The organism is Sulfurospirillum sp. UCH001, from assembly GCF_001548035.1.
In the GTDB taxonomy this organism is placed as follows: Bacteria; Campylobacterota; Campylobacteria; order Campylobacterales; family Sulfurospirillaceae; genus Sulfurospirillum.
The window spans coordinates 1614804-2537549 of sequence record NZ_AP014723.1; the positions used below are offsets into that span (position 1 = coordinate 1614804).

The 922746-nt window shown below is 37.9% G+C and carries 916 protein-coding genes, 14 tRNA genes, 6 rRNA genes, 3 pseudogenes and 1 riboswitch (2 of these 940 running past the window's edge); of the genes and pseudogenes, 350 read left to right on the top strand and 589 right to left on the bottom strand.

Annotated features, from left to right (window positions below; genetic code table 11):
- The 4 genes in view from UCH001_RS08060 to UCH001_RS08075 are tightly spaced (at most 59 nt apart) and all read right to left on the bottom strand, a layout consistent with a single transcriptional unit that may run on beyond the window.
- Window positions 1-872: the 5' portion of an MBL fold metallo-hydrolase RNA specificity domain-containing protein gene (locus UCH001_RS08060; RefSeq protein WP_067176695.1), read on the bottom strand. 523 nt of this gene lie to the left of the window's left edge; only the first 872 of its 1395 coding nucleotides appear in the window; its start codon is at window positions 870-872; the stop codon falls past the left edge of the window.
- A gap of 12 nt (window positions 873-884) precedes the next feature.
- On the bottom strand, window positions 885-2777 hold the full coding sequence (locus tag UCH001_RS08065) for a long-chain fatty acid--CoA ligase (RefSeq protein ID WP_145973120.1): 1893 nt from the start codon (window positions 2775-2777) through the stop codon (window positions 885-887).
- Window positions 2778-2836: 59 nt separating this feature from the next.
- Window positions 2837-3397 carry a hypothetical protein gene (locus tag UCH001_RS08070; protein WP_067176701.1) on the bottom strand — a complete coding sequence of 187 codons (561 nt, stop codon included), beginning with the start codon at window positions 3395-3397 and terminating at the stop codon, window positions 2837-2839.
- Window positions 3397-5367: a TonB-dependent siderophore receptor gene (locus UCH001_RS08075; RefSeq protein ID WP_067176703.1), complete on the bottom strand. Its 1971-nt coding sequence runs from the start codon at window positions 5365-5367 to the stop codon at window positions 3397-3399. Before UCH001_RS08075 ends, UCH001_RS08070 begins: the two co-directional genes overlap by 1 nt.
- 111 nt (window positions 5368-5478) lie before the next feature.
- Here UCH001_RS08075 and UCH001_RS08080 point away from each other — a divergent pair, with 111 nt between their 5' ends.
- The 6 genes from UCH001_RS08080 (at window position 5479) to UCH001_RS08105 (ending at window position 10864) form a co-directional block, all read left to right on the top strand.
- A complete protein-coding gene (locus tag UCH001_RS08080; protein ID WP_067176706.1) occupies window positions 5479-6498 on the top strand; it encodes an ATP-binding protein in 1020 nt (339 codons plus the stop codon).
- Window positions 6495-7205 (top strand): response regulator transcription factor, encoded by a 711-nt coding sequence (locus UCH001_RS08085; RefSeq protein WP_067176710.1) that lies wholly within the window; start codon window positions 6495-6497, stop codon window positions 7203-7205. The genes UCH001_RS08080 and UCH001_RS08085 overlap by 4 nt, the downstream gene beginning before the upstream one ends.
- Complete coding sequence (locus UCH001_RS08090; protein ID WP_067176712.1) at window positions 7202-8533, top strand: TrkH family potassium uptake protein; 1332 nt, start codon at window positions 7202-7204, stop codon at window positions 8531-8533. Before UCH001_RS08085 ends, UCH001_RS08090 begins: the two co-directional genes overlap by 4 nt.
- Window positions 8530-9192, top strand: coding sequence for a TrkA family potassium uptake protein (locus tag UCH001_RS08095; protein ID WP_067176715.1), 663 nt, complete (start codon window positions 8530-8532; stop codon window positions 9190-9192). The genes UCH001_RS08090 and UCH001_RS08095 overlap by 4 nt, the downstream gene beginning before the upstream one ends.
- A 120-nt stretch (window positions 9193-9312) precedes the next feature.
- A complete protein-coding gene (locus UCH001_RS08100) occupies window positions 9313-9678 on the top strand; it encodes a methionine-R-sulfoxide reductase (protein ID WP_067176718.1) in 366 nt (121 codons plus the stop codon).
- 109 nt (window positions 9679-9787) lie between these two features.
- Entirely contained in the window at window positions 9788-10864 is a 1077-nt protein-coding gene (locus tag UCH001_RS08105) for a CNNM domain-containing protein (protein ID WP_067176721.1), read from the top strand.
- A 40-nt stretch (window positions 10865-10904) separates the two neighbouring features.
- Here UCH001_RS08105 and UCH001_RS08110 read toward each other — a convergent pair whose 3' ends face one another.
- The 10 genes from UCH001_RS08110 to UCH001_RS08155 form a co-directional block, all read right to left on the bottom strand.
- Complete coding sequence (locus UCH001_RS08110; RefSeq protein WP_067176722.1) at window positions 10905-11498, bottom strand: histidine phosphatase family protein; 594 nt, start codon at window positions 11496-11498, stop codon at window positions 10905-10907.
- The gene (locus tag UCH001_RS08115; protein WP_067176725.1) at window positions 11488-12603 is read right to left on the bottom strand and encodes a DVU_1551 family NTP transferase; all 1116 of its coding nucleotides are present in this window, start codon (window positions 12601-12603) and stop codon (window positions 11488-11490) included. The genes UCH001_RS08110 and UCH001_RS08115 overlap by 11 nt, the downstream gene beginning before the upstream one ends.
- A gap of 3 nt (window positions 12604-12606) precedes the next feature.
- Window positions 12607-13641: an XdhC family aldehyde oxidoreductase maturation factor gene (locus UCH001_RS08120; protein ID WP_067176728.1), complete on the bottom strand. Its 1035-nt coding sequence runs from the start codon at window positions 13639-13641 to the stop codon at window positions 12607-12609.
- Window positions 13638-14939: a DVU_1553 family AMP-dependent CoA ligase gene (locus UCH001_RS08125; protein WP_197651426.1), complete on the bottom strand. Its 1302-nt coding sequence runs from the start codon at window positions 14937-14939 to the stop codon at window positions 13638-13640. The genes UCH001_RS08120 and UCH001_RS08125 overlap by 4 nt, the downstream gene beginning before the upstream one ends.
- On the bottom strand, window positions 14939-16276 hold the full coding sequence (gene trsS / locus UCH001_RS08130) for a radical SAM (seleno)protein TrsS (RefSeq protein WP_067176731.1): 1338 nt from the start codon (window positions 16274-16276) through the stop codon (window positions 14939-14941). The genes UCH001_RS08125 and trsS overlap by 1 nt, the downstream gene beginning before the upstream one ends.
- A gap of 5 nt (window positions 16277-16281) precedes the next feature.
- Entirely contained in the window at window positions 16282-16728 is a 447-nt protein-coding gene (locus tag UCH001_RS08135) for a DVU_1555 family C-GCAxxG-C-C protein (RefSeq protein ID WP_067176733.1), read from the bottom strand.
- On the bottom strand, window positions 16721-17455 hold the full coding sequence (trsM, locus tag UCH001_RS08140; RefSeq protein ID WP_067176736.1) for a DVU_1556 family methyltransferase: 735 nt from the start codon (window positions 17453-17455) through the stop codon (window positions 16721-16723). Before trsM ends, UCH001_RS08135 begins: the two co-directional genes overlap by 8 nt.
- Before the next feature lies 1 nt (window position 17456).
- Window positions 17457-17660 carry a DVU_1557 family redox protein gene (locus UCH001_RS08145; RefSeq protein WP_067176738.1) on the bottom strand — a complete coding sequence of 68 codons (204 nt, stop codon included), beginning with the start codon at window positions 17658-17660 and terminating at the stop codon, window positions 17457-17459.
- Window positions 17661-17662: 2 nt separating this feature from the next.
- Window positions 17663-20029, bottom strand: coding sequence for a pyridine nucleotide-disulfide oxidoreductase/dicluster-binding protein (locus tag UCH001_RS08150; RefSeq protein ID WP_067176741.1), 2367 nt, complete (start codon window positions 20027-20029; stop codon window positions 17663-17665).
- A gap of 68 nt (window positions 20030-20097) precedes the next feature.
- Window positions 20098-22821 (bottom strand): molybdopterin-dependent aldehyde oxidoreductase, encoded by a 2724-nt coding sequence (locus UCH001_RS08155; protein ID WP_067176744.1) that lies wholly within the window; start codon window positions 22819-22821, stop codon window positions 20098-20100.
- A 411-nt stretch (window positions 22822-23232) separates the two neighbouring features.
- Here UCH001_RS08155 and UCH001_RS08160 point away from each other — a divergent pair, with 411 nt between their 5' ends.
- Together UCH001_RS08160 and UCH001_RS08165 are read left to right on the top strand one after the other, a co-directional pair.
- Window positions 23233-25122, top strand: a complete 1890-nt coding sequence (locus UCH001_RS08160) for an FIST N-terminal domain-containing protein (RefSeq protein WP_067176746.1) — start codon at window positions 23233-23235, stop codon at window positions 25120-25122.
- Window positions 25119-25787: a response regulator transcription factor gene (locus UCH001_RS08165; protein WP_067176749.1), complete on the top strand. Its 669-nt coding sequence runs from the start codon at window positions 25119-25121 to the stop codon at window positions 25785-25787. Before UCH001_RS08160 ends, UCH001_RS08165 begins: the two co-directional genes overlap by 4 nt.
- Window positions 25788-25793: 6 nt before the next feature.
- Here UCH001_RS08165 and UCH001_RS08170 read toward each other — a convergent pair whose 3' ends face one another.
- The 7 genes from UCH001_RS08170 to UCH001_RS08200 form a co-directional block, all read right to left on the bottom strand.
- The gene (locus tag UCH001_RS08170; RefSeq protein WP_067176752.1) at window positions 25794-26231 is read right to left on the bottom strand and encodes a nucleoside deaminase; all 438 of its coding nucleotides are present in this window, start codon (window positions 26229-26231) and stop codon (window positions 25794-25796) included.
- A 69-nt stretch (window positions 26232-26300) separates the two neighbouring features.
- Window positions 26301-26996 carry a Sir2 family NAD-dependent protein deacetylase gene (locus UCH001_RS08175; RefSeq protein WP_067176755.1) on the bottom strand — a complete coding sequence of 232 codons (696 nt, stop codon included), beginning with the start codon at window positions 26994-26996 and terminating at the stop codon, window positions 26301-26303.
- A 13-nt stretch (window positions 26997-27009) separates the two neighbouring features.
- A complete protein-coding gene (locus tag UCH001_RS13175; RefSeq protein WP_067176757.1) occupies window positions 27010-27267 on the bottom strand; it encodes a hypothetical protein in 258 nt (85 codons plus the stop codon).
- A gap of 36 nt (window positions 27268-27303) precedes the next feature.
- Window positions 27304-30720 carry a methionine synthase gene (gene metH, locus UCH001_RS08185; protein ID WP_231963995.1) on the bottom strand — a complete coding sequence of 1139 codons (3417 nt, stop codon included), beginning with the start codon at window positions 30718-30720 and terminating at the stop codon, window positions 27304-27306.
- Window positions 30721-30899: 179 nt separating this feature from the next.
- A complete protein-coding gene (locus tag UCH001_RS08190) occupies window positions 30900-32018 on the bottom strand; it encodes an ABC transporter substrate-binding protein (protein WP_067176763.1) in 1119 nt (372 codons plus the stop codon).
- A 169-nt stretch (window positions 32019-32187) separates the two neighbouring features.
- Window positions 32188-33306, bottom strand: coding sequence for an ABC transporter substrate-binding protein (locus UCH001_RS08195; protein ID WP_067176765.1), 1119 nt, complete (start codon window positions 33304-33306; stop codon window positions 32188-32190).
- 128 nt (window positions 33307-33434) lie between these two features.
- On the bottom strand, window positions 33435-34616 hold the full coding sequence (locus tag UCH001_RS08200; RefSeq protein WP_067176767.1) for a methyl-accepting chemotaxis protein: 1182 nt from the start codon (window positions 34614-34616) through the stop codon (window positions 33435-33437).
- 205 nt (window positions 34617-34821) lie between these two features.
- Between UCH001_RS08200 and UCH001_RS08205 the strand changes: the two genes are divergently transcribed.
- Together UCH001_RS08205 and UCH001_RS08210 are read left to right on the top strand one after the other, a co-directional pair.
- Window positions 34822-35442: a LysE family translocator gene (locus tag UCH001_RS08205; RefSeq protein WP_067176769.1), complete on the top strand. Its 621-nt coding sequence runs from the start codon at window positions 34822-34824 to the stop codon at window positions 35440-35442.
- 10 nt (window positions 35443-35452) lie between these two features.
- Window positions 35453-36328 carry an EamA family transporter gene (locus UCH001_RS08210; protein WP_067176771.1) on the top strand — a complete coding sequence of 292 codons (876 nt, stop codon included), beginning with the start codon at window positions 35453-35455 and terminating at the stop codon, window positions 36326-36328.
- Window positions 36329-36332: 4 nt separating this feature from the next.
- Here UCH001_RS08210 and UCH001_RS08215 read toward each other — a convergent pair whose 3' ends face one another.
- The gene (locus UCH001_RS08215; protein WP_231963917.1) at window positions 36333-38267 is read right to left on the bottom strand and encodes a sulfatase-like hydrolase/transferase; all 1935 of its coding nucleotides are present in this window, start codon (window positions 38265-38267) and stop codon (window positions 36333-36335) included.
- A gap of 179 nt (window positions 38268-38446) precedes the next feature.
- Here UCH001_RS08215 and UCH001_RS08220 point away from each other — a divergent pair, with 179 nt between their 5' ends.
- A complete protein-coding gene (locus tag UCH001_RS08220) occupies window positions 38447-39772 on the top strand; it encodes an ammonium transporter (protein ID WP_067176775.1) in 1326 nt (441 codons plus the stop codon).
- Between the two features lie 12 nt (window positions 39773-39784).
- A complete protein-coding gene (locus UCH001_RS08225; protein WP_067176777.1) occupies window positions 39785-40123 on the top strand; it encodes a P-II family nitrogen regulator in 339 nt (112 codons plus the stop codon).
- A gap of 19 nt (window positions 40124-40142) precedes the next feature.
- Here UCH001_RS08225 and UCH001_RS08230 read toward each other — a convergent pair whose 3' ends face one another.
- From UCH001_RS08230 to UCH001_RS08260, 7 genes are all read right to left on the bottom strand, one after another.
- A complete protein-coding gene (locus tag UCH001_RS08230; RefSeq protein WP_067176780.1) occupies window positions 40143-40865 on the bottom strand; it encodes a hypothetical protein in 723 nt (240 codons plus the stop codon).
- Window positions 40862-42607, bottom strand: a complete 1746-nt coding sequence (locus tag UCH001_RS08235; protein WP_067176783.1) for a molybdopterin-dependent oxidoreductase — start codon at window positions 42605-42607, stop codon at window positions 40862-40864. The genes UCH001_RS08230 and UCH001_RS08235 overlap by 4 nt, the downstream gene beginning before the upstream one ends.
- A 36-nt stretch (window positions 42608-42643) precedes the next feature.
- The gene (locus UCH001_RS08240; RefSeq protein ID WP_067176786.1) at window positions 42644-44335 is read right to left on the bottom strand and encodes an HD domain-containing phosphohydrolase; all 1692 of its coding nucleotides are present in this window, start codon (window positions 44333-44335) and stop codon (window positions 42644-42646) included.
- Window positions 44336-44464: 129 nt separating this feature from the next.
- Entirely contained in the window at window positions 44465-46516 is a 2052-nt protein-coding gene (glyS, locus tag UCH001_RS08245; RefSeq protein WP_067176789.1) for a glycine--tRNA ligase subunit beta, read from the bottom strand.
- Window positions 46517-46603: 87 nt separating this feature from the next.
- Window positions 46604-46807, bottom strand: a complete 204-nt coding sequence (locus tag UCH001_RS08250; protein WP_067176792.1) for a phosphoribosylaminoimidazole synthetase — start codon at window positions 46805-46807, stop codon at window positions 46604-46606.
- Between the two features lie 73 nt (window positions 46808-46880).
- Window positions 46881-47798 carry an endonuclease/exonuclease/phosphatase family protein gene (locus tag UCH001_RS08255; RefSeq protein ID WP_231963918.1) on the bottom strand — a complete coding sequence of 306 codons (918 nt, stop codon included), beginning with the start codon at window positions 47796-47798 and terminating at the stop codon, window positions 46881-46883.
- Window positions 47799-47812: 14 nt separating this feature from the next.
- Complete coding sequence (locus tag UCH001_RS08260; RefSeq protein ID WP_067176795.1) at window positions 47813-48460, bottom strand: carbonic anhydrase; 648 nt, start codon at window positions 48458-48460, stop codon at window positions 47813-47815.
- A gap of 117 nt (window positions 48461-48577) precedes the next feature.
- Here UCH001_RS08260 and UCH001_RS08265 point away from each other — a divergent pair, with 117 nt between their 5' ends.
- Window positions 48578-48889: a pyrimidine/purine nucleoside phosphorylase gene (locus UCH001_RS08265; protein WP_067176798.1), complete on the top strand. Its 312-nt coding sequence runs from the start codon at window positions 48578-48580 to the stop codon at window positions 48887-48889.
- On the opposite strand, the gene UCH001_RS08270 is transcribed toward UCH001_RS08265, so the two are convergent.
- The 11 genes from UCH001_RS08270 to UCH001_RS08320 form a co-directional block, all read right to left on the bottom strand.
- Window positions 48855-51467, bottom strand: a complete 2613-nt coding sequence (locus UCH001_RS08270; protein ID WP_067176800.1) for an EAL domain-containing protein — start codon at window positions 51465-51467, stop codon at window positions 48855-48857. The two genes, UCH001_RS08265 and UCH001_RS08270, sit on opposite strands and share 35 nt — an antisense overlap.
- A gap of 33 nt (window positions 51468-51500) precedes the next feature.
- Window positions 51501-52646, bottom strand: coding sequence for an aminoacetone oxidase family FAD-binding enzyme (locus tag UCH001_RS08275; protein ID WP_067176803.1), 1146 nt, complete (start codon window positions 52644-52646; stop codon window positions 51501-51503).
- Between the two features lie 18 nt (window positions 52647-52664).
- Entirely contained in the window at window positions 52665-53366 is a 702-nt protein-coding gene (locus UCH001_RS08280) for an SIMPL domain-containing protein (protein WP_067176805.1), read from the bottom strand.
- A gap of 13 nt (window positions 53367-53379) precedes the next feature.
- Window positions 53380-53859 (bottom strand): tRNA (cytidine(34)-2'-O)-methyltransferase, encoded by a 480-nt coding sequence (locus UCH001_RS08285; protein ID WP_067176807.1) that lies wholly within the window; start codon window positions 53857-53859, stop codon window positions 53380-53382.
- A 116-nt stretch (window positions 53860-53975) separates the two neighbouring features.
- Complete coding sequence (purU, locus tag UCH001_RS08290; RefSeq protein ID WP_067176810.1) at window positions 53976-54818, bottom strand: formyltetrahydrofolate deformylase; 843 nt, start codon at window positions 54816-54818, stop codon at window positions 53976-53978.
- A gap of 3 nt (window positions 54819-54821) precedes the next feature.
- Window positions 54822-55946: a CCA tRNA nucleotidyltransferase gene (locus UCH001_RS08295; RefSeq protein ID WP_067176812.1), complete on the bottom strand. Its 1125-nt coding sequence runs from the start codon at window positions 55944-55946 to the stop codon at window positions 54822-54824.
- Entirely contained in the window at window positions 55943-56332 is a 390-nt protein-coding gene (locus UCH001_RS08300) for a hypothetical protein (protein WP_067176814.1), read from the bottom strand. The genes UCH001_RS08295 and UCH001_RS08300 overlap by 4 nt, the downstream gene beginning before the upstream one ends.
- Entirely contained in the window at window positions 56323-56571 is a 249-nt protein-coding gene (locus UCH001_RS08305; RefSeq protein ID WP_067176817.1) for a tol-pal system YbgF family protein, read from the bottom strand. Before UCH001_RS08305 ends, UCH001_RS08300 begins: the two co-directional genes overlap by 10 nt.
- A complete protein-coding gene (gene leuB, locus UCH001_RS08310) occupies window positions 56568-57641 on the bottom strand; it encodes a 3-isopropylmalate dehydrogenase (RefSeq protein WP_067176819.1) in 1074 nt (357 codons plus the stop codon). Before leuB ends, UCH001_RS08305 begins: the two co-directional genes overlap by 4 nt.
- On the bottom strand, window positions 57638-58126 hold the full coding sequence (locus UCH001_RS08315; protein ID WP_067176822.1) for a 3-isopropylmalate dehydratase small subunit: 489 nt from the start codon (window positions 58124-58126) through the stop codon (window positions 57638-57640). Before UCH001_RS08315 ends, leuB begins: the two co-directional genes overlap by 4 nt.
- 63 nt (window positions 58127-58189) lie before the next feature.
- Complete coding sequence (locus tag UCH001_RS08320) at window positions 58190-58981, bottom strand: ABC transporter ATP-binding protein (RefSeq protein WP_067176825.1); 792 nt, start codon at window positions 58979-58981, stop codon at window positions 58190-58192.
- A gap of 102 nt (window positions 58982-59083) precedes the next feature.
- Between UCH001_RS08320 and UCH001_RS08325 the strand changes: the two genes are divergently transcribed.
- A complete protein-coding gene (locus UCH001_RS08325) occupies window positions 59084-62200 on the top strand; it encodes an efflux RND transporter permease subunit (RefSeq protein ID WP_067176827.1) in 3117 nt (1038 codons plus the stop codon).
- On the opposite strand, the gene UCH001_RS08330 is transcribed toward UCH001_RS08325, so the two are convergent.
- Complete coding sequence (locus tag UCH001_RS08330; RefSeq protein ID WP_067176831.1) at window positions 62180-62812, bottom strand: LysE family translocator; 633 nt, start codon at window positions 62810-62812, stop codon at window positions 62180-62182. The genes UCH001_RS08325 and UCH001_RS08330 overlap by 21 nt on opposite strands.
- A 108-nt stretch (window positions 62813-62920) precedes the next feature.
- Here UCH001_RS08330 and UCH001_RS08335 point away from each other — a divergent pair, with 108 nt between their 5' ends.
- From UCH001_RS08335 to arsN2, 3 genes are read left to right on the top strand one after another with little or no spacing between them, the layout of a single operon-like run.
- The gene (locus tag UCH001_RS08335; protein ID WP_067176834.1) at window positions 62921-63235 is read left to right on the top strand and encodes a metalloregulator ArsR/SmtB family transcription factor; all 315 of its coding nucleotides are present in this window, start codon (window positions 62921-62923) and stop codon (window positions 63233-63235) included.
- Window positions 63232-64485 (top strand): arsenic transporter, encoded by a 1254-nt coding sequence (locus tag UCH001_RS08340; RefSeq protein ID WP_067176837.1) that lies wholly within the window; start codon window positions 63232-63234, stop codon window positions 64483-64485. The genes UCH001_RS08335 and UCH001_RS08340 overlap by 4 nt, the downstream gene beginning before the upstream one ends.
- A gap of 10 nt (window positions 64486-64495) precedes the next feature.
- The gene (gene arsN2 / locus UCH001_RS08345; RefSeq protein ID WP_067176840.1) at window positions 64496-64930 is read left to right on the top strand and encodes an arsenic resistance N-acetyltransferase ArsN2; all 435 of its coding nucleotides are present in this window, start codon (window positions 64496-64498) and stop codon (window positions 64928-64930) included.
- 3 nt (window positions 64931-64933) lie between these two features.
- Here arsN2 and UCH001_RS08350 read toward each other — a convergent pair whose 3' ends face one another.
- On the bottom strand, window positions 64934-65341 hold the full coding sequence (locus UCH001_RS08350) for a PAS domain-containing protein (RefSeq protein ID WP_067176843.1): 408 nt from the start codon (window positions 65339-65341) through the stop codon (window positions 64934-64936).
- A 92-nt stretch (window positions 65342-65433) separates the two neighbouring features.
- Window positions 65434-65985 (bottom strand): HPP family protein, encoded by a 552-nt coding sequence (locus UCH001_RS08355; RefSeq protein WP_231963919.1) that lies wholly within the window; start codon window positions 65983-65985, stop codon window positions 65434-65436.
- 173 nt (window positions 65986-66158) lie between these two features.
- On the opposite strand from UCH001_RS08355, the gene UCH001_RS08360 reads away from it, so the two are divergent.
- The 4 genes from UCH001_RS08360 (at window position 66159) to UCH001_RS08375 (ending at window position 70192) form a co-directional block, all read left to right on the top strand.
- Window positions 66159-67772 carry a methyl-accepting chemotaxis protein gene (locus UCH001_RS08360; protein WP_067176847.1) on the top strand — a complete coding sequence of 538 codons (1614 nt, stop codon included), beginning with the start codon at window positions 66159-66161 and terminating at the stop codon, window positions 67770-67772.
- A gap of 92 nt (window positions 67773-67864) precedes the next feature.
- A complete protein-coding gene (gene nudC, locus UCH001_RS08365) occupies window positions 67865-68680 on the top strand; it encodes an NAD(+) diphosphatase (RefSeq protein WP_197651427.1) in 816 nt (271 codons plus the stop codon).
- A 55-nt stretch (window positions 68681-68735) separates the two neighbouring features.
- Window positions 68736-69653, top strand: a complete 918-nt coding sequence (gene msrP / locus UCH001_RS08370) for a protein-methionine-sulfoxide reductase catalytic subunit MsrP (protein WP_067176851.1) — start codon at window positions 68736-68738, stop codon at window positions 69651-69653.
- A complete protein-coding gene (locus tag UCH001_RS08375; RefSeq protein ID WP_067176852.1) occupies window positions 69650-70192 on the top strand; it encodes a ferric reductase-like transmembrane domain-containing protein in 543 nt (180 codons plus the stop codon). The genes msrP and UCH001_RS08375 overlap by 4 nt, the downstream gene beginning before the upstream one ends.
- A 19-nt stretch (window positions 70193-70211) precedes the next feature.
- On the opposite strand, the gene UCH001_RS08380 is transcribed toward UCH001_RS08375, so the two are convergent.
- Entirely contained in the window at window positions 70212-72197 is a 1986-nt protein-coding gene (locus UCH001_RS08380) for a TonB-dependent receptor (protein ID WP_067176855.1), read from the bottom strand.
- Window positions 72198-72406: 209 nt separating this feature from the next.
- On the opposite strand from UCH001_RS08380, the gene UCH001_RS08385 reads away from it, so the two are divergent.
- The 3 genes from UCH001_RS08385 to UCH001_RS13385 all read left to right on the top strand — a co-directional run bounded on the left by UCH001_RS08385 (window position 72407) and on the right by UCH001_RS13385 (window position 75503).
- Window positions 72407-73006: a LysE/ArgO family amino acid transporter gene (locus UCH001_RS08385; protein ID WP_067176858.1), complete on the top strand. Its 600-nt coding sequence runs from the start codon at window positions 72407-72409 to the stop codon at window positions 73004-73006.
- Between the two features lie 69 nt (window positions 73007-73075).
- A complete protein-coding gene (locus tag UCH001_RS08390; RefSeq protein ID WP_231963920.1) occupies window positions 73076-75058 on the top strand; it encodes an AAA family ATPase in 1983 nt (660 codons plus the stop codon).
- Window positions 75030-75503, top strand: coding sequence for a hypothetical protein (locus UCH001_RS13385; RefSeq protein ID WP_231963921.1), 474 nt, complete (start codon window positions 75030-75032; stop codon window positions 75501-75503). The genes UCH001_RS08390 and UCH001_RS13385 overlap by 29 nt, the downstream gene beginning before the upstream one ends.
- A gap of 9 nt (window positions 75504-75512) precedes the next feature.
- Here UCH001_RS13385 and yedF (UCH001_RS08395) read toward each other — a convergent pair whose 3' ends face one another.
- The 3 genes from yedF (UCH001_RS08395) to UCH001_RS08405 form a co-directional block, all read right to left on the bottom strand.
- Window positions 75513-75749, bottom strand: coding sequence for a sulfurtransferase-like selenium metabolism protein YedF (gene yedF, locus UCH001_RS08395; protein ID WP_067176860.1), 237 nt, complete (start codon window positions 75747-75749; stop codon window positions 75513-75515).
- A gap of 12 nt (window positions 75750-75761) precedes the next feature.
- Complete coding sequence (yedE, locus tag UCH001_RS08400) at window positions 75762-76967, bottom strand: selenium metabolism membrane protein YedE/FdhT (RefSeq protein ID WP_067176863.1); 1206 nt, start codon at window positions 76965-76967, stop codon at window positions 75762-75764.
- A gap of 196 nt (window positions 76968-77163) precedes the next feature.
- The gene (locus UCH001_RS08405) at window positions 77164-77751 is read right to left on the bottom strand and encodes a DUF2179 domain-containing protein (protein WP_067176866.1); all 588 of its coding nucleotides are present in this window, start codon (window positions 77749-77751) and stop codon (window positions 77164-77166) included.
- Window positions 77752-77922: 171 nt separating this feature from the next.
- Here UCH001_RS08405 and UCH001_RS08410 point away from each other — a divergent pair, with 171 nt between their 5' ends.
- The 3 genes from UCH001_RS08410 to UCH001_RS08420 are packed head-to-tail and all read left to right on the top strand — an operon-like array spanning window position 77923 to window position 81044.
- A complete protein-coding gene (locus tag UCH001_RS08410) occupies window positions 77923-78783 on the top strand; it encodes a phosphate/phosphite/phosphonate ABC transporter substrate-binding protein (protein WP_067176868.1) in 861 nt (286 codons plus the stop codon).
- Complete coding sequence (locus tag UCH001_RS08415; protein WP_067176870.1) at window positions 78767-80239, top strand: diguanylate cyclase; 1473 nt, start codon at window positions 78767-78769, stop codon at window positions 80237-80239. The genes UCH001_RS08410 and UCH001_RS08415 overlap by 17 nt, the downstream gene beginning before the upstream one ends.
- On the top strand, window positions 80229-81044 hold the full coding sequence (locus UCH001_RS08420; protein WP_067176873.1) for a phosphate/phosphite/phosphonate ABC transporter substrate-binding protein: 816 nt from the start codon (window positions 80229-80231) through the stop codon (window positions 81042-81044). Before UCH001_RS08415 ends, UCH001_RS08420 begins: the two co-directional genes overlap by 11 nt.
- Before the next feature lie 31 nt (window positions 81045-81075).
- Here the strand turns inward: UCH001_RS08420 and UCH001_RS08425 are convergent, their stop codons facing one another.
- The 4 genes from UCH001_RS08425 to UCH001_RS08440 are packed head-to-tail and all read right to left on the bottom strand — an operon-like array spanning window position 81076 to window position 83546.
- Entirely contained in the window at window positions 81076-81273 is a 198-nt protein-coding gene (locus UCH001_RS08425; RefSeq protein ID WP_067176876.1) for a YwbE family protein, read from the bottom strand.
- 10 nt (window positions 81274-81283) lie between these two features.
- A complete protein-coding gene (locus UCH001_RS08430; protein WP_067176878.1) occupies window positions 81284-81787 on the bottom strand; it encodes a PaaI family thioesterase in 504 nt (167 codons plus the stop codon).
- Complete coding sequence (locus tag UCH001_RS08435) at window positions 81784-82257, bottom strand: hypothetical protein (protein ID WP_067176881.1); 474 nt, start codon at window positions 82255-82257, stop codon at window positions 81784-81786. Before UCH001_RS08435 ends, UCH001_RS08430 begins: the two co-directional genes overlap by 4 nt.
- Window positions 82254-83546, bottom strand: a complete 1293-nt coding sequence (locus UCH001_RS08440) for a DEAD/DEAH box helicase (protein ID WP_067176884.1) — start codon at window positions 83544-83546, stop codon at window positions 82254-82256. Before UCH001_RS08440 ends, UCH001_RS08435 begins: the two co-directional genes overlap by 4 nt.
- 231 nt (window positions 83547-83777) lie before the next feature.
- On the opposite strand from UCH001_RS08440, the gene UCH001_RS08445 reads away from it, so the two are divergent.
- From UCH001_RS08445 to UCH001_RS08455, 3 genes are all read left to right on the top strand, one after another.
- Window positions 83778-84602, top strand: a complete 825-nt coding sequence (locus UCH001_RS08445) for a PhnD/SsuA/transferrin family substrate-binding protein (RefSeq protein ID WP_067176887.1) — start codon at window positions 83778-83780, stop codon at window positions 84600-84602.
- Window positions 84602-86539 (top strand): diguanylate cyclase domain-containing protein, encoded by a 1938-nt coding sequence (locus tag UCH001_RS08450; RefSeq protein ID WP_067176889.1) that lies wholly within the window; start codon window positions 84602-84604, stop codon window positions 86537-86539. Before UCH001_RS08445 ends, UCH001_RS08450 begins: the two co-directional genes overlap by 1 nt.
- Before the next feature lie 109 nt (window positions 86540-86648).
- Complete coding sequence (locus UCH001_RS08455; protein WP_067176891.1) at window positions 86649-87428, top strand: hypothetical protein; 780 nt, start codon at window positions 86649-86651, stop codon at window positions 87426-87428.
- Window positions 87429-87440: 12 nt separating this feature from the next.
- Here the strand turns inward: UCH001_RS08455 and UCH001_RS08460 are convergent, their stop codons facing one another.
- The 6 genes from UCH001_RS08460 to UCH001_RS08485 all read right to left on the bottom strand — a co-directional run bounded on the left by UCH001_RS08460 (window position 87441) and on the right by UCH001_RS08485 (window position 91787).
- Window positions 87441-88658 carry an ArsS family sensor histidine kinase gene (locus tag UCH001_RS08460; RefSeq protein ID WP_067176894.1) on the bottom strand — a complete coding sequence of 406 codons (1218 nt, stop codon included), beginning with the start codon at window positions 88656-88658 and terminating at the stop codon, window positions 87441-87443.
- A gap of 1 nt (window position 88659) precedes the next feature.
- The gene (locus tag UCH001_RS08465) at window positions 88660-89331 is read right to left on the bottom strand and encodes a response regulator transcription factor (RefSeq protein WP_067176897.1); all 672 of its coding nucleotides are present in this window, start codon (window positions 89329-89331) and stop codon (window positions 88660-88662) included.
- The gene (locus UCH001_RS08470; RefSeq protein WP_067176900.1) at window positions 89328-89702 is read right to left on the bottom strand and encodes a hypothetical protein; all 375 of its coding nucleotides are present in this window, start codon (window positions 89700-89702) and stop codon (window positions 89328-89330) included. The genes UCH001_RS08465 and UCH001_RS08470 overlap by 4 nt, the downstream gene beginning before the upstream one ends.
- Window positions 89703-90806, bottom strand: a complete 1104-nt coding sequence (locus tag UCH001_RS08475; RefSeq protein ID WP_067176903.1) for a cytochrome b/b6 domain-containing protein — start codon at window positions 90804-90806, stop codon at window positions 89703-89705.
- Window positions 90803-91258 carry a diheme cytochrome c gene (locus UCH001_RS08480; protein WP_067176906.1) on the bottom strand — a complete coding sequence of 152 codons (456 nt, stop codon included), beginning with the start codon at window positions 91256-91258 and terminating at the stop codon, window positions 90803-90805. The genes UCH001_RS08475 and UCH001_RS08480 overlap by 4 nt, the downstream gene beginning before the upstream one ends.
- Before the next feature lie 112 nt (window positions 91259-91370).
- A complete protein-coding gene (locus UCH001_RS08485) occupies window positions 91371-91787 on the bottom strand; it encodes a DUF1924 domain-containing protein (protein ID WP_067176908.1) in 417 nt (138 codons plus the stop codon).
- A gap of 100 nt (window positions 91788-91887) precedes the next feature.
- On the opposite strand from UCH001_RS08485, the gene UCH001_RS08490 reads away from it, so the two are divergent.
- Both UCH001_RS08490 and UCH001_RS08495 read left to right on the top strand, forming a co-directional pair.
- Window positions 91888-92370: a hypothetical protein gene (locus UCH001_RS08490; RefSeq protein WP_067176909.1), complete on the top strand. Its 483-nt coding sequence runs from the start codon at window positions 91888-91890 to the stop codon at window positions 92368-92370.
- 72 nt (window positions 92371-92442) lie between these two features.
- Window positions 92443-92781 carry a zinc ribbon domain-containing protein YjdM gene (locus UCH001_RS08495; RefSeq protein WP_067176912.1) on the top strand — a complete coding sequence of 113 codons (339 nt, stop codon included), beginning with the start codon at window positions 92443-92445 and terminating at the stop codon, window positions 92779-92781.
- Window positions 92782-92848: 67 nt separating this feature from the next.
- Here the strand turns inward: UCH001_RS08495 and UCH001_RS08500 are convergent, their stop codons facing one another.
- The 5 genes from UCH001_RS08500 to UCH001_RS08515 are packed head-to-tail and all read right to left on the bottom strand — an operon-like array spanning window position 92849 to window position 95660.
- Window positions 92849-93172: a branched-chain amino acid transporter permease gene (locus UCH001_RS08500; protein ID WP_067176915.1), complete on the bottom strand. Its 324-nt coding sequence runs from the start codon at window positions 93170-93172 to the stop codon at window positions 92849-92851.
- Window positions 93162-93836, bottom strand: a complete 675-nt coding sequence (locus UCH001_RS08505; RefSeq protein ID WP_067176917.1) for an AzlC family ABC transporter permease — start codon at window positions 93834-93836, stop codon at window positions 93162-93164. Before UCH001_RS08505 ends, UCH001_RS08500 begins: the two co-directional genes overlap by 11 nt.
- Before the next feature lie 21 nt (window positions 93837-93857).
- Entirely contained in the window at window positions 93858-94028 is a 171-nt protein-coding gene (locus UCH001_RS13275) for a hypothetical protein (protein WP_173636819.1), read from the bottom strand.
- Window positions 94029-94035: 7 nt separating this feature from the next.
- Window positions 94036-94824: a flagellar basal-body rod protein FlgG gene (gene flgG / locus UCH001_RS08510; RefSeq protein ID WP_067176920.1), complete on the bottom strand. Its 789-nt coding sequence runs from the start codon at window positions 94822-94824 to the stop codon at window positions 94036-94038.
- Between the two features lie 32 nt (window positions 94825-94856).
- Window positions 94857-95660, bottom strand: a complete 804-nt coding sequence (locus tag UCH001_RS08515) for a flagellar hook-basal body protein (RefSeq protein WP_067178504.1) — start codon at window positions 95658-95660, stop codon at window positions 94857-94859.
- A gap of 177 nt (window positions 95661-95837) precedes the next feature.
- Between UCH001_RS08515 and rpoD the strand changes: the two genes are divergently transcribed.
- Window positions 95838-97694 (top strand): RNA polymerase sigma factor RpoD, encoded by a 1857-nt coding sequence (gene rpoD / locus UCH001_RS08520; protein WP_067176923.1) that lies wholly within the window; start codon window positions 95838-95840, stop codon window positions 97692-97694.
- Window positions 97695-97696: 2 nt separating this feature from the next.
- Window positions 97697-98383: a hypothetical protein gene (locus tag UCH001_RS08525; RefSeq protein WP_067176925.1), complete on the top strand. Its 687-nt coding sequence runs from the start codon at window positions 97697-97699 to the stop codon at window positions 98381-98383.
- Between the two features lie 46 nt (window positions 98384-98429).
- Here the strand turns inward: UCH001_RS08525 and acs are convergent, their stop codons facing one another.
- The 5 genes from acs to UCH001_RS08550 form a co-directional block, all read right to left on the bottom strand.
- Complete coding sequence (acs, locus tag UCH001_RS08530) at window positions 98430-100376, bottom strand: acetate--CoA ligase (RefSeq protein ID WP_067176928.1); 1947 nt, start codon at window positions 100374-100376, stop codon at window positions 98430-98432.
- 37 nt (window positions 100377-100413) lie between these two features.
- Entirely contained in the window at window positions 100414-102054 is a 1641-nt protein-coding gene (locus tag UCH001_RS08535; RefSeq protein WP_067176931.1) for a cation acetate symporter, read from the bottom strand.
- Window positions 102051-102365: a DUF485 domain-containing protein gene (locus tag UCH001_RS08540; protein WP_067176933.1), complete on the bottom strand. Its 315-nt coding sequence runs from the start codon at window positions 102363-102365 to the stop codon at window positions 102051-102053. Before UCH001_RS08540 ends, UCH001_RS08535 begins: the two co-directional genes overlap by 4 nt.
- Before the next feature lie 130 nt (window positions 102366-102495).
- Window positions 102496-103173 (bottom strand): response regulator transcription factor, encoded by a 678-nt coding sequence (locus UCH001_RS08545; RefSeq protein ID WP_067176937.1) that lies wholly within the window; start codon window positions 103171-103173, stop codon window positions 102496-102498.
- A 2-nt stretch (window positions 103174-103175) separates the two neighbouring features.
- A complete protein-coding gene (locus UCH001_RS08550; protein ID WP_067176940.1) occupies window positions 103176-104648 on the bottom strand; it encodes a HAMP domain-containing sensor histidine kinase in 1473 nt (490 codons plus the stop codon).
- A 119-nt stretch (window positions 104649-104767) separates the two neighbouring features.
- Here UCH001_RS08550 and UCH001_RS08555 point away from each other — a divergent pair, with 119 nt between their 5' ends.
- The gene (locus UCH001_RS08555) at window positions 104768-105760 is read left to right on the top strand and encodes an agmatine deiminase family protein (protein ID WP_067176943.1); all 993 of its coding nucleotides are present in this window, start codon (window positions 104768-104770) and stop codon (window positions 105758-105760) included.
- Window positions 105760-106659 (top strand): cation diffusion facilitator family transporter, encoded by a 900-nt coding sequence (locus tag UCH001_RS08560; protein WP_067176945.1) that lies wholly within the window; start codon window positions 105760-105762, stop codon window positions 106657-106659. Before UCH001_RS08555 ends, UCH001_RS08560 begins: the two co-directional genes overlap by 1 nt.
- 12 nt (window positions 106660-106671) lie before the next feature.
- Here UCH001_RS08560 and feoB (UCH001_RS08565) read toward each other — a convergent pair whose 3' ends face one another.
- From feoB (UCH001_RS08565) to UCH001_RS08740, 36 genes are all read right to left on the bottom strand, one after another.
- Window positions 106672-108771, bottom strand: coding sequence for a ferrous iron transport protein B (gene feoB, locus UCH001_RS08565; RefSeq protein ID WP_067176948.1), 2100 nt, complete (start codon window positions 108769-108771; stop codon window positions 106672-106674).
- Entirely contained in the window at window positions 108768-108995 is a 228-nt protein-coding gene (locus tag UCH001_RS08570; protein ID WP_067176950.1) for a FeoA family protein, read from the bottom strand. The genes feoB (UCH001_RS08565) and UCH001_RS08570 overlap by 4 nt, the downstream gene beginning before the upstream one ends.
- Window positions 108996-109228: 233 nt before the next feature.
- Window positions 109229-109702, bottom strand: coding sequence for a glycoside hydrolase family protein (locus UCH001_RS08575; RefSeq protein ID WP_067176952.1), 474 nt, complete (start codon window positions 109700-109702; stop codon window positions 109229-109231).
- Window positions 109699-109944 carry a hypothetical protein gene (locus UCH001_RS08580; RefSeq protein WP_145973122.1) on the bottom strand — a complete coding sequence of 82 codons (246 nt, stop codon included), beginning with the start codon at window positions 109942-109944 and terminating at the stop codon, window positions 109699-109701. Before UCH001_RS08580 ends, UCH001_RS08575 begins: the two co-directional genes overlap by 4 nt.
- Window positions 109889-110266, bottom strand: a complete 378-nt coding sequence (locus tag UCH001_RS08585; RefSeq protein WP_067176957.1) for a hypothetical protein — start codon at window positions 110264-110266, stop codon at window positions 109889-109891. The genes UCH001_RS08580 and UCH001_RS08585 overlap by 56 nt, the downstream gene beginning before the upstream one ends.
- Entirely contained in the window at window positions 110266-110580 is a 315-nt protein-coding gene (locus UCH001_RS08590) for a hypothetical protein (protein WP_067176960.1), read from the bottom strand. The genes UCH001_RS08585 and UCH001_RS08590 overlap by 1 nt, the downstream gene beginning before the upstream one ends.
- Window positions 110581-111123 carry a hypothetical protein gene (locus UCH001_RS08595; protein WP_067176962.1) on the bottom strand — a complete coding sequence of 181 codons (543 nt, stop codon included), beginning with the start codon at window positions 111121-111123 and terminating at the stop codon, window positions 110581-110583.
- Window positions 111123-111347: a hypothetical protein gene (locus UCH001_RS08600; RefSeq protein ID WP_067176965.1), complete on the bottom strand. Its 225-nt coding sequence runs from the start codon at window positions 111345-111347 to the stop codon at window positions 111123-111125. Before UCH001_RS08600 ends, UCH001_RS08595 begins: the two co-directional genes overlap by 1 nt.
- Window positions 111344-112333, bottom strand: a complete 990-nt coding sequence (locus UCH001_RS13295) for a hypothetical protein (RefSeq protein WP_067176968.1) — start codon at window positions 112331-112333, stop codon at window positions 111344-111346. The genes UCH001_RS08600 and UCH001_RS13295 overlap by 4 nt, the downstream gene beginning before the upstream one ends.
- A gap of 8 nt (window positions 112334-112341) precedes the next feature.
- Complete coding sequence (locus UCH001_RS08610) at window positions 112342-113247, bottom strand: hypothetical protein (protein WP_067176969.1); 906 nt, start codon at window positions 113245-113247, stop codon at window positions 112342-112344.
- Window positions 113244-116711, bottom strand: coding sequence for a tape measure protein (locus UCH001_RS08615; RefSeq protein ID WP_067176972.1), 3468 nt, complete (start codon window positions 116709-116711; stop codon window positions 113244-113246). The genes UCH001_RS08610 and UCH001_RS08615 overlap by 4 nt, the downstream gene beginning before the upstream one ends.
- A gap of 384 nt (window positions 116712-117095) precedes the next feature.
- Entirely contained in the window at window positions 117096-117548 is a 453-nt protein-coding gene (locus tag UCH001_RS08620) for a hypothetical protein (RefSeq protein ID WP_067176975.1), read from the bottom strand.
- Window positions 117549-117617: 69 nt separating this feature from the next.
- Complete coding sequence (locus UCH001_RS08625; RefSeq protein ID WP_067176978.1) at window positions 117618-118556, bottom strand: hypothetical protein; 939 nt, start codon at window positions 118554-118556, stop codon at window positions 117618-117620.
- 62 nt (window positions 118557-118618) lie between these two features.
- On the bottom strand, window positions 118619-119056 hold the full coding sequence (locus tag UCH001_RS08630; protein WP_067176981.1) for a hypothetical protein: 438 nt from the start codon (window positions 119054-119056) through the stop codon (window positions 118619-118621).
- Window positions 119053-119400 carry an HK97 gp10 family phage protein gene (locus tag UCH001_RS08635; protein WP_067176983.1) on the bottom strand — a complete coding sequence of 116 codons (348 nt, stop codon included), beginning with the start codon at window positions 119398-119400 and terminating at the stop codon, window positions 119053-119055. The genes UCH001_RS08630 and UCH001_RS08635 overlap by 4 nt, the downstream gene beginning before the upstream one ends.
- The gene (locus UCH001_RS08640; RefSeq protein ID WP_067176985.1) at window positions 119390-119740 is read right to left on the bottom strand and encodes a hypothetical protein; all 351 of its coding nucleotides are present in this window, start codon (window positions 119738-119740) and stop codon (window positions 119390-119392) included. Before UCH001_RS08640 ends, UCH001_RS08635 begins: the two co-directional genes overlap by 11 nt.
- A 1-nt stretch (window position 119741) precedes the next feature.
- On the bottom strand, window positions 119742-120200 hold the full coding sequence (locus UCH001_RS08645; RefSeq protein ID WP_067176987.1) for a DnaT-like ssDNA-binding protein: 459 nt from the start codon (window positions 120198-120200) through the stop codon (window positions 119742-119744).
- Window positions 120201-120285: 85 nt separating this feature from the next.
- On the bottom strand, window positions 120286-120474 hold the full coding sequence (locus tag UCH001_RS08650) for a hypothetical protein (protein WP_067176989.1): 189 nt from the start codon (window positions 120472-120474) through the stop codon (window positions 120286-120288).
- Window positions 120475-120483: 9 nt separating this feature from the next.
- Window positions 120484-121422 (bottom strand): major capsid protein, encoded by a 939-nt coding sequence (locus UCH001_RS08655; RefSeq protein ID WP_067176991.1) that lies wholly within the window; start codon window positions 121420-121422, stop codon window positions 120484-120486.
- Window positions 121423-121432: 10 nt separating this feature from the next.
- A complete protein-coding gene (locus tag UCH001_RS08660) occupies window positions 121433-122167 on the bottom strand; it encodes a hypothetical protein (protein ID WP_067176992.1) in 735 nt (244 codons plus the stop codon).
- 81 nt (window positions 122168-122248) lie between these two features.
- On the bottom strand, window positions 122249-123247 hold the full coding sequence (locus tag UCH001_RS08665) for a hypothetical protein (RefSeq protein WP_067176994.1): 999 nt from the start codon (window positions 123245-123247) through the stop codon (window positions 122249-122251).
- Window positions 123244-123600, bottom strand: coding sequence for a hypothetical protein (locus tag UCH001_RS08670; RefSeq protein ID WP_067176996.1), 357 nt, complete (start codon window positions 123598-123600; stop codon window positions 123244-123246). The genes UCH001_RS08665 and UCH001_RS08670 overlap by 4 nt, the downstream gene beginning before the upstream one ends.
- Complete coding sequence (locus UCH001_RS08675; RefSeq protein ID WP_067176997.1) at window positions 123597-124934, bottom strand: DUF4055 domain-containing protein; 1338 nt, start codon at window positions 124932-124934, stop codon at window positions 123597-123599. The genes UCH001_RS08670 and UCH001_RS08675 overlap by 4 nt, the downstream gene beginning before the upstream one ends.
- A gap of 57 nt (window positions 124935-124991) precedes the next feature.
- Complete coding sequence (locus UCH001_RS08680) at window positions 124992-126221, bottom strand: terminase large subunit domain-containing protein (protein WP_067177000.1); 1230 nt, start codon at window positions 126219-126221, stop codon at window positions 124992-124994.
- Window positions 126214-126768, bottom strand: a complete 555-nt coding sequence (locus UCH001_RS08685; RefSeq protein ID WP_067177002.1) for a terminase small subunit — start codon at window positions 126766-126768, stop codon at window positions 126214-126216. Before UCH001_RS08685 ends, UCH001_RS08680 begins: the two co-directional genes overlap by 8 nt.
- On the bottom strand, window positions 126768-127232 hold the full coding sequence (locus UCH001_RS08690) for a hypothetical protein (RefSeq protein ID WP_067177004.1): 465 nt from the start codon (window positions 127230-127232) through the stop codon (window positions 126768-126770). The genes UCH001_RS08685 and UCH001_RS08690 overlap by 1 nt, the downstream gene beginning before the upstream one ends.
- Window positions 127229-128011 carry a metallophosphoesterase gene (locus UCH001_RS08695; RefSeq protein WP_067177005.1) on the bottom strand — a complete coding sequence of 261 codons (783 nt, stop codon included), beginning with the start codon at window positions 128009-128011 and terminating at the stop codon, window positions 127229-127231. The genes UCH001_RS08690 and UCH001_RS08695 overlap by 4 nt, the downstream gene beginning before the upstream one ends.
- Window positions 128008-128343 (bottom strand): dATP/dGTP diphosphohydrolase domain-containing protein, encoded by a 336-nt coding sequence (locus UCH001_RS08700; RefSeq protein ID WP_067177007.1) that lies wholly within the window; start codon window positions 128341-128343, stop codon window positions 128008-128010. The genes UCH001_RS08695 and UCH001_RS08700 overlap by 4 nt, the downstream gene beginning before the upstream one ends.
- A complete protein-coding gene (locus UCH001_RS08705) occupies window positions 128336-128896 on the bottom strand; it encodes a recombination protein NinG (protein ID WP_067177009.1) in 561 nt (186 codons plus the stop codon). Before UCH001_RS08705 ends, UCH001_RS08700 begins: the two co-directional genes overlap by 8 nt.
- On the bottom strand, window positions 128893-129105 hold the full coding sequence (locus UCH001_RS08710; RefSeq protein WP_067177011.1) for a hypothetical protein: 213 nt from the start codon (window positions 129103-129105) through the stop codon (window positions 128893-128895). The genes UCH001_RS08705 and UCH001_RS08710 overlap by 4 nt, the downstream gene beginning before the upstream one ends.
- Window positions 129105-129779: a DNA methyltransferase gene (locus UCH001_RS08715; RefSeq protein WP_067177013.1), complete on the bottom strand. Its 675-nt coding sequence runs from the start codon at window positions 129777-129779 to the stop codon at window positions 129105-129107. Before UCH001_RS08715 ends, UCH001_RS08710 begins: the two co-directional genes overlap by 1 nt.
- 175 nt (window positions 129780-129954) lie before the next feature.
- Window positions 129955-130785 carry a DnaB-like helicase C-terminal domain-containing protein gene (locus tag UCH001_RS08720; RefSeq protein ID WP_067177015.1) on the bottom strand — a complete coding sequence of 277 codons (831 nt, stop codon included), beginning with the start codon at window positions 130783-130785 and terminating at the stop codon, window positions 129955-129957.
- Window positions 130775-131122 carry a hypothetical protein gene (locus tag UCH001_RS08725; protein ID WP_067177017.1) on the bottom strand — a complete coding sequence of 116 codons (348 nt, stop codon included), beginning with the start codon at window positions 131120-131122 and terminating at the stop codon, window positions 130775-130777. The genes UCH001_RS08720 and UCH001_RS08725 overlap by 11 nt, the downstream gene beginning before the upstream one ends.
- Window positions 131109-131900: a hypothetical protein gene (locus tag UCH001_RS08730; protein WP_067177019.1), complete on the bottom strand. Its 792-nt coding sequence runs from the start codon at window positions 131898-131900 to the stop codon at window positions 131109-131111. Before UCH001_RS08730 ends, UCH001_RS08725 begins: the two co-directional genes overlap by 14 nt.
- A gap of 100 nt (window positions 131901-132000) precedes the next feature.
- Window positions 132001-132255 carry a winged helix-turn-helix domain-containing protein gene (locus UCH001_RS08735; RefSeq protein ID WP_067177021.1) on the bottom strand — a complete coding sequence of 85 codons (255 nt, stop codon included), beginning with the start codon at window positions 132253-132255 and terminating at the stop codon, window positions 132001-132003.
- A 203-nt stretch (window positions 132256-132458) separates the two neighbouring features.
- Window positions 132459-132713: a hypothetical protein gene (locus UCH001_RS08740; RefSeq protein ID WP_067177022.1), complete on the bottom strand. Its 255-nt coding sequence runs from the start codon at window positions 132711-132713 to the stop codon at window positions 132459-132461.
- 340 nt (window positions 132714-133053) lie between these two features.
- On the opposite strand from UCH001_RS08740, the gene UCH001_RS08750 reads away from it, so the two are divergent.
- The 4 genes from UCH001_RS08750 to UCH001_RS08765 are packed head-to-tail and all read left to right on the top strand — an operon-like array spanning window position 133054 to window position 135722.
- Window positions 133054-133710 carry a S24 family peptidase gene (locus UCH001_RS08750; protein WP_067177026.1) on the top strand — a complete coding sequence of 219 codons (657 nt, stop codon included), beginning with the start codon at window positions 133054-133056 and terminating at the stop codon, window positions 133708-133710.
- Complete coding sequence (locus UCH001_RS08755; protein WP_067177028.1) at window positions 133711-134268, top strand: SHOCT domain-containing protein; 558 nt, start codon at window positions 133711-133713, stop codon at window positions 134266-134268.
- The gene (locus tag UCH001_RS08760) at window positions 134261-134758 is read left to right on the top strand and encodes a thermonuclease family protein (protein WP_067177030.1); all 498 of its coding nucleotides are present in this window, start codon (window positions 134261-134263) and stop codon (window positions 134756-134758) included. Before UCH001_RS08755 ends, UCH001_RS08760 begins: the two co-directional genes overlap by 8 nt.
- A gap of 22 nt (window positions 134759-134780) precedes the next feature.
- On the top strand, window positions 134781-135722 hold the full coding sequence (locus UCH001_RS08765) for a hypothetical protein (RefSeq protein ID WP_067177031.1): 942 nt from the start codon (window positions 134781-134783) through the stop codon (window positions 135720-135722).
- A gap of 68 nt (window positions 135723-135790) precedes the next feature.
- Here UCH001_RS08765 and UCH001_RS13225 read toward each other — a convergent pair whose 3' ends face one another.
- Window positions 135791-135934: a hypothetical protein gene (locus UCH001_RS13225; protein ID WP_158508955.1), complete on the bottom strand. Its 144-nt coding sequence runs from the start codon at window positions 135932-135934 to the stop codon at window positions 135791-135793.
- A gap of 304 nt (window positions 135935-136238) precedes the next feature.
- Here UCH001_RS13225 and UCH001_RS13390 point away from each other — a divergent pair, with 304 nt between their 5' ends.
- Window positions 136239-136391, top strand: coding sequence for a hypothetical protein (locus tag UCH001_RS13390; RefSeq protein ID WP_231963922.1), 153 nt, complete (start codon window positions 136239-136241; stop codon window positions 136389-136391).
- Window positions 136388-136633: a hypothetical protein gene (locus UCH001_RS08770; protein ID WP_067177033.1), complete on the top strand. Its 246-nt coding sequence runs from the start codon at window positions 136388-136390 to the stop codon at window positions 136631-136633. The genes UCH001_RS13390 and UCH001_RS08770 overlap by 4 nt, the downstream gene beginning before the upstream one ends.
- Here UCH001_RS08770 and UCH001_RS08775 read toward each other — a convergent pair.
- Complete coding sequence (locus UCH001_RS08775; RefSeq protein WP_067177034.1) at window positions 136625-136927, bottom strand: hypothetical protein; 303 nt, start codon at window positions 136925-136927, stop codon at window positions 136625-136627. The two genes, UCH001_RS08770 and UCH001_RS08775, sit on opposite strands and share 9 nt — an antisense overlap.
- Before the next feature lie 587 nt (window positions 136928-137514).
- Between UCH001_RS08775 and UCH001_RS08780 the strand changes: the two genes are divergently transcribed.
- The 15 genes from UCH001_RS08780 to UCH001_RS08840 all read left to right on the top strand — a co-directional run bounded on the left by UCH001_RS08780 (window position 137515) and on the right by UCH001_RS08840 (window position 148237).
- Window positions 137515-137775 carry a hypothetical protein gene (locus tag UCH001_RS08780; protein WP_067177036.1) on the top strand — a complete coding sequence of 87 codons (261 nt, stop codon included), beginning with the start codon at window positions 137515-137517 and terminating at the stop codon, window positions 137773-137775.
- Window positions 137772-138512: a hypothetical protein gene (locus UCH001_RS08785; protein WP_067177038.1), complete on the top strand. Its 741-nt coding sequence runs from the start codon at window positions 137772-137774 to the stop codon at window positions 138510-138512. Before UCH001_RS08780 ends, UCH001_RS08785 begins: the two co-directional genes overlap by 4 nt.
- Complete coding sequence (locus UCH001_RS08790; RefSeq protein WP_067177040.1) at window positions 138512-139345, top strand: lambda-exonuclease family protein; 834 nt, start codon at window positions 138512-138514, stop codon at window positions 139343-139345. Before UCH001_RS08785 ends, UCH001_RS08790 begins: the two co-directional genes overlap by 1 nt.
- Window positions 139324-139752: a hypothetical protein gene (locus tag UCH001_RS08795; protein ID WP_067177041.1), complete on the top strand. Its 429-nt coding sequence runs from the start codon at window positions 139324-139326 to the stop codon at window positions 139750-139752. The genes UCH001_RS08790 and UCH001_RS08795 overlap by 22 nt, the downstream gene beginning before the upstream one ends.
- Before the next feature lie 2 nt (window positions 139753-139754).
- Window positions 139755-139886 carry a hypothetical protein gene (locus UCH001_RS13465; RefSeq protein WP_256363678.1) on the top strand — a complete coding sequence of 44 codons (132 nt, stop codon included), beginning with the start codon at window positions 139755-139757 and terminating at the stop codon, window positions 139884-139886.
- Window positions 139871-140272 carry a single-stranded DNA-binding protein gene (gene ssb / locus UCH001_RS08800; protein ID WP_067177043.1) on the top strand — a complete coding sequence of 134 codons (402 nt, stop codon included), beginning with the start codon at window positions 139871-139873 and terminating at the stop codon, window positions 140270-140272. The genes UCH001_RS13465 and ssb overlap by 16 nt, the downstream gene beginning before the upstream one ends.
- A 121-nt stretch (window positions 140273-140393) precedes the next feature.
- Complete coding sequence (locus UCH001_RS08805) at window positions 140394-142043, top strand: DUF4942 domain-containing protein (protein ID WP_067177044.1); 1650 nt, start codon at window positions 140394-140396, stop codon at window positions 142041-142043.
- Window positions 142044-142164: 121 nt separating this feature from the next.
- The gene (locus UCH001_RS08810; RefSeq protein ID WP_067177046.1) at window positions 142165-142968 is read left to right on the top strand and encodes a phosphoadenosine phosphosulfate reductase family protein; all 804 of its coding nucleotides are present in this window, start codon (window positions 142165-142167) and stop codon (window positions 142966-142968) included.
- An 8-nt stretch (window positions 142969-142976) separates the two neighbouring features.
- On the top strand, window positions 142977-143264 hold the full coding sequence (locus UCH001_RS08815; RefSeq protein ID WP_067177047.1) for a hypothetical protein: 288 nt from the start codon (window positions 142977-142979) through the stop codon (window positions 143262-143264).
- Complete coding sequence (locus tag UCH001_RS08820) at window positions 143261-144982, top strand: DNA cytosine methyltransferase (RefSeq protein ID WP_067177049.1); 1722 nt, start codon at window positions 143261-143263, stop codon at window positions 144980-144982. Before UCH001_RS08815 ends, UCH001_RS08820 begins: the two co-directional genes overlap by 4 nt.
- A gap of 555 nt (window positions 144983-145537) precedes the next feature.
- The gene (locus UCH001_RS13230; RefSeq protein WP_158508959.1) at window positions 145538-145708 is read left to right on the top strand and encodes a hypothetical protein; all 171 of its coding nucleotides are present in this window, start codon (window positions 145538-145540) and stop codon (window positions 145706-145708) included.
- Window positions 145705-145920: a hypothetical protein gene (locus UCH001_RS08825; protein WP_067177051.1), complete on the top strand. Its 216-nt coding sequence runs from the start codon at window positions 145705-145707 to the stop codon at window positions 145918-145920. The genes UCH001_RS13230 and UCH001_RS08825 overlap by 4 nt, the downstream gene beginning before the upstream one ends.
- Window positions 145921-145933: 13 nt before the next feature.
- Window positions 145934-146218: a hypothetical protein gene (locus tag UCH001_RS08830; protein ID WP_067177052.1), complete on the top strand. Its 285-nt coding sequence runs from the start codon at window positions 145934-145936 to the stop codon at window positions 146216-146218.
- On the top strand, window positions 146199-147224 hold the full coding sequence (locus tag UCH001_RS08835) for a tyrosine-type recombinase/integrase (protein ID WP_067177054.1): 1026 nt from the start codon (window positions 146199-146201) through the stop codon (window positions 147222-147224). The genes UCH001_RS08830 and UCH001_RS08835 overlap by 20 nt, the downstream gene beginning before the upstream one ends.
- Before the next feature lie 140 nt (window positions 147225-147364).
- Window positions 147365-148237: a carbon-nitrogen hydrolase gene (locus tag UCH001_RS08840; protein WP_067177056.1), complete on the top strand. Its 873-nt coding sequence runs from the start codon at window positions 147365-147367 to the stop codon at window positions 148235-148237.
- Window positions 148238-148277: 40 nt separating this feature from the next.
- On the opposite strand, the gene UCH001_RS08845 is transcribed toward UCH001_RS08840, so the two are convergent.
- The 3 genes from UCH001_RS08845 to UCH001_RS08855 form a co-directional block, all read right to left on the bottom strand.
- Entirely contained in the window at window positions 148278-148844 is a 567-nt protein-coding gene (locus UCH001_RS08845) for an NUDIX domain-containing protein (RefSeq protein WP_067177058.1), read from the bottom strand.
- Between the two features lie 4 nt (window positions 148845-148848).
- Window positions 148849-149808 (bottom strand): magnesium/cobalt transporter CorA, encoded by a 960-nt coding sequence (gene corA / locus UCH001_RS08850; protein ID WP_067177060.1) that lies wholly within the window; start codon window positions 149806-149808, stop codon window positions 148849-148851.
- Between the two features lie 61 nt (window positions 149809-149869).
- Window positions 149870-151042 (bottom strand): peptidoglycan DD-metalloendopeptidase family protein, encoded by a 1173-nt coding sequence (locus UCH001_RS08855; protein WP_067177062.1) that lies wholly within the window; start codon window positions 151040-151042, stop codon window positions 149870-149872.
- Window positions 151043-151197: 155 nt separating this feature from the next.
- Here UCH001_RS08855 and UCH001_RS08860 point away from each other — a divergent pair, with 155 nt between their 5' ends.
- The 3 genes from UCH001_RS08860 to UCH001_RS08870 are packed head-to-tail and all read left to right on the top strand — an operon-like array spanning window position 151198 to window position 154187.
- A complete protein-coding gene (locus UCH001_RS08860) occupies window positions 151198-152010 on the top strand; it encodes a plasminogen-binding N-terminal domain-containing protein (RefSeq protein WP_082705704.1) in 813 nt (270 codons plus the stop codon).
- A complete protein-coding gene (locus tag UCH001_RS08865) occupies window positions 152001-153380 on the top strand; it encodes an FAD-linked oxidase C-terminal domain-containing protein (RefSeq protein ID WP_067177063.1) in 1380 nt (459 codons plus the stop codon). Before UCH001_RS08860 ends, UCH001_RS08865 begins: the two co-directional genes overlap by 10 nt.
- A 3-nt stretch (window positions 153381-153383) precedes the next feature.
- Window positions 153384-154187: a YihY family inner membrane protein gene (locus tag UCH001_RS08870; RefSeq protein WP_067177065.1), complete on the top strand. Its 804-nt coding sequence runs from the start codon at window positions 153384-153386 to the stop codon at window positions 154185-154187.
- Here the strand turns inward: UCH001_RS08870 and UCH001_RS08875 are convergent.
- The 8 genes from UCH001_RS08875 to UCH001_RS08910 all read right to left on the bottom strand — a co-directional run bounded on the left by UCH001_RS08875 (window position 154149) and on the right by UCH001_RS08910 (window position 161404).
- Complete coding sequence (locus UCH001_RS08875; protein WP_231963923.1) at window positions 154149-155351, bottom strand: ComEC/Rec2 family competence protein; 1203 nt, start codon at window positions 155349-155351, stop codon at window positions 154149-154151. The genes UCH001_RS08870 and UCH001_RS08875 overlap by 39 nt on opposite strands.
- Window positions 155352-155411: 60 nt before the next feature.
- Window positions 155412-156842: a replicative DNA helicase gene (locus tag UCH001_RS08880; protein ID WP_067177069.1), complete on the bottom strand. Its 1431-nt coding sequence runs from the start codon at window positions 156840-156842 to the stop codon at window positions 155412-155414.
- Complete coding sequence (gene ispG, locus UCH001_RS08885) at window positions 156839-157903, bottom strand: flavodoxin-dependent (E)-4-hydroxy-3-methylbut-2-enyl-diphosphate synthase (protein WP_067177071.1); 1065 nt, start codon at window positions 157901-157903, stop codon at window positions 156839-156841. Before ispG ends, UCH001_RS08880 begins: the two co-directional genes overlap by 4 nt.
- A 135-nt stretch (window positions 157904-158038) precedes the next feature.
- Window positions 158039-159874, bottom strand: coding sequence for a primosomal protein N' (locus tag UCH001_RS08890; RefSeq protein ID WP_067177073.1), 1836 nt, complete (start codon window positions 159872-159874; stop codon window positions 158039-158041).
- Between the two features lie 5 nt (window positions 159875-159879).
- Window positions 159880-160347, bottom strand: coding sequence for a type II secretion system protein (locus UCH001_RS08895; protein ID WP_067177075.1), 468 nt, complete (start codon window positions 160345-160347; stop codon window positions 159880-159882).
- A gap of 60 nt (window positions 160348-160407) precedes the next feature.
- A complete protein-coding gene (locus tag UCH001_RS13395) occupies window positions 160408-160875 on the bottom strand; it encodes a type II secretion system protein (protein WP_082705705.1) in 468 nt (155 codons plus the stop codon).
- 80 nt (window positions 160876-160955) lie between these two features.
- Window positions 160956-161174: a hypothetical protein gene (locus UCH001_RS08905; RefSeq protein ID WP_067177076.1), complete on the bottom strand. Its 219-nt coding sequence runs from the start codon at window positions 161172-161174 to the stop codon at window positions 160956-160958.
- Complete coding sequence (locus UCH001_RS08910; RefSeq protein ID WP_067177078.1) at window positions 161171-161404, bottom strand: ABC transporter; 234 nt, start codon at window positions 161402-161404, stop codon at window positions 161171-161173. The genes UCH001_RS08905 and UCH001_RS08910 overlap by 4 nt, the downstream gene beginning before the upstream one ends.
- Window positions 161405-161475: 71 nt before the next feature.
- Here UCH001_RS08910 and uvrB point away from each other — a divergent pair, with 71 nt between their 5' ends.
- The 4 genes from uvrB (at window position 161476) to UCH001_RS08930 (ending at window position 166764) form a co-directional block, all read left to right on the top strand.
- Window positions 161476-163452: an excinuclease ABC subunit UvrB gene (gene uvrB, locus UCH001_RS08915; RefSeq protein WP_067177080.1), complete on the top strand. Its 1977-nt coding sequence runs from the start codon at window positions 161476-161478 to the stop codon at window positions 163450-163452.
- Window positions 163453-163510: 58 nt separating this feature from the next.
- Window positions 163511-164050, top strand: coding sequence for a putative metalloprotease CJM1_0395 family protein (locus UCH001_RS08920; protein WP_067177081.1), 540 nt, complete (start codon window positions 163511-163513; stop codon window positions 164048-164050).
- 78 nt (window positions 164051-164128) lie between these two features.
- Window positions 164129-166240, top strand: a complete 2112-nt coding sequence (locus UCH001_RS08925; protein ID WP_067177083.1) for an RNA degradosome polyphosphate kinase — start codon at window positions 164129-164131, stop codon at window positions 166238-166240.
- Window positions 166240-166764: a gamma carbonic anhydrase family protein gene (locus UCH001_RS08930; protein ID WP_067177084.1), complete on the top strand. Its 525-nt coding sequence runs from the start codon at window positions 166240-166242 to the stop codon at window positions 166762-166764. Before UCH001_RS08925 ends, UCH001_RS08930 begins: the two co-directional genes overlap by 1 nt.
- Here the strand turns inward: UCH001_RS08930 and UCH001_RS08935 are convergent.
- The 3 genes from UCH001_RS08935 to rpe are packed head-to-tail and all read right to left on the bottom strand — an operon-like array spanning window position 166745 to window position 168779.
- The gene (locus UCH001_RS08935) at window positions 166745-167551 is read right to left on the bottom strand and encodes a 3'-5' exonuclease (RefSeq protein ID WP_067177086.1); all 807 of its coding nucleotides are present in this window, start codon (window positions 167549-167551) and stop codon (window positions 166745-166747) included. The two genes, UCH001_RS08930 and UCH001_RS08935, sit on opposite strands and share 20 nt — an antisense overlap.
- Window positions 167548-168135, bottom strand: a complete 588-nt coding sequence (locus UCH001_RS08940) for a phosphoribosylanthranilate isomerase (protein ID WP_067177087.1) — start codon at window positions 168133-168135, stop codon at window positions 167548-167550. Before UCH001_RS08940 ends, UCH001_RS08935 begins: the two co-directional genes overlap by 4 nt.
- A 2-nt stretch (window positions 168136-168137) precedes the next feature.
- Window positions 168138-168779 carry a ribulose-phosphate 3-epimerase gene (gene rpe / locus UCH001_RS08945; RefSeq protein ID WP_067177089.1) on the bottom strand — a complete coding sequence of 214 codons (642 nt, stop codon included), beginning with the start codon at window positions 168777-168779 and terminating at the stop codon, window positions 168138-168140.
- Window positions 168780-168949: 170 nt separating this feature from the next.
- Between rpe and rpmB the strand changes: the two genes are divergently transcribed.
- From rpmB to UCH001_RS08960, 3 genes are all read left to right on the top strand, one after another.
- Complete coding sequence (gene rpmB, locus UCH001_RS08950; protein WP_012857374.1) at window positions 168950-169138, top strand: 50S ribosomal protein L28; 189 nt, start codon at window positions 168950-168952, stop codon at window positions 169136-169138.
- Between the two features lie 90 nt (window positions 169139-169228).
- Window positions 169229-170419, top strand: a complete 1191-nt coding sequence (gene argJ, locus UCH001_RS08955) for a bifunctional glutamate N-acetyltransferase/amino-acid acetyltransferase ArgJ (RefSeq protein ID WP_067177091.1) — start codon at window positions 169229-169231, stop codon at window positions 170417-170419.
- Window positions 170420-170473: 54 nt separating this feature from the next.
- A complete protein-coding gene (locus UCH001_RS08960; protein WP_067177093.1) occupies window positions 170474-170701 on the top strand; it encodes a YdcH family protein in 228 nt (75 codons plus the stop codon).
- Window positions 170702-170715: 14 nt separating this feature from the next.
- On the opposite strand, the gene UCH001_RS08965 is transcribed toward UCH001_RS08960, so the two are convergent.
- Genes UCH001_RS08965 through yajC form a run of 12 tightly spaced genes read right to left on the bottom strand, consistent with a single transcriptional unit; the run spans window position 170716 to window position 184861 of the window.
- On the bottom strand, window positions 170716-171381 hold the full coding sequence (locus UCH001_RS08965; RefSeq protein ID WP_067177094.1) for a 3-methyladenine DNA glycosylase: 666 nt from the start codon (window positions 171379-171381) through the stop codon (window positions 170716-170718).
- Window positions 171371-172180: a TIGR00282 family metallophosphoesterase gene (locus UCH001_RS08970; RefSeq protein WP_067177096.1), complete on the bottom strand. Its 810-nt coding sequence runs from the start codon at window positions 172178-172180 to the stop codon at window positions 171371-171373. The genes UCH001_RS08965 and UCH001_RS08970 overlap by 11 nt, the downstream gene beginning before the upstream one ends.
- A complete protein-coding gene (gene mfd, locus UCH001_RS08975) occupies window positions 172177-175146 on the bottom strand; it encodes a transcription-repair coupling factor (protein WP_067177098.1) in 2970 nt (989 codons plus the stop codon). The genes UCH001_RS08970 and mfd overlap by 4 nt, the downstream gene beginning before the upstream one ends.
- On the bottom strand, window positions 175147-175548 hold the full coding sequence (locus UCH001_RS08980; RefSeq protein ID WP_067177100.1) for a polymer-forming cytoskeletal protein: 402 nt from the start codon (window positions 175546-175548) through the stop codon (window positions 175147-175149).
- Window positions 175482-176387 (bottom strand): peptidoglycan DD-metalloendopeptidase family protein, encoded by a 906-nt coding sequence (locus UCH001_RS08985; RefSeq protein ID WP_067177101.1) that lies wholly within the window; start codon window positions 176385-176387, stop codon window positions 175482-175484. Before UCH001_RS08985 ends, UCH001_RS08980 begins: the two co-directional genes overlap by 67 nt.
- Complete coding sequence (locus tag UCH001_RS08990) at window positions 176377-177531, bottom strand: folylpolyglutamate synthase/dihydrofolate synthase family protein (RefSeq protein WP_067177103.1); 1155 nt, start codon at window positions 177529-177531, stop codon at window positions 176377-176379. The genes UCH001_RS08985 and UCH001_RS08990 overlap by 11 nt, the downstream gene beginning before the upstream one ends.
- On the bottom strand, window positions 177531-179075 hold the full coding sequence (locus UCH001_RS08995; RefSeq protein WP_067177105.1) for a GGDEF domain-containing protein: 1545 nt from the start codon (window positions 179073-179075) through the stop codon (window positions 177531-177533). Before UCH001_RS08995 ends, UCH001_RS08990 begins: the two co-directional genes overlap by 1 nt.
- Entirely contained in the window at window positions 179059-179574 is a 516-nt protein-coding gene (lptE, locus tag UCH001_RS09000; RefSeq protein WP_067177106.1) for an LPS assembly lipoprotein LptE, read from the bottom strand. The genes UCH001_RS08995 and lptE overlap by 17 nt, the downstream gene beginning before the upstream one ends.
- A 1-nt stretch (window position 179575) precedes the next feature.
- Complete coding sequence (gene leuS / locus UCH001_RS09005) at window positions 179576-182023, bottom strand: leucine--tRNA ligase (protein ID WP_067177108.1); 2448 nt, start codon at window positions 182021-182023, stop codon at window positions 179576-179578.
- A 15-nt stretch (window positions 182024-182038) separates the two neighbouring features.
- Window positions 182039-183010, bottom strand: a complete 972-nt coding sequence (gene secF, locus UCH001_RS09010) for a protein translocase subunit SecF (protein ID WP_067177110.1) — start codon at window positions 183008-183010, stop codon at window positions 182039-182041.
- The gene (secD, locus tag UCH001_RS09015) at window positions 183010-184593 is read right to left on the bottom strand and encodes a protein translocase subunit SecD (protein WP_067177112.1); all 1584 of its coding nucleotides are present in this window, start codon (window positions 184591-184593) and stop codon (window positions 183010-183012) included. Before secD ends, secF begins: the two co-directional genes overlap by 1 nt.
- On the bottom strand, window positions 184586-184861 hold the full coding sequence (yajC, locus tag UCH001_RS09020; RefSeq protein WP_067177114.1) for a preprotein translocase subunit YajC: 276 nt from the start codon (window positions 184859-184861) through the stop codon (window positions 184586-184588). The genes secD and yajC overlap by 8 nt, the downstream gene beginning before the upstream one ends.
- An 11-nt stretch (window positions 184862-184872) precedes the next feature.
- Between yajC and UCH001_RS09025 the strand changes: the two genes are divergently transcribed.
- Window positions 184873-186111 carry an apolipoprotein N-acyltransferase gene (locus UCH001_RS09025; RefSeq protein WP_067177116.1) on the top strand — a complete coding sequence of 413 codons (1239 nt, stop codon included), beginning with the start codon at window positions 184873-184875 and terminating at the stop codon, window positions 186109-186111.
- 42 nt (window positions 186112-186153) lie between these two features.
- Here the strand turns inward: UCH001_RS09025 and metK are convergent, their stop codons facing one another.
- The 11 genes from metK to UCH001_RS09080 all read right to left on the bottom strand — a co-directional run bounded on the left by metK (window position 186154) and on the right by UCH001_RS09080 (window position 196826).
- A complete protein-coding gene (gene metK / locus UCH001_RS09030) occupies window positions 186154-187368 on the bottom strand; it encodes a methionine adenosyltransferase (RefSeq protein ID WP_067177118.1) in 1215 nt (404 codons plus the stop codon).
- A gap of 219 nt (window positions 187369-187587) precedes the next feature.
- Window positions 187588-188493 (bottom strand): AEC family transporter, encoded by a 906-nt coding sequence (locus UCH001_RS13170; RefSeq protein WP_067177119.1) that lies wholly within the window; start codon window positions 188491-188493, stop codon window positions 187588-187590.
- Window positions 188494-188531: 38 nt separating this feature from the next.
- Window positions 188532-189212, bottom strand: coding sequence for a leucyl/phenylalanyl-tRNA--protein transferase (gene aat, locus UCH001_RS09040; RefSeq protein ID WP_082705707.1), 681 nt, complete (start codon window positions 189210-189212; stop codon window positions 188532-188534).
- Window positions 189202-191400, bottom strand: a complete 2199-nt coding sequence (clpA, locus tag UCH001_RS09045) for an ATP-dependent Clp protease ATP-binding subunit ClpA (protein WP_067177121.1) — start codon at window positions 191398-191400, stop codon at window positions 189202-189204. Before clpA ends, aat begins: the two co-directional genes overlap by 11 nt.
- A 104-nt stretch (window positions 191401-191504) precedes the next feature.
- On the bottom strand, window positions 191505-191813 hold the full coding sequence (gene clpS, locus UCH001_RS09050) for an ATP-dependent Clp protease adapter ClpS (protein WP_067177123.1): 309 nt from the start codon (window positions 191811-191813) through the stop codon (window positions 191505-191507).
- Between the two features lie 9 nt (window positions 191814-191822).
- On the bottom strand, window positions 191823-192425 hold the full coding sequence (locus tag UCH001_RS09055) for a TlpA disulfide reductase family protein (RefSeq protein ID WP_067177125.1): 603 nt from the start codon (window positions 192423-192425) through the stop codon (window positions 191823-191825).
- A 57-nt stretch (window positions 192426-192482) separates the two neighbouring features.
- Window positions 192483-192947 carry an SsrA-binding protein SmpB gene (smpB, locus tag UCH001_RS09060; protein ID WP_067177127.1) on the bottom strand — a complete coding sequence of 155 codons (465 nt, stop codon included), beginning with the start codon at window positions 192945-192947 and terminating at the stop codon, window positions 192483-192485.
- Complete coding sequence (locus tag UCH001_RS09065; protein WP_067177128.1) at window positions 192940-193725, bottom strand: 4-(cytidine 5'-diphospho)-2-C-methyl-D-erythritol kinase; 786 nt, start codon at window positions 193723-193725, stop codon at window positions 192940-192942. The genes smpB and UCH001_RS09065 overlap by 8 nt, the downstream gene beginning before the upstream one ends.
- Complete coding sequence (csrA, locus tag UCH001_RS09070) at window positions 193725-193952, bottom strand: carbon storage regulator CsrA (RefSeq protein ID WP_067177130.1); 228 nt, start codon at window positions 193950-193952, stop codon at window positions 193725-193727. The genes UCH001_RS09065 and csrA overlap by 1 nt, the downstream gene beginning before the upstream one ends.
- Window position 193953: 1 nt before the next feature.
- Window positions 193954-194742: a tRNA pseudouridine(55) synthase TruB gene (gene truB, locus UCH001_RS09075; protein WP_067178507.1), complete on the bottom strand. Its 789-nt coding sequence runs from the start codon at window positions 194740-194742 to the stop codon at window positions 193954-193956.
- Window positions 194743-194780: 38 nt separating this feature from the next.
- Window positions 194781-196826 carry an ATP-dependent helicase gene (locus tag UCH001_RS09080; protein ID WP_067178506.1) on the bottom strand — a complete coding sequence of 682 codons (2046 nt, stop codon included), beginning with the start codon at window positions 196824-196826 and terminating at the stop codon, window positions 194781-194783.
- 214 nt (window positions 196827-197040) lie between these two features.
- Between UCH001_RS09080 and UCH001_RS09085 the strand changes: the two genes are divergently transcribed.
- Window positions 197041-197946 carry a LysR family transcriptional regulator gene (locus UCH001_RS09085; protein ID WP_067177132.1) on the top strand — a complete coding sequence of 302 codons (906 nt, stop codon included), beginning with the start codon at window positions 197041-197043 and terminating at the stop codon, window positions 197944-197946.
- A 3-nt stretch (window positions 197947-197949) separates the two neighbouring features.
- On the opposite strand, the gene UCH001_RS09090 is transcribed toward UCH001_RS09085, so the two are convergent.
- Genes UCH001_RS09090 through UCH001_RS09110 form a run of 5 tightly spaced genes read right to left on the bottom strand, consistent with a single transcriptional unit; the run spans window position 197950 to window position 202502 of the window.
- Window positions 197950-198402: a hypothetical protein gene (locus UCH001_RS09090; RefSeq protein ID WP_067177134.1), complete on the bottom strand. Its 453-nt coding sequence runs from the start codon at window positions 198400-198402 to the stop codon at window positions 197950-197952.
- Complete coding sequence (locus tag UCH001_RS09095) at window positions 198395-200119, bottom strand: M3 family oligoendopeptidase (RefSeq protein ID WP_197651441.1); 1725 nt, start codon at window positions 200117-200119, stop codon at window positions 198395-198397. Before UCH001_RS09095 ends, UCH001_RS09090 begins: the two co-directional genes overlap by 8 nt.
- A complete protein-coding gene (locus tag UCH001_RS09100) occupies window positions 200119-200715 on the bottom strand; it encodes an aminotransferase class IV (protein WP_067177138.1) in 597 nt (198 codons plus the stop codon). Before UCH001_RS09100 ends, UCH001_RS09095 begins: the two co-directional genes overlap by 1 nt.
- Window positions 200678-201640: an aminodeoxychorismate synthase component I gene (locus tag UCH001_RS09105; RefSeq protein WP_197651428.1), complete on the bottom strand. Its 963-nt coding sequence runs from the start codon at window positions 201638-201640 to the stop codon at window positions 200678-200680. The genes UCH001_RS09100 and UCH001_RS09105 overlap by 38 nt, the downstream gene beginning before the upstream one ends.
- Complete coding sequence (locus UCH001_RS09110; protein ID WP_067177140.1) at window positions 201630-202502, bottom strand: aspartate carbamoyltransferase catalytic subunit; 873 nt, start codon at window positions 202500-202502, stop codon at window positions 201630-201632. Before UCH001_RS09110 ends, UCH001_RS09105 begins: the two co-directional genes overlap by 11 nt.
- Window positions 202503-202609: 107 nt before the next feature.
- Here UCH001_RS09110 and UCH001_RS09115 point away from each other — a divergent pair, with 107 nt between their 5' ends.
- Window positions 202610-203137, top strand: coding sequence for a glycine zipper 2TM domain-containing protein (locus UCH001_RS09115; protein ID WP_067177142.1), 528 nt, complete (start codon window positions 202610-202612; stop codon window positions 203135-203137).
- On the opposite strand, the gene bioD is transcribed toward UCH001_RS09115, so the two are convergent.
- The 3 genes from bioD to UCH001_RS09130 all read right to left on the bottom strand — a co-directional run bounded on the left by bioD (window position 203099) and on the right by UCH001_RS09130 (window position 205223).
- Window positions 203099-203776, bottom strand: a complete 678-nt coding sequence (gene bioD / locus UCH001_RS09120) for a dethiobiotin synthase (RefSeq protein ID WP_067177144.1) — start codon at window positions 203774-203776, stop codon at window positions 203099-203101. The genes UCH001_RS09115 and bioD overlap by 39 nt on opposite strands.
- Before the next feature lie 66 nt (window positions 203777-203842).
- On the bottom strand, window positions 203843-204265 hold the full coding sequence (locus UCH001_RS09125; RefSeq protein WP_067177146.1) for a hypothetical protein: 423 nt from the start codon (window positions 204263-204265) through the stop codon (window positions 203843-203845).
- 94 nt (window positions 204266-204359) lie between these two features.
- On the bottom strand, window positions 204360-205223 hold the full coding sequence (locus tag UCH001_RS09130) for a GyrI-like domain-containing protein (protein WP_067177148.1): 864 nt from the start codon (window positions 205221-205223) through the stop codon (window positions 204360-204362).
- A 102-nt stretch (window positions 205224-205325) separates the two neighbouring features.
- Here UCH001_RS09130 and UCH001_RS09135 point away from each other — a divergent pair, with 102 nt between their 5' ends.
- Complete coding sequence (locus UCH001_RS09135; protein ID WP_067177150.1) at window positions 205326-206489, top strand: PLP-dependent aminotransferase family protein; 1164 nt, start codon at window positions 205326-205328, stop codon at window positions 206487-206489.
- Here the strand turns inward: UCH001_RS09135 and UCH001_RS09140 are convergent.
- The 16 genes from UCH001_RS09140 to UCH001_RS09215 form a co-directional block, all read right to left on the bottom strand.
- Entirely contained in the window at window positions 206486-207346 is an 861-nt protein-coding gene (locus UCH001_RS09140) for a DUF89 domain-containing protein (RefSeq protein WP_067177152.1), read from the bottom strand. The genes UCH001_RS09135 and UCH001_RS09140 overlap by 4 nt on opposite strands.
- Window positions 207347-207418: 72 nt before the next feature.
- The gene (gene rplS, locus UCH001_RS09145) at window positions 207419-207775 is read right to left on the bottom strand and encodes a 50S ribosomal protein L19 (protein ID WP_067177154.1); all 357 of its coding nucleotides are present in this window, start codon (window positions 207773-207775) and stop codon (window positions 207419-207421) included.
- Between the two features lie 21 nt (window positions 207776-207796).
- Complete coding sequence (gene trmD, locus UCH001_RS09150) at window positions 207797-208489, bottom strand: tRNA (guanosine(37)-N1)-methyltransferase TrmD (protein WP_067177156.1); 693 nt, start codon at window positions 208487-208489, stop codon at window positions 207797-207799.
- On the bottom strand, window positions 208489-209028 hold the full coding sequence (gene rimM, locus UCH001_RS09155; RefSeq protein WP_067177158.1) for a ribosome maturation factor RimM: 540 nt from the start codon (window positions 209026-209028) through the stop codon (window positions 208489-208491). Before rimM ends, trmD begins: the two co-directional genes overlap by 1 nt.
- Window positions 209021-209266 carry a KH domain-containing protein gene (locus tag UCH001_RS09160; protein ID WP_067177159.1) on the bottom strand — a complete coding sequence of 82 codons (246 nt, stop codon included), beginning with the start codon at window positions 209264-209266 and terminating at the stop codon, window positions 209021-209023. The genes rimM and UCH001_RS09160 overlap by 8 nt, the downstream gene beginning before the upstream one ends.
- Window positions 209267-209268: 2 nt before the next feature.
- Window positions 209269-209499 carry a 30S ribosomal protein S16 gene (gene rpsP / locus UCH001_RS09165; RefSeq protein ID WP_067177161.1) on the bottom strand — a complete coding sequence of 77 codons (231 nt, stop codon included), beginning with the start codon at window positions 209497-209499 and terminating at the stop codon, window positions 209269-209271.
- A 76-nt stretch (window positions 209500-209575) separates the two neighbouring features.
- Complete coding sequence (gene ffh / locus UCH001_RS09170) at window positions 209576-210916, bottom strand: signal recognition particle protein (protein ID WP_067177163.1); 1341 nt, start codon at window positions 210914-210916, stop codon at window positions 209576-209578.
- Between the two features lie 170 nt (window positions 210917-211086).
- The gene (locus UCH001_RS09175; RefSeq protein WP_067177165.1) at window positions 211087-211818 is read right to left on the bottom strand and encodes an RluA family pseudouridine synthase; all 732 of its coding nucleotides are present in this window, start codon (window positions 211816-211818) and stop codon (window positions 211087-211089) included.
- Between the two features lies 1 nt (window position 211819).
- Window positions 211820-212971 carry a lipid IV(A) 3-deoxy-D-manno-octulosonic acid transferase gene (gene waaA / locus UCH001_RS09180; protein WP_067177167.1) on the bottom strand — a complete coding sequence of 384 codons (1152 nt, stop codon included), beginning with the start codon at window positions 212969-212971 and terminating at the stop codon, window positions 211820-211822.
- Between the two features lie 3 nt (window positions 212972-212974).
- The gene (locus UCH001_RS09185) at window positions 212975-213694 is read right to left on the bottom strand and encodes a zinc ribbon domain-containing protein (RefSeq protein WP_067177169.1); all 720 of its coding nucleotides are present in this window, start codon (window positions 213692-213694) and stop codon (window positions 212975-212977) included.
- A 14-nt stretch (window positions 213695-213708) separates the two neighbouring features.
- Complete coding sequence (locus UCH001_RS09190; protein WP_067177171.1) at window positions 213709-214428, bottom strand: Nif3-like dinuclear metal center hexameric protein; 720 nt, start codon at window positions 214426-214428, stop codon at window positions 213709-213711.
- Window positions 214428-215285, bottom strand: a complete 858-nt coding sequence (gene glyQ, locus UCH001_RS09195; RefSeq protein ID WP_067177172.1) for a glycine--tRNA ligase subunit alpha — start codon at window positions 215283-215285, stop codon at window positions 214428-214430. The genes UCH001_RS09190 and glyQ overlap by 1 nt, the downstream gene beginning before the upstream one ends.
- A 12-nt stretch (window positions 215286-215297) precedes the next feature.
- Window positions 215298-215786 (bottom strand): DUF3972 domain-containing protein, encoded by a 489-nt coding sequence (locus UCH001_RS09200; RefSeq protein ID WP_067177174.1) that lies wholly within the window; start codon window positions 215784-215786, stop codon window positions 215298-215300.
- An 11-nt stretch (window positions 215787-215797) separates the two neighbouring features.
- Window positions 215798-216292 (bottom strand): 5-(carboxyamino)imidazole ribonucleotide mutase, encoded by a 495-nt coding sequence (gene purE / locus UCH001_RS09205; RefSeq protein ID WP_067177176.1) that lies wholly within the window; start codon window positions 216290-216292, stop codon window positions 215798-215800.
- 2 nt (window positions 216293-216294) lie between these two features.
- Window positions 216295-217560: a peptidase U32 family protein gene (locus tag UCH001_RS09210; protein WP_067177178.1), complete on the bottom strand. Its 1266-nt coding sequence runs from the start codon at window positions 217558-217560 to the stop codon at window positions 216295-216297.
- Complete coding sequence (locus UCH001_RS09215) at window positions 217561-218295, bottom strand: chemotaxis protein (RefSeq protein ID WP_067177179.1); 735 nt, start codon at window positions 218293-218295, stop codon at window positions 217561-217563.
- 92 nt (window positions 218296-218387) lie between these two features.
- On the opposite strand from UCH001_RS09215, the gene UCH001_RS09220 reads away from it, so the two are divergent.
- Together UCH001_RS09220 and glnA are read left to right on the top strand one after the other, a co-directional pair.
- Complete coding sequence (locus tag UCH001_RS09220) at window positions 218388-219167, top strand: histidinol-phosphatase (RefSeq protein ID WP_067177181.1); 780 nt, start codon at window positions 218388-218390, stop codon at window positions 219165-219167.
- 71 nt (window positions 219168-219238) lie between these two features.
- Entirely contained in the window at window positions 219239-220669 is a 1431-nt protein-coding gene (gene glnA / locus UCH001_RS09225; protein WP_067177183.1) for a type I glutamate--ammonia ligase, read from the top strand.
- Between the two features lie 206 nt (window positions 220670-220875).
- Here glnA and UCH001_RS09230 read toward each other — a convergent pair whose 3' ends face one another.
- The 7 genes from UCH001_RS09230 to UCH001_RS09260 form a co-directional block, all read right to left on the bottom strand.
- A complete protein-coding gene (locus tag UCH001_RS09230; protein WP_067177185.1) occupies window positions 220876-222801 on the bottom strand; it encodes a penicillin-binding protein 1A in 1926 nt (641 codons plus the stop codon).
- Window positions 222798-223493, bottom strand: coding sequence for an ATP-binding cassette domain-containing protein (locus UCH001_RS09235; protein WP_231963924.1), 696 nt, complete (start codon window positions 223491-223493; stop codon window positions 222798-222800). The genes UCH001_RS09230 and UCH001_RS09235 overlap by 4 nt, the downstream gene beginning before the upstream one ends.
- Window positions 223490-224581, bottom strand: a complete 1092-nt coding sequence (locus tag UCH001_RS09240) for a pyridoxal phosphate-dependent aminotransferase family protein (RefSeq protein WP_067177189.1) — start codon at window positions 224579-224581, stop codon at window positions 223490-223492. Before UCH001_RS09240 ends, UCH001_RS09235 begins: the two co-directional genes overlap by 4 nt.
- 6 nt (window positions 224582-224587) lie before the next feature.
- Entirely contained in the window at window positions 224588-225139 is a 552-nt protein-coding gene (gene maf / locus UCH001_RS09245; RefSeq protein ID WP_067177191.1) for a septum formation inhibitor Maf, read from the bottom strand.
- A gap of 1 nt (window position 225140) precedes the next feature.
- Window positions 225141-225638, bottom strand: a complete 498-nt coding sequence (locus UCH001_RS09250) for a hypothetical protein (protein ID WP_067177192.1) — start codon at window positions 225636-225638, stop codon at window positions 225141-225143.
- A 9-nt stretch (window positions 225639-225647) separates the two neighbouring features.
- Window positions 225648-228188 carry an alanine--tRNA ligase gene (gene alaS / locus UCH001_RS09255; protein WP_067177194.1) on the bottom strand — a complete coding sequence of 847 codons (2541 nt, stop codon included), beginning with the start codon at window positions 228186-228188 and terminating at the stop codon, window positions 225648-225650.
- Between the two features lie 96 nt (window positions 228189-228284).
- Window positions 228285-230237, bottom strand: coding sequence for an exo-beta-1,3-glucanase (locus UCH001_RS09260; RefSeq protein ID WP_067177195.1), 1953 nt, complete (start codon window positions 230235-230237; stop codon window positions 228285-228287).
- 138 nt (window positions 230238-230375) lie between these two features.
- Here UCH001_RS09260 and UCH001_RS09265 point away from each other — a divergent pair, with 138 nt between their 5' ends.
- On the top strand, window positions 230376-230936 hold the full coding sequence (locus UCH001_RS09265) for a hypothetical protein (RefSeq protein WP_067177197.1): 561 nt from the start codon (window positions 230376-230378) through the stop codon (window positions 230934-230936).
- 57 nt (window positions 230937-230993) lie between these two features.
- A complete protein-coding gene (locus tag UCH001_RS13280) occupies window positions 230994-231158 on the top strand; it encodes a hypothetical protein (protein WP_173636820.1) in 165 nt (54 codons plus the stop codon).
- Here UCH001_RS13280 and UCH001_RS09270 read toward each other — a convergent pair.
- The gene (locus tag UCH001_RS09270; RefSeq protein ID WP_067177199.1) at window positions 231155-231634 is read right to left on the bottom strand and encodes a DUF1566 domain-containing protein; all 480 of its coding nucleotides are present in this window, start codon (window positions 231632-231634) and stop codon (window positions 231155-231157) included. The two genes, UCH001_RS13280 and UCH001_RS09270, sit on opposite strands and share 4 nt — an antisense overlap.
- Window positions 231631-232317 (bottom strand): SDR family oxidoreductase, encoded by a 687-nt coding sequence (locus tag UCH001_RS09275; protein WP_067177201.1) that lies wholly within the window; start codon window positions 232315-232317, stop codon window positions 231631-231633. Before UCH001_RS09275 ends, UCH001_RS09270 begins: the two co-directional genes overlap by 4 nt.
- Before the next feature lie 107 nt (window positions 232318-232424).
- Here UCH001_RS09275 and UCH001_RS09280 point away from each other — a divergent pair, with 107 nt between their 5' ends.
- The 3 genes from UCH001_RS09280 to hemH are packed head-to-tail and all read left to right on the top strand — an operon-like array spanning window position 232425 to window position 235361.
- On the top strand, window positions 232425-233516 hold the full coding sequence (locus UCH001_RS09280; RefSeq protein WP_067177203.1) for a DegT/DnrJ/EryC1/StrS aminotransferase family protein: 1092 nt from the start codon (window positions 232425-232427) through the stop codon (window positions 233514-233516).
- Between the two features lie 3 nt (window positions 233517-233519).
- Window positions 233520-234419 carry a Gfo/Idh/MocA family protein gene (locus UCH001_RS09285; protein ID WP_067177205.1) on the top strand — a complete coding sequence of 300 codons (900 nt, stop codon included), beginning with the start codon at window positions 233520-233522 and terminating at the stop codon, window positions 234417-234419.
- Window positions 234420-235361: a ferrochelatase gene (hemH, locus tag UCH001_RS09290; RefSeq protein WP_067177207.1), complete on the top strand. Its 942-nt coding sequence runs from the start codon at window positions 234420-234422 to the stop codon at window positions 235359-235361. It begins immediately after the preceding gene.
- Here hemH and UCH001_RS09295 read toward each other — a convergent pair.
- From UCH001_RS09295 to flgB, 4 genes are read right to left on the bottom strand one after another with little or no spacing between them, the layout of a single operon-like run.
- Window positions 235355-237139, bottom strand: a complete 1785-nt coding sequence (locus tag UCH001_RS09295; RefSeq protein ID WP_067177209.1) for a penicillin-binding protein 2 — start codon at window positions 237137-237139, stop codon at window positions 235355-235357. The genes hemH and UCH001_RS09295 overlap by 7 nt on opposite strands.
- A gap of 12 nt (window positions 237140-237151) precedes the next feature.
- Window positions 237152-237448: a flagellar hook-basal body complex protein FliE gene (fliE, locus tag UCH001_RS09300; protein ID WP_082705710.1), complete on the bottom strand. Its 297-nt coding sequence runs from the start codon at window positions 237446-237448 to the stop codon at window positions 237152-237154.
- A gap of 5 nt (window positions 237449-237453) precedes the next feature.
- On the bottom strand, window positions 237454-237948 hold the full coding sequence (gene flgC / locus UCH001_RS09305; RefSeq protein WP_067177211.1) for a flagellar basal body rod protein FlgC: 495 nt from the start codon (window positions 237946-237948) through the stop codon (window positions 237454-237456).
- Between the two features lie 9 nt (window positions 237949-237957).
- The gene (gene flgB, locus UCH001_RS09310; RefSeq protein WP_067177212.1) at window positions 237958-238392 is read right to left on the bottom strand and encodes a flagellar basal body rod protein FlgB; all 435 of its coding nucleotides are present in this window, start codon (window positions 238390-238392) and stop codon (window positions 237958-237960) included.
- A gap of 120 nt (window positions 238393-238512) precedes the next feature.
- On the opposite strand from flgB, the gene UCH001_RS09315 reads away from it, so the two are divergent.
- From UCH001_RS09315 to UCH001_RS09325, 3 genes are read left to right on the top strand one after another with little or no spacing between them, the layout of a single operon-like run.
- The gene (locus UCH001_RS09315; RefSeq protein WP_067177213.1) at window positions 238513-239673 is read left to right on the top strand and encodes an FtsW/RodA/SpoVE family cell cycle protein; all 1161 of its coding nucleotides are present in this window, start codon (window positions 238513-238515) and stop codon (window positions 239671-239673) included.
- Window positions 239670-240701, top strand: coding sequence for a UDP-N-acetylglucosamine--N-acetylmuramyl-(pentapeptide) pyrophosphoryl-undecaprenol N-acetylglucosamine transferase (locus UCH001_RS09320; protein WP_067177215.1), 1032 nt, complete (start codon window positions 239670-239672; stop codon window positions 240699-240701). Before UCH001_RS09315 ends, UCH001_RS09320 begins: the two co-directional genes overlap by 4 nt.
- Window positions 240701-241159, top strand: a complete 459-nt coding sequence (locus tag UCH001_RS09325; protein WP_067177217.1) for a GNAT family N-acetyltransferase — start codon at window positions 240701-240703, stop codon at window positions 241157-241159. Before UCH001_RS09320 ends, UCH001_RS09325 begins: the two co-directional genes overlap by 1 nt.
- 6 nt (window positions 241160-241165) lie before the next feature.
- Here the strand turns inward: UCH001_RS09325 and UCH001_RS09330 are convergent.
- Window positions 241166-241242: transfer RNA gene (locus UCH001_RS09330), tRNA-Arg, on the bottom strand.
- Window positions 241243-241309: 67 nt separating this feature from the next.
- Between UCH001_RS09330 and UCH001_RS09335 the strand changes: the two genes are divergently transcribed.
- Window positions 241310-242194 (top strand): nucleoside recognition protein, encoded by an 885-nt coding sequence (locus UCH001_RS09335; RefSeq protein ID WP_067177220.1) that lies wholly within the window; start codon window positions 241310-241312, stop codon window positions 242192-242194.
- Here UCH001_RS09335 and UCH001_RS09340 read toward each other — a convergent pair.
- The 26 genes from UCH001_RS09340 to trpB form a co-directional block, all read right to left on the bottom strand.
- Window positions 242187-242579, bottom strand: coding sequence for a thioredoxin fold domain-containing protein (locus UCH001_RS09340; protein WP_067177224.1), 393 nt, complete (start codon window positions 242577-242579; stop codon window positions 242187-242189). The genes UCH001_RS09335 and UCH001_RS09340 overlap by 8 nt on opposite strands.
- Complete coding sequence (locus UCH001_RS09345; RefSeq protein WP_067177226.1) at window positions 242576-242950, bottom strand: thioredoxin family protein; 375 nt, start codon at window positions 242948-242950, stop codon at window positions 242576-242578. The genes UCH001_RS09340 and UCH001_RS09345 overlap by 4 nt, the downstream gene beginning before the upstream one ends.
- A gap of 177 nt (window positions 242951-243127) precedes the next feature.
- Window positions 243128-243243, bottom strand: a 5S ribosomal RNA gene (gene rrf / locus UCH001_RS09350).
- A 134-nt stretch (window positions 243244-243377) separates the two neighbouring features.
- Window positions 243378-246288 (bottom strand): 23S ribosomal RNA (locus UCH001_RS09355).
- A 198-nt stretch (window positions 246289-246486) separates the two neighbouring features.
- Window positions 246487-246562 (bottom strand) — tRNA-Ala (locus UCH001_RS09360).
- A 1-nt stretch (window position 246563) separates the two neighbouring features.
- Window positions 246564-246640, bottom strand: a tRNA-Ile gene (locus UCH001_RS09365).
- Between the two features lie 95 nt (window positions 246641-246735).
- Window positions 246736-248244 (bottom strand): 16S ribosomal RNA (locus tag UCH001_RS09370).
- Window positions 248245-248980: 736 nt separating this feature from the next.
- A 5S ribosomal RNA gene (gene rrf, locus UCH001_RS09375) occupies window positions 248981-249096 on the bottom strand.
- A 134-nt stretch (window positions 249097-249230) separates the two neighbouring features.
- Window positions 249231-252141 (bottom strand): 23S ribosomal RNA (locus UCH001_RS09380).
- Window positions 252142-252339: 198 nt separating this feature from the next.
- Window positions 252340-252415 (bottom strand) — tRNA-Ala (locus UCH001_RS09385).
- 1 nt (window position 252416) lies between these two features.
- Window positions 252417-252493, bottom strand: a tRNA-Ile gene (locus tag UCH001_RS09390).
- A gap of 95 nt (window positions 252494-252588) precedes the next feature.
- Window positions 252589-254097 (bottom strand): 16S ribosomal RNA (locus UCH001_RS09395).
- The 16S, 23S and 5S rRNA genes sit together here with 4 tRNA genes alongside, the layout of an rRNA operon.
- Before the next feature lie 255 nt (window positions 254098-254352).
- Window positions 254353-254976 (bottom strand): Tfp pilus assembly protein FimT/FimU, encoded by a 624-nt coding sequence (locus UCH001_RS09400; protein WP_067177227.1) that lies wholly within the window; start codon window positions 254974-254976, stop codon window positions 254353-254355.
- A 12-nt stretch (window positions 254977-254988) separates the two neighbouring features.
- The gene (locus UCH001_RS09405; protein WP_067177228.1) at window positions 254989-256179 is read right to left on the bottom strand and encodes a glycosyltransferase family 39 protein; all 1191 of its coding nucleotides are present in this window, start codon (window positions 256177-256179) and stop codon (window positions 254989-254991) included.
- On the bottom strand, window positions 256176-256745 hold the full coding sequence (locus UCH001_RS09410) for an aminodeoxychorismate/anthranilate synthase component II (RefSeq protein ID WP_067177229.1): 570 nt from the start codon (window positions 256743-256745) through the stop codon (window positions 256176-256178). Before UCH001_RS09410 ends, UCH001_RS09405 begins: the two co-directional genes overlap by 4 nt.
- 53 nt (window positions 256746-256798) lie before the next feature.
- Window positions 256799-258145 (bottom strand): triphosphoribosyl-dephospho-CoA synthase CitG, encoded by a 1347-nt coding sequence (citG, locus tag UCH001_RS09415; RefSeq protein ID WP_067177231.1) that lies wholly within the window; start codon window positions 258143-258145, stop codon window positions 256799-256801.
- Window positions 258146-259645 carry a citrate lyase subunit alpha gene (gene citF, locus UCH001_RS09420; protein WP_067177233.1) on the bottom strand — a complete coding sequence of 500 codons (1500 nt, stop codon included), beginning with the start codon at window positions 259643-259645 and terminating at the stop codon, window positions 258146-258148. It abuts the gene before it with no gap.
- Entirely contained in the window at window positions 259642-260529 is an 888-nt protein-coding gene (locus UCH001_RS09425; protein WP_067177239.1) for an aldolase/citrate lyase family protein, read from the bottom strand. The genes citF and UCH001_RS09425 overlap by 4 nt, the downstream gene beginning before the upstream one ends.
- Window positions 260526-260825, bottom strand: coding sequence for a citrate lyase acyl carrier protein (citD, locus tag UCH001_RS09430; RefSeq protein WP_067177241.1), 300 nt, complete (start codon window positions 260823-260825; stop codon window positions 260526-260528). Before citD ends, UCH001_RS09425 begins: the two co-directional genes overlap by 4 nt.
- Complete coding sequence (citC, locus tag UCH001_RS09435) at window positions 260822-261841, bottom strand: [citrate (pro-3S)-lyase] ligase (protein WP_067177243.1); 1020 nt, start codon at window positions 261839-261841, stop codon at window positions 260822-260824. The genes citD and citC overlap by 4 nt, the downstream gene beginning before the upstream one ends.
- Window positions 261838-262893: an AbrB family transcriptional regulator gene (locus UCH001_RS09440; protein WP_067177245.1), complete on the bottom strand. Its 1056-nt coding sequence runs from the start codon at window positions 262891-262893 to the stop codon at window positions 261838-261840. The genes citC and UCH001_RS09440 overlap by 4 nt, the downstream gene beginning before the upstream one ends.
- 324 nt (window positions 262894-263217) lie before the next feature.
- The gene (locus tag UCH001_RS09445) at window positions 263218-264408 is read right to left on the bottom strand and encodes an MFS transporter (protein WP_231963925.1); all 1191 of its coding nucleotides are present in this window, start codon (window positions 264406-264408) and stop codon (window positions 263218-263220) included.
- Window positions 264392-264841 (bottom strand): phosphoribosyltransferase, encoded by a 450-nt coding sequence (locus UCH001_RS09450; protein ID WP_067177247.1) that lies wholly within the window; start codon window positions 264839-264841, stop codon window positions 264392-264394. The genes UCH001_RS09445 and UCH001_RS09450 overlap by 17 nt, the downstream gene beginning before the upstream one ends.
- A 1-nt stretch (window position 264842) precedes the next feature.
- A complete protein-coding gene (locus UCH001_RS09455; RefSeq protein ID WP_067177251.1) occupies window positions 264843-266132 on the bottom strand; it encodes an NCS2 family permease in 1290 nt (429 codons plus the stop codon).
- Window positions 266133-266146: 14 nt separating this feature from the next.
- Window positions 266147-267211 (bottom strand): aminofutalosine synthase MqnE, encoded by a 1065-nt coding sequence (mqnE, locus tag UCH001_RS09460; protein ID WP_067177253.1) that lies wholly within the window; start codon window positions 267209-267211, stop codon window positions 266147-266149.
- Window positions 267212-267337: 126 nt separating this feature from the next.
- Window positions 267338-268546, bottom strand: coding sequence for a tryptophan synthase subunit beta (trpB, locus tag UCH001_RS09465; RefSeq protein ID WP_067178511.1), 1209 nt, complete (start codon window positions 268544-268546; stop codon window positions 267338-267340).
- Window positions 268547-268657: 111 nt separating this feature from the next.
- On the opposite strand from trpB, the gene UCH001_RS09470 reads away from it, so the two are divergent.
- The 10 genes from UCH001_RS09470 to UCH001_RS09515 all read left to right on the top strand — a co-directional run bounded on the left by UCH001_RS09470 (window position 268658) and on the right by UCH001_RS09515 (window position 281459).
- Complete coding sequence (locus UCH001_RS09470) at window positions 268658-271183, top strand: HD domain-containing protein (RefSeq protein WP_067177255.1); 2526 nt, start codon at window positions 268658-268660, stop codon at window positions 271181-271183.
- A 13-nt stretch (window positions 271184-271196) separates the two neighbouring features.
- Window positions 271197-273008: a glutamine--fructose-6-phosphate transaminase (isomerizing) gene (gene glmS, locus UCH001_RS09475; RefSeq protein ID WP_067177257.1), complete on the top strand. Its 1812-nt coding sequence runs from the start codon at window positions 271197-271199 to the stop codon at window positions 273006-273008.
- A gap of 19 nt (window positions 273009-273027) precedes the next feature.
- Window positions 273028-274860: a GGDEF domain-containing protein gene (locus tag UCH001_RS09480; RefSeq protein ID WP_067177258.1), complete on the top strand. Its 1833-nt coding sequence runs from the start codon at window positions 273028-273030 to the stop codon at window positions 274858-274860.
- A gap of 8 nt (window positions 274861-274868) precedes the next feature.
- The gene (locus tag UCH001_RS09485; RefSeq protein ID WP_067177259.1) at window positions 274869-275741 is read left to right on the top strand and encodes a radical SAM/SPASM domain-containing protein; all 873 of its coding nucleotides are present in this window, start codon (window positions 274869-274871) and stop codon (window positions 275739-275741) included.
- Window positions 275741-276112, top strand: a complete 372-nt coding sequence (locus UCH001_RS09490) for an HIT family protein (protein WP_067177261.1) — start codon at window positions 275741-275743, stop codon at window positions 276110-276112. Before UCH001_RS09485 ends, UCH001_RS09490 begins: the two co-directional genes overlap by 1 nt.
- Before the next feature lie 78 nt (window positions 276113-276190).
- Window positions 276191-277507 (top strand): M99 family carboxypeptidase catalytic domain-containing protein, encoded by a 1317-nt coding sequence (locus UCH001_RS09495; RefSeq protein WP_067177263.1) that lies wholly within the window; start codon window positions 276191-276193, stop codon window positions 277505-277507.
- Between the two features lie 159 nt (window positions 277508-277666).
- Entirely contained in the window at window positions 277667-278905 is a 1239-nt protein-coding gene (locus UCH001_RS09500; protein WP_067177264.1) for an EAL and HDOD domain-containing protein, read from the top strand.
- A 48-nt stretch (window positions 278906-278953) separates the two neighbouring features.
- The gene (locus tag UCH001_RS09505; protein ID WP_067177265.1) at window positions 278954-279160 is read left to right on the top strand and encodes an Rdx family protein; all 207 of its coding nucleotides are present in this window, start codon (window positions 278954-278956) and stop codon (window positions 279158-279160) included.
- 47 nt (window positions 279161-279207) lie between these two features.
- Window positions 279208-280767: a potassium channel protein gene (locus UCH001_RS09510; RefSeq protein ID WP_067177267.1), complete on the top strand. Its 1560-nt coding sequence runs from the start codon at window positions 279208-279210 to the stop codon at window positions 280765-280767.
- On the top strand, window positions 280764-281459 hold the full coding sequence (locus UCH001_RS09515) for a TrkA family potassium uptake protein (RefSeq protein ID WP_067177269.1): 696 nt from the start codon (window positions 280764-280766) through the stop codon (window positions 281457-281459). Before UCH001_RS09510 ends, UCH001_RS09515 begins: the two co-directional genes overlap by 4 nt.
- Here UCH001_RS09515 and UCH001_RS09520 read toward each other — a convergent pair.
- The 3 genes from UCH001_RS09520 to UCH001_RS09530 are packed head-to-tail and all read right to left on the bottom strand — an operon-like array spanning window position 281454 to window position 284291.
- Window positions 281454-282365, bottom strand: coding sequence for an AEC family transporter (locus UCH001_RS09520; protein ID WP_067177271.1), 912 nt, complete (start codon window positions 282363-282365; stop codon window positions 281454-281456). The two genes, UCH001_RS09515 and UCH001_RS09520, sit on opposite strands and share 6 nt — an antisense overlap.
- Before the next feature lie 2 nt (window positions 282366-282367).
- Window positions 282368-282727 (bottom strand): translation initiation factor, encoded by a 360-nt coding sequence (locus UCH001_RS09525; protein ID WP_067177274.1) that lies wholly within the window; start codon window positions 282725-282727, stop codon window positions 282368-282370.
- Window positions 282696-284291 carry an ABC-F family ATP-binding cassette domain-containing protein gene (locus tag UCH001_RS09530; protein ID WP_067177276.1) on the bottom strand — a complete coding sequence of 532 codons (1596 nt, stop codon included), beginning with the start codon at window positions 284289-284291 and terminating at the stop codon, window positions 282696-282698. The genes UCH001_RS09525 and UCH001_RS09530 overlap by 32 nt, the downstream gene beginning before the upstream one ends.
- Window positions 284292-284457: 166 nt before the next feature.
- Here UCH001_RS09530 and UCH001_RS09535 point away from each other — a divergent pair, with 166 nt between their 5' ends.
- From UCH001_RS09535 to UCH001_RS09600, 14 genes are all read left to right on the top strand, one after another.
- Window positions 284458-286749, top strand: coding sequence for an EAL domain-containing protein (locus tag UCH001_RS09535; protein WP_067177277.1), 2292 nt, complete (start codon window positions 284458-284460; stop codon window positions 286747-286749).
- Window positions 286750-286998: 249 nt separating this feature from the next.
- The gene (locus UCH001_RS09540; protein ID WP_067177279.1) at window positions 286999-287649 is read left to right on the top strand and encodes a 4Fe-4S dicluster domain-containing protein; all 651 of its coding nucleotides are present in this window, start codon (window positions 286999-287001) and stop codon (window positions 287647-287649) included.
- On the top strand, window positions 287649-289589 hold the full coding sequence (locus UCH001_RS09545; RefSeq protein WP_067177282.1) for a proton-conducting transporter membrane subunit: 1941 nt from the start codon (window positions 287649-287651) through the stop codon (window positions 289587-289589). Before UCH001_RS09540 ends, UCH001_RS09545 begins: the two co-directional genes overlap by 1 nt.
- A 12-nt stretch (window positions 289590-289601) precedes the next feature.
- A complete protein-coding gene (locus UCH001_RS09550) occupies window positions 289602-290528 on the top strand; it encodes a respiratory chain complex I subunit 1 family protein (RefSeq protein ID WP_067177284.1) in 927 nt (308 codons plus the stop codon).
- A gap of 2 nt (window positions 290529-290530) precedes the next feature.
- Entirely contained in the window at window positions 290531-291184 is a 654-nt protein-coding gene (gene hyfE / locus UCH001_RS09555; RefSeq protein ID WP_067177287.1) for a hydrogenase 4 membrane subunit, read from the top strand.
- A gap of 1 nt (window position 291185) precedes the next feature.
- The gene (locus tag UCH001_RS09560; protein WP_067177289.1) at window positions 291186-292655 is read left to right on the top strand and encodes a hydrogenase 4 subunit F; all 1470 of its coding nucleotides are present in this window, start codon (window positions 291186-291188) and stop codon (window positions 292653-292655) included.
- A gap of 12 nt (window positions 292656-292667) precedes the next feature.
- Complete coding sequence (locus UCH001_RS09565; RefSeq protein WP_067177291.1) at window positions 292668-294407, top strand: NADH-quinone oxidoreductase subunit C; 1740 nt, start codon at window positions 292668-292670, stop codon at window positions 294405-294407.
- A complete protein-coding gene (locus tag UCH001_RS09570) occupies window positions 294404-294943 on the top strand; it encodes a formate hydrogenlyase complex iron-sulfur subunit (RefSeq protein WP_067177293.1) in 540 nt (179 codons plus the stop codon). Before UCH001_RS09565 ends, UCH001_RS09570 begins: the two co-directional genes overlap by 4 nt.
- Entirely contained in the window at window positions 294940-295761 is an 822-nt protein-coding gene (locus tag UCH001_RS09575; protein WP_067177295.1) for an NADH-quinone oxidoreductase subunit B family protein, read from the top strand. The genes UCH001_RS09570 and UCH001_RS09575 overlap by 4 nt, the downstream gene beginning before the upstream one ends.
- A gap of 1 nt (window position 295762) precedes the next feature.
- Window positions 295763-296116 (top strand): formate hydrogenlyase maturation HycH family protein, encoded by a 354-nt coding sequence (locus UCH001_RS09580; RefSeq protein WP_067177298.1) that lies wholly within the window; start codon window positions 295763-295765, stop codon window positions 296114-296116.
- A gap of 16 nt (window positions 296117-296132) precedes the next feature.
- On the top strand, window positions 296133-296579 hold the full coding sequence (locus UCH001_RS09585) for a hydrogenase 3 maturation endopeptidase HyCI (RefSeq protein WP_067177300.1): 447 nt from the start codon (window positions 296133-296135) through the stop codon (window positions 296577-296579).
- A gap of 194 nt (window positions 296580-296773) precedes the next feature.
- Window positions 296774-299308 carry a glycosyltransferase family 2 protein gene (locus UCH001_RS09590; RefSeq protein WP_067177302.1) on the top strand — a complete coding sequence of 845 codons (2535 nt, stop codon included), beginning with the start codon at window positions 296774-296776 and terminating at the stop codon, window positions 299306-299308.
- 187 nt (window positions 299309-299495) lie between these two features.
- Window positions 299496-301232, top strand: a complete 1737-nt coding sequence (locus tag UCH001_RS09595) for an aldehyde ferredoxin oxidoreductase C-terminal domain-containing protein (protein ID WP_067177305.1) — start codon at window positions 299496-299498, stop codon at window positions 301230-301232.
- Window positions 301232-301459 carry a MoaD/ThiS family protein gene (locus tag UCH001_RS09600; RefSeq protein WP_067177307.1) on the top strand — a complete coding sequence of 76 codons (228 nt, stop codon included), beginning with the start codon at window positions 301232-301234 and terminating at the stop codon, window positions 301457-301459. The genes UCH001_RS09595 and UCH001_RS09600 overlap by 1 nt, the downstream gene beginning before the upstream one ends.
- Here the strand turns inward: UCH001_RS09600 and UCH001_RS09605 are convergent, their stop codons facing one another.
- Window positions 301460-301735, bottom strand: a complete 276-nt coding sequence (locus UCH001_RS09605) for a MoaD/ThiS family protein (RefSeq protein WP_067177308.1) — start codon at window positions 301733-301735, stop codon at window positions 301460-301462.
- A gap of 42 nt (window positions 301736-301777) precedes the next feature.
- Between UCH001_RS09605 and UCH001_RS09610 the strand changes: the two genes are divergently transcribed.
- From UCH001_RS09610 to UCH001_RS09620, 3 genes are all read left to right on the top strand, one after another.
- Window positions 301778-302563 (top strand): HesA/MoeB/ThiF family protein, encoded by a 786-nt coding sequence (locus tag UCH001_RS09610; RefSeq protein ID WP_067177311.1) that lies wholly within the window; start codon window positions 301778-301780, stop codon window positions 302561-302563.
- 23 nt (window positions 302564-302586) lie between these two features.
- On the top strand, window positions 302587-303804 hold the full coding sequence (locus tag UCH001_RS09615; protein WP_067177313.1) for a GGDEF domain-containing protein: 1218 nt from the start codon (window positions 302587-302589) through the stop codon (window positions 303802-303804).
- Window positions 303805-303867: 63 nt separating this feature from the next.
- Window positions 303868-304086, top strand: a complete 219-nt coding sequence (locus UCH001_RS09620) for a hypothetical protein (protein ID WP_067177315.1) — start codon at window positions 303868-303870, stop codon at window positions 304084-304086.
- A gap of 468 nt (window positions 304087-304554) precedes the next feature.
- Here UCH001_RS09620 and UCH001_RS09630 read toward each other — a convergent pair whose 3' ends face one another.
- A complete protein-coding gene (locus UCH001_RS09630) occupies window positions 304555-305772 on the bottom strand; it encodes a tetrahydrodipicolinate N-succinyltransferase N-terminal domain-containing protein (RefSeq protein ID WP_067177319.1) in 1218 nt (405 codons plus the stop codon).
- 62 nt (window positions 305773-305834) lie between these two features.
- Window positions 305835-306959, bottom strand: a complete 1125-nt coding sequence (locus tag UCH001_RS09635; RefSeq protein ID WP_067177321.1) for an Mrp/NBP35 family ATP-binding protein — start codon at window positions 306957-306959, stop codon at window positions 305835-305837.
- Between the two features lie 106 nt (window positions 306960-307065).
- Between UCH001_RS09635 and UCH001_RS09640 the strand changes: the two genes are divergently transcribed.
- The 5 genes from UCH001_RS09640 (at window position 307066) to UCH001_RS09660 (ending at window position 311371) form a co-directional block, all read left to right on the top strand.
- The gene (locus UCH001_RS09640; RefSeq protein WP_067178512.1) at window positions 307066-308190 is read left to right on the top strand and encodes a bifunctional 2-C-methyl-D-erythritol 4-phosphate cytidylyltransferase/2-C-methyl-D-erythritol 2,4-cyclodiphosphate synthase; all 1125 of its coding nucleotides are present in this window, start codon (window positions 307066-307068) and stop codon (window positions 308188-308190) included.
- The gene (locus UCH001_RS09645) at window positions 308187-309074 is read left to right on the top strand and encodes a response regulator (protein ID WP_067177323.1); all 888 of its coding nucleotides are present in this window, start codon (window positions 308187-308189) and stop codon (window positions 309072-309074) included. The genes UCH001_RS09640 and UCH001_RS09645 overlap by 4 nt, the downstream gene beginning before the upstream one ends.
- Entirely contained in the window at window positions 309052-310245 is a 1194-nt protein-coding gene (locus tag UCH001_RS09650; RefSeq protein WP_067177325.1) for a sulfate adenylyltransferase, read from the top strand. The genes UCH001_RS09645 and UCH001_RS09650 overlap by 23 nt, the downstream gene beginning before the upstream one ends.
- Before the next feature lie 7 nt (window positions 310246-310252).
- Window positions 310253-310723: a phosphatidylglycerophosphatase A gene (locus UCH001_RS09655; protein ID WP_067177327.1), complete on the top strand. Its 471-nt coding sequence runs from the start codon at window positions 310253-310255 to the stop codon at window positions 310721-310723.
- A gap of 81 nt (window positions 310724-310804) precedes the next feature.
- Entirely contained in the window at window positions 310805-311371 is a 567-nt protein-coding gene (locus tag UCH001_RS09660; RefSeq protein WP_067177329.1) for a YceI family protein, read from the top strand.
- On the opposite strand, the gene UCH001_RS09665 is transcribed toward UCH001_RS09660, so the two are convergent.
- From UCH001_RS09665 to UCH001_RS09705, 9 genes are read right to left on the bottom strand one after another with little or no spacing between them, the layout of a single operon-like run.
- A complete protein-coding gene (locus tag UCH001_RS09665) occupies window positions 311366-311953 on the bottom strand; it encodes a YigZ family protein (RefSeq protein WP_067177331.1) in 588 nt (195 codons plus the stop codon). The two genes, UCH001_RS09660 and UCH001_RS09665, sit on opposite strands and share 6 nt — an antisense overlap.
- Window positions 311953-312771 (bottom strand): ModD protein, encoded by an 819-nt coding sequence (modD, locus tag UCH001_RS09670; RefSeq protein ID WP_067177334.1) that lies wholly within the window; start codon window positions 312769-312771, stop codon window positions 311953-311955. Before modD ends, UCH001_RS09665 begins: the two co-directional genes overlap by 1 nt.
- Before the next feature lie 43 nt (window positions 312772-312814).
- Window positions 312815-313492: a molybdate ABC transporter permease subunit gene (gene modB, locus UCH001_RS09675; RefSeq protein ID WP_067178513.1), complete on the bottom strand. Its 678-nt coding sequence runs from the start codon at window positions 313490-313492 to the stop codon at window positions 312815-312817.
- The gene (modA, locus tag UCH001_RS09680; protein ID WP_173636822.1) at window positions 313482-314198 is read right to left on the bottom strand and encodes a molybdate ABC transporter substrate-binding protein; all 717 of its coding nucleotides are present in this window, start codon (window positions 314196-314198) and stop codon (window positions 313482-313484) included. Before modA (UCH001_RS09680) ends, modB (UCH001_RS09675) begins: the two co-directional genes overlap by 11 nt.
- Window positions 314198-315061: an ABC transporter ATP-binding protein gene (locus UCH001_RS09685; protein WP_067177336.1), complete on the bottom strand. Its 864-nt coding sequence runs from the start codon at window positions 315059-315061 to the stop codon at window positions 314198-314200. The genes modA (UCH001_RS09680) and UCH001_RS09685 overlap by 1 nt, the downstream gene beginning before the upstream one ends.
- Window positions 315048-315755, bottom strand: a complete 708-nt coding sequence (gene modB / locus UCH001_RS09690; RefSeq protein WP_067177338.1) for a molybdate ABC transporter permease subunit — start codon at window positions 315753-315755, stop codon at window positions 315048-315050. The genes UCH001_RS09685 and modB (UCH001_RS09690) overlap by 14 nt, the downstream gene beginning before the upstream one ends.
- A complete protein-coding gene (locus UCH001_RS09695) occupies window positions 315748-316149 on the bottom strand; it encodes a molybdopterin-binding protein (RefSeq protein WP_067177341.1) in 402 nt (133 codons plus the stop codon). The genes modB (UCH001_RS09690) and UCH001_RS09695 overlap by 8 nt, the downstream gene beginning before the upstream one ends.
- Window positions 316142-316891, bottom strand: a complete 750-nt coding sequence (gene modA, locus UCH001_RS09700; protein ID WP_067177343.1) for a molybdate ABC transporter substrate-binding protein — start codon at window positions 316889-316891, stop codon at window positions 316142-316144. Before modA (UCH001_RS09700) ends, UCH001_RS09695 begins: the two co-directional genes overlap by 8 nt.
- Before the next feature lie 11 nt (window positions 316892-316902).
- Entirely contained in the window at window positions 316903-317682 is a 780-nt protein-coding gene (locus UCH001_RS09705; RefSeq protein WP_067177345.1) for a TOBE domain-containing protein, read from the bottom strand.
- Between the two features lie 205 nt (window positions 317683-317887).
- On the opposite strand from UCH001_RS09705, the gene UCH001_RS09710 reads away from it, so the two are divergent.
- On the top strand, window positions 317888-318811 hold the full coding sequence (locus UCH001_RS09710; protein ID WP_067177347.1) for a D-alanyl-D-alanine carboxypeptidase family protein: 924 nt from the start codon (window positions 317888-317890) through the stop codon (window positions 318809-318811).
- A gap of 31 nt (window positions 318812-318842) precedes the next feature.
- Here UCH001_RS09710 and proC read toward each other — a convergent pair whose 3' ends face one another.
- The 5 genes from proC to UCH001_RS09735 are packed head-to-tail and all read right to left on the bottom strand — an operon-like array spanning window position 318843 to window position 324100.
- Window positions 318843-319589: a pyrroline-5-carboxylate reductase gene (gene proC, locus UCH001_RS09715; RefSeq protein WP_067177349.1), complete on the bottom strand. Its 747-nt coding sequence runs from the start codon at window positions 319587-319589 to the stop codon at window positions 318843-318845.
- Window positions 319590-319627: 38 nt separating this feature from the next.
- Window positions 319628-320848, bottom strand: coding sequence for an ABC transporter permease (locus UCH001_RS09720; RefSeq protein ID WP_067177351.1), 1221 nt, complete (start codon window positions 320846-320848; stop codon window positions 319628-319630).
- Window positions 320845-321555 carry an ABC transporter ATP-binding protein gene (locus tag UCH001_RS09725; RefSeq protein ID WP_067177353.1) on the bottom strand — a complete coding sequence of 237 codons (711 nt, stop codon included), beginning with the start codon at window positions 321553-321555 and terminating at the stop codon, window positions 320845-320847. Before UCH001_RS09725 ends, UCH001_RS09720 begins: the two co-directional genes overlap by 4 nt.
- Window positions 321555-322745: an efflux RND transporter periplasmic adaptor subunit gene (locus tag UCH001_RS09730; RefSeq protein WP_067177357.1), complete on the bottom strand. Its 1191-nt coding sequence runs from the start codon at window positions 322743-322745 to the stop codon at window positions 321555-321557. Before UCH001_RS09730 ends, UCH001_RS09725 begins: the two co-directional genes overlap by 1 nt.
- Window positions 322742-324100: a TolC family protein gene (locus tag UCH001_RS09735; protein ID WP_067177360.1), complete on the bottom strand. Its 1359-nt coding sequence runs from the start codon at window positions 324098-324100 to the stop codon at window positions 322742-322744. Before UCH001_RS09735 ends, UCH001_RS09730 begins: the two co-directional genes overlap by 4 nt.
- 125 nt (window positions 324101-324225) lie before the next feature.
- Between UCH001_RS09735 and UCH001_RS09740 the strand changes: the two genes are divergently transcribed.
- Complete coding sequence (locus UCH001_RS09740; protein WP_067177362.1) at window positions 324226-325017, top strand: RMD1 family protein; 792 nt, start codon at window positions 324226-324228, stop codon at window positions 325015-325017.
- On the opposite strand, the gene UCH001_RS09745 is transcribed toward UCH001_RS09740, so the two are convergent.
- On the bottom strand, window positions 325014-325241 hold the full coding sequence (locus UCH001_RS09745; RefSeq protein ID WP_067177364.1) for a DUF2798 domain-containing protein: 228 nt from the start codon (window positions 325239-325241) through the stop codon (window positions 325014-325016). The genes UCH001_RS09740 and UCH001_RS09745 overlap by 4 nt on opposite strands.
- On the bottom strand, window positions 325238-326065 hold the full coding sequence (locus tag UCH001_RS09750; RefSeq protein ID WP_067177366.1) for a mechanosensitive ion channel family protein: 828 nt from the start codon (window positions 326063-326065) through the stop codon (window positions 325238-325240). The genes UCH001_RS09745 and UCH001_RS09750 overlap by 4 nt, the downstream gene beginning before the upstream one ends.
- 141 nt (window positions 326066-326206) lie before the next feature.
- On the opposite strand from UCH001_RS09750, the gene UCH001_RS09755 reads away from it, so the two are divergent.
- A complete protein-coding gene (locus UCH001_RS09755) occupies window positions 326207-328978 on the top strand; it encodes an EAL domain-containing protein (RefSeq protein ID WP_067177368.1) in 2772 nt (923 codons plus the stop codon).
- Window positions 328979-328981: 3 nt separating this feature from the next.
- Here the strand turns inward: UCH001_RS09755 and UCH001_RS09760 are convergent, their stop codons facing one another.
- A complete protein-coding gene (locus UCH001_RS09760; protein WP_067177370.1) occupies window positions 328982-329383 on the bottom strand; it encodes a cupin domain-containing protein in 402 nt (133 codons plus the stop codon).
- 149 nt (window positions 329384-329532) lie between these two features.
- Here UCH001_RS09760 and UCH001_RS09765 point away from each other — a divergent pair, with 149 nt between their 5' ends.
- Both UCH001_RS09765 and UCH001_RS09770 read left to right on the top strand, forming a co-directional pair.
- Window positions 329533-329874, top strand: a complete 342-nt coding sequence (locus UCH001_RS09765) for a c-type cytochrome (RefSeq protein ID WP_067177372.1) — start codon at window positions 329533-329535, stop codon at window positions 329872-329874.
- The gene (locus tag UCH001_RS09770; protein WP_067177378.1) at window positions 329871-330332 is read left to right on the top strand and encodes an SRPBCC family protein; all 462 of its coding nucleotides are present in this window, start codon (window positions 329871-329873) and stop codon (window positions 330330-330332) included. The genes UCH001_RS09765 and UCH001_RS09770 overlap by 4 nt, the downstream gene beginning before the upstream one ends.
- 1 nt (window position 330333) lies before the next feature.
- Here the strand turns inward: UCH001_RS09770 and UCH001_RS09775 are convergent, their stop codons facing one another.
- Together UCH001_RS09775 and UCH001_RS09780 are read right to left on the bottom strand one after the other, a co-directional pair.
- Window positions 330334-333036, bottom strand: coding sequence for an HAD-IC family P-type ATPase (locus UCH001_RS09775; RefSeq protein WP_067177379.1), 2703 nt, complete (start codon window positions 333034-333036; stop codon window positions 330334-330336).
- A gap of 10 nt (window positions 333037-333046) precedes the next feature.
- On the bottom strand, window positions 333047-333730 hold the full coding sequence (locus UCH001_RS09780; RefSeq protein WP_067177383.1) for a tetratricopeptide repeat protein: 684 nt from the start codon (window positions 333728-333730) through the stop codon (window positions 333047-333049).
- Between UCH001_RS09780 and UCH001_RS09785 the strand changes: the two genes are divergently transcribed.
- A complete protein-coding gene (locus tag UCH001_RS09785; protein ID WP_067177385.1) occupies window positions 333729-334586 on the top strand; it encodes an AraC family transcriptional regulator in 858 nt (285 codons plus the stop codon). The two genes, UCH001_RS09780 and UCH001_RS09785, sit on opposite strands and share 2 nt — an antisense overlap.
- Before the next feature lie 44 nt (window positions 334587-334630).
- Window positions 334631-335254 carry a LysE family translocator gene (locus tag UCH001_RS09790; RefSeq protein WP_067177388.1) on the top strand — a complete coding sequence of 208 codons (624 nt, stop codon included), beginning with the start codon at window positions 334631-334633 and terminating at the stop codon, window positions 335252-335254.
- On the opposite strand, the gene UCH001_RS09795 is transcribed toward UCH001_RS09790, so the two are convergent.
- The 11 genes from UCH001_RS09795 to UCH001_RS09840 form a co-directional block, all read right to left on the bottom strand.
- On the bottom strand, window positions 335241-335732 hold the full coding sequence (locus UCH001_RS09795; RefSeq protein ID WP_067177390.1) for a lipocalin family protein: 492 nt from the start codon (window positions 335730-335732) through the stop codon (window positions 335241-335243). The genes UCH001_RS09790 and UCH001_RS09795 overlap by 14 nt on opposite strands.
- A gap of 137 nt (window positions 335733-335869) precedes the next feature.
- The gene (locus tag UCH001_RS09800; protein ID WP_231963926.1) at window positions 335870-338353 is read right to left on the bottom strand and encodes an RND family transporter; all 2484 of its coding nucleotides are present in this window, start codon (window positions 338351-338353) and stop codon (window positions 335870-335872) included.
- Between the two features lie 84 nt (window positions 338354-338437).
- Window positions 338438-338527: transfer RNA gene (locus UCH001_RS09805), tRNA-Ser, on the bottom strand.
- Between the two features lie 78 nt (window positions 338528-338605).
- The gene (locus tag UCH001_RS13285; protein WP_173636823.1) at window positions 338606-338749 is read right to left on the bottom strand and encodes a hypothetical protein; all 144 of its coding nucleotides are present in this window, start codon (window positions 338747-338749) and stop codon (window positions 338606-338608) included.
- A 45-nt stretch (window positions 338750-338794) separates the two neighbouring features.
- Complete coding sequence (locus UCH001_RS09810; protein WP_067177393.1) at window positions 338795-340282, bottom strand: AsmA family protein; 1488 nt, start codon at window positions 340280-340282, stop codon at window positions 338795-338797.
- 16 nt (window positions 340283-340298) lie between these two features.
- Window positions 340299-340982, bottom strand: coding sequence for an orotidine-5'-phosphate decarboxylase (gene pyrF, locus UCH001_RS09815; RefSeq protein ID WP_067177396.1), 684 nt, complete (start codon window positions 340980-340982; stop codon window positions 340299-340301).
- Entirely contained in the window at window positions 340982-341389 is a 408-nt protein-coding gene (gene nusB, locus UCH001_RS09820) for a transcription antitermination factor NusB (protein ID WP_067177399.1), read from the bottom strand. The genes pyrF and nusB overlap by 1 nt, the downstream gene beginning before the upstream one ends.
- A 9-nt stretch (window positions 341390-341398) precedes the next feature.
- Window positions 341399-341863 carry a 6,7-dimethyl-8-ribityllumazine synthase gene (ribH, locus tag UCH001_RS09825; RefSeq protein WP_067177401.1) on the bottom strand — a complete coding sequence of 155 codons (465 nt, stop codon included), beginning with the start codon at window positions 341861-341863 and terminating at the stop codon, window positions 341399-341401.
- Between the two features lie 53 nt (window positions 341864-341916).
- The gene (gene ovoA, locus UCH001_RS09830; RefSeq protein WP_067177403.1) at window positions 341917-344010 is read right to left on the bottom strand and encodes a 5-histidylcysteine sulfoxide synthase; all 2094 of its coding nucleotides are present in this window, start codon (window positions 344008-344010) and stop codon (window positions 341917-341919) included.
- Window position 344011: 1 nt separating this feature from the next.
- Complete coding sequence (gene kdsA / locus UCH001_RS09835) at window positions 344012-344812, bottom strand: 3-deoxy-8-phosphooctulonate synthase (RefSeq protein ID WP_067177405.1); 801 nt, start codon at window positions 344810-344812, stop codon at window positions 344012-344014.
- Window positions 344809-345660: a DMT family transporter gene (locus UCH001_RS09840; protein ID WP_082705711.1), complete on the bottom strand. Its 852-nt coding sequence runs from the start codon at window positions 345658-345660 to the stop codon at window positions 344809-344811. The genes kdsA and UCH001_RS09840 overlap by 4 nt, the downstream gene beginning before the upstream one ends.
- Window positions 345661-345791: 131 nt before the next feature.
- Here UCH001_RS09840 and UCH001_RS09845 point away from each other — a divergent pair, with 131 nt between their 5' ends.
- From UCH001_RS09845 to UCH001_RS09870, 6 genes are read left to right on the top strand one after another with little or no spacing between them, the layout of a single operon-like run.
- The gene (locus UCH001_RS09845; protein ID WP_067177406.1) at window positions 345792-346862 is read left to right on the top strand and encodes a mechanosensitive ion channel family protein; all 1071 of its coding nucleotides are present in this window, start codon (window positions 345792-345794) and stop codon (window positions 346860-346862) included.
- Between the two features lie 47 nt (window positions 346863-346909).
- Window positions 346910-348352 (top strand): ribosome biogenesis GTPase Der, encoded by a 1443-nt coding sequence (gene der, locus UCH001_RS09850; protein WP_067177408.1) that lies wholly within the window; start codon window positions 346910-346912, stop codon window positions 348350-348352.
- Between the two features lie 28 nt (window positions 348353-348380).
- Window positions 348381-348884, top strand: coding sequence for a shikimate kinase (locus tag UCH001_RS09855; protein WP_067178515.1), 504 nt, complete (start codon window positions 348381-348383; stop codon window positions 348882-348884).
- Between the two features lie 9 nt (window positions 348885-348893).
- Window positions 348894-349859 (top strand): tryptophan--tRNA ligase, encoded by a 966-nt coding sequence (gene trpS / locus UCH001_RS09860; RefSeq protein ID WP_067177410.1) that lies wholly within the window; start codon window positions 348894-348896, stop codon window positions 349857-349859.
- Window positions 349860-349867: 8 nt separating this feature from the next.
- The gene (gene serS, locus UCH001_RS09865; protein ID WP_067177412.1) at window positions 349868-351112 is read left to right on the top strand and encodes a serine--tRNA ligase; all 1245 of its coding nucleotides are present in this window, start codon (window positions 349868-349870) and stop codon (window positions 351110-351112) included.
- Between the two features lies 1 nt (window position 351113).
- Complete coding sequence (locus tag UCH001_RS09870) at window positions 351114-353459, top strand: tetratricopeptide repeat protein (protein ID WP_067177413.1); 2346 nt, start codon at window positions 351114-351116, stop codon at window positions 353457-353459.
- Window positions 353460-353512: 53 nt separating this feature from the next.
- Here the strand turns inward: UCH001_RS09870 and UCH001_RS09875 are convergent, their stop codons facing one another.
- The 42 genes from UCH001_RS09875 to UCH001_RS10080 form a co-directional block, all read right to left on the bottom strand.
- Window positions 353513-355072: a 2-isopropylmalate synthase gene (locus UCH001_RS09875; protein WP_067177415.1), complete on the bottom strand. Its 1560-nt coding sequence runs from the start codon at window positions 355070-355072 to the stop codon at window positions 353513-353515.
- Between the two features lie 204 nt (window positions 355073-355276).
- Window positions 355277-356014, bottom strand: coding sequence for a CDP-diacylglycerol--serine O-phosphatidyltransferase (gene pssA / locus UCH001_RS09880; protein ID WP_067177417.1), 738 nt, complete (start codon window positions 356012-356014; stop codon window positions 355277-355279).
- A complete protein-coding gene (locus UCH001_RS09885; protein ID WP_067177419.1) occupies window positions 356004-356663 on the bottom strand; it encodes a phosphatidylserine decarboxylase in 660 nt (219 codons plus the stop codon). The genes pssA and UCH001_RS09885 overlap by 11 nt, the downstream gene beginning before the upstream one ends.
- Complete coding sequence (gene ftsH / locus UCH001_RS09890) at window positions 356656-358623, bottom strand: ATP-dependent zinc metalloprotease FtsH (protein ID WP_067177420.1); 1968 nt, start codon at window positions 358621-358623, stop codon at window positions 356656-356658. The genes UCH001_RS09885 and ftsH overlap by 8 nt, the downstream gene beginning before the upstream one ends.
- The gene (locus tag UCH001_RS09895; RefSeq protein WP_067177422.1) at window positions 358624-359454 is read right to left on the bottom strand and encodes a 50S ribosomal protein L11 methyltransferase; all 831 of its coding nucleotides are present in this window, start codon (window positions 359452-359454) and stop codon (window positions 358624-358626) included.
- A 5-nt stretch (window positions 359455-359459) separates the two neighbouring features.
- Window positions 359460-359825 (bottom strand): chemotaxis response regulator CheY, encoded by a 366-nt coding sequence (locus UCH001_RS09900; protein ID WP_067177424.1) that lies wholly within the window; start codon window positions 359823-359825, stop codon window positions 359460-359462.
- 69 nt (window positions 359826-359894) lie between these two features.
- Window positions 359895-360617 carry a 1-(5-phosphoribosyl)-5-[(5-phosphoribosylamino)methylideneamino]imidazole-4-carboxamide isomerase gene (gene hisA, locus UCH001_RS09905; protein WP_067177426.1) on the bottom strand — a complete coding sequence of 241 codons (723 nt, stop codon included), beginning with the start codon at window positions 360615-360617 and terminating at the stop codon, window positions 359895-359897.
- Window positions 360617-361228, bottom strand: coding sequence for an imidazole glycerol phosphate synthase subunit HisH (hisH, locus tag UCH001_RS09910; protein ID WP_067177429.1), 612 nt, complete (start codon window positions 361226-361228; stop codon window positions 360617-360619). The genes hisA and hisH overlap by 1 nt, the downstream gene beginning before the upstream one ends.
- Window positions 361225-362130: a PDC sensor domain-containing protein gene (locus UCH001_RS09915; RefSeq protein WP_067177431.1), complete on the bottom strand. Its 906-nt coding sequence runs from the start codon at window positions 362128-362130 to the stop codon at window positions 361225-361227. Before UCH001_RS09915 ends, hisH begins: the two co-directional genes overlap by 4 nt.
- Window positions 362131-362159: 29 nt before the next feature.
- Complete coding sequence (locus UCH001_RS09920) at window positions 362160-364313, bottom strand: STT3 domain-containing protein (protein ID WP_067177433.1); 2154 nt, start codon at window positions 364311-364313, stop codon at window positions 362160-362162.
- Window positions 364306-365202: a Wzz/FepE/Etk N-terminal domain-containing protein gene (locus UCH001_RS09925; protein WP_067177435.1), complete on the bottom strand. Its 897-nt coding sequence runs from the start codon at window positions 365200-365202 to the stop codon at window positions 364306-364308. The genes UCH001_RS09920 and UCH001_RS09925 overlap by 8 nt, the downstream gene beginning before the upstream one ends.
- A 9-nt stretch (window positions 365203-365211) precedes the next feature.
- Window positions 365212-366948 (bottom strand): nucleoside-diphosphate sugar epimerase/dehydratase, encoded by a 1737-nt coding sequence (locus UCH001_RS09930; RefSeq protein WP_067177437.1) that lies wholly within the window; start codon window positions 366946-366948, stop codon window positions 365212-365214.
- Window positions 366948-367919: a glycosyltransferase family 4 protein gene (locus UCH001_RS09935; protein ID WP_067177438.1), complete on the bottom strand. Its 972-nt coding sequence runs from the start codon at window positions 367917-367919 to the stop codon at window positions 366948-366950. The genes UCH001_RS09930 and UCH001_RS09935 overlap by 1 nt, the downstream gene beginning before the upstream one ends.
- Window positions 367920-367921: 2 nt before the next feature.
- Window positions 367922-368776, bottom strand: coding sequence for an NAD-dependent epimerase/dehydratase family protein (locus UCH001_RS09940; protein WP_067177440.1), 855 nt, complete (start codon window positions 368774-368776; stop codon window positions 367922-367924).
- Window positions 368773-369522 (bottom strand): glycosyltransferase family 2 protein, encoded by a 750-nt coding sequence (locus UCH001_RS09945; RefSeq protein ID WP_067177442.1) that lies wholly within the window; start codon window positions 369520-369522, stop codon window positions 368773-368775. Before UCH001_RS09945 ends, UCH001_RS09940 begins: the two co-directional genes overlap by 4 nt.
- Window positions 369523-369622: 100 nt before the next feature.
- Window positions 369623-370477, bottom strand: coding sequence for a glycosyltransferase family 9 protein (locus UCH001_RS09950; RefSeq protein ID WP_067177444.1), 855 nt, complete (start codon window positions 370475-370477; stop codon window positions 369623-369625).
- Between the two features lie 14 nt (window positions 370478-370491).
- Window positions 370492-371706 (bottom strand): hypothetical protein, encoded by a 1215-nt coding sequence (locus tag UCH001_RS09955; RefSeq protein ID WP_067177447.1) that lies wholly within the window; start codon window positions 371704-371706, stop codon window positions 370492-370494.
- A 294-nt stretch (window positions 371707-372000) separates the two neighbouring features.
- Window positions 372001-373140 carry a DegT/DnrJ/EryC1/StrS aminotransferase family protein gene (locus UCH001_RS09960; RefSeq protein WP_067177449.1) on the bottom strand — a complete coding sequence of 380 codons (1140 nt, stop codon included), beginning with the start codon at window positions 373138-373140 and terminating at the stop codon, window positions 372001-372003.
- On the bottom strand, window positions 373133-373699 hold the full coding sequence (gene rfbC, locus UCH001_RS09965; RefSeq protein ID WP_067177451.1) for a dTDP-4-dehydrorhamnose 3,5-epimerase: 567 nt from the start codon (window positions 373697-373699) through the stop codon (window positions 373133-373135). Before rfbC ends, UCH001_RS09960 begins: the two co-directional genes overlap by 8 nt.
- Before the next feature lie 620 nt (window positions 373700-374319).
- Window positions 374320-375216, bottom strand: a complete 897-nt coding sequence (locus UCH001_RS09970) for a glycosyltransferase family 2 protein (protein WP_067177453.1) — start codon at window positions 375214-375216, stop codon at window positions 374320-374322.
- 25 nt (window positions 375217-375241) lie between these two features.
- Window positions 375242-375799, bottom strand: a complete 558-nt coding sequence (locus UCH001_RS13505) for a DapH/DapD/GlmU-related protein (RefSeq protein WP_067177455.1) — start codon at window positions 375797-375799, stop codon at window positions 375242-375244.
- Window positions 375796-376563: a class I SAM-dependent methyltransferase gene (locus UCH001_RS09980; RefSeq protein ID WP_067177457.1), complete on the bottom strand. Its 768-nt coding sequence runs from the start codon at window positions 376561-376563 to the stop codon at window positions 375796-375798. The genes UCH001_RS13505 and UCH001_RS09980 overlap by 4 nt, the downstream gene beginning before the upstream one ends.
- Window positions 376560-377771, bottom strand: coding sequence for an oligosaccharide flippase family protein (locus UCH001_RS09985; RefSeq protein WP_067177459.1), 1212 nt, complete (start codon window positions 377769-377771; stop codon window positions 376560-376562). Before UCH001_RS09985 ends, UCH001_RS09980 begins: the two co-directional genes overlap by 4 nt.
- On the bottom strand, window positions 377761-379221 hold the full coding sequence (locus UCH001_RS09990) for a hypothetical protein (protein ID WP_067177461.1): 1461 nt from the start codon (window positions 379219-379221) through the stop codon (window positions 377761-377763). The genes UCH001_RS09985 and UCH001_RS09990 overlap by 11 nt, the downstream gene beginning before the upstream one ends.
- Window positions 379214-380245: a nucleotidyltransferase family protein gene (locus UCH001_RS09995; RefSeq protein ID WP_067177463.1), complete on the bottom strand. Its 1032-nt coding sequence runs from the start codon at window positions 380243-380245 to the stop codon at window positions 379214-379216. The genes UCH001_RS09990 and UCH001_RS09995 overlap by 8 nt, the downstream gene beginning before the upstream one ends.
- Window positions 380238-380918, bottom strand: a complete 681-nt coding sequence (locus tag UCH001_RS10000) for a cytidylyltransferase domain-containing protein (RefSeq protein WP_067177465.1) — start codon at window positions 380916-380918, stop codon at window positions 380238-380240. The genes UCH001_RS09995 and UCH001_RS10000 overlap by 8 nt, the downstream gene beginning before the upstream one ends.
- Window positions 380919-380920: 2 nt before the next feature.
- On the bottom strand, window positions 380921-381982 hold the full coding sequence (locus tag UCH001_RS10005) for an N-acetylneuraminate synthase family protein (RefSeq protein ID WP_067177467.1): 1062 nt from the start codon (window positions 381980-381982) through the stop codon (window positions 380921-380923).
- Between the two features lie 9 nt (window positions 381983-381991).
- Window positions 381992-382648 (bottom strand): PIG-L deacetylase family protein, encoded by a 657-nt coding sequence (locus tag UCH001_RS10010; protein WP_067177469.1) that lies wholly within the window; start codon window positions 382646-382648, stop codon window positions 381992-381994.
- Entirely contained in the window at window positions 382645-383526 is an 882-nt protein-coding gene (locus UCH001_RS10015; protein ID WP_067177471.1) for a formyltransferase family protein, read from the bottom strand. Before UCH001_RS10015 ends, UCH001_RS10010 begins: the two co-directional genes overlap by 4 nt.
- A complete protein-coding gene (locus tag UCH001_RS10020; protein WP_067177474.1) occupies window positions 383523-384194 on the bottom strand; it encodes a glycosyltransferase family A protein in 672 nt (223 codons plus the stop codon). Before UCH001_RS10020 ends, UCH001_RS10015 begins: the two co-directional genes overlap by 4 nt.
- Window positions 384191-384766: a NeuD/PglB/VioB family sugar acetyltransferase gene (locus UCH001_RS10025; protein ID WP_067177476.1), complete on the bottom strand. Its 576-nt coding sequence runs from the start codon at window positions 384764-384766 to the stop codon at window positions 384191-384193. The genes UCH001_RS10020 and UCH001_RS10025 overlap by 4 nt, the downstream gene beginning before the upstream one ends.
- Window positions 384763-385902, bottom strand: a complete 1140-nt coding sequence (locus UCH001_RS10030; RefSeq protein ID WP_067177477.1) for a LegC family aminotransferase — start codon at window positions 385900-385902, stop codon at window positions 384763-384765. The genes UCH001_RS10025 and UCH001_RS10030 overlap by 4 nt, the downstream gene beginning before the upstream one ends.
- Window positions 385902-387092 carry a UDP-N-acetylglucosamine 4,6-dehydratase gene (locus tag UCH001_RS10035; RefSeq protein ID WP_067177479.1) on the bottom strand — a complete coding sequence of 397 codons (1191 nt, stop codon included), beginning with the start codon at window positions 387090-387092 and terminating at the stop codon, window positions 385902-385904. The genes UCH001_RS10030 and UCH001_RS10035 overlap by 1 nt, the downstream gene beginning before the upstream one ends.
- Window positions 387085-388053: a GDP-L-fucose synthase gene (locus UCH001_RS10040; RefSeq protein ID WP_067178517.1), complete on the bottom strand. Its 969-nt coding sequence runs from the start codon at window positions 388051-388053 to the stop codon at window positions 387085-387087. The genes UCH001_RS10035 and UCH001_RS10040 overlap by 8 nt, the downstream gene beginning before the upstream one ends.
- Before the next feature lie 4 nt (window positions 388054-388057).
- Window positions 388058-389176: a GDP-mannose 4,6-dehydratase gene (gmd, locus tag UCH001_RS10045; RefSeq protein WP_067177481.1), complete on the bottom strand. Its 1119-nt coding sequence runs from the start codon at window positions 389174-389176 to the stop codon at window positions 388058-388060.
- Window positions 389173-390513 carry a mannose-1-phosphate guanylyltransferase/mannose-6-phosphate isomerase gene (locus UCH001_RS10050; RefSeq protein ID WP_067178516.1) on the bottom strand — a complete coding sequence of 447 codons (1341 nt, stop codon included), beginning with the start codon at window positions 390511-390513 and terminating at the stop codon, window positions 389173-389175. The genes gmd and UCH001_RS10050 overlap by 4 nt, the downstream gene beginning before the upstream one ends.
- A 2-nt stretch (window positions 390514-390515) precedes the next feature.
- Window positions 390516-391775: a nucleotide sugar dehydrogenase gene (locus tag UCH001_RS10055; RefSeq protein WP_067177483.1), complete on the bottom strand. Its 1260-nt coding sequence runs from the start codon at window positions 391773-391775 to the stop codon at window positions 390516-390518.
- Window positions 391776-391785: 10 nt separating this feature from the next.
- Window positions 391786-392604 carry a DNA ligase gene (locus tag UCH001_RS10060; RefSeq protein WP_067177485.1) on the bottom strand — a complete coding sequence of 273 codons (819 nt, stop codon included), beginning with the start codon at window positions 392602-392604 and terminating at the stop codon, window positions 391786-391788.
- Window positions 392605-393627, bottom strand: coding sequence for a dTDP-glucose 4,6-dehydratase (rfbB, locus tag UCH001_RS10065; protein ID WP_067177487.1), 1023 nt, complete (start codon window positions 393625-393627; stop codon window positions 392605-392607).
- The gene (gene rfbA, locus UCH001_RS10070) at window positions 393624-394487 is read right to left on the bottom strand and encodes a glucose-1-phosphate thymidylyltransferase RfbA (RefSeq protein ID WP_067177489.1); all 864 of its coding nucleotides are present in this window, start codon (window positions 394485-394487) and stop codon (window positions 393624-393626) included. Before rfbA ends, rfbB begins: the two co-directional genes overlap by 4 nt.
- Before the next feature lies 1 nt (window position 394488).
- Window positions 394489-395859 (bottom strand): phosphomannomutase/phosphoglucomutase, encoded by a 1371-nt coding sequence (locus UCH001_RS10075; RefSeq protein WP_067177491.1) that lies wholly within the window; start codon window positions 395857-395859, stop codon window positions 394489-394491.
- Complete coding sequence (locus tag UCH001_RS10080) at window positions 395856-396644, bottom strand: 3'-5' exonuclease (RefSeq protein WP_067177492.1); 789 nt, start codon at window positions 396642-396644, stop codon at window positions 395856-395858. Before UCH001_RS10080 ends, UCH001_RS10075 begins: the two co-directional genes overlap by 4 nt.
- Before the next feature lie 63 nt (window positions 396645-396707).
- On the opposite strand from UCH001_RS10080, the gene UCH001_RS10085 reads away from it, so the two are divergent.
- The 13 genes from UCH001_RS10085 to UCH001_RS10145 all read left to right on the top strand — a co-directional run bounded on the left by UCH001_RS10085 (window position 396708) and on the right by UCH001_RS10145 (window position 410627).
- Window positions 396708-397595 (top strand): lysophospholipid acyltransferase family protein, encoded by an 888-nt coding sequence (locus tag UCH001_RS10085; RefSeq protein WP_067177494.1) that lies wholly within the window; start codon window positions 396708-396710, stop codon window positions 397593-397595.
- Window positions 397595-398488: an ELM1/GtrOC1 family putative glycosyltransferase gene (locus tag UCH001_RS10090; RefSeq protein ID WP_067177496.1), complete on the top strand. Its 894-nt coding sequence runs from the start codon at window positions 397595-397597 to the stop codon at window positions 398486-398488. Before UCH001_RS10085 ends, UCH001_RS10090 begins: the two co-directional genes overlap by 1 nt.
- The gene (locus tag UCH001_RS10095) at window positions 398485-399573 is read left to right on the top strand and encodes a glycosyltransferase family 4 protein (protein ID WP_067177498.1); all 1089 of its coding nucleotides are present in this window, start codon (window positions 398485-398487) and stop codon (window positions 399571-399573) included. The genes UCH001_RS10090 and UCH001_RS10095 overlap by 4 nt, the downstream gene beginning before the upstream one ends.
- Complete coding sequence (locus UCH001_RS10100) at window positions 399573-400664, top strand: glycosyltransferase family 4 protein (RefSeq protein WP_067177500.1); 1092 nt, start codon at window positions 399573-399575, stop codon at window positions 400662-400664. Before UCH001_RS10095 ends, UCH001_RS10100 begins: the two co-directional genes overlap by 1 nt.
- Complete coding sequence (gene wecB, locus UCH001_RS10105) at window positions 400661-401788, top strand: non-hydrolyzing UDP-N-acetylglucosamine 2-epimerase (RefSeq protein ID WP_067177502.1); 1128 nt, start codon at window positions 400661-400663, stop codon at window positions 401786-401788. Before UCH001_RS10100 ends, wecB begins: the two co-directional genes overlap by 4 nt.
- The gene (locus tag UCH001_RS10110) at window positions 401785-402750 is read left to right on the top strand and encodes a glycosyltransferase family 9 protein (protein WP_067177503.1); all 966 of its coding nucleotides are present in this window, start codon (window positions 401785-401787) and stop codon (window positions 402748-402750) included. Before wecB ends, UCH001_RS10110 begins: the two co-directional genes overlap by 4 nt.
- 2 nt (window positions 402751-402752) lie before the next feature.
- Window positions 402753-403757 carry a glycosyltransferase gene (locus tag UCH001_RS10115; protein WP_067177505.1) on the top strand — a complete coding sequence of 335 codons (1005 nt, stop codon included), beginning with the start codon at window positions 402753-402755 and terminating at the stop codon, window positions 403755-403757.
- Entirely contained in the window at window positions 403747-404934 is a 1188-nt protein-coding gene (locus UCH001_RS10120; protein WP_067177507.1) for an O-antigen ligase, read from the top strand. Before UCH001_RS10115 ends, UCH001_RS10120 begins: the two co-directional genes overlap by 11 nt.
- A 182-nt stretch (window positions 404935-405116) precedes the next feature.
- Window positions 405117-406097, top strand: a complete 981-nt coding sequence (locus UCH001_RS10125) for a glycosyltransferase (RefSeq protein WP_067177509.1) — start codon at window positions 405117-405119, stop codon at window positions 406095-406097.
- A complete protein-coding gene (locus tag UCH001_RS10130; RefSeq protein ID WP_067177511.1) occupies window positions 406090-407007 on the top strand; it encodes a DUF535 family protein in 918 nt (305 codons plus the stop codon). Before UCH001_RS10125 ends, UCH001_RS10130 begins: the two co-directional genes overlap by 8 nt.
- Entirely contained in the window at window positions 407007-408035 is a 1029-nt protein-coding gene (locus UCH001_RS10135; protein ID WP_067177515.1) for a glycosyltransferase family 10 domain-containing protein, read from the top strand. Before UCH001_RS10130 ends, UCH001_RS10135 begins: the two co-directional genes overlap by 1 nt.
- Window positions 408036-408113: 78 nt before the next feature.
- The gene (locus UCH001_RS10140) at window positions 408114-409574 is read left to right on the top strand and encodes an MBOAT family protein (protein ID WP_067177516.1); all 1461 of its coding nucleotides are present in this window, start codon (window positions 408114-408116) and stop codon (window positions 409572-409574) included.
- A 12-nt stretch (window positions 409575-409586) separates the two neighbouring features.
- Complete coding sequence (locus tag UCH001_RS10145) at window positions 409587-410627, top strand: hypothetical protein (RefSeq protein ID WP_067177518.1); 1041 nt, start codon at window positions 409587-409589, stop codon at window positions 410625-410627.
- A gap of 3 nt (window positions 410628-410630) precedes the next feature.
- Here UCH001_RS10145 and gmhA read toward each other — a convergent pair whose 3' ends face one another.
- The 5 genes from gmhA to UCH001_RS10170 are packed head-to-tail and all read right to left on the bottom strand — an operon-like array spanning window position 410631 to window position 414829.
- Complete coding sequence (gmhA, locus tag UCH001_RS10150) at window positions 410631-411203, bottom strand: D-sedoheptulose 7-phosphate isomerase (RefSeq protein WP_067177520.1); 573 nt, start codon at window positions 411201-411203, stop codon at window positions 410631-410633.
- The gene (gene rfaE1 / locus UCH001_RS10155; protein ID WP_067177521.1) at window positions 411200-412618 is read right to left on the bottom strand and encodes a D-glycero-beta-D-manno-heptose-7-phosphate kinase; all 1419 of its coding nucleotides are present in this window, start codon (window positions 412616-412618) and stop codon (window positions 411200-411202) included. Before rfaE1 ends, gmhA begins: the two co-directional genes overlap by 4 nt.
- The gene (rfaD, locus tag UCH001_RS10160) at window positions 412611-413606 is read right to left on the bottom strand and encodes an ADP-glyceromanno-heptose 6-epimerase (RefSeq protein WP_067177523.1); all 996 of its coding nucleotides are present in this window, start codon (window positions 413604-413606) and stop codon (window positions 412611-412613) included. The genes rfaE1 and rfaD overlap by 8 nt, the downstream gene beginning before the upstream one ends.
- 8 nt (window positions 413607-413614) lie before the next feature.
- Window positions 413615-414124 (bottom strand): D-glycero-beta-D-manno-heptose 1,7-bisphosphate 7-phosphatase, encoded by a 510-nt coding sequence (gene gmhB, locus UCH001_RS10165; RefSeq protein ID WP_067177525.1) that lies wholly within the window; start codon window positions 414122-414124, stop codon window positions 413615-413617.
- Window positions 414125-414829 carry a hypothetical protein gene (locus tag UCH001_RS10170; RefSeq protein WP_067177527.1) on the bottom strand — a complete coding sequence of 235 codons (705 nt, stop codon included), beginning with the start codon at window positions 414827-414829 and terminating at the stop codon, window positions 414125-414127.
- A 147-nt stretch (window positions 414830-414976) separates the two neighbouring features.
- Here UCH001_RS10170 and UCH001_RS10175 point away from each other — a divergent pair, with 147 nt between their 5' ends.
- Entirely contained in the window at window positions 414977-415276 is a 300-nt protein-coding gene (locus tag UCH001_RS10175; RefSeq protein ID WP_067177528.1) for a c-type cytochrome, read from the top strand.
- 48 nt (window positions 415277-415324) lie between these two features.
- On the opposite strand, the gene ccoS is transcribed toward UCH001_RS10175, so the two are convergent.
- On the bottom strand, window positions 415325-415564 hold the full coding sequence (ccoS, locus tag UCH001_RS10180) for a cbb3-type cytochrome oxidase assembly protein CcoS (RefSeq protein WP_067177530.1): 240 nt from the start codon (window positions 415562-415564) through the stop codon (window positions 415325-415327).
- Between the two features lie 3 nt (window positions 415565-415567).
- On the bottom strand, window positions 415568-417988 hold the full coding sequence (locus UCH001_RS10185) for a heavy metal translocating P-type ATPase (protein WP_067177532.1): 2421 nt from the start codon (window positions 417986-417988) through the stop codon (window positions 415568-415570).
- A gap of 242 nt (window positions 417989-418230) precedes the next feature.
- On the opposite strand from UCH001_RS10185, the gene UCH001_RS10190 reads away from it, so the two are divergent.
- Complete coding sequence (locus UCH001_RS10190; protein ID WP_067177534.1) at window positions 418231-419652, top strand: EAL domain-containing protein; 1422 nt, start codon at window positions 418231-418233, stop codon at window positions 419650-419652.
- On the opposite strand, the gene UCH001_RS10195 is transcribed toward UCH001_RS10190, so the two are convergent.
- The gene (locus UCH001_RS10195; protein ID WP_082705714.1) at window positions 419639-420529 is read right to left on the bottom strand and encodes a DMT family transporter; all 891 of its coding nucleotides are present in this window, start codon (window positions 420527-420529) and stop codon (window positions 419639-419641) included. The two genes, UCH001_RS10190 and UCH001_RS10195, sit on opposite strands and share 14 nt — an antisense overlap.
- 102 nt (window positions 420530-420631) lie before the next feature.
- On the opposite strand from UCH001_RS10195, the gene UCH001_RS10200 reads away from it, so the two are divergent.
- From UCH001_RS10200 to tpx, 3 genes are all read left to right on the top strand, one after another.
- The gene (locus UCH001_RS10200) at window positions 420632-421846 is read left to right on the top strand and encodes an HD-GYP domain-containing protein (protein ID WP_067177536.1); all 1215 of its coding nucleotides are present in this window, start codon (window positions 420632-420634) and stop codon (window positions 421844-421846) included.
- Window positions 421847-421936: 90 nt separating this feature from the next.
- Complete coding sequence (locus UCH001_RS10205) at window positions 421937-424393, top strand: diguanylate cyclase (RefSeq protein ID WP_067177538.1); 2457 nt, start codon at window positions 421937-421939, stop codon at window positions 424391-424393.
- Between the two features lie 71 nt (window positions 424394-424464).
- Window positions 424465-425007, top strand: coding sequence for a thiol peroxidase (gene tpx, locus UCH001_RS10210; RefSeq protein ID WP_067177540.1), 543 nt, complete (start codon window positions 424465-424467; stop codon window positions 425005-425007).
- Between the two features lies 1 nt (window position 425008).
- Here tpx and UCH001_RS10215 read toward each other — a convergent pair whose 3' ends face one another.
- Genes UCH001_RS10215 through UCH001_RS10225 form a run of 3 tightly spaced genes read right to left on the bottom strand, consistent with a single transcriptional unit; the run spans window position 425009 to window position 426536 of the window.
- On the bottom strand, window positions 425009-425257 hold the full coding sequence (locus tag UCH001_RS10215; protein ID WP_067177541.1) for a hypothetical protein: 249 nt from the start codon (window positions 425255-425257) through the stop codon (window positions 425009-425011).
- The gene (gene pgeF / locus UCH001_RS10220) at window positions 425254-425928 is read right to left on the bottom strand and encodes a peptidoglycan editing factor PgeF (RefSeq protein WP_067177543.1); all 675 of its coding nucleotides are present in this window, start codon (window positions 425926-425928) and stop codon (window positions 425254-425256) included. The genes UCH001_RS10215 and pgeF overlap by 4 nt, the downstream gene beginning before the upstream one ends.
- The gene (locus UCH001_RS10225) at window positions 425928-426536 is read right to left on the bottom strand and encodes a riboflavin synthase (RefSeq protein WP_067177545.1); all 609 of its coding nucleotides are present in this window, start codon (window positions 426534-426536) and stop codon (window positions 425928-425930) included. The genes pgeF and UCH001_RS10225 overlap by 1 nt, the downstream gene beginning before the upstream one ends.
- A 216-nt stretch (window positions 426537-426752) precedes the next feature.
- Between UCH001_RS10225 and UCH001_RS10230 the strand changes: the two genes are divergently transcribed.
- Window positions 426753-428705, top strand: coding sequence for a methyl-accepting chemotaxis protein (locus UCH001_RS10230; RefSeq protein ID WP_067177547.1), 1953 nt, complete (start codon window positions 426753-426755; stop codon window positions 428703-428705).
- 13 nt (window positions 428706-428718) lie between these two features.
- On the opposite strand, the gene UCH001_RS10235 is transcribed toward UCH001_RS10230, so the two are convergent.
- Genes UCH001_RS10235 through UCH001_RS10245 form a run of 3 tightly spaced genes read right to left on the bottom strand, consistent with a single transcriptional unit; the run spans window position 428719 to window position 431053 of the window.
- On the bottom strand, window positions 428719-429648 hold the full coding sequence (locus tag UCH001_RS10235; protein WP_067177549.1) for a biotin-dependent carboxyltransferase family protein: 930 nt from the start codon (window positions 429646-429648) through the stop codon (window positions 428719-428721).
- Complete coding sequence (gene pxpB / locus UCH001_RS10240; RefSeq protein ID WP_067177551.1) at window positions 429645-430328, bottom strand: 5-oxoprolinase subunit PxpB; 684 nt, start codon at window positions 430326-430328, stop codon at window positions 429645-429647. The genes UCH001_RS10235 and pxpB overlap by 4 nt, the downstream gene beginning before the upstream one ends.
- Window positions 430325-431053, bottom strand: a complete 729-nt coding sequence (locus UCH001_RS10245) for a 5-oxoprolinase subunit PxpA (protein ID WP_082705715.1) — start codon at window positions 431051-431053, stop codon at window positions 430325-430327. The genes pxpB and UCH001_RS10245 overlap by 4 nt, the downstream gene beginning before the upstream one ends.
- 222 nt (window positions 431054-431275) lie before the next feature.
- Between UCH001_RS10245 and mnmG the strand changes: the two genes are divergently transcribed.
- The 5 genes from mnmG to UCH001_RS10270 all read left to right on the top strand — a co-directional run bounded on the left by mnmG (window position 431276) and on the right by UCH001_RS10270 (window position 436398).
- The gene (gene mnmG, locus UCH001_RS10250) at window positions 431276-433141 is read left to right on the top strand and encodes a tRNA uridine-5-carboxymethylaminomethyl(34) synthesis enzyme MnmG (protein WP_067177553.1); all 1866 of its coding nucleotides are present in this window, start codon (window positions 431276-431278) and stop codon (window positions 433139-433141) included.
- A gap of 93 nt (window positions 433142-433234) precedes the next feature.
- Window positions 433235-433741, top strand: a complete 507-nt coding sequence (gene petA / locus UCH001_RS10255; RefSeq protein ID WP_067177555.1) for a ubiquinol-cytochrome c reductase iron-sulfur subunit — start codon at window positions 433235-433237, stop codon at window positions 433739-433741.
- Window positions 433742-433752: 11 nt separating this feature from the next.
- Window positions 433753-435009: a cytochrome bc complex cytochrome b subunit gene (locus tag UCH001_RS10260; protein ID WP_067177556.1), complete on the top strand. Its 1257-nt coding sequence runs from the start codon at window positions 433753-433755 to the stop codon at window positions 435007-435009.
- Window positions 435006-435875 (top strand): c-type cytochrome, encoded by an 870-nt coding sequence (locus UCH001_RS10265; RefSeq protein ID WP_067177559.1) that lies wholly within the window; start codon window positions 435006-435008, stop codon window positions 435873-435875. Before UCH001_RS10260 ends, UCH001_RS10265 begins: the two co-directional genes overlap by 4 nt.
- 118 nt (window positions 435876-435993) lie before the next feature.
- Window positions 435994-436398, top strand: a complete 405-nt coding sequence (locus tag UCH001_RS10270; protein ID WP_067177561.1) for a hypothetical protein — start codon at window positions 435994-435996, stop codon at window positions 436396-436398.
- Window positions 436399-436451: 53 nt separating this feature from the next.
- On the opposite strand, the gene accA is transcribed toward UCH001_RS10270, so the two are convergent.
- The 5 genes from accA to gpmI all read right to left on the bottom strand — a co-directional run bounded on the left by accA (window position 436452) and on the right by gpmI (window position 441253).
- Window positions 436452-437390, bottom strand: a complete 939-nt coding sequence (accA, locus tag UCH001_RS10275) for an acetyl-CoA carboxylase carboxyl transferase subunit alpha (protein WP_067177563.1) — start codon at window positions 437388-437390, stop codon at window positions 436452-436454.
- 9 nt (window positions 437391-437399) lie between these two features.
- Window positions 437400-438611 carry a beta-ketoacyl-ACP synthase II gene (locus UCH001_RS10280; RefSeq protein ID WP_067177565.1) on the bottom strand — a complete coding sequence of 404 codons (1212 nt, stop codon included), beginning with the start codon at window positions 438609-438611 and terminating at the stop codon, window positions 437400-437402.
- Window positions 438612-438686: 75 nt separating this feature from the next.
- A complete protein-coding gene (acpP, locus tag UCH001_RS10285; protein WP_025345613.1) occupies window positions 438687-438917 on the bottom strand; it encodes an acyl carrier protein in 231 nt (76 codons plus the stop codon).
- 78 nt (window positions 438918-438995) lie between these two features.
- Window positions 438996-439739 carry a 3-oxoacyl-ACP reductase FabG gene (gene fabG / locus UCH001_RS10290; protein ID WP_067177566.1) on the bottom strand — a complete coding sequence of 248 codons (744 nt, stop codon included), beginning with the start codon at window positions 439737-439739 and terminating at the stop codon, window positions 438996-438998.
- 23 nt (window positions 439740-439762) lie between these two features.
- Complete coding sequence (gene gpmI, locus UCH001_RS10295; protein WP_067177568.1) at window positions 439763-441253, bottom strand: 2,3-bisphosphoglycerate-independent phosphoglycerate mutase; 1491 nt, start codon at window positions 441251-441253, stop codon at window positions 439763-439765.
- 90 nt (window positions 441254-441343) lie between these two features.
- Between gpmI and mraY the strand changes: the two genes are divergently transcribed.
- The 5 genes from mraY to UCH001_RS10320 all read left to right on the top strand — a co-directional run bounded on the left by mraY (window position 441344) and on the right by UCH001_RS10320 (window position 448626).
- Window positions 441344-442408: a phospho-N-acetylmuramoyl-pentapeptide-transferase gene (gene mraY / locus UCH001_RS10300; RefSeq protein WP_067177569.1), complete on the top strand. Its 1065-nt coding sequence runs from the start codon at window positions 441344-441346 to the stop codon at window positions 442406-442408.
- Entirely contained in the window at window positions 442405-443598 is a 1194-nt protein-coding gene (gene murD, locus UCH001_RS10305; protein WP_067177571.1) for a UDP-N-acetylmuramoyl-L-alanine--D-glutamate ligase, read from the top strand. The genes mraY and murD overlap by 4 nt, the downstream gene beginning before the upstream one ends.
- Before the next feature lie 53 nt (window positions 443599-443651).
- A tRNA-Phe gene (locus tag UCH001_RS10310) sits at window positions 443652-443727 on the top strand.
- Between the two features lie 218 nt (window positions 443728-443945).
- Window positions 443946-446573, top strand: a complete 2628-nt coding sequence (locus UCH001_RS10315; protein WP_067177573.1) for a filamentous hemagglutinin N-terminal domain-containing protein — start codon at window positions 443946-443948, stop codon at window positions 446571-446573.
- A 10-nt stretch (window positions 446574-446583) separates the two neighbouring features.
- Window positions 446584-448626, top strand: a complete 2043-nt coding sequence (locus UCH001_RS10320) for a POTRA domain-containing protein (protein ID WP_082705716.1) — start codon at window positions 446584-446586, stop codon at window positions 448624-448626.
- A gap of 45 nt (window positions 448627-448671) precedes the next feature.
- On the opposite strand, the gene UCH001_RS10325 is transcribed toward UCH001_RS10320, so the two are convergent.
- The 11 genes from UCH001_RS10325 to ciaB all read right to left on the bottom strand — a co-directional run bounded on the left by UCH001_RS10325 (window position 448672) and on the right by ciaB (window position 463695).
- A complete protein-coding gene (locus UCH001_RS10325) occupies window positions 448672-451695 on the bottom strand; it encodes a molybdopterin dinucleotide binding domain-containing protein (RefSeq protein WP_067177575.1) in 3024 nt (1007 codons plus the stop codon).
- Window positions 451696-451697: 2 nt separating this feature from the next.
- Window positions 451698-452828 carry an NrfD/PsrC family molybdoenzyme membrane anchor subunit gene (nrfD, locus tag UCH001_RS10330; RefSeq protein WP_067177576.1) on the bottom strand — a complete coding sequence of 377 codons (1131 nt, stop codon included), beginning with the start codon at window positions 452826-452828 and terminating at the stop codon, window positions 451698-451700.
- Between the two features lies 1 nt (window position 452829).
- A complete protein-coding gene (dsrO, locus tag UCH001_RS10335) occupies window positions 452830-453630 on the bottom strand; it encodes a sulfate reduction electron transfer complex DsrMKJOP subunit DsrO (protein ID WP_067177578.1) in 801 nt (266 codons plus the stop codon).
- A gap of 67 nt (window positions 453631-453697) precedes the next feature.
- The gene (locus UCH001_RS10340) at window positions 453698-455359 is read right to left on the bottom strand and encodes an ATP-binding protein (RefSeq protein ID WP_067177580.1); all 1662 of its coding nucleotides are present in this window, start codon (window positions 455357-455359) and stop codon (window positions 453698-453700) included.
- Window positions 455346-456038 (bottom strand): response regulator transcription factor, encoded by a 693-nt coding sequence (locus UCH001_RS10345; RefSeq protein WP_067177583.1) that lies wholly within the window; start codon window positions 456036-456038, stop codon window positions 455346-455348. Before UCH001_RS10345 ends, UCH001_RS10340 begins: the two co-directional genes overlap by 14 nt.
- Window positions 456039-456111: 73 nt before the next feature.
- The gene (locus UCH001_RS10350; RefSeq protein WP_067177584.1) at window positions 456112-457881 is read right to left on the bottom strand and encodes a GGDEF domain-containing protein; all 1770 of its coding nucleotides are present in this window, start codon (window positions 457879-457881) and stop codon (window positions 456112-456114) included.
- Window positions 457882-457957: 76 nt separating this feature from the next.
- Entirely contained in the window at window positions 457958-458554 is a 597-nt protein-coding gene (locus UCH001_RS10355) for a hypothetical protein (RefSeq protein WP_067177586.1), read from the bottom strand.
- 60 nt (window positions 458555-458614) lie between these two features.
- The gene (locus UCH001_RS10360) at window positions 458615-459403 is read right to left on the bottom strand and encodes an ABC transporter substrate-binding protein (RefSeq protein ID WP_067177588.1); all 789 of its coding nucleotides are present in this window, start codon (window positions 459401-459403) and stop codon (window positions 458615-458617) included.
- Between the two features lie 147 nt (window positions 459404-459550).
- Complete coding sequence (locus UCH001_RS10365; protein ID WP_067177590.1) at window positions 459551-460243, bottom strand: ABC transporter permease; 693 nt, start codon at window positions 460241-460243, stop codon at window positions 459551-459553.
- 51 nt (window positions 460244-460294) lie between these two features.
- Complete coding sequence (locus UCH001_RS10370; RefSeq protein ID WP_067177591.1) at window positions 460295-461743, bottom strand: acetyl/propionyl/methylcrotonyl-CoA carboxylase subunit alpha; 1449 nt, start codon at window positions 461741-461743, stop codon at window positions 460295-460297.
- A 92-nt stretch (window positions 461744-461835) separates the two neighbouring features.
- Window positions 461836-463695 carry an invasion protein CiaB gene (ciaB, locus tag UCH001_RS10375; RefSeq protein ID WP_067178521.1) on the bottom strand — a complete coding sequence of 620 codons (1860 nt, stop codon included), beginning with the start codon at window positions 463693-463695 and terminating at the stop codon, window positions 461836-461838.
- A 170-nt stretch (window positions 463696-463865) separates the two neighbouring features.
- Between ciaB and UCH001_RS10380 the strand changes: the two genes are divergently transcribed.
- The 4 genes from UCH001_RS10380 (at window position 463866) to UCH001_RS10395 (ending at window position 468420) form a co-directional block, all read left to right on the top strand.
- Window positions 463866-464993 carry a hypothetical protein gene (locus tag UCH001_RS10380; RefSeq protein ID WP_067177593.1) on the top strand — a complete coding sequence of 376 codons (1128 nt, stop codon included), beginning with the start codon at window positions 463866-463868 and terminating at the stop codon, window positions 464991-464993.
- A 146-nt stretch (window positions 464994-465139) separates the two neighbouring features.
- On the top strand, window positions 465140-466624 hold the full coding sequence (locus UCH001_RS10385; RefSeq protein ID WP_067177594.1) for an inorganic phosphate transporter: 1485 nt from the start codon (window positions 465140-465142) through the stop codon (window positions 466622-466624).
- A gap of 87 nt (window positions 466625-466711) precedes the next feature.
- Window positions 466712-467965, top strand: coding sequence for a DEAD/DEAH box helicase (locus UCH001_RS10390; protein ID WP_067177596.1), 1254 nt, complete (start codon window positions 466712-466714; stop codon window positions 467963-467965).
- On the top strand, window positions 467962-468420 hold the full coding sequence (locus UCH001_RS10395) for a YaiI/YqxD family protein (RefSeq protein WP_067177598.1): 459 nt from the start codon (window positions 467962-467964) through the stop codon (window positions 468418-468420). The genes UCH001_RS10390 and UCH001_RS10395 overlap by 4 nt, the downstream gene beginning before the upstream one ends.
- Before the next feature lie 10 nt (window positions 468421-468430).
- On the opposite strand, the gene UCH001_RS10400 is transcribed toward UCH001_RS10395, so the two are convergent.
- From UCH001_RS10400 to UCH001_RS10420, 6 genes and pseudogenes are all read right to left on the bottom strand, one after another.
- Entirely contained in the window at window positions 468431-469060 is a 630-nt protein-coding gene (locus UCH001_RS10400; RefSeq protein ID WP_067177600.1) for a YkgJ family cysteine cluster protein, read from the bottom strand.
- A gap of 177 nt (window positions 469061-469237) precedes the next feature.
- Window positions 469238-470026, bottom strand: coding sequence for a phosphate ABC transporter ATP-binding protein PstB (pstB, locus tag UCH001_RS10405; protein WP_067178522.1), 789 nt, complete (start codon window positions 470024-470026; stop codon window positions 469238-469240).
- 35 nt (window positions 470027-470061) lie between these two features.
- Window positions 470062-471234, bottom strand: coding sequence for a phosphate ABC transporter permease PstA (pstA, locus tag UCH001_RS10410; protein ID WP_145973125.1), 1173 nt, complete (start codon window positions 471232-471234; stop codon window positions 470062-470064).
- Between the two features lie 9 nt (window positions 471235-471243).
- Window positions 471244-472152, bottom strand: a complete 909-nt coding sequence (gene pstC / locus UCH001_RS10415) for a phosphate ABC transporter permease subunit PstC (RefSeq protein WP_231963997.1) — start codon at window positions 472150-472152, stop codon at window positions 471244-471246.
- A gap of 228 nt (window positions 472153-472380) precedes the next feature.
- Window positions 472381-472449: pseudogene (locus UCH001_RS13585) on the bottom strand (hypothetical protein); the annotation flags it as partial.
- A gap of 113 nt (window positions 472450-472562) precedes the next feature.
- Entirely contained in the window at window positions 472563-473603 is a 1041-nt protein-coding gene (locus UCH001_RS10420; protein WP_067178524.1) for a PstS family phosphate ABC transporter substrate-binding protein, read from the bottom strand.
- A gap of 169 nt (window positions 473604-473772) precedes the next feature.
- Here UCH001_RS10420 and UCH001_RS10425 point away from each other — a divergent pair, with 169 nt between their 5' ends.
- The 3 genes from UCH001_RS10425 (at window position 473773) to UCH001_RS10435 (ending at window position 477919) form a co-directional block, all read left to right on the top strand.
- Window positions 473773-475374: a methyl-accepting chemotaxis protein gene (locus UCH001_RS10425; protein WP_067177604.1), complete on the top strand. Its 1602-nt coding sequence runs from the start codon at window positions 473773-473775 to the stop codon at window positions 475372-475374.
- Between the two features lie 9 nt (window positions 475375-475383).
- Window positions 475384-476157 (top strand): dioxygenase, encoded by a 774-nt coding sequence (locus UCH001_RS10430; protein ID WP_067177606.1) that lies wholly within the window; start codon window positions 475384-475386, stop codon window positions 476155-476157.
- 157 nt (window positions 476158-476314) lie between these two features.
- Window positions 476315-477919 (top strand): methyl-accepting chemotaxis protein, encoded by a 1605-nt coding sequence (locus UCH001_RS10435; protein WP_067177608.1) that lies wholly within the window; start codon window positions 476315-476317, stop codon window positions 477917-477919.
- A gap of 41 nt (window positions 477920-477960) precedes the next feature.
- Here UCH001_RS10435 and UCH001_RS10440 read toward each other — a convergent pair whose 3' ends face one another.
- The gene (locus UCH001_RS10440) at window positions 477961-479676 is read right to left on the bottom strand and encodes a lysophospholipid acyltransferase family protein (protein WP_067177609.1); all 1716 of its coding nucleotides are present in this window, start codon (window positions 479674-479676) and stop codon (window positions 477961-477963) included.
- 134 nt (window positions 479677-479810) lie between these two features.
- On the opposite strand from UCH001_RS10440, the gene UCH001_RS10445 reads away from it, so the two are divergent.
- From UCH001_RS10445 to UCH001_RS10460, 4 genes are all read left to right on the top strand, one after another.
- Complete coding sequence (locus UCH001_RS10445) at window positions 479811-480479, top strand: phosphate uptake regulator PhoU (protein WP_067177611.1); 669 nt, start codon at window positions 479811-479813, stop codon at window positions 480477-480479.
- 141 nt (window positions 480480-480620) lie between these two features.
- Window positions 480621-481292: a response regulator transcription factor gene (locus UCH001_RS10450; protein WP_067177613.1), complete on the top strand. Its 672-nt coding sequence runs from the start codon at window positions 480621-480623 to the stop codon at window positions 481290-481292.
- A complete protein-coding gene (locus UCH001_RS10455; protein ID WP_067177614.1) occupies window positions 481286-482674 on the top strand; it encodes a cell wall metabolism sensor histidine kinase WalK in 1389 nt (462 codons plus the stop codon). Before UCH001_RS10450 ends, UCH001_RS10455 begins: the two co-directional genes overlap by 7 nt.
- Window positions 482675-482813: 139 nt before the next feature.
- The gene (locus tag UCH001_RS10460; protein ID WP_067177616.1) at window positions 482814-483233 is read left to right on the top strand and encodes an acyl-CoA thioesterase; all 420 of its coding nucleotides are present in this window, start codon (window positions 482814-482816) and stop codon (window positions 483231-483233) included.
- A 3-nt stretch (window positions 483234-483236) separates the two neighbouring features.
- On the opposite strand, the gene UCH001_RS10465 is transcribed toward UCH001_RS10460, so the two are convergent.
- Genes UCH001_RS10465 through UCH001_RS10475 form a run of 3 tightly spaced genes read right to left on the bottom strand, consistent with a single transcriptional unit; the run spans window position 483237 to window position 485521 of the window.
- Window positions 483237-483815, bottom strand: a complete 579-nt coding sequence (locus UCH001_RS10465; RefSeq protein WP_067177618.1) for a GDYXXLXY domain-containing protein — start codon at window positions 483813-483815, stop codon at window positions 483237-483239.
- On the bottom strand, window positions 483812-485155 hold the full coding sequence (locus UCH001_RS10470; protein ID WP_067177620.1) for a DUF2157 domain-containing protein: 1344 nt from the start codon (window positions 485153-485155) through the stop codon (window positions 483812-483814). The genes UCH001_RS10465 and UCH001_RS10470 overlap by 4 nt, the downstream gene beginning before the upstream one ends.
- A gap of 21 nt (window positions 485156-485176) precedes the next feature.
- Complete coding sequence (locus UCH001_RS10475) at window positions 485177-485521, bottom strand: helix-turn-helix domain-containing protein (protein ID WP_067177622.1); 345 nt, start codon at window positions 485519-485521, stop codon at window positions 485177-485179.
- A 126-nt stretch (window positions 485522-485647) separates the two neighbouring features.
- Between UCH001_RS10475 and UCH001_RS10480 the strand changes: the two genes are divergently transcribed.
- Window positions 485648-486211: an NAD(P)H-dependent oxidoreductase gene (locus UCH001_RS10480; protein WP_067177623.1), complete on the top strand. Its 564-nt coding sequence runs from the start codon at window positions 485648-485650 to the stop codon at window positions 486209-486211.
- Between the two features lie 30 nt (window positions 486212-486241).
- On the opposite strand, the gene UCH001_RS10485 is transcribed toward UCH001_RS10480, so the two are convergent.
- From UCH001_RS10485 to UCH001_RS10495, 3 genes are read right to left on the bottom strand one after another with little or no spacing between them, the layout of a single operon-like run.
- Complete coding sequence (locus tag UCH001_RS10485; RefSeq protein ID WP_067177625.1) at window positions 486242-487960, bottom strand: ATP-binding protein; 1719 nt, start codon at window positions 487958-487960, stop codon at window positions 486242-486244.
- Between the two features lie 60 nt (window positions 487961-488020).
- Window positions 488021-488689 (bottom strand): 7-cyano-7-deazaguanine synthase QueC, encoded by a 669-nt coding sequence (queC, locus tag UCH001_RS10490; RefSeq protein ID WP_067177627.1) that lies wholly within the window; start codon window positions 488687-488689, stop codon window positions 488021-488023.
- Window positions 488689-489267, bottom strand: a complete 579-nt coding sequence (locus UCH001_RS10495; RefSeq protein WP_067177629.1) for a 7-carboxy-7-deazaguanine synthase QueE — start codon at window positions 489265-489267, stop codon at window positions 488689-488691. Before UCH001_RS10495 ends, queC begins: the two co-directional genes overlap by 1 nt.
- A 123-nt stretch (window positions 489268-489390) precedes the next feature.
- Between UCH001_RS10495 and UCH001_RS10500 the strand changes: the two genes are divergently transcribed.
- Window positions 489391-489933: a 6-carboxytetrahydropterin synthase gene (locus UCH001_RS10500; protein WP_067177630.1), complete on the top strand. Its 543-nt coding sequence runs from the start codon at window positions 489391-489393 to the stop codon at window positions 489931-489933.
- A 15-nt stretch (window positions 489934-489948) separates the two neighbouring features.
- On the opposite strand, the gene UCH001_RS10505 is transcribed toward UCH001_RS10500, so the two are convergent.
- The 7 genes from UCH001_RS10505 to UCH001_RS10535 all read right to left on the bottom strand — a co-directional run bounded on the left by UCH001_RS10505 (window position 489949) and on the right by UCH001_RS10535 (window position 499390).
- Complete coding sequence (locus UCH001_RS10505; RefSeq protein WP_067177632.1) at window positions 489949-490647, bottom strand: dUTP diphosphatase; 699 nt, start codon at window positions 490645-490647, stop codon at window positions 489949-489951.
- 22 nt (window positions 490648-490669) lie between these two features.
- A complete protein-coding gene (locus UCH001_RS10510) occupies window positions 490670-491443 on the bottom strand; it encodes a patatin-like phospholipase family protein (RefSeq protein WP_067177634.1) in 774 nt (257 codons plus the stop codon).
- The gene (locus UCH001_RS10515) at window positions 491428-492201 is read right to left on the bottom strand and encodes a UDP-2,3-diacylglucosamine diphosphatase (protein ID WP_067177636.1); all 774 of its coding nucleotides are present in this window, start codon (window positions 492199-492201) and stop codon (window positions 491428-491430) included. Before UCH001_RS10515 ends, UCH001_RS10510 begins: the two co-directional genes overlap by 16 nt.
- Window positions 492198-493595 carry a PhoH family protein gene (locus tag UCH001_RS10520; protein WP_067177638.1) on the bottom strand — a complete coding sequence of 466 codons (1398 nt, stop codon included), beginning with the start codon at window positions 493593-493595 and terminating at the stop codon, window positions 492198-492200. Before UCH001_RS10520 ends, UCH001_RS10515 begins: the two co-directional genes overlap by 4 nt.
- Before the next feature lie 125 nt (window positions 493596-493720).
- Window positions 493721-495127, bottom strand: a complete 1407-nt coding sequence (locus UCH001_RS10525) for an efflux transporter outer membrane subunit (RefSeq protein ID WP_067177640.1) — start codon at window positions 495125-495127, stop codon at window positions 493721-493723.
- A 1-nt stretch (window position 495128) separates the two neighbouring features.
- A complete protein-coding gene (locus UCH001_RS10530) occupies window positions 495129-498254 on the bottom strand; it encodes an efflux RND transporter permease subunit (protein ID WP_067177642.1) in 3126 nt (1041 codons plus the stop codon).
- The gene (locus UCH001_RS10535; RefSeq protein WP_067177644.1) at window positions 498251-499390 is read right to left on the bottom strand and encodes an efflux RND transporter periplasmic adaptor subunit; all 1140 of its coding nucleotides are present in this window, start codon (window positions 499388-499390) and stop codon (window positions 498251-498253) included. The genes UCH001_RS10530 and UCH001_RS10535 overlap by 4 nt, the downstream gene beginning before the upstream one ends.
- Window positions 499391-499503: 113 nt before the next feature.
- On the opposite strand from UCH001_RS10535, the gene UCH001_RS10540 reads away from it, so the two are divergent.
- Entirely contained in the window at window positions 499504-499929 is a 426-nt protein-coding gene (locus UCH001_RS10540; protein WP_067177645.1) for a bacteriohemerythrin, read from the top strand.
- A 3-nt stretch (window positions 499930-499932) separates the two neighbouring features.
- Here the strand turns inward: UCH001_RS10540 and UCH001_RS10545 are convergent, their stop codons facing one another.
- A complete protein-coding gene (locus UCH001_RS10545) occupies window positions 499933-500622 on the bottom strand; it encodes a rhodanese-like domain-containing protein (RefSeq protein ID WP_067177647.1) in 690 nt (229 codons plus the stop codon).
- 95 nt (window positions 500623-500717) lie between these two features.
- Here UCH001_RS10545 and UCH001_RS10550 point away from each other — a divergent pair, with 95 nt between their 5' ends.
- Window positions 500718-501134: a pyridoxamine 5'-phosphate oxidase family protein gene (locus tag UCH001_RS10550; protein ID WP_067177649.1), complete on the top strand. Its 417-nt coding sequence runs from the start codon at window positions 500718-500720 to the stop codon at window positions 501132-501134.
- 21 nt (window positions 501135-501155) lie between these two features.
- Here the strand turns inward: UCH001_RS10550 and sstT are convergent, their stop codons facing one another.
- Together sstT and luxS are read right to left on the bottom strand one after the other, a co-directional pair.
- The gene (sstT, locus tag UCH001_RS10555; RefSeq protein ID WP_067177651.1) at window positions 501156-502361 is read right to left on the bottom strand and encodes a serine/threonine transporter SstT; all 1206 of its coding nucleotides are present in this window, start codon (window positions 502359-502361) and stop codon (window positions 501156-501158) included.
- A 111-nt stretch (window positions 502362-502472) separates the two neighbouring features.
- Window positions 502473-502973, bottom strand: coding sequence for an S-ribosylhomocysteine lyase (luxS, locus tag UCH001_RS10560; RefSeq protein ID WP_067177653.1), 501 nt, complete (start codon window positions 502971-502973; stop codon window positions 502473-502475).
- Between the two features lie 92 nt (window positions 502974-503065).
- On the opposite strand from luxS, the gene UCH001_RS10565 reads away from it, so the two are divergent.
- From UCH001_RS10565 to UCH001_RS10580, 4 genes are all read left to right on the top strand, one after another.
- Window positions 503066-504880: a Na/Pi cotransporter family protein gene (locus UCH001_RS10565; protein ID WP_231963999.1), complete on the top strand. Its 1815-nt coding sequence runs from the start codon at window positions 503066-503068 to the stop codon at window positions 504878-504880.
- Window positions 504877-505116, top strand: a complete 240-nt coding sequence (locus tag UCH001_RS10570) for a hypothetical protein (RefSeq protein ID WP_067177656.1) — start codon at window positions 504877-504879, stop codon at window positions 505114-505116. The genes UCH001_RS10565 and UCH001_RS10570 overlap by 4 nt, the downstream gene beginning before the upstream one ends.
- Window positions 505109-505870 carry a hypothetical protein gene (locus UCH001_RS10575; RefSeq protein ID WP_067177658.1) on the top strand — a complete coding sequence of 254 codons (762 nt, stop codon included), beginning with the start codon at window positions 505109-505111 and terminating at the stop codon, window positions 505868-505870. The genes UCH001_RS10570 and UCH001_RS10575 overlap by 8 nt, the downstream gene beginning before the upstream one ends.
- An 88-nt stretch (window positions 505871-505958) precedes the next feature.
- Window positions 505959-506153: a hypothetical protein gene (locus UCH001_RS10580; protein WP_067177660.1), complete on the top strand. Its 195-nt coding sequence runs from the start codon at window positions 505959-505961 to the stop codon at window positions 506151-506153.
- Between the two features lie 108 nt (window positions 506154-506261).
- Here UCH001_RS10580 and nifJ read toward each other — a convergent pair whose 3' ends face one another.
- Window positions 506262-509828, bottom strand: a complete 3567-nt coding sequence (gene nifJ / locus UCH001_RS10585) for a pyruvate:ferredoxin (flavodoxin) oxidoreductase (protein ID WP_067177662.1) — start codon at window positions 509826-509828, stop codon at window positions 506262-506264.
- A 174-nt stretch (window positions 509829-510002) separates the two neighbouring features.
- On the bottom strand, window positions 510003-510641 hold the full coding sequence (locus UCH001_RS10590; RefSeq protein ID WP_067177664.1) for an HAD family hydrolase: 639 nt from the start codon (window positions 510639-510641) through the stop codon (window positions 510003-510005).
- Window positions 510642-510710: 69 nt separating this feature from the next.
- Between UCH001_RS10590 and UCH001_RS10595 the strand changes: the two genes are divergently transcribed.
- Window positions 510711-511517, top strand: coding sequence for a DUF4197 domain-containing protein (locus UCH001_RS10595; RefSeq protein WP_067177666.1), 807 nt, complete (start codon window positions 510711-510713; stop codon window positions 511515-511517).
- On the opposite strand, the gene UCH001_RS10600 is transcribed toward UCH001_RS10595, so the two are convergent.
- From UCH001_RS10600 to UCH001_RS10610, 3 genes are all read right to left on the bottom strand, one after another.
- A complete protein-coding gene (locus tag UCH001_RS10600; protein ID WP_067177667.1) occupies window positions 511518-512333 on the bottom strand; it encodes a mechanosensitive ion channel family protein in 816 nt (271 codons plus the stop codon).
- Window positions 512334-512345: 12 nt separating this feature from the next.
- Complete coding sequence (locus UCH001_RS10605; protein ID WP_067177669.1) at window positions 512346-513356, bottom strand: OmpA family protein; 1011 nt, start codon at window positions 513354-513356, stop codon at window positions 512346-512348.
- Between the two features lie 89 nt (window positions 513357-513445).
- The gene (locus tag UCH001_RS10610; RefSeq protein WP_067178525.1) at window positions 513446-514939 is read right to left on the bottom strand and encodes a peptide-binding protein; all 1494 of its coding nucleotides are present in this window, start codon (window positions 514937-514939) and stop codon (window positions 513446-513448) included.
- 302 nt (window positions 514940-515241) lie between these two features.
- Between UCH001_RS10610 and UCH001_RS10615 the strand changes: the two genes are divergently transcribed.
- The gene (locus UCH001_RS10615; protein WP_067177671.1) at window positions 515242-515805 is read left to right on the top strand and encodes a GNAT family N-acetyltransferase; all 564 of its coding nucleotides are present in this window, start codon (window positions 515242-515244) and stop codon (window positions 515803-515805) included.
- A 42-nt stretch (window positions 515806-515847) separates the two neighbouring features.
- Here UCH001_RS10615 and UCH001_RS10620 read toward each other — a convergent pair whose 3' ends face one another.
- Window positions 515848-516387, bottom strand: coding sequence for a YbhB/YbcL family Raf kinase inhibitor-like protein (locus UCH001_RS10620; protein ID WP_067177673.1), 540 nt, complete (start codon window positions 516385-516387; stop codon window positions 515848-515850).
- Window positions 516388-516443: 56 nt separating this feature from the next.
- Entirely contained in the window at window positions 516444-517325 is an 882-nt protein-coding gene (locus tag UCH001_RS10625; RefSeq protein ID WP_067177674.1) for a helix-turn-helix domain-containing protein, read from the bottom strand.
- Between the two features lie 69 nt (window positions 517326-517394).
- Here UCH001_RS10625 and UCH001_RS10630 point away from each other — a divergent pair, with 69 nt between their 5' ends.
- Window positions 517395-517958 (top strand): DNA-3-methyladenine glycosylase I, encoded by a 564-nt coding sequence (locus UCH001_RS10630; protein WP_067177676.1) that lies wholly within the window; start codon window positions 517395-517397, stop codon window positions 517956-517958.
- On the top strand, window positions 517927-518316 hold the full coding sequence (locus UCH001_RS10635) for an MmcQ/YjbR family DNA-binding protein (RefSeq protein WP_231963927.1): 390 nt from the start codon (window positions 517927-517929) through the stop codon (window positions 518314-518316). The genes UCH001_RS10630 and UCH001_RS10635 overlap by 32 nt, the downstream gene beginning before the upstream one ends.
- A 5-nt stretch (window positions 518317-518321) precedes the next feature.
- Here the strand turns inward: UCH001_RS10635 and UCH001_RS10640 are convergent, their stop codons facing one another.
- Entirely contained in the window at window positions 518322-519239 is a 918-nt protein-coding gene (locus tag UCH001_RS10640; RefSeq protein ID WP_231963928.1) for an AraC family transcriptional regulator, read from the bottom strand.
- Window positions 519240-519375: 136 nt separating this feature from the next.
- Between UCH001_RS10640 and UCH001_RS10645 the strand changes: the two genes are divergently transcribed.
- Window positions 519376-520521, top strand: a complete 1146-nt coding sequence (locus UCH001_RS10645) for an iron-containing alcohol dehydrogenase (protein ID WP_067177680.1) — start codon at window positions 519376-519378, stop codon at window positions 520519-520521.
- Between the two features lie 12 nt (window positions 520522-520533).
- Here the strand turns inward: UCH001_RS10645 and UCH001_RS10650 are convergent, their stop codons facing one another.
- From UCH001_RS10650 to purT, 3 genes are all read right to left on the bottom strand, one after another.
- Window positions 520534-521007 carry a DUF523 domain-containing protein gene (locus tag UCH001_RS10650; RefSeq protein WP_067177682.1) on the bottom strand — a complete coding sequence of 158 codons (474 nt, stop codon included), beginning with the start codon at window positions 521005-521007 and terminating at the stop codon, window positions 520534-520536.
- Window positions 521004-522401 carry a chloride channel protein gene (locus tag UCH001_RS10655; RefSeq protein ID WP_067177684.1) on the bottom strand — a complete coding sequence of 466 codons (1398 nt, stop codon included), beginning with the start codon at window positions 522399-522401 and terminating at the stop codon, window positions 521004-521006. Before UCH001_RS10655 ends, UCH001_RS10650 begins: the two co-directional genes overlap by 4 nt.
- A 69-nt stretch (window positions 522402-522470) precedes the next feature.
- Entirely contained in the window at window positions 522471-523631 is a 1161-nt protein-coding gene (purT, locus tag UCH001_RS10660; RefSeq protein WP_067177686.1) for a formate-dependent phosphoribosylglycinamide formyltransferase, read from the bottom strand.
- A gap of 132 nt (window positions 523632-523763) precedes the next feature.
- Here purT and UCH001_RS10665 point away from each other — a divergent pair, with 132 nt between their 5' ends.
- Window positions 523764-524048: a hypothetical protein gene (locus UCH001_RS10665; protein ID WP_067177687.1), complete on the top strand. Its 285-nt coding sequence runs from the start codon at window positions 523764-523766 to the stop codon at window positions 524046-524048.
- Here the strand turns inward: UCH001_RS10665 and cutA are convergent.
- The 22 genes from cutA to UCH001_RS10775 form a co-directional block, all read right to left on the bottom strand.
- Entirely contained in the window at window positions 524045-524365 is a 321-nt protein-coding gene (cutA, locus tag UCH001_RS10670; protein ID WP_067177690.1) for a divalent-cation tolerance protein CutA, read from the bottom strand. The two genes, UCH001_RS10665 and cutA, sit on opposite strands and share 4 nt — an antisense overlap.
- Window positions 524366-524484: 119 nt before the next feature.
- Window positions 524485-524874, bottom strand: a complete 390-nt coding sequence (gene rpsI / locus UCH001_RS10675) for a 30S ribosomal protein S9 (RefSeq protein ID WP_067177692.1) — start codon at window positions 524872-524874, stop codon at window positions 524485-524487.
- A gap of 1 nt (window position 524875) precedes the next feature.
- Window positions 524876-525304, bottom strand: a complete 429-nt coding sequence (rplM, locus tag UCH001_RS10680; protein WP_067177694.1) for a 50S ribosomal protein L13 — start codon at window positions 525302-525304, stop codon at window positions 524876-524878.
- Window positions 525305-525385: 81 nt separating this feature from the next.
- A complete protein-coding gene (locus UCH001_RS10685; protein WP_067177695.1) occupies window positions 525386-528109 on the bottom strand; it encodes a RecB-like helicase in 2724 nt (907 codons plus the stop codon).
- Entirely contained in the window at window positions 528106-530454 is a 2349-nt protein-coding gene (locus UCH001_RS10690) for a PD-(D/E)XK nuclease family protein (RefSeq protein WP_067177697.1), read from the bottom strand. The genes UCH001_RS10685 and UCH001_RS10690 overlap by 4 nt, the downstream gene beginning before the upstream one ends.
- A 131-nt stretch (window positions 530455-530585) precedes the next feature.
- Window positions 530586-531080, bottom strand: a complete 495-nt coding sequence (locus UCH001_RS10695) for a FixH family protein (protein ID WP_067177699.1) — start codon at window positions 531078-531080, stop codon at window positions 530586-530588.
- Entirely contained in the window at window positions 531073-531630 is a 558-nt protein-coding gene (locus tag UCH001_RS10700) for a TPM domain-containing protein (RefSeq protein WP_231963929.1), read from the bottom strand. Before UCH001_RS10700 ends, UCH001_RS10695 begins: the two co-directional genes overlap by 8 nt.
- 159 nt (window positions 531631-531789) lie before the next feature.
- On the bottom strand, window positions 531790-532002 hold the full coding sequence (locus UCH001_RS10705; RefSeq protein ID WP_067177703.1) for a DUF4006 family protein: 213 nt from the start codon (window positions 532000-532002) through the stop codon (window positions 531790-531792).
- 10 nt (window positions 532003-532012) lie between these two features.
- A complete protein-coding gene (locus UCH001_RS10710) occupies window positions 532013-532861 on the bottom strand; it encodes a c-type cytochrome (protein ID WP_067177705.1) in 849 nt (282 codons plus the stop codon).
- Between the two features lie 13 nt (window positions 532862-532874).
- Window positions 532875-533084, bottom strand: coding sequence for a cytochrome c oxidase, cbb3-type, CcoQ subunit (locus UCH001_RS10715; RefSeq protein ID WP_371258006.1), 210 nt, complete (start codon window positions 533082-533084; stop codon window positions 532875-532877).
- A gap of 16 nt (window positions 533085-533100) precedes the next feature.
- Window positions 533101-533766: a cytochrome-c oxidase, cbb3-type subunit II gene (gene ccoO, locus UCH001_RS10720; RefSeq protein ID WP_067177709.1), complete on the bottom strand. Its 666-nt coding sequence runs from the start codon at window positions 533764-533766 to the stop codon at window positions 533101-533103.
- Between the two features lie 15 nt (window positions 533767-533781).
- Window positions 533782-535248: a cytochrome-c oxidase, cbb3-type subunit I gene (gene ccoN / locus UCH001_RS10725; protein WP_067177710.1), complete on the bottom strand. Its 1467-nt coding sequence runs from the start codon at window positions 535246-535248 to the stop codon at window positions 533782-533784.
- A 157-nt stretch (window positions 535249-535405) separates the two neighbouring features.
- Window positions 535406-536086: a response regulator transcription factor gene (locus tag UCH001_RS10730; protein ID WP_067177712.1), complete on the bottom strand. Its 681-nt coding sequence runs from the start codon at window positions 536084-536086 to the stop codon at window positions 535406-535408.
- Window positions 536083-537321: a PAS domain-containing sensor histidine kinase gene (locus tag UCH001_RS10735; protein WP_067177714.1), complete on the bottom strand. Its 1239-nt coding sequence runs from the start codon at window positions 537319-537321 to the stop codon at window positions 536083-536085. Before UCH001_RS10735 ends, UCH001_RS10730 begins: the two co-directional genes overlap by 4 nt.
- The gene (locus tag UCH001_RS10740; RefSeq protein WP_371258007.1) at window positions 537318-537929 is read right to left on the bottom strand and encodes a sulfite exporter TauE/SafE family protein; all 612 of its coding nucleotides are present in this window, start codon (window positions 537927-537929) and stop codon (window positions 537318-537320) included. The genes UCH001_RS10735 and UCH001_RS10740 overlap by 4 nt, the downstream gene beginning before the upstream one ends.
- Before the next feature lie 93 nt (window positions 537930-538022).
- Window positions 538023-539153, bottom strand: a complete 1131-nt coding sequence (gene carA / locus UCH001_RS10745; protein WP_067177717.1) for a glutamine-hydrolyzing carbamoyl-phosphate synthase small subunit — start codon at window positions 539151-539153, stop codon at window positions 538023-538025.
- A complete protein-coding gene (locus UCH001_RS10750) occupies window positions 539150-539704 on the bottom strand; it encodes a DUF507 family protein (RefSeq protein ID WP_067177719.1) in 555 nt (184 codons plus the stop codon). The genes carA and UCH001_RS10750 overlap by 4 nt, the downstream gene beginning before the upstream one ends.
- An 84-nt stretch (window positions 539705-539788) precedes the next feature.
- Entirely contained in the window at window positions 539789-540316 is a 528-nt protein-coding gene (locus tag UCH001_RS10755; protein WP_067177721.1) for a MotE family protein, read from the bottom strand.
- Window positions 540317-540321: 5 nt separating this feature from the next.
- Window positions 540322-540750, bottom strand: a complete 429-nt coding sequence (locus tag UCH001_RS10760; protein ID WP_067177723.1) for a flagellar export protein FliJ — start codon at window positions 540748-540750, stop codon at window positions 540322-540324.
- Between the two features lie 25 nt (window positions 540751-540775).
- Window positions 540776-542023: an adenylosuccinate synthase gene (locus UCH001_RS10765; RefSeq protein WP_067177725.1), complete on the bottom strand. Its 1248-nt coding sequence runs from the start codon at window positions 542021-542023 to the stop codon at window positions 540776-540778.
- Between the two features lies 1 nt (window position 542024).
- Window positions 542025-542879 carry an ATP phosphoribosyltransferase regulatory subunit gene (locus tag UCH001_RS10770; RefSeq protein WP_067177727.1) on the bottom strand — a complete coding sequence of 285 codons (855 nt, stop codon included), beginning with the start codon at window positions 542877-542879 and terminating at the stop codon, window positions 542025-542027.
- 2 nt (window positions 542880-542881) lie between these two features.
- The gene (locus UCH001_RS10775; protein WP_067177729.1) at window positions 542882-543991 is read right to left on the bottom strand and encodes an alanine--glyoxylate aminotransferase family protein; all 1110 of its coding nucleotides are present in this window, start codon (window positions 543989-543991) and stop codon (window positions 542882-542884) included.
- Window positions 543992-544227: 236 nt separating this feature from the next.
- Between UCH001_RS10775 and UCH001_RS10780 the strand changes: the two genes are divergently transcribed.
- Window positions 544228-546087 carry a methyl-accepting chemotaxis protein gene (locus UCH001_RS10780; RefSeq protein WP_067177731.1) on the top strand — a complete coding sequence of 620 codons (1860 nt, stop codon included), beginning with the start codon at window positions 544228-544230 and terminating at the stop codon, window positions 546085-546087.
- Window positions 546088-546352: 265 nt separating this feature from the next.
- Window positions 546353-548215 carry a methyl-accepting chemotaxis protein gene (locus UCH001_RS10785; protein WP_067177733.1) on the top strand — a complete coding sequence of 621 codons (1863 nt, stop codon included), beginning with the start codon at window positions 546353-546355 and terminating at the stop codon, window positions 548213-548215.
- Between the two features lie 4 nt (window positions 548216-548219).
- Here UCH001_RS10785 and UCH001_RS10790 read toward each other — a convergent pair whose 3' ends face one another.
- From UCH001_RS10790 to rpsJ, 38 genes and pseudogenes are all read right to left on the bottom strand, one after another.
- The gene (locus UCH001_RS10790; protein ID WP_067177735.1) at window positions 548220-548876 is read right to left on the bottom strand and encodes an HAD family hydrolase; all 657 of its coding nucleotides are present in this window, start codon (window positions 548874-548876) and stop codon (window positions 548220-548222) included.
- A 1-nt stretch (window position 548877) separates the two neighbouring features.
- Window positions 548878-550851 carry a transketolase gene (tkt, locus tag UCH001_RS10795; RefSeq protein ID WP_067177736.1) on the bottom strand — a complete coding sequence of 658 codons (1974 nt, stop codon included), beginning with the start codon at window positions 550849-550851 and terminating at the stop codon, window positions 548878-548880.
- Window positions 550852-550858: 7 nt separating this feature from the next.
- The gene (locus tag UCH001_RS10800) at window positions 550859-551719 is read right to left on the bottom strand and encodes a polyprenyl synthetase family protein (RefSeq protein ID WP_067177738.1); all 861 of its coding nucleotides are present in this window, start codon (window positions 551717-551719) and stop codon (window positions 550859-550861) included.
- A 10-nt stretch (window positions 551720-551729) separates the two neighbouring features.
- Window positions 551730-552815, bottom strand: a complete 1086-nt coding sequence (locus tag UCH001_RS10805) for a PDZ domain-containing protein (protein WP_067177739.1) — start codon at window positions 552813-552815, stop codon at window positions 551730-551732.
- A gap of 10 nt (window positions 552816-552825) precedes the next feature.
- Window positions 552826-553143, bottom strand: coding sequence for a YbaB/EbfC family nucleoid-associated protein (locus tag UCH001_RS10810; RefSeq protein WP_067177741.1), 318 nt, complete (start codon window positions 553141-553143; stop codon window positions 552826-552828).
- Window positions 553143-553508, bottom strand: a complete 366-nt coding sequence (gene panD, locus UCH001_RS10815) for an aspartate 1-decarboxylase (RefSeq protein ID WP_067177743.1) — start codon at window positions 553506-553508, stop codon at window positions 553143-553145. The genes UCH001_RS10810 and panD overlap by 1 nt, the downstream gene beginning before the upstream one ends.
- A gap of 44 nt (window positions 553509-553552) precedes the next feature.
- Window positions 553553-554866 carry a UDP-N-acetylmuramoyl-L-alanyl-D-glutamate--2,6-diaminopimelate ligase gene (locus UCH001_RS10820; protein ID WP_067177744.1) on the bottom strand — a complete coding sequence of 438 codons (1314 nt, stop codon included), beginning with the start codon at window positions 554864-554866 and terminating at the stop codon, window positions 553553-553555.
- 9 nt (window positions 554867-554875) lie between these two features.
- Window positions 554876-555439, bottom strand: coding sequence for a tetratricopeptide repeat protein (locus UCH001_RS10825; protein ID WP_067177746.1), 564 nt, complete (start codon window positions 555437-555439; stop codon window positions 554876-554878).
- Window positions 555439-555720, bottom strand: a complete 282-nt coding sequence (locus UCH001_RS10830; RefSeq protein ID WP_067177748.1) for a NifU family protein — start codon at window positions 555718-555720, stop codon at window positions 555439-555441. The genes UCH001_RS10825 and UCH001_RS10830 overlap by 1 nt, the downstream gene beginning before the upstream one ends.
- Window positions 555721-555867: 147 nt before the next feature.
- Entirely contained in the window at window positions 555868-556218 is a 351-nt protein-coding gene (rplQ, locus tag UCH001_RS10835) for a 50S ribosomal protein L17 (protein WP_067177750.1), read from the bottom strand.
- 3 nt (window positions 556219-556221) lie between these two features.
- Window positions 556222-557235: a DNA-directed RNA polymerase subunit alpha gene (locus UCH001_RS10840; protein ID WP_067177752.1), complete on the bottom strand. Its 1014-nt coding sequence runs from the start codon at window positions 557233-557235 to the stop codon at window positions 556222-556224.
- 15 nt (window positions 557236-557250) lie between these two features.
- A complete protein-coding gene (gene rpsD / locus UCH001_RS10845; protein ID WP_067177754.1) occupies window positions 557251-557877 on the bottom strand; it encodes a 30S ribosomal protein S4 in 627 nt (208 codons plus the stop codon).
- 76 nt (window positions 557878-557953) lie between these two features.
- The gene (rpsK, locus tag UCH001_RS10850; RefSeq protein WP_067177756.1) at window positions 557954-558346 is read right to left on the bottom strand and encodes a 30S ribosomal protein S11; all 393 of its coding nucleotides are present in this window, start codon (window positions 558344-558346) and stop codon (window positions 557954-557956) included.
- Between the two features lie 21 nt (window positions 558347-558367).
- Window positions 558368-558736, bottom strand: coding sequence for a 30S ribosomal protein S13 (rpsM, locus tag UCH001_RS10855; protein WP_067177758.1), 369 nt, complete (start codon window positions 558734-558736; stop codon window positions 558368-558370).
- 2 nt (window positions 558737-558738) lie between these two features.
- The gene (rpmJ, locus tag UCH001_RS10860; RefSeq protein WP_038533455.1) at window positions 558739-558852 is read right to left on the bottom strand and encodes a 50S ribosomal protein L36; all 114 of its coding nucleotides are present in this window, start codon (window positions 558850-558852) and stop codon (window positions 558739-558741) included.
- A gap of 163 nt (window positions 558853-559015) precedes the next feature.
- Window positions 559016-559234, bottom strand: coding sequence for a translation initiation factor IF-1 (gene infA / locus UCH001_RS10865; RefSeq protein ID WP_012857710.1), 219 nt, complete (start codon window positions 559232-559234; stop codon window positions 559016-559018).
- Between the two features lie 16 nt (window positions 559235-559250).
- The gene (map, locus tag UCH001_RS10870; protein WP_067177760.1) at window positions 559251-560009 is read right to left on the bottom strand and encodes a type I methionyl aminopeptidase; all 759 of its coding nucleotides are present in this window, start codon (window positions 560007-560009) and stop codon (window positions 559251-559253) included.
- Between the two features lie 4 nt (window positions 560010-560013).
- On the bottom strand, window positions 560014-561276 hold the full coding sequence (gene secY, locus UCH001_RS10875; RefSeq protein WP_067177762.1) for a preprotein translocase subunit SecY: 1263 nt from the start codon (window positions 561274-561276) through the stop codon (window positions 560014-560016).
- On the bottom strand, window positions 561273-561677 hold the full coding sequence (gene rplO / locus UCH001_RS10880; protein WP_067177764.1) for a 50S ribosomal protein L15: 405 nt from the start codon (window positions 561675-561677) through the stop codon (window positions 561273-561275). Before rplO ends, secY begins: the two co-directional genes overlap by 4 nt.
- Before the next feature lie 17 nt (window positions 561678-561694).
- Window positions 561695-562138 carry a 30S ribosomal protein S5 gene (gene rpsE / locus UCH001_RS10885; protein WP_012857714.1) on the bottom strand — a complete coding sequence of 148 codons (444 nt, stop codon included), beginning with the start codon at window positions 562136-562138 and terminating at the stop codon, window positions 561695-561697.
- A 24-nt stretch (window positions 562139-562162) separates the two neighbouring features.
- Window positions 562163-562519, bottom strand: coding sequence for a 50S ribosomal protein L18 (rplR, locus tag UCH001_RS10890; RefSeq protein ID WP_067177766.1), 357 nt, complete (start codon window positions 562517-562519; stop codon window positions 562163-562165).
- A gap of 9 nt (window positions 562520-562528) precedes the next feature.
- Entirely contained in the window at window positions 562529-563065 is a 537-nt protein-coding gene (rplF, locus tag UCH001_RS10895; RefSeq protein ID WP_067177768.1) for a 50S ribosomal protein L6, read from the bottom strand.
- Window positions 563066-563140: 75 nt separating this feature from the next.
- Window positions 563141-563536 carry a 30S ribosomal protein S8 gene (rpsH, locus tag UCH001_RS10900; protein ID WP_067177770.1) on the bottom strand — a complete coding sequence of 132 codons (396 nt, stop codon included), beginning with the start codon at window positions 563534-563536 and terminating at the stop codon, window positions 563141-563143.
- An 11-nt stretch (window positions 563537-563547) separates the two neighbouring features.
- Window positions 563548-563733 carry a type Z 30S ribosomal protein S14 gene (locus UCH001_RS10905; RefSeq protein WP_012857718.1) on the bottom strand — a complete coding sequence of 62 codons (186 nt, stop codon included), beginning with the start codon at window positions 563731-563733 and terminating at the stop codon, window positions 563548-563550.
- A gap of 1 nt (window position 563734) precedes the next feature.
- Window positions 563735-564280 (bottom strand): 50S ribosomal protein L5, encoded by a 546-nt coding sequence (gene rplE / locus UCH001_RS10910; RefSeq protein ID WP_067177772.1) that lies wholly within the window; start codon window positions 564278-564280, stop codon window positions 563735-563737.
- A complete protein-coding gene (rplX, locus tag UCH001_RS10915; RefSeq protein WP_067177774.1) occupies window positions 564280-564516 on the bottom strand; it encodes a 50S ribosomal protein L24 in 237 nt (78 codons plus the stop codon). Before rplX ends, rplE begins: the two co-directional genes overlap by 1 nt.
- Entirely contained in the window at window positions 564516-564884 is a 369-nt protein-coding gene (gene rplN, locus UCH001_RS10920; protein ID WP_012857721.1) for a 50S ribosomal protein L14, read from the bottom strand. Before rplN ends, rplX begins: the two co-directional genes overlap by 1 nt.
- Window positions 564884-565135, bottom strand: a complete 252-nt coding sequence (gene rpsQ, locus UCH001_RS10925; RefSeq protein WP_012857722.1) for a 30S ribosomal protein S17 — start codon at window positions 565133-565135, stop codon at window positions 564884-564886. Before rpsQ ends, rplN begins: the two co-directional genes overlap by 1 nt.
- A 9-nt stretch (window positions 565136-565144) precedes the next feature.
- Entirely contained in the window at window positions 565145-565333 is a 189-nt protein-coding gene (gene rpmC, locus UCH001_RS10930) for a 50S ribosomal protein L29 (protein WP_067177776.1), read from the bottom strand.
- Window positions 565320-565745, bottom strand: coding sequence for a 50S ribosomal protein L16 (gene rplP, locus UCH001_RS10935; protein ID WP_067177778.1), 426 nt, complete (start codon window positions 565743-565745; stop codon window positions 565320-565322). Before rplP ends, rpmC begins: the two co-directional genes overlap by 14 nt.
- Window positions 565745-566458, bottom strand: a complete 714-nt coding sequence (rpsC, locus tag UCH001_RS10940; RefSeq protein WP_067177780.1) for a 30S ribosomal protein S3 — start codon at window positions 566456-566458, stop codon at window positions 565745-565747. Before rpsC ends, rplP begins: the two co-directional genes overlap by 1 nt.
- A gap of 4 nt (window positions 566459-566462) precedes the next feature.
- Window positions 566463-566792 (bottom strand): annotated as a pseudogene (gene rplV / locus UCH001_RS10945) (50S ribosomal protein L22); the annotation flags it as partial.
- 7 nt (window positions 566793-566799) lie between these two features.
- On the bottom strand, window positions 566800-567081 hold the full coding sequence (gene rpsS / locus UCH001_RS10950; protein WP_067177783.1) for a 30S ribosomal protein S19: 282 nt from the start codon (window positions 567079-567081) through the stop codon (window positions 566800-566802).
- Complete coding sequence (gene rplB, locus UCH001_RS10955) at window positions 567082-567912, bottom strand: 50S ribosomal protein L2 (RefSeq protein ID WP_067177785.1); 831 nt, start codon at window positions 567910-567912, stop codon at window positions 567082-567084.
- A 2-nt stretch (window positions 567913-567914) separates the two neighbouring features.
- Complete coding sequence (locus tag UCH001_RS10960; RefSeq protein WP_025345777.1) at window positions 567915-568196, bottom strand: 50S ribosomal protein L23; 282 nt, start codon at window positions 568194-568196, stop codon at window positions 567915-567917.
- A gap of 2 nt (window positions 568197-568198) precedes the next feature.
- On the bottom strand, window positions 568199-568813 hold the full coding sequence (gene rplD / locus UCH001_RS10965) for a 50S ribosomal protein L4 (RefSeq protein WP_067177786.1): 615 nt from the start codon (window positions 568811-568813) through the stop codon (window positions 568199-568201).
- Complete coding sequence (gene rplC, locus UCH001_RS10970) at window positions 568810-569388, bottom strand: 50S ribosomal protein L3 (protein ID WP_067177788.1); 579 nt, start codon at window positions 569386-569388, stop codon at window positions 568810-568812. The genes rplD and rplC overlap by 4 nt, the downstream gene beginning before the upstream one ends.
- Before the next feature lie 9 nt (window positions 569389-569397).
- The gene (gene rpsJ, locus UCH001_RS10975) at window positions 569398-569709 is read right to left on the bottom strand and encodes a 30S ribosomal protein S10 (RefSeq protein WP_012857732.1); all 312 of its coding nucleotides are present in this window, start codon (window positions 569707-569709) and stop codon (window positions 569398-569400) included.
- A 255-nt stretch (window positions 569710-569964) separates the two neighbouring features.
- Between rpsJ and UCH001_RS10980 the strand changes: the two genes are divergently transcribed.
- On the top strand, window positions 569965-571038 hold the full coding sequence (locus tag UCH001_RS10980; protein ID WP_067177789.1) for an ATP-binding protein: 1074 nt from the start codon (window positions 569965-569967) through the stop codon (window positions 571036-571038).
- On the opposite strand, the gene UCH001_RS10985 is transcribed toward UCH001_RS10980, so the two are convergent.
- A complete protein-coding gene (locus UCH001_RS10985) occupies window positions 571027-572277 on the bottom strand; it encodes a SpoIIE family protein phosphatase (protein WP_067177791.1) in 1251 nt (416 codons plus the stop codon). The genes UCH001_RS10980 and UCH001_RS10985 overlap by 12 nt on opposite strands.
- Before the next feature lie 66 nt (window positions 572278-572343).
- On the opposite strand from UCH001_RS10985, the gene UCH001_RS10990 reads away from it, so the two are divergent.
- The 3 genes from UCH001_RS10990 to feoB (UCH001_RS11000) all read left to right on the top strand — a co-directional run bounded on the left by UCH001_RS10990 (window position 572344) and on the right by feoB (UCH001_RS11000) (window position 575505).
- Window positions 572344-572892, top strand: coding sequence for a ribonuclease HII (locus UCH001_RS10990; protein ID WP_067177793.1), 549 nt, complete (start codon window positions 572344-572346; stop codon window positions 572890-572892).
- Window positions 572893-573049: 157 nt separating this feature from the next.
- A complete protein-coding gene (locus UCH001_RS10995) occupies window positions 573050-573280 on the top strand; it encodes a FeoA family protein (RefSeq protein WP_067177795.1) in 231 nt (76 codons plus the stop codon).
- The gene (feoB, locus tag UCH001_RS11000) at window positions 573277-575505 is read left to right on the top strand and encodes a ferrous iron transport protein B (protein ID WP_067177797.1); all 2229 of its coding nucleotides are present in this window, start codon (window positions 573277-573279) and stop codon (window positions 575503-575505) included. Before UCH001_RS10995 ends, feoB (UCH001_RS11000) begins: the two co-directional genes overlap by 4 nt.
- Window positions 575506-575546: 41 nt before the next feature.
- Here the strand turns inward: feoB (UCH001_RS11000) and aroC are convergent, their stop codons facing one another.
- The 4 genes from aroC to UCH001_RS11020 are packed head-to-tail and all read right to left on the bottom strand — an operon-like array spanning window position 575547 to window position 578761.
- Window positions 575547-576626: a chorismate synthase gene (gene aroC / locus UCH001_RS11005; RefSeq protein WP_067177799.1), complete on the bottom strand. Its 1080-nt coding sequence runs from the start codon at window positions 576624-576626 to the stop codon at window positions 575547-575549.
- A complete protein-coding gene (rnc, locus tag UCH001_RS11010) occupies window positions 576623-577306 on the bottom strand; it encodes a ribonuclease III (RefSeq protein ID WP_067177801.1) in 684 nt (227 codons plus the stop codon). The genes aroC and rnc overlap by 4 nt, the downstream gene beginning before the upstream one ends.
- Before the next feature lie 5 nt (window positions 577307-577311).
- A complete protein-coding gene (gene rnhA / locus UCH001_RS11015) occupies window positions 577312-577740 on the bottom strand; it encodes a ribonuclease HI (RefSeq protein WP_067177803.1) in 429 nt (142 codons plus the stop codon).
- Complete coding sequence (locus tag UCH001_RS11020; RefSeq protein WP_067177805.1) at window positions 577715-578761, bottom strand: tetratricopeptide repeat protein; 1047 nt, start codon at window positions 578759-578761, stop codon at window positions 577715-577717. Before UCH001_RS11020 ends, rnhA begins: the two co-directional genes overlap by 26 nt.
- A gap of 67 nt (window positions 578762-578828) precedes the next feature.
- Here UCH001_RS11020 and dnaG point away from each other — a divergent pair, with 67 nt between their 5' ends.
- The 5 genes from dnaG to UCH001_RS11045 all read left to right on the top strand — a co-directional run bounded on the left by dnaG (window position 578829) and on the right by UCH001_RS11045 (window position 583512).
- Window positions 578829-580490: a DNA primase gene (gene dnaG / locus UCH001_RS11025; RefSeq protein WP_067177807.1), complete on the top strand. Its 1662-nt coding sequence runs from the start codon at window positions 578829-578831 to the stop codon at window positions 580488-580490.
- The gene (locus tag UCH001_RS11030) at window positions 580468-581451 is read left to right on the top strand and encodes an argininosuccinate synthase domain-containing protein (protein ID WP_067177809.1); all 984 of its coding nucleotides are present in this window, start codon (window positions 580468-580470) and stop codon (window positions 581449-581451) included. Before dnaG ends, UCH001_RS11030 begins: the two co-directional genes overlap by 23 nt.
- A 61-nt stretch (window positions 581452-581512) precedes the next feature.
- Window positions 581513-581893 (top strand): response regulator, encoded by a 381-nt coding sequence (locus UCH001_RS11035; protein ID WP_231963931.1) that lies wholly within the window; start codon window positions 581513-581515, stop codon window positions 581891-581893.
- Window positions 581894-582493 (top strand): chemotaxis protein CheC, encoded by a 600-nt coding sequence (locus UCH001_RS11040; protein WP_067177811.1) that lies wholly within the window; start codon window positions 581894-581896, stop codon window positions 582491-582493.
- Between the two features lie 2 nt (window positions 582494-582495).
- Window positions 582496-583512, top strand: coding sequence for a GGDEF domain-containing protein (locus UCH001_RS11045; protein ID WP_067177813.1), 1017 nt, complete (start codon window positions 582496-582498; stop codon window positions 583510-583512).
- 39 nt (window positions 583513-583551) lie between these two features.
- On the opposite strand, the gene UCH001_RS11050 is transcribed toward UCH001_RS11045, so the two are convergent.
- The 11 genes from UCH001_RS11050 to UCH001_RS11100 form a co-directional block, all read right to left on the bottom strand.
- Complete coding sequence (locus UCH001_RS11050; RefSeq protein WP_067177815.1) at window positions 583552-584838, bottom strand: response regulator transcription factor; 1287 nt, start codon at window positions 584836-584838, stop codon at window positions 583552-583554.
- A complete protein-coding gene (locus tag UCH001_RS11055) occupies window positions 584831-586348 on the bottom strand; it encodes a HAMP domain-containing sensor histidine kinase (protein ID WP_067177817.1) in 1518 nt (505 codons plus the stop codon). Before UCH001_RS11055 ends, UCH001_RS11050 begins: the two co-directional genes overlap by 8 nt.
- A gap of 6 nt (window positions 586349-586354) precedes the next feature.
- Window positions 586355-587383, bottom strand: a complete 1029-nt coding sequence (locus tag UCH001_RS11060; RefSeq protein WP_067177819.1) for a chemotaxis response regulator protein-glutamate methylesterase — start codon at window positions 587381-587383, stop codon at window positions 586355-586357.
- Window positions 587380-587847, bottom strand: a complete 468-nt coding sequence (locus UCH001_RS11065; RefSeq protein ID WP_067177821.1) for a chemotaxis protein CheD — start codon at window positions 587845-587847, stop codon at window positions 587380-587382. Before UCH001_RS11065 ends, UCH001_RS11060 begins: the two co-directional genes overlap by 4 nt.
- A complete protein-coding gene (locus UCH001_RS11070; RefSeq protein WP_067177822.1) occupies window positions 587847-588758 on the bottom strand; it encodes a sensor histidine kinase KdpD in 912 nt (303 codons plus the stop codon). Before UCH001_RS11070 ends, UCH001_RS11065 begins: the two co-directional genes overlap by 1 nt.
- A 1-nt stretch (window position 588759) precedes the next feature.
- Entirely contained in the window at window positions 588760-589587 is an 828-nt protein-coding gene (locus UCH001_RS11075; RefSeq protein ID WP_067177824.1) for a protein-glutamate O-methyltransferase CheR, read from the bottom strand.
- A complete protein-coding gene (locus UCH001_RS11080) occupies window positions 589587-591605 on the bottom strand; it encodes a chemotaxis protein CheA (RefSeq protein ID WP_067177826.1) in 2019 nt (672 codons plus the stop codon). The genes UCH001_RS11075 and UCH001_RS11080 overlap by 1 nt, the downstream gene beginning before the upstream one ends.
- Window positions 591598-591867, bottom strand: coding sequence for a hypothetical protein (locus UCH001_RS11085; RefSeq protein ID WP_067177828.1), 270 nt, complete (start codon window positions 591865-591867; stop codon window positions 591598-591600). Before UCH001_RS11085 ends, UCH001_RS11080 begins: the two co-directional genes overlap by 8 nt.
- Window positions 591868-591928: 61 nt before the next feature.
- Window positions 591929-593911 (bottom strand): methyl-accepting chemotaxis protein, encoded by a 1983-nt coding sequence (locus tag UCH001_RS11090; protein ID WP_067177830.1) that lies wholly within the window; start codon window positions 593909-593911, stop codon window positions 591929-591931.
- A gap of 3 nt (window positions 593912-593914) precedes the next feature.
- Entirely contained in the window at window positions 593915-594412 is a 498-nt protein-coding gene (locus UCH001_RS11095; protein ID WP_067177832.1) for a chemotaxis protein CheW, read from the bottom strand.
- A 2-nt stretch (window positions 594413-594414) separates the two neighbouring features.
- Entirely contained in the window at window positions 594415-594801 is a 387-nt protein-coding gene (locus tag UCH001_RS11100) for a response regulator (protein ID WP_067177833.1), read from the bottom strand.
- 168 nt (window positions 594802-594969) lie between these two features.
- Here UCH001_RS11100 and UCH001_RS11105 point away from each other — a divergent pair, with 168 nt between their 5' ends.
- Both UCH001_RS11105 and UCH001_RS11110 read left to right on the top strand, forming a co-directional pair.
- On the top strand, window positions 594970-595497 hold the full coding sequence (locus UCH001_RS11105) for a J domain-containing protein (protein ID WP_067177835.1): 528 nt from the start codon (window positions 594970-594972) through the stop codon (window positions 595495-595497).
- Between the two features lie 48 nt (window positions 595498-595545).
- Window positions 595546-595621: transfer RNA gene (locus tag UCH001_RS11110), tRNA-Ala, on the top strand.
- A gap of 16 nt (window positions 595622-595637) precedes the next feature.
- On the opposite strand, the gene UCH001_RS11115 is transcribed toward UCH001_RS11110, so the two are convergent.
- Window positions 595638-596480 carry a site-specific integrase gene (locus UCH001_RS11115; protein ID WP_067177837.1) on the bottom strand — a complete coding sequence of 281 codons (843 nt, stop codon included), beginning with the start codon at window positions 596478-596480 and terminating at the stop codon, window positions 595638-595640.
- 109 nt (window positions 596481-596589) lie between these two features.
- Here UCH001_RS11115 and UCH001_RS11125 point away from each other — a divergent pair.
- A protein-coding gene (locus tag UCH001_RS11125; protein ID WP_145973094.1) for an IS3 family transposase occupies window positions 596590-597770 on the top strand; the annotation gives its coding sequence in 2 pieces (ribosomal slippage) (window positions 596590-596878 and window positions 596878-597770; 1182 coding nt in all).
- Between the two features lie 102 nt (window positions 597771-597872).
- Window positions 597873-598481 carry a hypothetical protein gene (locus tag UCH001_RS11130; protein ID WP_067177839.1) on the top strand — a complete coding sequence of 203 codons (609 nt, stop codon included), beginning with the start codon at window positions 597873-597875 and terminating at the stop codon, window positions 598479-598481.
- 39 nt (window positions 598482-598520) lie between these two features.
- On the opposite strand, the gene UCH001_RS11135 is transcribed toward UCH001_RS11130, so the two are convergent.
- The 7 genes from UCH001_RS11135 to phnD form a co-directional block, all read right to left on the bottom strand.
- Window positions 598521-599456 (bottom strand): hypothetical protein, encoded by a 936-nt coding sequence (locus UCH001_RS11135; protein WP_067177841.1) that lies wholly within the window; start codon window positions 599454-599456, stop codon window positions 598521-598523.
- Window positions 599456-600577: a DUF3696 domain-containing protein gene (locus tag UCH001_RS11140; protein ID WP_067177843.1), complete on the bottom strand. Its 1122-nt coding sequence runs from the start codon at window positions 600575-600577 to the stop codon at window positions 599456-599458. The genes UCH001_RS11135 and UCH001_RS11140 overlap by 1 nt, the downstream gene beginning before the upstream one ends.
- Before the next feature lies 1 nt (window position 600578).
- A complete protein-coding gene (locus UCH001_RS11145) occupies window positions 600579-602078 on the bottom strand; it encodes a DUF262 domain-containing protein (RefSeq protein WP_067177845.1) in 1500 nt (499 codons plus the stop codon).
- A gap of 58 nt (window positions 602079-602136) precedes the next feature.
- A complete protein-coding gene (locus UCH001_RS11150) occupies window positions 602137-603567 on the bottom strand; it encodes a phosphoadenosine phosphosulfate reductase family protein (protein ID WP_231963932.1) in 1431 nt (476 codons plus the stop codon).
- 932 nt (window positions 603568-604499) lie between these two features.
- Window positions 604500-605885 carry a sigma-54 dependent transcriptional regulator gene (locus UCH001_RS11155; RefSeq protein ID WP_067177848.1) on the bottom strand — a complete coding sequence of 462 codons (1386 nt, stop codon included), beginning with the start codon at window positions 605883-605885 and terminating at the stop codon, window positions 604500-604502.
- Window positions 605882-607249 carry a sensor histidine kinase gene (locus tag UCH001_RS11160; protein WP_067177850.1) on the bottom strand — a complete coding sequence of 456 codons (1368 nt, stop codon included), beginning with the start codon at window positions 607247-607249 and terminating at the stop codon, window positions 605882-605884. The genes UCH001_RS11155 and UCH001_RS11160 overlap by 4 nt, the downstream gene beginning before the upstream one ends.
- Complete coding sequence (gene phnD, locus UCH001_RS11165) at window positions 607246-608118, bottom strand: phosphate/phosphite/phosphonate ABC transporter substrate-binding protein (protein WP_067177852.1); 873 nt, start codon at window positions 608116-608118, stop codon at window positions 607246-607248. Before phnD ends, UCH001_RS11160 begins: the two co-directional genes overlap by 4 nt.
- A 123-nt stretch (window positions 608119-608241) precedes the next feature.
- Here phnD and nrfD (UCH001_RS11170) point away from each other — a divergent pair, with 123 nt between their 5' ends.
- From nrfD (UCH001_RS11170) to UCH001_RS11190, 5 genes are all read left to right on the top strand, one after another.
- The gene (nrfD, locus tag UCH001_RS11170) at window positions 608242-609078 is read left to right on the top strand and encodes an NrfD/PsrC family molybdoenzyme membrane anchor subunit (RefSeq protein WP_067177854.1); all 837 of its coding nucleotides are present in this window, start codon (window positions 608242-608244) and stop codon (window positions 609076-609078) included.
- Between the two features lie 10 nt (window positions 609079-609088).
- Window positions 609089-611647, top strand: a complete 2559-nt coding sequence (locus UCH001_RS11175; RefSeq protein WP_067177856.1) for a molybdopterin-dependent oxidoreductase — start codon at window positions 609089-609091, stop codon at window positions 611645-611647.
- A 14-nt stretch (window positions 611648-611661) separates the two neighbouring features.
- A complete protein-coding gene (locus tag UCH001_RS11180; protein WP_067177858.1) occupies window positions 611662-612360 on the top strand; it encodes a 4Fe-4S dicluster domain-containing protein in 699 nt (232 codons plus the stop codon).
- Between the two features lie 506 nt (window positions 612361-612866).
- Entirely contained in the window at window positions 612867-613085 is a 219-nt protein-coding gene (locus UCH001_RS11185; RefSeq protein WP_067177860.1) for a hypothetical protein, read from the top strand.
- A 42-nt stretch (window positions 613086-613127) separates the two neighbouring features.
- Window positions 613128-613511: a phage replisome organizer N-terminal domain-containing protein gene (locus UCH001_RS11190; protein ID WP_067177862.1), complete on the top strand. Its 384-nt coding sequence runs from the start codon at window positions 613128-613130 to the stop codon at window positions 613509-613511.
- A 21-nt stretch (window positions 613512-613532) separates the two neighbouring features.
- Here UCH001_RS11190 and UCH001_RS11195 read toward each other — a convergent pair.
- Window positions 613533-614698, bottom strand: a protein-coding gene (locus tag UCH001_RS11195) for an IS3 family transposase (RefSeq protein WP_145973095.1) whose coding sequence is annotated in 2 segments (ribosomal slippage) — window positions 613533-614446 and window positions 614446-614698 — 1167 coding nt in all. Because the reading frame shifts where the segments join, the coding sequence is not laid out codon by codon here.
- A gap of 27 nt (window positions 614699-614725) precedes the next feature.
- Between UCH001_RS11195 and UCH001_RS11205 the strand changes: the two genes are divergently transcribed.
- Entirely contained in the window at window positions 614726-615112 is a 387-nt protein-coding gene (locus tag UCH001_RS11205; RefSeq protein ID WP_067177864.1) for a GGDEF domain-containing protein, read from the top strand.
- 101 nt (window positions 615113-615213) lie between these two features.
- On the opposite strand, the gene UCH001_RS11210 is transcribed toward UCH001_RS11205, so the two are convergent.
- Genes UCH001_RS11210 through UCH001_RS11240 form a run of 7 tightly spaced genes read right to left on the bottom strand, consistent with a single transcriptional unit; the run spans window position 615214 to window position 620142 of the window.
- Window positions 615214-615681 carry a nitrous oxide reductase accessory protein NosL gene (locus UCH001_RS11210; RefSeq protein ID WP_067177866.1) on the bottom strand — a complete coding sequence of 156 codons (468 nt, stop codon included), beginning with the start codon at window positions 615679-615681 and terminating at the stop codon, window positions 615214-615216.
- Window positions 615682-615691: 10 nt separating this feature from the next.
- Window positions 615692-616519: an ABC transporter permease gene (locus tag UCH001_RS11215; protein WP_067177868.1), complete on the bottom strand. Its 828-nt coding sequence runs from the start codon at window positions 616517-616519 to the stop codon at window positions 615692-615694.
- Between the two features lies 1 nt (window position 616520).
- Window positions 616521-617033, bottom strand: coding sequence for a hypothetical protein (locus tag UCH001_RS11220; RefSeq protein WP_067177869.1), 513 nt, complete (start codon window positions 617031-617033; stop codon window positions 616521-616523).
- Window positions 617030-617992 (bottom strand): hypothetical protein, encoded by a 963-nt coding sequence (locus UCH001_RS11225; protein ID WP_067177874.1) that lies wholly within the window; start codon window positions 617990-617992, stop codon window positions 617030-617032. Before UCH001_RS11225 ends, UCH001_RS11220 begins: the two co-directional genes overlap by 4 nt.
- On the bottom strand, window positions 617989-618657 hold the full coding sequence (locus tag UCH001_RS11230; protein WP_067177875.1) for an ABC transporter ATP-binding protein: 669 nt from the start codon (window positions 618655-618657) through the stop codon (window positions 617989-617991). The genes UCH001_RS11225 and UCH001_RS11230 overlap by 4 nt, the downstream gene beginning before the upstream one ends.
- A complete protein-coding gene (locus UCH001_RS11235) occupies window positions 618654-619841 on the bottom strand; it encodes an ABC transporter permease (protein WP_145973126.1) in 1188 nt (395 codons plus the stop codon). Before UCH001_RS11235 ends, UCH001_RS11230 begins: the two co-directional genes overlap by 4 nt.
- Window positions 619831-620142: a hypothetical protein gene (locus UCH001_RS11240; protein WP_067177877.1), complete on the bottom strand. Its 312-nt coding sequence runs from the start codon at window positions 620140-620142 to the stop codon at window positions 619831-619833. The genes UCH001_RS11235 and UCH001_RS11240 overlap by 11 nt, the downstream gene beginning before the upstream one ends.
- 114 nt (window positions 620143-620256) lie before the next feature.
- Between UCH001_RS11240 and UCH001_RS11245 the strand changes: the two genes are divergently transcribed.
- Window positions 620257-620880 (top strand): LysE family transporter, encoded by a 624-nt coding sequence (locus UCH001_RS11245; protein WP_067177878.1) that lies wholly within the window; start codon window positions 620257-620259, stop codon window positions 620878-620880.
- Here UCH001_RS11245 and UCH001_RS11250 read toward each other — a convergent pair.
- Together UCH001_RS11250 and UCH001_RS11255 are read right to left on the bottom strand one after the other, a co-directional pair.
- Complete coding sequence (locus UCH001_RS11250) at window positions 620877-621218, bottom strand: arsenate reductase family protein (RefSeq protein WP_067177879.1); 342 nt, start codon at window positions 621216-621218, stop codon at window positions 620877-620879. The genes UCH001_RS11245 and UCH001_RS11250 overlap by 4 nt on opposite strands.
- A 2-nt stretch (window positions 621219-621220) precedes the next feature.
- On the bottom strand, window positions 621221-623332 hold the full coding sequence (locus tag UCH001_RS11255) for a GGDEF domain-containing protein (protein WP_067177880.1): 2112 nt from the start codon (window positions 623330-623332) through the stop codon (window positions 621221-621223).
- A gap of 135 nt (window positions 623333-623467) precedes the next feature.
- Between UCH001_RS11255 and rarD the strand changes: the two genes are divergently transcribed.
- From rarD to UCH001_RS11285, 6 genes are all read left to right on the top strand, one after another.
- Window positions 623468-624364: an EamA family transporter RarD gene (gene rarD, locus UCH001_RS11260; protein WP_067177882.1), complete on the top strand. Its 897-nt coding sequence runs from the start codon at window positions 623468-623470 to the stop codon at window positions 624362-624364.
- Window positions 624365-625039 (top strand): response regulator transcription factor, encoded by a 675-nt coding sequence (locus UCH001_RS11265; protein WP_067177884.1) that lies wholly within the window; start codon window positions 624365-624367, stop codon window positions 625037-625039.
- Window positions 625023-626420: a HAMP domain-containing sensor histidine kinase gene (locus tag UCH001_RS11270; protein WP_067177886.1), complete on the top strand. Its 1398-nt coding sequence runs from the start codon at window positions 625023-625025 to the stop codon at window positions 626418-626420. The genes UCH001_RS11265 and UCH001_RS11270 overlap by 17 nt, the downstream gene beginning before the upstream one ends.
- 61 nt (window positions 626421-626481) lie before the next feature.
- Window positions 626482-628044 carry a phosphoethanolamine transferase gene (locus tag UCH001_RS11275; protein WP_067177888.1) on the top strand — a complete coding sequence of 521 codons (1563 nt, stop codon included), beginning with the start codon at window positions 626482-626484 and terminating at the stop codon, window positions 628042-628044.
- Window positions 628045-628089: 45 nt separating this feature from the next.
- The gene (locus UCH001_RS11280) at window positions 628090-628563 is read left to right on the top strand and encodes a DNA-deoxyinosine glycosylase (protein WP_067177889.1); all 474 of its coding nucleotides are present in this window, start codon (window positions 628090-628092) and stop codon (window positions 628561-628563) included.
- 108 nt (window positions 628564-628671) lie between these two features.
- Window positions 628672-629859 (top strand): EAL domain-containing protein, encoded by a 1188-nt coding sequence (locus tag UCH001_RS11285; RefSeq protein WP_067177891.1) that lies wholly within the window; start codon window positions 628672-628674, stop codon window positions 629857-629859.
- Here the strand turns inward: UCH001_RS11285 and UCH001_RS11290 are convergent.
- The 6 genes and pseudogenes from UCH001_RS11290 to UCH001_RS11310 all read right to left on the bottom strand — a co-directional run bounded on the left by UCH001_RS11290 (window position 629856) and on the right by UCH001_RS11310 (window position 635729).
- Window positions 629856-631385 (bottom strand): PAS domain-containing sensor histidine kinase, encoded by a 1530-nt coding sequence (locus UCH001_RS11290; protein ID WP_067177893.1) that lies wholly within the window; start codon window positions 631383-631385, stop codon window positions 629856-629858. The two genes, UCH001_RS11285 and UCH001_RS11290, sit on opposite strands and share 4 nt — an antisense overlap.
- Complete coding sequence (locus tag UCH001_RS11295; protein WP_067177894.1) at window positions 631375-633066, bottom strand: PAS domain-containing sensor histidine kinase; 1692 nt, start codon at window positions 633064-633066, stop codon at window positions 631375-631377. Before UCH001_RS11295 ends, UCH001_RS11290 begins: the two co-directional genes overlap by 11 nt.
- Window positions 633067-633074: 8 nt before the next feature.
- Window positions 633075-633443 carry a response regulator gene (locus UCH001_RS11300; protein WP_067178529.1) on the bottom strand — a complete coding sequence of 123 codons (369 nt, stop codon included), beginning with the start codon at window positions 633441-633443 and terminating at the stop codon, window positions 633075-633077.
- Between the two features lie 4 nt (window positions 633444-633447).
- On the bottom strand, window positions 633448-633882 hold the full coding sequence (locus UCH001_RS13590; RefSeq protein WP_231964001.1) for a CZB domain-containing protein: 435 nt from the start codon (window positions 633880-633882) through the stop codon (window positions 633448-633450).
- Window positions 633874-634770: pseudogene (locus tag UCH001_RS13510) on the bottom strand (methyl-accepting chemotaxis protein); the annotation flags it as partial. The gene UCH001_RS13590 and the pseudogene UCH001_RS13510, both read right to left, overlap by 9 nt.
- Before the next feature lie 194 nt (window positions 634771-634964).
- Window positions 634965-635729, bottom strand: a complete 765-nt coding sequence (locus UCH001_RS11310; RefSeq protein ID WP_067177898.1) for an undecaprenyl-diphosphate phosphatase — start codon at window positions 635727-635729, stop codon at window positions 634965-634967.
- A gap of 83 nt (window positions 635730-635812) precedes the next feature.
- Here UCH001_RS11310 and UCH001_RS11315 point away from each other — a divergent pair, with 83 nt between their 5' ends.
- Window positions 635813-636385: a flavin reductase family protein gene (locus tag UCH001_RS11315; RefSeq protein ID WP_067177899.1), complete on the top strand. Its 573-nt coding sequence runs from the start codon at window positions 635813-635815 to the stop codon at window positions 636383-636385.
- Between the two features lie 93 nt (window positions 636386-636478).
- On the opposite strand, the gene UCH001_RS11320 is transcribed toward UCH001_RS11315, so the two are convergent.
- Genes UCH001_RS11320 through UCH001_RS11360 form a run of 9 tightly spaced genes read right to left on the bottom strand, consistent with a single transcriptional unit; the run spans window position 636479 to window position 661649 of the window.
- Window positions 636479-637750 carry an HlyD family type I secretion periplasmic adaptor subunit gene (locus UCH001_RS11320; protein WP_067177901.1) on the bottom strand — a complete coding sequence of 424 codons (1272 nt, stop codon included), beginning with the start codon at window positions 637748-637750 and terminating at the stop codon, window positions 636479-636481.
- Window positions 637747-639861, bottom strand: coding sequence for an ATP-binding cassette domain-containing protein (locus UCH001_RS11325; protein ID WP_067177903.1), 2115 nt, complete (start codon window positions 639859-639861; stop codon window positions 637747-637749). Before UCH001_RS11325 ends, UCH001_RS11320 begins: the two co-directional genes overlap by 4 nt.
- A gap of 7 nt (window positions 639862-639868) precedes the next feature.
- On the bottom strand, window positions 639869-654328 hold the full coding sequence (locus tag UCH001_RS13515; protein ID WP_067177905.1) for a hypothetical protein: 14460 nt from the start codon (window positions 654326-654328) through the stop codon (window positions 639869-639871).
- A gap of 38 nt (window positions 654329-654366) precedes the next feature.
- Window positions 654367-655332 (bottom strand): hypothetical protein, encoded by a 966-nt coding sequence (locus UCH001_RS11335; RefSeq protein WP_067177907.1) that lies wholly within the window; start codon window positions 655330-655332, stop codon window positions 654367-654369.
- A gap of 33 nt (window positions 655333-655365) precedes the next feature.
- Window positions 655366-657138 (bottom strand): tetratricopeptide repeat protein, encoded by a 1773-nt coding sequence (locus UCH001_RS11340; protein WP_158508969.1) that lies wholly within the window; start codon window positions 657136-657138, stop codon window positions 655366-655368.
- Between the two features lie 12 nt (window positions 657139-657150).
- Window positions 657151-657393, bottom strand: a complete 243-nt coding sequence (locus UCH001_RS11345) for a hypothetical protein (RefSeq protein ID WP_145973127.1) — start codon at window positions 657391-657393, stop codon at window positions 657151-657153.
- Between the two features lie 19 nt (window positions 657394-657412).
- The gene (locus tag UCH001_RS11350; RefSeq protein ID WP_067177912.1) at window positions 657413-658789 is read right to left on the bottom strand and encodes a TolC family protein; all 1377 of its coding nucleotides are present in this window, start codon (window positions 658787-658789) and stop codon (window positions 657413-657415) included.
- Window positions 658790-658798: 9 nt separating this feature from the next.
- On the bottom strand, window positions 658799-659428 hold the full coding sequence (locus UCH001_RS11355) for a hypothetical protein (protein WP_067177914.1): 630 nt from the start codon (window positions 659426-659428) through the stop codon (window positions 658799-658801).
- Between the two features lie 10 nt (window positions 659429-659438).
- Window positions 659439-661649 (bottom strand): MotA/TolQ/ExbB proton channel family protein, encoded by a 2211-nt coding sequence (locus UCH001_RS11360; RefSeq protein ID WP_067177916.1) that lies wholly within the window; start codon window positions 661647-661649, stop codon window positions 659439-659441.
- A 329-nt stretch (window positions 661650-661978) separates the two neighbouring features.
- Between UCH001_RS11360 and aspA (UCH001_RS11365) the strand changes: the two genes are divergently transcribed.
- From aspA (UCH001_RS11365) to UCH001_RS11390, 6 genes are all read left to right on the top strand, one after another.
- The gene (aspA, locus tag UCH001_RS11365; RefSeq protein WP_067177917.1) at window positions 661979-663409 is read left to right on the top strand and encodes an aspartate ammonia-lyase; all 1431 of its coding nucleotides are present in this window, start codon (window positions 661979-661981) and stop codon (window positions 663407-663409) included.
- Window positions 663410-663591: 182 nt separating this feature from the next.
- Entirely contained in the window at window positions 663592-664998 is a 1407-nt protein-coding gene (aspA, locus tag UCH001_RS11370) for an aspartate ammonia-lyase (RefSeq protein WP_067177919.1), read from the top strand.
- A gap of 137 nt (window positions 664999-665135) precedes the next feature.
- Window positions 665136-666437: an anaerobic C4-dicarboxylate transporter gene (locus UCH001_RS11375; RefSeq protein ID WP_067177921.1), complete on the top strand. Its 1302-nt coding sequence runs from the start codon at window positions 665136-665138 to the stop codon at window positions 666435-666437.
- A 171-nt stretch (window positions 666438-666608) separates the two neighbouring features.
- A complete protein-coding gene (locus tag UCH001_RS11380) occupies window positions 666609-667661 on the top strand; it encodes a type II asparaginase (protein WP_067177923.1) in 1053 nt (350 codons plus the stop codon).
- A gap of 164 nt (window positions 667662-667825) precedes the next feature.
- Window positions 667826-669676 carry an ABC transporter substrate binding protein gene (locus UCH001_RS11385; RefSeq protein ID WP_067177925.1) on the top strand — a complete coding sequence of 617 codons (1851 nt, stop codon included), beginning with the start codon at window positions 667826-667828 and terminating at the stop codon, window positions 669674-669676.
- The gene (locus UCH001_RS11390) at window positions 669673-670320 is read left to right on the top strand and encodes a response regulator transcription factor (RefSeq protein WP_067177927.1); all 648 of its coding nucleotides are present in this window, start codon (window positions 669673-669675) and stop codon (window positions 670318-670320) included. Before UCH001_RS11385 ends, UCH001_RS11390 begins: the two co-directional genes overlap by 4 nt.
- On the opposite strand, the gene UCH001_RS11395 is transcribed toward UCH001_RS11390, so the two are convergent.
- Window positions 670315-670935 (bottom strand): lytic transglycosylase domain-containing protein, encoded by a 621-nt coding sequence (locus tag UCH001_RS11395; protein WP_173636826.1) that lies wholly within the window; start codon window positions 670933-670935, stop codon window positions 670315-670317. The genes UCH001_RS11390 and UCH001_RS11395 overlap by 6 nt on opposite strands.
- Before the next feature lie 98 nt (window positions 670936-671033).
- Between UCH001_RS11395 and UCH001_RS13180 the strand changes: the two genes are divergently transcribed.
- Window positions 671034-671132, top strand: a tRNA-Sec gene (locus UCH001_RS13180).
- A gap of 55 nt (window positions 671133-671187) precedes the next feature.
- Here the strand turns inward: UCH001_RS13180 and UCH001_RS11400 are convergent.
- From UCH001_RS11400 to UCH001_RS11475, 16 genes are all read right to left on the bottom strand, one after another.
- Complete coding sequence (locus tag UCH001_RS11400) at window positions 671188-671448, bottom strand: hypothetical protein (protein WP_067177929.1); 261 nt, start codon at window positions 671446-671448, stop codon at window positions 671188-671190.
- A gap of 69 nt (window positions 671449-671517) precedes the next feature.
- Window positions 671518-672027 carry a hypothetical protein gene (locus tag UCH001_RS11405; RefSeq protein WP_067177930.1) on the bottom strand — a complete coding sequence of 170 codons (510 nt, stop codon included), beginning with the start codon at window positions 672025-672027 and terminating at the stop codon, window positions 671518-671520.
- A complete protein-coding gene (locus UCH001_RS11410) occupies window positions 672024-672977 on the bottom strand; it encodes a hypothetical protein (RefSeq protein ID WP_067177932.1) in 954 nt (317 codons plus the stop codon). The genes UCH001_RS11405 and UCH001_RS11410 overlap by 4 nt, the downstream gene beginning before the upstream one ends.
- Window positions 672974-673651, bottom strand: a complete 678-nt coding sequence (locus UCH001_RS11415; RefSeq protein ID WP_067177934.1) for an ABC transporter ATP-binding protein — start codon at window positions 673649-673651, stop codon at window positions 672974-672976. Before UCH001_RS11415 ends, UCH001_RS11410 begins: the two co-directional genes overlap by 4 nt.
- Window positions 673648-674760, bottom strand: a complete 1113-nt coding sequence (locus UCH001_RS11420; protein WP_067177936.1) for an ABC transporter permease — start codon at window positions 674758-674760, stop codon at window positions 673648-673650. The genes UCH001_RS11415 and UCH001_RS11420 overlap by 4 nt, the downstream gene beginning before the upstream one ends.
- Entirely contained in the window at window positions 674750-674938 is a 189-nt protein-coding gene (locus tag UCH001_RS11425) for a hypothetical protein (RefSeq protein WP_067177938.1), read from the bottom strand. The genes UCH001_RS11420 and UCH001_RS11425 overlap by 11 nt, the downstream gene beginning before the upstream one ends.
- Entirely contained in the window at window positions 674935-675795 is an 861-nt protein-coding gene (locus UCH001_RS11430; protein ID WP_067177940.1) for a nitrous oxide reductase accessory protein NosL, read from the bottom strand. The genes UCH001_RS11425 and UCH001_RS11430 overlap by 4 nt, the downstream gene beginning before the upstream one ends.
- Window positions 675796-675865: 70 nt before the next feature.
- Entirely contained in the window at window positions 675866-676699 is an 834-nt protein-coding gene (locus UCH001_RS11435; protein ID WP_067177942.1) for an SEL1-like repeat protein, read from the bottom strand.
- 21 nt (window positions 676700-676720) lie between these two features.
- A complete protein-coding gene (gene ccsA / locus UCH001_RS11440; RefSeq protein ID WP_067177944.1) occupies window positions 676721-679405 on the bottom strand; it encodes a cytochrome c biogenesis protein CcsA in 2685 nt (894 codons plus the stop codon).
- Between the two features lie 32 nt (window positions 679406-679437).
- Window positions 679438-680400 carry an NrfD/PsrC family molybdoenzyme membrane anchor subunit gene (gene nrfD, locus UCH001_RS11445; protein WP_067177946.1) on the bottom strand — a complete coding sequence of 321 codons (963 nt, stop codon included), beginning with the start codon at window positions 680398-680400 and terminating at the stop codon, window positions 679438-679440.
- A 1-nt stretch (window position 680401) separates the two neighbouring features.
- The gene (locus UCH001_RS11450) at window positions 680402-681073 is read right to left on the bottom strand and encodes a 4Fe-4S dicluster domain-containing protein (RefSeq protein WP_067177948.1); all 672 of its coding nucleotides are present in this window, start codon (window positions 681071-681073) and stop codon (window positions 680402-680404) included.
- A gap of 36 nt (window positions 681074-681109) precedes the next feature.
- Window positions 681110-681895, bottom strand: a complete 786-nt coding sequence (locus tag UCH001_RS11455) for an FKBP-type peptidyl-prolyl cis-trans isomerase (protein WP_067178531.1) — start codon at window positions 681893-681895, stop codon at window positions 681110-681112.
- A gap of 77 nt (window positions 681896-681972) precedes the next feature.
- Window positions 681973-684042, bottom strand: a complete 2070-nt coding sequence (locus UCH001_RS11460) for a cytochrome C (RefSeq protein WP_067177950.1) — start codon at window positions 684040-684042, stop codon at window positions 681973-681975.
- Between the two features lie 167 nt (window positions 684043-684209).
- Window positions 684210-685625 carry a DUF3365 domain-containing protein gene (locus UCH001_RS11465; RefSeq protein WP_067177951.1) on the bottom strand — a complete coding sequence of 472 codons (1416 nt, stop codon included), beginning with the start codon at window positions 685623-685625 and terminating at the stop codon, window positions 684210-684212.
- Entirely contained in the window at window positions 685615-686307 is a 693-nt protein-coding gene (locus UCH001_RS11470) for a response regulator transcription factor (RefSeq protein ID WP_067177953.1), read from the bottom strand. Before UCH001_RS11470 ends, UCH001_RS11465 begins: the two co-directional genes overlap by 11 nt.
- A 111-nt stretch (window positions 686308-686418) precedes the next feature.
- Complete coding sequence (locus UCH001_RS11475) at window positions 686419-687729, bottom strand: DNA polymerase IV (RefSeq protein ID WP_067177955.1); 1311 nt, start codon at window positions 687727-687729, stop codon at window positions 686419-686421.
- A gap of 322 nt (window positions 687730-688051) precedes the next feature.
- Here UCH001_RS11475 and UCH001_RS11480 point away from each other — a divergent pair, with 322 nt between their 5' ends.
- From UCH001_RS11480 to UCH001_RS11490, 3 genes are all read left to right on the top strand, one after another.
- The gene (locus UCH001_RS11480) at window positions 688052-688639 is read left to right on the top strand and encodes a DedA family protein (RefSeq protein ID WP_067177957.1); all 588 of its coding nucleotides are present in this window, start codon (window positions 688052-688054) and stop codon (window positions 688637-688639) included.
- Between the two features lie 87 nt (window positions 688640-688726).
- Window positions 688727-689305 carry a DUF4337 domain-containing protein gene (locus UCH001_RS11485; RefSeq protein ID WP_067177959.1) on the top strand — a complete coding sequence of 193 codons (579 nt, stop codon included), beginning with the start codon at window positions 688727-688729 and terminating at the stop codon, window positions 689303-689305.
- Window positions 689295-690281, top strand: coding sequence for a hypothetical protein (locus UCH001_RS11490; protein WP_067177961.1), 987 nt, complete (start codon window positions 689295-689297; stop codon window positions 690279-690281). The genes UCH001_RS11485 and UCH001_RS11490 overlap by 11 nt, the downstream gene beginning before the upstream one ends.
- Window positions 690282-690283: 2 nt before the next feature.
- Here UCH001_RS11490 and UCH001_RS11495 read toward each other — a convergent pair whose 3' ends face one another.
- On the bottom strand, window positions 690284-690622 hold the full coding sequence (locus UCH001_RS11495) for a hypothetical protein (RefSeq protein ID WP_067177962.1): 339 nt from the start codon (window positions 690620-690622) through the stop codon (window positions 690284-690286).
- Window positions 690623-690749: 127 nt separating this feature from the next.
- On the opposite strand from UCH001_RS11495, the gene UCH001_RS11500 reads away from it, so the two are divergent.
- Entirely contained in the window at window positions 690750-690938 is a 189-nt protein-coding gene (locus UCH001_RS11500; RefSeq protein WP_067177963.1) for a hypothetical protein, read from the top strand.
- Window positions 690939-690975: 37 nt separating this feature from the next.
- On the opposite strand, the gene selD is transcribed toward UCH001_RS11500, so the two are convergent.
- From selD to UCH001_RS11515, 3 genes are all read right to left on the bottom strand, one after another.
- Entirely contained in the window at window positions 690976-692007 is a 1032-nt protein-coding gene (gene selD, locus UCH001_RS11505; protein ID WP_067177964.1) for a selenide, water dikinase SelD, read from the bottom strand.
- Window positions 692008-692149: 142 nt separating this feature from the next.
- Complete coding sequence (gene yedF / locus UCH001_RS11510; protein WP_067177966.1) at window positions 692150-692740, bottom strand: sulfurtransferase-like selenium metabolism protein YedF; 591 nt, start codon at window positions 692738-692740, stop codon at window positions 692150-692152.
- An 81-nt stretch (window positions 692741-692821) separates the two neighbouring features.
- Window positions 692822-693010: a sodium-dependent tyrosine transporter gene (locus UCH001_RS11515; RefSeq protein ID WP_067177968.1), complete on the bottom strand. Its 189-nt coding sequence runs from the start codon at window positions 693008-693010 to the stop codon at window positions 692822-692824.
- A gap of 120 nt (window positions 693011-693130) precedes the next feature.
- Between UCH001_RS11515 and UCH001_RS11520 the strand changes: the two genes are divergently transcribed.
- Genes UCH001_RS11520 through UCH001_RS11530 form a run of 3 tightly spaced genes read left to right on the top strand, consistent with a single transcriptional unit; the run spans window position 693131 to window position 696849 of the window.
- Window positions 693131-693913, top strand: coding sequence for an ABC transporter substrate-binding protein (locus tag UCH001_RS11520; protein WP_067177970.1), 783 nt, complete (start codon window positions 693131-693133; stop codon window positions 693911-693913).
- 3 nt (window positions 693914-693916) lie between these two features.
- On the top strand, window positions 693917-696169 hold the full coding sequence (locus UCH001_RS11525; RefSeq protein WP_082705720.1) for a diguanylate cyclase domain-containing protein: 2253 nt from the start codon (window positions 693917-693919) through the stop codon (window positions 696167-696169).
- Window positions 696170-696228: 59 nt separating this feature from the next.
- Complete coding sequence (locus tag UCH001_RS11530) at window positions 696229-696849, top strand: hypothetical protein (RefSeq protein ID WP_067177973.1); 621 nt, start codon at window positions 696229-696231, stop codon at window positions 696847-696849.
- A gap of 8 nt (window positions 696850-696857) precedes the next feature.
- Here UCH001_RS11530 and UCH001_RS13125 read toward each other — a convergent pair whose 3' ends face one another.
- Window positions 696858-697898 carry an energy-coupling factor ABC transporter ATP-binding protein gene (locus UCH001_RS13125; protein ID WP_082705721.1) on the bottom strand — a complete coding sequence of 347 codons (1041 nt, stop codon included), beginning with the start codon at window positions 697896-697898 and terminating at the stop codon, window positions 696858-696860.
- Window positions 697895-698596 carry a tungstate ABC transporter permease TupB gene (gene tupB, locus UCH001_RS11540; protein WP_067177974.1) on the bottom strand — a complete coding sequence of 234 codons (702 nt, stop codon included), beginning with the start codon at window positions 698594-698596 and terminating at the stop codon, window positions 697895-697897. Before tupB ends, UCH001_RS13125 begins: the two co-directional genes overlap by 4 nt.
- Window positions 698597-698679: 83 nt before the next feature.
- Here tupB and tupA point away from each other — a divergent pair, with 83 nt between their 5' ends.
- Window positions 698680-699519, top strand: coding sequence for a tungstate ABC transporter substrate-binding protein TupA (gene tupA / locus UCH001_RS11545; protein ID WP_067177976.1), 840 nt, complete (start codon window positions 698680-698682; stop codon window positions 699517-699519).
- 130 nt (window positions 699520-699649) lie between these two features.
- On the opposite strand, the gene UCH001_RS11550 is transcribed toward tupA, so the two are convergent.
- The 7 genes from UCH001_RS11550 to UCH001_RS11585 all read right to left on the bottom strand — a co-directional run bounded on the left by UCH001_RS11550 (window position 699650) and on the right by UCH001_RS11585 (window position 706695).
- Window positions 699650-700387 carry a winged helix-turn-helix domain-containing protein gene (locus UCH001_RS11550; protein WP_082705722.1) on the bottom strand — a complete coding sequence of 246 codons (738 nt, stop codon included), beginning with the start codon at window positions 700385-700387 and terminating at the stop codon, window positions 699650-699652.
- On the bottom strand, window positions 700380-701162 hold the full coding sequence (gene fdhD, locus UCH001_RS11555) for a formate dehydrogenase accessory sulfurtransferase FdhD (protein WP_067177978.1): 783 nt from the start codon (window positions 701160-701162) through the stop codon (window positions 700380-700382). The genes UCH001_RS11550 and fdhD overlap by 8 nt, the downstream gene beginning before the upstream one ends.
- A gap of 106 nt (window positions 701163-701268) precedes the next feature.
- Window positions 701269-702171, bottom strand: a complete 903-nt coding sequence (locus UCH001_RS11560) for a formate dehydrogenase subunit gamma (RefSeq protein ID WP_067177980.1) — start codon at window positions 702169-702171, stop codon at window positions 701269-701271.
- Window positions 702172-702182: 11 nt separating this feature from the next.
- On the bottom strand, window positions 702183-702785 hold the full coding sequence (gene fdh3B / locus UCH001_RS11565; RefSeq protein WP_067177981.1) for a formate dehydrogenase FDH3 subunit beta: 603 nt from the start codon (window positions 702783-702785) through the stop codon (window positions 702183-702185).
- Window positions 702786-702797: 12 nt separating this feature from the next.
- Window positions 702798-705656 (bottom strand): formate dehydrogenase subunit alpha, encoded by a 2859-nt coding sequence (locus UCH001_RS11570; RefSeq protein WP_082705723.1) that lies wholly within the window; start codon window positions 705654-705656, stop codon window positions 702798-702800.
- A gap of 18 nt (window positions 705657-705674) precedes the next feature.
- On the bottom strand, window positions 705675-705872 hold the full coding sequence (locus tag UCH001_RS11580; RefSeq protein WP_067177987.1) for a twin-arginine translocation signal domain-containing protein: 198 nt from the start codon (window positions 705870-705872) through the stop codon (window positions 705675-705677).
- Window positions 705873-705957: 85 nt separating this feature from the next.
- Window positions 705958-706695 (bottom strand): molecular chaperone, encoded by a 738-nt coding sequence (locus tag UCH001_RS11585; RefSeq protein WP_067177989.1) that lies wholly within the window; start codon window positions 706693-706695, stop codon window positions 705958-705960.
- Window positions 706696-707223: 528 nt separating this feature from the next.
- On the opposite strand from UCH001_RS11585, the gene UCH001_RS11590 reads away from it, so the two are divergent.
- Together UCH001_RS11590 and UCH001_RS11595 are read left to right on the top strand one after the other, a co-directional pair.
- On the top strand, window positions 707224-707997 hold the full coding sequence (locus UCH001_RS11590) for a TOBE domain-containing protein (RefSeq protein WP_067177991.1): 774 nt from the start codon (window positions 707224-707226) through the stop codon (window positions 707995-707997).
- A gap of 95 nt (window positions 707998-708092) precedes the next feature.
- Complete coding sequence (locus UCH001_RS11595) at window positions 708093-708857, top strand: class I SAM-dependent methyltransferase (RefSeq protein ID WP_067177993.1); 765 nt, start codon at window positions 708093-708095, stop codon at window positions 708855-708857.
- Window positions 708858-708898: 41 nt separating this feature from the next.
- Here the strand turns inward: UCH001_RS11595 and UCH001_RS11600 are convergent, their stop codons facing one another.
- From UCH001_RS11600 to UCH001_RS11615, 4 genes are read right to left on the bottom strand one after another with little or no spacing between them, the layout of a single operon-like run.
- On the bottom strand, window positions 708899-709978 hold the full coding sequence (locus tag UCH001_RS11600) for a sulfate/molybdate ABC transporter ATP-binding protein (RefSeq protein ID WP_067177995.1): 1080 nt from the start codon (window positions 709976-709978) through the stop codon (window positions 708899-708901).
- A gap of 9 nt (window positions 709979-709987) precedes the next feature.
- Window positions 709988-710824, bottom strand: coding sequence for a sulfate ABC transporter permease subunit CysW (gene cysW / locus UCH001_RS11605; protein ID WP_067177996.1), 837 nt, complete (start codon window positions 710822-710824; stop codon window positions 709988-709990).
- A gap of 9 nt (window positions 710825-710833) precedes the next feature.
- Window positions 710834-711664: a sulfate ABC transporter permease subunit CysT gene (cysT, locus tag UCH001_RS11610; RefSeq protein ID WP_067177997.1), complete on the bottom strand. Its 831-nt coding sequence runs from the start codon at window positions 711662-711664 to the stop codon at window positions 710834-710836.
- On the bottom strand, window positions 711661-712677 hold the full coding sequence (locus UCH001_RS11615) for a sulfate ABC transporter substrate-binding protein (RefSeq protein ID WP_067177999.1): 1017 nt from the start codon (window positions 712675-712677) through the stop codon (window positions 711661-711663). The genes cysT and UCH001_RS11615 overlap by 4 nt, the downstream gene beginning before the upstream one ends.
- Before the next feature lie 265 nt (window positions 712678-712942).
- Between UCH001_RS11615 and crcB the strand changes: the two genes are divergently transcribed.
- The 7 genes from crcB to UCH001_RS11650 all read left to right on the top strand — a co-directional run bounded on the left by crcB (window position 712943) and on the right by UCH001_RS11650 (window position 718400).
- Entirely contained in the window at window positions 712943-713332 is a 390-nt protein-coding gene (crcB, locus tag UCH001_RS11620) for a fluoride efflux transporter CrcB (RefSeq protein ID WP_067178001.1), read from the top strand.
- A complete protein-coding gene (locus UCH001_RS11625) occupies window positions 713329-713640 on the top strand; it encodes a DUF190 domain-containing protein (protein WP_067178003.1) in 312 nt (103 codons plus the stop codon). Before crcB ends, UCH001_RS11625 begins: the two co-directional genes overlap by 4 nt.
- Before the next feature lie 490 nt (window positions 713641-714130).
- Window positions 714131-714943 (top strand): helix-turn-helix domain-containing protein, encoded by an 813-nt coding sequence (locus UCH001_RS11630; protein ID WP_067178005.1) that lies wholly within the window; start codon window positions 714131-714133, stop codon window positions 714941-714943.
- Window positions 714944-715017: 74 nt separating this feature from the next.
- Entirely contained in the window at window positions 715018-716292 is a 1275-nt protein-coding gene (locus UCH001_RS11635; RefSeq protein WP_067178007.1) for a hypothetical protein, read from the top strand.
- A gap of 17 nt (window positions 716293-716309) precedes the next feature.
- Complete coding sequence (locus UCH001_RS11640; RefSeq protein ID WP_067178009.1) at window positions 716310-716792, top strand: YceI family protein; 483 nt, start codon at window positions 716310-716312, stop codon at window positions 716790-716792.
- 258 nt (window positions 716793-717050) lie between these two features.
- Window positions 717051-717482 carry a DoxX family protein gene (locus UCH001_RS11645; RefSeq protein ID WP_231963934.1) on the top strand — a complete coding sequence of 144 codons (432 nt, stop codon included), beginning with the start codon at window positions 717051-717053 and terminating at the stop codon, window positions 717480-717482.
- Window positions 717483-717557: 75 nt separating this feature from the next.
- On the top strand, window positions 717558-718400 hold the full coding sequence (locus UCH001_RS11650; protein WP_067178011.1) for an AraC family transcriptional regulator: 843 nt from the start codon (window positions 717558-717560) through the stop codon (window positions 718398-718400).
- A 61-nt stretch (window positions 718401-718461) separates the two neighbouring features.
- Here the strand turns inward: UCH001_RS11650 and UCH001_RS11655 are convergent, their stop codons facing one another.
- The 6 genes from UCH001_RS11655 to UCH001_RS11685 all read right to left on the bottom strand — a co-directional run bounded on the left by UCH001_RS11655 (window position 718462) and on the right by UCH001_RS11685 (window position 725633).
- Window positions 718462-719361 (bottom strand): formate dehydrogenase subunit gamma, encoded by a 900-nt coding sequence (locus UCH001_RS11655; protein WP_067178013.1) that lies wholly within the window; start codon window positions 719359-719361, stop codon window positions 718462-718464.
- Window positions 719358-719990 (bottom strand): formate dehydrogenase FDH3 subunit beta, encoded by a 633-nt coding sequence (gene fdh3B / locus UCH001_RS11660; protein WP_067178016.1) that lies wholly within the window; start codon window positions 719988-719990, stop codon window positions 719358-719360. Before fdh3B (UCH001_RS11660) ends, UCH001_RS11655 begins: the two co-directional genes overlap by 4 nt.
- A 9-nt stretch (window positions 719991-719999) precedes the next feature.
- A complete protein-coding gene (locus UCH001_RS11665; protein ID WP_082705725.1) occupies window positions 720000-722864 on the bottom strand; it encodes a formate dehydrogenase subunit alpha in 2865 nt (954 codons plus the stop codon).
- Window positions 722865-722878: 14 nt separating this feature from the next.
- Window positions 722879-723082, bottom strand: coding sequence for a twin-arginine translocation signal domain-containing protein (locus UCH001_RS11675; protein ID WP_067178022.1), 204 nt, complete (start codon window positions 723080-723082; stop codon window positions 722879-722881).
- A gap of 161 nt (window positions 723083-723243) precedes the next feature.
- The gene (locus UCH001_RS11680; RefSeq protein WP_067178023.1) at window positions 723244-723954 is read right to left on the bottom strand and encodes a molecular chaperone; all 711 of its coding nucleotides are present in this window, start codon (window positions 723952-723954) and stop codon (window positions 723244-723246) included.
- The gene (locus tag UCH001_RS11685) at window positions 723951-725633 is read right to left on the bottom strand and encodes a 4Fe-4S binding protein (RefSeq protein ID WP_067178024.1); all 1683 of its coding nucleotides are present in this window, start codon (window positions 725631-725633) and stop codon (window positions 723951-723953) included. Before UCH001_RS11685 ends, UCH001_RS11680 begins: the two co-directional genes overlap by 4 nt.
- Before the next feature lie 290 nt (window positions 725634-725923).
- Between UCH001_RS11685 and UCH001_RS11690 the strand changes: the two genes are divergently transcribed.
- Genes UCH001_RS11690 through selB form a run of 5 tightly spaced genes read left to right on the top strand, consistent with a single transcriptional unit; the run spans window position 725924 to window position 732460 of the window.
- Window positions 725924-727000, top strand: a complete 1077-nt coding sequence (locus UCH001_RS11690; protein WP_231963935.1) for an ABC transporter substrate-binding protein — start codon at window positions 725924-725926, stop codon at window positions 726998-727000.
- Between the two features lies 1 nt (window position 727001).
- Window positions 727002-728633 (top strand): sensor histidine kinase, encoded by a 1632-nt coding sequence (locus tag UCH001_RS11695; protein ID WP_067178026.1) that lies wholly within the window; start codon window positions 727002-727004, stop codon window positions 728631-728633.
- Window positions 728614-729288 carry a response regulator gene (locus tag UCH001_RS11700; protein ID WP_067178028.1) on the top strand — a complete coding sequence of 225 codons (675 nt, stop codon included), beginning with the start codon at window positions 728614-728616 and terminating at the stop codon, window positions 729286-729288. The genes UCH001_RS11695 and UCH001_RS11700 overlap by 20 nt, the downstream gene beginning before the upstream one ends.
- On the top strand, window positions 729285-730625 hold the full coding sequence (selA, locus tag UCH001_RS11705) for an L-seryl-tRNA(Sec) selenium transferase (protein ID WP_067178030.1): 1341 nt from the start codon (window positions 729285-729287) through the stop codon (window positions 730623-730625). The genes UCH001_RS11700 and selA overlap by 4 nt, the downstream gene beginning before the upstream one ends.
- Window positions 730625-732460 (top strand): selenocysteine-specific translation elongation factor, encoded by a 1836-nt coding sequence (gene selB, locus UCH001_RS11710; RefSeq protein WP_067178032.1) that lies wholly within the window; start codon window positions 730625-730627, stop codon window positions 732458-732460. The genes selA and selB overlap by 1 nt, the downstream gene beginning before the upstream one ends.
- A gap of 13 nt (window positions 732461-732473) precedes the next feature.
- On the opposite strand, the gene UCH001_RS11715 is transcribed toward selB, so the two are convergent.
- Window positions 732474-732983, bottom strand: coding sequence for a hypothetical protein (locus tag UCH001_RS11715; RefSeq protein ID WP_067178033.1), 510 nt, complete (start codon window positions 732981-732983; stop codon window positions 732474-732476).
- Between the two features lie 168 nt (window positions 732984-733151).
- Between UCH001_RS11715 and UCH001_RS11720 the strand changes: the two genes are divergently transcribed.
- From UCH001_RS11720 to UCH001_RS11740, 5 genes are all read left to right on the top strand, one after another.
- The gene (locus tag UCH001_RS11720; RefSeq protein WP_067178034.1) at window positions 733152-733607 is read left to right on the top strand and encodes a MarR family winged helix-turn-helix transcriptional regulator; all 456 of its coding nucleotides are present in this window, start codon (window positions 733152-733154) and stop codon (window positions 733605-733607) included.
- A gap of 41 nt (window positions 733608-733648) precedes the next feature.
- Complete coding sequence (locus tag UCH001_RS11725; protein ID WP_067178039.1) at window positions 733649-734215, top strand: YceI family protein; 567 nt, start codon at window positions 733649-733651, stop codon at window positions 734213-734215.
- Between the two features lie 29 nt (window positions 734216-734244).
- Window positions 734245-734952, top strand: a complete 708-nt coding sequence (locus UCH001_RS11730; protein WP_067178040.1) for a pirin family protein — start codon at window positions 734245-734247, stop codon at window positions 734950-734952.
- A gap of 17 nt (window positions 734953-734969) precedes the next feature.
- On the top strand, window positions 734970-735182 hold the full coding sequence (locus UCH001_RS11735) for a CDGSH iron-sulfur domain-containing protein (RefSeq protein WP_067178042.1): 213 nt from the start codon (window positions 734970-734972) through the stop codon (window positions 735180-735182).
- A gap of 87 nt (window positions 735183-735269) precedes the next feature.
- Window positions 735270-736184, top strand: coding sequence for a DUF234 domain-containing protein (locus UCH001_RS11740; RefSeq protein WP_067178043.1), 915 nt, complete (start codon window positions 735270-735272; stop codon window positions 736182-736184).
- A gap of 174 nt (window positions 736185-736358) precedes the next feature.
- Here UCH001_RS11740 and UCH001_RS13290 read toward each other — a convergent pair whose 3' ends face one another.
- Window positions 736359-737333, bottom strand: a complete 975-nt coding sequence (locus UCH001_RS13290; protein WP_173636827.1) for an HD domain-containing protein — start codon at window positions 737331-737333, stop codon at window positions 736359-736361.
- A gap of 26 nt (window positions 737334-737359) precedes the next feature.
- Window positions 737360-737566 carry a hypothetical protein gene (locus tag UCH001_RS11750; protein WP_067178045.1) on the bottom strand — a complete coding sequence of 69 codons (207 nt, stop codon included), beginning with the start codon at window positions 737564-737566 and terminating at the stop codon, window positions 737360-737362.
- 94 nt (window positions 737567-737660) lie between these two features.
- Here UCH001_RS11750 and UCH001_RS11755 point away from each other — a divergent pair, with 94 nt between their 5' ends.
- From UCH001_RS11755 to UCH001_RS11770, 4 genes are read left to right on the top strand one after another with little or no spacing between them, the layout of a single operon-like run.
- On the top strand, window positions 737661-738380 hold the full coding sequence (locus UCH001_RS11755; RefSeq protein WP_067178046.1) for a thioredoxin domain-containing protein: 720 nt from the start codon (window positions 737661-737663) through the stop codon (window positions 738378-738380).
- A gap of 57 nt (window positions 738381-738437) precedes the next feature.
- A complete protein-coding gene (locus UCH001_RS11760; RefSeq protein WP_067178048.1) occupies window positions 738438-739574 on the top strand; it encodes a PAS domain-containing protein in 1137 nt (378 codons plus the stop codon).
- Between the two features lie 38 nt (window positions 739575-739612).
- Window positions 739613-740293, top strand: coding sequence for a response regulator transcription factor (locus UCH001_RS11765; protein WP_067178052.1), 681 nt, complete (start codon window positions 739613-739615; stop codon window positions 740291-740293).
- Window positions 740290-741519 carry an ArsS family sensor histidine kinase gene (locus UCH001_RS11770; RefSeq protein WP_067178054.1) on the top strand — a complete coding sequence of 410 codons (1230 nt, stop codon included), beginning with the start codon at window positions 740290-740292 and terminating at the stop codon, window positions 741517-741519. The genes UCH001_RS11765 and UCH001_RS11770 overlap by 4 nt, the downstream gene beginning before the upstream one ends.
- 51 nt (window positions 741520-741570) lie before the next feature.
- On the opposite strand, the gene UCH001_RS11775 is transcribed toward UCH001_RS11770, so the two are convergent.
- The 4 genes from UCH001_RS11775 to UCH001_RS11790 are packed head-to-tail and all read right to left on the bottom strand — an operon-like array spanning window position 741571 to window position 744257.
- The gene (locus UCH001_RS11775; RefSeq protein WP_067178056.1) at window positions 741571-742614 is read right to left on the bottom strand and encodes a GNA1162 family protein; all 1044 of its coding nucleotides are present in this window, start codon (window positions 742612-742614) and stop codon (window positions 741571-741573) included.
- A complete protein-coding gene (locus UCH001_RS11780) occupies window positions 742614-742982 on the bottom strand; it encodes a DUF4810 domain-containing protein (protein ID WP_067178057.1) in 369 nt (122 codons plus the stop codon). Before UCH001_RS11780 ends, UCH001_RS11775 begins: the two co-directional genes overlap by 1 nt.
- The gene (locus UCH001_RS11785; RefSeq protein WP_067178059.1) at window positions 742979-743323 is read right to left on the bottom strand and encodes a hypothetical protein; all 345 of its coding nucleotides are present in this window, start codon (window positions 743321-743323) and stop codon (window positions 742979-742981) included. Before UCH001_RS11785 ends, UCH001_RS11780 begins: the two co-directional genes overlap by 4 nt.
- Complete coding sequence (locus UCH001_RS11790; RefSeq protein WP_067178061.1) at window positions 743310-744257, bottom strand: CsgG/HfaB family protein; 948 nt, start codon at window positions 744255-744257, stop codon at window positions 743310-743312. Before UCH001_RS11790 ends, UCH001_RS11785 begins: the two co-directional genes overlap by 14 nt.
- A gap of 180 nt (window positions 744258-744437) precedes the next feature.
- On the opposite strand from UCH001_RS11790, the gene UCH001_RS11795 reads away from it, so the two are divergent.
- Together UCH001_RS11795 and UCH001_RS11800 are read left to right on the top strand one after the other, a co-directional pair.
- On the top strand, window positions 744438-745049 hold the full coding sequence (locus tag UCH001_RS11795) for a DJ-1/PfpI family protein (RefSeq protein WP_067178063.1): 612 nt from the start codon (window positions 744438-744440) through the stop codon (window positions 745047-745049).
- Between the two features lie 253 nt (window positions 745050-745302).
- Window positions 745303-747069, top strand: coding sequence for a DEAD/DEAH box helicase (locus UCH001_RS11800; protein WP_067178065.1), 1767 nt, complete (start codon window positions 745303-745305; stop codon window positions 747067-747069).
- Between the two features lie 54 nt (window positions 747070-747123).
- On the opposite strand, the gene UCH001_RS11805 is transcribed toward UCH001_RS11800, so the two are convergent.
- From UCH001_RS11805 to UCH001_RS11825, 5 genes are all read right to left on the bottom strand, one after another.
- Window positions 747124-747750: a LysE family translocator gene (locus UCH001_RS11805; protein WP_067178070.1), complete on the bottom strand. Its 627-nt coding sequence runs from the start codon at window positions 747748-747750 to the stop codon at window positions 747124-747126.
- Between the two features lie 139 nt (window positions 747751-747889).
- A complete protein-coding gene (locus tag UCH001_RS11810) occupies window positions 747890-748165 on the bottom strand; it encodes a heavy-metal-associated domain-containing protein (protein ID WP_067178076.1) in 276 nt (91 codons plus the stop codon).
- Window positions 748162-748494, bottom strand: coding sequence for a heavy-metal transporter (locus UCH001_RS11815; protein ID WP_067178077.1), 333 nt, complete (start codon window positions 748492-748494; stop codon window positions 748162-748164). The genes UCH001_RS11810 and UCH001_RS11815 overlap by 4 nt, the downstream gene beginning before the upstream one ends.
- Window positions 748495-749583 carry a transglutaminase family protein gene (locus UCH001_RS11820; protein ID WP_067178079.1) on the bottom strand — a complete coding sequence of 363 codons (1089 nt, stop codon included), beginning with the start codon at window positions 749581-749583 and terminating at the stop codon, window positions 748495-748497.
- A gap of 186 nt (window positions 749584-749769) precedes the next feature.
- The gene (locus tag UCH001_RS11825; RefSeq protein WP_067178081.1) at window positions 749770-750039 is read right to left on the bottom strand and encodes a hypothetical protein; all 270 of its coding nucleotides are present in this window, start codon (window positions 750037-750039) and stop codon (window positions 749770-749772) included.
- Window positions 750040-750294: 255 nt separating this feature from the next.
- Here UCH001_RS11825 and UCH001_RS11830 point away from each other — a divergent pair, with 255 nt between their 5' ends.
- On the top strand, window positions 750295-750651 hold the full coding sequence (locus UCH001_RS11830) for a response regulator (protein ID WP_067178083.1): 357 nt from the start codon (window positions 750295-750297) through the stop codon (window positions 750649-750651).
- On the opposite strand, the gene UCH001_RS11835 is transcribed toward UCH001_RS11830, so the two are convergent.
- From UCH001_RS11835 to UCH001_RS11845, 3 genes are all read right to left on the bottom strand, one after another.
- Window positions 750648-751928, bottom strand: coding sequence for an ArsS family sensor histidine kinase (locus UCH001_RS11835; RefSeq protein ID WP_067178085.1), 1281 nt, complete (start codon window positions 751926-751928; stop codon window positions 750648-750650). The two genes, UCH001_RS11830 and UCH001_RS11835, sit on opposite strands and share 4 nt — an antisense overlap.
- A complete protein-coding gene (locus UCH001_RS11840) occupies window positions 751921-752592 on the bottom strand; it encodes a response regulator transcription factor (RefSeq protein WP_067178086.1) in 672 nt (223 codons plus the stop codon). The genes UCH001_RS11835 and UCH001_RS11840 overlap by 8 nt, the downstream gene beginning before the upstream one ends.
- Before the next feature lie 74 nt (window positions 752593-752666).
- Window positions 752667-753593 (bottom strand): EF-hand domain-containing protein, encoded by a 927-nt coding sequence (locus UCH001_RS11845; RefSeq protein ID WP_067178088.1) that lies wholly within the window; start codon window positions 753591-753593, stop codon window positions 752667-752669.
- Between the two features lie 207 nt (window positions 753594-753800).
- On the opposite strand from UCH001_RS11845, the gene UCH001_RS11850 reads away from it, so the two are divergent.
- From UCH001_RS11850 to UCH001_RS11860, 3 genes are all read left to right on the top strand, one after another.
- Complete coding sequence (locus UCH001_RS11850; protein WP_067178089.1) at window positions 753801-755447, top strand: CFI-box-CTERM domain-containing protein; 1647 nt, start codon at window positions 753801-753803, stop codon at window positions 755445-755447.
- Window positions 755448-755554: 107 nt separating this feature from the next.
- Window positions 755555-756622 (top strand): hypothetical protein, encoded by a 1068-nt coding sequence (locus UCH001_RS11855; RefSeq protein WP_145973128.1) that lies wholly within the window; start codon window positions 755555-755557, stop codon window positions 756620-756622.
- Entirely contained in the window at window positions 756619-757386 is a 768-nt protein-coding gene (locus UCH001_RS11860) for a hypothetical protein (protein ID WP_067178096.1), read from the top strand. Before UCH001_RS11855 ends, UCH001_RS11860 begins: the two co-directional genes overlap by 4 nt.
- A gap of 1 nt (window position 757387) precedes the next feature.
- Here UCH001_RS11860 and nspC read toward each other — a convergent pair whose 3' ends face one another.
- The gene (gene nspC / locus UCH001_RS11865; RefSeq protein WP_067178098.1) at window positions 757388-758533 is read right to left on the bottom strand and encodes a carboxynorspermidine decarboxylase; all 1146 of its coding nucleotides are present in this window, start codon (window positions 758531-758533) and stop codon (window positions 757388-757390) included.
- 132 nt (window positions 758534-758665) lie between these two features.
- Here nspC and UCH001_RS11870 point away from each other — a divergent pair, with 132 nt between their 5' ends.
- A complete protein-coding gene (locus tag UCH001_RS11870) occupies window positions 758666-760804 on the top strand; it encodes a methyl-accepting chemotaxis protein (RefSeq protein ID WP_067178099.1) in 2139 nt (712 codons plus the stop codon).
- Between the two features lie 22 nt (window positions 760805-760826).
- Here UCH001_RS11870 and UCH001_RS11875 read toward each other — a convergent pair whose 3' ends face one another.
- From UCH001_RS11875 to UCH001_RS11895, 5 genes are all read right to left on the bottom strand, one after another.
- A complete protein-coding gene (locus UCH001_RS11875; RefSeq protein ID WP_067178100.1) occupies window positions 760827-761651 on the bottom strand; it encodes an SDR family NAD(P)-dependent oxidoreductase in 825 nt (274 codons plus the stop codon).
- Window positions 761648-761986, bottom strand: a complete 339-nt coding sequence (locus tag UCH001_RS11880) for a hypothetical protein (RefSeq protein ID WP_067178105.1) — start codon at window positions 761984-761986, stop codon at window positions 761648-761650. Before UCH001_RS11880 ends, UCH001_RS11875 begins: the two co-directional genes overlap by 4 nt.
- Window positions 761987-762057: 71 nt before the next feature.
- A complete protein-coding gene (locus UCH001_RS11885; RefSeq protein WP_067178108.1) occupies window positions 762058-763272 on the bottom strand; it encodes a saccharopine dehydrogenase family protein in 1215 nt (404 codons plus the stop codon).
- Between the two features lie 103 nt (window positions 763273-763375).
- Window positions 763376-763966 carry an RdgB/HAM1 family non-canonical purine NTP pyrophosphatase gene (gene rdgB / locus UCH001_RS11890; protein ID WP_067178113.1) on the bottom strand — a complete coding sequence of 197 codons (591 nt, stop codon included), beginning with the start codon at window positions 763964-763966 and terminating at the stop codon, window positions 763376-763378.
- 160 nt (window positions 763967-764126) lie between these two features.
- Entirely contained in the window at window positions 764127-765200 is a 1074-nt protein-coding gene (locus UCH001_RS11895; protein WP_067178115.1) for a murein transglycosylase A, read from the bottom strand.
- Window positions 765201-765401: 201 nt separating this feature from the next.
- Here UCH001_RS11895 and UCH001_RS11900 point away from each other — a divergent pair, with 201 nt between their 5' ends.
- From UCH001_RS11900 to UCH001_RS11920, 5 genes are all read left to right on the top strand, one after another.
- Window positions 765402-766718 (top strand): MFS transporter, encoded by a 1317-nt coding sequence (locus UCH001_RS11900; protein ID WP_067178117.1) that lies wholly within the window; start codon window positions 765402-765404, stop codon window positions 766716-766718.
- A 3-nt stretch (window positions 766719-766721) separates the two neighbouring features.
- Window positions 766722-767141 carry a YqaA family protein gene (locus UCH001_RS11905; RefSeq protein ID WP_067178119.1) on the top strand — a complete coding sequence of 140 codons (420 nt, stop codon included), beginning with the start codon at window positions 766722-766724 and terminating at the stop codon, window positions 767139-767141.
- A 138-nt stretch (window positions 767142-767279) separates the two neighbouring features.
- Window positions 767280-767990 (top strand): threonine/serine exporter family protein, encoded by a 711-nt coding sequence (locus UCH001_RS11910; RefSeq protein ID WP_231963936.1) that lies wholly within the window; start codon window positions 767280-767282, stop codon window positions 767988-767990.
- Window positions 767984-768448, top strand: a complete 465-nt coding sequence (locus UCH001_RS11915; protein WP_067178124.1) for a threonine/serine exporter family protein — start codon at window positions 767984-767986, stop codon at window positions 768446-768448. Before UCH001_RS11910 ends, UCH001_RS11915 begins: the two co-directional genes overlap by 7 nt.
- A gap of 79 nt (window positions 768449-768527) precedes the next feature.
- A complete protein-coding gene (locus tag UCH001_RS11920; RefSeq protein WP_067178125.1) occupies window positions 768528-769955 on the top strand; it encodes a DASS family sodium-coupled anion symporter in 1428 nt (475 codons plus the stop codon).
- A gap of 63 nt (window positions 769956-770018) precedes the next feature.
- Here UCH001_RS11920 and UCH001_RS11925 read toward each other — a convergent pair whose 3' ends face one another.
- The 8 genes from UCH001_RS11925 to folE form a co-directional block, all read right to left on the bottom strand.
- Complete coding sequence (locus UCH001_RS11925) at window positions 770019-770225, bottom strand: CPXCG motif-containing cysteine-rich protein (RefSeq protein ID WP_067178127.1); 207 nt, start codon at window positions 770223-770225, stop codon at window positions 770019-770021.
- 33 nt (window positions 770226-770258) lie between these two features.
- Entirely contained in the window at window positions 770259-771473 is a 1215-nt protein-coding gene (locus tag UCH001_RS11930) for a molybdopterin molybdotransferase MoeA (protein WP_067178128.1), read from the bottom strand.
- Window positions 771470-771916: a molybdenum cofactor biosynthesis protein MoaE gene (locus UCH001_RS11935; protein ID WP_067178129.1), complete on the bottom strand. Its 447-nt coding sequence runs from the start codon at window positions 771914-771916 to the stop codon at window positions 771470-771472. The genes UCH001_RS11930 and UCH001_RS11935 overlap by 4 nt, the downstream gene beginning before the upstream one ends.
- 3 nt (window positions 771917-771919) lie before the next feature.
- Window positions 771920-772141, bottom strand: a complete 222-nt coding sequence (locus UCH001_RS11940; protein WP_067178134.1) for a MoaD/ThiS family protein — start codon at window positions 772139-772141, stop codon at window positions 771920-771922.
- 59 nt (window positions 772142-772200) lie between these two features.
- Window positions 772201-773190: an iron-sulfur cluster assembly scaffold protein gene (locus UCH001_RS11945; protein ID WP_067178137.1), complete on the bottom strand. Its 990-nt coding sequence runs from the start codon at window positions 773188-773190 to the stop codon at window positions 772201-772203.
- A 25-nt stretch (window positions 773191-773215) separates the two neighbouring features.
- On the bottom strand, window positions 773216-774406 hold the full coding sequence (locus UCH001_RS11950) for a NifS family cysteine desulfurase (protein WP_067178139.1): 1191 nt from the start codon (window positions 774404-774406) through the stop codon (window positions 773216-773218).
- A gap of 92 nt (window positions 774407-774498) precedes the next feature.
- Window positions 774499-775803: a flagellar protein export ATPase FliI gene (gene fliI, locus UCH001_RS11955; RefSeq protein ID WP_067178140.1), complete on the bottom strand. Its 1305-nt coding sequence runs from the start codon at window positions 775801-775803 to the stop codon at window positions 774499-774501.
- On the bottom strand, window positions 775803-776378 hold the full coding sequence (gene folE / locus UCH001_RS11960; protein WP_067178142.1) for a GTP cyclohydrolase I FolE: 576 nt from the start codon (window positions 776376-776378) through the stop codon (window positions 775803-775805). The genes fliI and folE overlap by 1 nt, the downstream gene beginning before the upstream one ends.
- Window positions 776379-776506: 128 nt before the next feature.
- Between folE and tig the strand changes: the two genes are divergently transcribed.
- Genes tig through UCH001_RS11990 form a run of 6 tightly spaced genes read left to right on the top strand, consistent with a single transcriptional unit; the run spans window position 776507 to window position 782699 of the window.
- Window positions 776507-777805: a trigger factor gene (gene tig / locus UCH001_RS11965; RefSeq protein ID WP_067178144.1), complete on the top strand. Its 1299-nt coding sequence runs from the start codon at window positions 776507-776509 to the stop codon at window positions 777803-777805.
- On the top strand, window positions 777805-778395 hold the full coding sequence (gene clpP / locus UCH001_RS11970; protein WP_067178147.1) for an ATP-dependent Clp endopeptidase proteolytic subunit ClpP: 591 nt from the start codon (window positions 777805-777807) through the stop codon (window positions 778393-778395). Before tig ends, clpP begins: the two co-directional genes overlap by 1 nt.
- Window positions 778396-778415: 20 nt before the next feature.
- Complete coding sequence (locus tag UCH001_RS11975) at window positions 778416-779507, top strand: diguanylate cyclase (RefSeq protein ID WP_067178149.1); 1092 nt, start codon at window positions 778416-778418, stop codon at window positions 779505-779507.
- Window positions 779504-780019 carry a peptide deformylase gene (gene def / locus UCH001_RS11980; protein ID WP_067178155.1) on the top strand — a complete coding sequence of 172 codons (516 nt, stop codon included), beginning with the start codon at window positions 779504-779506 and terminating at the stop codon, window positions 780017-780019. Before UCH001_RS11975 ends, def begins: the two co-directional genes overlap by 4 nt.
- A gap of 2 nt (window positions 780020-780021) precedes the next feature.
- Entirely contained in the window at window positions 780022-780972 is a 951-nt protein-coding gene (locus UCH001_RS11985) for a magnesium chelatase domain-containing protein (protein ID WP_231963937.1), read from the top strand.
- Between the two features lie 20 nt (window positions 780973-780992).
- On the top strand, window positions 780993-782699 hold the full coding sequence (locus UCH001_RS11990) for a hypothetical protein (protein WP_067178156.1): 1707 nt from the start codon (window positions 780993-780995) through the stop codon (window positions 782697-782699).
- Window positions 782700-782733: 34 nt separating this feature from the next.
- On the opposite strand, the gene UCH001_RS11995 is transcribed toward UCH001_RS11990, so the two are convergent.
- Together UCH001_RS11995 and UCH001_RS12000 are read right to left on the bottom strand one after the other, a co-directional pair.
- Window positions 782734-782997: a hypothetical protein gene (locus UCH001_RS11995; RefSeq protein ID WP_067178161.1), complete on the bottom strand. Its 264-nt coding sequence runs from the start codon at window positions 782995-782997 to the stop codon at window positions 782734-782736.
- A 13-nt stretch (window positions 782998-783010) separates the two neighbouring features.
- Window positions 783011-783760: a DNA/RNA non-specific endonuclease gene (locus UCH001_RS12000; RefSeq protein WP_067178163.1), complete on the bottom strand. Its 750-nt coding sequence runs from the start codon at window positions 783758-783760 to the stop codon at window positions 783011-783013.
- Between the two features lie 155 nt (window positions 783761-783915).
- On the opposite strand from UCH001_RS12000, the gene UCH001_RS12005 reads away from it, so the two are divergent.
- Window positions 783916-784983: a PD-(D/E)XK nuclease family protein gene (locus UCH001_RS12005; protein ID WP_067178166.1), complete on the top strand. Its 1068-nt coding sequence runs from the start codon at window positions 783916-783918 to the stop codon at window positions 784981-784983.
- Between the two features lie 42 nt (window positions 784984-785025).
- Here the strand turns inward: UCH001_RS12005 and UCH001_RS12010 are convergent, their stop codons facing one another.
- A complete protein-coding gene (locus tag UCH001_RS12010) occupies window positions 785026-787179 on the bottom strand; it encodes an ATP-binding cassette domain-containing protein (RefSeq protein WP_067178167.1) in 2154 nt (717 codons plus the stop codon).
- 125 nt (window positions 787180-787304) lie between these two features.
- Here UCH001_RS12010 and UCH001_RS12015 point away from each other — a divergent pair, with 125 nt between their 5' ends.
- From UCH001_RS12015 to UCH001_RS12060, 10 genes are all read left to right on the top strand, one after another.
- Window positions 787305-787520, top strand: coding sequence for a hypothetical protein (locus UCH001_RS12015; RefSeq protein ID WP_067178168.1), 216 nt, complete (start codon window positions 787305-787307; stop codon window positions 787518-787520).
- Entirely contained in the window at window positions 787520-788653 is a 1134-nt protein-coding gene (locus UCH001_RS12020) for a ThiF family adenylyltransferase (RefSeq protein WP_067178171.1), read from the top strand. The genes UCH001_RS12015 and UCH001_RS12020 overlap by 1 nt, the downstream gene beginning before the upstream one ends.
- Entirely contained in the window at window positions 788602-789975 is a 1374-nt protein-coding gene (locus UCH001_RS12025) for a ThiF family adenylyltransferase (protein ID WP_067178172.1), read from the top strand. The genes UCH001_RS12020 and UCH001_RS12025 overlap by 52 nt, the downstream gene beginning before the upstream one ends.
- Before the next feature lie 55 nt (window positions 789976-790030).
- Window positions 790031-793318 carry a DEAD/DEAH box helicase gene (locus UCH001_RS12030; RefSeq protein ID WP_067178174.1) on the top strand — a complete coding sequence of 1096 codons (3288 nt, stop codon included), beginning with the start codon at window positions 790031-790033 and terminating at the stop codon, window positions 793316-793318.
- A gap of 401 nt (window positions 793319-793719) precedes the next feature.
- Entirely contained in the window at window positions 793720-796833 is a 3114-nt protein-coding gene (locus tag UCH001_RS12035) for a metallophosphoesterase (protein ID WP_067178177.1), read from the top strand.
- A 112-nt stretch (window positions 796834-796945) separates the two neighbouring features.
- Window positions 796946-797590, top strand: coding sequence for a heteromeric transposase endonuclease subunit TnsA (locus tag UCH001_RS12040; RefSeq protein WP_067178182.1), 645 nt, complete (start codon window positions 796946-796948; stop codon window positions 797588-797590).
- Window positions 797583-799466, top strand: coding sequence for a Mu transposase C-terminal domain-containing protein (locus UCH001_RS12045; RefSeq protein ID WP_067178185.1), 1884 nt, complete (start codon window positions 797583-797585; stop codon window positions 799464-799466). Before UCH001_RS12040 ends, UCH001_RS12045 begins: the two co-directional genes overlap by 8 nt.
- A gap of 10 nt (window positions 799467-799476) precedes the next feature.
- Window positions 799477-800370 carry a TniB family NTP-binding protein gene (locus tag UCH001_RS12050; protein ID WP_067178187.1) on the top strand — a complete coding sequence of 298 codons (894 nt, stop codon included), beginning with the start codon at window positions 799477-799479 and terminating at the stop codon, window positions 800368-800370.
- A gap of 26 nt (window positions 800371-800396) precedes the next feature.
- A complete protein-coding gene (locus tag UCH001_RS12055) occupies window positions 800397-801308 on the top strand; it encodes a TniQ family protein (protein WP_158508975.1) in 912 nt (303 codons plus the stop codon).
- A 108-nt stretch (window positions 801309-801416) separates the two neighbouring features.
- A complete protein-coding gene (locus UCH001_RS12060; protein ID WP_067178192.1) occupies window positions 801417-802412 on the top strand; it encodes a hypothetical protein in 996 nt (331 codons plus the stop codon).
- On the opposite strand, the gene UCH001_RS12065 is transcribed toward UCH001_RS12060, so the two are convergent.
- Both UCH001_RS12065 and UCH001_RS12070 read right to left on the bottom strand, forming a co-directional pair.
- Entirely contained in the window at window positions 802343-802774 is a 432-nt protein-coding gene (locus tag UCH001_RS12065) for a hypothetical protein (protein ID WP_067178194.1), read from the bottom strand. The genes UCH001_RS12060 and UCH001_RS12065 overlap by 70 nt on opposite strands.
- A gap of 24 nt (window positions 802775-802798) precedes the next feature.
- A complete protein-coding gene (locus UCH001_RS12070) occupies window positions 802799-803035 on the bottom strand; it encodes a hypothetical protein (protein ID WP_067178197.1) in 237 nt (78 codons plus the stop codon).
- Between the two features lie 157 nt (window positions 803036-803192).
- On the opposite strand from UCH001_RS12070, the gene UCH001_RS12075 reads away from it, so the two are divergent.
- From UCH001_RS12075 to UCH001_RS12120, 10 genes are all read left to right on the top strand, one after another.
- Window positions 803193-803894: an ATP-binding protein gene (locus tag UCH001_RS12075; protein ID WP_231963938.1), complete on the top strand. Its 702-nt coding sequence runs from the start codon at window positions 803193-803195 to the stop codon at window positions 803892-803894.
- 9 nt (window positions 803895-803903) lie between these two features.
- Window positions 803904-805301: a bifunctional ADP-dependent NAD(P)H-hydrate dehydratase/NAD(P)H-hydrate epimerase gene (locus UCH001_RS12080; RefSeq protein ID WP_067178200.1), complete on the top strand. Its 1398-nt coding sequence runs from the start codon at window positions 803904-803906 to the stop codon at window positions 805299-805301.
- Window positions 805292-805879 (top strand): phosphoribosylglycinamide formyltransferase, encoded by a 588-nt coding sequence (purN, locus tag UCH001_RS12085; protein ID WP_067178202.1) that lies wholly within the window; start codon window positions 805292-805294, stop codon window positions 805877-805879. The genes UCH001_RS12080 and purN overlap by 10 nt, the downstream gene beginning before the upstream one ends.
- Entirely contained in the window at window positions 805872-806663 is a 792-nt protein-coding gene (locus UCH001_RS12090; RefSeq protein WP_067178204.1) for a thiazole synthase, read from the top strand. Before purN ends, UCH001_RS12090 begins: the two co-directional genes overlap by 8 nt.
- Window positions 806664-806742: 79 nt before the next feature.
- Window positions 806743-806820, top strand: a tRNA-Pro gene (locus UCH001_RS12095).
- A 34-nt stretch (window positions 806821-806854) separates the two neighbouring features.
- Window positions 806855-806931 (top strand) — tRNA-His (locus tag UCH001_RS12100).
- Window positions 806932-806951: 20 nt separating this feature from the next.
- Window positions 806952-807028: transfer RNA gene (locus UCH001_RS12105), tRNA-Arg, on the top strand.
- An 18-nt stretch (window positions 807029-807046) separates the two neighbouring features.
- A tRNA-Arg gene (locus UCH001_RS12110) sits at window positions 807047-807123 on the top strand.
- Between the two features lie 48 nt (window positions 807124-807171).
- Window positions 807172-807256: transfer RNA gene (locus UCH001_RS12115), tRNA-Leu, on the top strand.
- Between the two features lie 246 nt (window positions 807257-807502).
- The gene (locus UCH001_RS12120; RefSeq protein ID WP_067178206.1) at window positions 807503-808300 is read left to right on the top strand and encodes a hypothetical protein; all 798 of its coding nucleotides are present in this window, start codon (window positions 807503-807505) and stop codon (window positions 808298-808300) included.
- A gap of 6 nt (window positions 808301-808306) precedes the next feature.
- Here UCH001_RS12120 and UCH001_RS12125 read toward each other — a convergent pair.
- Window positions 808307-809487 (bottom strand): IS3 family transposase gene (locus tag UCH001_RS12125; protein WP_145973094.1). Its coding sequence is split into 2 segments (ribosomal slippage): window positions 808307-809199 and window positions 809199-809487, totalling 1182 coding nucleotides; the frame shifts between segments, so codons are not numbered across the junction.
- Between the two features lie 122 nt (window positions 809488-809609).
- Here UCH001_RS12125 and UCH001_RS12135 point away from each other — a divergent pair.
- From UCH001_RS12135 to UCH001_RS12145, 3 genes are all read left to right on the top strand, one after another.
- Complete coding sequence (locus tag UCH001_RS12135; RefSeq protein WP_067178208.1) at window positions 809610-810086, top strand: nucleoside 2-deoxyribosyltransferase; 477 nt, start codon at window positions 809610-809612, stop codon at window positions 810084-810086.
- A gap of 136 nt (window positions 810087-810222) precedes the next feature.
- Window positions 810223-811719 (top strand): aldehyde dehydrogenase family protein, encoded by a 1497-nt coding sequence (locus UCH001_RS12140; protein ID WP_067178210.1) that lies wholly within the window; start codon window positions 810223-810225, stop codon window positions 811717-811719.
- Window positions 811720-811769: 50 nt separating this feature from the next.
- The gene (locus UCH001_RS12145; protein ID WP_067178212.1) at window positions 811770-812147 is read left to right on the top strand and encodes a DUF779 domain-containing protein; all 378 of its coding nucleotides are present in this window, start codon (window positions 811770-811772) and stop codon (window positions 812145-812147) included.
- Window positions 812148-812170: 23 nt separating this feature from the next.
- Here UCH001_RS12145 and UCH001_RS12150 read toward each other — a convergent pair whose 3' ends face one another.
- On the bottom strand, window positions 812171-812605 hold the full coding sequence (locus UCH001_RS12150; RefSeq protein ID WP_067178214.1) for a hypothetical protein: 435 nt from the start codon (window positions 812603-812605) through the stop codon (window positions 812171-812173).
- A 150-nt stretch (window positions 812606-812755) separates the two neighbouring features.
- Here UCH001_RS12150 and UCH001_RS12155 point away from each other — a divergent pair, with 150 nt between their 5' ends.
- Window positions 812756-813679: a phosphoglycerate dehydrogenase gene (locus UCH001_RS12155; RefSeq protein ID WP_067178216.1), complete on the top strand. Its 924-nt coding sequence runs from the start codon at window positions 812756-812758 to the stop codon at window positions 813677-813679.
- Window positions 813680-813739: 60 nt separating this feature from the next.
- The gene (locus UCH001_RS12160) at window positions 813740-814999 is read left to right on the top strand and encodes a hypothetical protein (protein WP_067178218.1); all 1260 of its coding nucleotides are present in this window, start codon (window positions 813740-813742) and stop codon (window positions 814997-814999) included.
- Here UCH001_RS12160 and UCH001_RS12165 read toward each other — a convergent pair.
- Entirely contained in the window at window positions 814996-815214 is a 219-nt protein-coding gene (locus tag UCH001_RS12165) for an SHOCT domain-containing protein (RefSeq protein ID WP_067178220.1), read from the bottom strand. The two genes, UCH001_RS12160 and UCH001_RS12165, sit on opposite strands and share 4 nt — an antisense overlap.
- A 124-nt stretch (window positions 815215-815338) precedes the next feature.
- On the opposite strand from UCH001_RS12165, the gene UCH001_RS12170 reads away from it, so the two are divergent.
- Both UCH001_RS12170 and UCH001_RS12175 read left to right on the top strand, forming a co-directional pair.
- On the top strand, window positions 815339-815608 hold the full coding sequence (locus tag UCH001_RS12170; protein ID WP_067178222.1) for a metal-sensing transcriptional repressor: 270 nt from the start codon (window positions 815339-815341) through the stop codon (window positions 815606-815608).
- Between the two features lie 11 nt (window positions 815609-815619).
- On the top strand, window positions 815620-816456 hold the full coding sequence (locus tag UCH001_RS12175) for a nickel/cobalt efflux transporter (RefSeq protein WP_067178224.1): 837 nt from the start codon (window positions 815620-815622) through the stop codon (window positions 816454-816456).
- 37 nt (window positions 816457-816493) lie between these two features.
- Here UCH001_RS12175 and UCH001_RS12180 read toward each other — a convergent pair whose 3' ends face one another.
- The 3 genes from UCH001_RS12180 to UCH001_RS12190 all read right to left on the bottom strand — a co-directional run bounded on the left by UCH001_RS12180 (window position 816494) and on the right by UCH001_RS12190 (window position 819768).
- Window positions 816494-818608, bottom strand: coding sequence for a helix-hairpin-helix domain-containing protein (locus UCH001_RS12180; RefSeq protein WP_067178225.1), 2115 nt, complete (start codon window positions 818606-818608; stop codon window positions 816494-816496).
- Between the two features lie 102 nt (window positions 818609-818710).
- Window positions 818711-819466: a nitroreductase family protein gene (locus UCH001_RS12185; protein WP_067178227.1), complete on the bottom strand. Its 756-nt coding sequence runs from the start codon at window positions 819464-819466 to the stop codon at window positions 818711-818713.
- A gap of 8 nt (window positions 819467-819474) precedes the next feature.
- Window positions 819475-819768, bottom strand: a complete 294-nt coding sequence (locus UCH001_RS12190; protein ID WP_067178229.1) for a putative quinol monooxygenase — start codon at window positions 819766-819768, stop codon at window positions 819475-819477.
- Window positions 819769-819974: 206 nt separating this feature from the next.
- Here UCH001_RS12190 and UCH001_RS12195 point away from each other — a divergent pair, with 206 nt between their 5' ends.
- The 5 genes from UCH001_RS12195 to UCH001_RS12215 all read left to right on the top strand — a co-directional run bounded on the left by UCH001_RS12195 (window position 819975) and on the right by UCH001_RS12215 (window position 824960).
- Window positions 819975-821075, top strand: a complete 1101-nt coding sequence (locus UCH001_RS12195) for a GTP pyrophosphokinase family protein (RefSeq protein ID WP_067178231.1) — start codon at window positions 819975-819977, stop codon at window positions 821073-821075.
- Window positions 821076-821085: 10 nt separating this feature from the next.
- Window positions 821086-821685 carry a pentapeptide repeat-containing protein gene (locus UCH001_RS12200; protein WP_067178233.1) on the top strand — a complete coding sequence of 200 codons (600 nt, stop codon included), beginning with the start codon at window positions 821086-821088 and terminating at the stop codon, window positions 821683-821685.
- Window positions 821686-821748: 63 nt separating this feature from the next.
- Window positions 821749-822354: a tRNA-uridine aminocarboxypropyltransferase gene (locus UCH001_RS12205; protein WP_231963939.1), complete on the top strand. Its 606-nt coding sequence runs from the start codon at window positions 821749-821751 to the stop codon at window positions 822352-822354.
- Between the two features lie 31 nt (window positions 822355-822385).
- Entirely contained in the window at window positions 822386-823459 is a 1074-nt protein-coding gene (locus UCH001_RS12210) for a glycoside hydrolase family 3 N-terminal domain-containing protein (RefSeq protein ID WP_082705729.1), read from the top strand.
- A 25-nt stretch (window positions 823460-823484) separates the two neighbouring features.
- Complete coding sequence (locus UCH001_RS12215; protein ID WP_067178237.1) at window positions 823485-824960, top strand: adenosine deaminase; 1476 nt, start codon at window positions 823485-823487, stop codon at window positions 824958-824960.
- Window positions 824961-824974: 14 nt separating this feature from the next.
- Here UCH001_RS12215 and UCH001_RS12220 read toward each other — a convergent pair whose 3' ends face one another.
- Window positions 824975-825604, bottom strand: coding sequence for a LysE family translocator (locus tag UCH001_RS12220; RefSeq protein ID WP_067178239.1), 630 nt, complete (start codon window positions 825602-825604; stop codon window positions 824975-824977).
- Window positions 825605-825734: 130 nt separating this feature from the next.
- Here UCH001_RS12220 and UCH001_RS12225 point away from each other — a divergent pair, with 130 nt between their 5' ends.
- The 7 genes from UCH001_RS12225 to UCH001_RS12255 all read left to right on the top strand — a co-directional run bounded on the left by UCH001_RS12225 (window position 825735) and on the right by UCH001_RS12255 (window position 830174).
- Entirely contained in the window at window positions 825735-826400 is a 666-nt protein-coding gene (locus UCH001_RS12225) for a nitroreductase (RefSeq protein WP_067178241.1), read from the top strand.
- A gap of 42 nt (window positions 826401-826442) precedes the next feature.
- Entirely contained in the window at window positions 826443-826901 is a 459-nt protein-coding gene (locus UCH001_RS12230; RefSeq protein WP_067178243.1) for a YccF domain-containing protein, read from the top strand.
- On the top strand, window positions 826902-827378 hold the full coding sequence (locus UCH001_RS12235) for a GNAT family N-acetyltransferase (RefSeq protein WP_067178246.1): 477 nt from the start codon (window positions 826902-826904) through the stop codon (window positions 827376-827378). It begins immediately after the preceding gene.
- A gap of 138 nt (window positions 827379-827516) precedes the next feature.
- Window positions 827517-827638: riboswitch (yybP-ykoY riboswitch) on the top strand.
- Between the two features lie 75 nt (window positions 827639-827713).
- Window positions 827714-828286 (top strand): TMEM165/GDT1 family protein, encoded by a 573-nt coding sequence (locus UCH001_RS12240; RefSeq protein ID WP_067178248.1) that lies wholly within the window; start codon window positions 827714-827716, stop codon window positions 828284-828286.
- Between the two features lie 108 nt (window positions 828287-828394).
- Window positions 828395-828898 carry an NADPH-dependent FMN reductase gene (locus tag UCH001_RS12245; RefSeq protein ID WP_067178250.1) on the top strand — a complete coding sequence of 168 codons (504 nt, stop codon included), beginning with the start codon at window positions 828395-828397 and terminating at the stop codon, window positions 828896-828898.
- Between the two features lie 131 nt (window positions 828899-829029).
- A complete protein-coding gene (locus UCH001_RS12250; RefSeq protein ID WP_067178252.1) occupies window positions 829030-829470 on the top strand; it encodes a MarR family winged helix-turn-helix transcriptional regulator in 441 nt (146 codons plus the stop codon).
- On the top strand, window positions 829464-830174 hold the full coding sequence (locus UCH001_RS12255) for an SDR family NAD(P)-dependent oxidoreductase (RefSeq protein WP_067178255.1): 711 nt from the start codon (window positions 829464-829466) through the stop codon (window positions 830172-830174). The genes UCH001_RS12250 and UCH001_RS12255 overlap by 7 nt, the downstream gene beginning before the upstream one ends.
- Before the next feature lie 36 nt (window positions 830175-830210).
- Here the strand turns inward: UCH001_RS12255 and UCH001_RS12260 are convergent, their stop codons facing one another.
- The 4 genes from UCH001_RS12260 to UCH001_RS12275 are packed head-to-tail and all read right to left on the bottom strand — an operon-like array spanning window position 830211 to window position 835835.
- Window positions 830211-833288, bottom strand: a complete 3078-nt coding sequence (locus tag UCH001_RS12260) for an efflux RND transporter permease subunit (RefSeq protein ID WP_067178257.1) — start codon at window positions 833286-833288, stop codon at window positions 830211-830213.
- Complete coding sequence (locus tag UCH001_RS12265) at window positions 833285-834271, bottom strand: efflux RND transporter periplasmic adaptor subunit (RefSeq protein ID WP_067178259.1); 987 nt, start codon at window positions 834269-834271, stop codon at window positions 833285-833287. Before UCH001_RS12265 ends, UCH001_RS12260 begins: the two co-directional genes overlap by 4 nt.
- Window positions 834268-835449, bottom strand: coding sequence for a TolC family protein (locus tag UCH001_RS12270; protein ID WP_067178261.1), 1182 nt, complete (start codon window positions 835447-835449; stop codon window positions 834268-834270). Before UCH001_RS12270 ends, UCH001_RS12265 begins: the two co-directional genes overlap by 4 nt.
- Complete coding sequence (locus UCH001_RS12275) at window positions 835449-835835, bottom strand: FixH family protein (RefSeq protein ID WP_067178263.1); 387 nt, start codon at window positions 835833-835835, stop codon at window positions 835449-835451. Before UCH001_RS12275 ends, UCH001_RS12270 begins: the two co-directional genes overlap by 1 nt.
- 104 nt (window positions 835836-835939) lie before the next feature.
- Here UCH001_RS12275 and UCH001_RS12280 point away from each other — a divergent pair, with 104 nt between their 5' ends.
- From UCH001_RS12280 to UCH001_RS12290, 3 genes are read left to right on the top strand one after another with little or no spacing between them, the layout of a single operon-like run.
- Window positions 835940-836221, top strand: coding sequence for a YciI-like protein (locus UCH001_RS12280; protein ID WP_067178265.1), 282 nt, complete (start codon window positions 835940-835942; stop codon window positions 836219-836221).
- A gap of 39 nt (window positions 836222-836260) precedes the next feature.
- Window positions 836261-836923 (top strand): response regulator transcription factor, encoded by a 663-nt coding sequence (locus tag UCH001_RS12285; protein ID WP_067178267.1) that lies wholly within the window; start codon window positions 836261-836263, stop codon window positions 836921-836923.
- Between the two features lie 13 nt (window positions 836924-836936).
- On the top strand, window positions 836937-838079 hold the full coding sequence (locus UCH001_RS12290) for a HAMP domain-containing sensor histidine kinase (protein ID WP_067178269.1): 1143 nt from the start codon (window positions 836937-836939) through the stop codon (window positions 838077-838079).
- On the opposite strand, the gene UCH001_RS12295 is transcribed toward UCH001_RS12290, so the two are convergent.
- Genes UCH001_RS12295 through UCH001_RS12305 form a run of 3 tightly spaced genes read right to left on the bottom strand, consistent with a single transcriptional unit; the run spans window position 838076 to window position 841616 of the window.
- Window positions 838076-839035, bottom strand: coding sequence for an ABC transporter ATP-binding protein (locus tag UCH001_RS12295; protein WP_067178271.1), 960 nt, complete (start codon window positions 839033-839035; stop codon window positions 838076-838078). The genes UCH001_RS12290 and UCH001_RS12295 overlap by 4 nt on opposite strands.
- Window positions 839032-840594, bottom strand: a complete 1563-nt coding sequence (locus tag UCH001_RS12300) for an iron ABC transporter permease (protein WP_067178273.1) — start codon at window positions 840592-840594, stop codon at window positions 839032-839034. Before UCH001_RS12300 ends, UCH001_RS12295 begins: the two co-directional genes overlap by 4 nt.
- A complete protein-coding gene (locus UCH001_RS12305) occupies window positions 840594-841616 on the bottom strand; it encodes a Fe(3+) ABC transporter substrate-binding protein (protein WP_371258008.1) in 1023 nt (340 codons plus the stop codon). Before UCH001_RS12305 ends, UCH001_RS12300 begins: the two co-directional genes overlap by 1 nt.
- A gap of 306 nt (window positions 841617-841922) precedes the next feature.
- Here UCH001_RS12305 and UCH001_RS12310 point away from each other — a divergent pair, with 306 nt between their 5' ends.
- The 11 genes from UCH001_RS12310 to mnmA all read left to right on the top strand — a co-directional run bounded on the left by UCH001_RS12310 (window position 841923) and on the right by mnmA (window position 852731).
- Window positions 841923-842150: a DUF2061 domain-containing protein gene (locus UCH001_RS12310; RefSeq protein WP_067178274.1), complete on the top strand. Its 228-nt coding sequence runs from the start codon at window positions 841923-841925 to the stop codon at window positions 842148-842150.
- Window positions 842147-842842, top strand: coding sequence for a phosphoadenylyl-sulfate reductase (locus UCH001_RS12315; protein ID WP_067178276.1), 696 nt, complete (start codon window positions 842147-842149; stop codon window positions 842840-842842). The genes UCH001_RS12310 and UCH001_RS12315 overlap by 4 nt, the downstream gene beginning before the upstream one ends.
- Before the next feature lie 2 nt (window positions 842843-842844).
- A complete protein-coding gene (gene cysD / locus UCH001_RS12320; RefSeq protein WP_067178278.1) occupies window positions 842845-843723 on the top strand; it encodes a sulfate adenylyltransferase subunit CysD in 879 nt (292 codons plus the stop codon).
- A complete protein-coding gene (locus UCH001_RS12325; RefSeq protein ID WP_067178279.1) occupies window positions 843723-845111 on the top strand; it encodes a sulfate adenylyltransferase subunit 1 in 1389 nt (462 codons plus the stop codon). Before cysD ends, UCH001_RS12325 begins: the two co-directional genes overlap by 1 nt.
- A 79-nt stretch (window positions 845112-845190) precedes the next feature.
- Window positions 845191-845397: a sulfur carrier protein ThiS gene (gene thiS / locus UCH001_RS12330; protein ID WP_067178281.1), complete on the top strand. Its 207-nt coding sequence runs from the start codon at window positions 845191-845193 to the stop codon at window positions 845395-845397.
- On the top strand, window positions 845394-846200 hold the full coding sequence (locus UCH001_RS12335) for a HesA/MoeB/ThiF family protein (protein ID WP_067178282.1): 807 nt from the start codon (window positions 845394-845396) through the stop codon (window positions 846198-846200). The genes thiS and UCH001_RS12335 overlap by 4 nt, the downstream gene beginning before the upstream one ends.
- Window positions 846197-846598, top strand: a complete 402-nt coding sequence (locus UCH001_RS12340; RefSeq protein WP_067178284.1) for a M67 family metallopeptidase — start codon at window positions 846197-846199, stop codon at window positions 846596-846598. Before UCH001_RS12335 ends, UCH001_RS12340 begins: the two co-directional genes overlap by 4 nt.
- A gap of 165 nt (window positions 846599-846763) precedes the next feature.
- Window positions 846764-849052, top strand: coding sequence for a sulfurtransferase TusA family protein (locus tag UCH001_RS12345; RefSeq protein ID WP_067178287.1), 2289 nt, complete (start codon window positions 846764-846766; stop codon window positions 849050-849052).
- Window positions 849049-850317 (top strand): uroporphyrinogen-III C-methyltransferase, encoded by a 1269-nt coding sequence (cobA, locus tag UCH001_RS12350; protein WP_067178288.1) that lies wholly within the window; start codon window positions 849049-849051, stop codon window positions 850315-850317. Before UCH001_RS12345 ends, cobA begins: the two co-directional genes overlap by 4 nt.
- A gap of 10 nt (window positions 850318-850327) precedes the next feature.
- On the top strand, window positions 850328-851560 hold the full coding sequence (locus tag UCH001_RS12355) for an aminotransferase class V-fold PLP-dependent enzyme (protein WP_067178290.1): 1233 nt from the start codon (window positions 850328-850330) through the stop codon (window positions 851558-851560).
- 151 nt (window positions 851561-851711) lie between these two features.
- Window positions 851712-852731: a tRNA 2-thiouridine(34) synthase MnmA gene (gene mnmA, locus UCH001_RS12360; protein WP_067178292.1), complete on the top strand. Its 1020-nt coding sequence runs from the start codon at window positions 851712-851714 to the stop codon at window positions 852729-852731.
- Window positions 852732-852761: 30 nt separating this feature from the next.
- Here mnmA and UCH001_RS12365 read toward each other — a convergent pair whose 3' ends face one another.
- Genes UCH001_RS12365 through UCH001_RS12375 form a run of 3 tightly spaced genes read right to left on the bottom strand, consistent with a single transcriptional unit; the run spans window position 852762 to window position 855318 of the window.
- The gene (locus UCH001_RS12365; RefSeq protein ID WP_067178294.1) at window positions 852762-853526 is read right to left on the bottom strand and encodes a sulfite exporter TauE/SafE family protein; all 765 of its coding nucleotides are present in this window, start codon (window positions 853524-853526) and stop codon (window positions 852762-852764) included.
- 26 nt (window positions 853527-853552) lie between these two features.
- Complete coding sequence (locus tag UCH001_RS12370; RefSeq protein WP_067178295.1) at window positions 853553-854260, bottom strand: hypothetical protein; 708 nt, start codon at window positions 854258-854260, stop codon at window positions 853553-853555.
- Window positions 854261-854271: 11 nt separating this feature from the next.
- On the bottom strand, window positions 854272-855318 hold the full coding sequence (locus tag UCH001_RS12375; protein WP_067178297.1) for an ethylbenzene dehydrogenase-related protein: 1047 nt from the start codon (window positions 855316-855318) through the stop codon (window positions 854272-854274).
- Window positions 855319-855424: 106 nt separating this feature from the next.
- On the opposite strand from UCH001_RS12375, the gene UCH001_RS12380 reads away from it, so the two are divergent.
- Window positions 855425-856096, top strand: a complete 672-nt coding sequence (locus UCH001_RS12380; RefSeq protein ID WP_067178299.1) for a response regulator transcription factor — start codon at window positions 855425-855427, stop codon at window positions 856094-856096.
- A 1-nt stretch (window position 856097) separates the two neighbouring features.
- A complete protein-coding gene (locus UCH001_RS12385; RefSeq protein WP_067178301.1) occupies window positions 856098-857519 on the top strand; it encodes a cell wall metabolism sensor histidine kinase WalK in 1422 nt (473 codons plus the stop codon).
- Here the strand turns inward: UCH001_RS12385 and UCH001_RS12390 are convergent.
- From UCH001_RS12390 to UCH001_RS12445, 12 genes are all read right to left on the bottom strand, one after another.
- A complete protein-coding gene (locus UCH001_RS12390; RefSeq protein ID WP_067178303.1) occupies window positions 857508-857951 on the bottom strand; it encodes a C-GCAxxG-C-C family protein in 444 nt (147 codons plus the stop codon). The genes UCH001_RS12385 and UCH001_RS12390 overlap by 12 nt on opposite strands.
- A gap of 9 nt (window positions 857952-857960) precedes the next feature.
- The gene (locus UCH001_RS12395) at window positions 857961-859394 is read right to left on the bottom strand and encodes a sensor domain-containing diguanylate cyclase (RefSeq protein ID WP_067178304.1); all 1434 of its coding nucleotides are present in this window, start codon (window positions 859392-859394) and stop codon (window positions 857961-857963) included.
- 43 nt (window positions 859395-859437) lie between these two features.
- Window positions 859438-859668 carry a thioredoxin family protein gene (locus tag UCH001_RS12400; RefSeq protein ID WP_067178306.1) on the bottom strand — a complete coding sequence of 77 codons (231 nt, stop codon included), beginning with the start codon at window positions 859666-859668 and terminating at the stop codon, window positions 859438-859440.
- The gene (locus UCH001_RS12405; RefSeq protein ID WP_067178307.1) at window positions 859665-860126 is read right to left on the bottom strand and encodes a rhodanese-like domain-containing protein; all 462 of its coding nucleotides are present in this window, start codon (window positions 860124-860126) and stop codon (window positions 859665-859667) included. The genes UCH001_RS12400 and UCH001_RS12405 overlap by 4 nt, the downstream gene beginning before the upstream one ends.
- A gap of 9 nt (window positions 860127-860135) precedes the next feature.
- Complete coding sequence (locus UCH001_RS12410; protein ID WP_067178308.1) at window positions 860136-861095, bottom strand: permease; 960 nt, start codon at window positions 861093-861095, stop codon at window positions 860136-860138.
- Between the two features lie 9 nt (window positions 861096-861104).
- Entirely contained in the window at window positions 861105-861545 is a 441-nt protein-coding gene (locus UCH001_RS12415; protein ID WP_067178309.1) for a thioredoxin family protein, read from the bottom strand.
- Between the two features lie 8 nt (window positions 861546-861553).
- Complete coding sequence (locus UCH001_RS12420) at window positions 861554-862261, bottom strand: cytochrome c biogenesis CcdA family protein (protein WP_067178310.1); 708 nt, start codon at window positions 862259-862261, stop codon at window positions 861554-861556.
- Window positions 862258-862656, bottom strand: a complete 399-nt coding sequence (locus UCH001_RS12425; RefSeq protein WP_067178311.1) for an arsenate reductase ArsC — start codon at window positions 862654-862656, stop codon at window positions 862258-862260. The genes UCH001_RS12420 and UCH001_RS12425 overlap by 4 nt, the downstream gene beginning before the upstream one ends.
- A gap of 84 nt (window positions 862657-862740) precedes the next feature.
- Complete coding sequence (locus UCH001_RS12430) at window positions 862741-863847, bottom strand: hypothetical protein (protein ID WP_067178312.1); 1107 nt, start codon at window positions 863845-863847, stop codon at window positions 862741-862743.
- Window positions 863848-864564 carry an outer membrane lipoprotein-sorting protein gene (locus UCH001_RS12435; RefSeq protein ID WP_067178313.1) on the bottom strand — a complete coding sequence of 239 codons (717 nt, stop codon included), beginning with the start codon at window positions 864562-864564 and terminating at the stop codon, window positions 863848-863850.
- 9 nt (window positions 864565-864573) lie between these two features.
- On the bottom strand, window positions 864574-865812 hold the full coding sequence (locus tag UCH001_RS12440; protein ID WP_067178314.1) for an ABC transporter permease: 1239 nt from the start codon (window positions 865810-865812) through the stop codon (window positions 864574-864576).
- Window positions 865809-866495, bottom strand: coding sequence for an ABC transporter ATP-binding protein (locus UCH001_RS12445; RefSeq protein ID WP_067178315.1), 687 nt, complete (start codon window positions 866493-866495; stop codon window positions 865809-865811). Before UCH001_RS12445 ends, UCH001_RS12440 begins: the two co-directional genes overlap by 4 nt.
- Before the next feature lie 197 nt (window positions 866496-866692).
- Here UCH001_RS12445 and UCH001_RS12450 point away from each other — a divergent pair, with 197 nt between their 5' ends.
- Both UCH001_RS12450 and UCH001_RS12455 read left to right on the top strand, forming a co-directional pair.
- The gene (locus UCH001_RS12450; RefSeq protein ID WP_067178316.1) at window positions 866693-867130 is read left to right on the top strand and encodes a DUF411 domain-containing protein; all 438 of its coding nucleotides are present in this window, start codon (window positions 866693-866695) and stop codon (window positions 867128-867130) included.
- Window positions 867111-867416, top strand: a complete 306-nt coding sequence (locus UCH001_RS12455) for a c-type cytochrome (RefSeq protein ID WP_067178317.1) — start codon at window positions 867111-867113, stop codon at window positions 867414-867416. Before UCH001_RS12450 ends, UCH001_RS12455 begins: the two co-directional genes overlap by 20 nt.
- On the opposite strand, the gene UCH001_RS12460 is transcribed toward UCH001_RS12455, so the two are convergent.
- Window positions 867413-868420 carry a rod shape-determining protein gene (locus UCH001_RS12460; protein WP_067178318.1) on the bottom strand — a complete coding sequence of 336 codons (1008 nt, stop codon included), beginning with the start codon at window positions 868418-868420 and terminating at the stop codon, window positions 867413-867415. The genes UCH001_RS12455 and UCH001_RS12460 overlap by 4 nt on opposite strands.
- Entirely contained in the window at window positions 868420-869163 is a 744-nt protein-coding gene (locus tag UCH001_RS12465; RefSeq protein ID WP_067178319.1) for a TerC family protein, read from the bottom strand. The genes UCH001_RS12460 and UCH001_RS12465 overlap by 1 nt, the downstream gene beginning before the upstream one ends.
- 141 nt (window positions 869164-869304) lie before the next feature.
- Here UCH001_RS12465 and UCH001_RS12470 point away from each other — a divergent pair, with 141 nt between their 5' ends.
- Entirely contained in the window at window positions 869305-869964 is a 660-nt protein-coding gene (locus UCH001_RS12470) for an MqnA/MqnD/SBP family protein (RefSeq protein WP_067178320.1), read from the top strand.
- 16 nt (window positions 869965-869980) lie between these two features.
- Entirely contained in the window at window positions 869981-871336 is a 1356-nt protein-coding gene (gdhA, locus tag UCH001_RS12475; protein ID WP_067178321.1) for an NADP-specific glutamate dehydrogenase, read from the top strand.
- A 39-nt stretch (window positions 871337-871375) separates the two neighbouring features.
- Here the strand turns inward: gdhA and upp are convergent, their stop codons facing one another.
- From upp to gltX, 3 genes are read right to left on the bottom strand one after another with little or no spacing between them, the layout of a single operon-like run.
- Window positions 871376-872008: a uracil phosphoribosyltransferase gene (upp, locus tag UCH001_RS12480; RefSeq protein ID WP_067178322.1), complete on the bottom strand. Its 633-nt coding sequence runs from the start codon at window positions 872006-872008 to the stop codon at window positions 871376-871378.
- Window positions 872009-873286 carry a malic enzyme-like NAD(P)-binding protein gene (locus UCH001_RS12485; RefSeq protein WP_173636828.1) on the bottom strand — a complete coding sequence of 426 codons (1278 nt, stop codon included), beginning with the start codon at window positions 873284-873286 and terminating at the stop codon, window positions 872009-872011.
- A 2-nt stretch (window positions 873287-873288) separates the two neighbouring features.
- On the bottom strand, window positions 873289-874680 hold the full coding sequence (gene gltX / locus UCH001_RS12490) for a glutamate--tRNA ligase (protein ID WP_067178323.1): 1392 nt from the start codon (window positions 874678-874680) through the stop codon (window positions 873289-873291).
- 203 nt (window positions 874681-874883) lie between these two features.
- Here gltX and UCH001_RS12495 point away from each other — a divergent pair, with 203 nt between their 5' ends.
- A complete protein-coding gene (locus tag UCH001_RS12495; RefSeq protein ID WP_067178324.1) occupies window positions 874884-875735 on the top strand; it encodes a peptidylprolyl isomerase in 852 nt (283 codons plus the stop codon).
- Between the two features lie 45 nt (window positions 875736-875780).
- Here the strand turns inward: UCH001_RS12495 and UCH001_RS12500 are convergent, their stop codons facing one another.
- Both UCH001_RS12500 and accB read right to left on the bottom strand, forming a co-directional pair.
- Window positions 875781-877112: an acetyl-CoA carboxylase biotin carboxylase subunit gene (locus UCH001_RS12500; RefSeq protein WP_067178325.1), complete on the bottom strand. Its 1332-nt coding sequence runs from the start codon at window positions 877110-877112 to the stop codon at window positions 875781-875783.
- Window positions 877112-877591 (bottom strand): acetyl-CoA carboxylase biotin carboxyl carrier protein, encoded by a 480-nt coding sequence (accB, locus tag UCH001_RS12505; RefSeq protein ID WP_067178326.1) that lies wholly within the window; start codon window positions 877589-877591, stop codon window positions 877112-877114. The genes UCH001_RS12500 and accB overlap by 1 nt, the downstream gene beginning before the upstream one ends.
- Window positions 877592-877682: 91 nt before the next feature.
- On the opposite strand from accB, the gene dcd reads away from it, so the two are divergent.
- From dcd to UCH001_RS12520, 3 genes are read left to right on the top strand one after another with little or no spacing between them, the layout of a single operon-like run.
- A complete protein-coding gene (gene dcd, locus UCH001_RS12510; protein WP_067178327.1) occupies window positions 877683-878243 on the top strand; it encodes a dCTP deaminase in 561 nt (186 codons plus the stop codon).
- A 6-nt stretch (window positions 878244-878249) separates the two neighbouring features.
- Window positions 878250-878888 (top strand): GNAT family N-acetyltransferase, encoded by a 639-nt coding sequence (locus tag UCH001_RS12515; RefSeq protein ID WP_067178328.1) that lies wholly within the window; start codon window positions 878250-878252, stop codon window positions 878886-878888.
- 11 nt (window positions 878889-878899) lie between these two features.
- A complete protein-coding gene (locus UCH001_RS12520; protein ID WP_067178329.1) occupies window positions 878900-879355 on the top strand; it encodes a hypothetical protein in 456 nt (151 codons plus the stop codon).
- Between the two features lie 3 nt (window positions 879356-879358).
- On the opposite strand, the gene UCH001_RS12525 is transcribed toward UCH001_RS12520, so the two are convergent.
- Genes UCH001_RS12525 through UCH001_RS12540 form a run of 4 tightly spaced genes read right to left on the bottom strand, consistent with a single transcriptional unit; the run spans window position 879359 to window position 882639 of the window.
- Window positions 879359-880531 carry a class I SAM-dependent rRNA methyltransferase gene (locus UCH001_RS12525; RefSeq protein ID WP_067178330.1) on the bottom strand — a complete coding sequence of 391 codons (1173 nt, stop codon included), beginning with the start codon at window positions 880529-880531 and terminating at the stop codon, window positions 879359-879361.
- A complete protein-coding gene (locus UCH001_RS12530) occupies window positions 880524-881306 on the bottom strand; it encodes an alpha/beta hydrolase (protein ID WP_067178331.1) in 783 nt (260 codons plus the stop codon). The genes UCH001_RS12525 and UCH001_RS12530 overlap by 8 nt, the downstream gene beginning before the upstream one ends.
- Window positions 881303-881890 carry a class I SAM-dependent methyltransferase gene (locus tag UCH001_RS12535; protein WP_067178332.1) on the bottom strand — a complete coding sequence of 196 codons (588 nt, stop codon included), beginning with the start codon at window positions 881888-881890 and terminating at the stop codon, window positions 881303-881305. Before UCH001_RS12535 ends, UCH001_RS12530 begins: the two co-directional genes overlap by 4 nt.
- A gap of 29 nt (window positions 881891-881919) precedes the next feature.
- A complete protein-coding gene (locus tag UCH001_RS12540) occupies window positions 881920-882639 on the bottom strand; it encodes a flagellin (RefSeq protein WP_067178333.1) in 720 nt (239 codons plus the stop codon).
- A gap of 115 nt (window positions 882640-882754) precedes the next feature.
- On the opposite strand from UCH001_RS12540, the gene pseB reads away from it, so the two are divergent.
- The 13 genes from pseB to UCH001_RS12605 are packed head-to-tail and all read left to right on the top strand — an operon-like array spanning window position 882755 to window position 895466.
- The gene (gene pseB, locus UCH001_RS12545) at window positions 882755-883744 is read left to right on the top strand and encodes a UDP-N-acetylglucosamine 4,6-dehydratase (inverting) (RefSeq protein ID WP_067178334.1); all 990 of its coding nucleotides are present in this window, start codon (window positions 882755-882757) and stop codon (window positions 883742-883744) included.
- Window positions 883741-884862: a UDP-4-amino-4,6-dideoxy-N-acetyl-beta-L-altrosamine transaminase gene (gene pseC, locus UCH001_RS12550; protein WP_067178335.1), complete on the top strand. Its 1122-nt coding sequence runs from the start codon at window positions 883741-883743 to the stop codon at window positions 884860-884862. Before pseB ends, pseC begins: the two co-directional genes overlap by 4 nt.
- Window positions 884859-885548, top strand: coding sequence for a pseudaminic acid cytidylyltransferase (pseF, locus tag UCH001_RS12555; protein WP_067178336.1), 690 nt, complete (start codon window positions 884859-884861; stop codon window positions 885546-885548). Before pseC ends, pseF begins: the two co-directional genes overlap by 4 nt.
- Complete coding sequence (gene pseG / locus UCH001_RS12560; protein ID WP_067178337.1) at window positions 885545-886408, top strand: UDP-2,4-diacetamido-2,4,6-trideoxy-beta-L-altropyranose hydrolase; 864 nt, start codon at window positions 885545-885547, stop codon at window positions 886406-886408. Before pseF ends, pseG begins: the two co-directional genes overlap by 4 nt.
- On the top strand, window positions 886371-886853 hold the full coding sequence (gene pseH / locus UCH001_RS12565; protein WP_067178338.1) for a UDP-4-amino-4,6-dideoxy-N-acetyl-beta-L-altrosamine N-acetyltransferase: 483 nt from the start codon (window positions 886371-886373) through the stop codon (window positions 886851-886853). The genes pseG and pseH overlap by 38 nt, the downstream gene beginning before the upstream one ends.
- On the top strand, window positions 886840-887877 hold the full coding sequence (pseI, locus tag UCH001_RS12570) for a pseudaminic acid synthase (protein ID WP_067178339.1): 1038 nt from the start codon (window positions 886840-886842) through the stop codon (window positions 887875-887877). The genes pseH and pseI overlap by 14 nt, the downstream gene beginning before the upstream one ends.
- Window positions 887874-888869 (top strand): hypothetical protein, encoded by a 996-nt coding sequence (locus UCH001_RS12575; RefSeq protein WP_067178340.1) that lies wholly within the window; start codon window positions 887874-887876, stop codon window positions 888867-888869. The genes pseI and UCH001_RS12575 overlap by 4 nt, the downstream gene beginning before the upstream one ends.
- The gene (locus UCH001_RS12580) at window positions 888869-889828 is read left to right on the top strand and encodes a Gfo/Idh/MocA family protein (protein ID WP_067178341.1); all 960 of its coding nucleotides are present in this window, start codon (window positions 888869-888871) and stop codon (window positions 889826-889828) included. The genes UCH001_RS12575 and UCH001_RS12580 overlap by 1 nt, the downstream gene beginning before the upstream one ends.
- Window positions 889825-891141 carry a DegT/DnrJ/EryC1/StrS aminotransferase family protein gene (locus UCH001_RS12585; protein WP_067178342.1) on the top strand — a complete coding sequence of 439 codons (1317 nt, stop codon included), beginning with the start codon at window positions 889825-889827 and terminating at the stop codon, window positions 891139-891141. Before UCH001_RS12580 ends, UCH001_RS12585 begins: the two co-directional genes overlap by 4 nt.
- On the top strand, window positions 891138-892193 hold the full coding sequence (locus UCH001_RS12590; RefSeq protein ID WP_067178343.1) for a hypothetical protein: 1056 nt from the start codon (window positions 891138-891140) through the stop codon (window positions 892191-892193). The genes UCH001_RS12585 and UCH001_RS12590 overlap by 4 nt, the downstream gene beginning before the upstream one ends.
- Window positions 892183-892824: a bifunctional 2-polyprenyl-6-hydroxyphenol methylase/3-demethylubiquinol 3-O-methyltransferase UbiG gene (locus tag UCH001_RS12595; RefSeq protein WP_067178344.1), complete on the top strand. Its 642-nt coding sequence runs from the start codon at window positions 892183-892185 to the stop codon at window positions 892822-892824. The genes UCH001_RS12590 and UCH001_RS12595 overlap by 11 nt, the downstream gene beginning before the upstream one ends.
- Window positions 892825-892838: 14 nt before the next feature.
- The gene (locus tag UCH001_RS12600; RefSeq protein WP_067178538.1) at window positions 892839-893462 is read left to right on the top strand and encodes a pseudaminic acid biosynthesis-associated methylase; all 624 of its coding nucleotides are present in this window, start codon (window positions 892839-892841) and stop codon (window positions 893460-893462) included.
- Window positions 893463-895466 (top strand): 6-hydroxymethylpterin diphosphokinase MptE-like protein, encoded by a 2004-nt coding sequence (locus tag UCH001_RS12605; protein WP_067178345.1) that lies wholly within the window; start codon window positions 893463-893465, stop codon window positions 895464-895466. It abuts the gene before it with no gap.
- Window positions 895467-895611: 145 nt separating this feature from the next.
- Here UCH001_RS12605 and UCH001_RS12610 read toward each other — a convergent pair whose 3' ends face one another.
- Window positions 895612-898032 carry a flagellin gene (locus UCH001_RS12610; RefSeq protein ID WP_067178346.1) on the bottom strand — a complete coding sequence of 807 codons (2421 nt, stop codon included), beginning with the start codon at window positions 898030-898032 and terminating at the stop codon, window positions 895612-895614.
- 159 nt (window positions 898033-898191) lie between these two features.
- On the opposite strand from UCH001_RS12610, the gene topA reads away from it, so the two are divergent.
- The 3 genes from topA to UCH001_RS12625 all read left to right on the top strand — a co-directional run bounded on the left by topA (window position 898192) and on the right by UCH001_RS12625 (window position 902595).
- Window positions 898192-900264: a type I DNA topoisomerase gene (topA, locus tag UCH001_RS12615; RefSeq protein ID WP_067178347.1), complete on the top strand. Its 2073-nt coding sequence runs from the start codon at window positions 898192-898194 to the stop codon at window positions 900262-900264.
- Window positions 900265-900321: 57 nt separating this feature from the next.
- On the top strand, window positions 900322-901167 hold the full coding sequence (locus UCH001_RS12620) for a biotin synthase (protein ID WP_067178348.1): 846 nt from the start codon (window positions 900322-900324) through the stop codon (window positions 901165-901167).
- A gap of 141 nt (window positions 901168-901308) precedes the next feature.
- Entirely contained in the window at window positions 901309-902595 is a 1287-nt protein-coding gene (locus UCH001_RS12625) for a citrate synthase (RefSeq protein WP_067178349.1), read from the top strand.
- Between the two features lie 44 nt (window positions 902596-902639).
- On the opposite strand, the gene UCH001_RS12630 is transcribed toward UCH001_RS12625, so the two are convergent.
- Genes UCH001_RS12630 through recA form a run of 4 tightly spaced genes read right to left on the bottom strand, consistent with a single transcriptional unit; the run spans window position 902640 to window position 905950 of the window.
- Complete coding sequence (locus UCH001_RS12630; RefSeq protein WP_067178350.1) at window positions 902640-903362, bottom strand: AMIN domain-containing protein; 723 nt, start codon at window positions 903360-903362, stop codon at window positions 902640-902642.
- A 13-nt stretch (window positions 903363-903375) separates the two neighbouring features.
- Complete coding sequence (locus UCH001_RS12635; protein ID WP_067178351.1) at window positions 903376-903648, bottom strand: septum formation initiator; 273 nt, start codon at window positions 903646-903648, stop codon at window positions 903376-903378.
- Window positions 903645-904916, bottom strand: coding sequence for a phosphopyruvate hydratase (gene eno / locus UCH001_RS12640; protein ID WP_067178352.1), 1272 nt, complete (start codon window positions 904914-904916; stop codon window positions 903645-903647). Before eno ends, UCH001_RS12635 begins: the two co-directional genes overlap by 4 nt.
- Window positions 904913-905950 (bottom strand): recombinase RecA, encoded by a 1038-nt coding sequence (gene recA, locus UCH001_RS12645; protein WP_173636843.1) that lies wholly within the window; start codon window positions 905948-905950, stop codon window positions 904913-904915. The genes eno and recA overlap by 4 nt, the downstream gene beginning before the upstream one ends.
- 157 nt (window positions 905951-906107) lie before the next feature.
- On the opposite strand from recA, the gene UCH001_RS12650 reads away from it, so the two are divergent.
- The 3 genes from UCH001_RS12650 to UCH001_RS12660 are packed head-to-tail and all read left to right on the top strand — an operon-like array spanning window position 906108 to window position 908023.
- Entirely contained in the window at window positions 906108-906971 is an 864-nt protein-coding gene (locus tag UCH001_RS12650; RefSeq protein WP_067178354.1) for a menaquinone biosynthesis family protein, read from the top strand.
- Window positions 906972-906982: 11 nt separating this feature from the next.
- Window positions 906983-907249, top strand: coding sequence for a flagellar biosynthesis protein FliQ (gene fliQ, locus UCH001_RS12655; protein ID WP_067178355.1), 267 nt, complete (start codon window positions 906983-906985; stop codon window positions 907247-907249).
- The gene (locus UCH001_RS12660) at window positions 907250-908023 is read left to right on the top strand and encodes a UDP-N-acetylmuramate dehydrogenase (protein ID WP_067178356.1); all 774 of its coding nucleotides are present in this window, start codon (window positions 907250-907252) and stop codon (window positions 908021-908023) included.
- Window positions 908024-908045: 22 nt separating this feature from the next.
- Here the strand turns inward: UCH001_RS12660 and tsaD are convergent, their stop codons facing one another.
- Genes tsaD through UCH001_RS12680 form a run of 4 tightly spaced genes read right to left on the bottom strand, consistent with a single transcriptional unit; the run spans window position 908046 to window position 913327 of the window.
- A complete protein-coding gene (tsaD, locus tag UCH001_RS12665; RefSeq protein WP_067178357.1) occupies window positions 908046-909047 on the bottom strand; it encodes a tRNA (adenosine(37)-N6)-threonylcarbamoyltransferase complex transferase subunit TsaD in 1002 nt (333 codons plus the stop codon).
- Window positions 909048-909794: a M15 family metallopeptidase gene (locus UCH001_RS12670; RefSeq protein ID WP_067178358.1), complete on the bottom strand. Its 747-nt coding sequence runs from the start codon at window positions 909792-909794 to the stop codon at window positions 909048-909050.
- A gap of 30 nt (window positions 909795-909824) precedes the next feature.
- Window positions 909825-912710 carry a cache domain-containing protein gene (locus tag UCH001_RS12675; RefSeq protein WP_067178359.1) on the bottom strand — a complete coding sequence of 962 codons (2886 nt, stop codon included), beginning with the start codon at window positions 912708-912710 and terminating at the stop codon, window positions 909825-909827.
- A gap of 23 nt (window positions 912711-912733) precedes the next feature.
- The gene (locus tag UCH001_RS12680; RefSeq protein WP_067178360.1) at window positions 912734-913327 is read right to left on the bottom strand and encodes an FmdE family protein; all 594 of its coding nucleotides are present in this window, start codon (window positions 913325-913327) and stop codon (window positions 912734-912736) included.
- A gap of 115 nt (window positions 913328-913442) precedes the next feature.
- On the opposite strand from UCH001_RS12680, the gene UCH001_RS12685 reads away from it, so the two are divergent.
- Window positions 913443-914048, top strand: a complete 606-nt coding sequence (locus UCH001_RS12685) for a bifunctional 2-polyprenyl-6-hydroxyphenol methylase/3-demethylubiquinol 3-O-methyltransferase UbiG (protein WP_067178361.1) — start codon at window positions 913443-913445, stop codon at window positions 914046-914048.
- A 2-nt stretch (window positions 914049-914050) separates the two neighbouring features.
- Here the strand turns inward: UCH001_RS12685 and UCH001_RS12690 are convergent, their stop codons facing one another.
- From UCH001_RS12690 to UCH001_RS12730, 9 genes are all read right to left on the bottom strand, one after another.
- Window positions 914051-914593: a hypothetical protein gene (locus UCH001_RS12690; RefSeq protein ID WP_067178362.1), complete on the bottom strand. Its 543-nt coding sequence runs from the start codon at window positions 914591-914593 to the stop codon at window positions 914051-914053.
- Window positions 914590-915711, bottom strand: a complete 1122-nt coding sequence (locus UCH001_RS12695) for a metallophosphoesterase (RefSeq protein ID WP_067178363.1) — start codon at window positions 915709-915711, stop codon at window positions 914590-914592. Before UCH001_RS12695 ends, UCH001_RS12690 begins: the two co-directional genes overlap by 4 nt.
- Window positions 915712-915726: 15 nt before the next feature.
- Window positions 915727-917058 (bottom strand): sodium:alanine symporter family protein, encoded by a 1332-nt coding sequence (locus UCH001_RS12700; RefSeq protein WP_067178364.1) that lies wholly within the window; start codon window positions 917056-917058, stop codon window positions 915727-915729.
- A 17-nt stretch (window positions 917059-917075) separates the two neighbouring features.
- A complete protein-coding gene (locus UCH001_RS12705) occupies window positions 917076-918326 on the bottom strand; it encodes a uracil-xanthine permease family protein (RefSeq protein WP_067178365.1) in 1251 nt (416 codons plus the stop codon).
- 70 nt (window positions 918327-918396) lie between these two features.
- Complete coding sequence (gene dxr / locus UCH001_RS12710) at window positions 918397-919464, bottom strand: 1-deoxy-D-xylulose-5-phosphate reductoisomerase (RefSeq protein WP_067178366.1); 1068 nt, start codon at window positions 919462-919464, stop codon at window positions 918397-918399.
- Complete coding sequence (locus UCH001_RS12715) at window positions 919465-920229, bottom strand: phosphatidate cytidylyltransferase (RefSeq protein ID WP_067178367.1); 765 nt, start codon at window positions 920227-920229, stop codon at window positions 919465-919467.
- A gap of 58 nt (window positions 920230-920287) precedes the next feature.
- Window positions 920288-920623, bottom strand: coding sequence for a hypothetical protein (locus UCH001_RS12720; protein ID WP_067178368.1), 336 nt, complete (start codon window positions 920621-920623; stop codon window positions 920288-920290).
- 96 nt (window positions 920624-920719) lie between these two features.
- Window positions 920720-922048: an NFACT RNA binding domain-containing protein gene (locus tag UCH001_RS12725; protein ID WP_067178369.1), complete on the bottom strand. Its 1329-nt coding sequence runs from the start codon at window positions 922046-922048 to the stop codon at window positions 920720-920722.
- 133 nt (window positions 922049-922181) lie between these two features.
- Window positions 922182-922746, bottom strand: the final stretch of a protein-coding gene (locus tag UCH001_RS12730; protein ID WP_067178370.1) for a glycerate kinase. Its footprint extends 581 nt past the window's final position; only the last 565 of its 1146 coding nucleotides appear in the window; the start codon falls outside the window, past its right edge — the gene reads right to left on this strand; it ends in the stop codon at window positions 922182-922184.

The window sequence follows — 922746 nt, forward strand, 5'->3', positions numbered from 1 at the left end:
TGGTAAATTTTTGTTGCTTCAATGGCTAAGGGGCTGTCTAAAAAGACATGACAGTTACGAAGTTCGCCAGCTTGGTGCATCTGATGGAGGAGCCATAAAATCTCTTGTGTACGCTCTAATGCAAAGGATGGTATGACAACATTGCCACCCTCAGCAATCGTTTGCGTTACTGCTTCTTTAAACTCTTTGATACTCTCATCCAATGCTCTATGTTCACGATCACCATACGTTGATTCAATGAAAAGTGTGTCGGCATGTTTAATGGTGCTTAGAGGGTTGAGTAATAAGCGGTTTTTACTTCCAAGATCGCCTGAAAAAACAGCTGTTTTATGCAGCGTATCTTCTTCATAATTCACTTCGATAAACGCACTTCCCATAATATGTCCTGCATTATGGAAACGAAGCTTCAAATAAGGCGCAATTTTAATGGTTTCATCATACTTAACGCGGCGTATTTTTTTTGTGAAAACCTGTTCAACATGCTCTTTCGTATAAAGAGGTTCTTGTACACTATTTTCTTCACCTCTGCGAAGTGCCTTTCTGAGCTGTGTTTCATACTCTTCTTGAAGTAAGCCAGCACTATCTAAAAGCATTATATAGGCAATATCAAGGGTTGCATCGGTTGAGATAATTTCACCACGAAAGCCCTCTTTCACTAACTTAGGAACTCTACCAATATGGTCGATATGAGCATGTGTTAAAATCAAATAGTCAATCGAACTCACATCAAAAGGGAACGGTTCGTAGTTACTCTTCCAAAGCTCACCTTGAATCATTCCGCAATCAATTAAAATCTTGATTGATTGAATTTCTAACAAGTGACAAGAACCTGTAACCATAGAAGCTGCACCATACGATGTGACTTTTGCCATAATAGCCCCTTTTTAATGAATAAATTTGTCGATAATCTCTTTGTATTTTTTCTCTATAACGTGTCGTTTCTTTTTAAATGTATTTGTCAGTTCTTCACCTACAGTAAACTCTTTTTCTAAAAAATGAATATTTTGTAATTTTTCAAATGGTTTAAACCCTTGTCCTTGATGCAAAAGATCATTCATCTCACTTTTAATTTTAGCGACGATCTGTTTATCTTCCATCACTTGCTCAATATTATGTACAGCTTTATTAAAATGTACAGCGACATACTCTTTAAGTTTTTCAAAATCTGGCACGATAAGTGCGCCAAGTCCTTTTTTAGTGTGTCCTACAAGGATTGCATCGGTAATAAACGGCAACATCGAAATGGTAGATTCTATGCGACTTGGATCTACGTTTTCGCCACTAGCAAGAACAATAATTTCTTTTGAGCGTCCTGTGATAACAAGTTCACCTTTAAGAGTTAACTTACCAAGATCACCCGTTTTAAAAAAGCCATCTTCACTAAAACTTTTCGCATTTTCTTCTGGGTTTTGGTAGTACCCATGCATGATCTGTTCACCTTTTACCCAAATCTCGCCGACTTCACCTGCACCGACTTGGTCGCCCTCTTTATTGACGATTTTAAGTGTCGTGCCATTTACAGGAAGTCCTAAAGTTGAAAATGTATTGCACTGAAGAGCACGTCCTGCAATTGTTGGAGCGCATTCTGTCATGCCATATGCATTGACAATACGAATGCCAATAGCATCAATCCACGCATCTAAAAAATCAGGTAAAGCTCCACCACCACTTACAGCAAGACGTAATCTTCCACCAAATTTTTCCTGCACAAGAGCAAGTTTTTTCTTTGCTAGTGCATTTAAAGGAGTGAGCAATAAACGTTTTATAAAAGCAATCGTTTTATCTATGTATCGAAAAAGGAAAGAGCGCTTTTCAAAACAAGGAAGTTCATCTTTTATAACACGATCTGCCCTATTATAGGCAGCTGAGATGGCGACTAATTTATTAAATAATTTTGCCTTTTTGGGATCTTTCTTCTCTAATGCGGTATTGATTTTGGTGTACATTGACTCCCAAAGTCTTGGAACCGTAGCAACGATCGTTGGTTTATACTCTTCTAGATCGCTTGCAAATGTTTTAATGGTCGAGTAAACCGTACAACATCCTTTTGAAAGGGCTACATATTCGGCGGCACGCTCAAAAATATGCCATGAAGGAAGAATGGAAACCCATACATCACTGCTTTGGAGTGCGATCAGAGGAGGAAGTTCTCGCACATTATACATAATGTTTTTATGGCTTAGAGGAACGCCTTTGGGGGTACCTGTCGTGCCTGATGTATAGATGATTGTAACGATATCTTCTTCATCCAATGTCTCTTTGGATGCAATGAACTCTGCTACTTCATTGGTATGAATGATGCGATCTTTCAAAATATCTTTGTACGAATAGATATTGCTTAAAAAAGAGTGTACTTTAGGTGCTTCAAGAATAAAAATAGCTTTGAGTTTCAGATGCTCCAACATCTTCTCATGACGAATATAGATATGCTCATCTTCAACGATAAGAAACTCAGCTCCTGAATGAGAAAGGATGAACTCCAGCTCTTGTGTAGGTGTATCACATCCTCTTGGAATACCAATAGCACCCAAAGAAATCAGCGCTAAATCTGTAACCATCCACTCATAACGATTGTCACATAAAAACATGACTTTTGAGCCCTTCTCAATCTTTTTTGCCTTAAAGGCACGAGAAAGGACTAAAACATCTTCAAATAATTTTTCATAACTAACTTCAAATTCTTTATCTGCTACTTTATAAATAAAAGCTTTTCTCTCTTTATGCTGTTCATAGGTCTTGATAAACATATGAAACAACGTGTTTTCTTCACGATGCAAGCACAATCCTTAACAATTCAAATTAGCTTTATTGTAATCTTTATTCCTGAAAGAGAAGCTTATCTTGAGCGAAATGCTTTAAAAATGCAGTAAATAATTACGATTTGAACAATTAAAAGCCCTACATGTAGGTAATACACTTGACTCTCTTTATTGATAACACCAAAGAACTCGATGATTTTATAAAAAAGATAAGAAATAACCATCCCTGCAAGATAACCTTGTTGTTTTATGACATCGGCAAATGAAAGTAAAGCTGTTCGTTTTAAAGCAAGTGTTTCCATACGCATCAGGTAGTTTCCAAAAACAAACGTCAGTTGATAAGAGATATAGATAAAAAGTACATTCTGGTAGTTGTACTGAAAAATAAGAAAGCTTATGACGATTAGTAGCGAGAGTATCTCTACTAAAAGTGTTATGCGGTAAAAGACGAGAAGATTCATCATCTTCTCGTACATTTTTGCCACAATCAATAAGCCTACTGCTAACCCAATGCCTCCAAGTGAAAACACGGAAGGCTCAAGTGGTGTATACAGCACAAAAACACTCCCCACTGCAAGCCCAAAAAAGAGGGAATTGAGTAGCTTATACCAAAGGTAAGGTCGTAGGCTAATTGTCATTAGAATTTAGCTTCCATGCCTAAGTAATAACTGCGCTGTGCAGAAGCGAAGCCATAGGCAGTTTGATAGTATCGATCGAAAATATTATTGACTTTAACATATGCATTCCACGTTGGGTCAATTTGATAACTCACTTTTGTATTGGCAACAAAATAGTTTCCTGTATCGACTTTACTAGCTGGCCATGTTGAAAAATCTTGATCTGCACGAGAACCAATATACGTACCATTAAGATTCCATGCTAATTTTTTGATTGGCATATACGTTGTATAAAGGGTACTCTGATAACGAGGTCGTCTTGTCAAACGTGTACCGTCTTCTTTTTTAGCATCCACATAGGTGTAATTTCCACCCATTAACAAAGACTGCATCAGCTGTTGTTCATAGGAAATTTCAACACCCCGCATAATTGAAGTCCCATCAATATTGACATTTTTCGACGTTGCACTGTCCCAGTCGATCATATCTTCAATCTCATTTCTAAAAAAGTTGATCGTTAAACCAGCATACTGTAAACCCACATTAAAACTTTTAATATTTTCAGGTTTTAAATCAAAATTACTTGCACCCCAAATATTGATCATGTCAAGCATTGAAGGTGTTTTGTATGCCGTTCCATAGTTGGTATATAGATTGAATTGATCGGTAAAAAGATATTTCGCGCCGACTTTGCCTGTGACTTTATCCTCGAATGCACTAAACTTATCGTATCGAAGGGCTTCTGTTAGCACCAGTTGAGAAAATTGATTGGTGTTATTGATATACAGTGCTTTAGCATTATCGTCACGTTCTTCTTTCGGAGCACCTACTTGCGTGTATTCAATTTCACGTTTTTCATACGAAGTTCCTAAAACAAGCGCACCTTTATCATAATATTTCCACGTATCTTTCATTTCAATCGAAGGTATTTCACCTTTATAATCGCTCACCCCATAAGCAGCATCTAACTCTTTTTTGATGAAACTACTTTGTGTGAGTGTCGTTTCAAGCGCATGATTTCCCACAAAATATTTATAGCTTACATATCCCGAACGATTTCTGATATCACTATGTTGTTCATCATTGGGCGTATTTTCATCATAGCTATTTAGCGCGTTCACATCATGGTATCCCGCTTCAATACGATTATATGGATTGATCCAATAGCCCGTTTTAAAATTCACTGTCGTATTTCGGTAAGGGTCATCTTCATATTGTTTTATATTTTTTTCACCCCAAGGCGCTTGACTGGTAAAACCATCTTCTGTAACGCGTTCAACAGAGAGCATCACATCAAATTGATCAGTTTTATGAGAAATCGACGTGTTGGCACTTCTACGGCCATAGCTTCCCATTTCAATACCCGCTGTTCCATGTGTCCCATTTTGTGCATTTTTTGTAATAATATTAATGACACCCGCTGCAGCATCAGCACCCCATACACCGCTTTGCGCACCTTTAATGACCTCAATACGTTCGATATCACCGATCAATAATTGACTAAAATCGGCTCCAGAAGTATTGCTAGGATCGTTATATCGAACACCGTCAACAAGAACCAAAATATATTTATTTGACATACCTTGCATAAAGACACCCGTTGATTTACCAAGTCCGCCATTGGAAGCAAAGCTTACGCCAGGAATGGTATTAAGAGCGTCTGTAACAGAAGTAATGCCTTTGAGAGAGAGTTCTTCGGAGGTGATAATGCTGACATTATCGGTAATATTGGTCGCACTGACCAAGGATTTGGAAGCGGTATAGACTTCAGACTTTTTTTCTTTGATCTTCTTTGAGATCACCACAACAGGCGCAGCACTTTCTTCAAGTACTTCTGTTGTTTCAGAGGATGCTTCTGCTTTTGGCGTATACAATTGCTTCTCATTATCTACGACACTTTGTCCTTCACTCGCAAGTGCAATCGTAGCATTTAAAGCAAGTATTGCCGCTAGGCTAAAGTACTTTCCTCTAAATCCTTTCAGATTTTTCATTCATTCTCCTTAAAATTTGGGAAAATTATTTTATCCTAAAAGTAGCCATTTTGATAACTTTTTGATGCATTCTGCTCTATAATAAGAGTAAATTGATCATGAGGATGTGTCTTGCTCCATCGCTACAACTACATTCTAACGGCATTCATTGTTTTAATGATCATTACGCTTATTAGTATGTTGTTTCAAGACTACTTAGAGCTTGTCAACATCGCACTCATTCATCTCATTCCCATCATTGTAGTAGCTCTTCGTGGTAACTTTTATGCCACTGCACTAATTGCACTGATAGCCATTTTATTTTTTAATGTTCTCTATGTCCCGCCTATTTACAGCTTCAGTGTCCATGATGCCATCTACTTATGGAGTTTTGCTATTTTTTTATTGGTTGGCTACATTATCACAGCGCAAGCAAAAAAAATTCAAACCAATGAGATTAGAGAGATTTTATTAAATACCCTTTCACACGATCTTAAAACACCTCTTTCATCTATTTTAGGTTCTATTACACTTCTTTTGGAAGATCAAAAGATGAGTGCTGAAACGAAAAGCATTTTATTGCATGACATCAAAAATAGCTCCGATAAAATGCATAGACTTATCAACAACCTCTTAGACAATGCCAGACTGAAAGACAAACACCTTAAGTTAAAGATGGAATGGTGTGATCTTGAAGATATTTTGGGTGTTGCTTTACAAGACTTTGATGAAGCGCATATCCAAAAAAGACTTACATTGCATGTTGATCCAAACTTGGAACTTTTCTGGGGTGATTACAACCTTTTGGTGCGCCTTTTTGCCAATCTTTTAGATAATGCGTTCAAATACTCTAATCAAAACAAACAGATCAGCATTTCCATTTCACAAGAAGAAAAAAGTGTAAACATCACTTTTTTTAATGAGAGTACCCCATTAAAAGAACAAAACTTGGAAACTATTTTTGATAAATTTTATCGTTTTGAAAATGCTAAAGATATTTCGGGGAGTGGTATCGGACTTTTTATTTGCCAGAGCATTGTAAAAGCGCATAATGGAAAAATTAAAGCCTATAACCTAGATAATGGCATATGCTTTGAGATACTCTTCCCAATTACTAAATTACCAACCAAGCTTCAAAAAGAGTATGAATGAAAACGAATGAATTGATCTTAATTGTTGAAGATGACGATGCTATCTCAAAACTCTTAACCATTTCACTCACAGAGTATGGTTTTAAAACACGTCATGCCAATGACCTTGCTATGGCCAAGCGAGAATTTATAAGCTACAACCCTACGCTTATTATTCTTGATTTGGGGCTCCCTGATGGTGATGGTAAGAGTCTCATCAAAGTGGTTCGCAAAGAGAGTAAAACACCCATCATTGTACTTTCAGCACGCAATGATGAAAAAGAGATTATTGCAGCGCTTGATTTAGGCGCAGATGACTATGTCACAAAACCTTTTTCAACCAGTGAGTTACTCGCGCGTGTGCGTTCAACACTCAGACGTGTAGACCATAACATTTCACACGAAATCCTTACATGTAAAGATATTTCTATTGATTTTACAAAAAAAGAGGTAACGCTTAGAAACGCTCTTTTAAAACTCACTCCAACAGAGTATAATTTACTGCGCTATCTCATGCAAAATGCCAATAAAGTCCTGCCCCATCAACAAATCCTCAAAGAGGTTTGGGGTGTTGGTTATCAAAATGAGATGCAGTATCTTAGAACGTATATCAATTCTTTGCGTAAAAAAATTGAAAAAAGCTCTACACGACCAGAATATATTACAACAGAGTCTAGTATAGGGTATCGTTTCTCTTGCCATTATGAACATGAAAAAGGACTTGAATGAATCAAAAGACCTTACGGATTATCTTTTTTAGCTATTTAACGGTTGTTTTCATTGGGGCTGTTTTATTGATGCTTCCTTTTGCTCATATCGGAAAATTAGCATTTATCGATGCACTCTTCACTTCAACATCCGCAACATGCGTGACAGGGTTAGTTGTCAAAATCACACCTGAAGATTTCACATTCTTTGGGCAATTTGTTATTCTTGTACTCATGCAAGTCGGTGGCGTTGGTTACATGAGTATTGTCACTCTTTTCTTCTTATTTATGAAAAAGAATCTAAACATTCATGAAAAGAATATGGCAAAAGAGTCGCTTAACTACTCTACCAACCTTGACATTCAACACTTTTTAAAAAAAGTTTTTCTCTTTACGCTCATCATCGAAACTTTAGGTGCACTTATTTTAACCATGCGTTTTGCCACACATATGCCTTTCAATAAAGCTATATGGCAAGGCATCTTTCACTCAGTCGCCGCCTTTAACAATGCTGGTTTTTCAACATTTAGAGACAACCTTCTAGGCTATCAAACAGATTTCACCGTTTTAGTTACCATAGGATTACTCATTATTTTAGGAGGTCTTGGTTATTTAGTCTTAGTCGAGATTCATGCAAAAGCAACGCATAAACGGTTTATGCTCTCTGCACATACTAAAATTACACTAGTAGGTACTTTGATTTTAATTGTCTCTGGAACACTGCTGTTCTTGGCGATTGAATGGGACAATGCCGGTGTTTTTAAAAACATGTCTTTATCCCACAGCGTGCTTAATAGTTTCTTCCTCTCAGTCAATTTTAGAACGTCAGGTTTTAACAGCCTTGACCTTTCTCAATTAAGTGACTCATCACTCTTTTGCTCAACCATTTACATGATGATTGGTGGTGGAGCGGGAAGTACCGCAGGTGGTATCAAAATTACAACCGTTGCAGTTCTTATCATTGCCACAATTCATACCATTAAGATTAGCAATCAAGCACCAAATGCGTTTAAACGCACGATCACACAAGAGGTCATCAACCGCTCTTCTGCGATTATCCTTGTTGCTTCATTTATAGCCATTACAACGACTATTATTTTGGTCGAAACCCAACACTCCAACTTTATGAAAACACTGTTTGAAGTCGTATCTGCTTTTTGTACCGTAGGTGTTTCTGTTGGAAATGGCGATGTGCTCAGTCTTTCAGAAAAATTTAGCCCTTTTGGAAAATCCATCATCATAGCACTTATGCTCATTGGACGTATGGGAATTTTTGCTTTTGGATTTCTCATTATAGGTAAAGAAAAAATCAAACATATACAATACCCAGAAGGAAGGATTTTATTATGAAAACATATGCCGTTATAGGACTTGGAAAGTTCGGCTTTCATATCGCAAAAGGATTGGCGGAGCAAGGTATGGACATCATCGCCATCGACAACGACCCTCATAAGATCCAAGTCATTAGCGAATACATTGAAGATGCCATCATCTTAGACAGTACCGATATCAAAGCACTTCAAGAAGCGGGTGTTGTAGGGCTAGATACGGTTATTATCAGTATTGGTGAAAACATTGAAGCGAGTATTTTAACACTGATGGCGCTTAAAGAACTAGAGAACAAAACCATCATCGCAAAAGCAATTACGCTGACACACGGCGAGATATTAGCGCGTCTGGGTGCATTTAAAGTCATCTATCCTGAGCGAGAATCGGCTAAAAAATTAGTGGAAAATCTTGTTGGAAATGTTGTCATTGACCAAGTTGACTTTAGTAGTACCATCAAAATCGCTAAATTTTCAGTCACTCAATCACTCATTGGCAAACAAGTCAAAGACATTGAAGCCATGTTCGAAAATGAAATCCATCTCATTGCATGTAAAACCCGTGATAACTGGACATTTGATGTTGAAAAAACCTATAAAATTCGCGAAAATGATATGCTTGCCTTTATCGGGAAAAAAGCTTTCATTGAGAAACTAAGAAATCTAACAAAATCTGAGAACTAATCTCAATACCTCAAGCCTCTTTTAATGAAAAGGTGTTATAACATTCTCAAAAAAAGAGGCTTTTTATCTAAAATACAAAACCTTCATGCCTCTTTTTTCACCATCGCATAAGGAAACATCATGAAGTTACATCCTCTCACACCTGAAGAAGAGCGTATTATCGTACACAAAGGTACAGAGATGCCCTATTCTGGGGCATATAATAGCTTTTATGAAAAAGGAGTTTATCTCTGTAAACGCTGTCATACTCCACTATATACATCAAATGACAAGTTTAACTCTGGCTGTGGATGGCCTAGTTTTGATGATGAGATACAAGGAGCGATTAAGCGTGAAACTGACCGTGATGGCAGACGCACTGAAATCCTCTGTAACGCCTGTGGAGCGCACTTAGGACATGTATTTGAGGGAGAAGGATTTACCCCTAAAAATACAAGGCACTGCGTGAATTCTCTTTCACTCATTTTTGTCCCTGAAAAAGGGTAGTTTTTGGTTTATGCTATAATACACAATAAATTATTTTAAAGGAATTTTGAATGTCCCCCAGTGAACCGGACTCGTGTAGCTTACTTCTTTCTGTTCTAGGAGTAATCCTATGACCCTACTCATTGTCTATCTTAGCCTTACGCTTATCATTACGTTTATGAGCTCTATATTAGAAGCCGTTCTACTCTCCTGCACAAATTCTTACATTGAAACGTTGCCAAAAGACCTCAATGAAAATGCTATTGCAAAACTAAAAGAGCTTAAAGCAAACATTGACGTGCCTATTTCATCTATTTTAACGTTCAATACTTTTGCCCACACAATGGGTGCCGCAGGTGTTGGTGCACAAGCCCAACTTCTTTTTGGAAATGAGTGGCAAACAGCTGTTGCCTTTGTCGTTACACTATTAATTTTATACGCATCAGAAATTATTCCTAAAACCATTGGTGCGATTTATTGGAAAAAACTTCTCATTCCATCAGCATACCTTGTCTCATTCCTTGTGACATTGACGTATCCATTTGTATGGGTTTCATCTTTGCTGACAAATTATATTTCGCGCAATAAAAAAAGCCATCACAACTACTCTCGTGATGAAATTATGGCTGTTGTTGCGATGGGTGAAAGAGATGGTTCTATTTTAAGTAAAGAGAGTGATCTGATCGAAAACCTTTTAAAACTCAAAAATATTAAAGCTAAAGATATTATGACTCCTCGTAGCGTTGTATTTGCATTACCTGCAACAACGACGATTGAAGATGCGATTGAAGATGACCGTATGTATATACACTCACGTATTCCTATTTTTGGAGAAACACTGGATGATGTTGTGGGTATTGTCTTTAACCAACGCATCCTTGAAGAGAGTGTCGAAGACCATGATAAGATTACACTTGAAAACATTGCGCATGAAGTGCATATGGTTTCTGAAAATCTTCCTGTTCCAAACCTCATCGACCAGTTTGTAAAACGAAAGACACACCTTTTCATAGTATTTGACAGCTATGGACAAACAGCAGGTGTTGTTACTCTTGAAGATGCCATAGAAACGCTTCTAGGCGTTGAAATTGTTGATGAGATGGATGAAGTCGAAGATATGCAACTCTTTGCAAAAGATAGAAGTAAAAAATTCCAAGACCGCATGAAAGTCGAGCGTAAAAAACTCGAAAAAGCAAAAGTAAATTAATAACACTAAACACTAAAGAGGCCTCTAACAATGAGCCTCTTTAGAAAACTCTCTTATTATCCCACTGTACTTTTTTTGCATTCCATATCAGCTCATTTACACAGGCATAAGGCTGTTCTATACAAAACATTTCATTGATTGAAATGCCCAATATATTAGCAAGGATTGTCCTATTGACACCTGCATGAGCAACAATGAGTATCGTACCTGTTGCATGATGTGTAATAGCATCAAAAGCATACCTAGCACGTGTAGCCACATCGTGAAAACTCTCACCATGGGGTGGTGTAAAATACTCCAAATTATCCCCTCTTTTGGCATACAATTCAGGATAGGCTGATTTTATCTGAGTCATAGGTACATTTTCCCAATCACCCATATCGATTTCAGTAAATGCTTCTACCCTTTCATAATGTCCACATTTACCTTCGCACACAATTTCAGTAGTTTGTACACAACGCTTCAAGGGGCTTGTAAAAACAGCGTCAATGGGAATGGTTTTAAAATACTTATGCAAGGTTTTTGCTTGCGCTATACCCGCTGCATCCAAAGGGACGTCAGTACGACCAAGATACCGCTTTTCGTTTCCATTTGCAACATGCCCATGACGCATCAGATACACTCTATAAACCATAATGAAACACTTTCCCTGTTAAATTTTCAATCTTCTTTATAATCATTTTAGTCGCATTCAAACGCTTCATAATGTTTTTTTGCGCATCAAAATTCCCTGCACACTTTAAAAACGCCTTCTCAAAGCGCTTTTCAAAACCACATACCTCATCTTCGCTTACCAATTTATCGGCGAGAAAAAGCAGTTCATTTTCATTCAATGGTACATTTTCATCCACAACAATATCCATATGTGTCGCAATGATATTGCCTATAGCTTCATAGCCCAATGTTTTTAGTTTTAAAGCACCCACATCAGCATGATTTTTCTCTTTGCGCGCGATGTCATGCAACAATGCAGCAGCCAATAGCGCATTTTTATCAAGCACAATTTTTATGCAAGAGAGTTCAAAAAGAATGATCTGTACCATTTTTTCAACTGCTTGACAATGCGCGATAATATGTTCATCCACACCATTTTCATACATCAAAGCCAAACACTCTTTTTCTGTTGGAGCAGTTCTTTTTTCATACATACAAAGCGTCTCATAATCTTCTTTGGTATCCATATCCATCAGTACGGTTTGATCATAAACAGGGACATAGAGTGCATCATCATTAAAGGCTTCTAAAACTCTTTTAAGCCCGCCTTCTCCATCGCTTGAGAGAATATGCTCTTTATACTTCATATCAATGAGTGGAGGATGCCCTTTATGTCCTAAAAAAGTGGGGTAAATCACCCCTTTTTTTTCTCTTACATACGCTTCAAACAAACGCTCAAGGCTTTGCCCTTTAACGAGTGGTATATCCACAGGATTCATATAAAATGCACTTATCCTTCCATCGATATCGATAGGACCAAGCCCTTTTTGAATGGAGCTAAACATCCCTTTGTCATACGCTTCGTTATAAATCACTGTCACATGCTCATCTTTTAAAACCTCTTCGATCTCTTTGTGACGATGCCCCACTACCACATAGATATGGTTTAAACCATGCGCCTTATACGTCTCTATGAGTCTTTGTAAGGCACTGGTTTTGCCTAAAGGTAAAAGGGGCTTAAACTCATGCATCCTTGAAGAATACCCAGCAGCGATGATAAGAACAGCGATGTCGCTCTTTTGCATGGGTTAACTTCTTCTTGCTTTGATAAGCTCTGCTACGATGCTAATCGCAATTTCTTCTGGTGTTTGAGCATTAATCGAAACACCAATAGGACAACATACTGCATCCAAATCTTTTTGATCAAATCCCTCATTCAGAAGCAAGTTGTACACATAATTGCGTTTCGTTTTACTACCGATCATGCCAATATATTTGGCTTTCATGGTGAGTGCTTGTTCTAAAACGATTTTATCAACTCCTCGCGTAACAATGACAATATAGCTATTTTTAGGGATATGTACTGTTTGTTGCAAATTCTCATAGGTTGAAGAAACCACATGCACCTCATCGGCACTTGGGAAACGCTCTTTGTTCGCAAAAGCTTCTCTGTCATCAATGATAACAGTATAAAAGCCTAACGTTTTGGTCAAAGCCGCTATTTGTTGAGAAACATGCCCTGCTCCAACGATGTAAAGTCTTTGGGTATCGTAAAAAGGCTCAATCATATAGCGCTGTTTGCCCAAATAGAGATGAAATTTTATATGATTAAAATTCTCTCGAAGCTCCCGTACAATGCCCTGAACTTCTTTATCTTCTTCGCCAAAGAGATCATCTTCGGTACAAATCCATTTATGCTTACCCGTAATACGCTTGCTAGCATCTGATACCTTTGTTATCACCACAAAATCTGTTTCAGTGGCTTTGAGCTCTTTGGCTTTGTGGTAGGTATTGAGCTGGTGAATGTCTAGGGCGTTTAAATACTCTAAAAGAACACTCACTTCGCCACCACACACCATACCAGCCGCTCTTGCGTCATCATCTGTCAGCTCTATATCTTCGATAGAACACTTTTTCGTTTTAAAGATTTCAGGCGCTAACTGCATCGCCATCGCTTCTAGTGTCCCACCACCAATCGTACCCTCAATGAAACCATCTTTGCGAATCACCATCTTTGCACCCGCTTCTCTAGGCGCTGAACCGCTTTTTTGTAGTATCGTAGCGGTCACAATCTCATTTTGTTCATTTAAACTATCGACAATATGTTCAATGATAGTTTTCATCGCTTATCTCCTCTGCTGTCTCGTAATTTTCGTTTTATCATGCTATTGGTAATTTTTGGTGAATAGTCGTCTTCCACATTTTCCAAAGAGAGTGTAAATCCAAAAGAAAAACGCTCCCTTATGTGCCTAATCATCTCTTGTTCACTCTTTTCATACGCCTCTTTGCTACTCACAATACATGTGATATGCACAACATCATTCTCACTCACATTCAGCGTATAATCCACTATAGGCGCAAACCGTAAAAGGATTTCATCAAAATCTCTTAAATGCATCTCATGCCCATGAATGCATACTTTATTTTCAATGCGACCACGCACTTTTTCCATTGTTCTCAAAAATGTGCCACACGCACAAGGTTTTGTGGAAAAACGCGCTATATCACCTGTTCGGTAGCGGATGAGTGGCATTGCTTGACGGCTAAACGTTGTAAAAACAACCTCGCCATACTCGCCATCACTTACACATTCACAGGTGATGGGGTTAATAATCTCAAAATAGAGATGATTCTCTCTTACGTGGTAACCATGAAGACACTCGCACTCAACACCACCACCATAGCCCATCTCTGTCATACCATAATGGTTATAGACCTTGCACGCTCCATCCTTTGAGAGTGCCTCAACTAGGGCATCAGGTACATAGTCAGTGCTTAAAAGCACTTTTTTGATGTGCGTATAAAAAAGCTCTGGCTTGAGCTTGCTTAGGTAAAGTACCTGCATAGGAATACCCACGATACAGGTAATCTTATGCTCTTCAATGCACTGCGCGGTTTTTTCCACATCATTTAAAAGACCATGCACAACACACTCAATGTTTGAACGTGAAAGTGCTTTTTTGAGCAAGTCCCCAATGCTTGCTTGCGCTACGCCCGGAAGCAGTACCATGACTTTATCGTTCTCATCCACCAAGCAGTTCATTCCATACTGAAAAAAATCTATCGTCGCTTCTAAATCTTCATGGGTAAAAAAGAGACGCTTTTCATCACCTGTGGTGCCTGAGGTATTGAGCGTGACGATGCGTTCTATATCGCTGCTTGGCACACAGACAAAATCATGGGCACTTTGCTTAATATCCTCAGGCGTTGTAAACGGGATACACTCAAAATCTTTCAGTGAATTGATAGAGTGCAGATCAATGTCACTGAGTGTGCGTTGATAAAACCGACTCTTCTCTTTCGCATACGTAAGCGTTTTTTGAATTTCTCCAAGCTGATAAGCTTGCAGTGCCTCTTGGGTTGAGCTCTTTAACGCTGTACGCTCAAGTATCCAACGCTCTAAAGGTGTAGTATGCATCATCATAACCTCTTTGAACCTCTATAAAGAGATTCGCCTTCGTTATTGGTAAGGTTGTAAGCACAAAAAGGGATCAACTTCCCTTCCAATGTCGAGACATGAATACAACAATCCTTTATACGTTCTAAATTGACATTCCACGCATCCTGAAACGCCATACCTGAAATGCTAAACGCATTGTTGTAAATAGTGCTTAGTATGGCATCCCAATCAGAGAGTTTTGCATCGGGTGCTTGTTTTTCATACGACCAGTTTCGAGCCACAAAGGCTTTGGCTTTTTCTGCACCCACTTCTGCTTTTTCATTGCCACTTGAACAGCAAGAGCGTTTGTTAACAGGCTTTAACACACCCTCTTCTATGAGGTAATTGCCATGAAACGAACAAAGTGCATTTTCACATCCTGGGGGTTGCATACTCTCTAAGGAAACCATACCATCCGTTTGTGCACAAATATGCTCCATTACCTCAGGCAAAGTGATACGCTCCTCATCCTTAGGCGCTTTTGGAATACGCCCAAAATAACTCACTGGCTGAAAATGCACCCCTCTTACCGTAGGAGAGTGATCGATGCCAAAACGGATGATTTCACCGATGCTACACACATTGACATGGGGAACAATGGTAGGAACAAGCACCACGCCAATGCCAAATTTTCGGCAATTTTCAATGGCTTTGCATTTAACCTCAAACAGCGCTTTTCCACGTAAATGTTCATAAATCGCATCATCGACTCCATCAAATTGTAAAAAGATTGAGTTAAGACCTGCCTCTTTTAGGGCTTTCACATAGGCTTCATCTTTAGCCATGCGAATGCCATTGGTATTGACCTGAATGAAAGGAAAGCCAAGCTCCACACCCATACGCACAATCTGGGGCAAATCATCTCTAACGGTTGGCTCACCGCCTGAGAGCTGAATGTTGCATTTACCTGATGTTTTTAGGATACTCTCAAATTGAAACTGTAACTGTTGTAATTTTGGATCTTTATTTTTCCCATCCATTGCATCTGCAAAACAAAAACGACAGCTTAAGTTACAACGATTGGTGACTTCAATGAGTGCGGTACAGGTATGTTGTCTATGTTCACTACAAAGCCCACAATCATAAGGGCAGCCTTGATCCACCTGTGTGCGAGGATTTTTGATGTATGCTCTTTCTTTAGTGCGTATCCACTCATGTATCGGCGTTTTGCCACGCCACACGATCGTTTCAAATGATCCATGTACCAAACACGTTTTAAGCATCAAGGCTTTATTGTCCTCTTCGACAATAAAAGCATCAAGTTTGCGTAAACAGATAGGACAGAGGCTTTGTGTCTGCATTACAGGATTTGATGTCATTTTATCTACTCTCTATTGCCATATTCATAGCCGTGTGCTTGCAAAATCTCATAGACTTTGACATACGCTTTTTGAATGATGCCAGCACAAATAGGCTTAAAGCTCTGATCTCCACTAGCAAAATCTCTCTCTTCAATGAGCGCAACACATTTGGTTGAGCCAAATTCAGCTTTAAACCACGTATGGAACTCTTGAATCATCTGTAAAAAATCATCTTTACAAGCTTCATTTTCATTGCCTTTTGCACCATAAAGCCCTAAAACACCGATACCACCTGTAAGTACCCCACAGGTTTTTTGAGTATCTGCGATGCCTCGGCACAGCCCTTGTGCGGCACGAATCAGATCATCATTTCGTGAGCCTTCGTCTTCAAGAGCAAGCTTATACATAATCTGCGCACAACAAAAACCCTCTGATGAGAGTTTAAATAAACGTAGAGATAAATCATCCATTGGTATTGCCTCCTTTTTTGGCGATTAACATAAAGTAACCTGGTTTGCACTGTTTGATATTTTCTTCAAAAGAACAGCATGTTTGAGTCGCTGCTCCTTCAATGGTTTTGCCCCAAAAAGCCTTCATTGAGCCATGAGAAAAGATAATTTTGACCATAAGCTCTTTGAGTAACATAGAGCAATCTTCTAAAAGCATGACGGTAAAACCTGTCATCTCGAGCTGTTCTTGCAAAGAGAGTAAATCATGCATTCCACGCATACATGAGGTCATGGAAAATGTGTCCATTAAGTCTAGTGTTTCTGGATTTTTGGCATACACATCATTGATGACAAACCAACCCTCATCTTTTAAAACTCTGTACAACTCTTTTAAAGTACGTGGCAAATCATGCATCAATGACATCGTACACTCTGCCAATACACACTCAAAATGATCATCTGTAAAAGGAAGAAAATCTCCCGTTCCTTTTACAAACGTTGCAAAAGGATTTTTTTCTTTAGCGATTTTGAGTAGCTTCTCGGATGGGTCAATGCCTACTAGTTTCATTCCATAGTTTTGGAAAAGGTACGAGGCTGTTGCGCCCATGCCACAACCAAGGTCAAGGACACGTGATTGTTCATTAAGAGCACAAAAATGAACTGCTTGCTCGGTCAGTTTAAACCCTCCTGGACGTAGGGTTTCTCCTGTCGCTTCTTGCATACAACAGCTCTCATACACATTGACCATCTTACTTATCCTCCAGCCCTTTTTCGACTTCGAGCATTTTTCCCATCGCTAGCTCATCGCTGATAAAAACCATCTTACAGATTGGGCATTTTAAAAGTTCAACTTCAAAACTGCCCTCCAGATAGCACACTCTTACTTTTTCGACTACAAGCGCTTCATGGCACTTGTCACACATCCATTGTGCTTCTTTTGTTTGATTTTCCATTGTTATTTTTCCACCACTTCCATTCTATGGCTGTAGACATCTTTCACGATAATGTCACTGCCCTGCTGCTCCTCATACTTCACCCAAAACGTCACATTTTGGACTCTAAGACGTGCGAGATAATCCGATGTTTGGGGGTTATAAAAACGCTCCTTATGCGTTAGAGAGTTTTCAACCACTTTTTCAATGTCACTTTGCAAGATAAATCGCTTTTCCATCAATGCTATAACTGCATCAGGAATCGTCAACGTAAAGTTATACGATGGATTCATATCACTCTCCTCTTCATTCCATATCTCTTTAAGAAGCTTGTATTTTAGGCGTTTACGATTGTTTTGTCGCTCCGAAAGCGTTGGCATTTTTTGAGCTGTTCCTTGGTTTACTTCATTGCCATAAATGATGTCTAAAATATGATAGGTTCGTTTATTGCCCTTCACTAGGGTATCTTTACACATCGCACAATAAACTAAAACATCGTCTTCACACTCAGCAATGCGGTCTTTTACAAAGTCCTCTGCTTGTTCAGGGTTGGCATTGGAGACTAAACCACCGTAACCACAGCATTTTGCTTTCTCTTTGGAGTACTCCAACTCATGGACGCTGTAACCTAAGGTTTTAACGATGTTTCGTACACTTGCATGAAGCCCTGCATTGTGTCTTGTCGCACACGCATCGTGGATGCAAAGCTCACGTTTTCCTTTTTTGATGTCCACCGCTGGAAGACCATAGGTGTCAAAGGCTTCCCACAAAGAGATCGTCTTAATCATCGACAAATACTTCTCAAACGTCGCAGCACAACTCGAACACGCTAAGATGAACGTAGGCTCGCCCATCTCTTGCCATGTTTTATAAATTTTTTCTATACTTTCAGGCATCAAATCATCCCGTCCTGCCCAATCTGCAGGAGCGCCACAACAGCCCAAATAAAGCCCTACATCATTGTCCTCGTCTTTGTCTTTAATCGCTCCTACTAAATGCTTATAAATATCTCCGATATACTCTGTATGCGTAGAACTAAGTTGACACCCTGGATAAAAGAGATACCCTGTTTTCCCAGAGCCCTTGTAAAGCCCTCTCGCATATGCTGAAAAGGCAATCATGGGGTAATAAAAGAGATTTTTTGACGCTTCTTTGCTCGGTTGAGCGCGAATTAGCGAAAAAGCATCGCTGTTGCTAAATTGCATATCTTTAAGCGCAAAATCATGCGCAGAAATAGGCATTTTGACCTTTTCAACCATACTTCGGCGTGTTTCATGAATGATGTCCGCCATACCAATTCCCACAGGGCATACCGCTTTGCACAAACCGCACTCCGTACAGGAGTTGATCATTTTGTTCGCATGGTGTGTGCCTAGGATTATGCGTTCATTTTGATTGATGGTACGGATGTAACTATCTGGGGTAATGTTAAAGCGTTGTAAATGCACACACGCATTTATACACTCATTGCATTGGCATTTAAGGCATCGTTTTGCCTCTGCTATCGCCTCATTTTCATCATACCTATCCGCATGTTTTACCGTAGCTTCAAGAGGTTCTACTTTTTTAATGTTAAATTCTAATTTTGTTTTAAAAATGCCTTCACGCTCTCTGGAAGCGAGCATGGAGGTTTTAGTAATATAACGATCTATCGAAACGACTGCGCGTTTAGCTGAACTAATCGCATCAATAATGGAATTGTTTTTTGTTTGAATTTTTCCTCCGATAAATAAAGAGGATTCATTGGCTTGGAATGTATGAGGATTGATCTCATAATCTTTATCCCAACTACCCGCTCCTAAGTAGAGCGCATCATAATTTTTACAGTAATTTTTTAGATCATCATCTGATATTTCGGCATTATATTGCACCAAAATACCTCTTTTTTCTACCGTTGAGAGCTCTTCTTCGAGAATGGAAACCTCAAGCTCTTTTCCAGCAGACGACCAAAGTGAACCGCCCAAACGGTCTGTTTTTTCAAAAATAGTAACTTTATAGCCCTTTTTATCGAGCTCCGTTGCGGCAACAATGCCACTGAGCCCTCCACCAATGACTGCAACAGAACCCTTGTTTTTAGGTAAAAGCAGTGGTTTTTTAGGGGGCATATAGCCTAAATCAATCACGGTTTTTTCAAGCTCGCTGATGCGAATACTCCCACCGCACTCTTGTCGCATACACACCGATTCACACGGATGATCACAAATCTTTCCAATCAGCCTTGCAAAAGGGATTCTGTTTTCCATGATTTTGTACGCTTTAGCAAAATCACCTTTTTCTATTTCGTGAGCAAAGGCAATCACATCCATATGTACAGGGCAGGACGCCACACATGTGGGAGGTTCTGAATGAATACACTGATTGCCAATTTCCAATAATTTATCTAAATCCATTCTTTCTCTCCTCGTTTATTAAAAGATGAGTGAGACACCCTCATATCTCACCCATCACTACATTATGGCTATTTAGTTAACGCTGCTAAAACTTTTTCAGGACGTGCTGGCAAGTGAGTCACTCTTGCTCCACACGCATTGTAAATCGCGTTAATAATCGCTGCATGAGGCGCTGCCAAAGGCATCTCCCCAGCACCAGAAGCACCATAGAAGTTATTGGCTCTTTTGGTTTCTGTGTAGATAAGGTTGAGACTATCTGGTACATCTTTGATTTTTGGAATACCACAACCTGTGAGTGTTGTATGTTTTTTCAAATCATCAAAGTCTTCGCTCAGTGCCAAACCGATACCTTGAACCAAACCACCATACATCTGTCCATCAGCTGCTAATTTGTTGATGATAGTACCGATGTCAGAAGTGAGTGTCATTTTTTCAACATTGGTTTTACCTGTTTTGACATCCACCTCAACCTCAGCTACACATACACCATACATATAACCTGCAAATGGGTTACCTTGTCCGCCTGTTGGAGGTGTGTCTGTACATGGCGCTGTCCATTTACCCATGTATTTAACCTCACGACCTTCTGCAACCATCTCTTCGTATGTTCGGTATGTGCCATCTGCTTTTTTCAAGCCTTCAAGGAGATTTTTACACGCAACGGTGATCGCATTACCTGTCATAAGGTTTTGACGGCTACCACCGGATGGTCCACTGTTTGGAGTTTTAGTCATGTCGTTCATCACAAGATCAATCTGATCTATGGTAAGGTTAAGTGGTCTTAGTGTTTCATGCGCATACGTGAGTGTACCGATGTCTGCACCTTGTCCATGGTCTTCCCATGATGTACCAATCGCAACACCTTTTGGTGTGATTTCTGCCCATGCCTCAGAAGTATCTGGACCATCCAAACCACAACCATAGATGTTCACTGAAACACCAACACCGTATTTTTTAGTGCCATCGCTGGCTGCATTTTTACTTGCAGCTGTTTTTTTAGCAAGTTCATAGACTGGGCGTGATTTATCAAAGAGTCCTTCTAAACAGTATGCATCTGGTGCACAACCTGTTGGAGTAGTAGAACCCTCACGATAGATGTTTTTGTATCTGAAATCAAATGGATCCATTCCCACTTTTTCTGCAAGTTCATCGATGAGTACTTCAGAAGGGAACATGATTTCAGGGGCACCGTATCCACGAAATGCTGAGCCCCAACCATGGTTGGTACAAACAGTACGTCCATTACCACGGATATTAGGAATGTTATAACCAGCTCCACCAAATTGGAAACCACGTTGTGTAAGAAGATCACCAAATTCAGAGTATGGACCATGATCAACGCTCCAATCAGACTCAAGCGCTAAGATTTTTCCCTCTTTATCAGCAGCCATTTTCATGGTTGTCCAGAATGGTGAACGCTTTCCTGTATAGGTAATTTGTTGGAACATATTGAACTCAAGGTATACTGGTCTGCCAGTCGCTAATGTTGCAACACCTAAAAGTCCTTCCATCGTTGGACTAAATTTATAACCAAATGTCGCACCAATGTTGTTTTGAACGATAAAGACATCCTCAGCTTTCATACCAAGACCTTCAGCGATCATCAAGGCATGGAAGTGAAGTGCGATACTCTTAGAGTGAATAATGAGTTTTCCTTCATAATTAACATACGCAAAACCAACATCTGGCTCGAGTGGTAAGTGTGGTTGTCTTTGAGTATAGAAGCTATCTTCTGCTACGTATGGAGCACTTTTCATGATCGCATCTGTCTCATTACCTTTAGCGATATAGTTGGTAAAATAAACGTTAGGAGTGCCAGGGTGAATCTCAATCGCATCTTCTGCCATCGCATCTGGAGCGTTCATATACGCTGGTAACTCTTCAATTTCAACTTTCACTTTATCCACACCTGCATGAGCCGCTTTTTCATTTTCTGCCAAAACAATCGCGATAGCATCACCAAATTGGAAGATTTTTTTATCATTTAAGATTGGTCTATCTAAACCATCGCCTTTGTTAGATGGGAATGCCAAACCGTTAATGCGATTTGTTCCTTTAACATCTTTATAAGTAAGTACCGCAACGACACCAGGAACTTTTTTAGCCTCTTCGGTGTCGATAGAGATGATGTTCGCATGAGAAACTTTTGCTTGAACGATTTTTGCATGAAGTGTGTTAGAAGGAAGTTTAAGACCAAGATCCGCACCAAAGTCCCATGTTCCCATGACTTTTGCCATTGCAGATGGGCGTACAAGCGATGAGCCAATTAAAGAAGCACCCTCAGGAATGGTTTTCCAGAAGTCTTTCACACTAAGCTCGCCACGAATAATTTTTGCTGCATCCATAACCGCATCAACAAGAGGTTTATAACCTGTACAACGGCATAGATTTTTATTTTTTTGGAACCAGTCACGCACCTCTTCACGGGTTGGGTTAGTGTTTTGCTCTAAAAGTGCTTTTGCTGAGACGATGAAGCCTGGAGTACAGAAGCCGCATTGTGCGCCACCGTGTACCATCCAAGCGATTTGAAGTGGATGAAGTTTGTCTTTCGTACCAACGCCTTCAATGGTGATGATTTCATCATTATCTTCCACTTTTTTCATCTTTGTAATACACGCACGAATAAGCTTACCATTATGAATGACGGTACACGTACCACATTCACCGCTACCACAACCTACTTTTGTGCCTGTAAGACCCAACTGTTTTCTAAGCACATCCGATAATTTTTCTTCCGCTTCCGCAACTAATGTTGTTTTAACCCCATTGATAATTATTGTTCTTTTTAACATGTTTGTACCTCGACAATATAGTTTTTGCAAACATATATGCAAAAAAAGCATATTTATAGACATAAGCTTTCTGAAAAACCATATTTACTTTATTTAATATGCTATTTTTGCATATCATAAGACATGAATTTTCAAAAATCTCACCATTTTAAAACCGCCACACATTTCACAACTCACTGCATCACTCATGTTTTGTAGAATCTTTGTTTTTCCTCCCGTAAGATATGTATTTTTTACTTTAATCTCTACGAAAGATAATATAGTACGAATGTAGCATGAGTATAGCAAGGGGGCCTATTCAAAATCACTATCATCAAAAAATTGGCTAATGTGTGATATGGTTACATACTAAATCGTATTCATTTTCCTTCTTGCCTTTACTTTATAGCCTCTAAATGGGAGATGCCTTTTATGAGAACCTACAACTTTTGCTATGAAACAGGTGTACTGCAAGACATCATTGATTTTTCGTTGTTTGAGCATGAAAACAACGTGTTGGTGCAGATCTTTTGCGGTCAAGATAAAGAGGTATTGACATACCTAACGGGGGTTATTTTAAGTCACATTCCAAAAGCGATTTGTATTGGTACAACGACTGATGGTGAAATTTATGGCGACTCTATAACCACACTACGTAGTGTTATCTCCATTAGCATTTTTGAACACACTTTCATTAAAACTGCTTACATACAAGATAAAGACTCATTCCAATGTGGCGTAAAATTGGCATCAGAGTTGGTTACGCCAAACACAAAACTGCTTATTCTTTTTTCTGATGGCACACGTATGAATGCCGAAGAGTTTTTGCATGGTATCGAGTCTTTCAATGCGACTATTCCTATTTGTGGTGGTATGGCAGGAGATAATGGCAAATTTGAGCGAACTTTCATCTCCTCACAAAACACGATTCTTAGTGAAGGAATCGTAGGGGTTTCGCTCAATTCCGATATTTTGAAAGTAGCGACCGATTATAAATTTGACTGGAAACCTATAGGACTCAAACATACCATAACAAAAGTTCGCGATAACAGAGTCTATCTTATCGATGACATGAAAGCAGCCTATTTTTACGATAAATACTTAGGTTGCAATTTCTCACGCATCGAGTTTCCACTCATTCTTGAAAAACATGGTGTCATCATGGCACGCGCTGTCATTGGCAAACACGAAGACGGAAGCTTGAGTTTTAGTGGAAACCTCGAAGAAGGTGACCAGGTGCGTATTGGGTTTGGGGATGCCGAATCTTTGATAAAAGACCCCATAGAGGTCTTAAAAAACCTACATGCCATCGATATAGAAACCTTTTATGTTTTCTCCTGTATGGCACGCAGACGATTTATGCCTTTTCTAATCAAACTTGGCATCGGCTCCTTTTCAAAAATGGCACCAGCATCAGGCTTTTTTACCTATTCTGAGTTTTACCACTACAACGGACATAATAAGCTTCTCAACCAAACATTGACGGTTGTTGCACTAAGCGAATCTGAAAAAAATGTGTGCACTTTAGCGAGCGCACGCAATGATGATGCAAAGAAAAACCCTTTTTATTCTAAAACGATCGAATCTTTAACACATTTGGTTGAACAAAGCGCACGTGACTATGACAAACAGTCTAAGCGCCTAGAAAAACAGATGAACTACTCAAATAATTTGCTGACCTCTCACAGACAATTTTTGCGTTACACCGTTCATGAGATGAATACACCGCTTAATGCCATCATGAACAACATCGAACTCTATGAGATGGAATTTGGTAAAAATGCTTATTTGGAAAACATCGAAGTTGCTGTCAAAAATATCTTTTCTATGTACGATGATTTAAGTTATTTGGTAAAAAAAGACCATATTACCTATCTTAAACAAAACATCGATTTGGTGGACTATGTTCGTAGTCGTATTGACTTTTTTGCACAAGTGGCAAACAAAGCAAAATCCATGTTTGTTTTTGAAACCAATGCGGATGAGATGTTCATCCATTTTAATGAGACAAAATTACAACGTATCATCGACAACAACATCACCAATGCCATCAAATACACGTTTGAAAATGAAAAAATCGTTGTATCTTTATATAAACATGAAGAGAGTTGCCGTTTTACCATAGCATCTCATTCACGTAAAATTCAAGAACCTAAGAAAATCTTTGAAGAATACTACCGTGAAGAACAATCTCAAGATGGCTTTGGACTAGGACTCAATCTCGTTAAAAGACTTTGTAAGGAAGAAAACGTGAAAATTACAGTGCATTCAGATGAAAACATAACGTCCTTTTCGTATCAATTTAAAATCGAGAACGCATGAAAATACTTTTATTAGAAGACGACATACTTCTTAACGAATCTATCGCAAAGTACCTGACAACCATTGGTCATGTCATCACGTCTGTACGAGATGGCAACGTCTGTTTAGAAATCTTGGAAAAAGAGAAGTTTGACCTACTCGTTTTCGATATCAATGTTCCCAACATCGATGGACTCAGCATTTTAGAAAAATTACACGCACAAAAGAAAATCATACCTATTATTTTTATTTCAACGCTTATCGACATTGAAGACATCTCAAGAGCGTTTGAACTTGGGTGTTATGACTACTTGAAAAAACCGTTTCATCTCAAAGAGCTTGGTATCCGTATTGACCGCATTTCAAAAACTGCTAAAAAAGAGATGCACCACAAAGTCCTCTCTTCTGCATACAGCTTTGATTGTGAGACGATGACACTTTACTTTAACAAAGAACCTCAAGTACTCTCAAAACGACAACTTCAAATCATAGAGTTTTTAACACACAACCGAGGTTTTGTCTGTAGTTATGATATGTTTAGAGAAAGTGTTTGGGGAGATTGCGATATGTTCGTAGATGACGCTACCATACGAACAGAGATCAATCGTTTGAAAAATCATCTTAAAGAAGATTTCATCGTGAATGTGAGAGGCATTGGGTATATGGTAAAAACGCCTTGTCTTTAAACGCTTCTATACACCAATATCTTCATTCCACAGTTCTGGATTTTTTTGTATAAAAGCTTCCATCAGCTCACGACATTTTGAGTCGTTGAGGACATCAACCTCAACCCCTCGTGACCTGACATACGCTTCTGGTCCACGAAAAGTTTGGTTCTCACCAATCACCACTTTTGGAATGCCATAGAGTAAAACGGCACCACTGCACATATCGCACGGCGATAACGTCGAATAAAGAGTAGCTTTACGATAATCACGCGCACTCAAACGCCCCGCATTTTCCAAACAGTCCATCTCCGCATGTAAGATAGCACTCCCTTTTTGAACCCTACGGTTATGCCCACGCCCTACGATTTTACCGTCTATCACCAGCACCGAACCTATGGGTATACCGCCCTCAGCCAAACCTTTTTGGGCTTCTTCTATGGCCGCTTCTAAAAATTTATCCATCGTTTTTGCCTTTTTCGTGTGTATATTTTGTTCTATGAAAGCCAAAAAGCTTGCTTCTCTCTTAGCTATTCAAGTTTTTAAAAACCTCTCCACATCCACAACGATCTCATCTATCGCCTCAGTCGCTTTTTTATAAAGTACTTTAGTATAGACACGTTCATTAATGGCATCACTTTTTTCTAAATTATTGAGGATGGAAATTTTAACATGACGGGCGAAATGATCCATAGCAACAACATTGCCGCTAGAGCCGATGATGGCTAGAAACTCGCAGTCTTGCATAGCGTCATAAAGGTGTTCATACATGGGAGCGGCTTCGCCAAAGAAGACGATGTCAGGGCGAAAGGAACCACCACAGTTTTGGCAACTTAGCTCTCTTTCTTGTTTGGTATAGCCTATAAGATGGGTTGCGCCGCACTCTTCGCAGCGAAGTCTTGGTAAAAAGCCGTGCAAGTGTAAAATGTCTTTGCAACCTGCTCGTTCGAACAAGTCATCGACATTTTGGGTGATGATGGCGATATCTTTTGAGTATTTTTCTTGAAGTTTTGCGATAGCATAATGCGCAGCATTGGGCATTACAGAGTCTAATTGTTCACGTCTAGCATCGTAAAATGTAAGGGTGTTTTCCCTATTCCAGTTCAAACACCCTGCCGTACATATCTCTTCGATGCGGTACTTTTCCCACAGTCCATCAGCATCTCGAAATGTGGAAAGCCCACTCTCAGCACTAATGCCTGCACCTGAGAAAATAACAACTTTTGCCATCGTTTATGTACGACTATTTTTCGTCTTTATCTTTTTTCGTTTTATCTTTTACTTTTTCTTCTTTCTCTTTTGCTTTCGACTTGGTCGCTTTTTCAGTCTCTTTTTTCACGTCTTGTTTAGTGTCAAGTTGGCTTTTTTTCGTCTCAATCTCTTGTCTTTGAGCATCTTGGCGAACCTGCACTTCTTGTTTAACCTTTTCATCACTGACACCACCGCTAACAGCAAATACCAATGAAGCTAATGCCATTGAAGCAACTAAACTTTTAATCATTTGACCCTCCTCAAATAAATATGAAAATATTATAACTCAAACATTAAAATAAAGTGCTTCTTTATGATGCATCACGATAGCCGTTGTACTTTGCTCTGGGTGGATTTGGAACGTCTCACTCAAATGAATTCCAAATTCTTCAGGCTTAAGAAGATCAAAGATCACTTTGGTATCTTCCAAAGCAGGACATGCTGGGTAACCAAACGAGTAGCGACACCCATGATAGCGCTTCATCTGTACATCACGAAGACTATGTCCCTCATGCTCTGCTATACCTAAGTCTAGGCGTATCTGTTTATGCACGATCTCTGCTAACGCTTCTGCAAGCTCAACACCTAGTCCATGTACAAAGAAGTACTCGGTAAAGTTGCCCGCATCGTACAACTCTCTTTCATACGCTGAAAACTTTTCACCCGCACTGACACATGTCAAAGCCAAAACATCATGGCGATCAGGGCTTATAAAGTCACTCAGAGAACGATACGGAGCTCTGTTTTGACGTGGAAAATCAAACACTTTGATGGCTCGTTCTTTAATCGTCTCAATGCCCTCACGGTTGACCTGAGCGTCACTAAAGTACCCCTCACTTTCATCAAAAAGATAAAGATGGTTTTCATGAGAACGTACAGGATAATACCCATAAATGATAGTCGGCTCAAACAGCCCGAGTCGCTCAATGTCCGCTTTCACGCGCTCAAAAGTCGGCCACAATACCTCATCGAGCTGTTTTTGCTTCTCTTCTTTGCTCTGCCCTTTTCCACTGTACCCCCAACGCTGAGCAAAGAGGATTTTGTGGTTGATCCATGAGTACGCCAACTCTTTAACGTCCGTTTTAAGCACACGTCTGCCCCAAAATGGAGGTGCCGGAATGGCAATGTCACGACTAGGCATTTTAAGCTCATCAAATGGCGGTATCTCTTTGGCTTCTTTATTGGCTTTAGAGACACTGTTTTCAACGACTTTTCGGTTAAACGAGGTGTCGTAATTCTTCGCCTCAATGCGCCCCATCGCCTCAAGTCCCTCAAAGGCATCTTTACAGTAGTAAATCGGTCCATCGTAAATCGGACGGCAGAAGTCCTCCACAAAGCTGTCGGTAAGGGCAGCACCGCCTAAAATGACAGGGATTTTAATGCCCATCTTTTGCATCGCTTCAAGGTTTTCTTTCATGACATTCGTTGACTTCACCAAAAGCCCACTCATACCGATAGCATCGGCATTGTGCTCTTTCAGTGCTTCTAAAAACTGTTCAAGTTCTGCTTTAATACCGATGTTAATGACCTTAAAACCATTGTTACTTAAGATGATGTCCACAAGGTTTTTACCAACATCATGCACGTCACCCTTTACCGTTCCGATGATAAGTGTCGTGGTTGTACTCTTCTCTGTTTTTGGAAGATAGGGTTGCAAATAGTCCACTGCCGCTTTCATAACCTCAGCCGACTGAAGCACGAACGGCAACTGCATCTTGCCACTTCCAAAAAGCTCACCCACGACTTTCATCGCATCTATCAAGATTTCATTAACAATGAGTTCCGCTGCTATCTCATCTTTTGCAGTTGGTAAAAGAGTTAACATTCGTTCTTTGTCACCATCGATGAGAAGCGTAGAAATTTTCTCTTTTGTGCTCATTGCCTCATACGCGGCATCGCTCTCATCTTTGTTTTCAACAACGCCTGCAAAATGGTCAATAAATTTAAAGAGCGGGTCACCCTCTTCTCGTCTGTTGAACAACAAGTTTTCACAGATTTTTTTATCTTCATCACTGATTTTGTGCATTGGAAGCGTATTTTTAACATTGACGATTGCCATGCTAAGCCCTGCTTCAACACAATGGTGTAAAAAGACAGAGTTTAAGTATTCACGGGCGTGTTTTGCCAAACCAAAGGAGATGTTTGAAATACCAAGTACAAAGCCTACTTCTGGGTGCATTGCATGAAACTCACGAATTGCCTCAATCGTCTCAATTGCCGCTGTGTGGTACTCAGGATCACCACTTCCCACGGTAAATGTAAGAAGATCAAACACCAAATCACCCGCGTTAATACCATGCTTTGTAGTAGCAAGCTGGAAAATACGCTCCGCCACAGCTATTTTTTGCTCTTTACTCTTTGCCATTCCCACTTCATCGATCGTTAAACAAACGAGTGCCGCACCAAAACGCTTTGCTAAAGAGCACACTTTATCAAACTTTTCGATGCCATCTTCAAGGTTGACTGAGTTAATGATGGGCTTTCCGCCGATAAGCTTGAGCGAAACTTCAAGTGCTGGTACTTGCGTGGTATCTGGCATGAGTGGCAATGCTATCTTTTGCACATAACGGCTCATGACCTCTTTGGTGTCTTTATGCTCATCACGCCCTGCAAAGCCCACACTCACATCGATGCCATGCGCACCGCTTCGTACTTGTTGTTGTGCGACACTGAGCGTACCATCGTAGTCTTCTGCTAAAAGTAGTTCTCGAAAGGCTTTTGAGCCTGTCGCGTTACTGCGCTCTCCGATGAGAAACGGCGCTGGGTCTTGTTTTAACGCTCTTGTCTCAAATAAAGAGGCGATGCTACGAGGCATCTCACCCTTAGGCGCAAGAGGCTTTTTACCCTCCACTCTTTTGGAAAGTTCTAAGATATGCTGAGGCGTTGTACCACAACAGCCACCGAGTATGGAAACTCCCGCAATTTCTGTAAATTTCTCTTGAAGCTCCGCAAATTCACGAGGTCCCATTGGGTAAAAGGTGTAACCGCCACGGTTTTGAGGAAGTCCTGCATTGGCATGGACACTGATAGGCTTACTCCAAACAGAACTAAGCGTCTTCACATGCTTTTCAACTTGTTCTGGTCCTGTTCCACAGTTGAAACCAAGACTTAAGATATCAAACGGCTCTAAAATCGCTGCAATAGTCGTAGCATCGGTTCCAATGAGCATCGTACCACTTAGCTCAATCGTGACTGAAACCATAATAGGAAGTTTGACCTTTAGCTCTTTTTGAACATCAGAAATAGCATGTAGTGCCGCTTTGATTTGAAGTGGATCTTGCGCTGTCTCAATCAAGAAAAGATCACATCCACCATCAACAACACCTCGCGCAGCAATTTTATACCCTTCATACATCTCATCATAGGCTATATGCCCTAAAGAAGGTAGTTTTGTTCCTGGTCCAAACGCAGCGGCACAAAAACGTGGCTTTTGTTCCGTTGCAAAATCAGCACACGCTTCTTTAACAATGCGCGCGCCTTCTTTGGCGAGTTCATAAGTACGTTCACCTATGCCATAATCTTCCAAAACCCATGGCAATGCGCCAAAGGTATTGGTTTTGATGATGTCTGCTCCTGCAAGCAAGTAGCCACGATGAATTTTTGAAATTTCTTCACGAGCGGTCATATTGAGCAGTTCATTACAGCCTTCTTTACCTTCCCATTGTTCAGGCGTAAGGCTTAGTGCTTGTATCTGCGTGCCCATTGCACCGTCGATGACTAAAACTTTTTCTTTGATGAGTTCTTGAAGTGTTGCCAAGTCGAATTCCTAGTGTGTTATAACATGTATATATGGTATCAAAACTTTGGTAAGGAGAGGCTAAAAGGTTTGGAGTAGTCCAAAGAGGCAATGTGCCTCTTTGGTTTTAGATTTTTTAATATAAATTAAGGGTTAACAGTAGATTTGTACACCGCTTTGCCATCTTTAATCTCTTTGATAACAGCAGAACGGGTTGCATTTCCTTTATCATCGATGCTGATAAAGCCTGAAACACCTTCAAATTTTGATGTTTTTCGGATTTCACCATTAACACAAACGCTATCTTCTGGGTTTGCACAACGATTCATCGCATCAACCATGATGTTATACGCATCTGCACCTAAAGCTGTAAATGAGTTCAACTCTCTTTTACCTGTTTTTTTCTCATACGCAGCGATAAAATCTTTTGATTTTTGTGTTGGAGGTGCGCTGTGATCGAATGCATCAGTAAACATATATCCTTCAACCGCGTCCCCGCCTAAGTCAATAAACGTTTGATTTGCGACGCCATCGCCTGAAAAGAACGGTTTATTGAAATCTGCTTGTTTCGCTTGACGCTTAATCATAGACGCTTCAGTATGGTAAACTGGTAAGAACACAAAATCAGCATTAAGCGCTTTTATTTGAGAAATGACCGCTTTAAAATCTTTATCACCAGAACTGATACGAACTTCTTTAAGCACTTTTCCACCATTTTGAGTAAACGCTTGTGTAAAGGCTTTAGAAAGTCCTAAAGAGTAAACTTGTGCTTGGTCAGTCACAACCACAGCGGTTTTAAGCCCTAAATCTTTAGAAGCATAGTTTGCAACAACAGCTCCTTGAAATGAGTCCATGAAACAAACGCGATTTGCATACGCTCTGTTTTCAGTGAGTTTGTCATTTGTTGCAGCAGGCGCAATCACAGGGATCTGTTTTTTATCTGCGATAGAGATAATTTGAGCGGTATTTGTACTAATCATTTCACCTACGATACCAACAACTTTATCGGATGTAATCAGTCTCGTTGTAGCATTCGCAGACTCTACTTTATCACCTTTTGTATCGACTAAAACCAGCTTAACAGTGTCACCATTTTTAAGTTTTGGCTGCAATGTATTGGCAAGCTCAATTCCTTCGTATGCCACTTGACCATAGCCCGCAAGTGCACCACTCATCGGTAAAATAACACCGACACTCACCTCTTTTGCTAAGACGCTTGTTGCCATAATAGCTGCAAGACTTAACAATGTCATAGAAAAACGCATCTTGTCTCCTTTAAAAAATTCCCAAGAAAGTGTAACACAACCAAGATTATGATTGCCCAAAGGCTAGCCTAAAAGTGCTATTTTATCCAGTGAAAGTGACAAAAAAAGGATAGGATGAAGAAACGAAGAAGCAAAACGATGCTTCTTCGTTTGAAGTTTAGTGATAGACTTAAGGGTTTACGGTAGATTTGTAAACTGCTTTGCCACCTTTAATCTCTTTGATGACAGCAGAACGTGTTGCATTGCCATTTTTATCGATGGATATGAAACCTGAAACACCCTCAAAGTTGACTGTTTTTTTAATCTCATCATTGACACATACAGTGTCTTCAGGATTCGCACAACGGTTCATCGCATCTACAAGAAGATTATACGTATCAGCACCTAATGTTACAAATGAATTGACATCGCTTTTACCTGTTTTTTTCTCATATGCAGCAATAAACTCTTTTGACTTACTTGTTGGAGGTGCGCTATGATCGAAAAAGTCTGTAAACATATGTCCTTCTACGCTATCGCCACCAAGTTCAATAAATGTTGGATTTGCTACACTATCCCCTGATAAGAAAGGCTTATTAAGTCCAATTTGTTTTGCTTGACGTGTAATCATCGAAGCTTCAGCATGATATATCGGTAAGAAAATCATATCAGGATTAAGTGATTTTACTTGTGCGACAACCGCTTTAAAGTCTTTGTCTCCTGAACTTACACGAATCTCTTTAAGCACTTTACCGCCGCCTTTTACAAAGGCTTCGCTAAATGCTTTTGAAAGACCTAACGAATAAACTTGCGCTTGATCTGTCAGAACTACAGCTGTTTTAAGCTTTAAATCACGTGTTGCGTAATTCGCAACAACGGTTCCTTGGAAAGAGTCTGTAAAACAAACACGGCTTGCATACGCTCTATTCTCTGTCAATTTATCATTGGTCGCAACAGGGGCGATGACTGGAATTTGTTTTTTATCAGCAATAGAAATAATCTGCGCTGTATTGGTACTTGTAATGGCACCTAGAATACCAACAACTTTATCAGACGTGATTAATCTTGTAGCCGCATTGGCAGATTCGACTTTGTCACCTTTATTATCCACTAAAACAAGTTTCAGAGTATCACCATTTTTCAGTTTTGGTTGTAAGGCATGAGCCAACTCTACACCTTCATAGGTTGTTTGCCCATAGGATGCTAAAGAGCCACTCATCGGCATCACAACACCAACATTAATCTCTTTTGCAAGCGCAAATGTCGCGATAAGACTGGTGATGGTTGTGAGTGTAACGATGTGACGCATAATATGCTCCTTAAAAATTTTGATGAATTCTAGCAGAAAGAAACTATAATGTCAAGTATTCTTATCTTTTTAGTAGTGTATAAAATACTAAGGGGAGTGAAGAGGCAAAAAGCCTCTTCTAAAGGTAGTTAAGCGTGTTGATTTTCAGCGACATTCAATGCTTGAGAAACATCGACGATCACTTGAAGTTTTTTAATAATTTCATTCATAGCTCTACTCTCTTCTTGCGCAGCGATACTAATGCGCTCGACTTCAGATTGTGTTTTAATGATTTCATCAACCGTTCGCTGCAAAGCAGGAACAATCTGATCAACCACTTTTTGTACATCCATAATAGAGAGGCGAATATTATCAGTTGATTTATTACTTTGGTCTGAAAGTTTACGTACTTCACTTGCAACAACCGCAAAACCACGACCATGATCTCCCGCGCGCGCTGCTTCTATGGTCGCATTGAGTGCTAACAGGTTTGTTTCACTTGCGATGTATTTTATTGCCGTTGTAATATTGCCAATTTGTTCTACCGCTTCGGTTAACTCTAGCGCCATGTTATTGGTCACTTGAACATTTTGTACTTCTGCAGCAAGTTTTGAATTGACAACAACGATAGTATTGGCAGTGTCTTCGATAGATTTTGAAGCGCTTTGTGTAATGATGGAAATTTCTTTCGTTTGTTCTGCTAATTTTTTAGAGATATCGCGTGCTTCTTGAAGTGCTTTATCGCTATTGATCGCTGTTACAATTTGCGCTAAACCACTGACACTCTCAGCGGTTGCTGTACGAGGAGGACTTGGCATAACCGTTACATCAGGGCGTAAATAATTGCTGTATTTGGTATAAAGTGCTTTTCCCGCTGAAACATAACCATCGGTTCCAATAATATATTTTGCTTCACCTAATGCTTCTCGTGTTTCACCATCGCTACACTCATCAAATGCAACAATGCGATAGGTTACATGATCTAATCTATAAAATTTTAAAAATTTTAAAAGGACACTTGCACCGGATGTACTGTTGTTAAAAATAACAACTTTTTCACCAGCAGGAATACGACTAACAGCAACAAAAAAATCTGTTGGCGGCACAAATTCAACGGAGATCACTTTTTCTTTGCCATATTTTTTTACCATTTCGTCATAACGATTGGCAAAACAGACAATTAAATCATAATTTGCAGCATCATAATTTTGATAGTTACTTAAAGTAGCTTTTTGATAAACAGCCGTCGTCGAAAGTGTTGCATCAACTAAGGAAACCAACTCCTGTGTTGTTGCTTCATTTGCTCCGATTAACAGTAGATTCACACTCATGAACTTCCCCTTACCCCGTAATAGTATCGATGAAATCACACGAAAAACGCTTTTTTTCTAGCGCCACATTCTATTTTATTCTTAATAAAGTCATGCTTTATTTGTTCATTATAAGAAAAATGTATGACAAAAAAAGGACTAAATTTAAGCAGTCCCTTTTTTTAAATCATAGTATAATGAACCCAAATTTAAAAAAGGCATGAATATGTTTGATATTCAGAACTATTACAGCTTTATTGGAGCCATTTTACTGTTTCAATTGATTCCAGGGGCAGGAACCATTGCCATTTTAAATGCAACCGCTCGAAATGGCATCAAAGCAGGGCTTGGGGCAGTTTTTGGAACACTCCTAGGTGATTTTGTATTTATGATAGCTGCACTTGCAGGGCTAGCAGCCATTATGCAACAGAACCCTCTTCTTTTTGAGCTTTTACAGTACTTTGGCGCAGCGTATTTGTGTTGGTTGGGTATTGGTTTACTGCGCACAAAAATAACATCTGATTCAAACAATCAAGAACCCAAAAAAGCCGCTTCGTTGTATTTGAAGCAAGCCTTTTTTGTCAGTATCACCAATCCAAAAGTCATACTCTTCTTTGTCGCATTTTTCCCACTCTTCTTACGTCCTAATGCTTCTACAACTACGTTGGTTGCAATGATTGTGCATGTTACGCTTATTAGCCTTCTTTATCAAACACTTTTAGTGCTTTTAGGCAATTCACTCGCACTCAAACTCAAAGCATTTCCATTTGCAAGACGTATTGCTACTCGTTTAGCGGGAATCGCGCTCATTGCATTTGGTATAAAATTAGCTATCAACAATCGCTAGAGTATTCCAAATGCCTTTTAAATACATTTTACTAGCACTCAGTGTCGTGGCTATTTGGGGGATTAATTTTGTGGTCATTCAAGTCGCACTTAAAGAGATACCACCCTTAATGCTGACATTTTTGCGTTTCTTTTTTGCCGCTTTTCCTGCGGTCTTTTTTCTCAAACGTCCTCAAAATACCTCATGGAAAATGCTTTTTTATTACTCTTTAACCATGTTTGTACTTGATTTTTCGCTTCTTTTTTCAGGCATGTACGTAGGAGTAAGCTCTGGTATTGCATCGCTCAGTCTTCAAACGCAAGTCTTTTTTACCGCCATTTTAGCCGTTATTTTTTTGAAAGAAAAAATGAGTTTACCTAAAATAGTCGGTGCGACAGTCGCTTTTTCAGGCATCGTTTTTGTAGGGTTTCATACGGGAGGCGATGTTAATTTACTAGGCTTAGTTCTGGTAGAAGGAGCCGCACTCTCATGGGCCATGGGCAATCTTTTTTCAAAACAGATTGGTAAAGTTGATATGCTTAGTCTTGTGGTATGGGGAAGCTTACTCTCCCTTCCTTTTTTGTTGGGACTTTCGTTTGTATTGGAAGTTGATTATTGGAAAGTTGAAACGTTTAGACATCTTTCATGGCTAAGCATTGGTTCTATCGCGTATTTGGTTTATCCTGTGACACTCTTTGGCTTTGCCATTTGGAGTTTTTTACTCAGTCGCTATCCTGCTACAACCGTAGCGCCTTTTACACTGCTAGTCCCTGTTTTTGGCTTCTCTTCTTCGGCTCTTTTAGTAGGTGAAGCGCTTCCAAGTTGGAAGCTTATCGCTGCTTTTTTAATCGTTTCAGGATTGATCATCAATCTTTATGGGGAGCGTTTTTTTAAAAAAGAGAAGTAGAAGTCTACTTCTCTTTAATGCTGGTTAAACCTTCTCTTCTTCGTACCGCTTTTTCATCTTCATAAGGGAGTGTGAGTGTTTGATTGAGAACATCCAACGTGAGTTTTTTCTCAGCATTTAATCGCTCAATTGTAATATCTCCACCAAGTTTTCCTAGGGCATAACAGAATTTATTGCTGCTTTTCACGCTATTGTTATTCTCAGGCTCCAACGTAACAATACGCGAGCATTTATCTACCCACAAAAAGGCATCGTCGGCATGATAATCATGCAAATATCCATACAATTTAGCTGTTTCAAAAAATTTGAGCTTGACTTCAAAGAAAGGGCTGACTTCTAAGTTATCACTCAAACGAAGTAGTATAGGAAATTTATACAGAGTTGTGCCAATTTTCAAATTGTTTTTTGTGGTATCAAGGACCAAATCTTGCTCGATTTTTGGGAACTCCCAAAAACGACTGATCTCCTTTGACCACGCACTCAAAATCGCATCAAAATGATCTAGTGAGGCTTCTAACGACGCTGCTTCACCTAAAAGGTTACGACCAAGTCCAAGTTTTGCTTCATAGCCTAATAAAGGTAAAAGTGTCGCACCAATATCAAGTGTCGTACCTACATTCTCAACTTTTTTACCACCAGTAGTCCTTGGGTCTATAATCATAAATTGATTACGGCGTTCGCCTTTCATGAGATCATCTATCGCCATATTGTGCATCGCAAGATGGTCTGATCCAACAACGATAATCGTATTTTTGCCGTACGGTGAATCTTGTATCTGTTTAATAAAACGAGCAATCAATTCATCCGCACATGCAACAGCGTTTAGCATTGAATTGGCACCATCTTTGTACTGCTGGGCCTTACAACTTTTTGAAACGTGTCCATAAGGATGATGTGTATCCATCGTAGATATAAACATCGCAAATTTTTGTTTGCTTTTAGAGTACTTTTTAAAATCATTTAATGAAATTTCAAAGAGTGTATCATCGTATAAGCCCCATGGTGTCTGATACCCTGGATTTTGAAGTAATGGCTTAAGCTCTTTGATACCCTTAATATCATCGAATTGATGGGTTTTGTACAGTTTATCGACACCTGCAAATTCAAGTGGTGAACCACTGCGATAAATCAATTTATATCCCTCTTTGTGCAGCATATCGCTCATACACACAGCACCCGAATAAAATGTACTCATTTTTGACATCGAGTTACCCTGTGGAGAATGAGAGTTGGTTGATGGTGTCACCAAAGGAATACCACACTGCACTGCTGTCATTCCAGCAATCGTCCAACTCGTACCAAGGGCTTGTTTGATCTCCGTAAAGGAGATGCTTTGCTCTCTAATAGGTCGTAACTCTTTGACAAGCGAAGGGAAAATTTTCTCATCAAAATAGGTATCTTCGAAGCTTTCAGCAAAGATATAAACAACATTAGGATGATCTTCACTAATAGATGTAAGCGAAGGATCTTGGTAATAATCACTAAAACTGTATTGAAAGCTAAGTGGATTTTCTATACCAATAGATTTTAGTCCACTTTCACCCAAAAATCTGATGGTAGGATGTACGATAAACGATACGATCAACGCTACAATAGAGATAATATGCTTTAATTTTTGATGGTGTTCAAATACATCATTTTTGACTAAGCGATAGTAAAAAATAGAAAGTGCCAAGCTTGCAATAAAAAGCCCTACTCCAACCGCAATGATTAAATAATAATCACCAAAGCCTGAACCATCAAGTCCATAGCGGAGATGGAAAATAACTGCATCATTAATTCCTTCTCCTGTAAAATAGTTAGAGACAATATAAAACGCACTAAGTAGCACATAGATGAAAATACATCCCGCACCAAGCAATGCGCTCTTATGCGTTCGTGTTCGATTTTTAGAGGTAAGTAAGGCAAGTATAAAAAGTCCTGTGGATAACCATAGCATGTTATTCATTGTTGTTTTGAGTCCTCTGTGATTTTAGGATGGTATTATAGCTTGTTGTTAAATATTTGAAGAAAAATTTGCTCTTTTTTCAAACTGATTAAATTTTAATCAGTTTATTGCATATATTAAAATCCTCTAAGTGATACAATTTCATCAGTTCAACATTTTAGGAGGATTTCATGAGAAGTAAACTACTCTCACTTGCAACATTGTTGCCTGTATCAGCATTGTGGGCTGCAGAAGAAGCGGCTACTGAAGCGGCAGAGGCTGCTGAAAAAGTGTTAACCCTTGACGTAGGAAATACTGCGTGGGTTTTAACAGCAACTGCATTAGTTATGCTGATGACACCAGCAGGATTGGCACTTTTTTATGGCGGTATGTCTCGCTCTAAAAACTTACTCAACACAATTGCAATGAGCGTGATGGGTTATGTTGTCGCTGCCGTTGTGTGGGTCGTCGCAGGTTATACCTTAGCATTTGGTACAGATATAGGTGGTGTTATCGGTTTTGATAGCCTCTTTCTTAGTGGTATCAAGGTAACAGACCTTTGGGCGACAGGTAGCATTCCTGTACTTCTTTTTGTTGCATTCCAGATGACATTTGCGGGCATTACCGTAGCACTTGCAAGTGGTGCTGTTATCGAAAGATTGAAGTTTTCAACATGGATCGTTTTTGCCGCGATGTGGATTATCGCAGTCTATGCGCCTATCGCTCACTGGGTATGGGGTGGCGGATTTTTATCAAAGCTTGGTGTTCTTGACTTTGCGGGTGGTACGGTTGTTCACATCAACGCAGGTGTAGCTGGCTTAGTGGTAGCACTTATGTTAGGTAAACGTGCAGATTTTGGTAAAGCGATGTTCCCATCTTCTGTAACACTCACCGTTCTAGGCGCTAGTATGTTATGGTTTGGATGGTTCGGATTTAACGCTGGTAGTGAGTTAGGTGCAGATGGTATTGCAGCAAGTGCATTCCTTGTAACCAACACAGCAGCAGCAGTTGCAGCGCTTTCTTGGATGGTTATCGAGTACATTACCTATAAAAAGTTTACATTGCTTGGTATCGCTTCTGGTATCGTAGCAGGCTTGGTTGCGATTACTCCAGCGGCAGGTTTTGTTGACACAGGTGCTTCACTTATCATCGGTGCGGTTGCAGGTATCGTAGCGTTTTACGGTGTAAATGGCTTGAAAAAAGCACTCAAATACGATGACTCTTTAGATGCATTTGGTATCCATGGTGTTGCTGGTATCTGGGGTGCGATTGCAACCGGTATCTTTGCAAACCCAGAGGTCAATGAGTTAGGTACTGGTTTATTGTACGGAAACGCTGAACAAGTTATGATTCAAATTGAAGGTGTAGTGGTGACTATCATCTATACAGCGATTGCTTCAGCTATCGTCTTTAAAATTGCTTCTATCCTAACAGGTGGCGGAAGAGTAAGTGCGGATGCAGAATCACAAGGTCTTGATGAAGTAGAACACGGCGAAAAAGCCTTCAACTTAAGATAATAAGGATCTAAAATGAAAAAAATTGAAGCAATTATCAAACCATTTAAACTTGAAGATGTCAAAGATGCTCTTGCAGAACTTGACATCACGGGTATGACAGTAAGCGAAGTTAAAGGGTATGGAAGACAACAAGGGCATTCTGAGCTTTACAGAGGTGCAGAGTATGTGGTAGATTTCTTACCAAAAATTAAAATCGAAGTGGTCGTTGTTGACGAACTCGTTGACAAAGTCATCGATGTGATTGTAAAAAGTGCGCGTACTGGTAAAATCGGTGATGGAAAGATCTTTGTTTCCAATGTCGAAAAGAGTGTTCGTATCAGAACAGGCGAGCTTGATAACGAAGCGGTATAAAGTTTTACAGTGGGCAGATTTACGCTTCTGCCCACATCTCTTGTTCTTCTTTTATCGCTTTTTCTTCTTTCATTCTATAGGTCATCACCAAATTAAAACAGAGTTCACTGAGCATCAAAAGATCCCACATAGAGAGTATCTCTAAAAAAGGCATTCCCTCTTCAAGTTGTTCAAAATCAATTTTACAGGTAAAGATATACGCATCATTAGGGGCGCCTAATTCGGGGAGGTTAAGTGAGTATTGAAAGGCAAAGGTCATATCGGCGTTTCGTCCCATACGGCGAATGCGTTTGAGTGTACCGTCAAAATCTTTTTCACTAAGGCGAATTTCAGAGTGAATGTTATGAGAGAGGACATTGCGTACAAATGAGACGATGTCAAAAAAATTCTCATACTGTTCTCCAAAAAGCTTTTGCATAAAGATTTTAAAAGGGCTATCAAAACGAAGACTCTCTACCATCGCCATGCAAATGCCACGAAAAGCGTTAAACTCTACAAAATACTCAAAAAGAGAAATCTCCTCTTTGTTTGTTTGACGAGCATTCGCTAAAAGCTCCTGAATGATCTCTGCATTAAAGTAATATGCTTTATCATTTTCGTATTTTTTGACCACAAAAAGGCTTCTATCCGCCAAATCTTCTGTTTTGGAAAGCTTGCCTAAAAACTCACCCATATGTAAAAAATAGAAATTTTGTTCTACGAGTAAAAGCGCATCATCCAATAAAATCTCAGTATCTGTCATTGTACCTTTTCCAATTTCACTTTCATTTCTTGGTATGTAGCACAGTTGCCCTCTTGGCTCATCGCATAAGGAGTCAATTGATTTGCATTTTTTGCACCACTGTAGAGCAATAAACAATCATCTCGTAATTTATCACTTGGCATCACTGAGTATTCAGCACTTCCATAGCGATTTGTAAGTCTTACACGTTCTTCTTGTTCAAGTCCTAAACACAGAGGAACATAAAGATAATCATCGGTCACAAACTGTGAGTTAAGCGATTTATTTTGCTTAGCAGCAATCAGAAAAAAGCCCTCTTCGTCGTCAAAATCGTCGTCAAACTCCTCTAAAAATTCAAACTTACCACTTTTTGTATAAAAGGTCTTCTCATAAGGGTACTCTTCATACGTTTTCGAGATTAAAAAGCCATCTTTTTCACTACTATTGGAAGCAATTACACCTTCAATAATGCTCTCTTCACTTGCCAATGCTTCATAGCCAAAAGATGAGAGAAGTGCCTGTGTTAAGGCGTATTCACTTATTCCGCCTTTGCCATCAACGAGCTTTGGCATACGCCCTATAAAAGGATGTCCATAGCTCAGTTTTAGATCTTCTTTTTCTAAAAAGCTAAGAGCAGGAATGACCAAATCTGCTTTTGAAGATGTCTCATTTTCATGTAAACCAAAGTAAACCACACATTTTGCTTTATGAAGACCTTCTTTGACTTTTGAAGTACATGGCATTTGATTTAGAGGGTTGCCTCCTTGGATAAATACAAGATCATACTTACCAAAGTTGACGATAGGCAAAGGCTCTGTTTTAGCATTGACTTTAAATGGAGAGGTAAATCCAAAACCGCTGTTGGAAAGATACCCCACGCCACAGCCTTTTTTCCCAAATAGTCCTAACATAGCGCCAAATGCATCTATGGCACGTAGCACACTGTGTCCAAAGCTGTATTTTTGAACACCAATGCCTACCAAAATAGAGACTTTTTTGCCTTTAACCAGATGTAACAGTTCTCCTACTTCATCTAAATTTACATGCGATTTATCAAGGAGTTTTCGCATCGGAATACCATTGATAAACTCTAAATAATCTTTGTAATTAAGCGTACGCTCTTGTAAAAACGTTTGATCTTCCATCTCTTCCATCGCAACCAAACGACACAGCAAAAGCGCTAAATACAAATCGCCTCGTGGCTTTATCTGAATATGAAGTGCTGCATTGAGAGCTAAGTCAATTTTAACAGGGTCAATGACGATGAGTGTTTTGCCTTTTAAAGAAGGGAGCATATGCGAATTGGTCACACTGGGATTCCGCCCCCACAATATCACCACTTCAGCATCTTTTACGTGCAAAGGAGAAAGGCATAAATTTGCACCTCTTCCCTCAGATATTCCAGCATCTCCTGCTTCATCGCAAAGTGAACCAGATGCTAAAACCGCTTTGTGCTCTGCAAAAAAACGCTTCGTTACGCCTTGCATAACACCTAAATTTCCGCTTCCTTTAAAATAGAGTGTACGAGATGGCTCATACGTGCGTAATTTTTCACTCAAAATCGCTAAAGCATCATTTATTTTGATACTTTGCCCTAAATAACGGGCTTCTTCAATGCGTTCAAACGTATGGTAGTGGTTGAGATGATGACAGAGGTAGCCTTGTGTGATAGGGTGAGATTTATTGCCTTTGAGTTTAAGATCTTTGCTCACAGCAATGCTGCACCCATCAAAACAATCTAACGGACAAGTAGTAAAACGCATAGAACGCCCCTCTTCTCATAGAGTTAATAGGTGCAATTATACCTCGTTCTCTAAATGAAGTAGTTTATCTTCTAAAATTTCTAGTGTTAATGTTTCATTCGTATCAAGTTCGATGTGTTGATACTGCATTACCAAACCATACTGACTCAATAATTGATCTACAACAGCATAATTTCGTTCGTTTTCTTTCATATGTAACACTAAAAAATTATCACTATAAGCTCTGACAATAATTGCTTCTGGATAAATAGATTGAATGGTTTTTGCAATTAAGCATAAGAATTCATCACCTTTTTTCCAACCGTATTTTTTATTATACGTGGCAAAATTAGTGCAGTTAAGATGATCGATACGAAGCATTCTATACTGACAATCTCTTGCATGTGTGAAAACAAATTTAAGATAGTTTATATTGTAAAAGCCTGTCAGTTGATCACGGAAGTAGTATGAAAAACGCATCTCTTCTAGTAGATCTTTTGGCATTTGCGTTGTATGTTCAGGAAGCTTCACATCTGCAAAAACCTCTTTAGCGATTTTTACAATAAACGGATGAAACTGTTTGCCACTCTCTTCTTCTAAAATGGCAAGCGCTTCTTCACGACTTAAACTTTTTCGGTATGCCCTATTGGTGGTCATCGCATCAAATGCATCTGCAACCGTAATAACCTGAGAGAAGAAAGGAATTTGTTCTGCTTTTAAGCCATTAGGATAGCCTCCTCCATCATAGCGTTCATGATGATGTAAAACAACCGTTGACAACAAAGAAAAAGGCTCTCGTGAGAGTAATTCATAACTTGCCGTAGAGTGACGTTTGATTAAAGAGTATTCCATTTCATTCAGCTTATCGGGCTTTAATAAAATAGCATCAGGAATTTCAATTTTACCGATGTCGTGAAGCATGCCCGCTTTATAGATAAAGTCAACATCATCACCGCTATACCCCATTTCCATAACCAGCATTTTTGAGTATTCTGCAACTCTTTGACTGTGTCCTGCAGTATAGCTGTCACGTTTTTCTACCATATCGATCAGCGCATACATACTCTCTTCATACATTTTTGTTTTTTCATTCAGATAGTTACGTCCCCTGGCATGAATCCACCATATAGCAAAAAGCCCAAGAAGCCATGTTCCAAGATAGGTTCCAATAAGAAAATAAAAGGTTTGAGGGTTGGCTTCTTTAAAGGTTGGAACCTTCATTTCCAATGTTGTATAACCTATAAGCTCGCCAACTTTTTTATCATTATGCACATGGCACATAATGCACGCATTATTTGCAGGCATAGGTTTGACATAAAAAAGATGCTTTTCTCCCTCTTTTTCAAACAATGCAAAACGATCTTCTTCAGACTCTTTCATCTGTGTCAATGCTTTTTTAATCGTCGGTTTGAGAGGAAATGCGTGCAAATCTTTAGAGATAGAAGCGATGTCTAGCTCCATATCACTGTGTTTTGCGAGAACGGAAAGAAGTTCTTTGAGAGAAAAATTACTACGAATACTGTACTTTTGTTCATCACTGAGCGCTCTGGCTTTTTGCTCATATGCCCAATAAACAAATGCTACTGACTGTTCAGCAACGCCTTTTATCTTTTCTAGCGAACTCTCTTCAATATGTTTTTCTTCATTGTAAAATTGATAGACAACAAAGATTGTTGTAAGGAGCGTCCAAAAGAACGTTAATAAAATAGCAATTTGTTTAAAGTACTTTATTCGTTTACTGACTGACATCTTTTTTGGTAATCTTTTCTTTATGAGGTTAAAATAATTTAACTTAGTATGCCAAAAATAAACTTAATGCACTCTATTGTCTTATGAAATGCGTAAACACCGTGCAAAGTGTTTACGCATATTCATGAATTATATACTAATTTCTTTGATATCCGCAATGGATTTAAACGCATTATAAACAGATGCAATAAGATTTTGACGATTTGCTCTGACGCTTAAATCTTCTGTGTTAACCATAACATTATCAAAAAATGCATCAATTTGTGGTTTTAGTGCAAAGAGTGCATCTAAATTTTCTTCAAATGAATCGTAATGTTTTGTAATGGTCGTTTTAAATGCGCTATAAAGATCTTTTTCATAGCTGTTGTCAAAGAGTTTTTCATCTACTGAGATTTGCGCATTGACTTCCATATTTTTGATGATGTTAGCAACACGTTTAAATGTTGAAAACATCTCTTTAAAGCCATCATCTTGAACAATTGCTGCAAGTGCTTTAATTTTTTGAGAAAGCTTAACGATATCTCTTTCACCACTGCTAATCACCGCTGTAATGATAGAAGGGTTTACATCAAAGAATTGGTACATTCTCTCCAAGAAAAATGTCTCTAAAACAGTAAAATCAAATGCTTTGTAGCTCTGTGCAAGCGCTTTAAGATCTTTTGAGATATCAAAAGCAATACCTTGATCTAATACGATTTTGACAATACCATTCACAGCTCTACGAAGTGCATAAGGGTCTTTATTGCCGGTTGGGATTTTATCGATGCTAAAGAGAGCAATCAATGAGTCAAGTTTATACGCAAGCGCAACAATGGCACTAAAAAGAGTACTCGGAAGCGCACTCTCTTCTGAGTTTGGCAAATACTGTTCTTTAAGCGCTAATGCAAAAAGCTCATCTTCTCCAGCCGCATTGGCATAGTAGTAACCCATCAAACCTTGTAGCTCTGTAAATTCATACACCATCTCGCTTAAGAGATCGCTTTTACTAAACATCACTGATTTTTCCATCAGAGCTTGCAGTGTTGAAGCATTAAGACGATTATTTTGAGCAAGAAGAGTCTCTGTGTATTTGTTTGTCAAATACGTTGCAATCTCTTTTTCACGAAGCTCTTTATCAAGGAGTGAACCAAGACCATCAAGATACGTGATATCTTTAAGACCTTCATAATGAAGCCCTTTTTTAAGGTCATTGTCTAAGAAGAAAAGTGCATCAGAAAGACGTGCGCGAAGTACTTTTTCATTACCTCTAACAATTAAGTCATAATCATCGCTAATTGCATTTGATACTACGATGAAACGATTGGTGAGTTTACCCTCTTTAAAGACAGGGAAATAGCGTTGATTCTCTTTCATAGACGTAATAATGACTTCTGGTGGAAGGCGTAAAAATCGTTCTTCAAAACTACCAATAAGTGCTTTTGGATACTCTGTAATTGCAATAACTTCTGCTAAGAGGTCTTCATCGATTTCAATATGCACACCCTCTTGTTTTTCAATCACTTTAAAATCATTTAAAATAATCTCTTCACGTTTAGTTGGGTAAAGTACAACACCGCGTTCAGCAAGTCTATCAAAATAATCTCCCGCAAACATATAAGCAAATGGTTCATACGAAATCGTTCGGTGTGGGTAAGAAAAAGGTGTAGATTCTACGCCAAAGAGAGAAAAAGCTACATGCTCATCACCTAGCATACAGCCAATCCAACGAATTGGACGAATGAAACTCTCTTCTAAAAAGCCCCAACGCATAGACTTACCAAAATTAAGCCCTTTGATAAAACTCTCTATCATTAATTGTAAAAGCACTTTAGAACTTTGACCTGCGATGGTTTTTTTATAGTAAAGTACTTCTTTACCATCTTTTTGCGCACGAGAAACCTGTGCAAAATCAACACCACACTTTTTTGCAAAACCAAGAGCAGCAGGTGTTGGTTCCCCATCTTTGAGTGCAACACTAAGAGGTGCTCCAAAAAATTCTTCTTCACGTTCATTTTGTTGTGTTGGGAATGCCTCATGCCAGAGGACCAAACGACGTGGTGTATAGTAGAACTTGAACTCACACGCGAGGGCATTTTTTTCTAAAATATCAAGCCATAATGTTTCAATATTGGGGAGTTCTTTTAAAAAAGGGATTGCAGGAAGTTCTTCGACGCCTATTTCTATCAAAAGAGGTTTGATCATTGATTGACCTTTACATGTAAATAATTTGACTCTATTTTAACCAAAGAGAGGTTAAATCGTCCTTTCACATGTAAAGGATAAAAGGTGTTAATGGCTACGTTTGCAGTGACCGAAGAGCTTTGTGAAAAGCCAAATAGAAGGACAAAAATCGGTAATTGCCCAAAGTACAATCATTGCGATAACAAATCCTAGCAATACCGTACCATAGATTGAGCCTGCACTCATTAAACAGCATGCGATAAACAAGACAACAGCCATCATTAAACGTTGAAGTTTTTCAGCACAGATCATTTCGAGTCCTTTATGATTAATATAATGTATAACTATAAAAGTAAAGGGCTTAAAAACGCGTTAGATTTACGATCTAATCATTCAGTGTATGGAAAATTGCAGTTAGGGGTAAGTGGTCTGAAAAGCCTATACCTTGGTGTTCGCCTCTGCCTCTATTGCTGATTTGCCATCTATTTGGGTGACCATTTTCATCCAACATATAAGGGCGAATAAAGACATTTAATGAGCCTGACTTATACTCAATTCCTTTTCGATCTAACAAGGTTTTAGGAATAATGATATGGTCCAAAGTCACTTTTTCTTTGCCATAACTATGAGAATAGCGTCTCTCTTGAGGAAGTTCATACCAAAGATTATACAAAGGGGCATTTTTATCGCCTGCTTGTAAAAACGTGACCAAGCCCATCCCCCAATGCCCTTTTTGTTCTTGGTAAGGGGAGTTGAAGTCACCTAAGAGAATGTATTCGCGCTTACTCTCTTTTTCTAAAACATTATGCAATGTTTTCGCATACACTAAACGTTCATCCTCTTTTTCTCTATAAGCAGGCCAATGGTTTAGATAAAGATCTAATGGTTTGTTATCTATGGTAACCGTCACACGATGAATGCCTCTTGCTTGATCTCTCATGGTGATAGTGGAAGTTTTTTCGATAGGAAAACGTGAAAGCAGTGCTGTTTCAATGTTAACACGCTCTTTTTTGTTAGGATAAAACAGATAGGGATACGCCTTACTCCCCAGTGCGGCATTGAGTCTTTGAAGCACAGCCTTATTTTCAATTTCGGCTAAGACGATTATATCAGCATCAATGTCAGAAATGACTCGTGCAATATGCGCAATTTTAATCTGAAGCATCGTTTCATTCCAGCTATGCTTATTATTAGGGATATACTCTTCGTATTCACTACCCTCTCTTTGCGCATCGAAAAGGTTTTCTACATTATAGGTGGCTACTTTAAACTCTAACGCGCAAAGGAAGAAAGGAACAAACAATAAACCCCAACGGATCAATTTTCACTACCGATCATTGGTTCAAATTCACCTGATTCGGTATTAAAATACTCAAGTTCACCTGTTTCTAAATGATAGTACCAAGAACGAATGAAAAGCTCACCTGCATGAACACGACGTTCAACATCAGGATAAGTTAAAAGGTTTTTAGATTGAAAAAGAAGTGAGATTTTCTCAGTAAGTTCAAGGCGTTCTGCTTGAGAGACATGCTGACTGATCAATTTTTGTGTAACATAATTTTTAGCGCCAAGCCCTAATTCAAGCCATTTTTTAACATGTACTAAATTGATATCCGTAATTTTTGTATACATCGTTTCAATGGCTCCACAATGAGAATGCCCGCAAATAATAATATCTGTGACTCCTAAAACCGAAACGGCATACTCAATTCCAGCCGCAGTTGCGTGAAAGTCATTATCGGGTGCAAAAGGCGGAACAAAATTGCCAATATTACGAAGGACAAAAAGCTCTCCAGGAGCAGAATTGGTAATGAGCGCAGGATCTACACGAGAGTCGCTACATGCGATAAATAGAACCTTAGGATGTTGACCATTTTTTACAAGATCCAAAAATTTATTTTCATATTTTTTGAATTTAGTATCTTTAAACTTTTCATATCCACTAATAAGCTCAGCTATTTTCATCAACTGCATCCTCCAAAGTTTTAGATGGCTAATTATAGTGAATCTGCATGAAAAAGAAATTACAAGCACAAAATTAATATAATTACATCAACTCTTTGAAACACAAAAAGGAAAAAAATGGAATTTAAAAATGTAGCGGTAAAGAAAAAAGCAAACGTCTATTTTGATGGTAAAGTGGTAAGTTATACCCTTACGTTTGAAGACGGTTCAACAAAAACACTAGGCTTCATGCAAGTAGGAGACTATACGTTTAACACAGGTGCAGCAGAAATTATGGAATTTTTTAGTGGAGAGCTTACAGTAGAGCTTCCAAATCAAAAAGAGCCTCTTGTCATTCATGGACAAGCAACGTTTGAAGTGCCTGCAAACTCAAGCTTTACTTTACATGTAACGTCTATTGCAGATTACTGTTGTTCTTTTGTGAAATAATCTCTGGCTCTCGCAGCAAAGCTTCTAAATCGGTGACACTTAAGGGTTTACTAAAATAAAACCCTTGAGCTTCATCGCATCCATTCTCTTTTAAAAAGTCCAATTGCTCTTTTGTTTCAACACCTTCTGCAATTGTCTTAAGCCCCAAACTTTTACCTAATGCAATAATCGTTTTAACAATTTCACGGTCTTCTGGATCAATGCTAATATCACGAATAAAGCTCTGATCAATTTTAAGTTTATAGACCTTAAAACGCTTCAAATAACTTAACGATGAATACCCTGTCCCAAAATCATCAATGCTAAGACGTATCCCTTTTGCCGAAAGCTCATTCATTGTCTCGATCGCATGTACGGGGTTTTGCGCAGCAACACTTTCGGTAAGCTCGATCTCCAAATACCACGGTGGAAGTTTTACTTCATCAATAATGGTACTTACAAGCTTTGAGAGATGCGCATGGTGAAATTGCACGGCTGAGAGATTGACAGAGACACTCATCGCAGGAAAGCCCATATCTATCCACTGTTTCATACGTGATGCAGCGGTACGCATTACCCATTCACCAATAAGTAATATTTGTCCACTGTCTTCAGCGATAGGGATAAACTCAACAGGCGATATCGCACCAAACTCTGGATGCTGCCATCTTATCAACGCCTCAACACCCACTATTTTTCCATCATGAAGTGAAATTTGAGGCTGGTAATATAAGCTCAACTCACATCTAGTCTGTGCATAACGAAGGGCATTTTCAAGGCTTAAAATGCGAGCAGACCTACTTTGAATTTCTGAAGTAAAGAAGCGATAATTGTTTCTACCATTTTGTTTTGCCAAATACATCGCAGCATCCGCACATTTAAAGAGTGTATCGCAATCTTTACCATCGCTCGGATACAGTGCTATACCAACAGATGCCGTAATAATGAGTTCATTCTCTTCTAATTTTATCGGTTGCTCAATCACTTGAAGAATTCTTTTTGCCATATGTGCGGCATCATCAACACTGACACCCGGTAGAATAACCACAAACTCATCACCACCTTGGCGTGAGAGTGTATCTACTTGGCGTAAGAGTGTCTTTAAACGCTTTGCGACTTTAACGAGTAATTTATCTCCTACGGCATGACCTAGTGTGTCGTTGATGTTTTTAAAATGATCAAAATCGATAAAAAGAACGGCTAATTGTTCATTTTGTCTCTCTACAATACTAAGATCATGTTCCACACGAAGGCGTAATTGCAATTTATTTGGGAGTGCAGTGAGGGGGTCAAAATACTCTAATTTTTGGATTTTTTCTTCATTTTCCCTGCGTACCGTAATGTCACGAGAAATACCAAGCACACCTATCAGTTCGCCATTTTGATCATACATAGGCGTTTTAATTGTCTCAAACAAACCATTGTAACCATCTTCTTTAAAACTAAGCTCTTCTTCATTACGTACAGGCTCTTTTGCATCCATCGCGATAATATCATGCGTTCTAAAAAAATCTGCCAACCGATACTCAACAAAATCATAATCACTTTTACCCACGATATCTTTCTCTTTAGCACCAAATAGACGCTCAAAAGCACGATTGCAAAAAAGATAAATACCATTAGGATCTTTGAGCCATATCAGATCGGGGATCGCATCTAAAAGTACGTCTAATTGACGCTCTAACATGTTTTTTTCATCTGTCGTTTGAATGACTTTTGATTCAAGAGCAACTTTCGCGATCTTAAGGTCCATCAGTAACTTCGCTAAATACGCTAGCATCAATGCAAACACTAAAGCAATTAACTCTCGCAGCATAAAGACCATAGGGCTACCCCACCCTTTTGTAGGGGCTACGGTAATTGTCCATGAACCGTTTGGAACATCAAATGTGTACTCGATAGGATTGATTAAATGAGGCTTGGAAGATTGAAATATAATCTGTTTATCTTTACTATCAGGATGCATTCGCCATACGATGTACGAGAGTCCATCGTGTTCAAGTTGCGAAATTTTTGCTTCATCTAAAATCTCTGAAATACGAATAACCGCTAAAGCAAATCCCCAAAAGGTCTCTTTATTGGCACTATTCTCATAAATAGGCAAACGCCCCACTAAGCCAATGCCACCTTGTACCAAGTCCAAAGGGCCTGCTAAAGTAAGTTTTCGACTCTCTTTGGCTAAAAAAGACTCTTTATTTTGCGTTTTTGCTTCAAAGAGATTAAGTCCTAATGCTTTTTCATTTCCATGCAATGGTGCAACTTGCTGAATGATACCCCTAGGAGCAATTGCAAATTCAATAACACCAGGATAGGAAGGCAAAATTTCTCGCGCGATTTCTTCAAAATTGCGAATAAATGCACCGTCATTCTGAGTCAATAATGCTTGAAGTGTATAGGTCGATGAAAGCGCTCGATCGATGTTAAATTTGATATCGTAACTGTAATTTGCTGCGGTATTATAAACTTGTGCACGTTCTTTTTCAAATTCAAGTGTATGCAAATTAAAGATAACAAAAGAGAGCAAAGAAAAAGAGAGAGCAAAGACAGTTACTAAAATCGTTTTAGGATCGCGTAATTGAAATATTATAAAACGTTTCATACACTCTCCTCTTCTTAAGTTACACTTATTGTATCAAAAAATGAATCCCTTTACCAAACGCATGGCAGAAGCGAATGCCCATTGAAAATTAAAACCACCAAGTTCACCTGTCACATCAAGCACTTCACCAATAAAATAGAGATCTTTACACTTTTTACTCTCAAAAGTTGCCCCATCAATTTCATCGGTGCAGACGCCACCTTTTGTAACTTCCGCTTTGGTATAACCAAAATTTCCTGCTGGTGCAAAGGTATACGCTTTAAGACTCGAAAGAAGCTCACGCTCATGAGGGCTCAGTTTTGAAAGTACTTTATCTTCCATTCCTACAGCATCCAAAAACGCCTTAATCAAGCGTCTAGGAAGCCCAAGTGCCGTAATAATCTGCTTTTTACTTTGTTGTTTAAAAAGAGTATCCATACTGTGAATATGTGGCAGAAAATCGATGGTAAGATTTCCTTTTTTCCAATACAACGATGCACTCAGTACAGAAGGCCCACTAATGCCCTTATGTGCGAACAACAGGTTTTCAGTAAAGCTTTTACCTTCCACATAAATCGTAACAGGCAAAGCAATACCACTTAGCTCTTTCATCCAAAATTGTTCTTTTTGAAGGGTTAGTCCAACAAGTGCAGGAGAGGGAGTGATGATAGTATGCCCAAACTGTTCAGCAATTTTATAGCCTATATCGCTTGCACCAATGCTCGCATAGCTTAATCCTCCACTTGCAACAACCACTTTTTTTGCATGAATCTCGCTCTTGTCTGTATAAATGACAAAGTGGTCTTTTTTTTCGATACGATTGACTTTCGTAGAGAGATAAAAAGTACAAAAAGAGGTGAGTCTTCCAAAAATAGAGATCAGCTCTTTTGCACTATTGGCACAAAACATTTGCCCATGTGCGCGTTCTTCAAGGTTTAGTCGGTGTTTTTTAACAAATGAGAGCGTGGAGCTAGCATCAAAAGCTTGAAGTACAGGCTTAATGAAAGCCTCATCTCCCAAATAATTCTGCTCTGTTGCAAAACGGTTGGTAAGGTTACATTTTCCACCACCCGATATAAGCAGTTTTGCTCCTATCTTAGGATTGGCATCGACAAGAGCGACATCATGCCCTTCAAGATGACTGGCTGCCATCAAAGCGCTTGCACCCGCCCCAATAAATAAAATATCGTGAATTTTCAAACTAGTGTACTTCCACTTCTATTTTTCATTCACACATGTGTAATTCACGGTTGCATCCAAAAAAAGTGTTTCATCACGTAAGATAGGTGCTTCTGTAGGTGTTGCCTCCTCTTTGAGAGGAGCGTTTGCTCGTGAAAGCATACTTTTCATCATCACAGGGTGGGGAGGCTCACTCCCTTCAAAAGCAACAGCACTTATATCACAACGCATTTTTGTCTCTTTTGAAAAAAACAGTGCTTGCTCGTTTGCCATACGCAACAATGACGCACGCATAGCAAGACGTGCACTATTTTGGGCTTTCAAACTAACTGCCCATGTAAGAGCACTTTGATTGATGAGAACACTGGATGCTTTGATTTTATGGATCGCTTCTAAAAGGGCATTGTAATGGTCTATGGATTTAAAATCACACTCAAAAGAGAGTGTACCTCCATAACCATTAAAAATCTGCTTCTGATCTTTATAACTGTAGCGAGGAGAGAGGAAATAGCCACCGCCATGGCAAAATTCACCTTTTGGATCAAATTGTTTGACAGAAGCGACAATGGCATTAAGGTGTTCTTTAATCACATCAGCGCTTTTATGTTCTTCTGTAAAACCAATTTGAGCACGCAAAACATCCGGTGTTAAGGCTTCAGAGACATGCTCGTTCGTTGTAATTGTCATCTGTGCGTTGAGTAGTAAAGGTACAAGAGTTAACAAAAATAGGATTGTTTTCATACAAAGCTCCTTTTTAGGCTAAGGATGTCGCTTTAAACGTTTCAAAATTCTGACGAATTGCATCGTAAAGAATGATACCAGCAGAAGTGGCTTGATTGAGGCTTCTGCCATTTTTCCCCATAGGAATCGTAATGGCATTTTCCCATTTCATTTGCATGAGTTCCATCGGAAGCCCCGTGGATTCACCACCCAAAAAGATGAAATCACCTGCTTTAAATTCCGCTTCAAAATAAGGTTTAGTTGTTTTGGTTGTTGCAAAGAAAAAACGCTCTAATTTATCACCATGTGCTTTTAAAAATTCTTCTAAATTTTCCCATACCGTCACATCCAATAAATGCCAATAATCAAGTCCTGCACGCTTTACGGTCTTATCACTAATCTCAAACATCGTTGGTTTGATGATGTGCAATTTACAATCGGCATTGACGCACATTCTTCCAATACTTCCCGTGTTTTGTGGAATTTGTGGATGAACTAAAACGATATTAAACATAAAAAATCTCTCCTAAAAAAACTGTTGGCTTTTTATTTCTGCCTCGCAAGAGGCTAGCTTTAGTGCCCCAGTAGCTAACGTAGTGTGTTGGGCTTTGCCCAACACTCGTGTCTAAATCAAAATATAATTGTCTTATTATCGTGAACAAAAATACGCTCTTCAAATACTAAATCAAGAGCATTTGAAAGTACATTCTTTTCAACATTTCGTCCTGCACGTTGCATGTCTTTCCATGTCATTTCGTGATTGACATGAATAACATCTTGTGCGATGATTGGACCTTCATCAAGATTATTGTTCACAAAGTGTGCTGTAGCACCGATGATTTTAACACCTCTTGCAAAGGCTTGTTTGTAAGGATTCGCTCCAATAAATGCAGGAAGGAATGAGTGGTGAATGTTAATCATACGCTCTTCATAATGGCTCACAAATTCACTCGATAAAATACGCATGTATTTCGCTAAAACAATGTAATCAACACTGTAGCTTGCTAAAACTTCTAAGACTTTTGCTTCATGTTCTGCTCGGTTAAGTCCTTCATGGCTTACGCAATGATAAGGGATATTAAATTTTTCACTTAAACTTCTTAAATCTTCATAGTTAGAAACAATAGCGAGGATGTTCGCATTGAGGTCATCGCTATCATGTTTGAGTAAAATATCACCCAAACAATGTGTCTCTTTTGTACCCATTAAAATGATATCTTTTTTACGCTCTTCCGCAACATAAATATCAGAACGTGCAGGGAGCATCGCTTGAAGTGTGCCTTTAAATGCGCCCATATCAACCTCACCGCTCAATTCCGCACGCATAAAAAATTTGCCATTTTCTCTATCAACGAACTCATCGTTTTTGATAATATTGAGCTGATATTTAAATACCACATCTGCAATACGGTAAATTAAGCCTTTTTCATCAGGACAATCAATCTTTAAAATATAATTTTTTGTAACTTCCATCTTCTATGCCTCACACAGTTGTTTGATTTTTTCAATTCGTCTTCTTCGTAACTCTTCACCAATATCCCGTCCAACGAAACCATCACGAATGACTTCTTGGACGTTTACACCGCCTGTAAATATTTCATCCCAAATCCCTAGCCTGAGCGCTTGTTGTTTAACCCCTTCTTTGTAATGCCCTAGCCAAAGTTTAATTGGCATCTCAAGACTTACCTGTAATAGCATTTCATCACTTATCGCTCCTTCAAAAAAAGGTTGATTTTTGAAAGTTTGCAAATAATGGTTAGGGGCATCAAGCTTTTTTAACCACAACAATGGTTCTTGCTTGAGTTTATTGGCTACGATATAAACAAAATAGTAAGCCATCAATGGCTCTTCAAAATTTTGCTTAGAACGTATCAATTCACGCGCAATCTCAAAAAAATGCTTCTCCACGCACGCATCAAAACACTTCTCAAAAAGATCTAACGCATACATATAAAATAACCCATAGTGCAGATAAGATGCCCGAAATAGCTTCTCAAATTCCCACAAGATACGAGGTTTACTCAAATCTTCCAAAGAGATACGTTGCATCACTCTTAAGCTGTTTTGCTCTATCTTAAATCCAAGGCGCGCGCTAAACTGCATCGCTCGAAGTACTCTTAGGCTGTCTTCTTTAAAACTTTTTTCATCAATGATAGCAAGCACCTTTTGCTCAATGGCCTCTTTACCGCCCCAAAAATCGAGCAGCTCACCATTGAAAATGTTTAGCATCATCGCATTGACACTAAAGTCACGACGTCTGGATGCCTCTTTTTCATCCTGACATACCTGCACTTCAAAGGCTGCATGTCCAATGCCGCTTTTACGCTCAACGCGAGGCAATGAAAAATCGATATTTCCTAACTTATACACAAAAAAGCTTTTACCCACACCCACAGCTCCCACACGTTGCATCAACGCTTCAAATGCTTTGGGTTCTATGTCGTACACTTCAATATCTAAATCGTGCAAAGCCTCGTTCAAACAGAGGTCTCGCACACTTCCCCCCACTAAATATGCTCGGTTGGTATAGGGTTTTAAAAAAGCGATTGCTTCATTGATCTGTCTATCAAAATGCGTGGGGAAAACGCAGTTTAGTTTCATTTTTTGGGACTATCCATTTGCTCCAACTGCTCATCAATAGTCGCCAAAAGGTATTCTAAAAAATTAAGCGTTAAATCGATTTTTGCTTCAATATTTTTGTTATTGGGTGATTGGAACCCTTCAAAAAGTACCAAAATACGTTCTCTAAGATTGAGATAAAATTGTTTTTGACTCTCATGCGTTGACTCATCTTCTACTTCATGAGGCATAGCATACGCTTTGAAGGTGTTAATCTCTTCAGTGATCTCTAAAAGAGGTTCTGGTTCAAATGAAACGTTTTCAGGTTCACGTTTACGCGGTGGTTGTAGTGTTTGCTGTTGCTCTTCTTTTGGTGCTACCTCTTCAAGCTCTTTGAGCGTTGAGAGAATCATATCTTTTAATTCCATAGCTTTACCAACCACCTTTCAAATTCTAAAAATTCCACTTCTGAGTTCATATTTAAAAAAAACTTCTTCATCTCTTCATCTACACCCAAATACTTTTTACGAATACCTGATAAACGCTTAATAGCAATCTTTGCCTCTTTGTTATCAGGATTTTCGCGTAAAAGTTCTTTGTAAATCTCCAAAGCCTCATTTTTGAGACCTTGAAGTTCATAGATTGAAGCGAGTGTTAGGGTTTTCATATGCGAGCTACGTAATCCGCGATAATAGAGCCCATTTGTGTTGTAGAACACACCTCTTTTGCTCCAAAATTTGCTAAATCTTTTGTACGATAACCATCTTTAAGTACTTGTTTAATTGCATTTTCAATACGATCAGCTGCTTTACTCTCGCCTAAGGCAAAACGAAGCATCATAGAAGCACTTAAAACAGTCGCCAATGGATTGGCAATGCCCTGTCCTGCGATATCTGGAGCGGAACCATGAATAGGCTCAAAAAGACCAACTTTTCCACCAATAGAAGCAGATGGTAGCAAGCCAATAGAACCACTGATCATACTTGCTTCATCACTTAAAATGTCACCAAAAATGTTACCAGTTAAAATAACGTCAAATTGGCGAGGATTACGTACAAGTTGCATTGCGGCATTATCCACATACATATGTGATAATTTTACTTCAGGATACTCTTTTGCAATTTCGTTGACTGTGTCTCTCCACAGTTGACTGACTTCAAGAACATTTGCTTTATCGACAGAACAAACTTCTTTACGTCGTTTCATCGCAGATTCAAATGCTACACGAGCAATGCGCTCAATTTCAGGCTTAGTATACACCATAGTATTGTAACCTTTGAAACCGTCATTTCCACGAGGCTCTCCAAAGTAGATACCTCCTGTTAACTCACGAACCACAAAAAGATCAACACCTTTAAGGACTTCAGGCTTAAGCGTACTTGCATCTAAAAGCTCATCAAAAACAGCCGTTGGACGAAGATTTGCAAAAAGTCCTAAAGATTTACGAAGTTTTAGAAGTCCTGATTCTGGACGAAATTCACGTGGTAATGTATCCCATTTTTCACCACCAATGGCACCAAAAAGAACAGCATCACTCTTAAGACACCCTTCAATCGTCTCATCAGGCAGTGGAGTACCTTTAAAATCATACGCTACACCACCCATAAGGTAGTCTTCATAGCGAAGTTCAAAATCTTCTTTTGCACATACACTATCAAGTACTTTTATCGCTTCATCAATAATCTCAGGACCAATACCATCGCCTCTAATAACCGCTATATTGTAGATTTTTTTCATTTCTTCATCTCTTTTTGTGCATAATTCATAAGTCCACCAGCTGCAAGAAGTTCTTGCATGAAAGGAGGAATTGGGCTAAATTTATAGGTTTTTGCACCATTGTTAACTTCGCCACTCTCCATAGAAATAGCAATAGTATCGCCTTCATTGATAGCATCTGTTTCAGCAAGTTCAAAAATAGGAAGTCCCGTGTTAAACGCATTTCTATAAAAAATACGTGCAAAACTTTTGGCAACAACAGCACTAACACCCGCAGCTTTCAGTGCGATTGGAGCGTGCTCACGACTACTGCCACAACCAAAGTTTTCACCTGCTACAATAATGTCGCCTGCTTTCACTTTTTTAACAAACTCAGGGTCTGCATCTTCCATCACGTGCTTTGCTAGCTCTTTAGGATCGGAGGTGTTCAAATAACGTGCTGCGATGATAAGATCGGTGTCGATGTTATCGCCAAAGCACCATACTTTTCCGCTAATCGTACTCATTGCTTATCCTTAGTAGGTCTCTTGATTTCTTAAAATTTTACCGAAACAGGGTTGTGAAAAAGTTTAATCACCAATACTTTGAACAAAATAACGCCCTTTTTCACACTGAACACGTAAAGGAATATCAAAAACATGAGAGAGATGAACATCATTTAAGAGCTCTTCTTTTGGACCTTGCGCATAGATAGAACCTTGTTTTATGAGCACCACATGGTTTATCTCTTCAAAAATTTCTTCTAAATGGTGTGTGACTAAAATGATGGTTCGCTCCTGTGCAATTTTGCGTAAAAGCTGAACAAATCCCAGCTGTGCTTTGATGTCAAGCCCAACGGTAGGCTCATCCAAAATCATTGCTTTTGGATTATGAACAAGCGCTCTTGCGATGATACACTTTCTTAACTCACCCGTTGACATCTCTGAAATTCGCTTATTGCGCAGATGGGGTATCTCTAGAAAAGCTAGCACTTCTTCCACTTTGGTTGTATGCTCTGGTTTAAAGCCTTGATGTTCATAAAGATGAAAACTACTAAAGAAGCCTGAAAGAGCCACTTCAAAACCACTTAAATCGGGGGCTCGTTCACTAAATTGATAGTGTAAGTCATTGGTGATGATGCCAAGATGTTTTTTAAGCTCCCAAATATCCCAGACAGTTTTGCCAAAAATCTCTTTTCGCATACTATCGCTGTAACGAGGGTATAAGTCATTGGAAAAGAGCTTTAAAAGAGTCGATTTTCCTGAACCATTTGCCCCTAAAATAGCCGTATGCTCTCCTTCTTTGATACTTAGATGAATGTCGTGTAAAACATTTTCATTTTCATAAGCAACATTTACATGTTCAAAACGGATAATTTCCATAATTTCAACTCCTCATACAATCGAGCGATTATATCACATCATTCTTCACAAAATTTCGTTAAAATGTAGCATCTGTAATCACGTTAAAGGTAGTGCATCTAGATGTTTTCTAAATTTTTCATCAACCGACCCAATTTTGCTATCGTTGTCTCGCTCATCATTATCATCGCTGGTATCATGGCGATTCGCACCTTACCTGTGCAAGAGTATCCCGATGTCGTTCCTCCACAAATCATCGTTTCAACGACCTACCCAGGTGCTGATGCGATAACCCTTGAAAAAAGTGTTGCTTCTGTCTTAGAGGAAAAAATCAACGGTGTTGAAAATATGCTCTATATGATGTCCACAACTTCTCCAAGTGGACTTCTTACCATGAATCTCTACTTTGAAGTCGATACCGATATGGCACAAGCAAAACTGGATGTCAACAACCGTGTACGTCTGGCGGAGAGTAAACTTCCCGATGCCGTAAAACGCCAAGGTATTGAGGTCGCTGAGCGCTCTAACGACACTTTGCGTGTTTTAGTTTTGTACTCTGATGACAACCGTTATGACACTGTTTTTATGTCTAACTACGCCATCAACAACATTCTTGAAGAGTTCAAACGTATCCCTGGTGTTTCAGAAGCCGTTGTTATCGGAAATCAAGAGTATTCCATTCGCGTATGGATAGACCCACATAAACTATCGTTTTATAATTTGACTGCCACAGATGTTATCAATGCTATTAAAGCGCAAAATGAACAGTACCCTGTAGGGCAAATTGGGCAAGAACCACTAGAGAAAAATCTCGCATTTACCTATACCGTAACGTCTTCAGGAAGACTTAGTTCTCCTGAAGAGTTTGAACAAATCCTCGTTAAAACCAATTCAGATGGTTCATCTTTAAGACTTAAAGATGTTGCTTCTTTAGAGCTCGGTTCTGAGCGTTACTATTTTAAAGGTATTTTCAATAAAAAACCAACCTCAATGATTCGTATTACGCTCACGTCCAAAGCCAACGCTTTAGATGTTTCAGACTTACTGGATAAGAAAATTGAAGAGATTAAAAAGAGCTTTCCTGAAGGGCTCAAAGTTGATGCGACGTATGACCCTACTCAATTTGTAAGAGCTTCCATCAAAGAGGTGATTGAAACGCTTTTAGAAGCTGTTGTATTGGTCGTTTTTGTTGTCTATCTCTTTTTGGGAAATATCAGAGCGACCATCATTCCTGTACTTGCTATCCCTGTTTCGATTGTAGGAACCTTTGCAGGTTTCTATGCCACAGGTTTTTCCATCAACCTACTGACTCTTTTTGGCTTAACGCTCGCCATCGGTCTGGTGGTCGATGATGCCATTATTGTTATTGAAAACGTTGAGAGGATTCTGCGAAAAGAAGCACTCAGTGTTAAAGAAGCGACCATTAAGGCGATGCAAGAGATTACAGCACCTGTTTTAGCCATCGTTCTTGTATTAAGTGCTGTTTTCATCCCTTCCGCATTCATGGGAGGGCTTAGTGGAACGATGTCACGTCAATTTGCCATCACCATTGTTATCTCCGTTGCCATTTCAGGTCTTGTTGCGCTTACACTGACTCCTGCTCTTTGTTCATTGCTTCTTAAACATGAAGAAGAAGAGCCTATTTGGATCATTCGTAAATTTAACGCTATGTTTGATTATATTACGCACCATTTTGGACAGATCGTTCAAACAACCATTCGTTATAGCCTTTTGAATCTTCTTATTTTTGGCATTATGATTTTTGCGATTACAAAGCTTATGCACGTCATTCCATCAGGACTCATTCCTAAAGAAGATAAAGGAACCTTTTTTGTGGTCAGTAGCCTACCCGCTGCGGCTTCACTCTCACGTACCCATGAAGTAAACATCGAAGTTGGCAACATTGCATTGCAACATCCAAGCGTCAAAAAAGTCGGCGGTTTTTCAGGAAGTGATTTTAGCTCCAAAGCATACACAACGGAAGCTGGATATAGCTATGTTAAACTAGCACACTGGGATGAGAGAAAAGAGGCAAATCAAACAATTGATGCTATCTCCAAAGAAGTTATCCAAAAAATTTCTACCAATAAAGAAGCACGTGTTGCAGCGGTTTCTCCATCAACCATTAGCGGTCTTGGCGTTGCGGGTGGTTTTGAAATGTATGTTCAAGATAGAGGAAGCGGCAATTACCATCAACTTGAAACCTATGCAAGAGAGATTGTACAACGTGCAAATGAACGCAAAGAACTGCGTTCTGTAAGAAGTACACTCAGCTCCAGTACCCCACAGTATCAACTCATTGTCAATAACCAAAAAGTCAAAGCATATGGCATTGACATTGCCGATGTTTATTCAACGATTCAAGCTGTTTTTGGTAGTGTCTATGTGAATGACATTAACCTTTTTGGGCGAAATTATCGCGTCAATGTTCAAGCCAAAGGCGACTTTAGAGAGGACAATAAAAATTACAATGATGTTTTCATGCGTTCAAGCGACGGAAACCTTGTCTCGTTAGGCGATCTTGTTTCATTTAAACGTGTGGTCAATCCAAGCATTACAAAACGCTTTAACATGTTTCCATCTGCGCAAATTTTAGGGGAAACCAATGTAGGATACTCCTCAGGAGAGGGACTTAAAATCATGGAAGAGATCGCAGCTGAAGTTCTTCCAGATGGTTACTCTATCGCATGGGGTGGTGCTTCGTTGCAAGAAAAGAAATTGATGGAAACAGGCAATCTCTCATTTGTCTTTGCTATTGTTTTTATCTTCCTCATCTTAGTGGCACTGTATGAAAGCTGGATGATCCCTTGGGCAATTGTTTTAGCCGTTCCATTCTCATTACTGGGAGCAGAACTGTTTATCTGGCTCAGAGGGCTTCAAAACGACATCTATTTCCAGATTGGTCTTATCACTCTTGTTGGACTTTCAGCCAAAAATGCCATCTTGATGGTGGAATTTGCATTGCAAAAAATCGAAGAAGGTTACAGTCTCATTGATGCAACTATTGAAGGGGCAAAAATTCGTTTCAGACCCATCATTATGACCTCGTTTGCATTCATCGCAGGAACATTGCCCCTAGCGCTTAGCTCAGGTGCAGGAGCCAATAGCCGCCATGTTATAGGTACAACCGTTGTGGGTGGTATGGTCACACTCACTCTCATCGGCGTTTTTTTTACACCACTCTTTTTCTACTTGCTTATGAAACTAAAAGAAAAAATCTCACTTGCGTTCAAGTCCTAAAAGCCCAAAGCCAAGAGCGATGAAAATCGCTCCGCTGATGCGGTTAAACCATAAGGCTCTTTGATGGGTCATAAACCACGATTTTAGGCGCTTTGCGAAAAAAGCATAGCTCATTAATGTTAAAAATGAGAGTATCATAAACGTCACTGTTAAAATGAAAAACTGCTCTAAAAGGGGTGATTCTGGGGTTAAAAATTGTGGAAAAAGTGCAGTAAAGAAAATAATCGGTTTGGGATTGGTAATGCACACTAAAAACCCTTTTTGAAAAATTTTCGCATAGTGTGCAACACTTTTTTTATGTGTGAGTTCAACCTGTTTAAAAATATTACTCAATGTCCTAAACTGCTTCATTCCTATGTAAATCAGATAACAGGCCCCAAGAATTTTAAACGCTAAAAAAAGCACCAACGAGGTTTTTAAGATAACGCCCAGACCAAGCATAGCAGCACTAGAAAGCACAAACAGCCCTATGACATTTCCAAACGTTGAAAATGCTGTGGCTTTGAGATCATATATCACAGAATTGTTGATAGCCAAAAGTACCGCTGGACCAGGACTTATAATAGCAATAAGTGCAACAGAAACATACAATATCCATGTGTGCAATTCCATCTTAGCCTCTTTTTTTCTCAACATTATAACTTATTAAATACATCAATATATCTTGATATGAAAATTCTATTGTGCTATACTTTTCAAAATTTAACTGTGAGAAGTTCTATGGAAACCTTTTTAAAAACTGTCGGTGCACTCAATGACGAAACACGCTTACAAATTCTACGCTTTATACATAAAAATGGTGAAGTGTGTGTTTGTGAAATAGAAGAAGCCTTTTCAATGATTCAGTCACGTGTATCAAGGCATCTTAAAATTCTTAAAGATGCGGGCTTTCTAAGGGTTGACCGTCGTGGAAAGTGGGCGTATTATCAGGTTCGCTCACCATTAGATCGTTTTAGACTCGAATGTTTAGAAGAGATCAGTTATTTAGAGATGCCCTTACTTACCTCTTTGTGTGCCTGTAAAGATACAAAATGATCCTTGCCTTTAGCCTTTTTCTTATCACCCTTCTTTGTGTTATTATTCAACCACGTGGGCTACAGATCGGTACGTCTGCCATTATTGGAGCAGGTGTTGCTCTTCTTTTGGGCGTTGTGAGTTTTTCCGATGTTTTAGTAGTCACAAGCATCGTTTGGGATGCAACACTTGCTTTTATCGGCATTATCATTCTCTCATTGGTTCTTGATGAAATCGGTTTTTTCGAGTGGTGTGCGATCTGGATGGCAAAATTTTCTAAAGGCAATGGACACTTGATGTTTGTCTATTCGCTTCTTCTAGGCTCCATCATCTCCGCTTTTTTTGCGAATGACGGTGCGGTGCTCATTCTCACCCCTATTTTGCTCGCTAAAATGCGCATCTTAAAACTTGAGCCTAAAACCATTGTGGCTTTTTTACTCGCGGGTGGATTTATCTCAGACTCGGCTTCGCTTCCATTTATCTTTTCAAATCTTACCAACATCGTTACCGCCAACTATTTTCATATTGGTTTTGCTCAATACCTCAGTACTATGTTGTTCCCTTACATTATAAGTACCTTTGTATCGGTAGCTATTTTATGGCTTTTTTTACGCAAGGACATCCCTTCGTATGTCAATGTAGAACTGCTGCATAATCCTGATGATGTGTTAAAGTCTAAACCGCTTTTTTACCTCAGTTGGTTTTTTATCGCAGCGTTGATGGGAAGCTACTTTGTGGGTGAACTTTACCATGTCCCTATTAGCTTTATTGCCCTAGGTGGGGCACTTCTTTTTCTTGCCATTGCGACCTATTTCAAGGCTGCAAAACCATGGATAACGATTAAAACTGCTCCGTGGCAAGTGGTATGGTTTAGCATCGGACTTTACATCGTTGTGTATGGACTTAAAAATGCAGGGCTTACAGAGTACCTGACTCACATTCTCAATGAGCTCAATGCACAAGGCAACACTATTGCTATCGTCGGAACAGGCTTTATTGCAGCTATTTTGAGTGCTATCATGAATAATCTTCCAAGCGTGATGATTATGGATATAGCCCTTCATGACATCCCAAACTCTGCCCTAGCCTACGCCAACATCATCGGCTGTAATCTAGGACCAAAGATGACTCCTTTTGGTTCTCTTGCAACCCTTTTATGGCTTCATGTCATGGCAAAAAAAGGGGTAAAAATCAGCTTTTGGGAGTACTCAAAGTTTGGGCTTATCGTTACACCACCAATTCTTTTGATCGTACTTTTGAGTTTGGTTTAAAAGGAAAACTATGGAATTAATACTACGTAAAGCACAGGAAAATGAATACCGAGCAATCATTCATCTGCTCGCATCCAACGATCTTCCAACAGCAGATATCTATGAGAAAAATATCACACTTTTTGTAGGAGTGCATGGCTCTGAAATCATCGCTACTATCGGGATAGAAACATACGGAAATGTGGCGCTTTTACGTTCATTGTGTGTAAAAGAAGGATATAAAAACCAAAAAGTGGGCGAAAAGATGCTCTCTTATCTTATCACCCTGTGTAAGCATGAAAATATTGAAGCGCTTTATCTACTGACCAGAACCGCAGAGCACTATTTTCTACGTCATGGATTTGAGAAAATCACACGTGAAAACACACCTTTACACATTCAACAAACACGTGAATTTAAAGATATCTGTCCTTCATCTGCTGTTATTATGTGCCTTAAACTTTAATGTTTAAGGCTTTATTCTTTGTTGCTTATACATTTCCAACGTGGTTCTAAGTTCATCGATATCGGTATGCGTTCCTACAACTTTTGTAGGATATCCATTTGGATTGTACGCAATGACTTTAGCTTGATCAAGCACCCATTTATAACTTCCATCTTGGCAGAGCATACGATGCTGATGTTGGTAATGCTTTGTTCGACCACTTAAAAGGGCAGTAAGTTCATTCAGACAATAGGTCAAATCATCAGGGTGAATGAGAGACATCCACCTATCTTTCGTCTGTTCGAATTCTTTTACATCATAACCTAGCATTGTAATCCATTGTGGCGATAAAGAGATCAGATTTGCGATAGGATTCCACTCCCAAAATCCGTGTCCTACGCATTCTAACATATCGATATACTCTTTTCTCATCGTCAAATACCTTTCATTCTACATGTTTTTACGATGGGATTGTACACTGCCAATGTGACATTTGCGTTATATTTATTGCGATAGAAAAATTTTTACCACCAATACGTAGGATAATGTCTTTGGCTGTTTGAAGAAAGGTTATTGACAAGAAGAGCGACAAAAAGCATAATCACTGCACCAAGCCCAATAGGCGTAAATGGATAGAGCCAGCCTAAAGAATGAATATGTTCATTTCCCATGATATAAATCAGTGCAGTAGCACCGCCTGGTGGGTGCATTGTACGACTAAAATGCATCACCATAATCGAAAGTGATACACTCAGTGCACACAAGAGTTCTATGGAAAAAAGTGGTGAAAAAAACTTCATCAAAAAAACAGCAACAAATGCTGAGAGCATATGTCCACCAATGATATTACGTGGTTGCGAAAAATCGGCTTGAGGCGCACCATAGATTAAAACAGCTGACGCACCAAAAGATCCTAATAAAAAAAATGTCTCTTCAATGGCGAAATAATATCCGAATATTGCGACAAAATAGATACCTAAAAAAGCACCAACACCTGACCAAAGGATTTTGCTTAAAGGTTTTCTAGATGGTGGTTTTGACTTTGCTTTCATTCTTTCAACATAACTTTTTACCACTCTTTTACTCCCCCAAAAAAATTTGGTTATTGTAAGAAAATTGACGATTTTTTGGCATGACTCACATCAAGCTTTTTTATCTTTGTTTTCTTAATTTTTCTTTTAAATTTACATATAATTTACACAAGTTCATTACCATGCGCCCTTAAATTTCTCTATATAAAAGGAATCGCATGTCATTTTCGACAATTAAAGGTAAATTAACACTTCTTCTCGTTGTTTTAGCATTAGGATTTTGTGCGCTAGGGTATGAAATCATTAAAGAAGGAAACGATGCAAAAATGGCAGCTACAAGGCTTGTCACGATAGCCAACATTGAAAAACTGACATTAGAGCTTCGTATTGAACAGCGAAACTATCAAGTAAACTTTCAAGCCAAAAATCTAGAGCAGTATGAGAAGATTCATCAACAACTTTTAAAAGATCTGGACGATCTTAAACGTATGCTTCTTAGCAAAGTCAATCATGACCGCATAGACATCATCAAAAAACTTCTTACAGAATGGCACACCATCAATGCCCCTCGTATGGCACTCTATACAAAACACGGTAAAGAGATTTATGATGAACACTTTGCACAAAATCATAAAGAAGATGCCAAAAAACTAGAAGAGCTCTACAAACCAAGTACGGAGGCATACAATCTTCTGCTTGATAAATTTGAAGAGTTAGCTGAAGAGGTTAAAAAATCAAACTTTAATCGCCTCAATACGAACAAACTTATGTCTGAAATCGCACTTACAGTGGTTATGCTCATTGTTTTCACGATCTTCTTTTTTGTGACACGCTCTATCAAAAACTCTGTAGCCCGTGCAAAAGAGAGTTGTGAAATCATGCGTGAGAATAAAGACCTCAGTAGCCAGATCACGCTTAATACAAAAGATGAAATCAATGAGATCATGGACTCTGTCAATAGTCTTATCAATGATGTTGCACGTGCGCTTAATGCGGCAAAAGAGAACGCCATAGAAAATGCTTCCGTTGCAGAAGAGCTTTCAAGTACCAGTCTTCAAATTGGCAAACGTGCTGAAGAAGAGGCGAAGGTAGTTTTTGAAACAACAAATGACGCTAAAGAAGTTGCTAATGCTATCGTAGATGCCAGTGTACAATCACAAAATGTTAAAGAAAGCACATCGCACGCACAAAAGAGTCTTTTAAGTGCACAAAATCTTCTCAATGAAACGATCGCACAGCTCTCTCAAACAGCTGAGGCTGAGGCTGCTATGAATGAACGCCTGAATCATCTCTCCGTTGAAGCAGAACAGGTCAAATCGGTTCTTGATGTTATCGGTGACATAGCAGACCAAACCAATCTTTTAGCGCTGAATGCTGCCATTGAAGCGGCAAGGGCTGGAGAACATGGTCGTGGATTTGCTGTTGTTGCAGATGAAGTACGAAAACTAGCGGAGCGAACGCAAAAAAGTCTTATTGAAACCAATGCAACGGTTAATGTCATCGTTCAGTCTATCAGTGACATCAGTGGCGAAATGAATCATAACGCTAAGCGTATTCATGAGCTCTCAGAGTTTTCTCACCAAGTGACTACACAAACCAACAATGCAGCAACCATTCTAAACGAAAGTGTTCAGGCTACCGATGAAGTCGTCAATAAAGCCAACAGTAACGTTAAACTTATCAAAACTGCTGTCATTGAAAAAATCGGAGAGATCAATACCCTTTCAAGCTCCAATGCAAGAAGCGTTGAAGAGATAGCAGCTGCGGCAGAGCACCTCTCTAAACTCTCTTCAAACCTTAGCCATACACTAGCACAATTCAAAACAGCATAATAATAAAATGACCAAAGAGAAAACCTCTCTTTGGTCGCTTCTTTAGCATTTGTTTGCTATCATATGATATCTTATTGGGAAAGAGGTTTTACATGCTCAATCAAAGCATTTCAATCAAACTAACCCCTGTGTTTAAACCACGTGATGACGTATCGAGTGTTTTGTTGGGTTTTTGTGGCGATGCCCTATTGATGGCTATGGATGGTTCATTGCCTTCTGCAGAACTGTTCGAGCGTTTAGGCAAACCACGTCATAGTTTCCATATCGGTGAGATAGAGCAAGAGCTCTACACTCTGCTTATTTGGGAAGAGAACATTACGCTGCCAAACGAGCTTGTCAAAACAAACCTACGTCAATTTCTAGACTTTCATCCGCCTCATCTTTTTGCGATGTTAAGCCGAGCAAAACAACTCGCACATTGGCTGTATGACAACCAGTATTGTGGACGTTGTGGCGACCCTATAGGATACTCTGAAAAGTTCTCTTCACTAACTTGCCAAAGCTGTGGTTTTACCATTTTCCCTCGCCTTTCGCCTGCGTGTATTGTGCTCATTACCAAAGGCGACGAGATCCTTCTTGCACGTTCTCCTCACTTTGAGAAAGGCATGTACAGTTTACTGGCTGGCTTTGTTGAAGCGGGCGAAAGCGTTGAGGATGCTGTACATCGGGAAATTTATGAAGAAGTGGGTCTGCGTGTTAAAAATCTTCACTATTTTGGGTCTCAAGCATGGCCATTTCCACATTCGCTGATGTTAGGCTTTTTTGCTGAGTATGACAGTGGTGAACTTGTCTTGCAAGAAGAAGAGATTGAAGATGCAAAATGGTTTACAAAAGACAACTTACCTCAACTTCCAAAACTTGCAACTATTTCAGGCATTATGATTAACCATTGGTTTAAAAACTGTTGATAATTTGTTGATCTTTTTTGGTTAAAATTGGCAAACTTTGCACGAGGAGTTTGCCATGAACATTACCCCTGAAGCACTTTTTAATGCACGTCGTCATTTCTTAAAGCTTGGTGCTGGAGCACTGGTGAGTAGTTCTGCTATCTCCCAGCTTTTAGCGGAACTTCCAAAAGACTTAAGCCTCAAATACATCCCTGATTCTAATCCACAAAATCTTACACTTAACACATTAGAGCAGGCAAGCAATTATGTCAATTTTTATGAGTTTTCTACCGACAAAGAAGCGCCTGTCAAACTCTCCCAAAAGATGAAAATAAGCCCGTGGAATGTAGGATTTTTTGGAGAGATCAAAACTGAGCAGATGCTTGAAGTCGACGACCTCATCGCTAAATTTGGACTGGAAGAGCGCATTTACCGCTTTCGCTGTGTCGAAGGATGGTCTATGGTAGTACCTTGGATAGGCTTTCCCCTTTATAAACTGCTTGATTATTTAGAGCCCAACAGCAAAGCCAAATATGTTAAGTTCACTACGCGCCATGACCCAGCTATGTTCCCCGACCAAGCCAAAGGTATTTTTGCATCCATCAAACACCCTTATGTAGAGGGATTACGTATGGATGAGGCACGCCATCCACTCACGTTCATCGCCGTGGGAATGTATGGCAAACGCCTGCTTCCACAAAATGGAGCGCCTATTCGACTTGTCGTACCGTGGAAATACGGCTTTAAGTCCATCAAATCCATTGATCTCATCGAGTGCGTTGAAAAGGAACCACTGAACACGTGGCAAGAACAAAACCCTAAAGAATATGGCTTTTATGCCAATGTCAACCCTTCTGTTGATCATCCAAGATGGAGTCAAGCCAAAGAGCGACTCCTTGGCAAACTTACCAAACAAGCCACGTTGCCTTTTAATGGCTATGAAAAAGAGGTCGCAGGGCTTTATGCTGGTATGGACTTAAGGAAATTTTTTTGAAAGCCTTGCTTGTTTTCATTGCCTTACTTCCACTAGGATTTGCCTACTACAAGCTTGAAAGTGCCATAGACCCCATCAAGATGCTCTACTCAATTACAGGCATTGGGGCGGTGGTACTTTTACTGCTTTCACTTGTACCTTCAACATGTAAGCAAGTATGCCATAAAAATTTTCTCTCATACCGTAAAACCATTGGACTGTTAAGCTTTCTTTACGCCCTACTACACGCAAGCGTATTTGTGGTACTCGATAGCGAATTTAATTTTGTTACTATCTTTGAAAAAAGCCTCAAAAAGCCCTTTATTTACGTAGGTGTTATCGCCTTTATAATCCTTCTTTTTATGGCTCTCACCTCGTTTAAAAAACTCTTCACACGTTTTTCAAAGTACCATAAAGCTGTTTACATCGCCCTACTTTTAGCCCTTTTGCATAGCTTCTGGGCACAAAAAGTGGCTGGCGTGTTTGAGTATAGTGTGATTGGTGTTGGTGCGGTGTTGCTCATTGAAAGATTATGGAGTAAGCGCCGTTCTTACATTTAAAAAACGACGCTTCTTCGTTTTAAAACGAATAGTGCAAATTAATATATGCGTAACGACCTGGTTCGTTTAGAAGCATTACATCCCCACCACCTGAAATCAATGTTAGATCACGATAAGTATTAGAAACGGCATAGGTTTTATCGAAGATATTATCCACACCGAGCGTCACATCAAAGCTCTTTGTCACCTGATAGTTGTATTTCATATTTAACACTGCATAGCCTGGGAGTGCTTGTTCACCATTATCGCTATCATAGTTATTCCAACGTTTTGCTGCAACAACTTCGGTTTGAATCGTATGGGCAGCTTGATGGTATTTCAATCCAATAAGCGCTTTTAAAGGCACGATATCTGCCAAGTCGGTATCGCTTTGTCCTACAAGCGGATCGTCTTTTTTACCTCTAAGATAACTCATACCATAATTAAATGTCCACGCCTCATTAACGTTATAGTACGCATCGAGTTCTGCACCGTAGATAGTAGCATCAACGTTGACATATTTAGCCGAGTTGTAATAAATGTAGTCTTTCAAGATCGAATAAAAGAGTTTACCATTAACTCCAAAACTGCCGTAATGCGCTTTAAACCCAATGTCCGTCTCATAGTTTGTCGTTTGATCTACATCACCTAAAGCATTTGTTCCCAAGTAAAGCTCTTTTGCGTCTGGAACACGAGAAGCTTTACCAAACCCTATAAAATAATCGACATTCTCATTGGCTTTATACGTTGCCAAAACATTCGCAGACAGTGCATCAAAGTCATTCTCAACACGTGCAGGACTACTTGAACTTAGGCTATGGGCTTTGATTGTTGTATCGTCATAACGAGCCCCCATTTGCACTTTAAGTGCCTCAATACTCGCCACATATTGTGTAAATAATGCTTTATTGGTTGTATCTACATCAGGCAAGAAAACCGTATGGGCACTTTCAACACCCGTTGCGACAGTTGTCGTATAACGTTCTCCGTCCCAATTTCGTCGGCTAACATCCACACCGTAGCTTAATGTTCCACCTGCTAAATTCATACTGTTTTTTAGCTTAGCACCTTTCATTTCGGTCTCCATCTTTACCGTAGAATAAGTTGTAGCACCCGAAACCCTATTTTTTGTCGACATAGGATGTGTCACTTTGGAAAAATATGTCTCCAAATTCAACTCTTTTGAAAAAGGCGAAAGATCATACAGCGAATAACCCAATGTCACAATGTCACTGTCATCATAATCTGCGTCCATCTGACGTGATGGATACAAAACGTTATCGCTGCGATTAAGCGTGTAAGAGAGTCTTAACTCTTGATTATCAACGGGATTAACAAAAATCTTACCCATAAACGTTTTTTTCTCATATGCTTTCAAATTGCTATCGATATAACGATTTCCCGCCATTCCCATACCTTGCACGATAGCATTATCCAATTGTTCAGATAACGTCTTTCCATTACCGTCTTTGTATTGATCGCTCTGCTCACTTGACGCGCTAATTAAAGCCCTTACATAGTCATTTCCACCACTCACACCTGCTGATGCTTTTTTATATCCGTAGCTTCCCGCGTTAAGATTGACGTCACCGCTTAATTCTTGTGTTGGATTTTTCGTCTCCGCAATCACAAGACCACTCAAGGTTCCAAAATGCTCCACATCATAAGGTCCTTCAATAATCGTTACTTTCTCAATATTATCGCTATGGATATGTGACGTCGGAGGATCCATACGATTAGGACATCCACCGTAAATTTTTGCCTCATCCATTAGAATATTAATGTTATCCTTTTTTTGACCGCGCAAAAGAATATCATCAGCAACGCCACTTCCGCGAATCAACGTAATCGAAGCATTGTTACGTGAAAGTGCGTCCGCTAAATCCGCCGATTTTAGCTCAACACCACGAATATCGTTCACCTCTTTTGAAAGTGCTTCCGCCACAACAGAAATCTGACCAAGATCAATCGTTTCTGCCATTAAAAACGATGAAACAACTAAAGACATTCCTACAATTTTATTCATACATCCTCCCTTTTAATAAGGCTTTGAGTATAAAGTTTCACTGTTAAATCACCGTTAAATAGCTTTTTTTGACCTTTTATTTCCCATATCATCGCCAAAACTACGAATACCTACGAAACGCTTACACATAAAAACAAATTTTTTGAAAAATTGCATTCGTCGTTCTTTTGTGTTACCATAACCCCTTATTTTTACCACAAAGAACACTCATGAACGCATTTATCTCAGGTTTTAGTCTTGGTTTTTCACTCATTCTTGCCATTGGGGCACAAAATGCGTTTGTACTCAAACAAGGCATTAAAAAAGAGCATGTATTTATCATCTGTTTTGTTTGCGCACTCTCAGACGCTATTCTCATTTTTGCGGGTGTTTCAGGATTTGGGTACTTAGTCGAGCAGTTTCCATCTTTGCAAACAGTGGCAAAGTATGGTGGCTTTGCCTTTTTATTTATCTATGGCTTGAAAAGTTTTTACAGTGCATGGAGTATGTCTCATGAGCTTACTCCTCAAGATATGCCAACCCCTACGCTTACAAAAACCATTTTATTGACACTGGCATTTACATGGCTCAATCCTCATGTGTATCTTGACACCGTCATCTTACTGGGCTCTGTTTCTACCAAGTTTGGTGAGCTTGCACCGCTCTTTGGACTAGGCGCTATGACATCGTCTTTTGTGTTTTTCTTTTCACTGGGCTATGGAGCAAGAATTTTGACACCTATCTTCCAAAAGCCGATCTCATGGAAAATTCTTGAAGTACTCATTGGTATCGTTATGCTCTCTTTAGCATTTATGTTATTAGGGCTTTAAAATTATCACTTTTTAGAGAGGTTGCGTTATACTAAGCTACTCGATAGATCGAAGTAGCAGAAGTACACGATGCAGTCAAAAGATGGCTATGGGAAACTCGCTCAACACCTCGAAGAGACACTAAAAGTTCATCTCTTCGATCAAAATTTTGCCATTGAGAGCATAATCAAAACATTGGTGCAAATGCGCCTTGTCCACTCTAAAGTAAGAGCTCTTTTTACGTTTATAGGACCACCAAACTGCGGTAAGCGCTATCTTGCGGAGCTTCTTGTTACTGCTGACCCACACATAGAGCAACTCAAAGCATTTCAGATGGATCAGTACAACGACACCTTTAACGCAGAACAACTCTCTGCATCAAGCATTGAAAACGATGTTACAGAGTTTGTCGCAAAAAATCCAAATGCCATCTTACTCTTTGAAGACATCGACAAAGCCGACACACAAGTGCAACTCTCTTTGTACACTCTCTTTTCAGATTCAGAGAAGAGCAGTGTTGATTTCTCGCATGTCATCGTTATTATGACGACAACGCGTTTGAGTTCACTCTTAGGACGACAAGATTTACTAGAGCTGTTTAAAAATGACCCTCTGCAAGCCCATACCTTTTTGATGGAGCGATTGGGACAAGAAGAGATCATCATCAGCGGTGTCAAAGAAAAAGTGTTTGATAAAAAGCTCCTCTCACTGCTTAACGAATGCACCCTCATACCCTTTAATCGTCTTAGCCTTACAGCACTCATCAAAATCGGCGCGCAAAGCTTGCATGGTATGTCACAAAACTTTATCAAAGAGAGTGGCGTTGAGATAGAGTATACCAACATAGATGTGCTTATCTCACTTTTAACCCTCTCACTAGCACCCTATCTCAATGCTCGCCATATTCGCAAAAAACTTCCCGAAGTGGTCTTTAACCGAATCTATGAGATTTTGAAAGATAGAAATGATGTCACCAAGATACGCTATAAAGTAGCCAAAAAAGCCGCTATTTTTGTCAAAGAAGCACTCAAAGACCAACCTTTACTGCTCAAAAAAATTAGCAAACAACATGAAAGCATTGAACTTGAATGGAGTATACGTGTCGTAAAAGGTGTGGCTGAATGCACCATCAAAAACGCTTTTTTCCGTAAAGAAAAACTGCATGTAAGCTCTGAAGATGCTCTTCGTATTTCAGAGATAACCTTTGATGCTATCGCAGGACAACAACGTGTTAAAGCAGAACTCATGGAGGTGTTAACACTTCTAAAAGAACCAAATCGTCTGCAACAATTTGACATGCTTCCTCCAAAAGGAATGATTCTCTATGGGCCTTCGGGTATGGGTAAAAAACTCCTTGCTCATGCTTTTGCCAATGCTGCAGATATGCCGTTTACCGTTGTGCGCGATGCGGACTTATTTGATGCAGCAAAAATTCACAAAGCGTATGCTCAAGCCTACAGTGCAGCACCTTCCATCGTGCTTTTAGAAGACATTGATGTTCAAGGACTTGTGGGAGGAGTGATTGCTACAATGAGCATACAACCCTTAGTCGATGAGATAGACGCTATTACACAAAGCTATGATGCGCCTATTTTTACCATCGTTACCATCGGCGAAAGTAGCCCTATTCCTGAACAGTTAGTGCAAACCGGACGAATAGATATACGCATCGAAGTACCAAAGCTTGATATGGAAGCACGTCGCTTTTTTATCGAAGAGATTTTAAAAAAGCCTCACGATGCACGCATTGACATTGAAAAAGTAGTACGTTACATCTCAGGGATGGGTGGGGATGAGCTCAAACGCATTGGGCAAGAGGCAGCACTGTTTGCTGCACGTAAGGGGTTAAAAGAGATCACCGAAGAGATTTTGCTAGAACAGATCAACATCATCAAATACGGCAACAAACTTGAAAGTAAACAGATACGTGACATCGAAACCTCTATGGCAAAAACAGCTTACCATGAAGCGGGACACGCCGTGCTCTCTTACATACTCTGTCCACACATCAAGATAGAGCAAGTCACCGTAGCACCTCGAAGCGATGGCCCTTGGGTTTGTCTCTTACCATAATGATGATTACATCGATGCGATCTCTAAAGATGAACTTTTTGCCAACATTTGTGTGCTTCTAGGTGGACGCATTGCCAAAATGCACAAGTATGGCAAAGCAGGCATGGAGACAGGTTCTATCAACGATCTTGAAGTAGCCAGTATGCAAGCCTACTCTGCCATAGCCCTCTTTGGAATGGATGAAGAGTTAGGCTACATCAACATCAGTGGTATTGAAGACGCTTTTGACAAAGATCTTTTAGCAGAAAAAATTGAGAACAGACTTCTTACGTGGTTGGAAGAAGCTAAAAAGCAGACAGAACACGAGGTAAAACGACTCTGGCCAGCGATTGAGGCAGTGGCAAAGGCACTCATTGAAAAAGAGGTCATTGATGGATTAGAGCTTAAAAAAATTATTGAAGAAAAGATACCAAAGAAGAGCGTTTCTAGGGCAAAAAAGCCCTAGGAACCCTTGTTATTTTTTAATGAGATACCGAATGGTTGGTCCATCTTGGATAATCTCTAAAACCGTATAACCATAGTTTTTTGCATCATGAGGAATGTTGTTAATGGACTGAGGACAGTCACTAATCACCTCTAAAATCTCGCCTTTTTTAAGTGTAGGTAATGCCTCAAGCGTCGCAATCGCTGGGTATGGACACGGCTCACCACGCATATCGAGTGAATAATCAGGTACGATAACTTCTTTCATAACCTCTTCCTTTTATTGATGATTGTTTTGGTATTGGCTTTTTTTGGCAAGGAAACGTCGCTCCCACCAGACCACCAGCGCAAAAGAGAGTGCCATTAAGGCATAGTTCATATACAAACCACCATAGGTTCCAAACATTTTGAGCATATTGATTTTTTCATATCCATTGACCAATGTTGGCGCTAAGCCATCCCAACAAAGCGCTAGAAGCAGTGAGCCAAGAACGTTACCGATGCCAACCCACCAAAAGTGAATTTGACCTTCCATCGCGCGGTACATCCAACCTGTCTCACATCCACCTGCGATAACGATACCAAAGCCAAACATCAAACCACCGATGATGGCGTTTGGACCTGCCCACATGATTTTTGGCTCCATTCCTGTTTGAACAAATGCAAAGATACCGATGGTGCTGACCGCCATACCTAAGATGATCGCTTTAGCGAGTAATCCACGCCCTGTGATCCACATATCGCGAAATGCGGATGTAAAGCATACTTGCGCTCGCTCAATACAAATACCAAAGCCCAAACCAAAGAGCATTGCCATGCCCAGTTTTGGTGCATCAAAACTTCGTGTAATCGCTGTAATTGCCACTGCGAAGAAAACGATACTTCCGATGATAAATTTCATCTTAGCACTCTGTTTGTTCTTCTCCAATGGTGTTGCTTCACTGACTTTTTTCATCTTCAAAGGAATACGAAACATCGGTAACATAGACACTTTTGCGCCTGCAAAACAACCAATAGCCGTAGCTACGGCAAAAAACCATGCATGCAGTGAAAACTGAGGAATACCCGTAAAGAAAGCTGCCAAGTTACACCCCATTGCCAAACGTGCACCAAAGCCAGCGATCATACCACCAATGACTGCTTGGAAAATACGAATGCGTGTTGAAGGAAGACGAAGCTTCACATTATCCGCCCAAAGTGCTGCTGCAAGAGCACCACCAAACATACCGATGATCATCACACCATCGATACGATCCCAAGGTGTACCTTTAAATCCAAGGATTTTGAGGTACGTCCACTCAGCAGGGTTTGCACCAAAAAGCTGAGCCAAATGCCCACCCCAACGGGTAAATTCACCTGTAACTGCCCAAAATGTGCCGAGCAATCCAAAATAATAGGTCGATAAAATTCCAAGCGCAATTACCGCAGGAATAGGCGACCAAAAACGAACGAGATAGTGTTGTTTAAATTCACTCCACCATGACATAAAAACTCCTAAAAGTAATAAAATTGAGTTTTGATTGTGAAGTACATTTTGGGTATTAGTATAAGAACTAAGAAAGAGCAACAAAAGAGGTATTTTTGAGCATTATGTACTCTTGCGACCGCAAGCAAATCAAAAAAAAGACTTTAGCAGAGGTTCTCTTAAGATTTGTTTTTCTGACGAAAAAAGTCAAGATTAATTACTTACGCATACCTCTAATCAGTTGTGAAAATGTAGAGCGTTTTTTATCTTCTAAAGGAAAACTAGGATCACTCGCATGTCTAACATCTTCGATAGAATAAACGGCTTGAGGATTATGTTTTGCAATCAGTTCTCGAACACGCTCAATGTCGGAGCGTTTGATGACGGTAAAGATGATGTTTACAGCACCCGTATTGCCCTCTGCATCAGCAACCGTCACGCTATAACGAAGCGCACGTAAAGCAGCGACGAGCACATGAGAATCTCGTTTAGTAATGATTCGTACGACCACCATTCCAAGCGCTAAACGACTTTCAATAAACATCCCAATGTAATTGCCCAGTGAAAAGCCAAGTGCATAAGCGATGTAATTAATCGGATTGGTTAGATTGGCCATGACTTTAGAGATGGCCATAAGCCAGATGCTTACTTCAAAAAAGCCTAAAATTGGCGCCCAAAGTCTAAGCCCTTTTGAAACAAAGATAATACGAAGTGTCCCAATGCTAACATCGGTAATGCGAGCAAGTGCAATGAGTAAAGGTATGCCATAAAGTGAAAACCACTCTTGTTGAAATATCTCACCCATTTTCCATCCTTTAAATCTATAAACCATTTTTTATATGCTAGTTAGAAAGTCTATTATAACACCACTTCTTTAAAGCGTACAAAAGAGCCACAAAAAACGCTCTTTACTTCTTATCCTCAAATATTATGATAAAATATAAAATATAATCTGATAGATAAAATTGGGAATTGCATGCTTCTACGATTGGTTGTTTTTTCTTTTTTTATTTTTGCATCACTTCATGCGAAAGAGTATATTTTTGCAACCTATCCTTCCAATACACCTTCAAAAATTATACAAGCACTCACCCCTCTAATGGAATACTTGAGTGCACAAAGTGGCGATACCTTTAAATTGGTTGTCACAAAAGATTATGACGAGTTAACAAAACGCATTGAAGAAAAAAGCGTTGATTTTGCATGGGTCAATACGAAAAACTTTGTGCTTCTTACAGAGAGAATTCCTTCCCTTCGCTATCTTGTGACCTACTTGGAGCACTCAAAGAATGGGCAGATTACTCCGTATTACCAATCGTTTATTGTGGCGATAAAAGACGCTAATATAACTTCTTTAGAAGAAGCAAAAAATAAACACTTTGCTTTTACTGACAAAGAGTCAACTTCAGGGTACGCTTATCCTATGATGATTTTTGAAGCGCATCACATCAATCCTTATACCTTTTTTCAAAAAGTCTTTTTTCTCAAAAAACACAATAAAGTCATTGAGGCACTCATCAACCACTCGCTTGAAGTGGGTGCTATCTCAGATGGTACCTATTACAACGCATTAGAAAAATATGGCGATCGTTTTACGATTCTTGCTACATCTGAGCCTATCCCACTTGATGCCATTGTAGCATCGGAAAATGTCTCACATCAAGAAAGCCAACGCATAGCACACTTTCTTGAGAATATTCCACTGAACTCGCCCGCAATCAAAGCATTTGAAGAACATCTTGGATGGTCAAGCGCAGGCTTTGTAAGAAAAAATGAACGCTTTTATGAAACCTTCAAACGAACCCTGAAAGTGCCACTGTATGAAACTTTACAATAAAATTCTCTTTCTAACGATTCTGCAACTTGTTGCTATTTTTATTTTCGGAATCTATGAAATTCAGTCTCTATATTTGACCCAAAAAACAGCTTTTGATCAAAAAAACCTGATTCAGTCAGAGATGATTCAGAAACGTTTTGAAGAAAAGCTCGAAGTACTTCAAAAAACGGCTCAAATTCTCATCAACTCTCAAGAGGTTATTACAGGCATTATCAGCAATGACACCGATATGCTCTACAATTGGAGCAAACTTTTTCTCTCCCCTTCTACCGATAAAATTCATTTTATTGATTTGGATGGAACCGTCATCAGCCGAGGTGAGTTAGAATTTCGTTTTGCCGATGATGTTTCAAAGCGTTTTTATGTTCAGCAAGCCCTTCATAACGACACGTTCCTAGGTATAGATATGGTAGATGGCGAAGAGTGCTTGGTTTATGCAAAGCGCGTGAAACAGTACGGACAAAAAACCATTGGTATCATCAGTGTAGCCCTTATTATCGATGATGCCTTTCTTGCTTCTTTAGTAGAAGGTACAACGATGGGCATCGCTTACCACTCTCAAAATCAAACACTCTCAACAACCAAAGAAAAACTTACCAACGCCGCATCGTTACATGTCATGCTTCAAGCAGGGAGTATTAAAGAGGCAGGATTTAACATCGGTTTTACATCAGAAGAAGAACTCAATGCCCTTAAAAAAGCACGTACCAACCTTTTTGTAGGCATTGGTTTTACCCTCATTGCCTTAGTTCTTGCCCTTCATTTCACACTTCTAAAGCATCTTAAAGAGTATAAAGCACTCTCTCAAGTTCTGATTGATTTTTACGAAGATCGTTTGAATATCAAAGAAGTTATGAATACCATTAAGCAGGCAACCACAGAACGTACCACACCTGAAGTCAAAAAAATTGCGGAAGCGCTTTTCAATATGAGTCAAAAAGTCGCCGATACTCAAAATGTACTCGAACATTTAAGCAGCACAGACCAACTCACTTCCCTTTCAAACAGGCGCAGACTAGAAGAGTCTTTGGAGCAAAAACTTAAAGAGAGCAAGAGAGAAGAAAGCTTTTTTTCAGTGATTATGATCGATATTGACCGTTTTAAAACGGTCAATGATACCTATGGGCATGAAATAGGTGACCATGTTTTAATTCATACCGCACATCTAATGCGTGAATCGATTCGAGAAAGTGACATTCTAGGACGATGGGGAGGAGAAGAGTTTTTACTGATTTTACCTCACACAAGCCTTGAAGGAGCACTTAGTATCGCAGAAGAGATACGTTCAAAAATTTACCACTGTACCTTTGAGCATTACCCGCAGCGTGTCACTATGAGTTTGGGTGTCTCCACTTACCGTATAAGCGATACGCCCAATAGCATTTTAAGACGTGCCGATAATGCACTGTATCGAGCAAAAAATAACGGAAGGAACAGGGTCGAATATGAAAATTAAAAAAATTATAAGCATGATGCTTCTTTTTTGCTTTTCACTTTTCGCCAATGAAAAACTTGTTTTAGGAGTTAATCCTTATAAAAGCACGACAGAACTTCAAGAAATCTATGCAGAGTTGGTGGAGTATCTTGAAAAAGCACTTGATAGAGAAATTGTTTTTGTTGTTTCTAAAGATTACAATCAGCTTTTAACGCTTATCGAACAAGGCAGTGTCGATATAGCATCCATCTCTCCAAAACTTTTTGCAACATCAAGACAAAAAGAGATTCCAACAGAGTATTTAGCAACACTTCAAGTCACCGATGATCAAAACAATGCGAGAAGTGCCTACCATGGACTTATTGTTACGCATAAAGAGAGTTCGATTTATACCATGGCTGATTTAAAAAAGAAAAGTTTTGGATTTACAGATCCTGATTCAACATCAGGTTACTTCTATCCGCGCCTTATCATGAAACAAAATGGCATTGACCCAAAAAATGAGCTTGGGAAAGTCTATATGCTTAAAAAGCACTCTAAAATCATTGATGCTATTTTGGAAAAATCAATCGATGCAGGGGCACTTTACGACGGAGCTTATATCATTCTTCCAAAAGAGAAGCAGGAGCAAATTCGCATTCTTGCAACATCAAAAGAGATACCTTATGATGCCATGATTGCCTCAAATAAGTTAGATAAAGCATTTGTAGCAAAAATTCGCACGCTTCTTTTAAACTTTCATGCAACAAAGCACTTTCCATCAAGTATTGCAGGGTTTGAAGAAAAACCTCTTTCTCTTTACGATCAACTAAACCATTTAGAATAATTTTTTTAATTCACGCATCAACGTGAAACTCTTAGAGAATAATCTCTTTTACACGCCCTACTTCACCACTTTCCAAACGTACTTTTATGCCATGAGGATGATTCGCAGAATTTGTAAGTATGTCTTTCACCACGCCAGAGGTGAGTTTGCCACTGCGTTGGTCTTCTTTTAACACAATTTGTACTTTCAGACCTTTGTGAATATTGCTTCTAATTTGTCCTGCGATCATACCTAATCCTTTAGAGTTCTATCTCAGCTCTCTCTTTACCATCGCTTGGGAACCATTCATCTTCGATAAAATCATCTTCAACAATTTGCGTGACACTGCGCTTCATATAGCGCCCTGATGCACTGACTGCCACTTCGCCATCTGGAAGTATCAGCTCACCCGTACCTTCAAATATACGTCCTTTATCATTGATGATGCGCCCAACGACTTTTAGTTCAACACCCAAAGGCACAGGCTTTTTATATTTGAGGTTGAGTTCTATCGTTACTCCAAAGCTCTCTTGTCCATAATGCGCCATAATGGCACGTCCTATGGTTTCATCCAAAATGGTTGCAGAAATTCCACCATGCAAAATACCTGGATAACTCTGATGATACGTATGCGGCGTAAAATAAGCAACGACTTCTTTATTTTCCAGTTCATAAAACTTTGTTTTTAGTCCAAAAGGATTTTCGATACCGCATACCAAACAATTTTTAGAGATGTGTTGTTTGCCAGTTACTTTAAACTTCACTTTTGCTCTCCATGTACCTTTTCAAGCTCTTTGCGTACTTTTGAGTAAAGTTTGAGATCGACAATTTTATAGCTTTTAAGAAGCCCATCTAACAAAGCAGCTTCTAGCTCTTTTTGATCTTCTTTATTGGCTGGAACGATTTTATCTTTAACAGCACAATTATTGCAAAAGTCATAAAGGTATGTAAGATCAATCTGATAATCCAAACGATGCGTCAACTCATTTTTAAGCTTACGTGTCTCATTCATGATGACAAATTCTTGCTCATTAATCGTTTTAAGAGCGCGTAACTCTTCTAAAAGCTTAAACTGAGTCATACTGCGAGACGTTCCAGGAATAAGTATTTCTGCGACAAATTCATAGTACGCTTCAACTGCGAGTACCATCACATAGAGGTTTTTACCAATAGGATTTTCCTCTTGTTCGATAAAATCTTTAAAATAGTGCAGTTTTTGCATCTCAATCATCATTTTTTCATTCCTTTTGTTTTTCCTTGTTTTTTGAGTTTACCCTCTTTAAAGGTTGCTCTGTATTTTTTAATGGAAAGATTTTTTTTATTCGCTTTTTCATATTCGATTTTTGCTTTAATCGTTCCTTTTTTTGCCTCTTTCTCTAACCACTCTTTGGTTTCAAAACCTGGGTAAAACTCCGTTTGGATTGTATATTTTAAGATTTTCTCAATCTCTTTAAATTTGTTTTTTTCTTCTTTACAGACAAGGGAAATAGCACGCCCTTCTTTACCCGCACGCCCTGTTCTTCCTGCTCTGTGCAAGTAGTCTTCGGCATCACCTGGAAGCTCATAGTTAATGACATGCGGCAAATCTTCAATGTCTAAGCCACGAGAAGCGATATCGGTAGCAACTAAGACACGAATGGCATTTTCTTTAAATGCGTTCACCGCTTTGGTACGTTGAGAGTGCGCTTTATCGCCATGCAATACAAGTGTTTTTAAACCACTTTTAGAGAGATAATCACCCACTTCATCGGCACTCTGTTTGGTTTTCGTAAAGACCAACACCTGATGCCAGTTTTGAGAGCCTATCATAAAAGAAAGCAGTTCGCATTTACGCTCTTTATCCACCACATAGATGGTTTGTTGCACGTTCTTAGCAAACTCGCCTTGGTTGTTAATCGCCACTGTTATAGGTTTTTTCAAGCTTACCTCAGAAAGGCGTTTAACCGACTTCGAAAGCCCAACGGAGAAAAGAAGTGTTTGGCGTTTTTTTGGCAGTAGTGAAAGCAGTGTCTCCACTTCTTCCCAAAAGCCCATGTCTAAAATGCGGTCAGCCTCATCAAATACAAGCATCTCGACACGAGAGAGATCAACATTGTTCAATTTGATATGCTCTAAAAGTCTTCCTGGAGTAGCGATAAGAACATCAATACCTTTTTCTAATTTCTTCACTTGTGGTGTAAACTTTACACCGCCATAAATGGCACCGATGGTAAGCTCAAGATTTTTACCATACGCTTGTACATTCAATGCGACTTGTGAAGCAAGCTCACGTGTTGGCACTAAAATAAGGGCACGGACAACTTTCTTGGTAGTCGATTTTTGTGTTTTTTTGCTCAAAATTTGTAAGAGTGGAAGTGCATACGCCGCTGTCTTACCTGTTCCTGTTTGCGCCGTTGCCATAACATCTTTACCCTCTAACACTAAAGGGATGACCTTGCTTTGCACAGGCGTTGGTTTCGTGTACCCAAGTTCAGTTACTGCTTCTTGTATCGGCGCAATCAAGCCTAGCTTTTCAAATAACATCTCTATCCTTTATCTATCTTAATAGCTCTATTGTATCTAAGTTTTATTTAAAGGATTTAGTAGGTCCTTTTTCAACAGGCATCAATCACTCTCTTTGAGGTACTAAAAACCTCTTGTGTTACCAATAAGAATATTTTATACTAAATGAAATTTTTTAAAATAATTTAAGTCTATTTTTATACTTCCTCTTATATGATTTGTGTGACAAAAATGCAACATAGTAGGTTGATCATGCGGCGATGTACGTGCCTTTTTATAGCACTTTTCATCTCTTTTTCATTACATGCACGCCCTCTTGTCTTCGCACCACTTCCTTTTTTCAATTCAAACCAAATTCTTGAAGATTTTTTTCCAATGGTAAATTATCTTGAAGAGGCTTTGGATGAAAATATTGCTTTTCATTATGAGAAAAAATACGATGACATAATCGCTGCTTTCAAAGCCAATAAAATTGATATTGCTTATTTTGGACCTTTACCATTTTTGACACTTCAAAAAAGTTTTCCATATGCACTTCCTATCATCACGTTTCATGAAAGTGATGGAGAGCGAGGATATCGCTGTGCCTTAGTTAAATTTGCAGGAGACACACTGTCGCCTAAAGCAACACTCAAAGTTGCGCTAACACAACCTCTTTCAACATGTGGCTATACCAAAACAAAAGTTCTTGTTAATGATTATTTACACACCAATTTAGATACGATGCTTTATCGCTATGTAGGCACTCATGATGAAGTGGCACTTTCTATCATTAGAGGTGATTTTCAGATGGGCGGTATGAAAGAAAGCATTGCTAAAGAGTATGCCTCACTGGGTCTTGAAGTTATCCAAACAACATCTCTCATTCCAGGCTTTTCACTAGTTGTGAACACTCAAACGCTTAGCCTAGAACAAATCGAAAAAATTAAATCTATTTTGCTTGCAGCCCCTAAAGAGGTCTATCAAACATGGGGCAAAGATATCCGTTATGGGATGAGTGAAACTGACATGGAGATGTTTAAGCATCTCAAAAGTGAGATTGAAACCTTTAATATTCCCCAAAGCGGGAGTTTTTAATGCGTAAATTTCTAATCACAGCATGTGCCATTCTTTTTTCTTATACACTTTTTTTCATCTATGTACATTCAAAAATGGTTGAAGAACGAGATGTCTTACTGCAAAATGAAAACCGCATCCTAGAGACCTCTTACAAAGCGGTAACACAAATGTTTACTATCTCTATTGAAAACTATTTTCGCTATGCCATTATGCAGCCTTCGGTTCTTCAAATTCTTCATGCAGTGAATGATACTAATGATACACGCGAAAAAGCGATTCTTCGAGGCTCTCTTTATCGCCTTCTTTATCCATTTTACAATGAAGAACTCAAAAAGTTGGGTATAAAACAATTTCACTTTCATACTCCTCAAGGAGAGAGTTTTTTACGTTTTCATTCTCCGAGTGAAAATGGTGACAATTTGATGAATATACGTCCATCAATTCAAAAGGCTAATATCGAAAAGCAATTTGTTGCAGGCTTTGAAGGCGGACGTGTGTATCCAGGCTTCCGCTATGTTTTTCCTATCATTGATAATAAAGAGCACTTAGGCAGTGTCGAGGTTTCTATAGCCTATGAAAATATAGAATTTGAACTTGCAAAACTTCTAACGTGGAGTGACCACATTCTTCTTTTCAAAAAGTCCATCACAACAGATTTGGTATTTGATTCCCATAAGCATCACTTTATGCCATCTGTTTTAAGCGATGACTTTGTTATTGAAAATCAAAAGATTTCCAACGTCACCGCACACTCCATAGAGTCTGAACTTACCAAAAAAATCAATGCCATCTTAAAAAAACGCTATAACATTGAAGCAAAACTCCAAGAAGGAAAAAACTTTTCTATACCATTGGTCGAAAATAATCAAGGATATGTTGCTAATTTTCATGCCATTTATGACCTAAGTAACACGCTTGCAGCTTATGCAGTCACCTACAGTCATCTTAATGATTTGGTCACGATAGAACACAAGTACATCACTTCATTGCTTTTTGGCTTTTTAACCTTTGTACTTTTGGGCATTGTACTGTACCTTTTGGTTGAACAAAGCCAAAAAACACTAAGAGAAAAAATACAATTTGAAACCATTGTTGAAAAGACGATTAATGGTGTTATTTTGTTAAATACAAAAGGCGACATTACATTTATTAATGCCTCAGCTACGGCTATTTTAGGGTACAGTCTTGAAGAGGTTTTGGGGAAAGATGCGCATACACTCATTCATGTACATCAGCTTAATACAACAAAAGAAGACTGCCCCATCCTAAACTCCATGCGTTATCAGCGCACATACATTGGGGAGGAAATTTTTCGAAAGAAAAATGGAGAGCATTTTATCGTGCATCTCAATGCAACACCTTTTGTACAAGATCATCATAACATCGGTTCTGTCGTCATTTTTAGAGACATAACCCAAGATAAAGAAGCACAAAAGATGATCGAGCATTTGGCGTATTATGACTCATTGACCGAACTGCCAAATCGAAAACTTCTGCTTGATCGCCTAAACTATACCGTGGCAAATGCCAAACGCTCCCAAGAATTTTGTGGAATTTTATTTATAGATCTTGATAATTTTAAAGTTCTCAATGATACCAAAGGACATGAATACGGTGATATACTGCTCAAACAGGTCGCAAAACGCCTCACATCAGTACTTCGCTTATGTGACACTGTTTCTCGCTTTGGAGGCGATGAGTTTGTTGTGCTGGTCACTAAACTTGGAGAAGATGAAAAAGAAGCCAAAGAGAAAATGGCACAAATTGGCTATAAACTTTTACTCTCCATCGCAGAGCCATTTCACCTCATCAACTTTGATTACACCTGTACGGCAAGTATTGGGGGAACTGTATTTAAGGATGATGACAAAACCATCAACGATATTTTAAGAGACGCAGATATGGCGATGTACGAAGTCAAAAAAGAGCATAAAAACGAAATTAAGATCGTTTAAAACCTCTTCCAGCCTTTTGATTGTATCTACACAATTCCACTCTATTTATCAACGGTTTAAACATTTTCTTTATACTGTGGCTACTCAAATTATTTAAAAGCTTATCACTATGATTATGAAAACATTTTCGATTTTAGGAGCGGGGTGGTTAGGATTAGAACTTGCCAAAACACTCAAAGATCAATTTACTATCAAATTATCTGCGCGTAATGAACTGATACAAAAAACACATACAAAGTTAGGATTTGAGTCGTATGTACTCACGGAAGGTATCTATAACAATCTTGATGCCCTTTTCTCTTGTGAGTATCTTTTTATAAACTATCCACCATCTAAATTTAATGATTATCTTCAGTTTATAAACACACTCTCTCAACATCCTCGTTTTTCAACCATTGAAAAAATATTTTTTGTGAGTTCGTCTTCGGTGTATCCGAAAGTTTCTGGAGTGTACGATGAAAAGAGTGAAATCGTCTCTTCATCCAATCCATTATACTATGAAGCCGAAACAAGCCTTCATGGAAAAGTCCATATCATTTTTCGTTGTGCTGGATTGATGGGAGCAGATCGCATCGCAGCGAAATACTACACGAATAAACTTGTTGAAGATGGGAAAAGCCGTGTCAATCACATTCATCGAATCGATGTGATTCGCGCTGTTTTATTTACGATAGATAAAAATCTCAAAGGTATTTTTAACTTATGTGCACCAAAACACCCTACAAAAGAAGAGGTGTTTTTATACCAAAGTGAGCGATGTCATCTCACGCCTCCAAGATTTACAGACAACCTAAAGTGCACACAACGTATTATTGATGGAAGTAAACTTGAACGTCTTGGATTTGAGTACCAGTGTACCGATCCAAGAGAGTTCATCAACTCATCATAGATGATATGAAACTTATTTAAAAAGTACTGAAAAGCTATTCCATCCATTTTGACACGTAAGTCTTAACCTAAAGCCATGCTTTTCAACGATTTTTTTGACAATGCTTAGCCCCAAACCAAACCCTTCCACACCTCTAGCCGCATCGCCTTGGGCAAATGGCTCGCAGTAGTATTCGAGTGGATGTTCAAGCGCTTCTCCCCTGCTTTTAACGCTGATGGTGCGCTCTTTCACTTCAAGGAGTATAGGCTTTTCTATGCCGTATTTTAGGGCATTGTCTATGAGATTTTTAAGCGCAATACTTAGGTAATTAAGATCGCCTTTTATCTCAAAGCTCTCTTCCACGTGAAGCTCTACCAAACTTTCATCTTCAATGAGTGCGCGAGAGAGTGACTCTGAGATGAGTGTTTCTGCATCAAAAGTGGCTAAAGTTAACTGTTCCATATTGGCATTGAGTCTTTCAATGTCTAAGAGTTCTTTGGTAAGCTCATCAACTTGAGTGATGGCCTTTTTAAGGCTTTGCTGATACTTACCCTCGCCTAGCATCTCTAATGCCAATTTGGACTTAGCAAGCGGCGTTCTTAGCTCATGCCCAATGTCACGAAGTAAGCGTTGACGCGAGAAGATAAGTGCTTCAATGTTAGAAGCCATCGCATTAAAGGTATTGGAGAGTGTGTCTAGCTCTTTTGAGCCAAAGCGTTTCATACGCACATCTAAAGCGCCTTCACCAAAGGATTTTAACGTAAGGTTGATCTGTTTTAGAGGAAGAAGAAGTCTTACAATGAGCAAGAAAATCACAACAAGCACGAAAATATCGGCAACGATAAAGTAGGTTACCATCCCTTGAGCGAAAACGCCCTCTTCTTGGTTTTTATCGCGTATGAGCAGGCTTTCATCCAAATAACTCAGCAACAAAAAGTATTGACCTTTGGCATCGACTATGATTTTGACTTCACCAAAAGAGCTACTTTTTTCATACACACTTCTAGAAGTTTCTAATACTCGAGAAGGCTCTGGTATCACTTCAAAGTTAAAGGTTTGAAGCCTTTTGGTAAGGGCTGTTTGATCGTTATTGGCAAGGTCGCGAAAGAGTTCAGTGGAAGCTTGTAGGTACTTCTCTTTTAATAACATTTCCATTTTTGATTGAGTGAGTTGACTGGTTTCGCGTGAGACAAAGAGCATCAATGAGAGGCTGACTAAAAAGAGTAAAAAGAGCTTCGTAAAAATGGACATTTTAACCTACCATTTTGTAGCCAATACCCCAAACGGATTTGATGTATTTTGGATTTTTCGGATCATCGCCTATTTTAGCGCGTAAGTTGCTGATGTGCATATCGACGGTGCGATCTTTGGAGTTGTAACCGATGCCATTGATGGCATTAAAAATCACTTCGCGTGAAAAAACTTTGCCTTGATTAGAAAGGAGTAAAAGCAAGATGTCAAACTCTATTTTGGTAAGATCGAGCGCATAGCCTTCCAAAGAGACTTCCATTTTCGCTTCATCAATTTCAAAATCCCCTATTTTCTTTTTTGCAGGAACGTTTCTTCTAAGATAGGAGTTGATTTTTAAAACGAGTTCACGTGGTTCATAAGGCTTTGCGAGGTAATCATCGGCTCCCACGCCATAGCCTAAGATTTTATCGCTGAGTTCATTGCGAGCGGAAGAGATGATGATGTGCGCATCACTCATGGAGCGAATCTCTTTGCAGACATCGAAACCATCCATTTGAGGAAGCATCAAATCCAGCACGATGATTTTATACTCACTTAGATGGTTTTTAAGATATGCAAGTGCCTCTTTAGGTTTGTCAAACGCTTGAACATCAAAGTCATAGTTTTGCAGATAATCTGCTATAAGTGAGCTCATCTCCAAATCATCTTCAATAAGTAGAATTTTTTCGCTCATTCGACTTCCCACTCTTCAAGATTGTGTGCAAATTTTTTGCGTTGCTCGTTATTTAAGAGATTGTGCATCTGGACTAAAAAACGACTCTCTATGGCATTGGCTTTTTGGAAAATCGATTCATTGATTTTTTGAACATCTTCTTCATTTAACACTTCGCGTGTTAGCAAACGCTCTTTTTCATCTTCCATTTTCTCTTTAAACTCACGAAAAGTCTTAATCTCCACACGGTACTGTTTTATCATACTTTTCGCGATCTCTTTTTGCTCCGATGTCAATTCCAAATAGGAGAGATCTTTGCTCAAATGGTGCTCTTTTTTACCATCACTGGCATACAAAGAAAATGCAAGAAAAAAGATAAGAAGTAGTTTCATTTACAACCTTTTGATGTCTCGATTATTTAAGAGTCCATTTTCAATATTAGCATGGCATGCCTTACAATTGGATGGTTTACCAATATCTGCCCTCTCATAAACAGCCTTATCAATCTTTTTGTGTCGATTTTTCCAAAAAGGTGTTTCGGTAATAGCGAGATACGTTTGATCACTCTTCAAACTTGCCATAATACGCAAAGAAGACTCTTTAGTGGAAGACTCCGCACTGTTTTTCACTAAAAATTCTTTGATGGAGAGTGTTGTTTTTTCATCCAAAGAAGCATCATCACCAAAGTGATTTTCCAAATTATCCATCATGCTTACCCACGACTTTTGAGGCAATAAGAAGGGAGGAAAGAGCGTATGACAACTGATACACTCTTTGTAAAACGCATTGTTCTCTTTGGCATAGTCCATTTTAACATTGCCATCAGCGATCAAAAGACTATTGGGCATTACCAACATATAAACAAATGCAAAAAGGGAAAGTCCAAGTGCTAGAACACCATAAATTTTTTGAACAAGAGTGAGTTTTAATCCCTCTTCATTGCTTGGTTTATAGCCATCGACCATCGACTCTAACGCACGTGATTTATGCATAATTTTATCGAGTAATACTCCTGCGATGTGCGCAAAGATAACCGCCATAAGGGCATTGGAAAAAAATTCATGTACCTCTTTAAAAAGCTTCATATCACGAAATAGCGTGTGGTTCATAAAAGCAAACACACCCATACCCTCTTTAACACCATACGTTAAAGCCCCTGTAATGACCGCTAAAAAGGTTAAAACGATCATCGCAATGATGGCATAACTAGACGCTGGATTGTGTCCGATGTACTCTTTTTTGTTGCCAAAAATGGTGAGCATATACTCTTTGAGATCTTTGAGATTGAAATTAAAATCTTTAAAGTTTGAGTACTTTACATCCATCAAGCCCCATACGATTCTAAAAAGAAAAAGTAGTGCTAGCGTATAGCCTAAGGCTACGTGTAAGGTAAGGAGTCTTTTGACTTCAGGCGTTAAAAACACCGCCAACATCATGACCATTAAAAGCGCATGGGAAAGCCTTGTATAAAGCCCCCAAACTAAGATTTTTTTCATTTCCAACTCCCGTAATTTGGAATGACTATAGCTCGTTCGCTGTAACTGCCTTTATCAGCCGTCGTATGGCATGCCATACAATTTGCAAGTGAGCCAACCTCTTTTTGCTCTATCAGATTGGGTGTGATTTTACGGTGCTCTTTAATAAAATAAGGCGACTTGGTAATTTGCATCGTGGTGTTATTTGCCGTTATTTTACCACTTCCTGCATTGGTAACAAGATAGTTCAATATCTGCTCACTCTCTACTTTGCCCAAAGAAGCGTCTGTTCCAAAGTGATCGCTCAAGTTTGTCATCACTTTTTCCCAAGAAACTTTATTTAAAAGAGCGGGTTGATAACCAAAGTGACAACTGGCACACTCCTTTTGATACTGTGCATTATTGGCGGGTGCGACACTACCCGCAAAGGCGACGCTTAGTCCAAGTGCTGTCATTAAAAGTATCTTTTTCATCTTTATTCCTTTATTGAATTCTGCCGATGCAATCGGCAAGCTTTAGTACCTCAGCGGTTAGCGTAGTCAAAAGAGCTTTGCTTTTTTGACGTGTATAGACTTTGATAAAAGTCTATTGTGTGATGATGTAGGTTAATACATCACCTTTTTCAAGTGCCGTTCCCTCTCTGGCAAACACATCGTTAAAGTTACGTCTGAGCCACTTTTCGACCTCAGCAACATCGGTTAGTCTGGTTACATTTACAGAGGGAGCCAGTGCGGTAATGGGTTTATTGGTATTGATATTTTGCCCGCCTTTTTTAAGGTCATTTGAGTGGCATGTCACACAACTCATTTCTGTTCCTTTTTTGCCTGTATGTTTAGAGAAAAAAAGCGCTTCGCCCCTTTTTGCATCAAAACCTGTAAAGTTTGGATTTGTTGCTTTTGCTTCTGCATTTAAGCCCTCCATATAAGCTTTCATAGGGGCATTAAATTCCTTTGCATGGCTGAGTGTGAGTGCCAAAAGTATAAAACAGAGTGTTTTTTTCATGATCTCTCCTTGTTTATTAACAGTGAAATGTTAAAATAACTCTGTCAATTTCATATTGACGTTATCTTGACACTTTCTTTACAAAAATTAAGGACTCCTCATGCGTCAAACATTGTCGATACTTCTTTTTTTTCTCATGCTCATTTTCAGCGGATGTGCCCCAAAAGAGGTCAATTTAGCAACAATTAATCCCGTCTTTAAACCTATGCCAAATCAAATCATTGCTGTCTATAATCAAGACCAAGACACCATTATATTTCATGAATTTTCATTGAAAAATGCTGTATTGGTTGAACAAACATGGGGAAAGGTACTTCCATTCCGTGTAGAATTTATGGATTTATGGGTTACGGGATTGGGTCACGATATTCGTCGTCTCACCAATGGACATGCTGAAACCATCAAAGATGCACTCATGTATGATGCCGCCTTACAAGGGATGCAAACACTTCATATCAACCAAAGAGACTATATTATTAACTACGAATTTGCACGAGACATGGTCACAGCCATTGACCACTATGAAGAGAAAATCAAGCGCTATGAAAGAGACAGAGAGTTTCCGTATCTTCTAAGACGCTAAAAGCTGTTTAGCTCTTTTTGAGGCAATATAAGGCATACTTATACCAATCATATAAAAAAAAGAGAGAATACGATGCAACTACCTGCTTGTCCTAAATGTAATTGTGAATATACTTATGAAGATGGTGAGATGATTATCTGCCCTGAATGTGCTCATGAATGGTCTAAAAATACCGCTTCAAATGAAGAGTCCGCTAGTGTTATTAAAGATGCGCATGGCACAATCCTTAACGATGGTGACACCGTTGTAGTCATCAAAGATTTAAAACTCAAAGGCTCATCTGCGGTTATTAAAGGCGGCACCAAAGTTAAAAATATCCGTCTGAACTATGAGAGTGACCATAACCTCGACTGCAAAGTTGATGGTATTGGCGCAATGGGTCTTAAATCTGAGTTTGTGAAAAAAGCATAAGGATTTTGAGACGAATTTGCGAAGGTTTAGTGATTCTAAACCTTCACAAATTCAACGATAAAAGCGTTTAAAAAACCTTTTGAATTAAGACCATATAAGTTAGTGTTGCGACAAAAATGCTTAAGAGAGCGTTTTTAAACTTGACGTGTAAAATAATCGCAACACACACACCAATAATCTCAGCCAAACCATACGGATAACTCTCCCATTTAACATCTTTGAGAGCATAAAACACTAAAATCACCATAATCATCAAAGGCATATTGAGCTCAATGTACTTTATAAGCGGTGAAGGTTCACGCGTACGGAAAAGTAAAAATGGAATAATACGTGTCGCATACGTCGCTAATGTTGCTACGATAATGCTTCCGATGATATAACTACTTTCCATTTTCCATACTCCTTTTAAACACAATCAATACAAACGCGGCTAAACACAATGATAAAATCAACATCTTTTGTGGTGGAAATAAAATCATACCAAACAACCCGATGATAAGGGCAACAAAAAAAGGCTTATGCAGTCTATTTTTCTTATACAGTTCGATAGAAAGTACCACAAAAAGCGCCGTTAAAGAGAACTCTATCCCTTCATAATTAAAAGGTAAGACATTGCCTAAAAGTGCACCTACAACACTTCCTATAATCCAATAACACTGATTTAAAAATGTAATCCAAAGGTATACTTTTTCACGATTTGCTTCTGGAACATCACTCGTTTTTAAGAGAGCAAAGGTCTCATCAGTAAGCCCAAAAATAAGATAGTTCTTTTTCCATGAAAAATCTTTAAATGCAGAAATCATTGAAAGTCCATAGAACGTATGACGAAGATTGAGTAAAAACGTCGCAATACCTATCTCTAAAATGGTGGCTTGTGAAGCAAAAAGAGTCAGCGCTAAAAACTGACCTGATCCCGCAAAGATAAAGACACTCATAAAAAAAGCATAATACCATGGAATGAGAAGCTTTGAAAGCAGTAATCCAAATGCCATACCAAGGGGGATATATCCCATCATAACAGGAATTGTAAGTTTAAAAATAGCCAAAAAATTCATAGGTTTTCTTTTAGGTGTAAATTATTTTTTAATATAACGATCCAAATACTTCTGTGTCGCATTCGTATCGTTTGCCTTTTGATGTTTTTCAGATGGAGAACTCATATTTTTTGCAGTTGGATCATTAAAATAGAGCTGATCGATCGCGACAATAATCGCGACCAAGATCAGAATTGGAACCAGTATCAGCATATCAAACTTATTGTTTCAAGGCATTAACAGTTTGAAGCATTTCATCACTGGTCGTAATCGCTTTTGAATTCGCTTCATAAGCACGTTGCCCTGTAATAAGATCTGTCATCTCTTCAACCAACTGAACGTTACTCATTTCAACAAAATTTTGTCTGGTTTGTCCTAAACCATTAAGACCTGGATTACTTACAATTGGATCACCAGATGCTGTGGTGTTAATAAAGTTATTATCACCTAAAGAGTGTAGACCTGCTGGGTTGATGAAGTTTGCTAATTCAATTTGTCCAATTTGTTGTGTCGCTGTTGCTCCTGCTTGAAGAACAGAAACCATACCATCCACACCAATCGTAATTTGTGTTGCATCTGCTGGAATAACAAGCTGAGGAATAAGTTGGTAACCATCGCTGTTGATGACATTTCCATCAGCATCAAGTTTAAACGAACCGTTTCTGGTATACCCAGTTGTGCCATCTGGAAGCAAAATTTGGAAAAAACCATTTCCAGTAATTGCCATATCTAAAGAATTACCTGTCTCTTTAAAGTTACCCTGTGTGAACATCTTGGCAATGGCCGTTGGACGAACACCAAGACCCACTTCAATACCTGTTGGAGAAACAGATGTACCACTGGTTGATGTTCCAGCATATGTCATGGTTTGATACATCAAATCCGCAAACTCAGCACGTTGTTTTTTATAACCAATCGTATTTACGTTTGAGATGTTGTTTGAGGTCGTATCGATTTGCGTTTGTTGTGCGATCATTCCCGTTGCAGCAGTATACAGTGATCGAATCATTTTTCTTCCTTCTTTAGTTTCTTAATTATTTATTAGGCTTTAGTTGAAGCTAGTTTCGAAATAGCTTCTGAGTTAAGATCGTTCATATGTGACTTCATCACTTTTTGATACATATCTACAAATCTATTGGTTTCAATCAAATTAACCATTTCACTCACAGGATTGACATTGCTGGTTTCAAGAAAACCTTGTGAAACAAAATTACCATCTTCTAATTGGGTGACTTCTTCAAGACTTTTGTATTTATAGAAACTTGTTCCCTCTTTTAACAATGACTTAATATCATCGCTTCGAACAATCATCAAGTTTCCAATTTGATCTTCTCGGTTATAAAGACCGCCACTTTGATCGACTCTTAGCTCGCCATCATCTGGGATTGTTATATATTGTTGATTTTGAAAATAGGTTGCTGGCAATACTGGATAACCTTCTTTAGTGGTTAAAACACCTTCATTGTTGAGCGTAAACGAACCATTTTGTGTTAGGCGAATACCATTAGGAGTCTCCACCATAAAAAATGCATCTTCACGTTTGAGTGCAAAATCAAAAGGGTTACCTGTATTTTTAATACCACCTTGTTGATACTTCACATATTCTTCTACAACTTGAGGTACTCTTACCCCTACAGCATTGATAAATTTACTTGCCTCTTTTGTGTTGTCTTTGATAGGCATTTCATCTTTGTATTCTTGAAAAATACGTTTGAAATCACCCACAACAACATCATCTCTTTTAAATGCTGTGGTATTTAAATTGGCAAGATTATTAGAAATTAGGTCGAGTTTATTAAACTGTGTGACCATCGCTCCAGTAACGCTATAATAGCTGCTTTGCATTGTTTTTCCCACTATTTTTAAAATCTTTCCCTAGTTAAAGCAACTCCTGTTCCACTTTATAAAATAACCGTATTCAATGATATTTAAAAAAAAACTCGGTATAATCCACATCTTTTATTAGAATTTAATGAAGAAAATCTAATCTCCAAACACACTCACTCAAGGAGAGTTACACTTATGGCTTCAAAAGAACTCTATACATTACTAGAAGAACTTTTTGCGGAAAATGAAAAATCATACGTTACGTATGAAAACGTTATGGACCTTTTTGTAAAGCCTCCAACCCCTGCAAACGTCAAAAAATTGATGAGCCTTTTAGAAAAATACAAAGTTACACTAATCTCTTCTGCTGAAATTGCGAAAATGCGCAATAAAGAAGAAGCAAGAAGACGTGAAGAAGAACAACAAAAAATTAAAGACGATGCCCTTGAAGAAGAGTTTGATCTTGCTAGCGAAAAAGAACTCCTAGAATGGTCACGCAGTGACAGCCCTGTTAGGATGTATCTTCGTGAAATGGGACAAATTTCTCTTTTAACCAAAGATGAAGAGATTGACATCAGTAAAAAAATTGAATTTGGTGAAGATATTATTATCGATGCGTTCTGTTCTGTTCCTTACTTGATTGACTTTATTTTGGATTACAAAGAAGCGCTTATCAACCGTGAGCGTCGTGTCAAAGAGCTTTTCAAAACCTTTGAAGACGACACCGATGATGATGGTGACGATGAAGAATTTGATGATGAAGAAGGCGAAGAAGGCGAAGAGAAAAAAACCTTCTCTAAAAAAGACAATACACGAACTGAAAAAGTTATCGAGAGCTTTAAGTCTTTAGAGAAAGCAAAAAAAGATTGGCTCAAAAGTCTTACAAGACCACCAGAAGAGAACTTGGATGATCCTGAAGAGATGATGAACTACGATCTAGGTCTTGCATACAAAAAGAAACTTCTTAAAGACGCACTTATGGATCTTGGACCGACAAGTAAACTCATTAATGAGCTTGTAAAGTCTATGGAGACAGCGCTTAAGAGTGACTTTGAATTTGACAAAGAACTCAAACGTTTAGAGTACCGTTTACCACTTTTCAATGATACACTAAGAGAAAACCATGCAAAACTTTTAGGAAACATTGTTGATCTTACAAAAGAAGATATCACAACGATGGTTCCAGAAGCTACAATGGTTTCTACATACATGGAAATCAAAAAGCTTTTTCAAACAAAGGAAGCCAGTAAACAAGGTTTTGATCTTGACCCAGAAAAACTCAAAGAGGTTTTAGAGCAAATCAAACGTGGTAAAAAAATTGCTGACGAATCAAAAACACGTATGGCAAAAAGTAACCTTCGTCTGGTTGTTTCTATCGCTAAACGTTATACCAACCGTGGTTTACCATTCCTTGACCTCATTCAAGAAGGTAACATCGGTTTGATGAAAGCGGTTGATAAATTTGAGTACAAAAAAGGCTATAAATTCTCAACGTATGCCACATGGTGGATCCGTCAAGCAATTTCTAGAGCGATTGCAGATCAAGCGCGTACCATTCGTATTCCGATTCATATGATCGAGACGATTAACCGTATCAATAAAATCATTCGTAAACACCTTCAAGAAGAAGGTAAAGAGCCTGATATTGAGACCATTGCACAAGAAGTGGGACTCAGTGCTGATAAAGTCAAGAACGTTATTAAAATCACAAAAGAGCCTATTTCATTGGAAGCACCAATTGGTAACGAAGACGATGGTAAATTTGGAGACTTTGTTGAAGACAAAAGCTCTGTTGCGCCGATTGATCATATCTTAAAATCTGACCTTAAAGATCAAATTGATGAAGTTTTAGATCAACTCAATGACAGAGAAAAAGCGGTTATTCGTATGCGTTTTGGTTTAATGCACGATGAGAGCGATAGAACGCTTGAAGAGATTGGTAAAGAACTCAATGTTACACGTGAGCGTGTACGCCAGATAGAGAGTTCAGCGATCAAAAAACTTAAACATCCTAAAGTTGGACGTAAACTTAAAAACTATATCGAAAGTTAATCATGAGTAGTTTTGCTGAAGCATGGATTGAACACGACTACAATCCTTTTATTGTTTTTGACAGCACAGGCAAGATCATTTCCCTCAACCAAGAAGCGCAATACCTTCTTGGTGAGGTCAACCATAAAAAAATCTTCGACATTGCTCAAACTTATGCCAGTATGACATACGGTTTTAAGACAACGATTGTTGATATCTCCTTTAGTTCTTATAAATTTTATGCGATTACCGTTGGGTATGATGATGAAAGTTCTATTGGAATAAAACTCTATAAAAGTGCCACAAAAAAATTTGCCAATGTTGAAGAATATGGCGAAAGCGTCAATATCTATGCACTCTTAGATCTATGTATTAGCGCTTCCTCTACAAATGCAAATATTAAATTTAAAAAAGAGTTTGACCCAACGTTCCCAGATGTTCGACTGAAAGTTGAAGACTTTATGAAGCTTCTTACAAAAGTCTATCAGTCACACATCAATTCTCCTGTCATTATTACACGTTTAGCCCTTATTACGGGTGAATACATTCGCTTCAACAATAAAAAATACCCTATTTTTGCCATATCAATTAAAGGTGATTATAGAGATAAAAGTTATGAAAAAAGTATTGAAGAGATTGGTATTAAAAGTAACTGCACCATTCATTTCGAGCACGACGAAACACTCATTCACGCAGCATTAGTTTCCTAGAAATTTGAAAGAAGTGACCTACGTTTTAGTAGGTCACCATATAGTATTAAAATTCGATGAGATTTTGAATTTTCTCAACGATGCTTGGATCTTCAAGCGTTGAGATATCTTGAGTAATAGGCTCTTTCTTCGCAATAGAACGTAAAATTCTTCTCATGATCTTACCGCTTCTGGTTTTTGGAAGACCTGGTACGAAACGGATGGCATCAAGCTTAGCGATATTACCGATCTCTTTTACGATGAGCTTGTTGAGCTCTTGAATCATGTAAACCTCTTCGCTTAGGCTATCCATACCTTTGATAACGATGTAAGCAAAAATACCCTCACCTTTAATTGGATCAGGACGTCCAACAACAGCAACCTCTGCAACGTTCTCATGGTGTGCAAGAACGGCTTCAATTTCAGCCGTACCAATTCTATGACCTGAAACGTTGATAACGTCATCTGTCCTTCCTGTAATGATGATATAGCCGTCATCATCATACATCGCTCCATCACCGGAGAAGTAAACAGGTTTACCATCTTTTTTACAATCCCCGAAATAGGATTTTACAAAACGGTCACTATCGCCCCAGATATTGCGAATCATCGATGGCCAAGGTTTTGTGATACATAAAAATCCTTTTTCACCTTTAGGTGTTGGATTACCATGCTCATCAATAATCTCTGCTTTAATTCCTGGAAGTGGGAATGTAGCAGAACCTGGTTTAATCGGTGTTGCACCAGGAAGTGGTGTAATCATGTGACCACCCGTTTCTGTCTGCCACCATGTATCAACGATTGGACAGTTTCCACCACCAATCTCTTCATAGTACCACATCCATGCATCTGGGTTGATTGGCTCACCAACGGTTCCAAGAACTTTAAGTGAACTTAGATCATATTTTTTCGGTGCATCAGCGCCTTCTTTATGTAACAAACGAATCGCTGTTGGAGCCGTATAGAACTGATTAACTCTGTGTTCCTCAATCATACTCCACCATCTGCCTACATCTGGGAACGTTGGAACACCCTCATACATAATCGTCGTTGCACCCATTGCAAGTGGTCCATAGACAATGTATGTATGTCCGGTAATCCAACCAACGTCTGCTGTACACCAGAAGGTATCGTTCTCTTTTACATCAAAAACGTGCTCCATCGTGTATTGTGCCCAAAGAATGTAACCAGCACTTCCGTGTTGAACACCTTTTGGCTTACCTGTACTTCCTGATGTATAAAGAAGGAATAATGGATCTTCAGAATCCATCCACTCAGGATCACAGTACTGAGACTCGTTCATGATGATTTCGTTATAAACATAGTCACGGCCTGGAACATAGTCGATATCTTCAAAGTTTCTTTGAACGATCAATACTTTTTCACAGCACTCACACCCTACTTTTAACGCTTCATCAACCACTGGTTTTAACATATATGGTTTACCACGTCTAAATGCACCATCGGCAGTAATAACGAGTTTTGCCTGAGCATCTTGAATACGATCACGCAATGCTTCAGCGGAGAAACCACCAAAAACAACAGAGTGAATTGCACCAATTTTTGCACATGCTAGCATCGCAAATGCAGCTTCTGGAATCATTGGCATATAAAGGACAACACGGTCGCCCTTTTTAATGCCAAATTTATTGCGCATAAGATTTGCTAAACGATTTACTCTATAAAAAAGTTGAAGATAGGTAATGATACGACGCTTACCATCTTCACCTTCCCAAATAATAGCCGCTTTGTTTTTTCGTGTCTTTAAATGACGCCCTAAACACTGATGCGTAACGTTTAATTTGCCACCCTCGAACCATTTATAAAATGGAGCGTTATCCTCATTCAAAACTCTATCATAAGGTTTAAACCACTCAATTTTTTCTCTCGCAAGCTTATCCCAATATCCCTCAAAATCCTCGTCTGCTTGGATGCAAAGCTCTTTGTATTCGCACATATTTTTAATTCTGGCTTCTTTACTTAAAGCTCTACTTGGTTCAAAAAGTTGTGACATTGTTACTATCCTTTTTTATAATTTTCTCATAATGTAATTAGTGGCTTGAAGCGCCCTCTGCTCCAATTCCTGTTTGGCTTCTGATAAATTGATGATCATACGCCGCTATCTCTTTTGCTGCATTTTCGCTCTTATCCATTAAAGAGAAGATCCAAATACCTGCAAAAGCTACTGTCATCGAGAACAACGCTGGGTTACCATAAGCGTAGATTGCTGTTTTATTACCTAAAACATCTACCCATACCGCTTTACTTAGTATTACCAAAACAATCGCTGTTAAAAGTCCTAAACTACCGCCCCAAACTGCGCCTTTAGTTGTAAGCTTTCTCCAGAACATTGAGAGGAAAAGAATCGGGAAGTTAGCACTTGCTGCAATCGCAAACGCAAGACCAACCATGAACGCGATATTTTGCTTTTCAAACGCAATGCCTAAGATAATCGCTACGATACCAAGAGCAATCGTAGAGTACTTAGAAACTCTCATCTCTGTCATTTCATCTACTCTGCCACGTGCAAAAACGTTTGCATAAAGATCATGACTTACCGCACTTGCACCTGCAAGTGTAAGACCTGAAACAACCGCTAAAATTGTTGCAAAAGCAACCGCTGAGATAAATCCTAGGAATAAGTTTCCACCAATTGCATGTGCTGTGTGAATCGCAGACATGTTACCACCACCAATGATACCACCCTTGACTGGATCAAGATACGTTGGGTCATTTGTAAGTAATACGATAGCACCAAAACCTATGATAAAAGTTAAAATATAAAAATAACCTATAAAACCTGTCGCATAAAAAACAGATTTACGAGCTTCTTTTGCATCACTAACGGTAAAGAATCTCATCAAGATATGTGGAAGACCAGCTGTTCCAAACATCAAGGCAATTCCTAAGCTAATCGCAGAAATTGGGTCACTTACAAGTCCACCAGGTGCCATAATAGAAGCACTCTTCTTTGCAGCTACGGCTTGAGAGAAAAGTGTCTCAAAGCTAAAGCCCACTTTGTACATAATCATGATTGCCATGAACGATGCACCAGAGAGGAGTAAAACCGCTTTGATGATTTGAACCCATGTTGTTGCCAACATGCCACCAAAAGTAACATATAAAATCATCAAAATACCCACCATGATGACCGCATACTCATAATCAAGACCAAACAAAATTTGGATTAACTGACCAGCACCAACCATTTGAGCAATCAAATAAAGTGCTACCGTTGCCAATGAACCAAATGCAGCAAGAGTTCGAATCGGTGTTTGTTGTAAACGATACGAAGCAACATCTGAAAAGGTGTATTTACCCAAGTTCCTAAGTTGTTCAGCGACCAAGAAAAGGATAATTGGCCAACCAACAAGGAAACCAATAGAATAAATTAACCCATCAAATCCTTTGAGGTAAACAAGTCCTGAAATACCAAGGAAGGATGCAGCAGACATATAATCACCTGCAATCGCTAAACCATTTTGGAAACCTGTAATTCCTCCACCTGCAGTGTAGAAATCTTTAGCCGTTTTAGTACGACGTGCTGCCCAATACGTAATGCCAAGCGTTGCAAGAACGAAAAGCAAGAACATGACAATCGCAGAAACATTGATGTCTCTCTTGCCACTAAACTGAGCATCAGCAGCCCATAAAAAATTTGAAAGCGTTAAAAGTAATAAGCCCCATTTCATTTTTCGCCCCTTGCTTCTTCTTTGATTTGGTTGGTTAAGTCATCAAATTCACCATTCGCTCTTTGAGTATAAATACCCGTAAGTACAAATGCGATAATAATGACGCCAAGCCCAACAGGGATACCGACTGTGGTAACACCTTCTCCAAGTTTTACTGCAAATGTTGCAGGGGAAAAAGCAATTACAAGGATGAAAGAGTAGTAGACAACTAACATAACAATCGCTAGTTTCCATGCAAAACTACTTCTTTTTTGTACGAGTTCGGCAAATTTTGGATTGGCCTGCACTCTGTCGTAGATATTCTGACTCATAAATGCTCCTTCAATGTGATTTGGTAGCCATGGTGACATTGTAAAGAAGTAACGTAGCATTATCGTAGCATTTTGAGCCTAGGAATATAAAGGAGATTTTTTTGAAAAAATATGAGTAAAAATGTAACTTTTAGCGACTCTTTTCGGGAAAATACTTCTCAATCTTATAACCAACCCCTTTAAGATTGATAATAAAATCTTCCTTAAGAAGCTTGCGAAAACGGCTTATTTCAGCCCTAATTGAGGCATTGTCGATAGGTTCATCATTCCAAACATAACTACGGAATTTTTCAAAGTCAACAACCACACCTATGTTCTCACAGAGTAATGTAACTATTTGTAACTGCTTCTTTGTAAGTACTTGCACGTTGTTGTTGTAAAAAAGCATTTGCTCTTCTTTCGAGAAAACATATTTTGGGCTTAAAATGATATGTTTGAGCTTTTTGATTTCATACTCTTTCTTGATTTTATCGATGCGAATGCCTAGCTCTTTGAGATGGAATGGTTTTTTGAGATAATCCGAAGCACCAAGTTCAAAAGCCTTGCTGATATCCTCAATGTCCACATTGGCACTAATAAAAATCGTCGGAAATGCATGATTCATTTCATTGAGAGCTTTGAGCAAATTCAGCCCATTCATTTTAGGGATGTTGATGTCTAGAAGCAGCAGATCAAACATATCTTGTTTAATAGCTTCAAAGGCTTCTTCGCCATTGCCAAAAGAGATGACTTTATGACCCAGTGCTTCTAAATACTCTTCAATAGAGCTTCGTAACATCAATTCGTCTTCAAGTAGTAGTATTTTCATGCTTATCCTTTAGCAAATCGATAACGGAAAAGTGTTTTTGACTCATCGGAAATAACGGTAATGGTAACATCATTTGCATCGCATATCTCTTTGACAATATTCAGTCCCAAACCAAATCCCCCACGTGCTTCATCTTCACGGTAATAACGATCAAAGAGCTGTTCTGGCGCTTTAATCTTCTCTCCGCAATTTTGTACCTCAAATACAATATTCTCTTGTTCTGCGTAAAGCCTGATGTGTACAGGCTGCTTTTCATAGCTGTATTTGATAGCATTAGAGAGATTATTGTCGCAGATACGCTGAAGCTCGATCTCATTAAAAACAATGAATAAATCTCGTGTAATGTCTGTAATAATATGCAGTTTATTGCCCTCAGCTACGTCTTCAAAATACTCCACTCGCTCTGTGACAAATTTTGAAAAATCAATCATCGCCTTTTCATAAACTACTCTATCTTTTTTCACCACATACGCTAAATCTTCATAAATGTTATCCAGTACTTTAACAGCAGCCTCAATTTTGATGAGATACGGATTTTTTTCAAATTTGAGGTTATAGAGATCAATGTTCATCAAGATAATTGAAAGTGGTGTATTGATCTCATGAATGGCATTTTTCACAAAGCGGTCTTGCTTTTCAAGCAACTCTTGTGTAAAGTCAATAGAACGTTTAAGCTCTATAGTCTTTTGTTCAACAATCTCTTCAAGATTGCTGTTAAGCTCCACTAGAGCACTGTTTTTATTTTTAATCTCTTCAATCATCACATTTGCATGGGTTACAATCTCTTGGAACTCTTGAAATTTGATCTTTTCCATATCGATAAATTCATAGTTTTGAGACGCTTTTTTGAACGAATAGACAATAAAACGAATTTCACGCTTCATAATATCGCTGACATAACGATACTCAACCGTACTGACCAAGTATAAAAAGAGCGTAAGCATATAAATTTTCAAAACAAAATTGATGATTTTATCTTCATACGCTTTTTTCTTCTCAGCCAAAACATCTTCAATACTATGAGTACTGACGCCACTGCCTAAAACAAGTCCTAAGGGTTCATATGTTTTTGTCAGAACAATGTCTTTACCCACATCTTCAAGACTCAGCGCCGCGGTACGGTAAAAGACGACCCCTGAACTATCTTGTAAAAAGAGATAGGTTTGCATCTCTATATTGGAGGTAAGGGCATTAATATCCTCTTTAAGCTTTTGGTAGATCTGCTCTTTCGGAAGATTTTGGCTCTGTTTGTAGCGATATTCTGTGATATTGTAAAGAAGATTGAGTTGTGTTTCTACACTTTTTTGCTGGGCTTGGATATACCCTTCTTCGATGATTTTGATCTCTTTTTTAAAATCCAAATACTCGTTCACGATAATCAAACATGCCGATATAAAAGCAAAAAGACCCGCAAAAAGTATCGCCATAAAATTAATTTGGTTGATGCTTTTATTATCTTTTCTTTTTTGTAGCAAAAAAATCCTTTACCGATAAGCTCTTGGTGGCTATTTTACCCATTTTATACCCAAAGTAGGAGATATAAAATCCTTTTTGGTATAATTTACGTTTAATACACGCTACATGGAGTTACACAATGAAAATCAGAATACCAGCAGAATGGGAAGAACAAGAAGCACTTATTGTCGTTTTCCCTCCCAAACAGAGTGACTGGGCACACTCCATTGAAGAGATTCATCAAACGTATCTGACATTCATTACTACCATCGCACGTTTTCAAAAGTGTATGGTTATATGTGAAGACAAAAAGGCTCTGGCAAATTTACTACCAACCTTGCAAAACATCGAACTCATCCAAATGCCAACAAATGATACATGGATTCGAGATTTTGGTGGTATCAATATCTATAAAAATCATAAACGCCGTACCTATGACTTCATCTTTAATGCATGGGGCAATAAGTTTGAGGCAAACCTTGATAATAGTGTCACACGACAACTGTTTGAAGAAGGTTATTTAGAAGGAAAACTAAAAAGTTTTGATTTTGTACTTGAGGGTGGAAGTATCGATAGTAATGGTCATGGTGTTATGCTTTCAACAGCCTATTGTTTGTATGAGCAAAACCGCAATTCTCACCTCTCTAAAAAGAAAATCAGACAAACACTCGTAGAGCTTTTTGGACTCAAAGAACTTATCGTGCTTGAACATGGAGCACTTATGGGCGATGACACAGACTCGCACATCGATACATTGGCCCGCTTTATCAATAAAAATACCATTGCTTATGTTAAGTGCTATGACAAAAACGATGAGCATTACAAAGAACTACGCAAAATGGAGAAAGAGCTTCAAAAAACAGATTTTCATCTGCTTCCTTTGCCGTTGCCATCAGCTAAATATTTCAATAACCATCGTATTCCTGCAACCTATATGAACTTTGTACTCATTAACAATGCCGTACTGGTTCCAACCTACTCTGATGCTTACGATAAAGAAGTTTTAGCGATTTTTGAACGCTGTTTCCCTGATCGTGAAGTCGTTGGTATCGAATCTTCTGTGCTGATTCGTGAACATGGAAGCCTTCACTGTGCTTCAATGAATATTTATAAAGAGAGAGATGACGCCTAATGACTTTACAAAAAAAAGCGACCATTATTTCAAGTAGTACCGCTACTTTACTCATTGTTATCAAGTTATTTATTGGTATTTTAAGTGGTTCTGTGGCTGTTCTTGCTTCTGCGATTGATTCTGTTTTAGACTTAATTGTTTCAGCCTTTAACTATTTTGCGATTACTAAGGCGGAACAACCTGCCAATAAAAAGTTTAACTACGGTAAAGGGAAGATTGAAGCATTAGCCGCAGTTATCGAAGGTACTGTTATTACGGTTTCAGGCCTATTTATCTTTTACAGCGCTATTAAAAAAGCAATCTATCATGAACCGTTAGAGCACCTTGAAAACTCCATCATCGTTATGATTGTCTCATTGGTCCTTACAATTGCTTTGGTTATTTTCTTGAATTATGTGGCTAAAAAAACGCGTAGCATGGTCGTTAAGTCGGATGCTCTGCATTATAAAACAGACGTCCTTAGTAACGGTGCTATTTTAGTCTCATTAATACTTATCCAAGTGACAGGATTTGAGTTGATTGACTCCATTATGGGTGTTGTTATCTCAATTTATATTATCCATTCTGCCTATGAAATTATCAAGGATGGTGTTTACATTTTGCTAGACGCTTCACTGGATGAAGAGATTGTAGAAGGTATTAAAAATATCATTCTTGGAGAAAAAGAGATCAGCGATTTTCACTATCTTAAAACACGTAAATCTGCCAACACAAACTTTGTCGATGTGCATTTAGTTTTTAGCCCTGGTATCTCTCTTATGCGTGCACACCATGCGGGAGATCGTATTGAGGAGAAGATCAAAGAGTTAATTCCAGATGGAGAATGGGTTATCAACGCACACCTAGACCCATATGATGATTCTGAGATGAACGATAAAACAGCAAAGAAGATGGACTAAAATCCATCTTCTCTAATTTAACAATAATGCTACTCTATACCCCACGAACGATAATGTCCAAGCAATCACTGTCGTAAAAATAGCAAGATAAAACAGATACTTATAGCTACCACTCTCTTTCGTAAAGACGATAGATGCTGCCATACATGGTAGATAAAACATCACAAAGATGATAAATGAAACCGAAGAAGCAAACGAAATTTGCCCTTGAAGTGCGCTTATAAGACTCTCATTGCCCTCATCGACTTCTGAGCCAAGGGCATATAAAACACCTAAAGTGGAGACTACAACCTCTTTTGCAGCAAGACCTGATTCTAGGGCAATCGTCATTTTCCAGTCAAAGCCAATCGGCGCAAAAAACGCATCGGTTGACTTACCAATAATGCCTAAAAAACTCTTCTCTAAAAGTTGTTGTGCTTTCTCATTTTCAAGAGCCATTTTTTCTTCCGCACTTTGAGCCAACTCAATCTTTTGTGCAAAACTTTCTTCGATACTTGGGTATTTAGGGTAGTTACTTGCAAACCAAACAAGCAATGAAGCCCCTAAAATAAATGTTCCCGCTTTTTTAAGATACATAATTGCTTTGGTAACAACCGTATGCCAAATCAGTTTTAATGAAGGCAATCGATACTTTGGCATTTCCATAACAAACGGCTCATCTACACCTTTAAAAACAAACTTTTTCAAAAGTTTTGCCGCAATGAGCCCTATAAATGCCCCTGCAATATAGATGATAAAAAGAACATTTCCCGCATTTTGTTGACTAAAGAATGCACCTGCAAAGAGAACATAAACAGGAAGTTTTGCACCACAGCTCATAAATCCAATGATGAAGAGCGTAATGAGTCTATCTTTATCATTTTTCAGTGTTCGAGCACTCATATAAGCAGGAACCGAACAACCAAATCCCATGACAAGCGGAATAAAACTTTTACCATGCAAGCCAAAACGATGAAAAAAGCCATCCAGTAAAAATGCAACGCGTGCCATATACCCTGTTGTCTCTAAAAGTGCAATACCAAAAAAGAGGATGACGATGTTTGGTAAAAACATTACAACAGCACCAACGCCAGAGATTGCACCATCGGCGATCATGGAGCCAAGTTCACCTTCACCAAAAATTGTTTTTGCGTAATTTCCAAGTGAAACAAAAAAAGCATCGATCCAATCCATAGGGATGGAACCAAGCGCAAAGGTTAGTTGAAAGAGTGCCCACATCAAAAAGATGAAAATTGGAATACCGAAAAATTTATGAATTAAAAGTGCATCGATTTTTTCGGTCATATTTAAAGAGACACTTTTTTTGCATGTCAATGCTTCTGTTATTGCACCCTTTGCAAAAGAAGCTCGCTCTTCTGCAAAAATTTCACTGACATCTTTAGTGTCATGATGTAAATAAAGATGCTCTAACGACTCCTTAAGTAATGGTGAAAACTCCAACCAGATGGGTTCATCATGCATCTTATGGTAAATTTTTGGATTTTCTTGCAGTAACTTTATTACCAAGTCACGGTACGCTAAATCTGTTTTATAACGCTTTTGTGTTAAGAAAGAAGAGAGTTTTTCGATCTCTTCTTCAACCACATCGCTGTAAATAAGCTTTGATTTTTCATGCGGAAAATTCGAGATATCAATCGTACGATTGAGAAGCTTCCCTATGCCTTTTTTAGTCACTGCAGAGACTTTCACACAAGGAACACCTAAGATAGAACTTAGAAGTTCATGATCGATGCAGATACCCTCTTTTTGGGCTTCATCCATCATATTAAGCGCTACAATCATTTTTTTGCCAAGCTCTAAAAGCTGTGTTGTTAAGTATAAATTGCGCTCTAAATTGGTCGCATCAACCACGTTGATAATGAGATCGTAATGTTCATTTTCCAAAAATTCTTTAGTGACGCGTTCGTCCTGAGTATAATCATTGAGAGAATACGTCCCTGGAAGATCCACAATCTTAATAGCATGTTCTTGTGCTACAAAACGCACTTCTGCTTTTTCAACCGTTACGCCTGAAAAATTACCTACTTTAAGCCGTGCATCGGCGATGGAGTTAATGAGCATACTTTTGCCAACATTAGGCTGCCCCACAAGGGCAATGATGAGCTCTTTCATGCTTTTTGCACTCCAATGCGTTTTGCTTCTTCAAAACGAAGGGCAAGAAGCGTACTTCCTACTTCAATTTCCATAGTACTTTTTGCGATACTTGTAGCTTTGATTTTAAGATGGCTTCCTTTACGAAGCCCTAATGAAAAAAGTCTCTGTTTTAATTCGCCATCAGCTTCTATACGCGTTACGATAGCTTTTTCTCCAGCATTCATTTCAGATAGTGTTATCATAATTGTCCTTAATTGATAATGCTCATCAAGATTGTAGATTAAAACGGATTAAAAGCTCATTAAGGGATTAATGCTTTCTTAATTACAATATCACAATAAACAAGGTGTTTCTATTCCATTTACACCCTAAAATAAAACTGTATAATTAAGAATGTGGTAATTCATCTTGGCACAAATTTGGCACAATATTTACTTAACACATCTCCAATTCTTCAATAGGCAACATCGCTAATTCAATCTTTTTTCACGATCATATTTGAAGCCATAATAGTTACGTTACGTTTTCCCCTAGTTCCAACTTGAACATACCATGAGCTATCTTTCATCTCACTACTTGCCGTTGTATAGTCTCTATCTCCCAATGCAAACCACATCTTTTTAAACTTCATTAATCCACTGTATCCAATGTTAAAACACATATCGAGCAACACCGCTTTTCTAGTATCGCTTTGCTTTTGATAAATGATGTTTTGAAGTAGTTTTTCTTCGCATTCTTGTAGCTCTTTAAGCGCCCATTTTGAAGCAATAAACTCGCTGACTGTTCCATCTTGATTTAACTCTAATCTTTCTTCTTCTGTTAGAGGATGTACTTCAAGGTTACGTCCATAACCTTGTGTAAGTTTACCGGCAGGACAATGATATGTATTTGGATAAAATCCTTCTGCTTCTTTGACTAATTCTAGAGCCATATTCATTTCTAAATTCATTTGCACCCTTCAAACGCTTTCTCTAGCGTTTCGTAATTTGCTTGACCATTTTCATAGTTTTCTGCTACGCACTGCATAAATCCAAGATCACTCTCAATGTTTCTACAATCTAAAATAACGAATTGCTTTGGCTTTTCAACTAAGCATTTTTGAGGAACATACACCACTTCTTTTTGAGCACATCCACTAAAAAAAACTGCGAGCAAAAGCCATAGCATTTTGACAATCAGTGAGGTTTTCATCTTTTACGTACTCCTTTATCGTTTTTATTTTAATTTCTGTTTTCCATTTGATCTTTTCTACTTCTTTATCAACGTAAACGATCTTCTCTTCTTGCTGTTTTTGACCGATAGCAATAGCATTTTCATATCGTGCTTTATCGGTAAGTAAGTATCCGTTTTCATCTTTGCATGTAGATAGATTTCTTTCTAAACTCCATACGTCCATTTTCAATGAAGCGGACCAACCTAAAGAGGCAATGAGCGCAGCAATTAGGATGTATGAAAGCGTATTAAGCTGATTGCCAAGGAATGTTTTAATGGCTGTAAGTGCTATGGCAAACATTAGCTTGCCCTCCTGCAATTTTGCAAACATTGATCTTGTTTGCCTTTGATCTCACTCAAATCTCTCTGTATGATGTCTTTATGAAACTGGATCATTTCTCTTGTTAAGGCATTGTTATTTTCGGAAGCAGTCGCAATTCTTTCTAGTGCATCGTTCAACTTTTCTCTATCTTCATTCATAAGATCATCTTGCTTCTTTCTATTAGTTAATAGATATGTCAGAACCAAGATAATCAAGAACAGAACACCAATAATGCTCAACTTTTCAAACGATGCTCCAGCTTGAACTGCTGTGTTGATTGCTTGTGCTTCCATTTAAAACCTTAATAATAAAATCAAAATAACTATGTCTTGTGCAAGTCCATTCCAAACTTCACTATGCTCTCCACCACCGTTCATATATTTAAAATTCCATAGTTTTGATGTGTAATATCCAAGCTCACACGCTAATGGAAATGCTAAACCTAAAATAATGATTGATATAAGAACTAAGTGCCACTCAATAAAAAATACTAAAGGTAACAAACATATCCACCAATAAATACCTCGAATAAATAACCACACACGACAATGATTTATCCAGTCTCTTGATGGGTCTATAATATGAGAAGCTAACCATTGAATACCGTTATTTTTTCCCTCTGTGTAAGGTGTAGGCATTTTATTTATTCTTCTCATGGTTAATGTTGCTTCACAATCTCCTATGCCAAAGCTTTCACCTATCACATATAAAATACCTACCGATAAAGCTAAATATTGGTTGTAAGATATGCTTAGTAAGATATAAGAGAGGAGTAAGCCTATAAATTTGCTCCAAACGCCATTCATGCCTCTTAATCTGTTTAGTACGGTAAACATTACAGTTGCTTTCTAAGTTCTGCTATTTGAGCATCAATGCTTTCTAGCTTACTTTTTGCAAACTGATTAGTGCTGTCAATCATAAGCTCTCTAAGAGGTCTTAATTGTTGAATTTCTAATTCTGCTATTTTAATTAAAATAGAATTTTTGTTGTTTTCTATTTCAATCTTTGCAAGTTCTTCTTCTGAAATAATTTGACCATTTTGTGTTATTATTTTAATCATACATCACCCCTATAAATACGAATTTTTGACCCTATTGCTATCGCATTAACAACGCTAGTTGTAAATGTAAGTTGTGTAATATTGGAAACAGTTGCCGTTTTTACTAATGTACTATCTTCTTTTAAAATAGACGAACCATTACTACTATTCCCAAAATTTATAGCCCTTGCATATCCATTATCACCTCGCTGTACATTACTGGTAAGAGATAACGAACTAGACGGCTGTAGTGTAATAATTTGAGGATTATTAGCCCTATTTGCTCCTATTGTTGTTCCATCAAACTGGACTAACTCTCTATAATAATTTGTAAGATTTGTATCTCCATTAATAAAACAATATAATCCTGAGCTATTTGCTGTTGCATTTGCTATTGAAATTTCTACTCTATAACTTTTATGTGTATTAATATCTAGTCCAGTAAAATCAATACTTGTTACTGCGCTTCCAGTTACAACGTATTCAGCCAAAAGAGCTTTATTTTTTAAAAATCCCTCTTCTTGCACAAAAGCTGTTGTTGCTATTTTGTTGCTATTATCCCCAGGTGTAGGAGTTGGAGCTGTTGGTGTTCCTGTTAATGCTGGTGATGATGATGGAGCTTTTTCATTAATTAATGTAAGCAAAGCCTCTGATGCAGTAGCTATTGAAGCCCAATTTAATGGAGATACTGTTGGAGAAGTATTGCCTGCAATTAAAACTCTATAAATTATTCCTTCAAACTCCCAACTCTGACCAATTACAGTTGTTTGGTTGGTCCATGTTCCCTGAAAATTAGCACTTGCTATGGCAGCAGAAGCAGCATATACAGCACTTTCTTCTTTATCATTAATTGTAGAGGCTGTACTATTAATTTCATTGATAACCGTTGTTAATTGCGATACAAAAGTAACAATCCATGCAATAAAAGCATCAAATCGTGTTCTAAAAGTTGGTATATCGTTACTGCTTGGTGCGGTAGGTGGTGTGGTTAATGTTTGATCTATCATATTTTCTCCTAAGTTAATCCAATTATGTTTACCGTGATAATAGTTTCTACTGGTCCACTCATGAGTGTAGAGTGTTTTTGTTTGTACCCATAGACGAGTAAATCATCAGAATACCCTGCCATGAATACAACACCCTTCCCTCTTGCATCGTTAAGTATCTTATTAAGAGCCATAGAATTTTTTGTTGGAGTGAATAAATCCAAATCGAGTGTTGGAGCATAATTTCCTTCTACCAGAGAAGTATCCCCAGTTGACGTGTCAGTTGCTACCGTTGAGTAATCCAACGCTCCTACACTAACTCCCCATTTTGTAATGCCTACTTCTTTGACTTTTCCGCAACAAAAAATACCGCACTTTGCATCACTATATCCGTTATCAATAGTGATTATAAGGGATATGTTTCGTGTCGCTGTGGTACGCTCATAGATAAACTGTGTTTTTCTGTTTTCAATCCAATCACCGTACCCATAATCAAAAGCATCGGAAATATCTCTAATCAAATTTTTTGTAAAAGTTTCAATGACTTGATGTGTGTTGTTGTCGATAACTTGGATAGTTACGCTTTGAGCATCTAGGTTTCCAAGATAAATAGCTTGTGACTCATACGCCAACATTTCCACAGTTATGTTCCCATTTCTAACGCTTTGTGATGTAAGGTATTTGTCAAACATTTTGTACTTGTTTGTTGTACCTAAAAATAACCATTTTCCATTTGGATTTTTTGTGGCATCATAAATAGAAGTTCTAGGATCAACACCAGTATTGGCAACTAAACATTTATACTCTCCGTAGTTATCAGGTAGATAAACTTGCGCACCAATTGCATATGCTGTTGAAGCATTCCAATCAGAATATGCTGAATTACTAATATTTGAGGAAGTTAGCGTAAATGCTTGTGGAAATAGTATTTTCATACGATAGCCTTTCCAAATTGCGCCTCTTTTAGAATAGATTGCAATGTTTTTACGCTTTGAACTAAAAGATTGATTACGGTGTCATTCTGTCCTGTTTGTGTGGTAACTAATTGCTTAAGATCAATCTGCTGTGAGGTATTGTTTACCTTTGTGAGCATCGTATCAACTGGCAATGAATACGTTGTGCTACCGTTTAGACTATCAAGTGCATCTTTGTACTTCTTTGTTGCATCAGTTGACTTCATGAGTGCATCGCCAAGACTAGCCCATGCTTCGATAGTATCTTGTGTGAAGTTATTTTTAATAGCTGCATCATACATTGATAAGAAGTTATCAACGGTTACAGAACTTGCACCTAAACTTGAAGCCAACGCCTCGAAGTCTTTTTGCAAATAGTTTGATGTAAACGCTAATTGCTCAACTGTTCCGCTACCTAAAAACCACTCTGTATAGCCTCGTTTATAGGTTGTATATCCGCTTACTGCCGTTGATATGGCTTCGGTAATCGTTTTATCAATTTCTGCTGCGTAATCTACCCAACTTTGATAGATTGTACTTAAGTTATTTGGGTTAATAGAAACTAAGAACGCTTGCACAACATTAGTGTCTAGGAAGCTTTGTAAGTTTGAAAAACGACCACCTGAAACAACAAGATCGTTATAGTTTCCTAACTGTTCTAAAAGGTAGTCATAAACTCCTATTGTGCTTTTAATGGCTTTGATTTCTTCATCGCTAAATGGAGTGTAATTTGTCCAAGAAGAACTTGAAAACCATGATTTTTTCTTGTAACTAGTCCAATACTGACCTGATGCACTATCTGCTGTTGCATTTCCTAAAATGTCAATACCTGCGCCTGTTTGTTTTGTTTTACCAAAAATACCGCCAAGAACTGATCCAATAATTGATCCTGCGATAATTCCTATTGGACCACCCCATAAACCAAGCGCACCACCAAGACCACCCAATGCCCCACCGATTGCACCAGTCGTTCCTGCATAGGTATCAGCACCAAAAATCTTATCTCCAAGCCATCCAGTTCCATAACCAACCGCACCACCAATAAGACCACCGCTTAACATTGATCCTGCTGTCATGGCTGTTGGTAGTCCACTCATACCTGCGTAAGCAAAAGGATTAGCAACGCCTGCTCCAAAGCTCATCAATCCGCTTGCAGCTCCACCCATTCCCATGCTTGCTAAAACTCCGCTTGCTGTTTGGAAACCAGTGATAATACTTCCGCTAATGCCTGCAGTAATCATGCTATATGCTGTTTTTAAAGATGAGGCGGTATTTAAAAGAGATAACGCATCGCTTCCTTGGCTTGTAACTGTTCCGCTTGCTTGATCGATTACAGTACCGCCTGCTGTTTTAATAACTCCATCACTTACAGTTGCTCCTGAACTAAGGAGTGAACTCATATCACTAGCGCTTAATGTTGATCCTACCAATGAAGCAGCTCCACCAAACCCAGTAAATGTTTTGAAGTTGTTTACAATACCGCCTGATATATCACTTGCTAGTGTATTTGTAAGCTGTTTTCTAATGTTCTTAAAAAATGAATTCAAGTCTAAACTATCACCATTAAAAGCGTTTTCAATGCTATTAGTTAAACTGTTCTCAAAAGAAGTATAAAATCCTTTTTCTAGCTTAAACGATAGTGTCTGTTCTTGAAGTTTCAAGTTTTTTAGACTGTTAATTTTGTCTAACAATCCTTGTAGTTCTTCCGATGTAGCTTTACCTTCCAATGATAGCTTCCCAAGCCATTCAAGCTGATTTTGATACCATGCTTCTATTTGAATATCAGAAGTAGCGCCATACATCTTTTCACGCTGCGCTATAAATTGGTCGTTTATTTTTTCGTTTGCATCGAATAACTTTACTTGCCACTCATTAGATTTTTTATACTTTTCTTCTTCTTGCTTAGTGAATTTTTCTACTGTTTCTTTATTGAGCGCTTGTGTTTTTGCTTGGTACTCTTTAGTGATAAGCTCTTTAGCTCCTTGAAGTTTCCCATACTTTTCTAAATCTTCATTGTATTTTTTTTCAAGTTCTATGTATGGTTTTGAAAATGCGTCTTGTTCAGATTCTGCTATTGAATATCCTATATCTAGCTTTCTTTTTCCCCATTCTTCATATAGCTTATCAGAGTCCTCTTGTTCTTTTTTTTGTAGTTTTAATTTATCATCTTGTTCTTTTTTATATAGATCATATCTTTCTTCTAATTGCTTCTTTGTCATTTCTATTGATCGTGTAAATCTATCATCTAAGTTATCAACTAAACTATAACTATCAATTGTTGGTCTTGATGGAACTATGCTATCAATTGATTTTTTAGTTGATTTGGCTTTTTCTTCTACTATACCTAATGATCCTGCTACACTTTCAACCCACTTACTCATTCCACTATAAGAGCTATCAATGATTTTAGACCATTCTCCAGCAGTTTTATCAACTATTCCTAAAGTTTCAGATAGCACCTTATATAGTGCATCTCCTGCGCCTTGATTTGCTTTAAGTATAGATGCCAATATCCCATTATCTTCTAATTTTATATTCCCTTTTTTTGCTAATGAATCAAGTTCAGTATTTGAGTTTTTAAGTGTTTTTGTAAAATTATCTATACTTGAAGAAATAGATGTTATAGATTCAGATAATGAAGAAGATGCGCCTGTAGATTTATCAATAAAACCTATTAACTCCATTAATGAGTTAGACATTGTAGTCATTGACTGTCCGACTGTTTTAAGCATTTTATCAAAGTCTTTATCTACCGCACTTGCTTGTTTTTCTAATGCTTTTATGATAATTTCTGTTGACAGTTCTCCATCTTCTGCAGCTTTTTTAAACGCTTGTGACGTCATACCACTACCTGCTACAATAGCTTGGTAAAGTGCTGGTGTTTGTTCACGAATAGATGCTAGTTCTTGCCCTACAGATTGAAAGTTACCGCTAAACGCTTGCCCTAGTTGGATAATAGCATTATTCATACTCTCGGCAGTACCACCGCTTACAATCATTGCTTTATTGATTGTCCCTGTAATACTTAATAGCTTATCTTGTGAAATATTGTAGTCTTTGGTAGCTATGGCAATACGAGAATATAAATCTGCTGTTTCTTTAAAACCTAGTCGTGTTTGTTGTGAGATATTGAATAGTTCTTTATGCGCTTTTGTCTGTTCTTCTATGGAACTTGTAACCAATCTAAGCCTAGACTCAACGGTTGTCATTTTGTCAGCAGTTTCTACATAATATTTCCCTAATTTCGCTACTTCATATGCTGCTGCTGCAAAACCTATACTTTTTAGAGTCGATTGTAGTGAAGTAAAGGACGATCCTAAATTGTCAGAAGATTTTCTAAGTGAGTTGGTGGAAGCTTCGGCTTTTTTTGCTTCCTCCGTAAACTTTCGGATTGCTACAGTACCATTGTCGTGGACTTGTATGTCTATGTTTAGAACTGCAGCCATGTAATCCCCTCATATTTTTTATGAGAGGATTTTATGATATGGAAAACTAAGCTTTGTGGTTAAGGCTAAGTTGTGAACAATAGAACGATCCAAGGCTTAGAATAAGTGGTATAAATTCTTTTTGGATATGATCTTTACTGTATCCATCAGGACAAGCCCATTTTATAAAATCTTTTAGAGCTTCATACTTCAAACCAGTTGCACCATTAAAACCATAATCAAGAGGACAACGTAAGATAATATCTACTATCGCAATACTCCAGCTATCCTCTAAAAATATAACGGTTGAGTCTGGGTTATCCTTGATAGCTTTTTTTGCGCTTTTACTTAAAGATCGCTCACCAGTTTTTCTAATATCTTGACATAGCCACTCTTTAATTCGTTCTATTTTTCCTGCTTTTTTTCTTGGATAGCCTCAAAGATTGTTTTTTGCACTTTTAAGTATCCGTAGCTCTCTGCAAGCGCAATAATTTTGTCTTTATCATCTCCAGTAAGACAGATATTCATTTTCCATTTTACAATGTCGTTTTCTTTATCTTCTGGCTTTGTTTTTTCTCTGTGGTCAATTAATTTATCTTCAATATCAAATTTCACATTGGTTAGTTTTTCAACTTGTTCCCAATCTTCTTTTCGTTTTGATATTTCTAACTGCTCGATAGTACGTTTTAACTTCTTTTCTAGGTCAAAACCTTTTTTAACTGCATCCGAGTACTCTTTATGCTTCTTTTCAAGCTCTTTTATCTCTTTGCTGTTAAGATCACGGTAAAAACCTTTAAGAGGGGTGCTATCCTCAAACTCTTTCATCTCAAACTCATGTACTGGTAATAAAACTGTCATATCTTTCCCCTTGATTGTTTTTCCCCTTGATTTCATATTTCAGGCGCTCAAGGAGGAAAGCGCCCGTTATTAAGCGATTGTTCCGTACTTAATTTGGAATTGGTTTTCACCAGTAGCATCACCTTGCAGTGAATACTTGACTGTGAACGCTTCTTTACCGTTGATGCTTGTTTCTGTTGGAGTACCATCAACCACAGCTTGACCGCACGTAATTTGTACTTTTTTACCATTAACTGCACCAGCTTTAATGATAACTGGAACTGTTGATCCTGCTGCAAACGCTGTGTAAACGTCCTCATTCTCTTTTAGGTATGTGACTTCAAGTGTAGAGTCAAAATCTACCCTTTCATAGTCTTTATACCCTACAAAGTATTGTTTCTGATTGTCATTTGATTGTGTAAGTGTGAATGATTGAGCTTTTACTGCTACACCGCTAATGGTTACTGTGTCAATAGATTTCAATACCAGGAGCAATGTTTCATCTATTGATGTAGCCGATGGGTTATCTTCCGCAACGCTTGTAATGGTTGTAAAACCATTAATAACAGCACTTTGCTTGATAGGCTCTCCAATGTTACCGCTAATAGTTAGCGTACCTACTGCGCCAGTTAATACACGTTTTCTTCCATCTCTCCAAATTGCTACGCTTGATAAATCGCTTGGTTGAGATTGTGAAGGAACATAAGAAACTGATAGCCCAGTTTCAATTGCTTCATCAAGTCCACAAATTTTATAAATATCATCCCATACAGGAGGAGTATCAAGTGCAGCACCAGTTCCATCGTTTCCAAGCAAGAAACCTTCTACTGTTACCTCTCCAGTCGTATCGTCTGTATTCATCCATGTTGTTTTATTGCCTAACTTTCCGTTAAGCTCTTTAAAGCTTCCACTTCCTGACGTAGGTGTTACCCTTACATCTTCATTTGTAACTGATACTGCATCCGTTCCTGTTGCTGTTCCGCCATATTTTACGGCAACAACTACCTTTTTGCTATCATAAAGTGCCATGAAACACCCCTTTTAATGTTTAATAAACAACATCATAAGGGGTTTAATAAGTGTGTTTGTGGTTAAGCGGTAGGAATGTTTTCCCAGTGTTCAAAATCAACATCGCAGATATTCTCGAAGTAATCCATCCCTGCAAATTTATTCCCTCTTTGGTGAGTTTTTAGTATTCCTGTTTCAATCCTAAAAGCTCCAGTAATGTCAATGATTTTTTCATTTACAACACTTGCCAAAAAGTCTGATATTTTATCTGCCATGATTACAGGATTTGCATAGATATAAAAACGATATGTTCCTGCATGATAGATTGTTTTTGTAGCTACTCTTTGAGTATCGTTAGCCCAAATTTTAAGAGTCATATAGTATTCTGTTGGCTTTATTGTTTGACCTTCAAACCAAAGATATACTTTTTTGCCTTCATAGGTAAAGTAGTTTCCTATCGTGTCTTTGCTCATTTGAGTAATAAGCCATTTTTCAAAGTCTATTTTGATTGATGCTTTCATTTTATTTTATCTAACTCCCTTTGAAGTTTTGGCTCAAATTCGTCTATAATTGGCTGAAATCCTTTAGGCAACTGTTCAGAGCCTACCCATCTAATAGTTCCGTTAACCATAGCTTGTCTGCGCCCACCATCTATCACATACGCATGAGGCGCAATGTTTGATATTCTCCAATTTAAAAGACCTAATCTCTCTGGTGGTTGCCAACTATCCCTTAATTCTCCTGTGTCGACTGGTGTTATTACCTCTAAGTCACCGTATAAAGAAACAGCTCCAGTTTTAACAACTCTATCACGCTTTTTTAATATAGCTGCGAACTCTTTGTTAATATCATCACTAAACGCCACCATCTGTCCTTATGTTGGCATAGTAAAGCACAATAGACTCATTGATAGGGTAACTATCAACAAAAGTAACCACATAAGACTTGTTGCCAAACTTCAATTTATGCTCTTTTGTGATCTCCGTTGTTGTGTAAATAGGAGCATCACCCATAGCAATTAATCCCTCTTTATAGTCCTTGGTTGCGTAGTTAGACACTAGACCAATTATATCACTTTCCGAATGTGTTATCGTAGTTCCATCGGGGTCATAATCTCCAACTGTGGACGATACTAAAATCATTTTTCTACCAAACTTTTTAATGAGTTTCGTTGCTACGTTTTTAAGGGTATTACTGAGTGCCATGTTATCCCCTTACTATTCGTGTACCACTAAACATAAAAGGGCTTAATAGTCTTGTAACCATAGGAGGCATAGATTTATTTCCTTGGCGTGTCTGCACTTCAATAACTGCTATCTTAATGCTTTGATACGCTTCCATGTCGTTTGGCTCTGTATAGTCCTCAGATAAGCACCAAATAGCTAACTCACACACCGCATCTTTGACACGTTTTGGAATGGTGCTACCATCTACATCAATACCATCATCAACAAGACCAGTACGAGGGAATTTTAATGCTTGTGTGTTTACTGATTTGTAGCCTAAAAAGTCTTTTTGATCTATGATCTGCGTTGCTTGGATAAGTGCTTTTGATCTGACTGGATCGGTTGAACTATCCCAGTCTGCTGAGTTTAGTCTATCCTCAAAATATATTTTGGCATCTTCTAAACTAATGTATGAATTTGTGCCTACTGTTAAAGCCATGTTCTAGCCTTTTTATTTGTAGTATAAAATTTATGTGATGGAGATTTGCGGTTAAGAAGAAGCCCTCAATTAAGAGGGCTATGTGTTATTTTACTTTCTTTTTGGGTGCTTCAAGTTGCACAACTTCTACGCCTGCATCTTGATATGCTTTAATGATCTTCTCGTCGTTTGCATATACTTTTTTAGCGTTAGGCTCTACTCCATCAAAATATCGAGGAGCGATGTACGCTCCGCTAACTCCTTCTACTTCATCATTTGAGTAAATAAAAGTCATTTATTCTCCTTACAGTACGTTAAGAAGAACGCCAGCACTTGATTTCTTATCAGTCGCTTTTAGTTCCCAGTTGGTTTTTGTTCCAAGTGTTGCTAAAGTTGGGTTAATACCGCTTGCTGTTTTCCAAGAGTAACCTTTTACGTTCAACGCAAATGATCCCTCAGCTTGGATACGGTACTTGATGTTCTCTTTACCAGTTACAATATCAGACAAGAACTCTCTCGCTTCACTCTCAATAATGCTTACTGCGCCTGCTGTTAAGCCAAGAACGGCAACGCCTGCTGTCATACCTAGACCTGCGCTATCTGTAACAAATACAGGACGACCAAGTGATCCAGTTGTGCCAGTATAAATTGCACCATAAGCAACATCGGCTGATCCGTTAGCAATTGCTTGACCTACTAGATCGTTATATGTTGCACCATTCATAACGAAAGCAACAATAGAGCCTGAAGCATCACCAAAAGGTTTTAATGCGCTATTTAACAACGAAGGAGTGATTGAGGCAACACCAGTACCAGTTACTAAAGTTGATTGTGACTCAATAGAGGCACGAACTGCCGTGATACCTGCATTAAGAGCGTAGTTAACAATACCTTTACCAATCTGTTCACCGATAGCAGCTGAAAAAGCCTCCGCATCAGAACCATAACGTTTAGCATCTACTGTTTTAAACTCGATTGCACCAGTTCCCCAGTAAATTTTGATTGTATTTTCATCTCTGCTAGAGACACCTTTAACAGTAGCATCTGTATCCGCTGCAATATCACGTCTCACGATCAATGATGAAATTTCAGATAGCATACTTTCAGAAAGCATATCACCGCTAATCATTTGAGTACCTAAAGTAATAGCTCCTGCTGTACCTGCTGTAAATGCCTCTACATTCTGCATAATGGTTTCAGTTGCTGTTGTATGAACAATTACGTTGTCAATTTTTAATGCCATTTTTTATCCTTTATTTTGGTAATTTTAAATAAGCTTCTTCACCATGCTCTTTGATATATTTACCTTTTTCAGCATGACTCATTTCGCTTCTTTTCTTTGATCCGTTTCCACCATTCCCACCAGTAGGTGTACCGCCGCCGCCGTTACTAGTTGCTTTAAATAAGAACGAGTTGTTAACATCAGCTTTAAACTGCGCCATTTTTTCAGAAATAGACAAAGGTTGACCGCTACCGTTTCTAATAGTAGTACCGTTAGCATCACGATACACTATATTGCCATTGTCAATAGTTGCACCATCTTTTAATGACTCGATTACAAGCTGTAACGCTCTATCGTTTACAACGTCATTACCTGCACCTAGTTTTGCGATCTCAACCTCAATCAATTTGTCTCTAAAGCGTGACTCTGATTGTGTTAATTTATCGCTATACTCTGCTTCTTTGTCTGCTAAAAGCTTTTGAAGATTTGCAATTTCAGCCTTTGAGTAATCATCAGCTTTCAATTTAAACACTTCTTTTATTTGCTCGATAGTTAAGTCATCCGCCTCAACACCAAGACCATTAGAAATGCTTTTAATCCTCTCTTTTGCCTTGTCTCTTGTTTGCACAGCCTCGTTAAATTTTCCCTCATATGCTTTTAAGTCATCGACAGTCTTTTGGAACTGTGGCTTAAACTCATTGAGAACGTTTTTAACGTCGTCAATCTTTCCCTCGTCTAAGAGTGATACTACTTTTTCGAAATCCATCGAATATCTCCTTTTTTATCGTATCCACGATTTAGGAGAAGATTACAAAAGTGTATTAAGTGGTTTGCGGTTATGTGGAGGTTAAAACTTTTCGTTTAGTTCTTTGATCGTAAATCTTCTACCATCTTTAACATCGACAAAGCTTTTTATGCTGAGGCGTTCTTCTTTGTATAGCTTATAGCGTGCATCGCCAAGATATTCATTTTGGAATTGTGCGGACTGAGTAGAAAACCAATCTTGGAACTTCACATTACTTTTTACTTGCCCTGTTTCGTCTCCGTTTTCAGGTCGTTCTGTTACGGTGTCAAATGTTGTTAATGGCTTTAGTATGCTTCTACAATGGAAATGTCTTTTTGGTCTATTTGGTATCGTAGAATAAGAGTATTTAGGCTTCATGTATTTTACTCCATCAAGCGCTGCACATTGTAGCGATGTTCTACTATCAAGAACTGCGACACTTTTCCATCCAATAATGACATCAGCGAACACATTGTCATACGTGTAAATGTTAGCCCTATCTCTCGCCTCTCCTACTGCCGTTTGTACTAAAGTACGCATATTTAACGTAGCTTCTGCGCCAGCTTCTTTCAAGCTCTTGGCAATATTGGTATAACCATCGTTGGCAGCTAAACCACCGCTTATTATCTGTTTATACTTCTCAACTTGTGCGTGTCCTGCGTTGTTGAACAGCTCGTTAAGCGTGTATCCTTTGCCATTAAGCACCATAACATCATCGAAACTCAATATTTTCTTAATGGTATCTTTTGGAATAGCAGCGAACGTATAACCTAACTTGGCGGTATCATTGATGTAATTGAATTGTGTTTTATAGTCGAACTGTGCAAAGCCTTCCATATCGTCTTTAATGTATGGCTTAATATCTTCATAAATTCCGCCTATTTCTTTCTCTATGAGTGATTTAAGAGCATTTAATCTCCTTGCTTCATCTACGCTATCAATCTTGGCTAACTTTCCTAAAATGATCGTTAGAGCGTTGTCTAACGAGGAGATATAAGCTTTCTCTGCTGAGGATTGGAAACGCTCCTCTAGCATTTGAAGCTTTACGGCAATGTCGGTCATTTATCTTTCCATTTTTCAATACATTTCATATAAATAAGCTCTGTAAGATATGGCAAACATTCATCTTTATAGTTTAAATCTTGGTTTACTGCTTCCATAATTCTAAGGGCACAATGAACACTCTCATGAACTAAAATAGATTTGTCATTTTCAAATACACCAATAAAACACCTATTGTCTCTTTCATCTTTCCACATTAACCCTTGGTAATTTTCTAAGTCTATTTCCCATCCGAAAGATAATAGTAGTTCTTTATAGCTCTCTTTGTCCTGGCAAAAATGAACATTTTTACCAAACATATCAATGTAAAAATGAGTATCTTTCCTTAGTTTGATAATTTCTTTTTTAGTCATACAATACCTGCCATGCTTTGATTTCTAGCTTCTATTTCAGCCTTTGCATTTTCTCTATCAAACTCTTGGATAAACTCTCTGCGCTCTAACTCGGTCCATAACTGATCTAATGTAATCTGATTGTCTTTTTGCATTTGTAGATACACTTTTGCTTGTTCTGCACTCAATGCTCCAACAAAGTCACGGTTACTTGTGATCTCCCCTTTTGCTTCTTGGTTCATCATCTGACACCAAATTCTATAAGCTTGATTAATAGCCCATTGAATTGATGTCGCAATAGAAGATAAGTCTGACGTTTCAGAAGATGATACTATTGCTGCTTCTGTTGCTGTACGATCTTTGTTATCAGAAGTTAAGAAAGATAAACCGATTGAAGTCATACGAGTTTCAATGTTCTTAATCTCCTCTTGGAGCTTGTCGATAGAAGTTCCTGCAAACTCTACCCACTCAAAACCGCTATTTTCTTTATCCGTAAATGTGATAGCCGTATCAACACCTATAACTACTTGTCCACCTTCTTCTTTGTTTGGCATACCGTAAATTACTGGAATTGGGTTTGCAGCAACAAAAAGAGATTTATCGAGCTGTGATAAAAAGTTATAGTGCTTTAAATTTAGTTTTGCAAGTGGTAAGAACTTTGGTGTTCCTTGTAAAAATCCTGTCTTATTGCTGTAAACTGGAATGATAGGGATATAATCTAAGTTATTATTCCATTCATAACAAACTTCATTTTCTCGGTATATTTTACCGCCACCAATGAATAAAACTCGTTGTTGATTTACTGTTTTTTCTCCAAACTCTCCATCTTCTTCAACAATGTTTTCATCGATAGTTATTTGTGTAAGTTTTTCTCCGCTCATTCTTCGATTGAGTATTTGTGAATATTTTACGTGTGAAAAGTAAGGAGTTAGTTTTGAGTCTAATTGTTGTTGAAAGCTTACAATAGCTTCTCCGTTTTCGATCTTTGGAAAGTCAACGATAATAAAGCTAATACCATCCCAAAGAGAGTTAACCGTTGCTTCTTTTGCAAATTCACTTAATGATGTGCTGTTTCTATCAACGTCCTCAGAAGCGATTTTAACAAATAGACTGTTTAGATCATCTGACCAGTTCAAAGGCTTACGAAATAGCATACCTTTAGCTGTATTGATCGTCTTTTCAACGACATTGTAAAGGACTGAATTGAGTTGACGTGATTTATAGCTATCTTCTGTCTCTCTTTCCCACTTTATTAAATGATCTTTGACATCATTATTTCTAAAAGAGTTCATTATTGCTAAATTTTTAGCGTTATTACTATGCAAAGAGTCCGTGAATTTTGGTGAATTTGACATAATTCCCCCTGTTTGATATTAAGTGGAGTATAGTCAAACGATGTATCTATTTTGTGGTTATCTCATAATAAATGATGTTGGTGTGAAAGTATTTTTAGTAAGAGGGAAGCGCCTTACGATGAAATAACCCATACTATCGTTATAATCGTCAATCGTCCCTGCTCCTGAAAACTTCTCAGGCTCTCCATTCTTGTCGAATACTTGCTGTTCTAAAGCTTCTGTACCTTTAGGGCATTTATTGGTGTTGATAAGATAACGTCCGTGAGACAAAAGACCATTGACTGAATTAACTCTATCAATAATACGTCCATTTGCTTGTGGTGCTTCAATTATAAACCCTGCATCACGTAGTATTTGAATATCTGACTTGGTAGCATTTGAATGTCCACTATTTCCGCTTGCATCTGGGAACATTACTACTTTATTCGTTGGATATATTTTGCGGATATTCGTTGGTATTGTGAACGTGTCTTTACTCTCTATTTCGTCCACTCTTATGACTACATTGCCTCTTATAACGTGAATTGTAGATACACACCCACCAACGTTAAAGTCTTGACCTATAAGTAACGTATCGTTCTCTTTGGCTTCTTCATTGCTGTGATGTTTGTGTCTATCAAAATAGCTATAAACTGTGCCACTTGTTAGATTTACAAATCTTCCTTCCATATACGCTTCAAGAAGATTAGGAGGATAGCTGTTTTGTAAATCTTGGATAAAGTCTTGTGGCAAAAACGGATTATCTAAAGTTTTTGCACGAATAATCCTACCCATTTGCATTTTTTCAAATAACTCATAAGCTCCTGCAAAACCTTCGGGGGTTGTCGTGTTAAACATTTGGCGTACATTACCTTTACGCAAACGACCTTGGAGCTTTTTATATGCCATTAACACTATTTCTTTTTTGACTGTATCCATTTCATCTGTTCCAATGAACGCAGCATTAACACCGATTAGTCTTTGCCAGTTTTCCAAAGAGCGCATGAGTATTTTTGTTTCGCCATTTTCAAAACGTATTCTAAGATTCGGTTGTGGAGATTTAACAAGCGTATGTTCTATGTCGTTATCTTCTAAAAACGATGTCATATCAGGGATAAGAATGTCGTGCAATAGTGGAGCGGTAGGCTCTAGTAATATGCCTGTATGCCCTACGTTCTTTGAGGCTAAATCGTAGGCTTTACATACAAAAGAAAAAGTTTTTCCTGCTCCATACCCTGCTAAAAGTAGTAAGTGGCGAGTAGTATCATCTAAAAGGAATTCTTCTTGATGGGGCAATAATTCAATCACGCCCATTCTCTTTTAAAATCTGTTTTTTCTTTTCTTCACTCATTGAAACAAAGCCAACGTATTTTGTTTTTGTATTATTGTCTGATGGATCATCATTTTCTTTTGCGAATATTCCAAAATGTCGCGCGAGCATTTCCAAAGCTCTAAGCTTGTCGTTTGCTCTGTATTCTTTAATCTCTGCCCAATCTTCTTTATCTGGCCCACTCTTTTCAATACGTGTCTTAATGGAAGCTATCGCACACGCTACTTCATCTTCTAAATCATGTGGGCTTCTTAGGTTTCCGTTATCATCAAATATCTTTCTAATATCAAAAAATGCTATCTTTGCAAGTTCAATAATGACTTTATCGGCTGTAATATCTGTTCTTTTTTGTCTTTTTTGCTGTAATTCTTGAATTCTTTCTGAAACCTTAACATTGCTTAACAATCTGCTTGCTTGCTCCACAGCTGTTTTTGCACTAAACCCAGCTCTTATTGCTGCTTGTTTTCCATTTAAGTCAATAAGATACTCGTTGCAAAATCTCTCTTGCTTTGCAGTTAAAGCCATCACTCCATCCAATCAAACAAGTTTTTACCAATAATGCTCTTGTTTTTCTTTTTCTCTTTCTTCTTCTTTGGTCTTAGTATGTTAGCTATTCTTTGGAATAGGTTTGAGGCTTTGCGAGCTTGTGCTGCTTGCTTTATAGCCTCTCTTTCGTCCATGGTCGCATCTTTAATCTTTCTGAACAGATCGTTAACGTGTCTTAGGTCATCTGTGAGATCGATTGATGAAGCAATAAGTGAAGCTAGTGCATCGTCTGATAGCTTAGATATGGTGTTTAGTTCTCTTTCATACTTGTCAAGACCTCGAGTTATAGTAAAATCTTCTCTTACTCTATCACGGTCTGCCCTACCTTGGTATCTTCTTCTTAGTAGAGTTACACAACCAATGAGATAAACTTCTGCAGTTTCAATATCATCGTCTATTTTTGCTATGCACTTATTGTATAAACCATCTATTTTTTCACTCATACATTCCACCTTGCTTTCATGGCTTTAAAGTTTGCTTTTTTGTTCTTTGGGCTTTCTAGCGTTACGATTGCATTTCCTTTTCGTGATGGTTTTAACATCATTCCTTCTGCGTATCCATCTCTGTACCCAAGCATTGATCCAGTATTGACTAAAAGTTGATTGTGTTTTTTCATTTTGTAGTGTTTTTTATCAATGAAGTAGCAACTATCCCATGCTAACATACTTTGATGAGTGTGCCCCATTAATACAAGATCAGCATTTGGAATAATATCGCTGAGTCGTTGCATCTTGTTCATTGCTCCGCCTTTTGTAGCTCCTCCGCCTGCTCCATGATGTATCATAATCCAATATGTGAAGCTATCAAACTTTAAATCGATGATACACATACCTTTGTGGTAAATATCTTCAATACCTAGTCTATAAGCTAAAAACTCATTGATGTCTATTCCTGCTTCTTTTGCTGTTCTTACCTCATGATTACCAGTTGTCATTGCCAACCATCTTGACGTTGGTATTTTTGAAAGTATTTCAACAGCCATTTCGAGTTCTTTTTGAGGTGCAACAGCGTTATACACGTCTGTTTTACTGAGTTTTAGAGCATTGTTTAGATAATCACCTATTCCGATAACATAAACATTCTCTTTTGAGTTAATGTAATCGATGTAACTTTTTAAAAGTTTAACATCACACGCATTGTCACCTATGTGTAAATCTCCTAGCGCCACTATCTCAATTTCATCAAAATTACAATGGTTAAGATTTTGTTTGATGTACTTCAATTATTTCCTTTTTGCTCAAAATGTAGTAAAAACATTGCATTACAAGCCAAGTGTTTTAAATGGCTTAATCCACTCTCTTTATCTGTTTTTTCTCCTTTAAGGTATGCGTTCCAATGTCTGTATAGTGCATCTTCATATCTTCTTTTAGCATCTGGTACTGATTGCCATGAGTTAGGCTCGTATTTTTCTGCACCAAATGTCAAAACCTCTGCTACTCCATCCACAAATTGAGGAGAAACTAAAGTCATTAATAATTTTCCGTTGTCGTATTTCATTCCAGTACCATTTGCGCTATTTAATGGCTCATTTTTCGAAGAATTATTGTTAGACATACATTTCCTTTGACTCAATGTCTTTTGCTTTAATTTTGTGCGTTTTTATGATTTCTTTCAATTCTTCTATTGTCCACTTCTTTGTGACACCTCTTTGACTCTCTAACCACTCTACTTTTTCGGCGCCTATTTTTTTAATTAAATTGATACGGTACATTGCCAAGTTACCTGATAAGTGGTTGTTGCAGATAGAGCATTGAGCGTGTATGTTATCCTTGTTGTATCGTAGGAATGAGTTATTACCCTTTGGTAGATAGTGACCTGCATGAAATTGTCTTGAATTACCTTTGTATCCGCATGAGATACATACCTTGCCATCTCGCTCTCTGATGTATTTGTTTACTACGGTTTCGGCTAATCTCTTAAGTGTAGCTAGGTCGCTATCTTTGAATTGTTTGATGGCTTTGCGCTTGTCTTTTCCTTGCTGCGTTTTTGCTTTCTCTTTGGCGTGTTCTAAGGCGCATAAATAACCGCACGTTGTTTGCATTGGTCGTGTTGGAATAAAGCTGTTTTTACAATGCTTGCAGGTTTTTAGTCTTGGTGGTTTAGTCATTCAGATTCCTTTTTATTAAAATATCTTCTAACTACATAAGACCTCAAAATACTAATCACGGTAAACCATAAGCCAATCATCAAATTATCAATCAATGCCACATAAATATCAAACATTGGAAAAATAATTATTTGACTTAAAAAAGCCACAACGTAACCAATAATTACGTTGCTAAGGCTTTCCATAAGTGAATGTGTTTTAGTTTGCATTAAAATAAACTTCCTTGTACTTGTTCTAATCGTTTGTTTGCTATGGCTACATAGTCAGGTTCTAATTCTGTGCAAACCCATTGAAGTTTTAGATGCGTAAGACATTCACAAGCCAAAGCGGTTGTTCCACTTCCTAAAAATGGGTCATATATTTTAAATCCCTCTTTTGCGTAATATCTAAGTATTAGTTTAAAAAGTTCGACTGGTTTTTGTGTAGGATGATAACGAGTTTCTTTGTTTGCCATATCTTGCTGAATAAAGCCGTCCCATTGAAAACTGTAAACCTTTGAATTTTTATCAAAGCTTGTCCAAGCATGTTCGCAATTTGCAAAAGTCCTTTCTGGTAAATTTTCGTGTTTGTACCAAGTAAGCATACATCGTGTGTTTTTTAAATATTCGATAAAATAGTTACCTCCAAAAATAATTTGGTCTTTGCTAATTCTAAATAACTGCTCGAAAATATCCTTGCTAGGTATTTTAGAATCCCAATCTTTTGCCCCAAAGTCTTTAGCCTTACCCCTAAAACTGCCACCTCCTACACTCCCTTTGGATGCGGCATTTATCCCATAAGGTGGGTCAGTAAGCACCAAGTCAAAATATTTATCAGGTACTTGTTTCATAAACTCCAAACAATCGCAGTTGTAAATTTTGTTTAATTCAAATGGCATACTCATCTTCTAACACCTTCCACAAAATATCCACTTTTCAATGTATCCCTATCGCTTACCGTTAACCATGCACACCCACATTTACACTCATGTAATATTTCTGAACTGTCAAATTTTTCTTTACAGTTGTGGCAGAAATAGTGATAACGTAGTGCTATTGGTTGTTCTTTTTGCTTAGCCATTAGATACTCGGAACATAGATTTTTTCTTCGCATGGAATACTTTTAGATATAAATGAGTTTTCCTGCATTTCATACTTCCACTTTTTGCCGTTGTATCTATCTTTTGTACACATAAACGTACGCTTTGTTATTCCAGTTTTTTCATCTTCTTTCACAGTTAGGAAGAAAATAAAATCGCTATCGTAAACTTGATCCCCACTACCTTTAAGCGCAAATCTTCCGTTTCTTAGATCAGCCTCGCTAATTTGGTTAATAAGCATGATAATCACACCAGTTTCTTGGCATAACTTTGCAAGTGTTGAAGAAATTAAAGAAGCTTTTTGGTGGTCCTCTCCATTTCCTGATACTTTTATCTTCATTTTTGAGTCAATAGCTACAAATTTAACGCCTTTTGAAGCGTAAAGTTTTATAAGACCTACAACATCATCAAGATCATTTCTGTATTGCTCAATAAGTAAATTTTTATCCTGGTATTGATTGAGGTTTTCTATCTTGTGAGATAAAAGATTTTCGTACATTTCAAAGCTAAAGAAAAGACATTTGTTATACTCCGCAATGTTTGCCAAAATATTCAACACCATTGTTGACTTACCGCTAAAGCTCTCTCCAGCTATATTGATGAAACTACCCTCTTGAAAGCCACCGTTTAGCTTTTCATCTAGCCAAGTGATACCAGTTGCATACTTTGGTGTCTTTGGTTTGCTTTTAACTCTTGCGCGTAAATTTCCTGCACTCTCAATTTCGTATGTTTTACCCTCTAGCGTATCAAGCTCTGTTAGTGTTGCTTGTAGTTCTGCTATTTGAGCTTTTACTTTATCCCTAAGCGACATTTAGCGACCTTTCAATACGTTTTTTTGCTAAGTATGAGTGATAATCTCTTGCTATTTCAATCGGTAATGCGCTTTGAGCAGTTATCATTAGCATTTCTTGCTCATGGCTACCTTTGCACTTCTCTGCAATTTCATAAGCCAACAATGAGATACTTCCGTTATCTGACAATCTCTCGTTAATTCTTTCAACAATTCTTTTTTTGAAGTGGCTTTGAAAATTACGTTCATCAAGTTTAAAGAGCTGTTCATGTTTTACGCCCATGAGTTCAGCTTCAAAGAATGTGTTTATGATCGCATCCTCTATGTTTGCTTGAACGCTACCGTTAAAAAATTCCATTTTCTTTCTCCCACTTGTCTATGTTCGCTTGACGTCTGCGCTCTGCTTCTGCCATTCGTTCGTCTAAGTCTTTGATTTGGTCTAACGGAATTGTTGATAGGTCTTGTTGTGCTTGCTGTTTATTTCCTTTGCCTGTATCCCACGTAATGAGTTTTAGTTTCCAGTTTTTAACCTGCTTACCCTTGTTGTCTTTCCAGTTTGAAGCGGTGTAGTATTTAATAAACTTCTCAATGTCAACACAAAGTTTATTCTCTAAAACGTAGTTTGTAATTTCTTCTCTTTTAGGAGGGATAAACTCAGATTTTTTTGAGTTTACAAGGTCTTTTTTTGGAGTATCTTTAGATACTCTTTTTTTAGTATTCTCTGTCAAAAGATTTTTACTTATATCTAAAGGCGCATTTGCTCTATACGTAAAGTCGCTTTTCGTATTTACGTAAAGTACAGAAAATAACTCATTGAAAAGTTCTCTATCAATGCTGTAATAAGTCAATCTTGACATAGTCATTTTTGTTTTAACGATGCCTAAATTTTTAAGCGCAGATAGTGCATAATCAAACTCTCTACGAGTAAATCCTAGTTCCTCGCACCAACTATACCCCTCTTGGTATAATTCGTGGCTGCAAGGCTCTTTAAACTTGAAAAAACTATCATTATCTTGTAATCTGTAAATGATCTGTTGAAGCAAAATAGTAGCTGTAACGCTTCCAGTTATTTTGTTAAACTCTGGTCGGTAAATGAGTATATTTTTATCACTCTGCACGAAGTCATAAGGTGTCATTTTGCCACCTTTCTAAGCCATACAATCGCTTTAAATTTTGCATTATTTGATAAAGGTATGGCATTAATAAATTTTATGATCGCAAAAATAATATTTACTTTCATGCCACTACCGCCATATGAGCAACTAGCTTATAGTGGTTTCCAACTTTTCCACTCTCTAAGATCATTTTTGAGTCTATAAGCTCTTTAACTCTTGGAGTGACTACGTTGATAGGAATATCTGTATTGTCTGCTATATCTTGACGTGTACAGTTTGGATGATCTACGATGTAGTTGTAAACTTTAAATCGTTTGTGTTGTGCGCTACCGCTTGCGTATGTGTTGCAGTAAGCTATAAGTGAAGTATCTCGCATAGTTAACCTTTTTTGGAACTTATGCTTACAAAGAGGGTGCGGAAGTTCCACCAGACCGCCCCTTGTAAACATTCTATAAGCCCATCAAAGTTAAACTTTCAGGGCAACGCTGACGTTGTAGCCACCCTGTTCTTGGTCGGACTCTGGGTGGCTTTTACACTAAAGGATTTTGACGTGAGCTATTAAGCTCCATCGAACGCAAATTAATTGCGCTCTGTGGAAGTTATTAGGTCAAATGCTACTAATTTAGGGTTTATTGTAATAAGTTCTTCTTGCTCTGCGATTCTTGATAACGTAGGTCTTATAAGCCTACACACAACCTCAGATCGTGTTATATTCTTCTCAAAAGCTATCTTTTCAATTAATTCAAAATCATCAGAATTAAGCGAAATAGTTATCCTGTTTAACTTTTTATCTTGGTCTTCTTCACTAGCACCAAATAGTGTATTAGTGCACACTTAGTAACTCCTCATAACTATTGACCACACTTTTTTGATGGTGTATGATTAATGCATAAAAGAAGATCATCATATGACTTCTTAGCCTTTTTGACGTAAGACTTAAATTCAGACTTTGAAACTTGATTTGGAACTAGCGTTGCTAATTTTTTCAAGTGTTCAATTTTTGGAGTTTTAGCCTTATGAACCCTATGTTTTAGAACTTTTAAATAGTTTTCTGTAATAGTTTGTGTTTCCATGCGTGAATATTACAGTAACTGTAATAAAAAGTTTCTTAAATATATTTCAGTAACTGTACTTTTACATTTGTTACAATTTCTGTAACTTTAAAGGATAAAAAATGACATTAAAAGAAAAGCTTAGATTCTTACTTGATGGATACGGCAGAGGTGGAAAGGCTAAACTGGCTGAGTATTTAGAGGTAAGTCCAAACTATATTACTCGCTATGCAGAAGAACAGTATAATGATACATTTTTACCTTCAAAGTATTTCAAAAAAACGGCTGATTTTTTTGGTGTAGAACCCACATATTTTTTAGATGATGAAATTACGACAAAGCCTGTTAGAACTGTTAAAGTTATTGGAACTGCATCATGTGGTGGTTTAGATTTAAACCATTTTCAATGTAATAGATTTGCATTATTTAATGGAGATGACTATAACGAAAGATACTATTGTGTAATTGCAAATGGAGATAGTATGTCTCCAGAGATTGATGATGGTGACGAAGTAATATGTGATCCGCAGGCAGAAATTATTAATGGTGATATGGTTCATTACACAATAGGAAATGAAAGCGCTTTAAAGGTGTATTTTAAAGATGAAGATGCATATATAGTTCAATTTGTACCTTATAACCCTAGTGATACGTTTAAAACTAGAACTGTTAGATTAGATGACGATTCAGTAGAGATAAAAATGGCTAAGGTAATATCCGTAAATAAAAGAAAGACAAATAATAGATTGGCAAGATTAAAACTTATAGGGAGAGCGTAAATGGAAGTTTTATTATTTTTGGTACTTTTTTCTGTTTTATGTGGAATGTATGCAAACAAATTAAATCGTAATGGTTTTGGTTATTTTATTTTATCTCTTTTTTTAACACCTCTATTTGGTTTTGTTTTACTTTTTATACTTGGTGAAAATAAAGAAAACATAGTAAAGAATTCTAAGTCATATGATATTGCAAGAAATGATGAGGATGATGACATAGTATATGAAAGATACAGAATGGAGTTTGAATCTGACATTAACACTATTTTAAGAAAAGTTATAAATTTTTATAGTAAATATGATTTAGAAGAATACGAGCATAACACAGATATTGAAAAAATGTACACAAATGGTAAAAATTACTTCATTCTAAAAAAAATAAATAATAGTGTTGTCCTTGAATTGTACAATTTACCAAAATTTAGAGATATTAAACCAGTAACAAACAATTCTGAAAAATTAAATATCGATGATCTAGTAAAGCTTGGAGAACTTTTAGATAAAGGCGTTTTAACAAAAGAAGAATTTGAAGCACAAAAGGCAAAATTACTTAATGCATAAACTAGCCATACTCTCGCTCATATCCACGCTATCTTTTGCCACCGAAGCAATCGTAACAAAGATAGTGGATGGCGATACTATCCACGTTAAAATGAACGGAAAAGAAGAAAAAATCCGTATTCTCTACATCGATACACCTGAAAAGTACGGTGGATCTAAACTAGAAAAAGATGCAAAGAAAGCAGGAATATCAGCCGAAAAAGAACAAGAGCTAGGAAAGCTATCAAGCGGTTACGCTGCGAAGTTCTTCCAAAAAGGCGATAAAGTAAACGTCATATCGGATAAAAAAGATCAATACGGCCGTATGCTTGGAACAGTAAGCAAAAATAGTGTTGACTATTCAACTCAGATCATCAAAGATGGTTACTCCTGCATCTATAAAAAGGAGAAATACCCTAAAGAGCTTGATAATGTACTCCAAGAAGCTAAAGAGTCAAAAAAAGGGTTATGGAGCGTTGATTTTGAGGTTATGAATAGGTTGTGTAGGTAAAAATTTTAAAAAAGGAGTCTTTGTGCCAGAGTCTAATGTGGAATTGATTAATATAAATAATTTTCAAGATATTGAGCTTTATTTTGATAAACTTACAAAAGGTGAAAATGTTGCTATTGGTGATATAGCAGAAACAATAACAGTTGCTATAAAACTAGATGGTGGACGCTTTACAAACTATGAAGCTCCTTATGTAGATGCTGTTATCGCCAATATGATTATAGCTCACCAAGATGCTTATAAAAAAATTGTAAAACAATTGAAAAAAGATTACGGTGTAACCGATCTTGATGAAGAAATTTTGTTACAATTCAAATTGGAAGCTGGTTGTTTAGAAGCAAAATTAAAAGAAATAAATAGATTGATGGAGCATATAAAAAGTATGACACCAAAAATGCAAGTATTCGTTTTATCAACAATTGTATTAGGCGTATTTGGAGTAGCTTCGTACAATTTAATATCTCAGCATATGAGAGATAATCAAGAAATAGCAAGATCTAAAGCTCAAACTGAAAATGTTATACAAATCATAGAAGCAGTAGATAAAGTAAGGTCAAATGCAAAACTTGAAAAAGCTGTTAATGAGCCTAAAGAAAAAACTTTAAAGAAATTAAATGTAGATGAAAATTTATCATATCAGCGAGATAGTGGAAGAACAGCACAGGTTACTAAAAATGAAATTACGAATTATGATTCTACAATACAAGAACCTCCTGTACAAGAAATTGAAACAATAGAAACAATTACAATAAAAGTTGCTGCTATAAATTATGGGGATGACCAAAAAATGGTTAAAATTGTAGGAAATTCTCAGTTATTTAGTAGAGATTTTCTTTCAGTTCCTGATAGAATAAAGCTGGCTGGTAAAGCAGATAATAATGAACAGATTAATGTTAGTGTTAAATTCTTTAAAGACCAAAAAGGCAAAGTTTTAAGGGCATATTTACTTAGTATTGTAGAATAAGATAGAGCGCTTTTGCGCTCTATCTTCTTTATGCTATTTATTCATGTCAGTGTAGTAAGTATACCACATTATCTATTTCTCATCTCCACCCACAATCTTCTAAGAGATAAAATACCGGCTCTTATTTTTTCATATATATAAAATGCTATTTCAAATAAAAACAATAATATTGCAAACATCAACATAAAAAACAAAATTATAATATCTTCCATACTAACTCCTATTCCTTTTTGACATTATACACTTTTATTTTGGAAAATTACAGTAACTGTATCTTTTTTAAGTTTTATTTAATTACAGTTACTGTAACATTCTAATCAGCGAAACAAAAAAGCTAGTCCAACCACTTGGAAGCGATAGGACTTAAAAATAAAATGCGCCAAATGAGTGAAAGCAGATTGAAAAGGGTCTGCGCCATACATGCCCACTTCGCTTATGTGGGGTTGTAGATGATAAGCGATTTATAAAGCCTATTTAGTCCGACCGTAGGCTTTATAAAGTTTAAAAGGAGAGACGATGAAAAGACGTATCAAAAGTAAGATAAAAAAAAGAGACATTTATATTTTATTGCACCATAATCTAAAACAAATGCTTAGGATGCAACGACTTATAGAATTTACTTTTATATTACCTAATAAGTCAGATTTTACAATTAAGGAGAAAAGATGAGAGATGGCGTAAAGGCACAAGTAGATCAAGCAGTAGAATCTGGTTATCTAAGAGGTGACGAGCTAGAAAGTGTTAAAGAAAATTTATTTCACAACGACGAAGTAAAAATATTGATCATCCCAAAAGGAACGACTATTAAAATAAATGGTATCCCCTTTACATTAAAAGAGGATACGGAGGTTTATGGGTTAGTGTCTAATTTAGAGTTGGCATTCAGAGAGCATGAGGTTAGTTCATCCTAAATGCTTTCCTAGCCAAGTAGCACAATCACCTTTAAAACCTTGCCAATGATAAGATTTATTAGTTATGTCTACTACTAAAATTACATCATTGCTATCAATAGCTGTTTGAAGATGGTCTCTTGCTTGTTGTGTATTATATTTAGATTTTATTATCCAAGTAGAATCTGCACAATGCCAAGTAGAACCATCACTTAATCCACGTATACGGTCGTATAAACCAGAGTAGTTTTGCCCTTTATCTTTACCAACAGCACCACCTTTATTCAAATCATACGTAATCAACAAAGCATTCATTCTAAAAACTCCTTGTGTGTATTTTGTATAGGCAAAACCATTATACCACGAGGAGCTTCTAGAGTGAAAACTCAATAAAACACACTATGAATACAGCGCAGACACTGATCATCGGTCACTAGGCATAACGGGGTGACGGTAGTGTGTTTTAACCTTCCACTGAGAACATGACACATTCAACAACAATATATTAAGTAGTGTTTATTTGATGAAAACAATGGTTTTGTGCGTGTTCTGATAGAGGGTTTATTTGATGGCATTAAGCATTCAACAATAGCACATGTTAATTCGAGAAAAAAGGTTTTGCACGTGCCATCAAGTTTTTAAATGGTGAGTAGTCAAGTGGACAAAGGACGTAAGGGTGCAGTCCAGCGTAGCAAATAAAAACCCAAGTCGAGTGTCGTAATGCGCCAGCAAAGCCAAAAGGCAATGGGCTACTCACTTTTTAAGAACTTACACAAAGGAGTCCGACCAATGAGTACACAAAGAATTTTAAAAACTAGAGCATGGGTTATGCGTTTCAACAAATTTAAGAAACAAACAACAAGACACACTATTTTAGTGTTAATGACTATGGGGGGTTTAGCATGAGCCGATCAGATGCAGAAGTTATCCAGCGTATGAATGAAGATAGAGAATTTGAATACTATCAAGAAAATATGCAGTATATGCAAAGTGGAGAGGAGCAGTATCAATCTTGCTTAGATGAAGCAGATGCAGAACTGCAAGAATGTTATACAACAATTTCACAAACAATTAAACAATTACATAAACAATATGGCTTTAGTATTGTAGAGATACTAAATAATATGGTTGTTCCATCTATTGAAGCGGAGGTTACAAAATGAGCGATTTTAAAAAATTATCCGCACCACTAAGCGCAGATGAAATAGAAATGAGAATTGGTAGTGGTGTTTCGGATGGTAGAGGATTTCCTTTGTTGGCTTATAAAACAGCTAGAGTTGATGCAAAAAGGCTAGATGATGCTTTCGGTGTACTTTGGAAAAATAATTTTTTTTACGACAAAGATGGTCTTTTGTGTTGTGAAATTTCAATTTATGACAAAGACACGCAACAATGGATTGGGCGATGCGATGTAGGCACAGAAAGTAAAACAGAAAAAGAAAAAGGTCTTTATTCTGATGCTTTTAAACGTGCAGGTTTTAAGTGGGGAATTGGTGCAGAGCTTTACAACTTCCCAAGCATTTGGATTGAGTGGGATAACTGGGATAACAAAAATGGTAAAAAATATCCAAAATTTTATACAGATAAAATCGTTATTAGTGAATATGAAAACGAAAATGGCTTTGTTAAAAAGTTAAAGCTCGAATACGATGGAAAAGTCATTTATGAGTTTGGAAAACGTCAGCAATCAAAACAAAAACAAAAAGAAAAAGAAGATGTTGCTATAGATAAAAGATTTGATTTAATCATGGATATTGAAAAGCTAATTATAGATACTGGAACAAGTAAAGAAGAAATGCTTAACTTTTACAGAATTGATAGCTTAGATGTACTGGACGAAGAAAATCTTTTAAAAGTAAAAGCGATACTTATTAAAAAGAAAACTCCAAAGGCTGCATGATGGAAAGATTACTATTAGAGCAAGGATCACAAGAATGGCACGATTTAAGAGCTAAATATCATCGCACAGCTTCAAGAACTCCTATAGTTCTTGGGCTTTCACCATTTCAAAAAAAAGATAATTTAGCAAGAGAGTTAAAGTTTGGAATAAAGCCTTATTACAATAACGCTATGAAGCGTGGAAATGAATTAGAGCCTTATGTTAGAGAGTTAGCAAATAAGTATTTTAATGACATTTTTGAGCCTGCAGTAGGTATTAATGCTGATTTTTTAGCTTCGCTTGATGGTATTAATTTTGATGCAGACACAATTATCGAAATTAAAGTAAGCGAGCATACATATAACGAAGTAAAAAATGGTCGGATACCTGAACACTACAAAGCGCAAATGCTTCATCAACTTTATGTATTTGAAGCAAAAAAAGCATACTTAGTGGCTTACAGCGAGAAGAACGATGAAATAGCAGTAAGCGATGCTGTACTTGATGACCCAGTATGGTTTTGGAATATGCTTACATCATGGAAAGAGTTCGAAAACTTTATGAGCACATACGAGCTTGAAGAAGAAATTGAACATACAGATACAGAGTGGGAAATGTTGGCTTGTAAGCTAAAAGATATTAGCGATCGTAAAAAAGAGCTTGAAGCAGAAGAAGCCGAATATAAAGAGGCACTTTTATCAATGGCTAACGGTGTAAAGTCTAAAGGATTTGGAGTTTCTGTTTACCCTACTAAGAAAAAAAGTGTTGATTATAAAACTCTTTTGGCTGAAAACAAAATAGATGCTACTCCATATACTAAAGAAAGTATATCTTGGTCGGTAAAAGTGTCGTGAAAATCCAATTTAAAAAAGAACGAGGACAACTTATCCCCTACTCTGACGAAGACGAGCGCAAACTAAAGAAAATGCAAGATGGAGCATGTTACGTTGTTGAAATCAAGAACTTAGACACTCGGACACTTCAACAGAACAAAGCACTTCACAAGTATTTTTCTTTAGTTGCTGAGGCTTTAAACGATAGACAACTCACAGTTAAAACAATCATCAAGGCAGACATTGAATGGAATCCATTAAGCGTTAAAGAAATGCTTTGGAAGCCTATACAAGAAGCCGTATTGCACAAGAAATCAACAACGGAGCTAAAACGCAAAGAGATAGACGATGTTTACGACACTATCAACTTAGCGTTAGGTCAAAAATTCGGTATTCACGTACCGTTTCCAACGATAGAAAAAGGGTAGTAATGCCTGACGAAATTCAATACGAAGCATTACAGCTAATGCTATGCAATAAAGAACGTGTGAGCGTAAAAGATGCGCTTAGAGCTATGGAAACAATATCAAAAATGAAAGGCGAAAAATGTTTAACCGTGTAATCATGCTCGGCAACCTAACCAGAGATTGTGAACTACGCTACCTACCAAGCGGTGGCGCAGTTTGTACAACAGGGTTAGCTACAAATAGAAGATTTAAAAAGCAAGACGGTAATCAAGGCGAAGAAGTATGCTTTATCGACATCACCTTTTTTGGACGTACTGCAGAGATCGCTAATCAATACCTAAGCCGTGGAAAAAAAGTATTGGTTGAAGGTCGTTTAAAACTCGATCAATGGACAGATCAACAAGGTGTAAAGCGCTCAAAGCACTCTATCACTGTTGAGTCATTGCAGATGATGGATAGCAAAGGTCAACCAGAAGGCGAAAGACATGAAGATGGTGGAGTTCCTGACATTGACATTAACGATGACGAGATACCATTTTAGCCTTTACAGCTCACTACACGTAGTGGGCGATAAATACTAAAACGCATTTAAACACTCGTTTCCATTTTGGAAACTACTCAACTATTCGGGATTACCGAACAACTCAAACAAAGGTACAGATATGAGCATTTTTAAAAATCCTGATTTATACCCAACACCGCCAATGTTAGCTATAAAAATGCTAAGCAAGGTTAAGCACTGGGGAAAAATCAAAAGCATTTTAGAGCCATCGGCAGGCATGGGCGATCTTGTTGAATCAATAAAAGACAAATGCAGACACAACAATGTAGACATTTCAGCGATTGAAATAGACACACATTGTGCTGATATGTTGAGAGGGAAAGGGATTCAGGTAATAGATTCAGACTTCTTGCAATACAACGGCTTAGAACAGTTTGATCTTATTGTTGCAAACTTTCCATTTAGCGATGGAGACAAGCACCTGCACAAAGCGATTGACATTTTATTCAGTGGTGAAATTGTATGCCTTTTAAACGCTGAAACACTTAAAAATCCTTATTCAAACAGCCGAAAAGACTTAGTCGCAAAGCTCAATAAGTTGGGCGCACACGTTGAGTACATTCAGAACGCTTTTAGTAATGCTGAACGCAAGACAGATGTTGAAGTTGCGCTGATCTACATTGAGAAAATTAGAGAAGTAGAAACGGAACTTTTTGAGGGCATGAATGAGGACGTGACAGAGTTTGAAAGCATTGAAGAAAAGCACGAAGTAGCAACGCATAACCAAATAGGCAACATCGTCAAACGCTACAACAAGGACAAAGAAGCCGTCACAAATCAGATCATGGACTTTTACAAAAATTATAAATCGTTATCTAAGTATCTAAGCCTCGCAGTCGTAGGAGAAAATATCCAACAGTACAACAAGCAAGTTGAAGAGGAAAAAGGCGATCTTACGGAGATTATGAAGAAAAAGCTTAACTACTTTTCAACACTTTTGAAAAAGACATACTGGTTGGAGACTATGAAACTTGATGAAGTCAAAAGACGTCTAACGTCTAAAAAGAGAGAAGAATTAGTCAAGGAATTAGACAAGTTTAGACATATGGACTTCACGGAAAGCAACATAAGACAGCTAATTATCAACCTTCTTGCAAAGTTTCCAATGATGATCGATGAAGCGATAGACTACCTTTTTGAGGAACTTACAAAACACGCTTTAAGAGATACCCGTTGGGGGTCAAACGAGTATGCGGCAAACATTCATTACTACAACGCTTGGAAAACTAACACGGCTTTTAAGATCAATAAAAAAGTCATCATGCCTTTCTATACTGGGTGGAGTGGCATTTACTCTTTGAGCTGGGAGCAAGAGAAGTTTTTCGATGATATGGACTTGGTAATGGGCTATTTAGACGGAGGATTGACACAAAAACAAAAGAAGATTGTAAGCGGCGAAGATGTTGAAGAAAAAAGCGAACCATCAACTGGGAAAGTCGTTAAATACTATCTTCAAGACTTAAAAATCACCCGTGATATTGATACAAAATATTTCAAGGTGAGTGTGTTTAAAAAAGGCACGATGCACATCACTTTTAAAGATGAGGATTTGCTAAGACGTTTCAACATTCACGTTGGGAAAAAGCGTAATTTCTTACCTATGGATTACAGCAATAAAGATTACAAAGACTTAACACCAAAAGAAAAAGAGATGGTGAAAGATTTTGACGGTGGCGAAAAATCATACAAAACGATAGAGAGACATTTAGTCTTGAATCACTTTAATGAACAGCTTTTATTAGGAGCTTAATAATGGAATACCTAACACTATTTTCCATCGCTTTCATTCTATGCCTCATTCCTTTTGTAGGTGGTAAGCCAAAGAAGAAAGGCTCTATTGACCCGATAAAAAGCGTGAAAGGGTTGAAGTTATGAAATACATAGCAACAATAAGCGGAGGTAAGGACAGCGTAACAATGTGTGACTTGCTTTTAAAGAATGGGTATCCAGTTGATTACATCATTTTTCAAGACACGCTAATGGAATTCGATTTGATGTATCACTATATTGAAAAATTAAAAAGTTACTTTAAAAATAGATATAAAAAAGAAATTATCGTTACTAAACCTAGAACCACTTTTGAGCATTGGTGTTATGGTGTTATAAATGATAAAACTTCTAAATTTGATGGATGCATAAGAGGTATCCCAATGGTTTGGTCTGAGCCTTGTTATTGGAGAAGAGAGGCAAAAGTAAAACCATCAGAAGAGTTAATAGAAAGCCTTATAGGCTGTTATGGTGAACGTAAAATTTATATTGGTTATACACTTGATGAGAGAACCAGAATACAAAAAGATGAAAAACTCCTATATCCACTTATAACAGAATTTAAAATGACTGAACGTGACTGCAAGCATTATTTAATTAATGAAGAAATGGAAAATCCTCTTTATAAATTTTTTAACAGAACTGGTTGCGGTATGTGCCCAGGGCAAAGTGAAAAAGCTTGGTATCAAGTATGGAAGAATTTTAAAGACATGTGGACTTATATGGTATTAGTTGAAAATAGATTAGATCAGCTTGAAAAAAGTGGTATTGGCATTAAAAACAAATATTGGTTCACAAAGTTTAGAACGTGTGCTGACATGGAAAAACTATTCAAAAAGATGGAAAAGCAAGGAAGCTTATTTGAACTATCAGATGAGCCACTAAAAGACTGCTTTTGCAAGATTTGAGGTGATACATGACCCACGAAAAGTTCCTAGAAAAGCAATGGCAAAACTATCAAACTATATGCAATATGAAAGGGATGGATGCAGGTACAAAAGAGGACTATATCAAAAGGCAAACTCCTACATACTATAAGCCTGACGTATTGCTAGAAAAAACACCAAAATCACCATGTCTTAGTGTTAAAACACCTATTTTAAAAGCAGAAGAAAACATCACCCTATCACGTAGAGAATTAAAACGTATGCTTGAAGAAGTAGCGTTAAGAGCTTATGAACTTGGTATTAAGGAAAGTGCATGAAAAAACAATCAACTATGACAGAAATTCTAAACAACTTTGATCCTGAATTTGGTTTAATTGTTGACCTATTTGCGGGTGGAGGTGGTGCAAGTGAAGGCATTAAAAGTGTATTTGGTCGTGACCCTGATGTTGCGGTAAATCATGACCCCGATGCTATTGCAATGCACCAGGTAAACCATAGAGATACACTACACTTCACAGCCGATGTTTTTGAGGTTGACCCTAAAAGTATTTTCCCTGAGTACCCTGTTGGGTTACTATGGGCTTCACCATCTTGCACACACTTTTCAAAAGCACGAGGGTCTAAGCCAGTATGTAAACAGTTGCGCTCCCTTGCGTGGGTTGTTGTGAAATGGGCAAAACTTAGAAAACCTAGACTTATCTTTTTAGAAAATGTTGAAGAGTTTGAAAGTTGGGGACCAGTTGATAAAGATGGTTTTCCTGTAAAAGAAAAAGCAGGACAGACATTTACTTCTTTTGTGAACTCTCTTAAAACGCTTGGCTATGATGTTGAGTGGCGTACGATGCAAGCGCATGAGTACGGAGCACCGACTATTCGCAAACGTCTTTTTATGGTTGCACGTTGTGATGGCTTGCCTATAGTATGGCCGCAAGCAACACACGGTGACCCTGAAAGCTCACAAGTAAAAAAAGGGAAGTTGAAACCGTATCGATGTGCAGCTGAAATTATCAATTTTAACAATCCTAGCTATTCTATTTTTATGTCAAAAGATGCCATCAAGGAACAAAAGCTCAGAATCAAACGCCCTTTACAAGAAACCTCTTTAAGACGTATTGGCAAAGGACTTGAAAAATTTGTGCTCTTTAATCCTGCACCGTTCTTAGTCACCTCAAATATGATAAACCAAGATGGATACATCGATGCTTCATGGATTGTGAAATACTACAACAACAAGAACAATCCAAAGCAAGTTATGGGGAGTAGTTTAAAAAGCCCATTGCCTGCAATTACAACGGTTGATCACAACGCTTTAGCATCGGTGACATTTGCACCGTTTGTTTCTAATTACTTTGGAGAAAGGCAAAAAGACGGTCAAAAGGTAGCTGATGGTAGAGGTACTTTATTTACGGCTCCCATTACAACCATCACAAGCGGAGGAATGAGGCATGCCCTGGTATCTCCTTTACTCATAGCGATTGACAATAAAAGCTCACAAGGCTCAAATTGGAGTGCCTTAGCACCTATAACGACCATTACCACAGAAAACAGACATGCGCTTATTGAAGCGAGTTTTTTGAGTGTTTATTACGGTACTCCTAATGAAATCGGACAGCATCTTTGCAGACCTACTCGAACAATTACAACAAAAGACCGTTTCTCAAAAGTGGATGTAGTGTTTGATAGAGCAACAAATACATCATGGGATAAAGCAACCATGAAGAAAATCGAAGCGGTGCGTGATTTCTTAGCAGAGTACACCGACATAAATGATGAAGAAATGCGCATGGGGATTGTCACCATAAATGGCATGAAGTACCAAATGGTAGATATTAAACTTCGTATGCTGACTGCTCGTGAGCTTTATTGTGCTCAAGGGTTTAAAAAGTCATACATCATTGATTATGCACTCAATAAAAAGGCACTCTCAAAAGAACAACAAGTAAAGATGTGCGGTAACAGTGTATCACCTATTCATGCACAAGCCGTTGTATCAGCAAATTACAATGTGATTGTTGAAAATAGAGAAGTAGCTTAACGAATTTGGGTGGGGACACACTCTTTCAAGCACCCCACAGATGAAAGTATAACATAAAGGATTAAAAGTAAAAAACATGTAAGCGGTCCACAACAAGTATTCATTGAGCCAAACAAATTGGTTATTCAATGAGTTTGATACATGGAGTATCGCTTACAAGCCCTAGATTCCAAATAGTTTGTATACTAGATGGCAATGAGTTTTGTAATTTTATAGTGCCGACCAAGAAACACAAGTAAAGCAACAACTCGCATTACTAGGGAAAATGCCAAATTACTCCCAGTTTCATGTCTCAGTACTCTAACTAGCTTGGTCTAACGTAGTGTTGAGGAATATTAGACTGTTACGGAGCAATTCAAATCACCACAGACAAGTATACATTCGACAAAACTTGTCAGAACGCACCTCCTAAGAGTAAATTTGAATTCATATCATAAGCATTTAAAACTTAATTGATTCTGAGACTCATAAGAGCTAAATAGTTAGCGTTATTTGACATACGTTTAGATGTTAGCAATAAAAAAAAATGAAATTTTAATGTAAAAAGGCAATACAATGATATGCAAAAAATGTAAAACACAAAATGCACCGCACATGCACAAATGCTTTGCGTGTGGATACACAAAGTTCGAGGATGAACCAGTTTCCATAGATCATGAAAACAGTCAAACAGAGCGCAACAACAAAGCGTTCTACGATGGATATAAAGGAGAAGTACACGAATGAAGCTTGAAGAAATTGAAACACAAGAAGATTTCGACGAACAAATGGAAATCTACAAAACAAGTAACGCTCCACTTGAAATGAGACAAGAGTACATTAAAAAACTCAGAGCGATGTATCCTGAGTTTGACAACAGCAACCGCTTGCCAAGTAAAGAAATCTTCCAAATGATGAAAGATGGTGAAGCGGATATTAGTGATATAGGTTTTAATTAAAGGAGTCCGACCAATGTTGACAATAGAAGTAGATGCTAAAACAATAGCTAAACAAGTAGCTGTTGAAGTTGTAAAAATGATGCAACTAGAAATCAAAAGACAAATATATCCTTTTCAAATAAAAGGAGATGCAAACGCTGGCTCTATGATTGGAGTAACTGGAGAAGCTATGAAGCAAAGGAGACATAATGGATTTTATAGAGATGGTTATCATTTTGATAAAAAATCCGATAAAATTATCATGTGGAATAGAGATGCCTTGCTAGAGGAGTCGCTAAATGATAAAAGTTTGCACTAGAAAAAGCAAGGATGGAAATCGACTTTATGTCGAATATTATGAAGGTGGAGAAAGAGTGCGTAAATCACTCAATCTCTTAGAAACAAAAGCTAATATCGCATATGTTAATAGAAATATTATACCTGAAATCGAACGAAAACTAAAGTATGGTTTACGATTTGATGACTATAAAATATCAGAATTTACATGTAAGGTATTAGAGCAGACAAAGAAAAAAAGAAAGTTAAATACTTACGAGACATATGAGTCTGCTATTCGTAAGTTTTTTAGCATAATGGGCGATGTAAGCGTTAATAAGCTAAGAACTAAAGACATAGATAGATATGTTGAACTCTTAGAAAAACAAGGCATGTCAAGCGCAACTATTACAATGTACTTAGCTCCAATAAGCTTAGCGTGTAAGGAAGCAATACGAATAGATGTTATTGACAAAAATCCAGTTACTTATGCGCTTAAGCCACCAGTAAAAAATAAAGAGAAGAAAGTATTTAACCTTATGCAAATGCACAATTTGTTAAACAATGCAGAAGGTGAATTAAAAACATTTCTTTATTTTGCATTTTTTACTGGAGCAAGACCAAATGAAGTCTTAGCTTTAAGATGGGAAGATATAAAAGAGGAATGTATCAACATTAGAAGAACTAGGGTACAGAGAAAACAAGAGAATTTACCAAAAGGTGGAAAAGAGAGACAAATAACCCTCTTGAAACCTTTAAAAGATTTTATTTCAAAAATAGAAAACAAAAATGGTAAAGTTTTTAAAAGTTCTTACTCTCGAATATCATATCATTTTTACAGGCTTCAAAAAGAAGTAGGATATGAAAGAAGGGTTATGCATACAATAAGGCATACATTCGCTAGTTTGCTACTACAAGCTAGAGAAAACCCAACTCTAATACAATACTTTTTAGGTCATGCATCTCTCAAAATGTTAAATAATGTTTATGCGCACTATATCGAAGATGAAAAAGATACTGAACGCATAGAAAAAATATTTGCATTGTAGCAATTTGGCACAAATTTGGCACAATTTCAAAACCTTAAACACAAAACTTCGCATTTAAGGCACTTTTTGAAAAATCCAAATTAAAAGCTCATTAAGGTACAATACAGATTATTAAAATAATCATACTGTAGGTGGATTTTATGAAAGTCGGACTCATCCAACATGCCATTGAAAGCACACAAGAAAAAACCATAGCAAAAACTGCTTCACTTATCGAAAATGCTGCAAAACAAGGCGCACAGCTCGTTGTTCTTCAAGAACTCCACCAAGATCGCTATTTTTGCATTAACGAAGATGTGGAGTGTTTTGACCTCGCAACTAACTGGGAAAAAGACATCACTTTTTGGTCGGGCATCGCAAAAGCCAACAACGTCGTTTTAGTTACATCACTTTTTGAAAAACGCTCCGCTGGTCTTTACCACAACACGGCCGTTGTCTTTGAAAAAGACGGTACAGTAGCAGGCAAATACCGCAAAATGCACATCCCTGATGATCCAGGATTTTATGAGAAATTCTACTTTACCCCAGGAGATCTTGGCTACAACCCGATCCAAACCAGTGTGGGCAAACTTGGTCTTTTAGTCTGTTGGGACCAATGGTACCCAGAAGCTGCACGTTTGATGGCACTGAAGGGTGCAGAAATGCTTATCTACCCAACTGCTATTGGCTGGTTTGACGCTGACAGTGAAGATGAGAAAAAACGCCAATGTGACGCATGGGAAACCGTACAACGAGGTCATGCCATCGCCAACGGCTTACCTGTCATCAGCGTAAACCGTATCGGCAAAGAAGCGGACAATCATGGTGTACTAGATGGCATTCGCTTTTGGGGTAATTCCTTTGTTGCAGGTCCTCAAGGGGAAATTATCGTAAGAGCAAGCCACGACAAAGAGGAAGTGCTCATCGTCAATGTGGACTTAGAACGCGGAGAACACGTACGACGCATTTGGCCATTTTTACGTGATAGACGCATTGAGACGTATGGAGATTTAACGAAACGTTTTATAGACTAATATAGAGAGGATGTAACGGTTGAAATCAACCGTTACATTTTTATTCAAACTTTTTGAAATACCACATCAATGCAAACATCAAGCCCGATGTCGTTGCAATATTTTCATCAAACATAAATGCTAAAGTATCCTCACGTTTGAGGTAAATGACTTCAATGTTTTCATCTTCAATGCCACCGCCCTCATTGACTTTCATACTATCATCCAATACGGCATAGTAAAGCGTTTGTCTGCCACCTGCAAAACCAACTGCCGTATAAAATGAAGATATTTTTTCTAATTTCTCAAGCGGTACATCATACCCTGTCTCTTCTAAGACCTCTTCTTTGGCGATTTCAATAAGGCTTTTGTCTTTATCGACAATACCCGCACAAAGCTCGTACGTAAAGCCATCTCTATTTTTGACATAGATTGAAGGACGAAACTGTTTTACAAATACAAAAGAGTCTAGCTCTTTATGATAGAGCAAAATGGCGACACTGTTATGTGTATCGACAATATCCCAGCGTTTTTCAACACTGTTATGTAAATAGTACATACTCTTAGGTTTTATGTATTCTGAGTGAACGCACTCTTCAATTTTAAGCACTTCAATCGTGTGTTTCATGTGCTTAAATCCAGCCTTTTTTCTTGAAATAAAGGATAGGTGATACCGCTGAAATAACCATAAGCGCTAACGAGAAGGCATAGCCATAATCCCAACGAAGCTCTGGCAAAATATCGAAGTTCATACCGTAAATGCTTGCAATGAGCGTTGGCGGAAGGAAGATAACGTTCATAATGGTAAAGATCTTGATGACCTTATTTTGCTCAATGTTCAAAACACCAAGGAAGATGTTTTGTAAGTAGTCTAGACGCTCAAAATTAAACTCCGTATAGTCAATCAAAGACTTAATATCTTTAAGCATGATAACGATGTCATTGCGAAGCGATGCATCAAACTTAGTAGATTTGATAAATGAGGTTAAGATACGTTGTTTATCCATCAAGTTTTCACGAATATTCATGTTCAAATCTTCAAATGAGGAGATTTTTTCCAACATCTCTTCGTCATCATTTGTATAGTCAGTAAAGACGTGTTTACGTAAGCGAGTAATGTCTTTTGAAAGCTTTTCAATGATATCCGCATCGGCGTCAATTCTGATGTCTAGAAGCTGACAAAAAATGTAGTAACCGTTTTTAAATTCGCGAGGAGCATAGTAAAAACGCTTACTAAACTCTTCAAAGGTTTTGAGTTCTTTATAACGAATAGATATCAGAAGATTGCCTTGAAGAATGAACGAAACAGTCTCGTTGTGAGCGCTCTCTTCATTGGTAATCAAGAAGAAACTGTTGATCTCAATCTTTTTATCTTCTTCCCAGTAACGAGAACTTATCTCAATCTCTTCTGACTCTTGTTTTGTCGGGAAATCTATCCCAAAGGTCTTTTCGACAAATACAATCTCTTCAGTAGTAGGAAGAAGCATGTCAAGCCAAACAACTTTGCTCTTTTTATCTTCATTGTCATCAAATTCACTCAAATCTGTGATTACTTCAAGTTTGTTACTATTTCTAAAAAAACATCGTATCATGGCAAACTCTTTTTCTTTAAATTCTATCGCAAAACCGTTTCATTTTGTTTACAGAGAAAAATCAACCTTGTTTTTGTTCAAAAGGATAAGCAAGATTAAAATTTTCTTCTTTAAACGGTGGTGTATCACTTTCTAAGGCATTTTCTACTTTTTGTTTCAATTCATTAGTATAATTAATAAAGGCTTTAAGTTCATTTCCACCTAAAGCACTTTTTGCAATTTTAACAACACTTGCAGGGTTGATCGCAACATTGCTACGATACAATCCAAAATGTAAATGGGGGCCACTGCTAAGTCCTGTATTGCCGACATAGCCAATAACTTGACCTTGTTTGACACCTTGACCACCACGAAGCCCTTTAGCAAAGCCGTTAAGATGGGCATATAGGGTTTTATAACTACTGTCATGGCTTACTTCAATGGTATTGCCATATCCACCTTTTTCACCCACAAAAAGCACTTTTCCATTACCAGCCGCTTTAACAGGCGTACCAACGCTTGCAGCATAGTCAATGCCTAAATGTGCGCGGTATTTTTGTAAGATAGGATGCCATCTGTTTTGAGTAAAAGGAGACGATACACGTGTATAATTCACAGGATTTGCAAGTAGAAAACTAGTAAGTTCTTGTCCTTTTGCATCGTAATAATTTTCTTTATAGTAGTAGATGTAATTTCTCTTTTTTGCTGTTTCTATCATAGAAACGTCTATTTTAATAGAACCAAATGGTTTTCCAAGACGTCGTTTTTGTTGATAAAGAAGGACTAATTTATCGCCTTTTTGAAGGTTTCGAAGGTTAATTTCGCCTTTAAATGATTGGGCAAATTCATTGGCTAAGCCATAGCTATTGGTTGCATTTAAAATATCAACGTATGGGGAATTACGAATTTCAATCGCTAGTGCGCGTTTTTCTGATTGTAAAATAATAGGAGTAATTTCCATCACAAACTTGTCATCTTTTTTCTTAAGATGCATTTGAAGCTCTTCGCCGATGGGAATTAAGACTTGTTCTAATTGATTATCTTCACTTTTGAGTACTTGGTACTTAACACCTGCTACAATCTCTGCAGCAAGTTCTTGTTCTTCTTTGTCTAACGTATAATAAATTGATGATGGTAAATGATTTTTTTCTAAAAATGTGAGAAACGTTTCACCCTTTGGCCACTTTAGTTCTTCAACATATGAAGCGGATGCAATCGATAAAAAAAGAAATAATAACGCTATGATTTTTGCCATTTGCACCCCCTAGTTCTTTTTCGATTTTATCTGAACAAATCTTACAAAATGCCTAAAACACTTTGTTTTGAAAAAAGAAGTTTTTTTAAAACAGTTATAGTATAATCTCTCTCATAAAAATAAAAGGGTAACATGTGCCCTTCAAGGAGTTCCCGTTGAACAAGCTATTTTTGGTTATATGTCTGTTTTTGTTTGGCTCATTTGCAGAGGCTCAATCTTTTTTTAAAGAGTTCAAAACAACCGTTTTGGAGTCTGGTGAAAAACAGATTGTGATCGCTGATTCACCAGAATTTGTAGTCGGTGCAAGTGGTGTTGTAAGCCATAAATTTGACGATAAACATACTACGATTATCGCACGTGTAGATGTTATAAGCAAGAATGGAACAAAAGCTGTTTTAAAAGTTGAAAAATTTGAAATGCTTGCTCAAGGTGCATTTCCAGATACTGGTATCAAACCTGTGGTTGGCGATGAAGTTACTATCAACTATCTTTATGACCGTGCACTTATAGTTGCCCCAAATCAAGCTGTTTTTAATGAAGTTACTAAAAAATATAACACTATCACATGGATTCACCCTGATGTTGTAGCTGCGTATTTAGCAAAGCTGTATCGTCCAAATCCAGATAAAGAAATTTTCCAACAAGCATGTTATCAAAATGCTGCATCGATTATTTTTATTGCTATTGAGAACAAAGGCTTTTTTGTTGATTGTCATAATTTCAATATTATACAAAGTATTGATGTCGCAAATAACGGTACAGAACCTGAACTTCCTTTTTATTCACGTGTAAACAAACAAATAGAATCTTCATGGTTCAATTGGAGCAGTTCAAGAATTGTTGATTATAACAACTACTATGCTTATCTTTTAAAACAAACAAACACACTTAAAGGTTCAGGCATAGATGGTATTATCTTAAATTTACCATTTGATATTGTAGAAAGAAAAGACACATTATGGAAATAAAACATATTGATTATTTTAAAAACCTTTTAGGTGATGACAACGTCTATAATGACAAAGCGCATCTTATTGCGTATTGCTACGATGCAACACGTACACGCTATCAGCCTGATGCCGTTTTGTTTCCAAGAGACGAAAACGATGTCAGTAATATTTTAAAATACTGTAACGAAAATCGCATCATTATCACCCCTCGTGGTGCAGGGAGTGGTTTTACAGGAGGCGCTTTACCTGCCAATGGTGGAATTATTTTAGCCTTTGAAAAACACATGAATAAGATTTTAGAAATCGACATGGAAAACATGGTTGCGGTTGTTCAGCCTGGTGTTATCAACATGGCTTTACAAAAAGCGGTTGAAGCTAAAGGTCTTTTTTATCCACCAGATCCTGCAAGTGAAGAGTACTCAACCATCGGTGGCAATGTCAGCGAAAATGCTGGTGGTATGCGTGCTGCGAAGTATGGTATCACAAAAGATTATGTTATGGCATTGCGTGCTGTTCTGCCTAATGGCGAAATTATTCGTGCTGGAAAGCGTACTATCAAAGATGTTGCAGGCTATAACATTGCTGGTATTATCATTGCCAGTGAAGGTACACTTGCCGTCATTACAGAAATTACGCTCAAACTTATCGCTAAGCCTAAAATGGCGCAAACAGCGATGGGTATTTTTCCAACCGTTGATGATGCTATGAACGCTGTTTATAAAACAATGGCAGCAGGTGTTACACCGGTAGCGATGGAATTTTTAGATAATTACTCCATTAGAGCGGTTGAGCAAAAATTCAACAAAGGCTTACCTGTAGATGCAGGCGCTATTTTGATTACTGATGTAGATGGCAATACGCAGGATGAACTCACGCAACAACTCAATGTCATCGAAAAAGCATTTAGTGAGAATGGATGCAGTGGCTTTAAGAGAGCAGAAACACCGGAAGAGTCTAAAAATCTCTGGTTTGCAAGACGTAATGCGAGCCAATCCATCACCATTTACGGTAGCAAAAAACTCAATGAAGACATCACTGTGCCACGCAGTAAACTTCCTGCACTCTTAAGTGAAATTGATAAAATCGCTAAAAAATACAATGTTACCGTACCGTGCTTTGGACATACTGGCGATGGTAATGTTCATACGAATGTTATGGTAGATGGAAGCGATCCTAAACAACTAGAAATTGGGCATCATGCGATTGAAGAGATCTTTAAAGCCACTGTTGCTTTGGGTGGAACACTCAGTGGTGAACATGGCATAGGACTTAGTAAAGCACCATTTATGCACTTAGCATTTTCTGATGGTGAGATGGAACTTTTCCGCTCTATCAAAAAAGCATTCGATCCAAACAATATACTAAACCCTTCAAAAATGGGACTATAATAGGTGTTAAGCGCTAAAAATTGTGTCGAATTTTTCAAAAAGCTTAGAGACGTAGAACTTGCACACTACGCCTCTTCGCTTAGTTTTCACACGATTTTAGCGCTAATTCCTATTCTACTTATTACCTTTAGCATTTTCACGAAAATGCCTCTTTTTGAAGTTTATTATGAAAAACTTCAAAGCTTTATTTTTAGCTCTCTTATACCAACACAACAAGATGTGATGATCCACTATCTGCGTGATTTTATGGCAAATACAGGCAATATGGGCATTGTAGGAATCATTTTTGTACTTTACATTTCCATCATGTTCTTTTTAGATTATGAAAAAATTGTTAGTAAAATTTTCGAAATTCCATCACGTAGCTTTTGGGAAGCGCTCTCAACCTATTGGACGATGGTCACCCTTATGCCATTAGGACTTATTATCTTCTTTTACAGCTCATCTTTGGTTCAAGAAATCTTAGAAAGCAGTGAAGTCACTAGTTCTATTAACCTTGTTCGATTTACCCCTTATTTTATCGTGTGGGGATTGTATTTCATCATGTACAGTGTTTCTGCTAAAATAAAAATTCATCTCAAAAGTGCCCTACTTTCTTCTTTTGTAGCTTCACTGTTTTGGTATATTTCCAAAATTCTTTTTGTTTATTATGTAACGTACAATAAAACCTATTTAAGTATTTATGGCTCTTTTAGTATTTTACTTTTCTTCTTTTTATGGATCTATTTTTCGTGGTTTATTTATTTGTACGGATTGAAATTTTGCTTTTTATTGAATGAAAAAGAGACTGAAAAAAGCAAAGCCTAAACACGCATAAAGCGCTAATCTATAGCGTATGGCAACGAGAGAAACTCCCACATATACAACCAAAATCCACCATGGAAAGCTAAGATCATACGTATGCGCATCAACGGCTAAAAACGACAACAAATACGTATCTAAAATTCCACCACAATTGATAAGATGTAAAAATAGACCTAACGGGTAAAAAACAATAAATACCACACTCGTTAAAGGTGTCGTGAGCTGTAAAAATGTAAAAACAGAAAAAAATGTATGCACAATAGGAAGCATGAGAAAAAATACACCTAAATCAATTAGACCGAGTAATATCCAACGATTAAGATGAGAAAAATGGTGTAAAAAAAGAAAAAGATAAAACACTCCTGCCACTGAAAACCAAAATGAAAGTGAGAATGCAAGGCTTTGGAAAAGTGCTAAAAGTCCTAACGTTGTAAGTCCTAGTGTTTCAAAAGAGATTACTTTGATACCTCTTGAATAGAAGAAAAACCCTAAAACACTCATCGCAAACGCCCTTAAAAACGAGGGTACAAAATCTATAATCATCATGTAAACAAACAAGACGCTTAGTACAACTATCGTCAAATCTGCTGTGGCATTACGATAGGGAAAATAACGACTTTGAAAAAATTGATAAAGTGGCTTTAAAAAAAAGAAAAGTAAAAATGAAATCACACCTACATTGTATCCACTAATAGCAATAAGATGCGAAATGCCCCATTTTTGGACCTCATCGCGGAGCTCTTTTGATATAGGCGTCGCAAAAAGAAGTGTTTTATAAAGCTCTGCTATTTTTTCATTTTCGTGTTGATTGTCGATCCAGCGATAAAGTGGTTTTACATCAAGTGGTGGATCATCTTCATAAATTTCATACAAAGCAGTAGAAGGCGCATAAAAGCCTTTAAGATAGTCATAAAACATCACTTTATCTACTTTGAGTTTGACTTTCACACGACTCTTCAGTGGTATAGATGTTTGATGCCATAATGTCGTATATACCTCTACGCCACCATCATCTAATCTCAGTTTGAACACATCATACGATTTCCCTTTTTCATTCGTTTTCGTATAATGATTGAGAACAGTTGCTTTATCCATATAAATGGATGATTGAGTAAGTTTTTTAAAGTGGTAGAATTCAATACTAAGAGAAATAGATGCTATACACACAAAGACCACCAATGCCAGAAAAAATTCCTTTTTGCTGACAAAGAGTGGTGTGTGTAACATTTACAGTGGAGGCAAACTTATTTTTGCTTCTTTGACATCTAAACTAGCATCGCTATAGACGATTTCAACAGGGATTTTATTGCCACCATCTACGAAGCGCGTACATGCTTTTTGAAAGACTAGATTGGCAACACCAACAGGTCCATTTCTGTTTTTGCCGACAATAACCTCAGCAAGCTCTTCGGGTTTTTCAAAGAAATTACTTTTGTACTCTTTACCTTCGGTTCTTGCTTTTTGCTCTTTCTCTTTTTCTTCACGAATACGATAAACATCATCACGGTAAACAAACAAAATCATATCGGCATCTTGTTCAATAGCCCCTGACTCTCTAAGGTCGCTGAGCATTGGACGTTTATCACCACGACTCTCAAGTCCACGGTTAAGCTGAGAAAGCGCAATGATCGGTATATTGAGTTCTCTGGCTAAAAGTTTTAGCCCACGGCTGATCTCACTCACTTCTAAGTGACGGTCTTTATTGCCAGCAGAGTTCATCAACTGCAAGTAGTCGATAATCGCTAATGAAATTTCAGGATGCAGTGATTTAAGCTTACGTAGTTTTGCACGCACTTTATGGATATCCACGGAACCATTATCATCCACAAAAAATTTCTTTTTTGACATCTCATCAGCAGCGCTTGTAAGTCTTCCCCACTGCTCATCACTCATATCACCTACTTTGAGCTTTTGAAGAGGAATGGACGTTTTAGCACTGAGCATCCTTAACATTAACTGTTCAGCTGGCATCTCAAGAGAAAAGATAGCAACGCCACCACTACGATCAAGTGCATTTTGTGCCAAGTTAAGACAAAAAGCAGTTTTACCCATCGCAGGACGTGCCGCTACGATAATGAGATCGCCTTCGCCAAAACCTGTGGTAAGACGGTTAAGTTCTGCAAAGCCCGTATCAACACCAACAACGCCTGAATTACCACGTTTTTTCATCTCATGGATATGCGCTATGGTTGCATGCGTCATTTCCGGAGATTCACGAAACTCTTTACTACCACTTTCTTGGGTAATTTGATACAGTTTTTGTTGCACCAAATCTACCACTTCAGTCGAAGGCAAATCTTTTTCAACAGCTATCTCTTTGATATCACCTGTTAATTGTACCAACTCACGTTTAATTGCTTTTTCACGAATCTCTTCAACATATGCTTTAGTTGCAGGCAATGGATTGGTCGAGAGAATCTCCAACATTGCATCTTCATCAAAACGCCCTTGTTGGTTTAGCTTTTTCTTGATGAACTCTTCATCAATGGGCAGGTCTTCTCTCTCACATGCTTCCATTGCTTCATAAATATAACGATGACTTGGTAGATAAAAATCTTTCGCAGAAATGACTGCCGCAACATCTTCAAACGTCGCAGGATTGAATAAAATGGAGCTTAAAACCGAGCGCTCAATATTGACATTGTGCAGATTGCTCATGCCTTATACTCCTTAGCCGCAAGCTCAACAGCTTCTAAAAATTTATCAACAAGGTCTTCTTCTTTGAGTTTTGCAACCACTTCACCTTTGACCATCACGAGTCCTTGCCCTTTTCCAAAAGCGATAGCGACATCTGCATGTTTTGCCTCACCAATAGCATTGACTACACATCCCATAACAGAGATATTAAGAGGTGCTTTGATATGTTTTGTACGACGTTCAACTTCAGCAACGGCATTGACAAGATTAGCCTCTAAACGCCCACATGTCGGACATGAGATGATGTTAAGCCCTTCAGCTTCTACACCACTGTCTTTTAAAATAGCACGACCTACTTTGATCTCTTCTTCGAGTTCTCCGGTTATGGAAACTCTCATCGTATCACCAATGCCTTCAAGTAACAGTGTTCCTAATGCGATGGAAGATTTAATGGTCGAATGAAACAAGGTTCCTGCTTCTGTTACCCCTAAATGAAATGGATACTCCACAAGAGGACGCAGCATACGGTACGCCTCAACAGTGCGTTCTACATCGCTAGCCTTTAGGGAGACTTTCATATTGGTAAAACCAAGATCTTCAAGGTACTTGATATTATAAAGAGCTGATTCCACCATACCTTTTGCCGTTGGTCCATACTTCTCGTCAAACTCTTTTTCTAAGCTTCCACTGTTTACGCCAATGCGAATAGGAATATTGCGTTCATTACACGCTTTAACGACCTCTTTCACACGCTCTTTATTGCCAATATTGCCAGGATTGATACGAATACAATCTACAACTTCAGCCGCAATCAGTGCCAAACGATAGTTAAAATGAATATCTGCCACTATAGGCAAACTTGATTGCTCTTTAATGGCTTTAAGTGCGTTTGCATCTTCATAATCAGGCACGGCCACACGCACAATATCGCAACCTGCAAAATGAAGCCTTCTGATTTGCTCAACCGTAGCTTCTACATTGTGTGTTTTAGAAAATGTCATAGACTGTACAGGGATTTTAGCATTGCCACCCACAGGGACATTGCCAACAAAAATTTGTTTAGTTGGGTATCGTTTTATCATTGTTTATCCTAAACTTTATACTACAAATACATTCTGCCAACATCGTTGGCAAGCTTTAGTGCCACAGCGGCTAGCGTAGCCAAAAAAAGCTTTGCTTCGTTGGCGTTGTAAAAATAAATTATATCTTTTTTGATTTTAAGAAAAAGACAAAGGATCCATATCAGCTTCAACATGTAACATTTTGACAGCATGCGCCAATTCAAGGAGCGCTTTACTAGAATCACTGCGCGCTAAAAGTTCATAACGATATTTATTTGCTATTTTTGCGATGTTGGCTTTACCATGCCCTACAACTTCAACGTGAGGAAAGTGTTGAGCCATAAGAGCTACTTTTTCTATCAACTCTTTAGCTTTTTCATCTTTGACATGTGAGCTCATGAGCCTGAGCATCTTTTTAAATGGAGGATAAAGTCCTTTTCTAAACACTAACTCGTCATTGATGAATTGCTCAAAATCACTGAGGTACTGTTTAAAAAAGTCACTATTTTTACTTTGTATCAAGACTTCACCATATCCTTTTCGTCCTGCTCGTCCTGCAATTTGTTGTACCAATGCAAGCGTTTTTTCACGTGAACGAAAATCACTCATCCCTAAAAGTGCATCTACTCCTAAAATAACAGCCAGTCCTACACCATGGTAATCATGACCTTTTGAGAGCATTTGTGTACCCACCATAATGTCAATTTTATGCTCATTAAAATCACTTAAAATAGAGGAGAGCTGTTTTTCTGTTCGAACTTCATCTCTATCGAACTGTTGTACCACATATTCTTTAAAATGTTCACTCAGTTTTTGGCTCACTTCTGCGGTACCCATACGAGTTGCGATGATCTCATCATGCCCACATTTAGGGCATACTTTAGGAATCACTTCAGTGTAATTGCAATAATGACATTTTAGAGCATTCATATTGTGGTGAATACTCATGCCGACACTACAAAATGGGCACTCAACATGCGCACCACAACTTTTACACGTAATGTACTTAAAGTTTGCGCGTGTGGGTAAAAAGACAATAACTTGTTTTTTTCCGCGGAGTGCTTTTTCGATTGCTTGCGTCATTACAAAGCTAATGCCATGCTCACTCTCATCGTACATAATGTGACTTTTAGAGTCAAAGAATGTTCCCCTTAACCTAAATGTAGGAAGTTTTTGAAAACTACTGAGTGTTGGGGTTGCAGAACCTAAAACAACGTGGCATCCAAGCTTTTGTCCAAAAAGAAGGGCTAAATCTTTAGCATTATAACGAGGGCGATTACCTGATTTATAACTCTCATCATGCTCTTCATCCACGACAATTAAACCAAGACGAGAAAGTGGCAAAAACAGTGCTGAGCGCGTTCCTGCAATAATGGAAACTTTTCCATCGGCAAGGTCATTTAAAATCTGTTCTTTTTTCTTTGCACTAATCTTTGAGTGCCAAATAGCAACGTGTGTTCCAAAATGGTGTTTCAAACGATTTTTCATCTGAGGAGTAAGTCCAATTTCTGGCAACAAAAAGATAACTTGCTTGCCTTCATTGATGCTTTTTTCAAACAGTTTCATATAGATTTCTGTTTTTCCACTTCCTGTGTCGCCAAATAACAATGACGCAGCATGGGCATTTATATAGTCATATGCCTTTTGCTGTTCATGAGAGAGATGAATATCAGTAGAAATAGTTTCTTTTATATGTACAGTATTTTGTTGATAAGGCACAAAAAGGCTAAGTGCTTCACCAAGAGAACAAACATAATACTCTGCAATAAAACGAGCGAGTTCTAATGTTTTTGTTGGATAAAATGCTTTATACGTAGATGAAATCAATTCACATGCAAAAGAAGGTTTTTCAACTTCAGCGATAACAACACCTTCAATAGTACGTTTAGAAAGTGGTACTTCGACAATAGTCCCTATCTCGAGCATCTGCTCAGACTGATAGGTTAAAGGCGAAAGTGGAGATTTTAAAAGAGCGATGTGATAGTAAAGCACATTAACTAGCGAGTAAGGTCATTACAATTTGCAGTATTTGCATCACAAGTAAATATACCATTTGTATTTGTGTATGTAAAAGCCGTTGCTACACCATCTACTCTAAATGCATACGCATTTGCTCCTGTTTTAACCCAGCCTCCATCACGATTAGCTTGTGAAAAAATAGGATACTCTAAAATGTTAGAAACATTACCATCGGAAAAATTAAAGAGACGTTGATCACTATTTCCATAATTTGCAGTAATAGCATCAAGATTAGCAGGAAAAGAATTATTTCCTTCAAGTATCATACGGGAGCGTTGCAATGCAATGCCACTTCGGATTGCACTTACATCTGAACGTCCTTTAGTAATATATGCATCGCCACGTGTTGCTGCAAGTCTTGGTATTGCAATTGCTGAAAGAATCCCAAGTACCACAATAACAAAAATAAGTTCAATCATTGTAAAAGCAGAATGATTATTTTTCAAAGTAACCCTTTGGAAGAAGAAGGAAAGCCAAACAACTTTCCTTCAAATAAAATTAGAATATTATCGTGTAATTCTTGTTCCACCAAAAGATTGAACAGCATTTATCATTGTACTTACTGATGGTAGAGCAATTACTTGTGTACAAATGTTCCCTGCAGGGTTATTTGTTCCTACCGTTGTAACATTTCCATCAACAGTTAAAGTTAAAGTCAAACATACTGTTGCATTATTATCAGTTCTAAATGTTATTGTACTTGCTGTAGGAGAATATGCATTTGTAACATTTGTCATTAATCTAGCTGAAGTGGCTGTTAAAGCCATATTACCAGTAGTATTTGTATCTGCCCAATGACCACTTGCTGTATAGAAAGATCCTAAGTCAGAATAGAGTGTTGCAATATCTTGCGCTGCTGCTGAAATAGAAGCATCATCTCTTGTCGCTGCTAATCTTGGGATAGCCACTGCTGCCAAGATACCTAAAATAACGATAACGAAGATAAGTTCGATCATCGTGAAACCTTTTTTCATGTTAACTCCTTTTATGAATTAGCCTATACACTTATAGACCATTTAGAAATCATTCTAGTACAATGTTTTTAAAGCAGTGCTTAAATCTCTTCTATTTTCTTAACAAGTGTTTTTATCTCTTGTTCTAACACAAAATTATCATAACATTTACCAACATAAGCAAATAGAAGCTCTTTAGGATCAATGGTACTTTTACCTTTGAATTTCTCTTTAAAATCTGCTTCAAACTTTACGGCAAAATCACCTTCTAACTTGATATCAAAATCTTTGCCACCAAGACTGATTGTTATTTTACTCATTTGTTTAGCACAGCTTCAATTTTACTCAATAAATCATCTGCATTAACATCTTTGTTAATAAGATCTTGCTCTAACTTTGCAATCTGTACATTTTTCGCTTCAGCAAGAGCTTTAGCCTTTACTACTTCTTGACGAAGGGCTTCATTTTGAGCGAGAAGGTCTTTGTATTTTTCCAAAAGTTCTGTGATCTTTTGGCTTAATGTGCTAATGTTTCTCTCTTCTTCAAACATTTAGAACTCCATTGTGGTCTGTTTGGTATAATTGTAACAAAAAAATTTAAAAAGTATATACAAAGGCTTTTATGAGCGATTTTAAACTTGAAAGTCCCTATCAACCATCAGGCGATCAACCTCAAGCGATAGAGAAGTTAGTAGCATCTATTCAAAAGGGAAACCGTTACCAAACCCTCATTGGTGTTACAGGCAGTGGAAAAACCTATACGATGGCACAAATCATTCAAAAACTGAAGATGCCAACACTGATTATGACACATAATAAAACCCTTGCAGCGCAACTTTACAGTGAATTTAAGGGTTTTTTTCCTAAAAATCATGTGGAGTATTTTATCAGTTACTACGATTACTATCAGCCTGAAGCGTATATTCCACGCAGTGATTTATTTATTGAAAAAGACAGCTCCATTAATGAAGAATTAGAGCGTTTACGTCTTAGTGCGACAGCATCACTCCTCAGCTTTGATGACGTCATTTGTGTTGCTTCCGTTTCTGCAAACTACGGATTGGGTGATCCAAGTGAATATAAAGAGATGGTACAAGTCATTGAAAAGGGTGAAAGCATCAACCAAAAAAAGCTTCTTTTACGCCTTGTTGATATGGGTTATAAACGCAATGATGCATTTTTTGATCGAGGATGTTTTCGTGTCAGCGGCGATGTCATCGACATCTATCCTGCTTACAGTGAAGAAGAAGCCATCCGTGTCGAATTTTTTGGTGATGAAGTCGAGAGCATTAATTACTTTGAAGTTTTTCTCAACAAAAAGTTGCAAAACCTGAACAAAGTTGTCATTTATGCTGCCAATCAATTTATCGTTGGTCATGAGAGGCTTCAAAAAGCGATTAAACTGATTGAGCAAGAACTAGATGAACGCCTAGAATACTTCAAAAAAGAGGACAAACTGGTCGAGTACCAACGCCTCAAACAACGCGTTGAGTTTGATCTAGAAATGCTTCAAAGCACAGGAGCCTGCAAAGGTGTAGAGAACTACGCTCGTTATCTTACAGGTATTGAACCTGGTGGTACGCCCTACTCACTCTTTGACTACTTTGAAGCAATGAATAAAGAGTATCTGGTCATTGTTGATGAATCCCATGTCAGCCTTCCTCAATTTAGAGGAATGTTTGCAGGAGATCGTAGTCGTAAAGAAGTACTTGTTGAGTATGGTTTTCGTCTTCCTAGTGCCCTAGATAACCGTCCTTTGATGTTTGATGAATTCATTCATAAAGCTCCACGTTATCTTTTCGTCAGTGCGACACCAAAAGAGCTTGAACTTGAACTTAGTGGTGAAAATACTGCAGAACAAATCATCCGCCCTACAGGACTACTTGATCCAGAAGTAGAAATTTTAAGCAGCCAAAATCAAGTCGAAACACTTTTTGACAAAATCAAAGAGGTCATCGCAAAAGATGAAAAAGTGCTGGTCACAGTACTTACAAAAAAAATGGCGGAAGAGCTTACACGCTATTACGCAGATTTAGGCATCAAGATCAAATACATGCACTCTGACATCGATGCGATTGAGCGCAATCAGATCATCCGCTCTTTGCGTGTTGGTGAATTTGATGTGCTTGTGGGCATTAACCTTCTTCGTGAAGGATTAGACTTACCAGAAGTGTCTTTGGTTGCTATTTTAGATGCCGATAAAGAGGGATTTCTACGTTCAGAAACCAGCCTCATCCAAACCATGGGGCGTGCAGCACGTAACCTAAACGGTAAAGTGCTTATGTTTGCGGAGAAGATTACCGACTCTATGCAAAAAGCCATTGAAACGACAATGCGAAGGCGTGCTCTTCAAGAAGCATTCAATAAAGAACATGGCATCACACCAACCAGCACCACTCGCAAAATGGATGAAAATCTCAAACTTGAAGAACATGCAGATATTTATAACACCTTTGATAAAAAAGATAAAATTCCGCCAAGTGAGAAAAAGAAAATTATTGCTGAACTTACAAAAGCAATGCATGAAGCTGCAAAGATTTTAGAGTTCGAAAAAGCAGCAAAATTACGCGATCAAATTGAAAAATTAAAGAAGATGTAACTTTTTTTGCATAATAAAGAATTTTTGGAGTAAAATAGAGTCGTTTTAGGAGAATACTATGCAAATAGATAGCTTTTTAAACGCCTCTTATTTACACATCAACAACACTCACCTTTCTTCTAACAATACAACACAAACTTCTTCGTCCCAAAAAAAAGAGAAAAATAGCGAAGAACTGACCGCTTCACAAAAAGCTTTAGTTGCTGAACTTCAAGCAACAGATACCGCTGTACGTGCACATGAGAGCGCTCATATCGCCGCTGGTGGTGGAGTCATTCGCAGTAGCGCCGTTTTTACGTATGTACAAGCACCCGACAAAAGGCTATATGCCGTTGGAGGTGAAGTTGGTATTGATACGTCAGAAGGTAGTACGCCTGAAAATACGGTTACAAAAATGCAAACCGTGCGTGCCGCAGCACTCGCACCAGCTGATCCAAGTGCTACAGACTATCAAGTGGCTTCAACTGCCTCCATGCTTCAAATGATGGCTCGATTAGAAATGTCACGTCTGCAACAAGCTGAACTTTCAGCCAAACAAAAAAGCTATTCATCTGCCAATAATGACAACTCAACTCCTCTTTTTTCAAATTATGCTTAAATTAATCACAACGCGTTACCTTTTTATAACTTTTTTCTGATAAAATAATTAGATTTATTTCGTAATGAAGGATAAAATGTGCCTGATTTAACCGACTCTAGTCTATACCTCAATCGTGAGCTTTCATGGCTCAAATTTAACACCAGAGTCCTTACTCAATCTCTTAAAAAAGAGTTACCTCTTTTTGAACGACTCAAATTTTTAGCCATCTATGCAACCAACCTTGATGAATTTTATATGATTCGTGTTGCAGGACTTAAACAACTCTTTAGTGCTGGTGTTATTGAAACTGGCGCCGATCAAAAAACACCCCTTGATCAATTAAGAGAAATCAGAGCCTACCTTGCAAGTGAAAAAGAGGTTATCCAAAGCAGTTACGAAGAGATCGTTAAAGACCTTGAAAAAGAGAATCTTTTTATCACGGATTATGATGATCTAAGCCCCGCTTTGGCAAAACTTTCTGATGATTATTTCTTTTCTAATATTTTGCCAGTGATTGTTCCGATTGCGGTCAATGCGACGCATCCTTTCCCACATCTTAACAATTTAAGTTTTTCTCTAGCAGTTAAACTTCAAGACAGTGAGAGTGAAGAAGAAAGTAATTATAAGTACGGAATGATTCGTATTCCACGTGTGCTTCCACGCTTTTTTCAAGCAGGTGACAACACTTATGTGCCTATTGAAACTATTGTAAGAAAACATGCGGAAGAGATTTTCCCTGGCTATAAACTCGTCGCTTCTGCTGCCTTTAGAGTTACCAGAAATGCCGATATGGTCATCGAAGAAGAAGAAGCAGATGATTTTATGATGATTATGGAGCAAGGCTTAAAACTACGCCGTAAAGGAGCATTTGTACGCCTAAATATTCAAGAAGGAACCGACCCAGATCTGCTTAATTTCTTGAATTCTCATATGCAGATTTTCTTTAAAGACATTTATACTTATAAAATTCCACTTAACCTTGGAGCCTTATGGCAAATCGTAGGCAATAAAGACTTTTCGCACCTTGCCTTACCACCGTATAATTCAAAAGTCTTACCTCCGTTTGATACCAATGAATCTGTCTTTAAAGTGATCGACAAAGGCGATGTACTGCTCTTTCATCCATACGAGAGTTTTGACCCTGTTCTTAGACTCATTCGTGAAGCATCAAAAGATCCAAAAGTTGTCTCTATCCGTATGACACTTTACCGTGTTGAGAAAAACTCACAGATTGTTCAAGCCCTCATTGACGCTGCAAACGATGGTAAACAAGTCACCGCTGTTGTAGAGCTTAAAGCACGTTTTGATGAGGAAAACAACCTACACTGGGCAAAAGCGCTAGAACAAGCGGGTGCACATGTGGTTTATGGTATCACTGGTTTTAAAGTTCACGCAAAAATCGCTCAAGTCATTCGTCAAGAAGAAGACGGCAAGCTTAAATTTTACATGCACTTTAGTACAGGTAATTACAATGGAGCAACTGCACGTGTCTATACCGATACAAGCTTTTTTACCTGCAAAGAAGATTTTGCCAAAGATGGTACGATGTTCTTTCACATTTTATCAGGCTTTTCAAAGCATAAAAAGCTTGACACGCTTTCAATGTCACCAACGCAAATTAAACCTAAAGTTATCAGCCTAATCAACAATGAAGCGAAACATGGCACGGAAGGTCGTATTATCGTTAAGATGAACTCTCTGGTAGACTCTGATGTTATTCAAGCACTTTACAATGCTTCCATGCAAGGAGTTCAAATCGATATTATCGCTCGAGGTATCTGTTGTTTACGACCTGGTGTTGAGGGTATTAGTGAAAACATTCGCGTAAAATCTATCATCGGTAAGTACTTAGAACATGCTCGTATTTTCTACTTTAAACATGGTGATCCAACCACAACGTTTATCTCAAGTGCAGATTGGATGCCTCGTAATTTAGAGCGAAGATTAGAGCTTATGACACCTATTTTTGATAAAGCGCTACAGCAAAAACTCTTTGAGATTTTACAGCTACAGCTTAATGACAATGTCCTTAGCTGGACACTTGGAAGTGATGGCGAATACACAGAAGTTATACCGACTGATGAGCGTGCCATCAACAACCATACGGTTTTAGAAGATTATATGAATAAAATCTATAAAGCACAAAAGAAAGATACCAGCTCTCATAAAGCAGAAAAACTCGCACGTCGTCTTTTCAAGGAGAGTTGATGATTATGGAGTTTCAAGGCGTACAGCCTTCTATCGCTTCTGATGTATTTATTGCTCCAAGTGCAGATATCATCGGCGATGTTAACATCGGCGAACAGAGTTCTGTCTGGTTTGGATGCGTCATCAGAGGCGATGTAAACTCCATTACAATTGGTAAACGAACCTCTATCCAAGACCTTAGCATGATTCATGTCACACACTTTAAAAAAGAAGACCGTAGCGATGGCTTTGCCACAACCATTGGTGATGATGTGACTATAGCACATCGTGTTATGCTTCATGGATGCACGATCGAAGATGCGTGTTTGATTGGGATGAGTGCTACGATACTTGATGGTGCAGTGATTGGTAAGGAGTCCATCGTTGGAGCAAATTCACTCGTCACAAAAAACAAAATCTTTCCACCGCGTTCACTTATTATGGGAAACCCTGCTAAAGTAGTACGAGAGCTTAGCGATGAAGAAGTAACATCGCTTTATGCATCAGCTGCTAATTATGTAAAATTTAAAGCGATGTACCAGTAGTCGTAGATCTGTTAGTTTTCTCTTTCTTTTTTCTCTGATTTTGAGGCTTGGTAAAAGCGATCAATTGCTCAACACTCTGTACCTCTTCAGGTATATTTTCCAATGCTTTAAAAAAAACCTGTGCTGTTGCTTTGGCGTCATACAATGCACGGTGATGATTTTCAAATGCGATGCCTAAATGTTCAGTTAATGAGCTAAGCCCATATTTGGGGGCTTCTATACATTTACGCGCCAAATCTATCGTATCGAGTCTTCGATTGAGCAGTGGACCAAAGCCTGCTTCTTCTAAATTGTGAGAAATAAAGTAGTAGTCAAAATTGACATTATGCGCAACAAAAACAGCATCTTTGATAAAAAGGCGGAAACCTTCTAAAACGGAATTAAGAGAAGGTGCATGTTGAAGCTCAGAGAGTGTTATGCCCGTAAGCTGTTCGATGCTATCTGGCAAAATATCGGTTTTGACTAAAGATGAAAACTCACCTACTTCTTTGCCATTTTCAATCATTACAGCGCCAATTTCGATGATTTGATTTAAGAGTGGCTTACTGCCGTTTGTTTCGATATCAACAATACAAAATTTACCCTGCATAATCGGTGTTGTCAGTGTTTCTAGCGTAAACGCATAATTGTTATATTTTGTAATGGGAAGTCCTAAAAGCTTCAGCATAGAAAGATCTTCAACATCAACATGTTCAAGCTCTTTAAACATGTGCATCTTCGCAAAAAACTCTTTATGGAAAATAGGCTTTTGAGTCATTTTAAAAATGTAGCTATCAAGGGCTCTCACGCTTTTGCTCTCTTTAAAAACATCTCCACTTTCTCGTGATCTTTAAGACCTTTTGCCCTCTCAACACCACTACTCACATCTACACCATAAAAACCTAAAGGCTTGACCTGTTCAACATTTTCAGGACTGAGCCCTCCTGCTAAAATAATATTTTCGCAATCTGCATGTTCAAACCATGAAAGATCAAGTCTCTGCCCTGCTCCACCATATCCTTCAACATGAGCATCAATAAGGCGTATAAGCCCTTTATACTCTTCAATATCAGAAGTCTCTTTGGCACGAACAACTCGCAAATAAGGAACCTTTAAAGCACTCCAAAACGCATCGTCTACTTCAAAATGGATTTGTGCCATATCCATATGTGCTTCTTTACATACCGCACCAATCTCTTCTGGTGATGCTTCTACAAACAACCCTATTTTTTTGACTGTCATAGGTAATTGTTCAGCAATGTTTTTTGCATTTTCAGGCGTTATGTAACGAGGTGATTTTGGGTAAAAAACAAAACCAAGTGCATCAGCACCGGCATTAAGCGCACACAAAGCATCTTCGAGGTTTGTAATACCGCAGATTTTAACCCACATTGTTATACTTTTAACGAATCAATAGCACTTTTATAATCGTTTGAACCAAAAACATAATTACCTGCAACGACGATATCTACACCTGCATTGGCTAAAGAGCAAATATTTTGATTGTTCACGCCTCCATCGACTTCAATAAGCGTTTTTGCATTTCGTTTTAAAATCATCTCTTTTAAAATGGGAGCTTTTTCCAAAACACTTGGTATAAATTTCTGTCCACCAAACCCAGGGTTAACACTCATTAAAAGTACCATATCTAAATCTTCAAGAAGATACTCAATATGAGAAGGCGGTGTGTGAGGATTGAGGACGATTGCAGGTGAAATACCTAAATCTCTGATTTTTTGAATGAGACGATGAGGATGTTTCTCTTCTTCAATATGAAAGGAAATGTATTTTGGTTTTAAAGGAGCAAAAAGATCGACAAAAAAAGTATTGTTTTCAACCATCAAGTGTACATCTAATGGTTTAGTAGTAGCTTTGGCTACAGCACCAACCACAACAGGTCCAATCGTAAGGTTTGGAACAAAATGCCCATCCATTACATCCACATGTACAAGATCACATCCTGCCGCGCAAATCGCTTCTATCTCTTCTTTTAACTTTCCAAAATCAGCAGAAAGGATACTTGGAGCAACTAACATAATTTAGCCTTTATACGACGATAGACTTCGTAACAGAGTCTATTTTCAAAAATTTACTGAAATTGTATCAAAATTTATAATATTTTCGATATAATCTCAGGCTGCATTGAATTAAGCGTTTCTTTTGCTTTTTTCATGTACAATTCACGAAAAATTTTAAGGATATCGATATGGCAAGAAAATGTGCTCTCACTGGAAAAGGCCCTATGGTTGGTAACAACGTAAGCCATGCGAACAACAAAACTAAAAGAAGATTCCTTCCAAACCTTAGAACTGTCCGTGTGACACTTGAAGATGGAACGACTAAGAAAATTAGAATTGCTGCTTCGACACTTCGTACAATGAAGAAAAACGGCTAAAATTTCTCCTTCTACGGGGAAATTTTTGCTGCTTAACTGTTTTTGCTCTAACCTCAAAACTTTCACACTAAAATCCTAAAGGATTTACCCATGTTTACTATTCTTCCACTTCAAAATGGACTTGATAATGTTGCTGGTTTTTTCTGCCAAGGCGTGTCAGCTGGCTTTAAACCCAATGGCAATAACGATGTCGCGTTTATTCGCTCTAACGAGCTATGCGATATTTCAGCTGTCTTTACATCCAATGTCTTTCAAGCTGCACCTATTAAGCATTTTTTACGCTATCCAAAAGGTTTTCAAACCAATTTTATTTTAATGAACGCTAAAAATGCAAACGCTATGACAGGAGAAAAGGGAATTGAAGATATTGATACCCTGTTTGGAAAACTCAAAGAAAAATTCCCAAGCTTACATAACCCTATTATGAGCTCTACAGGCGTGATTGGCTATCGTCTCAACGTTGAAAAACTCTCATCTGCATTTGATAAGTTTGATTTTAATGCTAAAGATTCACATGCGACTGCTTCTGCAATTATGACAACCGATAGCTTCAAAAAAGAGCTTTGTTTCAAAGTCATTCTAGAAGATGGCAGTTGTTTCCACATCGCAGCTATCTGTAAGGGTGCGGGTATGATTAACCCTGCGATGGCTACTATGCTTTGCTTTATCCTCACCGATGCAAATATACCAAAAGTAGATATGGATGAACTTTTATTGCCTGCAATAGAGCATTCATTCAATGCAGTCAGTGTTGATGGCGATACATCTACAAACGACACCGTTTTACTTCTAAGCTCAAAACAGAGTGGCGTTTACCATAAAGAAGCCTTCAATGAAGCGCTTCGCCTGATTACAAAAGAACTTAGCTTGATGCTAGTACGTGATGGTGAAGGCTCAACAAAAGTAGTTGCCTTTGAAGTGAGTGGTGCAAAAAGCGTGGCTGAAGCTGAGAAAGCAGCTAAAGCACTCAGTAATTCACTGTTGGTTAAAACAGCTCTTTTTGGGGAAGATCCAAACTGGGGACGTATCGCTTCTACCATTGGTGCAAGTGGTATTAACTGCAGTGAAGAAACTCTCGTAATTCATTACGATGATGTCTTAATTTATAGCAAAGAACAGCGCTCTTTAGATGCAGAAGCTGAAAAAAAAGCAGCCGCAGTTATGAAAAAAGACTCTTTCCGTATTCACTGTGAATTGGGAATTGGAGAGGCAAGTTTCACAGCATACGGCTGTGATTTAGGGCATAAGTATGTTGAAATAAATGCCGATTATAGGACTTAGTCGTAAAATTAAGCACTTTTTGGTAAAATAAAAACAAATATAAAAGGAGAATCAATGCTACACGAATATAGAGAAGTTATTTCAAAACTTAAAGTTGAAAATGCACACTTTGCAAAAATTTTCGAAAAACATAATGAACTTGATCAAAAAATTACTGATGCAGATGAAGGAAGAGCACACATCAGTGATGCAGAGCTTGAAACTATGAAAAAAGAGAAACTTAAACTTAAAGATGAAGCGTATGCACTTATTATTGCATACAAAAAAGAGCATAATCTCTAAAAAATTGTTTGGGCTTAAATGCCCAAACTCTCTACAAAAACTGTTTTTCCTCTACTGTTTTCTTTACAAAACTCCACAATTTTTCCATGAAACCTAGCATATAACTCATTTAGAGACATTTCTTTGCCATAAAGCACATGGATTTTGGAGAGATTGCTTAGCAAGCCTTCTTCAACCCACTCTTGAAGTTCTGCATACGATTCAAAGCTATAGCCAAATGAAGCGAGGAGTCTTGCAGTATAAGCATCAACAACCATTGCTTCTTGTTTACATGCATAACAAAGTATAGAATCTGCACTCTCTGCACCAATCCCTTTTTGTGCCAACAACCATTCTCTATCCACTCTAGTGCAAAACACCTCAAAGGAGTCAAACTCTTTGAGTATGGCATGGGTTAATAAATGAAGATTTTTAGCTTTGGTATTGTAAAAGCCTGAGGGTCGGATATACTCTGAAAGTTGTTCTATAGGGAGTGCTGATAACATCTCTAAACTATCAATGCCAGCACACTCTAAATTTTCCATGCTTTTTTCAACATTTTCCCATTTGGCTTGCTGAGTTAAAATAGCACCTATAATCACCCAAAATGTTCCAGAACGAGGCCACCATAATGGATCTCTGGTCGTTTTTAAATAACCACTGTTTTTAAGAGCGACCAAAAGCTCAAAGCTATTTTTCATGTACTGCCCTAGCAAGCAAACGTTCTTGGTCATCAAAAATGCGTAATTTATACGCCTCAATACACTTTCCCTCTTCAATCTCCATAATAACCATCTGCAAAATCTTTTTACATTTTTTAGGTATTTCAAGAGATGCTGGAAGTCCTGTAAGGAAACGTTTGAGAGGAGCGTCTTTATCCATGCCGATAACACCATCTCGCGCACCACTGAGTCCAACATCACTGACATAACAGGTTCCAGTATCTATCAGTAAATCATCTGTTCCTACGTGTGTATGTGTTCCCAAAATGGCACTTACTTTACCTTTTAAAAGATGTAATATTGCGTATTTTTCAGATGTTACTTCAGCATGAAAGTCGATGATAATTGTCTTTACATCTTCAGCATGAAGCTCATCAACTACTTTTTGTGCTGTTAAAAAAGGATTTTCGACCATAGGCATACCATAATGCCCCATGATATTGACGATAGCAATCTTCTCGCCTTTCACATCTACGACGCTCACTCCTCGACCAGGAACGCCTATGGGATAATTAAGAGGCCTTAAAATAGGCATGACCTCTAAAAGAGGGATGATCTCTTTTTTATCCCACGAGTGATTTCCACCTGTGAGGATATCTGCACCATAGGAGAAAAGCTCTTTGGCGTGAAGAGTTCCAAGCCCAAAACCATGACTTGCATTTTCACCATTAGCGATGACAAAATCAAGTTCATACTCTTTTCGTATCTTTTTAAGATACTGCTCTAACATGCTGCGACCAGGTTTTCCAACAATATCGCCGATAAAACCTACTCTCACACCTTACTCCTTAAATGCAATAAGACGGTAGCAATGACATCGTCATCATCACGACTGCGCGATTGTAGCGTTATCTTCTTATCGTCTTCATATTTGATAGTAATATTTTGCCCATAGTTAGAAATGAGTACGATATTTTGACTCGTTGCTAAAATCTTAATCTCAATGAGTTGTAAAAATTGTTTGGTTGAAACATCTAGTTTTCCAAAGCGATCCACCATTTCTTCTTCGATCTCTAAAACATCATGCACGCTTCCACAACGGCTTAAACGTCTGTAGAGCTCTAAACGTACTCTATCTTCGGTAATATAGTTATCGTTGATAAATGCGCTAATAGAAAGCTTGATATCGACCTCTTTTGAAGCCACTGGTGTTTTACCAAGAAGGGAGTTAATAGCGTCTTCAAGCATTTTAAGATAAAGCGAATAACCAATGTTTTTAATATGCCCACTTTGCGCCTCACCGACTAAATTTCCGCCACCTCTGATCTCAAGATCATGGTATGCCAAGATAGAGCCGCTACCAAGGTAAGAGTTTGACTCTAACGCTATGAGGCGTTTTTTAGCGGATTCAGAGAGTTCTTCCTTATCTTTGACCAAGAAGTAACAAAACCCTTGGCGTTTACTACGCCCTACACGTCCACGAAGTTGGTGAAGGTCTGCCATACCAAAATGATCCGCCGCATCAATGATAATCGTATTGACATTAGGAATGTGAATGCCTGACTCAATAATCGAAGTACTTAAGAGGACATCATAAGCTTTTTCTTCAAAATGCAACATCTCTTTTTCGGTTACTGTCGCACTAATCTCTGAGTGAAGCGTTAAGATACGAAGGTTTGGCATCATAGAAAGCAACTCTTTACGTTTTGCTTCAATGGTTGCAATACGATTGTGAACAAAAAAGACTTGCCCTCCTCGCCTCATCTCACGAACAATGGCTTCTTTTATCACCTTTTCATCATACTCTTTCACAAACGTTCTGACATCTTCTCTATCATTTGGAGGAGTCAGAAGTTGAGAATACTGCTTAATGGAGCTTAGCGCCATATTAAGACTTCTTGGAATTGGCGTCGCACTCATGGAGAGAATATGCACATTTTCACGGAAATTTTTCAATTTTTCTTTTTGTTTTACGCCAAATTTATGCTCTTCATCCACCACAACAAGCGCAGGATTGTGCAGTTCGACTTCAAACAGAGAGTGTGTCCCAACACACACCTGCAATGCACCACTTTTAAGCTCTTTTAATATGACCTGTTTTTGCGCTGCTGTCGTAAAGCGATCAAGTTGTGCTACTTTAATGTTGTATTTGGCAAAACGTGCTGAGAGACTTTTAAAATGTTGTGAACATAAAAGCGTTGTTGGTGCAATCAGCAGTGCTTGGAAGCCTTTGCGCACAGTTGCAAAGATGGCATTCATGGCCACTTCGGTTTTACCAAAGCCTACGTCACCACTAAGCAATCTATCCATCATTTTGCCACTTTCAAAGTCACTTAAAATGTCATGTATCACACGCTTTTGATCGTCGGTATAGACAAAACCTGCATCGTTTTGGAAAAGAGCCATTTCATCTTTTTCCATAGAAAGGCTAAGCCCTTCGACCATCTCACGTTTGGCAGCAATAGCAATAATCTCACTCGCAATCTCCAAAAGTCGCTCTTTTGTTTTTGCTTTAAGTTTTTGAAAACTGCCTTTTCCAAGGCGATCTACGGTCACAAGACTACCACTCTCTCCAATGTAACGATCAATCACATGAAGGTTCTCAACAGGAAGTAGTAGTTTATCGTCACCCAAATATTCAATAAGAACAAAATCTTTTGTAGCCCCTAAAACAGTCGCTTGGGTTAAACCTTTAAAGATTCCAATTCCGTAGTTTTCATGCACTACGTAATCGCCATTTTTTAACTCATCAAGGACAATATTGGCGCGTTTTCGTTTGACTTTAGCGGATGGCTTATTGAGCGAAAGAATAATCTCGTCAGCGCTCATAATATTGATTATGCGCTCACTTTGAACCCATTTTACAGAAGACGCCTCAATATCAACCATACGAAGGAGTACTTCATTTTTAGCCAAGAGAGTGATTTTCTTTTTTTGGTGGAGCTCTATAAATGTTTTAACATTGCTCGGTGCAACTTCACGAAAACTCTTTGCTTCTGGAAGCACAGGAAGATGTTGGAGTTTTTTAACACCCTCTTCATCAAAAAGTGCAATTTCCTCAAGTTCTTCTTTGGCATCTGCACTCAAATAGGTTTTAAAACTTTCTATATAATCAGCGCCATTTTCACCCAAAACCCAAAGACCAAGAGAGTGAATATCTTTGGTAAAGCTATCACTTTTAAGTGTATCGATACGCTTTTGCATCAGCGTATGGCGCTCTTCATCTAATGCAAACAGTGCAGGGAAAAGCGTGAAGCTTTCAAGCTCATCTTTACTACTCTTTTGGCTTTCACAGTCAAAAAAGCGGATACTCTCTACTTCATCATCAAAAAGACCTATACGAACGGCTTTTTCACTATCGGGAGGAAAAATATCGATGATATCACCACGTATCGATATTTCACCTTTACCTTGCACCACATCTACAGCTAGATATCCCCAATAATACATTTGCTCGCGAAAACGCTCTAAATGCAAACGCATTCCAAATTCGATAGCATATGTACTAAAAAGTTCGGCTTTTGGCTGTGGTGTTAAAAGGGTACGCAGTGGAGAAATTAAAATCTTTTTAGTGGAATGATCTTGATAAAAAGCATGAAGGACTCGTAAAAGCTCTACCATTTCCTCATGAAAAGAGAGCAGATCATCGCCCATATTGGCTCTAAGATCAGGTAAGACATAGCTTTTTTTACCAAGAAAAAGGGCTACTTCAGAAGCTAAAAAAGCTTCCTTTTCACCTTTAACACCTAAAAGTTGGAGGCCATTTTTTGTTTGTAAAAATTCATAACACGCGGCTTGTAACAATCAATCCCTTTGCTCTTCATATGAAGGTGCTTCTGCACTCTCCATTTTTATTTTACTTTCGCCTTCAAAAATGGCTTTGGCTTCAATGACAAGTTCTTTAGAAATAACTTTGCCTAAAAATTTGCCACCCTCTAAAACTTCTACATTATCACAATTTGCATTTCCCTCAAAAAGACCATTGATAATCAAGCGACTTGCATTGATTTCACCGCTAATCTTTCCTTGTTTTCCTATGATTACAATGCTATCAGAGAGCACTTTTCCGATAATTTCACCATCAACATGTAAACGTGTTTGACAGTTAAAAATACCCTCAATTTTAGCTCCGCTAGCTACTATTGTTGTCTCAGAAGCGGGTACTGTTGTTGTTGAGTATTGATCAGCTTTATTAAAGATTCCCATGTGACTCTCTTCTCCTTTTGAAAGATTTCTTTAAAGTTAGAACCCTTCCACCTTAAAAAAGGTTCGGGATCTAAAAGGCGTCCGATAAATTTAAGTTCATAATGCAAATGAGGACCTGTGGACATACCACTATTGCCAGAATAAGCAATGAGGTCACCTTTTCTAACAAATTGTCCCTCTTTCACAACAGGTTTATTGAGTAAGTGCGCATAGTAACTCTCAAAACCATAGTTATGATCTAACGAAACCACATTTCCATAGCCACTATTTTGATTATACTGAGTAAACTTGACAACGCCATCTGCTGGTGCTAAAACCGGTGTTCCAATAGGTGCACGTAAATCTGTGCCTGCATGAAATTCTTTACGTTTTAAAATCGGGTTTTCTCTCCAACCAAAACGCGATGAAAATTCACTATACGCCATCACATCACCACTTGGGATATTATCAAAAAACGTCTTTTGTTGCAGAGCAGCGATATCGATCTCTTCAAGTCTGGTGTCCAGATTCTCATCTTCATTCACACGTAGACCAATAAGCTCTTCAACATTACTTATTTTATCACGAATATTCTCATACTCTTGAGCTTTCTCAGAAATTTTTGCTTGAAGTTCTTCATTTTGTACAATCAACTCATTTCGTTCAGCAACAGCTCTCTCTTTTTTCGCTTCTAAAGAAGAGACCTCTTTCATTAAAAATAAAATAACAAAACTACCAATAAGAATAGATAAGGCAACAAACAACGTAAAATAAAGCAAAAACTTCTTAATAATCTGATGCAATAAAAAATGTCTTGAACCATGCACATCGGAGATCGTGACGGTAAATTTATTTTTCACGTATACCCTTTAAAAATGCTTCGATGACAGAAAAAGAGCCAAATACTAAATACTCTTTATCATTTTTAATAGATGAAAAAGAAGAGATGGGAAGCTCTAAAGAATGTGCAACCGTGTACAAGTCGGCCTGATTAGCAGCTCGTGGACTCTCAATTTCAATCACTAAAATCTCTTCAATAATCGGTTTTAAAATACTCAAGATTGTTTTAAAATCTTTATCTTTGTAACTATTATAGACCAACATAACCTTTTTTTTGCCTAAACTCTTCACCAAGGCTTCTGCAGCCATGACATTATGGCCTACATCAATTGTCACATTAGAAAATATTTTTTGAAAACGCCCTTGTAAAACAGTAGGTAAAAAGGTTTTTAGATCAATATCATACCCAAGTACTTTTAATGCACAAAGGGCTGTTTTAAAATTTTCTTGCAAATAGCCTGCCAATTCATGTTTTTCGCCATATGCACGTAATGTTTGACTCATCGCCTCATCAAAAAAAGTTTCAACGCTATAAAGCTTGCTGTGAAGCCTTTTGGTTTGTTGTAAAGCGATAGGATAAACCTTTGCATCATACTGTTTTGCTAAAATGAGATCATGTGTGACACTATTTATTTTTGTTTGAGCAATCTCTTCAATACTTTCACCTAAAAACGCTTGATGATCTAATCCAATAGGAGTTATCACAGAGAGACATTTTGGGAAAACATTCGTAGCATCAAATTCTCCACCAAGCCCTGCTTCAAGAACAACATAATCACATTTTTGAGAAAAAATAACCATAGCTAAAAGCGTTGTGTATTCAAAATAAGAGAGCGATTCTGCCATTAAAGGCTCAAGCCAAGCGAGTAAAGTTTCGTGTGTTTGCTCTAATATTTTATCATCTACATTTGCATCATCCAGCCAGATACGCTCATTAAAGTGAAGGATGTGAGGAGATGTGTAGTGCCCAACATGTAGTCCATTGGCACGTAACATGTTCGCTAAAAAACGTCCTGTAGTACCTTTTCCATTTGTACCAACAACGTGAATGATTTTTGGAAGTTGAAAATGTGTTGCTATACTGTGATATGCTTTTGGCATACGTGCATAATCAATCTCATCATAAAAAAGCGGTTTTGTCTCTAAAAAAGCTTGCAGTTGCATTACAACACTGGCATCACTTGATTACGTCCTGCTTCTTTCGCTTTGTATAAGAAGCTATCTGCAGAACTGAGTGTTTCATCTTTTGTTTTATGTTGTGATCGTTGAGAAACACCACAACTTACCGTTACATTAATGCGTTCATTTTTATAAAGGAATTTAAATTGCTCAACAATGGAGCGAATTTTATCAGCAAAATGAATGGCGTGTGCAAGATCTGTACTTGGTAATATAACCAAAAATTCTTCACCACCATAACGTCCTACAAAATCGACTTGGCGTACATATTTGCGTAAAATCTTTCCAACGGTAGAAAGAATGACATCGCCTGCTTCGTGCCCATAAGTATCATTAACCATTTTAAAGTGATCGATGTCAATAAAGCAGAGTGTGTAATCAATTTTATAACGCATGAAAGCGTCTTCAACACGTCCAAGTTCGTTTGCAAGCGCACGTTTTGTTGCAACATGCGTTAAATAATCCTCTTTCACTTCTTGTTTTGCAACCAGTAATGCAGACTCAAGTTTGGATACACGGTTTTGTAGCTTTGTAATTGTTTCTTGATTGCTCATCATCTTTTCACTTAAAGAACGCGTCTCATTTTCCAAAGACGACGCAATATTAAGCAATTTGAGTTGAACATTTTCAAAGCTATCATGTTCAAAATTAATATTTTGTAAATCTTTTTTAATAACTTTTACTTGCTCATGACTAATGTTACTACTTTGAATAAGTTCAAAAAGTTTTTTATTGATCTCATCAAGAATTTTATCGAGCGCCGAAATTTTCTTTTGAACTTCGGTTTTATCAAGTTCAATACGTTTAGAAATAAGCTTTTTAATCTCTTGCTGAAGCGCTGGTGTGCCTAGGGCATCAGGAGAATTACGTAATTCATGGCTAATGGTTGCAAGTTCATCATTCATGCCAGAGGCAATAGAAGGTACAAGTGTCGCAATAATGAGCGGAACAATTGCCTTATAGAGTTCAGTACTATTGTCTTTACTCAAAATTTTGATAAGATCTCGAACCATTGCTTCAAGGTCATCTTTACTTACATGCCCAAAAGCATCTAATTTTTTTAGATAACTATCATCATAGTTTGAGATAAAATCAAACCATTTCTCTTTAACAAGATCAATAGATTGCAAATTCTGATGAAAATCAAGGCGCTCTAATGATGCATTGGCAAGGTTTGTCGCTTTTGTATCATGAAGCAAGGTAATAGCTTGAAGGACACGCTTGGTTAATGTGGCAAGGGTGTTGACCATTTTTAGGGCATCACCCTCATTGGCACGATTAAGTTTCGCAACTAAAAAAGCAAGCAATTCATCAACATTACTGATATTAAAACGCTTCATGTCCGTAACAATATTTGGATCAAGTTTTTTAGTGTATTTGTCTACTTTTTGACAATCTTCAACAATAACACCTTTTTGCTTAGCAACCTTACAAAAGACTTTTGCATAGTTATCAGGTGTTAAATTAAGGTGTTCAGCTTTGATAAGTTCTAATGAATCCTTGATGATCTCATTAATTGTTGTTGCCATTGCGCAATCCTTTAATCGCAATTTTAGAGACAAACTCATCTAAAGCATCGTTTGCTGCATAACGGATAGCTTCAAAGCGATTTGTGTCGGAGATAACACTATTGGCTTCAATAGAGAAGTCATACTCTCCTGTGGCTGTTAATTTTTCAATTTTTTTGTCGGCATTTTCATACTGCATTGCTAAGACAACTGTTGTTTTGTAAGCAATAACATAACCATATGTATCATACACTGTTGGAGAAAAAGAGATACTTTGAATATTGACGCGTAAAATACTATCCGCTTGTTCTTTTGTAACCAACTTACCACCGAAACGACTTACAATGGCTTCATTGACAGCATCTTTAATAAGAACACTGTTTCTTGGATCTTGCCTTGAAATGGTTACTTCCGCATAAAGCCTATCTCCCAATGCTTGTTTTGCATAATAAGAAGACGGTTTATACCCGCATCCACTAATCACTACTGCTATTAAGAATCCAAGAAAAAGTTGTTTCATATTACTTTACCACCAAGTTAATCAATTTATTGGGGACATAAATCTCTTTAATGAGTTCACATCCTTCTAACCATTTTGTAACACTCTCTTTTCCAAGGCGCAGTGCTTCTTCTTTTGAGATAGAAGTTTCCACTTCAATTTCTGAGCGTTTTTTACCATTGACAGTCACTGCTAAAATCATACTCTCTTCCACAAAAACTTCTTCTTTAATTTCAAGAGGTACTAAATTTTTACATCCGAAAAGTGCTTCACTCATTTCCCAACAAACATGTGGAACAATCGGTTCTAAGAGGTTCAGAAGAATAAAATACCCTTCACTCCAAACGGCTGAATCATTTTGATCACTCAAAGCATTTAATGCTTCCATACATGCTGCGATCAAAGTATTGAAGGTGTAACTTCCTTCATAAATTTCATTAGACTTTTTAAGAGCTTCATACACTTTTTTACGTGCATACTTAGATTCTTTAGAAAGTGAAGCATGGTTGATACTAGGAATAGACGTACATGCCAATGCATTTTCACTTTTCTGTGCAAAACGTTTTAAGAATCTAAATGCGCCTTCCACAGCACTATCATTCCACTCAAGCTCTTTTTGAGGAGGCGCTGCGAAGAGAATAAAAAGACGCGCCGTATCAGCTCCATAGGTTTTAATAATCGCATCAGGATCAACGGTATTGCCTTTGCTTTTGCTCATTTTAGAACCATCTTTAAGCACCATACCTTGGGTTAAAAGATTGGCAAACGGTTCATCACAACTTACATAACCTAAATCACGCAATACTTTCGTAAAGAAACGTGAATAAAGAAGATGTAAAATGGCATGTTCAATACCACCAATATACTGATCGACATTCATCCAATAATTCGCGCTTGCTTTATCAAATGGAGCATCATTCCACAAAGATGGATCAGTTGTATAGCGTAAGAAGTACCAACTGGATTGGAAAAACGTATCCATGGTATCGGTTTCACGAATTGCATCCTCACCACAACAAGGGCATTTTGTAAATTTCCACGTTGGATGTTTATCGAGAGGATTTCCTTCGCCTTTGATCTCTACATCATCAGGAAGTGCAACAGGAAGATTTTCAAATTTTTCAGGTACCAGTCCACATTTTGGGCAGTGGATCATCGGAATCGGTGCACCCCAATAGCGTTGTCGGCTAATACCCCAATCGCGAAGTTTATAATTAATAACTTTTGTACCCATTTTTTTAGCTTCAAAATGAGCAATAATCGCTTTTTGAGCGCTTTTAGAATCAAGTCCGCTAAATTCACCCGAATTAACCAGTGTACCGTATTCAGTGGTCGCGGTATTTCCATCAAAGAGTGTACCATTTTCAATACTCTGAATAATTGCTAAGTCATACTTCGTTGCAAACTCAAAATCACGTTCATCGTGTGCAGGAACTGCCATAACAGCGCCTCCACCGTATTCGATTAAGACAAAGTTCGCAACCCAAACAGGTACATTTTTACCAGTCAGTGGGTGAATAACATCTATTTCTAGACTCACACCCTCTTTTGGGGCTTGTGCACGATCTCTCGCTCCAACACTTTGCATTTTTTTAATCTGAGCAATTTTATCTTCACTGAGCAATTTATGCGTTATCAAATGGTTGACAATAGGATGCTCAGGTGCTAAGGCTGAATAACTAACACCATAGATGGTATCTGGTCGCGTCGTAAACACTTTATAGTTTTCAAATTGATGGTTAAGTTTAGCTTTAGAAGAATCAGTAAGTTCAAATGAAAACTCTAAACCTTCACTTCTACCAATCCAATTTTCTTGCATTGTTAAAACTTGATTTGGCCAACCAGCACGGAGTTTTTCACAATCATCTAAAAGTTCTTGTGCATATTGAGTAATTTTGAGGTAATAGCCAGGAAGAAGACGTTGTTCTACGGGATTATCACATCTCCAGCAGCATCCTTCTTCGACTTGCTCGTTTGCTAAAACGGTTTGACACGTATTACACCAATTAAGCGTTGCGCTTTTTTGATAGACCAATCCTTTATTAAACATCTCAATGAAAATGCGTTGTTCATGTTTAGTATACAGTACATCACTTGCCGCAAATTCTCTTTTTTTCGAGAAAGAAAGTCCCAATGATGCGAGTTCTTTACGCATGTAATCTATGTTCTCATAGGTCCATTTTTTAGGATGAACACCATGTTTGATCGCTGCATTTTCAGCGGGCATACCAAAACTATCCCAACCAATAGGATGAAGGACATTGAAGCCATTTTTACGGTGATGACGCGCAATTGCATCACCAATCGTATAGTTACGAACATGCCCCATGTGAATACGCCCACTAGGATATGGGAACATACTTAAAATATATTTTTTCTTTTTATTCATATCAGCAAGGGGTTCAAACGCATTGGTTTGATCCCATGTTTGCTGCCATTTTTTTTCGAGTTCTAAAGGATTGTATTGCATCTTCTCTCCATCAAATTAAACGGTACCTTTTTCATACTGTGAACGCATTTTTTCTTTTTCTATTCTATTTTTCTCTTTCAACGCAATCTTCGCTTTATATTTTTCAACATTAAAACCAATGAGTGTCAAGAATGGAGCTGAGATAAAGATAGAACTGTATGTACCGATGATAACACCTAGTAACATTGTAAAGCTAAAGCCGTGAATAATCTCTCCACCAAACACATAGAGGGTTAATACAACAAAGAAAACAAGCAACGAGGTAATCGTCGTACGTGAAAGTGTCTTTGAAACACAAATATCAATAATTTGAGAGAAATTCGTATTTTTCGTCTCTTCAAGCTCTTCACGAATACGGTCAAAAATGATAATAGTATCATTCAAAGAATAACCAATCAGCGTTAAAACAGCGGCTAAAACATCAAGACTAAATTCTATGTCAAATAAAATAATAGCGCCAAGTGTAATGGTGATATCATGTGCTAATGTTATGATGGAAGCAATTGCAAATTTCCATTCAAAACGAACCGCAACATAAATCAAAATACCAATCATCGCTAACACTGCAGATATAATACCTTTTGTTCGTAACTCACTTCCGATTTTTGGACCAACGATATCTACTTTTCGGATATCAAAAGAACCTGTATCTTTTAAAGCAGATTTAATATGATCACCAACATCTTGACCTACACTATCACTGACTGCAGAAAAGCGGATAACGATCTCTTCTGGTGATCCAAACTCGGTAATAAGCGCGCCAGCGAACATTTTATCTTTTGCGAGATCTTCTCTGATTTTATCGAGTGGAGCTGCTTGTTCATATTTGAGTTGAACAACTGTTCCGCCTACAAAATCAACACCGTAATTAAATCCTTTTGTAAAAACAAGAACAATAGAAACAAAAGCTAAAAAAAGTGTTGATAGGACAAAGAGACGTCCATACTTCATAAAATTATAAATTTTACCTTTTGAAAAAAATTCCATTAGTGACCTCTCTTTTTCATACCAAACCAAAAATTGATACTATGGTTTTTCTCAATGTAAGACATCAACGCCACATACATACCATGTGTTCCAAGAATTGCTGTAAGCATTGAAATCAAGTTACCAATGAGCATACTGATCGCAAAGCCTTTAATAGGACCTGTACCATAGACATAAAGAATAACTGAAGAAACGGCTAGGGTTAAGTTACCATCAACAATAGCACTCATCGCGTTTTCATACCCTTTTTCAACCGATTGTCTAATGGTCACACCTTGCCGTAAAAGCTCGCGAATACGTTCCGTAATAATAACGTTTGCATCAACCGCCATACCCAGACTTAAAACAATACCCGCCATACCAGGCAATGTCAGTGTTGCCCCAAAAAGAGCCATAATGGCAATCAATAAAAGGAAGTTTACGAACAATGCAATACTCGCAAATACACCCGCCATATGGTAGTACATAATCAAAAATCCGACAATGAGGAAAAAGCCAGAAACCAATGCGATAGAACTTGCTTTGATACTATCTGCACCCAAAGATGGTCCTACACTTCGTTTTTCAAGAAGCGTTACAGGGGCTAAAAGAGCTCCACTTCTAAGAGCGATTGCTACGTCGTGTGCTTCTTTAACACTAAAGCCACCACTGATTTGACCACTTCCTCCACCAATACGCTCACGAATAACAGGATCAGAATAGACTTTGTTATCCAAAACAATCGCTAAACGATTACCGACATTGTTGGCTGTAAAATCACCAAAGATTTTTGCACCCTCAGAATTGAGCGTAAAATTGATGACAGGTTGATGCATATCGCTAAATGCTACTTTCGCATCAGTCAACATACTACCATCAATAATAGGGATTTCTTTAAGAACGTGACGAATGTTGTCACCTCTCGCATCACTTAAAATAACATCACCATACTGTGCAGCTTCTGTTGGACTCATGTTATTTGCACGATCACGTCGTTTTTCATCCACTGCCATAAGTTGTAAGTGTGCTGCTTTAGCGATTAATTCACGTGCACGTTGTTCTTCTTCTGCTGTTTTAATACCAGGCAGTTCCACAACAATTTTATCCATACCTTGCTTTGCAACATTTGGTTCAGCCAAACCAAATTGGTCCAAACGGTTACGAATTGTCTCTACTGCTTGAGAAATAGCATACTCTTTAATGAGAGTTTTCTCTTTCTCTTCTAAGTTAAGTGTGTATTTAAGAGCTTCTTTGTTGATATGCAAACCACTAACGGTTTTGAGCATCTCATCCAATTTTTTCTCTTCATCTTTGTCAAGAAGTGTAAAAGAGAGCACCTCTTCATCAAGACGAAAGTCATCAATAATAATGTCATTGGTTTGCGCAAAAAATTTAATACTTGATGCAATAGACTTTACTTTGGATTTGATAGCTTCTTCCGTTTTGACACCTAAAACCATATGAAGACCGCCCTGAAGATCAAGGCCTAACGCAATTTTAGCCCCTTTTTCACTTTGCAAGAAAGTAGGCATTGACATGCCTACTCCAAAAATTACTGAAATAATGAAAATGACTAAACGGTAGTTAAATACACCACTAGGCATCGATTTTCTTTGCGATGTATTCTCTTGCAACCTTCACTATGACGCCATCATCATTAAGCTTAACTTTGATAGAATCTTCTTCAGGTTTCACAACTTCACAGATCAAACCACCACTGGTAATGACTTTGTCTCCCTTTTGAAGAGCGTCAAGCATTTCTTTGTGTTTTTTTACCTGTTTTTGCTGAGGCCTAATCACAAGAAAATAAAAAATTGCGAAAAGAACAACGAGTGGAAGTAAAGAAGAGAGTAAACTTGCAGAACCTTGCATGGAAATCCTTTGTGAAAAAAAATTTAGAGATATATTTTACCCGCATTTACATAATAAAAGCCTTTGTTATAGCACTCTTGCTTTCAGCTTTTATTTATCTTGACTATTTTGGTTTGACCTTTCGTCCCCTTAATTCACTCTTAGCCATTGCTGGGTTTTACCTTCTTTTAGGGCAAAATCGAATCGTTTGGTTTTGGAGTGGTCTTTCTATTGGGCTCTTATGGTTTTACTGGATTAGTTTTAGCTTTGTCTATTATGAGTTAAGCTTTCTTATTCCTTTCGTTATTCTAGGTATAGCTCTTGTTTATGCACTTTTATTTTGGGTTATTGGACGTTTTGGGTATTCTATATATCTGCAATTACCACTCCTATTTGGCGTGAGTTTTGTAGACCCTTTTGGATTTAATTGGTTAAAACTCGAAGTCATTTTAATCGATACTTATTTTTCAACAACGCACCTTGCATTTGGACTTTTTTTAAGCAGCATTGCCCTTTTCAAGGCTCTTTCAAAATGGTTTAAAAGCCTTGCATTTTTACCACTTATCGCAGCGCTTTCTGTATGGTATACACCCTCTTCTCTTACATTACCAGAACTCAATGTTGCTATACCTTCAATGCATATTCCTCAATCACAGCGTTGGGATGCCGCATATCAAAAAGAGGCAATTGATCTCAATTTTAAATTGATTGAACAAGCCATATCTGAAAAAAAAGAACTTATTATTTTCCCAGAAAGTGCATTTCCACTTTACCTCAATCGTGCCCCAGCACTTATCAAAGCACTCAAGGAATATTCGCATAACATTACTATTGTCACAGGTTCTTTAACCTACGAAGAAGATCAAGGATTTTTCAATTCGTCATACCTCTTTCAAAAAGGAGAAATGCAGATAGCACATAAGATTGTTCTCGTTCCTTTTGGAGAAGAGGTACCCTTTCCTGCTTTTATCGTTGAAATCATCAATAAGCTCTTTTTTGATGGCGCCAAAGATTATCAGAAAGCAAAAGCACCACAAGACTTCATCATCAATGACATTCCTTTTAGAAGCGCTATTTGTTATGAAGGAACGAACGATAAACTGTTTGAAGGAAATCCTAAACAGATGATCGTCATTAGCAATAACGCATGGTTTAGCCCTTCTACAGAGCAAACATTGCAGTATTTATTGCTACGATTGTATGCGAAAAAATACCAAACTGTGATTTATCACAGTGCAAATAGTGGGAAAAGTGGCGTGATCGTACCATAAAGGCACACACCATGGTGCGCCTTTATAGCATAATGAGAGAGATTACTTTTTAAGTGCTTTAAAGATTTCTAAACTATCGAGCTGTTCCCATGGATAATCACTTTGACCGACTTGTCCACGAGCAGCAACATCTGCGTACAAGAAGGTATCTTCGCTTGGTTTATCCAAACCAAACTTATTGGTGATCCAACGTGGTGTTAAGCTAAATGTCTCTAGTACAAATGCAGAGAGTTCATCATCACTTGCACTGGTATAAGTTCCAAAGGTATCAACTGCTACAGAAACTGGTTTTGCTACACCAATCGCATAAGAAAGTTGAACTGAACATTTTTTAGCAAGGCCTGCAGCTACGATATGTTTTGCAATCCAACGAGCAGCATACAATCCACTACGATCTACTTTTGTATAGTCTTTACTTGATTGTGCACCACCACCGATAGGCGAATATCCTCCAAAGCTATCAACGATAAGCTTACGTCCTGTTAAACCAGAATCATGAAGTGAGCTATGATTAACATAACGACCTGTTGGGTTGATATGAATGATAGTATCGTTTGGATCGTATAAATCAGTTGGAAGGCCTGTATCATCAATCAAGCCTTTGATTAATGCGCGGACTTCTTCAATTGGCATATTTTCATTTGATGGAGCAGAAACTACAATAGTATGAATTTTTTGTGGTTTACACTCTTCAAAATTTTGCTTTGAACCATAATCCACAGTGACTTGTGTCTTAATATCAACGCCTAGTTTGTGGTTGTGTTTGAGTGCATAGTTATAAACTTTGTCGCATAGCATACGTGCATACGTAATCGCTGCTGGCATAAAATCAGCCGTTTCAGCTGAAGCAAAACCAAACATAATTCCTTGGTCACCTGCACCAATTTCGCCACTTTCTTGATCAACACCTTGATTGATATCGCTACTTTGTTGATTAAGAAGCACTTGAACTTTTACTTCATCTGGATAAAGGCATTGCTCTTTTGTAAAAGCAGATTTTCCATCATAACCAATTTTAATGAGTGCATCTTTAACGATCTTCTCGTAATCTGCAAAAGAGAGAATACTTTTGGTATTGACTTCGCCACCAATGATAACGTGTTTACCTGCAACAAAAACTTCACTCGCTACGCGTGAATTTTTATCAGCAATTAAAAGTGTGTCAACAATGCTATCCGCAATGATGTCAGCACATTTGTCAGGGTGACCTGGACTTACCACTTCAGAGGTAAAAAGGTAGTGTTTTGTGTGTTCCATTTTTGTTTTCCATTTCTTTGTTTTCCCATTTTCAAACATTCATATGACTTGCATATAACGTCTAAAAACCTGTTTTCCATCCTTTTGTTTTCCATTTATGGTTTCAAGAAGATACGAAACATAAAATAAAATTAAAAGTTTGAACCAAGGCTCCTGTGAGCCCACCGCTTACTTAAGAAGAGTATAATACTCTCTTTTTTATAAAAAAAACTTTGAGTGTTAGATTACTTGCGAAATAATGAAATTCCATAAACCAATACTTACAAATGAGAAGAGAATACCGAGCGCCAAGGCATTAATGAGCAATTCTCGATTAAGTCCTCCTCGAATACCAAAAACGACTGCCATAGTCATGGGAGGCATCGCTGTTTCTAGCAATGTTACTTTGACCCATTCCGCTTTTAAATCCGCAAAAAAGTAAAGTCCTATAAGCATAATAAACGGTGCTACAACCATTTTTAGGCTTAGGGCAACCATGTTTTCTTTAAAATACAGTGACAAGGTACGAAATTCTAACTTCATTCCCACAATACCTGTTACCAAAGGAATAAGTGTGGCTTGAAATTTATCGAGAATCGTTTCAATGAGCACGGGAAACTCTGTCCCTTGAAAATAGACCGCAACAACGATAGCAAGCAATGGAGGAGAAAAAACCATCTGTTTTGCCACATCACGCACACGCTGTTCTCTGCCACCGCCCCATGCGATTAGGGCAACACCAAACGTCATCAAAGCGATAAACGTACCAATTTGATCATACACCAACGCATAACTAACCGCGTGTAAAGAATAAAATGATTCAATATATGAAAAGCCAACAAAGCCCGTGTTTCCAAAACCGACTATGACCATTATCGTCACGAGATTTTGCTTGTCCAACTTCAGATAACGCCCTGCTACATACCCCAGAAAAAGCGAAAGCGCCATCGTAATGTAAGCAATCACGATAATGAGAAAAACTTCATGGCTAAACGTCATGTGGCGTATTTTAGAAAGAGCCAATGCAGGCAATGAGAAATAGATCACAAACTCGGTTAAAGCTTCTGAAATATCGTGTTTGATTTTTTTAAAAAGATACCCTAAGGCAACAAAAATAAAGACGGGAGCAACTTGTTCAATCATCATAAACTTCTTTTATACATAAAGGCAAAAAAGGCGCAAAATTACCACGGTTTTGTCGTACAATTTTCTAAAGCGTTTTCTAACATACCTAAAAATTTCTTGCGTTCTATCACACACGCACCTAAAGACTGAAGATGGTCAGTGGGGAGTTGACAATCAATAAAGTCTCCACCTAAACATCTCACTTTTTCACATAACGCGACTAAGGCAACTTTTGAAGCATCTCTTTTTGTGGAAAACATCGATTCTCCGCAAAAAACCCCACCAAGATAGAGTCCATACAATCCTCCAACCAATTTTCCCTCAAAAAATGTTTCGACTGAGTGGGCAAACCCTTGTGAGTGTAACGCACAAAATGCTTTGATGAGTGCCTCACTAATCCAACTTTTTTCTCCCTTTTCAAGTCTCGTAAACAAGCATTGACGCATCACATCTTCAAAACAGGTGTCATAACGTATTTCATACAGTTTCATACTTTTGGCTAAACTTTTGGAGATTTTGATGTCTGAGGGAAAAAGAATAAGCCTAGGGTCAGGCGACCACCAAAGAATCGGATCGCCTTCATTAAACCATGGGAAAACACCTCTTGTATAGGCACGAAGGAGGCGCTCAGGTTTGAGATCACCTCCCCATGCTAAAAGGCCCTCAGAGCTTGCATCGTGAGGATTAGGGAATGTATAATCGCGCGAATGCAACTGAGGAATAAGTATCTTAGTTGCCACCGCTGTATTCGAATACCAATTTTTTAGATTTATAATCTATTTTACAGACACCACCGTTTTTGAGTTTGCCAAATAGAACCTCTTCGGCAAGTGGTGTTTTAATTTTTTCTTGGATAACACGACGCATAACACGTGCACCCATCTCTTTACTGTAACCTTCGCTTGCAAGTTGTTTTTTTGCTGCGAGTGTCGCTACAATCTCTACTTTTTTATCTTTGAGTTGCTCAGTGAGTTCATTTAACAGTTTTTCCACAACATTGATCATCACAGACTCAGAAAGCGGCGCGAAATGAATCACTTCATCTAAACGATTTCTAAACTCAGGCGAGAAGAACTCTTTAATCGCATGATCTGTTCTGCTAGTCTCATTTTTTGTAAAGCCCATGGTTGGGGCTTCTTTTGTTCCAAGATTGGATGTCATGATGATGATGACATTACGAAAATCAATCTTTGTGCCATTGTTATCGGTTAACGTTGCGCTATCAAAAATTTGGAGCAAGATATTGAGCATATCAGGATATGCTTTTTCAATCTCATCTAACAAAAGAACGCTGTATGGATGCTTTTTGATCGCTTCGCTTAGCTGTCCACCCTCATCATACCCCACATAACCAGGAGGTGCTCCAATGAGACGACTAACCGTATGCTTTTCCATATATTCGCTCATATCATAGCGTTCGAAATGCACACCTAACTCATAAGCTAGTTGTTTTGCAACTTCCGTTTTACCTACACCAGTCGGTCCTGCAAACAAGAAAGAACCTATTGGAGAGGTTGGATGACCAAGCCCTGCACGACTGCGTTTGATCGCCTTCACGAGCGCTTCAATGGCAGCATCTTGTCCAAAAATTTTCGATTTTAGATGCGCTTCTAAGTGCTGCATCACTTCGCCTTCATCTTTGGTAACGCTACGGCTTGGGATGTTTGCAATGCGAGAAAGAACGGCTTCTATGTCGCTGAGTTCCACGACTTTTTTACGTTTTTTATCCAAATGAAACGACGCACCCACTTCATCGATAAGATCAATCGCAGAGTCTGGTAAGAACTTATCGCTAATATATTTTTTGGCAAGCTCTACAGAAGCCCTAATAACTTCAGTCGGGTACTTAACACCATGATGTTTTTCATAACTTCCCTTAAGTCCTTTCAGAATTAAGAAGGAGTCTTCAATGCTTGGTTCTAACACATCAATTTTGGCAAAACGACGGCTGAGCGCTTTGTCTTTATCGAAGAAATTACGAAACTCTCCGTACGTTGTTGCACCAATGCAGCGAATTTTTCCAGACGCTAATGCTGGCTTAAGCAAGTTAGAAAGATCCATCGAGCCACCACTTGTTGCTCCTGCTCCTACAATGGTATGAATCTCATCGATAAATAAGATCGCACCTTTTTTAGCTTCTAACTCTGTTAAAATCTCTTTGAGGCGTTTTTCAAAATCACCACGGTATTTGGTACCAGAAAGTAAAGAGCCCATATCTAGGGCATACACCGGTGTTTCTTTTAAGATTTCAGGCACAGCACCTTCGCTAATTTTTGCAGCCAAACCTTCGACAATAGCTGTTTTACCAACACCGGGTTCACCCACAAGCAGAGGATTGTTTTTCTTTCTGCGACACAATACTTGCATCACACGTTTAACTTCATCAGCACGCCCAATCAACGGGTCTATCTGCTTTTGTTTGGCAAGGGCGATTAAATCAAGGGTATATTTTGCAAGGGCATTCTCTTGTTGCTCATTTAGGCTTTGCTCTTTATGTTGTGGGGCACTCATAGCAGTGACTTCTTCAACAATCAACAGTTTATCAACGCCTTGTTGCAATAAAAGGGAAACACAAAAAGCATTACTTTCATCCATCATAGCGATTAGAAGATCAAACACACTTGCTTCTGATTTTCCTGCACTTTTGACATGTAACATCATAGATTCGACCACGCGAGACAGTGCTACGGTCTCTAACGGCTCATAATTTTCATCACTAGGAACAACTTGAGGATTTGCCACAAAATACTTTTCCATCGAGCGTTGCAAAAATGTAATGCTTAATCCACAATTGATAAGGAGTTCAGTCACATGTTCATTGTTCAGTAATGCAAAGAAGAGATGGTCCACAGTGATGTATTCGTAGCGATGTTTTCTGACAAATGCAATCGCATCATTAAAAACATAATTGAGTTCTTGACTAACCATAAATCCCTCCTTTTTTACTTTAATACGCTTTTACAGCAAAGCTCTAAAAGCTACGCTGCACTTGGCACTAAAGCCTGCCAACAACGTTGGCAGAATGATATACATCATTCTTCTTCCATAATAGCACGAAGTGGAAATTTTTCCTCTTTTGCCATTTTTCGTACATGCGCTACTTTTGTCTCAGCAATTTCATAGGTATAAACACCACAAAGACCTTTTCCTTGTTCATGAACGCTGAGCATAATTTCAGTTGCTTTTTCAAAACTATGATGAAAGATTTGCATTAAAACTTTAATGACAAATTCCATACTGCTATAATCATCATTGAGCAACAAAACCTTATACATTCTTGGCTCTTTGATCTCTATAGCATCAATCGTTTCGTTTTGAAAATCTCCTTCTAAGCGGTGCATTAAAAACCTCTATTTTGCTGTCAGTTTGTCAATATCTTTTTGGATAATATCCAAACCTACTTTTCCGATATAAAACTTATTTTCAACATTTGACGGATTGTAAATGTCGGTTACTTTTTGGTATTTACCATCTTTCAACACGACTTTAAAAGGTACTTGCAATGTTCCTTTATAGGCAATGTCTTGAACAATTGTTTCTACGATTTTTTTATTTTTTGGTGAATTGGTTATGAAATAATACGCATTGTATTTTGCAGCAAAATTTTCAACCACATATTCATCACTTACTTCTTCAAAATAATTCAATCCGATTAACATAACATCATCGCTGTTTTGAAGTTGAAAATCCATTAAAGAAGGTGCTTCTTCTTGACATGGAACACAAAATGTGCCGAAAATATCGATTAAAACAACTTTGTTTTCATCATCTTCAAGTACAAAACCACCATTTTTACGAAGCAATGTTAGCTTGGCACCTGAGACACTTTTAATCTCAACTTTATCACCCTCTTTATAGGTTTCTTTGACCGCCGGAACGCTCGATGATTCCGAACCACATCCTAAAAACAAGAGCAATGTCACAACTGCGATTAAACTGATTAATTTTTTCATGTTTCCCTCATACAACTTTTGGTTTATTCTACTTTGTTAAGATAAATAATATGTAAACTACTCTTTGTAAGCATGATTTTTCATAGCTGTTTTAGCTTCTCTTTGAGCATCTTTTTCTTTTAAGCTCTCACGCTTATCATGAATATTTTTACCACGTGCTAAAGCAATCTCTACCTTTGCAAGGTTTTTTGCATTGAAATAAATAGCAAGCGGCACGATAGTCAGTCCATCTTTTGCGACTTTCATATCCCATTTGCGTAACTGTTTCATATGCAAAAGCAACTTTCTTGGAGCTCTTTCATTAGGAGCATAGTGCAAATTTGCCGTTGAAAGATGCGAAATATGCGCATTAAGCAAAAATGCCTCTCCCTTGATAATCTTTACAAACGAATCTTTAAGATTGACTCTTCCTTGGCGAATTGCTTTTACTTCACTGCCTTGAAGTACAATTCCTGCTTCTAGCTTTTCTAAAATTTCATAGTCATGGAACGCTTTTTTATTGCGTGCAACAGCTTCACCCATTCTTTACCTTATGCGCTAATCTAAAAAAACTGCTTCCGCTGCCACTAAAAAACCACCCCTCTTTAGCATAAATGCCAAGCTCTGGGTAAGCTTTTAGACATGCGGGGAACAGATCATTAAGTTCTTCTTTACTAAAATGGCTGAGAAGCTCTACACTCTTCAATGTCACCATTTTCGATGCTAACGCTTGATCCATGGATTGCAAGAAATATTCCCTATACGTTTTATACACCATCGCCGTATTGCAGGCAAGTGGAGGGGTAAATACTTCTATATCAAGTGCAGCTTCATCGTATTTTTCCACAATTTCACCGATGCCACTCACATTGGCACTCTCATATCCTGAAGCAAAAAATGGTACGTCTGCACCTACTTCACTGCCAAGCTTCATCATCTCTTCTAGGCTGAGTCCTAAATTACCTACATCATTGAGCATTTTTAAAAACGTTGCACTATCGCTACTTCCACCACCAAGTCCAGAACCTGTAGGAATGTTTTTACTGACCTGAAGCGCATACATACCCATAACACGTTCAACCTCTTTGGCAAAACCATGCGATTTAAGCACCATAAATGTACGATACAAGGTATTATGCTCTAATGCACAATTAAAATCACCCACCAATTCAAAGGCTTCTTTGCTCTTTTTGGGAACAAAAGAAAGCGTATCAAACAAAGATGGAACTATCATAAAACGAGAAACAAGCTCATGGTAATTACCACGTGTTCCTACGATTTTTAAAAAAATATTGACTTTAGCATAGGCTTTATAGTGCATTATTTGAACTTCTTACTTAAATCTAAAAGTGCATCATGGCTAACACTTTTACTTGCTTCAATGTTGGCTTCTTTAATCGCCCTCTCAAGCTCTTCTCTTAAAATCAACATATCCTTGGGTGCATCAAAACCAAGTTTGACAACGCCTTTGGAAATTTCGACAACACGCACCGTAATATTTTCATTTAAAACAACACCCTCTCCGATTTTTCGTGTGAGTATTAACATGTTACGCCTTTAGCGATAGTGAATTTAGAAGATATTCTACTCCATTTGCGCTGATTTCCACAACGCTGAGTACCTCATCGATAACAATCTGATAAATACCCTCTTCTTGTTTTTCAAAATTTTCTACACTGAGTTTGCGACCTAAAAGAATATCTTGTGGATCTTTCAGATAAGCATTTTGTGGAAGATCTAGATACTCTAGTGGATTGAGTGCTTTTTCATTCTCATAGATAAAACTTCCTTCATTGAGGCGTTCCAGCGCACTTAAACACCCTCTAAATCCGAATCTCTCTGCAATTAAAGCACCGATACTTCTTACATAGCCACCTTCAGAAATCGTAATTTCAAATGTTAAAAAAGGGGGCCTATAATGCACTAAATGGCAGTCGTAAATCGTACTGGTAATGGCTTTTAACTCAAACTCTTTATCGGCGCGAGCAAGGTCGTAGGCACGTGCTCCATCAACTTTCTTGGCTGAATATTTAGGAGGCAAATAAGTTTTTTCACCAATCATACTTTGCAACACAAAATTGACAGAATCAGGATGAAATGGCAACATCACTTCAACGTTATCGACTTTTTCGATATCTAATGTTGGGCTTGACGCACCTATCCATAGGGTCGCACGATAGGTCTTTGGTGCTTTTTTCAAAAAACGAAACAATTTTGGAAACTGTCCAAAGGCAACGATCAAAACACCCTGCGCAAAAGGGTCCAGTGTACCTGAAAAACCCGCTTTTTTTACATTGTAACGTCTTTTAATACGGCTTAAAAAATGGTTACACACCATATTGGCAGGCTTATATGCAACAAAAAGACGGTTATCCACTAGATCTTCTCCACAAATGACGCCAAGATATCTCTTCTTGTGCCACTAAAGTTAATCTGCAGTTTAAATTCACGCCCTACTTTACTCACTTCTGTCACACGGCCAATACCAAAAATCTTATGTTTGACAAGATCACCTTTTTTAAATGATGTTGTCTTCTCTAAAATAAGACTTCCCTCACATACGCCAGCTTCTTTGAGAAAACGACTCTTTGTAAGTTCTGTTCTTCGTCCTTTATAAAAACGACTCCCTGAGAAACTAAGGGTGAGCTCTTTTTTTGCACGCGTAATGGCGACATAACCTAGACGACGCTCTTCCTCGATGTCGCTACCATCTCCAATAAGCGGGAAAAAGCCCTCTTCCATACCAATGACAAAAAGATATTCAAACTCCAAACCTTTGCTCGCGTGGATACTCATAATAGAGATATTTTCACTGTCAATTTGGTCTTGATCGCTTTGAAGTGCCAGTTCATTTAAAAAGTCATCCACGCCCATTTGCGGGTTTTGTTTGACGTAATCACGGAAAAGTCCATAAAACTCATCGATATTCGAGAGACGTTCAAGGGAGTCTGGTTGATTGTTATAGTACTCTTTAATAGAAAAGGCCTCTTCAATCGCATCGATCATATCGTACGTTGAGTTTTGTTGAATGCTTTGCATATGCGCGATATTTTGAACAAACTCTTTAAGGGCTAAAGCCGCTTTTTTTGTCGCTTCCTTTTCAATCATAACTTCATTTTGTGTAATGTACTCATAAATAGACTGATGTGCATCATACGCTGCTTTAAAGATACGCTCGATGGTCACTTTACCAAGCCCTCTTTTAGGGCGATTGATAATGCGTTTGATTGAAAAGTCATCATGAGGATTAGCAATCACACGAAGATAACTGATAACATCTTTAACCTCTGCACGCTCATAAAACTTTACACCACCTACCATGTTGTAAGGGACTTGCTCTTTGTTAAGTCCTTCTTCCAAAGAACGGCTCAGTGCATTAATGCGGTATAACACAGCGATTTCATGAGGATTGACGCCACTCAAGATGAGCTTTTTAATGCGTTTTGCGATGGAAAGTGCTTCTTGGTTTTCATCATGAGATTCCATGACCTCTATCGCTTTGCCCTCACCTTTGGTACTCTCAAGAACCTTTCCGATACGTCCGCGATTGTGTTCAATGAGATCATTGGCAGCTTTGAGAATTTGTGTGGTAGAGCGATAATTCTTCTCTAATTTCACAATCTTTACATCATCAAACGACTCATGGAATTCCAAAATGTTTTTAATATTCGCTCCACGCCAGCCATAAATGCTTTGGTCATCATCACCTACCACACAAAGATTGCTGTGTGTATGGCAGAGTTTTCGAAGGAGTTTATATTGGAGTTCATTGGTATCTTGATACTCATCTACCATGATATACTGGTAACGACGGCTCACCTCTTCACATAGGGCATCATCACTTTCTAGGATTTTGTATGGAAGGACCAAAAGGTCATCAAAATCTACAAGATTATTTGCAGCTAAATAGTCTTCGTATTGCTCGTATAGCTTCGCAATGACTTGATAACTTTTCTGCTCTGCTTTTTCCCATGCCACTTTAGGATCAATCAATGATGTTTTATAGCGAGAGATTTCACTAGAAATCATGCCTGTTGGAAGTTCCGTACTGGTATTGAAACTTTTTAAAATACGCTTTTTATCATCGGTATCGATGACGACAAAACTATTTTTACGTCCTATTTTTTCAATATGAAATTTCAAAAAAAGCAGACCGAATTTATGAAATGTACACAGAAGTGGCGGATAATTGTGCTCTTCGATCATCGTCATCGCACGCTCTCGCATCTCACTTGCAGCTTTGTTGGTAAACGTAAGCGTCAATGTATTGGCAGGAGGAATGCCTAAAGAAAGAAGGTACGCTAAACGTGACGTAATCGTTTTGGTCTTTCCGCTACCTGCACCTGCTAAGATAAGCACAGGTCCATCTACACATTTTACCGCATCTTGTTGTGATTCATTCAACATCGTTAAATCTTGCATACGTTCATCTACTTTTTTATGATATAAATTGTATTTATTATAGCGAAAAAAGTTTAAGCAAAACTCCATAGCGTTTGATGTTTACGCTAATGCCTAAAATTAAGACAAATTCTCAAAAAAATATCATAATCAAACACATTGTTTTTGCTATTATTTTTCGTTATAATCTTCACCAGTTATAAAAGAAATTAATATAATAAGTAAGGATTATTGCATGCTTAAAGATTTCTCAAAAGTAGAAACCTTTTTAACCGTTGTGCGTGAAAAAAGCTTCTCAAAAGCCTCAAAGAAGCTTGGTATCAGCCAGCCTGCTGTTACACAACAGATCAAGCTTTTAGAAGAGTATTTGGACATTCAAATTGTTGATCGTAAAAAAAATGGCATTAAACTGACCACCGCAGGCGAGGAGCTATATAAAGTAGCTTTAAAGCTTGAAAAGCACCTTTTAGCAGCTGAGAGAGAAATGCTTCGTTTGGTCAACAAAGAGGTTATTTTTGTTCTTGGAGCATCACCTGTTATTGGAAACTACATCTTGCCAGATTTTCTTAACGATATACAAGAAGCAATCAAAAATAATGTCATGCTCAAAGTTGAGGATGCCGCTGAAATTACTGAAAAACTTCTCGATAAAAAAGTCGATTTAGCACTGATTGAAGCACCTATTTTCCAAGAAGGCATTATTTACCGTGAATGGCTTGAAGATGAGCTCGTCATCACCTCTCGCTCACCACTTCCAAAAATTGTTAAAAAAGAGGATTTACTTTCTTACAATTGGATTTGTCGTGAGGAAGAGTCCAATACCCGTAAAATCATTCATGAAACGTTTGAAAAAATGGATGTAGATTGTAAAAGCTTTAAAGTTAAAAGTATCGTTACCAGCTCTACAGCAGTAAAACATACGCTGATGAAGGCAAATATTGAAGATACCCCTACGGTTTCGATTCTCTCCAAACATATTATTGCTGAAGAGATCGAAAAAGGGATTTTATATACAACAAAAATGAAAGGCTTAAAACTAACACGTATGCTTTATCTTTGCTACATCAAAGATAGAAAACATGATGCGCTCATTGACAATGTTATTAACTACATCATGAGCAAACAAGACATTAAAGCGTAAGCCCTACTTCTTTATAAGTTTTTGATTATTGGGATTGGACATAAGCGCTTCCATAGAGCGTCTAAGTCCATTCTCTTTAGGTGCCTTGGCAACACTCTTTGGAGGAGTACTCAGATTGATAAACACGGGTATTTCTTCAATAATAATCTGCAAGATCGCTTCAACAGGAAGACTGACGAGCGAGCCGAAATTATCACTTCCAAATCCTGCTTCAAAACTCATTTTTCCATTGTAGAGTTGAGTACTTTCAAACGTATAGCCCGCTAAAAAAAACATGGTAATAGGTTTGAAATTTTGACGAATTTCCGCAGGTAATGGAGGGTCAAACGTTACATCTGCGATATTCGTTAAAATCGAAAAATTAACACCTCGTTTGAGAAGTAACTCTATCACTTCTTTCGTGTGTTTTTTCATCAAAGCGTGAAAATCTTCACTTCCAAGTAAGTTTTCAAGCATCACACATTCCTTTAAACTCTTTCAAGAGGGATTCTATTTCGCTTATACCTAACTGCCAAAAATGCTCATCTTCAATATCAAAACCAAAATGTTTAATAAGCTCTTTAGGGCTTTGACTTCCACCTGCACTTAAAAAGTTGATGTAGTTTTGTACAAAAGTTACTTTATCGCTTTTTTTGTACAAACCATAGAGTGCTAAAACAAGTAGTTGTCCATAACTGTAAGCATAGCAATAAAATGGTGAATGAATAAAATGAGGAATATAACTCCACCACATCGTATAATCTTTGCTCAGTGTTATGCTTTTGCCAAACATTTTTTGGCTCTCTTGCATCCAGTAGTTATTGAACGTCGCAAGATCAAGCTCGCCTTCGTGAGCATGAACTTTACGCTCAAAGGTAGTAAAATTGATTTGGCGATAGAGTGTTGAGAAAATATCTTCAATTTTACTTGCATATAACGAGCGTTTTTCAGTCGCACTGAGTCCATCTTTAATCGCATCAAACACGAGCATTTCAGCAAAAACCGATGCTGTTTCTGATGTTGTAAGAGGTGTGTCACTTCCAAGATACCCAACATCACGTGAGAGATACTGATGAATAGCATGTCCCAATTCATGGGCTAATGTAAATAAATCTCGTCTGGTATCGGTATGATTTAAAAGCACATATGGATGGGTTGAAGGTGTTGCAGGGTGTGAAAACGCACCACCTCTTTTTTTATCTTTTGGGAAAACATCAATCCAGCCTTTTTCAAATGCCAATGAGGCAATCTCATAAAATTTAGGATTGAACTTTTTAAATGCATCCAATACAATCTGTTTAGACGTTTCAAAATCGTACTTGCTGCTAGAAGCTTCGAGCGGAGCATAACGATCGTACTCAAAAAGCTCTTCTAAGCCCAATAATTTTGCTTTTTGTTCATAATACTCTTGGACAAGATGAAAACTACTCTCTGCACTTTTAATCAAAGCATCAACGCTTTTTTGTGTAATTTTATTGTCCATATGGCGTGGTTGTTCTGCATTTTTATACCCACGCAGCTCACAATCACTCGCAAGATCCGTTTTAATCATATTAAAAATATATGCGAGTAACGGTTGGTGTGGTTTAAGCCCTTTTGTAAAAGCACTGGCTGCTTTTTTTCTTACCTCACGATCGGCATCTTGAAGTTTACTCAAAATCTCTTCTTCAGAGAGTTTTTGACCTTCATAAACAAATTTCATACGGCTGAAATGTTCATCAAAAAGTCTACTAAATGCAGAAGCGGATGTCATCTCTTTTTTTAAGAGAATGCGTTCTTCTTTTTGACTCAGTTGATACGGTTTTTCTTCCATCAATGATTCTAGATAATATTTATACATTGAAGAAGATGCAATAAATTCTTCTTGCTTTGGTTTAGAGAGTTTGTTAAATTCAAGTTCAAAAAAGAGAAGATTTTCAGCAATATTCGTATGTGCTTGTTGATATTTGGCATAAAAACCACCATTGTCACTATTGGTGGCAAATTTTAAAAACGCATAGGTCATGATACGACCAAGTTTTTCATTGATTGCTTCATACTCTCTGATCGATTCTAAAAATTCGTTGACATGCAACTCTTTGAGTTTACCCTTATAAACCGATTCAAAGCTTTTTGCGCGCGCTGCAGCATCTTTCAAATCTGCTTCCAATAACGCTTCATTTTCGTAGAGTGATGAGAGATCCCAATTCAAAATTATTCCTTTATCCATAATACATTATCAATGATTTTAAATCCTATAAGTGCATTCATTATAGCAAATTTCTCGGCTTTTTGAAGGCTTTTAATGTCTAAATGCGCGCTTTGCAACATTCCACTTGCAAGCAAACGAGCCCTTGTTGTCCCTTCTAAAAGCGGATGATGAGGCGTTTGCCATTTCCCATCAATGAGCAGAGCAATATTTGCGATACTCGTATCTTGAAGCTTTCCATTACACATAAAAAGTACATCATCGACATCTGGTCTAAGATGTTTATTTAACGCATCTCTATCGCAATATTTATACTTATAGTCAATGTCTGTCTCAACCAATGAAAATTTCTCAAAATGGCGAGGTGTATAGGGAATGTACTCTATTTTCATTATCTCTTGTGCATACTCCACACGTATACGGTATAAAGCCTCTTTAGGAGGATTAAGATGTTCAGAAAGAACTATTTTCTGGCAAGATCCATAAAGCTCAGAGCGTGTTTTATCAAATCGGGCTTGATGAAATGCAAGATGTGCGATTTCACCATTCACCGCTTTAAGCGTTTCAAAACACGGGGATATAGACTTTATCACACAGCTCATCGTACTCCTTTAGTGCATCGCTTAAGAGCGTTATACCTCCACCACTTTTAAAGACATAGCCATTTTCTGTTTTTTCTAAAAAACGAATCATGACAGCACTATCAAGGCTATATCCATCATATATGCCAAAAATGCCCGTGAAATAGCCCCTATCGTAATTTTCAACTCGCTCTATAATCTCCACACTCTTCCGTTTAGGCGTGCCACTAATAGAGCCTGCAGGAAGGAGTTTTGCGATTATATCGCCCACATGTTCATGCCAATTTTCCTCTAGTTTTCCAGTGATTTTAGAGCTTATTTGTAAAAGCTCTTTCGTGCCTGCTTGAATTTTTTCAACATAACGAAATTTCTCAACCCGTACTTCACGAGCAACCATGGAGAGGTCATTACGCAAAAGATCAACCACCATCACATGTTCGGCTTTTTCTTTCTCATCATCTAAAATCATTTTTTCCGCATGAGGAATACTCGCATCAATCGTGCCTTTCATAGGGTACGTGCTAATCTGATTGGCTTCAATCTTTACAAAACGCTCTGGAGAAAAACAGACGAACTCTTCTTTAAAGCAGAGTTTAAAAGGGGCATTTGCACTATAAAAAAGATTTTCAAGGCTGCAATTAAGCGTAACTTTTGTAGGAGATGTAAGATTGAGCATATAGGTATTGCCCGATTTAATCTCTTCAATCACAGATGCTATTTGAGAAAGATAGTGCTCTTTTGAAGGTAAATTTTTTTGCCATGAAAACGGTTTTTTGATAACATTTTCCATGGCATTGGTTTGAGTTTCTATGCGGTATAAAATACCTTTTTCTAAAGATGCGAGTGCAGAAGCATAAAAATGTTTTGCTGCATAATCGATAACAAAGAAAAAAGGCTCTCGGGTTTTACCAAAATGATTGAGTTTAGAAGCAAACTCAATGTTCAATCAACTTCTCCAACACAGCCATTCTCACGGCTACACCATTTTTAACTTGTTCTAAAATTTTTGAACGTGGATCTTTCATCATAAAATCATCCACATCCACATTTCGGTGTACTGGACCTGGATGAAGAATGATAATGTCACGATTACCCATGAGTTTAGAGGTAATACAAAAATCAGTTCCATAATCTTTCAGTGATGCATAGATCTGATTGGCATGGCGCTCTGTTTGAGCACGTAAACTCATAATGACATCAACCTCATCAATGACCTCTTCTATACGGTGATGGACACGAAGATCCGTTTGAGGTAAGAAATGCGGAGGTCCAACCAAAATGACTTCAACACCAACGCGTCCTAAAAGTTCAATATTGCTGTTCGCAACACGTGAATTTTTGATATCACCAACAATGGCTACTTTTTTACCGCGAACATCTCCAAAATGGCGTCTCATTGTAAAAAGATCTAAGAGTGCTTGCGTTGGGTGCGCGTGAGCACCATCTCCACCATTGACAATCGGACAATTGACATAGTTTGCTAAGATATGCGGAACACCTGAGCTTTTGTGACGAACAACAATGGCATCAGGTCCCATTGCATCAAGATTTGCTGCTGTATCAAACAACGTTTCGCCTTTACTCGATGAGCTACGAGAAACATCAAGGCTCACAACCATTGCTCCAAGACGTTTTGCGGCAATCTCAAAACTACTGCGTGTTCGGGTTGAATTCTCAAAAAAGATGGTGATGACCGTTTTATTTTTCAAAATTTCTCGTGGTTTTTCATCTAAAAACTCTGTTGCTCTTTTGTACAACTGCTCAATCTCTTCCAACGAAAAATCCCGTGTATTAATCAAATGGTTCACGCACCGCTCCTTGATGATTTTGGAAAAATAATAACAAATTTTGACTGTAAGTTTCGTTAACACTTCATTGAATTCTCTTTGCTACAATTCCAAAAAAAGGAGGAAACATGAAAAAAATCTTTTGTGCACCGCTTCTACTTTTTGGTTCTCTCCTTTATGCAGAGACCATCAGTTTTACAGAAGAGGTACGCGTTATTACCAGTAAACCTGAATATCGTATGGTCACAACTCGTACGCCCTTTCAAGAGTGTTGGGACGAGCAAATCGAAGTACATTATGCTCCACCACCACCCCATAATGATGGCAGTGGCGTCGTAGGTGGTGTTATTGGCGGTGTCGCGGGTGGTGTGTTAGGACATCAAATTGGCGGTGGTAGTGGTAAAACTGCAGCAACCGTTGGCGGCGCTATTGTGGGTACATTAGTCGGAAAAAATTTGGCTGAGCAAAACAGTTATTCTCCGCCCCCTCCTCCAATGTATCGAACAGAGAGACGTTGTACGACACGTTACGAAGAGAAAAGTGCGGAGAAATTTATGGGGTATCGCAACACGGCTAACTATAAAGGACAGAGCATCGTCAAATACTCTGATCAACCTTTAGAGTTTATCCACGTTAATGTCACGGCAAGCTACTAAACTCTCTAAAATTTCATTCATATTTTCTTGCAATGAAAGCACTCTGCCAAATAACTTTTTAAAAAATGGCAGAGTGATTTCATCAAAAGAAGCACGATCTCCTCTAAAATTAATACACCATTCATAGTCATCCACACCTAGGCTATCAAGCAAATGCAGGTTGAGTAAAACATCATTAATACAGCCTAATTGATCATGTCCCACAAGCAACGTTTTTGCATGAAACAGACGAATAAAATCATACATGTATAAATCTTCTTCGATGGGCACTAATAGACCACCTGCACCTTCAATCAAGACGATATCGCACAAAGCCTCAATTTTAGCATAGGCACTTTCCAATAACTCCAAACTGATTTTTTTGCGTCCTTTCGCAACAAAAGGAGCCGCAGGAAGTTCAAACTGATACGGCGTGATATCTCTCATTTTTAGCACTTCAAGTGCAGGATTGAGTCGTTTGGCTGTCTCAAAAAGCAGTGTTGCATCGAGTGGTTCTTTCACGACACCTGTTTCGATGGGTTTCATAACACCTACTTTCAATCCCTTTGCAGAAAGAGATTCAAGGAGCTTGAGTGTTGTATAGGTTTTACCAATATTCGTATTGGTCGCAGTAATAAAAATAGGAGGATATTTTTTCATCGTGAGTACTCTTTTTGGCGTTATTATAACCAAAAAGAGATTAAGGGCATTTATCGCCCTTAGTGTTTAACCAATTAAATAGCGAGTGAGAAACGCAAGAGAAGCAGCGATGATATGCGGTGCACCATACAAAAATGTTGCGAAAACTTGCACCAAAATACTTTTTTTGAGCTTCGTTCCAAAAATAATCAAGGTTCCTATAAATGTTGTGGCAAAGATATAAGAAAGTGCATGCATTAAGCCATAACTTGGGTCATGTTTGAGACTTGCAAGGAAAAGCGTAATCACATACGCGGCAATGAAAAAACCTATAACATTGGAGAGTGTTTCATAACGTTGAAACTTCTCATAAAAATCCTCAATACTTGGCGTTGGCAAACCTAAAGACTCTTTGAGTTTCTTAGATGCTATAGCTTTTTTTTCAAAAAAGAAAAAAGCAATCAGACTGAATATAACTCCAAGCGGAACGATTAAGAACAATGCATCCATAACAAACTCCTTGTGACATTTTCGTGATACACGGTGATTGTAACGATGGTTGGTTTGGGTGTTGCTTAAAAAGATGAATTAATGATAATTTATGCTACTTAAATCGTACGGGAATACAAAAATCTAGATCAAATGTCTCATCTGCATCGATAAAATGGTTTTTTCTATACAATGCGAAGGACGGTAAGGAGGCTTTTTCATAATCGCTTTTGGGTAACCACTCATGGTAAATCACATCCATGTACTTTCGTAGATCTCCGTAAATACCTTTTAAAGAAAAAACAGCGCAAAACGTTTGAGGAATACGCATAACCCCTACTTCTGCACTTCTGTAAAATTTTTTTGAAGAAGGAAGCTCTAAACAAGCGACATAATGACACTGTGATGACTCCACAAAACGTGGATTACTATGATGCAAACCTATCATGCTCTGCTTTGAAAAATCAATGCCTTGCCTTAATGCCCACTCTTGAAGCTTTAGCCACGCCATTTTGATACTTCTATCATATCCTTTGTGTCGCACATATGCTACGTCAAAACTCGGCATGGAACATATTTTTACCTCTAAAGGCTGATGAGCAAACGTATAGTCTCTATTTTCATTCGCTTTGTCCACTTCTCGCCATTTTGTGGGCGTTACACCAAAGTTTTCTTTAAACGCTTGTGTAAACGAAGCATTTGAAACAAATCCAACATCATGCATAATATGCGTGATGGTTGCATCAGGGTTAAATAAAAGTAGATTAGCGGCATGTTCGAGTTTAACACGCTTAATATATGCATGCAAACTCTCTTTGGTTATCTCTTTGAAAATGCGATTAAAATGAAAAGGGGACATCGCTACTAACGCGGCAAGTTCTTCCACAGAGAAATTTTTTTCAATATCACCGTGTATATGAAAAAGTACTTCATTGACGCGTTCAAGATGATCATTTTTAGTAATTTGTTTCTGTCTCATGAAACAATTATAGCACAAATGGACAAAACAAATCCCCTTTTTTATGTGGTGTAATCAAGTCGTGAACGCTATAATACGATACATTTTTTATAAAGGTAGGATATGCAAACCAAATTTGCAAAACGTGTTACCACAGCATCACGTTCATTTACGCGCACCATTTTAGATTTAACGGCACAAAACTCTATTATCTCTTTTGCAGGTGGACTTCCTGACGCTGCACTTTTTCCAAGAGAGAACATTGAAAAACATGCAAAACAACTCTTCGAGACAGAAGACAATCGATTATTCCAATACAGCAATGCTTCTGGTGTTGAAGCACTCAAAGTCGAAATTGCTAAAAAATATCACAATACGGCATCCGCAGAAATTATGTTAACAAATGGTTCTCAACAAGGCCTTGATCTTGTATGTAAAACATTCTTAGATGAGCAAGATTACATTATCGTTGAAGATCCAAGTTATTTAGCAGCCCTTGGACTTTTTCATATGTATAACGTTAACGTGAAAGCCGCTCCACTCAACGCAAATGGTGTTGATACTGTCGTTTTAGAAGAGCTTTTCCGTGACTATTCGCCAAAATTTTTCTATACTATTCCTATTTTTCAAAATCCAACAGGGTACTCATACACACTAGAAACACGTCAAGAAGTGGTACGAATCGCTAAAAAGTATAACGTTATTCTCTTGGAAGACAGCCCCTATGAAGCCCTTCGTTACGATGGTGTACAAACCACTGCATTTGCAGATTTACTCCCAGAACTCACCATTGCACTTGGAACATTTTCAAAAACACTTGCTCCTGATTTTCGTATCGGGTGGATGAAAGCACCTAAAGAAATCATCAGTGCACTCACACTTTCAAAAGAGAGTACAGATTTGCAAAACTCAAAATTTTTCCAGCATATCTGCGCACGTATGATGCAAAATGGAGAACTTCAAGAGCATACCAAAAAACTTATCGAATACTATCGCCCAAAACGTGATGCCATGGTGAATGCGTTACATGAATGTTTCAAAGATAGCATTGAGTTTGTCGTCCCAGAGGGCGGTATGTTTATTTGGGTTAACTTTAAAAAATGTACTGACAGCATGAAACTCTTCGATATTGCTATCAAAAAAGGTGTTGCATTTGTACCAGGTAGTGTTTTCTTTTCTGACAAACGTGTAAGTTCTTTTGGACGTTTAAACTACACTAATTCAAGTTTAGAGCAAATTAGAAAAGGTGTAAAGAAGCTTCATGAAGCCTATGTAGAGCTTTGTTAAATTCCACGCTTACAGATGATATTACCAAGCTGTGCACCCACAGCTTGGGCAACAACATTGCATTTTACTTTAAATAAAAAGAAGATAGGCAAGCCTGCAACCTCACCTAAGCACTCATAGTTGCCCATACCTTTGGAGATAATACACTCTGCTTTTTCAAACAAAACTCGTGCATTCTCATTCATAAGCTCCATAGCAAGCCCTGGAGTTGGAACACCACTATCTACGATGGTAGCAACGTCATTCATTCCAGACGCTAAAGCATCTTGGCACGTTAAGTCATTAATGATTGGTCGCCCTCGAACAAAATAATAGACATTAATTTTTGGGAAAAGCTCTTTTATCGTTTGAATGTAGAGCTTATCAAAAATCTCTTCACCCGCATTATCAGCTAAATAAACAAGTGTTTGGGTATGAGCTAATTGTTGCTCAAGTAATGCAAAATCGTCAATAGCAAATGGCGTATGATAGATCTTCTCTAATTCTTCTTCAAGATCATACAGCATAACTGCAGCAAGATCAATTACGTTACCTGCGACTGCTGTTTTGGTCGCTTCAAAAAGCTTATGAGAACTTTGTTTAATTTTTTGCTCACATAAAGGTAGAAACGCTTTTGCTTTTTCTGAAGAGTCCGCTTTGAACTGTGCATACAAATCATGAACACCTAAAACCTCTGCCATTGCTTCGTAAAGTGGTGCAGCATTGTGAGGTGGTGTTTGATTCATATCAAACGTCGCGATCTTTGTATGTGCTAAACAATCAATCTTTTGTGCTTGTTGTTCATCTACATTTAAAAGTTCACAGACACGTTTTGTTTGATCGTAAATACAGGTTAAACAGTGTTCTTGTAATTTCATTGGTACGTAAGATTAAAAGAAGAAATGTGGAGGGAAGGCAGCAACATCATTTTTGTTACTGCCCAAAAAGTATTATTTTCTAAGTTCTCTAATTTTTGCAGCTTTACCACGTCTATCTCTAAGATAAAAGAGTTTAGAACGTCTAACTTGACCGCGTCTTACAACAACGATCTCTTCGATACTGTCAGAATAAATTGGGAAAATTCTCTCAACACCAACACTGTTTGCACCGATTTTTCTAACCATAAAGGTCTCGCCTACGCCAGAACCTCTTCTTGCAATACAAATACCTTCAAAATTTTGAACACGTTGTTTATCGCCTTCAACAATTTTAACGGCAACTCTTACTGTGTCACCTGCTCTAAAATCAGGAACATTCTTCTCAGCAATCTGTCCTGCTTCAAAAGCTTCAATATATTTATTTCTCATCTATTATCCTTTTTGTTCATTCTAATGCTTCACGCTAAAGCGAGAAAACAGATCTGGTCTGAAATATTTGGTCTTAGATTCAGACATTTTATTTTTTAAGCTTGTGATTTTAGCGTGGTTTCCCTTTAAAAACTCTGAGGGCACTGATTTATTTTCATAAATTGGTGGTTTTGAGAAACATGGAGCCTCTAAAAGAGGGCTCTCAAAACTTTCCATGCTCAAAGAATCTTCATTACCAAGAACGCCTTTTATGTTACGACTGATCGCATCACTCATCACAAGGCTTGGAAGTTCCCCGCCTGTTAAAACATAGTCTCCTATGCAAAAAAGCTCATCGGCAAATGTTTCAATAACTCGCTCATCAATTCCCTCATAACGTCCACTGACAAAAACGATATGCTTCTTAGAGGCTAATCGTTTTGCATCATTTTGCGTAAAAAGTTTTCCTGATGGAGTTGGAAAAACGATATACGCATCTAAAGACGCTTGCTTGATATGTCGTAAAAGATCAAACAAAGGTTGAGGGAATAGGACAAGTCCTGCTCCGCCACTCGCTTGATAATCGTCCACTTTGCCATGCTTATTGTTTGTAAAATCGCGTGGATTTGCAAAATCAACATGCAAAAGCTCTTTTGCAATGGCACGTTTTAAGATTGAGTCTTCAAAGTATGAAGTAATCAATCCTTCAAAAAGTGTTACATAGGTAAAATGCATTAGGAGTTCTCCAGAATTCCTAAACCATCTTTGCTTAGTACCTCTTTTTTGATTTTATCAAATGTAATGATATAACGCTCAATATATGGCAAATAAAAAGACTTTGCCATTCCTTTTTTGATCAAAGTATCATCGGTTTTGATAACCAAATAATCCGTTGCTGCAATACGCTCTATCTCGTCAACTTTTCCCAACAATGTGCCATCTTCGTCAATCACACATGCATCAATCAAATCAAACCAAAAGAATTCACCCTCTTTTAAGGCACATTCATTGACTGAATTTTCTTGTGTTGTAAACAAAAAGGTATTGACCAATTTAGCAGCCAATTCTCTGTCTTGATATCCAACAAACGAGATAAGTTCACGTGTTTGATTATATGAAAAGACTTCAAGTATCTCACCTTTTTGAGTGGTAAACTTTTTGCCTTTTTTAAATTGCTCAGGAAAATCACACTGAAGGTGAAGTTTCAACTCACCTTTTAAGCCCACAAGTCGCCCAATTTGAGCGACTTCAATGAGTGAAGATTGATTATTCATCGTTAGCTTTGACCGTAACTCTATACGATTTACCGTCTTTTGCTTTACATCCAGAGATAAGCGTTTTGAGTGAATTGATCATTTTGCCATCTTTGCCAATCAATTTACCAGTATCAATTTTATCCGCATAGATGACAACTTCGCAAAATGTTCCATCAACATCACTTCGCTCAACACGTACACCCGCTGGATTGTCTACCAAAAGTTTGGCAAACTCTTCGAGGAATTTGTCAATCATGATTATTTACCAGTGATTTTTGCAACCCTGTCACTAAGCTTTGCGCCAACGCTTTTCCAGTAAGCAAGTCTCTCTGCATCAAATTTAACGGTTTGAGGATTGCTTAGTGGATTATAATAACCGATAGTCTCGATTGAACCACCGTCACGTTTTTTTCTGCTGTCTGTTACGACAATTCTGTAAAATGGAGTTTTATTTCTACCCATTCTTGTTAATCTTACAACTGTTGCCATTTTATGGTCTCCTTAAATTTTTTCTACGACTTAGATTTGCATGTAATATTTACATGCAGATATAAACCGTCACACCTTAACGAAGGTGTGTGTGTTTACTTTGTGCAAGCATATTTTGAAGATCTTGCATTCCTTTTTTACCTGAGAACTTCTTCGCCATTTTTGCGGCATTGCCAAATTGCTTTAAGAAACGATTGACTTCTACTTGAGAAAGTCCAGAACCTTCTGCAATTCTTCTTTTACGACTGTTATTGAGTAACTCTGGATCTTCACGCTCTTTTTTTGTCATAGAACCAATCATAGCCTTGATGCGTTTCATCTCAACAGAATTTTCCATATCAACATCTTGAAGTTTTCCAGCGACTGATGAAAGACCCGGGATCATACCAATCAATGATTTCATACTACCAAGCTTTTTCATTTGTTCCATTTGATCTAAAAAGTCATTAAAGTTGAATTCACCTTTTTTGATCTTTTTAGTCAATGCTTTTGCTTGTTTCTCATCAATAATCGCACTTGTTTTTTCAGCCAAGGTTTCAAGGTCACCCTCGCCCATCAAACGACTTACAATACGATCAGGAATAAAATGTTCTAAATCTGCAACTTTTTCACCCACACCGATAAAACGAAGTGGTACATTAGTTTGCTCAGCAATGCCAAGAGCAACACCACCCTTACCATCACCATCAAATTTACTTAAAATGACACCGCTAAGCGTAATTTTTTCATGGAACGTTACAGCACTTTTTACAGCATCTTGACCTGTCATGGAGTCGGCAACGTAAAAAATCTCATCCGGTGTAACTTCTTTTTTAATCGCTTCAAGTTGTTCCATCAACTCTGCATCAATCGCTAAACGACCCGCAGTATCGATAAGAACGACATCATAAAGACCTTCTTTTGCTTTTTTCATTGCATTTTTAGCGATTTGCACAGGATTGACATTTGCATCTTCTGAGTAAAGATCAATTTCATTTGCAGAACAAAGTTGGCGTAATTGCTCAACTGCCGCTAAACGTTGAAGGTCACATGCAACAACTAAAACTTTCTTTTGTTTCAATTTGAGATAATTGGCTAATTTTACTGTTGTGGTTGTTTTACCACTTCCTTGCAAACCTACCATCAAAACAGTTGTTGGGGGCTTAGAGGCGAAAACAAAACCTTGTCGTCCAGGTACTGTTAAAATTGTGGTTAAATTAGTTTTTAAAGAGCGTAAAAAATTGGCTTGTCCAATTCCTTTTGCTTTTGTTTCAATTTCTACTTGACGCAATAAATCACGTACAATTTTATGATGCACATCTGCTTTTAAAAGTGCTTTTTTTAAATTTTCTAAAGCATTTTTTAATGACTTTTCATCATCACTAAAGCGAATTTTATTAATGGCAGAACGAAATGAATCGGTTAATACCTCAAACACAGATGATCCTTCTTTATACTATAACCTAATCGGTTATGATTTAAAACGCGAAATTATACACAAGCAATACTTTAAACTAAATTAATCCTTAAAAATAACATTTTAAAAATTAATTTACAAATGTTTTAAATGCCCAATTTATAGGCTTTTAGTTGCATTTTATTGAAAATCTAAACAGCTGCGAATTTCAGGAAATCTTCAGGTTCTTTTGTCTGAAATATATATCCTAAAAGCATAATTTTTGAAGCATGTAGCATTAATCGTTTATGAGGTCTTCCACCGTATTCAGTATCACCTAAAATAGAAGCGCCAATACTTTTAAGATGTACTCTAATTTGGTGTGTTCTACCTGTTTCAATACGTACTTTAATTTTTGAACGTTTACCTTCAATCATCAAAGGCTCAACGTGGCTAATTGCTTCTTTGCCCTCGTCACTGATTTTACTATAGGCAGTATTGCCTTTTTTAATCGTTAAGATAGGAGCATTAATCTCCATTGCTTCCATGATTCTTGCTTCTACTACCGCTAGATACTCTTTTTGAACTTCTCGTTTTTTAAAAGCATTAACAGCTTTTTTACGGAATTCTTCATCTTTAGTTAAAAGTAAAACGCCACTGGTTTCACGATCTAGTCTGTGTAAAAGAGGCAGTTTTTTGATCTCTGCAACTTCTTCAGAAGTCATAAAAGCGGGCTTATCTACTGCCATGATAAATTCATCTTCAAATAACACTTTAATTGGTGCAATTTTTTCGATTTTGAACTTTGTACTAGGGCTTAGTTCACCCCTTGCAACACTTACTTTTTTACCTGCTGCATACACGACACCTCTATCGATGAGATCTTTTGCTGCACGATTTGAAATACCCTCTTGAAGGGCTAATAATTTATATGCTTTTTCCATTTTATTTTCCTAATATTTGCTCTAATAGTGGTTTAATGTCACCACGATGTGTGATCGTACTTTTTGGATAAGTTTCAATACGATCAAAAACATTTTTTAAATCTTCAACATTACTGACAATGATATTTTCAACTGCTTCAAAAAGAACTTTTTGATTAAAGATAAACTCGCCACTGATAATTTTTGTTTCAAAGAAGCCAGGTTCCAGTGGATTATGTCCACCAATACCATCAATAAAAGAGCCTCCCAAAATGACAATATCTGCAATGGCATACAGATTAATAAGCTCACCCATTTTGTCACATAAAACAATATCACAAGAGAGAGTATTTTGCTCAGATAACTTTTGATAGGTTTTATTCATTTTAAGAGAGTACTCATTTAAAAGTTTATCTACCTTTGTAAACCTCTCAGGATGCCTTGGTACTACGATTAACTGATCGTTTTGCTCTAAAGAAAGATTTGATAAAATGATATCTTCCTCTCCTTCATGCGTACTTGCCATTACAATGACTCTTTTCGCCTCTGCCTTTGAATAATGATGCGTCACTTCATATTCGCTAAACGCTTTAATATTTCCACAAACACGAACATCCTTAGCGCCTAAATATTTTAGTCTCTCATCATCCTCTTTGCTTTGGGCAAATACAAGATCAATATGAGAAAAAATCCAACGGTACAACCAAGAAAATCTTTGATAGGACGCATAAGAATTATCAGATATGCGTGCATTGAGTAAAACAGTTTTTATGCCTTTAGCCTTAGCGACAATAAATAACAGTGGCCAAAGCTCTGCTTCCATAACAACCAATACTTTTTGCTTTCGTATCCAAAAAGGCAAAAAGATTTCAAAAGGCAGATAACGCACTTCTGCACGTCCATGTTTGCATGCTTCTTTAAAACCTGTTTGTGTTATAACGCTAATACGAACATTCTCAGGCTCAATTTGATCGATAAATGGTGTTAATGAACGTACTTCGCCAAAAGAACACGCATGAAACCAAATACCATTTTGAGAAAAAGGAGCATTGTTCTTCAAAAAAAAGCGTGAAGGAATTGAATCTGTATATTTTGGTTTGAAGCGAAGGTACATTAAGTAAGGCAACGCTACAATGTAAAGTAACGCTGCCAAAAAATAGTAAAAAAAGCTCAAAGCTTACGCCTTAGCGTCCTCTATCTCTTTATATAAAATACGACCACAATGTGGGCAAGTTACAATGTCATCTTGTTTTAAAACACTTGCATATGTTTTGTCATTAATACGCATAAAACAACCATAACATGCTTGTTTTTTTACAGGTACTACAGTTGAATTCTGAGCCCATTTACGGATTTTTTGATAAAACGTCAAGATTTTTTGGCTCATTCCAGAAACAAGTTCATCTTTTGATTGATAAACATTTTTACGTTCTTCTTCAATCGCTTGGATTTGAGAATCAATTGATGCTTTAATCTCTTCTGCTTCTTTCGCAGCTTCAGCAATTTTTTCTTGCAATGCAGCGATATTTGTCTGTTTCAAATCAATAATTTTGTCTAAACGGTTAATTTCATCATTTGCAAAATCACATTGCTCTTTTGAAATTTCTTCTTCAAGTTGAAGTGCTTTAATCTCTTTTGCTGTTTTAACTAAAGAACTTTTTTTCGCAAGGTCTTTGAGCTTGGAAGAAAGTTCAGCAAGATGTGCTTCATTTTTCGCTTTTTTGAGTTTCGCATCTGCAATGTCTGCTTGGAAAGACTCGGCTTGGAGTTTTAAATCTCTCTCTTTGTCTAAAGAAAGCTTCAACATTTTCTCAACTTTGGCAATACGTGGACCAAAATCGTCGATCTCTTTATCTAATTTGGAAAGCTCAATTAACTGCTCTAAATACTTATTCATATCTTGTGTGTCCTCTATGTATACTGAAACGGATTTTTAGAATTTGACATTATAGCTTTTAATGGCAAATTTTTCAAATATTTGGCCAAACACTCTGGGAAATAGCGCTCGGACTCAAAGTGACCAATGTCGATTAATGAGAGGTTATTTTCTTTTGCTTCTAAAGCTTGATGATATTTTAGATCACCACTTAGAAAACAATCTGCATCAAGTTTAGAGATCAAATCACCTCCAGAACCTGTTGTAATAGCACAACGATTTATCCACTCTTTTGCTTTTACAACTCGGATATGTTCAATGCCAAAAACTTCTTTAACCTGCACAATCAAATCATCAAAACTTTTGTTGATTTCACAATACGCTACAAACTCTCTACTCTCTTGTATCTCAAAACCTAATTTTGAAGCAACATAGGCATTAAGGTGAGAAAGATCAAAATTGGTATGCATCGCAATCAAGCTAATCTTTTTTTGTACCATTATTTGGATCAAATTCGAAGGATATTTTGCGAAGTTAAGCTGCTTTAATCCACTGAAAATAAGAGGATGATGGGTAATGACAAGTGAGTTTGGTAAAACTTCTTCTAGGAGTTTACTATCGACATCAAGGCTAAGATAAATCTGTTCTATCTCATCGTCTTTGCTTCCAATGAGCAAGCCGCTATTATCCCAAGCAGCTTGCGTAGCAAAGGGGCTTAATGCATCTAAATAATCATAGATTGCCCCTAATTTCATTATCCCACCACTTCTTTGTACTTAACGGCACACCCTTTTGCGAGTTCACGAATTTTCAAAATATAATTTTGACGCTGTGTGACAGAGATAGCTTTACGAGCATCCAAAACGTTAAATGTATGTGAAGCCATTAAACAATAGTCATATGCAGGTAACGGTAAATTCTCTTCAAGACAACGTTTGCACTCTACTTGAGCATTTTCAAAGTGTTCAAATAACATCGCAACGTTAGCTATTTCAAAATTATATTTACTAAACTCATACTCACTTTGTTTATGAACATCACCATACGTTGTTATACCAAATTGGTTTTCATTCCATACAAGATCAAAAACAGACTCTTTTTCTTGTAAATACATCGCTAAACGTTCAACACCATAGGTAATCTCAACCGATACAGGGTTACAAGGAATACCACCTACTTGCTGAAAATAGGTAAATTGTGTTACTTCCATACCATCTAACCAAACTTCCCAGCCAAGTCCCCATGCGCCAAGTGTTGGTGATTCCCAGTTGTCTTCAACAAAACGAATATCATGTTTTTTGATGTCAAGTCCAAGCATCTCAAGACTTTTAAGGTAAAGCTCTTGAATATTATCAGGGCTTGGTTTGATAAGTACTTGGAACTGATAATAACTTCCCAAACGGTTTGGATTTTCTCCATAACGACCATCTGTTGGTCTGCGGCTTGGTGCGACATAAGCTGTTGCCCAAGGTTTACTGCTTAAACTTCTTAAAAACGTTGCATTATGAAATGTTCCAGCACCTGCAGGCATATCGTATGGTTGGACTATTGTACAGCCCTGATCTTGCCAAAAAGTTTGGAGATTTAAAAGCATCTGACTAAAAGTTAACACTATCTTTTCCTTTTATTTGGTCGGTGGAGTATAACTCTCAACCGCTTTGTTCCACATCATTTTATATTTTCGCTTGGTAAATTCAAGCTCATCTTGTAATAACTCTAGTTGTTTTGTAAGTGTTTCAATCACTTTTCTATCTTCATCGCACAGTTCTTGCATCGAGAAAAGAGCCTCTTTTAAAAAGCGATTTTCGCCTTTGAGCGCATCAAGTGTTTCCTCTTTAGCATCTAAGACTTTTTCATGCAAACTTAAAATGGCACCAACCGTTTTCTCAACAAATTCAGAACTCATACTTACAGAAGAACTTTCATAGTTATTGTCAACGACAATTCCACGTGTTGCAGGAATCAATGCTTGCGCACTACGACTCACCTCAACAAAACACTGTCCATCTTCTTCTTTTGATATTAATTTGCCTTCTTCGATTAATGCTTGAATGGCAGAAATATCCAAATTGACTAATGTACTAAACTCTTCAATTTCCAACCAACTATTCATTGTTATACCTTTTAGATGATTACTTCAATACCCATAGAATCAGTTTCAACTTTTTTTGCTTTCAAGATACGGTCTTCTTTAAGTTTAGCAGCCAACTCTTCATCTTCAATCGCCAAAATTTGCATTGCTAAATAAGCACTGTTAACAGCACCTGCAGAGCCAATAGCAACGGTACCAACTGGCATACCACCAGGCATTTGAACCGTACTCAAAAGTGCATCCATACCTTCCATAACGCCACCCTTCATTGGAACACCAAGAACAGGTTTTGTGGTAAGAGAAGCAACAACACCCGCAAGATGCGCTGCCATACCTGCTGCACAGATAAACACTTTTGCGCCTTTTGCTTCAGCGCTTTTAACATATTGGTGTGTACGATCAGGACTTCTGTGTGCTGATGAAACAATAATCTCATACATAACGCCAAATTTTTCTAATGTTTTAGCACACTCTTCCATAACCGTATAGTCACTTTTACTTCCCATTAAAATAGAAACGAACTTCATGTTTATCCTTTTATTTTTGCTCTTAAAAATGTAAATCCTGGTAATACCGTTGGTAGCACAATAGCATTTGTATTACCGCTGTGAATTTCATCAAATAATTTTCCACTGGGTGTTTGTAATTTTTTAAAGCTGATCTTCCAGATGTTCTCTTCTTTAAAAATCGTTCCAATTTCATTATCAATAGGCTCTATTTTTGCATGTGCCGGCATAATCAATTCATACTGAGTGTGCAACGATAACACATCTTTGCAAAGACAGTTTGTACCATCTTCACTCACTTGGGCAATCACTTGATGTGTACCTTCACTAATAGAGTGTGCCAAGTTTTGTGTATCATTTTTTTCAAACGGACGGTTCACCAAATAACCATCACTAAAGCCTCTGTTTTTCGTAGTATCTAATTCAGCTGTATATTTACTCGCATCAAATTGATTTGCATAATAGTCATCTACTGCTTGGCGATAGGTTTTCGTTGTAATGCCGACATAATAGGCACTTTTTGTTCGGCCCTCAATTTTGAGCGAATCAATGACACCCGAATCAAGAATTTCTTTGACGTGAGCGCTCAAATTGAGATCCTTTGCATTCATAATGTGAGTACCTTCTTCACTCTCTTCCACGCGGAACAGTGTTCCACTCTCTTCATTATGGGCATAAAGGGTATAAGGGAAACGACAATCATTGGCACAGCTTCCACGGTTCGATACACGCCCACTTTGCACCGAGCTAATCAAACAACGACCACTGTAAGCAAAACACATGGAACCATGCACAAATACTTCCAACTCTAAATGAGGTAAATGTTTTTTGATCTGTTCTAAATCCTTCAAACTCACTTCACGTGCCGCAATAATACGTTTCACGCCCATATCCGAATAGACTTCAGCATCAAGGTAACTCAAAACATTGGCTTGAGTGGAGAGATGAATGGGAATATGAGGCGCAATTTTACGTGCAAGCTTGATGACGCCAGGAGCTGCCACAATAAAGGCATCAGGATTCATAGCCGCTACACGCTCAATGTGTTTTTCAAGTAAAGGAATCTGTGCATTGAAAGGAAAGCCATTCACCGTTGCATGCAGATGCTTCCCATGGGCATGGGTATATTTGATCGCTTCTTCAAAACTCTCATAGGTAAACTCTTTACCTGAGCGTATGCGAAGTGAGAAGTGACTCACACCCGCATACACGGCATCTGCGCCATAAGAAAGCGCTATTTTTAGTTTTTCAAAATTTCCAGCAGGAGAAAGCAGTTCGACGTTTGACACCTATTTCTTTCCTAAACTAGCAATTAACGCTTCAATATCTTCACTGGTTACAACGTCTTCTGTTGTTTCATCACCATGAATATGAACAGCTGAACTCACACGTTTAGAGTCATCTTTGGAACCCTCAAAAAGAGCACTCATGTATTTTGAAAGCGCACGCATAACGTTAATTACACGTTCAATTTTTTGACGGTGGATATCTTGGTACTGCATAATATCCATGGTCATCATAATTTCATCTTCCGCCATTTGAGCATTCATTAAAAGATCTTCGACACGATCTTTCATCGCTTTATTGTCATCAAGTGCTTGTTGAAACTGCTCAATCTTAGGGAATTTCGCAACCAAAGTCTCAAAAAGAGCGATATTGCTTTCAATGAGTTTAATAACCTCTTTTGCATTCTCTTCTGCACTAAGCATGAAGTTATTAACCGTTTCAAGTTTATCAAACACTTGTGTTGCTTTGATTTCAGAATCTTTGGTGACATCATCAAGCTGATGTACCATTTTATGATCATCTGTTGGTGGTGGTGGTGGCCAAGACATTGTCGATGATGGTCTGTACTCATGCATCATTTGGGTAGCGGCTTTATCTTTTTCTATATCTAAGGCATCGCTATCCATAGGTTCATCTTCTAGCTCAGCACTCTCTTCAAACGCTGTCTCTGTTGGCGCAACGTCATCCATTTCATCTAAATCGCCCGCCATCAAAGCATCAAGTTCTTCTTGCGTCATAAGCTTTCTCCTCAAAATGACAAATTATGGTCTATTATAGTGAACTTTTTATATAATTTAATTTAAAGACCCTAAAGAGAAGGAAAGCGATTATGATCATTGACCTACATAACCATACCATTTTATGTAACCATGCAGAAGGAAGTATGGAAGAGTACATTCAAGCGGCTATTGCTAAAAAAATAGATGTATTTGGTTTTTCCGATCATGCGCCTATGAATTTTGATGAAGCCTATCGTATGGGCTTTCATGAGATGGAAAACTATGAAAAAGAGGTCTTGGCACTCAAAGATAAATACAAAGGGCAGATCAAGATTTTATTGGCCTACGAAGTTGATTTTTTAGATGGCTACATCGATGAACGCGTCCTTCAACGAAACGTTGATTATTTTATCGGTTCTGTACATTATTTGGGTTCATGGGGATTTGATAATCCCGAATTTATAGGAGAATATCGCACCAAAAATATTGATGAAGTATGGGAGCGTTATTTTGAAGCAATTACCTTTATGGCAAAAAGTGGACTCTTTGATATTGTAGGGCATTTGGATCTCATTAAAGTATTTAATTACCTACCTAAAAAAGATGTAAGACTCATAGCTCAAGAGGCTATTAAAGCTATAAAAAAGGCAAATATGTCTATTGAACTCAACGCTGCAGGCTACCGTAAACCTGTAGGAGAACAGTACCCAAGTAATCCTCTTTTAGAACTCATAGCAGAACATGACATTCCTATTACATTTGGTTCAGATGCACACGCTATGAGCCACATCGGGTATCAGCAAGAAGAACTTCGAGAGGTTGCAAAAGCATATGGGTATAAAAAATGTGCAACTTTTGAAAGCAGAGATCGAATATTGGTTAATTTTTAAGCAGTCTAGGCAATCTTATTTTCAGTTCAATCTGATAAAATTACTAAAATTTAAAATTTAGGAGTTACAACATGGGTAAGTTCGTAAACAGTGTTGAAGAGTTTTTCAAATACTGTGCTGACAATGAAGTTGAATTTGTCGATTTTCGTTTCACTGACATGAAAGGAACATGGCACCACCTTACATATACTATGGAAGCTATTAGTGCAGATTCTTTTGCAAATGGTATCCCATTTGATGGTTCATCTATTGAACATTGGCAACCAATTAACAAATCAGATATGCTCCTTAAGCCAGAAGCGGAAACAGCATTTTTAGATCCATTTACAGCGGACTCAACTGTTGTTGTATTCTGTGATGTTTTCGATATCTATAAAGGTGACTTATACGAGAAATGCCCAAGAAGTATCGCTAAAAAAACATTGAAATACCTTGCTGAAACAGGACTTGGTGATGTTGCTTACTTTGGACCAGAAAATGAATTCTTTATCTTTGATGATGTAAAAATCAGAGATGATATTAACTGTTCTTACTATGAAGTTGATTCAGAAGAAGGTGCATGGAATAGCGCTAAAAATTATGTTGATGGTTACAACACAGGTCACCGCCCAGGCACAAAAGGTGGTTACTTCCCAGTTCAACCAATCGATTCTATGGTAGATTTACGTGCTGAAATGGTACAAACACTTAAGCAAGTTGGACTTGAAGTATTCGTTGTACATCACGAAGTTGCTCAAGGACAAGGCGAAATCGGTGTTAAATTTGGTACACTTATCGAAGCAGCGGACAACGTTCAAAAATACAAATATGTTGTAAAAATGGTTGCTCACCTTAATGGAAAAACTGCAACTTTCATGCCAAAACCACTTTATGGTGACAATGGTAGCGGTATGCACGTTCACCAATCAATCTGGAAAGATGGTAAAAACTTATTCTATAAAGCTGGCGAATACGCTAACCTTAGCGATATGGCAAGATGGTACATCGGTGGTATCTTAAAACACGCTAGAAGTGTTGCAGCATTTACAAACCCATCAACTAACTCATATAAACGTCTTATCCCAGGATTTGAAGCTCCTTCAATTCTTACATACTCTATGCAGAACCGTTCAGCTTCATGCCGTATTCCATACGGTGCAGGCGAGAAATCTGTTCGTGTTGAGATGCGTTTCCCAGATTCAACTTCATGTCCTTACCTTGCATTTGCTTCTATGCTTCTTGCAGGTATTGATGGTATCAACACTAAAACTGAGCCTGTTGGACCAATGGATGAAGACTTATTTGAATTGACACTCGATGAAATTAGAGAAAAAGGTATCAACCAAATGCCTCACACTCTAAGAGGATCACTTGAAGCACTTATTCGTGACAATGAGTACCTTAAACCAGTTATGACAAAAGAGTTTATCGATACATACCAACACTACAAATTTGAAACTCAAGTTTGGCCAGATGAAGCTAGACCAACAGCGTTTGAATTCAAAACTGTATTCTCTTGCTAGTCTTTTAAAAGTTACTTTAAGGGGTGAGGGGCGAAAGCCCTTCACCCCTTTTTTTATTTCTAAACGCTTTCCAAGCAAAGCTTGAAAAGCTACACTGCTCTATGTACTGAAGCTTGCCTCTACGAGGTAGAATTAAATTTTAGATAGCATTGCAAGACTTGAAAAACTCCGCACTACAACGTACTACGAAGCTTTCCCTTACTTCATTAGAATATCAACCCACCCTCTTCTTTGAGTTGCTTTGTATTGGTTTTAGGAAATGGAGAGACATCTGTAAAGAACTCTGTTGTGCCATCTACTTTACGCGCATTGACACCTTCTGGCATTTTAAATTCACGTGTTGTTTCTGGATGCAATTCTACATACTTTGTCATAAAATGTTTAAAGGCTGGTGCCGCTGCACGTCCACCTGTTTCACCTTTTTTGAGTGGTGTATTGTTGTCATTTCCATACCATGTAATGACTTCGATATCAGGAGAAAAACCACAGAACCATACATCCACACTGCTATTGGTTGTACCTGTTTTACCAGCTATCTCAATGCCCGGAACTTGAGCATTTCGTCCTGTTCCTCTCTTAACAACCTCTTTCATCATATCAATCATTAAATAACTCTGTTTTGGAGAAGTAATGGTTTGAGTTTTTGCTTCATACACTTTTTCAACACCTTGGCGATTGATTACTTTTTTTACCAATAGAGGATCTGTTCTTACACCATAATTTGGGAACATAGAGTAAAAGCTACTGTACTCAAGTGGTGAAACACCAAAACTTCCAAGCGCTATAGAAAGATCCATCGTCAGACTTTTAAATCCATCTTTTTTAAGCTCTTTATAGACAGTATCGAGCCCTAGGAGTGATAAAAGGTTGATGGTGGCAAGGTTACGTGAATGCACTAGTGCTTCTTTGAGTGTAATCAAACCTTCAAAGTCATTTTCATAGTTTTTTGGTGTCCATGTCTCATCCGTTTCACTATTGACATATGTTCGTGAGATATCTGGAATTTCTGAGAGTGGCGAATACCCCCAATCTAAAGCTTTTTGATACAAGAAAGGTTTAAAACTCGAACCTGGTTGGCGTTTACTTTGCGTTGCTCTATTAAAACTACTTTTTGCATAATCCACACCGCCGACAAGGGCTAAAACATTGCCAGTGCCATTCTCCATAACGACCATCGCACCATTGAGTTCACTGCTATTGACATCTTTTCCAAGACGAGATACCATACCTTTATATCCGACATTGAGTGATTCATGCGCTAACTGTTGGAGCTTAAGGTCGATACTAAGATAAATTTTATATCCACCTTTTTTGATGTCTTCATATTCTGCCCCTAAGCTCTTAATGGCTTCATCCACAACATACGGTGCTTTATTGCGTGTTAGTGTCTCATCATACACCATAGGATGTTCTAGTGTTGCTTTTGTGTATTCTGCTTCACTTATCCAACCCAGTGTATAAAGACGATTGACAACTTGATTTGCTCTGCTTAAAGAAAGATCCATATGACGTGTTGGGTCATACGAGCTTGGCGCTTTTGGAAGACCTACAAGCATTGCAATTTCTTTAATGGTTAACGCATCCAATGTTTTGTTGAAATACCCTTGTGCTGCAGTTTTAATACCATAATACCCATGCCCAAAATAGACATGGTTGAAATAACGCTCTAAAATCTGCTCTTTAGTTAAAGATGACTCTACCGTATACGCTAAAATCGCTTCATTGAGTTTACGAGTTAATGTTTTTTGACGCGTTAAAACGGTATTTTTGATCAACTGTTGAGTGATAGTACTTGCACCTTCAACCATTTTCATCGCATGAATATCTTTAATAAGTGCTCTAAAAATAGCTTCAATGTTAATTCCATTGTGCTCGAAAAATGAAGTATCTTCAGTTGCGATTAATGCTTCGATAACACGCGCAGGAATATCTTTAAAATCAACATACAATCTGTTTTCATCATCAAAAAGATTGGCAACCAATTCACCATTTCTATCGTAAATTTGTGTAGTTAATTTGGGTGTATAATCAATAATTTTATAAGCATCAAAACGAATTTGCGCGTACAAAAAGATAATTGCCATCAATACTGCAAAACCGAGCATTGTTAAAATAGTCATAATATATTTCACGTTCTAAAACTCCTTTGTCTAAATCCAGACTCCAAAAGCTGTTTTGTATATGCTTCTTTTGGGTCATTTAAAATTGTTTTGGTTAAACCAGCTTCAATGATTTTACCACTTTTAATAATGCCTACATCTTCGCATAAATGCTCGATGGTTCCAATATCGTGTGTTACAAATAAAAGATCAAATCCACACTCTTTTTGTAATGTGTTAATTAAATCCAGTACCGTTGTTTTACTCTCTTCATCCAGCGCTGTTGTAGGCTCATCCAATAACAACAAACGTGGCTCAATCGACAATGCCATCGCTATGATAAGACGCTGTAATTGTCCACCGCTTAGCTCAGAAGGAAAGCGGTCTAAAAAATCAATCTCTAAGTCCACCATACGCAAGTACTTTTGTGCTTGCTCTCGTGACGCCATAAATTGTTTTTCTATTTTAGTAAGTGGCGAGAGTGCTGTAAACGGATTTTGTGGTACAAATGCAATGCTTTGCCCTCGTTTTAGAGCATAAGAAGCATCATACTCTAACAATGAATAGAGTTCTTGAGGCAACATTCCCAACAATGCTTTCAGTGTTAAACTTTTACCACTTCCACTTTCACCAATAAGCGCAAACGACTTCTCAAAAGAAAAAGCAACATCAACCAATGTTTTCTCTTTACTTTTAATCAGAAGTTGTTTACACGTAAAACTCAAAAGTTCTCCTTTTGAATCAGATGGCATAATGTTTCTAACGCTTCTGTGCTCTCACCTAACCTTGGGATAAGCCTCAAAATAGGCTTTGGAACTGTCGGTGGACGAATAGCCCCTACTAAAAATCCCTCATCAATTAAGTGCTGCTGAACACTCAAAGCATTAGAGTCTTCTTTTAAAGGATAAGAACAAATCAACCCTTCAATGTTCATTCCCAAGCTCTTTTGTACAATAGCTTGTCGTGCTTTGATCTCTGCTTTTAGTTTTTCTCTATATTTTAAAATAAAGAGTAATCCCTGATAGCCTAAAGCGATATCAAAGAGCGAAGGGGCTGTGGTATAAATAATCGCTTTTGCACGATTTTGTAAAAACTCCGCAATGTGATGAGAGCATAAAATATACGCACCATAACTGCCTAATGCTTTACCGAGTGTTCCCATTTTGATGTGATTATCTTTAGGCGTAATACCAAAAAGATCAAACACGCCTCTGAGATTTTCTCCTAAAATACCTACACTGTGCGCTTCATCAACAATCAAAAGAGCATTGTAACGATCAGCCACATCAAAAATTTCTCTATTTAAAAGGTCCCCACTCATGGAGTAAATGCCCTCAACCGCAATAATGATACGATTGTGTTTATGGGTATTGATGAGGCTTTCTAAATGGTTGGTATCGTTGTGTGCAAATGTCAACACTTCAGCATCCACCGTTTTAGAAGCCACCATACCGCTAGCATGGTACTCTTCATCTAAAATGAGCAGGTCTTTTTTTCGAGGCAAGGCTTCAATGAGTGAAAAATTGGCTAAAAAGCCACTACCACACACTAGGGCTGCTTCAAAGCCATTGTGGCGGATTAGAAAATCTTCAAATTCTTGATGAATAGGATGATAACCATTGACTAAAATAGACGCTTTAGGAGCATGGGTTTTATACAGTGATACTTGCGCAACAGAGCGCTCAAAAAGAGCCTGATTTTGGGCAAACCCTAGATAATCGTTTGAGCTAAAATCCGCTAAATCATCACTATAAAGCTTACGGCTTCGGTAACGATTTGATTTTGTGATGGCTTGAAGTTCGTTTTTATACATGAATCGTTACGTTAAGAAAGGTAGAAGTTTCTCAACACTCAGCCCCATAGCAGTACTTTCTAAGCCACGCACTTCTTTGATATAAGATTTACAAAATCCCTCTACCATACATGCTCCTGCTTTTCCTCGCCACTCATCGCTTTGTAAATACGCATCAAGCAATTGTTCATCAAAAGGTAAGAAGAGATAATCCGTACTTGAAAGATCAATCAACTCGCAGGTTTTTGATTTGTAAATCATACATGTCAGAATACTCACTGTGTTGCCACTTTGTGCTTTTAAAATGCGCTTTGCATCCTCTTTGTCTTTGGCTTTACGCAAAATCTCTCCGTTAGCTGTTACTACGGTGTCTGCGCACAAAACAGGCATTTCCAAATCATAGGTTTCAAGGTAACTTTGCATCTTACCCTTGGTCGCATGATAGACAAAATGTGCTGGGTCATTGATGCGAAGGCTCTCTTCATCAAATCCTGCATCTCTTTGAATAAAAGGAACACCAAAGCGTGTCAAAAGTTCCGCTCTTGTAATAGAAGAAGAACCTAAAACAATCGTTTGCATTTTAGAAACCTCGTAAAATAACGCCAAAATAGACCGAGATAATGGCTAAAAGCAGATTGAGTGGAATGAGATATTTGACCATTAAGATCACATTCTCTTCCACTTCAATGTAATTTTCTTCGGCTAAACCTTTTTTGGCTTTTAGGTATTTGAAATACATATAAATAAAGTTAAACGTTATAAACGACCAAAGAGCCTCTTTCGTATGTACCATGACATACGTGGTCGGATTTCCCGCTTTAAACCCAAGTCCGATGTGCATAAATACTGATGTTATAACAATAATCAACAATACTGGTACTAAAAAAAGAATGTAACGGCGCATCATATTGATACAACTGCTGTATTTGATCTTTTCATCAGGAACATCTTCTTCAACAGGCTGAATCACAAAACGCATCACAAACATGCTACCAATTAGCAATGCGGAACTGATGACATGTAAAAAAACAATGATTCTGCTAAAGTCTCCAAATATCTCAATGAAAAAATCTCTCATTTAAAAACCTTACAAAACAGATTTAGCGTACGCAAGGGCCGCTGATTTTGCTTCTTCGATTTTAGAGGCATCTTTGCCTCCTGCTTGTGCGAAGTCATCACGACCACCACCGCCACCACCAACGATTGGAGCGATCTCTTTGATCCATGCTCCTGCTTTAATGCCAGCATTTTTAACACCTGCTGCGATCATTACTTTGTCATCTTTGACTTGAAGCAACAACACTGCAACAGAATTTTTCTCATTTTTAAGATCATCGATGCGTGCTTTAATATCTCCAGCACCTAGTACATCAACAATGACTTCAACACCGTTAATGTTTAAAGACTCAACAGATTTTCCAGCATGAGCGTTCAAGGATTCAACTTCAGTTTTAAGCGTTTTAATCTCTTCTTTTAAACGGTTGATACCAATCAGTGGTTCTTTATGTTTAACACTCTCTTTAATCGCTTCCAGTTCAGCTCTTAAATTTTGAGCGTAAGAAAGTGCAGCACTACCACAGATTGCCTCAATACGTCTAACACCTGCACTCACACCGCTCTCTTTTAAGATAAAAAAGCTTCCGATGTTGGCTGTATTGCTGACGTGTGTTCCACCACATAGCTCAATGCTTGCATCGCCAAAGCTTACAACACGTACTTCAGAGCCATATTTTTCACCAAACAGTGCCATAGCGCCACTGTTTTTAGCCTCATCTACATTCATAAGTTTTGTCTGACCTTCAACACCACTGGCAATGACACTGTTCACAAATGCTTCAATTTTTGTAATTTCTTCATTGCTCAGTGCTTTAGGATGCGAGAAGTCAAAACGAAGTCTATCTTTTTCTACTAAGCTACCTGCTTGAGAAACGTGTTCACCGAGCACTTTACGAAGTGCACTGTGAAGAAGGTGTGTAGCACTGTGATGTTTTTCGATTTCAAGGCGAGAGAGATCAACAACAAGACTTACCTCATCACCCACGTGTAAAGGTTTCTCGAGTTCTACAAGTGAAAGATTGAGGTCGAAGAATTTCTTTGTATCAAGTACTTTACCGTAACCTTCGATAACGCCTTCATCACCACTTTGACCACCACTCATTGCATAGAATGGTGTTTGTGCAAACATCACCCAACCATTTTCTTCAAGGCTCTGAACCTCTTTAAAATTCTCATCTAAAAGTGCTAATACTTTTGTTGTTGCATTTTTTTGAGTGTAACCCACAAAAGTGTTAAGACCAAATTTCTCTAAAAGTGGTTTAAACTCACCTTGAGTTGCTTTGTCTCCACTGCCTTTCCATGAAGCTTTTGAACGTGCTTTTTGCTCCGCCATCAAGCTCTCGAACTCTGCTTCATTGACACTTAAACCTTTTTCACGAAGCATATCAGCGGTCAAATCAAGAGGGAAACCATAGGTATCGTAGAGTTTAAATGCGACTTCGCCACTAAACATCTCTTTGGTATTTGGCAACTCTTTTTCAAACAACTCTAAACCTGAAGCAATGGTTGTAAAGAAACTCTCTTCTTCATTTTTAATTTGTTCAGCAATAACCTCTTTTTTTGCAACAAGGTAAGGGTACTGTTTGCCCATAAGTTCACACAAGGTATCAAGAAGTTGATACATAAATGGAGCACGAAGCCCTAAAAGATACCCATGGCGAACAGCACGGCGAAGAATACGTCTAAGTACATATCCACGTCCTACACGACCAAAGGTTGTACCTTGTGCAACAAGGAAAGAAACCGCACGGATGTGGTCTGCAATAACACGGTAACTTGCACCTGTTTTATACGCATATGGCTTACCGCAAAGCTCTGCTACTTTGTTAAGAAGTGGCATAAATAATGATGAGTCATAATTGCTAAAGACACCTTCTTTGACAGCAGTAACACGCTCTAAGCCCATACCAGTGTCGATAGAAGGTTTTGGAAGTTTATGTAAGACGCCTGCTTTATCTCTTTCATATTGCATGAAAACAAGATTCCAGATCTCTAAGAATCTATCGCCATCTCCGCCCATATAGTCTTCTGGAGTATTAAAATTCTCAGCCCCTTGATCGATGAAGATTTCACTACATGGACCACATGGACCAGTATCGCCCATTTGCCAGAAGTTGTCTTTATCGCCAAAACGCATAATACGACTAGCATCGATATGTTTTTTCCAAATCGCTTCTGCTTCATCATCGCTCTCATGAACCGTTACCCAGAGTTTTTCTTTCGGAAGCTTTAACACTCCTGTAACAAATTCCCATGCATGTGAGATGGCATCTTCTTTGAAGTAATCACCAAAAGAGAAGTTTCCAAGCATTTCAAAAAAAGTATGATGACGTGCAGTGTAGCCTACGTTATCCAAGTCATTGTGTTTACCACCTGCTCTGATACATGTTTGACACGTTGTCGCACGTGGAGGGTTTGGACGAGGTACTTCACCTGTAAAAACACTCTTAAAAGGAACCATGCCTGCATTGGTAAACAGAAGCGTCGCGTCATCTGGCACAAGCGGAGAACTCTCGATAATCTTGTGACCTTTTTGTTCAAAAAACTTTAAAAACTCGGCTCTAACATCCATACTTTCATCCTATTTTATTATCAAAAATTCATCTATTTTAACGAAAAAACCTAAAGGGTATTATTAAACACCCTAAATTCACTACGAAAGAGAGACTTACAACGAACACTTTTCACTTAAACGATACCCAACTGTCCACCAACCAAGAACGGCGATAATGGCACCTAAAAAGCCATTGAACGTTAAAAGGCAGAAAAGTCCCATAATGATGGCTAACATACCCAAAATATAGCTTCCAGAAAGAACACTAAAGATGGCAACAACAATGCCCGAAAGCCCTACATAATTAAGATAAATCACTTTTCCTAAAATTGTTCTAAACTGGCAAATCGCAAGCGATGGATCAGCTGCACATACCGCAACCCATGACTCTTTCACATACACACCCTCTTTGAGTAGTACAAATGCCAATGCGACAATAACCAGAATAAGCAATGTTTTAAAAATACCACACAGTTTGGAAGGAGACATCCACAACGTTGAGCCTAAAACAATGACCATAATGACCCAATTTAGAGCAAAGTCATTGCGAGCACTTTCATGCAATAAAACAGCTAAAGCGCTTACAAATAAGATCAGACCGCTCGTTTTTTCCATTAGTCCGTTCAGTTCTTGACGCTCCGTTGAAACATACACAACCGCATAAACGGTGGCAATAATACCTAATGTTCCTAGCTCAAAGTTTAGATACCTTCCATCAAAGGCTAACGAAAGCGCCATAACCAGCACGACACTAACACTTAGCAGATGCAATACATCTTCCCAAAATGTCTCTGTTTTTGGTGCACTTAGCGTTATAACATCCAAAAACCGTGCCATAGAACCTCGCATCTCTAACTCTTCTGTGATGAGAAATCGTACAAGTTTAAACCATAAAACAAACGCCACACTAAGGCATAAAATCGCCCATGCGTATTCAAGATTATTGCGTGAAACGATCCAGTAAGCATTGGCTTGCCATGTAAGCGCAACAGAGCCACCAAAGAGCGCAGCAAACCAATATGGCGCTTTTTTACATGAACATGTAGGAATACCCCACAGCCAAATAAGTCCTACAAGACTCAGTGCAAAACTAGAGATGAAGAGCCAAAGCGCATTAGGGAAATTCGAGACAAAACCATGTAAGATGTGTTTATCAGCTCTATCGGCATCAAATAATCCCCAGAAACCACCCACTGCACCTTCACTCATGCGTTTCCACGGCTGGTCAAACGCTTCGATAAAGTTGTATTTCCAACCGCCCTCTTCTGCCATTTTGACGAAACCACGTGTGAAAATGGCTTGATTGACTGCACTTGGGTAAGAGCCTTCTCTCATACGCCCTTCACTAGGCCATCCTGTCTCCCCAATGACGATCTCTTTATCGGGAATTTTTTTAATCATCTCATCGCGAATATTTTTAACATGCAATAACGCTTTATCCACACTGATAGGTTTGTCTTCCCAGTACGGTAAGATATGTATGGTCACACGATCCACAGAAGGCGCAACCTCGGGGTGTTTGTTCCAAAACTCCCATACATCGGCATACGTTACAACCATATCAGGCAGAGCACGTTTCACCTCTTCGATGTAACCGACCAACTGCGCCGCACTCACATCACGGCGTAACAACGCTTCATTTCCAACGACCACTGTTTCGATGATGTCTTTGTTCTCTTTGGCTAAAGCGATCATCGTATCGATCTCTTTTTTAGTGAGCTTTGCATCAGGGCTAACCCAAGCACCTAGCCACATTTTAAGCCCGTATTTTCGAGCAATTTCTGGTAGTTCTTCCAGCCCTACGCTAGAGTAAGAGCGAATACAACTGGTGATTTGAGAAAGTTTTGCTAAGTCTTTTTCCATCTGCTCACGTGAGGGACGAAAGCCTTTTGGAATATCCATAGGTGAATCATCTTTGCCAAATGGTGCATAAGAGAGACATTGCAATTTAACGTTTGGCTCTAGGGTAATAAGATCACTCGATGGTTTTGCCATCAAAAACCAAAAAAGTCCTAAAGAGATAAACATGACACTGTAAAAAAGAATCATTTTAAACGTATGGTTCATGAAAGAAGACTCCATAATAAAATGACGCGATTATACAGAAATTGTCTTTAAGGGTTCACCTTATATATCATTTTAATTTATAAAGCTTCACGGAATGCTTCTTGTATAACACAGACTATCACACACAAAGGAAATACCATGTCCATTTTAGAGTTTATGAAAGAAAACGATCTTGCATGGCAGCCTTCATTTAGTGGAGAGCTCAGTCAAGGGCTTGTAGGCTACAGAGGCGCTTTGATCATCGAAGCGGGAAAACAACTCTCACCCGATAGAGTGCTACCACCCAAAATCCAAGCGCGTCAAGTGTTACTGGTTTCAAAAGAAAGCTCTGTTGCTTTTTTTTCATGTGAGCTTGATAGCATCGCTCATTTTGAGCCATTTTTTGAAAAATACAAAGCATTTTTCACCCCTGAAACCCTCGTTATTCTCTACGTGACAGACCTCGATAAAAACGGCACATTTTCGTATGAGGGCATAACCATCAATGCGTACTCTTTAGCAGAAAGTTCCGTATGGAATGAGCTTTTGGATTTATCGGGACTTGAAAAAGGCGAACTCAAGAAAATGGACAATGCCGAGAAAATCGAAGCACTGTATGACGCGCTTTTAAGCTCAGATTGCACGGCTAAAGCGATGAGTTATGAAGAAGTGCTTAGCTACAAAGGTAAAAGTTCTAAAAAAATCATGGGCGCAGTATAAATAGAGACTTTTTTTGATTTCATGCTACACTATTACATCTAGAACGAAGGAGTGAGCATGAAAATCAAAAAATTATGTGGGCTCAAAAAAGATGACATTGAAAAGCATGCAAAAAAAATTGTCAAAATTGTTTCAAAACCCAAGTTTATCTGTGAAAAATGTGCCAGAGTTTCTAAAGATGAAAAACATCTCTGCCACCCTTGTGCGCTTAAAAAGTTTTAACGCACCAACCGTACTGCTCCTCTATACTCTTTTGTATGTGCATCCACACTACCATCTATAAAATTTATCGTATAAAAAAGTGTGGGTAATACCTCATCACCCTCAAGATGAATGGAAGAACTTAGATAATTTGCACCTTCTCCTGTATCATAGAGCTTTCCAAACAATGCCATATTGATAACAGGTGTTTGACAACGTTTATCAACTAATGTTAAAAGCTCATCAATGCTAGGTATACGCCAACCTTTGCCTAGTGTGTTTGCCCGTTCTTCTGCCTCTTTACGCTTTATCAGTTCTATTTCACCGACACAGCCTTTGCCTTTGTGCCACTCTTGCCCCAGAGAACATCGACGCCAGATTAAGCCACTTTTTTTATCCACTACTTCGTCTTCTTTTGCGATCAATGCGGCAGTTTTAAATGAACACTCTGCCATTAAACTCAAAGTTGCTAAAAAGAAAAAGAGCGATACTTTCATGGATAAACCATTTTTTTACTCACACCGCCATCGACAACAAAATCACTGCCTGTAATAAAACCATTTTCATCTTCTAAGAGAAACTCCACAACCTTAGCAATATCATGAGGTTTTCCAACTCTTCCACTGGCATGCCATGCCTTTTCTTCTACCGTTGCTACATAACTCTCATCGGTATTGATCCAACCAGGGCTGATGGAATTAACACTCACCGAGCCTGAAAGAGAGATGGAGAGCGCATGAGTCAGCGCCACCATGCCCCCTTTTGATGCCGAGTAAGGCTCAGTTCCTGCTTCAGACATATATGCCCTTGTAGAAGCTATATTGATGATGTGTCCATGATGCAAAAGTGGAGACAATGCTTGGGCGAGAACATAAGGAGCTGTTAGATTCACCGCGATGATCTTTTCCCACTCTAGGATGCTCTGATTTTTCAAGGGTTTATGGATAAAAATACCTGCATTATTGACAAGACCATATAAGCTCTCGCATCTATTTTTAACCTGAATAATGGTTTCTTGCAATTCTTGCATATTACTAAGATCGCATTGATAAAACGTATCACAAAATATGTGTTCTGGTAGCTCTTTATCAATACCTATAACACAGTACTTCTCTGATAATTTCGCCGCAATCGCTTTACCAATGCCATGTGCCACACCTGTTACTAAAACGGTCTTCATCTGTCACCTCCAAAATCCGTTATGAAACGATAGCACACCAACACTTTATCCTCGCAAAAGAATGTTTGGAGTAAAATATTGGCTATTTTTAACCCAAAGGTTCAACGATGCAAATCCCTTTTATCGACCTCAAATCGCAATATGAAGCTTATAAAGAAGAGATAAACAAAGAAGTTTTAGATGTTTTAAATTCAACCCAATTCATTATGGGTCCACAAGTCAGTAAACTTGAAGAAAATTTAGCGAAATATACAGGCGCAAAATACGCTTACGCATGTTCAAGTGGAACCGATGCACTTCTCATTGCACTTATGGCGATTGACATTCAACCAGACGATGAAATTATTACAACACCTTTTACATTTATTGCAACTGCTGAAACGATTGCACTTTTAAAAGCAAAACCTGTTTTTGTTGACATCGATGAAACAACGTATAACATTGATCCAAAACTCATTGAAGCAAAAATCACTTCAAAAACAAAAGCCATTATGCCAGTATCTCTGTATGGACAAGTTGCGGATATGGACGCAATTAACGCTATTGCAAAAAAACACAATTTAGTCGTTATCGAAGATGCATGCCAAAGCTTTGGTGCAGAATACAAAGGCAAAAAGTCATGTAACCTCAGCACCATAGGTTGTACCAGTTTCTTCCCATCAAAACCTCTTGGATGTTATGGTGATGGTGGTGCCGTTTTCTGTAACGATGATGAAATCGCAGCAAAAATGAAGTCTATTCTAAACCATGGACAAGGTAAACGTTACGAGCACAAATATATTGGCATCAACGGTAGACTTGACGCCATTCAAGCAGCCATTTTAAATGTCAAGATGAACCATTTTGATGCTGAAGTCAAAAAACGTGTTGAAGTGGGTGAGCGATACACCAAACTTTTAGCAGGTGCGGATGTCATCACACCAAAAATCATGGAAGATCGTAACTCTATGTACGCACAGTACTCTATTCGCGTTAAAAATCGTGAAAGCGTTATGCAAAAACTAAACGATGTAGGTGTTCCAACAGCGGTTCACTACCCTATTCCACTTCATTTGCAAGAAGCATTAAGCTATCTTGGTTATAAAAAAGGTGATTTTCCAATTAGCGAGCAAGTTGGAACTGAAATTATGAGTCTTCCAATGAGTCCATTTTTAACCACTGAACAACAAGATTTTGTTGTTAACGCACTTAAGGCATAAGTTATGGTAAAAGTAGCACTAATCGGTCTTGGATCTATGGGACAAAACCACTATAGAGTTTTGAAAAGTTTGCCAGAATTTGAACTTACAGCACTCTGTGACATTCAACAAACCAGAGAGTATGACGAGCCTTTTTATACAGATATTGATGAGATGTTAGAAAAAGCAGACGTTCAAGCCGTTGTCATCGTTGTTCCAACCTTTTTACACAAAAGCGTTGCACTCAAATGTTTAGCAAAAGGCAAAGATCTTTTTATTGAAAAACCCGTTGCTTCTAATTGCGAAGAAGCAAAAGAGATTTTAGAGGCTGCGAACAAAGCGAAAGCAAAAGTCTGTGTAGGCTACATCGAGCGTTTTAACCCAGTAGTAGAAGCATTGAAAAACGAGCTTGAAGGCAAAGAGATTTACAGTATTGGCATTACGCGTGTAGGACCATTCCCTCCACGTATTGCAGATGTTGGTATCTTAACAGACCTTTCTGTTCATGACATTGACCTTATTCGCTATATCACAGAGCATGAAATTGAAAAAGTGTCTATTTATAAATCTCAAAAAATTCATAACCACCATGAAGACAACGCTATTCTTTCGTTTCAACTCAGTGGGGAAATCGTTGCGAGCATTACCACCAACTGGTTAACACCGTTTCGTAAACGTACTATCGAAGTAGCGACTAAAGAAGGTTACTATGAAGCAGACTTGATGGCACAAGATTTAACAGAATATTCAGAGTACCAAAAAAATAACTCCTATGTTATCCGCAAAATCATGCTTAAAAAAGAAGAGCCTTTGATTCGCGAACATAAAGCATTTGCAGCATATATCGAAACAGGTGATCGTCATGGTTTAAGTACCATTGAAGACAGTATGATTACCCTTGACATTTCTTCTAGAAAGGCATAAATGAAACAAAAAGCGCTTGTACTCCTCAATATGGGAGGTCCTAACAACCTAGATGAAGTCAAGCTCTTTTTGTCCAATATGTTTAACGACAAAAATATCATCACTGTAAAAAGTTCTCTTCTAAGACGCTTTATTGCAGTGATGATCACCACTTCTCGTACTAAAAAAGCACAAGCAAATTATGCCAAACTTGGGGGGAAGTCACCTTTAGTGGGATATACTCAACAGTTGGTCGATAAACTCCAAAAAGTCATGCCAGACTACTATGTTTCATTTGCGATGCGCTATACACCTCCTTTTTGCGAGGGTGTCATTCGAGAACTTCAAGCAAAAGGAATTGATGAAGTTGTATTACTTCCACTCTATCCACACTATTCTACAACCACAACAAAATCTTCCGTAGAAGACTTTATGGATGTGGCAAAAGCATTGAGATACAAAGGAAACATACAGATTATTGAGCGTTTTTATGAAGATGAAGCCTATAACCGTCTTTTGGTTAAAAAGATCAAAGAAGCACTTGGAGAGAATGACCCATCAAGCATGGAACTTATTTTTTCTGCTCACTCGTTGCCTCAAAAGATTATCGCAAAAGGTGACCCATACCAAAAAGAGATTACATTACACGTAGGACTCATTGAGAACCTTTTGAAAGAAGAGAATCTTCATTTTAAAGCGATTCATCTTGCATATCAATCCAAATTGGGACCGGTAAAATGGCTAGAGCCTTCTTTGGAAGATACATTAAAATCCCTGTCCAATAAAAATGCCTTGATTGTACCTATCTCGTTTACAATTGATAATTCAGAAACAGAATTTGAACTGAGTCAAGAGTATGCTGAAGTTGCGCATCATTTAGGATTTGAACGCTATCTAGTTGCCAAATGCCCTAATGATGATGACGCTTTTGTGGAGTGTATTAAGTATTTAATTTCTTATTGAAGGTTGTTTTGAATTTCCGTAGAAGGCGTTAAATAACCATTTTCTACTAATTTTTCAACAACTTCTTTAAAAACAGGTACCGCACTTTGAGCAGCAAAATATGCTTGCTTTTTCTTTGCTTCACGAACAACAACACCTATGGTATATTTATTTTTCTTATCGTTAGCAAATCCAAAGAAAGAACCATTATAACTTCTCACATATTCACCATCTTCGGCAATATGCGCTGTACCAGTTTTTCCACCAATCTCAAGACCTTCCATTTTTGCTTTCGTTCCTGTTCCTTGCTGAACAACTTTAATCAAAATTTTTTGTATGCGTTTTGCAATTGCTGGTGTTATGACTTGAGGGTCTGGTATTTTTTCTGGGAAAAGTTCTTGTCCTGAAGGAGAAACTAATTTCTTAACCAATCGTGGGGTTAAAACACGCCCGTTATTATTAAAAACATTATAGGCTTTAATAAGTTGCATGAAAGTAGCATTCATACCATAGCCATATCCTACCGTCGCCTTATAAATTGGTGAATTAAAACGATTCAGTGCTGGAATAATACCTGGATGTTCAAAAGGAAGATCAACGCCCGTACGAACAGAAAAACCAAAATCTTTCAATCCTTGATAAAATTCAATTGCATCTAGTTTTTGAGCGATTTGAGCCGTACCAATATTACTTGAATAGACAATGATATCTTCAACAGTATATTTATCCGCTTTATGGTCGTCTTTGATGACTTTTGTTCCTAGTTTATAACTTCCGCCATACGCATTGACAATATCATAAGGATTAACTTTATTTGCTCTAAGCAATAATGCAAGTGTTATCGGTTTCATAACAGAGCCTGGTTCATAAATATATTCAATCGCTGATATATTTAAAGCACCATAATCTTTCTTTTCAATCAAATCGGGATTAAAACGATTACTTGATGCCAGTGTTACAAACTCGCCTGTTTCACTGTTCATAATACCCACCATAATCTCTTTTGCTTCAAGGTTTTTTTGATGTTTATCTAAAATATTTTCAATAATTTTTTGCATTTTTAGTGAAACCGTTAAATGAACATCGTATCCATCAAAACGGCGAGAAGAGATACTATTGCCATCTAAAATAATGGCATTAGAAATATCACGTGAGCCAATAACAAGAGAGTCTTGTACAGAAGAGAGTTTATCTTCATAAAATCGCTCAATTCCTTTAACACCTGTTGTTTTTGTAATGTTTTTTTGCTCTGTCTTTTTAACGTACCCTAAAATAGGCGTCACAGAATCAACAGAAGGGTAAAGTCTATCTTCTCCACTTTCGATAACACTGAGACCATGTAAAAAAGCCACACCCGTTTTGGGGTCTTCATAACTTTTAAATACACCTAATTTATAGAGTTTTCGTGAGAGTTCTTGCAGATATTTTGCACTTTTTGAATCAATGCGGTACGACAAAACAGTACTACCCGAATTTGACTTAAGTGTGGCAGCAACAGCTTTAGGGTCATCACCACTGTAAAGCGAATAGAGTTTTACAAAGAGGTCAAATTTTTTAGGGTCGATGTTACGTGTATCAACGAGTGCTTTGTAGAGTTTCTGGCTGGTAGCAATTTTAAAACCATCAGAGCTGATAATGTTTCCACGCAATGCATGGTTAACCTCGCTATGCTCTAATTTGGGTAATCTTCTATCAATGGTCGCCCAGTAGAAAAGCGTTCCAAGGAAGATAATAAATCCAATAAGAACAACAACAAATAAGAAAAGAATTTTGATTTTTTTGGCGTCAGATTGTTCCATGTAGGCAAAAAATTAAATCTGTGTCCTAGCAATCTCTTTATAAGCACTAAGCGCTTTATTACGAACCTCTAACATCATTTTCATGCTTGTTTCTGCTTTATTGATGGCAATAGCTGCTTGGTGTAAATCTTTGACTTCACCCGTTGCTAGGTCTGCCATTGCTTTATCACCTTTGACTTGAGAGTCATTAATTTCTTCAATAGAATCTTTTAAAATTTTTGAAAAATCGCCATTTGAAGCTTCAGATTTAGCAACAGTAGCATTGGATTTATTGGTTAATGATGAAATGGTATTAATTGTACTTGGCATTTACCTTATCCTTTTAAAATATCAATCGCACTTTGTGCTATAGATTTTGCACTTTGAAACGCCGAAACGTTCGCTTGGTAAGCACGAGTTGCTTCAACAAGGTTAGACATCTCAATGACAGGATTTACATTGGGATATGCTACATAACCCTCTTCGTTCGCATCAGGATGAGAAGGCTCATATTTGTATCTAAATTCACTCTCATCACGAACAACTTTATCGACAGCTACACTCATTATAGCAGGATTGGCATTTTCTTGCAAGAATGGGTCATCTAGTGGGTTTTCATAGCCTAGCATATTTGAATTGCCTGCAATTTTTTCATTTAAGGTTTTATTGAAATCAATCGCTTTGAACACAACATCTTTACGTTGGTACGGTCCACCTTCACTTGTACGTGTAGTGTTTGCATTAGCAATATTGGAGCTAATAACGTCCATTCTAAAACGTTGAGCTGAAAGCCCATAACTGCTGATATCAAAACTGCTTAAATATGCCATTGTTTTTCCTTACACTTTTGACGAATATTCGATAACGCTTTTGAAAATAAGGCCATTTTTTTGCAAACCTGATGTTAAAGCGTTAAACATCATCGCATTTTTTCCAAGTTCAGATGTCTCAACATCTAAATCGACTGTATTGCCATCATTTCGAGACATTTGACCGTCTCTAAGATAAATAGTTGACTTTGAACTATCAAAATCTGTTGCTCCATTTAGATGTGCGCTATTTGTTTGCGCCATCTCAAGTTTGTTTGAAGCACTGTTTTCACCATAAATCTCTTTTTTCTTTTCTATGAGAGCCGTTTCAAAATCAATATCACGTGCTTTATAAAAAGGTGTATCAATATTTGCAATATTGCTTGATACAAGGTCTTGTCTTAATGCTCTTGCATTTAGACCTGCTTCTAAAAGTTCATTTGATTTAGAGGTCACAAAACCCATTTTTTTCCTTTCTTCACGAGATATTTTATACAAGCAAATTGTATTCCGTTTTTGCTCATAATATGATTTAATCTATTTTAGTGTAAAATGAGATAAATTCTAACTATACAATAAGAAACCATGGAAACAGATAAAATACTTTTTTCACTTAGCACATTTGCCATCTTTGTTGGCATTGTTTTTTCATTGTCATTGCCGGTGTTTACAACACTCTTCTTTGACTATTCTGAATACCATTTTTTTGTTCGACAATTTGCAGTAGGTATGATTAGTGTTACCATCATGTGGGCACTATCGCAAGTTGATCCGGATAAATTTTTGATTCACATTGGATTTACCATTTTCCTAAGCTGTCTTTTACTGATGGGAGTTATGCACTATCTTCCAGAGTCATTAGTTACTTCTGCAGGTGGTGCAAAACGATGGATCAGGCTTCCTGGCTTTTCACTTGCACCTGTTGAATTTTTTAAGATTGGTTTTGTTTACTTTCTTGCATGGAGTTTTGCAAGAAAACTAAACAACAACAAAAAGACTCTCAAAGAAGAGATGAAACTGATTTTGCCTTATTTAGCTGTTTTTCTTTTGGTTATTTATCTTATCGCTGTTATGCAAAATGACCTTGGACAGGTAGTTGTCTTAGCACTCACCCTTGCGGTTATGGCATTTTTTGCTGGAACAAGCCTACAACTCTTTATGCTTGCCATCATGGGTTCTATTTTTGTTTTTTTAGTCGCTATTTTTAGTTCTACACACCGTATTATTAGGATCAAAACATGGTGGGCAACCATCCAAAATATGGTTCTCTCCCTCTTTCCTGAAAAGATAGCAGCTGCTCTTAGGGTTGAAGATGCTCCAGAGCCTTATCAGATTTCACACTCACTCAATGCTATTAAGCATGGTGGGCTTTTTGGAGAAGGTATTGGAAACGGTATGTTCAAGCTAGGATACCTAAGTGAAGTACATACTGACTTCGCTCTTGCAGGTATTGCAGAGGAAGTTGGCGCATTAGGAGTGACACTTTTAACACTCATTATTATCACGATTATTTACCGTATCTTTAAAATTGCAAGTCGTAGTCAAAATAAAGTTTACTATCTTTTCTCTTTAGGTATTGGTCTTTTAATCGTTTTCTCATTCTTGATGAATGCTTATGGTATCACTTCCATTACTCCAATTAAAGGTATTTCCGTTCCATTTATCAGCTATGGCGGAAGCTCCATCTTAGCCCTTTCTGTTGGCATAGGAATGGTTTTAATGATCAGTAAAAAGGCAAAGCTATGATAGCCATTACAGGCGGTGGAACAGGAGGACATCTTGTTATTGCAAAAGCGATTAAAGAAGAGTTAAATAAACGTGGTATAAAGCCTATTTACATAGGTTCCACAGCAGGTCAAGATAAAGCATGGTTCGAAGGTGATGATGGGTTTGAGAAAACCTATTTTTTAGAGAGTCAAGGTGTCGTCAATAAAAAAGGCTTACGAAAAATCTTAGCACTCTACGACATTATGCGTTCTGCGTTTACGTGTAAAACGATTTTTAAAAAGCATCATATACGATATGTTTTCTCTGTTGGCGGATATTCTGCAGCACCTGCATCCTTTGGCGCTCTTCTTAGCGGTAAACCTCTTTATATTCATGAACAAAATGCCATCCAAGGAAAACTCAACTCACTGTTAAGACCTTTTTGTAAAGCTTTCTTTAGTTCCTACGATAAAGATGCTATTTTCACAAATTATCCTGTCAGTGAAGCTTTTTTTGACATCCGAAGAGAGCGTACAGATTTAAAAACAATCATCTTTCTAGGAGGTAGTCAAGGTGCCTCTTTTATTAATGCATTAGCCCAAAAATTAGCTCCTCTTTTACATAAAGAAGGCATCTTTATTATTCATCAAACAGGCAAAAAAGAGTTTGATGCAATGAAGGCATTTTATGCTGAGCACAATATTCCTGCGGATGTATTTGATTTTTCAAAAGAAATTCCTTCAAAATTAACCCTTGCAGACTTTGCAATTAGCCGTTCAGGGGCAAGTACCTTATGGGAACTATGTGCAGCAACAGTTCCTGCTCTTTTTATCCCTTTTCCTCATGCAGCAGCAAATCATCAATATTTCAATGCCAAGATGCTTGCTGATCAAAAATTAGCTCTTATTTGCTCTCAAAACAGCGCAATTGATCCTATTATGCTTTTAGATGACATCAAGCATGTTGATCTATCGTATGTTTCTAAAAATTTATCACATATGATTCAAAAAGATGGTGCTAAAGAGATTGTTGATATGATATTACACAATCAAACAAAGGAGAAATAATGTTAGAAAATCTTATTGTTCGTATTGCGACACGCGATGACGCGAAAGAGATTGCCGCTTTTAATGTACTCTTTGCAAAAGAGACTGTCAATAAAAATATTCCTCTTGCTCTGACAACAGAAGGTGTCCATCAGGTCTTCGCAAAATTTCATAATGGTTTTTATATTATTGCAACCGTAGAAGGAACTATTGTCGGACTCGCAATGATTACAAGAGAGTGGAGCGATTGGAGCAATGGCGCTTTTTATTGTATTCAAAGTATCTTTGTAACAGACCATGAACATGAGAAAGAGATTCATGATGCACTTTTAGATAAAGCAAAAGCTTTGGCAAAAGAACATTACGATGTATGTGGTATTAGACTTTACGTTCACAAAGACGATAAAGAAACACAAAAAGCGTATGAAGATTTAGGATTACAAAAAACAAAATATCGAGTGTTCGAAGAGTTATTTTAAACGAAGTGGTGCGCTCGAAGGGACTCGAACCCCTGACCGTTGGTACCGCAAACCAATGCTCTATCCATCTGAGCTACGAACGCACATTTCTCTTTGAGGTCGGTATTATATCTTACCTAATATAAAATAAGTATTAAAAAAAGAGCCAAAATGTCATTTAGTTTACAAAGTTCTCTAAAAACGTCGTTAAAAAGTTCTTGGACGATTTTAAAGCTCATTGTTCCTATTTACATTTTGGCAGATCTTTTATTCTATTACAATCTTCTATCCTATATTACTTTCATTTTTAAACCTCTAGTAAACCTTTTAGAATTACCGCAAGAAGCAGCTCTTGCCATTGTAAGCGGATTATTTCTCAATCTTTATGCAGCTATAGCTTTTGCTGCACCTCTTGGTCTTGGAGCAAAAGAATGGACTGTTTTAGCTATTTTTTTAGGTATTGCGCATGCGTTGCTGGTTGAAACAGAGATCATGAAACGATTAGGTATTTCAAGAATATACTCTATTTGCTTACGCTTAGGGGTTGGCTTATTGGTGGGAGGAATAACATCAAAATTACCACAAAGTTGGTTTACAGTTAAAATAGACGAAGATGGTATTAATCTAGCATTGAACCATCCACACTATCATTCACTCTTTGAGCTACTTCAAAACTCTCTATATGAATCACTTTCTCTTTCTATTAAAGTCATAGTCTTAGTGACTGCATTGATCTTTTTTCTTGATTTTATTAAATCTCTTGCCATCATTGAAAAACATTCCAAAAAGGTCAATAGTGGATTTTCTATTTTAGTAGGTGTGATTCTAGGTATTACTTATGGAGCTGGTATTTTAATTTCTGAATACGAAAAAGGAATTCTACAAAAAAAAGAGGTTTTATTTATTGGAACCTATTTAATGATTTGTCATGCAATTATTGAAGATACCCTACTTTTTGTCATTTTTGGCGCAAATCCTTGGCTTATTGTAAGCCTACGACTACTCTTTGCAACACTCGTTGCCACTCTCATTGTCAAATATTATAAAACTACTTAAATTCTTGAGCATACACTTCATCTAATAACTCTATAAAGCTCTCTGGATTCATATAGCCTGCAAATTCATCAATAATATGAAGATTCTGTGGAGATACAATGAGATTGGTTGGAAAATACTTCACATGATAGGCTTTAGGCAATAAAGAGCCTTCTTGGCGCATGGTAACATGTAAATACTTTTTCGAAATATATTGAGAATACTTTGGAACATTAAAAATCTCTGTTTGCATCTTAAGACAATAGGGACAGCCCTCTTTCTCAATACTTAAAAGAATAAGTTGTTTGTTATCTAAGGCTTTTTGTCGCTCAATATCAAGAAAATCTGCTTTTAGACAAAGAGTGCTTATAGATAAACTTAGGAATACATAGAAAAACTTTTTCATTTAGTCGCTCCAAAACGTTCCAATAACGCAATAAATTCACTTTTTGATGGAGCACCGATCATTTCATGAAGAATAACATTATCAGGAGTTACAATATAAAATGTTGGGGTAATTCGAGAAGTCAAAAATTCTGGTATTTCGTCTTTATGAATATCAAGTTTTAAAAGCATATAGTTCTTAGTGATTATACTTTTTACATCTTCTTTAGAAAGAACAAATTTCTCCATTTTTTCACAATACGAACATGATTCCATGACCAATTCAACTAAAATAAGCTTCTTTTCTTCTGTTGCTTGAATCTTAATATCATTGAAACTCATTGCATATAAACTAAAACTCATTAAAAACAAACTCACAATTATTTTCATCATTATGAAACCTTTTTTTAATTAGCCTAATTATAATAAAAATAAAACCAATAAAGATTGAAAAAAAATTATTTCACGAATAGATAAGAAAATAAAAAGCACTAGACTTTAACGATATTTGCTGCTTGCGATATTATGAATAAGGGATTGAGAAAAGGGAAGGTTAAAGAAGAATCACGGAACTGGCAGCGACCTACGTTTCCATCTCAGTAAGAGAGAGTATTATCGGCGATGAAGAGCTTAGCTTCCTGGTTCGAAATGGGACAGGGCGTTTCCTCTTCTCTATAGCCACCAGAATCGTGAATTAAATCTATTCGCATTATAAGCTAAATAGGCTTAATTCACCATTCTTTAGTGATTTTAGTATTGTCTGTCAACAAAGCGCTTTACACTTAATAAGGAAGTGAAATAGCATTATCATACGTTAATATAGAATAAGCCAAACGACCTATTAGTACTGGTCAGCTAAAGGGCTCTCACCCATTACACACCCAGCCTATCAAACATGTAGTCTTCATGAGGTCTTCAGGGAAAGTTCATCTTGGAGTTGGCTTCCCGCTTAGATGCTTTCAGCGGTTATCACATCCGAACATAGCTACCGGGCGATGCTCTTGGCAGAACAACCCGTACACCAGTGGTTCGTTCAACCCGGTCCTCTCGTACTAGGGTTAACTCTCCTCAACTTTCCTACGCCCACGGCAGATAGGGACCGAACTGTCTCACGACGTTCTGAACCCAGCTCGCGTACCGCTTTAAATGGCGAACAGCCATACCCTTGGGACCTGCTCCAGCCCCAGGATGCGATGAGCCGACATCGAGGTGCCAAACCTCCCCGTCGATGTGAGCTCTTGGGGGAGATCAGCCTGTTATCCCCGGGGTACCTTTTATCCTTTGAGCGATGGCCCTTCCACACAGAACCACCGGATCACTATGACCGACTTTCGTCTCTGCTCGACGTGTATGTCTCACAGTCAAGCTGGCTTGTACCATTATACTCTACGAACGATTTCCAACCGTTCTGAGCCAACCTTTGTAAGCCTCCGTTACTTTTTAGGAGGCGACCGCCCCAGTCAAACTACCCACCAGACATTGTCCTGAACATAGATAATATGTCCCAGTTAGCTATCAGAATAAAGAAGAGTGGTATCTCAACAATGGCTCAGGTGCAACTGGCGTCACACCCTCAAAGCCTCCCACCTATCCTGCACATCTTTATCCCAACAGCAGTGTCAAGCTATAGTAAAGGTCCACGGGGTCTTTCCGTCTTGCCGCGGGTAGGAGGAATTTTCACCTCCACTACAATTTCACTGGATTCCTGGTCGAGACAGCTCCCATCTCGTTACGCCATTCATGCAGGTCGATATTTAATCGACAAGGAATTTCGCTACCTTAGGACCGTTATAGTTACGGCCGCCGTTTACTGGGGCTTCGATCAATGGCTTCGCTTGCGCTAACCACATCAATTAACCTTCCAGCACCGGGCAGGCGTCACACCCTATACATCCTCTTACGAGTTAGCAGAGTGCTGTGTTTTTGGTAAACAGTCGGGAGGGACTCTTTGTTGCAACCTTTTCCGCTTTTTGGAGCAAGTCCATATACAGAAGGAGGCACACCTTATACCGAAGATACGGTGCTATTTTGCAGAGTTCCTTAACCAGATTTCTTCCACGCGCCTTAGAATACTCATCTCACCCACCTGTGTCGGTTTACGGTACGAGCAATAACAGATATACTTAGAAACTTTTCTTGGCTCGACGGCATCAACGATTCACCATCCACTCCGAAGAGTATCAAGTGCCTGTCAGGTCTCGAATAAAAGATTACGGATTTGCCTGTAATCTAATCTACACCCTTCGAACAACTATTCCATCAGTTGCCTCGTTTAGCCCTAAGCGTCCTTCCATCGCGCTCTATTATTGGTGTTGGAATATTAACCAACTTTCCATCGACTACCCCTTTCGGACTCGTCTTAGGTCCCGACTAACCCTACGATGACGAACATCGCGTAGGAAACCTTGGGTTTTCGGCGAAGGGGATTCTCACCCCTTTTATCGCTACTCATGCCTGCATACTCACTTCTAGCCGCTCCAGCGCTCCTTACCGGTACACCTTCAATGCTGACTAGAACGCTCTCCTACCACTCTACTATGTAGAATCTACAGCTTCGGTGGATAACTTTAGCCCCGTTATATTTTCCGCGCAGAATCGCTAGACCAGTGAGCTGTTACGCTTTCTTTAAAGGATGGCTGCTTCTAAGCCAACCTCCTGGTTGTTTAAGCAACTCCACATCGTTTTCCACTGAGTTATCACTTTGGGACCTTAGCTGGTAGTCTGGGTTGTTCCCCTCTTGACGACGCATTTTATCACCCGCCGCCTGACTGCCATGATTACATATACGGTATTCGGAGTTTGACAGGGTTTGGTACCTTGGTATAGGCCCTAGCCCAATCAGTGCTCTACCCCCGTATACTACAACATGACGCTATACCTAAATATATTTCGGAGAGAACCAGCTATCACGAAGTTTGATTGGCCTTTCACCCCTATCCACAAGTCATCCCAAGACTTTTCAACGTCAGCGAGTTCGGTCCTCCACTAGCTCTTACACCAGCTTCAACCTGCTCATGGATAGATCACTTCGCTTCGGGTCTGCAGCATCTGACTAATTCGCCCTATTAAGACTCGCTTTCGCTACGGCTCCGAGTTTTCTTAACCTCGCCAGATACCACAACTCGCAGGCTCATTATGCAAAAGGCAGTCCATCACCCTGATAAATCATAGGGCTCTGAATGATTGTAAGCAAATGGTTTCAGGTTCTATTTCACTCCCCTCACTGGGGTTCTTTTCACCTTTCCCTCACGGTACTGGTTCACTATCGGTCTGTAAGTAGTATTTAGGGTTGGGAGGTGGTCCTCCCGGCTTCAGACAGAATACCACGTGTTCCGCCCTACTCAGGATACTGCTAAGATGAATCTAGATTTCGTATATGGGACTATCACCCGCTATGGTTAACCTTTCCAGGTTACTCTACTACCTATCATCATTCTACAACGCAGTCCTACAACCCCAGATGCAAGCATCTGGTTTGCCCTCTTCCAAGTTCGCTCGCCGCTACTATCGGAATCTCTATTTGATTTCTTCTCCTCTGGCTACTGAGATGTTTCACTTCGCCAGGTTCGCCCCCCGCAGGGTAACTGATATTACTATCAGCTGGGTTGCCCCATTCGGATATTCACGGATCAAAGCTTCTTGACAGCTCCCCGTGACTTTTCGCAGTCTAGTACGTCCTTCATCGCCTCTTACAGCCTAGGCATCCACCATTCGCTCTTAATAGCTTACCTATTTGTATTCTAATGCACATTTCACTCCCTTATTAAATGTAAAACATCTAACAAGTTGTAAATTGTTTTTTTTGCGTTTTGTTGACTTTGACAATAATAAATTAAATAACTTTAGACTAAAAAAGTCTAATATCAACTCTTAAAATAAAGAACTGATATTAAACTTCTTCTCTCTTGTTTGACAATGTCCATAAAAAATGGTGGAGAATAGCGGGATCGAACCGCTGACCTCCTGCGTGCAAAGCAGGCGCTCTCCCAGCTGAGCTAATTCCCCATGGTGGGCTTAAGAGGACTCGAACCTCTGACCTTACCCTTATCAGGGGTACGCTCTAACCACCTGAGCTATAAGCCCCTCTATCTTTCATTCAATCTCTCAAAACTAAATAAGCTTCCCTAGCTTAGGCTCGCCAGAGACACCATTGTGAGATAGTGTCTCATATACTCTAGAAAGGAGGTGATCCAACCGCAGGTTCTCCTACGGTTACCTTGTTACGACTTCACCCCAGTCGCTGAACCCACCGTGGTCGGTAACTAGTTTAGTATTCCGGCTTCGGGTGAATTCAACTCCCATGGTGTGACGGGCGGTGAGTACAAGACCCGGGAACGTATTCACCGTAGCATATCTGATCTACGATTACTAGCGATTCCAGCTTCATGGAGTCGAGTTGCAGACTCCAATCCGAACTGAGACTAGGTTTTAAGATTTGCTCCACTTCGCAGTATCGCTTCTCTTTGTCCTAGCCATTGTAGCACGTGTGTAGCCCTGGGCATAAGGGCCATGATGACTTGACGTCGTCCTCACCTTCCTCCTCCTTGCGAAGGCAGTCTGATTAGAGTGCTCAGCCGAACTGTTAGCAACTAATCACGAGGGTTGCGCTCGTTGCGGGACTTAACCCAACATCTCACGACACGAGCTGACGACAGCCGTGCAGCACCTGTCTCTAAGTTCTAGTAAACTAGCACTCCCATATCTCTACAGGATTCTTAGGATATCAAGCCCAGGTAAGGTTCTTCGTGTATCTTCGAATTAAACCACATGCTCCACCGCTTGTGCGGGTCCCCGTCTATTCCTTTGAGTTTTAATCTTGCGACCGTACTCCCCAGGCGGCACACTTAATCTGTTAAGTGCATTACTGCAATGACTAGCATCGCAACAACTAGTGTGCATCGTTTAGGGCGTGGACTACCAGGGTATCTAATCCTGTTTGCTCCCCACGCTTTCATGCCTCAGCGTCAATAATGTTCCAGTAGATCGCCTTCGCAATCGGTATTCCTGGTGATATCTACGGATTTTACCCCTACACCACCAATTCCATCTACCTCTCCCATATTCTAGGTAACCAGTTTCGAGAGCAGTTCAACGGTTGAGCCGTTGGATTTCACTCTCGACTTGATTTCCAGCCTACGCATCCTTTACGCCCAGTGATTCCGAGTAACGCTTGCACCCTCCGTATTACCGCGGCTGCTGGCACGGAGTTAGCCGGTGCTTATTCATAAGGTACCGTCATTATCTTCCCTTATAAAAGGAGTTTACACACCGAAATGCGTCATCCTCCACGCGGCGTTGCTGCATCAGAGTTTCCTCCATTGTGCAATATTCCCCACTGCTGCCTCCCGTAGGAGTCTGGACCGTGTCTCAGTTCCAGTGTGCCTGATCATCCTCTCAGACCAGGTAGGCGTCATAGCCTTGGTAGGCCGTTACCCCACCAACTAGCTGATACCATAAAGCCCCATCCTTTAGCAATAAATCTTTCCCAACTTACCTTGTGATAAGAAGGAATATGGGGTATTAGCAGTCGTTTCCAACTGTTGTCCCCCACTAAAGGGCAGGTTAGCTATACATTACTCACCCGTGCGCCACTAACGAAATAAGCAAGCTTATTTCATCCGTTCGACTTGCATGTGTTAAGCACGCCGCCAGCGTTCACTCTGAGCCAGGATCAAACTCTCCATAAAATTTTTATGAAGTGTTCTTCATTTGACTTATCTCTTTGTTTGCGAAGAGTTGATAATCTCTTACTTTATTTGCGTCCTGGCTAAGGTCGCTTATTTAGATTTCAAAGATTGAATTTGACATTGTTAAATTGTTAATGAACTTGAACGCAAATCCCCAACTTTGGGCCGTTCTCTTAAACCCCGTTCTCTCAAACGAGGACGAAATTATATATTTAACCTCCTTAAATCTAGGTTAAATGAATGAAGAAAATAAATATAATTTCAAATCAATCAAGTTTTTATCTTTTATGAAATAAAACGCTCAAAAACAGTTCATAAAAAGGATAAAAATATATGGTTATACATCATTCATACTATTACAAAAGCACTATAAATACTTTTTTGCGAAATTAGATGCAGCATATCTATATATGAGACTTTATCTAAATCATATATTTTAATATGATCCTAACTCTATATAATGGAAACTAAAATATATAGTTTCTCTCATAAGGTTGCTTATAAGTGTTTATTATTTCTTTAGAATATATTCTTCAGTCAATTATATCTCAACATCTAGAACAAGAGAAATATATGAGATTCGCGTATACGATATATACATATGAGATAATGATAAGAGTTTTGAGTATATAGATAGAGAGCTGTAGATATGTAGAAACGATCTTTTAGCTTTTTTGCTGCTTGCGATATTATGAATAAGGGATTGAGAAAAGGGAAGGTTAAAGAAGAATCACGGAACTGGCAGCGACCTACGTTTCCATCTCAGTAAGAGAGAGTATTATCGGCGATGAAGAGCTTAGCTTCCTGGTTCGAAATGGGACAGGGCGTTTCCTCTTCTCTATAGCCACCAGAATCGTGAATTAAATCTATTCGCATTATAAGCTAAATAGGCTTAATTCACCATTCTTTAGTGATTTTAGTATTGTCTGTCAACAAAGCGCTTTACACTTAATAAGGAAGTGAAATAGCATTATCATACGTTAATATAGAATAAGCCAAACGACCTATTAGTACTGGTCAGCTAAAGGGCTCTCACCCATTACACACCCAGCCTATCAAACATGTAGTCTTCATGAGGTCTTCAGGGAAAGTTCATCTTGGAGTTGGCTTCCCGCTTAGATGCTTTCAGCGGTTATCACATCCGAACATAGCTACCGGGCGATGCTCTTGGCAGAACAACCCGTACACCAGTGGTTCGTTCAACCCGGTCCTCTCGTACTAGGGTTAACTCTCCTCAACTTTCCTACGCCCACGGCAGATAGGGACCGAACTGTCTCACGACGTTCTGAACCCAGCTCGCGTACCGCTTTAAATGGCGAACAGCCATACCCTTGGGACCTGCTCCAGCCCCAGGATGCGATGAGCCGACATCGAGGTGCCAAACCTCCCCGTCGATGTGAGCTCTTGGGGGAGATCAGCCTGTTATCCCCGGGGTACCTTTTATCCTTTGAGCGATGGCCCTTCCACACAGAACCACCGGATCACTATGACCGACTTTCGTCTCTGCTCGACGTGTATGTCTCACAGTCAAGCTGGCTTGTACCATTATACTCTACGAACGATTTCCAACCGTTCTGAGCCAACCTTTGTAAGCCTCCGTTACTTTTTAGGAGGCGACCGCCCCAGTCAAACTACCCACCAGACATTGTCCTGAACATAGATAATATGTCCCAGTTAGCTATCAGAATAAAGAAGAGTGGTATCTCAACAATGGCTCAGGTGCAACTGGCGTCACACCCTCAAAGCCTCCCACCTATCCTGCACATCTTTATCCCAACAGCAGTGTCAAGCTATAGTAAAGGTCCACGGGGTCTTTCCGTCTTGCCGCGGGTAGGAGGAATTTTCACCTCCACTACAATTTCACTGGATTCCTGGTCGAGACAGCTCCCATCTCGTTACGCCATTCATGCAGGTCGATATTTAATCGACAAGGAATTTCGCTACCTTAGGACCGTTATAGTTACGGCCGCCGTTTACTGGGGCTTCGATCAATGGCTTCGCTTGCGCTAACCACATCAATTAACCTTCCAGCACCGGGCAGGCGTCACACCCTATACATCCTCTTACGAGTTAGCAGAGTGCTGTGTTTTTGGTAAACAGTCGGGAGGGACTCTTTGTTGCAACCTTTTCCGCTTTTTGGAGCAAGTCCATATACAGAAGGAGGCACACCTTATACCGAAGATACGGTGCTATTTTGCAGAGTTCCTTAACCAGATTTCTTCCACGCGCCTTAGAATACTCATCTCACCCACCTGTGTCGGTTTACGGTACGAGCAATAACAGATATACTTAGAAACTTTTCTTGGCTCGACGGCATCAACGATTCACCATCCACTCCGAAGAGTATCAAGTGCCTGTCAGGTCTCGAATAAAAGATTACGGATTTGCCTGTAATCTAATCTACACCCTTCGAACAACTATTCCATCAGTTGCCTCGTTTAGCCCTAAGCGTCCTTCCATCGCGCTCTATTATTGGTGTTGGAATATTAACCAACTTTCCATCGACTACCCCTTTCGGACTCGTCTTAGGTCCCGACTAACCCTACGATGACGAACATCGCGTAGGAAACCTTGGGTTTTCGGCGAAGGGGATTCTCACCCCTTTTATCGCTACTCATGCCTGCATACTCACTTCTAGCCGCTCCAGCGCTCCTTACCGGTACACCTTCAATGCTGACTAGAACGCTCTCCTACCACTCTACTATGTAGAATCTACAGCTTCGGTGGATAACTTTAGCCCCGTTATATTTTCCGCGCAGAATCGCTAGACCAGTGAGCTGTTACGCTTTCTTTAAAGGATGGCTGCTTCTAAGCCAACCTCCTGGTTGTTTAAGCAACTCCACATCGTTTTCCACTGAGTTATCACTTTGGGACCTTAGCTGGTAGTCTGGGTTGTTCCCCTCTTGACGACGCATTTTATCACCCGCCGCCTGACTGCCATGATTACATATACGGTATTCGGAGTTTGACAGGGTTTGGTACCTTGGTATAGGCCCTAGCCCAATCAGTGCTCTACCCCCGTATACTACAACATGACGCTATACCTAAATATATTTCGGAGAGAACCAGCTATCACGAAGTTTGATTGGCCTTTCACCCCTATCCACAAGTCATCCCAAGACTTTTCAACGTCAGCGAGTTCGGTCCTCCACTAGCTCTTACACCAGCTTCAACCTGCTCATGGATAGATCACTTCGCTTCGGGTCTGCAGCATCTGACTAATTCGCCCTATTAAGACTCGCTTTCGCTACGGCTCCGAGTTTTCTTAACCTCGCCAGATACCACAACTCGCAGGCTCATTATGCAAAAGGCAGTCCATCACCCTGATAAATCATAGGGCTCTGAATGATTGTAAGCAAATGGTTTCAGGTTCTATTTCACTCCCCTCACTGGGGTTCTTTTCACCTTTCCCTCACGGTACTGGTTCACTATCGGTCTGTAAGTAGTATTTAGGGTTGGGAGGTGGTCCTCCCGGCTTCAGACAGAATACCACGTGTTCCGCCCTACTCAGGATACTGCTAAGATGAATCTAGATTTCGTATATGGGACTATCACCCGCTATGGTTAACCTTTCCAGGTTACTCTACTACCTATCATCATTCTACAACGCAGTCCTACAACCCCAGATGCAAGCATCTGGTTTGCCCTCTTCCAAGTTCGCTCGCCGCTACTATCGGAATCTCTATTTGATTTCTTCTCCTCTGGCTACTGAGATGTTTCACTTCGCCAGGTTCGCCCCCCGCAGGGTAACTGATATTACTATCAGCTGGGTTGCCCCATTCGGATATTCACGGATCAAAGCTTCTTGACAGCTCCCCGTGACTTTTCGCAGTCTAGTACGTCCTTCATCGCCTCTTACAGCCTAGGCATCCACCATTCGCTCTTAATAGCTTACCTATTTGTATTCTAATGCACATTTCACTCCCTTATTAAATGTAAAACATCTAACAAGTTGTAAATTGTTTTTTTTGCGTTTTGTTGACTTTGACAATAATAAATTAAATAACTTTAGACTAAAAAAGTCTAATATCAACTCTTAAAATAAAGAACTGATATTAAACTTCTTCTCTCTTGTTTGACAATGTCCATAAAAAATGGTGGAGAATAGCGGGATCGAACCGCTGACCTCCTGCGTGCAAAGCAGGCGCTCTCCCAGCTGAGCTAATTCCCCATGGTGGGCTTAAGAGGACTCGAACCTCTGACCTTACCCTTATCAGGGGTACGCTCTAACCACCTGAGCTATAAGCCCCTCTATCTTTCATTCAATCTCTCAAAACTAAATAAGCTTCCCTAGCTTAGGCTCGCCAGAGACACCATTGTGAGATAGTGTCTCATATACTCTAGAAAGGAGGTGATCCAACCGCAGGTTCTCCTACGGTTACCTTGTTACGACTTCACCCCAGTCGCTGAACCCACCGTGGTCGGTAACTAGTTTAGTATTCCGGCTTCGGGTGAATTCAACTCCCATGGTGTGACGGGCGGTGAGTACAAGACCCGGGAACGTATTCACCGTAGCATATCTGATCTACGATTACTAGCGATTCCAGCTTCATGGAGTCGAGTTGCAGACTCCAATCCGAACTGAGACTAGGTTTTAAGATTTGCTCCACTTCGCAGTATCGCTTCTCTTTGTCCTAGCCATTGTAGCACGTGTGTAGCCCTGGGCATAAGGGCCATGATGACTTGACGTCGTCCTCACCTTCCTCCTCCTTGCGAAGGCAGTCTGATTAGAGTGCTCAGCCGAACTGTTAGCAACTAATCACGAGGGTTGCGCTCGTTGCGGGACTTAACCCAACATCTCACGACACGAGCTGACGACAGCCGTGCAGCACCTGTCTCTAAGTTCTAGTAAACTAGCACTCCCATATCTCTACAGGATTCTTAGGATATCAAGCCCAGGTAAGGTTCTTCGTGTATCTTCGAATTAAACCACATGCTCCACCGCTTGTGCGGGTCCCCGTCTATTCCTTTGAGTTTTAATCTTGCGACCGTACTCCCCAGGCGGCACACTTAATCTGTTAAGTGCATTACTGCAATGACTAGCATCGCAACAACTAGTGTGCATCGTTTAGGGCGTGGACTACCAGGGTATCTAATCCTGTTTGCTCCCCACGCTTTCATGCCTCAGCGTCAATAATGTTCCAGTAGATCGCCTTCGCAATCGGTATTCCTGGTGATATCTACGGATTTTACCCCTACACCACCAATTCCATCTACCTCTCCCATATTCTAGGTAACCAGTTTCGAGAGCAGTTCAACGGTTGAGCCGTTGGATTTCACTCTCGACTTGATTTCCAGCCTACGCATCCTTTACGCCCAGTGATTCCGAGTAACGCTTGCACCCTCCGTATTACCGCGGCTGCTGGCACGGAGTTAGCCGGTGCTTATTCATAAGGTACCGTCATTATCTTCCCTTATAAAAGGAGTTTACACACCGAAATGCGTCATCCTCCACGCGGCGTTGCTGCATCAGAGTTTCCTCCATTGTGCAATATTCCCCACTGCTGCCTCCCGTAGGAGTCTGGACCGTGTCTCAGTTCCAGTGTGCCTGATCATCCTCTCAGACCAGGTAGGCGTCATAGCCTTGGTAGGCCGTTACCCCACCAACTAGCTGATACCATAAAGCCCCATCCTTTAGCAATAAATCTTTCCCAACTTACCTTGTGATAAGAAGGAATATGGGGTATTAGCAGTCGTTTCCAACTGTTGTCCCCCACTAAAGGGCAGGTTAGCTATACATTACTCACCCGTGCGCCACTAACGAAATAAGCAAGCTTATTTCATCCGTTCGACTTGCATGTGTTAAGCACGCCGCCAGCGTTCACTCTGAGCCAGGATCAAACTCTCCATAAAATTTTTATGAAGTGTTCTTCATTTGACTTATCTCTTTGTTTGCGAAGAGTTGATAATCTCTTACTTTATTTGCGTCCTGGCTAAGGTCGCTTATTTAGATTTCAAAGATTGAATTTGACATTGTTAAATTGTTAATGAACTTGAACGCAAATCCCCAACTTTGGGCCGTTCTCTTAAACCCCGTTCTCTCAAACGAGGACGAAATTATATATTTAACCTCCTTAAATCTAGGTTAAATGAATGAAGAAAATTTATTTAGTAATTTTGAGCGGAAATATAAGTGTAACCAGTTTCAGGAGTGATAGTAATTGTAATATTACCATCAGGATTAACAAGTGTTATATTGCAATCTTGCATTAATAAATACTGATACATATTTATTTGAGGAGGCTGAGTGCTTGTAGTGTAATAGTAGGGTCTTCCTATTACGTCAAAAGATAATTCTCCAATGCCTGCACCAACATGACAATTTGCCGTAAATTGTACATTTGTAATTCCAAAAGATTTTGTAATATCTAATTTAGTATTGGTACCATCTAAGTAATTTTTTGTTAATGGATCTATAGCCACTTCTCTATGAGTTACAGTATCAGCATTACCATTTTGATCTGTATCTGAATAAATCACATAATATATTTGCAGTGGGTTAGAAAGTCTTCTAAATTCAAATTGCCAATTTTCCCTAAACCATGTTGCATCATTAGGATCAAACTTATCATCTATCATAGCAAGATGTTGAGTATAGCGAATGTGACTGACGACTTGATCGGCGGCTTCACGTAAGGGATTACGTTGAAAACTAGAAGATACAAAATAAGATAAAATACCTACGATCACAATGACAAACACCAGTTCAAGCATCGTAAACGCTTTTTTCATTTTATCCTCTTTTTATTTGAAACTATAAAGATAAAAGGTCTTCACTACCTTACCATAATATGTGATATTAATCTGTTCATAACCTTCTTCAATCTCTTTTTGAAGTGAAAGTTTATAATTGCCACCTCGTTCTATCTGATAAAATTTAAGTCTGAGTGCCATTTTATCATCTTTCATCATTACTTTTGTAATGCCTTTAGATTTAAGAGCATCAGCTAACTCTTTAGCAATGTCATAATTGATCGCAAAATGTTTTGATGGCTCATTCATAAAAGCGTAAAGCGGCTTATGAAAAAAGCTTAACATAGTATTTGCGACAAGGAAAACAAGTACTGTTATAAAAAAGAATGTATGTAGCTTACGAAAAGCAGGTAATCTAACACGATAACTATTGAAAAAAACTTTAACCATTAAAGGAACAGAAAGAACCACAAAAGGAGCAAAATCTTCAAGTAAAAGTCGTTGTCGTAAAGAGAGCAAAAGTGAGACAACTAACGAAAAAAATGAAATGTACCATAAAAGATTCTTTTCTTCTTTAATAAGAATACGATACATCGCATAGACAAAATACAAAAATAAAAGTGGAGAAAAGACAATAGCATAAACACCTAAAGTATCAACAAAATACCCCTTAGGTTTTCCACCTGTGTCAAAACCATACAAATACATCGAAGCACTAAACAAGATCAACGTTAAAATTAATAGATCTGTTTTGCGCTTCATAATTGCATAGGCAAACAGTGCAATATAAAAAATCGCAAAAGAATTATCGATGAAAAGGCACACAATAAGAACTAAGTGCGAAGCAACTTTATACTCTTTAAGATAAAGATAGGTAAATAATAAACTAAAAAAGATAACAATAATGCCATTATTGACTAATAATGCGACGCCATTCACTCCTGGCAAAAGAGCGTAGATAGCAATGGATATAATACGATCAACACGTTTTTTGAGAAAAAGCTTGCCAATTTTATAAAGTAAAACAATAGACGCTAAATGAAACAGAATAAATGGCAAACGAAGAGCAAAATCATTTTGTCCTAAAAACTGTGTTGAGTAAACAGCCAAATAATGAATAAAGCCATTTCCATTGAAGAAAATATTTGCCTCATCATAGCTGATTGAAATACTCTGCGTAGCAAACGAGAGTAAGATACCGCTTAAAACGAGGATAAGAAGTAAAAAAAGTCTTTCTCTCATAGTTTTAAAAAATTATTTAAGATAGCGTGGCCATGTTCACTTAAAATGGACTCTGGGTGAAACTGAACACCGTAAATTTGTTTGTCTTTAATCTGTAATGCCATAATCTCATGATCATCCGTACTATATGCCGTTGGGATAACGACATCAGGTAAACTCTCTTGTTCAACGGTTAAAGAGTGATATCGTGTTGTCGTGAATATCTCTGGTAATCCCTCAAATAAACAACTGTTATGAAGTTGCTTGGTAGTAGATGTTTTACCGTGCATCATACGTTTTGCACGTACGACTTTACCACCAAAAGCTTGACCAATTGCTTGATGTCCTAGACAAATTCCTAAAATAGGAATTTTGCCGCCAAAATGCTTAATGACATCCAAGCTCACGCCCGCTTCATTAGGGGTTGCAGGGCCAGGAGAAATGATAATTTTTTCAGGATGGAACGCTTCAATCTCCTCGATGCTGAGTTCGTCATTTCGAATAACTTTCAGATCAGCTCCAAGTTCTAAGCAATACTGAACAATGTTGTATGTAAAACTGTCGTAATTGTCTATCATTAAGACCATAAGTGTTTATCCATTTAAATAAGCTAGGTTTAATAATGATAACACTCTTTTGCTTAAGAATTGACTATTTGGGCAAGTAGCCACGTCATGGCTAAAAGATCGGCACTGCCTCCTGGAGAGAGATTTTTCTCTATCATTGCTCTATCAAAATCATTCAAACATGCATCGAGCATTTCCATTTCATTGATGCGATGCAAACGTTCACGTGCTTGTGCCTTAGCATAAGAAAGTCCTTCCATTCCACCACGAGACCACAATGTACTATCATCCAACTCACTGATGAGTAAAAGGAGTGTCTTTTTAAGCGCAATCTCTTCACCCTCTTCTTGCGCACATGACCTATAATAAGGCAAACTCTTCTCAAAAATAATCGCAAAACCACTTTGAGCAATACCCCTAATACCAGTACTTCCACTCTCATAAAAGAAACGAGCCCCTGCACTATTCGGCTTTGCATGAACAAGATCGTCTTCGACAAGATTATGACAAAGAGCTTTCATATGAACGTGTACATTTTGATATGTGAGATTTTCATGGTTTCCATAAATGCGTCCAATAGCACCACATAAAATAGCCAAACAGAAGATCATTCCTTTATGGGTATTGACCCCTTTTGTCGCTTCAAACATCGCTTGCTCACAATCTATACCAATCTCTCTTAGTCTTTTAAAACATATTTTTGCCTCTTCATGAGCATACGCGTGTGCCGTCTCTATTAAACGAGGTATAAAAGATTTTATCACCTTAATGCTTGCATAAAAGGTATAAATGTCCATATCTTGGTGTGCGCCACTATTGGCTCTATCGACCAAGCCTGGTTTAGGGGTGAGTTCCACTTCTTTTTGCATCGCTCGTTCACACCATAAAGCGATAGAGTTGGCAAAAGCATGTTTTTCTACCAATCTCTTAATATGAAGATTTAACTCTGTGTAGCTGTGTTTTTGTGCCCTTGCACAAAGGTGTGCAGTGTCATTACACACAAAACATTGACGTTTAGAAAGTCCAAGTTGATTTCTAGAAAGAATAGAGCCAGAAACATCCAGTACATCTATATCCATCAAACGTCCAAGAGGATGTGCTTGCTCTAGCGAACACGTTAACACTTTGAGCATTTTTGCATCTGCGCTGCACACAAAGAGCGACTCCGCTCCTGTTGGGGCTATTTTACTTTCACACAAAAGTAGCTCAATGCCTTCTTCCCTGAGCAGAGAGAGAATACTCTGATAGGCTATTTCATGGATAACAACAGCTTCATGCGAAAGCTTAATAAGACTTGGGATATTAATGGATAATGAGATAAGTGACACTAGAGGAAAGCGTGCCAAAAGCTCTTTTTGCTTAAGTGAACGCTCCTCCTTCGCTTTTAAAATAGCATCTAATGTTGTTGGTTTGTCTATCATTTATGCAAGTTGGCGCACGACATCAATGATCGAACCGTCACGGTAGCGGATAACCGCAACCACTTTATCTTTATACTTGATTTCAGCAGGTTCACCACACAACGCAATCGCTCTTTCATAAAGCTCTTGCATTTCTACGATTTGAAGCCCTGCTTTTTTAAGTCGTTCTTTAAGCTCTTTGTTTTTAGGATTCACCGCTATACCTTGATCGGTGACAACAATGTCAACGGTTGAACCAGGGGTTACAATCGTATTGACTCGTTTTGTCACAGTTGGAAGACGTCCGCGTGTGAGTGGTGCGACAATGATAGAAAGCTTTGCCTCAGCCGCTGTGTCACTATGACCTCCTGATGCCCCTCGTAAAAAGCCTTTAGAGCCTGTAATGACATTAACATTAAAATCAAGATCAACTTCAAGCGCACTTAATACAACAATATCCAGCTGTTTGATGGAAGCACCTTTAGAACTTGGATTGGCATATTCATTCGCGCTGATTTCGATATGGTTTTTATTTTCACCTAATGATTTTGCAGCAAATTCATCAAAGCTTTGTACGTCTAAAAGCGTTTTAATGAGTCCACGCTTTAGCATATAAACCATAGTCCCGGTTATACCACCTAACCCAAAGCTAGCCGTAATGCCTTTTTCTTCCATTTTTTCACTCAAAAAGACGGTTGTTGCCAAAGATGCACCACCTGTACCTGTCTGAATACTAAAGCCATCTTTAAATAGGCCTGAGTACTCAATCACCTTTGCAGTATGACTCGCAAGCAGTAGCTCTTTGGGATTGGTCGTCATACGGGTTTCACCTGCACCAATTTTAGAAGGATCGCCTACCTCATCGACAACTACCACAGCATCCACTTGGTCTTGATGTAAGCTTGCAGGTACATTTGGATACTCTTCCAAAGACTCCGTAAGGACAATCACATAGTCCGCATACTGTGCATCAATCATCGCGTAACCTAAAGAACCACATTTGGAGCGACCTGAATAGCCATTGGCATTTCCAAAAGCATCACACACTGGCACACCCAAAAAAGCGACATCGATTTTAAGCTCACCAGATTGCACCAGATGAACACGACCACCGTGTGAATGAATCTGCACAGGTTTTTCCATTAACCCTTTAGAGATTGCCTCTCCAAGCTTGCTTCTAAGACCTGATGTGTATATCTGCGTTACGACACCGCTTTTAATGTGTTCAATGATTGGGTCATGCACGGAAGCAAGCGAACTTGACGCTAATGTGAGATTTTTAAAACCCATTTTAGCAATGACATTCATCACATTATTAATCAACAAATCCCCACCGCGAAATGCGTGATGGAACGAAATCGTCATGCCATCTTTGAGTCCTGAGCGTTTAATAGCTTCTTCGATGCTCCCACAGATTTTAGCACGTCTGTCTTCACCCTTAACGTTCTCTTTTCCAGTGTAGAAAGGGGCATTTATAGGCGTTAAGGCTTCTGTCGTAAAATGTTTTTCTATATCTTTCATTGCTCTTCTCCTAAAACACCTGAAGCACGGGCTAAATTCATAATCCATTCTGCTCTTAAAATAATAGGCGCATCAACCATTTTACCATCGAGTGAAATAACACCTAAACCTCTCTCTTTAGCATCTTTTGCTGCTTCAAGTACTTCTATTGCCCAGTTGATGTCTTTTTGGCGTGGTTCAAACGCTTTATGCAGCCATGGAATTTGTGTCGGGTTAATGAGTGATTTCCCATCAAAGCCAAGCCCTTTAATGTACTCTACCTCATGCATAAAACCTTCTTTGTCTTTTACATCCGAGAAAACAGAGTCAAACGCACCGATTTTTGCAGCACGTGCAGCAAGCAAGATTTGATTACGTGCTGCCATAAGTTCAAGTCCCTCTTTGGTACGTTGGGTATGAAGGTCACGTACAAAATCCTCTGCACCAAGCGCAATTCCCATCATGCGTTTAGAACATCGTGCGATATCCACAGCATTGACGACACCAAGTGCACTTTCAATCGCCGCTAGAAGTAAGGTTTTTTTCTCACGTCCTATTCGATTTTCAATATGAGCTATCTCTTGCTCCATTTCAAGTACATCATCAACGGTATCTGTTTTTGGAAGACGGATGATATCTACTCCAGCACGAATGACTGCTTCTAAGTCTAAAAGACCAAACGGAGAGTTAAGAGGATTAACACGCACCGCCGTTTCGATGTCTTTGTAGGTAAAATGTTGTAATGCATGAAAAACCATCATGCGAGCAGAGTCTTTTTCACTAAGAGCTACTGAGTCTTCTAAATCGAACATGACGGTATCTGGCTTATAGATAAACGCGTTACAGACCATACCTGTATTAGATCCTGGCACAAAAAGCATGCTTCTTCGTAATTTTTGTTTCATGAGAGTTCGCTCCAATCCGGTTGAGTCTGAGACGCAGCCCTTAAAATAGCAGTTTGAACACGCGCTTTGATGACATAATCCAGCGCTCCTTTATCTTGAACGATCAGTTTAACACCATCGACTTTCATTGCTTTTGCCGTTTCTAAGATGAGATCGCGTATGGCATCCCCATAGATCTCTTCGACACTACTCTCTAACTCAATTTCAATGCCTTTTGCATCAATAGGAATCACCCGTACAAACGCATCGCTTGATTCTAATGTCCCAGCATGGGCTGTTTCTAGCTTTTTGCTCATTTTTCTTCCTCTTTAGACATCATTTTTTCAATCAATGCATACGTCGTTGGAGGGACAAGCGGTATGATCTCTTCCAAACGATTTTCGTGCATTAATTTTCTGACTCTCGAAGCCGAAATTGGCTCACCACCATATTCAATGCGCCCTAGCACAACCACTTCAATAGGTGGGAATTCACCAGGTGCTGCAAGTAATTTTTTCATTTGCTCATTATACTCATTTGTCACGGCACATAAAGGCTCTTCTCCAACATAACGGTGTGTAATGCCGAGTTGTGGGGCTAAATGATTTCTAAAGATATTCAGATCAAGCTCGGTATAGAGTGAATCGATCTGACGTTTGTCCTTAATAAAATAAGTCGGAAACGTCGCTTTAGAAATGATATAGTCTGAACCCTCATGTATCGTGAGGTTTTGCAAATCTTCCAAGCCTTCGCAAATGAGCTTGTATCGATCTTGAAACGTAAAAAAGGAAGCATCTTCCTTCACCACAAACAAATGAACCCAGTGTGATCTTTCACACGCTTGTTCTACAAGATAACGATGTCCTAGCGTAAAAGGATTGCAGTTCATGACAATACTGCCCACAACGTGACCTGTATGCTTGTACTTTCGCAATCGTTTCTTGTAAAGATCTAAATTGTAGCTGTTTTCCATCAAAATGACTTGATGGTTTGCTTGTTCTATATACTTAAAGCCACACGATTCAAACACCTCCTCATATTCAGGTTTTGTAAATAAAAAAAGATCATGTCTGCCTTCACGAAATGCTACCTTAAGGAGTTCGCTCATTAAACTCAGTGCTAACCCTTCGCCTCTTATAGATTCATCAAGCGCAATATTTTTTAATACTTTACCACTGAGTCCTCCACAAGCAACAATGTGATCATCCTCTTTTGCGATCACAAAAATTTCGACATCTTCCGACATTTCAAGATCAACACTCTGTAAAAAATCCTTCACTTTTTGCATTCGAATAACGCTGGTAGATGGTACTTCTGAGAAAGTAAAACTCATCTATCCCCTTTGGGGCGAAGGTATTTGACAAAAACAGGCGCTACACTCATCACCAAAAACATTCTTACGATATGATGCAATGCTACATACGGCAAATTTGCGGCAACAATGATGGCGATAAGATTCATTTCTGACTGACCTCCTGGAGAAAACGCCAAAAGAATTGAGACTAAAGGAAATTCTGTCATCTCTGTGACAACAAATACAAACAAAGCAGAGATCATTGCTAAAATGACAAAATAACCCAACGTTTGCCCTAAAATTTTGACAATCTCTTTTGCTTTTACGCCAACAAAAACAAACCCTACTGTAGTCCCAAGAATAAGCTGAATCAGTTTGATAATCTCACTGGGTGGTCTAGAATGCACCATACCAGAACCATACACAAAGGCACCCAAGATCATCGGTCCTAGCATAGTTCCACCTGGAAGTTTAAGCTTTAATGCACCCCACCAGCCCAAAAGCGCACAGACAATTAAAATAACCATATCATGAGGGTCACTGTGTAGTAAAGGCTGGGTAATGCTGACTCTGCCATCTAATGAGACATGAGAAATCGCTTGAATGATAAAGGGAAGTGTAAAGACAATACATAAAAGACGAACCGACTGCGTCATTGTCACTTTATAGACGTTTGCACCCATCGCTTCAGCCAAAGTGACCATCTCAAGAAGTCCACCAGGCATTGAGCTAAAATAGGCTGTCATCTTATCAAACTTCAGCCACTTCCAATAATAAAGCATGCCGCAAAAAGTAGTTAGAAGCACAAAAGGTAAAATCAAGACTATACTGGAAATGAAATCTTCTAAGTAATGCAAGATGGTAGGATTAAAAGCACTACCGATGGTAATACCAAGCACGGCGCGTGCTGGAGCGGAGAACATTTTAGGAGAGCGAAGGGAAATTTTGGGAAAACGACTGGCTATTGCTATGGCGACAATAGCACCCAAAAGCCATGGCAAAGGCACATGAATAAACGAAAAAACGATGGCTCCTAAAACTCCTATAAACAGCGATGCTACTACAGGTAAAAAGCCTTCAAGCCATTGCATTGAACATCCATTAAATGATCTGTGTAAGTCATGGCAATGATACCTTTTCTTTCATTAAGAATAACTAAGAAAAAAGAAGCTCAAATACGGCTATTTATGGGCATTTTGTGCATAAAAGCCACTAAAATTAAACAGAGCTTTTTTGCATTTTACATGAGGTAAGTTTTAATAAAAATTCAGTAAATATCTTCATCTATTATAGATAAAACGAAATCATACAAAAGAATAAAACACTGGTCTTGATCCGCATATTATAGAAATAAATATCTCTAGGTACTTCTGTTATAAGGATGAGCCACTAACACATCTTTAGAATTAGCGTACTTAATGTAAAGAGTGTTGCAGTCTTAGAGCAAAAAGAAGTGTACCAAGAACAATAAATGCAAGAAGCCCTAAAAAGATATGCCATCCTAAGTAATGATAAAAAACACCCGGAGCGAATGTACCAACGGTTCCACCTGCATAATAAAACGAGAGATAAAGCCCATTTGAGATAGCTCGCTTTTCATGCGCTAATTTGCTAATGAGTCCTGAAGCAACCGAATGAATGATAAAGAAGCCTGCACAGAAGACAAACATTCCGCCAAACATTACCATATAGTTATTTATATGAAAAATCTGCAGCCCTATGACATAGGTTATGATACCAACAATGATAGTTTTACTTTCGCTTTTAAAAAGACGAATCATCCATAAAATACGAATAGAAATAATAAAACCAATGATATAACCCGCATACATCATACCTACTTTGCCGTATCCCATCGTTGAGCTAAAGGTTTTGAGTTGAAAAGGAATGAAATTTAGCAGTGCCTGAAATACAAAAAAGATAAAAAACATCATCATGTAGATATTGAAAAATGTCTTATTTTTCAAAACATCCATAATTTGAGAAAATTTAGGTTTGACAAAATCAACCTTCACTTCTTCACTTAAAAAGTTAAGGCATCCAAACATCGCGATGAGTGCAATGCCTAAAAGTACAAAAAAGAGTCTCCATCCAAAATAATCACTCAGCACTCCTGAGAGCAATCGTCCAACAAATCCACCCAAAATAGTAGCCCCGATATAATACCCAATCGCCTGTTGTACTCTATCTTTAGGTGTAATGAAGCTGATATAGCTCATTAAGGAAGTAAGCACTGCAGGGATTAACAGACCTTGTAATGCGCGGATTGCCAAAAGTACAGGATAGGTATCGCTCCATGCAAAACAAAGTTCTAAAATACCTAAAATTAAAACAGCATTTCTCAAAAAGAGCTTAGAAGAAAACGTCTCTAAAATGTAACCATAAAAAATCGGTGCAAATCCAAGAGGTAACATAATGACCGTTGTAAAAATAACCGCTTCAAAGCGACTTAAACTAAACTCTTTTTCAAAAAGGGGTTGAATGGGTTGTACCGCATAAAGCGTACACAGTGTTAAAATCGTGCAGGTATAAATGATGAGGAGTTGGTTATTGGAGAGAAAACGTGCAAGGGAGCTTTCGCCCCCTAGCCTATTTGTCTGAATCAATCTGAAAATCCCAGAAAAACTCTATCCATTCTGTTGCTTCACGTGCCGCAAAATCAGGGCGAAGCAATGCTTTTTCTTTATAAAAAACAGAAGCGATTTTAAAATCTGCTTCAGGATATTTTGCAGTTAAAACGCGTTGAATCTCGATCATTGTTTCACCACTATCGATAATGTCATCAACAATGACAACGCGTTTTGCTTTGCTAAGATCTGGGATATTAAAAATGTTGATGGTATCAAGCTTACGAGTCTCCTCATAATGAATTGAATTGATAGAGTAAAGTGCTCTCATCTCCAACGCTTCTGATAAAAAATGACCTAATGTCATACCACCACGAGCAACTGCTAAAATAACATCTGGATTATAAGGCTTGATCTCTTTAGCAAGTGTGTTCACATCTTCTTTAAATTCTTCATAACTATAATAACGCAAATTAATGTCCTTCCTGTACGATAAATACGATTAAACTGACCAGTGTCAGAAACAAAATACCAAAATTAATATCTTTGAACTCTTTCTTGATAAGTTTGATCAATACATAAGAGATCAATCCAAATGCCAAACCATTGGTAATAGAGAATGTCAAAGGCATCATAATAACAATCAAAAAGGTTGAAACTGCAATCGCTGTGTCTTTAAAGTTAATATGAGAAAGTTCACCAAACATCAAAACGCCTACCATAACCAAAACAGGATAGATGGCATTTTCAGGAATGGCTTTAAACAAAGGCATCATGAAAAGAGTAAGGATAAAGCAAAGTCCTGTCACAACAGCGGTTAAACCAGTACGACCCCCTTCTTCAACACCGCTTGCACTTTCGATAAATGCTGTGGTTGTAGAAACACCTACGACCGAACAAACAGTACTAGCAAGTGCGTCAATTTCCAATGTTTTTTGAAGTTCTTTTCCATCATCTTTAAATAAACCTGCACGGAAACCAACACCTGCAAGTGTTCCAAGTGAGTCAAATAAATCGGTAATTAAAAAAGTAATGATGACAGGGAAAAGAGAAAGTGTCAATGCGCTTTTAATATCAAGTTCAAAAGCAATTGGGCTTACAGAAGCGGGCATAGAGAAGAATTCTGTTGGATACGCTGCAATACCTGAAATCCATGCAACAATAGCGGTTGTAACGACCGCAAGGATAAATGCACCTTTAAGTCGCCATGAATAGAAAGCAAATACCAAAACAAGTCCTAAAACGCCAAGTAGAACATTTGGGTTTTTAAAGTTACCTACACCCACTAAAACAGCAGGATTTGCAATAACCATACCCATACTTTTGAGTCCAATGAACGCGATAAATGAACCAATACCCGCACTAATAGCACGTCTTAAATCATGAGGAACACTTTTCATAATCCAAACACGCAGTGGTGTCAAAGAGAGGATTAAGAATAAGAGTCCTGAGAGAAAAACAACGCCAAGTGCTGTTTGCCAAGGCACTTTCATACCTAGAACTAAACCAAACGTAAAGTAAGCATTAAGTCCCATACCAACACTCATTGCAATTGGGGTATTTGCCCAAAGACCATTGAGAATCGTCGAAAAAATAGTAATCAAAGCAGTTGCTGTGATTAGCGCCTCCATCGGCATGCCTGTTTTGCTCATGATGATAGCATTGACGGGTACAATGTACATCATGGTCAAAAATGTCGTAAACCCAGCTGTTAGCTCGGTCTTGACAGTTGTCCCATTTTTTTCAAGTTTGAAAAAATCCAAGGGTTATCCTTTTATTAATATGTTTTGAGTTCGTTGTATAAACTATCGCGTTCAACTGCTTTAAAGCCACTGGTTTCAATAAGCTCTAAAATACTTTGCAAACCAAGTCCTTTAGCACTTTTAGCGCCTGCGGCGGATTGAATCGCTTCGGCTTCAATCGTACCATCCAAATCATCTGCACCATACTCCATTGCAACAAGAGCTAAGTTAATCGTCGATGTTGCCCAGTAGGCTTTAATGTGGTTAATATTATCGAGCATCAAACGACTGATGGCAAATGTTTTGAGAATTTCGGTTGAACTTAAAAAATCTTCGACATGTAAGTAGTTGTTGTCACGTTGGTAGACAAGAGGAATAAACGCATTAAAACCGTGTGTGCGGTCTTGCAGATCACGAAGGCGGAGCATATGGTCGATGCGGTGTTCACGCTTTTCCACATGACCAAACAGCATCGTCGCATTGGACTCGCGACCACGTTTATGCCAGAGTTCATGGATGTGTAACCACTCAGCTGAGCTGACTTTACCTTTGCAGACATATTCGCGCACTTTTTCATCAAAAATTTCAGCACCACCACCAGGCATAGAGTCTACACCATACTCTATCATCTTATCAATGACCTCATCAAAACTGAGTTTATACTCTGTTGCTAGGAAGTTGATTTCTGCTGCGGTTAGTGCCTTTACATGTAGATGTGGAAAGCGCTTTTTGATCTTGGAGAAAATCTCTAAGTACCATTCTAACCCTGTTGCAGGGTTGTGTGCTGAGACAACATGGACTTCAGTGATGTGATTATTGTTCACTGAGTTATCCAAGATAGCTAAAATCTCTTCATGCGTCATAGTATAAGGATTGGGGTTTTTACGATTAGCGGAAAATGCACAGAATTTACAGATGTCTTTACAGATGTTGGTAGGGTTGATATGTCGATTGACATTGAAAAAGACTTTATCGCCATGAAGTGCTCTTCGTCTTTGATTCGCGTATTTACCGAGTGTAAATAGATCAAGATCGTAGAGGGCTATGCCATCTTCAAGGCTTAGTCGTTCATTGTTTTCAAGTTTTTCTATAAGAGTCATGAATTACTTTCAGAAAGAAATAAGAGCAGATTTTAGCAATTTTTTTTATAAAGAGAGGTTAAAAGTTTAAAAGTACCATGGAAGGGAAGAAAAGTACCAAAATGATTCCTTTTCTCCCCCTATTTTTTATAGATAATCTTCTGGTTTATAATGTTCAACGACAAAATCGATATCTTTATCGCCACGACCACTGAGGTTCACTAAAATAGATTCATACGGTTTTTCTTTGGCAAGTTTCATCGCAAATGCCACAGCATGAGCACTCTCAAGAGCAGGAATGATGCCCTCATAATGGCTTAGATCGTAAAAGGCTTGAATGGTCTCTTTATCATCTGCAATACCTACTTTGGTACGCCCAATAGAGTTTAGATACGCATGTTCAGGCCCAACGGAAGGATAGTCTAATCCACTTGCGATAGAGTAAACTTCAGCAGGCTCACCAGCATCGTTCTTAAGCATAATGGAATTAAAGCCATGCAGCATTCCTTCACTTCCATAGGTTAAACTTGCAGCATGTTCTCCAAGTTTTGTTCCACGTCCTCCTGGTTCAACGCCATACATCTCACATGGATCGTCAATGAATGCCGAGAAAAGGCCGATAGCATTACTGCCACCACCCACACACGCGACTAAATTATCAGGAAGATTGCCTGTCATTTCTAAAAATTGTTCTCTAGCTTCTATGCCAACCACACTTTGAAAATCTCTGACCATTTTAGGGAACGGATGAGGACCAACAACAGAACCGATGCAGTAAATGCTATTTTCTGGATCTTGTAAATATGCTACAAACGCTGAATCTACAGCTTCTTTAAGCGTTCGTGCTCCAAAACTCACTGGTACTACTTTAGCACCAAGCACACGCATACGTACAACGTTTGGATGCTCTTTGGCGATATCTACTTCACCCATGTGAATTTCACACTCAAGCCCAAAGTACGCAGCTGCCGTTGCAAGAGCCACACCATGCTGCCCTGCTCCCGTTTCAGCAATCAACTTCTTTTTACCTAAATACTTAGCTAAAAGTGCTTCACCCATACAATGGTTAAGTTTATGAGCACCTGTGTGGTTTAAGTCTTCTCGTTTGAGATAAATACGTGCACCACCAATATGCTCGCTAAGACGTTTTGCATAATACACAGGTGTTGGGCGTCCTTGATAGTGTTTGCGTATATCACGCAATTCACGGATAAAATTGTGCGAGTTACCAATCGTCAAGTACGCCTCTTCAATCTTTTTAAACTGTTCTACAAGTTCAGGCGGTAAAAAAGCTCCACCAAATTTTCCAAAATAACCATTTGCGTCAGGGAAGGCTCTTAGATAAGGCTTTTGCATCATTTTTATCCTTTTGATTTCAAGTGCATTGGTCACAACTTCATCACACGTTTGGTTACAACCAAGCTCTTTTTCTGTATTATATCATATAAGTTTTCTGAGGAATGGTGTATGGAAATTGAAGAGATTATCGAAGATTTGATTGATAAAAATGCGGACGATTTTGAAATATCAAAACTGATTAAAGAGCACATTAAACACTATCTTGGCTCTTTAAATGAAATATTTGTCGAAAATCAAGGCAAAGATTTTCTGGTTAAACACGCTAAAAAAATTGACCAATTTATCATCCTCATTTACAAATACACCCTGCGCAAATATTTTGGTAACTACATGCCTTTTGTCAACTCCATTCCCGTCGTTCTTGTGGGTATGGGAAGTTACGGAAGAGAAGAGTTGTGCGTTTACTCAGACATTGACCTTATGGTTGTTTACAAAGCTGTTCCTGGATATAACATAGAACCTCTCATCCAATCGATGCTTTATCTTGCATGGGATGCAGGGATTAAACTGGGGCATCGTACGCATAAACTTGAAGAACTTTTAGCGGCAAGCAATCAAGACCTCACCATTAAAACGGCTATGTTAGAATCTCGTTTCTTATGTGGCTCAAAACTCTTATGGATGGAAACAGAGAGAGAACTTCTTAAAATTCAAAAATGGCAAAAAAAAGAGGTCATTGCTCAAATTGTTGCCGCCAATGAAGAGAGACGTGCCAAACATCCTATGAGTATGGAGCCCAACATCAAAGAAGGTGTGGGCGGACTCAGAGACGCCAATACCCTTTCATGGATTTGTAAAATTCTCTTTGGAAGCATTCGTATTCGTGACCGTGTGCCAGAAATCATCAATGAGGAAGAGTACAGAGAGTTTAGAAGCTCTTTAGAGTTTTTATACCGTGTACGCTCCGCTTTGCACCTTAGTGCCAAGAAAAAACAAGATGTGCTTAATCTTGAGTTTATTCCTGATGTTGCCCAAAAACTAGGCTTTCAAAACAAAATTCTTAAAAATGCGCAAATGCAACTTGCCTCTCGAACACTCTCTTCCATGCACACCATAGATGTCACGTGTAAAATCTTTATGCGCAAACTTACTGCATCGGTACTAAGTCATCCAACGCGTTTGAATGATCTGAAAAAAGGACGCATTGAAAAAGGGTTGTATGTTGTTGATAACTGTGTCGTGGCTTCGCTCAAAAAACCAAGTCCAAGTCTTAGCGTTGTATTAGAGCAACTTCAGCACTTTGATGATCCAAAGCTTAGTTTTGATATCAGTTATATCAGTTATATCAAAAATTGCCATTACACATCGCATAATTCTAAAAAAATCTATAAAAAATTCCGAGCACTGCTCTTTCAACCTAATGTCTATGCACTCTTTAGTGTTTTATATGAAGCGTCTTTGTTACAACAACTCATTAAACCGTTTCGTCAGATCCTCAACCTTGCACAGTTTGATGGCTACCACAAACTCCCTGTGGACATCCACTCATTGAACACACTCTATCACTTAGAGAACATCAAAGAGCCGTTTATCAAATCACTGTTTGACGACCTTTGCCCTGAAGGACGTGCCTTAATGAAGCTCGTTTCTTTTGTTCATGACATTGGGAAAGGACGTAAGGGCGACCATAGTGAACTGGGCGCTAAAATCTTCAGAGCTTATGCCTTGAAATTAGAGTTTTCAGAACAAGCAATTGAGACGGGAATTACACTCATTAAATACCATACCCTTATGAGCAATACAGCTAATCGTGAAGATATCTATGATGAAAAAGTGGTCCTAGCGTTTATTTCAAAACTTCAAAGTCCACAGATTTTGAAAATGCTCTACATTTTGACTTACGCAGATACCAATGCTGTTAATGACAACATTTACACAGGGTTTATTGCGAAACTTCTTCGTGAATTTTACAACTATAGCCTTGAGATGTTTGATAAAGAAGAACTCATTGATGAGACAACCAAACGCCTACGAAAAGAGAACAGCCTTAAAAAGACACCTGAATTTTTAGAACTCTCTAAAGTGCTTCAGAAAAAAACACTCTCCATTCAATCCAATTTCTTTTTCTTAAAACAAAAACCTCATGAAATCGTTCAAATTGTCACAGAAGCCGATGAAACACCAAGTGATTCATATCGCTACAAAATCAGCAATGAAGACCACCTTAGCATCAACGTTATTCGAGGCAAAAACTTCAACATTGGGTATCTTTTGGGAAAACTCTCCTACTTAGACCTTGTGCAGATGGATATCTATAAACTGTTTGATGGCAAAAAATATTTCCAAATTGACTTTAATGAAAAAGTTACGGAAAATGACATTGAAATCATTAAAGAACTCATCGAAAACTCGTTTGATATGAGCAAAAAGGTTACGCTCAAAAAACCGACTATCCTCAAAGGTGAGATCGACATCAACTGCGAACATTCAAAATCATACGCTCTAATGCATGTCAATACAAAGAACCAACACGGGCTCATGGCATACTTTATGAGTGTCTTTGATGAACACGGCATTGATATCGCTATGGCAAAGATTCAGACGATCAAGAATCGAACAAGAAACCTGCTTTTAATCGAAAAAACAGTGGGTTTATGTAACAATGGAGAAAATATTTTAGATTATTTTTATTAAAAAGGTAATGTCTATGTGTGGAATTGTTGGCTATATTGGAACCAAAGAAAAACGCAATTTTTTAATTAGTGGGCTCAAAGAACTAGAATACAGAGGATATGATTCAGCAGGTATTGCTGTGCTTAAAGATGGTGATATTACGTCATTTAAAGCCACAGGAAAACTCTCAAATCTAGACCATAAAGTCGAAAATTTTAGCTCATCAGGTTTTGGTGTGGGTATCGGACATACTAGGTGGGCAACACATGGTAAACCAACAGAAGCAAATGCACATCCACACTGGGGTGAATTCTCCTACATCATTCACAATGGCATCATCGAAAACTATAAAGAGATCAAAGACGAACTTTTAAAAGATGGTGTAAAATTTTTAAGCCAAACTGACACCGAAGTAGCCGTACATCTTTTTGAAAAAAATGTCCGAGAACTTGGAGATTGCTTTAAAGCGTTTGAAAAGACTGTAGCTTCTCTACATGGCGCTTATGCAATTTTACTTATTACAAAAAAAGAACCCGATGTTATCTTCTTTGCGAAAAATGCTGTGCCATTACTTCTTGGGAAAAGCAGTGAAGGAGAAGTCTTCTTTAGCTCTTCTGATGCCCCACTGATAGGCCTTGTTAAAGAGGTTGTCTATCTTGAAGATGGCGAATACGGTTGGGCAAAAGATAAAGAAATTACGCTTTTAAAAAATAGTATTGCTCAACACCTTGATTTCAAACCACTGACGCACGATAAACTCTCTGCACAAAAAGATGGCTACCGTTACTTTATGGAAAAAGAGATTTATGAGCAGTCTTTAGTCGTTGGAGAAACCCTTATGGGTCGTATCAAGGACAATTCTGTTGTCTTGGATGAACTCTCCACTCTTGATCTTTCAAACATTGATGCCATTAAAATTTGTGCATGTGGTACAAGTTATCATGCAGCACTCAGCGCGTGTTATATGTTTGAACGTTTAGCCAAAATTCGCACCAATGTTGAAATAGCCAGTGAGTTCCGCTACAAAGAGCCTCTGCTTGATCCAAAAACACTCTTTATTGTCATTTCTCAAAGTGGTGAAACAGCAGACACACTAGAAGCCCTTAAAATGGCAAAACGTGGAGGTATGCAAACACTCGCGATTTGTAATGTCGATAACTCCTCTATTGTACGTACTGCTGATATGACCATCCTTACTCGTGCAGGTATTGAAAAAGGTGTCGCCAGTACCAAAGCGTTTGCAACTCAAGTCATCACTCTTTGGCTTTTAACACTCTTCATTGGTGAGCATAAAGGAAGTATGGATGAGGCAACACTTCAGAATGAAATTGCAGCACTGCTTCACATTCCACTTGTTTTAAAAGTCAATGAAGCAACCCATGAAAAAATTCGCCGTCTCTCCAAACGTTATCTTCACGGACATGGTTTCTTCTTTATTGGTCGTGATCTTTTCTATCCACTCGCTCTTGAAGGTGCACTCAAACTCAAAGAGATCAGTTATCTTCATGCAGAAGGTTACCCTGCAGGCGAGATGAAACATGGACCAATAGCTCTTGCCGACAGCGAGCTTTTCACTATAGCCTTAATGCCTAAAAATCTTCTCTACGATAAGATGAAAAGCAACGTCGAAGAACTAGGTGCTCGCGATTCAACCCTTTTGGTGATTAGTCCAGAGTCCTTTGAGTTAGCCGATGATTTTATCAAAACAAAGCCTCACACACATATGATGGGCGAGTTTTTTGAGATGATGCTCATCACCCAATTGCTTGCCTTAGAAATATCCATTCGCCTTGGAAATGATGTCGATATGCCACGAAACTTAGCAAAAAGTGTCACTGTAGAATAATCACCTGTAAGGAAACGCGATGCAAAAAAAGCTCTCTTTGGTCATTGTAGGAACGATTTTTATCTCTTTTATGATTCTTATGGTAATTTCAGCTCTTTCTATCCGAAGCATTGGGATTAAAAATGCAGAAGAGAAAGCGCAAATCATTTCAAGTTTAGTAGAAGACGGGCTTAGTGCACATATGCTAAGCGGTACAATGGATAAACGAGAATTTTTTCTTAAAAAGATAAGTGCGTCCAAAGGGGTTGAAGCTCTTTGGATTTTTCGTAGTGAAGCAGTTGAAAAACAGTTTGGCAAAGGGCTGGGTAATGAACTCATCCGCGATGGCATCGATGAGAAAGCCCTTAAAACAGGTGAAGTTCAAAAACAAATTACAGAAAGCACTCACAGCGCGAAACTAAGAGTCACAACACCTTATATTGCAAAAGAGCATGGTCTTCCTAATTGTATGCAGTGTCATCAAGCTAAAGAAGGTGATGTTTTAGGTGCAATTAGTATTGTGTTTGATATCTCAGACGTAAGAACCAATGGTATTTTAACCTCATTAACCATTTTGGGTGTTTCTATCGTCATTATGATCTTAGTTTTTATCATTATCAATCACTCTATGAAACCATTGATGGAACTGTTTCACTCTATCAAGTTTGTTATGAAAAAAGCGCAAGAAGGTGAATATGTTAGACGTGTGCGCTGTTCGAGCAATGATAAAGAGTACCAAGATGTTAAATTTTGGATCAACTCTATTTTAGATAAACTCGAAGATACCTTAAAAGACATCGAAGCAACCGTTAAAAAGTTTTTAGCCCTCTCACCAAATCATCAATCTGACCTTCTGCTCGAAGCACAAAGCATTGTGCATGAACTTTCCGATATTTATCAGTTTAAACGTACCATTGAGTTTGATGAGAATAAAGAGCAAGTCTACAGACGTATAGGCTCCATTTTGCAGAATGAATTAAAACTCAAAGACTTTGTTTTGATTGAATCAGGAAAGAATGCTATCCATCCAACCATCGTCTTTGATGCGGCGAGTCAAAAACGCAATCTCGATCCAACCTGTCGTGCGCTTCGTACAAAACAAGCTGTCTTTTCTGATCAATTTAAAAATATTTGTGAATCATGCGAAACATGTGATCATCATCATCTTTGTATTCCGTATCTTATTAGCAGTGATTTTGAAATCTTGCTCAGTATTTGGGCAAAAACTCCAGAAGAGTTGAACTTTACAAAAGAGCAACTTCCTAAAATTCAAAATTACATTGATGCAGCCAGACCTGAACTTGTCAGTAAAAACCTTACCGAGATTTTGAAAATTTCCTCAACAACCGATGCGCTAACAGGACTATTTAACCGAAAATACCTCGATGAATACATCGAAAAAGCGCTCTCTCAGGCTAAACGTAATGGCATCGTCTATGGAATTTTGATGATTGACATCGACTTCTTCAAAATGGTAAACGACACATATGGTCACGATGTAGGCGATAAGGCGATTAAAGTTTTAGCACAAGTGCTTAAAGAAAACATTCGTGAATCTGACACCGCATTCCGTTTTGGGGGAGAAGAATTTTTGGTACTTTTATATCAATGTGAAGAGACAATGGTAACGAACATTGCTGAAAAAATTCGTCTTGCTTTTGAGAAATCCCCTATTCAATCCAACAATGGCTCAACATTCTATAAAACATTGAGCGTTGGCGCATCTATCTTCCCGAAAGATTCAGATTCATTGTGGAAATGTATTAAATTTGCAGATATTGCACTCTACAATGCAAAAGATAGCGGTCGTAATTGTGTCAAACGTTTTGATGCTTCTATGGTCGATTCTCAAGAACTCAAAAGCGATTTTTAAAGGTAATGATGAAATTTTACCGCGTGTATATTGAGCTCACTAACATTTGTGGGCTCAAATGCAGTTTTTGTCCTCCAAAAGCACTTCCATCACATACTATGTCACTCTCTTTTTTTGAACATGTACTCAATGAACTTACACCCTATACAAAAGAAGTAGCGTACCACATGGGAGGAGATCCACTCACGCTTTCCAATCTGAAAGCTTATTTGGATATAACGCTCAAAAAACACTTTAAAGTAATACTTACCACCAGTGGATACTACCTAAATAAACATGATCTTCATACGTTATTACATCCTGCCATCAAACAGGTCAATATTTCACTGAACAGTTATAATAAAAACAGTATGCCACTCTCATTTGAAGCGTATATGGAGCCTATTGTAGCGTTATGCCAACTTAAATTAGAAAAAAATAGAGAGCTTTTCATTAACCTTCGTTTATGGAATATGGATGAAGAACAGAGTGAAAAAACCTTCAATGAAACACTTTTTAAGTACCTTGAAAAAACGTTTAACACGCCATTAGATGCTACAAAAATCTATGAAGAGAAGCCTCGCTCTATTCGATTGACAGAAAAAGTCTTGCTGCACTTTGACACGTATTTTGAATGGCCTTCTCTTGCTTCATCCCATCACAGTGATGGAACATGTTTAGGGCTTTCTTCTCATTTTGGAATTCTTTCCAATGGGACTGTTGTGCCTTGTTGTTTGGACAAAGATGGTGTTGTAGAACTTGGCAGCCTACAAACAGACACACTCGAGCACATCTTAAATGCACCAAGAACCCACACTATCATTGAAGGCTTTAAACGTCATAAAGCTATCGAAACTTTATGTCAAAAATGCAAGTATAAAAACCGTTTTAAGGAGAACTAATGTCTGACAAATTATATGAAAATGAATACTTCTATATCGAAAAAGAAAATGCCATCATCCCTTGGGTAAAAATTTTCTCAAAACGTCCTTATAAAGAACTCAGTGACTGCGACCCTGAGACACAAGCTGCTATGCTTAAGGCCATGCTGATTGTCGAAGAAACCATGCGTTTTTACTACAACCCTAAAAAAATCAATATTGCGATGTTTGGTAACTATGTTCCTCATCTGCATATCCATGTTATGGCACGATTTGAAGAAGATTCGCACTTTCCTGAGTCTATGTGGGGAGTCAAACAACGTGAAGCACACCTACATCTCCCAAGTTTTGAGAACTTTGTTACCATTCTACAAAGTAAGTTAGCGCTCTAATCCTGTTTTTGGGTGAATTTTAATCTCCCTTTTGCTAAGCTTTTTGGAAAAATTTTAAAAAAAATATAAAGATAACGAATGAAAAAAGTGTTCCTAAGTTTCTGTTTTTTACTCTCAACGTATGCGTTTAGCGCAAATTTACATTATTCTCTCATCAAAAAGGAAAGTGGCAAAGAAGGTAGTACTCTTTTAATTGTCGGAGGTATTCATGGCGATGAACCAGGAGGTTACTTCGCACCAATGCTTTTAGCCCGTTACTATAAAATTGAAAGTGGTAATCTCTGGATTGTTCCAAATCTCAATTTTGACAGCATTGTCAAAAATTCTCGTGGTATTAATGGTGACATGAACCGTAAATTTGCCAAAATCGAGACGAAAGATAAAGATTTTGACACTGTTGCAGAAGTTAAGAAACTTATTTTAAACCCAAAAGTGGATCTTACTTTGAACCTCCATGATGGACAAGGGTTCTATAGAGATCGCCAAATTGATAAAAACTTTAATCCAAAAGCGTGGGGACAAGCAACCATTATTGATCAGCAACAAATTTCAAACGCTAAGTATGGCAACCTAGCAGAAATCGCTAAAAAAGTGAATCAAGAGACCAATGTTGACTTGATCGAAGATGTCCATGAGTTTAACGTGAAAAACACCAATACAAAATCTCAAGACAAGGCAATGCAACAAAGTTTGACGTACTTTTCTATTACGAACAACAAACCTGCTTTTGCTATTGAGACCAGTAAAAACATCACTCAACTTTCGCATAAAGTCTTTTACCAACTCAAAACCATTGAAAAATTTATGAATGTTATGAACATCAAGTATTCTCGTTCTTTTGAATTAAGCGAGGAAAATATTAAAAAGCTTCTTAACGATGATGGTATGTTAGAAATTCCTCCAACAAAAATCACATTGGATCTTGCAACGCTTAAAACCTACATCAAATTCTTCCCAATGAGTAAAGACAAATTGGTTTATAATAGCAACAACCCTTTAGTAGCTGTTATTAAAGACAAAGATGAATACAAAATCATGAACGGCAATATTTTAGTTTCAACACTAAAACCTGATTTTATCGAGTTTGAACACTCTTTAAATGATATTGGTCTGATCATAGATGGTAAAAAGACAACAGCAAAGATAGGCTCTCTCATTAGCGCAAAAAATAGCTTCCAAATTGATCCAATTAATGGCTATCGTATCAATATCATTGGCTACTCAAAACCAGGTGTCATTAGTGAAGGTGGCATAAGGGTTGAACCAAAAGATTTTATCAAAAGTTATGCTATTGATAAAGATGAAACAACCTATATGGTACAATTTTACAAAGATAAAAAGTTCTGTGGTATGGTCAATATAAAATTTGAAGATGAGAAAAAAAGTAAAAAATAGCCTTTCATCTTGTACTTCTTTCGCAATGTAGCGTGAAAGAAGTGCCAGCTTCTGCTAAGTATTAGCATACGTAGCTTTTAAAGCTGTGTTTTAAAAGCATCTAAAGAGTTATATGCAAGAACTCTTACTGAATAATCAGAAAGAATCAAGGAGCGCTGTGTGAGTACCTTTGTGGGAAGACAACCGATTTTTGACAAAGAGGGTGTATGCTTTGGGTATGAACTCCTTTATCGTTCTTGTGAAGCTAACAATGTTGCAACATTTCAAGACAATGCTAAAGCCTCCGCACGCGTTATTGTTAATCTTATTCACAATATTGGACTAACTCCTATCATCGGGCATAAAAGAGGCTATATCAATGTAGATGAGAGTATTCTTTTCAGCGATGCTATTTTACTGCTTCCAAAAGAGCATTTTAGTTTTGAAATTTTAGAACACACCAAAGTCTCTTTGGCTCTGTATGAACGCGTAAAACACTTGCACTCGTTGGGGTATCGTTTTTCGCTCGATGATTTTGACTGTAGCGATACGATGATTAAGTATTATGAACCACTCTTTCCCTACATTGACATTATTAAAGTAGATATTCAAGCTATCGGAATACCACAACTTCAAATATCGATCGATAAACTTCAAAAATATACTATTCCTCTTCTGGCTGAAAAAATTGAGACACATGAAGAGTATGAAACATGCTCAAAACTCGACTTTCAACTTTTTCAAGGGTATTTTTTTGAGCGACCTGTGATTTTAAGCGGGAAAAGAATTGAGCCCAATACCGTTAATGCATTGCGACTTATTAATTGTATTCAAGAAAACAATGACGTTGCGTATATATCAGAAAAATTTGCAACCTGCCCTGATCTTGTTTATAACCTTTTACGCCATGTTAATTCAGGAGCTTACCACTTTAAACAAAAGATCACCTCAATTAAGCAAATGGTGCTTCTTTTAGGTCCTCAGAAAATTATCTCATGGCTTGGACTTTTTCTTTATGGAGTTCCACAAAACCGCCCTTTTGGAACAGAAATCTTTAATAATGCCAAATTTAGAGCTAAAGTGATGGAAGAGTTAGCACTTATGTGCAATAAACCTGAGCTTGCCAACAAAGCGTTTCTAACAGGTAGCCTCTCTCTTATTGACGCCTATCTCAACATACCCATGCTTGAGTTTTTGAACAATGTGCACTTAGATGATGAAATCAAAACCGCCCTACTGTTTCGGGAAGGCTTTTTAGGAGAGCTTCTCTACATCGCTACAGAGATGAACCACTCTGAAGATACAGAAGCAACCATAAAAAAACTTGGACATTATCCATGTTTTAGCACAGAACAACTTTATGACGCATGTACCAAAGCAACTATTTTTGTCGAAGAAACCGAAAGTCATCCAAATTAAGGAGTTACTATGAATGTTGTTATTTATTACTGTACACGTTGAGGATATATGCCACGAGCTTTCCGTGTGAAAGATGAAATTTTAATCGCATATCCTAGTGCAAACGTATCATTAAGCCCAAAAACGGGTGGTTTTTTTGATGTTGTGGTTGATGAAAAAGTTATTTTCTCTAAAACAGAGAAAATTGGCACACCCATTGAACGATTTCCAGAGAGTGGAGAGATTATTTCATTGCTTCAAAAAGCAGATTATTAACCTTACACCTCACTGTATGACTTTCACATTTTTTTAAAAGGTATATCGTGGGCTATTTTACGAGCTTTTGTGTGCGATTAGCTTATAGTATAGAAGCGTCTTCTCGCTATCATCGCATTAAGGAGTTTTGCAGGACACTCTTAGAGTATCAGCACTCAAGACTCAAATTTTATTTTGATATTTTCATGGTTATTCTGGTTGTCATCAGTGTTTTTTTCTTACTCTATGAAGTCAAAAACCCTGATGGGCACCCTTTTTTAGATACCTTCGTACAATTTTCCTTGGTCGTTTTTATCATTGAGTATCTTTTACGCTTTTGGATCTACTCCGATAGCCATAAGATCTTTCTAGAGCGTTATGACTATGCCATCAATAATAACCTACCCTTTTCATTACCACGAACACTCCTTGCCATTCTGAAGAAAAAAGGAGAGTATATTGTCTCTCCTTTAGCCATTATTGACCTCTTAGCTATTTTGCCAAGTTACCGTCCACTGCGCTTTTTGCGTATTTTTCTCTTATTTAGGATTTTTAAACTTTTTCGTTATGCAAGAAGTATGAAAACATTTACGGCAATTTTGACAGAAAAGAAATTTGAACTCTTTACTTTGGCTATTTTCGCAAGCTTTGTTATCTTTACAGGAAGTTCAGCTATTTATATTTTTGAAACACATCAAAATCCCAAAATCAATACCCTCTTTGATGCCCTTTATTGGGCGATTGTGACGATGGGAACCGTAGGATACGGTGACATCGTTCCTGTAACAACTGAGGGTATGATTGTTTCGATGGTCTTAATTATTTTAGGTGTCGCAACACTCGCTTTTTTGACCTCTATCATCGTCTCCTCCTTTCAAAATAAACTTTTAGAACTTAAAGAGAGTCGTCTCTTTGCCGAAGTTGACCGATTAGAGAGTTATATTGTTATCTGTGGTTATGGTCGCGTGGGCGAGGTAGTCGCTAAAATGTTGCATGAAGATGGATATAAACTGGTCATTATCGATAATGATGCAGAAAAAATCAAACTAGCCCAAGAACGAGGACTCATCGGCATTATTGCAGATGCTTCACGTAGCCGTATTTTAGGCGAACTTGGTGTTGGGAAACGGGCATCCCAAATTATATGTGCTACAAATAGCGATGAGCTCAATGTCTTCATTACACTTACCGCACGAAGTCTTAGTAAACAGATCATCATCATTGCCCGTGTTATTAAAAATACACATAAACGAAAATACTTTTTAGCAGGTGCAAACTACGCATTTAGTGCAGATGAAACAATTGGACTTATGGGAGCACAGTATATTACACAACCGATTTCGTATGCAGCGCTCGATGAAATGCTCACAGAAAATACAGGTGTTATCTTCGATATGATTCCTATCCATGAACACGCTTTTTTTGTCAACCAACCTCTTGAAGCACTAGAGCTTAGAGAAAAACGACTTATGCTTTTTGGCATCTTACGAAAAGAGAGTTCACCAACCTTTTTGTTCAATCCAAAGTCAGATTTTGTACTTCAACCGCATGATATGTTGATTATTATGGGGCGTAAACATCACATCAATGCTCTGCGCAAACTCAATGACAAAGGAAATATACGATGAGAGAAAGTAAAATTCTCCTTTTTGGATTTAGCCGATCTGCCATTGAGATAGGAACAAGATTACAAGAACAAGGATTGACATTTACCTGTATCGATAATGATGCGAATCTTTTGCCTAAAGCTAAAAAACTAGGATTTGATCTTCGTATCACGGATTATAGTGACGATGAGACGCTTTTAAATTTGGGTATTGGCGAAGATGTTGGATTTGTCTTTACTCTGTTTGAGGAAGATGTTCAAAATGTGTTTTTAACACTCTCTATTCGCTCTTTAGACCCAAAGGTGCAAATTGTCTCAACGACGCACACAAAAGATGCCATACATAAGCTTGAGATTGCAGGTGCTAGCACGATCTTAGATCCTTATCAAATCTGTGGGAAGCGTATCTATAAGCTGATAACACAGCCTGAAATTATGCAAGTGATTGATGCAACGATTTTTGGGGAAGAAGATATCAACATGGAGCAGATCACCATTACAGCACATTCCCCACTGAATGGATTGTTCTTAAGTGAATGCTATCCTACAGAGAATTACAATATGCTTCTTGTTGGCATTCACGACAAAGAACTCAAGAAAGAGTTCATTTTTATCACAGAAGGGCGTAACCATAAATTAGATTATGGTGATATCTTAGTTGTAATCGGTAAAAGTGCTGAGATAGAACGCTTTAAAATGGATTTTAGTCTATAACAGAGGAACAATTAAAAAAAGCGTTCCCACACAGGCTAATGTTTCAAGTGTTGTGATGGATGCCATTAAAGAGACATCCCCACCAAGCTCCCGTGCCAATATATGTGAAGACGTTGCTGTTGGCATGGATGCAAAGATAATTGCAATGCTTAGGCTCATTCCTGCAAGCCCAAAAATATGCGATAAACCATAAGCGACCATAGGAAATAAAACCAATTTTGCAACGGTTGAAACCACCAACTCTTTCTTTGCATGTTTGAGGTATTTTAGCTCTAATCCCACACCAACCGATAAAAGCCCCATTGGAAGTGCCGCATGACTCACAATGGAAATACTTTTTAAAATAAATATCGGCATTTCAATGCCACTGGCATTGATAAGCCCACCAATAGCACAGGCACCAATCAGAGGGTTTGTAAGAATGGTTTTAAAAAAGGCGCGGAGTGAAAAGTTTCCATCACGCAAATAGATAGCAAAAACGGAGATACACAAAATATTAATAAAGGGAATAGCAAACGCCATTACAATAGCCGCTAAAACTAAGCCCTTATCGCCATAAACGGCATTGACCAGTGCTAAAAAGACATAGGTATTAAAACGAATACCTCCTTGGACAATAGAGGTAAATGCTCTGTTCTCAAAATGCAAAATCATATTAAGTAAAATCAGAATGACCAAGATAAGAAAAATACCACTTAAAGAAGAAAAAACAAGATTAACGGTATGCGTCAAGTCAATTTTAGCAACAGAAAGTTCATACACTAAAAGACACGGCATCAAGACATAGTAGGTAAATTTATCCATTTTAGGCCAGAAATCAACAGAAGGAAACTTTGCATGCTTAAACGCATACCCTGTAAAAATAATGAAACAAATTGGCAAAAGCGCATTCAAAACATAATTCATACTTATCCCTTAAATCGATATTCCAAGGCCTCTAAAATCGTTTTGAGTTTTTCACGGCACTCCCCTTGAAACTCCATCCATTCAGCTTTACATGTGCCGCCACTGCCAAGCTTTTTTTTGACCAAAGAACAGAGTGTTGTAAGAGCCTCTTTTTCAAGGGAAAAAGGTCCTACGATAGAGACTGGTTTACCTTGGCGTTTTTCCATCTTTAACACTAAAAGATGTTTGGAAGGCGTTTTAATCTCGACGGGTTTTGAGGAAGATTTCTCCTCCTCAAATTTCCATCCGTCATCGTTATCAAGTGCGGATCCAAGTGTAAAAAGGACTTTTTTATCTGCCATAGGTCTCTCTAAAGGCTTCATAATCGCCTTTAAAATCAATCACAGAACCATCTGGGTGTAGCTCGATGATACGGTTTGCAAACGCATCAATGAGCTCTCTATCGTGGGTTACACAGATGACATTACCAGGGAATTTATACAATCCCTCGCCTAAAGCGATAATCGCTTCAAGATCAAGGTGGTTATCAGGTTCATCCAACACCAAGAAGTTACCTTTTTGAAGCATCATTTTTGAAAGCATCATACGGTGTTTTTCTCCACCGCTCAGTTGGTTGACACTTTTCTTTTGCTCTTCACCTGAGAAAAGCATACGACCTAGACACTTTCTGATTTCATCCAAATCTTTTTTCTCATCGTACTGTTGCAACCACTCAAAAAGTTGTAAATCACCCGTGATGATGTCCGTTGTATTTTGTGGGAAATAACTTGGAATGATGGTAGCGCCCCATTTAACACTGCCTGTATCAGAGGTTAGTTGTTCCATAAGAATGTTACATAGTGTTGTTTTACCCACACCATTGTGTCCGATAAGTGCGATCTTTTCGCCTTTTTCTACTTTAAAACTGATATTATGAAGTACTTTTTGATCACCATAACTTTTTTCAATGCCTTCAACTTCCAAGACTTCATTTCCAATGTCACGACCCATTCTAAACACAATGCTAGGATCTCTACGTGAAGAGGTTTGAATGTCTGCGATGTCTAGTTTTTCAAGACGTTTTTGACGTGATGTTGCTTGCTTTGCTTTAGAAGCATTGGCAGAGAAACGACGAACAAAGGCTTCAAGCTCTTCTTTTTCTTTAAGCTTCTTATCACGCTCCATCTCTTGTTGTTTCGCAATTAAGTTTGCAGCCATATACCATTCATCATAGTTACCTGTAAATTCGCGAATTTTCTTAAAATCCACATCAAGAATGTTGGTGACAACGGAGTTAAGGAAGTGTCTATCGTGCGAAATAACGACCATCGTTCCTTCATGGCGAATGAGTTGTTCTTCTAACCACGAAATCGCTTCCAAGTCTAAGTTGTTCGTTGGCTCATCGAGGAAAAGAACATCTGGTTTTGGATACAGCACTTGCGCTAGCAAAATCTTAAACTTATCGCCACCTGTGAGTTCACTCATCAAGCTATCGTGCATCTCTACTGGGAAACCAAGTGAGGCTAGGATTTTTTCAATATTGACTTCAACTTCATACGTTGGATCTTCTTCCGCACAAATAATCTCAAGCTCTGCTAAACGATCATTGACTTTATCATCCGAAAAATCACCTGTTACATAGAGTTCTTCTTTTTCTTTAATCGCATCATAGAGTCTTTTATTGCCGTACATTACAGCATCTTTAAGAGTAAAATCCTCAAAAGCGTATTGATTTTGTCCTAAAACACCAACACGTAAACCATTTTCAATGGAGATATTACCACTGGTTGGCTCAATTTGACGGGATAAAATTTTCAAAAATGTCGTTTTACCTGCACCATTGGCACCGATAAGTCCGTAACGTTTACCTTTGTCCAATTTCAGGTTGATATTTTCAAATAAAAGCTGATGCGAAAAGCGCATCGTTAGGTTGTTAACTTCTACCATATTCTTCTCTTCTCTCTATTAGTTTTACGCGGATTATAGCACTATGTTGCTTGTTTCAATATTTACCCTCAATCTAGCGCTCTTTCGTATGAGAAAAAAATCTTGCTATTTTTAGTTCAAAAAATGTTACAATAAAAAAAGTTCGACCCGAAGCAAAGGATCTTACGTGGCAATCCTCAAGAAAAACATCTGGTTTCTTTTTTATATTTTAACGTTTACTGCCACTGTGCTATTTCTCACGGCTTCTTACTTCAAATGGGAAAACACCTACTACAAATATCAAGCATCACAAGAAGCTATTGTCGAGTTGATGGCAAATGCTACACACTCTTTATTTGATACACAAGAACGCCTTATGGATATTTTGGGTGTATCTATTCTTGAAGACAGGCATCATCTCTATAACACGCCAAGTATTGAAAAACATTCTCAATCCCTTTTAAAAAATCCTGATGTTGTTGCTTTTGGTGTCACGACGCCTGAGGGAGATTTTATTTACGCAAGCTCATACAAAGATCCAAAACAAGTTCCAAATCTTATGAAACAACCCGAGAGTCATGACTCTTTTTTAGAGGCAATCTCATCACAAGGAATGGTTTTTGGTCGTACCTATTTTTCACCTCCTTTACAAAAATGGGGAATGCCTATACGTAAAGCTGTTCGTGATGAAGAAGGAAATCCACTTTTTGTCATGACGACATTGTTACGACTTACCAGTACATTTGACACTCTGATGAACACCATTCATCATCGCCAAAATCTCGTAGTTTCAGTCATTCGCGATACAGATTTGTACCAACAGTACAATTCTGAAGGCAAAAATGACTACAACAAAACTTATGGAAAACCATTCCCAAAGGAGATTATGGAACGTGTTTACACCATCATTTTTGATACCTATGGGCTTACGCCACAAGAACTTAAACGCGATGAGCCTATTGTCTCTTTTGGTTATACTCATGACAATAATGTTCGCTATTTAGCCTCATTGAAATACAATAAAACCTATAAACTCTGGATTATTGTTCACACCTATCTTGACACCGTTATTAAAGACTTTCTCACAACATTTCTATTGTACTTAGCAACGTTCCTAATTTCTGGTGGCGTTTTTTTCTTTCTCTTTCGTCTAATAGCAAAAGCAGAAGAGAAACGCAGACGTGATTTAATCGAACAAGCAACTCATGACCAGTTAACAGCACTTCCAAACCGTAGTTATCTGCATCAAAATATTCATAATTGGGCGTACAAAGGGGCACCATCGTTTAGCATTTTCTATGTGGATATGGACCATTTTAAAAATATTAACGACAGCTTTGGACATCAATTTGGAGACTATGTTTTAGTGGAAATCACACGAAGGTTGCGTGCATTAACACCACCTCGCTCATTGATTATCCGTTATGGAGGCGATGAATTTGTTCTTGTAACCCATCTGCATGAACGCAAAGAGTTACTCTCTTTTGCAACACGCCTCATAGATGCTCTTTCTCGCCCTTATAATGTCAACGACCTGCATTTTAACATTGGAGCGAGCATGGGTATTGCACTTTATCCTGAGCATGGAGAAAGTCTAGATATGTTGCTTCGTGCTTCGGATATCGCACTGTATGAATCCAAAAAAATTAAAAATAGCGCACATATTTTTGCCAGTGAAATGCAAGAAGGGTTTTTAAAAAATGTGAGGATAGAACAAGAACTTCGCAAAGCCATCAATCAGCACGAACTCTTTATGGTGTATCAGCCTCAAATCGATACAGAAGGTTGTGTGTATGGGGTTGAAGCACTTCTTCGATGGAACAGCCCAACACTTGGCAATGTTCCACCTAACCATTTCATTCCTTTAGCTGAAGCTTCAGGATTGATGCCTAAAATTGGACGTTTTATTATTGAAACTGCGTGCAGTGAAATTAAAGCGCTTCATCTTGAACTCGCACACTCGTTTCAAATTTCTATTAATATATCTGTACGTCAATTTATGGACCCTGGCTTTTTAGAACATTTGCTTTCTAGTGTTGAAAAAACACAGATGCATCGTCTCTCTATCACCTTAGAGGTGACTGAAAATCTCTTTATTGAAGATATGCACTATATTTTGCCACTCTTAAAACAGATTAGAGAGTTAGGTATCCAAATCTCTATGGATGATTTTGGAACAGGCTACTCCTCTTTAAGTATGTTACGTAAACTTCCGATTGATGAGCTCAAAATCGATAAAAGCTTTGTTGATGAAATTTGTAGCGATGAAGCTTCAGTCAAAATGGTACAAAACATCATTGCTATTGGTAAAAATTTTGATATGCATATTTTGGCAGAAGGTGTTGAGACCAAAGAGCAGAAAGAGATTTTGACAACCTTTGGCTGCGATCGTTTTCAAGGGTATTATTTCTCAAAACCTCTTCCCAAAGAGGAACTTCTACGCTTTTTAAAAGAGCAAACATTCCCAAATAAATCTTAATTCTTCTACTGCTTGTAAATAAAAAGAAAACTTTTAGAAAAACAAGCGCATCATTGTCTTAAGATGACGAATTAATTTTAAAAAAACTATAAATTTTTATATTAAGCTATTTTCATGCTACACAGTTAATATATAATTTTTTGTGTGAAACGGTTAATTATCATAGTTAAGTCATTTAACAATGATATGATTTTTAAATTATTGTACTAGATTTATTAATTAAGCCAAACAAACCATAGAGGATAGTCTATGTCAAAAGTTCATAAATTCGTTATTACGAATCCAGACCTCTGCATTGCATGTAACGCCTGTGTAAAAACATGCGTAAAACATGCCTATATACGTGGAAAACTCTCCAAAAAAAGACTTGATGTACTCACTTTGGAGAGCGGGAAAATGCCTAACCAATGCCGTCAATGTGATGATGCTCCTTGTGCCAATGTCTGCCCAACGGGTGCGCTTCGTATTGACAATGCCTGTGTTGAGCTGTGCGAAGAAATCTGTATCGGCTGTAAACTCTGTACCATTGCGTGTCCTTATGGCGCCATTAATATTGAGGCAGAATTTCCTCCTTCTGTTATAGAAGAAGTGGAAAGAAATCTAGAAGCTGGCTGTATCAGCGGGCTTAAAAGTATTGCCATCAAATGCGATATGTGTGTAGGTATAGAAACGGGCCCTGCATGTGTAAGTGTTTGTCCAACAGGAGCACTTGTTATGATTGATCCTGTTCTAGGTGAATGTAAATTTGGTAAGAAAATCAAAGGCGATATGGCACCATTTTTAAAAGCGGTCGTACCTAATGTCACTTTTGAAAACATCCCAGCACCTGAAGTTAAAAAACCAAAAGAACCAAAACCTGCTCCTACTGAAACACCAGAAACCAACAAAGAGGAAGCATAATGCAAACGATATACACCCTATTTTTGTTAGCCTCACTTCTGTCTCTTGCTCTTTATAAAAAACCTCTTCTTGCTCAAAAAGTTGGATTTGGTTTAGCAAGTGTCATTTCACTTTATGCGGCGGTTTTTTTCTTTTCAAATTTTGATGAGACGCTGATTTGGAAATTACCTGGTAATTTCATCAGTTTACCTCAATTTAGACTTGACTCTGTGGGCATGTTCTTTAGTTTTTTAGTGAGTTTCATCGCTTTTGCGGTTTCACTCTTTAGCTTTGATTATGCGAAATTTTATGAGAAAAAAGCCAATTTAGCAGTCTTTGCTTCACTTTTCAATGCTTTCATTCTCTCCATGCTTTTAGTTATCGCTAGTGATAACGTCTTCTCATTTATGCTTCTATGGGAGATTATGACACTTATATCTGCACTTCTTATCTTAATCAATGATGGTGAAGGCGCATCTAAAAATGTCATGATTTATCTAGGTATTGCTCAAATTGGAGCATCGTGTCTTATGGTTGCGCTTATCATTATGGCAAGCATCGCGGGTACATTTGAGTTTAGCAAATTCGATCATCTTGAAATGGGTATGGGCATGAGCATCACGCTCTTTTCACTCTTACTTATCGGTCTTGGCTCAAAAGCAGGTATGTTTCCTTTTCATGTCTGGTTGCCAATCGCGTACTGTCAATGTCCTTCAAACGCTTCAGCACTCATGAGTGGTGTCATGATTAAAGTTGCTCTGTTTGCGTTTATCAAATTTTCACTGCTTTTACCACAGTTTGCTTACTTTGGATACATCTTGCTTACTATGGGTGCACTGAGCTGTATCTTTGGCATTATTTACGCGCTTGTCTCTAACGACTATAAAGCTTCTATTGCGTACAGTTCATGTGAAAATGTCGGTATCATCTTTTTAGGTCTTGGAGGAGCATTTTATGGTCTTGGCACCAATTCACCAATCATCGCTTTGATAGGTTTTATTGCAGCCTTTTTCCATATTTTAAACCATGCGGTTTTCAAATCTCTTCTGTTTATGTTAAGCGGCAATGTCTTCACCGCAACCAATACACGTGATATGGACGCACTCGGTGGTTTACACAAAAAAATGCCAATCACCTCTATCATCTTTTTTGTTACGGCACTTTCTATCTGTGCATTGCCACCACTGAATGGTTTTGCAAGTGAATGGATTGTTTATAAAACTATGGTTATCGGCGGCATTGAAGAAGGTGCGTCATCACGCTTTTTCTTCTCGCTCGCGATCATTGCGCTCTCCATTACTGGAGCGATGGCAATCATGGCTTTTTCAAAAGTGTACGGTGCTATCTTCTTAGGTGTCGCTCGCGATACAAAATGTGTTGAAGAAGCAAAAGAAGTCTCCTTTAGCAGACTCTTACCACTAGGACTCTTAGCAAGCCTTTGTGTGGGCTTTGGTCTTTTTATGAACGATGTTGTGAGTATTCTCTCAAAAATCGTTTTAACCATCATCCCACAAACGAGCGTCAGTACTTATGGCTTTATCTCTATGCCTATCATCGTTATGGTCATGGTGCTCTGCTCCATTCTGCCTTTCATCTTCCTTTATCTGCTCAAAGCAAACAATAAAGAAGTAAGAGTTACAGATCCTTGGGCGTGTGGTTTTATTTATAACAAAAATATGCAAATCGGTTCAAACTCTTTTACAGGTGACATCAGAAAAGCACTGAGCTTCCTTCTTAAACATGAACAAGAGATCAAGCTTGATGGTTATTTTTCAAAAGTAGTCTATACGAAAAAAACACATGACCTCTTTTGGGAAAAACTTTATGCTCCTGTGATTGATATGGTGATGCTCATCGCTGACAAGATAGGCATTTTTCAAAATGGTAGAACCAATCTTTATACGGGCTATATCTTAATCTATCTTTGTTTAGTACTCATTTTTGGGTACTACTATCTATAAGGAGAGGACACAATGGATTTTGTTTACTTATTATTACAGCTTGTTTCAGCAATAGTCGTTGCTCCTCTCTTTGATGGTATTTCAAGGAAATTAAGAGCCAAGTTCCAATCTCGTATTGGACCAAGTATTTTTCAAACCTATTATGACATTTACAAATTGCTCAAAAGAGGTAGAACCAAATCAAGCAGTACAAGCTACATCTATCAAGTATCTCCATACTTGCTCTTTATATGTGCTGCAGCGATGTTTTGTGCGTTGCCAATCACTTATGGTGCGCAGTCAGCGCCTTTATCGCAGTTTTCAGACATCTTTGTGTTACTCTATTTAGGGGCACTCTTTCGCTTTATCTTTATCGTTGCGGGTATCGATACGGCAAACCCTTTTGCTGGAGTAAGTGCGAGCAGAGAAGGAACAATAGGCTTTTATACCGAAGAGGTTGCAGTGATTTGTCTCATTGTTGTTATGATGGGTACAGGTAGTACGAGTTTATCGTATATCTCTTCTTTAGTACAAGAAGGCAGTTATGGTTATGCCGTTCCATCATTCTCCATTGCTTCTACAGCCTTCTTATGGGTCATGTATGTAGAAACCGGCAGAAAACCTTATGACTTGGCAGAAGCAGAACAAGAGTTACAAGAGGGCGTTTTGGGAGAGTTTTGTGGTAAAGACTTTGCCATCATTGATATAGCAATCTTACTAAAACAGATGACCGTATTAGGATTTTTCCTTGTTATTTTTATGCCATGGGCAGGTCTTGTTGATAATCCGATTTTATCGCTTATCATTTTCTTGGCAGAGATAGGTTTCCTTTATGTCATGGGTGTTTTTATCGATAACTTTGGACCAAGATTTACGATCAATAAAGGTATGAAACGAACGATGCTCTTTGCGCTTGCGATTTCATGTACCTCATTAGCACTCTATATTATGGGAATTTAACGATGGCAAATATAAACATAATCGATATTATCGCTGTTTTGATGATGGGAACGAGTTTTGCGGTATTTGGTTTGCGTCAGTACCGTCATAGTGTTCTAGCGTATGCCCTGCAAACGCTCCTATTGGTCGCTATCTTTTTAGCCTTATATACAAAATACGGCACGCACGAGCTTCTTGTCTGGTCAGTGACTGCTTTTATCATTAAAGTTGTTTGTGTACCACTTTACTTGATGAGATTGATTAAAAAGCTGAATCTTGTCGTAGAAGATGAGCCTGTTGGAGGATTTTTTATCTCTCCTGTTGTTGCACTTAGCTTTTCACTTGCGGTTGCGATGATGTTCTATAAAGTCTTTATTCACTTCTCAATTTTTAAAGATGTACTGCCGCTTTTCGCAGCCTCTTTCATCTTTATGATGGGTATTTTTGGCTTTATTTTAAGAACGTCGTTTATCAAACAGATTCTCTCATACTGTCTGTTTGAAAATGGCATTCATCTAAGCCTTGCGCTCATGGCCTATACTTCACATGAACTTGTTGAAGTGGGCATCTTAACAGATGCAGTTTTTGCGGTCATCATTATGAGTATTTTGGCGAAACGATTTTATGCCTCTTATGGAAGTCTTGATACATCTAAAGCGGTTAATTTAAGGGGATAAAATGGATATTTTATTATTAATTCTCATCATACCTTTTGTTTGTGGCGTAGTCATGTTTTTGATGCCACAGAAGTTCCAGATTCTTCAAAAAGTACATGTTGTATTGAGTATCTGTGTTTCAGCACTCTTACTTTCTGCCGTCAGTAAAGTAGTCAATGGAGCCCAACTCTCTATTTTTCATAACTTTATTTTCCTAGACTCTCTAGGTGCTATCTTCTTATCGTTGATTGCTATTACTGGTTTGTTGGTCAATATCTATGCAACAACCTATATGAAGTGGGAACTTGAAGATGGTCATATCAACATCAAAGAGGTCAAAAACTACTTTGCGCTTAGCTTCATCTTTACATGGACCATGAGTCTTAGTGTACTGAGTAATAACATTGCCTTTATGTGGGCAGCTATTGAGGCAACAACCCTTGCTTCTGTTTTCCTTGTTGCTGTTAAAAATGACAAAAAATCTACAGAGAGTGGTTACAAATACATCGTTTTATGTAGCATTGGTCTTGCATTTGCTCTTTACGCAACCATTCTTCTTTACTCTGCTGCCAATGGTAAAATCGATGGTGAAGCGATGCTCTACACCAACCTTCTTGCCAATGCGGCTAATTTAGATAGCATGGCGTTAAAACTGGTTTTCATCTTTGCACTTATCGGGTTTGGAACCAAAGCAGGACTTGCTCCAACACACACATGGCTTCCAGACGTTCACGCTGAAGGTCCAGCACCTACATCGGCTCTTCTTTCAGGTGTACTTCTTAAGTGTGCAATGCTAGGACTTATTCGTTACTATGCTGTTGTTGCAAATGGTGTTGGTTTTGACTTTGTTCAGTCGATTATGATCGTCAGTGGAACATTGACCCTTTTCATTTCAGCATTTTTCTTGATTCGTCAGCACAACGTCAAACGTATGTTTGCGTATCACTCCATCGCACATATGGGTGTTATTGCGTTTGGTTTGGGTGTAGGCGGTGCGATTGGACTTTTTGCGGCACTCTTTCACTGTGCGGCACACTCATTCACCAAAGCACTTGCATTTTGTTCCACAGGCAATATCGCTAAAATCTATGGAACAAAAGATATGACAAAAATGGGTAGTATGATCCGTATAGCTCCACTCACAGCTGTCCTTTTTGGAATTGCCATCTGTTCATTGGTTGGTGTTCCTGGATTTGCCATTTTTGTGAGTGAATTTCTCATCTTTAAAGCTGCAGCCGTAGATGGAAAATATATCTTAATGGGTATTTTTGCACTAGCCTTAGCAATTATTTTTATTGCTGACTTTTCACACTTCTTTTTAGCTTCGTTTGGTAAAGTTGAAGGAAAAGTCGAACATAACGGTGAAATGAAACTCAGTGAAAACTTACCATTGATTGCTTTAGCTATTTTGATTGTTTCGTTTGGTATTTGGCAATTTGATTCCTTTACGTTCCTGTTAGATGAGAGCGTTAAAAACATAGTAAAACAATAATTAGGAATTCCAATGAAATGCGATAAATTTATAGAAGCTCTAGGAACTAGAGTAAAAATTTTAGAAGTTACACGACAGTATGAAGACCAAGTCACCGCTTTGGTTGAATTAAACGATCTTCCAGAAGCAGTTCGCTTCTTGTATTACGATATGGGTGGCTACCTCTCAACCATGATCCCCAATGATGAGAGAAGCATCAACAAACATTATGCCCTCTACTACGCGCTTTCTATGGAAGGTGGCAAAATGTTTGAAGGTGATGAGATCGCGCAAGATGAAAAGTGCTTTGTTACCGTTAAAGTACTTATCTCTCCTGATAGTTTGACTTTTCCATCGGTAACACCACTCGTTCCTGCGTGTGTGTGGTATGAGAGAGAAGCATACGATATGTTTGGACTTATCGCCGAGGGCTTGCCTGATAAAAGACGTTTAGTGCTGAGCGATGACTGGCCAGACAATCTTTTCCCACTCAGAAAAGATGCGATGGACTATCGCTATCGCCCTGACATGAAAGAACATTACATGGAGCCTGAGTATGACTTTTTACGTCCTGAGGGCTCAGGTATTATCGATGTTCCTCTTGGACCATTGCACATTACAGCGGATGAGCCAGGTCACTTTAGACTCTTTTGTGATGGTGATACCATCATCGATGCGGACTACAGACTCTTTTACCAACACAGAGGTATGGAAAAACTGGCTGAAAACCGCATGAACTATGATCAAATGGGTTATTTGGCAGAACGTGTATGTGGTATTTGTGGGTATGCTCACGCCATTGCATGTATCGAGGCAGCGGAAAAAGCAATCAATTTAGAAATTCCTGCTCGTGCGCAAGCCATTCGTGTCATCTGTTCAGAGATCGAGCGTCTTCACAGCCATTTGCTCAACATCGGTCTTGCATGTGAAGTCACCGGTAACTACAATGCTTTCATGCACATCTTTAGAATTCGCGAATACTCTATGAAACTCGCGGAACTGGTTACTGGAGGACGAAAAACCTACGGAAACGTTGTTATGGGTGGCCTTAGACGTGATATGACAGGTATCGAGATCAAAGAGAGTTTACGTATCTTGAAAATCATTGAAACACAAGTCGATGAAGTATGGGATGCCGTTATGGATGACCAACGCCAGATGAAACGTTGGAAAGGTGTTGGTATCCTTGATAAACAAGTGGCACGTGATTTCTCACCTGTTGGACCAAACATCAGAGGTAGTGGCATCAAACGTGATACACGTTATGATCACCCGTATGATTTCTTCAAACAGATCGAGTTTAATGTTGCTGTTGTTGAAGGTGGCGATGTTTTTGCAAGAGAAATGGTACGCTATATGGAACTTAAAAGCTCTGTTTCTATCATTCGCCAATGTTTTGAGCTTATGCCTCAAACACCAATTATTGTCGATCCAACCTTCCATGTTAAGCCTGAAAACTACGCTTTAGCCTATGTTGAAGCTCCACGAGGAGAGAATGTTCACTGGATTATGCAAGGTAGTGCGCAAAAAGTCTATCGTTGGAGATGCCGTGCTGCGACCTATAACAACTGGCCAAGTCTTCGTTTTCAATTCCGTGGTAACACGATTGCCGATGCCGCCCTCATCGTTTGTAGCTTAGATCCATGTTACTCATGTACAGAGCGTGTCACCGTTGTTGACATCAAGAGCAAAAAGAGTAAGATTTTAACCAATAAAGATCTTAAAGAATTTTCTAGAACACTTAAAAATAGCCCGATGAAGGATCTCAAATGATGAAACTTCTTGATATCAGTAAAAAATACGGGGAAATTACGCATAAGTACCCGTTTGAGCCTTACAAAGTTGCAGAAAATTTTCGTGGAAAACCTGCTTATGTATACGATCTCTGCATTGGCTGTGCGGCATGTGGTATCGCATGTCCTTCCAATGCCATTACCGTTGTTTTTAACGATGATAAAAGCAAACTGATTTGGGAGTTTGACTGTGGACGTTGTATCTTTTGTGGAAGATGCGATGAAGTCTGTCCAACAGGTGCAATTAAGCTCAGCGAAGAGTTTGAGCTTGCTGTCAAATTTGATAAATCAGCCCTCATTCAAAGAGGTGAACTGGATGTACAATATTGTACAAAATGCAATAAGCCTTTTAGTGCAAAACGTCTCATTAAATACAGTTTTGAGTGTTTAAGCAAAGCCAACGTGAGTGAAAAAAGACTTGAAGAGGCTAAAAATTATCTTTGTGTTTGTCCTACATGCAAAAAAACGGCTACAGTAGAATCATTTACCAGTGGCAAAGAGATGGTGATAGAATGAAAACATATGAAATGCCAAGAGAAATCGAACTCGCCAATAATTTAGAACAAAAGCTTGAACTTTTACAGCACATTGGTAGAAGTTTTAGCGTTTTTCGTGTGGATTGTGGAAGCTGTAATGGCTGTGAGATTGAAATTTTTGCCGCTATTACACCTCTATGGGATCCTGAGCGCTTTGGTTTTAAACTCGTTGCGAACCCTCGTCATGCGGATATCTTGCTCTGTACAGGTCCTGTAACACGTCAGATGTACTACCCACTTTTACGTGCCTATGAAGCCACACCCGATCCTAAGATCGTTGTAGCCTTAGGTGCATGTGGTGCAACGGGTGGTATCTTTTACGATGCGTATAGTGTTCTTAGTGGCATCGATAAAATCATCCCTGTTGATGTCTACATTCCTGGCTGTCCTCCACATCCTGCAAGCATCATTTACGGTCTTACTACCGCCCTTGGTGTTATGGAGCAAAGACTTCAAAAAGTAAGCTTTGAGGAAGACAACGAAATGCCTCCATTGGTAGCAGATTCTGTTCTTGGAAATACACTCTTTGAAAGAGATCTACTGGTGCAATCAAAAAGACTCATGAGCTATGTATTTGGACGTAAACTTTACGATAAATACCTAAACGCTCTTGTTAAAAGTGGTAACACGCGAGATACGCAAGCGACTAAAATCGCCATTACAGAAGCGATTAAAACAGAAGAAGATCCTAGATATGCGGAGTGTATGGGTATTTTACATAATGAGATTTATACCCAATACGTTACATGTACGGAGGAAGATAAAATAGACCTCCATAGAGTGAAATGGGGACAATAACGTGGTAGTAGTATACAAACTCACCAAACGACATCTTGATGGCGCTAAATCGGGTGATGCAAAACTCGATCAGATTAAAATTTTCTCTACCTGCATCGGACATGGTGTTGGAACGATAGACTTTAGTGAAAAAGTGCTTGAGATACCTGAATCTGAATTTCAACAGATTTTAGAGCATGGTGATGAGTATCTAAGATTTAAAATTGGTAACTTGAGCAAATATTTTGAAATTGAAATCTTTCCTGAACATGCAGCAAAACTTTTGCCGCATGTCATGGAATGCCCTTTTAAAGAGGTCCTTATGGGCTTAAATGAAGGCTATTTGGTTCTTAGAAAAGATTTTAACAGTAACTAGGTGATAGGAGAGACGTGTGAAGAAAGCACTGTTGTGTGTAGGCAATGAACTTAGAGGCGATGATGGTGTTGCGATTGCCGTAGGGCGACTGGTAGAACAACACTTGCCTGAATGGAAAGTCTTTTTTGGATACGACACACCCGAAAATGAATTTGCTGCCCTACGCGCATATGAGCCCGATGTCATTGTCGTTGTTGATGCTATGAGTGGATTCAAAGAAGATAAAATAGAGTTTCTTGACCTGAGCGATGAGAGGACTTATGTTTATTCAACACATAATCTCCCTACCCCTATTTTGTTAAGTTATCTTAGAGATATTTGTACTAAAACTATCTTTTTAGGTATTGCTGTTTTACTTGAGAATGTTTTACATTTTAGCGAAGGCTTAAGTACGAGTGCTCAAAATTCTGCTCTAAAAGCCTTAGATAAAATCAAAGAGTTTGACACGATCCTTGATCAATAACAAAGTTCTTATTCCATTCTAAACCGCTACATTCAAGGGTGTTTTTTGCTGTAAAAAAGCAAAAACATCCACTCTCAAACAGAGTGCTTCATTTTTTTAAACAAAGTTGTTGTAAAATCATCCAACTTTTTAGCGAAATGCATTAATGCACGATGGCTTGAAAGAACCCTATCAATTTTTTTCGGAGCATACGGTTGAAATACTTCAAATATATTCTACTTTCCCTCTTTATTACCTCCCTTGTTCAAATACTCTTATGGACAAAATCGGGTGATCAAATCGTTACATCGCCGCAAATTGGTGACAAATTAGAGTCACTCTCGTATACGCCTTATCGAGGATTTGAGAAAGCGCCAAAAAGCGATGCTGAAATTGCGGAAGATATGAAAACGATTGCGCAAATTTCACGAAAAGTAAGAACCTATGCTATTGATGACGCAAAACGCGTTTTAACAAATGTTAAAGATACCAAACTTAAAGTGGATGTCGGACTTTGGCTCTCAGGCGATAAAAATGCAAACGAAACTGAAATCGAAACTCTTTTTGAACTTACAAAACTTTATGGCCCAAAAATCTCTTCTATCATTGTAGGAAACGAGGTTCTTTTACGTGCTGATCTTACATCTGAAGAACTGATAGCGTATATTGACCGAGTATCAAAACGTACCCGTATTCCTGTAACAACGGCAGAGGTTCAACACGTTTGGTTAACCAATACAGAACTAGCCCGTCATGTTGATTTTATCTGTGTGCATATCCTTCCTTACTGGGAGAAAGTGCCTATTGAAAGAACATTGGCATTTGCAAAAGAGAAGTACGACGCTATTGCTGCGCTTTACCCTAAAAAGCCTATTACCATCGGTGAGTTTGGCTGGCCAAGTAGCGGCTATAACAATGAAAAAGCAGAAGCAACCCTTACCAATCAAATTGCCGCTATTACAGGCTTTTTAGAGATGGCAAAAGCTGAAAAATGGAGTTATAACATCGTTGAAGCATTTGATCAACCATGGAAAGGTGTTCATGAAGGAAGCGTTGGACCGTATTGGGGACTTTTTGACATCAATAAACAACCAAAATTTCATTTTATTAAACAGACTATTATCAATCCGCTCTGGCGTTACCAGATGGCAGGTTCTGTCTTCTTTGGTATTTTACTCACCTTCTTTGGTCTTAGAAATCAGCGTGTAAACTTCGCTCATGCCATTACCTATGCAGCAGCAGCGCAAGCAATGGGCTTTGGTATCGCTATGGCTGCGACCTATCCTTTTGTCTATTACATGAACTTTGGTATGTGGGTCATGTGGGTTATGGGAATTATCTTGATGATTCCTTTGGTTATTATCACGCTTGCAAAAATCAATGAGCTCTTTAAATGTACTCTTGGTATTGCACCTGAGCGTTTAGCACCACTGAATCTCAAATCAGATCACGTACCTTTTGTCTCAATTCATGTTCCAGCTTATAAAGAGCAACCGCATGTTCTTATGGAAACACTTGACTCACTAGCACGTATGAAATATACCAACTACGAAGTTCTAGTTGTCATCAATAATACACCTGAAGAGTTTTACTGGAAGCCAATTGAAGAACATTGTAAAAAGCTCGGCGATAAGTTCGTCTTTTTAAACATTACTTGTAAAGGTTTTAAAGCAGGCGCACTGAATGAAGCACTAAAATATACTAATGAAAAAGCAGAAATCTTAGCCGTTATTGATGCGGACTATGTTGTTGGTGAAAACTGGTTGATCGATCTTGTTCCACTTTTTGATGATCCAAAAGTTGCCCTTGTTCAGGCTCCACAAGATCATAGAGATGGCAATGAATCTCTCATTAAACAAGCGATGAATGCTGAATATGCAGGCTTCTTTGATATCGGTATGGTTGAGAGAAACGAAGAAAACGCTATCGTTGCGCACGGTACAATGCTTATGGCAAGACTCTCTGCTATGCATGAAGTGGGTGATTGGACGACATATACCATTGTTGAAGACTCTGAGCTTGGCTTGCGATTGTTTGAGGCAGGTTATACCGCACACTATACCAACAGACGTTATGGTTGGGGTCTACTTCCAGATACGGTTGAAGCATTTAGAACACAGCGTCACCGATGGGCATATGGAGCTATTCAAATTTTGAAAAAACACTGGCGTCACTTTATGCCATCATCAACATCCCTAACGCCTTACCAAAAATACCATTTTGTGGCAGGTTGGTTCTTCTGGCTCTCTGATGCTTTTGGCGCGATGACTGCCTTTTTAAATATTTTCTGGGTTCCATTTATTATCTTTGTCGGCGTAACCATTCCAACATTACCGTTGACCCTTCCTATTTTGGTGGCATTCTTGGTCAATATTCTTCATGCGTTTATCCTATACCATACTCGTGTCAAAATGGGTATCAAAGAGACGGTACTGAGCGCGATTGCTTCGATGAGCTTACAGCTTGTCATTTTTAAAGCCGTCTATGATGGTTTTGTCAAAGATGGTCTACCATTTAAACGTACTGAAAAAGGTGGAAACACTAAAAAGGTAAACAAGAGTCCTATTCGTCATGAGATGATTTTAGCAACCCTTCTTACCATCTCATTCTTTGCACTGTACTTTACAAACTTTACACGTATTACAGAGATTTATGTTTTTGCCTTCACTCTTTTAATTCAGAGTATTCCTTATTACTCTGCGATTATTCTACGTATTATCGAACTTCAATCTATGAAACCTAAAAAGTAGTGGCAAATGCCACTACTTTTTAAGTAACCTCTTTAAATTCTATTCATAAGAAAATTTAAAAAATTGTGTAAAAAAAGATATGCTAAAAAAGCATGTTTTTGTTTTAATATTTTTCATTGACATTGCTATTTTCATGCTATACACTTTATATATTATGGGCTTATAACCCTCATATAAGGAGTCAAATATGGCTGATCTAATCTATCGTGTCAATATGACAGATCTTAGTTTTAAAATAGAAGAAGTACCATCTGAATGGATGGGTCTTGGTGGTCGTGCATTAACATCGACGATTGTTGCTCAAGAGGTTGACCCAGAATGTCATCCTTTAGGACCAAACAACAAACTTGTTTTCGCTCCTGGTCTTCTTTCAGGAACAAGCGCTTCAAACAGTGGCCGTAATTCCTGTGGTGCAAAGAGCCCATTAACAGGTGGTATTAAAGAATCGAACGTTGGTGGAACCAGTGCTGGCATTATGTCAAAACTGGGTGTAAAAGCACTTATTATTGAAGGTATGCCAAAAGATGAGCAAACCTTTTATCAATTACATGTAACCAAAAACAAAGTTGAATTTAATGAAGTTCCTGAGCTTGTAGGCTTAGATAACTATGCCGTTTTAGATGCCATGGCAGAAAAATACGATAAAAAAGTCGCTGTTATGAGTATTGGTCGTGTCGGTGAAATGCGTATGAACCTAGCAAACATCTCTGTAAAAGATCCAAGTGGAAAACTCAGAAGTCATGGCCGTGGTGGACTTGGCGCTGTTATGGGTTCTAAAAAAATTAAATGTATTACCGTTGATGCAGAGAGCTATAAAGAAGTCACTATTGCTGATCCTGAAAAATTCAAAGAAGCAAGTAAAGTATTTACAAAAGCACTTCAAGAAAACCCTATCAGTGGACAAGGGTTACCAGCATTTGGTACAAACGTTCTTGTCAACATCCTTAATGAAGCAGGTGGTCTTCCAACCCGTAACTTTAGAGCTGGAAATTGGGAATTTGCGGAAAATATTTGTGGTGAAACGATGGCTGAGAACATCAAAGCACGTGGAGGAAAAACAACGCATGGCTGTCATGCAGGCTGTGTCATCCAATGTTCACAAGTTTATAATGACAAAGATGGTAATTACCTCACTTCAGGCTTTGAATATGAAACCATTTGGGCACTTGGTTCTAACTTTGGTATCAATGATTTAGATTTGATCGCTAAAATCGATGGACTTATGGATGACTTAGGTGTTGACTCTATCGAAACATCTGTTACACTTGGTCTTGCAGTAGATGCAGGTATTTTAGCGTACGGTGATGGACAAAAAGCATATGAACTTCTTTCTAAAGACTTACCAAATGGTACTCCAATTGGTCGCATTATCGGTGGTGGTACGCATATATTAGGTAAACTATATGGCTTAGTGCGTGTTCCAACCGTTAAAGGTCAAGGTATCCCTGCTTATGAGCCACGCGCCGTTAAAGGTCAAGGTATCACCTATGCAACAACACCAATGGGAGCAGATCATACCGCAGGTTATGCTGTTGCTACCAACATCTTAAATAGCGGTGGTTATGTCGATCCACTCAAAAAAGAGGGACAAGTTGAACTTGCACGTAACCTCCAAATTGCAACTGCTGCGGTAGATAGCACAGGTATGTGTATCTTTGTTGCTTTCCCAGCACTTGATGATCCAAAATGTTTACCAGCCCTTGTAGATATGATTAATGCACGTTTTGGCTGTAGCCTCACTATTGATGATGTTGTTAATTTGGGTAAAACCATTCTCAAAAGAGAGCATGAATTTAATATCAAAGCAGGATTTGGTAAAGCAGATGACAGATTACCAGAATTTATGAAGTATGAAACACTTCCACCTCACAATGTCGTTTGGGACTTTACAGGTGAAGAGATTGATGAGTTCTGGAACTTCTGATGCGTGTTTTTGTGAAACTCTTTGCGCAGTACCGAGAAGGTCGCTTTAAGGCTGAGCATAAAGAATTCCCAGAAGGGATGACCGCTCAAATGCTCATAGATCTCTTAAAGCTTGAGAGTGTCTCCCCTTTAGGGGTTTTAATGGTCAACGGACGGCACGTTGCAGTTTCCTATGTACTTCAAGAGGGTGATGAAATCGCCCTCTTCCCAAAAGTAGGTGGGGGTTGATTAATGCTCTTTGAGCCCTGAAAGAAGCCTGTATGAACCAGGTGTTCCTGGAGGCAGAAGAGCAACCCTATCGCCTTCATGCAAGAGTGTTTCTTTAGGCGTTACCGTATGATTGACAAAAACAGCTTCAACCTCTTTTTGTTCAAGACCTAAAGAATCGATCAGATCAACAATGCGCGTTTTATCATCAATAACCCATGGCGCATCGATATAGGGAATACCTCTTTGTTTAAGTTTTTCGCGTAAAAATGAAAAAGCATTGAGTATAATGTGCATTGAACATCCTTATCGTAAAATTATACACTAGGCTGAGAAAAAATGGAACTTCTAACATTTTTAAAAGAGCAAACCATCGATGGATTTCTCCCACTTCAAGCAAATTATGAGGCAATCAAACGTTTTTCGTGTACGTTTCAAGAGACTGAAAAAATGGCTCTTCAAAATGGAATCACTCCTCTTCGCTACAAGCGCAACCAAAAAACAATCTCGATAGAAGAACAATACACACTTTTTCAAGCGACGGTACTCATCGTTGGATGTGGAGGGCTAGGTGGGTTTGTCGCAGAAATACTGACACGCATAGGTGTGGGAAATCTCATTTTATGTGACGGTGATGTGTTTGAAGAACATAATATGAATCGTCAAAACTTCTCATCACCCAAAACATTAGGGCGCTTTAAAGCGGAAGTCTTAAAAGAAAAACTCGAAGAGATCAACCCTGCGGTACACATAGAAACCATGACACGTTTTTTTGAGCCACAAACAGATGCACTCCTTATCCAAGAAGTTGATGTGATTGTCGATGCACTAGACAACCCTGATCTTAAATGCCTTCTTGCAAAGCTCTGTTATGAAAAGCAAAAAGCTTTTGTCCATGGAGCAATCGCTGGCTATTACAGTCAATTTTCAACCTCTGCTTTGCTTGAGCCTCTTTATGCTCAAAAAGGGGATGGCGTTGAAAAAAAAGTAGGCAATCCTTCTTTTACCGTCTGCTTTGCAGCCTCAATTCAAAGCACTGAAGTGGTAAAATTGCTCTTAGGAAAACCTCATCTTCAAACACCTCTTATGGGAGATTTATGGGAGTATGAGCTAATTTCGCTATAATCGCAGAAAAAACAGGGAGTGAAATGCAACGATTACAAGAAGCACTTTCAACTTTCCATGCCCTCTGTTTAGGACTGATTTTTTCTGCCTTGCTTATTGTTAAACTCAATCTTATACCTTCTTACGCCTATTATTTCATTTGGCAAAGTACCTTCGTTTTTCTAATGATTGCCATTGTATTAAGTATCTATTTTAACAAAAGTAAACTCTTTGTATTATTGCTCTTTCCACTCTTTTTTGCACTCTGTTTAGCCTTTCCAAACACGCTTTTTACAAAACTGAGTGTTTCCGCCTTTTGGCATATAGCTCCCGTTATTACGGCATTGGGCCATTTACTCATTTATGCGCTGCAAGAACGTGGACTCTTTAGCTCTTTTGGCGCACTTCGCACAGGTATTGGCGTCATTGTTCTTATTGTAGGATACATCGGGCTTAAATATTTTTCACTCTCTCTTCAACAAGCGCTCGATACTCCTATTTTGCATGCAAGCTTGCATGGCATCGCAAAAGCGAGTGATTTTATAGTTATTGTGACACTTATTTCGTTACTGTTTATCTTTTTAATCTCCATGCTCTTTGAAACACAAAGCCAAAAAGCACCATTTTGGATGCTCTTTTCACAAATGATTCCCCTGCTCTTTTTGCAAGAAAGTAACTCTTTTGTCCTGTTCTGCCTTATTGCTTCGTGGATTGCCATTTCTGCTCTGGTGCATGATGCGTATAGAATGGCATATATTGACACATTAACAGGAGTGCCCTCTAGAAGAGCTCTTGAAGAGCGTTTTTTAAGACTAGGATCGCATTATACGATTGCTATGGTGGATATTGATTTTTTCAAAAAATTTAATGACAAATTTGGTCATGACATCGGCGATGATGTTTTAAAACTGGTTGCAAAAGAGCTCAGCCATGTAAAAAATGGCGGTAAAGCATACCGTTATGGTGGTGAGGAGTTTACCATTCTTTTTAGTGGCAAGAAAAAAGAAGATTGTATTATGGCGCTTGAAGAAATAAGGGAGCATATTTTCAGACGAGGCTTTGTTATTCGTGATAAAAATCGTCCTGAAAAAGCACCTAAAGAGATACAAAAAACAACATCTGTTAAAAAAGAACGCCTCTCCGTAAGCATTGGTGTTGCAGTATCTGCTAAAGGAAAAACACCGCAAGAGATTATAAAAATTGCGGATGACGCTTTATATAAAGCAAAAGAGAGTGGTCGTAACTGTTTAATTTGCTTATAATTTACGCATAATTACTTTTTTTAATGTGTTACAATAAATCCAAACTATCCAAAGGATTTTTTCATGAGTAGCACATCCCTCAAATGCTCATTATCAGAATGCAAGGCACGCCTTAAAGCAGTTGAAAACATGAGTTTAGCAGAACTAGAACACTACGCTACACGTTGTTCTACGTGCGGTAATTGGATACTCAAAGATGACCCTATCGCCAATGAAACGTATATGAAAGTTTCAACAAAATGGGCAGAATCATTTAATCAAGCTCTTTTGGAAAATTCCTAACTTAATATTTTTAGATTAAACACTTTTTCTTAACACTTCTTTGGCTTTCTATCACTAGTATATTCCTTATAGCGTCCTAATAATCTTTTGCCTTTTTATGTATTGCAAGGAAAAGGAGTGAGTGGTATGAGTCAAAAGGCCCTTAATTGTTCAGAGAAAGAGTGCAAAAAAAACGCGATCAATTGATATCGATGAATATAAATCAACTATCAGAACAAATCAAGCAGTGTGAACAATGTAATAGCGGCACTTTTAAAACAAATGATGTCGCGACCAAAACCTATCAGGATATATCGCTTTTGTGGGCAGAGGGACACAATAAAGAGACAGGGAAACTTCACTAAAGAAAGTTTCCAATTTAAGGCATGAGAGAGCCCCCTATGGAGCTTTTCTCATGCTAGTTAACACTTCGTTCTCTTTGGCAGAGTACTACTTTTCTTCTTACATATTGCGATTTGCAAAGATCTATTAATGCAATTCGCTGTTAAGTTTGATTTCTCGTTTACTTCGAGTAGCGACGATCATACCATTTACGCTATTTTGACGGAAATGAATACCATTAAGTCCTGCTAATTCTAATCCTTTAAAGAATACAAGCTCATCAGTACCTGCTTTTTTGAGCTTCGCTTTTGGATTCGCTTCACTGATTTTTGCAAGTTCTACTCCACTTACTCCAATTTTGGTTCCTTCCAAAATAGCGATGCCTGCATCAACAATACAGCCATCTCCTAAAGGAATACCTGTCACAGAGTTCGCGCCAAGGAGTGTATTTTCACCAATGCTGACTGGGTTGCCATTTGTACCACTTAACACTCCTAAGATACTCGCACCTCCGCCAACATCACTTCCCTTGCCTACTACAACAGATGAGCTAATACGTCCTTCAACCATTACCGCACCTGTGGTACCTGCGTTAAAGTTGACATAACTAGCACCTGGCATAATAGTCGTACCTGCGTGAAGTTGTGCACCCATACGTACTTTACTTGCATCAAGCACACGCGTATTGTCCGCAGGAATGATATGAGAAAGATAACGTGGGAATTTATCGACAGACTCGATAGTTGGATATTCACCTCGAAGCTTTAGCTCAACTTCATGCATTCTAAGCCATGCAAGTTCAATCGGCTGACCAAGAGACCATGCCACATTTTCAAGTACACCAAACGCTCCTGAAAGGTTGAGAGAACGAAGAGGTGCCTTACCAGTTGAAAGCGCGTAAAGTTTAAGATAAACGGCTTCTGGGCTTAGAGGTGCTGCATCTTCAAACAAAAAGACAATACGAAAATCTTTTTTAAGTTTCTCCGTTTGCGCGATCCAATCAAGTGTTTTAATAACTTGAACATTTTTATGTGCTTCACCAATGGCCTGATTAAGATATGGTGTAAATGCATTCATTGCATTTTTGACAAATTTCTTTTTCACGTCATAGACAAATTCACTGCTCGTAAAATCTACATCAACACCGCTTTCTTGGATTGCCGCAATCAAAATAGCAGCACTACCAAAATTTTCATTCCAGTTAATCACTGGAAACGTTGCTTGTAGAATTTTTTCAGGATTTAACTGCCCACGGTCAACCCTAGCAATACCAAAAGCAATCGGTTTACGATATCCCTCTTGCGCTTCAATTTCTTTGACTAATGCTTTAAAATCTGTTTCATCAATACTTACACGTAATGCCATATTTTTCTCCTTTGTACACAATTTCTACCAAAGATTTATAGATGTTTCCTAACACGTAGGACTTATTTGCTTGAACAAGCACTTGGTGAGCCATTAACTCCCATAGTTGGTTGGATCGCTTCGTTGCTGACGCCACCCTCTTCATTCACTTTTTCAATGCATTCCCAAAGTTTACGTGCAGAAGCTTGATAGCGCTTTGCTGTTTCACTTTCTGGATGGAAGAAACTTACTGGTTTACCAGCGTCTCCACCTTCTCTTACTGCAGGTTCAATCGGAATCTCACCAATCACGATGGTTTCAAATTTTTCAGCCAACGGTTTGGTTGTTCCTTTTCCAAAGATATCATACTCTTTATTTGTCTCAGGGCAGATAAATCCGCTCATGTTCTCCATAATTCCAGCAATTGGTATGTGAAGTTTTTGGAACATGTCAAGACTTCTCTCAGTATCATCAAGGGCAACTTGTTGAGGCGTTGTGACACAAATGCCTGCTGTTACTGGAACACTTTGTGCCAATGTAAGCTGAGCATCACCTGTTCCTGGAGGCATATCGATGAAAAGAACATCTAAGTCACTCCATAAGATATCACGTAAGAGCTGCTCGATTGCTTTCATAACCATCGCACCTCTCCAGATGAGTGATTGACCATTTTCCATTAAAGAACCCATACTCATCATCTCAACGCCGTAAGCAAGGATTGGTTTTACTTTTTGTCCTACAATTTCAGGATGTGTATCAACAACACCCATCATACGAGGTACATTTGGACCATAGATATCTGCATCTAAAAGTCCTACTTTTTTACCTTGGCTTGCAAGTGCAATCGCTAAGTTAACCGTTGTTGTTGTTTTACCAACACCACCTTTTCCTGAGCTTACCATTACGAAATTTTTGATGTGTGGTGCCATATTTTTGCCCGATTGAGAGTTGCTTTTCTCAACTGGAGCCTTTGGTTGCTTCACAACAACGTCCACACGAGCTGCACCTATGGCTTTTACTGCCTTATCTATAGAAGCTTTTAATTCGTCAGCCACTTCTTTGCTTGAAGAGACAATTTCTGTTTCTATATAAACATTATTATCTGAAATATCGATATTTTTAACAAAACCAAATGTCACAATATCTTTCTCAAAACCTGGGTATTTAACGCCACCTAATGCGCTTAAAACTGCGTCTTTATTTAACATTTTTTCGACCTTTATGCTTAAGTGATGGCGGAATTTAACACAAAAAAGATAAAAAAAAGCTTTCAAAATGTATAATATCGTAACACTTCAGAAAAAAGGACAAAGTTTGCCCGATTTAGCCCTTGTGATGTTAGGCGCAGGTAGTTCAACACGTTTTAATCAACGTGTTAAAAAGCAGTGGTTACGCGTCGAAGAGACCCCTTTATGGCTTTTTGCAACCCAAAATCTTCAACAGCTTTTTCCTTTTAAGCAAATCATTGTCACCACAACACCTGATGAACATTTTTACGCGCAAAAATTTAGTGGCGCGATCACGTTTGTGGAAGGTGGAGCAACCAGACAAGAGTCTTTACAAAATGCCCTTTCGCATGTGACAACGCCTTATGTTTTAGTCAGCGATATTGCTCGTCCATGTATTGATCAAGCGATGTTAGTACGCATCTTATCGGAAATGGAAAATGCCGATATCGTCGTACCTTACCTTCCTGTCGTTGACACGGTTGTGTATGAAGAGAGTACTATCAATCGTGATCATGTAAAACTCATACAAACACCACAACTCTCGCATACAGATATATTGAAAAAAGCACTCAACACATCAACGCTTTACACAGATGATAGCAGTGCGATTAAAGCGATGGGTGGCAAAATTGCATACGTACTTGGAAATCCTGAAGCAAAAAAATTGACATGTAAAGAAGATATCGCTTCTATTCCTTGTCTTAAAGCACCCTCTTCTGTTCCTTTTGTAGGCTATGGCTTTGATGTACATGCCTTTGAAGAAGGTAAAGTCATGATGCTAGGGGGCGTTGAAGTGCACCCGACGGTAGGCTTTAAAGCACATTCCGATGGCGATGTTGCCATACATGCTCTTATCGACGCACTTTTAGGCGCTGCGGGAGCGGGAGATATCGGTGAACTATTCCCCGATAATGACCAACGTTATAAAAACATTGATTCAAAACTACTACTCAAGGAGGTGTGTTCTTTTTTAGCAAAGGTGGGGTTTGAGATCGTTCATTGTGATCTCACGATTATGGCGGAATTTCCACGTTTAAGTGCCTTCAAGGACAAAATACGTTTCTGCTTAGCCGATATTATGGCACTCTCTCCCATCCATGTGAATGTAAAAGCAACCACAACAGAAAAATTAGGATTTGTCGGGCGACAAGAAGGTGTTGCAGTGAGTGCAACGGCTACATTAAAATATTATGATTGGAAGAATGTATGAAGATTTTAATTGTTGAAAACGAGATTTATCTCGCGCAAAGTATTGCCTCTAAGTTGATGGAAATTGGACATTTATGTGAGATTGCTACCAGTATCAAAGATGCGCTTAAAGATGAAAAATACGATGCAGTATTGCTCTCAACGAACATTTCAGGACAAAATTTCTACCCCGTTATTGAAAAACATCGCTCATCCATTATCATTTTGATGATCTCTTATATCAGTAATGACACTGTCACCAATCCGATTAAGGCGGGGGCTTGTGATTACATTCAAAAACCTTTCATGATTGAAGAATTGATTCGAAAACTTCAACATCTTTCCGATTTTAAAAATCTCAAAAAAGAGAATGAAACCTATAAAGAATATGTCAAAAACCTTTTTAGCAGTGCCAATTTAGAACCTCTTGATAAAAAAACCAAATTTCCTATTCTCATCAAAACAAATTTTCAAAAACATGCCGATGCGCTCGTTTTTAACTATGTTCAGTCACAAAATGAGACATTTACTTTTATCTCACTCACCCAAACCAATGCCTTAGAAAAGATTGCGCGGGCTGGAAGTGAGGAATTACTCTACATTATCGATCTTCAAAACCTTAAAAAAAGCGAAAAACTTAAAGTCTATAACATCCTAGAAGGTAAACGTGCTATTATTTGTAGCACTGATCCTAACGAAGAGAGTGACTTTTCAAAAATCGAAATTAACACCGACAGTAAAATTTTAGACCAAGGTGATATTTTATGTATTGATGATTATGTCAAATATGTCATCTGCAATTTTCAAAACAAATTCCCTGACACGGAACTCTCCAAAAAATTAGGAATATCTCGCAAAAGTTTATGGGAAAAAAGGAAGAAGTATGGAATCAACAAGAAAAAATAACCGACAACTCTTTTTAGATAAAGAGTTTTTAGCAACCCTCGCTCTGGCTAAAGAAGGCGTTTTGCATCCTGTTGATAAGCTCATGAACAGTGCAGAAGCTAAAGAAGTTGAACACAGTGGATACTACAAAGGTAAACCATTCCCGTTTCCATTTATCATCGCTCCTGCGGGTGAAAAAAACAGAGAAGTGCTCACAACCTCATACAAAGGGGAACCACTTGATTTTGTCGTCGATGGGAAAATCAAAGGAACCATCATTGTTGATGAAGTATTTGAGGTCGATAAGAAAAAAAGAATTGAGCAGATTTTTGGAACGTATGATATTTCAAACCCTGAAACACAAATGTTTCTCAAACGACTTGGAGACATTGCTGTATGCGGTGAATATGAACTCCAATTTGATGACATTAAAAATGTAAAAAATAAAATTGCCGATGCAAAAGCACAACTGGGTGCTAAAAATGTTTCTGCCATGATGATGAACGCAAAGCCCTTCCATAGAGCACATGAGAGAGTTATACGTATTACGCTTGAAAAATGTGATATGTTGGTTATCTTTTTACTAAAACCCTATAAACAAGATGCACTCTCTTATGAATTACGTCTTAAAGCGTTACAGTATTTTGTCGACAACTATTTACCAAAAAATAGAGTCGTTATTGTTCCTTTTGAAAACACTTATCTTTTTACAAGCTATAAAAACGCTGTTTTAGATGCTATTTGTGCTTCAAATTTAGGATGTAATAAGCTCGTTCTTGGGCAACACCATAGTGGTATAGGAGCATACTACGACAAGAATGAAATGAAATCTATTTTGGATCATTATGAAGATTTAGATATCGAGGTAGAAATTATTACCGAGTTTGTCTATTGTAATGAGTGTAAAACATTGGTCAGTACGAACACCTGCCCACATGGCGGGCACCACCACATTAAGTACCATGCAGAGTCACTTTTAGAGATTTTAAAAGCGGGAATGTTACCACCAGCTATTTTCATGCGTAAAGATATTTCAGCGCTTCTTCTAAGTGAACTCTTCAAAAAACGCTTCGAAAATATTGGCAAAATTTATGACGCTATTTTCCCAAACAGTGGTCTTTTAGAGAGCCACGATGAACGCGATTTCTATCTTGAATTGATGCGTTTACATCAAACAACTTCACTTACGTAGGATCTTCATGCCAAATGCTTTTTTGACGTTTTTATACTCAGGTCTTTGCCCAAAAGCTCCAGGAACAGCAGGTTCACTTCTTGCTGTCATTCTAGGGGCTGGGATTATTCACTACATCTCGATGGAAACCTTAGTTCTTTTAACCATTCTATTTACGCTTATGGGCGTTAAACATATCAATGCGTATGAAGCAAACAGTGGCAATCATGACGATAGCCGCATTGTCATTGATGAAGTGGTAGGCGTATGGATCGCTCTTATTTTAAGCTCAGGAACTATTCTTCAAATTGTTCTTAGTTTTGTATTTTTTCGTCTTTTTGATATTTGGAAACCTTCTTTGATTGGCAAAATCGACCAAAATGTAAAAGGTGGATGGGGTGTCATTGGGGATGATATGCTAGCAGGTTTGGTTGCTGGTATCTGTAGTGCAGCAACATTTCAGTTTTTCGGATACGTGCAAAATACTCTCTTAAATTAAAATATTACTTTTACGTCATCTAAGAGCCATAAGCGTCATGTGACTATACTTTTCATAGACATTCTATAAAAAGGATATACCATGAAACATCTCTTCAAATTGCTTATGGCTAGTGCTCTTCTTTTCTCTTTAGCAGAGGCAAAGGAGTTTGTGATTGACAATACCCACTCTAATATTGGTTTTTCTATCAAACATATGATGATCTCAAACGTTAAAGGTAATTTCAATACATACAGTGCTGACATCGACTATGATGCAGAGAAAAAAGTCTTCAATAAACTTGCAGCAAAAATTGAAGCGGCTTCTATCGACACAGGAATTACAAAAAGAGATGACCACTTAAGAAGTGCTGATTTCTTTGATGTTGAAAAGTTTAAAACCATTGATTTTGTTATGACTTCCATGAAAGATGGCAAAATACATGGAAAAATCACCATTCATGGCGTGACCAAAGATATCGTTCTTGAGAGCAAAGTACACGGTGTGATTAAAGATTTTCAAGGTCACCAAAGAGTCGGTTTTACATTAGAGGGTAAACTCAACCGTAAAGATTTTGGACTCACATGGAATAAAATCTTAGAAGGTGGTGGATTAACCGTTGATGACACGGTCAATCTTTCTATTGAAGTTGAAGCTATCGAACTATAACAGTCTAAAACCATCTCTTTCAAAATGATGAGAAAAGAGTAGAAAATGCTCTTTCTCATCAGCACTTACTTCTATCTCCCACATCACACCATCACTTTGAAACTCTCTTTTAATAACGGTGACGTTTTGTGTTGACGTATAGTGTTCAAAACGAGGTACGAGCGAATAAATGGTACTAAACAAAACGCGCTCTTTAAAAACAAAAGGGATGAGTTTTGCATGAGCGATGACTTCCTTAGCACTACTGCCATAGGCGCGCACTAAACCACCCGTTCCAAGCTTAATACCCCCAAAATAACGCACGATTAATAGCCCTGCTTCCACCAGTTCCACGCCACGCATGACGTTGAGCACGGGTGGACCAGACGTTCCTTTGGGCTCACCATCATCACTGTTGTTTTCTACAATTTGACGGTATTCATTAAAATAGCGCTTAGCCCATACAATATGTGCTGCTTTTGGGTGGTCATTTTTGAGTTTTTGATGTAAAGCATCAAAAGAGCTCATCGGGCACAAATAGGCTAAAAAAGTCGATTTTTTCTCTTCAACTGTTGCAGAAAACGTCTCTTCAATCGTTTGCATTACACTCTCTCAATAACAACTCTAATATCAGAAGGTTTCGCATGATACGGCGATGACGTCACGATAAAATCAACTCCCGTGGCAGCATAATCAACAATATTATGTTCACCAATACCCCCCGTAGCAGAAAGCAGTAGGTATGGAAACTCATTTTTTAGGGCAACACACTGTTTTAAAGCCTCAAAACTCATCTTTTCACATTGCACGATATCAGCGCCAAGACGTGCAAAATAACGTGCTTCATCAAGACTATCTACCTCAACCACAATCTTTTTTTCCAAATACATTTGCTTCATTTTTGCAAATTGTACTTCAAATGCTGCATCACTCTCAAAAAAAGCACAATGCTGTTTAAAAACCAAGACAGAGTCATAAAGCCCCAAACGATGGTGTGCACCACCTCCTGCATAGACGGCTTTGAGTGCTAATTCTTTGGTGCGAGGAAAAATTTTACGCGTGGTTAACAGCTCTATTTTTGGGTTCATTGTTCTTGCAAGGGTAATCATGGTATGAGTTTTTGTCGCAATGCCACTTAAAAATTCTAAAATATTTTGAGACACTTTCCATGCTTTATGTGCTGCATCTGCCCTACCATAGGCTTCTAAGATAAGCTCACCCGCTTCAAGTTTATCGCCACATGCTTTGAAAATGTGCGTTTCAAGCCCAAGTTTACGGCACATCTCATCCACAAACTCTACCCCACATAAAACGATGGGCTCTTTTGTTGAAAATGAGATTTTGGCTTTGTATGAGCCAATCCCTAATCCTACCGTGGTCATGTCGATCAGTCCGACATCTTCACGTATCATATCCATCATAAATACACCTTTTAGAAATTATAAAATAGTAACATGAAGAAGATTAAAGCAACTGCTCCTCTTTTTGGAAAAAATGCAATGCTATAAAAACGGCTAAAGAAACAACAATCAAAATAGCACATAAAAAAAGTGCTAGAGCGTACTCTCCATCAAAAACGGCATTGTAAATCGCAAGGGAAATCGTATCCGTCTTACCAACAATATTGCCACCTAGCATCAAGGTTATGCCAACTTCTCCCAGTGCTCGAGCTTCTGCAATTAAAAGTGCCGCAAATAGACTTTTTTTGATACACGGAAGAATAATAAAGACAAAGGTATGAAACCTACTTTTACCACTCATATACGCTGCTTCTTTAATCGCCTTGGGGAAAAGTTCAATCGCAGATTGCAATGGTTTAACCATCAATGGAAGAGCGGCAACAAAGCCTGCTATTACAAGCCCTTTGAACTCAAAAATGAAACGTATACCTAGTGTGTTTAAGTAGCTTCCAATCCAGCCATATTTACCTAAAAGAAGCAGCAGTAAAAAACCTATAGCAATAGGTGGGAAAATCAATGGTAGAGTTACAAACGTTTCAATCAACCACTTATATTTAAGCTGTTCATTGGAGAGATAATACGAAAGAGGAATTCCTATAAAAACCAAAAGGAGCGCAACCACACTGATGGTTTTAAGGCTTAGCACCAACGGATGCCAAACCTGTACCATCTCAAAGCCCATATTTAACAAATATCTCTTTTGCTTTAGGCGTTTTCAAAAATGCAATGAACTCTTGACAGATTTTATCAGATTCACACGCTTTTAAACTTCCAGCAACTATCTCTATGGGCGTGTAATACTCTTGAGGAATTTTTATGTAACCTCCAAGTTTATCGATGTTATCAAGAGCTGCGGTTAAATTCATAATTCCAACATCAACCTCATGTGTATTGACATAAGAGCTTACTTGAGGCACGGTAGCAACCACGATCAGTTTGTCTTTAAGGCTCTCATACAATTTGGTCGTATTTAAAAACTCAATACCGGCATCGCCATAAATCGCTTTTTTAGCTTCTGGCATTGCGATAGTTTTTATCTGCTCGTTTTTCAAATCCTCAATATTATTAAACGAAACACCCTTAGCATAAGCAATCACAGCAATGCCCTCTCCGATTTTTTCATAATTTACAAAACTAAGCTCTTTTTGTTTTTCCAAAAATTTTTTATCGGCAATTACTAGCGTAATTTCCATCTGTTTAGCATGTGCAAAAATCTGTGCCATATTGCCATACATAGCATCAATTTTTTGACCTTGATATGTCTGTTCGTATGCTTTTAACACTTCCAAAACAGGTTTCTTATACCCTGCACCGACTGCGATTTTAAGATCATCAGAAGCAGCATGCCCTAAACAAAGAATACACATACACATCAAGAGCTTTCTCATCACTTTTCCTTCATCTTTTGAATCATAGGCGCAAAGGCTTTTGTACCAAGACTTACAATATCTCCAACGTGAAGATCTTTTGCTTCGCTACCATCAAGCACAATCTCTACGATCTGCTGACCAATCGCCACAATAGCAACATAAATCACATCAACTTTGACAATGTCTAAAAGCTCACCCTCAAAGGAGAATTTTTGACTTCCTTGTGTTCGAAGAAGCACACTTTTTGCATCGCCATCTTGTATTACCTGACCTTGGGAGAGGACAATGACACGGTCACTTAAGCGGTAAATTTCACTGGGGTCATGACTGACCATGATCGTTGTCGTACCAAAGTTTTTATGAAGCGTTAAAATCTCATGTTGCAGTTTGTTTCGCATCGAAGGATCGAGCGCAGAGAGAGGCTCATCCATCAAAAGAAGTTTGGGTCTGTTCATCATGGCTCGACACAGACTCACACGCTGTTTTTGACCACCAGAGAGTGTCGCTGGCTTACGATTTGCAAGCTCTGAGAGTTCACTCAACTCTAAAAGCTGATGTGCTAATGCTTTGTCTTTACGTACAAAAATCAGATTTTCCAAAACACTCATGTTAGGAAAGAGTGCATAGTCTTGAAACACAAAGCCAATGCCTCGTTGTTGAGGCGCTAGAGCACGTGTACCATCAAGCCATATCTCATCATCAACACTAATCTTACCGTGTGCCTTTTCAAGGCCTGCCAAAATACGAAGCAATGTCGTTTTCCCACTGCCGCTTTGTCCTGAAAGGGCTACAAAACTTTTGGATTCAAAGGAGAGATTGACCGATAAATTCATTTTTCCTTGTGAGCCTAAAAGCTCTTTACGCACGTCAATCTCTATCATAAACTCCTCCTAAATGGTGGTTCTGTTGGCGATTGAACATATAAACCAATAAAAGAACCAAGAAACTAAGTCCCACCATAATCGCACTGTAAATATGCGCCAGCGTATAGTCCATGGTTTCAACCATCTCATAAATAGCTACTGAAGCAACTTTTGTCTCACCAGGAATACTTCCACCCACCATCAAAACGACACCAAATTCACCCACGGTATGAGCAAAGGTAATGACAATAGCTGTCATTAACGAAGGCTTGATATTGGGCATTGCTACAAAAAAAAGGGTTTGGAGTTTGTTTTTACCAGCGATATACGATGCTTCTAGCATATTTTTGGGTAATGCTTCAAAACCGCTCTGTAAGGGTTGTACCATAAAAGGCAATGAATAAAAACAACTTGCGACAACCAGCCCTGTGAAGTTAAAGACTAACTTTAAACCCAGTACATCTTGAAAAAAACGTCCAAGAGGAGAATGAAACGAAAGGGCATAGAGAATGTAAAAACCTAAAACTGAAGGTGGTAAGACAATAGGAAGTGCTGTAATCGCCTCAAAAATAGGTTTAAAACGAGACTTACTTTGCGATAAATTCCATGCAATCACCAAAGAAATACAAAAAAGAATTGCTGTGGTAATGGACGCTAATTTGAATGAAACGAGAAAAGGAGTCCACTCTAAGGCTTTTAATGTTTCAAACATCTAAAACCTCCAGAACAAAGAGTTCACTTGCTTTAATCAACAATACAACGTGATCTCCTACGTGAAGATTCATCCGTAAAGAAGAGCTTAGAGTAATAAAACTTTGCATCTCGTTTTCATGTGAACGTAGCACAATACTACTCAGCAATTTTCCATTTTCAATACTAACAATCGTAGCAAAGAGTTGGTTGGAATAACTAAGCTCTCCACTTAGATTTTTAGCAATCGCCACATGCGAAGGCTTGATGCCAAGGGTTACATGTGCATTGACATGTAGCCCCTTAGGCAAATCAAGCCCCATCATTTTAAGTCGATTTCCTGCATAATCAAACGTGATGATATGTAGGTTCTGCTCACCTTCAATGTCTGTTACAACCGCAGGCAGTCTATTCATTGACTAAATATCCATAGTTTTTAAAGATTGCTTTGGCTTTTGCGCTTAAGATAAGATCATAAAATGCTTTCGCTTCTGCATTGTTTTCTGCTTGTTTCAAAAGGACAATTCCTTGCGCAATTGGCGTGTAGAGTTTTGGGTCAACATCCACCCATTGAACTCCTTTTTTATACGCTTTCATTTTGTCACTGTAAAAAGCGGAAGCATTGACAAAGCCTACATCTGCTGCCGTAATGGAAAATTGTAATGCCTGAGAGATGCTATCACCCTGAACCAATTTTGGCTCTACTTTCTCAAAGAGTTGTGCATTTTTAAATACTTCGATACTTGCTGTTCCATATGGAGCTGTTTTTGGGTTAGCAATGGCAATTTTTTCTACTTTTGGATCATTGAGTACAGCAATGCCTTTGCTTAAATCAAGCCCTTTGGTACTTACCATCGCTAAAGCGCCACTGGCATAGACAACAGGTTTTGTGACAGCAATTTTTTCAGCGTAAAGATTTTCAGGAAACCCCATGTCTGCACTTAAAAACAAATCAAAAGGAGCACCACTTTTAATCTGTGTTGTAAACTTTCCGCTTGCTCCTAAAATCGTGTTGACTTTTGTATTTGGGTTTGTTTTAGCGAACTCTGTTTTAAAAACCTCAACGACATCACTCAAGTTGGCGGCAACCGCAACACTAATCTCTCCTGCAAGAAGAGAAACGGACATTACTGCACTAGCGATCAATACTTTTAACATACATGCTCCTTTTACTTTCCGATTAAGATACTACTGGATTTGATGATAGCACACACTTTTTTGCCCACAGAAAGGCCTAAATGTTTCACAGATTCACTGGTAATAGTCGCTACAACCACATCATTTTGACCGATATCTACACTAACTTGTGCGTTCACGTCACCAAGTTTTATGTCTGTAATGACCCCACCAAGTTTGTTTCTTGCACTGGTCGCAATATCAAGTGTGTTAGAGATCAAGACCGAAGAGGCTTTTATAATGCCTACAACTTCATCACCGATTTCAAGTCCTAGCTCTTCTACGGCACTATTGGTGATCGTTGAGACAAGGACAACTCCACTTTTGAGCACAATGCTTACCTCTGCATTCACTTTCGCTTGTTTAATCTCGCCGATTTTACCCATCAGCTGATTACGTGCGCTGATTTGCATAGCAATCCTTTGTATGTGTTTTAAACTATTCATTTCAAAGTTACCGATAGTGGAGAGTCGATTTAAAAACCGTTCATACTCTTTTTTCAAAACACTATAATTAGCAACAACCTCAACACCAAGAGGAGTAAGTGTTGTCCCTCCTCCACCACTTCCACCTGTAACACGTACAACAAGAGGGGTTTTGGAGAGGTTATTCATCGTATCTACCGCCTCCCATGCCGCTTTGTAACTAAGCCCCACTCTCTTTGCAGCGCTGGTAATGGAGCCTGTTTCGGCAATGGCTTCAAGAAGCCTAATCCTCTTTTCTAAAAGAGCTGGCTTATCAAAACTCATCACACCAGAAACAATCCCTTCCATCTCTCTTCCTTATGTAATTAAAGTATATAACGACAAATCTCACAAAAACTATTTTGAGCATTATAACGTTATAACCTTAAGTGTTATAACGCAATGTGTTTAATTTTTCATCATTTAAGTCAAAGTGGCTATTTTAGCCATTTTCAAAGGAAAATTTTAAGAAACTTTTACTAAAATGAAAAAAATCCATTCTAAAAAGAGCAGCATGACACAAAAAATTTTATCGCTTATCTGCGGCGCATGTATTATTACGAGCTCACTGAGTGCAGCTTACCTTGACAAAGAGACTGCGGATCGTATTAAACGCAATACCGATGCTATTATTGCAAAAGATTTGAGTAACAAACAACTTATTTTTGCTAAAGATGAACAAAAAATCAATCAACCTGCAAGTTTAACTAAAATTATGACTGCTATGTTAGCGATAGAAAGTGGAAGAATGAACGACGTGGTAACCATCACTCGAGAAATGATCCAAGTTGAGCCTACCAAAGCAGGTCTTAGAGTTGGCGAAAAATTTTATCTACGTGATCTTGTGAAAGCAGCAATGGTTATGTCTGCTAATGATGCTGCTATGAGTATTGGTGTCTTTTTAGGCGATGGCGATGTCGATAAATTTGTAGCTATGATGAACAGAAAAGCAAAAGCAATTGGTATGAAAAATACTAATTTTACCAATCCATGTGGTTTTGATAGTAGCCATTTTGGCAACCACTACTCTACCGCACTTGATCTTTTAACGCTCAGTGAATATGCCATTAAAAACAGTGCCTTTAATGATATGGCAAAACTAAAACGCCATGACTTTCAATCCCTCAATACCAAAAGAGGCTATGCAGCATACACACACAATAAACTTCTTAACAATTACAAATACGCCGTAGGTATTAAAACAGGATTTACGCAAAAAGCTGGCCCTTGTTTAATTGCAAGAGCAAAAAAAGATGATAAAGATATTTTAGTGGTCATGTTAAACTCAGAGCACCGATGGAATGACATTAAAACTATTTTTGAAGATGTACTACCAGATATAACAGAGACAAGAAGTAGCGCTAAAAAAGCTGCCGCACCTTCTAAAAACAGTAAGAAAACCGCTTCTGGCAAGAAAAAAGCACAAAAAATCGCTTAGGCTTGTCTCTTGACAAGCCCTTTGCGAGCTTCTACTTTGAAAATCCCTTCGCTCTTTCATACGACGCTTCCATCGCTTTAATAAAGCTATCTCTCACTTTGCCCTCTTCAAGTTTTGCATAACCTGCGGCTGTTGTTCCAGCTGGAGACATCACTTTATCTTTTAAAATTGCAGGGTGTTCATTTTTAAGTACTTCTCCAACACCTTCAAACAAGGTTGCAACGTATTGATACGTCATATCACGTTTCATTCCAAGATTGACAGCGCCATCACTGAGTGCCTCAGCCACCAGCGCGATCCATGCAGGAGCAGAACCTGAAAGTCCCGTTGCGATATCTAGCTCTTTCTCACTCTCAAGCCAAAAGCAACGACCAATAGAACTTAAGATATCCATTGCTTCATCTTTGAGCGCAGCATCGCCACATAAAGAGGTTGCAGATTTGCGTACCAATGCCGCCATATTTGGCATGGAGCGAATGTAGTGTTTTGCCATAATGCCAGATTTCAGTTTTTCTAAACTCACGCCCGCCATAATGGAGATAACACCTTCGGCAATTCCTTTTGTGTGTAATGTTCCAAACGATTGCGGTTTAATCGCAAGAATAACAATATACCCCTCCAATGAAGGAATTTCGCTCACAATTTTAATACTCGGATAGAGTGCCTGTAACTCTTCTGCTCTTGGAGGATATGCTTCTACTACAGTAATATCTTTTACATGTAAACCTTGGAGCATCGCTCCACCCATATTGCCAGCACCAATTAAAAGTAACTTCATTGACATTCCTATGCTAATTTTGAAGAATTATAGCGCAATTACTGGTATCGAAGCGCCTCAATAGGCTCTAAGTTAGCCGCTTTTCGCGCAGGATAAAATCCAAAAAAGACTCCCACGCCTGTTGCCACTAAAAAAGAGATCATGATAGAGCTTTGCGTAATAGCAACGCTAATCGAAAAGAATTTTTGAACCAATAGCGCACCGCCCACTCCCACACACACACCAATCAAACAACCAATGATAGAAATCATCAAGGCTTCAAGTAAAAACTGCACTAGGATATGACGCTGTTTTGCACCAATGGCGATGCGTATACCAATTTCACGCGTTCGCTCGGTCACAGAGACAAGCATAATATTCATAATTCCAATGCCACCAACTAAGAGCGAAATAGAAGCAATGGCTGCAAGCATTAAAGACATGGCTTTTGTTGTTTCTGCTGCCGTATTGGCAAGGGCGGTAAGATTTCTAATCGTAAAGTCATCTTCCGCATTTTCACGTAGTTTATGGCGCTGTCGCAACAGTTGAGCGATCTCTTGTTCTGCTTTATCCATCACACTCTCAGAAGCGGCTTCAACCATGATAAAACGCACAGAGCCTTTAAATTGGCTACCAAAAAGTTTTGTTTGCGCTGTGGTTATAGGTACTATGGCTGTGTCGTCTTGGTCTCTACCATCTAAACTCTGTCCTTTTTTTGCAAGAATTCCCACAACCAGATACGGACTGTTTTTAATACGTATGGTTTTACCAACGGGGTCTTCATCGCCAAAAAGATTTTGTGCGATGGTCTTTCCAAGCACGACAACACGTGTAGCACCCCTTACATCAGAGTCCATAAACGGATAGCCACTCTCGATTTCCCAATCACGTACTTGAAAATACGACGGTGTCGTTCCTGTCACTTGTGTTGACCAGTTTGCGGACTGGTAAATCAGTTGGGCAGAACCTGATGATGTTGGAGCCGTTGCCAAAATACTCTCTAACTCTTCCATAGCAGATGCATCTGAGATGGTGAGTGTTTGTACCCCTCCACTTCCAAGTCTGACACCTCCTGATGTCATAGAACCTGCAAGAACAATGAGAAGATTACTTCCCATCGAAGCGATGGACTCTTTGACTTTAGCTTGTGTACCTGCGCCTATAGCGGACATGACGATAACAGCACCTACTCCAATCACCATACCTAACATCGTTAAAAACGTTCTAAGCCTATTGGCACCCATCGCGCGCCATGCTTCAAATAACATAGCCAAACTCATGCTGGCTCTTTTATATGAAGATGTGTTGGTCCATCGTGTTGAATTTTTCCATCCACAAAATTGACCAGTCGTTTAGCATAAGCCGCAATGTCCGGCTCATGGGTAACGAGGACAATGGTAATGCCCTCTTTTTCATTAAGATCACAAAATAATTGCATAATCTCTTGGCTTGTTTTAGTATCTAAGTTTCCCGTAGGTTCATCGGCAAGAATGAGTTTTGGACGATTGACTAATGCTCGTGCAATCGCAACACGCTGTTGTTGTCCACCTGAGATTTGATTGGGAAGGTAGGTTCCAAACGCTTCAAGCCCTACACTTTTGAGTATCTCTTTTGCGCGGGCTTTACGTTCACTTGCACTCATACCTGCATACACAAGTGGCAAGGCAACATTGTCAATGAGATTTTGTCTAGGGATAAGATTAAAGCCTTGAAAAACAAACCCGATCAGGTGGTTACGTAATTCAGCAAGTTTGTCTCTACTTAGATTTGCAGTATTCTCTCCTCCTAGAAAATAACTCCCCGATGTCATTTTATCAAGACACCCAAGAATATTCATAAAGGTCGATTTACCTGAACCAGAGGGTCCCATAATCGCTACAAATTCTCCACTTTTAATCGTAATATCCACCCCTTTGAGCACACATACTTCACCTGCATCGGTGTAGTAGTTTTTCGTCAAATTGGTTATTTTAATGACTTCTTCCATTAAAATGGTCTCATCGGTGATGGTGAATTTTTAGAGCCATTGGCGTTATTTTTGACCTCTTCTACAATGATTTTATCGCCTGCTTTAAGTACATCTGACATAATCTCGGTAAAACGGTTGTCCGAAACGCCAATGCCTACTTTAATAGGTTTTGGCACACCATTTTCAAAAACATAAACCGTAGCACTATTGCTCTCTTTTTTCTCTTTTTTAGGCTTTTGCTCACTAGGTTTTTCTTTGTTTGGAGCTACGGTTGGTGTTGGTTTATAACGTAATGCTGCATTAGGAATAAGTAAAACATTTTTCTTCTCAGCGATGATGACATTCACATACGCAGTCATACCAGGAATGAGAATTTCATCAGGGTTTTCTACTTTCACAACCACATCATACGTTACAACATTAGAAACGGTTGTGGCATTGAGTCTTACTTGTTTTACGACACCGTTAAATGCCATGTTTGGAAATGCATCCACGGCGAAATTAACATTTTGTCCTACTTTGATACGACCAATGTCCGCTTCGGCAAAGTTTGAGTCAATCTGCATCTGCCTTAAATCTTGTGCAATTTTAAAAAGTACAGGAGCTGATAAACTCGCCGCTACCGTTTGTCCAACATCAATCTGTCTATCAACGACAACGCCAGAAACAGGAGATCGAATGATAGTATAGCCTTGATTGGTTCTATCTTTTTGCGATTGTGCACGCGCTAAATCCAGCGCCGCACGAGCTGATTTCAAGGCTTGAACACTCGCGTCTAATTCTTGTTTTGAAATATACTCTTTCGAGAACAATTCACGGGAACGCTTTTCATTGGCAATGGCAAGTTCTAAAGTTGCTTCTGCACTTTTAACATTTGCAGCACTTTGTGCAGCTTGTGCATCAAGAAGTGCTGGGTCAAGTTCAGCAAGTATTTGTCCCTCTTCAACCCTATCATTGAAATCTACATAGAGTTTAATGACCTTTCCTGAGACTTGTGTACCTACCGTAACAAGCACTAAAGGGTTAAGTGTGCCATTAGCGGCAACACTTTGCGTGACATCGCCCATCTCTAAAGTATGAAATTTATACTTAGCTTCAACAGGAGGTTTTGTGTAGTGCGACCAACCATAATACCCACCAAATCCAAGTGCAATCAGAAAAAGAAAAAGGGTAAATTTATGAAAAAGTATCTTCGTTAAAAAACTCATGGTTGTCCTTTTATCGTTGAAAAATCAAGCGTTCCCATTGACTTTGCAAGGCTCGCTTTAGTGATGTACCAGTTATAAAGAGATTGGATATGTTGTTGTTTTGCACTCGCAAGGGCACTTTGCGCACTTAAAAGATCCAAAATGGTTCCAACCCCTGCTTTATACCTACCTAGGGCTAAGTCATACGATGCTTGAGCACTTGCCACCAAATCAGCACTGGTACGTGTCGCTTGTGTTTCACTCACTAAGGTTTGGTAGGTTTTATATACTTCCAGACTTGCCTCTTGAGAGAGCTTTTCATACTCTGCTTCATTGATTTTGAGCTGTTGCTGTGCTGCTTGGACTTTGTATTTGGTATTGAACCCCGTAAATATCGGAATGCTCACATAAAGCCCTATACTAGACGTTCTTTGTGAAGTATTAAAAACGGTGTCTGTATGCCCTGTGGTAGAACTAAGAGAAAATGAAGGTAGATGCTCTGCTTTAGCAGCTTTGACATTCGCTTCAGCGGCTTTGATTTTCGCGCTTGCTGCCATAAGGTCTGGGCGAAGGCGTCCTGCTTCTTCCATTAATGCTTTAACATTTTTTTCAAACACTTCACTAGGCAAAGAAAGCTGTGGTGTTTGTAGTTGGATCGTCGTATCTGGCATCAGTCCTAACACACTGGCAAGTTCTCCTTGCGCGCTTTTGACACTTCCTTCTGCTTGAATGCGATTAAGCATCGCTTGCGAGTATGCCGTTTGCGCTTGAAGCGTATCAGCAGGTGTTGCAGTTCCCACAGAATAGCGTGTTTTAGCAGCATTTAAACTCGCCAATGCAGAGCGCTCTGCTTCAAAGCTTGCTTCCAAAGAAGCGTTTGAGCCAAAAAGCGTGTAGTACGCTTGAACAGCGGAGAGAAATACACTCTGTATGGTATTGTTTTCTGAAAAAAGGGCTACATCCAAAAGACGTCTTGCACTCTCATACGTGGCATCACGTTTACCAAAATCATACAGCAAATAAGAAAGTGTGATACTGATGTTTTCTTGATCGCCACTTTTCGTCTCACTACTCTCACTTCTAAGCGCTGAACCTGTAGCACTCAGTGTTGGAAGATAGGCACTTTGACTGACTCCAACTTGTGCGGCTTGATAGAGCGATGTTTGCCATGCAATCTTTGTTTGAGGATTATTACACAGTGCTGCCATAACAACATCGGAAAGGCTTAAAGATTTGCTCAAATCCGTGGTTGCACATGTTACAAATGTTGCTTGTTGTTTATTTAGAAGAGACTTGGTATCAAACGGATCAAAATCTTCTGCCAACAACACCGATGCCATACCAAAAAGCATGCATCCTATAAGGCTAAAACGCATTGGTATCCTTGATTTTTTTATTATGTTAATATTAGCATGAATTTGTTAATGCTTCTTTGTATGTAACGCTTTCGTTTTCATTTGGGTGTATACTTTTATAAATGATTATTGCACAAGGAGTTCCTATGGCTACATCGTTTTCACTCATCTCTATTTCACTCCCAACACCCTTTGCCAAACATGAGGTCGAAACGCTCCTTGATTGTTCATTTAAAAAAGGAATTGAAAAAGCATTTTACCACCAATATCGTGAAACATTTTTAGTCTATACCCAATTTAACGTTTTGACATTCATAAATTGGGAAAAAGAGGCAATGCACCAAGCGCTCATGAAATTGGGGATGAAAGACGCTTCGTTATTGGAACAACGTTATATCTTTCAAGATTACCCTATTTTAATTGAGCCTGAGTTGGAAGTTACGTGTAAAGTCAGTAACGAGCAGATTATATTAAAAGAGCCACTTTCGCTCTACCTCATCATCATAGCACTCGTGATTTCACAAAGTGTTGGACTTGAAAAGTATGAGCAAGACCTGAATGCGCATTTTGAAAAGAGCCAACAACTGCTTGATCTTACACAGAGTTATTCACTACTGAAACGCTCAAAACTGATCGAATTTGCACGCAATCTCACTTCCATTCAGCATGGGATGGTCAGTGATCTGTTTTTACTGGATAAACCTAATATCTTGTGGGATAATGAAGAAGCTGAAAAGCTCTACAATAGACTTTCTTCCATCTTAGAGCTCAAAGATCGTTTTGAGATCGTCGAGCACAAGCTAAGTCACCTCAAAGAGGACATTAGCATGGCTCTTGATCTTTTCAACCACAAACACAGTGAGTTTTTAGAGTGGATCATCATCGGGCTCATTGGCTTTGAAATCGTGATGGGACTCATCGAGTTTTTCAAACATTAGTGTGGAGCAACCAACTTTCTAACGATTTTACGCACAATTGGCACCACCGTTAAGACGGAAGGAAACGCTACGATATAAGCTCTCCAAAAGGCTTGGAACCAACGCACTAAAAAATCTTCTACAAGACCTACATTGATGAAGGTAATAACAAACGACATCAAAAGCGTCATAAAAAATGACATTAAAAAGGCAAATACGATAAATTCATACTTCTTCGGAATCAAACATTTTCTCCTAAAATTCTTACCTCACGCTGAGGATATGGAATAGTAACATGATTTTCATGCAATGCTTTGTAAAGCGCTAAATTAACCTCATATTGGGTCTTAAAAAAACTCTTGGTTGGAACCCAATAACGAAGTCCAACTTCGATGGAACTATCGCCAAATTTTGCAATGCCAACAACAGGTTTATGTTCTTTTGAAACATCTTTAAATCCAGAAAGCACCTCTTTAATCAAGCTTATAGCTTTAGCAGGGTCTTGCTCATACGAAACCCCTATACTTGATTCTACCACGCGTACATCAAAAGAGTTAACGAGCACGTCACCTATCATCTGTTTATTAGGAACCGTGATGAGTTCTTCATCTTCATTACGAAGCACAGTATAGGAGAGTTTAATCTCTTCAACCACTCCATACACGTCTGCAACAGAGAGCGTATCACCCACTTTAAACGGACGAGAGATAATGAGTAAAACACCTGCAGCATAGTTCGAAACACTGCCTTGAAGTGCCAAACCAGCCGTCAAAGATACTGCACCAATGGCTGCTACGAACGGAGCGATGGAGATGCCTATTTTGCCTAAAGCGATGACAATCATTGCTGCAAAGATCAATATTTTAACGACATTGGCAATGAATTTTGAAAGCGTACTGTCAAAATGGTGACTTTCAAAAAGGCGCATCAACAATGTATAGGCATATTTTGCAGCAAACCATCCGATAATAACGATGATAAGTGCACCTAGGAGTTGAAAACTATAGTTGGTCAAAAACTCAATAACGATGTTGTAAAACTTCTGAAGGGTTTGTAGTTCTTTATCCATCATTTTGCCTTTTTTGTTAGTGAAAATATTATAGCACAGGATAGAGTTGAAGGAAGAAAGAGAGTATAATGACTTTTAAAGTTTTGCAACTCAAAATGGTACAACAATAAACATTTTGAAATCAAAGAGGAAGAGAGCTTCATGAGAGTTTCAAATGTGAGATTTGAAGATTTTCCATCGCTGAAAAAACACATCGCACAAGAGGCTTTTTCAGATGAAAAGTCCCTTCTGGTACAATTTTTCGATGGACGTAATGACGAACAAGGCTTTAGGGATCTTACGACCACCCTTGTAGAATTACTCCCACATGCAACTATTTTAGGGGTGACAACCGCAGGAGAAATCCTTGATGGGAAAATGGTTGAAAACTCTGTCATTCTCTCTTTTTGTACATTTTCACACACCACTCTCATTCCACTTCATACGCGTCATTGTGATTTTAATGGTGGTATTTGCGTTACGCAACACCTCAGCAAAAATGTCAAAGCAGCAATCTTTTTTAGTGAAGGACTTGTTGGTAAACCTGAGGAATTTCTAAGTGGGGTAAACTCTGTCCGTAAAGACCTTACGATTGCAGGGGGTGCTGCTGCGGATTATGGAAGATTTACCAAAACATTGATCTCCTTAAATGGTATGGTCTATGAGCATGGCGTTGTGGGTGTTGCATTTGAAAATATCTCTTTAAAAGTTCTCAACAACTGGAAACTCAACTGGAATCCCATCGGCAAGCCGATGGTTGTAACTAAAGTAGAACATAATGCCATTTTTGAACTTGATGGTAAACCCATTTTTGAAGTCATCCGTCACTATTTTGGAGACGATGTTGTTACAAACTTACCTTCAAGCATCGTAAAATTTCCACTGATCAAAACAGAAAAAGGGGTCAATATCGCCAGAGCACCTATTGCGGTTATGGACAATGCCCTTATTTTCGCAGGCAATTTCAACACAGGCGATAAAGTGCGTTTTGGTATCGCAAATATCGATGAAATTGTTGAAAACAACGATGCAAGGCTGCTTTTAGAACCTGAAGTTGTCTGGATATATTCGTGTATGGGACGCAAAGCTTTTGCAGGCGAAATTTTAGAAAACGAGTTTCATACTTACAATTTTTTAGGCACCACCTGTGGCTTTTTCAGTTATGGAGAATTTTTTAAAACACCGCACTCCACACAGATGATGAATCTAACCACAACGGTTTTTGCACTTAGTGAACATGAAAATTTAGTAGCCCTACCGCAACCCGAAATGAAACCGTTAGATGAAAAACATAAAAATCTTGCTGTCATGTCAAGACTTACCAATGCCGTCGTAGATGAGCTTGAACATACGATTAAAACACTCGATGCCTATAAATTAGCACTTGATGCTAATTCGATTGTTTCCAAAACCAACACAAAAGGAATCATCACCTATGTCAATGATCTTTTTGTCGAAATTTCAGGCTATTCTAGAGAAGAGTTAATCGGAAAATCACACAGGATTATTCGTCATCCAGATGTACCTAATGGCACATTTAAAGAGATGTGGGAAACCATCAAAAGTGGTCAGGTTTGGAAAGGGCTTATTATCAACAAAGCCAAATCAGGAGAGGCTTACTATGTTGACACAACGATTATTCCACTCTTTGATGAAAACCAAAACATCGTAGAGTATATCTCCACGCGAAATGACCTTACAAAAATTATTAAACAACAAAAACAGATCCAAAAACAAACAACCGATGCACTGACAAACCTTCCCAACAGAATCAAGCTCTTTGAAGACATCGCACTCTCTTCCTCGCCTATTATTGCGCTCATTAACATCGATAATTTTGGAGAAATCAATCGTTTTTACGGATTTGAAAGTGGCAATACCCTACTTGTAGAGTTTGCAACACTTTTTATGAATATTCTTAGTCTGACCTCTTATGCACTCTATAAACTAGAAGCTGATAACTTCGTGATTTATGGCGACAATGAAAATCCAGAAGCATTTTGTGCCAAGATAGAAGAGATTATTCGAGATACCCATGAACATCAATTTTTAGCAGACTTACAAGGTATTACTGCGCGCATTAGTGTTGGAATTGCAACTGAAAAAACACAAATTCTCTCACATGCAGAAGAAGCCCTAAAACAGGCACGTTTACGCAATGTTGATTGGATGCGCTCAACTAAAGAAGATGAAGCCATCCATCTACAAAACTTTCAGATGCTTCACACGCTTAAAAGCGCTATTGAACATGGCAGAATCGTTCCATACTATCAAGCACTTGTTCATCTCAAAAGCCAAAAAATCACAAAATATGAGAGTCTTATTCGTTTAATGGACGAAAATGGTAAGGTCTATACACCCTACTCTTTCTTGGATGTGGCTAAAAAATCAAAATATTATTTAGCACTCACTCGCATTATGATTCAAAAAACACTGCACGATTTTGAATATCGAAAAGAGAGTGTTGCTATCAACCTTTCTGTTGAAGATATCGAAGATCAAGAGACAGTTTTATTTATCGAAAAAGCCATCAAAAACTTTCCAGAACCATCACGTATCACGTTTGAGCTCACAGAAACAGAAGCCATAAAAGACTATGTTAGCATCATTTCATTTATCAAGTCAGTCAAAGATCTGGGCGTTAAAATCGCCATTGACGATTTTGGAAGTGGGTATTCAAACTTTGCGTATTTAGCGCAATTCAATGCCAATATCTTAAAAATTGACGGTACGATTATTAAAAAAATAGCAACTGACACTAACACATATCAGATCGCAGCAGCCATTAATGACTTCGCAAAACGACTGGGACTACAAACCGTTGCAGAGTTTGTTTTTGATGAAACGACCAATAATGTTGTTAAAGATCTCAATATTGACTTTGCACAAGGTTACTACCATGCAGAGCCTTTACCAATCGAGAAATTACCATAGTGCTTATTTTTTGATGGAGTAAGCACTCTCTTTAGTCCCCGCATAAAAGACAACAATTTCCACAGGTTCAGCTCCTTCGTTAACACCATAATGCCATTTGTCCACCACTTCTATCAGCGCCTCACCTGCTTTAAGGTGCAGTGTTTTATTATCTTCTGTCACGACTTTAAGTGAACCTTTTACCATATAGCCTGCGTTAATGATGGGGTGCTTGTGTAGTGGAAGTTCTGTATGAGGGGGAATGGTAATCTTCAAAACGGAAATCTCAGGCGTTTCTTTGGGGTATGAAGGCATAGTTGAGCCATCCCAACTCCTATCGGACTTCGCAAGCGTTATAGACTCTACGTTTCCAGAAGCATAGCCATAGCTCATTAGAAAAATAAAAATGCAAAACAGCTTTTTCATCTTAGTCCTTTTTGATGGGAGTTTTAAAGTCATTCTACTTTAGAAGACAGAGGTTGTCAAGAAAAAAATCAAAGAGCATAATGACTTACATCAATATGAAAAAGGAGTGATTTTTGCTACAATGATTATAAAACAACTAAAGATAACTTATGAAAAAACTTCTTCCACTCATATTTTTTTCTTTCTCTCTTAGTTCCGCCGCACCACTAGGTGAAACACTGTTTAATGGCAACTGTATCACCTGTCATACCATCAGTGTGCCAAACTCTGCACCATCGACAAAAGAGCTTCAAGCACGTTATAAAAAAACGTATGAATCCAAAGAAGCTTTTGTATCGGCTATGGCAACATGGATTATCAAACCCAATGCTAAAACAGCACTCATGCCTGAAGCTATTAGCAAGTATGGGTTAATGCCTGAACTAGGCTATGACAAACAAACCCTAGAAGAGATTGCTTCGTATCTCTACGACGTAAGGCTTAGTCAATGAGTAACCTTTTTACACTTCATTACAGCTGCCTCATTGATGCTTCCATCGAAGAGGTGTGTGCGTTTCACACAGACACACGAAATCTACCACTCATCACACCTCCTGCCATTGGCGTGACAATTGTCTCCTCTCACAACAACACTGTCGTACTGGATATCAAAAAATTTGGATTTACCACACGTTGGAAGATAGCGATAGAAAAGAAGTGTCCTTCAAGCATCGTCGATGTCATGCTTCAAGGTCCTTTTGCCTCTTTTAGGCATGAGCGACGTTTTATCGCAAAGAGTGAACAGCAAACTCTTATGGAAGAGACTATCTACCTTGCATCACCGATACCTTTTTTGCAAACACTTTTTTTTAAATTTGTCAAAAAAGATATGGATGCCATGTTTGCTTACCGTCATGTAAAAACGAAAGAGTATTTTCTTCGTCTCAAAAATAAAGGAAATACCCTTTAAGTTAGTGAATGTTTCTTCTTTTGAGATACAAAACTTTTTCACATTCAATGACAAAGTAAACCAATGCACTAGATCCTAGAGTAATCATCCACTCAAGCACACCTAAAGGGGCACTTTTAAAGAGCTGATTCATAAATGGCATATAGATAAAAAGAAGCTCTAAGATGCTCACAAGCACGGCTCCTAAAAGCAATAAAGGATTACTGAAAAAGCCTATTTGAAACATCGAGTAGTGCAAAGAGCGGCAATTAAATAGATAAAACATCTCGCCAAACACAAAAATATTGACAACCAACGTTCGTGCGGCCTCTTCACTCATCCCTACATTTTGAACATAGAAAAAGGCACTTAACGCACATAAAAAGAGCAGTACTCCCACTAATGCGACATTAAAGATAAGACGTCTTGTTAAGATAGGCTCATTGACATCGCGTGGTGGTCGATCCATCAAGTTTTTTTCTTTAGGCTCATACGCCAGCATAATGCCAAGCGCACTATCCGTGACCATGTTGATCCAAAGAATTTGCAATGGTAAAATCGGGAGTGCAATGCCTGCTAAAATAGCAAAGATCACGACTAGTCCTTCTCCCATGTTAGAAGGTAATATCCATGTGATAAATTTGATGATGTTATCATACACCACCCGTCCCTCTTCTACAGCATCTTCAAGGGTTGCGAAGTTGTCATCCGTCAAAATCATGTCGGCAGATTCTTTGGCAACTTCTGTTCCCATAACGCCCATAGCGATACCAATGTTGGCTTGGCGAAGAGCAGGAGCGTCATTGACTCCATCGCCTGTCATAGCCACGATATGTGAAAGAGACTGCAGTGCCTTGACAAGCCTTAGTTTCTGCTCAGGCGCAATACGTGCAAAAACGGCAACTTTTTCCACTAAAGAAGCCAGTGCCTCATCACTCAAGGCATCGATCTCTTTGCCTGTTAACACAGGAGTTTTTTCATGCGTATCAAGACCAATGGAGCGCGCTATCGCAAGAGCAGTTGTGCGATGATCTCCCGTAATCATCTTCACTGCAATCCCTGCTCTATAACAGCTTTGAATGGCTTCAATGACACCAACTCGAGGTGGGTCTATCATGCCTTGTAAGCCTAAAAAAATGAGTCCATTCTCAAAATGATGATGCCCTAGCTGATCTACTTTTTCATTCATGTACACTTTGGCAAACGCTAAAACACGCAGACCTTGATGTGCCATATTTTCAGCATGGGCTTCTATTTGAGCTCTATTGATAGGCAGTAGCTCACCCTTCTCATCCATATAGGTATCGCATCGCTCAATGATTTTCTCTACAGAACCTTTAAGATACACTGGAAAAGTATTTTCTGCAATAGCGTGATACCCAGATGCCATATACTGGCGTTCTGACTCAAAGGAGAGTGTGTCAATGTGACGCAATCCTTCTTTTAACTTTTCTTCGTGAATGCTTGCTTTTTTAGCCGAGACGATAAGCGCGCCCTCAGTAGGATCACCTTCTATAACATAAAGACCATCTGTGAAAACATGGCGTGATGTATTGCACAAAATGCCTGCAACCAATGTCTCGTAAAGCGCACTCCCTTTAAGTGGTATATGCGGTAGTGCATCAATGAAAATCTCACCTTTAGGCTCATACCCACTTCCACTGAGATGATAGAGTTTATCTGCAGCCATCATCTTAGTTACGGTCATGGCATTTTGTGTGAGCGTGCCTGTTTTATCGCTACAAATAACTGTTGTACTGCCTAGTGTTTCAACTGCGGGAAGCTTGCGAATAATCGCGTTTTTATTTGCCATCTTTACAACACCAATGGCTAAGATGATGGTCATAGCCGCAGGAAGCCCTTCAGGAATAACACCAACTGCCATCGCCACTGAAGCCATAAACGTAATGACCAACTCTTCACCACGCATAACTCCAATAATAAATGTCACAAGTGCCATACCTAAAATGCCGTAAAGAAGGCGTTTTGAAAAAAATGCTAATTTTTTTGTCAAAGGGGTTTGCAACACATCGGCATTAGAGATCATCGTGTTGATTTTACCCAGTTGGCTCTCATCACCCACAGCGACCACAACACCAACGCCCTGCCCATAAGTTACAAGCGTTGAAGAAAAAAGCATATTTGTTTGGTCGGCTAAAACAGTGTCTTGAGCTAAAACACCGACATGTTTTTCCACAGAAATAGACTCACCTGTCAAAGAGGATTCATCTACTTTGAGCTCTTTTGCATGCAAGAGTTTGATATCAGCTGGAATTTTATCGCCAGAGAAAAGAAAAACAATGTCTCCAACAACGATATGGGAAGATTCTAGAAGTACTTTTTGCGAATTTCTTAAAACCGTAACACTGCTATGACTCAATTTTGAGAGTGCTTCAATGGCTTTAATCGCTTTATTTTCTTGCATATAGCCAATAATAGCGTTAATCAACACCACCGCAAAAATAACGCCTGTATCCATCCACTCTTCTAAGAGTGCCATAATCACACACGCAAGCAGAAGAATATAAACAAGCGGTTGGTGGAATTGAAGAAGAAAGAGCTTAAATGCGGATTCTTCCTCTTTTTTACTGAGGACATTTGCCCCATACTTAGCGCGTCTTGCACTGATGTTTTCAGAAGAGAGACCTGTTTGTTCATCCACATCTAACGCGGCTAAAAGCTCTTTTGAGCTTAGCGTATGCCATCGGATGGTTGATTGGGGCATCTGTCTTGGCTTATTCGATGTAGTAACTATTTTTTATGAGTTCGTAGTTTTTACACCCAATCTCATCACCGAGTTCGCATGCTCTTTTTAACAGCTTAACAGCGCGATCTTCTTTTTGAGCAACACCTTGACCGTAATAATACATCCAACCAAGCCTTGTGCACTCTTTAGCATTGCCTACGTCGCATCCATTTTGATGATAAATCGCTGCATACTCATAATTGCCATCTTGTTCATACAAAAGCCCTAGATGTGCACAGCTAGCTCCATCTCCGGCACTACAAGCACGGTCATAATAATTCACCGCTTGCTGTAAATCTTCTTTCACACCCTTACCATTTTCATACAAAATGGCAAGACTTGCACAGCCAGTGGCATCGCCTAAGACACATGCTTTTTCATAAAGTTCAGCTGCTTTAGCAAGATTGGTGCCTGCATGTCCATTCTCATACATAAAGCCGAGATTTGCACACCCTTTAGCAATTCCTAAGGAGCAAGACTGAGCATAGAGCTCTCTGGCTCTGCTAAAGTTCTGTCTTACACCATCACCCACATGGTACATCGTCCCAAGCTCCAAACATGCTCCACCATTGTTATGGTCACACTCATTTTGAAGCTCACTCTCTCGTGCAAAATCGAGTGCAAATAGCGCAGAAGTTGCAACCATTGCTACGAATAAAAAGAGTTTTTTCATGCTCTTCTCCTTGCCATCATTTTGTCTATTATATTACAATACGCTCATGAAGACGACAAAAACAACGACAACATGCTATCAAGAAGCACCTTTTGTGCAGATACGACAAACTTTAAAGAGTGAACGCTCATATGAATCGCATGCCCACGCAACTCTTTCTATTGGATTTATGGTTGAAGGAACGACCTCATTTCAAACACCAGATGGAGCATTTTTACTCAAAGCTGGAGCACTTGCGATCATCCCACCGCACACTCAACATGCGTGCAATCCCATCAAAGGGAATATGCGCAGTTACATTATGGTCTATTTCGATGAAGATTTTTGTATGCAAATTCAAGCAAAATTGTTTCAAGAAACAACTTCTCTTTTACCGCTTACAACGCCTTTGGTATTTCACAAAGAACTCTTTGAATCTTTTGAAAAAATCATTACTGCTCTTTTAAAGCAACATCATATTGAACATATACACGCGTTAGAAAAATGGCTAGAAACATTTTTTTGGCTCTATATAAAACGCGGCATTCATAAAAAAACCGATAAAACACTGAGTGATGTAGCACGCTTTTTAGAAAACCGCCTTGATGATATGCCAAGCCTTGAAACACTTGCACAACGTTTTGATTATAATCCGTTTATCCTCTTACGCCATTTCAAAAAAGCATACGGATGTACTCCAAAACACTATGCGCTGAACATACGCATCGAGCATGCAAAAAAACTTCTACAAGAAGGTATATCATTAGCCCTATGCGCACAATACTGCGGGTTTGTAGACCAAAGCCACTTCCATCGTTTTTTTAAACGCTACACTGCACTGACACCCAAAGAGTACCAAGTCAATTTTATACAATAACTTTTTTTCCTTCTGCTCTATGCTTCCATGAAAAAAGGCATTTCATGGTAAGTACTCAATTTTTTACGCTTACATCCATCTACTTTTTAGCGCTTCTTAGCCCAGGTCAAGACTTTTTTCTTATTATCAAACACGCACTTGCGCATGGATATAAAAAAGCATGGTGGAGTTGTTGGGGCATCGCAAGTGGAAATGCCCTGTATATCGTCTTGGCGTACATTGGGCATACTGCATTAAGTGCTTATCCTACACTCATTTCATTCATTGAGTATGGAGGAGCTATTTTTTTATTTTATCTAGGATGCTTGCTATTTTTAGCCCCAAAGCCTCGTATAGATACCTCCTTACACCAAAAAAGTAAAATGGCATTTACGCTTTTTATGCAAGGTTTTTTGTCAGCACTATTCAATCCCAAAAACATTCTGTTTTACTTTTCACTGCTCTTTACCATTATCGAACCAACAACAGCGTTACCTATCAAACTCTTTTATGCGCTTTGGATGATTGGGATGTTACTTGTATGGGATATGTTCGTTGCCCTCCTCTTTGGCAATCAACATGCATTAAAGCTCTTGCCATATCTAGGCTTCGTTCAAAAAGTTATTGGAGTGGGGCTGATGGGATTTAGTCTCCATCTTGCCCTAAAATGGTTCCTCAACGCCAAATAAGCTTAGAGGTGTCAAAGCCTAATGTCGAAGCATAATGCACAATATGATTAATGTCATCTTGCGTCATTTGAGGAGTGCGGGAGAGTATCCAGAAGTACTCTTGACTTGGTTCACTGATCACCGCATAACGGTAATCTTCTGCTAAATCAATAATCCAATAATTGCCATAAAATGGCCAAAAGAAGGTCACTTTGAGTTTGGCATTACTTTTTTCATCTACTATGTAAGCACGTCCATGTGCCTCTTTTGTACGATTTTCATCGGCTAAAAAACAACTGTTTTTAACACCGATCATACCATCATTTCTAAGCGTATAAAATGCTTCTACTTCGCTACATCCACGCTCAAAGCGATGATCAAACCGCGCAATCTCGTACCAACGTCCCAGATAACGCTCTAAATCCACAGATGAAACCGTAGGAAGTTCATTTGCATAGCCCCAAAATAGGCTTAAACAGAGCAATAACCATTTTTTCATTTGTATCCTTAGTACATACGTATTTAACAATTTTAATCAAAAAGCATTAAAAGGTTTCTATGTTTAAAAGATTACATTGCAGATAACAAAGAAATCTTTTTTGCACAGCATTATGAACTATGCAAAAAAGAGTCTATTTATTTTTTGTGATTTTTACCTTTTCCAAAAGGCTTGAAGAAAACAACCAAGAAAGGTGAGAAAAGAAGATCAGAAACAATCGCAACGATAAGAACAATCACCGTTAAAAGTCCAAAAATCAACGTTGGAATAAAGTTTGATGTGACCATTACTAAAAAGCCTACGATGGTTGCTAGTGAATAATAGAACATACCAAAAGCAATTGTGCCGTGTGCTCTATGCATCGAAGCGATGTAATCACCATCAATTTTGAGCTCTTCTCTAAAACGGTAATAGTAATGAATCGTATTGTCCACCGTAATACCAAGAGCGATAGAAGCAATGGTAATACTCATCATATCAAGTGGAATGTTTGCAAAACCCATAATGCCAAAAATAACGCTAATTGGAACCATGTTAACCGTCATAGCAAGCATCGCAATTTTCAAAGAACGGAACAGGAACAAGAACATACCACCCAGCGAAAGCACAGCAAGACCAAGTGTGGAGATTTGCGAAGAGAAAAGAGACTGGAGCATGTTGTTATAAAGCACCATCATTCCCACAAGATTGTAATTCTCTGTCTCTAGTCCTACTTTGGTATGCAACTCAGTTTGAATGGTTTGTAAAAGCTCATTACGTCTAAGATCTTTCATAGAATCCACAACTCTAATAACAAAGCGTGCTTCATCATGCTCAATGTTGACATATGGAGAAATAAGAATTTTTTTGTACTCAGCAGGAAGCTCATTGTACATCAGTGCTAATTCAAAGTTATCAAAGTCTTTACCATCTTTCAAAATTCGCCCAACTTTAGAGAGTGTTCCAAGAGAAGAGACATTGCCTACTTCTGGTAATGAAAGCAGATAGTCATGTACTTTTAAAATCGTCTCCATTTTTTGCGCTGTAAACCAGTACTTCGCATCATTACTCATCTCATCAAATTCATTTTCAAAACCATCGATAGGCGAAGCGGATGCATCACTTTTAACCTCAGCTTTAGCTTTAGGAAATTTCACAACAATTTCTAAAGGTGTTGTTCCACCCAGATTATTGTCGATCTTTTTCATACCTTTGTAAATTTCAGTATTTTCTTTAAAGTAGTTAATAAAGCTGTTTTCTACCATCAAACGAGAAGCACCTAAAATACTAAATATGGCAAGAGAAACAACCACACCAAGGATGAGTTTTCCATGATGCTCGACAATTTTTGCAAAGCTCTCATTGAGCGTAAAGGCATTATCGAATGCCATAATTGGAGGCTCTTTTTTAAGAAGCATCATCATGGCAGGGAAAAGTGTATAGGTCACAAGCAATGACATAGTTACACCGATGTTCATCATATTACCCAAATCGATAATCGGCACAATATCACAGGTCATCAAAGAACCAAAACCTGCAACAGAGGTCAAAATAATAAAGATCGAAGGAACACCCATACGCTCAAACACAATGCCTAAAAGCTCTTTTTGCGATACATCAGGGAAAAGCGTATACTCTTCGCGGTAACAGACGATAAGATGGATAACTAAAGAAAGCGTTGTAATCAACTGCATTGCAACATAATTGGAGGAAATAACGGTTATCTCTAGTCCAATGAGTGCATTGATACCTGTCGTAATGACAACCGCACTGATAGAGACAATAATAGGAATAACAACAAAACGAATTTCTCTAAAAATCACCCATAATATCACAATCATAACCACTAGAATGGCAATACCATAAAGAGCGATGTCATTTTTAACAAAACTGATCATATCGTCGGCGATCATCATAACACCGCCTAAAAAGAGGTCTCCCTCACCTTTATAAGGCTTCAATGTTGCTCTAACATTTTCTATGAGTTGGTGGGTATCATCACGCGTGCTATCACGGTATGCTTTAAATGCTATCTTTGCATTTTCAAACTGTACTCTTTCTTCTTTACTTAGGTCTCTCTCTTGCTCTAAAAGAATAAATTTATTGCGGTTTGTAAGAAGTTCTGTGTATTTTGGGTCATCTTTGAGGTTTACCATAATTGCAGTAGTTTTAAAATCACTGCTGACAAGATTTTGTGCATATAAAGGACTTGTTGTTAGCTCTTTTTTGACTAAAGATTTATCGACATTAGGAGACTCTAATGTTTGAACATTGCCAATCACCTCTTGAATAGGCTTTGGAGGACTTTCTAAAAGAGGAACGTCTAAAATAGAAGTAATACTCTCAACACCATTGACTTTGAGTAAAGCCTCTTTGATGCTTTTAATCGTGGAGAGCGTTTTTTCTGAAAGCATATCTTCTTTTGGACTAAAAGAAACAACAAGATAGTCAGGGCTAATGTAGCGGCCATGCACTTCACGTGTTAATTTTAAAGATTGATCATTTTCAAGAAGAAGTGTTTCAGCAGAAGCATCGATGCTTAGATATTGTGAGTAGTAACCAAAAACACCCGTGATAATTGTCAAAGCGAATAAAACGGCTTTGTAATGTGCTGTAATAAAATTAGTATAGAGTTTTAACATCAGGGCTCAGCTTTCAATAAAGATTTAGAGTATCTATAAAAAAACAATTCCATTTGAAATAATGATTCGGGGAAGTTAAGTTGGTGGCGGACAGAGAGGGATTTGAACCCTCGGTCAGGTTGCCCCGACGCACCCTTAGCAGGGGTGTGGTTTCAGCCACTCACCCATCTGTCCAAGTAAAAAGTAGAGTGCAATTATAGCAAGAGTATATAATAAACGGCTTAAGAACTCTCTCTTAAGCCGTTTTATTGATTAAATATATGCAGCATCTTGTGATTTTAAAAGTTTTTCAAGCAATTTTTGAAGTTTTTGCACACTTGCTTGATCCGTTTTTTTCGCCTCTTCAATTTTATCTTTAAGCATCACAACAAGCTTAATACCTTCTATAAAATGCATTGGGTACTCCTTTTAGATCAATATATGATCTAAAAAAAGCAAAACTTATTCCCCTGATGGCGTACTAGGAGCTGGTGCAGGAGGCATCGGATGTTTCACCACACCTTCATAAAAAATAGTACAATTTTCATCTTGCTGTTTTGGAGCACTTGGAGCTGCTGCTTTTGATTTTGTTGAGAAAGAGAGCACAACATTACTTAATGCCGTAATGGTTGCATCATCAACTTTCACAGAAGGCTTTGCAAAAGATCCACTCATTTTTTGCTGACTCGTTGCACATCCTTTTGAATCCAAAAGTGCCGTTTTAAAATCAATAAACTTTTCATCAACGATATTTAGTATACCTTTGAGCGCAATACGATTTGTTGTTGTACTAAAAGCAACATCACTCAGTTGTATTTCGGAGTAACCTATATCTACTTTGACATTAGCTTCTTTTAGCGTACTGCTCTCGCCTTTTGACATCCCTACAGCACCAGCAAGTAAGTTACTCAATAAAAGACCTTTTGATCTCTGGTTTGGATCAAGTGCTAATGCTATTTTGTCAATGTCATACCCTTTAAGAAGGATATCTTCCCCATAAAGTTGAATAAAACCATTCAAAGTACTTTTAAATGTATGGGCATCCCCAATAAAAAAGGCCAGTTTAAAATCGCCATTTGCACTGCCCTCAAGAAAGTTTTTATTCCATAGTTCCTGAGAAAGATTGGCCAATTTTAATCCAATAAGCTTACTCTTGAGTGAAATTCTCGGTTGTTTGCCACTTAAATCAAATTTACCACTTCCTTGTACGAGAGTGTCAAAGAGAGTGTAGTGAAGATTGTCACTAATAGCGATTGCATCTTTCATTTCAAAAGAAGCAGATATATCTTTCAACATATAATTGCTGTATTGAATTTTATCGACATGAGTATCGCCTATAAATGACAATGCTTGCAATCGATGTTTAGACGAATCATAATTAATATCATTGATATCAAGCTGAATTTTTTCAAAGGCAACTTGAGCGTTACTGTTAGCATCTGTATACGTTACGTTCGCATTACTAAATTTGATTTTTTTAACGTTGACAAGAGGGAATCCATCTTCTTTCTCAAGCGTTGTATTACTCTCTTTAGAAGGCTTTTTCTCGCTACTTTTTGTAGGCGTAAGTAATTCATAATTGAATTTACCCTCTTTTGTCTTCTCAACCATCAAATTGAGACTATCAATAGAGATATGTCTTACTTTAACCTCTTTTTTGAGAAGTGCTGAAAGATCAAGAGCAACATCAAAACTACCTAATTTCGCAAAAGGTGCTTCGGGATGATATGTTGGATTGGTAATCTCCACATCAAAAATACTAACCCCTGCAGGTGAGAGCGAAAGAGTTATATCACCGCGAATAACCAGTTCATATCCCGTACTCTCTTTAATTGCTTTTTGAATACGTGGTTTATACTCATTAAAATCGATCACTTTTATAAGTAAGAAAAAAGCAACAATACTAAAGGCAAAAAATAACACGATACTTAACAATATCTTTTGAAACATTCTTCCCTCTTAGTCTCTAAATATTTTCAATAATTTTCTTTACAATGCCTAATGGGTCGCTACTATGATAAATTGGGCGCCCTACTACGATAAAATCAGAGTGTTCTGCTTTTGCTGTTTCAAGGTCTGCTACACGTTCTTGATCATTACTGCTCTCACCAAAAGGACGGATGCCTGGGGTAAGCGTTAAAAATGAATTCGATGTATGCGCTTTAATATCCAAGCTTTCATACACGGAACATACCACGCCATGTAACCCGCTGATATACGCATCTTTAGCAAAATCAACGGCTTTTTGCTTAATTGGAGTTTTATAAATTGCTTCAAATGAGGCATTATCAAAACTGGTTAGTGCAGTAACTGCCAAAACGATAGGAGGATTTGCAAACGTATTGACACGATCCATCACCATTTTCATAGCTTTTACACCACTAGAAGCGTGAACGTTGAACATATCTACACCCAAACCTATCATCGATTCTGCAGCATCAGCCATCGTATTAGGGATATCATGGATTTTTAGATCTAAAAAGATTTTAAAATTTGGATTGATCGATTTGATTTCTCTAAGAAGTGCCTCGCCATCGCGAATATAGGAGCGAAGCCCTACTTTTAACCAAACATCTTCACTTTTTAGTTTCTGAATCAATGCAAGATTTTCTTCTTTAGTAGGTAAATCAAGCGCAACACAAAGCTTCATTATTTGCTTTCCCCATCTTTGCAAATGGCATCTAAAACACCATTTATAAATTTAGGGCTAGTCTCATTACAGAGCTTTTTTGCAAGTTCAATTGCTTCATTAATCACTACGGCATTATCGAGTTCTGAATACAAAATCTCATAAGCACCGAGTCTTAATATAGCACGTTCAATTGTTCCTATTTCACTAAGGTTCCACTCTTTTAAATGAAGATTGATTGCTTCATCAATCGCATTTAAATGCTCTTTTACACCATGGTAAAGTCCAAGTGCAAACTCTTTTTGTTGATTACGAATTTTTTTCTCTTCAAAGAGTTCATCTACAAATTTTTCAATACCCGCATTCCCAATGTCTTCTGCATACAAAAGGGTAATAATACTTTCTCTCGCTTGATGTCGTGTTGCCAAAGCGTTTCCTTATAGATTTTTGTAGAGGCTAATGAGTTCGATCAAACCTGTCATTGCTTCAAAGCCTTTGTTTCCTGCTTTGCTTCCAGCTCTCTCGATTGCCTGCTCAATTGTATCGGTTGTTAACACACCATATGTTACTGGTTTTTGGTATTTAAGAGCTGTGTTTGCAACACCTTTTGTCGCCTCAGCTGCTACGTAATCAAAGTGAGGAGTACTTCCACGAATGACTGCACCTACACAACAGACTGCGTCATATTTACCGCTGCTTAAAATTTTATCAAGGGCTAAAGGAATTTCATATGCACCTGGCACTAAAATAAGATCTAAATTTTTCTCTTCTCCTCCATGACGAATAAACGCATCACGTGCACCCTCTACTAAACGATCTGTAATAATATGATTGAAACGACTGTTAATAATCGCTACTTTTTCTTTACCGCTAAGAGCAAGTTTTCCTTCAATAATATTCATAATTTTCCTTTTTTACTTTTTCTTATAATACAACATTTTTCGTTACAGTTTAATTATCGCTTACGCCATACACTCACATGTAACGTTTTTATCACGCTTTTATAGTCACTTTCATGTGTGATCAACTGCATTTTCAGAGGTGCTTTAACCATCTCAAAAAATGCAGAGAGATGTTCATTCAAAGCATCAAATGTACTGTATTTTTCGCCATTTTTCTTAAATCCACCGAGCCATTTCTGACGTGGAGTTTTTGTTTCATCCCAGTCATAAGCACTTGCAATGATCAAAAATCCTTTTGGATTGAGACGCTCTTTGATTTTTTCTAAAAAAAGTGCTGGATCATAGAGTGTATCCAATATATTATTGGCAAGAATGAGATCGTATTCATCAAAATATGGTTTCATATTGTGTGGATCGGCTTGCCAAAACTCTACTTTTTGAACCTTTGGATCAATGTTAAAATCGCTTAGATTTTTCTCAATAAAAGAGGCAAGCTCTCCTTCTTCTTTCAGCGCATATTTAAGCTTTCCACTCTCTTTAAAATTGGTTGCAAGTCTCACTACACGTGCTGTAAATTCGACACCATGAACCATCGCAAAATGACGAGCAAGTGCAAATGTTCCTCTGCCTGCACCACAGCCAATTTCAAGGGCTTTGTTATGTGCCCCACCACCCAAATCAATACACAGCTGTGCCATTGCTTCGTAATAATTATTCTCTTTTTCGCCAAAATGAGCATCACAAATCTGAGAAAGCGCAAAATCTGTCTCATAAAAAACAGAATGTGTCTCTACGGACGCATTAGACTCTACATAGCGAAATCCTGCATGCTGATAAAAATGACGACGAAATGCGTAACGCGAAGCTCTGATAATCTCATTTCCCGTACTGATCCATGAACCACCTTTAATGATATTGTGTCTATCATCAAACGTTGGTACGGAAAAGTCATCATAAAGTGGATGGACAGTAAAACCATCAAAACCGTTAATAGGCGTTTCAGTCCACTGCCATACATTGCCAATCACATCGTAAAAATTTCCAAAAGCAAATGTATCTACGGGCACAGAAGAAGCAAAATACTCCAAGTTGATATTGCCAGGTGCTTTATCCCAAAATGGCTCATCACATTTGACATGAGCATCCCTTAAAATATACCACTCCTCTTCACTTGGAAGACGAATGGATTTACCTTCTTTTACACTTTTCCAATTACAAAATGCTTTGGCTTCAAGGTAATTAATCTCAACTGGCCAGCTCCACGGCATATCTATTTCTTCTGCCATCAAACGCAGTTTGTATCCTGAAGCATCTTTACGCCAGAACAAAGGCATCGTGGCATCTTTATAGCTTTTCCACTTCCAGCCCTCTTCACTCCAATAGCTCTCATTTTCGTAGCCACCTTCTTCGATAAAGCCCAAGAATTCAGCGTTACTCACAAGATACTTAGACGCTTTAAAATCTTTCACTTCTTTAACATGAACACCATACTCGTTATCCCAACCATACAGTGCATCATCTTTTTTCTTTTCTAAACGAAGGGTTGTGCCTTTAACCTCTATAAGTTCATTTTGAACTACAGGTGTATCAAACGGGCAGACTTTCCAAAAATCATTGGATTTCACACGATCAAGTGGAAGTTGGCGAATAAGTACAGAAGAGGTTTCAAGATGAATGCGTTCATGCTCAATACCCATCATAATTGCCCAAAATGGGCTTTCCCACGAAATAGGCATGGAAAGAGGCATCCTTTCAATCAGTTCTAAAATTTTAACTTTTACCTGCTCGCGATACGTCCTGATTTCAGGAATTCTTGGCCATTTGTAATTGGATTGGTTTAGATCATCCCAACTCATCTCATCCACACCAATCGCAAATATCGACTCGTAAACCGGATTAATGCGCTTATCTAAAAGCTTGGCAAGAACCAGCTTATTAATAAAAAACGTTGCGGTATGACCAAAATAAAATACCAATGGATGACGCAGAGGATCTGCTGTGAGATAGTAACTCTCATCGTCCTTCATCAATTCAAAGAGCTTTTCATATACCGTATAAGTTTTAAGAAAATACTCTTTGATTTCCGCTCTTTTTTGCTCCGCAGTTCCTACATTTAAAAGAATATTGCGCGTTGGGATGAGTTGCATGTTATGCCTTTAAGCTATCTTGAATCGCTTTAATGTCTTTAATGGCTAAACCTAAATCTTCTAAGTCAAGCATATTCGGTCCATCACAGAGTGCCTCACATGGATTAAAATGTGTTTCAAAGAAGAAACCATCCACTCCAACAGCAGCAGCTGAGCGTGAAAGTGGACGTACAAATTCGCGTTTTCCACCACTTTTACCACCCTCAGTTCCAGGCATCTGCACCGAATGGGTTGCATCAAAGATAACAGGTGCAAACTGGCGCATAATCACAAAGCTTCTAGCATCAACGACTAAGTTACCATAGCCAAATGTACTACCACGTTCTGTCAGCCATACGCCAGCCCTCTTAGCCGCTTCATAACCCTCTTCTTTAACACCTCTGGTATCCAATACTTTTTTGACCGAATAACGCATATCCGCAGGATTTAAAAACTGTCCTTTTTTGATATTTACAACGCATTTTGTCTGCGCTGCTGCGACCAATAGGTCAGTTTGACGGCATAAAAACGCTGGGATTTGAAGGACATCAACCACTTCACCCACTGGTTTTGCTTGCGTATAGTCATGAATGTCTGTTAAGAGTTTGTAACCAAACTCTTTTCGTACCTCATCTAAAAGTTTCAAACCCTCGTCGATACCAGGACCTCTAAAACTGTCTATGCTGGTACGATTTGCTTTATCAAAACTACTTTTAAAATAAAAATCTATGGTCTTATCTTCATGATAGCTCATTAATTTTTCTGCAACCCTAAAAAGGTTGTCTCTACTTTCAATGACACATGGTCCTGCTATTAAAATCACTCTTTCTCCTTTGCTACGATAATTCCACTAAGAACGACTAAGAGTATACCAAATAGTCCAACAATATCAGGTAAATCATCTCCCAATACCACACCGATAATCAGTGAAAAGAAGATAATCGAATACCCAGCAGCGCCTACAACTCCTGCTCGTGTCGTTGCAAATGCTTTGGTCATATACACCTGTCCAATGGCTCCTGAAATACCCATCAATAAAATATACAACCACTGTATGCCTGAAGGCATTACAAAATGGCCAAGCATAAAATCAAACATCGGTGTATGAAAAAATTCACTTAAAACCATAAAGAGAGCGGGGAAAATTGTTCCTGTTGAGACAAAAGCAAGGACAATAATGCGCGTATCATAGACTTTGTTAAGTTCTCTTACACTCGTATACGCAAGGGCTGCACCAAATCCACTAAAAAGCCCAAAAAGGTCTGTTTTTGAAAGCATAAGACCACTTGGTTTCATGACCAATACAATACCTATAAATCCAATAAAAACAGCCAACCATGCTTTCCATCCCATATGCTCTTTCAAAAAGAAAAATGCAAGGATCGCTGTAAAAATAGGAGCGGTTCGTGAAAACGTAATGGCATCTGCAAGGGGAATATGTGCAATGTTATAGAAAAAAACCAGCATGGAAGCAAAGCCAATGAGAGCGCGAAACAGCAATAACCAAGGCTTTCCACCTACTTGTTTGATAGGCAATTTAAAGATACTAAGCGCAACCACCATCATCGTAATACCGTTGCGAAAAAAAACTACCTCTACAGAGTCCATACTTTGGCTTAAAACCTTTGCAAAAGCACCATCAAATGCAAAACTAAATGAAGAGAGCAACATAAATAAAACGCCCTTATTTATACTGCCGATAAACTGTCTCAAAATGACTCCGATCAAATACATAAGTGCGTTATCTTAATCAATTCTGTGTTAAAATCCGTTGATTTTTTTATCTTGATTGAGGACAAGCTATGAATCTTCAGCCTCTCTTGGACTACACGTTTTTAGGGCTTCCTATTACGCATATTGGCATTGCCATCACTATTTTTCTTACGACACTTTTTTTGAAAAATATCCTTGCGGCAATTATCCTAAAACCACTTAAGACCATTGCAAAACGCACACGTACTAAAACGGATGACAAGCTTATTAGTGTTATAGAAGAGCCCCTTAAACTCACCATCGTTCTTCTAGGTGCGTACATAGCAACTTTATGGCTTCCTTTTACTCATTTTGATCATATTGTTGATCTTTTCATCAAGTCATTTATTACATTCATCATTTTCTGGATTTTATACCGTGTGGTTGATAGCTTTTCCAATCTTTTTAACTTTTTCTCCTCAAAATTTGGGAAAGAACTCAACGAAGATATTCAGCATTTTATGATTAAAGCCATGCGTGTTCTCATCATTGCACTTGGTATCATGGCCATTTTGCAAGAATGGGGCATCAATGTCAGCGCTTTTGTCGCTTCTTTAGGACTTGGAGGTTTGGCAGTCGCATTAGCCGCAAAAGATACTGTTGCTAATCTCTTTGGATCACTGGTTATTTTTACAGATCGCCCTTTTAAAGTGGGCGATTGGATCGAAACACCGGTGGTAGAAGGGAACATTGAAGAGATCGGTATTCGCTCTACAAAAGTGCGTACTTTTGCACAAGCGCTTGTCAGTGTACCTAATGCTACGATTGCCAATACGCCTATTACCAACTGGTCTCGTATGGGAAAACGCCGCGTAAAAACGCACTTAGGATTGACTTATAATACTTCTATCGAGCAACTCAAAACCATTCTAGAAGATATTAGAGCCATGCTTGCTGCACACCCTGATGTTCATAAAGAGACCATCATCGTCAACTTTGATGAATTTGAAAGCAGTTCACTGAGCATCTACCTCTATTTTTTCACCAATACCATTGTGACAAAAGAGTACTTACAGGTCAAAGAAGATGTGAATTTTAAAATTATGCAGATCGTTTCTAAAAATGGTTCACAGTTTGCTTTCCCATCCCAGACGCTCTATGTTGAGAGTTTACCAAAATAACAGCAAACACACGCTATAATCGAGTCAATTATATACCAAAGGTTACTATGAAAAAAATAGCAATTATCGGGCTACCCAATGTGGGTAAAAGCTCCCTTTTTAATCGCATCGCTAAACAGCGCATCGCGATCACTTCTGATTTTAGCGGAACAACGCGTGACATTAAAAGCCATCAAGTCTATATCACCGAAAAACCATGCCTTCTTTTAGACACAGGTGGACTTGATAGATCAACAGAACTTTTTGAGAATGTTCACAATATGTCGATGGAAGCTTCTAAAAAAGCAGATATTATCTTGATGGTTGTCGATGGGAAAATGCTTCCAAGTGATGAAGAAAAGAAGATTTTCTACGCACTGCAAGCACGAAACAAACCAATTGCATTGGTCATCAACAAAATCGACAACGACAAAGAGATGGAACGTGCATGGGAATTTGATGAATTTGGTGCAGAGCATGTCTTCCCTATCTCCGTTTCACACAACCGTGGTGTAAGTGCCCTTTTAGAGTGGATCGGTGAATTTTTACCTGCCGTTGAAGGTGCGACACCGCCTCCAAGTGACGAAGATGAAGAAGAAAACGACGACTTTGAAGATGAATGGGATGAAGATGATGAATTTGTAGAAGAAGACGAAGAAGTCATTCCTGAAGTTGTAGAAGAAGTTGAAACAAATCAAATCAATGTCGCTATCATCGGACGTGTCAATGTCGGTAAAAGCTCTTTACTTAACGCCCTTGTAGGAAAACAAAGAGCTGTCGTTAGCAATGTCGCTGGTACGACCATCGACCCAGTCGATGAAAGCATCGAATATCAAGATAAAATCATTAACTTTGTCGATACTGCTGGACTTCGTCGCCGCGGTAAGATCGAGGGTATTGAAAAATTTGCACTCATGCGTACCAAAGAGATGTTAGAACGTGCCAATATTGCCCTACTCGTTTTAGACTCCAGTGAGCCTTTCTTAGAGTTAGATGAGCGTATTGCTGGACTTGTGGAAGAAAACAACCTAGCGTGTATTATCGTACTGAACAAATGGGATAATCCACTAGCAGATTTTGAAAAAATCACCGCAGAAGTCAGACATCGCTTTAAGTTTCTCTCTTATGCGCCACTCATTACCGTTTCTGCAAAGAGCAAACAGCGTGTTTCAAAAATCAAAGATATGATTTTGGAAGTTTATGCGAACTATTCACAGCATCTTCCAACACGTCAACTCAATGAAGTCATTAGACAAGCGACGATTAGACATCAGATTCCAAGCGATCACTCCAAAATAGTTAAAATTTATTTTGCAACACAATATATGAGCAAACCGCCACGCATTGCGCTCGTTATGAACAAACCACGCTCACTGCATTTTAGTTATAAACGTTACCTTGCCAATAAATTGCGTGAAACCTTTAATCTAGAAGGTTCGCCAATTTTACTTTATCCACGTGCAAAAGGGGAAAGAGACAACGAACAGGAAGAGAACGGTGCTGAATCTTAAAAATAAAAACATCGTTTTTGTCGGTTTTATGGGCGTTGGCAAGGGGACAATTGCAAGAGCTCTTATCAAAAGAACGAAACGTTTTGGTCTTGATACCGATGATCTTATTGAAAGCATGGAAAACCGAAAAATCAAAGCAATTTTTGAGACGGATGGTGAAGCCTACTTTCGTAAACTAGAAAAAAAAACAGCCAAGTGGCTTGAAAAAAATGTTAAAAATGCCATCATCTCGACGGGTGGTGGCTTTTTTAAAGTTGAAAATCTCGATCGTATTGGCGCCGTTATTTATTTAAAGTCGAGTTTTGATGGTATTTTAAAACGCTTGAAAGAGCATGAAAATGCCGACTTAAAACTCGCTAAGCGCCCTCTTCTCACCGATGAGAACAAAGCAAGAGCCTTGTTTGAAGAACGTTCTTCACTGTATGAAGCCAAAGCAGATATTATCATTGATGTTGAAAATCGCAGTGTAAACGAAATCACACAGGATTTGATTACATTACTAAACCTAAAAGAAAAAAAAGATAAAGCGTAGGATGGATTTATGAGAGTATTAACCGGTATTCAACCCTCTGGTGCACTTCATATAGGCAACTATTTTGGTGCTATTAAGCAGATGATCGACCTTCAAGAAAAGAGCGATCTTTTTATCTTCATTGCAAACTATCATGCCCTCACCTCTTTAAAAGACGGCGAGGCACTTAAAAACAATACACTTGATGCTGCAATCAATTTTCTCTCTTTAGGTATCGACCATACCAAAGTCACCTTTTGGACACAGTCTGATGTCAAAGAAGTTTTAGAGCTTTACTGGGTACTTTCAGGCTATACACCGATGGGTCTTTTAGAGCGAGCCCACAGCTACAAAGACAAAGTCGCTAAAGGTATTGCTGCCAATCACTCACTTTTTTCTTACCCTGTTTTAATGGCAGCAGACATCTTACTCTATGACTCAGAAGTCATTCCTGTGGGAAAAGATCAAATTCAACATGTTGAGATTACACGCGACATCGCTATTAAATTTAACAATGACTTTGGTGATATTTTCAAAATACCAGAATTCAAAGTGGATGAAAACGTTGCAACAGTTCCTGGACTTGATGGTGCTAAAATGAGTAAAAGTTATGGCAACACCATTGACATCTTCTGCACCGAGAAAGAGCTCAAAAAAGCCACTTCGCGCATCGTAACAGACTCAACACCAATGGAAGAGCCAAAAGACTATACAACCTGCAATATATTCGCTCTTGCTAAACTCTTTTTAGAAAATGACGAAGTAGAAGCATTAAAAGCACGCTACCAAAAAGGTGGCGAAGGATATGGTCACTTTAAAGCCTACCTTAATGGCCTTATTTGGGACTATTTCGCACCTGCACGTGAGAAGAGAGCATACTATTTAGAGCATAAAGATGAAGTATTGGCTATTTTAGATGAAGGAGCGAGTAAGGCTCGCAAAATCGCAACAGAGAAGATGCGTATCATTCGTGATCTTGTTGGAATTTATCGCTAAGGGAAAGTATGTTAGATATTAAATTAATTCAAAATGATTTTGAAAACGTAGCACAAAGCCTCAGAAAGAAAAAAGTAGATGAATCTCTTTTAGAAGAACTTCGTGCATTATCACTCGAACTCAAAAGCGCTCGGCTTGTACTAGAGCCTCTTCAAGCAGAACAAAATGCAAAAAGTAAACTTTTTGGTGTTTATGCCAAAGAAGGTAAAGATGTAGCTGCCCTTAAAGCGGAACTTTCTTTAAACAAAGAAAAAATTGCAGAAGCAACCGAAATCGTTAGAGCACTAGAAGAAAAACTTGAATCTCTAGCTACCATTATCCCTAATATGCCTTCACCACTTGTTCCAGAAGGTGAAGATGAGAATGACAACGTTGAACTCAAACGTGTTTTAGAGCCAAAAACCTTCTCTTTTACTCCAAAAGAGCATTGGGATATCGATATCAAACAAAACTGGATCGACTTTGAACGTGGTGTAAAACTTTCAAAAAGTCGTTTTAGTGTTTTGAAAAATGAAGCAGCAAGACTAGAGCGTGCGCTCATCAACTATATGCTTGACTTTAACCGCTCACGAGGTTTTGAAGAAGTAGCTGTTCCATACATTGTAAACCGTGAAACATTAATGGGAACAGGACAACTTCCAAAATTTGAAGACGATCTGTTTAAAGTTGATGGTGAAGATCTCTTTTTGATCCCTACAGCAGAAGTTCCTGTCACCAACCTTTTCAGAGATGAAATTCTAAACGTTGAAGAATTACCGATCAAAATGACAGCCTATTCTGCATGTTTTAGAAAAGAAGCAGGTAGTGCAGGTAGAGATACTCGTGGTATGATTCGCCAACATCAGTTCGACAAAGTTGAGCTTGTGAGCATCACCACACCAGAGCAAAGTGAGGCTGTCTTTGAAGAGATGCTCTCTTGTGCTTCTGACCTTTTAACCTCACTTGGGCTTCCTCACCGTCATTTGATGCTGTGTGGTGGCGATCTTGGTTTTAGTGCCGCTAAAACTGTTGATCTTGAAGTGTGGCTTCCAGGACAAAATAGATACCGCGAAATCAGCTCTGTTTCTAACACCTTTGATTTCCAAGCAAGACGTGCAAAAATCCGTTTTAAAGATGATGGTAAAAACCGTTTAGTGCATACGCTTAATGGTTCTTCTTTAGCAGTGGGTCGAACACTGATTGCTATTATGGAAAATTACCAACAAGAAGATGGCAGCGTTGCTATCCCTGAAGTCTTGAAAAAGTATATGTAACATGGCAGAAGAAGAAGTAGTCATCCTTGAGGCAGAGCCTTCATCAGCACTAAGCGTTGTGGAAGAAGGATTTGCTCCGATAGAAGAAGAAAGTGCCGATGAAAATGCCGCCGCTTCAACTGCTTCAGATGAAGATGAGCAAAAGAGCAAAGCAAAAAAGAAATTGCTTATTTTGCTTATTCTAGGAGCAACACTACTTCTTGCCATTATTATTACCCTCATTGTTATTATCAAAAATAAAAACAAAGTTCCCGCACCTGCACCTATTGAAAAAGTGGTTGAAAAATCTGTCCCTAAAGAGCAATTTTCACCCTCAAAACTGGATGGGATGATTAAGAAAGCACATCTTTTGTATGAGCAAGGCAATAAAGATGAAGCTCTTAAAATCTATGAAAAAATAGCTACATTTAATGAAGCCATCTCTTACTACAATATTGGTGTTGCAAAGCTCAAAGAACAAAATTTTCCAGAAGCACTTGAAGCTTTTAAAAAAGCAATTCAAAACAAAGAACATCGAACGATTAGCGCCATTAACGCAGCTGTCTGTGCCTTAGAGATGAAAGATGATAAGCTTTTTACGTATTATATTGATTTAGCCTATGCATACCTTCCCGAAGAGAGCAATGCTCCACTCTACTCCTATTATGTTGGATTAGTACATTACTACAAAGATTTTTACTATGAAGCACTGAGTGCTATCTCACATCCTGTGACCAATTTTTATAAAGAAGACCAAGACTACCTTGCTTCTAAAATTTTAGCTTCTCTCAATCATAATGCTTATGCCCTTTCAACACTCGAAAAGGTTGAGAAAGAGAGTGACCATTTTACATTAGGGCTTTTGCAAGCCAAATTAGGTGAATTTCCAAAAGCCAAAGCATCGCTGCTTAAAGCGCTTCAAAATGACCGTGAAAACCCAAAAATAAAAATGGCGTTAGCTATGGTTGAAAATAAAATGGGGAACCTTGGCAATACCGCTTCTTTGATGGGAGAAGTTTATAAAGTACGTGACACTGATGCTAAACCTATTTATAAAATGCGCGCTATTTTGAAACCTTCACTTTTTGATGTTGACCAAGCACAAACGGAATTTGAAAAAGAACTCTTTTTCGACAATGAAAATATCTATAGTCTTATTTTCTATTATGCGCCCTATAAAGTTTTTGATGCAAAACAGACGATTGATTATATTCGCAAAGGAAGTATGAACATCTTTATTGATGAAATAGGCCCTGCGCTTTCATACCTTAAAGCAAGTTCCACTATCTCTAAAGTCAATATTGCGATTAGCAAGGGAATTAAAAAAGCACTTGATTTTCATGTGTATGAAGCCAACGATATCTTTCTTAAGATGGTTGAAGAGTATAAAAATCACTCTATTTTACACTATAACCTGGCACTGACCTATGCACAAATGGGTGATTATGCAGCAGCTTATAAAAATTTCTCAAAAAGTTATCACCTCGATAGTAACAATTACCTTGCTGGTGTTTTTGCTCTCATGAGTGGAAACCTCATTGGCAAAGACGTTACAAAATTAGCCGAAGATGTCAAAGAGAGCCTTGCAAAAAATCAAACACTTGAAAAAGACAACCTTTATGCATCACTCATTCATCTCACCGATGGTAACCATTTCTCACTGACTAGATGGTTAGAAATGGAAAAAGAAGATAGCCCATTAAGCCTCATGCTTAATATTATCGCCGCACAAAAACTAAGCAATGAACGTATTTATCGCCTAAGTACGCAAAAACTTCAAGCATTGCTTCCTAAAGATATTATTGCCAATATCATTGCATTCAATGTAAAACATCAAAAACAGAACATTAAAGCCTATGCAAAAGCCATTCAAATAGAGTTTAATCGTCTTCCACTCGATTATGATGCTTTTTATTTTGGACCTAAAATTGTTAAAGAGCAGTATATAAGACTTTTACAAATTGGCGGACTTCTCCATCAAAAACGCGATAGCGTAAGAAAGAAAATGGAAGAAGAACGTATCGATATTCCTTCTATCATGCAAACACTTGCTTTCATGGAAATCTATACAAACAATTTTGAAGAAGCATTCACACTGTACAATAAACTTATTGATGATTTTCAGAAAAAAGATACGCATACGATTTTCTTAGCTTCAGTTGCAGCCATTGGAGCTGGGCATAGCGAAAACGCTATTGCTCTCTTAGAGCTATCAAAATTGACCGATCCGAATAACGTTGAAAGTAAATATGCTCTTGGATTGTTATACCAAGAAGTAGGAAATTTTGAAGCAGCAAATGCACAGTATAGAAGTATTGGAAATATTGGATTTATATCCCAGTATTTTAGTTTCGCACTCGTGAGATAACTCTTTTACATGCAAAGGGATGATAGTCCCCTTTACATGTAAACAACACTATATTAAATACCCTCTTTTTCACTCGCTTTAACAGATCGCAAACGTTCTCTCATTGACATATAACTATTGAGTGCTCCTATGTAGGCTTTAGCTGTTGCAAGCATTGTATCAACACTTAAACCATGTCCCATAATTGCTGGTTTACTTTCATCAAATACTACTTTTACAAGGACTCTCGCCATCGCGTCTTTACCTTGAGAAACAGCGTCCACTTTATAATCTTTTAGTTCACCACTCACGCCACACACACGATCAATCACTTTAAAGATGGCATCCATAGTTCCATTACCGATAGCAGCATCCGTAATCTCTTTACCATCGTGTAAAATAGTAACTGCAGCACTTGGGACTCCTCCTGGTGCACAATCAGAAAGTTGTAAACGAAGTAATTCAAACACTTGAGGAATCTTTGTAATCTCTTCTGCTACTAATGCACGAAGGTCATCATCAAAAATCTCTTTTTTCTGATCTGCTAAGATTTTAAAACGCTCAAATGCTTCATTAATCTCTTCATCTTTAAGCTCATACCCTAAAGAACTCAATTTATCTTTAAAGGCATGGCGACCAGAGTGTTTACCAAGAACAATAGAGTTTTTATCAAGACCAATGTCTTTTGCACTCATAATTTCATAGGTTTCGGTATGTTTTAAAACACCATCTTGGTGAATACCACTCTCGTGAGAGAATGCATTTTTACCTACAATAGCTTTGTTTGGTTGTGGTTCAATACCCGTAATAGAAGAGACTAATTTACTGGTTGGATAAATTTCTTTGATGTTAATGTTCGTTTCATAGCCATTGAAATGGTCTTTTCGTGTGCGAAGTGCCATAACGATCTCTTCAAGTGCAGCGTTTCCTGCACGTTCGCCCAAACCGTTAATAGTACATTCTACCTGACGTGCACCATTTTCAATACATGCCAAAGAGTTAGCTACTGCAAGGCCTAAGTCATTATGATTATGCACAGAAATAATTGCACGATCTCCTACAAATTCGTGAAGTGATTTGATAATCGCACCCATTTCTGTTGGTAAACGATACCCTACTGTATCTGGAATATTGAGTGTTGTTGCACCTGCATTGATAACAGCATCTAAGACTTCTTTCATAAAACTGACATCACTGCGACCTGCGTCTTCACAACTAAACTCAACATCATCACAAAATGTTTTAGCATACTGTACGGCTTCTACTGCTTTTTTGATTACCTGATCGGGTGTCATTTTAAGCTTATATTCCATGTGAATTGGACTTGTAGCGATAAAGGTATGGATACGACTCATTTTTGCTTTAGAAACTGCTTCACCCGCTGCTTTGATATCGCGATCAAGTGCACGCGCAAGTGAACAAATACGACTTTTGGTTACTGCTTCTGCAATCCTGGCAATTGCATCAAAATCTCCTGGACTTGCTGCTGCAAATCCCGCTTCAATTACGTCAACACCTAATTTTTGTAATTGCAATGCAATCTGAATTTTCTCTTCCGTGTTCATTGAAGCACCTGGGCTCTGCTCTCCGTCACGTAATGTGGTATCAAAAATTATAATTTTATTGTCTTTCATAGGTTGTCCTTAGTATGGTTGTTTAAAAATTGGAAATAAAAAAAGGGATTAGAGAGAGAGGAGGTTTTGCAGGAGAGCGTTTTTGATCTCTATTTTAGGTAAAATTTTGATCGATTTCATAATGCCGATATCTACGCTGTTCATCGCTTCTCCTTAATAAGTATAAGAGGTAAAGCAAAGATCCTTTACCTCGAAGTGCGCGTATTATACTAAATTTTTATGGAATTTGGCAACGATGAAATTATAAATACCTCGAATAAGTCCATAACCTAAATATGCGGTAATTAAAAATGTTCCTACTTCAATAGGATAAAGATAAAGAAGAGAAAAGACAATGACCAAATAAACCAAGATTTTGATCAAATACCCTTTTTGCATATCTATTTTTTTAAAACTAGGATAGCGAATATTACTCACCATTAAAAATGAAAGAATGCCTAGTCCAACCAGCATTACCCACTCAAGCCCATGCATAAAAGGGTGTTCTCTGTAAAGCAAAATCCACATAGAAACAACCACTGCCGCTGTAGGGATAGGTACACCAATAAACACAGAAGGCTCTGACACGCCAATCATAATATTGAAACGTGCTAGTCTAATAGCGCCGAAAACAACATACATTGCACATAACAGAGAACCTAATTTACCATACATATGCCCAACGCTAAAATAAAAAAGCATTGCTGGGGCTACACCAAAAGCGACAATATCTGCTAAAGAATCAAACTCCGCACCAAATTTACTAGTAGCATTGGTCATGCGAGCGACTCTTCCATCTAAACCATCGAAAATCAGTGATAACAAGATATAAACAGCCGCTTTTTCGAATTGACCATTTGCTGAAGCAATAATACTAATCACACCTAAAAAAGCACTTGCGGCTGTGAAAAGGTTAGGAAAAACGTAGATCAATTGGAGTTTATTACCGCTATTATTTAACATCTTTATCCTTATATGCAAGATAGCCTAAAATGCTCATACCTGCTTTGACTTCATCATTTAACGAAACTTTAACACGTGTATCTAGAGGTAAAAGAAGTGCTACTTCACCATCACGTAAAAACCCTAATCGTTCACCCGCTTTGAAGGCTCCGATTTTAGAGAAGAGTGTGATTTTCTGACTCCATAAACCCGCACTCACAACCATTTTGACAGAAGCATATGCACTTTTACATGTGCATGTTTGACGTTCAGACAAACGTGAAAATAGCGGTGAAGAAGAAGCCATAAAAAGTCCAAAACGTTTTTTTGTTTCTGTAATTTCCATTGTTAATGGAGCTCTTAAAACGCCAACATCCCAAAACGATTTACGAATCACGATACGTAAGGCCTCACTGCCATCATGCAAACTAATTTTTGAGATATCGGTAACAAGTCCATCCATCGGGCAAACAAGACAATGTCCATCATCTTCGTCTACAATACGCTCAGGATTACGATAACCGTACAGTGTTCCTACAAAAATTAAGAAGAAAAGCCATGGCAAAAAAGAGAGTCCATAAGCAAGGAGAAAAACCATAAATGCAAGTACACTTTGGTTCCACCCCTCCTTTGCAATAATTTGTGTTGAAGTATAAGAATGATTACGCATCACTGTTTTGTTGTTCTTCTAAAATTTTTGACTCATGTTTAGCTTTAGAATGCTTATTCAATTTAGAAGGGATATTAAATTCCACTTCGTACGCTTCAATCACTTCACGTAGTTGCTCACCATCAATGGTTTCATATTCGCCTAATTTTGCAACAATACGTTCGATACATTCACGATATTCTACTAAACGCTCTTTGACAATAAGATAGCGTTCTTGAAGTTTTTCTTTAATGTGCTCATCAAGTTTTTCAGCCATTTTCTCGCTGTAATCTTTGGTGGTACCACCATTTAAGAATGTATTACGTTGTTTTTCTAAGACCATAAGTCCTGCTACATCACTCATACCATAAATGCTTACCATTGCTTTAATGATATCGGTTGCTCTCTCTAAGTCATTGCCAGCACCTGTAGAAATTTCACCTAAGAAAACCTCTTCTGCTGCGCGTCCACCAAGAAGAACATCTACTTCTGCGATAAGTTCATGTTTTTGCATTAAAAATTTATTCTCTTCTGGCGTATTGAGTGTATATCCAAGTGCAGCTAATCCTCTTGGAATAATTGATACTTTTGAAACTCTTTTAGCACCTGTCGTTGTTTCAGCAATGAGTGCATGCCCACTCTCATGATATGCAACAATGCGTTTTTCTTCAGGATTGATACGACGACTTTTTTTCTCAAGTCCTGCGATAGCTCTCTCAACAGCTTCTACAAGATCGATTTGTTCAACATAATCTTTGTTTTTACGACCACCTAAAAGTGCTGCTTCATTAATGATATTTGCAAGATCTGCACCTGCTAGTCCAGCAGTTAAACGAGCGATCTCTTCAAGGTCAATATTTTTACCAAGTTTAATATCTGCACTATGGACTTTTAAAATCTCTTTTCTTCCTTGGAAGTCTGGTTTATCTACCAAAACTTGTCTATCAAAACGACCTGGCCTTAAAAGTGCAGCATCTAGAACTTCTGGTCTATTTGTTGCGGCTAAAACGATAACCGGTGATTTATCTGAGCTAAAACCATCCATTTCTGCAAGTAACTGGTTCAGTGTTTGTTCTCTTTCATCATTGCCGCCCATCATACCGCTTGCAGCTCTACTTTTACCAATAGCATCAATCTCATCAATAAACACAATTGCAGGTGCTTCTTTCTTTGCATTTTCAAAAAGATCTCGTACACGACTTGCACCCACACCTACAAACATTTCGATAAAACTTGAGCCTGATACAGAGAAAAAAGGAACACTTGCCTCTCCTGCAACGGCTTTAGCCAGTAATGTCTTACCTGTGCCTGGAGGTCCTACTAACAAAACACCTTTAGGAATTTTTGCACCTAGGTTCATGTAGCGATCTGGGAATTTTAAGAAATCAACGATCTCTTTTACTTCTTCTTTCGCCTCTTCAACACCAGCAACATCTTCAAATTTTACTTTCGGTTTTTCAGAATTAACAAGTTTCTTACTGCTTCCCATACCAAGGATGCCACCACCCATATTTTTTTGCATTTTGTTTGCTAAAAACATCCAAATACCAAAAAATACAAAAACTGGTAAAACCCATGAAAAAAGAATTTCTGTTAAGATATTGGACTCATTATAGCCACCATAGCCTACTTTTTTCTCATCCATTAAAGGGATAAGTGTGTTATCCTCTCCTACTTTTTTAACAACATAAACAGTTTTTTGTGCACCTTCTGGCGAGAATGCTTTAATAGTCGTTTGTCCAATAGCGACATAACTAATTTGATTATTACGGATCAACTCTTTGAGTTCATAATAACTAATGTTTTTTGTTGCGCTATTTTGCGTACCAAAGTTTGCTCCCATTCCTGCATCAGAAACCGATGTGAAATTTTTGAACAACACGATAACAACAATAGAAAAAATAGCAAACATTAAAAGCGGATTTTGATTAAAAAAGTTTTTTTTGTCGTTTTTATTATTATCTTGATTATTTTGACTCATCTAATTCCTTTGTAACACGAGTGTAAACCACTCCTCTTTTTGATACTTTTCAACCAATTTCATCGAAGAAAACTTTTGTTCTACTCTATCAACATACTTATCTAAAATGCCAGAAAGAATGAGTAAACCATCTTTTTTTACTGCTTTTTGCAAATCGCTGGCTAACATAATAAGTACATCTGCGATGATATTGGCAACAACGATGTCATACTCTTTTTCACGTTTTTGAACAGAGCCTGTCCAAATGCGATTAAACTTTTCATGATTGAGTTTAAAATTTTCTATTGCACTTGCAGTAGCTTGTTCATCAGTATCACACAAATCAACAATGGCACCACATTTGCAGGCAGCGATACTCAAAATACCACTACCACAACCAACATCTAGGAGTTCCGTACCCTTTTTAACATATTTCTGCAAGAGTAACAAACAACCATATGTTGTTTCATGATGTCCTGAACCAAAAGCGAGTGCAGGGTCAATAATAATATTTTTTTTACCTTCAATACTCTCTACCCAGCTTGGACGAATATATAAATCATCTACATGCAAAGGTTGTATCGAGTTTCGATATTGAGAAATCCAATCCTCATTCTCTTTGACAAGAAGTTTTGTTTCAACTGTAATCTCATGGCCAAGAGCTGCTGAAAGCTCTTTCGCAAATGTTTCTACGCCAAAAAGAAGCATCTCAAGATCTTCTTCACTACGTAAAATGATACTGCCATCATTCTCTTCAAGAGCCTCATCACTGAGGCTCATAATAAAATCAAGAAAAAGTGGGTATACACTACTATCTGGGGTTATATGAAGTTCGTTATAGGTTTTTTTCATTCAAATTAACCTAAAACATCCTCGAGTTTTTCTTTCAATACTTGAGGCGTAAAAGGCTTTACGATATAGTTATTGACACCTGCTTTAAGGGCTGTAATAACTTCAGCTTTACCACCCTCCGTCGTAACCATGATAATTGGCATATTTTCATATTTTTTCTCAGCTCTTACTTTACGAACCAAATCTAAACCATTCATCTCAGGCATGTTCCAATCGGTAATAAGCACATTAATATCAGGTGTTCTTTCCATAATTTGCCAAGCTTCAACACCATGCTCAGCTTCTAAAACGTCATTAAAACCTAATCTCTGTAATGTGTTTTTAATAATACGGCGCATTGTCGAGCTATCATCTACTACAAGCAGCTTCAATGTCACTCCTTTTATTGTTTATGTTATTGCTATTGGTTAAATTCTAACCAAGTTTAGTTTGAACTTAGTTTAAAGCGCTTCGTTAGCGATAAATGCAAACGCTTCTCGCAAATCTAAGCTACCTTCATAAAATGCTTTTCCTACAATTACTCCAGCCACTTTAGAACTTCGTTTCAATGCTATAATATCGTCCAAATTCTTTAAACCTCCACTGGCAATTGTTGCAATGCCAGAAGCGTCTGCAATAGAAAGTGTAAAATCAAGGTTCACTCCACTGAGCATTCCATCGCGTCCAACATCCGTACAGATAATTGCTTCGACACCAGCGTCAGCAAAAGCACGAGCAAGGTCTGTTGCCTGCATCGTTGATTTTTCAGCCCAACCTTCCACAGCAACATAACCATCAATCGCATCAATGCCTACCACAATGCGATATTTTTGCGCCATTTCTTTAACAAAAGCAGGTTTTTTAAGTGCAATAGAACCCAAAATAACACGATCAATACCTAAATCCATATAGCGATGAATGGTATCTTCATCACGAATTCCACCACCAAGTTCTATCTTAAGATTACAATTTTTTCGTATCTTCTCAATTTGCTCAAGATTTTTAGGTTCTCCTGCAAATGCACCATTTAGGTCTACTAAATGTACCCATGATGAGCCCATCTCTTCGAAAACTTTTGCCACTTCCCATGGTTCATTCGAATAAATCTTTGCACTTTCCATCAGCCCTTTAGTAAGGCGTACTGCTTTTCCATCTTTTAGATCAATCGCTGGTAAAATATCCATCATAACTCCACAAAATTCTTTAAAATAGCCAATCCGTTCGCATGTGACTTCTCTGGATGCGGTTGAAAGCCATACACATTCGCTTTTTGCACGGCACTAGGAAATTCATAGCCATACATTGTCTTTCCTATCGTATATTTTTCATCACATTTTGCATGAAAACTGTGTACAAAATAAAGATAAAAAGACTTTGGCATTCCCTTAAATAATGGTGAATCCTTCGTGATGAAAAGCTCATTCCACCCCATATGAGGAACTTTTAAACGACTTGAAAAACGCGAAGTATCAAAGTTAACAATCTCTCCCTCAATCAACCCAAGTCCCGCACATTTACCAAATTCAACACTGCTATCAAAAAGAAGTTGCATACCAAGACAAATCCCAAGTAAAGGCTTTCCTGAGTTCGCAAACACTTTAACAGCTTCATCCATACCTCGTTCATGCAAACAATCCATAGCATCTTTAAAAGCGCCAACTCCAGGTAAAATGATCTTATCAAACTTCGATACATCGTTTGCATCTTTGACAATTTCAATGCTAACACCTAGTTTTGCAAAAGCATTCGTAACACTTCTAAGATTACCCATATTGTAATCAATCAAACCTATCATAAATCTCTCTTTTGTGGTATTGATTTCAGATAAAAAGCTAGACCAAAGAGCAATAATGTAACACCACCAATTAGGTAAACTGCATACAGTATGTGCGCTGCATCGATAATTGCAAATTTAAAGACAAGCATCAATGCTTCAATTGCAAGTGCAATGATAATAGAACCTAAAAATCGCACCATTGTTTTATGCATACCGCCATTATCATCACGTTCATTTCGACCTAAAACTTCTTCTTCAAAAATCGTTTTCACCAGATCAAAAATAGCCAAAGAGAGCGTAATCAAAATGGTTGATTCAAACATCGCTTTAATATCTAGGAGGTCAAACTGAAGTCCATGCATAAAAAGGCTACGCATGCCATTAAAGAGCAATAAAAGTGCAATTGCCAATAATGAAAGTGAAAAAATCGTATAAATCACTTGAGAACTTTTGCCAAAAAGAGATTGTAATGATGAAGGATGCGCAATTTTTAAAATATGCTCTAATGAGACATCAATACACGCAATAAATCGCAGGACACCTTGCTCATCATATATAGGATAAGAAGCTGTTACCGTTAAATCATTGGTCAGTGTTGAAGGGTAAGGATCGCTTAATACACAACGTTTTTCACGTACGGCACGATAATAATAGGATTTTCCACTACGATTTTGACCAAGACCACCTTTACGATGAGGATCATCTGTGATGTTATTGATCAATTGATCACCTTTGTGATCGAGGAGATAAAGTGCTTCAAACTCTTCAACTTCATGAACGATCTTATCTAAACTTGAAGAAATAATGTCTATATTGGGTTCAGGCATACGGTTGGGTATATTGCGCGTAAAGAGATAACACAAATACGCCCTTGCCCTTGTTCTTACCTCAGCAAACTGCTGAATTTCACGAATAACCATATCGGACCTTTTGTTTTTTCGTATTGTAACTAAATTTTGAGCCGATATACTTTAGCATATGCCTCTAAACTCATCGGTTCAAAAAATCGTTCATCATAATTTTCTAAAACGAAAAGTTGAATATACGTCGAATTTAACATATCTTCATCAAGAATCAAAAACGTATTATACGCTTGCATATAAATAATCGAAAAAAGTCCATTAGGATGAATCGTGTTTTGTTCTTTTATCAATTTAAAATTAGAAGTATATGCCGTTTGAATAAAGTTCTTTACAGGGATTTCTTGATTGCCAAGCTTGAGCATTCCTTTTGCTTTATCAAGCACAACTCCACTACCAAAATTAAGCGTCGTACCCATATCTTTAAATTGCATTGATTGAAAGAAAAATGGCTGACGAACGGTTTTGCCATTCATGATATCAATATTACTAAATTGCGCTACCGTAGGGAAAATACTCATCATACGATAAGGCAGATAAAAATAAATGTCACGTGTTTTTTCTGGTAATGAAAGTGGCGTTTGAAGAGCTGCTAAAAAATCATTAGCATCTTTAAATCCATAATCCAAAGTCATTTGTGCTGTGTTATTTATGATTTTAACCTGTTGACTTTTAGGTTTCGTCTCATTTTCTTCTGCTGTCACAAATGCTTTTTCTGTATATTCAATCTCAAGCCTTGCTAAACGTGCAGCACTCTCTTGAGGGTTTGTTAGCATATAACTGACAGGAAAATTAACGTCCCCATTATGTTTACCACCGTCAATTAAAGTTTTAACATCTGCATAATAACGAAGAGGATAACCATAATCCCACCATGCGACAATATAATCTTCTCTATCAACGAGATTTTTTAACCTATCCAACTGTTCTACTTCTGCTTTATTAAATACTGTTGGTACTCGATATTCAATTACATGTAAAATGTTAGGATATAAAATACCTAAACTTGCACCAACAACAAAACATGATTTAATAATATGACCAAGCTTTTCATTAGCAAAGAGCTGAGTGATATAATTGCTCCAAACAAAGAGCAAATAAGCAACGCCTAAAGCACATACAGGTACTGCATAAATTGTAAAACGAAGCCCTCCCCAAAGTGCTAAAAAGCCAAGTCCTAAAAGTGGTAAGCCTAAAAGCATTACAGGATATTTTTTGACTAATAAAACATACCCTATAAGAGAAAGTACCAAGGTAATGGTGTGTCCACTAATCCGCTCTGCAAATGTTACAAAATCAATCTGCCCTGCTTCACGTACTGTTTGGATGACTGAGAAAAAATGTAAAGGTAAAACATCTGAACTTACTTCAATAGCATCTTTAAATACATACAGCTTTAATCTCATCCAAATAGGTTCTAGACCGCCAAAAACGATAAATAACACTACTGAGACACCTAAAATATACCAAATAAAGCGATGCCAATCTCTTTTTTTAAACACAAAATATGCACTTATCACAAGTAATAAACGTATCCAAGTTGGTAACCCCATCATTGCCAAAAGCATAATCGTTATGAGTTGAAAATTGAAACTCTTTTTACGATCACAAATGAGTGTGAACAAAAGGACAAGTCCTAAAAAAGAGAATTCTAAAGAATAACTTTGTGGGTACCACCAACGATATATAATAATTTCTAATGCTGTAATTAAAAGATATTTTTCTTCTTGAGTACGTAATGCTAACATGAGTGACCATAAGAGAAAACTAGGAAGAACAATATTTAGCATGTCAGTATCATAATAACCTATCATTGTTCGATTATAATAACTGACCGCAATAGAAGCAAGGAGTGATGCTAAAAACCCTACTTCTATCATTTTCAGATTATGGGCAATGAAAATAATAGGTACAACAATAAATGACCCTAGAACTGCAGGCATATATAATATGATTGTTTCAAAAGAAAAAGGCAATAACTTCACAGCAAGATACGTTAGTAAAGATGCCGCTTCATTGAATGGTGAAAGAGAATGCTTCTGCGAAACACCATACAACAGATCTCTTGCGCCTTCTGCCCAAAAGTAACCATCATTAGTATTAATCATGAATTGACCAGCAAATTTAAAACTTTCAATATCACTAAGTTGATAAATCCATATGAATCGAACTGCTATACTAAATGCGAAAGCAGTTAATGTTGTAAATATAAGAATGAAAAATTTCGCATCTATTTTATGCATGAGTATCTTTGCACATAAATTCTAAAACTAAAGCTATAAAAATAGATAATACAAACCCTATCATAAAACTAGTAGAAATAATTAACATTTTTTTAGGTAAAATAGGATTACTATTAGAATTAATATTATCAATAAGCTCTGTCATTTTTAAATTTTTTGAGGAGATATCTAATTTTAAATCATTCAACTGATTATTAATATTATAAATACTGTCTTTCACATTTTTTAGTTCTACTGTATTATTATTAATTTCTATTAAATAGACCCCAGCTAATGTAGGATTATTTTGAATCAATTTTTCAATATAGCTTGATTTTTTATTTAATTCTTGCACTAAACGCTCTTTTTCAAGCAATAATTCTTCTTTTTGAGCATTTAAATTATTCATTTTTAAGCTTATAGAATCAACATAAGTATCTATTAATTTTTGATGCTTAGTACTAATACTTCTTTCTATTTCTTTCAAATATGTGCTTGCTAATTCTGGACTGAATCCCAAAGTTGATATTTCTAAAAGATTTTGAGTACCTTTTACAAAAGAAACTTTATCTAGCCAAACTCTTTTCTCTGTATTCTTGTTCTCTAAATATCTCATTTCTAATCTTTTTAAGACTGTATTAGGATTCTCAATCCAAGAATTAGAATTAGAATTAGAATTAGAATTAGAATTAGAATTAGAATTAGAATTAGAATTAGAATTAGAATATGATCCTATTTCTAAAACTGCTTTTGCTTCGTATATAGGCGTTTGCATAAAAACATATATTATTGCAATTAAAGTTATCAACCCCGTCAAAAGAATAATCATTGTTTTAAATTTTAAGAGTGTTTTCCATAATATCTTTAAATCTATTTCTTCTTCATATGGTATTTCGACTTGCTTATTCATATATTTTTCCTAACACTTATTTTGATGATTAAATTCAGGGAGAATCTCTTTTAATTTTGCAAGTTTGTCGTTACAGACAAAAAGTTCCGCAATATCGTGTTCTAATTGTTCAATTGCATAATCTGTTTTTCGTGCCACCATAATTGATTCATACAATGTTTTATGATCACTATCATCTAGTAGCAACTCTTCATAGAGTTTTTCCCCTAGCCTTAACCCTGTAAATTCTATTTTAACATCCATCTTACCAGAAAGCTCAATCATTTTTTTTGCTAAATCAACAATTTTAATAGGTTTTCCCATATCTAAAATAAAAAGTTCTGCATTCTTACCAATAGCACCTGCTTGTAATACCAATTCACACGCTTCAGGAATTAACATAAAATAACGTGTAATCTCTGGATGTGTCACTGTAATCGGGCCACCTTTTTCTATTTGTGCCCTAAATTTTGGGATAACAGATCCACTACTCCCTAAAACATTTCCAAAACGAACAGCCATAATTTGAGTGTTTTTTGCATCAACATTTTGTGCATACAATTCGCAAATACGTTTAGTCGCACCCATCACATTTGTTGGGCGAACAGCTTTATCGGTTGAAATCAAAATAAATTTTGATACGTCATACTTAATTGCTAAATCAATACAAATTTTTGTACCTAAAATATTATTGAGGATACCCTCTTCCATATTGGATTCAACAAGTGGAACATGTTTATATGCAGCCGCATGCACAAAAACATCTGGTTGGTACTCTAAAAAAGCTCTTTCCATTGAGGTTTCGTTTAGCACACTTTGCATAAGAGGTATAAGCTTATCACTTTTTAATTCTTCTACTAATTGATAGAGATTAAATTCGCTATGATCTATTGCTATGATGTATTTAGCTTCATATTTTAGACATTGGCGAACAATTTCACTACCGATGCTACCTCCAGCTCCACTGATCATAATTACTTTATTTTTTATAAAAGTTGAAATCGTATTTTTATCCAAATCTTTAGGATGGCGGGCAAGAAGATCTTCAACAGTGATATTTTTTAATTGTCCAGACAAAAGACTATTCGATAAAATTTTATTTAGAGATGGTAATATTTTAATCTCATAAAAATAAGGTCTAAGACGCTCATAAATAAGATTAATTCTTTTAGGGCTTGCCGATGGCATTGCAATAAGTAGTAAATCATACTTATTATTTGGACCAATTTTTTCTTTAAGTTGTTTCTTTGAAATAATCCGAATACTATCAATGCTTCTTTTTTGTAGCCTTTGATCATCGTCAACAAAACAAACAATTTTATATTGGCTGTTCCTAAATTCCTCTTCAAGTCCTAAACCAGCTTTTCCAGCACCATAAATAACAAGTGTTTTATTTTTTGGTGTCCGACTACGATTTACCAGTAAATAATAACTATACATACAAAAATTCATTGCAAACAAGTACAAAACAAGCTCAGAAAAAAGAAAATAAAGGAAAAAATGTCCATAATAAAAGGGTGCATAAAATACAAAAGCAATACTGTAAACAATGCTTTTGAGAATGAATGTCTTCTGCGTTACTTTTGACCAAGAAAGTGAAAAATCTTTAAAAATTAAAATTGAAGCAAAAATTCTAATTAGAACAACGATAGTGATGATCTGAATATCAAAAGGAATATGAAAAACCCAAAAGCTCCATGAGAAAGTAGTAAATGTTAAAAAAACAATCACAAAAATATTAAGAATTCTTTTATCAATGACACCCATTATTCAAACTTCTTTCGGCGATCTATCATTTTCGTTACTCCATAAAGAATTCCAAGCATCACTATAAAACTTCCTACCAAGGATGCGTTATTTAGGAGTGAACTATACCCTAAAATGGCTAAAACCAGATTGACACCTAGTGCATATATAACAACTTTACTATGACTCCAACCACTTTGTACAAGTCGTTGATAAGCATGTTTACGATGGGCATGAGAAAGTTTTTCTTTGTTTTGGTATCTTCTATAAAGCGTTAGTGTCGCATCAAACCAAAAAATTCCAAATAAAATGAGCCATACAAAGATTGATACTCCATTATTTTGATGATAGATAGCAAATATACCAATAGAATAGCCTAAAAGTGTACTACCAACATCGCCCATAAAAATCTTTGCTTTATGCCAATTCCAGACCAAAAAACCAAGCACAGAAGATATTAAAACTAAAAAATAATCGCCACCAAACAACAACCAGCCAGCCACTGCTAAGAAAATGGCCTCACTTCCAGCATAACCATCAATTCCATCTAAAAAATTGTAGAGATTAATAAACCACATTAGTCCTAAAAAAGCCAAAACATTTGTAATCCACTGATTTTCAATAACAAAAAAACCAAAATCTATTTTCAATAAACCACCTAAGAGATATAGTCCTAATAGACTCACTAAAGCTTGAATTAAAAGTCTTATTTTAGGGGATAATTCATAAAGATCATCCAAATAACTTACAAGCGAAAGTAAACTACCACATACCAGTGCATTAAATAAAGAACCATCTACCTTATCATATAAAACAAAATAGAGAAGGCCTAAAAACCATGTAAGAGCAATTGCGATACCTCCACCATGTGGGGTTGAAACAGAATGCGAACTTCGCTCATTGGGTATAGCTAACAGTGATTTTTTGAGCGCTATAAATCTAACACTATATGTCAAAAACAGTGAAAGTAAAAATAAACCAAAATAAATCATTGTTACTGTTTTACAACCATTTTTTTAATTCCCTCACGAATAGAATAAGGATTTTTGAAATTTAAAATTTGATTTGTTTGTTTTATATCAACTGTCAAACTCCCAAAAAGCCTTTGGTAAAAAGAAGGCTTAAACCACTTCAGTAGCACCTTAAAAAAAGGCACTTTCAGTAAATAAATTTTTTTCTGTTTGGCATTCGCAATCAAAGATATCAGCTCACTGGTAGATAATGCTTCATCGTCTCCTGCTAAAAAAACACCACATTTGCTGGCACATATAATCGCATCTATCAAGGCACATAAATTTCCTATGTACACAAAACTACGCTTATTATCAATGCCACCAAAAGGTAAAAAGCTCATTTTATCAACAAGCTTTATCAAATTTTGCATATTTGCTTTAACACCATATCCATAAATGATGGGGGTACGAATAATTGAAACATGAAAAGTTTCATTTCCTAAAGATTGGAGTTTTTGTTCAGCTTTTAATTTTGATTTACCATACGCGTCTAAAGGCACACATGGGCTTACATCATTATAGGGAACATTACTTCCTTCACCATAAACTTTTACCGTGCTCATAAAAATAAAATGTTGAACTCCATCTTCTTTAGCTTTTTGTGCTAATTCAAGCGTTTGAGTAACATTAATCGTTTCATACATTTCATCATTAATATTTTGAGTTTGATGAACAAGCGCTCCAAGATGAATAACTGTATCTATATTTTTTAAAGATAAACTTTCGAATTGATTATGTACAAAAGAAAAAGTCTTTATATCATATTTTATAGAGTACTGTTTATAAAAATAACTTCCTAAGAAGCCATTAGCACCTGTCAATAAAAGTTTTTTCATCGTTTGAGTAGCCCTAATAACTTTTTAGGATATTTTGAAAGTACCATAAACCAATTAGAATAAATGCCATTTTCGGAACACGCTCTCAAAATTTCTTTATTCAAAATAAAATTATTTCTAAAACTCATCGTACTGATACCACCCATGCGCATTTTAACCAATGGCATTTTTAAATAAAAATAACTAATCTCATGTTTGCCTAAAAAACGTGTCAACAATTCATAATCAGCTGCTATTTTATAATCTGTTTTAAACAAGCCATATTGTTCATAGATGTATCGTTTGACAAAAAATGTTGGATGGGCAGGCATCCATCCATAAGCAAATTTCTCTGGACTAAAGTAACTGCTATCATAGTGTCTTACAATTTTATTTACATTATGAGCTTCTACATAGACAAGATCTGCAAACATACTTTCGACTTGATATTCTTCAAAAATTTTGACAACTTTGTGAATAACATCGTTTGATATATAAAAATCATCACTATTCAATATCCCTATGACATTCCCAGTGGCTAGCCTTATACCTTTGTTCATGGCATCATATATACCATCATCTTTTTCGCTAATAAAACGTGAGATTTTATTTCCATAATTTTGCACTACTTCAACAGTTCCATCTGTACTTGCGCCATCAATAATTATGTACTCTATGTTGCGATATGTTTGACTTAATACTGAATCGATCGCATTTTTAATTGTCGATACATTATTTGATACTACAGTTATTATTGATATTTTCAAGTATCATTCTCCATAATTTTATGATTAATTATTTTATCAATTTCCAAATATATATTTATTTGTATGTAGTTATTGAATATAACTATACTACAATTTTGTTTCATACAATTAATCCTATTTCAAAAAATTTTTGATTTATTTCTTTGTTGAAATTATTACAATGATGAGCTTTAATATAAAAAACATCTTCAATATTTGGTGGGGAAAAATCATCATTATTTGTATAAAGAATCATAAAATAATTTCTTTTAAGATAATACGCCAGATGAATCAAAAAAGAATCTCCACCAATATATAAATCACATTCTAATATCAAATTCTTTATATCATCCAATGTTGTATTTGTTAAGTAGTGTTGAACTTTACTACTAAATATTTCATATTTTTTTTCTATGTCAATTAAATATATCTTATAATTATTTTTGTTTATTACATCTATTATATATTTTAAATGTTCATGTTCTATATTTTTTTGTTTCATTCTAGTAAGTGGATTTATAACAATAGTTTTATTTTTTCTGATTTTTAACGTATATCTATTTAAGGTAACCTGTTTTTTATATATATTTTCAATGATATGTTTTCTATTTTCATATATATTTCGATTTGAGCTATTTGGATAATGAATTTTTGAATGAGTTAAAATTGAAATCAGAATACTTCTAAAATCCTTTTTCTCAAATATCATTTCCGTAATATTGTTTTCTTTGATGTAATTAAGAAATTTATACATGTCTTTTATTGCTTGAATTAGGCCTTTTTTTCTCATATCATAAAACGAAGGTATATCATTAAAAACAATCTTTATACTAAATTGATCTGGATTATTCATTAAAAGAGAAATATTCTTTGTATAATTTGTACCTAGAATATTTATTTTTTGATCTAATTGTTCCAAAAGAGATAATGAAATAAGATTATCTCCAAATGCTAAAAAACAGACATAGTACACCATTTTGAACCTTGTATTTATTTTACATTAACAATATTCTTATTAATTTTGTATCTTGTTTTATGAAGTAATGTTGCCATATAAATTCCAACGAAAGGAAACGATAAAGGTATTGCACTAACAAGTATTGTATTTATAAAAAAAAAATACAATAACCCGCTACCTATTTGATTTTTATAAGCCCTAAAAATTATAATTGTGTAAACAAAAGGTATTGTAAAGCCTATAAACCCCATTTCAAATAATATAGAACCATAAAAACTCATGATTCTATTTGATTCACTTGTCCACCAAAAGATATTTTGCTTTGGTAGTTCATGATTTAAATATTGTGAATATATCCCAAATCCATTTGGAAGAAAATTATTGTCAATAAATCCTTTGATTGAAAAATATATAGCAGAAACTCTTTCATTAATACTAGCATCAAAAATAACAATATTTGATGGGTCATTCAAGAATGCACTAATTAGTTGAAATAATCTTATATTTTGAGGTACAAAATCGATATTGTCTATAAATATTAATGTCACGAACATACTAAGACAAAGTAAACCTACTATTTTGATATTCATTTTGAACAAAAAATAATAAAAAGAAAAAATCAATAAAAAGAAAATAGTCATAGTAGATTGAGCTAAAAAACATATCTGAAACAACAATAAAAAGATATATTTAATTTTATTTTTAATATCTAAAGATATGAATAATAAAATTAAAAAAAGACAAATTATTCCATAAAAAGTAGGCTCCGGACTTAAAGAAACAACTCCTCGTGAAATGGTTGTAGTATTTCGATTGAGTAAAAATGCCATGAATTGCTCATCAAACAAAATCTGAATTAAGCCTACAATCAAATATACTATTGTTGTAAGTTTCAAAAATTTAACGAATAATTCATAGTGTTTTATTAATATTCTATTGAAAATAAATGGTACAAGTCCTATTGTTAGATATCCTAAGGTACTTCTAACCCCCGAAGAGTAGTCCATAGAAACAATTAATAAAAATAACGAATACAAAAAAGGGAGAAATAAAAAAACAAAAATATTATAAAACCTTATTTTATTATAAAAAAGTAATAAACTCATTAAAGTAATACTTACAATACTCCAAGGTTGAATATCACTTCCAAAAGAATATAATGTTATGTATGGAAAGAATGAAAACAAGATTATTAGTAGATAGAAAAAACTAGCATCTCTGAATTGTATATTTTTAGACCAATGCATTCATTATCCTAATATTTCACTCTTTTTATAACTTTTACTTAATATAACACATCAAATTCTAACTATAAGTCAGCCTTAGAATACTTCATCTAAATATCTTCTTTAAGATGAGGATTTAAATTCAACATATAAAATTAAGCTTTTGAAATCTATAAATCGATTTTTTGGCTAAGTTTAAAAGAAAAATATATGTTTATAGTAACTCTATTCTTTAACTAACAATATCATACTTATTGCACTTTATAAAAATAAAATTAAAATAATAACATATAACTTTCAATAATATATAATATCTCAGAATGCATTAAACTCCTTAATTAATGTTATTATTTTTTGAATATCATCTTCAGCCAATTCTTGATGTAAAGGAATATTCAAAGTATACTTAGCAGCGAAATCTGCATTTGGATAATCACCATCAACACAAAATTCTTTAAATAAATTAACTTTATGTAATGGCCAATATCTAAAAGTTGTGTATACTCCATTATCCAATAAATATCTAGCTAATTTATCTCTATATTTAGTTTGTATCCAAAAAAAATAAAAAGAAGATGTATATTCGAAATTACTCATTGGAGGCACTTCTAACCAATCCAGTTTTTTCAATTCATTATAATATTTATTATATATGTATTCTCTTCTTTGTAAAAACTTATTTAATTTATTTAATTGTACACATCCTATTGCACCTGTCACATTATTCATAATAGCTCTTCTACCTGGCCTATTCATTTCAAATTCCCACCAATTAGAATTACCTTGAGTCGAACTATCTATTCCACTCTTTTGCTTTAAAGGTAATCCCAAATATAGTTTTTCTTCAGCCACTTTTCTCTTGTCTAAATCTTTAATATACATCATACCGCCATCTGCAGTACTTAATGTTTTCATAGCATCAAAAGACCACATTCCCATGTCGCCTAATGTCCCACAAGCTTTACCTTTATAAAAACTTTTTATAGAACATGCACTATCTTCGATAATTTTAATATTATGTATATTACACAATTCAATTATAGGATCCATATCACAGGGCACACCTCCATAATGAGTCACATAAACAGCTTTTGTATTATTTGTTATTTTTGATTTTATATCGTCTGCTCTTACATTTAAACTTCGTTTGTCTACATCACAAAATACAATTTTTGCACCGCTTGACAAAACGGCACTACCAATTGATGGAAAACTTATACTAGGGATAATAATCTCATCGTTACTAGAAAACTCAAAAAGATCTGCGGATAAAAATATAGCTTCTGTACAGCTTGTAGTCGATAAAAAATGTTCAGAAGATACATTTAAATTATTTGCAAAACCTTTTTCAAAATCTTTTACATAATTTCCCTTCCCCAACCAATTTGATTGAAATACTTTTGCAACTTCATCTAATTCTTCTTTTCCAACTGCGGGCTGAAATAAGTTAATCATATAATTCTCCCTTAAACTTATATATATTCCTCATTGTCATATTTTTTTTATCTTTTTCAGAAACCTTAATATCTCTTGAATTAATTTTCCAATCAATTCCTAAAATGTCATCATTATATATTAATCCATCTTCATATTGTGGAGCATAATAATTATCAACTTTATATGAAAAAATTGCTTCTTCACTTAAAACTATAAATCCATGAGCCAACCCTCTAGGAATAAATAGTTGTTTTTTATTTTCATCATTAAGTTCAAAAGACAACACTTTACCAAATGTAATAGAATCTTCTCTTAGATCAACAACAACATCTAATACCTTACCATATACAACACGAACAAGTTTACTTTGAGCAAATGGTGGTTTTTGAAAATGTAACCCTCTTAATACACCAAAAGCAGATTTAGATTCATTGTCTTGACAAAAATTAATTTTTTTTCCAAGATAATTTTCGAAATTCTCTTTATTGAAACTTTCAAAAAAATATCCTCTTTTATCACTAAATATAATTGGTTCACAAAGAATAAGATCACAAATTTCTGTTCTAACAAATTTCATTAAAATAACCTTTTGTAGTAGAAACTAACCTAATACTTGTTTATACTAAATTATTGAGTTAGTATGGCTTAAAAAGTTAAAAGACAACTTCAAATATACCACATAATCTAAAATTATTTTTCAGAATATAGATTACTGACTTGCAGATGATTAATTTATAATATACATCAATATAAATAAAACACTATCTTCAAATTATATAATCTGATTTATCAATAAATATAGATATAGAAACTCAGCAAATAAAATACATTTGTGATTATGCCTTTTAGAGAATTGCATAGGGCTTAAATTATTCAAACGCTTATGAGATCAATGAGATAATATGGTTGTAGTCAATATCCCTTTCTGAATTATTTCTAATAAGCAAGTAAAAGTATGGTAATCCAACAATCCTTGATTTTTTTAGTTCTCTCTAGAAAAATCTTTTTAAGTTTATTGTTCTTAACTTCAATCTTCTTTAACACTTTTGTGAATTGCAATATCATCTTGCATATCTCTTCCTTAACACATTATATGTTTGATGGAATAGAATGAATGTAAGATACAAAAATTTAAGTTATATCATATGAACCAATCTAATTTAAGAAAAAAGCATACTATTTTAATAAAATCAATTGTTAAAACTCTCTTTTTGACTTTTCGTTCCTATTAAAATATGCATCAATAAATGCAAAAATTGAAGCTTTAACAAAATTTATTTTCAGACGATATCTTACAATAGTCATAATAATAAAATATATTCCTAACAAAAAAACTTTTATTCTATTAGACTGAAATTCATATTTAAATAATAGTAAATTTCTTATACGGTAGTACCATATTAATGGATTCCCAGTTCCCCCAGAACCACCAGCTTCATGATACACAATAGATTTCATTACTACATACGATTTATAACCTAAAAGTTTCATTCTATAACAATAATCATTTTCTTCCATATAAATAAAATAATGCTCGCTTAAAAAAATATTTGTTTCTTCAACAATTTTTACATCAATCACTAAACTTGCACCAAGAACTGCATCTACTTCAATAAATTCATCTGAATTTTTATAAGTTGGAATAGCATATCCCTTAAAACTATCCATATTAATAGTACCTGTTTCTATGATCTTATTTCTATTGACAAAATCTTTTTGCAGAGAACAATATATACCTTTTGGATGAGCTATTGCAAATGATATTAAAATATCTAAAGCATTGCTTTCTAATTCTAAATCGTTATTGAGCAACCAAATATAATCATACTTATATTCTAATGCTTTTTTTATTTGAGGGTTCATAGCCTTCGCATACCCTATGTTACCATTAGAATCAACATAAGTAATTAAAAATTTATTATCAATCAAAATTTCTAAATATTCTTTTAATATTATTTTTTCTTTTATATTTGTGCTATTATCAATAACGATTATATCAAGATTATGCACTGTATTAAGATTTAAAACTGATTTTAAGCAGCTTATTGTTTTAAGTGAAGTATTGTAGTTAATCATTGCCATCAAAATTTTCATCATTTTCACCTTTTATTTTTATAAATTAATTATTAATAAATCTAATAACTTTTGCAGGATTTCCAACAGCAACTGAATTATTCGGAATATCTTTTGTAACGACTGATCCTGCTCCAATCACACAATTATCACCTATTGTAACACTTAAAATACTAACATTTTCACCAATCCAACAGTTTTTACCAATATTAACTTTACCTTTATAAATAAGCTTTTGATTTATAATTGGAATATTATTTTTTCCATATCCATGTGCATTATCACCTATATATACTTTATCAGCTATCAGAGTATTTTCACCAATTATAATTTCATCAATACAATCTATATGACAAAAGTTTCCGATATAAACTCCATCTAAAATCTTCAGATTAGGAATTGTATCTTGTCTTAGAACACCCAACCAGGAAAAAGAGTTAATCGCAACATTATTTCCAATAGAAATAAACTCAGGACCTTGTATTCTCAACGGTTTGATAATATAGCTTTTTTTCCCAAATGTTTTAAAATATTTTTTAAATATAAGATTAAATATATGCTTTTTTATAAATGTTTCTAATCTAAGATAAAATTCAAAACTCATGATTTATAAAACCATAAAGCATGATAATCACCACACTTTCCTATATATTTAAAATTAAAACCAGATTTCATTCCAAGAATTTCTAGATATTTTAAACTTCTTTCCCACCCGTGTGCACGAATAAACTTTTTTTCAATCATTTTATTATTTTTATAATTATTTATAAGATCTTTAAATTTTCTAACAGGGGTAGCTATCGTTAAAGATAAAATTAAATAATTAGTATTATTTTTAGAAAATTTATCAAAAATAACTTGTATCTCATTGTCTGTAAAATGATAATCAACTGCCCAACTAATAGCCATATCATATTCTAAAGCAAGCTCATCTTCTAGTACATTGAACTTAACTTTTTCTATGTTTTTTAACAATTGTACATTGGAAGATTGTTTAATAACATTTTCATCATAATCTGAAGCTGTATAATGTAAATGTGGAAATTTTTGTTTCAATAAAAACGATTGGTACATATATCCACAACCAATTTCAATTAGACTATTAATCTTCGAAAAATCAAAGACTTGAAGGAGTTCAAAAACAGCAACTGCTTTATTTAACTCATCAAATAAAACTTTGTTCAAAAAAGCTGTATTATAGTCATCTGAGTTTTTATATATATTAATATAATCACGATGCTTTTCCCAATCTTCTTTTGTATATTGACCCTCAGTATCTAATAGTGGATCATATTTTACAAAATGTCGATATTTTAACCTTATATATTTACTTGCAATTACATCTATTTTTTTAAGTATCTTTTTCATTCTATTTCTTCTCGCTTCAATCTATAATATAGGTAAGTATTTATAATTAGATAAACTATCAATGTAGAATATACGACACCAACATATCCAAATAATTTAATAGACAAATAACTAAATCCAATATTTATAAGGACAGAAGTTAAAGAAATTTTATTTAAAGTACTAAACTCTTTTTTTAAAATAAACTCTTGTTTTAGTACAGAACTAATTGCTAATAATATAAAACAAGCAGATAAATAAGCAAAAAAACTACCAACTTCTAAATATTCATCTTTAGCAATAAATAATATAAAAAAATCTGAGTACAATGTGAATATAATATAAATTGGGCTAAATGTTATAAGTATAAAGTAAATAAGTTTTTTATAGATTAAAAATCTAATTTTCTTTTTTTTATGAAATAATCTATTAATTTTCGGATTTACAACTGCCAAAATAGTATTTTGAAACAATTGTAACACTATTGAAAAAGGAATTATTGCAAAAGCATAAAGTCCAACTTCTCTATTTCCAGAGAAGATAGATATCATTATTTTATCACTATTCATTATAATAAAAAAACTAAAAGTTGATAGTAATGATCGCATCCCAAATATAAATCCTTCATTCCATACTTCAAAATCAAAATCAAAATAACTCTTAAAATTGTATTTTTTTTTAAAATACAAACAATATACTAAAACAAATATTATAGTTATAAAAAGCATATAACTAAAAATATCAACAATATCTATCCCTATAAGTAAAAAAGCTACAAACCAGCCATAGTTTTTATTAAATAAAAAAATATTATAAGATATCCAATTACTATTTGCAACATCATATCGTAGATAATTTGCAAATATAATATTCATAAAAATTAACAAAATAGTTAAGTATATAAGCTTTTCTGGTATATTGAATAATAAAGATATAAACGATGATAATAAAAATAAGGAAATACCTATCACAATATTAATTAAAATCATTAATGTATTTATATTGTTAAAGAAAGTATTTTGTGACACAGAATACTTTTTATATTTGTTCAAGCCAATATTTAAATATTCTTGAATATTTAAACAAAATGCCATAGCTCCAAACATTATAATTGTATTTAATAGTGAATACATACCATAGTCTTCTACGTTTAAAGTTTTTAAAAGATATATATTAATAATAAATGCCATACCAAATGACAGCACTTGAAATATAAAATTAATTTTCATTTTTTATAAAACTTAAGATATCAATATATTTCGTAAAAGAATCTGCCAATTTAGCTAAATTTGTTTCATCATAATCACAATACTTATATGCTACAAAAAACTTATATATATCACCTTCAAAATTACTATCTAAATAATATTGAATAAAATTCTTTAAAATTTCTTCCTTAAACTGAAATTTATCTTGTATTATCTCCGTAAAATCGTCTATGTTTTTAATCAAAATAATATTTTTATTATGCTTTAAATAACTATTACCAAACATATACACTGGCCTTTTGTATATACTGGCTTCTAGCCCTACAGTCCCATTAAGGATAATAACACCTATTGAATTTTTAATAAGTTCCAGGGAATCATGACTGGGATCTATCAATTTAACATTAAATAATCTTTGAATTTTTTTATAGTCGCATAAATTTCGATAACCAATATCTAATTTATGATCTTTCACATATAAATACTTCCCTATAGGCAATCTTCTAGCTAACTGTTCAATCAAAGCAATTTGTGAATATTTACCAAAAGACCAATGGGACAATACTGCTTCTGGTTCAATATGTAATGCAAAATAATAATATTCCTCACTAAAATCCACTTTATTATATGTTAAATTGAATTTATATAATATTCTATTAAAAGCTGAATGTAAAACTTCATTTTGTTTTAATATATAATACTCATTTGGATCAATTAGCCTATTACAATTGAAACGTTGATAAATATTCCAACATTTCCGTATAATTCCTTTTACAATCTGATATAAATCAAAAAAAAATGAATTTGTCTTTGTTTTGATTAAAACTGCATTTTTTGCTCTCGTCTTATCAATGAAATTTTGAACCTCTTCAGAATTTTTGTAGTATTTTGTATTTAATCTCATATAATATTGCAAGAGCAATGAATCTCCATCATCATATTCAGTAAATCTAAAATTATTTTTATATATACCTGTACAAGCAATAAAACCAGAATAAATTATTTTTTTGTGTTTTGCTAGGGCTGATGCTATATGATTATATGTATGTGTAGTCGTTTCGTGAAACAAAATGTTTATATCACTAAATTCATTAAATATTTTTTCCCAAAACAAATAATGTTTTATAACAATATCATAGGCTTCATCAAGAGAAAAACTTTCAAGTGTTCTATCACTAATAATTACACTATTTAAAGTAAATCTATTGGTCATATCTTCTTGAAATAATATATTGATTTTTTCGAGTACCTCAAGTTTATTGAGCATATCTAATTTTAAATTTTGAATATATTCAACTAAAATGTAATCTGGTATTATATTATAATTCTTTTTCAAAATATTTGCATCAATTGAAGAGTAAGCTATGTGAATAATTTTATATTTTTTATTCAAAAATTTATCGAGGCCTCCAAAAAGATGACAAAGACCCATTCTAGAAAAAAAAATAACTGTTGGTTTTGGATCATTCATTATAATTCCATCTTTTTTTTATAGTTTCATAGTCACTAGGGGTCCCCATATCTATCCAATAATCTGTAATTTCAAAACTTTTGGTAACTTTTTTTTCATTTTTTAAAATATCAAACAAACTAGGTAAATCAAAAAATTCATCATTTGGTACATAACTTAAAACGGTTGGATCTAATATATATATACCTGTATTTATAAAAAATTCTTGTATTGGTTTTTCTTTCATAGATACAATATTACTTTTATTATCTATTTCTATGACTCCGTAAGGTATTTGATAGTTATCTTTTCTAATACACATTGTTGCTACAGAATTCACATTTATGTGAAAATCCAATAGTTTTTCATAATCTAATGAAGATAGGACATCTCCATTCGTAACGAAAAAAGGTTCATTAAGTTTCATATCTATCAAGCTTAATGCGCCTCCCGTACCAAGTCGTTTTTTTTCCTCAAGGTATTTGACTTCTATTCCAAATCTACTACCATCACCAAAATACTCTTTAATAACTTCTGATTTATAATTTACGCTAAGCATAAACTTAGTAAACCCATATAAGGTAAACATATCTATGATATGTTCTATCATAGGCTTGTTGCCTACCTGTAACATTGGCTTTGGTGTATCTTGTGTAAGTTTCCCCAATCTAGTTCCTAAACCTCCAGCCATTATTATCACCCAATTTGTTTTGAGATTGAACTCTATTTCATCAAGTGTAAATACTTTTATAAACTTATCATCATCATCAACAAGGGGAATATGTCTTCGATGTATTTTTTTTAAATAGCTCACAATCTGATTTTTTGAAATATTGATATGCAATTTATGAGGATTCTTGTTGATAATATGTTCTAAATCTAAGTTTTTATTTAAAATTGCTTTTCGAATATCTCCATCTGTTATAAGACCCAAAAGTTTTTCTTTTGCATCAATGACAGGGAGTACCCCATTACCATTCAAATCAAGTAATCTAATTGCATCATTAAGCGTTGTTTGTTTATTAAGAATTAATTTATTATTCATTATTGTTTCTCATTAAAAATTTTATATATTCAAAATCCTCTATAGTATCCACATCTATAGAACGAGATCTAGGCATTATATACGCATATGATTTATTGTTATAATATTGGCCTTGCTGAATCAACTTATATTTAAAGACATACACAGCTCCATTCGGATAGTAACTTTTTTTGATCTCTTGACGATTTGAAAGATTTTCTTCAAATATGTTTTCAAATTTACCTTCTACTGTAATATATTTATGCCATTTTATTGAATGATGTTCTTCTGTATAACTTACCACACTATCAGCATTCTTTTCTTTAAAAAGTTTTATTGCTTCATCTATATCTTTTACACATCTTAATGGTGATGTAGGCTGAAGCACTACAAAATCTTCAATATGATAATTAAATTCATTATTTAATTTATCCACTGTATAAATAAAGTTGTCAATAGCTTTTGAGCTATCACTAGCTAAATGCTCAGGTCTCAAAAATAAACTTTTCGCACCATAACTAATAGCTATGTTTTCTATTTCTTTACAATCCGTAGAGATAATCACTTCACTAATATATTTCGATTTTAATGCCTCTTCAATAGTATAGGCTATCATTGGTTTTCCAAGTAAATCTTTGATATTTTTACCTGGCAATCCTTTTGAACCACTTCTTGCTGGAACTATCGCTATCATGTTTAAATAATATCCTCTTTAGTTAAAATATGGTCATACCCTAAATTTTTATTAATTGTTCTCCCGATAACAAAATCTGTCATATCAGGGTCAAATGCTCCACCTGGTCTTTTATAATCGATATCTTCATAAGATATAATATCGCCTTGCTTCATTTCTCTTGTAAGCACAATACTTCTTCTAAATTCTCTCTTTTTTTCAACACTTTCAGTTGCCGTAATTCTATATGAACCTAAAGCTTCTATAATTCTTTTAGAATTTTCTACAATTTCTTTCATTTCATTTTTGGTAGCAGAAACTTTATGATCCCAACCCTCCATATTTTTATCGAGTGTAAAATGTTTTTCTATTATACAAGCGCCCAATGCAACGGAAGCTAGAGGTATAGCTGTGCCTAAAGAATGATCTGAAAATCCTATGGGATACTCTGGATAAGTTGTCATAAGGGTTTTTATATTGTTTAAATGTACATCACTATCACTAGGTGGATAGGTAGCTATACAATGTAGGATTACTATTTGATTATTCCCTGCGCTTTCTATTGTTTTAACAGCCTTATCTATTTCATACAGTTCACTAAGCCCTGTTGAAATTATCATTGGCTTTCCTTTTCTAGCCAAATAATCTAAAAATGGATAATTATTTAAATCCATTGAAGCTACTTTTATAAATGGACTTTCCAACTTATCAATTAAAAAATCTGCTTCTTTTTTACTAAAAGGCGTTGATGTACAATCTATTCCAATATCATTTGCAAATTTTTTCATTTCAAGAAGTTCTTCTTCTGAAATAGAATATGCATCGACTATCTCTTCAAGTGTATAATCAGTTCTATTCCTATAATCATCCGCAACAAAATAATTATCTTCATATTTTTTTCTTGAAAAAATACTATCTTTTGACCAACTTTGGAACTTGACACAGTCAGCTCCTGCTTCTTTTGCTTCTATAATTAATTTTTTTGCTAACTCCATATTTCCATTGTGATTTGAGCCTAATTCTGCTATGATATATGGCGTACAGAAGTTAAAAACCTCTTTTTGATTTGTTAATTGTACTTTCATTTTTTCCTCTTATTTTATTTCTTTTAATAATAGAAAACTTTCAGCATATTGGCAACCACAAGTTGCACCTCTAAATGTAGCCAATGCTCTTAAATTTTCTTCACTTCTTGGGAATGGATGTTGAGCCATCTCACTCTCAAATATTTTCATAATTTCTATTTTTTTCTCCATATAATCAGTTATATCAACAAATACATTAGGAATAAAACTATCTTCTTTTGTACTTAATGCAAACTCAGTTTCACTAAGTGTCTCCATCATATATATTTTTTTTATAAATGGATATCTAAAAGATTTAGTACAACTATACGCTGCTTCAAATATTCTTCTATGATCACTATGTACATCTCCTTTAAAGGGAAGATAAATAATATTTGGTTTAACCTCATTAATCACTTTTGATATGTTATCAATAAGGTCACTCATATAATATTTATCTACTTGCATAGTTGTAAGTTGTAAATTATAAATACTATCAAAGCTATACGCATTAAAGACATGTTCTATTTCTGATGTTCTTGTATTATAATAGCTATGGTTCTTATCGATTGAGGTGCAAATTAACCAATGTATTTCATCTAATGCTGCTTTATGTTTTAAAAGAGTTCCACCACATCCTAAAGTTTCATCATCTGGATGTACCGCTATAACTAAAACTTTATTCATAAATATTCTCCTACTTTAGGAAGTACATCAAATTCATGATCCAAAATTTCTATTGCACCATCGTAGGTTTTAACGACTATTGTGTCATCTTTTAATTGTAAAACCTTACCACTTTCGATATGATTTTGATTATATTCTACAATTTTTACTTTCCAAATACTTATATTTTTATTATTATATTCGATATGAGCACCTATATATGGTCTAGTTAATGCTCTCACTAAATTAAAAATAGCTTCACTACTCATACGAAAATCAATTTTCCCGTCAGATTGACCTCGTTTCCTCCAAATATTAGATAATTTATGATCTTGTACTACCTTTTGATACGTTTTAGTTTTTAACAATGGGATAAACTCATCTATTTGCAAAAGGGCAATATCTGTGACCTTCTGATAAAGTGTTTGGGCATCATCAGTATTTAAAATTTCAAAATCTTTTTGAGATAAGATATCCCCATCGTCAGCACCATCACTTATAAAGAAAAAAGTTGAAGCACTTTGTTTCAGACCTAGAACCAAAGACCAAATAAGAGGGTGCCTACCTCGGTTTTGTGGTAATTTTGTAGGATGATAACCTACTATACCCATAGGGGCCAAGTTTAATAATTCCTTTTTAATTAAACTAGACCAGCCAAAACAAAACACAATATCTGGATTTAACGTTTTTATCCATTCAACCGTTTCTTTAGAATTAATATCATCTGTATATTTGTATAGTAATCTATTTTCTATGCACAATGGAGTCAAATCTTCAAAATCACTATTAAATTTTGATTCTTTTTTAGTGCAAACTCCAACAATATGAGCTTTTATATCTATCAATTTTTCAAGCATCTTTTTTGAAAATTTAACTGTTCCAATAAAAACTATTTTCATTTTTTTTCCCACCAAAAATAATGAAAATCATTGTGCACACATAATCCAACAGTATTGTTGCAATATTGCCTATAATAACTGATTGTCTCATTCGTAAACAAAGCTTTTAGTCCTTGGTTAAGTAAAGTTTGAAAAAAAACCCAATCAACCGCAATTAGCATATAATCAAAACTCACTTTCTCAATATTTTTGAGCTTAATTGCGGTATTTGTCATTCCAAAAATATTTTTATCTTTTATAAATTCAAAATTAATTACTTCCAAATTTTTTAACCTGTGTGAAAAATATTTTTTTTCATAAACACCACCTTCATTAAAAAGGCTTACATCATTTACGACAATATCATATTCTTTCAAAAACTCAAGTGACTTTTCAATACGATTTTTTTCAAAATAATCGTCGCTATCGCCAAAAATTAGAATATCATATCCCTTGTCAATAACATAGTTAATACCATATTCTCTATTTTTTGCAATAGATGAAGCGCTACATATTTCTAAAATATTTAAATGAGAATACTGCTGTTTTAATTGAGTAAGCCCTAAATAACCGTCATTAACAATGATTATGTCAAACTTTTTGTATGTTTGATTATCTAACGAATTAAAAAAATCAAATAAATATTGCTCATCCATTGGGAAAATAGTTGTTAAAAAAGCTATCTTCACTTTACTATACTCCCGGCTTTTATAAACCCTTTCACGGTTGCATATTCTTTACATGTAACATTGCTTCCATAAAATGTTCCTGCTTTGACGTGTGCTCCGCCATTGAGAATGGCTCCCGTTGAGATATGACAATGATCTTCAATGATAGCATCGTGTTCTACAAGTGCTTTTGTATTGATGATGCAATTTTTTCCTATATGCGCACTAGCATTGACTAAAGCGTGATGCATCACAATGGAGCCTTCACTGATATGCCCATGTTTCGATACGTATGCCAATGGCGAAATCACTACAGGAAGCTCGTAACCCAAACATTTGAGCATTTCAAAAAGTTCGATTCTAATTTCAGGAGAGTTGATTTGCCCAACCGTAATAAACGCATAGTGATAGTGCTGGCGCAAATGATTCAAATCCTCATCGCTTCCTACAATTTTATACCCTAAAACATCGTGCCCAATCAGTTCTTTCTTATCGATAATCCCTGCAATTTCAAATCTATTTTCTTGCTCAATGACATCAATGACTGACTTGCAATGCCCACCGCCACCAATAAGAAGAATTTTCTTTTTCATACTCTCACCGAACTTGGGATATTGACGATACGCTCTTCCAAATAAACGGCGTTGGAAAGGTCGCCACATTGACATGTTTTAAACATTTCGAGTCTATTCATGGGCGTCCAAATGGGGCGTGTCATCACACCATTAGCGTTGGTGTATTCTAAAAAAAGATCTCGCTGTTCTTTATTGTCAAGCATAATAGCATTAAGCCAATAATTTGATATTGCATCTTTTGGCTCTTTTATAAACATGACATCTATTGAGCTAAAAAAGTCTTCATACATTTTTGCTAAACCTCTTTTATTCTTCAAAAAACCATTGACTTGTTCAAGTTGTGCAACGAGAAGCGCGGCATTAAGATTTGGTAGGCGGTAATTAAAGCCTACTTCATCATGGACAAACTCCCATTTGTGCGGTACTTTTGCCGTAGTGGTGATATGCTTTGCTCTTTTGGCTAACGCTTCATCATCAGTTACTATCACACCGCCACCACCACTGGTGATGATTTTATTGCCATTGAAACTAAAAGCCCCTACTTTGCCAAATCTCCCTGTATGCTTGCTTTTATAATAACTTCCAAGCGATTCAGCCGCATCTTCGATCAATGATATATGCCATATATCGCAAATGGCTTTTATTTCATCTATCTTGCACGGATGCCCAAAAGTGTGCATCGGTACACACGCTTTAATGACTTTTCCCGTTCTTTTATTGATACATCGATTTTCTTTTATTTCAGCATTTTCATCTAAAAATATGTTCAGTGCCTCGGGCGATAAACCTAAAGTCTCTTTATCGACATCCACAAAAATTGGTTTCGCACCACAATATGTAATGGCATTACAAGTAGCGATAAACGTCAAAGGCTGCGTAATGACTTCATCATCTTTTTCAACGCCCATCAAAACCAAACTTACATGTAAAGCTGCTGTTCCATTCACCGTTGCGATTGCATACTTACTTCCTACATGTAAAGCAAACTCTTTTTCAAAACGATCGACATAAGCACCCACGCTAGAGACAAAAGTCGAGTCAATACACTCATTCAAATATTTTTTTTCATTTCCAATAAAACGAGGTTCATGCAAAGGAATAAAATTTTTTGTTGCAAATGTATCTTGGATAAATGTTACTATTTTCTCATACATTACATTTTCCCATCAAGATATTTACCAGTCTCTTTATGTCCAAAATTGGGGATCATTTCATGAAAGAGATGGACAATGTCGTCTTTAGTCCACAGTTTAGCGTGCTTCATCGCTTCAATCTTTTGAGTGAAACTACTTAGCTTTGCTTCAACAAATAGTGGCTCATTTTTGATAATGCCAAGATTTTTAAATCGATTCATATCGAGCATTTCATTTTCTGTAAAGAACTCTTCAAAATCTTTCTCGCCTGTGGTGTCACTATTCGTAAATAGACAAGGCCATTTTCCTTCTTTTGGAAGGGTTTTTACAAGTGCTCTTGCCTCATCTTCATCTTGACATATAAAGGCTTCAAATCCTCGTTCTTTTAAGTATTTTACTGCTATTTCTGCAAACGTTATAAGATGAAGTTCTTCGCTGAGTTTTGGGAAAAAGATATCACGATTTTCACCAAAAATACAACTCATCAAACAAAGTTCACCTGATTCTTGAGGCGTTACAAAATAACGTTTAATATCATTAGGAGCAACAATAGGTTGTTGTTTAGCAAGGCGCTGATTAAATCCATGTAGCAAAGACCCATCACTAAAAGCAACATTGGCAAAGCGTGCTGTCGAAATAGGAATTTGAAGGCTTTTACGCATCAAAAACATCTCCATAATCCGCTTACTTGCGCCCATCATATTCACAGGGTTGGCTGCTTTATCTGTTGAAACACAAAAGTATTTCTTGACTCCGTTCTCAATGGATTGTTGCAATGTCTTATCGGTATTGAAGATGTTGACATCAATCATGCGCATGAGTGTAAAAGGATCTTTTTCACTTCTTACATGTTTAAGTGCGGAGAGGTTTAAAACATAGTCATACTTTCCATCTGCCTTAATAAAAGCATCGTACTCTATGCTTCCAATATCAAGAGCAAATGTTTGAAAATCTCCATCAATATAGCCCATTGAACTACGTATATCTCTCACTAGTTCAACCATATTGTTTTCACTAATATCAACGACATGCAATTTTTTTGGATTTCGTTTAAATATCTCTTTGACAACCGCTTGACCAATAGAGCCTGCTCCACCTATGACTAAGAAAGTTGAAGATGAAACAATATGAGACAACTCTTTTTCATGTGCTGTAATATCATCATTGAAAAGTTTTTTTTCACGTCCAATTAAAAAGAATATATTATACATGTGTGCTTCCTCCAAGATACCAAGCATACGCTATACGCACACCTTCTTCTAATACCACTTTGTGTTTCCAGCCTAAAGCATGGAGTTTTGAAGGATTAGTAAGCTTTATCATTGTTCCATCTGGTTTTGATGTATTATAAACAAGAGCACCTTCATAACCTACAATTTTTTGAATTAATTCTGCCAATTCGCGAATGCTAATATCTTTACCTGTTCCTATATTGAGATGTGTATTGCGTATCTCTTTTTTATCTTCTATGAGATCTTTAAAATCAACATTTTCCATAACAAATACACACGCATCTGCCATATCTTCAGAGTATAAAAATTCTCGTCTAGGTTTTCCACTCCCCCAGATTTCAACTTCATTATCACCTCTTAACTTTGCTTCATGGATTTTACGAATAAGTGCAGGCAACACATGAGATGTTTCAAGATCAAAATTATCATTTGGTCCATAAAGGTTGGTTGGCATCACAGAAATAAAATTGGTACTATACTGAAGATTATAGCTTTCGCACATTTTTATACCTGCAATTTTTGCTATTGCATAAGGCTCATTAGTATATTCAAGTTCATTTGTGAGTAAATAATCTTCTTTCATAGGTTGAGGAGCATTTTTAGGATAAATACACGTTGATCCTAAAAAGAGTAGCTTCTTAACCCCGTGAACATAACTTTGATGAATCACATTGTTTTGAATGGCTAAATTTTCATAGATAAAGTCTGCTCTATAGGTATTATTTGCAACAATTCCCCCTACTTTTGCAGCCGCTAAAAAAACATACTCTGGCTTTTCTTGTGCAAAAAAGTCAACGACCGCTTGTTGATTTGTTAAATCGAGTTCTGCATGGGTTCGAGTGACAATGTTTGAAAACCCTTTGGATGTAAGGTTTTTTAAAATGGCAGAGCCAACAAGCCCACGGTGTCCTGCTACATAAATTTTACTTGTTTTGGTCATTGAATTACTCAAAATAACTCATAATTTTATAGCCACCCTCTTTGAGATAGACATCTTTTGTCATCAATTTAAGGTCCGACTTCATCATGTCATTCACAAGATCTTCAAGCTTAAATTCTCTTTTCCAGCCTAACTTTTGCTCTGCTTTGGTAGGATCACCCAAAAGCAAATCGACTTCCGTTGGTCTAAAATAGCGAGGATCAACCGCAACGACTTCTTTTCCAATTTCAACTTGATACCGTGGATTATTACATGCTTTTACAATACCCACTTCATTGACACCCTCACCTCTAAACTCCAACTCAATCCCACAATAACCAAATGCCATACGAATAAAATCTCGTACCATTGTTGTTTGGCCCGTAGCAATAACCCAATCTTCCGCTTCTGGTGCTTGAAGAATCATCCACATCATCTTCACGTAATCTTTTGCATGTCCCCAATCGCGTTTTGCATCAAGGTTTCCAAGGTAGAGTTTATCTTGAAGCCCAAGAGCAATTTTTGAAGCTGCACGCGTAATTTTTCGGGTTACAAACGTCTCGCCACGCACAGGAGATTCATGGTTAAATAAAATACCATTACACGCAAATATGCCATACGCTTCACGGTAATTGACGGTGATCCAATATGCGTACATTTTAGCGACTGCGTAAGGGCTTCTGGGATAGAACGGTGTAGTCTCTTTTTGAGGGATTTCTTGTACTTTCCCATAAAGTTCTGACGTACTTGCCTGATAAATCTTTGTTTTCTTCTCTAATCCTAAAAGACGTACCGCTTCTAAAATGCGCAATGTTCCCGTACCATCAGCATTAGCTACATATTCTGGTGTTTCAAAAGAAACTGCTACATGGCTCATCGCCGCTAGATTATAAATTTCATCAGGTTGAACTTCTTGAATAATACGTGTTAAATTCATACTATCGGTCATGTCACCATGATGCAAAATAAGGTTTCTATTTTCAACATGAGGATCTTGGTAAAGATGATCTATTCTGTCCGTATTGAAGAGTGAACTTCTTCGCTTGATTCCATGAACAATGTAATCTTTTTTCAATAAAAATTCTGCCAAATAACTACCATCTTGTCCTGTAATACCTGTAATTAATGCCACTTTTTGACTCATATATTTTCCCTTTTATAATCATCTTCTATTCTTACGATATCATCTTCGCCCGTATAACTACCCACTTGGGCTTCTATCAAAATAATAGGAATTTTTCCCAAATTTTCCAATCTATGTATTTCACCAGATTTTATGTAAGTTGATTCATTTTCTCTAACAATATAGGTTTTATCTTCCACCCGAACAGTTGCTGTACCACTCACTACAATCCAATGCTCATTTCTGTGAAAATGCTTTTGCAAAGAGAGTCGCTTGCCTGGTTTAACCATAATTTTCTTAATCTTATACCCAGCCTTGTCTTCCAAAACAGTATAGGTTCCCCAAGGGCGATGCACCGTATTATGTGTTGTTGTTAATGCTTCATTTTCTTGTTTGAGTTTACTAACAAAATCTTTAACTTTTTGACTACTTCCTTTACGGCTAATCAGCAAAGCATCTTCGGTATCAATAACAATCAAATCTTCTACATCAATGGTACACACTTGCTTATGTGACAGAATAAAGTTATTTTTTTCATCATTGGGAAGTTCATTGGAAAGCGCATCAAAACTCCCTACATCACTCCAATCAATATTGCTCGGAACAACTTTACCCTTAGTGCTTTTTTCCATAACGGCATAATCAACACTATCCTCAGGAATAGCAAGCATCTCATCGTATCCTATTCTAACCATTGCATCTTTTGTATCTTTTTTTGCATGGTTGTACGCACTCACAGATGCCTCATATATCTGTGGAGAATAGTGTTTTAATTCATTTAAGAAGACGCTTGCTTTAAAACAGAACATTCCACTATTCCAGTAGTAATTCCCTTTGTCAATATAACTTTGTGCCGTATGACTATCAGGTTTTTCCTTGAAGCTTTTAACATTTTCCCCATCAGCCTCGATATAACCGTATCCTGTTTCTGCATAACTTGGAGTAATACCAAATGTCACTAAGAAGCCCTCTTCTGCTAGCAATTCAGCTCTTTTAACAACTGCTTTATATGCAACTTGGTTTTTAATCAAATGATCACTTGGTGTTACAAGAACTACAGTATCAGGGGAAACGGATAGACATGCTAAAGCAATTGCAGGCGCAGTGTTGCGACCAATTGGTTCTAATAAATACCGATTATTCGATCGTCCTAGCTCTTCAAGTTGATCGTATGCTAAAAAGTATTGTTCACTATTTGAAACAATGAATTGCTCATCGCATAACGTACTATTACGCTCAACGGTTAACTGAAAAAGGGACTTAGCATTAAAAAGTTTTACAAACTGCTTTGGCATTAGCATACGGCTCAGAGGCCATAGTCTTGTTCCACTACCTCCGCATAAAATAAGATTAATCACGCTTACAATCTCCAAGTAGGATTTTTTACAATCCCTTTAACATCAATAATAACACGACTTAATTTTGTGTAATTTTCTGAGCTAAGTGAAACGAATTGTTCATGTCCAACAGCAACAACAATAGCATCATATTTTTTATCATACTCAAATGGGTTGCCGATGAGTTCAAAGCCATAATGAAGTTTTGCTTCAGCCTTATCTACCCATGGATCATAAATATCAACATGACATTTAAAAGATTGTAACTCTTCTATTATGTCAATAACTTTTGTATTTCGAATGTCAGGGCAATTTTCTTTAAACGTTAAGCCCATTACTAAAACATTTGCATCTTTAATTTTCGTATCATGTTCTATCATCAATTTGATGGTTTTATCCGCGATATATTTTCCCATACCATTATTGATTTGGCGTGCCCCTAGAATCAAATTTGGTTTATAACCTAACTCTTCGGCTTTGTAGGTAAGATAATAAGGATCAACACCTATACAATGACCACCAACAAGACCCGGTTTGAGCTTAATAAAATTCCACTTAGTAGCTGCAGCTTCAATAACTTCACCTGTGTCGATTCCCATTGTATTGAAAATAAGTGCTAATTCATTAATAAGTGCAATGTTGACATCTCTTTGCGTGTTTTCTATAACTTTACTTGCTTCTGCAACTTTAATACTTGAAGCCTTGTGCGTACCCGCTTGAATAATACTGCGATACAGTGTATCAACTTTATTAGCCACTTCTGGTGTCGAACCAGATGTCACTTTTAAAATATTTTTCACGGTATGCTTTTTATCGCCAGGATTAATACGTTCTGGTGAATAGCCAGCAAAAAAATCTTTGTTGAAAGAAAGCCCAGAAATACGCTCTAATACAGGGACACAGACTTCTTCAGTCACGCCAGGATAAACAGTACTTTCATAAATCACAATATCATTTTTTTTGAGTACTTTACCAACTGTTTCACTGGCTTTGACCAAAGGAGTTAAATCTGGACGATTACTTGCATCTATTGGCGTTGGAACGGTAACAATGAAGATAGTACAACTACGAAGATCATCCAGATTGGTACTAAAATGGATACCTTGATTGATGGATTCCTGTAGCTCTTCTGTGGTTAACTCTAACGTTCTATCATATCCATTTTTAAGCTCATCAATACGTGCTTGAAAAATATCAAAACCTACAACAGGATATTTTTTTGCAAACTCAACGGCTAAAGGAAGCCCCACATATCCTAATCCAATAATTGCTATTTTATCCATTGTTTTATTCCTAAATCTCTTCTTTTAATCTCATATACACAGGAAAACGCGGCTTACCGCCTTTAGTGATTTCTTGAAATTTATACGTAATTTTTGATCCGATAGCAGGCGGATTTTTGCGGTCACTCTCATTAAAACCGGAGCCTATATCAAAAAAAACGCCTTCATCATTTCTACATGTGAGCGAACCAAAACTATTTTTATACTTACCTTCACCTTTATGATGCTCTACGACTTCACACTCGGCATCATGAAAATTTTTTACTTTTAAACTATTGGGATCACGTTTAGCAATATATTTTGAATCAGGAGAACGTACAATAACACCTTCTCCACCACCTTTTTCAATCTCTTGTAAAAAACTTTTTAAATGTTCTTCATTTTTACAGGTGATTTGTTTCGCAACTTTTAAATAATCTGCTTGATTGAGTTTAAGATAATACTCTAACTTCACTAAACGTTGAATCAAACCTCCATTTTCATGAGGTACATCAAACGCATAAAAAGCGATATTTTTCCATCCATCATGAGGTTCTTTTTTCTTGACGATGGAAATAATATTTTCAAAATCTCCTCGTTTACTCCAAAGTTCTCCATCAACAGCAAATGGAGGAAAGCCTTCAGTAAACCATGTTGGAGCAGAGAATTCAATACCATTTCTTGAAATAAGTTTTTTCCCATCCCAATAAGCCCTGACCCCATCCATTTTTTCACTCATCAGCCACCCTGAAACATCTTGTCCTTCCCAATCTTCTAAAAGCATCAGTTCAGGTTTAGCAGCGAAGAGCATACTTGAAAGCAAACACCACAGAACAATCAATAGTCTCATTTATGCTTCTTTAGTGTACTTTTCCAAATACCATGCAATGGTTTTAAGTATGCCACTCTCGAAATTCTCTTCAGCTTCCCAGCCAAGCTTTGTTTCAATTTTAGTTGCATCAATGGCATAACGTCTATCATGTCCAGCTCGATCTTCAACAAAAGTAATTAACTCTTTATAAGATGTTTTTTTAGGCTTTAACGTATCTAGTATTTCACAGATTTTATTGGCGATATAAAGATTGTCTCGCTCATTTCTTCCACCAATATTATAGGTTTCGCCTGAAGTTCCTTCATGATAAACAAGGTCAATTCCTTTACAGTGGTCTAATACATACAACCAATCACGAATATTTTTACCATCGCCATAGATAGGAATTTTTTGATGACTCAGTGCTTTTCGTATAATCGTTGGAATGAGTTTTTCATCATGCTGTTTTGGTCCATAGTTATTTGAGCAGTTCGTAATCACTGTATTCATTCCATACGTATGATGATATGCTCGTACAATCATATCGCTTCCTGCTTTACTGGCAGAATAAGGTGAATTTGGTGCATAACATGTACTTTCTGTAAAAAGCCCCGTAGCACCCAGTGTTCCATAAACCTCATCGGTTGAGATATGATGAAAACGGCACTCTTCATACCCTTCTAAAAGCACAAAAGGCTTTTCCATCCAATATTTATAGGCAACATCAATAAGTGTAAAGGTTCCATTGACATTGGTCTCAATAAAAACCTCTGGATTTTTAATAGAATTATCTACGTGAGACTCTGCCGCAAAATGAATGACGCCCCTAATATCATAATCTTCAAAAATAGACTCAACCAAAGCTCTGTCGCAAATATCACCTTGAACAAAGGTATAACGTTCATTATTTTCAACTTCGCTCAGATTGTCCAAATTACCAGCGTATGTTAAAAGATCGAGATTGACTAAATGATAATCCGGATGTTGCTCTAAAAAATAAGGCACGAAATTAGAGCCAATAAATCCGGCACAGCCTGTAACTAAAATATGCTTCTTACTCATTTAACCAAATCCTTTAGATATTCGCCATAACCATTTTTACTCAGTGGCTTTGCAATTTCAAGAACCTGTTCTTTAGTGATCCAGCCAGAGTTATAAGCGATCTCTTCTAAACAAGCAATCTTATACCCTTGTCGTTTTTCGATGGTTTGCACAAACATTCCTGCTTCAATCAAACTATCATGTGTGCCTGTATCAAGCCATGCAAAACCACGACCTAGTACCTCAACTTGTAAATCACCACGCTTAAGATAGGCTTCATTAACTGATGTTATTTCAAGCTCACCTCTTTCACTTGGTTTCACCGCTTTTGCGATCTCTATAACATTATTATCGTAAAAATAAAGCCCAGTTACAGCAAAATTAGATCTTGGATTTTTAGGCTTTTCTTCAATAGTTATTGCTTTTTGATTTTCATCAAACTCAACCACACCAAAACGTTGAGGGTCTTTCACTTGATAACCAAAAACAATGGCACCTTTTTCAAGCTTAGCTGAACTTTGAAGTAATGAAGTAAAACCCTGTCCATAGAAGATATTATCTCCCAAAATCAAACAAACGCTATCATTTCCGATAAACTCTTCACCTAAGATAAATGCTTGCGCTAATCCATCTGGACTTGGTTGAATTTTATAGGAAAGTGAGATACCCCAATGAGAACCATCACCTAATAATGCTTCAAATTTACCAATGTCTTGAGGTGTTGAAATAATTAAAATTTCACGAATCCCAGCTAGCATCAACACAGAAAGTGGATAATAAATCATTGGTTTATCATAAATTGGTAAAAGTTGCTTACTGATGGTTTGAGTTACAGGATAAAGCCTTGTACCGCTTCCTCCTGCTAAGATGATCCCTTTCATGTTAGTGAAGCTCTGCTTTAGCGTGCGCGATCAATTCGTTTAATTTTTTCTCGTACAATTTCGCATTATCCGCATTGGTAGATTCAAAACGTGTTACCAACACTGGTGTTGTATTACTTGCCCTTACAAGTCCCCAACCATCATTAAAGATAACCCTAACGCCATCAACATCAACAATCTCTTTAATAGCAGGAAAATCTTTTGGAGGATTTTTCAAAAGCTCTTTTACTTTTTCAACAAGAGGGAACTTGTCGTTTTCATTGGTTTCAACTTTTAATTCTTCTGTAGAGTAAACCACTGGCAATTTTGCAATTTCAGCGTCAACATCTAAACCATTTTTTACCATTTCAATCATGCGGAGTGTTGCATAAATAGCGTCATCATAACCAAAATAACGATCATTAAAGAAAAGGTGACCACTGACTTCAGCTGCAAAATCAGCATTGGTTTTTGCAATCATGACTTTAAGATTGCTGTGGCCTGTTTTATACATAATAGCCTTACCACGTTTGTTAATCTCATCGTACATGACTTGAGAACATTTCACTTCACCAATCACCGTAGGGTTTTTCATAGCGCTTGAGAAAAGAATCGCCATAATGTCGCCTTTGACATTGTTATGCTTTGTCAAAAAGGCAATTCTATCGGCATCGCCATCGTATGCAAACCCAAGGGCATAGTCACCCTCAAGCTCTTTTTTAATGTCTTTGAGATTTTTTTCTACGGTTGGATCAGGATGGTGATTTGGGAATGTACCATCTGGATCAGTGTATAAACCTTTGCAGGTAAAGTTTAGTGCTTTGAAAACATTTTGAACGACAACACCAGCCACACCGTTACCACAGTCATAGACAAATGGTTGATTAAAACCTTTAAGATGATCAAATTCTTTTACAAGATAAGCAATATAACGCTCTTTTGCATTGATAAATGTAGAGCTTAAATCATCCTCAATTTCCATGTCATAATTTTGCATAATCTCACGACCAAGCGCATAAATATCTTCACCAAAGAAAGGCTTTTTATCGATGGTGATTTTAAAACCATTATACTCACTTGGATTGTGAGAGCCTGTAATCATAATCGAAGCATTAGGCGTTACACCATCAAACTCTTGAAAGTTACTAAAGTAATTGACAGGCGTTGCAACGAGTCCCATTGTAAGTACTTTACAACCTGCTTTATTTAAGCCACTGGTAAGATACTCACATAAAATCGGTGAGTGTGAACGTGCGTCATAACCAATCGCAACTGTTTTACCCACTTTTGCAATCTGTTTTCCTAAAAAATAACCAATGAGTTTTACTGTTTGTTCGTTAAGCTCTTTCTCGTAGATACCTCTGATGTCATACTCTCTAAATATCGTTTTCAATGGTTCTCCTTGTATAATTCTTCTTCGATTGCGATACCAAAGACGTCCGTATAGGACTTATCGGAACGCAAATTTTCTTGCATTGTAGCTAATGCACGCTGATAATCCTCTATAATGAGATTTCCTTTTAAGAGTTCATACTTCAAAAATAGCCAATATGTGTTGAGCACATCACTCTCGCAATACTCCTTAATAACCTCTATTTCGCCCGCATAATACAGCTCCATCACCTGATCACCATGGACATCATACTTTCCAGGAAGTCCTACCATAGAGCAAACATGATCTAACTTCATCCCTCGAACAGCTCCAAATTCGCAGAGGTGGTCTAACAAATCTACATGGAAGCGATCACTGTAACGCGACCTATAATTTTCCCACTTGTTCTTATTCAACTCTTTATTTTCAACTTCAAAATAAGCATGACAAGTAAGGTTATACTGCATGGCTCGAAGCATGAGAAGTGGCATATCAAAACTTCTGCCATTAAAACTAATTAACTTGGGATTGTGTTTGTTGATGAAACCTAGAAAATTTTTAATCATCTCATATTCATTCTTTCCCTCAATGCTGCTCACTTTGCGGAAGATGCCAAAATCATCGGCAATGACAGCTGAAATCGCCACAATTTTATGAAAAGAGATGGGCAAAAAACTGCTTCCCGTTTTTTCTTCTTGTTCTTTCATCGCTAAAAGAGAAACGTCAAGATCTTCTCCTTCAAGATGCAGAACATTTCGAATCAGCTTGGTATCAGGGATGGTCTCTACGTCAAACACACAGATCATTAAGTACCTCTTTGGCTCATTTTAGATACAATATTAGCTTAATTCTATTTTGAAAGTGATGAGATGAGAATTTTTTTAGAGTACTATATTGTAAAAACTGTATTACTCTTCACCAGATTATTGCCGACACAATGTATTTATGCGTTATGTAAAGGCTTGGCAGCACTTATTTTTCGTTTAGATCCTAAGCGTAGATATATCACGCTTACCAACTTAGAACGTGCACACATCGGTAAAGATGAGAATGATCGTCTCTTTTTGGCTAAAAGAATCTATGAAAGTGTAGGAATTTTAGTTGCGGAAATCTTCTTAATGATGCAACAGCGTATCAATATTGATGAGATGGTTGAGGATTACGATCAAACTATTCACGATATGAATACTGCATTAGCCAATAAAGAAAATGGCATTTTATTTCTTACAGCTCATTTTGGAAATTGGGAGCTGCTAGCACATTTTTTTGCTAAGCATGGACATCCTGTTCTTGTTATTGGACGAAAAGGCAATAATAAATTTATTGAAGAAAAACTAACCCTACCATTTCGCAAACTCTATGGCAACACGTTGACATACAAAGATCAAGCCATCAGTGCCATTATCAAGACGTTAAAAAGAAAAGGCATTGCTGGAATGTTGATCGATCAAAAAGCTGCTGGGGCGAACAGTATTAAAGTAAATTTTTTTGGCAACCCTGCCGATACCGTAACCTCAACAGCTCTTTTGAAACTCCGTTATAATCCTGCTGTAATTCCTCTATTTATGGCGCGCCAAGCAAGTGGTAAATATAAACTCATTGTAGGTTCTAGTGCGGAACTTTCTTTACCCGAGTCACTTAGTGATGAAGATAAAATTGCACGTTTAACTCAACATTACAATGATATTATTGAAGAGGTTGTGCGAGCCTACCCAGAACAGTGGTTTTGGATGCATGATCGTTGGAGAATTTCTTAGTGAATATTCTTATTTTAAGCGATGGACGAATGGGACATCTGAGCCAATCTGTCGCACTTGCAAAACATCTTGGAGCACACTATGAGATCATTGCCGTACACTTTACATGTAAAGCGTGCAAACTGCTCTCTTATCTACTGGACCGTCTTAATATTTACACGCTTTTTCTTTTTCGACTGAACCCGCCTTTAGTTCAATCATACGATCTGATTGTCTCAGCAGGCTCTAGTACATACTATGCCAATAAAACACTCGCGCGAAAACTTGGCATTCCCTCTGTCACTATGATGCTACCACAAAGCTACCGCTATGATTTTCATCTTATGTTTGCACAAGTTCACGACAACCCACCTTTGAAAGAAAACATTATTCCACTGCCTGCCAATTTCAGTTACGTCGAACCCAAAGGCCTGTTCACGCCTCAAAAAAAATCGATTGGTATCATTATCGGTGGGAACAATGCCCTTTTTGTCATGGATAAAGAACGCTTGAAGACGCAACTAGACTTCATCTTTCAAACATTTCAAGGCTATGAAATTGCCGTAACAACTTCACCGAGGACATCTAAAGAGATTGAAGAGCTCCTTTTAAGTTACCCTTTTTCATACAGCGTCATTTTTTCACAAAACAAGATCAATCCTATTGCCGATTTCCTAGCCCACTGTGAGGTCGTTTTCATTACCATAGACTCAACCTCAATGATCAGCGAAGCAATCAGTTATGGAACTTCATCTGTTGAGATTTTGCCACTGAGTGACATCAAAAAGAACAAATTTTTCACCATGGCACAAAACCTTGAAAAAGAAGGTTACTTGCATCTTTTTAATGGTACTCTCGCCCACTCTAATCGCAAAATTGACTTTAAACAGTATGCGCAAAAGGTCAAGCCATGAAAATCGTTCAACTCATTCCAGAACTGAATGAAGGCGGTGTGGAACGTGGTGTCGTCGAGCTTTCACGTGAGCTGGTGAAGTTAGGATTTGAGAGTGTCATCATCAGCAACGGTGGAAAATTGGTCACACAATTAGAACAAGATGGGGCTTTACATGTAAAGCTTGATGTCTGTTCTAAAAATATTTTGAGTGCCCCGTGGCGCATCTGGAAGCTCTACCAAACCCTTCAAAAAATCAAGCCCGATCTTTTACATGTAAGAAGTCGCGTGCCAGCTTGGATGGTCTTTTTTGCCAATAAACTTCTCAAAATCCCAGTTGTCTCAACCGTGCATGGCTTTAACTCTGTCAGTTTTTATAGCCGCATCATGACACGAGCGGAGCACGTTATTTGCGTGAGTAACGCTATCAAACAGTACATCCAGAAACATTATGGTGTTGATGAAAAACAAATAACGGTTATTCCAAGAGGCATTGATTTGGAAAAGTTCAATCCTCATCACCTGGATGCTTCGTTTATTCAAAGCTTCAAACAACAGTTTAATCTCGAAGGCAAATGGATTATTTCGACCATTGGGCGTGTTACACAACTTAAAGATTTAGAAACTTTTATAGAAGCTATTGCTATACTAAATAAAGAATTTCCTAATGTTGTTGGCTTAATCGTCGGTGGAGTCAGAAAAGACAAACAGAACTATTTTGCCTCACTTCAAAATCTTGTGAATTCTTTACATGTAAAAGAGTGTATTCACTTTTGCGGAAGCAGTGACAAAGTTGCAGAAATTTATTCACTAAGCGATGTCGTCGTCAGTAGCTCTAAAAAACCTGAGAGTTTTGGAAGAAGTGTCGCAGAAGCGATTACCCTTAGCACACCTGTTGTGGCAACGGGGCATGGTGGCGTTTTAGACATCATTCAAGAGGGCATCCATGGCTATTTCACCAACATTGGTGAGGCTAAAGATTTAGCGGAAAAGATCTCTCAAGCCACCGCATTGAAATTTGATGGCTACACGTACATTCGCGAGCATTTTTCGCTTGAGCAGATGGTCGAAGCCACAGTAAAAATTTATAAAAGGTTCGAACACTAATGCACATTCTTATGGTATCTTTAGACTTTTTGCCAACGGTGGGGGGCATTACGGCGCATGTGTATGAGCTCTCATTGGCACTGATGAAAAATGGCTGTAAAGTAAGCGTCATCACCCGAACAACCAAAGAGACGAGCAAGCCTTATGAAAACATTGATGGCATTGATGTCTATCGAGTCAATTTGCGCTTTTTTGGAGCAACCTATGGCTGGCAAATTAACCGTTTCATCCAAGCAAAATTACCCCAAATCAAACCAGATATTATTCACATTCATGGGATGCGACCTTTAGAATTTTACACTATTCCTTCTATTCCCTTGGTCTACACCAACCATACTTCTGGTTATTTGAAACGCATTCAAAAAGGTGGTTATCGCATCGCCCTCTTACAAAGACTTTTCAAAAAACCAGCTCTCTTTTTAGCACCGAGTAAAGAGCTTTTGGAAGTTCCTTTTGAATTCAAAGCAAAAAAAGTCTATATTCCCAATGGCGTCATTAGCGAAAAACTCAAACGCAATGAAGAAGCCAGAGTCAAAATACGCGCCGAATTGGGACTAAAGAGTAATGATATTCTCGCTATTGTGACCAGACGATTAGTGCAAAAAAATGGTGTGAAGTATCTTTCTTTAGCAACACAATACATTCAAAATCCACACTTGAAACTTCTTATCATCGGAGATGGCGAAGAGTTTGATGAGATTAAAACCAACCTAGAACGCTATTTTAAAGATAGATTTTTTATGTTAGGGGCTAAAAAGCATCATGAAATCATCGACTATTACAGTGCTTCAGACCTTTCAATTCTTCCTTCACTTATGGAAGCAACCAGCATTAGCGGCCTTGAAGCGATGGGTGCGTCGTTACCGCTTATTGGCACTAAAGTCGGAGGTATACCAGAGCTCATCAAAGAAGGCATCAACGGCTACTTGTGTGAAGCGAAAAACCCGCACGATTTGGCAGACAAAATTGACACCCTTTTAGCGCAAGACTTTAAAACCATGGGAAAAAATTCTCTTGAAATCGTCACAAAAGATTTTGATTGGGACATTATCGCCAAGGCAACTTTGAGAGAGTATCGAGGTCTTTTATGAAAAAAATTCTTATCGTTTTTGGGACAAGACCCGAAGCGATTAAAATGGCTCCTTTGGTTAAAGAGTTTCAAAAATACCCAGCGTTGTTTGAAACCAAAGTCTGCGTGAGCGCACAACACAGGCAAATGCTCGACCAAGTCCTTAGACTTTTTGAGATTGTGCCCGATTTTGACCTTGACATCATGAAACCTAATCAAGACCTTTATGACATCACTGCCAATGTGCTTTTAGGGCTTAAAAACGTGCTCGACGCTTTTCAACCCGATGTTCTTTTTGTGCATGGTGACACAACGACAACCTTTACAGCGTCTCTTGCGGCGTATTATCAAAAAATAGAAGTGGCGCACGTTGAAGCGGGACTTAGAACACACAACCTTTATTCGCCATGGCCCGAAGAAGCCAATAGACAACTGACAACCGTTTTAGCAAAGTACCATTTTGCGCCCACACAAGCATCGCAAGAAAATCTACTGAAAGAAAATATTGACCCAAAAAATATTGTGGTAACGGGAAATACCGTTATTGACGCACTCTTGTTAACGGTAGACAAAATCAAGTCTACTCCTAAGCTCAAGCAGAAGCTGATGGAACAGATAGGATTGCCTTTCGAGGTTGAAAACAGTCGTTTTGTATTGGTGACAGGACATCGAAGAGAAAATTTTGGACAAGGATTTATCAACATCTGCGAAGCCTTAAAAGCTCTAGCCCTTCAAAATCCTTCCATCAACATCGTCTATCCCGTTCATCTCAATCCCAATGTTTTGGAACCTGTCACACAAATCCTTTCTGGCATTTCCAATATTTATCTCATCGCTCCGCAAGAGTATGAAGCTTTTGTCTTTTTAATGAGTCATGCGCATATCATCCTTACCGATTCTGGGGGTGTGCAAGAAGAGGCTCCTAGTCTTGGAAAACCTGTGCTTGTGATGCGAGAAACCACAGAACGACCAGAAGCACTCCAAGCAGGAACGGTCAAACTGGTGGGTACAGATACAGCAAAAATCGTCCGTGAAATGCAATCTTTGCTTGATTCTGACCTAGCGTATAACGCGATGAGCAAAGCCCACAATCCTTACGGGAATGGCGGTTCATGCGAAAAAATTGTTAAGTTTATGATGCCATGAAAATTTTAATTATTCGATTCACCGCACTTGGGGACTTAGTGACACTAGAGCCTACTTTTAGAGCTTTTCGGTATTTTTTCAAAGAGGCTAAAATCACTCTGCTCACCTCTTCTTTTGGAAAAGGGTTATACGAAGACAGTGACTATTTTGATGATTATGTTGTTCATAAAAATTTTTGGACAACGGTAAAATCGTTGAGAAAAGAGCATTTTGATCTCGTCATCAATCTGCAATGCAACAAGCCATCGCACTACATCAATCTTTTGTTACACAAAGATCAAACCATCAATAAATCTTTTAACCTGTTTCAAAAGATTTTTCACATCAAAACGCATTCAAAAAATATTCAAGAGATGCTTTTGTGTGCCAACGTTGCACAAGATGCCATAGCGTCTTATTTTCAACATCCAGAGAACGACACCATTTTATTGCCACCATATAAAGATAAAACAAAAAGCACATGTCATCGTATTGCACTCTCTACAGGAAGTAGCGAGAGATGGAAAAGTAAACAATGGGGCGTTGAAAATTACTGCGATCTCATTCAAAAACTTTCTCAACAAGGCATTGAAATTACGCTCGTCGGTTCAAAATTAGAAGCTGATGATGCAACGTATATTCAAAACCGTATTCCAACTGTTTTGAATTTTGTAGGGAAAACCTCTCTTAGCGAACTAAAAAACATCTTGCATTCTGTAGATTTATACATAGGCAACGATAGCGGACCTACCCATATTGCAGCAGGTGTAGGCACAGATACCCTCACGATTTTTGGATCAACAGGAATTAAACATTGCCCTGCTTTTGAAAAATATAAAGGAGTCCATTTATACATCAAACCTGATTCAAGTATTGCGTGTCATCCTTGCTATAAAGGTGTTTGTCCAACACAGCATGAATGTATGAAAAATATCAGTGTTGCGACAGTTTTTAGTAAGATTATCGAACATTTAAAAGGTTAAAAATGATCCCCCTCAAAATCGTTCATTGTGCAAATTTTAGTGAATCAAAATATGGCGCTGTTTACTACGCAATAGACAGAAAAATATCCAATGGACTCATTCGCAATGACCATTTTGTTTATGACTTTAGTTATCGGGAAGTCGCAAAAAACTCCACTTTCTTTAAAAGTAAAAAATTTGGAGTCAAAAATGCCAATAACGCACTTCTTGAAACCCTGAAAAATATAGAACCCGACCTTTTACTTTTAGGACATAGCGAACTTATCACCTTTGAAACTCTACGCACGGCAAAAGAGCTGTATCCTCAAATGAAAATCGCTATGTGGTGGGTAGATTGGATTTATAATTTAAATCATATTTTGGAAAGATTAGAGCTTATTGACCACTTTTTTATTACGACAGACCCTAAAGAGTTACTACAGACAAATCTTCATCAAAAGTTGTATGAAAAGTGCAGCTATCTGCCCAATATCTGTGACTCATCCATCGATACATGTAAAGCGTTTGAAAACAAAAATTATGAATTTGATCTCCTTTTCATAGGAAGATACGATAAAGAACGCGAGAAATTTATCGACTTTTTAAAACACTCCTTTTCGCATTTAAAATTAGGCTTTTTTGGACTGACCAAAGAAACTGTTTTGACAGGAAGCCATTACATTAAAACAATTGGAGGATCTAAAATTGGTATTAACTACAGCAGAAAAAACGATATCAGCATGTATTCATCCGATAGGATTATTCATCTTCTCGCCAATGGGGTACTGGTTTTTTCTCCTCGCATACCCAATCTTGAAACAATTATCGAAGAGAATGAAATCGTCTATTTTGACGATTATGAAGATTTTACATGTAAACTTCATTATTACCTTGAACATAATGAAGAAAGAATCAAAATGAGCAAAAAAGGTTGGTTAAAAGCACATCAATGTTTTAATGAGAAAGTGATTACACAAAGTATGATAAATAAAATTTATTCAAATAATGGTGGTTTCGATGAATATTAATACTAATAGATCATTTTCTTTTTTAATAAAATTCTTTTTATTTATGTGGATTGCTTTTATACCCATGAAAACATCTGTTTATCAAATTAGTTTTATTGGTATTCTTGGAGTGTTTTTTACCTATTTGTTTTTACATAAAAAAATATTAATTCTAAAAAGTATTTTTATAGAGCATAAAAACATCGTTTTTTCTTTTGGAATTATTTTGATTAGTATGACTATTTCTAACAGCTTAAGCACCGTTACAACTATTGATTCATGGAGTGCAGAATTTCACTATGTTTTTAGATACTTTTTCATATTTGTGATACTTATATTTTTTCATAAAGAATCAATTATCAGTAAAAAATTTGTGTTATTTACTGTACTTTTTTCGCTATCATTTCAAGGCATTGATGGTATATCCCAAGCACTATTTGAATATGATTTTATAAAACATAATGTTAGTTCTATTAATGATGGACTTTCTGGTGCAACTTTTAATAGAAATACTTTTGGATTCTTTATGTCAATAGGAGTTTCAGTTTGCACAGGTCTACTTTTTTATAATCAAAGATATAAACTCACTTACATCAATATTTATATTCTAAGCATTCTTCTATTTATTTTTCTTTTTAACTTGCTTTTTTCATATTCAAGAGCATCTTGGCTGTTTTATGGTGTCTTTTTTCTCATTTTATGCTTTGCTGAATATAAAAAAATTTCAAAAAAACACTTCTTGATATTTTTAGTTATTGCTATTTTGATAGCCTTAGTATTTTTTTACTATGATAATCTGTTTTTCAGGCTAGGACAACTATTCAAGATGGAAGATAGCGGTAGAATCCCTATTTGGAAAGATGTTATTGATTTAATAAAACAAAATTATATTTTTGGCTATGGTCTTATGAGTTATGCCTCTATTGCCTCACAACCAATACTAAGTGTTCATAATAGTATTCTTGAAATACTGCTTTTTGTTGGATTATTTGGATTTATTTCATTTGCACTTTTACTCTATTTTATTTTAAGAGAAATAATACAGATAAGAAATCATTTTTATCTCGCATTGTTCTTTGCATTTCTTGTTATCACACAATTCGATAATAGCATTATAAAAAGTATTACCACATTGTCAAGCCTGTCAATTTTTGCATTTTTTATTTTTGCTAAAAATAATACTATCGAATCAACATAATAATGAATGAGTTTATTACTACCAAATGATAAATCTTTTTTATCTTATTAAATTAAAAAAAGATAGAATTTACATCTAAGTTTTTTAATTGCATTAAAAAACACCTTGCAACGATAATTTTTTAATATAAAGGAACCATAAATATTGAAAGCTTCAAATAAAGATAAAAAGAATTATTTTATATGAAAATAGCTGTTTTAGGAAAAAAAAATTACCTTTATTGGGATAATCATGTTTCAGATGCATTTCAATATCTAGGACATACAGTAAAAAGTTTTCAGATTAACTCAAGACCTTTTGCTATTCAAACATTAAGAGGGTTAATTAAACCCTTTAATAAAAAAAAAGCTCAACAACTGTCTGATGTAATGCATGCAAAGCGCATAGTAAAAGAATTAAATTCTTTTAAGCCTGACTTAATCTTTATCACAAGTGCTTTTTTTGTCTCCTGTGAATATTACATGCATTTAAAAGAAGTTATTTCTCGTCCATTAATTTATGCATGGGATGGGGATGGGGGAGTAGACTGTGCGGTAAATTCACACTATGTAGATTTTATAGATATTATGTTTGAATCAGAATATTATTATACAATCCAAAATAAATTATCCTTTAAAAATATAATACATTTACCATTTGCAGCCAATCCAAACGTTCACACACAATTAAACTTAAAACGCAAAAATGCTATTTATTTTTGTGGTGCCTGGAGTTTAGAAAGAGATGCGGTTATTACATCTATCAATTATCCCTTGACACTCAAAGGGTGGAATTGGAAAAGACTTTCAAAAAAGCAAAATTTTTATAGTATTGAAGAAGGTACAGTAAATATGACTAGGCAAGTTAAAGACTACAATTCCCACATAGCCGTATTAAACAAACATCAAGCAGTCAATCACATTGATGCACTAAATATGAGAACTTTTGAAGTTCCTGCTTGTGGTGCTTTATTAATTAACGATTTTAGAAAGGAATTACCCTATATGTATGACATAGATAAAGAAATATGTGTTTATAGGAATATAGAAGAATTAAGTGAAATTATTGGACGATTAGAAACATCTCCAAAGGATTTTGAACAAATAATTATATCAGGGTTCAAAAGAACATTGAATGAGCACACTTATCTCCATAGAATGCAAAAAGTTTTAACATATGTATAGTATTATAGCTATTTCAAAATTTTTAAAATTTTCATATTTTAAAAAACTAAAATTTATACTTAGAGGTATTTTTTTTAAGCAACAAATAAATGATTTATTTAATTTGCTTAATCAAAAAGAATTACATTATTTTCTCGTTAACTATCCAGAAATTTTAAATAAACCATTTCGGAGTTATCAATGTTGCAATATGCCAACACATGAAAAATTTAAAAATATATATTTTCATTATTCTTTTCTTAAGCAAAAATTTTGTTCAGAAAAAATTCAAATGATATATTCATTTAAAGGCTTCAACTTATTAGAAACAATGTTATCAGAAAATCTTTTATCTTTGAGATTATGTTATGTTGGTAATCTTGGGAAAGAAGGGGAATTGACATTGATGATGCTTTTAGATAATAAAGAAATTTATAGTATTCAATTTTCTTTCATAGAAAAATCTAACCAAGTCGAAATATATCTTTGTGGAATACAAAGTCGTAACGATGTCAACGGCGATGAGTTAAAAGATATTACAAAAAAAATGTATGGCTTACGTCCAAGAAATTTTATAATTTTTACGCTTCGTGTCATAGGTTCATATTTTAATTTATTACTCATTCAAGCTGTTAAAACTAATTTTCATACTTCAAATTGTTCTCGAGTAAAAAAAACTGGAAAGTTTTTTGCTAACTATAATGAATATTGGGAGGAAGAAGCAGGAGTTGACAATCAACAATTTTACACACTCTCCACAATAAACAGAAAAAAAGAGATGACTGAAATACCTTCAAAAAAAAGATCTCTTTTTAAACAAAGATACCAAATGTTAGATGCTTATGAGCTTGAAATAAAAAATAATCTATCTTTATTAACAAAGAAAGATGATAAAACAAATATTTTTGTAAAAGAGGATAAATCTATATAATGGATAAGAAAATCATTAAACTTGTAACACGAGGTTCAGATTATCGAAAATTTTCTTTATATCAATTCCAATCACCAAATAACAAAGGAATATGGAAAAATTGTATCTTTACATTTGATCCTTTCGAACAAAATTATGATTGGTTCGTCGTTTTAGATAATATGCCAACAAGTTTACTTAAAAGTACAGAAATCCTCCAATGTCCAAAAGAAAACACTATTTTTGTTACGAGTGAACCGAGTTCAATTTCAAGATACGGAAAAGCTTTTGCTGGACAATTTCATTATCTTATTACAAATCAAAATGAAAAAATTCTCCCTCATACCAATGCAATTCGTTCACAAACAGGTATTTATTGGCTTTACGGAAAAGATTTTGATAATATTGTTAAAGATACCCATCTACCGAAAACAAAGTTACTTTCTACAATCTGTTCAGATAAAAAAGATGGTCATACTATGCATAAAAAAAGATATGACTTTACGCAATTAATGGAAAAAGAAATACCAGAAATGGAGCGTTTTGGGAGAGGTTTCCAATTCATAGAAAAAAAATATCAAGCACTTGATGATTACAAATTTCATGTAGTTATTGAGAACCATATTGAAAACCATATGTGGAGCGAAAAGCTTGCAGATGCATTTTTAGGCTTTACAGTTCCTATATATTGTGGATGCCCTAATATATATGACTATTTTCCTAAAGATAGCCTTATCCAAATAGATATCAATCAACCACAAGAAGCCATTGAAATAATTAGAAACATAATTTCAATCCCAGGAGAATATGAAAGGAGATTTGAAGCCGTTCAAGAAGCTAGAAGAAAAGTCCTCTACGAATATAATCTTCTTGAGATGATAACAAACATTGTCAATCAATCACCATTACATAAGAATATGATACTAAATCAAAAGATACATTCAAGAAGATATATGAGAGCAAGAAATTTGGATGATTTATACTATTTTATACAATTTAGACTTTCAAATTTTGTAACATGTTTTATTCAAAAATATTTCGCTAAATAAAATCTAGTTATAATTTGCGAAATTTTCATTTACTAATTGTTCACTCATTGATAAACAAGAATATAAGAGAGTATTGTCGTGCTATTTAACAGTCATATGTTCATATTTTTATTTTTTCCGATAACGTTTTTTATCTATTTTTATCTCAATAGTAAACGTTTAACATCAGCAGGGATTGCATTTTTAGTTTTTGCTTCTTTGTTTTTCTATAGTTGGTGGAATATTCTCTATTTACCATTGATTCTCTCTTCTATTTTATTTAATTTTATTGTAGGAACCTATTTAAGTAAACATCAATACGTTATCAAGAAAAAAACACTATTAATCTTTGGAATCAGTGCCAACATTGCTCTATTAGGCTATTTTAAATACACTGTTTTTTTCTTAGATAATTTCAATGGTATTTTTGGAGCATCTATTCCACTTCCTCATATTATCTTACCTCTTGGTATTAGTTTTTTTACATTTACACAGATTGCTTATTTAGTTGATTGTTACAAAGATAAGGTCAAAGAGTATGATTTTATTCGTTATGCTCTTTTTGTTACTTATTTCCCTCATTTACTAGCAGGTCCTATTTTACACCATTCAGAGATGATGCCTCAGTTTGCCAATCTACGCAACAAGACCAAGAACTATCGAAATATCGCTATGGGACTTTTTCTCTTTTCTATTGGTTTATTTAAAAAGGTGGTGATAGCGGATACATTTGCTATTTGGGCCAATGCTGGGTTTGATACGGCTACCGTACTTAGTTTCTTTGAAGCATGGGCAACCAGTCTTTCCTATACGTTTCAGCTCTATTTTGATTTTAGTGGTTATACCGATATGGCTATTGGTATCTCTTTGATGTTTAATATCAAACTTCCGATTAACTTTAACTCTCCCTATAAAGCGTTAGATATTCAAGATTTTTGGAGAAGGTGGCATATGACACTTTCTCGTTTTTTAAGAGATTATATTTATATTCCACTTGGGGGTAATAGGCAAGGAGAGTTTAGAACCTATATCAATCTTTTTACCACATTTTTACTGGGTGGTCTTTGGCATGGTGCGGGTTGGACTTTTATTTTTTGGGGAACACTGCATGGTTTAGCTCTTATGATTCATAGAGCTTGGAAGTCATTTGGATTTTCTATGAACAGATACCTTGCTTGGTTTATCACCTTTAATTTTGTCAATCTTACTTGGATCTTTTTTAGAGCCAAGGAGTGGAGTGATGCGATTAAAGTCATTTCTGGACTTATTGGATTTAATAATATTGTGTTACCCGAAATATTCTCTTACAAATTAGCTTTTTTGAACAATATTGGAATAACGTTTGGGAAAGTAACCAATAATATTAACCCACTCGATAAAAATTCTATTTTACTTTGGACTGTCTCTGGATTTCTCCTTATCTTATTTTTTAATAATTCTATAGAAAAATCAAAAAAGCTTCAATTTAATCATCAAAACTTATTTTTTACACTTATAAGTTTTCTATATTGCATTTTAATTTTAAATAATATAACAGAATTTTTGTATTTCAATTTTTAATAAAGGGCTTATGTGAAAGTGAAACAATGGTCAAAAAGCTTGATTATTTATGGAATAGTTTCTCTATGTATTATTTTATTATTTAATTATTCTATTGATCCTTTCCAGCACTATCGAAAAGCTAAAATATATACTTTCAATTATTCAGGTAATCAAAGATATTTAAATCCTGGATTGGCTAAAAATTATGATTTTAATTCAATTATAATTGGAACATCAATGACAGAAAACTTTACTTTAGATAGAACAAAAATGATTATGCATAATCCAATTAAGTTGTCAATTGCTGGAGGAAAAGCCTATGAGTTTAAACAAATTCTTGAGATAGCTTTTGCTAGTCATAATATACAGACAGTATTATTTGGATTAGATGTATATTCATTTTTAAATATCAAAGAAAGTTATGATGGATTGCCTGATTACTTATGTGATGATAATTTTTTCAATGACTATAAATATTTATTACATTTTGATACACTAAAGAGGGCTTTTAAGGTATTGTTTTCAAAAGATAATAATAAAAATCAAAAAGACTATAATTATAATCACATGTTTGAATGGCAAGCGTTCAATCAAAAGAATTTTACTTTGGGGAATGTTATTGATAATTGGAATAACCGTGATAAATTATTTAAACATCAAAAAAATCTTTGGAATTTTCAAGAATTAAAAAATAATTTTGACGAGAGTTTATATAAAATAATAGCTGAAAATAAAAATATAAATTTTATTCTTTTTTTCCCCCCTTATTCAGCATTAACATATAAAGACTGGGAAGAAAAAGATAGTTTGAATACAATATTAGAATTTAAAGAATACATGTACAATAAATTAGCAGCTTTGGAAAATGTTTCTTTATATGATTTTCAAATAGCAAAAGAAATTACTCATAATTTAAACAATTATAAAGATATTACACATTATTCTCAAGATATTAATTATTGGATAATTGACCAAATATATTATGGTAATTTTCTTATAACTCCTGAAAATCAGAAACAAAACTTAATTTTTTTCTTTGACCAAATAAAAAATTACAATATTACTTTCTAAATTTTAGTCAATCTCATATACACAATCAATAGCTTGACAAATAATGTGTCCAATCATAATGTGCATCTCTTGAATACGAGGCGTATCATCACTTGGCACGACAATATTAATATCGCAAAATTCATTCATCACACCACCGTCTCTTCCACTTAGCCCTATAGTGCGACATCCCATGTTACGAGCAAGGCTTAAGGCTCGTACGACATTTTTACTGTGTCCACTGGTTGATATACCAATGAGTACATCCCCCTCGCGTGCTAATGCCTCTACTTGACGATCAAAAATACGATCAAAACCATAATCATTGCCCACCGCAGTTAGAACCGATGTATCGGTTGTCAATGCGATTCCAGCGAGCCCTCGTCTTTCACTCTTGTAACGTCCACTGAGTTCTGCGGCGATATGTTGAGCATCAGCCGCACTACCACCATTACCACATAAAAGGATTTTATGCCCATTTTTAAGTGCTTCGGTGGTGATAATAGATGCTGTATAAATATGACTTTGTAAACTCTCTATGGTTTTAGCAATAACAGCCTGATGTGAGAGCATCTCACGTTTTATCATTTCCATCATTTTTGTTGAGCCCTCTCAATAATCTTTGTTGTACTTTTGCCTTCTACAAACTGAACAAGTCGTACTTCTTTAGCAATATCACTTCCAACAACCACTTTACCTTCATAATCAGCCCCTTTAACCAAGATATCGGGCTTAATAGCTGAGATAAGATCAAATGGCGTATCTTCTTCAAAAGGAACCACATAACTAACTGATTCAAGACTTGCTAAAATATACGCTCTATCTTCGAGTGGATTAATAGGGCGACTCTCACCTTTAAGGCGCTTAATCGAATCATCCGCATTAAGCCCAACAATAAGCATATCACCAAAACTTTTTGCCACTTCCAGATACTTCACATGTCCCACATGTAAGATGTCAAAACAACCATTGGTAAAGACAATTTTTTGATTTTTCTTCGTTTGTAAAAGATGTACCATCTCTTGTTTTGTTTTAATTTTACTCTCAGCCGTTGCAGCCCTTAAGCTATGCTCATACGCATCAACTTCATCTAAAGTTACGGTTGCACTTCCTAGTTTTCCAACCACAACGGCTGCAGCAGAATTTGCAAAGGAAGCGGCTTCTTGTATACTTAGCCCACACGAGAGCCCATAACCAATACTGGCTAAAACAGTATCTCCTGCTCCTGTGACATCATACACTTCACGCGCAACGGTTGGCATTTTTAGAAACTGCTCACCAAAAATTGCCATACCATCTTCAGAGAGCGTTATAATGGCATATTCTAAGCCCAAGCTCTCTTTAAGTAGGCTTCCTGCTTTTTGAAGGCTTTCATCATCTTTGATGGCTATTTTTGTAGCAAGACTTGCCTCTTTTTTATTGGGAGTGATAAGTGTTGCACCCTTATATTTCGAGTAATCTTCCCCTTTAGGATCAACTAAAATGGGCTTTTGATATTTTTTTGCAAACTCTATCACATGACTTGTAAAGGTTGTTGTTAACACTCCTTTGCCATAGTCAGAGAGCAAAACGACATCGACATTTGGAATGTAGGAAGCACATTGCGACAAAAGTGCATCAACAGAAGCTTTGGTGATGTCATCTTTGGACTCACTATCATAACGTACAACCTGTTGATGTGAAGCTATGACACGACTTTTTTTACTGGTTTTTCGATTTTCTTGTTTAACAATACCTTTGGCATCGGCGCCTAACGTCTCAAGCATACATAAAAGTTCTTTGCCGTTTTCATCATTTCCAACAACGCTAAGAACACTCACTTTTGCACCCAAGCTTAACAGGTTATTAACCACATTACCTGCGCCTCCAAGTACCGTGCTTTCTCTTTGAACATCAATGACTTGAACAGGAGCTTCAGGCGAAATACGTTCACATTTCCCCCACAAATAGTGGTCTAACATCAAATCGCCAATCACTAAAATAGAAGGTTGATAACTGCGTAATCTATCCATGTTTCACTTCACTTTCATATATACGTTTAATCTCTGGGACATACGCCTTAATGCCCTCTTCTAAACTCACACTTGGTGCATAGCCCAATTCTTCACGTGTCGTTTTAATATCCGCTTCGGTATGCATTTGATATGCCCCAATATAAGGGTTTTCAAAATACTCTGTTCCTAAATTGACACCTAACTCTTTTTGTAAAATATCAGCAATATCTTGGAAACTACGAGGCTTGGCTGTACCAACATTAAAAACACCACACTTGCCCGATAATGCCGCTTTGATATTAGCTTGTATCACATCATCAATATAAATAAAATCACGTAAAATTTTATCAGATCCGTAAAAAAGGCGTGGTGTTTTACCGCTTAAGATTTGAAGCCCTAGCTGCAAGACCATCGAAGCTGTTTTATTTTTAAAATACTCCCTTGGCCCATACACATTAAAATAACGTAACCCTATAACAGACATTGAAGGATGTTGTGCACAAAACCCACGAGCAAGATAATCCATGGAGAGCTTACTAAAGCCATACACATTTTGAGGCTGTTCATTGCCAACACGCTGAGGAGAAGGCGAATCCCCGTAAGTTGCACCACTTGAAGCGTAAACAACGACGGCATTGCTCTTTAACGCAAGTTCTAAGATAGACTTAAATGCATTCACATTCGTTTTAACCATAATACCTTGGTCTAAAACCGTAGTATCGGAAATGGCAGCTTCATGAAAAATATAATCGAATTTATAAGAGGTAAGTTTTGATAAGGCTGTTTCATCATTGATATCACCACTAATGACTTCGCCTTTAAAACCTATAAGATTTTTAAAGTGTCCAAAGCTCTTGAGATTGCCATTTGAAAAGGTTGCTTCACTTCTAAAAATATCAAAAACAACAACCTTGGCAGTAGGAAAATTTTCTTGAAAATAAAAAGCAAGGTTGCTACCGATAAACCCAGCCCCACCCGTAATAAGCACGGTTTTGGAATTAAACATGTCAGACCTTAATATTGAATAAGGTCTATTGTATCCAAAACTAAATTAACGCAATATTTAGCCCCACTGTTTTGATCTTCACCAAGAAAGATCGTGTTTTCTATCTTCGCACCCTTTGCGGCTTCTATATCACTTGTTTTATCGCCGATCATCCATGAGCTTTTTACATCAATATCAAACGTCTTAATGGCCTCTTCAAACATACCACTTTTAGGCTTTCGACAAGTGCAGTTTGCTTCAGGATCATGCGGACAATGATAGATAGCATCCAGTTTGATGTTGGCATCTAAAAGCTCTTTTCGCATCCATCTACTTAAGGTCTGAAAATCTTCCTCGCGGTAATATCCTCGCCCAATGCCTGACTGATTGGTCACAATAATAAGTAGATAACCAAGCTTTTGAAAATGACTTAGCGCTTCAAATATTCCATTGCAAAACTCAAAATCTTCGACTTTATAGACATACGCTTTATCGACATTGATAACACCATCACGATCTAAAAAAATAGCTTTCTGCACTTATTCTCCAAGCTCTTTCGTGATATCACTCAATAAATTTGTATATTCCAAATAACCAAACGAGTCTTTTTGAGAGATTAAAGTATTTTTTGCTTTGATAAAGAAGATCTTCGCTTCTTCACGATTTTTCAAATCATAGGCTAAAAATTTTCCCATGTAATAGTTTGCATATAGATGTTTCGGCTCTTTCGCAAGTACACTTTGCACCTCTTCAATGGCAGTGTAAATTTGCAAATTTTTCTGAAGCGCAAGAGCACGTTTAAGGCGTACCATGTGCTGCATACTATCGGCTGAAAGACTTTTTTTATACATCTGCGCAGCTTCATTAAAAATGCCCATTTCAAAATAACCATCACCCAATTTATTCCACGTCTCTTTATCATTGGTGCGTGCCGCTTGTTGCTTGAGGTTGGTGACTTTAAGTGCGAAAGGAAGTACCGTTGCTATACGGCTATTTTGAACATTATGAGGATCAATCGAATAGGCATTAACAAGAAGATCAAATCCTTGAGGAATATTTCCAAGTTTGAGATAAATATTGGCAAGTTGAAGCATACAAACTGTATTAGTTGGCTCTTTGACTAAAATAGCCTCAATCGCCTCTTTCGCTTTTAGTGTATCGGTTCTTTCTACTTCACATACACTGTGCGTAGCGCTAAAAAGAGCACTTGTCACACATACCAATGCTATTATCCCTCGAAACAAATGAGCCCCTATCAAATGTAAATTATTGGATTATACCGAAGTTTTACCGAAACAAAAATTGAACTTTTACCTACCTTAGAAAAACTAAGCAGGGTTAAAGTATGGTTAGTTATAATTTTTCACACACAACTTAAAAGGGGTATCTTAATGAAAAAAGTTTGCACAATTTTAGCAATTGCAGCAGTATCTAGTTTGATGGCAGCCGATGGCGCAGCGATCTACCAATCAAAATGTTTTTCCTGTCACGGAGATAAAGCAGCTAAAGCAGCACTCAATAAATCACAAATCATTGCAGGTTGGGATGCAGCAAAAATCGTTGCGTCTGTTAACGGATATAAAGATGGCAGTTACGGTGGTGCAATGAAAGGCGTTATGAAACCTATCGCATCTGGTTTGAGTGATGAAGATCTTAAAGCAGTAGCAGCAACTATCGCTTCATACAAATAAGTTTCTGATTCAATGGTACGACACCAAGGGCTAAGCTCTTGGATCGTATCAATCTGGCGGGGCGTATCCCGTCTCTTTTTTCTCTTTTTGTTTTAAAATCTCCGCTTTTTTACGTTCCATCATAACCGCATCATTTAACGATTCTTCACTATCGAACTGTGTACCATCTAAAAACTTTTTATGATCATCAAATTGTCCACTTTTTATTCCCCACAAAAGCGCCCATAAACCAAATGCTCCTAAAAGTGTAGAAGCACATAACATCATTGCAATAATCCAACCATCCATACTCTAAAGCCTTTTTAGAACATTTTTAATACGCATCGAATTTCCAACCACAACCAGTGAACTTAAAGACATTGAAAGTGCCGCAAACAGCGGTATTACATAACCACTCATGGCTAAAGGAACAGTGATGACATTGTAGAGAAGCGAAAAGAGCAAATTCTCTTTCACCACACGTAAGCTTTTGCGTGCGATGAGAAATGCTTCATATAGGCTATTGACGCTATCATTGGTCAGTACAACATCACTTACATCCACCGCAACATCCGCTCCACTTCCCATAGCAATGGCTATTTCACTCTGCGAAAGCGCTAGTGTATCGTTGATGCCATCTCCAGCCATGACCACCTTTTTACCTTCTCGGCGTAAAGCTTCGATATATGCTGCTTTTTCATGAGGTAAAAGTGCGGCTTCATACGTCTCAATGCCTGCTTCTTTTGCAATCTCTTGGGTAACTTTTAGATGATCTCCACTTAGCATGATAACATGCAGTCCAAGCTCTTTGAGCGCAGCAATACTCTCACAAGCGCCTTCTTTGAGGCTATCGCGTAATCCAAAGCTAGCAACCAACACACCATCAAGTGCAAAGAAGTAGTGACTTAAAGTGTCTAAATTGTGAGGTAACGCAACCATAATGCCCTCTTCTTCCATCATTTTGGCATTGCCACCTAAAAGCTTATGTCCCTCAAAAAATGCCTTTACGCCTTTAGCTTCCACCGTTTTAATGTGCTCTAACTGCTTCAATGCCAAAGTGGTCCCAGAGTCTTGTAAAAAACGTACAATGCCTTGGCTAATAGGATGTGTCGAACTGCTCACCAACGCATACAACAAAGAGTGGTCAAAATTGTGCAGATACAGATGTTCAACAACTTCTGGCTTTCCTTTGGTTATCGTTCCTGTTTTATCAAGGACTAATGTATCGCACTTTGCCATACTTTCTATAAAGCCTGCTTCCTTAAATAAAATACCTCGCTTAGCTGCCAATCCTAGTCCTACCAATGTTGCCACAGGTGTTGCCAAAGAGAGGGCACAAGGGCACGCAATGACAATAACAGAAATGGCAATAATTAAACCTGTTTCAAATGAACTACTCTGATAAGACCAAAACAGCAATGTCGAAAATGCTAAGAGCAAGATGGTTCTGGAAAAATATCCTGAAATTTGATTGGCGAGTTTTTCAATTTTTGGCTTTTTATTCATGGCATCTTCGAGCAATGTCACGAGCTTTGAAAGCATCGAGGAAGAGAATGTATTGGTCGCTTGGTAGCGAATAACACTGTCTAAACAAATGGAACCACTTAGGATTTTATCGCCTTTTTGTGCGAGTACAGGGATGGATTCGCCACTTAAACGAGAAAGATCAAAAGAGCCCTCGCCTTCAAGAATTATGCCATCAATTGCAACTTTATCGCCTGCTCTTACTTCAATGATTTCGCCTACTTCAATGCTCTCCACACTGGTTAAAATCTTCTCATCCCCTTTAATGAGTGTTACCTCTGTCGGCATAGCGCTTCCAAACGCATCAAGCGTATCGACTGCTTTTTTCTTGGTTAAAACTTCTAAGTATTTCCCTGCAAACACGAAGGTGATAATCATCGTCACGGAATCAAAATAAACCTCGGCATTACGAGAGAACATCGCATAAAGGGAAAAAATATACGTTAGTGTTGCCCCTGTCGCCACTAAAAAGTCCATCGTTATATAACGATGTTTAATGCCATAGTAGGCCCCTTTGAAATAAATCGAACCTGTATAAAAAAGCGTTGGTGTCGCTAAAATAAACTCCGCAAAATTGAGAATGTTTTTAATATTGCTTTCCATACCCGTGAAGTACCCTGCGTACTGCGCGATAGCAATCCACATGACATTCATGGTCGCGAAAATACCTACAAGTAGTTTAGAATAATACTCCCTGCGCTGCGCGGTTGCTCTTTCTTCTCCACTTTTAGGGTCGTACGGATAGGCGTTATAGCCAATGCTACGAATGGTTTCAATAATCTGTGAGAGCTTAATCAATGAACCATCCCACACAATTTTTGCTTTATGGTTCGTATAGTTAATGCTCACTTCAACAATGCCTTCTTGCTTGGAAAGCACTTTTTCATTCAACCACACACATGCGCTGCAATGAATTCCTTCTATAATGAGAGCAATCTCATTTAAACCTTCTTTTGTGGTTTTAACATATTTAGAGATAAAGCCATCCAAGTCAAAACGACTGGCATCATCCATGGTTGCTTTAGGGGGTTCAAGGGTAGTGTCGCCCATCTTTTTATAAAAAGTGTCAAGCCCTTCATCTTTTAAAAGATGAAAAACACCTTGACATCCCTTGCAGCAAAAAAATTTGGGAGTTTGAAAAGTTGTGTCTTGAAGTAACATAGAAGAGTCATATTCTAAATGGCAGTGATCGCAACGTTGTTTGCTCATATTAATCTTTCATTTTTTTTACACGCTTCCCAAGCAAAGCTTGAAGAACTACGCTAACCGCTATGGTACTGAAGCTTGCCTCATGCTGAGGCAGAAACTTTTTTGTAATTAAAAATTATTATAGCGTGACTTTTTTGTGATGAACCTGATACGAAAGTGTGCTTAATTTTTTTTTCAAAACCTTTGTGCTAAAGTGCCATCCCTACATGAAAATGTAAGTATCTATGGCTCAAGGGAAAGTAGTGGAGAATCTCAAAAGACTCTATGTCAAAGCAGGACTTTTCCTAGCTATTGCATTGTGTCCTATTTACATTTCAATGTGGTACAATCAACACATTCTAGCCTCTATCTTTCTTACCCTTATGTCAAGTCTCAGCTTCTACTTTGTGATAAAACTACTTAAAAGTAACACTAAACTTAAAAATGAATTACGGAAAAACCTCTATATCGACCTCAACACCAAGCTTCCAAACCGCCTTAAACTTCTCAAAGACAACAAAAAGCTAGATCCAAATATCGATTCGACACTTATTATTATCAACATTGACTCTTTTCAAAACACAAACAATTTTTACGGGCATAACTTTGGAGATAAATTTTTAAAAGTTATCGGTGAGTGGCTTTCAAACAACCTTCCACCTGTTGAGGCTTCATTGTATAAATTTGAAGCTGATATATACGCCATTCTCATTCGTGTTCCTTTTAGCGAATACAACCTCAAGAAATACCTTAAAAAGATCTCGATGAAAATTACCAAAGATCGCATTATTTGCGATGATGTTGAAGTAGACACCACACTCAGCATTGGTGCACATCAAGGCAAAAAAAGCCTTTTAAAGCTTGCATCTATCGCGTGTAAAGAGGCCAAAAATAAACGTCTTTCATATATGATTTACGATAAAAGCAGCCACAAAGAAGCCGAATACCACCACAACATGACCATGAATCATACCCTTAAAGAAGCCCTTGCAAAAGATTATGTGGTACCTTTTTTCCAACCCATCCTTAACCTTCGCACAAATGAAATTGAAAAATTCGAAACACTGATGCGGATTAAAAAAGAAAATGGCAATTATTATGTGCCAGCAGAATTTCTAGAGGTTGCTAAACATTCCAAAATTTATTCAAAACTCTCGATGTCTCTGATTCAAAAAGCGTTTGAAACGTTTCAAATTTCTTCCAGTGGTTTTTCCATTAACCTCTCTTATCTTGATATGACGAACATTGTAACAACAACCTTTATCATAGAGAAACTTGAAGAGTTCAACGTAGGACCATGGGTCATCTTTGAAATTTTAGAGAGTGATGGTATTGAAAACTATGAAGCCATTGCAAAGTTTATTGACCAAGTCAAATCTTACGGTGCGAAAATTGCCATTGATGATTTTGGTGCAGGCTACTCTAACTTTGAGCGCCTTACAGAACTAAGGGTTGATTTTATAAAGATCGATGGAAGCCTCATCAAAAACATCCATCAAAATGAAGAGACAAAGATTATCGTTAAAACCATTGTAAATTTTGCGAAAGAGCTCAATATCAAAACCATTGCTGAGTATGTTCACTCCAATGAAGTGCTTATGTGTGTCAATGAAATTGGAATTGATTATGCGCAGGGTTTTTACATTGGAAAACCGCATCCTGAACTTCCTACTAACGCGCAGTAACCTTTTTAACACGTAAACAAAGATATATTCCCCCAAAGATAAAAACGATACCCCCTAAATGGTACCACTCCAATCGTTCATCTAAAAATATATAGGCTAAAAAACTTCCAAACAATGGCATCAAATGGGTAAATTGACCTGTCTTATCCGCCCCTATCTGCGCTATACCCTTATGCCATAAGTAGTAACATAAAATTGAAGTAACAAGCACCACATACGCAATCACCCAAGCGTAGTTACAAAGTATCATGACTTCACGCTCTAAGCTATAACCTTGTGCCATATAAAAAGGCAAAAGCATGATTACGCCTAAACACACCGTTGTGATAAAAAATTCAAAACTGCTCAATGACGTTGGACGAAATTTGACTAAGACGCTGTAACTTGCCCAACATAATGACGATGCAATCACCCATAAATCGCCCGAATTGAAACGCAACGAGAAAATACTCTGCATATCTCCTTTAAGCACTAAAAAAATAACACCAAACGTTGAAAAGACAATACCAACAATCTGTCGTGATGAAATCGAAGTTTTAAGGATGAGAAACGAAAGAAAAAGAATAATAATAGGAATAGAAGAGTTAATCAACAAAGCATTGGTCGCCGTAGTGTATTGCAATCCAATGTAAAGCAGTGTATTAAAACCTGCAATACCCAGTGCTGAGAGAAGAGCTAAAATCCAAAAATGATGTTTTAGTGCTGTCCAAATTTTTTTACCATGAAAAAGCAAAAAAGGAAGTGTGACCACAAAAACACCAAGCCATCGAAAAAAGGCTAACTCCCATGGCTCAATAGCACCTGCGACAAAACGCCCGAGTACAAAGTTTGCAGACCAAAAAAGCACACACAATACCAAAAGAACATAGACTTGCATTTTTATCCTTTATCATGAAAGAGGATTATAACAAATATAACGCCTTTGCAACAGACGCGCTATACAATTTTCATGTAGAAAGGATTTTCAAGGAGATTCATCATGCACAATCAACTTAATTTACGAGAGCTTACCTACGCACTCTCAACCGCACTTGATTATGTGAGCATTGATGACACCACACACGGAAAACGTGTAGCCTACATTGCGTGTGAAATAGGCAAAAAACTAGGATGGCGTCAATCAAAACTCGATAAAGTCATGCTCATGGCTATGCTACATGATTGTGGCGTTTCATCAACTGAAATGCACGATTGTCTTATCAATTATCTTGATTGGGAAGATTCCTACTTGCACTGTGCACGTGGAGCCTCTTTGCTCAAAGACGTTCCTATTTACAGTGATTTTGCAGATGTCATTGCTTTTCATCATACTTGTTGGGAGCACTTTTTACCTCATATTGATGAAGAAATAAAGCTCTATGCAAATCTCATTTATCTAAGTGATCGCATTGATGCAATGCACGTAAAATTTGGAGCGCAACTTAGCCATGAAAAAGAGCATATTCGAGCGACCATAAAAAAAGAAACACCTTCTATGTTTTCACCAAAACTCACAGAAGCTTTTATACAGCTCTCCTATACCGATCAGTTTTGGTACTATTTAGAGCCAGACGCCATTCATTATTATTTTAGAGATTGGATCGATCATGGAGAAATCCTTGCTGTATCATTTGAGCTTCTCAAAAAAATTGCACTCATGTTTGCAGACATTGTCGATGCAAAAATCCCTTACCAAAAACACCATACGTTAAAAGTAGCAACTCTAGCGCGTTATATCGCAGAATTATGCGAGCTTACGCTACAAGAAAAAGAAGCCGTTGAGATAGCGGCTCTGTTACATGATTTGGGAAAATTACGTATCCCTGATGAAACGCTTCTCAAGACAACACCTCTCAATGAAAAAGAGATACGCCAAATCAGAAGGCATGGATTTGATGCACAAATTATTTTAGGACAGATCAAAGGTTTTGAAAAAATAGCACAAATTGTTTCCATGCATCATGAAACACTTGATGCCAAAGGCTATCCAGCAAATCTTGAAGAGGCAAAAATTCCGCTTGAGGCGCGTATTGTCTATCTTGCAAATACCTTTGTCAATCTTATCAATCAAGAAAATGCAGAGCACATTTTACATCCTAAAGAGCTCTGTGAAACCTTGGAGAAAATGGCCAATGAACATCAAGTGGATTCAGTCATTGTAAATACCATAACAACGCATTTTGAAAGCTGTTATGCAAAAGTATCATTTACGTAATATATGTCACACGTTATCCATAAAACTATCACTCTTTTTGGCAGATTGTGATAAAATGAATTGGTTAGTGTTTAAAGAAAGGGTTTGCCCATGAGAGTGCTTATCTTTTATATCTTTTTTTACACAACACTTTTCGCAAACCATATGCTTGAACCTATTTCTGTGCAATTAGCATGGCTTCATCAATTTCAATCAGCAGGATTTTATGTCGCAAAGGAAAAAGGGTTTTACGAAGAACTTGACCTCAATGTGACGATTAAAGAGTATCAACAAGGGATGAATGTTGTCAATTCCGTAGTCAGTAAAGAAAGTACCTATGGTGTTGGTAAATCTTCTTTGGTTATTGATCGAAACAACGGAAAGCCTGTAGTTGCACTAATGGCACTTTTTCAACACTCACCTTCTGTACTCATCTCCACAAACCCTGTCATTAAAACGCCCAAAGACCTTTTCAATCGTCTTGTCATGATGAGCTTTGAGGAGTCCAACTCTGCCGCTATTATTTCTATGCTTATGAGCAATGGTATTAAAAAAGAAGATATCTTTTTACAAGAGCATAGCTTTAAACTTGATGACCTCATTAATCTTAGAACCGATGCCATGGCATGTTATATTTCGAATGAGCCTTTTATTCTCAAAGAACGCAATATCCCTCATACGATCTTAAATCCAAAAGAATATGGTTTTGATTTTTATGGAGACATACTTTTCACCACAGATAATGAGATTGCATTTCACAAAGAACGTGCAAAACGTTTTTATAATGCGACAAAGCAAGGATGGGAATGGGCATTTGATCATATCGAAGAGACAGCTCAACTCATTTATGACAAATACAATACGCAAAATAAAACCCTTGCGGCACTCATTTATGAAGGCTATACCCTGAAAAGTCTTGCCTTTGACGAGGGAAAACCATTTGGAGTTCTTGAACCTAAAAAGTTTGATGATATTTCTAGTATCTATAAGATCAGTGGTCTCCTACAAAATGGCTATTCACTTGAAGGGTTTATTGATCCATTATACTTTGCGAAAAATGTTGTTAAAATAGGCATTTTAGCAAGTCGTGAAGAGACCGACATTGTACCTAAGACATGGCAAGAAAGCGCTCAATATCTCAGTGCACTCTTCCCTTCTCATCAATTCATTCTCTTACCTCTTAATTTTGAAGAGATGCAACAAAGTGTTCAAAAAGGAGATGTTGAATTTGTTATTGTCAATCCCATGTATGCCATTCAACTCGAACACTCCTTTGGACTTAGTCGTATTGCAACATTAAGTCCTCGCTATAAAAATCGCTACTACAGTGAATATGGCAGTGTCATCTTTACCAAAACATCTACTACTGAGATTCAAAACTATCGCGATCTGAAAAATAAAAAGATAGGTGCGGTCTCCCCACGCTCTTTTGGTGGTTATCTTTTAGGCATGAAGGAGTTAGGAGATCACTCTTTACAAAAAGATGTTGTTTTTCTAAATACCCATTATAATGTTGTTAATGCTGTTTTAAATGGGAAAGTAGATGCAGGAATCGTCCGTACGGATGTGATAGAAAAAATGAGTGATGATGGTTTAATCACTCTAAGTGACATTAAAGTCTTAGGCGTTAAACACTACCCTGATTTTCCATTTGCTGTTAGCACCGAGCTCTACCCTGAGTGGGTTTTGGCCAAAACACCGCATACATCAGAATATCTTACCAATGAAGTCCTCAGCACACTTTTAAAAATCTCCTCGTCGCCCAAACCAAATCAAGCCTTTCGCCTTAAAACGCCTCTTGATTACTCAAAAGTGCATACCATCCTTAAAGAATTTAACATTTATCCTTACGAACAAGAACCTTATACATTCAAAGATGCCGTTTTAAAATATCGTTATATTTTTATAGGGCTTTTTATCATATTTGTGATTTCATTTGCATTTATGGCATACATACAGCGTCTTAATAAAAAGTTGCTCGAACGCAGCCAAGAAGTACAAAATTTCAATGATACATTGGAAAAAGAGGTTGAACAGCGCACGCATGAATTAAGCCTTTTAAATTCAAAACTCAAAGATCTCGCCAACACTGATGAGCTAACGAAAATCAATAACCGCAGGTACTTTTTGCTCATGGCAACGCAGTATTTTCATACGGCAAAACGTAATAAGATGGAACTCCATATCCTCTCATTAGACATTGATTTCTTTAAACACGTTAATGACACTTACGGTCACGCTATGGGAGATGCCGTACTTAAATTTTTCTGTAAATGCATCAAAGAACTCATCCGACAAAGTGATCTTTTTGGGCGTATTGGTGGAGAGGAATTTTCTATTTGTATTCAAAACACTTCCTTAGAGGGAGCTCGTATCTTAGCTGAAAAGATACGCGAATGTATTGAAAGAGAAACAGGCAGTTCACAGAATCTTCCAGCCATTACCGTTAGTATTGGAATCAGTTCATTAAAAGAAGATGATAAAGAGGTATTTGACATCATAAAACGCTCCGATCAAGCGCTTTATGCGGCGAAGAAAAATGGTCGTAACCAAGTACAAATTCTCTAACTTTTTAAATTAAGAGTTTATTTATCCGAGTTAGCTATAATTTTTGAAAAACTTTCTTAAAAGGACACAGTATGGCAACAACCAAACTAAAAGGCAATCCAGTCGCACTCGCAGGCAGTGAAATCAATGTAGGTGACAAAGCACCTGTCGTTACGCTTGTCGCAAAAGATCTTAGCGAGATCAAAGTTGGTGGTGAGAGTGATAAAGCACAAATCATTGTTATCGTTCCTTCACTAGACACAGCAGTCTGTGCTCAAGAAACTCGTACATTTAACACAAAAGCTGCAGCAGTTCCTGAAGCAACTGTCATCGTTGCGTCTATGGATCTTCCTTTTGCAATGGGACGTTTCTGTACAACAGAAGGTATTGAAAACCTTCAAGTAGGTAGTGACTTTAGAGAAAGAGCATTAGCAAATGCATATGGTGTTTTGATCGCAGATGGTCCACTTAAAGGGCTAAGCGCTAGAGCTATTTTTGTAGTCAATAAAGCAGGTAAAGTTGTTTACAAAGAGATTTGTCCTGAAATTACAGAAGAGCCAAATTACGAAGCGGCACTTTGTGCACTTAAAGATACAGCAGCACCAGCACACAAATGTGGTTGTGGTTCAAAATAATCTAGCTTAGTTTTGCTTCCTCTTGTGTCTCTTCTAGCCACAAGAGGATTTTCTGTATTTTTTGCATCATTTCTGCATCAATTTCTTTCTCTGGTAATCCTAAAATTGCCTCTAAAAGTGCTTTATTTTGTAAAAAAGCAATGTTATACAATCCTGCTCTTTCCATGATTTTTTCTAAGTATGCCCAATTTTTGGATTCTACTGCATTTTTTTGCACACTTTGGTAATGCGATAAGCCTTTATGTATCATAATGCAATCACCCCTACAAAACGACCAGTTACTTTGTCTCTTCGATACGAAAAATAGTTTTCATCCCCACAACTACACTCTTGTGAAATTTCAATATGCTCAGGTTTAACCCCTATGGTTATAAACGCATCCACGTTATAAGATTGTAGATCCAAAAAGTATTTATCATCTTGCAAATGCATGTACTTTTCAAACCCAGCGATAGCTTCTTTACCGACTTCATAGCAACATGCATGGATGGAAGGTCCCATAAAAATACGTAATTCACTCATCTTTATTCCAAAATGTTCTCGCATGGCAAGGGCACACTTTTGTCCAACGTGCAACAGACTTCCTACACGTCCTGCATGCGCTACACCTATAGCTTGGTGCACTGCATCGTAAAAGAGTATAGGGATACAATCAGCTACCATAACAGCTAAAGCCGTGTCACTTCGCTGGGTAATCATCGCGTCACACGTAGGTTCTTCATGACCGTTTTGGATTAAAACCACTTTATCGCCATGGACTTGTTCCATAAAAACAAGTTTGGAAATACCGAGTTCTTCTTGCAAAAGCTCTCGATTTTTTTTGACACATTCAGGATTATCTCCAACATGAAAAGCCAAATTGAGACTCTCATATGGAGCTTGGCTTACACCGCCAAAACGTGTTGTAAAACGATACTGCATCAATACATCGCCATAATGCGATCGACCCCATTCCAGTCAAGCGCATCTTTTTTATTAAACATATGGTAAAGATACCGTGCAAACATATCCGTTTCAACGTTCACTTTTTGCCCAACTTTATAACTTCCAATCAATGTTTTTTCAAGCGTATGCGGAATGATTGTTAAACGAAAGCCTTTTTTACTAACATCATTGACTGTTAAACTCACCCCATCGATGGTAATGCTTCCTTTGGGAATCACAAATGTAAGTTGCTTTTGTGGAATACTCACCTCAATATCTAAGCCATTTTCTCTTTTGTTAAAGCTTTCAATAACCCCTACACAATCCACATGCCCTTGCACCATATGCCCATCAAGACGATCTCCTAATGCGAGAGCTGGTTCCATATGAACTTTACCCTTTAAGTTTTCAACCGCAAGCAATGACCGACTTTCTAATGAGAGTTCGACACTAAAACCACTCTTTGAGAGAGCAATGACTGTTAAACACGCTCCATTAATCGCAATACTATCGCCAATGTTTGGTTTATAGGTTGCACGAAGCGTTAAAATATTATTGGCATAGCTTTCAACTTCTGCAAATTCTCGAATCAACCCTGTAAACATCTCATGACCTTTTCTCTATTTATTATCTTTATTATAACGCTTTTCGTATTGAACTTTTATAAGTAAAAAAGTGCCTTTTTGTCTCTATTTATGAAGAATATGAGAAATATGTGCTTTCTTATTCACTTTTTTCCCCCTTTTTCCCCCTTCTTTTAGTGATAGTATTCACTTCTAGGCTATAATAAGCCTATTGAAAAATGGTGAATAGGAGATTCTATGAACAACTGGTCAATTTCACAAAAAATTTATATTCCTCTTTTTGGAGGCATTATTATAGGATTTATTCTCATCCTTTTTTCCTCCTTTTTAAGCATTAAGGGAATTGAAAAAGATGTCTATGAAAATGAACAAGAGGCACTCAAGATTTATGTTAAAAATCAACTCGAATCACAATACGATATCGCGCTTACCAACGCTATTACCATCGCTGGCAATTACTATGTCATTGAAGCATTGCTCAACAATGATCGTACTATCGCTATTAAAGGTCTTCAAGAGCTTACGAAGCTTTACAAAGAAAAAACAGATTATAAAGAAGCACAAATTCATGTCCATACCAAAGATATCAAAAGCTTTGTGCGAGACTGGATGCCTAACAAATTTGGTGATGACCTCTCTAATTTTCGTCAAACCATTAAAAGTGTTAAAGAGACAAAACAGCCTCTAACTGCTATAGAGATGGGCGTTGCAGGTATGTCTCTTCGAGGTGTTGCCCCTATTCTTAAAGATGGCGAATATTTGGGTTCTGTTGAATTCATTGACTCTTTTGACGCAGCTGCAGTAAATGCGAAAAAAGATTTGGGCGCAAGCGTTATCTTTTTAACTGACAAAAAACTTCTTAACTTAAGTGCTGGTGCAAAAGATGCCCTGTTGGCTAAAGATACCGCACTTTCACAGAAAAAAGAGATTACCAATATGAAGCTTTTTGAAGAGATCAAAGACCTTGACCTCTCTGCTCAAGGAAAAAGTTTTTCAACACCAACCTATTTTGTGGTAAGAGATGAACTTAAGTCTTTTGATGGAACACGTGCAGGAGAAGTCTTGATTGCTAAAGAGATTAAAGCAGTGAAAGCAGTGGTACATGAAGCGCAATACGTCCTTGTCAAACAATTGGCTGTTATGTGTCTTATCACAACAATCATTATGGCAATGTTGGTTATTACGCTTAAAAAGACCGTCATAAATCCTGTCAAAGAGCTCAAAGACCGTGCGGAAAACCTCTCTAGTGGTGATGGTGACCTTACGAAAAAGATGGAAATCAAAAGCGGCGATGAAATTGGGCTTGCTTCTGTTGCATTCAACCTTTTCATCGACAAAGTACGCAGCACAGTAAGTATGGCTAAATCATCCAGTAGTGAAAATGCCTCCGTTGCCAATGAGCTTAGCTCTACCGCCCTTGAGGTAGGTAAACGTGCCGAAGAGACCTCTTCGATTGTCAATGAAACCAATCATATGTCACGAAGCATCAAAGAAGAGCTTTCGCTTTCACTTCAAAAAGCAAAGCAATCAGAAATCGAGATTGGCGAGGCACATACAAAACTTACCAATGCAAAAAATCAGATCCTTAAAATGGCAGATCAAGTTCAATCAAGTGCACATACAGAAGTTGAATTGGCACGTCAAATTGCACAACTAAGCGCAGATGCAGATCAAGTCAAAGGTGTTTTAACCGTTATCTCCGATATCGCAGACCAAACCAATTTGCTAGCGCTTAATGCCGCCATTGAAGCAGCACGTGCGGGTGAACATGGACGTGGCTTTGCCGTTGTTGCCGATGAAGTACGCAATCTAGCAGAACGTACACAAAAAAGTCTTACAGAAATTAACGCGACTATTAACGTCATTGTCCAAGCGATTAATGATGCAAGCGATCATATGAACAGCAACTCAAAAAGTATGGAAAATCTTACAAAAATTGCTTCAGAAGTTGAAAAAAATATCCATGAAACGGCTGTGATTATGGATAATGCAACACTTTCGAGTGAACATACTGTCAAAGATTACATTGAAACAGGTAAAAAAGTGGATGCTATTGTTGCTAAAATCGAAGAGATTAACACGATTACACTCAGCAATACTCGAAGTATGGAAGAAGTGAGCGGTGCAACCGAACACCTCAGTGACCTCACCGAAAAACTCAACAACGTTCTTGGTAATTTTAGAACCTAAAAGAGAAGAAGCTTTAGGCTTCTTGCTCTTTAAAAAAGGCATAAAAAGCTTTTGTGGCTCTTTGTGCCTCTTCGATACTCACTTCTTTAAATCTTACTTTACCGCCTGCTTTTAATTGCGCCAATCTAAAGCAATCCACTGCTATAACAGAGCCAATTTTTGGGTATCCACCAATAGTTTGTCTCTCTTTTAAAAGAACGATAGGCTCACCATGACTTGGTACTTGAACAGCACCATAACAAATAGGCTCTGAGAGAATACCTGTAGCACTTGGAATCACTTTTTCACCACTCAAACGATATCCCATACGATCACCCTCCCCTTTAAAGGTATAGGTGCTGTTAAAAAAAGTCTCTTGTGCTTGTGCGTCAAACATCGTTTCTTGATACCCTTTGAGCAAGCGTAAAGTAATGGTTTCTGGATATTTTGGAATAAATTTTCGCTCCAATTTTCGCCTATCAACAGGGCATCTTGCACCTAACGTAGGTAAAATATCTCCACTTTTTAGCTTTCGCCCTTCAATACCACCCAAACCTTCTTTGAGGCTTGTCGAATAACTTCCATATGCAAAAGGCGTTTGAAATCCTCCCGCAACCGCGATATAGGTAAATTGTCCTTCATTGGCAAAACCAAAACTGATGACATCGCCACGTCTTAGCTGGTATGTCTGCCACAAGGCAATGCTATGACCATTACATGTTGGTTGCATATTTGCTCCACAAATAGCAATGCATATTTCACTTTTTGCTCTAAAGGAGGCTCCTCCTAATGCGATTTCAATGGCTGCTGTATTAAAAGGATTCCCCACTAAAAAATTAGCATATCCAAAGGCAAGCTCATCCATTGCACCACTCTGTGTCAAGCCAATATCGCTAAAGCCTTTGCGCCCCGCATCTTGGATAGAGCTTTGAAGTCCTCCATTTTCAACGATGAAACCATTCATAGCACGCCTCCAAGCCTTAAAAACTCCTCTTTGGAAATCGGCTCATAGCGTACTTGATCTCCCACATGTAAAAGAGAGAGTCCATCATATGAGGCATCAAACATTGAAGTAGGTGTACGTCCCAAAATTTTCCAGCCTCCAGGGCTTTGGGTTGGATACACAGCGCTTTGACGATCTGCAATAGCAACACTTCCTTTCGGAACGACTTTTCGTGGATTGGCAAGTCTTGATGTCGCAAGCCGTTCATCAATCTCTCCTAAATAAGCAAATCCAGGGGCAAACCCAATGGCATAAACACTATACAACTCTTGTGTGTGCAGTGCAATAATCTCTTCTACGCTAAGGTTTTTTTCATATGCTAACAGTTCTAAATCAAGCCCTACTTCAAGGCCATAATAGACAGGTATAGTTACAATTTTAGGCTCACTCATCGTAATCTCTTCAGCATGATGAATTACCTTTTCAATCCTCTCACAAACCTCGTGAAAGTCAAAGCGTATCACATCGTAACTCACCATCAAAGAGGCATACGAAGGAATAATCTCATAAAATTCCTCTAATGCATTTGCTTTTAATGCTTGATACGCTTTTTGTACCTCTTTGGAGATTAAAGGATCAATGGTATTTCCAAAATAGACAATCACAGACAATTCTGAGGCAATTTGATAGCGTCTACTCACATGTTTTTCCTGAGTGTTTCTACCATCTTAACGGCTTCTTCATTGTCACCATGCACACACAAAGTATCAGCACGTAATGTGATTCTCTTTCCTGAAATAGTCTCTAAAACACCCTCTTTTTGAAGCAATTTCAAGCGCTCAATAACATCATTGACATCATGAAGAACTGCCCCTTTTTGTGTGCGAGGAACTAAAAGTCCGCTATCATCATAAGCCCTATCTGCAAAGACTTCATAAATCAACTCTAATCCAAGCTCCTTAGCAATCGCTTCTTGTTTTGAAGTATCCGCCATGGAAAGAATCATCAATTTTAATGCAGGGTTTATTCTTTTAACTGCTGTTGCAACCGCCCTAAAGATGCGTTCATCTTTCATCATATCATTGTAGAGTCCACCATGCGGTTTTACATACGAAAGTGTGGCATTATTCGCTGTGACAAATCCTTGAAGTGCGCCTACTTGATAGATAACCATGGATTCTACTTCTTCTAAAGAACATACCATGCTTCTTCTACCAAACCCCACTAAATCAGGATACGCAGGATGTGCACCGATAGTTACACCGTGCTTTAAAGCAAGTTTGATAGATCGATCCATAATCACAGGATCTCCTGCGTGAAATCCACAAGCAAAATTTGCCATATCAACATAAGGCATAATGGCTTCATCAAGTCCCATTTTCCAGGAACCAAAACTCTCGCCTGCATCACAGTTCAATTTGATCATTGTATTCTCCTAGATGGAAGAAATTTTTAAATTATGGTATCACAGTTCCATTAAAATAAAGAGACTAATAAATAATCACATTCCTAAAACATGACACTAAAACTAAAAATGCCCTTATTTTATGACACCATCTACTTACTTAGTTTTATTTCCTCAATTTACTCTACAGTCAATTAATAGTATAATGATTGGAATTATGTATGAAATGAAGGTATTAGTATTATGAAATATGACGTGATTGTAATTGGTGGTGGACACGCAGGTATTGAAGCATCTTTAGCGTCCGCAAGACTTGGGCACAAAACCCTTCTTATCTCGATTTTAGCGGAGCAAATTGGAGCAGCTAGCTGTAATCCAGCCATTGGCGGACTTGCAAAAGGTCACTTAGTAAAAGAACTCGATGCTCTTGGTGGACAAATGGCGCTTGCAACCGATGCAGCAGGCATACAATTTAGAACACTGAACCTCTCTAAAGGACCTGCTGTTAGAGGAAGCCGTGCGCAAATCGATATGGACAGATACCGCATCTATATGCGTACTGTTGTCTTAAACACTGAAAATCTCAGTGTCGCACAAGAAGTTGCAGAACAAATTATCACACAAGATGGCAAAGTTACAGGCGTTATTACCGCTATGGGCAACCACTATCATGCTCAAAAAATTATTATTACAACTGGAACATTTTTAAAAGGTCTTATTCATATCGGTGAATACACGCATGAATCAGGTCGTGTGGGTGAGTTTCCTTCTATAAAGCTCTCTGATTCTATCAAATCATTAGGTATCACGATGGGACGCCTCAAAACAGGTACGTGTGCTCGTATTGATGCGAAAACCATTGATTTTTCAAAAATGGAACTCCAACCTGGTGATGAAAACCCGCTTCCTTTTAGTTTTAGAACCGATCGAGCAACGTTTAACCCTTTCCAGCTTCCGTGTTATATTGCTTATACAAACGAAGAGACCCATACGATTATTGAGAGCAATTTTCACCGTGCACCCCTTTTTACAGGACAGATCAATGGTATAGGACCACGTTATTGTCCAAGTATTGAAGATAAGATCAACCGTTTCCGTGATAAAGAGCGTCACCACCTCTTTGTGGAACCGCAAACACGTGAAGCAACAGAGTATTACATTAACGGCTTTAGCACTTCCCTTCCAACCGATACGCAATTAAACATGATTCACTCCGTTGAGGGAATGGAAAATGCAAAGATTGTGCGCTTTGGTTATGCTATTGAGTACGATTATGTTGACCCAACTGAACTCAAGCACACATTAGAAACCAAAAAGGTTTCAGGTCTTTACTGTGCAGGACAAATCAATGGAACCACAGGATATGAAGAGGCTGCCGCACAAGGATTGATGGCGGGTATCAACGCATCGTTAAGTTTAAGGGATGAAGAACCACTCATCTTAAGACGTGACGAAGCCTACATCGGTGTTCTCATTGACGACTTAGTCACAAAAGGGACAAAAGAGCCATATCGTATGTTTACAAGTCGCGCTGAATATCGTCTGCTTTTACGCGAGGACAATGCCGATTTGAGGCTTACTCCTTATGGGTATAAAATTGGTCTTATTGATGAACAAACACATGAGCGTGTTGTCAAGAAACAGATTCAGATGAAAGAAGGATTAGCCTATTTAGAAGAGACGACACTCACACCTTCTAATGAAAACAATGCTTTCTTAGCAAGTATTGGGGAAGATAAGATTACTGATAAAGTCACACTTCAAAAAATTGTCGCTCGTTCTGACTTTACGGTAGAAAAATTAGAAAAGCTTGCTCCTATTGTCAGCACATTTAGTGAAGAGGCGAAAGAGCAGATTTTAATTGAGGCGAAGTATAAAAACTATATTGAAAAACAAAAAGAGCAAATCGATACCATGAAAGAGATGATAGATGTCAAAATCCCTCCAATGATGGATTTTAGCACGATTTCAGGACTCAGCAACGAAGTGGTCGAAAAATTGCAACGTTTTAATCCACCAACTCTTTTTGCAGCAAGTGAAATTAGTGGCATCACGCCAGCAGCACTGGATATTTTGCACGTTTATATTAAAATATTTAATAAAAAATAAAATTGTAACAAATAGTTAATGACGTACATCATAGATTCTTAATAAAAGATGCGATAAAATTGTCACAAATTAAACTACACGAAAGGAAAAAGAATGGCTGTTGAACAAAGCAGAAGAGACTTTATCGGCATGGCATTCGGCGGTTTTGCAGCGGCGGGTGGCGTAGTAGCCCTTGGCGCTATGAAAAAGACTTGGGATCCACTTCCAAGTGTACAATCTGCTGGATTCATCACCGTTGACCTCTCTCCAATGAAAGAAGGGGAAGTCCAAACGATCCAATGGAGGGGCAAACCTATTTTCATTTTGAGAAAAAGCGCAGATATGCAAAAGAATGAGAAACGTGACGTTGTTGCGGGTAAGAACAGCTATACCGTTGTCATTGGTCTTTGCACACACCTTGGATGTATTCCAACATGGACACCTGCGACCAAGCAATTCAAATGCGCCTGTCATGGTGGCGAGTTTGACGCTAGTGGCGTAAACACTTTCGGTCCTCCTCCACGCCCTATGGATATTCCTCCATTTAAAATTGATGGTGAGAAACTTGTCCTTGGTGAAGAAGGTCCTGAGTATAAAAAGCTAACAGCTAAAAAAGCGTAAAGGAGGCAGCCATGGCAGAAATTAAAAAAGCAGAAGGCATTATCGACTGGCTCGATCAACGCTTGGCAGTGAAAGTATTGACCAAAGTTCTGATGACAGAGTATTGGATTCCTAAAAACATCAACTTCCTTTGGGCAATGGGTGTTGTTCTTGTTGTTTTGTTTAAAATCCTGATTATCTCAGGTATTTTTCTTTTAATGTACTACAAACCAGACATTAAACTGGCATTTGACAGTGTTAACTATACGATTATGCAAGAGGTAGAGTACGGCTGGTTATGGAGACATATGCACGGTGTTGCAGCGTCTGCTATTTTCCTTGTCATTTATATCCATATGTTTACAGGTATCTATTACGGCTCTTATAAAAAAGGTCGTGAAATGATCTGGCTTACAGGTATGGCACTCTTTGGTATCTTCTCAGCAGAAGCGTTTAGTGGTTATATGCTTCCATGGGGACAGATGAGCTACTGGGCAGCGCAAGTTATTACCAACCTTTTTGGTGGTATCCCGGTTATCGGCGAAGCACTTGTTATTTGGATCAGAGGTGACTTCTTGGTTGCTGATGCAACATTGACACGCTTCTTTATGCTGCATGTTCTCTTATTGCCATTAGTCATTATTCTTTTAATTGCGATTCACTTCTACTCGTTGAGAATTCCTCACGTCAACAACCAAGAATCAGAAGAGCTTGATTTCGATGTGGAAGCGAAAAAATATTTAGAAGGTAAAAAAGTAGAATCGAAAGTAGTCCCTTTCTGGCCAGTATTCCTCTCTAAAGATTTCTTTGTTGTAGGCGTAGCATTAACACTTTTCTTCTACCTTGTTTGTTTCCACTTTGACTTTGCAATGGATCCAATTAACTTTGAACCTGCCAACAATATGAAAACCCCAGCACATATCTACCCTGAGTGGTACTTCTTGTGGAGTTATGAAGTGTTACGTGGTTTCTTCTTTGATGTCGGTGGTATTGCCGCTATGGATATCGGTCTTGCAGCATTTGGTTTTGCAAACGTTATCTTTATGCTTCTTCCATTCCTTGATAGAAACACAGAACATACAGCACCTGCACACAAACGTCCAGCATTCTTTGTATGGTTCTGGTTATTGCTCATTGATATGATTGTTTTAACGGTTTATGGAAAGCTTCCTCCAACAGGTGCAAACGCATGGGTTGGATTTGGTGCAGCACTTACCTTTATCGTATTGTTTATTGTTCTTCCAATTATCACGAAAATGGAAGCTAAATGTAATGGGGGTTGCAAATGAGAGAGTTAAAAATATTAGCGGTTGTAATCTTCTTTACAGCTGTTGTGTATTGGGGCGTAGAGCCATTTGCTCATTCACAAATGCATCCTCATGTTGCACCTGCTGATTTTACGTTTAAAGATCTTGGTGCATCTGAAAAGAAAGGCGATGCCGCTAAAGGTGCTGAAACCTTTTTAAGTGCTGGTTGTACAGGATGTCATGGTGTAAAATCTCAAGGTATGCCTGCACCTATGGACAATGCAAGTGCTTCTGCAAGCTTTGGTGTTACACCACCTGATCTTAGCAGTGCAGGTGCAATCTATGATAAAAACTATTTAGCTGCTTTGATTAAAGAGCCAACAAAAGCACTTAAAGTTGAGCATAAATTCAACGAAAGTCGTCCACATCCAATGATTGCATTCTTTGGACTTGGTGGAGACATCGACCAAGAAATTGCTGACATTGTTGCGTATCTTCAAAGTATTGCACCGGTTGCTCCAATGGATGACAAACAAGTGTATGCTGATGCATGTCAAAGATGTCATGATATGAAATATGACAAGTTGATGAGCACAACAGATAAAGCGGCATTGATGAGCTATATGGGAACGGTACCACCGGATCTTTCAATGATGATTCGTTCAAAAGGGAAAGAGTATCTTTCAACCTTTATCAACAATCCACAAAAACAGCTTCCAGGTACGTCTATGCCTCGTGTTGGTTTGAGCGAAAAAGCTCAAAATCAAGTTGTTGCGTATATGGAAAAAGTGGGTGATCGTAAAAAAGCAGAAAGAGAAGACCTTGGGTACAAACTCATTGGTTATATGGTTCTCTTTACACTTCTAGCGTATGCTTGGAAAGTTAAAATCTGGAAAGAAGTTCACTAAGAACTTCTGATCGACTCAATGCCTTTCTTGCCTCTTTTAGACTCTTAGGCAAATCCCCCTAAGAGTCTCGCCTTTTATTTGATTTCGTCTCAAATTGGTTTTTAAAAAGGAGGATCTCATGAAAAAATACACACTATTACTCACTTCTCTTGCTCTATGCAGTGCACTTCATGCCTCAGAGGCTGAAAAAGTCAATGCAATGGTAATGCTCAATATGGAAAATGGTTTGGCAAACATTCAAAAAGGATTTTTATACAACAATCTTGATTTAATTAAAAGCGGTGTTGATATTGTTCAAAAAGAGAATGCAACGTATCATAATCGAGAAGTAATAAAGTCGATTTTGCCTGAAAATAAAAAACAGATGGAGAATTTAGCACTTATTACATCAAAACGTATTGAAAATGCTGCAGATGAAATGAGGAGTTATTTAGCATTGAAACAGATGAAAAAAGCTCATAATGCCTTTTCAGATATGGTAAATGCCTGTACAGATTGTCATACACTTGTTCGTGGGTGGTAATACGTTAGGTTTACCTAGAAAAAGAAGAAGTCAAAACGCTAAGAGAAAATCTCTTAGCGCTCCTCATACGCTCCAATAGAAGTAATTCTCTCATAACGCTTTGCCATTCGCTCTTCGGGACTCAGTTTATCAAGTTCTTCCAAAGATTTTAAGAAATACTCTCCAAGTGCTTTGGCTGCACTCTCTTTATCACGATGTGCTCCAATAAGTGGCTCATCAATAATTGCATCAATTAGATTTAGCTGGTGTAAGTCCTCAGCTGTAATTTTCATCGCTTTAGTCGCATTTTCTTGCTTACTTGGATCATTCCATAAAATAGCGGCACAACCCTCTGGAGAAATAACAGAAAAGACAGAGTAACGCATCATAGCGACACGATCGCTCACACCAATAGCAAGTGCTCCACCACTTCCACCTTCACCAATCACAACAGAGACACTTTTTGTATTGAGACGACTTAACTCAAAAAGGTTTTTAGCAATCGCTTCACTTTGACCTCTCTCTTCTGCAGCAATTCCTGGATAAGCACCTGGAGTGTCAATTAAGAAAAGGATAGGAAGATCAAATTTTTCTGCCATCTTAGCAATTCTAAGCGCTTTACGGTAACCCTCAGGATGAGGCATACCAAAATTTCGTTTAATCTTATTTTTTGTACCGCGACCTTTTTGCTCACCAATGACAAGTACTTTGCGTTCACCAATATACCCGATATAAGCAACAATGGCAGCGTCATCCGCAAAGTTACGATCACCGTGAATTTCGTAACTATCTTTTAAAAGAGCACGAATATAATCCAGCGCATACGGGCGATCAGGATGACGTGCGAGTTGCAGTTTCTGGTATTCACTTAGATTTTTATAGGTTTTAGAAATCTCTTTTGCGAGAGTTTTTTCTAAAATTTCAACAGCATGGCTATCGCCTTTGATTTTGGCGTTAGAAATATCCTCATCAATTTGTTTAATTCCATTCTCAAAATCCAAATAAGTAGCCACTAGAATTCCTTATACACGCTTAAAGATGACAGAGCCATTCGTTCCACCAAAACCAAACGAGTTACTCATCGCATATTCTACTTTGCATTTACGCGCTACATTTGGAATGTAGTCAAGATCACAGTCAGGATCTGGATTTTCATAGTTAATGGTTGGAGGTAAAATTTCATCACGCATTGCCATCAGACAGACAACTGCTTCAATAGCGCCAGCCGCACCTAAACAGTGACCAATTTGACCTTTAATAGAACTTACTGGTGGAATATTTGCTCCAAAGACTTCTTTAATGGCTGCTGTTTCATTTTTATCGTTTGCTGGTGTGCTTGTACCATGTGCATTGATGTAATCAATCTTAGGGAAACCTGCCATTGTATACGCTGCTTTCATCGCACGAAGTGGGCCATCGAGGCTAGGTGCTGTAATATGACTTGCGTCACCACTCTCACCAAAACCAACAACTTCTCCGTAAATATGAGCACCACGAGCAACTGCATCTTCATACAATTCAAGTACAAGAGCTCCTGCACCTTCTCCCATAATAAATCCATCGCGCTCTGCATCAAATGGGCGAGAAGCTTTTTTAGGATCATCGTTGCGTGTTGAAAGTGCTTTCATCGCAGAGAAGCCACCAATGCCTGCTGCACAAATTGCTGCTTCTGCACCAACAACAAGCATCTTTTTAGCGCCACCTGTCATGATTGTTTTCGTAGCATCACTGATTGCGTGTGTACCTGCTGCACATGCAGTAACAGATGAAAGATTTGGTCCTTTTAAACCATATTCAATTGATACCATTCCACCCAGCATATTGATAAGTGCAGAAGGAATAAAAAATGGAGAAATTTTACGTGGACCTGCACTGTTTACAATCACAGAGTTTTTCTCAATAACAATCAAACCGCCAATACCAGAAGCTGAGCTAACGCCAAATGTTTCATCAGCTTCAAATGCGTCAAACTTAGCGTCATTCATCGCTTCTTTAGCGGCAGCAAGACCTAATTGAATAAAACGATCTGCTTTTTTAACCTCTTTTGGGTTCATAATCGTATTTGGATCAAAGTCAGTGATTTCACCAGCAATGGTAACAGAATGCTCGGTTGTGTCAAACGAACTAATGCTTTTAATGCCACATTGACCTTCAATGATAGCTTTAAAAGAACTCTCTTTATCCAAACCTAATGAATTAATCATTCCTATACCAGTAACAACGACTCTTTTCAAATTTTTATCCTCTTTTGTGATCTTTTGTGGGAAAGGGAGAACCCGCCAAGGCGGGTTATTATATGTGTTATAAAATTATTTATGTGCTTCAATGTAAGACATAGCATCTTTTACAGTGACGATTTTCTCAGCGTCAGTGTCTGGAATTTCAATGTCAAATTTCTCTTCAAGAGCCATAACGAGTTCTACAACGTCCAAAGAATCTGCACCCAAATCTTCTACGAATTTTGAATCTTCTTTTACCTCGTCAGGATTTACATTTAATTGTTCAACAACAACCGCTTTTACATCATCAAATAGTGCCATTTAATAGCTCCTTTAAAAAATTTCCACTATTTTATCAAAAAAACCTTTAATTTGAATTTTATGCACGTAAACTCCCGTTTACATGTACATACCACCATTCACTTTCAAGACTTCACCTGTGATATAACTTGCGCTATCGCTTAATAAGAAAGCGACCGATTCTGCAATATCTTTTGGACTACCAAAACGTTTAAGTGGGATTTTGGATGTATAACTTTCTTTAATTTCATCACTGAGTTTATCCGTCATTTCTGTTGCAATAAAACCAGGTGTTACTGCATTAAAACGAACATCTCTTGCGCTTCCTTCTTGTGCAAAGCTTTTTGTCATGGCAATAAGTCCACCTTTGCTTGCACTGTAATTGACTTGACCTGCATTACCAGTTTCCCCTACAATAGAAGCAATATTGACAACAGAGCCAAAACGTTTTTTGCTCATGATTTTAAGTGCTTCACGACACCCCACAAAAGCTGAAGTAAGATTAATATCAATTACAGAGGTAAAATCCTCTTTTTTCATACGAATAGCAAGTTTGTCATTGGTAATTCCCGCGTTATTGACAAGATAAGAAAGCTCACCATCGGCATCCACAATCGTTTTAATTCCTTCAATAAATGCCTCTTCATCCGCTACATCAAAGCCAATAACAGCAGCAACACCACCGTTTGCTTCAATCTCAGCTTTAATCGCATCAGCCGCCTCAGGGCGAGAACGATAGTTAATCCATACTTTAAGACCATAACCTGCCAAAGTTAATGCTAACTCTTTACCAATACCACTTGCTGCGCCTGTCACTAAAACATTTTTTCCACTAAATTTCATTGTTTTCCTTTACCTTATCAAATTTAAAATTCGACTAATGGAGCATCCATTTCACTAGGAATTGGAAGTCCCATCAATTTTAAGACCGTTGGGGCGATGTTGTTCAATCCACCCTTTTCCACTTTTCTCACGCGTTTATCCATAACAAATCCATATACATCAAAGGTTGTATGATTTGTCAGTTTAGAGCCATCTTCATCAAACATTTGTTCACAATTTCCATGATCACTTGTCAGTATAATAGAATAACCAAGTTCTTTTGCTTTTGCAAACAATCTTCCAAGCTCTACATCGACTGCTTCTACCGCTTGAATAGCAGCATCTAAACTTCCTGTATGCCCTACCATATCGCCATTGGCAAAATTGACTACAATAAAATCATAGGCTTCATCCATAGCTTTTAAAACAGCATCACCAACAGAAGGGGCACTCATTTGAGGCTCCAAATCATATGTTTTTACTTTTGGACTTGGAACAAGTAAACGTGTTTCATTGACTTTTGGCTCTTCAAGCCCACCATTAAAAAAGAAAGTCACATGCGCATATTTCTCTGTCTCAGCCGTATGAAACTGAGAGAGCCCCGCTTCTGCAACGACATCGCTCAACGTATTTTGTGGTGTATCGGCTTGAAACATAATAGGAAATGGATAGCTACTGTCATACTCTGTCATGGTAATACATGTAACACCATTGAGTGTACGTGCAAACTCCGTAAATTCACTAAAACCAATCGCTTTAGAAAGTTCTCGCATTCTATCATTTCTAAAGTTTGCAAAAATAACACCATCTTCCGCCTTCATACCTACAAAAGGCTCAAATGCGACAGGTTCTATAAACTCATCGGTAATGCCTTTATCGTACATGCTCTGCATGTATTCATTTGGAGATAAAGAGATTGTTGGTGTTGCATCAACCATCACGCGATATCCTTGTTCTACTCTTTCCCATCTGTTGTCGCGATCCATACTAAAGAAACGCCCTGAAATAGAGGCTATTGAGATCGTATCATTGCAGATATGCAACAACTGTTCAACAAAGCCCAATCCAGAGGTTGGAGAGACATCTCGACCATCTGTAATGACATGCAAATAGACTTTTTTGCCCTTGTCTGCAACTATGCGTGCAAGGTCAATAATATGATCAATGTGCGAATGAACCCCACCATCACTTACAAGACCAACGATGTGAATAGCACCTTTGACATCCAAAAGTTGTGTCAATGCAGGATTGCAAGAGAGCGTTCCATCTTGTGCCGCCAAAGAAATTTTGACCAAATTTTGGTACAAAATACGCCCACTGCCAATACACATATGTCCCACTTCACTGTTGCCCATCTGACCATCAGGGAGCCCAACACTTAAGCCTGAGGTTGCTATAAGATTGTACGGAACCTCTTTAAAAAGCTTATCGTACGTAGGTTTATGTGCTTGTGCAAACGCATTTGCGGTATTGCTACTGTTGTGACCAATACCATCAGTAATAATCAGTAATGTTTTTTGAACTTCTGGTTTCAAAATGATACCTTTTGTTATAAGCTTATAAGTAATATCTTACTAAAATGTTGCTTTTATAAAAATATATCCCAAAACTTTGGAACGTTATTAATGCTATATTCTTTCTATAAACTTATGTCCATCAATCTTTTTCAATATATTACTGTTCGTGCAGGAATCGCCTTCTTTTTAGCTTTCATTTTGACCATCTATTTGATGCCAAAATTTATCAAATGGGCAAAATCACGAAATGCCAATCAACCTATTTACTCTCTTGCCCCGCAAACACATCAACAAAAGTCTAAAACCCCAACGATGGGTGGTATTGTCTTTTTATGTGCCGCAACGCTTTCTATTTTAATATGTGCACGTATGAATAACCTTTTTGTTCTCTCAGCACTAGCGTGTATTTTATTGTTTGGACTTATTGGAATGAAAGATGATCTTGCTAAAATTTTAGGCAAAAGCAACACCGCAGGTCTTACACCTCGTGCCAAACTAGGCTTACAAATTCTAGCCTCTTCTATTGTTGCGTTGATTTTATACATTGCTGTTGATCTTGATACGACTTTTTTTGTTCCATTTTACAAATTTCCACTCTTTGATATGCAGCTTTTAGCATTAGGTTTTTGGGTTTTAGTCATGATCTCTGCGAGTAATGCGGTAAACCTTACCGATGGACTCGATGGACTTGCAACAGTTCCAGCGATACTTTCTATTCTTTCACTCGCTGTTTTTGTTTATGTGGGTGGCAATGCCTTCTTAAGCGGTTATTTACTCCTCCCAAAAGTTGGAGGCAGTGGTGAAGTGGTCATCGTAGCAACAGCTGTTATGGGCTCATTAGTGGGCTTTTTATGGTTTAACTGCTACCCAGCAGAAATCTTTATGGGCGATAGCGGAAGCCTTAGTATTGGGGCATTTATAGGTTATATGGCGATCATCTCTAAAAATGAGATTCTATTATTACTTATCGGTTTTGTATTTGTTTTAGAAACCGTTTCAGTTATTTTGCAGGTGGGAAGTTTTAAAACACGTAAAAAACGTATCTTCCTTATGGCGCCAATTCATCATCACTTTGAAGTGAAGGGTTGGCCAGAAAACAAGATTATAGTGAGATTTTGGATTATCGCTCTCATGTCAAATCTTTTAGCACTTACGGCACTTAAAATCAGATGATAACACTATTTGGACACGGAAAAACAACTAAGGCTATTGCAAAGCGTTTTGCAGGACAATGCCAAATTTTTGACGATAATTTTGTCACAAAAGAGACAGATGCGTTTGGTAATCTCTTATTACCTCCTTCAGAATTCGATCCCAATACAAGCGATGTAGAGATCCCAAGTCCTGGCTTTCCAACAGAACATCCTTTAATTCAAAAAGCACTGCACGTTACGAGTGAATATGACTTTTTCAAAGAACAAATGCCCTTTTCTATTTGGATCAGCGGAACCAATGGTAAAACGACTACCACACAAATGTGTGAATTTCTCCTTCAAAAACAAGGTGCCCTTGCAGGTGGAAATATCGGTACGCCCTTAGCAGAGCTAAGTGAAAATGCACCGATTTGGATACTTGAGACCAGCTCGTTTACGTTTCACTATACAAAAGTCACAGCACCTGACATTTACCTCCTTCTTCCTATAAAGCCTGACCATTTAACATGGCATGGAAGTATGGAAGCGTACATTGAAGCGAAACTTTCACCACTTTCTCGTATGCGAGAAGGAAGCGTTGCGATTCTTCCTAAAGCACATGCAAACGTTAAAACACTCGCACATGTTATTTCCTATGAAAATGAACATGATTTGGCAGAAACAATGGGTATTGATATTTCAAAAGTAAATTTTAAAACGCCATTTTTACTGGATGCAATTCTTGCGATGAGTGCGCAAAAAGTTCTCTTAGATACTGTGGACTATGATCTTATCAATACATTTAAAATTGACCATTATAAAATTGAAGAATTTCGTGATAAACAAGGTCGTCTTTGGGTTGATGACTCTAAAGGAACCAATGTCGATGCCACAATAGAAGCTCTTAAACGTTATAAAGACGATGAAATTCTTATTGTTTTAGGCGGTGATGACAAAGGTGTTGACCTGCAAGAGCTCTTTGACTTTATGAAACCTTTGCATGTTACGGTCTTTGCCATAGGTTCTAACACTGAAAGACTTGCATCTTTTGCCCAAAAAGATGGCATTAAACTTCATAAATGTTTTGTGATCGAAGAGGCGATGAAGCAAATTCATGCCGTCCATACGACCAAAAGTGTTGCTCTTCTTTCCCCTGCAGCAGCAAGTTTGGACCAGTTCAAATCGTATGCTCACAGAGGTGATCGCTTTAAAGAATTAGCTTTAGCCTAGTTATAAGCTAGGCTTAAAGTTTTTAAGCTATAATTTCAACTCTTCAAAAGCGTGGCTGGATAGCTCAGTCGGTAGAGCAGGAGACTGAAAATCTCCGTGTCGGCGGTTCGATTCCGTCTCCAGCCACCACTCATTTTTAAAATCCAAAATCATACAAACTATTTTCACAACTCCTACTCAGTACTTTTTTATGTCCAAATTTATAATTATAAGTATTGTTAGAATTATACCTTTTGCTTCATTTCTACATTTCACTCAGCGTATTTTACTTTTTCATATAAATTCAACTGATTTAGAACAATTTGAATGCTATAATAAATTAAAATTGAACGAAAGAAAGGGTATATATGCGAAATTCATATACACAAGTATGGGATTATAACTCATATCTTCGTATCCCAAATGTGAAAATATCTCTGATTGTGTCAGCACTTTTAGTAGGAACCACATTATTGCATGCATCGCCAAGCAATGGTACTGTTATGAGTGGTAGTGCAACAATAACACAAAATGGAACTATTACAAATATCAATCAATCCACTCAAAAAGCCTCTATTAATTGGTCTACATTTTCCATTGGCTCAAATGAAACGGTCAATTTTAATCAGCCTAATGTATCTTCCATCACTCTCAATCGTGTTGTCGGTAATGAAAAAAGCGTCATTGATGGCGCATTAAATGCAAATGGTCAAGTTTGGATATTAAATTCTAACGGTGTTTTGTTTAATAAAAATGCTTCAATTAATACCTCGGGACTTCTTGCTACAACAAAATCACTGAGCGATGCGGATTTTCAAGCAGGAAATTATACCTTTACAGGAGATAGTAAAGCCAATATTATTAACTTAGGAACGATTGACATTGCAAATAGTGGTTACGCTGCACTTCTTGCTAATACAGTTTCTAATGAAGGTACTATCAAAGCTGTAAAAGGAACTATAGAGCTTGTAGGAGGCGACGCCTTTAATATCAACCTCAACGGCAACTCTCTAGTCAATCTTACCGTCACAAAAGGTGTACTTGACGCTTTAGTGGAAAATAAAGGAGCACTGATTGCCAATGGTGGAGAAATCTACCTTACCACAAATGCAGTCAATGACCTCCTCAAAGGTGTTGTCAATAACACCGGTGTGATTGAAGCCCAAACACTGGATGATGTTACAGGAAAGATAGAGCTTTATGCACACGGTGGTACAGCTAATGTAAATGGTACACTTGACGCTTCTGCTCCAAATTCTGGTAATGGAGGTTTCATTGAAACATCCGGTGAAACTGTTCATTTAGCAAAATCTTTATATGTAACAACAAGCGCTACGCAAGGAAAAACGGGAAATTGGCTTATAGACCCTGCAACATATCTTATCGCTACTAGTGGAGGAAATGAAACGGGTGCTTCTCTTGCTACAAGACTTTTAAGCTCTAACATTGAAATTCAAGCGGATAATACAATTACCGTCAATGATGTAGTCTCTTGGAGCGCTAATAAACTCACCCTTAACTCTGGAGGCGATATCGTTCTTAATGCAAATTTAATAGCTTCAGGCACAGCGACATTAGCCCTTTATTATGGACAATCTTCTGCAAATGGTGGCAGCAATCGTTATACCGTTGCTGATGGCGTGGATATCCTCATTCCAACAGCTAGTGCCTTTACATGGAAAAAAGGTTCTTCGGGAACTGTGACTAATCTAGTATTGGATAATGGTAATTTACGTTTTGGAAATGGTACACAAGCTTCTGTGAATGATTATGGTCTTCTTTTACAACCGTGGTACTATGATGAAGACAGAACAAGCTCTTCTTATCCAAATAAATGGTACCCATTAACATACAGTAATTATCCGCTTGATATTGCACTAGGTGTTGGAGGTGCTGGTAGCGGAACATGGAATACCAATGGAACTATAAGCTACACTGGAAATTATGCAAGCGAAGGAGGAACTTTTGCTAAAACTTCTTCTTATATTAACATTGCAAAATATTTTGAAAAAACTGGAACAATCACAGCAAGTGATATCTATACGTTTGGCGCATATGGCTCAATGCGTATCGACAACAGTTACACACTTTTAGCAAATACAAATTACTTAAAAGCTGTGACATCAGTTAAAAATATCAGTGGCGCAGATCAGACAAACGTAAGACTTTGGGTAGGAACACGAGATGACTGGGTCGCAGAAAATGATAGAAACTATAAAACAAAAGGCAATATAACAGAAACTGGTTTTGAGGCTATTACTTCTCAATCTGACACAGCCAAAGCAATTTTAGTTTCAGAAAGAAATGACGGAGTAACGGGTGCTGCTATTCTCTTCTATTCTACGACAGAAGGAGCAAATACACTCTTCAACAATTATGGCGACTTTTATAATAGAATTGTAACTCAAAATCCAACCAATTCAGCAATTACAGCTTATCATGATGGTTCTTATGCCCTTTTTATGAGCCTAGGCAATTTAGCAAATAATGCGAGTGGTAGCATTACTTGGTATTATGCTGCTGCACCTTTGAGCCAAATTAATGATGCAATTACACAAGTTGGACAATCTGCTGGAGTTATTGCAAGACCTACACTTCCAAATATTACTCCACCTTCTGTCATCTCAGCGATTGTCAACAATACAGCCATTGAGCAACCTCGTGTAGTTCAAACATTTACACCACAACATACAACAAACTATGCACCACCAACGACTTATGTACGTGGAGGAGAAAGCATTACTTTAGCTTCAACAGCCGGTAATGAAAACGCCAACATATTAGTCAGTCTTTCAGAAATTCGCCAAATGCAAAGAGCAAGTGGTACACCTTCTGGAACAACAGAGCAAAGCACTTCAGGCGAAACTACAGGAGTCGATGCATCCATTCGTGTTCCATTATCACGCGGCTCTTTAATTGATATTGTCAATGGTGGTGTTAAGCTTCCAGAAAATGTCGAACAAGAATTTTATGTACTCAATCAAACACAACGCTAAGGACTAAATAATGCGAATAACCCCACGTAGAACAACAACATTTTCACTCTCATTATTGGTTGCAAGTACTTTATGTGCTGTTGAAGTTCCCAATATTGGAACAGCGCTTAAAGAGATTGAGTCTTCTAAACTTCCTTCTAAAGAAGCGCCAGCTGTACCTCAGATCAATGTGCAAGAGCCAACCCCTACAAAGCCTTCAAAAAGTGTTGAAGCACCGAAACTCATTGAAAAAAGCGATGCTATTTTGGTGAAAGAATTTGCATTTATTGGAAATGAGGCTTTAAGTTCAGCTGAGCTTAAAAAAGTTATCGAAAGACTACAAGGGAAAACGCTCAATACTACGCAACTACTATCTGCAGCTGATGAGATTACAGCATATTATCGCTCCAAAGGGTTCAAAAAAGCCAAAGCGTTTATCTATAAAAAAGATATTGCAAATGGCATCGTTACCATTACCATTCGTGCTAGAAATCATGATGCTATTTTGAAAGATCCTGATCTCCTAAAAGCCACTGACACCTTTCTTCAAGAGCAAGGAAGCATCCAAAAAACAGAACCAGCAACACACAGTGTTTTTGTAAAAGCTTTTCATCTAAGCGGTACACATGCTCTCAAAGAAGAAGAGTTACACAATATCATTGCGCATGAAGAAAACAAAGAGCACACACTGGCAACTTTGGAAAAAACTGCTTCTCTTATTACCAAATACTACCGAACAAATGGCTACTTTGTTGCACGTGCCTACATCCCAAAACAGAGTATGAAAGAAGGTGTAGTAGAAATTGCAGTGATTGAAGGTAATTATGGAGAGCTAAAACTCAAAAACAACTCCTTAGTCAATGACAGCATTTTACAAGGAATGCTCGATGATATCAAAGATGAAAATATCGTAAGTACCGATACATTAGAGCGTGCTATGCTTATCATTAACGACACCCCAGGTGCAAAAGTCACACGTGCGGATGTTATGCCAGGAACACACATAGGAACATCGGATTTTCTCATTCAAACATCTGAAACAAAGCCTTACAATGCTTACATCGTAGGCGATAATTACGGCTCTCGCTATACAGGAGAGTACCGCACAAGTATAGGGCTTAGTGCTAACTCACCCTTTGGATGGGGCGATAAAATAGGACTTACAGGTCTTCTCTCCACCAAAACGGATCTTAAAAATGGAAAAATCTACTACAATTTCCCACTCATGAGTAATGGACTTAGAGGTGAAATCAGTGCATCGAAGACAACATACTCTTTGGCAGAAGAGTATGACTCTATGGATGCCATTGGAAACGCAACGACACTCGAAGCTTCGTTGATCTATCCACTTATACGTACACAAGCACAAACGCTTAATTTGACTTTGAGCTACGACAATAAACATATGAAAGATGAAGTGAGAAGTACCGATACTTTGACAAAAAAAGATTCTAATTCATTAAATCTTGGTGCAAACTATACAGAGACCAGCTCATTTTTTGGTTTCCAAAGCAGCAGCAATGCATCGTTGATTTTCACCTTTGGACATCTAAACTTTGACAATGCAGATGCACTAGCAACCGATCAAGCAGGTCCTAAGACCGATGGTGGATATAGCAAAGTGGTTGCAACCATGGAAAAGAACATTGCCTTTGATGAGATCTATTCTATGACAGCAAATGTACGCCTTCAAAAAGCACTGGGCAATAAAAATTTAGATGGTTCCGAAGATTTTTCTTTAGGCGGTGCTTACGGGGTTAGAGCTTTCCCAGATGGAGAGCTCAGTGCTGAGAATGGTTATATCGTAGGGTTAGAGTTCTTCTATGCCTTACCGACCTATGAAAGCATCAGCTCAAAAGCGAGCTTTTTTATTGATTCAGGGTACGCAAAAATGGAAAATTCCACTGGTGCGACAGAACCACGTCATCTCTCAGATATTGGACTAGGGTATCAGGCGAATTATAAAGATTTCTTTGCTAAAGCTCAATTAGCACATGTTGTGGGTGGCGCTGATGTAGAAAGTGAACCAAATCATCAAAACAAATTTTTAATTCAACTTGGATGGGTTTACTAATAACTTTACATTCCATGTAAGGAAAATCCTTACATGGAATTATGTTTAAATCTTCTCGATATGTACGGGTATCGCTTGTCTTGCGTTAGAACCCACTACAAAGTCGCTCAGTGTTGCAACATTAAGACGTGAAGCGTCACTTAGTCCAAGTTTATTGATATTCACCCCACTTCGTCTAGCGATTCTGCCCTCTTTTCGTACACCATCAATGTGTATATCTAAGCTTCCTTCGCCTTCTCTTCCAGCACCATGTTCTATACCAATGGACTGAGGATGTAACCCCTCTCTGATACGGCAAATGCCTTGAATTTTACCTTCGCGTGAACGCACTATCACACGATCTCCATGCGCTATGCCATATTTTTTAGCTGTTGTAGTACTAAGATCCACAAATGTCGTATAGCGGATATCTCGCACACTCTCCAAGGTTGCTGAAGCAGAAGAGAGAACATTGGATTTATAACTAAAGGCTAAAAGGCTGAACTCTTTTGAATTCATATCAATTTGTGCACCTGTATAAAATCGTGGAGCATAGTAACGTGGCACTCCACTGTAGGGTTCACCGTTGAGAGAATTAAACGATGTTCCGACAAGCTGATTGTAAATTGCAATCGGTTTTTTATACGCATTGCTCATTTTATTACCTTCATACGCAGTTGCTTTATCGGCAAATCGTCCACCTCTACTCATCACGTATGCCACTCTGCGCCAATTTTCTGTACAGATACGCTGTAAAAGAGGAACATACTCATTCAGTCCTGCTAACATAATTTCTTCATCGCTTGCTTCTGGGGCTGGATTTGCTCCATCCATCGCTACGTTTTCAAAAGCTCTTAAGTAAAAATCTTCAGGTCTATCAAAATCAAATTTAGCCGTAGCCCCATTAATGGCATTTTTACCAAAACCACCTAAGCCTAGGGCTTTACCAAGCTCAATCATAAAGCTGTCCATGCAAATAGGCTCACCATTTGCAAACGTGGCATTGGGTGATTTTAAAATCGGATAACGCACATGCGTTGTTTTGGTCAGGTGTCCTGCCCAAGGTGCTAATACACCCCATGTCTCATACAACACTGAATCTGGTATGATGTAATCTGCATAACGACTGGTTTCATTGATAAATGGATCGATCGCTATAAAAAGAGGAATCGCCTTGGTAGGATCTTTCAGTAAAGGGATGAGATGCTCACTACCACTTTGACCATACACAAAATTCGCATTCCAACTTATCAAAGCACCTAGTTTATACGGATATGCATTAGCACTGCTATTAATCACTTCTGATTCAATAGCAGGACTTAGCGGAAACCATGCATCTTTCGCAGGATAAGGATTGAGTCCTTGCTCTATTTTGCGTTTATATTCGCTGGTTTTTTCATAGGCCATTCTAGCTCTATCAATGCGTGCACCAAAAGGCTTTTGTTTGCCTGCATACGCCAAAAGGTTATAGCAAGAGCCATTAAAGTCTTTAAACTTTCCTCCTCCTACACTCATACCACCTTTATGGTTGAGATTGCCCACAAGAGCACCCAACATCATAATGGCATAGGTTGTGTAAAAGCCTGTAGAATGCATTGTTCCTCCATGACAATCCACACCAACACTTCTGCCATGGGATGTAAATTCACGTGCAAGTTCTACAATGGTTTTTTCATCCACCCCGCTCTCTTTAGCATAAAAATCAAGTGAATGCTCAAACGCTGATTCTTTTAAAAGAACAAAAGAGCTTTTTACCGTATAGGTTGTCCCTTCTAAAGTGACATTTCCTTCATAAAAAATGTCGGCTTCTAAAACATTTGCGGCATTTTTAAGTATGCCATCGGTTTTATCAATGACATGTACCACTTTGTTTGTATCCGTTAAAATCTCACCTTTTTTCGCTCCCTCCATGATGACAAGATGCGAAGCATTGGTAAAGCTGACTTCATTTAAGGTTTTTTGTGCAACATCACTTGGAATGGCAAGATACGCTTTTAGATAACGCTCTTCATCGATGATCACACGAATCATTCCCATCACTAACGCCAAATCACCACTTGGTTTGATCGGTAACCATCGTGATCTCTCGCCAACTGCGATTGAGTCACTGTTGGTGAGTATAGGCGTTACGATCACATAACGAAGTGCTCCATTGGTACGCCCTTTTGCCAATAACTTTGCTTGGCGTTTGAAAGGATTTCCCGCTTGTGCTGGTGCTGTTCCGATGCTCAGTAAAAATTCACAATGCTCAAAATCAGGCTTCATGTGAGGAGAGGTAGCAAAATCATCCAGATACGCTGCTTCACCTGCTCGCATAGAAAGCCCACAAATAGAGGTGTGCCCCATAAAATTAACCGTTCCAAAACTTTGAACAAAACGGTGTACCATATAATTTTGACGTCCTTCATCCGCCGTTCCCAAAACACACAGTTTATTGGCGATAGGACCATAGTCTGGATTTTGTGGATCAATTAATGTTTTTGTATCGGCTAAAGCTTTCAGCCCTTGCACATCTCCTTCGCCAAAAAGATTACCACCTTCGCATATCTCTTTAATCAGCTGCTCAATAGATATACTCACCCATTTGTCTTCTCCACGTTTTCCAACACGCTTTAAAGGTTTTGTGACGCGGAAAGGGTCATTCAGTTTTTCATATACCGCATTACCTCTAGAACAAGCGGTTGAACGCATCTCTAAACCGCTCTCCTTCCAACCCGATGTCGCCTTAAAACTCTCTGATAAAGATGTTTTATAGGGTAACCATGGATCACTTGAGAGCAAACTGTAAGGATTTCCAAAAACACGCACAACTTCACCGCTTTTCGTATCGATCTTGACACGTACCGAACAATATGTTGTACACCCGTTGCACACGCTAGGTTTTACAACAAAGTCTTTGGCATAAGCGATCATTCCCTCTTTTTGCATGATCTCTGGTGCAGGAGCATTGCCATAAATCGCATCTTTTGCTTTTTCACCTCTTCTTTGCAGAGTAATGGCTTTACCAAGAGTTTCATGGTATCCACCTACTGCAGCGCCTCCAGCTACGAGACTGGTTCCAATTAAAAATTTTCTACGTGATGCTTCCATGATTATCGCTCCTCTTTTGTCACATAATAATTTGCCATCTCTTTATCCCAAGGAAAAATCACCATCACTAAAGCAACCAAAGCGATTAAAAGGCTCCAGTTAGAAAGAACAGAGAGGATGCTATCGAACCCTGTAAGATGCGGGTGATATTCGAGCAAAAATGGCGTTGTTTTACCAATACTTTGACCACCTATAACGGTATTCCAACGAAAAATCCATACGCCAATGGCAGAGAGAATTCCTCCAAATAAAATCCATTTGAATGAGCGTGCAAAATAGTTTGTAAATCCAATAATCATCGGAACAATGAGACAAATAACATAATCCACAATCAACACTTCCCAAAAATTTTCACCAAAAAAGAGTTTGAGCGCATACTTTTCTTCATTATTGAACGTAATGGCAAAGGTCAGCCAAAAGAAACGAATCACTAAATCTATCACAACAAACCACGATAAAAGACGTGCAAGACGCTGCATCATCGCCATATCAATGCGCTTAAAATCCGTAAAGAACTTTTGGAAAATAGGCAGTAAAATGATGAGAAGCCCCGTTCCTGAAACCATTGCAGACGCTAAAAATAAAATAGGCATCAGTGGTGTATGGAACAAAGGTATCGCATGAACCGCACCTAAGATGTAACCTGTGTATCCATGCACGCTTAATGCTAGTGGTATACCAATCGCACCTAAGAGCACGCCTAAATGATGGTCTTTTTCTTGTTGCTCTTTACTTCTCAACACTCCTTTTGAAAAGCCAAAATAAGGGCGGTATAGCACCAAAGCCTCGACTAAAATGAGCAACGGGTACGCAATCAACAATAAAACACCCCATTTCATAGGTGATGTAGGGAAGTTCTCCCAACCATAGGAAAAGAAGTTCATAATGCGTCCTGGTTGGCGAAGGTCATCGATGAGATTCATCGGTGCCGCCACCAATAATACAAAAGCTAAAAGCAATGAAAAACCTGCGATGGGTTTATACTCTTTCATACCAAAAACATGCGCAAAACTTGAGATAATAAATGCTGCCGCTGAACTTCCCGTAAACCAGAAATAGTTGGGAATATCAATACCCCAAGGACGATCAGGTGTAATTGAGCTAATCGTATGCAGTAGTGTTCCAAAATCCATCTTATTCTCCTTTGCTTGACCACTCACGAGCAGTCATTCCATCGATTTTACGTGCCATATCATCTAAGACTTTAGGAGAATACGGCAAACCTTGAATCTCACCACTAAGCGCTATGTAAAAAACACGCGGTTTCGTGCCACTGTTTGGTTTTAAAACGGTTGTTGGGTACGTTGAAAGAAGCTTTGAAACGGCAGAGTTTGGATCATTCAGATCGCCAGAAATACGAGCTCCTCCTACACAACTCTCCACACATGCTGGCAATAAGCCATGGTCGATTCTGTGAGCACAGAGTGTGCATTTATCTGCGACATTGGTAACGGGATTGAAGTAGCGTTTGTCATAAGGACAAGCATTGATGCAGTATCCACAGCCCCAACATACTTCACTGTCCACCACAACGATGCCGTCTTTTCGCGCAAATGTTGCGCCTGTTGGGCAAACACTTACACAGGAAGGCTCAGCACACTGGTTACACAGTTGGGGTAAAAATGCCTTATGCACATTAGGGTAACTGCCTAACTCATACTCAGGCACATACGTTCTAAATTTTTCTTTGGGGATTTTGTTTTCGCTTTTGCATGCACTTACACATGCTTGGCATCCAACACATTTACGAAGATCGATTACCATGCCAAAACGCTTACCCTCTTGTCCGATATAGCGAGCATCGCCACTTTCGCGTCCAGGGTTGGTAAGGCTTATCGCTTTTGCACTAGGGGCCGCAAGTACAGCAGCACCCAAAAGAGCCGTTGTCTTTTTGACAAATCCTCTACGCCTCTGTTTGGACTCTTTCTCATCCATAATAACTCCTTTTGGTCTATTCCAAAAGAAATCATAACAACCACTAGAGAGAAAGTAGAGAGAAACGCTAGAGGGTTATTTCAAAAACAGCTCCTATATCGCTGTTATACGCAGATAAAACGCCATTGGCATTTTTCTCAATGATGGACTTACTCATGTAAAGTCCTATGCCTGTTCCACTCTTTGCATGTTTCGTACTCACGTAGGGTTCAAAGATTTTCTCTATTGGCTCTAATGTAATGCCCCCGCCATTGTCAGCAATCTGAATGAGCGTTTTTCCCTCTTTGCATTTTAGGGTTATTTCTATCTTTGGAGCATGAATACCACGTTCTAAAAGAATATCTTTTGCATTACTGATAATATTTAAAATAGCTTGAGCAAACTGGCTAGGATAACCTTCAATTTCATACTCACCTTCTTCGTGAAACTCTAGTACGATATGATGGTTTTTTAGAGCTGGTTCAATTAATTCAAGCGATTTGCGAATCGCGTCATTAACGCAGTAGCGCTCTTTTTTATTATCGCTTGCAAAGAAATTGCGAAAATCATCAATGGTCTTTGACATGTAGGCGATTAAGCCTTCTGAGCGTTTGATGCGATCTTCAAAGACAGCAGACGTGAGTTTTTGTTTTTCCCAAAGGATTTGCAAGTTCATGAGTGTTGCACCTAGTTCACTCAGAGGTTGGCGCCATTGATGGGCAATGTTTCCGATCATCTCACCCATACTTGCAAGTCTGCTTTGATGCATCAAGATTTGCTCATTTTCCATGCGTCTTGCGATCTCTTCATTGACACGAAACTCTAGCGTATGGTTAAGCTCTTTGAGATTTGCTTCGCTCTCTTCAAGGCGCAAAATCAAGACATTAAAACCATAATTGAGGATAATGAGCAGCACTGCCATCATGCTCAGTGCGACAAAAAATGCTTCATAAACAGCATCAAGAAGTTTTTGCTGTTGATCACTGATATCTTGGAAGAAAAGAAGCTCTGCCAAGTCATCACCAAGAAGTCCTTCTAGCTTAATCGCATGAGTGATATAGGTGCTTTTTTTATTTTGAGAAATTTCGCCATCATGCAAACTAATCCCCAAAAGTGCTTCATCGGAAGGTATAAACTCCTCTCCTTTAAAGAGAATGTAACCTTTGAGGTTTGAGAACTCTTCAACTTCGTTGAGAAAGAACTCAGGCGCAATCGCAAACTCTAACATGCCAATGATTTTTTCATTTACAAAAACAGGAACCATGATATGATACGCCGCATAATGCTTCGAGAAGAAGAAGCCTACTTTTGGCTCTTTAGGAACTTCTCCATTTTGCGCTATTTCCTCTTTTTTCGGTTCCTTACCAAGGTATGCTAGCAAAGATAGATTTTCATCATAAAAACGAATCCCTAATAAATAGGGGTTTTCCTGTTTCAAGACATTCCAGCGAAAACTTGAAAGACCTGTCAGTTGCGCCACATTTTTTTGCTCAAGGGCTTCTTTGATACCATAGGAGTCAAGATTGGCATAGGCGCGATTGAGGTAAAACGCACTGGTACGTTTAAGTGTCATCGCATAAATGCTATGAATTTGTGCCGCATAATCTTTACGTGATTTTTCAATCCCATCGCGTACATCCACATAACGCATCAAACCGAAAATCGTCGCCATCGCTAAAAAAAGCATCAGCACGAAAATCATAGTTTTGGTTTTCGTAGAAGGAGATGAGAGTGCTTTAATGTATGACAAGTTTATACCCTATACCAAAAACGTTCTCGATGCTCTCTTTGGTCAACTTTTTACGAAGCTCTTTAATCAATGCTTTGAGTGCATCTTTGTTTCCGCCCTCACCTGCCCAGATAGCTTCTTCAAGCTCTTCAAATGAGATCACACGATTTTTCTGACGCAGTAGATATTCGAACAAAAGACGCTCTTTCTTACTCAACACAAAAGAGACGCCTTCATTCACCAAGTCTCCTGTTTCTGGGTCATAAAAAAGATCACTGCCCACTTTTACAACGCCACCATCGCCCCACTCATACATCCAAGCAGCGCAGGTTTTAAGGGCATCTAAAAAACTCTCTTTGGAAAAAGGTTTGAGAAGGTATTTGCAAATATTAAGCTCTATGGCTTGTTGAAAATAGACAGGCTCCGCATACGCACTCATGATGATCACAGGTACTCTTTTGTAAGAACTGCGAATCTCTTTTAAAAGTTTAAGTCCATCGCATTTTGGCATACAAATATCGAGCAATAAGATATCTGGTTTATGCTCATCAAAGAGTTCAAGTGCCTCTTCACCATCTTTTGCTTCAATGACTTTATCAAAAAATAGCTCCAATGTTTGCGTGACACTTTTACGTAAACTCTCTTCATCTTCAGCGTATAAAATAGTTAAGCGCTCAAAGAGAGCAAGAGGATTGTGCATAGCATTCCTTATGAAAAAGGACTATTCTAACGCACATAAAATGAATTGTCAAATCACTTGCATTCTTAGAATTTTAATGGCGTATCACACCCAAATCAACACAAGCGATATGGGTAGGTGATGTTTTAGCGCTCTTTTTGAGTACACCAAAAATCTCATTGAGTTCATTATCATCTAGGTCATGTTGATACCCAAAACCATGACAGATCACTGCTGCACTAACTGTCATAAGCGGAAAAGGCTGAATAATGCCATCACGATTCTTTGCCATAATATAACCAGAGTTGAGCCCCTGCTCACAGTAAAAACTCTTAATATCTTCTGCAAATTTTTTCACAATTTCTAATACAATACCATAGACTTTCTCAAAGCTATCGTCCTCTTTCAAACTCCAGCCCAAAAAAAAGTCATCGCCTCCCACATGCCCGACCAAACACTCATCAAACCCTACAGTACTTTTCAAGATATCTGCAAACAGGGTAATCGCACGATCACCTTTACGAAAGCCATAGTTGTCATTAAACGGTTTGAAGTTATCAAAGTCAAAGTACGCCATCATCACTTTCTCTTTACCATCCATCGCATTGGCGACAAATTCATTGATGATGCGATTGCCTGCAAGCCCTGTGAGTGGATTTTGGTCTTTGGCATCAACGATGTTCTTTTCATTCACAATGTCTAACAGCACTTTAGAACTAAGATAACCTACATATTTTTCATTTTCCGTAATTAAAATCGCATCATTATCATCATCAAAGGCATAGATTTTCAAGATCTTTTCAATGGGGTCATTGATGTCCGCTCTACCACAATGTGAGATAATTTTTTTGAGGCTTCCTTGTGTGAGATTATACAAAAGGGCTTTGCCATAGTTAGAGTAAATATACGCCTTAATATCGGCATCTTTGATAATCCCAAGCGGCGTCATATCGCGTGCTAAGACGGGAACAAAGTGTGTCTTTTTATCGGCTTTGAGTACCTCGTACACTTCATTGATATGCGAATCCACAAAGACCGTGTGACTCTTTTGCAGATACTTCTCAATATTGGCGATTTTTCCATTTTTACGTTTGTTATGTTGTGAAACGTATTTGAGATGCTCATACGAAGAGACGATTTCAGTAACATCTCGTGTGGGCTTTTGCACGAAATAGCCTTGCACCATGTTACACCCAAGTTTTTTACACTCGATGTACTCTTCTTCACACTCAACCCCTTCTGCAATCGTGAAAATGCCCATCGCTTGAGCAATCTGAACAATAGAGCTGACAAAGAGTTTTTTCTTTTTACTGAGATGAATTTCATTGATAAAAAAACGATCAATTTTGATGAAATTAGGATCGGCATTAAAAAGCATTTGAAGCCCTGAAAAGCCTACACCAAAATCATCAATCGCCATTTTATAGCCTTGCTGTTTATACAAATTAAGTACCAATTTGTCCACACCTGCATACATACCCACTTGATGTTTTTCAGAGAGCTCAAAACAGATATTTGACGTCTCCATCTCATAGGTTGAAAGCAGTTCACACGTATAGCCTGACTTAAAGTCTGGCATCATGGTAATGCGGTTATCGAGATTGTAAAACAGTTTGATATGTTTGGAAAAAGGAAGAAGTGAAAATTTATGAATGGCTTTTTCTCGCAGTTTTACATCAAGCAGATAGAGTGTTTTTTCACTATAAGCGGTATCAAAAATGCAGTCAATCGTGGTAAACCCTGCTGCTTCATAGTTGCGAATCAGTGCTTCTACGGCATAGAGTTTACCCGTATAAATATTGACAATGGGTTGAAAGGCAAAATCAGCAACTTCAATAAGCTTTTGCCATTTTTCGTTAAGCATTACGTACAAATCCTTCATTGCAAATGAAGAAATCATACTCTTAAGCGATTACTAAATCATTACATTCTTATCAACATTAATCGCAATTTTCTACACAGATTTTATGCGGAATCACTTGCCCACCACATCCTACAAAACAGTTATCATAGCTCTGTTCACATCCGCAGTTCGTGGTACAAAAGCTTTGTTGATTGACTAAAATTTCCTCAAATGTTGGTCGAGCTGGAACCCACGGTTCTCGTGGTCTATCGTGACTTAATCGGTTCATATAACGGCGTAATTCATCCCGCTTTTGACAGGCATAAGGGTCTTTGTCACGTTCGCACTTGCTTTGAAAATGGCTGAGATCTCGACTGTAATCGTAATAATCTCTTTGCCAACGGTGCATCTCCATCTGATAAAAACCATAATCTATCTGGTAACGACTATACGCTACTTCATACGCACGTTGCTCATCAACCTCAACAGCTTTTGCTTTAGCATAGGCATCATCAAGACAATACTGATAATTTTGCTGACATTGATTTTGACAATTTTGACGAATAAGAGAACAGTTGTTAAGGCACGACTGAGACACCGAAGATGCAGGAGGAATATACTGATTTTTAATCACATAACGAGGGCCACACCCAACAAAGAACAGTGCGACCAACAGCCAAAATAAATGCTTCATAGAGCCTCTTTTAAACGTTTTGGCGTATTATAGAGTAAAATCGTGAAGTTTTGGTGAAAATCAGGGCTGAAGAACTGAACCTTTTAGGTAATTCGCCACGATTCGATCATACATACTGCTTCCCTTGCTATCAATCTCTTTTAAGCGATTGAGCTGTGTTTGCATGATGTTAATCTGCTCTTTTGGAACCCCTTTTCCCGCAGCAATGTAATAATCGGTATTGAGTAACACATGTGCCATTTTGTACTGAGATACATCTTGTCCTTCACTGACTAAATGATACACAAACGGAACGTCCGTATAGACTAGAGCATCAATTCTTCCATATTCCAACATCTTATAACCTTGAATCGGTGTTGAAACACGCGTGATATTGAGCCCATGGTTTGTCCCAATCTCTTTAAAAAGTGTCTGTTCTGCCGAAGTCTCTTTGATAGTTGCGATACGAAGATTTCGAAGTGCTTCGATGGTATTGCCCTTTGGAACCACGAGGCTGCGTTTCGTGATAGCTCCTAGTTTGACGGTTGCAAGAGGTCCAACCCATTGAAACAGTGATTCACGGTCTTTTAAACGCGCTGTACTGATTAAAAAACTATTAGGGTGAGCAAGAGCTTCATTGTAGACTTTATTCCATATATCAAGGTCAATCTCTTCTTGTGAAAACCGTGGTCTGATGGTTGCTAAACTCGCTTCTAAAAGATCAAACCCTAAGCCTTGAACCACTCCTTTATCACGAAAATTAAACGGGGGATTTGGTCCTGCGTACACCACGGGGTCAGCACCCAAAAGGGTAGTAACACCCAGCCATCCAAAAATCACTCCATACCAAGTCAAGGCTCGAAGACGCATTTTTTGTCCTTACATTATTCATTTAAGAAAGGCCAGCAGTCAAGAAACTTAAAAATATATTTAAAATAAAACTTAAAATTGTAACACATACAGACTTATGTGAAACTCAAAATATGAGAAAGTGACGAAAAAATGTGGAAAGAAGTATCACTCTTCTTTAGAGGTCATATAGGAGAGGTAAAGAATGTTGCTCATAGCACCACTGCTTAAAATCATTGCCATCACAACAATTTGGTAACGCACGGCAATGAGGGGATCAACGCCTGAGAGAATTTGTCCTGTCATCATTCCAGGCAAAGAAACAAAGCCAACCGCTAAAAAAGAGTTGATTTGAGGCATCATGGAAGCTTTAAACGCAATAGAGCGCGCTTTGTACTTATCGTGATGTTCTCTCTCTTTTTCATATCGCTCTGCAGCTAGAGAGATTGCGTTCATAGCATTGGCATAAATCATCCCGGCAAGGGGAATAACATAGCGAGGATCAAGAGGATTGTCTAATTCTAAAACACCCCATAACACCAGTGCTAAATTGAGTGTTCCACCCAGTGCGATAGAAATCAAAATCGCTGCATACACTTCAAAATCTTTTCGATGAATATTGCGCCTTGCGATGAGGGATGCTGTTGTTATCATCACAGCAACCAAAAGGGCTAAAAGCCAAAATGCGTTGGTTTCAAACAATGACGTTAACACATAGCCTATCACGATTAATTGTATGCTCATACGCAGTGTCGCAAACGCAATTTCTGTTTTCTTGCCAACCCATCTGTAGTAAAAAAATGCGACGATGAAAAGTGGAGGAAGAAGATAAAGTAAGTTAAAAAGTGAAATAGTGTGCATAAAAAATTCCAAAGAAGAGGGAGAGTGCTACAACACTCTCCACAATAAACTCTATTTTTGTTGACTCATACGAATCGCAGCTGCGATGGCAGCAATACGCTCATTTTTTGCTTCATCTTCTTCAAGATGTTGAATCACATCCATAGTAAATGTCGGAAGTTTTTTATCAAGGTATGTTGTATTGAAAACACCCTCTTTAAAGTCATCATCACGTACAATTTCACGGTGAAGTGGAATGTTGGTTGGAATCCCCGCAATGATAAACTCATCTAAAGCACGTCTTGATTTACGCACAACACCATCCCAATCCAAACCTGTAACAATGAGTTTACCAATCATCGAGTCATAATTGGTTGGGACAATATAGTCTTTGTGACCAATAGAGTCCATTCTCACACCAGGACCACCTGGTGAAAGATACGTTGAAATACGTCCAGAAGACGGGATAAAGCCATTTTTAGGATCTTCCGCATTGATACGGAACTCGATAGCATAACCACGGAACTTAATATCTTCTTGCATAAATGGAAGCTTTTGACCTTCTGCAATACGAATCATACGGTAGATAATATCCACACCAGAAATCGCTTCAGTAATGGTGTGTTCTACTTGAACACGGGTATTCATCTCAATGAAGTAGAAATTGTCATCTTCATCGACCAAATACTCAACCGTTCCAACGCTCTCATATCCTAGTTTGATCATCGCTTTTTTAGAAGTTCTAAGAAGCTCTTTTCGCACAGAATCATTAAGACGTGGACTTGGAGCAATTTCAACAACTTTTTGGTGTTTTCTTTGAATTGAACAATCACGCTCCGCTAAGTGAATAACGTTACCATATTTGTCCGCAACAATTTGAACTTCAATATGACGAGGATTTGAGAGGTACTTTTCAATAAACGCATCACCTCTTCCAAAAAAGCGCTCCGCTTCTTTGGTTGCTGCTTCAAACATAGGAACGAAATCTTCCTCTTTTTTGACAATACGCATACCTTTACCGCCACCACCAAATGCTGCTTTGATGATAACAGGGAAACCAATCTCCTTGGCAACTTTTACGGCATCGTCTATGTTTGTAATAGGCTCATCTGTTCCTTCAATAACAGGAACACCTACAGCTTTCATTGCAACCTTTGATGCCATTTTGTCACCAAAAAGCGCGATGTGCTCGGGCTTTGGTCCAATGAAGATAATCCCATTGTCAATACAATGTTGTGCAAAATCAGGATTTTCAGACAAAAAGCCATACCCTGGGTGAATTGCGTCCGCACCTACTCTTTTGGCAACTTCGACAATATTTTTGTAATCCAAATAGACTTTAATTGGATCACCTTCCAGTAAAACACTCTCATCTGCTTTACGGACCCATACGCCACTTGCATCTATTGTCGAAAAAATAGAGACGCTTTTTATATCGAGCTCTTTACAAGAGCGAATGATTCTGAGTGCTATCTCCCCACGATTAGCAATCAACACTTTCGTAATTTTCTTGGTCTCCATTACCAGACTTCCTCCTAAAAATAATCCGCTAATTATAACACCCAATCTTTAAACGAAGCTCTGCGTTAAAGACATAATTTATACATAATTTCCTAAAGCCAATCCTCACGCTTAACACTCTCGTCTATATCGCGTCCCATGCGTTGGTGCAATGCCCAATAATAATCAACAAATGCTTTGACATTGTGTGATGTTGGCAGATAAATTCCCTCTTCTTTGAGAGCAAATTTTTCTAAAAAGAGTTTGGCATCTCCTTTTGCAAGATAGTGCTTTAAAAGTTCTGTATAAATTTTCAGATACCATGCTTTGAGTGCTTCATATTTTTCTAACGAGAGATCTATCTGCAATTTCTCTTCAAAGCTGAGTACCCCCGTTTCAAAAAGACCTGTAAGGTGAATCAACCCTTCACAATAATACGGCTCAACTTCGCCTGTTTTCATCCATGCAATCAAGCCTACTGAGCGTTTAATGGTATCGCGTAAGAGTGCCATTTTAAGGCTTTCGTCTTCATTCATAAAAAATGCGACAAGCCCTCCTGTTGTAGCTTTAAACTCTTCTATATTTTTAAATACCCCACTTTGATTCATCTTGGTTTCGGTGTCATTATCCATCCATAAAATATGCCCGAACTCATGTCCGATGGTGCTCACCTCATACACGTGATGCCATAAGGTGGCTTGATGGAAAATCAACTCTCTTTCTGCATCCATAAACTCTTTTCCGAAAACCTCTTGATTGATTTTTAAAAATGGTTTTGCTCGAAGAGAATCTAAGATGTTATCGGAGAATGCAAAGATTTTTTTGCCAAGTTCTTGACTTACCGTTTCATCATTAGGAACCACTTGTGCTGAGAAAAGTCCATTGAATTCAGCCGCATAAAAAAGTGCTGGTCGTCCGATGTAGAGCTGAACACGTTTGAGATTAGAGAGCACATTCTCTTTAACCGCCAAAGCACCTGCGCCATTTTGATCAAACAAGCGAATAAACATCTTTAAAATGCGATCAAATGTCTCATATGCACCTTTATTCTCAGGATTAGAAACTCTCACATCCCATTCAAGTGCTACAGCTTTTTTATAGTGGTCTTCATAGTATTCAAGAGGATGTCCGATTTGAATAGGTGCAGTAATTTTCATCCATTTACGATCTACATCTGCCCATTTTGCGATAAGTTCGCTACGCTCTTCTTCACCAAAGGCTGCATCCAGCGCTTTGAAATAGTCGATGTAAAATGCTTTTTGATCCCAATCAGGATCTTCCATCTCGCTTAAATCATCGCAAAGACTCTGCAGTGCATTTCTCACCTGATTGACCTCTTTAACAAATGCTGTCGCATAGGCTTTTGCGATATAGCCACCTTCTACTTTTTCCAAAACTGAGTACGACCTATCTCCATCTTCACCTGTTGGAGAGGGATCAAGCAGACCCTTTTCATGCAACATCTGTGCAATAGCTTCTGAATTTTTGTTGTATTCAAGTTCCAAGAGCGGATTGATGGTATTGATGATGTGCTCATTCCACGAAGATTGCCATGTACTCATCGCCATGCCTACTTCATGAACACCACGCAAAATACGACGGTAAAACGGTGAAAAGAGCCACTCTTTATCCACAAGAGAGAGCAATTCAGCATGTGATTTAAGATAAAACTCTTTTACCCAAAGATACGCTTTTTCTTTTGCCGCTGTAATAAAGACCTCATCTTTACCCTCTTTTTCTAGGGCTTGCACCATCTGTTCATCACGAAGATTAATCAAACGTGTCAAGGCTGCCACTCTGTTTTCGCGAATCAAAGAGAGTTCAATACTCTCTAAAAACGTATCGATAAACGTCTCAATACGTTTGTCGTAATTTTCGGACTCAACAATACTAAAATAACTCCCTAATGCCCTTTGGCGCTCACCTAAAAGTTCATAAAACCGTTTTAAATCATTTTCAAATTTTTGACTCATCTGCATTCTCACATTTTTTCGTGTTTTTTTAAGTATAATTTTATCTCCCCTTATATCATGAAGAGATTAACTATTACCTTAATTGTGTGACATGACGCACACTTAAGCAAATCGTTATCCATGATCAAACGAGCATAAAGACCGTGAACACTCTTTAAAGGAAACAGAAAATGATCAGCCGTTACGAATCCATCAATACCTATCTCAATCGAGGTATTATTGAAGCCAATATTGCCTATGCAAAAATGCATCAGAGCTCTTTTTCTATGGTTAAATTTGGATTTGATGTGGATTTGGAAGATGCTTTTTTCTTTAAAGACTTGATTGCATTCATTCATACAGAACTTGGTTTTCATACCCTTTTGCAACAAGGTGTTGACACGTTTGTCATCATATTGCGCGATATTAAAATTCACCATGCTAAAAAAGTGCTCAAAAAGTTAGAGCACAACATCAAACAGACGTTTAAGATCGAAATTAAAAATATTGGTATTACTCTTTTTGATGCCACAGATTCGTACAAAAGCCTGCTTGATCGTTTGGATAAATACTATGTCATGTCCCGCCTTTCAACTCGCAAAAAAATCTTTTACGGGACATTGGATTTTGACTTCTATGAAACACAAAATAAAAACGATGTTCTTGCCTCTATTTTACGAAAAGAAAAAACAGTCACCTTACACAATCTTTACAATGGTATTCCCATCAAAGAAGAGGCAACCATTGCTAAATTTGATGAGGGCATTGCGCAACTTAAAATCACAACACCGAAGATTTTCTACTACACAAAAGAGAGTTTTACATTTATCCAGCACGATAAAATACCAAGCATCATCAAAGCTAAAATCATCAAAGTTGATCCTTCAAAATCCTTAGTAGTTCTTGCAAATTTAGAGTTTTTAGATGCTTCCCCACTCGATCGAAGCTACATCAGAGTACAACCTCAAAAGCCTATCAATGCGACACTTTTACTCAATAAAATCAAACTTCTTGATGGAACACTAGAGACCATTTCAGAGAGTTCGGTTGTATTACATGTCAAATTGACAGATATTGAAAAAATCATTCATAAAGATCTTACGGAAAGAGACTTCGAAATTGCCTTCCAAATTCCAACCGAAAAAGGTTTTTTAACCATGATTTCGGCTAAAGCAAGCATCTTTAGCATTATTAACGAGACCATTGTCATCAACATGCAGCCCAACACCTTTATGAAATCAAAACTCAAACAGTACGTTGCACTGCGACAAAATGCATTGTTGGTAGATTTAAGACAACAACTGAAACATATGAGTTAATCAGATTTGAACCATTTTTAGAGCTCAAATCAGATACCTATAAAGTCACATTTTAAGAGCTATTGCATGGGTGTATTTCATTATTAAAGGAAAATGACTACATTCATTTGCTAAAGTTATAGGATTAAAAATGAGGATGAAATAATATGGCTGTTCTTTGGGATGCTTTAAATGATGTAGGGATGCTAACGATTGCACTCTTGCTTTTATCATTGGCAATTGCATTGTTTTATGAAATGATTAATGGCTTTCACGATACTGCCAACGCAGTTGCAATGATTATCTACACACACTCTATGAAAGCAAAATATTCTGTTGTGATGTCTGGTATTATGAACTTTTTAGGTGTTTTGATGGGTGGTATTGGTGTTGCTTACGCCATCGTTCACTTACTTCCACTTGACATCATGGTCGAAACCAACCAAAATGCCGCTTTAGCGATGGTTTATGCACTACTTATCTCTGCGGTTGTATGGAATTTTGGTACATGGTACTTCGCGCTTCCAGTCTCTAGTTCACACTCATTGATTGGTTCTATCATCGGCGTAAGTGCAACATTCGGTCTTCTAAATGGATTTGATCTTGCGCACAGTGTTAACTGGACAGTTGTTTATAAAGTACTAGCAGGACTCGCACTTTCTCCACTAATAGGTGTGGGATTTGCATTTATCCTGATGAAACTCTCACGCAAATACATTCAAAACCCAAAACTCTTTAAATCACCCAATGATGAAGACAAAAAGAAACACCCAAGCTTCCTAGCACGTATGGGCATCGTAGCAACAGGTGCAGGGGTGAGTTTTGCACACGGCTCAAACGATGGTCAAAAAGGTATTGGTCTTATTATGATCATTCTGATTGGTATTTTGCCAAATTATTATGCGCTTAATATGGACTCTCATCACTATAGAATCACACAGACAAAAGATGCCGCATCAAATTTAGCAAAGTTTTACGAAGACAACAGCGAAACCATTGTGCAGCTTGTCAATGAAAAAAGATTGATCAGCGCATTGAAAACAAATAAAACCATTGCAGAGTGCAATGTAGAACAAATTCACTCAACGATCTCTTCCGTTGCTTCTAAACTCAATAACTTAAACTCCTATTCTGAATTATCAACTAAAGACAGATGGAGTGTTCGTACATCTATTTTATGTACCGATAACTTCTTCGCTCAAGCAGAAAAAATCTATTTGATTTTGGACAAAGACAAATCTGATTATATCACCAGCCAAAGAAAACTACTCGTTGCTCCAATTGAATATGCCCCATACTGGGTTATTATGGCAGTAGCCCTTGCTATTGGTATTGGAACAATGATTGGATACCAGAGAATCGTACATACCATTGGCGAAAAGATTGGTGCAAAACCCATTAACTACATGCAAGGAACGGTTGCTCAAGCCACTGCGATGATTACCATCTTACTTGCCAACTTTGCACATGCACCTGTTAGTACTACCCATATCTTATCGAGTGCTGTCACCGGGTCCATGGTTGCAGAACCTGATGGTGGTGTTCAAAAAGGAACTATCAAAATCATTCTGCTTTCATGGCTGTTCACATTGCCAGTCACAGCATTACTAGGTTCTGCTCTTTACATGGTTCTTAATTTCTTTATGAAATAACCAAAACACACGCTTTTTCTTGTTTTATAACGCCCAAATTTTGGGCGTTATCTCTATTTTTTCCCTACTCTTTTAAGGATACTTATCGTGTTATTTTCACAACTCAATCTCAGTGCGCCCATTTTAAAAGCTATTGGCGATGAAGGCTATACCACTCCAACACCAGTGCAAGAAAAAGCCATTCCTGCTATTTTAGAAGGCAGAGACATGCTTGCTGGTGCACAAACAGGAACAGGTAAAACCGCTGGTTTTACACTTCCTATTTTAGAGCTTCTCTCAAAAAAGCCTCACAGTAAAGGTAAACCGCTTCTTCGTGTGCTCATCCTTACACCAACCCGTGAACTTGCAGCGCAAGTGGGTGAGAGTGTAAAAACCTATGGTAAGTACTTGCCATTTAAAAGTGCAGTCATTTTTGGCGGCGTTGGAATTCATCCGCAAATTCAAGCACTACGTTCTGGTATTGATATTCTTGTAGCAACGCCTGGACGTTTACTTGACCATGTTTCGCAAGGTACGATTGATCTTAGACATATTGACACCTTTGTGCTTGATGAAGCAGATCGTATGCTTGATATGGGCTTTATCAAAGATATTCGACGCGTCATCGCCCTGCTTCCAGCCAAACGTCAAAATTTACTCTTTTCTGCGACCTACTCCGATGAGATTAAAAAGCTGTGTGAATCCATCCTTAAAAATCCAGCGATTGTTGAAGTCGCACGTCGCAATACCTCAAGTGAGTTGGTCAATCAACGAGTCATTATGGTCGATTGTAAACGTAAAACCGCTCTTTTAGGAAAACTCATTACGGATAATAAATGGACACAAGTGCTTGTGTTTACACGTACCAAACACCATGCCAACAAAGTCTCTGATTACCTTGTCAAAATCGGCATTAGCTCCGCTGCCATTCATGGCAATAAAAGCCAAAGCGCTAGAACAAAAGCACTGGCTGATTTTAAAAATGGAGTGATTCAAGTTCTTGTTGCAACAGATATAGCTGCACGTGGACTTGACATCGACCAACTTCCTCATGTCATCAATTTAGAACTTCCAAATATCGCTGAAGACTATGTTCACCGCATCGGGCGAACAGGACGTGCAGGCAATAATGGTGAAGCCATCTCTTTAGTGTGCGTAGATGAGCATGAGTATTTAGCGGGCATTGAAAAGCTCATCAACCGTAAATTTAAACGTGAAATCATCGAGGGATTTGAGCCAGACCCTACTATAAAAGCAGAACCGATTCAACAACGAAGAAACTCAAAACCGCAAGGGCAGCCAAAACGTAGAGAGAATGCTCCAAGAGAATATGTAGAAAAAAGAAGAGATAAAAAAAGATGATGATCTATGTTGATGCTGATGCCTTTCCAAATGCACTCAAAGAGATTTTACTTCGAGCTATCTTGAAGCGAGGCATCACAACACACTTTATCGCCAACAAAAAGATACCGCTTCAAGACTCGCCGCTACTTCATATGGTTATCGTCCCACAAGGGGCGGATGAAGCGGATCATTACATCGTAGAGCATGCTGAAAACTCCGATATCGTCATTACTGCAGATATTCCTTTAGCCGACCGATTGGTCAGTAAAGGAGTACTTGCCCTTGATCCAAGAGGAACCATTTATGATGAAAGTAACATCAAAAGCTTACTTGCTATGCGTAACCTGATGCAAGAACTGCGTGATGCAGGTGAAATAACAGGAGGGCCAAGTGCGATTGGTGAAAAACAAAAACGTGCGTTTGCCGATGCCCTCAATGCCCTCTTACAGAAAAGACCTATCAAACACGCCTAAATAAACTCTTTCAAGAGACCGCTAATGTAGGTTTTAATGAGTGTAGCGATACAGAAAACCATGAGTGTTTCAATGATTCTAAATGCATTTGGATATACGGATTATCGCTTGGCTTAGTGTAGCGAAACAAGGGTATACCAGATAAATTTCCGACATGCTCAAAATGCTCTAACCTGTTAATGCTTGCAAAAAAAGCATGGGTTTCTGCTAACTTTTCAACAAAATTTTCCAATCGTTTTGTTGCAAAGGCACTGTTTAATTTTCCATTTTCGCAAAGTGAATAACCAGAATTATGATTGACCGATGGGCAAGCGGTATCGACAAGGATATGCTCAAAATAAGGGCTTACCGGGTAGAGTTTACACGCAGGTGGTCTTTGCAAATAGATGCTACATTGTTGATTGATATAGTATTTGCAGTAGCTTTTGCCATCATTTAAGAGTACATAAGCAGAGAGTTTATGGTCTCTGATACTAAATAAAATAGGGAAATTTTTATATACGGCTTCAAAATCTTCTAAAATAAGAGGTGCTGCGGCAAAACCTTTAGCTCCATTACAACAATCACCCTCGCAGGTCGAACACCCACTAAAATGCAAATCTTGCTTCTTTATATTGATAAAACTTCCAATGCTTTCCATTCATCTGCTTTCAATCAAATTTGAGTATTACTCTATAGGTTTGCAAAGAAAAGCATTATTAATTCCAAAAATAACAGTGGTAATCAAAAATGAGTGAATATGTAGAACAAATGAAGTCTTTATAGAAGTTATAGACGTTTTAATAAGTCCATTAAAACGTCTATAATAAGAGGAAAATTAACCAAAACGTCCTGTAATGTAGTCTTCGGTTTTTTTCTCTTTTGGATTAACAAAGAGTGTTTTAGCATCAGAGTACTCAATGAGATTTCCCATATGGAAAAATGCCGTATAATCAGCAATACGTGCGGCTTGTTGCATGTTGTGTGTGACGATAACAATCGTATAATTCTTCTTCAAATCCAACATCAAATTTTCAATCTTCTCTGTTGAAATAGGATCAAGCGCAGACGTTGGCTCATCCATCAAAATGACATCTGGCTCAACCGCAATCGCTCGTGCGATACATAAACGTTGTTGTTGCCCACCAGAGAGTGCCGTACCTGGGTCTTTGAGTTTATCTTTAACCTCTTCCCAAAGATTAGCTCCTCTTAGTGCCCTCTCAACCAACTCATCACACTCTTTGCCCTTTTTGACGATGTCGTGCATCAAAGGGGCATAAGCGATGTTTTCATAAATGCTTTTTGGAAAAGGATTTGGTTGTTGAAACACCATACCTACACGCTTACGAACAGCAACAACGTCGATGTCTTTATCATAAATGTCATGCCCATCGATACCAATGTAGCCTTCAACACGACAATTCAAAACAAGGTCATTCATACGGTTGATACAACGTAGAAAAGTTGACTTTCCACAACCACTTGGTCCAATGAGTGCAGTAATTTTTTTAGTATAGATATCCATATTAATTGAGTTTAAGGCTTGTTTTTCGCCATAAAAAAGGTTCAGATTTTTAACTTCAATTTTGACCGTTTCTTTAGCAACATTGCCCTCTTCGCGGTCCATCATTGCTGTATGTATAAAACCATTTTCCATTGTCATTACCACTTTCTTTCAAATTTTTTTCGTAAATAAATTGCTACAGCATTAAGAGATAACAAAAGCACCAACAACACGACAATTGCTGCCGCTGTTCGCTCCAAGTAGGCTTTTTCAGGCATTCCTGCCCATGTAAAGATTTGTGCTGGAAGCACAGTTGCCGCGTCACTAAAGCTCGTTGCTGCATCTGGTACAAACGCGATCATTCCTACGATGATGAGTGGTGCTGTCTCGCCAATAGCACGCGCAATAGAGATAATAGAACCTGTTAAAATACCCGGCATTGCAACAGGTAAAACATGGTCTCTTACAATTTGCCATTTGGTAAGTCCTAGCCCAAAACCAGCTTGACGAATACTGGCAGGAACAGACTTAAGGGCTGCTTTTGAGCTAACAATAATGACAGGTAAACTCATCAAAGCTAACGTCATACCACCTACCAATGGAGAGCTTCTTGGTACTCCAAAGAAGTTAATAAAAATCGCCAAACCTAAAAGACCAAACAAAATGGAAGGAATCGCCGCAAGATTGTTGATGTTCACCTCAATAATATGGGTGAGCTTGTTTTCAGGCGCAAACTCTTCGAGGTAAATAGCAGTCATAACACCGATAGGAAACGCGATAGCAATTGTGACGATCATCGTCAGTAAACTTCCGATAATCGCAGAATAAATACCTGAGTTTTCAGGGATTTTTGAATCGCCTGAGAGCAGAAAGAGCGTGTTGAATTTGAGCTCCACTTTTCCATCATTTTTCAGCTCATCAACATACGCTCTATCTCGCTCAGAGGTACGAGACTCTTTTCCTTTAAGATATTGGTCAACTTCAGAGTTTGCCAATGCCCAAAACTCTTGTTTGGTATTTATCCATGATGGATTTGCTTTAATCAAAAGAGGAAGATCTCTCAGCCACGCACGACTGATGATTTTAAGTTGCTTACCATTTACCGCACCATAAGGGTTTTCTACCACTTCATCGTTAATAGAGACCTCAATTTTAATATAAGTTTGCGTAAAAGCAGGATAGCCTGCGCGTACAATATCCACCAAAAAGAAGACCAAAAAAGAGATAGAAAAGACAATAGCAAGTACTGTGAGGTACTTAAAAATAGCCGCTTTCTGGTTGCGTCTTTTAATCTGTGGAATATAAAAATAGTTATCGTTTGGTGCTTTCACAACAATCCTTTACAGTGTTGAAACTTTGTATTTTCTATGGAAACTTCGGATGGTACTCACTGAAATAATGTTAATAATAAGCGTCACAACAAAGAGTACAAAACCTAAAGCAAATGCTGAAAGTGTCAGTGGGTTGTTAAACTCCTGATCGCCTGTGAGGGATTCTACGATTTTAACAGTAACCGTGGTCATATCTTCCAGTGGATTCCATGTAAGATTTGGTCTAAGACCTGCTGCCATCACAACGATCATCGTTTCACCGAGTGCGCGAGAAACCGCTAACAAGATAGAAGCAATAATGCCTGGCATCGCTGAAGGTAAAACAACAAACCGAATCGTTTCTGCTTTATTCATTCCTAAGGCATAAGCACCATTACGCATATTTTGTGGCACAGAGCTGATGACATCATCAGAAAGCGAAGAGATAAAAGGAATAATCATAACACCCATGATGATGCCACACGATAGTGCGTTTTGGTACTGTGCTTCAATGCCAAAGAGTGCAAAAAATTTCACGATTGCAGGAGCGATGGTAAGGGCTGCAAAGAAGCCATATACGACCGTTGGGATTCCCGCTAAGATCTCTAAAAAAGGCTTCACTTGTGCCCTAAGTTTAGGCGTTGCGTACTCTGACATAAAGATAGCCGACATAAGTCCTACAGGAACAGCTAAGATCATCGCCATAATGGTGATGTAAAATGTTCCTGCAAAAATAGGCACAGCGCCAAATTTTGCTTGCGCACTTGCAGCGTCAGCTCGTCCAGCACCTTCTAGAAACGCTGTGTCAGGAGACCACTCCAAACCAAATAAAAAGTAGCTCACACTTTGTGTCTGAAAGAAATGCAACGCTTCAAAAATGATGGAAAGTAAAATCCCAAATGTGGTCATTACGGAAATTAATGAAGCAAAGAGTAACATCCCTTTGATGAAGTTTTCAACGCTATCACGTGCTCTGGTTTTTGCGTCTACTTGTCTGAAGAATAACCACAATGCAATAGCTCCAGCACTCAGTGCGCCTGCTACAAGCATAAATGGTGGGATAGCATGAATGCCAAAAAGATATAAAAATACTCCCACAAACCCTATCGTGATAATAGGAAGCCCTGTGTAAAGCGCAACAAACCAACCGTATTGGTCAGGTTGTGAATGCATTTTAATACCTTTAGAGCGAATGGTGACAGCACGTGCTTTACCGATGATATAGCCTATGAACATCAGTGGAACAAGACCACCAAAGAAGATAAGATAGAGAGTTTGATTGCTCACCAGAGTCCTTTGAATTAAAAGTGCAAGAGGCAAAAGCCCCTTGCTCGCGTGATATATAAATCTTAAGGTAAGATGGTATGTTTCTTAACCATCTCATCGGTTAGTTTTGTTTTAGCCAAAACAGCCGCTTGTACTTTTTTGAGGTCTTCACTTGTCATAGGAACCAAACCGATGGTTTTTAGAACACCTTTTTGACCTACCATTTTGTCATCAACATAGAGTTTAAAGAATTCATCCATACCCTTAACTTCTGCTCTGTGAGAGTTCTTAGCATAGATATAAAGACTTCTTGAGATTGGGTATTTTCCGCTTGAGATGTTCTCAGAGGTACATGCTACACCATCGACAACTGCGCCATTGATTTTGTCGCCATTCTCTTCAAGGAAGCTATAACCAAAAATACCAAATGCTGCTGTATCTTTTGTCAATTTTTGAACGATTAAGTTATCATTTTCGCCTGCTGGTACATAAACACCATCTTGACGAATCGCTTTGTATTTACCTTTTTTATCGCCGTACGCATCAAATTTTTTAGAAGCAGTCTCCATGACCATCTCATCAAAAGAATCTCTTGTACCTGATGTTGTTGGAGGACCATAAACGGTAATTTTTCTATTTGGCAATTTCGCATCGATCTCATTCCATGTTTTATACGGGTTTTTAATCAATGATTTACCATCTTTACTTGGCACTTCTTCAGCAAGCGCTAAAAAGAGTTGTTCTTTGCTTAACGCAATTTCGCCATTTGTTTTAGACTGAGCTACGGCAATACCATCAAAACCTACCATCATTCCGGTAATGTCTGTGACACCGTTTTTAGCACATGTTTCAAACTCTTCCGCTTTCATAGGGCGTGAAGCATTGGTAAAATCTGGGGTATCAAGACCAGCACCTGCACAAAAAAGCTTCATACCGCCACCTGTTCCTGTTGACTCAACGACAGGGGTTTTATTGCCAGTAACTGCTTTAAACTCTTCTGCGACATAACTTGTAAAAGGATATACTGTTGAAGATCCAACAATTTTAATTTGATCTCTCGCAGCCGCAGTCGAACACAAAGCGGCAACACTTAAAAGCGACAAGGCGCATGTTTTGATAGTCATTTGAACACTCCATTTCTGAAATTTGGTAATGTCATTGTAAAAAAATTTGATTACAACTTGGTTACACATCTTTTGCTTTTTTTGAAACTCTATTTATAATTGATTGCTATAATGCCGCTATTGTTGCTGGATATAATGGCACTATGATTATGAATTATAAGGAGTATTTATGTTACAAACGATTCGAGCCAAACTCGTTTTTCTTTTATGTGTGGTTCTTTTAGGTACGGCTAGCCTTGGATATCTATTGATTTCAAATACCATAAAAGCAAAACTTGCTGTCGAAAAAGTTCAAACTGCTGATGAAATCGCAAAGCACACCGATGAGCTTATCATTCACATTAGAGAACATCAAATTACTTTTAATCCTAAAGCGATTGAGGATTATAATAAATCCTACACTGACCTTCTTGAACACGTCAAAGAACTTGAAGCTATATTAAATAAGAAAGAGAACATTTTGCTTCTTGCCGAGATCAAAAAGACTGCAGAAGAGCTTAAAAATTCTACCGATGAGCGCTTTGCACTTATTACAAAATACGCATCTCAAATCAACACACCTGAATTTGCTCAAACGCCAGATGGTAAGCGATTTGAGACATTGACCAATCAAGGACGTGAAATCTTTGCATCTCTTCTGGAAAAAGCAGATAAACTTTCAAATTCGATAGAGAAGTACGAAAATTCTATTCTTGATCAAGCAAAATTGATCGGCTCTGTTATGGCTGTTCTCATCTTTATAGGCGCAAGTTTGATCTTTTGGTTTGTTTCAAACCAAATCAAAAGTTCTATTAATCTTTCGGCAAAAGAGTGCGAATTCATTGGCAACACCAAAGATTTAAGCCACAATATCGCAACTCAAGGCAATGATGAAATCGCACATATGATGAAAATAGTCAATACCCTTCTCTCACAGCTACGCAATGCCATCGATGATGCAAAACGTACGGCGCTTGAAAATGCAGCCGTTGCGGAAGAGCTCTCTTCTACCTCACTTCAAATCGGTAAACGTACCGAAGATGCGGCAAAAGAGGTCGATGAAACTGTGCATGCTACACAAGCGGTTGCCTCCATTCTTAAAACCAGTGAAGAGAGTTCACAGCATTCAGGAAAAGTGATTGAGCATGTAGCGGATGAACTTGGCAATGCCTCACAAGAAGTCCTTTCTGTCTCTTCTGATCTTCAAAATATTGTTGTAAGTCAAACCGATTTATCAAGCCGTTTAGAGCATCTTGACAGTGAAGTAACGCAAGTTCAACAAGTGCTTGGCGTGATCGCCGATATTGCAGAACAAACCAACCTTCTTGCCCTTAATGCCGCCATTGAGGCAGCACGTGCAGGAGAACATGGACGTGGTTTCGCTGTTGTTGCAGATGAAGTACGAAAGTTAGCTGAGCGTACACAAAAAAGTCTTGTGGAAAGCAATGCAACCGTTGCCGTCATCGTCCAATCGGTCAATACGGCAACTGAGATTATGAAAAAAAGTGCTGGAGAGATCCAAGAGCTTGGACATCGCGCTGAAAATACGCAAACATTGATGCTAAAAACCGTTGAAACTATGAATGAAGCTAAAACCTTAGCACTGCGCACGGTGAAAGATGCACAAGCAGGTAGTGCAAAAGCTAACGAAGTGATGACGCGCATTCATAACATTCATCAACTCTCCACAACCAATGCAAGAAGCGTAGAAGAGATCGCTAGTGCGGCAGAGCACCTCTCCAAACTCTCCGACAATCTCAGCCATGCACTTGCTACGTTTAAAACGGCATAAGGAGCCATAATGTCAGAACTCATGCCAAGCCTCTTTTTGGGGCATGGCTCACCTATGAATCTTGTGTTGGAAAACAGCTTCACAGAAAGCCTTGAGTCACTTTCTCGTGAACTTCCAACGCCAAAAGCCATTTTAGTGATTTCAGCACATTGGTACACTAATCAAACGGCTGTGAGCATAAGCTCTGGAATTGCGTATGAAACACTCTATGACTTTTATGGATTCCCGCCTGCATTGTATGAACTAAGCTATAAATCTCCTAGCAACAATACCCTCTCCAAACGCATCGCGACACTTTTAGATGCTCCTTTGGTTGAGAGAGGACTGGACCATGGTGCATGGATGCCTTTGTACTATCTTTTCCCAAAAGCGAGTATTCCTGTCATTCAACTAAGCATCAACAAAAACCTCCCTATGATCTCCCATGTTAAAATTGGGGAGAAACTTCAAGCGCTTAGAGAAGAAGGCATTATGATTATAGGCAGTGGCAATGTCACACACAATTTGAATATGGTTGATTTCTATAATATCAATGCGCCTGCTGTACAATGGGCAAAGAATGTGGATACATTTATTGATAACGCATTTACAACCAATGATGTCGATAGCCTTGTGAGAATTGAGACACTCTGTCCTGATTTTAAAACAGCCCATCCTTCATTGGACCACTATTTGCCACTGCTGTATATCGCAGGTTCTAGGATGGAGCATGAACACTTCCGTTCTATCATTCCACTTTTTCAAAACAGCTCTTTAAGTATGAGAGGGTTTATCACTGAGTAACTCATAGTATCTTAGACAGAGAAACTCCCCTTATTGTATGGGGTGAGTTTCCCTTTTACAAATAGACATCTTAACACGATACCTCTTTCTCACACGAAATCTCACACATACGAATTACAATATCTTACAATTAAATATAAATTGTAAGGAAAATTTTATGTTTAAAACCATTCGTTCTAAACTGATTTTATTGTTTTTGATCATTCTCATGGGCATTGCATGTTTGAGTTATCTACTCATTTCCAATACCTCTAGTGCTGAAGTCGCTGTCAAAAAAGTTCAGCTTATTGAGAAAATCACACGTGACACGGCTGAGCTGTTGATGCATTCTCGCGGGTATCAGATTACCTTTACACCTATGTTTATGGAAAAATCCATCGAAGCTCAAAATGCCCTTGTAAAACACCTTGCTGAAATAGAGCCTATACTCAGTTCTCAAAAAGAGACGACACTTTACACAGAGGTGAAAAAAGGTGTTGATGATTTTTCATACTCCACGCTACCTCGTTTTGAGCTTCTTACCAAATATAAAAAGGCCATCGAAACACCTGAATTTCTTTCATCCAATGATGGAAAACGCTTTACGGAACTTACCAATACAGGACGTGATGCGTTTATACTCATCTCAAAAAAAGCCGATGAACTCTCTAAAGTCATCGAAGAAGATGAAAAAGAGGCATTAGCGAAAGCTCGAAAATTAGGGATTGCTCTTGCATTAGTAGTGCTTGTGATTACCAATCTTTCATTTTGGTTTGTTGCATCCCAGATTAAAAAATCTTTGGAAATTGCGACAAAAGAGTGCAAGTACATCGGTGAAACCAAAGACTTGGCACACACCATTGCGACCAATGGCGAAGATGAAATTGCAACGATGATGCAAACCGTAAATGCCCTGCTCTCTCAACTACGCCATGCCATCGATGACGCTAAACGCACCGCCTTAGAAAATGCAGCAGTCGCGGAAGAGCTTTCCTCTACTTCTATGCAAATAGGAAAGCGTACAGAAGAAACCGACCAAGAGGTCGACCAAACTGTAACGACGACCAAAAGAGTTGCTACTATTTTGCATGCCAGTGAAGAAAATGCTGGACAAGCAGGCGCTATCATGCACAGCGTTTCAAAAGAGCTCGATACCGCTTCTACAGAAGTGCTTGCCGTATCGTCTGATCTTCAAACCATCGTTGTCAATCAAACCGACCTTTCCGCTCGTTTGGAACAGCTCAACCACGAAGTTTCACAAGTTGAGCAAGTACTTTCAGTGATCGCTGATATCGCAGAGCAGACCAATTTATTGGCGCTCAATGCCGCCATTGAAGCTGCACGTGCGGGAGAACACGGACGTGGTTTTGCCGTGGTTGCTGATGAAGTACGAAAGTTGGCAGAACGTACCCAAAAAAGCCTGGTTGAGAGCAACTCCACCGTAGCCGTCATCACTCAGTCAGTTGCGACCTCATCTGAGCTTATGAAGAAAAATGCCACAGAAATTCAATCGCTTGGAATGAGAGCTGAAAACACGCAACACTTGATGCTAAAAACCGTTAAAAACATGAACGAAACGGCAACTATCGCCAAAGGTGCTGCAGAAGAAGCAAAGCATGGAAGTATTGAGGCCAATGCAATGTTGGAGAGGGTCAATACCATTCATAAACTCACTTCCACCAACGCGCGAAGTGTGGAAGAGATAGCCAGCGCGGCAGAACACCTCGCTAAACTCTCCACAAACCTTAGCCACGCCCTCTCTGCCTTTAAAACAACTGCCTGACAGATAATATTATAAAGCCCTAAAATAGGGCTTTATTTGCTTTACTCTCCTTTGATATACCGCGCTTTTTTCGCCTCTTTTATTTTGGTGATGTCCACCAAGATAAAACTATCGACACAGTTAGCAAACTCTTTGTCGATGTTGAAGTCTAAAAAGCAGATGCCGCCCTCATCGCACAACTCCGTGTACTGTTTATACAGCGTTGGCACACTCAAATCCATGTGTGAGAGTTGCTCTTTTAGCGTAGCAAAGTCCTCTTTATAATCATCTCCTCTAAAGAGCATCAATGCTTCTTCACGCTCCGCTTTACTCATAAAAAAGCCATTGCGCGCACTGACTAGTTTTTCAGCGCCACTAAAATAGAGCGCATAAAAGGTGATGATTAGATTTTTCGCGATTTTTGGATAGACATCGCTGAGGCTTACTGGTCCGTACATATAGCGAATATGCGGGTTTTTAAACAGATACGCCCCAATCCCCTGCCAAAGATAATCCAGCGCTCTAGTTCCCCAATAACGTGGTTGCACAAAACTACGTCCTAATTCGATGGAGTTATGCAAATAAGGCGAAAACTCGGAAGAAAATTCAAATAAGGTTTGAGAGTAAAACCCTTCCACCCCAAAATACTCACTGATATAATTGGCTTCTCCAATGCGGTACGCTCCCACGACTTCAAGCTCTTCATCATCCCAAAGCACGATGTGTTTATAGTGCTTGTCAAACGCATCCACATCTCTTTTAGAGCCTGTTCCCTCTTCAACTTTACGAAACGTAAACTCACGCAAGCGCCCTATCTCTTTCATCAAAATCGAGCCTGCTTCGAACTCATAAAGATAGATTTTTTTGCCATCGCTGGTTTGTCCTAAAAGCGTCGATTTTTTAAGTTCTGCGCGTATGGCTTTACACTCTTCAGGATGAGCTATCGCTTTTTGTGTCGTAAAGATGCCCTTTTTGCCTCGACTGATTTTGTAGAGGTGCTTTTTGAGAAGATTGATGAGTGTTGTCTCGCTAAAGCCAGAGCTTTGAAGCGTTTTATAGGTAATCATCTCACCGATTTTAAAGCTAATCACTTTAGAGCGTTTCTTAAACATCTCACGCGCAAGTAAAAAGGTTGAGAGCTTTTTGTTGATCATCGAGAGTGTATAAAACAGCGGTGAATTTTTGGCATCGATAAAAACAGGTAAAAGAGGCGAATTGCTCTTTTGTGCAAATTTTAAAAAGCCTTTTTTCCATTTTGCATCCTTAATGCCCGTAGGATGCGCACGGGAAACTTCGCCAGAAGGAAAAACGATGAGCGCTTCGTCTCGTTCAAGCGCTTCATAGACTTTTTTAATGGACTCTTTGGCAGCTGTTCCGCTGAGATTATCCACAGGAATCAATAACCCACTTAAAGGCTCTATTTGCATGAGCACGTCGTTGGCTAAAACTTTGACATCACTACGTATCTCTTTGATGAGTGAGATAAGTGCTAACGCATCAAGCGCTCCTAAAGGGTGATTTGCCACGATAATCACACGCCCAGAAGAAGGGATGTTGGCTTTATCTTTATTGGAAACGGTGTAGCCAAAGTTAAAATACTCCAGCACCGCTTCCACAAAATCAAACCCTCTGTACGCCTCGCCATGCGTCAAAAAATCGTTTATCTCCTCTTGGTGCAGTAGCTTTTTTAAAAGATAAATAACGAAATTTCTCACCATACTTGGGTAATAGGCAATAGCGGGGTACTTGAGGCTTAACGTTTTTTCGACATCGACCATGAGTGCTCCTTCATAATTTTTCAGTGGATTATAAAGGGAGCTCATTACGATACGGTAACGCTTGAGAGGTTTTTATGTTACCATATTGTAATGATTTCAAACTACAATGATACAAACTATTGTAAGGAAAATGTATGCTTCAAAAATATGAAGAAAGACTCATAGAAATCAAAAAAATGCTCGTTGATTTGGGTGCTGAAATTACTATGGCAAGTGAAAAAACACTCAGCGGTATGGAGAGTTTGGACATTGCTCGTTTTGAGTCAGCGAAAACCCTTCTTAAAAACATTGAAAATCAAGCCAATGCGATTGACAATGAAATCGTTGTTACACTCGCTCTTTTTGGTCCAGAAGCAAAAGACTTGCGTAAAATGGTGGCCTATCTTAAAATCACCAATGAACTGGTAAAAATTGCTGAAAATATCCGAAGTTTTAGCAAACGTATGGCATTGCATCTTCAAGGCGATGTACCTTTTGTCTCATTGCATGAGTACTCAACACATCTGTGCAAAACTGCCATCAAAGCCGTTACTTTAGCCATTAGTACCATTGAAGTCGCTGATCCTGAAACACTGGAAGACACTTATAGAAAAGTCAAAGTCGAAGAGAGTAAAAGTGATGATTTGTATTCTATTTTAGAGAAAAACATCCTCAGCGATATTGCAAAAATGATCGACCAATCGGCTGATTTTATTCAGATTTTAAGTACCATGCGAAAGTTAGAGCGTATGGCAGATCGTAGCGTTAACATCGTACAACTCATGATCTTCGCACGCGTTGGCGGAGAGATGAAGACTTATTAGGAACCATATAAATGTTCTACAAGAACATTTATAACACGCATTTGAAGCAAAGCTTGAAATGCTACGCTAACGCTGAGTTTTCCTCAGCGGAAAGCTCATGCGCCTTTGGCGCTTTGAATTTTTCTTTCACTATGAGGTAAGATGAAACAGACTATTTTGATTATTGAAGACGAAGAAGACTTACTGGAGCTTTTGGAGTACCATCTTCAAAAAGAAGGGTATGAGACTCTAGGCTTTTTAAGCACCAAAAACGTTGAAAAGTGTCTTCAAGAAGAGCCGATTGACCTTCTCATTGTTGACCGTAATCTCCCAGGAGTCGAAGGCAGTGAGTTTGTCGAAACATTGCGTAAAAAAGGCTTTTCGCAAGCGGTTATTTTTGTAACGGCAAAAGACAGCGACGCTAACATCGAAGAAGGTTTTATGCGAGGCTGTGATGACTACGTCACAAAACCTTACAATATGAAAGAGCTGCTTCTTCGTATCAAAGCTATTTTAGCACGCACCTCGCCTGTGAGCAAAAGCACCCTCTCTTACCGTGACCTTATGCTTGATCTTGAAGCACACCGTTTACAGGTTGAGTCAAAAGAAGTTGAACTCACGAAATTAGAGTTTGACCTACTTCGTACTTTGATCGAGAACAAAAGCTCCGTTTTGAGTCGTGAGTTTTTACTGGAACACGTCTGGAAAAGCGATGACTTTTTCCAAGACAAAACGGTCAATGTCGCTATCAATCGTCTCAAAGCTAAAATAGACCCAACCAAAGAGAAAGAGTACATCAAATCCATTTGGGGAGTAGGATACACCCTATGCTAATGCTCCATCAGCACATCATTCGAGGACTGCTTATCCTTTTTATTGGCACGCTACTTCTCTCTGGCATTGTGAGTTATTTCACCATTAAAAGCAACGATATGGAGCGGTATCAAGCCTCACTAGAATCGCATATTAAAATTATCCAATACCAACTCCCCCAAGTCAAAGACCGTGAAGCGTTTGCCAAAGTCATCAAAGAGAGTACTGGCATACGTTTTACGTTAATTAACGAATCAGGTGTTGTTTTAGTCGATAGCGACAAAGACAATGAAACCATGGATAACCACGCAAGACGCGAAGAGATCATCATGGCGCAAAAGATGGAATTTGCTCATGCTGTTCGTTTTTCTGATTCGGTCAAAAGTAACTTTTTATACGTTGCACACCGCTTTAAACAGGACGATCATTTTCTTTTTATACGTCTTGCTACCAACATTGATACCATCATGCACAACTTTTATGACCTCTGGATTAAGCTTACCATCATCTTTAGCCTTAGTATTCTTGTTGGCCTTTATGGTGCGTATATTTTCAGTCAAAAGATTCGCTACGAGATCGATAAAATTGTAGGAAATCTACAGCAAATTGCAGACAAAGAGTATAAAATCTCCCTTTCTTCTCACTTTAGTTTGGAGTTTTTTGAGATAGCCAATTATCTTAAAAAATTGGCTGCTAAGCTTGAAAAACGCGCCAAGCAAAAGCGTAAATATACCGCTAAAATCAAACTCATTTCGCAACAACGTAGCGATGTTATCTCAGCGATTAGCCATGAGTTTAAAAACCCTATCGCTTCTATCATGGGATACGCGCAAACACTTTTGGATGATCCCAATGCAAACCCTCAAATCAAAGAGCGTTTTTTAGGAAAAATCGTTCAAAATGCACAGAAAATCTCTGTCATGATTGACCGCCTCACCTTAACCACAAAATTTGAAAATGGTGACTTTACAACCCAAAACACCACCTTTGATGTGGTCAAAATGACACAAGAGATAGCGCAGACATTTAGAGAAAAATACCACACGCGCATCATCGAGTGTACCCTTCCTGAAACGTATATGATTACAGCAGATCGTACAATGATCGAGATCGTCATCTCTAACCTAATCGATAATGCGCTGAAATACTCAGATGAAACGGTCCGTGTTCTTCTTGAGAATGATGCGTTGCATGTTAAAGACAGTGGTATTGGTATTAAAACAGACGATATTGAAAAGGTAACTCAAAAATTCTATCGTTCCAATTCACACTCATGGGACAACTCGATGGGACTGGGGCTTGCGCTTGTAAACTACATCTTGAAATTGCATAACAGTACGCTAGAGATACAAAGTAGCTTAGGTGTAGGATCTGATTTTTCATTTAAATTGCCTTCAAACTGATTTATTATAAGATACCCCCATTAAAATTTAACACTTTAGCAAAGTTTCTGCCTCGTAGAGGCAAGCTTTAGCACCCTAGTGGTTAACGTAGCTTTGGAGGCTTTGCCTTCAAAGCGTATCAAAATAAAAAGGTTTTTATATGTACAATATGGGTGAACCGCGCATTAAAATCGTGGCTATGCCAAAAGACACGAATCCTGCTGGCAATATTTTTGGTGGATGGATTATGTCACAAATCGACATCGCAGGAAGCCTTGCAGCACGAGATCTCAATGTAGGACGTGTGGTAACTGTCGCTGTCAATTCTATGGAATTTCGAGAAGCCGTCAAAGTCGGTGACGTGCTAAGCTGTTATGCAAAAATCATCAAAGTGGGTACAAGCTCCATTACGACACAAGTAGAAGTCAATGCAGAACGCTCTATTGAGGGTGCTCACCGCTGTTTACATGTCACCAGTGCGGTCATTACATACGTTAACGTAACGCCTGAGGGCAAAAAGACGCCTATTCCTTATACGGAAAATGAACTGCTTGCTCTTGGAATCGAACGAAAACAATAGTCCTTACTGAGTAAGGACGTACTGACTTAAAGGTGTCTGTTCTACCATCAAATCTTCAATGACACCTTTCCCTTCTCGTACTCTAAGCTTCGCTTTGACATTCACTCCACTACGAGCTCTAAGTACTTTCTCCGCTTTTGGAGCTATATCTTCTCTCATATAAAAACGATCAAACGGAAGTGAAAAATAGACAAGATTTGAAGTCTCTTCTTTTTGTTTGGTAGCAGTGTAGTTGAATGAACGAATATCAACTTCCAAGAAGCTTCCTGATTGCGGTTTACTAAGGCGTATCTCTTTGATGCTATCACCTTTTTCACTGTGTTCTAAGATGGCATAGCCTTTATGCTGATCCTCTTTTTTTTCACCATCCCCAAGAGGGGCTTTTATCGCATTTTCAAAACGAAGTGTGACATAACGCCCACGAAAAGGATCATACGGATCCAGTGGCAACACCTTGAAATAAAAGACTTCACCCTCTTTTAAAACACGCTCATAGCTTATGATCTGAGAAGCAATTACACCAACTTGAACAAAACAGACGATGCCAAAAAGCGCCCATAAAAGTTGCTTGATATTTTTCATGCTTCTACCTTGAAACGACGTCTGATAAAGGCATTGACCACTAAAAAAAGCATACCCGTCACAATAAATGCGACTCCTTTGGCAATCAAATCAAAATTGGCATCCATAAAATGAATCCAAATCGTCAGTGCGATGAGAATCATACCTTGATTGATAAGCCCTATTTTAGACTCTTTTGCCCCGCAAAATATCATCCAAGAAGCACCAAGGAGTAAGGAAAAATTAATAAAGAACATCGCTGCATAATGCGATGTTGCCGTTTGATTTTGTAAAAGCGTGTAAATCGTAAAAATCAAAGGAGTTGCGACAACAAGAGCTTCCGAAGGAATGCGTTTGTAAGTTCGCACAAACATGACCAAAAGCCCTATAAAAAATACTCCAAGCGTTATACTCAGTATCGAGCCAAGATTTGATTCAGCGAGAGGTTTTTCGATCATCCATTGGTATGATTTAAACGAAACATGAAACAGCAACAAGAGTAAAGCACCCAGTTTCCCAATACGCTCAAATGGTCGTTGCCAGGTTTTTTCACCATGAGAGAGGTAAAGCTTACCTAGCATATAGTAGAGTGCAAAAAAGAGCGCTAAACAGATAAGGGCATTGCGTAAATGACGCATTTCATACGTCTCAATTACCACTTCAACGATAAACAAAAGAAATACACACAGCGCCACCGCCCAACTTAACAAGAGTGTGGTATTTGCCATTTTTTTATGTTTGAGTTGAATCCCATAATACGCCACCCATGAAAGCGCTATCATCATGAGTAACCATGGGCTTAGAAATGAGTCTGTATGCAGATCTATGATTGTCGTAAAGGGGCTTCGGTTACTGACCCATACAACGCTCCAGAGCACGATGACTAAAAATGCTGCACCTGAGGATGGAAGTAGCCAAGGCAAGGCAAAAGAGAGTAAAAGCCATGTGCTTAATAAATCATTCAGATTTCCGCCCAAATGATAGGTCTGTCCAATGATAGCAAGTGATGCACCAATCATTAAAAACCAAAACACACCACTGCCCTCCAATAGGGCATTATCATCAGCTCTGTACCATTTGACCCAAAAAGAAAATATTTGAGAACTCACTAAAAGACATAAGGCTAAAAGTGTACGCTCTAGATGCCCCAATTCATCCCAGTTATACGCTAAAATGGAGATAATACCAAGTCCCACGAGGATAAATCCAAGCAAGCTAAATGCTATACCTGAAGAGCGATGTGAAGACTTCTCTCCTTCATAACGGCGTAAAAGTGTGTTTGCTCCCTCATGCGTCACAATCCCCTCTTTCACCCAAGAAGGAAGCTCTTTTTCAAGCCACTGGTAGTTTTCTTTGCTCATACACACCTTTACATGTGGAATTTAATGCTCTTTTTTACATCCGTATTTTGCAGCATACGCCTCACCAAAGGCATGCATAGAACCCAATACTTTTTCAAGCTCTCTTCCTATAGGACTTAGGGCATACTCAACGCGTGGCGGCACTTCCGCAAAAACAGTTCGTTCTATAATATGCGATGCCTCGAGCTCTTTTAGCTTTTGCGTTACTGTCTTTTGTGTTATCTGCGGAAACGCTTCACAGATATCTTTAAATCGTTTTTGACCACCGAGCAATATATACACAATAAATATCTTGCTTTTGTCATTAATAATATCTAATGTCAGTTCCACAGGGCAGTGAAACTCTTTTTCATCTATTTTTATCATTCTATTCACCTCTTGTTTTGAATTATACCATAATAACAATTTTTGTTCTTTACTTACATTTTTTTCTGTAAGGTAATTATAAGTTATATAGGTATATATTTTCCTAAATTATTTAAGGAAAAGACCATGAAAAAAACACTTATTATTGTAGCTCACCCTAATATCGCAGAATCAAAAGTCAATAAAGCGCTACTTGATAGCATCAAAAATGAACCTAACATCACCGTGCATGATCTTTACGCAACGTATAAAACCGTAGAAGCCATCGATGTTGCAAAAGAGCAAGCGCTCTTAGTAGAACATGAACGTATTATTTTTCAATTTCCACTCTATTGGTACAGTTCTCCTGCTATTTTAAAAGAGTGGCAAGATAAAGTTCTAGGATATGGATTTGCCTATGGACCAGAAGGCAGTAAAATCGCAGGTAAAGAGAGTAAAATCGTCGTAAGCACTGGCTCTCCCGAATATGCTTACCAAGCAGGTGCATACAATAATTTTACGCTCAGTGAATACCTACGACCACTGTATTCAACCATCGTCTTTACTGGTATGGAATTTAAAGGAATTTTTGCCGCATATGGCGCGATGAAGCTTACAGAAGAATCACTCAAACAAGATATTTCTCACTATCAAAAAATTCTCAAAAGCGAAGATTGGGATACCTCACTTTTAAAATTTTTAGCTAACTAAGCAAGAGAGGGTATTTCCTCTCTTGCATGCTTATTCTTCATTGTTGCGTGGTAAAACGATTGTTACAACCAAACCACCATGTTCGTTCGTTGCACTGATAGAGCCTTGCATACTCTGTTCAATAATCTGTTTAGACATATACAGTCCTGTTCCATTCCCACCCGTTGGCTCTTTTGTGGTAAAAAATGGATCAAAGATGTGTGGTAACTGCTCTTCTGGAACACCTCCACCATTATCGGAAACCTCAATGATAATGTAGTACTCTTGCGCATACGCTTTAATCGTAATTGTACCTCGTTCTACTTCTCGTTGAATAATCGCATCTTTTGCGTTATTAATCAATACTAAAAGTACGTGTGATAGCTCTTTTTTAAAGCTATTCATGACAATGTCACTCGGACAATCGACATGAAAAACAATATCTTTGTTGGCAATGCCACCATCGGTGATTCGAATACTCTCTTCAATTGATTTGTACAGAGGGAAAACGACTTTCTCTTTATCGGGTTTGAAGAAATCTTTAAAATCATCAATGGTTGCAGACATATGCTGAATGAGATCTCGCAGTTTTTTAATCTCATCTTCCAACATTTGAGGGGTTAATTTATCTGTTTTACTGTCTAAATAAATTTTGCTAATGACCACACTAATGGTATTGAGAGGTTGACGCCATTGATGGGCGATGTTGTTAAGCATCTCTCCAAGGGCAGCAAGTTTGGCTTGTTGAAAGAGCATTCTATCTTTGAGTCTGCTGTTTTCAACTTCTTCATGTACCTTTTTTTCAAGATTTGCGTTGAGATACTCAAGTTCTTCTTTATTATCGAACGATTCACATACTGCAGTGGCAATCGCTCCGTATTCATCCTCTTTAAGCAGGTATTTCCGCAAAGGCTCTTTACTTCTCGTGTTAAGAGCTCGTGTAATGTCGCGAAGAGGGAAAGAGAGAAACTTAGCAATTAAAAGTGCCAAGACGCTCATTAAAAAAAGAATTTCTAACAAAGAGAGTTGAATGCCTCTTGCCCCATAATTGTCTAAAACTTCACTCATACGGTTTCGTAAATTTAAGTATAAGGTACCTACTTTTTCACCTTGAATACCCAGTAAAGGAATTTCATGCGTGATTTTATAATCGTTGTTATTGCCATTTGGTAGGTTCAAATACGCTTCGGCAATACCAAAACTTGTGAGCTCTTTTAGGAAAGGTTCATCCCAATGTTTCGCAATAATCACAAACCCTTTTGCAGGTGTGTCTTTGGTCACATTTTCATCGATTCGATGGATAGGTGCAACATAAAATTCAGCAATATTTTGAGAGGATTTGGTGTAAAAATGCTGCACTTTAGGGCTAGATGCATCAAGCAAGGCTAAAGGAAACATGATGGAAAGTTCATCTAAAAAAGGTTTGTCAACCTCTTTAAAAAGAATGCGATTAGTATGATCTACAATGTAAAACGCATTAATACCAAATTGTATAATGCTACCATCAAGGTTATCTTTTGCCCACGTAGGATCTTTATGCTCCGTAAAATTTGCAAGATCATTCCACGCAGCATAATCAAGAGCTTGCTTTTTGAAAGGGTCTGACTTTAAAGAAAGAAGCTGCTTAAAACCTTCTACCAGCTCTTCAGCGTTTTGTTTCGCCATATCATTGACTTCTTCACGCTGATACGACCAATTAGCAAGCTCGAAGCCAATACATAGTAAAAAAGCCAGCATTGTTAAGATTAAAAAAGAGGATTTCACACTCATCAGAGTTCTCCTTCATACTATGCAAATAACGCATAGCACTCTTTACATATAAAAAGCGACTTACCTATCTCTTTCGTACGTTTCCCATCCTGCTTTACGTAAAATACACGCTGGACATTCGCCACAACCGTAGCCCCAAGCATGCTTTTCTTCATGGTTACCATTATAGCACGTATGTGACTCGTTGAGTACAAGCTCTAAAACACCCTCTTTATCTGAGAGTTCAAATGTTTCTGCTTTTGTTAGATGCATCAACGGGTAGTGAAAGGTGATGTTCGCTTCACTTCCTAGATTGAGAGCCAGTTCCAATGCCTTAACAAAGGGCTCTCTACAATCAGGATACCCTGAATAATCTGTCTGATTCACACCAATGATGATATGATTTATCCCTTGTTTTTGAGCAAACGCGTGTGCGAGGGTAAAAAAGATCGCGTTGCGATTTGGAACAAATGAAGCAGGAAGATTGGTGTGTGTTCGATGGTGCGCGCCAATATCTTGTGTACTGTCGATAAGCGCTGAGTCATTGAGCTGCGAAAAAGCATCAAGGCTTAGTAAGGTGTTTTTGATTCCTAAAATGTTTGCAATCTTCTCAGCCTGCGCGATCTCAACACGGTGTTTTTGACCATAATCAAACGTAATGCTCTCAACATACTCAAAACGATTTTTCGCCCAGCCAAGGCATGTTGTACTATCTTGTCCTCCACTAAAGACAACCAATGCACGACTCATTACTCTACTCCTAAAAATTTGTGCAACTGCACACTCAAGATAAATTGTGGATGCGCTTTGACAAACTCCACACAAAAAGCGACATTCTCTTGATTTGGACGATCCGTCTCGTTTTGAGGTTGAATGAAGATAGGTTTATAACTTTTAAATTCGAGTATTTTTTCAACAGGAGAGTTTTTACCAACGACAAATTTGATCTCATCATACCCATGTTTTTCTATCTTATCCCAATCTTTTGGGCTATAAGTTACCCAGTTTGCATTGGCAATGTTAGAAAAATTATAGCCATTCGTCTCCACAGCGACAGAGTACATATAGGCTTGTAAAAATTCGATAAAACCATTGAGATTATAGATACTAGGCTCTCCACCTGTGATAATAACATGCATGGAAGGATAAGCTCTAATGCGCTCAAGGACTTCATCAAAGCTCAAGCTTTCATACTCACCTTTGTGCAGTAATTCATCGCAAAAGCCACAGCTGAGATTACAGCCATGCAAACGAATGAAAATGGAGGGAACGCCTACTTGAGTGCCTTCACCTTGAATGGAATAAAATATTTCGACAACTTTTAACATAACACTCTTTTATTAAATTTAATAGATATATCATAATATATTTTCACTAAAAAGGACGTCAAAAATTTTGTTTATATCTCTTTTTGGGTATCATTTAAGTATTTAAAGATAAGGCAATATGTAATGATTTGGCAAATAAGTAAAGAGTTCGATTTTTGTTATGGACACCGTGTATGGTCACAACAGCTTGATAGTGAGTTTTCACTCACAGGTTGTTTAGCGTGCCGCCATTTGCACGGACACCAAGGCAAGGTGATCGTTTATCTACAAAGCTCAGAGCTGAAAGATGGCATGGTGACAGACTTTCATCATCTTAACTGGTTCAAACTCTTTTTAGACAACACTTTAGATCACAAATTTATCATCGATATTCATGACCCACTCTTTGCAACCTTGTTACCGCATTTTACAGACAAAAACAACCTCATCGACAATGAAGCAGGCTATAAAATACCTGACCTCAATCACGTTAAAAACGAACCAAGTCATGTTATTGAGATGTATGAAGGTTACATTATCGTTGATTTTGTACCAACCAGCGAAAATATCTCAACATGGTTACTTGGCATTATCGCGAAAAAAATGAGTCGCTTGGGAGTGGAAGTTTCACACGTAGAATTTTTAGAAACACCAAAAAGTAGAAGTATTGTTTACAATAAACAGTAGGGAATTCCCTACTGTTTAAGCTTTTGGATAAACTTTTTCGAGCTTTTTATAGAGTGCATCTACTGTTGGAGCAGACTCACCTTGTAAGAAAGAGAGCATCACTTCGTTATCTTCTTTCCCATTCCATACTTTGATGTAATGTCCCTCTTTATACCCATGATCCTGACGGAATTGGTTGAGAACATTTTTTGCCACATAGAATTTATACAATACTTTAAGGTTAATGCCACATTTACGTGAAAGTGTAAAATATTCGCGTAATAGCTCATCAAAAAGGTCTATTTCAAACCCTGTTGTATCGTGGATGATATTTTCAATATCGTTTACTAACTCCATTGGATCTGCTGAACTTGGAGAGAGTGGTTCTTTCGTGAACGCCTCAAAACCTTGAACATCCAGTACATCTAAAACCAACTTATCAATATCACCTTTTCCATTGGTTTTATAATCTTCCAATAACAAACTCATAATAAAATGCCAGATATCAACAATCTCAACGGTTACGTTATCCCAATCGGTATCTTTGTTAATGTTCTTCCAATGTTTCCAACTAAAACTATCAATGAGTTCCGCGCACTCCATATAGATACATCGCTTCCAGTTAATCATGCGGTTATTTTTGGTATATCCATTTTCCCAGCCGATGCCATTGGTTTCATCGTTTAATTTTTGCTGGAGTAAAAACATTTGTGTTAAATAATCTTTGCTTGTCATACTTTTTCCTTCTCTTAAAACACTAGATTATACTTTTTTGTGACATAAATGTCAAAATGGACTCGCACCCTTTGCGATAACCTAGTTCAAAACATGCCTCGAGTTGTTTAAAAGTAAACAATCCAAAATCATCTAACGAAGAATCGCTAATACACAAATCGCTTTGTTCGATCTGCTGCTTCGAAGAAGCGAGTATAGAGAGATAAATTGCTCGCTCAAGACTGGAGAGAAGATGACTTTTAGGTTTGGTATTGAGTGGGAAAAGATTGACACTCACTAACGGGTATGGAAGCCCTAAAAGAGGTTCTACGGGTAAATTGTCCATAAAGCCACCATCAATCAATGTGTAATTTTCATACACAATCGGTCTAAAAATAGGAATGAGCGCAGAACTTGCTATCGCTAATTTTATCGTCTCCCCCTCATTAAAACGTACGATTTCACCGCTTGGAAGATCCACACAGGTTACAAACGTAGGAATTTTCATCTGCTCTAAGCGATCAATCGGTGCTATCTCTTTTAAAATGGTTGCTTTTTCGTTGATGCGAAGAATGCCTTTTTTAAAATAGTTAAACTGGAACACCTTACGAAAGGCTTTGCTTTTAAAAAGGCGAAACATATCAAAGGCACTCACCCCTGAGCCTACACTTACCGCGATAACTGCGCCAATGCTCGTACCTGAAACGGCGGCTATTTCCACATTGTTACGCTCTAACGCTGCAATAACGCCTAGATGAAAAGCACCACGTGCTGCACCTCCTGAGAGCGCTAAAGAGATCTTCAATGCCCCAGCCATCGTATAATCCTAAATTCACCCTCATAGGTTTCCACAATCGCCGTACATGACTCCACCCAATCACCGCAGTTAAGGTATTTAATGCCCTCAATATCGCGTATCTCCGCCTTATGAATATGTCCGCAAATCACGCCATCAAAGTGGTGTCGTTTGGCATGTTCACTTAAAATCGCCTCAAAATCGGTGATAAAAGAGACAGAGCTTTTGACATGGTCTTTCACATACTTTGAAAGCGACCAGTGGCTATGATAACGAAGCTTTTTGCGCCACCAATTCAGCCATTGGTTGATGTTTAGAAGCAGGTCATACCCCAAATCGCCCAAGATAGCAAGCCAGCGTTTTGTCATCGTCACCGAGTCAAAAAAATCGCCATGCGTGATGTAGAAACGCTCGTTACGGAGACTGATGTATTCGGTTTCATCAACGACCGATATACGATCACCCAGACCTAAAGGCAAGAATGAGCGCAAAAAATCGTCGTGATTGCCTGTGATGTAAAAGACATTGGTGCCTTTTCTGGCTTTTCTAAGAATCTTTTGAATGACATCAGAATGCGATTGTGCCCATTTAATCTTACGTTTAATCGCCCAACCATCGATGACATCACCCACTAAATAGAGATTTTCGCAGTGTGTAAATTTTAAAAATTCTAAAAGCTCCTCCGCTTGGGAGAACCGTGTTCCCAAGTGAAGGTCGGAGATAAAGATAGAGCGAAAAGCAACTGGGTCTTCATCCCCTAAAAATTGGTATTTGGTCATTTGTGTTTATCACTGTCCCCAAAAATATCATCGGCAAAGTGTGAGAATTTACCACGCACCGATTTATCGAGCTCTATCGCAAAAAGCGAGATGTGTGTTTGCTCTTTTTTGGTCTGTTTTAACAAGGAGGTCAAACCGTTGTTAAAACGGTTAAGGTACATATTGTCAATTTGACGGTTTGAACCAATGACGATGGCTTTACAGTTGTTATCCAGACGTGATAAGATAAGCTGAGTCGTGTTATTTGAGCTGTTTTGCCACTCATCTAGGATGACGATGGCATTAGAGAGCGTTCGACCCCTCGCCTCACCTGGCCAGAGCTTTTCGATGTTATACTTGGTCATCAGCTCTTGCACTTTTTTCTCGATGGCCACTTGCGGTTCTTGCGTATTGTCACGTTTTTTCATGCGCTTTTTAGCGATAAACTCCAAAGTATCATACAGCGCCATATTGTAGATGCGAAACTTCTCATCATTACCCGAAAGGTAACCTACATCCGCCCCTTTATCGACACTTTCGATGGAGTTTCGCACATAGACGATCTTCTCGTAACTGCCTTTACTCACCAACCTCATCGCCGCGACAAATGCCATCAAGGTTTTACCACTACCCGCACGAGCATCAATGACGTGAATGTCGTACATATTAGAAAGCAGCGCTTTCATAAAAAACTTCTGTTTGAGGTTGATTGGTTTTACTTCCAATCCTCTAAAGTCTAACTCTTCATTGAGCATATGGATGATGCCACCAGGAGAGATGATGGCATGTTCTGAATTTCCATCGGGGCTTATAAACTCATAGCAGTAGTTTCCACTTTTATACTCAGGGTCATACTCCCCAATCAGCTTTTTATCAAGGGTATTAAACAATGCTGAGTCAACAGGAAGCTGTTTGACAAACTCAAACTCTGGAACATCACTTCTATCTTCTCGTAAAGACTCAACAGTTACATTGTAAAAAAGCCCAAACATACGGGCATACACATCTAAAGAGAGAAAAATGACTTTGTAGTCTGGGTAGTACTCTTGCGCACCTGAGGCGACTTCAAGGATACGTTTGTCGTTTGATTCGTTGATAAATTGTGAGTCAATATCTGAAGAGTAAAGCGTCTTTGAGAAAAGATGGATAGCAATGTCTTCTTCATAGCGCATTTTCACGACACGGAAAAGCTCTCCACTGTCCACTTCTTCGACTTTACATGAAGCAAGCATACGTGCGAAGCTTCTGGCTTGATAGCCAAGTTCAGTGAAATTCTTTTTAAAATCTTCCAGCTCTATAAGCACCGTTTCTGGGATGACGATGATGTTGTTGCCACCATCACACAACTCTTTGATAAAATTGGTATTGTGCAAGATGATGTTGGTATCGAGCACATAAACTTTATTCACTGACATCTGACTCCCTTTCATGCAACAATTGTATGAAAACATTATATCAACTTGGTAACAAAAGGAGTGCGTTTTTATTAAGCAGAAAAGAGGAGTACATGTAAAGCTTATAAAGCCTTACATGTAATATGTTATTGTGCTAAACCGCCTCCTAAGACTCGGTACAAGCTTACACGATTGTTAAGTTCTTCCAAGCGCACGCTAATCAATGACTGCTCGGAGTTATAAAATGAACGCTCGGAGAGAAGCACGTTAAGGTAGGTATCTACCCCTTTTTGGTAGCGTGCATCATACAAGGTATAGCTCTGTTTATTGGCTTCGACCAAAGCTTTTTGCGCATTGTACTGTTCAGCAATTGTCGAACGTCTTGCAAGCGCTGAATTAACCTCTTTAAACGCTGTCTGAATGGTAACTTCATACGTCGCCACATAGACATCGCGTTTGGCTTTGGCATAGTCTAAGTTAGCCTCCCTCTCTCCTGCATCAAAAAGTGGTAAAGAGATGTTAGGTACAAATGACCAGATAGTAGAAGTTCCACCACTAAAAAGTCCACTGAGCGTACTTGAGCCTACACCACCTTTGGTGGTGAGTGTGATAGAAGGGAAATACGCCGCTCTGGCAACACCGATGTTGGCATTTGCCGCTTTGAGGTTGTGTTCTGCTTCTAGCACATCGGGACGATTCAATAAAATCTGCGAAGAGAGTCCTACAGGAACATCAGCTAACCAATTTTGAGAGGTCTTATCTAACTCTTGAGGTAATAGAGCGTCATCCACACGTGCACCGACTAATAGTTCTAAAGCAGCCCTATCTTGCGCTACTTTGGTCGTATAGTTTGCTACATCAGCTTTAGCTTGTTGATAAATACTCTGCGCACTGTAAAGTGAAACATTAGAATCAATGCCCCTCTCAACTCTTTTTTGCACCAACTCTAACGAACGTTTCGCACTCTGCTCTGTTTGCAAGGAAAGCTTTAATAAACTCTGATCAGAAGCGTAGGTTAGCCATACGCTCACTGTCTCAGCAATGAGGGTAATGCGAACCGTTTTTTCAGCCTCTTCTACCCCTTTATAGGTTTCAAACTCCGCCTCGCTCAAACTTCTGGCTTTTCCAAATAGATCCAGTTCATAACTGCTGAGCCCTATGGTTGCAGAGGAGCTTTGAGAGATGGAGGTTGTATTGGTTGTTGAATTTAAAGAACGTGCTTTTGAGCCAGTGGCTCCTGCTTCAATGGTTTGGAATTCACTACTTCGCTGAATGCGGTACGTTGCACGCGCAGCTTCAATGTTTGCAACCGCTTTTCGTAAGTCACGACTCTGCTCTAAAGCGAGTGCGACCACTTTGGTAAGCCTTTCATCGTTGATGAATGCTCTCCATGAAAGCTCTTGCACACTTTGATGACTCTCTTTTGCAGTTGAAGCAAATGTAGAAGGAATAGGTGCAGATGGTCGTTCATACTCAGGAGAAAGCGTCGCACACCCACTCACTAAAAAAGAGATGGCAACGATACTTAGAGTGCTTTTATACAATGTACGCATTTTACACCTCCCCTACAAGCGTTGCGTGATGTTGACGTTTTGGGAACATCCCTCGCACCAACACAAAGAACAGCGGTACTAAAAAGATAGCCAAGAAGGTTGCACTCAGCGTTCCTCCTACAATGCCCGTACCAATGGAGATACGACTGTTCGCACCCGCACCACTGGAAAGTGCTAGTGGGAGAACGCCTGCGATAAAGGCTAAAGAGGTCATTAAAATAGGTCTTAGCCTTAATTTCGCACCTTCAACAGCAGCTTCTATAAGGGAACTTCCTCTATTGTATGCCGCTTCGGCAAACTCAACAATCAAAATGGCATTTTTAGACGAGAGTCCAATGGTGGTTAGAAGAGCCACTTGGAAGTAAACATCATTCTCTAATCCTCGCAGTGACGCTGCAACGACAGAGCCAAAAATACCCAAAGGAATGACCAATAGAACTGAAAATGGTACCGCCCAACTCTCATAAAGCGCTGCTAAACATAAGAAGACAACTAAGATAGAAATGGCATACAGTTTTACCGTTTGCCCACTGGATAAGCGCTCTTGATACGAAAGTCCACTCCACGCAAAGCTTGTACCTGCTGGTAAAGCTTCTTGCAAGGCTTCCATTCTATCCATCGCTACACCAGAACTAACTCCTGGAGCAGAAGCACCTTGAATCTCATACGATGCCAAACCATTGTAACGGGTGAGTGTTTGAGCACCATAACTCCACTGCGATGTTGCAAATGACGAGAAAGGCGTCATGACATTGCTACTACTTTTTACAAACCACTTATCCAAATCTTCTGGTTTGGAGCGAAACTCCATGTCACCTTGGGCATAGACTTTTTTCACACGACCACGGTCCACAAAGTCATTCACATATTTACCTGCCCACGCGAAGCTGAGTGTTTCATCAATATCAGAAAGCGAAAGCCCAAGAGCGACTGCTTTAGCCTCATCAATTTTGACTTTAAGTTGTGGTGTTTCTCCAAGGCTTCCTAAGCGCACAGCCGTAAAGAGGCTATCTTGACGCACATTACTCAAAAGTGTATCACGGAAGGTTTTAAACGCTTCACGGTCTGTATCGGAGAGTGCTTGAAGCTGGAAGTTAAAACCATTACTCTGCCCTAGCCCTTGAATTGCAGGAGGGTTAAGTGAAAAAATCTGCGCGTCACGCACACGTGAAAGATTCATCGTCGCACGACTTGAAATGGTGTCTGCTCTGTTATACACGCCAGGTCTTTTATCCCAATCTTTGAGCGCCACAAACGCCATACCAGCATTTTGACCGCTTCCACTAAAACTAAAACCTGAGATGGTAAAAATCGCTTCGGTGTTATTGCTCTCTTCATTTAAGAAGTAGCGTTCAATCTCACGGGCTACCGCATCACTTCGTTTAAATGAAGCACCCTCAGGCAAACTAAACTGAACCATGCTGTTGCCTTGGTCTTCACTGGGTAAAAAGCCTGTAGGAAGGCGTAAAATCAAAAATGCCATCACTGAGGCAATAATGCCATACACTACCATCCAACGAATCGGACGGGCGATGACAGAGCTCACATTACCTTTGTAGCGTTCAATCAAACGATCAAAGGTCGTGTTAAACCAGCCAAAAAAACCACGTCCATGACTCTCTGTATGCGGCTTGAGTAATGAAGCACACAGTGCTGGTGTCAACGTCAATGCCACAATAACAGAAAGTACCATTGATGAAACGATGGTAATGGAAAATTGTCGGTAAATTACACCCGTTGATCCTCCAAAAAACGCCATAGGAAGGAAGACGGCTGAGAGCACCGTTGCAATACCAATCAGCGCACTGGTGATCTCCCTCATCGATTTCTCGGTCGCTTCCATAGGGGAAAGTTTTTCCTCACGCATAATACGTTCAACATTTTCAACAACAACAATTGCATCATCCACCAAAAGACCGATGGAGAGTACCATACCAAACATGGTGAGCGTATTGATGGAGTAGCCAAAAACCTCTAAAACACCAAATGTTCCTAAAAGAACAACGGGCACAGCAATCGCTGGAATCAGTGTTGCTCGCCAATTTTGTAAGAAGACAAACATAACGACAACAACGAGTAAGATCGCTTCAAAAAGTGTTTTCACAACCTCTTCAATCGAGATGCGAATAAACTTTGTACTATCACGTGGATACGCTACTTTGTAGCCATCTGGCATCGTAGCTTCCATCTTAGCAACGGTTTTTTTGACACGATCTGCTGTTGCAAGGGCATTTGCACCAGGGGCGAGCATAACAGCAAGTCCAGAAGCAGGGTGACCGTTCAGTCTGGTGACACTGTTGTAACTCTCACTGCCAAGTTCAACTCTGGCAACATCGCCTAAGCGAACAAGGGCTCCATTGCTATCACTTTTAACGATGATATTCGCAAATTCTTCTGGTGTTTGCAATTGTGATTTTGCTGTTACCGTAGCATTGAGCTGTTGGTCTTTGTTGCTAGGAAGTGCACCTATACTACCTGCTGAGACCTGAACATTTTGTGCGGTAATGGCACTGCTGATGTCAGAGGGCATCAAGCTATACGAAGCCAATTTATTGGGGTCTAGCCAAATACGCATCGCGTATTGACCGCCAAACACTTGCACTGTACCCACACCTTCTAAACGGGCGATCGGGTCTTGCATGTTACTGAGTAGATAATCCGCCACATCCACCGACATTTTCGTATCGGTCGTGTCGTACAAAGAGACAATCATCAAAAAGTCATTTTGTGCTTTGGTGACACGTACACCCTCATTTTGAACGGACTTTGGAAGACGTGTCGTAATTTGAGCTACTTTGTTTTGCACTTGCACTTGCGCAGTATCGGCATCCGTTCCTTTTTGAAAGGTAACATCAATGCGTGCGCTTCCTGATGAGCTACTACTGGAAGAAAAATACAACAGTCCATCCAGCCCTGTAAGCTGTTGTTCGATGATCTGCACAACACTGTTCTCCACCGTTTGCGCAGAAGCTCCCGTATAAGTTGTGTCAATGCGAATGGTAGGAGGCGCAACATCTGGGTATTGCGCTACGGGCAGGGTTAAGATGGAGCCCATACCTGCAAGCATAATAACAATGGAAATAACCCATGCAAAAATGGGTCTATGGATAAAAAAGTGTGCGATCATTGTGCTTTACCTAGCGTTGTAGTAACATCCATAACACGCACTACGTCACCAACACGTACTTTATTGACACCTTCAACAATGACGCGGTCTCCTGCATTTAAACCACTATTCACAAGCCATGTATCGCCTATTGCTCGCTCTGTTACCACAACACGTTTTTCAACTTTGTTATCTGCGGTAACGATGAGTGCTGTTGCATTGCCTTTAGGGTCACGCTGGATAGCTTGTTGTGGAACTAAAATAGCGGCAGAATTAACCGCTTCATCTACAAGTGTGCGCACATACATACCTGGGAGCAAGACGCCATCAGGGTTAGGAAACGTGGCACGAAGTGTCACAGAGCCAGTACTTTCATCGACTGCAATCTCTTGAAATTGAAGTGTGCCATTTTGTTTATACATGGAGCCATCTTCCAGTTTAAGAGCAAGTTTGGTACTACCTTGTTTGATACCTTGTTGTTCTAAAAGTGCTCGAAGTTTTAGAAGTTGTGTACTGGATTGGGTAAGATCGACATAGATAGGATCAAGGGTGCGAATGGTAGCGAGTGCCGTGGTTTGGTTTGCCGTTACGAGTGCACCAACCGTGACACTTGATGTACCGATACGCCCACTAATAGGCGCTTTGATTTTGGTGTATTCTAGGTTAATGCGGGCTGTTTGAAGAGCTGCTTTTTTCGCTTCAACACTCGCAACCGCTTGCAAATAGCTTGCTTTGGCATCTTCCATATCTTGTTTAGAAACACCATCAATTTTTACAAGATCAGCGTAACGTTCACTTTTTAAGCGCGTGGATTCAACCAGTGCTTCTGCATTTTGAAGGGTTGCTTTGGCTTCTTCAAAAGCAGCTTGGTACGAACTTGGATCAATCTGATACAGTAATGCATCTTTTTTAACAAAAGCGCCCTCTTCAAAGAAACGCGCCTGAATAATTCCTCCTACTTGAGGACGGATTTCAGAACTGAGTGTTGCTTTTGTTCGCCCGGGTAACTCACGTGTTAAGGTAACATTTTGAGCACTGAGCGTGTATGTCCCTACTTCAACAGTCATGGCAGATTTTGTAGGTTTACTCTGCTGTGAACAGCCTAGCCATAAAAGAGGAAGTACCAAAAGAAGAGGTTTTAACATTTTTACTATCATACAAATTCCTTATTTATTATGAACGTTATTGTATCCCTCTTATGTTAATCAAACCTTGCAAAAAAAGACTCAAAGCGTGGTAAAATACCTCAAATTGTTTATGAGGAATATCAGTGATCATTGAATGGAGCGAACGTTTTAGTCTAAATCATGAACTACTTGATGCACAACACCAAGAACTTTTTGAACTTGCAAACGCTGCACAAAGACTAGACCCCAACAACGCCAATAAAGCCGAATTAGGAAGACTTTTTAAAGAGTTTTATGACTATATGGGAAAACATTTCAAAGAGGAAGAGGCGTATATGCAAAGTATCGACTATCCTCTGTATGAAAAACATAAAAAATTCCATGAAAGCATTATCGAGGGAATGACCAAAATATTAAAAGAGAAAAAAGGCGTTGTTGAACTTCAAAAAAGCATTCAGATGATCGCCAAAAAATGGCTTGCTGAACATATCTTGGAAAACGATCTTCAAATTGAAAAATGGCGAAAAAGCCTTATCGTGACAGAGAAGGATTTACACGCATCGCTGTAAAATTTATTTTGGTTGAATCGTTGTAAACCCTAAAGCGACCCAATCTTGAAGTCCTCCTCTGTACCATAATAATTTTTCTCTCGGATAACCCATTTTTATGAGTTTTTCAATCGCTAAACGAGACTGAACACACCAAATACCATTGCAAAACAGTAATGCAGTTTTAGTATGACTAAAATCGTAGGTCTCTGCTATTTTGCGAAACCCCAATAACGCTTGTACACGCTCAAAATCCTCAGGGATTGCCGAGTCATATTCAATCTCATCAAAAGGAATGTTGACACTACTGGGTATGGTCATCTGTTCATACCAATCGCGCTTTCGCGCATCCACTAAGATATAAGCCGATGGATTGACATTGAGTTTATTTTTAATAAAATCAAGCACTTCTATCTCACCTACGGTAATGACACCTTGCGCAAAGCTCATGGGTTGGGCTTTACCTACAGTCGTTACAAAACTTTTTTTACATAAAGGCGGAACATTTTTACCCGCATAATCACCGCTAAAAATCGCTTCTGGATTGATGCCAACGTCATTACACTCCTTTGGTGTATTTCGTTCAATAAACACCTCTTGCGCTTTTCCATTAGCCATCATATGCGTTGTTTTTACACCTGTGAGTTGTAAGACCATTGGGTTTTCAGCCCAAAGTGCGCCAATAAAAAATAGTACTAAAATGAAGATACGCATCTGTAACTCCTAAGAGATCAATACAACTATAGTAATCCTTTTAAAATTTAAAAGAGTCAAAAAAAATATGTTATACTTTTTTTCAAAGGATACCTATGTTAGAGCCCATCATTACAGCATTTTTAAAAAAACATCATCTGCTTACTTTAGCCACAAGTCACAACAATATACCCTATTGTGCTTCTTGTTTTTATAGCTTTATAGAGGAGAGTGCAACATTTGTCATCGCTACCGATGTCACCAAAACCAGACATGGAAAAGAAGCCATAGAAAATACATATGTTGCAGGAACGGTTGCGCTAGAGACAAAAATGGTAGGAAAAATACAAGGAGTACAGTTTAACGGAGAATTTCAAGAGGCAAATGACGTCGAGAAGAAAGCCTATTTTAAACGCTTCCCTTATGCTTTAGCGATGCAACCAACGCTTTGGAGCATCAAAATAACCTATCTTAAGTTTACCGATAATTCACTTGGATTTGGCAAAAAATTGGAGTTTTTTGCCTCCAATTAAATGCCAAACTCATTTTAATGATTATAAATTAATAGGCTCATTTGAACATGCAGCTGTAAAAACAACGTCCGTTGAGCTGTTAAGTGCTGTTTCTGTTGAGTCTTGAACGACACCAATTAAGAAACCAACTGCAACAACTTGCATCGCAATCTCATCGCTAATACCAAAAAGTCCACATGCAAGAGGAATTAAAAGTAAAGAACCACCAGCAACACCTGAAACACCCGCTGCTGCAATACTTGCAACTACGCTTAACAACAATGCTGTTGGAATATCTACAGAGATTCCCAAAGTATTGACTGCCGCCAATGTTAAAATCGTAATGGTAATCGCCGCACCTGCCATATTGGCTGTTGCACCTAATGGAATCGAAATAGAGTATGTGTCTTCATGAAGTCCCAATTTTTTACACAATGCCATATTTATAGGAATATTTGCTGCTGAACTTCGTGTAAAGAACGCTGTTACCCCACTCTCTTTAAGACATGTAAGTACTAAAGGATAAGGATTACTTTTTGTTTTAATATAAACAATAATTGGATTAACCACAAGTGCTACAAAAAGCATTGTTCCAACAAGAAGGACTAAAAGTTTACCATAACCTAGAAGTGCCGCGAAACCTGTCTCTGCAAATGTCTCAGCAACGATACCCATAATACCAAATGGTGCTAATTTGATAACCGCTTGAACGATTTTAGTCATCGCATCACTGACATCTTTCATCATTTGCTTAGTGTGGTTACTACTATGATGTAGAGCAATACCAGCAGCAACTGCCCATGTTAACACACCTATATAATTGCCCTTTAAGAGTGCGTTAATTGGATTGTCCACCATGCTAACGATAAAGCCTTTTATAACCGCAACAATACTTTGAGGAGGTGTTAAGCCAGCCTCTGGAGTAGTGAGAACCAATGTTACTGGAAACGAAAAACTAACAACAACCGCAATGAGGGCAGCCACAAATGTTCCTATTGCATAGAGTTGAACAATAGGCTTAATGTTTGTTTGAACACCAACAGGCTTTGTTGCAATCGCTGTAGCAACTAAAACGAGAACCAAAACAGGCGCTACGGCTTTTAACGCTTTAATAAACAGCGTTCCAAGAATAGAGACTGCCATTGCAGCTTCTGAAGAGATGAGAGCGACACAAACGCCCAACACCATACCAATGAGGATAAGAACAATAAGATTGCTCTCTTTATACCTTGCGACTAAACGCTCCATAAAAACCTTCCTTACTCAAAATATGTGTATCTATATTAATCTTTTTTTAAAATTAAGGACTAATAATATAAAAAAGGTTCTTATGTATGCGTTAAAAATGTGCTATCAGTTTTACAGTTTTGAAGTATCCAATTTTAATGCTTCATTGCTCATAATGCCAATGCCCGAATTTAGGATGTTTGTTGCAATTTCGTGTGCTTCATCCAGTGAATGCATTTTATAGGTACCACACTGATAAACATTGAGTTCTGGGATATCATTTTCACTTTTGACACCTAAAATGTCATTCATCGATGCTTTCCATGCTTCTACAACACGCTCTGCATGAGGCGTACCGATAAGACTCATATAAAATCCTGTACGACATCCCATTGGTGAAATATCAATGATTTCAACACCTTCTCCATTGAGATGATTACGCATAAAACCTGCAAAAAGATGCTCTAAGGTGTGAATACCACGCTCTGGCAAAATAGCTTGGTTTGGTTTACAAAAACGAAGATCAAACACGGTGATCTCATCGCCATGAGGTGTTTTCATTGTTTTAGCAACTCTTACCGCAGGGGCAGGCATTTTGACGTGATCTACACAAAAACTATCGAGTAATGGCATTTAAAATCCTTTTTTTCGGCAATTATATCGAAAAAAGTGTACAATAATTTGTCCTTCGGAAGCTTAGAATACAGGAGATTGCTTTGAAACGAGTGTTGCTTCTTGTTGTCATACTTGCCTTATCATACACCTTTATTCAAAGCAAAAATATGCTTCATATCGCAGCGGGAGTCGCGATCTTTTTACTAGGTATGCAAAGTCTTGAAGAGGGTTTTCGTTTCTTTGTAGGCGGCTTACTCGATAGATTTCTCAAAAAAATTACCAATAACCTTTATAAAAGTATTCTCTTTGGTGCTGTTACAACAACGTTGATGCAATCCAGTGGCTTAGTCGCCGTCATTGCCATCTCTTTTATCAGTGCGGGGCTTATCAGCGTAGCACAAGGTGTAGGGATTATTTTAGGTGGAAATATCGGTACAACCACGGGTGCTTGGCTCATTGCAGCACTTGGTCTTAAAATCAATATTGCAACATACGCTCTTCCCATGCTTGTGTTTGGTACTCTTCTCATTTTTCAAGAAAGCAAACGTCTTAAAGGTATCGGTTACGCACTTACGGGTCTTGGATTTTCTTTTTTAGGCATTGCCTATATGAAAGAGGGGTTTGATGCATTTAAAGAGACCATAGACCTCACACAGTACACTGCCGATGGTTTTATGGGACTCATCCTTTTTGTGCTGATTGGTGCAGGTATAACGATCGTTATGCAATCATCACATGCCTCTTTAGTACTAATATTAACCGCTCTCTCCGCCTCTCAAATTACTTATGAAAACGCCATTGCACTGACCATTGGCGCCAATATTGGAACAACGATTACAGCGATTATCGGTGCACTTGGAGCCAGTTTTGAGGGCAAAAAGCTTGCAGGTGCTCATTTTTTAATTAACACCTTAACAGGCTTTTTACTCATTTGGTTTGTACCACAGTTGATTCATTTTATTGACATTACTGCACCTTTTTTAGGTATACCAAAAGATGATTACCCACTCAAATTAGCGCTCTACCATACGTATTTCAATTTGATCTGTGTGCTTCTTTTTGCACCCGCAGTACATGGTTTGGTTGCCCTACTCAATCGCGTCTTTAAACAGGAAGTAACCCCAGAAAATGAAATTGATGATGTTTTATTTATAAACGATGTTGCCTTAGATTTTCCAGACACCGCTCAAGCGACCTTACTGAAAGAGACAAAGCACCTTTACAATAATGTATTTGACATCATTGCAAAAGGACTGAGTGTTACAAAAGAAGATATTACTTCAGGTATGGAGATCGAAGATATTTTAAAACTTCGTAACAAAGCATTATCGATTAACATGGACGAGTACTATGAACGACGGATTAAAGAGATTTACGGCAAGATTATTAACTTTGCTATTATGGCACAAGGAAAGTTTGCAGATGAAAGTAATCGTCAACTTATTCCCATCAAAAATGCAACCATTGGCATCGTAGAAGCCTTTAAAGCCTCTAAACATATGCAAAAAAATATGCTTCGCTATCTGGAATCTGATAACGAGTATATTAAAAGTGAATACAATCATATTCGTAAAAACCTCATCAAACACCTTCGCACCATGCAAATGATCTTCAACACATCAGAAGAAGATGTTGCACTCTTATTGCTTAGCAAGCTCCAGCTTGATACAAAAAAATACGATATTGCCGCCAATAAATCACTCGATAACCTCATACGTACCAATAAAATAACCTACACAATGGCAACTTCATTGATGAACGATACAACCTATGCCTATACCATTGCGTCTGAACTTACAAAAGTGGCGCATACGCTGTTTATTCATGCCAATGCCGAAACCAAAGAAGAACATGAAGCTTTGATCTTAAATGAAACCGAAGTTACGGATTTAACACACGTGAACGAGATAAGGAGTCATACATGAGTGGCTTTAAATTTATCCAAAAAATTAAAGAACTCTTTAACATCGCCTCACCAAATGCTGATGCCAATAAAAAACAAATTATCAAAGAGTTATTGAAAAAACTCAAGCTTAGGCGTATTAGCCTCAAACAAGAGTTAAAAAATGAGACCGATTTGATTAAACGTGAAGCCATTCACGATAGCATTAAAATCATCAAAAAGCAGATAAAAAAAGGGAAGGAAATTATGGATGCTTAGGCTTTTTTTTCTTGCAATTTTTTTACTCTCAGGCTGTGCCACTACCAATCAAGAAAAAATAGGTGAAGTGCTCCAATCACATGGTGCAACCAACTTACATTATGATTATAAAAAAATTGTTGAAAACCTCATCCTTTATAAAGAAAAACTCGATCTTCGTAATCCAAACGCTTATAGCAAAGAGAGTCAAAACTACATCTTCAATGAAATGCGCAACTCAAAAAATACAATTCGTATGAAATACAATGGTGTTTATTTAAAATCTTATGATGATTATTTGCGTATTGCCTTTGATAAAAATAGCAATGTTCCTGATAGAAATGATTTTCTTATTTTAGGGCTTTATAAACTGATTTGGGAAAGTTACAAGATAGGAGAAGGTCATCAAATCACAACACTTTCGTATGATAAAGAAGCCTTTAAAAAGCTTTACTACTATCTTGAAGTGGTTAAATGGAAGGTGAAAACAGCAAAAGACAAAAATGATCATTACCTCTTTCTCACATGGCAAAATAACTGGCAAGTTGAGTTTAACAACAAACTGCATTCAGGACAATCACCTTCATGGGAATTGATAGAAAATCTTTCTACGATTAAAAACCATAAAGAGAGTATTTTAGATCCTTCGAATTTCAACTTTGAAATTATTTTGAGTCAAATCATTTTCCAAGTGAAAAACAGTGCAAGGGTTATTGGAAAAGAACCTGTCGATATTGGCATTGAAGCAATGATTAGTCTTGTGCTCTTTTTATAGAGATCTTCTTTAGCTAAAACTTGATCTCGCTCAATCTTTTTAGCTTTTTTTTTAACTATAATACGCCAAATTCAATAAGGAGTCTTTTATGGAAATCAACAACATTCAAGTATGCAACGTTTGTCTAAGATCAAGCGATGAGAGTGCTGGTGCAGTATTTATTAAAGCAATGAAAAACGGTGAAGATATTCACGTCTGTACAGGATGTATCCCACACATTATTCACGGAAGTGGTGATGTTGTTAAATCAAATGCTCAAGTTGCTGCTGAAGTTCAAAAGTAAGAAAGAAGTTTAGAAGCTTTTAACGCCATTTGAACACCGTTCATTTGGCTTTCTACAAATAAAAGAGAGGAGAATCTCTTCTCCTCTACTCTCTTTAAAAGAGAGGGCTTATTCGCCCTCTGGTAACTCATTTGCAAAGCTAGCACTTGCTAGACGGTTCAGTTGTCTCCATCTACGTTGTGCATCTTTTTTGTTATGATCAAAGAGTGCTTGTGCATGCTCTGGATTTGATTTTTTGAGTGACGCATAACGTACCTCATTCATTAAGAATTCATCGTACAATGACCAATCTGGCTCTTTACCTGTAATTTTAATTGGGTTTTCACCTTTATCCGCTAAACGTGGATCATAGGTATAAATTGGCCAGTAACCACATTTAGTTGCAAGTTCACCTTGGTTACCAGATTTACCCATACCACCTTTAATACCATGAGCAATACATGGAGAGTATGCGATAATGAGTGAAACGCCAGGATATGCTTCTGCTGCTTCAAACGCTTTAATGGTTTGCGCTGCAGATGCGTTTGAGTTGATTTGTGCAACAAAAACGTTTCCGTATGTCATAGCGATATAACCAAGATCTTTCTTCTGGCTTGGCTTACCTGCTGCTGTAAATTGAGCAATTGAACCTGCACGAGAAGATTTTGAGCTTTGTCCACCAGTGTTAGAGTAAACTTCAGTATCAAGAACTAAGATATTGACATCTTCGCCGCTTGCGATGACGTGGTCAAGTCCACCATAACCGATGTCGTACGCCCAACCGTCACCACCGAAAATCCATTGTGATTTTTTAGAAATGTACTGTTTAAGACTTAAAATAACATCTGCACCTGGGGCTGTTGGATTTGCTTCCAAAAGAGGTACTAAAAGGTTACGGATTTCAGTAGATTTTGCTCTATCGTCTCTAAATTCAATCCAATCTTTGTAAAGCGCTGCAATTGCATTTGGTGCTTTATCAACAGAAGCTTCCATGACAGAGTGAATTCTATGACGTATTGTTTCATTTGCTACGTGCATACCAAGACCAAACTCAGCATTGTCTTCAAACAATGAGTTTGCCCATGCTGGACCATGACCTTTATCATTTTTGCGGTATGGCGTTGATGGAGCAGAACCACCATAGATTGATGAACATCCTGTTGCATTTGCAATCATCATGCTATCGCCAAATAGACGTGTCGCTAACGTAATATATGGTGTTTCACCACAACCTGGACATGCTGCGTGGAACTCAAAGAGTGGTTGAGCAAATAAGGCGCCCTTAACACTACTTTTTGAAAGAATGTCATCTTTATAGGTTACTTTTTTGAAGAGATAATCTGCATTCACTTGTTCACCTGCTTCAAGACTCTCTTGAAGTGGAACCATTACCAATGATTTCTCTTTTGTAGGACATGCTTCAGCACAAAGATCACATCCAGTACAGTCAAGTGATGAAACTTGGATTTTATATTTTAGACCTTTAAGTTCTTTTCCTTTTGCATCAAGAGCATGTGTTTTAACACCTTCAGGAGCTGCTGCAAATTCTGCATCATTGATAAGGAATGGACGAATAACCGCATGTGGACATACGAATGCACATTGGTTACATTGAATACAATTCTCTTCAATCCATTTTGGAACCATAACACCAACACCACGTTTTTCAAACTCAGTTGTTCCATGCTCAAATGTACCATCTTCATAGCCATTAAAGACTGAAACAGGCAGTGTATCGCCACGTGCAGCATTGACTGGTTTTGCAATCGCTTCAACAAATGGTGTACCTTTGTAGCTTACAACCTCTTGTGTTTTTACTTCATCTGCAAGATTTACCCATGATGGATCAACGTCTACTTTAATAAGTCCGCTTGCACCCACATCGATTGCTTTGTAGTTTAATTCAACAATGTGCTCGCCTTTTTTGTGGTAAGACTTATACGCTTGTTTTTTCATAAATTCTTGCGCTTTTGCAAAATCGATAATTTCTGCAAGTTTGAAGAACGCTGATTGCATAATCGTGTTACTTCTGTTACCAAGACCGATATCACGCGCTAGTTTTGTTGCATTGATGATATAGAAGTTTGCTTTGCGTTTTGCAAGAATACGTTTTACTTTGTTAGGAATACGTTTAATAGTCTCTTCTGCATCCCAAATAGAGTTAAGCAAGAATGTACCATGTTCACGAATACCATCAACAACATCATACAACTCAAGGTATGCAGCCACAGAACAGGCAACAAAATGAGGATTTGATACTAAATATGTTGAACGAATTGGATGTTTTCCAAAACGTAAGTGTGAACGTGTGAAACCACCAGATTTTTTGGAGTCGTATGCAAAATATGCTTGTGCATACATGTCTGTCTCATCACCGATGATCTTAATTGAGCTTTTGTTCGCACCAACCGTACCATCAGCACCAAGTCCATAGAACAGACACTCTTTTGTTTCTGGCTCACCAAGACTTAGTTTTTCACCAACTGGTAATGATTTGAACGTAACGTCATCCACAATACCTACGGTGAAGTCATTTTTAGGCTCATCAAGTTTAAGGTTTTCAAATACCGCAATCATTTGCGCTGGATCAACGTCTTTTGAAGAAAGACCATAACGTCCACCAACGATGATAGGTGCATTTTTATGACCATAAAATGCTGCTCTCATATCAAGATACAATGGCTCGCCAATAGATCCTGCTTCTTTTGTTCTATCAAGTACAGAAATCTTTTTAACAGATTCTGGCATAACATCCATAAGATATTTGATACTAAATGGTCTATAAAGGTGTGGTGTAACGAGACCTACTTTTTCACCTTTACTCATTAAATAATCAATCGTTTCTTTCAAACACTCAGTAACTGAACCCATAGCTACGACAATTCTGTCTGCATCTGGCGCACCATAGTATGTGAAAGGTTTATAATCGCGTCCTGTCTCTTTTGAGATTTCAGCCATATAGTGAGCTACGATATCAGGCAATGCATCATAAAACTTGTTTTGTGCTTCTCTACCTTGGAAATAAATATCGTCATTCTGAGCAGTACCTCTAGTTTTTGGAGACTCAGGATTTAGTGCTTCATCGCGGAAACGTTGAACTGCTTCTTTGTCCAAAAGTCTGTCAAATACTGCATAATCCATTACTTCAATTTTTTGAATTTCATGTGAAGTTCTGAAACCATCAAAGAAGTGTAAAAATGGAACACGCCCTTTAATAGCAGCTAAGTGCGCAATACCCGCTAAGTCCATAACTTGTTGAACAGAGCCAGATGAAAGCATCGCATAACCTGTTTGACGTGCAGCATAAATGTCTTGGTGGTCACCAAAGATTGAAAGAGCATGTGTCGCAAGGGTTCTTGCACTGACGTGAATAACACTTGGCAATAACTCACCTGCCATTTTATACATATTTGGGATTTTGAGTAGTAGACCTTGAGAAGCCGTATAAGTTGTTGTTAGAGCACCTGCTTGAAGTGAACCATGCACCGTTCCAGCAGCACCACCTTCACTTTGCATTTCAACAACTTTAACAGGCATTCCAAATAAGTTTTTCTTTCCTTGACTTGCCCAAACGTCGGTGAAATCCGCCATTGGAGAAGAAGGTGTAATTGGGTAAATACCAGCAACTTCGGTAAAGGCGTAAGATGCGTATGCCGCAGCTTCGTTACCATCCATAGTTTTCATGACTTTAGCCATTAAATTCCCCTTATTTTATTTTCTCATTCATTCTTTGGTTTGATGATTATCTCATTCTACTTAGCGTTCTCTTAATAACTCATAAATGAAACTTAAGAGCCTCTAATTTAATGAAAGTTTAACCAAGCCTTACGCAAAATCATAGTCTAAAAATATGACAAAGATATAACAAATCTATGAATGGGAGGCGACCATTTTTACTGCATCTAAAGCATCATGAACAATGAAAGTAGTGTGTTTTTCAAGATCGTATTTACTGCTATATCCACATAAAACACCGATACTATGGACACCTGCTTCTTTGGCACAGATTAAGTCCATTGGAGTGTCTCCTATCATCCATGTATGTGCAGGATCTGCGTTTAATGCAAGGAGTGCTTTTTGTATTGGTTCAGGATGTGGCTTAGGGTGCGTAACACTCTCTCTACCAATCAACACTTTAAAATGGTGCATCACACCTAAATGCTCTAAAAGCTCTTCTGAATAGCGTGCTGTTTTAGTGGTTACAATACCTAATGTTGCAATTTTAGAAGCATGCTTAATTGCTTCTAATGCTAAAGGTAAAAGTGTCGTTTTTTTACGTGAAATCAATCTATAATGCTCTTTATATGCTGCAACATAATCATTGGCTTCTAAGGCATCAATTCCTAGCATTGTAAACATCAAATCTAAAGGATGACCAATTAACTTTTTAATCTGCTCATCTTCAGGAGCTTGGCGACCAAACGTTTCATACGCTACGCCAAAACTCTCTAAAATAGCATCCGTAGAATCAATCAACGTGCCGTCTAAATCAAATAAAATCGTTTTCATTGTCTGCCTTAATAGTCCTTTTACATAGAATGGACTATTATAACTTCAAGACCATTAAAAAGGAGATACATGTTACACAAAAGTCTTATACTTTTAGCTCCGCTTATGCTTTGTGCAGCCAATTGGCAAGATGCTGTTAACACAGCGGTCACTGCTACGTCAACAACACAAAAAAGTGCAACGACAAGTGGTACAACCACATCACAAAGTACAGCAACATCTGGAGTTAAAGAGGCTCTGAGCCTTGGTGCAAAACAAGCCGTTTCACTGCTTGGGAAAGAGGGAGGTTACCTCAACAATGCAGCTGTTAAAATTCCTCTGCCAGCTTCTATGAAACCTGTAGCAACAGCCGCTGAAAAGCTAGGTGGTAAAAGTTATGTGGATGATTTTGTCAAAACTATGAATAATGCAGCGACTAAGTCTGTTCCTAAAACTGCTTCTATTCTAAGTGATACTATTTCAAACATGAGTGTAGAAGATGCTAACGCTATTGTAAATGGTAGTAATACAGCAGCAACAGATTATTTCAAAACAAAGGCAGGAACAAAACTTCTCAGTGCCATAATGCCTATTATTAAAGAGAGCGTTAAAGAGAGTCAAGTTATGAGCTCTTATCAAAGCCTCAAAGGTTTTGCAGGCGGTGGAAACGCAACTTCTGGGCTTACCAATAACGCAATGGTTGGGCAAGCTTCTTCTATTGCTAAAGGGTTGGGTATGGGAGACGCTGTACCGAGTGGGGATGAAGATATTGAAGATTATATTGGTCGCAAAACACTTGATGGGCTTTTTTACATGATTGCTGAGAAAGAAAAAGCGCTACGTAGCAATCCAATGGCAAGTGGAAGCTCTATTATCCAACAAGTATTTGGAAAATAGTTATATCTCAGTTGTGACTGATACAGGAGGATGAGGAATACTTATCCTCTTTTCATCAAAAGCAAGTTTTACTTTCTCAGTAATCGAAAAACTCGCTGTAGCAGAATCTTCATTTTTTACCCAAAAACGCACCATTAGCTTGACACTTGTCTGCGCTAATTCACTCACCGCAACAAATGGAGCAGGATCATTGAGTACTTTTGCTTCACTATTCACAATTTCTTGAAGTGTGTTTTTTGCTAAAAGAAGATCATCTTCATAGCCAATATTGAAAATTAAATCTACACGAGAAGTAGGTTTCGCAGAAAAATTAATAATATTTTTGCCAATAACCGCAGAGTTTGGAATGATAATTTGTTTGTTATCACCGGTTTTTAGAATAACGCTAAAAAGATTTAACTCTTCAACGATACCATTTTCACCCGCAACTTGAACAGAATGGCCAATTTTAAAAGGACGGAAGAATACGAGCAAAATCCCCGCACCCACATTTGAAAGTGTACCCTGAAGTGCCAAGCCTATAGCAAGACCTGCGGTACCAAGAACTGCAAGAAAGGAGGTGGTGTTTATACCTAGATTGCTTATTGCAGCTAGAATAATCACCACCAAAAGACCAAAGTAAATTACATTGGAAAAAAAGCTGGTAATGGTTTCATCAATTTTCGAAGTACGCATACCTTTTACAACAATTGCTGTGATAATAGAGGCTATTTTTTTACCAACAAAAAAAATCAGTAAAGATGCGAGTACTTTCACTCCATACAAAGTGACAAAATTAACAATAACTGTCCAGCTTAAATCCATATGTAAATTCATTAATGTCCTAAATTACTTTTTGAAAACTGCGTCAACTCTTCTGTTTTCAGCACGACCAGTTTCAGTGTCATTGGTTGCGATTGGTTTGCTCTCGCCATATGCTTCTGTAGTTACTTTAGCACCTGATACGCCAAGAGTTGAAAGTGCTTTTGCAACTGCTTTTGCACGTTGGTCTGAAAGTTTCATATTGTAAGCATCACTACCTTTAGAGTCTGTGTGACCTTCAAGAACAACATTGTAACCTGGGTTTTGTTTCATAAAGTCTGCAACTTTTTGAATTTCAGGCATAAACTCTGGTTTTACAGTTGATTTATCAAAATCAAATTTTACATGTAAACGAATAATTTTTGTACAACCATCTGCATCAACAACTGTACCTTTTGGTGTATTTGGACATTTATCTTTATCATCTGTAACACCATCACCATCGCTATCTTTTGGAGCAGCTGGAGCTACAACTGGTGCAGCCACTGGTGCAGCTTTTGCTACAACTGGTGCAGTTTTTGCATCGAAAGGAATAGTAAAGCCGAGGCTGTAGAACATGTTGTTATCGCCACCATGGAATTTAACTGCATGGCGAACTTCTGCTTTAAGAGCGAAATTATCAGTTACCCAGTATTTTACACCACCGCCGTATTGTGCAAACATACTGTCTCTGTTTTCAAGTTGTTCATTACTTACATCTTCATATCCAAGACCAATTAAAGCATATAATGCAGTCTCTGGTGACAATTTATACTCTTTAACCAAGTTCGCATAGTAACGGTTAAAGTCGGTATTGTCTGTTCTGCCATTTTTATAATCAACACTATCAGATCTATCATAACCAAATTCAACTTGGCTGAAAATGTTGTTATCAAGATTGATACCAAATCTTAAACCATAAGTGAGTTGGTTTTTAAGGTCAAGATTGCCCTCTGGTAAAACACCGCCAATGGTTGGTGTAACCTCATAGTTGTATGCAGTTGGTGCTGCAAACGCCAAAGATGCTAGTGCCGCCAATGAAAACAATGTTTTTTTCATTTCATATCCTTTAAAACTAATATTTCTAACATTTCATGTATGGAGAACTTAATTATAGCACAGATTTGAGCAAGCGAATATTAAAAATCCTATTTAATCCAATCAATGGCATTATGCATAACCCCAATTATCGAAGTTGATACAGGAGTAATTTCTTTATTGACCACAGTGATTTCATTTGGAATCACTAAAAAAAGATAAGGATTATCAGCAACGATTTTTGCAAAAATTTCACGATATAGAAGATCAAATTTTTCTTGATCTACAACTTTTTCAGCTTCTTTAATCAAACGATCAACGTCGCTATTTTCATAACTTATAAAATTAAAGCCACCTTTACGGCTGGATTCACTGTGCCAAATGGTATAGGCATCTGGTTTAAGACCTAAAGACCAACCCATCAAAACAGCATCAAAATTACGAGGAAGAACGACTGTATTTAAAAAAGCTTGCCACTCCATAATGCGAAGCTTCATGACAACACCTGCTTTTTTGAGTTGATGTTGGAGTATTTGCGCAGAATAACTACCACTTCCATTAGCACTGGTACTTAATTCAAACTCAAAGGGATAATTTTCATCATAACCTGCCTCTTTTAAGAGTGCTTTTGCTTTTTCAATGTTAGGTTTTGGAGCAAGCACTTTTTCATTAAATGCCCCTGTACCTGGTAAAAAAGGTCCTGTACATACTTTGCCATGACCAAAATAAAGTATATCCACTAATTCTTGGCGATCAATGGCTAAAGAGAGTGCTTCGCGAACTCTTGCGTCTTTAAATTTCTCTGATTTGAGATTGAAGCCCATATACGAGTAATTATGCGCGATATCTTCATAAATGGTGTAATGCTTACGAAAATCTTCATCGATTTGGCGCTCCAACTGCAAAGGAGAAAGGGAGCCAACATCAAGCTTTTTTGACTTAAGCATTAAAAACTCAGCAGAACGATCAGGTAAATAGTGAAAGATAATTTGATTGATATTAGGTTTATGAATAAAATAGTTAAGATTTGCTTCTAAAACAATGTCTTTAGAAATATTAAATTGTGTAAGGGTATAAGGACCTGTACCAAGCGGATTTTGATTGAACTTGCTGGTCATTAAATCTGTTTCATTTTTGAGTTTATGCTCAGGCAATATCTCCATCATCCATACTTCAAGTGCTTTAAAATAAGGATATTTATACTTTACTTCGATTTTAAAATCATTCAATATTTTTACGTGATCGATGTGCATAAAGCCAGAAGCATATGGTGTAAATATTTTGGGAGAAATAATCGTTTCATAGGTAAAAAGTACATCACGGGCGCTAAAAGGAGTCCCATCGCTCCATTTTACATTCTGTTTTAGTTCAAAAATCAAGGTTGTATCATCAACAAAATAGTAATGCTCTGCAAGATCGGGAATAATATTCGCATCTTTGTCGTATTTAATCAATCCATTAAAGAGCCACTGAGCAACGTCTGAGCTTGTTTTATCCGTAGAAAGAATGGGATTAAAACGGCTAGGATTAGCAGAAATAGAAAGATGCAATGTACTTGCAAAAACAGTCAATATGAAAAAGAAGAGAAGTAAAAGTGTTTTCATAAAAAAGATTATAACATAGTCGTAAAGTTTGAAACAAAGGAAGATTGTTTTTTTGTGTTTGAAAATAAAAAAAGCTTCTAGACCGGGCAATCTAGAAGCTCATTTTTAAAATTGTTAAGTGATTCACAAAAAGGAGGTATTTGTCTTGGTAATGAAAGTATAGAGCAGTTGTTTAAATGCTCTATTAATCTTTTGTAAACAAAAAGTTAATAGGAGTTTTTTTATCTCTTTTATTCATTTTTAGTATTGAATGAGTACAATATCTGACATCAAAATAGACCAACGTCAATTGAAGGAAACGGATGCAATTACATACTGCAACTTTAGACGATATCGATGAAGTCTTGGAACTTCACTCCAAATATCAAATAGACTCTATCGCACCTGAAGATAAAAAAGATGGCTTTGTGACCACCGCTTTTACAAAAGAGCAACTAACTCAACTCATTAACGAAGAGCAAGGATTATTCATAGCGCGTCTTCATGGAAAAGTTGTCGCTTACATTATGTGCGGTTCATGGAAGTTTTGCTCTATTTGGCCTATTTTTACGCAAATGATTCAAGATCTTCCAAACTTACACTATTTAGGACATACCATTACAACAGAAAATTCGTACCAATATGGTCCTGTCTGTATTGATAAAAGTGTACGAGGTAGTGGCGTATTAGAAGCATTATTTGACTTTGCAAGAGAAAAGATGAGTAAACGCTACCCTATTTTGGTGACATTCATCAACAAAATCAACCAACGCTCATTTAATGCCCATTCAAGGCTTGGACTTAAAATCATTACGGAGTTTTCATTTAACAATAACGACTATTATGAATTAGTATACGATACTTCGAAAAAACTACCTATGAAGTAATTTTGTGTAGGTAAACGCTTGAGAACGTTTACCTACACATCGTTATCGCTGATAATAGGAAACCAATGTTGCCTTAGCAATGGTATTGGCACCTAGCATAAAACCTACAAGTGCTGGCGAAGCAGAAGTATCCAAGGGTAATTTATCAACACACAGAGCATGAACCGTAAAAACATAACGATGTGCTTTATCTCCTTTTGGAGGACACGCGCCTCCAAATCCTGCCTTACCATAATCAGTCATACTTTGAATAGCAGGAATAGCAGATGTTTTGCTCACATTTCCAAAATCAGCAGGCACACCCTGGACTGAGGCTGGTATATTAAAAACAACCCAATGCCACCAACCGCTACCTGTTGGAGCATCTGGATCATAAACGGTTATCGCGAAGCTTTTAGTACCATTAGGTACATTGCTCCAGCTAAGCGCTGGAGAGATATTTGAGCCATCGCAACCAAAACTTGCTGCCTCTTGTGTTTTTGATAATTGTCCTGAAAGGTCAGTACTGTGCAAAGTAAATCCATCTGCAAACAGTGCACTTCCCATCAATGCTAGTAGTATTGGTAAATGTCTTAGTTTCATGAAGATCCTTTTTTTAAATTTCAAGGATCATTTTACACGTAAAAAAAGCTTATTAGTTAGTCTGTAAAGTCTAACTTTTTGTCTATAAAGTTTTTAGGAGGTTGTGTGTATCGTTCTTTGAATAATCTTGAAAAATGGGACTGATTTTTGAATCCTGCTCTAAACGCAGCTTCTCCGATACTAAGACCTCCTTTTTCGATTAAAAAATAGGCTCTTTCAACTCTTTTGTTCCATATCCATTTCATAGGTGTTGTTTTTAAATGCGTTGCGAACTCTGCTTTAAATCCACTCAAACTTCTTCCACTAAATTTTGCAAACTCGGAAAGACTCCAGTTTTGTGTAAAGTGTTCTTCCATAAATGTTTGAAGATGAATATCTCGAGGAATCAATGTATGAAAATAAGAGACTAATTGTTGTCCCTTTTCTGAGCCTAAAAGCAATAATAAAAGTTCTTGCAATTTAAGCATCAAAATTTTCTCAACAAAAGCAGGTTTTTGTTCAATGAATGGCAAAAGAGAAAGTGCTGTAGTTTTCATAAAAGGGGTAAGTTCTATCTTGCAGAAGGGTTCAATAAAACGATTCACTTTAGTGGAATGTAAAGCGATGGTTTCTAGCAGTGGAGATAACCAATGGGCAATCACTTTTTCATCAAAAAAGATTAACAAACACGTATAATTTCCACCTTCGCAGACTTCACTCATAACATATTCACCGCGTGATAAAAAAAATGCCTCACCGGCTTTGACTTCAACATCGCCATTTTTCAGATGAAGCATCTTTGTACCTTCTAAAACAATATTGAGAAGATTTTGCTCCATGTACACTTCCGCTTTATAGTGATCTTTTACAGAAAAATAGCGTGCAATAACAGCTCCATTGAGTTCAATCGTATGATCTTTATAATTGTTTTTAATGTATTCAACCACATGAGTCGTCATCTATATTTCCTGTTCATTAACTCTATTGAGATACAATTTTAGCATGATACCTCTTTGAGGAGAAGAAAAATGACACCAAATAGACTGCGTTGTGGGTGGGTCAAGCTCAGTGATCCTACGTATGTTTCTTATCACGATGAAGAATGGGGAAAACCTCTACATGATGACAGGGCACTCTTTGAGCTCTTTTGTTTAGAAACCCAATCTGCAGGGCTTAGTTGGTTGACTGTTCTTAAAAAACGTGAAGGCTACCGTAATGCCTTTGCCAGTTTTGTCCTTGAAAAAGTGGCACATCTTGGCGAAATGGACGTTGAGCGCATTTTAAGTGAAGGCGAAGTCATCAAAAGCCGCCCCAAAATCGAAGCTATCATCAACAATGCCAAACTTTTTCAAACCATTATCCAAGAACATGGTTCAATCGATGCCTATTTTTGGGCTTATGTTAACAATAAAACCGTTATAAATGATGTGCCCAACTATAAAACAGCAGCATGTACTTCACCTGTTTCAGATGCACTTACCAAAGATCTTAAAAAACGAGGTTTTAAGTTTGTAGGTTCAACAACCATTTATGCTTTTATGCAAGCCTGTGGTATGGTAAATGACCACGAAAACAGCTGTGGATGTAAATAAAATGACAACTGAAATTCTCGAAAATTACTGTTTAAGTCATATTGGCGCACTCAAAGAGTACCCGTTTGATGAGACAACGGCAGTCTTTAAAGTTGGCCATAAAATTTTCGCACTGGTGGATGAAGAGAGCAACCCTCCTCGCATCAATCTTAAATGTGATCCTTACTATGCAAGAGAGTTAAGAGAGATGTATGAAAATGTTATTGCAGGGTATCATATGAATAAAAAGCATTGGAATACCGTCATTTGCGATGATGAGATTGACGAGTCAATGCTTTTTGGCTGGATTGATGATTCGTACGACCTTGTTTTTCATTCTCTCTCTAAAAAAATGCAATCTTTTATTCGCAATGCATAAAAAAATTAGGCTGATGCAAAAGATTCTCGTATCCGTTTAACATCGCGTATTGGTGGAAGCCCAAAAAGACGGGCATATTCACGACTAAACTGTGATGGACTCTCATAACCTACTTGAAAAGCCGCATTACTTGCTTCCATTTCTTCAACCATCAAAAGTCGTCTAGCTTCCTGCAAACGTAATGATTTTTGAAACTGCAATGGACTCATCGTCGTAACACGTTTAAAATGATAATGAAATGACGATGCACTCATCTGAGCTTCTTGTGCCAGTATTTCGATACGCAATGGCTCAGCCAAATCATTTTTAATCATCGTAATGGCCTTAGCAATACGTTGTGCAAGGCTGCCATTTTTTGCAAACTGTCGGATAATCGCTCCACCTTTATCTTGCACAATACGGTACAAAATCTCACGTGTAATCATAGGTGCAAGAATACCTATATCTTTTGGATTCTCTAGCAAACGCACCAGTCGTAAAATAGGTTCAAGCAATAACAAGCTATTGTCCCCAAAATAAAGCCCACATTCAGGCTGTTGTGTACTGATCACTTTATCATCATTGCACTCTTTGAGAATTTCTAAGATTTGATCCATCGAGAAAGTAAGTTGCAGTGACACATACGGCTTTTCAACTGAAGCATCTTGAATTTGGACACGTGCAGGCAAGTGCACCGAAGCAATTAAATACTTATCTTTGTCGTATGAAAACATCTCTTCACCCAAGCCAACAGCTTTGGAGCCTTGAGCAATAATACACAATGATGGCTCATACAGCGTATGCAAAAACTCACTGGGTGCTGTTGCGCAAAAAAAGCGTAAGCATGGTACAGCTGTACTGCTACCACCCTCTTTTGAAGCGTGCTTTTCGATTAGGTTCTTTAATTCGGCTTGTTGAAGTTTCATGAATTCATTTTCTATCAAAGATACTCACTTTAGTGTTGTTTTTGATGGCATTATAAGATAATTTGTAGGATTAGGCAATAATTATAAAAAAATATTCTATCGCTTATTGCCACTTTCATCCTATAATAACACCATTAAAACATAAGGAGTATCGATGGTTGATTTTATCTATCATAACCCAACAAAAATAGTATTTGGTAAGAATAAAGAGAGTCTTATCGGAGCTGAAATAGCACCTTTTGGTGTTAAAAAAGTGCTACTGTGCTATGGAAGTGAGCGTATTAAGAGCGATGGACTTTACAAAAAAGTAACCGATTCTCTTGTAAAAGAAGGCATTGCATGGGTTGAACTTGGCGGTGTTGTGAGTAATCCTAAACTTTCAAAAGTCAAAGAAGGTATTGCATTGGCTCAAAAAGAGCACGTGGAGGCCATTCTTGCAATCGGTGGTGGTTCTGTGTTAGATAGCTCTAAAACGATTGCTGTAGGTGCCTTAGTCAAAAATGATGTTTGGGACTTTTTTATCGGTAAAGTAGCGATTGAAAAAGCATTGCCGGTCTTTGCAGTGATGACACTTGCGGCAACAGGTAGTGAGATGAATGGCTTTGCCGTTGTCAGCAACGAAGAGACCAAACAAAAATATTCGATTCATTCAGAACATATCTATCCAAAAGTTTCCATTCTCAATCCAGAACTGACCAAAAGTGTTCCTAATGATTATCTTGCTTATTCTGCGGTTGATATCATTGCACATGTCATTGAAGGGTACTTCACAGCAAGTACACAACCTCATTTTCAATCTCGTATGGTTGAGAGCATTGTTAAAACCGTTATGGAAAGCACGGAGATTTTACTTCAAAATCCAGAGGACTATAATGCAAGAGCTGAATTTATGTGGGCTGCAACACAAGCACTCAATGGCTCTACGACTGCGGGTACAAATCCTTCAGGCTTTCCAAATCATATGATAGAACACTCACTTTCTGCACTTTTCAACATTGCACATGGTGCAGGACTTGCCATCGTTATCCCTGCATGGATGCAATGGTTCAAAAACCAAAATCACGCCCAGTTTGAGCGCTTTTCAAAAGAAATTTTTGGATTGGACTCTGTGGATGAAGGTATCCTTGCTCTTAAAAACTGGTTTGCTAAAATTGGTGCACCCGTACATTTAGAAGAAGCATCTATCAGTAAAAATGAGATTTCTGCTATTGCGGAAAATGCAGCACAAACTGCTGTAGTTTGGGGAATGAACGCTGTTTATACGAAACATGCTATTGAAGATATTTTACACAATGCCTAAACGAAAGGGGATTTAATTCCCCTTTGATTTCCAAAATGCGTAGGCTAATGCTAGCTCTTCTTCACTAAAAACAGGGATACCACTCTCTTGTAAAAGCTTACAGGTAATCCCAGAGTCTTCTACTTTTGTACTGGTAAAGGTTCCATCATAGATAACATCTTTACCGCACGATGGACTTCTTGCTTTTAAAATTGCCATGCAAACACCCTCTTCTTTGGCAATCTTTAAACTCTCAGTCGCACCTTTTTCAAAAGCAAGACTGACATCTTCTCCTGTTTTGCATATCACTTTATTGGTACCCTTTATAACCTCGCACGTAGGTCTAGGAACACTTAGCCCTCCTAGTACTTCAGGGCAAAGAGGAACTAAAAGCCCCTCTTCTTTCCACCGGTGTATGATCTCTGAAGAGATAGCATTATGACCACCATCATATTTCACATTTTCGCCAATGAGACAAGCGCTTATCAGGATTTTTTGCTCTTTCATTTAAAATCATTTTTTGCATTTTTTACTTGCCAACGTAAACGTTTATAGCGCAGGCGACTCTTAAGACGTTTTACTTTATCAATATCTCGCATATCAATGCTAATAGGCGTATCATCAAGATCAGTCCCTTCACCTATGGAGATATTGTCTGCTTTTTTAAGAGCGAGCTTTTGTGACTGAAAGATACTGCGATGTCCTGTGATAAGAAAAGCGATCACTACGCTGAGTGCTGCATAATTTGCCATGTGAACTCCAAAAAGTTCCACAGCCATAATGATAGATGCAATAGGAGAATTCGTTGTACCTGCTAAAACACTTACAAAGCCAAGCGCCGCAAAAAGAGCAACATGATGCCCAAGAACATCGCCAAATACTGCGCCACTTGTGGCACCGACGTAAAAGACAGGCGTAATGATACCACCACTACCACCAGCTCCTAGTGTTAATGAGGTGAAAATCGTTTTGAAGATAAAATCATACCAATGCACATTACTTGAGATCAAAGCATTAGGGCTCAATGCATCTCTAATACTTAATAATCCTAATCCTAAATAATTTTCTGAAAGGAAATAAGATATTATGACCATAATGCAGCCCGCTACAAAAGCTTTTATGTAGATATTATAAGGAATTTTTTTCATCCATGTTTCAATTTTATTGACACTGGTTATAAATAAATCCGAAACAACCCCAAAAAATATTCCTGCTGCAACAACTTGAAGGATGAGTGAGAAATCAAGATCAAACGCGCGATAAACATTAATGTCATAGTAATGATACTTCACACCCAAAAACTGGGCTGTGGTAAATGCAGCAAATCCTGCAATAAATGAAGGAAGCAAAACATCGTACATAATCACCCCAATAATCAACACCTCAATACCAAAAATAGCTCCTGCAATGGGAGTCCCAAATACAGAAGCAAAACCCGCACTAATACCACAAATCACGAGTTTTCTACGGTCAGATTTTGAAAATTTGAGCAAAGTGGCTACAAAAGAAGCCGCTCCTGCACCTAATTGGGCACCAGGTCCTTCTTTACCGACAGATCCACCTGAAAAAATGGTGATAACGGTTGCCAATAGTTTTACGGGAATAATTTTGGCATTAATGTAACCATCTCTTTTGTGCACAGCTTCTATAACTTTTTCTGTGCCATGCCCTGCAGCATTTTTATCAAATGTACGTACAATCCACAAAGAGAGCATCAATGCAAAAGGGAGTGTAAAATAATAAGGGAAAGGAAGCGTTTCCCTTGTCTGTTCAGCAATGGAGAGAATTTTTAAAAAAAGTGAAATCAGTCCACCTATCATAATGCCAACGGCAGAGGAGAGCAGTAGCCATTTGGAAACACTGAAAAAAATAACCGTTTGTTCAACAATATGTTTATTCATAACATCTCTTTAAAAGTGGGCTACTTTTATTATAGCCCTCTTTTATGAATAATGTGTAAATTTTTTACATTACCCTATGATGGATGAGACGATCTCTTTTGCTTTTTTCTTAGCGGCTTCTACTTCATCAAGTACCAATGCCACTGCCATACGTCGACCCACGTGGCTTACTGGTTTACCAAAAACACGCACATAAGAATTTTTGCTAAATGCACTCTCTGGAACGTTAAATACTGGCAAATGTTCTTCTTTAAGGCTCTTAAACGCGCCACTAGCACCTGTTCCATAAAACGTAAAATCAAGTGGTAAACCAAGAACTGCTCTAACATGTAGGGCAAATTCACTCTGGCTTTGTGTGATCATTGTAACCATGCCTGTATCGTGTGGACGAGGGCTAAGTTCACTAAAGTAAACTTCATCGTTTTTCACAAAAAACTCTACACCAAATAAACCACGACCACCCAAACCATCGGTGACTGTTTTTGCCATGACTTGTGCTTTAGCAAGTACTTCAGGTTTCATCGGCACGGGCTGCCAGCTAAGCACATAGTCACCGTTTTCTTGAATATGCCCGATAGGCTCACAAAAGACTGTTTCTTTACCATTGCGAACCGTAAGAAGCGTGATCTCATAGTCAAAAGGGACAAATTCCTCAACGATAAGCTCACTCGCATCGCCTCTTGCTTCTTTGGCAATCTCCCATGATTTTTGGATGTCCGCTTCACTTCTAATCACACTTTGTCCATGTCCAGATGAGCTCATAACAGGCTTCACCACACAAGGAATTCCTAGTTTTTTCGTTGCTTCTTGCAACTCTTGGAGAGTTTTTACAAAGACATAACCACTCGTTTTAAGTCCTAATTTTTCTGCAGCAAATTCGCGGATATTTTTGCGATTCATCGTCTTTTTGACAGCGTCCGCATTAGGAATGACACAAAAGCCCTCTTTCTCGGCCTCGATAAGCGCATCAATACTGAGTGCCTCAACCTCAGGTAAGATGTAGGTTGGCTTTTCACGACGAATCACTTCTAAAAGCTCTTCTTTGTTTTTCATATTGATGACATAACTTTTATTGGCAACCAAGTGCGCAGGTGCTTGCGGATATGAATCTACCGCTACAGTTTCGATGCCAAGACGTGTTGCTTCGATAACAACTTCTTTGCCAAGTTCGCCGCTTCCAACGAGCATAATTTTAGTGCTATTGCTTTTAAGGGGAGTTGTAAAGTGCATGGGGTTCCTCTTTGTATTAGTTTAAGAGATTTTACACAAAAGTGGTTTAAGAAATGAAAGAAATTTAAAATTTTATGCTTTGCGGTTAGATATACTGTCACTATAAAATTGATTCATCTATAAAGGTTTTACGTGGAAATTTTTTTTAGTATTCTTACGATACTCATTCTTGTTAGCTTTTTGTTTTTTGTGTTAAAACCAAAAAAAGAGTCTAAAACAAAAGAACAGAAACAAGAGGAGATACGCCAAAACTTCTTGCAAAGACTCCATGCTGAACTCTCAGGTATCGAAAATCCCAATGAAAGACAAATGAAGAAAATTGCGTTACTTAAAGTCTTTGCGAAAGAGTTAGAGTTCAATCTCTTTTTTGATAAAGAGGAAGTGAAAACCCTTATTCAAGAATTGGCAAACTACTAATCTGTCGTAGTTTCTTCCTCAATCCAGTTTAAATATGCTTTGTGCCCTTCTTCTATCGGAATTTGTATGAGTTGGGGTGTTGTGTAAGGATGATGTTTTAGAATGATCTCTTCTATCTTTTTAAATAATATACTTCTTGTTTTAATGAGAAGTAGTTGCTCATGTGATTCACACAGCTCTCCTTCCCACGTATAAAAACTCTGGACTGTTTGCATTTGGATACATGCAGCAAGCTTTTGCTCTAATAAAAATTGAATGACGGTTTTTGCACTTTGTTCATCAGGAAATGTTGTTGTTATCAAACAAAAAGTGCTCATGATGTTACTCCTAATCTATAAAAGAAGTATTATAACGTTTTAGAGTATGAAGTTTTAAAATGGAGGAATAGAAAGAAAGAAAAATGTAAAAGCCTTGATAGGCTTTTACATAAAAACGATTAACGTTTAGAGAATTGTGGGCTACGGCGAGCTTTTTTCTTACCGTATTTTTTACGCTCAACAACACGTGAGTCACGTGTCAATAAGCCGTGTGGTTTCAAGATTGCTCTAAAGTCTGCATCCATAGAAGCAAGTGCTTTAGAGATACCATGGCGAAGTGCGTCAGCTTGTGCTGAGTAACCACCACCAAGTGTGTCAGCTACGATATCAAAACTTGTCTCTTGTTTTGTAAGAGCAAGTGGTTGACGAACACGTTTTTTAATGGTCTCATGACCACCAAGCCACGCTTCAAAATCGATGCCATTAACAGTGATGCTTCCTTTACCTGGAGCAACCCATACTTTAGCGATAGCTGTTTTTCTTTTTCCAGTTGCGTATACTTTTGCCATATTACTTTACCTCTGCTTTAACTTGCGCTGTATGTGGATGCTCACTACCAGCATAAACTTTTAGCTTTTTGATCATCTCTTTAGCAAGATTTGTTTTAGGTAACATGCCTCTTACCGCAAGTCTGTACAATTTCGCTGGGTTGGTATTTAAAAGATCACCCAATTTTTCACTTTTAACGCCACCGAAATATCCTGTGTGTCTGTGATACATTTTTGTGTCTAATTTTGTTCCACTAAACTCTACTTTTTCCGCATTGATGATGATAACAAAATCACCACAGTCAACGTTTGGAGTAAAATAAGGTTTATGTTTGCCTCTGAGCAGTGTTGCTACTTCTGTAAGAACTTTACCAAATCTCTTACCAGCAGCATCAACTACGATCCAGTCGCGTTTAACTTCGCTTGGCTTAATCGCTTGTGTAGCTTTCATTTGTCATAACCTTTGACGTATTTATTTAACGAAGTGCAAGTGTAATCAAAATATACTTACAAATAGCTTAAATTAAGTGTGTTATAAGCTTTTAAGAAGCTCAACACCATCATTTTGCAAATAGCAAATATAGGCAACTACAGGTAAATCATAAATCTTGGAAAGTGCTTCTTGATAAAGCTTCACTTGCGTTTGATGCTTTGCACTCTGTTTTTTTGAGCTTTTATAGTCGATCACAATGATTTTATCGGGGAACTCCAACAAAAGATCAATCTGCTTACGCTCTTTTTGATAAATAAGCGGTTGCTCTTTGTAGATTTTCGCTCCTTGGATCAAATCTAGAAAAGGTTTACAAGAGATCAGTTTTTCACCTCGTTGATAAATCGCTTGCATCGTTGATTCATCCAACAAAGGTGCAAAACGGTTTTGAAGAGCAATGTATGCCCTTTTTAGGGCTTCTTCATCAAATGTATCGAGCATTTCTAATAAGTAATGCTGTGCGATTCCAAAGGTAACGGAAGCTATTTCAGCGCTCTCCTCTTCATCTTCTGGTGTACTCGCAACCTCTTGAGCACCATAACGTCTTGGCTGAAAGAGGCGCATTGTAGTTGAAAGTGAAGGCACCTCTTTGGAAGCAATACTAATCGCTCCTCGCTCCAATGTGCTAAGGTCTAACATTTCAAAGGCACTGCTTTGTGTTTTAGCGCATACAAAAAGTGATCTTTTGGCTCTGGTAAATGCAACATAAAGAGCATTGAGTCTATCTTCATACATCAAAACACTCTCTTGCTCTTTGGCTTTTGCATAAACGCTATCTACCGCTTCTCTGCCTGCCATCGTAAGATAAAGCCCTTTAATGTCTACCTCATCATAGCTAAATAAAAGCGTATCACTGCGGTTATTGTCGCGACTTAAACGATCTGCTAAGATGACATGCTCGAACTCAAGTCCTTTAGACTTATGCACCGTAAGAATGCGCAATCCATCGCTATCTTCACTTTTCGCTTCGTCACTGAGTTCATCCATCGCAAATAAAAAGCTCTCGATCTCTTCATAGCGACTTGCTACTTCCAAAAAGTTCAGCACATCTACGCTTCCATCAAAAAGTTGGTACGTTTTGATAATTTTTTCGACCAATACAAGTGGTGTTGCATCTAAATCCCAACCACTCTTTGAAAGTGGGGTGTCCCATGACATTCCGCACAATACAAGAAATTCTGCCTTGTAAAGTTCGTCTCCAAAATAAAGGTACTTCATCAAAGCAATAATCGCTTTAATAGAGCGAAGTTCAATCAATTTGAGGGTTGCTTCAAGTCGTACATGAACTCCTGTAAATTGCTCTTGTACTAACTCTTTAAAGACTTTGGCGTCTTTATTTGTATGCACCAAAAGAGCTATATCTTTAGGCTTTACGCCTTCTTTAAACAGTAAAGCAATCGCATCTAATACAGAAGGCTCAATGGATTCTTCTATGCGTACATTGATGTAACCCTCACCTGTAGCTTTAGCGACTTTTTGTGGCTCATAACCTTTAATCTTGCCTGTAAAAATTTCATTGACGAAAGTAACAATCTGTTCAGTGCTACGATAGTTTGTATCAAGCGCATTGACATCTAAATGCAAGCTTTTTTTGGCATACCCAAACAACTCTTTTGCACCACCACGAAATCGGTAAATCGACTGCTTCACATCGCCTACAAAAAAGAGTGTTTTAAAGTCTTTCACACCGCGTCCTGAGCGTATTTCCTCAATGAGAGGTAAAAGAATTTGATACTGCACAATGCTGGTGTCTTGAAATTCATCAATGAGCAGATGTTCTATTACACCATCTAAGCGAAAGTAGAGGAAATCTTTACTGATTTCTTGACGTAAAAGCGTATAAAGAAGATTCGTGACATCATCAAAACGAAGTTCGCCATACTCACCCATCAAACCTCTAAGGCTCTCATCGTAAATCGCAAACAGTTTACCTAGCTTCCCTAAGAAATAGGCTTCTTTGGCATTGACGTGTTCATTGAGAGCACTTTTGAGTTCTCTAAGCAGCGTATCGGTTGTTTCATTGGCATATTTTTTATAGTCCCAATAACCAAAATCTTCACGCTCAAGATATTTTTTAGACAATAACTCAGCTAGTGTCTCTGCTTTGAGTGTCGCCATACCTCTTGTGGAGAGTCCACTTTGCTCAAAGTACTCTCTGATGCGTCCCAAAATATCTAAACACGGTTGCAGGGATGGATAATGCCCTTCATCTAGGGTACTGATATCTAGCTCTGATTTTTTTTGATAGAGCATATTCAGTAAACTAAACAGATCTCCTAGTTTTTTATCTTCGGTAATACTAAAAGCAATGAGCGTATAGTAGAGATTTTTACGTTTACACTCTTGTATAAAACGCTCCACAAGCTCCTCGTCCAGCCCATTTTGTCCTACTCTAAAATCAGGTTGCAACCCTACATGCAAAGCAAAATGGCGTAAAATCAAAGAGAAAAAAGAGTCTAACGTTGAAATTTTAATATCTGCTTGAAGCAAGGTTTGCATGACACGCTCTTTTTCAGCGAGCAATGTCTCTTTTGATTTTCCTGTTTGTAAAGAGATCGCACTTAACTCGTCTTTACTCTCCAAATGTTTGAGCGTTTCAAAAATACGTGTTTTCATCTCCGCCGCAGACTTGTTGGTAAAGGTCAATGCAACAATCTTTTGAGGATTTGCCCCCATAAATAAAAGGGAGAGATAACGCACACTCAAAGCAAACGTCTTACCGCTTCCTGCACTCGCTTCTAAGGCTAAATAAGGGCTAAGATTCATATCTGCTCCTCTCTTCCACACAGCTCAACATAAGGACAGACACGACAATGTTTTATCTCATCACACAGTTCATAACCATTAATCGGTTTTGATAACTCTTGCAATTTCATAGCTAAAAGTGCTTTTTTCTCTTCCAAAAAATTCTCTTCGATCAAAACGCCCTCTTTTAGGTCGTAATAGTACACACCCTTCACACGTCCTAACGTATTTGCAATCAATGCGTAAAAGGCTAATTGAAAATCAACGGTACTCTCCAGTGTGCGCTCACTTGTTGTTGGTACTTTCCCACTTTTATAATCAATAACGAACAGTTCACCCTCTTTTTCATCAATGCGGTCCATTTGCCCTTCTAGCATAAATCCTTCATACGCAACTTTGTGTACAAACTCTTTTTTAGTGACACGGAAACCTTCTTCATATCGTGCGACTTCATTATGTATAAAAGGCTTTAGCTTTTGAAGCCACACATCGACAAAATAGCCCCATACTTCATGCTTGTTTTGCTCTTTTAACAACATTTCGATTTTCGCAGAGAGCTTTTTTTCTTCCCTTAGAGCTTCATCACATATTGCATCTTCCAATACTTTGTGTAATGCTACTCCAATGGTTTGCTCATCAATCGTATTGCTTGGCATTTTTGCATCTTTCAGTCTTGCAATGTAGCGAAAGTAAAACTGGCGCTTACAACTTAAAAGTGTTTTTAACTTTGTAGCAGAGAGTGGAAATGCTTTGAGATCATAGGGTGCATCAATAAATGCTTGCGAGAAGATGCTTATGGATGGCATAACATCAAATAAAAGAGGCTGTAACACTTTTTCATCTGCCATCATGGTGGTATTAAATCCTAATTCATCTAAAAAACGTGAAGGCATACTGGTCTCATTTTTCACAAACGCAATGGCGATTTTTTGAGCCTTAGAGAAAAGTTGGTGGTAATAATAACGCTGCAAATTTTCACGATCTCTTTTCGTTGGAAGCCCCGCTTGTGCACGTACGGCAGATGAAAGAAAAAGGTCTTTTTGAGAACGTTTAGGCACAAACTCATCATTAAAATCAACAACAATGACCCCTTTATACACCACACCTCTGGTTTCAAGCACTCCTAAAACAGTTACTTTCCCACCTCTAACATCATCTTGACTCATCGCTGCAAGACGATTGAGGAACAGTTTTACAACCTGTTCAAAACGAAGCGCAGGAGCGTGTTTTAAAAAATGGGTAAATGCAAAAAAAGCCTCTTGAAAAAGAGAGTTTTGCTGCTCTTTGACATCGCATGCAAGCAATGTCCCAAAAAATTCCATAGCCCTTTCACAAGGAATTTTTTGATGCCACAGCTCTTTACATACTGCTATCATTTCAGGCTCTATTTTTAGACGAGTAAGGCGAAGATGGTCTTCGATCTCGTCATTGCGCATTGCCTTTTCAAGGGCAATGAGTCTTTGATAAAACGAGCTCTGTTTGAGACTGATACCCATCGCAAAGTTGAGATTGTGCCATATATCAAAAGGACGAAGAACTTCTGAGAATCGTTCATCTGGTAAAATAACCACAATCTCTTCTGGACTTAGCCCCTCCTCAACAAACTGTGCAATAGTACTTTGCACATAACTCATTTGTGCAAGACGTGATGAAAAACCATAAACATGCGCATCATGTTTTATACTATTTTGAGGTGTTACCTCTAAAATTTCTTTGGTTGAAAAATTGATTTCATACGCGTTGTTTTGTTCTAAATGAATTCCAAGATCAGCAAACAGTAAGACCATTTTTTGGTTATACGCACTGATTGTAACCTTAATATGTAAAGGAATCAGCTCCGCTATTTTTGTTAAAAGTTCCACTTCAAAACGGCTCAAAAATCCTTCTAAATGAAGGCGAACTGCGCCTAATGAGCGGATATACGCACTATTGAGTTCATAAAGCTCTGGAAGAGTGATACGATCATACAATGCCTGCTTAGATAAAAGAGCCTTATAGTGTTTTAAAAGCGTTTGCAAAACCTCTAAGTGCTCGGCATAGTGTTCATACGTATCAACACACATGAGCGTTTCAAGTGCCACTTTTTCATGGCTAAGTTCTTCAAAAAATCGAAAAAGATAGGTAGAATTTTTTAAAAACGTGAAAAACTCACGCTCGATATAAAGAAGTTCAAATTTGGTAAAGCGTGAAGCTTCTTGCATAAGAAGGACCCTCATGTCTTCATCGACTAAAGAGTGGTGAGGAACAAGAAGCGCTTTTTGTTCCAGTTCTGCAATCGTAATTGCCTTTGGAAGAAGCGTATTGGCGTCACTAAAGGTTTCATAAAAAGAACGCACTGCACGACTGGTTGCAAAAACTTCTAACATTTTTCCTCATTTTTGTTTAATAGATATATTATAACAAAGCAAAGATTTGAGAAGGTTTTTTATATCAGAAGGAAATGCGGCAAGACCACACAACCTGTCTTACCGCACGTTATTAAGGGAGAAAGGGGAATCTATTGTGCTGCGTAGGCTTCGTTTTTATGATAACCTTTAAATTCGCCAAGGTCTATTTTGCTAAGAATTTGCCAACGACCTGGTTTATTAATCTCAAAAGGTCCAAACGTATAATTGCCATTTTCTACATGAGAAGGTTTCAATTGTTTGTTCTCTTTATTGCTATCAGGACGAGAAAGCATAAGCATTACATTCGCATTGTTGACAGGCTGACCGCTTTTATCCGTAAGATGCAATGTAAGACTATTCTCTCCAATCATAAATTTTTCTGTTGAATACGCAAGATCAAACTTTGCATTAAATTTTTCTTGAAGCTCAATGATTTCATTGATAGAGTGGTCAACTTTTTGGTATTTCTCCATATAAAAAGTATCCATTTCAACGGGGTTATCCAATGCGATTTTGATGGTAAAACCGCATGCAACAACACAGCCAAGGATCATTCCGATAACAACATGAGGGTAGTACGTATGTTCGCTTTTTGTTTTAGCCACGACTTTTTATCCTTCTGTAAATAATTAATACAATAACAATAGCCATAAAACTATAGAGTAAAACTCGCACTAAATTAATGGTTGTTTTGTTGGCACTACCAATGGCACTTTCTAACTCTATTTTGCGGTATTGCGCTATCTCCTCGACTAACTCTGCGTATCCGTTCAGGAGCGCTGGGCTCACACCAACTTCTTTTTTCTTAGAGGTCAATAGAGGAATAATCGTTCCTTTCCAAGGGAGTGGAGAAAGTAATGCTTCTCTATCAAACTCTTTCTCTAATCCAGGAGATGTATAAACATCCACTTTCTGTTCAGCTTGAAAAAGAGTTAAAAGTGCGTAAGGAGGCGTAAGGTCTTTGGCAAAGTTTTGCTCAAACGCAAGAATGTTTTCATTGCCATTTTTTTTAGCAATTAAGATAACTTTGACACCACTTTTAGCAAAAAGTTCTTGTCCCATCTCTTCAATTTTTTGGGCAGTCTTCTCTTCTAAGATGTCATCGTAAACTACAAAATCCTTGGCAAAAACCAATACGGGAAGCAATGAAATCAAGCAAAGAAGCCATAGCTTCTTTGCTTGTATATGTAATAAGGTTTTCATTAACCGATGAACAAATGGTGTGGGGTCAATACTGCCCACGCTGTAATTGCAGCTATTAGAACTAATCCAAGAGCGATGATTTTATCCATATTTTCAGCCATTCTATACCCCTTATTTCACTAAAGCTTTTTGATTCGCATTTGCAGCATCTTTCATTTGAAGTGCTTGCGGATCATTAATCTTATAAGGTTTATCAGCAACTGCTTGTTGTGCTTTTAATCCAAAGAATGTAAGTACTCCAAGGATAGAAAGCAACAAGACTGTTGCAATCAACATTCCTGTAATGCCATTAAGTGCGAATACGTTTCTATTTGTATTTTCCATTGACAAATCCTTATTTCGCTAAAGAGCTGACATAAGTGCCAACCGCTGTTTTTTGAACATTGGTTAAACGTCCATCATTAAATTTAGGCATGTTACCAATCATTCCTTTTTTGCCCGTTCCTAGAACATTGACAACAAATTTTGCATCGCCATAAACACTTAAGTCAGGAGCACTACCCGCCATACCTTTACCGTCTTCGCCATGACATGCAGCACATGTTGCCCAAAGTGCTTTACCCGTCTCAACAAGCGTTGGGTTTTTGCTCTTTTTAACAACAGATATTTCTTGCATAACATACGCTGCAACAGCTTTTGCGCTATCCGCATCAAGTAATCCAGCAGGCATTTCGCCAAGAGGATAGTCAGCGCCTTTTGAGCCATTTAAAATAGCTGCAACGATAGCTTCTTCGTTACCCCATTTTGAAAGGTTAAGCGCTTTTCCGTTCATACCATCACCAGTAACACCATGACATGGAGCACATTGAACAAGGAACACGCCCTCACCCATTGCCATTAATGTTGATTTGTCTGGATTTGCGAATTTGCTCTCAAATTTTGTATTGTAACTTTTTACTTCTTGATTGTACTCACCGAGCTGTGAATAACTTGCAAGAGGATACCCTGCAAGAAAATACCATGCCGCCCATGCAATCGTTCCAAGAAATGAAAGTGCCCAACCAATAGGAAGAGCATTTTTATATTCACCAATACCATCCCAGTTCTCTTTTGCTAATTCTCCACTCGCTTTGTCGGTTTTCATTTGTTTCATATACTTACCAACAACAAAAAACGTGAGAATTAAAATTGCTGCTGCGCCAAGCAATGATAACGCGTTTACATTGTCATTCAGCCAATTCATTTATCGCTCCTCTTTATTCTTTCTCTTTGTTTGATGGAGTACGGGTCTCAATTGGAGCATCATCAATATTATCGTGTAATGCTATATTGCCATACTGCTCATAGTTGCGTGTACCTTTTTTTTCAGCCCTGTAAAGATGGTACAAATAACTGTACATAACAATCACTAAAAAAACTGTTGCTGCCACATAAGCATACGCTTGAATCTCTCTAATTGTGTCCATACTCACCGTTAACACCTTACTTTAAGCTATTGAGATAAGCAATTAATGCAACAATCTCTTTAATCTCACCGCGCTTAAATGCCTCTTTTACCTCTTGGCTCTTCATATCTGCAACAATAGCAGCTGCTTGTTCCATTGCAACTTTTTTTGCTTCTTCATGTGTACCAAGTTTTGGCATATCTGGTTGATCATAAGGCGCATTAAACACTTTTTTTACAGTCAATGCTTCTGCATATGCTGTATCAATGTCGGCTGTATTTTTAAACATATGTTTGTACGCTGGCATAATAGAACCTGGTACTACGCTTACTGGATCTAGCATATGATATTCATGCCAGTCGCTTGTTCTATAGTTACCAACTCTCATTAAGTCTGGTCCTGTTCTTTTTGAACCCCAGAGGAATGGTCTATCATAAGCATACTCACCACTTAAAGAATACATACCGTAACGGTCTGTCTCAGATTTGAATGGACGAATAAGTTGTGAATGACATGCATTACAGCTGTCTTTGATATAGACTTGACGACCTGCTAACTCAAGCACTGTGTAAGGTTTTGTTCCTACAACGGGACGTGCTGTTTCCATGAAGTCAGGTAAAATTGTTACAACACCTGCATACGCAATAACTAAAAATACACCTACCGCAAAAAAGAATGGGTTTCTCTCTAACCAATGAAACATAATCCTATCCTCCTTTTACGCTGCCATAGGTGAAGCATTTTGAGGCTCAGACTCAATTGCTTTACTTGCAGTCATTGTTTTATACATATTGTAAGTGAACATGAAGAAACCGATTAGGTACAATAAACCACCTGTTGCACGAATCGCATAGTATGGGATAAGAACTGTTACCGTATCGATAAATGAGTACGCTAGGTTACCAAATTGGTCTGTTGCTCTCCACATCATACCTTGAGTGATACCCGCAATCCACATACTTGAGAAGTACAAGACGATACCCGTTGTTTGAATCCAGAATTGTGCTTCGATCAATTTTTTACTATAGATTTCACGTTTAAACATACGAGGAGCCATGTGGAACAATGCTGCCATAGTCATAAAGCCTACCCAGCCTAATGTACCATCATGAACGTGTCCAGGAATCCAGTCTGTAAAGTGCGCAAGAGCATTAACAGATTTGATAGATAAGATTGGACCTTCAAGGGTACTGAACATATAGAATGTTGAAGCAAAAATCATCAATTTAACCAACGGATTCTCTTTGAGTTGACCCCATTGTCCTTTCATCGTAAGCAAGATGTTAATCGCACTACCCCATGATGGAAGAATCAAGATAATTGAGAAAATAGAACCCATTGTTTGAACCCAGTCAGGCACTGTAGAGTAGATAAGGTGGTGTCCACCTGCCCAAAGGTAAACGAACATTAGACCCCAGAAAGAGAGGAGTGAAAGTTTATAAGAGTAAACTGCTTGACCAGATTCTTTTGGTAAGAAGTAATAGATCATCGCAATAATAGGCACTGTGAAAACAAATGCCACCGCGTTGTGACCGTACCACCATTGAACCATAGCATCATTTGTTCCTGCATACATAGATACAGAGTGATACCACTTTCCAGTTCCTGCAATAAAGTAGGTTGGGACTTCCATATTGTTGAATAGATACAACATAGCAACACCCAAAAAGGTTGCAATAAAATACCACATAGAGATATAGAGTGTTTTTTCACGTCTGATACCAATGAGACCAAAAATACTAAAACCCCAAAGTACCCAAACGACAACAACAAGAATGTCCAAAGGCCACTCAAGCTCTGCATACTCTTTAGAAGTACCAATACCCATAAAAAGGGTAACAACAGCAATTGTCATTAGAATCATGTAAAGCCAAAAATGAAGCTTTCCAACGATCATTAAAAACGGTGACTCTGCCATCGAAACCTTGAGTACTCTTTGCCCAATATAGTACCATGCTGCAAAGATTCCGCTCAGTAAGAATCCAAAAATTACTCCTGATGTGTGTAATGGTCTTAAACGACTGTAAGTACCATATTCACCCGCCAAGTAATTCAACTCAGGGAAAGCCATTTGATAGGCGATAACCACACCTATTAACATACCAACGATTCCAAAAAGGATCGCTGCGTAGGTAAAACATTTGGCTACTGAATAGTCATAGTTCAATGCATCTCTAGCCTGCATCAATTCCTCCTACTTGTGTTTTTATGTCACAAAAATATCACATAATGCAAGAATTATAGTGCAGCAAATCTACAACGAAGCTTAAGAAGATTAAATTTGTGTTAAATAAAAAAGTTAAGAAAAAATTAAAAAAGGAGGAGAAACAAGAACGATGAAACTATCGTTCTTGTGTGTTAATTTTGTAGCCAAGACCTGGAATATTCTTGATAAATTCTTTATCCGTTTTTTCGCGCACACGCTTAATAAAGGTTCGTATGGCTGAATCTGTTACTTTTTTGTTTGTCCAAACATACTTTTTAATCTCTTCATGAAGTACAAATACACCAAGATTTTTTACCAAGATTGAGATAAAAAGTAACTCTTTTTTTGTCAAGAAAATTGTTTTACCCTCTTTGACAAGAACTCTTCGGCTTTTATCAAACTGGTACCCAAAACCAAGATCCACAATGTCACTTTGATCTAACATCTCTTTTGAAACCAATTTCAATGTTTTAAGAAGTTCATCCGGATCAATAGGTTTAATAAGGTATTTATCGATACCAACATCAATAGCCTCTAGTAATCTCTCTTTTTCGCTGAATGCACTTAAAATAACAATCGGTGTTTGCTTAGAGATATGTTTAATCTCTTTTGCCATAACCAAACCATCCATTACAGGCATCATAATATCTGTAATAACGATATCTGGTTTGTATTTTTTAAATTTTTTAAGTCCGTCATCGCCATCACGTGCAACAATAAACTTAGCAAATTCATCTCCAATTGCACTCTCTAAGGCGCCTCTTAGATCTTCTTCATCTTCAACAAACAAAGCCGTCAACTTAGACAATCCACTCATTGCTCTTCCTTTTCACTCTTTAACTGCGGTATTGTAATGGTAAAACAGACTCCATCGTTACAATTTTTTGCAACAATAAATCCTTTCATGCTATTGTTAATAATCATCTTACTCATATACAGCCCCAGTCCTGTCCCAGCACTCGCATGCTTTGTCGTAAAATAAGGCTCAAAAATCTTATCTAGAATAGCTTCGTCAATCCCACCAGCATTATCGCAGACTTTAATTATAGCATCTCCTTGCTCAGATGTGTCAATTTCAATATAAATTAATCTATTTTTTATTTTATTGTGGCAAAACGCATCAATTGTATTATTGATTAAATTGATTAGTACTTGAGAAAATTCATTAAAGTACCCCTTGATATGAGCATCTACTTTTACATCAAGACGTATTTCAACATCATTTTTTTCTAAAGTTCCTCGCATAATATCCATGGCTTCTTGTGCAACTGCACTGAGTGCAAAATCTTCACTTTGTCGATCAGGGCTAAAAAAATGACGAAAATCTTCAATCGTTTCAGACATCTTAGAAATAATTTTCTTAGCATGGGTATAGCTATCTTCAAACTCAACATCTTTACCATCGTTTTGACGACGATAGAGTTTGTTCATCTTATAAAGCGTAATGTTAAGTTCTGAAAGCGGTTGCCTCCACTGATGCGCAATATTTGCGATCATTTCACCCATAGAAGCTAAACGTGATTGTTGAAATAAAAATCGATCTTTTTCGCGATTTTTTTCAACTTCTTCTTTAACACGCTCTTCAAGTGTCTGATTGAGTTCTGTTAATGCTTTTGTTTGCTCTTTGACTCTTTGTTCGAGTGTTGCGTTCAACTCCTCAAGCTCTTCATCTTTAGTAATCAACGCTTCACTTAAACGCACACTCTCTGTTACATCGTAGCGAATAGCGATGAACTCTTCTATATCTCCATTTTCATCTAAAATAGGAAATACCGTTGTGTTAACATAAAAGGTACTACCATCTTTCGCAAGGTTTTTAACGGTTGATTTATAAGTTTTTTTTTGAAGAATTGTTTGCCAAAGTTGTCTAAATGTTGACGCAGGAACATCAGGGTGTCTTACAATATTATGATTTTTACCAACAAGTTCCTCTTTAGTATAACCTGATATTTTGCAAAACTCATCATTGACAAACGTAATAATGCCAAAGATATCCGTTTTAGAAATAATATTGCTACTTTCAATAGCACTTTGATACTGCTCTAACTTCATGCGATTGCCGCACTATAACCAAGATACGCCATATAAACGCCATAACCTACTATAATTAAAGAAGCTATTTTAATCATCACTTCTCTAAACCCACTTCCTTTGAGGAAGCCAACGACAAAACCAAGTCCAAGCATCGCTGGCATAGTTGCTAAACCAAAAAGCAACATTGTAATGCCTCCGCTAAACCAAGAACCAGAAGTTGCAGCTGCTGCTAAAAAGAAATAGACTAACCCGCATGGTAAAAAGCCATTTAAAAGCCCTAAGCCATAGAAACTGGTGAGAGATTTGGAATGAATCAATTTAGAAAAAAGTGTTTTGATGGTCGGATTAAAGGCAATGGTTGATTCTAAAGAGGTTAAAAATTTAATTTTCCCCATCATAGATAATCCCATTAGAACCATTAAAAGACCAATAACAAAATAGAAATAACCATTGAGTTTAGCGGAGAAGGTAAAAATACTTCCCAGTGCACCAAAAAGGATTCCTAAAAATATATATGAACTGATTCTTCCTAAATTGTAGCTCAAATGGGCAAAAAACTGAAAGAGTGAAGAGGTGGAGGTATCAATTTTGGCGCTACTATACGCCATTACAAAACCTCCACACATACCGATGCAGTGCCCTAAACTTCCTAAGAATGCAACACTGATGATTGCTGATATATCAATAGCGTTTATGATACTGCTCCGATAGTAGGATGATTAGAGTCTGTTGGCAAACTCTTGGAAAATATATCTACTCTCTTGTGGTCCAGAGCTTGCTTCTGGGTGATGCTGTACTGAAAAAATAGGAGCATCGTTGTATTCTAGACCTTCAATAGTATTGTCAAAAAGATTTACATGCGTAATCTTTGCGATCTTACAGATTGAATCAGGAACATTGTAATTATGATTTTGTGTTGTAATCTCTACAATATTGCTTTTAGTATTTTTAACAGGATGGTTTCCACCATGTTGTCCAAATTTAAGTTTGTAGGTTGGATAACCGTGTGCGATAGAAAGCAATTGATGACCTAGACAGATCGCAAACATCGGCACTTTCGCATCAATGAGCTTTTTTACTTCTGCCGCTTCACTTTTTAAAATCAATGGATCACCAGGACCATTGGAAAGGAACACGCCGTGGATTTCACCTTTTTTGTAGCGAGCGATAGCATCATCACCACTAAAATTGTGAGGTACGACTTCGACGTCAAGACCCACTTCATAGAGTTCATTTAAGATATTATGTTTGATACCTAAATCCACTGCAAGGATTTTTTTACCCAATCTTTTTGGTGTAGCATTATAACTTTGTGTTTCTGCATTCCATACACCATGATCGTGTACATATGATTTTGGTGTACTTACTTTTTCAATGTAATTCACTTCTTCAATACGTGGACTAGAAGCAAGCATTGCTTTAAGTTTTTCAGGGTCGCTCACTTCGGTAGAAGCAATCATCATTTTAGGACCAGAATCACGAATCATTTTAGTAAGGTATCTTGTATCAATATCACAAATACCCATGCTTTTATGTTGTTTCAAAAACTCCGGTAAACTTTTTTGAGAGCGAAAATTTGAAGGTGTTTCATTTAAACTTCTTACAAACATACCGCTTGCATAAATGGTAGAGCTTTCCATATCGTTATCATTTGTTCCAACAATTCCAATCTCAGGCATTGTAAATACAATAAACTGACCTGCGTAACTTGGATCACTCATGATCTCTTGATAACCGCTTAGAGAGGTATTAAAAACAATTTCTCCTGTTTTTGAACCTTCAAAGCCAAAACTTTTCGCTTCTAAAAAAACGCCATTTTCAAGATAAATCCATACAGGTTTTAACATCATGATAACATTCCTCTTCTTCTTAGCTCTTCTTCGTAGAGCTTTTCAAAAATTAAATCATACTCTTCCGAACCAGGAACCAATTTTCGTTTGTAATGTGCAATTTTATCTGCCACTTCATTTTCAATTTCTTGAAATTGTGAGATATACGTTTCAATCGCATTATACACAACGTTTTTAACACGGTTTTCTGCGACATTGTATTCAATATAGCCCATTTTCCAGCATATCTCTAAAATTTTGTGTGCAATTTCATTGTATCTATCTTCGTATGATAAAATAACACCAAACTCTTTTGCTAATTTTTTCTTAATAAGCCAGAACATGTTTCTGCGGTCTACTCTTTGGAACTCCATTTCATCTTCGTTTTGTTCCAAAATCTCTGTTACACGCTCTTCAAGCGCAGTCTCTTGTTTAATATCGGCAACAATCAAATCCTCTGCGACTTTTACAATAGGCTCTAAGCCCTTAAGCATGGTAACAAATCCACAATTTAAAATATCGATCGCTATTTTATTGGCAATATAAGGGGCATGAGGCAATCTGATTTTCATCCATAAACCTTACTTCTGAATTTTCACACATTTTATCCAAAGTAAGGTAAATATCTGTTTAGAGAAAGGCTAGAGAGGTTTTTGTCACTCTTTTGTTTGGTTGTTCTCAACAAAGGGAGGGCCCTTTTTAAGTTGCTGAGTGATTTCAGAGGCAATTTGAGGATTCATTTTTGCCATAATTTGAGATACTTTTTTTGCAGGTAACCCAAACATGATAGCGGCACCTTCATGAACAGGAAGTTTTTCAACAATCGCTGCAGCTGCAGCATCTTTCATCTTGATATACGTTTCATCTAACTTATCGCCTTTTTTTGCTTCAACTTGGGCTAAAAGTTTTTTATTTTCTTCAAGCATCGCTGCTATCTGCTTCTCTTTTGCTTCAATTTCTTGCTTTGTTTTAGCGAGAGTATTTTCTCTCTCTTTAAGTGCATTTTTTTGTTTTTCAAACAAAGCGTTCGTAGCAGCTTGGAGAGCTTCAAAGGATTGTCTGGCTTCATCAATTTTTTCAACTTCACGTAAAAGTTCACTTTTTCGTGTTTCAAAAACCTGAGTACAATCTATTGTCTCAGCATAAAGTACTGTACCCAACAATACGATCAAAATATACTTCATGCTTATCACCTTTTTTGACTGATTTCACCCGCAAACAACATTGTTGATATCTCATCCAGGTAGAGTTGTTCTTCTCGTTTGAGCTTATCCATCATCGCTTGCAGTTCTTGCTCTTCAAGATATTTGATTTTTTCATATTCAACATGCGCTTTTTGATATTCACCCTGAAGTCTTTTTGTATTACGCTCTACTACAAAAAGTTCTTGCTCATACCGTTTTTTTTCGCGATTTAGAATGCTTTTTTGTTCATTGACCATTAAAAGAAGGGTTACAAGCCCTTCTTTTGGCATTTGTACTGCTGCAATATCATCGTATAATGAAGCAATTTTATGCGTAAGCAGACGTTCTTTATTTTGACTTTTCATCAGCTCTCGCTCTATCGCATCTCGTTTTTGTTTACGAATTTTTGCAATTTTTGAGAACTGACTTTTCATCAATAATGACCTTTATATGCAAAGATTATAAAATAATTGTATCGTTCCTATCAGGGCTTGTTGATACTAAACCTATTTTCGTTCCTGTTAACACCTCAAGGCGTTTGAGATATGCTTTAGCTGTTTCTGGCAGGTCTTCAAATTTACGACAACCTACAACGCTCTCCCAACCTGGTAGTTCTTCATAGATTGGTTTAACGTTCTCTAAATCTTCAGGTAATGTTTCAATTCTTTGGCCATTGAGCTCGTAAGCCACACACACTTTAATTGTCTCAAAACCATCAAGAACATCCAATTTCATGATAGAAAGATCATCACACCCATTGATACGACTTGCATAACGACATGCAACCGCATCAAACCAACCACAACGGCGTGCACGGCCTGTAGATGTGCCATATTCATGGCCTTTATCTCGAAGCTGATCGCCTTCAGTTCCAAAATCTTCTGTCGGGAATGGTCCATTTCCTACGCGAGTACAGTATGCTTTGACGATACCTGTTACTTTACCGATATCTTTTGGATTAAGTCCTAAACCAACACATGCACCCGCACTAATGGTATTCGAACTAGTTACAAATGGATAGGTTCCATGGTCGATATCAAGCATTGTACCTTGAGCACCCTCTAGAAGTACTTTTTTATTTTCATCCAAACATCTCCACACCATATGCGTTGTGTCTGTCAAAAATGGAAGAAGGACTTTTGCATAACCATCTAATTCTTTTTTGAGCGTTTCAAAATCTGGTGTCACAATACCTAGTGCATTAAAGAGCGCGCTATTTTCAGTATAAAATTCAACCAAAGCTGTCGCTAATTTTGTAGTATCTCGAAGCTCACCCAAACGATGTCCACTACGTTCAATTTTGCTACCATAACTTGGTCCAATACCGCGACCTGTAGTACCAATGGCTTTAGCACCTCGTAGTTTTTCTTTCGCTTGGTCAATTAAAATGTGATGATTTAAAATCATATGTGCTTTATCACTTACAAACAAGCGACCTTCGAGTTTATCAAACTGTGCCATCTCTTTGATAAGCGCTTCTGGTGAAACAACAACACCATTGCCGATAACATTGAGTGCTTTTGGATTTAAAATTCCAGAAGGAATCAAGTGAAGCGCGTAACGAACACCATCAACCCAAATGGTATGTCCTGCGTTATGTCCACCTTGGTAACGGCATACAACATCATAATCTTGCGCGAGAAGATCTACAATTTTGCCTTTTCCCTCATCACCCCATTGAATTCCTACGATCATATCAGCTTTCATCTTATTGTCCATCTCTTTTAATTAATATTTCGATTAAATCATCTGTATAAAGACCAAAACCACTTGAGCCTATGCCCTCGCAGTCATAACTTCCACCCGAGCCCAATGTAAAATTTTTATGAATAAATCTAAAAAATAGTGCATTGTAATAACGCATTTTGACATAATACAGTGGTGCGAAAACGACATTATCGTATGTGATATGAGCAGAGAGTGCTTTGAGTTTTTGAAGTTCAATTTTAAGAACCTCAGGCACTTCTTCTATGACCGCATCAAGTTCTTGAAGTGTTTGTAAACATGTCAACTTCGTAAGCCAAGGAATATCAAGTGCCAATAGCTTTTGAAGCTCTCCCTTCTCAAAGATTTTGAGGTCTAAATTTAACATCTCAGAGAGAATTTTAGGGATATTGATATTGCTTATATGCAACAATGGTTTGAGTGAAAATTTTTCAAAAATAGACAAACTTGTTGCAATGCTCAAACTCAAATTCTCTTCACCAATCAATTCTGCACCGATTTGGTGCACTTCATGACTAGGATAGCGAAAAACAGGCTGAATATAAAACCATTTAGAATGATTTGTACTACGGCCTACACGTTTCGTGCTTAAACGTACTACGTCCATCGTACTATCAGCTCTTAGAGAGACAATATGGTTTTGCTCATCTGAAAAACGCAACAACTCTTTTTCATCAATACTTTGGTGTTGATGATAAGAGAAAAAAGGTGTTACAATCTCTTCAAAACCTGCATCATAAAAGAGTTCACTTGCCACATTTTCAAGCTTACGCTTTAATTTGGCACTCTCTCCAAAATAAAGCTTGCTCCCTGTGGGTATCTCGTGCTCATAAATCATTATTAACCTTGATAAAATTCTTGGGTAAAGGCCCTATTGGCAGTACCATCGTAAGCGCGCTTACCAAGTTCTGCAAGAGCAAGTTCCACAGCATTGAGAGTCCATGCGGTTTCATACACATTTACAAGACCCATATGATTGATTCTAAAGAGTGTGTCTTTGATGTGATCTTGTCCACCTGCCATATTGACACCGTATTTGGTTTTTAAAATTTTACGAATTTTGCTTGCTTCATCATGCAACACAGCACTCATGGCTTTCGCTGGAACTTTTGGATAAATGTGAAGTCCAAGTGCTTCAAGGGCTTTATTACTTGCTTGCGCTCTCTTTGCTGTATCAGCATACAGTTTTTCAAGTCCACCCTCAGAGTCGATGAGTTCGCACATCGCTACAAGACCGATAACAAGTGTTGTCGCAGCCGTCCATGCAGTAGTGTTTTTACGTTGATTTTTTAGCTCTGTTTTGAGATTAAAATAGTACCCTACTCCACCATTTTCGATGATCTCCAATGCTTTAGCACCTAAACCAATAAATGCAAGTCCTGGAGGAAGCATCAGTGCTTTTTGGCTACCAGAAATAAGTGCATCAATGTTCGTTGTATCAACTTTTTCAACACCCACAGCGGTGATACCATCTGCAATGACCATAATATTTGGGCGAATAGCCTTCACTGCTTTTGCAACCGCTTCAACAGGATGACGAAGACCACCAGCACTCTCGCATACTTGCATACATACCGCATCAATGCTCTCATCATTTTTAACAAGTTCAACAATTGCATCAACACTGACTGGGGTATCCCACTCATTTTTAATTTCAACAAAAGGCTTATTGTATGCAGCACAAATCTTGCCAAAACGCTCACCAAATTTACCAGAATTGACAACAATAGCCTTACTTTGGCACAAATGAAGAACGCATGCTTCCATTGCGCCTGTTCCACTGCTTGCCAACATTAAAACTTCTTCCATATCAAAAAGCGCTTTTAAATAGCCTCTAGCTTTTTCAAAAATAGCTTCAAACTCAGGTGTTCTATGGTGAATGGTTGGAGTACCCATTGCCATACGGACGGCTTCAGGAACAGGTGTTGGTCCTGGTGTCAAAAGTAACATAAGAGATCCTCATCGTGTATAGTTTTGAGTGCGATTGTAACAAAATCTTGCTTGTTGTTTCTTTAGTGGGATGTCACTTTAATCAAGCACTCTTTTTAGAGCAAAAAAGTCTCTTAGAAGTCTCTTTTCTGCTTTAAACTTACATAAATAATATAATTTAAAATAAAAAGCTTTTTATTATGATTGTATTGTGTATTCTTTCCATATAAATCTACTCATATTCAAGGAGAAAACGCATGTCGTTTAAAGCCAAGATCATTCTAACCATCTCCGTATTGATGTTTTTAAGCTTAGGCGCATTTAGCCTCTTTAGCTACATCGACACAAAGAAAAACAGCGTTGTGCAAGTTGAAGCCAGTCTACAAATGGCATCACGTGCATTGACAGATTATATCGACCTCTGGGTTGCTTCTAAAAAAAGTGGTGTTGCTGGAGCGGCACGCTCATTGAGTCATGTCACAGATGATGCAGAGTTAGAAGCAAGACTGAAAGAGATGAGTAAGACATACGATGCAATGGAATCCTATGCTGGATTTGAAGATGGTAAAATGATTTATGGTAGTGGCAAGAAAAAAGCTGAAGGATATGATCCAAGATCAAGAGGCTGGTACAAACAGGCAAAAAGCGAAGGGAAAGTGGGCATTACAGATGCCTATGTTGGTGCAACTGCGAAAGTCCTTATGGTTACTGTCATGGCACCTATTATGAGAAATGGATCAATGGTTGGTGTTGTTGGCATCGATCTTCCTTTAGAAACCCTAGTAAAAGCTGTTGGCGATGTTAATTTTAACGGTGGTTACGGCATGCTCCTTGATACCAAAAAAATGATCGTTGCACACCCAAATAAAGAACTTCTTGGTACAGAATCAACCTTAAGCAAAGAGTTTAAAGAAAAAAAAGAGGGATTTATCGAGTACGAATTCCAAGGTGCTAATAAAATTTTTGCGTTTAAAGTCTCTTCTGAGACCGGTTGGATTCCTGGAATTACTTTTGATAAAGAAACCGCGTATGCTTTTTTAAATGCACAAATTAGAAATCTCATGTTAATGGGCCTTGTAATGCTTATCCTCTCCATCGGAGTAATGATTGTGCTGATTAAAGCTCTACTCAAACCACTGGATACTCTCAATGGTGTAGTACAAGAGCTCTCAAGTAGTGAAGGTGATCTTAGACAAAGACTTTCTGTTGCTTCCAATGATGAATTTGCTCAAGTGTCACGTAACATTAATAAATTCATTGAAAAGCTTCATGAGATTGTGAAAAAGTCTAAAACGATTAGTAATGAAAATGCCTCTATCTCAGAAGAACTCTCACGTACCGCATCAGAAGTCGTACGTAATGTAGACACAGAGTCTAAAATCGTTGAGAGTACAAAAGAAGAAGGTATTGCATTAGTTAAAAGTATTGAAACCTCTGTTGTAAAAGCCAAAGATTCTCAAAAAGCACTCAGTGCTACTCAAAAAGATATCTCTGATGTAAAAGCTAAAGTAGAACAACTCGAATACACCATGCAAGCCACAGCTGCAAAAGAGCAAAACTTGGCTGAACGTCTTAATACAGTAAGCCATAATGCCAATGAAGTCAAAGATGTTCTAAACATCATTAGAGATATTGCCGATCAAACCAACCTTTTAGCCCTCAATGCAGCGATTGAAGCTGCAAGGGCAGGAGAGCATGGACGTGGTTTTGCCGTGGTTGCCGATGAAGTACGAAAGTTGGCTGAGAGAACACAAAAAAGCTTGGTTGAGATTGATGCAACCATCAATGTGGTGGTTCAATCCATTATGGATGCCAATACTGATATTGCTGCCAATGCAGGAGAAGTCAATGCATTAGCATCTATCTCTATAGAACTTCAAGATGGTATGAACAGTGTCGAAACCATTATTCATAAAACCATTGATGAATCACACCATACAGTTAATGACTTTATCGATACCGCTTCTAAAATCAAAAAGATTGTGGATGAGATCGAGAAGATCAATACCATCTCTAAAGAGAATGTTGGAAGTATCGACAATGTTTCTCAAGCTTCTGAACACCTCCATGTGATGACTGAAAACCTTAACAACGAACTGGGTAAGTTTAAGTCGTAAAATCTATAATACCTGAGTATTATCCATACTCAGGTATCTCCTAGTATTTTTCTTCATTTTTCTCTCCTACCATTTAAAGAACTACAACATATTTGCAACAAAAAGATGTTACTATCTTCATAGTTTATACTTATGTGAGGTAATCATCCTCATCAAAGTCTCATTTTCGTCACAAAAAAAGCGCTATAATAAAAACCTTACGTCGTTAATGTAAAGTATCCGCATTTTTACATGTTAACACAACTCTCACAAAAAGGAGTCATTTATGCACTTTAAGACAAAAGTCACTTTGATTATCTCACTCTTAATCTGTATTAGCCTTACAGCATTTGGTGTTGTAAGCTATATCGATACAAAGAAAAATAGTATTACTCAAGTTGAGACAAACCTCAAAATGGCATCTCGCTCATTAACCGATTATATTGATCTATGGGTTTTGAGTAAGAAAAATAGCCTCTCAAGCGCTGCACGTATGCTAAGCGACATCGAAAACATGAGCGAAGCACAAGCCAAAGCCATTCTTCAAGAAACAACAAAAGCATCGGAAGGGCGCGATAGCTTTTTAGGTATTGAAAGTAGTGGCATTATGATTTATGGTAGTAACACCATTCCTAAAGTTGATCCGCGAACACGTCCTTGGTACGTTATGGGGAAAACAACAGGTAAGGCTGGTATGACAGATATTTACCGCGGATCTGCTGATCCTATTGACCTTGTAGCTGTTATGGCACCGATTGTAAAAAATGGAAAGATTGTTGGTGTCGTTGCAACCTCATTTGAGCTCAAGCATATTGTAAAAGCTGTAAGCGACATCAATTTCAATGGTGGCTACGGAATGCTTTTGGATGCAAAAAAAATTATCGTTGCACATCCAAAAGCTGAAATGCTAGGTAAAGAGTCTATTTTAGCAACAAAACTCAAAGGAGATCCAGAAGGATTAATCGAATATGCTTTTGAAGGAGAAAATAAAATTTTTGCTTACAAAGCTTCTGAAGAAACAAACTGGATCCCAGGTATTACTTTCGATAAAGATATGGCATATGCTTTCTTAAATAGCCAAGTGAAAGAGCTCTTTATTATGGGGCTTATTATGCTCATTCTTTCTGTTGGTATTATGATTTTTTTAATTAAAATGCTCTTACAACCTCTCGATCAACTTAACCAAGTTGTTCAAGATCTTTCAAGTTCAGAAGGTGATCTTAGACAACGTCTTCAAGCAGCAAGCAATGATGAATTTGGCCAAGTATCGGGGAACATTAACAAATTCATTGAAAAACTTCATGAAATTGTTAAAAAATCAAAAGAGATCAGTAATGAAAATGCTTCTATTTCAGAAGAGCTCTCTCGTACAGCTTCTGAAGTCGTACGCAATGTTGATGCTGAGGCAAAAATTGTGAGTAAAACAAAAGATAACGGCATAGCGCTTACAAGCGCTATCGAGGCATCGGTACAAAAAGCAACAGCATCACAAGAGGCACTTCGTAAAACACAACAAGACATTAACACGGTTAAAAATCAAGCAGAGCAACTTGAACGTACCATGCAAGAAACTGCTGTAAAAGAGCAGAGTTTAGCGGATCGTTTAAATACCGTCAGTCACAATGCCAACGAAGTCAAAGAGGTCCTAAGCATCATTAGAGATATTGCTGATCAGACCAATTTGCTAGCCCTTAATGCGGCCATTGAAGCGGCACGTGCAGGCGAGCATGGACGTGGATTTGCCGTTGTTGCAGATGAAGTACGAAAACTCGCTGAGCGTACTCAAAAAAGCTTAGTAGAGATAGATGCAACCATTAATGTTGTTGTTCAATCTATCATGGATGCCAATACAGACATTGCTCATAATGCTGAGGAGGTTAATGCTCTTGCATCGATCTCCATAGAGTTACAAAATGGTATGAATAATATTGATACAACCATTCAAAAAACCATTCAAGATGCCCATGCAACCGTTGATAACTTTGTACATACGGCAACGCAAATCAAGGGAATGGTTGAAGAGATTGAAAAAATCAATGTGATTTCAAAAGAAAATGTCACCAGCATTGACAATGTTTCTCAAGCGAGTGAACATTTACATGCGATGACAGAAAATCTCAATAACGAACTCGGAAAATTTAAGTCCTAAAATCTTAAACCTCGGCGAGGAGCTTTATGACCTCGCTGGGTGTTTTCACCAAATGTTTTGCACCATGTTCTCGTAGTTCATCTTCTTCTCTAAAGCCCCACAATGCACCAAGGGCTATCATCCCAGCACTATTAGCCGTTTGCATGTCGATCATTGTATCACCCAGATAATAACACCTATGTGGTTCTATCTCTAAGAGAGAACTAATGTCTAATGCACCTTGTGGATGAGGCTTTCTTGGGACACCATTACGGGCACCGAAAACAACGTCAAATTTCCATGACCGTAGATATTTTACAGTGCACATTTTGGTAAAAGAATCGGGTTTGTTAGAAAGAATTGCCATTTTAAAGCCACGTGTTTGCAAAAATGTCAACATCTTACTCACACCATCGTAAAGCTTAGTATTTTGATTAAATTGTTTGGCGTAATGGCTTTCAAATAAGCTGACAGCTTCTTGAATAACCTCTTGTGTTTGAGGAGTTTGGGCAAAGATGTTTTCAAAAAGTTTGAAAACACCCTCACCTACAAAATAACGATATTTTTCTGTTGACTCAGCGTTAAAACCAAGCGTTGTCAAGGCAAAATTAGCACTGATGGCAATATCTTCAAGCGTATCAAGAAGTGTGCCATCAAGATCGAAAATGATCGCTTTATTCATATTAGCACTTGCAGCTAGTACCACTGCTTGCCTGATACGTTACACCTAATGCAGCGCAAACTTTTTCAGTAACAGCATCAGATGTTAATCCAAATTTCTTAAACAATAAATCTGCAGGAGCACTCGCACCAAAACGTTTCATACCAATCACTTCATCAGCAAAACGGTACCATTCATTACCGGCACTTGCTTCAATCGCAAATACTTTTGTTTTAGGATCAATAACCGTATCGATGTATGATTTTTCTTGTTCAACAAAAAGATCAAAACACGGCACACTAACGATGTTCGTTGCAACACCCATTTTTGAAAGTCTGCACCCTACTTCAAGTGCCATATACACCTCACTACCACTTGCCAGTAATGTTACAGTTGCGTTATCACGTTTTGTCAGCAAATAACCACCATTTTCAACATCACCATGCACTCTATCATCTTTAAGCGCTTTTAGTTTTTGACGTGAACACACAAATGCTGCAGGAGCTTGCATACTCAATGCTTTTTGCCATGCTTTTACATTCTCTCTACCATCACATGGGCGGTAAACATAAAAGTTAGGGAGTGCTCTAAATTGACTGAGTTGCTCAATTGGCTGATGCGTTGGTCCATCTTCGCCGACACCAATACTATCATGTGTCCAGATATAAAAGTTTTTAAGTTTCATCAATGCCGCTAAACGAACAGATGGCTTCATATAATCACTGAAAATAAAGAATGTCGCACCATAAGGAATAAATAAACCATACAGTGCAAACGCATTGATAATAGCACCCATAGCATGTTCGCGAATACCAAAGTGAATATTAGGACCAAAAGGGAAATCTCCCATGCCATTGAGTTCACTTTTATTTGATGGACCAAGATCTGCACTTCCCCCTAAGAAGCTAGGAATAGCTTTAGCAATTGCATTGATAATTTTTCCATTACTATCGCGTGTTGCGACATCACTCTCAAAAGTTGGCCACTCAATTTTTGAAAAATCAGGATTTAAGAGAGCTTCAAGAAGCGCTTTTTGCTCAGCACTCAATCCATTTTTAACAAGCGCATTCCACCCAGCTTCAGCAAGATCACCTTTTTCAAGAGCACAATTAAAACGAGCACGAACATCGTCATCTACGCTAAAACTTTTTTCAGGATCAAATCCTGCTTTCATTTTAGAGTTTTTAATCTCTTCACATCCAAGAGGTGCACCATGCGCATGATGGCTTCCTTCCATCTCACATGCACCTTTTGCAATCGTCGTATCTGCAATAATCAAGTAAGGCTTTGTTTGCTCTTTAGATTGCTCTAATACTTCATTGATCTCATCGAAATCATGTCCATCAATACGTGAAACTTCCCAGCCTTGCGCTTCAAATCTACGTTTAACATCTTCGCTCCATGCAATAGAAGTATCTCCTTCAATCGTAATGGCATTGCTATCATAAATAACCACTAAATTATCAAGTCCTAGATGTCCTGCAAGTGAACACGCCTCGTAGCTAATGCCTTCTTGTAGGTCACCATCGCCACATAAGCAGTAAACTTTATGGGTAATCACTTCTGCTTTTGGTTTGTTTAAAAGTGTTGCTGCATATTTTGCTGCCATCGCAAAACCAACGGCATTAGAAATACCTTGTCCTAAAGGGCCTGTAGTAACTTCTACACCAGGAACATCGCCATATTCAGGGTGACCTGGTGTTTTACTACCTAATTGTCTAAAATTTTGTAAATCTTCAATACTAAGATCATAACCACATAGATGTAAAAATGAGTACACAAGCGCTGAAGCATGTCCTCCACTAAAGATTAAACGATCGCGATTCAACCATTTTGGATTTTTCGGATTATGTGTAATATGACGTGCTAAAACTGTTACGATATCTGCTAAACCCATAGGAGCACCTGGGTGACCACTGTTTGCACGTTGTACCATATCTGCTGCTAAAAAACGAATTGTATCGGCTTGTTTTTTCAATATTTTTTTATTTTCCATTGTATATCTATCCTTTAAAATATGCTTCGACAATGCTTTTGAGTCTATGCGACAAAGCTGCATCAAGCTTTTCTAATTCACCATCCAGTTCAAGCAGAAGTTTTTGCTTCGTCTCTTTGGCACCCTCTAGTCCTAGTAAATTGACAAATGAGTTCTTATGACCATCATTTTGTGTTGGTTTACCCGCTTCTTCGCTTGTCAATGTTGCATCAATAATGTCATCTTGCACTTGAAACAAAAGTCCTAGTTTAAGACCAAACTGATAAAGTATCTCTTGAGTTGCTTTATCTAACTCACAGATCACAGCACCCATAAGCAGCGAAGCTGCAATCAATTTAGCTGTTTTATGAAGGTGTAAAAAACTTAATTCATCTACATTCAAATGTTTATCTTCGAAAAAGCAATCAATTGCTTGACCTAGAACCATTCCGTAGATTCCAGCATCACTGGAAAGAATGGATACCAGCTTAATTCTAATTTCAGCACTTAAAGGAGCATTTGCCAAGAGATAAAACGCATGAGTATTTAAAGCATCGCCAATCAATACAGCCGTAGTCTCATCATAGCTAACATGCAATGTAGGATGCCCTCGTCTAAGCGCTGCATTATCCATACATGGCAAATCATCATGAATCAGCGAATACGTATGCATCATTTCTAACCCAAGTGCTACATGCAAGGCATTTTCAATTAAAAGAGGCTTGGAGCTTTCAACAACACTAAGAAGCAACAGAGGACGGAACCGCTTTCCTCCTACATCAAGCATCTCGCCAAAAGCGTGACTAAAATGTGGATGAAAACTTTCAACAACAGGAAGCTTTACTTTTAAAAACTGCTCGAACTTTTCTACTAACTCTTTAGAACTCAAAACTTCCCTTTCAACGTTTCAATGTTACAAAAAATTGGAAATCGTCACGGTCAAATAAGAGACTGACCTCTCGATTACGTGCCTTAGCCAAATAAGAATCAGCCTCAGAAACTCGCTCTACTGGTACTTGATCAATTTGAATTAAACGATCACCTGCTTTTAAACCACTTTGTTCAGCAAAAGAACCACGTGCGATCTCTTTGAGTCTAAGATCATTGTCAAACTTAAACCCTTTCGTTTGTAAATAGCTCTCTTTTTTGGTTTCAGGTAATGGTACTTTTTTAGGCTCGACTTTTTTTACAACAGGTTTTGGTGCTAAAATATTTTCTTCAATCCATGCATTATCGCGTTGAATTTGTGCACTCACTTTTGTAAGATCTTTAAATGTTTTTAGGGCATCACCAAATTCTGTTACATTGCTTACTTTTTTACCATTGAGCAGTGTGATTTTATCACCTACTTTTAATTTTGCATCTTTAAATGTTGGATCCACAAAATCAACGATTACACTCTCATTGCCATCAACAACGCGTACCCCTAACTCTTGAAATGAGGCTGATTTTCCATCGATGAAGCGCTGAAGAGACTCAGATCCAATAAAAAATTTATCGCCAATTCCTAGTCCATACATTTCACAGCATAGCCCACCAACTAGCGTATTTACTTCTCCCACTCCACCAAATTCAAAAAATTCATTGGCACTTTTTCCTATTTTAGAAGCATTGACTGCAACCAAAGAGTTGTCCGTCATGCTCACAAGCCATTCACCAAGTTTCATCTCACTGGTTGATTTTAATTTTACAGGAATAAGCGGTTTTGGCGAGTCGAAAAGATAGAGATTGGAGTAATAATCATACTTAGCAAAGGGCACAGTTGGTTTTTCTTTTGAATACGCAATTGCCTGCTTTTCACTAATGGCAATCGCTCTTGTTTTACCAAAATAAACAACAGATTGTTTGTTTTTTTCATAACATTGTGAAAAATCAGGGTATACGAACTCTGCTTTAGAAGCGGGAGCTGGTGTAGATGCTACTGGTGCTTCTGCTCCAAAAAGAGCACTTGTTGCTAAAAAAAGAAAGAGACCTAGACGTTTCACATACTGCTCCTTAACTTTTTGCGCCAAATCCTCCAATGCTGGAAAGCATCTGAGTTGTCGCTAGTTTTTTGTTATCTTCTACCATTTTGGAAACATCATTGATTGCACTTATAAGGAGAATCTGCAACGATTCTTTGTCGCTTAAAAGTGAATCATCGAGCGTTATATCAATGAGTTCACCATTTCCATTCATACTGACACTTACCATGCCACCGCCACTTTTAGCAGTGAACTCTTTATTGCTTGCATCTTCTTGCATTTTTTGAGCTTGTTTTTGTGCCTCTTCAAGCATCGCACTCATTTTTGAAAGATCAAAATTTTCAAACATTAGATGTAATCTCTCACTTCAACCAAAGTATTACTTTCATCGACCAATACTACCGTTGGTTTGAAAGCTTCCATTTCACCTTTTGTCATATGTGCATACGCAATAATAATAATTTTATCACCAATATGGGCTTTTCGTGCTGCTGCACCATTGAGGCAGATATCTTTTCCACCCGCTTTGCCTTCAATAACATACGTTGTAAAGCGTTCACCGTTATTAATATTGACTACTTCTACTTTTTGTCCTACATTTAGGTTAGAAGCTTCAATAAGTTCTTTATCAATTGTAATAGAACCTACATAATTCAAATTAGCGTCAGTTACAGTCGCTCTATGAATTTTACTGTATAACATCTCAAGCGTCATCGCTTTTCTACCTCTTTAAGTTTAAGAAATTTGTTTATTTTACCCTATTTTTGCTTAGCCCATTGAGCGATAATGCTTTTTACAACTTCCCTGTCATCAAAGGGATATTTTTTCCCTTGAATCTCTTGGTAGGTTTCATCTCCTTTACCAAGAATCAGCAAGACTTCATCCTTTCCTTGTTTCAATAATGCTTTTTCAATAGCCTTATGACGATCTACTTCCACTTCTAAATGTTCATTTGGATGCATACCAGCCAAAATTTCATTGATAATGCTTTGTGGATCTTCAGAACGTGGATTATCACTTGTAACCACAATTTTTTTTGCATAGCGCTCTGCCATTGCTCCCATTTTAGGACGCTTGGTACGATCACGATCTCCACCTGCACCAAAAACAACAACTAGATCGCGTTCTTTCATGCTATCAAGAACTTTTTCCATACCATCTGGCGTATGTGCAAAATCAACGATGACCAAAGGATCACTGCTTACCACTTCCATACGTCCTTCAACACCACCAAAATGCTCTACAGCTTCACAAATAGCTTCCATAGGCGCAACACCTAACATATCAACAGCGCTAATGGCTGCAAGGATATTATAGAGATTAAAAAAGCCATGCAGAGGTGATTCAAAATCATATACTTTATCGATTTTAGCGACTGCCGCACTAATGCCTTCTTTTAGTGAGTACGCTAAAATTTTGTACGTTGCAGGATGTTCAATACCATAACTCATGGCATTGGTACGATTAAAACGAATTTTGCTTTCGTCTTTATTGATAAGTTTCAAACTCTCATCTTCAAAAAAGCTACTTTTTACGGCGATGTATTCATCAATTGTTTTGTGAAAATCAAGATGATCTTGCGTAATATTGGTTAGAATTTTGAGAGCAAAACTAAGCCCATCTATACGATTTTGTACAATTGCGTGAGAACTCACTTCCATAACAAAGTATTCACATCCTGCATCCACTGCCATTTTTAAATTTTTGATCGTTTGTAAAATAGGTGGGGTAGTAAGGCTTTTATCCTCGATGCGATGATCATTGATAAAACAACCTCTTGTACCCTGTAAGCCAACTTTTTTACCTAAATCAAGAAGTATGGAGTAAATTGCAGCAGCTGTTGTTGTTTTGCCATTGGTTCCTGTGATACCAATAATTTTAATCTTATCCACAATTCCAAGAAGATCAATACACTCTTTCGCAGAGATAATTTTTGTACAACCATGATCAATTGCACTTTGTTTATAAAGAGCATTTTGATCACTTATCATAAAAATGCTTGAAGCATTACACTCATTTGAATTATCCGTTATATATAAAAACGGTTCATGGTTTTGCAAATCTATTTTCAAGGGAACTCTCTATTTTTGTACTTTTTTAATGAGCGATAACAATTGCTCATCATTAGGGAAAAGAGTAACAGCACTCTCTAAGTAGTTGAGGGACATTTCAATAAAGCCATTTTCAATGAGTTTGGCTAAAAAATCAACAAAATCTTCTTTTTTAGAAATAATAACTTTTGTAGAGAACATGATGTCTTCAAAAGCTTCTTTAAAACTACCACGAGATTCAATTAAAGCCATAAAATCTTCATACTTAATTCCATTTTCTGCATTAATTCTTGCTTCAAAATCACTCTGTTTAAAAAGGTGAGCTATTTTCTCGCTGTGTTCTTCGACTGAATTGATGATCTCTTCCATCACCTCTTCACAATCTTCTGCACCATTTTCTTTAGTGAGAATATAATACTCAAACAATGCCATCGCTTGTTCTTCATTACTCATTGCCATATCGCATAAAATAGCGCCTATTCGGGCTTCTTTGGAGTTGGGATCGATACTGAGTGCTAATGCAAATTGTTGCATTGCCTCTTTGAAGTTTTTTGTATAAAATTTCTCAATGCCATCTTTAATATATGCGTTCATTACTCTCCCACTGCTTCGAATTCATGTTCTTGGCCAGGTAAAATATTTACAACTTCAAGTTCAGGATGAATATCAATTCTTAATTGTCTTTCAACACCGTATTTAAGTGTTTGACCGCTGGATGCACACCCTTGACAAGCACCTTGAAGCTGAACATAAACACGACCTTGTTTTATTCCTAATAATGTTAATCCACCGCCATCTAACGCTAACATTGGCTTAATTTTTTCAAGTGATTTTTCAACAACGGGAAGTAACTCATCATCACTAAATGGTATCATAGATTCTCCTATAGCAAAAGTATCTAATTTAACAATAGTTTGAGTTAAAAGTGACTTAATTTAAGAGGATAGAAGGCGACTTTAGGGTAAAAAAATTTTAACGAAGATAAGCTTGGGGACGAATGTCCCCGAAGCAAAAAAAGAGAATTAAACGAGCTCTAAAAACGCCATAGGCGCAGCGTCGCCTTTTCTAATACGTGTTTTTACGATACGGGTGTAACCACCATTTCTCTCAAGGTATTTAGGTGCGATCTCATTGACCAATTTTTTTGTACACTCTTTATCTTGAAGTGCAGCAAAAACTGTTTTGTGAGCATGATCGCCACCAACTCCAGCTTTAGTAATCAATTTTTCAACAAAACCTCTAAGCTCTTTTGCTTTTGGAAGTGTTGTTTCGATTTTCTCATATTTAATAACAGCTATAGCCAAGTTCTTCAACAACGCCGCTCTGTGTGATGAAGTACGACCAAGCTTTCTATATCCGTGCTTATGTCTCATAAATTAACCCTCGTTGGCTTCAGATTTTAAATCTTCAATTTTTTTCTTGAGCAAACTTGCTGTCTCGTCAGAGAAATTATATCCGACAGGATAACCACTCTCTTCCATAACTTGTCTGATCTCTTCTAATGACTTTTTGCCTAGATTTTTAAGGTTTTTGAGCTCTAACTCACTCATTAAAGCAAGTTCGCCAATGAATTTAACCTCTGCTCTATCTAAACAGTTGAAGCTACGAGCACTTAGATTTAACTCTTCAATACTCTGTAATAGCTTTCCAAACTCCACGTTCTCATTAGAACTCTCACTTTTTGGAGCCACTGCAATATCCAAAATGCCATTAAATACTGACATTTGTGCATACATCGCTTCAAGTGAATTTTTAAAAGCTTCAATTGGAGAAACAAGTCCATCTGTTTCGATTGTGAAAACAATTTTCTCATAGTTAGGATTGTCCTCAACCAAAACGTTCTCAATATCATACACTGCTCTTTTTACAGGTGTAAAGAAAGCATCGAGTGCAATATAATCTTCTCCGACCAAACCTCTAATGTTCTCACTTGGAACATAGCCGATTCCTTTTTCGATAATCAAAGAGAAGTTTAGCTCTGCGTCTTCATTGATTGTTGCCAAATATGCATCTGGAGTAACAATTTCAACTTGAGCGTTTGCTAAATCACTTCCTTTAATCTCTTTTGGTCCAGTAAATGAGTAGTTAACCTCTAAGCGTTTCTCATCACCTTTGATTTTGAAACGAATATTTTTAAGGTTAATGATGAAAAGAGCAACATCTTCAAGCATACCGCGCATGCTATCAAATTCATGGGTTACGCCTTCAATCTTTACAGCCGTTGGTGCAGATCCTACTGTACTGCTTAAAAGCAATCTTCGTAAAGGATGTGCCAATGTTACTGCAAAACCAGATTCAAATGGGTATGCACTCACTTGAACCTTATTTGCCGCAATATTCTCTACCTCAATTTCAGTTGGCATGTAAGCTGATGTATTGATTTTTTTCATATACTACCTACTTTATTATTTAGAGTATAGCTCAACGATTAATCTTTCTTCAACCGGAATAACTACTTCTTCTCTCTCTGGGATACGTGTAAAAATACCCATAGCTTTTTCTCTCTCAACATCAACCCATGGTGCAATACCAGTTTGTTGTGTTAACTCAAGAGCTCTTTTTACTTGTGGGTTGTTTTTAGATTTCTCGCAAACTTCGATTTTGTCACCAGCACGTACAACATATGAAGGAATGTCAACTTTGCTGCCATTCACTAAAATGTGACCATGTGTAACTAATTGACGTGCAAATCTTCTTGTTGTTGCAAAACCCATACGGTAAACAACATTGTCAAGTCTTCTTTCGATAAGAAGAACAAGGTTAATACCTGTGTTTCCTTCTTTTCTTGCTGCTTCGTCAAATATACGTCTGAATTGTTTTTCAGAAACTCCATACATAAATTTAGCTTTTTGTTTCTCTCTTAATTGGAGACCGTACTCACTAATTTTTGCTCTTCTTTGTCCGTGTTGACCTGGTGCATATGGTCGCTTGTCTAATGCGCTTTTACCAGCAAGTCTGCGCTCACCTTTAAGGGCTAAGCTGACACCAAGTCTTCTCTCGAGCTTTTCGACTGGTCCTCTATATCTTGCCATTTTTTCTCCTAATCTATTGCATAAACGAAAAAATTATTTTGTTTCTCTTAAAGAAGTTCTATTCTAAAAATTAGAATTAAACTCTTCTTCTTTTTGGAGGTCTACAGCCGTTGTGTGGAAGAGGTGTAATATCTTTTAGGAAAGATACTTTAATACCTTCTGTACTACCAGCACTTTTTACCGCTGTCTCACGACCACTGCCCGGGCCTTGAACTTTAATACCGATTTCTTTGAGACCATGCTCTTTTGCTTTTGTAAGTGCATCTTCAACAGCTTGTTGTGCTGCATAAGGAGTAGATTTTTTACTACCTTTAAAGCCTAGGCTTCCTGCACTGCTCCAAGCAATAACATTTCCCATCTCATCAGTTACAGTTACGACAGTGTTATTAAATGTTGCAGAGATATAGATGATACCTTTAGCAATATTTTTCTTAACAACTTTTTTACGTACTACTTTTCTTTTTGCCATCTGTTTCCCTTTGAGACTTCGTTATTTAGCTTTAGCGCCAACGGTGCGTTTTTTACCTTTTCTGGTACGCGCATTCGTTTTTGTTTTTTGTCCACGAACTGGCAAGCCTTTTCTGTGTCTAAGACCTCTATAGCTTCCCATATCCATCAAAGCTTTAATATCCATAGCCACTTTTTTACGAAGATCACCCTCTACTTGGAATCCTGCTTGGATCTCTTTACGAATCGCAGCAACTTCATCTTCACTTAGCTCATGAACTCTTTTATCAAACGAAATTCCAGTTGCTGTTAAAATAGCTCTAGAACTTGTTAAACCTATACCGTAGATGTATGTTAAACCATACTCTACTCTCTTTTTCATTGGAAGGTCTACACCTGCAATCCTTGCCATGCTTATCCTTGTCTCTGTTTGTGTTTTGGATTTACGCAAATGACTCTAACGATACCTTTTCGTTTAATCACTTTGCACTTATCGCACATCTTCTTTACAGAAGGTCGTACTTTCATTCGTGACTCCTGAACTTTTTTTCCACTGGGATTTTGAGTTAAACTGTCACAGGTTTGATGATGTATCTCAAACCAACAATCGAAAAAACAGTGGTTTCTTTCTCGATTATTCTTCACACAGCTTTACAAAAGGGGTAAATTATACATAAATTAAGCTAATAATTTACTTATACCTATAAGTTATACGACCTTTATCTAAACTATACGGAGTTAACTCAACTTTCACGGTATCTCCTGGCATTATTTTAATATAATGCATTCTCATCTTGCCAGCAATGTGACACAAAATCACATGGCTATTTTGTACTTCAACTTTAAAAGTTGCATTGGGAAGTGCTTCGATCACTTTACCATCTATTTCAATCACGTCATCTTTTGCCATTTTACCTCCTATAATCTCAAGATAGAGACAAAATTTCTACTTTACCATCTACGATTGCAACCGTGTGCTCATAGTGGCTTCCTCTTAACCCATCTGTCGAAACAACAGACCACTTATCCTCCAAAATTTTCGGAGTTCCCTCTTTATGACAAATCATCGGCTCAATACAAAAAACCATTCCATTCTTAATTTTAGGACCGCTCTTAGGATTAATCCCTTCTAAATAGTTTGGAAGTTCTGGCTCTTCATGAGGCTTTCTACCGATACCATGCCCACAAAAACCACGCAATGGAACATAACCTTTTTGGAGAATAAACTGCTCAATTGCATGACTCAGTTCTTTAAAACGCATTTCTGGTTGAATAATATCGATTGCATAATAGAGTGCATCTTTAGCGCATGCTATTAGGTTTTCATCATCCTTAGTAATTTCTCCAACGCCTACTGTTATAGCAGAATCACCATACCAACCGTCTACTTCAGTACCAATATCAAGGCCTACAATATCGCCTTCTTTAAGTCGATAATCAGTAGGAATACCATGAATGATTACTTCATTGACAGAGGTACATACACCCGCTGGAAAACCATAAAGACCCTTAAATGCAGGACGTGCACCAAGGCTATGAATGTAAGACTCACCCATGGCATTAAGCTCTTTTAAGCTGAGCCCTGGGTGAATATTACCTGCAAGATACTCTAATGTTTTAGCAACAATCTTATTAGCTACAGAAAGCTTTGCTATCTCTTGAGCTTTTTTGATGGTAATTGCCATACCATTAAAGTCCTACAGCACTAAGTGTTTCATATTTATTCATGTACATCTGTGCTTCAATTTTACGCATTGTATCAAGTGCAACTTGTACAACAATGAGTACTGCCGTTCCACCAAAATAAAATGGAACACCCATTACTTTTACTAAAACCCATGGAAGAGTTGAGATAAGTCCTAGGTAAATTGATCCCCATAAGGTTAATCTTCCTGCTACTTCATTTAAGAAGAGTGCAGTGCTTTCGCCTGGTCTTACACCCGGGATAAAACCACCTTGTTTTTTTAAGTTCTCAGAGATATCTTTTGCATTGAACACAATCGATGCATAAAAATAAGCAAAGAAAATAACGAACAAGAATGTAAGTACGTTAAAGACATAACTATTTGGATTAAGAAAATCATGAATAGATTGAACAATCGGATTGGTGCTAGCTTGCATAATTGTTGATGGGAACATCAAAATTGCGCTTGCAAAAATAGGAGGAATAACACCACTAAGATTCATTTTGATCGGCACATAGTTCATAATACGTTTGTGTTGATTTTGAAGGACAACTTTTCGTGAATACGAAATCGGGATACGACGTTCACCCATCTCCACATAAATAATAGAACCGACCGTTGCTAAGATAACAGCTAAAATACCAATGACGACAAGGAAGTTCAATTCCCCAGTATTCACAAGGTTAATAGTTCCGCCAATAGCATTTGGAATTCCTGAAACAATACCTGCAAAAATAATCAAACTGATACCGTTACCAATACCACGTTGCGTAATTTGTTCACCGATCCACATAAGTAACATGGTTCCTGTAAGCATACTCGCAGCTGCAATAGCTGTAAAGGTTGTCATATCGATCATAATCGCACTCTCGCCTGCGCGACCGCTTAACCCTCCAAGACCAACGGAAACACCAATGGCTTGTACAATCGTAATACCAATCGTTGCATATCGAATGATCTGCATGTATTTGACCATACCATCACGTTCTTTTTTCATTTTACCAAGTGCTGGGAAAGTTGCTGCAAGAAGTTCCATAATAATAGACGCGGTGATGTAAGGCATAATACCTAACGATATAATACTAAGACGTTGTGCAGCGTTACCGCTGAACATATTAAACATTCCAAGGGCATTTGAGCTATTGGAGTCGAAGAACTCTTTAATTACAGCTATATTTACACCAGGAACTGGCACGTATGCCAGTATCCTGTATGCAAAAATAAAGCCTAATGTAACTAAGATCTTCCTGGTGAGATCTTGGCTCATTTACTCATTCCAGTAAAAATGACGTTTTCGTCTTTAATCTTAGCAGTCAACTCTTTTGCGCCTGCGCCGATTAATTTAACTTTAACAACGGTACTTGCCATTTTATGTACTGTTCTAATTGCATCAACAGTAATTTCAGCAAGTTCTGCAACTGCTTTAATTTTATCAATGTTGATAACATAAGGTTTTTCGATTTTAGAAGTAAAACCAACTTTTGGTAATCTTCTTTGAAGTGGTTGTTGACCACCCTCAAAACCTCTTTTACGTTTATAACCTGTACGAGATTTTTGACCGTTAGCACCACGGCTTGCGGTTTTACCCATACCACTACCTTGACCACGTCCTACACGTTTGATCTTTTTGGTAGAGTTTTCTGCTGGTGTAAGATTATCTAATGCCATTTTGAATCCTTCTTTACTTAGCTTTTAATCATGCTAAGAGCTTTGATAGTTGCTCTTACTACGTTAGAAGCATTGTTTGAACCCAATGATTTTGTCAAAATATCTTTAATACCTGCAAGTTCAACAACAGGACGTGTTGCACCACCAGCGATTACACCGGTACCATCACTAGCAGGTTTCAAAATAATACGACTTGCATTAAATTTAACTTCAACATCATGAGCGATTGTTGAACCTTTGATATTTACTTTGACAATGTTTTTGAATGCATCATCAACTGCTTTTCTAATAGCATCAGGAACCTCTTTAGCTTTACCAAAACCAAAGCCAACAAGACCTTTTTTATTTCCAACAACAACAAGTGCTGTAAATCTAAAACGTCTACCGCCTTTAACAACTTTTGTTACGCGGCCAATGTTAACGATGACTTCTTCAAACTCTTCTCTGTTATATTTTTCCATTGAATCGTTTTCCTCTTTTTTTTCTTATAGCACTATGCCGTTTGCTCTAAGGCCATCTGCAAAAGCAGCAACTACACCATGATACAAATAACCATTTCTATCATAGACAACTTGAGTTAAATTCTTAGCCTTGAGCGTTTCTGCAAAAACTTTTGCAACTTCTGCTGCACTTGCTTTGCTAGCATTGAACCCTAATTTTTTGCCATCTACACTTGCCAAAGTAACGCCACTAACATCATCAATTGCTTGTGCATAGATATATCTGTTTGATTTAAAGAAAGAAACTCTTGGTCTTTGTTCTGTACCAGAAATATCTGCTCTTACTCTTTTTTTACGTTTAACTCTTAGTGCAAGCTTTCGTTTTAAAATATTTGCTCTCATCTCTTATCCTTACTTCTTAGAAGTTTTTCCGGCTTTACGGATAATAGTTTCATCAGAATATTTAACACCTTTACCTTTATAAGGCTCTGGAGCTCTAAAACTTCTAATTTCGGCAGCAATCTGACCAACTACTTGCTTGTCATCACCTTGAATAGTTACCACGTTTTTTTCAACACTAATTTGAATATCTTTTGGAAATTCATAATTGATTGGGTGTGAAAATCCAAGTTGAAGCTCAAGAACATTACCATTAACGGCAGCTCTGTAACCAACACCGTTAATTTCAAGTTGTTTTTTAAAACCTTCAGTTAAACCTGTGATAACATTTTGACCAAGTGCACGGTATGTTCCCCAAAAAGCGCTGCTCTGACGATCAGCACCTTTTGAAATAAATACAAGCTCTCCATCTTGAACTTTTACGTCAACATTTCCTTTAGTGTCCAATACTTTTTGAACACTACCTTTTTTAAACTCTACTAAATCACCATTTACTGACACTTCAACGCCAGCAGGTATCTTAACAGGCTTTTTACCAATACGAGACATTTTATTTCCTTTTACTTGTCTACGATAAGCTTACAATCTTAGAATGGATATCGAATACCATAAAAGAACAGCTAATTACCAAATACTACAGATAACTTCGCCACCAAGACCTGCTTTGTGTGCGTCATCATTACTGAGAACACCTTTTGATGTACTAACAACGATTGTACCATAACCATTTTTGAAGCGTTTAATTTCATCGCAACCTTTATAGACTCTACGGCCTGGTTTTGAGATTTTTTTCACTTCATTGATAACTTGGTTACCTCTTGCGTCATACTTCAAAACAACATTGATAAATTTTTTAGGACCTTCTTCAACAACGTTAAAACTTTCAATATAACCTTTGTTTTGGAAAATAACTAAAATTGCTTCAACAAGTTTTGAATGCATTAATTTAGTCACATCAAGTTTACGCATTGATGCATTTCTGATTCTTGTTAAAGAATCTGCTACTAGATCATTAATCATAGTCTATTTCCTTACCAGCTTGCTTTTTTGAGGCCTGGAATAAGACCCTCATTTGCCATTTTACGAAGACAAATTCTGCAGATACCAAAATCTCTGTAAACAGAGTGTGGACGTCCGCAAATTTGACAACGTGTGTATGCTCTTACTTGAAACTTAGGCTTTCTTGCAGCCTTTGCAATCATCGATTTTTTAGCCATATTATTTACCTTTTGCGAACGGCAAGCCAATCAATTCAAGAAGTCTAAATGCTTCTTTGTCACTGTTAGCGGTTGTTACAACTGTAATATTCATACCGTGTGTTTTCATAATGTTATCGTAAACAACTTCTGGAAACATCAATTGTTCATTAAGACCAAAGTTATAGTTTGATCTTCCGTCAAAACCTGTTCTTGGTAATCCTCTAAAGTCTTTTACTTTAGGAAGTGCCACAGAGATAAGTTTATCAAGGAACGCATACATTTTCTCTTTGCGAAGAGTTACTTTAACACCTACTGGATAGCCTTGTCTTACTTTAAAACCAGCAACTGATTTTTTAGCATTTGCAACAACTGCTTTTTGTCCAGCAATTAAAGAGATGGTATCAACGATATTTTGCATTAATTTCGTATCTTTACCTTCTTCACCAGCACCAACGCTGATAACGATTTTCTCAATTTTAGGTGCCAACATAGGGTTTGTAATATTAAACTCTTTAACTAATGCTGGTTGAACTTCAGCATTGAATTTCTCTTGCAATCTGTTCATTATTTACCCTCTACTTTAGCCACGTTAGAGATATGAATTGGTTTCTCAACGTTTGAAAAACCACCCTTAGGATTGCTCTCGCTTGGCTTAATGGCTTTTTTTACTACTTTGCAACCTTCAACAACGACTTGAGAAGTTTTAGGCATAACTTGAAGAACTTTTGCCTCTTTACCTTTATCGTCGCCTGCGATTACTTTAACAGTATCGCCTTTTTTAATTTTCATCTTAGTCGCCATTATAGTACCTCCGGTGCCAAAGATACGATTTTCATAAAGTTAGCATAACGAACTTCACGACCTACTGGTCCGAAAATACGAGTACCGATTGGCTCTCTTTTGTTATCAAGAATAACAGCAGCATTCTCATCAAAACGAATGAGTGAACCGTTTTCTCTTTGGATCTCTTTTTTTGTTCTTACGATAACCGCTTTAACAACTTGTCCTTTTTTCACTTTACCACTTGGTAATGCTTTTTTGACAGAAGCGATGATAACATCACCTACAGTTGCATAACGACGTTTACTACCACCAAGAACTTTAATACACATGATTTCTTTAGCACCACTGTTATCAGCAACAGCTAATCTTGTAAAACTTTGTATCATTATTCAACTCCCACTTTAACAATTGCGCTAAGTCTAAAAGACTTTCTTTTTGAAAGTGGTCTGCACTCGATAGCGCTTACTGTGTCGCCGATTTTTACTTGGTTGCTCTCGTCATGGACTAGGTATTTTTTGAAACGTTTAACGAACTTGCGATATCGTGGGTGCATTACACGTCTCTCTACCAAAACGGTGATTGTTTTATCACCAGTTTTCTGAACAACTACGCCTTGAATCTCTCGTTTTAAAGCCATTAGTTACCCCTACTTGTTTTGAGCAGAAATTGCCGTATTAATACGTGCGATATCTCTTCTAACTTCTTTAATCTCATTTGGATTAGTCAGTTGCATTGTTTTTAACTTTTGTCTCAATGTAAACAAAAGAACCTTTTTCTCTTTCAATAACTCTGCAAGCTCTGCAGCACTTTTGCCGTTTAAATCAATATACTTCATTTTCGCTCTCTCGAGTTACAATCTTAGTTTTGAATGGCAATTTGTGCATTGCAAGAGTTAATGCTTCACGAGCCAACTCTTCAGGAACACCTGCCATTTCAAAAATTATTCTACCAGGCTTGATATTCATAACCCACTTATCAACAGAACCTTTACCTTTACCCATACGAGTTTCGAGTGGCTTAGCCGTTAATGGTTTGTCTGGGAATACACGAATCCAAGTCTTAGCTTGACGTTTAACATGTCTTGTATAAGCAATCCTTGAAGCCTCAATTTGACGTGAATCAATACGACCAGCTTCAACAGCTTTAAGACCAATTTCACCAAAAGCGATTGAAGCACCACTTTGCGCTTCACCGCGATTGCGGCCTTTCATCTGCTTTTTATATTTTGTTCTTTTAGGCATTAACATTAGTTTTTACCTCTCTCTTTACGTGCTCTTGGCTTACGCGTATTTTCTTTTTCTGGTGCTTCTTCTTTTTCTGGTGCAAGACCTTTTACAAGAACCTCACCTTTAAAGATCCATACTTTAACACCGATAACACCGTATGTTGTGTGTGCTTCTGCAAAACCGTAATCGATTTTTGCACGAAGTGTATGAAGTGGAACGCGTCCCTCTAGGTACCATTCAGTTCTTGCCATCTCAGCACCACCAAGACGTCCAGAAACAGAAATTTTAATACCTTTAGCACCTGATTTTTGTGCACCTTGGATCACTTTCTTCATTGCACGTCTAAATGCTACACGACGCTCAAGTTGCATTGCAACGTTCTCTGCACAAAGTTGAGCAGAAGATTGAGGACGTCTCTCTTCTTTAATGTTAACGTTTACATCTTTGTCAATCAACTTAGTTAATTTAACTCTTAATTTTTCAATATCAGAGCCTTTTTTACCAATAATGATACCAGGACGTGCAGCAACAACTGTAACTCTAAGCTTCTTAGCAGTTCTTTCAATCAAAATTTGACTAACGCCTGCATAGTAAAGCTCTTTTTTCAAAAATGTTCTAATTTTGTAATCTTCACCAATACTTGTCGCTAAGGTTTGTTTACCTGGGAACCAACGAGAATCCCAATTTCTATTGATACCAAGTCTTAAACCAATCGGATTTACTTTTTGACCCATCTTAGTCTTCCTTCTTTGCAGCTTTTGCTACTTCAACAATGATATGAGAAGTTGGTTTTCTAATGCCACTCGCACTACCTCTAGCTCTTGGCATAAAACGCTTCAACACTGGACCAGCATCAACGCGACAAGAAGCAACAACAACTTCATTTGGCTCAAATCCGCCATTAGAAACAGCAGAAGCGATTACTTTAGAGATAACTTTCGCACCTTTGTTTGGCATAAACTCTAAACTTGCCATAGCAAGCTCTGCATTCATTCCTTGAACTTCACGTGCAATTAGTCTTGCTTTTGTAGGTGATAAACGGATAAATTTTAATATTGCTTTACTCATCTTCTACCTACTTACCAATTTTTTTCTGAACAGAGCCTTTGTGACCCTTGAACGTACGTGTTGGTGCAAATTCACCCATTTTATAACCAATGTGATTCTCTGTTACATAAACTGGAACAAAGTTTCTACCATTATGAACATTGAATGTAATACCGATCATATCAGGAATAATAGTACTTCTACGAGACCATGTCTTAATCGGCTTGTTTGATTTTGTCTCTTTTGCTTCAACCGTTTTTTTCAACAAATGAGCATCAACAAAAGGACCTTTTTTTAGCGATCTAGCCATCTATTTTCCTTTTCTTCTAGAAATAATCAGTTTGTCGCTCGCTTTTTTCTTACGAGTTTTTCTACCTTTAGTTGGTTGTCCCCATGGAGTTACTGGATGACGTCCTGAGTTGGTTTTACCCTCACCACCACCGTGTGGGTGATCTACTGGGTTCATCGCAGAACCACGAGTTTGAGGTCTAATACCACGGTGTCTGTTACGACCCGCTTTACCAATAACAACGTTTGCCCAATCTTCATTTCCAACAACACCAACAGTAGCCATACACTCTGCCAATACTTGTCTCATCTCACCACTTGGAAGTCTTACCATAACATATTGAGTCTCTTTACCCATAAGTTGAGCATAACCACCAGCACTTCTAGCCATTTGGCCACCTTTGCCAGGTTTAAGTTCAATGTTGTGTAAGATTGTACCTACAGGGATGCTTTTTAGCTTCATTGCATTACCTGGTTTAATATCAAGTCCGCCTTCAGCTGCTTGTACTTTATCGCCTACTTTAAGACCTGATGGTTGAAGAATATATCTTTTCTCACCGTCTACATAGTTGATAAGTGCAATTCTACAATTTCTGTTTGGATCGTATTCGATTGCTGCTACAGTACCTTCGATATTAAACTTTGTACGTTTAAAATCAATAATTCTGTAAAGTTTTTTGGCGCCCGCTTCTTTATGACGAGAAGTGATTCTACCATTGTTATTTCTACCCGCAGTTGCAGCAACTTTTACAAGAAGTGAAGGAACACTAGCTTTTGCTGTGATGTCACTTGAATCAAGTCCTGTTAAAAATCTACGACTTGGGGTGTAAGGTTTAAATGATTTTATTGCCATGATTACGCCTCCACATTCTCTAGTTTAGCGCCCTCTGGCAACTGAACATAAAACTTTTTAAAATCATTACGTTTGCCTTCAATGCCTTTAAACTTTTTAACTTTTCCCATAACTCTAAGAGAATTGATTTTTAATGGAGTGAAACCAAAGTATTGTTTTAATACTTCTTTCAAGCCATTTTTTGTCATTCTTACTGAAGTTTGGATAACAACTGTACCATTCTCTTGAAGGCTCAAGCTCTTTTCAGTATAAAGGATTGCCTTAATATCAGTAATATCAGCCATTCTTAGCCCTCTTTTGTGATTGTTTCAAGCACTGATTTTTCTATGATTACCGCATAGAACGCAGTTGCTAAATACGCATTAAGCTCATTTGCTTCAACAAGGTAGCAGTTTTGAATATTTCTAAACGCTAACAATGTTTTCTCGTCAACCAATTCTTTAACGATTAATGCATCTCTTGTACCAAGTGTTTTGATGATTTTTGCTGCGTCTTTAGTTTTACCAGATTCAACGCTCAAAGAATCAACAACAAAAAGCGCGTTATTAGCTGCTTTTTCATTCAATGCGAACTCAAGTGCTAATTTTTTCTGTTTTTTGTTAACTTTTAAATCATAATTTCTGTTAGCTTTTGGTCCGAATGCAGCACCACCGCCAACCCATACTGGACTTCTTCTACTACCAGCACGCGCACCACCACGGCCTTTTTGAGCCCATGGTTTTTTACCACCACCGCTTACATCACCTTTTGTTTTAGAGTGAGCAGTGTTTGAACGAAGCGCAGCTTGGTATGATTTGACATAAAGATATAAGTTGTGTGAGTGAATCTCTTCAAAACTTGCAGGAAGAGCCAATGCACCAACATTTTCTAATTTTTCATTTAATACGATTGCGCTACTCATTTAACAATCCTTGCTTTACCTAATGATCCATTTGCACCTGGAACTGAGCCTTTAACAGCTAAGATACCATTTTGAGCATCAAATGAAACGATCTCATTTTTTACGGTTACTTGGGTATTACCATAGTGACCTGGCATTTTTTTGCCTTTTTGAACACGACCTGGCCATTCGCGGTTACCAATTGAACCAGTACTTCTGTGGAAACGGTGACCGTGTGCACCTGGACCACCACCAAAGTTGTGACGTTTCATAACACCTGAGAAACCTCTACCTTTAGTATTCAAAGACACTTTAAGTGTTTTTGCATCACCTAGAGGAGCTGTATCTAAATCGCCTGCTTCAGCGTTTGCAACATCTAAAGTCACAAAGCGATTAAATTCAGCAGAAAGGTTATACTTTTTTTGCTGACCTGCAATAGCTTTGTTCATTTTTTTGCCACTTGCATAAGAGACTAAAGCACGTTTGTTTTCATCAACTGAACACACTTTTGCTTCTAAAACTCTGAGTAACGTGACAGGAACGCTTGGTACTGCAATTGTTCGGCTCATGCCGATTTTTTCAATAATATATTCCATCATTACCCCTTATTTACCCATAGCTCTAACTTCAACATTGACTTCTGGAGCGAGGTCAAGTTTCATGAGTGAATCAACTGTATCAGTAGTCGCAGACACGATGTCGATCATACGTGCATGGATTCTCATCTCAAATTGCTCTCTTGAAGTTTTGTTTACGTGCGGAGATCTAAGCACTGTATAGCGCTTGATTTTTGTAGGCATAGGAATTGGTCCGACAATTTCGGCTCCAGTTCGTTTGACAGCTTCGACGATAGCTGCAACAGATCTGTCTAAAACTCTATGGTCATACGCCTTGAGTTTAAGTCTAATTTTTTCCATTTAGGTACCCCTGTAAAGAACTTGTCATCGTGATGATGACCTAATTAAAGGACTGTGATTTTACTATAATAGATAGAGAAAGTCAAGAAATAAGGGGTTTTTCACCATGTAAAAATAAATTTTATTTCCTTTTAAAAAGGAAAGTATTAAACTTGTACTATCAAAATTCTATTTATTTTCAATGAAATTTTGAGGAAATCAATATCATATTTGATTAAAAAAAGTTAACCTTTTAAATACATTTAAGGAAAATTTATGCAAACACTTCAAGCTTTTTATGAAACAAATTATAAAAATAACCTCTTTTTTGATCGAAAAATTATCATAGAACACAAAAAAACAATCCTCTATGGGCCACGAAAAAGTGGAAAAAGCCATCTTATTATTGATCATATTGGTCATTATGAGAAAGGGAGTTATCTTTATATTGATTTTTCTGATGATCGTGTAGAACCTCATTTAGTGGCAGAAAACTTGCCTCTTTTTATACAAAAAAATCGTATTAAACTCTTAGTCATTGAACATTTCGATTTTTCGTTTGAGCTCCCAATAGTCGATGAAATTCTCCTTACAACTTCTTATTCATCACACGAACTTGAGGGTTATGAAAAGCTAACTCTTTATCCATTAGATTTTGAAGAATTCATCTCATTTGATAAAAAACATTCGAATATTGAGAACCTTTTTAACCTTTATACAAATCATGGAACATTTCCACAAATTGTACAAAGCGTGGAACTTGATTACCAAAAACAAATGCAAAATCTATTACATCTTATTTTAAATGATGCAACGACTTTTCTCATCTATAAACGATTCTGTGAATTGCAAAGTACGAAAATCTCCCTCTTTCAAATCTATAACCATTTAAAGGCATTCACAAAAATATCTAAAGATAAACTGTATGCCATTACATCTGAACTTGTCGATCAAAAGCTTCTTTTTTTTGTTGAGAAGTACAATCAGCCTACGTCTGCAAAAAAAGTGTATCCTATTGATTTTGCACTGAAAGACGCGCTAACCTTTAAAAAAGATTTTCTAAAACGTTTCGAGAATATGGTCTTTTTGGAACTGATAAAACGAGGAAAAACTATTTATTATGAAGAGGGAATTGATTTTTTTATCCCCAGTGAATCTCTGGCTGTCTTATGTGTTGGATTTGCGACAACAGAGGCTATTGAGATGAAACTTCAAAAACTTTTGCCTACCTTTTGGGCATTGCACATCAAGCGCATCGAAGTTGTTACACTGAGCAGTGAAAGTGCTAAAGACATTGAGGGCTTTAGCTTTTCCATTGCTCCTTTTTGGGAGTGGTCATTACAGCTCTAAAACCGGTGTAATAAACTTTTGAATGGTAATGGCATTGCCTTTTTTATTGAAATAAAAATGGTCTAAAAGTTTGCGGATAATCACAAAACCACGTCCATTGAACTTCTCTGCATTAATGACAATATTTTTAAGCACCATTGTATCAAAGCCTTCTCCTTGATCGCTAATGGTTGCTTCGAACAACTCTCGCTTTCCATTAGGAATAATTCCATAAATGATTTTAATTTTTTTATTATGATGTAATTGTTCAAGACGTAACATCTCATCATCAAACTGATTGTGCTCTATAAGATAATTTTTACGTGCTTTATCGACACCAAAACTACCGTGTTCAAGAGCATTGAGCAGTAACTCAGAAAATGTCAGCATAATCTGACTTGACGTTTTGCTATCGACATGGTGTGATTTTAAATAGCCTGCGACAGTAAGTAATGCTTCATCAATAGCTTCATAGGTACTAGGGATACGCAGTACTTTAAAATCTTTGGAAATTTCTAATTTTTGAATATAAATATATGTAAGGTCATCATCACCTTGACCAATACGCATCGCTACTTTATCTCGAAAATCTTTGACACAAATAGAATCTATGAAGTCATCCTTTAAACATGACCCGTAGATTTTCCCTCCATGCATAAGACTTTCACTAAGACCATCACTGTAGCAAAGCATTTTTGAAATAGAAACCGAAGGCAATGAATTAATGCGAACATTTTCCGTAAAAATACTCAAAGGTGGATTATTGCTGCGTATGGCTTGAAAATCACCATTTTCACTGATAATGAAAAACGCTGGCATACCGCATGAAGCGTATTTTATGACTGACTCATGAATATTGTACTCCACTAAGACAATACTCATAATCTCTTCATCAAAAAGGTTTTTTTGTAAAAATTTAAGAGTTTTGTGAATCCAAACATCAAACACAAACCCCTCTTCTTCTTCCAACTCATCAAAAAAATAGTTTAAAAATCGTGTGATTGCCATAGCACTCATAGCCGCAGAGAGACCTTTCCCCATAGCATCTGCAATAAATCCTACCAAACGACCATCGTTTGTTTTTCGAAGAGAATAGGTATCGCCACTGAGTGTACTGTGAGGTTTGTAAGAGATATCGACACGTAAAAGCTCTTTTTTGCCATTTTTTGTCAAATCGATCTGCTGGTAGTAAAGGTCATTCTTGATAACAAATAGCTCTTTATTAAATGCTTTTTCAAGATCTTCTTTTTCGTGGAACATTCTTACTCCTTTGAGACATTTTAGCAAATCTACACTAAACTTCGTTTAGAGAAACAAGGAGTTTTGATGTTATGTGGTATTGATGAAGCAGGGCGTGGCTGTTTAGCTGGACCTCTTGTAGTTGCAGGAGCTATTTTAAAAGAGCCTATTTTAGGGCTTAATGACTCCAAACAGCTCAGTGAAAAACAACGCGAAGCCTATTTTGAAATCCTACAAAACAAAGCAGAATTTAAAATCGTTTTTTGTGATCATATAATGGTAGATACCAAAGGGTTAAGTGCTTGTCTTAAATACGCCATCGAAACCATAAAATCACACTTCAATGGACATGATATCTTGATGGATGGTAACTGTAATTTTGGTGTACAAGGTATTAACACGATGGTCAAAGCGGATGCAAAAGTACCTGAAGTCAGTGCAGCTAGCATTTTAGCCAAAGTCAGCCGTGATAGGTACATGTGTGAAATCTCTTCAAGGTATCCTCTTTATGAGTTTGAAAAGCATAAAGGATATGGAAGTGCCCTGCATGTAGAAAAAATTAAGGCGTTTGGGTATTGTGAAATACATCGAAAAAGCTTTAAGCTCAAATCTCTCTCACAACCTTCTCTTTTTTAATCAATAGAGAATATTTCTTCATTTTCTATATTTGATAGCGACAATCAAAATAAAGCTAAGTCAAAGCTTTGTTTTCTTATTATTTCAATAATAATTATCAAAACCTTAGCATCTCTTCATTTTGATGAGCTCGTTTTGATGAAATAAAGGAGAACAGATGGTAGATTTATCGCAAATCAATAAAAACCAAAAAGTGCTAATCAAACAAATTCATGCACAGCACACTTTAAAAAAACGTCTCTATTCGCTTGGCCTTGGTGTGGGTAAAGAGATTGAAGTTGTCGAAACAAGTCTTCAAAAAAATACTATTAAAGTCGCTTTAGGCTTTAGTTCTGTGGCATTGCGTTTTGATGAAGCAAAAATGATAGAAGTGGAGGCTTTCGCGTGAAAAAAATTGTTATCGCTCTTGTTGGGCAACCCAATGTTGGTAAGAGTCATCTTGCCAATGCTATTAGTGGTTCAAATCTCAAAATCGGAAATTTTGCTGGTGTTACCGTTGAAAAAGCAACAGCCCGCTTGAGTACTGAGGATTTTTCAATTGAATTTATCGATCTTCCAGGTCTTTATTCTTTAGAAGATTTTTCAGCCGATGAAAAAGTAACAAAAGACTTTTTACTCAAAGGCGAATACGACCTCATTCTCAACGTTATTGACTCTACGAATTTAGAGCGTAATTTAATGCTCACAACAGAGCTCATGGAACTGCAAAAGAAGATGGTTATAGCCCTGAATATGGATGATGAAGCCATTAAAGAAGGTATTAATATCGATTCAGATGCAATGAGCAAAATCCTCTCTCTTCCATGTATACGTGTTTCATCAAAATTAAAAACAAACATTGAACTTCTTGTTGAGAAAATTTTGGATGTCACTAAAAATCCTTTAGTCGAACCAAAATTAATTTACAGTGATGAAGTAGAAGAACAATTACAAACCATTGTTCGCTTTTTAGATGATAAGCATTTCTGCGCACCAAATGGTCTTACAAATCGTCACATCGCGGTAGGCCTTTTATGGCAAAAAAAAGATGTCTATGCACTTATGCATGAACAACCTCTTTATGTAGAACTTCACCCTATCCTCAATAACGCACTAGGTCATGTTTATATGTATTCACAATGCGATGATATTGAAGAAGTTATCAACCGTCAACATACCGCTTTTTCAGCAGGACTAAGTGCAGAAGTTGTGAGCGTAAGCAAAAGTAAAAATAGAAATCTCACGCAAAAGATTGATACGATCTTAATTCATAAACTTTTTGGTCTTCCTATTTTTATCTTTTTAATGTGGGGTCTTTTCCAATTAACATTTACGCTCGGTGAAATCCCTATGGGTTGGATCGAAGATAGCTTTGGCTGGTTAGGTGAAACCATTGGTATGTCTATCACCAATGAGGCATTAAAATCACTCATCGTTGATGGAATTATCGCCGGTGTTGGCAGTGTTATTATGTTCTTACCAAACATTATGATTCTTTTCTTGGGAATCGCACTTCTTGAGACAACAGGATATATGTCAAGAGCAGCCTTCTTGTTAGATGGATTTTTTCACAGGTTTGGGTTACATGGTAAAAGTTTTGTACCTTTGGTTACAGGTTTTGGATGTTCTGTTCCTGCATACATGGCAGCACGTACTCTTAAAAATAAAAAAGATCGTCTTCTTACCATGTTTATTATCGGTTTTATGAGTTGTGGCGCGCGCCTTCCTGTGTATGTTCTTTTTGCTGGTGCTTTCTTTGAAGAGAGCATGGCAGGAAACGTACTGTTTGGTATTTATATCGTAGGTGCTCTTTTAGGACTTATTGCGGCTAAAATTTTACGTGTGACTGCCTTTAAAGGCGAAGATGAACCTTTTGTTATGGAAATGCCAAAATACCGTCTTCCAAGTTTAAGACTTCTTTGGTTTGTTGTCTACTCAAAATCCATTATGTACATTAAAAAAGCGGGAACGTTTATTCTTTTAGCATCTATGCTTATTTGGTTCATTAGCGCATACCCAAAAAATAGCGTGATAGAAGCAGAATATACAACCAAAATTGAAGCACTTCAAGCACAACTAGAAGAAGCCTCTTCTACTCAAAAAGATGAAGCAGCGGATGAAGAAAAAGCCATAAATGAGGCAAAACCTACTGAAGAGGTTGCTGCTAATTCAGACGTGAAAGAACCTGCTTCTATTGAAAATGCTATCACAGCACTTGAGAATGAGAAACGTGAGAAATTAGTTGAAAACACCTATCTTGGTATCATGGGAAAAGCGATTGAGCCTGCATTCGCACCTCTTGGATTCGACTGGAAAATGGGTGTTGCAACACTCAGTGGTTTGGCGGCAAAAGAGGTTATCGTTTCAACACTGGGTGTTCTTTATTCATTGGGTGACAAAGTTTCAGAAGATGACAATTCGCTTCGTGAGATTATCGCTTCCAATATGAGTATTGCGTCCGCGATGGCATTTATCGTTTTTGTTATGGTCTACTTACCATGCCTAGCAGCAACAGCTGTTTTTGCCAAAGAGGCAGAGAGTGCACGTTATACCGTCTATCTTGTTATCTTTACGTTTGCAACAGCGTGGATACTTGCATTTATCACCTATAACGTCATTTTATTGTTTAGTTAATACAGTATGGCTACGAAAGTAGCCATACCTCTCATTTTACGTCAATTATACACACGTTTGATGTGTTCCATGTTAGCGCCAAGGTTCAGTAAAAGAAGATCTGCTATCACCAAAGCAGCCATAGACTCAGCAACCACACTGCCACGTACGGCAATGCACGGGTCATGTCTTCCTTTGAGATTGCAGGTTAGTTCGTTACCCTCTTTGTCAATCGTCTCTTGCGAAATAAAAATAGAAGGGGTAGGTTTAAAATAAACTTTACAGCTAATGGTATCTCCATTGCTCATGCCACCTAAAATGCCACCGCTATGGTTGGTTACAAATCCTTTTTTTGTGATTGCGTCATTATTTTTTGAACCTGTCAGTGAAGAGGCACCAAAGCCTTCACCGATTTCAACTCCTTTAACGCCATTGATGCCCATCATCGCTTCGGCTAAAAGAGCATCAAGTTTATAGTAAATCGGCTCACCCAGACCTATAGGAGCGCCAATGATTTGTACAAGCGCTACACCACCTACGGAGTCATGTGCGTTCTTAGCGGTTAAAATAGCCTCTTTTTGGGCTTCTTCTACACTAGCATCTAACGCATAAATCTCACTCTCACTCACACGTGAAAAATCATAGCTTTTTGCTTCGATGCCACCAATCGCGCAAATACCACTTTGAACTTTTATGGATAAAGAAGCAAGAAGTAACTTAGCAATCGCACCAGCTGCTACGCGTGCTGCGGTCTCTCTAGCACTCGAGCGCCCACCACCACGATAATCTCTGATGCCATATTTGTGAAAATAGGTAAAATCTGCGTGACCTGGACGGAAAAGGTCTTTGACACTGTCATAGTCACCGCTTTTTTGATTTTCATTAAAAATCACCATAGCAATCGGTGTGCCTGTACTTTTACCCTCAAAAACACCGCTTAAGATTTCAATTTTATCGCCCTCTTTTCGGGCTGTTGCGTATTTGTTCTGACCTGGTTTTCTTCTATCTAGCTCGCTTTGAATAAAACTCTCATCGATCTCTAAACCTGCAGGTACACCATCGACGATACAGCCTAGCGCTCTGCCGTGTGATTCTCCAAATGTCGTAAAACTAAAATGTCTTCCAAATGTATTGCTGCTCATCTGATCTCTTTTTTTAAGATGTCAAGGGCAAGCATTGCCGCTTTTTGTTGCGCCTCTTTTTTGCTTTTTCCACTCGCAAGTGCCAGATCACGTCCACGAACCGATACGGCTATTTCAAACTCTTTTTTATGGTCAGGTCCAAAAGAGCGCACTAAACGATATTCTGGTGTCATACCAAAATGCGCTTGCGTCAACTCTTGCAACGTCGTTTTATGGTCTCTAAAAATGGCATCCATATCGATTTTAGGATACGCCTCTTCCAAAAGAGCAATCGCTAAATTTTTAGCTTTTTCAAGTCCTGCTTCAAGGTAAAGTGCTCCAATAATCGCTTCAAAAGCATTGGAAAGTAAAGAGGGTTTTTCACGTCCATTGTTGTTTTCTTCGGCTAACGAGATGTAGATGTACTCACCTAAATGAAGCAAGCGCGCCAGTTTCTCAAAACTTTTTTCATTGACAAGTGAAGCACGAAGTTTAGAGAGTTCACCTTCGGCTACTTCAGTAAATTCGTGGTAAAGATACTCACCAACGATGAGATCAAGTACCGCGTCACCTAAAAACTCTAGGCGTTCGTTATTGTAAGGTTGTTTGGAACTTTTGTGCGTAAGTGCCTCGATTATCAGATTTTGATCTCTAAACTGATAACCCAAACGCTTCTGTAACGCTTCTAGTCTTTTTTGCATGATTGCTACTCCGTAGATTTAATTTTTGTTGCTTCTTCTTTAGCGATTCTATCGCACATTTCGTTCTCCACATGGCCATCGTGTCCTCTTACCCAAATGCCATGAACTTTATGACTTTTTGAGACTTCAAGGTAACGTTGCCATAGTTCTGGATTTTTCACTTTTGCAAAGTTTTTACGCCTCCACCCCTCTAACCATTCGTTAATCCCTTTAATGACATAACTCGAATCACTGATAAGTGTTACATCACACGGCTCTTTAAGCGCTGCGAGTCCTTCGATAACCGCTAATAGTTCCATCTGGTTATTGGTAACATTTGCCATTCCACCACTGACGATTTTTTCTACTGTCCCAAAGCGTAAAATCGCGCAATAACCACCTGCTCCTGGATTTCCAAGAGAGGAGCCATCACAGAAAAGAGATATTTTCTTCATCGTCAGCTTTAATGAGTGTTGTTTGAATCGTTACAGTATCGATGCTTTGACAGTGAGGGCATCTGTAAAAATGGATCGGAAAAACCTGTTTACACTCAAAACAGAGATACTCAAAACCAAGCCCTGCTTTGGTATAACCAATGTTATGAAGTTTTCCAAGAACATCCAGTGCGAATGGTGTTTCTTGTTCTGTTTCTTTATAAGGAATAAGTCCACGTGCCATAGCAACTTGCTGTACCAATGGATCTTTTGAGTCAACAATGCTATAAACCATCGGATCGATATACCATAAAAGATCGATCATATTTTTAAACGGCAAGGTCTCAAAAAAAGAAGCTTCAATTTTAATGCCATTTTCTTGCATGTACTCAAACACTTTTCGTTTTAAAAAAGGTGCTATATGGCAGAGCTCTAAGAGTTTTTGAATTTTTTCACTCTCTTTTAGACGGCTCTCTTTAATGGTAGCGAGTGCTTGCAGATAGGTTCTTTGAAGAGTCACTTTTGCGCCTAGTTCTTCCAGTGAATCAAGAACCTCCTCAGCCTTAGCGTACTCTTGAAGTTGTTCGTAGGCTACGGTGAGATACTTTAAAGACTCTTCGTTGCGTGGATGTAGGCGTAGAGATTCTAAAAAAACTTCTGAGCTGCGTCTTAGAAAGCCTGCCTTAAAATACGTTTTTCCAAGCGTAGAAAGCAGATACTGCTTTTCATCTTTTCCTTTAACACGCTTCAGTGTCACCAGATAAATATTGATCGCTTTTTCATAATCACCGCTTTTTGCATATGCATGCGCAAGCAAAGCTAATGATTCAAGGGGAATAGAAGCATCTTCTAAAAGCTTTTTATACTCGTTTTCATCGGTGACAATCTCAAATTTTTTAACAAATTTATCGATACTTTGCTTCTCTTCTTTGCTTTTGAACACTCCCCACCAATAGTTGGAAAAAGAGATCACAAAGACAATCGCAAACAAAATGATGACACCAAAAAGAGGATCGCGATACGCTATAAAAAAATTATCCAAAACATAAACCTTCATTTGTGAAGTGTGAAACAGAATTCTATTATACCAAACTTGCTATAATTTAGTCATGATAGATAAAACATCCATAGAAAACCTCAAACAACGACTTGATATTGTTGATATTGTCGGCTCCTATTTGGAGCTGAAAAAAAATGGTGCAAACTATAAATGCATATGCCCTTTTCACAACGATACAACACCTAGCCTTGTTGTTAGTCCATCAAAACAGATTTACCATTGTTTTGCCTGTGGTGCAGGTGGAGACAGCATCAAATTCGTCATGGAATATGAAAAGCTAACTTACCCTGAAACCATTGAAAAATTGGCGAATATGGTTAACTTCTCACTCACCTATACAACTAATGAAGGTGTCAAAAAAGAAGATCGTAAACTGATGGAGACGCTCAATCTTTTTTATGTCAAACAGCTCGACAAAACACCTTTTGCCAAAGAATATCTCGCTAAACGAGGCATTTCTGAGGCTTCAATTGAAAAGTTTGAAATAGGCTATGCACCAGCCTCATTTGCGACACTTGATTTCTTAAGTAGTCGTGGTTATGCTATGAGTGAAAGCATCGAGTATGGTGTAGCAGGCATTGGGGAAAGCAATCAACCCTATGCGCGATTCATAGAACGGGTGACTTTTCCTATCTACACGCCGAGCAACAGACTTGTTGGCTTTGGAGGGCGCACCCTTTCTAATCATCCTGCAAAATATGTCAATTCGCCTCAAACTAAGCATTTTAATAAATCACAACTGCTCTATGGATACCACCTTGCAAAAGAGAGTATTCATAAACGAAAAAAAATCATCATTACCGAGGGTTACCTCGATGTCATCATGCTGCATCAAGCAGGATTTACCCATGCAGTGGCAACGCTTGGAACGGCGCTGACCAACGAGCATATACCTCTCATAACCAGAGGAGACCCTGAAGTGATTGTGGCTTATGATGGCGATGATGCGGGTATCAATGCAGCGCTTAAAGCCTCATTGCTTTTAAGCGGTCATGGTATAAAGGGAGGCGTTGTTCTTTTTGGCAACGGGATGGACCCTGCCGATATGGTACAAAATAACCTTATTGATGCACTCAATCATCTTTTTCGTACACCGCAGCCTTTCATTGAGTTTGCATTAGAGCGTATGGTTAAAAAGTACAACCTCAAAGATCCTTTAGCCAAACAACAAGCGCTCAATGAGGCAATGAGTTATCTTAAAACTCTTCCACAGGCGATTCAAGAAAGCTACACTGGTATGCTCTCTGAAAAACTGGGGTTGCATCACAATTTGGTGAAAATTCAAACGCACCAAAAACCTCAAAGACTCGATAAAAAAGAGCGTGTGTTTGAAGATATGTTGGAGCTTACCATCATCAAAACAATCCTCAGTGAGCCAAGTCTCATTGACACCGTTCTTGATACCATCGATAGCTCTATGTTCAAAACACACCAAGAGGAGTTTTCACTTCTTTTGGAGAATCAATTTGAACATCCAAAACTCAGGCGCATTATGCTGTGGGAAGATATTAAGGTGTACGATGAAAAGGCATTGATAGCGTCAATGGTGGCATTTTTATACCACTATTACAATGAAAAATTCCAAGAGATTAGAATGGCGAAAGAGCTGAGTTATGATAAAAAACAGTTCTTGATCCGAAAAATTCAAGAAAAAATGATGAAATTAAAACAAGGTGAATTGGTTCCATATGAAAGCATTAGTACTCTATAGTGGCGGGCTTGATAGCATGCTCGCTATGAAACTTTTAACAAATCAAGGCATCGAGGTGATTGCCTTGCATATTAACATTGGATTTGGTGTCAAAGAAGACCATTTTGAAACGCTTAAGCGACGCGCAGAAATTGCAGGTGCAACCCTAGAAGTCATCGATGTGCGTGACGAATACCTTCAAAAAGTGCTTTTTAGCCCAAAATACGGCTATGGTAAACAGTTCAATCCCTGCATTGATTGTCATGGGTTTATGTTCAGTGTTGCAAAATCGCTTCTACCACGCTATGGCGCTTCTTTTATCGCAACAGGAGAAGTCGTGGGACAGCGTCCTATGAGTCAAAATAAAGATGCGCTACGACTCGTAAAAAAGATAGCTGATGATATCGATGAAGATCTCATTCTTCGCCCTTTATGCGCTCTTGTGATGGACGAGACAAAACCTGAGCGTGAAGGATGGGTCGATCGAAGTAAACTTTTAGGTATTAATGGGCGTGGACGTCATGCACAACTTGCTTTAGCCAAAGAGTTAGGCTGGGAAGATTATCCAAGCCCAGCAGGTGGATGTTTGCTCACAGACGTTCAATTTAGTGCACGTTTGCGCGATTTTGTGGCCCATGACGACTTTGCAAAAGAAGATATCGAAATACTGAAAAATGGCAGACATTTCAGACTGCCCGATGGTGCAAAACTTGTCATTGGGCGCAATGAAAAAGAAAATGAGATCCTAGAAGCGTTGAAAAATCCAAAATTTACTCTTCTGCACGTCAATGAAGCGATGAGTGCCCCTTCTTCTTTGCTCAGCCACAATGCCTCAAGCGCAGATGAAGCCCTCGCCTGTCGTATTGTAATGACATTTACAAAAGCCCTTCCTACGCAAAATTATGCACTTTGCATTGGTGAGAAAATAGTACAAGCAACACCTTTTGAAAGTAAGGATGATGCTAAAAAATATCTTATATAGTTTTTTAAAGATTATTTTTGTACCATATTAACTTATAGAATTAAAATATGAGGATTATGAGATGGGCTTATCAAACAAAATGATTTTTTTAGTCGTAGATGATTCAAAAATATCACGTAAATGGCTTATTGAAATGATCCCAAAAAAAATCGTTGAGAATGCTGAAATTATCGAAGGTTGCAATGGTGAAGAAGCAATAGCTCTTTATGAAGCTCACCGACCTGATGTTGTCTTTTTAGATATTACCATGCCGATTATCGATGGTTTTGAAGCATTAGAGCGCATTCGTGCAATTAATCCAGAAGCCCTTGTCGTAATGATCTCAGCAGATCGTCAAAAAAGTACAAAAGAGAAAGTTTTAAGCCTTGGTGCTTCAGCCATTATTTCCAAACCTATAGACGAAGAAGAATTTAGAACAACCCTTTTAAAGTTGGTATTTTAAATGACAAAACACTATTTTAATCCACAGCAGGAAGATGTTTTAAAAGAGCTGATTAATGTCTCATTTGGACTTTCAGCTTCTTTAATTGGTGATATGCTTGATAATCATGCCAAACTTCATATTCCTGAGATTTCGAGTATAGATATTCATAATCTAGACGATAAAATTATCGAAGTTTTGGAAGAGGAATATGAATTTTATCTAACCAAGCAACGATTCCTTGGCTCGTTCAATGGTGAAGTGCTTTTCGTTTTTAACAGTTATTCTGCACGAGCGTTTTGCAATCTTCTCCTGAAACAAAATGTAGAAGATGAAGGCGATATTAAATCTTCCATTATGGAGTTGACCAATATTATCACCTCTGCGTGTATCGGCAAATTCTGCGAGATTATCCATGGTGAAACCATTTTTAAAGTTCCATCCATTGAAAAACGCGAAATTTCTGAAATGGACAAATACGATAAAATTGAAGGATATGACAATGTTATTGTCATTAAAACAGCGCTTGATATTGAAAAAGAGAATATTTTAGGGCATATGTTTATTCTTCTCAACAACGAGATGCTTGAGCATCTTAAAAGTACTATTGATAAGTTATAACTATGATAAATTGTGAAAAAATTATTGATTCGATTCATGTGGGTATCTTAACCATTGATGCAGAACTCAACATCTATTACGTCAACAAATGGTTTGCCGTACATAGTGATATTGATGATGCTGATAGTTGTATTGGGAAAAACCTCTTAAGTTTGTTTGACCTCTCTTCTGAGCGACTGAAAGCTCTTAAGCGTCATATCAAAACAGCATTAACGCTTGGTGGACCTTCATTCTTTACAGCAGATTCTAATCACTATCTTTTTCCGATGAAGAATTCCATCACCACAAAATCTATTTTTGAATTTATGCAACAAGATGTAACGATCATCCCTTACAATATTGAGCAAAAACAGGTAACGGTGCTTATTTATGACCAAACCAGTTTGATGGAAGAAAAAGCCAAATGCAATAAAGAGAGCGAAGATCTTGCTCACGCGATTAAAGTGGCAAATGCAACGATTAAAAAGCTCGAAACTGCTAAAAATAAATTGGTTAAACAAAAAGATATCATTTATAAACAAGCGCATTATGACCATCTAACATCACTTGCCAATAGAACACTGCTTACACAACGTATGCAACTTCTTATTGAAAATAATCACACCAGTGGACGTAAATTTGGTGTACTCTTTTTGGATTTAGATAACTTTAAAGAGATCAATGACTCATTAGGGCATGATGTGGGCGATATGATTTTGATTCATGTATCAAAAACGCTCCTGCTTGCTACACGCAAAAGTGATACTGTTGCACGTTTTGGAGGAGATGAGTTCATTATTTTAGTTGATGATATTGAAGATGAAAAAAGTCTCAAACACATTGCGACAAAATTAATTCATGCTATTTCACAACCTATTAGAGTCCGCCATCTTGATCTTACGGTTACCACCAGCATTGGTATTAGCCTCTTCCCAAATCATGGAACGGATTTTAATCAACTTATTAAAAACGCCGACCTCGCACTTTATGTCGCAAAATCAGAAGGTCGAAATACCTACAAAATTCACCATCAATCTTAAAAAAAATGCCACTTCTAAAAAGAGGTGGCATACTCTCTTTTAGAAAAACTCTATATCGTCATCATGATTGACATCGACACTTTTCTCTTCAAATATCGCTTCAATTTGGATACATGAACTTAAAAGTGAAGAATCAAGGTAGTGAATATCTCTTGCTACTTGTGTGATGAAAACATTTTCTCTCCACGATGCTAAATCGTGCAAAAGATTTAAAAGCATGGCTGAGAGTCGTTTTGATTTTTCAGGATCAAATTGTTCTTCCGTCAGCGTTCCCAAAAAGTTGATAAGCGTTTGAACGGCAAAACCCAAATGCTCAAAATCCATCAGCTCTTCAAGTATATCTGCATACTCTTGGAAATTCTCATAAATAATCGTTAGATTATGTTTTGTCGGCTCTTTTTCAAATACTAAGATAGCTTTATCTGTCTCATCATTAATCATCTCTAAACCATCAATTTTTGGGATAAAGGAGATTGCTGTACTGTTTATATATTCAACAGCACTTAAGATATTATCGTGTGTTTTTGAGAGGATTTTTTTTGCTTCATCACTGACTTCAACAACCCCATTATTATGCTTAATCTCTTTGTCTAATTGAAAGGTCAGCATATCGTTTGAGAGAATATACTTGGCATTTGCAAAATGCTTGAGTAAGATATTTTTAATAATATTGCTACGAAGAGGTTTCACTTGTAAAAGCATCATATACATTTTTTCTTCATTCTCTTCAACCACAATACTGCACTCATAATCGTGTTTCAAGAGCCATAAGCTAAATCCATAAATAAGACGCACACAATCACTCAGATTGATAATATTTTTTTCACCATTGAGCCAATAATCCCAATATTGCGCTAACGCCTCTTCATCATCAATACGAAACGTTATGTTTCGGTGAAACACATGAGCATTAAAAGGATTGAGAGCTTTTGGAAATTTATGAATTTGTTTATTGCGTAATTCAATAATGCGTAGATACTGTTTGATACGTTGTAAAAAATGGTCGGCGTTTAATGGTTTTGTGAGATAATCTTCCGCGCCCAAAGAGAGCATTTTGTGTTTAGACACCTCATCATCTAAAGCGCTCAGAGCTATAATCATGCACTTTTTATTGACTTGTTTGATGTATTTTGTCGCTTCAAAACCATCAAGGTTTGGCATCATAATATCCATAAAAATCAAATCAAAATCATTTTTGACACACATCTCAACTGCAACTTGCCCATCTTCTGCTTCATAAACTTCGATATCTTCTACCTCTTCAAGCAAAAGGTTGAGCGTGAGCCTGTTGTTATCATTATCATCAACAATCAATACTTTATACATTTTTTTGCTCCTTTAGTCGCTTCGTTAAAATAAATTTAGCCCCACCAAGTGTGAGTGAATCTTCAATTTTATATTCTAATTTTAACCCTTCACACAGTAATTTGACAAAATGAAGTCCTATACCTGTTCCTTTTTTCTCAATGCCACTCGGCCCTGAAGAACTTTGCGTATAGAGCTCAAAAACTTTCTCTTTATCTTTAACGCCTCTACCATCGTCCTGTACGATAATTTGTATCTTCTCACTGTCTGAAATGAGAAAAATCTCAACGATAGTATTGCCATATTTGATGGCGTTTGAAAGAATATTAGAGAGAATCTGCTTAAATCGGTACTCATCACTGGTAAGAAACGGATCGCTTCCATCACTTTGAAAGAGCATGGTTCTCTTGTGTTCTAACGCCAATGCTCCATGCTTTTCAATGACATCTAAAATGCTCTCTTTGACATTGAAGAGTGTAAGGTTGTAGTGCAATTTTTGGTGACGCAATTTCCCAAGATCTAATATATTGGTCACATTCTCCAACATAGAAGATGCACTCTTATAAATTTGTTCTAAAAGATAGAGCCTTTTAGCTTTAGGAACTTCATCGATGTGCGGCATATGTTTATACAGGTACTGTGCAAAATTTAAAATAGCATTGAGCGGTGTTTTAAGTTCATGGGTAAAAAGAATTAAAAAAGCATCTTTTGCTTCAGAGAGTTTCATCTCTTCATCGGCTTGAATTTGTTTTGCGATAATCTCTTTTTTTTCAGTCAGCATTTGTGTTATATCGCGCCGTATCGCGAGATATTCTACGATCTCTCCTGTGATCTCATCTTGAAAAGGTATGATAATTGTATCTGCCCAAAAGTCACTTCCATCTTTATTGCGATTGAGAACTCGTTCTCTCCAGACTTTACCTTTAGTGATGGTATTCCACAGATCTTGATAAACCTCAACCCCATTACTAGGATGTTTTAAAAGATTATGGCTTTTACCTAAAATTTCCTCTTTAGTATATCCCGTGATTTTTGTAAAATTATCGTTTATAAACGTTACATTACCTTCAAGGTCTGATTTTGAAACAATGGAGTGCTCAACAAATGCACGGAAATAGACTTTAAATTGATGATACACTGCTTCATGAAGCGCCATAGAGACACTCTCTTCTAACTCTGCTAAAACCGTTTCTTTCTTAGGGTCAGAGTAACAATACCTCTGGCACTTTAAATCCATAATCTCCTTCAAATAAAAAAGATGTTTTTCTTCAAAGTAGAGCGTCACATAGGTATTCATTTTGAGCTTCTTAATCCAAGAAAGCGCATCGATATAATAAGTCGTTTCATAAGCAACTGTGCCAAAAATAATGTTCGGATAATGAAGATAGACAATATTGAGAAGCTCATCGGGCGTCTTGGCATAAAAAACATGGCTACACAGCGTGTGTGCTTTTTCAACAACCGCTGCATTTTCTACCATACTTCCCATTAAAACAATAGATGGCTTTTTGTTAAAAAAATCTTCTATCATGGCTGTTTACTCGCTTTTCAATAGATTGACGATCTCTTGACTTATTTCACTAAGCGGTACGACTTTATCTACAGCACCACATTTGATTGCCTCTTTTGGCATTCCAAACACCACACAGCTCTCTTCAGATTGGGCAATGGTTTTGGCACCCGATTCATGCATATGCTTCAGGCCCTTAGCACCATCACTTCCCATACCCGTTAAAATCACACCAATAGCATTGCTTCCTGCGACCTTTGAAACCGAATTAAAGAGCACATCCACACTAGGACAATGCCCACTGACTTTTTGACCCAATCCAATCTCTATAAAATAGTTTGCGCCTGAACGCCTAAGGACCATATGTTTTCCGCCTTGAGCGATATACACTGTCCCTGTTTGAATAAACTCTCCATTACTCGCTACTTTGACATCCACTGCACACATTTGATTGAGTCTTGATGCAAATGACTCTAAAAAACTTTGTGGCATGTGTTGAACTACCAACACGGCAGGAGCATTTTTTGGAAGTCCGCCAAGCACAACCTTCAACGCTTCTGTACCACCGGTACTAGAACCGATAGCAATCACTTTATGGGTTGTCTCTGCAAGACTCATAACATTCATTTTACTTCTAGTTTGAGGAATTTTTTTTTGTACCCTTGCGTACGATGCGTTAATAACCTTTTGAATCAACTCCTCTCTTATCTCTTCTTTCCCATCATAAATGTGTGAATGAGGCTTTGCAACATAATCCACAGCACCCGCTTCAAGCGCATCCAATGTGACTTTTGCACTGCTGCGTGTTAGAGAAGAAACCATGACCACAGGAGTCGGATAGTGAAGCATTAGCTTTTGTAAAAAAGTGACTCCATCCATCCTTGGCATCTCAACATCAAGGCATATCACATCAGGTTTTAACTCCACGATCATATCTCGTGCGATGTAAGCATCTGCAGCCAATCCTACGACTTCCACCCTTGGACTGCTCTCCAAAATTTCACGCAGGCTATGACGTGCTGTTGCACTGTCGTCTACAATTAAAACGCGAATCATTCCATAATCTCATTTTGAACGTATTTTAAAATAATGCGGTTAGCATCGCTAATCATCATGATGCGCCTTCCGTTGTTGCCTCCCGTATCTTCTGCCTTAATAGGGATATTCCATTGTCTTAAAATCTCTTTAGCAATGAGGACATTTTTTTGGCCTATGAGTTGCCCTTCTGAATTGGCACGATGTATATTGGCTCCTCCAAAAATCTTTGCTTCCATATTGCGTCTCAGACACCCTATATTTTCCATATTCTCAATAAGTTTAGGAATGGCAACATTGCCATATTTTGGGCTTTCTAGCCCATTTCCATTCCAAAGAGGTAACAGATAATGGTTCATACCTCCGATGAGTTCGACTTTGTCATACAAGCAAACTCCTACACATGAACCAAGCACTGTGACAATCTCCGTTGGCTTGATACCCACAAAAATTTCTCCAACATGGATAAATTTACGAGGAAGCATCAAAACTCTTTCATCTCTTGAGTATCATCAAACATAAATTCATTGGCACTTTCACTCATAAGTGCTTCCGCTTTTTCATACTCTTGCAATTTCATTTTAATCGTAAAAACCGTTGCCTCTTCATTGGAGCAATAATCGACTTCACCATCAAGCGACTCAACCAAACCACTCACGATGCTAAGCCCTAAGCCTAAACCATCGACAGATGTACGTGCCTTGCTCTCATGTACGCCTACTTTTTTGAAACGGCTAAAAATCTCTTTTTTAAACTCTTTAGAAATGACATCTCCAACGTTGCTCACACTGATGCAAAGCATATCATCTTCAATCGTTGCACGAATAATTACTTGATTATTAGGAAATGAGTACTCGCATGCATTAGAAATCAGATTGGAAAAAATGGTATGAAGCTTTTTCGCATCACTGACAATTAAGCGACCAATTTCAATATCTGAGATAAATACAAGCTCTTTCTCTTCAATAAGATAGCTAAATGCCTCTTTGACTTCTTCTACAATTAGCTTCAAATCCACTTCGCTCCAATAATTGGCAATTTCACCTGCCTCAATCTCGGCAGCAGTGAAAATGTTATTGAGCTGAAAATCGAGTTTACGTAGTTCCATATCCAAAAGCAGTTTCATCTTCTGCGTTTTTGGGGTATCTTCATTTTTACGCATCATTGATGAGAGGTTAAGAAGAGAACTTAAAGGGTTGTTAAAAACATTTTTAATCAAAGAAAGAAACTCACCCTTGATAGAATCATGCTCTTTAAGCTTTTCATTGAGAACGTAAAGTTTTTTCGTTAAAAAAGCCATTTCCTCAAGCGTACTGTTTTTTTGATCAAACCTACGTTTGACCTCTTCAAGTAAGACAGCATCACTGACATCATCAAAATTTTGTATCTGACTCATGTTACACCTTTTGATAGATTGAAGCACTTTTAGATTTGAACTCTTTTTTCATATCGGTAAGTGCTTCAGAACTTCCTATAAAGAGATACCCCTCTTTACGTAAAATCGAATGAAACCGATCCACAAGGGTACTCTGGGTTGGCTTGTCAAAATAGATCATGACATTGCGACAAAAAATGATATCGAATGCTTTGTGTGCAAAGAGATTATAGTCTCCTGTTACAAGATTAAATTCACGAAAAACAATCTGTTTTTTGAGCATATCACTGATACGGTAATGAACCTCATCTTGCACCCTCACAGGAGTAAAGTATTTACGTAAATACTCCTCTTTCAAAGACATACATGCTTTTTGCGTGTAGACTCCTGACATTGCAATTTTTAGTACCTTCGATGAAACGTCCGTTGCTAAAATTTTTATATCGTACTGAGCATAATTGGGAAGATGTTCTGCTAAGAACATCGCGATGCTATAAGGCTCTTCACCACTCGAGCATGCCGCAGACCAAATGCGTAACTTACCATTTGAGCTTGCAAGAATGGAAGAAAGATGGGTTTTTAAAAACTCCCACTGTTTTTGTTCTCTAAAAAATGAAGTGACATTTGTTGAGATTAAAGAGGAGAGATACTCAAGCTCTCCACCCTTTTTATCGGCAACTAAATAGTCATAATACTCGCCAAAACTCTCTAACCCTAAATGCTTGACTCTTTTAGCAAGTCTGGCTTGGACCAGATAGATCTTATGATCACCTAAACTAATACCGATATGTTGATAGATAAATGCTTGTAAAAGCGTAAATTCCTTGCGCCTTAGAACGAGCCTTTCCATCAGTATAACTCTTCAACATTTAAGATCAGAGCTATTTCGCCATTGCCCATCACAGCTCCTCCACTTACTCCTTCAGTCTTCGCTAAAAATCCACCCAAAGTCTTGATGACTACCTGTTGTCTTCCTACGAGTTCATCAACTAAAAGTGCAAATTTACCTCGAACATTTTCAATACACACCAATGTGGATTCCCAAGGATGTGGCATACATTCATCCAATTCTAAAACGCGATTTAAACGAACTATTGGCAACAGATCTGTACGTAACTGCACAAACTCTTCTTTGCCTCTAGCACTATGAACACTCTCTTCTTGCGGTCTAAACGATTCTGTAATGCACAATGTTGGGATGATAAAAATTTTATCGCTGCAACGTACGATCATACCATCGATAATCGCCAATGTTAAAGGTAAAACAATCGAGAAGGTCGTACCTTTTCCCTCTTCGGAGCTAATATCGACTTTTCCGCGTACCGCTTCGATGGCTGTTTTAACCACATCCAGTCCCACGCCACGTCCTGATATATCGCTTATGACATCTGCTGTTGAAAAACCTGGCTGCATAATGAGTCCATAAATTTCAGCGTCACTTAGGATGTCATCTTTTTCAACAATGCCCTTGTCTAGGGCTTTTTGATACACCTTAGCTTTGTTAATACCTCGTCCATCGTCTTTCACTTCAATGATGATGTTGCCACCACGATGATAGGCTCTGAGCGTTACAATGCCATCTTCACTTTTACCGGCTTTTAACCGCTCCTCAATTGAGCTTTCAATACCATGATCGATCGCATTGCGAATAATGTGAATCAAAGGATCAGAAAGTGCTTCAACCATCGTTTTATCAATCTCTGTCTCTTCCCCTTCTATCACTAAATGAATCGGTTTATTGACTTTTTTAGAGGAGTCACGTACCACACGTTTCATCTTATCAAACGTATCACGAATGGGGATCATCCGCAAACTCATCACACGATTTTGAATCAAACGCGTAATCTTAGAGAGATTTTCAATTGTTTTCGTTACTTCTGCATCTGCAATTGCTTTTATTTTCGTATTTTCGCCCAGATAATTTTGAGCAATGACTAACTCGCCAATAGAATCAAATAATTCATCCAATTTAAGAGCATCAATTTTGAGAAAATTTTTAGAAACAATGCTACTTTTCTTTGTCTCTTCTTTCTCTTCCGTAGGAGCACTTTTTTGTTCTACAACAGCACTTTGCTCTAAGAGAGGTTTTGCTTTAATCACCTCTACTGAAAATTCCTCTTCTTCTAAAAAAGCGAAAATATCAGCAACACTCTCTTGATCTTTGGTACTTGCGAAATACACAATGACTTCTTTAATCATATTGCGTTCGACATCAAACACTTCTTCATACAGAGGCTCACTCCAATACGAAGCTAAAATCCTTCCTACGTGTGAAAGGTTTTTGAAAAATAAAAAGTGATCAAACCCTCGCAAATAAATGTCATCATCAAGCTTTAACCCAATTTTGTACAGTATCTCGCCTTCATGAAGTTCACTTAAGAAAATCTCATCATCTATGGTATGAAAAGATGGCGTAAATGTATCATTGCCAAATTCTGAAGCGAGATCATTACTAGAACACTCTTGTTCTCCTTGGAGGTTATTGACCTTAGCAAGAATATGTTGAATTTTGGCAAGGCATGGGGCGTATTCTGTTGGAAGATGTGTGCTCTCTTCGACTTCACATACAAGTGTTTCTTTGATGACACTCACGCTTTCCAAAAACAAATCTACATCATTACTTAGTGGTATCGTATCGCTGTTTCTAAAATAATCTAAAACATCTTCAAAGTGATGAACAAATTCGCCTAGACGTGAGAAATTAAAAGCATTGGCACTGCCTTTAAGCGTATGCACACCTCGAAAAATTTCATTCAGGAGTGCTTTATCACTAGGCGATTCTTCATAATTTAAGATATCAACGTCCATCTTTTCGATGATTTCATTAGCCTCTTCGATAAAGATTTGTCTTAATTTTTCTCTACTCATGTGCTACCCAATTCATCATCCCATATGATTCAAGATTAAGATTCATCGATTCGAGAAACTCAATCTTGATAGAAGGTTTTTTGCGTTTCACCCAAAAAAGCAATGAGAAGAGTGCGGATGTAGATGGGACACCATCACGTGAACGCAATAAAACGATCTCCTCAATATAATTTAGGCGATCTTGGATAAAGAGTTGCAACGTTTTGACCTCTTCCAAATCCATTTCAATATCAAGTTCTAGCACATCTCCATCTATATACATTGTTTACCCTTATCGTTAAAGAAAATTCTTATAGTGCTCTTCCACAATTTCAAAATAAAATTTAGAACTCTTTTAAATCATCTTCGTCTAAAGGAAACACCTCTTCATTACTGCGTTTCGTTGTAGAACTAAATGTCGGTTTTGCTTTTTTAGGTGCCATGCTTATGCGCTTTGGAGGCATACTCAAACTTGCTGTTGAAATACGTTTTGAAGAATTGCTTTTTATAGCCTCTTTTCCCATATCATATCCTGCAAGTGCAGCAATTTCCGCAACGCTTTCTAACATTGAAAGGGCTTGAGCGTTCAACTCTTCAGCTGCTGCTGCTGTCTCTTCAGATGCTGATGCATTTTGCTGAGTGATTTGATCTACTGATCCCATCGCTGTAGCGATTTGATTCATTCCTTCTGCTTGTTCTTTTGCAGAAATAGCAATCTCACCAATAAGATCAGATGTTTTTTTGATACTTGCAAGGATTTCGCCAAAAGACTCTTTTGTACGATTGGCAACTTCTGTTCCAACCTTGACTTGATCAATACTTGCTTCGATAATACTTGTAATCTCTTTAGCAGCACCTGCACTACGCTCTGCAAGGTTTTTGACCTCTTCTGCAACGACGGCAAATCCTAGTCCATGTTCTCCTGCTCTAGCAGCCTCAACAGCAGCATTTAGTGCTAAAAGATTGGTTTGGAAAGCGATTTCATCAATCGTTTTAATAATTTTTGCAATTTTTTGTGAAGAATCTGTAATTTTTTCCATCGCAATCATCAAATCAGCCATTTGCTGGTTTCCTTGACGTGCCGCATCGTTAGAGTGCTGCGCAAGAAGATTTGCCTCACGGCTATTGTCAGCATTTTGATTGTTGCTAGCGGTTGCTTCCTCGATAGTTGCACTCACTTCTTCCACACTGCTTGCTTGAGAACTTGCTCCTTCTGCCAATGAAACAGAAGCCGAACTGATTTGCTCACTGGCACTTACCACTTGAGCCGTCCCTTCTGAAAGTGATTTAACAGAGTAAACGACAACTTTTACAATACTTTTTATAATAAAATAAGCGATAATTAAACTGATGATAAATGCGATAATTAACCCTATTATCATGAAATTTGATGCATCACTCAATGAAGACGTCGCTTCTTTAGAAATAACTGTTACATGTTCTAACCCTACATCAGTAACTGCTTCTGCGGCATTTAAAACATCTGCAGCAATTGTAACAAGAAGAGTAGCTTCTTTAGTCACTTCTTGCATAACTACCACAAAGCCTTTTAACATATTTTCATACGATTTAGCAGCTGCCTCAATCTCTTTTAATGTTTCTAAACCCTCATTAGTCTGTGAGTTTGCTTTAAGTCTCTCTAATAACTTATAGGCTGAATCAAATTTTTGAATAGCCCCTTCTAACATTGTAATGTCATTTTTTAATTGAGCACGTTGTCCATATACTCTTGCGTGTGTAATGATCTCAATAACTTTATGCATAGTTTCAATATTTTCTGCTCTTGAATGCAACTTTTGAGCAGGTGCTTTTTCATCAATTTCAAGACGTAATTTTTTCTCTTGATTTTTAACATATTCATCTGTATATTTTAAAATACTCGCTGCATTCTCTACCATGGTAACATCGTAGCTTCTTTTTTTAATCAATAACTTTTCAATGCGTTCTGCAGAAGCCACATAATCTGCTAAGCCTTTAGAGATCATTTTTCCATTTTCCAATAGCCCTTTTAGCTGATACTGTTTTCCTAATGTCTCTGCTTTTGCTAACTCATTTTTAAGTTCTGTAAAATTTTTCTTTGCATTGGTTAGCGATGCGTCATCTTCTCTATAAACATACCCACGCATATCGTAGCGTATCTGATTAGCAATTTTAAACAAATTCATAGCTAAATCTACCTCAGGGACATACATCTCAGAAAGCGTCTTAGAATTTGTTGCTGCCGTTCTCATATTGACAACACCAATAGAACCTAAAATTACTGTAATTACCACTAGAATTCCAAACCCGATAGAAATTCTTTTACCTAATGTCATCGTATGTCCCATGTTTTATCCTTTATCGCTAACTGTTTTACTCAAATTTTGAACCATTTCTAACTCTTCATCTCCAAATAAAGCAATCAAATCTAAGATCATGACAACTTTTTGTTTGTACTGCGCCATATTTTTGATAAATCTTGTATCAATATGCCCTCCAAATTCTGGAGGAATACTGAGGTGTTCATCATCAACATTAATGACTTCTTCCACTTTATCGACAATAAAACCAATCAATTTTTCTGCTAATTTAATAATTACAATGGCAGTGTACATCTGTGGAGGAATAGTAGGCATATCAAATTTAAGACGCATATCGACTACAGGGATAATGTTACCTCTCAAATTCATAACACCTTTGATAAACTTGGGTGTTTTAGGTACAGGAGTGGTCTTCATCATCGCAATGATCTCTTTAACATCACCGATGTTCACACCATACACTTCATCTTCCAAATAAAAAGTCAAAAAGCGATTATTCGCTAATTCTGCTCGTTTGGCTGGCTCCATTGTTATAACCCCAGTACCATGTTGATTGCTTTGACAAGCTTGTCATCGCTAAAAGGTTTGACCATCCATCCTGTCACACCGATGGCTTTTCCGCGTGCTTTCATTTCCGGAGAGCTTTCTGTTGTAAGAATTAAAATCGGTCTGTTTTTAAATTTTTCATGACTTTTGAGTTCGGTTGCAAGGTCAAGTCCGCTCATCTGCGCCATATTAATGTCACTGATCAACAAATCGTAATCCTCATTACTACTGACAAGAGCGTCACGCAACTCAGCAGGATTGAGATAGGTAGCAAACTGAATGATCCCTTTGTTAACCATCTCCTCCAAAGCCATTTGTGCTGTTGCAAGAATTGTTTTAGAATCATCCACTAAAATCACTCGTTTACTCACGTCATCTCCTTTCTATTAGTCCAAGACATTTTCAATTTCGTGACAAATGTCACATGAATTACGTGAAAATATAACTTAAAGAATATTAAAAATGCGTTAACAACGGCGAAAAAAGGCGTTTTTGGAAAGGAATTGATTTTGCTTTAATCCTAAAGCAAAGGAGAAACTATGAAACTGCATCTCACTTCAGATTTAATTACCATTCATGTTGCAGAAAACTCATCTCATTACTTACACATATGCCGTGTCTTAACGCACTCTTTGGGACGCTCTTTTTGGGTTAATGAAACACTCATCAATTTTGAAATATCGCATGAAGACAAAAGGCGAAAAGCGTTTTTAACCTCTTTATATTATACGTGCGCTTTTGCTTCAAAAACCCATAATTCCGCTTTTTTAGAAAAGCTTCTTTTGGCGTCAAATAGACCTATAAAACTTGTTAAGAAAAAACGCCAACAATGCTCTACTCAAAAGCTTATGGCATCTAATGATCCTTACTCTGTATTGAATGCAGATGAAACAGAAAGTATGGAAAGCATTCGACGAAAATACCTTTCGCTCGCCAAAGCCTATCACCCTGATAGTATCGCGTCTAAGGACGCAAGCAGTGTGAAAAATTGTACAGCAAAGTTTCAGAAAATTCAAGAGGCATATACTGCTATAAAGATAGAAAAAATGAAAAAATGTGCTGCATAAAAACCAATCTTTAAGTTTCACTTGGTAAAATACTTTCTTTCTTCAAATGGGGTGTTAGCTCAGCTGGGAGAGCGCAACGCTGGCAGCGTTGAGGTCAGGGGTTCGATCCCCCTACACTCCACCACGATACCACCGAATTTTCAAGCACTTCCACCATCCGTCAAAATGTTAGGTGTGCCAGAAAGTGTGCCAGACTCCGTATCATAAAGCTTATGAGTAGCGTCCAATTTTATAAGCTCTCCATCTATGTAATGTCCATAAACTGACTGTATCAATCTTACGTCTTCATGCCCTACATATTCAGCGATAATAGGTGCACGTACCCCTGAGAGCAACATATGGGAGATAAAAGTATGCCTTGTTGCATAAAGTTTGCGATGGGTTATACCACATTCCTCAAGCAAGCCTTTCCATTTCTTTCTAACTGATCCAATATCCCAGTAAGGTTCACCTTGATTGTTCACCACTAGATATAAGCTCTTTCTGCCTTGAGTAGATAGCAAATTATCGAAATAAGGTCTCGCCTCATTCCTGATAGGTATTTTTCTTTTAGATGACTTTGTTTTAGTGTCACCTTTACGACCTCTGACTATTGCCTCTTTGATGACAATATACTCTTTCCCCACATTAGGTAACATCAATCCAATCAATTCACTAGGTCTCATCCCCATGGTGAAAAGAATGCCAAGCATATCCTTGAATGTACCTGTTGCCGTTGCGAGTATCCTTTGAACTTCATCGACAGTAAAAGGGTTAATTTCTTCACCATCATCCGATAAAGAAATGTTTTGAGCTTTGTTCGTTTCGATGTATTCATCTTCTACGGCCAAAGCTAAAATGCCACTGACTGCTGCAAGATAGTTTTTTTTAGATACATCCTTAATATTTAAGGACTTTAGAAAATCTTTAACGTCTAGGCGCGTAATCCCAGCGACATCACGATCTTCACCAAAGTGTTTAACAACACGATCAACATACCGCACAATGCTTTCATAACTCTTGCACTTCTCTGAGTATAGAAGATTGATCTGGCTACACTTATTAGGACACAGAAATGATAAGATTTCTACATAATAAGGAAGGATTGATAATATGGTCAACAAAGCTCAGAAATATACTCAAGAGTTTAAAAACTCAACAATACAATTAGCCCTCAATAGTGAAAAATCAGCCTATCAAATAGCACAAGATTTAGGGATGAGTGATAAAACACTGTATGCGTGGCTACGAGACTATAGGAAAAAGCATCACTTAATTTCTGAATTACCGAACCGAACTACCAATAGTTCACCCAAAGAAAGTCTTGAAGAGGAGAATCGACGACTGCGTAAAGAGAACTCAAAGTTGAAGATAGAGAGAGATATTTTAAAAAAGGCAGCGGCGTTCTTCGCGAAAGAAGCTCATTGAAGTACGCCTGGATTAAAGAGCATCGTAATGAATTCAATATTGCGCACATGTGCCATTTATTAGAGGTTTCTCGTAACTGTTATTATCGATGGCTTCGAATAGAGAGGCAAGAAGATATGGTATTAAACACCATGATTCAAGATATTTTTCTTAGCACTTATCAAACGTACGGCACACGCCGAATGAAAAAGAGACTTGAACAACTCTATGGATTGATCGTCTCTCGTAGACGTATTGCAAGGATTATGAAAAAACTTGGGCTAAGTTGTCGCAATAAACGTCGTTTTAGAGTTCTTACCACCAACTCCAATCATACCTATGCTATTGCCCCTAATCGAATTCAACAAGATTTTTATGCCTCAGTTCCTAATCAAATGTATGTAGGTGATATAACCTATATCCCGACACAAGAAGGATGGCTCTATTTAGCTGTCGTCATTGATTTATATTCAAGAAGAGTTATTGGTTGGTCTATGGATGCACATATGAGTGCAACACTTGTCAACGATGCGCTTTTTATGGCGCTTAAAAAACGCAATCCTCCGCAGGGTGTCATCTGGCATACCGATCGTGGCAGTCAATATGCTTCCGATGCCCATAAAGCCATGCTTAAAGAATATGGCATCGTCCAAAGTATGAGTGCTAAGGGAAATTGTTATGATAATGCTGTTGCCGAGAGTTTCTTTCATTCTTTAAAAACAGAACTTACGCACCATATGAAATTTGAAACAAGGAGCCAAGCAAATCAAGCTATATTTGAATATATCGAAGTGTTTTATAATAGACAGAGGTTGCACTCTAGTAATGGTTATTTGTCACCAGTGGATTTTGAAAATAAACTGTTACAAAACGATATGAGTGCCTAGACATATTTATTTCTGTGTATCATAAAGTGTTGACAGATCACTCCTACATTTATTATAGCTATGTGGAGATATTTTCCAAAATTAGTTCAAAAAACAATATATATGATTCTAATTTATACTATAACCATAGTATTTTTAATTACACTTTTTGATGCATATTTAAATATACGCTATGGAATAACTTTCACAGATATATATTACACAGATGGTTATTCTCTTAAATACGATGTGAATGCTTCAGAAAATAAAAACTTTACTTTATATGACAAACCTCCCTATTCTTTAGAAAAACTAGGACAATGGGGCGATTTTCTAGGTGGTCATTTTAATGTCTTAGCATTTCTAATGTTGACAATCACTGTGCTACTACAATATAAATCTACACTAGTGCAATCAGCAAATAATGCTATGGATCGTATTGAAAGACTTTATAGTGCATGTGACATTTATGAAAATAATCACCAAATCAAAACCATTCTTGGTGGTAAAACTCTTGATCCAAAGAAAATAAAAAATTTAGAAGATTTCAACAGCGCCATTGGCAAATTACATTCTCTTTATAATCTTATTCAAAAAGAGATTGACAATATTGAAGATATTGATACAAAAAAACATGAGAAAGAAAAATTTGATATTTTGAAAAAACACAATTATGTTAATATACAAAAAACTATTGAAAATCAAAAAAACAATCATACGCTTTGTAAGTAATTTAACTATACTTCAAAAATACAAAACTTGCCTTATTAACTAATCAGGTATTTTGGGTGTAAAAAATACAAAATAAACTTTACTATCAGTTAAATAAAAATAAAGTCTATAATCTCCTATTCTTGTATGCCATGAAAGGATAATAGAATTATTATCTTTATCTTTTTTGGTTAGCCTATGTTTTCGCTTAGATTGCTTATTGGATGTTTCCTCATTAATATGCTTTCCAAGCTTCGAAAAGTTTACATGTAAGGGGTTCCCACCATTTGCTTCTATAAATGTATTAATATTACTAATATCTTCAAGTACATTTCTCTGCTGAATTGATCCCCAAGCATATGGTAATAAAGTACTAATACAATCATTAAGAATTTCAACATATTTAAAATTAGAATTTACATAGTTTTGGTACTCTTGCCATGTCGAGATATTTGCATATTCGGCTTTATGTTTATTTTCAAGATATTCTAAAAGCATTGTTTCATGCTTGCTTAGGCAAAAGTTATATAATTCATACTGTGAATGCTCACAAGATATATTAATTTTATCCCCGAAAAATGCTTCTCTACTACACAGCTTGTCTGGTGTAACAATAGAAGAATTATTATACATTGCACAAGCCAGAAAATTGCCAATAATATCTATTTTTGTAGAAAGCTCATGACAATTCCCTAACATAATCACTTCATTGTCACCATATGCATCATACGTATCTGAACAAAAAGGATGATAATTAGTAAACTTACTCAATAATGCTCTTCTTATATCAGCTTCTTCTATCTTTAATAAATAATTTTTAAGAAGATCTCCCTTTACATAAGTATTTAATAAGTTCTGATTTATGATCAAAGATATACTATGTTTATGCAATAATGAAGAAAAGGAAAAGATATCTCTCAGTGTTTGCAAAATATGAGAATCGTTGATACCCTCTTTAGCTTTTTCAAATGCAAAATAATTTAGGAAACAATACATTATATTAGCTCAAGTAAATCATTTTCATATTGATCAAAAAATCCTTTTGGCCAATTAGACAATACTCCATTTTCAAATGGATATATCTCAAATATATTGTTTTCTCCAACATTTTCACTTTTTTCAAAAAAATTAAAAATAACATCTTGATGTGAAATTATTTTATTTTTTATTGCTTTACGGATACCATTGATAATATGATCACTGTGTGTTTCCAAAATAATCTGAACTCCATTAGCAGCCATTTGCGCAAGAAAAACTCCTAATTTTGATTGAGCAGCAGGATGTAAATGGGCTTCTGGATTTTCGACGACAACAACAGGATTTTCAATTATTGACTCAAATTCTTTTTTTTCATGTTTCTTGTATCTACTAGGATCCCTTAATAAACAACTGACAATAATTGGTAAAACATAACTTACACCATAAGGCATATTAACAGGGTTCTTATATCCTAAGCTTTTTGTTGTAGAGTTTGTAATTTGAAGTAATGAAATATTTACACCATCAAGATGATCCGCTAAGATTTCTACATACCCAAAAATATTTTGTAAAACTTTGTTTAGATTATGAAAAAAAACATGATCAGATTTTAATTTTCCTAATAATACCCCTGTATATTCTCCATATTTACCCACTTTCTTTGTTGAGAAATTACCATCTACATGATAAAATGTTTTTGGCCCGAAGCGATCAGCACTTATAAAGTCGAAGTCTGACATAAATCGATCAACAAAGTTTTTCTTACCTCTAGTGAGAGGAATACCTTTTAGAGAGATATGATTTATTTTAAGTTGCATTGTATTTTCTTTATCTTCAACACACTCAAAAAAAACTTCTTCGCCTTCATTTCTAAAACCAAACAGCATCAAATCTTGTTTTGCTTCACAATATAAAATATCTCTAAAGGTTCCTAATTCGCAATAATAATCATTTAAATAAAATGATTTTATATTTTCAATCGGCAATTTATGTATGTCATATGATTGCTTTATTATTGATAATACTTGAATAACTGTTGATTTACCTGCACCATTTTCGCCTGCAAGAACAGTAAGCTTTTTGAAACTAATGTTTTCTGATTCAATACCCTTAAAATTTTCAATATATAATTGTTTCATTTTAATGACCTATAACTTTTTGAAATATTTCTTTTACTTTATTAAATCTTTTTTTAACATTATCTGGGTTATTTGTCGCATTTGAAATCCAATCTAAAAATTTTCCTTGAACTTCGTTTTCTTTGGTATCTTTTTCATTAAATAATACAAGAAATTCATGATATAGATCATCTTTGTATGTCGAGAGTTCATCCACAGTATATTGAGATACGGTATAGGTAATAGTTTCAAATAAAGGTAGATTTATAGGTGCTTTTCTATCACTTTTTATTGAAAAATATTTTCTAAAGCTATTTTCTCCAAATACCATATATACTTTTATCATATTCTCTCTAAATTCATTTTTTAAATTATCAAGAAATTCTTTATCATCGGGATTTTTTTTAGGATCTAGTTTATTTAACTTTTGCATTCCTCTTACTAAAAATGAATTCATATCATTTTTTAATTTTCCACCATATCCATCTTCATCAGTTGCATCTTTCTGGCAATAACCCAATAATTTGAAAGAAAGATATCTTAAAATTAGGGCTTTTTCATTCATTCTTTTTGATAATGCGACATAATTTTTTTCAGAAATTGCTATATGAAATTCATGAATACTTGCTAGGTCTGTTAAAAAATCTGTAGCCGTTCCCATATTCATAGCATGTCTAATTTCTTGTGCACTCAAAGGTGTTCCAAGTGTATTGATTCTTGTAAAGATATTGAAAGCCACATCAGTAGGTGTACCTGGTTTAATCATATTAAAGGTTAATTCATAATCTTCAATTCTCCTTTGGTATCTACGATCTAATGTTTCAAATTTTCGACCTTTTAAATCTAAATATTCTAAGTCATCGCTCAAAAGAAAATCATTATTTATAAAGTCTATTATGGTACTTAATCTTTGCACTCCATCAATAACATTCCACTTCCAAGAAGATCGTGCATCTATATAAAATGCTGGAATAGGTATATTAATCAATAACGATTCAATCAATAGCGTTTTCTGTTTAAGAGTCCAAACTTTACTTCTTTGAAAATCAGGATTCATATCAATTTCTTCGTATGTAACTTTTTTATAAACTGCTTGAACTGTAAATTTTTGCGTAGAAATATCAATTTCATTTATGTTATATAATTTTGAACTTTCTTCAAAATCTTCTTCCTCAATATCTCTTGGGTTATTATAATTACATTCATTTTGAACCCATTCCTGAGGAATACGCTCTAATAAAAAGTCATAATAAACTAATGCCTTTTCCTGTATATTTTTATTGTTAAAAGTATGACAATTTTTTAAAAACTTATCGTATAGTTCTTTACATTGGCTAAATTTGAATAAAATAATATCTTTAATTGCGTATCGTTTTAAATCAGATGTGTTTTGTTCTTCTACATATTTTTGATAAGCTAAACCAATTGGAACTCCAATTTCTTTTTTGAAAACCGCTTTTGCTTTTTCTTCATATGAGGCAGCCTTATCAAATTTTTCATTTTGAGATGGTGTTAAGATCATATAGCTTCCCTTTATACACAAAGTGTATAACAATATTATTTTTTGCCTTTAGTATTTGTTAGATATTTTCTAACAAATTACTAAAAACATGATTACAGAAAATTTTTTGACTAATATGCCATTCTTTTCTAATATGATTTTCTTCTTTTTTGGATGGAAAGAATTTTTTCTGAATTTTTTCAGGATTCAGAGTATATTGAATTGCGAAACGTTTAAGTGTTAAAATTGAAAATTCTTTACTAAAAGGTTTTTTGAAAAGCTCGATTTTATAGTAGTCTTTAGCTTTCTTTGAAGCAGATCTGCATGAGAGCAATTTTGCACTTTTGTGAATTTTGATTTTATGTTTTTTTGCCAATCTTAAAGCTGTTAATTCTAAATCACCTTCATCTAACCATCTTTCTTGAATTAAAACAATTTCTTCTGGTGTAATGATCGAAATATTTAATTGATCTTGCAATTCAAGGAACTTTTTAAACGCAATTTTTCGAATTTTTAGTGTTAAGCCACGAGGCATTGTCATCCCAAATTTGGCACTTTGCTCATCACCTTTGTTGTAGATCTCGCGAGTATGAAATCTATGATGATAAACATCACGAGTTTTTTCCCAACCTTGTTGTGTAAAATTCCAAAACCAATCACGATAAGCTTTGTATAGATCTACATTGGCATAGCCACTATTCATTAAACCGTCTAAGCTTTTATCGTTGTCTCTGACCATATAGCATTGCCAACAACCAAAGCGAGAAACACCACAACCTATCTTGCCTTCATCGATATGCTTACCACCAGCTGCAACAAAGGTACACTCATTTGCATCTTTGCCACTTGCATCACTGTATAGTTGCCATAGAAAATCTATATTGACAAGATCGTTGGTTTGTTTTAGTAGATACTCCCAAACTTCTTTTGTTGTCCAATTTTCAATAGGCATTAAATTGCTTGCATTTGGGTATCTGTCATTGATCTTTAGATTTGTACCTTTGACAGATAATTTTTCAATTCTAAGGTTTCTATCGAAACTTTCATCTTTACGTGTGCCAATAACAGAGATAAACTCACCAGATGGGAATAACTCTTGAATTTGTCTATCTATAGGATTTACTTTTAGTTTATCGGTACACCATCTAAAAGTCGATGATGGAGGAGGCATACCAACACCTAAAAGTTGAACATTTAATGTGTCTTTTGTTTCTGGAAAAACTTCTTTTACGATAACAGGGAAATTATGATCTGATACATACTGTCTAATCTTGTTTAATGTTAACTCTAAATGCTCTAATAAAGGAGGAAGCTCTGCAAGTGTATTGGAATTAATAATATAAATAGGCTTTTGAGATTCAAGTGAATTTTGTCGCAATTTATGAAGCATTGCAAATGTCAAATACACAACCGCGGTACTATCTTTTCCACCACTAAATGCGAGGCATAGATTTCTTGTATCATGTAGATAATAGTATTCTAACAGTTGAATGGCTTGATCTATTTTCATTTCCAGATCAGGAATTTCAAGATTTGAGTATGTCATGATAAGATTATATATAAATTCTTATTATAAGAAAGCTGATTAACCCAATAAAAGTCTTTTTTGTACTGTAAAATTGATAAAGCCATAACCTCTACAAATACTTTATGCACTATATATAATTAAGTATTTAACTTACTATCCTGTCTTCATTCTTTTTTTAAGATAGAGAGATATTTATTTATAAATATCATCTTATTAGGTTTTGTTTAGTTTATATAAGAATAACTGCTAATTCACTGCTGTCATACTGCTAACAGCCTTTAAAATGTCTATTTTAAGGGCTTTTTTTACTGCTGTCTCACTGCTGATATACTGCTAAAAAAAATAGATGTGCTTTCTTGAGAGATTTTTAGAACCCAGAAAATTGATGATTGTTCGATATGATTAAAGAAGAAGAGTGAATAATAAATTGTGCCAAGAATGTGCCAAATTCATTATGTAAAAAAAGTGAAAATGACTACTTCCGACAAGCAGTCATACCATAAATTAGGATACTTCAAAGCATCCTCGTAGGCTGGCAGCGTTGAGGTCAGGGGTTCGATCCCCCTACACTCCACCACCTATTTTAGGGATTTTTACCTGATTATAAAATCTTTAGCAAATCACCATCCCCCACTATTTCCCCCACACAAAATATTTGATTATTTTTTAAAATATCTCGTGTAATTTTCTTAAAAAAATCGAAACTAAATTATTTTTTTAAGCAAAAAATCCTTCCAAAGATAAATCCATTCTCCTATTTGGAATAAATTATAAATATTGGAAAATTTTTATGATTATTCTAACTAACGGAACTCTTAGACATATTTTTAATTTTATTGTATTTATTCAGCTATTGTGGGAAAATATCCATATTACTTGAATGAGGAAGATTACGATTGTCAGGGGACTTTTCTTCATTTATCTTCTTCGCTTTCATAAATACCGAACTCTTTTAGTTGTTTTTTAAGTGTATTTCGCGAAATATTGAGAAATGCTGAAAGCTGTGTAATATTCGAACAAAGAGCGAAGCTTACCTGTAAAAAAGACTTTTGCATCATGTGTTCTAATTCGTATGCCTTTTCAATACCTTCTTGTTCTAAAAAATCACGACAAAATTGTTCAATACCCTTTTTTTCATACGATGATGTATCTTCGAATTCCTTGATATCATCTGCCTTAATCATATCATCGCTAGTATTCAAACAGGCACTATAGATTGTATTGCGTAACTCTCTAATGTTACCTCTCCAGTGATGTTGTAAAAGTTTTTTGATGGCTTCTTCAGAGATAGAACTAATTGTTGTTTTGAGATCACGATTTGCTTTGGCGATAAAATGCTCACATAAAATAGGAATATCTTGAATCCGCTCTTTGAGTGTTGGCATCGTAATAGTGAGCATTGAAAGCCTAAAGTAAAGATCCTCTCGAAAACTTTTTTGTTGACTTTGTTCTTTGAGATTAGCATTGGTTGCACTGATAATGCGTCCTTCAAAATGAAGTTCTTTAGTTCCTCCAACACGTCTAAACTTCTTTGTCTCTAAAAAACGTAAAAGCTTGCTTTGAAGTTCAATGTCTAGTTCACCAATTTCATCTAAGAAGAGTGTTCCTTCTCCCGTTTGTTCTGCAAAACCAATATGCTGTTTATCGGCGCTCGTAAAAGAACCCTTCTCATGCCCAAAAAGCTGACTCTCAAACAATTCTTTAGGAATTGATGCACAATTGACAGCAATAAAAGGATGTGCACTTCGTTCAGAATTGGTATGTATAAGATTAGCGATCAGTTCTTTACCTGTACCTGTTTCACCATAAATAAGTATAGCAAGATCATTGTTTGCAGCAATACCAATCTTTTTATAGATCTCCTTCATCGTTTCATAAGAGCCTACAAATTCCTCTTCTCCTTGCTTAATCGATTTTTTTGCGCTCTTTTCTTTGCTTGAGGGGTGTGTGTATTTTTCAACCAATTCTAAAAGTTGTGACTCATCAAAAGGCTTTTGTAAAATGTCTTTAATACCAATTTTTGATGCTTCGATCATATTTGTAGGCGTAGTATAAGCTGTCATCAAAATAATGGGAAGATTCAACCCTGCTTTTTTAAACTGCTTAATCAAATCAATCCCTGTAAGATTTTCACCTAACATAACATCAACAATCAAAAGCTCAACACCTTGTTCTTCAATCATTAAAGAAAGTTCAAACTCTTCGCCATTAAACTGCAACGGTGTATGTTGGTTGCGTTGTAAAATTTTAGCAACTGAGTAGCGAATTTCTTGTTGATCATCAATGATGGCGATTTTCATGCAACCTCTTCACATGGGATATAAAGACAAAACGTTGTCTGTTCTTTTTGACTTTCAAATTCGATATAGCCATTGGATAAATAAACAATTTTATAAATACTAAAAAGTCCCAAACCAGACCCCTCTTTTTTAGTAGTAAAAAAAGGTTTGAAAAGATTTGTCTTAGTTTTTTCATCCATATTTTCACCACTATTTTTGACACATAAAATGGAGAATCCTACTTGATCTGCCCTTTTCCATGTTATTTCAATAGTACTTAATTGGAATGCTGCATCAATGGCATTATTCAATAAATTGATCAAAATAATTTCAATAGCATTTGCGCCCATTTTAACTTTTAAATCCTCTTCAACATGACTTTCAATCCCTAAATGTTTTGCACTTAACGAAGCACGCAGTAGCGCAATAGATTCTTCTACAAATGGTTTGACAAGTAAAGGGTTTTCGTACTTAAAATCTGCGGGTTTAGCAAGAGCCAAAAAATCTACTACTTGATGATCAATGCGTGCTAGTGTGCCGTGAATGATAGGCATATCCTCTTTATCAGGCACTTGTGCTGGAGAGAGTAAAAGTTTTAAAGGTTGCAATAAATTCTTCACTTCATGAGCAAAAGAAGAACCAATTTCTCCTAAAATAATCAATGAATGTGAAATGCGTGCATTCTTTTCTTCTTTCTCAATAGATTCTCTAAGTTCATGCATGAGCTGTGTCGTTTTTTCAATAATACGAGTTATTTCATCGTTTTCTTTTCCTTGATATATTGTAATATCATCCCAACGTTTTTCAATCATCGCTGTTGCATTATTGGAAAGAAGATTAAGCCTTCCCAGCAATCTTCCCATAAATATATTAGCGATAATGAGCGAAAGAAGTGCGACCATAATTAAAAGAATGAACTGTGCCAAAAAGGTATCTTGCAGCATACTAAAGAGTGTTTGGTTTTTCACTTTAAGAACAAAAGAGCCAAAGGTAACGCCATCTTGTTCAAAAGGGACAACAGTGTAAGTATCAAACTCTCTAAAGGTATCTCCTAGACGATAATGTTCTGTATCAGTATGAGCAACGATAACATTATTTGTGTCAATGAAACCAGAGCTTTCGATCATACTGCTAGAACTTAATGTTTTGAGAAATTTATAAAGCTCCCACTGATTACTAGTTAGAATAAAATCACTTACAAAAGCTTTATTAGAATTAATATTGGTCTTAATGAGCTCATCAATAATCTGATTCGTATGATTTTTATGAATATCAATGTTGATTAAAATAGAGACAGAAGAGATTGTAACAACAACCCAAAAAATAAGCGTTGCTAATTTAACTTGAACAGAGAGAGCTAAAAGATAATCAACGAATTTTTTCATTGTCTCTGTTCAATAACTTCAAGCATTTTTGCTACATTTGAAAAATCTTGACCTGATGGAAGATCAAAACGGTCCAGCGAGAGTTTTTCTAAAATACTTTTTCCATAAGGATCTAAATGCATTGTTGCAAAAGCTTTTTGTAACATTTCAAACTGTTTTTTGGGTAATGCACTTCTTGCGACAATAGGAGAATTAGTATAAGGTCCCAATATTTGAACAATTTTAAGTTGCTCAATCTGTTCTGGGTGCTTTTGGGCAAAACGGGTATAGACAATGTTATCTACGCTTGCACCATCCACAAACCCATCAATCACAGCTTTGATCGATTCGCCGTGTTCATAGGTATAAATGTATGATTTGAAAAATGTTTTAGGATCCATCCCATGACTAAGCATATAATAACTAGGTGCTGTTGCTCCTGAATTACTCTCTGGATCAGTAAAGGCAAAAATAGCTCCTTTAAAATCTGCCAGCGAATTGAATCGACTATTTTTTTTGGCAATAATATAAGAATAATATTGATCACTTCCATCAAAAATAGGGATAACTAAAATTTTCCCAGTACCATCTTTATCCAATTTAGTATAGCTTGAGTTACAAACATAAGCAATATCTACTTTATTTTCTTTGATAAGTGTATTCATTTCTGCATAAGTCTTTGAAAAACGTATTTGTACATCAAAATCACTGATTTTATGCTCTAAATAATTTTCCCAATCCATAAAATTTTTGAGATCATCTTTGAAAACAGTTCCTGTAAGACCAAGGACTATTTTTACTTTGGCATAGAGTGAAAAAGGCAACATTAGTAGCAAAAAAAACATGGTAAATTTTTGAAAGGCACTGGTCAAAATTTGATCGTTTTTCATCTCTTCGAAGCTCCTTTTTTCTTAAAAATTCCCTATTTTATGGGGTTTTCAAAGTTGGCACATTAATTGCAGTTAACACATTGTACTTGAAGAAAAGTTCAAAAAACTTTAAAGGAGTCCATGATGAATTTATTGTGGGATGTACGGGTCTCTTTAGATCTGTTCTTGGGTGGTTTAGGTGTAGGTGCCTTCCTTGTGGGGGTTATACTTTACTATGTCGATGCGAAAATTTACGAGGGTTTTGTTAAAAAATCATTTGTTATTGCACCGCTTTTAGTGATAGCAGGATTGCTTCTACTTCTCACAGAACTTGGTCGACCATTGAACGTGATTAAAACGATTTATGCGGTTAATCCAACATCGTTTATGTCCATTGGTATTTTTTTACAAAGTGCATTTGCAGCCGTTGCGCTTCTTATCGCCTTTAAAGCTCTTACGAGCGGTGTTGCTTCTCTTAGCTCAAAAGTCATTTATGCAGGTGCCATTCTTGCAGGCTTAGTAGGCTTATATCATGGATTTTTGCTCTCAGGCATTGCCAAAGAGCCATGGAATAATGCCATTCCTGTGATTTTCTTTGTTTCCTCTATTCTTTCAGGCGTATCATTAATGATTCTGCTAAATCTAGAAAGTTTGGAAAATCTTGTCACACGCTTTAAACTCCCACTTATTATCAATATGGTTTTAACACTGGAGTTAGCAGCTGTCTTTGCATGGGTTTACAATTTAGCTCTTACAACAGCTTCTTCTAAACATGCTTATGATGTTCTCATAAGTAGTTTTAGTATGGAATTCTGGGTTCTAAGTATCTTATTAGGGCTTATTGCACCTTTGATTATTTTTACATTGGTTATTTTGAATAAATTATCCCTCAAAGCAGTCGCCATTCCAACATTTTCAATTATTGTGATAGGAAGCTTCTTCCTTAAAAACTTAGTTGTATATCTTGGTCAAGCAGTATAAGGAGTCAATGATGAGTATTAACAGAAGAGATTTTCTCAAAACAACAGCAGGAAGCGCTGCGGTAGCTTCAACACTTTCTATTTTTCCTGAAGAAGTTGAAGCAAAAACAGGTGAACTTGGTTACGAAGGTGAAGCAGGCAAATGGGTAGCATCAACCTGTCAAGGATGCACAAGTTGGTGTAGCATTCAAGGACTTGTGGTTGATGGTAAAGTGATTAAAGTGAGAGGTAATCCAAACTCTCCAAGTGGTGGTCGCATCTGTCCTCGCCCACATTTAGCATTGCAACAAGTATACGATCCTGATCGTGTTAAAACACCTCTTAAACGTACCAATCCTAAAAAAGGTAGAGGCATTGATCCTAAATTTGTACCTATTTCATGGGATGAAGCGATTAATACAATCGCCGATAAAATTATGGAACTTATTAATGCAGGGGAAACGCATAAATTCCTTTTAACACGTGGTCGCTACACAGGATTAAATGAAATTATGTATGGAACTTTTCCAAAATTAATTGGAAGTCCAAATAATATTTCACATAGTGCCTTATGTGCAGATGCGGAAGAATTTGGACGAGAACAATCTGAGGGCTATCCTGCTTATGCTGATTTTGACCTTCAAAATACACGCTATATTTTAGGGTGGAGTTCTGATATGGTTGCATCTAACCGACAAACACCATGGTTTATCAATCAATTTGGAAATGTTAAAGATAGGGCAAAAATCACAACAATAGATCCTCGTTTATCAGCTACTGGTGCAAAATCACATCGCTGGCTACCAATTATTCCAGGAACAGATGGCGCATTAGCCATTGCAATTGCACATGTTATTCTTGCTGAAGGAAAATGGAATAAGGACTTTGTAGGCGATTTTGCTGATAAAGTCAATTATTTCGTTGTCGGACAAGAAGTGCCAACGGAAATTATTGTTGAAGATAAAAAAATTCCTATCGTATTTAATGAAATTCATACGAATGGCGTTGTCGCATGGTGGAACTTAGAATTAAAAGATCGTACACCTGAATGGGCAGAACCTATTACAGGTATTAGTGCTAAAGAAATCCGTGAAGTGGCACGTGAATTTGCGGAAGCTGGAAGCAGAGCAATTTCATGGACAAGCCCAGGATCTTCTATGCAAATTAGAGGTGGTATTTCTGCGTTTGCTTGCCATGCACTTAATGGTCTTGTAGGGTCTGTTGATTCTGTAGGTGGTATTTTGCAACAAGGTTCAGCACCAACTGCTAAAACACCTGACGTAAAACCTTATCTTGATCCTCGCTTTGCAGAGAGTTTGAAAAAACCAAAGATAGATCAGCGAGGTACCAAAGGTTTTCCTGCGCTTGAGCACATGAAATCAGGTCAATTTGTTGTCACATCAAGAGTTGCGCAAGCGATGCTTGATCAAGATCCATATGACATTAAAATGGCAATTGGTTACTGGAATAACTGGGTGTTCTCCTCTATGGGAACAAAACACTGGGAAGAAGCAATGGCAAAGCTTCCATTTTTTGCACATATCACAACAAATATCGCTGAGATGACAATGTTCGCAGACATCGTATTACCAGCAAAAATGCATATGCTTGAACGTTACGGATTCGCAAAAAATAAACAAAACCTAACAGCATATCTCTCAGTTCATCAACCGCTTATCAAACCTTATGGTGATGCAAAAACTGATGAAACAGAAGTACCATTTTTAATTGCACAAGCTCTCGCTAAAAAAGGTTTTGATTTACCTTTGAAATATTATCAAGAAAATTTCAAAGATCCTGAAACGGGTAAAGTTCCCGAAACTGCAGAGGAATTTGATCTTTTTGCAACAAAATTCTTCACAAAGCCTTGTTGGGATGGAAGTAGCAATAGCAAAGGCGATACTATCAATAGTTGGAACGAATTGCTCGATAAAGGTATTTGGAAATCAAAACGTTACAAAATTGGTGAAAAGATTGGTCATTTCCATACAGCTACACACAAATTTGAATTTTTCAGTGAAACGCTTAAAGCAGGAATGCAAAATCATGCAGATAAACATAAAATGACGCTTGATGAAGCCATTGAAGCTGCAAATTATACCGTCAAAGGAGAAGCCTTCTTTGTTCCTCATTATGAACCAGCTGTACGTTATGGAGATGAAAAAACGTATCCATTCATCTTTATTGATCATCGATCACGTCTTAATCGTGAAGGAAGAAGCCAAAATTCACCTTGGTATTACAGCACCAAAAGTGTTGATCCAGGTGATGAAAATGAGAAGGATGTTACCAAAATCAATCCTTTGGATGGCAAAAAATTTGGACTCAAAAACGGCGATAAAGTACGCGTTAGTTCTATGTTTGGAACGATTGAAAGTGAGATCAAACTATGGGAAGGTATCCGCCCAGGAACGGTTTCTAAATGTTATGGTCAAGGACACTGGGCATATGGTCGCGTAGGATCTGAGATCTTTGGATCAAAACCTCGCGGTGGAAATAACAATGATTTATATTGTTATGATTGGGAACGCCTTAGTGGTTCAAACCCACGACATGGTGGACATACTCGTGTCAAAATCGAAAAGATATAGGTGAAGGATAAACAATGGCAAAAAAATATGGAATGATTATTGACCTCCATCGTTGTGTTGGATGTGGTGCATGTGATCTTGCATGTAAGAGTGAAAATAATACACCTGTTGGAATTGATTGGGCGAGTCATAAGATCGAAACGTATGGCGTATTTCCAAAAGTTACGTATACCCATACACCAACGCTTTGTAACCACTGTGAAGATGCTCCATGTGTTAGAGTTTGCCCAACACAAGCGATGCATAAAACAGACGAAGGATTCGTGGTCCACGATCCAAGTCTTTGTATTGGTTGTAAAAGCTGTATGTTGGCGGATCCTTATGGTGTTATCTTTTTCAACAAAGAACATGCATTCTTAGATTATGCAACGGATGATAGTAGTATCATCAAAGGTGGAACGTTCTCTAAAAAAGAGCTCAGTGACAAAGCAAAAGCACCGTTCCCTAATTTCAATGCGGCACGTGGCGCTGGCGGTTATGAAGCTATACGTCGCAAAGGTGCGGTTGAGAAATGTACTTTCTGTAACCATAGGGTTGCTCAGGGACTTGCCCCTGCATGTGTAGTAGCATGTCCAGCGGATGCACGTATATTTGGCGATCTCAATGATGAAAAAAGTCAAATCGCAACAACGTTGAAAGCAAATAAACCAACAGTATTGCTTCCTGAAAAAGGCACAAAACCAAAAGTGTTTTATATCAGAAGCTACAACTAAATCAAAGACCCTCATTCGAGGGTCTTGTCTTGATATTAAATTATGTGATAGTAATTTTGTACCCTATTTTGTACCCTAAATGTTGCCGATTTGTGTATTTTATTTTTATAAAATGCCCTATTTTAGGGATTTAAAGGTGAATGACAGCGTTGAGGTCATGGGTTCGATCCCCCCCCTACACTCCACCACGTATTTTAGGGATTCTTACCTGCTTATAAAATCTTTATCAAATCATTATCCCCCACTAATTCCCCCACATAAAATATTTGATTATTTTTTAAAATATCTCGTGTAATTCTCTTCAAAAAATCGAAACTAAATTATTTTTTTAAGCAAAAAATCCTTCCAAAGATAAATCCATTCTCCTATTTGGAATAAATTATAAATATTGGAAAAATTTTATGATTATTCTAACTGTCGGAACTCTTAGACATATTTTTAATTTTATTGTATTTCTTCGGCTATTGTGGGAAAATTTCCATATTACTTGAATGAGGAAGATTACGATGGTTGATAGAAAAATCTCAAGTATTGAACTTGAAAAAAATGGATTGATAAAAGATGGAATCGAATATATTCCTCCTTTTTGCTTAAAGAAAAAAACACAAGCATATATGAGGAGTGAACGACGCATTTCTTATTTTAAAATATGTGGACGTATTTATTACAATGAAAGTGATTTAATAGCATGGGCACAAAAGCAAAAAGTTAATATTGCATCATAATAACTCTTTCACCTTCCAAAACAAAATACAAAGAGACAGAATATGCAAAAAAAATACTATTGGTTAAAACTACCAATTAGCTTTTTTAGTGACCCTAGAATCAAAAAATTAAGACGAATTGCAGGAGGTGATACTTATGTCATTATTTTCTTAAAAATTATGCTAACAGTAATTAACAGCGAAGGTATATATACTTATGAGGGTATAGAAAAAACGCTTGAAGAAGAACTTGCGCTAAAACTTGATGAAGATGTAGATAATATAAAAGTTGTTATTGCCTTTTTATCAACTAACCAAGAATTTATAGAACTTACAAATGAAAATTATCTTATTCAAAGAGTGACCTCACTTATAGGGAAAGAAACAGATTCAGCTATCCGCAAAAGAAGGCAAAGGCAAAAAGAAAAAGAATCTAATGTGGAATGACCCCACATTTGTAGACACACTCTAATTCTGCGAAGCCATATTTAATTTCTCATTATATCTTTTTTCAAATTCATTGGGCGAAATATAACCAAGATAGCTATGCCTTCTGGTTGAATTATAAAACATTTCAATGTAATAAAATATGTCTGATTGTGCTTCCTCTCGTGTAATATAAATCTGTTTTTTGACACATTCACGCTTAAATGTTTTAAAAAAGCTTTCAGCCACTGCATTATCATAACAGTTGCCTCGCCTGCTCATGCTAGGAATCAGGTTGTATTTTTTTAGGAGTGCTTGCCACTCGTAAGAGCTATACTGTGATCCTTGATCAGAGTGTACAATAACTTCATGATGTGGTTTTTGTCTAAAGGTTGCCATTTCCAGAGCTTTTAGAGCTAACTGTGTTGTCATGCGATGACTTGTTGCCCATCCAGCAACTTTTCTACTGAAAAGGTCTAATACAACCGCTAAATAAAACCATCCTTCATGTGTTTTGATATAGGTTATATCTGTTACCCATGTGTGATTTGGCTCTTGAACATTGAAACACTGCCCAAGATGGTTAGGATGTGCCAAATGTCTCTGCCCTTTTTTATAACGAGGTTTTTTCTGTTTGACACCTGCACCAAAGAGTTTGGCTATGTTCATAAGTCTTGCGACTCTTTTTTTATTCACACTGATACCTGATGCTATAAGATCTTTGGTAACAGTTCGATATCCATAGATACGACCACTGTGTTCATAAGCCTCTTTAATGTGTTGCAAGACCACTTTATTATCTCTATCACGTTTTGATTCTGGTTGTTTATTCCATGCATAATAACCACTAAAATGGACTTGCAAAGCTTTGCACATTCTTCGCACGGGATAAAATGGCTTATACTCTTTAATGAAGGCGTACTTTACTTTTGATTCTTGGCAAAGTACGCTGCGGCCTTTTTTAGAATGTCACGCTCCTCGGTGACTCTTTTTAATTCTGCTTTGAGCTTCCTATTCTCGGATGATAAATCTTTGGAAGCTTGGTGTTGTGAGGTACTTTGAGGATTACTATAGATTTTTATCCATGCTTTGAGTGAATCAGGATGCACTCCTAATCTTTGTGCGGTATCTTTAATGGGATAGCCATTTTTTACAATTTGATTGACTGCCTCTTGTTTGAACTCGTCTGTGTATAGTTTATTTGCCATGGAATTACTTTCTCCTCTTGATGTTTCATGTGGTCATTATCGACCGTATTAACAGTTTCAAGAGTGTCTAGTGTTGTGGGGTCATTCCAGATAGAAATCGCCCAGATTATCAATAACCATGTACGAGAGGAAGATTGTTTTGCACGTATTGGGGGAGAAGAGTTCGCACTATTACTTTTTAATACCAAAATTAGACGCGCTTACGTCATTGCAGAAAGAATACGAAGAATGATTGCTGATTCAAAAATTAAGATTCACGATGCTACACAAGAAACTGTATCAATCACAATAAGTGTAGGCATTAGCACTTTTACGACTTATGATACTTCAATAGAAAACATTATAGCAAGAGCAGACGAAGCAATGTATCTTGCAAAAAAAGAAGGTCGAAATAAAGTAAAAATTGAACAATAAGTTGAAAAGATTTTGAGCTTTATTTCATCAAAATTGGCATCTTGTTATTTGAGTAATTACGTGCCTAAGAGAAAATGATCTCCTCTTAGGCATCGATGATTTTAACGCAATCTATTATTTAAAAGATTAATAAGCCCATTTGAAACTTGTGAAAAGTCAAGTACTCTTCTACCTTCATATTTTTGAGCAAATTTTTCCGCTCTTTCTTTACTTGAAAAAGCAGGTAAGTCATCTCCTGATGAGCTTGTTTTCTGGCTTCCATAGACATAAAAAGCTTCACGCGCTGGAATTTTTTCTAACGTCTCATAATCGGTTACATTGATGCGCATATCATCATTTTGTTTGACCTGATATTCTGGCCAACGAGATGGCTCAAAGTAAAATTCAAACATTGATTTCGGACTTGAAAAATAGATAATTTCGCCACTTCTTACTTGAATAGTCGCTGCCCACTCAGCAGTTTGATACACTTTAGTATGGCGTATCAGACATGTTGCGTCTTTTGGAATTTCCATTTTAGCTCCAAATAGAGCACCTGCTATCGCAATCATCATCAAGAATTTTTTCATTATATTTCTCCTAAACTAAATCAGTCTTTTTAAAGATATAAAATCCAAAAAATGCAAACCCCAATCCTAAAAGAATGGGATAAACAATTGAAAACAAAATAAACAACGCTAGCCTAATATGATCTAAAATATAGAAAGCAACAGGGCCCATGACTGTTAATTCTGGATCAAAAAGGCTAATAGCCGCAACTCTAAAAATTTCCATAGGATTGATCAGTGAAATAGCAATAATCACCTCTTCACTTAAACGTTTTTGCATCATAAAACTAATTAAAGCAATATCGATAAAAGCAAGCAGCACAATCCATACAAAGAATGAAAGCCCAAGTGCGACTTCAGAGGATTTGACAACAGAAGATATTAAAAATGAGATGCCCAAAAAAGCAGCACACAAAGCAAAAAGTAACCCAGAATACAAAAGAAAAATATTCCAAGGAATCTGTGCACCCTTAATCGTTCCAATAATTAAAGCTAACATCATCGCAAAAAAAACAGGAAGAAAAACCGTTGTAAATCTTCCAATAATTTTACCCCAATAGTATTGCGGCAACGAAATTGGAAAGGAAAGCATATATTCCAATATATGGTTATCTCTATCTCCTGAGATAGACCGAACAGTCGTAATAAGAATAAAAATAGGAAGTATAACAATCGTCACTTGGATATACATCAACAATAATCGACTAAGCCCACTAAAACCCATTACTTGCGATTCAGTAACGCCTGCAATAAAGAAGAGCGCAATCAAACCGCCAAAGACTAAAGTATACACAACAAACCAACGTGCTCTTACTGACTCTTTAACATCAAGAAAAGCAATTAACAGTAAATTTTCCATCTTAATTTCCTAATAGTTTTTTTCTAATTTTAGGGTCGCTTATGGTTTCACCTCTAAGCATACGAAGGCGCATTTCATTAAAGTCTATCATGCCCTCTTTGGCATTTGCGTTTTCATACGCTCCAAATCCATAATGCATCGGTGTAGTATCTGTTATGGAATAGGTTGCTTTGAGTGCATCGATATAGCGATTCGTATCATTACTAAACACCCAAAAGGTGATCTCTTTGGGTTCTATCTTATGTTCTTTCAGCCACAGTATGGCACATCCTATATCATCAAAGAAATGGGTTTTTAGCTCTTTGGTGATGATTTGAGCGGTATATTTTTTTCCTACAAGATACATATGGCACTGTGGGCATTGCACCGTATTGTCTTTAAATTCAAGCGGAGCTTTCTCTTTATTGGTGATATCTGTGGGCAACTGATTTTTAAGGTGCAGCGTATAAAACAATCCACCCAGTGCTAAGAGTGGAAAGACAATTAAAATGCCAATTAAACCATTTTTTTTCAAAGCCAGACTCCATTACGTATAAAATAAATGATTGGGTAGAGTGAGATGATAACCACATAGAGAGTATTGAAGCACAAAGAACGCTTGCTAAAACATCGCTCTTTCTCTTTTACGATAAACGATACCACTGCTCCTGCCATTCCATAAAATGTTCCTAAAAAGAGTACGGTATAAAGCAGATACCCCACGTAATAATAGTCCTTTTGCAATAAGCAAAACGGACAGCGGTGTGTAGGCAATTCATAAATATAGGAGCTAAAGAAAACAATCAAAGCGATAATCGCAAAAATGAGAAACATAGCATTGCAGAAGAGAGTTAGCACGCTATTTTTAAGCCAAAAAGCCAATAAAGTCATCGCAAAAAAGCCATAAAAGAGCCCTACCCAAAGGAGTTCATCCACCGCAAAAAGAAGCGAGATATACGAACTGCTAGATGCTGAGAAAAGCGTACCACAGCAGCTAACGATTTTACTGATGTTGAGGCTCATAAAAAAGGCTATTTCAAGTCCAATTTCGACAAACAAAGGAAGAGAAAACACCACAAAAAGGATAAATTTTAGTCGTGTAAACGGAAGCGTCTCGGAGTTAATATCCAAAGCGTGCAACACTACCCAAAACCCAAAAAGATAGAGATTAAAAAGTTTAAACAGTGTGAGATACAGCCCAAAATCCACCGAATTAACCACACCACTAGCACACATGGCACCTGCTATGATGTTTGAGAGCTTATCACAGGTATAGATAAAAAAGGCAAACAGAGGCAGTTTAAGCATAAAGATGTATTTAATGATAGTCGCAACCAAGTAGCTCTGTTTGGTAAGGCGATACTGAAGCGGTGTACTTGCATCATTATTCCAATAAAGTGCGAGCCTAAACGAGAGAAAAAAAGCAATCACGCCAAAAAAAAGAAAAATAGCATCCAGCGTTAAAAGAGCGATAATCTCGGGCGTTAAACTCATAAGATCATCTCACCATTTTTTATTTCAATAATACGATCTACAAAGGGTACCTCAAAAAAGAGCGGATCATGCGTTGCGATCAGTTGTGTTACGCCTTGTTGTTTAAGCGTTTCAAATTCTGCGATTAATGCCATGGAGAGTGTTTCATCAAGGTTCGCCGTTGGCTCATCCGCAAGAATAATGGAAGGGTTATTGACCAATGCTCTTGCAATGGCAACACGTTGTTGTTCACCGCCTGAGAGACGGTTCACCCGCATCTTTGCTTTATGCGCAATACCGCACTGCTCCATAACAGCCTTAGCTTTCTCTTCTAAGCTATTGGGGGAGAGATTTTCAGGGATCAGTGGGGCTATCACATTCTCAAGGGCTGAAAGGTGAGATATGAGATGAAATTTTTGGAAGATAAATCCAATATTCTTTCGTCTAAGCTGTGCGCTAAAGGATTCAGGCAATTTAGAGATCTCTTTACCATCCACACTGATTGTTCCACTGCTTGGTTGCATGAGTCCAGCAATAAGGGAAAGTAAGGTACTCTTTCCACTACCGCTTGAGCCTTTAAGCACCACGCATTCACCTTTTTTAATCTCTAAAGAGATCTTTTTAAGGGCATGTGCTTCTTCATCTCCTTGCATAAACTGTTTGCATACTTCGTGAAGGACTATCATCGCATCACCTCGTCAGCATCAAGTGTTGAAGCTCTCCATGCGGGAATGAGGGTCGCTGCAATATAAATGGGCACACTGAGTAAAAAGAGTAAAACCAGCATTGAACCATCTACACTAAAGGGAAGCGCAAAAGAGGGTTTGAGTGCAGAATAGCCCATAAAAAGATTTCTAAGAAGGGGAGCTTGCAGGGCGTACACATAAAACAGTGATCCTGTTACCCCAAGCAAGAAAGCGCTTAATGAGAGTGTGAAGCTTTCATAAAACTTCTCTTTTAAAATGTCATCACTGCTCCATCCAATGGCTTTTAAAATACCAATTTCTCTCTTCTCTTCAGAGCTGAGTCCACTGGTTTTATCATAGATAATGATAAAAAAGGCAAAGGCACAGATACTAAAGAGCGCTAGGAAGAAGCCGCTTTTATAATCAAAAATATTCTGGTAACTCACCCTAATGTCATCTTGGGTGATGGTTCTCATATCGGGGTAGCGTTCATTGATTTTTTGCACGATAGTAGCGATCTCTTTGATATTGGCAACTTTTACGATGATATCGGTCGCTTTATGCTCATCCATCCCAAAAATAGCATACACCAATTTTTTAGGAAGAAGAATAAGATCATTCGATTCTAAGGCAAGATCGGAGTGAAAGACACCCGCGATATGGACTCTTTGCCATTTACCCTCACTCGTGATGAAATTAAAAAAATCGGTGTAATAATTCTCCTCTAAAATCTTTTTAACACCCTCGCCTATAATCATTCCATTCTCTTTTTCCAGAAGCTTGATATCGAAATGCTGTGTGAGGTTAGAGAGTGTCTTTGAGTACTGCTCTTCATACGCATCTATACCGACTATAGAGAAGTTCACCCCTGCTGGTTTAAAGTAGTAGTACCCCCATACACGTGGTGTAATGGTGGTAATACCTTCTATATCTAAGAGCGCTTCTACGCGCTCTAAGGGCACATCACTTTGTTTCCCTGCGATAAAACGCTGCAAGGTAATTTGAGGTAAGGTTCTAAGGGTGGTATTTAGCTCTAGTTTTATGGCATCGGCGATCATCAAAACCGAAGCAAGTACAAAAATCAGCAGACTTAAGATAAAGAAGATGAAAAAGCTTTTACCAAAACGACGCATTAAAGAGCGAATGGCATAATCAAGCAGTAGAAAGTTAGGTTTAAAAGACACGTTCTATCCTTGAAGGATGCGTGTAAGGAGCGTAACGATAGACAAAAGTGGAAGGAAAATATTCTAACAGTTCAGGAGATTCATTAAAGTAGGCAAACACTCCACTTAGGCTTCGGTGACGTACATAATGCGCTTCATTCACAAGGGCTAGATCAGGTAAGCCAACAAGTTCACTTAAGGTCTCTTTTTGCGTTATTTTTTCTGGGCTTAATGCGTGTGCCGAAGAAAAGTATATACACTGTCCCATTAGCGTGACACCAAATACGAACAACAGTGCAAAAAACGTGTATCTAACGTGCATTGCTTCTCCTTAACCTAAGAAAAGATTGTACCACAGCAAAGCACTTTTATCAATACCCTCTAAGCCACTTTGGATTACAATTAGAGATCTTAAACACTGGTGTGAAGGATTTTTATGCAACTTGATATTTGGTTAACGATGCTTGTCGCATCCATTTTGATTAGTGTCTCTCCAGGAGCGGGTGCAGTGGTTTCAATGAACTACGGACTTAAATACGGATTAAAACGCTCATACGCTGCTATTATGGGACTTCAAATGGGTCTTTTTGCACAAACATTTGTTGTTGTCATCGGACTTGGTTCACTCATTATGAGCTCTCTACTTCTTTTCAACATCATCAAATGGATTGGTGTGATTTACTTGGTCTTTTTAGGCGTTATGAAATTCATTGAAAAGCCACATTTACCTGAAGACACGGCGAATATCAAGGCATTTTCAGCCTCTAAAGCGTTTATTCAAGCCACGCTTATTAACCTTACCAACATCAAAGCAACCGTCTTTTTGGTAGCATTCATTCCCCAATTCTTAAATCCAAATGAGCCACTTTTAGGGCAATTTGTGATCATCTGTGCCACACTTATTGGAGTAGATATTATCGTGATGACAGGCTATAGCTCTTTAGCATCTAAGCTCAAACATGTCATCAAATCCGTTCGTGCTATTCAAATTCAAAACAGACTAACAGGTGCTTTTTTGCTCTTGGCGGCCTTTTTTATCTCAACTGCCAAACGTGCTTAACTAAACTTTTTGGTGTAAACCTCTTCATCAAATCCAACCAAAAGCGTTCCATCTTCACATTCGACGATGGGACGTTTAAAGAGTAATTGCTCTTTTAAAAGCCAGCTTTTTTTCTCTTCATCGCTGATCTCTTTGCTCAGTCCTAATGTTTTAAATTTTGTTCCTTTGGTGTTGAACAGAAGAGACATCGGCTGAGCTCTCAGCCACTCTTGTAGTTTTGCCTCACTGACTTGCGTACTTTTTAGATCAACAAAGGCATAAGGAACAACGTTCTCTTTAAAAAATGCAATTGCTTTTTTCACACTGCCACATGTTGTAATGCCATACACTTTTACCATATTTACTCCTTACTAAACTCTATACAATTACGCCCTTTTTGCTTAGCGCAATACATCGCCTTATCGGCTTCACTAAAGATATGCTCTTTATTTTGTTTATCATACCCAAAAAGTGTTACGCCAATGCTTGCGGTACACTCATGCGTAATCATTTTATCGTTTCCTTCTTCATCCAATAACAGAACATACGGTGCTCTTACATGGAACAGTATCTTAGAAGCCACTTTCATCGCTTCAACTTTAGCGCCATCTTCGTCTTTGCCTAAATCACTCAGTGCGACAATAAACTCATCGCCACCAAACCGAGCAACAATATCACTTTGGCGCACACATGCATTGAGGCGTGCCGCAACATCTGTCAACAAAAGATCACCCGCTTTGTGTCCAAAAGCATCATTCAACGGTTTAAAATTATCCAAATCAATGACCAAGAGCGCACCCCATTGATGAGAGCGTTTCGCATGTGCCAACAAAAAGGTAAAACGCTCATCAAACATCCGTCGATTGGGTAGATGGGTTAAAGCATCATGAAAAGCTAGCTCTTTAATAAGTTCTTCTGTTTTCTTACGTTCCGTAATATCCGTTGAGATACCACAGAGCGCATAAATACTTCCATCATCATTGCTTAAAGGCATTTTCGTTGAAAGATAGGTTGTTGATATCCCTGTTTGTTTATCGGTATTTGTCTCTTCAAGTGTCACTTTTCGCGCATATTCTATCACTTCACTGTCCACTTTACGGATGTTTTTAGCGGTTTTTTCATCAAAAAATTCATGATCTTCATGCCCGATGAGTTCACCAAGAGCAACACCAAAAAGATCACACGTTTTTTTATTGGCGTAAAGATAGCGATATTGGGCATCTTTGATATAAATATACGCTTCAACACTGTCTAAAATGGTATTGAGTTTGGCTTCACTTTGTAAAAGCCCTTTGGTGCGTTCTTGCACAATCTCTTCTAATGCAATGTTATTAGCACGTACATACTCTATCATAGCTATAAACTGTTTGGAAAGCTCTTCTATCTCAGCTGTTCCAACAGGTTTTAGATCTACTTCGTAATTACCACTTTGAATTTTTCGCATTGAAAGTTTGAGTTTTTTTAGGGGATCTAATATGAGTGAATGCAGTTCGATACTCACGGCTATCAATGCGACTAAAAACAGAATACTCAGCATAGGAAGGATCGAAAAATCTTTAATGACTTCAAGCTCTTTGTCGTCAATAAGGGTTAAACTAAACCAATCTACTTCTTTAAGGTAACTTACCCCAAGCAGTTTTTTTCGACCATCATACTCTACCCAAAATGTACGGATGTCATCAGGATGAGCACTTAAATAGTGTATAGCCTCATTAATTGCCTCACGATCTTTTTGCTGCAAAAACAATGTGTCAATTTTTCTATGACTGCCATCTGCTTTTTGTAGGCTTGTGTATGTGTTGAATTTAGTGCCGCGTTCAAATTGAATATCCATGTAGCGATTAATGAAAAAATTGCGCACACCTTCTTGCTCAATGCCTACAGACTCTCGTACAAAACGGGTAAAATCCATTCCTGTACCGACAATGCCTACAACTTTATCATTAACCTTTATATCATGATTGAGCCACACATATGTATTGCCTAGTGCTTCATCTGTATCAACATTGATTTGGTACGCTTTGTTGTCAGAAAGAACCGCGTAAAACCAAGCATCATTGCTTCTTGAGGCAGAGAGTTTGTACTGCAATTCTTTGCCGGCATAACTATTTTTCGCATCATTGAAGTAGTAATTCTCACTTTTAACAAATGCAGCAAAATAACTTTTACTTTGAAATTTTTGGCGGTACACTTCTAGGATAGCTAACCCTTTTTGGCGCTTTGCTTCATTGGTGTCATCAAGAGCCATAGCGAGTAAATCAGGTTCTTTAATCATCTCTTGTATAATCTCAATCTCATTGAGTAAAGGCAGAAGTGTTCGATTTTTATCAAAAACAATCTGTTTTCTGATAAATCGCTCTGCCCATTTTTCATTGATTTTAGAAAATAAAATTTCTGAATAAGACCAAACACAGAAAGAAAAAAAGATAAAAAGTGCAAACATAAACGTAAACAACTTACCTTTGAGATGCATTTCTATTTCCTTATTTTCCTTATTTTTCAGATTATAACAGTTTTTTATAACAAATTAAAATCACATTTGGTTTTAATTTAATCATGTAAGTATCTTTAGCCTATAATATCATTACTCATTTACAAGCTGGAGCATATGAATAATCTCTCACAAGAAGCACAGGGCTACATCTACGCTGTTTTAGCGTTTGTTTTTTGGGGCTTAGTGCCAATTTATTTTAAACTTATCTCTACCGTCTCTGCAACAGAGATCCTCGCGCACCGCATCATTTGGTCCGTAGTGCTGCTCTTTGGCATGATTTTGATTAGTAAGCAAGTGGGTGCTTTTAAACTGCTCATCAAAGATATTCACAAGATCAAATACCTCGTTCTTTCTGCCTTTTTAGTCTCACTCAACTGGCTTGTTTTTATTTGGGCAGTAGGACACAATATGATTGCAGAATCAAGTCTTGGCTACTATATCAATCCCCTAGTTAATTTTGCACTGGGTATTATCATTTTTAAAGACCGCCCCTCGTTTTGGCAAAAAATTGCGATCGCTTTAGCATTTATTGCTATTTTTTATCAAGTCATTACATTAGGCTCTGTGCCCATTGTTTCACTGCTTCTAGCCTTTAGTTTTGCTTTTTATGGGCTGATTCGCAAACACATCAATCTGCCATCGATGACAGGGCTTTACATTGAGACACTCATCCTCTTTCCTGTGGCGCTGCTCTATTTTGGCTACCTTGTAAGCACTGATCATAATGCCTTTGTGTTTCCACCCAATGCTATCTCGTGGCTTTTAATCCTTGCAGGTGTGATTACTGTTGTGCCCTTATTGTGGTTTAACGCCGCTGCAACACGCATTTCACTCGTACATTTAGGCTTTTTTCAATACATCGGTCCGACCGTTTCCTTTTTGTTAGCTATTTTTATTTATGATGAAGTGTTAGTTCCAGAAAAACTGACCAGCTTTGTGCTGATTTGGATTGCACTTGTTATTTTTAGTGTTGATGGTTACTTCAAAAAAAGAGCTTCAAAAGAGGTTTAAATGAAAATCTTAATCGTCGAAGATGACGCTAAAATCGCCTCTTTTCTCAAAAAAGGGCTTGAAGAGGAATATTTTTGTGTTGATCTATGCGACAATGGCGAAGATGCTCTCTACTTAGCTGAAATCAACGCTTATGATATTATCATTTTAGATATTATGCTCAAAGGCTCTCATGGCGACGTCGTCTGTGGTAAGCTTCGCGAAAAAAAAGTTACGACACCCATCATTATGCTGAGTGCAAAAAGCACGATCAGTGACAAAGTAAGCTTACTCAACCTTGGAGCCGATGATTACCTTACCAAACCATTCAGTTTTGATGAACTCTTAGCACGCATTCACGTACAACTGCGCAAAAGTAATGCTAAAGAGTCCTTACTCAAAGTGGCTGATTTGGAACTCAACCCTCTTTCTAAAACCGTCAGCCGTGAAGGCGAAATCATTGTACTAACCGCCAAAGAGTATGCCCTTTTAGAATACCTTATGCGCCATAAGGGTGCTATCATCGAAGAAAGCACGTTAGAAGAACAGCTCTTTAGCAGTGACCAAAGTATCAATAGCAATATTGTCAATGTCTATATGTATCGCTTACGCACTAAAATCGATAAAAATTTTGAGCTAAAGCTCATTAAAACTCACCGCAATTTAGGATATTCTATCAATGAAAACGTTCTTTAAAAGCCTTAAGTTTCGCCTTTTAGTGGCTCTTTGTATTATTTTATTTGCCCTTTTTTACGGTTTTGGTTACATTGTAGTGCATACCTTAGAAACCTCCTACAAAGCGAGCCTTGAAGCCTCTTTATTTACCGTATTAAAAGATATTAAGCACGATTTTGCGGAAGATCCTGATAAAGAGTTGGCACTGGATGAAACACAAGATGAGTTTGATATTCCTGTTCTCTTTTCACAAGTTGTTGCATACGACAGTATGTCCAATATCCCCAATATCATCAAACGCTCCAGTGATCTTAAAGATCAGAGTCTTCCCATTGAACCTATCATCGTTCAACAAATTTTTGACAACCCTAATGAAATTGTGTTTACTATAAGAAGAGACCCTAACAATCCAGAGCATAAGATCTATATGGGAACCATATTTCTAGCCCAAAAAGAGTTTCAAATGCTCTTTTTACAATGTGCCCTACCGTACGATAAACACACACCACAAATTCAAGATATAAAAGAAACCTTATGGGCCGGGCTTTTGACTCTTCTTTTCATTATACTTGGTTTAGCCTATATGCTGATTTCAAAATCACTCGCCAATGTTTTACATGTAACCAATGTGGCTAAAACACTTTATGGTGAAACAAAACACTCCATCATCCCAAAATCACATATCGCCTATGAAATCGATGATCTGATTGAAACATTTAACACACTGCTTGGAGAACTCCAACACGCTTATGCGCAGGTGCAACAATTTGGACAAAATGCTTCCCATGAACTCAAAACACCTCTTACGATCATCAAGGGAGAAATTGACGTAGGATTACGCAAAGAACGCACCCCAAAAGAGTATGTGCAGATTTTAGAAAAAGTCGGCAAAGAAGTGAGCACTTTACATGAAATAATCGAAAAAATTCTCTTTTTATCGAGCACTACAAAGAACGATCTAAAAAAACATTTTCATGAACTCTATATGGATGAAGTCCTTTTAGAAGCTATCGAAGAGAAGCGCTCTTTAGCAGAACAAAAGCATATTAAACTCACAATTGAAACACTAGAGCCACAAAATCTCAGAGGCAACGCATCTCTTCTAAAAATAGCCATTGCCAATCTCATTGACAATGCAATTAAATACTCACCCCATGATTCGACTGTACACATTTCACTCATGGCACATGAACTTTCTATCTGTGATGAAGGCATAGGCATGAGCGCAGATGAGATCGAACATATCTTTGAACAATTTTACCGAACAAAACAGAGCCAAGAGAGCACAAAAGGCAGTGGTTTAGGGCTTGCCATTGTAAAAAACATTCTTGACTTACATGATGTCGCCATTAACGTAAAGAGTACAAAAGAGAAAGGGACATGCGTTAAAATTTTATTTTAATTCATCTTCCATTCATACTCATTCTCTAAAATCTTCTTATCATTTAAGGTAAGGAGAGTCTATGCTCTTGTCTCTTGTCAGATCTCAAAGCCAAAGAACTATCATTTGGATCGCTCTTGGTATTGTATTATTATGTAATATGACATTTTTTTCAAAACTTTTTTACTATTCTATGAGCGAACATAACTATTTTTTAGCATTCTCATCTCCTTTTATTTTGCTACTTCTTTGTATCTGTATTTTAAATTTTCTCTTACTAATTACGTATAAAACCCTCTTCAAAATAATGCTCGTTTTTTTGATCTTTTCAGGTGCCCTCAGTGGCTATTTCATGGATACTTTTGGCACAATCATCGATACCAATATGTACACCAATGCGATGCAAACCGATAGTGCAGAAGTGCTTGATCTTCTTACACCTAAACTCTTCCTCTATATAGGATGTGCTGCACTGCTCTCTTTTTGGCTACTCTTTAAAAAACCTATCTCATTTTCAAGCTATGGCAGAGAAGTTGTTCAAAAAGCGTTTGTTGCTGTTTTTTCACTTGCCTTGATTGCTGGTCTTTACATGAGTATTAGTAAATCGTATAGCTCATTTTTCAGAAATCATCACGAACTTAAAATGTACCTCAATCCCTATTATCCTATCGCTTCTTTTGCGAAATTCGCTTATGCTAAGATACAGCCAAAGCCTGAATTTATGGCTATTGCTACAGATGCAACTCGAACAAGTAGCGAAAAGAAAAAACTGGTCGTATTTATTTTAGGGGAGACAGCACGTGCTCAAAATTTTTCACTCTCTGGGTATGAGGTTCAAACCAACCCACTTTTATCGAACCGAAATGACATCGTTTTTTTAAAGAACTTTGCCTCATGCGGTACAGCAACTGCTGTTTCTGTGCCATGTATGTTCTCAAAATTTGGAAGAACAAACTGGTCTGAGGAGAAAGAGTCCTACGAGAATGTTGTCGATGTTTTAGCTAAAACAGGGGTACGCATTATTTGGAGAGACAATAACTCAGGAGGCGATAAAGCCATTGCAAAACGTATGAATGATGTCGTAAAATACGGTGGCTCAGGATTTGATGATGTCCTTCTGAGTGATTTTCAAGCTAACCTTGATAAATCGTATGAAGACACTTTTGTGGTTTTACATCAAGAAGGAAGTCATGGACCTACTTACTTTAAACGCTATCCAGATAGCTTTAAAAAGTTTTCGCCTACATGCGATACACAAGAGTTAGATAAATGCAGTCATGAACAAATCGTCAATACCTATAACAACACCATCCTCTACACGGATTACATTATCAACCAAACGATTAACTTACTCAAAGCCAATGAAGACAAATATGAAACAACACTGATTTACATTTCGGACCATGGCGAATCATTAGGGGAAAATGGCGTTTATTTGCACGGACTTCCTTACATGATAGCACCTGAAGCACAAAAACATGTCCCTGCCATTTTTTATTTTGGCACGAAATTAAAAGCAGAGCGTGAACGTTTATCGCTAAAAGCTAGTGAGCGTTTTTCTCACGACAATCTCTTTCATACGCTCCTAGGGCGTTTTGCCGTAAACACGACAGAATACAAACCAGAGCTGGATATTCTTCGTTAGGTTTGTGTTATACTCATTCATCTTGAATAATAAAGTAAATATACGATGAATCACCCTTTTGAACCTATCTACGACGCAAATTCAAACGTGCTTATTTTAGGCACGTTTCCTTCTGTAAAATCACGTGAACACCACTTTTACTATGGGCATCCACAAAACCGTTTTTGGAAGGTCATGTCTACACTGACACACACAAAGCTTCCACAAAGTATTGAAGCTAAAAAAGCAATGCTTCTTTCTCATGGTATTGCCATTTGGGATGTGATACAAAGCTGCGACATCGTAGGCTCAAGCGATAGCAGCATTACAAATGTTATACCCATGGACTTTTCACGTATTCTAGCCCAAAGCCAAGTCAAGCGCATCTTTGCCAATGGTGCGACGGCTGCAAAGCTTTATCAAAAATATTGTGAACAAAGCACAGGTATCCCCATCATCAAACTTCCTTCCACAAGCCCTGCCAATGCTGCTTTTTCCCTTGAAAAGCTTCTTAATGAATGGAGCATGATAACCGTCTAAAAAAGCATCTTTTTTCATTTCATTCAAACTCTCTTCTGCCTTTTTTTTAATCAACATTGAAAATTCATGCGTGTTATAATATATTTCACGCCAAAACAGGAAAGCATTGTGATCTCTAAACTTATCCAAGATAACAGCATTTGCATCTATTTTCAATCTATAGTCTCTATACGCAGTGCCAAAGTTATTGGTGTTGAAGCTCTTATGCGAGCGCATGATGAAAACAATGAACCTCTATCCCCCATTTTCGTTTTCGACCAAGCTAAAAAAGAGAATCTCTCTTTTGAACTGGACAAATTTGTGCGCATCAAAGCACTAGAGAGCTTTAAACCGCTTCTTGATGCGAACAAAGAACTTTTACTCTTTCTCAATTTTGAATCACACCTACTCGATAGCAAAATCAGTTTTCATGACTTTGCATTTGGTGCTCTTGCAAATGACTTGGGTATTCCTCCTTCACGTATTGTCATTGAGATAAAAGAGTATCAGATTGAGGACAGTGAACGCCTCAAACAGTTTTGTGATTTCTATAAAGAGAGAGGTTTTCTCATAGCTCTTGATGATTTTGGCGCGGGTAATGCCAATTTTGATCGTATCTCAACGGTACGTCCGCACATCGTTAAAGTGGATCGCTCCATTGTGTTTAATGTTCATCAAAATTTCATTCACAAAGAAATTTTAAAGTCCATTGCCAATATGTGCTTTAACATCGGGGCACTTGTCCTTGCTGAAGGAGTAGAAGATGAGGAAGAGATCCTACGCTCTTTAAAACTTGATATCGATCTTTTTCAAGGATTTTGGTTTGCAAGACCCAGTGGAGTCGTCTATGATAAAAACCTTTTAAACGATAAAATTGCCTACATTGGGGCGAAACATACGCACAATGTCAGAGCGTCTATGCAACATAAAGAGTTTCTTATTGAAAGTGCAAAAGCATATACACATACGATCATTGAGGCGATTAAAACAACCCATAAAACAGATTTATTTGATTTTCTAAGAGAATTTGACATCATTGAAGCTATCTACTGCATTGACGCTAACACAGGCATACAAGAAGGAGATACCTTCATTAGTACTGATACAAATGAATTTTTTCAACCTGCACGTCATGGTGACAACCACGCACTCAAAGAGTACTTTTACATCACCAAGGAGTCCAAAAGAGGCAACTATCTGAGTCAAAAGTACATTTCACGAGCTTCTGGGCGTATGTGCCGAACCTTTGCTCAAAAGTTTACGCTAGAAGGGTGCGAGAAGATTTTATGCTTAGACTTAAAAGTCCAAACGCTTTAACAGCAAGGAAATTCTAGTATAAACCTCGCCCCCATAGTAGCGCCCTCATGGGTTATGTTTTCTACTTTGATTCTGCCGCCAAAGCTCTCTTTCATAATCATCGAACAGATATAAAGCCCTATTCCACTACCTTGCATCTTTCCTTTAGTGGTGAAGTATGGTTCAAAAATACGCTCCAACAGCCCCTCTTCAATGCCTCCAGCATTGTCTTCTACACAAAGGCAAATACTCTCGTCACTCTCCCACGCCACAAGACAAATTTGCTTAGGCTCAATCGGTTTATTGGTAAAAGCATCTTTGGCGTTATTGAGAAGATTGAGAATGACTTGTTGTAATTCATTGGCTAAACCGTGCACGTGTAATGCTGGGTCTATATTGAAGGCAAGCGATATACCAAAATTTTGTAACTGAACATTGACTATAGTGGTAGCGTACAACACTGTTTCGTATAAACAAAACGCTTTTTTCTCTTTATTGGGTTTATAAAAATTCATAAAATCGTTGATGGTATTATTCATCTGTTCACTCAAAGACTCAATGACACCCAAAGCACTTTTGAGCTTCTCATCACTGAGTGTTCCAAGCTCTTGTTTAAATTTCAAATCCAACGTTGTAAGATTCATCACATTAAGCGGTTGGCGCCACTGATGCGCGATATGCCCTATCATTTCACCCATGGCTGCGAGTTTATTTTGCTGAACCAACATCGCTTCTTGTTCTTTTTGCACACGTCTTGCTTCCACCATCAACGTAATATCAAAAACGGTCATAATTTTATAAGGACCCCCGATGATATGTTCTAAAAGTCCTTCTGTTGCATAAACAAAAATGTGCTTACCCCCTTTGCATAAGGACTCCATCTCTCCATGATACGCAATCGCTTCATGCTTTAAAAAATTCTCATGATGGGCTTGCATAATCTCATGCATCATCTCAGGAACAAGCAAATTAAAATGTTTACCGATAAGTTCTGCTTCGGAATATCCATACATTTTACTGTATGCAGGGTTGAGCGCTACAAAACGCCCCTCTTTATCTAAAAGAGCAATGCCTAAATTGGCAGTTTCAAAGATCTGTTCATAAAAAGCTTCACTCTCTTCCAAATCACTCTCTTCAAAAAAAGGATTATTTTGCGCAGATAATGCTTCTTCATCCGTAGCCAACGAGTCCTTTTTCGATATTTCCCAAAAAAAGACAACATATCCTTGCTTCATGCCCTCTTCGCATAAAGGATTCGCTCTTACTTGCACAGTGATCCATTTGCCGTCTTTGGTTAAAAAAACCTCTTCGCCTTCATACGGTTTCCCTTGTAAAAAAGCTTTATAAAGCGAGCATTGAAGCAACCCTTGATTGCCATTGTGTGCATGAAAAACGAAATGCCCAATTTTCCCTATAAGCTCTTCCTCGCTATAACCCAAAAGCTTTTGAGCAGAAGGGTTAAAATGGGTAATTTTGCCATTTTCATCAAAGGCATAGAGTCCTTCTCGCATGGAGGTGTAAAAGCACTCTAAAAAATTATATGACATGGCATGGCTCCTTTGCCACAGGCAAGCGTACTTCAAAAACAGCACCCTCATCTTCGTTGTATGTGCTTATGGTTCCATTGTTTTGCAGTACGATTTGTTGCGCGATATTAAGCCCTATGCCAATGCCTGAGCTCTCCTTGGTACTTTCAAATGGTTCAAAAATGCGTGGTAAAATCTTTTCATCAATCCCCCCTGCATTATCTTTAAAACGTACAACAATCGCCTCATCTTCTCGAAAAATTTTTACTGAGAGATATCTTTTTTCAAACGCTTCAATTTTAATAAGTTCATCCAACGCATTGTTCAAGATGATGACCCATACCTGCTCAATACGCTGCTTTTGAACACATCCCATAAACGAATACTCTTCTTTAGGAAGATTAAGATCAAATGGCTTATCGTTGATGGTAATGGTGACAATTTGCTTTGAGCGATTATAGGAAAGCGCTAAAGAGGAGAGTAGAAGCTCATAAAGGTTGACATACTCTTTTTGCTCACGGCTTTTTTGTGACGCTTCACGCATCGTCTGAATAATACTCTCAATGCGCTCAATGCCATCTTGGATAGAGCGCGTATCTTTCAGCATCAAGTTTTTGCGTGGTGAATCTGGTAAAACGGCCATAATGTCTTCCACCAGCATTTCAAAATTGCCTTTCACATACGTCAGCGGTGTATTAATCTCATGTGTAATACCAGCAGCCATCTGACCAATAGCGCTAAATTTTGCATTGCGAATCATCTCTTCTTGATAAATCGCTTGGATTTTGAGGTTTTTATCGAGCTCTTCTCGAATGCGACTTTGAAGATAATTTTCTTGCTTTTCTGTTTCAGTCATATCGATAAAGACACCAACAAAGCCATCAAAAACCCCATTACGTATCATACGTTTTTTTTGTATTTCGAGCGTAATTTCTTGTTCATTATGATGCTTGTCTATCGTAATTTTATAGACTTGAAAACTACTTTCATGCATCTCTAGGTCTTTAGCATGGTAGATGTTAGCAAGTTCCAAAGGGAAGAGATCAAAAACCGTTTTGCCTAAAATTTGCTCTTTGCTTCGATTTAGAAAACTACAAAAAGCACGGCTACATCCGATGTAACGGAAATGACGATCTTTAATAAACACAGGAACAGGGATGATGTCTAAAATCGCTTCAATATCACGAAGCTGTTTTTGATACTTTAAGTTGAGTTTAGCAATGGTATTGCGAGATTTGACACGAAGTGAGATGTCGCGAACACTCCAAATGCTCAAACGTGCCCCATCGTCTTCAAATTTTTTTCCAAACAACTCTGCCCAAAAACTGTGGCGACTCTTTTTACGAAGGCGATACTCCAAGTTACTGATACTCTCATATGCACCTGCATTCAAATGCTCTTTCCACCATTTTTCATAGCGCTTAGAGGTTGTAAAAAGCTTACTCACGTGTGAACCAACTATCTCTTCGTTGCTATAGCCAAAAAGATGTGAAAATGTCTCATTGACATCGACAATGTGTTGATGTGCATCGAGAATGACATACGCTAAATCAGAGTTATTAAAATAGAGTTTTGCCTTTTTTGCAAGCTGTTCTAACTCTTTTTTTTCAAGAATAGCGCACTCTAAAATACGTCTATTTTGACTTTTTAGAACATCAATCTCTTGCTCAAGATCTTTGATCTTTGAGTGCAAATCTTTCATCAATGACTCTATTTGACCAATTCGTAAATCTTCTCTTCTAGCGCCTTCATGGAAGAAAAAGGTTTCATGATGTAGTGTGTTGCCCCTTCACGATGCGATTTGAGTACCTTATCGAGTGTTGAGTACGCTGTCATCATAATGATTTTTAGCTCTGGTACTTTTTCATGCAACGTTTTAAGCACATCCAGTCCACCCATTTGAGGCATCATAATGTCTAAAAGAATGACATCATAACTTTTATCAATGCGGGAAATGGCATTGTGTGGGTTTGAAAAGGTGGTTACTTCAAAACTTGAAGTACGACTGAGATACTTTTCGATCATATCTAAGATCTCTTGCTCATCATCAATCACAGCAACTTTAATCTTCTTGTTCATCATCTTATACCCTCACTTGTTTATCAAAAAGATGCTCTTTCGCTTCAAGCATCAGTAGTTTCGTTTTCTCATCAACCATCGCATCCAATGTTTCAAAAACACCTGCACTGGCATTTTCAATCTCTCTTACCATTGCTTCAATCTCGGCTTTAGAACAGATCGCTTTTTCATCACCGCACTCTTTAGCTAGGCGGTTAGCGACCTCATGGACTTTCGCATGTGGGCTTTCAAGTTTTCCATACGACGTGGTTTTACTAAACTCCTCTTTTCCAATACCTCTTTCATACCAATTGCCTAAACGGCACTCGTGATGCGTCGTTGCTTTAAATTCATTATGTTCGCCAAAGAGAAGTGCATACACATTATTTTTATAAATGACATGGTCAATTTTGGCTAAAGATGCGAAGATTTTATCGCTTAGGTGACTTACTTCAAACATCGATCTGGTGGCATTTTTCTCAAAAGAGACAATCTTCGTTTTTAGCTCATCTGTCTGTTCTTTTGTTGTGCGTGCGATCACACTGACCTCTTCCGTACTTCGCTCTGTTTGAGAAGACTCTTGTTGCATCGTTTGTACTACCATCGCAATCTCTTTGGTCGCTTTTTGAGTACGCTCTGCTAGGTTTCTTACTTCATCCGCAACAACAGCAAACCCACGACCATGTTCTCCTGCACGCGCCGCTTCAATAGCAGCATTGAGTGCTAACAGGTTGGTCTGATCTGCGATATCTTCGATAAGCTGTACCACACTTGAAATTTCTTGACTTCTGGTTAAGAGTGATTTTGCATTACTGACGACATCGCTCATCAAGAAGCTTAGTTTATCCATCGCAACTGAAGAGCTACTTGCAAGGCTCAAGCCCTCTCTGGATTCTTGAGAAATTTGTGAAGATTCCTCTTTCATCATTTTTAAATCATCTAATATTTGGGTGAAAGTTAATTGAGAGTTTTTGAGTGCCCCCGTAATAGAATTCTGATGCAAACTTAAAATGTTACTGTCTTTTGCGTTACGAATATCGCTCTTTATAATGCTATAGGCTACACACTGGTTACTCAAACGCCTAGAGCGCACTGAACCTTGGCATCCATCCATGCTAATGCTCTCCATAGACTCATTCAGTGCAGAAGCAAGCCTTTGAGGATCTTTGATCATCTCTTTTGCTTTATCGTTTTGCATGACGATATTTTTAGAGAGATCTACAACCACTATGATCTCTTCTTGAGAGAATTTCGTGAGCGCTAAAAGCTGTTCATTTTCTGCTTTGAGTCTCTCAACTTCGCTTCTTAGAGCATTAAGCTCTTCAGGCTCTTTTTTTGTAAAAAACATTGTGTGACTCCGCTTGGAAATATGGCATTATAGAGTGTTAATATAACATTAATATTACTTTAGAAGATAAAAGAGCTGCTATATTTTTAAGCTTTTTTGTATAAATTGTTACCAATATTGACGTTTGTAAATGAAGGAGACAAAGAGAGTATTCTCTTTGTCAAATGTAAGCGAGAAAAATAGGATTTATTGTCTTAATAATATGCTAAAAGTACCACTCCAAAAATGATGCGGTAAACGCCAAAAGAGACAAACGTATAGCGCTGTAAAAACTTCAAAAAGAGTTTAATCGAAAGATATGCTGTAATAAAGGCTATCACAAAACCAACGCCTAAAACTACGAGATTATCGACATTGAATTCATTAAAATTTTTAACGATACTATACCCCGTTGCAGCAGTCATCACCGGAAAAGCGAGCAAAAATGAGAACTCTGCACTCGCCTTTCGTGTCAATCCTACAAACATAGCACCTAAAATAGTTGATCCTGAACGCGATGTTCCTGGAACTAAGCCCGCTAATTGAGCACACCCAATCAAAAACGCTTGTTTATAACTTACCTTTTCAACATCATTGATAAAATGCTCTTTAGGTTTATAATACTTTTCCGCTATCAAAAAGACGACACCACCGATGATAAACATCGTTGCTACGACATCAACACTAAAAAGTGCTTTGATCTGCTTAGAGAAGATAAACGCAATAATACCAATCGGTAAAAATGCAACAAAGATTTTTTTCCACAACTCGATTTTTTTGAACGTAAACTTATCTTTGTAGGCTAAAACTACCGCTAAAATTGCCGCAAACTGAATGATAATCTCATACGCTTTTGTTACACTGTCTTGTTTAATACCTAAAAAATCGGCTGTTACGATCATATGACCTGTTGATGAAACGGGCAAAAACTCCGTGAAGCCCTCGACCATTCCCATGATGATTGACTGAAATATATCCACACAAAATCCTAGCTTTAAAGTAAGGCGCAATTGTAACATATTGCATGTTATAATCGCTCAAAATGAAGTCAGAGGAAATTCATATGCTTTTAGATTTTTCAAAACTGGATGAAACGAGCATCTATAAACTCATCTCAAATACTGTCACCCCACGTCCCATTGCATGGATAAGCACTGAACACAATGGCATTGTAAACCTTGCACCTTTTAGCTACTTTATACCACTCTCCTCAGAACCTCCCATGCTTATTGTCTCCATTGGAAAAAAAGAGGATGAGAGCCCAAAAGATACTCTTGCCAATTTTTTAGCAGGCTCAAAAGTGACCATCAACTTCGTACATAAAGAACTAAGAGCTATTATGAGCCAAAGTGCGACATCATTGGATTATACGCAAAGTGAATTTGAACACTTTGGTATTGAAGGAAAGAAAATGCTGGAGGACTATCCTATGATGGTCAAAGACACTAAAGCGGCACTCTTTTGCAGCTTTGTCAAAACATTGCCTATTGAAGGTAGTGAAACCACACCATGCTTACTGCACATTGAACATGCGTATTATGCTGATGATGTGATCGATGAGCGTTTACATGTGTGTCTCGAAAATGTGGGACGTGTGGGTGGTAAATTTCTTATAAACGGAGAAATTATCTCCTAGTTTGGTAGTTTAAATGCTGTTATACCACCCATAACCCACTATACATACGCTGTGGGTGCGGTACTTTTTAGGATTTGAGGCCATAGAGTAGTCTCAAGGCTCTAAAAGTGCATTTTTCCCCATACGTTTCAGTGGAAGTAGGATATATCCTAGCACGGTTCGTTTACCCGTGATGATATTTACCCCTGCTTCCATACCTGGCATGATAGGAAGATTTGGTCCTAGTCTGTCTTTGGATGCTTTCACTTTGATGGCGTAAAAAATTTCGCCTTTTTGTGTAGTGAAACTATCGGGGCTAATGGAGACAAGCTCGCCTTCTATCATGCCATAACGCGCATAATCATACGCCGTAATTTCGATATTTGCTTTTTGCCCTACCCAAATACGTCCACGATCTGAGGCTTTGATGTTCGCCTCAATCATCAAACCCTCTTCTATTGGCGTTATCTCAGCAACTTTATCACCTGCTTTGATGGTTCCACCCACTGTATGAAAGTAAAGGACATTGACAATGCCGTTCACGGGTGAGGTAATTAAAAGGCGGTTAGCCCTATCAATACTCGCTTCACTTTGCTGTGAGAGTTGTGAAAGCTTGACGCGCACATCTTTAAGCTCATTCAATAATTTAGATTGAATGTCTGAACGTGTGGAACCAAGCTCATGAATCGCCTCTTGGTACTTGCCTTGAACAACGGGAACTTGGTTTTTTACTTCATCTACTTGGGTAATGAGGTTTTGTTTTTTGCTCATCTCTAAAAGATACTCTTTGCGAGAGCCTGCACCTGATTTCATCAATTGTTCTGCAATGGTTGTGTTTTCAACAGCCATATTCAGTTCTAAAGCCAAGTTCTTTTGACGTATCTCAAGCTCTTTAAGCTCATAAGAGCGTTGTTCAACTTTTTGAGAAACACCACTCAGTCGCTCTGTACTATTTTGGCGCTCACTTTGAAAAATCTGCATCTCATTGTGGGCGATTTGAGGGTATTCATCGACAAAAGCTTTATCAAAAACCAATTCTTTGTTTTCTATCAAACTGACCAAACGTTGCTCTTTTGCCTGTAAAGAGACACGGTCCAAATCTTTCCCTCGAATATCTGCTGTAAAAAATGCTTGATTCAGCTGATAAATAGGCTGATTGACCATAACATGATCGCCCTCTTTGACCAAAATCTCAGAGACGATGCCTCCTTCTAAGTGTTGCAACACTTTTGTCTGCCCAGAAGGTACAATTTTGCCATTACCTCGCACAACCTCGTCGATTTCACTGAGTGCTGACCAGATCAAAAATACAAGGAAAAAAAGTGCAATGGGTGCAACTGTCACATAGTAATTCCATCGCTTTTCAATCATCATTTTACTTATCATGGTTGTTTACCTTGCAATTGTCGTAAAATCTCATCTTTTGGACCATCAGCGACTAAACGACCATTGTTGACAACGATGACTCTATCAACCAATTCTAAAGCTGCAAAGCGGTGTGTGATCACAAGCAAGGTTTTAGTCCGTAGCATCGGCTTAAGATGATCTACCATCTCTTTTTCTAACCCGATATCCATTCCTGTTGTCGGTTCATCAAGAATGACAATGGAAGGATCATTAATAAGTGCTCTTGCCAGTCCAACAAGATGCCTCTGTCCCACAGAAAGGCGATTACCATTTTCACCGACTTGAAAGTTTTCACCCTCACCTGAACGCTTGACTAATTCATCAAGTCCAGTCATTTTAAGCAATTTGATAAGGCGTTCTTTGCCAATGTTGATGCCTATTTCAATATTGTCTTTGAGTGTGCCTGCAAATAAAAAAGGTTCTTGTGGCATGATACCAATGTGCGATCTTAGCTCTACTGGGTGCAAGGTGTTGATCTCATGCCCATCAATATGCACGGTACCTGTTTGAGGGGTATCAAGGCCTGAGAGAAGCCTTAAAATAGTACTTTTTCCTGCACCTGTTCGACCGATAAAACCTACTTTTTCGCCCGCTTTAATCTTAAATGTGGCATTGAAAAGTGAAGGATTTTTAGAGCCTGCATAAGTATAAGTGACATTGTTAAATTCGATTTCACCCTCAAGTGTTTGCACACCAATCTCAATCGATTTTTGTGTCTCAAGCGGTAAGTGCCAAAAACGATTGATGGATTCTAATGCCTCTTTAAACTCTTTGTATTTCATCAAAATAGTTGAGATATTCACCACAGGAATCATTGCGCGTGAGACTAAGATACCCAAAGCGACCAATGCACCAATCGTCAAGTTTTTATCTTGAATCTCATACACACCAATGACCAACGTAAGAACCGTTGCTAACTGCATAACAATAGCAGAGAGGTTCATTGCAACATTAGAATGCATCTGAATTTTTAAGTTCACAAAGTTATAAAAATTGACCAATTGACGCCATTTGAAAAGACGCTTGGTAATCGCATTATTAAGCTTAAGTGTTTCAATGCCTTTGATGGTCTCAAACAAAAAGTTATGCTTCATCTGTCCATCATGAAACAGTTTTTTACTCCATCCAAAAATAGCTACTTGAAATGCTAGGTTGATGCCTATAACTACAAGAGCACAGACAAATGTCATCACCGCAATAGAAGGGGAAATCAGATAAATCACTAAAAGTGTCAGAAAGACAAATGGCAAATCAAGTGCCATAGCAATACTTTTTGACATAAAAAAGTCCCTTATTTGAGTAACTTCACGAAATAAATTGGCTTTAGAACCTGCTAAAAGATGGTCATGCCCACTTTGAATCAGCAAAATACGTTTAAGTGTCTCTTCTTCTAAGAGTGTGCCGATTTTTTTACCCATACTCTCCAAGATGTACACTCTCGCCATCTTAAAGAGCGCATCAAATAAAAAGATAAGTACAATGCCTATGCTTAAAACAAAAAGTGTTTCCACCGCAAAATTAGGGATGACTCTGTTGTAAACGTTCATCGCGTACATTGGCACAAGAATGATAAAAAGATTGATAAAGAGCGTTAACACTCCCACACGAATGATATCAGGCTTCGCATTTAAAAGATGTTGCCAAAACCATGCTTTGCTTTTGTCATCTTGTGTGAGAATATTTTTATAACCAAGCTCTTTGTAAAAACTCAAAAAAAGCTCAAAGCGCTCTTTGAGGGCTTCAAAAGTAATACTCTCTTGCTGAGACGATGAAGGATCGATAATCACCATACCACGATCTTCTAAGATCGTCACAATGTTCACATCTCCTTGTTTAGAAACAACAATGGCAGGGAACAGATGCGAGTCAATCACATCAGAACCAAGTTCCACCTCATCAAAATGGAGCCCAAAATCACTTGCGCCATGACGGATATCGTCAATACTGATATTTTCGTTCTCATGCCCTAAGATACGCTCTATCGTCTCAAATGAAACATTGCCATAATAAAAATCGAGAATATATTTGAAAGCAAGTAGTAACGTATCTTTTTCGTTACTTCTACTTTCAATAGGTGTTGTTGATTTCATTTATATCCTAAACTGTTTGAACATGTAACATCAAACCATTATCTAATATATGATCACCTGTGGTCAAAGACGTAATACTTTGATAGGTAGTTTCGTTTGAGAGATGAATATACGAATCTTGTGATGATGAAGCACTTATCAATAGCGTCAACTCATTGGTGTCGCCTGTGAAGCTTTTAAGTGCATTTGCATCTATCGTCAACCCTAAACCACTAAGCCCAAGACTACTGATGTCTAACGTTTCAATATTGCTAAAAGCATTAGTATCAAAAATTTCACCACTGGCTACGACAGAGGATGTAAAGCTTACAGTATCAGTACCCGCTGTTCCACCATCAAAATGTATTTTATCCAATTGACTAAAATCAAGCACCAAATTATCATCTCCTGCTGTCCCTGTGATTCCGAGTTTATCAGAACCTAGCCCTGCTATATTTTCACTACTTATATTCATCGAATTTGAGCCATTCACTGTAACTTCACCGCTGCCAGTAAGAGTCGCTATCTTACCCACACCAAGATCATCATAATCAAGTCTTGTTGTCGTTCCACTCGCAACACTTAATGTCTCGATACCGGAAATAGAATTACTACTCAAATCCATAGTCGCTGTCGTATAGAGCGTATCTGTTCCACCACTATCGGTGATATTCATGGCATAGTCAATGGTCGTACTATTCACGCCAGAACCTGTACTAAGTTGCGTAATCCCACTGGTGCTCGTTAAATCAACTGCGCCAGTATAACTGCTAAGATCAAGCGTTTCAACATTTTGAATTTTGCCAAAATCTGTTGCTGTTAATGCTGTATTGCCCGTTACCCCTAAAGTATCCGATGCCGCACCCAAATCTACACTTGCGACCGTATGCAAAAAGCTACTGTTCATGGTGAGTGATTCGCTACCTGCGGCGCCTGTTACGGAAGTTGTACTCGCACCAATCGTTGCACCCGATATATCAACACTCACGCCACTGGCTAAAGTAATCGCATCCACATTGGTTAATGTTTGGGTATAAGTTGTCCCACCCGTAAAATTGAGTGTTTCATTTAAAGATGCCGCACTATTGGACCACGTAAAGGCTAAGTTACTATCTACATCCACAATTAAAGCGCCTGTGCCCGTTGTCGTATGACTTGCTAAAATATCATCCGTGACACGCATTGTACCGCTTGAGATATTTAAAGTATCGACATTGGTTAAATTGCCTGTGTACGTACCCGTTCCACTCCAATCAACATTAAGTGTAGTAGCTCCAGCGACTGTAGAAAAGTCCGCATTTAGCGTTGCATCAAGATTGGTAACATTGAGTATTCCTGTACCGTTTATCGTTTTACCACTTATCACAGAAGCATCTGCGCTCAGCGTTACACCCGAAGCAATTGTTGTGGTTGTTGCTGAAAGTGTGCCTGTAAATGTTGCTGATTGATTGACATTGATGGTTTCCACCGCTGTAATATTTGATGTATTAAAGGTTAAACCACTTTTATTAATATTCAGCACATCCACTCCACCACCGCCGTCAATGCCTCCTGATAAATTGCTACCCAGTGATGATAGAATGTTAATGGTGTCATCACCAAAACTTGCAAAGATATTGACAGAAGCATTATCCACATTATACGTATCATTATTCATAGTGCCAGTTAATGTTTGCACGCCTGTACCATCGTTAAAGGTGAATATGCCATTGTAACCTGCCACTGTTTTACTGGAGAGATCTACGCTCGTTGTTCCAACTTCAATGGTAATATTTCCACTTCCAGTATAACTTGCAAACATATTAGCCTGCGTTCCACTGAGTGTGACTGCGACACTGGTGTTAAGTTTATCAAGTGCCGTTCCAAGAGTTGCTGTGGTTAAATCAATTGCACTGGTCACATTAAGCGTTACCTCGCCAGAGATACTATTGGTGAGATTTGCAAAATTATTTGCCGCCGCTGTTGCACCTGCTGTTATATTAAGTGCTCCCGCTCCTGAAAGTGTCGCTGTTTTACCATTGAGTGAGGCTGCGCTCATTGTCGCTGTTACACCACTATCGACACTGATAGTAGAGACTGTGCCCAAATTTCCAGTAAACGTTGATGTTGCACTAAATTCGAGTGTTTTTGTACCCGTTGTTGCAATACCTGAGAGATCATACGATGAATCAGCACTATGAAGTACCACGAGATTTCCAGCTCCAGTAACAACTTTGCCTGAAACATCGGAAGCCTTAATCGTCAGTGTTGCTCCGCTTGCGACATAGTAGCTCTCTATATTGCTGAGCGTTGCACCACTTAAATCAACACTGTTGGCACTAATATAAAGCTGATCCGTTCCACCACCTGCATTAATAGAAGTGTACGCTGAATCAATTTTAATCGTTTCACCTGTTGTGTTGTTGGTTGTCAGTGTTGTTCCATTATAGTTGGTCAAATCAACAACTTCCATGCCACTGATTTTGGTAAAGTCTATGGCACTGCTTCCTGTGACTACAAGAGTATCCGTTCCACTTGAATCACTGATAAGATCACCCGCATTGGTGAATTTTGCACTATCAATGGTGATCGTCTCATTGCCCGTATTTCCATAAATTTTGAGCAATCCATTCACGTCCTTACTAAAGCCTGCCACACTCGCATCCAATGTTCCACCAGAAGTCAGCGTAAAGCTAGCCGTTCCGCCACTGTTTAAGGTAACATGAGACACATCCGTACCATTGACTCCTGTAGCGCTCAGAGATCCATTGATAACAATCGTTTTACCTGAAAGGGTTGTAGATGGGACTGTGGTTGTAAGGGTTGCGCCTGAAGCGATTGTTGCCGTTGTTGCAGCACTCAGTGTCCCTGTCATAGCACTTGTTCCACTGGTAATATTAAGGTTTTCCACGCCACTAAGATTACTTGCATTAATCGCAACTCCACCACTGATATTAAGTGTGTCTGTGCCAGCTCCACCTATAACGCTAAGATTATTGATCGTACTATTATTGATGGTGTTAGCACCACCTGCACTGACATTGACGGTGGTAAATCCATTACCACTGTTATTCGCCTCTGTTCCTAATGTCACCGTCGAACCTGCCGCTAATTTTAAAATCTCCACATTGGTAACATTGGTTAATTGTGCATCGGTAATCGTTGCTGCATTGGTGATTTCTAGAGTATCTAAGCCACTTGTATCCGAGATCGTATCGGCAGAGGTTAGATAATTGCTATTGATCTGGAACGTATCATTTCCAGAACCACCGGCTAACGTATCGATTTGTGTGCCTGCTATAATGGTATCATTGCCACTGCCACCCGTTATTGTGTTGGAAACCGAAGAAACACCTGTTAAGGTAACAGAAGAAGAGGCACTTGATGCATCAATACTCACTTTAGCAATATTGGTGTATGTTTTTCCACTGTTCATATCAAGGCTACTGGTCACGCCCGTTACGGCTACTGTATCGGTAGCACCTGTATAGCCTGTAAAATCAGTATAAAGAGAGGCTTGAGCTTTTGAAATCGTTAGGGTTTGTGTCCCCACACCTTGATAAAATTTAAGCCCTTCAATGCCGCTTACGGAAAGACCTGCTAATGAAAAATCTCCAGCCGCATCCATAAAAATAATATCTGATCCAACTGTACCCGTGTCGGTAATGATATCTGCTGCAATATCTGAAGCTGAGGCAAAGCGATACACATCGCTGTCTTCACCCCCATCAAGTCTATCGGTTCCCGCTCCACCCGTCAGTGTATCATTGCCGGTCCCACCTAAGATCGTATCGTTTTTCGTACTGCCGATAAGGATATCATCTCCCGCACCACCATCGATGGTAATAGTACCTGTATACGAAGTCATTGTTGCATTTAATGTAATCGTATCGCTACTGCTTGTGCCATTGATTTGTAAAGCCCCTGCTCCCGTCATCGTAAGCCCACTAAGCGTTGCACCATTGGTGTTATTGATTGCTAAAGTGCCTGCATTGGCAATGGTTGCCGTATCAGAACTTACAGCACTTGCATCCACATTGAGCGTTTTACCACTGACAATTGTCAGATTTGTAACGCCGGTTAAATCACCGGTAAAGGTTGTATTGGCATTGACATTGATCGTCTCAATACCTGTTATACTTGAAGCATCTTGGCTTGTAAGTGCGTTATTGATGTTGAGAATATCTCCAGCAACACTGCTTCCTTTATACGTACTTCCATTGGCATTGGTTGCATTAATTGTCACTGAAGTGCTCATAGCAGAGGCATCTATACTCAAAGTGCCCGTATTTCCAATGGCATCAATCGTTGTCAGTCCCATTGTTGTCGCGTTTGCCCCTAAAGAGATTGAACCTGTGTAACTGCCAAGATTGATCGTGTTAATACCACTAAATCCAGCAAGATTTGCATTGACAACACTTGTATTGCCAGTAATTTGTAAAATATCATTCCCGCCAGATCCTACCAGTTTTGCATTGGCAGTTCCATCGGTTAAAGCAGCTGAGGTGTACACAAACGTATCAATGCCACTATTTCCAATAATACTTACATTACTGAGTTGTGCTTCATTGGTACCGATATTAAAAGTATTCGTACCATTGGCAAGTTTGACTTGATCGATAGCGCTCAAGCCACTAAATCTAGTATCATCCGCTACCGTGCCAGCGTCTAAAAACTGAATGATATCCGTAGTACTTGCCCCGCCACCTACGATTTTATCGGCATTTGTAAGGTTTGAAAGTGAGTAGTTATAGGTATTTGTGCCACTTGTTCCTGCGTACAGCGTTGCAATACCGCCTTCAAGGTTACTGACATCGACTGTGACCGTATTGGTGCCATTGGCAAGTTGAATTTTTTCAATATTGGAGATCGAGCTAAGCATGGCATCACTAAGTGTTCCAGCTGTTGTAAACGACAACGTATCATTTCCGCCGCCACCATCGATACTATCATGAGCATCAAAATTTGCAATAGCATAATTAAAGATATCTGTTGTCGCTCCGCCAATAAGCTTAACATCATTCAATTTCGTTGTATCAAGACTTATTGTATTGGCAACGTCAGCAAATTGAACGAACTCAATATTGGAAATATTTTGGAATTTTGTTACATCATTGATAACGCCACCATCTCTAAATGTTATGGTATCGTTGCCTGTACTGCCGTTGATATAATCACTGCTGGTCAATTCAGATATAAATGTGAAAAGTGTATCATCGCCACTGCCCATATCAACGCTATCGCTACCTGCAGTAACGGCTGAAGTTAGTGCTGCAACAGGGCTAAAATAGATAACATCATTACCAGCACCTGAGGAAATTGAATTATTGTTGACATTTCCAACAATCGTATCATTTCCATTGCTTCCGATAACCGTGTTGAACCCATAAATCGTATCTTTGATCGTAGGCGTACCGACTAATTGAGCAAATGATGCTCCTGCTGTTGCATTTATATCGATATAAACAGCATTACCTACGCCTAATTCACTGTAATTAATGACATCGTTTCCATTGAAACTCGTTGCGTTGTCGCCACCATAAAGCGTGTCGCCATCAAGCATACCATAAAGGGTATCATCTCCAGCATTACCATAGAGTGTATCGGAAAATCCATCAGCACTGCCGTTATTGTAGGCTGTTTCTCCGCCACGGAGAATATCATTGCCATTACCACCTAAGATAGTATCCGCGCCAGTACCGCCCGCGATAGTATCATTATCGGAACCACCATCAATATAATCGTTCCCGCCACCGCCATACAGTGAATCATTACCGACATTACCCCAGAGTGTATTATCAGAAGCATTTCCAGAGATAAAATCCCCGCCACTGTTTGAGCCAGAAATATTTTCAAAGTTACTGATGGTATCGACTTCCGTCGTATAATTGCTTCCATTCCAAACTCCAACAGTTGAGGTTCCTGAGTCATTGAGCGTAACAAGAATTTTATTTTCATTATAATAGCTTACAGTATCTCCCGCTGCTGTATTGGAGCCACCATCTAAAACATCGCTTCCACCATATCCCTCAATGGTATCATTACCTGCACCACCATTAATCGTATTGACGTTTGAGTTGCCATAGAAAATATCATTATAAGCAGAGCCCGTGATGTTGTTTACACCCGTAATAATATCATTGCCTCGATTAGTTGAAATGATTTGGTTAATCGCTATTGTAAGATTTGTTGCAGCACCTTCGGTTATACCATCCAGTGAATAATCTAACCAGCTACTGGTCGCTCCTGTGCCATTGATGGTATCATTACCTGCACCACCCACAAAGGTATTATTCCCACTGGAATCAGTTAAAATATCATTGCCTGCACCACCAATAAGGGTATCATTGCCAAGTCCACCATTGAGATAGTTATTGCCTGAACTACCTATAATCGTATCGTTTCCACTACCACCAATGAAATTTTCCACATTGACAATCGTGTCATTATCGCCGCCTACAATCGTCACTGTTGCAACGGTAGAACCCGCTAATGTCACGCTGATATTATTGGCAACCGCAGTATAATCAACCGTATCTGTCCCTTGACCACCGTCGATGACATCACTACCATCATTACCGCTGATAGCGACTATCGTATCGTCACATGCTGTACCATAAGAGCCACCATCATCACCAAAAATAGTATCGTTACCCAAGCCGCCATAGATGGTATCATTTCCTTCTCCACCATAAAGGGTATTGCCACCATCACTCAGCGTTGGAGCAGCACTATCACCATAAATTTTATCATTTCCTGCACCACCATAAATTGTATCAACACCGTCCGCGCCATAAAGCGTATCGTTGCCATCATTGCCATTGATAACATTGGCGAGTGCATTGCCCGTAATCACATCGTTGTATCCACTGCCCGATACATTTTCAATCATATCTGTAAAATTAACCGTTCCAGCACCACTGGTTGCTTGATTGGACGCTAGTGTGCCCATATTAACACTCACAGCAGAGCCTGCGTAGTAAAACGAAATCGTATCGGTACCTGTTCCACCGGTTAGCGTGTTTGTTGCTGTTGCGTCTGCAAGTTCAAAGTAATCATTGCCAGTACCACCGTCTAAAATATTGGTACCACTTTCACCGTTTAAATAGTCATTTCCGCTACCGCCATACAAGGTATCGTTATTATTGCCACCCCACAAGCTATCGTTGCCAAGACCACCGTAAATGGTGTCGTTACCATCTTGTCCGTATAAAGAGTCATCACCTGTTTGGATGCCATCAACGGCTACGCCACTGTTATCATCACCGTAAATAAGATCATTACCCGCACCCGCTAAAATGGTGTCATTTAAAGCGCGACCTACAAGGATGTTAGCATTCGCGTCACCCGTAATCGTATCGGCAAAGTTTGAGCCTGAGACATTCTCAACTTCGTAAATAACATCAGTACCAATATCAGCTCCACTGGCATTATTGGTGGCAAGATTAACGATAATGCCTGCTGTTGAGGCATTGATAAAATCAACCGTATCACCTTTGGTTTCAAGTGTCGTTCCTCCATAAATGGTGTCATTGCCAGCACTCATCATAAACCAGTCATCACCACCATTACCACGTAGGTCATCCGCACCTATATTGCCCGTTAAAGTATCGGCGTAGTTAGAGCCTAAAACACGAGAGAAGCCACTGAGAGTATCACTGCCACCTGAACCATCTGTTGCCGTTCCTGTAGTGAGATTGACCGTAACACCTGCGGTATCCGAAGTGTAGTCAACCGTGTCCCAGCCCGCAAATACGCCAACACTGTCTCCGCCAACTAAAAAATCATTTCCGGCATTACCCGCAATCGTATCATCACCCACCCCACCGTAAATGGTGTCGTCACCAAGCCCTCCACTGATCGTGTCATTGCCACCCCAGCCATAAAAAGTATTGGCATTGGCATTACCCGTTATCGTATCACCATAACCTGAGCTACCATAAACAACCTCAACCGTATTGGTAATAATATCCGTACCTTCGCTCCCGCTTTGTGTGCCTGTCGTTAAATCGCCGGTGTCATTAGGGTTCAGTGGGCTTGTCGAAGTAATCACAACTTTTGCCGTTGCATTGCGATAATCTGCGATATCGATTCCACCACCACCATCTAAGGTATCATCACCTGTTCCACCTACAAGGATATCAGCGCCTGCCGCACCATAAAGGGTATCATTGCCTACACCGCCAATGAGCGTATCGCCACTGTCACCAGCATAAAGCGTATCAGAACCAGCACCACCATCGAGGGTATTGTGGCCGTCACTGGTGGTATGGGTATTACCTACATTGTCGCCGTATAAAACATCATTGCCATCGTTGCCAGAGAGTTGGTCGGAACCGAGATTTCCATACATGGTATTGTCCATACCATCACCATAAAGCGTATCGCCTCCGGCATAATTACCGCCATTGATATTTTCAATATTTTGGATACTTTCGGCATTGCCATAACCATCATTGAGCACTTGAAGTGAAGAAAGATTGACATTAATGGAGGCAGTTGTAATAGCACTAAAATCAACGGTATCGATGCCAATACCACCATCTATGGTATCAACGCCTTGCGATGTAAAAATGGTATCATCCCCACTGCCACCTTTGAGGATATTAGCATTGGCATCACCATAAATCGTATCATTACCCGATCCACCCGTGATATTTTCAATTTCGCTAAACGTGCTTGCTGTGGTATTCACAGTCCCAGCAACCATATCAATCACTAACGCAGAAGATAGATCTGAAAAATCTAATGTATCGCTACTTCCTGCAATGTTGCCACTGCCATTATCACCATACACTTTATCGCCATCAATAGCCCCATAAATAAGGTCATTGTCGCTACCACCAAAGATCGTATCAGCTCCGCCACCGCCACGAAGTGTATCGTTACCCGCTTCACCGTACAATCTCTCGGCTAAAGCACCGCCATTAATCGTATCATTACCAGCACCCGTGTAAATAGTCGATAAAACGCCTGTATCCGCACCTGTGATACTATCTGCACCTGAACCTGATTTCAAAATTTCAATTGTTGTTGTATCGATGATGTCGGAGCCATCGCCATTGATAACCCCTGCATTTAAAAGAGCCGTAATCGCAATATTATTCGTCACATAATCAAGCGTATCAATCCCCGTTCCACCAAATATCGTGTCATTGCCGGCATCTCCACGCAATGTATCGCCAGCACTACCGGCGTACAAGGTATCGTTTCCAGCACCACCGGCAAGTATGTTTTGGCTATCGGCGTGAATATTGCCAATAGTATCGCCATACAATAGATCATTTCCTGTGCCACCGGTGATTTTGTCGCTTCCAAGATTACCATAAATCGTAATGCTTGCATTTCCACCGCTTAAGGTATCAGCCCCACTACCCGAATCAAAAATTTCAATTCCATTTAAAATATCTGCGCCAACAGCGCTATTGCTTACATTCGTACCAGAGGTCAATGTAATGTTAGATGCAACAGCAGTATAGTCGATGCGATCCATCGTTCCTGTATCTGTACCGCTTGCGTTGCCACCATAATACACATCGCTGACACCATCTTGTGTTCCCACAATAACATCATTACCATCGCCACCGTAAAGCACATCACTTCCAGCACCGCCGTCTAGCGTGTCATTGCCCTCATTACCATACAATTTATTGGCAAGTCCATCACCTACAATGGTATCATCAACTTTTGAGCCTTTGACATCTTCAATGTTAGCGATGACATCATCATTTCCACCCGCAGTACCTACAATAACCGTTGTATTGGTAGCGCCATTTAACGTGACATTAATAGCCTCAGAGATCGCACCATAATCAATGGTATCTTCTCCACTACCGCCATCTAGAGTGTAGTTTCCTGTATCAAATGTGGCATTAACTGTAAATGTATCAGCACCCGCACCTGTTTTAATTATTTCGATATTTTGGAAGCTGTCTTTATTGGCCGAATTACTCGTTTGGGCAATTGTTTGAGCACCCATATCTACCGTTAGATTCGTCGATGCAGTATATGCACTATAATCTGCGGTATCTCCAATGGTATGAGCTCCGCCGTCTAAAAGATCTCCGTCTAAATTTCCGCTAAGGGTATCATCACTCGCTCCACCGAAGAGGGTATTGACAACACCACTTTTACCAACGATGGTATCGGAAGCGGTTGTCCCTACAACATTTTGTATGTTCGAGAGGGTATCAAAGAGCGTTGGTGTACTGTTGAGATAGGCTTTTCCTGTTGAAAGGTTAATCGTAGAAGCAGAAGCAAACGTACTGTAATCTACGATATTTCGCTCACTAATAGCTCCACCATCGATGTAGTCACCATCAAAACCGCCAAAAATAGTGTCGTTACCCAATCCACCAAGGAGCTGATCCGCACCACCATTTCCTTTGAGTGTATCATCTCCTGCACCACCGGTTAAGACGTTTGCATTCGCATCACCTACAAGTGTATCGGCTTGCGCTGTACCAATGATATTTTCTATGCCATACAGTGTATCGGTTCCATCTGTAACGGCATTTCCTATGACCTGCCCGCTAAGCCTTGTTAAGTCTGCATCTATGGACGTAATGGAAGCGGAATAGTCTGCAGTATCAGTCCCGCTATCATGTGTTGCATCTGTACCGCCAATAAAAGTGTCATTGCCAGCACCACCAATAAAGGTGTCATTGCCAGCCCCTCCGATAAAAATATTATCCGTACTATTGCCTATAAATTTATCGTTTCCACTACCACCACTGATCTGTTGAATGTTTGCGAGGGTATCCGAATTACTTGCTGTAGGTGTTGTACCGGTTTGGTAAATATTTTTCGATGATACAGAGAGATCAACAGTGAGATTTTGGGTACGCGCACTGTAATCAGCAAGGTTCATGCCATTGCCACCATCTAAGACGTCGCCATCTAAATTACCTGTTAGCGTATCATTGCCATCAGCACCATACAAGGTATTAGAGAGTCCACTCCCTCCTTTTAGGGTATCATTGCCACTGGTGCCATACACCTCCTCAATACTATAAAGAGTATCGGTTGCAAGTGTGGCATTGCTTGCATTTAAAAGAGTGACGGTATTGGTAGAAAGATCAGCCACAATATGATCAATACTACTAAGAGAAGAGTAATCCACTCGGTCTTTGTAGCTATCGCTGCTCACACCTAGTTCAGCACCATAATAGATATCATTGCCCAGTGTTGCGATGAAGGTATCATTGCCACCCATACCAATGAATGTATCCGAATTTGAAGAACCTGTCATTGTGTCATTATAGAGTGAGCCTTTTACAATCTCTATGCTTGTGAGGGTATCCGTTCCACCTAAACCGTCCATGACAGTGTTCGTGGTGAGATTAGCGATAATCGCATTGGACGCAGAGTAGTCTGCCGTATCTTGTCCACTACCACCATCTAAGAGATCAGCACCTATCCCACCAATGAGTGTATCATTCCCTGCCCCACCATAAAGCGTGTCATCACCACCCATACCATTTAAGATATCATTATCGCCTCTACCATCTAAAATATTGACATCATTGCTACCCACAATGGTATCTTTGTTGGTTGAGCCATACACATTTTCAATCTCTATTAATCTGTCAGCATTACTACCACCCAGAGTAATGTTTACAGAAGCACTAATATTGCCATAATCAACACTATCTACACCGCTTCCACCATCAAGGGTATCACCATCTAAGTAGCCATAAAAGATATCATTCCCATCTTTTCCTAAGAGGGTATTGACACTTCCTTGCACACCAGTAAGCGTATCTGCACCGTTTGAGCCAATCACATTTTCAATGGAAATGAGCTTATCGGTATCATTGCCAGAGACAACGCCATCTCCTGTGGCGAGATTGACACTCACACTTGAGGCATAGCTATAATCAACCCAGTCACTTCCACTTCGTCCATCAAGAGTATCATTGCCTCCAAGTCCACTCAGTGTGTCATTGCCTAGACTTCCGGTAATGGTATTAACGAGCGCATTACCGATGAGCGTATCGCCCAATGTGGAACTTGAACCAATGATATTTTCAATATTATAAAGCTGATCGTTTCCCTCTCCACTAGCGGTATTAAGATTGAGGTTTACATAGACTTTAGCATTTGAGGAGCTAAAATCAATCGTATCAAATCCACTTCCGCCATTGATGTAATCGTCTCCCGAACCGCCTTGCAAGATATCGTTTCCTCCATAAATGGTTGCTAATGTTACACCATTATCGACGATATATTCTACACTTTGATCTGACGCAACTACGAGGGTAGATGTACTCATAATAGGAGCAGCATCACCATAAATCTTGTCATTTTCTGAGCCACCACTCAAAATATCATCGCCGCCATACAATGCAGAAGGGGTACTGCTGTCAATCATCATATCGCCCACAATGGTGTCTGCGCCAGCGCCTCCTGTGATCGTATCATCATTTGGAGTAGTAGACGTTGCAGAATGGTTGTATCCACCAATCAGTAAGTTATCTGAAGCATCGCCATTGATTATATCTTTGTATTGTGTACCCGCGACATTTTCGACATTTTTAACAATGGTTGTTGAAGATGAACTGCCTATATTTCCTAAAGAGCCATTTGCAGAATTGTTCAGTGTAATGCTAATTCCATTAGAATTATTGGAAAAATCGATCGTATCGGTATTGTCACCACCATCGATCATATAGTCATCGGTACTACCGATTAACCAGTCATTTCCTGCACCACCATCTAACCAATCAGCGCCACCTCGCCCTTCTAATGTATCATTTCCTTCACCACCGGAGAGTTTATTTGCACTTGCGTCTCCACGAATCGTATCATTGTACTTTGAGCCTATCACATACTCAATATTGCTTAATGTATCACTAATCGTTCGTGTCTCTTCCCCTGTTGTGACATCACTGGTCGTATCATAAACGGTTTTTCCGGTTGCAAAGCCACCTTGTAAGTCAACGATAATACCCCTAGCATCATTGGCATATTGCACTCCTGTTGCAGGATCAATCGCAGCACCGTTAGCAAATAAAAAATCATCGCTATATTTTGTGACAAACGCATAGCTAATCGTATCAATGCCATCGTTTCCGTTAAGAATATTATTGCCAGAACCACCACTGAGGGTATCATTTCCAGCATTACCATCAAGCGTATCGTTACCGATATTTCCATAAATGGTATCATTGGATAAACCGCCTAAAACGGTAGAGTCATATTTTGAGGTATAAACGATGTTTTCATTCGGTGTCGTATCAATCACAAAGCCTGAAGCGTAACGTCCATTATACGTATAGTCTGATTCGCTGTTGACATCTTTTACGATGACACCAACATCTTTGTAGGTTGTTAGTGTCGTCAACTCAGGCGTCACGACTTCAGCTTGTTTACTTGCAGGGACATTGGAGATATCAAATTGTGAGGTCAATGAGACCTTCATAAGATAGTCAAAATTAAGAGCGATATTCGCAGAACTTGGCTCATAACGAATATAAAATTCAATCACTTCACCACCATCGGTTGCGGTTGATGTAAAACCAGTACCCGAAGATAAGTTCCATCCACCATCCACGGAATTAGCAGATGTAAAATCAGAATTTAGAATTTGAAATCCATTAGAAAGCCCTAAAATAGAGATTTGCTCGATGGCAAATCCAATAGGCTGAGAAACACTTAAGCGTACAAGTTTGGTAAGATATGTTGCGTTTACCAAGCTAGGGTTATCCGCAGTAATCACTGTAGGATAGGCTTCATTACGATAATCTAATGTTTCTGCCTGAAATTGTGCCGCAGCAGATTTGCTTACATTACCCAAAGCGCTTCCCGTACCACCTAATACGGTTTTGATACCTAACGAGAGAGAGTCTGAGCTTTTAATTTGGTAAAAACCAATATCAAAGGACAAAGCAGCAGAAACATCCGCCACGTTATCTTTGCTTTTACTCTGATCATCGGATGAACGATGTTTGTCTGCACTGTCATCTATGCTTGGATTATTGCTTGTATAGTTTGTAACGGCTTCTTGTAGATATTTACCAGAACTTGTCTGTTTATTAGCGTCATCGGCTGGTTTAATAAAAGGTTGCGGATCAACATAATAAGCATTATAATCATTACTAGGTGCATCATCTTTTTTTGCATGTTCATTTTGCTGTGCATTTTGTTTTTCATCATGCAAAGAAACAGGACCAGAGACTAAAACAGAATTTTGTGGGGCTTGTCCAACGTCTTGTATTTTATTGAGAATTTGCTCAATATTCATCATCATGCCGCCAGGCAATTTAATCACAGGCGCATTGCTCTCAAACGCAAGCATTCCAAGCGATACAAATGTAATTTGCCCACCATTAGGGAGTGTCGCTATCACATCGCCACCCACGATTTGCATTTTCGCTTTAGAGAGGTCTACACCAAGAGAAAGCTCATCTCCTGGGCGTAAAAAGAGATTGATGTTTTCGCCCGCTTGAGGGGCAAATTTAAGCGCCGTACTGCTTTTACCGTAATTAACTTCTGCTGTATTTGCCATAACGCATCTTCCTCTTTTTACACACTTTTATAACGTTTTTAAATCATTAAAATCAATAATGCAACCACAAGACCTAGTGCTGCGGTATTAATTCCCGTAGAAACTTTTTTCGTAATTTTTGGGAGACTATTTTCTTTGGTTAAACTCTCAGCAACTAAAATGACACCTACTTTTTTGCCCTCAATGTTCAATAATGGTTTTGCCAAAATAAAATAGTCACTATTCAACATATATTTATTTGCAATAACCTCATCAACATTGATTCCTTGAATCTTTTGAAGAAATTCACTATCACTTTTGGATTGAACGCTGATTTCATCTTTACCAACACGTTGATGTTTGTATGTTTGTAATTTTTTCATATCTAAAAAATCACGATTGAGTAAAATTTGAAAAATTTTTCCGTTAGACTGATAGAGGTCAAAAAGAAAATCAGCGGTACGTTTCACTTCTAAAATACCATTCTGTGTCGGATACAACGCTCTTAGATATACCTGTCCATCATCATACTCAATCCCACTGTAAGGTTGGTTGGTCGCCAACACTTTACGTAAACTCTCAGTATCATAAGACTCTGATGAGATAACTGGTTTTGGCGAAGATGACGCAATTTTTACCAAATTTTTATTGTAGAGCTCAATAATCACATTTGATTTGGCGATGACTTTTAAATTTGCATCCAATGCATTGAGTTTGTCCATCATTGCCGAAGTATTATTTTGCATGTTAAGAGCTGCCATAAATTCTGGATTTGCGAGTAAAAGACCACCTATGACCTCTAGATTAAACAAGGAATCATTAATTTTTGTGTCTAACTCTCCAAAGTAACTACTATGGCTGGCTTCGTACAAAATTTTCGTCCCTCTTTGTGCCATAGAATTTAAATAGTACATTGTTCCAACAATGCCTAAAAGAGCGATGGCAGTAATCGTTGTAAACCAAAGTCCTTTACGTTTTTTCAACTTTTCAAAAAGTGCCTGTAATTTCAAAATTAAGCTAAACATTACTAATGATTCCTCCTCAATGTATCTTTCATCTTAACATCTTCCTCCTAAAGTCTCTCTTCCTTCTCTCAATTGCTCTAATTGCTCTTTTAGTTTCATCATCACTGTATGCCAATTTCCGTGTTCTTCTTGCCTCAAAAGAGTTAAGCTACGATACCAAGGCGCAGTATCTCCTTCTTGTCCCCAACGCCAATCCGCAGGATGTGGCACTAAAACAAAACCTTTTTTATCAAGAGCGCCACACAAATGTGCCACGGATGTGTCCGTGGTTATGACCATATCTAAATGGTTGATAAGAGAAGCCGTTTTAGCAAATGTTGTAAGCTCTGCGCTATGGTCGATAATTTTTTCTTCCAACCCTTGCTGTTTGATTTCATCTGCGTCTTGCCCTACTTGCAGCGAATGCCATACAATACCTTCACAATCAAGCAGATCTTTGAATCTTTCTAACCCCACATAACGTTCATGGTGCCCTTTATGCGTATTACTTCCACTCCACACCAAACCAATGTGATAGTGTCTAGGCTTAAAATCATACGAATACTTTTGCGAGCTCATGAGATACGGAAACGTACTTGGGATCGTCTCACGTGTTGTGCCCAAATAAAAAGGTGCTGAGAGTAAAGGCAAGTAATAATCGTGCTCAGGAATGGCTTCTTCTTCACTATAAATTGCTTGAATTGCGGGTATGGATCGAAAAAGCTCCATCAACTCTGTTCTTGTGCGCACTAAGACTCGAGCACCCAATTTTGCCAATAATGGTGCATAACGTATAAACATAATGTTATCGCCATAGCCTTGCTCGTTTTGCAACAGTAGCGTTTTACCAACCAGACTCTGACCTCGCCACATTGGTGTTTTATAAGGTTGCGTTTTCACAAGCAACTCACTCATTTTTAACCGATGTTCATACCTTTTCCATCCACCACGATAATTTCCTAAAGAGAGTTCTATGAGTGCAACATCAAAGTTAGCATTGGTATGATTTGGATTAAGCGCTAATGCTTTTTGATAATAAGGCATTGCTAGAGCATAATTCTTTTTTTCTTTATAAATAGCACCTATGTTACTATAAGCATCTGCAAAATCTGACTGCAATACAATTGCTTGTTTAAGTGATGCTAACGCTTTATCTATTTGTCCAAGGCTACGCCATAAATTGCCAAGATTATTAAAAGCAGCAGCATCTTTTGAATTGATTTTAAGAACATTCTCATACGCTCTAAGTGCGTTATCACTCTCTCCTAACTCTTTATACGCGACGCCTATGTTATTGTACGCTTGCGTTTTTGAAGGGTCAATCGCTATGGCCTTTTGATAGGCAATAAGCGCATGAGGATAATTTTTGATAGACGTATAAAGATTTCCTACAATAAGATGCGCTTCATATTCATTCGGAAAATCCCGTACCATAGAAGATGCAATCTGAAGAGCATCGGAAAACTGATGAAGATGACGCAACAAATCAATCAATGCCAAATAATCGCTCAATTGATGCCCTAAAGCAATAGCTTTTTGAAGCATATCTGCGGCTTTTTGATGGGCATTATGGAGACGATACAACGAAGCGAGATTACTGTAAAACGGCACATAAGCATCATCATGGCTCAAGCCCACTTTGAGAATAGCAAAAGCATCTTCGTATAATTTTGCACGTTTATACGCAACGGCAAGATTATTCAAAACCCGAATATGGCTCTTTTTTTCCAAAGGGTATGTTAATGCTTTTTTATAGCATAGAATAGCAGAGGGATACTCCAAATCTTTTAGAAAAATATCTCCCGTTTCTATTATAGGTAAAGCCATAGATGTCACGTTTTACTCTTTAACCGTTGGATGCATCATAAACGAAGGATTCTCTTCTGTTTGAGGAGCACTTTTTTCTTTTATTTTTGTGCTCTCTTTGGATTTACTTCTTTGTTTGAGATGCTCATCATAAGCATTTTTGCCCTGAAAAAGGACTTTCTCTTTAATGTCCATTTTTTTCACGGTTGTATTGGAATCGTTCGCGCAACATAAAGAGGTCAATGCTAAAAGAGAAAACCATGCTTTTACGTTCATGCTCAAACCTTTCATCCTATTAGAAACCAAAATGCTCAATTAATTTTCCTTGCTTAGCTAACAACGAAAAATAATCAACCACACGCGATTTCTCACTGCGCAATTTTTCAAGCTCCGCATTATTGACTTGTCTTTGCGCTTGCAATAATGTCACCAAATCTTGACTGGAAAGTCTAAATTTTTCCCAATATGCATCAGCCATTTTATTACTTGCGTCAATTTCTGTTGTTAATGTATCGATTGTTTTTGTATTGGTCTGAACGGAATTAAAGAGTTTTTGGGAATTCCACTTGGTATCTTGCTTGGTATATTCAAGGTTATACACTAAAGCAGACGCTTCACTCATAATACGAGCTGCTCTTGCTTCTGTTTTACCACCATCATAAAGGTTAAGGCTAAACGTCACTTCAGCGATAAAATCATTATTCATCCCCTCAGATGGACTGGCACTTTTGAGCATATCATCACGAAAACGTCTTGAATTTGTCATCGAAAAATCAATCTTCAAACCTTGGCTTGCGCTGTTGATGAGTAGGTCTTTTTGTTTGCTTTGTATTTGCGTTTCTAAAATATTGACATCGGTATTGAATTTTTTAATCTGATCATAGACTTCATCAAATGGTTTGAGATTGGTTTGAAAGTCTGTTTCAAATGGCGTTAAATCTTCCAGTTTTGCGTTGGTTAAAAATTCATAATAATCTTTTGCATTATTGTACGAAGACTCGGTATTGATAAGTGCTGTTTTTGCATTGGAAACACTTGCTAAAATAGAATTTTCATCGCCAACCGTAGCAGCTCCAAGCTCTCGTTTGATTTTGACAATATCAAGAATTTTGAGTAATTTATCGTAATTATTGCGATTGACCTCTATGGCCATTTTCCCATACACAACGCTAAAATAGGCATCAATTACTTTGATGATTTCCTCTTCAAGTGTTCCTTTTAAACGCTCTTCTTGCTCTTTTTTCGTAATGTAGGTTTTTGCGACCGTTTCACTGTGTTCTCCTGATGAGAAAAGGTTATAGGAGGTTACAATGTCGCCTCGTGTTTGGTTGTAGTACTGATCGTCAAAACCTGATGATTTTTTATGGGTATTGCCTGAGACGATATCAACTTTTGGTAAAAAATCGCTATACGCTTCTTTGGTTCCATGCTCTGCTTGAAAAATACGTTCTTTTGCCTGCATGACCCTGTAATTCACCTTCATCGCCGTAATGACTGCTTGCTTGAGTGTCACACGATTGCTGATTGCTTCACCATCTTTTTGAGCAAGAAAGGTATTCAGTTTTGCGATACTATCGTGTTCATTTTCACTGGTATCCGCATTTACAATCGTACACGAAGCTATCATCCATACAAAAAAGATAAAAATATTGTGAGAAACACGTAAGAACACTCTTATTCCTTATTTGACATCAATTTTAAGATAGCCGTATTCAAATTGTTTGTTTTCGTTTGGCTTATAATTGATAGAAATTTTATTTTTTAATTGAGGTATATTTTCTAGGCTATTTTTCAAACTTAACACTCTACCCAATGAAACTTGTCTTGCTTGCGTTGAACTAATCAGCTTTTGCGAATCGCCCACATTGATAGCAAAAGTCGCATTTGGATGTGTTTTAAGCACTCGCTCCATCGCTTTACTGACATGTGCAATATCTGATTTATTGACAAAATATTCGTTATTTTTGAAGACAATTAAAAAATCAGACTCTTTAAAATCTACTTTCGTGGACTGATCGGCTGCTTTAGTGAGTGTATTTTCTCCCACATCACTCGCACTTGTTGCATTGCTCTCTTGTGGTTTTTGAAACGAAACAAATGTTACTTTTGGCGCTGTTTCTTCTTTAACTTCCACAGAAGGCTCTTGTGTCACAACAGGAGCAGGAAGATTTTTAGAGTTAAACTGCATGTAATAACCAACATTCACAAACATGATGAGTACGAACAATAATAAAACTAAAATAACAGAAGAGAAAAGATCTACATAAGAGATAAAGGGATTCATCTCTTCGGGATTAGAACCTGCCGCCATCCACTAACCCTTATTGTTCATTTGAATTTTTATGAAAAAAGGAACTGAAAAAGCCCTTGATCTCACTAGCAACGCCACCGCTCTGTAATGCATGCGCTTTGTCCAATCGTGCAATAATCTCCTCAATGGTTTTGAGTGATGCATTCATCTCTAAAAGTTTTTGATTGGTTTGCGCCATTTCTTGACTTAACTGACTGACAATGTATGCTTGTTTTTCCTGCTCAGTTTGATTATAAAGTGTTTCAAATGCCTTATTTTGCTCCAGCCCTTCGCGATGTGTTTGCTCTAATACATCAAGCTTCATTCCTAATGTTTCAAGGCGTTTATTCTCATCTTCAAATGCTTTTTGATACGTTTCATACGCCATTTCAGAGTGTTGGAGTAACGCATGCGTGGTTTGTGTCTCAAGATTGAATGATGCATGAAGCTTTTCAAAATTGTTATAGAGCGCTTGCTTGCCCTCAGTGTACTCGTCATAAAAACGCTCGTGCGTTACAAAAAAGGATTTTAATGCATCATACTGTTGATGCAAGGTTTGCTCCATCGTCATTGCAACATTCAACGCCTCAGCTGATGCGCTGTTGGCTTCTGCTTTCAACGCTGTTTGCACACCCATTAAGGCCTCTAGAGTCTCTTGCGATACATTCAACACAGAAGCAATGCGTTCAGTCATACTAAACATACTTTTATGGTTTTCTTGCATATCTGTATGGTTAAAAATAACACGCTCATTCAATGTTTGCAAAGCATAAAGTTCTTGTGACAATTGCTCTTTAAGCAGATTCATTTGTGTATCAAAATGAGCATACGCTTTACGTGTTTCACCAAACTGCTCTTCATTCAGCGCCATACTCTTTAAGAGCACTTGATGACTGGCTTCACACTGCACAAAAATCTGCATAAGGCTTGACGCCATATCTATAAAGCGATTAAGCATAGTGTCAAACTTTTGAGTGTGTTGTTCAAGTTGAAGTACATTTGCCTCAGCATGCGCATTGATGTTTTGAGTAAGCGTATGCAATGTATCGATGAGCTGTTGATGTGAAGCGTTGTGTTGGGCTTGGTCTTGTTGTTGCAAGGCAATCATGGTTTCATTTTGTTGTTGTTCTACTTCAAGCTTATGATTGACGTTTACGACACCATTATTGACGGCTAAAAGAGTATTGGCGGTTTGGTGAAGAAGCTGATTTTGTGTCTCAAAAAGTGCATAAAGTCCTGTTTTATCCGCTTCTTGTTTTTTCTCTTTTTGGCTATCTGCATCTTTGGTGTATGCAACAAACTGATCAAATTTTTGCACCTGATTTGCCTGTGTGAGGGCAATCGTTTGAAACGTATTGGAGTGAGCTTCCATAACCGTTTTCATGGAAGCGAGTGTTTCAGACATGGCATGGAAATTTTCATTGGATTTTGTTAATTTGGCAATTTCATGTGTGAAGTGATTCATCTGCTCCAAAAAGATATCAATAAAGCTTTTGCGCTGTTCTGGAAGTTCGGAAACGCTTCCTGTTGTTGTTCTACCAAGTGCTTCTGGCGCGATATCAATAATTCTGTCTTTAAGCCAATCCTCAACACCACTGATCAGTGTGTCTTGTGAACGAAAAAGAATATAACCATTCATTCCTAAAATAACCGCGCACACAACACCAAATAAAGAGGCGCCAAAACCTATCGCCATACCTGAAAGTGGACCAGAAAAATCTTGCATGATTTGTTTGATATCAACATCACCATTGAGCCCCAAGATAATTTGCCCCATGCTATCAATAGCTTCGACCAAGCCAACAAACGTACCAAGAAGACCCACAAGCATGGCGGTATTGACGAAAAAGCTGGTATAGGATTTTTGTTTACTGAATTTACTGTTGAGCCATTCGATGATATTACGGGATTCTTCTTGTGTGAAGAGCATCTTTTGCTGACTCTTGCGTGTCTTAAGCATATGCGCGATGTTTGCAGGAAGAATAGAGTCAATGCCTTTAAGGTAAAACTCATATCCTGTCTTTTTGTACGCCAATGCACCAAATGTTCCACCCAACATCATAATGCCAAATCCACTTGCAGTCTGGTACAAAGCACCTACTGCTAAAAGTCCTAAAATAGCACTACTGAAGATGACTGTCGCCATAAAAAAGACACTCAATAAATCAATATTGACCCATACAACGTAAATAATAAAAAGCCAAATAATAAAATATGCTTTTAAAATTTTAATGCGCTTCATAAGCCTTTTTATCCCTTTTTGATGTATCTAAAAATGTATAATTTTCTATGCATGATGCTTAGAACCTAATAATTCTATCAATAATCTATTTTAACCATTCTTAATCCATTTTAAATAAATTACATTATTGTTTTTCAATCAAGATTTTAGAGCGGAAAAATACTCTTTTATCATCTTTTTTTGTAAGTAAAACTATAAGTAAAAATAATATATTGACTGCATTGAACGTGTTTTAAAAAGTAATCTTTTCCTATAAAGATTTTACAATCACTCAATGCTATAATGTACACGCACTGTGAAATTTAGACTTAAACTCAAGGAGCTAAAACGTGTCAACCAGAATCGAACATGATCTAATCGGCGATAAAGAGATTTCCAATGAGTGTTATTATGGTGTTCAAACAGCACGAGCTGTTGAGAACTTTCACATTACAGGTGTTACGTTAGGAAGCTTTCCTACGTTTCTTGAATCTATAGCAAAAGTAAAAAAAGCAGCCGCACTCGCCAATTATGAACTGAATCTTTTGGCTGAAAACAAAAAAAATGCCATTATTGAAGCATGCGATGCGATTATCTCAGGTAAATTCCACGATCAATTTGTCGTTGACATGATCCAAGGTGGAGCGGGAACTTCAACCAATATGAATGCCAATGAAGTGATTGCGAACATTGGTTTAGAAATCTTAGGGCATAAAAAAGGTGAATACAAATTCTTGCACCCAAATAACGATGTTAATCTTTCTCAATCCACCAATGATGCCTATCCAACTGCCCTTCGTGTAGCACTTTATGAAAAGCTTGGTGAGCTTGGTGAATCTATGAAAATCATCAAAGACTCATTTGCTAAGAAGTCTGCAGAATTTAAAGATGTCATCAAGATGGGTCGTACGCAACTTCAAGATGCGGTTCCTATGACACTAGAGCAAGAATTTCGTACCTATGCCGTTATGATTGGAGAAGATATACAAAGAGTGCATGAAGCAAGGCAGTTAGTCCGTGAAATCAATATGGGAGCAACAGCCATTGGAACGGGTATCAACGCGCATCCTGATTATGCTAAAACCGTAGAAGCCAAACTTCAAGAAGTGACGGGTCGACCTTTTATCACGGCAGGTGATCTTGTCGAAGCAACGCAAGATACGGGTGCTTATGTTCAAATTTCGGGTGTTCTTAAACGTGTAGCAACCAAAATGTCTAAAATCTGCAACGACCTTCGTTTGTTAAGCTCAGGCCCAAGAACAGGCTTTGGTGAGATCAATCTGCCTGCAATGCAACCAGGAAGCTCCATTATGCCAGGTAAAGTTAACCCAGTCATTCCAGAAGTGGTCAATCAAGTCTGTTTTCAAGTTATTGGCACCGATATCGCTGTAACGATGGCATGTGAAGCAGGACAATTGCAACTGAATGTTTTTGAACCACTCATCGCTTACAATCTTTTCAATTCCATCAATATGATGAAAAACGCGTTTGAAACCTTAGCTTATACGTGTGTTGATGGTATCACCGCCAATCCTGAGAGATGTAAATCACTCGTTCTCAATAGTATAGGGCTTGTAACCGCACTCAACCCTTACTTGGGGTATGAGAACTCAACCATGGTTGCAAAAGAAGCTTTACAAACAGGAGGCTCTGTTTACGACATTGTATTGGAGAAAGGGTTACTGGCAAAAGAAGAGCTTGATGAAATTATTAAACCCGAAAATATGATACAACCTCATAATTTTGGACTTTCAGAAAAAAGTAAATTTGTAAAACTTTAAAAAACAGGGGTAAAAGTCCCCTGTTTCACCATTATATATGTAACAGAGCGTATCACTTAATTTTTATATCTTCAAATTAATTCCATTCTTTCAATCTTTTTTTAAAATCTTTCACAAAAAGTCATTTTCAAGTCTCTTTAGAGGTTTAAACTTCCATCACCTTTAAATCTTAAGGAGACAAAATGTCAACTAGAATGGAACACGATCTAATCGGTGATAAAGAAATATCTAACGAATGTTATTATGGCGTTCAAACTGCGCGCGCTGCTGAAAACTTTCATATTACAGGTGTAACGCTTTCAAGCTTCCCAACGTTCATCATCTCTCTTGCAAAAGTTAAAAAAGCGGCTGCTTTAGCAAACTATGAACTTGGACTTCTTGCTGAAAACAAAAAAAATGTAATTTGTGATGCATGTGATGAAATCATTGCTGGTAAATACCACGATCAATTTGTTGTTGATATGTTCCAAGGTGGAGCAGGTACTTCAACAAACATGAATGCAAACGAAGTTATCGCAAATATCGGTTTGGAGAAAATGGGTCACCAAAAAGGTGAATACAAATTCCTTCACCCAAATAACGATGTTAACCTTTCTCAATCAACAAACGATGCTTACCCAACTGCGCTTCGTGTAGCACTTTATGAAAAACTAGGTGAACTTACAGGCTCTATGAGCATCATTAAAAACTCATTTGCTAAAAAAGCAGCAGAGTTTAAAGACATCATCAAAATGGGTAGAACTCAACTTCAAGATGCTGTTCCTATGACTCTAGAGCAAGAGTTTAGAACCTATGCAGTTATGATCGGTGAAGATATTCAACGTGTAACTGAAGCACAACAACTTGTTCGCGAGATGAACCTTGGTGCAACAGCAATTGGTACAGGTATCAATGCACACCCTGATTACGCAAAAACAGTAGAAGCAAAACTTCAAGAAGTAACTGGCCGTCCATTTGTAACTGCAGGTGACCTTGTTGAAGCAACACAAGATACAGGTGCATATGTACAAATCTCTGGTGTTCTTAAACGTGTAGCAACTAAAATGTCAAAAATTTGTAATGACCTTCGTTTGTTAAGCTCAGGTCCAAGAACAGGATTTGGCGAAATCAATCTTCCAGCAATGCAACCAGGTAGTTCAATTATGCCAGGTAAAGTTAACCCTGTTATCCCTGAAGTTGTAAACCAAGTATGTTTCCAAGTTATCGGTACAGACGTAGCGGTTACTATGGCATGTGAAGGTGGCCAACTCCAACTTAACGTATTTGAGCCAGTTATTGCTTACAACCTATTCAATTCTGTAAACATGATGAGAAACGCATTTGAGACACTTGCTTATACATGTGTTGATGGCATTACAGCAAATCCTGAGAGATGTAAATCACTCGTACTGAACAGTATTGGACTTGTTACAGCTCTTAATCCATTTATCGGTTATGAAAACTCAACTTCAGTTGCTAAAGAAGCTCTAGAGACAGGTGGTTCAGTGTATGACATCGTTCTTGAGCGTGGTCTTTTAGCAAAAGCAGAGCTTGATGATATTATCAAACCAGAGAATATGATTAAACCTCGTACATACGACAAAAAGTAATTTTTTTTTCCGTGCCACATGGGAGACCGACAACCTCCTTCCTCTCCCACATACCCTCTCATGTGGCACCTGATTGCTTTGATGGCTTTTTATAAAGCCCTCAGAGGAGTTTATGAAACTTAGACAAAGGAGTTACCATGTTATGGTTAGAAGTTATCGTAGTTCTTGCCGCCATTTATTTCGGTGCAAGACTAGGTAGTATCGGTATTGGTTATGCGGGAGGTTTGGGTGTTCTTGTCCTTACCTTGGGGTTAGGATTGAAATTAGGATCAATTCCTATTGATGTTATTTTGATCATTATGTCTGTTATTGCAGCTATTGGTGCTATGCAAGTAGCTGGTGGACTTGATTATATGGTTAGTATCGCTGAAAGAATCTTGCGTAAAAACCCTAAACAAATTACATATCTTGCACCTGTTGTCACTTATGTTATGACATTTTTTGCAGGAACTGGTCATACAGCGTTTTCAACACTTCCAGTTATTGCTGAAGTAGCGAAAGAGCAAGGTATTCGTCCATCTCGTCCTTTAAGTATTGCGGTTGTTGCTTCTCAAATTGCTATTACAGCATCTCCTATTTCTGCAGCAGTTGTCTTTTTAAGCGGTGTATTGGAAAAACAAGGTATTGGTTATTTAGAGCTTCTTGCTGTTTTAATTCCATCTTCTTTCCTTGCGTGTATGGTTGCAGCATTTGTTGCTAACTTCTTGGGTAAAGACCTTAAAGATGATGAAGTATATCAAGAGAGATTGGCTAAAGGTCTTATTAAAACCAGAGGTACAACAAAGTTAGAAATTAAACCAGGTGCAAAACTTTCTGTTGCAATTTTCTTAGTTTCTATTCTTGCTGTTGTTACATATGCAACATTGATTAGTGATAAAGTGGGCGTTATCAAAAACCCAGTTGTTCCTAGAAATGAAGCGATTATGCTTTTCATGTTTGCAGCAGCTACATTTATCTCTTTCTTTACTAAAATCGAAGCAGCTCAAGTTCTTAACTCTGCAACATTTAAATCAGGTATGAGTGCATGTATTTGTGTACTTGGTGTTGCATGGCTTGGTGATACCTTTGTTGCAAATCATATTAAAGAGATCAAAACACTTGCTGGTGATTTACTAAACGTTTATCCTTGGTTACTTGCTGTTGTTCTTTTCTTCGCAAGTACACTACTTTATTCACAAGCAGCTACTGCAAAAGCGCTTATCCCAAGTGCGTTACTTCTTGGTGTTTCACCATTAACAGTTGTTGCTTCTTTTGCAGCGGTAAGTGCACTTTTCGTACTTCCAACCTACCCAACACTCATTGCAGCAGTTGAGATGGATGACACTGGTTCAACTCGTATTGGTAAATATGTTTTCAACCACCCATTCGTTATTCCAGGCATCATTGCTATTGCACTTTCAGTTATCTTTGCATTTGTTATCGGTGGTATGGTTTTATAAGAGCTCTTTGAGCTCTTTTTGATGACGTAGGTTTAAACGCCTACGTTATCAACCTTTTAACACTAAAACAAGTCTTATACAAGACAATATTTCATTTCGCCTTTATGCTCGGGGCTCTTTTTGTCCCGATTTGTTTTCTAGTCAAACAACTTTTTATAAGGAGAGTATTGTATGAATTTTTTTAACAAATCTATCGTAGCGTTGGCACTTATTGGTGCATCTTCTTGTTTGATGGCAAAACCTACTATTGCCATTTTAGCCACAGGTGGTACCATTGCGGGTGCTGGTACATCTGAAATCAAAAGTTCTTATTCAGCAGGTGCAGTGACCGTTGACAAACTTCTTGCAGCAGTCCCTGCAATCAATGATTTAGCAACGGTTAAAGGCGAGCAAATCTCAAGCATTGGTTCACAAGAGATGAACAACAAAGTGTGGTTAAAATTGGCTAAAAGAGTCAATGAGCTTCTTGCACAACCAGACATTGATGGTGTTGTCATTACTCATGGTACAGATACAATGGAAGAGACAGCTTATTTCTTAGACCTTACAGTTAAAAGCAAAAAACCTGTTGTTTTAGTAGGCGCTATGCGTTCAGGTACCTCTATGAGTGCAGACGGTCCTATGAACCTTTTTAATGCGGTACATGTTGTAACAAGTAAAGAGACATCAGGTAAAGGTGTTGTGGTTGTTATGAACGACGAAATCCACAGCGCGCGTGAAGTTACAAAAATTAATACAAGCTCTGTTAACGCATTCGCTTCTCCAAATGCAGGTAAAATCGGTACCGTTTATTATGGTGACGTTAAATATTTGATGCAACCAACTCGTAAACACACTGTAAACTCTGAATTTGACATTAGTAAACTTGAAGATCTTCCACGTGTTGACATTCTTTTTGCTCACCCAGAAGATACAGATAGCTTAGTCAAAGCAGCAGTTGCTGGTGGCGCTAAAGGTATTATTCACGCTGGTATGGGTAATGGAAATCCATTCCCTGCAACAGAAGCTGGTCTTGGCGAAGCTGTTAAAAAAGGCGTTGTTGTAGCTAGAAGCTCACGTGTACCAACAGGTAGCACAACCCTTGAAGGTGAAGTGGATGATAAAAAATTCGGCTTTATCGCTGTTGATAGCCTCAATGCACAAAAAGCAAGAGTTCTTTTGATGTTAGGTCTAACTAAAACTAACGACAAAGCGGCTCTTCAAAAAATGTTCTTAGAGTATTAAGAAGTCTTCCATCTCTCTTCATGGAGAGATGGAGTCTTTTCACTTGTATGCTATAATATGAATTCTTCTGCCTCACAAGAGGCTAGCTTTAGTGCCACGGCGGCTAGCGTAGTCTTTTGGGCTTTGCCTAAAGGACGTAATAAAAAATTAAAAGAACAGATACTATGAAAAAGTTAGCATTATTTTTGATGGTTTTTGTTTTCTTTCTCTCCCCTTCACTGTTTGCACACGATAAAAAAATTCTTATCATCAACTCATATCACAAAGGCTTTCAATGGAGTGATGATATTCTCGCAGGTATGGAAGAAGTTTTTTACAATCATCCTGAAATTACAACCAATATTCTTTATATGGACTCCAAACGTGTAAGTTCCGAGGAGTACTATGCAAAACTAAGAGAGCTCTATAAATTACAACTTCAAAACCAAAAATACGATCTCATCGTCGCAGTTGATAAATTTGCGTATGACTTTTTAATTAAATACTATCATGAACTTTTTACAGATGAGACGATTTTATTTACAGGGTTAGAGCAATTTAACCCAGAAGATGTTCAAAAAGAGGGACTAGATGACCGCATATATGGCATCTTGGAAAAACGTGCCATTCCCGAAACCATCCCTATGATTTCCCATATGATACCGAATCTTAAAAAACTTTACATCATTAATGACGCGAGTGCTAATGGTGACGATAGTGAGCCTTTCATTCGCCAAGCGATGGAAGAACACAACGATAAATTTGAAATTGAATATATTCGAAAATCTACGATAGACGAGCTCAATGAACGCTTTGCTGTACCCAACAAAGATGAAGCGGTCTTTTTTATACGTTTTTATAACGACAAATACGGCAATCTTTATAAAAATAGCCAAATTGCAACGATGATTAACAAAAGTGCGTTACCAGTATTTGTCACTGATACGCTTTTTATAGGCAAAGGTGCATTAGGTGGCAAACTCGTTCCTATTCAAGAGGTTGGTGTTGCTACAGGAAAGATGGTAATCGATGTTCTTGATAAAAAGATCCCTCCTTTGCGCGTTGAAACCTTTATAGAGTACCACTACCAATTTGACGTTCAAAAAATTAAACAGTTTGAAGCGTATCCAAACGCCAGTCTTAAAGAGTATGAACTCGTCAATGCGCCATTGACGTTCTTTGATAAACACCGAAAATTTATCGATGCAGTGTTTCTCATTTCACCTTTTTTAGTCTTTTTAATCCTAGGATTGATCCACAACATCTATATGCGTATTCGCAGTGAAAAAGAGCTCAAAGCCATTGAGCTTCAAAAAAATAAACACCAGCAATTCATCATCCAACAGTCTAAGCTTGCAGAAATTGGTGAAATTTTCTCTTCCATTGCCCATCAATGGAAAAATCCATTGGTTGAAATAGCAACCATTACGCAAGAGCATTTTTATAGCACTGAAGATAGTATCAATGAACAAAACAACCAATACGTTCATGACATTATGGTGCAAGTACGTTATATGACAGACACGATTAATGATTTTCAAAAATTCATTATGCCATCCACGCAAAAAACCGTTTTTGATGTCAGTGAAGCCATAGAGACGATGATGAAAATCATCAACCATAACATCAAATATAACTACATTGATGTCACGATTGATGTCAGTAATGCGACCAATCTCATGGTGAGTGGTTATAAAAATGAGTTTATGCAAACTTTGCTTAACGTTGTAAATAACGCTAAAGAGCAAATCAAAGAAGCACGTGAAAACAAACTGATCAAGAGAGGTTCCATCTTCATTCAAATTTACAATTATTCGAAAAAGGTGATTATTGACATTAAAGACAATGGTGGTGGTATCCCTATCGATAAAATGCCCAATATTTTCGATGCATACTACACCACAAAAGAGCAAGGACATGGTATTGGACTTTATATGTCAAAGCTTATTATTGAAGATAAAATGGGCGGTAAAATCAGAGCAAGCAATACCAATGAAGGTGCATGCTTTACTATTACACTAGGAAATGTAACATGAAAATTTTAGTTTTAGAAGATAACGAACGCTTAGCCAATGTCATTAAAAGTGTCCTCATCAAAGAGGGTTATCAGGTTGATCTTTTTATGGACGGAGAAAAAGCATTAGATGCCCTCAATCACGGCTACCACTGCTTTATCCTAGACATCAACGTTCCATCGATTGATGGACTTTCTATTTTGGAAACCATTCGTATTTATCATAAAGAGATACCTGCCATCATCATCAGTTCAAACCATGATTTGGAAAAAATCCAAGCCTCTTACGAAATTGGCTGTGATGACTATCTCAAAAAGCCTTTTTTCATCTATGAGCTGGTTCAAAAAGTAAAAAAACTATGCCATAAGCCTTCGCAAACCATACAGCTTTGGATTGGCTACACTTATGACTATGTCAATCACCGCTTGTTTGATCCAAATAACGAAGAAATAAAACTTGCCAAAAAAGAGGGAATGTTTTTAGACCTTTTCATCAAAGACAGGCATCGTGTCGTCACATTTAGTGAGTTAGAAGAGTATGTTTGGGAAGGTGAAGAGACCAGTGTTCTTAATATGCGAGCTCTCATAAAACGTCTGCGTAAAAAACTTCCTGAAGGAGCTATTGAGATGATTAAAGAAGTAGGATACCGCTTAGGCGAGTTATGATGGATCGCGGTAATAGAGCTTTGTTTTATCTTTTTGATAGGAACTGTATAGCTTTTTAAACTCTGCAAAAACTTTAGCAGAGTAAGGATTGTCATTGATCTTACCATTGTAAGCATTGATGGCATCTTTATTGTTCTTGTGCTTTGCAAAGCACGTTGCTAGGATGTACGCACCTACTTGAATGTTGATCTTGGGATCAAATAGGTCATAAAATGAGATATTGGCTTTATCAAGCAGTGGCTTATGAATAGAGTTGATCTGCATGATACCCATGTCAAAACGTGGGTAATTGTTGGTGTAGAGAAAATGCACGACATGACTTGCTTCATATTTGTTTTTACTCTTAATCGCAATGACTTGAGAGTATTGTTTGCTTTCAATTCCTCTTTGCTTCAAAAATGTACTGAGATCTTGTGCTTGCTTTGGGGTCATTTTACTTGCAGTAAAGGCTACAACATAACGATCTAAATCACTTTCAACCTTAGCGATAGAGTATAAAAGACGTGGCTCAATGCCATAAATCTGCCCTACTTTGACCCAAATATTTTCACCCTGATTTTGTTGTGCTGCCCACATCAAAAAAGGCAAACATAAGAGTACAATAAAACGAAACACTTTACATTACCTCCTTTATATGAACTGTTTCTCATTATAAAGGAAGCTAACTTTATTCTCTATAAAGCATATCTTAGTTAGAATATTTAACCTTTTGCGGGGGGTATGTGACTCTGGTGTGCACCACGGGCTTCAAACCCGATTGGAGGGGCGGTTGACCGTCTCTTGGTAGGTTCGATTCCTACACCCTCTCGCCAAATTTTCCTTCTCGATTTTCTCTCAAAATACTTTCGTATTCTTCATCAAAATAGTTTAATATCGTTTTTGAGCTTGCCTTACCATTCGACGTCCTATAAGATGAAAAGGAATACCAAGTCCCATGACAGAAAGACTTTGCATCATGACGGCTAGAAGAAATACGGGATCAAGCAGCGCATTCCAAAATGTTTCCAATGAAAAATGCACTTGCACTGCAAGCAGAACGATCACCATAGAATAAAAAAAGAAACCAAGAGCTATTAAACAGTATCCGTAAAATAATTTCATTTGCTTCTTATCTCCTGCATCTTTCATCAATTTCTTTTATTATGCTATTTATCACGCAATTTGCTTAAAAAAAGCGTTAAAATTCAAGGGTATTGTTTAGAGTTTATTGTTGATTAAAAGCGCATTGACCATTGGGTGAAGAAGGGTTTCACCACGCAATGCAAAGCGTTGTACTTCACTAAAGTAGTAGTCCGCTGTACCATAAAGACGAAATTCGAAGGCGCCAAAACCATATCCCATTGGAGTGATTTCAACACGCGAGTACCATGCATTTTTTGCTAAGACATAACGCTCTGTGTCTTGAGCATAAACCCACACCACAATCTCATCTGGGTTTTTTTGACGACCAAGCCATAGCAGAACATTACCAACATCATTAAAAAAGTAGGTATCACCATTAGGTAAAACCGCTTGTGCAGAGTTAAACAAGTCCATGATAGGTACACGGCTTTCAACACAAATATACTTTTCCAATGTAATTTCTAAAGGCTCTTTTTGGGTATTTCCATGACGTACCAAAACACGGCTTTCACTGATATCCATCGTAAAAATGAGCAAACCAATCACGCTAAGAAGTAAAAGGCTTGCAAACGTAGATTTCATCATAAAAACACACCTGTCATGAGGTAATAACGCACTACATAAAAGCTACAAATCAATGCCATAATGATATGACATACAGAAGAATATCGCAGTAAATAGTCATATGATTTTTGAGTAATTCGCTCAATTAAAAAAGGCATAATACCAAAGAAGATGCCTAAAAATAGAGAACCCCAAATAAGATAACCGATGTAATAGTACTCTTTTTGAAGCATACAATATGGGCATTTATGGTTAGGCATTTCATAGATATACAACCCAAAAAAATAGGTAATAGCATAATAAGCGATAAACAAAAAAAGTAAATTGCAGGTAAAACTTGCCATTGTCTGTTTCATGTGATTGAGCACCAATATAGCACCAAAAATCGTATAAAAAAAGAGCACTAAAAGTGTTTGCGTATAACCAAACGGTAGTTTAGGTGCTTGAAACACAACACTACAACAAAACACTGGTACCGTTAGTGGAATATTTGAAAAATAGAGAATCTCTAAAGCAAATTCTCCCAAAACCCCTGCAAAGAGGAGCGTAAAAAGAAGGTATTTACGTTTCAGATAGGGAAATGTAATAAATCCAAGATCCAGTTTATTGATAATCAACCAAAGCCCAAAACCAAAAATGAGCAACAATTTTAAAAGTAAAAGGGCATTGCCATAATGGTTTGCGCCCACAACACCAGCAGAACACATAGCACCAGGAACGATGCCTGAGAGAGCGTTCAGTGACTGGATAAAGAAGAGAAATAAAATCACTTTACAGCTAACGGTAAAATAAAGAATCGTATTGATAAGGTAGTTCTTTTTCTCCAGCGCATATTGCAATGGAGTCGTCGCATTAAAATCCCAATAACGAACAATCGTAACAATGTTTACTTGAGAAATTGCCATCAAAACGATGAGAATAAGCTCAATCAGTAAAAAAACGATAATCTCATTGGATAAAAAGATACTCATTCGACAAACTCACCATCTCGCATATGGACATACCTATCGATACAATTTTGATCGTCAAATAGCGTATCGTGTGTCGCGATAATCACCGTTTTATGAAGTGCTTTAAATTTTTTCAGTATGTCAATAAACATCAATGAATTCTCTTTATCCAAATTGGCAGTTGGTTCATCCGCTAAAATGATTTCAGGCTCCATCACTACCGCTCTTGCAATCGCACAACGCTGACGTTCTCCTCCACTAAGACTACCTACTGTTTGATGTTGCTTGTGTTCAATGTTTGCAAGGCTCATCGCTCGGCTTACTTTTTCGTTTATCGCTTCTTTGCTAAGGGAAGTGAGTGACAAGGGTGCTAAGATGTTTTGGTATACACTGAGCCCCTCTAAAAGATTAAACGATTGAAAGATAAAACCTATCTCTTTATGACGATAGCCAGAGCTCATGATATCAGGTAATTTAGCGATATTTTGCCCATTGACCAAAATTTCACCTGAACTTGGCTTAGCAAGCCCACCTATAAGTGAAAGCAGCGTACTTTTACCACTACCGCTCACTCCTTTTAGGATAACAACTTCTGCTTCTTCAATGCTTAGATTGATGTTTTTAAGTGCATAAAAGGCGTTCGGTTTATTTGGATTGTAAAGTTTATTGAGATTTGTAATAGCAATTTTACTCATGATTTCACCGCCTCACTCATATCGCTGATAGCAATTTTCCATGCTGGTAAAATGACGAACGCTAAGAAAGGAACGACTCCAAATAAAAAGATCAGAAAAAGCAAATTAACGTCAATGACAGGAGTAAATGAGATGCTATTCTCAAGCTCACTTCCTAAAAAAATGTTACGAAGATACGGTGCATTGAACATAAATACGTAAATATACGCCATTGCAACTCCTAAAAGATAGGCGCTCACAGAAACCACTGTATTTTGTATAAATTTAAGTGCAATGATGTCTTTAATACAAAATCCAAGACTACGCAAAATGGCAATCTCTTTTTTCTTTTCGCCATACACCAAGCTGATCTGATTTTTTAGAAGAATAAAAAAGGAGACTAATGCAATCACATAAAGAATCATAAAAATACCCCCTTTGTAGTAGTACAAATGGTGCACTGCACTGATGGCATCTTCTTTTGTCGTTGCTTTGGCACTAGGGTAAATTTCTACAATTTTCAGCGATACATTGCCCACTTCGTTTGGATTTGGCACAGAGACATACAGTTTAGAATATTCATCCATCTCCATACCAAGTACCGCACGGGCTGTATTAGGATGAAGATAAACCGCGTCATTTGAAATAATCGTGGTACTTTTAGGAGCTATTTTATTGATTTTAAGGCGTATCATACGCTCTTCAGTGAAAAAGTGAAACTCTTCATTATAGTAAAGTTCCGCCATTGCATTTTTCACGCCTTGCCCTATGATCATCTCATCTTTTGCTAACGTTGCATCACCAATGATATGAAACCAAAGACGTTTTTGCGCAAAATAGTGGTAGCCATCAACGATGCCTTCAACATTACTCACACCCGTAATTTTGGAGATATCATAAATAAAACCATCATGCATTGCATACGCCCTGCCTGCTCTGGTGTTTTCCACAACAATTTCAGGCTGCGATTTAATGCTGTTTAGCAAATCTTCCTGCAAGGAGTCTGAGATAAACAGCGTAGAACTTAAAATAAAAACAATAAATGAAAAAATCAAAAAACTAAATAAATGATCATTCTTGTCTTTAAAGAGCAGTAAAATAGCATACTCTACAAAGTTTTTACTTCGCATACACAAACCTTTGGTACTCGTTGGACTTAAAACTCACAGAGAGCTTGGCATCTTTTACATGAGAAGATATAGCCTCAATTTCTTTCGCTTTATTTTTGTCGGAAACGCTCAATGCATGTACCGCTAAAATAAGATAAAGGCTGAAAAATGCAATCCCAAGTCCCGTGAGAAATCTCATAGATTTTTAACCATCACTTCCGTAATTTCATCAAATGAAATTACTTTTTGACCATTATGATCTCTTGAAAAGCTGAGTGCTTCATCTTGTGTTGAAAAAGGAATCAGTTCGCTTCCCATCGGTCCATAAACGTTTGAACCAATGACATAAAAGGCTTTTGTTGCTTCTAGTTTTGAAAGCTTGTAGTAATCGCTTACATAGAGTTTATCGCCCCCTATTTTTCTAGCATATGCGTATTTCATCATATCTTTCACGCCATCAAAATAGAATTTTTTATCGCCATCAAACATCGCAACCCATTGAGGATATTTTGCTACGAACATGCCACAAATTGGGCATTTAGCATCTTTCGGAACTTCGATTTTTGTGACAGGAGCCAACTTTGAAGCTGCTTGTTTTCCGAAGTCTTTCGGAAAATCTTCAGCCGCTATGGCATAGGCTTCCGAAAAATTCATCACCTTTCCGCCATTGTCGAAGACAAATGCCAGTGCATCTTTTTCTGTTCCAAACGCATAACTACTGGTACGTGTCATAGTTCCTCGTACTTTACTGCCTACTACATAAAATGCTTTTTTAACATCAATCAAAGCTAAACTAGTGGTATCAACGACTTTCGCATCTTCAGGAATGACACCCTCAGTTGCTTCATAAAGACAGTGAATTGAGCAGTATTGGTGATTGTCATGGGTATGGCTTGTTTTATAAAATTTGACTAAATGCATACCACAATTAGGGCATGAATATTTATCTTTACCAGATTGTATCAGCGTAGCATTTGCTTCAGGAACACTTTGAAACATCTCTGCGTGCGAAAAATTCCAAAAGCACAACAGTATCAAGATCATACGAACAAACATTCTTTATCCTTTTCTATCAAAAAGAGCTCTCTTAGAGCTCTCGCACATTTTCAGTGCCTTTAAAAATATATTACTTGGTAATTTTTTCCAAGAGTTGAGCGTTTTCGCACCCCTCTTTGAGACCTTTGTCACAACTACTTTTGAAGAGTTCTTTGGCTTTAGCGTTATCTACACTGACACCTTTACCTTCTGCATATAAGATGCCAAGATTGTTACACCCTTTATCATATCCATTGTTACAGGCTTTCTCGTAAAATTGGCTTGCTTTTTTAAAATCTTGGACGTTGCCTTTACCCATTGCGTACATAAATGCAAGATTGTCACATCCCATAGCGATACCGCCATCACACGCTTTTTGGTAATATTCACTCGCTTTTTTATTGTCAAGCTCAACACCACGACCCCCAGCATGTAAAAATCCTAGGTTATTACATCCCATTAAGTCTTCGTTTTTACATGCTTTTTTATAAAATTCTGCAGCCTTAGCATAATCTTGTTGTACCCCTGCCCCATTAGCATATAAAAGTCCTAAATTGGTACACCCTTCATCCCCAGCACATGATTTTTCATACAACTCTTTTGCTTTAGCAAAATCTTGTTTGACCACAATGCCATCAGCATAAATCAAACCTAGGTTGTAACATGCTGTCGCAAAATCAGCAGAGCACGCTTTTTCATACAGCTTAACGGCTTTTGCACTGTCTTTTGCAACATTACCCGTACCTTCTGAGTACAAAACAGCCAAGTTATAACATCCTGATGCTTTGCCCTCATTACAGGCTTTATCATATACTTCAACCAATTTTTTATGGTCACCACTCTCTTTGGCTTCCATTCCCTCTTTGATAAATCCAGCCTGTGCCATGACTGCGCATAGGATTAGGGCACATAGTTCTTTTTTCATTGTTCTTCCTTTTACATAAGACTAAATTGTTTTAACATCTCTGCCTTGATACGCCAAGACACACAATCCAAATATCCCTACAAAAATATAGTAAACAAAACTCGGTAAAGAGGCATGTTCTCCTGAAGCCGCGTATGAATGCATTCCTGTAAGATAAAAGTTGACCCCAAAATAGGTCATCATGATAGAGCTATACCCTACCAGTGACGCTATAGAAAAGACATACACCGAATTGAGCTTTGGTACAAAACGAAGATGCAAAATCAGCGCATAAACGATGATAGAGACAAATGACCATGTCTCTTTAGGGTCCCATCCCCAGTATCGTCCCCATGACTCATTCGCCCAGATGCCTCCAAAAAAGTTTCCAACCGTTAACATCGCAAGCCCTATAATGAGGCTTATCTCATTAATCGCTACCAAATGTCTGATTTGTTCATTCATACGTAAGGCATTTTTTTTGTTTTTAAGTATCATCAATAAAAGCGTGATGAAACCAAGCAATGCACCCATACCTAAAAATCCATAACTGGCTGTAATAACAGAGACGTGAACGGTCAACCAGTAGGATTTGAGAACCGGAACAAGGTTTGTAATCTGAGGATTGACAAAACTCATATGTGCGACAAGCATCACAATCGCCGCTAAAATGGCTGCAGCGGAAAGAGAGAGGATGGATTTTCTAAAAACCATAACGCCTGCAAAACCTGCCGACCAACCAATATAGACCATTGACTCGTACGAATCACTCCAAGGCGCATGTCCTGAGATGTACCAACGAAGAGCTAAACCAAAACTGTGCGCGATAAATCCTGCGATAAAAATGTATAGAACGCTCTTTTCCAATGTAGGGTAATTTTTGCCTTTAAAAATAGAAATAAGCGCTAGCACAAATGCGCCACATCCAAGCACAAAATAAAACCCAATCAGTTTTTGAAAGAGTCCCATGTGATTGTAAAGAACTTCTGCTCGTACGCGTGTCTCACTTGGTAAAATGCCACCACTAAGGCTTCGTTGATTCTCTTTGAGCTTAGCAAGTGCTATGTTTGCGTTATCCCATTTATTTGTAGAAATACCCTCTTGAAGTCCAACAAAGTAGTCATTGAGCATACTTTTGACTTCGCTGTTAATGTGTGGATGAGAAAACGCATCATTTGGAGCAATCCATGTATGCGATGCATCATTAGGAATAGGAATAAATTTAAACAAAACCCCTTTGAGTGTCAAATAAGCGATATTGAGTTTTTCATCAAATTTTATAATGTCATTATCAAATGTATCGCGTTTTGACTGTGCTTTTTGGTTGGCAGCACTGACCTGTTTCGCTAGCTTGTAGTAGCCCTCATCATCAAACATGGAAGCAAAACTCACATATTCAGCTTCAGGGCTCAAACCTAGCACTTTTTTAATGCTTGGATTAGAGAGTTTAATGATCTTCATCTCTTGCCAAAGCCCTGCATTTGTCGTCATTCCTAAGATCATCTGCTCAGGAGTCAAGCCAAACAAAGAGCTCTTTCCTGTGATTTTATTGACAATTTCAACGGCTTCAGTACTAATAGGCTTAATACGCCCCATATAATCTTGTACCAATAACGAGCTAAAGACTCCATTGGCATGTTCATAAGAATTTTTACGAAATTGCTCCAATGTATCTGCTTCCGCTTTTAATGGTGTTGCCTGTACAAATACCAAAGGTAAAAGAAGTGCTAAAGCGCTTTTTTGAAGGAACGCTCTAAGCTTTACAAATCTGCTGCCTTTCGTGAAGAAGTTTCCAATAAAACCAACACACAATAAAAAATATCCAAAATATGTCGGCCATTTACCTGGGTCTTTATTGACCTCTAGAATAGTACCCTTTTCATCCAAATCATAAGAGGATTGGAAAAATTTATATCCTTTATAGGTGAGTGGATGATTCATAAATATACGGTAAGGAAATGTAGTGCTATTATCAATTACCTCAAGTTCACTTGCATACGATGAAGGACTTTGTGAGCCTGGGTAACGCTGTAATTCAAAATCAAGAAGTTTAAATGAAAAAGGAAGTGCGATCACTTTAGAACCCCATGCTAGTTCTATTTCAACATCATCAAAACGTACAACAACAGGAGGTTCAATCCAACCTGCGCCGCCTTCGATTTTAACGGTTTTGAGTTTATTGTCGTAACGTGCTTCCACAATAAGGGTGTTTAGTTCACCTTTTGCACCTGCATGATAACTTTTATAATTGATGTGTAGAACTTTACCTTCTACCATTGTTTCATAAGAAAAATCGTTATTACCAATTTGTCCCAATGCGAGGGGGTACTCTAAAAATTCTTTTTCTGTTTTAATCGTAAAGTAAGACTTGACTGTTAACATCTCATTTTCACTGAGCCCTTCTCTGATATGAATAACCCCTTCATACCCAAAGTAACGCGTCAAAGCCGCTCCCACTAAAATCGCTACAAAAGCAAGATGCACGATAAATGCACCGAACTTTTTCCACATTTTGTATTTATACATGATGCCAACTAAAGAGAGGGTTAGCAAAAGCATCACCCCCTCATACCATGTAGCATCGTAAACCATTATTTTAGCGCTTGTTGTGTCGTAAACACTCTCGATAAACGTAGCAACGCCTGCACCAAGCCCTAATAAAAACAACATGAAGAGCATAAATTTATACGAAAAAAATAATTTTTCTACAATGGATACGTACTTCATGTTACACCTTTACATTCAAATCAATACTATTGTTAGACACCAAACGTTTGTCCTGCATATATAATAAACATCCTAAGACATAATACACCCAACACACTTGCCATACCTGAAAGATAAAACGCTGTGTGAGAATGCGCTACATGTTTGCCAAGCACAAAATTAAGCACCAAAGGAAGACCAAAACCAACACCCATTACACCAACCCAGAAAAGTGTTGCATAAACACCACTACTAAATGCTGCTGTCGTTGTTTGCTGAAACTCATTACCCACAAGTAAAGAGACAAACAGCATCGCAATGAGCATAATCTCAACCGCCATAATAGGCCACTCAATCGTATGTAATGTTTTAAGATCACCGGAATGAGTATCTTCTTTGAAAAAATACGAAGCAACCATACTCGCTGACGCCGTTCCTGCTGAAAGACCAGAGACAACAAAAAGCGCAGGTAAAATAGCTGTATTTAAAATTGGGAAACGTACCAAAACAGAGATCAAGAAACCTGTATAGGCACAAATAACCACCGCAAAAACCACACTTAACACCTCAACCAATGGACGGATTTTTTTCAAAAGGGTCATGACCATTTCAAAATAGCCCAAAATTTGAGCTTTTTTGGCGAGGATAGCTGAAATCTCTTTTTCAAACAGATACAAGCACATCACAAGTGTGAGAGGAATGTAAACAGAAATTGCTAAAACACCAATCGACATAACAGACGAAAAGTTATAATTAATCAAAATCTTCCAAAAATAGAGTGGTTTTTCCAAATCACCCACTAAGAAGACCATACCAAAAGCAATCGTTGCAAAAGAAACCAATGACGCAGCTTTGAGTAGAGGCGTATCTTCGTGCTGTTTTTTGTAAAAACGAATCATCAATGCAACAATAAGCGCACCACCTGAAATACCTGCAAGCAAGAGATATACAGCAATCGGCCAACCCCATTCAACACCATGGGAAAATCCGTATGTAAAATTAATGGCACCATTCATATCACACCCCCACCTTTACAACAGGTATATAGCGCAAACTTGGCTTTGTTCCAAAGGTTGGCTTCATACGTACTGCGTCTTTAACCTGTAATATTTGATTGATATACGAACTCTCGTCATTCAAATCACCAAAAACAAGTGCTTTATATTTACATGCTTCTACACACGCTGGTTCATGTCCTTTTGCCAAATTGGTATTCAGACAGAAGTTACAATTCTCAGCTGCTTTCGTTTTTTTATTGATAAAACGCACATCGTATGGACATGCTACGATGCAGTATTTACAGGCGATACAATCATCAGGGTTCATTGTAACAATGCCCGTTTTTGCATCTCTATGACATGCTTTACTAGGGCACACTGCAACACACGGTGCATCTTCACACTGTTGGCACGAAACACGTACATATTTCTTTTCCATCGGTTTTGCAGGATCTGTTTTATTTTCAACATAAAGTCGCACTTGCCCCTGTGGAACTTCATTGACCTTTCGACACGCTACTTCACAATCGCTGCATCCCACACATTTGTTCTGATCAAAGATCATCCCGTAGTGTGGTTTTTTTTCTGTTTTGCCTGTTTCAATGGCAACACTGTAACCCGCAGTGCCCAATGTCACAGAACCAAGACCTAAAACTTTTAGAAAAGTTCTTCTTTTCCCGTCATTTTCCATCTTCCCCTCCAATTCGTGTAGATGAATACTAAAGTCCTATAGTTTCTTTTTCTCAATGCCACCATGGACTTGTTTCATTTCTTCTTCGCTAAGTGGTTTTGCACTGTTTGCAAGTTCACCTGGCTTTAAAACCTTCACCAACTCTACCTCAAAAATAACTGTTGAACCAGCAGGAATCTCTTGCATATCTGCATTACCGTATGCTAATTCACTTGGAATGACCAATTTGTATTTTGATCCCTCAGGCATTAGCATTAAACCTTCTTGCAAGCCATCGACAATATTAATCATCGAAAGATGGGATGGTGTTTTGCGCTCATAGGTGTCATCAAAAACTTTACCATCTACTAAATAGGCTTTATAGTTCATCATAACAATGCTCTCTTTTTGCGGTTTTGGACCAGCACCAAGAGTGAGCACTTCGTATTGCAATCCTGATTTCGTTGTAGTTACTTTTTTATTCTTGGCATTGTTTGCCATATATTTTTTGCCATCCGCGATATTTTTATCGAGGGCTTGTTTGAATTGTTCTTGACTGATTTTATTTAACACTTCTGCACGATTATTCAAATGCGTTATAATCTCTTCATCTTTAAGCTTTTGTTGTTTTTTCAAGGCATCAATAAATCCATCAATCACCGCTTCAATATCAGATTTTGCACCCATTTCAGACTGTTCAAAAAGTTGATTTGAGATATAGCTTCCTGTGGATACACCAATACTGTATGACTCTTTTTGTACTTGTGTTTTTAGCTCACCAGCAAGCGCCCCAGAAACCAAACAAATAAATACAAATAATCCTGTTGTGAGTTGTTTACGCATCATCTTAATACCTTTACTTTTGAAATAAATGGGCTATGAAATTCATAGCCCACTTGAAATTGCACTCAGTGCAACACCTATTTTAAATTTTTGTTCACGATTCTTTGCGCTTCATTAATATACTCAATCGCAGCATCTAGTCTTTGTTTGGTATATTTGAATCCATGCATACCCCATGAACCATCTTTTTCGACAAGATCAACAGTTTGTTGCGCTTTTTCGATTAACTCATACACTCTGGTTTTATCTGAAGGCGATAGCTTTTTAACTTCAAGTAAAGAGTAAAGTCCTTGGATACCTACTTTAACCTGTGTGAATTTATCTTTCACAGGAGTTTGCCATCCCATAACCTCATCATATGCTTGTTTCTGATCTTTAAAGTGTAGTGTCTCTTTAAGCTCAGATACAACTGGACTATGACAGCCTTTTGCTTCTACTTGCTCTTTATCTGCCCATGTTGTACGTGCACATGCCCACATAAGATCTAAGAAGTTACGTCCCTCATCATTACGCTCAAAATGCCAATCTTTAGCATCTCTTGGACCTGTTGCATTTGAACCTGGTACCAAAGATTTACGTTTAGGATCAACATCGATTTTCCAGATGTGTGAACGTCTTTGTGTATCCATACCCGCTTGGTCTTGGAATTGAACGGCATACCAGTTTTCACAGCTCATCATAAATGGCATGTGGCAGGTTTGACATGAATTTTTACTATGTGTATCTGCTTTAGACTGGATATACGCTTGTTCTTTATGACAATCTTTACACTCTTTTTTGAGTTTTGGTTTTGTATAAAGTGAGCTTAAGTAACCTTGGTTCGCATTGTAATTGGTACCTTTAAGGTCTTTTTCGCCCGTTACAGGACCTGTTACGTCGTGTGGATCATGGCAGGTTGCACAACGCATACCTTTTTCATAGTGCGCTGTAAAGTAGGTTTGAGAACCTTCACTACCACATCCTGGTCCCATTGATTTAAACTTAGAGCTCAAAGCAAGATCTGGTTTACCTACGTTTGCAGGATTTTTCGCAAGATCTGGGCTATAGTTAAATCGTTGGTGACAGCGTTCACAATTAGAAGTGAGTAACCCGGAGCCTCCTTCTAAGTGACCACCCGCGCCATGACACTCTTCACAAGAAACACCTTTAGAGATAGTGTGCTTTTGAAGCTCTTTTGGATTACCAAGGGCAGAGTAGAACTCGTTTTGGTTTTTAAAATCAAACTTCCAAGGGTGACATACTTCACAGTAAGAAGAACCCGCTTGGAAATCCATTGATTTTTTGTATTTAGCTGCATAAGAAGCCAAACCTCTTACATAACCACCATTATCACCATAGTCTGCTAATGTTACAGGAAAATCAGGAATCCATTTCTTGATTTTTTTCGCAACCTCAGGCGTTAGATTAAGTGCCCATGTTCTTTGCCATTGGTTTGCACCCGCAGTAATTTGACCTGTACCATTTTTAAGAAGACCACCTTCAACATGGTATGTTCCACGTAGCAACCACGCATCCAAAAAGCCTAATTTTGTTCTAACGTGACCTATAGTACAATAGATAACATCAGGGGTAATTCCTTTAGGTAGAATTGACGCTGTATCTTTATCAAAAACTGGATCAGTCAAGTTATTGTTAAATTCAGGGTGTTCACCTGGGAATCTGATTGTTGTTGAGTGTCGCGATCTGCCCCAAGTCTCATATTGTGCAGGGTGACACTCACCGCATTTCTCTGGTCCAATGAATTTGTTTGGAAACGCAAGTGTTGAAGTTCTTGCAACCCTATACATCATTGAACTTACACCTTCGCCGCCACTTCGTTTACTTGCTTTAGAGAAGTCTTTACCGTGACCCTCAGCTATAAACTCTTTACCGCGATCTGCAACATGCATTTCTCCAACCGTTTTACCACCGTACTTGGTAAAAATCGGATGGTTTTTAAAGAGCCAATCATACATAACTTGCTCTTCGACAATATAGTCTTGCAAAGAAGTAACGCCTCTGCTCTCCTTAGTACCCTTAGGATTAGCAATGATCGCCTTTGCATCTTTACTCATTTGCATTCCCTCCATACCTTCAGCATTTAAGCCTACAGTAAAGAGATTAACACATGTGAGTAAACCAAGTAACACTTTGTCCCAATTTTTCATGTATCCTCCTTTGAAAAATTGAATCTCAAATCATCTACTGTTTTTTCATGGGCATAAAAAAACATCAATCATTTTAAGATCAACCAGCACGAATGCCTCATTGGAAATACTATCAGGAAAAAAGGGGGGAAAAGGGGGAAGTATTAAATTAGTGTTAAATATAAAAACTAAAAAATAATTGTAAAAATAACTCCATCATTATGGTTTTCAACACGCAGTGTTGCACTGTTTTTCTCAACAATCATTTTACTCATATAAAGTCCTAGTCCACTGCTAGACTCTTTGGTTGTAAAATAAGGGTCAAAAATTTTCTCAATAATTGCATCATCAATATGCCCTGCATTGTTTTGCAACGTAATGACAGGAACACCATTGTGTAAAAAAGCGGTAATTTCAATCTTACGTTCTTTGATATTTTGTGCTAAGAATGCCTCTTTGGCATTGTTCATAATGTTAATAAGCACTTGCACGATCTCATTGGCATAGCCTAAACGCGTAAAGTTATTTTGTATATCTATGCGTACATCAATGGCATATTTTTCTAAAGAGGCACTGAGTAGCTTTTGAGCCCTAAAAATAACCTCTTGTGCACTAAACTCTTTGGCAGAGGTACTTGGCATAAAGAAGTTTTTAAAATCATCAATCGTGCTTGACATAAAAGAGAGTTGTTCATTGGCCTCTTTGATCTTTTGTGTCAACTTCTCTTTGGTGAGTTTATCTTTGTCGCTATGAAGCTCAAGATTGATCAAGATAGCCCCTACTTGAGCAAGAGGCTGCCTCCACTGATGTGAAATATTGCCTATCATCTCGCCCATCGAAGCAAGACGGTTTTGACTCATCATCAGCATATTGGTTTTTTCTTTCAGGCGTTGGTCGTTTCTGTACAATTTATAGATAAACAAGATAAAAATAACAAAGACAATAAACATAACCGCTCCACCCACCACAAACTCTTTCACGTGATAGGTTAAGATGCTGTAGACGGGAATTTTAAACGTAATCATTGCAATAACATCGCCTACTTTGCTCTGAAAATCAGGAATTGTATGATACTGCTCTACCATACGCTTTGGCGCACTATTGGTCGTATGACATTGTAAACACGATGGATGCGAATTCTGAATAGGCAAGCCTACAAAAAAGTAAGGTTTGTTATTTTCTTGAATGATGCGTGAGTATTCTTTATATTTTCCCTCTTTGAAATCATCCAAAATTTCATTTTCGAAATTATTGCCCTCATGCTCAGCGTTAAGAGGATTAGTGGCAATCAGTTTATAATCATAGTTGATATTCTTTTTAGCACGCTGAATATTGTAAATCTCACGTGTAATATAAGATGAAGAGAGCAATCTTGGATCAAAAAAATCCTCTGCTAGCATCTTTTTTTCTTTGAGCTCTTCAATTAAAGGACGTTGTACGACTGAGACATAATCACGAATTGCATTCATCGTATCTAAAATAAAAATAGCCTCTTGCCTCGCATCTTTCATCGCAAGTTCACGGTAAAAATTAAAGAAGAGTAATGTAATGACCGCATAAAGAACAACAAAAAGGGCTACGATGATTTTGAAGCTATATTTCATAAAGATATCCAACACCGTAAAGATTTCGTATAAAGTTGTTATCAATCTTTTTGCGTAGTTCTTTGACGATGGATTTTAATGCCTCTTTACTTGGTTGTTCAAATTCCCACATATAATCAAAAAGCTGCTCATACGTTACTGTTTGATTTGGGCGTTTGAGGAAATACTCTAAAAGCCTGCTCTCACTCTTAGAGAGATGGATCAAATCTCCATCAAGGTTGCAAATCGTTTTTTTACAAAAATCATATTTGCAAACAGGAGTTACCTGAAACATTGGGCTATGCCCACTAAGCTCTTTTGCTACATCTTCTAAGGCTTTAATAAGCGCATTTTTATCATAAGGTTTTGCTAGATAACGTGTAATTTTAAGCTCTACGGCACGCCATAAATACTCTTGCTCTGTATGTGCAGAGAGGATGATAATAGGTACTTTTTTATCAAACTCTCGGATTTTCTTTACGACTTCAAGTCCATCCATGTGAGGAATAGAGATGTCAAGCATGATGACATCATACAAATTGCTTTTGGCTTCATCAAGTGCTTCAATGCCATCTTTAACACCTACAACTTTGCCAAAAAAAAGCTCCAAAGACTCCATAATGTTGTTTAAGATACACGCTTCATCTTCAACACAAAGGACTTTTTTATTGGAAAGGACATCTAAAAGATTGCATTCATTCATATTTAATTAGCCTATTTTCACGATTTAAAGACATTGCTTGTCATTATATACTCATGACAAACTCGTTTGGTGGTATGGTAACCAAGCAAAGCTTAGAAAATATATTGCATTCTAAAAATGTGGTGTTATCGCATTATCTTGTTTCTCTACTCCACTTCGAATGATGTCAACTCCATACTTATCACGTAATTTTGTGAGTTTTTCAGACAAGCGTTTTGATTTTTCATCATCATTTGCATGCAAAAGCGAAAAGGTTTTGGTTTGAGTCGGTGTGACAAAGTTTGAGACAGCAAGACTAAGAAAGTGGATGCCATAATGCGGATGAGAATCAAGTGTTTTAAAACTCTGCACAACCCATTCTCTGTACATACTTTCACTAAAAGAGCGATCGATCGTTTGTGAAATTTTAGATGCTATACCATTTTCGTATTTGATACCAAAATAATAGGTCGTAGGATGCAGATCTAGTTTTGCAATGGTATAGGAAAGATGGCGTGAAAGGATAATAGCACGGCGCAAGACTTCATTGCGATTTTGTACCACTTGAAAATTGCGTGAAATGCCGATAGATCGGCGATCTCGTTTCGCAACGACGGGTTCGTTATCTACTCCGCTGATACGCAAGAGTAGATCTTTACCTATAGTTCCCCATCCAGAGACAAGTTTTTGATGTTCTAACACTTCACCCAAAGTTTCTATGCCATAACTGGTGAACTTTTTTTGCAACACTTTTCCAATGCCTGGAAAACTTGCCACAGGCATATCTGCAATAAATGAACTCACCTCATTTTTTGGTACAAGTGTCAACCCATAAGGCTTGCGAAAATCCGTTGCAAGCTTTGCTATCCATTTGGAACTTGATGCTCCAATGGAAATAGGCAAATCAAACGTTTCTAAAATCTCTTTTTGCAATGAAGCCATAAATGCATACGTCTCTTCTTCTTTAACCCACCCTTTTAAATCACCCCAAAACTCATCGATGCTGTACTGCTCTAAAATAGGAATTTTCGTCTGCAAAAACGCTTTTAGTTTTGTTGAGAGGAGTTGGTAAAAAAGATGATCACTAGGTACAATAAGCAACTTAGGGCACATAGCAAGTGCATCACGAAGCGATGTTCCTGTTTTAATGCCATACTTTTTCGCCTCATAACTCTTCGCAATAACAATACCATGAATTCTGCCTCGTTCATCTAAAAACTCTTTTTTCCATGCGTCTTTATCAAATCCTTTGAATGCTTTTTTGTGTTGTATCAGCCCATTAAAACCGCCTACGGACTCTGTCATCATGCTTTCGCTGTCATGCGTACTAAAGATTTTGGTGTCGCTGCTTTTGCACACAACGACAGGTCTGCCCTTAAGCTCTGGCATTCGTGTGCGCTCCGCGGAGACAAAAAAACAGTCCAAATCCAGATGAATAATCATTTACAGCCTCTTAATCGTAACGTTAACATGTAGTATAGAATAATTTTTTTCAAAGATTTTAAACTATTTCACCCTGAAATATTCCCATTGTTTTTTTATTTACTTTAGGTTAACGACGCATTTAAACTATTACTTTATACTTTCACTACCAAGACAATTACCTCCTTTTTGTGTACAACCCAATCATTTTAAAAGATGCACTCAGATTGCCCGGTCTGAGTGCAAATCTTTGCTCTCTTCCCTTTCACATTTCATCGTTTTGTAATCAAAAAAATCTCTCTTTTATGTAGAATACACTTTTAAATCAACACAAACGGCACACATGGAAGCATTTTTTATAGAAAGCATTAAAGAATATGGCTATATCATCCTCTTTTTCTGGAGTATTTTAGAAGGTGAGAGCGGTTTAGTCATGGCAGGTCTTTTAAGCCATACTGGCGATATGAATCTTTTTCTTGCTATTTTTATAGCGGGACTGGGTGGTTTTGCAGGAGATCAACTCTATTTTTACATTGGAAGATTCAACAAAAGCTATGTACATCGTAAACTCAAACAACAAAAACGCAAACTGGCACTTGCGCATTTGCTGCTTAAAAAACATGGTTGGCCCATCATCTTTCTTCAACGCTACTTATATGGACTTCGTACGATTATTCCTATTGCCATTGGCCTTACAGGGTATAGTGCAAAAAAATATGCACTCATCAACCTTATCGCGGCATGGTGTTGGAGCAGTGTGATTATACTGCCTGTATGGTATTTTGGAAACGAAATTCTAAGCGTTATCACATATGGGCGAGAACATTGGTACTTTGCATTACCTCTTGTCGCAATACTCATAAGCATAGTCTATTATTATATCAATAGCATAGATACGAAAACCTTGAAAAACAAAGCACATCAAAATTAGCATTTTTTTTGATAAAATACGCGCGATTTATAAGGGTCTGTGTAAAATAGCACCCAAAAGTGATGTTTTGATTAAAAGGAGGAAGCAATGGAAAGTAATGCTATTGAAGAGCATTTGAAACAAGTTGAAGAAGCGATGGAAGAGGTCAAACATAAAGAAAAAGAGATGGAAGGTTGGCTTTCGTATATTTCTCTTAGTACTGCCATTATTGCGATTTTAACAGCGCTTGTTGGTTTGTATGAATCTCAAATTACATCTAAAACCATTCTTACAAAAAACGAAGCTGTACTTTACCAAAGTCAAGCATCTGACCAGTGGAATTTTTACCAAGCGAAAAGTGTTAAATCACATATTTACGCTGTCAATGCTGAGCTTTTCCCTGAGAAAGCTGAAGAATTTAAGAAAAAAGTTGCTGTTTACAAAAAAGAGCAAGAAGAGATCAAAGCTGAAGCTGAGCGTATTGAAGCACTAAAAGAAGCGCGTAATGCGGCAAGTGATCACTACTACCATATTCACCACATTCTTAGCTTTGCGATTACGTTTTTGCAAATTTCAATTGCATTAGCTTCTATTTCAGCACTCACTCGCAATAAGAAATTTTGGTTAGGCTCTTTAGTACTTAGTGCTATTGGTGCAGCGATTGCCGGATATTGTCTTGTTAGTTAAACATATGTTCCGTTCACTTCTTTTTCTCTTTATCTTTCTGTGCCATTCTGCCCTTATTGGGGCGGAGCACTATGGAGCCATTGAGATAGGAGGAAAAGGAGTGAAGGCATATGTCATTGATATAGACGCAAACCTTACAAAAATGACCTATCGAAACGGTCTTAACACCTCTCCACAAAGCGGTATATCTGAGCATCATCTCATGAATTCATCCATGATAAAACAAGTCACTTCAGACATTGTTGTACTCAAGAACGTTCTTTTAAACGAACAAAACGTCTTGGAAGATCATCTGTTTATTATCGCAAGTAGCGCTATCAATAAAATCAAAAACAGACCAGAACTTGAAACAAGCATCAAAAATAGTACCCGTTTAACACTCCATTTTATCGATGAATCCGAAGAGAGTCGTTTCGCTTTTTACGGTTCTGTTCCCAAAGATCAATGGAATAAAGCATCCATGATCGATATTGGTGGGGGCAATACAAAAGTAGCTTGGATGGGTTCAAACCATACGATAGATTTTTTTGAAGTACCACTTGGCACTGTTTCAACAACACAAAATGCTCATGCGCTTGATACAAATGCCTCTTTTGAGCAAAAATGCTTACGAATCATCAACAAAGAGCTCTCTTCAATAAAGTCTTTTGAAAACAAAGAGACACTTTTCGCGAGTGGCGGTATCTTTTGGGCAACAGCTTATTTGAAAACAAACGGTCATTTAGACTCGTTTGTACCATTAGAAAAAGCCGATTTTGAACATCTCATTGCCCTCTTCTCACAAGAACAGAGAAAAGAGTGTACTGAAGCAACAGCACAGTGCTATTTGCTAGGCTATTATGGTGCTAAAAATTTAGTTGCGGGTGGATTATTGGCAAAAGAGACCATAGAGGCTATGAAATTTTTTAACCAGAAAGTCTATTTTGTCAAAGATGGAGCGTGGGTTATTGGGTGGTTGTTAACAAACACCAAGTAACGTCATACTACTTTTTTTAAAAAAGCACTTCCGCATTTTGGGCAATTCCCATCCCACTCTAAGAGATGGCTTCCATGGCATTTGTAGCATGAAGCTTTTTGCAAAATTTTAGAAGGATTATGTTTACGTCCCTTTGATACAAAATGTTTCGCATTTAACCATAAAACTTTCAATGCTTGAAGAAAAAATCTTTTGGGGTGAGGTTTTTCTTGGAGTTGATGGCATTCCAGACACACCATCCATTTTCGTTGTAAACTGATGTGACGATAGGTTCGAGCGAGCGTGATATGCTCTGTTTCATAACTACAAAGAGGGCACAACAGATAATATTTTGCTTCCATAAAGTCTCCTTTACAAGCCATCCCTGCTTCTAAAAAGTAGTGTAGCACAAAAATGTTAAAGCATTTTAAATTCCACAATTTTAAAAAATTTGCCGATATAGGTATAGCTCTTTATAAGGAGTAAAATATGGACGCACTAAGCAGTAGCATCCCTTCAAGCACAGAAATCTATGCAATGAAGCAGGCTATGAAGGTTCAAGAACAGATGGTTTCAAAGATATTGGAATCTCTGCCTCAACCAACAGATACTGCATCAACGCAAGTCTCTGGGCTGGCATCAGAGGGCATTGGGTCAAACCTTGATCTCAAGGCGTAATCCAACTCAGAGATAACCCAACATGGGTTATCTCATCTTATGTGTATGTTAATGGCTTTTCACCAAGAGGCATAATCTCAGCAATGATAGAACTATACCCTAACCCTTCATCTTTAAGATGCTGAAGCAGTTTTAGCGCGTCTTTTTGCGATACGGCTATCAAAAGTCCTCCAGACGTTTGGGCATCATACAAAATAATCTCATCTTTATGCGGCACTTTCGCTTCCACTTTGGAACTTAAATAACTTTTGTTATTGTACGCACCTGCTGGAATGATGCCCATATCTGCCAATGCTCTGGCTTTTTCTAAAATTGGAATGTTTTTCATCTCAAACGCAATGCTGACACGATTGAAACTCATCTCATAGGCATGTCCAAAAAGACCAAAGCCCGTTACATCTGTACAAGCGCTTACATCGTATGTTCGCATGATGTGTGAAGCTTTATGATTCAGTGTTGCCAAGATGGCAGCCACTTTCTCAACCACATTAGCCTCTAGCATATCCGCTTTAATCGCTGTTGTAAGTATGCCCATTCCAAGCGGTTTGGTAAGAATAAGTACATCACCAACACGCGGTGTATTGTTGCGATAAATCTTCTTTGGATGGACAAAGCCTGTGACACTCATGCCATACGTCATTTCAGGTGCTTCGATGGTATGCCCACCAATAATCACTCCTCCACATTCACGTACTTTACTTTCACCACCAGCGAGAATTTCTTTAAGAACAGAGCGAGGCTGATGACACCCATCAAATCCTACAATGTTCATCGCCGTGGCCACTTCGCCACCCATAGCAAAAACATCGCTTAAGGAGTTGGCTGCTGCAATTTGTCCGTACACAAATGGGTCATCCACCACAGGGGTAATAATATCTACCGTTTGTACGAGTGCACGCTCCTCATCTAAGTAATAGACACTGGCATCGTCACTTTCATCCATTCCTACCAAAACGTTTTCATGCGTGCAGTTAAGACCGCCTATGGCTTCTGTGAGGTCTCCCGGACCCAGCTTGGCAGCACAACCAGCAGCTTTGACGTATTTGGTCAATTTTGCTTCGTTGTTCATTTAGTACCTTAAGTTCAAGGCTTCTTGAACATGAAATGATCAAGAAGCCATACGAGCCTTCCGCTGAGGAAAACCCAGTGTTAACGTAGCTTAAAAAGCTTTGCTTTCAAAGCGTATTCAATAACGCTCTAAGAGAACGTTATTATAATGATATTGTGCCTTCTCCACCAAATAACATCTCAATCGTTCCAAAAGCATTACCGATTTTGCCTACTTTGAGTTTATCCGTTACGCCGTAGAATTCTAAACAAACACCACACGAGTAAATCTCTACACCTTTTGCTTCCAGTGCTTTAAGGACTTCAATAATAGGCGCACTCTCTTCTGCTGTCGTTAAAAGAACTGCTTGATTCACACACACAATACGCTTTGGCAATTTTGGAAGTTCCATAGTTGATTTTAAAAATCCGACAATCAGTTTTGCTCCAAGTTCACCCTCGCCTACTTTGTCGCTTTTGAGAAATAAGGTTTTATCTAAAAATTGTTCATCGCTCTCTTTTGCCACTACTGTGCATGCGAAACCTTTCACGATGGCAATAAGGCTTTTGCCTTCACCTGCATCCTCAACTCGTACTTCAAAGCCACCATTTTGAGCAAAACGGATGACATTCTCTTTTGAAGCAATATTATCAACCACTACTTCTAAAACAGAGTCATTTGGGAGTGTTTCTAATGCTTTTTTCGTTTGTAATACAGGTTCTGGACATGCCAAACCACTGCAATCTAATTTCATGATTTTCCTTTTGTGAGTAATTCAGTTAGTCTAAACCTTAGACCTAATAAAAAGAGGGAAGAGAAGCTAAAAATGCCTCTCTTATTTTGCGTTCATGATTTTTTCAACCCATGCACTCGCTTTTTCAACACTTTCAAATTTGTGGCTTTTAGCTACTTGATTTTGTCCCTCATAAAAACGTACACGAATACCATCTTGTACCTCATCGATCTTGATACGAGTGATACGATCTGCATTCAAATAGACTCTATCGTTAAGTTTAACAAACATGTGTTGCTCCTTTATCTTTTAATGTTTTATTCTAGCACGATTTGGGTAAATAATGAATTTAGAAAATCGTTTTTGTGTTATACTATAAATCCTAATATTGTTAGTCTCAAAGGTCAGCGCATGGCACGTACATTTTTGATCTTTATTATGACGATAACTTTAACAACTTCACTCTTTGCAGATGTGCTTTCTTCGATACTGGAGAGCAAAAAAATTCGTGTATGTATTTGGCCTGAGTACTATGGTATCTCCTATATCGATCCTAGAACGCAAGAACTAATTGGAATCGATATTGATTTAGCTAAAGAGTTTGCAAAAGAGCTTGGTGTGAATGTCGCTTTTAAAGAGAGCTCTTTTGCTTCTCTCATCAAAGACATCACAACAAAAAATTGCGATATTGCTATGTTTGCCATTGGGCATACGGAGGAGCGAAAAAAGCACTTAAGTCTTACAACACCTCATCTTGCAAGTGATGTGTATGCCATCTCCTCTAAAAGCAATAGACGTATTAACGTCTGGGAAGATATTGACAAAGCAGGTATTGTCGTTGCTGTTGCAAAAGGAACCTATCATGTTTCATTAATGCAAAAAAGTCTTAAAAATGCTCAATTGCTCATTGTTGATTCACTCCATGCAAGGGAACAAGAGGTCGAAGCAGGACGTGCTGATGTCTTTATGAGTGATTATCCTTTTGGCATTCGCATGGTAGAAGAGAAAGAATGGGCAAAACTCATTAAACCAACTTCTGTTTTTCATATGATGCCCTATGGTTGGGCTATCGCTCAAAATGAACCTGCACTTTTAGAAAAAGTCGAGAGTTTCATCGCCGCGATCAAACATGATGGAAGGCTTTTAAGTGCGGCTAAACAGCATCATTTAGAGCCTATTGTTCTAAGCGAGTAAACCATGAGCTTCTTGGTCTCTCCTAAAAAAAAGGTGATACGCTATCTTTTCGTAACTCTTTTCATGGTAGGATTGATCATCGGTTTGATTATTGCAGCTTTGGCTAATTTGCGCCAAGACGCCATACAAACGCATCGCCACATCGCCACCCTTCATGCCTATACGCTTGAAGAGCACTTTTCACAAATCCTTCAGCATATTAGCCTTACGATGGACCGCATTCCGCCTTTGAGTCATGAAGCACCTTTGCAAGAAAAGATATTCCCTGTCTTTATGGAACTTTTATACAATGCACCTTATCTTCGTTCTTTATCGCTTCTGAATGATGAAGGCGTGATCGAAGTAAGCTCACACGAGCCTAATATTGGGAAAAGAATTCATTTAGAGAATTTTTTACCTACACCTTTTGGAGAGATGCCGCTATTGCGTATAGGGGTTCCATGGGAAGGACGGGACTTTGATAATGCACGCCCAAGTAATATACAAAAACCTATTTCATCGGATAAAATCAGTTTTTTACCACTTCTAAAAAAAGTCTATTTTGAAAAACGAGCGTATTATATTGTTGCCAATCTCAATACAGACTATCTGGCGAATCGCTACACAACCATGCTTCCTATAGAACAAGGTATAGTCTCTTTATGGCGCATGGATGGAATTTTACTTTTTTCAACCGATTATAAAAAAGAGCTGGGTTCTTCACACTATGGACCTACTCATCCACCAAAACCTGATGAAGATTTTTTTGAACACTTACAGTACCATACTCAAAACCCGTTAGATGTTTCAAAACTTGCAAAATTTTTACCGTTTATTGTTGAGATTCAAACGAATGAAGCGAATGCTCTTGGCTCTTGGGATAAAGAGCGCCAAAAATTAGTAGGGATTACAACTATATTGATCCTTCTTTCCGGAGGATTGGCGCTGGTGTTGATTGTGAGGTATTATCTTGAAAACGAGCGTCAAAAAAATCAACTCTCTTATGAAAAACAGTTTCGTGTTGCCATGGAAGCCACACAAACAGGTTTATGGACATGGGATTTGCACACCAATTACCTTACATGGGATTCTCAATGCTTCCTACTTTTAGGCTATGAACCCAATGCGTTTGAGCCATCATGGGATAAAATCGTTGAACTCACGCATCCTGATGATGCGAAAAATATGCTCATATCCATACAAGAGCAAATTACTGCGCATTCCAGTTTTTTGATCGAACGTCGCATGAGAACAGCCCTAAAAGAGTGGGTTTGGATACAAGTACGTGGTAAAGTTATCGAGTTTTCACAAGAACATGAACCACTTTTTTTAACGGGTGTTTACATCAATATCGACGCACAGAAAAAAGCAGAACAACTCCATCTCTCCGCTGTTGCATTTGAAACACAAGAGGCTATCTTAATTACCGATGCGAAAGAAAAAATTGTTAAAGTCAATGAAGCCTTCACACGCATTACAGGGTATAGTGACCATGAAATCATTGGTCAAACACCTCGTGTTTTAAAGTCAGGTTATCACGATAAAGCATTTTATGAAACCATGTGGAAAGCACTCCATGAAAAGGGTTTTTGGCAAGGAGAGCTTTGGAATAAACGCAAAAATGGTGAAATTTATGCAGAGTTTATTACCATCACCACCATTCGCGATGCACACAATAAAACAACCCATTTTATTGCTAACTTCAACGATATCACAACCCATAAAGCAGCACAACAACAGATCCAAGAACTTGCATATTATGACCCCCTCACGCATCTTGCAAATCGAAGGCTCTTTGATGAAACACTTCACGACATACTTTGTGAATGCAGTGATGAAAAGCATTTTAGCGCGCTTCTTTTCATCGATCTTGACCGTTTTAAAGAACTCAATGATACCTACGGACACGATGCAGGTGATATGTTACTCATTCAAGTAGCGTCCAGACTTAAAGAGGGCATCCGAGAGAGTGACCTCGTCGCGCGTCTTGGCGGTGATGAATTTGTCATCTTACTCAAAAAGTTAGGCAATCAACAAAATGCTGCTCACCATCTTACCCAAAGCATCGCACGAAAAATTCTTTCATTACTTTCCAAACCATACGCGCTTGCTCATGGAAATTATATGCTTGGTGCGAGTATTGGATGTACCATCTTCAATAATCAAATAACCTCTACCAATGGAGCGGCTCTTCTTAAAGAGGCTGATCTTGCAATGTACAAAGCCAAAGAAAAAGGGCGAAATCAGATCTATTTTTACGATAAAACAGCCAAATAAAGGGATCAAAAATTGCTTAATATGTTTAACATCTTACTTCAAAAAGGAAGTCATCTATCATGAAACGTTATAGTATAGTCGCGCTACTTCTCACAACTTGGTTGATGGCTGATCTTTCCTATTTTGATCGTGATGTTAATGGTGCGCAGTTAGAACAGTGCAAAGCTTTTTTTACCAAAGAGAAAGATGTAAAAATCATTCATCTCCTCAATGGTCAAAACATAGAATTAAAAGATGAATTTTTAGGCGATGACAAAGAGTACAAAACCCTACTCTACACGCTCAAAGGCTGTTTTTTTAACGAAAAATACCTTATTTACAGTGACTTCATGCCAGATAGTGAAGCGTACCACGCCCTTGACATGCATGATGGTACCGATATGATCTTAGAAGGAATGCCTTATCTTTCACCTAAACAGTACTTTTTTACTACCAATGCAGAAGCATCGAATACGTTAAGCCTCTACACCTTTATAGATCAAAAAATCATCACTGTTTTTACCAAAAAATACCCTGAACATTGCCTTGTTCAATACCCTATGTGGTTAGATGAATCTTCATTGAGTTTTGTTGTAAGTTGTGAGAGAATGTTTAATAGCGATACCAATACCACTAAACCAGCAACCAAAGAGGTCTTTAAACTCATTCGTACAGGAACAACGTGGAATGTTGTTCCCTAAAAAATCTTTTATGCCTCTTTAGAAGGTACTTTTATCGCTGATTTGGCAAAGTTTACTGTAACACTTTGCGAAGGATAGAAGTGATAGCGCTCAAAATACTCAAAGCTTTCGATGCACTCTAAAACATGATTGCCAATGACAACTTTGAGCGAAATTTCATTGGTTTTTGTCACGTGCAACACATCTCGAATGATGCCACGAAGATAAACAGTATCTTCTTTTCGTAGCTCTGGTTCATGCAATGAAATGGAAATATCTCTTGGATTAATCGCTACACCCCGTTTTTCACCGATGCGGTAGCTTTTTGGAAGCGACATACTTTGTGTTTCATCAAAGTCAAAAAAGCGTTCATCACCCTTCTCTCTCCATTTACCCACAATAAGATTGGTCGTAGAGAAATCCATCAGACGTCCAAAATGAAGCCCTATTTTTCGTGTTGCAATCTCACTAAGCCATAAAAGATCATGACTCGCGATAATCACAGTTGTGCCCCATTCGCGGTTAGCATGTAAAATTGCATCGGTAAATTGAGGAATACCACTGTAATCAAGGCTATTGGTTGGCTCATCCAAAAGCAATGTCTTGGGATGTAACACAAGCCTAGAAGCCAGTGCTACCCGTTGCGTTTCTCCACTAGAGAGTTCATGCCAAGCACGGTGCATAAACTTTTTGGGCAATAATCCTACAAGGTCTAACGCTTCATGGATACGAGGTTCTATATTGCGCGTTTCTCCTCGTACTTTTAAACCAAACAGTATATTCTCTCTTACGGTGCGTTTAAGCAAATACGGCTCAGGCAATAAAATACTAATATCACGTCTGGTTGCAAGAGGTAAAGAAGAAGCATCAAAGCCACAATAGTGAAGTTTTCCACTTTGATGTGCTTCTAAAAAAGCGAGATGGCGTAATAAGGTACTTTTACCGCTACCATTTGCTCCCACTAAGCCTAAAATTTCGCCCTCTTCGACCTTAAGAGAATGAATATCTAAAACAGGTTTTTCACCATAAAGGGTTCGTAAATTTTGAAGTTCATACACAAAAGGTTTCATACAGCAATTCTCGCACGTTTTTTTAAAAAATAAAGCATAAAATTAAGTAAAAACGCTATGCTGATAAGCACGATACCAAGCGCTATACCCATTGCAAATTCACCTTTATTGGTCTCAAGCGAAATGGCTGTTGTGATGGTACGTGTAAACCACTTAATATTTCCACCTATCATCATCGCGATACCCACTTCTGCCACCACTCTACCATACGCAGCAACAGCTACAGCGACCAAAGCATGGCGAAGTTCCCACACAACGCTTTGAATCATCTGCGTTGTCGTTAAACCAAAAGACGCCAATGTAAAATAGAGTTTTTTCTCCATTCCCTCAACTGCCGTAGCCGTTAAAGAAACGATGATAGGTAAAGCCAAAATCGTTTGACCAATCACAATTCCAGGTAACGTATAGAGCAGTTCATAACTTCCAAAAGGTCCACGGTTGGAAATGAACGCATAGACAATAAGTCCAACAACAACCGTAGGAATAGCTAAAAGTGTGTCAGAAAGTAGTTTAAGTGCTTTACGCCCTGGAAAGTTAAAGAAGCCTAAACAAAAACCTAAAGGGAGCCCTATAATAAGACTAAAAATAATTGATAATGTTGAGCTTTTAAGCGTCACGTCAATGGCTGAAATCGTTTCAGGATCCAGGTTAATCAGTAACCCAAATGCCTCTTTTAAGCCCGATAAAATAAAATCCAAAAATTCTTCCTTTTTTACATTAATTTAAAAAAGATACGCTACACTACTAATATGCTAAAAAAACATATTAGGAGGATTATTCAATGTTTTCAGTAAAGAACCGCTTAAAAGGTAAAGTACTCTTTTCCCTTCTTGCCCTAAGCTCACTTATATGTGCAGCTGACCTTAAGATGGCAACAACAACCAGTACAGGCGACACGGGTCTTCTTGATGTTCTTGTACCAAAATACAAAGCCGATACAGGCGTTGACCTTAAATGGGTCGCAGTAGGTACAGGCAATGCACTCAAACTTGGTGAAAACTGCGATGTTAGCGTTGTTTTCGTTCACTCTCCATCATCAGAAAAAACCTATGTTGAAAAAGGTTTTGGCGTAGAGCGTACCCCTGTCATGTACAACGATTTCGTACTCATCGGTACTCCAGAGATGAAAGCAAAATTTGCTGGCAAAAACATCACTGAAGCATTTAAAATCATCGAAACAGAACAAATTAAATTCGTCAGTCGCGGCGATAAATCAGGAACACACGATAAAGAAAAAAGTGTCTGGTCTGCAGCTTTAGGCAAAGTGCCTGAAAAAGCACCTTGGTATTTGGAAGCGGGTCAAGGTATGATCGCAACCATCAACATCGCTGCTGAGCAAAAAGGTGTGACTTTAACGGATCGTGGAACATTTATCAAATATGAAGCAAACCACAAAGGCAATCCACCACTCGTTATCGTTTATGAAGGTGCAGATGCTTTGAAAAACTTCTATTCTGTTATGGCAGTTAACCCACAAAGATGTGCAAACACCGATTATAAAGGTGCTTTGAAATTCATCGAGTGGATTACATCTGACAAGATTCAGACTGAAATCGCTAACTTCAAACTTTTAGATAAACAACTCTTCTATCCAGACTTTAAAACACGCGCTAGAAACTAAATAACACGTAAGGTTGCCTTTTTCAAGGCAACCTATACAAACTTCACAAAAATGCTAATTGACCTACCCTTTAAATCCGACTAGCATAGAAATCTTACATTAGATTCGTAGCATCAAAATAGCTTACACTTTACTCTTTAAACTCTTTTTTATTACGCGGTTTTAGAAACAACTCTTTAAAACGCTCATTTGCGTAGTTTTCGATATCTGCTTGAAGTTTGCGATAATTATCCATAAACTCTCTTGCGACAGGCGTCAATGTAGTTCCTGCATCTTCACCACCACCTTGCTTGGTTTGCACCATAGTATCGTTGATGTTACGTTGCAAGATTTTGATGTGTGTCCATGCTTTTTTATAGTTCATGCCGATTTTTTCAGATGCTTTAGAGATAGAACCCTCTTGCTCAATGAGCTCTAAGATTTCTGTTTTCCCTTTGCCAAAAAGCAGTTCACCCTCAGCATTTTCAATCCACGTTTTTGTTTTTACATATAAACGTGGACGTAATTTCTCTTTAAAACATCCCAGTTCACAAAACGTTACATCATAGTTTTTCTCTTTGAGCGTGCCACGGATTTTTTTAAGACCAATACCCGCAGCTGCTGCACGTGCCGCTTTGCACGTCACACGATTTTTTTCATCTAACAAAGGCTTTAGGCGATTTTCTGCCTCAAGATCGTAAATACCGCCTTCTAACTTACCAAATTGCCCTAATTCGCACGAGTCAATGCGTATATCCATTGCTTTGGCACATTCACCCACTTCTAGAGGAGAACATTTAAGTTTTGCTGCAATTTTAAAGCCATCGGAGCAATCAAGTTTACCTTTTTCATTCAAATACTTCTTGATCAACTCTTCCATATCAGACATGAATTCTCCTTGGGTGGCGGTAAACATTCATGGTATCGCCTCTAACAAATCCAATAAGTGTAAGTCCAAATTTCTCAGCGATCATCAAGCCTAAACAGGTTGATGCGGTACGAGACGCAAGAATTGGAATCTGATGCATAACCGCTTTTGCCACCATCTCAGAAGAAAGTCGACCACTGACCATCAAAAAGGCATTTCTAACATCGATGCCTGCCATTTGAGCTTTACCAACAACTTTATCGATCGTATTGTGCTGAGCGATATCTTCTCCGATAAAAAAGGTCTTCTCGTCTGTAAAAAGCTTCGCCGTATGGACACAGCCTGTTTGTTCATATAAAGGACACTCTGTATAAAATTGTCCCATTTCTCTACACAATACATCTGCACTCAATGTAAAATCGCTTTTAATAACTTTAGCTTCAATCGCTTCAGGGTCAATGTTTGCTGTCATACTTTTACCACAACCGCTAATCACAACACCCTCGGCACTCAGTTTTTTAATATTATCTTCATTCACTTTGGCTTCAATTTCAACACGCATACCATCATTTAGAAGCTTGATAGAAGTGACATCTTTAAAATTTTCTATAATGTTTTCACTCATCAAGTAACCGATTGCAAGGGCTTCTTGATCCACAGGGGTTGCCATCACCGCACCTACTTTTGCGCCATTGACATAGAGTTCTAACTTAATTTCACGCACTAACGTATCTTCTCTCTCAAACTTCTCTTTGCCTTTAATCTTGGTAATCGTCGTTTTAAAAACTGGCTCCATTTCCATTCCTTTAACGTGCTTATTTTGCATATTTTAACACTAAAAAAATTGTAGCGCACTAAAGTAAATAGTACGCTACAATTTAGTTGCAATGATCAAAAAAGTGTTAAAACTTACCTTGATCTTTGAGTTTTTTATACCACGTGCTGTGAAGAATTTTAACTTCTTCTTCTTCAACATAACCTGTGATAATGCTATGAACCGCACCTTTAATGGCGAACATAGACATATACACGTGGGTAATAAAGAGCGCTACAACGGCAAAGCCCATAACGTTATGGATAATTGCTGCTGCTCTTAGAAGATCGATTTGACTCATGCCTGTTAAGTTATGGAGCATCTCCATCTTAAAGTCCAAGAAGTACATCATCGCACCACTAAGAATCATGGTGATACCACCTAGTATTGCTACCCAGTACCACATTTTTTGACCCGCATTAAACTTACCTGCTAAGATAGGCTTTTTCTCTTTTGATAAGTATCCACCTAGGATCATAAACCATTTAATATCATCCATATTAAACAGTGCTTCTTTCAGCCACATAAGTGCCATTGGAATAACAACAATCGTGAATGGAATTGTAAAGAGTCCATGAAGGTTCTTTGCCATTCTCACAAGTGTGCCACCGCCAAAGAAATCACCAAAAACGATGATAAATCCTGTTGGAATAATGACCAAAAAGCTAACAGCTGCTACTTGGTGAACAATACGGTTATACAGATTAAAGGCATAATATTTTTTCTCACTGTGAGGAAATACTTTAGGACCAATAATCTTATAATGAAGAAAAAATGCTCCAGGTACACCTATGAGGACAGCTAAAAATATCCATGCAAAGTATTTATGCTGTAACATGGTAAACAAGGGTCCCAATTTTAAAGACTCTTCTTGTCCGTATCCCAAGATATTTTGAATGCGCATCTCACCCCAGATTTGGCTATCCGTAGCAGCAAATGCTACGGTAGCTAAACCTAGAAGCGCAATGAGTGCGTAGATATACTTTCTCATTGCTGCTCCTTTCATTTATTTTTATATGCTTTATCCCATCCGTAAGGAGAGTTGGAGCCTTTTCCACCACGAGCCATAACACGCGCTCTAAAGACGTTAGAAACTGATTCAGCATCACCAACAAGAAGTGCTTTTGTTGAACACATTGCAGCACACACTGGTACTTTTCCTTCAGCGATTCTGTTTTGACCGTAAAGGTGTCTCTCTTTTTCAGAGTTAGTCTCCAATGGTCCACCTGCACACATAGTACATTTATCCATCGCTCCCTTAGCACCGAATGCGCCATCTCTTGGGAACTGTGGAGCACCAAATGGACATGCATACAAGCAGTAACCACAACCGATACATTTATCTTTATCATGAAGAACGATACCGTCTTCTCTGATATAGAAACAATCGACTGGACAAACTTGCTCACATGGTGCATCAGTACAATGCATACATGCGATTGATGTACTCATCTCACGACCTGGAATTCCTTCATTGATAGTAACAACTTTACGTCTGCTAATACCAACTGGAAGTTCATGCGCTTCTGCACACGCTACTGAACAACCATCACACTCTATACATCTGCTCTCATCGCAGTAAAATTTCATTCTTGCGTAATCCATCTCTCACCCCCCCTACGCTTTTTCGATGCGACACAAGCCGCCCTTAGTTTCAGGAATCTGAGTAATGATGTCATAACCATAGTTAGTGACGGTATTGACACTCTCGCCATTAGCATAAGGCTTTGTTCCTGCTGGGAAATTACCCGTTCTATCTGCTCCTTGGAAGTAACCAGCAAAGTGGAACGGCATAAAGACCATATCTGGCAATACCGTAAGCGAATGCTTTGCCTTCACCTTAATCTTTGTACCTTCAGGAGAATGTACCCACATCATATCACCATTTCTAATACCATGTCTCAATGCTAAATCAGGATGAATACTACAGAACATCTCTGGTGTTAACGCTGTTAGATACTTAGATGCACGATTTTCAACACCAGCACCGTTCATGTTAACTAAACGTCCTGTGACCATGTTGATTGGGAAGTCTTTTGCATAATCAGCCGCACTTTGAACTGAAATGTATTTTGTCAATACACGGAAGTGATTTGCTTTGTCTGGATACGCTGGATATTTTTGTGCCAAATCCGTACGTGGTGAGTGCAATGGCTCACGGTGTAATGGAATATGGTCAGGGAAGTTCCACACAATCGCTCTCGCTTTTGCATTACCGTATGGACAAACACCTGCTTCCATACATTTTTCAACGATTAAGTTCGAGTTGTCTACTTTCCAGTTTGCACCCATTGCCGCTTTTTCTTCTTCGCTTAGTGTAATACCAAGTACTTTTTCAATGTTCTCTTTAGTAATTTCTGGATATCCACCATCAATTTTTGAGCCCACTGGTTGTGAACCTTTTTCAGCGAGGAGATTGACACCTTCTCTCTCTAAACCAAAGTTATTTCTAAAGCCCATACCGCCTTGGCTTACAGGAATTGAAATATCATAAAGATTTGGAGAACCACCATGTTTTTTAGTCCAACAAGGCCATGGAAGTCCGTAGAATTCACCTTTCATTGGTCCCATACCCGCACCTGTAACTTCATCAAACATATGCCAGTTATCGGTGTGTTTTTTAACACGTTCAGCTGTCCAACCTGTTAAACCAATCGTTTTGATAATACGAGCGATTTCATTGGTCGCATCTTCTGGCCATTGGAAGGTTTTCTTTTCAGGAATCATCTCTAACTTACCATCTTTAGTCTCTCGCATCAACATACCTTTGGTATATTGCTCATAGAAACCTAAACGCTTTGCAAGTTCAAACATGATGTCTTGATCTGGTTTGCTCTCATAAAGAGGCTCAACAACTTTATATCTCCATTGTGCACTTCTGTTGGTTGCTACAACTAAACCGCTGGTTTCAAACTGAGTCGCAGCTGGAAGGATGAAGACGTTGTCTTTTTTATCCGTTAAAATCGCTGCTTCGTTTACAAACGGATCTGCAAGAACGATCATTTCTAGGTTATCAAGACCCTCTTTGATTTTTGCTTGTTGTGCAACAGAGGTAATACCATTACCCATTACAATGAGTGCTTTTAGAGTTGTGCCTGCATTTTCGATTTTCTCGTCATTCTTAACACCAGCAACACCTGCCCACCAACGAGCTAAAGTGAAACCATTCTTTTCCATCCATGAAGCATCTTTAAATTGTGAAACAAGGTAGTCATACTCTACACCCCATTGTTTTGCAAAGTATTTCCATGAGCCTGCTGCTAGACCATAATAGCCTGGAAGTGAGTCAGATAAACATCCCATATCGGTCGCACCTTGAACGTTGTCGTGACCTCTTAGAATATTACAACCACCACCTGCAACACCCATGTTTCCAAGAGAGAGCTGAAGAATTGGAGCAAGACGAGTATTACTTGTACCAATAGTATGCTGTGTTAGACCCATCGCCCAAATAAGCGTACCTGGTCTATTCTTAGCATAAATTGTCGTAATTTGAATAAGTTTTTCTGCAGGAACACCTGTAACATCAGCAACAACTTCTGGCGTCCACTTAAGTGCTTCTTCTCTGATTTTATCCATACCATAAACACGGTTTGTAATAAATTCTTTATCTTCCCAACCATTTTTGAAAATGAGGTGAAGCATACCATACATAAATGGAATGTCAGTACCTGGACGAATTTGTGCATAAATATCTGCTTTTGCAGCACTTTTTGTAAAACGTGGATCAATAACGATCAATTGAGAGTTGTTTCTCTCTTTTGCCTTCAAGAAATGTTGGAAACCAACAGGGTGATTAACCGCTGGGTTTGCTCCAAAAATGATAATTGCTTTAGACTTTTGAATATCTCCAAGAGAGTTTGTCATCGCTCCGTAACCCCATGTATTCGCCACACCGGCGACTGTGGAAGAGTGTCAAATTCTCGCTTGATGATCTGTATTATTGGTACCAAAGAATGCAGCAAACTTTCTAAAGTAATATGCTTGCTCATTGCTCATTTTTGCTGATCCTAAGAACTGAACAGCATCTGGACCATCTTTTTTCTTCAAATCTGCTAATTTGGTTGCAATACGATTAAGCGCATCATCCCAAGAAAGACGTTTCCATTGACCATTTTCTTTGACCATTGGATACTTAAGGCGTACTTCTGATTTGACCATATCGATCATATCAGCACCTTTACAGCAGTGTCCACCAAGGCTGATTGGGTGATCTTGAGCAACTTCTTGACGAACCCATACTCCATTTTGAACTTCTGCAATCACACCACAACCTACTGAACATGATGTACAGATAGTTTTAACTTTTTTGCTTCCAGGAAATGGGTTTTTAACCTCTTCCTCTGTTGCAGGACGTGTTACTTTCTCACTAGCAAATGCTGAAGTGGCGCCAAATGCACCAGCAACCGCTGCCATTTTAAGAAAAGAACGACGACCGACAGTCGTACTTAAAGCACGTTCTGTTGTTTTTTCCATAACGTTACGCCTCCTCTTTTATAGGGCAGATTTGTAATAATCTTCCCATGCTTGTGTTTTAGTATAAGTAATCTCTTTCTTTTTAGATTTACCTACAACAACGCCGTTTGAACCTTTTGAACCAGAAGAACTTGCCTGTGCACCCACTACACCAACGGTAGCAACAGCACCAACAAGAGCAGCTTTTTTAACAAAGCCACGTCTACTCTCATTCATCATGAACTCCTTTCTTACAACGTATCCCTTTTACAAGAGATTGCTCAAAGCTGCAAAACAGCCTTGAGCAACCTCTCTTTGGTTGCTATGCTTCTATTGCTTTTTTAGCCTTATCAGCATCTCTTTTGGCTTTATTTTCTGCACGTCTTCTCGCTTCAGCACCAGAGATGACTTCCACAGGTTTTTCAACACGCACTTTCTCTTTTAATGGCGGCTTTGCTACTTCAAAATACATACGCTCAAACGCCATAAATGCATTTAACACAATCGCTACAGATTTGTATGCTTTCGACATTGGATGTTCATACACATTGATGGTAAACTCATCCATAAAAGGATTGATCACTTCGGTAAATAAACAGTGCTGAAGGTTGTCGTATTCTTTATTTCCTTGCATAATGAGCTCAATAAGCTCATGCATAAAGGTGAAGATAAAACCAACGCTGTCTTCATTCTCTTTGAAATGGTTTTCATCACGTCTGATTTTTGTTTTGGCTAGGAAGTTTTTAACGGCTAAGCGTTGGTGACCGCTTTCAACGCCTTCATCATAATATGAAGCGGTATTGCGAACAACTTTATACGCTGGGTTGTGGAAAATATCATCATACTCTTGAATGAGTGCATCTTGACCGTAGGTTGTTAAAAAAGCATGAATTTCTTTGAGTGCTTCCTCTGAATTTTCATCCATCGGATTTTTAATCATTACATCAAGTGCTTCATTCATTCCGGCATAGCGTTGTTCACTTGTCGTAAAAACAAACATTTTGCTCAAAAAACCATAGTAGAGTGAGCGGGCTTTATTAACGGATTCTTTATTTATCATGTTTTTATTCCTCATTTCTTAAAGTCAACAAATGCAGACCGATTTAGTCTCAATTCGTTGAAACAGTTTAAAAAGCTCGAAAATAAGGGGAAAACACGGTATCTTTGTAGAAACAATACCCTTTTTTTACGATACATTATGTTATATCAGTAAACAACTGTTTACCGATTTTTGGAAAATGTACCACAGATTTGCTTAGGTGAAAATGGGGTAAAAAAAGTAATTCCAAAACTTAAATATTACTTAAATATGCATTTTAAGCATATTGCTCGGAGAACAAAAGCGGATTGCGAAGTATAGTTCAGAGAACTTTAAAGCTCCCTGAACTCTCTTTGTATAAAAAGGCTAGAATTTATACTTAACGTTGCTGTAAAATACCCTTCCTGCCTCTGAATAACCATAATAGCTAAGAAAATGACACCTGCGTCAAAATTAAACAAAATATTTATAATACACTTCTCTTCTACGAAAACACGATTTCTACACCTTTTGTGTTATACTTGTTCTTAGATTACTGCTAGGAAAACCATGTTAGAAGCACGATTGTGGATGAAAAAAAGCAATAAAAACTATCTGGGCAAAGGGCGCATTGAACTCTTAGAACGTATCCGTGAACACGGTTCCATTCACGCTGCTGCAAAAGCTATGAAGATGAGTTATAAAGCCGCTTGGGATTCCGTCGATGCTATGAATAATCTCTCAGAAACGCCACTTGTTGAAAAAGTCAGTGGTGGCAAAGGTGGTGGTGGAACGTTTCTTACAGCCAAAGGGGAAGAAGTCATCGCCGCATTTCACAATCTTCAGGTGAAACATCAACAATTTTTAGACCTTTTTGCAAGCAGTGATGATCTACCAACCATCGTTCAAACGCTCAGTCGTCTCTCATTAAAACTCAGCGCTCGCAATCAACTTATCGGCACCATTAGCGCCATTCAGGAAGATACGGTCAATGTTGCCATAGAATTAACGATAAAAGAATCCGATAAAATTTATTCCAGCATTACCAAAAACAGTTATCAAGAATTAGGACTTCACCTTGGGGAAAGTGCGATTGCTATTATTAAGGCAAGTTCTGTATTGCTCTCAAAAACAAAGCCAACCATCGCATGTGAGAATCTCTTAAAAGGTAAAATTATTCAAATTTTAAGTGATACTTCCAACACCGAAGTAACGCTAGAACTTAAAAGTCAAAGTACCATTACAGCCACCATTGCCAATGATGCGTTTGAACCGTTAGGATTAAAAATCAACGAAGAAGCATACGCTTTCTTTAAAGCCTCAAACGTTATTTTAGGTGTTTAATTTTTAGTATGTATGAAAATGAAGCACTCCTCTCTTGCACTTCGATTTATTTTTCGTTATAGTTTCAAGTATATAACGACTTAAAGGATATGTCTATGGAACCTACTTTTAATTTTTGGGACAATATGGCAAAGCGTTATCCACGCTTTAACGATGCTTCTATGAGCAAAGACGTGGGTCACATCTTAAATTGGTGCCAAAATAAAAATGTCTCATTTGAAGGCGCTTCCATTTTAGATATTGGAGCAGGAACGGGTGCTATTGCTATTCCATTAGCGCAAAAGGGTGCTCAGGTTGTGGCAATGGATATATCAGAAGGCATGTTAGCAGCCCTCAACGAGGATGCGAAAGAAGAAGGTTTGAGTTCAAAAATACAGACATATCAAAGTGATTGGGATGCATTTCCTGTAAATCAAAAGTTTGACATCGTCATCGCTTCTATGACCCCAGCCATTAGTGATAACCAAAAAATCGACAAGATGTTGAGCGCCACTAGAGGGCTTGGTATCTATGTTGGATGGGGAAAATACCGTATCAATAAACTCGTTGAAGCATTAGTGGAAGCGCATAAAGTGGTTGAAGAGGATTGCGCATCGGCTGGTTGCATCAAAGCGTATCAATTTATGGAAATCCTCAAAGAGAAAAATATTCCTTTTGAGAGCGATTTTTTTGCAACCGCATGGACCGATACATACACATTTGATGAAGCAAAAGAGTACGCCTATGATCAACTGAAGCGTAAAGATATCACTCCAAATGAAGCGATTGTTGAGTCTATTTTAGCTACTTTTATGAAAGATGGTAAAGTACACGTAACCACAGAAGCCGAAAAAGGGATGATTTTGTGGAAAGCAGCTTAAGAAAACGCCCTATATTAGGGCATTTTCTTGCATTAAAAACATTAAATCACGTAGTCATTCCATAAAGCCTCACCTGTATAGATGCGGGCACTCTCAAAATGTACAAACAATGACTCATTTTCGTGCGCTTTGATGTTTTGCCACTCGCTTTTAGAAATCTCCGCTTCTACTTTTTGATGCTCTTTGAGCGTTTCAAGCTCAACTCTCACTCTAGGTCCTACCAATCGCCAGCCGATCAGTTTTGCTTCGATGCCACTTCCTTCTGCATTGTCCACACTGATGTTGATCTCATGCGGGCGAACAAACAGTGATGCTTCTTTAGAACTTCCTAGATCTGGTGTGTTAAGTGCTGTATTTTCAAGATGGAGTGAGCCTTGTTCCACGCGCGCATGAAAGAGGTTGACATTACCCAAAAAGCTATAGACAAAGGGATTGGCAGGTCTGTCGTACACCTCTTCGGGAGTCCCTATTTGTTCGATTTTGCCTTGGTTCATCACTACAATTTTATCGGACACCTCAAGCGCTTCTTCTTGGTCATGGGTCACAAACACACTGGTGATGTGAATCTCATCATGCAAGCTTCTTAGCCACTGACGAAGCTCTTGACGTACTTTGGCATCCAATGCTCCAAAAGGCTCATCCAGTAACAACACTTTAGGCTCAACGGCAAGGGCGCGCGCTAAGGCGACACGTTGGCGTTGCCCACCTGAGAGTTGCGATGGATAACGGTTCGCGATCCAGTCAAGTTGAATGAGCTTTAAGAGTTTATGCACCCGCTCTTTGATCTCCTCTTCACTCGGACGTGTCTCTTTAGGTCTAACACGAAGCCCAAAAGCGACATTTTCAAACACACTCATGTGACGAAAAAGCGCGTAGTGCTGAAACACAAACCCCACACCTCGGTCACGCACATGTGTAGCCGTAGTATCTTCTCCATTAAAATAGATTGTTCCGCTATCGGCTTGTTCCAGTCCTGCGATGATGCGAAGCAAGGTCGTTTTACCTGAACCTGAAGGTCCAAGAAGGGCTACTAGTTCGCCATCGGGGATGGTTAAATTAATGTCACTCAGTGCTGTAAAATTTTCAAAACGTTTATTGATATGTGCTATTTCTATACTCATTATTTATCCTTAGTGAACAGACGAGCGTTTTTTACCGATACGCCACTCAATGAAACTTTTGAGCACCAACGTCAATAGTGCTAAAAGTGTTAAAAGCGAAGCAACCGCAAAGGCCGCAGTGAAAAGGTACTCGCCATATAAAATCTCAACATGTAAAGGCATCGTTGTTGTTACACCTCTGATGTGACCCGAAACAACGGCAACCGCTCCAAACTCACCCATGGCCCTGGCATTGCTGAGAATGACACCATAAAGCAAGCCCCATTTAATGTTAGGCAAGGTTACTTTCCAAAACGTTTGCCAACCTGTTGCACCAAGCGTTAGGGCTGATTCTTCCTCATCCGTGCCTTGCTCTTGCATAAGAGGAATAATCTCACGCGCAACGAAGGGCGAAGTGATAAACAGTGTCGCAAGAATGATACCTGGTGTCGCAAACACGATGCGAATATCATGCTCACCAAGCCATGCTCCCAACCACCCTGAACTTCCAAATAAAAGGACAAAAATCAAACCTGCGATGACAGGTGAAACAGCAAACGGAAGATCAATCAATGTGATGAGAAGCCCTTTACCACGAAATTCAAACTTTGCAATGAGCCAAGCGGTGGCAACGCCAAAAATGGTGTTAAGAGGTACAGTAATGATAACAACTAAAAGGGTCAGTTTAATCGCCGCAAGTGCATCAGGCTCACTGATGGATTCAAAGTACACTTTCCATCCTTTAGCCAGTGCTTCACTAAAAACAACGCCCAAAGGAAGGGCTAAAAAAACACCTAGGAAAAGAAGCGTTGTGCCCAATAAGAGGGGTTTTAGCCATTTTGGCTCTAAACGATGTTCGGTTTGCATCTTCTTTTCCTATAAACTTTTTTCGCGACTGTAAATCTGAATGGCATTGATAAAAAACAGAATGACAAAGGTTGCTAGCAACATCACGGTTCCAACCGCCGTTGCACCCACATAATCAAACTGAGAAAGTTTGGTCACGATAATGAGTGGAACGATTTCACTCACATAGGGCATATTGCTCGAGATGAAGATGATAGAGCCATACTCACCCAGTGCCCGTGCAAACGAGAGCGCAAAGCCCGTCAAAAGTGCTGGAAGCAAAGAGGGTAAAATGACTCTGCTAAACGTCTGCCACCACGAAGCGCCAAGGCTTGTAGATGCTTCTTCAAACTCTTTTTCAAACTCTTCAATCACAGGCTGAACGGTACGTACCACAAAGGGTAACCCAATGAAAATAAGTGCGACTACGACGCCTGCCCTAGAATAGGCAATTTGGATACCTAAAGGCTCTAAAAATGAGCCTATCCAACCATTGCTCGCAAAGATAGCCGCAAGTGCGATACCTGCAACCGCCGTAGGAAGCGCAAAAGGCAGATCGACCAATGCATCGACAATTTTTTTACCAAAAAAGTTATAACGTGCCAATGTCCATGCGACAATGAGTCCAAAAAAGAGATTGATGAGTGCAGCAATAAAACTTGCACCAAAACTAAGTTTAAACGAAGCCAAAACTCTAGGATCAAGGATGACCGCACCAAACTCACTCCATGAAAGTTTGGTTGTATAAAGGAGTAATCCTCCTAGTGGTATGAGCACTAGAAGGGTTACATAGGTTAGACTAAAGCCGAGCGTTAAGCCAAAACCTGGCAAGACACTCGGTTTTCTAAACTGCGACTTCATCGCTTAATTGAAGCGAAGATTTTGTCAAATTCGCCACCATCAGCAAAGTGTTTCTTCTGAGCTTCGCCCCAACCATTAAAGACTTTATCAATGGTAAAGAGTTTAAGTTTAGGGAATGTTGCTTCACTCTCTTTAGTAATTTCAGGATCGGTTGGACGGTAATAGTTTTTCGCCGCAATTCTCTGACCTTCTTTAGAGTAAAGGTACTCTAAGTAAGCAGTAGCTACCTCTTTGGTTCCTTTTTTCTCTACGTTTTTATCGACAATGCTGACACTAGGTTCTGCTAGGATGCTAATACTTGGAACGACAATTTCAAATTTATCACGACCTAGTTCATTGATAGACAGGAAGGCTTCATTTTCCCATGCCAGTAGCACGTCACCAAGTCCACGTTGAACAAAGGTATTGGTTGCTCCACGAGCTCCTGAGTCAAGTACGGGGACATTCGCATAGATTTTAGAGACAAACTCTCTGGCTTTCTCTTCACTACCGTATTTTTCAAGTCCATAACCCCAAGCTGCTAAATGATTCCAACGTGCACCACCTGACGTTTTAGGGTTTGGAGTAATGACTTTAATGTCGCTTCGTGCTAAATCATCCCAGTCTTTAATGCCTTTTGGGTTACCTTTACGAACAAGAAAGACGATGGTAGAAGTATACGGGGCACTGTTATGAGTAAAGCGTTTTTGCCAGTTAGGATCAATTGCTTTTGCTTTTTCAGCAATGGCATCGACATCATACGCAAGGGCTAGTGTCACGACATCCGCATCCAATCCATCGATCACACTTCTGGCTTGAGCACCTGAACCTCCATGAGATTGACGAATAGTGATGTTATCGCCTTTCTTTTCTTTCCAATGTTTAGCAAATGCTTGGTTGTACTCTTTATAGAACTCTCTTGTTGGGTCGTATGAGACGTTGAGTAAAGAGATGTCTGCTGCGTGAATAAAAGGCGCTACAAGCGCCAAAACTGCTATGGTTAATCCAAAGAGGCTTGATTTTAAACTTTTCATATTTTTTCCTTTGTGTTGTTGATTTGAACTATATATATGTGGTGAAAGACGTTTTTTTAGCAACACATCAGACAAAAAACACGAGTACTCTTCCCATGAATAAGGGAAATATTAGACTTCATGGTTTACCTCCTTGTTTTAAAGTGACGAAATAATAGCAGATTCTTTTTTTATTGTCAAGAATATATATCGATTTAGTAGTGTATAAAAATAGTCAAGATTCTTTTATGGTATAATCTCATCAAAGTCTATAAAAGGTTTTGGGATGCTTTATACCATTTTGGCTATTTTTTCAGGTGCTGGTTTTGGTGCTCTTTTGCGTTTCTTTTTAGGTACAAAACTCAATGCACTTTATCCTACTATTCCACTAGGAACCTTGAGTGCTAATCTCATTGGGGGTTATCTCATCGGATTATTTATCGCTTTTTTTGCTTCAAATACCGCTCTTGCGCCCGAATGGCGCTTGTTCATCATCACAGGATTTTTAGGTGGACTCACTACGTTTAGTACGTTTAGTGCGGAGATCGTCACCCTCATTCAGGAAGGGCGCATCAGCATGAGTCTTGTGGCTGTTTTTTTACATGTTATAGGCTCTATCGTCATGACACTGCTTGGCATTGCCAGTTACACCCTACTTCAAAAAGGATCATTATGAAAGGTTTTCAACTTGTATTTTCAACCTTACAAAGCCGCAAGCATCCTAATGGCGAGCGACTTAGCCACTGGCTTGTTGAAGTTGCTGAAAAAATCGGCATTAAAGGTGTGACTATCCTACAGGCAACTCAAGGTATCGGACGAGATGGTAAATTGCACTCTTCCACCTTCTTTGAACTGGCAGATGAACCACTTGAGATCATTATGAATGTAGATGAAAAAGAGTGCGAGAAGCTTTTTGCGCTTTTAAGTGAAAAAAAACTAGGGCTTTTTTATACCAAAACTGCCATTGAGTACGGTACTATTTAAAAACATATTCAATGCCATTTACTATAGTGGCATTTATAAATTTAACGATCTTTTATATAAATGACGAATAAATTATAGTAAATCTTTAAACAATTTTCTTTTCATATTTATAATTTATTTTTTACTATTCCATCATACGCTCACTTATAAAAAGAGATAATTTGTAATAAAAAATATATTTCATCACCGTTACGTAAAAATACAAAGTTGCACTCTTATGCTTCAAAACACCATTATTTAGCTACAAAATACACTATTTTGACACAAAAAAGACATTTTTTGAACAGATTAAGTCGTAAAAGTACAATCATTTACCCTTAAAATCCATTTATATACGCCTTAGTCATCTGATATACTTTCTCAAAGTTTGGATTTCTTAAGGTTTATTATTTTTATTCGTTTTCGTCAGATGTCTCAAAATATGACGAAAAAACGATTTAAATTTTAATTTTATCCTTACAGCCTATATTTTTTCTAAAAAGGAGTTACTATGACAGCACCTTTTTTCAATTTTGCCAAAGAGACGTTTAGAATCGAAAAAATAGATTTTTATCCGCCTATTCCAAGGCATAAACACTCTTGTTATGAGCTATTCTTTATCGTGGGTGGTTCAGGAACATTTTACATTGATTGTCAAAGCTACGATATTCAAAAAAATACACTTTTTCTCGTCTCTCCAGAACGCATTCATGGATGGGAAAGAACCAATAATCTCCAAGCTTACTTGATAAAATTTGATCTTTCCATCTTTCCAGAGAACTCATTTAGTGATCACTTATCTATTTTCCATTTAGACACTGTTCAAGTTCAAGAAAATGAATTTAAATCGATAGAAAATATTTTAGCTACTCTTTTAGAAGAGTACCAAGCAACACGTTCTTTTAAAGAATGTACCATTTTAAATTTGCTCAATATTTTACTTATCTATGTAAAAAGAACACTTCCTGCTGTGCCATCATCTTTTACAACTAACACACTTTTTCTACAACTTAATGATCTTATGCAACAAAATAATTATCAACTTACACCAACGACCTATTATGCGAAAAAATTAAAAACGAGTGTCAAACTACTCAACCAAGCTATTAAAGAAATTACAGGACTTAACAGCAGTGATTACATTCGTTCAAAAACTATTTTAGAGGCGAAAAGACTTCTAAAATATGACACCATGACATGCAATGAAATTGCCGATCATCTCGGATTTGTAGACCCTGCATACTTTAGTCGATTCTTTAAAAGAGAAGTTGGAATTGCTGCGAAACACTTTCGAACTGCAACGGACGAAAAGTACAATTTTTAATAATGAAAATCCATTTTAAAAAGAAAAACTAGTTGTTATAATTTATCTGAAATTTAACTTTCGGAGGAATTATTATGAAAAAAATCGCTGTCGTACTTTTAAGTACCGTTGTTTGTGGCACTTTGGCGAGTGCTAAGATTGTTCAACAATTTGAACCAGAAAAAGACACTTCTGCTTTTAAAGGTAAGCCTGAAGTAAGTTTTAACACGGATTTAACATTTAATTATCAAGGGTTAAGTCAACAATATGAACTTGGTAACCCAGGAACTACTAGAGAAGTGACTTTACAGCAGGGGTTGTCTTTACCACAAGCTAATTTTGATATTAATGCAAAAGTTATGAGTGGATTTAATGTTAAGTTAGAAACAATGCTTTCTTCTCACCACCACAATGAGACTTATGTTAAAGGTGGTTATGCAACGATTGATAATCTAGATTTTATTGCACCAGGTTTTGCATCTGATTTAATGCGCAATATGACCATTAAAGTTGGTGTTGACGATATTAACTTTGGTGATGACCAATACAGAAGAAGCGATAATGCAGATGTTATGAGAAATCCATTTGTTCATAATATGGGTGTTGAATCTTATATGCAAGCACCACATATTGAGATATATTATAGAATTCCAGCCATCAGTTCACTTGTCATGGTTGGTATCACTAATGGACAAGTAAATCCTGATGATGTTACAGAATCTCATACAGCAGGTAGCTCAAATCGTCCTGCAGGCTATGCTAAATTTGCATTTGACAACCAACTTAATGATACTCTTCGTATAAGACTTTCTGAATCAGTTTATTATGTTAGTGGAACAAATAAAGGAAGCAGTTTATATAGTGGTGATAAAGCAGGTACTGTTTCAAGAAAAATTTTCGACTCTGATACATTTGCTAATGGTAAATGGACTAATAATGACAATGACTTTGGAGCATTGTGGAATGCTATGTCAGGATTTTCGGATTTAACTGTTTCAAAAACAAACTTTTTCACACGATTCTATGATACAGAATTTTATGCAATGTTAGAAATAGCTGATGGTGCTGATGCAAGTGATAAAGATATGAAAATGACCCATTATGCCCTTGACTTAGTTCAACGCTTCAATAATGATAAATTCTGGGTAGCAGGCCGTTATGAGAATGCTGTTGTTGAATATGCAGATGCAACTAATGATTTAGGTGATGCTGAAATGACTCAATGGCAGCTAGGTCTGGGTTGGTTTCTCTCTAAAAATGCAGTAGCAAAACTTGAATATATTGATCATAAGCGAGAGAAAAACTCAACATTTGTTGGTGGTAATGCAGAATTTAAAGGTTACATGATTTCAACAGCGCTTAGCTTCTAATTTGATAAGGATTTAATGTGAAAAAATTGATTTGTAGCCTTTTGCTTTTATCAGGCTTAGTTTACGCTGAAAATGTTGAAATTCATGGAACATCAACACTCCATGATTGGAAAATGGTATCAAACGAAACACAAACTGTTTTCGAAAATGATGGTTCAAAAATTACAAAATTGAACGTTTCAGTTCAAATTAAAACACTTAAAAGTGGTGATTCAGGCTTAGATGAGAAAGCCTATGAGACACTTAAAATTGATAGAAACAATGTTATCACCTTCAAACTTCTTGAAGCAGATTTAGCAGCTGGAACTATCAAGGGTGTTTTCAAAGTTCTTGATAAAGAGCGAACAGAAACTTTAAAACCAGAAGTACTAACACTTGATCGTGTTGCTGGTAATTTTAAAGTCAAAATGACTGAATTTGGACTTGAAGTTCCTTCTGTTATGTTTGGTGCTATCAAATCAGGTGATGAAGTAACTGTTAAGTACGACATCAAAAAATAAGATCTTTTTACCCATGAAGAGAGGACAAGTGCCGCCAAGCTTCCTCTCTTCTATCTCCTTGAATAATAGATAAAAGCATGGCTATATTTTAGTATATAGTCATGGTTTTGTCATATTATTATGATATAGTTTATCAATTTTATTGTACTATTTCATTCTTTATTGTCCTAAAAGTACAATAATTTGCGATGAAAATCTATGGATACATTGAGCAAAAGCCATTATACTTCGTACATGTAATACAACAAGGAGTATAGTGTGTTCTATGTAGAAAAAAAATTAGCCAAGTATATGACGGATGAAAGAGGTAAATTGCTGTTACGCTCTAGCATTGCTATCTTGATGCTTTTTCATGGATTTAAAAAATTAAATTATGGCATTAGTGGAGTCAAGGCATTGGTACTTCAAGCAGGGTTACCAGAGTTTTTAGCTTATGGCGTTTATATGGGAGAGCTTATTATCCCTTTTTTATTGATTGCTGGGCTTTTTACACGTTTCAGCGCACTCATCCTAAGCTCAACAATGGGTGTTGCCATCTATCTTGGCTTTACCGATAAACTTTTAATGTTAGATGCTAAAACAGGAGGTCCGTTAATCGAACTTCCATTACTCTACCTTTTAGTATCACTTAGTATTGTTTTTTTAGGTGCTGGAAAATACAGCTTAGATCGAAAATTACATCTTACATAAAGATAAAGATATAACGTATGAAGGAGTGAGAGCAGTGTTTCTACTTCTTCTGTTTTTGAGTATTAAGGAGATTAAATGAACACTGAAGTTAAAATTTTTCATGATATGGACCCTAATAGTCCTAATGAAGAAAAGAATTTCTTCATTGGAAAAATAAAACATTATGCCCCACCAACAGGCACACCACCGCCACTTCCACATAGGCATCCTTTTTACGAAATTATTTTTGTTACACAGGGAGAAGGCATTATGAGAATCGACTTTGTCGATAGACCTATGCAAAAAGGTTCGTTATACTTGATGCTACCTTCCCAAATCCATCTGCCTATTTATACTGGAGAGTTCCAAGGATTTTTGCTCCGTTTTGATCTCTCTATTTTTGCGGATAAAGCCTTTATGGAAAATCTCTCTATTTTCAATTTCGATTATCTTGCCGTCGAAGAACCTACATATAGTAATTTGGAAAATTTGCTTTTAAGTCTGCACGATGAATTCGTTACACAGCAAGCACTCAAACAGTGCACGATCAACAATTTACTCAAACTCTTTTTAATCCAAGTTCAAAGATTATTGCCTGAGGTAGTGAATGAGACAGCGCAAACAACACTTTTTGGCGCCTTCAATACACTTTTAGAAGAAAATAATTATAAAATAAACACACCTATTTATTATGCTAAAAAACTAAAAATTTCTATTAAAACACTCAATCAGGTTGTCAAAGAGTATACGGGTATTCCTTGTGGTGAATATGTACGTTCTAAAACGATTATTGAAGCAAAAAGACTTTTATGCTATACCAATATGAACTCTAATGAAATTGCCACAACATTAGGATTTGAAGATGCCGCTTACTTTAGTCGCTTTTTTAAAAGAGAGACAGGATATTCACCTATTCATTACAGAAAACATTCCGCGTAAATAAAAAAGATAGAAGCTCTTTTAAGGAACTTCTATCTCTAAAATAAAGGATGAGTAAGGATTAAACCTTACCCTCCTCTTTAAGCTGTTTATACCAAGAGCTATGAAGAATAGCCACTTCCTCTTCCTCTTTGTACCCTGTAATCATCGAATGAATAGCGCCTTTAATGGCAATGGCTGCCATGTAGACATGTACCATGAAGAACGTTGCTACTACCATTCCTAAGATATTGTGGACAATCGCGCAGACTCTTAGAACATCAATTTGACTCATTCCTAAGAAAGTAGCAATTGATGAAAGGTCTTTGTTTAAGAAGAACATCAAAACACCCGTGAGAATCATGACAATACCACCAGGCATTGCAATCCAGAACCATGCTTTTTGTCCTGCATTAAACTTACCAGCAGGAACAGGTCTTTTCTCTTTTGAGAGATATCCACCCACGATCATCATCCATTTGATGTCATCACTGTTTGGGAACATATCACGTATCCAAGCGATAATCATCGGAAGAACCGTAATCGCAAAGACAGGTGTCGCTAAACCATGAAGGTTTTTAGCAATGCGCACAAATGTGCCACCACCAAAGAAGTCACCAAATGCCATGATAAAGCCTGTTGGAGCAATCACTAAGAAAGAGATGGCTGCTAGATTATGCATAACGCGCATTAAAACGCTAAATGCAAAGATCTTTTTGCCATCATGCGAAAAGACTTTAGGGCCAATCATCCTATAGTGAATACCACCAGCGACAGGAACTAAAAAGAGTGCAATCAAAAACCCTTTCCAAAACCATTCACGTTGGAGAAAGGTAAAAACCTCTCCAAACGCAGGATAATGAGAAATGGCATTAAGCATTGCAGTTCCATACAAAGGATCATCATATGTTCCTGTACTCACAGCATATAACGATGAGACCGATAGAAACACGCTGCTTAAGAGCACAAGGTATTTTTTCATTGTGTTAGCCCTTTTCTACCTTGTTTACCATAGGCAAGGTTCCAAATATATGAATTACTCGCTTCTTTGCTCTGACCACGTGCCAATACTCTGGTGCGATATAGCTCAGAAACTTTCTCAGATGTTCCAATCATAAGCGCATTGGTTGCACACATTGCCGCACATGCAGGTACTTTTCCCTCAGCAATTCTATTTTGACCATAAGTATGGCGTTCTTTTTCAGAGTTAGTCTCCAATGGTCCACCTGCACACATCGTACATTTATCCATCGCCCCTTTAGCACCAAAAACACCATCTCTTGGGAACTGTGGAGCACCAAATGGACATGCATACAAGCAGTAGCCACAACCGATACATTTGTTTTTATCGTGAAGAACAACACCGTCTTCTCTGATATAGAAACAATCGACAGGGCATACTTGAGAACATGGAGCATCAGAGCAGTGCATACATGCAATAGAAACTGAAGTCTCTTTGCCTTCAACACCATCATTAAGAGTAACGACTTTACGACGTGCTACGCCAACAGGGAGTTCATGCGCATTTTGGCACGAAACCACACATGCAAAACACTCAATACATCTATCGGTATCACAATAGAATTTTAATCTGCTATTGATATTTTCCATGGTCTCTCCTTACGCTTTCTCTACGCGACATAAACCCGCGTTGAACTCTGAAATTTGGGTAATTGGGTCAAATCCGTAGTTAACAATCGTATTTGAACTCTCACCAATGGTATACGGACGTGTTCCTTCTGGATAGTTTGCACTCAAATCTACACCTTGCATAATACCTGCAAAGTTGTACGGCATACAGATACGATCAGGAGTTACGCTACGGTTGTAGTGTGCTCTAACCTTAATCTTTGTGCCTTGAGGTGCGTGAATCCACATCATGCCCTTATCTTCGATGCCATACTTGGATGCCAAGTCTGGGTGAATATTGGCAAACATCTCTGGTGTGATGCTTGAGAGGTATTTACTGGTTCGCTCTAACATACCAGCACCACTTAAGTTAACCAAACGCATACTGGTCATAACGGTTGGGAAATCTTTTGACCAATCTTGTTTTGTTTGCTCCGTGATGTAGCGCGTTGCAACCCTAAAGTTATTCGCTTGATCAGGCAATGCTGGGTATTTTTGTACCAAATCCCAACGTGGCGAGTGAATTGGCTCTCTATGAACAGGTACTGGATCTGGGAATTCCCAAACGATCGTACGCGCTCTTGCATTTCCGTAAACACACACACCGTATTCACGTGCATATTTTTGAATAAGTCCGCTAAAGTCCATCGCCCAGCTTGGTCCCATTTGCGCTTTCTCTTCTTCAGAGAGCGTAATGCCAAGAACTTTTTCAATATTTGCTTTAGTGAGTTGCGGGTAACCACCTTTGATTTTTTGACCTGGTAATGTTACAGTCTCATCGGCGATTTGGCTCACACCATTGTGCTCTAGTCCAAAACGATTTCTAAAGCCCATACCACCTTCATTGACTGGTTTGGAGACATCGTAAAGAACTGGTGAACCTGGATGTTTTTCATCCCAACATGGCCATGGAAGTCCATAGTATTCACCTTCCATCTCACCACGACCTTTAAGGGTTAATGGATCAAACAGATGCCAGTTTGCTTGATGTTTACGTAAACGCTCTGGTGTCCAACCTGAAAGACCAATACTTTTTACCGTACGAGCGATTTCGCGAACTGCATCATCTGGCCATACAAAGTCATTTTTGTACTGAACAACGTTACCGCCTTCAACACGCATTTTCATGCCCTTAACGTACTCGTCATAGAAACCAAATTTTTTCGCGAATTCAAACATGACTTCATGATCCGCTTTACTCTCATACAGTGGCTCAACAACTTGTGAACGCCATTGCGCTGAACGATTGGTCGCAGAGAGGGTTCCTTCACATTCAAACTGTGTAGCAACAGGAAGAATGTAAACACCATCTTTTCTATCGGTAATAATCGCTGCTTCATTCACAAATGGCTCTGCAATAACCAGCATATCGAGTTTATCAATCGCTTCTTTGATTTTCACTTGCTGAGACATAGAGGTAATTCCCGTTCCTTGTACCCAAAGAACACGGATTGGTGCAGAAGAGGTTGTTTTTTCCTCTTGAAGAACACCTTGCCACCATTTAGCAAGTGAGAAACCTTTAGCGTGCATCCATTTGCGTTCACCTTTATCATCAAGTTCAGGATGGAAACGATTTTGGAGATACTCTAAACTCACACCCCATGTTTTTGCATAGTATTGCCATGCCGCTTTATCCAAGCCGTAGTATCCAGGAAGTGAATCTGCAAGGTTTGCCATATCGGTAGCACCTTGAACGTTATCATGACCACGAATAATTTGACAACCGCCACCTGGTTTACCTGCATTACCTGTAACAAGAGCAAGGATTGGAAGCACACGTGTATTTGAACTACCAACAGAGTGTTGTGTAATACCAAGTGACCATGCAATAGCAGCAGGTTTAGTTTTTGCATAAAGCTCAGCAACTTCAAGGATTTGAGCGACAGGAACACCGCTAACATCTGAAGCAACTTCAGGTGTCCATTTCGCAGCTTCTGCTCTGATTTGATCCATTGCATAGGTTCTATGATCAATAAAATCTTTATCTTCCCAACCATTTTTGAAAATGACATGTAATAAGCCATATGCAAATGCAATATCTGTGCCCGGGCGTAGACGAACATAAATATCAGCTTTAGCAGCACTTCTAGTAAAGATAGGATCAACGACGATCAACTTCGCGCCTCTATCTTTGGCTTGTAAGAAATGTTTAAATCCAATTGGATTGGCTACTGCGGAGTTGGCTCCGACCATCATAATTAACTTAGAATTTGCAACAACGTCACCAAAGTGATTTGTCATAGCACCATAACCCCATGTATTTGCCGCACCGGCAACAGAAGCGCTATGTCAGATTCTAGCTACGTGATCGATATTGTTTGTCCCCATAAAAGCGGCAAATTTTCTAAAGTAGTAAGACTGTTGATTATTGAATTTTGCTGAACCTAACATCATAAGTGTATCAGGACCATTCTCTTCTCTGATTTTTAACATTTTAGAAGAGATCTCATTAATCGCTTGCTCCCATGTTAAACGTTTCCATTGTCCGTTTTCTTTTTTCATTGGATATTTGATACGTTGTTTAGACTTGGTCAAATCGATTTGATCGGTTCCTTTACAACAATGGCTACCCTCACTGATCGGATGGTCATGTGCTGGTTCTTGTCTTACCCATACACCGTTTTGCACTTCTGCAACAATACCACAACCTGCTGAACAAATCGAACAGATGGTTTTAACTTTTTTACTTCCTGGGAATGGGTTTTTTACCTCTTCCGCAGTCGCAGCTCTTATATTTTCTTCTTTTGCAAGAAGATTCCCTGCTCCAAAACTAGCACTTCCAAGAGCCGCCATTTTTAAAAATGAACGTCTTCCTATTTTGCTAGAGGAGAGTATTGGGTTTTCGCTTTTACTCATATCTTCTCCTAGTGTTAATAGGTTCTCTTATAGTAGAGTTCCCATTCTTTTGTCTCTTTATAGACAATCTCTTTTTTTGGAGATTTGCCATAAACGACACCGTTACTGCCTTTTGCATCGCTTTTAGCACTTGCTAAAGCCACGCTCGTTCCAGCTGTTGCTACAACAGCGGTTGTTCCAAGGGCTTTTTTCAAAAAGTCCCTTCTGTTTTCTTGCATACTCTACGCCTCCTTTTCCCGTTCAGGAATCAGTTTTTCACTCTAAAAAGAGTTACTCAAAAACGTTGATACGCTCTTTGGTAACCCTTTTTAGCATTGTGCAAAATTTGCATATTTCAAGAGATAAAAAGTCTCTATTTATGCAAATTTTGCATATTTATCTACAAAACAATTTCGTCTAAATTTCGTCTGACTCGTTGAGTGAGTGGCTTACGATCTCGTTGAATTGCAGCACTAACTCTCTCTGCACTCTCCACTTTTTGAGATGGAGCTACGTTTAAATAGAGTCTTTCAAAATCAATAAATGCTCTTAAAATAATGGCAGTATTTTTATAGAAGAATGTTTGTTCATGTTGGGAGAGATGATCAATAAATTCATCGATACAATCATTGATAACATCCGCAAAAACTTCACGTGAAAGTGTTAAGCTCTCAACATCTCCCTCAACGCCAGCTTGAATGAGTTTATTCATAAAGCGGAAGAGAAAAAGGATTTGATCTTCTGAATCATTGCAGATAGGCTTATTTTTTCTAAATTTTGAACGAAGTACTAATCCTGCAGCTTTGACTCTTTTTTGACCATCATCTCTGCCTTCGTCGTAATATGACGCGCTGAGAGGAATAAAAGAGCTCTCAGGAGAGACAAAGACATCGTCGTACTCCTGTTTTAAAGCAGTAAAACCTTCTGTTTTTAAATGGTTTTTAATTGATAAAAATGCCTCTAGCGTGCTTTCATCTAAAGGATTTGCACTAAAAATATCTAACAATGTTTCAATATCAGCGTAAGCTTCTTCTTTTTCAACAAAATCCAATATCTTTGCAAAAAAAGCGTAGTAGAGTAACCTTGCTTGATTAATTGCTTCTTGGTTCATCCATCAATTCCTTTCTTTTCGTTTTCCATATGTGCCTTAAACATGACTTTTGGTTTACATGACGCACAGCAGTAGAGTGTTTTTAGCTTTACTTCGTCATTGCCAAAGAGTGGCGTCATCATTGTTGCAATTTTTTCAACAGCTTTGACTGTTGCAAATGGCATCCCACACTCGATACAGGTAAAGAGTTCGTCTTTTGCCATTGTGCGCTGTGAAAACCAGCTTGGTTTTAAACTGATCTCATCTTTGATGACAGTAAGGCACTCTTTCTCAGGACAGGTGACCTCACAATACCCACAGTTAGTACAAATGGAAGCGTTAAAGCGAAGCGAATTGTCTTCAGGATGTGCTGTTAAAGCGCGTACATTACAAGCACCTACACAGCTTAAGCAGAGAGTACAGTTACTTTCATTGATCTTGATATCACCATAGTGAACATGCTCACCCGTTTTTACCACACCCAAATCTTCATTGCCCACGAGATGCGCTAGGCGTGCGGAGAAAATCTCTCGTTTGCGAAGTCCCTCTTCATTGATGCCATACATGCATTCAGGAATGCTCTCTAGACTTTCAAAAATACGTGCTAAATCTGCACTATTTTCACAGACATAAATTGCTTTTTTGTGGTATTTTTTCTCAAAGATTTCATTGAGAATGCGAATGACATCACCCGTACCTTTAGAGATGAAGTCTGTATAGAAAATGACCGGATTTCCGCTGGTTTGAAGCAGATTTAACAGGTGTGCTTCATGAAGGTATTTTTCACCCTCAATCATCAAAGGTAATACGCCTTCTTTCAGAGGTGTATCGATCAAGTTCAAATCCATCTTATGAGGAATAATCAATGCGGTTGAGCCTTTGAAATAATCGCTCAAATGTGAAAAAGCGATACGTGGCATTTGGGTATAGTCAATCGCTCCACTAGGGCATACACTGACACATCCACCACAACCATGGCAATCAATATGAGAAAACGCTAGGTGCTTCTCTTCATCTTCTTTTAAAATAGCAACCGTTGGGCAAACCTCAGCACATTTACCACACACCTCAACACGTCTTTCATGGTACTGACAAATGGAAGGATCATAGTTGATATAGTTTTTATAGTGGTACTCGCCTTTGTTGTCACGCAGTTTTTTTAATGCGCCCTCTAATCCGATAACGGAAGGATCATACACACCGCTTTGTTTCATCGCAAAAACGGGAGCATTCCACCACATAATCTGATCACATTCAAGATCAAGCAACTCATCTTCTTTTTTGAGAGTTACACTAAGAGCACCAATGTGACCGTTAACATCAAGGATCATAGAAGGAGAAAGAAGAATGACCGTAAACTCTTCGTTACTGAGTTCGGTTTTGAGCGCTTCATGACCTGCATCATCGCTGACGATTAAAACCCTATTGCCGACTTCTTGCGTATAGTCCATATCTTGGGCAAAATCAAAACCAAGTGCACGCATAGCGTATAATTTAGTTACATTATTAATTTTGTGAGCAATACTATCACGAGATTTTTGAAGATAAAAATTGATCTCAGGCGCATAAATAATTGCTTCTGCTTCAGGGTGGTTCGAGACCAAAAAGTCACCATGACATGGGCTTTTAACCAGTTCTATCGCTTCATTAAGAGGGAAATCAATACCAACGGTATCGTAGAAAACGTACTCTTTTTGCATTTTACATCCATAAGTGGTAAATGAGAATTTACCGAATTGTAAAATGAATTGGTTTAAATGGTTCTTAACAAGAGAAATTTTATCTATGTGTAATACGTTGTATAATAATTTATATAACGTATTACAGGCTCGTTTTTACAATTAGGTTGCGTTAATCTTCTTAGGCTATAATAACTATCATCAACTGTTGAAGGTCACTCATTTTGGTAAACAAAAACTTTCTGATCATGAGCTTTATAGCCCTATTCATCTTGATATTCTCCTTTTTTTATGCTTCATCGTATAAAAATATGGAAAAAAATACGATTTTACTAGGAGCTTCTCTACCCCTCACAGGTATCAATAGCCATTTGGGGCGTGATGTCGTTGTCGGTGCCAATACCTATTTCAGTCACACCAATGCAAGAGGTGGCATTCAAGGGAAAAAAATTGAATTTATCCAATATGACGATAAATATGAACCTGAAAATACGCTCAGTAACACCATTAAACTGATTAGCAAAGATGATGTTTTTGCGCTCTTTGGTTTTGTGGGAACACCTACAGTCAAACGTGTGCTTCCACTTATCTCTGAAACCAATATTCCTTTTATAGCACCTTATACAGGAGCTTCTTTTCTTCGTACCAAAGATACGCCCAATATTGTCAATTTTAGAAGTTCTTACAATGAAGAACTTGATGCCCTTGTCGAATATCTCACCAAGCAAAAAAACATTACCCGTTTTGCTATTTTTTATCAAAATGATGATTATGGTGAGGAAGGCTACATTGCACTCTCAAACGCTCTTGCCAAACGCAATCTCACACTGAGCGCTGAGGGAACCTATAAACGTAATACGCTCTCCATTCGTCATGCCATTCATGAAATTGAAGCGGCAAAACCAGAGGCAATCGTCCTAGTAGGATCTTACAAACCCACTGCTCGTTTTATTGAAAAGGTCAAAGAGCACATTCCTTCTAAAATGATTTTCTGTCCTATTTCATTTGTCAATGCTGATGCGTTAATCGGGGAATTACACGGTCAAGGCGAAAATATTCTTTTCTCTCAAACGATTCCTTCCTACGATGATTTTTATTCAAAAGAAGCCGTGGAGTACCTAAAAAACCTTACATTTTATTATCCTGAAGAAAAACCTTCTTTGGTCTCTTATGAATCCTATTTAGCCGCAAAGTCCGTAGTAACAGCGCTCAAAGCGATTAATGGAGCAATTACGCCTAGTAAATTTTTAGACAAGCTCAAAAATCTTTCACCTAAAACACTTGATAACATTCCTTTAAAATACAATCATGCACAACTTTTAAACCAAGTCTATCTCTCAAACTATGTGAATGGCAAATTTGAGATCATCCAAAAGTATGAGTACTAAGATGACATTTGTAGAATTTATTAACCAAAAACTCGAAACCATTAAGTTTTCCAATAAAACAAAAATTCTTATTTTCATTATTCTCAGTGGAACAATCACTATTGGTTTTTTGATGTTCGTTTCCATTTTTGCACTCAAATATGACTACGAAACCTTATTTCAAAAACACACGCAACCCCAAGTCGATTTAGAAGAGATAAAGGATAATTACCGCGTCAATATTGCAGAAACTCTTCGCGATATTCGTGAAAAGCAGATCAGCAATAATGATGCTATTGAGGTTATTTATCTTGCCCAGCAGATCATACACAAACAATGGAACAGCTACCAATTTGCAACCAATCGCCAAATTGGAGGGCTTCCTTATTTTGCAAGCAAATGGCTGAGCCTCTTTTTAGTCACACCTGAAATTCCTGAAAAGACCATTTTCCAAAAAGGCATTGTGGATAAAATCAGTGTTAAAATGCAAAGTATCGACAGCAAAATCAACATCATGCTTGATCTTTTAAAATACTCAAAAACCGAACAAGCAGCTTTTTTAATCGATGATATTACGCTAGAAGCTAATTCACTCAATATCTATCTTTCAAGCCTGATTACCACGCATCTCAAACAAGCAATTACTGAAAAGCAGGTAAACGATAGCCTCTTTCAAACCAGTACCGTTATGCTCATTCTTCTTATTGGTATGATTTTCTTTTTTATCACGATGGTACTGCTTATCATCATTAACCACTTTAAAAACTTGCATAACTATCTTGAAGAAAACGTACTCATTAAAACCAAAGAGTTACGGGACCTCAACGACTCACTAGAACTTCGTATTAAACGCGAAGTTGAAAATAGCCGTAAAAAAGACAATATCATGTTTCAACAAGCGAGGCTTGCGAGTCTTGGAGAGATGCTTCAAAATATCGCGCATCAGTGGAGACAGCCACTGGGTTCACTCATGATGATTATTCAAAGTTTTGAAAGCAAATTTTTAGCAGGTAAGTTGGATGAAGCTTTTATCTCATCTCGCGTAAAAGATGCTCAGCTGCTCTCTTCAAATATGTCAGATACGCTAGAAGACTTCCGAACCTTCTTTAACCCGAACAAAAGCAAAAAAGCATTTCGTATCAAAGAGGTTATTCAAAAAGCGGTGGATCTCTCTAAATACCAATTAGAAAAAGAAGAGATTACGTTAGAACTCTTGATCAAAGATGATCTTGAGGTGTTTGGTTTTAAAAATGAGCTCATTCATGTTTTGCTCAATCTCATTGGTAACTCTAAAGATATTTTAGCCAGTAAAACAGAGCAAACACACAAGATTATTCACATCATTGCAAAGCAAAATACACAGAGTATTTTCATCAATGTTATCGACAATGGCGGTGGTATAAAAAGTGATATAATACCCAAAGTTTTCGACCCCTACTTCACGACAAAGCACAAAAGTGTGGGAACAGGCATCGGTCTTTATATGTCCAAACAAATGGTTGAAAAACACATGCACGGCAAAATAAGCTGTAAAAACATTCGCCACAAACTAGGAACAAAACTCTTTTGGGCATGTACGATGTTTACAATAGAAATACCAAAAAATTACATCAATACAAACGAGGGTGATGAAGATGAACAAGCGCAATTTTGAATTACTTGGTAGTTTTACCATTCTTTATATCGAAGATGAAGCAGACCTGCTAAAACACACCACTTCTGTTTTAGAAGATTTTGTGAAAAAAATCTACCCTGTTCAAACCATCGATGAAGCTCTCGAAATCATTAAAAACGAAAAAATCGACGTTATTATCGCAGACATCCATCTCAAATACAGCAATGGACTCGACTTCTTACGCACCGTCAAAAATGACCTTGAAATGGAACTCCCCTCCATTGTTACAACAGCATTTACCGATACAGAGTACCTTTTAGATGCGATTAAACTGCATGTCGATAACTACATTATCAAGCCTGTCAACATCAAAGAATTGCTCAACTCCTTACATGATGTGCTTTTACCTAAAATTCAAGCCAAAGAGATTGAGCGCTCTTACAACATCATCAAAACTATCTCAGCAGTCACCGATAGTAAACAAGTAGAAATCATTCGTTTCATCATCAAAAACTTAGACCATGAAAATATGCTCAACTACTCTTACAGCGAGATTATGGAGCAAGTTGATGTCAGTAAACCTACAGTGATTAAACTTTTTAAACAATTAGGAGATCAAGGTATCCTTACCAAAATTCAAAACAAAAAATATCTCTTTGACGAGACAAAACTTCCGCTTCCGGAGAACGCATGAATGCTTTAAGAACACTTCCTAAGGTTGACAAGTGCCTTACACATCCTCTTTTTGAAGGCTGTAATGCAACCTTAGTGATGAAAATTGCGAGAGCTCACATCGAAGAGCTACGCCAAGCACTGATTCATAAAGAGATTGAAACTTTTGATGAAGAGACGTTGATGAGAGAGATTAAAGAGGCATATGATGCCCTTTTTGAGCCATCTTTAAAACCACTTATCAATGCCACAGGTGTTATTTTACACACCAATATGGGCAGAAGCCTTATCTCTAAAACCCTCTTAGAGCGTGCGAGTAACGTCATTTGCAACTACTCAAATTTAGAGTACAACCTAGAATTGGGCAGTCGTGGGGAACGTTATGAGCATGTAAGCACGCATCTGAAAGAGCTTTTAAATGTTGAAGATGTTTTAGTAGTCAATAACAACGCTTCAGCGGTTTTTTTAATTCTCAATACCTTTGCTAAAGATCAAGAAGTGATTGTCTCTCGTGGTGAACTGGTTGAGATAGGAGGAAGTTTTCGTATTCCTGAAGTGATGAAACAAAGTGGTGCAAAACTTGTTGAAGTAGGTGCTACAAACAAAACAAAAATCACCGACTATGCTAACGCCATCAACGAAAATACTGTCATGCTGATGAAAGTGCATCAATCAAACTTCTCCATTGAAGGCTTTAGCGAAGATGTAGCCTATGAAAATCTTAAACTCTTAGCAGATCAAAACAACCTCTTGGACTACTATGACCTAGGCAGCGGTTATGTACCAAAACTTCCCTACAACTTAGGCAACCGCGAACACTCTTTGAGTGAAATTTTGGAGTGTTCTCCTTCACTGATTAGCTTTAGTGGCGACAAACTCTTTGGCAGCGTACAAGCAGGTATCATCGCTGGGCGTACGGATTTGATCGCAAAGCTTAAAAAGAACCAACTGCTACGCATGCTCAGAGTCGATAAAATCACACTCAGTCTGCTTGAGGAGAGCATTAAAGCCTATCTCAAAGAAGAGTATGAGCAAATCCCTACATTGTGGCTGCTGTTTAGAAGTGTTGAAGAACTCTCACAAAGAGCCTTAATGTTCCAAGAAAAAATAGGTGCAGATTACTGTGAAATCATCCAAAGTGAAACCTATATGGGAGGAGGCACATTGCCCAATCGCCGCTTTCCAACCATTGCTTTACATATCAAAGGCAAAGCAACGACTTTAGAGAAAAAATTTCGTAAAGCTCATGTCATTGGACGTATTGAAAATGAACAATTTTTACTCGATTTTCGCACCATCCTTCCAAGTGTGGAAGAAAAACTTATCACTATCATTGAAACTATCATAGGCAAGAAATAATGGAATATATTATCGTAGGAACCGCAGGTCACGTCGACCATGGTAAAACGGCTCTCATCACTGCCCTAACAGGCTTTGAAGGAGATAGCTTAGAGGAAGAAAAACGCAGAGGCATTACCATCAACCTTAGCTTCTCTTCCATGCAAAATGAGACAAAGAATGTTGCATTTATCGATGTCCCAGGACATGAGAAACTCTTAAAAAATATGATTGCTGGCGCATTTGGGTTTGATGCGAGTTTGGTTGTTATTGATACCAATGAAGGCATTATGCCCCAAACCAGAGAGCATTTGGAGATTTTAAATCTTTTACACGTCAAAAACATCATCGTTGCACTCACTAAAAAAGATCTTGCAACTTCTGATGTGATAGAACAAAGAACATACGAAATTACTGAGCATCTAAAATCACTTAAAAATCTTCATTTGGTTGAAATTATTCCTGTGAGTATTTACGAGGCTTCATCGATTCAAGCCCTAAAAAAGGCACTTTTTGATCTTCCTGCAACACCTAAAAAAAGTAACGGACTCTTTCGTTACTATGTTGATCGCTCTTTTTCCATCGCAGGTGCAGGAACGGTTGTCACAGGAACCGTATTAGATGGAACCATTAAAGTGGGTGAGAAGCTCTTTGCCCCAGAGTTAGAAAAAGAGTTTGTTATCCGAAATCTTCAGGTACACGACCATGATGTGGAAGCGGCGTATTCGTCTCAAAGAACGGCCATTAACCTCCAAAATGCGCAAAAAACCTCTTTTGAAAAAGGAGCATTGCTCTGTAAAAAAGGATTTATTCGTGGTTTTGACTGTGCTGATGTGTGGTTGGAAAGTATTGGCGGACATACACTTAAACATAACAGTAAAGTGATACTTTACGTCGGAACCAAGCAGGTTGAAGCACGCATTTTATTTTATGAAAATGAAGACAAAGCGGACAAAGGCTATGCAAAACTGCAGTTCAACCATAAACTCTTTTTAATACATGATGAGCCTTTCATCATCTGCTCAAGTGGTCGTACGATTGGTGGTGGACGCATCCTCAATCCTATCAACGATCCGATGAAAAAAAGAGTGAAATTAGAGCTTCTAAAAGCCCTTGACTGCAAAGATTTTAAAAGTGCTTTTACCATTTTAGTTGAAATGCACAAACATGGTTTTGGTCTCATCTCTTCTAACCAACGCTTTGGTTTAAACCATGATGAAGCTATTGCGATTGCGAATGAAATGAATGATGTTTTTGTTGATGAAAAAGGCTTAGTTCTCTACCCGATTTCCATGAAAAATGAATTAGAACGTATCATCCAAGCCATTTATGCAAAAAACGCGTATGCCCTACTTTCGGCGAATTCACTCTCTTTAAAACTCAAATGGGCGAGTGTCGCTTTGGTAGAAAGTGTGCTTCAAAAACTCTGTGAAGAAGGGATGCTTGATTTTGTCAATGGTATATATAAAAATGCTCAAATTGACATTGATAACATTGAAACACTGATCGAAGATAAGATTTATGACATTTTACTAAAAGCTGAATTTACGCCTGACGCGCCTTACAATATCTATGATGATCTCGACATTGATCGCAAAATGGGAGATGATGCACTCAAAAGTCTCACACGCTCCAAAAAAGTCGTACGCTTAGAGCATAATCTCTTTGTAACGACTCTTGCGCTCAGTGCCATTGTTGCCCATATGCGTGACATTATGCGCAAAGAGAACGGTATTGATATTAAAGCCTTTAAAGATCACTTCGATATGAGCCGAAAATACTTAGTGGCGTATCTTGATTATCTTGATAATTTTGAAGATGTTAAAAAAGAGGGAAACAGAAGAGTACTTCTCTAAAAGAGAGTCGATTTTAATCGGCCCTCTTCTCTTCACATTTCTCTTTCGCCCATTTGTGTTTCAATCCATGAATATAGACAATCAAGATAAAAAACATCGCTGATGTGATGCCAAGTACCAATAAAATCATTGTCTCTGATGGGTCGGTCTCCAATAAAATGAGCTTTCTGACTAACACAACAAATGAGATTTCAAGAAAGGTAATCGCATAGTCAAACCCATCTTGAATAAAAAGTGTTTTTACAATCGCTAAAACAATCAAGACAAACAAACTATCGGTTAAAATGATTTTAATCGAATCAAAATCAAGAGCTCCTTGAGAAATCGTAAATGCGACCATTTTATATCCGAGGCTTACAAAACACTGCCCCAAATAGACAATCATCATCACGATAAAAATATACCGCGCGATATTGAGTATCTTAAGGAGCATACTCTCAACTTTTTGCTCTAAAAATTGATTAAATGTTGAAACTTTCGTTAACAGATTCTCTTCCGATTTGGGTTTTATATCATTTTCCACACGCTACTCCACAATTCATCATGCCCTAAAATAGGCGCGAAATTATATAACAATCTCACCTATTTGTTGACTAAATTGATGACATTTTTGTTTCTTTTTCAAAAAAAATCTATTTTGCTCTTGACATTATTACTAATTAGTAGTATTATTTCGGCAAAGGAAAGAAAAATGAAACTTAGATCAGATGTTAAAAGCTACGGTGAGCGCACAGACAAAAGTATGCAGACGTGGATTCAAATTCTACGAGCATTTCAAAAGATCCGTGCAAAAGAGTTGAAGTATATCAACGAAAGTGGCCTAACAATGAATCAGTTTGAAGTTCTTGAAGTCCTTTACCATCGTGGAGACCTCTCCGTAGGTGCTATTACGAAGTTAATTATGAGTACCCCTGGAAATGTCACCGTTGTTGTAAAAAACCTCACCCGTGATGGTTTGGTGGCAACAGAGCCTTCAGCTGAAGACTCACGTGTTCGTATTATGAGCATCACAGAAGCAGGGAAAGCCCTTATTGGCGGTATGTTTACAAACCATGCAGCGAATTTAAAGAGCTATTTCGATGTTTTAAGTGATGATGAGTTGGTCGTATTGTACGACTTGTTACGCAAATTGCAAAAAGCACAATAATTTTTTGCACAAATATTACTAATTAGTAAAAAGGAACTGTTATGAAAATCAAATCTTTACTCGCGTCATCTTTGTTGGCAGGAACTGCCCTATTTGCTGGAAACTACACTGTCGATCCAATGCACTCAAGCACAGACTTTAGCGTCAAACACGCAATGATTTCAACCGTAAAAGGTAATTTTGGAAAATTCAACGGTAGTTTTGAGTATGACGAAGCAACCAAAACACTTAAGTCTCTTAAAGGTACTATCGAAGCGACATCTATCGATACAGGCATTAAAGATAGAGATGATCATTTACGTTCAGCTGATCTTTTTGATGTAGCAAAATACCCAACAATCACATTTGTTCTTGATGAAATCAAAGGTGACAAAGCGTATGGTAAACTGACAATGAAAGGTGTTACAAAACCAGTTGTTCTCGCTTTTGAAAACGGTGGTGCGGCAACAGACCTTTATGGTAACAAACGTGTAGGACTTGGACTTAGCGGTAAAATTAACAGAACAGATTTTGGTATCTCTTGGAACAAAGCACTTGAGACTGGTGGTGTGATCGTTGGTGAAGAAGTAAAACTTGACGTCGCATTAGAAGGTATTTTACAAAAATAATTTTATAAAGAACACCAAAGGAGCCAACCATGTCATTCATAATTCATAAAGCCGACCAAAGAGGCACTGCAGAGCATGGTTGGCTGCATAGCCGTTTTAGTTTTTCATTTGCAGAGTATTATAATCCAAACCGTATGGGCTTTGGTGCCCTTCGTGTCATCAATGATGATGTCATAGAAGCGGGACTTGGTTTTGGGATGCACCCGCATCGTGATATGGAAATCGTATCTATTGTCACCAAGGGTGTTTTAGTGCATACCGATTCATTTGGCAATCATGGCGAAATTCACGCAGGTGAAATTCAGTATATGAGCGCAGGAGAAGGTGTTTTGCACTCCGAATTTGCTTCTAAAGAAGAAGATGCCGCACTATTTCAGATTTGGATCAAACCAAATGAAAAAGGTGGCAAACCACTTTACAATCAACGTGATTTTAGAGATGTCACCAAAAACAATCAGTGGGTAACACTGGTTTCGCCTGATGGTAGAGATAACTCCATAGCGATCAATCAAGAGGCGTTTATTCTTACGACTGAACTCTCTGAAGGTAAAACGATTTCCATAGCTTCTTCAAGCCCAGATCGTGGTAAACTTTTATTGGTGGTTGAAGGAAGTGTAAAGATCGATGGCGTCATACTTGATAAACGAGACGAAGTACAAATTACTGAAGAAAAAATCTATGAACTTGAAGCGTTGAAACCCTCTTGGGTTTTAGTATTTGATGTGCCCATGCACTAAAAAATAAAGGAACTATCATGTCACCCGTTAAAATGTCACTCGAAGCCAATAAAACTTACCACTTCTGTACCTGTGGAAAGAGTTCTAGCACCGTTTTATGCGATGGAAGTCATAAAGGTTCAGGTTTTACACCTAAAGCATTTACGGTGACTGAGAGTAAAGAGTACTACCTTTGCGCCTGTAAAAAAAGTGCAAATTCACCATTTTGCGATGGAAGCCACTCCAAATAATGCAATACCCTTTGAAAGAGCAGTGAAAAATTTTTCACTGCTCTTTTTCGTGTATAATGACGAAAAATAATCAAAGGCTACTTTTTTATGTCAAAACACCCTACTCTACTACACCATTTTCGCTCTTTTTACCTTCAAAACAGACTTGATGATCTTGAAATTGCGATTGAATATTTCACCGTTTTTGGAGGAACCAGTTGGAATGTCGATACCACAAAACCTCTTTTTGAGCTCATTTCCAACAAGATTTTAAAAAACTACACTTACATTCACACCGACATTACCAAACAAACTCATAGCAACAAACTTGTCCATACTCTCTTAAGCGCATGTGCCACAGGGGATCGTCGTGTTTTTTCCTCCTATAAACGCGCTCGCCTAAGCCGTGAAGAAGGTAATGAAGCGCTTCATGCACTTTTGCGCAGTGAACTCATTGAGCTTGAATATTCACTTGAACGCCCTATGAGAGAAGAAGATGATAACTCCGATAAATTGAGCTTTACAACTCCTTTTATGCGTTTTTGGTTTGCCTTTGTGTCACCTTACTATAAAACGATTAAAGAGGGTGATTTTAGTGAAGTTGAAAAAGCATTTACGAATCGAGAACAAGGCTTTAGCGATCTGATTTTTGAAAAACTCTGCCAATCATTTTTGAAAAAAAGTTTTAGTGAAGATCCTATCGTCGAGATCGGAAGTTATTGGGACAAAAATGCAGAGATTGATATTTTGGCAAAAACAAAGTCTGGTAAACTGATTGCAGGAAGTTGTAAATACACCAACGCAAAAGTGAAAAAAACAGAACTGACACGGTTAAAAGAAAAATGTGCATTAGCGGAATTTGAACCCGATATGTTCGTTATTTTTGGTAAAAATGGCTTTAGCTCAGAGCTTAAAGCCCTCAAAGGTAATGATCTTAAACTCTATACACTCAAAAGTCTAAAACCACTTGTAGAAGAGATAAAAGAAAAAGAACTCATCCCTTGTCAAGGGAAAAAATACTAAGAAAGGGAGAAAATCTCCCTTTCTCAAACCCCTAAAAACCTACCTTGCTAAAACAACACAAGTTGCAACAAAGGCGATGATCTCAGGGGTGTATCTGAAGTAACTCATCCAAATACGCATGATGTCATCCTTTTGCTATGTGATACGCAAAAGAAGCATTCTTCGTTCCACAGTTTACATATACTGTTCGTACGCCTCAATTTTCTCTTGAAGCTTCTTCGCAAGGTACGAATGAGCATAACCAAGTTCACTCAAAATGAGTTTTGCCTCATCAAGGTATTTTCGTTTTTTTTCATCATCCCAATGCTTTGGCGGGACTCCAAGATTGGTGATGCGATCGGCAAGTTTGACCATTGCCACACAGTTTTGACGTTTTTTCAGCCGTTCTAAACTGTCTCTCATCTGAGCCTCTTTTGAAGGCAGGGTTTTATCTTTCGTAAGGGCAGCAACTCCTTTAGCGATCACTTCCGCATTACCAGCTAAAAAAGTCTCTTTTCTAATCGTAGTAGATGTATCTTCATTGACATCGTGTAACAGTGCACACGCAATAGCAACATTGTTTTCATCATAACTCAAAGGCTCACACGTGATGGCATTGATAATTTCGCCTGCAACACTTAAAAGGTGCATAGAGTATGGTAAACCATGAGGTGTTTTTTGCTCACCATGAGCGCGAAGAGCAAAGGCAAGATGATCTTTAAACTCTTCCACGCTAAAAAGCTCTTTTGGTAAAGAAAAGTCCATTTTTAGGGCTTTTTGTAAACTAGGAGCTTTTCCTTTTTCTATCTTCGCATAATGCGCTTCTTCTTCATTGTCACTAAAATAAAATAAATATGTGCTATTCTCACACACCAATTCAAGCTCTTCATAATGCTCATGCTCATTGACATTGGTATACAGATTGACTTGTACAACTTTACCAATGGCATCGCTGAGTGTATGTTTGATTTTAGCAGGCGGTAGAGGAATGGAGTCTAACTGAAAACACTCCACATAGCCCATAGACCCACCTGCTACATGGAAGTTAATGGTAAGACTTTTCTGTTTTTCTTCTTTAGAATAAACTATTTCTACGAGATTATGAAGCGTATAAAGCGCAACGACATCACACCCCTCAATATCATTTAAGTACGCCCACTTTTCAGACATGATGAACCTTTCAATAGATAATTTAACTATTTTTTACACAACTCATCAAACCATTTTTCATTCTCAGCAGAGCGATTGTTTTTTGAGCGCAAAAGTGTTCCGCGTACCGAAACCAAATCTTCGACTTCTAAAAACTCTAGCATTGAAAATGAGGAAATAGGAGCATTTGGATCAGATTCTATTAGTTTTTCAATCTCTTCTATAAGTGCCATTTTATCGGCATTCTCTTGCATCCGTTGACCTTTCGTTAACAAACTATGACTCTTTTTATTGTATAATACCTTACATTTCATGCAGATTATATTCTGTAACTTACAAGGAAAATGAATGAAAAAACAACTTTTATGGTTTGTTGCGCTTATTTCTAGCACACTTTTTGCAGCAACCGACGCACAAATTGTTGAACACTTTAAATCAACGATTCAAGTACCTAATATTACTATCGAAGTCGTTTCTCGCAAAGGCGTTGAAGGCATCGATGGCATGGATTTCGTGACTTTAAATCTTAGCGATGGTTCACGTTCACAAAAACTCAGCATCTTTACTAAGGATGATTTGATCTTCCCAGATGTTATTAGCATCAAACAAGGTGGAAGCATTAAAGAGATGATGGAAATGGCAGAGCTTCAGAAAAAGCTTTCAGCTCTCTATAAAAAAGAGGAGAAGAAAAACATCGTCACTTTAGGAAATGATCCTAAAAAAGACACATTAGTCGTTTTTACAGATCCTGAGTGTCCTTACTGTAGACAAGAGCTTGCTCAAATTGAGCAAAGACTCACTACCAATAACCTCAAGCTTGTGTTTACTCCAGTTCATGAGAGAAGCTCACTTGAAAAATCTGTTTTGATTTATAATGAGACCGCTAAAGTAAAAAGCGATGCTGAGAAAATCAAAATCTTGAAAAAATACTACGATGAAAACGTCAAGTATGAGCAAAAAGTCAGCGATGCTGAAGTGGCTCGCATTGATGAACTCAAAACAAAATACTTTGGTGCTGGCATCAAAGGTGTACCGTTTATCGTAAAAGAGAAAGAACTTTTAAAATAATTCGCCTTCCTATCCCGTCTTTTCAAGGCGGGATAACCCCACTTCAAAGAGGTTTGTATGCTACAAATCGTCCTTTTTGCCATTATTGCTCTTTTGTTGATTATCTCTCTTACACTCTTTTTTCGTCTTCAAAAACTTCAATCTAAACCAAACACATCGCAACGCTCTACCCTCGATGAAGAAGAGATATTTCAAACGCTTCCTTTGCCTATCATTTATAAAAAAAATGGCCACTGGCAAACCAATAAAGCTTTTTCACATGCTTTTGGTGTGATGAGTAAAGACAATAGCGAACTTTTAAGCATGCTTCCTAAATGCGGTGAACATACCTGCGAACTTCAATTTGACAATGGCATTATCAAACCAACACTGATCTATACAGCACCTCTTTTAGGTGCATCGGGGGATTTTGTAGCAATCGTTGTAGACATCTCACATTTGCAAAAAAGTAAAGCACTTTTATTGCAGCAAAAAGAGCGTTTAGAACTCGCTCTTGAAGGGTGTAATGAAGCGCTATGGGATTGGGATATGAAAAGCGAAAGCGTCTTTTATTCCCAAAAATGGAAACAGCTTATGGGGTATGAAATAACAGAAACTCCTTCAACCCTTTCTTCTTGGCTCAATTTAGTTCATTCTAAAGATATGGCACTGGTTAACGAGCGCCTAAAAGCTCATCTTGATGGTAAAAGTGACTACTTTGAAGTCGATCATCGAATCCGCCAAAGTGCCCCTCTCCAATGGGTCAAAGTTCGAGGAAAAGCTATCCGAGGAAAAAATGAACAACCTATCCGTATGGTTGGAACCATTCGCAATGTAACGGCCGATAAAGCAGAAGAGATGAAAGAACGTTTTGAACATGAACGTTTTATCGCTTTTGTAGAACATATTCCAGCACTTTCATTTATCAAAAATAGACACGGAAACTATCTGTATATCAACCAAGCGTATCAGCAATTTCTAGGGTTTAAAACATGGAAAAATAAAACTGCTAAAGATCTTTTTGATGCCCATACAGCTGAGAAAATTGCTGAAATGGATCGCCTTTCATTGTATGAAGGCTTGACTCAGCATGAAATTACTCTTCCAACATCTGAGGGACTCAAAAGTTATTTTTCTCTTCATCAATTTATTATCGAAGAGGAAGGTGAAAAATTACTCTGTGGTATTTGCATTAACAAACCATTCAGAGAGTAGGTGTATCATTGTTTAAGACAAATTTTCAGGACACAATCATGCAACCTAATCTTTTAATGATCGAAGATGATGTCGAATTAGCAGAAATTTTATGTAATTTTTTAAAACGCTATAACATCACCGTAACCAATTATGACGACCCGTACCTTGGCATTAGTGCTTTGAGCCTCACAAAATATGATTTACTCATTTTAGATCTTTCTTTACCAGGGATGGACGGACTTGAGATATGCAAAGAAGTACGTACGAAAAGCGATATACCCATTATTATCTCCTCCGCACGCAGTGATTTGGAAGATAAAATCGTAGGATTAGAACTTGGTGCCGATGACTACCTTCCAAAACCGTATGAACCTAAAGAGCTTTATGCTCGCATTATGAGTGTGCTAAGACGTTACAAAAAGAGTAATTCACCTCATGAGGAGACACCCAATACATTGCTTGTTCTCAAAGAAGAGAGCCACACGATTTTTTTTAACAACGTCCCACTGACACTCACTCCAGCAGAATACGATGTTTTAGCTCATCTTATCAAAAAAAATAACTGTGTCGTTTCAAGAACAGAACTGCTTAACAGTGCACTGAGTCTCAATGAAGACAATGAAAGCAGAAGTTTAGATGTGCTTATAAGCCGTATTCGTACAAAGCTTGGAGAAAGTTCTAAAGAGCCAAAACTCATTCATTCGGTGCGTGGCATAGGCTATAGGCTTCAAGCATGAGGTGGTATCACTCCATCATTACACGCATTACGCTTATCTTTGCTTTGGCACTTTTAGGCATCGCTGCGATCTTTTTTTCACTCTCAATCCATGAGAGAGATAGTACTTTAAGACGTATGCATGACTATACACATCTAGCCGTCCGCTCTGCTTTCGATCCTTTGGCAAAACAGCTTGACTATGAAAAACTAGCAGAAATGGGTTTTACCCGCGTAGAAGATGCAAAACTACAAGAGAGAATTTTAGAGATACCTAAACCTCCACGACCTTTTCCAATGAAACAGATGGAAGAAAAGTTACGATTTGGCTTGTATGTCGTACCGCATGGTATGCACATTTATGCTGTTTTGTTTAGACGTGATGATAAACCTACTATTTTGCAAGTTCCGTTTGAAAAAGAGCTTTTTCCACAAATTCTCTTTCCATTATTGACCTTTGCCTTCGTCATTGTGCTTTATATTGGCATTATCCGAAGTATTTTGCCACTTAAAACCTTGCGTGAGAAAATCAAACATTTTGCCAATGGAGATTATGACATCACGTGTAAAAGTAGTAAAAAAGATGAAATCGCAGCCCTTGCCAATGAATTTGACAGCGCCGTTATTAAGATCAAATCTCTTAGAGATTCTAGACAGCTTTTTTTACGTAACATTATGCATGAGCTTAAAACACCCATCACTAAAGGAAAGCTTGCCGCTGAGATGATCGAAGATGCAACCTACACGAGTATTCTTCAAAATGTTTTCAAACGCCAAGAGGCTCTTTTAGAAGAGTTTTCACGTATTGAAAAACTCAGTGCAGATGAGCTAAAACTTGACATCAAACGCTATCATATTGAAGATGTTGTCGATTATGCACTCGATATTTTAGATGATAAACATGAAAATATTACATGTCACTTAACACCTGTCGAACTCAAGGTCGATTTTGAACTCTTTGGTGTTGTTTTGAAAAATCTTTTAGACAATGGTGTAAATTATGCTCATGATCACCGAGTTACTTTGAGTAATGACCTCCATACCATCACCGTGTCTAACCATGCCCCTGCATTAGAATTCTCTCTTGAGCGCTATGCTGAACCTTACTTTTTAGAGGGTAAAAAGCAAAAAAGTGCCCGTGGACTTGGCTTTGGATTGTTTATCACATGGCATGTGATTCGTCTCCATGGTATGCGATTGGAGTACAAACGTGAGGGTGAAATGAACCATTTCATCATTTATATATAAAACATCTCGACAGGTATAGAGATAGTATCTCTATACCTTCTACATTCGATATTAAGAGTTTGGTTGAGTTTTTAAATCTACAATATTTTCAACCTGGAAATAGTACTTTCCATTTTCTTCACTATATGGGATCGTCCCATCTTTTTCCGTATAAACAAACACTTTTTTCCCATTTGCTAACAAATAAGGAAATCCATTTTCATACTGAAAAAATCTATTTCTCAAAAACTTCTTACCATTAATTTCTTGAGTCACATAGTAATTGGGATAACCATTATGTTTGAATATATTGAGATTATTTACAGGAAATGCAAAATACCCCTTTTGATATTGGCGTACAGTAAGTGGTACTTTTTCTTCTTTCTTAAGCCCAGAAATAAAATATTCATCCACATACAATCTGCCATCTTCAAGTTTTGCACTATCCAAGATTGCAATTTTTTCGTCCATATCTTTATGATACGCTCTTCCATAAGCACCTTGTGGAAGTTGCTTAGAACCTACATTATTCGCTGTATAAGCCAATGCTGTGTAGTCTGTACCTGTATTTGCAGCTGTTACAACAGCTGAGACCAATAATCCTACAAGACCATTGTTCCCATCAAGCCCTTGGTACGAATAGGCATACGCATTATTTTGCCAAATTTCTTCTCCACTATTCGCGTCTACCAAAGAGAACGATAAGCCAACATCAACGTTGCTGCTAAATACGGTATAACCCGTATCCCATGTATTAATATCAACATATAAAATTGCATCCGCATCAAAAATTTCTTTAAGCTTTTTAACTGGGATTTGACGAATCATTTCAGGATCGCTGATATTTTCGCTTTTGAAAAAAGCATCAACAAGATGAACAGGAAAAACATAATATCCCTGTTCAGCTAAAGGTTTTGTAATGGTATAACGAAAGTGATCTGTTGCATCAACAGAAGTTGTTGTATTTCTTGCAGGAAGTACCAAAATTGATTTTGGCTGATGAGCATATACTTTTGGATAAAATTCTCCCTTACTCACTTGCGATACACTTTGAGCACATCCTGTCAATAAAAAAGCAGTTAACGCTAAAAATCCTAAATAAAGTAATCGTTGCATTAGGCTTCTCCGTATAATTTTTTCATAATTTGATTGATGAATTTTTCAGATTCAGGATATGTTTTTTTCTCAAGCAAAAAGTACTGTTTTGCATCTTCTTTTTTACCTGTTTCAAACAAAATTTGCCCATATTCTGCATAAATACCAGGAGCTACTTTTTGCTTATTCATATCAGATTCATCAATAATTTTTTTAAGCTCCGCGCTATGTTGTTCTAAAACCTCTTTATTATGTCCATCCATTCCATATTTTGTTGAACTCTTTACATAGTCACCCCAACTATAAAGTGGTGGCTGTGGTGCATTTGCACATCCTACTAATAGTAATGAAACACTTAATGATAAAAAAATATGTTTTAATTGCATCATGGTAATGTGATCTCCTTAGTATTTGTAGAGCCTAAATAAATTTCATCTTTATAAATTAATTTCTTAGTTGCATCAAATACTTTAATTGCAACCAAACCACTACTTACTTCAAATAATTTATCCGATGTTGTATCTTGGCATTGACCAACAGCTTGTTGTTCTGCACATTGATCAAGCATAAACTCGTATTTATCATTAATAACGACACGATACCCTGCACTTGAAGACTTATTAAATTTTAAATAACCAACATCTCTAGTTTGTGTTGTAGTCTGTTTATAACCACATCCAACAAATAACAGTGTACTCATTAGTATCAATACTATTTTATTTTTGAACATACATATCCTTTAGAGAAGAATTAGAAATTGCTCCATTGATGATTTGACATACAGAACCTTCATCCGTATCGCTTGATCCAAATTGACTAACAACTTGAATATCTGCTATTTTACTTCCTGGAAGTTCGATCATCATCCCTGTTTGAGGGTTTTTCATTTGCTTACCTTGACCATAAACACTCAATGTGTCACCAATTTTCAATCCTTGATTTGCACCACCAGCGATAATGACTCCGCCATTTTCAACAGAAAGTACATATGAACGCCATGGTTTTGCTAAAAGATTTTGCATAATTCCATCTACAACACTACTGATAGCTGCAGAAATTGCTTTATCGTTTAAAGTAGAATCATAACCTACGTGTTTTCCAACACCAAAAGCACTTCCCGCTTCACTGTCGGCTTCACCACTGCCTTCTTGTGCAAATACAATTTGACCTGTCTTAACATCAATCAAACGAACGCTCACTTTTGCGTAAGCAGTTTGAATTTTTGAGCGCGAAAAGACGCCCGTATCAGAAATGTTTTTTCGACCAAATTCTGTCACTGAACCAACAATGAGATAATCTGCTCCAATATTCATCGATTGTAAGTTAAATGTTGTTGTTTCTTTATTAATTTTATCTAAATCACTACGCTCTAAAAGAATGAATTTGCCCGATTGTGTAAGTTTTGCCGAGAGGACATCTGTTGCCTGCTTTTCAGCATTATAATCGTTGTTGATACCAAAAAGTGCAGATTTACCATACTGAGCTTCATTGCCAAAACGTGCAATTGCAACTTTGCGTTTCAACACGGGTTCTTGCTTTTGCTCTGCAATTTTAGGTTGTAAGGAAGTTGGTTTTTCTACATTCACAACAGTAGGTGTTGTTGTAGCACAACCTGTCAATATTACAGCGCCCAGTACTGTAACAACTAAAGAATTTCTCACCATGTTTGCCCCCTAGTGATCGTAAAAGATATATAAATTCATATTTAATAATAAATATTTTAAAGAATATAATTTTTTTTCGCTTTAATATGCATTAATTTCATATTACTTTTGCATAAATATTAAATTATTACTTTTGTGTTACAATTTTTCAATTTATTGACGATAACAAGGAACAATACAATGACTTTTTCGGTTGGTATTTTCATCTTTGACAACGTTGAAGTACTTGATTTTGCAGGTCCTTATGAAGTTTTTACAACTGCTTCGCGTGTTTATAAAAAACTTCATATATCCTCCATTGAAATACCATTTGAAGTTTTTACGATTGGGAAAACAAAAGAGCCTATTCATGCGCGAGCAGGACTTAAAATAGACCCTGATTTTGACTTTACATCCCATCCAAAAGTTGATGTTTTACTCATTCCAGGTGGTGTTGTTACAGAAGAACTTGAAGATACTTCTGTAATTAACTGGATTATGACTACATCAGAACAAACACAACTCACCGCCTCTATTTGTACAGGTGCTTTTTTGTTAGCAAAAGCAGGACTTTTGGATGGAAAATCTGCTACAACTCATTGGGAAGATATAGACGATCTTCGTGCTATGTTTCCACACCTTGCTGTCAAAGAGAACATGCGTTGGGTGGATGAAGGAAAGATCATTACATCAGCAGGTATTTCTGCAGGTATCGATATGAGCTTACACCTTATTGAACGTCTTATAAATCAAGATTTGGCTATAAAAACTGCCAAACAAATGGAGTTTGACTGGACACAAAATAAGGCATAAAATCCAATCACTTTTAAACCTTAATATTATTTTAAACAAATTCCACTATAATGCCCTTAATTTCAGAGCTTCATTAAAAAGAACTTCACCTAAAACCTACCAGATTTGAGAAATCCTCAGTGAGTATGTAGGTTTTTACATACGATATTGACGGGTTTGTTCCCCATTAAAATTTTTATGTACATGAGTTAGAGTTTGTGCCTAGTCGCACGTTAGTTTTGTTTTGAAAAAATTTATAATAATGGAATAAAACATGCAAACATTTGAATCCTTTGGTCTTCACCAAGATATTCTCAAAGCCATCACAGAGGCAGGCTTCACAGAGCCAAGTCCCGTACAAGCAGAGGCAATTCCTCTTGTTCTTCAAGGACACGACATCGTTGCGCAAGCACAAACAGGTACAGGTAAAACAGCTGCTTTTGGTCTTCCAACCATGAGCATGATCGATGCAAATCTCAATAAAGTTCAACTTTTAGTCATTACACCAACCAGAGAACTAGCGACTCAAGTCAGTGACGAGCTTTACTCTTTAGGTCGTTTTTGTGGCATTAAAACGGTAACCATTTATGGTGGTAGCTCATACAGCCGTCAAATTGGCTTAATCGAAAAAGGTGCGAGCGTTATCGTCGCAACTCCAGGTCGTATGTTAGATCTTCTTAAAAATGGTAAGCTTCCAGGTTTTGCACCTAAAATGGTTGTTTTAGATGAAGCCGATGAGATGCTCGATATGGGCTTCCTAGAAGATATTGAAGAGATCTTTACCTATCTTCCAAAAGAGCGTCAAACACTTCTTTTCTCAGCAACAATGCCAGATCCTATTAAAAAACTTGCTACAAAAATTCTTCACGAACCAAAATTTGTCAGCATCACACCAAAAGATAGCACAACCAATGATGACATCGAACAACTTTACTATGTGATCAACGAGTATGAGAGAGATGATGCAATGATTCGTCTTTTGGATGCGCTTGAGCCTGAAAAATCAATCGTTTTCTGCCGTACCAAAAAAGAGGTTGATCGTCTTTCAACTCAATTGATGGCAGTCGGATATGCAGCAAAAGGCTTACACGGCGATATGGAACAAAATCAACGTGAGAGTGTTATTAAGGCTTTCCGTGGTTCACAAATCGAAATCCTTGTAGCAACCGATGTTGCGGCACGTGGTCTAAACGTAGCTGACATCACTCACGTTTTCAACTACCATATGCCATTTGATCCAGAAAGCTACGTTCACCGTATTGGTAGAACAGGACGTGCCGGTAAAAAAGGTACAGCGATTACCCTTGTAACACCAATCGAATTTCACTCAATGCAACGCATCAGTAAAAAAGTGGGCTCAAAAATGGAACACAGAATTGTTCCAAGTTTAAGAGATGTAAAAGAGCATAAACTTGTAAAAATCGCAGAAGATATTAAAAGTGCTGAACTCAATGAAAATGCGTCTAAACTTCTTGCTATTTTAGAAGATGAGATGGATATGTCACAAATCGCTCTTAAACTTCTTTCAAACCTATTGAAAGAAAATACACCTGTTGGTCCAGATAAAATCGGTCTTGATAAAAAGACATTGGAAAATGTTGTTAAAAACATCGAAGAGCGTGAAAATAGCCGTGGAGGACGCGGTGGTTATAGAGGAAGCCGTGATGGCGGACGTGGCGGATACAGAGGTAACTCTGGTGGTTCACGTGATGGTGGCGGATACCGTGGAAGCCGTGATGGTGGTTCACGTGACAGCGGTGGATACAAAGGCACAAGCTCACGCGATGGCGGCACAAGCAGAGACTCACGTCCTCCAAGAGGAGATGGTGTACCTAGAAGTGACAGAGGCGAAAGCCGTAATCCTTTTGCAAAAGAAGGTGGTAGATCTTCAGGTTCACGTGATGGTGGCGGATACAAAGGCAACCGTGACAGCGGTGATAGCAGACCACCACGCGCACCAAGAGGCGACAAACCAAGTGGAGCACCACGTAGTGATCGCGCTCCTAAATCTGCTCCAAGAAACGCTTACAAAAAAGACTAATTTACTAAGATGGCGTGAGAAATCACGCCATCTTACCTCTTTTATTTTATTTCACTACGCCCTATCTAACGCCAATTTAAGACCTAAAATTCCCAATACACTTCCTGCGATTCTATCGATATGCTTCTTCGTGCGCAAGTAAATCTTTTGGGCTTTTTGCGTCGATAAAAGTCCTACAACACACGAGTACCACGATGCATCAATGATAAAAGCGATGAGGCAAATGAACAGTGTTCCAAAAGGCGGTATCTCTTTGGGAAGAAGTGCCGCAAAAATGCTTCCGATGATGATAGCTGTTTTGGGGTTACTCATCTGTGTTGCGAAACCAAATAAAACAGCTTTGGTAAAGCTCTTTGGTTTTTGCTCCAAACTAAGCGTGGTCTCCAAAGGTGTATCGGCATGTTTCCACATTTTATAAGCTAAATAAACAAGGTAGAGACCTCCTGCTATTTTTAAAGCACCGTACAAGAAAGGCACGGTTTCTAAAATGGCATAGAGCCCAAAAATGGCTAAAAGAGAAAATACAACAGCTCCTAGTCCCAAACCAATCGCCACGCCAAACCCTTCTTTTCGAGACTTGGAAACAGCCGTTTTGGCAATCAAAATAAAACTAGGTCCTGGACTTATCGTCCCTAACATAAATACCGTCGCAATACCTAAAAGAAAAGCATATTCGCCCATGATTTGCCTTTATATGTAAAAAATTTCAACCAGAATTTTGACTCATGAAAGTTTAGCATGCAAATATGTACAAGGACATAAGAGAGGTTATTTCAATCATTTTTTAATAATCTTGTATGCAGAGTAAAGAAAAAGTAGCCTACTCTTTTAGGTGTTTACGAGACACCATCACACCTTCATACCCTGTCGTTTTAACAGCATCCAAATAGACTGCATCTTCGATACCATCTTTTGCAATGACTACCGCTAATTTTGTCTCTAGTGTCACTTTAGCACTTTCCACACCTTCAACGCTTTTTAGAGCTTTCTTTACAGCAGTCGTACATAAAGGACAATGCATCTCAGCTACCTTGATGATGATTTCTTCTTTCGCAAAAAGCATCAGCGGTAACAGCAAGAACAACCACTTTTTCATTCCACATCCTCGATAAAAAGATTTGCCATTTCAGGATAGAGCAAAATCACTAAAATAATGCCTAAAATAGCAGAGTAAAACCACACGATACGCTTTTTCTTTTGAAGATCACATGCAAATGTGTGGTGTGCATAACTGCGCCATGAAAGCCACAAAACAAAGAGTGATAAAAGAGAAAGCGGTATACGAAATGGGGTAAGAGTTTCTAAAAAGCTAAGCATTCCAAAAGAGATTCCAAAGAGTAAAAACAGCAAAGGAGGCAGACAACATGCCGTTGCAGCAAAGGCTGAAAGGAGTGCTGTTAAAACGCCTAGAATCTCTTTTTTCATTTAGAGTTTCTCTTGAGAGACAAAGCTATAACTAAATGCAGCAGGTGCATAGTAGTCTAACACTTCATCTTCCACTTCTGCGTATGGGTACCCAAACATATTGAGTGGTTTTTGAGCAGGTGTTGGAGTAAGAACAAAATCACGCGCCATGTTATAACCCATCCAGTTCATCTCCCAGTTACCGAAGAAATAGTCACGTACTTCTTTTACCAGTGGATCGTTCAGTGTCATTTTCTCGGTTAAAATGACTTTTGCCACATCCGCAGGATCGCATGGGATCCAACCTGCGCCATCAAGATAGAACTCAGCTCTACAATGCTCCGCTCCTGTAATTTTAGCCAAGCCCTTCTCATCGCTGCTACCGCATGCTTTTGAGTAACGTGAACTACCCAGACGAATACCGAAGATCTCACGAGCAGGCACACCCACACTTCTTAGAAGTGCCACAAACACTGAGCTGATGTCCGTGCATTTTCCACCCATGATGTTATTTTCAATCGCTTTGCCCGCATCACCGAGTCCACAACCCACAACGGCATTATCACGGTACATATTTTCCGTTACCCATGCGTAGATCGCTTTGGCTTTTTCAAGAGGTGTTTTTGCATTTTCTGTAATCTTAAGCGCTAACTCTTTCACTTTACCCGTTGTTGGGATGTGTGCTGTTGGCTTGAGATAATGTAGTACATCTTTAGGGTATTTCGTTGACGCAGTTGCTTTGCTAAGATCAGAGTTGCGTTCATAGGTTGTAATCGTGTATGTGACTTCTAAAATCTTTTCGCCTCCATTTTTCCACTCAGCATAAAGTGTACGTGCTTTATAACTATTTTTATCGGTGACATAAGCATTGGTTGCGTTAGAGTTAAATTTAAAATCGCTTAGCTTTTGATAGCTACTTTCTAACGGAAGAGGAACCCACAGTTTTGTGAAACCGTTTTTATTTTCATGTTTGAGGTTATAACTGTTTTTGACATAAAAAATACGTGTTTTTGATTTTGGTTCACTTGCCTCCAAAATCGAAACGTGAGGAAGAATAACGGAGCTTGCACCTAGTGCTACACACCCTTTGATAAACGCTCTTCTTTGCATAAGAAATCCTTACTGATAATATAGCACGAAGAGGTGAAAAACATAAAAGCAGGTAAATAAAGAAGTTGTTACGATTATGTTTGTCTAAGCCTTAGACGTCGTGCATTAAGAGGATTGTACAGTGGATTTGCTTAAAAAATTCTCTAAAAGCTCTTATAGTCAAATACCATAAGAGCTTTTATACGTTTACGCTATTGTAGAACTTTTAGCACTCTTCTTGTTCTTTTTCTTTGAAGCTAAAGTCTCTTTAGAAGACTTTGAAGGTGCTTTTTTAGCTGCAGTTTTTGTAGATGATTTGACGTTTTTATGAGCGGTTTTACTTGCTTTTGATTTTACATCTCTTTCACTATGCTTTTTTTTAGTTTGCGTTGTGTCACTTGAAACACTGCTTTGCGCAAACACGCCTGAAGTAAGCAGCGCTACGCCTGCTAGAACGATTAAGAAACGTTTGAACATCTCTTCTCCTTGATCAAAATAGAAGCGCATTGTACTGTTAAGTATCTAAAATGTTTCTAACATTTTTAATTCATCGCATTTAAGGGAGTTTTAGAGTAAAGTTTTCTTCTTCTATTGCCGATATACGCGTTTCTAAAAGCAAAAAACTGTACACGATACGTTTTTATATGAAAGAGTTTTTTTGAAGAGCGCTTTTCATAAAAAGTGAACACTTTTTGCTTGTAGTTTTGAGAAGAATTTTTAAAAGGAATGAATATGCATTTTTTAGTTGTTGATGATAGCTCAACGATGCGCAGAATTTTGTGTAACACTTTAGGTACTATCGGATATAGTGCGACTGAGGCAGAAGATGGACTTGATGCGCTTAAAAAAATCAAAGATCAAAAATTTGATGCCATCATGACAGACTGGAATATGCCTAAAATGAACGGATTGGAACTTGTAAGAAACATCCGAGCCATGGAAGAGTATAAACATATTCCTATCATCATGGTAACCACAGAAGGTGGTAAACGTGAAGTCATTACAGCCATCAAAGAAGGTGTCAATAACTATATCGTAAAGCCTTTCACAGCTTATGTTCTTCGTGAAAAGCTTAAAGACATTATCTAACGTGGAGAGTTTTTCTCCACCTCTTTTGGCCTAAAATGAATCGTAAAGTAGTTTTGTCCTTCTGCATGTAAATAACTGAGTTCAAACCCATGTTTTGCAACAATTGCATTGGCGATGTAAAGCCCAAGCCCCAAACCACTGCTTGCTCCTTCCATAGCTCTATTAAAAGCCCGTGAAAAATCAAGTCGCTCTTTAGGAATTTTTTCTCCATAACTACACACGCTAATACTATCTGCGCACAAATCTACCTCAACCCTTTCAGTTGTATGTTTGAGTGCATTATCCAGTAAATTCTTAATAGCTGTGGCAAAAAGCTCAAAATCAACATTGACTAATGGTGCCAGCTCTTGTGGTTGAATGTGAATACGTTTCGTATCGCTTACAAGGAGTAAATCCATCGCATGATCCAAAACATCGACCAAGCGGTACTCTTTAGCCTCTAAAACCCATTCATTTGAACTCAGTTTCTCTACTTTTATCATCTCACCAAGCAGTGTCTCGAGACGTTCAAATATACGCTCTAGTTGTGTTTGTTGTTTTACATTTTCAAGAGAATTTGAGAGAATTTTACCTTTCATAATAGGCGTTTTAAGTTCATGCAAAATGTTACGTAAAAAAAGTGTACGTGCCTCTTTAAGTAGATGGATTTTCTCCATAGCAAGATTGAATTCTGATGCAATCTCACCCAGTTCATCTTCACTCTCCACACCAATAGCTTGAAATTTTTTCGTATCACCAAAAGTATGAATCGCTCGTTTAAGATGGCGAAGTCGTAAAAGCTTTCGCAAAACAATCCAAAAAAATAAAAACAAAAGTGTATTAATCACTCCTCCTAAAATCCACAAACGATAGGGAGAAAATTCTTCAATATTTTCAAGAATAGGTGGTTCGTGCATCCTTTTCATGGGTACTGGAGGAGGAAATTCTTCATTGAACCCCAACGATGGTGGTGGCGGTGGAGGATCTCTGTGAACAAAATAAAGCTTTTTCTCATACATGACCATATCAGAAAATGGATCTTCTAAAAGCTTCTCCCCTTCTGTGAGTAACGTATGTTTATCTTTCGTACTAATACGAACACCCAATTTTGATAGTGTTGCCTCTTTCTCAGCATCATTATGAAATGCTACTTTCATAGCCATCATAAAGCGTTGAAACGTAAAGAATTGTAAATCACTAATTTGTCTTTTATACTCGATAACAAGGGCAATATTGATAACAACCAATGTCAAAGCAAAGAAGCTTGAAATTAACGTAACAATGGAGATTTTACGCATTAACAAATTTATATCCCACCCCTCGAACAGAGAGAATAAAACGAGGTTTTTTGGGATCATCCCCTATTTTCTGGCGGATACGTCCCATAATAACATCAATACTTTTAAGGCTACTTTCGTATTTTATAGAGCCAATATTGAGTAAAAGTTCTTCCCTAGAAATGACAAAGCCTTCTTTTTTAAGCATATAGGAGACGATGTCATACTCTGCCATCGTGAGCTTTACTTCCTGCTTACCTCGTGTGATGACATGTCTCTCTTCATCATTTTTAAACGTTTGATACACAGGTTCATTAAAAGTTGCGCCTCTTCTTAAAATGGCGCGAAGTCTGTATGCTAACTCTCTTGGGTCATACGGTTTTGGAAGAAAATCATCTGCTCCACGTTCAAACCCCATCACTTTATCACCCATATCGGAACGTGCGGAAGAGATAATAATTGGAAGAGTGGGAATGGACTCATGAACAATGCGGCAAATTTCTAAACCATCAATTTGTGGTAATGAGAGATCTAAAACTAGTGCATCAAAACTTTCACGTTGAAGCGCAGTTAAGCCCTCTAAAGGCGTAAACGCCAATATGGTTTCAATCTCCTCTTTTGCAAGAGAGTCTTGAAGCAATTGTGCGAGTTCAACGTCATCTTCGATCATTAAAATTTTAATCATGATTGATTATAGCGAAGGTAAAGTAAATGAAAAGTAACACGAAACCACGCTTTGCTTAGAGCGTGGTCTGAGGCTTACGCACTAAAGCTAACAGAAGAGCCTATAGATGTATTTTGTGTTGCGTAATTCGAGATAATTTGCGCTAAAAGCGCTTTCATCAACGAATCATTACTGCTTGCAGTTTCAGTGTTTGCAACACCCATACTATCAGCCCTTGTTGACTCTTTATACGCTTGTGCTTCCGCAGAAGTCACTTTACCATCACTGTTCGTATCGGCTGCATCAAAATTTTGTGACAATGATTCAAAGAGTGAAGCAAGATTGCTATCGGTTGATGAAACATCACTCGCCATTGCGGTAAGTTCATCTTGGGTATAGCCCGTATCTTCTTGCATAGAAGATGACGGTGGCGGAGGAGGTGGGGGCATACTTCCTGACGCCGCAACATTACTTGCATCTGTTCCATCAGTTGTTTCTTGAGATGAACGCTGATACGCCATAGCTTCAGCAGAAGTCACTTTACCATCACCATTGGCATCTGCAGCGTCAAAATTTTCAGCCACTGAAGAGAGTAATGAAGCCAAATTGCTATCGGTAGATGAAACTTCTTTCGCCATAGCGGTAAGTTCATCTTGCGTATAACCATTGTCTTCTTGACCATGAGATGATGAAGAGGATGGCGGCGGAGGTGGGGGCATACTTCCTGACGCCATTGTTGACTGTGCTGATAACATAGATGTCAATTCATCTATGCTAATACTTCCGTCTTTATTACTATCCAGTGATGAAAAAGCATCGTTAACCGCGCTTGTATCACCGTTGGCTAGCTCTAAAGCGGCACTGCTAAACTCAGTACTATCAACCGAACCACTCGAATCGCTATCCAAAGAAGTAAGCAACGCTTCTGCGAATTTTGAACTTAACGAGCTGGTACTGTTGGTACTGCTGCCATACGTCGCGCCCATAGACGTTCCGTAAAGAGAATTTGAACTTAAAGTCATTTTCTCCTCCTTTGTTTGGCTTGGGGATTTCCCAATAGCAATGCTAACGCTAAAGCAGTAAACAATGGGTAACAGTATGAAAGATCGTAACAACGGCGATAAATCAAAAAAATTGATCATTTGCTTCAAAAATTTTTAATTTTTAGGAGAGTAGAATGATTTTGCCTTAAAACAATACTTTATCTTGCCTTCAAGAGGGGTCATAACATGTACCTTTTTCTCAAACGCTTGTTTTCTTTCTTGATTGCCGTTATTCCCACATTCGCGCTGGCTGATATTAACGATCAAATCAATGCCGCACACTTGCTCATCTACCAAGGCAAATATGCCCAAGCCGAAACAACCTATACACAACTTATGACACCAGCATCAGAAGAATTTATCTCCGGTACCGTGTTGGTCGATATGCTACATTTTTATCGAGGAACAGTTCGATTGATTCTACACAAAAATCAAGCGGCTCAAGAAGATATCGAAGCGGCTTTGCATCCTCAAAGTAGTATGATGTATGATGACGCCGGATATATGCTTCGTGCCAGACTCCGCTTAATGCAAGGCGACACAAAAGGTGCTTTCGAAGACTATGACACCTTGATGAAAACCACGCAACAAGGTATTGCAAACGGTTATCGAGTCGCAATGGCTTTAGCGCAACGCGGTTGGGCACACATCCTTTTAGAAGAACAAGAGGCGGCAAAAAAAGATTTTCTCGCCGCTATTTCGGCCGAGACGACAATGCTCGGCATGGAGTTAAACTCTCTTCAAAAGCCGTTCTGGCAAGCTGTTGTACAGGAGATCATTCCTCTTGTCGGCACGCACAATGATACGTTAATCATCAAGACGCTCGACGATATTTTAAAGAGACAACAACTGACAACCTACCCTTTTACCGATGATCGAAGCGTACATGACGAAAAAAATTTTTCAAATGTCATCTTGATGTATGAAGTCTACGGCCCTGCTTTTTTACTACGAGAAAAGATGCAAAAAGAAAAATCACAAACATATCAAGCCAACGTCAGCACCCTCTTTGCTTCCGCACAGCAGTCCCTTTTAAAAGGCGACAAGCTCGGTGCGTTTCATAGTTTTGTGAACGCTTTTCAACAATCGGCACCGGAAGATCAAAATGGACGTACAACAGCCGTACAAGGGATGTCAGGTATTATCCGCTCCGGTTTTACGCCACCTACCGCTACGGAAAGTTCTCGCAAACTCGCGATTAAAGCACAAGTCGTTGCTCAAGAAAAAGCCTATCAAGAAGCGATCGAACTTTATGCTCAAGCTATCAACGAGACACCTTGGGTTGCCAATTTTTACTACGATCATGCCTTACTCATAGCCGAAGCGGTGCAAAAAAGCGACGATTATAATGCCGCTATCGTTGAGATGAAGCGCTTCATTTTTCTTTCCACCAATGCGCTTGAAATTCGAGAAGCACAAGATCGAATTTATCAATGGGAAGTCAAACGCGATCGAAGCGCGCAAAAACAAAACGCCGCACCGCAAGGTCCTCACCTTGCCTCGAGCGCGACGGGAAGTTCTAGCGACTGTTTTATCGCAACGGCCGCATACGGTTCTTTCCTCGAGCCGCACGTCGTCACCTTAAGACACTTCCGCGATCGTTATTTACTCACAAACGCACCAGGGCAGTGGATCGTGGAGCATTATTATCGTTATTCGCCTCCGATTGCCGATGTGATTCGAGAACACTCCATTTTACGATTGCTGACACAACTATTGTTAACGCCAATCGTTTTTTGCGTCGAATATCCAATAGCTTTGGCTCTTTTTGTCGTTAGTTTGGGTCTTTTATGGTGGTTCAAAAAGCGTTCTTGCAAAGTCATTGTCCGATGAAACGCTTCATCTTCTGCTTAAGTCTATGGCTTGCCTCGCAAACACTTGATGCGGAAAGCGCTCTACAGCAACTCTACGATGCTGGCGGTTCACCTCCTGAAGTTCCGATGCCGCAGCTCAAAACCCAACCGTATAATAGCGGTAGTTCTTCGACAGCTCCTTCCCAAACACCTCGAAGTACGTCACCAAAACCTTCTCGCGCACCCAGTCCGGCAGCGACCGTCGGAGCCACGGTCTTTGGAGCCCTTTTAGAGAGCGTCCTTTTTGATGCCCCATCCAATGAGCCAGATCCCGAAACGTTACGTCAACAAGAAGAACAACAACGACAAGCGCAAGAGGCCGCAAAACGACAAGAGCAAGAGGCACAAAAACAGCATCAAAACCTAATGCACTCTTTTAAAAGTGTTCCCGTTGCGACAACGACCACGGAGACAACAACACCCTCTTCTGGACTTTCATTTAAAACCGCACAAACCTTGAAAGAGACAAAAATCGACACGAGTTCAGACGAAGCGATGAGAGAATCTGCTTCCAGACCTTTTGACGGAGGCGCTTCGCACACGGCTTTACCGGCGACATGGAAGCCTTATCCGCTCGGAAAGACACCCGTCTCTTTTTCAAAACCGAGCATCTTATGTCAAAATAAAACTTGTACATGGCCCAAAGTCACACCGCTTAACGCAACGCTTCCTAAAGCAACCGTGCGTCATACGCCAATCAACCTTTCTCAAATAGGCATACCTACAGCACCCAATCCCAGTATGCTTCTTAAAACGATTTTAACTTCCAAGGAACAAGATGCGACGCAATTTTACGTTATTCTTAATCGCTTAAGTTATTTGGGCAAAGAGATTGGCAAAGAACTTGTAACCAGTATTGCCATGAAACTGTTAGAGTCAACGCCTGTGGGAGAAAAAATCGCCTTAATGAAAGAAGTGCACGATCTTGCGACCAACGATATGGAAGACGCCAATAAAGTTGCGTTATGGCTCGGGTCGACGCAAATAGACCAACCTCCCGAAATCACCTCATTAGCAGAGGATGCCAAACCGTTTTTAATCCGAGGAATCAGCGCTTCGGAATCGTTTGAAAAACTATCGGAATTAATCAGCGATACCAACGATGTTTTTGACATGTCGGCAAAATTTTCCGATATTATTAAGAATATGCCATGAAATATCTCATCATTTCCATTCTTTTTTCATTGCTTTCCTACGCATCGCCGATCGAATTGGCACCGAAATTAACACTCAATAGTATGCCAAAAGCACTTGTCGATAAAATTGATTGGTGTCAAAACACCCAACTTCATGTTGATGCGAACGGATTGTGGATTTTGTCCCAAACCAATCTATTAAGGCTGGATAAACCGGGAAAAGCCTTGATGGCGCCATTGCACGCCACGTCGTTTAGCCTTACCAAAAGCGGCCATCCTATCGCTATCATCGACGATCGCCTAGGACTCATTCGCCACGGTATTTTTCTGCCAGGACCTAAACTTCCCGATACCGGTTATAGCCTTGTGCAAGGGCAAAACGACACATTGTATGTGTATAATCCACAAAAAATAGCCCCAATCTACCGTTTCGACGGTCAAACGATTCGTTCGATTGCGCAGCCAAACCAACCCGTTTTAGCACTAAGCGCTTTAGGCGACGGTATCGTCTTTGCGACCAAAGAGGGAATTTTCGCCCTGCAAGAGAACAAACCCTTGGCTCTCGTGATGCCTTTATCCGAGTTTGAACCCATTACCTCACTCGCCGTCAATCCTCAAACGGCGGAAATTTTTGTCGGTACGCCCCATACCGTTTACAGCCTTAACGCGAACGTGATGGTTCCTTTGGTGAGTGGAATTGGAGGAGCGATTGCTTTTTACGACAATCGCCTATGGATCGCCGACGCGTCTTTACGCCAGGTTTATATTGTAACGCCGCAATAGATCAATTGCGTCTTTGATACTCTTCATAGCCAAAACGGCTGGTGACTTCATAGCGCCCGTCTTTATGTAATACGGCTAAGTCAGGAAGTTTTACGCCATTAAAGGTTGTGTTTTTTACGATGGTATAGTGAATCATGTCTTCAAAAATGAGTTTATCGCCAATTTTTAGCGGTGCGTCAAAACTATAATCACCCATGATATCACCCGCTAAACAGGTAGGTCCGCCTAAACGATAAAGATGTGGTTTTTCACCGATGTCTCCAGCACCTCGTATAGCAGCGCGATAAGGCATCGCAAGGGTATCTGGCATATGCGCTTCAGCGGAGATATCTAAGATGGCAATATCCATGCCGTTATGAATAATATCAAGGACACTTGCTACCAGTGGTCCTGTTTGCCAGCCTACTGCTTCACCTGGTTCTAAATAGACTTTAATGCCATCATATCGTGCTCTAAAATCACTGATAATTTTGATGAGTTTTTCAACATCATAGCCTTCTCGTGTGATATGATGCCCTCCTCCAAAATTGACCCATTTCATACGAGGGATGAGATCACCAAAGCGTTTCTCAAAACCTTTTAGCACCTCTTCTAAAGCACTAGCATCTTGTTCACACAGTGCATGAAAATGAAGCCCTTCAATGCCTTTTAATTTATCGTATTGCATATTTTCTTTCGTAATGCCAAGACGACTGTAAAGCCCGCAAGGATTGTAGAGATCAACAGGGCTGGAAGACACTTCAGGATTAAGCCTTAGTCCACAACTTGTTTTTCCTATCGCTTTATCTTTGTATTTTTCCCATTGATTGAATGAATTAAAAATCAAATGATCACTAAGTGTAATGACTTCATCAATATCTTCTTCTTTGTATGCAGGAGAATAGGTACATACGGAGCCTTTAAAAAACTCTTTTGCAAACTTCGCCTCATGAAGTCCACTGCATGTACAGCCACTCAAATATTTATCGACTAATGGAGCAAGCGCTTTAAAAGCAAAGCCTTTCAGTGCTAATAAAATAGTTGCGCCTGAGCGTTCACTCACCTCTTTTAATAATTGAAGATTTTGCTCTAAAAGAATCTCTTCACAGACATAAGCAGGGGTTTGAATATCGTCCAAGACTGTTTCAATACGACTGATTTTTAACATGTTTTTCTCCCAAAATTACACATGAAATGTAGCATTTTTCCTCTTAATAAACTCAATACCCTACGCGGGATAAAGTTTTGTACTAAAATTACGATATATTATGAGGAAATTAACAAAAAGTGAGGAAAATATATGCAGGCTTTAAGCATTAAGGTCAAGGCACTGGTTATTTTTATTGTTTCTATCACCTTGGTAGCTGCACTCTCGCTTGTAGTTGTTATTTATAAGTCTTATCAACTCGCAAGCAAACAATCTTCTGATCAAAAAGAACTTATTTTAAGTATGAATCAAAATGAGCTTAAAACCCATACCTATATGGCAGAAAAAGCGATCAACGCTTTTTATGAAGCCTCATCATCAGAAGCCAATATCGCTCAAAATATAAAAGCGGATGCCTTGATTCTTAAAAAAACACTCGATGATATCTATGCCAATAATAAAGATAGACTCTCTAAAGACGAATTACGCACCATGCTTTTAGCTCTTATAAATGGCTACCGTTATAACAACGATGTCGGATATTTTTATGCATATAATCTTGAAGGCGTAAACGTCGTACATCCTATCAATAAAGCACTCGTAGGGAAAAACCTTATTGATATGAAAGATAAAGAAGGAAATTTTGTTATTAAAGATATCCTCAAATCTGCTAAAGAAGGTACGGGCGTCACGAAATTTATCTGGCCTCACCCTGTCACCAAACAAGATGAACCAAAACTCTCTTATAACTTCTACTACGAACCTTTAGATATTGTCATTGGAACTGGTGACTACGCATCAAGCATTAAAGAACACTTCCAAAATGAAGCCATTAAAGTGCTCAATAAATTACGTTATACCAAGGATGACGAAGGGTACTTTTTTGCTTATAAAAAATCAGCCAATGGAAAATATGTCTATGCTTTCCATGCAACAAAACCAGAACTTCAAGGCAAAGAGATAAAGCTTGAAGAACCCGATTCTAAAGGAAAACCTTTCCGTAAAGAGCTTGTTGATGGAGCCCTTAAAAACCAAAGCGAAGGCGTATTTGTTACCTACAACTATGAAAATCCTGTCACTAAAAAAGATGCAACTAAATTAACGTATGCAAAATATTTTAAAGAGTGGGATTGGGTCATTGTTTCAGGAGTTTATATCGATGGTATTGAAGATTTTACACAAAATGAACGCCATAAAATCTCTTCAAACATCAACTCTATGCTTCTTGAAACCGTTTTATTGGGTGGATTTGTAACCATTCTTGCGATTATCGCTATCTATTTTCTTATTACAAACCTTATCGCAAAACCTCTTCGCAATCTCCAAGATACGGCTTATAACCTAGCAGAGGGAGATGGAGATCTAACCAAATCATTAGAAATTAAACATCAAGATGAGATTGGTGGAGCATCTAGAGAAATCAATAATTTCATTGAAAAAGTACGTGCAACGATATCGCTTGCTAAAGACACCAGTAGTGAAAATGCTTCTATTGCGCATGAACTTTCAACAACAACGCTACAAGTTGGAAAACGCGTAGAAGACTCTACGCACATTATTAGTCAGACGTCACAAATGTCAAATGTCATTAAACAAGAGATTACCGCTTCGGTTAGCAAAGCAAAAGAGTCTAAAGAAGAGCTCATGAAGGCCAATCAAGAGTTAAGATCTGCTCGTGGATTTGTCCAAGAACTAGGACAACGTGTCCAAAATAGCGCTCAAACAGAGCTTGAACTTGCTCATAAAATCCAACAACTAAGCTCCGATGCCGACCAAGTTAAAAATGTTCTTACCGTTATCAGCGACATTGCCGATCAAACCAATTTGCTCGCTCTTAATGCGGCGATTGAAGCAGCACGTGCAGGTGAACATGGACGTGGATTTGCTGTCGTTGCCGATGAAGTACGCACGTTGGCAGAGCGCACACAAAAAAGCTTAGTGGAAATTCATGCTACGATTAATGTTATTGTTCAAGCTATCATCGATAGTAGTGAACAGATGAACAGAAACTCTAAAGAGGTACAAGAACTCTCATCGATTGCTGAAGATGTCGGCAAAAAGATCAACGCAACAGTCGATATGATGGACTTTGCAACCAACCTTAACGATAAAACAGTGACTGACTACATCAACACTGGTTCTAAAATCGAAGAAATTGTCGCCAAGATTGAAGAGATCAACACACTCTCAACCCAAAATACCAGAAGTGTCGAAGAAATCGCAGGTGCAAGTGAGCATCTTAACTCACTCACCGAAAAACTCAATATCATTTTAAATAAATTTAGAACATGAGATAAAGCTCTATTTTAGGGCTTTATTCGCTTGACTTTCGTGCCACATAATCCATCAATTTTGTCGAAAAAAACCGTTTCAACCACGCAAACAACTTCGTTGGAAAAGTAACAGCATAACGTGCCTTTGGCTTTTTGGCTTCAATTGCCATAAGAAGGGCTTCAAGGACCGCTTCTGCACCCAAAGTAAACGGTGCATCTCCAGTTTTTTGAAGGCGTGCAAGTGTTTTTTCATAAATTTCTTTATGAGCAGAATTCTCTTGATCGATATTTGCTAAAAACTTTGCCAATGCGTTTTTGCGAAAAGCACTTCGTATGGGACCAGGTTCTATCAAAACAACTTCTACACCACTTTTATGAAGCTCCAAACGAAGCGTATCCGCAAGTCCTTCAATAGCAAATTTAGAAGCATTGTAAGCTCCTCGATAACTCATCGCAACAAAGCCTAAAATAGAGCTGTTGTAAATGATGCGTCCACTTTTTTGTTTTCGCATATAAGGAAGCACCAAGTTGGTAAGCTCTTGCGTACCAAAGACATTGGTTTCAAACTGTTCACGTAAAACATCGCGTTTGAGATCTTCCACAGCACCAGGCTGTCCAAAAGCAGCATTGTTAAAAAGTACATCAATGCGTCCGCTTGTTTGAGAAAGCATCCATGTAAGCGCTTCATGCATACTGTTTGTATCACACAAATCAAGTTTACAAACATTGAGTCCTTCATCTTGAAGGCGTTTGACATCCTCATCCCTACGACACGTTGCAAATACTGAGTAGCCAAGCTTTTGCAAACCATGTGCACAGGTGTAACCAATGCCCGAAGAACAGCCCGTAATTAAGATATGTTTCATACGCTAATAACAGTCTCGCCAGAGTTAATCCAGCTGCTTAAAAGTTCACCCGTATAATGCACGTCAATGTTACATGCTTCAAGACTCTGTGTTACATTCATACTATCGGCACATTTTAAACATGCAACGACTTTCACACCATCGTTTATCATCATCTCGACTTTGGCACGCACTTCCAAATCTTCGGCGATCAAACGCTGTGAAGCACCCCAAACAAGGACTTCAACCTCATCCATCCAGCCTTTTAGGAGTGCATTATGCGCATAAAGACAAACCATATGCAGTGCTGTTTCTTTATTGTCAGTCGTCCATAAAATTTTTGCTTTTTTTAACATGATAGTCCTTTACGTATAAAGAAGAAGGAGAGACTCAAAGCTTGATATACCAAGCTTTGAGTCGAGTGGAGTTATTTAACTTCGAAAGTCTCTTCAGGTTTCATTTCGATGATTTTCCAAGGAAGCCCTTGAGTATTGAGCTCATCCATAAATGGTTTTGCGTCGAATTGTTCCATATTGAACACACCCTTGCCAGCCCATTTACCTTGTAACATCATTTTTGCACCAATCATTGCAGGAACACCTGTGGTGTAACTTACTGCTTGAGCGCCTGTCTCACGGTAACACTCTTGGTGGTCACAGACATTGTAGATGTAGATTTTACGTTTTTTGCCATCTTTGAGTCCTTCAAAAACACAACCAATGTTGGTATAACCAACTGTTCTAGGTCCCAAACTTGCAGGATCAGGTAGTAACGTTTTCAAAAACTCAATTGGTACGATTTTCATGCCCTTGTGCTCAACCTCATCAATGCGAAGCATACCGATGTTCTCTAAACATTTCATGTGTGTAAGGTAGCTTTGACCAAATGTCATAAAGAAACGAATACGTTTAAGTCCCTTGATGTTTTGAACAAGGGATTCTAACTCTTCATGGTAAAGGAGGTAGCTGTCTTTTGGTCCCACTTCTGGGTAATCCCACACCATTTTTACGGAAACTGGCTCTGTCTCAATCCACTCGCCATTTTCCCAATATCTACCTTTTGAACTTACTTCTCTCAGGTTGATCTCTGGGTTAAAGTTCGTTGCAAACGGATAACCATGATCGCCTGCGTTACAGTCTAAAATATCGATGGTGTTAATCTCATCAAAGAGATATTGCTGTGCGTACGCACAAAAAACATTGGTAACACCTGGGTCAAACCCGCTACCAAGAAGTGCCATGATGCCTGCATCTTTAAACGCTTTATCTCTTGCCCATTGCTCTTTGTATTCAAATTTTGCAAGGTCAGGATGCTCATAATTTGCGGTGTCTAGGTAAGGAACTTTTGTTTTAACACACGCATCCATAATGGTAAGATCTTGATATGGAAGTGCTATGTTAAGAACTAACGCAGGCTTTACTTTTTCGATAAGCGCAACAAGTGCATCCACATCATCCGCATCAATCGCTGCTGTATCGATGGTAATGCCTAAAGACTCTTTAATTTCTGCTGCGATTTGATCGCATTTTGATTTGGTTCTACTTGCTAAAACAATGTGTGAAAACACATCTTTGTTCATTGCACATTTTTTGGTGACCACACGACTAACACCGCCTGCACCAATAATTAATACTGTTGCCATTTCTATCCTTTGAGGTTTTCATTGAGGCTTCTTTAATAAGAGCTATGTCTCATAGCCATTATCAAAAAAGCCTAGTCTATTTTACGTTTTTTTGATTACTTTTTTATTTCAAACTATTAATCACAATATGCGCCAATTCAAGGGCACGTGCTCGGTGCGAAAATGCTTTTTTAACACTTTCATCCAGTTCACCCAGTGTTTGAGTATATCCACATGGAATGAACATTGGGTCATACCCAAAGCCGTTGTTACCTCTTGCTTCAGCGATTGCTTCGCCATGCATCCAGCCGTGTACACAAAATTCACCTTTTTTGCAAACTAAGGCAATCGCTGCGGTATAAAACGCTGGTGTTCTTTTCACACCTTTGTCTTTGAGGGCTGCGATCAGTTTATTGAGATTATCTTTGGCATTCGCATTCACACCCGCATAACGAGCACTATAAATACCAGGAATGCCGCCTAAAAGAAGCACACTGATGCCGCTGTCATCGCTTAAAACGATGTCGTTTTTATCTTCAAGTTTTTCATACACCGCACGCGCTTTAATAAGAGCATTTTCTTTAAATGTTGACCCTGTTTCATCAATCTCAAAAGGCTCCATAATATCGCTGTATGCAACGACTTCATACTCGCTGATCCATGATTGGAACTCTTTGACTTTACCTTGATTGGATGTGGCTAGAACTATTCTCAAACGTTGCTCCATAACTCTACATATAAAAGTTTTAGAATAACCTGCACGAAACACTTTGAGCCGATGGGACGAAAAAGCATAAGCGTTTCGGGGCTCCCGTCGTGATTCAACCGTGTTGAGAAAGGGTTAGTTCTAAACTTTAATTTTACCTATTTTTTGTTTAAAACTTAGGTTGCATAATCCATACTTCAAGAGGAGCTTTCAGCTCACCTGCTATCCACTGTGCTCGCTCACCGTATCCCATGAACATATCGGCCCTATTGGGTCCTTTAATGGCGCCACCTGTGTCTTGCGCAAAAACAAACTTCTCTACTTTGTAGTTAGGTGATTCGCTTTTAACGGCTAACAAGGAACCAAGAGGAATGTAACTTCTATCGACAGCAACAGAGCGTTCTGGCGTTAGTACCAGCCCTAAACTTCCTGTTGCTTTTTGTTCCATTTTTCTAAAAAAGACATAACTAGGATTGGTATTTAAGAGTGCATCAATTTGATTTGGATGTGCAACAAGCCATGCACGAATGCTTTGCAAGGAAATCTCTTCAACACTCGCAAAGATGCCACGATTGAGCATTTCACGACCCAATGATTTATACGCATGTCCATTAGAATCAGCATATCCTATAAAAACAACACGCCCATCAGTGAGTTCCACTCTACCTGAACCTTGTACTTCCATAAAGAAAAGATCGATTTTATCATCCACATAACAGAGGACTTCCGCATTCAACTTTCGTTTGTTGATCTCTTCACGTGTAAAATAAGGCACCATCTTTCCCTTGACGGAACGTCCACGCATCTTTTTGTCATTTTCACCCACGATCATAACAAGATCTTTTGGCTTTCCATAAACAGGGTATTTAAAACGTTCAGTTTTTTTAAGACTACCATGCAGTAAGGGCTCATAATAGCCTGTGAGCATTGAACGCTGTTCATTTGGCTCAATTTTTTTCAACTCAAATGAGTTCTGAAAAAAGGCTTTTGCGTCTTTGACGTGTAGGGATTGTTCACACACGTTTGCATACACTTTCTTCGTTTGAGGAGCTGTACAATTTTGCTTGAAAAGAGAGAGGAGCTCATCAAAGTTTTCATTTTGACTAAGCTTTTCAAAGCGTTCATTATGTTCTTTCAAAGAACTGACTAAAGCTTCATCTTGAAGCGAAGGAGACGTTGTTTTTAAACTACAACCACTCACCAAAACCATTAAACATACACAAAAAAGGAGACTTTGTCGCATTACCATCCATTACAAAAAGGCACTTTCATACCTTACATTTTCAACTATATCACGCTTTGATGGCATTTCGAACACCATTCATGTTAAAAATTATAACATAAAACAACCTTGCACAAAGAAGGGCTTACTGAATCTATAGAATTTTCAAAGTTTAACAAGGGTAAAATTTGTCCTGATTAAATTTCGAGGAATATTCTTTTCATGTTTAAAACTATTTTCCCACTTAGCCTTATTATTTCACTCCGTTTTTTAGGTCTCTTTATCGTCTTACCCGTCCTCTCTGTTTATGCACTTCATTTGGAGGGCTCAAACGAATTTTTAGTGGGTATTACCATCGGTGGTTATGCCGCTACCCAGATGCTTCTTCAAATTCCTTTTGGCATCATGTCTGATAAAATTGGACGTAAAATTACTATTTTTATTGGTCTGGTTATCTTTCTTATCGGCTCACTGATTTGTGCCTACAGCGAAACCATTTATGGCTTGATGATTGGACGTTTCCTACAAGGGGCTGCTGCTATTGGCGCTGTTGGAACTGCGATGATCAGCGACATGGTCAAAGAAGAAGTACGAGGTCATGCCATGGCGATCATGGGTGGCTGTATCGCAGCGAGTTTTGCCATTTCTATGATGTTAGGCTCTGTGATTGGCGGCTATTACGGTGTGGATAAACTCTTTTTTATCACCGCAGCGCTTTCTATTTTTGCGATCATCGTACTTTATACTAAAGTACCCAATCCTCCAAAAATTGTTCACCATTACGGTGCAGATGAAACCGAACTCAAACACATCCTCAAAGATAAAAATCTGATGAACATGAACATCACCAACATGCTTCAAAAGGGCATGATGACTTTAGCGTTTATGGTCATTCCTATCATTATGGTGCAAGAGTTTGGCTTTGCAAAAAAAGAGCTTTGGATGGTGTATCTACCAGCAATGGTCTTTGGTGTGCTAGCTATGGGGCCTTCCGCGATTTTAGGTGAGAAAAAACATCGCTCAAAAGAGATGCTCATGATCGGTGTGGCATTTTTCGCTATCAGCTATGTAATGATGGGTTATGCACATGCAGCACCATGGTTTATTGTCGGTGTTGTTATCTTCTTCATCGGCTTTAACATGCATGAGCCTTTAATGCAATCTATGGCAAGTAAATACGCTAAAGTGCATCAAAAAGGCGCTGCATTAGGCGTTTTTAACACATTTGGTTATGCTGGAACATTTATCGGCGGTGTGTTTGGTGGTTATTTCTTACAACATTTTGGTATTAAAGAGATTGCATGGGTTATCTTCATCACCTGTATTCTCTGGCTATTTCTCATAGCTACTCTTAAAAACCCAAGTCACAACAAAAACATTTACCTTTCTTATGATAGCTTTGATCTTGTTCGTGCAGAGCATTTGCACCACGTGATCGGTGTTGTCGAATGGTATCGCAATGAAAGTGAACGCATTTTAGTCGTTAAATATGACACAAATGTAACCAACAAAGAGACAATTTTAGCCGTTCTTTCTTAGTCTGTGAGCTATTTTTCTCTTTTTCTAACCAGCTTTGCTTCTGCCACACTTTTACCTGGTGGAAGCGAAGCGCTTTTTATCTATCTTCTCAGTGAACACTTAAGCCCTACTCTTCTTTTAGCCATTGCCACATTAGGCAATACTTTAGGCTCTTTTATCAATTATATCCTCGGAAAATATGCTACTGACTTTGCCCTATCTAAGGGCTATATGAAAGAAAAGCATCTTATCAAAGCGTCATCTGTTTTTGAAAAATATGGAGCATGGAGTCTTCTCTTCTCATGGCTTCCTATCATCGGAGATCCACTGACCTTTGTTGCGGGTATCGTACGCTATTCATGGTGGAAATTTCTCATGATCGTAGGATTTGCAAAATTTGCTCGGTATATTTTTGTCTATCTTGGATTTTTAGCTATCGCATAATTTCACGATCTTTCTCTAAGTTTTTTGTATTTTAATCCATTTTTAACTATGATTTTATAACTCAAAGCAAAAGGATCTCCTACGATCTCACGAGAACAACAGACCAAAATAACCGCTCTTGTCATTCGTGTTGCTGCCATGCTGTTAGAATATGGCGCAGAGAGTCGTCTTATCGAGCAACTCGCTTCTCGCTTAGGAAGAGCGCTAGGATGTACTTCCATTGAAATTTCACTCATTCCCTCAGCCATTGTTCTTACCACTCTCATCGGTGAGTCTTCGGTAACCACCACACGAAGGGCTCATGAACAACCCATCAATATGTCGATTGTTCATCAAATTGTCTCTATTTGTATCTTAGCGGAACAAAACCCTCGCGACATTGTGCTGATTGAACGAAAAATTGAGAATATCCATGCTAACCATTACCCAAAATGGCTCGTCATCCCTGCTATTGGGCTTTCATGTGCTGCTTTTAGCCATTTGCATGGTGCAGATTGGGCTGGTTTTTGGATCACATTTTTGGCTTCTGCTGTGGGTATGGCGGTACGGATGGAGCTCTCATCTCGCAAATATTCTCTGCTCATTGTGTTTGCATTTACCGCATTTATCTGCACACTTGTAGCAAGCCTCTCGTTGTATCATGGTTTAAGTGACACTGCAAATATTGTGCTTTCTTCAAGCGTTCTCTTACTTGTTCCTGGGTTTCCCTATATCAATGCTATGCTTGACGCTTTCAAAGGATACATCAGTATGGGATGGGGACGTTGGGCACAAGCAACACTGCTGACACTCATGACGTCACTGGGAATTATGCTTGCAATCGGTATTTTGGGGGTAAAAGGATGGTAATAATCGAGCTTTTGCTGGGTGCGCTCTGGGCAGCGATTCCAGCGGTGGGATTTGGAATGATTTTTAATGTACCCCGTTCTGCTTTACCTTTTTGTGCTTTAGGTGGGGCATTGACTTATGGCGTAAGAGAAGTGTTACTTTATCAGCATCTTTCCATTGAACTTTCTACATTTATCGCGGCAACTACCATCGGTATTATCGGCGTTTTTTGGTCAAGACGCTATGTGATGCCTCGCCCTGTGTACACTGTTCCCTCTATCATTCCTATGATTCCTGGCAAGTACGCTTATGAGATGATGATAAGCCTGGTTTCCATGAATACCGATGGAGTCACGAATGCCCTACTTTCAAGCTTTATTGAAAATGGTCTGCATGCGGTGAGTATCTTATTTGCGATTGCATTTGGGCTGGTTTTGCCATCCATGTACTACACAAAACGCCAACAGCCAATTATTTAATACTATTAAATTTAAGGTTTCTTATTCTATGCTACTTCAACGGTGCATCTAAGAGGTAGAACACATACAGGAGGTTGAGATGTTTAACACTAAGAAGATTATTTTTATTGTTTTGGCTTTAATCGCCATGCTTTCCATGATTTATCTTACCCCTGAAATGGCAGGACTCAATTTTAAAGCAAAAGTAGCGCTTGGTGTTGGCATTTTTGCCATCATTGTCTGGATCACACAAGCACTGGATGACGCGCAAAGTGGCTTTTTAATCATCACTTTTTTAGTGCTCTTTGGCGCAGGTAAAATGAGTGAAGCACTCATTGGATATTCTTCAACGGGCGTTTGGATTGTTGTGTTAGGTATGATAATGGCAGCCTGTATGGGTGATACGGGACTTTCCAAAAGACTTGCGCTCATCATTGTAAGCAAGATTGGAAAATCAGCCATCAATCTATACTGGGCGATTTCACTCGTAACCCTTCTTATGACCTTTTTTATCCCTTCCCTTGCAGCTAAAACACTTTTAGTTATACCGATTATCACCTCGATGGGTTTGGCATTTGGTGTTGAAAAAGGACAAAGTTCGTTGGTTAAAGGCTTGATTTATATTGTCACCATTGCAGGCACGATGTACTGTATGGGCATTATGACCTCACACGCCGCAAACCCTATCTCTGTCAGCCTCATCAAAAATGCAACAGGAATAACCGTAGGCTGGATGGAGTGGTTTAAAATCGGCATGCCACCAGCCCTACTTATGGGCTTAATTGCAACGTATATGATTATTAAGATGTTTCCACCTGACATTAAAGACATCTCAGCGGGTCAAGATGTTATGCAAAAACAGCTAAGCGAGATGGGAAAAATGAGCGCAAAAGAGATTTATACGTTTGTCATTTTTATCATGACACTTCTTTTATGGGCAACTGATAAACTCCATGGACTTGACACCACGCTTGTTGCACTCCTTGCCGTTGCTGCGATGATAGCTCCCGTGCCGACTCAAGTCATGACATGGAAAGAAGCTGAGAAAAAAGTCCCTTGGAATGTTTTTATCGTGTATGGAGCTGGCTTATCTATGGGTTCATTACTCGTTAAAACAGGTGCTGCTGCGTGGCTTGCCAGTACATTTTTTCATCCCTTACTCAATCTTGATGTCAAACTACAAGTCGTCATTTTTATTTGGCTGATGCTAGCCCTTCAAGTCTTGTTTACAGGTGCAGGTCCAAAAACAACCGCTTTAACTCCTGTGGTTATCGCTCATGCTATCGCTGTTGCGGCTCTTCCAGCCAATGCCGGTATGCAAGTGACTGCATTTGTTCTTTTGGTTGCTATGAATATGCTCCACCAATACCTACTCCCCGTCTCTAACCTTCCAAATATCATCGGTCTAGCAACGGAAGAGATCACCTCAAGCGAGTTGATTAAAGTGGGAGCCATCATGAGCTTGTTTGGGGCTGTATTTTGTACGATTATGGTTTATACCTATTGGAGTTGGATAGGGCTATTTTAATACGATAGCCCTAAAATCGGGCGTTCTATTAAATTATCTTAGTAGTGGTGTTAAAGGTATTTCTTAAAACTCATTCCCTTCTATGCGATTAACACGAATCTCTATAAAGTCGTCATGCTTTGATGCGATGTAAATTTCAATAGGGCGACAGCAGACATAACAGTCTTCAATATAACTCTCTCCCACTTCACTACTAGGTTCGATAAAAATTGAAAAGTTTTCCCAGCAGTAAGGACAGGTGATCGTTTTATTAAATAGCGCGTTGTCCATAAAAACCTTTCGAAAAAGAGTATTGTTAGACTCTTACAAGTCTAACAATACAACATCGACCATCTCGCCTTTTTCAATTTTTTGAACATCTTTTTCAACGCGTAAAAGAACGGGATTGTCTAAGAGATTATTGAGGATGGCACTACTGCCCTCTTTTTTGCCTTCTAAGTCAACAGTAAGTTGTCCTTGATTAAAACGAAGATTACATGCGGTAAATTCTACAAATTTGGAGCGTTTTTTATAAAGTTCACCCATATATGCTTTTATCGTTGGCAGGGCAAAGGTTTGCGCACGGAGTTTGCGCAGTAATGGAGCGATGAACAAGAAGGTACAAACCGAAGCACTGTACGGAAAACCTGGCAACGCGTAAATGTATTTGTGTCCTGCTTTCACAACACGAATGTGACGACCTGGTTTCATGTACGAGCCATCGATGATATTTTCGATTTTCATATCGGTCAAAATACTTTGGATAAAGTCAAAATCACCAACACTACCGCCACCTGTGGTAATGACAATGTCACTCCACATGAGCGCTTGTCTAAGTTGTTTCTCTATAAGATCACGATCGTCTCGGATCAGTTTGAAGCGCATACATTCGCAACCAAGCTGTTTCAAAATGGCTTCAACAGTGACGTGATTGGAGCTTCGAATTTGAGCATTGGAAACTTTTGGCTCGCCAAAGTCTAAAATTTCATTGCCCGTAGAGAGGATGGCAACACGTGGTTTCATAAAAACTTCAACTTGCACTAAGCCGATTTCTGCCATCACACCAATCTCAGCAAAGCCAATCTTCGTGCCTTTTTTGATGAGCACTTCACCTGCTTTATAGTTCTCCCCGACAGGTCGAACCGCAAAACCTTTGGAAACCGCAGAAGTGATGTAAATTTTTCCTTCTTTCACCTCTACATTTTCAATAGGAATGAGTGTATCACTGCCCTCACTCATTAGTGTGCCTGTAAAGGTTTTTACACATTCACCTTTATGCACCACACCATGCGTCTCAGTCCCTGCAGGGATAAAATCGCTAATGACAAGTGAGCCTAACTGCTGGTCTTCAAAGCGAATGGCATAACCATCCATTGAAGAGGTAGTATGGGTGGGATTGTTTTCCAATGCAACGATATCAACAGCAAGGAAGCGTCCAAGTGCATCACCGATGAAAAGATTTTCAATGCCCATTTCTGTTGTGATGGAGTCTTCAAGAGCCTTTAGTGTTTCATCAAAAGGGAGGAAGGTTTTACTCATGCATCTGCCTTTAAGAGTCCAAAACCACTAAGCACATGTGAGCGCTCTTTGGCATAGACACGTTTACCATCTACCAAGTCATACTTCCAAATTGGCGCATTGGCTTTAAAGTCTTCAACAAAATCATTAATCATTTTAAGAGCAACTTTACGTTTTGGTGATACTACTGCTGCAATGTAACTTGATGTGTGGTTTGGCACATCACCACGAGAGTGGGCCATCAAAAGATAGGCATTTTGCTCTTTAGCTTTTTCTTGCCATGCATTAAACCAACTATTTAAAATAGGCTCGTAAATGTCAAAACTAAGCCCCTCTATGCCATCTTCATCTCTGACGATACCTACAAAAGGGATAAATGCACCATAGTTTTTATCGCAAATGTGATCATACCACGATGCTAAAATCGTGTTGACCGCTAAAGGGCCATTGTGAAGTTCAAGCATAACTCACCCGCCACAAACAGGAGGTAGAAGGGAAATTTTATCTTCTTTGGAAATTGGCATATTAAGGTCGCAAACAAGGGTGTCGTTCACTGCAACAGCACAGATGGCAAGCCAATCTTGGAGTTCTTTGTCTTCTTTAAAATAGCTTTTGAGTTCTTGTAGATTTGCAATATCTACTTCAATACTAGGGCGTCCGAGTGGGCCCAAAAATTCGATTTTTGCCACGAATGTTCCTTATAAAATGTAAGAAATTGCAGAAGAGTTAACCTCTTCTGCAATCTGATTTAGATAGGTAATATTCGTATATTTTTACTTAATTTCTCTTGTAGTACAGCTTCAATCGCGAAAAGTGTGCCTGTAGAGCTACTTGCACAACCACTACATGCGCCAAGATAGCGAATGTAAACGTCAGTCATTTTATCATCGCCCTCTTTGATATCTAAAATCTCAAGGTTACCGCCATCCATAACCAACATTGGGCGGATATTTTCATCAATAACTGCTTCGATTTGTTGGAATTTTTTAACAACAGTTAAATCATCAAAGTTGATGGTATTGCTACCTTCAATTTTTGCATTAGAAATAGCAAGCAGATGGTCATGTTCCATCTCTGCTCTGGTATCTCTTAAGATATCAACCAGATAGTACTCTCTTGCTTCATGTCCACCAGGTTTGATACAGGATTTACAAAATGCGCCTGCTTTGGTGTAGTTCGTAATCTCTTCAACGGTTTTAAGGTTGTTAATACGAATGACTTCTTTGATCGTTCCAAGGCTTACACGTGCACATTCACAAACGATAATGTCATCTTCAAATGATGCCGCATCTACACCTTTAAAAGATGCTGCTGCTGCTTTGATAACATCGTATGCCATAACAGAACAGTGCATTTTTTGAGGTGGAACAGCAGGAACATCTGGTGTATCGCGCATTGCTTTTTCAACGTCAATATTCGTAATTTTTACGGCTTCAGAAACTGTTTTGCCGATACAAAGCTCTGCCATTGTGTCAGAACTTGCAATCGCAGTACCACAACCAAAGCTTTTAAATTTTGCCGCTTTGATGATTTCTGTTGCTTCATCAACAATCCAGTAAAGTCTTACCGCATCACCACAACTCTCCGCACCAAAGTCTGCAATAATGAGCTTTCCACCCATGTTTTTTGCATCTTCTTCAGTGAGTTCTCCCATGTTACGTGGGTGGTTCATCAAATCTTGTACTTTTTGGCTGTACTCCTCCCAGATGGAGCCACCAATCAAACTATTTTTTGCCATTTTTTTATCCTCTATCGTTATTTAATTATAATTTACTGACGTGCCACTCTGGGGCATACGCATAGGTACTCGAAATTGCACGAAGTCTTACAACCGCTTTGTTAATCACATCAATCGCATAGTCAATTTCTTCTTCAGTCGTAAAACGTGAAAGTGATAAACGAAGCGCTGTATGTGCCAAATCTGCTTCCGCACCAATGGCTTCCATAACAGGGTTAGACTCTAATGCTTCACTCGCACATGCACTTCCTGTACTAGCACCTATGCCATTTTGGTTAAGATCCCAAAGCATCGCTTCACCCTCAATACCTTTAACACTAATCAAAATAGTATTAGGAACACGTTGTTCTTTTGTACCTACAACGATTGTCTCAGGAATTTTGAGCAGTGCATCTTCAAGTTTATCACGAAGACGTCTTACAGTACTTTTTTCAAAATCAAGTGCAGCAACAGCAAGTTCCATCGCTTTTCCCATACCAATAATGCCAGGAACATTCAGTGTTCCACTACGGCGGCCACCCATATGTTCACCACCATGAAGTAAAGGTGTTAGTCTTTGTCCACCACGAATATAAAGACCACCAACGCCTTTTGGACCGTGGAATTTATGTCCAGAAAAACTCATAAAATCGACATTTGCTTTTTTGACATCTACTGGGATTTTACCAACAGCTTGAACACCATCGGTATGAAATAATACGCCTCTTTCTTTACAAATAGCACCGATCTCTTCGATAGGGAAGATCATACCTGTTTCGTTATTTGCCCACATAATAGACACAAGTGCTGTTTTATCCGTAATGGCATTTTTCAAATCTTCTACGCTTATAACACCGTCGGTATTCACAGGTAGATAGGTCACTTTAACACCGCGTTCTTCCAAAAATTTACAGGAAGAGCCAACCGCAGGGTGTTCTACTTCACTGGTGATAATATGGTCTTTATCGCCATTTAAAATATAGTCGTTATAAATTCCTTTAATGACCCAGTTAATACTCTCCGTAGCACAGGAAGTGATGACGATGTCATCATCATCGCTTGCATTAATACCCGCATAGAGCTGATCCATAGCTTTGCGAAGTGCTGGATGGCTCTCACTACCAAATTGATGTAAAGAGTTTGGGTTACCAAATTTTTCACAAAAGTAAGGTTGCATTAGAGCAAATGCTTCTGGATCAAGCATCGTTGTCGCGTTATTATCTAAATAGACTCTCATCGTCTTATCACTCCATCCTATATAGGATAAACTTTATCCTAATTAATTTTTTGAATACTATTACTTTCTATATTAAAAAATACTAAAAAAATTTACGCAATGATCTGTTTTAACTCAGCGACGGTTGTATCAAATTCAAAAACCTCGTCAGGGTCTTGCTGTAAAAAACCATTCATCTTCTCTTTTTTACTGATCGCTATATCGAGCTCTTTATCATTGCCTTTTTCATATGCACCAATACGAATGAGAACCTCGTTCTCTTTTAAAATGGAATTGAGCCGTTTAAAACGCATCGCTGCTTTTTTATGCTCTGTATTAATCACATCGCCCATAACCCTTGAGGCACTGTTTTGAATATTGATCGGTGGATAAATTCCATAATCTGTGAGTTCACGACTCAAAACAATGTGACCATCCAAAATACTTCTGGATTGATCAGCAATCGGGTCGCTCAGATCATCACCTTCAACCAATACTGTAAAGAACGCTGTAATCGAACCTTTGCCCTCTTCTTTTCCGGCGCGCTCCATAAGCTGTGGTAAGAGTGCTAAAACCGAAGGTGGATAACCTTTTGAGGTGGGTGGCTCGCCTAAGGCCAATCCGATTTCACGTTGAGCCATCGCAAAACGTGTGACCGAGTCCATCATAAAAAGGACATCTTTACCTTGATTTTTAAAGTACTCCGCAATACTCATCGCTGTAAAAGCACCGTATTTTCGCATCAATGGCGAGTCATCGCTGGTTGCAACAATGATGACAGTGTTTTCAAGATTGCCACCCAAGTTTTTTTCAATAAACTCAGGGACCTCACGTCCACGCTCACCAATGAGCGCAACCACTTTAATGGGTGCTTCACTCCCTCTTACGATCATTCCCATCAAGGTAGATTTACCAACACCACTTCCTGCAAAAATTCCCATTTTTTGGCCTTTTCCGCAGGTTAAGAGTCCATCAATGGTTTTTACACCGACACGAAACGGCTCATTAATGAGTCCTCTTTTCATCGGGTCAAGTGGCGCTTTCATAATGGGTGCCATTGACGTTGCACCTACCGTTCCTTTGCCATCTTTGGGGCGAATAAACGGATCAACAACGCGACCCAGCAACTCTTCGCCGACAGGAATCATCATCCCTTGTTCACTAATGAACACTTTATCGCCGATTTTAAAACCTTCGATAAAACCAAAAGGAGAGATAAAAAAGGAGTTACGATCGACTTCGGTAATCATACCGAGTTCACTTTTGTTCCCATCTAAAGAGACAATTTTGACAATATCTCCAATGCTTGGTCTTAGCCCCATCGCTTCAATGGTTGTGGAGCTAATTTTAGTAATCGTACCAAACATAGGAGAAAGGCTTTTGCCGTGAAGTTTTTCTCTAAGACGAGTGAGTGGCATTAGTAGCGATTTGCCTGTGGTGCGTTAATGATATCGAAAAACTCTTTTCTCGTATCTGCCTTAAGAAAGAGCCCTCGAAGTGCTGATGTCGTAGTATTGGAATGCGTTTTTTCAACGCCGCGCATCTCCATACACATATGACGTGCTTGAATGACAACGCCCACTCCTTTAGGAGCGATAACATCATCAATCGCTTTTGCAATTTGTTCGGTAAGTTGTTCTTGAATTTGAAGACGACGCGCAAAGATGTCTACCATACGTGGAATTTTAGAAAGTCCTACGACTTTTCCATTGGGAATATACGCTACATGCGCACGTCCAATAATCGGTAGAAGGTGATGTTCACACATCGAATAAAATTCAATATCTTTAATAAGGACCATTTGATTATTGTCGCTCTCAAAAAGCGCTTCTCCCAACACTTCATTGGGGCTTTGATGATAGCCTTGAGTCATGTACTCATACGCTTTAAATACGCGCGTTGGGGTTTTTAAGAGCCCTTCTCTATTGGTGTTTTCACCGATAATTTCGAGCATGGTTTTGACAGCTTGTTCAAACTCTTCTTGTCTGTGCATTATGATTCACTTCTGTTAAAATTAAGACGAGATATTTTATCTCTATTTTGCTTTTTAATGGATAAAAAGCGACTTAAAAGCAATTTTTTGGTATATTTGAGCAAAATTTTATATCGAAAAGGGATTTTATGCAAATTAAAGTTAACCGTACTAATAGTGCTAATGCTGCAGTTGAGGCAACCATTTCACCAGCGCTATTGCAAAAAAAAGAAGAAAAAATGATTGCATCTGCAGCTTCAAATATGAAAGTAGATGGTTTTAGAAAAGGAAAAGTTCCAGCACATATCGTTAAAGCACGTTACGGCAAACAACTTAAAGAAGACGCACAAACTGAAGCACTTAGAGAGCTTTACACAAAAGCATTGGCAGAGCTAGATGTCAAAGCTGAACTCGTTGTAGGTGAGCCAAGTTTTTCTAAATTTGAAGAAAAAGATGGTGGTTTAGAACTCGTTATGAAACTTTCATTTAGACCAACTGTAAATGTTGAAGGCTATAAAGAGTGTGTACCTGAATATAAAGCTCCAAAAGTCACTAAAAAAGAGATCGCTGAGAGACTTGAAAAAACATTGGCACTTGTTGCTGAACTTAAAACTGTTGAAGAAAAACGTGCTGTTAAATCAGGTGACTTCGTTGTGATCGATTTCGAAGGCTTCCTAGACGGTGTTGCGTTTGATGGCGGTAAAGCAGAAGGTTATACACTTGAGATTGGTAGTGGTTCATTTATTCCTGGTTTTGAAGATGGTATCATCGGTATGAAAGTAAGCGCTAAAGCAAAAGAAATTGCTGTTACATTCCCAGAAAACTATGGTAACAAAGATCTTGCAGGTAAGCCAACTGTATTTAAAGTAACCCTTAAAGAGATCAAAGTTAAAGATATTCCTGAGACTCCAAGCGAAGATATGATCAAAAAACTTCTTCCAGGTGTAGAAAACCCTACATTAGAAGTACTTGAAGAGCAAATCGAAACTGAAATCCGTAATGAAAAATTAGCAAAACTTTTCAATGAAGAAGTTAAACCTAAATTTGTTGAAAATGTTTTAGAAAAAATTGCTCTTGACCTTCCTGAGAACATCGTTGATCAAGAGATTGATCTTCAAATGAGAAGTGTTTTTGGAAAGCTTAGCGAAGATGAAATCAAAGAATTTGCAGGTAATCCTGAAAAAATTAAAGAAAAAAGAGAAGAATTCAGAAATGATGCAGAAAAAAGTGTTAAACTCACTTTCATTGTTGACGAATTAGCAAAACAAGAGAGCATCAACGTCAGTGACCAAGAAGTTCTTCAGATGATCTACTTTGAAGCAATGCAACAAGGTGCTAATCCAAAAGAATACTTAGAGTTCTACGAGAAACAAGGTGTTCTTCCAGCAATTAAAATGTCTATTATTGAAGAGAGACTCTTCACAAAGCTTTTTACTAAAGGTAAATAATGAGCTATTATGTTCCTGTCGTTATCGAAAAAACAGGTCGTGGTGAGAGAAGTTACGATATCTACTCTCGCCTCTTAAAAGATCGTATCATTATGCTCAGCGGTGAGATTAATGATGTTGTTGCTTCTTCGATCGTTGCACAGCTTTTGTTCCTTGAAGCGGAAGATCCTGAGAAAGATATTTATCTTTATATTAACTCCCCAGGTGGAGTTATTACCAGTGGTTTTAGCATCTACGACACCATGAACTATATCAAGCCTGATATTAGTACCATTTGTATTGGTCAGGCTGCTTCGATGGGAGCATTTTTGCTTAGCTCTGGTACGAAAGGCAAACGTTATGCCTTGCCAAATGCTCGTATTATGATTCACCAACCATTAGGTGGTGCACAAGGACAGGCAACTGACATTGAAATTCAAGCCAAAGAAATTTTGCGTATGAAGCAAGTACTTAATGAAATTTTGGCAAAAAATTGTTCACAAAAACTTCCAAAAATCGTTAAAGATACTGAAAGAGATTTTTTTATGAGCGCAGAAGAGTCATGTGAATATGGATTAATTGATAAAGTACTTGATAGAAGTTTTAAATAACATAGTAAAGAAGGCAAACAATGGTTCGTTTCAATAAAGAAAAAGGTAAAACAGGTGTTTACAATATCGATGTCAAAGATGATACGATTGAGCAAGCTCCGCCACCGCCTACTCCCAAAGAGCCTATTGTAACCCAAGCGTCTAATGTTGAGCTTGAAAAATTTGCCGCATTGGTACTCAAGGTGTTAGGAGATGAAAACATTCCTCCTACACCTACCAACTTTCAGATCTATTTTGACAAACTCTTAGAGAGTAAGCCTGCTGCTTTTAAAAAACGTATCAATGACTTTTTAGAACTTGAAATCACCAATAACGATGAAAATCATGCCCGTATTGAGCGTGAAGTTAAAGAGGGTTTTACTCAGATCAAGAATATCATGCAAGTCGTTTCTACAGTTTATCGTAACCTCAATGTTATGCAAGAAATTATTAAAAAGCGTTCGACCCAACTAGAGACAAACTCTAATCCATTATCGATTCAAAATATTATCTCCTCTTTAAGTGAAGATCTTAACAAAATGTTTGGTTTAACAACCAAGCAAATTGATCTTTTAAAAGAGTATTATCAAAAAACAACGACGATTTTACAAGAAGTGGATAACCAATCTATTTTTGATGTGAAATATGGCGTTTACAACCGTCGTTACCTTTTAAAATCTCTTCAAGATGAGATTAAACTGATTAAAAACTATGCGCATCCAACTTCTTTAGTGTTGGCGCGTGTCAAAGAAGATACGTTAGAAAAAATTGTCAATAAAAAAGATAAAGACACTGTTGTACGAAACATCGCAAAGCTTCTACTTAAAACATCCCGGAGAAGTGATATTGTCGCACACTTTGGTGATGGTGTTTTTGCGATGATTCTCAAGCATACTGATATTGTGGGCGCCAAAAAAGCATGTGATCGTATCAGTGAACTTGTCTATCAAACAAGCTTTTTTGTAGGAACTGGTGAAGTAGAAACAGATATTGAGCTTTGTATTGTTGCACTCGATCCAGATCATAATGCAGAAGAATTTATTGCAGCAACACTAGAAGAGCTCCCTCATACAGGTAAAAGATATGTTCCATATATTGTATGTACGCCTTCCCTTCCAAGTGAGGAGCTATGATTAGAGAGGTTTTAGTTTATCCCAATAAGCTTTTACGTGAAACATCAAAAGATGTAACACATTTTGATGCACATCTACACACGCTTTTACAAGATATGTATGACACAATGATTTGTAGAGAAGGTATCGGCTTAGCTGCTATTCAAATTGGGGTTCCTTTAAATGTATTAATTATTAACCTTGTCAATGAAGATGGTGCACAACTTAGTGAAAATCTTTATGAAATCATCAATCCTGTTATCGTTGAAAAAGATGGCTTAACTATTTATCAGGAAGGATGTTTAAGCGTGCCAGGATATTACGATGAAGTTGAACGTGCTGCACACATTAAACTACGTTATTTTGATAGGAATGGCGAGCAACATGAAGAAGAGTTTACAGATCTAATGGCCATTGCCGTACAACACGAGATGGATCACTTAAAAGGTCGTCTATTTATCGAAAAACTCTCTTACCTAAAACGTAAAAAATTTGAAAAAGAGTGGAAAAAAAAGCAAAAAGCAGGTAAATAATCATGGAAGAAGCTGCCCCGCTATCCAAGGTTAAACATGCTAAATGCGCTACACTATACGGCAACAAAGCTTATGAGGTTAATGTCGAATCAACCTTAGTACGAGCTCTTCCTGGCTTCATCATTGTAGGAATGGCCGATCAATCCATTCAAGAATCACGCGAGAGAATAAAATCAGCTCTTGCGAGTGTTAACTTTCAGTTTCCTGCTCAAAAAATTACTATCAATCTTTCTCCTTCTGATCTTAAAAAAGAGGGAAGTCATTTTGATTTAGCGATTGCATTGTTGATTGCCATACAAAAAGAACGTTTTACGTGTAACGATTTTTTTATCTTTGGCGAATTAGGTCTTGATGGAAAAGTAAAAAAAACAAACACCATTTTTCCGATTATTCTTTCATTAGCGTCTCACATACCCAATTTACGTGTCTTAGTCCCCAATGAGCTGCTTTTAAAAGTGCAACAAATACCTAATATTAGGGCATATGGTATTGAAACACTCCATGATGCCCTACTCTTTTTTAAAGAAAAACGTTTTGATACAGAAACACCTGCAGATCACCAAGGTTTTTGCGAAACTATTTTAGAAATTGAAGGTAAACACTATTTTTACAATACTCAGTTTCCACTTGATTTTAGTGATGTGCTAGGACAACATCGAGCTAAACGAGCGATGATGATTGCTGCTGCTGGTATGCACAACCTTTTAATGGAAGGAAGCCCTGGATGCGGTAAAAGCATGAGCATTAAACGCTTACGCTATATTTTACCTCCTCAAAGCATTGAAGAGATACTCGAATCCAATGCCTACCAATCGTTACAAGAAGAAGATGTCGAATTAAGTCCACTAAGACCGTTTAGAGCCCCTCACCATACCTCCTCTCGCCCTTCTATCTTTGGAGGGGGATGTAATTTTCAACAAAAGATACGACTATGCAATAAAAATTGCGACTAATTAAATTCTAGGAGAATTCAATGACCTCTGAGGCTGTAGATTTATTAGATTTAACGCTAACAACTTTCCCTAAAGATAAAAAAGTCACTGTATTCTCATATGGTAGTATTTATCAATCTGAAACTAATTATTCTATAGCCATAATTTTAAAAGAACTATATCAAGAAAATCCTTCTTATATGGTGTCATATATCAATTTGAAAGAATTATTTGCGTTTTCTCTTGGTACTGTTATTGATAACCAACGAAAGACTGGATTAAATTCAGGTAGTATTGATTCATTTGAAATAAATATTCATTCTGGATTATTAGAACAAAGAAAAATAAAAGATATCCCTCAATTAAAAGCCTTTTTGGAGCAAATACCCGCAAAAATTAATGGATATAGTGCGCTGTGGCATAAAAATCAACAAAACTACTCTATATTCACTGATACTAATGGCAGAACTATTATTTTTCCTCATTATGAGATTGCAAGATATTTTTATTTTACATCATCATCAATGACAAGGCAAATCATGGCCATATCATCAGAAAATAACGCATTATTAGATGGATTATATAAAAAAGTACAACTAAAGAATGGAAAAGGAGAATTAAATCTCAAGTTTAATGCGAATAGTAACGATGCTGAAAATATTTTTCGATTTGCAATTGATCCTTATGCAAAAAATATGTGGCATCAAGTTCGTAGAGATTTATCTGCAAGTAAAATTACAATTGATGAAAACAAAAAACGCAAAGGATTTAAGGATTTTTCTCCTGAAATGATACTATCAGCAAATTTTCCAACTTGCGGCAAAACTAATTTTACTGCAAGAGTTAAAAACATCGATGAAAAGACATTACTTGTTCTTAGAATATTACAAGAAGATACTTTCTATCCATTTGAAAGCTTAAAAGTAATTAGAGAATTTTCTAATGGAAAAGAAGAAATAATTGGAGTTATCAAGAAAAAAGCACCAACTAAGAAGAATTTAACACATAAAATTAAACCAACAACTCCAAATACTGCATATACAACTGTTAATGTTATAGATCATGATGCAGATGATAGTTTAGAGGCAAAGCTCGACTTATTAAATAAAACCATAGAATTTGAAACAAAAATAATTGACGAAGAAGATAAAGAAGTTACTAGAAGTGATGATACAACCGATAAGGAACTAGATTTAAGCGCTAAAGATGCAGAAGGGCAAGGCAACTTAAATACAGCCGAAGAAAATCTAAAAGAACAAAATGACAATGAACGAGATTTTGTTACACTCGAAGACTTCAAAAGAATGCTTCTCTATTGTGCTGAAGCCAATGATGATTTTTCCTATAAAATTCTCAAAGATAGCAAGCTACCACAAAAGCCTGAAAAAGATGAGAAGAGTCGATATCAATGGAAAAGATCAAAATTATCAGATGGTATCACTCCAAGAAAATATATTGTTGTAGAAATAAAATTTAAAGAAATAAAGTTTGTGGTTATTGAAATTCAAAAAGATATTGTCGTAGAGGCGATGAGTACCCTTATGATTGATGATTCTCAAAATAACATAGATGCATATATCATCGAAAAAATTATTTTGAATATCGCGAAAACAAGCAATAGTTGGTTGCAAGGATTGGACTTAAATGTGAAATCAAAACCATTTTACCATTCTCGTGAAAAAGAAAAAGTTGATATTCAAGATTGGGGAAATCGATTCATAAAGATGTTGAAAGAATACAATTCGTAGTAAATATCTACTGCTTGGTAATTTTTGATGCAATCTATTCAAATGGATTTTTTACCTCTTTAGCCACATTCTCAATACTAATCTTCTCAGGCAATGCTTGCTTTTTTAAATACTCCACAATGGTATCTATTTGACGTTTAAGTGCAAAGGCATATTCTAAGCCTTGTTGGTCTTTAGTGATATCCACAGAGCCATGTATTGAAACTCTATCCAATCTATTTTCAAGTGTGAGTTCTTGTATTGTAATAACTTCTTCTTCATTGGCATAGGGATCAATACAAAGTAGTTTTTCTTTCATCATAGGTTCCTTATTACTTATAGGCTTTTGGTTCTGGTAAACTCAGCAGTTGTGTCTTTTTCTCTTCACTCATTTTAGGAAAGAAGTTAATTCCACTAAGAATCTCTAACTCTTTAACAGAGATAATGTGATAGGCTTTTCCTGGTTCATTATTGGTGAAATAGACTGCTGCTTTTTGTTGTTTGGGAGAATAGATAATTTTATAAATGTATGTTGGTACTAATACACCATTACCAATGGATTTGAGTGTTCCTTTGTAGATAGGTCCTGTAATAACATACAATGAACCTTCTTTTTTAGCTAGATAACGTGTTGCTGATTCTATATTAGACCAGATGCCTGTATTATGATTATGATCTTGAGGCACCATATTGGCTAAACTAAAACTCTCACTTTGAGCTGATTCGGTTGGCATATCAGCAGAGGGACTCATATGTCCTCTATCATAACCACTTTTTGCATAGTCTTTTAGTTCTGCTCGTTCATTTTGAGGTAAAAGAGTTTCTTCATGAAATTTATCTTTTCTAGGAACATCTGCATCAATAGCTGATGCTGTTAGATACTCTGCACTCCAAAGAGGTGTTTTAGAAATACCAGAATGCATCACGCCAAATGCTTCAAAGCATAATTCTTTTGTTTTTACTGCTAACTTCTCATTCACAATTTCTGGGGCTTCGCCATCCACATAAAACTCTGGACAAGCGGTTGGCGCCGCATAAAGCATAATAGATAATAGTGATGTGAGAAACAATGCTTTTTTCATACAAAAAACCTCTAACTAATGAAGATACTTTTTAAAGCGGGATATTAGCATATCAATGTGAGATTTGTGGGTGATATGAATCAAGTCATCTTATATTGTAAAAGACTATTCTGATATTATTAAACTGTAGATTTCAATTACTAGTGAAGGTAACAATGGAAAATATCCCTTCTGGAGATATATTTAAAGAATTAATCTCTGCTTTTGGGCAATTAAAGTCCAATATAAAATTGATAAATGACAACTACTTTGATATTCTAGGCTATAGTCATTATGAAAATATAAATAGTAATATCCTAGCTTATTATCTCTCATCAGAAAATGGACATAATTTTCATACATATTTTTTAGAAGCACTGTGTGAACTTTTAAAAATTGAAAATATTGATTTAGAATATTCTCGTACATTTAGAGAATATTGGACTCAAAAAGGTGGTAGGTTAGACATTCTGATAGAAACACATAATTGTGCTATTGGCATAGAAAATAAAATTTTTAGTAGGCTTTACAATAACCTAGATGATTACTACAAGACAGTTGAATCAAAAAATCAACAATCAAGCTATCTATGCGTATTATCGTTAAAGAAGGAACACAATACAAGCGGATATAAAAATATTACACATATCGATTTATGGAATAAAGTTTTTGAAAAAATTCCTTTTGAAGAATTTCGAGAAAATAAACATATAATATTTATACAAGAAGTCAAGCAAAATATTGACAATCTCAGTAACGGAAAACAAAAAATGAATGACCAGGAAAAAGCTTTTGTCCTTAAATATGAGAACGAAATTCAACAAATTTTTACATTGAAATCTAATTATGAGAAAGAATTAAAGCAAAAAATCATCAACTTACAACAAAAAATAGAAGAGAAAGGCATCTACCAAAAGAAAATCCAAATGGGCATTATTCGCTTAAATAATGACGGTAGCTATATCTTAGACTATATTTTATTTGCTGATTTTAATCTTGATGGCATTATTCTTGCTATAGATATTGTTTTAAATAAGCATGGCGAATGGAAAATTATCTTGCTTGATAGAGAAGGTGGTAAGTTGTCAAACAATCTTACTAATCTACTTAATTCTAGACATATTGATTTTGAAGAAATTACTTATGACACTATGCAAAGAGCACAAATAATGACTTCTTCAAGTAATGAATCAGATATTTTAACATCAATAACACATATTTGTGAAAAGCTTAAATTAGCTTAAAATACTTTTGCATTAATTACATATATTTTGATTTTTAGTACTTTATATATAATTACTATTTATTATTTTTCCACCATTTTTCCCTTGTCCAGGACCAATTTCAATAATATAATCACATTGGTCCAAAACATATTTGTTATGTTCTATAATAAAAATTGTGGAATCGTGATTGAGAATATCATCAAATAATTTAAGAGTTTTTGAAATATTTTGTTTATCAACACCAGAAAAAGCTTCATCAATTATATAAATTTTTTTTCTATTGGTGTAAGATATATTTTTTACAATCTTTAATCTTTGTGATTCGCCCCCTGATAGTGATGAAATTTCTTGAAATAATGTTAAATAACCCAATCCTAATTCTGCCATATATTTTAATTTTTCACTGATTTTTTTTACATTTTGAAAAATATTGGAATATATCAATTGCTCAATAGGCATTTTTAAAATATCTAAAATATTTAAATCATGATATTTATAAGACAATGCTAGCTGGTTAAATTTATTTCCATGGCATTTTGTACAAGTATTTTTAATTATATCGCCAAAGGGGATATCTATAAATGTATATCCTTTACCATTACATTCTTCACATGCACCACTTTCATCTGTAAAAGATATATTATTCTTAGAAATTTTATTATATTTACAAAATTCATTTTTTATACAATCGAAAATCTCTATATATGTTGCAATAATTGAGTTAATATTCCCATGTAAAGGTTTCTGCGAAATATATGTAGAATTATCTAAATTCTGATGTAGTGCAATAGCTAGCGATGTTTTCCCCGAACCAGAAGGACCACAAATTCCAATTAAAGAGTTTAATGGGAAAGTGATTGAAATATTAAGAATATTATTAAAACTAATATTTTGAAGGCAAAATAGATTTTGCTTTTCACTGTGCTTTTGTCTTTTATAAATAATGTTATTATCAATAAATTTTTCAACAATCATCCCACCATTTATACCTGCACCAGGTCCTAGATAGATAGCTTTATCACTTGCTTGAATAAATTTTTCATTATGGTCTATAAGAAGTATCGTATTCCCTCTGTTTTTTAAAGAAATAATTTGCTCGAGAATACCGTCCAGTTCTTTATAGTAAATACTCGAAGAAGGTTCATCTAAAATATATAATATATTAGAAATATTTGAATGTAAAATATTTGAGAGTCTTAATCTTTGTAATTCTCCACCAGAGAGCGAAGGGATAGAACGATTAAGTGTTAAATAACCTAGATTAGAAGCAATAAATGTTTTTAATACCATGAGAATAGTTTTAACGATCTGATTTATATCTTCTTGGTTGATTTTCATGAATAGTTCAAATAATTCTGTAATTTCTAGAGAATACATATCTCCAATTGAAAGGCTAGCAATTTTGTAATCTTTAAGCTTATCTGAAAAACGACTTCCATAACATTTAGTACAAAGTATTTGTTTTACATAAGATTTTATTTTTTGATTATCAGATTTTTGATTTGATTTAATATATTGATTAATCTCTGTTAATACGCCGATAAATGGAAATAATTTATTTTTATATGTGTTTTTTTGTTTAAATTTAATTGCATATTTCTTTGTAGAGATGTCCGAATAGAGTATTTTTTTCAAATCCTGTTTAGAAAGACAATCTAAGCTTAAATCTAAAGGAATATTATTATCCTTACAGTATTCATATAGTAAGGGATAATAATGATTACTTGTAAAATTATTCCAAGTTTTAAAAGGGAATTCTTTTAGAGATTTTTTATAATCAATAATGAGGTTATCATCAGGAACAAATTCATAACCTAAGGCGTTACAATTTTCGCATGCACTAGTATAATTATTAAAAGAAAAATCTGAATATTTAGCATGGAATTTATATGCAAACATCTGTTTGAAATAATGATCAATTCCCGTAAAAGTAGCAATTGTTGATTTCGGATTGGTATTGTAATTGAGCTGCTTTAACGCGGCTGTCGGAACAATATTTTCATAAGAATCAATATCTAGAAAAGTATTTTCTTCATTGACCCCAAGAATTTTGTTAAATTCATATTTGGATATTTTTTCTATAGTTTCATATGCTAATGAAGTTTTACCTGAGCCATTCGGACCTGATAATGCAATCATTGTATTCTTTTCTAAAGAAATATTTATATTTTTTAAATTGTTTGTTCTAACACCAAAAAAATTAATATTTTTCAATGAAAAACCTTTCAGAATAAATATATTGAGGTCATGATATGAATTGCAAAGTTTTAATGGTATAAAAAAATATTTTTTAGTTATTACTTGTTATAATACAACAATATAAATTCGGGAGCAAGATAATGCAATTAACAGATGAACAAGAAAAAGAGTTCCTTCATGTAGGCTTTGTTGAGATTGAATCGCTTGAGGAATTATCAGCTCAATACTCAGCTGGATGTTCAGGTGGTAGATCTGATTGCTGCACAAGAGTTTGTTCACAGGACCAAAATTTTGTATCAAGCACAAATGACTGGGAAAGATTTTTAGAAGTAAAAGGTGGTCAAGTTCAATACTAATGAACCGAGACTATAAAACCTTTGTTCTTAGAGATGGTGTTGATTTATACTATGATGAGACATTAGAAGTTGCGATATTCATTTTTCTGGCAACAAGGAAGAGAATAAAACTTAAAATTCGAAAAGAGTTTATTCTTCTTGTTAGTTCAATGGATGGAGCAACAATCCTTCATGATAAGTTTATTTCTTATGCATTTTCAAGTCAAGAAATTAAAAATTTTTATAATCTCTTAGATTATCTATATGAACATAATATTTTAATTGAGAAAGATTGGATTAGACTATTAGATTTTGATGATGATTATATAAAGTTATATGATAGACATTTTAAGTATTTATTAGATTTGACTTGTGGTGGCATTAAGGAAATAGAGCTTATCCAAAAAAGAATTTTTACTACAAAAATTGCAATTTTTGGCTTGGGCGCTGTTGGTGCATCATTAGCAAGAGAATTAGTAATGCTAGGGTTTGTAAATTTTCTTTTAATTGACTATGATAATGTTGATGAGCAGGATATCTCAAGAAACTTAATATATAATAATTTAAGTATCAATAATTCTAAGACAGAAATTTGTAAAAAAATGCTTTTATCAGTGAATAAGCATGCAAATATCACTACTAAAGAACTAATATTAAATACTGATACCAAATTAGATTTTTTAGATGACTATGATTTTATAATTAATAGTGCAAATACACCTTATATAGGCTATACAAGTATCAAGCTCTCAAGATATATCTTAAATACAAAAAAAATACTTTTTATATGTGGCGGATTTGATGCTCATTTGGCAAGTTTAGGCGAGCTTATTATCCCAGGAATAACACCTTGTTCTGATTGCTATACAACTTATTTTAGTAAAGCTCTTCAAGATTGGAAACCAATGCCTCATCCTAAACAAAATAGAACAAAAGTTTTTGGTGGTTTGTCTAGTCTCAGCCTTTTTTCTGCTTCTGCGGCAGCTATGCAAATTTTGAAATATTTTATTGATTATAATCAAGCAAATATACTTGGAGGAAGAGGTGAATTTTTGTTTGATAACTATATAGTAGACAAATTTGAAGTACCTAAGGATGAAAATTGTCAATTTTGCAAAAACTTAAAATCAAATATGAACTCCGAGGTTCAGTAAGTTTTATTCCCTCATTACACAATCCAAATTTTGTAGAATTTTTTAAATCCAACACAAGAATTAGTCTAAAGCTATATCTTGACAGAAAGTTGAAAGAGTTAGTTCAATTCCTTGACGGAACCAAAGAATTGCATGAATTAATAAATGAGTTAGATATTGATCAAGATAAAGCATTTGGATTTATCCAATATTTGGAGGATAATTGTTTAATTCAAACCAATGATATTTCCTTGCTAATAGAAAAACATAAATGGAACCATGTATTAAATTTTTTAGCAGATTACATTAAATATGATGAATTAATGACACGATTTTCTCAATTACAAAACAGCCATGTTGTAATCGTTGGATTAGGTGCTGTTGGTAGTTGGACAGCTATTCAACTCGCAAAAACAGGTATTCAGCATTTCGTATTGGTTGATTTAGATAAGGTAGATATTAGCAATCTTAATAGATCTTTTTTTTCCGAAGAACATATTAATGAATATAAAACATATTCTATTAGGAAGCAACTCCTAGAAATTAATAATAAAATTAAATGTGATGAAAAAAATATTTTAATGACTTCTCCCGAACAGATTGAAAAAATTATTATAAATATTAAATCACAAAATATTGTAGTTATTAATTGTGCTGATAATCCCAATGTTGATATTACTGCATCTTTAGTTCATCAAGCTTGCATTAAATATAAAATACCTTATATTATTGCAGGGGGATATAATTTACATTTAACTCTCATTGGACCCTCAATTATCCCATTTGAAACTGCTTGTTTTGATTGCATCCAATTTCAACTTAATTTCAATGACCCAGTAGATGAGATAATTAATTCAAGAAAGTTGGTTAGACCTAATAGAAATATAGGGAATATAGCATCAACATCAATAATTTCAAGCACATTTGTGGTAAACGAGACATTAAAAATATTACTAAAATCAAAAAAATTGTATCCCACAATGACTAATAGGAGAGGAACAATTAATTTTTTTGATAATGATATAAAATTTACTAATTTTTTCAAAATGCCAACTTGTAAAAGTTGTGCTACAGACAGTAAAATTTTAAATTTGGATCATTTTATTAATCTACTATACAAAGAAATATCTAATATTGAGAATATAGCTTTAATAGATAATAAATTATGTTTTGATAAAAATATTTATATGGATCTAGAATTGGTTATAGACTCTTTAAAAAAGATGAATTATAATTTATCCAATTTTCATAAAATAAATTTAGAATATTTACACTTGAGCAATCAAGCTTTGAAGCAATATGAAATGTTACTTTCAAATACTTATCTTCGACAAAATGCTTAAATATTACAATATTCTATTTTTATAAGATAATAAAGATATAAAATCGAGGTGTTATATGAGCGATATAGAACTAAAGAAAATTTTAGAATTCTGGCATATTCAAGAATTTTTATTGCCGCAGTCACTCGAAAATATAGATAAAATCAATGACGATACAAAAAGTTTGCGAAAAGCTTTTGCAGGAAATACTAATAATGTTGTCAAATGGATTTATGAAAAATTAAAATACCCACCAAAAGACGATTATATTTGGCAATTTATGATTTATGGTGGAATTTATAAAATTGAAGATGTTAAAAAACAGTTACTGACTTTTTTTGACGAGGAAGATGACGTAGAAAGTAGAGAGATAAAAGATAATGCTGCTACTTTTTCTTTAGCATTAGACCCGACTACTCAAAAAATTAAATTAGATGACATTCAGGTTTCAACAGTCCTTTGGGCATTAAAACAAATTTCAAAAGATCCTAAAAATTTTAATTTATCATTGCCTAATTTTAATAAAGAACTCGAATTAATGGTAGCTACACTTCAACAAGACGTTGGTTCTCTCTCAGACGACAAATTAACATTGGAAGAAGAAATCAATAAAGTTGCAACAATTGCTTTTCAGATTTTCGGTTTTGATGCAATATCTAATTGCACAAATTTTATAGTCATTGCAACTCAAAAATCTCAAAAAAATGCAGCACAAGAGAAAAATGATAATGATATATTGAATAGTTTTTTTATTGAAGATATTAATAAAACACTAACCTTTCTTAAAAATGGAAAATCTGACAATCTTATAACGCAATATCTTAATATGGATGAAAGTGCCGTCAAGAATAACCGAACTGATATCAGAAAAAACTTGGAATATTCGTATAACATACTTGCACCTATGAATTTTCCTGATGCGTGTTGGCCTACAAATGAACATCACCCTCTCGTTTATAGCCAGCAGTTTGCGATTAATTCCATAATCAAACGATTTAATAGTACTTCTAATGGTTTTTATGGTGTCAATGGCCCTCCAGGAACAGGAAAAACCACTATGTTAAGAGATTTAATTGCTTATGTGGTCACAGAGAGAGCAAAGATTTTAGCTCGTTCTGAAAATCATGAAGTACTATTTCAATCAAGCAAAGCAAAGCAAGCTTGGAAAACTGAAAATTGGACACAGTATATTAACCTTTTTACAGAAGATTTACTTGGCTTTGAAATGGTTGTGGCTTCAAGCAATAATGGTGCAGTTGAAAACGTAACTTTAGAAATTCCAACCCAAAAAAGTATTGACCCTTCTTGGTTAGAAAATTTCGATTATTTTAAAGAAATAGGAACTCGAATTATTAAAGAATCTAAAGTATCGGCTTGGGGTATGGGTGCAGCTTGCCTTGGTAATGCTTCAAATAAGAATGCTTTTGTCTCTAACTTTTGGTATGAAGATAAAAAGGAGCATGCAAAAACAATTCAAGGATTTAAAGATTATTTGTTAAAAATCAAACAACGTAGTGAAGATGACTTAATAGCTGAATGGAAATTGGCTCGAAAAAGTTTTCAAGATGCATTGAACATGGTTCAAAAAATGAAAAAGGAAAAGAATTCTATTTATACTTTGGCTGAAGAGTATAAAGCAAAAACCCTAAATGAGAACAAGCAAATAACTGCACTTATTAGCGAAAATAGTGAATTAGAGAAGAAAATTGCTACTGATGTGAAATCGATTGATCAAACTGAACAATTAATCCAAAACAAAAAATCTGCTTCACAACAATTTGAATTTTTCCTACAAACCTTAGATAATAAGATATCAACCATAAGTGTAAATTTGAGCGATACTAAAGAATTATTAAATGCTCATAGTCGGAGAAAAATGAGCTTCCTTGAAACTATTCTTGATTTGATATTTTCTAAAGGTAAACGTAGCAAAGCATGGAACAATAAAATGGTCCTATTAGAACAAGATGAGCAAAATTTTGGTAATGATATCATAGGACTTAAAAAAAAGAAATCAGAAACTCAGTTAGATTTGGAGCAAATTTCTTTTAATGTTACTAAGCTTGAAAAGCAAAAACAAGAATATGAAGAAAATATAAACAAATACAAGCTATTGATTTCTCAAAATACTTCAAAAATAGCTACTCACAAAAAAAGTAAGGAAGAATATGACCGTCTTTATCAGTCTGCATTAAAGACACAACACCAGCATGAAAAACGTAGCGATAAAGACACTGAACGCGAATTGTCTTCCCCATGGATGGATGATGAATTTTTTAAAGCTAGAGCCAAATTATTTATAGAGGCTTTAAATCTTCATAAAGCATTCATTCATGTTAATGCTAAAAAAATTCAATCAAACCTTTTATGTATCATTGATATTCTTCAAGGAACAGTTCGCGCTGACACTGAATTTAAAGAAGCAGTAAGACATGCTTGGGCAACATTATTTTTATGCGTACCTGTTGTTTCTACAACCTTTGCTTCGTTCCCAAGGCTCTTTAAACATTTTTGGAATCATGAAATTGGTTGGCTACTTATTGATGAAGCAGGACAAGCCCCTGCACAAGCTGCAGTAGGTGCCATTATGCGTTCAAAAAGATGTATTGTCGTTGGGGATCCTTTGCAGTTAGAACCAATTATTGGACTTCCTTTATCTATACAAAATATTTTAAGAAAAAAAGTTAATGCACATGATGACTCATTATTGCAACGAACCTCTGTGCAAAAAAGAGTTGATTTTACTGAAACGAATGGTACATATCTTGAAGATACGAATAACAATAATAAGATATGGGTCGGTTCACCTCTTCGTGTTCACAGAAGATGCAATAATCCCATGTTTGAAATATCTAATTCAACAACGTATTTAGGAATGATGGTTCAAGGGAAAAAAGATGTTATTAATAATCTTCCTATGAGTCAATGGTATGATGTGCAATCATTGGAATCTAGTGGAAATTGGATTCCAGATGAAGGCAAAAAAACACAAGAACTCATTAATGATTTGTCTACTCTAGGCATAACATCAAAAGAACTTTACATTATTAGTCCATTCAAAGATGTGATAAAAGGGCTAAAAGCGCTTTTTGCTTATTCTAAACAAGTCGATTCAAAAAACAAAATTGGTACAATTCATACAGTACAAGGCAAAGAAGCAAAAGTTGTTATATTGGTTCTTGGAAGCGATCCTAACAAAGATAACTCACGAACTTGGGCGGCTTCAAAACCAAATTTATTAAATGTTGCAGCCACAAGAGCAAAAGAAAGGTTCTATATAATTGGGAATCAAAGGCTTTGGGGAAATAAACAATATTTTAAAGACGCATTGGCATTATTGAATTTAAATTCAAGAGAGATATAAAATACCTCTCTTGAAGATTAAAAAGAGTGGGCTATTACAGGTCTCAATAATATATCAAGTTTACTAGAATGATATCGTTATATGCTTTCTTAAATAAAGAAACTTTTCTAATAATGAGAACCTAACTTCTAAAATCAACGAATTTAAAAATAAATGAAAATATTCTAAAAGAGAGGGAGAGATTATCAAAGAAATTGTAGAATAAATATAATTATTTATGTCGAAGTGAGTGGCTAATGCGGACTTTATCTTCAAATTTCTACCAGCTAGATTAAATACTCCACCATGAAATACATTACCTCAAAGTATTGATAAAAGAATTAGTCAAATATGAAGAACTGTACAATTGACAAAGTAAATAAATTGGCATAAAATTAATCTTATTTTTTTAAAGGATAATAATGAAATTAGCTATTCTCCATCTTAGTGATGCACACATTAAAAAAGAAAAGACGAACAATTCATTATTTGAAAAAGAAGAAGCAATTTTTAATGCAATTAAAAATGAAATAACCCATTGTTCAAATTTATTTATTGTTTTTACTGGAGATATTGCATTCACTGGACACAAAGATGAGTATACAATCGCCAATATTTTTTTTCATAATATTAGTAAATTTTTATCGGAATATAACCATTCTATAAAAATAAACTTTGTTTTTGCTCCAGGGAATCACGATTGTAACTTTTCGATAGGACAAACAGTCAGAGATATTGTGATTAAATCAATTTTGGAACATCCATCACAAATAGACCAACATGTTATTGACATTTGTACAGAATCCCAAAAAGATTATTTTGAATTTATTGAAACATTCCATTCAGAAAAAAATATTAATCAGAATATTTCTAATAAGCTTTTAATACGATACGAGTTTAAAATTGATAATTATTCCATATCATTTAATTCTTTTAATACCGCATGGATGTCACAAAAGCAAGAGCAACAAGCAAAAATATTATTTCCACTAAATGCGATTAATCAAGAAAAAATTGTTGAATCACAGGATGATTTAACAATCTCAATTTTCCATCACCCTCAACACTGGTTAACTCATAGTAATTTAAGAAATTTTAAAGAATTTGTAGACTCATGTAGTGATGTCGTTTTGACAGGGCATGAGCATACACAAAGTGCTTCTCAAACTCATAACATTAGCAGCCATAAAAATGTCGAATATATTGAAGGAGGAACACTACAAGATTCGCATGATGCCACTCATAGTAAATTTAACTTATTACTAATAGATCTACAAACAAAAAAACATGATATTTTTATTTTTGAATGGCATAAGTCTATTTATAATAAAATTGCAAATGAAGGTATTGAGTTACCCTTATGTAATAAATCTCTTTTTCAACTTAACGAACTGTACAGCAAAAAAATATCTTCCTTACCACTTAAACTAAACCACCCAAGAAAAGAAAATATAATTCTTGAAGATATTTATATATATCCTGATCTAAGAACATTAGAAATTCACAACAACAATAAAACTGCAAATGCATTTAATAAAATTTCTTCACGAGACTTATTAAAAGAATCCCCTATAAAAAAAGTGATTATTTTTGGTAAAGATAATGCAGGGAAAACGTCATTAGCTCATATGCTTCAAATTAAATTTAAAGAAAAAGGCTTAATACCATTAGTAATAAATGGAAAAGAAATAAAAAAAATCAATAATGATAAAATCATAGAAAATACGCTTACTAAAGCTTTTAAAGAGCAGTATGAAATTAAAAAGAATGAGTTAACTACCTTTCAACAAGAAGATAAAAAAAATATAGTTATTATTTTTGATGATCTTCAATATATAAAATTCAATAATCAAACAAAAGGAGAATTCATTGAGAAATTTGAAAAATTAGGATATACGCAAATAATTGTATTCTCTGATGCTGAATTAGAGTTTGAAGCAACATCAGAAAGTAATCTTGCTAAATCATTGCAGAATTTTTCATATTATCATATATTAGAGTTTGGCCATGTTTTAAGAGATGATTTAATAAGAAAATGGATAATTTTAGGACAAGAAAGAGAACTTGAAAATGATGAAATAGCAGCTATTAGAAGGACTAAGGCCCATGCAATAACACATACGTTGGGTTTAAATTTTATTCCTTCCTATCCTTTTTACTTACTAACATTGTTACAAGCGATGGAGGCAAATGACACAACTGTAGACAAAAGTTCTTATGGTCACTATTATCAATATATGATAATGCAATATCTTACTAATTATGGTGAGCCATTAGAGAATAAGGATTTAAATACAATTTTTGGATATTTATCAATGTTGGCTTTCAAAATGTTCAGTGAAAAAAAATATATTTTGGATCAAATTGAATTAGACGAATACGATTTGTCTTATAAAAAATATATTGGGTATACACCAAAACTTAATCTTCAAAAAAAAATACTTCAATCCCATTTGCTTGTAGAGTCTGATTATGAATACAAATTTTCTCATAAATATCTTTATTACTATTTTGTTGCATACTATTTTTCACAAAACGTAGATGATGAAGGAATTACAACAATAATTGATAATATGACACAAAGGTTGTATAGAGCCGAATTTGCAAATATTCTAATGTTTATTTTTCATTTATCTCCTAAAAAAGATATCCTGGGAATGCTAAATCGAGAAGCAAAAAAAATTTTTGCAGATCTTGAAGAATTTTCATTTACACAAAATGAATTATTAACGATTAACAATTCTATTCATGAAAATATGACAAGTAAACTTGAGGATAGAACATTTGAAGAATCACGAAGAATCGAACTAGAACAAGAAGAAAAAAAGGATGCTTTTATCCATGCAAATCACATTGATGACCAACGAGATGCAAGCCATAATGAAGAAATTCAAAATTTAGATATTTTTGGACAAATAAATTTAGCATGTAAATTAATTGATATCTTGGGAGAAGTTGTAAAAAATTATGCTGGTACGTTAAAATATGAGCCAATATATGAACTCATTCAAAACACCTATGGAATGGGGTTACGAAGTTTAAAAAGAATATTTATTGATGTTGAAGAAAATCACGAATTAATTGTTCGAGAACTTCAAAATTTGATTGACAAAAAAGGTTTTGTAACTACTGATAAAAAAGATGACGCAATTAATAAATTTGTTTTTAATCTTGCTACATCTGTTGCAACAGGCTTTATTAAAAGAATTTCACAAGCTATTGGGGACCCTGAATTAAAATCAATTTATAATAAAATTTCAAAAGAAGACCCCAATAATATTGCCTATAAATTAATTGAGCAGTCAATAAATCTAAATTTTAATGGGGGATTAAATTCACGTAAAATTATTGAATTATACGATTATCTAGATAAAGAAAAGAATTCTTTGACAAGCACAACTCTCAAACATTTAGTTATGGCGCATTTATATAAATTTGATGTATCTGCTGACAAAAAAATGTCAATTTGTAGACAATTGGATATTACCATATCTCCTAAAACTGAATATAGTAAAAAAGTAGGACTTAAAACATGAATTAAGTATATTACAAAATCCGTAGAAAAATAATCAGTGCTAAATGTATATACTTGCTTTTATGATGTTATAACAAATTATTGCATAGTTATGATACTTAAGGATATTTTAGATGCCTGCACGAAAAATACCAAAAAACTACCGCTCATCAACAGGTATATTTCAAAGTTATAAAAACAATCTATCTATCGCTTATGAATCATTGCTTGAGAGAGATTTTTACTTATTACTAGAATTTAATCAAGAGGTTGTCGCTTATGAAGAGCAGCCATTCACTATTCGTTATTTGAGAAATAATGCCACATACAAATATACTCCTGATTGCTTGGTCTATTTTCATGCCAGCAACAAAAAACTACCTTGTGTATTTGAAATAAAATATAGCAGTGAACTTAAAGAAAAAAAAGCTTTTTTTGAAGAAAAATTTAACCAAGTTGAACAATATTTATTGGAAAATGATATGGACTTCAAAATGTTTACAGAATTAGATGTGGATCCTACGTATCTTGCTAATGCAAAATTACTGTACTCCTATGCAAATTTGCAAAACCAACGGCTATTATCATCCATTTTAGAAATCAGCTCAAAATATGGAGAACTTTCACTGAATGCGCTTTTAAATCATATCAGTACAGACCGCTATATACAAGCAGAAAATTTGCCATATATATGGCACCTTGTTTTTCAGAATAAACTCAAAATTGATATGTTTAGTCCAATAAATAACCAAACCATGGTAGGACTTTCCAATGCATAAATTACATTACGATGAAGGTGCACATGTATTTCACAATGAAATTGAGTACGAAATCATCAAAGTCGTTGACCTTGAAACAATTCTTGTAAAGAACATTGAAACACAAGAAAAAGAGCTACTGCCTTTACATGAAGTCTCTAAAAAAAATCCTTCTACTCTTATTGTTACATATAGTGATATTAATGAAATTTCTGAAAAAGATTGGGATGAAGCAAAACGAAGATTAGAAATCATAAAGCCATTTTTAAATACACAAAAAACTAAAACCATCTTAGAAGAGCATGCTAAAAAATTTAATTTACATGTCAGTACTTTATATCGTTGGATTGATGAATATCAGAAATCAGATCTTTTAGTTTCTTTAGTTCCTAAACATAGCTTGAAAGGAGCAAAAGGTTCTATTCGTATTAACGAAGAGACCGAACTCATTACTAAAAAAACGATTGAAGACTTGTATCTATCAAAACAAAAATATTCCGCAAAAAAAACGTACCGTGCCATTGTACAAAGATGTAAAAACGCCAGAATAGATCCACCAAGTGAGAATACTGTTAGATCAAGAATAAAAGATATTTCAGCCAAAGAAAAAATGAAGTACCGTGAAAGTGCAAGACTTGCCGATCGAAAATATCGCAATACGGATGGAATGTTTCCTGCAGGTAAATACCCTTTGGATTTTGTTCAAATTGATCATACACCCATGGACATTATTGTTGTCGATGAAGTTTATGGTAAGCCTATAGGAAGACCTTATCTCACAATAGGTATTGATGTTTATAGCCGTATGATAACAGGCTTTTTTATCAGTTTAGATGAACCTAGTTATTTCTCTGTTGCTCAATGTTTAACACAATCTATCCTACCCAAAGAAAAATATTTAAGAAGTTTGGAAATTCCAGGGAGCTGGAACCTATGGGGAATTCCCAAAACTATTGGACTTGATAATGCAAGTGAATTTAGAGGTAAAGACTTACAAAGAGCTTGTGAATATCATGGTATTGAAATCAATTGGCGACCTGTAGCAAGACCTCAGTTTGGAGGGCATATTGAGCGTCTTATTGGCACTACAATGGGCGAAGTTCATACGTTACCTGGTTCGACATTTTCCAATATACAACAACGAGGAGAATATAAATCAGATAAAGAAGCTACGATGACGCTTTCTGCATTAGAAAAATGGTTTACAGACTACATTGTGAATGTATATCATAAAGAACTGCACAGCGGCATCAAATGTTCTCCTGAAAAAAAATATGAATTTGGGATTTTTGGAAGTGATACAATACTAGGCAGAGGAATCCCCGAGAGAATCCTTGATGAAGATAATCTCAAAATATCTTTTTTGCCAACAGTTGAGAGAAGTATCCAGCAAACAGGTGTTAAAATTGACAATATTCAATATTATGCTGATTCTCTTCGTCGATGGATTAAAGCCAAGAACAAAGACAATAAAGCAAGAAAATTTATTTTTAAAAGAGATCTAAGAGATATCAGCACTATTTGGTTTTATGATCCTGACATTAAAGAGTATTTTCCAATTCCTTACCGAAATATTTCATATCCTCCAATCTCTATATGGGATCTGCGTGCCATTAAAAAATATCTTGATGATCAAAATGTAGTGGACTATGATGAAATGGCTATTTTTACTGCCTATGATAGAATGAAAAAAATTGAAGAAGCATCAGCTTCTACAGTAAAAAGTATTCGCAGAAAACATGTTGCGCAAAAGAATAGAGCCGTTAAACAAAAATTTGACAACCTACCTAAAATAACAACCCAAAAAACTGTAGTACCAATCCCTGAAGAAAATGCTCCTTCTTTGCATAATGTACAAAAAAAAATTGAGCCATTTGAGGACATCGAAATTTTATAAAGGATTATTTTTGCAAAATACGAACCTTCTTCCAGCCGTTCGAGATGTATTGAATTTCTCGAATGAAGAGCGATGCCTTTTTATTCTAAAAGAAAGATGGTTTCCCTATCCCATTGCCAAAAATATACTCAATGAATTAGAATTTCATTTAAAACACCCTAAAAAAAGTAGAATGCCTGGCCGTCTTATCGTTGGAGGCACTAACAATGGTAAAACTTCTATTATTAATAAATTTATTAGAAGTCATCAACCATATGACGATGAAAATGTCAAAATCATTCCTGTCATATCAGCTAAAGCTCCTGAGAGCTCTAGCATATCTGATTTATATGGAGTGCTTTTATATCAATTAGGTATCCCTTACCGAAACACTGATCGAGTGAATAAAAAGCGTGAACAAGTACAAGAGATATTTGCATTATGTCAAATTAAAATGCTCATTATTGATGAATTACATAATATTTTAGTGGCCTCTGTTCCCAAACAAAAAGCATTTATGGTTGCACTAAAAAATTTAAGTAACGAGTTAATGATGCCAATCATATTAGTAGGTACAGCAGATGCTTTGCATGCTATTAACTCAGATGCACAACTTAGTAATCGTTTTTCGCCCTTAGTCCTTCCAAGATGGCAATATACCGATGATTATAAAACATTACTTGCAAGTATTGAAGCGACACTTCCTTTGCACAAAGAATCCAATATAGCTACCTCAGAAGAAATTGCACTCTATATTCTAGACCAATCAGAAGGCTATATTGGTGAAATTATTGATTTCGTCAATTATGCAGCACGCTATGCTATTGAAAATAAAATTGAAAAAATAAATATGGATTCTCTGAAAAACTGTGGGTTTGTAAAACCTTCCATGCGAAAAAATATTGCAAATTTAATTGACATATGATCAGCCATGTCACAAAATTTATTAATTTGAATGATAAAGAATTTGTCATTCATCCTCCTCCTCAACACAATGAGCTTCTGTCTTCATGGCTTGTTAGAGTTGCTAGAGCCAATGATGTTGCAACAACATCTTTCACCAATATGCATTTTAAAGAATTTCAAAAAAATATATTATGGCAAAGAGATTTGGACATCTGGTGTCCAGAAAGCTTATTGGATAAATTAGCGAATAAAAGCCACCTTCCAAAACAGCAAATATTTGACATGACACTTAAAAGCTATGAAGGGAAATTACGGCGCAAAATACATGGAAAAAATCGAACTCATTTTATTCAATCTTTAGGCAATTATGCTCATATTAAACGAAATGGTGGATTACGCTTTTGTCCCTTATGTTTAGCAAATGATTTAATCCCTTACTTTAGGAAAGAGTGGCGATTGTCATTTTATACAGCATGTTTAGAACATAAATGCTTTTTATTAAATAGATGTCCAAATTGTAATTCTCCTTTAACACTTTCTAAAAGTTATCAAGAAAAAGATTTTACATTTTGTTATAAGTGTGGGATGGACCTGAAAAAGATCAATATAATCCAAGAAAAAGATTGTAAACTAGAAGCTATTATTGTATTAATGAAAGTTCTTAACAATGGATGGGGAAATAAACTTGGTCAAACAGTACAATCCATTGAGTATTTTGATTTTTTGAAGCAACTTAATAAAATGATTTACTTATGGGAAAATACAGAAGAGATTTCTGAAAAAATTTTATTTTCTAAGCCACTGATTAAAAGTGCGGGGTATGAGGATTTTTTATCTAGTAGAGAACAACATTCACTTTATTTAGCTTCATATCATTTAATATCTTCTACTAGTAATTTTCAACAATATATTCAAAAAAATAAAATTTATGATTGCTACATATATAAAGATATATAAACAACCAACTTTTTGGAAGGAGCTAATTAAGCTATAATATCAAATTTAAAGTTAGGATTATTGTCGTTTAAACTTTTAATATCATTCTTTATTAAATTTGGAATACCAATGGAAAAAAAACTTAAACATCCTTATGTATATGTCTATGAATTAGAAAGAATTATTTCTCCAGCTAAAGCTCGTTTAGCATTATTAAGCCATATGAACCCCTATGATAGATTTCACTTTTTTTGTAAATATTGCGGCGTTAAATTGGCAGGGAAAGGTATGAAGACACCTCAATTGGGTGAAAAAAGTAAACAACCACACTGTTCAGACTTTAAGAATATCCAACATAAATCCTTTTGCGATAATAGAAGAAGACAAGCACCTAGAGAACGACCAGGTGGTACTCGAACGACTCCTCCACCTCCAGCATCTCTAGATGTTTATATTCCAACACATCTCATTTATACACCCCCTCATTTTGCATATGCTGAAATTGAAGATTTAGCAGCAATTGATTTACTAAATGAAGTACCACACAATGTAGTGCAAAATGCTCCCGATGAAGAATTATCTGATAATGAATATGAGATTTACGCAACATATTGGTTAAAAGAAGTTGTAGATGCATATATATGGCTCAAGATGCAAGTCTTAGAAGAAGATCAGTGGCCTACAATTCAAATGGGAGATTCTACTTTTAATAATAGGTACCAATATCTTTTTAAGACAATTGAACGATCTCACTATTTTATAAATCAAAATAAAATATTTTACGGAACAATAGAGGCTAAATATGTAACTTTTAAAACAGATCAAGAGTATTATTCACTTTTTTCAAAACAAGACATATGGGTTGATTCTATTAAAAAATTTGCACATTTTCACATAAAAATTCCTAAACAAACTTGTCAGAATACAATTTTAGAAACCATACTTGAGGACTTGATTAAGAATAAAAAGAAAAACTTTATTTATAATTATTATTTAACAAACCATTCTCTTGATATTGAGCCTATAGAGATAACTAAAGATCAACATTCTTATTATCAATGCGAATTGGTAATAAATAACCCTTTTTTATTTGTACTTATATGCAATTCTTCAACAGAAGAATAACCTATAATTTTTTGTAAAAATTTTCTTGGTTCAGGTAATTTTATTATAAATGGTTTAGGGTATCGATCATAAGGAGATGTGTTTGCTACAATAAATTCAAATGGCTCTAAATCATCCATTTTTTTACTCACAATCAGAGTTACAAATTGTTTATATTCATAGTCTTTATCCCAATGTTCTGATGTATAGCGAACACATATCTTATTTCCCAAAATATCAACATATTTCAATGTTCCAAATTGCATTTGAATTTCCAGTCCATAGCATGATCCTCCATATATTGAATATATAAGCTTACAGAGTTTTGAATGATACTCTTCTGTAGAGATTTTTTCTTGTTTTTTTGTAATAGTTGTTCTCATTTTTTATCCTCTAATTTTTTTGTTTTAGATACTAAAAATATCTGTATATGGTAAATTTTTATTAGACAAATAGCTGGTTATTTCTTCTTTTGTTAATCCCCTAAATGGATAATGAAAATACATAAATTTTCCTTCCGAAAAAAATGCAGTTTTATACTTCAAATACATCTTGTCCCGTTTCGCAATATACCGAGAACGACATCGTTCAATCATATTTTTAACTCTTTGTTCTTCGGTATTAATATCTTGTTTTCTCGCCATAGCAATCTCCTGTCAATTGTTGTCGTATTTTTTATTGAATTTCACTGTTTGGTCGCATTTTTTATGATGTAAGTTGCAAAATACTTTGAATTTTTTAGTCGAGCTTTTAACTTTTAGCATGGTAAAATAAATCATTAAAGATATGGAGGATATAGCTATGTTGTTACAATATGTAAAAATCAAGCTATTTTCCATATTCGCATCTTTCTTTGCATATGACAGGGGAAGCTCACAAAGTAGAGCGGGTGAAATTGCCCTCGCGCATAATGGCATTTTATTTTTCGACGAATTTCCTAACTTTTCAAAAACGGTTTTAGAAAGTCTAAGAGAGCCTCTAGAAGATCATCGCGTTCTCATCTCACGCGTCAATACAAAAATAAGCTACGCGACTAAATTTCTCTTTGCAGCAGCACAAAACCCTTGTCCTTGTGGTAACCTTTTTAGCCAGACCCATGAATGTCGTTGCAGTGAGGTGGAAATTAACCGTTATAAATCAAAAATTTCTGAACCTATTATGGATAGGATTGATCTTTACATTCAAATGAGTGAAGAACACTCTAAAGAAAAAGGGCTAAGCTCAGAAGAAATGCTCAAACAAGTACTCAAAGCTTTTATCATGCAAAAAAAACGTGGACAAAAAGAACTGAATGGTAAACTTGATGAACATGACACGATGCGTTTTTGTGTACTTGAAACAAAAGCACATGAAAGCTTGGAAATGGCGCAAAACCGTTTGGGTCTTAGTCAGCGCAGTATGCACAAAGTGCTTCGTATAGCACGCTCCATTGCTGATTTGGCACAAAGTGAGCAGATTTTGCAAGAACATCTTTTAGAAGCTCTTAGTTTTCGTAAACGTTAGGAGAGAGCCATGCGTTATGTTTATGAAGAAACCAGTAGTTTGGATGAGCGTTGTTACGCTACATTTGGATTAACCCCTGAGATTTTGATGGAACATGCAGGAGTTGCACTTGCACGTGCTGTAAAAAAGAGGCTTACACGTAAAAAAAGTGCTCTATTTGTATGTGGCATGGGCAATAATGGCGCAGATGGCATTGTTGCAGCACGTATGCTTCATGGTCCTTACACTGTGAGTATCTACATGCCCTATGAACTCAAATCAGGACTTGCAAAACTTCAATTAGAGCGCGCGCAAAAAGTGGGTGTTGTCATCGTCAATGAACTGATTGATGCTGATATTTACGTTGATGCACTCTTTGGTGCAGGGCTCAATCGCCCTTTAGATAAGACAACCTGTCACCTTATTGAAACACTCAATGCCAAAGAAGGCTACAAAATAGCGTGTGATATTCCTAGTGGCATTCTGAGCAATTTAACACTTAGTCCAACCGTTTTTAAAGCTGATGAGACAATAACCATGGGTGCCTTAAAATTAGGGCTTTTCAACGATAATGTCAAAGACAATGTGGGCAAGATCAACGTTGCCAATTTAGGTATTGCACGAAAACAGTATGAAGTTCCAAGCACCACTGTGTTACTTCAAAAGAGTGACCTTAAATTGCCATTTAGAGAACAAAAAAATAGTAATAAAGGCTCGTTCGGACACGTTGCCATTGTTCAAGGCTCTAAAGAAGGAGCTGCACACCTTGCAGGCATGGGAGCATTTCATTTTGGCGCAGGATTAGTAACGCTTGTCGGTGAAAAAAACAAAAAATTGCCTGAGTATTTGATGAGCAGTAGGACTTTGCCTAAAAACGCTAATGTTATCGTGGCAGGAATGGGGCTTGAAATGCCTTTTGATGAAGAAGCCATTACATCACTACTCCTTGGCAATACGTTACCCCTTGTGATTGACGCCTCTTTGTCACATCATCCACTCGTTACGAAAGTCATTACGTCTAAAAAGCCTGTCGTTTTAACGCCACATCCTAAAGAGTTTAGCTCTCTTTTAGAGCTTCTCTGTAAAGAGAAAATTAGCGTTGAAGCGATCCAATCCAACCGCTTTGAACACGCTAAACGCTTTAGCCTTGCATTTCCTCATGTGGTACTTCTTCTCAAAGGTGCCAATACTATCATTGCACACAATAGGCAGCTTTTCATCAACACCTATGGTACACAAGCATTAGCCAAAGGTGGCAGTGGCGATGTCTTAGCTGGGATGATAGGAGCACTTATCGCTCAAGGCTATAGTTTAAAAGATGCAGCCATCCATGCATCATTAGCACATGCACTCGTTTCTCGTAAATTTATGGGCAACAATTTTGCATTCACTCCGATAGATATTTGTAAAGGTCTTAAATGGTTATAAAAAAAATCGCTATTTTATTTAGTGGCACAGGCAGTAATTTAGAAAAATTACTGGCATCTTTGCACAACAAAGTCTTTGAACATTGTAAGATTGAAGTTGCCACAACAATCTGCAATCGCCCCAATGCAGAAGGCATTGAAAAGTCACGAAATTACGGCATTGAGCCAGTCATTATCGATCATACACGTTATGAAAGTCGTGAAGCCTTCGATAAAGCCCTTGTAGAGGCCATTCATAACAGTGGCGCTGAGCTGACTGTCCTTGCAGGATTTATGCGCTTTTTAACTCCTTATTTCACAAAACATGTTAAAGCCATCAATTTACATCCTTCACTCCTTCCCCTTTTTAAGGGCGGCAATGCTATAAAGGAAAGCTTTGATTCACCCATGAAAGTTGCTGGCATCAGTGTGCATTATGTCAGCGAAGAGCTGGACGGTGGTGAGATCATCGCACAACGCTGTTTTGAAAAAAATTCAGAGATGAGTTTTGAAGATTTTGAAGAAAAAATCCATGCTTTAGAGCATGAGCTCCTACCTGAAACCGTTAAAAATTTACTCAATAGGAACGAAAATGAATGACATCCTCAAAGTAGGTAATATCGAATTTGCAAGCCGCTTAATCGTTGGTAGCGGTAAATATCCTGATTTTCAAACCACAAAAGATGCAACTTTAGCCAGTGGTTCAAAGCTCATTACTGTGGCTGTTCGCCGTGTTAACATCACCAATCCTCATGAAGAAAACTTGATGGACTATTTCAAAGGTACAGACATAAAACTGCTTCCAAATTCCGCTGGTTGTACGACTGCAGATGACGCCATTACCCTTTTTAGAATGGTGAGAGAAGCAACAGGTTTAGATCTTATCAAACTAGAAGTTATCGGCGATACTGCAAAAACACTCTATCCCGATGTTATGGAAACGCTGAAAGCCTGTGAAATCTTAGCACGAGATGGATTTACCATCATGACGTATACCAATGACGATCCTATTATGGCAAAACGACTTGAAAATGCAGGAAGTGCCGCTGTTATGCCTTTAGCATCACCTATTGGCAGTGGGCTGGGTATTCAAAATCGTTACAACGTTCTTTTTATTAAAGAAGCTGTTAATATCCCTGTCATTGTAGATGCAGGTATTGGCTGTGCCAGTGATGCAGCTATAGCTATGGAAATTGGTGCCGATGGCGTTTTGACGAATACAGCTATTGCACAAGCTAAAAACCCTATCTTAATGGCAGAAGCTATGAAATATGCGGTCCTTGCTGGACGTGCAAGTTATCTTGCTGGACGCATCACAAAGAAACCATTTGCAACAGCAAGTTCCCCAACAGAAGGACTTATAGAGTTCCAATCAAAAGCCTAAAAAACTTTTCCTTGACAAAAGGCTGGAATTTGGCTAGAATTTCAGCCTTAAAAAGACAAACTTAGGTTTTTTTAAATGTCGGGGCGTAGCGCAGTCTGGTCAGCGCACCTGGTTTGGGACCAGGGGGTCGAAGGTTCGAATCCTTTCGCCCCGACCACTTTTTCCAAAAACTATTTTGAATTTATTATATGGTGAGTGTAGCTCAGTCGGTTAGAGCATCAGGTTGTGGTTCTGAGGGTCGTGGGTTCGATCCCCATCACTCACCCCATTGTTTTTGGAGCGGCTTATGCGCTCGTAGCTCAATTGGATAGAGCAACGGACTTCGGATCCGTAGGTTGTAGGTTCGACTCCTGTCGAGCGCACCACCCAAAACCGAAACTGATGCGCTCTTAGCTCAGCTGGATAGAGCAACGCCCTTCTAAGGCGTAGGTCACACGTTCGAATCGTGTAGGGCGTACCACCCTTTTAAGACGGAGCTTCAGCTTCGCAAACTTTACTACTGTTATGTGCGGATATGGTGAAATTGGTAGACACGCCAGACTTAGGATCTGGTGCCGAGAGGCGTGGGAGTTCGAGTCTCTTTATCCGCACCATCCCTATTTTAGGGACTTTCAAACAAAAAATCGAAAAACATTTTTCTTCAAAAATCTCAAAAGTACACATTAGGGTACACATTAAAAATTGGATAATATTTGCTGCTATAAAATCTTCTAATAGATCTCTAATTAATTACTTTTCTATTATAACGGCAAATATTATCAAGCACTACTCACATTTAATGCATTTGCCATCATTCTTATCGTAAAATATATTTCAAACCAGTTGAGGCTAAAATATAAATGTCTAAATATGAAGAAAATGATTCTGAAAACTTATTATTAGATATATCCCAAAAGCTATCTCAGAATTTTTTTGAGTATATAAATTCCCATGACTATAATAAATTTATTTCCACAGTAGTACTTGAGATTTATCAAAATACAAAATTAATAAATTCAGGGGAAGATATAGAAGTTAACTTTTTTGGTTTGAATAATCAAAAATCTTTGATTTTAGATATTTTCGAAAACATGATGAAGAAAAGTTCACATAGATATGATTTTAATATAACTGATCCACAAGACAAGCAACTTCTTTTGGATGCATTAAATCAAATATCCGTACAATTACAATATAATGACTTTAATTTTCCTTCGGAAAAAGATTATTCCAATATTATCAATGATTTCAAATCTCAAAAGATAAATGATAATCAAATAAGTTCAAACAATTATAATTTTATGTACGAACAATCCTTTAGAAATTACAGCAGGCTCACAAATCAAGAATTTAACTTAGACATAAGACATACTGCAATTTATAATGAAATTACATCATTAGGTCTCGCTGTTTGGAGAGATTGTAAAAATTCTACTTTATATTTTCGAGTAAAGCCATTTGAAGATAAACAAAAAACTGATAAAGCAAAATTATCTAACTATCTTTCTAACCTCTTACAAAAAAACATTGAAATTTATGATAGCACATATGAAATTCAATTTCCAGAAGCCAACTCTAGCTATTTAATTGTATCTTTAATGCCTATGGTTAAAATGGAAGTATTTGATCTGTCAACACTTTATGATACACAGAAATAAATATGTCTAGGCACTCATATCGTTTTGTAACAGTTTATTTTCAAAATCCACTGGTGACAAATAACCATTACTAGAGTGCAACCTCTGTCTATTATAAAACACTTCGATATATTCAAATATAGCTTGATTTGCTTGGCTCCTTGTTTCAAATTTCATATGGTGCGTAAGTTCTGTTTTTAAAGAATGAAAGAAACTCTCGGCAACAGCATTATCATAACAATTTCCCTTAGCACTCATACTTTGGACGATGCCATATTCTTTAAGCATGGCTTTATGGGCATCGGAAGCATATTGACTGCCACGATCGGTATGCCAGATGACACCCTGCGGAGGATTGCGTTTTTTAAGCGCCATAAAAAGCGCATCGTTGACAAGTGTTGCACTCATATGTGCATCCATAGACCAACCAATAACTCTTCTTGAATATAAATCAATGACGACAGCTAAATAGAGCCATCCTTCTTGTGTCGGGATATAGGTTATATCACCTACATACATTTGATTAGGAACTGAGGCATAAAAATCTTGTTGAATTCGATTAGGGGCAATAGCATAGGTATGATTGGAGTTGGTGGTAAGAACTCTAAAACGACGTTTATTGCGACAACTTAGCCCAAGTTTTTTCATAATCCTTGCAATACGTCTACGAGAGACGATCAATCCATAGAGTTGTTCAAGTCTCTTTTTCATTCGGCGTGTGCCGTACGTTTGATAAGTGCTAAGAAAAATATCTTGAATCATGGTGTTTAATACCATATCTTCTTGCCTCTCTATTCGAAGCCATCGATAATAACAGTTACGAGAAACCTCTAATAAATGGCACATGTGCGCAATATTGAATTCATTACGATGCTCTTTAATCCAGGCGTACTTCAATGAGCTTCTTTCGCGAAGAACGCCGCTGCCTTTTTTAAAATATCTCTCTCTATCTTCAACTTTGAGTTCTCTTTACGCAGTCGTCGATTCTCCTCTTCAAGACTTTCTTTGGGTGAACTATTGGTAGTTCGGTTCGGTAATTCAGAAATTAAGTGATGCTTTTTCCTATAGTCTCGTAGCCACGCATACAGTGTTTTATCACTCATCCCTAAATCTTGTGCTATTTGATAGGCTGATTTTTCACTATTGAGGGCTAATTGTATTGTTGAGTTTTTAAACTCTTGAGTATATTTCTGAGCTTTGTTGACCATATTATCAATCCTTCCTTATTATGTAGAAATCTTATCATTTCTGTGTCCTAATAAGTGTAGCCAGATCAGAGATCGCTGAAACATCTGAGTATCTCACACACTAACTCGTATTTGGAAATATTATGCAAAAAATTTATCTCGCTGGTCCAGAAGTCTTTTTACCCAATGCACTAGAAATAGGCGCTTCTCATAAACTTCTTTGTCAAAAGTATGGCTATGAAGGGCTATTTCCGCTCGACAACACTATCTCAGGGAACAACCCAGCAGATGTTGCAACCGCTATTCGCCTTGCCAATCAAACGATGATATACGAATGCGACATCGTCATCGCCAATCTCTCGCCCTTTCGTGGTCCTGAGCCTGACAGCGGTACGGTTTGGGAAGTAGGTTTTGCACAAGGTTTGAACAAGCAGGTTCTAGCCTATTCTACTGATCTTCGAACCCTAAAAGAAAAAACACAATCCATTTTAAATTTAGGTGATGCTTCTCGTGACACTACAGGTATGGCTATTGAAGATTTTGGGTTAACACACAATCTGATGTTTTCGCATATTGTCGTAGCTTCCAGCTTTGAAGAGTGTTTAAAGTACCTAAAATAGGACTTTTAAACAACATTAATCCAATCTAAAAAAAATAGTTAAACTCCTCTTTGTCTTAGTTGTTAAAGCATGCTGCACTAGAGTTTCTAAAGAGATACTTTTTATCTTAAATAACTCTAACTAGAAAGGTGCAAAAATGGCATATTCTAAACCAACGTATAAATCTCGTTATGAAAATTTTATTGGCGGTGAGTGGGTTCCACCTTTGAGTGGTGAATATTTTGACAATCTTTCCCCCGTGGATGGCGAACTTTTAACCAAGATTCCAAGATCATCTACAGCAGATGTTGATGCCGCTGTTGCTGCGGCAAAAAAAGCCTTTGAATCTTACAAACATTCTTCCGTCATTGAGCGAAGTACGCTTCTTAATAAAATTGCCGATAAAATCGAAGCAAATTTAGAAAAACTCGCGATTGCTGAAACACTCGACAATGGTAAAGCCGTACGCGAAACACTTAATGCTGACATTCCTTTAGTGATTGATCATTTTCGCTATTTTGCTTCTGTCATCCGAAGTGAAGCAGGAAGTGTGGCAGATCTTGATGAAAATACCATCTCACAAGAAATTTATGAACCTCTCGGCGTTGTAGCTCAAATCATCCCTTGGAACTTCCCTCTTTTGATGGCAGCATGGAAAATCGCTCCTGCCATTGCCGCTGGTAACTGCGTGGTCATCAAACCAGCCAGTGCAACACCAATGTCTATTTTACTCTTGATGGAAATCATTCAAGATGTCCTTCCAAAGGGCGTTGTCAACGTCATCAATGGCGCAGGTGGAAAGATTGGTAAACACCTCTCTACACACCCAGACATCAAAAAAGTAGGTTTTACAGGAGAGACGACCACGGGTCAGCTCATCATGCAGTACGCGACCGAAAACATCATCCCTTCTACTTTGGAACTCGGTGGTAAATCACCAAATATCTTCTTTGAGTCCATCATGGAAAAAGACGATGAATTTTTTGATAAAGCCATTGAAGGACTCGTTCTCTTTGCATTTAACAGCGGTGAAGTCTGCACATGCCCTTCACGTGCACTCATTCAAGAGTCTATCTACGAGCCGTTTATGAAACGTGTTTTAGAAAGAGTCAAAGCCATCACGCAAGAAAATCCACTTGATCCAGCAACCAAAATGGGAGCACAAGCCTCAGTCAATCAGAAAGAGAAAATTTTGGACTACATTCGCATCGGTAAAGAAGAAGGAGCGGAGTGTTTGATTGGTGGAGAAGAGTATAAAAACAAAACCTTCCCAAAAGGAAACTACATCAAACCGACCATCTTCAAAGGGCATAACAAAATGCGTATCTTCCAAGAAGAGATTTTTGGACCTGTGCTGTGTGTCACAACCTTTAAAGATGAAAATGAGGCTCTTGCCATCGCAAATGACACCATTTATGGTCTAGGCTCAGGCGTTTGGTCACGAGATGCGCATCAACTTCATAAAATGTCTCGAGGCATCGAAGCGGGACGTGTATGGGTTAACTGCTACCATCTCTATCCATCGCATGCCTCTTTTGGTGGCTATAAAAAATCAGGCATTGGACGAGAAACACACATGATGATGCTCAATGCGTATCGCCATACGAAAAACATTTTGACGTCATTCAATAAAAATAAACTCGGATTTTTCTAAACTGTAAAAGCATGGGCTAAAACCCATGCTCCTTACGCAAAGGAGCTAAAATGAGCATCCATCGTCTTATCGCAACGCCTGAGGCTCTAAAAGTCATTGAAATGCTCAAAAATGAATACGGTGAACTTGTTTTTAACCAAAGTGGAGGCTGTTGTGATGGTACAGCACCGATGTGCTATGAGAAAAAAGATTTTCATGTTCCTTCACGCAATGTCAAAATGGGAGAAGTGGGAGGGTGCGAATTTTTCATCGACCCTGAACAGTTTGAATACTTTCGCTACTCTCAAATCATTTTAGATGTCAAAGAAGAAAAAGCGGCATTTGGCAACTCTTTTTCACTCGAAATTGATGAGGGTTACCAATTTATAACACGTTCTCGTATTTTTAGTGATGAAGAAAATAGACAATTGAGTGAACAAGAGAAGTGAGTAGTCACTTCTCTTGTCGTGTATTACAGTTTGTCTTTAAAATCAATCGCAGTAACGTTTAGATTATCCAGTGTAATAACCGTTAGAAGATCTGGTTTTTTGGGGAAGTACGCAAGATCTTTTTCATTCTCTAAAAGCCCTATAGAATAGTTGTATTTTTTAAATTTTGGCATCATAAACATGCTCATAACCATACTAGGAACTGATGTCGCATCCATAATATAGAGCGCATTATTATCAGTCAGATAATTTGGGTTTGCTTCTAAGAAAGCCTTCATACTATCACCATGAGATTTTGTATAAGCGATAATAATTTGTTTTGTAGCCGGTGTAATATTTACATTTTTTTCAAACTGGTCTTTGATAGCAGGAGCTTGGATGGGAGCGCCCATTTTCAGTGCTTCAGCAAAGAGAGAAAAAGGTAAAAGTAACATCATTGCAAATAGAAGTTGTTTCATAGAATTCCTTTGTTAATAATTATTATCCTATTCTAGCTTTTCTAAGTAAATAGAGTTTTAACAAAAATAAATCAATTTGATAAGCCAAGATTGAAGAAAGAATGTTATACTTTTTTTCAATAGTCGCTTCATCCCTCAAAAGGAATTTTTATGAAAATTGCTGTCATCTCTCCACTTTTTTCTCGCTCTGCCCAGCTTATGAAAGAACTCACATCTTTTTTTCCTGATGTCAAACACAATGCCGATAATACGCTTAAAACAAAAGCCGATATCATCGCTTTTTTACACGATATCGACATTGCTATCGTTGGACGTGAAGAGATAGACGATGAAATTCTAAGTGCTTGTCCAAAACTCAAAATGCTCTCTCGTTATGGCGTTGGACTGGATAATTTAGACCTTGAAGCGATGAAACAAAGAGGTGTAGAGCTTGGTTGGACGGGTGGAACCAATAGTAATTCCGTCGCAGAAATCACGCTTAGCCTAATGCTCTCTCTCATTCGAAATTTACATATTGCTACCACACTTTTAAAACAGCACATCTGGAAGGTCAACGGCGGAAGTGAACTGACAGGTAAAACTATCGGACTGTTTGGATTTGGGCATATTGCTAAACGAGTTGTTGAACTTTTAGCACCATTTCACTGCACCATTCTTGTTTGCAACCGTACACACAACGAAGAAGAAGCTCTAAAATACGGCATTACGTATGCAAGTAAAGAACGTATTTTGGAAGAAGCCGATATTATTTCAATTCATTTACCACTCACACCTGAGAGTAAAAATCTTTTTTCAACCTCAGAATTTAAAGCTATGAAAAAAAGTGCATTTATCATCAATACGGCACGTGGCGGCATTATCGATGAAGAAGCACTCAAAACTGCGCTCAAAACTGGAGAAATCGCAGGTGCTGGACTGGAAGCTTTCTTAGAAGAGCCTACACATGACTGGGAACTCATCGACCTTCCCAATTTAGTCTGTACGCCTCATCTTGGCGGGAACTCAAAAGAAAGTATTTTAGCGATGGGATACAGCTGTATAGAACACCTTAAAACATTTTGTGCCAAAAAGTAGTCATTACTATTTTATTTATTTTAGATACAATAAGATCGATTTTGCGTTAATAGGGAAGTTATGGAAGAGTCATCATTCAGTCAAGCTGAAAAAATCATTGAAAATTTTTTACGAGAATTTGAACCAAAAGAGTATGTCTATTTAGATGTTTTATACCGTTTTGAAGAAGAGGATCTTTCAGAAATCCTGACGGCACTCCACGGGTGTAGGCTTCCAAAGAAGTACCACACCTACAAAGATGTCATCCATGAGAAATTTGCTAAAAAACTCTCTTTGAGCAATAATGATCTTTTTTTGTATATCGAAGATATCATCTACATCAAGCTCTTTTTCCAAGTAGAAGCACCTGAAAATAGTCCCGATAGAAGAGCATGTGGTCTTCCAAAAGAGGCACTAGAAACCTATAAAAAGAAGTTTTTTCCACATCACGAGTACAAAGAGCGTATGCTAACACTTCTTGAGGCTGCGATGGACAGTACTTTAAACATTAAGAAAATAAACCCATCCGAATTTCGTTCTCTTTTCATTCCAGTTCTCGTCAATATCGCTGATATTGTGGTCATCGAGTACAGTGAGTTAGAAGATTTGCGTGAAGTTAGAGGTCTTAGTTACTATATTTTACGTGAAATGTTTGAAGTCATGATGCTTAAAATCTCTGAAGATATTTTATTTCACTTCTCCAATCAAGAGAAAAAAGCGATCGACTTTTTAAGTCACTTTGGCATTCATGAGACTATCGATGCAAAAGGCAATCGTTATAAACCAAACCCTATTTTGGATGAAAGTAATCGTGCATGGAACATGACAACCATTCGCTCCACCATGATTCAGCACAAAAAATCCAAACAGACACTTTATGACAAGCGCAATGACCTTATCTCTATTAAAAAGAAGTTAGAAGCGTATCGAAATGAACAAAAAGAGCTCGTAAAGCATATTGAAAAAGAGCATAAAGCTGTTGAAGAAGCCGATGAAAAGTTAGATCATATTCATCAAACACTTGATAGACTCGAATATACCGATGCAAAAGAGGTTAAGTTCTTAGAAGACGGTGAAGAGAAGTTGTTTGAACGCAAAAGCTTAATTACACAACTGTTTAGAAAAGAAGACTCTCTTATCAAACAAAAAGCAAAACTGCATAAATCTATCAAAGAGCTAGAACTTGCCCTTTCCAACAAACAAAAAGAGATCTATGTTTGGGAGAAAAAACTCTCTGAAGCAGAAAAATCACTGGCTAACCTTGAATCACAAGGTCACCCGATTGATGCTCAGTATGAGAGGATTCAGCGAGCACTCGCCAAAACACTCTCACAACGTTAAGCGCTCAATTTTTCTTTGATTTTTTCAAACGTTACCTCATCGATTTCGCCGCGAGCAAAACGCTTGCGTGCGATTTCAAGCGCATCGTCTTCTTTTGGCTCAGAGTAGCACGATCTACCACCTCGCATCAATACGAAGAGAATAACACAGATAATAGGGAAGAGTATCAACCATGGCATGAAAAATCCATGCCCCATCCATTGATTTACATACATCGTTCACTCCTTAATATCACATGGCATTATTGTAGCCCTTTTATGTGAACAATCTGTTAATTAATTCAGTTTTTTAACATTATATTTGAGCTACAATATCCTACCCCATAGGATAGGATATGAAATGTCTCAACATCTCTCCCATATCGATGTACTTAAACGACTTAAAAGAGCGAGTGGTCACCTTCAAAGTATTATGACGATGATTGAGAAAGAACGTAACTGCTCTGAGATAGCCCAACAGCTTCATGCTGTTGAAAAAGCTATCGCAAATGCAAAAAAATTACTCATTCATGACCATATCGATCACTGCCTCGATAGTGCTGCTAAGCAAGGTACACTCAGTTCTGATGAAGTCATCAAAGAATTTAAACAAATCACAAAATATTTATAACAAGGTAAAGTATGACAGATATCGCTTCGATTATTCAAAACAATGCGTCCAATGCATGGCTCTTTCTCCCAAGTGCCATTCTTTTAGGTGCATTACATGGATTAGAGCCAGGACACTCTAAAACGATGATGGCAGCATTTATTATCGCCATTAAGGGAACAATTAAACAGTCTATCATGCTAGGTCTTGCTGCAACCATTTCTCATACAGCAGTGGTTTGGGTTATTACTCTTTTGGGAATGACATTTGGTGCACGCTTTGCAAGTGAAGCAGTAGAGCCTTACCTAGAAGTTGTATCCGGATGTATTATGATTGGTATTGCACTGTGGACACTATGGCAGACCCGTAAAAATGAATCTGCCTGCCTCACACATTCTCACGCCCATGATCATCATTCACATGATCATGATCACGGTGAACATCATCATCACCATACCAAAGAAGAGATTATTTTTGAGGAACTTGGAAGTTGTAACGACCCACACGAGCTGGCCCATGCTAAAGATATTAAAAAGCGCTTTTCAAACAAAGAAGTTACAAACTGGCAGATTTTACTTTTTGGATTGACGGGAGGACTGATTCCTTGCCCTGCATCGATCACAGTGCTTCTTATTTGTTTACAATTCAAACAATTCACACTGGGTGTTGCGCTTGTACTCGCTTTTAGCGTAGGATTAGCACTTACATTGGTTTTATCAGGAGTGATTGCAGCACTTAGTATGCATCACCTCTCTAAAAGATGGAATGGCTTTGGAGCAATTGCGCAAAAAGCTCCCTATGTATCAGGTAGCCTTATATTGCTCGTTGGTTTGTATATAGGCTATCAAGGGTTACATCATCTTCTTTAAACTCTAATTGTATGTAAGGAATTCCTTACATACAACCCTAAATCTCTTTAAGACTGAGTGATACTTTTCCACGCTCTTTATCGACTTCAAGTACTCGAATACGCGTTAACTGTTGGTTGATACTTAGAACCTCTAATGGATGAGCAATACGTTTATCGCTCATCTGCGAAATGTGGATGAGTCCATCATTTTTAAGCCCTATATCCACAAATGCCCCAAAATCAGCTATGTTTCGCACCACACCTGAAACGATTGAGCCTTCGCTTAATTCACTGATATCCGTAAGGTCTGCACGAAACGCAATCGGCGGCAATGTCTCTCTAGGGTCAAAGCCTGGTTTTTGAAGCTCCATGACTATGTCTTTAAGTGTTGCTTCCCCTACACCATACTCTTTTGCAAGCGCAGGAACATCTGTCTCACGCACGTTTTTTACATCAACACTCGCAAGTAGTTTTTGAGCAATAGCATAGCTCTCAGGATGTACACCCGTGTTATCTAACACACTTTTACCCTCACGAATACGGAAAAATCCCGCACACTGTTCATACGCTTTAGCGCCTAAGCCTTTTACACTGAGCAATTCACTTTTACTGTTAAACGCACCCTTACTTTCTCGATGTTCCACAATGGCTTTGGCGATTTTTGCACCTACGCCAGCAACATAAGAGAGCAGTGATACCGAAGCACTGTTGGGGTCAACGCCGATTCGATTGACCAAGTCTTCGGTGACTTCATGAAGTTTTTTCTCTAATTGTTTTTGGTCCACATCGTGTTGATACTGCCCAATACCAAGGGATTTTGGGTCGATCTTCACAAGAGCTGCCATCGGATCACGAAGACGCTGTGCGATGGAAATCGCCCCACGAATGGTTACATCAAGATTTGGGTACTCCTCTGTGGCAATTTTAGATGCGGAGTAAATGGATGCACCCGCTTCAGAAACAACAGTATAGGCAAGATTTAGCCCCGTTTCTTTGTTAAATCTGGCAAAAAATTCTTGCGTTTCACGAGAGGCTGTACCATTTCCAATCGCGACAGCGTTAATATGATACTTCTGTGCAAGCTCTTTAATGACATTAGCAGACTTCTCATAGTCACTTTGCGGTGGTGTTGGATAGATAACCGTATGGGTAAGATACGTACCATGTTCATCCACAACTGCCAGTTTACACCCTGTGCGATACGCTGGGTCAACGCCCAAAATCACCCGCTTTGTTACTGGCGGAGTATTAAGCAGTTGAGAAAGATTTTTGCCAAATGTCATGATAGCCTGTGCATCAGCTTTTTCTTTGATGATAGCATGAATCTCTCGCTCCAAAGAAGGGAAAAGCAGTCGTTTAAACCCATCCATATACGCTTCTAGCAAATAGTTTTTAGAACTTTTTGCATTGCGTGAAATACGGTAGCGATTTATGGCACTTTCTACTCTCTCAATATCATACGAGATTTTCACACTGAGCTCTTTTTCAGCTACACCACGCATCATGGCAAGGTAGCGATGGGAAGGGATAGAAGCGATGCGCTCACTTTTCCCCGCAAGTTTAGCATAGAGCCCATCTGCGTTAAGGCTTTTACTTGCTTTGATCTCAAAAGAGGAGTAGTCATGTAGTTGCCCTCTCCAGTATTCTCTCTCTTTGGCATCATCACTGTAACGCTCCGCGATAATGTCTTGTGCCCCAGCGATGGCATCTTTCACACTTTCCACTTTGTCATTGACAAAACTATGCGCCCTCTTCTCAAACGCATCTAGCTCTAGTTCGGCACGTTCTAACATATCTGCTAGAGGTGTTAAACCAGCCGCTATTGCCAAAGCCGCACGCGTATTTTTCTTCTCTTTGTACGGTCTGTAAATGTCTTCTAACTCTTGGAGTGTCTGTGCTTTTTCAACTGCTTTTTTGACCTCATCACTCACATTTACTTTCTCAGCGATCAAGCGTAACACTTCCTCTTTTCGCTCATGCAGTTTCTTCGCATAGGCATAAATGCTCTCAAATTCCCTAAGCGCTTCATCGCTCGCTCCACCTGTCATCTCTTTACGGTATCTGGCGATAAAAGGGATCGTAGCGCCCTCTTCTAGGAGTTTTAAAATGTTGATAATATTTTCTTTAGTGATACCTGTTTTTTGAACGAGAGTGCTAATCAGTGGGTTCATAAAGTCATTTCCTCATGTATGTATAAAGATTTTTGGAGGGGTATTGTAACGAAAATGCAGTATGTTCTTTGTAAAAAAGGAGGTGTTACCCTCCTCTTTATGTTATTCGTCCTTAAACGAAAATCCTTGTGCTTGAAAAGTAGCACCTGTCTTACGGTAAAATCCATCGGTATAGTTACTGACAATTTTCTCTGAGTAACTAGGTACTGCGCTGCTTCCTGTTTTCTCTCGAAACTCTTTGAACTCTTTTTCATACGTCAATGCGCTCGAGCGGACTTTGTCACTATCGTAGCAATCTTCCATCACAAAGCTATCCAATGCGACACGTGGTTTTAGTGGTGCATTTTTTGCCTGTTCTGTTGGCACGCCAATGGTCGTTCCCACCAACAAAAGTGTCTTTTTAGGAAGATTAAAGAGCGTGATAAACTCTTCCATACTGTTGCGTACAGAACCTAAGCATGTTGTCCCATAGCCCAATGCCTCTGCGGCACTTTGAAGATGGTTCAGCATAATTCCCGCATCGACTGCACCGATGATGATGCCTTCCGCACTTTGTTCAATGACTTGGTGTTTACCCAAACTCTCTGCCACAGCACTGGTACGGTTAAAGTCAATGACAATGCCTACAAAAACATCTGCTTTAGCAACATGAGCTTGCCCACCACACAGCTCAGCGATACGTGCTAATTTGGCTTTATCGCGAGTATATACCAAACTAATTTGCTGAGCATTGATAGACGTTGGAGCACGTTGAGCGGTTTTAAAGATCAGCTCCAAATCTGCATCCTTGATAGCTTCGCCTGTAAACTGACGGATCGATTTTCGATTTTGCAGTTGTGTGATAGTTGGATTTTCCATGGATTCTCCTATAAAATCTTTTCTAATTTTTGAATTGCCATACTTTTAACCTTACCCTCTAGTGCTACTTGAAATGCCTTAAAATGGGCTTTTGTCATATGCTCTTCTAAAAGTGCTTCACTTTCCCATATTTCAACAAAGACATAAGTATTTTCTTTCTCGTTATCTTTGTGAAGATCATACTGAATACAGCCTTTATCTTCTTGGTGTGTTGCTTTATGCAACGCTTTGAGTGCCTCTAGCGCCTCATCATTTTGTCCATCTTTTAAGCTCAATGTTGCAACAACAACCACGTGTTTCATCTCTTTCCTTTGGGTTTAAATTCTACAAGAAGTATAAAGATTAAGCACTTAAAATACTCTTACGATACTTTTAGAATGTAATAGTAAAATATTTTCAAAAATGCACTTTGAAAAGCTTTTCTATTTTTGGCTGACTATATTAAGCTCCCATACTATAAAATAATTTAATGCATCTTGTACGCGAAGGCGTTTAAAAAGGATTTATTTTGGAAAACAACAAACATCATCTCATCACAGAGTACGAAAAAGGACTCAAGCAGTATGAAAGTTTTAGTGACAAGATGAACATCCTCATCAAAGAGTTGCTTGACCAAGAGAAAATCTCTTACCACTCCATCGAAAATCGTGTTAAAGAAAAAAGCAGCTTAGCAAAAAAGATCGATGGTAAAAACAAGTACCAAGATTTAGGTGAAATCACTGATATTGTAGGTTGTCGTATTATCAGCTATTTTGAAATCGATGTTGAAAAAATTGTAGCCCTTCTCTTTAAAGAGTTTAAAATAGATGAAGTGAACTCCATCGATAAAAAGAAAATCTTAGATCCTGATCGTTTTGGTTACCTCTCTTACCACATCATCTGCTCCATCAACGATGAAAGAGCGCAACTTAGAGAATACAAAAACTATAAAGATCTCAAATTTGAAATTCAAGTGCGCACCATTCTTCAGCACGCATGGGCGGAGATAGAACATGATATTGGCTACAAATCCAACATCGCCGTTCCTAGAGAATTTCGCAGAAAATTTTCACGCATCGCAAGCATACTTGAAATTGCCGATGATGAATTTAGCAGACTCAAACTTGACATTCACAACTATGTTGAAAACCTCTCCAAACAAGGGTTTGAAAACACCGATATCAACGCCGAAAGCCTTAAACTGTTCATCGAGCAATCAAACGATCTAGAAGAGATAGAAGCCTATGTTATCGAAACATTGAACTTAACCAATCTCTCTTTTTCAGAACAGATGCAAGAGGCAAACATCAGTCTCTTTTTGAACATCATCAACACATTTACCACCTATAAAGAGATACTAGAGATTCAAAACTCCATTCAAAAAAACAAAGAGCTCATCAAACAGTTCATTGTAAAATGGGCACACGCAAGAAGAAGGCTTCTTGAACGTTTCCACGAAAACTTTGAACAAAAAGATGGCTTCATTATAGGCTATGCGCTTATGCTCGAGTTTTTAGGAACCAATCATAAACAAGGGTTGAGCTCTTTTTTTCCGAGCCTTTCTCTGTCTGAGAGAGAAGAAGCTGTAGCCCTAGCGATGGCAATCTATAAAGACATTACACGTCACTAAGTTTTACAAGATGATTTCTTCTATAACCGATAAAATGGATGTCTTTGCAGAAAATTTCACAGGTGAGAATCTGCACAAGCAAAAAATCACTAAAGCGGAGTTTGACGACTGCACCTTTGTCTCGTGCGACTTTAGCGAAACCTTTTTTTCTTCGTGCAGATTTATCGGGTGTCGTTTTGAAAACTGTAACCTTAGCCTTATGAAACTCACCGATACCAAAATGAATGGTGTTACCTTCTCTTCATGCAAAATGATCGGCATCGACTGGACGATGGCAAACTGGGAGAGTCTTCTCTCCATCGAACCTCTACAATTTCACGACTGCCTTTTGAATGACAGCAATTTTTTTGGCTTAAAACTTAGCGAAATTATCATGAGAAACTGCCGTATCACCGAAGTGGATTTTCAAAATGCCATACTTGAAAAAGCGGACTTTCGAGGCTCCGATCTCAAAGGCACACTCTTTGGCAACACCCATCTTGAAGGCGCCAACTTCACTGATGCACACAATGTTACACTTGATCTACGCACAAACCATCTCAAAGGAGCTATCTTTAGCCGATTTGAGGCACTATCTTTACTTGAATTTATGGGGATTACATTAGTTTAAATGCAGACAATTTACGGTGATAGAGCAAAATGTTATACGTGTCACAGACCTAAAAGCTCCTGTATGTGTGAACACATTAGACCCATCGTGACACAGACTAAATTCATCGTTTTGATGCACCCCAAAGAGTTTAAAAAAACCAAAAATGGCACGGGGCATTTCACCCATCTCTCACTCCCTAATTCTGAGCTTTTTATGGGCATCGACTTTAGCGACAATGCTCGCATTAACGAGATCATCGAAACACATGAGAGTTTCATTCTCTACCCTTCTAAACACGCCATTAACCTCAGTCACGAAAATCCTTTGACAGATAAAACTTTACCTCTTAAAAAACCTATGGCAATTTTTCTGATTGATTCGACATGGGCGTGTTCGCTGAAAATGATGCGTGAGAGTAAGAATTTACACGCTCTTGCACACATTAGTTTTGACTCGACGAAGCGTTCGGAGTTTAAGATCAAAGAGCAACCTTTAGAGTACTGTTTATCTACCATCGAGTCCACACTTACGGTTTTGGAGCTACTCACACACTGGAAGATAGAAACCATCGAGCCAACAAAATTTGAAGCGTTTCTTTCTCCTTTTCATGCGATGGTTGATTATCAACTGCAGTGCATCCAAAACCCTCTGCACCAAGCGGTGAGGTTCAAGTCTAGAAAATCGTAACTGCGCTATAATGTCCTAAAAAAGGATAGTGGTGCGTTTTTTTCTCCTTATTTTTACCCTTATAAGCTCTTTATGGTCACTCCCCAATGATGCTGAACTCAAAAAAATGATAGGACATATGCTCGTTGTTGGATTTGATGATGCAACCATTAACGCACAAAGTCCCATCATCAAAGAGCTGCAAACGTATGAGCTGGGTGGTGTCATTTTATTTGATCGATTTTATAAAGAGAGAAATCGTACCAAAAACATTAGCTCACCAGAACAGTTAAAAGAGCTTACCAAACAACTCAAATACTATGCAAAAAGACCACTGCTCATCTCCATCGACCAAGAGGGTGGCAAAGTTGCAAGACTCAAGCCTAGTTACGGTTTTGTAGAAATCCCTTCCGCTTTTACACTCTCTAAAACCTCTCTTGAACATGTTAAAAATGTTTATAACGCAATGGCACAGATGCTCAAAGACAATGGCATCAACTGTGATTTTGGACCCGTAGTGGACTTAGCAGTTAATGAGAAAAATAGCGTTATTGTAGGCTTAGAACGCTCGTATGGAAAAGAGAGTGAAACCGTTACACAATTTGCCAAAGTGTTTATCGATGCACTTAAAAGCAAGGGTGTTATCAGCGTGCTAAAACACTTTCCAGGGCACGGCTCTTCACTAGGCGATTCACATTTGGGGTTTGTGGATGTCACACAAACATGGAGTGAAAGGGAGCTAGAGCCGTACCAAAAGCTTATCGCTTCCAACAGCGTTTCTATGATCATGTCTGCGCATGTTTATAACGCAAAGCTTGATGCAACCTACCCAGCAACACTCTCTTATGCCATTAATTCAAAGCTTTTGAGAGAAAAAATGCACTATAATGGTGTCTTGATAAGTGATGATTTGCAGATGGAAGCAATCTCAAAGTTTTATACGCTAAAAGAGACCGTGACCTTGGCGATAAACTCGGGCATTGATATGCTTCTTTTTGGCAACCAACTGTCTCAAACCAAAACGGATGAGATCGTAGAAACCATCATGGCACAAGTAAAAAATGGTGCGATTTCGCTTGAGCGCATTATAGAAGCTAATGAGCGTATTGCGCGCTTAAACCTCTAAAACGTTTCACATGCAAGGAGTTACCATGCATTATCTCAAACACCTCAGTCTTTTCTTACTACTCTCTCTTTTTGTAGGATGTACCATAGCACCCAATTTGCCACAAGGTGACAATGAAGGCGCAACTTCAGCACTTTATGAGCGCTCCTTTGATGCCAATGTGCCCAATATCGCACTACTGAACCTCTTTTTCACACAAATGCCAAAAGGCGGTGACTTACACCACCATTACTCTGGCTCTATCTATGTGGAAACTTATCTTGAGTGGGTAAAGAACAAACACTGGTATATCGATAGCTGTACTTTCAAAATCGTTCCAATAAAAAATAATGATGGCTGTAAAGCCCTTAGCGTTGATGAACTCATCGCCAATGACACGCTTTATCGCAAACTACTCACATTGTGGTCAGACAAAGACTTTTCCAACCACAGCCACGAGCAACTACCGCCAGATAGCAACTTTTTCAACACATTTGGCTATTTTTCACCTATCTCAGACCAATACATGGATGTAGGCTTGAACATCATCAAAGAACGTGCCATCAATGAAAATGTTTCCTACATCGAAAGTATGCTCTCACGTGTTGGACTTAGCAGTTCAGAGTTTTTTAACTCCGATGAAATCAAAATGTTTAACAACGAACTGCGCAATGCTTCTACACAAGAAGAAGTCAACGCTTTGTTAGAGCGTATCAGTATCGTGTACGAACATAGCCCAGCGTTTAATGCCAAAGTGCAAAACTTTGTAAAAGAGTTAGAGAGAAGACACCAAGGTATTGACACAGAAACCTTTACAATGCGTTACCAAACCTATGCTATCAGAGTAGTTGAGCCTCTACAAGTTTATACCGACCTTCTCGCTGGTTATAAAGCCGTTCAAAGTACTCCACTTCTTGTGGGGGTCAATATCGTAGCGCCTGAAAACAACACTATAGCGATTAATGACTACACGCTTCATATGCGTATGTTTAACTACTTGATGACAAAATACCCCAATATACACCGCACGCTTCATGCAGGAGAGTTAACACTGGGTATGGTTGAGCCTAAAGAGCTTCTCTTTCACATATCGCAAGCACGTAACATCGCAGGTGCAGAACGCATCGGTCATGGTGTGGATGTCATGTATGAAAAAGAGCCGCTTTTACTTTTAGAAGCATTGAAAAAATATGCAGCCATAGAGATAAATCTTACAAGCAATGAGTTTATTTTAGGCGTCAAAGAGAGTGAACACCCCTACTCCATCTATGCCACTTATGGTGTGCCTATCGTCATTTCTACCGATGATTCAGGTGTTTCAAGAGCTAACCTGAGCCACGAGTATGTTTTGCTTGCAAGTCGCTACCATCCAAGCTACAAAACCATCAAAACTTATGTGTATAACAGCATCGACTACTCGTTTTTAGCACCTGCAGAAAAAACGAAAATTAGAGCACAGTTGGATAAAAAATTTGAGGTTTTTGAAAAAGAGATGAGTCTCTTGGCAAAACGTTTAAACTAAGGGGTGAGAATTTCTCACCCAAGCGCCAACCATACCCCAACACCGAGCATCAAAGTACCAGCTATGCGGTTCATCAGCCTGACATTGTCCCCTTTTTGCAAAAATTTTCGCAAAGTATTGCCGCCACTGGCATAGATAATCATACAGATAAATTCAAGCGTTAAAATAATGGCTAACAGCACAGAGATTTGAGGTACAAGCGGTTTTGCTTGGTTGATAAAAGGTGGCAAAAGTGCTATGAAAAATGCCCAGCCTTTTGGGTTCGCAATAGCTGTTACAAAACCCTGAAGTGCTAAAGAGGTTGCGGAGATACTTACAGAACATTCGGTATTGGAAAGTGCCATTTTCCCACGATTTAGCCAGAGTTGTACCCCTAAAAAGCCTAAGTAAAGTCCGCCTGCGTACTTAAAAATGGTAAAAATATCAGGATGATTGATCATGATTGCCGCGACACCCACCACCGAAGAGAGCGCTACGATGCCAACACCGATCAGCTCGCCGATCATCATGTAAAAGGTACGCTTTAAGCCGATGCTCATGCCAAGGCTCATCGCAAGCGTCATGCACATACCAGGTGTTACCGAGACAAAAAAGAACGTAGGGAGAAAAAGCGCCATAATGGAAAAGTCAACTGCTGAAGCCACGGTACATCCTTTCAACAAAAAAGAATTATACCCCATGTTTTCTTTCTAAAAAATGGAAGTTAATGTTAAGCTGTCTCATTTAATTTCAAGAAAGTTTCATACAATACATAAAACACGAAAAGGCTAGATGATGACCGTATCGGAAGCACTCAAAACACGAAAATCAACACGCGCTTTTTTACCTAAAGCCGTACCACAAGCACTTATAGAAGAGATCCTTGAAGATGCCAAGTATGCACCCTCGGGCGTCAATATGCAACCATGGCATGTGTGTGTTGTGAGTGGTGAGAAAAAACGCACACTAGAACAAAAAGTCATCGAAGCCTTTGAGAGCGGGCATAAAGAGGTGATGGACTATGCCTATTACCCTTCCACGTGGGAAGAGCCTTATCAAAGTAGGCGTAAAGAGACAGGACTTTTGATGTACAGCACACTAGGTATCGCCAAAGAGGACAAGCAACGACAAATGGAGCAATGGAAACTTAACTACCGTGCCTTTGACGCGCCCGTCGTACTCTACTTTTTTATCGATGCGAGTTTAGAGAAAGGCTCTTACCTCGACTATGGTATGTTTTTGCAGTCTGTTATGCTGAGTAGCTTAGAAAAAGGGTTAGCGACCTGCCCACAAGCCGCCTTGGCTGAATTTCCAAGCATTGTGAAAGAAGAACTAGGCGTTGCATCAAATAAACTTTTACTCTGTGGCATTGCCATGGGCTATGAGGACAAAGAAGCGCTCATCAATGGCTATCGAACGCCTCGCATTGCCCTTAGTGAGTTTGCGACGTTTTACCATTAACCCATATTCTAGTACAATACCTCAAAAAAACAAGGTTGGCATATGAGACTGCTTGGTAACATCATCTGGTTTTTGTTTGGTGGTATTTTCATGGGATTGGCATGGTGGTTTTTTGGCGTGATTGCCCTTATTAGCATCATCGGCATTCCTTGGGCAAAAGCGTGCTTTGTCATCGGTCAGTTTACCTTTTTCCCTTTTGGAAAAGAGTCCATCAGCCGAAAAGCTCTGCATCAAAAAGAGGACATCGGCACAGGAACGCTAGGACTTATTGGTAACATTGTGTGGTTTATCTTCGCGGGATTTTGGCTGGCGATCGGACACATTATGTCTGCCTTTGCGTGTGCCATCACCATCATCGGCATCCCTTTTGCCATCCAGCACTTAAAACTCGCCGTTATTTCCCTTGCTCCGATTGGGCAAACGATTGTGGATAAAGAGGTCGCAGCGGTGCTTAGAAAACAAGCGGCTGAGGCGTATGTAAGCGAAGTTCAAAATCGTTAAATGAAACCTATCGCTATTGTACCTTACAACTTTCGTTCTTTTTGTGAGATTGCAGATCTCTATCACGCAAGTGTTCATGCTATCGATCCTTCTATTTATACAGAAAAGCAACAAGAGGCTTGGGCTCCAACACCTCCAAATTATGATGCATGGCATGAGCGATTAAAGATAACCCAGCCTCTTTTAGCATTAGTTGAGAACAAAATTGTTGGTTTTATAGAATTAGAAGATGATGGTCATATTGATTGTGCTTACACACATCCACATTATCAAAAATGCGGAGTTATGACACACCTCTATAACTATATTGAATTATATGCTTATGAGAAAAAACTTCCACGCCTTTACGTTGAGGCATCATTTATTATTCAACCTTTTTTTGAAAAACGAGGATTTAGAACGATACGTGAAAATACATTGGTAAGGAATGGGTGTATCCTTACCAATTATTCAATGGAGAAAATACTACGCAGTTAAATTCACACCTCTATCTTCTGCAACTTATAGTAAAGCACTGGTATCACTATAGAAGCCAAGGGTCAGAGCTTGATTTTTAACTCTAAACTCACGTTCCCCACTTTAATCAACATCTAACATACCTTTTTATATACTTCCATCCTCGTCATTAGGGAGTAGTCGCTCTTCTTTATCAAAGAAGTTGGCTTGTATCAACATAATTGAGTTTTACTCATGGTGCAAGCGGTTGAAAAACTTGGCAAGACTTTTGGCTACAAAATATTTACGCTTTGTAAATGCTTTGTACTCAATGGTTGATGTCACAATGTATTTATAAAGTAACAGAGGAGACTTACTTGGATTCACTACTTATTTCTACTGGTGTTGTCGCTTTAGCCGAAATCGGCGATAAAACGCAACTACTCGCTTTTCTTCTAGCCGCACGGTTTAAAAAACCACTGCCTATTATCTTTGGTATTTTGGTCGCTACCATTTTCAATCATGCATTAGCAGGTGCTTTAGGTGCTTGGATTACGACGGTGATAAGCCCTGAATTGCTTCGTTGGATACTCGGTGGTTCATTCATCGCCATGGCTATTTGGACGCTTATTCCCGATGAAATTGAGGAAGAAGAGACACAAATCGCAAAACAATTTGGCGTGTTTGGTGCTACGCTGATTACATTCTTTTTAGCGGAGATGGGCGACAAAACACAAGTCGCTACCGTTGCTATGGCAGCACACTTTAGCAATGCCCTCTTCGTTGTTGCTGGAACAACACTTGGCATGCTCATTGCCGACATACCTGCTGTTTTCATTGGCAATAAATTCGCCAGCAAAATCCCGATGCGCCTTGTACACAGTGTTGCCGCGGCTATTTTTGCTATTTTAGGTCTTTTAACACTCTTTAAAGTTGAAGAGTATTTTTAATCTTAGTGATAGGGTGTGAAATCACACCCTATCCACCTTAAATATTCTTGACATTGTCACTCACTCGTAATACAATTTCTTTTATAATTTGATGCTAAAGGATACACAATGTATACCATCTTAGTTGCCAGTTTAAATGAAAACATGAAGTTAGCAAAACTGATTCAAAACCATTTGGAAGCTATGAAAATCCAAAGTGAGATTATCAATTTAGTTGATTTAAACATACCCTTGTATGACTCTTTCAAAGAGACAAACGATGGCATTCCAAGTAAAATCCTTGAACTCTCAAACACAATGAAGAATGCCACTGGGTACATCATTGTAGCACCTGAATATAACTTTTCCATTCCTCCTGTTTTAACCAATGTCATCGCGTGGTTATCTAGAAGCGGTGAGAATTTCAGAGAACTCTTCACCTTGAAATACGTTCAACTAGCGACGCACTCAGGAATTACTGGAAATGATGTTTGCAACGCGATGAGGACACAGTTTTCAAAACTAGGAGCCATTGTTGCGCCAAGAGAGATTTTAACGACCTATGATAAACACATTGAAGAAGGGAGTTTACAGAGAATTTTGACACAATTTATCAGTATTTCTCAAAAGTAAAAGTCATTTTGAAGCATCTCCAAAAGAGGTAAACCTTACTTATGAAAGCACTTTTTATTTTTAGTTGACTTATCAATACTTGTCTTGACAACTAAATTTTTGATTGCTATAATGTACATCAAGGAGTCAAGATGAAATTTGATATGGACAATTCTCTAGGTTTTATTTTAAACAAAACGGCATTACTTTCCAAAGCGCATTTCAATAACTATCTCAAAGAATACGACATTTCACCAGAACAATGGTCACTCGTTTTTCGAGTGGTTGAACGCAGCGGACTGACGCAAAAAGAGCTTTCTGACTCAACCTACAAAGATCAAGCCAATATCACTCGAAGTATCGATCGCTTAGAACAAAAAGGATTTTTAAAACGTATCGAAAATCCAAATGATCGCAGATCGTTTCAACTGGTTCCGACCCAAGATGCAATAGCATTGGTTGAACGCATCATTCCTCTCTCACAAGCATTTAACGCACAGTTGACGCAAGGCTTTAGTGAAGAAGAAACAAAAATGCTAATTGCATTGCTCAACAAAGTACATCATAATTTAGAAGGAAAATCCGTATGTTAACCAACAAAACTATTTTAATTACAGGAGCCAATGGTGGCCTAGGTATGGCACTTGTTAAAGAGGCACTTGCACTAAATGCCAAAAAAATTCACGCTTGTGTTCGCAATTTTAAAAATGCATCGGCATTAGAAACGCTTGATCCGCGAGTGGAAGTTCATAACCTTACCATAACCGCAAGTGACAGTGTAGAAAATTTGGCTGCGAGTATCAATGAGATTGATATTTTGATCAATAACGCTGGTGTCAATAGTGAAAAAAGAGTTCTAGAACCATGTAAAAGTGATTTTGAAACCAATGTTTTTGGAACACTAAAAATGTGTCGTGCTTTTGAAAATAAAATCGCAAAACATGGTGCTATCATCAATGTCACTTCGATTTTAGCGTTGGTTAATTTACCTATTATGGGATTATACTCTGCATCTAAAAGTGCATTGCACTCGATAACACAAGCATTACGAGCAGAGTTTGCCCTCAAGAACATCGACGTCTATGAAGTTTTTCCAGGTCCTATGGATACCAAAATGACACAAAACCAAGTGTTCGATAAAGCCGACACAAAAGATGTCGCGCAGGAAATTTGGGCGGGCTACAAAGCAAAAATATTTGAAATCTATCCAGACGCTACCTCCAAAGGCATGAAAGAAGGACTACAACACGCTCCAGAAGCCGTTGTAGCTGAGTGTGCAAAATCGCTTTTAGGCTAAAAAACATGTAAGGATTTCTCCTTACATGTATCTAGGTTAACCCTCTTTTTTTTGTAGCATATAGTAAAGTACTGGGATAACCAAAAGCGTGAGTATCGCTGAACTTACCACACCACCGATCATCGGAGCGGCGATGCGTTGCATCACTTCGCTTCCCACGCCATCGAGCCACATGATGGGTAAAAGTCCTCCAAGAATCGCAAAAACGGTCATCAGTTTTGGGCGAACACGCAGTACTGCTCCTTCAAAGATGGCTTCTTGAACATTTTTAGCTGTTCGCTCTTTCACATGAGCCATCGCTTCTTCAAGGTAGATAATCATCACTATCGCCGTCTCCACCGCTATACCAATCAGCGCTAAAAAGCCCACGATAACGGCAATGGAAAGATTATAATTCAAATAGTCCACATACAAAAACCCACCTACTGCAGCAAGTGGTAAGGTCAAAAAGACCAAAAGCGCATTTCTAAACGAGCTCAGTCCTAAGTAAATGAGCATAAACGTGATGAGCAATGTGAGAGGCAAGATAAACTGCAAGCGCTCCATCGCACTCTCTAAGTACTCGCTCTCCCCTGCCCAACCGATGTAAAAACCTGTTGGAAGTTCCACACTCTCTTTTAAAATTTTACTCGCTTCTTCTTTATAGGTTTTAGATGAAAAGCCTTCTTTTAGGGTGATGTAGATGTAGTTCACTTTTTTGCCCATTTCAGACTTCAGCTCACTCGCTCCTACATCGTAACTAAGTTCCACAAAATGCCCTAAACGCTGGAACCCATACGCTGTTTTGATGGGAAGCTCCGCAATGGCATTCAGATCTTTTCTACTCTCTTCTTCCAGCCTTAATGTAATCGCATAGCGCTCAATGCCTTGGTAAAAGGTACTCACTTTTGAGCCACCGATGGCATTATCCACGAAATTAAGGATTTCCTCTTTTGTAATCCCATACGCAGCGATATTTTCAGGCTTTAACGTCATATTGAGGTAGTAGCCGCTATTGGCTTTGTCCGCAAAAATGCTTTTGGTTCCCTCATAGTTTGCAAGCACACTTGCTATTTTGTTCGCACTCTCTTCCAACGCTTGGTCATTGTCACCGTAAAGTTTAATGCCAAGAGGGGTACGTATACCTGTAATGAGCATATCGATACGCCCACGAATTGGATATGTCCATGAATTTGTAAGCCCCAGCATTTGAAGCTGTTCGTTCATCTCATCTCTTAGCTTCTCATACGTCATACCCTCTCGCCACTGCGATTTTGGTTTGAGCTGTATAATGGTTTCGATCATCGAGAGCGGTGCGGGGTCAGTAGCACTCTCCGCGCGCCCTGCTTTAGCAAACGTGCTTTCAACCTCTGGAAAACTTTTGATGACCTCGTTACTCTTTTGTGCATACTCTTTTGCCATCTCTATGCTGATGCCAAAAGGCGTTACAGGCATATACATAAACGTCTGCTCATTGAGTGGCGGCATAAACTCCCAACGCTGTTTGGTGTAAGTGTGATACCCAAGCACCAAAAAGCCCATAAATAGGGCTATAGCAACATACCAAAAACGCATATGCAGTTTTAAAAGTGGTGCATAGAGCCAAATGAAAAGACGGTTGAGCGGATTTTTATGCTCTTCAAGGATTTGGCCTTTGACGAGGTACAGCATCAAAAGTGGAACCAACGTGATAGAGAGTAACGCACCAATCAGCATCGCAAAGGTTTTCGTGTAGGCAAGCGGTTTAAAGAGTGCCCCTTCTTGTCCTGAGAGCGCGAAAATCGGTAAGAAACTCACCACAATCAGTAAGAGTGCAAAAAAGATAGGACGTCCTACTTGTTTGGATGAAGCGATGATGAGAGCTTTGCGCTCCTCTTCGTCTTTGACTTCAGTGTATGAGAGCTTTTTATGGGCATTTTCAATCATCACGATACACGCATCGACCATTGCACCAATGGCTATGGCAATACCACCTAAGCTCATAATGTTTGATTCTAGCCCAAAAAGTTTCATACATAAAAAGGTTAAAGCAATGGTCAGTGGTAGAACGATGATAACAACAAGTGCACTTCTAAAGTGCAGCAAGAAAAGCATAACGACTGCCAAAACAACGATACTTTCCTCTAAGAGGGCTCGTTTGAGATTATTAATCGCTTTTGTTATCAGGTCGCTTCGATCATACGTCGTAACTACTTCCACGTCACTCACATGCAACTGTGAAAGCTTCTCTTTTACCGCTTGGATAACTTTGTACGCGTTCTCTTTGTGACGTACAACAACGACACCACCCACGACTTCACCCTCGCCATTGAGCTCTGCCATACCACTTCTATAGGTTGGAACGACACGAATATCAGCGATGTCAGAGAGTTTAAGCGGAATGCCACTCACCGTTTTAATGGTGCTGTTAGAGAGATCATCCAGTGATCTTGAAAAACCTCTGGCTTGAATGATCTGCTCAAAACCGTTTTCAAGTACCACACGACCACCCAAATCGCTGTTGTTTTTAGAAAGTGCGTTCATCAAATCATCGATGCTTAGGTCGTACTTGTAGAGGGCATCTGGGCGAAGTGTGACTTCATAGTCTTTCACGTAACCACCCACACTTGCCACTTCACTTACCCCTTCCACGCCTAAAAGCGCGTAACGGTAAAGGTAGTCTTGAATACTTCTAAGTTCATCTAAACTTCTGTTTTTAGAAGTGAGTGCATACTCAAAAGCCCAGCCGATGCCCGTTGCATCGGGTCCTAGCTTGATGGTCGCATTTTTAGGAGCATTTTTAGAGACGTTTTGGATGACTTCATTCACCCTATCTCTCGCCCAGTAAAGGTCAGTACTCTCTTCAAAGATGATGTACACTATGGCATTTTCATACGAGGTAAACGCGCGTACGGTTTTGGTTTTAGCCACCGATAACAGCGCATTGGTCAGTTCATAAATGAGCTGATCTTGAATGATCTTTGGCGATTGTCCCAAGTACTTCACATTTACGATGACTTGCGGTGGCGTGAGGTCGGGTAAAGCATCTAAAGGTGTTTGCTTTATCGCCCAAAAAGAGACAAAAGCAGCAATAATGAGGCTTAGAAGAAGCAGCGCCCTGTTTTTGACGCTCTTTTCAATGATAGACTCTATCATTGCATTCCCCCTCCGTTATTTTGGGCATCGGCATCAAACATAAAGAGCGCGTTTGCAACAACCACATCGCCCTCTTTCAGTCCAGAGATAATCTCAAAAGTGTCGTTGTTCAGGCGTTTTGCTTCAACTTCACGTGGCTCATACTCGCCTTCAAATTCGCCTTTGACAAAAACACTCGTCTTCGCACCTTTGGTCATCACCGCACTTTTTGGAAGGGCGAGGTACTCTCGCTTAGCAGTACCAAAACGCGCTTTTGCAAAAGCGTTTTCGTAGATTTCAAGCTCTTTATTATCGATGACCAAACGCACATCCACACTCTTAGTTTGTGGATCGACTTTAGGGTAGATAAAATCGATTTTAGCTTTATACGGTTTTGAATGCATATCAAAAAAGATGTCGGCATTTTGCGCTTTCTTTACAAACTCAAGGTCTTTTTCATAGACTTTCACGATAAGCCATAAATTCGTATAGTCGCTTATCTCGTAGAGTTTTGTCCCTTTAGGAACGAATGAGCCTTGATTGATAGCTTTGGCTGTTACGATGCCATTGTAAGGCGAAACGATGGTGATATTTTCAGGTACGTTTTTCTCAGCAATAATCTTCGCGATGGTCTTTTCATCAACCCCTAAGAGTTTGAGCTTTTGGGTAATGCTTTGAACCATACTGTCACTTTTGATGCGTAGCGCATTGATGAGCTCCAACTCCGCAGTGTAAATCTCCTGCGAGTAGAGTTTCGCAAGCGGTTCGCCTTTTTTAACACTGGTAAAACTCTTGTTGACATAAAGCTGTTCGATAAACGCGTCATAACGAAGTGCGACCTCTTTCACGCTCTCTTCATTGGCTTTGGTGTAGCCATAAAACTCTTTAGCGGAGCCTTCAAGGACTTTTTTCACTTCGATGGTTTTGACGTTAAACATCTGCTTAGCGTCAAGCTGGGAGCCTAAAAGTAAAAGCGCTGTTAAAATAAGATGGGTGTATTTCATAATGGCTCTCCTAAAAGCGTGTAAATTTTGATGATAGACTCGTTATACGCAAAGGTATTGGCGTTGATCTGTTTTTGGGCTTCAAGCATTTGCGTTAGGACATTTAAAAGGCTCAAAAGAGCGTCATTTTGAGAAAGCGCTGTACTTTGAAGCACTTCATACATCTTCTGATTTTCATGCAACACCTCTTTAGAAAGAGCGATTTTGTCGTATTGCAACTCTTTGTTGAGTAACTCGTCTTTTAGTTCAAAAAGAAGCTGTTTTTGTGTATTTAAGACACTTTGCTCTGAAGCTGAATGGGTCAGTTTTGCTTTTTGAATAGAGAGATTTTCTTTGCCATAGATAGGCAGTGGTATCTCAAAGCCTAAAAAGGCGTAGTCATCTCGTCCTTGTCTTCGATTGTAACCTAAACTAATGGTGACATCAGGGATTTTGGTCGCTTTTTCATAGCGTAAATTTAAAAGCTCTTTTGTACTTTGAAGGTTTTGAAGCTGTAACTTAGGTGCTTTCTCCAAACGCTTCTCTTCATCACTCAGCCCATAGCTCAAAAGCCCCTCTTTTGCATGCCATTCAGGCATAGAAGTCGCCAAAATACTCTCTAGTTTTCGCTCAAGCGAAGCCTTCTCTTTAAGCAGTGTTTTTTTCTCTATGGAGAGATTTTTCTGCAAAATCGTGTTGTTCAGCGTATCGACATAGTGCGCGCTGGTGGTATTGTAAGCAAGATGAGCGTTTTTAAGATCTTCTAGTATTTTCTCATACTTTGCAACCAATGCTAAATCTTGCGTGATGCGCACATACGTTTGCTCTAGCGTAGCAATCTCTTGTTGCATCTCTAGCTTTTTGGTTTGAAGCTCTAACTTTTTGATAGCAACATCTTGCAGAGCAATCGACTCTTTGATGTCAAGCTTTCCACCCAACGGAATTTTTTGAGAGAGTGAAATAGCCTCATTTTGGGCTTCTTGATTTCGAATAAGCGGCTCACGTAAGAAAATATCGTTTACACCCAAATTGAGAGTTGGATTTTCCCAAATCTTGCTTAGATCAACCTCTTTTTCGAGAGCACTTAGTTCTGACTCAAGCGCTTTAAGTTCATGGTTATGGCTGTAGGCTAAAGAGAGAAGCTCACTTTGAGCCCATGCGTAGCCCGCAAAGGCTACGACTAAAAGAGCTCGTTTCATTAGAGGTTCACACTTGATTTTAATCGCTGTTTTTTGCCATCAGCGCTCTCTATCACGATGTTAATCTGCCATGTACCGTTCATAGAGAAGATCACATTAGCTTCATACGCACCGTCTTTATATACAGCATCTGCTTTTTCTTCCATAGCGTGCATTCCAGGCATTGCTGGCATTGAAGCGATGACGCTCACTTTCGCATCTTTTACCTCTTTAGCGCCATCCATGACTTTTACTTTGATGAGATTCATCCCCTGAGAGATAGGCTTTAGCGTACTGTACTCTACTTCTAAATTGCCTGCCATACCTTTTTTAGAAAGCGCTTCTGCACCAAAAGCACTACCAAGGCTTAACGCCACCGCTAGGAACATTCCTAATATCTTCTTCATCACTTACTCCTTGTAAAGTTATGCAAGAAGTATAAAAAGTGTGTGTGGAATATTTGTGGAGCGGGTATAATATAACACATAAAAAATTTTCAGAGGGGATACTTATGTATTACATTCTTTTTTACAACTATGTTGATAACATCATTGAAAAACGTGTTCCTTTTAGAGAGGCGCATCTTGCCCTCGCAACCTCTTTCGTAGAGAGTGGAGAATTACTTCTTGGCGGTGCTTTTGCAAATCCCGCAGATGGTGCTATTCTTATCTTTAAAGTCGAAAATAAAGCACAAGTAGAAGCATTTGTCAAACAAGACCCCTATGTTCAAAACGGTCTTGTCACAAGCTGGAATATTCGCGAGTGGAGTGTCGTTGTGGGTGCAGCATTGTAATTGAAATATCTCTTTTAATTTTCATGTATAATGCCTTTTATGAAAATCCTACTCTTAGAAGATGACCCCATTCTTAGCGAAATTATTGAAGAGTTTTTAGTCGAACATGGCTTGCATGTGACACTCTTCTACGATGGTAAAGAAGCGCTTGATGCCATTTTTGAAAACAAATTTGACATCTTGGTCTTAGACATCAATGTTCCAAGCCTGAGTGGTTTTGAGCTTTTAAAAACGCTCAAAGACGCGAACATCACGACACCTGTCATCTTCATCACCTCATTGGATCAAATCAGCGATGTGAAAAAAGGCTTTGCCTTGGGAGCGGAGGATTACCTCAAAAAACCCTTTGAGCTTGAAGAGCTTTTGGTACGCATCGAACGTACCAAAAAACTGCATCATATCGAAGAAAACACCCTTGTGCATTTAGCACCGCAGATCAGTTACGATCCGCAAAATTTTCAGATCATCACACCTGAGCAAACGTACAATCTTCGCAAAAAAGAGGCACAGCTTTTGGAGTATTTTTTAGCGCATCAAAATCGTCTTTTGAGTTTTGAAGAGATCATCGAAGAGGTGTGGCGTTTTGATGAAGTACCTACACATTCAACGCTTCGTACCTACATCAAAAACTTGCGTAGTTTCGGGCTTGAGAGTCTTATAGAGAATATCAAAGGAGTAGGTTATCGCTTTAAGTGCTTATGAAAAACGCTCACTTTTGAGGTTTTTACTCATCTACCTTGGTTCTATTTACGCCTTTATCTGCCTACTCGCATGGATGTTTTACACCATCGAGATTAAAAACTTGCATGAAAATTATGCCCTTAAGATGCGTGCCACCGCTTCAAGCATCGCTCATAAAATCGTCACGGCGCACATGATGGAAGATGGAACCTTACACCAATGTCTTGCTAAAAATGCTCCTGAGATATGTTTTGGTTTAGAAAAAGAGTATCAACTTGGACTCTTTGGAGAAAACAATAAACCTTTACATGTCAGTTTTTCGGAGCCTATTGATTTTAGCAAAACCTTTTACCTCGAAAATGATAGTTTTTATACCCTAGATGAGAGCACACAAGGGCATCTTGGTATTCATACCATTGTTCTTAAGCACATGCATATCTCAAGCGCGGTGAATGCGCTTCATTCACAAGTGCTGCTCTATTTTTTACTCAGTCTTGCTTTTGCAACATTTTTGGGTTACGTACTTGCCAAACAATTTCTTAAGCCCATTCAAGAAGAGATCAACCATCTTGATACCTTTATCAAAGACTCCACACATGAGCTCAATACGCCTATTACAGCAATTTTGATGAGCATTGGAACGCTCAAAAATGTGGATGAAAAAAAACGTAAACGTATTGAACTCAGTGCCAAACGCATCGCAACGTTGTATGGCAATCTAAGCTTCATGCTGCTGCACGACAAACAAAATGAAGAGAAAAACGATGTCGATGTCAAAAAACTCATCGAGGAAAGAGTCGAGTATTTTGCGGATTTGATGGCGAGCAAACGCATCGATCTAAGCCTCACACTGGAAGAAAAAAGCCTGCATATCAACGAAGAGAGCCTCATCAAACTTATCGATAACCTGTTCTCAAACGCCATCAAGTATAACCGTTTGGGTGGAACTATCGAAGTGCTACTTGACTTTGAAAAGCTCAGTGTTAAAGACAGTGGCATTGGTATAGAAAGCTCGAAACTGGGCGACATCACCAAACGCTATAAACGTGCTAATAGCGACAAAGGTGGCTTTGGCATTGGTTTAGACATCGTGAACACCATCTGCAAAACCAATAGCTTTAGACTGGAAATAGACTCAAAAGAAAATGAAGGCTCAACGTTTCGCATCTACTTTTAAACAAAACGTATTAGACGACTCGCATCAATCTCAAACCCTATTGTATCGCCTACACTTAGGCTATCATCAAAGCTATATGCCATCAATGTCTCATTTTCACATTCCAAGGTGACTTCGTAAAAATTACCATAAAAGACTATCTCGCTTATGCGTGCTTTGTGCTCAAAATGCTCTCCTAAACGCACTGCATCCAAACGGCAATAGAGCTCTTTTTCACCTTGCATAAAGCATTGTGGTAACAGATTCATTTTGCCTAAAAAGTTGGCGCAATAAAGGGATGTCGGATGATTATAAATCTCTTTAGGTGTGCCTATTTGCAAAATATCTCCCCCATCCATAATAGCGATGCGGTCGGAGAGGTAAAACGCATCTTCTTTGTCATGGGTGATGAAAAGCGCTGTGATGCCAAAGAGTTTGATCATCTCTTTAAGCTCTGCCCTTAAAATGGCTCTTAGCTCGGTGTCAATGTTGCTCAGTGGTTCATCTAAGAGGAGAATTTTGGGCTTATCCAAAATGGCACGAGCAAGGGCAACGCGTTGTTGTTGACCACCACTGATTTCATGTGGGTATTTTGAAGCAAGGGCGTCTATCTTTGTTTTTTGCATCACCGCTAACACTTCATCTTTACTCGCTTTACTTCCAAAAGCGATGTTTTGTGCAATGTTTAGGTGCGGTAAAAGGGCATAATTTTGAAATACAATGGCAATGTCTCTTTGATTGGGTGGGAGGTTTGTTTTAGCACCAAATACGACTTTATCACCAATGCAAATTCTCCCACTATCGGGTGTTTCAAGACCACTTAGCATACGTAAAAGCGTGGTTTTTCCGCTCCCGCTTCTGCCCAAAATGGTAAAAATTTCACCTTCTTGGATAGAGAAAGTAACTTCATTGGCAACGCAAATGCTCCCTTTACAAAACCGTTTGTGTAAATTTTCAATGGTGACGATAAGTTTCATCTTCTACCTCGTACAAATTTTGAATTAAGTAATAAAACAGCAATGGCGGTTGTGCCCACCAATAAAAGCGATGGAAAAGCACTTTTATAGAGTATCTCGTTACTGGCTAGTTCGTAAATGCGAATCGCAATGGTGTCATAGTTAAAGGGTCTAAGAAGCAAAGTTGCGGGAAGCTCTTTGGCAAGGTCGATGTAGAGAATCAAAAAACCACTGAGCAAATAAGGTCGCATCAAAGGCAGATAGACTCTAAAAATGCGCTCAAACTCATCTGTTCCAAAAACCTTTGTCGCATCATCAATGCTTTTGTCGATCTTACTAAAACCGTTTTCAACTGAGCCTATACTTGCAGCAAAATAACGCGTCAAATAAGCAAAAACCAGCGCAACAAAAGAGCCTCCAAGCACCACTTTTCCAAGACTTTGGTCGATAAAATTGGTGAGAAGCAAAATGCCAATGCCCACAATCGCCCCAGGGATGGAGTAACCTAGCATGGAGAGTTTTTGACTTAGCACACCCCATCTGCTTGGATAAAACCGTGAAGCATAGACCATCATAAACGCTAAAGCGATGATGCATAAAGAAGAAATGCCATTAAGACTCAACGTGCGATACAAATAACCGAATGTTTCCCATTCTAGGGTGTGAAAATCAAGATAAAACCAGTACAAAAGTACACCCAAAGGGATGAAAAGCGTTACTGTGGCTATAAGCAGTGAGAGCATAAAAATCATGACATTTCTCCATCCTTTTAGCTTTATTTTCGCGGCTTTTTTGGCACTGTGTGTTGAGCTGATAAACCGAAACTTTGCTCTTAAGCGCGCTTCGCCAAACATCAAACCAAACACCACGACTAAAAGCATCATAGAGAGATTGATCGCCTCTTTTAAATTGCCATAGCCAAACCAACTTTTAAAAATGCCCACACTAAAGGTATCAACCCCAAAGTAAGCTACCGTACCGTAATCGCTTAACACCTCCATCAACGAGAGCACAAGCCCTGCAAAAATAGCGGGGTATGCCAAAGGCAGATAGACACTCCAAAACGCTTTGAGAGGAGAAAGCTGTTTTAGAGAAACCAGTTCAACCACGGTTGAAGAGATAGATGCAAACGAAACGCGTGCTAAGATGTAAACATAAGGAAACATCGCAAAAGAGAGAATGGCGATAACGCCGTAGATAGTTAAAATATCGAGTTTAAATTTTGGAAGCCCTAGAAGTGTGGAAAGGATGCCATGAAACTCAAAAAATCCCACATACGTATAGCCGATGATGTAGGCAGGAAACGATAAAGGCAGTACAAAAGCAAGCGTAAAAAAACGGCTTCCTGTGTACTCAAAACGCGCACTCATAAATGCTGTACTGATGCCCAAAAGCAGCACTAAAAAAGCCGCTCCAAGGAGAATAAAAAGCGTATTTTTTGCATAGAGTAAAAGCTCTGAAGCATGAAAATTTGCAACTGAAACATTACCTTGTATCATAAAATAGATGAACAGTGCAAAAATAGGTAGAGCAATGAGTAGCCCCAAAGAAGGGGCTAGCGCGTATTTAAGTTTTTGCATTATCGCCAATTTGCCTTTGTTGCGACTTCCACCGCTTTTTTGTTGTATTTGCCAACTTCACTGAGTGGTAAAGTGTCTTCTTTAAATGCTCCAAACGTTGCAACCGTACCAGAAGCTTTGACTGCTGGATTTGCAGGGTATTCATGGTTGGCTTCTGCAAAGAGTGTTTGTGCCTCAACACTGCTTAAAAACTCGATGAGCTTCATCGCATTTTCTTTGTTTTTCGCATACTTTGTCACACCCGCACCACTGATGTTGATGTGTGCACCTTCGGCATTTTGAGCAGGAAAGTAAAGCTTAACACTTTTAGCTACTTCAACATCTTTTGGGTCTTTGCTGTTCAGCATAACACCTAAATAGTAGGTATTGACGATAGCTAAATCCCCCTCGCCGCTTGCCACGGCTTTGATTTGGTCTCTGTCATTTCCTTTTGGCTCTCTGGCTAAATTGGCAACTAACCCTTTGGCAAACTCTAACGCTTTGGCTTCACCATGATTTGCGATGATGGACGCTAAGAGCGATTTATTGTACGCGGCAGATGAACTGCGTGTTAAGATTTTGCCTTTAAACTTTGGATCACTAAGATCAAGGTAACTTCCAAGCTCTTTTTCGGAGAGTTTCTCTGGGTTATACACAAAAATACGTGCACGTTTTGTCAAGCCAAACCACTCATTATCAGCATCTCTTAAATGGGCTGGTATGTTTGCACTCAGTACTTTAGAGTCGATTTTTTGAAGTAAACCCTCTTCTTTGGCTTCGTATAAATTGCCTATATCCGAAGTAATGAGCATATCTGCCGGGCTATTTGCGCCCTCAATTTTGAGTTTTGAAACCAACTCTTCTGCTTTTGCCGTAATCACATTGACCTTAATGCCACTTTTTTCTTCAAAGGCTTTAAAAAGTGCTTTGTCGCTATCGTAATGACGATGCGAATAGACATTGACTTCTGTGCTTGCAAATGCCATCGATACGGCCAAACTGAGACCTACTATCATCTGAAGAAAAGATATTCCACGTTTCATAAAAATCCTTTTATTTATTTTTTCGTCGAAATAATATGCCAATAAACCTTTAAACAAACATAATAACTATTATCAATTTAGTAGTTAAATATGCATTTTATTCTTTATAGATTTACTATACTTTATAGTATCTTTACTCAATTTTTCTAATTTTTAGGGATTTTTATTCTTTCAGTAAAATGCGGTATTATCATAATTGAGAGTCTATTGAGACGACAAGCTATTTTATACATTAGTATTTTTATAAACTTACTTGACAATAGGTGATTAAAATGGTATGATTCTGAAAATTTTAAAGGAGGCAACATGGTTGAGCATAAAAAACGAAGTATTGCAAAAGCAATTTCTTGGAGAACACTTGGAACTGTTGACACCATGTTGATTAGTTTTATCGTCACAGGAAGCCCGCTTGCTGCTGTTTCTATCGGAGCATTCGAGCTTATCACCAAAACATTGCTTTACTATTTTCATGAACGCGCGTGGAATAAAATCAATTTTGGTAGAGAAAAACCACAACCTGAGTATCAAATATGAGTCAAAGTTATGAAATCAAAATCGCAGAAGCGATTAATGCACTTCAAGAACTTGTTGGAGCGAAAGCTCTTAAAGTTACATTGGCGTTTAGCCATCAAAGCGAAGATGCCATCAACATTTCACTGGCGCAAAAAGCAGGCATTGATTTTGATGTTTTTACGCTTGAAACGCATAAACTTTTTGAGGAATCTTTAGCCTATCAAAAAGAGATCGAAGCATTTTTTGGTGTAGAGATTAAAAGTTTTAGCGCAAGCGATGAAGAGATTAAGGCATTAGAAGAAAAAGTTGGAGAATACGGCATCTTTGATGATATCAATTTACGCAAAGAGTGTTGTCGCGTGAGAAAACTTGTTCCTTTGGCTAAGGCTCTTAAAGGCTATCATGGTTGGATTAGCGGTATCAGAATCGCTCAGTCAATCACCAGAAGCGATACAAAGTTAATGGAGTTTGATGACAATTTCAAACTTCTCAAGTTCAACCCACTGGCTCATTTTAGCGATGAGGATGTTGAGCGCTATATGCGTGAAAATGACATTCCACAAAGTGCCTTGTACGCTAAAGGTTTTAAAAGCATCGGATGTAAGCCGTGTACAAGAGCCATCAAGGAAGGCGAAGACATCAGAGCAGGCAGATGGTGGTGGGAAAACCCAGAACATAAAGAGTGCGGATTGCATCTGCATAAGGAGAAATAGTAATGGATCATTTAGACAGACTTGAAGCTCAGAGTATCTATATTTTGCGAGAAGCGTATCGAAGCTTCCCAAACCTTGCCATGCTTTGGAGCATCGGTAAAGATAGCACGGTACTGTTGTGGCTCACACGAAAAGCATTTTTTGGACATGTGCCCTACCCATTGGTACACATTGATACAGCGTTTAAAATTCCTGAAATGATTAGATACCGCGATGAGATCGCCGTACAGTGGGACTTAAACCTTGTGGTTGGACAAAACAAAGAAGCCTTGGCAAAAGGAGAAACCTTTGTGAATGGACTTGATCGCCTTAGCTGCTGTAAAAAACTCAAAAGTGACGCGCTTAAGTACACGCTTGATGGTACATGGGCACGTCGCAAATGGAACCCTTACAAAAAAGTATGGGAAGATGAGTTAAACGGAGCACCTTATACAGGTGTTATCGTGGGTGTTAGAGCGGATGAAGAGGGAAGTAGGTCTAAAGAGCGCGTCTTTTCAGCACGCGATGAAAAAAGCGAATGGGATGCCAGTACCCAACCACCAGAGCTGTGGAATCAGTACAAAACCGATTTTGCACCAGGCACACACGTGCGCATTCACCCACTCTTAGAGTGGACGGAGCTCAATATTTGGGAGTACATCGAGAGGGAGAATATTCCTATAATTTCACTCTACTTTAATAACGGCAATGGCAAACGTTACCGCTCTTTAGGATGTTTCCCATGTACGGCGCCTGTGGATTCAGAAGCGCGTAACCCAAAAGAGATTATTGAAGAACTAACCTCTGGAAAGTTCAAAGACATCGCAGAACGCTCAGGTCGTGCCCAAGATAAAGATGGTGGCGGAACGTTAGAGGCACTAAGAAAAGAAGGATATATGTAATGCAAAGACTCAATATTGTCATCACAGGGCACGTCGATCACGGTAAAAGCACGCTCATCGGGCGTCTGCTTGCCGACACAGACTCATTGCCACAAGGAAAACTAGAGAGTGTGAAAAAGATGTGTGAAAACAATGCACGTCCTTTTGAGTATGCCTTCTTGCTAGACGCTCTTGCCGATGAGCAAAAACAAGGCATTACCATTGATAGTGCGCGTGTCTTTTTCCAAAGTAAAAAACGAGAGTACATCATCATCGATGCTCCTGGTCACATCGAATTTTTAAAAAATATGATCAGTGGAGCGTCTCGTGCAGAGGCAGCACTACTTCTTATCGATGCCAAAGAAGGTGTAGCGGAAAACTCTAAGCGTCATGGTATGTTGCTTTCACTTTTAGGCATCAAACAAGTGGCAATTGTCGTTAACAAAATGGACTTGGTGAACTTTAGTGAAATCGCCTTTAACAAGCTCAAAATAGAGTACAGCGAATACCTAGCAACCCTAGGCATTAAGAGCGATATTTTTATACCGATCAGCGCACGTGAAGGTGTAAACCTTATCGAACACTCTGGCTCAACGCCTTGGTATAAAGGACCAACTGTTTTAGAAATTTTAGACAGTTTTACAAGCGTCGAAGAAAAAGAGAACGATGACTTTAGAATGCCGTTACAAGACGTGTACAAGTTTACCCGTGACAACGATGATAGACGTATCTATGCGGGAACGGTCACCAGTGGCGAACTCAATGTAGGCGATGAAGTGGTCTTTTACCCTTCTCTTAAGCGTTCACGTGTAGCGAGTATCGAGAGTTTTAACACCTCTGTGAAAACACGTGTTAAAGAAAGTGAAGCCGTTGGTTTTACGCTTCAAACGCAAATTTATGTACGTAACGGTGAAGTAGTTGCTCGTGCCGATCAGAGTGCTCCAAAAGTGAGCAATCGTTTTGAAGCCAACCTTTTCTGGTTGGGTGCAAAACCACTAGAACTCGATAAACCGTACAAAATCAAGATAGGTTCGGCGCAAAGCACCATCTATCTAGAAGAGATCAAGCGCGTCATCGATGGCGATACGCTCGATCGTGCCGATGAGCCAAGTGTGGGACGTCATGAAGCAGCGTGCGTCATTTTTAGAGTGCATGACCTTTTGGCAATGGAACTCTTTGCTGAAAACCAAAAGCTAGGACGTTTTGTCATCGTCGATGAGTTTGATATCGCAGGTGGTGGTATCATTACAGAAGTACTAGAACAATACAGCAATCGTCGCACAAAGACCAGCACTATTGCAAACACTTTGGTGGAAAAAGTGGGTGAAAATGCCAATTTTGAAGAAGAGTTATTTGAACTTCTTCGTAAATATTTTCCACATCAGTTTTCTACCGACTCAGTCGGTTAGCTTTAGTGCCACAGCGGCTAGCGTAGCCAAAGAAGCTTTGCTTTTTTGGCGTGATAAAATAATTAAAAGAGGATACACAATGAAATTAACGATTAACGGTGATGTAAAAGAGATTAAAGACGGAGTAACACTTCCAGAGTTACTCATTATCGAAAATGTTGAGCAACCTGACATGGTCTCTGTTCAACTTAATGATGAGTTTATCAGACAAGATGAACACAAAAGTGTTGTGCTTAAAGATGGCGATGAAATCAACTTTTTATACTTCATGGGAGGTGGCGCGTGAGAGATTTTACGGACGAAGAATTAGAGCGTTATTCACGCCACATTATCCTTCAAGATGTTGGTATCGAAGGGCAAGAAAAAATTGCAAATTCTAAAGTGTTGGTCATTGGTGCAGGCGGGCTTGGTTCTCCTGTAGCACTTTACCTAGCCGCTGCAGGTGTAGGTGAAATTGGCATCGTGGATGGTGACGTGGTTGATTTGAGCAATCTTCAACGCCAAGTCATTCACACAACTGCTGATGTAAGTGTACCTAAAGTGCTCTCCGCCAAAGCGAAGATGGAAGCCATTAACCCCAATGTAAAAGTAACGGTCTATCAAAAGTTTTTGGATGCATCGAACATCTTAGACATCGTGAAAGGCTACGACTTCGTTATCGATGGAACGGACAATTTTTCATCAAAATTCTTGATTAACGATGCGTGTATCTTAGCAAACGTACCGTATTCTCACGGTGGTATTTTGCGTTTTGGTGGACAGACGATGACCATTAAACCTGGTCAAAGTGCATGTTATGCGTGTGTATTTGACAGCCCTCCTCCAGCCAATGCCATTCCTACATGCTCAAGTGCGGGCATTTTAGGAGCGGTTGCGGGTATGCTGGGAACGATTCAAGCCGCAGAAGCGTTAAAATACATCGTTGGTGTAGGTGAACCACTGTATAATAGACTCTTAACGTTTGATGCAAAAACGATGAACTTTAGAAATGTGAATTTCAAAAAGAACCCTAAATGCCGTGTATGCGGTGGCGAAGGCATCAAAGAGATTAGAGACTACGAAGCCGTTGTATGTGAGGCAAAATTATGATAAAAATCCCTAACAGTGCGTACAATGAGATGGTTCTCCACGCACTAAAAGATAAACCCATTGAAGCGTGTGGTTATCTTGCTGGGCTTAATGGCGAAGTGAAATATGCCATCCCTATGAAAAATACGGATGAGAGCAACGAACACTTTAGCTTTGACCCACAAGAACAGTTTGATGTGTTTAAAAAGACACAAAAAGAGGGGCTTCGTTTGATTGGGGTGTACCATTCACACCCTGAAACCCCTGCACGTCCAAGTGAAGAAGACATTCGTTTGGCGTATGATCCTAATGTGAGCTATGTGATTATCTCACTTGCGGGTGCAGAGCCTGATATGAAGTCATTTATTATTAAAAACAAAACGGTTGAAAAAGAAGAAATTGAAATAATTTTAGATTGATGAAAAAGGCGCGTAGAAAAAATCCGAATAAAACACTTTGAGCCGATGGGACGAATAAGCGGAGCGTTTCGGGGCTCCCATCGTGGCTCAACCGTGTTGCAAGAGGGTTTATTTTGAAGCTGCTTTCTTCATAAAAACGTTTACCTGTAACAACAAGGAGTTACGATGAGCAGATATGAAATTCCCCAAATGGTCTATGATGACCTTGCTACGTTCAAAAAAAACCATGCCGATTTTTTAGCAGGCAAACTTGATGAACTTACCTTTAAAACAATGCGTGTTCCTTTTGGTGTTTACGAGCAACGTGAAGCCAACACCTTTATGGTACGTATCAAACTTGCAGGTGGTATCGTTACCCCAAAACAGCTTTTAACATTGGCTGATTTAGCACAAAAGTACGCGCATGAAGCCATTCACATCACCACGCGTGGTGGTGCACAACTCCACTACGTGAAGATTGAAGATATTATTGCTATTATCGAAACCTTGCACAGTATTGACCTTAGCGGTCGTGGCGGCGGAGGAAATACCGTTCGTAATATCATGGCAGACCCACTTGCAGGTACTGCACCTGATGAAGTGTTTGATGTCTCACCTTACGCACTTACACTCACCTCTAAAATGCTAGAACAAAAAGACTCTTTTGCGCTTCCACGAAAATTCAAAATCACGTTTAGTGGCTCAGAAGCAGACCGTGGTTACGCGACCATCCATGACGTTGGATTTATCGCTAAAATCCAAGATGGTGTAAAAGGCTTTAAACTCTTTACCGCGGGTGGTATGGGTGCAAAATCTCGTTTGGGAACGAAACTTCGTGATTTCGTGCCAGACACTGAGGTATTCCTCTACTCTCAAGCCATCAAACAAGTGTTTGACAAATACGGCAACCGTAAGAACAAACACGCCGCGCGTCTTCGCTTCTTGTTTGAAGATTTAGGGTTGGAAGAGTTTAATAAACTTCTTGAAGTTGAATTAGAAGCAGTAAAAGCCAAAGGCGATTGGGAACTTCCTATCACTGAGATTGAAAGAACAGTAGGCGATACCACGCATGAGCCATTTAGCGTTCCTGAAAACATAAAAAAATGGTGGAACCGTTACGTGTATGCCCAAAAACAAGCCGGTTTTTATGGCTGTAAAGTACCCGTGCATTTAGGCGACATTCACTTTGAAAACGCACGTGCTCTTGCAAATGCGCTTCTGCCATATGGAGAAGATGTTATGCGTTTTACGGGTGACCAAAACCTCTACATCCGTAACCTCACAGGTCCACAAATGGCAAGTTTGCATGACATCTTGCAAGCCTTCTCTAAAGATGTGGCAAAACCAACCCTCTTTGGTGATATGGTAGCGTGTACAGGTGCTGCAACATGTCAGTTAGGTATTGCTCGTCCTCGTGGTGCAGTCGATGCGATTCAAAAACGTCTTAATAAACTCATCGATGAGCGTGACTATGACGCCCTTCAAGGCTTTAAAATTCATTTATCGGGTTGTCCAAACAGTTGTGGTAAACACCTCATCGGGGATCTTGGTTTCTTTGGAAAAGTCCAACGTAATGAAGGCTACTCTTACCCAGCATACAACGTTGTTGCAGGCTCACGCACGTCAGGTGATGGCAGTGTTTACGCACAAAAAGCAGGCGATGTCGCAGCGTTTCATGTGCCAGCTTTTGTTGAAGAAGTGCTCGATACATGGCTAAAACACGTAAAAGCCTATAAAAGTTTTGCGGATTGGATTGATGATGGCGGACTTGCGATTATCACTGAAATCAGTAAAAAATACGTGGATATTCCATCGTTCAAAGAAGATAAAAACCCATACTTTGACTACGATGCCGTGGAACTCTTCTCTTTAAAAGGTCGCGGTACAGGTGAATGTAGTGCAGGTATGTACGACCTCATCGAAGCCGATAAAAAAGCTCTTAAAGAGGCACTTGAGAAAGAAGAGAAAAATTTTGAGCTGATTCGTCTTCTCTCCGCTCGTATGCTTTTAGTGACTCGTGGTGAAGATGCACGCGATAAAGAGGCCGTACTTAAGGCATTTAAACAACACTTTATCGAAACAACACTTCTGAATGCTTACTTTGGGACAATGTTAGAGGGTGATGCGGATGAGAAATCGATTGAGCTCGCGGAAGAAGTCATTAAACTCTATGAAACAATGGATCATACGCTAAAATTTGCGAAAGAGAAAGAGCTAGCCGCGGCAGCAGCAACAGAAGCAAAACCAGTAGCTTCGGCACACTTTAAGGATCTTAGTGGTGTAGCGTGCCCAATGAACTTTGTCAAAACCAAAATGGAACTCTCTAAAATCGGCAGTGGCGAAGTCTTGGAAATTTTACTGGATGATGGAGCACCGATTGATAACGTCCCAAAATCTGTTGCGAGTGAAGGTCACACCGTCGAGGCAACCACTAAAGAGGGTAACGGCTGGCGTGTAAGGATCGTGAAAAAATGAGTACCCTAGGCATTGCACTCACGCCGAAACGCACGCTTTTGATCGGAGCTGGCAAAGTCGCAGCGCAGAAAGCACGAGTGCTTGATAGTCTTGATTTTGCGTATGAAATTGTTGCAGAATCAAGACTTGATGCCTACTTTGAAACCAAAAAACTACGCCTCAAGCCTTTTGAAGATGCTGATGCAGAGGGCTTTGAGGTGATTATCGATGCGACGGGTAATGAGCATGTGACCAACCGTCTTGTAGCCCTTAAACCTCATCTTCATTTCTGGCTCAATGTCGTCGATGTTCCAGAGCTCTGTGATTTTTACTTTAGTGCCCTTACGCGCCGTGGCGACATCCAAGTCGCCGTCAGTAGTGGCGGTAGTTCGCCTACCTTAGCGCAAGTCATTCGTGATAAGATAGAACGTCTTTTACCCCGTGAACTCACCTCTTTGATAGAACGCCTCAAAAACGAGCGTAAAAAGCCTGATCGCGATCTTGAAAACTTAAAAACTATCGCTAAAGAGGGTGTGGGGAAAGTGTTCCTCATCGGTTGTGGAACAGGCTACATGGGCAATCTCACCTTAGATGCACTAAACGCTTTTGAGCTTTTAGATGTTGCTCTAGTCGATGCTCTGGTATCTCCTGAAATTCGAGCTCTCATCCCTGCTTCGTGTAAAATCGTTGATGTGAGCAAAAAAAAGGGTTTTCACTCTAAAACACAAGATGAAATCAACGCACTCTTACTCGAATACGCCAAACAAGGCTTGGTGGTTGGACGTCTTAAAGGTGGCGACCCACTTCTGTTTGGTCGTTTGGGTGAAGAGAAGCAGATCTTGGTGCGACATGGCATCGCTTTTGAAGTAATCAATGGCATTACCTCAGCTCTAAGATCGTGTACGGTTTCAGGTATCGTTCCTACGATTCGCGATATTTCCAAAGGGGTCAGCATTGTTTCTGCACACCTAAGGGAGACACTATTTAATGATGAGTGGATACCGCTCATTCGTCAGCCTTTACACACGGTTATCGTATTAATGGCGCACAGTTTTGCGAAAAAAATTGAAGATGCCATCGCAAAAGAAGGCATTGATGAAAACCTTCCTGCCGCATTTGTCTCGAAAATTGACCTGCCTGATCAGGTGACCATAGTGGGAACTGTGGGAAAATTAGATAAAATGAGTACTTTATGTGCTACTCCTGCCGTGCTCATCATTGGTGAGTGTGTCGCAAAAGAGAACATAATACCTGCCGAAAATAGCGGCAAAATTATTTATATATAAAGAGGATTTTATGGGATTTACCACCAAAGCATTGCATGCCAAACCAACAAATAAAGATACTTATGGCGCAATGCGCTTTCCCATCTACCAAAGCTCAGCCTTTGAGTTTGAAAAAGCAGAAGATTTGGAGGCCGTTTTTAAAGGTCAAAAGATGGGACATGTTTACACACGCTCTTCAAACCCTTCTATTGAAGAGTTTGAACTCAAAGTTAAAACTATCAGCGGTGCTTTTGGAGTTATCGCTACGGCAACAGGTATGGCAGCCATTTCAAATGCTCTTTTTGCGCTGGTAAAAAGTGGTGACAACATCATCACGACGAGTTTCCTTTTTGGCAACACACTCTCTTTGTTCCAAACACTGTTCAGTGATTTTGATGTGGAAGTACGCTATGTTGATGTGAACGATCTTGAGGCTATTAAGAAAAATATCGATGCTAGAACACGTCTTCTTTTTTGCGAAAGTGTGAGCAATCCACAACTCATCGTACCTGATTTCTTGGCTATCAAGAGCGTGCTTAAAGAATATAACATTCCATTGATCGTCGATACGACAATGACACCATGGAATATCTTCGATGCCCGCAAAAATGGTGTTGATGTGGAGATTATCTCTGCAACAAAATACCTCAGTGGTGGTGGTCATGTTTTAGGTGGACTTATTGTTGACAATGGTACGTTTAATTGGAAAAATCATGCAAACTTGGAACCATTTTTCAAAAAATTTGGTCCTTTTGCTTTTATGGCACGCCTTCGTAAAGAGACTTTTAGAAACCTTGGAGCTACACTTACAGCTCAAAGTGCATACCTGTTAAGTCTTGGTCTTGAAACATTGGATTTAAGAGTTCAAAGAAGTTGTTCCAATGCTCTTGCCGTTGCAAAACATCTCCAAGAAAGAAGCGAGGTCATAAGTGTTGACTACCCACTTTTAGAGGGTTCTCGCGCTTATGCCAATGCTTCAAAACAGTTTAGTGGTGGTGGGGCGATCGTAACGTTTAGCCTTGCAAATAAAGAGAAAGCCTACACATTTTTAAATAATCTTTCTATCATCAAGCGCGGAACAAACATTCAAGACAATAAATCGCTTGCCATTGCTCCGTATCATACGATTTATGCTGAGTACAGCGATGAGCAAAAAGCTTCGTATGAACTCAATGAGGGAATGATTCGTCTTTCTGTAGGTATCGAGGATTTGGAAGACTTGATCGCCGACATCGATAAAGCACTTGAAATTTCTGCCTCATAAGAGGCAAGCTTCCGTTCCACAGTGGCTAACGTAGCCTAGAGAGCTTCGCTTTTTAGGCGTATAAAATAATAACGGTGCCCTATTTTGGGCTAACTCGAAACGTAAAGACTTTTACTCTTTAGACGTCGAAATAAAAGAGGTTATATACTATATGAAAATTGCACTACTAATGAGCGGAGGAATTGACTCAAGTTATTCTGCTTATCTGTTAAAACAAGAAGGTCATGAGGTTGTGGGAATTTATCTTAAACTTCATGAAGATGAGAATAAACACAAAATTAACATCGCCAATATTGAAAAAGTGAGCCACCATCTGGGCATTGAAACACACATCATCGATGCTAAGGCTCTTTTTAAAGAACATGTCTATGACTACTTTGTGCGCTCCTATGAACAAGGGTTAACGCCCAACCCATGTGCCTTTTGTAACCCAAGAATGAAATTTGGTTTTGCGTTTGAAAAGGCAATGGAACTTGGCTGTGAAAAAATCGCAACAGGGCATTATGCCAGAGTAAAAGACGGTCATATCCAAGAAGCGTATGACATGAGCAAAGACCAAAGCTACTTCCTTTTTGGACTCAAAAAAGAGGTCATTGAAAAGATTCTTTTTCCACTCGGTGGCATGAAAAAAGAGGACATTAAACCTATCGCTCTTGAAAAACTGCCTTGGCTTGGAACGCTTGAAACCTACAAAGAGTCTCAAGAGATCTGCTTTGTGACAGACACCTACATTGAGGTTTTAAAAAAACATCTCAATGTCGATCAAAAAGGTGTTGTCAAAGATACCAGTGGCAAAGTCATTGGAGAACACAAAGGCTACATGCACTACACCATCGGTAAACGAAAAGGTCTTACCATCAATGGTGCACATGACCCACATTTTGTTGTGGGCATTGATGCTAAAACCAACACTGTTGTTGCAGGTACCAAAGAAGAACTTCTTCAAAAACGTGTCGTAGCCAGTAACTTCTCTTTGCCTGATGATTTTAAAGAGGGAATTTATGGTGTGAAAGTACGCTACAGAAGCCCACAAGCAAAAGCACATGTAAAAATTGAGGGTGATAAAATCATCGCAGAATTAGAAACAGGCGTTTACGGTCTTGCAAGCGGTCAAGCGCTTGTGGTTTACCAAGACGATTTAGTCTTAGGCGGCGGTTGGATCGAAGCGTAAAAAAGTAGTTTTGTAGCTTTATAAACAAAGCTACAAAACCCCTAAAATCAGTAAAAAAGCCACACTCCCCAACATCCACGCTACCACAAAGCGAATAAACTCAATACTCACTTTTTTAAGAAAATACTTTCCAATCAATGTTCCTATAAAAGCACTGACTATCGCCACTACGATCATCTGCCACTGAGCAAGTGCACTTTGCCAATGGCTTGCATACAAACTCAAACGAGAAAGATCCACAACAACGGCAATGCTCACACCAGTGGCTAAAAAAACCTCTTTGGAGAGAGCATTTTGGGTTAAAAAAAGACTACGAAAAGCACCTTGATGACCACTAAGTCCTCCAAAAAACCCACTGAGCATTCCTCCAAGCCAAAGCTTTTTGAAAGCACTTGGAACATGCAGTGTTGAGTTTGACTCCAAGACTAAAAAGAGAGCTATCACCAAGCCGATAATCACTTTAAGTGGTGTCACGTGTCCGGTAATGTCAAAAAAGGTGTAAACAAATTCCCATTTCCACTCACTTAAAGATTCCAAACACCATGCTCCTAAAAAGGCAAAGATAACCGCAGGAATGCCAAAACGAAGTAAGATAGGAAAATTGCTATAGCGAGCAAGAAGCGCAAATTTAAGAAGGTTATTGGAAAAGTGAACAATCGCCGTTATCGCAATAGCGATAGGAAGCGGAAAAAAGAGCGCAATAATGGGCATAAGCAATGTGCCTAAACCAAAACCGGAGAAAAAAGTAAGTAGTGAAGCCACCAAGGCGACACTTGAAATAAGTAATATCTCCATCAAAACCCTTTAGAGGAAAAGAAGGGTTACCCCTCCTTTTTCCAAATATTAGCCAAAACAAGCACACTCATCAAGAGAATCGATGAAACCATCACTCCTCCCATTGCAAAGATGAGATACACAAGCTGTGGGACAAACTTTGAAAACCACCATGAAAAGATATCTAAAAATGCACCACCAAACGAAGCAGCGATGATGAGTGTTCTTATACTCTCTTTATAAGTTGTATAGGCAAACATCAATGTCACCAAAATCAAAAAGGTCGAAATCCCAAACATATGAATATGCGCCTGTTTAGACATCTTTGACCATGAATACCCCGCTTCCGTATGGCTCATCACTTGCTCATACGTATCAAACGGCATTGAAGGAATGGCTCGACTCATTTTAGAGGTTTTACTATGACAATTCGCACAATCATTTTGAATGATTTTCCATGCATCATCATAGAGTTTTCCCTCTTTTTTAGCCCCCTCTTTGATCCAGTTATGCACGGTGTCAATGTCTGAATCATCTGTTACTTCTTTATACATGCTCCCTTTCATCGCTGAGACGATGGAAGGCATCGTATATTTGTTTTGAATCTGTGAAATAGTAGGAATATTAAGTCCTGCTTTTTCGCCAGAGAGTTCAAGCCCTAACAGTATGACCGAGGAAATCGTTGCGGTTATCACAAAGAGCAAAAACAGCGAAATCGCTGTTTTTGCCGGTGTGTTGAGTTGTTGAATCGACACACGCTCTCCTTTTACTTAAATTTTAACTCAATCGCTCCATCATGGTAAACATGGTTGATTTGAGAGTTGTCAAATGCCGCTACACCAAAGAAATACGGCTTTTTAAGATCATTAAACTGTACATCTTGCTCAGCATCTTTTGGGGCAGTTGTCACAAGGGCTCTTTTCATAACCAGTGTCCACTTACCATCTTTCCAAACCGCACTCGTTTCAATGTCACCTGCTGAACCTGTATGTTTAGTGACGATTGGTCCAGGAATTTTATCACCAGGTTTGAAGGTATCTACAAACGGAACTTTGTTCTCGTCTTTGATCGAACCAATGGCATTATCTTTTGGGTCTTTATTCATAAAAGCAGGACCTGTTTTTGCCTCATTGATGTTGTTTTTATAGCCGCCACTCTCTTGCGCATCACCTTTTCTTCCCCACTCTTTATTGAGTTTTGGATCATTGGTGCTGTCCACATACTGGTCATGCGTTTGATTAAATGACAAGCCCGTTCTTACCCCTTTCCAGTGCCACATATCGATAGTTTCACCTGGATTGTTGGTATATTTTCGACCCGCAGAGGTATCATCAAAACCATTATTTTTGCCATCTTTGGTAATGTGACAGGCGATAGCACACCCTTTTTTCTCAAAGCCTTTGGTGTTGATATTCCAGAAAAGTGCCGCTTTGTCTTCATAGTACGTATTGTCTTGACCTGCTTGATCTAACACTTTAAGCTGTTTCCATGAGCCATCTTCTTGTTTGACCCACGGTTGTCTGTCTATACTGTATGTTGGGTCATCATACTGGAGTTTGATGTAGATATTTTTATCATCATAAAGTGATTTAATCACTGCGGTTGATTTAAGCATTCCCTTGTAACCATCAGGCTTATAAGGCGTTTCTGTAAGTGGAACACTGATCTCTTTTGCTTTTGTCCAAGCAGCATCACTCGCATCAAGACTTGCAGGTGTGCCTTTCACACTCTCCAATGTCGCAATACCTGCCCCAAACAGAGTTGTTCCTCCCAAGATAGCACTTGCCAAAACCATAGAAGATAATTTCTTCATGTAGAACTCCTTTTGTAAATGTGAAAAGAAGTATCGCATTGTTTTATTTCGTCAATATTAACGCTAGATTAATTTTTTTTAATCTTTCTTTGGCTACGATGAAAGCATGAAACTTTTAATCATTGAAGACGATCCAAAAATTATTTCTTTTGTTCAAAAAGGGCTCCAAGAAGAGGGGTTTATCGTTGATGCAGCTAGTGATGGAGAAGAAGGACTCTATCTGGCTGAGCAGTACACATATGACCTTCTTATTATTGATTGGATGCTGCCAAAACTCGATGGTTTGAAAATCTGTGAAAAATTACGCGAGAAAAAAAACCTGACTCCCATTTTAATGCTCACTGCAAAAACCAGTGTGGAAGAGCGTATTTTAGGGCTTGGATGTGGGGCGGATGATTATTTGGTAAAGCCTTTTGTTTTTGCAGAACTCGTAGCACGCATACGCTCTTTGCTTCGTCGTTCATCGTATAACTTCAATGAATGTTTAACCCTCGATACACTCGAAGTCAATGTCTCTAAAAGAGTGGTAACACGCTCCAAAAACCCTATCACGCTTACCTCTAAAGAGTTTGATATTTTGGTCTATCTTCTTCTCAATCAAAATACAATCATCACCCATACACAACTTCAAGAGAAAATCTGGGGTATAAACGAAACCACATCGAGCAATATTATTAACGTTTTTATTCACCATCTACGCCATAAAATTGACATAGAAGGTGAAAAACCTCTTATCAAAACCATTCGTGGTTCTGGTTATAAAATAGAATCTCTTTAAAATGCAAATTATCCTCTTTGTTTACGGACTCTCTTTTTTTATCTTAGGGGTTTTGGTTCTCTTTGTACAAACGAAAGAGAGTACCATTTTCTTCGCTCGCAAAATTTGGTTACTGGGTGTATTCGCACTTCTGCACGCTTTTGTCGAGTGGGTTTTTCTTTATATGTACCTCTATCCAAATTATGAATCTCTCTTAAGCCCTATAAAATTCATTTTGCTGTTACTTTCGTATCTTTTTTTATTTGAATTCTCACGTTTTATCGTCAGAGAAAGTTTTAAAGACAACACATCGAAGCTTCATTTTCTGCATACACTCTATGCGGCACCCGTCATTTACATTATCAGTCTTTCTAGTCTTTTAGGATTGATTATCATACAACCTTCCTTAGATGGTGCCATTGCGGCTATTCGCTACACCTATGGCTTTTTTGGCTCTTTGTTTTTGGGTATTGGGCTCTATTATTACGGAGAATCGCTCAAAAAAAGCGAGTATGTTGAACGCCTCAAAATTTATTTTAAAGTACCTGGCGTTGCGTTTATTTGTTATGCTCTTTTAGCGGGTATTGCTGTTTCACCTACACAATATTTTCCAGGAAACACCATCAATACCACATGGTTTTTAGAAACTTTTGGTATTCCTGTGCAGTTTTTTAGGGCACTCTGCGCCTTGGTTATTACTATCTGTTCTATCAAAGCCTTACAGATTTTTAGTGATGAAACCCATCTGAAGATGGTCAGATCCCTCAAACAAATCAAGCGTTTTTCTTCAGATGTTTCACACGAACTCAAAACACCACTCACGGCGATGAAAGGGGAAATCGAAGTTGCTCTTAAAGAGCCTAGAAGCCAAGAGGAGTACCAAACGATTTTACGCTCTACGCTTGAAGAAGTCGATACACTGCAAAGCATTGTTAAAAACCTTTTGATGCTCACCTATCTTGAAAAAGAGTCTTTGAAAACCAAATTTACCCCGCAAAATTTAGATGATGTGCTGCTTAAAGCGATTGAAGATCTTATCATCATTGGGTCGCAAAAAAATATTATATTTGAAATTGGAACCTTAGAATCCCTTGTGGTAAACGGCGATGAAATTTTGCTCAAAACCGTCTTTTCCAATCTCATCGAAAATGCGATTAAATACAGTCCAAACCATACCACTGTCTCTCTTTCACTCACATCTTCCAATCGGATGGCATGTTTTCACATCGAGGATGAAGGTAATGGAATTGATGAAGAAAAACTGAGTCTTATCTTTGAGCGCTTTTACCGTGCAGATGACTCACGCTCAAAACAAATCAAAGGGTTTGGACTTGGACTCTCCATCGTTCAGCAAATTGTTGATGTTCATGATGGAATAATTCACGTTAAAAATAGAAAGCCTAAAGGACTTGAAATCGAAGTCATGCTTCCTTTAGTTTCCTAAAAGCAATTCGACCTCTTTTGCAGCAAAGGCAACGTAAAGATCGCATTTACATGCTTTACAATTTCCCTCTTTAAACTTCACGCCCGCATCTGAGGAGTTGAGAGAAAATCCCAACAAAGAAGCGCATTCACACGCCCCAAATGCCTTTTCAAAGTGCTCTTGAAACATCTGTACATTGTGATAGAGTGCATCCTTTGACTCGTTTGCATTTTTGCGTCCTTTAAGCAAAGAAAGCGCCATAATGCCACCACTTAATGCACCGCACAAGCCATGTTCTGTTCTAGCCATTCCACTCCCAAATCCTGAAGCTATCGCAGGAATAAGCGGCGAATCGATCCCATGCTTTTCAGCGACAGCTTTTAAAACTGCTTCGCTGCAGACATATCCACTTGAAAAATACTCTAGTGCTTTTTGTTCTATTGTTTCATTCATCTTCATTCCTTATGCAACAACGACTTGATCTTTGCCCGCTTTTTTCGCTTCATAAAGTGCATTATCGACTTTGTACACTAAACCATCTTGACTCTCTAAGCTACTAAGTTCCCCTAAGCCGATGCTCACTGTCAGGGGTTTTTGTAACAACTGCGTCAACACTTTATCTTCTTTAATAGCCTGACACAGTTTTTGTGCGATCTCCATTGCTTTCTCAGGAGAAACATCTACAAGTAAGAGTGCGAACTCTTCGCCGCCCCATCGAGCTATCATATCAGAAGCCCTTAGTTCCACTCGTAAGATGTCAGCAACGCGAATGAGTGCTTCATCGCCAATGAGATGACCAAACGTATCATTGACCTCTTTGAAGTCATCAATATCAATAAGAAAGAGTGTCAGTCTATTGATACCTTTTTTATAGAGCTTATAGAGTTTTTCAAAATGTTCGTTGAATTTTCTACGATTTGCAAGCCCCGTGAGAGCGTCTTCACTTGCCAGTTGAACAAGCTGTTTTTGGTAAATATTGATCGTGTAAAGAATAATAAATGTCACCAAAACCGTCACTAAAATTGATGCTAACAAGTTGCCATAAAACGTCTTCTTAAGCTCATCGAGATACTCTTTTTTATTGATCTCAACAAAAAGATGCAATTTGAGTTTTTCAATGTACTTGGTATTGAGCAGGTATTCACCGTCTTTGTCTTTATATTCAAATTGCGTCTGTTTTCCTTCAAAAATACTCTCTTCTATTTGCCTTAAACCCTCAATATTAGCAATATTTCCCCGTTTATTAAGCGCTTTTGAGAAGAGTGTCAACTCCCCTTTTTGATCCACGAAATAGACATCGTATTTGTAACGTGTCTTAAAGGAGTTTAGCATCTGTTCGATGTTTAAAAGTCTTACACCCACACCCGTTACACCGATCATCTCTTTTTTATAGTTCATCACTTTGTAATTAATGAACATCACTAAAAAATCGCCTAAATTGGCATTGTGATCGAGGTTGATTTCATAAAGCTCACTTTGTTCTTTAAAGCGAAAGTACCATGTATCGGCACTATTCTCTTTATTGATAACATCGATGAGTCCACGTGGATGATAATAGTTTTTTGTGACATCCGAGACTAGAAACGTTGTAAAGACATCATATTTTTGCTGGATTTCAGTCAGATAGCGCACAATACCGTTTAAATCGGTCTCCCCTTCCATAATCCAATCACGCAGAAATGTATCGTTGGACATCAACGATGAGACGAGAAGCGGCTCAATCATACGCTGTTGAATCTCAGTATAAATATTATCCACCGAAAGTGGCAAAGAGGTATTTTGCAGTTGCGCTTGCGTATCGCGCACATTTTTGTGGTAATTGATGATGGAACCTGTAATGGAAACACCCAAAAGCAAGCTCGCTATAATAAGTACAACTTTGGTTTTTAATCGCATCGCTTCTCCTTATTAGCGGCGATTATAACACAAAATAAGCACGCTATGACAACAATGTGACTATTTCATCAGCACTTAAAAGCTTACCACTACTTACGACTTTACCATCCAGTACCAATGCTGGTGTTGATGTCACACCATACTCCATAATTTTCATAATATCTTCGACTTTGTCTATTTGCGCAAAAATACCTTTTTTTGCGACAGCTTCTTTAACATTTGCCATCAATGTATGACACTTAGTACATCCTGTTCCTAAGACTTCAATTTTCATTTTTTCTCCTTATCTGTTTTGTACGCTTCTAAAAACTCTTTAGCATTTTCACCGCGTAAAAAATCTGCTGTTTTTAAAAGCCCATCATTGAGGTATTTTGCGTTATAACCATTTTGCACCAGAAAAAGCCTAGCAAGGTTTGATCGATCATTGTGCGGACATGCTGTAATGATGAGTTTATCTTTTGGTAATTCATGAAGACGTTTTGGAAGTTCATTTAAAGGAATATTTTTAGCAAAATTCATATGCCATACCTCAAATTCTTCCGCAAAGCGAACATCCACTAAAATAGCTTTCCCCTCTTCAACAAGGGCTAACATATCGGGTGTTTTGATTTTCATAGCTTCACGTTCTTTATAATCAAATTTTGAAAGGTACTCATCAAAACTCACTTTTTTAATCTCCGTTGCACTCATCAACGTTGTCAGTGCCAACGCCATTAAAATTACTTTTTTCATGGTCTTCTCCTATAAAAGCGCATTAAACAGATACCCAACACCCATAATTCCTAAAGCCACGATGCCAAAAAAGATTGCAATGAGTTTGATATGTAAAATACGTTTTAAGATGAGTGCCTCAGGCAGACTCAGTGCAGTGATTGCCATCATCAAACTAAGTGCTGTTCCAAGCAACATTCCTTTGGAAGTTAAAACCTCAATGAGAGGCATAACACTAGCAGCACTCGCATACATCGGTACACCCATGATAACAGCAAGCGGCACGCTGTACCATCTATTCTCTCCCGTATAAGCCACTATCATTTCGGTAGGAATATACCCATGTATCCACGCCCCAACCCCAACTCCCAGTAGTACATACAGATAAATTTTGCTAAAAATCTCAGCGGTATTTTGCCACGCCTCTGCAAGACGTTTCGTGAATGAAAGGCTTATCTGTACCTCTTCTAGCTCGCCTTCCATGGGTTTAACAGGAATCAGTACATAACGCTCTAGCTTTAATTTTCCAATCACATATCCACCCAAAATCGCAACCAATAATCCAAAACCAATATAAAGTGCTGTGATTTTCCAGCCAAACAGTCCAAACAAAAGTGCAATTGCAACTTCATTGTTCATAGGACTTGAAATAAGAAAACTAAAGGTAATCCCCATAGGAATACGCGCTTGCATAAAGCCCAAAAAGAGGGGTATAGCTGAGCAGGAACAAAAGGGCGTTATGATGCCAAAAAGTGCGGCTAGGATGTTTCCCATAAACGTGCTTCTTCGCTGTAAATAGGCTCTGATTTTTTCGGTATTGAAGTAGGTACGTAAAAAAGAGATCAGAAAAATGATGCTGATTAAAAGAATGTAAATTTTTACCGTATCAAAAATAAAAAAGTGCAATGCTTGTGCTTTTTGCGTTGTTGCATCGAGCCCAAAAACTCCATATACAAGAAAATCAACCATTTTTTCCCATAAATCAAACATCTTTTTCCTTTATAAAATGATTTTTTGTTCTTTTAATTTTGCAATTAGTCGCTCATAGTTAGTTGCACCAATGTGTCTATCGCTCTCTGTCCCTTTGGCATCGAGGTAAACTTGTGTCGGAATCATCTGTATCTTATAATCACGAATCGCTTGTTGTTCATTGCGAACTTCAATAAAATAGATTGCACTTTGTGGATATTCTTGCTTGACACGATAGAGGAGTTTTCCCATCTCAACACACGAAGCACAACTGGTCGAACCAAACTCTAAGAGCATCGGTTTTGTACCTATATGAGGGACAATCTGTGCATAAGGAGTTGCCTCTAACATCAAAGAGCTCTCGTGCGTCTGTTTCAAAGAAGATACCGCAGGCGTTTTGGATTCTACTTTTGGTTCACCACAGCCCACCAAAACGAAGGTTAATACAGCTAAAACAATTATTTTTTTCATCTTTTTTCCTAAAATACAAGGTACGTTTGATAGAGAAAATAAACGCCAATTCCCACTAAAATCACTATAAAAATGCCATTAATAAAACGGCTAAGGCTACTGATTTTTTTACTGGAAACGACACTTTGTGTAAATCCAAGCGATGTTCCAGCCACCAACAGCAACATCCCATGCCCTATGGCAAATGCTAAAACAAGGGCGTAGGAATAAACCCAACCGCTCTGACTTGCAATGGTGATGATGGCAACCAAAGGAGCAGAGGCACACGGCGTACTTACCAATCCAAAAATAAGCCCAATGATGATTGCTCCAAAGAGTTTGAGCTTTAAAAACTTACGTGCAACTTTCTCTTTGTCTAACACAGAAATAAATCCAAGGGCATAGGCAACCACTGTAAATGTTGCAAGTGCCGCGAGCAGATACGCCCAAAAAGGCGCAAGGGAGAGCATCATGCCCATCTTGGAAACCAGAAGCATCAACAGTGAAAAACTGATGACCAAGCCCAAAACAAACAGAAGCGAGTATTGGTAAATAAAGACTTTTTTCTGCTTTGGAGTGAGATCGCCTGAAAGCCCCAAAGCACTCGCAGCAAGCAGAGGCAAAGTGATGATGGAACATGGAGCGAGTGAGGTCAAAAGACCAATGCCAAATGAAGCAACAATCGCCCACACCCCAAACTGTGAAGTCATTTCAATCAGCATCTGCTCTGCATTCATAAAAGTTTTTCTTTGATGATCGGTAGTAATTCGGCTTCAATCGCTTGATAGGTAAGAATAAACGCCCCATAATCTTTACCATCAGGATCAGAGAAACCAACATGGATTTTTTTTGTAAGACGAGGGAACATCGGACAGGTTTCATGAGCATGGTCACACACAGTTACCACCAAATCAAAGTCAAGATTAATGACTTCATCCAAGACTTTAGAATGATACGAATCTTTCCAGATACCCTCTTCTTCTAAGACTTTTTTTGCATACGCATTCACTTTACCACTCGCACGTACGCCCGCACTGTAAGCTATGATGCCTTCTAATTTTGCATTGACCAGTGCTTCCGCGATGATGCTTCGACAGCTATTTCCTGTGCATAAAATCAGTACTTTTTTCATATTTTACCCTTCTATCCAATGGTGAAATGGTAGCATAAAATTATCTTTATATCAAGATATATTGATATATTAAATGCCTTGTTTTTAAAAATACCAATACAACTTTGTCCATAATGTATCTTGAACTAACTTTGAGCCATATTCTGATCCTCGTTGCCCATCGTTGATGTTGTAAGAAATATCCAAAAGCATATTGTTCTTAAAGCTGTATGTCGCACCCAATGAGTTTTGCATTGATTTATCTCCAAGATTGTAAATATTTTTATAGTAAATAGCTCCATAAAGCCAATTAAAGGGCTCTTTTTGTGAAAACTTATTCATAACATACTGATGATCGTAAAAAGGTTCCGATTTACTGCTTTGATTTTTTTGGTAAAAATACTCTGTCGTAATGGTAAGATCAAACGCTGTAAGATACTTAAACCCTAGCAAATAGGCATAGTCATCCTCACCAAGTGTTTTGGCAAACTCTCCATGTACTTCAATGTTCGTTTGAATATTTTTAGAAAAATCAAGCCCTACTTTATCGCTCTGTTCGCTTCTGCGATAGTAGATAAGATCAATATCCGTATCATACGCCAAAAAATAAGCTTTCATACCTACATGATTTTGTTCTTCTTGGCTAAACTCATCGTTCATATGCTCATTACTTTTCATCACAATGAGATCAAAAGAGACATTGCGAATATTTCCATCATAACTTTTGTTATAACGATAATTTGCCATAACATAACCCTCGCGTGAAGCATCAGGATCATTTGGATCTTTTTTTCGATCAAAGAACGCTATCGGATTGACAAAATAGCCTTTCCCCCAGTTAGGCGCTTTTTTACCCACTTCAATCAAATTATTTTGATCAAATTTATACTGCATAAACAACTGAGCAATGGTATATTTATCACTGTACGCCCCATCTATGTCATTATAATTGACCATCACCTCAGAATCTAATTTCAATGCGTCCTGAAAATAGGCAAACTTGACATCGCCTTCACTTGCATATGTCTTTATGCTATCTTTGTTTTTGGTATGAAACAGAGGTGAATCGTCATTGAGTCCTTGAAGTTTATTTTCACCTTTTAGATAACCGCTCAATGTATAGGGTTTGACCTCGATAGCATCAAGGTCAAAATCATAATCCCCTGCATGGCTTAAAATGGCTACACAGAGGATGAGAGGTAATGCTTTCATCTATTTTCTAAACTCATGAACTTTGCCGATATTTTCAATGGTAAAGAGTTCATCAGAAACTTTACGCTCTGTAATCTTTCCATATACCATAATCGACTTATAGCCTTTATAGAGTGGCGAATCTGTCTCAATGACAGCAGCTCTGATGATGCCGCCACCAAAGTCTTTAATATCTTTATAGTAAAGTGTTTTTATGAGCATCCCTGTTGACGTATAACAGGCGATTTTTGTGGGTGTGACTGTTTTTTTATCGACTTCCATCAACAGTTTATCGTAAGCTACTGTCTCATTTTTAGCCTTAAGATCTAAAACAAGAACGGCTCCTTCATCTTTTTCACTTTTGATGTCATACTCCGCTGAAAAATCTAACTGCATAATATCACTGTTATTAAACACCCCACCTACCACACTTTGCATTGAAGTGATGCGAATCGGCTTGCCTACTTCAGGTAAATAGAGCCACATATTTTCATCAAGCCTTAGTGTGCTTCTGCCTTTTTCACTATCTGGTTGCAAAAATAAAGAGACAATTTTATCTTTGTCTTTTTTGATTTGATAGAGCAAAAACTCTTTTTTACTCCCATCAGGCTCAATGTTAATCAGTTTTTTATAACTATCTGCAGAACTAGGGCTTAGCTTTTTATCGACCTGCTCCAAGATATTTTCAGCTCCAAAAAGAACCACTGCTGTCAGTAAAAAAAGTAGTGTTTTTTTCATACAAATCTCCTAGTACGTACGTAAAGCTTCAACAGGATCGAGTCTTGAAGCTTTAATCGAAGGTGAGATAGATGCGATCAGTGATATCACGATAACAATAGCACTGACACTCAAAACATCACTCAAAGCCAGTTTTGGAATAAGCACTAAACCGCTTTGTTGCCCAAAGCTATAGGTAATTTTGACAAAATTGAGAATAAACACTATACCTAGCGATAAAATGCTTCCAAGGAATGCACCAAGCGCTCCCATCATCAGCCCTTCGCATAAAAAAAGTTTAACGATGCTCATAGGCGGTGTACCAATGGCCGCTATCGTTCCAATCTCTCGTATACGCTCATAAACACTCATAATCATAACGTTCAAAATGGAAATAAGCACAATAGAGATCAAAATAATTTTGATAGAAACGTTCATCAAGTCGATCATCTTAATGATGTTATAAAATGGAGAGAGTTGTTGCCACGTATGGATTTCAAAAACAGATTTACCCTCTTTGTTGAGCTTTTCTAAGATGGGTTGCAACGATTTTTCGGCAACACTGAGTTGTTCCACATCTTTAAGTCGAAGAACGATTTCACTCACTTCTACCTCGTTATTCATACGCAGTACTTTTTTAGCATCATCCATATGAATGTAACCATCACGTCCACCAGGTCCCATGACTTGGCCTAAGATACCAGCAACTTTAAGATTGATGCCATTCACTGAGCCACTTTTATTATTGGCAACCAAAACAATGGTATCGCCGATTTTAACATCCATCCCTTTTATCAAAAGTTCTGGAACGATAATCTCCCCTGCTTTGAGCGTTTCATTCATATCCAAAACCCGATCTCTTAGTAAAGGCAAGGTTTCAAATTCATCCTCAGGATCAATTGCATTGAGTCTAATATTTGTAGTGCTAGTAAAGTTTGAAAACATCGCACCAAATTTGATGCGATAACTGTAGCTTGCAATATACGGGTTCATTTCCAACTTTGATTCTATAAACTCTAACATCTTTGCGTTGAGATTTTTATCTAATGGGAGGTTATCCACAGAAGCGACATACCCTTTTTTATGAATCTGAATATGTCCCATCACAGAATCTGTGATTTGTCCTACGGTATAGTTTTTGAAACTTCCAGAGAGCGCAGTATAAAGAAGTACAAAAACCACGCCTAAAGTGATGAGTGAGGTTGTTAATAGGGTTCTTCTGCCATTACGTTTAAGATTTCGGTAGGATATTTTAAAGATATTATTCATCGCATCATCCTTTTTTCTTCTACGATTTCCCCATCCACAATAGTAATGAGTCTATCAACATTAGCAACAATTTTTTCATCATGTGTTGCAAAAACGAACGTTGTGTGATGCTCTTTTTGGATTTTTTTCATCAGCTCTATAATCATATAGGCTGTTTTACTGTCTAAGTTAGCTGTCGGCTCATCCGCAAAAACAATCTTAGGGTTGGTTACAAGTGCCCTTGCAATGGCAACACGCTGCATTTGACCGCCTGAGATTTTATCGGGTGTTTTATCTTTATGCTCTAACATCCCTACCTCTTCCAAAAGCGTTAACACCCGCTTTTGGCGCTCCTTTTCCTCAAGGTTTTGTACCATGATAAGAGGATACTCAACATTTTCATACACGCTTAACACAGGAATGAGATTGAAACTTTGAAAAATAAACCCAATATTTTCACCCCTAAAATACGCTCTTTGCGTTCTATTCATCGTCGTTGTTGCCGTGTTGTTGATGGTAATCGTACCTTGAGTGGGTGTGTCTAAGCAGCCTAGCATGTTCAGCACCGTACTTTTACCACTTCCGCTAGGTCCAACGAGAGAGATAAATTCACCCTCATGAATCTCTAAAGAGAAATCCTTGATAACCTCTTGAACCACTTCGCCCGTATGATAAACCTTCTTGAGGTGCTGTGCTTGAAGCATGTTTCTACCTTTTGCTTAATTTGGAAAAGTATAGAAGATGTATATTAATGAAATGTTAACATTTTTTTACTTTTATAGATAGAAAAAATGATGTAACTAAAATCATGAGATAATTAATCCTATTTTTTTCGTCATATTTAGCTTTTATTTACGGAGTTTTGATAGGATTTCATATCTTACATACTAAAAGGTTTTAGATGAAAAAACTACTTTTAACAAGCCTATTATTGGGCTTTTTTATGTCACTCTTTGCAGAGACTCTTCCGCCTGTTACCGTTTACAAATCAAAATATTGTGGGTGTTGTGGCGAATGGGTTAAACATATGGAAAACAATGGATTTAAAGTCAATGTGATAGAAACAGAAGCGCTCAATGAAGTCAAAATCAAATACAATGTCCCAGCTCCTCTTGCGTCATGTCATACGGCTATTATTGGTAATTTTATCGTCGAAGGACACACTCCCGCAAGCAGTATAAAACGCTTTTTAAAAGAGGCTCCAAAAGATGCTATTGGACTTGCGGTTCCTGGTATGCCTCTTGGATCTCCTGGCATGGAGCAAGGCAATATGAAACAACCTTATGATGTACTAGCCTTTGACAAGCAAGGACATACCGTTGTTTTCGAAAAGTTTTAGTCTCTTAGCTCTTTTAGGGCTTTTACAAAGCAATCTTTTGAGCGCAAGCAATGAAGTATTGTACAACTCGTGTCGTTTTTGCCATGGAGAAAAAGGAGAGGTGACTTATTTGGGAAAAGTTGAGCCTATCAAACGGCTTGATAAAACTGCTCTCGCTACACTTTTACAAAGCTATAAAAAAGGTGAGATCGATCAAATTGGGCTTGGCAAACTTATGCAAGCCCAAATAGCTAATTTTAGCGATGCAGATATTGAGCAACTAAGCGCTTATATCGCTTCATTTTAAGCACCAAAAAGTGGGTTATAGCGTGTCTCTTCAAGGGCACGCCCTGCCCCTAGGATGATGTTTTGTAGAGGATTTTTCACCGCGTTGACCTCTATCTCTAATTTTGTAGAAATATAACGATCTAAGCCTTGAAGCATCGATGAACCACCTGTGAGTAAAATACCCTGATCATAAATATCTTGTGCAAAAACAGGAGGTAGTTCAGAAAGCATACTGTGTGTAAGTGTGACCATTTTATCGGCAAGAGGTAAAATGGCTTGATGTACATCTTTGGAACTTGCTACAAAACTCTCAGGAAGGCGCGTGATAAGATTCTTCACATTGATTTGAAGTGTTTTTTCCTCTTTCTCAAAGAGCGTTCCAAGCTCCTTTTTCAGGCGTTCTGCATCACTTTGAGAAATCAAAATACGCTTATGTGCCTTAAAATACTCAATAATCGCCTCATCCAAATCATTCCCTGCAATACGAAGCGATTTACTCATCACAATACCATTGCATGAAAGTAGTGATATATCGCTTACACCAGCACCTATATCAAGGACTAAAACCCCTTGCGGTCGCTCAATTGCTTGTTCTGAACCAAGGGCTGCAGAGAACGGATCTTTGATCAGCATCACTTCACGCGCGCCACCGTCTTTACATGCCTCTACAACAGCATTGCGTTCCATGATATTCAAATCGCTTGGTACGCTGACGACAATGGTTGGTTTAAAAAATCGACTCTGTGTAATGCGTGCAATCACCTCTTTAATATAGGCTTTTGCAACTGTTAAATTAGAAATCGCACCTTTTGATAATGGGTGCATCACTTCGATATGCTTAGGATTTTTTCCTGACATACGTTTTGAACTGGCACCATAATCTATAAAAGAACTTCGCTTACTATCAAATGCGATAGAGGTCGGTTCATCTAAAATAATTCCCTTGCTTGGTTGGTACACAAGCGTATTATTCGTGCCAAGGTCAATTGCGAAGGCATGGGACGAGCGAAAGAGAGAAAACATTACGCCTCTTTTTTTACCATTGATTTTTTATCTTTTTTCTTACGACTATAGATATTAATAGACTCAACTGCTAAAGAGAATGCCATCGCAAAATAGACATATGCTTTGGAAATATGAAAATCAAGACCTTCTGCAATAAGCGTCACACCGACTAAAATCAAAAAGGAAAGTGCTAAAATCTTAATGGTTGGGTTAGCATCAATAAAATTAGAGATACTTTTACTTGCGAACATCATAACACCCACAGCAATCACTACGGCTAAAATCATAACAATGATATCATTTGCCATACCTACTGCGGTAATAACAGAATCTAATGAAAAAACGATGTCTAAAATAGCAATTTGAATGAGTGTATTAAAAAAGCCTCGTGAACCTTTCTTCAGTTCTTTTTCCTCTTCGCCAGCCTCTTCAATATCTTGGTGAATTTCATTGGTTGACTTGACAAGCAAAAAGAGCCCACCGAGAATTAATATAAGATCACGTCCTGAAATTTCTTGCGCGAAAACAGTAAAAAGAGGAGAAGTAAGCTTCATAATCCAGAAGAGTGAAAGCAGAAGCAAGATACGGGTAATCATTGCAAGAGCGAGACCAAAAATACGACCTTTATCTCTTTGGTGTTGTGGTAAACGACCTACTAAGATGGCAATAAAAATAATATTATCAATGCCAAGTACAATTTCTAAAGCCGTTAGCGTTAATAGCGCCATCATGGCTTCAAGGGTAAATAACGATTCCAACATCTCATTCTTTCCTGATTTTTCTTTTTATTGTACCAACTTTTGAGTATAACTCTTCTTAGATGACATCTCTAATCAACTCTTCTAAACCCTCTTGTTAAGATAGCTGAGTTATAATAGTTTTCCCAAAAAAAAGGAGTTCATATGGTTTTTGGCAAGATAGATTACATCAATCTTCTTCCTTTTCATGTTTTTTTGAAAAAGTCCTCTCTTCCAAGCGCTTTTAAACGCTCATGTGAACATCAAAAGAATGTTCCAGCCGTTATCAATCACAAACTACGTAAACGTAAAGTCGATGCGGCATTTATTTCAAGCATTGAAAGTAAGCGCAAAAATATAACACCACTCAATGTAGGAATTGTGGCACAAAAAAATGTCAAAAGCGTTATCATCAAAGAAGGAGTTTCCAAAAAAGACCCTGCATCAGCAACGTCTAACATGCTCGCACGTGTTTTAGGGCTTAAAGGTGAAGTGTTTATTGGCGATCGTGCTCTAAAGCTTTATTTACAAGATCCTGATGCGTATATCGATCTTGGTCAAACATGGAACAACAAATACCATTTACCTTTTGTCTTTGCACGATTTTGTGTTAATCAACACCAACGTTTTTACAAAAAACTCTCCAAAAAGTTCGTGCAACAACCTATTAAAATCCCAAATTATATTCTTTCAAAATATGCACGAGAACGTGGAATTTTAGAAAAAGATATTAAAGAGTATCTCAAACTTATCAGCTATACTATTGCTAGAAAAGAGCAAAAAGCACTCTTTATTTTTTTAAAAAAAGCACATCAATTACAATAAAAACTGAAGGGAAGCAATGGAAAACTACGTTGAAAATGCATTAAAAGCAACCATACACAGCACGCCTGGGCAAACTGAATTCTACCAAGCCGTCAAAGAGGTACTCACCTCTTTAAAACCTCTTTTAGACGCTGATCCAAAATATGCTCACTACAATATCGTTGAACGCATTCTCATTCCTGATCGTCAAATTATTTTTCGTGTTCCATGGATAGATGATGCGGGTAAAATTCGCTCCAATATAGGATATCGTGTTCAATTTAGCAATGCCATTGGACCTTACAAAGGTGGTCTTCGTTTTCATCCAAGCGTGAATCTTAGTATTATAAAATTCTTAGGTTTTGAGCAAATTTTCAAAAACTCTCTTACAGGCCTTGCGATTGGTGGCGGTAAAGGAGGCAGTGATTTTGACCCTAAAGGCAAAAGTGAAGGCGAAATCATGCGTTTTTGTCAATCATTCATGATTGAACTCTCCAAGTATATCGGTGAAACGATCGATGTTCCAGCAGGTGATATTGGCGTCGGTGGACGAGAAATTGGCTTTATGTATGGGACCTATAAACGTCTTACCAATCGATACGAAGGTATCCTTACAGGAAAAGGTCTCAATTGGGGTGGTTCACTTGCTCGCACCGAAGCAACAGGCTTTGGTTCTGTTTACTTTGCAGAAAATATCCTTAATAACATTGGTGATTCGATTAAAGGTAAAACATGCACTATTTCAGGCTCAGGAAATGTTGCGATTTATACGATCCAAAAGCTTTATGAATTAGAGGCAAAGCCTGTTACATGTAGCGACTCACATGGAATGATTTACGATAAAAATGGCATTGATCTCACGTTGCTTAAAACGATTAAAGAAGTCCATAGACAATCACTCAGTGAATATGCAAAAGCAAAACCGGATGCTCAATACATCCCAATAGAAGCGTATCCAAAAGGGATGAATGCTGTATGGAGCATTCCTTGTTTTGCGGCGTTTCCAAGTGCAACACAAAATGAACTTAATCTTGAAGATATCAAAACACTTCATAAAAATGGATGTCGCTTAGTCAATGAAGGTGCAAATATGCCAAGCACTCTTGATGCTATCGCGTATATGCAAGAAAATAAAATTCTTTTTGGACCTGCAAAAGCAGCAAATGCAGGCGGTGTTGCGACCAGTCAATTAGAGATGAGTCAAAATGCGAGTATGCAAAAATGGCATTTTGCAAAAGTCGATACAAAACTAAGAGATATTATGAAACATATTTTTGATCTCTCTTATGCGACATCACAAGAGTTTAACGACGAGGGTAATCTGCTTTTAGGAGCCAATATTGCTGGTTTTAGAAAAGTAGCTGATTCGATGATTGATCAAGGTGTTGTATAGTGTAAAACGGGTTAAACCCGTTTTACATCTAAAAAAACATTACGCGCCTTGCGTATTAAAGACTCTATCTCCAGCATCGCCAAGACCTGGAACAATATAGCCATTTTCATTCAATCCATCATCAATACATGTTGTGTAAACAGGTACTTCAGGATGTACTTCATGGAATTTTTTAAGCCCTTCAGGTGCAGAAACAAGGCATAAGAAACGGATATCTTGGACACCTTTTTTCTTTAAAAAATTCACCGCATCAATGGCTGTTCCGCCCGTTGCAAACATTGGATCAATAATAATCGCTGTACGCTCGGCATGATCAGATGGAAGCTTCGCATAGTAAAATTCTGCTTCAAGTGTTTTTTCATTGCGCTGAAAGCCCAAGAAACCAACACTCGCATCTGGAATAAGTTTAAAAACGCTGTCCAACATACCAAGAGCTGCCCGAAGAATCGGACAGATCATAATCTTAGCATCTAACTTATGTGCATTTGCCACTGCAACAGGTGTTTGAACTTTTACATCTTTGAGTGGTAAATCTCGAGTAGCCTCAAACAACATCAAGTACGAAATCTCATCAACTAAAAGTCGAAACTGAAACGGCTCCGTTCTCTCATCTCTCAAAATAGAAAGCTTATGCTCAATGAGAGGGTGTTTGATGACATGGACATTTTTCACTTATTTTTGCTCCGCATCAATAATAGCTTGAAGTTTTGCTTTGTATGCATTAATATCAAAATCTTTTACACGAGCAACACCATCTTTAATAGCTGCTTCAGCAACAGCACAACTTACCCATACAAACGCACGTCTGTCAAATGGTTTTGGAATAATATAGTTAATACCAAATTTAGGATCTTCACCTGGATATGCTGCTTTAACATAATCAGGTACTTCTTCTTTTGCAAGTTTTGCAAGAGCAACAGCCGCAGCCATTTTCATGCCTTCAGTTACTTTTGTCGCTCTCACGTCTAAAGCGCCACGGAAAATAAATGGAAAACCGAGTACGTTATTGACTTGGTTTGGATAGTCACTTCTACCTGTTCCCATCATAACATCATTTCTTGCAGCATGTGCTTCTTCAGGTAAAATTTCAGGAGTTGGATTTGCAAGAGCAAAGATAATTGGATATGGATTCATAGATTTAACCATCTCTTGTGTAACAACACCAGGAGCAGAAAGACCTAGGAACATATCTGCACCTTTCATCGCATCTTCCAATGTTCTATCACTTGTTTCGATAGCAAATTCTGCTTTATATTTGTTAAGGTCTGTTCTTCCTGAATGAATAACGCCTTTTGTATCGATCATAACGATATTTTTAGCGCCTAAAAGTTTATACATTTTTGCACACGCAATACCTGCTGCTCCAGCACCTGAAACAACAATTTTCATCTCTTCAATTTTTTTACCGCTGATCTCAAGCGCGTTAATAATACCTGCACTTGTAATCATCGCTGTACCATGTTGGTCATCATGCATAACAGGGATATCAACACATGCTTGAAGTTTTTGTTCAATATCAAAACATTGTGGTGCTTTGATATCTTCAAGGTTGATACCACCAAAAGTTGGAGCAATAGCACGGCAAATTTCGACAAATTTATCAACATCGTATTCATCAATTTCAATATCAAATGCATCAACACCTGCAAATTTTTTGAAAAGAACAGATTTTCCTTCCATAACAGGTTTACCAGCAACTGGACCTAAATCTCCTAGACCCAAAATTGCTGTAGAGTTTGTCATAACAGCAACAAGATTTGCTTTATTCGTATATTTGTATGCTAATTCATTATCTTTTTGAATTTCCAAACACGGATGCGCAACGCCTGGTGAATAAGCCATAGATAAATCTCTTGCAGTATCACACACCGTTTTGACATTGATCCCAATTTTCCCACCAATATGGTATTCTAAAGCTTCTTCTTTAGTCACTTTTCCCTTATTGCTCACTCTCAACTCCTTTTATAAGATATTAATTTTTGAATTCTTTCTATAACGTTTTCATACCCAATAATCTCTAGCACTTCAAAAATGGAAGGGCTGACAGAACTGCCTACCATCGCAATACGAATTGCTTGTGCGAGATCTTTAAGTTTTAAACCACGCTCTTCTAAAAATGTTTTAGTAAATGTTTCAAAATCACTCGCATTAGAGAGTGTTTTTACATTTTTTAATGCTTCAAAATAGTGTTCTAAAACTCCCAATCCATCAGCAGTTAAGAACTTTTCAATGGCTTTTTCATCGTAACATGTTGGAGCTTCTAAAATCTGTTTTGCTAAGCTTGCAAACTCTACAAGTGTTTTTGCACGATCACGAAGTGCGTCAATCAGTAACTCTTTCTTAGTATGAGACGAAATATCCACATTAAAAAAGCGTAACTCTTCAATCAATCTATCGTGTGTTGCTTGTTTAATATAATGAGCATTCAACCATAAAAGCTTTTCTTGGTTGTAAGCAGAAGCTGATTTATTAATATCATTAGGATCAAAAAGTGCTTTCATCTCATCAAAAGAGAAAATCTCTTGATCACCGTGACTCCAACCTAAACGTATAAGGAAATTCAACAATGCTTCTGGTAAATACCCTTCACGCTTATATTCCATAACATCAACGGCACCATCGCGTTTAGAGAGTTTTTTGCCCTCAGGATTGAGGATCATAGGAACATGATAAAATTTTGGAATATCAAAACCAAGTGCTTCGTATAAAATAATCTGTTTTGGTGTATTCGAGAGGTGGTCATCACCACGAATGACTTCATTTACACCCATCAATGCATCGTCAATGACAACAACAAAGTTATACGTAGGTGTACCATCACTGCGTGCGATGATAAAATCATCCAACATATCACTGGCATTAAAGCTTACTTCACCTTTAACGCCATCAACAAAAGAGACAACACCACTCATTGGTGCTTTAATTCGAATAACAGGCTCGACACCTTCAGGAGGAGTGCCTGTAAAGTCACGGTATCTACCATCGTATCTTGGGCGCTCTTTACGTGCCATTTGAGCTTCTCTTAGCGCATCAAGATCTTCTTTACTCATATAACATTTATACGCTTTTCCTTCTTCTAAAAGCTTTTTGACATAGCTTTTGTAAAGATCAAAACGCTCAGACTGATAAACAATTTCACCTTCATGCGCAAGTCCAACCCATTTAAACGCTTCAACAATAGCATCAGCAGCTTCTTTGGAATTTCGTGCAAGGTCTGTATCTTCTATGCGGAATAAAAATTTTCCATTGTTTCTTTTTGCCCAAAGATAGCTATAAAGTGCTGTTCTAAGCCCTCCAATATGCAAATATCCCGTAGGGCTAGGGGCAAAACGTGTCACAACCATGACTGTACCTTATGATTGATTTTTAATAAGTTATGTATAAATTATGTATCATTTCGTTACGCGGTAACTAAAAATTCTACGAGAGCGCGAGTAAAAACATTTTTTTAATTTTTTTTGCCAAAAAAAATGTTATCATTCGTAGCTCTTAACTTTTAATACAGACACGATTATATAGCTATTTTTCTTAAAACAAAGGACTATTGATGAAGATTAAACTAAAGGTGTTAACTTTTGTAACTTTGAGTGCGACCCTTCTTTTTTCACCAGCATCTGCTGGAACTGTGGATGGTGTTTCCGTAATTATCAATAAAGAACCCATCACACTTTATGATGTTTTCAAGTACTCACAGCGCTTTAACATCTCTAAAAAAGAGTCTTTGGATATTTTGGTAAGACAAAAATTGGAAGATTCAGAAATTAAAAAACTGGGTATCACTGTTGATAACTTTGAAATTGATCAATATATTGAAAACTTAGCGATCAGCAACAATATGAACCAATACGATTTCCTCAATATGATCCGTTCAAAAAACATTGAAATCTCTGAGTATAAAGAAGATTTGAAAAAGAAACTTCAACGTGATAAACTCTATAAAAAAATTGTTAGTACTAAAATGCAACAAATGAGTGATGGTGAACTCCAAGCGTATTATAATGATAACCTCAATGAGTTTTCTCAAGCGTCAGCTTTTGATGTGACCATTTATACCAGTGCAAATCAACAAAGCCTTGCAGCAATTCAAAGTAACCCTATGAGTGCTGTTAGCGACGTTCAACTTCAAGAAGGAAGAATGGAAGCTAGCAAAACTGATCCAAAATTATTGGCACTTTTAAATAAAACACCACAGGGTAAATTTTCTTCTATCAATAAATCAGATTCAAATTATGTTATGTTTTTTGTGAAAGAAAAACACAATCTTCAAAGTGTCTCTTTTGCTGATGCAAAAAATTATATTTACAATAAACTTGGTGAAGGTAAAGAGCAAAAAGCAATTGAAGAGTATTTTGAGAAGTTAAAAGCATCTGCTAATATTCAAGTGCTAAGAGCACCATAAGTAAATACAAAAAAGTTAAGGTCGCCATTTGGCGACCTTTCTTAATTAATAGCGTGAAAGATAGTTTGTATCGAATCTATTTTCGATAAAGTCTTCGTTTTCCATCATATGCAAATGAAAATCTCTAACTGTTTTAATACCTTCAATTTGTAGCTCACTTAAAGCCTGTTTCATCTTTTTAATCGCACGCTCACGAGTTTCACCCCAAACGATAAGCTTTCCAATCATGGAGTCATAATGTGGTGGAACAGAGTAGCCTTGATACGCATGAGAATCCATACGAACATTACGTCCACCAGGGATGATATACTTCGTAATTTTACCTGGGCTTGGAATGAATTTTACAGGATCTTCAGCTGTGATACGACACTCAATAGCATGACCTCGGAATGTAAGTGCACTTTGATCAAAAAGTTTTTCACCCTCTGCTACACGAATCATCCACTCAATAATGTCAATACCACTCACCATCTCACTCACACAATGCTCAACTTGAAGACGAGTATTCATTTCCATAAAATAGAAGTTTTTATCAGCATCTAAAAGGAACTCAAACGTACCTGCATTTTCATAGCCAATATACTTAGTTGCTTTCACTGCTACTTCATGAAGACGTGCACGTGTTTTATCATCTAAAGCAATAGCAGGAGACTCTTCAATCAATTTTTGGTGACGACGTTGCATCGAACAGTCACGCTCGCCAATGTGAACAACATTGCCATAGCTATCGCCAATCACTTGCACTTCAATGTGACGTGGGTTTTTGATATATTTTTCCATATAGAGTGTGCCATCGCCAAACGCACTTAGCGCTTCGCTTTCAGCAGCAAGGAATGATTTTTCCAAATCTTCCATCTTTTCAACCACACGCATACCACGTCCGCCACCGCCAGCGCTTGCTTTGACGATAACAGGAAGTCCGATTTGCTCTGCTAATTTTTTTGCTTCTTCAACACTCTCAAGTGCACCCTCGCTACCAAGGATAACAGGTACACCCGCTTTTTTCATCACTTCTTTGGCTTTGGATTTATCACTCATCAAAACCATAGAATCAACAGAAGGTCCGATAAATTTGATATTGTGGTGTTTACAGACTTCAACAAAGGTTTGATTCTCACTTAAAAAACCATACCCAGGGAAGATGGCATCACAGCCACTGATCTCAGCCGCACTGATAATGGCAGGAATACTAAGATAGCTCTCTGATGATTTTGCTCCACCAATACAAATACTTGCATCAGCATGTTGAAGATAGAGTGCATCTTTATCCGCAGTGGAATAAACCGCAATCGCTTGTTTCCCCATCTCTTTGATGGTTCTTATTGCACGAAGGGCGATCTCACCACGATTGGCAACAAGAATTTTCTCAATCTTCATTACACTTTCTCCACCGTAAAGATTGGCATATCGTATTCTACTGGCTGACCATCGTCAACAAGGATATCTAAAATTTTGCAGTCAAATTCTGCTTCAATTTCATTCATGATTTTCATCGCTTCGATAATACCAACTGGTTGACCTTTACGGATAACATCACCTATTTTTGCGAATGGTGCAGCGCCAGGCGCTGGAGATTTGTAGAAGGTTCCTACCATTGGTGATTTAATACTTAGACCTGCAGGAGCAGCATTAATGCTTGCTTCACCTCCAACATGTGCCACTGGTGCTGGCGCTGCTACAGCAGCCGCTGGAGCTATACTTGGAGCTTGCATAACAGGTGCAGCAGCACTGTAAGTTACACTACCTTCAAAGCCTTTTTGTAACTCAATGCTAAAATCACCCTCTTTGATTTTGAGTTTTGTAATATCACTTTTATCAAAAATACGTATTAACTCTCTAATCTCATTTTTGTCCATTCGGTTTCTCCTAAATATTTGCCATTTTTTGGCATGACATAAAATGTGTTATAATACCACACTTAATATATACGATCACTTAAGGGAAATTATGGGTTTAAAAGCAGACAGTTGGATACGAGAAAAATCGCTCAAAGAGCGTATGATAGAGCCTTTTTGTGAAGATCAAGTAGGCCGTGACGTTGTGAGTTATGGCGTCAGTAGTTATGGGTATGACATCCGAGTAGGGCGTGAATTTAAGATTTTCACTAATGTAAATTCCACTGTGGTTGACCCTAAAGAATTTGACGATAAAAATGTCATCGATTTTGTAGGTGACATCTGTATTGTTCCACCAAACTCTTTTGCATTAGCACGTACAGTAGAATACTTTAGAATTCCAAAAAACGTCCTTGCAATTTGTTTAGGTAAAAGTACGTATGCACGTTGTGGTATCATCGTCAATGTCACACCATTTGAGCCAGAGTTCGAAGGTCATATTACCATTGAAATTTCAAATACTACACCACTTCCTGCAAAAATTTATGCCAATGAAGGCATTGCACAAGTGCTCTTTTTAGAGGGCGATACACCATGCGAGACAACGTATAAAGACAAACGTGGTAAATACCAAGGACAAACAGGTATTACCTTACCACGTATTTTAAAATAATCTCTTATGCCTCTATACGTTAAAGCGTTAGAAGAACATAATACACACGAGTTTGATGGCTTTTATGCCATCTACTCCATCTCATTTCCAAAGAGTGAGCAAAAGTCGTATGATGAACTTTTAACCATGCAACACTCCTCTTCTTATACTATTTACCTTGCTGTGAATGACGAAAAAATTGTTGGATTTTGCATTATGTATCATCCTAAACAAGACGATTTCTTTTTACTCGAGTACATGGCTGTCGATGAGACACAAAGAGGTATCGGGCTTGGTTCAACACTTTTAAAACAGAGCATCGAACATCTTTTTAACACACAAGGTACACGCGCTTTACTTATCGAAATTGACTCGCCTGAAAAAAACTCGAGTGAGCAAGAAATTCGCGAAAAAAGAGAACAGTTTTACCGTCGTTTGGGCGCTTTAAAGATTGATCCGTTTGATTATATTTTAGCACTTAAAAGCAGTGAAGAAGCTCCTCCAATGGAGCTTTTAGTCTATCATCCACATATGAAAACCGTATCTAAATCAACATTGCAAACATGGCTTGAGAAACTCTATGTCAACGTCTATGGATGCAGTCAAAATGACCCACGCATTGCACAGATGCTTGAGTCAACACCACCGATTTTAAACCTCATTTAAAAGGATGTTTGATGGAAATTTTTTTGAGTGATGAATACGAAACTCTCTGGACGGCGATTAGCTCTATCATGGGCATTATTGCAACGACATTAGCTATTTTTGCGTTGATTTATTCGATGAGAACCTATCGTAGAACTATGCAAGTGGTACATTATGGGGAGATTGATAAAATGTACTTTGAGATCTTAAAAGAAGCCCTTAATAAGCCTTTTTTACTCAGACATGATATTGAGCGTTCTATCGAAGAAGAGATTCAATACAATACCTATGCCTTTATTGTTTGGAACTTTTTAGAATCCATTTATGATCGTTGTATGCTTGATCACGACCTTCAAAAAACATGGTTTCCTATCATTGAGTCAGAGCGAAAAATTCATCTTGCGTGGATTCAAAATCAAGAAAATCGCCCAAAATTTAAAGCAGAATTTTTGAGTTTTATAGAAAAAGGAAAGTTTGAAGTAGCCTAAAAGCTACTTCTCTACTCTGAGCAATAATCCATTAAGATAAAACGATGCGGAAGCATTAATAAGACAAGGATGATCTGAGTCTTGTTGCATCTGCTCCAATAAAATGTACTGCACTTTAAGGTCGTGTGAGACTTCCATTGCAATATCTAAGAGCTCTTTTCTACCCACATGATGCGAACATGAGAAAAAGCCTATAATTCCGCCATCTTTCACCGCTTTGGTAGATTCCATCAATAGGTGTTTAAAGCCTCTTTTTGCCCCTTGCGCTTGCTCTTTGGTTTTTGCAAAGGATGGTGGATCAAGAATGATCATATCAAAACTATTTTTATACTTTTTCTCTTTCATAAAAGAAAAGGCATCAGCACTGTAAACTTCATAATTTTCCATACCATTTACATGTAAATTTGCTTTCGTTTGCTCTATGGCTAACTCTGAAATGTCTACAAAAACAGCATTTTTAGCCTTTTTTGAGAGTGCATAGATACCAAAACCACCTGCATTGCAGCACACATCAAGAATGGTGTCACCCTCTTTAACGTAACTAGCGCAAATGGCTCTATTTTTACGTTGATCCAAGTAAAAGCCCGTCTTTTGGGCGTCTTCAATGTCCACTAAAAAGCTCAAACCATTTTCGTTGAGTTCAAATTGTTTTGAAGGTGTACCAAAAAGCGTGCCATTTTTGCTCTCTAAACCTTCGATCTCGCGTGAATGAAGGTCAGATTTTTCAACAATCCATGAAGGATTTACCATCTGTTTGAGTGTGCTGATGATAAGATCACGAAAAACTTCCATACCTGCGGTGTTAATCTGAATGGCAAGGGTATCGCCGTATTTATCGACAATAAGTCCTGGTAAAAAATCGGCTTCAGAGTGAATAAGGCGTACAGCATTGGTTTGTGCAAGTAATGCTTCACGCTTTGCAATAGCTCTTTTGATACGATTGTGAAAAAACTTTTTGCCAATTTCTTCTTTGCCAAAGCTCAAAATCCGTGCAAAAATCGCACATTTTGGGTTGACATACGCTGTTCCTAAAAAGCCATCTTTTTTGGAAAAAAGGGCTACGACTTCACCACTTTGAAACTCTTCTGGACTGGAGTCAATTTCATTGGCATAGACCCATGGGGTAAAACGTCTTATTTTGGGAACAACAGAGTGTTTGATGTATAACTTATTCAATGATTTTTCCTAATATGGTTTGTAACTCTTTGGTAAAGGCTGGATGTTCGAGAATTTTACCATGTGTGGTATTGGAGAGAATGATATGCAAAGGTTTTGAAGGCATTGCTTCTAACAATTTTTCAAGATGGTACCGTGGAATCGTTACATCATTTTCGACTTCAATAATAGCAATTTTTGCTTTCACCAAAGGTAAATAATTGACCGTTTCAAATTTATTTTTGAGTAAAAGATCAATCGGGAAGAAAGGGTACTTAAGCTTAGCAAGCGATAGAATCGAATCATAAGGAGTAAGTAATACCAAACCATCTACAACACGTTTACTTGCAAGGTAGGTTGCCACACCTGTGCCTAAACTACGACCTATGACAACGACTTTGCGACCTTTAGCATAAGTATCGTAAATTTTAAGAGCATCTTCAAATAAAGCTGCTTCACTTGGCGTTCCCGTACTTCCAACATAACCTCGGTAATTAAACGCAATGACATCATACCCTTGAAGCTCTTTTGTGTAGACAACAAAATGTGTCGCATCATCCGCATTGCCACCAAAGTAGAGAATAAGCCCTGCTCCTTCCTCTTCATCTTTACGTAACACACCATCTAATACAACATCTTCTTTAACACGTAACGTCAGTGACTCTATAGCATCACCACTTACCTTCGCCTCTTTAACAATCGATTTGGCAGGAAAAAGCTGATCATTCTGTGTAAAATACAAATATCCCATTGCGACTAAGTAGAGCCCAACTACACCTAATAAAAGTTTTTTCATAACGCTTCCTTCTTCAAAAATACAGTAAAATCACCTTCCATATAGCCCTCATACATCTCTACATCATACGCAAAATCACTCACATAATCCTCAATCTCTTCAGGTAAAAAATAGTTAAAATGCCCTTCTTTTTCCTCACCTCTTAGAAGGTTAAAAATAAACCCTTTTCTAGAAGCTTCAAAACAACGGCGAATAAACAAAAAGGTTTCACATCGTTTTAAAATATTCATTGAGCCACTTGCAACATAAAAGTCAGCCCATTCTAATTCATCATTTAAAATATCTTTATACACGCATCGCTGCTTTGTGCGCTTCTTCGCTACAAACAGAGCTTCTTGAAGCATATCGTATCCTACATATTGACGAGGTAGAGAACCTTTTTGTTGTAGATACACATAAAGATCTCCAAAACCACATCCCGCATCTATCATTGAACTTAAAGGCAAATGATCCGCCAAAATTTCATGAATGACTTCAAAACGCGTATGTTGAGAATTTTTGGAATTCCAGTTCAATCCACGTGCAGTACAACCATATCGCTTGATTGCATTTTCATAAAAAGTTTGATTATTGATGCGTGGCATACGAAGAGACTAAGAAAGAGAGGGCACTTTTAAACTAAAAGTGCCGAAATATTTTGTTGCATCATATTATTTTGATGAATTTGAGCTAAAACAGAACTGGTTAGTTTGATCTGATCGCTGCTTATTTCAGCGATTTTTTGATCGAGTGGTTTTTCTGAAATCTGAGCATTTGCGCTGCTCAAATTTGTCATAGCCGTCAATGAACTTGTAATCGTGCTACTAGCGCTGTTCAGTTGTGAACTGATCGTTGAAGAGAGTGCGGTGAGATTTTCTCTAAAATTCGCAATTCCTTCTTGGTCATTAATGCTTAAATTGTTAAGCCCAGAAACATCAAGACCATAGGTGCTACTGAGAAGATTTTGTCCATTGTACGTTGTTTGTGCAGCAATATCTTGCATTGAGGTACTAATATCGTTGAACTGTTTTTGCAACATTGCTTTTTGATCAGATCCTAAAGCTGCATTATTGAAACGAACAGACAGATCACCCAGCTTATCAGCTCCTGATTGAATAGCCTGAATGGAAGCATCTGCGATTTGGTACATACCAATCGTCTCATTAGCGTTTTGTACGCCTTGGCTCAAACTTGCAATTTGAGAAGATAGTGCATCAGAAACAACTAAATTTGCTCCATCTTTACCACTTAACTCTCTTGTAGCATTGATTTTTTCTAATATAAGATCAGTTTGAGACTTATTTTGAGTAATTAAATTGAGTACTTGTGTGTTGGAACTACTGGAAATTTTCATCAGATGCTCCTTGTTTAAAGATACATTTATTATACTACTCCTATCATGGTATTGTCAAATTTAAAGCGGAATTAAAATTGCTTTAAATCAAAAAATATTGGCAAAAAGGGTTCTCGTGTTTAATGGCAAGAATATTCTTATTACAGGTGGAACAGGTAGTTTTGGCAAAAAATATACAGAGATTCTTTTAAAAAACTATAAACCTAACAAAATCATCATCTACTCTCGCGATGAACTTAAACAATACGAAATGGCACAACAGTTTACAGACCCATGTATGCGCTTTTTTATAGGCGATGTCCGCGATGTTGAAAGGCTTAAAAGTGCTATGTATGGGGTACATTACATTATTCATGCTGCTGCACTCAAGCACGTTCCTATTGCTGAATACAACCCAATGGAATGTATTAAAACCAATATTTATGGTGCACAAAATGTCATTGATGCAAGTTTAGCATGTGGCGTGCAAAAAGTCATTGCACTCTCGACAGATAAAGCAGCCAATCCTATCAACCTTTATGGTGCGACAAAACTTGCGAGCGATAAACTTTTTGTTGCTGCCAATAACATCAGGGGTGCGAGACGAACAGAGTTTTCTGTTGTACGTTATGGCAACGTTGTAGGAAGTCGTGGTTCAGTTGTTCCTCTCTTTAAAAAACTTATTGCCGAAGGGGCTAAAGAGCTTCCTATTACAGAAGCTGAAATGACCCGTTTTTGGATTACACTAGAGCAAGGCGTTAATTTCGTCCTTAAAAATTTTGGACGTATGAAGGGTGGTGAGATTTTTATTCCTAAAATCCCTTCGATGAAGATGGTTGATTTAGCAAAAACCATGGCACCTCATCTTGGCATCAAAATTATCGGTATCCGTCCTGGTGAAAAAATGCATGAAATCATGGTTCCTAAAGACGATAGCCACTTAACATTAGAGTTTCATGACCATTTTGTGATTCAGCCAAGTATCTTATTTACTCAACAAAATGATCTTACGTGTAATGCACTTGGAGAAAAAGGTGCACCTGTAAAATATGGGTTTGAATACAGCTCAGAAACAAACACGCAATGGCTTGATTCCAAAGGCTTATTGGAGATGATAAACGCATGATTCCTTATAGCAGACAATTGATTGAGCAGTGCGATATAGACGCTGTTTCAAATGCTTTAAAAGGCGATTTTCTCACCGGGGGGAAATCCGTTAGTGATTTTGAAGAGGCACTTGCCTCTTATTTGGGTGTTAAACACGTCTGTGTCATGAACTCAGCAACCTCGTGCTTGCATGTTGCTTATCAAATTATTGAATTAAAACGTGGTGATGAGATTATCACAACCCCTTTAACATTCGCAGCGACATCCAATACCGCCATTCAATGCGGAGCAACTCCTCTATTTTGCGATATAAAATACGATGGTAATATCGATGAGCGCAAACTAGAGGCGTTAATCACGCCTCGAACCAAAGCAATAGTGCCTGTGGATTTTGGCGGAAATCCACTGCCTATTCATCTGATTAAAGAAGTATGTGAAAAACATCAGCTTTATTTGATCGAAGATGCCAGCCATGCTCTTGGGAGCACAATCGATGGTGTCAAGGTAGGACATGTTGCCGATATGACCATCTTTAGTTTCCATGCCATTAAACCTATCACTACTTTTGAAGGTGGAGCAATAGCGACCAATAACACAGCATTTTATGAGCAGGCAAAACTTTTACGCTCACATGGCATTGTTAAAAAAGAGCTGTGGAATTCAGATATGGTCACTCTTGGCGAAAACTATCGTCTTAGTGACATAGCTTGTGCTCTGGGGTTATCTCAATTAAAACGCTTAGATGCTTTTATCGATAAGCGTAATGAAATAGCACATTACTATGATAAACGCTTTAGCAACAATCCTTTTTTTACAACCATTGCAATCGATCAAAACAAACGAAGCACCTATCATCTCTACCCTATTTTACTTGATCGTTCTCTTTGGTGTTCCAAAGAAGATATATTTAAAGCCTTGCATGCCAAAGGGTTAGGTGTACAAGTACACTACAAGCCTGTCTATCAATTTAGTTACTATAAAGAGCGTTTTGGTGAGCAATCTCTAGAAACAGCAGAAGATTTCTACCGTGCTGAGCTTTCTATTCCGTGCCATCAAGGCATGAGTATGGACGACGCCAAAATGGTAGCTGACACCTTGCTTGAAGTGCTGACTTCCATAAAAGGATGTCTGCTATGAGACTTGCCATTATCCCAGCACGTGGAGGCAGTAAACGCATTCCTCGAAAAAACATTAAAGCATTTTGTGGTAAACCTATGATCGCATACAGCATTGAAGCAGCCCTTAAAAGTGGCTGTTTTGATAAAATTGTTGTGAGTACTGACGATGAAGAGATCGCAACATTGGCTCGCTCTTTAGGAGCGGAAGTTCCTTTTATGCGACCAAAAGAGCTCAGTGACGACCACACAGCGACCATTCCTGTTATCGCTCATGCCATTACTGCTTCTGTTCGTGATATCAAAGATGTCGAAGCAGTCTGTTGTATCTATGCTACCGCTCCTTTTGTGCAACCACACTACATTCAAGAAGCATATGAGAAACTGATAAAAACACATAGTACTTATGCATTTAGTGCAACGAGTTTCCCTTTCCCGATTCAGCGTGCTATTCGCCTTACCAAAGATGACCGTGTCGAGATGTTCTCACCTGAGCACTTTAACACCAGAAGCCAAGACTTAGAAGAAGCCTTTCATGACGCAGGGCAATTTTACTGGGGAACTCCCGAGGCATGGTTAGAAGGTAAAATTATCTTCGCACCTCACTCGACAGCTGTTCTTTTGCCTCGTCATTTGGTTCAAGATATCGATACACCAGAAGATTGGGTAAGAGCTGAGTTTATGTACAAAGCCCTTGCTCTTTCATGAGAACGTTAATTCGCAGTGACAGTTCAAGCACGATTGGGCTTGGACATATTATGCGCGATTTGGTATTTGCCAAAAGTCTTGAAGGCGAAGTCATCTTTGCATGCCAAAACTTGGAAGGCAATATCATTGCTTCCATTCCTTATGAAGTCAAAATCTTAAAATCAAACGATGTTGAAGAACTTATAGAGCTGATTAGAACATTACAGATCACGTTGTTGGTAATCGATCATTACGGTATTGATATAGCGTATGAACGCGCCATCAAAGAAGCAACGCAGGTAGAAATCCTAAGCTTTGATGACACCTACCAACTGCACCATTGCGATATTTTACTGAACCACAATATTTCAGCAAATAAAAAACGCTATAAAGATTTAGTTCCACCCTCTTGTGAACTTCGTTGCGGTATTTTATACACGCTCATACGCGATGAATTTAGAGAAGAAAAAAAACAAAAACGTAAAAAAATCTATGATCTCTTTATCGCAATGGGTGGAACCGACGCTAGCAACATCACACTTTCTATCTTAAAAACGTTGCCTAAAACATTGCGCATCTGTGTCCTTACCACAACGGCAAATGCCCATCTCAAAGAACTTCAAGATTATGTTGTAGATTTTCCTACGATTGCTTTACACATCAACTCAAACGAAGTTGCCAAATTACTGCATCAAAGTCACTTTGCCATTGTAACGCCAAGTGTGATGGTACATGAAGTACTCTTTATGGAAGTGCCCTTCATTGCGATTAAAGTAGCAGCAAATCAAGACGATATGTTTGAATACCTTCACAAACAAGGATACCCTGTGTTAAAGGAGTGGGATGCATCTTCATTTATGCAACTTTACAACGCTCAGTGAATCTCAAAAAAAGATGATTTTAACATGGCGTAACCATCCCAATGTCAAAGCGTATATGTATAACGATAAAGAGATTACAGAAGCAGAACATTTTGGATTTATAGAAACTCTAAAAAACCGTGAAGATAGACGCTATTTTCTCGTACAAGAGAACAAGAGTGATCTCGGTGTGATTGATTTTAATGCTATTTCTAAAGAGTCTGCCATCATGGGCTTGTATGCCAATCCTACATTAACGCAAAAAGGAATTGGTTCACGCTTAATGGAGGCGATTGTAACGTACGCATTTGAAACATTAAATATACAAGCACTCAAAGCCGAAGTCTTTGCAGAAAATCAAAGAGCTAGAGCACTGTATGAAAAATTTGGATTTTGTGAAAAAGAACGTAAAAGCGTGAATGAAAAAGAGGTTATTTGTATGGAGTTAACAAATGAAAATCGGTAATTTTGACTTAAATAGCACGCGAACACTGATCATAGCTGAGCTTTCCGCCAATCATGGCAATAGCATAGAAATCGCAAAAGAAACGATTAGAGCAGCAAAAAAAGCAGGCGCTGATGCGATTAAGCTTCAAACCTATACCGCCGATACATTAACACTCAATTGTGATAAAGAAGATTTTGTTGTCAAAGGCGGTACTTTGTGGGATAATAAAACTCTCTACGAACTCTATCATGAAGCCTATACGCCTTGGGAGTGGCATAAAGAGCTATTTGAATGCGCTCAAGAAGAGGGTTTGCTCTGCTTTTCAACACCTTTCGATAAAAGCGCCGTTGATTTTTTAGAACAGTTTGATCCTCCTGCATACAAAGTCGCTAGTTTTGAAATCACAGACTACGAACTGGTACGCTATATGGCGTCTAAGCAAAGGCCTATGATTATCTCTACCGGTATTGCGACACTGAATGAAATCGAAGATGTGGTACGCATCTGCCAAAGAGAAGATAACTCTGAGATTATTTTATTGCAGTGCACGTCATCTTATCCTGCACCACTAGAAGGTGCCAACCTTCTTACAATACCAGATCTAAGCAAACGCTTTGGTGTTATCGCAGGTTTTTCAGACCACACATTGGGTATTACTGCACCTGTAACAGCTGTAGCGTTGGGTGCGAAAGTCATTGAAAAACATTTCATCTTAGATAGCTCTATTGGTGGAGCAGATGCCGCTTTTTCACTCGACACAAATGCTTTTACAGAGATGGTACAAGCCGTCCGTGATGCTGAAAAATTGTTAGGTAAGCCTACATACTATACGGATGTAAAGACCATTAAGGGCAGACAGTTTTCAAGAAGTCTTTATATTGCCAAAGATATTGCAAAAGGCGAAGTGTTCAATGAAGATAATATTCGTTCCATTCGCCCTGGTTATGGGCTACATCCAAGGTATCTCAAAGATGTTCTAGGCAAATGTGCAAAAGAAGATTTGAGCTTTGGAGATAGACTAAAAAAAGAGGATATTGAGTGAAAAGAATTGCTCTCTTTGCCCACGATGCGGGAGGAGCTGAAATTCTTTTAGAATTACTAAAAGCCTCTTTGAACGTGGGAGAATTTCGCATTTTCTCTTTAGTGGCCTCTCCGTGTTACACGCTTATCAAAACCAAAAAATTGGAATATTTTTGGAGTGAGATAACCTTTGATAAAAATGATATAGAAGCAAAACTTTCTCAATTTCAACCCTCAATCATACTTTATGGTACAGGATGGCAAAATCATTTGGAGTACCATTTTTTAAGCTATGCAAAAACGCATCATATTTCGAGTATTGCTTTTTTAGACCACTGGACAAATTATCGTGAGCGCTTTGGATATCCTGAAAAAAATTGGGAAGACAACCTGCCCTCATTCATTGCGGCACATGATCAAACCAGCTATGATAAAGTCACAGCCTTCGGCTTACCTAATGTCATCGCCATCAAGAACTATGCACTATTGAGCCAGCTCAAAGAAGCACAAAATGTCCTATCGAAGATACAAGAAAAGAACACCCTTCTCTTTTTAAGTGAACCTACGGCTAAAGTAGCAACACGTGCTTTTGAAGATGCGTATGGCTGGGGTTTTACTGAAAAAGAGGTCTTTGAAGATATACTCAAACATAAAGCCCTTTTTGAATGCGACACTATTCTGATTCGCCTGCACCCTTCCGATACACCTACGCTATACCAAAACATTGCTCCAGATGTTGCTTTGAGTCATGCTACGTTGTTAGAAGATATTGCTCAGGCTAAAGTCATTATTGGTATCGATACCGTAGCGCTTTATACGGCATACCTTTTAGGCAAAAAGGTCATCTCTTATATCCCTTCAACAAAACGCGAATGTTTAGTACCACTGCCCAAAGAAAATCAACTGACTAGCTTTGAACATTTTAACCTCTCATCTCTCAAACAAATGAATGACAAGCCCGATAATTTCGGTATAGATTTTGCTTTATTTGTGGAAAAACAGTTAGGAAACTAATGCCAAAATCTCTCTCATGTGCCATTATCGGAGCTGGAAGTATTGGTGGTCTTATCGACTCGCCTAACAGTGAGAATATCGCCTCACATGCTCACGCATTTTTTAAACATCCAAACTGCAAGCTTGTTGCCATTTGTGAGCCAAATAGTGCTAACCAAAGCGCGTTTGTTGGGCGTTGGGATGAAGTGGAAATTTACCATTCTTTTGACTCTTTATTGCAGTATGAGACCATCGATCTACTTGCCATCGCATCACCAACACCGTTTCATGCAAAAACACTCGAAGAGGCTTTACACGTAAAAAGTTTGCAAGCCATTATGTGCGAGAAACCTCTTGTTGCAACGGCCAAAGAATTGGCACACATAAAACCATTACTTCTTTCAAGCGATAAAAAAATTCTCATTCATCTAATGCGACAGTACGACCCTTCTTTTATAAAACTTGCCCATGCTATAACTGCCCAAAAATGGGGAAAAGCCGTTCGTTTTCAAGGTGTTTTCACCAAGGGCTTACTGCACAATGGCATTCACATGTTAGCACTTCTGAGTCATCTTTTTGGCGAAATCCAAAATATAAAATCCTTACATGTTACACATCATCATGACATCAGCGGCGATTTTGATGTGACATGCAAACACGCCAGAGGAGTGCTGAGTTGTATGGAAGAGCTTCCTTATTCGGCATTTGAGCTTACTATCTGGTTTGAAAATGGCAAAGTGGAGATCAAAGAGGGAGGCTCAAGGATTGATACATTTATCAAAAAACCTTCAACTCTATATGAAGGCTATTTTACGCTAGAACATGAAGAGACCTTACCCAATACATTGAAATATTATGCACTAAACTCGCTTGAATTTTTACTCCAAAACGACGATATAACCTGCAAACAGATCTTGCAAGAACACTTAGATGTTCATGCAAAAATTTTTGAAACCATTGCAAAAGAGAAACGACAATGAAAAAATTAGCCATTAACGGCGGAGAAAAACTACGTTCTAACCCTTTCCCAGCGTATAACACGATAGGTGTAGAGGAAGAAGAGGCTGTTCTAAGAGTGCTTAGAAGCGGTAAACTCTCCACGTACCTCGGAGCTTGGCATCAGGATTTTTATGGAGGAAGCGAAGTACGTGCTTTTGAGCAAGAGTGGGCAACTTTTTTTGGTGTCAAACATGCGATTAGTGTTAACTCTGCCACTTCTGGACTTATCTGTGCAGTGGGTGCCGCGGGCATTGAAGCAGGTGATGAAGTGATTGTGAGTCCTTATACCATGTCAGCCTCTGCCGTTGCACCATTATTTTACGGCGGTATCCCTGTTTTTGCTGATGTAGAAGAAGAGACCTACTGCCTAGACCCCAAAAGTGTTGAAGCAAAAATCACCCCTAAAACCAAAGCCATTATCGTGGTCGATATTTTCGGACAACCTTACAATGTAGAAGCCATTAATGCCATTGCAAAAAAACATAACCTCATCGTCATCGAAGATGCCGCACAAGCCCCAGGAGCAATGTACAAAGAGCGTTTTGCAGGAACCCTTGGCGATATGGGTGTTTTTTCACTCAATTACCACAAGCACATTCATTCAGGGGAAGGCGGTGTCATTGTCACCAATGATGACGCTTTAGCTAATAAACTCCAACTTATCCGCAACCACGCTGAATCGGTCATCGCCAATAAAGGCTTTAGCGCACCAAGCGAGCTTATCAACATGGTCGGTTTCAACTTCCGTATGACAGAGATGGAGTGCGCAGTCGCTCGTGAACAGCTCAAAAAACTCCCGGATCTACTTACTGAGCGTCTTGAAAATGTTGCGTATATCAACGAACAACTAAAATGCATTCCATGCCTTAAAACAACAAAAACCAGAGAACATGTCAAACACGCTTTTTATGTACATCCTTTAGAGTTTGACGCTAGCCTTGCAGGTGTTCACCGAGATGTTTTCATCAAAGCAGTTAAAGCGGAACTGCCTCGTACCATCATGCGTGATGATTCAGATGTGTTGATGGGATGTGGTTATGTAAAACCCATCTATCTCCAACCGCTTTTTGCTCATAAAATTGCGTTTGGAAGCAAAGGGTACCCGTTTAATCTCTCCACGGTAACGTACACAAAAGGCGACTGTCCGGTATGTGAGAGCTTACATTTTGAGAGACTTTTTACCCATGAACTCATGCGCCCTGGTATGAGCAGGAGCGATATGGATGATGTGGTAAGAGCGTTTGCCAAAGTATGGGAAAACAAAGAGGAATTAGTTATGGAACATCTAAAATGAATTTTGTTTTTAAATATGAAGACTCACAAAATTTTGAAAAATTATGGAATCAATACTTAACAAGTTATAATGTAGATTTTCAATACTCTCTCACTAGCATTGAATATTACCTTGCCTATTGCAATAATTTATATAAAGATAAAAGCTTTATTTTAGAAGTAGACAATCACTGTGTAGGTATCTGTTTTTTACCGATAGAATCAACAAAAGATGGTTTTTCTATCTCTATTGCAAACGGATATATCATGGCGCCATTAGCAAAGTCTTTGAAATATGAACAAATTATCTTTGATTGTATTGATAAAATTTGTGATGATTTAAATATTGTTATAGTCAAGTTTAAAGTGTCCATATTTGAAAATTTAAACTTTAATAGGCTTCGACTATATCGTTTCTTGGATACAACGAATACTACATGTATACTAGATTTGAACAACAGCCAAGAAGATTTATGGATGAATCTTAGAAAAAGATATAAATCATTAATAAACTCCCTTACGAAGAACGGTGAATATTCTATTGTTTGTTCCAATGAATCTACTCTCAATGAATTGCATAAATACTATGTAACTTTCCATAAAATTCATATGAAAAATGCAGGAAAATCACTTAAATCTAATCTCATATATACTAAACAATTAAACCTTGCTCAACAAAATCTTGCAACAATTATTGCAGTAAATTTTCAAAATCATCCCATTATCATTAATTATTTTTTTCACGACACTACCAATGTTGTTTATGCAAGCAATGCTTATGACACCCATGAATCTTTTAAAAATCTACCTTTAAATCATTATCTCTTATGGCATTCAACACTATACTTTAAGCAACGTGGCTTTAAAAAATTTGGCTTTGGACAACCTTGTAGTCTTAATTCTATCAATGGTTTTATGGATTATGCTGATGAGAAAGAGTTAAGCATATCGCACTTTAAACGAGGGATGGGAACCCAAATGATTTCACATATGCAAGGTATAAAATTTTTAAAGAAAGAGCCTTTACTTCAATTAATTGATCAATTTAAATCGGAGGTTACTAATGGACTTTAACAATATTAAAGAGAAAGCTATCACTATCTATAACAATTCTGCTCAAAAATTTGGTGCACATACATTTGCGTCTGTTCACTGGGAAGACGAACAAAAAGCACTTTATAGATATCATCTTATAAATAAACATATTGCGAAAGAGAGTGGAACGTCTGTTTTAGATATTGGCTGTGGGAATGGAGGATTATTTAAATACCTTAATTATTCTGGTTTTAGAGGCTCATATAGGGGCTATGATATTAATGAAACATTGATTAATGCTGCAAAAAAAATTTATTCTAAGCACTCTGATTGTTTTGAAGTCATTGATATTTTGAATGATGAAGCTACGCACACATATGATTACGTCGTTCTTAGTGGTCTATTTAACAGTAACTATGGGCAAGATTTTAAATGGATTTGCGCTTTTGTTAAAAAGATGTATGATCTCTCAAATAAAAAAGTTATTTTCAATGCTATTTCAACATATACAAACTTTAAAGAAGAGTCTATGTATTATATTGATCCTTTAGAAATTTCAGATTTTATTATTAAAAACCTATCCAGTGAAATAATTGTAGAACATGGTCAATTACCCTATAATTTTCAAATCGTCATTAATAAAGATGCCTCATGGAAAACTTTAAATTAAAAATGGAGACTAGTATGAAACAATACCAAACTGAACAAGAAAAATTTTGGGCTGGAAAATTTGGCGATGAATACATTTCTAGAAATAAAGAGCCATGGTTAATAGCTTCAAATTTAGCTCTTTTCTCATCCATTTTAAAGCGGACTAATCATGTGAATTCTATTATCGAATTTGGAGCAAATATAGGTATGAACATTCATGCCATTAAAAACTTACTTCCCAACACAAAACTTAGTGCTATTGAAATCAATGCTAAAGCAGTTGAACAACTTTCTCAGATTGAAAATTTAACTGTCTATCACCAGTCGATTTTTGATTTTGCATCCAATAAAAAAAATGATTTTGTCTTTTCTAAAGGTGTGTTAATTCACCTTGCGCCTACCATGCTTCCTAAGGTCTATAAGACTATGTATGAAAACAGTAACCGCTACATTTGTATGATTGAGTACTACAACCCTACGCCTATGGAAATCCCTTACCGAGAGCACAATGATAAGATGTATAAAAGAGACTTTGCTGGAGAGATCATGGATATATATCCTGATTTGCAACTAGTAGATTATGGTTTTATTTACCGTAGAGATCCTGTATTTGTCCAAGGGGATTTGACATGGTTTTTGATGGAAAAGAGGGTATAAATGGAACAGATTGAACAACAAGCATTAATAACTTTTCAAAAAAATCTTGCTTACTTACAAACCTACCATCACGCTATTTATGAAAAAATCACCCTCCTCAATTCCCTGATTGAAGAAGGCCAATATATAGAACACTATGCGCTAGAGTATAAAGAAGAAAGCTACTTTGATGTTTGTGAACTTTCCACGCACCAGTATTTATATAATGAGAATAGTCTAAAAAGTGCTCAAAGAGTTATAGAAGCATACAATCTTAAAAAAACAGGTGGTGTTTTTAAAGCTCAAAAATATTGCTATGCTACTGATGCACAAGCAGAAGCCATTGATAAAAGTGAGCTCTCTTTTCATAATGCACTATGGGCAACCATTAAAATTATAAACTATACTAAAAGATATGCTTCTGATGAAACGCACATGTATCGCTCTAACAAAGTTATTTTTCTCGGTATTGGGCTAGGACTTTATATTCAAGGTATCATTAAAAAACTAAATCCAAAAGTTATTTTTATAAAAGAGACAAATCTTGAAATTTTTAGACTCTCTCTTTTTGTCACTGACTTTGAAGAAGCATTAAAAGATAAACTTGTCTATTTTTCTCTTACCGATGATGAATCACAAGAAAGAGAAACCTTCATTGAGTTTCTTAATACAGGCAATAACTACAATCTCAATATCAAACACATACCATTTACTCTCAACTATCAAAGTGATCTTCAACGATTGCAAGCGCATGTATTGTCACAAAGCTATATAAACTACGGATACAGTGCTATTTTATTGCGCTATATTGACTCTCCAAAGTACTTAGTCCAAAACTATGCTTTTATGAACATTATGACACGCTACCACGGAAAAGAAGGCAATGTATTAAGTGAAAAACCTGTGCTTATGGTCTTTTCAGGCCCTTCAACTTCTAAAAATATAGAATGGCTTAAAGAACATAAAGATCGATTCATCATTGTTTCAGCTCTTTCAACATGCAGACTTTTACAAGCACATAGTATCACTCCAAACATTGTCGTACATATTGATCCAGGTGAAAACAGTGCCTTACTCTTTGAAGGCTTAGAACCAGCATATTTTCAAGATGTTATTACGATTTTAGCTTCTAATGTTGATGAAAAAACCGCGAATCGCTTCGATAAAGATCATATCTATTTTATTGAACAAGGTACGGAATACAAAAAAGGATTTGGTTACTTTTCGGCTCCAAGTGTTGGAGAATATACTTTAGGTATTATGATGATACTTGGTATTTCAAATATGTATATGTTAGGCGTTGACTTAGCTCTTGATCCAGAAACCATGCAAACACATGGAGGATATCACCCATATCAAGCGACAGGGGCAATAGAAACACAAAATGCTTCACTCGATCCAAATGCTTCAGCAACTTATGTTAAAGGCAATTTTATTGAGAAAATTCCTACTCTTGAAGCTTATAAGCTCTCTATCGAACAAGCAGTTCTCTTTACAGATCGTCTTAAAAAAGAGCATCATCATATTTATAACTTAAGTAATGGTGCATATATAGAAGGATGTGAGCCTTTACATATTGAAAATTATGAATGGACAACATTTGAACCACTCGTTCGTGATGAGATACAACGAAAAATAGCTGCTTTTTTTGGAGCTATTTCAGAAGCACAGTTCAATAAAAGTGATCGTGCACAGATGAATTATCAAGTCAATGAAGCAAAGAAACTCGAAAAACTTATCAAAGCATTTAAAAAGAAAAAATATGTCTCAACAGAAGCTTATCTTGAAACACTTGCAAAGCTTGCTTGGAATATTAGTGATATGAATAATAAAACAGGTTCTAATCTAGCAGAAGTTTATTATCAGTATTTTCAAATCATATTGAGTTATTTCTACGATTTTTTTAATACACAAGAGTTAGATACACCTTTTAAACACATTACCTCATTAAATAATCTTCTTGTTGAACAATTGCTAAAAATGTCGGGATTATATATCTCAAAATTAGAAAGTTTTTTAAAGTAATAAAAAAAGCCCTTGTCACGAAATGGTGTGACGAGGACTTTTAAAGTGTCTAAGGCTATTTAACAGCCTTAGATATTGTTATTATCGTAACAATTTAAGTACATTTCAAAGAAACGTACTCATAACTTACGCTACGCTATTTAAACTACTGAAGTAGTTTAAGTACGTTTTGTTGTACAGAGTTAGCTTGACTCATTGCATAACTTCCTGACTGAGCAAGAATATTAAATTTAGAGAAGTTCGCTGATTCTGCAGCAAAGTCAACATCACGAATACCAGACTCTGCACTCTTAACATTTACTTGAGTTACAGAGATGTTATTGATAGTTGAAGTGATTTGATTTTGAACAGAACCCAAGTCTGAACGGATTGTGTCAAGGTTTGTCATCGCAGCACTTACAGTATCAATCGCTTTCATAGCACCTTCAAGTGTTGTAACATCGATTTTAGAAAGATTTGAAAATTCAGTCTCATCAAGAGCAACGCTATCTTGTCCACCATTTGCATTCATTGCAATTGTAGAGCCTAACTTAATCGTTGCATTTGTACCTGATGTTCCTTTAATCATTGTAAAGTCATCACTTACAACAACACTCGCTGTTAATGCAACATCTGTACCTAATGTTGTACCGGCTTTGATTCCAGGACCACTACCCGAGCCAACTTGTGCTGCAGTAAGATCTTGGTTAATAACCGTACCTGCTTTTAAAGTAGTACCTGTTGCTAAGATAGAACCCGCTTTGATGACCATATCTTGATTTAAAATAACATCAGCATTATTTTGAACAGCTGCCCCAAGTGTAGAACTCTCTTTAATCGTAGCACCTGTGCTTAAAACAGATGTACCAGCAAGTTTTGACTCAATGGTTGTTGTAAGAGTATTTGCACCTAAGTCTAATTTATCACCAAGGACAGTTCCTGCTTTCATAATACTGCCAGTTACGAGAACTGTATTATCTTTGATTACCATATCTTGACTTGTTGTTACCAAAGAAGATGTCTGAATATCTGCACCAAGTACAGTTCCCGCTAACAGCTTACTTCCTGCTGCAATTGCAGCATCTGCATCAAGCGTATCTACTTTCATTAACATATCTTTTGCAACGGTTAACTGATCAGCCAAGACAAGATCTACATGAAGTGTTGTACCTGCTTTATAAAGAGTACCGCCATTATCAATATCCTGTGTCAGTGTTGTTCCTGCATCTAAAATTGAACCTGTAGCAAGAACGGAACCTGCTTTGATCAGCATATCACTACTGAGGGTAGCTGTAGCAGTAAGATTTACCGTTGCACCTAAAGTTGTATCTTTACTAATCGTTGAACCAGCAGCAATGGTTGATCCTGTTTTTAAAAGCGTATCATTGCTTGCAGTAAATGATGCAGTTAACGTAAAGTCACCACCTACAGTACTTCCTGCAGCTAATGTACTCTCTGCGGCAAATGAACTACCTATTGCAAGAGTTGAGTCTTCAACTGTTGTAACAGTGGCAGCAGTTGTAATGTCTTTACCTACAGCTGCACCCATTTTTGAACCAGTGATTTGGAATGTAGAAGAACCTGCTTGAACAACTTCTAGGTGACCAATAGTACTTAGGCTATCTGCTGTACTTGATGTAACACCAGAAAGATCTCCTGTAACACTAATTGCACGACCATCAGATGATGTCAATGTAAGTTTACCATCAGCAGTTTTAGTTGCAGTAACACCTGTCTCTGTTGATTTGTTGTTAATCGCAGTTAACAATGTACCTTGGCTATCGTTTGCTGAAACATTGATAGCACCAATGTTAACGCCATTAATTGCAAAATCGCTTCCTGTAGTACCTGCAGTAATAGCAGCTGTTGTAGAACTTACGACAGCTTTTGCAGTAATACCTGTCTCAGCACTATGTTTGTTAATAATATCTGCCAATGCACCCATACCATTTGCTGGATCATTGTTCATTTGCAAATTAACAGACTCTAATGCGATTGAAGTACCACTAACAGCGCTTTTAAGCGTTAATTGGTTTTCTCCAAGCTGAGCAACACTTAACTTAGCACGGCTTGTTTGACCAATTTGGCTTGTCTCAGCAGAAGCGATAGAAGCTTTAATTGTCTCATTCGCGTTTGCACCAACTTGGAACTCTTTATTAGTAAATGTACCAGAAAGAAGTTTTTGGCCGTTGAACGATGTTGTTTTTGCAATATTGTTCAAGTTCTCAAGAAGACGGTTAATGTCTTTTTGAATCGCTAAACGAGATGCTGCATTTTGACCATCAGATGCTGCTTGTACAGATTTAGTCTTGATAGTATCAAGAATATTTGAGTACTCGCTAAGCGCACCGTCGGCAGTCTGGATCAAACCGATCGCATCATTACCGTTGTTGATAGCTTGACCTAATGAACTTGCTTGCGCACGAAGAGAGTTTGCAATAGCAAGACCAGAAGCATCATCTGCCGCTTTGTTGATACGAAGACCTGAGGACAATTTAGAAAGTGAATTGTCCAAGTTTCTGTTGTTGACCGCTGCACTTGTTTGTGCAGTAAGTGACGCAACGTTTGTGTTAATACGGAAACCCATGATAAATCCTTTTATCTTTTGTATTTCGCAGGCATCCTTGCCTTTGATGAAAACAAGATCGGAGTCTTGTAAAAAAACTTTAATACGTACAACAATTTTTAAAAAGATTTTTTTTTAGATAGAATACACAAAAATGTTTACATATAAAATGGAAAAGCAGTGAAAAATCTCATTATTGTGGAATCTCCCACAAAAGCAAAAACAATTAAGAATTTTTTGGGTAAAAACTATACCGTTGTCGCATCTAAGGGACATATTCGTGATCTTCCAAAAAGCAGTTTTGGCATCAAAATTGATAACCAAACCTTTATTCCAGAGTACCGTATCCCTAAAGACCATGCCAGTGTTGTCAAAGAGATTAAAGATTTAGCCAAAGAGGCAGATCAAGTCTATATCGCGACCGATGAGGACCGCGAAGGTGAAGCGATTGGATATCATATCGCAACTGCTATTGGGAAAGACCCTAAAGTATTACCGCGTATTGTTTTTCATGAAATTACGAAAAATGCTATTACACATGCATTAGAGAACCCTAGAGTTTTAGATGAAAGCAGTATCAATGCGCAACAAGCACGTCGCTTACTTGATCGCATCGTGGGTTATAAACTCTCACCCCTACTCTCTTCCAAAATTCAAAAAGGATTAAGTGCTGGTCGTGTCCAGTCTTCCACACTTAAAATCGTCGTTGATCGAGAAAAAGAGATCAGAGCTTTTAAAGAAGAAGAGTTTTGGAGCATTGATGCACTGTTTAATAAAACAATTGAAGCCTCTTTGGTGGAATTTGAGAATGAAAAAATCGAGAAAATGACCATTACAAATGGTGATCGTGCTCATGCTATTAAAGAAAAACTCCTCAAAGAAGCATTTAAAGTAGCTCTTTTAGAGAAAAAAGAACGTGAAAGTTCTCCTTCCCCTTCTTTTATGACATCAACACTGCAGCAAAGTGCTTCAAGTGCGCTTGGATACTCTCCTAAAAAAACGATGATGATTGCACAAACACTTTATGAAGGTGTAAAAACGCATCAAGGTGTTATGGGTGTGATTACCTATATGAGAACAGATTCCCTCAATATCTCTAAAGAAGCAATTGATGCGGCACGTGAACAGATTAAAAAAGAGTATGGTGCTGCATATCTTCCTGAAAAACCACGTTTTTATACCAATAAATCAAAAGGTGCTCAAGAGGCACACGAAGCGATTCGCCCTACAATTTTAGAGTTTACACCTACGATTGCTAAAGAATTTTTGAAACCCGATGAACTTAAACTCTATACTCTGATTTATAACCGCTTCCTTGCTTCTCAAATGAATAATGCACGCTTTGAATCTCAAACATTGGTATTTGAAAGCAATAGTGGCAAGTTTAAAGCAAGCGGCCGAAAACTGCTTTTTGATGGTTTCTATAAAGTCTATGGTGATAATGACAAAGATAAACTTTTACCCGATCTTGCATTGGGACAAGAAGTAAAACTTTCTAAAATCGATGCAAACCAACATTTTACAGAGCCTCCTTCACGCTACTCTGAAGCAAGTTTGATTAAAAAATTAGAAAGTTTGGGGATTGGACGTCCTTCAACGTACGCACCAACCATATCTGTTTTAACAGCTCGTGATTACATTACCATCGAAAAAAAGCAACTCGTTCCTACAGAAATTGCTTTTAGCGTGACTGAACTCTTAGAAAAACACTTTCCTCAAATTGTCGATTCTTCTTTCACATCTACAATGGAAGAAACGCTCGACTTAATCGCTGAAGACAAAGAGAACTGGCAAACAACCTTATGGAACTTTTATGAGCCATTTGAAAAGCAAGTGAGTGAAGGAAAAACAAATATTGAGAGTCAAAAAGTTGTTGTATTCACGGGGGAGATGTGTCCTGAGTGTGGCAAAGAACTCGTACGTCGAAAAGGGCGTTTTGGCGAGTTTATCGCTTGTAGTACCTATCCTACGTGTAAATACACCCAAAATCTTAAAAAAGTAACGACTGCTACGCCTAAAGAAAAAATTACACTTGCGGTTCCATGTCCTGAGTGTGGTGGAGCCATTATTGAACGTAGTTCTCGTAGAGGAAAATTCTTTGGTTGCGGAAATTACCCTAAATGTAAATTTATCTCCAATCATGAACCAACCGATAAAAAATGCCCAGAATGTGGCTATATAATGTCTAAACGTGAACTGCGTAAAAAAGAGATCTATGAATGCATTAAGTGCAAACACAAAGAGGAAGCCTAAAAAGCTCCTCTTAATTTCTCTCTTCTAGATTACACTGATAATAAGGAATACTAAACAATGAAAAAATCAATTTTTTTATGTGCCATTTCAAATATTTCTAGCGGAAGCTGTGCGGAGGACTGTGGATTTTGTACGCAAAGTGCTCGTCATCACGCGGATATTGAACGTTATAAATACAAACCTGTTGAGCAAATCGTTTTCGAGGCTAAAAATGCTTCTAACAATGGTGCTATTGGTTTCTGTCTTGTCACCTCTGGTCTTGGACTAGATGATAAAAAACTCTCTTTTGTCTGTGAAGCAGCGCGTGCTATTAAAGCGGAACTTCCTGATCTTAATTTGATTGCATGTAATGGTATAGCAACTGTTCAACAGCTCAAAACCCTCAAAGATGCAGGAGTTAACTCTTACAATCATAATCTAGAAAGTTCCAAAAACTTTTATGACAAAATTTGTACAACCCATTCATGGGAAAGCCGTTATCAAACCTGTTTAAATGCTAAAGAAGCAGGACTTTCCTTGTGTAGTGGCGGTATTTTTGGTTTGGGTGAAAGCAAAGAAGAGCGAACGTCTTTTATACAAAGTGTCAAATCCCTCTCTCCAGATACCATGCCTCTTAATTTTTTCATTCAAAATCCCGCATTACCTATCAAAGCTACACCTTTAAGTGAAGAAGAAGCATTGGCAATCATTACTGAAGTAAGAGAAGCTTTGCCAAATACGCGCCTTATGGTTGCGGGTGGACGAGAGACAACATTTAAAAGCGAAGATTGCGATATTTTCGCTGCAGGTGCTGATGCTATCGTCATTGGTGACTACCTAACAACAAAAGGCAAACTCCCAGAGAGCGATCTGAAAATGATTGAACGTCTGGGCTATGAGATTGCCACAACCTGTCATGCGTAGCAGATTTACTGCTACGCCCTACCTAAAAGTTTCAAACTAACTTTTTTAATATTCTTCTCTCTAATATAATAATGCTTACAATTTATTAAGCGTGCAAAACAAAATTTGATATAATATTTTATTATTTTATAAAGGATGCGTATGAGTAAAGAGTCTGTTACCCTGATTGACAATCGTACGGGCAAAGAATATGAGTTTCCGATCCTCAAATCAACATTAGGACCTGATGTTGTAGATATTTCAACATTTTATGGCAATACAGGAATGTTTACATTAGATAGAGGCTTTACGTCTACGGCAAGTTGTAGATCACGTATCACGTATATTGACGGTGATATCGGTAAATTGATGTACCGCGGTTATGACATAGCTTATTTAGCAACCAAAAAATCATTTCTAGATACTGCTTTTTTACTTTTACATAAAGAACTTCCAACGAAAGAAGAGTATAAAAACTTTTTACTCGAACTCAAAAAGCGTTCATTTATTCATGAGAGTATGAGAAAACTTTTTGATGCTTTCCCAGATAATGCTCATCCAATGGCGATTTTATCTGCTGCTGTTTCTGCACTTTCTGCATTTTATTTCGATCACCTTGATATGGACTCTCCTGAAGAAGCTAAAGAGATGGCTCATCGCATTATCGCTAAGATTCCAACCATTGCTGCTTTCTCATACCGTTACTCTCAAGGTCTACCTATTATCTATCCTGATTTAGATAAAGGCTTTACAGAGAATTTCTTATATATGATTAGAGGCTATCCTCATCACCATATTGACCTCAAGCCTATTGAAGTTAAAGCTCTCGATACCATCTTTACTCTTCATGCGGACCATGAACAAAATGCTTCTACAACGTCTGTTCGCGTTGTTGCTTCTACACACGCGCACCCTTATGCAGCAATTTCTGCAGGTATTGGTGCACTTTGGGGTAGAGCACATGGTGGTGCGAATGAGTCAGTGATTCGTCAATTGGAACTTATTGGAAGTGTTGATAATGTTGATAAATACATTGCAAAAGCAAAAGATCCAAATGATCCATTTAGATTGATGGGATTTGGTCACAGAGTGTATAAAAACTTTGATCCACGTGCGACCATTTTGAAAAACCTTCAAAAACAGCTTGTAACTGAACTTTCTATCGATACTGAACTTATGGCTGTAGCACATCGTATTGAAGAGATTGCACTCAATGATGAATACTTTATCAAACGTAAACTCTATCCAAATATCGATTTCTATTCAGGACTTATTCTTCAAGCATTGAAAATTCCAAAAGAGATGTTTGCGGTTATTTTCGTAATTGGTAGAACACCAGGTTGGATTGCTCAATGGATTGAGCTTAAAGAACAACCTGATATGAAGATTGCTCGCCCTCGCCAACACTATCTTGGACCATTAGAGCGAACACCAAAATACGATATATAAAACAATTTACATGTAAGGTTTTTCCTTACATGTAACCTTCTTTACTACTTCAGTTTAACGATATATCCACCATTAAAAGCTTGTATATCATATCGATAATGCCCATCAAGCAAAATTGCTATACGATAAAATCCATCATGATTTCCTAATGTTGCAGAAACAAAAGGTGCTTTTTTAAATTCAAGTGTTTTTGTCCCATAGGCACTTGCTTTTCTAAAATCAACAACAACCTTATAAGGATCAGCAATCAGAAAATCTCGCAGTTTAATATCTTTTGTAAAAATTGTAATTTCATTTTGATTGATAAAGAATGAGAGATCCTCTGTTAATTTAAAAGTACTATCTGCATCGCTTTTGATACTGTTTTTAGTCACAACAGGTTTTTCATCTTCTTCTTTGATTATTGGAGTAGGAGGTGCTTTTTTTTCAACAACTTTTTTTGTTTCTGGAGTTATAGTTGGTGTAGCAGTAACATTTTGTGTTTTTTGACTACTTAAAACAAGGGGTAAATGCCAGTCAACATTCTGTTCAATTGCTACAATTTCTTCACTAATAGAACCGTCTAAATTTTGAAAAGTAACAGAAGCACTTTTTAAAATACGTGCACTGCTAGGAAGAGTTATAGTCGTATTTGTAAAATCAATACGTTCATCTTTAATTTGTGTAGTTTGGCCAACAGTTTGAGGAGACATGCCTGTCTCAAAAGGATTTTCTCTCGCTTCTAGTATCACTGCAAGAGATAGAAAAAGCCAAAGAATCTTCTGCATCTGCTCTCCTTAATTATCGATCGGGGTCCAATTGTCGTAATTCAAAATACTCTTTTTGTAGTACAGCATTCTCGTCTTTAAGACTTTTGATTTTTGCAGTTAAAGTATCTTTATCGGCTTGAAGATTTAAAAGCACGTCGAGTGAGCTTTTTCCAAATAAAACATCTCCTATATACAAACCAAATCCAACCACTAAAGCTACTAACGATAAAATTTTAAGGTAAAAGAGAGCGGATCGTCCACTCTCTTCGGCTTCATCGTCAAATTCGTCTAAAACGTCACTCATTTAGTAAAGAGTTGTTTTCCTATGTACTCACCAAACTCAAGCTCTTTATCGATCTCGAGTAAGCGATTGTATTTTGCAGTTCTCTCACCTCTTGCAGTGGCACCTGTTTTGATTTCACCAGTATTGAGCGCTACAGCAAAATCAGCAATAAATGCATCTTCACTTTCGCCGCTTCTGTGGCTCATAACACATTTGTAGTTATTGCGTTGTGCAAGACGAACTGTTTGCATTGTCTCTGTTACGGTACCAATTTGGTTTGGCTTAATTAAAATGGCATTACCAATACCTTTTGCGATACCTTCTGCCAAAATTTTCTTATTGGTAACAAAAAGATCATCACCAACAAGTTGTACTTTGCCACCTAATTTTTCAGTTAGCAGTTTCCAACCATCCCAATCATCTTCACTTAAACCATCTTCAATAGAAACGATAGGATATTTTGCACAAAGATTCTCATAGTATGCAACAAGCTCTGCACTGCTTAGTGTTCTACCTTCAGATTCGAGTTTATAACCACCCTCACATACAAGCTCACTACTTGCAACATCAAGAGCAATGGCAATATCAACACCTGGTTTGTAACCTGCTTTCTCAATTGCTTGCATGATAACTTTAATTGGTTCTTCATTGTCTTTTAGATTTGGAGCAAAACCACCTTCATCACCAAGTGCTGTACTCTCACCCATACCAGCGATGATTTTTTTTAGCTGATGATAAACTTCAACACATGAACGTAGCGCTTCATCAAAATTTTCAAAGTTAAGAGGCATAATCATATATTCTTGAAAGTCAACACTGTTATTCGCATGGCTTCCACCATTGATAATATTGAACATTGGTGTTGGGAGTGTCATTGCATTAGAACCACCCAAATAACGATATAAAGGAACACCTAAATTAAGAGCTGCTGCACGAGCTACTGCCATAGAAACACCAAGGACTGCATTTGCGCCTAAACGACCATAGTTTTCGGTACCATCTAATTTTTTCATCGCTTCATCAATTGCTGCTTGGTTGAAAGGGTTAAGTCCAATCAATTCATCTGAAATTTCTGTGTTAACATTTTCACATGCTTTAAGAACACCTTTTCCCATATAGCGACTATCTGCATCTCTTAATTCTAACGCTTCACGTTTTCCTGTACTTGCACCACTTGGAACAATTGCACTTGCTACTGTGCCATCACTAAGGGTTACTTTTGCACGTACGGTTGGATTGCCGCGACTATCTAATACTTCGTCCGCTGCAATATCTTCAATATAAATCATTCATCGTCCTTTATATCATCAGCGCCACATGCCATAACCATCGCATTGCCGCCGATTGCTTGTTTTATTTTATCTTCAATTTCTAACGCTAACTCTTTATTTTCTTTCAAAAATGCTTTCACATTCTCTCTACCTTGACCCAGTTTTGTCTCATTGTAACTAAACCAAGCGCCACTTTTGTCAATTATGTCGAGCTTTACGCCATAATCAACCATCTCGCCCTCTTTAGAAATTCCTTCGCCGAACATAATATCAAACTCTGCTTGACGAAATGGAGGTGCCACTTTATTTTTAATCACTTTTGCTTTAACTCTGTTACCAATCTGCTCTTCACCTTGTTTTAGTGTAGCGATTTTACGGACATCAATACGTACAGAGGCATAGAATTTCAATGCATTTCCACCTGTTGTAGTTTCAGGTGAACCATATCCCATCGTACCAATTTTCATACGAATTTGATTAATAAAAATAACGGTCGTATTCATTTTATGAACGACTGCTGTCAGTTTTCTAAGTGCTTGACTCATGAGTCTTGCTTGAACACCCATATGAGAATCACCCATATCACCTTCAATTTCACTTTTTGGTGTTAAAGCCGCAACGGAGTCAACAACGATAACATCAACTGCGCCACTGCGTGCAAGTGTCTCTACGATGTCTAATGCTTGCTCACCAAAATCAGGTTGAGATACTAAAAGATTTTCAATGTCTACACCTAAATTTCCAGCATATTTGACATCAAGTGCATGTTCAGCATCGACAAATGCGCAGATACTACCTTTGGATTGTGCTTCTGCAATAATTTGAAGTGATAATGTCGTCTTACCTGAACTTTCCGGTCCATAAATTTCGATAATACGACCTTGTGGGATACCACCAATTCCAAGCGCAAGATCAAGTCCGATAGAACCTGTACTAATCGATGCGATAGGTTCAACAACCTTGTCGCCAAGTCTTACCAGAGCACCTTTTCCAAACGCCTTATCAATCTGTTTGATTGCAAGTTCAAGTGCTTTTTTCTTATTTTCATCGATTTGCATGTGACCCCTCATTTCATAGTGTTATTATTTTACCATTTCGAGCTTGAAAAAGCCCTTTGAAGCAATTCTATACGATTTCAAAAAAAGAAGTTCAAAATATTTCAATATGTAATATGTTAGAATAATCTCATCACTTTTGTAAGGACTTTTTTTGAAGACAATTAGCGTAGCGCATTCACCCGATGCCGATGATATTTTTATGTATTATGCCATTAAATTTGGCTGGGTAAGTACGCATGGGCTGAGTTTTGAAAATGTCGCTCTTGACATTGAAACGCTCAATGTGGATGCACTTAAAGGCATTTATGACATAACCGCTATTAGCTTTGCGCTCTATCCAAAAATTCGTAATGACTATGCACTTTTGCGTACTGCTGTCAGTTTTGGAGAGGGTTATGGACCTAAACTTGTTAAGAAAAAAGAGACTAAACTCAAACGTAATTTTAAAGTAGCACTGAGCGGTACACATACCACAAATGCATTGCTTTTTAAAATTGCTTATCCCGAAGCGCGCATTATCTATAAGAACTTTTTAGAGATCGAACAAGCGGTTTTAGAGGGTGAAGTTGATGCGGGCGTTTTGATTCATGAAAGTATTCTCAATTTTAGCGATGAATTGGTTGTAGAACGCGAAATTTGGGATGTCTGGAAAGAGTTATGCAAAGAAGATCTTCCTTTACCACTTGGGGGAATGGCATTGCGCCGTTCTATGCCTATTTTAAGGGCTATTGCCTGTGAAGATGCCCTCATCCAAGCCGTTGATGTCGCCCACACGCATCAAGGACTTTTATCGAAAATGTTGCTAGAGAGAAATCTTGTTCGTGTAGATCAAGCAACACTGAAAAAATACCTTGGTCTTTACGCAAATGAACACTCTATCGAGATGAATGATCTACAATACAAAGCCATTGACACACTCTTTGAAATTGGCTATAAACACGGTTTTTACGATCAACACATTCATGCGCATGATTATCTTATTCCTAAAGAATATGAAGCATTACGTAACAGTTAGGAAGGCATTTTATGGAAGCTAAACTCATCGGTCTTGGTGTCGAAACATTCAAAATAGCGCTCTTACTCTCTATGCCTATGCTCCTCTCAGGCCTTGTAGCGGGTCTTGCGATTAGTATTTTCCAAGCAGTTACGCAAATTAACGAATCAACACTGAGTTTCGTACCTAAGATTCTGGTGACCATCGTCGTTGCTATCTTCACAATGCCATGGATGATGAATATGATGATAGAATTTACGACACGTATGCTGGAACTTATTCCTTCATTTGTTTTTTAAATGACAAAATCCATTAATTTTTCAACTTTTTCAAGCATTAAAATTGGTCCGATAAAAGACGTTTTATTGCTTGATTCTCTTATGCCACTCCCAGAGGGATATACCCTTATTGGTGGAGCCAACAATCTTTTAATGAGCCCTAATCCTCCGCCTCTTGCTATGCTGGATAAATGCTTTGATTTCATTAGGCTTGAAGAAAATGTTTTGCATATTGGGGGAGCAACGCCCAGCGGGAAAATACTCTCTTTTGCTAAAAAGCATGACCTTGCAGGCTTTGAGCTCATGCAAAAACTTCCAGGAACGCTCGGTGGTATGGTTGCGATGAATGCAGGGCTTAAAGAGTGGGAAATTTTCAACAATCTTCTTGCAATCCGTACAGAAAAAGGATGGATTACAAAAGATAACATTGAACATGGATACCGCTTCGCTAAAATAGATGGTGTCGTCTATGAGGCAACGTTTGCGAGCAAGAATGGTTTTGATGAGAATTTGCTTCTTATGTTTAAAAAAATGCGCGATAATCAACCAAAAGAGCCTAGTGCTGGGAGCTGTTTCAAAAACCCCATAGGGCATTTTGCGGGTAAGCTCATCGAAGAGGCAGGCTTTAAAGGCAGGTGTGTTGGCAATATGATGTTTAGCACTGTTCACGCCAATTTCTTAGTCAATCTTGGAGGCGGAACGTATGAAGAAGCCATGGAGCTTATTACTGCGGTCAAAGAAGAAGTGCTAAAACGTTTTGCAGTCAAACTCGAAGAAGAGATTATTATTCTTTAAATGTAACACCCCAATTTGAATACTAATAAAAAATATCTTTTGATGAACTACGCACTTTCAAGTCTGCGATATCAACAAATATCCCCTTTTGATACGCTTCTACAGCACATCGTCCTATCATAGCAGCATTATCGGAGCAAAATTCCATCTTAGCAGTATAAAGCTTTGCTTTTTTGGAGTTACAGAAAGCTTCCAGTTCACCTCGTAAGTAAAGGTTTGCACTCGCACCACCCACAACACCAAAGTGTTCGACTTTACGCTCTTTATAGGCTTTTTTTATTTTTTGCATTAAGTGTGCAACAGCAACACGTTGAAACGAAGCACAGATATCGCACAGTGTTTGCTCATCTAAATTTTCATGCGATTCGATGCAGAGTCTCACTTGATTTTTAAGTCCTGAGTAGCTAAAAGCTAACATTGAAGAAGAAGTTCCTTGCAAAGGAATCGTAAAATCAAAGCGTTTTGCATCGCCTCTTTTAGCATAATTTTCGATAATAGCCCCTGCAGGGTAAGGAAGCCCTAGCATTTTTCCTACTTTGTCAAAACTCTCACCAAAGCTGTCATCCATCGTGGTTGCCAGAAGTTGAATTTCTTCTAAAGTCTTAACATGCAACAGCTGTGTATGTCCTCCTGAGACCAGTAAAACATCCATTGGAAAACGTATTTCTTCTTCGATAAAGAGTGAGCAAATATGCCCTTTGAGGTGATTGATACCTAACAGTGGAAGACCCAGTGAAACACTAAGCGCCTTTGCCATGCTCACACCCTCAACTAACGTCACAGAAAGACCCGGTTCATTCGTCACGGCTATCGCTTTAAGCTCACTAAAATAAGACTTTGTCTCTTCAAGTATTTTGGGAAGCGTTACGGCATGCAGACGTGCGGCTAATTCGGGAACGACACCACCGTATTTTGCATGTTCTTCATCTTGTGAAATTTTTTTATGAAAAAGAAGCTTTTTATCATCTATGCGAGTAATAGCTATCGAGCTATCATCACAACTACTTTCGATACTTAAGATCATTTATACTATCTTTACGTGCCAAGGTTCAAATCTGACACCATCTCCATTACCTATGGTATAGCGCATGGACACATACGAGAGCTTTTGCAAATTCCAAAACTCTTCTGTACGTGCAAAATTTGCTGTGAAGTTTTGATGTCCCCACCCTTTTTTGCCCACATCAAAATCTCCCACAGAGTGGTAAGAGTACGCAGGTGGAACCAATGAGCGTGATGCGACGGTAATATTGCCGTTTTCGCTTTTGATTTTTTCAAGGTGAAGGCTTAGTTGTTTCATTGTGCTTCTCACTCCTGAAGTGAGTATCAGCGTTTTGCCAATATCTTTCATAAGGCGTTCAAGAAGCTCTTGAGAATGACCACGGTACACATAATGTCCTGAGCCTTCTATTTTGATCACATCTTTTTCATTAATAGTATCTGTCAGATTTTCAATTGTACGTTTTCCATAAAAACCATAAATGACAGGGTCTGTATAAAAAACTTCTTCAATATACGCAATTTCAGCAGGGGTAAATGCGCCAATTTTAGGAAAACTTTTGGCGATTTTTAGCGTTTCATCAAAAGAGATAAGATTAAAGTTTGCATACCCAACCGTACGCTCAACCATCTCAAGTTTTTTGATCACGGATTCAAATACACCTTTTTGGTCATCTCTCAACCAAATATCGGGATGCTTTAACTCATCTGCTTGCGCTAAACTTCCAACCAGTGTCGCGCCCATTAATCCTAAAAAATCTCTTCGTATCATCTTCGCCCTATCTGAACATTTTCAGTGTGATTATAACATGTGCTCTTGATTTTTCAAGAGAAGCTCTACATCTTGCGCAGGGATGGGTTTACTAAAGAGATACCCTTGCATCAATTCACATCCACTGCTGTAAATAAACTCTTTTTGTCCTGCAGTTTCCACTCCCTCTGCAAGGACTTTAAGTCCAAGTCCGCGACCTAATTCAATGATAGTACGAGCAATCGCACGATCTTCCCTGCTCTCTTCTAAATTTTGAACAAAACTCTGATCGATTTTAAGCTTCGTAATCGGAAGTTGTTTGAGGTATGCTAACGACGAATGTCCTGTTCCAAAATCATCAATCGAGATATCAACACCCAGTTCACGGAAGCGCTTTAAGAGTGCAATTGATTTTGTGGTATCTTTCATAATAAACCGTTCAACAATTTCCATCTCAATCCACTCAGGCTTACAGCCACTTTCTCGTAAACTCTGAATCATAAATGCGACTAAACTTGTTGATTCTAGTTGTTTTCCTGCGATATTAATGGCTATTTTCCCAGGATTAAGTCCCATGTCATACCATTTTTTTATTTGACACATCACTTCTCTAATAACCCAGTTACCGATCTCGACAATGAGTTCACTCTCTTCTGCAATATGAATAAAATACCCAGGAGCAGTAAGCCCACGTGTTGGGTGATTCCAACGTATCAACGCTTCAAAACCCACAATTTTTTCACTTTGAAGATTGATTTGAGGCTGGTAAAAAATCACAAATTCATCGTTAGCAAGAGCTTTGTGCAAGCTTTTTTCTACTTCAAGATGTTCATTGGTTTCTTGGTTCATCTCTTGATCAAAAAAGACATAGCGGTTACGCCCTTTTGATTTAGCTTTATACATGGCAATATCTGCATTTTTAAGCAGCTTACTTGCCGTTTCGCCATCATTCGGATAAACACTCACACCAATACTCATGGTGATCTTAAAGCTCTCATTTCCTAGTAAAAATGGCTCTTGAAATGCTGCAACCAATTTTTTAATGGCTATGAAAATATCACTGGCATCTTTACAGCCATCTAAAAGGACAATGAACTCATCGCCACTAAGGCGTGCTACCGTATCGGTCTCACGTACACTACCTCGCATACGAGCAGCAATGGTTTTTAAGAGCATATCACCCGCATCATGGCCTAATGAATCGTTCACACTTTTAAATTTATCGACATCCACAAACATGACACCCAATACTTTGCCATCTCTGCTGGCTTTTTTGATGGCTTGTGTAAGTCTGTCTTGCAAAAGGTTACGATTAGGAAGTCCAGTGAGTGTGTCATGTTCAATCTGATGCATTAAAAGTTTTTTCTGTTTTTTATTCTCTTCTTCGAGCTCTTTACGAATGGTAATATCACGAACGGAACAGTGTTGAATGATACCTTTATCCATACGAATCGTGGTCATCATAATACTAATCCAAAAGAGTGTTCCATCACAGGCACGTGCATGCCACTCAAATTTATGCACACCTTGCTGGGAAGCGAGCGCATTCATCCACAGTGCTTTTTCATAAGAACTTTGGTCATCAGGTTGAAATTCTGGAGAGAGATCCGCAAGTGTCACATTGGTAAGTGCCTGTTTATCTTTTGCCTTAAACATTTTCACAATGGCTTCATTACAATCAACAAAAACACCCTCTTTCAGGAGCCAAATACCATCAGCTGATTTTTGGTAGAGTGTTTCAAACACCATCTTTTGTTCACGAATTTGTTTATTACTGAGTAACAAATGGTTTTCATAGCGTGATAAAACAGAGCGTAATTTTGTCGAGATAAAAAACATAATTCCCATGACTAAAAGCATAATGATAAGCGAAACTGCAAGCATATTGATAATAGTCGATTGCATTTTACTTTTTAACATCTGTTCTTGCTCAAGCAATGCATTATTCTCTTCAAATAAATACGCACCAGTACCAATAACCCATTCAAATTGTGTGATAGGGCGGATAAAGGAGATCTTACTGCGATCTTGAGCAGTAGGATGAAAAGAAGCAACATAGCTCATAAAAAAGCCTTCAGGGTTGCGCTTGCCTCCTTCAACAATATCCTTAATAATATATTGTCCGTTAGTTACAACATCCAGTCTGTTTTTACCAACCAAAGAGTGATCGCCATGTGAAATCGTATTACCGGCATAATCATAGGCAAAGATATAGCCATATTCGCCATATTTTGTGTTAAGTAAAAGTTTTTGTGTCTCTTTTTTGATACGATCACGGATTTCATCTTCATAACGTCCACTACCAACATAAATATTTAAAGGCTCAAAGCGCTTTAAATAACCTATTTTTTTACGTGAAGCAGTATCTTTAGGATTTTTCCAATCCCATATTAACGAAAATGCATCTTCTGTTTTAAAACGTTCAATAGCATTGTGAATAAAATTTTTCGCATTTTCATCGTGAAGGTTTAAAAGGTTGTGTCCTTCTAGCTCTTTATTCGCCCCGTGCATAACACAGATACCTTGAAAATCAAAAATATAATAATAACCACTTAAGTCATTAAAAAAACGTGTATCGCGAAGTTTGGTTTTGATTTTTTCCAGTATTTTTTCACGAGGGAGATTAGGATTTTCCGTATAAATATCGTTGATGATTTGATACGCCAAATTAACGATATTTTTGATCTCGTCTTTCGCCTCATTCATCAAAAACTTTTCGTTTTCATCGATATACTCTATGAGCTTATCAACGCGCTCTTGAGCCTGAGCCTTAGAGCGCTTGACATAGGCTATACGTGTATTTTCAAGGGATTTTTGATACTCAGCACGTTCTGCTGAAATAATAATAGTCAGCGTAATGGAGAAGGTAAGCAGAATGGCAAATGCAGGCAAAAAAACAATCCATTTTGTAATATTTTGTTTTTTTAAGCTCAGCAATACTCACTCCAGCTAAATTGGGTTTATTTTATAGTTATAACTTTATCGAAATTTTCTAAAATTTTGGCTACCCTTGCTTGCCATAACGTACCAAATGCTACTTTTTCTTCCTGACTGAGTACTCCCGTAAGAATCTTCTTCATAAGTGGTTGCATCATAGGATCAATTTCAATTGAATTAGGATTATAAGCAATATCCACATACGCTTGTGTATCGATACGTATCATTCTGACAGCTAAAGGAATATCTGCATGAAATGTCATCAAATCTTTGCGTACATACTTTCCTCCAAGTCCTTTAAATCCCCAATTTTCAGTCGCTCCAGTAATAAGTGAAAATGCATTGGCAATCACACCCGTTGTTCCTTCGTCTTGATTCTCTTTGAACAACACTTTTATCGATCCTCGCTCAGGCACGCTATTTGGATAAAGCGCTTTAAGCCCTTCACGTATCATCAAATACGCCCCTGCCATAGTAGGACAACTGTGCCCTGCACTTTTGACAACATCCAGATAACTAAAAGTGATTTTCCCGTCATCAAATGCGCCTAAAACATCAGAAAGCGGGTCATAGAGCGTAACAGACTCAATTGTGTCAAAAAAAGTAGGATAGTTCATTTTTGCTCCTTAGTGTTTATTGCACAATTTTAGTACAATTTTAAAAGCAAATCATTGATTTAATTTGTGTTACAATTCATAGAGAAAGAATAGACGTCTAATAAAAAGGTGCATGATGCAAGCATTTTGGAATGCTAAATTTTACACAAAAGATTTCATCTACGGAGAAGCGCCTAACAATTTTGTCAAAGAGAATATTGAACTTCTTGTAAACACAAAAAAAGTGATGTGTTTAGGCGAAGGTGAAGGGCGAAATGCGATTTATTTAGCTGACAAAGGAATGGAAGTTGAAGCCTTAGATATTTCCGATGTCGCACTTAAAAAACTCCGCAGACGTGCCAAAGAGAGTTATCTTTTTATCAAGACACGTCATACGCTTTTTGAATACTGGCAACCAGACACGCACTACGATGCTGTAGTATGTACGTACCTACATCTTCCTAAACACAATCAAAAAATGCTCTTTGAAAAAGCGCTAATGGCACTGAACACCAATGGTTATTTTATTGCAGAACTCTTTAGCGAAAGTCAAATTCATTTCAGTAGTGGAGGTCCTAAAAATATTGCGCTGTTGTATGATCTTAATGATATTCTGGACATCGTAAAAACACTTCCATGCAAGATTATTAAGCTAGCACAAGAAGTTATTGTACTCAATGAGGGTGATAAACATGTAGGACGTGCGAGCGTCATTCGCATTATTTTACAAAAACTGGCGTAACATTATCGCTCAATAGTACCGTAATAGCGACTTCTCTCCACATTTTCTACCCATTTGTACTCAGGGTCATCTCCAAGTTTTGCCCAATAAAGCACGCCCGATTTACGCCATGGATCAATCAAAATACCCGTGCGAAATGGAGCACCCTTTGCAACAACAACGACAGAGTTATGTTCATCAAATTCGCCCTTGTTCGCAACACCCCAACGCAAATCAAAACTTTGGTATTTGAGGTTTTTGAGGTGTGTAATCATATCTTCACTCCACTCATAGCATAGACCTCTGTCTTTAATGCCTGTGTTGATGAGAAAGTTATGAAACGTTGGAGGAGAGACAAGACCATAGCGTTCTGCTAAAATTTGCGGATACAAAAGTGCTTCATAGGCAAAGAGTCGTGCCTCTTGATAATCAATCGTATCGCTAAGCTTCGTTAACTCAGTGGTAAGTTGCTGTACTTTGTCGGGTGTTACCTCTAAGGAATCATGTTTGACACTACAACCACTCAAGAAAAAAAGTAAAATACTAAATGCTAAAAATGATTTCATACTGCAACTTTAAGAGTTAGTTTAACAATTTCACTTGGTGCCATAATACGCACCGCAGGACCCCAATACCCAGCACCATTACTCACAAAAACGTGTGTATGTTTTGAATGTTGGTACAGTCCACTTAAATAAGGTTGATCCAAAAGCACCAAAAGGCCAAATGGAAAGATCTGCCCTCCATGAGTATGTCCACTCAAAATAAGATCAATTTTCTCATGCTTGATCTCTGAAACGATTTTAGGTTGATGTGAAAGTAAAATCGTTGGTAACGATGGAGCAACATTATTCAAAGCCAGAGTGAGGTCTGGTGGTTCAAAATCAAAACGTCTGCCCATCATATCCATGACACCCGCAAGATTAATCGTTTGGTTTATGACCATCGAGCGATTTGAGAGAACATGAATCCCTAAAGATTTTATATGCTCCATAATCTTATGAACTCCATAAAAATACTCGTGATTTCCAGGTACATAATAGACACCAAAACGGCTTTTAATCTCTTTTAATGCATCTAATGTATTGCCAATACGCTCAACTGGCATATCCACCAAATCACCCGTAATGACAACAATGTCCGCCTTTAACGTGTTGATCTGTTTTACAATATCGTCAATAAAGGCTTTTCCTAATGTCTTTCCAATATGCACATCCGTAATTTGAACAACGCATAGCTCTTCTTTAAGCCCAGAAATAGGCACATCGACTTCTTTGATCATTGGGGCTTTCATGCCATTAATGAAACCTTTGGTCATATAAGAGAGTGCTAAAATGAGCATGGTCACATCAAAAACCATTTTAACAAACATACGCCTTGAATAATCATACGGTATCTTTGCATAAGGAATATGAAAGAGATCATAGATAATGGAGACACAAAAAAGCATAAAAGAGACACCAAGCATCGCAGAGAAAAGCGAATAAAGCAGAGGATCAAGATTATCTAAGCGCAGAACTAAAAAGTAAAAAATTTCACAAAGCGTGATGAGAATCATCACACCTTTTAGGATACTTTGGTACTTAAAAAAAAGGTCCAAGCGCTTTAAAAAGCGCTTGTAACTGTAAAAATTAATGAGCGTCAGAACAGCAATGGCAGCTAACGCAAAAGAGAGGCGAAACATGCTTCTGCTTTTTCCTTATTTAAGGCTCTCAAAATAGCGTTTACTTTCAGATGAAATCACTTTTGAAAGTAAAAGAAGTGCTATAAGATTTGGAATTGCCATCATACCATTGGTAAGATCGGAAAAGTTCCATACAAACTCAAGTTTCATCATAGAACCTACCATAACACCTGCGATAAAAAGAACGCGATATAAACGGATAAAACGCTCACCAAAAATATACTCAAACGCTTTTTCTCCGTAATAACTCCATCCTAAAATCGTCGAATAGGCGAACAATACGGTTGAGATAATAACAACAATACCACCAAAAGAGCCAAGATAGAGCTGAAAACTTTGCATAGTTAGCGCACTTGGGCTCACACCTTGTTGCCAAAATGGAGAAATCAAGATAATAAGTGCCGTCATCGTACATACTACTAATGTGTCGATAAACGTTTGTGTCATACTCACAAGTGCTTGGCGTACAGGATCGTTTGTCTTAGCGGCTGCTGCTGCGATAGGAGCAGAACCCAGTCCTGATTCATTGGAGAAAACACCACGCGCAACACCGTAGCGAATCGCTGCTGCCATTGTAGCACCCACAAATCCACCACCTGCAGCAATAGGATTGAACGCGTGATAAAAAATAAGACCAAATGCACTGCCTAATTTATCAAGATTCATCGCTAAAATAACCAAAGAAACTGCTACGTAAATTAAAATCATAAAAGGGACAAGGAAAGAGGTAAAGTTACCGATAGATTTGATACCACCTAAAATAACCACAGCGGTTAACGTTAAGAGTACAACACCCGTAATCCATGTTGGAACAGCCATCTCACTGTTTAAGATCTGTGCAACGGCATTTGCTTGTGTCATATTGCCGATACCAAATGCTGCAATCGCCGTAAAAATAGCAAATGCCATACCCAATTTTGGCATATTCAAACCATAGGTAAGGTAGTACATTGGTCCACCTTTGAAACCATGATGATGCCCTTTTTGACGATATTTTACAGCGAGTACTGCTTCGGAGTACTTTGTTGCCATACCAACAAGACCTGTCATCCACATCCAAAAAACTGCACCTGGACCACCAAGGGTAATCGCTGTAGCAACACCCACAATATTACCGATACCTACTGTCGCAGCTAATGCTGTCATCAGTGCAGCAAAGTGACTGATTTCACCTTCTCCATCATGCTCTTTGTGAAAAATAAGCTTCATCGCATGAGGCAATGCCCAAAATTGCATTCCTTTTAAAATAATTGTCAAATAAATACCTGTACCAACCAATAAAACCAACATTGGTGCGCCCCAAACAATGCTTGAGAGGGTTGCTACCAACTTTTCAATCATTTCCATCTATGTTCCTTAACGAATTATTGTTCGCTGATATGGTGACCTTTTGGCAACACCAAATTGAGTACAATACCTACAATCGCACCTAAACCAATACCACTAAACGCAACGCCACCCATATCAACAACCATACCACCAATCGCCAATACCAAAATCATTGAAACAATAATCATGTTGCGTGGGTCATTCATATCTACTTGCTCTCTCACCATCGTTCCAAGACCAATTGATGCGATGATACCAAAAAGAAGTAACAAGATACCGCCCATAACCGGTACAGGAATCGTTGCTAACAGTCCACCGAGTTTTCCTACAAACGCTAATAAAATCGCAAAAAGTGCTGCCCATGTCATAATCGCTGGATTGTATGCTTTAGTGATGGTTACAGCACCTGTGACTTCTGAATAGGTAGTATTTGGAGGTCCGCCTAACATAGAAGCCGCACTGGTAGCAATAGCGTCACCTAAAAGTGTGGTTTTTAAACCTGGCTTTTTCAAATAATCTGTTTTTGTTACATTACTAATCGTCAAAATACCACCGACATGCTCTACCGCTGGAGCAATCGCAATTGGCAAGATATAGATAATCGCTTCAAGATTCCATTCAGGGAAAACAAAATTTGGCATTGCAAACCATGCTGCTTTTGCTACAGAATCAAAACTGACAATACCTAAAACAAGAGATACACTATAACCTGCGATAATACCACATAAAATAGGCAATAGCCTAAGAACACCTTTACCAAGAAGTGCAACGAGGAGTGTTACGATAAGCGCAGACATAGAAACCATCATCGCTTGATGAAGAGGAACGAGCACAATGGCACCATCACCTGTTTTTCCCATTGCCATATTTACAGCAACTGGAGAGAGAATAAGACCAATTGTCATAATAACTGGACCAACAACAACGGCTGGAAAGAGTTTATGTAAAAAGTCTGAACCCTTGAGACGCACAATGACACTCAAGAAAAAATAGAACAAACCAGCTGCGGCAAGTCCACACAGTGTACCAGCTAATCCCCATGTTTTAAGCCCATAAATAATCGGCGCAATAAACGAGAACGAAGACGCTAAGAAAATAGGAGGAATCTGCTCTCGTGTTGTAAGCTGAAATAAAAGCGTCCCAAGTCCCGCTGTGAAAAGCGCAACGTTAGGATCAAGACCCGTTAAGATAGGTACAAGTACCAATGCCCCAAAGGCAACAAATAAAAACTGCAACCCAATAATGCTGTCTTTCAGCCTAAAGTTGTAGTCTGTTTTATGTAACATTTACACCTCTTTTTGGTAAATTTTTTGTGACATTTTAGCGTAAAGTATTTCTATATGCAGAGAGAATTTTTTAGTGAAGACAGTATTGTCTCACTTCTTTATCGATTTCAAATACCTCATCCAATGTTTTAGGAATGGCATTTTCAAAATAGCGGTACGCATTAATGGTTCGCTGGGCTAATTCTAAAATATTGATCTCTTGGTTATAAAACTTCGCGATACCCACTTCATTGGCAGCGTTAATAACAACACCCCTTGTTGGATGAGCAAGGACATCCTCTTTAATTTCCCAAATAGGATAACGTGCCGCTTCGATAGGTTGAAATGAGAAAGAACCAATTGATGCTAAATCAATAGAAGGAAGAATAGGTTCTTCCACTTCTCCCAAAAGTGCAAATGCGATAGGAAGTTTCATGTCAGCAACGGCTAAATGAGCTGTCGTACTGCCATCTTTAAAATCAACAAACGCATGAATGATGGATTTTGGCTCAATAATGGCGTCAAGTTTTTCACATCCAAATAGCCATTTAGCTTCAAGAAGTTCAAAAAGTTTATTGGTCATGGTCGCACTATCAATGGTAATTTTTGAACCCATGCTCCAGTTGGGGTGTTTGAGAGCATCTTGAAAAGACATATGTGGAAGTTGTTCAAGAGGTGTATCGCGAAATGCTCCACCGCTGGCAGTAATCGTCATGCCTTTAACAGGGCGCTTACCCAGAAGATACCACAACCCAAAATGCTCGCTATCAATCGGCGTAATGCGAGAAGTATCGAGCAGATGACCTGCTACAACCAAAGACTCTTTATTTGCCAAAGCTAGGCGTTTACCTAAACGCAGTGTTTCGATGCTTGGAGCAAGCCCTACAAAACCAACAAGCGCATTAACTACTAAAAAGCTTTGAGTTTTTTGAAGAAGCTCTAAGATACCTTCTCTACCCACAAAAACATTGGGATGATTGACAAGTTCGCGGTCTTTTGCATCACTAATCGCGACATATTTGGGGTGATGCTCTTTTATCTGTTCATTAAGAAGCGCTATATTTTTACCAGCAACCAAAGCCTCAACCATAATACCAAAGCGCTTTGCGATAATGAGAGCATTGACTCCTATAGAGCCTGTTGAACCAAGAAGTACCACTTATGCAAGCCCTCGAAGAAGAATCACCATAACAACACCGCCAAAGAGGTAACCATCAAGACGATCTAACATACCACCATGTCCGGGGAAGAGATTGCCGCTGTCTTTCACACCAGCTTCACGCTTTAGATAACTTTCAAAAAGATCACCAAAAACAGATGCAACAGAGCTTATCAGTGCAATAAGCAGTGAAAGCCATAGCGGAATGAAAAATGTTCCATATAATGCACCTACAATCGTACCGATAAGCACACCACCCAAAACGCCTTCCAGTGTTTTATTCGGAGATGTTGGAGAAAAAGGTGTTTTACCGATGCTTTTACCAACAAAATATGCCCCTGTATCGGTCAACGCGACGACGATAACAAGCCAAATCAGTACAGACATACCAAAGTCGTGGTAAAGGGCATACAAAAAGAGCATTGAGATTGAAGGGTAAAAGAAAGGAGCTAAGAGTTTATAATCAAGTTTTTTAGTATAGGCCATGACACTCAACGTACCAATAAGTGCGAGGAAAATGAGATCATCCGGATTAGGATAAATAAATGCCGCTAACCATAGTAGCACTGCATAAACAAAGAGTTTGTTGTCTTTAATTTCAAAGAGATTCATCGCCTCATAAAAGGCGAACATATACATGGCGCCCATAATAAGCCATGTTAAAAGTGCGTTATTCAAAAATGCAATTACCGCTGCAAATGCAAGCATTACCAAGCCCGTAAAGACGCGCTGTTTGTTTGATTCGTAGAGTGCTTTGAAGTTCATTGAGACTCTTTTATGATGTTATTGTGTGAAAAGTAATCATAGCAAAGTCAAGGTGAGGCTAAGCTTTAATGTCTAAATGTCCATTATGAACGGCAGGGATTTCGTCCTCTTCTTCCACAGTATGCGCTTCATGCTCTTCTTGTTTCATCTGCTCTTCCGTAGCCCCACTCTCTTCCTCATGTTTTTGGCGTTCATGTTCATTTTCAGGATCGATTTTATAACTCTCTTCTGCTGGTCTAACCTCTTCTACGACCTCTTCTTTTTCATTTTGCATCGCTTCTGCAATAGCACTTTGCATTTGAACACTATTGAGATAATCCATCTGTTTTCCCGCTTGTACGGTTACCATTTGGTTTGCATAAATGACATTGCCAATAGGACCAATTGTTGCCATAAAAGCCTCCTGCTTATTTTTAACACGCTTCTTAGGCAAAGCCTAAAAAGCTACGTTGCACTAGGCGCTAAAGCTTGCCTCTTTCGAGGCAGAATTTTACTCTTTATAAATTTTAAGCGTTTGATACTCATCATAAGCAACATTCGCTCCATCAAAGGGTTTAACATTTTTACGTTTAGTATAATCGACCAAATATCCACCTTTTTGAGGCATACTAAACTCAACGCAAAGCTTTGCTGCAAAAATAAGAACGGATTCAGGAACATTTTGTTTTTCAGTACAGATAATCACATGCGAAGAAGGCATATCTTTGACATGAAGCCAAATATCACTCTTTTTAGCCTCTTGTAAAAGTGCGATGTTTCCTTTTTCATTCTTACCAAGTAAAATACGATACCCCTCCAATAAAAAGGTTTCATAGTAACTTCCTTCATCACCTTTTTGTTTTGATTTGCGCTGTTTTGGCACTAAAATCTGTATCTCTTCAGGATCACGTGCCGCATTGATAACATTTACCATACGCTCTAAGAAGAGTCGTTTCTCTTCCAAGTTCTCTTTTTGACGATGCACAGAAAGCGCTTTCTGACGCAATTTCTTCGATTTTTTAAATAGCAAATTGGCTGCCATTTGAGGTGTTTGAGCCTGTGGAAGACAAATTGTCACCTCTTTTCCTTCAAAATCGTGCAATGTGACTGCTTCTTGATAACCTTTTATCGTATGTAAGTTGGCTAACACAAGTGTTCCATGATGATTTGCTATCTCACTTTGAGCATAAAGGTCTTCTTCATTCTCTAGTCCATCAATCGCTTGCGTGAGTTTTGTAATTTTTTTCACGACTTGCGCAATTTTTTGCTTTTTAATCTCTTCAAGTTTGACATGCAACCGTTTTTCATAAGAAGCCTTTAGGTATGCTTCTATGCTTCCTTCACATTCAAATGGTTTCTCTTTAAGCTCTTTGGGAGGCAAGGCTTCAAGTGCTTCTCCTACCTTAACACTGCGAAATGAGACACTAGAATCTATATGACGCAACGCCTCTAATACAACCTCATTTTCATCAAGAATAATCGCATTGGTATTGCGTCCTGTAAATTCTAACTGCAATGTTGTACGCAGTGCTTTATAACTTGAACTTGCAAGCACACAAATACGCCAGATCCTATTCCCCTCTTCCACATCCATCGACTCGATTTTCGCATTGGAAAACCGCTTGCCTAGAAGAACATCAAAAGGGGCTGTATAACGCTTTGCTTGTTTAAAGTCCTCTTTAAAAAACATATACGAATCCCCACGCCCAAGGTCAATAAAGAGTGGTTCTCCCGCTTCGAAAATAATGCGCAAGACACTATCATCCACACGATAAATCGAGGAAATTTTATGGTATTGCTTTAGATAATTATTGATGCAAATCAGTTCACTGTATTTCATATATCTCTTTTTTATTTTTAGTTGGAGTTCTTAACAGAACTCTTAACACGTTTTTAAAGCAAAGCTCTAAAAACTAAGTTAACACTGGGTTTTCCTTGGCAGAATGCCCACGCACCTTTGGTGCTTTTGCCTCTTATGAGGCAGAATTTTTTATTAGTTTTATCAGTCTAAAAATCTCTTTTGTGCTCTGTTTGACAAGTTTTTCAGCCCGTGTTTTTTCCATCGCTTCTTCTAAGCTCATAGGATAACGCATAATCGAAAACAGTGCATCCACCCCTTCATGCTCTTCGTGTTCATCCGCAATGCCACCACCTAGGGCAATCAACGGTACACCCGCACTCACACAACGTTTTGAAACGCCACTCAGTACTTTGCCCATGAGTGATTGTTTATCAATACGGCCTTCCCCTGTGATAACAAGCGTAGCATCCTTAAGATGAGCATCAAACCCGATCTGATCTAAAATAATCTCAATACCAGAGCGAAGTTTTGCATTCAAAAAGGCTTGCATACCGCCACCCATACCACCTGCGGCACCAGAGCCTGCATTGTGTGCCACATCTTTATCTAGTTTATGTTTCAACACCTCTGTAAAATGCTTCATGCCAGCATCGAGGCGTTCTATCATCACGGCATCTGCCCCTTTTTGCCCTGCATAAATATGTGCTGAACCTCGTGGTCCATACATCACATTATCG

What these genes read in the sequence shown, in the direction of transcription:
- UCH001_RS08070 (WP_067176701.1), bottom strand. Translation starts at nt 3,397, where the DNA reads ATGACAATTAGCCTACGACCTTACCTTTGGTATAAGCTACTCAATTCC.
- UCH001_RS08075 (WP_067176703.1), bottom strand. Translation starts at nt 5,367, where the DNA reads ATGAAAAATCTGAAAGGATTTAGAGGAAAGTACTTTAGCCTAGCGGCA.
- UCH001_RS08085 (WP_067176710.1), top strand. Translation starts at nt 6,495, where the DNA reads ATGAAAACGAATGAATTGATCTTAATTGTTGAAGATGACGATGCTATC.
- UCH001_RS08090 (WP_067176712.1), top strand. Translation starts at nt 7,202, where the DNA reads ATGAATCAAAAGACCTTACGGATTATCTTTTTTAGCTATTTAACGGTT.
- UCH001_RS08095 (WP_067176715.1), top strand. Translation starts at nt 8,530, where the DNA reads ATGAAAACATATGCCGTTATAGGACTTGGAAAGTTCGGCTTTCATATC.
- UCH001_RS08100 (WP_067176718.1), top strand. Translation starts at nt 9,313, where the DNA reads ATGAAGTTACATCCTCTCACACCTGAAGAAGAGCGTATTATCGTACAC.
- UCH001_RS08105 (WP_067176721.1), top strand. Translation starts at nt 9,788, where the DNA reads ATGACCCTACTCATTGTCTATCTTAGCCTTACGCTTATCATTACGTTT.
- UCH001_RS08110 (WP_067176722.1), bottom strand. Translation starts at nt 11,498, where the DNA reads ATGGTTTATAGAGTGTATCTGATGCGTCATGGGCATGTTGCAAATGGA.
- UCH001_RS08115 (WP_067176725.1), bottom strand. Translation starts at nt 12,603, where the DNA reads ATGCAAAAGAGCGACATCGCTGTTCTTATCATCGCTGCTGGGTATTCT.
- UCH001_RS08120 (WP_067176728.1), bottom strand. Translation starts at nt 13,641, where the DNA reads ATGAAAACTATCATTGAACATATTGTCGATAGTTTAAATGAACAAAAT.
- UCH001_RS08125 (WP_197651426.1), bottom strand. Translation starts at nt 14,939, where the DNA reads ATGATGCATACTACACCTTTAGAGCGTTGGATACTTGAGCGTACAGCG.
- trsS (WP_067176731.1), bottom strand. Translation starts at nt 16,276, where the DNA reads ATGACATCAAATCCTGTAATGCAGACACAAAGCCTCTGTCCTATCTGT.
- UCH001_RS08135 (WP_067176733.1), bottom strand. Translation starts at nt 16,728, where the DNA reads ATGGATGATTTATCTCTACGTTTATTTAAACTCTCATCAGAGGGTTTT.
- trsM (WP_067176736.1), bottom strand. Translation starts at nt 17,455, where the DNA reads ATGGTCAATGTGTATGAGAGCTGTTGTATGCAAGAAGCGACAGGAGAA.
- UCH001_RS08145 (WP_067176738.1), bottom strand. Translation starts at nt 17,660, where the DNA reads ATGGAAAATCAAACAAAAGAAGCACAATGGATGTGTGACAAGTGCCAT.
- UCH001_RS08150 (WP_067176741.1), bottom strand. Translation starts at nt 20,029, where the DNA reads ATGGATTTAGATAAATTATTGGAAATTGGCAATCAGTGTATTCATTCA.
- UCH001_RS08155 (WP_067176744.1), bottom strand. Translation starts at nt 22,821, where the DNA reads ATGTTAAAAAGAACAATAATTATCAATGGGGTTAAAACAACATTAGTT.
- UCH001_RS08160 (WP_067176746.1), top strand. Translation starts at nt 23,233, where the DNA reads ATGAGAACCTACAACTTTTGCTATGAAACAGGTGTACTGCAAGACATC.
- UCH001_RS08165 (WP_067176749.1), top strand. Translation starts at nt 25,119, where the DNA reads ATGAAAATACTTTTATTAGAAGACGACATACTTCTTAACGAATCTATC.
- UCH001_RS08170 (WP_067176752.1), bottom strand. Translation starts at nt 26,231, where the DNA reads ATGGATAAATTTTTAGAAGCGGCCATAGAAGAAGCCCAAAAAGGTTTG.
- UCH001_RS08175 (WP_067176755.1), bottom strand. Translation starts at nt 26,996, where the DNA reads ATGGCAAAAGTTGTTATTTTCTCAGGTGCAGGCATTAGTGCTGAGAGT.
- UCH001_RS13175 (WP_067176757.1), bottom strand. Translation starts at nt 27,267, where the DNA reads ATGATTAAAAGTTTAGTTGCTTCAATGGCATTAGCTTCATTGGTATTT.
- metH (WP_231963995.1), bottom strand. Translation starts at nt 30,720, where the DNA reads ATGGGCACGCAGATACAAGCACTAAGCCTTACGCCTGAACAATGGGAA.
- UCH001_RS08190 (WP_067176763.1), bottom strand. Translation starts at nt 32,018, where the DNA reads ATGCGTTTTTCTATGACATTGTTAAGTCTTGCAGCTATTATGGCAACA.
- UCH001_RS08195 (WP_067176765.1), bottom strand. Translation starts at nt 33,306, where the DNA reads ATGCGTCACATCGTTACACTCACAACCATCACCAGTCTTATCGCGACA.
- UCH001_RS08200 (WP_067176767.1), bottom strand. Translation starts at nt 34,616, where the DNA reads ATGAGTGTGAATCTACTGTTAATCGGAGCAAATGAAGCAACAACACAG.
- UCH001_RS08205 (WP_067176769.1), top strand. Translation starts at nt 34,822, where the DNA reads ATGTTTGATATTCAGAACTATTACAGCTTTATTGGAGCCATTTTACTG.
- UCH001_RS08210 (WP_067176771.1), top strand. Translation starts at nt 35,453, where the DNA reads ATGCCTTTTAAATACATTTTACTAGCACTCAGTGTCGTGGCTATTTGG.
- UCH001_RS08215 (WP_231963917.1), bottom strand. Translation starts at nt 38,267, where the DNA reads ATGCTATGGTTATCCACAGGACTTTTTATACTTGCCTTACTTACCTCT.
- UCH001_RS08220 (WP_067176775.1), top strand. Translation starts at nt 38,447, where the DNA reads ATGAGAAGTAAACTACTCTCACTTGCAACATTGTTGCCTGTATCAGCA.
- UCH001_RS08225 (WP_067176777.1), top strand. Translation starts at nt 39,785, where the DNA reads ATGAAAAAAATTGAAGCAATTATCAAACCATTTAAACTTGAAGATGTC.
- UCH001_RS08230 (WP_067176780.1), bottom strand. Translation starts at nt 40,865, where the DNA reads ATGACAGATACTGAGATTTTATTGGATGATGCGCTTTTACTCGTAGAA.
- UCH001_RS08235 (WP_067176783.1), bottom strand. Translation starts at nt 42,607, where the DNA reads ATGCGTTTTACTACTTGTCCGTTAGATTGTTTTGATGGGTGCAGCATT.
- UCH001_RS08240 (WP_067176786.1), bottom strand. Translation starts at nt 44,335, where the DNA reads ATGTCAGTCAGTAAACGAATAAAGTACTTTAAACAAATTGCTATTTTA.
- glyS (WP_067176789.1), bottom strand. Translation starts at nt 46,516, where the DNA reads ATGATCAAACCTCTTTTGATAGAAATAGGCGTCGAAGAACTTCCTGCA.
- UCH001_RS08250 (WP_067176792.1), bottom strand. Translation starts at nt 46,807, where the DNA reads ATGATCTGTGCTGAAAAACTTCAACGTTTAATGATGGCTGTTGTCTTG.
- UCH001_RS08260 (WP_067176795.1), bottom strand. Translation starts at nt 48,460, where the DNA reads ATGAAAATAGCTGAGCTTATTAGTGGATATGAAAAGTTTAAAGATACT.
- UCH001_RS08265 (WP_067176798.1), top strand. Translation starts at nt 48,578, where the DNA reads ATGGAATTTAAAAATGTAGCGGTAAAGAAAAAAGCAAACGTCTATTTT.
- UCH001_RS08270 (WP_067176800.1), bottom strand. Translation starts at nt 51,467, where the DNA reads ATGAAACGTTTTATAATATTTCAATTACGCGATCCTAAAACGATTTTA.
- UCH001_RS08280 (WP_067176805.1), bottom strand. Translation starts at nt 53,366, where the DNA reads ATGAAAACAATCCTATTTTTGTTAACTCTTGTACCTTTACTACTCAAC.
- UCH001_RS08285 (WP_067176807.1), bottom strand. Translation starts at nt 53,859, where the DNA reads ATGTTTAATATCGTTTTAGTTCATCCACAAATTCCACAAAACACGGGA.
- purU (WP_067176810.1), bottom strand. Translation starts at nt 54,818, where the DNA reads ATGGAAGTTACAAAAAATTATATTTTAAAGATTGATTGTCCTGATGAA.
- UCH001_RS08295 (WP_067176812.1), bottom strand. Translation starts at nt 55,946, where the DNA reads ATGAAACTAAACTGCGTTTTCCCCACGCATTTTGATAGACAGATCAAT.
- UCH001_RS08300 (WP_067176814.1), bottom strand. Translation starts at nt 56,332, where the DNA reads ATGGAATTAAAAGATATGATTCTCTCAACGCTCAAAGAGCTTGAAGAG.
- UCH001_RS08305 (WP_067176817.1), bottom strand. Translation starts at nt 56,571, where the DNA reads ATGAAAACCCTAACACTCGCTTCAATCTATGAACTTCAAGGTCTCAAA.
- leuB (WP_067176819.1), bottom strand. Translation starts at nt 57,641, where the DNA reads ATGAAAAAAATCTACAATATAGCGGTTATTAGAGGCGATGGTATTGGT.
- UCH001_RS08315 (WP_067176822.1), bottom strand. Translation starts at nt 58,126, where the DNA reads ATGAGTACGATTAGCGGAAAAGTATGGTGCTTTGGCGATAACATCGAC.
- UCH001_RS08320 (WP_067176825.1), bottom strand. Translation starts at nt 58,981, where the DNA reads ATGGAAATTATCCGTTTTGAACATGTAAATGTTGCTTATGAAAATGAA.
- UCH001_RS08325 (WP_067176827.1), top strand. Translation starts at nt 59,084, where the DNA reads ATGTTTTCTAAATTTTTCATCAACCGACCCAATTTTGCTATCGTTGTC.
- UCH001_RS08330 (WP_067176831.1), bottom strand. Translation starts at nt 62,812, where the DNA reads ATGGAATTGCACACATGGATATTGTATGTTTCTGTTGCACTTATTGCT.
- UCH001_RS08335 (WP_067176834.1), top strand. Translation starts at nt 62,921, where the DNA reads ATGGAAACCTTTTTAAAAACTGTCGGTGCACTCAATGACGAAACACGC.
- UCH001_RS08340 (WP_067176837.1), top strand. Translation starts at nt 63,232, where the DNA reads ATGATCCTTGCCTTTAGCCTTTTTCTTATCACCCTTCTTTGTGTTATT.
- arsN2 (WP_067176840.1), top strand. Translation starts at nt 64,496, where the DNA reads ATGGAATTAATACTACGTAAAGCACAGGAAAATGAATACCGAGCAATC.
- UCH001_RS08350 (WP_067176843.1), bottom strand. Translation starts at nt 65,341, where the DNA reads ATGAGAAAAGAGTATATCGATATGTTAGAATGCGTAGGACACGGATTT.
- UCH001_RS08360 (WP_067176847.1), top strand. Translation starts at nt 66,159, where the DNA reads ATGTCATTTTCGACAATTAAAGGTAAATTAACACTTCTTCTCGTTGTT.
- nudC (WP_197651427.1), top strand. Translation starts at nt 67,865, where the DNA reads ATGCTCAATCAAAGCATTTCAATCAAACTAACCCCTGTGTTTAAACCA.
- msrP (WP_067176851.1), top strand. Translation starts at nt 68,736, where the DNA reads ATGAACATTACCCCTGAAGCACTTTTTAATGCACGTCGTCATTTCTTA.
- UCH001_RS08380 (WP_067176855.1), bottom strand. Translation starts at nt 72,197, where the DNA reads ATGAATAAAATTGTAGGAATGTCTTTAGTTGTTTCATCGTTTTTAATG.
- UCH001_RS08385 (WP_067176858.1), top strand. Translation starts at nt 72,407, where the DNA reads ATGAACGCATTTATCTCAGGTTTTAGTCTTGGTTTTTCACTCATTCTT.
- UCH001_RS08390 (WP_231963920.1), top strand. Translation starts at nt 73,076, where the DNA reads ATGCAGTCAAAAGATGGCTATGGGAAACTCGCTCAACACCTCGAAGAG.
- UCH001_RS13385 (WP_231963921.1), top strand. Translation starts at nt 75,030, where the DNA reads ATGGCCCTTGGGTTTGTCTCTTACCATAATGATGATTACATCGATGCG.
- yedF (WP_067176860.1), bottom strand. Translation starts at nt 75,749, where the DNA reads ATGAAAGAAGTTATCGTACCTGATTATTCACTCGATATGCGTGGTGAG.
- yedE (WP_067176863.1), bottom strand. Translation starts at nt 76,967, where the DNA reads ATGTCATGGTGGAGTGAATTTAAACAACACTATCTCGTTCGTTTTTGG.
- UCH001_RS08405 (WP_067176866.1), bottom strand. Translation starts at nt 77,751, where the DNA reads ATGGGTGAGATATTTCAACAAGAGTGGTTTTCACTTTATGGCATACCT.
- UCH001_RS08410 (WP_067176868.1), top strand. Translation starts at nt 77,923, where the DNA reads ATGCTTCTACGATTGGTTGTTTTTTCTTTTTTTATTTTTGCATCACTT.
- UCH001_RS08415 (WP_067176870.1), top strand. Translation starts at nt 78,767, where the DNA reads ATGAAACTTTACAATAAAATTCTCTTTCTAACGATTCTGCAACTTGTT.
- UCH001_RS08420 (WP_067176873.1), top strand. Translation starts at nt 80,229, where the DNA reads ATGAAAATTAAAAAAATTATAAGCATGATGCTTCTTTTTTGCTTTTCA.
- UCH001_RS08425 (WP_067176876.1), bottom strand. Translation starts at nt 81,273, where the DNA reads ATGATCGCAGGACAAATTAGAAGCAATATTCACAAAGGTCTGAAAGTA.
- UCH001_RS08435 (WP_067176881.1), bottom strand. Translation starts at nt 82,257, where the DNA reads ATGATGATTGAGATGCAAAAACTGCACTATTTTAAAGATTTTATCGAA.
- UCH001_RS08440 (WP_067176884.1), bottom strand. Translation starts at nt 83,546, where the DNA reads ATGTTATTTGAAAAGCTAGGCTTGATTGCGCCGATACAAGAAGCAGTA.
- UCH001_RS08445 (WP_067176887.1), top strand. Translation starts at nt 83,778, where the DNA reads ATGCGGCGATGTACGTGCCTTTTTATAGCACTTTTCATCTCTTTTTCA.
- UCH001_RS08450 (WP_067176889.1), top strand. Translation starts at nt 84,602, where the DNA reads ATGCGTAAATTTCTAATCACAGCATGTGCCATTCTTTTTTCTTATACA.
- UCH001_RS08455 (WP_067176891.1), top strand. Translation starts at nt 86,649, where the DNA reads ATGATTATGAAAACATTTTCGATTTTAGGAGCGGGGTGGTTAGGATTA.
- UCH001_RS08460 (WP_067176894.1), bottom strand. Translation starts at nt 88,658, where the DNA reads ATGTCCATTTTTACGAAGCTCTTTTTACTCTTTTTAGTCAGCCTCTCA.
- UCH001_RS08465 (WP_067176897.1), bottom strand. Translation starts at nt 89,331, where the DNA reads ATGAGCGAAAAAATTCTACTTATTGAAGATGATTTGGAGATGAGCTCA.
- UCH001_RS08470 (WP_067176900.1), bottom strand. Translation starts at nt 89,702, where the DNA reads ATGAAACTACTTCTTATCTTTTTTCTTGCATTTTCTTTGTATGCCAGT.
- UCH001_RS08475 (WP_067176903.1), bottom strand. Translation starts at nt 90,806, where the DNA reads ATGAAAAAAATCTTAGTTTGGGGGCTTTATACAAGGCTTTCCCATGCG.
- UCH001_RS08480 (WP_067176906.1), bottom strand. Translation starts at nt 91,258, where the DNA reads ATGAAAAAGATACTTTTAATGACAGCACTTGGACTAAGCGTCGCCTTT.
- UCH001_RS08485 (WP_067176908.1), bottom strand. Translation starts at nt 91,787, where the DNA reads ATGAAAAAAACACTCTGTTTTATACTTTTGGCACTCACACTCAGCCAT.
- UCH001_RS08490 (WP_067176909.1), top strand. Translation starts at nt 91,888, where the DNA reads ATGCGTCAAACATTGTCGATACTTCTTTTTTTTCTCATGCTCATTTTC.
- UCH001_RS08495 (WP_067176912.1), top strand. Translation starts at nt 92,443, where the DNA reads ATGCAACTACCTGCTTGTCCTAAATGTAATTGTGAATATACTTATGAA.
- UCH001_RS08500 (WP_067176915.1), bottom strand. Translation starts at nt 93,172, where the DNA reads ATGGAAAGTAGTTATATCATCGGAAGCATTATCGTAGCAACATTAGCG.
- UCH001_RS08505 (WP_067176917.1), bottom strand. Translation starts at nt 93,836, where the DNA reads ATGAATTTTTTGGCTATTTTTAAACTTACAATTCCTGTTATGATGGGA.
- UCH001_RS13275 (WP_173636819.1), bottom strand. Translation starts at nt 94,028, where the DNA reads ATGCTGATACTGGTTCCAATTCTGATCTTGGTCGCGATTATTGTCGCG.
- flgG (WP_067176920.1), bottom strand. Translation starts at nt 94,824, where the DNA reads ATGATTCGATCACTGTATACTGCTGCAACGGGAATGATCGCACAACAA.
- UCH001_RS08515 (WP_067178504.1), bottom strand. Translation starts at nt 95,660, where the DNA reads ATGCAAAGCAGCTATTATAGCGTTACTGGAGCGATGGTCACACAGTTT.
- rpoD (WP_067176923.1), top strand. Translation starts at nt 95,838, where the DNA reads ATGGCTTCAAAAGAACTCTATACATTACTAGAAGAACTTTTTGCGGAA.
- UCH001_RS08525 (WP_067176925.1), top strand. Translation starts at nt 97,697, where the DNA reads ATGAGTAGTTTTGCTGAAGCATGGATTGAACACGACTACAATCCTTTT.
- acs (WP_067176928.1), bottom strand. Translation starts at nt 100,376, where the DNA reads ATGTCACAACTTTTTGAACCAAGTAGAGCTTTAAGTAAAGAAGCCAGA.
- UCH001_RS08535 (WP_067176931.1), bottom strand. Translation starts at nt 102,054, where the DNA reads ATGAAATGGGGCTTATTACTTTTAACGCTTTCAAATTTTTTATGGGCT.
- UCH001_RS08540 (WP_067176933.1), bottom strand. Translation starts at nt 102,365, where the DNA reads ATGAGTCAGAATATCTACGACAGAGTGCAGGCCAATCCAAAATTTGCC.
- UCH001_RS08545 (WP_067176937.1), bottom strand. Translation starts at nt 103,173, where the DNA reads ATGAAAATACTACTACTTGAAGACGAATTGATGTTACGAAGCTCTATT.
- UCH001_RS08555 (WP_067176943.1), top strand. Translation starts at nt 104,768, where the DNA reads ATGAAAATCAGAATACCAGCAGAATGGGAAGAACAAGAAGCACTTATT.
- UCH001_RS08560 (WP_067176945.1), top strand. Translation starts at nt 105,760, where the DNA reads ATGACTTTACAAAAAAAAGCGACCATTATTTCAAGTAGTACCGCTACT.
- feoB (WP_067176948.1), bottom strand. Translation starts at nt 108,771, where the DNA reads ATGAAAGAGCTCATCATTGCCCTTGTGGGGCAGCCTAATGTTGGCAAA.
- UCH001_RS08570 (WP_067176950.1), bottom strand. Translation starts at nt 108,995, where the DNA reads ATGATAACACTATCTGAAATGAATGCTGGAGAAAAAGCTATCGTAACG.
- UCH001_RS08575 (WP_067176952.1), bottom strand. Translation starts at nt 109,702, where the DNA reads ATGAATTTAGAAATGAATATGGCTCTAGAATTAGTCAAAGAAGCAGAA.
- UCH001_RS08580 (WP_145973122.1), bottom strand. Translation starts at nt 109,944, where the DNA reads ATGAAAACCTCACTGATTGTCAAAATGCTATGGCTTTTGCTCGCAGTT.
- UCH001_RS08585 (WP_067176957.1), bottom strand. Translation starts at nt 110,266, where the DNA reads ATGTTTGCCATAGCACTTACAGCCATTAAAACATTCCTTGGCAATCAG.
- UCH001_RS08590 (WP_067176960.1), bottom strand. Translation starts at nt 110,580, where the DNA reads ATGGAAGCACAAGCAATCAACACAGCAGTTCAAGCTGGAGCATCGTTT.
- UCH001_RS08595 (WP_067176962.1), bottom strand. Translation starts at nt 111,123, where the DNA reads ATGTTTACCGTACTAAACAGATTAAGAGGCATGAATGGCGTTTGGAGC.
- UCH001_RS08600 (WP_067176965.1), bottom strand. Translation starts at nt 111,347, where the DNA reads ATGATTAAAATAATAACACAAAATGGTCAAATTATTTCAGAAGAAGAA.
- UCH001_RS13295 (WP_067176968.1), bottom strand. Translation starts at nt 112,333, where the DNA reads ATGATAGATCAAACATTAACCACACCACCTACCGCACCAAGCAGTAAC.
- UCH001_RS08610 (WP_067176969.1), bottom strand. Translation starts at nt 113,247, where the DNA reads ATGAAAATACTATTTCCACAAGCATTTACGCTAACTTCCTCAAATATT.
- UCH001_RS08615 (WP_067176972.1), bottom strand. Translation starts at nt 116,711, where the DNA reads ATGGCTGCAGTTCTAAACATAGACATACAAGTCCACGACAATGGTACT.
- UCH001_RS08620 (WP_067176975.1), bottom strand. Translation starts at nt 117,548, where the DNA reads ATGACAGTTTTATTACCAGTACATGAGTTTGAGATGAAAGAGTTTGAG.
- UCH001_RS08625 (WP_067176978.1), bottom strand. Translation starts at nt 118,556, where the DNA reads ATGGCACTTTATGATAGCAAAAAGGTAGTTGTTGCCGTAAAATATGGC.
- UCH001_RS08630 (WP_067176981.1), bottom strand. Translation starts at nt 119,056, where the DNA reads ATGAAAGCATCAATCAAAATAGACTTTGAAAAATGGCTTATTACTCAA.
- UCH001_RS08640 (WP_067176985.1), bottom strand. Translation starts at nt 119,740, where the DNA reads ATGGCACTCAGTAATACCCTTAAAAACGTAGCAACGAAACTCATTAAA.
- UCH001_RS08645 (WP_067176987.1), bottom strand. Translation starts at nt 120,200, where the DNA reads ATGGCTTTAACAGTAGGCACAAATTCATACATTAGTTTAGAAGATGCC.
- UCH001_RS08650 (WP_067176989.1), bottom strand. Translation starts at nt 120,474, where the DNA reads ATGACTTTTATTTACTCAAATGATGAAGTAGAAGGAGTTAGCGGAGCG.
- UCH001_RS08655 (WP_067176991.1), bottom strand. Translation starts at nt 121,422, where the DNA reads ATGGCATTAAAAATTGACAACGTAATTGTTCATACAACAGCAACTGAA.
- UCH001_RS08660 (WP_067176992.1), bottom strand. Translation starts at nt 122,167, where the DNA reads ATGGATTTCGAAAAAGTAGTATCACTCTTAGACGAGGGAAAGATTGAC.
- UCH001_RS08665 (WP_067176994.1), bottom strand. Translation starts at nt 123,247, where the DNA reads ATGACCGACATTGCCGTAAAGCTTCAAATGCTAGAGGAGCGTTTCCAA.
- UCH001_RS08670 (WP_067176996.1), bottom strand. Translation starts at nt 123,600, where the DNA reads ATGACTAAAAAAGAAATTATCAAACTAAGGAAAGATACTCATTTTTAC.
- UCH001_RS08675 (WP_067176997.1), bottom strand. Translation starts at nt 124,934, where the DNA reads ATGTCAAATTCACCAAAATTCACGGACTCTTTGCATAGTAATAACGCT.
- UCH001_RS08685 (WP_067177002.1), bottom strand. Translation starts at nt 126,768, where the DNA reads ATGGCTTTAACTGCAAAGCAAGAGAGATTTTGCAACGAGTATCTTATT.
- UCH001_RS08690 (WP_067177004.1), bottom strand. Translation starts at nt 127,232, where the DNA reads ATGAGTGAAAAAATAGATGGTTTATACAATAAGTGCATAGCAAAAATA.
- UCH001_RS08700 (WP_067177007.1), bottom strand. Translation starts at nt 128,343, where the DNA reads ATGTCTAACAATAATTCTTCGAAAAATGAGCCATTAAATAGCGCAAAT.
- UCH001_RS08705 (WP_067177009.1), bottom strand. Translation starts at nt 128,896, where the DNA reads ATGACTAAACCACCAAGACTAAAAACCTGCAAGCATTGTAAAAACAGC.
- UCH001_RS08710 (WP_067177011.1), bottom strand. Translation starts at nt 129,105, where the DNA reads ATGCAAACTAAAACACATTCACTTATGGAAAGCCTTAGCAACGTAATT.
- UCH001_RS08715 (WP_067177013.1), bottom strand. Translation starts at nt 129,779, where the DNA reads ATGAGTATGCCATTTGAATTAAACAAAATTTACAACTGCGATTGTTTG.
- UCH001_RS08720 (WP_067177015.1), bottom strand. Translation starts at nt 130,785, where the DNA reads ATGTCGCTTAGGGATAAAGTAAAAGCTCAAATAGCAGAACTACAAGCA.
- UCH001_RS08725 (WP_067177017.1), bottom strand. Translation starts at nt 131,122, where the DNA reads ATGGAATTTTTTAACGGTAGCGTTCAAGCAAACATAGAGGATGCGATC.
- UCH001_RS08730 (WP_067177019.1), bottom strand. Translation starts at nt 131,900, where the DNA reads ATGACACCTTATGACTTCGTGCAGAGTGATAAAAATATACTCATTTAC.
- UCH001_RS08735 (WP_067177021.1), bottom strand. Translation starts at nt 132,255, where the DNA reads ATGCGAGATACTTCACTTATAGCTTACTGCAACACATACGCAAGCGGT.
- UCH001_RS08750 (WP_067177026.1), top strand. Translation starts at nt 133,054, where the DNA reads ATGACATTAAAAGAAAAGCTTAGATTCTTACTTGATGGATACGGCAGA.
- UCH001_RS08755 (WP_067177028.1), top strand. Translation starts at nt 133,711, where the DNA reads ATGGAAGTTTTATTATTTTTGGTACTTTTTTCTGTTTTATGTGGAATG.
- UCH001_RS08760 (WP_067177030.1), top strand. Translation starts at nt 134,261, where the DNA reads ATGCATAAACTAGCCATACTCTCGCTCATATCCACGCTATCTTTTGCC.
- UCH001_RS13225 (WP_158508955.1), bottom strand. Translation starts at nt 135,934, where the DNA reads ATGGAAGATATTATAATTTTGTTTTTTATGTTGATGTTTGCAATATTA.
- UCH001_RS13390 (WP_231963922.1), top strand. Translation starts at nt 136,239, where the DNA reads ATGAAAAGACGTATCAAAAGTAAGATAAAAAAAAGAGACATTTATATT.
- UCH001_RS08770 (WP_067177033.1), top strand. Translation starts at nt 136,388, where the DNA reads ATGAGAGATGGCGTAAAGGCACAAGTAGATCAAGCAGTAGAATCTGGT.
- UCH001_RS08775 (WP_067177034.1), bottom strand. Translation starts at nt 136,927, where the DNA reads ATGAATGCTTTGTTGATTACGTATGATTTGAATAAAGGTGGTGCTGTT.
- UCH001_RS08780 (WP_067177036.1), top strand. Translation starts at nt 137,515, where the DNA reads ATGAGCCGATCAGATGCAGAAGTTATCCAGCGTATGAATGAAGATAGA.
- UCH001_RS08785 (WP_067177038.1), top strand. Translation starts at nt 137,772, where the DNA reads ATGAGCGATTTTAAAAAATTATCCGCACCACTAAGCGCAGATGAAATA.
- UCH001_RS08790 (WP_067177040.1), top strand. Translation starts at nt 138,512, where the DNA reads ATGGAAAGATTACTATTAGAGCAAGGATCACAAGAATGGCACGATTTA.
- UCH001_RS13465 (WP_256363678.1), top strand. Translation starts at nt 139,755, where the DNA reads ATGCCTGACGAAATTCAATACGAAGCATTACAGCTAATGCTATGCAAT.
- ssb (WP_067177043.1), top strand. Translation starts at nt 139,871, where the DNA reads ATGTTTAACCGTGTAATCATGCTCGGCAACCTAACCAGAGATTGTGAA.
- UCH001_RS08805 (WP_067177044.1), top strand. Translation starts at nt 140,394, where the DNA reads ATGAGCATTTTTAAAAATCCTGATTTATACCCAACACCGCCAATGTTA.
- UCH001_RS08810 (WP_067177046.1), top strand. Translation starts at nt 142,165, where the DNA reads ATGAAATACATAGCAACAATAAGCGGAGGTAAGGACAGCGTAACAATG.
- UCH001_RS08815 (WP_067177047.1), top strand. Translation starts at nt 142,977, where the DNA reads ATGACCCACGAAAAGTTCCTAGAAAAGCAATGGCAAAACTATCAAACT.
- UCH001_RS08820 (WP_067177049.1), top strand. Translation starts at nt 143,261, where the DNA reads ATGAAAAAACAATCAACTATGACAGAAATTCTAAACAACTTTGATCCT.
- UCH001_RS13230 (WP_158508959.1), top strand. Translation starts at nt 145,538, where the DNA reads ATGATATGCAAAAAATGTAAAACACAAAATGCACCGCACATGCACAAA.
- UCH001_RS08825 (WP_067177051.1), top strand. Translation starts at nt 145,705, where the DNA reads ATGAAGCTTGAAGAAATTGAAACACAAGAAGATTTCGACGAACAAATG.
- UCH001_RS08830 (WP_067177052.1), top strand. Translation starts at nt 145,934, where the DNA reads ATGTTGACAATAGAAGTAGATGCTAAAACAATAGCTAAACAAGTAGCT.
- UCH001_RS08835 (WP_067177054.1), top strand. Translation starts at nt 146,199, where the DNA reads ATGATAAAAGTTTGCACTAGAAAAAGCAAGGATGGAAATCGACTTTAT.
- UCH001_RS08840 (WP_067177056.1), top strand. Translation starts at nt 147,365, where the DNA reads ATGAAAGTCGGACTCATCCAACATGCCATTGAAAGCACACAAGAAAAA.
- UCH001_RS08845 (WP_067177058.1), bottom strand. Translation starts at nt 148,844, where the DNA reads ATGAAACACACGATTGAAGTGCTTAAAATTGAAGAGTGCGTTCACTCA.
- corA (WP_067177060.1), bottom strand. Translation starts at nt 149,808, where the DNA reads ATGATACGATGTTTTTTTAGAAATAGTAACAAACTTGAAGTAATCACA.
- UCH001_RS08855 (WP_067177062.1), bottom strand. Translation starts at nt 151,042, where the DNA reads ATGGCAAAAATCATAGCGTTATTATTTCTTTTTTTATCGATTGCATCC.
- UCH001_RS08865 (WP_067177063.1), top strand. Translation starts at nt 152,001, where the DNA reads ATGGAAATAAAACATATTGATTATTTTAAAAACCTTTTAGGTGATGAC.
- UCH001_RS08880 (WP_067177069.1), bottom strand. Translation starts at nt 156,842, where the DNA reads ATGAGCAATCTGCACAATGTCAATATTGAGCGCTCGGTTTTAAGCTCC.
- ispG (WP_067177071.1), bottom strand. Translation starts at nt 157,903, where the DNA reads ATGATAAAACGATACCCAACTAAACAAATTTTTGTTGGCAATGTCCCT.
- UCH001_RS13395 (WP_082705705.1), bottom strand. Translation starts at nt 160,875, where the DNA reads ATGAAAAAAGGTTTCACGATGATCGAACTTATCTTCGTTATCGTTATT.
- UCH001_RS08905 (WP_067177076.1), bottom strand. Translation starts at nt 161,174, where the DNA reads ATGAGTAAAATAACAATCAGTCTTGGTGGCAAAGATTTTGATATCAAG.
- UCH001_RS08910 (WP_067177078.1), bottom strand. Translation starts at nt 161,404, where the DNA reads ATGTTTGAAGAAGAGAGAAACATTAGCACATTAAGCCAAAAGATCACA.
- uvrB (WP_067177080.1), top strand. Translation starts at nt 161,476, where the DNA reads ATGAGCGATTTTAAACTTGAAAGTCCCTATCAACCATCAGGCGATCAA.
- UCH001_RS08920 (WP_067177081.1), top strand. Translation starts at nt 163,511, where the DNA reads ATGCAAATAGATAGCTTTTTAAACGCCTCTTATTTACACATCAACAAC.
- UCH001_RS08930 (WP_067177084.1), top strand. Translation starts at nt 166,240, where the DNA reads ATGATTATGGAGTTTCAAGGCGTACAGCCTTCTATCGCTTCTGATGTA.
- UCH001_RS08940 (WP_067177087.1), bottom strand. Translation starts at nt 168,135, where the DNA reads ATGTGGGTTAAAATCTGCGGTATTACAAACCTCGAAGATGCTTTGTGT.
- rpe (WP_067177089.1), bottom strand. Translation starts at nt 168,779, where the DNA reads ATGTTAGTTGCTCCAAGTATCCTTTCTGCTGATTTTGGAAAGTTAAAA.
- rpmB (WP_012857374.1), top strand. Translation starts at nt 168,950, where the DNA reads ATGGCAAGAAAATGTGCTCTCACTGGAAAAGGCCCTATGGTTGGTAAC.
- argJ (WP_067177091.1), top strand. Translation starts at nt 169,229, where the DNA reads ATGTTTACTATTCTTCCACTTCAAAATGGACTTGATAATGTTGCTGGT.
- UCH001_RS08960 (WP_067177093.1), top strand. Translation starts at nt 170,474, where the DNA reads ATGCTACACGAATATAGAGAAGTTATTTCAAAACTTAAAGTTGAAAAT.
- UCH001_RS08965 (WP_067177094.1), bottom strand. Translation starts at nt 171,381, where the DNA reads ATGAAAAATAGCTTTGAGCTTTTGGTCGCTCTTAAAAACAGTGGTTAT.
- UCH001_RS08980 (WP_067177100.1), bottom strand. Translation starts at nt 175,548, where the DNA reads ATGGGAATCTTTAATAAAGCTGATCAATACTCAACAACAACAGTACCC.
- UCH001_RS08990 (WP_067177103.1), bottom strand. Translation starts at nt 177,531, where the DNA reads ATGCAACTGCAAGCTTTTTTAGAGACAAAACCGCTTTTTTATGATGAG.
- UCH001_RS08995 (WP_067177105.1), bottom strand. Translation starts at nt 179,075, where the DNA reads ATGGCAACAACAATTAATGAGATCATCAAGGATTCATTAGAACTTATC.
- lptE (WP_067177106.1), bottom strand. Translation starts at nt 179,574, where the DNA reads ATGAAACAACTTTTTCTTGGATTCTTAATAGCAGTAGTGATTAGTGGA.
- leuS (WP_067177108.1), bottom strand. Translation starts at nt 182,023, where the DNA reads ATGCAATACAATCCTTTAGAACTCGAAAAAAAATGGCAGCAAACATGG.
- secF (WP_067177110.1), bottom strand. Translation starts at nt 183,010, where the DNA reads ATGGAATTTTTTTCAAAAGGTAAAATTTATAATTTTATGAAGTATGGA.
- secD (WP_067177112.1), bottom strand. Translation starts at nt 184,593, where the DNA reads ATGCCTAGTGGTGTATTTAACTACCGTTTAGTCATTTTCATTATTTCA.
- yajC (WP_067177114.1), bottom strand. Translation starts at nt 184,861, where the DNA reads ATGCAAGGTTCTGCAAGTTTACTCTCTTCTTTACTTCCACTCGTTGTT.
- metK (WP_067177118.1), bottom strand. Translation starts at nt 187,368, where the DNA reads ATGGAACACACAAAACACTACCTTTTTACCTCTGAAGTGGTAAGTCCA.
- UCH001_RS13170 (WP_067177119.1), bottom strand. Translation starts at nt 188,493, where the DNA reads ATGATGATTGAACAAGTTGCTCCCGTCTTTATTTTTGTTGCCTTAGGG.
- clpA (WP_067177121.1), bottom strand. Translation starts at nt 191,400, where the DNA reads ATGGTTAGTCAAGAACTCAATTATGTTTTTAATGATGCGATTGCATTT.
- clpS (WP_067177123.1), bottom strand. Translation starts at nt 191,813, where the DNA reads ATGCACCGCTTAGAAGGAGATTTTCAAAACGAAACGATTGATGCTATA.
- UCH001_RS09055 (WP_067177125.1), bottom strand. Translation starts at nt 192,425, where the DNA reads ATGAAAAAATTAATCAGTTTAATCGCAGTTGTGACATTGCTCTTGTTT.
- smpB (WP_067177127.1), bottom strand. Translation starts at nt 192,947, where the DNA reads ATGGGTGAAGCTGTTGCACGCAATAAAAAAGCGTTCCATGACTATGAA.
- UCH001_RS09065 (WP_067177128.1), bottom strand. Translation starts at nt 193,725, where the DNA reads ATGCACTATAAAGCCTATGCTAAAGTCAATATTTTTTTAAAAATCGTA.
- csrA (WP_067177130.1), bottom strand. Translation starts at nt 193,952, where the DNA reads ATGTTAATACTCACACGAAAAATCGGAGAGGGTGTTGTTTTAAATGAA.
- truB (WP_067178507.1), bottom strand. Translation starts at nt 194,742, where the DNA reads ATGGTGTGTAACCATTTTTTAAGCCGTATTAAAAGACGTTACAATGTA.
- UCH001_RS09080 (WP_067178506.1), bottom strand. Translation starts at nt 196,826, where the DNA reads ATGCAAGATTTAACGATGTTGAATGAATCACAACAAGATGCGGTAAAA.
- UCH001_RS09085 (WP_067177132.1), top strand. Translation starts at nt 197,041, where the DNA reads ATGCTTAAAGATTTCTCAAAAGTAGAAACCTTTTTAACCGTTGTGCGT.
- UCH001_RS09090 (WP_067177134.1), bottom strand. Translation starts at nt 198,402, where the DNA reads ATGCTTGAAAACTTACTTGGAAGTGAAGATTTTCACGCTTTGATGAAA.
- UCH001_RS09100 (WP_067177138.1), bottom strand. Translation starts at nt 200,715, where the DNA reads ATGAGCTGTGTGATAAAGTCTATATCCCCGTGTTTTGAAACGCTTAAA.
- UCH001_RS09115 (WP_067177142.1), top strand. Translation starts at nt 202,610, where the DNA reads ATGAAAAAAATCTTTTGTGCACCGCTTCTACTTTTTGGTTCTCTCCTT.
- bioD (WP_067177144.1), bottom strand. Translation starts at nt 203,776, where the DNA reads ATGAAAAAATATCCTCCTATTTTTATTACTGCGACCAATACGAATATT.
- UCH001_RS09125 (WP_067177146.1), bottom strand. Translation starts at nt 204,265, where the DNA reads ATGGATGCATTGTTCTTAATCGTTCCGCTTGGAGTTATATTCAGTCTG.
- UCH001_RS09130 (WP_067177148.1), bottom strand. Translation starts at nt 205,223, where the DNA reads ATGAGACAGAAACAAATTACTAAAAATGATCATCTTGAACGCGTCAAT.
- UCH001_RS09135 (WP_067177150.1), top strand. Translation starts at nt 205,326, where the DNA reads ATGCAAACCAAATTTGCAAAACGTGTTACCACAGCATCACGTTCATTT.
- UCH001_RS09140 (WP_067177152.1), bottom strand. Translation starts at nt 207,346, where the DNA reads ATGAAATTACAAGAACACTGTTTAACCTGTATTTACGATCAAACAAAA.
- rplS (WP_067177154.1), bottom strand. Translation starts at nt 207,775, where the DNA reads ATGAGAAATAAATATATTGAAGCTTTTGAAGCAGGACAGATTGCTGAG.
- trmD (WP_067177156.1), bottom strand. Translation starts at nt 208,489, where the DNA reads ATGCATTTTACCTATGTAACACTTTTTGAAGGATTGATTACTTCATAC.
- rimM (WP_067177158.1), bottom strand. Translation starts at nt 209,028, where the DNA reads ATGAATAATCAATCTTCACTCATTGAAGTCGCTCAAATTGGGCGACTT.
- UCH001_RS09160 (WP_067177159.1), bottom strand. Translation starts at nt 209,266, where the DNA reads ATGATTGACAAATTCCTCGAAGAGTTTGCCAAACTTTTGGTAGACAAT.
- rpsP (WP_067177161.1), bottom strand. Translation starts at nt 209,499, where the DNA reads ATGGCAACAGTTGTAAGATTAACAAGAATGGGTAGAAATAAAACTCCA.
- UCH001_RS09175 (WP_067177165.1), bottom strand. Translation starts at nt 211,818, where the DNA reads ATGGAAAAAGCATATAAATTATTAGCCCTTCAAGAGGGTATTTCAAAT.
- UCH001_RS09185 (WP_067177169.1), bottom strand. Translation starts at nt 213,694, where the DNA reads ATGAATAAGTATTTAGAGCAGTTAATTGAGCTTTCCAAATTAGATAAA.
- UCH001_RS09190 (WP_067177171.1), bottom strand. Translation starts at nt 214,428, where the DNA reads ATGAAATTAGGGGCAATCTATGATTATTTAGATGCATTAAGCCCCTTT.
- UCH001_RS09200 (WP_067177174.1), bottom strand. Translation starts at nt 215,786, where the DNA reads ATGAATAGTTGGTTGGAAATTGAAGAGTTTAGTACATTAGTCAATTTG.
- purE (WP_067177176.1), bottom strand. Translation starts at nt 216,292, where the DNA reads ATGAAGTTCGTTTCTATTTTAATGGGAAGTAAAAGTGACTATACGGTT.
- UCH001_RS09215 (WP_067177179.1), bottom strand. Translation starts at nt 218,295, where the DNA reads ATGACGCAAGAAGAACTTGATGCTTTGATGGCGGGCGATTTAGATGAA.
- UCH001_RS09220 (WP_067177181.1), top strand. Translation starts at nt 218,388, where the DNA reads ATGATCATTGACCTACATAACCATACCATTTTATGTAACCATGCAGAA.
- glnA (WP_067177183.1), top strand. Translation starts at nt 219,239, where the DNA reads ATGGGTAAGTTCGTAAACAGTGTTGAAGAGTTTTTCAAATACTGTGCT.
- UCH001_RS09240 (WP_067177189.1), bottom strand. Translation starts at nt 224,581, where the DNA reads ATGTATAAAAACGAACTTCAAGCCATCACAAAATCAAATCGTTACCGA.
- maf (WP_067177191.1), bottom strand. Translation starts at nt 225,139, where the DNA reads ATGCAAACGATTGTTTTAGGTTCTTCTTCTATTACAAGAGCGGAACTT.
- UCH001_RS09250 (WP_067177192.1), bottom strand. Translation starts at nt 225,638, where the DNA reads ATGAGAGATTTTTTCATTGAGATATTTGGAGACTTTAGCAGAATCATT.
- alaS (WP_067177194.1), bottom strand. Translation starts at nt 228,188, where the DNA reads ATGGATGTTAGAGCCGAGTTTTTAAAGTTTTTTGAACAAAAAGGTCAC.
- UCH001_RS09260 (WP_067177195.1), bottom strand. Translation starts at nt 230,237, where the DNA reads ATGAACCATACGTTTAAAATGATTCTTTTTTACAGTGTCATGTTTATC.
- UCH001_RS09265 (WP_067177197.1), top strand. Translation starts at nt 230,376, where the DNA reads ATGTCCATTTTAGAGTTTATGAAAGAAAACGATCTTGCATGGCAGCCT.
- UCH001_RS13280 (WP_173636820.1), top strand. Translation starts at nt 230,994, where the DNA reads ATGAAAATCAAAAAATTATGTGGGCTCAAAAAAGATGACATTGAAAAG.
- UCH001_RS09270 (WP_067177199.1), bottom strand. Translation starts at nt 231,634, where the DNA reads ATGAAAGTATCGCTCTTTTTCTTTTTAGCAACTTTGAGTTTAATGGCA.
- UCH001_RS09275 (WP_067177201.1), bottom strand. Translation starts at nt 232,317, where the DNA reads ATGAAGACCGTTTTAGTAACAGGTGTGGCACATGGCATTGGTAAAGCG.
- UCH001_RS09280 (WP_067177203.1), top strand. Translation starts at nt 232,425, where the DNA reads ATGCAAATCCCTTTTATCGACCTCAAATCGCAATATGAAGCTTATAAA.
- UCH001_RS09285 (WP_067177205.1), top strand. Translation starts at nt 233,520, where the DNA reads ATGGTAAAAGTAGCACTAATCGGTCTTGGATCTATGGGACAAAACCAC.
- hemH (WP_067177207.1), top strand. Translation starts at nt 234,420, where the DNA reads ATGAAACAAAAAGCGCTTGTACTCCTCAATATGGGAGGTCCTAACAAC.
- UCH001_RS09295 (WP_067177209.1), bottom strand. Translation starts at nt 237,139, where the DNA reads ATGGAACAATCTGACGCCAAAAAAATCAAAATTCTTTTCTTATTTGTT.
- fliE (WP_082705710.1), bottom strand. Translation starts at nt 237,448, where the DNA reads ATGCCAAGTACAATTAATACCATTTCATCATTAACCAATAAATCCAAT.
- flgC (WP_067177211.1), bottom strand. Translation starts at nt 237,948, where the DNA reads ATGGCATATTTAAGCAGTTTTGATATCAGCAGTTATGGGCTTTCAGCT.
- flgB (WP_067177212.1), bottom strand. Translation starts at nt 238,392, where the DNA reads ATGGGTTTTGTGACCTCTAAATCAAATGAACTTTTAGAAGCAGGTCTA.
- UCH001_RS09315 (WP_067177213.1), top strand. Translation starts at nt 238,513, where the DNA reads ATGGAAACAGATAAAATACTTTTTTCACTTAGCACATTTGCCATCTTT.
- UCH001_RS09320 (WP_067177215.1), top strand. Translation starts at nt 239,670, where the DNA reads ATGATAGCCATTACAGGCGGTGGAACAGGAGGACATCTTGTTATTGCA.
- UCH001_RS09325 (WP_067177217.1), top strand. Translation starts at nt 240,701, where the DNA reads ATGTTAGAAAATCTTATTGTTCGTATTGCGACACGCGATGACGCGAAA.
- UCH001_RS09335 (WP_067177220.1), top strand. Translation starts at nt 241,310, where the DNA reads ATGTCATTTAGTTTACAAAGTTCTCTAAAAACGTCGTTAAAAAGTTCT.
- UCH001_RS09340 (WP_067177224.1), bottom strand. Translation starts at nt 242,579, where the DNA reads ATGAAAAAGTTTTTCTATGTATTCCTAAGTTTATCTATAAGCACTCTT.
- UCH001_RS09345 (WP_067177226.1), bottom strand. Translation starts at nt 242,950, where the DNA reads ATGATGAAAATAATTGTGAGTTTGTTTTTAATGAGTTTTAGTTTATAT.
- UCH001_RS09400 (WP_067177227.1), bottom strand. Translation starts at nt 254,976, where the DNA reads ATGAAAAAAGCGTTTACGATGCTTGAACTGGTGTTTGTCATTGTGATC.
- UCH001_RS09405 (WP_067177228.1), bottom strand. Translation starts at nt 256,179, where the DNA reads ATGAGAGAAAGACTTTTTTTACTTCTTATCCTCGTTTTAAGCGGTATC.
- UCH001_RS09410 (WP_067177229.1), bottom strand. Translation starts at nt 256,745, where the DNA reads ATGGTCTTAATGATAGACAATTACGACAGTTTTACATACAACATTGTT.
- citG (WP_067177231.1), bottom strand. Translation starts at nt 258,145, where the DNA reads ATGATAGACAAACCAACAACATTAGATGCTATTTTAAAAGCGAAGGAG.
- citF (WP_067177233.1), bottom strand. Translation starts at nt 259,645, where the DNA reads ATGAAAGATATAGAAAAACATTTTACGACAGAAGCCTTAACGCCTATA.
- UCH001_RS09425 (WP_067177239.1), bottom strand. Translation starts at nt 260,529, where the DNA reads ATGAAACAAAAATTACGAAGAAGCATGCTTTTTGTGCCAGGATCTAAT.
- citD (WP_067177241.1), bottom strand. Translation starts at nt 260,825, where the DNA reads ATGAGCAAAAAGCTAGAAACAGCCCATGCTGGGACATTAGAATCAAGC.
- citC (WP_067177243.1), bottom strand. Translation starts at nt 261,841, where the DNA reads ATGAGTTTTACTTTCTCAGAAGTACCATCTACCAGCGTTATTCGAATG.
- UCH001_RS09440 (WP_067177245.1), bottom strand. Translation starts at nt 262,893, where the DNA reads ATGCAATGGCTTGAAGGCTTTTTACCTGTAGTAGCATCGCTGTTTATA.
- mqnE (WP_067177253.1), bottom strand. Translation starts at nt 267,211, where the DNA reads ATGACTCTTATAGAAAAACTTGAAAACAATGAACGACTAAGCCTTGAA.
- trpB (WP_067178511.1), bottom strand. Translation starts at nt 268,546, where the DNA reads ATGCAAAAGCCTTATCTAAGAGCCTTCCCTGACGCAAATGGTTATTTT.
- UCH001_RS09470 (WP_067177255.1), top strand. Translation starts at nt 268,658, where the DNA reads ATGGAAATTGAAGAGATTATCGAAGATTTGATTGATAAAAATGCGGAC.
- glmS (WP_067177257.1), top strand. Translation starts at nt 271,197, where the DNA reads ATGTGTGGAATTGTTGGCTATATTGGAACCAAAGAAAAACGCAATTTT.
- UCH001_RS09480 (WP_067177258.1), top strand. Translation starts at nt 273,028, where the DNA reads ATGCAAAAAAAGCTCTCTTTGGTCATTGTAGGAACGATTTTTATCTCT.
- UCH001_RS09485 (WP_067177259.1), top strand. Translation starts at nt 274,869, where the DNA reads ATGAAATTTTACCGCGTGTATATTGAGCTCACTAACATTTGTGGGCTC.
- UCH001_RS09490 (WP_067177261.1), top strand. Translation starts at nt 275,741, where the DNA reads ATGTCTGACAAATTATATGAAAATGAATACTTCTATATCGAAAAAGAA.
- UCH001_RS09495 (WP_067177263.1), top strand. Translation starts at nt 276,191, where the DNA reads ATGAAAAAAGTGTTCCTAAGTTTCTGTTTTTTACTCTCAACGTATGCG.
- UCH001_RS09505 (WP_067177265.1), top strand. Translation starts at nt 278,954, where the DNA reads ATGCCACGAGCTTTCCGTGTGAAAGATGAAATTTTAATCGCATATCCT.
- UCH001_RS09515 (WP_067177269.1), top strand. Translation starts at nt 280,764, where the DNA reads ATGAGAGAAAGTAAAATTCTCCTTTTTGGATTTAGCCGATCTGCCATT.
- UCH001_RS09520 (WP_067177271.1), bottom strand. Translation starts at nt 282,365, where the DNA reads ATGAATTATGTTTTGAATGCGCTTTTGCCAATTTGTTTCATTATTTTT.
- UCH001_RS09525 (WP_067177274.1), bottom strand. Translation starts at nt 282,727, where the DNA reads ATGAAGCCTTTAGAGAGACCTATGGCAGATAAAAAAGTCCTTTTTACA.
- UCH001_RS09530 (WP_067177276.1), bottom strand. Translation starts at nt 284,291, where the DNA reads ATGGTAGAAGTTAACAACCTAACGATGCGCTTTTCGCATCAGCTTTTA.
- UCH001_RS09540 (WP_067177279.1), top strand. Translation starts at nt 286,999, where the DNA reads ATGTCAAAAGTTCATAAATTCGTTATTACGAATCCAGACCTCTGCATT.
- UCH001_RS09545 (WP_067177282.1), top strand. Translation starts at nt 287,649, where the DNA reads ATGCAAACGATATACACCCTATTTTTGTTAGCCTCACTTCTGTCTCTT.
- UCH001_RS09550 (WP_067177284.1), top strand. Translation starts at nt 289,602, where the DNA reads ATGGATTTTGTTTACTTATTATTACAGCTTGTTTCAGCAATAGTCGTT.
- hyfE (WP_067177287.1), top strand. Translation starts at nt 290,531, where the DNA reads ATGGCAAATATAAACATAATCGATATTATCGCTGTTTTGATGATGGGA.
- UCH001_RS09560 (WP_067177289.1), top strand. Translation starts at nt 291,186, where the DNA reads ATGGATATTTTATTATTAATTCTCATCATACCTTTTGTTTGTGGCGTA.
- UCH001_RS09565 (WP_067177291.1), top strand. Translation starts at nt 292,668, where the DNA reads ATGAAATGCGATAAATTTATAGAAGCTCTAGGAACTAGAGTAAAAATT.
- UCH001_RS09570 (WP_067177293.1), top strand. Translation starts at nt 294,404, where the DNA reads ATGATGAAACTTCTTGATATCAGTAAAAAATACGGGGAAATTACGCAT.
- UCH001_RS09575 (WP_067177295.1), top strand. Translation starts at nt 294,940, where the DNA reads ATGAAAACATATGAAATGCCAAGAGAAATCGAACTCGCCAATAATTTA.
- UCH001_RS09595 (WP_067177305.1), top strand. Translation starts at nt 299,496, where the DNA reads ATGGCTGATCTAATCTATCGTGTCAATATGACAGATCTTAGTTTTAAA.
- UCH001_RS09600 (WP_067177307.1), top strand. Translation starts at nt 301,232, where the DNA reads ATGCGTGTTTTTGTGAAACTCTTTGCGCAGTACCGAGAAGGTCGCTTT.
- UCH001_RS09605 (WP_067177308.1), bottom strand. Translation starts at nt 301,735, where the DNA reads ATGCACATTATACTCAATGCTTTTTCATTTTTACGCGAAAAACTTAAA.
- UCH001_RS09610 (WP_067177311.1), top strand. Translation starts at nt 301,778, where the DNA reads ATGGAACTTCTAACATTTTTAAAAGAGCAAACCATCGATGGATTTCTC.
- UCH001_RS09615 (WP_067177313.1), top strand. Translation starts at nt 302,587, where the DNA reads ATGCAACGATTACAAGAAGCACTTTCAACTTTCCATGCCCTCTGTTTA.
- UCH001_RS09620 (WP_067177315.1), top strand. Translation starts at nt 303,868, where the DNA reads ATGAGTAGCACATCCCTCAAATGCTCATTATCAGAATGCAAGGCACGC.
- UCH001_RS09630 (WP_067177319.1), bottom strand. Translation starts at nt 305,772, where the DNA reads ATGGCATTACGTGTAAGTATTGATGAAACAGATTTTAAAGCATTAGTC.
- UCH001_RS09635 (WP_067177321.1), bottom strand. Translation starts at nt 306,959, where the DNA reads ATGTTAAATAAAGACGCAGTTTTAAGCGCATTAGGTGGCGTTAAATAC.
- UCH001_RS09645 (WP_067177323.1), top strand. Translation starts at nt 308,187, where the DNA reads ATGAAGATTTTAATTGTTGAAAACGAGATTTATCTCGCGCAAAGTATT.
- UCH001_RS09650 (WP_067177325.1), top strand. Translation starts at nt 309,052, where the DNA reads ATGGAATCAACAAGAAAAAATAACCGACAACTCTTTTTAGATAAAGAG.
- UCH001_RS09655 (WP_067177327.1), top strand. Translation starts at nt 310,253, where the DNA reads ATGCCAAATGCTTTTTTGACGTTTTTATACTCAGGTCTTTGCCCAAAA.
- UCH001_RS09660 (WP_067177329.1), top strand. Translation starts at nt 310,805, where the DNA reads ATGAAACATCTCTTCAAATTGCTTATGGCTAGTGCTCTTCTTTTCTCT.
- UCH001_RS09665 (WP_067177331.1), bottom strand. Translation starts at nt 311,953, where the DNA reads ATGCAAACGATTGAAGAGACGTTTTCTGCAACAGTTGAAGAGAAAAAA.
- modD (WP_067177334.1), bottom strand. Translation starts at nt 312,771, where the DNA reads ATGATGGATATGATACGTGAAGATGTCGGACTGATCGACATGACCACG.
- modB (WP_067178513.1), bottom strand. Translation starts at nt 313,492, where the DNA reads ATGGGCTTTGAGATGGTACAGGTTTGGCATCCGTTGGTGCTAAGCCTT.
- modA (WP_173636822.1), bottom strand. Translation starts at nt 314,198, where the DNA reads ATGAGAAAGCTCTTGATGTGTATGTGTATTCTTTGTTTAGGGCATGCT.
- UCH001_RS09685 (WP_067177336.1), bottom strand. Translation starts at nt 315,061, where the DNA reads ATGATAGAGATTGACGTGCGTAAAGAGCTTTTAGGCTCACAAGGAAAA.
- modB (WP_067177338.1), bottom strand. Translation starts at nt 315,755, where the DNA reads ATGTTTGAAACATTAAAAGCCTTAGAGTGGACTCCTTTTCTCGTTTCA.
- UCH001_RS09695 (WP_067177341.1), bottom strand. Translation starts at nt 316,149, where the DNA reads ATGAATAGACTGCCTGCGGTTGTAACAGACATTGAAGGTGAGCAGAAC.
- modA (WP_067177343.1), bottom strand. Translation starts at nt 316,891, where the DNA reads ATGTTAAAAGTATTGATCGCTAGTGCAGTAATGTCCGTTTCTCTTCTT.
- UCH001_RS09705 (WP_067177345.1), bottom strand. Translation starts at nt 317,682, where the DNA reads ATGGAAGGGATTGTTTCTGGTGTGATGAGTTTTGATAAGCCAGCTCTT.
- UCH001_RS09710 (WP_067177347.1), top strand. Translation starts at nt 317,888, where the DNA reads ATGACACAAAAAATTTTATCGCTTATCTGCGGCGCATGTATTATTACG.
- proC (WP_067177349.1), bottom strand. Translation starts at nt 319,589, where the DNA reads ATGAAGTTACTTTTAATTGGTGCTGGCAATATGGGTGGAGCGATGCTC.
- UCH001_RS09720 (WP_067177351.1), bottom strand. Translation starts at nt 320,848, where the DNA reads ATGAGTTTGGCTATGTTATTTGAAGCATGGCGCGCGATGGGTGCCAAT.
- UCH001_RS09725 (WP_067177353.1), bottom strand. Translation starts at nt 321,555, where the DNA reads ATGGAAGAAGTCATTAAAATAACCAATTTGACGAAAAACTACTACACC.
- UCH001_RS09730 (WP_067177357.1), bottom strand. Translation starts at nt 322,745, where the DNA reads ATGAGTTTTTTAACGAAGATACTTTTTCATAAATTTACCCTTTTTCTT.
- UCH001_RS09735 (WP_067177360.1), bottom strand. Translation starts at nt 324,100, where the DNA reads ATGCGTTTTAGCCTTATAGGATGCATGCTTTTTGGTATGGCATCGGTG.
- UCH001_RS09740 (WP_067177362.1), top strand. Translation starts at nt 324,226, where the DNA reads ATGGCTACATCGTTTTCACTCATCTCTATTTCACTCCCAACACCCTTT.
- UCH001_RS09750 (WP_067177366.1), bottom strand. Translation starts at nt 326,065, where the DNA reads ATGGATAAAGAACTACAAACCCTTCAGAAGTTTTACAACATCGTTATT.
- UCH001_RS09755 (WP_067177368.1), top strand. Translation starts at nt 326,207, where the DNA reads ATGAGAGTTTCAAATGTGAGATTTGAAGATTTTCCATCGCTGAAAAAA.
- UCH001_RS09760 (WP_067177370.1), bottom strand. Translation starts at nt 329,383, where the DNA reads ATGAAAAAGCTGTTTTGCATTTTTATTTTTCTAATGAGCTATGGCTAT.
- UCH001_RS09765 (WP_067177372.1), top strand. Translation starts at nt 329,533, where the DNA reads ATGAAAAAACTTCTTCCACTCATATTTTTTTCTTTCTCTCTTAGTTCC.
- UCH001_RS09770 (WP_067177378.1), top strand. Translation starts at nt 329,871, where the DNA reads ATGAGTAACCTTTTTACACTTCATTACAGCTGCCTCATTGATGCTTCC.
- UCH001_RS09775 (WP_067177379.1), bottom strand. Translation starts at nt 333,036, where the DNA reads ATGCCCCAATCAACCATCCGATGGCATACGCTAAGCTCAAAAGAGCTT.
- UCH001_RS09785 (WP_067177385.1), top strand. Translation starts at nt 333,729, where the DNA reads ATGCTCTTCTCCTTGCCATCATTTTGTCTATTATATTACAATACGCTC.
- UCH001_RS09780 (WP_067177383.1), bottom strand. Translation starts at nt 333,730, where the DNA reads ATGAAAAAACTCTTTTTATTCGTAGCAATGGTTGCAACTTCTGCGCTA.
- UCH001_RS09790 (WP_067177388.1), top strand. Translation starts at nt 334,631, where the DNA reads ATGGTAAGTACTCAATTTTTTACGCTTACATCCATCTACTTTTTAGCG.
- UCH001_RS09795 (WP_067177390.1), bottom strand. Translation starts at nt 335,732, where the DNA reads ATGAAAAAATGGTTATTGCTCTGTTTAAGCCTATTTTGGGGCTATGCA.
- UCH001_RS09800 (WP_231963926.1), bottom strand. Translation starts at nt 338,353, where the DNA reads ATGTTAAAACTCTATACTAATTTTATTACAGCACATTACAAAGCCGTT.
- UCH001_RS13285 (WP_173636823.1), bottom strand. Translation starts at nt 338,749, where the DNA reads ATGCATTTTATAGAAGGTATTAAGCTTGTTGTGATGCTTAAAGATAAA.
- UCH001_RS09810 (WP_067177393.1), bottom strand. Translation starts at nt 340,282, where the DNA reads ATGTTTCAAAAGATATTGTTAAGTATCGTGTTATTTTTTGCCTTTAGT.
- pyrF (WP_067177396.1), bottom strand. Translation starts at nt 340,982, where the DNA reads ATGAAGCTTTGTGTTGCGCTTGATTTACCTACTAAAGAAGAAAATCTT.
- ribH (WP_067177401.1), bottom strand. Translation starts at nt 341,863, where the DNA reads ATGAATATTATTGAAGGAAAACTTGCTCTTAGCGGTAAAGAAAAAGTA.
- ovoA (WP_067177403.1), bottom strand. Translation starts at nt 344,010, where the DNA reads ATGCAACTCATCCCAACGCGCAATATTCTTTTAAATGTAGGAACTGCG.
- UCH001_RS09840 (WP_082705711.1), bottom strand. Translation starts at nt 345,660, where the DNA reads ATGTTGCTCTCTTCATTTAGTTTTGCATTTGATGGTGCTTTTGCAAAG.
- UCH001_RS09845 (WP_067177406.1), top strand. Translation starts at nt 345,792, where the DNA reads ATGAATCTTCAGCCTCTCTTGGACTACACGTTTTTAGGGCTTCCTATT.
- der (WP_067177408.1), top strand. Translation starts at nt 346,910, where the DNA reads ATGAAAAAAATAGCAATTATCGGGCTACCCAATGTGGGTAAAAGCTCC.
- UCH001_RS09855 (WP_067178515.1), top strand. Translation starts at nt 348,381, where the DNA reads ATGGGCGTTGGCAAGGGGACAATTGCAAGAGCTCTTATCAAAAGAACG.
- trpS (WP_067177410.1), top strand. Translation starts at nt 348,894, where the DNA reads ATGAGAGTATTAACCGGTATTCAACCCTCTGGTGCACTTCATATAGGC.
- serS (WP_067177412.1), top strand. Translation starts at nt 349,868, where the DNA reads ATGTTAGATATTAAATTAATTCAAAATGATTTTGAAAACGTAGCACAA.
- UCH001_RS09870 (WP_067177413.1), top strand. Translation starts at nt 351,114, where the DNA reads ATGGCAGAAGAAGAAGTAGTCATCCTTGAGGCAGAGCCTTCATCAGCA.
- UCH001_RS09875 (WP_067177415.1), bottom strand. Translation starts at nt 355,072, where the DNA reads ATGAAAGACAATAAAATTATAATTTTTGATACCACATTACGTGACGGA.
- pssA (WP_067177417.1), bottom strand. Translation starts at nt 356,014, where the DNA reads ATGTTAAATAATAGCGGTAATAAACTCCAATTGATCTACGTTTTTCCT.
- UCH001_RS09885 (WP_067177419.1), bottom strand. Translation starts at nt 356,663, where the DNA reads ATGCGTAATCATTCTTATACTTCAACACAAATTATTGCAAAGGAGGGG.
- ftsH (WP_067177420.1), bottom strand. Translation starts at nt 358,623, where the DNA reads ATGAGTCAAAATAATCAAGATAATAATAAAAACGACAAAAAAAACTTT.
- UCH001_RS09895 (WP_067177422.1), bottom strand. Translation starts at nt 359,454, where the DNA reads ATGAAAAAAACCTATAACGAACTTCATATAACCCCAGATAGTAGTGTA.
- hisA (WP_067177426.1), bottom strand. Translation starts at nt 360,617, where the DNA reads ATGGATATTTTACCAGCGATTGATCTAAAAGATGGAAAAGCAGTACGC.
- hisH (WP_067177429.1), bottom strand. Translation starts at nt 361,228, where the DNA reads ATGATAGGTTTGATTGATTACAATATGGGTAATCTTAGAAGTGTTACG.
- UCH001_RS09915 (WP_067177431.1), bottom strand. Translation starts at nt 362,130, where the DNA reads ATGGTTATTCGTGAAATTCAGCAGTTTGCTGAGGTAAGAACAAGGGCA.
- UCH001_RS09920 (WP_067177433.1), bottom strand. Translation starts at nt 364,313, where the DNA reads ATGCATAAAATAGATGCGAAATTTTTCATTCTTATATTTACAACATTA.
- UCH001_RS09925 (WP_067177435.1), bottom strand. Translation starts at nt 365,202, where the DNA reads ATGAATAAGCAAGTCGAAATACCATATGAAGAAGAAATAGATTTAAAG.
- UCH001_RS09930 (WP_067177437.1), bottom strand. Translation starts at nt 366,948, where the DNA reads ATGGGTGTCATTGATAAAAGAATTCTTAATATTTTTGTGATTGTTTTT.
- UCH001_RS09935 (WP_067177438.1), bottom strand. Translation starts at nt 367,919, where the DNA reads ATGATTTATTTTGGTTTATTTTTACTTTCACTGTTTTTGACATATAGT.
- UCH001_RS09940 (WP_067177440.1), bottom strand. Translation starts at nt 368,776, where the DNA reads ATGAAAAAACTTTTATTGACAGGTGCTAATGGCTTCTTAGGAAGTTAT.
- UCH001_RS09950 (WP_067177444.1), bottom strand. Translation starts at nt 370,477, where the DNA reads ATGGTGTACTATGTCTGTTTTTTAGCATTTGGAGATAATCTTATTTCA.
- UCH001_RS09955 (WP_067177447.1), bottom strand. Translation starts at nt 371,706, where the DNA reads ATGCATTGGTCTAAAAATATACAATTCAGAGATGCTAGTTTTTTCTAT.
- UCH001_RS09960 (WP_067177449.1), bottom strand. Translation starts at nt 373,140, where the DNA reads ATGATTAACTTATTTCAGCCCGCAGTTGGAAAAGAAGAATTAGATGAA.
- rfbC (WP_067177451.1), bottom strand. Translation starts at nt 373,699, where the DNA reads ATGAAATTTGTTAGAACAGAAATTTGTGATCTTATTCTTTGTGAACCA.
- UCH001_RS09970 (WP_067177453.1), bottom strand. Translation starts at nt 375,216, where the DNA reads ATGAAAATTTTGATGGCAATGATTAACTACAATACTTCACTTAAAACA.
- UCH001_RS13505 (WP_067177455.1), bottom strand. Translation starts at nt 375,799, where the DNA reads ATGAGTTTTGAATTTTATCTTAGATTAGAAACATTTATAAAAAAGCAT.
- UCH001_RS09980 (WP_067177457.1), bottom strand. Translation starts at nt 376,563, where the DNA reads ATGAAAAAGATACTTAAAAAAATAGATGTAATTGCAAGTAAATATATA.
- UCH001_RS09985 (WP_067177459.1), bottom strand. Translation starts at nt 377,771, where the DNA reads ATGAAAATTAATTTTATATTTCAAGTGCTGTCATTTGGTATGGCATTT.
- UCH001_RS09990 (WP_067177461.1), bottom strand. Translation starts at nt 379,221, where the DNA reads ATGAATGATCCAAAACCAACAGTTATTTTTTTTTCTAGAATGGGTCTT.
- UCH001_RS09995 (WP_067177463.1), bottom strand. Translation starts at nt 380,245, where the DNA reads ATGAATAATAAATTAATTCTTAATAAACAAACAACGCTTAATGATGCA.
- UCH001_RS10000 (WP_067177465.1), bottom strand. Translation starts at nt 380,918, where the DNA reads ATGATAGCGATAGTTCCAGCAAGAAGTGGTTCAAAAGGATTGCCAGGT.
- UCH001_RS10005 (WP_067177467.1), bottom strand. Translation starts at nt 381,982, where the DNA reads ATGAAAGTACAATTAACAAATCAAAAAGAGGTTTTTAACTTCTGTACG.
- UCH001_RS10010 (WP_067177469.1), bottom strand. Translation starts at nt 382,648, where the DNA reads ATGAATAAAGTTTTAGTTATAGCGGTACATCCAGATGATGAAACTTTA.
- UCH001_RS10015 (WP_067177471.1), bottom strand. Translation starts at nt 383,526, where the DNA reads ATGAAAATAGTTTTTATTGGAACAGTTAAATTTTCAAAAAAGATGCTT.
- UCH001_RS10025 (WP_067177476.1), bottom strand. Translation starts at nt 384,766, where the DNA reads ATGAAAAAGAAAATTCTTCTTATTGGTGGCGGTGGGCATTGCAAGTCA.
- UCH001_RS10030 (WP_067177477.1), bottom strand. Translation starts at nt 385,902, where the DNA reads ATGTATGAGAAAATAGTAACATTTATCCAAGATACATTTGCAACAAAA.
- UCH001_RS10035 (WP_067177479.1), bottom strand. Translation starts at nt 387,092, where the DNA reads ATGTATAATATATTCTTTTTAATTGGACGTGAAAAAAAACTTTTCAAT.
- UCH001_RS10040 (WP_067178517.1), bottom strand. Translation starts at nt 388,053, where the DNA reads ATGACCAAAACAAGTAAAATTTATGTAGCAGGACACCGTGGGCTTGTT.
- gmd (WP_067177481.1), bottom strand. Translation starts at nt 389,176, where the DNA reads ATGAGTCAAAAAGTGGCATTAATTACAGGTATTACAGGACAAGATGGT.
- UCH001_RS10055 (WP_067177483.1), bottom strand. Translation starts at nt 391,775, where the DNA reads ATGGATAAAATAGCAATTATTGGATTAGGATATGTGGGGCTTCCTTTA.
- UCH001_RS10060 (WP_067177485.1), bottom strand. Translation starts at nt 392,604, where the DNA reads ATGAGACTATTGATTGTTCTGTGGTGTTTGCTTTCAAGTATGCTCTTC.
- rfbB (WP_067177487.1), bottom strand. Translation starts at nt 393,627, where the DNA reads ATGAGTAAGAAGCATATTTTAGTTACAGGCTGTGCCGGATTTATTGGC.
- rfbA (WP_067177489.1), bottom strand. Translation starts at nt 394,487, where the DNA reads ATGAAAGGGATCATCTTAGCAGGAGGAAGCGGTACAAGGCTTTATCCT.
- UCH001_RS10080 (WP_067177492.1), bottom strand. Translation starts at nt 396,644, where the DNA reads ATGATCTGTGTGTTTGACGTAGAGACCATCCCTGATACCAAGCTGATT.
- UCH001_RS10085 (WP_067177494.1), top strand. Translation starts at nt 396,708, where the DNA reads ATGAGAATTTTTTTAGAGTACTATATTGTAAAAACTGTATTACTCTTC.
- UCH001_RS10095 (WP_067177498.1), top strand. Translation starts at nt 398,485, where the DNA reads ATGAAAATCGTTCAACTCATTCCAGAACTGAATGAAGGCGGTGTGGAA.
- UCH001_RS10100 (WP_067177500.1), top strand. Translation starts at nt 399,573, where the DNA reads ATGCACATTCTTATGGTATCTTTAGACTTTTTGCCAACGGTGGGGGGC.
- wecB (WP_067177502.1), top strand. Translation starts at nt 400,661, where the DNA reads ATGAAAAAAATTCTTATCGTTTTTGGGACAAGACCCGAAGCGATTAAA.
- UCH001_RS10110 (WP_067177503.1), top strand. Translation starts at nt 401,785, where the DNA reads ATGAAAATTTTAATTATTCGATTCACCGCACTTGGGGACTTAGTGACA.
- UCH001_RS10115 (WP_067177505.1), top strand. Translation starts at nt 402,753, where the DNA reads ATGATCCCCCTCAAAATCGTTCATTGTGCAAATTTTAGTGAATCAAAA.
- UCH001_RS10120 (WP_067177507.1), top strand. Translation starts at nt 403,747, where the DNA reads ATGAATATTAATACTAATAGATCATTTTCTTTTTTAATAAAATTCTTT.
- UCH001_RS10125 (WP_067177509.1), top strand. Translation starts at nt 405,117, where the DNA reads ATGAAAATAGCTGTTTTAGGAAAAAAAAATTACCTTTATTGGGATAAT.
- UCH001_RS10130 (WP_067177511.1), top strand. Translation starts at nt 406,090, where the DNA reads ATGTATAGTATTATAGCTATTTCAAAATTTTTAAAATTTTCATATTTT.
- UCH001_RS10135 (WP_067177515.1), top strand. Translation starts at nt 407,007, where the DNA reads ATGGATAAGAAAATCATTAAACTTGTAACACGAGGTTCAGATTATCGA.
- gmhA (WP_067177520.1), bottom strand. Translation starts at nt 411,203, where the DNA reads ATGATGGAAATGATAAAACGTGAGATGCTCTCACATCAGGCTGTTATT.
- rfaE1 (WP_067177521.1), bottom strand. Translation starts at nt 412,618, where the DNA reads ATGGATAGATTACGCAGTTATCAACCTTCTATTTTAGTGATTGGCGAT.
- rfaD (WP_067177523.1), bottom strand. Translation starts at nt 413,606, where the DNA reads ATGTTTAATTCCAAAACCGTGCTTATTACGGGTGGGGCTGGGTTTATC.
- UCH001_RS10175 (WP_067177528.1), top strand. Translation starts at nt 414,977, where the DNA reads ATGAAAAAAGTTTGCACAATTTTAGCAATTGCAGCAGTATCTAGTTTG.
- ccoS (WP_067177530.1), bottom strand. Translation starts at nt 415,564, where the DNA reads ATGGATGGTTGGATTATTGCAATGATGTTATGTGCTTCTACACTTTTA.
- UCH001_RS10185 (WP_067177532.1), bottom strand. Translation starts at nt 417,988, where the DNA reads ATGAGCAAACAACGTTGCGATCACTGCCATTTAGAATATGACTCTTCT.
- UCH001_RS10195 (WP_082705714.1), bottom strand. Translation starts at nt 420,529, where the DNA reads ATGCAAGTCTATGTTCTTTTGGTATTGTGTGTGCTTTTTTGGTCTGCA.
- UCH001_RS10200 (WP_067177536.1), top strand. Translation starts at nt 420,632, where the DNA reads ATGCACAATCAACTTAATTTACGAGAGCTTACCTACGCACTCTCAACC.
- UCH001_RS10205 (WP_067177538.1), top strand. Translation starts at nt 421,937, where the DNA reads ATGAGAGTGCTTATCTTTTATATCTTTTTTTACACAACACTTTTCGCA.
- tpx (WP_067177540.1), top strand. Translation starts at nt 424,465, where the DNA reads ATGGCAACAACCAAACTAAAAGGCAATCCAGTCGCACTCGCAGGCAGT.
- UCH001_RS10215 (WP_067177541.1), bottom strand. Translation starts at nt 425,257, where the DNA reads ATGATACATAAAGGCTTATCGCATTACCAAAGTGTGCAAAAAAATGCA.
- pgeF (WP_067177543.1), bottom strand. Translation starts at nt 425,928, where the DNA reads ATGCAGTATCGTTTTACAACACGTTTTGGCGGTGTAAGCCAAGCTCCA.
- UCH001_RS10225 (WP_067177545.1), bottom strand. Translation starts at nt 426,536, where the DNA reads ATGTTTACAGGGTTGATTCGAGAATTTGCAGAAGTTGAAAGCTATGCC.
- UCH001_RS10230 (WP_067177547.1), top strand. Translation starts at nt 426,753, where the DNA reads ATGAACAACTGGTCAATTTCACAAAAAATTTATATTCCTCTTTTTGGA.
- UCH001_RS10235 (WP_067177549.1), bottom strand. Translation starts at nt 429,648, where the DNA reads ATGAATGGTTTCATCGTTGAAAATGGAGGACTTCAAAGCTCTATCCAA.
- UCH001_RS10245 (WP_082705715.1), bottom strand. Translation starts at nt 431,053, where the DNA reads ATGATCAAATTGAACTGTGATGCAGGCGAGAGTTTTGGTTCCTGGAAA.
- mnmG (WP_067177553.1), top strand. Translation starts at nt 431,276, where the DNA reads ATGAAATATGACGTGATTGTAATTGGTGGTGGACACGCAGGTATTGAA.
- petA (WP_067177555.1), top strand. Translation starts at nt 433,235, where the DNA reads ATGGCTGTTGAACAAAGCAGAAGAGACTTTATCGGCATGGCATTCGGC.
- UCH001_RS10260 (WP_067177556.1), top strand. Translation starts at nt 433,753, where the DNA reads ATGGCAGAAATTAAAAAAGCAGAAGGCATTATCGACTGGCTCGATCAA.
- UCH001_RS10265 (WP_067177559.1), top strand. Translation starts at nt 435,006, where the DNA reads ATGAGAGAGTTAAAAATATTAGCGGTTGTAATCTTCTTTACAGCTGTT.
- UCH001_RS10270 (WP_067177561.1), top strand. Translation starts at nt 435,994, where the DNA reads ATGAAAAAATACACACTATTACTCACTTCTCTTGCTCTATGCAGTGCA.
- acpP (WP_025345613.1), bottom strand. Translation starts at nt 438,917, where the DNA reads ATGGCACTATTTGATGATGTAAAAGCGGTTGTTGTTGAACAATTAAAT.
- fabG (WP_067177566.1), bottom strand. Translation starts at nt 439,739, where the DNA reads ATGAAATTTAGTGGAAAAAATGTTTTAGTGACAGGCGCAGCAAGTGGT.
- mraY (WP_067177569.1), top strand. Translation starts at nt 441,344, where the DNA reads ATGCTATATTCTTTCTATAAACTTATGTCCATCAATCTTTTTCAATAT.
- murD (WP_067177571.1), top strand. Translation starts at nt 442,405, where the DNA reads ATGATAACACTATTTGGACACGGAAAAACAACTAAGGCTATTGCAAAG.
- UCH001_RS10315 (WP_067177573.1), top strand. Translation starts at nt 443,946, where the DNA reads ATGCGAAATTCATATACACAAGTATGGGATTATAACTCATATCTTCGT.
- UCH001_RS10320 (WP_082705716.1), top strand. Translation starts at nt 446,584, where the DNA reads ATGCGAATAACCCCACGTAGAACAACAACATTTTCACTCTCATTATTG.
- UCH001_RS10325 (WP_067177575.1), bottom strand. Translation starts at nt 451,695, where the DNA reads ATGGAAGCATCACGTAGAAAATTTTTAATTGGAACCAGTCTCGTAGCT.
- nrfD (WP_067177576.1), bottom strand. Translation starts at nt 452,828, where the DNA reads ATGGATTTTGGAACACTACTGCATACGATTAGCTCAATTACACCTGAT.
- dsrO (WP_067177578.1), bottom strand. Translation starts at nt 453,630, where the DNA reads ATGGATGAGAAAGAGTCCAAACAGAGGCGTAGAGGATTTGTCAAAAAG.
- UCH001_RS10345 (WP_067177583.1), bottom strand. Translation starts at nt 456,038, where the DNA reads ATGCACAATCCTCTTGCTCTCTTTGAGCGCTTAACTATTTTATACGCT.
- UCH001_RS10350 (WP_067177584.1), bottom strand. Translation starts at nt 457,881, where the DNA reads ATGCTTAACGAAAAATGGCAAAAGCTTATTGAAGTTGCTGATTTTGCC.
- UCH001_RS10355 (WP_067177586.1), bottom strand. Translation starts at nt 458,554, where the DNA reads ATGAAGCATTTATTTTGGCTGTTGGTCGCACTGTTCTTTGTTGGGTGT.
- UCH001_RS10360 (WP_067177588.1), bottom strand. Translation starts at nt 459,403, where the DNA reads ATGCGTCTTCGAGCCTTGACTTGGTATGGAGTGATTTTTGGATGGCTG.
- UCH001_RS10365 (WP_067177590.1), bottom strand. Translation starts at nt 460,243, where the DNA reads ATGCACACTATTTCACTTTTTAACTTACTTTATCTTCTTCCTCCACTT.
- UCH001_RS10370 (WP_067177591.1), bottom strand. Translation starts at nt 461,743, where the DNA reads ATGGAGACCAAGAAAATTACGAAAGTGTTGATTGCTAATCGTGGGGAG.
- ciaB (WP_067178521.1), bottom strand. Translation starts at nt 463,695, where the DNA reads ATGAGTCAAAAATTTGAAAATGATTTAAAACGGTTTTATGAACTTTTA.
- UCH001_RS10380 (WP_067177593.1), top strand. Translation starts at nt 463,866, where the DNA reads ATGATCAGCCGTTACGAATCCATCAATACCTATCTCAATCGAGGTATT.
- UCH001_RS10385 (WP_067177594.1), top strand. Translation starts at nt 465,140, where the DNA reads ATGGCTGTTCTTTGGGATGCTTTAAATGATGTAGGGATGCTAACGATT.
- UCH001_RS10395 (WP_067177598.1), top strand. Translation starts at nt 467,962, where the DNA reads ATGATGATCTATGTTGATGCTGATGCCTTTCCAAATGCACTCAAAGAG.
- UCH001_RS10400 (WP_067177600.1), bottom strand. Translation starts at nt 469,060, where the DNA reads ATGGAAAGCATTGGAAGTTTTATCAATATAAAGAAGCAAGATTTGCAT.
- pstB (WP_067178522.1), bottom strand. Translation starts at nt 470,026, where the DNA reads ATGGACCGCGAAGAGGGCAATGTTGCTAAAGAAACGGTCAAAATTGAA.
- pstC (WP_231963997.1), bottom strand. Translation starts at nt 472,152, where the DNA reads ATGTTACTCTTTGCTTCATTAATTTCCGTAATGACCACATTTGGGATT.
- UCH001_RS10420 (WP_067178524.1), bottom strand. Translation starts at nt 473,603, where the DNA reads ATGACTATCAAAACATGCGCCTTGTCGCTTTTAAGTGTTGCCGCTTTG.
- UCH001_RS10425 (WP_067177604.1), top strand. Translation starts at nt 473,773, where the DNA reads ATGTTACAAACGATTCGAGCCAAACTCGTTTTTCTTTTATGTGTGGTT.
- UCH001_RS10430 (WP_067177606.1), top strand. Translation starts at nt 475,384, where the DNA reads ATGTCAGAACTCATGCCAAGCCTCTTTTTGGGGCATGGCTCACCTATG.
- UCH001_RS10435 (WP_067177608.1), top strand. Translation starts at nt 476,315, where the DNA reads ATGTTTAAAACCATTCGTTCTAAACTGATTTTATTGTTTTTGATCATT.
- UCH001_RS10440 (WP_067177609.1), bottom strand. Translation starts at nt 479,676, where the DNA reads ATGGTCGATGTCGAAAAAACGTTAAGCCTCAAGTACCCCGCTATTGCC.
- UCH001_RS10445 (WP_067177611.1), top strand. Translation starts at nt 479,811, where the DNA reads ATGCTTCAAAAATATGAAGAAAGACTCATAGAAATCAAAAAAATGCTC.
- UCH001_RS10450 (WP_067177613.1), top strand. Translation starts at nt 480,621, where the DNA reads ATGAAACAGACTATTTTGATTATTGAAGACGAAGAAGACTTACTGGAG.
- UCH001_RS10455 (WP_067177614.1), top strand. Translation starts at nt 481,286, where the DNA reads ATGCTAATGCTCCATCAGCACATCATTCGAGGACTGCTTATCCTTTTT.
- UCH001_RS10460 (WP_067177616.1), top strand. Translation starts at nt 482,814, where the DNA reads ATGTACAATATGGGTGAACCGCGCATTAAAATCGTGGCTATGCCAAAA.
- UCH001_RS10465 (WP_067177618.1), bottom strand. Translation starts at nt 483,815, where the DNA reads ATGAAAAATATCAAGCAACTTTTATGGGCGCTTTTTGGCATCGTCTGT.
- UCH001_RS10470 (WP_067177620.1), bottom strand. Translation starts at nt 485,155, where the DNA reads ATGAGCAAAGAAAACTACCAGTGGCTTGAAAAAGAGCTTCCTTCTTGG.
- UCH001_RS10475 (WP_067177622.1), bottom strand. Translation starts at nt 485,521, where the DNA reads ATGATAAAAATAGATGAAAAAGAGTTTCACTGCCCTGTGGAACTGACA.
- UCH001_RS10480 (WP_067177623.1), top strand. Translation starts at nt 485,648, where the DNA reads ATGAAAAAAACACTTATTATTGTAGCTCACCCTAATATCGCAGAATCA.
- UCH001_RS10485 (WP_067177625.1), bottom strand. Translation starts at nt 487,960, where the DNA reads ATGAGTGTGAAATCCTCTTTTTTAATCTTAACAATGCTGGCTTTTTTA.
- queC (WP_067177627.1), bottom strand. Translation starts at nt 488,689, where the DNA reads ATGAGTCGTGCATTGGTTGTCTTTAGTGGAGGACAAGATAGTACAACA.
- UCH001_RS10495 (WP_067177629.1), bottom strand. Translation starts at nt 489,267, where the DNA reads ATGTTAAAAGTTGTCGAAATATTTTATTCCATTCAAGGTGAAGGCACT.
- UCH001_RS10500 (WP_067177630.1), top strand. Translation starts at nt 489,391, where the DNA reads ATGATTTGGCAAATAAGTAAAGAGTTCGATTTTTGTTATGGACACCGT.
- UCH001_RS10505 (WP_067177632.1), bottom strand. Translation starts at nt 490,647, where the DNA reads ATGACAAGCAAAGATTATTTAACACAAATGTTTTTACTCCAGCAAAAA.
- UCH001_RS10510 (WP_067177634.1), bottom strand. Translation starts at nt 491,443, where the DNA reads ATGGCTGGGGCATTGAAGATCTCTTTAGCGCTCTCAGGAGGTGCAGCA.
- UCH001_RS10515 (WP_067177636.1), bottom strand. Translation starts at nt 492,201, where the DNA reads ATGACCAAATACCAATTTTTAGGGGATGAAGACCCAGTTGCTTTTCGC.
- UCH001_RS10520 (WP_067177638.1), bottom strand. Translation starts at nt 493,595, where the DNA reads ATGTCAGTGAATAAAGTTTATGTGCTCGATACCAACATCATCTTGCAC.
- UCH001_RS10525 (WP_067177640.1), bottom strand. Translation starts at nt 495,127, where the DNA reads ATGCGTACATTGTATAAAAGCACTCTAAGTATCGTTGCCATCTCTTTT.
- UCH001_RS10530 (WP_067177642.1), bottom strand. Translation starts at nt 498,254, where the DNA reads ATGATCGCACACTTTTTTATCCATAGACCCATTTTTGCATGGGTTATT.
- UCH001_RS10535 (WP_067177644.1), bottom strand. Translation starts at nt 499,390, where the DNA reads ATGATAGTAAAAATGTTAAAACCTCTTCTTTTGGTACTTCCTCTTTTA.
- UCH001_RS10545 (WP_067177647.1), bottom strand. Translation starts at nt 500,622, where the DNA reads ATGCGTATCTTCATTTTAGTACTATTTTTTATTGGCGCACTTTGGGCT.
- UCH001_RS10550 (WP_067177649.1), top strand. Translation starts at nt 500,718, where the DNA reads ATGTTAGAGCCCATCATTACAGCATTTTTAAAAAAACATCATCTGCTT.
- sstT (WP_067177651.1), bottom strand. Translation starts at nt 502,361, where the DNA reads ATGGAGCGTTTAGTCGCAAGGTATAAAGAGAGCAATCTTATTGTTCTT.
- luxS (WP_067177653.1), bottom strand. Translation starts at nt 502,973, where the DNA reads ATGCCATTACTCGATAGTTTTTGTGTAGATCACGTCAAAATGCCTGCC.
- UCH001_RS10570 (WP_067177656.1), top strand. Translation starts at nt 504,877, where the DNA reads ATGAGTGGCTTTAAATTTATCCAAAAAATTAAAGAACTCTTTAACATC.
- UCH001_RS10575 (WP_067177658.1), top strand. Translation starts at nt 505,109, where the DNA reads ATGCTTAGGCTTTTTTTTCTTGCAATTTTTTTACTCTCAGGCTGTGCC.
- UCH001_RS10580 (WP_067177660.1), top strand. Translation starts at nt 505,959, where the DNA reads ATGGAAATCAACAACATTCAAGTATGCAACGTTTGTCTAAGATCAAGC.
- nifJ (WP_067177662.1), bottom strand. Translation starts at nt 509,828, where the DNA reads ATGGCTAAAGTCATGAAAACTATGGATGGTAACGAAGCTGCGGCATAC.
- UCH001_RS10590 (WP_067177664.1), bottom strand. Translation starts at nt 510,641, where the DNA reads ATGAAAACGATTTTATTTGATTTAGACGGCACGTTGATTGATTCTACG.
- UCH001_RS10595 (WP_067177666.1), top strand. Translation starts at nt 510,711, where the DNA reads ATGTTACACAAAAGTCTTATACTTTTAGCTCCGCTTATGCTTTGTGCA.
- UCH001_RS10600 (WP_067177667.1), bottom strand. Translation starts at nt 512,333, where the DNA reads ATGAATTTACATATGGATTTAAGCTGGACAGTTATTGTTAATTTTGTC.
- UCH001_RS10605 (WP_067177669.1), bottom strand. Translation starts at nt 513,356, where the DNA reads ATGAAAAAAACATTGTTTTCATTGGCGGCACTAGCATCTTTGGCGTTT.
- UCH001_RS10610 (WP_067178525.1), bottom strand. Translation starts at nt 514,939, where the DNA reads ATGAAAACACTTTTACTTCTCTTCTTTTTCATATTGACTGTTTTTGCA.
- UCH001_RS10615 (WP_067177671.1), top strand. Translation starts at nt 515,242, where the DNA reads ATGCAATTACATACTGCAACTTTAGACGATATCGATGAAGTCTTGGAA.
- UCH001_RS10620 (WP_067177673.1), bottom strand. Translation starts at nt 516,387, where the DNA reads ATGAAACTAAGACATTTACCAATACTACTAGCATTGATGGGAAGTGCA.
- UCH001_RS10625 (WP_067177674.1), bottom strand. Translation starts at nt 517,325, where the DNA reads ATGACGACTCATGTGGTTGAATACATTAAAAACAATTATAAAGATCAT.
- UCH001_RS10630 (WP_067177676.1), top strand. Translation starts at nt 517,395, where the DNA reads ATGACACCAAATAGACTGCGTTGTGGGTGGGTCAAGCTCAGTGATCCT.
- UCH001_RS10635 (WP_231963927.1), top strand. Translation starts at nt 517,927, where the DNA reads ATGACCACGAAAACAGCTGTGGATGTAAATAAAATGACAACTGAAATT.
- UCH001_RS10645 (WP_067177680.1), top strand. Translation starts at nt 519,376, where the DNA reads ATGGTTGATTTTATCTATCATAACCCAACAAAAATAGTATTTGGTAAG.
- UCH001_RS10650 (WP_067177682.1), bottom strand. Translation starts at nt 521,007, where the DNA reads ATGAAAGAGCAAAAAATCCTGATAAGCGCTTGTCTCATTGGCGAAAAT.
- UCH001_RS10655 (WP_067177684.1), bottom strand. Translation starts at nt 522,401, where the DNA reads ATGAATAAACATATTGTTGAACAAACGGTTATTTTTTTCAGTGTTTCC.
- purT (WP_067177686.1), bottom strand. Translation starts at nt 523,631, where the DNA reads ATGCACTTTACAACTCCCCTTAAAAGCAATAGCACTAAAATTATGCTC.
- cutA (WP_067177690.1), bottom strand. Translation starts at nt 524,365, where the DNA reads ATGAGCACTTTTTGTTTGATAACAACAACATTTCCTGATGAACAAAGT.
- rpsI (WP_067177692.1), bottom strand. Translation starts at nt 524,874, where the DNA reads ATGGCAAAAGTATACGCAACTGGAAAAAGAAAAACAGCTATCGCTAAA.
- rplM (WP_067177694.1), bottom strand. Translation starts at nt 525,304, where the DNA reads ATGAAAGCTACACAAGCGATTAAGCCAAGCGAAGTTAAACGCGACTGG.
- UCH001_RS10685 (WP_067177695.1), bottom strand. Translation starts at nt 528,109, where the DNA reads ATGAATCTTAGCCCTTATTTAGCCTTAGAAGCGAGTGCAGGAAGCGGT.
- UCH001_RS10690 (WP_067177697.1), bottom strand. Translation starts at nt 530,454, where the DNA reads ATGTTAGAAGTTTTTGCAACCAGTCGTGCAGTGCGTTCTTTTTATGAA.
- UCH001_RS10705 (WP_067177703.1), bottom strand. Translation starts at nt 532,002, where the DNA reads ATGGAAAATACAAATAGAAACGTATTCGCACTTAATGGCATTACAGGA.
- UCH001_RS10710 (WP_067177705.1), bottom strand. Translation starts at nt 532,861, where the DNA reads ATGAATTGGCTGAATGACAATGTAAACGCGTTATCATTGCTTGGCGCA.
- UCH001_RS10715 (WP_371258006.1), bottom strand. Translation starts at nt 533,084, where the DNA reads ATGGACACAATTAGAGAGATTCAAGCGTATGCTTATGTGGCAGCAACA.
- ccoO (WP_067177709.1), bottom strand. Translation starts at nt 533,766, where the DNA reads ATGTTTCATTGGTTAGAGAGAAACCCATTCTTTTTTGCGGTAGGTGTA.
- ccoN (WP_067177710.1), bottom strand. Translation starts at nt 535,248, where the DNA reads ATGCAGGCTAGAGATGCATTGAACTATGACTATTCAGTAGCCAAATGT.
- UCH001_RS10730 (WP_067177712.1), bottom strand. Translation starts at nt 536,086, where the DNA reads ATGAGTGGATTGTCTAAGTTGACGGCTTTGTTTGTTGAAGATGAAGAA.
- UCH001_RS10735 (WP_067177714.1), bottom strand. Translation starts at nt 537,321, where the DNA reads ATGAAGTTAGAGCAGTATCAAAGTGCTATTGAAAGTAGCAATATTATT.
- UCH001_RS10740 (WP_371258007.1), bottom strand. Translation starts at nt 537,929, where the DNA reads ATGTGTGGAGGTTTTGTAATGGCGTATAGTAGCGCCAAAATTGATACC.
- carA (WP_067177717.1), bottom strand. Translation starts at nt 539,153, where the DNA reads ATGATGTTAAAACCTGTATGGATTTATCTTGAAAATGGCGTTTTTTTA.
- UCH001_RS10750 (WP_067177719.1), bottom strand. Translation starts at nt 539,704, where the DNA reads ATGAAAATCAGATTGCCTCATGCCCCTTATATTGCCAATAAAATAGCG.
- UCH001_RS10755 (WP_067177721.1), bottom strand. Translation starts at nt 540,316, where the DNA reads ATGAAGTATATTTTGATCGTATTGTTGGGTACAGTACTTTATGCTGAG.
- UCH001_RS10760 (WP_067177723.1), bottom strand. Translation starts at nt 540,750, where the DNA reads ATGAAAAGTCAGTTCTCAAAAATTGCAAAAATTCGTAAACAAAAACGA.
- UCH001_RS10765 (WP_067177725.1), bottom strand. Translation starts at nt 542,023, where the DNA reads ATGAAAGCTGATATGATCGTAGGAATTCAATGGGGTGATGAGGGAAAA.
- UCH001_RS10770 (WP_067177727.1), bottom strand. Translation starts at nt 542,879, where the DNA reads ATGATTTATGAGCACGAGATACCCACAGGGAGCAAGCTTTATTTTGGA.
- UCH001_RS10775 (WP_067177729.1), bottom strand. Translation starts at nt 543,991, where the DNA reads ATGTTACTTTTGACACCAGGACCAACACCTGTTCCTGAAGCCGTCCGT.
- UCH001_RS10780 (WP_067177731.1), top strand. Translation starts at nt 544,228, where the DNA reads ATGTCGTTTAAAGCCAAGATCATTCTAACCATCTCCGTATTGATGTTT.
- UCH001_RS10785 (WP_067177733.1), top strand. Translation starts at nt 546,353, where the DNA reads ATGCACTTTAAGACAAAAGTCACTTTGATTATCTCACTCTTAATCTGT.
- UCH001_RS10790 (WP_067177735.1), bottom strand. Translation starts at nt 548,876, where the DNA reads ATGAATAAAGCGATCATTTTCGATCTTGATGGCACACTTCTTGATACG.
- tkt (WP_067177736.1), bottom strand. Translation starts at nt 550,851, where the DNA reads ATGGAAAATAAAAAAATATTGAAAAAACAAGCCGATACAATTCGTTTT.
- UCH001_RS10810 (WP_067177741.1), bottom strand. Translation starts at nt 553,143, where the DNA reads ATGTTTGAAAATTTTGATCTTTCAAAAATGAGTGCGATGCTTGAAGAG.
- panD (WP_067177743.1), bottom strand. Translation starts at nt 553,508, where the DNA reads ATGACGCTTGAGATGTTATACAGTAAAATTCATAGAGCGACTGTAACT.
- UCH001_RS10825 (WP_067177746.1), bottom strand. Translation starts at nt 555,439, where the DNA reads ATGAACGCATATATTAAAGATGGCATTGAGAAATTTTATACAAAAAAC.
- UCH001_RS10830 (WP_067177748.1), bottom strand. Translation starts at nt 555,720, where the DNA reads ATGATACCATTTAGTGATGATGAGTTACTTCCCGTTGTTGAAAAATCA.
- rplQ (WP_067177750.1), bottom strand. Translation starts at nt 556,218, where the DNA reads ATGAGACATAAGCACGGATATAGAAAGCTTGGTCGTACTTCATCACAC.
- UCH001_RS10840 (WP_067177752.1), bottom strand. Translation starts at nt 557,235, where the DNA reads ATGAAAAAAATCAATACATCAGCTTACATGCCAACTGAAATTGAGGTA.
- rpsD (WP_067177754.1), bottom strand. Translation starts at nt 557,877, where the DNA reads ATGGCAAGATATAGAGGACCAGTCGAAAAGCTCGAGAGAAGACTTGGT.
- rpsK (WP_067177756.1), bottom strand. Translation starts at nt 558,346, where the DNA reads ATGGCAAAAAGAAAAGTAGTACGTAAAAAAGTTGTTAAGAAAAATATT.
- rpsM (WP_067177758.1), bottom strand. Translation starts at nt 558,736, where the DNA reads ATGGCAAGGATTGCAGGTGTAGACCTTCCAATGAAAAAGAGAGTAGAG.
- rpmJ (WP_038533455.1), bottom strand. Translation starts at nt 558,852, where the DNA reads ATGAAAGTACGACCTTCTGTAAAGAAGATGTGCGATAAGTGCAAAGTG.
- infA (WP_012857710.1), bottom strand. Translation starts at nt 559,234, where the DNA reads ATGGCAAAAGATGACGTGATTGAAATAGATGGTAAAGTGATCGAAGCA.
- map (WP_067177760.1), bottom strand. Translation starts at nt 560,009, where the DNA reads ATGGCAATTACCATCAAAAAAGCTCAAGAGATAGCAAAGCTTTCTGTA.
- secY (WP_067177762.1), bottom strand. Translation starts at nt 561,276, where the DNA reads ATGAGCCAAGATCTCACCAGGAAGATCTTAGTTACATTAGGCTTTATT.
- rplO (WP_067177764.1), bottom strand. Translation starts at nt 561,677, where the DNA reads ATGGCATTAGATAATCTTACACCAGCAGAAAACTCTACCAAAAAGATC.
- rpsE (WP_012857714.1), bottom strand. Translation starts at nt 562,138, where the DNA reads ATGGAAAAATATAACAGAGAAGAGTTTGAAGAAGTCATCGTTAACATT.
- rplR (WP_067177766.1), bottom strand. Translation starts at nt 562,519, where the DNA reads ATGAGAGCAAATATTTTAAAACGAAAGCTTGCACTAAGAGTTAAACGT.
- rplF (WP_067177768.1), bottom strand. Translation starts at nt 563,065, where the DNA reads ATGTCTCGTATTGGTAAAAAGCCTGTTAAGATACCTGCTGGCGTTGAA.
- rpsH (WP_067177770.1), bottom strand. Translation starts at nt 563,536, where the DNA reads ATGATTAATGATCTAGTAGCAGATTCTTTAACAAGAATCAGAAATGCA.
- UCH001_RS10905 (WP_012857718.1), bottom strand. Translation starts at nt 563,733, where the DNA reads ATGGCTAAAAAATCGATGATTGCAAAGGCTGCAAGAAAGCCTAAGTTT.
- rplE (WP_067177772.1), bottom strand. Translation starts at nt 564,280, where the DNA reads ATGAACAGATTGCAAGAGAAATTCAATGCTGAAGTTCAACCAGCATTA.
- rplX (WP_067177774.1), bottom strand. Translation starts at nt 564,516, where the DNA reads ATGGCGACTAAGATGAAAATTAAAAAAGGCGATACTGTTAAAGTAATC.
- rplN (WP_012857721.1), bottom strand. Translation starts at nt 564,884, where the DNA reads ATGATACAAAGTTTTACAAGATTAGCTGTTGCTGATAACAGTGGTGCT.
- rpsQ (WP_012857722.1), bottom strand. Translation starts at nt 565,135, where the DNA reads ATGGCTTTAAAACGAGAGATTCAAGGCGTAGTTGTTCAGAAAACTGGT.
- rpmC (WP_067177776.1), bottom strand. Translation starts at nt 565,333, where the DNA reads ATGAAGTATATTGATTTAAACGGCAAAAGTGCTGCAGAGCTTGCAGAG.
- rplP (WP_067177778.1), bottom strand. Translation starts at nt 565,745, where the DNA reads ATGTTAATGCCTAAAAGAACAAAATATAAAAAGCAGATGAAAGGCCGC.
- rpsC (WP_067177780.1), bottom strand. Translation starts at nt 566,458, where the DNA reads ATGGGTCAAAAAGTAAATCCGATTGGTTTAAGACTTGGTATCAATAGA.
- rpsS (WP_067177783.1), bottom strand. Translation starts at nt 567,081, where the DNA reads ATGGCTAGATCGCTAAAAAAAGGTCCTTTTGTTGATGCTCATTTGTTG.
- rplB (WP_067177785.1), bottom strand. Translation starts at nt 567,912, where the DNA reads ATGGCAATAAAATCATTTAAACCTTACACCCCAAGTCGTAGATTTTTA.
- UCH001_RS10960 (WP_025345777.1), bottom strand. Translation starts at nt 568,196, where the DNA reads ATGGCTGATATTACTGATATTAAGGCAATCCTTTATACTGAAAAGAGC.
- rplD (WP_067177786.1), bottom strand. Translation starts at nt 568,813, where the DNA reads ATGAGTAGCGCAATCGTATTAAATGAAAAATTAGAAAATGTTGGTGCA.
- rplC (WP_067177788.1), bottom strand. Translation starts at nt 569,388, where the DNA reads ATGGAATATATTATTGAAAAAATCGGCATGAGCCGAACAATTGCAGTA.
- rpsJ (WP_012857732.1), bottom strand. Translation starts at nt 569,709, where the DNA reads ATGGAAAAAATTAGACTTAAACTCAAGGCGTATGACCATAGAGTTTTA.
- UCH001_RS10980 (WP_067177789.1), top strand. Translation starts at nt 569,965, where the DNA reads ATGCAAACACTTCAAGCTTTTTATGAAACAAATTATAAAAATAACCTC.
- UCH001_RS10985 (WP_067177791.1), bottom strand. Translation starts at nt 572,277, where the DNA reads ATGTTCCACGAAAAAGAAGATCTTGAAAAAGCATTTAATAAAGAGCTA.
- UCH001_RS10990 (WP_067177793.1), top strand. Translation starts at nt 572,344, where the DNA reads ATGTTATGTGGTATTGATGAAGCAGGGCGTGGCTGTTTAGCTGGACCT.
- UCH001_RS10995 (WP_067177795.1), top strand. Translation starts at nt 573,050, where the DNA reads ATGGTAGATTTATCGCAAATCAATAAAAACCAAAAAGTGCTAATCAAA.
- aroC (WP_067177799.1), bottom strand. Translation starts at nt 576,626, where the DNA reads ATGAGCAGCAATACATTTGGAAGACATTTTAGTTTTACGACATTTGGA.
- rnc (WP_067177801.1), bottom strand. Translation starts at nt 577,306, where the DNA reads ATGCAAAAAAGACTAGAAGCGTTACAGAAGCGTTTGGGTTATCAGTTT.
- rnhA (WP_067177803.1), bottom strand. Translation starts at nt 577,740, where the DNA reads ATGAAGAAAATATCTCTTTTCTGTGATGGCTCCTCTCTTGGAAATCCA.
- dnaG (WP_067177807.1), top strand. Translation starts at nt 578,829, where the DNA reads ATGATAGATAAAACATCCATAGAAAACCTCAAACAACGACTTGATATT.
- UCH001_RS11030 (WP_067177809.1), top strand. Translation starts at nt 580,468, where the DNA reads ATGAAAGCATTAGTACTCTATAGTGGCGGGCTTGATAGCATGCTCGCT.
- UCH001_RS11035 (WP_231963931.1), top strand. Translation starts at nt 581,513, where the DNA reads ATGGGCTTATCAAACAAAATGATTTTTTTAGTCGTAGATGATTCAAAA.
- UCH001_RS11040 (WP_067177811.1), top strand. Translation starts at nt 581,894, where the DNA reads ATGACAAAACACTATTTTAATCCACAGCAGGAAGATGTTTTAAAAGAG.
- UCH001_RS11045 (WP_067177813.1), top strand. Translation starts at nt 582,496, where the DNA reads ATGATAAATTGTGAAAAAATTATTGATTCGATTCATGTGGGTATCTTA.
- UCH001_RS11050 (WP_067177815.1), bottom strand. Translation starts at nt 584,838, where the DNA reads ATGTATAAAGTATTGATTGTTGATGATAATGATAACAACAGGCTCACG.
- UCH001_RS11055 (WP_067177817.1), bottom strand. Translation starts at nt 586,348, where the DNA reads ATGATAGAAGATTTTTTTAACAAAAAGCCATCTATTGTTTTAATGGGA.
- UCH001_RS11060 (WP_067177819.1), bottom strand. Translation starts at nt 587,383, where the DNA reads ATGATTCGCGTTTTAATTGTAGACGACAGTGCAACAGCACGTCATAGC.
- UCH001_RS11065 (WP_067177821.1), bottom strand. Translation starts at nt 587,847, where the DNA reads ATGCTTCCTCGTAAATTTATCCATGTTGGAGAAATTTTTGTGGGTATC.
- UCH001_RS11070 (WP_067177822.1), bottom strand. Translation starts at nt 588,758, where the DNA reads ATGAGTCAGATACAAAATTTTGATGATGTCAGTGATGCTGTCTTACTT.
- UCH001_RS11075 (WP_067177824.1), bottom strand. Translation starts at nt 589,587, where the DNA reads ATGGAAAGGCTCGTTCTAAGGCGCAAGGAATTTACGCTTTTACAAGCA.
- UCH001_RS11080 (WP_067177826.1), bottom strand. Translation starts at nt 591,605, where the DNA reads ATGAGTAGAGAAAAATTAAGACAAATCTTTATCGAAGAGGCTAATGAA.
- UCH001_RS11085 (WP_067177828.1), bottom strand. Translation starts at nt 591,867, where the DNA reads ATGTATATAGATGGAGATGTGCTAGAACTTGATATTGAAATGGATTTG.
- UCH001_RS11090 (WP_067177830.1), bottom strand. Translation starts at nt 593,911, where the DNA reads ATGGGACATACGATGACATTAGGTAAAAGAATTTCTATCGGGTTTGGA.
- UCH001_RS11095 (WP_067177832.1), bottom strand. Translation starts at nt 594,412, where the DNA reads ATGGAGCCAGCCAAACGAGCAGAATTAGCGAATAATCGCTTTTTGACT.
- UCH001_RS11105 (WP_067177835.1), top strand. Translation starts at nt 594,970, where the DNA reads ATGAAACTGCATCTCACTTCAGATTTAATTACCATTCATGTTGCAGAA.
- UCH001_RS11130 (WP_067177839.1), top strand. Translation starts at nt 597,873, where the DNA reads ATGATTCTAATTTATACTATAACCATAGTATTTTTAATTACACTTTTT.
- UCH001_RS11135 (WP_067177841.1), bottom strand. Translation starts at nt 599,456, where the DNA reads ATGTATTGTTTCCTAAATTATTTTGCATTTGAAAAAGCTAAAGAGGGT.
- UCH001_RS11140 (WP_067177843.1), bottom strand. Translation starts at nt 600,577, where the DNA reads ATGAAACAATTATATATTGAAAATTTTAAGGGTATTGAATCAGAAAAC.
- UCH001_RS11145 (WP_067177845.1), bottom strand. Translation starts at nt 602,078, where the DNA reads ATGATCTTAACACCATCTCAAAATGAAAAATTTGATAAGGCTGCCTCA.
- UCH001_RS11150 (WP_231963932.1), bottom strand. Translation starts at nt 603,567, where the DNA reads ATGAAAATAGATCAAGCCATTCAACTGTTAGAATACTATTATCTACAT.
- UCH001_RS11155 (WP_067177848.1), bottom strand. Translation starts at nt 605,885, where the DNA reads ATGAAAATCGCCATCATTGATGATCAACAAGAAATTCGCTACTCAGTT.
- UCH001_RS11160 (WP_067177850.1), bottom strand. Translation starts at nt 607,249, where the DNA reads ATGAAAAAATTCGTTGATTATCTTTTAGCTCTCTCTGTTCAAGTTAAA.
- phnD (WP_067177852.1), bottom strand. Translation starts at nt 608,118, where the DNA reads ATGAAAAACGATCAAATTTTGACCAGTGCCTTTCAAAAATTTACCATG.
- nrfD (WP_067177854.1), top strand. Translation starts at nt 608,242, where the DNA reads ATGAATTTATTGTGGGATGTACGGGTCTCTTTAGATCTGTTCTTGGGT.
- UCH001_RS11175 (WP_067177856.1), top strand. Translation starts at nt 609,089, where the DNA reads ATGAGTATTAACAGAAGAGATTTTCTCAAAACAACAGCAGGAAGCGCT.
- UCH001_RS11180 (WP_067177858.1), top strand. Translation starts at nt 611,662, where the DNA reads ATGGCAAAAAAATATGGAATGATTATTGACCTCCATCGTTGTGTTGGA.
- UCH001_RS11185 (WP_067177860.1), top strand. Translation starts at nt 612,867, where the DNA reads ATGGTTGATAGAAAAATCTCAAGTATTGAACTTGAAAAAAATGGATTG.
- UCH001_RS11190 (WP_067177862.1), top strand. Translation starts at nt 613,128, where the DNA reads ATGCAAAAAAAATACTATTGGTTAAAACTACCAATTAGCTTTTTTAGT.
- UCH001_RS11205 (WP_067177864.1), top strand. Translation starts at nt 614,726, where the DNA reads ATGTGGTCATTATCGACCGTATTAACAGTTTCAAGAGTGTCTAGTGTT.
- UCH001_RS11210 (WP_067177866.1), bottom strand. Translation starts at nt 615,681, where the DNA reads ATGAAAAAATTCTTGATGATGATTGCGATAGCAGGTGCTCTATTTGGA.
- UCH001_RS11215 (WP_067177868.1), bottom strand. Translation starts at nt 616,519, where the DNA reads ATGGAAAATTTACTGTTAATTGCTTTTCTTGATGTTAAAGAGTCAGTA.
- UCH001_RS11225 (WP_067177874.1), bottom strand. Translation starts at nt 617,992, where the DNA reads ATGAGTTTAACGCCCGAGATTATCGCTCTTTTAACGCTGGATGCTATT.
- UCH001_RS11230 (WP_067177875.1), bottom strand. Translation starts at nt 618,657, where the DNA reads ATGATAGTCCTTCACGAAGTATGCAAACAGTTTATGCAAGGAGATGAA.
- UCH001_RS11240 (WP_067177877.1), bottom strand. Translation starts at nt 620,142, where the DNA reads ATGCACGTTAGATACACGTTTTTTGCACTGTTGTTCGTATTTGGTGTC.
- UCH001_RS11245 (WP_067177878.1), top strand. Translation starts at nt 620,257, where the DNA reads ATGCAACTTGATATTTGGTTAACGATGCTTGTCGCATCCATTTTGATT.
- UCH001_RS11250 (WP_067177879.1), bottom strand. Translation starts at nt 621,218, where the DNA reads ATGGTAAAAGTGTATGGCATTACAACATGTGGCAGTGTGAAAAAAGCA.
- UCH001_RS11255 (WP_067177880.1), bottom strand. Translation starts at nt 623,332, where the DNA reads ATGCATCTCAAAGGTAAGTTGTTTACGTTTATGTTTGCACTTTTTATC.
- rarD (WP_067177882.1), top strand. Translation starts at nt 623,468, where the DNA reads ATGAATAATCTCTCACAAGAAGCACAGGGCTACATCTACGCTGTTTTA.
- UCH001_RS11265 (WP_067177884.1), top strand. Translation starts at nt 624,365, where the DNA reads ATGAAAATCTTAATCGTCGAAGATGACGCTAAAATCGCCTCTTTTCTC.
- UCH001_RS11270 (WP_067177886.1), top strand. Translation starts at nt 625,023, where the DNA reads ATGAAAACGTTCTTTAAAAGCCTTAAGTTTCGCCTTTTAGTGGCTCTT.
- UCH001_RS11275 (WP_067177888.1), top strand. Translation starts at nt 626,482, where the DNA reads ATGCTCTTGTCTCTTGTCAGATCTCAAAGCCAAAGAACTATCATTTGG.
- UCH001_RS11280 (WP_067177889.1), top strand. Translation starts at nt 628,090, where the DNA reads ATGAATCACCCTTTTGAACCTATCTACGACGCAAATTCAAACGTGCTT.
- UCH001_RS11290 (WP_067177893.1), bottom strand. Translation starts at nt 631,385, where the DNA reads ATGTCATATAATTTTTTAGAGTGCTTTTACACCTCCATGCGAGAAGGA.
- UCH001_RS11295 (WP_067177894.1), bottom strand. Translation starts at nt 633,066, where the DNA reads ATGAAAGATTTGCACTCAAAGATCAAAGATCTTGAGCAAGAGATTGAT.
- UCH001_RS11300 (WP_067178529.1), bottom strand. Translation starts at nt 633,443, where the DNA reads ATGAACAAGAAGATTAAAGTTGCTGTGATTGATGATGAGCAAGAGATC.
- UCH001_RS13590 (WP_231964001.1), bottom strand. Translation starts at nt 633,882, where the DNA reads ATGTTTGAAGTAAGTCACCTAAGCGATAAAATCTTCGCATCTTTAGCC.
- UCH001_RS11315 (WP_067177899.1), top strand. Translation starts at nt 635,813, where the DNA reads ATGCTTTTAGATTTTTCAAAACTGGATGAAACGAGCATCTATAAACTC.
- UCH001_RS11320 (WP_067177901.1), bottom strand. Translation starts at nt 637,750, where the DNA reads ATGATAAGTAAAATGATGATTGAAAAGCGATGGAATTACTATGTGACA.
- UCH001_RS11325 (WP_067177903.1), bottom strand. Translation starts at nt 639,861, where the DNA reads ATGAAATCAACAACACCTATTGAAAGTAGAAGTAACGAAAAAGATACG.
- UCH001_RS13515 (WP_067177905.1), bottom strand. Translation starts at nt 654,328, where the DNA reads ATGGCAAATACAGCAGAAGTTAATTACGGTAAAAGCAGTACGGCGCTT.
- UCH001_RS11335 (WP_067177907.1), bottom strand. Translation starts at nt 655,332, where the DNA reads ATGTTTAGCTTAATTTTGAAATTACAGGCACTTTTTGAAAAGTTGAAA.
- UCH001_RS11340 (WP_158508969.1), bottom strand. Translation starts at nt 657,138, where the DNA reads ATGGCTTTACCTATAATAGAAACGGGAGATATTTTTCTAAAAGATTTG.
- UCH001_RS11345 (WP_145973127.1), bottom strand. Translation starts at nt 657,393, where the DNA reads ATGAACGTAAAAGCATGGTTTTCTCTTTTAGCATTGACCTCTTTATGT.
- UCH001_RS11355 (WP_067177914.1), bottom strand. Translation starts at nt 659,428, where the DNA reads ATGGCGGCAGGTTCTAATCCCGAAGAGATGAATCCCTTTATCTCTTAT.
- UCH001_RS11360 (WP_067177916.1), bottom strand. Translation starts at nt 661,649, where the DNA reads ATGAAGCGCATTAAAATTTTAAAAGCATATTTTATTATTTGGCTTTTT.
- aspA (WP_067177919.1), top strand. Translation starts at nt 663,592, where the DNA reads ATGTCAACTAGAATGGAACACGATCTAATCGGTGATAAAGAAATATCT.
- UCH001_RS11375 (WP_067177921.1), top strand. Translation starts at nt 665,136, where the DNA reads ATGTTATGGTTAGAAGTTATCGTAGTTCTTGCCGCCATTTATTTCGGT.
- UCH001_RS11380 (WP_067177923.1), top strand. Translation starts at nt 666,609, where the DNA reads ATGAATTTTTTTAACAAATCTATCGTAGCGTTGGCACTTATTGGTGCA.
- UCH001_RS11385 (WP_067177925.1), top strand. Translation starts at nt 667,826, where the DNA reads ATGAAAAAGTTAGCATTATTTTTGATGGTTTTTGTTTTCTTTCTCTCC.
- UCH001_RS11390 (WP_067177927.1), top strand. Translation starts at nt 669,673, where the DNA reads ATGAAAATTTTAGTTTTAGAAGATAACGAACGCTTAGCCAATGTCATT.
- UCH001_RS11400 (WP_067177929.1), bottom strand. Translation starts at nt 671,448, where the DNA reads ATGAAAGATGCAGGAGATAAGAAGCAAATGAAATTATTTTACGGATAC.
- UCH001_RS11405 (WP_067177930.1), bottom strand. Translation starts at nt 672,027, where the DNA reads ATGATGAAATCTACGTTTGCAAGCCTTTTACTTCTTAGCGTGATTGGT.
- UCH001_RS11410 (WP_067177932.1), bottom strand. Translation starts at nt 672,977, where the DNA reads ATGAGTATCTTTTTATCCAATGAGATTATCGTTTTTTTACTGATTGAG.
- UCH001_RS11415 (WP_067177934.1), bottom strand. Translation starts at nt 673,651, where the DNA reads ATGAGTAAAATTGCTATTACAAATCTCAATAAACTTTACAATCCAAAT.
- UCH001_RS11420 (WP_067177936.1), bottom strand. Translation starts at nt 674,760, where the DNA reads ATGCGAAGTAAAAACTTTGTAGAGTATGCTATTTTACTGCTCTTTAAA.
- UCH001_RS11425 (WP_067177938.1), bottom strand. Translation starts at nt 674,938, where the DNA reads ATGAGATTTCTCACGGGACTTGGGATTGCATTTTTCAGCCTTTATCTT.
- UCH001_RS11430 (WP_067177940.1), bottom strand. Translation starts at nt 675,795, where the DNA reads ATGTTTGTTCGTATGATCTTGATACTGTTGTGCTTTTGGAATTTTTCG.
- UCH001_RS11435 (WP_067177942.1), bottom strand. Translation starts at nt 676,699, where the DNA reads ATGAAAAAAGAACTATGTGCCCTAATCCTATGCGCAGTCATGGCACAG.
- ccsA (WP_067177944.1), bottom strand. Translation starts at nt 679,405, where the DNA reads ATGAAGTACGTATCCATTGTAGAAAAATTATTTTTTTCGTATAAATTT.
- nrfD (WP_067177946.1), bottom strand. Translation starts at nt 680,400, where the DNA reads ATGAATGGTGCCATTAATTTTACATACGGATTTTCCCATGGTGTTGAA.
- UCH001_RS11450 (WP_067177948.1), bottom strand. Translation starts at nt 681,073, where the DNA reads ATGGAAAATGACGGGAAAAGAAGAACTTTTCTAAAAGTTTTAGGTCTT.
- UCH001_RS11455 (WP_067178531.1), bottom strand. Translation starts at nt 681,895, where the DNA reads ATGCGTAAACAACTCACAACAGGATTATTTGTATTTATTTGTTTGGTT.
- UCH001_RS11460 (WP_067177950.1), bottom strand. Translation starts at nt 684,042, where the DNA reads ATGAAAAATTGGGACAAAGTGTTACTTGGTTTACTCACATGTGTTAAT.
- UCH001_RS11465 (WP_067177951.1), bottom strand. Translation starts at nt 685,625, where the DNA reads ATGAAATATAGCTTCAAAATCATCGTAGCCCTTTTTGTTGTTCTTTAT.
- UCH001_RS11470 (WP_067177953.1), bottom strand. Translation starts at nt 686,307, where the DNA reads ATGAATGAATGCAATCTTTTAGATGTCCTTTCCAATAAAAAAGTCCTT.
- UCH001_RS11475 (WP_067177955.1), bottom strand. Translation starts at nt 687,729, where the DNA reads ATGATTATTCATCTGGATTTGGACTGTTTTTTTGTCTCCGCGGAGCGC.
- UCH001_RS11480 (WP_067177957.1), top strand. Translation starts at nt 688,052, where the DNA reads ATGGAAGCATTTTTTATAGAAAGCATTAAAGAATATGGCTATATCATC.
- UCH001_RS11485 (WP_067177959.1), top strand. Translation starts at nt 688,727, where the DNA reads ATGGAAAGTAATGCTATTGAAGAGCATTTGAAACAAGTTGAAGAAGCG.
- UCH001_RS11495 (WP_067177962.1), bottom strand. Translation starts at nt 690,622, where the DNA reads ATGGAAGCAAAATATTATCTGTTGTGCCCTCTTTGTAGTTATGAAACA.
- UCH001_RS11500 (WP_067177963.1), top strand. Translation starts at nt 690,750, where the DNA reads ATGGACGCACTAAGCAGTAGCATCCCTTCAAGCACAGAAATCTATGCA.
- selD (WP_067177964.1), bottom strand. Translation starts at nt 692,007, where the DNA reads ATGAACAACGAAGCAAAATTGACCAAATACGTCAAAGCTGCTGGTTGT.
- yedF (WP_067177966.1), bottom strand. Translation starts at nt 692,740, where the DNA reads ATGAAATTAGATTGCAGTGGTTTGGCATGTCCAGAACCTGTATTACAA.
- UCH001_RS11515 (WP_067177968.1), bottom strand. Translation starts at nt 693,010, where the DNA reads ATGTTTGTTAAACTTAACGATAGAGTCTATTTGAATGCAGATCGTATC.
- UCH001_RS11520 (WP_067177970.1), top strand. Translation starts at nt 693,131, where the DNA reads ATGGCACGTACATTTTTGATCTTTATTATGACGATAACTTTAACAACT.
- UCH001_RS11525 (WP_082705720.1), top strand. Translation starts at nt 693,917, where the DNA reads ATGAGCTTCTTGGTCTCTCCTAAAAAAAAGGTGATACGCTATCTTTTC.
- UCH001_RS11530 (WP_067177973.1), top strand. Translation starts at nt 696,229, where the DNA reads ATGAAACGTTATAGTATAGTCGCGCTACTTCTCACAACTTGGTTGATG.
- UCH001_RS13125 (WP_082705721.1), bottom strand. Translation starts at nt 697,898, where the DNA reads ATGAAACCTTTTGTGTATGAACTTCAAAATTTACGAACCCTTTATGGT.
- tupA (WP_067177976.1), top strand. Translation starts at nt 698,680, where the DNA reads ATGTTTTCAGTAAAGAACCGCTTAAAAGGTAAAGTACTCTTTTCCCTT.
- UCH001_RS11550 (WP_082705722.1), bottom strand. Translation starts at nt 700,387, where the DNA reads ATGTCTGATATGGAAGAGTTGATCAAGAAGTATTTGAATGAAAAAGGT.
- fdhD (WP_067177978.1), bottom strand. Translation starts at nt 701,162, where the DNA reads ATGGAGCCAGTTTTTAAAACGACGATTACCAAGATTAAAGGCAAAGAG.
- UCH001_RS11560 (WP_067177980.1), bottom strand. Translation starts at nt 702,171, where the DNA reads ATGAGAAAGTATATCTACGCACTCATTGCGCTTCTAGGTTTAGCTACC.
- fdh3B (WP_067177981.1), bottom strand. Translation starts at nt 702,785, where the DNA reads ATGGATTACGCAAGAATGAAATTTTACTGCGATGAGAGCAGATGTATA.
- UCH001_RS11580 (WP_067177987.1), bottom strand. Translation starts at nt 705,872, where the DNA reads ATGAATGAGAGTAGACGTGGCTTTGTTAAAAAAGCTGCTCTTGTTGGT.
- UCH001_RS11585 (WP_067177989.1), bottom strand. Translation starts at nt 706,695, where the DNA reads ATGATAAATAAAGAATCCGTTAATAAAGCCCGCTCACTCTACTATGGT.
- UCH001_RS11590 (WP_067177991.1), top strand. Translation starts at nt 707,224, where the DNA reads ATGTTAGAAGCACGATTGTGGATGAAAAAAAGCAATAAAAACTATCTG.
- UCH001_RS11595 (WP_067177993.1), top strand. Translation starts at nt 708,093, where the DNA reads ATGGAACCTACTTTTAATTTTTGGGACAATATGGCAAAGCGTTATCCA.
- UCH001_RS11600 (WP_067177995.1), bottom strand. Translation starts at nt 709,978, where the DNA reads ATGAGTATAGAAATAGCACATATCAATAAACGTTTTGAAAATTTTACA.
- cysW (WP_067177996.1), bottom strand. Translation starts at nt 710,824, where the DNA reads ATGCAAACCGAACATCGTTTAGAGCCAAAATGGCTAAAACCCCTCTTA.
- cysT (WP_067177997.1), bottom strand. Translation starts at nt 711,664, where the DNA reads ATGAAGTCGCAGTTTAGAAAACCGAGTGTCTTGCCAGGTTTTGGCTTA.
- UCH001_RS11615 (WP_067177999.1), bottom strand. Translation starts at nt 712,677, where the DNA reads ATGAAAAGTTTAAAATCAAGCCTCTTTGGATTAACCATAGCAGTTTTG.
- crcB (WP_067178001.1), top strand. Translation starts at nt 712,943, where the DNA reads ATGCTTTATACCATTTTGGCTATTTTTTCAGGTGCTGGTTTTGGTGCT.
- UCH001_RS11625 (WP_067178003.1), top strand. Translation starts at nt 713,329, where the DNA reads ATGAAAGGTTTTCAACTTGTATTTTCAACCTTACAAAGCCGCAAGCAT.
- UCH001_RS11630 (WP_067178005.1), top strand. Translation starts at nt 714,131, where the DNA reads ATGACAGCACCTTTTTTCAATTTTGCCAAAGAGACGTTTAGAATCGAA.
- UCH001_RS11635 (WP_067178007.1), top strand. Translation starts at nt 715,018, where the DNA reads ATGAAAAAAATCGCTGTCGTACTTTTAAGTACCGTTGTTTGTGGCACT.
- UCH001_RS11650 (WP_067178011.1), top strand. Translation starts at nt 717,558, where the DNA reads ATGAACACTGAAGTTAAAATTTTTCATGATATGGACCCTAATAGTCCT.
- UCH001_RS11655 (WP_067178013.1), bottom strand. Translation starts at nt 719,361, where the DNA reads ATGAAAAAATACCTTGTGCTCTTAAGCAGCGTGTTTCTATCGGTCTCA.
- fdh3B (WP_067178016.1), bottom strand. Translation starts at nt 719,990, where the DNA reads ATGGAAAATATCAATAGCAGATTAAAATTCTATTGTGATACCGATAGA.
- UCH001_RS11675 (WP_067178022.1), bottom strand. Translation starts at nt 723,082, where the DNA reads ATGCAAGAAAACAGAAGGGACTTTTTGAAAAAAGCCCTTGGAACAACC.
- UCH001_RS11680 (WP_067178023.1), bottom strand. Translation starts at nt 723,954, where the DNA reads ATGAACCAAGAAGCAATTAATCAAGCAAGGTTACTCTACTACGCTTTT.
- UCH001_RS11685 (WP_067178024.1), bottom strand. Translation starts at nt 725,633, where the DNA reads ATGCAAAAAGAGTACGTTTTCTACGATACCGTTGGTATTGATTTCCCT.
- UCH001_RS11690 (WP_231963935.1), top strand. Translation starts at nt 725,924, where the DNA reads ATGGAAAAAAATACGATTTTACTAGGAGCTTCTCTACCCCTCACAGGT.
- UCH001_RS11695 (WP_067178026.1), top strand. Translation starts at nt 727,002, where the DNA reads ATGACATTTGTAGAATTTATTAACCAAAAACTCGAAACCATTAAGTTT.
- UCH001_RS11700 (WP_067178028.1), top strand. Translation starts at nt 728,614, where the DNA reads ATGAACAAGCGCAATTTTGAATTACTTGGTAGTTTTACCATTCTTTAT.
- selA (WP_067178030.1), top strand. Translation starts at nt 729,285, where the DNA reads ATGAATGCTTTAAGAACACTTCCTAAGGTTGACAAGTGCCTTACACAT.
- selB (WP_067178032.1), top strand. Translation starts at nt 730,625, where the DNA reads ATGGAATATATTATCGTAGGAACCGCAGGTCACGTCGACCATGGTAAA.
- UCH001_RS11720 (WP_067178034.1), top strand. Translation starts at nt 733,152, where the DNA reads ATGAAACTTAGATCAGATGTTAAAAGCTACGGTGAGCGCACAGACAAA.
- UCH001_RS11725 (WP_067178039.1), top strand. Translation starts at nt 733,649, where the DNA reads ATGAAAATCAAATCTTTACTCGCGTCATCTTTGTTGGCAGGAACTGCC.
- UCH001_RS11730 (WP_067178040.1), top strand. Translation starts at nt 734,245, where the DNA reads ATGTCATTCATAATTCATAAAGCCGACCAAAGAGGCACTGCAGAGCAT.
- UCH001_RS11735 (WP_067178042.1), top strand. Translation starts at nt 734,970, where the DNA reads ATGTCACCCGTTAAAATGTCACTCGAAGCCAATAAAACTTACCACTTC.
- UCH001_RS11740 (WP_067178043.1), top strand. Translation starts at nt 735,270, where the DNA reads ATGTCAAAACACCCTACTCTACTACACCATTTTCGCTCTTTTTACCTT.
- UCH001_RS13290 (WP_173636827.1), bottom strand. Translation starts at nt 737,333, where the DNA reads ATGTCTGAAAAGTGGGCGTACTTAAATGATATTGAGGGGTGTGATGTC.
- UCH001_RS11750 (WP_067178045.1), bottom strand. Translation starts at nt 737,566, where the DNA reads ATGCAAGAGAATGCCGATAAAATGGCACTTATAGAAGAGATTGAAAAA.
- UCH001_RS11755 (WP_067178046.1), top strand. Translation starts at nt 737,661, where the DNA reads ATGAAAAAACAACTTTTATGGTTTGTTGCGCTTATTTCTAGCACACTT.
- UCH001_RS11760 (WP_067178048.1), top strand. Translation starts at nt 738,438, where the DNA reads ATGCTACAAATCGTCCTTTTTGCCATTATTGCTCTTTTGTTGATTATC.
- UCH001_RS11765 (WP_067178052.1), top strand. Translation starts at nt 739,613, where the DNA reads ATGCAACCTAATCTTTTAATGATCGAAGATGATGTCGAATTAGCAGAA.
- UCH001_RS11770 (WP_067178054.1), top strand. Translation starts at nt 740,290, where the DNA reads ATGAGGTGGTATCACTCCATCATTACACGCATTACGCTTATCTTTGCT.
- UCH001_RS11775 (WP_067178056.1), bottom strand. Translation starts at nt 742,614, where the DNA reads ATGCAACGATTACTTTATTTAGGATTTTTAGCGTTAACTGCTTTTTTA.
- UCH001_RS11780 (WP_067178057.1), bottom strand. Translation starts at nt 742,982, where the DNA reads ATGATGCAATTAAAACATATTTTTTTATCATTAAGTGTTTCATTACTA.
- UCH001_RS11785 (WP_067178059.1), bottom strand. Translation starts at nt 743,323, where the DNA reads ATGTTCAAAAATAAAATAGTATTGATACTAATGAGTACACTGTTATTT.
- UCH001_RS11790 (WP_067178061.1), bottom strand. Translation starts at nt 744,257, where the DNA reads ATGGTGAGAAATTCTTTAGTTGTTACAGTACTGGGCGCTGTAATATTG.
- UCH001_RS11795 (WP_067178063.1), top strand. Translation starts at nt 744,438, where the DNA reads ATGACTTTTTCGGTTGGTATTTTCATCTTTGACAACGTTGAAGTACTT.
- UCH001_RS11800 (WP_067178065.1), top strand. Translation starts at nt 745,303, where the DNA reads ATGCAAACATTTGAATCCTTTGGTCTTCACCAAGATATTCTCAAAGCC.
- UCH001_RS11805 (WP_067178070.1), bottom strand. Translation starts at nt 747,750, where the DNA reads ATGGGCGAATATGCTTTTCTTTTAGGTATTGCGACGGTATTTATGTTA.
- UCH001_RS11810 (WP_067178076.1), bottom strand. Translation starts at nt 748,165, where the DNA reads ATGAAAAAGTGGTTGTTCTTGCTGTTACCGCTGATGCTTTTTGCGAAA.
- UCH001_RS11815 (WP_067178077.1), bottom strand. Translation starts at nt 748,494, where the DNA reads ATGAAAAAAGAGATTCTAGGCGTTTTAACAGCACTCCTTTCAGCCTTT.
- UCH001_RS11820 (WP_067178079.1), bottom strand. Translation starts at nt 749,583, where the DNA reads ATGCAAAGAAGAGCGTTTATCAAAGGGTGTGTAGCACTAGGTGCAAGC.
- UCH001_RS11825 (WP_067178081.1), bottom strand. Translation starts at nt 750,039, where the DNA reads ATGTTCAAACGTTTCTTAATCGTTCTAGCAGGCGTAGCGCTGCTTACT.
- UCH001_RS11830 (WP_067178083.1), top strand. Translation starts at nt 750,295, where the DNA reads ATGCATTTTTTAGTTGTTGATGATAGCTCAACGATGCGCAGAATTTTG.
- UCH001_RS11835 (WP_067178085.1), bottom strand. Translation starts at nt 751,928, where the DNA reads ATGCGTAAAATCTCCATTGTTACGTTAATTTCAAGCTTCTTTGCTTTG.
- UCH001_RS11840 (WP_067178086.1), bottom strand. Translation starts at nt 752,592, where the DNA reads ATGATTAAAATTTTAATGATCGAAGATGACGTTGAACTCGCACAATTG.
- UCH001_RS11845 (WP_067178088.1), bottom strand. Translation starts at nt 753,593, where the DNA reads ATGACTTTAAGTTCAAATTCTCTTTACGGAACGTCTATGGGCGCGACG.
- UCH001_RS11850 (WP_067178089.1), top strand. Translation starts at nt 753,801, where the DNA reads ATGTACCTTTTTCTCAAACGCTTGTTTTCTTTCTTGATTGCCGTTATT.
- UCH001_RS11855 (WP_145973128.1), top strand. Translation starts at nt 755,555, where the DNA reads ATGCCGCAGCTCAAAACCCAACCGTATAATAGCGGTAGTTCTTCGACA.
- UCH001_RS11860 (WP_067178096.1), top strand. Translation starts at nt 756,619, where the DNA reads ATGAAATATCTCATCATTTCCATTCTTTTTTCATTGCTTTCCTACGCA.
- nspC (WP_067178098.1), bottom strand. Translation starts at nt 758,533, where the DNA reads ATGTTAAAAATCAGTCGTATTGAAACAGTCTTGGACGATATTCAAACC.
- UCH001_RS11870 (WP_067178099.1), top strand. Translation starts at nt 758,666, where the DNA reads ATGCAGGCTTTAAGCATTAAGGTCAAGGCACTGGTTATTTTTATTGTT.
- UCH001_RS11875 (WP_067178100.1), bottom strand. Translation starts at nt 761,651, where the DNA reads ATGAAACATATCTTAATTACGGGCTGTTCTTCGGGCATTGGTTACACC.
- UCH001_RS11880 (WP_067178105.1), bottom strand. Translation starts at nt 761,986, where the DNA reads ATGTTAAAAAAAGCAAAAATTTTATGGACGACTGACAATAAAGAAACA.
- UCH001_RS11885 (WP_067178108.1), bottom strand. Translation starts at nt 763,272, where the DNA reads ATGGCAACAGTATTAATTATTGGTGCAGGCGGTGTTAGTCGTGTGGTC.
- UCH001_RS11895 (WP_067178115.1), bottom strand. Translation starts at nt 765,200, where the DNA reads ATGCGACAAAGTCTCCTTTTTTGTGTATGTTTAATGGTTTTGGTGAGT.
- UCH001_RS11900 (WP_067178117.1), top strand. Translation starts at nt 765,402, where the DNA reads ATGTTTAAAACTATTTTCCCACTTAGCCTTATTATTTCACTCCGTTTT.
- UCH001_RS11910 (WP_231963936.1), top strand. Translation starts at nt 767,280, where the DNA reads ATGCTGTTAGAATATGGCGCAGAGAGTCGTCTTATCGAGCAACTCGCT.
- UCH001_RS11915 (WP_067178124.1), top strand. Translation starts at nt 767,984, where the DNA reads ATGGTAATAATCGAGCTTTTGCTGGGTGCGCTCTGGGCAGCGATTCCA.
- UCH001_RS11920 (WP_067178125.1), top strand. Translation starts at nt 768,528, where the DNA reads ATGTTTAACACTAAGAAGATTATTTTTATTGTTTTGGCTTTAATCGCC.
- UCH001_RS11925 (WP_067178127.1), bottom strand. Translation starts at nt 770,225, where the DNA reads ATGGACAACGCGCTATTTAATAAAACGATCACCTGTCCTTACTGCTGG.
- UCH001_RS11930 (WP_067178128.1), bottom strand. Translation starts at nt 771,473, where the DNA reads ATGAGTAAAACCTTCCTCCCTTTTGATGAAACACTAAAGGCTCTTGAA.
- UCH001_RS11935 (WP_067178129.1), bottom strand. Translation starts at nt 771,916, where the DNA reads ATGCTTGAACTTCACAATGGCCCTTTAGCGGTCAACACGATTTTAGCA.
- UCH001_RS11945 (WP_067178137.1), bottom strand. Translation starts at nt 773,190, where the DNA reads ATGGCAAAAAATAGTTTGATTGGTGGCTCCATCTGGGAGGAGTACAGC.
- UCH001_RS11950 (WP_067178139.1), bottom strand. Translation starts at nt 774,406, where the DNA reads ATGAGAGTCTATTTAGATAATAACGCGACAACGATGCTTGATCCAGAA.
- fliI (WP_067178140.1), bottom strand. Translation starts at nt 775,803, where the DNA reads ATGCCACTCACTCGTCTTAGAGAAAAACTTCACGGCAAAAGCCTTTCT.
- folE (WP_067178142.1), bottom strand. Translation starts at nt 776,378, where the DNA reads ATGCACAGACAAGAAGAGTTTGAACAAGCTGTCAAAACCATGCTCGAA.
- tig (WP_067178144.1), top strand. Translation starts at nt 776,507, where the DNA reads ATGCAAATTAAAGTTAACCGTACTAATAGTGCTAATGCTGCAGTTGAG.
- clpP (WP_067178147.1), top strand. Translation starts at nt 777,805, where the DNA reads ATGAGCTATTATGTTCCTGTCGTTATCGAAAAAACAGGTCGTGGTGAG.
- UCH001_RS11975 (WP_067178149.1), top strand. Translation starts at nt 778,416, where the DNA reads ATGGTTCGTTTCAATAAAGAAAAAGGTAAAACAGGTGTTTACAATATC.
- def (WP_067178155.1), top strand. Translation starts at nt 779,504, where the DNA reads ATGATTAGAGAGGTTTTAGTTTATCCCAATAAGCTTTTACGTGAAACA.
- UCH001_RS11985 (WP_231963937.1), top strand. Translation starts at nt 780,022, where the DNA reads ATGGAAGAAGCTGCCCCGCTATCCAAGGTTAAACATGCTAAATGCGCT.
- UCH001_RS11990 (WP_067178156.1), top strand. Translation starts at nt 780,993, where the DNA reads ATGACCTCTGAGGCTGTAGATTTATTAGATTTAACGCTAACAACTTTC.
- UCH001_RS11995 (WP_067178161.1), bottom strand. Translation starts at nt 782,997, where the DNA reads ATGAAAGAAAAACTACTTTGTATTGATCCCTATGCCAATGAAGAAGAA.
- UCH001_RS12000 (WP_067178163.1), bottom strand. Translation starts at nt 783,760, where the DNA reads ATGAAAAAAGCATTGTTTCTCACATCACTATTATCTATTATGCTTTAT.
- UCH001_RS12005 (WP_067178166.1), top strand. Translation starts at nt 783,916, where the DNA reads ATGGAAAATATCCCTTCTGGAGATATATTTAAAGAATTAATCTCTGCT.
- UCH001_RS12015 (WP_067178168.1), top strand. Translation starts at nt 787,305, where the DNA reads ATGCAATTAACAGATGAACAAGAAAAAGAGTTCCTTCATGTAGGCTTT.
- UCH001_RS12020 (WP_067178171.1), top strand. Translation starts at nt 787,520, where the DNA reads ATGAACCGAGACTATAAAACCTTTGTTCTTAGAGATGGTGTTGATTTA.
- UCH001_RS12030 (WP_067178174.1), top strand. Translation starts at nt 790,031, where the DNA reads ATGAGCGATATAGAACTAAAGAAAATTTTAGAATTCTGGCATATTCAA.
- UCH001_RS12035 (WP_067178177.1), top strand. Translation starts at nt 793,720, where the DNA reads ATGAAATTAGCTATTCTCCATCTTAGTGATGCACACATTAAAAAAGAA.
- UCH001_RS12040 (WP_067178182.1), top strand. Translation starts at nt 796,946, where the DNA reads ATGCCTGCACGAAAAATACCAAAAAACTACCGCTCATCAACAGGTATA.
- UCH001_RS12045 (WP_067178185.1), top strand. Translation starts at nt 797,583, where the DNA reads ATGCATAAATTACATTACGATGAAGGTGCACATGTATTTCACAATGAA.
- UCH001_RS12060 (WP_067178192.1), top strand. Translation starts at nt 801,417, where the DNA reads ATGGAAAAAAAACTTAAACATCCTTATGTATATGTCTATGAATTAGAA.
- UCH001_RS12065 (WP_067178194.1), bottom strand. Translation starts at nt 802,774, where the DNA reads ATGAGAACAACTATTACAAAAAAACAAGAAAAAATCTCTACAGAAGAG.
- UCH001_RS12070 (WP_067178197.1), bottom strand. Translation starts at nt 803,035, where the DNA reads ATGGCGAGAAAACAAGATATTAATACCGAAGAACAAAGAGTTAAAAAT.
- UCH001_RS12075 (WP_231963938.1), top strand. Translation starts at nt 803,193, where the DNA reads ATGTTGTTACAATATGTAAAAATCAAGCTATTTTCCATATTCGCATCT.
- UCH001_RS12080 (WP_067178200.1), top strand. Translation starts at nt 803,904, where the DNA reads ATGCGTTATGTTTATGAAGAAACCAGTAGTTTGGATGAGCGTTGTTAC.
- purN (WP_067178202.1), top strand. Translation starts at nt 805,292, where the DNA reads ATGGTTATAAAAAAAATCGCTATTTTATTTAGTGGCACAGGCAGTAAT.
- UCH001_RS12090 (WP_067178204.1), top strand. Translation starts at nt 805,872, where the DNA reads ATGAATGACATCCTCAAAGTAGGTAATATCGAATTTGCAAGCCGCTTA.
- UCH001_RS12120 (WP_067178206.1), top strand. Translation starts at nt 807,503, where the DNA reads ATGTCTAAATATGAAGAAAATGATTCTGAAAACTTATTATTAGATATA.
- UCH001_RS12135 (WP_067178208.1), top strand. Translation starts at nt 809,610, where the DNA reads ATGCAAAAAATTTATCTCGCTGGTCCAGAAGTCTTTTTACCCAATGCA.
- UCH001_RS12140 (WP_067178210.1), top strand. Translation starts at nt 810,223, where the DNA reads ATGGCATATTCTAAACCAACGTATAAATCTCGTTATGAAAATTTTATT.
- UCH001_RS12145 (WP_067178212.1), top strand. Translation starts at nt 811,770, where the DNA reads ATGAGCATCCATCGTCTTATCGCAACGCCTGAGGCTCTAAAAGTCATT.
- UCH001_RS12150 (WP_067178214.1), bottom strand. Translation starts at nt 812,605, where the DNA reads ATGAAACAACTTCTATTTGCAATGATGTTACTTTTACCTTTTTCTCTC.
- UCH001_RS12155 (WP_067178216.1), top strand. Translation starts at nt 812,756, where the DNA reads ATGAAAATTGCTGTCATCTCTCCACTTTTTTCTCGCTCTGCCCAGCTT.
- UCH001_RS12160 (WP_067178218.1), top strand. Translation starts at nt 813,740, where the DNA reads ATGGAAGAGTCATCATTCAGTCAAGCTGAAAAAATCATTGAAAATTTT.
- UCH001_RS12165 (WP_067178220.1), bottom strand. Translation starts at nt 815,214, where the DNA reads ATGTATGTAAATCAATGGATGGGGCATGGATTTTTCATGCCATGGTTG.
- UCH001_RS12170 (WP_067178222.1), top strand. Translation starts at nt 815,339, where the DNA reads ATGTCTCAACATCTCTCCCATATCGATGTACTTAAACGACTTAAAAGA.
- UCH001_RS12175 (WP_067178224.1), top strand. Translation starts at nt 815,620, where the DNA reads ATGACAGATATCGCTTCGATTATTCAAAACAATGCGTCCAATGCATGG.
- UCH001_RS12180 (WP_067178225.1), bottom strand. Translation starts at nt 818,608, where the DNA reads ATGAACCCACTGATTAGCACTCTCGTTCAAAAAACAGGTATCACTAAA.
- UCH001_RS12185 (WP_067178227.1), bottom strand. Translation starts at nt 819,466, where the DNA reads ATGGAAAATCCAACTATCACACAACTGCAAAATCGAAAATCGATCCGT.
- UCH001_RS12190 (WP_067178229.1), bottom strand. Translation starts at nt 819,768, where the DNA reads ATGAAACACGTGGTTGTTGTTGCAACATTGAGCTTAAAAGATGGACAA.
- UCH001_RS12200 (WP_067178233.1), top strand. Translation starts at nt 821,086, where the DNA reads ATGATTTCTTCTATAACCGATAAAATGGATGTCTTTGCAGAAAATTTC.
- UCH001_RS12205 (WP_231963939.1), top strand. Translation starts at nt 821,749, where the DNA reads ATGTGTGAACACATTAGACCCATCGTGACACAGACTAAATTCATCGTT.
- UCH001_RS12215 (WP_067178237.1), top strand. Translation starts at nt 823,485, where the DNA reads ATGCATTATCTCAAACACCTCAGTCTTTTCTTACTACTCTCTCTTTTT.
- UCH001_RS12225 (WP_067178241.1), top strand. Translation starts at nt 825,735, where the DNA reads ATGACCGTATCGGAAGCACTCAAAACACGAAAATCAACACGCGCTTTT.
- UCH001_RS12230 (WP_067178243.1), top strand. Translation starts at nt 826,443, where the DNA reads ATGAGACTGCTTGGTAACATCATCTGGTTTTTGTTTGGTGGTATTTTC.
- UCH001_RS12235 (WP_067178246.1), top strand. Translation starts at nt 826,902, where the DNA reads ATGAAACCTATCGCTATTGTACCTTACAACTTTCGTTCTTTTTGTGAG.
- UCH001_RS12245 (WP_067178250.1), top strand. Translation starts at nt 828,395, where the DNA reads ATGTATACCATCTTAGTTGCCAGTTTAAATGAAAACATGAAGTTAGCA.
- UCH001_RS12250 (WP_067178252.1), top strand. Translation starts at nt 829,030, where the DNA reads ATGAAATTTGATATGGACAATTCTCTAGGTTTTATTTTAAACAAAACG.
- UCH001_RS12255 (WP_067178255.1), top strand. Translation starts at nt 829,464, where the DNA reads ATGTTAACCAACAAAACTATTTTAATTACAGGAGCCAATGGTGGCCTA.
- UCH001_RS12260 (WP_067178257.1), bottom strand. Translation starts at nt 833,288, where the DNA reads ATGATAGAGTCTATCATTGAAAAGAGCGTCAAAAACAGGGCGCTGCTT.
- UCH001_RS12265 (WP_067178259.1), bottom strand. Translation starts at nt 834,271, where the DNA reads ATGAAATACACCCATCTTATTTTAACAGCGCTTTTACTTTTAGGCTCC.
- UCH001_RS12270 (WP_067178261.1), bottom strand. Translation starts at nt 835,449, where the DNA reads ATGAAACGAGCTCTTTTAGTCGTAGCCTTTGCGGGCTACGCATGGGCT.
- UCH001_RS12275 (WP_067178263.1), bottom strand. Translation starts at nt 835,835, where the DNA reads ATGAAGAAGATATTAGGAATGTTCCTAGCGGTGGCGTTAAGCCTTGGT.
- UCH001_RS12280 (WP_067178265.1), top strand. Translation starts at nt 835,940, where the DNA reads ATGTATTACATTCTTTTTTACAACTATGTTGATAACATCATTGAAAAA.
- UCH001_RS12285 (WP_067178267.1), top strand. Translation starts at nt 836,261, where the DNA reads ATGAAAATCCTACTCTTAGAAGATGACCCCATTCTTAGCGAAATTATT.
- UCH001_RS12295 (WP_067178271.1), bottom strand. Translation starts at nt 839,035, where the DNA reads ATGAAACTTATCGTCACCATTGAAAATTTACACAAACGGTTTTGTAAA.
- UCH001_RS12300 (WP_067178273.1), bottom strand. Translation starts at nt 840,594, where the DNA reads ATGCAAAAACTTAAATACGCGCTAGCCCCTTCTTTGGGGCTACTCATT.
- UCH001_RS12305 (WP_371258008.1), bottom strand. Translation starts at nt 841,616, where the DNA reads ATGAAACGTGGAATATCTTTTCTTCAGATGATAGTAGGTCTCAGTTTG.
- UCH001_RS12310 (WP_067178274.1), top strand. Translation starts at nt 841,923, where the DNA reads ATGGTTGAGCATAAAAAACGAAGTATTGCAAAAGCAATTTCTTGGAGA.
- UCH001_RS12315 (WP_067178276.1), top strand. Translation starts at nt 842,147, where the DNA reads ATGAGTCAAAGTTATGAAATCAAAATCGCAGAAGCGATTAATGCACTT.
- cysD (WP_067178278.1), top strand. Translation starts at nt 842,845, where the DNA reads ATGGATCATTTAGACAGACTTGAAGCTCAGAGTATCTATATTTTGCGA.
- UCH001_RS12325 (WP_067178279.1), top strand. Translation starts at nt 843,723, where the DNA reads ATGCAAAGACTCAATATTGTCATCACAGGGCACGTCGATCACGGTAAA.
- thiS (WP_067178281.1), top strand. Translation starts at nt 845,191, where the DNA reads ATGAAATTAACGATTAACGGTGATGTAAAAGAGATTAAAGACGGAGTA.
- UCH001_RS12340 (WP_067178284.1), top strand. Translation starts at nt 846,197, where the DNA reads ATGATAAAAATCCCTAACAGTGCGTACAATGAGATGGTTCTCCACGCA.
- UCH001_RS12345 (WP_067178287.1), top strand. Translation starts at nt 846,764, where the DNA reads ATGAGCAGATATGAAATTCCCCAAATGGTCTATGATGACCTTGCTACG.
- cobA (WP_067178288.1), top strand. Translation starts at nt 849,049, where the DNA reads ATGAGTACCCTAGGCATTGCACTCACGCCGAAACGCACGCTTTTGATC.
- UCH001_RS12355 (WP_067178290.1), top strand. Translation starts at nt 850,328, where the DNA reads ATGGGATTTACCACCAAAGCATTGCATGCCAAACCAACAAATAAAGAT.
- mnmA (WP_067178292.1), top strand. Translation starts at nt 851,712, where the DNA reads ATGAAAATTGCACTACTAATGAGCGGAGGAATTGACTCAAGTTATTCT.
- UCH001_RS12365 (WP_067178294.1), bottom strand. Translation starts at nt 853,526, where the DNA reads ATGGAGATATTACTTATTTCAAGTGTCGCCTTGGTGGCTTCACTACTT.
- UCH001_RS12375 (WP_067178297.1), bottom strand. Translation starts at nt 855,318, where the DNA reads ATGAAGAAATTATCTTCTATGGTTTTGGCAAGTGCTATCTTGGGAGGA.
- UCH001_RS12380 (WP_067178299.1), top strand. Translation starts at nt 855,425, where the DNA reads ATGAAACTTTTAATCATTGAAGACGATCCAAAAATTATTTCTTTTGTT.
- UCH001_RS12385 (WP_067178301.1), top strand. Translation starts at nt 856,098, where the DNA reads ATGCAAATTATCCTCTTTGTTTACGGACTCTCTTTTTTTATCTTAGGG.
- UCH001_RS12390 (WP_067178303.1), bottom strand. Translation starts at nt 857,951, where the DNA reads ATGAATGAAACAATAGAACAAAAAGCACTAGAGTATTTTTCAAGTGGA.
- UCH001_RS12395 (WP_067178304.1), bottom strand. Translation starts at nt 859,394, where the DNA reads ATGCGATTAAAAACCAAAGTTGTACTTATTATAGCGAGCTTGCTTTTG.
- UCH001_RS12400 (WP_067178306.1), bottom strand. Translation starts at nt 859,668, where the DNA reads ATGAAAATTGAAGTCTTAGGAACAGGATGTACTAAGTGTCATACATTG.
- UCH001_RS12405 (WP_067178307.1), bottom strand. Translation starts at nt 860,126, where the DNA reads ATGAAAAAAGTAATTTTAATGGCGTTGGCACTGACAACGTTGATGAGT.
- UCH001_RS12410 (WP_067178308.1), bottom strand. Translation starts at nt 861,095, where the DNA reads ATGTTTGATTTATGGGAAAAAATGGTTGATTTTCTTGTATATGGAGTT.
- UCH001_RS12415 (WP_067178309.1), bottom strand. Translation starts at nt 861,545, where the DNA reads ATGAAAAAAATAATTGTTTTAGCTGTATTAACCTTCGTTTTGGTGGGC.
- UCH001_RS12420 (WP_067178310.1), bottom strand. Translation starts at nt 862,261, where the DNA reads ATGAATGCAGAGCAGATGCTGATTGAAATGACTTCACAGTTTGGGGTG.
- UCH001_RS12425 (WP_067178311.1), bottom strand. Translation starts at nt 862,656, where the DNA reads ATGAAAAAAGTACTGATTTTATGCACAGGAAATAGCTGTCGAAGCATC.
- UCH001_RS12430 (WP_067178312.1), bottom strand. Translation starts at nt 863,847, where the DNA reads ATGAAAGCATTACCTCTCATCCTCTGTGTAGCCATTTTAAGCCATGCA.
- UCH001_RS12435 (WP_067178313.1), bottom strand. Translation starts at nt 864,564, where the DNA reads ATGAAAAAAACACTACTTTTTTTACTGACAGCAGTGGTTCTTTTTGGA.
- UCH001_RS12440 (WP_067178314.1), bottom strand. Translation starts at nt 865,812, where the DNA reads ATGAATAATATCTTTAAAATATCCTACCGAAATCTTAAACGTAATGGC.
- UCH001_RS12445 (WP_067178315.1), bottom strand. Translation starts at nt 866,495, where the DNA reads ATGCTTCAAGCACAGCACCTCAAGAAGGTTTATCATACGGGCGAAGTG.
- UCH001_RS12450 (WP_067178316.1), top strand. Translation starts at nt 866,693, where the DNA reads ATGAAAAAACTACTTTTAACAAGCCTATTATTGGGCTTTTTTATGTCA.
- UCH001_RS12460 (WP_067178318.1), bottom strand. Translation starts at nt 868,420, where the DNA reads ATGTTTTCTCTCTTTCGCTCGTCCCATGCCTTCGCAATTGACCTTGGC.
- UCH001_RS12465 (WP_067178319.1), bottom strand. Translation starts at nt 869,163, where the DNA reads ATGTTGGAATCGTTATTTACCCTTGAAGCCATGATGGCGCTATTAACG.
- UCH001_RS12470 (WP_067178320.1), top strand. Translation starts at nt 869,305, where the DNA reads ATGGTTTTTGGCAAGATAGATTACATCAATCTTCTTCCTTTTCATGTT.
- gdhA (WP_067178321.1), top strand. Translation starts at nt 869,981, where the DNA reads ATGGAAAACTACGTTGAAAATGCATTAAAAGCAACCATACACAGCACG.
- gltX (WP_067178323.1), bottom strand. Translation starts at nt 874,680, where the DNA reads ATGGTTGTGACACGTTTTGCCCCTAGCCCTACGGGATATTTGCATATT.
- UCH001_RS12495 (WP_067178324.1), top strand. Translation starts at nt 874,884, where the DNA reads ATGAAGATTAAACTAAAGGTGTTAACTTTTGTAACTTTGAGTGCGACC.
- UCH001_RS12500 (WP_067178325.1), bottom strand. Translation starts at nt 877,112, where the DNA reads ATGAAGATTGAGAAAATTCTTGTTGCCAATCGTGGTGAGATCGCCCTT.
- accB (WP_067178326.1), bottom strand. Translation starts at nt 877,591, where the DNA reads ATGGACAAAAATGAGATTAGAGAGTTAATACGTATTTTTGATAAAAGT.
- dcd (WP_067178327.1), top strand. Translation starts at nt 877,683, where the DNA reads ATGGGTTTAAAAGCAGACAGTTGGATACGAGAAAAATCGCTCAAAGAG.
- UCH001_RS12515 (WP_067178328.1), top strand. Translation starts at nt 878,250, where the DNA reads ATGCCTCTATACGTTAAAGCGTTAGAAGAACATAATACACACGAGTTT.
- UCH001_RS12520 (WP_067178329.1), top strand. Translation starts at nt 878,900, where the DNA reads ATGGAAATTTTTTTGAGTGATGAATACGAAACTCTCTGGACGGCGATT.
- UCH001_RS12530 (WP_067178331.1), bottom strand. Translation starts at nt 881,306, where the DNA reads ATGAAAAAACTTTTATTAGGTGTAGTTGGGCTCTACTTAGTCGCAATG.
- UCH001_RS12535 (WP_067178332.1), bottom strand. Translation starts at nt 881,890, where the DNA reads ATGCCACGCATCAATAATCAAACTTTTTATGAAAATGCAATCAAGCGA.
- UCH001_RS12540 (WP_067178333.1), bottom strand. Translation starts at nt 882,639, where the DNA reads ATGAAAATTTCCAGTAGTTCCAACACACAAGTACTCAATTTAATTACT.
- pseC (WP_067178335.1), top strand. Translation starts at nt 883,741, where the DNA reads ATGATTCCTTATAGCAGACAATTGATTGAGCAGTGCGATATAGACGCT.
- pseF (WP_067178336.1), top strand. Translation starts at nt 884,859, where the DNA reads ATGAGACTTGCCATTATCCCAGCACGTGGAGGCAGTAAACGCATTCCT.
- pseG (WP_067178337.1), top strand. Translation starts at nt 885,545, where the DNA reads ATGAGAACGTTAATTCGCAGTGACAGTTCAAGCACGATTGGGCTTGGA.
- pseH (WP_067178338.1), top strand. Translation starts at nt 886,371, where the DNA reads ATGCATCTTCATTTATGCAACTTTACAACGCTCAGTGAATCTCAAAAA.
- pseI (WP_067178339.1), top strand. Translation starts at nt 886,840, where the DNA reads ATGAAAATCGGTAATTTTGACTTAAATAGCACGCGAACACTGATCATA.
- UCH001_RS12580 (WP_067178341.1), top strand. Translation starts at nt 888,869, where the DNA reads ATGCCAAAATCTCTCTCATGTGCCATTATCGGAGCTGGAAGTATTGGT.
- UCH001_RS12585 (WP_067178342.1), top strand. Translation starts at nt 889,825, where the DNA reads ATGAAAAAATTAGCCATTAACGGCGGAGAAAAACTACGTTCTAACCCT.
- UCH001_RS12590 (WP_067178343.1), top strand. Translation starts at nt 891,138, where the DNA reads ATGAATTTTGTTTTTAAATATGAAGACTCACAAAATTTTGAAAAATTA.
- UCH001_RS12595 (WP_067178344.1), top strand. Translation starts at nt 892,183, where the DNA reads ATGGACTTTAACAATATTAAAGAGAAAGCTATCACTATCTATAACAAT.
- UCH001_RS12600 (WP_067178538.1), top strand. Translation starts at nt 892,839, where the DNA reads ATGAAACAATACCAAACTGAACAAGAAAAATTTTGGGCTGGAAAATTT.
- UCH001_RS12605 (WP_067178345.1), top strand. Translation starts at nt 893,463, where the DNA reads ATGGAACAGATTGAACAACAAGCATTAATAACTTTTCAAAAAAATCTT.
- UCH001_RS12610 (WP_067178346.1), bottom strand. Translation starts at nt 898,032, where the DNA reads ATGGGTTTCCGTATTAACACAAACGTTGCGTCACTTACTGCACAAACA.
- UCH001_RS12620 (WP_067178348.1), top strand. Translation starts at nt 900,322, where the DNA reads ATGAAAAAATCAATTTTTTTATGTGCCATTTCAAATATTTCTAGCGGA.
- UCH001_RS12625 (WP_067178349.1), top strand. Translation starts at nt 901,309, where the DNA reads ATGAGTAAAGAGTCTGTTACCCTGATTGACAATCGTACGGGCAAAGAA.
- UCH001_RS12630 (WP_067178350.1), bottom strand. Translation starts at nt 903,362, where the DNA reads ATGCAGAAGATTCTTTGGCTTTTTCTATCTCTTGCAGTGATACTAGAA.
- UCH001_RS12635 (WP_067178351.1), bottom strand. Translation starts at nt 903,648, where the DNA reads ATGAGTGACGTTTTAGACGAATTTGACGATGAAGCCGAAGAGAGTGGA.
- eno (WP_067178352.1), bottom strand. Translation starts at nt 904,916, where the DNA reads ATGATTTATATTGAAGATATTGCAGCGGACGAAGTATTAGATAGTCGC.
- fliQ (WP_067178355.1), top strand. Translation starts at nt 906,983, where the DNA reads ATGGAAGCTAAACTCATCGGTCTTGGTGTCGAAACATTCAAAATAGCG.
- UCH001_RS12660 (WP_067178356.1), top strand. Translation starts at nt 907,250, where the DNA reads ATGACAAAATCCATTAATTTTTCAACTTTTTCAAGCATTAAAATTGGT.
- tsaD (WP_067178357.1), bottom strand. Translation starts at nt 909,047, where the DNA reads ATGATCTTAAGTATCGAAAGTAGTTGTGATGATAGCTCGATAGCTATT.
- UCH001_RS12670 (WP_067178358.1), bottom strand. Translation starts at nt 909,794, where the DNA reads ATGATACGAAGAGATTTTTTAGGATTAATGGGCGCGACACTGGTTGGA.
- UCH001_RS12680 (WP_067178360.1), bottom strand. Translation starts at nt 913,327, where the DNA reads ATGAACTATCCTACTTTTTTTGACACAATTGAGTCTGTTACGCTCTAT.
- UCH001_RS12685 (WP_067178361.1), top strand. Translation starts at nt 913,443, where the DNA reads ATGCAAGCATTTTGGAATGCTAAATTTTACACAAAAGATTTCATCTAC.
- UCH001_RS12690 (WP_067178362.1), bottom strand. Translation starts at nt 914,593, where the DNA reads ATGAAATCATTTTTAGCATTTAGTATTTTACTTTTTTTCTTGAGTGGT.
- UCH001_RS12695 (WP_067178363.1), bottom strand. Translation starts at nt 915,711, where the DNA reads ATGTTTCGCCTCTCTTTTGCGTTAGCTGCCATTGCTGTTCTGACGCTC.
- UCH001_RS12700 (WP_067178364.1), bottom strand. Translation starts at nt 917,058, where the DNA reads ATGGAAATGATTGAAAAGTTGGTAGCAACCCTCTCAAGCATTGTTTGG.
- UCH001_RS12705 (WP_067178365.1), bottom strand. Translation starts at nt 918,326, where the DNA reads ATGTTACATAAAACAGACTACAACTTTAGGCTGAAAGACAGCATTATT.
- UCH001_RS12715 (WP_067178367.1), bottom strand. Translation starts at nt 920,229, where the DNA reads ATGAACTTCAAAGCACTCTACGAATCAAACAAACAGCGCGTCTTTACG.
- UCH001_RS12720 (WP_067178368.1), bottom strand. Translation starts at nt 920,623, where the DNA reads ATGGCAACAATTGGTCCTATTGGCAATGTCATTTATGCAAACCAAATG.
- UCH001_RS12725 (WP_067178369.1), bottom strand. Translation starts at nt 922,048, where the DNA reads ATGAAATACAGTGAACTGATTTGCATCAATAATTATCTAAAGCAATAC.